We start from the raw sequence: 913,090 nt of genomic DNA, 5'->3' as shown, positions 1-913,090 counted from the left end.
GAGAGCGCGCCCGCGACGGGAGCGAGCGCCAACGCCCAGGTGTGGTCCAGGACTTCGGGCAGCCCGAGCCGGTCGCCGCGCAGCTCCGCGAGAACCGGCAGCACGATCAGCATGGCGGCGAACGGCGGCAGCGCCAGTGACATCCCCGCGATGATCCCGCCGAACCCGAGATGCAGCGTGAACCAGGCAGCCGTACGGCCCTTCTCGCCCCTGGTCCGCGCAGGTGTGAGGGCGAGCCGGTCCGCGTCCACCCCGCACAGCCAGCGCACGGCGGCCGACTCCAGCGGCCGGGTCAGCGGGAACAGCGAGGTGACGGCCGCGAGCGGCAGGCCCACACCGAACGAGGCGAGCTGGAGGGGCAAGGACCCGAAGACGTCCGTGGCGCCGGTGGCCGGGCCGATGACCACCGAGCCGACCAGGACGTACGGCATGGCCAGCGCACCGCCGAGAATCAGATGGATCCACCGCAGGCGCGCTCGCCGGCCGAACAGCAGCCGGGCCAGTGCGCTCACGCCGCCCGTCGCGCGGCCCCGGCCGAGCGCTCCGCGAAGTGGTGGGCGCCGATGGCGGCGACGAGGAGGCCCACGAGCATCTGGCCAGCGTAGGCGAGATGCATCAGTGGCGTGGGCCGGTCGGCGAGGTCCGCCACGCCGCCGAGCGAGGCCAGCGACAGCCATCCGCCCCAGCAGGCCACGGCACCCGAGCCGACCCAGGCGAGAGCGAGCGGCACCGACACGGGCAGGGCCCGGCCGCGCCGGAAGGCCAGCAGCACGGCACCGGCGACCGCAGCGAGGAGGAACACGACGTACAGCGCCTCCAGGACGTAGAACTCACCGCCCCGCTGCGCCGCCCGGCCCTCGCGCAGCCCGGCGGAGACGCCGCAGGCCCACAGGGCGTGGAGCGTGAGCGGCGGCAGGGCGAGCACGGCGGCGGCCACGGCGAGGACCCGGTGGGCCGGGCCGACGGAACCGGCGGGCAGCTCCCGCACCCGCCCGCGCCACAGGTGCCCCCAGCGGTCCCGGGCATAGAGCGCGAAGAGGCCACCGAGGGCGAGCCCCTGCGCGATGAACCCCGTGTACACGACGGCGAACACCCACTCGTCCAGGAGCGCCTCCCGGCCGGCGGACGGGCCACCACCGCCGAACGCCCTCACCACCAGCTGTGCCGGAAACCCGGCCATGATCGGCGCGAGCAGCCCGGTCGCGACCCACACGGGGAACACGAGCAGCCACGCGGGCACCCGCAGCCCCCACGGCCGGGTCAGCACCAGCGCCAGCACGATCACCCCACTGTCCACCAGGACCGAGAGAGCGTTGATCACGGCCATGCCGACCCGGTCGTCGAGCAGCGCGCTGCCCGCGGGTATCCCGATGTGACTCCCGGCGATCCAGGCCGCTTTGAGGGCGAGGTACGGCACACAGGAGACGACGGCGACGGCACGCAGGACGCGCCGGGTGCGGCCGGGGCCGGTGGGGCGTGGAGCGGAGGGGAGAGCGATCGACTGCGTCATACGGCCAGGCTCCCGTGGGAGGGGCCGCGGGCACCTCCTGCCCGGCGACGATCCGCCTCCGCCGGGCGGGGGAGAGGCGGAAGGCCCGATCAGCCCTCCAGGAGGAGCACCGTCTCGTCTATCTCGGCGCCGCGGGCCGGGGCGTACCCCCGGGCCGCCGCCACCACGCGGAACCCGCACTTCTCCAGCACGCGCAGCGACCCCGCGTTGTCCGACGCCGCCCGCGCGTACAGCGGGCGCTCGGGCACCTCGGCGAGCAGCGCTCGCAGGGCCCGGGTGGCGATGCCCTTGCCCCAGTACGCGCGGTCGATCCAGTACGTCACCTCGCGCTCACCCGGCACCCCGTACACCGCCGCACTGCCGACCACGTCACCGTCGGCCAGGACGGTGCGGGCGACGATGTCGGGCGAGGAGCGCTGCCGGGACCAGCGGGTGTCGAAGGCGGCCCGGTCGGCCGGATCCTCCGGGGTGAAGGCCGCCATGCTCAGGGACTCCGGGTCGTTCATCTGCCGGAAGAAGACCGGCAGATCGCTGTCATGGACCGGGCGCAGCTCGACGTTCATGCCTCAAAGCCTACGGGTGGCCAGTGTCAGCCGGTCCCGGGCGTCGAAAAGCGCGTCCTTCACCAGCTGCTCGTGCGCCGGGGTCAGTCGCGCCACCGGCACCGAGCAGCTGATCGCGTCGCGCGCGGGTGTCCGGTAGGGGATGGCCACGCCGAAGCAGCGCAGTCCCAGGGTGTTCTCCTCGCGGTCCACGGCGAAGCCCTGCTCCCGGACCTGGCGCAGCTCCTCGATGAGCTTCTCCCGGTCGGTGATGGTGTGCTCGGTCAGTGCGGGCAGCGTCTCCGGGAGCATCTTGCGCACCTGCTCGTCCGAGTACGTGCTCAGCAGCGCCTTGCCGAGGGACGTCGAGTGCGCGGGCAGCCGGCGGCCGACCCGGGTGAAGGGGCGCAGGTAGTGCTGCGACTGGCGGGTGGCCAGGTAGACGACGTTCGTGCCGTCGAGGCGGGCGAGGTGGATCGTCTCGGTGGTGTCGTCCGAGAGCCGGTCCAGCGTCGGTCGGGCCGCCGCGACGACCTCGTCACCGTCGATGTACGAGGTGCCGACCAGCAGGGCCCGCACGCCGATGCCGTACCGCGTGCCCGTCGCGTCCGTCTCCACCCAGCCCAGCTCGACCAGGGTGCGCAGCAGCATGTAGAGGCTGGACTTGGGGTACCCGACGGCCTCCTGGACCGCCGCCAGGGAGTGCATGCCGGGGCGTCCGGCGAAGTATTCGAGCAGTTCAACCGTTCGTACCGCGGACTTGACCTGCGCCCCGCCGCCCGTCTCGCCAGCCGACATCGCCCTTGACCCCTTCGTTGGACGGGAAATAGTCTCCACAGCATATTCATCACCAGAGACAGTGTTCAGTATATCGAACGCCCCTGGTGAATGACCCAGTACTGCGGCAATACATGTGTGGAGGGACCCGCGGTGGCAGCAGCACCAGTCTGGAGTGTCGACCCCCGAACCGGGAAGCAGCGTGAACAGGTTGCGGTGGAGGCCACAGCCCAGGAGGTGGACGCCGCCGTCCGTGCAGCGCACGAGGCGCGCGGTACGCTCGCGGACCGCGCGGTCCGCGCGGCCTTCCTGCGCAGCGCCGCCGAGGAGCTGGAGGCGGCCAAGGACGGTCTCGTCGAGACCGCCGACGCCGAGACCGCGCTCGGCCCGGTCCGGCTGACCGGCGAGCTCGCCCGCACCTGCTACCAGCTGCGGGCCTTCGCCGACATCGTCGACGAGGGCGCCTTCCTCGACGTCGTCATCAACCACCCCGACGACACCGCGACGCCGCCGATCCCGGATCTGCGCCGTTACAAGGTGGCGCTGGGTGTCGTCGCCGTCTACTCGGCGTCGAACTTCCCCTTCGCCTTCTCCGTCGCGGGCGGCGACACCGCGAGCGCCCTCGCCGCCGGCTGCCCGGTCGTCGTCAAGTCCCACCCGGACCACCCGGGCCTGTCCGAGTACGTCGCCAAGGTGCTGCGCCGTGCCGCCGCCCGGCACGGCATCCCCGAGGGCGTCGTGGGCCTGGTCCACGGCTTCGAGGCGGGCGTCGAGCTGATCAAGCACCCGCTGGTCGCGGCGGCGGGCTTCACCGGCTCCGTGCGCGGTGGCCGTGCCCTCTTCGACGCGGCGGCGGCCCGCCCCGTCCCGATCCCCTTCCACGGCGAGCTGGGCTCCCTGAACCCGGTCGTCGTCACCGAGGCCGCCGCCGCCGAGCGGGCCGAGGCGATCGGCGCCGGACTCGCCGGTTCGATGACCCTGGGCGTCGGCCAGTTCTGTGTGAAGCCCGGCCTCGTCCTCGCCCCGGCCGGCGCCGCGGGCGACGCCCTGCTGAAGTCGCTGACCGACGCCGTCAGCGACACCGACGCCGGGGTCCTGCTCGACCACCGCATGCGCGACAACTTCGTGGCCGGCGTCGCCGAGCGGGCCGGGCTGCCCGACGTCGACTCCCCGGTCACCCCCGGCGCGGGCGGCGAGCACACCGTCAGCGCCGGCTTCCTCACGGTGCCGGCGAGCAGGCTGGCCGCGGAGGGCGAGCACGACCTGCTCCTGGAGGAGTGCTTCGGGCCGGTCACCGTGGTGGCCCGCTACGAGGACGAGGCCGAGGTGAAGTCGGTGCTGTCGCGGCTGCCGGGGAACCTCACGGCGACGGTGCAGCTGTCCGAGGAGGAGGCCGCCGGCCAGGGCCGTGGCGCCGAGATTCTCGCGGAACTGACGCCGCTGGCCGGGCGTGTGTTGGTGAACGGCTGGCCTACGGGTGTCGCCGTCGCCCCGGCCCAGCACCACGGCGGGCCGTACCCGGCCACGACGTCGACGTCCACGTCGGTGGGCGGGACGGCGATCGAGCGGTGGATGCGGCCGGTTGCCTACCAGAACGCGCCGTCTGCGCTGCTTCCCGCCGAGTTGCGGGACGAGAACCCGCTGGGGCTGCCGCGGCGGTTCAACGGGCGTTTGGAGCGTTGACGCCGTCGGGGTGCGGGTGGACTGCGGGCTGCACGCTCGTCGTGGCTGATCGCGCAGTTCCCCGCGCCCCTGAGGGTGGGACCTGAAACACTTGGCCGAATGGATCTGGAATTTTCTGAACTTCCCTTCGGCCTGCGCACATATGGGCCCGACGGCCACTGGTCCTACGAGGACGGCGTGCTCACGGGGTGGGCCGGGGCGCGGCAGGACCGGTTCGTGCCGCCCACCGGTGAAGGGCTGGACCCGGCCTCCGACGCGCCCCGGCTGCTCGGGGCGCCGGAGGGCGACTTCCAGCTGATCGCCAAGGTCACCGTCGGGTTCGGCGCGGCCTTCGACGCCGGGGTGCTCTACGTCCATGTAGGGGAGCGGGCCTGGGCCAAGCTCTGCCTGGAGTACTCCCCGGACGTCCCCACCGTCTGCACGGTGGTGACCCGGGGGCACTCCGACGACGCCAACTCCTTCACCGTGGAGGGCAGTTCCGTCTGGCTGCGGGTGAGCCGCACCGGCCGCGCCTTCGCCTTCCACGCCTCCCGCGACGGCGAACGCTGGACCTTCGTCCGCCTCTTCACCCTCGGCGAGGAGAAGGAGACGGAAGCGGCCCTGGTCGGCTTCATGACCCAGTCCCCGATGGGGGAGGGCTGCGTGGTGACGTTCGACCACATCGAGTTCAGGCCTGCCTGGCCGGACGATCTGCGCGACGGCAGCTGAGGACCGGCCGGGAACCGCCTCCCGGCCGGTCTCGTCATCCCTTGCATGATCAACGACCGACTGACCCCCGACCGTGTGATCCGCACCGCCCTGCCCGCGGAGGTGGCCGACGTCGTCGCGGTCCACGCACGGGCCCGGGCCACGTACTACCCCGACGGGCTGCCACAGGACGGCACCGACTGGTCCGCCATCTGGCGCAGCGCCCTCACCCGGCCGGACGGCCGGGTGCTGTGCGTCGTGGAGGGGGGCCGCATCGTCGGCCTGGCCTCCTTCCGCGTCCCCGAGGACACCCCGGCGGACACGGTGGCACTGTTCCAGTTCCACGTCGACCCCGACCACTGGCGCCATGGAGTCGGCAGCGCGCTGCACGCGGCCTGTGTGGAGGAGTGGCAGGCCGACGGCAGGCGTACGGCCGTGCTCGACGTGCACGTGGACAACGTGCGGGCGCAGGGGTTCTACCGGCGGCAGGGCTGGGTCCCGGAACCGGCCGGGCCGGGAGATCACCACCTGCGCATGCGGTTCGTCCTGCCCGGGGAATGAAGCGGCCTGCTTGAACGTTCATGCACCTGGCGGAGGGAGTCTCCGTACCCGTACGACCTGGAGAGAGCCGAGACATGCGCGTCGAGATCTGGAGCGACATCGCCTGCCCCTGGTGCTACGTGGGCAAGGCCCGCTTCGAGAAGGCGCTGCGGGACTTCCCGTACCGCGAGGACGTCGAGGTGGTGCACCGCTCCTTCGAACTGGACCCCGGCCGCGCCAAGGACGACATCCAGCCCGTGATCACGATGCTCACCAAGAAGTACGGGATGAGCGCCGCGCAGGCCGAGGCCGGGGAGGACAACCTCGGCGCCCAGGCTGCGGCGGAAGGCCTCGACTACCGCACCCGGGGCCGCGACCACGGCAGCACTTTCGACATGCACCGCCTGCTGCACTTCGCCGAGGAGCAGGGCCGCCAGGAGCAGCTGCTCGACCTGCTCTACCGGGCCAACTTCGCCGAGGAGCGGTCCGTCTTCAACGACGACGAGCGGCTGGTGGAGCTCGCCTCGGCCGCCGGTCTCGACAGCGAGGCCGTACGCGCGGTGCTCGCCGACCCGGACGCGTACGCCGACGAGGTCCGGGCCGACGAGCGCGAGGCCGCACAGCTCGGCGCGAACGGTGTGCCGTTCTTCGTGCTCGACCGCAAGTACGGCGTCTCCGGCGCCCAGCCCACCGAGGTCTTCACCCGGGCCCTCACCCAGGCGTACGGCGAGGCCCCGCCCCTGAAGATCGTCGACAGCGGCGAGAGCGCGGACGCCTGCGGCCCGGACGGCTGCGCCGTGCCCCAGCACTGAAACCCCCAGCTCGGAGCGCATCCATAAGCGCTCCTTAGCGGCATCACGCAGAAATCGGCAATGGACGGGGAGATCCGGGGGACGCAGAGTGGTCCCATGGAGACCTTCGAGAACCTCGTCCGTGCCGAGTTCACCCCGAAGCACACCTACCTCAACACCGCGAGCAACGGCCTGCTGCCCGCCCGTACCGTCAGCGCCGTGCAGCAGGCGGTGCGAATGCGCGCCGAGGGCACGCCCCTGGGTCCCCTCTACGAGGACGTGGAGGCCGCCCGCGCGTCCTTCGCCCGGCTGGCCGGCGTCCCGGCCGAGCGCGTCGCGACCGGGGCCTCGGTCGCCGAGTACGGTGCGCTGATCGCCGCCTCGCTCCCCGCCGGTGCCGAAGTCCTCACGGCGGAGAGCGACTTCGCGTCCCTGGTGAACCCGTTCCATGTGCGCGGCGACCTCAAGGTGCGGGCCGTCCCCCTGGAGCGGCTCGCCGAGTCCGTCCGCCCCGGCACCGCGCTCGTCGCGGTCAGCGCCGCGCAGTCCGCCGACGGCCGCATCGCCGACCTGCCCGCGGTGCGCGAGGCGGCCCGGGCGCACGGCGCCCGCACCTACGTCGACGCCTCCCAGTCGGCCGGCTGGCTGCCGATGGAGGCCGACGCGGACGACTTCCTCGCCGCCGTCGGCTTCAAGTGGCTCATGGGCCCGCACGGGGCCTCGTTCTTCGTCGCCCCGCAGGACTTCGGAGGGCTCACACCGCTGCTCGCCGGCTGGGTCGCCGGCGAGGTCCCCTGGGACAGCTGCTACGGCCCCGTGGCGGAACTCGCCCACTCGGCGCGGCGGTTCGACGTCAGCCCGGCCCTCTTCACCTACGCGGGGCTGCGCGCCTCACTGGAACTGCTGGAGGAGATCGGCGTCGACACCGTGCACGCCCATGACGTCGGCCTCGCGGACCGCTTCCGCGCCGGGCTCGCCGGGCTGGGCCAGGAGCCCGTGCCCGCACCGGGGTCGGCGATCGTGTCGGTGCCGGGGCTCGGCCACCGGCAGGGCGAACTGAGCCGGGCGGGCATCGAGGTCTCGAACCGGGCCGGGAACCTGCGGGCCGCGTTCCACCTCTACAACACGCCCGCGGACGTGGACCGGCTGCTGGAGGTCCTGGCGGCATGACAGAACCGGGTGGGGCCTCCCGTCCCACACGAGGAGGCCACACCCGGCAGCTCTGTCACACGGTCGTCTCACCGCTGACCGGCGGTCACCGCACGGGCGTGAAGTCCCGCGCGCCGATGCTGTGTTTCTCCGGGGGCGACCCCCGGACCCCCGGCCGGGTGAGGGCGGTCACCGCACGGGCGTGAAGTCCCGCGCGCCGATGCTGTGTTTCTCCGGGGGCGACCCCCGGACCCCCGGCCGGGTGAGGGGCGGTCACCGCACCGGCGTGAAGTCCCGCGCGCCGATGAACTCCGGCCGCCGCACCGGTGCCGCGAACGGTTCCACCGCCGTGTTCTCCACGCTGTTGAACACGATGAACACGTTGCTGCGCGGGAACGGCGTGATGTTGTCGCCGGAACCGTGCATGGCGTTGCAGTCGAACCACGTCGCCGAACCGGCCTTGCCCGTGAACAACTTGATGCCGTGCTGCGTGGCCAGCTGGGTCAGCGCCTCGTCGGACGGCGTGCCCGCGTCCTGCATCTGCAGCGACTTCTTGTAGTTGTCCTTCGGAGTTTCCCCCGCGCACCCGAGGAACGTCTTGTGCGACCCCGGCATGATCATGAGACCGCCGTTGGTGTCGTAGTTCTCGGTCAGCGCGATCGAGACCGACACCGTGCGCATCCGCGGCAGACCGTCCTCGGCGTGCCACGTCTCGAAGTCCGAGTGCCAGTAGAAGCCACTGGCGCCGAACCCCGGCTTGACGTTGATCCGCGACTGGTGGACGTACACGTCCGAGCCGAGGATCTGCCGCGCCCGTCCGACGACCCGCTCGTCGCGGACCAGCCGGGCGAACACCTCGCTGATCTTGTGCACCTCGAAGACCGTGCGGATCTCCTTGGACTTCGGCTCGACGATCGACCGCTCGTCGGCCCGCATGTCCGGGTCGTTCACCAGCCGGTTCAGCTCGTTGCGGTAGACCGCGACCTCGTCCTCGCTGATGAGCTCGTCGATGGCCAGGAAGCCGTCGCGCTCGAAGGACAGCAGGTCGGCCGGGGTGACCGGGCCCGGGGCGTCGGGTGCGCCCCAGACAACCGGGTCCTGGCGCGGGGTCAGCGCCTCGGCGGCACCGCGACTGGGGTAGAGGTCGGGGATACCGGTGGTGGTGTCGGTAGTGGCGGTCATGGAAACGTCACACCTCCTCGGTGAGCAGCGGGTAGACGCCGTTCTCGTCGTGGTCCTCCCGTCCGGTCACGGGCGGGTTGAACACGCAGAGGCAGCGGAAGTCCTGCTTGACCCGCAGCGTGTGCCTCTCGTGCCCGTCCAGGAGGTACATCGTGCCGGGCGTGATGGTGTGCTTCTGCCCGGTCTCGTGGTCGGTCAGCTCGGCCTCGCCCTCCACGCAGACGACGGCCTCGATGTGGTTCGCGTACCACATCGACGTCTCCGTACCCGCGTACAGGATCGTCTCGTGCAGGGAGAAGCCGACCTTCTCCTTGGCGAGGACGATGCGTTTGCTCTCCCACGTGCCGGACGCCGCCTTCACGTGCCGGTCGGTACCTTCGATCTCCTTGAACGAACGGACAATCACGGTGCTGCGATGCCTCCTAGATGGGTGGTGCTCTCGGTGCTGTGTCAGGCGGTCTCTCGGACGGCGCGGGCCAGCATGCTCAGGCCCTCGTCCAGCTCCTCGGGCGTGATGGTGAGCGCCGGGAGCAGCTTCACGACCTCGCTCTCCGGGCCGGACGTCTCGATGAGCAGTCCGAGCTCGAAGGCGCGCTTGGCGACCTTGCCGGCGCGGGCCTTGTCGTGGAACTCCATGCCCCACACCAGGCCACGGCCCCGGTACTCCTTCACGTCGGCCAGGTTCTCCTCGGTGATGGAGATCAGCGCCTGCTCGACCTGCTCGCCGCGCTTGCGGGTCTGCTTCTCCATGGCGGAACCGTCGGCCCAGTACGTCTCCAGGGCCGCGGTGGCCGTGACGAACGCGGGGTTGTTGCCGCGGAAGGTGCCGTTGTGCTCGCCGGGCTCCCACACGTCGAGCTCCGGCTTGAACAGGCACAGCGACATGGGCAGGCCGTAGCCGCTGATCGACTTGGAGACGGTGACGATGTCCGGCGTGATGCCCGCCTCCTCGAAGGAGAAGAACGCGCCGGTACGGCCGCAGCCCATCTGGATGTCGTCGACGATCAGCAGCATGTCCTGCCGCTCGCACAGCTCGGACAGGGCGCGCAGCCACTCGGCCCGGGCCACGTTGATGCCGCCCTCGCCCTGCACGGTCTCGACGATCACGGCGGCGGGCTTGTTGAGGCCCGAGCCCTGGTCCTCCAGGAGCCGCTCGAACCACAGGAAGTCCTCGACCGTGCCGTCGAAGTAGTTGTCGAACGGCATCGGGGTGCCGTGGACCAGCGGGATACCGGCGCCGGCGCGCTTGAAGGCGTTGCCGGTCACGGCCAGCGAGCCCAGCGACATGCCGTGGAAGGCGTTGGTGAAGGACACGATCGACTCGCGCCCCTTCACCTTCCGCGCCAGCTTCAGGGCGGCCTCGACGGCGTTGGTGCCGGTCGGGCCGGGGAACATGACCTTGTACGGCAGGTCGCGCGGGCGCAGCAGCAGGTTCTGGAAGGCCTCAAGGAACGTGCGCTTGGCGGTGGTCGACATGTCGAGCCCGTGCGTGACGCCGTCGCGCTCCAGGTAGTCGATCAGCGCGCGTTTCAGGACCGGGTTGTTGTGCCCGTAGTTCAGTGACCCGGCTCCGGCGAAGAAGTCGAGGTACTCATGGCCGTCCTCGTCGTACATGCGGCTGCCCACCGCACGGTCGAAGACGGTGGGCCAGCCGCGGCAGTAACTGCGCACCTCGGACTCGACGGTCTCGAAGACGCTCAGGTCGGGCTGGGTGATGGTCACGACGAATCGCTCCTCGGTACGTGGGGGAAGTCTGCGGGAGTGGGGTGGGGCGGGAAGTCTCAGTGGGGCAGCGGGCCGATGCGGTACAGCACCTCTGCGTCGTGCGGCCCGTCGGGGAACAGGCCCGTGTCGAACAGCACCTCGCGCTCCAGCCGGGCGCCGTGACGCTCGGCGAACGACGTGAACAGGCGCTCCGAGGCGGTGTTGCCCGGGGTGATGGTGGTCTCCACCGTCGTCACCTCCAGCTCGGTCGTGGTCCGTGCGACCAGGCCGTCGAGCAGCGCGGCGGCCAGTCCGCGCCCGCGGTGGGCCTCGTCCACCGCCACCTGCCAGACCAGCAGGGTGTGCGGGCTGTCCGGCCGCACGTACCCGGTGATGAAACCCATCGGCTCGCCCTGCGCGTCGCGGGCGACGGCCGAGGTGGCGGCGAAGTCCCGACACCACAGCAGATAGCTGTAGGACGAGTTCAGGTCGAGAACCTTCGAGTCCTTCGCCATCCGCCAGAGTGCGGCTCCGTCAGCCACCGTGGGGCGGTCGATTTGCGGATCTGCTTGTACGGCAGTCATGCGAATTGAACTTACCCAGCGAAATTCAAAATTGCATCGCCGATGAGGGTTACATATGGGCCCCGTCTGTGTTATCGCGCGAGCGCGAGGGTTCACGTATCAAGGCAGCAGGATGCCCGGTATTGTCCGGTAATTCCCGGGCAAAGTGGTCACAGTGTGTAACGCGTCACAGCTGCGTGGACCTTGCGGGGGGTGTCGGAATTTCCCCTCCGAGCGTCCTCAAAATCTGCGCGTTTAGGAACGGGAAAAGCGGGCAGAAGAATACGGGAAGCCGTTCATGAAAGAATTCATTAATTGTGTGCCAGCTTACATGTGAGATATCACGGAAAGCACGGGGAATTCAGGCCCCGGTCACTCCGTCGATACGTTCCCGCAGGAGATCGGCGTGACCGTTGTGCCGCGCGTACTCCTCGATCATGTGGATGAGCACCCAGCGCAGACTGACCTCCATCCCGGGCACCGGCCCCTCGGCGACCCGCCCGATGTGGTCCAGCGGCAGCCCGGCGCACAGCTCCCGCCCCCGCGCGATCTCCCGCCGCCAGATTCCGAGCGCCGCGTCGAGCCCGCGCGCCGGATCGAGCGAGTAGCCAGTCGCGTCCTCGAACACGGGCGCCACGGCCACCCCGCCGGCCACCCGCTGGAACCAGTTCCGCTCGACCTCGGCGAGGTGCTGCACCAGCCCGAGCAGGGTCAGCGACGACGGCTCGGCCGCAGCGACCCGCACCTGCGCGTCGTCCAGACCGGCGCACTTCAGCTCCAGCGTGGCCCGGTGGAAGTCCAGCCAGCTCTCCAGCATGGCGCGCTCGTCACCGGTCAGATGCGGGACGGGGCGGCCGTCGGGAAGGGTCGGGGATGCTTCGGCGCGTGTGTCGGTCATGCCGGGAGCATGGCATGCGTCACTGACATCGCTCGCCGGCCGTCGGCGCCGACCGGTGTCTTTCAGCCCGTCCGGCCCGGCGCCGGCGGGGGCGAGGAACGAACCCCGGCCAGACGACTACCTCCACGCCCCCTCGACGGCCCGCAGCGCCGCCTCCACATCCACCGACAGCCCCTGCTCGGAGAGCGCCACGCCCAGCGCCGCCAGACTCGCCCGCACCGCGCCCGGCGTCGCGTCCGCGCCGTAGTGGTTGACCCGGATCATCTCCTTGGCCAGCGCACCCCCGCCCGCGGCCAACGGCACGGCCGGATCCGCCTCCAGCGCCCGCCGGACCAGCTCCGACGCCACCAGCCCGGAGGGCGCCCGCAGCGTCGTGGCGACGGGCGCCGCGTCCCGGGCCTCGTACACATACGGCTCCAGACCGCCACCGAGCGCGACCGCACCGGCCCGGGTCGCCGCCGCGGCGGACGCGTGCCGGGCCATCACGGCCTCCGCTCCCGCTGCCTCGATCCGCTCCACGCACGCCTCCAGCGCCAGCATCTCCAGTTGCGCGGGCGCGTGCAGCAGCGCCCTGCGGCCGCCGTCGATCCACCGCTCCTTCCAGTCGAGGAGCGACAGGTACGACCGGCGCGGAGCCTTCGGGTTGGCGGCCATCCGCGCCCAGGCCCGCTCGCTCACGGACACCGCCGACACCCCGGCCGGACCGCCCATCGCCTTCTGCGCGCCGATCACGCACAGATCCACGCCCCACGCGTCCGGCAGCACCGGCTCGGCCCCGATCGACGCCACGGCGTCCAGGTAGAACAGCGCCCCGTGGGCCCTCACGATCTCGCCGATCTCCGCGACCGGGTTGGTGTTGCCGGTCGCCGCCTCCGCGTGCACCAGCGACACGAAGTCGATCTGCGGGTGCTCGGCGAAGGCCTGCCTGATCTCCTCGGCCGTCACCGCCGTGTGGAAGGGCACCGCCAGGTCGATCACCGTGGCGCCGCAGTCCCGCAGCCAGTCGCCGAAGGTCTGCCCGTAGGGCCCCGTGATGACGTTCAGCGCCGTCGTGCCGGGACCGGCCGCGGCGCGGATCGCGCCCTCCAGCGGCAGCAACGCCTCGCCCTGCATGATCACGACGTCCTGCTCGGTGCTCAGCAGCCGCGCCACACGGTCCTCGATCGCGGCGAAGCGGTCCGCGCCGAGCGGGGCCAGGTCCAGAAACGGATGCGTCACGGTGGGGCTCTCTTCACTCACAGGTTCGATCGCATCGAGGGTAACCGGCGGCCCTCGCGCCCCCGCGCGGCCCGTCCCCCGGACACCGGCCCCTTTCGAGGCCGGGCGGCCGGCTCACTAAGGTGCGGTGCATGAGCGATCGCACGGTGCTGCACGTGAAGGGGCGGGTGCTCGTCGGGCCCGAGGAGGTCCGGGACGAGCTGTGGATGGTCGACGGCCGCATCTCCTACGACCGTCCCGCCGGCGCCCGCGACGTCCGCACGGTCGTCGGCTGGGCCCTGCCCGGCCTCGTCGACGCGCACTGCCACGTCGGACTCGACCGGCACGGACCGGTCCCCCAGGACGTCGCGGAGAAGCAGGCCCTGACCGACCGGGACGCGGGCACTCTCCTCATCCGTGACGCCGGCTCGCCCTCCGACCCCCGCTGGATCGACGACCGCGAGGACCTGCCGAAGATCATCCGCGCAGGGCGGCACATCGCCCGCACCCGCCGCTACATCCGCAACTACGCCTGGGAGATCGAGCCGGAGGACCTGGTCGCCTATGTCGCCCAGGAGGCCCGGCGCGGCGACGGCTGGGTCAAGCTGGTCGGCGACTGGATCGACCGCGACCTCGGCGACCTGTCGGCCTGCTGGCCCCGCGGGGCCGTCGAGGCGGCGATCGCCGAGGCCCACCGCCTCGGCGCGCGGGTGACCGCGCACTGCTTCGCGGAGGACTCCCTCAAGGACCTCGTCGAGGCGGGCATCGACTGCATCGAACACGCGACGGGCCTGACCGAGGACCTCGTCCCGCTGTTCGCCGAACGCGGCGTCGCCATCGTCCCGACCCTGGTCAACATCGCGACGTTCCCGCAGCTCGCGGACGGCGGGGAGAGCAAGTTCCCCCGCTGGTCGGCCCATATGCGCAGGCTCCACGAACGCCGCTACGACACCGTCCGGGGCGCCTACGACGCCGGGATCCCGGTCTTCGTCGGCACCGACGCCGGCGGTGGCCTCGCGCACGGCCTGGCCGCGGCCGAGGTCGGCGAACTCGTCACCGCCGGCATCCCGCCCGTCGAGGCGCTCGCCGCGGGCACCTGGGCGGCCCGCCGCTGGCTCGGCCGCCCCGGCCTGGACGAGGGCGCCCCGGCCGACCTCGTCGTCTACGACGAGGACCCGCGGGCCGACGTACGGGTGCTGGCGTCGCCGCGCCGGGTGGTGCTGAACGGGCGCGTGGTCGGGTAGCCCGGTGGCGGCGGGGAACGCCTGTGCCGCGGGATTCGAATGGATCCCCGGTCTCGCCACGTTGGAGTGAAGCGACGTCAGATCGCTGACGCCGTACGCGCGGTGCGGCGATTCTTTCCGGGTCCCGAGCCTGTCTCCCCTGGAGTCCCCACCGTGAGCAGCCCTTCCTTCCGCATGTCCGCACGCCGGCTGGCGACCGTCGCGAGCGCCACGGCCCTCGCCGCCGGGCCCGTGGCACTGACCGGCGTGAGCCCGGCGCACGCCACCGGCGACCACGGCCGCGCGAGCGCCGTCGTCCTGCGCACCGGCCTGGACGTCTCCCTGCTGAACAAGTCGGTGAACGTCCCCCTCGCCGTCTCCCTCAACGACGTCCGGGCCCCGCGGAGCGCCGAGAAGACCACCCTGACGGCCACCCTCGACGCGGTGGACGGCGGCCGGCCCTTCAGCGTGCTGCGTGCGGAGGTGGCCGAGGCGAGAGCCACGGCGACCGCCACGAAGGCCGAGGGGGCCACCACCCTGGTGAAGGCCCGCCTCCACGTCCCCGGCCTGCCGCTGCTGTCCTTGATCGAGGTCGAGCAGGTCACGGCCAGGGCCACCTGCGAGGTCGGGCAGAAACCGTTCGCCACGACCGGCATGCCCGGCTCGGTGACCGTGCTCGGAAAGCGCGTGGCCCTGTCCGCCGGCGGCCCGACGGACGTCAAGGTGCCGGGCGTGGGCGAGGTGCGCCTGGACCTCTCCAGTACCCGGACCACGGCCCGGACGGCCGCCGCCACCGCCCTCGAACTCACGGTGTCCGTCAACCCCGCGAAGCTGAACGTCGCCGAGGTCGACGGCACCGTCACCCTGGCCGAGGCGACCTGCAAGACCCCCCGGCCCGAGGTCGCGGCACACCCCCCGGCCGAGCCGTCCGCCCCGCCCGCCGACGTCAGACCCCAAGGAGCAGCCGCGGAGTCCGGCCTGGCCGAGACGGGCGGCAGCTCGACCACGCCGTACGTCGTGGGCGCCGCCGTCGTCCTGCTCGCAGCGGGCGGGGGAGCGGTGGCCCTGGCCCGCCGCAGGGGCTGATCCCCGGAGGGGGCACAGGCGGGGGCTGGAGGGGTTCGGGTCCCGGATGCGCCGGGGCCCGCAGGATTCGGGGCCTCAGTACCTCGGCCTGGTCGGGTTCCGGCGGGCCCGGGGCCTCGGTGTTCCGGGGCCAGGTTCAGGGCCCGCTTGGGACCGCCCCGGTTGGCGGTGCTGTGGGGCTTGCTGCGCGCGCAGGATTCGGGGTCGCGGCGCTTCGGCCGGTTCAGGTCCCGGCCGCGGGTCTCAGCGCTCCTGGTCCGATCAAGTCGCGCCGGGGCTGCGGTGCTCCTGGGCAGGGCCCAGCGCCCGCTCGGGCCCCAGGCCTCTGCGCTCCTGGCCCCAAGTACCGGCGGGGCGCCAAGCCTCGGTGCTCCTGGCCCGGGCGCCCGCGCGAAACCCTGGTCCCCGGTCAGGCCTGTTCTGGTGCCCAGACGGACCCCGGGTCTCAATGCTGCAGCGCTGACACCCGGCTTCCAGTGCCGTCAGGCTTGTTCTGGTGCCCAGATGGGTCCTGGGGCTCAATGCTGCAGTGCCGACACCCGGCTTCCAGTGCCGTCAGGCTTGTTCTGGTGCCCAGATGGGTCCTGGGTCTCAATGCTGCAGTGCCGACACCCGGCTTCCAGTGCCGTCAGGCTTGTTCTGGTGCCCAGATGGGTCCTGGGTCTCAATGCTGCAGCGCCGACACCCGGCTCCCAGTGCCGTCAGGCCTGTTCCGGTGCCCAGACGGACCCCGGGTCTCAGCGCTGCAGCGCCGACTCCAGCGCCCGCAGGAAACCGTCGGTCGTCCCGCGGTCCCGTACCGCCAGTCGGAGCCACTCCTCGTCCAGGCCGGGGAACGTGTCGCCGCGCCGCACGGCGTAGCCGAGGTCGCGCAGGTGCCGGCGGACCGCGGAGGCCCGCTCCACGCGGACCAGGACGAACGGGCCCCGCGCGGGCCCGGCCACCCGCAGCCCGGCCGGGGCGAAGCGGGCGAGGCCCGCCAGCAGGTGCGCGCGGTCCGCCGCGATGCGGTGCGCCGCGTGCGCCGCCTCCGCCAGCGCCCGTGGCCCCACGCACGCCTCGGCCGCGGCCAGTGCCGGGGTCGACACCGGCCACAGCGGCTGCGCCCGCTGAAGGTCCTCGACGGTCTCGGGCGCCGCCAGCACGTACCCGATCCGCAGCCCGGCCAGCCCCCACGTCTTGGTCAGGCTGCGCAGCACCACCAGGCCGGGCACATCGACGCGGCCGGCCAGGGCCTCGCTCTCGCCCGGCACCGCGTCCATGAACGCCTCGTCCACCACCAGCACCCGCCCGGGCCGGGCGAGTGAGGCGATCGCGTCCGCCGGGTGCAGCACCGACGTCGGGTTCGTCGGGTTGCCGATGACCACCAGGTCCGCGTCCTCGGGGACGGCCGCCGGGTCCAGGCGGAAACCGTCCTCCTCCCGCAGCAGCACCCGGCCGACGGCGTGTCCGGCATCCAGCAGCGCCGCCTCCGGCTCCGTGAACTGAGGGTGGACGACGACCGGCCGCCGCACCTTCAGCGCCCGCGCCAGCAGCACGAACGCCTCCGCCGCACCCGCCGTCAGCAGCACCCGCTCCACCGGCAGTCCGTGCCGCGCGGCCACCGCCGCCCGCGCGGCACGCCCGTCGGGGTAGGCCGCGAGCCCGCCGAGGGACGCGGCGATGTGCTCCCGCAGCCAGACGGGCGGCGTGTCCGCGCGGACGTTCACGGCCAGGTCGACGAGCGCCCGGCCGTCGTCACGGACCTCCGCGTCCCCGTGGTGACGCAGATCGTGCCCGCTCTCAGTGCGCATGCGAGTGAGCGCCGTGGTGGTGGTGCCCGTGCCCGTGGTGGTCGTCGTCGTCCGGGTGGAAGTGCGGCTGCTGCGGCATGCCCACCTTGTCCTCGAAGCCCGGCAGCGCGATGCGGTACACGCACGAGTCGCAGTTCATCCGCAGATCGCCCTTGACGGCCTCCTCGTACCGCTCCCACACCAGGTCCAGCAGCTCCGGCTCCGGCCCGATGACGTCGGCCGACAGCACCTCGGCCTCCGGGTGGGCGGCCGCCCAGCCCTCCGTCTGGTGCCGCACCCGGTCCGGCAGGATGCCCGTGAACAGGAAGTAGGGCAGGACGACGATCCGGCGCGCGCCCAGCCGCACGCAGCGGTCGAGCCCGCTCGGCACGTCCGGCGCCGCCAGTGACACGAACGCCGTCTCGACACCCGCGTACCCGCGCCCCTCCCACAGCAGCCGGGCCGCCTTGTGCACCTCGGCGTTGGCGTCCGGGTCCGTGGAGCCGCGCCCCACCAGCAGCACCGTCACGTCGGAACGGTCCCCGGGCGTGCGGCCCGCGGACCCCAGGGCCTCGTCCAGCCGCCGCTCCAGCACGTTCAGCAGCGCCGGGTGCGGGCCGAGCGGACGCCCATAGGTGTAGGAGATGCCCGGATGCCGCTCCTTCTCGCGGGCCAGGGCCGCCGGGATGTCGCCCTTGGCGTGCCCGGCGGACACCAGCATCAGCGGGACTGCCGCGAAGCGTCGCACGCCCTGCTCGACCAGTTCGGTGACGGCCTCGCCCAGCGGCGGCGGGGACAGCTCGATGAAGCCGCCCGCGACGGGCAGTTCGGGGTGCCGGGCCCCCAGCTGCCGTACGAAGTCGCGGAACGCCTCGGCTCCGGCGTCGTCCCGGGTGCCGTGGCCGGCGATGAGCAGGGCGGGCGGGGTGGTCACAGTTTCTCCTCGGCGGAAGTGGGGTGGTACAGCAGGGCGTTGAGCGCGGCGGCGGCGACCGCCGACCCGCCCTTCTCGGACACGTTGCTCACGGCGGGCAGGCCGCTCTCGCGCAGCGCGGCCTTCGATTCGACGGCTCCGACGAACCCGACGGGCAGCCCGATGACGAGCGCGGGGTCGGCGTCGAGCGTCAGCAGCTCCTCCAGCGCGGTCGGCGCGTTGCCGATCACCCAGAGGGCCCCGGGGCCGACCTGCTCGTGGGCGAGCCGGATGGCGTGCGCGGACCGGGTCAGCCCGGGACCGGCCTGAGCGTCCCCGAGGCGGCAGACGGTCTCGCGCCGCGTGATGCCGGCGCCGACCATCGCCACGTCCACGACCACGGGCGCCCCGGTGTGCAGCGCCGCGTGCGCCTTCTCCAGGTCGGCCTCGTCCATGACGAGGTCGGAGGCGTAGTCGAGGTCGGCGGCGGAGTGGATGACCCGCTCCACGACCGCCCGGGTCAGCGGCGGGAAGTGCGAGGTGTCCAGCCGGGCGCGCAGCCGTCGGTAGGACTCCACCTCGATGGGATGGACGACACGGTTCACTCGGAGCCCTCCTGCGCCGCCTGCCAGCGGTAGCCGCGCGGGGTCACCATGCGCCCCGCGATGTCCCTGGTCGCCGTGTTGCCCACGGTCACGACCGTCATCATGTCGACCGTCGCCGGGTCGAGCGCGCCCAGGGTGGTGAGCCGGCTGGACTCGTCCGGACGGGAGGCGTTGCGCACCACCCCGACCGGCGTCTGCGGTGTCCGGTGCTCGGCGAGGATGCCCAGAGCCTTGGGGAGCTGCCAGTCGCGGCCGCGTGAGCGCGGGTTGTAGAAGGTGACCACGATGTCCGCCTCGGCCGCCGCCCGCACCCGCCGCTCGATGACCTCCCACGGCGTGTGCAGGTCGGACAGGCTGATCGACACGTGGTCGTGGCCCAGCGGGGCGCCCAGGATCGCACCGGCCGCGAGCGCCGCCGTCACCCCGGGCACTCCGGCCACGTCGATGTCGTCGGAGGCCTCGGCCAGCGCGGGGGAGGCCATGGCGTAGACGCCCGCGTCCCCGCTGCCGATCAGCGCGACGGCCTGGCCCTTGCGAGCCTCCTCGACTGCCGTGCGCGCCCGCTCCTCCTCGGCCCCGAGCCCCGACTCCAGGATCCTGGTGCCGGGCCGCAGCAGATCGCGGATCTGCTCGACGTACTGGTCGAGCCCGACGAGCACGGAAGCCCGCCGCAGTTCGGCCTGCGCACGCGGCGTCAGCAGGTCCCGCGCGCCCGGCCCGAGCCCGACCACCGCGAGCCGCCCGCGCCCGGGCCGCCGTACGACGGCACAGGTCGCCATGGCCGGGCTCGCGGCCGACTTCCGCTTGGGGACGAGGAGTTCGCCCCCGCCGACGAGCGCGGCGGCCTCCGCCACGGACGGGGTCCCGACGGCGGCGAGCGGCGCGTCGGACGGGTTGGGCACGTCGACCCCGGCCAGCTCTCCGGCGGAGTGCGTCACCAGGGGCACCCCGAGCCGCCGCGCGGTCTCGACGATGCCGGGCTCCTCGGCCTTGGCGTCGACGGTGGCCAGCTGAGCGACGGACGCCACGGACAGCCCGGCCTCCCGCAGGGCGCCCTCCACCAGTCCGAGGACCTCCTCGACGGGGGCGCCCTTGGAGGCCCCGACCCCGACGACCAGCGTCGGCGGACGCAGCACCACCTCGCGCTCGGCCGCCTCCACGAGCCGGTCGGTCAGCCGGATCGTGTACGACCCCTGGTCCGTCACCGGCAGCGGCGGCAGCGGCCAGGCCACCTCGGCCCGCAGCGCCACCGCCTCGCCGTCCAGCAGCGCCCGCGACACCCCGGCGACATCGCCCTCCACGGGCAGGCCGAGGGTGTCCAGGCCCGGCAGGTCCACGGCGTCCGTGGCCGTGGTCACGACCGGCTCGGCACCCAGCAGGTCACCCACCTCGCGGGCCAGTTCGTTGGCACCGCCCGCGTGCCCGCCCAGCAGGGACACGGCGAACCGCCCGCCCTCGTCGACGCACACCACGCCCGGGTCCTCCGTCTTGCCGGACAGCAGCGGTGCCACCAGCCGCACCACCGCCCCCGTCGCCAGGAAGCACACGAGCTGCTCGCACTGCGCGAACGCGGCCCGTACGGCGTCCCCGACGGGACCCTCGTACACCCGGGTGCGGTCCGGCCACGCCGCGGCCAGCCGGTCCCGCGCAGCCGCTCCCGCCGCGGTGGCGGAAATGAGGCCGATCACTGAGCGACTCCTTCTTCGACAGCTGCCGGGGGCCGGACGCCCCACAGCAGGAAAACGGGGTTGGTCGCCGCGAGCCGGGTCACGTCCCCGGGCAGCGGCGCGAGCCGCGACGACTGCAGCAGCACGCCGTCACAGGTGAAACCGGCGCTCGTCAGGGCCTCGCGCGCCGCCGGCACCCGGTCGAGCGCCGCCATGGCGACGACCACCGTGCGCCGGGCGCGCCGCGCGCACGCGGCGACCACGGCGGGCAGTTCGCGCCCGCCGCCCCCGACGAACACGGCGTCCGGGGCCTCGGCGAGATCCGCCAGCGCGTCGGGCGCCACGCCGTGCACCACCCGCACGTCCACTCCGTGCGCGGCGGCGTTGGCGCGGACCCGCTCGACCCCGTCCGCGGTCTTCTCCACGGCGGTCACGGCCGCACCGAGCCGCGCGCACTCCACGGCCACGGACCCCGAGCCCGCGCCCACGTCCCACACCAGGTCGCCGGGGCGCGGCCCCAGCCTGGCCAGGGCCAGCGCCCGCACCTCGAACTTGGTGATCATCGAGTCCCGGTGGGCGAACTCCGCCTCCTCCAGGGCCCAGCCGGCGGGCCGCTCACCCGGCCCCGCGACCGTCCGCACGGCGCCGAGCGCCCGCGCCTCGTCCAGGCACAGCACCACGTTCACCGCCGTACCCCAGTCGCGGGCGGCGGCCTCGGCGGGCGTCACCCGCTCCACGCGCTCCGCCTCCGAGCCGAGACCGGAGGCGACGACCAGCACCCGCGCCGCGCCCCGCAAGGCGGCACCCAGCTCCGCCGGACCCGCGCCCGGCCCGGTCAGCACGGCCGTCTTCGCCTGCGCCCGGCACACGTTGACGGCTGTCCGCAGCTCCCGCCCGTGGGCGCTCACCACCACGGCGTCGTCCCACGGCAGCCCGATCCGCGCGAACGCGGCGGCGACCGACGACACGCCGGGCCGCACATCCAGCCGCTCCGGCCCGAACCGCTCGGCCAGCACCCGCACGATCCCGAAGAACCCGGGGTCCCCGGAGGCCAGCACCAGGACGGGACGGTCCTTCGCGACGTACTCGCCGATGGTGTCCAGAGCCGGCGCGAGAGGCCCGAGCACGACCCGCTCCGCCGTCCCGGGCAACCCTGCGGCGTCGAGGTGCCGCCGCCCGCCCACGACCAGCCCGGCACCGGCGAGGACGTCGTCGGAAGGCGCCGCCCCCGTCCCCGTGCCGACCACCGTGATCACGTACTCGCCCCCCGCTCGCGCAGGGCCCGCCGGGCCTGCGGGTCGGCCTTGCGGTACCCGTGGAAGTGCCCCGGGTGGTACAGGTGCGAGCGCGTGCCGTGCGCGTCGAGCGCCGGGCCGACCAGGAACAGGGTGTGCTTCCAGAGCTTGTGCTCCTTGACCGTCTCCTCCAGCGTGCCGATCGTGCACTTGACGATCAGCTCCTCCGGCCAGGTCGCCTGGTACGCCACCACGACCGGGGTCGTCGTCGGGTAGCCGCCCTCCAGCAGCTCCCGCACGAGCTGGCCGCTGCGGGCGGCGGAGAGGAACACCGCCATGGTGGTGCCGTGCTTGGCGAACTCCCGGACCTCCTCCCCGGGCGGCATCGGCGTCTTGCCGCCGCCGAGCCGGGTCAGCACGACCGACTGCGCGACCTCCGGGATGGTCAGCTCGCGCTGGGCGAGCGCCGCGACGGCCGAGAAGGAGGACACCCCGGGCACGATCTCGGTGGCGATGCCGAGCTCGGCACACCGGTCGACCTGCTCCTGCGTGCCGCCCCACAGGGCCGGGTCACCGGAGTGGATACGGGCGACCTTGAGCCCCTCGCCCCGGGCCCGCTCGTACACGGCGACGACGTCCTCCAGGGACATGGTCGCCGAGTCGAGGATCTCCGCGTCCTCACGGGCGTGCTCCAGGACCTCCTCCTGGACCAGGCTGGCCGCCCAGATCACGACGTCGGCCTCGGCGATGGCGCGGGCGGCACGAAACGTCAGCAGGTCGGCGGCGCCGGGGCCGGCGCCGACGAAGGTCACTTTGCCGGCGGGGGCGTCGGCCATGGGATGGGTCCTCTCGTACAGGGGGTGAAGGGGGGCGGGGCGACGGCGGGCGGGGTGCGTCAGAGCTTTCCGCCCCGGCCGCCCTCGCGCCGGGCGGGTGCGATGAGCGTCGACAGATAGGGCAGGGGTGTGTCGTCGAGCTCGGCGGCGGGACGTACGGACTCCTCCGGCAGTCCCAGCGCCGATCCCCACACGGCGTCGGCGAGCCGCCCGGTCTCCCGCAGCGCCTCGGCGACCTCGTGCGCCTGCCGCCCGAACTTGTAGGCGACCACGGTCCCGGGCCCGGCCAGGGCGTCCTTCAGCACGGCCGCCCCGGCGGTGACGGGCACGAGCGTGAGCGGCTCGGTGCCCTCGGTCAGCACGGCCCCCGACCGGGCGGCGAGGTCCTGCATGGCGGTGATCCCGGGCACGGTCTCGACGACGGTCCCCGGCACGAGCTCGGCGATGGTCTGCGCGAGGTAGGTGAACGTCGAGTACACGTTGGGGTCCCCGATGGTCGCGAAGGCCACCGACGCGTGCCGCCGCAGCAGTTCGGCGACCCGGTCCCCGGCCGCGTCCCAGGCGGCTTCGCGCCGCCCCCGGTCGCTGCGCTCGTTCAGGGCGAACACGACCCGGACGACCTTCTCCTCGGGCACGTAGTGCAACACGGTCGCCTCGGCCCGGCCGCGTTCCCCGCTGTCCATCACGGGGACCACCACGACATCGGCCTCCCGCAGGGCGTTGACGCCCTTGACGGTCACCAGCTCCGGATCCCCGGGGCCCACCCCGACTCCGACCAGCCTGCTGCTCATGACGTCCGGCACCTCTCCACGAACCGACGGGCGACACCGGGCTCGGACGCCCAGTGCGTGTGCAGATAACTCGCGTGCACACCGCGCTGTACGAAACCTTCGACCCGCGGCCGGGGAGCGCGGACCCCCCAGGCGGGTTCCGCTCCCGAGCCGGGCTCCACGACGGTCCGGTGGAACTCGTGCCCCCGCATCCGGGTCCCGGCTGCCGCGAGCACACTGTCACCGATGGCGACGGCGTCCCGGTAGCCCAGCGTGAGCCGCTCGCTCATCCGCGCCCCGGCGTCCAGCACCCCGCACATCGGCAGCCCGTCCAGCTCCCGGCACAGATACAGCAGCCCGGCACACTCGGCGGCGACGGGAGCACCGCTCTCCGCCAGGGCGGCGACGGCCTTGCGCAGCGGCTCGTTCGCGGACAGCTCGGCGGCGTACACCTCGGGGAACCCGCCCCCGATCACCAACCCGGCGGTCCCGTCCGGCAGTTCCTCGTCCCGCAGGGGGTCGAAGGTGACGACCTCGGCCCCGGCGGCGGCGAGCAGCTCGGTGTGCTCGGCGTAGGAGAAGGTGAACGCCTCACCCCCGGCGACGGCGACAACCAGCCGGTCCGGCGTTTGAGGACGAGGCCGTTCAGGCCGACCGGGGGTCCGAGGGGCTCCGCCCTCCGGCAGGGTCGAAGGGGCGGAGCCCCCGGAGGACGGGAAGGGCAGGGGAGGCGGGGGCGAGGAAACGACCTCGGCCGCGTCCCAGGCCGCACCCGACAACGCACCGGCACTCCGCGCCAGTCCCGCCAACGCGTCCAGATCACAACCCTCGGAGACCTGCGCCCCCATCGCCGCCACCGCCTCCACCGCGGCAGCGTGCCGCTCGGCGACCGGCACCAGCCCCAGATGCCGCGACGGCGTGTCCACCTGCGGAGCCCGCCGCAGCACCCCGAGCACCGGCACCCCGGCCTGCTCCAGCGCCTCCCGCAGCAGTTCCTCGTGCCGGTCCGAGGCGACCTTGTTCAGGATCACGCCCCCGACCCGCACCTCCGGGTCCCAGGAGGCGAACCCGTGCACCAGCGCCGCCACCGACCGCGACTGCGACGACGCGTCCACGACCAGCACCACCGGCGCCCGCAGCAGCTTCGCGACATGCGCCGTCGACGCCAGCTCTCCCTCGCCCGCTGCCCCGTCGTACAGCCCCATCACGCCTTCGACGACGGCGATGTCACACCCCTGTGCCCCGTGCAGGAACAACGGCCCGACCAGCTCGGGTCCGCACAGGTACGCGTCGAGGTTCCGTCCCGCGCGCCCGGTCGCGAGCGCGTGGTACCCGGGGTCGATGTAGTCCGGCCCGACCTTGTGCGGGGACACGGCGAGCCCCCGCGCGGCGAACGCGGCCATCAACCCCGTGGCGACGGTGGTCTTGCCGCTGCCCGAGGAGGGCGCGGCGATGACCAGCCGAGGGACGGAGGCACTCACCACTCGATGCCCCTCTGGCCCTTCTGGCCCGCGTCCATCGGATGCTTGACCTTGGACATGTCGGTCACGAGGTCGGCGAAGTCCACGAGGTGCCCGGGTGCGTTCCGTCCGGTGATGACCACGTGCTGGGTGCCGGGCCGATTGCGCAGGACGTCGATCACCTCGCCGGTGTCGACCCACCCCCAGTGCATCGGGTACGCGAACTCGTCGAGCACGTACAGCTTGTACGTCTCGGCCGCCAGGTCCCGCTTGACCTGCTCCCAGCCCTCCCGGGCCTTCTCCTCGTTGTCCATCTGGGCATCGCGCTGCACCCAGGACCAGCCCTCGCCCATCTTGTGCCAGTCGACGGACCCGCCCTCGCCGGAGGCGCCGAGCACCCGCAGCGCGTTCTCCTCGCCGACCTTCCACTTCGCCGACTTGACGAACTGGAACACCCCGATCGGCCACCCCTGGTTCCAGGCGCGCAGCGCGAGCCCGAAGGCGGCGGTGGACTTGCCCTTGCCGACGCCCGTGTGGACGACGACCAGTGGCCGGTTCCGGCGCTGCCGTGTGGTCAGTCCGTCGTCCGGCACCACACTCGGCTGTCCCTGCGGCATTACGCGGCCCTCCTGCGCACGTCCTTCACGAGCCCGGCGATGCTGTCCGCGCGCAGCTCGTCCAATGTCACGGCCGTACCGCCCAGTTCACCCGCGAGCTGCCCGGCGAGCCCGAGCCGTACCGGCCCCGACTCGCAGTCCACGACGACCGAGGCGACCCCGTCGGCCGCGAACAGCCGTGCCGCACGCCCGGCCAGGGCGACCGGCTCCGGGCCGCCGGTGGCGCGCCCGTCCGTCACCAGGACGACCAGCGGCCGCCGCGCGGGGTCCCGCAGCCGCTCCACGCGCAGCACGTCGTGGGCGCGCAGCAGCCCCGCCGCGAGCGGTGTACGCCCGCCCGTCGGCAGCGTCTCCAGCCGGGCCGCCGCCGCGTCCACCGACGAGGTCGGCGGCAGCGCGACGTCCGCGCCCGTACCGCGGAAGGTCACCAGGCCCACCTTGTCGCGCCGCTGGTAGGCGTCCAGCAGCAGCGACAGCACGGCCCCCTTCACGGCACTCATCCGCTGCCGTGCCGCCATCGACCCGGAGGCGTCCACGACGAACAGCACGAGATTGCCCTCGCGCCCCTCGCGGGTCGCCTGCCGCAGATCGTCCCGGCGCACGACCAGGCCGGTCCCGGACCGTCCGCGCGCCCGCTGGTGCGGGGCCGCCGCCTGCACGGTCGCCGCCAGGTGCAGCTTGGTGAGGGCGCCCCGGGGCCGCCGGGCCCCGGTCGTCCGGCCGTGCTCGGTCCGTGCCCGGGACCGCCGCCCGGCGGCACCCTCGCCGATGCCGGGCACGCTCAGCACCTTCGTGCGAAACGGCTCGGAGGCCCGTGCGGCCGACTGCTCGCCGGCGCCCGAGGGCTGCGGCTGACCGTCCTCACCGGCCTCGGGCCGGGCCGCGGTGTCACCGTCGCCCTGGGGCGCGTCGTCCGGCTCGGGCTGACCGCCGCCCCCGCCGCCCCCGCCGGGCCCGTCAGGACCGGCGTCCGGGTCCGGATCGTCGTCGTCCGAGCCGCCGAACTCCTCCAGGGTCTCGTCCAGTTTGTCCTCGTCGAGTCCCGGCGCGTCGAAGGGGTTGCGCCGCCGCCGGTGCGGCAGCGCGAGCAGCGCCGCCTGCCGGACGTCCTCCGCGAGCACGTCCGTACGCCCGGCCCAGGCCGCCAGGGCGGTGGCGGTCCGCGCCATCACGATGTCGGCGCGCATGCCGTCCACCTCGAAGGCCGCACAGGTCGCCGCGATCTGCCGCAGCGCCCCGTCGCCCAGCCGCACGGACGGCAGCAGCTCCCGAGCGGCGACGATCCGCGCCCGTACTGCCGCCTCCTCCTCGGCCCACCGGGCCGCGAACCCGGCCGGATCGTCGTCGTAGGCCAGCCGCCTGCGCACGACCTCCACCCGCTGGTCCGGCTCCCGCGAGGCCGCGACCTCCACGGTCAGCCCGAACCGGTCGAGCAACTGCGGCCGCAGCTCGCCCTCTTCGGGGTTCATGGTGCCGACGAGCAGGAAACGGGCCGCATGCCGCACGGAGACGCCCTCGCGCTCGACGTACGAGGCGCCCATCGCGGCGGCGTCCAGCAGCAGGTCGACCAGGTGGTCGTGGAGGAGGTTCACCTCGTCGACGTAGAGGATCCCGCGGTGCGCGTCGGCGAGCAGGCCCGGCTCGAAGGCCTTCACGCCCTCGGAGAGGGCCCGCTCGATGTCCAGCGCGCCGACCAGCCGGTCCTCCGAGGCGCCGACGGGCAGTTCGACCATGCGGGCGGGCCGCTCGGCACCGCCGCCGGCCTCGTGGGGTCCGTCCGGGCACCCAGGGTCAGGGGAGGCGGGATCGCACGAGAAACGGCATCCCGGGACGACCGGGACCGCCGGCAGCAGCGCCGCCAGCGCCCGCACCGCGGTCGACTTGGCCGTGCCCTTCTCGCCGCGCACCAGCACACCGCCGACCGCCGGGGACACGGCGTTCAGCAGCAGCGCGAGCCGCAGGTCGTCCTGGCCCACGACGGCCGTGAACGGAAAGGGGGTGGTCACTTCTCGTCGCCCTCCAAGTCGCCTTCGAGTTCCAGATAGGTGGCGCGCAGCCGCTCCAGCGTCTCCGCGTCCGGCTCGGCCCACAGTCCGCGCTCTGCGGCCTCCAGCAGCCGCTCGGTGATGCCGCGCAGCGCCCACGGGTTGGACTTCTTCATGAAGTCCCGGTTCTCCGGGTCGAAGACGTACTCGGCGCTGAGCTTCTCGTACATCCAGTCGTCCACGACCCCGGCCGTGGCGTCGTACCCGAACAGGTAGTCCACGGTCGCCGCCATCTCGAAGGCGCCCTTGTAGCCGTGCCGCCGCATGGCCGCCATCCAGCGCGGGTTGACCACCCGGGCGCGGAAGACACGGTGGGTCTCCTCGCCGAGCGTGCGGGTCTTCACCTGGTCCGGGGTGGCCGAGTCACCGACGTACGCCTCGGGGCTCGCGCCCGTCAGGTGCCGCACCATGGCGACCATGCCGCCGTGGTACTGGAAGTAGTCGTCGGCGTCGACCAGGTCGTGCTCGCGGGTGTCGACGTTCTTCGCGGCGACGGCGATCCGCTTGAACGCCGTCTCCATGTCCCCGCGCGCGGCCCGCCCGTCGAGCCCCCGGCCGTAGGCGTAACCGCCCCACACCGCGTACACCTCGGCGAGGTCCGCGTCGGAACGCCAGTTGCGGGCGTCGATCAGCGGCAGCAGACCGGCCCCGTACGCCCCCGGCTTGGAGCCGAAGATGCGGGCCGTGGCCCGGCGGCGGTCGCCGTGCTCTGCGGTGTCCTGGTCGGCGTGGGCCCGGACGTGGTTGGACTCGGCCGGCTCGTCCAGGTCGGCGACCGTGCGTACGGCGTCGTCGATCAGCCCCACCACGTGCGGGAACGCGTCCCGGAAGAAGCCCGAGATGCGGACCGTCACGTCGATGCGCGGCCGGCCGAGCTCCGCCAGGGGGATCACCTCGAACCCGGTCACCCGGCGCGAGGCGTCGTCCCACACCGGCCGGCAGCCCAGCAGCGCCAGGATCTCGGCGATGTCGTCACCCTGGGTGCGCATCGCGGAGGTGCCCCACACCGTCAGGCCGACGGACTTCGGGTACTCACCGGTGTCCTGCAGATACCGCTGCACCAGCGAGTCCGCGAGCGACTGCCCGACCTCCCAGCTCAGCCGGGACGGAATGGCCTTGGGGTCGACGGAGTAGAAGTTCCGGCCCGTCGGCAGGACGTTGACGAGACCACGGGTCGGCGAACCGGACGGGCCGGCCGGCACAAAGCCGCCGTTCAGCGCCCGCAGGATGTGCCCGATCTCGTCGGTGGTCTTCTCCAGCCGGGGCACGACCTCGGAACAGGCGAACTCCAGCACGGCGACCGCGTCGGGAAGTTCGGTGCCGAGGACCTCCCGGACCAGCGGCGCGCTCTCGGCGACCGCCCAGCCGCGCTCCTCCATGCCCTGCGCGATCCGCCGGCACAGCTGCTCCAGCAGGTCGATCGCGTCGGCGGCGCTGCGGGCCGGGCCGTCCACCAGGTCCGTCAGCTCCACCGGCACCTTCACCGGAGCGCCCGGCTCGGCCAGCAGTTCCTTCTCGACCAGCCCGAAGTGCAGCGCCAGCGACGCCCTCAGGCCCGGCAGCGCATTGGCCTGCCCGCCCCACACCTGCGAGGCGCGCAGCACGGCCAGCACGAGGTTGACGCGCGGCTCGCCGACCGGACCGCCGCCCAGGATGTGCAGGCCGTCGCGGATCTGCACGTCCTTGATCTCGCACAGATAGCCGTCGATGTGCATGACGAACTCGTCGAACGCCTCGTCGTCCGGCTGCTCGTCGACATGCAGGTCGTGATGGAGTTCGGCCGCCTTGACCAGCGTCCAGATCTGGGCGCGCACGGTCGGGGCCTTCGTCGGGTCCAGGTCCGACACGAGCGCGTACTCGTCGAGGAGCTGCTCCAGCTTGGCCAGGTCGCCGTAGGTGTCGGCGCGGGCCATCGGCGGCACGAGGTGGTCCACGACCGTGGCGTGCCCGCGCCGCTTGGCCTGGGTGCCCTCGCCCGGGTCGTTGACGATGAACGGGTAGATCAGCGGCAGTTCCCCGAGGACCGCGTCCGGGGCGCAGCCCCCGCTGAGCCCGAGGCCCTTGCCCGGCAGCCACTCCATGGTGCCGTGCTTGCCCATGTGCACGATGGCGTCCGCGCCGAAACTGTTCTCCAGCCACCGGTAGGCGGCCATGTAGTGGTGGGACGGCGGCATGTCCGGGTCGTGGTAGATCGCGATCGGGTTCTCGCCGAAGCCACGCGGCGGCTGGATCATCACGACGACGTTCCCGAACTGCAGCGACGCCAGCACGATGTCGTCGCCGTCGACGTAGAGGCTGCCCGGCGGCTCGCCCCACGCCTCGGTCATGGCGTCCTTCAGCTCCGGGTCGAGCTTCTCGAACCACGCCCGGTAGTCCGCGAGCGGCACCCGCGCGGGCGCGGCGGCCAGCTGCTCCTCCGTCAGCCACTCCACGTCGTGCCCGCCGGCGCTGATGAGCCGGTGGATCAGCTCGTCGCCCTCGTCCGGATGCCCCTCGACGACGTACCCGGCGTCCCGCAGCGCGTCCAGCACCCGCACCGCAGAGGCCGGGGTGTCCAGCCCGACCGCGTTGCCGACCCGCGAGTGCTTGGTCGGGTACGCGGTGAAGACCAGCGCCAGCTTCTTCTCGGCGTTCTCCTTGTGCCGCAGTCGCGCATGCCGTACGGCGATACCGGCGACGCGTGCCGCGCGCTCCGGGTCGGCGACGTAGACGGGCACGTCGTCCGGGCCCTGCTCCTTGAAGGAGAACGGCACGGTGATCAGGCGCCCGTCGAACTCCGGGATCGCCACCTGCATCGCGGCGTCCATGGGGGACAGGGCGGCGTCCGAGTCCGCCCAGGCCTGCCGCGACGACGTCAGGCACAGGCCCTGCAGCACGGGGATGTCCAGTTCGGCGAGGGCGCCGATGTCCCAGGCCTCCTCGTCGCCGCCCGCCGAGGCCTGCGAGGCGTGGGTGCCGCCGGCCGCGAGGACCGTGGCGACCAGGGCGTCGGCCTGCCCGAGGATCTCGTACAGCCCCTCGTCCGCCCCGCGCAGCGAACCGCAGTACACGGGCAGCGCGTTGGCGCCCCGCGCCTCGATCGCGTCGCACAGGGTGTCGACGAAGGCGGTGTTGCCGCTCAGCTCGTGGGCCCGGTAGAAGAGCACGCCGACGGTCGGACGGCCCGGCACGAGCTCACGCTCGCCGTGGACGCCGTACTCCGGCATCTTCCGCGGCTCGACGAACCCCTCACCCGTCAGGAGCACGGTGTCGGACAGGAACCGGGCGAGTTCGGTCAGGTTCTCCGGCCCGCCCTCCACGAGGTACTTCAGCGCCTCCGCGACGACACCGGCCGGGACGGACGACTCGGCCATCAGCTCCGCGTCCGGCACGGCCTCGCCGCCGAGCAGCACGGTGGGGACGCCGGAGGCCCTCAGCGCGGCCAGCCCGTCCTCCCAGGCCCGCTTGCCGCCGAGCAGCCGGACGACGGCGATGCCGGCTCCGTCCAGCAGGGCCGGAAGCTCCTCCTGTACGTCCACGCGGGTCGGGTTGCCGATCCGGTAGTCGGCACCGGAGGCGGCCCGGGCCGCCAGCAGGTCCGTGTCGGCGGTCGACAACAACAACACAGTGCTCATGCGGGCGCTCCCGGTGGAATGAAGGGCAGTCCTTGCGGCGCGCCGGACTCGATGAGCCGCCACAGCGCGTCCGTGTCCGCGTGCTGTTCGATCAGGTCGCCGAGCCGGTCGAGCTGCTCCTCGCGCAGCGCGGCGAACGAGGTGTCCGGCGCCGGCACGAAGCGGCGGCCCGCGGCGGCCGCCACCTCGCGCAGAAAGGCCCGCCGGAAGCCGTCCGACTCCAGCGAGCCGTGCCAGTGCGTGCCCCAGGTCTGGCCGACCCGGCAGCCGTCCAGGAAGGGGGTCCCTCCCGTGACGTCGGCGACGCCGTGGTGGATCTCGTAGCCCTCGACGCGTTCCCCGAGGGCCTCACCGGACGGCCGGGTGAGGGTCTTCTCGCGGGCGAACCGCACCCGCACGGGCAGGATCCCGAGCCCGTCGACGTGCCCTCTGCGGCTCTCGACGTCGTCCTCGATGTGCTCGCCGAGGATCTGGAAGCCGCCGCAGATGCCGAGCACGGGCCGCTGCTCGGCGACTCTGCGGACCAGCGCCTCGGCGAGGCCCCGCTCGCGCAGCCACTCCAGCGCCCGGACCGTCCCCCGGGTGCCGGGCACGATGACGAGGTCGGCGTCGGACAGCTCCTCCGGCCGGTCCACGAACCGCACCACGACGCCCGGTTCGGCGGCCAGGGCGTCCACGTCGGTGAAGTTGGACATGAGCGGCACGGCACAGACCGCGACGCGCAGCACGTCCTCGCCGACCGGCGGGGCGACCACGGACTCCCGTACGGCTCCCCGCAGGGAGACCCGCAGCCCGTCCTCCTCGTCGATCCCGAGCCCGTGCCGGAACGGCAGCACGCCGTACGTACGCCGCCCGGTGAGGCCGAGCAGCATGTCCAGCCCCGGCTCCAGCAGGGAGACGTCCCCGCGGAACTTGTTGACGAGGAACCCGGCGACACATGCCTGGTCCTCGGGCGACAGCAGCGCCACCGTCCCGAAGAACGAGGCGAACACCCCGCCCCGGTCGATGTCGCCGACCACGAGCACGGGCAGCCCGGCGTTCCGGGCGATCCCCATGTTCACGATGTCCGTCCGCCGCAGATTGATCTCGGCGGGAGAACCGGCCCCCTCACAGATCACCGCGTCATACGTGCCCCGCAACTGCTCCAGGCAGTCCAGCACCGTCCCGAGCAACTGCTGCTGCCGGCCGCCGTGGTAGCCGCGCGCGCTCAGCTCCCCGACCGGCTTGCCCAGCAGCACGACCTGACTGCTCTGCTCGCCACCGGGCTTGAGCAGCACCGGATTCATCAGCGCGGTCGGCTCGATGCGGCAGGCCTGCGCCTGCATGGCCTGCGCCCGCCCGATCTCGGCCCCCTCCGTCGTCACGAAGGAGTTCAGGGACATGTTCTGCGCCTTGAAGGGCGCGACCTTCACGCCCTGGCGCACCAGCCACCGGCAGATCCCGGCGGTCACGACGCTCTTGCCGGCGTCGGAGGTCGTACCGGCGACGAGAAGCCCACCGCTCATGTCATTTCCCCCTCTTCAGCGACCGCGCGCCCTTGAGCGACGGCGCACTCCCGAGCGACCGGACGCTCCTGGACAACCGCGCACTCGTCAGCAACCGCGCGCCCGCGCACACCCCGAGCGCGAGCCAGGTGACGCGCTTCGACAGCCGCACGACCCGCTCGACGTCGTGCGTGCCGACGGCCCGCCCCCGCGTGTTCAGCACGGGCCGGTGCTCCACCCGCCCGCCGTACGAGAGCGTCCCGCCCAGCCGCACCCCGAGCGCCCCGGCGAACGAGGCCTCCACGGGCCCGGCGTTGGGACTCGGATGGTGCGCCGCGTCGGCCCGCCAGGCCCGCACGGCCCCCCGCGGATCCGGCCCGGCCAGGGCGGCGAGTACGGCGGTCAGCCGCGCTCCCGGCCACCCCGCGAGGTCGTCCAGGCGCGCGGAGGCCCAGCCGTAGCGCCGGTAGCGGGCCGACTTGTGCCCGACCATGGCGTCCAGGGTGTTGACGGCCCGGAACCCGAGCAGCCCGGGCACCCCGCCGACGGCCCCCCACACCAGGGCCCCCACCACCGCGTCGGAGGTGTTCTCGGCGACGGACTCGACCACGGCCCGGGCCATGCCGTCGGCGTCGAGGGCCTGCGGATCCCGCCCGCACAGATGCGGCAGCCGGGCCCGGGCCGTCTCGACGTCCCCGGCCTCCAGGGCCCGCCCGATGGCCTGCGCCTCCCGGGCGAGCGAAGTCCCCCCGACGACGGCCCAGGTGGCGGCTGCGGTCAGCGCGACGGAGGCGACGGCGGACGTCCGCACGGCCCGCGCGGCGACGGACCCGAGGGCTACGGCCCCTCCGGCACAGACGGCGGTGTGCAGCGTGCCCCACCCGCGGTGGTCCCGCCACAGCACCCGTTCCACGGCACCCGCGGCCCGTCCGAACGCGGCGACCGGATGCCCCCGGCGAGGATCACCGAGCAGCAGGTCACCGATCAGACCGGCGGCGGCGCCGTACGCGAAGACGCGACCGGCACCCATGGGCTCAGCCGGCCGGGTGGGCGGGCAGGGGTGGGGTGTTGAACCTCGGTCGGCAGCCGCGCATGGCGATATGTGTCCTCACTCAGGGTGTCCACGCCCTGGTTCGACGAGACCGGCGGTGAGAGTTCCTGGCTCCCGGGGATTGCTACCCCGGTGACAGTGGCGGGACCGCGCCGGACTTTCACCGGCTTCCTCTCCTGCCGCCGTATTGGCCCCGGCAGTCCACCACGGCCGCGAACCGCCGTCAACTTGCCGTTGACCTGCGAGGGGAGAGTGTGGAGAACCCCACATCCCCATGCGCACACACGACGACCGGGCGGCACAGGAGTCAGGTCCCGTGCCGCCCGGCGGACGATGTGCGGTCGGGCCGTCAGGCCACGATCAGATAGATGCCGTACCCGACGGCCGCCGCGCACGCCGCGAAGCACGCGTACGCGCCGGTGACCGCGAGGCCTGCGGACCCGCCCTGGGCCACCGCCCGCTCGCGGCGGGTCAGACCGGTGATGCCGAGGGTGAACAGGCCCACGAGAGCCACGGTGACCACGAGGCTGACGCCGAACACGGAGCCGAGGGCCACCCAGTCGATCTTCATATCGGAGACTCTTCCTTGTTGCCGGTGGGCGGGGTCAGACCGTGGTGGTCGTGGAGGCCGTCCGCTCGGCGGTGGCCTGGGCCGGGAACGACGGCACCGGCTCCTCCGCCGGCGTGCCGGCCGGCGGCGGCGTCACCGCGGCCATCGCCGTGGTGACCACGCCCGCGGGCTCGGCGTCGTCGGTGTCGTTGACGTTGGTGTGGTCGACGATCTCCCGCCGCGACAGCTTCCAGATGGCCGCGCTGGAGGAGACGAGGAAGACGGCCACCACCGCGGTGCCCCAGGCGCCGAAGCCGGTGACGTACTCGGCGAGAGCGCCCACCAGGGCCGCCGCCGGCAGCGTCAGACCCCAGGCGACGAACATCCGCGTCGCGGTCGACCAGCGGACGACACCGCCCTTGCGGCCGAGCCCAGCGCCCATCACGGCGCCGGAGACGGAGTGCGTCGTGGACAGGGAGAAACCGAGGTGCGAGGAGGCCAGGATGACCGTGGCCGCGGAGGTCTGGGCGGCGAAGCCCTGCTGCGGCTGGAGGTCGGTCAGGCCCTTGCCCATGGTGCGGATGATGCGCCAGCCGCCCAGGTACGTGCCGAGCGCGATCGCGACGCCCGCGGAGAGGATGACCCACATGGGCGGGTCGGAGTCGGGGGCGAGGGTGCCGCCGGCGACCAGGGCGAGGGTGATGATGCCCATCGTCTTCTGCGCGTCGTTGGTGCCGTGCGCCAGGGAGACCAAGCCCGCCGACGCGATCTGACCGGCCCGGTAGCCCTTCCGGGACGCCTCGCCGTCGGCCTTCTTGCCGAGGGAGTACGTCAGCCGTGTGGCCAGCATCGCCGCGATGCCCGCGACCAGCGGGGCGGCGATCGCCGGGATCAGGACCTTGGTGAGCAGCACGTCACCGTGCACCGCGCCGACGCCCGCCGAGGCGATCGTGGCACCGATCAGACCGCCCATGAGAGCGTGCGAGGAGCTGGACGGCAGACCGACCAGCCACGTCAGCAGGTTCCAGAGGATCGCACCGACCAGGGCGGCGAAGATGACCTCGGGCCGGATGCCGGCCTCGTCGACGAGGCCCTTGGAGATCGTGTTGGCGACTTCGACGGACAGGAAGGCGCCGACCAGGTTGAGGACCGCGGACATGGCCACCGCAACCTTGGGCTTCATGGCGCCCGTGGAAATGGTTGTGGCCATCGCGTTCGCGGTGTCGTGGAAACCGTTCGTGAAATCGAACGCGAGTGCGGTTACCACCACAATCGCGAGGATCAGCGAGAAGCTTTCCATTTACCCAGGCAATCGTTCGAGGTCATTGGCTGGACGACCGTAGGCAACCTGAGTGAACGGAAGATGAACTGGGAGGGGCGCAGGGGTGACCGCACAGGGGGTCGGGACGACGCGCCGAGACGGCCGCACCGGCGCCCCGCGACTAGGCGCCCCTCCCGAGCCGCTTCGGCTGATCGAATGACCCGGGGTCGTATTCGATCGAGCGCGGGCCACAGCGTCCAGCCGTCAGCCGTCCGGCTGCCGCCGTTGCGTACGAAGTGCGCCGCCTGCGCCCGGCCGGAGGGCCGGTCGGGCAGGGCGAAGAAGTATCCCCGCCCGGCGGCGCGTTGAGCCCGTGCCTGGCAGGATCGCGGCATGGCTGAGCAGCGAGGCGACGAGCGGGGCACGGGGGACGCGCGGGAGGGCGGACGGGACGCGGGGGAGGGCGGACGGGGCGCGGGGGAGCCGCGGCGCAGGAGCGCGCGCCCCGAGGAGGCGCACGCCTGGGAGGAGCTCGTCGCGGCGGCCCGCCGGACGGTCGCGGACGGACTGGTCGTCGGCACGTCGGGCAACGTCTCCGTGCGCGTCGGGGACACCGTCCTGGTCACACCGTCGGGCGTCCCCTACGACCGGCTGACCCCGGACGACGTGACCGGCGTCGGCCTCGACGGCCGGCAGGTCCTCGGCACCCTCGTCCCCACCAGCGAGCTGCCCATGCACCTCGCGGTCTACCGCACCACCGGCGCCCGGGCCGTCGTCCACACCCACGCCGTCCACGCGACGGCCGTCTCGACGCTCGTGAGCGAACTCCCGCTGATCCACTACATGGCCGCGGCACTCGGCGGCCCCGTCCGAGTCGCCCCGTATGCCACGTACGGCACCGACGAGCTGGCCGAGAACATGCTCCGCGCCCTCGACGGCCGCTCCGGCTGCCTCCTCCAGAACCACGGCACCGTCACCCACGGCACCACCCTCGCCCAGGCCTACGACCGCACCGCCCAGCTGGAGTGGATGTGCCGCCTGTGGCTGACCGCCTCCTCGGTGCCCGGCCAGGCCCCGAGCCTGCTGTCCCGGGAACAGCTGACGGAGGTGGAGGAGCGCCTGCGCGGCTACGGCCAGCGGGGCTGAGCCGTCCCTGCGGCCGCCGCGGGCGTCACCCCGCCGCTCCGCCCCACTGGTCGCCCGCGGAATCGGCCGGGACACTGGAGCCGTGCGCACTGTCAAAGCGGCGGCCGCTGCCGTCACCGCCGTCATCGGTGCCGGTGCCGCCGCGGTGGCCGCCGGCCGGCTCGCCAGCGACGCCGCGCTCAAGGCGCCCCCCGGCAGGCCCCTGCCCACCGAACCCCGGCTCACCGTGCACGGCACCGCCGCCGGGCGGATCAGCCTCACCCGCGACCTCGCCGCCCTGCGCCCCGGTCGCTACGGCCTGTCCGGCAACGGCTCGCACGCGGTCGTCGGCCCCGTCCTGACCGGCCCCCCGCACCCCGCCGACACCGTCGTGCGCCGCCTGGAGAGCGTCACGCACGGCACGCTGGAGCCCGGTGACAAGGTCTGGCTCACACCGAACGTGTACGTCGGCAACCCGGGCGCCGCCCTCGGACTCGAACACGCCGACGTCGACGTCCCCGGCGAACTCGGCGCCCTGCCCGCGTGGTTCCTGCCGGGCAAGCGGGACACCTGGGTGATCGCCGTGCACGGCCTGGGTGCCACCCGCGAACTCGCCATGAACGTCATGCCGTTCCTGCACCGCAACCACGTCCCGGTGCTCGCCCTCGCCTACCGCGGCGACCTGGGCGCACCCCGCCCGCCCGACGGCCTCAGCCACCTCGGCGAGACCGAGTGGCGCGACCTCGACGCCGCCATCCGCTACGCCGTGCGCTACGGGGCCCGCCAGGTCGTCCTGCACGGCTGGTCCACCGGCGCCACCATGGCCCTGCGCGCCGCCGCGCACTCGGGGCTGCGCGACCGTGTCTCCGGGCTCGTCCTGGACTCCCCGGTGCTCGCCTGGGAGACCACCCTGCGCGCCCTGGCCTCGGCCCGTCGCACCCCGGGCGCGCTGCTGCCCCTCGCGGTCCGGGCCGCCCAGGGCCGCACCGGTCTGTCCGGCGGCCGTGTGGCGGGAGCGGTCCCGTCCGGCGGGCCGAGCGTCCCGGCGCTCGTCATCCACGGCCCGGACGACACCGTCGCCCCCTGGCAGCACTCCCGCCGGCTCGCCGATGCCCGCCCCGACATGGTCGCCCTGCGCACCGTCCGCAACGCACCTCACGGAGCCATGTGGAACGCCGACCCGGAGGCCTACGAGGAAGCCCTCCGGCGCTTCCTGACACCCCTCATGTGACGCCGCTCCCCTCCACCCGCCGACGCGGCCTCCCGTCCCGGCTTCTCCCGCACCCCTCGTTCAGACCCCCTTCGCCCCGTCGCAACCGCATTCCGCCGCCCTCCCCGCCGACCGGTCGCCAGGATTCCGTTTAGCGTCGTACCACTGGCCGGTTCCCGGCCCTCGACCACTCCCGGGAACCGGTGCGTTGGCCATCCCCGTCGCCCGCCGTGACATTCCGTTTGGGTTTTCGGACCGTCAACCGGAAGACTGCACCCGTGACGTCCCGTATCCCGCGCGACTCCAGGCTTCGACTCGTCCGCCCGCGACCCCTGGCCGCCGCCCCACCAGCGATGAACCAGCGGCGCTCGCGCCGCCCCGCACCACGCCCCCCGGAGGGCACCCCGGCACCGGCGGAGCTGGCCAGAATGGCACGCTCAGGTCTCGCCGCCGCGGCCCGCGTCGCCCGCTGGGCCGACGCCGCGCTCGGCCCCGGCCGGGACAGCGCCACCGACGACGGCAAGGCCACCCTCTCCGACGCGACCGCCGAACGGGCCGCCCGCGAGCTGGGCCTGACACCGGCTCAGGTCAGAGCCGACTGGGACACCGCCCGCCTCGCCGGCCTCGTCGAGGTGCACGGCGACAGCGCCCGCCCCGGCTGGCGGCTGCGCGCCTGGGACCGCGACGACAGCGCCGTGCTGCGCGGCTGGGTCGCGCTCTTCGACGCCTGGTCGCTCGCCCATCCGGAGCCCGAGGAGCACGAGCCCGCCGCCGTCGCCGAGGTCGTCTCCGCCATGCCGCAGGCGCTGTCCTTCCTCCAGCTGTCCGCCGGACCCGTCCCCGTGGAGCAGCTCCTGGACCTCCTTGAGCAGCGCGTCACCGAGCTGCGCACCGCCCGCTGCGAGATCCCCTACGGCCCGCAGCCCGAGCCGGCCGCCGAACCGGAGCCCACCGACGCCCCGCTCGCCCCCCTGCTCGACTGGGCCCTGCGCGCCCTCGGCTCCGTCGGCGCCCTCACCTACGGCGACGGCCAGGCCACGCTCACCCCGCTCGGCAGCTGGGCCGTCTGGGTCAAGCTGGAGCAGATCTGCGTCGCCGCGCAGAGCCCCGCCGGGAACATCGAGCAGGCCGCCGACGACATGCTCCGCGGCTGCGCCCAGCTGCGCCCGAACGCGGCCCGCGCCGAGTACCGCGCCTGGCTCGCCGCCCGCCCCGTCGGCAGCGCCGTCACCGAACTCCTCGGCGCCGCCCGCGGTGAGGACGCCCTGCTGCGCGGCCTCGCCTTCGAGGCGCTGCGCGTGGTCGGCGCCCCCGCCGAGCCGGACGTCCGCGGTGTGCTGGACGAGCCCACGCTCAGGCCGTACGCGCTGCTGTGGCTGGCCGAGCACGACGGCGCCGACCCCGAGGACGCCCACGAGGTCCTCACCCGCGAGGAGGCGACCTGGCTGTGGGTGGACACCGCGGCCGCCGTCGCCGACCACGGGGAGGCGCCGCTGCTGGTGCGCCACCTGGAGTCCGCGGTGCAGCCGACCGTCCCGATGCTCCTGGAGGAGGTACGCGCCGTGGGGCATCCGCGCACCGTGCAGGTCCTGGTCGCCCTCGCCGCCGCACACCCCGACCCGGCCCTGGCCAAAGCCGTCCGCCGGGCCGCCTTCCAGGTGCACACCGGCGGCAGCTAGGGCGGGCGCCCGGGGTCAGCCCGGTATCTCGGGCGCGTACGTGCCGAAGCTCCACACGTTGCCCTCGAGGTCCCGGGCCATGTAGTCCCGCGAGCCGTAGTCCTGGTCCGTCGGGGGCATCAGCACCTCCACGCCGTGGTCCACCGCGCGGCGGTGGTGCCCGTCCACGTCGTCCACCACCACGTACACCCCCGTGGTGCCGGCGTCCTTCATGGCCGCGTCGAACAGGCCGCCCCGGCCCTTGGTGCCGACCATCACCGCGCCGTTGCCCTGTGCCAGCTCGGCGTGCAGCACCGAGCCGTCCTCGCCCTCGTACACCGACAGCTCCGTGAAGCCGAAGGCCTCCGTGAGCTGCCGGATCGCCGCCTTCGCGTCGGCGTACAGCAGCGTCGGGTAGATGCTCGGACGCCCGCCGGACGTGCCTGCCATGGCGATCACTTCCTCGTGTCTCGCTGGGTGTTCCCCCGCCGGGAGAGCCGGATTCCGGCCCGCTGTCTCAGTCTTCCACCGGCCACTGACAACGGCCCTCCGCGCGGCCGCCGGTGATCGAACACCCGCACACAGAAAAAGTGGTTGCACGCCCCCGTTAGACTGTCCCCCATGGCCATTCTCCTCGCGCATTAGACGGCGGGAACGTCCTCAGCCGTCCATCCCGCCCCCGTATCCGCCCTGGAGTCTGTCCGTGATCTCCGCCTCCGGTATCGAGCTGCGCGCCGGTGCCCGCGTCCTCATCGAAAACGCCTCGTTCCGCATCGCCAAGGGCGACCGCATCGGCCTGGTCGGCCGCAACGGCGCGGGGAAGACCACCCTCACCAAATGCCTGGCCGGCGAGGGCATGCCCGCCGGCGGCACCATCACCCGCTCCGGCGAGGTCGGCTACCTCCCGCAGGACCCCCGCACCGGCGACCTCGACATCCTCGCCCGCGACCGCATCCTGTCCGCGCGCGGCCTGGACGTGCTGATCCGCAAGATGCGCGACAACGAGCAGCGCATCGCCAACGGCCAGGGCGCCACCCGCGAGAAGGCGCTCAGGCAGTACGAGCGCCAGGAGACGGAGTTCCTCACCAAGGGCGGGTACGCCGCCGAGGCCGAGGCCGCCACCATCGCCGCCGCGCTCAACCTGCCCGACCGGGTCCTCGGCCAGCCGCTGCACACGCTCTCCGGCGGTCAGCGCCGCCGTATCGAGCTGGCCCGCATCCTGTTCTCCGACGCGGACACCCTGCTGCTCGACGAGCCGACGAACCACCTCGACGCCGACTCGATCGTCTGGCTGCGCGACTACCTGAAGACCTACCGCGGCGGCTTCATCGTGATCTCCCACGACGTCGACCTGGTCGAGACGGTCGTGAACAAGGTGTTCTACCTGGACGCCAACCGCGCCCAGATCGACATCTACAACATGGGCTGGAAGCTCTACCAGCAGCAGCGCGAGGCCGACGAGAAGCGCCGCAAGCGCGAGCGGCAGAACGCCGAGAAGAAGGCATCCGCGCTGCACTCGCAGGCCGACAAGATGCGGGCCAAGGCCACCAAGACCGTCGCCGCGCAGAACATGGCCCGCCGGGCGGACAAGCTGCTGGCCGGCCTGGAGGCCGAGCGGAAATCCGACAAGGTCGCCAAGCTGCGCTTCCCCGAGCCCTCCCCGTGCGGCAAGACCCCCCTCATGGCCGAGGGCCTGTCGAAGTCCTACGGTTCGCTGGAGATCTTCACCGACGTCGACCTGGCCATCGACAAGGGCTCGCGCGTCGTCATCCTGGGCCTCAACGGCGCGGGCAAGACGACCCTGCTCCGCCTGCTCGGCGGGGCGGAGCAGCCCGACACCGGCAAGGTCATCGAGGGCCACGGCCTCAAGCTCGGCTACTACGCGCAGGAGCACGAGACCCTCGACCCGGAGCGCACGGTCCTGGAGAACATGCGCTCCGCCGCCCCCGACCTGGACCTGGTGGAGGTCCGCAAGACGCTCGGATCCTTCCTGTTCTCCGGGGACGACGTCGACAAGCCGGCCGGCGTCCTGTCCGGCGGCGAGAAGACCCGCCTCGCCCTCGCCACCCTCGTGGTGTCCTCGGCGAACGTGCTGCTCCTCGACGAGCCGACCAACAACCTCGACCCCGCCAGCCGCGAGGAGATTCTCGGCGCGCTGCGCACCTACAAGGGCGCGGTCGTCCTCGTCACGCACGACGAGGGCGCGGTCGAGGCGCTCCAGCCGGAGCGGATCATCCTGCTGCCGGACGGCGTCGAGGACCTGTGGGGCGCCGACTACGCGGATCTCGTCGCCCTGGCCTGAGCGTCAGTGCCGCTTGATCGAATGCGTGATCAACGGCGCATGGATCATTCGGCCCAGCGGTGATCCATCATCTGTGTGAGATCTCCTCGTACCGAGGTGTGTCCTACATCGATTTCGCGGCCGAGCCCCCGATTCTTCCGGGCTCGGCCGCGCCGCCTTTCTGACCTGGCCTTTTCCGGAACAATCCGTTCGGCCGCAGGGACACCACTCTTCGGAATTCCATATTCCGTATGTGGGGATGTGCTCCTGTCGTCACAACCTTGTCTCACCGACCTTGCCGAATGGGTGGCCATCAAGGCCCAGAGGGGTGATCATGAGGAGACCAGAGCGCACTTCCCATGAGGAGGCACGGGTGGCCGAGACTCTGAAGAAGGGCAGCCGGGTGACCGGCGCCGCGCGCGACAAGCTCGCGGCAGACCTGAAGAAGAAGTACGACGCCGGTGCGAGCATCCGGGCGTTGGCCGAGGAGACCGGCCGCTCGTATGGCTTTGTGCACCGCATGCTCAGTGAGTCGGGCGTCACGCTGCGAGGGCGTGGCGGGGCGACCCGGGGCAAAAAGGCCACGGCCTGACCCCGGGTGGCCCCTCGGCTTCGATGGTGGCCACCCGGTCGGTCGTCTGATCGGCCGGGTGGTTACTGTGCAGTCACTTAAGTGTGGCCCGCCACGGCGTCACAGCCGTCGCGGGGCGCACAAGACGACCGCACGCATCGGAGGCGTCCCATGGCTTCGTCCGACCAGGACCTCGTTCCCGTACTCGACAAGGACGGCGTACGGCTCACCGTCGACGACGCGATCGCCACGGTGACGCTGACCAACCCGGCCAAGCGCAACGCGCAGAGCCCCGCTCTGTGGCGGGCGCTGACCGAGGCCGGGCGGCAGCTGCCGGGCTCCGTCCGCGTCGTGGTGCTGCGGGCCGAGGGCAAGTCCTTCTCGGCCGGGCTCGACCGGCAGGCGTTCACGCCCGAGGGCTTCGACGGCGAACCGTCGTTCGTCGACCTCGCGCGCGGCGCCGACGCCGAGCTGGACGCGACCATCGCCGAATACCAGGAGGCGTTCACCTGGTGGCGGCGCAGCGACATCGTCTCCGTCGCCGCTGTCCAGGGGCATGCCGTCGGGGCGGGCTTCCAGCTCGCCCTCGCCTGCGACCTGCGCGTCGTCGCCGACGACGTGCAGTTCGCCATGCGCGAGACCAGCCTCGGACTCGTGCCCGACCTGACGGGCACGCATCCGCTGGTGGGGCTCGTCGGATACGCCCGCGCGCTGGAGATCTGCGTGACCGGGCGCTTCGTCGCGGCCGAGGAGGCCGTGAACACCGGCCTGGCCAACGTCGCCGTGCCCGTCGGCCAGCTCGACGACACCGTGCGCGACCTGGCCGCGGCCGTGCTCGCCGCGCCCCGTGACGCGGTCGTCGAGACCAAGGCCCTGCTGCGCGGCGCCCAGGACCGCACGTACGAGGAGCAGCGCGCGGCCGAGCGTCAGTCCCAGGCCCGCCGGCTGCGGGACCTCGCGGGCGTCGGGGACTGAGAACCGCCGGACCGCCGGGCCGGGAGCGCGGTCAGCCGATCGCGCTCACCACGACCGCCACCGTCGGGTGATCCGGCAGCACCCTCCTGACCACCGTCCGGACCTCGCGGGCCACGTCCCGGGCCCGCTGGTCCGCGCCCACCGCCAGCTCCAGCCGGACATGACGGTGGGGCAGCGCGGCGCCCTCGCGGGGGAGTTCCTCGATGTGCACGGGGTGGCCCAGCGTGCCGGTCAGACGGAGCACGCCCTGGACCCCGAGCGCGGCGGCGGCCACACGGCCCTCGTCGCCGCCCCCGGCCGGCGCGGCACTCGGGGGCTCGGGAAGGCGCGCGGCGATCCCGGCTTCCCCGGGCCCCTCGTCCAGCAGCCCCGTCACCCGCAGGTCCACCTCCGTCACCGTCAGACCGAGCCGCTCGGTCGCGGCGGTCGCCAGCGTCGCCCGCAGCAGGGACGCCGTCGTCGGCAGCGGCTGCGCAGCCGTCGCGGCGAACTCCGCCGTCACCCGCAACGGCCCGGGCGGCAGAGCACTCGGCGGAGCCGGTACCGCCGGCTCAGCGGTGTCCGCCGCGTCGGCGACCACGACGCGGAGCGCGTCGAGGCGTACGCCCGGCGCGTCCCACGTCGCGCTCCGCAGCACCGCCTCGACCGCCCGCTCCGCGATCCACGCGCCGTCCCGCGCGTCACCCAACGGCAGAAGCCTGCCGATTCCCAGCTGATGTCTCACTGCCTGTGTCCATCGGTCGGCCGTCATTCCTCCAGCCTGCCGCATCAGAGGCGCGCTTCCACGTAACCGTGCTTACCGTGGTCGAAGGACGACGAAAAGGACGTACGCCGATGACTGACATGACCGAGAACCGGGGCGGGGAGACCGAGACCGCGGCGGTGCGCAGAAGCCCGTTGGCCAAGCACAGCGGGGGAGACGCCGGATCCCGCGGGCGGACGACCATCGCGGACGGTGTCGTGGAGAAGATCGCCGGCCTCGCAGCACGCGACGTCGACGGTGTGCACGCCATGGGCAGCGGCCTGTCCCGCACGTTCGGAGCAGTGCGCGACCGCGTGCCCGGCGGCACCAAGGCGGTGTCACGCGGGGTGAAGGCCGAGGTCGGCGAAGTGCAGGCGGCCCTCGACCTGGAGATCGTGGTCGAGTACGGCGTGTCGATCGCCGATGTGGCCCGCGACGTACGGGAGAACGTCATCACCGCCGTGGAGCGGATGACCGGCCTGGAGGTCGTCGAGGTGAACATCGCGGTGAGCGACGTGAAGCTGCCGGACGAGGAGGACGAGGAACCGGAGCGCCGAATCCAGTGAGACACGGGTCATCGGACAACGACACAGCGGCTGAGGAGCTGAGGAGCGCATGAGCATGGCCGTGGTCGGCATGATCGCCGGCATGGCGCTGGCCTTCGCCGGATATTTCGGCGGATTCGGCGCCTTCCTGCTGGTGGCGGCACTGGGTGCCGTCGGCTTCGTCGTCGGCCGGTTCCTGGACGGGGACCTGGAGTTCGGCGACTTCTTCCGTCCTCGTGAACGCGAACGGCGGCGGTGACGCCCGTGAGTACGGCGGCTGGTGAGTTCGACAGGCCTCTGACCGTCGTCCCGCCGGGCGAGCGCGGCGCGACCCGGATCGCCGACCGGGTCGTCGCGAAGATCGCCTCGCGGGCGGCCCGGGAGGCGGTCGGCTTGCTGCCGCCCGACGCCGGCCGGCCCTCCGCGTCCGTCGTCGTCCACCACGAAGTCGCCCGCGTCCGGATCCAGCTCGAACTCGGCTACCCCTGCGACATCGGCGCCCGCTGCCGCAAGGTGCGTCAGCAAGTCGTCGAGCGGGTGAGCACCTTGGCGGGCATGCAGGTGCCGGAGGTCGTCGTCCAGGTGGAGCGGCTGCACCTGGACGCGGCGCTCGGCGCGGTACAGGGGAGGACGCAATGAGCGAACCCCAGGGCACTCAGCCCCCCGAGGACAGCACGCAGCGCCGGCCCGTCCTCGACAAGCGGGAGACGGAGGACGGCAACGGGCCGGACCGGTCCGAGCCGTCGGGCGCCCGCGAACCCCAGGGCGAGCGGGGCCGCGTGGGCCGCTTCTGGTCGGCGCGCCGCGTGCCCGCCGGCATCGTCGCCCTGCTGCTCCTGGGCCTCACCGGGCTGTTCCTCTACGACATCGTCTCCGTGCGCGCCGGCCGCCCCGGCATGGCCTGGCGGCGGGAACTGGCCCGGCAGCTCGCCGAACGGCCCCTGGACGACACCTGGGTGCTCGTCGGCGCGGGGATCGCCGCCGTCCTCGGCCTCTGGCTGCTGATCCTGGCCGTCACGCCCGGCCTGCGGGACGTGCTCCCGATGCGGCGCACGCACACCGACGTACGCGCCGGACTGCACCGGGACGCCGCCGCCACGGCGCTGCGGGACCGGGCCATGGAGGTGGCCGGCGTTCAGTCGGCAGGGGCACGGGTGCGCCGGAGGCGGGCGCGCGTCCGCGCCGTGTCGCACTTCCGGGAACTGGACGACGTACGAACCGATCTGGACGCCGTGCTCGCCGACGCGGTCCGCGGACTGGGGCTGTCCCGGCCGCCCTCGCTGTCGGTGCGGGTCCGGCGGCCCGGCCGGAAGGGGTGAAAACGGTGCTCAGAACCGTCAACCGCGTGTTCCTCGGCCTGGTGGGCCTGATCCTGCTGGTGCTGGGTGGCTCCGTCCTGGCCGTCGGCCTCGGCGTCTCGGCACCCTCGTGGTGGATCCACGACAGCAAGCACGACGTGCTGCTGAGCCACGCCGAGCGCACCCGCTGGCACGACGACGGCTGGTGGTGGCCGGTCGTCATCGCCGCCCTCGCGGTCCTGCTGCTGCTCGCCCTGTGGTGGCTCGTCGCCGCCCTGCGCCGGCGCCGCCTCGCCGAGGTCCTCGTCGACACCGGTGACGGCGAGGGCGCGCTCCTGCGCGGCCGGGCCCTGGAGAACGTCCTCACCCAGGAGGCGGACCACATCGACGGCGTGGACGGAGCCCGAGCCCATCTGAAGGGCGGGCGCAGCACCCCCGAGGCCCGCGTACGTCTCGCACTGGAGCCACACGTGGACCCGGGGGCGGCCCTGAACGACTTCACGACCGGCGCCCTCACCCATGCCAGGACGTCGGCGGGGCTCGCCTCGCTCCCGGCGGAGGTGAGGCTGAAGGGGGTCAAGCACGGCGCCGAACGGGTGAGCTGAGCAGGGGTCGCATGCGACCCCTCAGAACCCGTGCCGCGCGCCACCGTCGACCGGCACCATGACACCGGTCAGATAGGAGGCCGCCGGCGACATCAGGAACGCCGCCACCCGCCCGAACTCCTCCGGAGTCCCGTACCGCCGCAGCGGAATCCGCGACTCCGACGCCACCCGGGTCGCCTCGGGATCCGCCGACAGCGCGTCCAGCTGCCGTACCCGGTCCGTGTCGATCCGCCCCGGCAGGACACCGACCACCCTGATGCCCCGCGGCCCCAGCTCGTCGGAGAGCGACTTGGCGAACCCCGCCAGCCCGGGCCGCAGCCCGTTCGAAATGGTCAGCCCCGGAATCGGCTCGTACACCGACCCGGACAGCACGAACCCGATGACGCCCCCGGCCTCCATCTCGGCGGCCGCGGCGCGAGCCAGCCGGACGGCACCGAGGAACACCGACTCGAACGCCGTCTGCCACTGCTCGTCCGTGTTGTCCGCGACGAACCCGGCAGGCGGCCCGCCCACGCTGATGAGGACACCGTTGAAACGGCCGAAGTGCTCCCGCGCGGTGCCGATCAGCCGGGCCGCCGCCTCCGGGTCCGCGTTGTCGACGGCCACCCCGACCGCGTTCGGTCCCAGCTCGGCCGCCGCTTCGGCGACGCTCTTCTCGTCCCGCCCCGAGACGACCACCTTCGCCCCGTCCGCGACGAGCTGACGCGCGGTGGCGTTGCCGAGGCCGCGCGTGGCTCCGGTGACGACGTACACCCTGTCCTTCAGTCCAAGATCCATGGTCCCTATCCTGCCCGGTCCGCACCGAACAGGGCGAGGGCGGTGTTCACCAGCCCGATGTGGCTGAACGCCTGCGGGAAGTTGCCGAGGTGCCGGCGGGTCACCGGGTCGAACTCCTCGGAGAGCAGCCCGACGTCGTTGGCGAGCCCCGCCAGCCGCTCGAACATCTCGCGGGCCTCCTTCGTGCGCCCCGTCATGTACAGGGCGTCCGCGAGCCAGAACGAGCACACCAGGAACACGCCCTCGCCGCCGGGCAGCCCGTCGACCTCACCGTCGTCCGTGCTGTAGCGGAGCAGGAAGCCGCCGTGCGTCAGTTCCTTGCGGACCGCGTCGATCGTGCCGATCACCCGCGGATCGTCCGGCGGCAGGAACCCGACGCGCGGGATGAGCAGCAGGGCCGCGTCCAGTTCGCGTGAGCCGTAGGACTGCGTGAAGGTGTTGCGTTCCGGGTCGTAGCCCTTCTCGCACACCTCCTGGTGCACCTCGTCGCGCAGCTCGCGCCAGCCGTCCAGGTCGCCGTCCAGCTCCGGGTGACGCTCCAGGGTGCGGACGGCACGGTCGGCGGCCACCCACACCATCACCTTCGAGTGCACGAACTGGCGCTGCCCGCCGCGCACCTCCCACAGCCCCTCGTCCGGCTGCCGCCAGTTGGTCCGCAGGAAGTCCATCAGGGCCGTCTGCAGCGCCCACACGTCGGGCTGGGCGGACAGGCCCGACTCGCGGGCGAGGCACAGGGAGTCCATGACCTCGCCGTAGACGTCCAGCTGGAGCTGCTTCACGGCGTCGTTGCCGACGCGTACGGGCGCGGACCGGGCGAAGCCGGAGAGCCACGGCAGCTCGAACTCGGGCAGCCTCCGCTCGCCCGCCACGCCGTACATGATCTGCAGGTCCGCCGGGTCGCCCGCGACCGCGCGCAGCAGCCAGTTCCGCCAGGCCTCCGCTTCCTCCTGGTAGCCCGCCGCGAGCAGCGCGTTCAGGGTGAGGGTGGAGTCGCGAAGCCAGCAGAAGCGGTAGTCCCAGTTGCGCACCCCGCCCGGCTCCTCGGGCAGCGAGGTGGTGGGGGCGGCGACGATGCCGCCCGTCGGGGCGTAGGTGAGCGCCTTGAGGGTGATCAGGGAGCGGACGACGGCGTCCCGGTGCGGGCCGTCGTAGCGGCAGTGCGACACCCAGGCCCGCCAGTCCTCCACACTGTGGCGCAGTGCGTCGTACGGGTCGACGAGTGGTGGGCGCGGCTCGTGGGAGGGGTGCCAGGTCAGGACGAACGCGACCTTCTCGCCCTTCTTGACGGTGAACTCCGCGTGCGTGCCGAAGTCCTCGCCCCAGCTGCTCACCTCCGGCTCGCTGCGCAGCCAGGTCGAGTCCGGGCCGGCCACGGCGACGCGGTGGCCGTCGGCCCGGCGCACCCAGGGGGTGATCGAGCCGTAGTCGAAGCGCAGCTTCAGGACGCTGTGCAGCGTCACCTCTCCGTCGAGGCCCTCGACGATGCGCACGAGGTCGGGGGCGCGGTCGCGCTGGGGCATCAGGTCGGTGACCCGGACCGCCCCTTGCCCGGTCTCCCATTCGGTGTCAAGGACGAGGGTGTCGCGGCGGTAGGCACGCCGGGTGCAGCGCTCCGCCCCCACGGGGGCGATGCGCCAGTACCCGTTGTCCTCGTCACCGAGCAGTCTGGCGAAGCAGGCGGCCGAGTCGAAGCGCGGCAGACACAACCAGTCGACGGATCCGTCCGTACCGACCAGGGCCGCGGTCTGCTCGTCGCCGATGAGCGCGTAGTCCTCGATACTGGGGTGCACGGAGTGCGGGTTCCCGGCAACTCGGCGTGGCAATCAGGGCGGGGCCGGGGGAGTGATGTGTCCTGAACACAGGGGGCGGGCTGCGACGCGCCCCCCGCGCGTGGGCCGCGCTGCCCGCGTGGGCCGCGCCCCGTGCCCCCGGCCCGGTTCAGGTACCGCCTGCGCGCACCGGTTGCGCTACACCGCTGCCGGCTCGGACTGCGTCGCGTCGGGTCGCTCGGCCGCCTTCTGGGCCCGCTCCCGGGCCTCGCGGCGGGCCAGGACCACCCAGCCGACCGGGACGGCCGCGGAGAACAGCCACCACTGGACGGCGTACGCGTAGTTCAGCGCGGCGTCCTCCTTGCCGGGGTCGCCCAGCAGCTCGGGGATGTCGCCCTTGGGCTCGGGTGCCGTCTGGGCGATGTAGCCGCCGAGCACCGTCGCGTCCAGGCGACGGGCCTGCTGCTCGCTGTTGATCAGCATGATCTGCCGGTCCGGCAGGCCCTGGAGGTTCTTGATGCCGCTCGCCGCGGTCGTCTCGTCGGGCATCAGCCGCCCCTCGACGGTGACCTCGCCGCCCGGCGGTGCGGGGACCTTCGGGAACGCGGTCTGGCTCGGGCCGGCGGAGGGGACCCACCCCCGGTTGACCAGCAGCACCTTGCCGTCGTCCAGGACGAAGGGGGTCAGCACGTGGTAGCCGACCTCGTCGTCGGAGTTGGTGCGGCGCCGGACGACGACCTCGTCCTCCGTGTCGAAGCGGCCCTTCGCCGTCACGGTCCGGTACCGCTCGGTGCTGGTCACGGTGTGCCCGGGCGCCGTCAGCTTCTCCACGGGCACCGGCTCGGCGGCCAGCGCGTCGGTGACCAGCTGGTTCCGGGCGGTGCGCTCGTCGTAGCGGTGCATCTGCCAGATGCCCAGCCTGATCATCGTGGGGATGAGAAGCAGGGCGATCAACGTGAGGATCACCCACTGCCGGGACATCAGGAAGCGGTACACCCCACGACCGTACAACTCGGTCGTGGGGTGCATTGAGGCGGGTGCGGATTCACACCTTGTCGACAATTCCTGCCTTTCCCTCCGCGCGGGCGCAGTGGGCGCCGCAATACCAGTGGCCCTCGACCTCGACGCCCTGGCCGATGATCTGCACCCGGCAGTGCTCGCAGATGGGGGCCATGCGGTGGATCGCGCAGGAGAAGCAGTCGAAGACGTGCACCGCGCCCTGCGCGTGCACCTCGAAGGTCATTCCGTACTGATTGCCACATACCTCACAGGTCGCCATGCGCCACAGGGTGAGCCGTCGTACCCGCGTGGGCGAGCGGGTGCCGGGCGAGTCGCCCGGCAATCACCCGTCCGTACGGTCACTCCTCCGACGTACGCTCACCCCTCCGACGCCGGCTCCACATCCGCGAGGAGTTGTCCGAACGCCGCCTCGTCGACGACGGGCGTACCGAACTGCCGGGCCTTGACGGCCTTCGACGTGCCCGAGTCCGGGTCGTTCGTGACGAGCAGGCTGGTCAGCCGGGACAGGCTCGTGGCCACATGCAGCCCGGCCTCGGTCGCGCGGTCCTCCAGCAGGTCCCGCTCGGTGGAGGTGTCACCGGAGAAGGCGACCCGCATTCCCTGCTTGAGCCGCCCGCCCGCCTCGTACCGCCCGGGGTTGGGGTAGGGGCAGGCAGGGCGCTTGCGGGACGGGCGCCACGTGCTCGGCCGGTAGCCGTAGCCCCCGGGGCCCGCCTGCTGCCCGATGCGCGGCGTGGCGGGGCGGTCCGTCCATTCGGTCAGCGGCCGGCACTCGTGCAGCGGCAGCCGTACGTTGTTGGCCGCCGCGGCCCGCAGGCTCGGCCGGAACGCCTCCGCCAGCACGCGCGCGTCGTCCAGCGCGTGGTGCGCCCGCTGCTGGACGACACCGAAGTGCGCGGCGAGGGACTCCAGCTTGTGGTTGGGCAGCGGCAGTCCGAGCTCCTTGGACAGCGCGATGGTGCACAGCCGCTGCTTCACCGGTGCCTCGCGCTCGGCGCGTGCGTACTCCCGGGCGATCATCTGCCAGTCGAAGACGGCGTTGTGCGCGACGAGCACGCGCCCCGCCAGCCGGGCGGTGAACTCCTCGGCGATCTCCGGGAAGAGGGGCGCCCCTTCGAGCGCCTCGCTCGTCAGTCCGTGGATCCACACGGGACCCGGGTCGCGCTCGGGGTTGACCGTCGTGTACCAGTGGTCCTCGACCTCGCCGCGCTCGTCCAGCCGGTAGACCGCCGCGGAGATGATGCGGTCGTCCCGGGCCAGGCCCGTGGTCTCCACGTCAACGACCGCGTACCCCTTGGGATACGCGGCCGGCCACGGCGTGGCAGAGAACACTGCGGTCGTCAGGTCTTCCAGCATGGTCCCTGAGGATACGGGCCGTGACTGACACCGCCGTCCGCCAGGTGCGCCCGCCGGGCCCTTCCGATGGCCCCTCAGGCGGGTTGTCCGGTCTGTCCGTTCGCGGGGCGTACGTCTGATCGATCCTCAGTCGATCGCCACGGATCCGACGCCGCGGGCGGAGAGAAGCGCGCCGGGGTCGCTGCTGTCACCAGCGGATGGGCACCGGAAGCGCCGTCAGCAGTCCGGACGCCGCGACCGCCAGACCCAGGACGGCCACCTCCGCCCGGGCCGGCGCACAGGCGGTCAGCGGGTCGGCCGCCCGCCGCAGCCGCCGCCGGGCCCACACGGCGAGGGTGGCGACGACCGCCACGAGAAGCACCTTGGCGAGCAGTGCGCGCCCGTACGCCGTTCCCGTCAGCTGCTCCAGGATCGTCTCCGGCGGCATCCGCCGCAGTGAACTGCACACGCCCGTCGCGGTGATGGCGGCGAGCAGTACGAGCGCCACGCGCGCGTAGAGACCCAGCAGGGCCGCGCCCGCCGTGCGGGGCCACAGCCGGAGGGTGCGCAGGGCGTGCAGCAGGCCGCCCGCCCACAGGGCCGCGCACGTCAGATGGACGAGCGTCAGCGCGGAGCCGGTCAGCGGGCCGTGCTCGGTCGTGGGGTGTGCGCGCAGGGCCTCGGCGACGACCACGGCGGCCAGCGGCCACACCTGCGTGACCGGCCGGCGCGACATGGCGCACAGTCCCGCCACGAGGAACGCGTTGACCTCCAGCAGGGCGAGCTTGCCGTCCCGGGACGCGTAGAGCCCGCCGGCGTCGATGTCCGCCACATGGTCCGGCACGAGATTGCCGGTGGCCACGACCGAGGCGAGCCCCAGGGCGGCGGCGAAACCGGCGGCGGCCGCGAAGGGGGCCCAGCTGCGGGGCGCCGGATGCCCCTGCCCGCCGGGCAGCGAACGCGCCAGCCGGTTCACGAACAGCTCGCCGACGGGTATGCACAGCGCCGCGAAGAGCACCGTACGCAGCAGGGCTATGCCGCCGGTGCCGGGCGCTTCGGCCTCCCCGGTGCCGTGCAGCGCGGCGGACGGGCCGAGCAGCGGGATCAGCGCGGCCAGGGCCACCAGCATCAGAACGGCGACGGCCCGCCCCGCACCGGCACGCGGCACCGGCCCCTGCGGATCGGGCCCCCCGGGCGTGGGTCTTGTCAGAGTCACCCCAGGATCTTCACCAACCTCCACACGGCCGGGCAAGTCAGCCGACCACCCTCGACCGACCCGGGAAGCGGCGGGCCACCACGGCCGCACCTCCCTGTGCCGGTCCGTCGGCCGCAGTTCCGCGGGCGGCCTCGGCGTCTTCGGCCCGGCCGGGGCCGATGCCCGGGCCGTTCGCCCAGCCACCACTCTGTCCACGCGCCCCTTGTCGCAGACACGGAACGGGCCGGGCAGGTACCCCCGCCCGGCCCGTTCCGCCTTCACACGAGCTCTACTTGGTCACCGCGTCCAGCGCGTCCGCGATGCCCCAGCCGTAGAAGCCGTTGCGGTTCTTGGAGCCCTCGCACACCGCGTCGATCTTGCCGTCGGCGTTGATGTCGTAGGGGTCCGTGCACGGCGTGGCGTCCGCCTCCGCGTACAGCAACGCCTTCACCAGCGCCGGGGAGGCGTACGGGTGCGTCGACTTGATGAGGGCGGCGACACCCGCGACGTGCGGGGACGCCATCGACGTACCAGCCATGTAGCCCCACTTGCCGCCCGGCAGCGTGCCCAGGATGAGGCCGCTCGTGGCCGGCGCCTCCGGCTTCTGGTAGGCGGTCGAGTCACCGCCCGGGGCGGCTATGTCCGCGACGCCCAGACCGTAGTTGGAGAACGACGACTTGATGCCCTTCGCGCCCGTCGAGGCGACCGTGACGACCCCCGGCAGCTGGGTCGGGATGTCGAGGCACTTCGAGGGGTCGACGACCCGGTCGCCCGGCGTGGTGTCGTTCGGGGACGACGGGTCGGTGATCTCGTCGGAGGCGAGGTCGTAGTTCTCGTTGCCGGCCGCGGCGACGTTGACCGCGCCCTTCCTCTCCGCGTACTTCGCGGCCCGCGTGACGGCGTCCACGAGCGCCTTCTGGTCCGGGTCGTTCTTGCAGTTGAAGTACCAGGGGTCCGTGTAATAGCTGTTGTTCGTCACGTCGACCCCGTGCTCCGCCGCCCACACGAAGCCGCAGACCACGGCCTCCGTGTAGAAGAAGCCGTCCGGGTTGGACACCTTGATGCCGGAGACCTTCACCCCGGGCGCGACACCCGTCATGCCGACGCCGTTCTTCGCGGCGGCGATCTCACCGGCGACGTGCGTGCCGTGCGGGCTCTCCGCGGCGCTCGGCCGCCAGGCCCCGTCGGCCGTGTCCGGCTTGCCCGACACACAGTTGACCGACGCCTTGCGGTCGAAGTTGGGCGCGATGTCGGGGTGTGTGTCGTCGACACCGGTGTCGATCACGGCGACCGTGACCTTCTTGCTGCCCAGCGTCTTCTCGTGCGCCTTGTCCGCCTTGATGGCCGGCAGGTCCCACTGCTGAGGCTGCAACGGGTCCTGCCCGGCGGGCGCTTCGGCCTTCGCGACCTCGGCCGCGCTCAGCACCTTGGGCGCGCCCAGGTCCCCCGTCGACGCCGTCGACGCCGAGGGCAGCGGCGCGGTGCGGGTGGCGCCCGCCGACTGCACGCCGCGCACCTTGCGGATGGTCTTGGCGAAGTCGGCGTTCGAGGAGTGGACGACGATGACGCCGATCTGGTCGTACGACGTCACGACCACACCGCCGGCCTTGGCGACGGCCTTCTTCACGTACGCCGAAGTACGGTGCCCCGGCTTGACGTTGACGACGTAGCTGAGCGGGGTCGCGTCGGCCCGGGCCGACGCGGGGGCCGGGGCGTCCTCGGCGGCCGTGGCCATGGTGTTCGGCAGGAACGCGAGGGCCGTGGCCATGGCCATCCCGGCCGGGATCGCGACGGCGCGACGGTAGCGCGCGTACGGCGCAGTCATGGTGTCTCCAGTTCGTTCACGGTACGTGCTGATCTTGCGGAGGGTCTCGGTGGCGGGCCGGGCCACTTGACCGCGCGCAGCGCGTTGACGATGCCGTGGCCGTAGAAGCCGTTGAGGCGCTCGCCGCCCTCGCAGACCGCGTCCTGCGTGCCGTCACCGTCCTGGTCGTAGGAGGCGGGGCAGGCGGTCTCGTCGGCCTGCGCCTTCAGCAGCGCCTGGAGCTGGGCCGGGGACGCCCAGGGGTGCTTGGACTTCAGCAGCGCGGCGACGCCGGAGGCGTGCGGCGAGGCCATCGAGGTGCCCTGCAGGAAGCCCCACGCGCCGTTCGGCATGGTGGACAGGATGCGGCCGTCCTTCGAGGGTGTGTCCGGGATCTGGTAGCGGCGGTCACCACCCGGCGCGGCGACGTCGACGACGCCCTTGCCGTACGTCGAGAAGTACGACTTCACGTTGTCGACGCCCGTGGAGCTCACCGTGACGACACCCGGCAGCTGGGTCGGTATGTCGAGGCACTCGTGCGGGTCGATCGTGCGCTCGGCGGGCGTGGTGTCGTTCGGGCTGGAGTCGTCGACGATCGCGTCCGCGTCCAGGTCGTGGTTGGAGTTGCCGGCCGCGGCGACGTTCAGCGTGCCCTTCTTCTGGGCGTACAGCTGCGCCCTGTTGACCGCGGTGACGACGGCGCGCTGGTCCGGGTCGTCCATGCAGTTGTAGAGCCACGGGTCGACGTAGTAGCTGTTGTTCGTGATCTCGACGCCGTGGTCGGCGGCGAACACGAACGCGCAGACGACGCTCTCCGGGTAGAAGAGGCCGTTCGCCCGGTCGGTCACGTTGATGCTGGACACCTTCACACCGGGAGCGACGCCCGCGACGCCTATGCCGTTGCGGGCGGCGGCTATCTCACCCGCGACATGCGTGCCGTGGTAGTCCTCGGGGGTGTACGGCCGCCAGGCGCCCTCGCTGGTGTCGGGCTTGCCGCCGGCGCAGTTGGCGGACTGCGACGCGGAGAAGTTCGGGGCGATGTCGGGGTGGGTGTCGTCCACACCCGTGTCGATCACGGCGACGGTCACCTTGCGGCTGCCCGGGTTGATCTGGGCGGCCTTGTCGGCGCCGATCGCGCGCAGGTCCCACTGATCCGCCTCAAGGGGCTCACTCTCGGGCGTCTTCGCCGAGGCGGCCTCGGTGCGCTTGGCCTGGGCGGCCGTCAGGTACTCGACCGCGCCCTCCTCCTTCGTCCCCGCGGCCGTCAGCGGCGCCGTCCGGGTCGCACCCGCGGACTGCACCCCGCGGGCCTTGCGGATCGACGTGGCGAAGTCGGGATTCGAGGAGTGGACGACGATCACGCCGATCCGCTGGTACGTGGCCACGACCGAGCCGCCGGCCTGCGCGATCGCCTTCTTCACCGAGGCGATCGTGTGGCGGTCCACCTTGGTGTTGACGACGTACGCCAGCTTCGGCGCGTCCGCCGTCCGCGTGGCCGGCGCCGCCTGCGGGGCCGCCGACGCGGCGGCCGGCAGGAAGCCGAGAGAGGCCGTCAGGGACAGCACGACGGGCACGGCGAGAGCCAGCCGGCGTCTGGAACGCAAGTGAGACATGGGGTCTCCACATCCTCCGGAAACGAAACCGGCCCGAGGCACAGGTGGTGCTCGGGCAGGTACATGACGTGGTGGTGCAGGGTGAAGCTATCCCGGCCTCTCGCTGGCCAGCAACGCTTTGCCGAAACGACTTCGGAAAGAACGCCGGGTGTTTGAACCGGTTCCCGCGTGCCGCCGTGACGTTGAACAAGGAGCGCGAGGTCTCTCGCCTCCGCCCCCGTTCCCAATCGCTTCCGTCATTGCGAGGAGACTCCGTGGCCACCGACGCACCGCCCCCCTCGAAAGAGCAACACAAGCTCCCCTCACCCGAGGAGTTCGCGGAGGTGCACGAGAGCGCGGAGTTCGGTGAACTGCGCCGCTCCTACCGCTCCTTCGCCTTCCCGCTGACCGTCGGCTTCATCGCCTGGTACCTGCTGTACGTCCTGCTCTCGAACTACGCGGGCGGCTTCATGGGCACCAAGCTCTTCGGCAACATCAACGTCGCCTTCATCCTCGGCGTCGCACAGTTCGTCACCACGTTCCTCATCGCCTGGTGGTACTCGCGGCACGCCGCCGCGAAGCTCGACCCCAAGGCCGAGGCCATCAAGACCCGGATGGAGAGCGGCGCATGAGCCCCGTACAGCAGACCTTCCTCGCCGCGAACGAGGCCAGCGAGCACCGCCCGCTGATCATCACCCTGTTCGCGCTGTTCGTCGTCGCGACCCTCGGCATCACCATCTGGGCGGGCCGCCAGACCAAGGACGCGGCCGACTTCTACGCCGGAGGCCGCCAGTTCAGCGCCTTCCAGAACGGACTCGCCGTCTCCGGCGACTACATGTCCGCCGCGTCGTTCCTCGGCATCGCGGGCGCCATCGCCCTCTTCGGATACGACGGCTTCCTCTACTCCATCGGCTTCCTGGTCGCCTGGCTCGTCGCCCTGCTCCTGGTGGCCGAACCACTGCGCAACTCCGGCCGCTACACCATGGGCGACGTCCTCGCGTACCGCATGCGCCAGCGCCCGGTCCGCACCGCCGCCGGCACCTCCACGATCGTGGTGTCGATCTTCTACCTGCTGGCCCAGATGGCCGGAGCGGGCGTCCTCGTCTCGCTGCTGCTCGGCATCACCACCGACGCCGGCAAGATCCTCATCGTCGCCCTCGTCGGCATCCTGATGATCGTCTACGTCTCCATCGGCGGCATGAAGGGCACCACCTGGGTGCAGATGGTCAAGGCCGTGCTGCTCATCGGCGGCACCATCCTGATCACCTTCCTGGTGCTGCTGAAGTTCAACTTCAACATCTCCGACCTGCTCGGCCAGGCCGCCGAGAACAGCGGCAAGGGCGCCGCCTTCCTGGAGCCCGGCCTGCAGTACGGCGCGACCGGCACCTCCAAGCTGGACTTCATCTCCCTCGGCATCGCCCTGGTCCTCGGCACCGCCGGCCTGCCGCACATCCTGATCCGCTTCTACACCGTGCCCGACGCCAAGGCCGCCCGTAAGTCCGTGAACTGGGCGATCGGCATCATCGGCGGCTTCTACCTGATGACCATCGCCCTCGGCTTCGGCGCCGCCGCGCTGATCTCCCAGGACGAGATCATCGCGTCCAACCCGTCCGGCAACACGGCGGCACCCCTGCTCGCCCTGCACCTGGGTGGTGTCGACTCGACCTGGGGCGCGATCCTGCTCGCCACGATCTCGGCGGTGGCCTTCGCGACCATCCTCGCCGTGGTGGCCGGCCTCACCCTCGCCTCCTCGTCCTCCTTCGCGCACGACATCTACGCCAACGTCATCCGCAAGGGGAAGGCATCCGGCGCCGAGGAAGTGCGCGCGGCCCGCTGGGCGACCGTCTTCATCGGTGTCGTCTCCATCGGCCTCGGAGCCCTCGCCCGCGACCTGAACGTGGCCGGCCTGGTCGCCCTCGCCTTCGCGGTCGCCGCCTCCGCCAACCTCCCGACGATCCTCTACAGCCTGTTCTGGAAGCGCTTCACCACGCAGGGCGCCCTGTGGTCGATCTACGGGGGTCTGATCGTCGCCGTCGGCCTGGTGTTGTTCTCGCCCGTCGTCTCCGGCGACCCCAAGGCGATGTTCCCCGAGGTCGACTTCGCCTGGTTCCCGCTGAAGAACCCGGGCATCATCTCCATCCCGTTCGGCTTCCTCATGGGCTGGCTCGGCACGGTCCTGTCCAAGGAGGAGCCCGACGCCAAGAAGTACGCGGAGCTGGAGGTCCGGTCCCTGACCGGCACCGGAGCCCACTGATCCCGACCCCTCCCGCGCGGCCGAGTCGTAGGAACCTCCAGGTCCCTGCGGCACGGCCGCGTCCCGCGTGGTGGGATCGGGCCTGTGGCGTTGTCGGTGGGGTCGCGTAGGCTCGCGGGTGTCGGAGAAAGCAGTGCCGTACGCACGATCCGCGACGAGGGAGGGGGCCCACGTGCTCATCGACACCTACGGCCGGGTGGCCACCGACCTGAGGGTCTCACTGACCGACCGGTGCAATCTGCGCTGTACGTACTGCATGCCCGAGGAGGGCCTGCAGTGGCTGGCCAAGCCGGACCTGCTCACGGACGACGAGATCGTCCGCCTGATCGACATCGCGGTCACCTCCCTCGGCATCGAGGAAGTGCGCTTCACCGGCGGCGAGCCGCTGCTCCGCCCGGGCCTCGTCGGCATCGTCGAGCGCGTCGCCGCTCTTGACCCGCGCCCCCAGATGTCGCTGACGACCAACGGCATCGGCCTCAAGCGCACGGCGGCGGCCCTGAAGACAGCGGGCCTGGACCGGGTCAACGTCTCCCTGGACACCCTGCGCCCGGAGGTCTTCAAGACCCTCACCCGCCGCGACCGCCACAAGGACGTCATCGAGGGCCTGTACGCCGCCCGTGACGCGGGCCTGACCCCGGTCAAGGTCAACTCGGTCCTGATGCCGGGCCTCAACGACGACGAGGCCCCGGACCTCCTGGCCTGGGCCGTGGAGCACGACTACGAGCTGCGCTTCATCGAGCAGATGCCGCTGGACGCCCAGCACGGCTGGAAGCGCGACGGCATGATCACCGCGGGGGACATCCTGGCCTCCCTGCGCACGCGCTTCGAGCTGACGGCCGAGGGCGAGGAGAAGCGCGGCTCGGCCCCGGCGGAGCGCTGGCTGGTGGACGGCGGCCCGCATGTGGTCGGCGTCATCGCCTCCGTCACCCGCCCGTTCTGCTCGGCCTGCGACCGCACCCGCCTGACCGCCGACGGTCAGGTCCGCACCTGCCTGTTCGCCCGGGAGGAGACCGACCTGCGCGCCGCCCTGCGCTCCGGCGCCCCCGACGAGGAGATCGCCCGTATCTGGCGCCTGGCGATGTGGGGCAAGAAGGCGGGAGCGGGCCTGGACGACCCGACGTTCGTGCAGCCCGACCGGCCGATGTCGGCGATCGGCGGCTGACGCCTAGCGGGTCTCTTCCCACTCCTTGAGCAGGACCACGTCCTTCAGGAACCCCCGCACGCCGAGGAACTGCGACAAGTGCTCGCGGTGCTCCTCACAGGCCAGCCACGTCTTGCGCCGCTCCGGCGTATGGATCTTCGGGTTGTTCCACGCCAGGACCCACACGGCCTCGGTCCGGCAGCCCTTCGCGGAACAGATGGGCGTCTCGTCACTCACAGCTTCGTCTCACAGAAAAGGCGACGCCGAGCAGCCACGGGGGGAGCTGCCCGGCGTCGGTCCGTCGCTCCGACGGGGGATGCGGAGCGCGTACGAAGTATGTCACGCATCACCCCGGGCCCGGCACTGGAACAACATGATTGATCTGAGCTTTTCTTGAGCTTGGCGGGAAGATGACTTCCCTCCGGGATCACCGGTGATCTCCCCCCGGTGTCCCTACCGCTCGGGCGTCTCGCCCCGCCCACCCGGCACCGGCTCGGACACGGCGTCTTCCGCACCGGATTCCGCCGGCCCGTCACCCGGAGCCGGCGGCGAGATCATCGGACGCACCGGCGGCGCCACGAACGTCGACGGCAGAGACGGCGCGTTCTCGCGCCCTGCGTTCGCGATCACCACGGCGACGTACGGCAGCACCAGCCCGAGCACCAACGCCACGATGGCCACGTGCCGTTCGACGTTCCACAACGTGGCCGCGAGGATCACCGAGATCGTGCGGACCGTCATCGAGATCACGTACCGGCGCTGCCGCCCGCGCACGTCCTCCTGGAGCCCGGTCCGGGCGCCGGTGATCCGGAAAACCTGGACGTTGCCGCCGCCATGCTGCTTCCGCATCGCATTCCACCATCCGCCCGTATCGGTCTCTCCCCGCCCCGTAGCCGCCCTCGGCCGGCCGGGGGGCCTGGCCGGGACAGTTCCCACGTTACGCCGCGGCCGCCCCGGTCACGAGACCGGGTGGCGCACCGACCGGACGAGCGGCCTGCGCCGGAGCACGTACGGCCCGTCCCGGCATGCGGCGTACGGCACCTGGGCCGAGACTGGCCGTAGTGCTCACGTCGAGCCGCACGAGGGAGGCAGCGATGGGCTGGTTGTGGGCGATCATCGTAGGACTGGTACTCGGCCTGATCGCCAAGGCGATCATTCCGGGCAAACAACACGTTCCCCTGTGGCTGACCGTCATCCTGGGCATGATCGGCGCCATCGCCGGCAACGCCATCGCCCGGGCGGCCGGTATCGACGCCACATCAGGGATCGACTGGTGGCGGCACGTCTTCCAGCTGGTGATGGCGGTCATCCTCGTCGGTCTCGGCGACCGGGCCTGGACGGCGGTCAGGGGAGACAAACGCAGGGCATAACGGGGCGCACGGCGAAGGGGGCGGTCTCCGGCACCGGAGACCGCCCCCTTCCTCTGCTCGCTGTACGAACGCCGCTCTCAGACGCCCGTGACCTCGACCGCCGCCAGGTTCTTCTTGCCCCGGCGCAGCACCAGCCAGCGGCCGTGCAGTAGGTCCTCCTTGGCGGGGACGGCGTCCTCGCCGGCGACCTTGACGTTGTTCACGTAGGCGCCGCCCTCCTTGACCGTGCGGCGCGCGGCCGACTTGCTGGCCACCAGGCCGACCTCGGCGAACAGGTCCACGGCCGGGCCGAGCTCGGCGACCTGGACGTGCGGCACCTCCGAGAGGGCCGCGGCCAGCGTCCTCTCGTCGAGCTCCGCCAGCTCGCCCTGCCCGAAGAGGGCCTTGGACGCGGCGATCACGGCGGCCGTCTGACCGGCGCCGTGCACCAGCGTCGTCAGTTCCTCGGCCAGGGCGCGCTGCGCGGCCCGGGCCTGCGGACGCTCCTCGGTCTGCCGCTCCAGCTCCTCCAGCTCCTCGCGGGAACGGAAGGACAGGATGCGCATGTACCGGGAGATGTCCCGGTCGTCCACGTTCAGCCAGAACTGGTAGAACGCGTACGGCGTCGTCATCTCCGGGTCGAGCCAGACGGCGCCGCCCTCGGTCTTGCCGAACTTGGTGCCGTCCGCCTTGGTCATCAGCGGCGTCGCCAGCGCGTGCGCGGTCGCGTCGGGCTCCAGGCGGTGGATCAGGTCCAGGCCCGCCGTGAGGTTGCCCCACTGGTCGCTGCCGCCCTGCTGCAGCGTGCAGCCGTAGCGCCGGTACAGCTGGAGGAAGTCCATGCCCTGGAGCAGCTGGTAGCTGAACTCCGTGTAACTGATGCCCTCGGAGGACTCCAGGCGCCGGGCCACGGAGTCCTTCGTCAGCATCTTGTTGACGCGGAAGTGCTTGCCGATGTCCCGGAGGAACTCGATCGCGGAGAGGTTCTCCGTCCAGTCGAGGTTGTTGACCATGACGGCCGCGTTCTCGCCCTCGAAGTCCAGGAACGGCTCGATCTGGGCGCGCAGCTTCGCGACCCAGCCGGTGACCGTCTCCGGGTCGTTCAGCGTGCGCTCCGCGGTCGGGCGCGGGTCGCCGATCAGGCCCGTGGCCCCGCCGACCAGCGCCAGCGGCCGGTGACCGGCCTGCTGGAGCCGGCGCACGGTGAGCACCTGCACCAGGTGTCCCACGTGCAGCGACGGCGCCGTCGGGTCGAAGCCGCAATAGAACGTGACGGGACCGTCCGCGAGCGCCTTGCGCAAAGCGTCCTCGTCAGTGGACAGGGCGAACAGCCCGCGCCACTTCAGCTCGTCGACGATGTCCGTCACGGTTCTCGCATCTCCTTGAATGGGCTCGTAAATCAGGTACGAGGTTATACGCCCTGGCTGACAGAGCTCATATTGAAATCCGGCACCCGCAGGGCCGGCATCGCGGCCCTGGTGAACCAGTCGCTCCACTCCCTGGGCAGCGTCTTCTCGGTCCGCCCCGCCTCGGTGGCCCGGCCGAGCACTGCGACCGGCGACTCGTTGAACCGGAAGTTGTTCACCTCGCCGGTCACCTCGCCGTTCTCCACCAGGTAGACGCCGTCCCGGGTCAGACCGGTGAGCAGCAGCGAGGCCGGGTCCACCTCCCGGATGTACCACAGACAGGTCAGCAGCAGCCCGCGCCCGGTGTTCGCGACCATCTCCTCCAGACAACGGTCCTCGCCGCCGTCCAGGACGATGTTGTCGATGCCCGGCGACACGGGCAGCCCGGTCAGGCCCGCGCTGTGGCGGCTGGTCGTCAGATGCCGCAGCTCGCCCTCGCGCATCCACTCGGTGGCCGTGAGCGGCAGCCCGTTGTCGAACACCGACTGGTCGCCCCCGGAGGAGTGCGCGATCACGAAGGGCGCCGACTCCAGGCCCGGCTCGTCCGGATCGCTGCGCAGGGTCAGCGGCAGGTCGGTCAGCTTCTCGCCGACCCGGGTGCCGCCGCCCGGCTTGGAGAACACCGTGCGGCCCTCTACCGCGTCCCGGCCCGACGCCGACCACATCTGGTAGATCAGCAGGTCCGCCACGGCCGTCGGCGGCAGCAGCGTCTCGTAGCGCCCCGCCGACAGCTCCACGCGCCGCTCGGCCCAGCCCAGGCGCACCGCCAGCTCCGCGTCCAGGGCCGCCGGATCGACGTCCTTGAAGTCCCGCGTGGAGCGCCCGGCCCACGCGGACCGGGTCCGGTCGGGGGACTTGGCGTTCAGCTCCAGCGTCCCGTTCGGCTGGTCGTGGCGCAGCCGCAGCCCCGTGGAGGTGCCGACGTACGACGACACCGTCTCGTGGTTGGCGAAGCCGTACAGCTCGCGGCCGCCCGCACGCGCGCGTGCGAAGGCCTCGCCGAGCGCCGGGGCGAAGTCGGCGAACACGGCGGACGAGGTCTCGGCGGGCGCCTCGGTGAACTCCGGCGACCGCTCCACACCCGTGACCAGCGGCTGCGCGTCCTCGGCGGGCCCGGCGCCGCGCGCGGCGGCCTCCGCGGCCCGCACCAGGGGCTCCAGCTCGTCGGGGGTCACCGCGGACCGCGACACGACCCCGGAGGCGGTGCCCTCCTTGCCGTCGACCGTGGCGACCACGGTGAGCGTGCGCCCGCGGGTGACACCGTTCGTGGTGAGCGCGTTGCCCGCCCAACGCAGGTTGGCGGTGGACCGCTCGTCGGCGATGACGACACAGCCGTCCGCCCGGGACAGTTCGAGGGCGCGCTCGACGACCTCGTGCGGCTTGCTGGAACGCGCGCTCATCGACCGGCCTCCTGGGTCGTGTTGAGGATGTTGACGCCCTTGAAGAGGGCCGACGGGCAGCCGTGCGAGACGGCCGCGACCTGCCCGGGCTGTGCCTTGCCGCAGTTGAAGGCGCCGCCGAGCACATAGGTCTGTGGCCCGCCCACCGCGGACATCGAGCCCCAGAAGTCGGTGGTCGTCGCCTGGTAGGCGACATCGCGCAGCTGCCCGGCCAGCCGCCCGTTCTCGATGCGGTAGAAGCGCTGACCGGTGAACTGGAAGTTGTACCGCTGCATGTCGATCGACCAGGACCGGTCGCCGACCACGTAGATGCCGCGCTCCACGCCCCCGATCAGATCCTCGGTCGACATCCCGGCCGGGTCCGGCCGCAGCGACACGTTGGCCATGCGCTGCACCGGCACGTGCCCGGGGGAGTCGGCGTAGGCGCAGCCGTTGGACCGCTCGAAGCCGGTCAGCTTCGCGATCCGCCGGTCCAGCTGGTAGCCGACGAGGGTGCCGTCCTTGACCAGGTCCCAGGACTGGCCCTCGACGCCCTCGTCGTCGTAGCCGATGGTGGCCAGACCGTGCTCGGCGGTGCGGTCGCCGGTGACGTTCATCAGCTCCGAGCCGTAGCGCAACTTGCCGAGCTGGTCGAACGTGGCGAAGGAGGTGCCGGCGTACGCGGCCTCGTAGCCGAGCGCCCGGTCGAGCTCGGTGGCGTGCCCGATGGACTCGTGGATGGTCAGCCACAGGTTGGACGGGTCGACGACCAGGTCGTACAGGCCCGCCTCGACGCTGGGGGCGCGCATCTTCTCGGCGAGCAGCTCCGGGATCCGTTCCAGCTCGCCCTCCCAGTCCCAGCCGGTGCCCCGCAGGTACTCCCAGCCGCGTCCCACGGGCGGCGCGAGCGTGCGCATCGAGTCGAACTCGCCGCTCGACTCGTCCACCGCCACCGCGTTGAACACGGGGTGCAGCCGCACCCGCTGCTGCGTGGTCACCGTCCCGGCGGTGTCCGCGTAGAACTTGTTCTCGTGGACGGTGAGCAGCGAGGCGTCGACGTGGTCGACCCCGTGAGCCGCCAGCAGCTGCGCGCTCCACTCCGCGATCAGCCCGGCCTTCTCCTCGTCGGGCACGCTGAACGGATCGATCTCGTACGACGAGATCCACGTCTTCTCGGCGTGCACCGGCTCGTCGGCCAGCTCCACCCTCCCCCACTGCCCGAAAGGCGTGGGAGGTGCCCCCACGTCCGAGCCGGCCGCCTTGATCACCTGGGCGGACAGCTTGGCCATCGCCACCGCCTGCCCGGCGACCCGGGCGGCGGCGTCCAGGGTGAGGTCGACGCCGGACGCGAAGCCCCACGTACCGCCGTGCACCACCCGCACCGCGTATCCGAGATCGGTGGTGTCCGACGACCCGGCGGGCTTGGCGTCCCGGAACCGCCAGGAGGCGCCCCGCACCCGCTCGAACCGGAAGTCCGCGTGCTCGGCGCCGAGCGCACGCGCGCGTGCGAGGGCCGCGTCGGCGAGGGGGCGTAGGGGGAGGGCCGTGAAGGCCTCGTCGATGGTATGAGGCACCGCCGTCTCTTTCTGTCGAGGTGACCGTGGTTGCCGTACGTCGTGACTGCTCCGATCATGTCGTCCATCCCGCGCGCGGGCCATGAGTTTCCGGAGCCGGACCGGCGGGTTTCTGTAGGGACCCGACAGTGAGTCCCGTACGCCACTGTGGGTGCCCGATTGTCCGCGGGCGTGCCCGGACCGATAGGTTTTCGAGGAAGCCGCCTGTCATCACCGCCTGTCGTCCAGGCGCCGGGGCGGGTATCAGACCGCTATCGAAAGGGTGATCCGTTGAGCCGCTCGGTTCTCGTCACCGGAGGCAACCGGGGCATCGGCCTCGCCATCGCCCGCGCTTTCGCCGATGCCGGCGACAAGGTCGCCATCACGTACCGCTCGGGTGAGCCGCCGGCCGCCCTGACGGAATTGGGCTGCCTGGCCGTCAAGTGCGACATCACCGACACCGAGCAGGTGGAGCAGGCCTACAAGGAGATCGAGGAGGCCCACGGGCCCGTCGAGATCCTCGTCGCCAACGCCGGCATCACCAAGGACCAGCTCCTGATGCGCATGTCCGAGGAGGACTTCACCTCGGTCATCGACACCAACCTCACCGGCACCTTCCGCGTGGTCAAGCGCGCCAACCGCGGCATGCTGCGCGCCAAGAAGGGCCGCGTGGTGCTCATCTCGTCGGTCGTCGGGCTGTACGGCGGTCCCGGCCAGGCGAACTACGCCGCCTCCAAGGCCGCGCTGGTCGGCTTCGCGCGTTCCCTCGCCCGTGAGCTGGGCTCGCGCAACCTCACCTTCAACGTCGTCGCGCCCGGCTTCGTCGACACCGACATGACCAAGGCGCTCACCGACGAGCAGCGCGAGAACATCGTGAAGCAGGTTCCGCTCGGCCGGTACGCGCAGCCGGAGGAGATCGCCGCGACGGTGCGGTTCCTCGCCTCGGACGACGCCTCGTACATCACTGGAGCCGTCATCCCCGTTGACGGCGGACTGGGAATGGGTCACTGATCACCATGAGCGGAATTCTCGAGGGCAAGCGCGTCCTGATCACCGGTGTGCTGACGGAGTCCTCCATCGCCTTCCACACCGCCAAGCTGGCCCAGGAGCAGGGCGCCGAGATCATCCTCACGGCGTTCCCGCGGCCGACGCTGACCGAGCGCATCGCCAAGAAGCTGCCCAAGCCCACCAAGGTCATCGAGCTCGACGTGACGAACGACGAGCACCTCGGCCGGCTCGCCGACATCGTCGGCGAGGAGCTCGGCGGCCTCGACGGGGTCGTCCACTCCATCGGCTTCGCCCCGCAGGACGCCCTCGGCGGCAACTTCCTCAACACGCCGTTCGAGTCGGTCGCCACAGCCATGCACGTCTCGGCGTACTCCCTGAAGTCGCTCACCATGGCCTGCCTGCCGCTCATGCAGAACGGCGGCTCCGTCGTCGGCCTGACCTTCGACGCGCAGTTCGCCTGGCCGCAGTACGACTGGATGGGCCCGGCCAAGGCCGCCCTGGAGGCCACCAGCCGCTACATGGCCCGTGACCTGGGCAAGCAGAACATCCGCTGCAACCTGGTCTCGGCCGGTCCGCTCGGCTCCATGGCCGCCAAGTCCATCCCGGGCTTCGGCGAGCTGGCGTCCGTGTGGGACGACCGCTCCCCGCTGGAGTGGGACCTGAAGGACCCCGAGCCGGCCGGCCGCGGCGTCGTCGCCCTGCTGAGCGACTGGTTCCCCAAGACCACGGGCGAGATCATCCATGTCGACGGCGGTCTGCACGCCATCGGAGCCTGATCTCCCGTACGTCCTCGACGCCCCGTTCCCCGCAGCGCGCGGGGAGCGGGGCGTCACCCGTTCGGCTCAGCCGGCCGGGCGGGGGAGGCCGACAACTGGGCACTCTGGAGTACGCGTTCACCACCCGAGCCCCTCCCCAGCACGGCCGAGGAGGTCCCCTTGTGCGCTTGTCCCGCCGAACGGCCTCAGCGTCCCTCGCCGTCGCGCTCGTGCTGACCCTGGCGTACGAGGCGGTGCCCCACGCGCGCGTGCCCGCCGACGAGCGTGAGTCCGCCGATCCCTTCGGCGCCGCGTGCCGGATCCGCGTGACCGGCTCCAAGGTGACCGCGTACTGCCACAACCCCTACCCGGAGACCGACCGGGTGAGCCTGCACGTCGAGTGCGCCCGCTGGTGGGACATCGACACCGACAGCTCACCGGTCGAGGCCGGGCCCGCGCAGACCGTGCGGCTGACGGGGCGGTGCTGGAAAGAGGTCGGCGACGTGTGGATCAGTCACCGGCGGGGGAGCTGATCTTGCCGGGCGGCATCAGTGAGCGGCGGGAGAGCTGATCCCGCCCAGCCGGCACAGGAACGGGTAGCGGGCTGCCTCCGCCGCGGCCGTCTCCGCCTCGCCCGCGCGGATGGCCGCCAGCAGCCGCCCGTGGTCCATGTACGTCTCCGGCGTCAGCTTCTCGCCGACGTCCTCGCGCAGCCAGTCCCGCAGCACCTCGCCCAGGTCCGCGTACATGGCCGTCATCACGTCGTTGTGAGAGGCGGACACCACGGCCAGGTGGAACGTCGCGTCCGCGGTCACGAACGCCTCCTTGTCACCCGACTCCCAGGCCTCCTCACGCCGCAGCAGCAGCGCGTCGAGCTGCTTGAGGTCCTTCTCCGTGCGCCGCTCGGCGGCCAGCCGGGCGGCGGCCGACTCCAGCGTGGAGCGCAGCTCGGCGATGTGCCGCGGGTCGGCCTCGGCGAACCGCCGCTGCATCACGCCGGCCAGCTCGCTCGTCGCCACGACGTACGTGCCGGAGCCCTGGCGGATGTCCAGCAGGCCGTTGTGCGACAGGGCGCGGACGGCCTCACGGACGGTGTTGCGGGCGACGCCCAGCTGCTCGACCAGTTCCGGCTCGGTCGGGATGCGCGAGCCGACCGGCCACTCGCCCGAGGTGATCTGGGCCCGCAGGGCGGCGATGACCTGCTCGGAGAGCGCCGAACGGCGGGGATGGCTCAGGGGCATGACTCACCTTCGCACGACCGGGGTGCCGCAGGGCAGCGGAGGAGTGGACAGTCAATCATCCCATGATTCTATGATGGGCCTCATGGTCAGTGAGGAAACCCGGACGATGACGCCCCCGACCGTACGGAGCCCGGCCGCGCACGACGCCGGGAAACCGGGCGGCGCCTCTACGCGCGCGTGGACGATGCGGCTGCTCGTCCTCGGCATCGTGCTGTCCGCGCTCAACCTCCGCCCCGCCATCACCAGCCTCGGCGCCCTCCTGGAGGAGGTCCGCGACGGGCTCGGCATGAGCGGCAGCGTCGCCGGGCTGCTCACCTCCGTGCCGCCGCTGTGCTTCGCCGTCTTCGGCGTCATGGCACCGCGGCTGGCCCGCCGCTTCGGGGCGGGCGCCGTGGTGTGCGCCGGCATGGCGGCGATCGCCACCGGCCTGCTCGTGCGTCCCTACGCCGGCGGGACGGCCGGGTTCCTGGCCGGCAGCGCCCTGGCCCTGATGGGCGTCGCCGTCAGCAACGTCCTGATGCCGGTCATCGTCAAGCACTGGTTCCCCGACCGCGTGGGTTCCATGACCGGCCTGTACTCGATGGCCCTCGCGCTCGGCACGGCCCTCGCTGCCGCGGTCACCGTCCCCCTGACCGACACCCTCGGGGGCAGCTGGCAGACGGGCCTCGCCCTGTGGTCGGGGCTCGCCGTGGCGGCCGTCCTGCCGTGGCTGCCCTTCGTCCGGGGACGCGTCACACCGCCCGGGGCGGGGGAGGAGGCCGCCGGGTCGACGCAGACGCGGGGCCCGGCGTCTGCTTCCGTCTCCGCGGAGCACGCGCGCGGGGAGGCACCCCGGCTGCGCATGGCCCGCAGCCGTACCGCCTGGGCCCTCGCCGTCTTCTTCGGCCTCCAGGCCACCGCCGCCTACATCACCATGGGCTGGATGGCGCAGATCTTCCGGGACGCCGGTGTGCCCGCAGGCACCGCGGGGCTGCTCCTGGCGGTCACCATGGTGATGGGCGTGCCCCTGGCCTTCGTCATACCCCGCCTGGCCACCCGGCTGCCCCACCAGGGCCCGATCGTGCTCGCCCTGGGCGTCTGCGGCCTCGCCGGCTACTCCGGGCTGTACCTCGCGCCCGCCGCCGGCGCCTGGGCCTGGGCCGTGCTGCTCGGCGTCGCCAACTGTGCCTTCCCGCTCGCCCTGACCATGGTCGGCATGCGGGCCAGGACCGGCCCGGGCGTGGCCCAACTGTCGGCGTTCGCGCAGAGCACCGGCTACCTGATCTCCATCCCCGGACCGCTCCTGGTGGGCGTCCTCTATCAGCACAGCGGCGGCTGGGGCCTCCCGATCGCGCTGATGAGCGCCCTGATGGTCCCGCAGATGGTCGTCGGCTTCCTGGCCGGGCGCGACCGCACGGTGGAGGACGAGGCGGCCCGCTGAGCAACGCCCGGGGGCCGGGAGCAACCCCGGGGCGCCGGGCGGCCGCGGGGGGTGGGACACTTGGCTCATGCCAGTGCTCGACCCGAATCCCCAGCACGGTCAGAAGAAGATGCTGCTCGTGTTCGGCGCCTTCTTCGCGATCTTCATCGTCATCGCCGTGATCGCGACCCTCGCCTCGCCATGACCGGTGCCCACGCGGCCCGGGGTGGGGCTAGCCCCCCTGTCCCCTAGGGGGTGAGGGTCAGGGTCAAGTGGGTGGATCACCGGATGGGGCGGCAGCCGCGGATTCCGTAGCTTCGAGTGTGTGACCGCGAGACGGTCACCGACCACTCGGAGAGCGGAGGCACCATGTCGGCCCCTACGCACACCCGGCCCCACCCGGCGACCCGGGCCGGTGCCGCCGGCCGGCTGCCCTGGTGGGCTCTCGCCCTGCCCGTGCTCGCCTTCACCGCGCTGCTCGCCCTGATCCTGAACCCGTCCGACGCCCACGCGGCCACCGGCGACCCGGCGATCACCCACCTCTTCGAGCGTGTGCACCAGCTGATCGCCCGTTGATCACGGCCGAAGCCGGTGGTCAACTCCCTGCGCCCTATGGCGTGTTTCATGCGAAGCTGGATCTCATGAGCGTCGCAGAACCCCGCAGGATTGTCCTCTTCCGCCATGCGAAAGCCGACTGGCCACAGGTCGCGGATCACGAGCGTCCGCTCGCCGACCGGGGCCGCATGGACGCGGCGGAGGCCGGGCGCAGGCTGACCGACACCGGCATCGCCTTCGACCTGGCCCTGTGCTCCACCGCGGTCCGGACCCGGGAGACCTGGAAGCTCGCCGTCCAGGAGTTCCCGCAGCGGCCGAAAACCGTCTATGAGGAGCGGATCTACGAGGCCTCGCCCGGCGAGCTGATCGCCCTGCTCAACGAGACCCCCGACGACGCGCAGAACGTCCTCATGATCGGGCACAACCCCGGCATCCAGGGCCTCGCGGACGTCCTGGCGGGCTCCGGCGAGGACGACGCCCGCGAGCGGATGACCCGCCGCGGTTTCCCGGCGGCCGCCTTCGCCGTGCTGTCGTTCGGCAGCACGTGGAAGGGCCTGGAGCCGGGCGTGGCCACGCTGCGGGACTACTGGGCGCCCGCCGAGTGACGATCGCCGTGTGACAGGGGCCCGGCGCCGTACGCGTCGGGCCCCTTCTGGTCTGGTCGGCCGATGCCGTGTCGGGTCGGCCGCTGTCGTATCGGTCAGCCGATGTCGAGGATGTCCGCCGCCTCGACCTCTTCCCGCGTGACACCCAGCAGATACAGCACCGTGTCCAGGAAGGGGAAGTTCACCGCGGCGTGCGCGGCCTCGCGCACCACCGGCTTGGCGTTGAAGGCGCCACCGAGACCGGCCGCGTTCAGCATGTCCAGATCGTTGGCTCCGTCACCGATCGCCACCGTCTGCGACAGCGGCACACCCGCCTCCGCGGCGAACCGGCGCAACAGCCGCGCCTTGCCCGCGCGGTCGACGATCTCGCCCGTCACCCGGCCCGTGAGCTTCCCGTCGACGATCTCCAGGGTGTTGGCGTGGGCGAAGTCCAGCCCGAGCCGCTCCTTCAGATCGTCGGTGACCTGGGTGAATCCGCCCGAGACGACGCCGACTTGGTAGCCCAGCCGCTTCAGCGTGCGGATCAGGGTGCGGGCGCCCGGCGTCAGCCGCACCTCGCTGCGCACCTTGTCCACGACCGAGGCGTCCAGCCCTTCCAGCAGCGCCACGCGCGCGTGCAGGGACTGCTCGAAGTCCAGCTCCCCGCGCATCGCGGCCGCCGTCACCTCGGCGACCTTGTCCTCGCAGCCGGCGTGGGCGGCGAACAGCTCGATGACCTCGTCCTGGATCAGCGTCGAGTCGACGTCCATGACGACCAGGCGCTGGGCGCGCCGGTACAGACCGGCGGCGACGACCGCCACGTCGATACCGAGCCTCGCCGCGTCCGTCACCAGGGCGGTGCGCAGCGGTTCGGTCTCCACGCCCGACACGGCGAACTCGACGGCGGTCACGGGGTACTTGGCGAGCCGGAAGATACGGTCGATGTTGCCGCCGGTCTTCGTGATCCGCGCGGCGATCGCGGCCGTGGCCTCGGCGGTGAGCGGGTGCCCGAGCACGGTGACCAGGGACCGGCCCAGCCCGCGCGGGCGGTTGTCGCCCAGGCCGGAGATGATCTCCGCCTGCATCTTCATCGACTCGGCCCAGCTGTGGACGGTCGACCGCAGATCGCCCTCCAGTCCGGGAGGCGGCTCGGTCACGAGCGCGCAGAGCACCATCCGGCCGCGGGTGACGACCTGCTCGATGTCGACGACGTCGACGGAGTAGGCGGCGAGGGTGTCGAAGAGACCGGCGGTGATGCCCGGCCTGTCCTTGCCGAAGATCTTCACAAGGAGGGTGGGGACGTCGGCAGGGACGTCGGAAGACGAGGTCTGCGAAGCGCTCATGGTGGTTCCACCGTATCCGGCGGGCGGGGCATACCGCCCCTGAGGTCCGTCTGGCGGACAGCGAACACTGCATGTCGCGTGCGCGGCGTGAACCTTACGTACGGGTACGGGTACGGGTACGGGTACGGGTATCGGTACGGCGTCCGGCTCCCTCGCCGGTCACCTCCCGCCGCGGGGTTGCCGCGGTGGTGGGGGAGGCGGAGGGGGAGGGGGCGGCCCGTTCCCGTTCCTCGGCCCGGGCGACTGCCGGGGGCCACGTGGGGGCGGCCCGACCGGCCGTACGACGGTGGGGGCGCCGTAGACGTCACCGGAGGCGGGGGGCCCGTCGTCCGCCGGAATGTCGTCATCGCTCCCGGGTGCGGCATCGGAGTACGGCTCCGCCTCCGGAGGCCGTGCGTCCTGCGGCTCTCGCAGCTCGTCCGGCACCCGGAGGTACGGATTGGTGCCCGGGTTCGGCGGCCGGTACGGCGTACCCGGGGCGTAGGGCCCGGCTTCCTGGCCATGCTCCCCACCGCGGACTCCCGGTTGCCCGCCACGGGCGTCGTCCTCAGGCCGCCCCGTGCCGGCGCCCGCGTCGTTCCGCTGCTGCGGGCCGGGACCGGCGTCTGCGTCGTCCTCGTCCTCGTCCTCAGGTCGCCTTGCGCCTGCCCCGGGCCAGGCGGGCCCAGGGCCTTGGTGGTGTCCCGCGGGCCCTACGCCACCCCGGGGCTGATGCCCGGTACCGGCGGTGCCCTCAGGCCGCCCTGCGCCGACGCCCGGCCACGCCTGCCCGGCGCTTGCGTCGTGCGGTACCGGGCCGGGTCCGGCCTCGGTTCGGCCACCCCAGGTCTGGGGTTGCCCTGCACCGGGGTCGTTCCCTGGTCGGCCGGTGCCGGTGCCCGGCGGCGTCTGCCTGGCGTTCGGGTTGTGTTCCGTGGGCCCTGGGCCACCCCAGGTCTGGGGTGGCCCGGTACCGGGGTCGTTCCCGGGTCGGCCGGTGCCGGTGCCCGGCCGGCCCGGCCCGGCACCGGCGTCCTCCCCAGGGCGTCCCTCACCCGCCCCGATCCAGGCCTGCCCGCCGCCCCCGTTGTACCGCCCCGGTCCCTGCCCGCCATCGGCGCCGTCGCCCGGTCGCCCTGCACCGGCCCCCGGCCAGCCCCGTCCGCCGCCCTCGTCGTACCGCCCCGGTCCCTGCCCGCCATCGGCGCCCTCGCGCGGTCGCCCTGCACCGGCCCCCCGCCAGCCCCGTCCGCCGCCCTCGTCATTCCCGCCCGGTCCTTGCCCGCCTCCGGCGTCGTCCCCTGGTTGCACCCCACCGGCCTCTGGTCGGCCCCGCCCAGGCGCCCCGTTGTACCGCCCCGGTCCCTGCCCGCCATCGGCGCCCTCGCCCGGTCGCCCTGCACCGGCCCCAGGCCAGCCCCGTCCGCCGCCCCCGTCGTACCCCGTCGGCGCCACACCACCCCGGGGTGCCACCGCCCGCTCCGTGCCGGTCCCGTGCTCGGCATGCCGGTTTTCCGGTCCGGGGCCTGCCCGGTGCTCGGGCCACCCGGTGCCCGGACGGGACTCTGCCCAGCTGGGCGGAGTCAGGCCCTCTCCCCGAGCCGATGCCGTCGCCCGGCGCCCCGCCGCGCCGCACCCCCACGCGAGCAACGCCCCTACGGCCCCGGCCCCCGCGCCCCACCCCGCGCCCAGCAGCAGGGCCAAGCCCAAGGGGCCGTGCAGTTCGATGCCCCCGCCGAAGGCGTCGAAGCCGAGCACGGACAGGGAGGCGGTCACGGAGACGTCCGTCAGCCAGGCGAGCAAGGGCAGCGCTAGGGCCGTCGCGACCCCCAGCCGCAGCGCGCACCAGCCCGCGAAACGCAGCGGACCGGGCCCTTCCCCGACCGGCGTCCGCACTCCCGTCAACACGCCGGCCAGCAGCATCGTCAACCCCGCCGCCACCGCCAGCAGCCACACCCGGCCGTCCAGCTCGGCCAGCCGGCTCAGCGTCACCGGCCGTTCGGACCCGGCACCGAGCAGGTCGTCCAGCGGGTCCGGCAGGAAGCGGATCAGTTCGCCCGAAGCGCGCCCGTCCCACGGCACGAACAGGCCGAGCGGGAGGCCCAGCCACACCCCGTTCGGCGCCCCGAGCAGCGCCGCTCCGGCGATGCGCCCGGGACGGTCGTCGCCGATCGCCGCGTACGCCGCCGCGGCGAACCCCGCCGCGACCGCCACCAGCAGCACGGTCACCACCGCCGACACGGCCGGCCGCACGACGCGGTGCACGGCCTCCCAGCCCCGCGGCAGCGGCGTACGGCGCGAGGCCAGCAGCGCGACGAGGAGGATCCCGGCCGACCAGCCGAACCCACCGAGCAGTGTCGGGACGGTGTCGACGGTGAAGCCGACCGCGGCCTGCGCGTCGACCAGATCGCCGAGCCGGTCCGGCAGCAGCCCCCCGACGTCCCCGAGCCCCGGGATCTCGGCGCCCCCGCTCCCGCCGGTCACGTCGTCGAGCCCCAGCGACCCGCCGTCGATGGTGATGACGTCGTGGCCCGCCCACGCAAGGCCGCCCAGCATCGCCACGAACAACGCCACCACCGCGCCCGCCCGCGCGAGCAGTTCGGCCCCTGAGATCACAACTCCCGCCGCCCGCAAGGACCGCAGGAAGAACCACGACAGCAGCACCGCCCCGACCAGGCTCACCCCCAGTGGCGTGATCTCGATGGCCGTGTCCGCCTCCGCGCCCGTGATACCGAACGCCGACACCTCACCGGACGGCGTGACCGAACCACCCGTCCCGAGGGCCACCACCGCCGCGGTCATGGGCCCCAAGGAGCCCGCCGCGTCCGCCTGAAGCAGCCGCAGACCCAGCGCCGCAGTCCCCGCCATCCCGATCAACGCCCAGCTCACGGCGGCCACGGCCGACATCAGTACGTCCCCCCACGGCACGCGTGTGTCGTCCTTCGCCGTCCCGGCCCCTGCGGCAGCACTCATGGCAGACCCCCCGATCCGCTGCGCGGCGGGAACACCGCGCATGTCCCCCTCGCGTCGAAATACCACTCTCCGGTCCGGTTTCAACCCCGTCAACGGAATCGGCCGATGCGTCCCGACGCGGTCTTCACAAGGCCCGACTTTCGGTCAGAGGCCAGCTCCTGAAATAGTTCCCCCCGATGTTCGCCATCCCTAGACTCCCCATGCCGGGGGTAAATCGGGGGACAACTCAGTGGGGCATGGAGTGCCGGAACTCGTACTGGAATCAAACGGACGTACCTGGACGCTCGATCCGTCCAGGGCATACACCCTCGGACGTGATCCGCAGGGGGACGTCGTCTTCGACGACGCCAGGGTCTCCTGGCGTCACGCCACGGTCAGCTTCAACGGCCGCAGTTGGGTCATCGAGGACCACGGCAGCACCAACGGCACGTTCGTGCAGGGGCAGCGCATCCATCAGATGGAGCTCGGCCCCGGCTCGGCCGTCAATCTGGGCAACGCGACCGACGGCCCGCGTCTGAGCCTGTCCGGCGCCGCGGCCTCCGTCGCCACGCCGCAGGCCCAGCCCCAGCAGCAGCCGTACGCCGCGCAGGGCGCGAACCCGGCCTGGGGGCAGCAGGCCCCGGCCCAGCAGCCGCCGCAGCAGCAGGCCCCGCAGGCCGGCTGGCAGCAGCCGCAGCAGGCCGCGGCGCACATCCCGCAGCAACAGGGTCCCGGTGGTGTCGCGGGGGCGCCGCCGGTCTACGGCGACCGCAGCCCGACCACGTTCCACCAGTTCTCCCTCGGCCGCGTGATGCGCATCGGCCGTGCCCTGGAGAACGAACTGGTCGTCTCCGACCTGCAGGTCTCCCGGCATCACGCCGAGTTCCACTCGACGCCCGACGGCCGTATGGAGATCCGGGACCTCGGCTCCCACAACGGCACGTACGTCAACGGCCAGCCGATCGCCAAGGGCGGCACGCAGCTGCTCGGCCCGACCGACGTCGTCGGCGTCGGCCACTCGACGTTCCGCATCGTCGGCGACCGGCTCGAGGAGTTCGTCGACACCGGTGAGGTGTCCTTCTCCGCCCGCCATCTGACCGTCACGGTCGACGGCGGCAAGCAGATCCTCAAGGACGTCTCCTTCGGCGTCCCGGAGAAGTCGCTGATCGCGGTCATCGGCCCGTCCGGCTCCGGCAAGTCGACCCTGCTCAAGGCGCTCACGGGCTATCGCCCCGCCAACCAGGGCGAGGTGCTGTACGACAACCGGAACCTGTACAAGCAGTTCGCCGAGCTGCGCCAGCGCATCGGTCTGGTCCCGCAGGACGACATCCTGCACAAGGAGCTGACCGTCAAGAAGGCCCTCAAGTACGCGGCCAAACTGCGCTTCCCGGCCGACACCACGGGCGCCGAGCGCGAGGCCCGCATCGACGAGGTGCTGCGCGAGCTCAAGCTCGACATCCACAAGGACAAGAAGGTCACGTCCCTCTCCGGCGGCCAGCGCAAGCGCGTCTCGGTCGCCCTGGAGCTGCTCACCAAGCCGTCGCTGATCTTCCTGGACGAGCCGACCTCCGGCCTCGACCCGGGCATGGACCGCGACGTCATGCAGCTGCTGCGCGGCCTGGCCGACGACGGCCGTACGGTCCTCGTCGTCACCCACTCGGTGGCCGAGCTCGCGATCTGCGACAAGCTGCTGGTGATGGCGCCGGGCGGCGCGGTCGCCTACTTCGGCCCGCCCGAGGAGGCGCTGAACTTCTTCGGCTACGACACCTGGGCCGATGTCTTCTCCGCCTTCGAGAACTACCGCGACTACGACTGGGCTGGCCGCTGGAAGGGCTCACAGCACTACCAGATGTACGCCGCGGACATCGACGCCGTTGCGCCGCAGTCCGTACAGGTTCCGCAGATGCAGGCGATGAAGCCGCCGAAGCCGCAGGGCTGGATGTCCCAGTTCGTCACGCTTGTCCGGCGCTATGTCTCGGTGATCGTCTCCGACAAGGGCTTCCTCGCCCTGATGGTGATCCTGCCCGCCGTGCTGGGCGCGGTCAGCCTGCTCATCGACGCCGACAAGGGCCTGCTGCCCAACCCGGCCAACCCTCAGACCGGCCGGATCATCCCGAACGGCACGGCCACCACGGTCCTGCTGATCCTCGCGGTCGGCGCCTGCTTCGCGGGCGCGGCGAACTCGGTCCGAGAACTGATCAAGGAACGCGTCATCTACGAGCGGGAGCGCGCGACCGGTCTCTCGCGCTCGGCGTACCTGATGTCCAAGGTGTTCGTACTCGGCATGATCACCGTGCTCCAGGGCCTGCTGGTCGGCGTCATCGGCTTCTCCAGCCGGGAGATCCCCGAGGAGGGCCTGGTCCTCGGCAGCGCGACCCTCGTCGAGCTCTCCATCCCGATCATGGCGCTGGGCTTCACCTCGATGATGTTCGGCCTGATCATCTCCTCGCTGGTGAAGACCGCCGAGAAGACCATGCCGCTGCTGGTGATGTTCGCCATCATCCAGGTCGTCTTCACCGGCTGCCTGTTCGCGCTGCACGGCTCGATCGGCGTCAATCAGTTCTCGTTCCTGATGCCGTCGCGCTGGGCGGTCGCCGCCTCCGGTGCCACGCTGGACTTCAACAAGATCAGCCCGCCCGAGACGGCCGGCGACACCGACCCGCTGTGGGAGCACACGGCCGGGGCCTGGGCCATGGACATGGGCGCGCTCCTCGTCCTCGGCGTGATCTGCGGCTTCTTCGTGGCCCGCTTCCTGCGCCGCCACGAGCCCGAGGTCATGCGCAAGTAGCCACCGCCGTACGACGCCCGAAGGGCGGCACCCCGTCAGGAGGGTGCCGCCCTTCGGCGTTCGTACAGCGAGCAGAGTCCCGCGCCGGCCTCAGTACGCGCTGTCGACGTTGTCCATCGAGCCGTACTTGTCGGCCGCGTAGTTGCAGGCGGCGGTGATGTTGGCTACCGGGTCGTAGATGTCCCAGGAGGTGCCGGGGACGTGCCAGTGCTTGAAGGTCGGCGGGATGACCTGCAGCAGGCCCTTCGACGGGATGCCGTTGATGGCGTTGATGTCCCAGTTGTTGATCGCCTTCGGGTTACCCGAGGACTCACGGATGATGTTGCGCTTGATGCCGTCGTAGGAGCCCGGGATCCCGTGCTTCTTCATGACGTCGAGCGACTCGCGGATCCAGCCGTCGAGGTTGTTCGGGTAGGTCTTCTTGGCGGCCTTCTTGGCCTCGGCGCGCTTGGCGGCGCGGCTCGCGGCTTCCTTCGCCTCGCGCGCGGCCTCGGCCTTCTTCTTCGCCGCCTCGGCGGCGGCCTTCTTCTTGGCGGCGGCCGCGGCGTCGGCCTTCTTCTTCGCCGCGATCTGCTCGGCCTTCAGGCTGGCGCCGGCCATCTGGTCCGTGACGCTCGCCTTGACGTCCTTGATCTGCTGGTTGCTGTACGCCACCGCAGCCGGCTGAGCGGCCTCGGTCGTGGTCTTGGTCGAGGCGCCGCTCGGCACCGCGGAGAACCCGATGGCGGCGGCGCCGAGGGTGGCGACACCCGCCATGGCGATCTTGTGGTGACGGGTCAGGCTACGACTCTGAACACGGCTGAAGATGTTCTTGGGCATGCTGCTGTGGACCTCTTCGAATAGCGCGGGAGTCGCTCGGCGTCCGGCGTTGGACTCGGTGTGTTTCCGACACAAACGCCGCGGAGGTGAACCCACGGCGCTGAGCGACGTCAGCAATTCTTAGCGGCCGCAAAATGGCGTGGCAAAGGTGTGACGTACGAAGGAAGATAGTGGATCAGGGAGGGGCAAATCGGGGCAGACTAGACGATCCGCGCCGCTCAAAAGGTGGAGCTTTGTCTCCTATGCACTTTCGTACGTGACGTGCGCCCTATGCGCGGGCTCACACCGGGCGGCATGCGTTCTCACCGCCAGTTGCACAAGCGATGCTGTCTGTGAGGGGTTCTCACGGCAGTACGAGGTGCACGTCCCCGAACTCGTGCCACTGGTACCGGTGCTGGAGCGCGGCCGTGTACGCCCGCCCGACCGCCACCCGCCCCGCGACCGCCTCCAGCATCAGCAGATGCGAGGCCTCCGGCTCGTGCAGCCCGGTCAGCAGCCCGTCCACCACCCGCACGCCCCGCTCCGGCGTGACGACGAGATCCGTCCACCCGGCACGCGCGCGTACGGCCCCGTCGGCGCCCACCGCCGACTCCACGGCCCGCACCGCCGTCGTCCCGACCGCCACGACCCGGCCCCCACCGGCCTTCGCCGCGTTGATCAGCCACGCGGACGCCCCGGGCACCACGAAACGCTCCGCACAGGGCGGCTCGTGCGCTTCGGCCGAGGCCACCCCCGTGTGCAGCGTGACCGGCGCGAACTGCACCCCACGGCTCACCAGCTCCGTCACCAGGCGCGCCGTGAAGGGCCGCGCAGCGCTCGGCATCTCCGCACTGCCGGCCCCGTCCGCCGACGGCAGCGCGAACACCGTCTGGTAGACGGACAGCGGCTGGTCCCGCTCCGTATAGGCGTAGCGAATGGGCCGCCCGTACTCCCGCAGCAGCCCCGGCACCTCCGGCCCGGACACCCGCGCCCACCACAGCCGCTCGCTCCGCCCGCTCAGCGGCTCCTCCAGAACCAGCCGCCCGCCTCCTGGCAGGCACACTTCCGACCCCGGGGGCCCGCCTGTACGCGCGCGCGTGGTGCCCCTCCCGTCGGGCTCCCGCAGCTCCACCGCCCAGCGACCGTCGTCTCCGCGGGTGGAGAAGTGCACCACCACGCGCGCGTGCCCGCTCCACCCGTCCACGGCCGCCGCCAGCGTGGCCGAGGTGTTGACCACGAGCAGATCACCGGCCCGCAGCAGCAGCGGCAGCTCCGTGAACGTGTGGTGCGCCACCTCGGCACCCCGCGACACCAGCATCCGCACGGCATCCCGCTCCAGTCCCGGCCCCCGTTGCTCGACGGGAACCCGGGCCGACAGCTCCGCCGGCACGCGCACGGCCGAAGTCACCGGGCCTCGCCCAGCAGAGCCGGAGCCCCGTACCGCCCGCTCGCCGGACGCCCGTCCAGCAGCCGCAGGAACCCCGGCACCACGGACGCAGGCTCCGGCCGCGGCTCCCGGTCGTCCGGAACGGCCGCCGCGTACAGGTCCGTGGCCATGTCCCCGGGATCCACCGCCCAGACCCGCAGCCCCGGCTCCTCCACGGCGAGCACGGCCACCAGATGGTCCAGGGCCGCCTTGGACGCTCCGTAGCCGCCCCAGGTCTCGTACGCCTCGGCGGCCGCGTCCGAGCTGACGGCGACGACCGTGCCCTCCCGCGAAGCCCGCAGCAGCGGCAGCGCCTCCTGGACCAGGCCGAGCCCCGCCACCAGGTTCACGTCCAGCGCCCGGCGCAGCCCCTCCAGGGACAGCTCCTCCAGCCTGACCAGCGGCTCGGCGCCCAGCGCGCTCGCGTTGTGCACCAGCAGGTCGACGCCGCCCAGCCGCCGGGCCGCCGACACCAGCTCCGCCCGGTGTGCGGCGTCCGTGACGTCCCCGAGCAGGGCGGACACTCGCGTCCCGTGCGCGGAGACGACCTCGGCCGTGTCCGCCAGCGCCTGCGCGCCCCTGGCGTCGAGCACCAGGTCCCAGCCCCGCCCGGCCAGGGCCTCCGCCAGCGCCCGGCCCAGGCCCTTCGACGCCCCCGTGATGATCGCAACCGGCATGATCCGCTCCCTCGTCGTGACCGCGTGCCCACACCGTAGGAACGGAGCCACCCCGGCCGCCTCGGACGCGGGCCGCGGTCCGCCGGGTCCTTTCGCCCTAGGCCACGGGCCCGGCGTCCGCGGTCCTGCACCGGCTTCCGCGGCGCTGCCCCTGGCGTCCGTGGTTCTGCGCCGGCTTCCGCGGTGCTGCCCCTGGCGTCCGTGGTTCTGCGCCGGCTTCCGCGGCGCTGTGCCCTGGCGTCCCGTGGTTCTGCGTCGGCTTCCGCGGTGCTGTGCCCTGGCGTCCGTGGTTCTGCGCCGGCTTCCGCGGCGCTGTGCCCTGGCGTCCGCGGTCCTGTGCCCTGGCGTCCGCGGTCCTGTGCCCTGGCGTCCGCGGTCCTGCCCCCTGGCGTTCTGCGGTCCTGCGCCCTGGCGTCCCCGGTCCTGCACCGCGGCATCCGGCCGCCTCGGCCCTGCGACCTAGGCCCACCGGACCGGGCGCCCGCCGCCACCGGTCCGATCCGGGCTGTCACAGCCCACCGGTACCGTGAGGACATGAGTCACGGCCCCCGGTCCGGCCTCGCCGCGGTGAGTTCCGCGTTGCTGGCCATGAGCAGGCATCTCGAGGTGCGCGACGTCCTCAAGACGATCGTCGCCTCGGCCCGCGAGCTGCTCGACGCGCAGTACGCCGCGCTCGGCGTCCCGGACGACCACGGAGGCTTCGCCCAGTTCGTCGTCGACGGCGTCAGCGAGGAGCAGTGGAAGGCCATCGGCCCCCTCCCGCGCCAGCACGGCATCCTCGCCGCGATGCTGCGCGAGGCCAGGGCCGAACGCCTCGCGGACGTCCGCAAGGACCCCCGCTTCGAGGGCTGGCCGAAGGCCCACCCGGACCTGGTCGACTTCCTGGGCCTGCCGATCCGCGACGGCGACGAGGTCATCGGAGCGCTGTTCCTGGCCAACAAGAACTGTGAGCGGCCCGAAGGCGGCTGCGGCTTCACCGAGGACGACGAAGAGCTGCTCGGCATCCTCGCCCAGCATGCCGCGATCGCCCTCACCAACGCCCGCCTCTACGAGCGCAGCCGTGAACTGACCATCGCCGAGGAGCGCTCCCGCCTCGCCCACGAACTGCACGACGCGGTCAGCCAGAAGCTGTTCTCCCTGCGCCTGACCGCCCAGGCCGCGGCCCGCCTGGTGGACCGCGACCCCTCCCGCGCCAAGGGCGAACTCCAGCAGGTCGCGGCCCTGGCCGCCGAGGCCGCCGACGAACTGCGCGCCGCGGTCGTCGAGTTGCGGCCGGCCGCCCTTGACGAGGACGGCCTCGTGGCGACCCTCCGGACACAGATACAGGTTCTCGACCGGGCCCACAGCGCCCGCGTCACCTTCGCCGGCCACGGCGTGAAGGCTCTGCCCGCATCCCAGGAGGAGGCCCTCCTGCGCGTCGCACAGGAAGCCCTGCACAACGCCCTGCGCCACTCCGGCGCCGACCACGTCGACGTGACCCTGGACCGCCGCGGCGGCGGAGCCGTCCTGCGGATCACGGACGACGGCAGCGGCTTCGACCCGCAGGCGGTGCGCCGCGCGGGACGCCACCTCGGCCTGGTCTCCATGCGGGACCGGGCGAGCGGCGCCGGCGGCTCGCTGACCGTGGAATCGGTGCCCGGCAAGGGCACCGTCATCGAGATGGAGGTCCCCGGTGGCTGACGCGATCAAGGTGCTGCTCGTCGACGACCATCAGGTCGTCCGCCGGGGCCTGCGCACCTTCCTCGAAGTGCAGGACGACATCGAGGTCGTCGGCGAGGCGGCGGACGGCTCCGAAGGAGTCGACCGCGCCGAGGAGCTGAAGCCCGACGTCATCCTCATGGACGTCAAGATGCCGGGCATGGACGGCGTCGACGCCCTGCGCAGACTCCGCGAGCTGGCCAACACCGCGCGCGTGCTGATCGTCACCAGCTTCACCGAGCAGCGCACGGTGGTTCCGGCCCTGCGCGCCGGCGCCGCCGGATACGTCTACAAGGACGTCGACCCCGACGCCCTGGCCGGGGCCATCCGCTCGGTGCACGCCGGGCACATCCTCCTCCAGCCGGAGGTCGCCGGCGCCCTGTTGGCGCAGGAGGAGAGCAACGCCGGGACGGGAAGGGCCGGTTCGCTCACCGAGCGGGAACGCGAGGTACTCGGGCTGATAGCGGACGGCCGTTCCAACCGGGAGATCGCCCGCGCGCTCGTCCTCTCCGAGAAGACCGTCAAGACCCACGTCTCGAACATCCTGATGAAACTCGACCTGGCCGACCGGACGCAGGCCGCGTTGTGGGCCGTTCGCCATGGCGTGACGGGCTGACAGGCTTCACCCACGGCAACACGGAAGGTTGCGTTCCGAACCGAGATTCATACTGTCGTGGGAACGTCCCTCATATGGCGCAACCTCCATGGTTCTCCGCCGTTCTCCAGTGCGTGCTGCGGCGCCTGCCGCGGCAATCGCAAGGAGGGCTCAGAAGTGAAGAACCTGAAGAAGGCAGCGGCCGTGACGATGGTGACGGGTGGCCTGCTGGCAGCCGGCGCGGGCATGGCCTCCGCCACCAGCGCGCACGCCGACGGCCAGGCCGTGGGCTCCCCGGGCGTCGGCTCGGGCAACGTCGTCCAGGCCCCGGTGCACGTCCCGGTCAACGTGTCCGGCAACAGCGTGAACGTCGTGGGCATCCTGAACCCGGCCTTCGGCAACCTCGCCGTCAACCACTGACACCCCACCTCCGTCTCCGAGCCGGAGGTGCCCCGGCCTCCCGGTCCTGCCCGGGAGGCCGGTCTGGCATGTGTGCCGTGCGGTGGCGTGCGATCCAGCCCGTCCGGCGCTTGAGAACGAGGCCGCTCAGGCCGACGGGGACCTAGGAGCGAACCCCCCAGGTACCTCGTACCAACGCCGACCACCGGGAACCGACAGTCACCGCACCCCCCGCTCCCGCTCCTCCACAACGGAGTTGTACGCCGCGACCTGCGCCCGCCGAGCCGTCCGCTCAACCGGCCGCAACGCCTCCCGCCGCGCGGCAATCTCCGACGAACTCACCGCGCCCCCGTGCCCACTCTCCGTCGCCACGGCGATCAGCGTCCCCACCCGCTGCGCCAGCTCCAGCACCCGCACAGCCCGCGGCGGATACCCCGGCGCCAGCACCTCCCGCCCCCGCTCGGCCCGCGCCCGGTACGCATCGACCGCCGCCTCCGCCACCGGCCCGGACCCCGCCACATCCAGCCGTGACAGCACCTCCGTGGCCTCCCGCAGGGCCTCCGCCAGCTCCCGCTCCGCCTCGCCCAGCGACGGCACATCCGCCGGCGGCGCCTCCCGCACCGGCAGCACATGCCACACCACCTCGACCTGCACGCCCTCGGGCCCGGCCTCGTACACGTCCGGCACCAGCCCGTAGGCGGCGCCGTGACAGACCACCGCCTCCTCGGCCTCCAGCGCACGCGCGTTGAACTCCGGCGGGCCGCTCAGCCCCAGCGGATGCCCCGGCGCGGGCAGAGCCACCCGCAACCCGGTCACCCCGAGCGTCCGCAGCCGCCCGAGCGCGAGCGTCAGTCCGACCTGCCCCGACTCACCCGCCAGCCCCTCCACTCGGTGCACCGCGTCCGCGCCGACGACGGCCAGCACGGCGTCGTCGGGCGAGACAAGCCCGGCCAATAGGGCATTTCCCCAAGCTGCGAGACGTCCAGCACGTGGTTCCGAGAGCATGCCTCCACCCTAGGACCCTCCAAGGACCGGACCGAGGGAATGCCCCGGCCGACCGGTGGCGTAGATTTCATGGAGGGCTGCGCCCACAGGCGCGGCGGACCGAGCCACAGGCTTACGCGACAGCCGAGACCGGCCACACTGCAAGGGGAGACAACGCGCTCATGAGCGATGTTCTGGAGCTTCAGGACGTATCCGTGGTCCGTGAGGGCCGGGCTCTGGTGGACCAGGTCTCCTGGTCGGTCAAGGAGGGCGAGCGCTGGGTCATCCTCGGCCCGAACGGCGCCGGCAAGACCACCCTCCTCAACCTCGCTTCCACCTACCTCTTCCCCAGCTCGGGCACCACCGCCATCCTCGGCGAGACCCTCGGCCGGCCCGGCACCGACGTCTTCGAGCTGCGCCCCCGCATCGGAATGGCCGGCATCGCCATGACCGAGAAGCTCCCCAAGCGCCAGACGGTCCTGGAGACGGTCCTGACCGCCGCGTACGGCATGACCGCCACCTGGCACGAGGACTACGAGGACATCGACGAGCAGCGCGCCCGCGCCTTCCTCGACCGCCTCGGCATGAGCGAGTACCTGGACCGCAGGTTCGGCACGCTCTCCGAAGGCGAGCGCAAGCGCACCCTGATCGCCCGCGCCCTGATGACCGACCCCGAGCTCCTCCTCCTCGACGAGCCCGCCGCCGGCCTCGACCTCGGCGGCCGCGAGGACCTCGTCCGCCGCCTCGGCCGCCTCGCCCTCGACCCGATCGCCCCCTCGATGCTCATGGTCACCCACCACGTCGAGGAGATCCCCCCGGGCTTCACCCACGTCCTCATGATCCGCCAGGGCAAGGTCCTCGCCGCCGGCCCGCTGGAGCTGGAGCTGACCTCCCGCAACCTCTCCCTCTGCTTCGGCCTCCCGCTCGTCGTCGAACAGTCGGGCGAGCGCTGGACCGCGCAGGGCCTCCCGCTCTCCTGATCCTGACCGCCGCCTCCCAAATCCCAGGGTGAGAACGGGATTTCACACCACGGGCGCCCTGTCGGCGACAGGGTCCTCGGACCTACCATGACCATGTGGAAATCGACGCATGGCTGTGGTGGCTGATCGGCGCGGCAGCGCTCGGCATCGCGCTCGTGGTCACCGCGATGCCCGAACTCGGCATGCTGGCGGTGGGCGCCATCGCCGCGGCGGTGGTCACCGGCGTCTTCGGCGGCGGAGCCGTCGCCCAGGTCGTGGTCTTCGCCGTCATCTCGGCCGCGGGCATCGCCGTCGTCCGGCCCATCGCGAACCGGCACCGTGCTCAACGACCCCAATTCGCCTCCGGCGTGGAGGCGTTGAAGGGCAGACGAGCCGTCGTCCTGGAACGCGTCGACGCCTCCGGAGGCCGGATCAAGCTGGCCGGAGAGGTCTGGTCGGCCCGCGCCCTCGACACCGACCGCGTTTACGAATCAGGCGAGGAAGTGGATGTCGTGGACATCGAGGGAGCCACGGCGATCGTCATGTGACCTCGCAGGACGTAACTGGAGTGAACTCCTCGCCAGGTACGCGACGGTCTGTCAGACTCGACCAGCAAGATCTTCGACAACCATAAGATCTGCCGAAGGCGCCGAAGCGGAGAAGGGACACGGGGAACGACGATGGAACCGGTCATCATCGTCCTGATCATTCTGGTGGTGTTGGTCTTCATCGCCCTGATCAAGACGATCCAAGTCATCCCACAGGCCAGCGCGGCCATCGTCGAGCGCTTCGGGCGCTACACGCGGACACTCAACGCGGGCCTCAACATCGTCGTCCCGTTCATCGACACCATCCGCAACCGCATCGACCTGCGTGAACAGGTCGTCCCCTTCCCGCCGCAGCCAGTGATCACCCAGGACAACCTGGTCGTCAACATCGACACCGTCATCTACTACCAGGTGACCGACGCGCGGGCCGCCACCTACGAAGTCGCCAGCTACATCCAGGCGATCGAGCAGCTCACCGTCACCACCCTCCGCAACATCATCGGCGGCATGGACCTGGAGCGGACCCTCACCTCCCGCGAGGAGATCAACGCGGCCCTGCGCGGCGTCCTCGACGAGGCCACCGGCAAGTGGGGCATCCGCGTCAACCGCGTCGAGCTCAAGGCGATCGAACCGCCCACCTCCATCCAGGACTCGATGGAGAAGCAGATGCGCGCCGACCGCGACAAGCGCGCCGCCATCCTCCAGGCCGAAGGTGTCCGGCAGTCGGAGATCCTGCGCGCCGAAGGTGAGAAGCAGTCCCAGATCCTGCGCGCCGAAGGTGAGGCCAAAGCCGCCGCCCTGCGCGCCGAGGGCGAGGCCCAGGCCGTCCGCACGGTCTTCGAGGCCATCCACGCCGGCGACCCGGACCAGAAGCTCCTCTCCTACCAGTACCTCCAGATGCTCCCCAAGATCGCCGAAGGCGACGCCAACAAGCTCTGGATCGTCCCCAGCGAGATCGGCGACGCCCTCAAGGGTCTGTCCGGCGCCATGGGCAACTTCGGCGGCCTCGGCGGCGGTTCCGGCGGCAACTCAGGCGCGCCCCAAGCCGGCGTCCCCGCCCAGGAGCGCCGCGAGAAGCCGCCCATCGACTGACCCGGCACACACGGAGGGCCCGCTTCCCCGGGGAAGCGGGCCCTCCGTGTGACAGCTCTAGGCCGCGGGCTGTGCCAGCCACTCCGGCAGCGCGTCGAAGTCGTCCTGCCCCAGCGCCAGCAGCATCGCGTCCGCCGGAGTCGGCTCGAACGGCTGCCGCAGCAGCGGCATCCCCGCCTCCTCCGGAGTCCGGTTCGCCTTACGGTGATTGTCCTGCGCGCACGAGGCCACCGTGTTCAGCCACGTGTCCTGACCCCCCTGCGACCGTGGCACCACGTGGTCCACGGTCGTCGCCCGCCTCCCGCAGTACGCGCACCGGTTCCGGTCCCTGATCAGCACACCCCGCCTCGACCACGGCGCTCGTCTTCGGAACGGCACCCGTACGTACTGGCAGAGCCTGATCACGCGGGGCGCCGGTATGTCGACCGCGGCTCCCCGCATCCGCAGTTCGGGGTGGGCCTGCTCGACGACGGCCTTGTCCTGAAGCACCAGAACGACGGCTCGGTTCAACGTCACCGTCGACAGCGGCTCGAAGCTCGCGTTCAGTACCAGCGTGTCCCGCATACCAGCCCACCTCCCGTGTGCACCGGCCCACCCCCTGGCGGGCTGGGATCAACTCTGGCCGGGCACGCCGAGATGGACAACGCAATATCTGCTGCTCCTACGGGAGGTGACCCCCGCGACCCCCGGCAACAAAAATGCCCGCTCCTGATCAATTCCAAGACCAGGAGCGGGCAAACGTTCCGTGAACGCCGGGATCGCAGACGGCTTCCTCAGCCCTCGGCGGGCACCTCGTACTCACCGATCAGCTGGGCCCGCCCGATCGTGTGGAACCTGAGGTTGAAGCCGACGACGGCAGGCGACGCGTCCGCGTCCGGACCGAGATTCGCCTCATCCACGGCGTACACCGTGAACACATACCGGTGCGGCCCGTCCCCGGGCGGCGGCGCGGCCCCGCCGAACTCCTTGCCGCCGTAGTCGTTACGAGCGTGGATCGCGCCCTCCGGCAGACCCTCGAACTTGCCGCTGCCCGCACCGGCCGGCAGCTCGGTCACCGACGCCGGGATGTCGAACAGCACCCAGTGCCAGAACCCGCTGCCCGTCGGAGCGTCGGGGTCGTAGCAGGTCACGGCAAAGCTCTTGGTCTCGGGCGGGAAGCCCTCCCACCGCAGCTGCGGCGAGGTGTTGCCCGCCGCCTGGACCTGAGCGTCCTTGAGCGTCGCACCTTCCTCGATGTCCGCGCTCGTCACCGTGAACGACGCAACGGGCGGATGGAAGTCGTGGGGGAGCGGCCGCCGCTTGAGCTCGGTCACCTCGGTACCTCCTGATCGTTTCTTGCAGTCGCCCCCGAGCCTAGAACCAGTTGCGCTTGCTGCCGACCTCGGACAGCCACTGGTTGAGATAGGCGGTCCAGTCGGTCCCCTGGTAGTCGTTCAGACCCACCTGGAACGACCGGAAGGTGTCGCTGCCCTCGCTGAACAGCCCCGGCTTCTTGTCCATCTCCAGCACCACGTCCATCGTGTGCTGGTCGGCCACGAAGCTCAGCTCGATCTGGTTCAGCCCCCGGTACTGCTGCGGCGGGTAGAACTCGATCTCCTGGTAGAACGGCAGCTTCTGCCGCGTACCCCGGATGACACCGCGCTCCATGTCCGCGTTCTTGAACCGGAAGCCCAGCTGGACGAACGCGTCGAGGATCGCCTTCTGCGCCGGCAGCGGGTGCACGTTGACCGGGTCCAGGTCACCGGAGTCCGCCGCACGCGCGATCTCCAGCTCGGTGGACACCCCGATGTTCATCCCGCGGAGCGCCTGCCCGTCGATCATCGTGATCGGCGTCTCCCACGGGATCTCGAGACCGAACTGCACCGCGTGCACGGCGTTCGCCTGCAGCTCGAACGCCCCGCCCAGCCGCGACTTCGTGAACTCGATGTCCTGCTTGTACTCCTGGTCGCCGCTCTCCACCTCGACCTTGGCCTGCAGCCCGACCGAGAGCCCCTCGATCTGCTGGTTGACGGACCCGCCCTGGATTCGCACCTCACCCTGGACGACACCGCCCGGGACGACGTTGACCTCGTGCAGCACCGTCTCGACCGAAGCCCCGCCGGCCCCCAGGCTCGCGAGCAGCTTCTTGAACGCCATGTCTCTCCCTCTCGCCCACTACGGGTGGATCCTTGATCCTTACAAACGCGATCCGGCCGTGGCCGGTTCCATGCCCCACCCTTACAAGGCCGGTGCCCGACGGCCACCCCGCGACACCACGCGTCTCCAGTACCCTCGGACGGCATGATCGCGACCCCCGACCGTACGCCCCTGTCCAGGGAGTTCTTCGACCGGCCCGTCCTCGATGTCGCCCCCGACCTCCTGGGCCGCATCCTGGTACGCAGCACCCCGGACGGTCCGATCGCCCTCCGCATCACCGAGGTCGAGGCCTACGACGGTGCCGACGACCCCGGCTCCCACGCCTATCGCGGCCGTACGGCCCGCAACGACGTGATGTTCGGTCCGCCCGGTCACGTGTACGTCTACTTCACCTACGGCATGTGGTTCTGCATGAACCTGGTCTGCGGCCCCGAGGGAAAGGCGAGCGCGGTCCTGCTCCGGGCCGGCGAGATCATCGAGGGCGCCGAACTGGCCCGGACCCGTCGACTCTCGGCCCGCAACGACAAGGAACTGGCCAAAGGCCCGGCCCGCCTGGCCACGGCCCTCAACGTGGACCGCTCCCTCGACGGCACGGACGCGTGCACCTCTCAGGACACCCCGCTCCGCATGCTGACGGGCACTTCCGTGCCCTCCGACCAGGTACTCAACGGCCCCCGCACCGGCGTGGGCGGCGACGGAGCCGTGCACCCCTGGCGCTTCTGGGTCGCCAACGACCCGACGGTGAGCCCCTATCGAGCCCATGCCCCGAGGCGCCGCCGAAGTTGACGCGCCCTGCCCGGATGCGTAATGTAGTCCGAGCCGCTGAACCGGGTAAGGCAATCGCCTACAGCCGGAAGCGGCCAAACCACTACCTAGCGACTCCCCTCAGCAGGGGCGAATTCGGCGTGCCCGCATGCCTGAATTCGGCGCCGACAGACTCGATTATGAGTTGGACGGAGAATCGGCTAACGTAGTGAATGTCGAAAGGCCGACAGGCGAAAGCCCAGGCCGAACGGCAAATCCCGCCGACAGGGAATCGGATCGAAAAGGATCTGATAGAGTCGGAAACGCAAGACCGAAGGGAAGCGCCCGGAGGAAAGCCCGAGAGGGTGAGTACAAAGGAAGCGACCGTTCCTTGAGAACTCAACAGCGTGCCAAAAGTCAACGCCAGATATGTTGATACCCCGTCTCCGGCCATAACGGCTGGGGCGAGGTTCCTTTGAAGAAAACACAGCGAGGACGCTGTGAACGGTCGGGCCTATTCCGCCTGACTGTTCCGCTCTCGTGGTGTTCATCCCGATTACGGGAAAACATTCACGGAGAGTTTGATCCTGGCTCAGGACGAACGCTGGCGGCGTGCTTAACACATGCAAGTCGAACGATGAACCACTTCGGTGGGGATTAGTGGCGAACGGGTGAGTAACACGTGGGCAATCTGCCCTTCACTCTGGGACAAGCCCTGGAAACGGGGTCTAATACCGGATAACACTTCCATCCTCCTGGGTGGAGGTTAAAAGCTCCGGCGGTGAAGGATGAGCCCGCGGCCTATCAGCTTGTTGGTGAGGTAATGGCTCACCAAGGCGACGACGGGTAGCCGGCCTGAGAGGGCGACCGGCCACACTGGGACTGAGACACGGCCCAGACTCCTACGGGAGGCAGCAGTGGGGAATATTGCACAATGGGCGAAAGCCTGATGCAGCGACGCCGCGTGAGGGATGACGGCCTTCGGGTTGTAAACCTCTTTCAGCAGGGAAGAAGCGAAAGTGACGGTACCTGCAGAAGAAGCGCCGGCTAACTACGTGCCAGCAGCCGCGGTAATACGTAGGGCGCGAGCGTTGTCCGGAATTATTGGGCGTAAAGAGCTCGTAGGCGGCTTGTCACGTCGGGTGTGAAAGCCCGGGGCTTAACCCCGGGTCTGCATTCGATACGGGCTAGCTAGAGTGTGGTAGGGGAGATCGGAATTCCTGGTGTAGCGGTGAAATGCGCAGATATCAGGAGGAACACCGGTGGCGAAGGCGGATCTCTGGGCCATTACTGACGCTGAGGAGCGAAAGCGTGGGGAGCGAACAGGATTAGATACCCTGGTAGTCCACGCCGTAAACGGTGGGAACTAGGTGTTGGCGACATTCCACGTCGTCGGTGCCGCAGCTAACGCATTAAGTTCCCCGCCTGGGGAGTACGGCCGCAAGGCTAAAACTCAAAGGAATTGACGGGGGCCCGCACAAGCAGCGGAGCATGTGGCTTAATTCGACGCAACGCGAAGAACCTTACCAAGGCTTGACATACACCGGAAACGTCTGGAGACAGGCGCCCCCTTGTGGTCGGTGTACAGGTGGTGCATGGCTGTCGTCAGCTCGTGTCGTGAGATGTTGGGTTAAGTCCCGCAACGAGCGCAACCCTTGTTCTGTGTTGCCAGCATGCCCTTCGGGGTGATGGGGACTCACAGGAGACCGCCGGGGTCAACTCGGAGGAAGGTGGGGACGACGTCAAGTCATCATGCCCCTTATGTCTTGGGCTGCACACGTGCTACAATGGCCGGTACAATGAGCTGCGATACCGCGAGGTGGAGCGAATCTCAAAAAGCCGGTCTCAGTTCGGATTGGGGTCTGCAACTCGACCCCATGAAGTCGGAGTTGCTAGTAATCGCAGATCAGCATTGCTGCGGTGAATACGTTCCCGGGCCTTGTACACACCGCCCGTCACGTCACGAAAGTCGGTAACACCCGAAGCCGGTGGCCCAACCCCTTGTGGGAGGGAGCTGTCGAAGGTGGGACTGGCGATTGGGACGAAGTCGTAACAAGGTAGCCGTACCGGAAGGTGCGGCTGGATCACCTCCTTTCTAAGGAGCACTTCTTACCGATCCCTTCGGGGTGAGGTCAGAGGCCAGTACATCGGCGAATGTCTGATGCTGGTTGCTCATGGGTGGAACGTTGACTATTCGGTCAGGACCTCGGGTCGGAGGCTGCTAGTACTGCTCGCAAGAGCGTGGAACGCACGATCTCCGGACGGGACTTGGCCGGGCACGCTGTTGGGTGTCTGAGGGAATGAACTTCCTCAGTCGCCAGCCCCAGTGAACTCGCCTGTGAGGGCGGGGTGATGGGTGGCTGGTCGTTGTTTGAGAACTGCACAGTGGACGCGAGCATCTGTGGCCAAGTTTTTAAGGGCGCACGGTGGATGCCTTGGCACCAGGAACCGATGAAGGACGTGGGAGGCCACGATAGTCCCCGGGGAGTCGTCAACCAGGCTTTGATCCGGGGGTTTCCGAATGGGGAAACCCGGCAGTCGTCATGGGCTGTCACCCGCTGCTGAACACATAGGCAGTGTGGAGGGAACGCGGGGAAGTGAAACATCTCAGTACCCGCAGGAAGAGAAAACAACCGTGATTCCGGGAGTAGTGGCGAGCGAAACCGGATGAGGCTAAACCGTATACGTGTGAGACCCGGCAGGGGTTGCGTATGCGGGGTTGTGGGATCTCTCTTCTGTTGTCTGCCGGCAACAGGACGAGTCAGAAACCGTTGATGTAGGCGAAGGACATGCGAAAGGTCCGGCGTAGAGGGTAAGACCCCCGTAGTCGAAACATCAGCGGCTCGTTTGAGAGACACCCAAGTAGCACGGGGCCCGAGAAATCCCGTGTGAATCTGGCGGGACCACCCGCTAAGCCTAAATATTCCCTGGTGACCGATAGCGGATAGTACCGTGAGGGAATGGTGAAAAGTACCGCGGGAGCGGAGTGAAATAGTACCTGAAACCGTGTGCCTACAAGCCGTGGGAGCGTCGGAACAAGGCTTGCCTTGTTCTCGTGACTGCGTGCCTTTTGAAGAATGAGCCTGCGAGTTTGCGGTGTGTTGCGAGGTTAACCCGTGTGGGGAAGCCGTAGCGAAAGCGAGTCCGAATAGGGCGTTTCAGTAGCACGCTCAAGACCCGAAGCGGAGTGATCTAGCCATGGGCAGGTTGAAGCGGAGGTAAGACTTCGTGGAGGACCGAACCCACCAGGGTTGAAAACCTGGGGGATGACCTGTGGTTAGGGGTGAAAGGCCAATCAAACTCCGTGATAGCTGGTTCTCCCCGAAATGCATTTAGGTGCAGCGTCGTGTGTTTCTTGCCGGAGGTAGAGCACTGGATAGGCGATGGGCCCTACCGGGTTACTGACCTTAGCCAAACTCCGAATGCCGGTAAGTGAGAGCGCGGCAGTGAGACTGTGGGGGATAAGCTCCATGGTCGAGAGGGAAACAGCCCAGAGCATCGACTAAGGCCCCTAAGCGTACGCTAAGTGGGAAAGGATGTGGAGTCGCAGAGACAACCAGGAGGTTGGCTTAGAAGCAGCCACCCTTGAAAGAGTGCGTAATAGCTCACTGGTCTAGTGATTCCGCGCCGACAATGTAGCGGGGCTCAAGCGTACCGCCGAAGTCGTGTCATTCACACAATAGGGCCAACGCCTGTGTGGATGGGTAGGGGAGCGTCGTGTGCCGGGTGAAGCAGCACCGGAAGGTAGTTGTGGACGGTTCACGAGTGAGAATGCAGGCATGAGTAGCGATACACACGTGAGAAACGTGTGCGCCGATTGACTAAGGGTTCCTGGGTCAAGCTGATCTGCCCAGGGTAAGTCGGGACCTAAGGCGAGGCCGACAGGCGTAGTCGATGGATAACCGGTTGATATTCCGGTACCCGCTGTGAAGCGTCAAACATCGAGCATCGTGATGCTAAGGCCGTGAAGCCGTTCCGGACCCTTCGGGGAAAGGAAAGTGGTGGAGCCGCTGAACCAAGCGGTTAGTAGGTGAGTGATGGGGTGACGCAGGAAGGTAGTCCATCCCGGGCGGTGGTTGTCCCGGGGTAAGGGTGTAGGCCGTGATCCAGGTAAATCCGGATCACATGAGGCTGAGACCTGATGCCGAGCCGATTGTGGTGAAGTGGATGATCCTATGCTGTCGAGAAAAGCCTCTAGCGAGTTTCATGGCGGCCCGTACCCTAAACCGACTCAGGTGGTCAGGTAGAGAATACCGAGGCGTTCGGGTGAACTATGGTTAAGGAACTCGGCAAAATGCCCCCGTAACTTCGGGAGAAGGGGGGCCACGTCTGGTGATCCGTTTTACACGGTGAGCTGGGGGTGGCCGCAGAGACCAGCGAGAAGCGACTGTTTACTAAAAACACAGGTCCGTGCGAAGCCGTAAGGCGATGTATACGGACTGACGCCTGCCCGGTGCTGGAACGTTAAGGGGACCGGTTAGCTCAGATTCGTCTGGGCGAAGCTGAGAACTTAAGCGCCAGTAAACGGCGGTGGTAACTATAACCATCCTAAGGTAGCGAAATTCCTTGTCGGGTAAGTTCCGACCTGCACGAATGGCGTAACGACTTCTCGACTGTCTCAACCATAGGCCCGGTGAAATTGCACTACGAGTAAAGATGCTCGTTTCGCGCAGCAGGACGGAAAGACCCCGGGACCTTTACTACAGTTTGATATTGGTGTTCGGTTCGGCTTGTGTAGGATAGCTGGGAGACTGTGAACTCTGGACGCCAGTTCAGGGGGAGTCGTCGTTGAAATACCAGTCTGGTCGTGCTGGATGTCTAACCTGGGTCCGTGATCCGGATCAGGGACAGTGTCTGATGGGTAGTTTAACTGGGGCGGTTGCCTCCTAAAGAGTAACGGAGGCGCCCAAAGGTTCCCTCAGCCTGGTTGGCAATCAGGTGTTGAGTGTAAGTGCACAAGGGAGCTTGACTGTGAGACCGACGGGTCGAGCAGGGACGAAAGTCGGGACTAGTGATCCGGCGGTGGCTTGTGGAAGCGCCGTCGCTCAACGGATAAAAGGTACCCCGGGGATAACAGGCTGATCTTCCCCAAGAGTCCATATCGACGGGATGGTTTGGCACCTCGATGTCGGCTCGTCGCATCCTGGGGCTGGAGTCGGTCCCAAGGGTTGGGCTGTTCGCCCATTAAAGCGGTACGCGAGCTGGGTTTAGAACGTCGTGAGACAGTTCGGTCCCTATCCGCTGTGCGCGTAGGAATATTGAGAAGGGCTGTCCCTAGTACGAGAGGACCGGGACGGACGAACCTCTGGTGTGCCAGTTGTCCTGCCAAGGGCATGGCTGGTTGGCTACGTTCGGGAGGGATAACCGCTGAAAGCATCTAAGCGGGAAGCCTGCTTCGAGATGAGTATTCCCACCTCCTTGAGAGGGTAAGGCTCCCAGTAGACGACTGGGTTGATAGGCCGGATATGGAAGCACGGTAACGTGTGGAGTTGACCGGTACTAATAGGCCGAGGGCTTGTCCTCAGTTGCTCGCGTCCACTGTGTTAGTTCTGAGACAACGAACAGTTGTCGGCTTTGAGCAGAACAGACAATAGAAGAGTGTGCTTGTTCGCTCGAAACCATTAGGGTTTCGGTGGTTATAGCGTAGGGGAAACGCCCGGTTACATTCCGAACCCGGAAGCTAAGCCTTACAGCGCCGATGGTACTGCAGGGGGGACCCTGTGGGAGAGTAGGACGCCGCCGAACAATCTTTGGAAAGGACCCTTGGTCCCAGCGTTCAGCTGGGACCAAGGGTCCTTTTTGTTTTTGCAGTGCGCGCTGGGCACCCGGCTGCGCGAGAATGACTTGCGGTACCGAAGACAGGAGTCACCATGTCCACCAACTCTCCCGACGACCGACCGGAGCGCGACCAGCAGCGACGGGAGGGGGACCGGAGCGACCGGAACGACCGCGGCGGTCAGCGCGGGGGCCGTGGCGGAGACCGTGGAGGCTTCCGCCGCGACAGCGACCGAGGCGGCAACGACCGTGGCGGGTTCCGTCGGGACGACCGTGGTGACCGTCCCGATCGTGGGGACCGTGGAGGCTTCCGGCGTGACGACAACCGTGGTGGCGGGGTTGGCCGGCGTGACGACAACCGTGGTGGCGGGGTTGGCCGGCGTGACGACCGCGATCGCGGACCGCGCAGGGACGACCGCGACCGTGGCGGGTTCCGTCGGGACGACCGTGGTGACCGCCCCGCCTTCCGGCGCGACGACCGGGACGACCGTGGTGAGCGCCGCGACGACCGGGACCGCGGCGGGTTCCGGCGTGACGACAACCGTGGCGGTGGGTACGGCCGGCGTGACGACCGTGACCGTGGACCGCGCAGGGACGACCGCGACCGTGGCGGGTTCCGTCGGGACGACCGTGGTGACCGCCCCGCCTTCCGGCGCGACGACAGGCGTGATGACCGACGGGACGACAGGCGTGATGACCGTCGGGACGACAGGCGTGATGACCGACGCGACGACCGGCGTGGCGAGCGGCGCGAGGGCGACCGTGGTGGGTTCCCCCGTCGCGACGATCGGGACCGTGGCGGTTTCCGTCGCGACGACAACCGGGACCGTGGCTTCCGCGACGACAACCGGGACCGTGGCTTCCGCGGTGACGACCGGGACCGTGGGTTCCGTGGTGGCGATCGAGACCGCCCCAGGGACGGTGACCGCGGCTTCCGGCGTGACGACCGCGGTGGTTTCCGTGGCCGTGACGAGCGCCGGGACGAGCGTCGCGGGGACGACCGCGGGGAGCGTGGCGGCTTCCGGCGCGACGACGCCGGCCGAGGAGGACGCCCCGGATTCCGACGCGAGGACGGCCCCCGCAGCGACCGCGGCGAGGTCCGCCGTGATGACCGTCGTGACGACCGCCGTGGGGACGACCGCGGTGGCTTCCGCGGCCGTGACGACCGCGGCGGGCGCGGGCCCCGTCGGGACGACCGTGGCGACCGTCCGGCCTTTCGGCGTGACGGTGACCGGCGGGACGGTGACCGGGGCGGCTTCCGCGGCCGGGACGACCGGCGTGGCCCCGGCCGGTTCCGTGAGGACCGGGAGCGCGACAGGGAGCCCATCAAGCGGCTGCCGATCCCCGAGGACGTCACCGGCGACGAGATCGACAAGGACGTGCGGCAGGAGCTGCAGAGCCTGCCCAAGACGCTCGCGGAGGATGTCGCCAGGAACCTGGTGATGGTCGCGCGGCTCCTCGACGAGGACCCCGAGGGTGCGTACGGCTACTCCAGGGTGGCGCTGCGGCTGGCCTCGCGTGTCGCCGCCGTGCGGGAGGCCGCCGGGTTCGCCGCCTACGCCAACCAGAAGTACGGCGAGGCGCTGGCCGAGTTCCGGGCCGCCAAGCGGATGACCGGGAACATCGACCTGTGGCCCGTCATGGCCGACTGCGAGCGAGGGCTCGGGCGGCCGGAGAAGGCGCTGGACATGGCCGGGGCGCCCGAGGTGCACAAGCTCGACAAGGCGGGGCAGGTCGAGATGCGGCTCGTCGCTGCTGGCGCGCGGCGGGACCTGGGGCAGCTGGACGCGGCCATCGTGACGCTGCAGAGCCCGGAGCTGGCCGCGAACTCCGTGCAGCCGTGGACCGCGCGACTGCGGTACGCCTACGCCGACGCACTGCTCGCCGCCGGGCGGGAGAGCGAGGCGCGGGAGTGGTTCGCGAAGGCCGTCGAGGCCGACCGCGACGGCAGCACCGACGCCTCGGACCGGCTTGCCGAGCTGGACGGCGTGGAATTCGTCGACGCCATGGCCGAGGACGCGGACGACGAGGTCCAGGCTCCGGCTTCGTCCGAGGCGAGCAAGGACGAAGACGAGGACAAGGACGAGGACACGGACGACGACCAGGACGACAAGGACTGACGTCCGTCGAAGGAGGGGCGGGATCCCGGCCGTGAGGCCCGGGGCCCCGCCCCTTCGTCATGTCGTCTCCGGCTTCGCGCCCCGTCAGAGGTCCAGCGCCCGCAGCACCAGGCCCGTCGCCGGTTTCGGGCCGAACGACGTCGACTTGCGGGGCATCGTCACGCCCTGGCGGGCCAGTTCGCGGACGACCTCCTCGCGGACCGGGTGCATCAGAACGGCCGTTCCGCCGTCGCGTTCCGCCTTCTCCACCGTGGCCGCCGTGTCGTGGATGTAGGCGACGTGGGCGGGGGAGTCCTCGGAGATGCGCCACACGTGCTCCAGGAGCGTGGCGTGCAGGACCGTCGCGTCCAGGGTGCGCCAGGCCTCGGGGCGGTCGGCGGGGATCGTGCGGGTCAGCAGGTCGGGGTCCGGATGGTCGACGAGGTGGAAGGCGCCGTCGCCGGCCAGCAGGAACGCGTTGCCGGTGCAGGCCGCGTCGGCCAGCGTGTCCAGGGCCTCGGGCAGCGGGACTTCGAGGCGGCGTACGCGGAAGTGGCCCTCCAGGGCGGCCACGGCGTCGCCGACCGGCAGGTCGTGCAGGAGACGGTGGATGGCGCGCACCCGGAGGGGATAGCGGGCCGTGTCGACGAGGAGGACCAAGCCGTGGTCCCAAGGGCTGGGCGAGGGGTGCTCGGCGCGGAGGCGGCGGTAGGTCGCCCAGCGGTGGTGGCCGTCGGCGATGAGGGCCTGGTGTCGGCCGAGGCCGGTCTGGATCGCGGTCAGGTCCTCGGGAGAGGTGACCGACCACAGGCGGTGGTGGAAGCCGTCCTCCGTGGTGGTGGCGAGGAGCGGAGACTGTTCGACGGTGCGCTCGATCAGGTCGGCCGTGGCGGCCGTCGCGTCGTCCCCCCGGTAGGTGAGCAGGAGGGGTTCGAGGTTGGCCGAGGTGGCGCGCATGAGGGCGGCGCGGTCGGCGACGATGTGCGGCATGACGTCCTCGTGCGGCAGCACCACCTGCTCGGCGGGGTCGGACACGCGCAGGGCGCCGATGATGCCGCGCTGCAGCATGCCGTCGCCGTCGCGCTGCTCGTAGACGTAGAGCCCCGGTTCCGGGTCGGTGGTCAGGACGCCCTCGGACAGCCAGCGGCGCAGGGTGTCGGCGGCCTGTTCGTTGCGGGCGCTGGGCGTGGCGGCCTGGGGGAGGATCAGCCGGACGATGTTGTGCGGGTCGGCCGCCTCGAGGTGGTGCAGGCCGTCGGGGCGTACCACGACGTCGTACGGCGGAGATGTGACGGCGGCAAGGCTGCCGACCCGGTCGGGGTCGTAACGAAGGCCTCGGAACGGGGTGAGTTCCAGGCCTCGGTGCGCCGTTGCCTCCGAGTGACCTGCTGTATTCATCCCGGCATCGTACGGGTGTCAGTGGCATGGGGGATGATCGGGGGAAAGCCGTCGAACGAGGAGCGATGCGGGATGAGCCGGAGCGTCAGGACGAGGCCCGAGGGCAGTGGGCAGGCCCTGAGCGAGGCGTACGACACGGCGCTGCTCGATCTGGACGGTGTCGTGTACGCGGGTGGGAGCGCGATCGCGCACGCCGTCGAGTCGCTGGCCCGGGCCCGGGAGGGTGGTATGCGGCTCGCGTACGTCACGAACAACGCGCTGCGGACGCCGGACACCGTGGCCGGGCATCTGACGGAGCTGGGGATACCGACGGGCGCGGAGGACGTCATCACCTCGGCGCAGGCGGTAGCGCGGCTGATCAGTGAGCAGGTGCCGCAGGGCGCCCGGGTGCTGGTGATCGGTGGTGAGGGGTTGCGGGTCGCGCTGCGCGAGCGCGGGCTGGTGCCCGTGGAGTCGGCGGACGACGATCCGGCTGCGGTGGTGCAGGGGTTCGGCGGGCCCGATCTGCCGTGGGGCCGGTTCGCCGAGGCGTCCTACGCGGTCGCCCGGGGTGTGCCGTGGTTCGCGTCCAACACCGACCTGACCATTCCGAGCGGGCGGGGGATCGCGCCGGGCAACGGCGCCGCGGTCGAGGTCGTCCGGATCGCCACGGGTGCCGAGCCGCAGGTGGCGGGCAAGCCGCTGCCGCCGATGCACCGGGAGACGATCCTGCGGACCGGCGCGCAGCGGCCGCTGGTGGTGGGGGACCGGCTGGACACGGACATCGAGGGTGCGTTCAACGGGGACGTGGACTCGCTGCTGGTCCTGACCGGAGTCACCGACGGCGCGCAGCTCCTGGCCGCGCCTGTGCAGCACCGGCCGACGTATGTGGACGCAGATCTGCGCGGGATGCTCGGCCCACAGCCGGAGGTCGCCGAAGCGGGCGAGGGCGGGTTCCGGTGCGGTGGCTGGACGGCGACGGCCGGTGCGGACCGGCTGGAGCTCGACGGGGAGGGTGAGGCTCTGGACGGGCTGCGCGCGTTGTGTGCCGCGGCGTGGACGGCGGCCGGTGAGGGTGGCTGCGAGCTGGACGGGGGGAAGGCGCTGGCGCGGCTTGGCATCTGAGCGTCTGTCAGCGCCCGGGCCGGGTGCCCCGGGCGGGGCGGGGCATCCGAATCTTGCCCGAATGCGAGGGTAGGCTAACCTAACCTGCGTGTTGGTCGAGAGTCCCCCTGAACAGCGCGCGGAGACCGCCCCCGCGCCCCCGACCCGACGGGCGGTGCGAGCCTTCGGTCTGCTCCTGGCCGTCGCGATCCTGGTGCTCGTCGCGCTGGCGAGTATCGCGATCGGTGCGAAAGAGCTGTCCCTCGGTCAGGTCTGGCACGGCCTGTTCGAGGACTCGGGGACCTATGGGGACGTCGTCGTGGCGGAGCGGCTGTCGCGGACCGTGCTCGGGCTGCTCGCGGGCGCCGCGCTCGGCCTGGCCGGGGCGGTCCTGCAAGCGCTCACGCGCAACCCGCTGGCCGACCCCGGTCTGCTCGGCATCAATGCCGGTGCCTCCGCAGCGGTCGTCACGGCCATCACGTACTTCGGGGTCACCTCGCTCAGCGGCTACGTGTGGTTCGCGTTCTTCGGCGCTGCCGCGGTCGGGGCGCTGGTGTGGTTCCTCGGCGGCAGCCGGGGTGCGACGCCGGTGCGGCTCGCGCTCGCCGGCACGGCCATCAGCGCCGCGCTGTACGGCTACCTCCAGGCCGTGATGATCATGGACGAGGCGGCGCTCGGCAAGATGCGCTTCTGGACGGTCGGTTCGCTGTCCTCGGCGACCGACTCGACCATCACGCAGGTCCTGCCGTTCCTGCTGACCGGTACGGTCCTGGCGCTGGCGCTCGCCCGGCCGCTCAACGCGATGGCCATGGGCGACGACACCGCCAAGGCCCTCGGCGCCGACCTCAACCGGACGCGGGCGCTGTCGATGCTGGCCGCGACCGTGCTGTGCGGGGCCGCGACCGCCGCGTGCGGGCCGATCGTGTTCGTCGGGCTGATGGTGCCGCATGTGGTGCGTTCCTTCACCGGGCCCGACCTGCGCTGGATCCTGCCGTACGCGGCGATCCTGTCGCCCGTGCTGCTGCTCGGGGCCGATGTCATCGGCCGGATCGTGGCCCGGCCCTCGGAGCTCCAGGTGGGCATCGTCACCGCGATCCTCGGCGGCCCGGTGTTCATCTTTCTCGTACGACGGCGGAGGACGGCGCAGCTGTGAAGACCACCAACCGTGCCGTGCGGACCCCGGGCGGGCTCTCGTTGCGCCTGGACGTGCGGGCCGTCACCGTCGTGCTCCTGCTGATCGTCGCGGCGCTCGTGGCGGGCGTCGTGCTCATCGGTACCGGCGACTTCCCGATCCCGGCCGCCGACGTGCTGCGGACGCTGGCAGGCGAGGGCAACCCGGGCCAGGAGTTCATCGTCAACGAGCTGCGGCTGCCGCGGGTCCTGGTCGGGCTGCTGGTCGGCGCCTCGCTCGGACTCGGCGGGGCCCTGTTCCAGGCCATCTCCCGCAATCCGCTGGGCAGTCCGGACGTGCTGGGTCTCGGGCAGGGGGCGACGGCCGGCGCGCTCGTGGTGATCGTGCTGGGCTCCGGGAGCGCCAACGAGGTCGCGGCCGGGGCGCTGGTGGGCGGCCTGGCGACCGGGCTCGCCATCTATGTGCTCGCCTGGAAGCGGGGGGTGCACGGCTACCGGCTGGTCCTGGTCGGTATCGGCGTCTCCGCGATCGTCACGGCGGTCAACGGCTACCTGCTCACCAAGTCAGACATCGTGGACGCGGCCCGCGCGGTCGTGTGGATGACCGGGTCCCTCGACGGCCGGGACTGGGACCAGGTGTGGCCGCTGCTCGCGCTGACCGCCGTACTGGTGCCGCTCGTCCTCGTCAACGCGCGCGGGCTGCGGATGATGGAGATGGGTGACGACGTGTCGTACGCCCTCGGGGTGCGGGTCGAGCGCGTACGGCTGCTGCTCATGGTGGCGGCCGTGCTGCTCACCGCGTCCGCCACCGCCGCGGCCGGTCCCGTCAGCTTCGTCGCGCTCACCGCGCCGCAGCTGGCCCGGCGCCTGACCCGCTCGCCCGGGCCGAACCTGCTGCCCTCGCTGTGCATGGGCGCCGCCCTGCTGGTCGTCGCCGACTGGGTCTCACAGCGGGCGTTCGGCGCCGAGCAGCTGCCCGTGGGCGTGGTCACCGGTGTGCTCGGCGGGGTCTACCTGCTGTGGCTGCTGGTCAGCGAGCGCAGGGCGGGCCGGATATGAGCACCGGGACGGAGAAGAGCACCAGCGGACTGAACCACCAAGGGAGCACCGTGAATCGTCTGTCCGCCGAGAACGTCACCCTCGCCTACGACCAACGGGTCATCGCGGAGCAGTTGTCGGTGGAGATACCCGACAACTCCTTCACCGTGATCGTGGGCCCCAACGCGTGCGGCAAGTCGACGCTGCTGCGGGCGCTGTCGCGGATGCTCAAGCCGAGCGAGGGCCGGGTGCTGCTCGACGGGCAGGTCATCCAGTCGATGCCCGCGAAGAAGGTCGCGCGGACCCTCGGTCTGCTGCCCCAGTCGTCCATCGCGCCCGACGGCATCACGGTCGCCGACCTCGTCGGCCGCGGCCGCTACCCGCACCAGGGCATCCTGCGCCAGTGGTCCGCGGACGACGAGCGGGTCGTCCAGGAGTCCATGCGGCAGACCGGCGTGGCCGAACTCGGCGACCGCTACGTCGACGAACTCTCGGGCGGCCAGCGCCAGCGCGTGTGGATCGCCATGGCGCTCGCCCAGCAGACGCCGCTGCTCCTCTTGGACGAGCCGACGACGTACCTGGACATCCAGCACCAGATCGACGTACTGGACCTGTGCGCGGAGCTGCACGAGGAGCAGGGGCGCACGCTCGTCGCCGTGCTGCACGACCTGAACCACGCCGCCCGCTACGCCACCCACCTCATCGCCCTGCGCGAGGGCCGGGTCATCGCCGAGGGCGCGCCGAAGGACATCGTCACGGCCGGACTGGTCGAGGAGGTCTTCGGGCTGCGCTGCCAGGTCATCGACGACCCGGAGACGGGCACACCGCTGGTCGTCCCGGCGGCCCGCAAGGCCCGCGCCGGGCACACGGGCGGGAAGGTCGCGGCTACAGGAGCTTCCTGAGCTGGAGCAGGTCCCGCACGCCCGCGTGCAGCTTCACACGGCCCGATCCCCAGGCCTTGGCGAAGCTCAGCTCGCCGCCGACCAGCGCGACCAGGTCGTCGCCGGTCATGGCGAGTCTGATCTCGGCCTTGCCGGGCGGCGGCCCTGGCACGGTGTCGTGCACCTCGATCCGCCCACCGCGCATCCGGCCGGCGAAGGTGACGTCGAGGTCCGTGATGTGGCAGCTCACCGAGCGGTCCAGGGCCGCGGCGTCGCGGACGTCCCCTTCGGCGCGCTGCATGGTGTCCGAGAGCTTGTCGAGTGCGCTGCGGCACTCCTCGATCGTGGCCATCGCGGTCGACGGTACCGCAGCGGTTCGCGGTAGCGTCGGGGCATGGACGACGCAGCTCCCGAGACCCCGCGGGCGGCGGAGGACGAGCCGGCGCCCGACCCCGCCGCCCCGGCCCCCCTGAACGTGCCCCGCACGCCGACCGGTGACGCCGGGGTGGACGCGGCCCTGGGCCGGCTCGGCGACGCGGACCACCTCGCCACGGACGGGCATCTCGAGGTGTACGAGGATGTACACCGGGGGCTGCGCGACGCGCTCACCGCGCTCGACGCCCGCCCGGGACCTCCGGCGCCCCCGCGGCCGTACGAGCACAGGAGCTGAACCGAACGTGGCAGGAGTCGCACGACGCCGTCTGGATGCGGAGCTGGTCCGCCGGAAGCTCGCGCGCTCGCGCGAGCACGCCGCGCAGCTGATCGCCGCGGGGCGGGTCTCCGTCGGCAAGACCGTCGCGACCAAACCCGCCACGCAGGTGGAGACCGCGGCCGCGATCGTGGTGGCCGAGGACGACAGCGACCCCGACTACGTCTCGCGCGGCGGCCACAAGCTGGCCGGGGCGCTCGCCGTGTTCGGTCCGCAGGGGCTGGCCGTGGAGGGGCGCAGGGCGCTCGACGCGGGCGCCTCCACCGGCGGTTTCACCGATGTCCTGCTGCGGGCGGGCGCCGCGCACGTCGTCGCCGTGGACGTCGGATACGGACAACTCGCGTGGTCCCTGCAGAAGGATGAACGCGTCACCGTCAAGGACCGTACGAACGTACGCGAGTTGACGCTTGAAGCGATCGATGGGGAGCCAGTGGATCTTGTTGTGGGGGATCTGTCCTTCATCCCGCTCGGGCTGGTCCTGCCCGCTCTGACGCGGTGCGTGAAGCCGGACGCCGACCTGGTGATGATGGTCAAGCCGCAGTTCGAGGTCGGGAAGGAGCGCCTCGGGAGCGGGGGAGTGGTACGCAGCACCCAGCTGCGGGCCGAGGCGGTGCGGGGGGTGGCCGAGAAGGCCTGGGGGCGGGGGCTCGGGGTGAAGGGCGTGACGGCCAGTCCGCTGCCCGGGCCGTCGGGGAATGTCGAATACTTTCTGTGGCTGCGGTCCGGGGCACCGGAACTGGACCCGGCCGAGGCAGACCGTGCAGTGGCGGAGGGGCCGTGTTGACCGAGAACCGAGCTCGTACTGTTTTCCTGCTCGCCCACACGGGGCGGCCCGCCGCCGTGCGCAGTGCCGAGCTCGTGGTGAAGGGGCTGCTGCGCTCCGGTCTGGGCGTGCGCGTCCTGGAGGCCGAGGCGCGTGACCTGCCGCTGCCGGCCGAGGTGGAGCTGGTCAAGGAGGCCACTCCGCAGTGCCTCGACGGCTGTGAGCTGCTCATCGTGCTGGGCGGCGACGGCACGCTGCTGCGCGGTGCCGAGTTCGCCCGGGCGTCGGGTGTGCCGATGCTGGGCGTCAACCTCGGGCGCGTCGGGTTCCTCGCGGAGGCCGAGCGGGACGACCTCGACAAGGTCGTCGACCGGGTGGTGACCAAGGCGTACGAGGTCGAGGAGCGGATGACCGTCGACGTCGTCGTGCACCGCAACGGGGACATCGTGCACACGGACTGGGCGCTGAACGAGGCGGCCGTGCAGAAGGTGTCCGCCGAGCGGATGCTGGAGATCGTCCTGGAGATCGACGGGCGGCCGGTGACGGGGTTCGGCTGCGACGGGATCGTGTGTGCGACGCCCACGGGGTCGACGGCGTACGCGTTCTCCGCGGGCGGGCCGGTGGTGTGGCCGGAGGTCGAGGCGCTGCTGATGGTGCCGATCTCCGCGCACGCGCTGTTCGCGAAGCCGCTCGTGACATCGCCGGATTCTGTGTTGGCTGTGGAGGTTCTGCCCCACATTCCGCCGGGTGTGCTGTGGTGTGACGGGCGGCGGACCGTGGAGCTGCCGCCGGGGGCGAGGGTCGAGGTGCGGCGGGGGGCGGTGCCGGTTCGGCTGGCCCGGCTGCATCACGCGTCGTTCACGGACCGGCTGGTGGCCAAGTTCGCGCTGCCTGTTTCCGGGTGGCGGGGGGCTCCTCACTAGCGGGCCGTGGGGGGTGGTCGCGGCGCGTCGGCGGGTGCGGGTGGATTGTGGTTGTTCGCGCCCACGCGGCGGAGCCGCACATTGATACGGCCCCGCGCCCCTGAGCCCGGACCACTCGCGTGGGTGACAAGGGCAGGCCGGTCGCAATCCGTGGCCCCGACCTCGTAAGGTCGTGTCCGTGTTGGAGGAGATGCGGATACGGTCGCTGGGCGTGATCGACGATGCTGTCGTCGAGCTGTCGCCCGGGTTCACCGCGGTCACCGGTGAGACGGGTGCGGGCAAGACCATGGTGGTCACCAGCCTGGGGTTGCTGCTGGGCGGGCGGGCCGACCCGGCGCTCGTGCGGATCGGGGCCGGCAAGGCCGTCGTGGAGGGGCGGATCACCGTCCCCCGGGGCGCCGCGGTCGCCGTACGCGCCGAGGAGGCCGGGGCCGAGCTCGACGACGGGGCCCTGCTGGTCAGCCGTACCGTTTCCGCCGAGGGGCGCTCACGGGCGCACCTGGGCGGGCGCAGTGTGCCCGTGGGCGTGCTGGCCGAGCTCGCCGACGAGCTGGTGGCCGTGCACGGGCAGACCGACCAGCAGGGGCTGCTCAAGCTGTCCCGGCAGCGTCAGGCGCTCGACCGGTACGCGGGCGACGCGGTCGCCGGGCCGCTGGCCAAATACGGCGAGGCGTACAAGCGGCTGCGGGCCGTCGCCGCCGAGCTCGACGAGATCACCACCCGGGCCCGTGAGCGGGCTCAGGAGGCCGATCTGCTGCGCTTCGGGCTCGACGAGATCGCCGCCGTGGAACCCCGCGCGGGTGAGGACGCGGAGCTGGCCGAGGAGGCCGAGCGGCTCGGGCACGCCGAGGCGCTGGCGTCCGCCGCCGCGGTCGCGCACGCCGGCCTCGCGGGCAACCCCGAGGACCCGGAGGGCGTCGACGCCGGGACGCTCGTCGCGGGCGCGCAGCGGGCCCTGGACGCCGTACGGTCGCACGACCCGGCGCTGGCGGCACTCGCCGACCGCATCGGGGAGATCGGGATCCTGCTGCGGGACGCGGCCGGCGACCTGGCGGGGTACGCCGATGATCTGGACGCCGATCCGCTGCGGCTGGCGGCCGTCGAGGAGCGGCGAGCCGCGCTGACCGGGCTGACGCGCAAGTACGGCGAGGACATCGCCACCGTGCTGGCCTGGGCCGAGCAGAGCGCTGCCCGGCTGACCGAACTGGACGGCGACGACGGGCGGATCGGGGAGCTGACCGCCGAGCGGGACGCGCTGCGGTCCGAGCTGGGCGGGCTGGCGCAGGCGCTGACGGACGCCCGGACGGAGGCCGCCGAGCGGTTCGCCGCCGCCGTGACCGCCGAGCTGGCCTCCCTCGCCATGCCGCACGCGCGGGTGTCCTTCGACATCCGGCAGACCGAGGATCCGGAGGGCGTCGAGGTCGGCGGGCGTCCGGTCGCCTACGGTCCCGCGGGCGCCGACGAGGTCGAGCTGCTGCTCGCCCCGCACCCGGGGGCGCCGCCGCGGCCGATCGCCAAGGGCGCGTCCGGCGGTGAACTGTCGCGGGTGATGCTGGCCGTTGAGGTCGTGTTCGCGGGGACGGACCCGGTGCCGACGTACCTCTTCGACGAGGTCGACGCCGGGGTCGGCGGCAAGGCGGCGGTCGAGATCGGCCGGCGGCTCGCACGCCTGGCGAAGACCGCGCAGGTCGTGGTCGTGACGCATCTGCCCCAGGTGGCCGCCTTCGCCGACCGGCAGCTGCTGGTCGAGAAGACCAACGACGGGTCGGTGACCCGATCCGGCGTCAAGGTCCTCGAAGGCGAGGACCGGGTCAGGGAGCTGTCCCGCATGCTCGCCGGGCAGGAGGACTCCGAGACGGCCCGCGCGCACGCGGAGGAGCTGCTGGCGGCGGCCCGGGCGGACGGTTAGCACGGAGCGGCGCACCGGCAGTGGTGCGGCAAGGCCGGTCGGGTCGCCCGATTTCACTCGTGTGGGTGACCCGGCCCGGGGCGTTCCCCCCACTGCCGCGCCCCGCTGCCGCGGCGCAGGGGTTCCGGCGTTCCCGGAACCCCCTTGTGTCCTGGCATCCTTGGCGGAGTACGCGTGCGAAACCGCGTCGTGACCGTCCGACCCGAACCAGGAGCCCGGCCACGTGACCCCCGTGAGCAGCCACTCACCGCATGGCCAGTTGCCGCTGCGCACCGTGCAGGTGCTGGGCGGAGGCAATGCCGCCAGCAGTGCGCATGTGCGCTCGCTGGCCGCGGGGCTCGTCGCGCGGGGCGTGAAAGTCACGGTGTGCGCCCCCTACGGGGCCGATAGCGCCTATGACTTCAGCGGTGTCGGGGCCGACCACGTGCACGTGCCGCGCAGCAGTGATCCGGTGTCGGTGGCCGCGCTGCGGGCGGCCTGCGCCAACGCCGATCTGGTGCACGCGCACGGGCTGCACGCCTCCTTCCGCACCGTGCTCGCCCTCAGCGGGCGCCGCGTGCGTACTCCGCTGGTGGTGACGTGGCACGACCGGGCGCACGCCGACGGCGCGCGTGCCCACATGCTGCGCGTGCTGGAGCGAAGGGTCGTGAAGGCGGCCACGGTGGTGCTGGGGACGACCTCGGCGCTCGTGGACCGGGCCCGGGTCACCGGCGCGCGGGACGCCCGGCTCGCGGCCGTCGCGCTGCCCGGTCCCCGCAGGCCCCGCGAGCCCGACGACCCCGACCGGCGACGGCCCAAGGTGCGCGCCGAACTCGGCGCCATCGGACGGCCGTTGCTGATGGCCGTCGGCTCCCTGGAACGCCACCGTGGATACGACGTGCTGCTGGACGCCGCGCGCGCCTGGCGCCGCCTCGATCCGGTGCCGCTGGTCGTGATCGCCGGAGAGGGCCCGCTGCGCGGTGAACTCCAGGCGCGGATCGAGGAGGAGGGGCTGCCGGTCCGGCTCATCGGGCGGCGCGAGGACATCACCGACTTGCTCGCCGCGGCCGACCTCGCCCTGCTGCCGAGCCGTTGGGAGGCGCGCTCCGTCCTCGCCCAGGAGGCCCTGCACGCACGCGTGCCGCTCGTCGCGACGGAGGTCGGCGGCGTCCCCGAACTCGTCGGTGACGCGGCCGAACTCGTCCCGTACGGGGACGCGAAGGCCCTCGCCGACGCCGTCGTGCGGTTGCTCGGCGACCGGGCACGCCGGGAACTGCTGGCGGACAGGGGAGCCCGGCAGGCCGCCACCTGGCCGACCGAGGACGAGACGGTCGCCCAGGTGCTCAGCGTGTACGACGAGTTGACCCAGCCCCGTCCCCTTCCGTAGAAGCCCTTACGGCACGTGCCTGCGGGCCCGCAAGGCCAGGCTCAGGGCCAGGACCGTCTGCGGGTCGTCGAGGTCCGTGCCCAGCAACTCCCCGATGCGGCCCAGGCGGTTGTACAGGGTCTGCCGGTTCAGATGCAGCTCGCGGGCCGTCTCCGCCTTGCGTCCCGCGTGGGCGAGGTAGGTCGTGAGCGTGGGCAGCAGCGGCGGCCGGGAGCGGCGGTCGTGCTCCAGCAGCGGGCCGAGGGCGCGGTCGACGAAGGCCGCCAGGTCCTCGTGGTCGCGCAGCCGCCACAGCAACAGGTCGATGTCGAGGCGGCGGGCGTCGTACCAGGGCCGGTCCGGCAGGCCCTGGGCCGCTGTGGCCGTCTCGGCAGCGTGCCGCAGGCCCGAGGCGGCCGCTGGCCAGCCGCCGGCCGTCCCCACGACCACCACGGGCGGCTGCCCGCCCGGCCGCGGCAGCCCCGCCCGGCCCACACCGGCCCGCAGAGCCGCCGCGACCCGGTCCGCGACCGCCGCCCGCTCCGACTCCGCACGCAGCCCGAGCAGTACCAGCACCCGGCCCTCCACCGGCCGCACCCCGAGCAGCACCGGCAGGCCCACCGACGCCAGCTCCTCCGACAGCGCCCGGGCCAGCACGGCCCGGCCACCCCCGCTCTCGGCTCCACCGGAGCGGGCACCGCCCCCGTCCGGGGACAGGGCGTCCCCGAGCCGCATGACCAGCGGCAGCAGCGGGCCGCCGCCCGGCCGGAAACCCAGCACGCGGGCCTGCGCCGGGGCGTCCTCGGCCGTGACGCGGCCCTCGGCGAGGTCGGTGAGGAAGTCGCCGCGCCCGCGCGCCGCCAGTTCCTCCTCCTGGCGGGCCTGCATCAGCACCACGGCCAGGATGCCCGCGGCCCGCTCGGCGGCCATCCGGTGCACCGGAGCCGGGGGAGTGCGCACGGGCAGCACTATGAGCCGGGCCCGGACGCCCCCGCTGCCGGGCCCGCCGCCCGGCACGTCCACGAGCACCGACCCCGCGAGCGGCGGCTCGTCCTTGTGCTGGCCGCGCAGCCCCTCCCACACCTGGAGCGGGTCCGCGCCCTCGGGCCCCGACCCGGCCGTGTACAGCAACTGCCCGTCCGCCGTCTCCAGGAACACGGGGTTCCCGGCGAAGTCGGCGAGGATACCGAGCACTTGGGGCACCCCACCGCCGCCCAGCAGGGCCTGTGTGCACCGCCGGTGCACCTCCTCGGCCCGCTGCAGCAGCGCGTAGTGGCCGTTGACGATCTCGGTGTGCACCTCCTCCGTGACCGTGACGAAGGGCACCTCGCGGTGCAGCTGGACGAGCGGCAGCCCGGCGGAGCGTGCCGTGTCGACGAGGGCCGCCGGCAGCCGGGTGAAGCGCGGACCGAGCTCCACGACCAGGGCCGCGATGCCGCGCTCGGCCAGGGTGCGCACGAACGCCCGCTGCTCGGCGGGCCGGGTGCCGAGGCCGTAGCCCGTGGTCAGCAGGAGTTCGCCGCCCTTGAGCAGGGAGGCGATGTGCGGCACCTCGCCGGCGTGCACCCAGCGCACGGTCCGCCCCAGCCGCTCGGCGCCCGCCAGCACCTCGGGCAGCCCGCTGCGCAGCCCCGGCAGCTCCAGCGCCCGCTGCACGGTGATCCCGGCGCCCTGGGTGTCGTAACCGCTGTCCGTCCCGCTCTCCATGTGCCGGACGCTACCCGCGCGGGAGCCTTGCGGACATCTCCGGCGGGGCACCGAAATGATCACCTCCCGGATCCCGCGCCGGATCTCCCCGGAATAGCGCGTGACCGGCCGGGTACGGGCGCAGTCATGGACATGAGCGTGGTGGCGGTAGGGCGGGAGGACGACAGTCCGGTCGAGGAGCCGTTGCGGGTCGCGGTGCTCGCCGACCGGCTCGGGTACCGGGAGGTCTGGGCCGGCGAGGGACCCACGTGGGACTCGTTCGTCCTGGCGACGGCGATCGGCGTCGCCACCGAGCAGGCCGCGCTGACCGCCGGGCCCGTACCGGTGTCGGTGCGCGATCCGCTCACCATCGTCCGGGGCGCCGCCTCCACCGCGGCCGTCACCGGGCGGCCCGTCGGCGTGGCCCTGGGCACCTCCAGCAAGCGGGTCGTCGAGGGCGTGCACGGCCGGCCGCGGACCCGGCCCGCGGCGGCCCTGGAGGAGTCGGCGGCGGCCGTACGGGCGCTGATGGGCAGTGCGCCGGGCGAGCCGATCGTGCCCGGCAGCGGCTTTCCGCGCCGGCTGCCGCCGCCCGGAGGCATGGTCACCGTCGCCGCGTTCGGGGAGCGGGCGGTCGCCGCCGCCGTCGCGCACTCCGACCGGATGCTGCTCGACCTCGTCTCGCCCGAGCAGGTCCGCATGCTGCGCGGCCGGATGCTCGCGGCCGCCGAGAAGGCGGGCCGTACGCCGCCGCGGCTGGCCGCCTGGCTGCCCGCCGCCGTCGATCCGGAGCCGGAGACGCTCACGCAGGTCCTGCGCAGCGTCGTCGGCTACCTCGCGGTGCCGGGCTACAGCGACATGTTCGTCGACGCGGGGTTCGCCGAGGTCGTCGAGCTGGCCGCCAAGGGCGCCGACGCCGACACCCTGCTCCGGGCACTGCCGCCCGAGGCCGCCGGCACGGTCGCCCTCGTCGGCGACACCGACACCGTCCGCGCCCGTATCGCCGCCTACGCCGAGGCCGGACTGGACGAGATCGCCCTGGTCCCGGCCACGGCCGGCGATCCCGCGGGGGAGCGCACGCTCACGGCCCTCAGGCCGCAGTGACGCCCCCACGAGGGCCGCAGTGACGCCCCCACGAGGGCCGGAGTGACACCCAGCGGGTGCCCCCGCTCAGCCGCCGTACGCGCCCGAAGCCGTCAGACGCAGTGCCGTGTCGATGAGCGGCACGTGGCTGAAGGCCTGCGGGAAGTTTCCGACCTGGCGTTGCAGACGCGGGTCCCACTCCTCGGCCAGCAGACCGAGGTCGTTGCGCAGAGACAGCAGCTTCTCGAACAGCTTGCGGGCCTCGTCCACGCGGCCGATCATCGCCAGGTCGTCGGCCATCCAGAACGAGCAGGCCAGGAACGCGCCCTCATCGCCGGGCAGGCCGTCGACGTTCTCGTCGCCGCTGGTGGTCGGGTAGCGCAGGATGAAGCCGTCCGACGTGGACAGCTCGCGCTGGATCGCCTCGATCGTGCCGATGACCCGCTTGTCGTCCGGCGGCAGGAAGCCCATCTGCGGGATCAGCAGCAGCGAGGCGTCCAGCTCCTTCGAGCCGTACGACTGCGTGAAGGTGTTGCGCTCCTTGTCGTAGCCCTTGTCGCACACGTCCCGGTGGATGTCGTCGCGCAGCTCGCGCCAGCGCTCCAGCGGGCCGTCCGCGTCGCCGGACTCGATCAGCTTGATCGTGCGGTCGACCGCGACCCAGGCCATCACCTTGGAGTGCACGAAGTGGCGGCGCGGGCCGCGCACCTCCCAGATGCCCTCGTCCGGCTCCTGCCAGTGGTCCTCCAGGTAGCGGATCAGCTTCAGCTGGAGCAGCGCGGCGTAGTCGTTGCGCGCGAGACCCGTCATGTGGGCCAGGTGCAGGGCCTCGGTGACCTCGCCGTACACGTCCAGCTGGAGCTGGTGGGCCGCGCCGTTGCCGACCCGGACCGGGCCGGAGCTCTCGTAGCCCGGCAGCCAGTCCAGCTCCGCCTCGCCCAGCTCGCGCTCGCCGGCGATGCCGTACATGATCTGCAGGTTCTCCGGGTCGCCGGCGACCGCCCGCAGCAGCCACTCGCGCCAGGCCCGGGCCTCCTCGCGGTAGCCGGTGCGCAGCAGCGAGGACAGCGTGATCGCCGCGTCGCGCAGCCAGGTGTAGCGGTAGTCCCAGTTGCGCACGCCGCCGATGTCCTCCGGCAGGGAGGTGGTGGGCGCGGCGACGATGCCGCCGGTCGGGGCGTACGTCAGGGCCTTCAGCGTGATCAGCGAGCGGACGACGGCCTCCCGGTAGGGACCGTGGTACGTACAGTGGTCGACCCACTCGCGCCAGAAGTCCTCCGTCGCCTCCAGCGACTGCTCCGGCTCGGGCAGCGGCGGCGGCTCCTTGTGCGAGGGCTCCCAGGAGATCGTGAACGCGATCCGGTCACCCGGGGCGACCGTGAAGTCCGCGTACGTCGTCAGCGACTTGCCGTAGGTCTCCGCGGATGTGTCGAACCACACGGAGTCGGGGCCCGCGACGGCCACCGTCCGCCCCTCGTGCTTGTGCACCCACGGCACCACCCGCCCGTAGGAGAACCGCATCCGCAGCGCCGAGCGCATCGGCACGCGGCCCGAGACGCCCTCGACGATCCGGATCAGCTGCGGGGCGCCGTCACGCGGCGGCATGAAGTCCGTCACCCGGACCGTGCCCCGCTGGGTGTCCCATTCGGACTCCAGGATCAGCGAGTCGCCCCGGTAGCTGCGCCGCGCGGCGGTGGGGGGCTGCTGGTCGGAGGCGTACGCGGGGCCGAGCCGCCAGAAGCCGTGCTCCTCGGTGCCCAGCAGGCCGGCGAAGATGGCGTGCGAGTCGAAGCGGGGCAGGCACAGCCAGTCGACTGTGCCGTCCCGGCAGACCAGGGCAGCGGTCTGCATGTCTCCGATGAGTGCGTAGTCTTCGATGCGCCCGGCCACGTGCAACTCCAGTCGAACGGCCACGTCACCCCACGAGGGGGCTGTCGCTAGTGCGGTCAAGGTGGGGTTTCAGCAAGTCTTGCAATACGTCGTTGAGCGATGAAGCAAAACAGGTCACTCAGCCGTGATGCAAAGCGCCAATTGTTGCTCAACGAACTGACGAGCTCACGTTGTTCCGGTGCTTACGGGCGGGGGGTGGTGCCGTTGGGCCGGACGGGCTCGGCAGCGAGTGTCCGAGCAGGATACGACGCACGCGGATGATCCGGGTGCCCGTCCGGACAAGGGGAGTACGCCGAACGAGTGAGCAACGGGTGAGGAAGCGGTGAGTGGGGTCACCTCCGTGTCGGGATGTGTGCGGAGCGTGGCCGGAAGCCACCGCCCCGCGGCGCTGATACGCTGGTAGCCCGTGGACCGGTGGGCCCCTTCCCGACAGGGAACCCCCGAACCGCAGCGACGGCACCCCGGAGTTCTCCGGCGGGCAGCCGCACCGCACCCCCAGACCGCGACCACGGGAGCCCCGTCTTGGCCATGCCGCCCGCCGCTTTTCGTAATTCGACGACCAAGCACATCTTCGTCACCGGGGGTGTCGCCTCCTCGCTGGGCAAGGGCCTGACGGCCTCCAGCCTCGGCATGCTGCTCAAGGCCCGCGGTCTGCGCGTCGTGATGCAGAAGCTCGACCCGTACCTGAACGTGGACCCGGGCACGATGAACCCCTTCCAGCACGGTGAGGTGTTCGTCACCAACGACGGCGCCGAGACCGACCTGGACATCGGTCACTACGAGCGCTTCCTCGACCGCGACCTCGACGGCTCCGCCAACGTCACCACCGGCCAGGTGTACAACACCGTGATCGCCAAGGAGCGGCGCGGCGAGTACCTGGGCGACACCGTGCAGGTCATCCCGCACATCACCAACGAGATCAAGCACCGCATCCGCCGCATGGCGACGGACGAGGTCGACGTCGTGATCACCGAGGTCGGCGGCACGGTCGGCGACATCGAGTCGCTGCCGTTCCTGGAGACCGTCCGCCAGGTCCGTCACGAGGTCGGCCGTGACAACGTCTTCGTCGTCCATATCTCGCTCCTGCCGTACATCGGCCCCTCGGGTGAGCTGAAGACGAAGCCCACCCAGCACTCGGTTGCGGCCCTGCGCAACATCGGTATCCAGCCGGACGCGATCGTGCTGCGCTGCGACCGCGAGGTCCCCACCGCGATCAAGCGGAAGATCTCGCTGATGTGCGACGTCGACGAGGCCGCCGTGGTGGCCTGCCCCGACGCCCGCTCGATCTACGACATCCCGAAGACGGTGCACGGCGAGGGCCTGGACGCCTACGTCGTCCGCAAGCTCGACCTGCCGTTCCGCGACGTCGACTGGACGACCTGGGACGACCTGCTCGACCGCGTCCACAACCCCGACCACGAGATCACCCTCGCCCTGGTCGGCAAGTACATCGACCTGCCCGACGCCTACCTGTCGGTCACCGAGGCGCTGCGCGCCGGCGGCTTCGCCAACCGCGCCCGCGTGAAGATCAAGTGGGTCACCTCCGACGACTGCAAGACCCCGGCGGGCGCCGCGGCGCAGCTCGGCGACGTCGACGGCGTCTGCATCCCCGGCGGCTTCGGCGACCGCGGTGTGCTCGGCAAGGTCGGCGCGATCAAGTACGCCCGCGAGAACAAGATCCCGCTGCTCGGCCTCTGCCTCGGCCTGCAGTGCATCGTGATCGAGGCCGCGCGCAACCTGGCCGACATCACCGACGCCAACTCCACCGAGTTCGACCCGGCCACCTCCCACCCGGTCATCTCCACCATGGCCGAGCAGCTCGACATCGTCGCCGGTGAGGGTGACATGGGCGGCACCATGCGGCTCGGCATGTACCCGGCCAAGCTGGCCGAGGGCTCGATCGTGCGCGAGGTGTACGACGGCAAGGAGTACGTCGAGGAGCGCCACCGGCACCGCTACGAGGTGAACAACGCCTACCGGGCCGAGCTGGAGAAGCAGACGGGCATCCAGTTCTCCGGCACCTCGCCGGACGGCAAGCTCGTCGAATACGTCGAGTACCCGCGCGACGTCCACCCGTACCTGGTCGCCACACAGGCCCACCCGGAGCTGCGCTCGCGGCCGACGCGCCCGCACCCGCTGTTCGCCGGGCTCGTCAAGGCCTCGGTCGAGCGGAAGACTTCGAAGTAACACACCAGTTGTACGGTGGCCGGGGTGCATCCCTTCAAAGGGTGTGCACCCCGGTTTCGTTTCGCAGGTCGTGTGGCACGTGGAAGGACAGGCATGACGATCAAGGACGCCCCGGAGGAGTGGGAGATCCGGGCGACGCAGACTCCCTTCGTGGGCAACAAGACCTCCGTCCGCACCGACGACGTGGTCATGCCCGACGGCACCGTGGTCGGCCGTGACTACCAGGTCCACCCCGGCTCCGTGGCCGTTCTCGCCCTCGACGCGGACGACCGTGTGCTGGTGCTGCGCCAGTACCGCCACCCCGTGCGCCACAAGCTGTGGGAGATCCCGGCCGGACTGCTCGACGTCCCCGGCGAGAACCCGCTGCACGCCGCGCAGCGCGAGCTGTACGAGGAGGCGCACGTCAAGGCCGAGGACTGGCGGGTGCTGACCGACGTCTACACCACGCCCGGCGGCTGCGACGAGGCCGTCCGGATCTTCCTGGCGCGTGACCTGTCCGAGGCCGAGGGGGAGCGCTTCGCCGTCGAGGAGGAAGAGGCCGACATGCTCCTGGACCGCGTGCCGGTCGAGGAGCTCGTGCGGGGCGTGCTGGCCGGCGATCTCCACAACAACTGCCTCGTCGTGGGCGTCCTCTCGCTGGTCGCCGCCCGGGGCGGGGACGGCCTGGACGCCCTGCGCCCGGCCCTGGCGCCGTGGCCGGCGCGTCCGTTCGAGGTGTAGCGCTCCGCGAGGGGAGCCGCGTGTGTCGTCGGTCGGGTGCGGCTGCGTCGTGGCTTGTCGCGCAGTTCCCCGCGCCCTTGAGGGCGCTCCACCGACGCTGTCGTCCTACGATCTGTTGATCCGATCAGGGGATGTGTCCGCCGTGCCCGCCGTGCTCCTCCGGGGACGTTGCAGAGCGTGAACTAGGCTCTGTGGCACGCCCGAACCGGAGTCCCGGCGGGCTCGCGTGTGCGGTGGGACGGGAGTGTGGCCCGTGGCGGATCAGGTCGTGGAGACAGGCGACGTGCGGTCGGCCGGGCGCGCTGCCGGGGAGATCGACTTCCTGGGCCGCACACGGGAGTTGAAGGAACTGCGCGCCGACATCGAGCGCGCCGGGCTGGACACCCTGGCCGGCCGCAAAGCACCCCGCGCGCGCGTGCTGCTCATCGCCGGCCGGCCCGGTTCGGGCCGCACGGCACTCGCAGAGGAACTCGTACGGCAGGTTGCGGACCGTTACCCCGACGGGGTGCTGCGGGCGAGCCTGACCGAGCCGGGCGGCACCCCGGTCCCCGTCGGGCGTGCCGCCCGCGACCTCCTCGCCGCCCTGGACGCGCCGGCGCCGGCCGGGGCCTGCGAGGACGACCTCACCGATGCCCTGCGCACCGCCCTGGCCGAGCGCCGCGCCCTGCTCCTGCTGGACGACGCGGCCGACGCCGAGCAGGTCGACGCCCTGCTGCCCGACACCCCGGACTGCCTCGTCGTCGCGGTCTCCGAAGGCCCGCTGACCGGCATCTCCGACGTCCGCCCCTGCACCCTGGGCGGCCTGGACGCCAAGTCCGGGGTGGAACTGCTGACCCGGCACACCGGCTCGGTCCGCATCACCGTCGACCCCCGGGCCGCCGAGGGCCTCGCCGAGGAGTGCCAGGGGCAGCCCGCCGCGCTGATGCTGGCGGGAGGCTGGCTCGCGGCCCGCCCCAACGCCGCCGTCTCCGACCTGGCCAAGCAGCTGCGCGCCGAGGACACTGAGGGCACCGCCCTCACCCGGGTCTTCCGGCTCGCCTACGCCGCCCTGCCCGCCGGCGCCGCCCGGATGCTGCGCCTGCTCGCCCTCGCCCCGGCCGGACTGGTCGACCCGCAGACCGCCTCCGCACTCGTCGGCTGCTCGGTCGACAGCGCCCGCACCACCCTCGACGACTTCGTCGCCCTGGGCTTCCTGCACGCGGTGGACGCACCGCTGCCGCAGTACGCGGTGCCCGGCTGCCTGCACCCCCAGCTGCGGGTCCTCGCCGAGCACCTCGAACGCCCGGCCGAGCTCCAGCTGGCCCGGGCCCGCATGCTGGAGCGGACCGTACGGCTGCTCCAGGCCTGCCGGGCGATCACCGAGACCGACAGCCCCCAGGCGCGCCAGAAACTCCTCGACATGCCGCGCGCCCTGCGCTTCCCCACCCCGCGGGCGGCCGCCGACTGGCTGCGACTGACCCGGCCCGCGCTGCTGGCCTCGGTCCGGCTCGCGGTCGCCGACGGGGAGCTGGACACCCTGGCCCGACGGCTGATGTCCCAGCTGGTCCGGGCGATGGCGGCGCACATCGGCACCCGGGCCGCCGCTGCCGACCTCTACGACATCCACAGCCTCGTCCTCGGCATCGCAGAGCGCCGCAACCTGCCCCGCGAGCGTGCCGCGGCCCTGCTCAACCTCGGTGACCTCGACGCCCGCACCGGCCGTACGGCCGACGCCCTGACGCGCTACCGGGCCGCGCTGGACGCCGGGCGCGAGGTGAACGACCCGTACGCGACCGGCCGCGCGATGGAATCCGTAGGCGGCGCGCACCTGGAGCTCGGCGACTACGACCGGGCCGCCGACTGGTTCGGCCGCGCGCTGGTCGAGCGGCTCGCCCGGGGCGAGCGCGCCGAGGCCGCCCGGCTCTACGGGCGGATCGCCGCCGCCCACACCTTCGCGGGCCGCTACGGCGAGGCCCTGCGGAACTGGCGCGCGGCGGTCGCCGGGCACCGCAAGAACGGCGATGTGGCCGCTCAGGCACGCGCCTTGAGCGAGCTGGCGCGGGTGCAGGAGTACGCGGGCCGGCCCGAGGAGTCGCTGCGCACCTGCCGGGAGGCGGTGGAGTGGGCGCGGCGCGCCGAAGATCCGCGACTGCAGGCCGCCCTGCATCTGCGGGTCGCCGACACCCTCGAACACCTGGGTGATCCCGCGTCGGCCGGGCTGCACCGGGGCGCCGCCGAGGGGATTCTCGGTGACTCAAACCTTCAAAACGAGCCTGACGCCTGCGAAATCCGTATCGCATCACCTGAAGATTGATGCAATGAAAGGCTAGACAGCGAGAACACCTTCATTAGACTGGCTCTGCCGCACGTTCTCCTGCGGTCTCTCCCGGTGTGCCCGTGCGTGCCCGGGTATGTCTAAGAAATACCCCCCATACCCTCTGAGCCAAGGACCGTGATCGACGTGAAGGTCGGCATCCCCCGCGAGGTCAAGAACAACGAGTTCCGGGTGGCCATCACCCCCGCCGGCGTGCACGAGCTGGTGCGCCACGGCCACCAGGTCGTCATCGAGCGCGACGCCGGCATCGGCTCCTCGATCACGAACGAGGAGTACGTCGCCGCCGGCGGGCAGATCCTGGACACCGCCGACGAGGTGTGGGCCACCGCCGACCTGCTGCTGAAGGTCAAGGAGCCCATCGCCGAGGAGTACCACCGCCTCCGCAAGGACCAGACGCTCTTCACGTACCTGCACCTGGCCGCCTCCAAGGAGTGCACGGACGCCCTCCTGGAGTCCGGCACCACCGCGATCGCCTACGAGACCGTCGAGCTGCCCAGCCGCGCGCTGCCGCTGCTCGCCCCGATGTCCGAGGTCGCGGGCCGGCTCGCCCCGCAGGTCGGCGCCTACCACCTGATGCGCGCCAACGGCGGCCGCGGCGTGCTGCCCGGCGGCGTCCCCGGCGTGCTGGCCGGCCGCGCCGTCGTGATCGGCGGTGGCGTCTCCGGCTGGAACGCCGCGCAGATCGCCATCGGCATGGGCTTCCACGTGACCCTGCTCGACAAGGACATCAACAAGCTCCGCGAGGCCGACAAGATCTTCGGCACGAAGATCCAGACCGTCGTCTCGAACGCCTTCGAACTGGAGAAGGCCTGCCTGGAGGCCGACCTCGTCATCGGCGCGGTGCTGATCCCCGGCGCCAAGGCCCCCAAGCTGGTCACCAACGAGCTCGTCTCGCGCATGAAGCCCGGAAGTGTCCTTGTCGACATCGCGATCGACCAGGGCGGCTGCTTCGAGGACTCCCGCCCGACCACTCACGCGGAGCCGGCCTTCCAGGTCCACAACTCGGTCTTCTACTGCGTCGCCAACATGCCCGGCGCGGTGCCCAACACCTCCACCTACGCGCTGACCAACGCGACGCTGCCCTACATCGTCGAGCTGGCCGACCACGGCTGGGCGGACGCGCTGCGCCGCGACCCGGCACTGGCCAAGGGTCTCAACACCCACGACGGCAAGGTCGTTTACCGCGAGGTCGCCGAGGCGCACGGTGTGGAGCACGTGGAGCTGTCCTCGCTGCTCGGCTGAGCCGCCCACCACCCCTCGGCAGCCGGTAAGTCGGCTAAGTAACCAACCGGCAAAGGCGATACGTCAACACGGGTCGTCAACGCCGCGCACCCGGCCGGACCTTGCCCGACAAGGTCCGGCCGGATGTGTGTATGGTCACTTCGCGATTCTCGGGCAACTCGCCTCGAACGTAACCCTTCAACCGATTCGCACACCGGTGAAACCTGCCGTGCGACGGCCGTACGCCCTTGACAGCGGGATGTTTCATTGCCGACACATCGGGCCGGGTCCGGCGGATTGTGTTGCTGCGGACGCCCGACACGCCATAGAGTCGCCAGCTGTCGGCATGGTGCCACGCTGACCTGTCTAGAAGTTTCCTGGTCACCAAGGAGGTAAGACGACTTGTGAATGAGTCGACATTTACTCCCGGGGGTGGTCAACCAGGAATGCCTGCACCGGGCCAGGGGCCTGCGGGGTTCGAGGCTGTCGGCTCCGTCGCTGTGCGCACCTTCGCAGCCCACCAGAGTCAGCAGGCGACTCACACTGCACACCAGAAGATGGATGGCCATCACGTGAACGCCATGGCCGGCGACGGAAGTGGCGCGCCCCACAACCACTTCGCCGACTACGACGAACTGCCCGAGGGGCACTTCTACGACCCCGACGCGGAGTACGAGCCCGACCCCGAGTACGCGGCCACTCTCGCGCCCGACGCGGCCAGACAGCGCCGGGAGCGTGTGGGCCCGACGGGGCGGCCGCTGCCGTACTTCCCGATCCCGGGACCGCTGCCCGAACACGGTCCCGCGAAGATCATCGCGATGTGCAACCAGAAGGGCGGCGTCGGCAAGACCACGTCGACCATCAACCTGGGTGCCGCGCTCGCGGAGTACGGACGCCGGGTCCTGCTCGTGGACTTCGACCCGCAGGGCGCGCTGTCGGTCGGACTCGGTGTCAACCCGATGGAGCTCGACCTCACCGTCTACAACCTGCTCATGGAGCGGGGGATGGCGGCTGACGAGGTGCTGCTGAAGACGGCGGTCCCCAACATGGACCTGCTGCCCAGCAACATCGACCTGTCGGCGGCCGAGGTCCAGCTCGTCTCCGAGGTCGCCCGCGAGTCGACGCTGCAGCGCGCCCTGAAGCCGCTGCTGCCCGACTACGACTTCATCGTCATCGACTGCCAGCCCTCGCTCGGCCTGCTCACGGTGAACGCCCTGACAGCCGCGCACAAGGTGATAGTGCCTCTGGAGTGCGAGTTCTTCGCGCTGCGCGGCGTGGCCCTGCTGACGGAGACCATCGAGAAGGTCCAGGAGCGGCTCAACCCCGAGCTGGAGCTCGACGGCATCCTCGCCACGATGTACGACTCGCGCACGGTGCACAGCCGTGAGGTGCTCGCGCGTGTGGTCGAGGCGTTCGACGACCACGTCTACCACACGGTCATCGGGCGCACGGTCCGCTTCCCGGAGACCACGGTCGCCGGTGAGCCGATCACCACGTACGCCTCCAACTCCGTCGGTGCCGCCGCTTATCGCCAGCTCGCCAGGGAGGTGCTCGCCCGGTGTCACGCCGAGTGAGTCTGCCGGGGGCCGACGAACTCTTCCGTACGACAGGGGGGATGGCGCTTCAGTCGTCCCAGCCCAGGCGTCAGGCCAACGGCGACGCCCGGGTGCCCGCTCCGGCGGGGGAGGGCGACGCGGCGGCGGCAGCGGCCGCCGACGACGCACCGCAGTCGGTGCCCGCACAGGGCGGTGACGGCGAGGGCGCCGAGCACGTTGCGGCGGACGCGGAGCCGGCCGAGGCCGGGGAGGCCCACAGCCGTTCCGCGACCGCCGAGCGCTCCGGCTCCGCCCGTCGGCAGACGGCGCAGGAAGGTTCTGCCGCCGGTGCCGCGGGGGCCGCGCCCCGCAAGCGCGGGCGGAACCCCTCGCGCCGCCCCAGCGGCCGTGAGCGGCACGACGAGAAGATCACGGTGTACGTGTCGGCCGAGGAGCTCATGGACCTGGAGCACGCCCGTCTGGTGCTCCGCGGCGAGCACGGCCTGGCCGTCGACCGCGGACGCATCGTCCGCGAGGCGGTCGCGGTGGTCCTCGCCGACCTGGAGACCCGCGGAGACGCCAGCATCCTCGTACGACGACTGCGCGGGCGGTAGCGGTAGCCTGCGGGGGCCATGACCTCGAACGCTTCCCCACCTCCCCCCGGCGGCCCGGCCGGCCGCCGGCGTGCGCTGGGGAGAGGGCCGGGGGCTCCGCGGACGGCTCCGCCGGCTGAGCCGGGAGAGGGCGAGCCGCCCACCTCGCCGGAGGAGGCCGACCCCGCGGCGCTGCCGGTCGAGCGGGCCGGGACCGAGGCGGCCGGGCCCTGCCCGGATGGTGCGGGGACAGCTCCGCCGGTCGAGCCGCGGGCGGAGACGGTCCCGCACGGATCGTCGCCCGCGAGCGAGGCAGCCGCGCATGCGGGGCCGGCCGCCCCGGCGCCCGAGCCGGGTTTCTCGTCCCACGACGCCGGGCCCGCGGCTGCGCCGGCCGGTGCCCTGAAGGCCACGGCCTCGGGGGCGGTGGACACGGCTGGGGCCGTGGCGCCGCCGGTGGACGCGGTTGGGTCGGTTGCGGATGTGGCTGAGCCCGTTGTGCGGTCTGCGGGTGTGGGCGGGTCGGTGGCCGAGCCGGGTTTGTCGCCTGACGGCGCCGGGCCCGCGGCTGCGTCGGCCGGTGCCCTGAAGGCCATGGACCCCGGGTCGGTGGACACGGCTGGGCCCGAGGCATCGCCTGCGGGCCTGGGCGGGCCCCTGGCACCGTCTGGGGGCGCGTCGGGTCCGGTGGCGTCGGCTGGGGGCGTGGCCGGGCCCGTCCCGCCGCATGCGGACGTGGTCGAGCCTCTCGCGCGGCCTGCGGGCGTGGGCGGGTCGGTGTGCGTGGGGGAGCTGAGCGGGGAGACGCTGCCCGCGGGTGCGGGGACCGCGTCCGAGGGGTCTTCCGCGCCGGCCCGGGGCGGTGACGCCGACGCGGCGGCGGCGGACGACGGGGTCTTCAAGGTCCGGCTCGCCAACTTCGAGGGGCCCTTCGATCTGCTGTTGCAGTTGATCTCGCGGCACAAGCTGGACGTCACCGAGGTCGCGCTGTCGAAGGTGACCGACGAGTTCATGGCCCACATCCGGGCGATGGGGCCGGACTGGGACCTGGACGAGACGACCGAGTTCCTGGTCGTCGCCGCGACCCTGCTCGACCTGAAGGCCGCACGGCTGCTGCCCGCCGCCGAGGTGGAGGACGAGGGTGATCTCGCGCTGCTCGAAGCGCGGGACCTGCTCTTCGCCCGGCTGTTGCAGTACCGCGCGTACAAGCAGATCGCCGACATCTTCAGCGGGCGCCTCGACGACGAGGCCCGGCGCTATCCCCGTACCGTCGGCCTCGAAGCGCACCACGCGGAGCTGTTGCCCGACGTCGTCATCAGCATCGGGGCGGAAGGATTCGCCAAGCTCGCCGTGAAGGCGATGCAGCCGCGCCCCATGCCGCAGGTCTACGTGGACCACATCCACGCCCCGCTGGTCAGCGTGCAGGAGCAGGCGCAGATCGTCGTGGCCCGGCTCAGAGAGCTCGGTGAGGCGAGCTTCCGTGCCCTCGTGGAGGACACCGACGACACCCTGACCGTCGTGGCGAGGTTCCTCGCGCTGCTGGAGCTGTACCGCGAGAAGGCCGTCGCGCTGGAGCAGGAGACCGCGCTCGGGGACCTGCTCGTGCGGTGGACCGGCGGGGACGGGGCCGACGCACCGACCGTCACCGACGAGTTCGACCGGCCGCCCGAGCCGCCGAAGGAGGAGAAGAAGGCGTGAGCGAGCGAACGACCGACCTGCCGGCCGGGCCGGGTGCCGTCGCCGGTCTCGATCTGAAACCGGCCCTGGAGGCCGTCCTCATGGTGGTGGACGAGCCCGCCACCGAGGAGCACCTCGCGAAGATACTGGAGCGGCCGAAGCGCCAGATCGCGGACGCCCTGCGCGAGCTGGCCGACGAGTACACCGTCCAGGGCCGCGGCTTCGAGCTGCGGTACGTCGCGAACGGCTGGCGCTTCTACACCCGGGCCGCCTACGCGCCCGCCGTCGAGCGCTTCGTCCTGGACGGCCAGCAGGCCCGCCTCACCCAGGCCGCCCTGGAGACCCTGGCCGTCGTCGCCTACCGGCAGCCGGTCAGCCGCAGCCGGGTCTCGGCCGTCCGCGGAGTCAACTGCGACGGTGTCATGCGCACCCTCCTCCAGCGCGGTCTGATAGAGGAGGCGGGCACGGAACCCGAAACAGGTGCGATCCTGTACAGGACGACGAACTACTTCCTGGAGCGGATGGGCCTGCGCGGTCTGGACGAGCTCCCGGAGCTCGCGCCCTTCCTCCCGGAGGCGGAGGCGATCGAGGCCGAGACCCAGGAAGGCGTACCGTCGTTCGACCCGGACGCGCCTGACGACGACGTGCCGGGCGGCCGCCCGGCCACCCCGGGTACCGACGACGAAGACGACCAGACGGAACTTTGATGCGAAGCAGCAGCGGCAGGAACAGCAGCGGAAACAACGGCGGGAGCCGTGGTGGCAACAGCGGCGGCCGCGGCGGGAGTGGTGGTGGTCGCGGCAACTTCCGCGGCGCCGGCAACAACCGCGACGACAAGCAGGGCAGCGGCCGTCCGAAGAAGCCGCGCCCGGAAGAGCGCCGCTACGACGTGGGCCCCGGGGCGACGAAGGACGGCCCCAAGGCCGGGCGTGGCGGCGCCGCGCGCGGCGGCGCCAAGGGCGGGCCCAAGCAGCCCCAGAAGCAGGGGCGTACGACCCCGGCGCGCCCGCGCGAGTACGAGGCGCAGGTCGAGGAGCGCAACCGCGACCGGTACGCCGGGAAGAAGGAGGTCAAGCTCCCGAAGACCTTCCCCGGCGCCGAGCAGGAGGGCGAGCGGCTGCAGAAGGTCCTCGCCCGGGCGGGCTTCGGCTCCCGGCGGGCCTGCGAGGAACTGATCGAGGAGGCCCGGGTCGAGATCAACGGCGAGATCGTCCTGGAGCAGGGGCGGCGCGTCGACCCCGAGAAGGACGAGATCAAGGTCGACGGGCTGACCGTCGCCACGCAGCGCTTCCAGTTCTTCGCGCTGAACAAGCCCGCCGGTGTCGTCTCGACGATGGAGGACCCGGAGGGCCGGCAGTGCCTCGGTGACTACGTCACCAACCGCGAGACCCGGCTCTTCCACGTCGGCCGGCTCGACACCGAGACCGAGGGCGTCATCCTGCTCACCAACCACGGTGAGCTGGCCCACCGGCTGACGCACCCGAAGTACGGCGTGAAGAAGACCTACCTCGCGCACATCGTCGGCCCCATCCCGCGCGACCTGGGCAAGCAGCTCAAGGACGGCATCCAGCTGGAGGACGGCTACGCCCGCGCGGACCACTTCCGGGTCGTCCAGCAGACCGGCAAGAACTACCTCGTCGAGGTCACCCTCCATGAGGGCCGCAAGCACATCGTGCGCCGGATGCTGGCGGAGGCCGGCTTCCCGGTCGACAAGCTGGTCCGGGTCGCCTTCGGGCCGATCACCCTGGGCGACCAGAAGTCGGGCTGGCTGCGGCGGCTGTCCAACACCGAGGTCGGGATGCTGATGCAGGAGGTCGACCTCTAGACCTTGTGAGTGACCGGCACCCCCTTTATAGTCTTGCTGACTATTAAAGGGGGTGCTGGTGTATGGACGGCTACGACAAATTCGCCCACGAACCCTTCGCCGTCACCGTTGATCTGGCCGTGTTCACCCTCCGGGAGGGCTCGCTGCACGTGCTGCTCGTCGAGCGAGGGCAGGAGCCCTACGCCGGGCGCTGGGCCCTGCCCGGCGGATTCCTGCAGCCGGACGAGTCCGCGGAGACGGCCGCCCGGCGTGAACTCGCCGAGGAGACCGGCCTGTCCGACGTCTCGGGGCTGCACCTGGAGCAGCTGCGGACGTACAGCGAGCCGGACCGCGACCCCCGGATGCGGGTCGTGTCCGTCGCCTTCGCCGCACTGCTGCCCGACGCTCCCGAGGTGCACGGCGGCAGCGACGCGGCCCGGGCCGACTGGGTGCCGTACGGCGCGGCGGGTCCGCTCGCCTTCGACCACGACCGCATCCTGGCCGACGCCCACCACCGCGTCGGCGCCAAGTTCGAGTACACCTGCCTCGCCACCGCCTTCTGCCCGCCCGAATTCACCCTCGGCGAGCTCCAGCAGGTCTACGAGACCGTGTGGGGCACCGACCTGGACCGGCCCAACTTCCGGCGCAAGGTGCTCGCCACGCCGGGCTTCGTCGAAGCCGTCCCGGGCGCCGCGCGACTGACCGGCGGCCGCGGCAAACCCGCCGCGCTGTACCGCGCCGGAACCGCCACCGCCCTCCACCCGCCTCTCCTGCGGCCCACCCGGGAAGGACGCCCCGCATGACCACGCTCGTCCACAAGCAAGCCGCCACCGGAGCGCTCACGGGCCTGGCCCTCGGGGATGCGCTGGGATACCCGACCGAGTTCAGTGACGTTCCGTCGATACTTGCCACGTTCGGTCCGTGGCGGCAGCTGGATCTGCCCGGCCGGGCCACCGTGTCGGACGACACCCAGATGACACTCGCGCTCGGGCGCGCGGTGCGGACGGCGATGGACCGGGGGCTGCTCACCCCGCTGCGTCTGGCCCGGCCCCTGCGTGAGGAGTTCGTGGACTGGTACCAGTCCCCGGAGAACAACCGGGCTCCGGGCCGCACCTGCATGAAGGCCTGTCACCTGCTGAAGGACGAGTCCCGCCCCTGGCAGGACGCCAGCCAGATCGACTCCAAGGGCTGCGGCGCCAACATGCGCGTCGCACCCCTGGGCCTGGTTCCGGGCCTCAGTGACGAACAGCGCGCGGGCGCCGCCCAGTTGCAGTCCGCCCTCACCCACGGACACCCCACCGCGCTCGCCGCCTCCGACCTCACCGCACACGCCGTACGTCTGCTCGCTCAGGGCGCCGAGCCGACCGGGCTGATCGGCCTGCTCCGCTCCTACGCCCTGGAGAACCGCGGCCGCTACCACGAGCGCTGGCTCGGCGACCTGTGGCGGCGGGCCGGGGACCCGAGCCCCGAGCGGTTCATCGCGCGCGGCTGGGACGAGTGCCTGGAGGCCCTCGAACGGCTTCGGCATGCCGTGCGCACCGTCTCGCCGGAGACCGACCCCTGCCTGGCCACCGGCGAGGGCTGGATCGCCGAGGAGGCCCTGGCGACCGGGCTGCTGTGTTTCCTGCTCTTCGTCGACGAGCCGCTGACCGCCCTGCGCCGTGCCGCCTGCACCGCCGGCGACTCGGACTCGATCGCCTGCCTGACGGGCGCTTTCGCGGGCGCCTGCCTGGGCGCGGAGGCCTGGCCCACCGAGTGGGCCGACCGCATCGAATACCGGAGTGACCTGCTCACCCTCGGGGCGCTGTGGGACGCGTGACGCCGCGAAGCCGCCCGCGGGCCCTCACGTCAGGCGAATCGCGTTTCCCTCCACGGTGATCCGCTCGGCGGGCAGCGGCCGGGTCGCCGGGCCCTGGGACACCGCGCCGTCGGCGATCTGGAACTTGCTGCCGTGGCAGGGGCAGTTGATCGTGCCGCCGGAGACGGACCCCACCGTGCAGCGCTGGTGGGTGCAGATCGCCGAGAAGGCCTTGAACCGGCCCTGCTCCGGCTGGGTCACGACGACTTCCTCGTCCTTGAAGATCTTGCCGCCGCCGACCGGGATCTCGTCGATGTTTGCCAGGACCTGGCCGGCGGGGGCGCTCGTCGCGTCCTGGCCGGTGGGGGAGCTCGTCGACTCGGAACCGTTGTCGTCGCCTCCGCCGCCGCAGGCCGCGACGAGCGCCGCCGCGCCCGTCGCCCCCGTCGCGAGGAGGACCGTGCGGCGTGTGGTCTCGTGGGTCATGTCGTCACTCCGAAAGCGCCAAAGAGGACTAAATCGGGATGTGCATCATCTTGGCACTGAACCCTCCCAAACACACCGATCCTGGCGTCTCGGCGAGCGGGCGCCGCACACCTGGACCGCGCGGGCTGACTAGGCTGGTCGGACGTAGAGCGACACGCACGTCAACAAGGAGCATCGCCGTGGCGGTACGAGCGGTCCGGGGCGCCGTCCAACTCGAACGGGACGAGGCCGGGCACATGGACGAGCAGGTCGGAGCCCTCCTCGCGGAGATCCTCGAGCGCAACGATCTCGCCGCCGACGACCTGATCAGCATCTGGTTCACGGCCACGCCCGACCTGCACAGCGACTTCCCGGCGGCGGCCGCCCGCAAGCTGGGCATCGTCGACGTGCCGCTGATCTGCGCCCAGGAACTGGACATCGAAGGCGCCATGCCGCGCGTCGTCCGGGTCCTCGCGCACATCGAGTCCGACCGGCCCCGCGCCGACATCGCCCACGTCTACCTCGGCGCCGCGGCCGCCCTGCGCAAGGACATCGCCCAGTGAGGACCGCACTCGTCATCGGCACCGGCCTCATCGGCACGTCCGCCGCGCTGGCCCTGTCCCAGCGGAGCGTCACCGTGCACCTCGCCGACCCGGACCCGGAGCAGGCCCGTACGGCGGCCGCGCTCGGCGCCGGCACGGACGAGGCGCCGGACGGGCCCGTGGACCTCGTGATCGTCGCCGCCCCGCCCGCGCACGTGGCGGACGTGCTCACCGACGCCATCCGCCGCGGTGCGGGACGCGGCTACCTCGATGTCGCCAGCGTCAAGGGCGGGCCGCGCCGCGAGCTGGAGGAGCGCGGTCTCGACCTGTCGGCGTACATCGGCTCGCACCCCATGTCGGGCCGGGAGAAGTCCGGCCCGCTGGCCGCGACCGCGGACCTCTTCGAGGGCCGCCCCTGGGTGCTGACCCCGACCCGGGACACCGACACCGAGGTGCTGAACCTCGCCCTGGAGCTGGTCTCGTACTGCCGGGCCGTGCCGGTCGTCATGGACGCCGACGCCCACGACCGGGCCGTCGCCCTCGTCTCCCACATGCCCCACCTGGTCTCCAGCCTGGTCGCCGCGCGGCTGGAGCACGCCGAGGAGTCCGCCGTACGACTGTGCGGGCAGGGCATCCGCGATGTGACGCGGATCGCCGCCTCCGACCCGCGGATGTGGATCGACATCCTCTCCGCGAACCCCGCGCCGGTCGCCGACCTGCTCACGGACGTCGCCGCCGACCTGGAGGAGACCGTGCGGGCCCTGCGCGCCCTGCAGTCCTCCGACGACCACAAGCGCCGCGAGGGCGCCGGCGGGATCGAGGACGTGCTGCGGCGCGGCAACGCCGGGCAGGTCCGCGTCCCCGGCAAGCACGGGTCCGCGCCACGGGCCTACGAGGTCGTGGTCGTGCTCATCGACGACCAGCCGGGACAGCTGGCCCGGATCTTCGCCGACGCGGGTCTGGCCGGGGTCAACATCGAGGACGTGCGGATCGAGCACGCGACGGGGCAGCAGGCCGGTCTGGTGCAGCTGATGGTGGAGCCCAAGGCGGCCCCGGTGCTGAGCGCCGCGCTGCGGGAACGGGGCTGGGCGATCCGGCAGTAGGAGGTACGGTCGGGTGGGCCGTTCCGGGGGCTGCCGCCCCGGGCCCCCGCTTCGGCCTGAACGGCCTCGTCCTCAAGCGCCGGACGGGCTGGCCCTGGCCGGGCGCCGCCGTCGGCCGTGGGCCGGATGAGCCGGGCGCCGTGGGCCGTACGGGCCGAGCGCCGTCGGCGGTCGTGCGCAGCCGTCTCGGACGCGCGGCCGGACGAGTGACGCGAACCCAGTAACCTGGTGCGGGGCAGTCGCGCCCTCACCCCGCCGAGCCCGGTTCAGGAAGGTCCCCACTGTGGAAAGCGCCACGCCAGTGATTGTCGCCATCGACGGCCCCGCCGGCACCGGCAAGTCGAGCACCTCGAAGGCCGTGGCGGCCCAGCTGGGGCTGAGCTACCTGGACACCGGCGCCCAGTACCGGGCCATCACCTGGTGGATGGTGAGCAACGGCATCGACATCGACGACCCCTCCGCCATCGCCGCCGCCGCGGGCAAGCCCGAGATCGTCTCCGGCACCGACCCGGAAGGGCCTGCCATCACGGTCGACGGCGTGGACGTGGCCGGTCCGATCCGCACCCAGGAGGTCTCCTCCAAGGTCAGCGCGGTCAGCGCGGTGCCGGAGGTGCGCGCCCGGATCACCGAGCTGCAGCGTTCGATCGCCGCCTCCGCGGAGCAGGGCATCGTCGTCGAGGGCCGGGACATCGGCACGACGGTGCTGCCCGACGCCGACCTCAAGGTCTTCCTCACCGCCTCCCCGGAGGCGCGCGCCGCCCGCCGCAGCGGCGAGCTGAAGGGCTCCGACGTCCACTCCACCCGCGAGGCCCTGATCAAGCGGGACGCAGCCGACTCCAGCCGCAAGACCTCCCCGCTCGCCAAGGCGGACGACGCCGTCGAGGTGGACACCACCGAGCTCACGCTGGCCCAGGTCATCGAGTGCGTCGTCACCCTCGTCGAGGAGAAGCGGGCCGGGAAGTGACCGATCTGCCTTCGGCACGGGGTGCCGAGGTCGGGCGGCGCATCGGCGTCGGCCTGATGTACGGGCTGTGGAGGCCGCGCGTGCTCGGAGCCTGGCGGGTTCCGGCGAGCGGTCCGGTGATCTTCGCGGTCAACCACTCCCACAACATCGACGGCCCGATGGTCATGGGCGTGGCGCCCCGGCCGACGCACTTCCTGATCAAGAAGGAAGCGTTCATCGGGCCGCTGGACCCCTTCCTGCTCGGCATCGGGCAGGTGAAGGTCGACCGCGACACCACCGACCGCACGGCGATCACCCACGCGCTGGGCGTCCTGGCGGGCGGCGGCGTGCTCGGCATCTTCCCGGAGGGCACCCGGGGCGAGGGCGACTTCGCCTCGCTGCGCGCCGGCCTCGCATACTTCGCGGTGCGCAGCGGCGCCCCGATCGTCCCGGTGGCCGTGCTGGGAAGTTCCGGGAAGCCCGGACGGTTGATAAAGGCGCTGCCTCCGCTGCGCTCCCGCGTCGACGTCGTCTTCGGCGAGCCCTTCGAGGCGGGCGACGGCAGCGGTCGCCGGACGCGCAAGGCGCTGGACGAGGCGACCGGACGCATCCAGAAGCAGCTCGCGGCCCACCTGGAAAACGCCAGGCGCCTCACCGGGCGCTAGACGACACTGAGTAGTGGACCAGCCCGGAACAGCGGGTACTCCACCGACCACCACGATGAACGACGAGGTACGGACTTCATGAACGACCACATCCAGCCCGACGGCTCGGACGCCTCCGAGGGCGCGTACGAGCACGACCACGGGGCGCTCGGCGACGTCGAGTACGCGGAGTTCATGGAGCTCGCCGCCGAGGAGGGCTTCGACGTCGAAGACGTCGAGGGTGCCATCGAGGCGGCCGGGCACGGCCCGCTGCCCGTCCTCGCCGTCGTCGGCCGCCCCAATGTCGGCAAGTCGACCCTGGTGAACCGCATCATCGGTCGCCGCGAGGCCGTCGTCGAGGACAAGCCCGGCGTCACCCGCGACCGGGTGACCTACGAGGCCGAGTGGGCCGGCCGCCGCTTCAAGGTCGTCGACACCGGCGGCTGGGAGCAGGACGTCCTCGGCATCGACGCCTCCGTGGCCGCCCAGGCCGAGTACGCCATCGAGGCCGCCGATGCGGTCGTCTTCGTCGTCGACGCCAAGGTCGGCGCCACCGACACCGACGAGGCCGTCGTCCGGCTGCTGCGCAAGGCCGGCAAGCCGGTCGTGCTGTGCGCCAACAAGGTGGACGGCCAGAGCGGCGAGGCCGACGCGTCCTACCTGTGGTCGCTGGGCCTGGGGGAGCCGCACCCGGTCTCCGCGCTGCACGGCCGCGGCACCGGCGACATGCTCGACCAGGTCCTGGAGGTGCTCCCCGAGGCGCCGCGCCAGACGTTCGGTGCGGGCGGCACCGGCGGACCGCGCCGCATCGCCCTGATCGGGCGGCCGAACGTCGGCAAGTCCTCCCTGCTGAACAAGGTGGCGGGCGAGGAGCGCGTCGTCGTCAACGAACTGGCGGGCACCACCCGCGACCCGGTCGACGAGCTGATCGAGCTCGGCGGGGTCACCTGGAAGTTCGTCGACACGGCGGGCATCCGCAAGCGCGTCCACCTCCAGCAGGGCGCCGACTACTACGCCTCGCTGCGCACCGCCGCCGCCGTCGAGAAGGCGGAGGTCGCTGTCATCCTGATCGACGGCTCCGAGTCCATCTCGGTGCAGGACCAGCGGATCGTCACCATGGCCGTCGAGGCGGGCCGCGCGATCGTCCTCGCGTACAACAAGTGGGACACCCTCGACGAGGAGCGCCGCTACTACCTGGAGCGGGAGATCGAGACCGAGCTCGGCCAGGTGGCGTGGGCGCCCCGGGTGAATGTCTCGGCGCGCACCGGCCGGCACATGGAGAAGCTGGTCCCGGCGATCGAGACGGCCCTGGCGGGCTGGGAGACCCGGGTCCCGACGGGACGGCTGAACGCCTTCCTCGGTGAGCTGGTCGCCGCCCACCCGCACCCGGTCCGGGGCGGCAAGCAGCCGCGCATCCTGTTCGGCACGCAGGCGGGCACCAAGCCGCCGCGGTTCGTGCTGTTCGCCTCCGGATTCATCGAGGCGGGCTACCGGCGCTTCATCGAGCGCCGGCTGCGTGAGGAGTTCGGCTTCGACGGGACGCCGATCCACATCTCCGTGCGGGTGCGCGAGAAGCGCGGCAAGAAGAAGTAGCGCGCAGCACCGGAAAGGGCGGCCCCGAACGGGGCCGCCCTTTCCGGTGTCCGGTGCTCGCTCAGACGCCGCCGCGCCGCCCCGGCGGCAGCGCGGCCGGTACGTGGTGCATCCCCGTGCTGTGTGAGGCGACGGTCCCGACACGCTGCCACTGCGGCTGCTGCCCGGCGGCATGGCGGGCGCTCTGGGCGCCCGCGCTGTAGGCACTGTAGGAGCTGCCGTACGCCCCTGCATACGAGCCCGAACTGTGCTGCGGGGTGTTCCCGAAGGCGGTGAATCCCAGCTTCTCCTCGCCGCTGCGGTCGCCGGGCAGTGCGCGGAAGGACTTGACGTACTCGGCGTAGAGCGCGTCGTAGATCGGCGTGGCCGATGGGCCGCCATGGGAGTCCTGAGCCGATCGCGCGGACGGGATCGGCGAGAAGGACTGGCGGCGGGGAACGTCGTATGCGTGCACGTATGTCCAAACGACCCCGCGGGTCAAGGGATGCGGCCCGGGTACGGCTTTCGCGGGTCTGCGGCGTGCTCGGGTGACGGGCGGCTCAGGTGCCGGCCAGCGGCAGCGCCGAGCCGACCAGCTGTCCGTTCGCCGCCGCCTTGTCCAGCGCGTCCCGCAGCAGGTCCTCGCGCGGCTGGCGGCCGATCGAGCCGGCGGGCGCCGCGAACATCAGCACCTGCTGGTGCTTGTTGGCCGCCGCGCGCCAGCCGTCCGTCACCTGGAGCGGCTGGTGCGCCTGCCACCAGGCCACCGGCTGGCCGCCGTTGCTGCCGGGCTGGAGCACCGCGTGCAGCTGGCCCACGGCCAGCAGCACCGACCAGCCGTGCAGCACCGGCGGTACGGCGGACAGCTCCGACAGCGGCATGAAGCCCTGCTCGACGAGCAGCGGCAGGAAGTCGTCGCCGGTGCCGGTCGTGCCGGGCCGGGCGATGGGTCCGGTCGGCTCCACCACCAGGGCCGGGTGGAGCTCCCCGCCGATCAGGACGAGCCCGCTGGTCACACCCAGCACCGCCTGCTCGGGCACCGCCTTGTCGGGCACCACCCGGTCGGGCTCCAGGTCGACGGTGTCGCCGGTGATGGACTTCACGGCGCCCCGCAACTGCTCCTCGGTGACCTGCACGACCTGCGAGGGCAGACAGCCGGCGTGGGCGAAGGCGAGGACGGCGGTCTCGTCACCGATGAACAGGACGGTGCTGGTGCGCTCCTGCTCGGAGTCGCCCGGTGTGCGGCAGGACGTGCAGTCGTAACTGCCCGGGGCGGTCTCTCCGGCGAGCAGGCGGTCGGCTTCTTCGTCGCCGATCTCGGCGCGTACCTCGTCGCTGACGTCGAGCATGCGCGGCACGGGTGGCTCCCTCGGGGATGCGGTGCGTGGCAAAGCCGGGTGGCTCCCGGCCCGTGGTCCGGGTCGGTCCCGGCTCGTGAAGAAGACAACGGCCGATCTGTGGCGGGAGTCACGCCCCAGGGCGAACGGAATCGAACCAACCGGCGCGCAGGGTCACGCTTCGCGCGGAATCGCGCACTCACCGTCAACTCGCCGATATGTAAAGGGTGTTGAAAGGGTGAAGTGGGTCACAGGCCGACAGGGGGGTTGGTGAACAAATCCGGAAATCCGCGAATGAAGTGGGTGTCCGGAAATAGCCGTTACCTGCGGTATCAGCGAACTGGCCTGCCGGGACGGCTGCGTGGTTGATGCCGACCGCCGACCTCCTTAGATTCCTCCGCCGTGTGCAACGAGCACCGCTCGGGTACGTCCACCGGCCGCCGGGTTCCCAGGAACCGGGCACGGCACCGCTCCGGTGGACGGGGCGAGTGTGGCCCTCGCGCCCCATGGCGCGGGAGTGGCGCTCCGCCTTGGGGGATCCCGGGTGTTTCGAAAGGGACCTACATGTCCGAATGTGCCGATACCTCTCGCCCCGACGCTCGGAAGAGCCAGGTTCGTACGACGGCGGTCCTCGCCGGGGCGGCACTGCTCGCGCCCCTCGGACTGCTCGCCGCGACCGGGAACGCCGCGGCGGCCGACAGCGGAGTGTGGGACCGCATCGCCCAGTGCGAGAGCGGCGGCAACTGGCACATCAACACCGGCAACGGCTACTACGGCGGACTCCAGTTCGCCGCCTCCACCTGGAACGCCTACGGCGGCACGGCCTACGCGCCCACCGCCGACCGGGCGAGCAGGTCCCAGCAGATCGCCGTGGCCACCAAGGTCCAGCGCGCCCAGGGATGGGGCGCCTGGCCGACCTGCTCGGCACGCGCCGGGGCGAGCGGCGGCGCACCCGCCGCGGACCCGGTCACCTCCACCGCGCCGGCCCCGGCGAAACGGCCGAAGGCGCCGCCGCGTTCCACGGAACACGCGGACCGCGGCTCCTCCCGTGGTGACTACACCGTCCGCCGGGGCGACACGCTGAGCGGTGTCGCAGCCCGGCACGGGACCACCTGGCAGCACCTCTACGCCGCCAACAAGGCCGCCATCGGCGGGGACCCCGACGTGATCGTGCCCGGCCTGCGCCTCAAGTTCTGAGACGCTGCTCCCCCTCGCCGGGACACGGGCCCCGTCCGGTCGGCCGACCGGACGGGGCCTCGGAGTCCGGCATCAGCCCGTCAGTTCGGCCGTCTCCCCGGCGAACACGACGGTCCCGCGGCGCAGTTCGTAGACGATCGCGGACCGGTCCCGCAGGGCGGACGGCAGCCGCTGCTCGGCGACCACCACACACGCCTCCAGCGCGCCCAACAGCTCGTACGTCCGGGCCGCGACCGAGGGCGACATGCCCTGGGCGGGCTCGTCGACGAGCACCACGCGCGCGCGGGCGAGCAGGGCCCGGGAGAGGGCGAGCATGCGCTGCTCCCCGCCCGAGAGGGTTCCGGCGCGCCGCTCCAGCAGGGGCCGCAGCTGCGGGTAGGCGTCGAGGGCCGGGGTGTGGTCGCGTGCGGCGAGTGCGAGGTTCTCGCGCACGGTGAGCGAGCCGAACACGGCCCTCCGCTCCGGCACCAGGCACAGCCCCCGCCGGGCCCGTTCGTACGCCGGGACGCGGGTCACGTCCGTGCCGTCCCACACCACCGCGCCGCCCGACAGGGGCACGGTGCCGGCCAGGGCGCGCAGGGCGGTGGTGCGGCCGGACCCGTTGCGGCCGAGCAGCACGGTGAGGCCCGGGCCGGGGGCGGCGAGGGTGATGCCGTGCAGCGCTTCCAGGGGGCCGTAGCGCACGCGTGCTTGGCGCAGGGAGACGGTCGTCATCGGCCGGCCCCCGATTCCAGGGCGTCCAGCACGCGTCCGGGCGGGCCGGAGGCGACGATCCGGCCCGCGGTCATCACGTGCACGACGTCGGCGAGTCCGGCCACCAGGTCCAGATCGTGCTCGACGACGAGGAGGGCGGTGCCGTCGGCGGCCAGGGCCTTCAGGACCCGGGTCAGGGCGGTCACTTCGCCGGTGTCGAGCCCGGCGGCGGGCTCGTCGAGGAGCAGGACGCGGGGGCTTCCCGCGAGGACCCGGGCCAGTTCGACGCGGCGCAGCGTCCCGGTGGGCAGCCCGGCGGCGGGCCGTGCGCGCAGGGGGCCGTCGAGCCCGAGCAGCCTGAGGGCGCGCTCCACGGCGCCCGGGTCGGTCACCCGGCCCTGCTCGGCGCCGACGCGGACGTTCTCGGCCACCGTCAGCGAGGGGAAGACGGCCAGTTGCTGGAAGGTCCGTGCCACGCCGAGCCGGGCCCGGGCGTGGGCGGGCAGCGCGGTGATGTCCCGCCCGCCGAGCCGTACGGTCCCGCGCGCGGGCGGCAGCGTCCCGGCCAAGCAGTGGAACAGGGTGCTCTTCCCGGCCCCGTTGGGTCCGACGACCGCGGTGATCCGGCCGGGGGAGAGCTCCAGGTCCACTCCGTCGAGGGCGGTGAAGCCGCCGTAGTGGGCGTGGAGGCGGCGGGCGGTGAGGAGGGGAGCGGCGGGGACAGCGGCGGTTGCGGGCGTGGACGGCGGAGCGCCTCCCATGGGCGCCGCGGCGTGCGGCCGGGTGGCCGGGGAGGGGGCCGGGGTCGGCTGGGGCCGGGGGGCTGGTGAGGGCATAGGGGCAGGCTGGGGCCGAGGGACCGGTGAGGGCTTCGGGGTCGGCTCGGGCCGGGCGGGCGGTGCGGGCTTGAGGATCGGCTCGGGCTGGGTGGTTGGGGAGGCCTCGGGTGGTGCCTTCGGCCGGGTGGTCGGGGAGGGGGCGGGGCTCGTCTCGGGCCGGGTGGTCGGGGAGGGCCCGGCGGACGCCTCAGGGGCACGCTCCGGCCGGGTGGTCGGCGGGCCGTTGACGTCGCTCGGCAAGGTGGGGACGGCCCGGCCCGGTGGGCCGTGTTCCGGGTGGCTGTCGCCGTCCGGGTGCTCCCGCCGGGCGGCTGCTCCTGTCCCCGCTGCCCTGTGGACCACGCGTGTCGCCCCGGTCGGCACCGGCGCGCTCGGGGCCGTCTGCGGTTCCGCGGGGCGCAGCAGCCGGCGGGCCCGGGCGCCCGCCGGAGTCAGGGCCGGGGTGCGGCGCAGCCGGAGGCGTTCCATGGCCGTGCGCAGGGCCTCGTACGGGCCACCCGGGAAGCGGCCCACCAGGATCGCCAGGACGCCGATCAGCGCCGCCGCGACGCCGCCCCGGGTGCCCGCGTCGAGCCCGACCAGGAGAGCCGCCGCTGCGAGGGCGCCGAGCGTGCTGTCGGCGCCGAGCACCACCACCGCGGCGAACCACAGCAGCCCCCGCACGGGGTCGTAGGCGGCGGCGTCGAAGGCGCGCAGGCTCATGCCGAGCATGCCGCCGCCCAGCGCGGCCAGCGCGGCACCCGCGACGAAGGCCAGCAGCTTGAGGGACGGCACCCGGACGCCCGCCGCCTGCGCGCCCTGCTCGTGATCCCGCATGGCGGCGAGGGCCCGGCCCGTCCGCCCCCGGCGCAGCGCGTGCGTGGCCAGCAGCGCGACCGCCAGCAGGAGCAGCTCCAGCACGTAGTACGCCCGGTCCCCGTCGAAGCCCGCGGGACGGCCCAGGGACAGGCCCGCGGTGGCGTACGGCTGGGCGAAGACGAAGCGGCTCACCCCCACGCCGACCGCGAACGTCGCGAGCGCCAGCGCCAGGCCCCGGCGGCCGATCGCCGGCCAGCCCGTCAGCAGGCCGAGCGGCGCCACCAGGACCACCGACACCCCGAGGGCCGCCAGCTCCGGCAGGGCGGGCAGCCCCGGGAAGCGGCCCGCCGCCAGCAGCGCCGTGAACAGGGCGCCCAGGCCCGCGTACGCCGCCTGCCCCAGGGAGATCTGGCCGCCGCGCCCGGTGACGACCACCAGGGACAGCAGGATCACCGCCAGCGCCGGGACCTGGACCGAGGTGTGCAGATCCTGCCCGGCGAGACCCAGCGGCAGCAGGAACAGCACGAGCACCACGATCCAGGCACCCGGCGGGGTCGGCACGCGTGCCGTGGCCGTGCGGGGCAGTGCGTCCCGCTCCCCGACGCCCGGCAGGACCAGCGCCGCGACCAGCAGCGCGACGACGAACAGGTTCGTGCCCACCGCCTGGAGGAGCGGCTCGGCCCAGCCCGACGGGTGCAGCCGCGTCAGCTGGCTCTGCGCCACCCCGATGCCCAGCGCCACCACCACCGCGACCGGCAGGCTCCGCATCCGCGCGGCGACCGCGACCGCCACGACCTCCATCACGAGCAGCGAGAGACCATATGGGTCGAGCCGCACGTACGGCGCCAGCAGCACGCCCGTCAGACCGGCCGTGAACGAACCGAACGCCCAGCCCGTGGCCGCGACCCGGTCCGCGTCGATGCCGCCCAGCTCGGCCAGCCGCCGGTCGTCGACCACGGCGCGCAGCTCCCGCCCGAACCGCGTCCGGCGGACCACCGCCGCGACCCCGGCGGCCAGCACCAGCACCACCGCCAGCTGCCCCCACGGCTCGTCCGGCACCAGCACCGGCGCGTCGTCCCGCGCCCCCTGCCCCCACAGCAGCGCCGCCCCGCCCACCAGCAGCACGAACACCCCGATGGACGCCACCAGCGTCTGCGCCGGGTCGCCGCCCAGGACCGCCAGGGGCCGGAACACGAACCGTTCCAGGACCACCCCGAGCCCCGGGGCCAGCACCAGCAACGTCACCACGGCGCCGAGCCACAGCGGCCAGCCCCACTCGACCACGCACTGCCGCAGCACGTACGCGCACACCATCGCGATGGCGCCGTGGGCGAAGTTCAGTACGCCCGTCGCGCGGTACGTCATGATCAGGCCGATCCCGGTCAGCGCCGCCGCGCTGCCCACCGAGAGCCCGGCGAGGGCGAGGTCGTACGTCAGTGACGACATCAGTCGGTTTCTGCGGCCGGCTCGCAGATCGGGCAGGGGTCCAGCTCACCGCTCGCCACCAGCTTGGAGTCCACCGGGACCGCCTCCGCCTTGGCCGCGACCAGCGGGCAGTCCGCGCGGTGCCACAGCGTGCCGCCCGGCACCATCAGCAGGTCGCCGCTGACCGCGAGCGGGGCGAGCGCGGCCCGGCCGGTCCCCTCCGGCTCGTCCGGCTCCGCCGCCACCAGCAGGTGGTACAGATCCTCCACGCGCGTGGCGGCGATCGACCCCCGGCCCCGGGCCAGCAGGACGGCCCCGGCGACGATCAGCGCGGCCCCGGGGATCGTGCAGGAGGCCAGGTAGGGCAGCTGCCGTTCGGCGTAACGCTCGCCGGAGACTCCGTACCAGCCGACGACGCACAGCACCGCGCCGGCGGCCAGGGCGGCCCAGCCCGCCCACAGGACGGGATGCACGGTCCGCAGTCGGCTGGTCCGCATCGCTGGCTCCCACACGTCGGATTCGGCTGTGCGTGCGTCGGGCTGCCTGTTCAAGTCCGCCGATCGCTTGCACTATGCCCTGTGGAAGCTGACCCTGAAAGCACCGGGCGCACATGGCCCGGACCGACACCCGGTGGTGAGCCAGATGGTTCTCGGCAGCGACCTCAAGCGGGGGAACGCGACGGGGGGTCCACGCACCACGGGACGGGGTACGGCGATCGCCGCGGCCCTGGTCCTGGCCCTCGCCCCGGCCCTGGCGGCCTGCAGCGACGACAGCGGCGGCGGCAGCGAGTCCACGCCTCCCACCCCGAGCGCCGAGCGCACCGCGAGCGTAACGGCCACCGCGCCGGCCGACCGGGCCGCCGCCGAGGGGGAGATCAGGCAGAACTGGCAGAAGTTCTTCGACCCGAAGACCTCGACGGAGGAGAAGCAGGCCGTCCTGGAGAACGGCGACCGGATGGGCCCGGTCCTCCAGGCCTTCAGCGGTGACGAGCGCGGCGGGCAGGTCCAGGCGAAGGTCACCAAGGTCGAGTTCACCTCGGCGACCGGGGCGGACGTGACGTACACGCTCACCCTGAAGGGCGCCACCGCCCTGCCCGACGCCTCCGGAAGCGCCGTCGAGCAGGACGGCACCTGGAAGGTGTCCGCCAAGACGTTGTGCGCGCTGGTGCAACTGAGCGGCAATGCGTCACCGGTCCCGGGCTGCTGAGGCCCTGGCCGCGGTGCTGTTGCTCGCCCTGAGCGCGGCCTGCGGCAGTCGGCTCCCGGAGAGCGACTTCGACCACGACGACGGCACCCCCGTGCCCGGCGATGCCGTGCCCCTGCGGGTCGGCATCATCACCAGCGCCACCAGCCCGGTCGGCGGCAGCGCCTTCACCGGCCCGCGCGACGGCGCCCGGGCCTTCTTCGACCGGCTCAACGCGCACGGGGGCATCGACGGCCGCCGGGTCGAGGTGCGCAGCTGCGACGACGGCGGCAGCGGCGTCGGCAACAACGAGTGCGTGCACCAACTCGTCGAGGAGGACCAGGTCGTCGCCCTGGTCGCCACCACCGCCCTCGACTACGCGGGGGCCTCCCGCGTCTCCCGCGCGGGCGTGCCCGACATCGGCGGCCAGCCCATCGGCCCTGCCTACGACACCTATCCGCACCTCTACGGCATCTACGGCAGTCTCGCGCCCCGCGACGGCACCCCCGGCTGGGACGGAAAGCTGTACGGCGGCACCGAGGTCTACCGCTACTTCAAACGCGAGCACGGCGCCCGCACCGCCGCCGTCGTCTCCTACAACCAGTCGGCCTCGGCCGCCTACGCCCGGCTCGTCGAGCGGGGACTGCGCGCCGAGGGCTACCAGGTCGTCACCGAGCAGGTCGACTTCGCCCTGCCGAACTTCCGCGCCGTCGCCGCCGATCTGAAGGAGCAGGGCGCCGACCTGGTGTTCGACGCGATCGACGGGCACGGCAACGCCCGGCTCTGCCAGGCCATGGACGAGGCCGGCGCCGAGGTCACCGCCAAGGTGACCAACGTGCAGAACTGGACGTCCACCGTCGCCGAGGACTACAAGGACGCCCCGCGCTGCCGCAACGCCCTGTGGGCTACCGGCGCCAGCCGCAACTTCGAGGACACCGGCAACGCGGCGGTGGCGGAGTTCCGCGAGGCGACGAAGGACCTGGAGACGCACTCCCAGTGGCAGCTGGAGGGGTGGGCGGCCGCGCGGTGGTTCACGGACGCCGCGAAGTCCTGCGCGAGCACGGGCATCACGCGCGCGTGCGTCGACGCCTTCATGAACCGCAGCCAGGGCTACACCGCCGGGGGACTGCTGCTCCCCGTCCGCTTCGAGCGCCTGCCCGAGCCGCCGAAGAGCAGCAGGACCTGCCTGTCGGTGGCCCGCTGGCAGGACGGCAAGGGCTGGGTGGGCCAGGGGGACATGAACCGCACCTGCTTCACCGTCCCGCAACTGGCCTACGAGCCTTGAGGACAGTGGTTGTCCGCAAGGGCTGGCAGACTCGCCCCATGTTGGAGACCTCGGCCCGTCTGCTGCGTCTGCTGTCCCTGCTCCAGGCCCACCGTGAGTGGTCCGGCGCAGACCTGGCCGGCCGGCTCGGCGTCAGCGCCCGCACCCTGCGCCGGGACGTCGACCGGCTGCGCGAACTGGGCTACCCGGTCAACGCCAGCCCCGGCACCGGCGGCGGCTACCAGCTGGGCGCGGGCGCCGAACTGCCACCGCTGCTCCTGGACGACGACGAGGCCGTCGCCGTGGCGGTCGGGCTTCGCACGGCCGCCGGGCAGGGCATCGACGGCATCGGCGAAACCTCGGTGCGGGCCCTCGCCAAGCTGGAGCAGGTGCTGCCGAACCGGCTGCGCCGCCGCGTGGGCGCCCTGAACGCCTTCACCGTGCCGATGCTGCGCAGCACCCTGCCCTCCTCGGTCGACCCGGCCGTGCTCACCGAGCTCGCCCACCTGTGCCGGGACGCCGAACGGCTGCGCTTCGAATACCGCGGCCACGACGGCACCCCCACCCGCCGCACGGTCGAACCGCTTCGCCTGGTGTGCACCGAGCGTCGCTGGTACCTGGTGGCCTGGGACCTCGACCGGGACGACTGGCGCACGTTCCGCGTGGACCGCATCACACCCAGAGCGCCGCACGGCCCGCGTTTCACCCCGCGCAAGCCACCCGCCGAGGACCTCGCCGCCTACGTCTCCCAGGGCGTCTCCACCCGCGCGTACGCCACCCACGCCGTCGTGCGCCTCCTGGTGCCGCTGGAGGAAGCAGCCGAACACATCTCGCCCTCCGCCGGAGTGCTGGAGGCGGAGAGCGAGGACACCTGCCTGCTGCGCTGCGGCGCCGGCAGCCTCGACGTGATGGTCATCCACGTGGTGATGCTGGGCTTCGACTTCGAGGTGCTGGAGCCGGACGGGCTCATCGAGGCGATCAGGAAGACTCGGGACCGGCTTGATGGCGCTCTGGCTCGGGCTGCGCAGTCACCGCCGCGTACTCCGGATGGTGCAGGTCGAACGCCGGCGACTCGGAGCGGATCCGGGGCAGCGTCGTGAAGTTGTGCCGCGGCGGCGGGCACGAGGTCGCCCACTCCAGGGAACGGCCGAAGCCCCAGGGGTCGTCGACCTCGACCTTCTCGCCGTACTTGGCCGTCTTCCACACGTTGTAGAGGAAGGGCAGCGTCGACATGCCGAGCAGGAACGCTCCGATCGTCGACACCGTGTTGAGCGCGGTGAAGCCGTCCGCCGCGAGGTAGTCGGCGTACCGGCGGGGCATGCCCTCGGCGCCCAGCCAGTGCTGCACCAGGAACGTGGTGTGGAAGCCGACGAAGAGCACCCAGAACTGGATCTTGCCGAGCCGCTCGTCGAGCATCTTCCCGGTGAACTTCGGCCACCAGAAGAAGAACCCGGCGAAGATCGCGAAGACGACGGTGCCGAAGACGACGTAGTGGAAGTGCGCCACCACGAAGTACGTGTCCGTCACGTGGAAGTCCATCGGCGGCGACGCCAGGATCACCCCGGTCAGGCCGCCGAACAGGAACGTCACCAGGAAGCCGGTCGCCCACAGCATCGGCGTCTCGAAGGACAACGAGCCCTTCAGCATGGTGCCGGCCCAGTTGAAGAACTTCACCCCCGTCGGCACCGCGATCAGGAAGCTCATGAAGGAGAAGAACGGCAGCAGCACCGCACCCGTGGCGAACATGTGGTGCGCCCACACGATCATCGACAGGCCGGTGATCGCCATCGTCGCCCCGACCAGCGTCAGATAGCCGAACAACGGCTTACGGCTGAAGACCGGGATGATCTCCGTGATGATGCCGAAGAACGGCAGTGCGATGATGTACACCTCGGGATGGCCGAAGAACCAGAACAGGTGCTGCCACAGGATCGCCCCGCCGTTGGCCGCGTCGAACACCTGCGATCCGAACCGCCGGTCCGCCTCCAGCACCAGCAGCGCCGCCGCGAGCACCGGGAACGCCATCAGGATCAGGATCGACGTGAACAGGGTGTTCCACACGAAGATCGGCATCCGGAACATCGTCATGCCCGGGGCACGCATCCCGATGATCGTGGTGATGAAGTTGACCGCGCCGAGGATCGTGCCGAAGCCCGACAGCGCCAGCCCCATGATCCACAGATCGGCCCCGATCCCCGGCGAGCGCTCCGCGCTGTTGAGCGGGGCGTAGGCGGTCCAGCCGAAGTCCGCCGGCCCGGAGGGCACCAGCAGCGAGCCGAGCACGATCAGCCCGCCGAACAGGAACAGCCAGTACGAGAACATGTTCAGCCGTGGGAAGGCCACGTCGGGCGCGCCGATCTGCAACGGCATCAGCTCGTTGGCGAAGCCCGCGAAGGTCGGCGTCGCGAACAGCAGCAGCATGATCGTGCCGTGCAGCGTGAACGCCTGGTTGAACTGCTCGTTGTCGATGATCTGCAGACCGGGGCGGGCCAGTTCGGCGCGCATCAGCAGCGCCATCGCTCCGGCGACCAGGAAGAACAGGAACGACGTGATCAGGTAGAGATGGCCGATCTTCTTGTGGTCCGTCGTCGTCAGCCAGTCGACCACCACCCGCCCGTGCCGCGTCCGCGGCTCGGACGGCGCCGCCCCCGCCTGTACGGTCTGCGTCCCTGTCTGCGTCCCCATCGCTCGCTCGCCCCTTCGCTGATCGCGCACCGGGCCCGCCGCAGCCCGCGCCTCACGTCCCCGCGAGCTCACGCCATGATGCTCGCGTCACCGCGTGCTCCGACAGGGGGCGTATCGGCCTCTGTGTACCGAAGCCATGCATTTCCTGTGCCGCGCCGACCCCGCCGGGCCGGTGCGGCACAGGAAATGCATGGAGCCCCGGAGGCACTTCACCCGGCACTTTCCGCCGGGCTTTTCCATGAGCTCATGTGACACGCGGGAATTCCGATCGAATGCCTGCGGAAGGCGTACGGAACCGCTCGTCCGTGTGACGGACAGCTCCCGAAACGCGTGTCGTGATCTTGTGACAGAAGCGTGACGGGGGCCGGACAGTGGCCGGGGCCCGGGGCCCGGACTTCCGCGGTCTGCGGCCAGCGCATAGCGTGGCGGCATGGCACCGACTCCGACACCTTCCGCTGAACCCGACGACAGCCCGGACACCTATGTCGGCCTGGAGGCCGGCCGGGCCGAACGCCTCGCGCGGGAGCGCGGCTGGCCGACGGTGCGCGCGCTGCCGCCGGGCGCGATCATCACGATGGAGTACCGCGTGGGCCGGCTGAACTTCGAGGTCAAGGGCGGCCGGGTGGCGCGGGCCTGGAAGGGCTGAGACCCGGCGAAGGCCCCGGTTCCGCTGCGGAACCGGGGCCTTCGCGCTGCCGGAAGGGGTGCGTACCGGCCGTGGTCAGCCGCCCCTCAGCGGGCGGGCCGACGAGGCCGAACCGCGCGGGTGACGCTCGGGGTGCTGAGGGCGGCGGCTGCCGGCGGGGGTGATCGGCGTGCGCTCCGAGCGCGCCGTGTGCGGGCCCGGCGCCAGATAGGCCGGGGTCCGGGACGCGCAGGCCGCCACGTCCTCCCGGTCGGCGGGCAAGGGCGTGATCACGACGGGAGCGCCGCCGGCCGCCGTACGGCGCCCGCGGGCCCGCAGACGGTCGCGCAGGTCGAAGATCGCGGCCTCGGCACGGGCGATCAGTGGCTCGAACCACGGCAGGCCCAGCAGGATCAGCAGACCCGCGGTCCAGCCGAGGAGCACATCACTCAGCCAGTGCGTACCGAGGTAGACGGTGGCCATCCCGACCCCGAGCGAGGTCACCGCGGACACGGCGGACAGCCAGCGCTGCGCTCTCGCGGAGGACGCCAGGTAGGCCAGGATTCCCCAGGTCACCACGGCGTTGGCGGTGTGACCGCTCGGAAATATATCGCCGCCGCGCCACATCTCGTTCGAGCCGATCACGGTCGCGTAGTGCGGGCCCAGCCGCCCCATGCCGTACTTGGCGGCGCCGACCGTGATGTTCAGCAGCAGCAGCGAGACACCGAGCGCGAGCATCGGCCGCAGGGTGTGCTGCCGCCAGGAGCGCCAGCCCAGCCAGGCCGCGACCATCACGGCGGTCGGGCCACGCTGGCCGAGGACCACGTAGTAGTCGACGAACCAGTGGATCTCCGACCACTGCTGGTACGGGCGGAAGAACATGACCTGCCAGTCGAGCCGGACCAGCCAGGACGTGATCACCACGGCCCACACGATCGCGCCGTAGAAGGCCAGGGTTCCCGCGAAGAGCACGATGCGGTGCCTGCTCATCTTCGGCACATCGATGTGGGCCGGTCGTTCCGGCTCACGGTCCAGCCGGGCGAACACCCGGTCCAGACGGGTGAGCTTCGGTTCGGTACGCACCCAATCGACGTTACAGCGAGTGAGCTCAGATCCCGGGTGAATCAACGGCTTTGTGATGACGATGTGATGTGGGATTCCTCTCAGGAGGGGGTCTATTTCCAGCGAATCTGTAATCGCCGGCCGCCGCGGCCTTCAATTCCTTTGATCATTCCGGATGCGGGTTTTATTGCGCTTTTGAATTCGTTCACCAGGGCATGGTGCGGAATTCCCCCTGCGCTCACAGCGGGTCAGGGCGGACCGGAGCCGTTCAGCCAGAACGCCCCGTACACCGCGGAGGCCACCGCGACGGCCCCGAGAACAGCCGCTGACCTGCGCATACACGCCTTGGCCAGAGCCTGCGCGAGAGGCAGCAGCAGCGGGAACGCGGGCAGCAGCAGACGCGGTTTCGAGCCGAAGTAGCTCGACGCGCACAGGGCGAGCGCGGTCACGACCCCGGTGTAGACCAGCAGCGGCAGCGGCTGGCGCTGACGTACTCCGGTCACGTACAGCCAGACGACTGACGCGACCCCGACGATGAGCCCCACACCGGCCAGGGCCGACGGGAACGACGAGAACTTCTCGGCGACGAACCGGGCGAAGGCGTAGCCGCCGTCGAAGCCGTTGCGCCAGCCGGCCTGGACGTCCAGATAGCCCAGCGGGCCCTTGCCGGTGCGGTGGCCGACCCAGAGCACGTAGCCGACGGTGCCGAGGGGGGCCAGGACCATGCCGAGGACGCGCCGGACCCGGATCGCCGGCTCGGCGGGGACGTGCGGGGCGTCCTGCCCGGCCGCACGCCGGTCCCGAACGAAGGAGGCCACCGCCGCCACCCACACGGCCGCCACCACGGCCAGCCCCACCGGGCGGGTCAGCCCGGCGAACAGGGCCAGTACACCGGCCGTCACCCAGCGGCCGGTCAGCACCGCGTACAGCGCCCAGGCCGCGAGCGCCGTGAACAGGGACTCGCTGTACGCCATCGACTGCACGATCCCGACCGGCAGAACGGCCCACAGCAGCACCGCGCACACCCCGGCCCGGCGGCCGTACACCTGGTCCGCCACCGCGAAGATCCCCCAGGCAGCGGCGAGCGAGGCGACCAGGCTGACGAGGAACCCCCCGTCCGCGTACGACAGCGGCGACACCGCCGCCACCAGCCGCTCCAGCCAGGGCAGCAGCGGGAAGAACGCCAGGTTCGAGTGCACGTCCCCGTTGGCCAGCCGCACCTCGTAGCCGTAGCCGAGCTCGGCGACCCGGACGTACCAGAGCGAGTCCCAGCGGGCGGTCAGCAGCGTGTACGCGCTCTTGTCCCGTGCCGCGCTCCACAGGAACAGGGCGAGCAGGCCCAGGGCGCGGACGGCCGCGTACCCGGCGAGCGCCGGAGCCGCCCGGTGCAGCGCCCCGGTGCGGGGCGGGGCCGCGCGCGTCTCAAGATCGGTCACGGGCCCGATTATCGACCCGGGCCGGAACCGCCCGGCCGGCCGGGGCGTGAACCACCAAGGGGAGAGTGGCGTACGCCACATCCTTCCGCCGGAGGTGTGAGAGGTCCGCCACTGGTCTCCGTCAGGGACTCGCGTACTCTGACGTGTCACTCGCTTTTCGTTTGCGCGGGCCGGAGACCACCGCTCCTCTCCGGCCGAGTCGCGGGGGCGTCCCCCACCCCGTGAGCCCGCCGATCGCGAGGGAACATCTGGGAGGTACGTACATGTCCGGGACGACCACGGCCGCCGCTGCGCTGCGCCGTCGGGCGGCCGGGGCCGGTGCCAACCGCTGGGTGGTTCTCGTCGTCCTCTGCGTCAGCCTGCTGCTGGTCGCCGTCGACGCCACCGTGCTGCACGTGGCGGTCCCCGCCGTCACCGAGGACCTGAGGCCCGGCGGGATAGAGCTGCTCTGGATCGTCGACGTCTACCCACTGGTCTGCGCCTCGCTGCTGATCCTTTTCGGCACGCTGGGCGACCGCATCGGCCGCCGAAGAGTGCTGCTCCTCGGCTACACGCTGTTCGGCGTCGCCTCCGGCCTCGCCGCCCTGGCCGACAGTGCCCAGGTACTGATCGTGGCGCGGGCGCTGCTCGGCGTGGGCGGCGCGATGATCATGCCCGCGACCCTGTCGATCCTGCGGCAGGTCTTCCCGGACCGGCGTGAGCGGGCGCTCGCGATCGGTATCTGGAGCGCCGTGGCCGCGGTGGGCGCGGCGGTCGGACCGCTGCTCGGCGGCTTCCTGCTGGAGCACTTCTGGTGGGGCTCGGTCTTCCTCGTCAACATTCCGTTGATGCTGGTCAGCCTCCCGGTGGGGCGCGTGCTGCTGCCCGAGTCGAAGGGGGACGGCAAGGGCCCCTGGGACGTGGTCGGTGCGCTGATGGCGGCGGCCGGGCTGTTCGGTGTCGTGCTGGGCGTGAAGCGGCTCGGCAGTGGGGAGTCGGTGGGCAGCCTGCTCACCGTGCTGCCGCTGGTGGTGGGCGCGGCGCTGCTGGCCGGCTTCGTACGGCGGCAGCGGCGGCGGACGTATCCGCTGGTCGACCTCAAGATGTTCGGGCGGCCGGCGTTCAGTACGTCCGTCGGGTGCATCGTGCTGGCGATGCTCGCGCTGGTCGGGCTGGAACTGATCGCGGCGCAGTACCTGCAACTGGTGCTCGGGCTGTCGCCCCTGGAGACCGGGCTGCGGCTGCTGCCGCTGACCTTCGCGGCGATGGCGGCCGGGCTGGCCGGGGCGCGGATGCTGCGGCGGTTCGGGCCGCGGCGGATGGTGTGCGCCGGGTTCTGCCTCACGGCGTTCGCGGTGGTGCTGCTGATGGCGCTGGGCCGGACCGACGAATGCGCGCTGATGGTGAGCGGGTTCGTACTGCTCGGCTTCGGGCTGGAGACCACGCTGTTCGGGGCGTACGAGTCGATGCTGAGCGAGGCGCCGCAGGAGCAGGCCGGTGGAGCGGCGGCGATCGGGGAGACGTCGTACCAGCTCGGGGCGGGGATCGGGATCGCCCTGCTCGGCACGGTGATGAACGCGGCGTACGCGCCCGGGCTGTCGGGCGTGCCCGGGGTTCCGGCGTCGGCGTCCGCCTCGGCGGGGCATTCGCTGGGGGAGGCGTACGAGGTTGCCGCGCAGCTGGGCGGGTCGGCCGGTGCCGCTCTGCGGCATGCCGCCCGGGACGCGTTCGTGCACGGGCTGCATGTCACGTTGCTGGTGAGCGCGGGGCTGTTGCTGCTGGGGGCCGTGATGGCGTTGCGGTTGCCGCGGGTCATGCAGTGCGAGTCCTCGGAGCCGGTGGAGCTGCCCGCTCCCAGGGACGCGGCGGAGTCCCGCGTCTCGGTGTGACCCTCCTCTGCCCGGTCGCCCGTGGGCGGCGTTCGCCGTCGGCGGCTTGCGGTGTGCGGCCATTGCCCACCCACGCGCCGCCCGTCACGGCCGATCGAGGCGCCAGGGTCGCCCGTGGGGGGCGGCTCGCCGTTGGCGGCTTGCGGGTGGTGCCGTACGGGAGCCGCGCGTACGGCAAGCCGTCGAGGGTGTGATCCGGCTACGGGTGACTTGCCGTACGGGAGCCGCGCGTACCGTAAGCCGCCGAGGGCGCGGTCCGCCCGCGGGTGAGCTCACCTTTCGCCCCACAGTTGCGGGCGGTGCGCGGGTGGGCGATGGCTGTCGGGGGCAGGCGCATGCGGGCCTGCGGGCGGCGGGGGTGAAGGGCCCCGCCGACGGCTCCGGGCTCTCAGCCGGCCGGTACGGGTGGTGCGGGGGCGGGGCGAGGCCGTAGCGTCTGGCTAGCGCTGCTAGTTAAAGAGCTTCGGAGGGTGTCGATCATGTCCGGTTCATCCAAGCTGCCTCCTTTCGATCCCGCCGACCCCCTGGGCCTGGACGACCTCCTGGAGCCGGAGGACCTCGGGATCAGGGACACCGTGCGGGCCTGGGCCGCGGACCGGGTGCTGCCCCATGTCGCCGAGTGGTACGAGAACGGGGAGCTGCCGGGGATCCGGGAGCTGGCCAGGGAACTCGGCGGTATCGGCGCCCTCGGCATGTCTCTCGACGGGTACGGGTGTGCCGGTGCGTCGGCCGTGCAGTACGGGCTGGCCTGTCTTGAGCTGGAGGCCGCCGACTCCGGCATCCGTTCCCTCGTCTCCGTGCAGGGCTCCCTCGCCATGTACGCCATCCACCGCTTCGGCAGCGAGGAGCAGAAGCAGCAGTGGCTGCCGAGGATGGCCGCCGGCGAGGTGATCGGCTGCTTCGGGCTCACCGAGCCCGACCACGGCTCCGACCCCGCCTCCCTGCGCACGTACGCCAAGCGTGACGGCTCCGACTGGATCCTCAACGGCCGCAAGATGTGGATCACCAACGGGTCGGTCGCCGGCGTCGCCGTCGTATGGGCGCAGACCGAGGACGGGATGCGCGGCTTCGTCGTGCCCACCGACAGCGGCGGGTTCTCCGCTCCCGAGATCAAGCACAAGTGGTCCCTCAGGGCGTCGGTCACCAGCGAGCTCGTGCTCGACGACGTGCGGCTGCCCGCCGACGCCGTCCTGCCGGAGGTCACCGGTCTGCGCGGGCCCCTGAGCTGTCTGTCGCACGCCCGGTACGGAATCGTCTGGGGCGCCATGGGCGCGGCCCGCAGCAGTTTCGAGGCCGCCGTCGAATACGCGAAGTCGCGGGAGCAGTTCGGGCGGCCCATCGGCGGCTTCCAGCTCACCCAGGCCAAACTCGCCGACATGGCGGTCGAACTGCACAAGGGGATTCTGCTCGCCCATCACCTGGGGCGGCGTATGGACGCCGGCCGCCTGCGCCCCGAGCAGGTCAGCTTCGGCAAGCTCAACAACGTCCGGGAAGCGATCGAGATCTGCCGCACGGCCCGGACCATTCTCGGCGCCAACGGGATCTCGCTCGAATATCCCGTGATGCGGCACGCGACCAACCTCGAGTCGGTGCTCACCTATGAGGGCACCGTCGAGATGCACCAGCTCGTGCTGGGCAAGGCGCTCACCGGACTCGATGCCTTCCGGTAGGCCGGTCCGGTAACCCTGCGCGAGGGCAGGGCCGGTGAGCGGCCCTGCCTCAGCTCTGGTTGAAGAATCCGTCCGTCCGGTGCCCGGCCGGGTCGCCGTTGACGATCTCCGTGTTGGCGGGGGTCAGCAGGAACACGCGGGTCGAGACTCTCTCGATCGAACCGCGCAGGCCGAAGATCAGCCCGGCCGCGAAGTCGACCACGCGCTTGGCGTCGGACGCCTCCATGGCCGTGAGGTTCATGATGACCGGCACGCCTTCACGGAACAGCTCGCCGATGGCGCGCGCGTCCCGGAAGCTGTCCGGGGTCACCGTGCCGATGCGGCGGCCCTTCTCCTCGGCGACGTCCGAGGCCACCTTGACGCGCGGATCGGTGACCCAAACCTCCCCGGGCTCGTTCCCGTCGGAGTAGTCGTCGTCGTCGTAGTAACGCTCGTCTTCGTTGTCGTCGACGAGGCCAAGCCAGGCACTTGCCTTGCGTACCGATCCCATGGACGCCTCCTCTCACAGCGGTCTTTCTGCTTTCCGCATCCCTATGGTCGTCCATGATGCGGATGGCGCGCCAAGTGGATAGACGCCGCACGGGGGGTTTGTGACGGTACTGGTGCACAGCGAATCCGTCGAGAGTCCGTGTGTCCCAAGGGCCGTTTCCCAAACGGCTGCTGACTGTGAGTGAAATATGATTCTTCTCGGCATACGAGTGACGCCGGGGCGTACGGGTGAATGCCGGGGCCGATACGATGCCGCAGCTCAACGTCGTCACGAACCTCGGGGGAGTGTTGTGTTCGGAATCGTCAGGCCCTGCAGGCACCGGCTCGGTGAGAAGCTCACAAGCCAGTGGATGGCGCATTTGTGCGGGCTCTGCCTCGCCCTACGGGGTGACCACGGGCAGTTCGCCCGGATAGTCACGAATTATGACGGGCTGCTTGTCTCGGTTCTGACGGAGGCTCAGTCGGAGAGCGACGGGACCGGTCGGCGTACGGCCGGTCCGTGCCCGCTGCGCGGCATGCGCACCGCCTCCGTCGCGCACGGCGAGGGGGCCCGGCTCGCGGCGGCCGTTTCCCTGGTCCTGGCCTCGGCGAAGGTCCGCGACCACGTCACGGACGGTGACGGGCTGTTGGCCCGCAGGCCGGTGGCGCGTGCGGCCCGCCGGGTCGCCGCGAGCTGGGACACGGCGGGCGCCCGGACCGGCACCGCTGTGGGATTCGACACCGCGCTCCTGGTCGACGCCGTGGACCGGCAGGCCGGGATCGAGGCGCTGGCCGGCCCCGGGACGCCGCTCCTGACCGTCACCGAACCGACCGAGACCGCGACCGCCGCGGCCTTCGCGCACACGGCGGTCCTCGCCGGCCGGCCGCACAACGCCGTGCCCCTCGCCGAGGCCGGACGGCTCTTCGGGCGCCTCGCGCACCTGCTGGACGCCGTGGAGGACCTGCACGCTGACGCCGCGTCAGGCGCCTGGAACCCGATCGCCGCGACCGGCACCTCCCTGGCGGAGGCCAGGCGGCTCGCCGACGACGCGGTGCACGGGGTGCGGCTGGCGCTGAGCGACGCCGAGTTCGCCGACGCCCGGCTCGTCCATCTGCTGCTCGTGCACGAACTGCGCCGCTCAGTGGACCGGGCGTTCGGTACGGTGCCGGCGTGCGCCTCCCACCAGGGCGGCGGACCCTACGGACAGCAGGGACCCCACGGGCAGCCGCCGCAGGGGCCCTACGGCTCCCCGCACCACCCGTACGCGGGCGGCGGCGGGCACCCGTACGCCGGTGGGGGAGGCGCGTACGGCGGTGACGGTTTCGGCGGTGGCGGTTTCGGCGGTGGTGCGCCGGTGCCCCAGCCGCCCCGCCGGCGTGGTTTCTGGGCCGGCTGCGGGATGTTCTGGCTCCTGTGCTGCACCTGCAAGCTGTGCTGTGCCAAGGAGTACGAGGGGCCGTGGTCCCGTAAGAAGCGCGAGGGTGTCTGCCGGGACTGCGACTGCGACGGGTGCGATTGCTGCTGCCCCTGAGACGGCTGACCCGACCACGGCCGGGCGGCTTCTGAAGATCGCTCAAAGGTTGAAGTCCGAAAGGCACTCTTGCGCCGACCGGCCGTTCGGCCGAATACTCCCCCTCAGCGCTTGTCAGGGGCACGGCGTGTTCGGAATCCGAACCCGCCGGTCCCGGACTGCGCCTCACGGGCCCGAAACCCCACGAGGGCCCCCTACTTCCTTTGTGGAGGAACGAAAAGTGAGGATCAAGCGCACCACCCCCCGCAGTGGCATTTCGAGACGGACCCGGCTGATCGCCGTTTCCACCGGCCTCGTTGCCGCCGCAGCGATCGCGATCCCCAGCGCGAGCGCATCCGACGCCCCCAGCACCTTCAGCGCCGCCGAGCTCAAGAGCGCCAGCGGCTCGCTGCTGAAGGCCGACATCCCGGGCACCGCCTGGGCCGTCGACAGCAAGACCGACCGGGTGCTCGTGACCGTCGACAGCACGGTCACCCAGGCCGAGATAGCGAAGATCAAGCAGCAGGCCGGCGGCAACGCCGACGCGCTCACGATCAAGCGCGTCCCCGGCAAGTTCAACAAGCTCATCCAGGGCGGCGACGCCATCTATGCGAGTAGCTGGCGCTGCTCCCTCGGCTTCAACGTCCGTGCCAGCAACGGCACCGAGTACTTCCTGACCGCCGGTCACTGCACCGACGGCGCGGGCACCTGGTACTCCAACTCCGGCCGCACCACGGTCATCGGCTCGACCGCCGGTTCCAGCTTCCCGGGCAACGACTACGGCCTCGTGCGCTACAGCGGGTCCGTCAGTCGCCCCGGCACCGCCAACGGCGTGGACATCACGCGTGCGGCCACTCCGAGCGTGGGCACCACCGTCATCCGTGACGGATCCACGACCGGTACGCGCAGCGGCCGTGTCACCGCCCTCAACGCCACCGTCAACTACGGTGGCGGCGACATCGTCTCCGGCCTGATCCAGACCACCGTCTGTGCCGAGCCCGGTGACTCCGGCGGTTCGCTCTACGGCAGCAACGGTGTCGCCTACGGCCTCACCTCCGGCGGCAGCGGCAACTGCTCCTCCGGTGGCACGACGTTCTTCCAGCCCGTCACGGAGGCTCTGAGCGCCTACGGCGTCAGCGTCTACTAGGCCCCCGGCGGCAGTTCGCAGCACTGCAGCACTTCACGGCCCCCGCACGCACCGCGTGCGGGGGCTTCCTGCTGGGTGTGGACCGCCTTCCGTAACCGGGATTTGAAGGGCGAAATTCAGCCATGGGCAGACCTCGCAGAGTGGGCGCACATTACTCACCCGTAATGTTTGCAGTGTGAATGCGCGGGAGTTGGTCCGATTTGATCGTGGACGGTCAAAATGGGGGGGCGTACGAAGCGCTGTCTACGCGCGTCTCGAACTCACCCTTGTGTGCTCCCCGTTGTCCTCGGAATAGTGGGCGCTCGTCAACGAAGCCTTCCGGCTCGTGAGGTCCCCACAACCTCTCGTGCCGACCCCCCACAGGAGGACAGAAGTTGAAGCACCGACGCATACCCAAGCGGCGTGCAGCCGTGGCAGGCGCGGGCATCGCCGCGCTGGTCGCCGCGGGAGTGACGTTCCAGACCGCGAACGCCAGTGAGACCCCTGAGGCGTCCGCACCCCGGACCCTGTCGGTCTCCGCGGCCGGAAAGCTCGCCTCGACGCTGGCCGAGGACCTGGGCGGCGACGCGGCCGGGACGTACTACGACGCGAAGAGCAAGGCTCTCGTGGTGAACGTGCTCGACGAGGCCGCCGCGCAGGCCGTCGAGAAGGCCGGAGCCAAGGCGAGAGTCGTGGCGAACTCCCTCGCCGAACTCAAGAGCGCTCGCAGCACGCTGAAGCAGGACGCGACGATCCCGGGTACCGCCTGGGTGACCGACCCGACCACCAACAAGGTCGTGGTGACCGCCGACCGTACGGTCTCCGAGGCCGAGTGGGCGAAGCTGACGAAGGTCGTGGACGGGCTCGGGGCGAAGGCCGAACTGAAGCGGTCGAAGGGGGAGTACAGGCCCTTCATCGCCGGTGGTGACGCGATCACCGGCGGCAGCGGGCGCTGCTCGCTGGGCTTCAACGTGGTCAAGGGCGGCGAGCCGTTCTTCCTGACCGCCGGTCACTGCACCGAGGGCATCTCCACGTGGTCGGACTCCAGCGGCAAGGAGATCGGCACGAACACGGACTCCAGCTTCCCGGACAACGACTACGGGCTGGTCAAGTACACCGCGGAGGTCGCTCACCCGAGTGAGGTGAACCTCTACAACGGCTCCACCCAGAAGATCTCGGGCGCCGCGGACGCGACCGTCGGCATGGCGGTCACCCGGAGCGGGTCGACCACGCAGGTGCACGAGGGCAAGGTCACCGGGCTGGACGCCACGGTGAACTACGGCAACGGCGACATCGTGAACGGGCTGATCCAGACCGACGTGTGCGCGGAGCCGGGTGACAGTGGCGGCTCGCTTTTCTCGGGCGACAAGGCGGTCGGGCTCACGTCCGGCGGCAGCGGTGACTGCACCTCGGGCGGGGAGACGTTCTTCCAGCCGGTGACCGAGGCCCTGTCGGCTACCGGGACGCAGATCGGCTGACGTCTGAGTGTGTGAAGTCCCGCCCCTTGTGCGAGGGGCGGGACTTTCGTCTGTCGTGTGCGGCTTCCGTCCGGCTTCTGTCGTATATGGCTTTCGTCAGGGTTCGCGTGATGCCGGGTGGTGGGTCGGGGCCGCGCCGGGGGGTGTCCGTCCTCGGAACGGCGCGATGGGGTCGCGTACCGGCTGACTGTCCGCTGCCGCGCCAACCGCTGCGGGCGGACACTCCCCGGCACGGCCCTTCTCGCCGTACGCGGGTGCGGGCCGTCTGTGGCTACGGCGTTGCGGTCGCGCGTCTTCGTGCCGCCGCCATGGTGATCGCGGCTCCCGCCACCGCCCACGCCGACAGGACCAGGAGTGGCGTCGTCATCGCGTTGTTGTCGAAGTAGGCGATGGAGCGGGTCGACCAGGTGCCGGCGCCCGGGGGCAGGGCCGGGCCGATGGCCTTCCAGAAGGGTGGGAGGAGGGGTGGAGGCAACGCGCCGCCCGCGCTGGGGTTGCCGAGGATGACCACCAGCAGGATGACCAGGCCGATGCCGATCGTGCCGAAGAGGCCCTGCAGAGCGAGGGTGGCCGCGCCCACGGCGAAGATGATCAGGGTCCCCAGGCCCCAGAGGGCCGCGGTGCTGCCCGGCAGGGCGTCCAGGGCCGGGCCGGCGATGAGGGCTCCGCCGAGACCGCCGGTGAGGGCGACCAGGGCCATGACCGCCAGCCGGATCGCGGCGCGGGAAGGGCTGGAGGGTTTCGCCCCGGCGCTGATGGCCAGGGCCGCGGCGCCCAGGTAGCCGCCCACGCACCAGCCGATCACAAGGTAGAAGGACGACAGTCCGTTGGGGTCGTGGGGTGCGGACGGGATCACGTCGACCGTTCGGATGGTGCGCCGCTCGGACTTCTCCAGGTTGGTGACCAGGGCCGTCAGCGTGGTGGAGAGGATCCTGCCGCCCCCGGAGGCGACCAGGAGGGTGTCGGTGCTGCCTCCGGGGTCGATGATCAGGGCCGCGTCGATGTCGCGGTGGGTGAGCTGGGACCGGGCCGTGGCCTCGTCGGGCAGGGCGCGGGGGTCCAGGGGTGAGCCGGGCAGCCGTTCCAGCCGGGTGACCGCCTGGCCCGCGGCGGCCTGTGGGGCGACCACGCCGAAGGGCACGTCCTTGGGTTTCGGATCGTGCAGTGCTCCCACGTACGAGGCGATGAACAGCAGCTGGAGCGCGATCACGCCGACGATGAGCAGGGTGGCCCGCGGCGTGACGGCGTCTCTCACCTCCGTGCGGAACGAGCTGTGCGGCATGCCTCCACGGTCGGGGGGGTTGGGGTGTTTCCGCAGGTGGGGCAGGGCCGAACGGATGTCGCACATACATTCGAGGATGGAGGTATGGTGGGGGTGAGGTAGCTGGGAACAGATGTTCGAGAGCTGGTGTGGCTCACAAGTGCGGGAGGTGCGTGTGCCGGGGTTCACGCATCTGCACACCGTCTCCGGATTCTCGTTGCGCTATGGAGCCTCGCACCCGGAGCGGCTGGCCGAGCGTGCCTCCGAGCGGGGCATGGACGCCCTGGCGCTGACCGATCGCGACACGCTCGCCGGTGCTGTCCGGTTCTCGAAGGCCTGTGGGAAGGCGGGGGTCCGGCCGCTGTTCGGGGCAGATCTGGCCGTGGCGGGTGCGGAGCCCGGGGCCGAGCGGCGGGGGCGGCGCCGGACCCCGGTGCGGGGTGGTGCCTTCGTTGACGAGTCGGCTCCCCGTGCGACCTTTCTCGCCCGGGACGGCGCCCGGGGGTGGGCGGACCTGTGCCGGATCGTCTCGGCTGCCCATGAGGGGGAGGGGACGCCCCTGCTGCCCTGGGAGCGCAACCACGCCGAGGGGCTGACCGTGCTGCTCGGGCCCGGATCGGACGTCGGGCGCGCCCTGGCCGCGGGCCGGCCCGACCGTGCGGCGCGACTGCTCGCGCCCTGGCGTGACGTCTACGGCGACGCCCTGCGGCTGGAAGCCGTCTGGCACGGCCGGGAGGGTACCGGGCCGGGGTCGCTGCGGCTGGCTGCCCGGACCGTCGGGTTCGCCGCCGAGCAGCGGATCCGGCCCGTGCTCACCAACGCGGCGCGGTACGCCGACCCGGGTCTCGGGCCGGTCGCCGATGTTCTGGACGCCGCCCGGCTGCTGGTGCCCATCGACCCGGCCAAGGGGCTGGACTCCGGTGAGGCCTGGCTCAAGGGCGCCGGGGACATGCTCGCTGTGGCGGAGCGGGTCGTGGAGGCCGCGGGGTTCCGGCGGGAGACCGCTCACCGGCTGGTGGAGCAGACGGAGGCCACGGCCGCCGCGTGCCTGGTCGATCCCGAGGACGATCTCGGGATCGGCACCGTCCACTTCCCCGAGCCGCATCTGGTCGGCGCCGGGCGCCGGACCGCCCAGCGGACCCTTGCCTCACGGGCGGCGGCGGGGATGGTGCTGCGTGGATACGACCGGCGGCGGGAGTACTGGGAGCGGATGCACCACGAGCTGGACATCATCGCCCACCACGGCTTCGCCTCCTACTTCCTGACCGTCTCCCAGGTGGTGGAGGACGTACGGAAGATGGGCGTCCGGGTCGCCGCCCGCGGGTCCGGGGCCGGGTCGCTCGTCAACCATCTGCTCGGTATTGCGCACGCCGATCCGATCGAGCACCGGCTGCTGATGGAGCGGTTCCTGTCGAAGGAGCGGGTCGTGCTGCCCGACATCGACATCGACGTGGAGTCCGCGCGGCGGCTGGAGGTCTACCGGGCGATCATCGACCGGTTCGGCACCGAACGGGTCGCGACGGTCGCGATGCCGGAGACGTATCGCGTGCGGCACGCCATCCGGGACGTGGGGGCCGCCCTGTCCATGGACCCGGCCGAGATCGACCGGGTGGCCAAGTCCTTTCCCCATATCCGGGCGCGGGACGCCCGCGCGGCGCTGGAGGAGCTGCCCGAGCTGCGCGCGCTGGCCGGGGAGAAGGAGAAGTACGGGAAGCTGTGGGAGCTGGTCGAAGGGCTGGACGCCCTGCCGCGCGGGGTGGCCATGCACCCGTGCGGGGTGCTGCTGTCCGACGCCTCCCTGCTGGCGCGTACGCCGGTCATGCCGACCAGCGGCGAGGGCTTTCCGATGTCGCAGTTCGACAAGGACGACGTCGAGGACCTCGGGCTGCTGAAGCTCGACGTGCTGGGCGTGCGGATGCAGTCGGCCATGGCGCACGCGGTGGAGGAAGTGGAGCGGGTGTCGGGGGTGAGGGTCGATCTGGACGCCCTGCCGCCGGGGGATCCGCAGACGTACCGGCTGATCCAGTCCACCGAGACGCTCGGGTGCTTCCAGATCGAGTCGCCCGGGCAACGGGATCTGGTCGGGCGACTCCAGCCGGCCACGTTCCACGACCTCGTCGTCGACATCTCGCTGTTCCGGCCCGGGCCGGTCGCCGCCGACATGGTGCGGCCGTTCATCGAGGCACGGCACGGGCGGGCGCCGATCCGGTATCCGCACCCCGACCTGGAGGGGCCGCTGAAGGAGACCTACGGGGTCGTCGTCTTCCACGAGCAGATCATCGACATCGTCGACATCATGACCGGCTGCGGTCGCGGCGAGGCCGACCGGGTGCGGCGCGGGCTGTCGGATCCGGAGTCGCAGGAGCGGATCAAGGTGTGGTTCGCGCAGCACGCGGCGGTGAACGGCTATGACGCGGAAACGATTCAGCGGACCTGGGAGATCGTCGAGGCCTTCGGGTCCTACGGCTTCTGCAAGGCGCACGCGGTCGCCTTCGCCGTGCCGACGTACCAGTCGGCGTGGCTGAAAACGCATCACCCGGCCGCCTTCTACGCGGGCTTGCTCACGCACGACCCCGGCATGTACCCGAAGCGGCTGCTGCTGGCGGACGCGCGGCGACGGGGGGTGCCGGTGCTGCCGTTGGACGTCAACGCGTCGGGGGTCGCACACCGTATCGAACTGGTGTCCGGTAAATGGGGGCTGAGGCTGGCCCTCTCCGATGTGCACGGCATCAGCGAGGCCGAGGCGGCGCGGATCGCCGAGGGGCAGCCGTACGCCTCGCTGGTCGACTTCTGGGAGCGGGGCCGGCCCAGCCGTCCGCTGGCCCAGCGGCTCGCACAAGTGGGGGCGCTGGACGCGTTCGGCGCCAACCGCCGCGATCTGCAACTGCATCTGACCGAGCTGCACCGGGGCGCCCGGGGCGGGGGCGGCGGCCAGCTCCCCCTGGCCGGGGGGCGCGAGACCGCACCGGCCGGACTGCCCGACCTCACCTCCTCGGAGCGGCTCAGCGCCGAGCTGGGCGTACTGTCCATGGACGCCTCGCGGAACCTGATGGACGATCACCGGACGTTCCTCGACGAACTCGGCGTGGTGTCGGCGCGGCGGCTGCGCGAGGCCAGGCACGGGGAGACGGTGCTGGTCGCGGGCGCCAAGGCGGCCACGCAGACGCCGCCGATCCGGTCCGGCAAACGCGTCATCTTCTCCACTCTGGACGACGGCACGGGCCTGGTCGACCTCGCCTTCTTCGACGACTCCCACGACGCCTGCGCCCACACCGTCTTCCACTCCTGGCTGCTGCTGGTGCGCGGCGTGGTGCAGCGCCGCGGCCCGCGCAGCCTCAGCGTGGTGGGCGCCGCCGCCTGGAACCTCGCGGACCTGCTGGACGTGCGCCGGGAGGAGGGGCTGGAGGGAGTCGCGGCCCGGCTGGCCGGTGGCGGTGATCCCGGTGGTTCCGGCGACGACGGTGACGGGGCGGCGCGCCGGCGGCTCGCCGGCTCGGAAGGGGCGCCCGCGCCGACGGGTTCCGCGGCCCAGGACCCGATGGAGCAGCGGAAGATCCGCATGGCCACGGGGTACGAGATGCACCCCTGGGCCGATCTGCGTCCCGCGGGGGAAGGGCCCGCGGCGGTCGGAAGAAAGTTGTGGCACCAGAGTCCGGGGAGTGCGGGATGACCATCCTCTGCGTACGTTTCCAGCTGCCTCCGACGAGCGAGGCGGATCTGCCCCACCTGCTCGGGATGCTGGAGGAGTTCACCCCCGTCGTCCAGGCCCTGCCGCCGGACGGGGCGCTGGCCGACCTGCGCGGCGCCGAGCGGTACTTCGGGCGGGACGCCGTCGAGCTGGCCTCGGTGATCCGGGTGCGGTCGCTCGCGCTCCACGGCGTCGACTGCGTGATCGGGGCCGGGCCCGGCCCGATGCTGGCCCGGATCGCGCTGCGCGACGCCGTGCCCGGGGTGACGTGTGCGGTGCCCGGCGAACCGGACGCCATCGCGGAGTTCCTCGCGGACAAGCCCGTCGCCGCGCTGCCCGGTGTGGGCGCCGCGACCGCCCGCACGCTGGGCGACTACGGCCTCGACACCCTCGGCCGGGTCGCCGCCGCACCGCTGTCCACGCTCCAGCGGCTGATCGGTGCGAAGGCCGGCCGCGAGCTGCGCGAGAAGGCGAACGGCGTCGACCGCGGCCGGGTCGTACCGAACGCCGTCTCCCGGTCCCTCGCGACGGAACGCCCCTTCGGGCGCGACGAACTGGACCCCGACCGGCACCGCCGGGCGCTGCTGTCGGCCGCCGAGGAGATCGGCGCCCGGCTGCGCGCCCTGGAGAAGGTCTGCCGCACGCTCACCCTCACCGTGCGCTACGCCGACCGGTCCGCCACCACCCGCAGCCGCGCCCTGACCGAGCCGACCGCGCACTCCCCGGCGCTGACCAGGGCCGCGTACGGCATGTACGAGGCGCTCGGGCTGCAGCGGGCCCGGGTGCGGGCGATCACCCTGCGCGCCGAGGGGCTCGACCCCGCCGACCGGGCCTCCCACCAGCTGACCTTCGACCCGGTGGACGAGAAGGTCCGCCGCATCGAGGAGGTCGCGGACCGCGCGCGAGCGAAGTTCGGGCCGAGGGCGGTGATGCCCGGGGGGTTGGGCGGGGCGGCGGCGTAGAGCCCTCCGCCTGAGGTCAGTTGGCCCACGGGGGCGCGATGCGGGTGCCGTCGGCCAGCCGTGCCTCCAGGCCGATCGAGGTGGTGACCCAGGAGTACGCGGTCCGGTCGGTCGGGTTCTCGACGGTCAGGGTGGCACCGGGGTTGATGATCACCGTGTCGCCCGCGGCGATCCGCTCGGTGCGGCCGTCGAGGGTGATCAGCAGTTCGCCGTCGAGCAGATGGAAGATCTCCTCCCGGCTGACCGTGTGCGCGGGTGCCTTGAGGCCGGAGGGGATCTCGCCGCGCCAGGCGCACAGCTCCTTGCTGCCGCTGTTCGGGGTGGCGTACGAGACGAATCGGGCGCCGTGGATCTCGTGGGTGACGGCTTCGGACGATCGGACGATGGGCATACGGCCTCCAGTTGGTCAAGCTGCTTGACTATATGGTCAAGCAGCTTGACCAATGCGTCAAGGGTGTTTCAATGCATGCGTGCAGAACTCCGAGGCCATGGCCCTGTCCGCCGCCCTGCTCGCCGTCGCCGGCGGGCTCACGCACCGCATCAACGAGGGCGTGCTCGCCCGCGGCTTCGAAGGGGTGCGGCCCGCGCACGGCTTCGCCTTCGCCCGGCTCGCCCCGGACGGCGCGACGGTCACCGACCTCGCCGTCCATCTCGGGGTGACCAAGCAGGCCGCGAGCCAGCTCGTCGACGAGCTGGTGCGCAAGGGGTACGCCGAGCGGCGGCCGCATCCCGAGGACGCCCGGGCGCGTCTGGTCGTGCTGACCGAGCGGGGGTGGGGATGCACGCGTGCCGCGGAGGAGGCGGCCGCGGAAGCAGTTCGGGAGTGGGGGGAGCTGCTGGGGGACCGGGAGATGCGGTCGCTGGGGCGGCAGTTGCTGCGGATCGCTCCGGACGGGCCCGTTCGGCCCGCCTGGTGAGGGGGTTTCAGCCGCGGCCGGGGCGCCGGTTACCGCTGCAAGTTTTTACTGACGCGTAACTTCCCAGTTTGACTACTCGCCCGTAACTTGACGAGTGAACAGCATCCTCGTGATCCGGATCACAGGGCCTAGTGCCGTCGCACCTCCCTTGAGCCGCAAGGAGATCACCCGATGCTGCCCTGGAAACGAGTGCTCAGACCCCTGGCCGCGCTGCTGCTGACCGCCGCGGCCGTCACCGTCCCCGCCACCACCGCCCAGGCCGCCGGCGCCCCGAGCTCCGGCTGGAACGACTACTCCTGCAAGCCCTCCGCCGCCCACCCCCGCCCCGTCGTCCTGGTCCACGGCACCCTCGGGAACTCCGTCGACAACTGGCTGGGCCTCGCCCCCTACCTGAAGGTCCGCGGCTACTGCGTCTTCTCCCTCGACTACGGGCAACTGGAAGGCGTCCCCTTCTTCCACGGCCTCGGACCCGTCGAGAAGTCCGCCGGACAGCTGAAGGACTTCGTCGACAAGGTGCTCGCGGCCACCGGCGCCGCCGAGACCGACGTCGTCGGACACTCACAGGGCGGCATGATGCCCCGCTACTACCTGAAGTTCCTCGGCGGAGCCGCCCAGGTGAACGCCCTGGTCGGCATCGCGCCCAGCAACCACGGCACCGACTTGAACGGTTTCACCCACCTGCTGCCGTACTTCCCGGGCGCCGCGGACCTGTTGGCGAAGAACACCCCCGCCCTCGCCGACCAGGTCACCGGCTCCGCCTTCCTCACCAAGCTCAACGCGGGCGGCGACACCGTGCCGGGCGTGCGCTACACCGTCATCGCCACGCGGTACGACGAGGTCGTCACGCCGTGGCGCAGCCAGTATCTGACCGGGCCCGGCGTGCGCAACGTCCTGCTCCAGGACCTGTGCCCCGTCGACCTGTCCGAGCACGTGGTCGTCGGGCTGCTCGACCGGGTCGCCTTCCACGAGGTGGCCAACGCCCTGGATCCGGCGCGGGCCAGGCCCACCACCTGCGCTTCGGCTTTCGAATGACACGTGTCACCCGTTGCTGCGTGTCCCCCGTCGGCACGTGCAAGGGAAACGTTTCGGGGCCTGTCCGGCCTGAGCCGCCGGACAGGCCCCGGGTCAGGGGCGATGGGGGTCAGCCGCCCTGCCGCCCGCCGCTCACCGTCCGGCGCCGGGCCGACAGGAACAGGGCCGAGGAGCCGAGCACCAGTGTGGCCGCGCCGCCGATCGCGAGGTACGTGGTGCTGCTGTCGCCGCCGGTCTCGGCGAGGTTCCCGGTGGCACCGGCCGCCTTCGGCTGGTTGGGCGCGGCTGCGGCGGCCTTCGGCCGGTCCGCCGTGCTCTTCGGGGCCGCGGCCGGCTCCGCCGAGGTGCTGGGGTCGTTGTCGCCGTGCCCGTGGTGCTCGATCGTGGACTTGTCGTTGCCCTCCTCGATCTGCTTCTTGGTCGGAGCGGAGGCGGTCGGGGCCGGGGCCGCGCCTCCCGCCGCGCCGCCACCGCCGCCGAAGCTGACGTCCGAGCAGGAGTAGAACGCCTCCGGGCTGTCCGACCGCTGCCAGATCGCGTACAGCAGGTGCTTGCCGGAGCGCTGGGGCAGGCTGCCGGAGAAGGTGTAGAAGTCGCCGGTGGCGGCCGGGTCGGTGGACGTCGCGACCGGGTTCGCGAGATCCAGGTCCTTCCAGGCGAGCGGCTTGGCCGGGTCGTAGCCGGGCTTGGTGATGTACACCTTGAACGTGCCCTTGTGAGGGGCCGTCACCCGGTACCTGAAGGTGTGCGAGCCGCTGCTCACGCTGGTCGCGGGCCAGTCGGCGCGGGCCAGGTCGAGGCCCTTGAACTGCTCGTTGTTCGCGCTGCAGAGCTTGCCGTCCGGTATGAGCCGCTGGTGCCGGCCGCCCGCGTCGCCGATGCGTATGCCGTTCCAGTCGTAGAGGGCCTGGGTGCCGCCCGCCGCGACCGCCGCCTTGCACGCGGCCGACCTCGGGCTCTCGGGGCCCTCGGCGTAGCACTGCGAGACGCGGCTGACCGGGTCGCCCATCGAACCGTGCGCGGCGGCCGGGGCGGCGGTCAGCGCGGTCACGGCGAGCGGGAGGCTGCCGAGAGCGGCGACGGCGGCTGCTGTGCGGCGTGCGGGCATGCGGGAACTCCTCGAAGCGGTGCGTGGGACAGGTCCGGGCCCGGGTGGGCCGGATCCCGTGGGGTGCTCCGAAGCTAGCCCCTGAGAACCGTGAAATCGCCTGCTGAGGGCGGGTGGAGGAGATCCTTATGGCCCGCTTAAGGGAGTGTTCGGACTGGCATCAGGTAGGTACCGTCGCGGCATGGCAGACGAGGAGATCCGGCCGGCCGGGGCCGCCGACGTACCGGTCGTCGCGGACGTGATCGACGCGGCCTTCCGCCCCTACATCGAGCGCATCGGGCGCGTGCCGCAGCCCATGGAGGAGGACCACGCGGCGAACGTGGCCGCGGGCAAGGTGTTCGTGACGGGCGATCCCGTGACCGGACTCGTCGTGGTCGAGGCGTTCGCGGACCACCTCTTCCTCGACACCGTCGCCGTCCACCCCACCGCGCACGGCGGGGGAGTGGGGCGGCGGCTGCTCCGGTTCGTGGACGCACACGCGCGTGCGCTGGGTCTGCCCGAGGTCAGGCTCTGCACGAACGCGCTGATGTGGGAGAACCAGAGGATTTATCCGAGATACGGCTACGAACTGGTGGAACGCCGCGTGGAGGGGCCCTACGACCGCGTCCACTACCGCAAGCGGCTGCTCTGAGGCGTGCGTCTCATGACCGGCACCGGCCGCTCAGGCGTCCGGCCACCAGGTGCGGGCGATGTCCTTGCGAACCTCGGGGCGCCCGGCGGGGCGCTCGTCGGCCTCGTCGCGGACCCGGCGGACATCCGTCTTCTTCAGGGGCTTCTGCACGGTCACACGGCGCATGGCTGCCTCCTTAAGGGTCTACCGGGTTCCGCGCTCTCACGGAGGTAGACCTTTCGGGGGAGGGTTACTCATCGCTCCTGGTCTGTCAGTGGCGGCAGTCACGATTCGTGTGTCAGTGGCGGGTGTCACTCTTGGGCCCATGACGAACGTGGACTGGGACGCCGAGGCCGCCTCCTTCGACGAGGAGCCGGACCACGGCCTGCGTGATCCCGAGGTGCGCCGGGCCTGGGCCGGGCGGCTGCGCGCCTGGCTGCCCGCCCGGGCGGGGGACGTCCTCGACCTCGGGTGCGGCACCGGCAGCCTGTCGCTCCTCGCCTCCGAGCAGGGACACCGGGTGACGGGCGTGGACCTCTCGGCGGCGATGGTGACGCTCGCCAGGGAGAAACTCGCCGGGCGTGACGCGGTGTTCCTCGTCGGTGACGCCGCGGCACCGCCGGTCGGGGAGCAGCGCTTCGACGCCGTGCTCGTCCGGCACGTCCTGTGGGCCCTGCCCGACCCCGGCCGCGCCCTGAGGCACTGGTGCGGGCTGCTGCGGCCGGGCGGGCGGCTGGTGCTGGTCGAGGGCGTGTGGGGAAGCACCGCCCCCGTCGGCATACCGGCGGAGCGGCTCACCGGCCTCCTCGCCCCGATCGCCGGGCAGGTGCGCCTGGAGCGGCTGTCGGGCGATCCGTCGCTGTGGGGCAAGGAGGTGACGGACGAGCGGTACGCGGCGATCGCCCAGGTCCGGACGTCAGGCCAGGAGCGCGGTGAAGTCGCCGCCGCGGGCGAGTGACTCCAGTTCGTCGAGGGCGGTCAGGGCGGCCCGCGCCGCCTCCGGGTCCGTCTCGGCGAGGCCGCTCTCGGCGAACTCGTCCTCGTCCAGGCGCCGTACGTCCGTACCGTCCGCGGAGCGCCACAGGTCCAGATCCAGGTCCTCCACGACCAGCTCCGACCCGGAGCGCACGGCGGGGCGGGTGATGTCGCAGTACCAGCCCTTCAGCGCGCCCGTGGCGGAGCGGACCTCTTTGACCGCGTACCACCGGTCGCGCCAGTAGTACTCCGTGAAGACGTCCCCGGACTCGAAGCGGACGAAGCCGAAGTCGCGGACGCCGGAGCCCGCCCACGGGGCGCGGACCGCGACCCGCGTGCCGTCGTCCGACAGCAGCTCGCCGGAGTAACGGATCTTCGTACGGCCCGCCTTGACGAGCACGACGTCCAGGAGCGGGAGCCGGTCAGCCGAGTTCGCGGACATACCGTACTTCCTTCGCGCAGGTCTCGTAGCCGAACCACTTGTTGATGGCGATCATCGGCTCGTTGCCGGTGTCGTTGCCGGTGAACGCCTCCGTGTACCCCGCGGCGCGGGCACGGTGCAGGGAGTCGTTCTTGGCGAGCTTCGCCAGGCCCCGGCCCCGGAACGCGCGGGCGGTTCCGGTCATGGCGGTGGCGTAACGGGAGCCGCCGTCGGTGTACGCCGCGGTGAAGGCGGCGAGGCGTCCGTCGACGACCGCGATCGTGCTCAGGTCGCGGTTCAGGAGCGGGTGCTTCCAGGACTCCTCGATCCAGGCCTCGTAGTCCGTGAACTCCACGTCGATGTCGCTCGGTTCGTCCGACGAGGTCTCCGCGTCCAGTTCGAACACGGGACGCGGATCGTCCGCGAAGTCGGCGGCCGTGCGCAGCTCGACGCCCGCCGGCAGGTCCTGGCGGGGCGGCAGGGGACCGTCCGCCAGGTCCAGGCGCAGGAACCAGGCGGAACGGCTGGCCCGGAAGCCGCGCCGCTCGGCGAAGGCGCGGTTGCCCGGCTCGTCCAGCACCCAGGTGAACAGCTTGGTGACACCCAGGCGTCCCAGGCGCTCCTCGGCGGTGCGCAGCAGGAGGGACCCGGCGCCGCGCCCCGTGTGGCCGGGGCGCACGTAGATGTTGGCGGAGCCCTGGCCGGGTTCCGGGCTGTCGTGGGCGACGCTGACCTGGGCCGTGCCGATGATCTCGCCGTCTTCCTCGGCGACGAGCTGCCCGAAGCGGGCGTCCGGGTGGGCGTGCGTCAGGGTGTGCACCACGGACTCGGGCGTGGAGAGCATGTACGGAAGGGCGAGGCGGCGGGTGGTGGAGAACCCCTCGGCGTCGGCTCGGACGTCGGGGCGCAGGTCGCGCACGATCACGGTCATGGGGACGCACGCTACGTGGGGACCCGACCTGGGTGCCTCTCATTTTCCGTCGGGTGCGCGACAATCGGGCTGTGACCTTGAAGATCGACATCGACGACAGCGCCCCGCCGTACGAGCAGGTGCGGGCGCGGATCTCAGAGCAGGCGCGGTCAGGTGCGCTGCCGGTGGGCTACCGGCTGCCGACCGTGCGGGGGCTGGCCGAGTCGCTGGGACTCGCCGCCAACACGGTCGCCAAGGCGTACCGGGCGCTGGAGGCGGACGGCGTGATCGAGACGCGGGGCCGCAACGGCACGTTCGTGGCCGCCGCCGGCTCGGCGGCGGACCGCGAACTGGCATCGGCCGCCCAGGCCTATGTGGAGCGGGCCAGGAGACTCGGGCTGGGCGAGGACGTCGCGCTCGCCGCGGTACGGGACGCCCTGCGGGCGGCGTACGGGGAGTAGGGGAGTCCTAACCGGACCGCTGGGCCAGGCGCTCCGGTGTCCGCGTGATGTCCAGCCCCGCCGACCTCCCCGTCCGTGCGAACGCCACCGCGTCCTCCACCGCCGCGCCGCCCGGGTCGTTGTTGAAGTACGCGTAGACGTCCTCGCCGCCGGGCCAGGTCGTGGCGATGCGGTCGAGCCAGGTGGCCAGCGAGCGACGGCCGTAGCGGGGCCAGGGCCGGGCGCGGCCCTGGTGGAAGCGGACGTAGCCCCAGTCGGTGGTGCGCCACAGCGGTGTCGCCGGGCGGGCCAGGATGTCGGCCCAGCACAGGGCGGCGCGCCGGGACTCCAGGACGCGGCGGACCTGCGGCGTCCACCAGGAGTCATGGCGCGGCTCGACCGCGACCCGGGTCCGGGCCGGGAAGCAGGCCAGGCACGCGTCCAGTAGGCCCGGGTCGGCGCGCAGGGTGGGCGGGAGCTGGAGCAGGACCGGGCCGAGACGGTCGCCGAGCCCCGCCGCGTGGCTCATCAGGCGGTGCACCGGCTCCTCGGGGTCCTTGAGCCGCTTGATGTGGGTCAGATAGCGGCTCGCCTTGACGGCGACGACGAAGTCCCCGGGCACCCGCCGCCGCCAGTCCGCGAAGGTCTCCCGGGCCGGCAGCCGGTAGAAGGCGTTGTTGATCTCGACGGTGGCGAAGTGCCCCGCGTACTCCTCCAGCCAGAGCCGCATCGGCAGCCCGGACGGGTACAGGACGTCCCGCCAGTCCTTGTACTGCCACCCGGACGTGCCGACGAACAGGGTCATATCCCTATCAAAGCACCGCAGGCCCCGGAGGGCGGCCGCGGCGGCCGTGGCGGCCGTGGCGTCCTGGTCCGCCGGACCCGCTACGCGTCGGCGCGCGTGTGGAAGCGGTAGAACAGCAGCAGGAAGAGCGCTGCCGTGACCAGCAGCGCCGTGATGACCACGGGCCGGATGTCGTCGCCGGTCTGGCTGTAGAGGAAGCCCAGGGCGACACCGGCGAAGGCGGCCCGCAGCAGGGCGTGCAGGGCGTGCAGGTCGCGCCTGAGGCGTCGGACGATCTGGACCACGGCGATGCAGAGCGCCGTGAAGGCGAGCGCGCTCCACACACCCGACGCCACGTCCGCTCCGGTGACCGGGCCGCCGTGACGCCGGTTCACCGCGACCCAGTTGCCGTAGACGACACCGAGCACGACGGGCACGGCCCACCGTGCGACGCGGTGGGCGGGTTCGCTGAACACGGTGGGCGCCGTGTGTGCCATCAGAGGCCTCCCTGGTCCATGCGGAGCGCGGCGTCGCTCCGCGGCACACCTTGGCACGCCCGGGTAACAGGGAGGTGAGAAGCGGTTGTGAGGGACCCCGGCGGGTGGACCCACCACGGATCCCGGCGGGTGACCCGGCTACAGATACAGCCCCGCGTCGACGCCCCCGCGCGGCTCCGGCAGGGACGTCGGGGACGTGCCCCGGCGCAGCGCGTACAGCTCCGCCAGCGTCGCGCCCTCGCGGCCGACGCCGTCCTCCTGGCCCAGCCAGTTCACCGCCTCGCGGCGGGTCAGCGGACCGACCTCGATCCGGGCCAGGCAGCGGCCGGGGCGGACCACGGCCGGGTGCAGGCGCTCCAGGTCCTCGTTGGTCGTGACCCCGACCAGGACGTTGCGGCCCTGGCCGAGCAGTCCGTCCGTCAGGTTCAGCAGCCTCGACAGGGCCTGGCCCGCCGTGTGTTTGGCCTCGCCGCGGATCAGCTCGTCGCAGTCCTCCAGGAGCAGCAGCCGCCAGCGGCCCTTGCCCGTCGCGTCCTCCTCGCCGATGGCGATGTCCATGAGGTAGCCGACGTCGGAGAAGAGCCGCTCGGGGTCCAGGACGCAGTCCACCTGGCACCAGTCGCGCCAGGAGCGGGCCAGTGTCCGCAGCGCCGACGTCTTGCCGGTGCCCGGCGGGCCGTGCAGCAGCAGGAGACGGCCCGCGATGTCCTCCGGGGTCGTCTTCATCAGGCGGTCCATCGCGTCCGCCACCGGCGCGGTGTAGTTGGGCCGGACCTCCTCCCAGGTGCCCGCCGCGATCTGCCGGGTGGTGCGGTGCGGGCCGCGGCGGGGAGAGACGTACCAGAAGCCCATCGTGACGTTCTCCGGCTGCGGTTCGGGCTCGTCGGCCGCGCCGTCCGTGGCCTGGTCGAGGACCTTCTTCGCGAGCTCCTCGCCGGTCGCCGTCACCGTGACGTCGGCGCCACGGTTCCAGCGGGAGACCAGCAGCGTCCAGCCGTCACCCTCGGCGAGGGTCGCGCTGCGGTCGTCGTCCCGGGCGACGCGCAGCACCCGGGCGCCGGGCGGCATCAGCGTCGCCCCGGACCGCACCCGGTCGATGTTCACCGCGTGGGAGTAGGGCTGCTCGCCCGTCGCGAAGCGGCCGAGGAACAGCGCGTCGACGACGTCGGACGGGGAGTCGGAGTCGTCGACGTTGAGCCGGATCGGCAGCGCCTCGTGCGGGTTTCCAGACATGCCGCCATGATCCGGCACAAGGAGGCCGCGTGCACCCGGTTTCCCGGTGCACGCGGCATGTCGTGTGCTCGCGGCGGAGCAGCCGGGCCGCCTCGGTGGCGATCGCCCCCGCGCAGGTCAGCCCCCGGAGCGGGCGACCAGCCGACGAGCCTGCCGAACCCTGCGAACGACGGCGTACCCCTTGGTCAGGGCGCGGTCCCCGGCGAACGTACGGGCGATCGCGTGGCCCTCGACGACCCGCTCGAACTCCTCGATGCCCGTGCTGCGGCGCACCGTCACCCGCCGCAGCGCGTACGGCCCCTGCGCCCGCCGCGCGAGCCCGTTGCCGACGGCGAGGGCCTGGGCGTAGCCCGTCTCGCGCACCGCCTGCCGGACCCGGCGGCTGGAGTAGCCGTAGGGGTAGGCGAACGAGGCCGGTACGGTGCCCAGCTGGTCCGAGATGATCTCCTTGCAGTGGATCAGCTCGAACCGCAGCGTGGCGTCGGAGACCTGGTCGAGCTGCGGGTGGCTGTGGCTGTGCCCGCCGATCTCCACGCCCTGCGCCGCGAGTTCGCGGACCTGGGCCCAGTCCAGCATGGTGTCCAGGCCGCCCCCGGTGTCGTACGGCCCCTTGAGCCACCCCGTCGAGACGAACAGGGTGGCGGGGAAACCGTGCTTGGCGAGCGCGGGGAGGGCATGCCGGTGCACACCCTCGTAGCCGTCGTCGAAGGTGATGAGGACCGGCCGGTCGGGCAGCGGCCGGCCCGAGCGCCAGCACGCGGCCAGTCCGGCCGTGGTGAGGGGCCTGAGACCCCGGTCGGCGAGCACCGCCATCTGCTCGGCGAAGGCTTCCGGGGTCACCGACAGGGCGCGGGTCGCCTCGTTCGGGTCGGTCGCGACCGCGTGGTACATCAGGATCGGAACGCGGGTGTCACTCACGGGCGGCCACCTCCACCGCGGGGACCCGGAACGTGGTGCCGCCCCGGCGCGCCCGGACGCTGCCGACGACGTAACCTCCCGCCGCCGTCAGCACCCCGGCCACGATCGCGCCGGCCCGCCCCGCCCCGCCCGGCCGGGCCAGCAGGGCGTCCAGCAGCCCTCGCGCCACCCCGGCCGGCAGGACCCGCGTGGCGTAACGGCGCTCCGACTCCAGGCCCTTGTCGGCGCCGACGCTCCGGGCCACCAGGGCCTTGGACAGGCCCTCGGCGTAGGTGCGGGTGCGGAAGTAGCGGAAGTGCTCGCGGATCTCGGGCACCCGGTGGTGGATCACGGCCCGGTCGTCGATCAGCAGGACCGCGTCGGGCCGGGCACGGCTGAGGCGGATGCACAGTTCCGTCTCCTCGCAGCCCAGCGGGCGTTTGTCGCCGTCCCGGCCGATGCCGGTGGCGAAGCCCCCCGCCGCGTCGAAGGCGCTGCGGCGGAACGAGGCGTTGCCGCCGAGCACGTTGCGCACCCGGACCCGGCCGCGCGGCAGGCCCCGGTACGTGCAGCCCACCACCCAGTCGAACTCCTCCGGGAACCAGTGCGGCCGCCGCCCCGACGCCCAGACCGGGACCGTGCGCCCGCCGACCGCCATCACCCGCTCGTCGGTGTACGCCTCGGCGAAGTGCCGCAGCCAGTCGCGCTCGGCCACGGCGTCGTCGTCGAGGAAGGCCACGACCTCACCGCGGGCCGCGGCGATGCCGGTGTTGCGGCCGGCGGACAGGCCACGGGGGCCCGCGTTGGCGAGCACCCGCACCACGGACCCCTCGGAGGACTCCTTGTACTCCTTGGCGAGCCGCTCCCGGAGCGTGTCGTTGTGATCGACGACCAGCAGCGTCTCCAGGGCCGGCCGCGACTGCGCGCGGACCGAGGAGACCGCCGCGAGGATGTCCTCCCAGCGGTCCTCGGTGTACGCGCAGATCACGACGGAGATGCCGGGACCGCTCAAGACACCTCTCCCCGCATCGCGGCCGGCATCGACGACCGGGGCGAACGGCGGCGCAGGGCCCGGCGGTTGGAGCGCTCCTGAAGGATCACGCGGAGCACGCGCAGCCCGTCCCGCACGGCCCGCAGATTGCTGACGCCGTGGATGCGCAGGTACTCGTGGCTCGGGATCTCCTGCACCTTGAGCCCGGCCTTGACGACCCGGATGTTCATCAGGGTCTCGACCTCGAAGCCGGTGCAGTCCAGGTCGATCTTGTCGAGGCAGTGCCGCCAGAACGCGTTGTAGCCGTAGCACAGGTCGGTGTAGCGGGCGCCGAACTTGCGGTTGACGACCGTGCACAGCGCCCAGTTGCCCATCTTGCGGATGAAGGTCATGTCGTCGGTGCCGCCGCCGTTGGCGAAGCGGGAGCCCTTGGCGAAGTCCGCGCCGGAGACCAGGGCGGAGACGTAGCTGAGGATCTCGCCCCCGTCCGCCGAGCCGTCCGCGTCGACCATCACGATGATGTCGCCGGTGCAGGCCTGGAAGCCGGTGATCAGAGCGTCGCCCTTGCCCTTGCCGCGCTGTTCGACGACCTTCACCTCGGGCCACAGCTCACGGGCCACCTCGACGGTGTCGTCGGTGGAGTTGCCGTCGACCAGGACCACTTCGTGGATCCAGTCGGGCAGGGTCTTGAAGACGTACGGAAGGTTCTCCGCCTCGTTCATCGCCGGGATGACCACGCTCACCGGCGGGGCTATGGCCAGGTGTGAGGAGACGGGCCGGTACTTCCCGGCGGTCGGCGGATGCGGGTCCGTCGCGGCCGGCTGCAGAACTGAACTCATGAGTCTGGTCCCTCTCGTCCGGTGGACCGCCCCCCCAGGGCAGTCCGGATCCAGTCCGGTTCGAAAGGGGGGTTCTCACCCGAAGCACGCCGAGATGGCGAGGCATGCCGGGATGAAGCTCCGGCACGCCGGGTGAGCTGGCAAAGCTGGCCGGCGGCGAAAAACGGCAGCCGACCGCGCGGCACGGCCCGGAGACAGTTGAGATCACCGAGCACGGCACCCCCCTACCGCGCCCCGCGCCGGTTCGTCGCGGTCCTTGAGCCCTCCCCTAGAGCCGCGTACTGACGGACCGATGCGGGTGAGATGTATGACGGTATTGACGATTGAACCCGTATGGCAAGACCTGGAACGGCACCTCACGTTTTTGTTGGTTTGGTCGTTGCGGCAGGCGTCTTGTGCGACGCAAGTTGCACGTTCCCGTCGCATAAACATGCGTTCCCCGGAGGCGATCAGGCCCTCCGGGGAACGCGTGTTCAGGTGCCGGTGCGGTCCGTGGTCACTGCACGATCTGCAGCAGCCGGTTCGGCGAACCCGAACCCGCGCTGGTGACCTTGCCGGTGACGGCGCCGTTCACCAGGGCCGTGGCCACCTGGGCCGGGGTGGACGAGGTGTGGCCCGCCAGGTAGACCGCGGCCGCGCCCGCGACGTGCGGGGTCGCCATCGAGGTGCCGGAGATGGTGTTGGTGGCGGTGTCGCCGGTGTGCCAGCCGGCCGTGATGGAGGAGCCGGGCGCGAAGATGTCCAGCGCGGAGCCGTAGTTGGAGTAGCTCGCCTTGGCGTCGGTGCTGGTGGTGGCGCCGACCGTGATCGCCTCGGCGACCCGGGCCGGGGAGGACGAGGAGGCGGTGGTGCTGCTGTTGCCGGCGGCGACGGCGTAGGTGACGCCGCTGGCTATGGAGTTGCGGACGGCCGTGTCCAGGGTGGCGGAGGCGCCGCCGCCGAGCGACATGTTGGCCACCGAGGGGCCGGAGTGGTTCTTCGTCACCCAGTCGATGCCGGCGATCACACCGGCCGTGGTGCCGGAGCCGCTGTTGTTCAGCACCCGCACGCCCACGATCTTCGCCTTCTTGGCGACGCCGTAGGTCGAGCCCGCGATGGTGGTGGCCACATGGGTGCCGTGGCCGTTGCCGTCGGAGGCGTTGCTGTCGCCGTCGACCGCGTCGTAGCCGTGGGTGGCACGACCGCTGATCTGCTGGTGGGTGATGCGCACGCCGGTGTCGATGACGTAGACCGTCACGCCGCTGCCCGCGCTGTCCGGGTAGGTGTAGGTGCCGGACAGCGGGAGCGATGCCTGGTCGATGCGGTCCAGGCCCCAGGGGGCGTTGGTCTGGGTGGCGGCGAGACCGACGCGCTGGTTCTGCTCGACGGAGGCCACCGCCGGGTCGGCGGCGAGGCGCCGGGCCTCGGTGGCGGAGAGGGTGGCGGAGTAGCCGTTCAGCGCCTTGCCGAACGTCTTGTCGACCGAGCCGCCGTACTCCTTCACCAGCCCCTTGCCCGCGGCCGAGGCGGCCTTCAGGCCGGCGCTCTTCTTGAGCGTGACCAGGTAGCTGTCCTTGATCGCGGCCGGGGAGTCCGCGGCGAGCACCCGGCCCTCGGCGGGCGCGGCCTGGGCGGGAAGGGCGGTGAGCCCGCCGACGAGGGCGGCGGTCGCCAGCGAGGTGAGTGCGGCGAACCCGATTCTCTTGCTACGCAGTTGTGCCATTACGAGGGAGTCCTCCTCTAGGCGGCGCGTGCCTGGGTGGGGCGCGCGTCATGTGGGGGATGTGCGCGTGCTCGCGCACACGGCCCGGGAGCGTCGCGTTCCGCTCCCGGCCGGAGTAAAGCGTCGACCAACTACCGGCGTAGAACAAGAGAGTTGAGCATCCGTCAATAAATCTGTCATGAGCACGTAACAAGAGAGGCGCGGTGCGTGACACGAGGCGTGGGGAACGCGCCAAGCATCCGGGGATGAACCGAAAAGACTTGGCATGGACACTTCCTGTCAACACGCGTAGCTGCTACCACGGTTATGGCAGAGATCCTGCTAAAGGGAGGTTCCATGAGACGTTCCCGACTTGTCGTCCTCGTGAGCTCGCTCCTCCTCGCCGTCGGCACCGCCCTCACCGGGGCAGCGACGGCGCAGGCGTCCTCACTCGCCGCAACTGGCGGCTACGTGGCGCTCGGTGACTCCTACTCCTCCGGAGTCGGAGCGGGCGGCTACATCAGCTCCAGCGGCGACTGCAAGCGCAGCACCAAGGCCTATCCCTACCTCTGGGCCGCCGCCAACTCACCCTCGACCTTCGCCTTCACCGCCTGTTCGGGCGCCCGAACGGGTGATGTTCTCGCGAATCAGCTCACTCCGCTCAGCGCCTCCACCGCCCTCGTCTCGATCAGCGTCGGCGGCAACGACGCCGGATTCGCCGACGTCATGACGACCTGTGTCACCCAGTCCGACAGCGCCTGCGTCTCCCGCATCAACACCGCCCGGGCGTACGTCGACGCCACGCTCCCCGGCAAGCTCGACGGCGTGTACTCGTCCATCCGCTCCAAGGCCCCCGCCGCCCGGGTCGTGGTCCTCGGCTACCCCCGCTTCTACAAGCTCGGCACTACCTGCCTCGGTCTGTCCGAGACCAAGCGCAAGGCCATCAACGACGCCTCCGACCACCTCAACACCGCCATCGCCAAGCGCGCCGCGAACCACGGCTTCGTCTTCGGCGACGTCCGCACCACCTTCACCGGCCACGAGATCTGCTCCGGCGACTCGTGGCTGCACAGCGTCAGCTGGCTCAACATCGGCGAGTCGTACCACCCGAAGGCACCGGGCCAGTCGGGCGGCTACCTGCCGGTGCTCAACAGCAACGACTGACCGCTCAGCCGGAGCCGGAGTCCGAGTCCGAGTCCGATTCCGCGTCCGGCCCCGAGTCCGACTCCGAGTCGGAAGGAGAAGGGGAGGCCCCGCCCGTCGGGGTCTCCGCCTCGCACGACACGGAGAACGGCACCGACTCGGACGTCGTCCGCACCGGCTCCCGCACCTCGACGCTGATCTCGTTCTCGAACCTCCCGGTCTCCGCCTGGGTCGTCACCCGCACCGTGTCCCGCTTCGAGCGGCCGCCGCCCTCCGCGAACGACAGCGTCTTCCAGCCCCCGTCCAGCACCTGGCCGTCCCGCGTCACCCAGCGGTAGCTCACCTCGGTCGGCAGCCGCCCCACCGTGAGCGTCGCCGTGAACTCCGGCGCCTGGGCGTTCGGCGGCGGACAGGTGCCCGCGTAGTCCGTGCGCCGGCCCTCCAGGGCGACCCGCACCGACTGCGGCGGCGGACTGCTCTCCTTGCTCTCGCTCGGGGCCGGCGACGGACTGGACTTCTCGGTCGCGCTGTTCTCCGGCGGACTCTTGGTCGCCGTGGGCGTGGCGTCCCCGGCCCCCTGGTCGTTGCCGTCGGAACCGTCCCCGTTGTTGAGCAGCGCGTACGTCAGACCGCCCACCGCGAGCGCCAGCGCGATCACACCGGCGACCAGCACCCGTCCGGCCCTGCGGTCCCGGCCCCGGCCGGTGGCCGCCGTGGTGGCGGTCGACCCGGAGGCCGTCGGCGGGCCGGGGAACGGCATCGAGGGTGTGGGAGCGGGCTCGGGGTGGCCCGCGACCGTCGGCGGGAACGCCACCGCCCGCGTCAGGTCAGGGCCCGGCGAGCCGCCCGCCGCGACGGCCCGCAGATCCCGCTCGGCCCGCTCGGGCGGCAGCCGCTGCTCGGGGTCCTTGCGCAGCAGCCCCTCGATCACCGGGGCGAGCGGACCCGCCCGGTACGGCGGCGGCAGTTCCTCGTCGACGATCGCCCGCAGCGTGCTCAGCGGGGTGTCGTGACGGAAGGGGGAGTGGCCCTCGACCGCCGCGTACAGCAGCACCCCGAGCGACCACAGGTCCGACTCCGGGCCCGGTGTACGGCCGAGCGCCCGCTCCGGGGCGAGGAACTCCGGAGAGCCGATGACCTCCCCGGTCATGGTCAGCGCCGAGCTGCCCTCGACCATGGCGATGCCGAAGTCGGTGAGCACGATCCGGCCGTCGTTCGAGATCAGCACGTTGGCCGGCTTCACGTCGCGGTGCAGCACCCCGGCCTCGTGCGCCGTCCGCAGCGCGGACAGCACCTCGGCGCCGATGTGCGCGGCACGCTGCGGTGCCATCGGGCCCTCGGCGTCCAGGACCTCCGCCAGGGAGAGTCCGCGGACCAGTTCCATGACGATCCACGGCCGGCCGTCGTCCGTCGCCACGTCGTACACCGTCACCACGTTGTGGTTGGCGACCCGGGCCGCGGCCCACGCCTCACGCTCCAGCCGGGCGTACATCCGCTGCACGTCGTCCCCCGCCAGCCCGGCCGGGGCGCGCACCTCCTTGACGGCCACCTCGCGGTGCAGCACCTCGTCGCGGGCGCGCCACACCGTTCCCATGCCGCCCTCGCCGAGCGGTGCCAGTAGCCGGTAACGGCCCGCGATCACACGCTCATGGCCCGGTTCTTCGAACACGGCGCCCCCATTCGCAGCCGGGCGAAATCTCCATGGGGTGTGTTTTCCCCACGAGGTCGGATTCCCTCACGACGTCCGCTTTTCTCCTGACGTCCGACGCCTCACGAACGTAACTCAGCCGAGTGCGGATGCCGCCCCCTTGAACACCAGTCCGGCACCGAGAACCACCACGGCGCAGGCCGACCCGAGGGGAGCGGTCCGGCGCACCAGGGCCGCCATCGGGCCCACCGTCCAGCGGGGGCGCCGGTCCAGGAGCCGGGTCATGCCGCTGCCCGCCTTCACGACGGCGTATCCGGCGGCGGTGAGGGTGAGCGCCAGTCCGACGCCGTACGCGACGACGAGCAGCAGCCCGAACCAGGCCTGCCCGAGGGCCGCGGCGCCGACCAGCACCACCACGGCGGACGGGCTGGGCACGAGCCCGCCCGCGAAGCCCATGAGGATCGTGCCGCGCAGGGTGGGAGCGACGGGGTGGCTGTGGGTGAAACCGCCGTGGGTGTGCTCGATCGTGTGGGGGTGGGTGTGATCGTGCGGGTGGTCGTGGTCGTGGTCGTGCTTGTGGTTGTGCTCGCCGTGATGGTCGTGGTCGTGGGTGTGGCCGTCGTGGTCGTGGGTGTGGCTTCCGTGGCCGTGATGGTGGCCGTGATGACCGTGCGGGTGGGGAGTGTGCGCGCGGTTGCGCAGGGCGCGGCGGACCAGGCTCGCGCCCGCCAGGGTCACCAGGATGCCGCTGGCGACACCGAGCCAGGCGATCACCGACGGCGCCGCCGCCGAGCCGGCCGTGACCAGCAGGCCCAGGGCGACCACGCCCAGGGTGTGGGTGACGGTCACCGAGGCGGCCATGGGCAGGACGTCCTTCATCCGGGCCTGCCCGCCCCGGGCCGCCGCCGTGGCGGCCATGATGGTCTTGCCGTGGCCCGGTGCGAGCGCGTGCATCGCACCCAGGACGACGGCGATGAGCAGGGCCAGCGCGGCGAAGCCGGCGCTGAGGTCCTGCCGGGCCACCAGGTCGTCCAGGGCACGCGTCCAGCGGTCCGCGCCGCGCGGGAGCACCGAGGCGGCAGGGGCGTCCGACTCCTCCTCGGCCAGGGCCGAGCCGCCGGGGCGCACCCGCAGGGCGGCCGACCCGGTGTCGGCCGGGGAGGCCAGCAACTCCTCCGGGTAGCGGGTGAGTTCGGCCGATATCGACTTCTCCGGCACGTCCGAGGCGGCGAGCGTCATACGGTCGCCCCGCGCCGTGATCTCCCGCCAGCCCGGGCCGCCGGAGGCCCCCGCACCGCGGAAGCCGAGGGACACGGTCTTCTCGCCCGCCGGGAGAGCAGCGGTCAGCTCGCACTCCACCCGCAGGGTGTCGAGCCCCGCCTGCCCGGGCCGCACGCGCGCGTGGCTGCGCTCGGTGGTGAGGGCCACCTCGCGTCCGTCGACGGTAGCGCGGCTGTCCTCGGCGGCCGTGGCACACCGCTCGCGGGCCCACATGGCGATGCCCAGCCGCTCGATGTCCGGCCCCGCCTGGGTCGCCGGGATCTCGGCGAGGTCCTCGACGTGGTGGACCCGCAGCTCGCCGGGGGCGGCGACCAGGCCGTCGTAGCGGTTGACGGTGAAGTTGCCCAGCGGGTGGGCGCTCGCCGTGGCGGCGGGCAGCAGGGTGAGCGCGCAGGCGGCCGTGAGGACGGCGGCGCCGGACGCGAACAGCCGGCGCAGGGTCACCGGTTCCCCTCCAGGTCCTTGAGTGCGGTGCGGGCCTCGCGCGCGCCGAGGGGCGAGAAGCCGGGGTTCAGGTCCAGCGCGGCCTTCAGATGCGTGCGGGCCTCGCGCTCGGCGCCGGTGGCGTGCTCGATGACACCGCGGTGGTAGAGGAAGACGGCGTTGCGGTAGCCGGTCGCCGTCGCCCGGCGGGCGTACGGCAGGGCTTCCTCGTCGCGGCCGTTGACGTGCAGGGCCCAGGCGAGGGCGTCGGCGGTGTGCACGCTCTGGCGGCGGTCCCACTCGGCGCGGGCGGAGCGCAGGGCCTCCTTCTTGTCGCCGTGGTCGGCGGCGGCCAGGGCCGTCTCCAGGTCGGTGTTGGCGCCGCCTGCACGGGCGAGGGCCGTCCAGGCGTCGACGAGGGCGTACTGGTCACCGGCCTTGGCCCGGTCGCCGTCGGCGCCGCGGTCCTCGTACAGCTCGCCGAGGGCGACGAGCGGACCGGGCAGCGGGAACCGGGCGACGACCTGCTCAAGACCGGTCACGGCAGCGGCCCGGTCACCGCTCGCGGCCTGGGCGCGGGCGCGGCCCTCCAGGGCGGGCAGGTACGCGTCATCGGCGGCGAGGGCACGGGCGTAGTGGCCGAGGGCCGTCTTGTACTCGCCCTGGTTCCAGGCGAGTTGCCCCAGGGCGGTGGCGACGTACGCGACGTCGGCGGGGGCGCTCGCAGAGCCCAGGGCGCGCTCCAGCACGGACCGGGCCGTGCGGACGTCGCCGCGCAGCTCGTGCACGTACGCGTAGCGCGTGAAGACCGGGACGCCGGGGCGCCTGTCGTCGGCGGTGTCGGCGGCCTTCGCGGCGTCGTCGTACCGGCCGAGTTCGACGAGGGCGTCGACACGGGTGCACAGGGCGCGTTCGTTGTAGGGGTTCTGCTTCAGGGCCCGGTCGGCGTGGTCCAGGGCGCCGGGGAAGTCGTGCCGGGCCGCGGCGAGGGCGGCCTGCCCGGCCAGGGCCTGGTCGTTGCCGGGTTCCAGGTCGAGGGACCGCCGCAGGGCGCGCTCGGCCTGCGGATACCGGGAGGGGTCGCCCTTCGTGCGGGCCTGCTCGACGTAGGCCACCCCGAGGGTGGACCAACCGCCGAAGTCCCTCGGCTGGGCGCGGAGGTGCTGCTGCAGGGACGCGATCCCCGCGTCGAGGTCTCCCCGGGCGAGATCGCCGGGCGACAACGCCCCGGCCGCCGACACGGCGCCGACGCCGGCCCCGCCGTCCTGCCCGCCGCCGACCGCGACGGCCCCACCCGTCACCGCGACCGCCAGCAGCACGGCACACCCGGCCAGATGCAGGGCCCGCCACCGCCGCCCCCCGTCTGCGGCCCGCCGCAACGCGGCGACCCGCTGACCGGCGTCGTCCCCGTCGGTGGTGCCGCCGCTGCCGTCGCGGGCGAGCTCCGAGAGGCCGGGCCGGTCCCCAGGGCGGGATTCGGCCGGGTGACCGGCTTCTCCGGCCTCCGCACGGGCGGTGTCCGCCCGGGTTCCGGCGTCGCCGGCTTCCAGACGCTGGTCCTGGCCGGCCTCGGCCGCCTCACCCCGTGACCCGGTCGGGTCCGTCCCGGCAGCCTCGTCGCCCTCCCGCGCTCCGGTGGTCTCGGGCTCCGGGTCCGTCGACGGCGCTCGGTCGTCGTCGCGCCTCTCCGGTGTGCTGTCGGTCGTACGCGGAGGCATGACCTCTCCTCGGTCGGATGTGCTGGTGCGGGAGTCGAAGGCGCGGCCCGCGCCGTGGGGGACGGGGAACGGGCCGCGCCGGTCGGTGGGAGCGGAGCGGGTCAGTACGCCCGGTTCCGCATGCGGCGCCACCACATCAGGGCCGCGCCGATCAGGACGATGCCGCCCGCCCCGGCCCCCGCGGACGCGGCGATCAGGCGCATGTCGTCCGAACCCTGCGCGCCGGCCGGCTGGAGCGCGTCGCCCAGCTGGCTGCGCACGTCGTTGCCGCCGTCGACGCCCTTGGCGAGCGGGCCGCGCGAACCCTCCGTCGGCAGGGCGACGTACGGGAAGGACTTCTCGAACTTCTTGTCGTTCTTGTCGACCGCGTCACCGAGGTCGTTCTTCGCACCCAGCAGCTCGCCCTCGACGACCTGGAGCGAGGCGTCGATCACGTCGTCGGTGAGGCGACGGCCGTTGGGGAAGCCGGCGTTGTCACCGTCGAGGACACCCAGCCGCTTGGGCTTCGCGGCCGGCTTGATCGAGGTGTTGAGCCGCAGCTGCTCCGAAGGCGTCACGTGCGGGGGCTGGTTGAGGTCCTTGACGCCCTTGAGGAAGACGTCGACCAGGTCGTTGCGCGGCTCGGCCGGCGCCGGGATCTTGTAGATCGCCTCGATGAGCTTGGGCAGCTCCGGGTTGGTGACGTTCTTCAGGAACGCGCCGTCGTCCCGCGGCGTGGACGCGTTGAACTTGTCCTTGTCCTTCAGCGGGTTGACGACCTCGTTGACCAGCGGGTTGCCCAGGCGCGAGACCTGCGTGAAGTAGCCCTTGGCATTCTTGCGCTGGGTCGTCGACCAGATGCCGACGACCGGCTGCTCGTGCGACTCGGCGATGAAGCTGTTGGGGACCTGCAGGGCGATCGAGTTGACGTTGTAGCCCTTGAGGGTGTCGTTGCCGACCTCGGAGAGGTTCCCGCCGTACAGCAGGTCGAAGACGCGCAGGTCGAGGAAGAACGGGTCGTCGGCCTGCCCGGCGAACGTCTGGGCGCCCCCGGCGAGCTTGTGGATCGCCTGCTTGCGCAGGGCGTTGTAGTCCGGCATCGACGCCTTGCCGACGTTCGACGGCGCCACCGGCACGTCGTCGGCGACCTTGGTCTTCGACACGGCCTTCAGGTTCCGCAGCTTGATCAGTTCGAGGTCGTACGTCTGCGTGATGTTCAGGTCGGGGTCGTCGAGGCTCTCGACCGGGCCCGTGTTGTACAGGAACGTCTTGTCGTTCTTCACATGAGTCTTGAACGTGTACCGGAAGAGCAGGTCCTCCTTCGCGTCACCGTTGCTGTCGATGCGCAGGTCGTACTGGGCGTCCTCGGCGAACGTGAAGAAGTTGGGGCCGCCGGCCGGTTCCTCGAAGGGGATCCAGTTCGCGACGATGGTCGTCGTGTCCGGCTTGTCCGGGCTGACGAACGCGTACACGTCGGTGTTGTCGTACTGCGGGGTCCCCGAGATCAGCGGGGCCTCGCGGTGGCTGGAGGCGGAGGCCGCCTCGGGTTCCAGCACGGTCACACCGGCGGCTGCGAGCCCGCCGGCGGCCAGTGCGCCACAGATCACGGTCGCGATGCTCGTGCGTCCCGCGCCGGTCCTGGAAGTAGGTGTCATGCCGTCCGTCCTCCGTGCCAACTTGCCTGACACACGCCATTCGGAGCGGTCGGCGAAGCGGATTGGTCGAATCTCAAACGTTCTTACGGGGAGTCGGGAAAGTTGTTTCACCGCTGGGGACCCGCGTTTTCGGCGCGCTGATCCGTAACACCGTCCGGAGGTGTGTGCGTTGCGAATGCCTCGTGCGAGGGGACAGGCCCGGTGCGGCCTCGGAGAGGGGGACCGAGTGGAGGCGGACGAGCTGCTGCTGCTCGTGGCAGGTGGGGACCAGAAGGCCTTCGAGGAGTTGTACGGAGTGGTGTCCGGACCGGTGTTCGGCCTCGTACGGCGCGTGGTGCGCGACCCCGCCCAGTCGGAGGAGGTGGCTCAGGAGGTGCTGCTCGAACTGTGGCGCTCCGCGGCGAAGTTCGACCCGGGCCGGGGCAGCGCGATGTCGTGGATCCTCACCCTCGCCCACCGCCGCGCCGTCGACCGGGTCCGCAGCGCCCGGGCGGCCGGGGAGCGTGAGCAGCGCGAGGCGCTCCGCGCGAACCAGCCCGCCTTCGACCAGGTCACCGAGGAGGTCGAGGCCGGCCTGGAGCGCGAGTGGGTGCGCCGCTGCCTGGACCGGCTCACGGTTCTGCAGCGCCAGTCGGTGACCCTCGCCTACTACGAGGGCTACACGTACCGTGAGGTGGCAGAGCAGCTCTCCCTTCCGCTGGGCACCGTCAAGACCCGGATGCGGGACGGGCTGACCCGTATGCGCGAGTGCCTGGGAGGTGTGGCATGAGCCTCTTCCGCCGCGAGGATCCGCACTCGCTCGCCGCGCCCTACGCGCTCGACGCCCTGGAACCCCCGGAGCGCGTCCGTTTCGAGAAGCACCTCAGGGACTGCGACCGCTGTGCCGCCGAGGTGCGCGCCCTGACCGAGGACGCCGTCCGGCTCGCCTGGTCCACGGCGGCCCCGCCCCCGGCCGCGATGCGCGACCGGGTCATGCTCGCCGTGCGGACGACTCCGCAGGACCCGGCACCGCAGGGCGCCTCGCACGCGCCGGCCCGGGCGCGCGCCACGCAGCTGCCGCCGCATGTGTGGGGCGCCCAGCCGCCGCCGCGGCAGCGGCAGCGGCGCCGGATCCCGCTGTTCGTGCCCTTCGCGACGGCCACCGCCGCCGCGGCCCTCGTCGTCGCGTCGCTCTTCGCCGTGCAGGCGGACCGGGCCCAGGACCGGCTGACCGCCGAGCAAGATCGGTCACGTGAGATCGCCCACGTTCTGGCGGCTCCGGACGCCCGGGCGGGAAGTGGCCGGGACGGGCGGGGCCGCACGATCGGAGTGGTCGCTTCCGCCACGGAGGGGAGTGCGGTGGTCACCCTCGGCGGATACGGTGCCCCGACGGGCGGCCGTGTGCACCAGTTGTGGCTCATGCGCCCGGGCGCGCAACCACGCTCCCTCGGGCTCTTCGAGGGCGACACGCCCCTGGTGGCAACGGGTTTGGGTACCTCCGCGACGTCACTGGCCGTGACCGTCGAGCCCGCCGGGGGATCGCCGCAGCCCACTACCCAGCCGATCGTCCAACTCGCCCTGAAATCTGTTGGATTCGGAGAGTAATCGGAGATACATCGTCAACCCCCTTATGGGGAAGGTGAATCCTGTGACCGAGATACACGCGTGCCCGGACGGGGCGATAGGGTTAACCTGCCCGGGCCGGGTGGACTCGTACGGGTGGGGAGTGACATGGAACAGATAACAGTGCGCAGCAGGGCCAGGGTCCCTGCGATCACCTGCGGGAGCAGCGCGACCAGTTCGCGCCTCGACCGCCACCTCTCGGTGCTGGGCGGCCCCGCCGTCCCCCAGCGGGAGACGGTCGAGGCGACCTCGCTGATGCAGGAACTGACCGCGCGTCGGCCGCACGACCGCAGTGGCAGGGGTGCGCGCGTGCGTCGCGTCTCGCTCTTCGCGCCGCTGCGCCGGCTGCGCCGCTCGCTCTTCGGCAGCAGGTAGGGGTCCGCGCTCGGGCGGTCACACCGCCCCGCGCCGGCGCTGCGACACCCGTCGTCCGTCATCCCCGCGGCACGCAGCGGCGCCAGGTGCGTTCCCGAGCGCGGCCCGCCCCCTGTCGGTGCCTCATCCCCGCCCGGCAGTGACCGGGGGTGACGTCCGCGACCGCCCGTTCACCGCTGGCCGTGCGCGTACTGACGCACGGCCAGCGGCACGAACACCCCGAGCAGCACGGCGCACCACACGAGCGACCCCGCGACGGGGTGGGCCACCGGCCAGGCCGCCCCGTCGGGTACCGGCGCGTTGCCGAAGAGGTCCCGCAGGGCCGTCGCCACCGCGCTGATCGGATTCCACTCGGCGACCGTCCGCAGCCAGCCCGGCAGCCCGCCCGTCGGGATGTACGCGCTGGACAGCAGCGGCAACAGGAACGTCGCCCCGCCCAGCTGGCCGGCCGCCTCCTCGTTGCGGGTGAGCAGGCCGAGGTAGATCCCGGCCCAGGTGCACGCGCAGCGGAACAGCATCAGCAGCGCGAACGCCCCCGCCGCTTCGGGCAGGCTCCCCTCGACCCGCCAGCCCACCGCGAGCCCCACCAGCAGGAACGGCACCGTCCCGACGGCCGTGGCCGCGAGGTCCGCCGCGGCCTGCCCCAGCGGTACGGCCGCCCGGCTCACCGGCAGCGTACGCAAGCGGTTCGTCACGCCCCGGTGCGTGTCCTGGGCCGCCTGGAACATGCCGGCCATGATCCCGCCCGAGGCGGTCGCCACCAGCAGGCCCGGCACGAGGAAGGCCCGGTACGCCTCGCCCGGCACCGCCAGCGCGCTGCCGAAGACGTAGCCGAAGAACAGCAGCATGCTGATCGGCATCGTCTGGGTGAGGATGAGCAGCCCCGGGTTGTTGCGCAGCCGCAGCAGCTGGCGGCCCAGCATCGCGGTTCCGTCGTACGCCAGCATGCTCATGCGGCACGCTCCTTGTCTCGGGTCGTCTCGGTCGGCTCGGGTGCGGTCTCCGTCAGGCGCAGGAACACGTCGTCGAGGGTCGGCGGGCGCAGGCTCACGTCGAGCAGCGGGACGCCCGCCGTGTCCAGGGCGCGCACCAGCAGCGGGATCGTGAGGGTCGGGTCCTTGCTGACCGCGCCGACGGCGTTGCGCTCGTGGTCGAACGACGGCTGCGCGCCCGTCAGCCGGTCCAGTACGGCCGCCGCCCCGGTGAGGAGGTCCGCGTCCGGCACGACGACCTCGGCCTGTGCCCCGACGAGCGACTTGAGCTGCGCCGGAGAACCGGTGTGGGTGACCCGGCCGCGGTCCACCAGGGCGATGTCGTCGGCCAGCTGGTCGGCCTCCTCCAGGTACTGCGTGGTGAGCAGCACGGTCGTGCCCTCGGCGGTCAGGCCGCGCACGACGTCCCGGATGAGGGTGCGGCTGACCGGGTCGAGGCCGGTCGTCGGCTCGTCCAGGAACAGCACGTCGGGGCGGCGGACCAGGCTCGCCGCGAGGTCCAGGCGGCGGCGCATGCCGCCGGAGTAGGTGGACGCGGGGCGGTCGGCGGCCTCGGTCAGGCCGAAGCGGTCGAGGAGCTCCGCGGTCCGGTCGGCCGGACCGCGCACCCGGTGCAGCCGGCCGAACAACCGGAGGTTCTGGCGTCCGGTGAGGTCTCCGTCGATCGAGGTGTCCTGCCCGGTGACGGAGATCCGGCCGCGGACGGCGGCGGCTTCGCGGACGAGGTCGTGCCCCGCGACCCGGGCGGAGCCCGCGTCCGGCCGCAGGAGCGTGGTCAACAGCCCGACGGCCGTCGTCTTCCCGGCCCCGTTCGGCCCGAGGACCCCGCAGACCGTCCCCTCGGCGACCGCGAGATCCAGCCCTCGCAGGGCGTGGACCTGCCCGAACCGCTTCTCCAGACCTTCACTAAGTACAGCGTACGTAGAAGTCATGGCATGACCATAGCTCACTACGTACGCTGTACGTAACTAGGATGGTGGCCGAGGTGATGATCGATGGCGGACCGAGCGGCCGTACCCGAAGTGATCTGGGCGCGCCCCGAGCGCACCGGCCGTGGGCCGAAACCGGCGTTCACCCGCGCCGACATCGCGGCGGCGGCGGTGCGGATCGCCGACGCGTCGGGGCTGGACGGGGTCACCATGCGGCAGGTCGCAGCGGAGCTGGGCTGCGGCACGATGTCGCTGTACAACTACGTCCCCCGCAAGGAGGACCTGTACGAGCTGATGATCGACGCCATCGGTGCCGAGCACGAGATGTTCGAACCCTCGGGCGACTGGCGCGCCGACATGCTCCGCAACGCGGAGGAGACGCGCGCCATCATGTACCGCCACACCTGGGTGCCGCGCCTGATGCCGGGGGTGTTCGGCTTCAGCCCCAACACCCTGCGCTACCTGGAGCACTGCCTGGCCTGCCTCGAACCGCTCGATGTGCCGGCGGGCACGAAGACGGAGCTGATCGCGCTGCTCAACGGGGTGGTGACGACGTACACGGGCAACGAGATCGCGACCGCCGAACGCACCCGCGCCATGCCGTGGTCGGCGGAGGAGGAGAACGCGGTCCGCATGGCCTATCTGGGCAGCCAGATCGCCACCGGCGCGTATCCGCGGCTGACCGCGTCCTTCACGGAGCAGAGCGGACCCGTCGACCTGGAGGCGGTGTTCAGACGGGCCCTCGAACGCATCCTGGACGCCTTCGACCCCGACCTCCGCTAGCTAGAGCAGAGCCAGTTGACCCTCCGGGCCCTCCTCGGGGCCCTCCAGTACCGAAGCGGGCCGGCGGGCCGTGCCCGGCACCGGGAGGACGCCTGCCGTGCGCAGCTCCGCCGCCGTGACCGGGTCGGGGAGTTCGAGCTCCTCCAGGGGCCTCAGTTCGGCGAGGAGCGCGAGGACGGTGATCAGCTCCAGCAGCTCCGAGGTCCAGGGCTGGGGCCAGGTCGCGGGGCGGATCGCCGCCAGCGTGCCCGGCTCGGCGACGGCGACGCGGGTGGCGAACCACTGCTCCAGGACGCGCACTCCGCCCGCTTCGAAGTCCCAGGCCTCCGGCGGCACCGGGGAGATGCGGCCCTCGTCCAGGAACAGGGCCTCCTCGTCCCGGTCGTAGTGCAGCGTCACGGGTCGGGAGGGCAGGGGGGCGCGGACGTAGGGGCGGCGGCCGCCGGGGAGCTTCGGGCGTTCGCCGTCGCGGCGCATCAGCCACAGCATCCGGTGGCCCCGCTCCAGGCCCCGCTCCCATTCGTCGGCGTCCCTGGTGAGCGGGACGGTGAGGTCCGGGCGGGCCGTGGCCGTGATCCAGGCCAGTACGTCCAGCGGCGCCGGGGTGCCGCCCAGACGGGTGCCGAGGTGCTCCAGCAGACCGGGGGCCAGGTTCGGCTCGTGGCCGCCCGGGCGCCGGAACAGAGGGCGGATCCGGCCGGGGCGGAGCAGCGGGAGCAGTGAGGTGACGAACAGGGGCGGGGTGGCCTCGGGCGTCTCCACCACGAAGACCTGCCGTTCGTCCGCCACCCGCCACAGCTCCGGGCGGGCCGCGTCGATCAGCCGCTGGTCGGGGATCAGCCACTGCTCGTCGTAGGGCGCGAGCAGGACGCGTTCCGGCTCCGGGCAGGGTCCCGAGGCGCGCACCAGCTTCTGCGTGCCGCTGCCGGTCCGGCCGGGCAGCTGCCCGACCGCCGTGTGCAGCGTGCGCGAGCGGGTCGGTTCGAACAGGGTCTCGCGGTCGGGTCCCTCGGCCTTCAGCAAGGCGTCCCAGCGGGCCCTGAGGGACGCCGCGTCGGGCGCCGCCGGCCAGCCCCGGCCGAGCCGCGGCGGTGCGACGGACCACGGCATGAGGTCCGCCAGCAGCGGAGCGTCGTCGTGCGTCACGCTGGGCATCGTACGACCTGACGACGGCCCGCGGGTCAGGTGGCTTCCAGGGTTACCGTGAAGGAGAACCGGTCCCCCCGGTAGTGGATGACCGCGGCGTCGAGGACCCGCCCCGCGGCGTCGTAGGTCACGCCCGTGTAGTGCAGGATCGGGCTCAGCAGGGGGACTTGGAGCAGTTTCGAGGTCTCCGGGTCGGCCAGCCGCGCCTCCACCGTGTCCGTGATGCGGCTGATGTCCGCCCCCACCACGTCCCGCAGCACCTTCGTCATGGGCCACCGGACGAGGTCGTCCGGATCGATCCGCGCGGCCAGTTCGGGCCGCACGTAGTTGCGGGCGTGATTCGTCGGCTCACCGGTCTTCTCGTCGCTCCGCAGCCGGTGGTACGTCGCGACCTCCCGCACGTCCGGGAAGAACTCGGCGAGGCCGGCCGGTACGGGCGCACTGCCGTGGTCCAGCAGTTCGGTCGTCATGCCGGACTGCTGGGCCACGATCGCGTCCACCGAGCCGAGCAGCCGCACCGGGGAGCCCCTGCGCGCGTGCGGCTCGATGAACGTGCCCCGCCGCCGGTGGCGCGTGATCAGCCCCTCGTCCTCCAGCTCCTTCAGCGCCTGCCGCATCGTCAGCACGCTCACCCCGTAGTGCCCCGCCAGCTGCTCCTCCGTGGGCAGCCGCAGCGGGTCCTGGGGCGAGCGGCCGAGGATCGAGGCGCGCAGCGACTGCGAGACCTGGTACCAGAGCGGCAGCTTGCGGTTCAGGACGATGGAGTCCGGGGCGAAGGAGGTCACGGGTCATCCGTACCGGTAGGAAATGATCAGTGCAAGGGACGGAAGTGACGCTGAAGGCCCTGCCAGACGTCGTCGTAGCGCTGCTGGAGGTGCTCGGCCCGGGCCGCGTGCGGGGTGAGGGTCACCGGCCAGCGCGTCTCGAACATGAACGCCAGGCCGTCGTCGATCTTCTGCGGCTTCAGCTCGGCGGCGCTCGCCCGGTCGAACGTCTCCCGGTCCGGGCCGTGTGCCGACATCATGTTGTGCAGCGAGCCGCCGCCCGGCACGAAGCCCTCCGCCTTCGCGTCGTACGCGCCCTCGATCAGGCCCATGTACTCGCTCATCACGTTCCGGTGGAAGTACGGCGGCCGGAACGTGTCCTCGCCCACGAGCCAGCGCGGCGCGAACACCACGAAGTCGACACCCGCCAGCCCCGGGGTGTCCGACGGGGAGGTCAGCACCGTGAAGATCGACGGGTCCGGGTGGTCGTAGGTGATGGTGCCGAGCGCATTGAAGCGGCGCAGGTCGTAGACGTACGGCACGTGGTTGCCGTGCCAGGCCACCACGTCGAGGGGGGAGTGGTCGTAGTGGGCCGTCCACAGGTTGCCGCAGAACTTGTTCACCACCTCCACCGGTCCCTCGACGTCCTCGTACGCGGCGACCGGGGCGCGGAAGTCCCGGGGGTTGGCGAGCCCGTTGGCGCCGATCGGGCCCAGGTCGGGGAGACGGAAGGGCGCGCCGTAGTTCTCGCACACATAACCGCGGGCGGACGCATCGAGCAGCTCCACACGGAAGCGGACCCCACGCGGAATCAACGCCACGTGTCCCGGCTCCACATGCAGCAGACCGAACTCCGTGCGCAGCAGCAGCCCGCCGCGCTCCGGGACGATCAGCAGCTCGCCGTCGGCGTCGCTGAACACCCGGTCCATCGAGGCGTTGGCCGCGTAGAGGTGCACGGCGATACCGGTGCGCTGAGTGGCGTCGCCGTTGCCGCCCAGGGTCCACAGGCCCGCCAGGAAGTCCGTCTCGGGCGCCGGGTCGGGCAGCGGGTTCCAGCGCAGGCGGTTGGGGTCGGGCACGGTCTGGTTGAAGGGGGCGGTGCGGACCGAGCCGTTGTGGGTCCGGGTGAACGCCGGGTGCGCGGCCGACGGGCGGATCCGGTACAGCCACGAACGGCGGTTGTGCGCCCGCGGCTCGGTGAACGCCGAACCGCTCAGCTGCTCCGCGTAGAGCCCGAGCGGGGCACGCTGCGGCGAGTTGCGGCCCTCGGGCAATGCGCCCGGGACGGCCTCCGAGCTGTGCTCGTTGCCGAAGCCGGAGAGGTAGGTCAGCGCTTCGGCGGTCTTCCGCGCTTCCCCACGCCCGAACCCGCTCGCGCGGGAGGTACCCCCATCGCCCATGATCGCTGCTCCCTTGCGTTCGATTCCTATGGAGCACCGTAGGATTGCGATTTCCCCGACGCAAGAGGGGCGCGCCCATCCTCTCGACGGATGACCTGAACCCGACTTGAGAATGATCCGCGGAGGCGGACGTGTGTTCTACGCTCGCAGACATGTCGTGGACACGGAAACCTCTGGCCGCGCTCGCGGTCTGTGTCCTCCTTCTGGCCGGATCCGCGGGCTGTGGCACCGATGACGCCCGGGAGGGCGGTGCGTCGCCCGCCCCGGTGGGCAAGATCCTGGAGGACCGGGACCCGGAGGGGCGGCCCTTTCGTGAGGTCGGCCAGGAGGACGCCCCCGGCGTCGGCATCGAGGTACAGCCCGACGCGGCCGGCGGCTGGGACGTACGCCTGGCCGTGCGCAACTTCCGCTTCTCACCGGCCGGCGCGGCAGCACGCGCGGTGGCCGGGCGGGGGCTCGCGCGCCTCTATGTCGACGGCCGTCCCGTCGCCCGGCTCCACACCCCCGCCCACCGGCTCGACGCCCGCCTCGTCCCGCGCGGCACGCACCGCGTCACGGCCCGCCTCTACGCCGACGACGGCACCGTGTGGGCCGTGGACGGCAAGCCCGTGGAGGGCACGGCCGACATCACCGCGTCGGAGCCCGGACCGGGGACGACGCCGGACGCGTCCTCCCGGCGCAAGGCCCGCACGCAGGGCGAGGACAGCGGGGGGCGAGGTTCACCGGACCGCCCCCAAGGGGCATCATGAAGCCCGTGCCCCACGCGACATCGCTCCGTCGTGCGCCCGTGCAGCGGCGCAGCGCCGAACGCCTGACCAGGATCCTCGACGCGTGCGCCGACCTCCTCGACGAGGTCGGTTACGACGCCCTGAGTACCCGTGCCGTCGCCCAGCGGGCCGCGGTCCCGATCGGCTCGGTCTACCGCTTCTTCGGCAACAAACGCCAGATGGCCGACGCGCTGGCGCAGCGCAACCTGGAGCGGTACTCCGAGCGCGTCACCCAGCGCCTGCGGCAGGCCGGCGAGGACGGGGGCTGGCGCACGGCCATGGACGCCGTGCTCGACGAGTACCTGGAGATGAAGCGCACCGCGCCCGGCTTCTCGCTCGTCGACTTCGGCAACCAGATCCCGGTCGGTGCCCGCCACACCGAACCCAACCACCGCGTCGCCGACCGCCTCACCGAACTCCTCTCCGGCTACCTCGACCGCGAACCGGACGAGGATCTGCGCCGGGTCTTCCTCGTCGCCGTCGAGACCGCCGACACCCTCGTGCACCTGGCGTTCCGGGTCGCACCGGAGGGGGACGAGCGGGTCATCGCGGAGGCCAGGGAGATGCTGCGCGCCTATCTGGCCCGCGCCCTCGACTGACCTCCGTCCCCGCCAGGCCCTCCCCGAGATGCATACCGGTCGGTATGCTCGGGCGCGTCAGTGCGTCACCGTAGCCGCCGCCCCGGGAGGACCCGTGTCCCGCACCGCCCTGCGTATCTGTCCCCTGTGCGAGGCCACCTGCGGCCTGACGCTCACCATCGAGGGGACGCGCGTCACCCACGCCCGAGGTGACCGCGACGACGTGTTCAGCCAGGGATTCATCTGCCCCAAGGGCGCCTCCTTCGGAGCAGTCGACTCCGACCCCGACCGGCTGCGCACGCCGCTCGTACGGAGGGACGGCGAGCTGCGCGAGGCCACCTGGGAGGAGGCCTTCGACGCGGTCGCCGCCGGCATCCGGCCCGTCCTGGAACGCCATGGCCCGAACTCCGTCGGAGTCGTCCTCGGCAACCCCAACGTGCACACCATGGCCGGTGCCCTCTACCCGCCCGTCCTGCTCGCCGGGCTCGGCACCCGCAGCGTCTTCACCGCGTCCACGGTCGACCAGATGCCCAAGCACGTCTCCAGCGGCCTGCTCTTCGGCGACGCGAACGCCATCCCCGTGCCCGACCTCGACCGCACCGGACATCTGCTCCTGATCGGCGCCAACCCGCTGGAGTCCAACGGCAGTCTGTGCACCGCCCCCGACTTCCCGGGCAAGCTGAAGGCGCTCAAGGCCCGGGGCGGCACCCTCGTCGTGATCGACCCGCGGCGCACCCGCACCGCGAAGCTCGCCGACCGGCACATCGCCGTCCGCCCCGGCACCGACGCGCTGCTGCTGGCCGCGATGGCACAGGTGCTCTTCGAGGAGAGGCTCGTCGAGCCGGCCCCGCACGTCCAGGGCGTCGAGGAACTGTCCGACGCCATCCGGGAGTTCACCCCCGAAGCCGTCGCCGAGGCCTGCGACGTCGAGGCCGACGCGATCCGCGCCCTCGCCCGCGACCTGGCCGCCGCCCCGGCCGCCGCCGTGTACGGCCGCATCGGCAGCTGCACCGTCCCGCACGGCACCCTGGCCAGCTGGCTCGTCGACGTCCTCAACATCCTCACCGGCAACCTCGACCGGCCCGGCGGCGCGCTTTTCCCGCAGGCGGCCACCGACAAGACCCCGCGCCCCGCCGGACCGGGCCGCGGCTTCGCCCTCGGGCGCTGGCACTCCCGGGTGAGCCGGCACCCCGAGGCGAAGGGCGAACTGCCCCTGTCGGCCCTCGCCGAGGAGATCGACACCGCCACCGAGGAAGGGGAACCGGTGCGCGCGCTGATCGCCGTCGCCGCCAACCCCGTGCTGTCCGCGCCCGACGGCGACCGGCTCGACAAGGCCCTCGCCTCGCTCGACTTCATGGTCAGCGTCGACCCGTACCTCAACGAGACCTCGCGCCACGCCGACGTCGTCCTGCCCCCGCCCCCGCCCTCCCAGAGCCCGCACCACGACTTCGCCTTCAACACCCTCGCCGTACGCAACCAGGTCCGCTACACCCGCCCGGCCGTCCCGCTGGAGCCGGGCCGCATGGCGGAGACGGAGATCCTGGCGCGGCTGATCCTGGCGGTCACGGGCATGCACGGAACGGACCCGGCAGCCGTCGACCGGATGGTCATCGACCAGACCCTCGGCAAGGCGGTCACCGAGCCGCACTCGCCGGTCCACGGCGGTGATCCGCGCGAGCTCGCCGCCCGGCTCAGCGGCGACACCGGCCCCGAGCGACGGCTCGACATGATGCTGCGCCTCGGCCCCTACGGCGACGGCTTCGGCGTGCGGCCGGACGGCCTCAGCCTGGACAAGCTGCTCGCACACCCCCACGGCATCGACCTCGGGCCGCTGGAGCCCCGCCTGCCGCAGCCCCTGAAGACCCGCAGTGGCCGGGTGGAGCTGCTGCCCGGCCCGATCGCGGACGACCTGCCCCGCCTGCGCGCGGCCCTGGCCGAACGCCCCGAAGGGCTCGTCCTGGTCGGCCGCCGCCATCTGCGCTCCAACAACAGCTGGATGCACAACGTGCCCGCCCTCACCGGGGGCTCCAACCGCTGCACCCTGCACATCCACCCCGAGGACGCCGAACGGCTGGGCATCGAGGACGGGGCCGCCGTGCGCGTCAAGGGCGCCGGGGGAGAGGTCACCGCACCCGCGGAGGTCACCGACGCGATCCGCCGGGGCGTGGTGAGCCTGCCGCACGGCTGGGGCCACAACCGTCCCGGCACCCGCCTCAGCCACGCGTCCACGGACCCCGGCGTCAACGTCAACCAGCTCCTCGACGGCCGTCTGCTCGACCCGCTGTCGGGCAACGCGGTCCTCAACGGAGTGCCGGTCGAGGTCGCCCCCGAGACGGACCCGGAAGCGTCCGCCGTGACCGAAAAGCTCACCGCTCTGACCTGAGCAAAGCTGTGACCAGCAGTTTTGCGCTTATTGCTCGCACGTCAACGTCTTGTTAACGCTGCTTGAACGCACCTAACGTCTCGGACACCGCCGGCCCTGGTGGGATGTTCAAGGGCGAACGTTAGGTATCAACTCATGCTGACCATCCTCGGCTTCGCCATGATCGCGACCTTCCTGGTCCTGATCATGATGAAGAAGATGTCGCCGATCGCGGCGCTCGTGCTGATTCCCGCGCTGTTCTGCGTGTTCGTCGGCAAGGGCGCCGAGCTCGGCGACTACGTCCTCGACGGCGTGACCGACCTCGCCCCCACCGCGGCGATGCTCATGTTCGCGATCGTCTACTTCGGCGTGATGATCGATGTCGGTCTCTTCGACCCGATCGTCCGCGGCATTCTCAAATTCTGCAAAGCCGACCCGATGCGGATCGTCGTGGGCACCGCCCTGCTCGCCGCGATCGTGTCGCTGGACGGCGACGGCTCGACCACCTTCATGATCACCGTCTCGGCGATGTACCCGCTGTACAAGCGCCTGAAGATGAGCCTGGTCGTGATGACCGGTGTCGCCGCCATGGCCAACGGCGTGATGAACACCCTGCCGTGGGGCGGCCCGACCGCCCGCGCCGCGACCGCGCTGAAGCTCGACGCGAGTGACATCTTCGTCCCGATGATCCCGGCGCTCCTGGTCGGCCTGGCCTTCGTCTTCGTCCTCTCCTACGTGCTCGGCGTGCGCGAGCGCCGGCGGCTGGGTGTGCTGACCCTGGACGAGGTGCTGGAGGAGGAGAAGGAGACCGAGACGGTCCTCGTCGGGTCCGGCGGCTCCGGCGACGGCAAGGTCTCGATGCGCAAGGGCGGCACGGGCGGCGCCGGCTCCGGCACGGACGCTCCCGAGAGCGCCACGGGCTCCGCCGGCTCCGCGGACTCCGGGGACGGCGACGGCTTCCAGGGCCTCGACCCGAACCGGCCCACCCTGCGTCCCAAGCTCTACTGGTTCAACGCGCTGCTCACGGTCGGCCTGCTCACCGCCATGATCATGGAGTGGCTGCCGATCCCGGTGCTGTTCCTGATCGGTGCCGCGCTCGTCCTCTCCGTGAACTTCCCGCACATCCCCGACCAGAGGGCCCGTCTGGCCGCCCACGCCGACAACGTCCTGAACGTCTCCGGCATGGTCTTCGCCGCCGCCGTCTTCACCGGCGTCCTCCAGGGCACCGGCATGGTCGACCACATGGCCAAGTGGATGGTGGACGTCATCCCCGCCAGCATGGGCCCGCACATGGCCCTCGTCACCGGCATCCTGAGCCTGCCGCTCACCTACTTCATGTCGAACGACGGCTTCTACTTCGGTGTCCTGCCCGTCCTCGCCGAGGCGGGAGCCGCCCACGGGGTCACCCCGCTGGAGATGGCCCGCGCCTCCCTGGTCGGCCAGCCGCTGCACATGTCCAGCCCGCTCGTCCCGGCGGTCTACGTCCTGGTCGGCATGGCCAAGGTGGAGTTCGGCGACCACACCAGGTTCGTCGTGAAGTGGGCCGCCCTCACCTGCCTGGTCATCCTCGGCGCAGGCATGCTGTTCGGGATCATCTGAACCACTCCATGGACGACGTCATCGTGAGGCCCGGTGGGAACCGCGGCTGGCTGCTCCGCCTCGTCATCGCCTTCGGCTTCGCGCAGGGGGCGGTGTCGATGGCCCGGCCCGCCGTCTCCTACCGGGCCCTCGCGCTGGGTGCGGACGAGCGCGCGATCGGCGTGATCGCCGGTGTGTACGCCCTGCTGCCCCTCTTCGCCGCCGTCCCCCTCGGCCGCCGCACCGACCACGGCCGCTGCGCGCCCCTGCTGCCGGTCGGCGTGGTCCTCATATCAGGTGGCTGCGCCCTCAGCGGGGTCGCCGGTTCCCTGGGGACGATGGCCCTGTGGAGCGGGGTGATGGGCCTCGGGCACCTGTGCTTCGTCATCGGCTCCCAGTCCCTCGTCGCCCGCCAGTCCGCGCCGCACGAACAGGACCGCAACTTCGGTCACTTCACCATCGGCGCCGCCCTCGGGCAGCTCGTCGGCCCCATCGCCGCGGGCGTGCTGATCGGCGGCGAGGACCTGGCCGGCAGCAGCGCGCTCGCCCTGATCGTGGCGGGTGCCACGGCGGCGGTGGCGTTCACCTCGCTGTGGCGCATCGAGGATCGCCGCACGGCGTCCACGTCCCGCGCGGACAAGGGCGACCGGGTCCCGGTCCGGGGCATCCTGCGCACCCGGGGAGTGCCGGCGGGCATCTTCACCAGCCTCGCCGTGCTGTCCGCGACGGACATCCTGACCGCCTACCTCCCGGTGGTCGGCGAGCACCGGGGCATCGCGCCGTCCGTGATCGGCATCCTGCTGAGTCTGCGCGCGGCGGCCACGATCGCCTGCCGCCTGGTGCTGACCCCCCTGCTGCGGCTGCTCGGGCGGACCCTGCTGCTGACGGTCACCTGTCTGCTGGCGGCCCTGCTGTGCGCGGGCATCGCCCTGCCGCTGCCGGTGTGGGCGCTCGGGCTGCTGCTGGTCGCGCTGGGCTTCTGCCTCGGGGTCGGCCAGCCGCTGTCCATGACGACGGTCGTCCAAGCCGCCCCCGACGACGCCCGTTCCACGGCCCTGGCCCTGCGCCTCACCGGCAACCGGCTCGGCCAGGTCGCCGCGCCCGCCGCGGCGGGGCTGATCGCCGGGGTCGCGGGTGTGGCGGCGCCGTTCGTGATGCTGGGAGTGCTGTTGCTGCTGTCGTCGGGGGTCGCCGTACGGTCGCGGGGGGAGCCGGGGGAGTCGGAGCCGGTGCAGGAGGCTGATGGTGAGGTCCGCGGTGCGCGGAGGGGCTTCCGGTGCCGGGTGCCGCTGCGCCGGAAGAGCGATATCTGACGCGTCGTTGGGCGGTGCTGCGCCCTCTTGGGTGCTGAGGTGACAGAAAGTCAGGTGACGAGGTGTTTGTATGTAAATCATCTGACTTGGAGGCATGTTCATGCCCGTCGTACCCCTCGCGCGTCGTGCCGGCACCCGCACCGCCGTCGTCGCCGCCCTCACCCTCGCAGGGACCACCCTGAGCGGGGTGTCCGCCGTCGCCGCCCCCATTCCGGGGGACAACGGAGACGTCAAGATCCACGCCAGCACGACGGCCGCGGCCAACCAGCGCAACGACCCGAAGGTCTGCGACTTCTACCTCGCCGCGTTCAACTTCGACGCGGGCGAGAAGGTCAACTGGACCATCCAGACCCAGCCCGAGGTCCCGGGCGGCGCCACCCGCACGGGCAGCTTCACCGCCGACGCGACCGGCGCGGGGCGTACCGCGGCCGTCGACCTGCCCAACGGGCAGTACAAGCTGACGTGGCTCACCGACCAGGCCCACGGTGCGGGCAAGTTCAAGGTGTTCAAGGTCGACTGCCCGACCTCCAAGCCGACGACGCCGGTCGGCGGCCCGCCGGCGGGCGGTGGCGGCATCGCCCGCGGTGAGGCCTTCACGCCGGTCACCGGCGCGGCCGCGGTCGGCCTGGCCGCCGTGGCCGGGACGGTCTGGTTCCGGCTCCGCCGCCGCCCCGATGGCGCCGCGTAAGCCACGTTCCGCGGATCGCTCCGCCCCGCTGGGGCGGGGCGGAGACGCGCTGGGGTCCGGCGCCGGGCCGGTGAGGCGACGTGCAGGCGGCGCCCGGCCCGGCGCCGCCCCGGCGGTTCGGCGAGCGGCGGACGCCGGTTCCTTCGGTGTGCCGCCGGGGCGGAGCGGGGGTGGTACTGGTGCCGCTCGCGTGTCGTCGGGGCGGCGTGGGGGCGGGGCTGGTTCTGCCGGGGCTTCGGAGGTTCGGCGGGGAGTGGTCGGCGGTTCGGGGTCTCGGTCGGGTTCGGGGTCTGCCGGTGCTGCAGTGGGGCGGCGTGGGGGCGGCGTTGCCGCGGCGCCAGAGGGTCGGCGTGGGGCCGGGTCCGCTCGGGCCCCGGGGGCCCGGCGTGGGGGCAGGTCCGCTGCGGCCCCCGTCGGGCGGCGTGGTTCCGGCGCCGGCCCGGGCGGGCGGTACGCGATGGCCGCCGGCGTCCCTGACGGGTGGTCCGGGCGAGGCCGTAGGCCCCGGTACCGGACGCGTGCCTATCGGCTGACCAGGACGGTCGTGGTAGCCGTCGCCATGCTGCTCGTGGCCGGGGTCTGCTGGGACCGGGGCGAAGAGCCCGGCTCGACGGTCACGGCCCTCCCGCCGGACCTCACGACGGCCGCCCACCCGGCCGGCTCCGGCACGGGCACCGCTGCCCTGCCCCCATCTCCAGGTCCCCGTGCGACCGCCTCGCCGGGAGCCTCCGGCGCCCGCACCGGCACCGCTGCCCGCACGGCCGCCTCCACCGCCCCCAGCCCGCGCACCGGCCCACCCCGGACGGCCGCCTCCGCGGCCACCCCCCGCGCCCCGGGGCCCGCCACCGACGCCCCCCCCGCCCCCCGCCCCGTCCCCAACGGCGCCCGCACCCAAGGCCCTCGCGTAGCCCCCCATCCCCCCATCCCCAGTTCCCCCCCCCCCGGGGCCCGCAAGGGCAACCCCGCCGCGCCGCACAGCCGTCCCGCGGTCGCCACCCCGCGCCCCGCTCCTCCCAGGCCCGCCGCCCGGGTCCCCGCCCCGGCCGCCCGGAAGCCCCACTCCCCGCCCGGCCCCCGTCCCCTGCCCCGCTCCCGGGCCACCCGGCTCCTCATCCCCTACCTCCGCGTCGATGCCCCGGTCATGGGCCTCGGCCTCGACCGCGACCGCCGCCTCACCGCGCCGCCGGACGACGACCCCAGGCTCGTCGGCTGGTACCAGCACGGCGCCTCACCCGGCGAGCAGGGCACCGCCGTGGCCGTAGGGCACCTGGACACGGACAGCGGGCCCGCCGTCTTCGCGGGGCTGACCGAGCTGAAACGGGGCCGGATCGTCAAGGCCCGCCGCGTCGACGGGCGGATCGCCGTCTACACGGTCGACAAGATCAAGTCGTACGAGAAGGCGCACTTCCCCAGCCAGGAGGTGTACGGCGCCCGGGGCCGCCCCGAGCTGCGTCTGATCACCTGCGGCGGCAGCTACGACCGCAGGAAGGGCTACTCCGGCAACGTGGTCGTCTTCGCCCACCTCACCGGCATCCGCTGAACCGGGCCGTCCGCCTTCTCGCCAGATGGACCGAAGCCCCCGATCTTGTCCGGTGTCTTCCCCAGGCCGCACACAGTCCGTTAACTTCCGTGACCCAGAGCCCCGTACGACCCGCACGGGGCTTCCGACCGCGGAGCACCAGCGCCCTGAAGACCCCTCGGGGGCACCTCATGACACGCGCCATCTCCCTGCACGACGTGAGCAAGGCCTATCCGCGCGGCCCCCGCGTGGTGGACCGGCTGTCGCTGGACATCTCGCCCGGCGAGTTCCTCGTGCTGCTCGGGCCGTCCGGCTGCGGCAAATCGACCGTGCTCAGGATGATCGCGGGGCTGGAGGAGATCGACGAGGGCCAGCTGCTGCTCGACGGCGAGTACGCCAACGACCTGCCGCCCTCCGGCCGGGACATGGCGATGGTCTTCCAGAACTTCGCCCTCTACCCGAACATGACGAGCCGCGCCAACATCGGCTTCCCGCTGCGCATCGAGGCCCCGGGCACCGACCCCCGCCCCCGCGTCGACGCCACCGCCCGCATGCTCGGCATCGAGGACCTCCTGGACCGCCTGCCCGGCCAGCTCTCCGGCGGCGAACGCCAGCGCGTGGCCATGGGCCGGGCCATCGCCCGCCATCCTTCCGCCTTCCTGATGGACGAGCCCCTGTCCAACCTCGACGCCAAACTCCGCACCCATCTGCGGGCCGAGATCTCCCGGCTCACCCGGGAACTGGGCGTCACCACGATCTACGTCACCCACGACCAGGCCGAGGCCATGTCGCTCGGCGACCGGGTCGCGGTGCTGCGCGGCGGCGTCCTCCAGCAGGTCGACAGCCCCCGCGCGGTCTACGCGCTGCCCCGCAACGTCTTCGTCGCGGCCTTCATCGGCACCCCGCGCATCAATTTGGTGCGCGGCCTGGTGCGGGCTCCGCTCGACGGGGCGATGACCATCAGCCTGGGCAAGCAGTTCCTCCGCCTGCCCGAACCGCTCTCCCTGGACCACCAGTTGCTGCGGGTCCAGCAGGGTCGTGAGGTCATCGTGGGTCTGCGCTCGGAGGCCGTCCGGATCGCGAAGCACAGCGCGGCCCGCCCCGGCGAGGTGCCGATCACCGGCCTGGTCGAGCACGTGGAGTTCCAGGGGCACGAGATCCTGGTCCACTTCAGCACCGGCTCCAGCCCCGCCGTCGTCCCCGACCTGGAAGCCCCACGCCCCCGGCCCGGCCGCCCCGCCCGGCGCCGCCGCCGCGACGGCTCGGTCCTCACGAGGCTCCGGGAGCGGTCAGGGGCAGGGCGGGCCGGACCCGTGATCGCCCTGGACCACCCGGAGGCCGCCGCCCCCGCGACCGCCGACGCGCGCCTGCCCGGCGATCTCATCGTCCGTACCACCCCGGACCTGGCCCTCCGGCACGGCATGCAGGTACCGCTCCTCGTGGACCTCGCCCACCTCTTCGTCTTCGACCAGCACGGCGACCGGATCTGTCCGCACCCGGACCGCCTGCCCGACCTGGGGGAGTGAGGAGCGGCACATCGGGACGTGGCCGTCCGCGTGCTCTGATGACCGGTGGTGTCTGGCGCCAGAAAACTATCGTCGCTAGTTTATGTGTCGGACGATGACGCCCCGCCCCGGAGGAAGCGCGATGAAGGCATACGACGGCATGTACATCGAGGGTGCCTGGCGCCCCGCCGCCGGCCAGGACGTGATCGAGGTCGTGAACCCGGTCGACGAGCAGGTCATCGGCACGGTCCCGGCCGGTACCGCCGAGGACGTCGACGCCGCCGTACGGGCCGCCCGCGCCGCCCTGCCGGACTGGGCCGCGACCCCGCCCGCCGAGCGCGCGGCGCGTCTGGCCGCCCTGCGGGACGTGCTCGTGACCCGAGCCGACGAGATCGCCGAGACCGTCACGGCCGAGCTCGGCTCGCCGCTGAAGTTCTCGCAGGCCGTCCACGCGGGCGTGCCGATCGCGGTGGCGGGCTCGTACGCCGAACTGGCGGCCGCGTACGCCTTCGAGGAGAAGACCGGCAACTCGGTCGTGCACCACGAACCGATCGGTGTCGTGGCCGCGATCACGCCCTGGAACTACCCGCTGCACCAGATCGTCGCCAAGGTCGCCCCGGCCCTCGCGGCCGGCTGCACGGTCGTGGTGAAGCCCGCCGAGGACACCCCGCTGGTCGCCCGGCTGTTCGCCGACGCGGTGCACGAGGCCGGGCTCCCGGCGGGCGTCTTCAACCTGGTCACCGGCCTCGGCCCGGTCGCGGGACAGGCCCTCGCCGAGCACCCCGGCGTCGACCTGGTCTCCTTCACCGGCTCCACCGCCGTGGGCCGGCAGATCGCCGCGGTCGCCGCCGGGCAGGTCAAGAAGGTCGCCCTCGAACTGGGCGGCAAGTCCGCCAACGTCATCCTCCCGAGCGCCGACCTGGCCAAGGCGGTCAACGTCGGGGTCGCCAACGTCATGTCCAACTCCGGGCAGACCTGCAGCGCCTGGACCCGGATGCTCGTCCACCGCGACCGGTACGACGAAGCCGTCGAACTCGCCGCTGCCGCCGCCGCCAAGTACGGCGACCGCATCGGCCCGGTCGTCAACGCCAAGCAGCAGGACCGGGTGCGCGGCTACATCGAGAAGGGCGTCGCCGAGGGCGCCCGCCTGGTCGCCGGCGGTCCCGAAGCCCCCCGCGAACAGGGCTACTTCGTCAGCCCGACCGTCTTCGCCGACGTCACCGAGGACATGACCATCGCGCAGGAGGAAATCTTCGGCCCGGTCCTGTCGATCCTGAAGTACGAGGACGAGGACGACGCCCTGCGCATCGCCAACGGCACGGTGTACGGCCTGGCCGGCGCCGTCTGGGCCGGCGACGAGGCCGAGGCGGTGGCGTTCGCGCGCCGGATGGAGACCGGCCAGGTCGACATCAACGGCGGTCGCTTCAACCCCCTCGCGCCTTTCGGCGGCTACAAGCAGTCGGGTGTGGGCCGCGAACTCGGCGTGCACGGACTGGCCGAGTACCTCCAGACCAAGTCCCTCCAGTTCTAGTCAGGGAGTCCCTTCCGTCATGGCTGTCCGCGCCGCCGTCCTGCCCGCCATCGGCTCCCCGCTGGAGATCACCGGCATCGACCTGCCCGACCCCGGGCCCGGCCAGGTCCGCGTCCGGCTCGCCGCCGCCGGGGTCTGCCACTCCGACCTGTCCCTGTCCGACGGCACCATGCGCGTGCCCGTCCCGGCCGTCCTCGGGCACGAGGGTGCCGGCACGGTCGTCTCCGTCGGGGAGGGCGTCGACCATGTCTCACCCGGCGACGGCGTCGTCCTCAACTGGGCCCCCTCCTGCGGCGCCTGCCACGCCTGCTCGCTCGGCGAGGTGTGGCTGTGCGCCAACGCCCTCAGCGGCGCCGCCGACGTCTACGCCCGCACCACGGACGGCACCGACCTCCACCCCGGCCTGAACGTCGCCGCGTTCGCCGAGGAGACGGTCGTCTACGCCTCCTGCGTGCTGCCCGTCCCCGACGGCGTCCCGCTCACCGACGCGGCCCTGCTCGGCTGCGCCGTCCTCACCGGCTACGGCGCCGTCCACCACTCGGCCCGGGTCCGGCGGGGTGAGACCGTCGCGGTGTTCGGCGTCGGGGGAGTGGGCCTCGCCGCCCTCCAGGCCGCCCGGATCGCGGGTGCCTCGAAGATCGTCGCGGTGGACGTGTCCGCCGAGAAGGAGGAACTGGCCAAGGCGGCCGGCGCCACCGACTACGTCGTCGCCTCCGACACCACCGCCCGCGAGATCCGCGGCCTCACCGGCAAGCAGGGCGTCGACGTCGCCGTGGAGTGCGCCGGCCGCGCGGTCACCATCCGCACGGCCTGGGACTCCACCCGCCGCGGCGGCCGCACCACGGTCGTCGGCATCGGCGGCAAGGACCAGCAGGTCACCTTCAACGCCCTGGAGATCTTCCACTGGGGCCGCACCCTCTCCGGCTGCGTCTACGGCAACTCCGACCCGGCCCGGGACCTCCCCGTCCTGGCCGAACACATCCGGGCGGGCCGCCTCGACCTGAGCGCGCTGGTGACGGAACACATCTCCCTGGACGGCATTCCGGCGGCCTTCGAGAACATGCTGGCGGGCAAGGGCGGCCGGGCCCTGGTCGTCTTCTAGGCCCGAATCGTCCGGTACCCCGGCCCCCGCGCGGCCGGGGTCTTCGGCATGCCCGGGCCCGTGGTCAATGCCAAGTACAGGCAAAAGTCCTGGTGCGCGACCCGTTGACGTACATACCGTCCGGTCAGTACGTTCCCCGGAACTCAAGCCACCCCCCGTTCCGTCCCCCGCACCCCCCGGAGCGTGCACCGCATGGACACGGCACCTTCCGCTCAGCCCGCCACGACCACGCCCGCCGTCGGCAACCGCCGTCGCGTGGCCACCGCGGCGGCGCTCGCCTCGGCCGTCGAGTGGTACGACTACTTCGTCTTCGGCATCGCCGCCGCCCTCGTGCTCGGCGACCTCTACTTCCCCGCCGGCAGCACCACGGCAGGCGTCCTCGCCTCGTTCGCCACCTTCGCCGTCGGCTTCCTCGCCCGGCCCATCGGCGGCATCGTCGCCGGACACCTCGGCGACAAGCGCGGCCGCAAGCCGATGCTCGTCCTCGCGCTCACCCTGATGGGCGTCGCCACCACCGGCATCGGCCTGCTGCCCACCTACGAAACCATCGGCGTCGCCGCCCCGATCCTGCTCGTCCTGCTGCGCGTCGCCCAGGGCGTCGCCGTCGGCGCCCAGTGGGGCGGCGCGATGCTCCTGGCCACCGAGTACGCCCCGGAGGGCAAGCGCGGCGTCTACGGCAGCGTCGTCCAGCTCGGCGTCCCCATCGGCGTGGTCACCGCCAACACCGTCTTCCTGCTGGCCGGCGCCCTCACCACCGACTCGGCGTTCGCGTCCTGGGGCTGGCGCGTGCCGTTCCTGGTCGGCCTGCTGGTCCTGGGGCTCGCCTGGTACATCCACACGCGCGTCGAGGAGACCCCGGCGTTCCGGGAGGCCGAACGGGCGCTCGCCGAGAAGGAGAAGTCCGAGCAGAACTCGCCCCTGCGTACGATCCTGCGCGGCCACCTGGGCACGGTGTTCCTGGCCGGCGGCTCCTTCGCCGTGAACACCGCCACCTTCTACATCCTCATCACCGGCGTCCTCGACTACACGACCCGCGAGCTGGACATGAAGAAGAGCGCGGTGCTCACCGTCTCGCTCTGCGTCAGCCTCACCCAGCTGGTGCTGATCCCGGCCTCCGCCGCGCTCTCCGACCGCGTCGGCCGCATCCGCATCTACGCCCTCGGTGCCGTGGGCATCGCGCTGTGGGCCGTACCGCTCTTCCTGCTGATCGACACCGGATCACTGCTGTGGCTCGCGGTCGGCACGTTCGTCGCCAGCTGCTTCCTGAGCATCATGTACGGCCCCCAGGCCGCCCTGTTCGCCGAGCTGTTCACGCCCGAGATGCGCTACACCGGCGCCTCCCTCGGCTACCAGATCGCGGCCGTCGCGGGCGGCGGGCTCGCGCCCTTCATGATGGTGCTGCTCCTGGAGGCGACGGGCACGTCGATGGCCGTGTCCGGGTACATCATCGTGCTCTCGGTGATCGCACTGATGTCGATCAAGATCCTCGCGGACCGGGCACGTGCGGCGGAGGCACAGACCGGGCCGGAGACGAAGGCCGGGTCAACGAGCTGAGTCCCCGGCCTGCTCGGACCGCGGCTCCGGAACCGCTCCCGGAGCCGCGTTCCGGGCCGCGGCCCGCGACCGCGACACCGCCACCCCGGCCAGGCACAGCACCCCGCCCACCAGCGTGAGCAGCCCCGGTACCTCGCCGAGGAACAGCCACGACATCAGGACGACCAGTGCGGGCGCCGCGTACGTCGTCGCGCCCATCCGGCTCGCGGTCGTCCGGGACAGCGCGTACGCCCACGTCGTGAAGGCGAGGGCGGTCGGGAAGACGCCCAGGTAGAGCATGTTGAGCGTCGCGGAAGCCGGGGCGTCACCGGCCTCCTGGACGAGCTGCCCCGCGAACGGCAGGCACAGCACCGCGCCGACCAGGCACCCGAACGTCGTCACCTGCAAGGGGCTCGCCGAGCCCAGCGCCGGCTTCTGCGCCACGACGCCACCGGCGTACGCGATCGCCGCCAGCAGGCACAGCACCACCCCGAGCACCGAGGACCCGCCCTCGCCCGACATCGACAGGCCCACCGTCACGGCTCCGGCGAACGACACGGCCATCCCCGCCAGCAGCCGCGGCGGCATCGGGTCGCCGAGCAGCCGGGCACCGAGCAGCGCGATCAGGATCGGCCCGGTGTTCACGACCAGGGCGGCCGTACCCGCGTCGACCTGCTGCTCGCCCCAGTTGAGGGCGACCATGTAGAAGCCGAACCACAGCACTCCCGATATCGCGATCCCGCGCCAGGCCGAGCGCGGCGGCACCCCTTCCCGCCGCAGCAGGCAGATCACCCCCAGCGTCAGCGCCCCGGCCAGCAGCCGCCCGAGCGCCAGCGCGCCGGGTGAGTACGCGTCACCGGCGCTGCGGATCGAGACGAAGGCGGACGCCCACAGCACGACGGTGACCGCCGCCGCGCCGGCGGCGAGCAGCTCCGCCCGGCGGCCGGGACGGGACGGGGAGTTGTTCGACATCATGCTCCAGAGGCTAGGAGGGGAAGGGCCCCGAAGGCTCGCGGATTTCGGACGGGGGCGCCTTGCGCGGCCGCAGGGGCGCCGTGCCGGGTTGGCCGGGGTGTCGTGCTGGGTCGGATGGGTGCGGTGCGGGTTGGCCGGGGTGTCGTGCTGGGTCGGATGGGTGCGGTGCGGGTTGGCCGGGGTGTCGTGCCGGGTAGGAAGTGCCGGGCGCGGTCCCAGGGCGCAGTGCCCGGTCGGAGGGGCGGCGTGCGCGGCTACCGCAACGCCATCGCCTCCACCCCCAGCAGGTCCCACAGGGCGCGCTCGCCGGCCGCCGTCACCTTCACGGCCCGTTCCGAGCCGATGCGCACGCACCAGCCCGTGTCCAGGGCGTGCCGGCACAGCGCCGCGCCCGCGACGCCCGCGAGATGGGGCCGGCGTTCGGTCCAGTCGAGACAGGCCCGGGCGAGCGGCCGCCGACTCTGCCGGTCGAGGGCGATACCGGCCGAGACGAACCACGCCGTCCCCGCGTCGGTGAGCGCGAACCCCGTCTCCTGCTGCAGCAGCCCGCGGGCCGTCAGCGCGTCGGTGACCGCGATGCCGAGCCGCCCGGCGAGATGGTCGTAACACGTGCGGCCCCGGGCCATCGCCGACCCTGCGTTCGACTCCCGCAGGTTCCGCGGCCGTACGGCGGTGCCCGGCGGGACCTGGGAGGCGAGATCCTCCACCAGCTGGGCGATCCGGGCGTCGGCCAGCCGGACGTAGCGGTGCCGGCCCTGCCGATCCTCGGTGAGCAGCCCACCCGTGACGAGCCGGCCCAGGTGCTCGCTCAGCGTCGAGGCGGCCACCCCCGCGTGCCGTGCCAGCTCGCCCGCGGTCCAGGCCCGGCCGTCGAGCAGCGCCAGCAGGCAGGCGGCCCGGGTCTCGTCCGCGAACAGCGCGGCGAACCGGGCCAGGGCCGTGGCCCGGGGATCCCTCGTCGTCATGTCCCCAGCATGGGACACGGACGGTTCGGCGGTCGCCGAAGCGTCGCTACGCCGTACGCCGCACCTGCTCGTACTGCCGCGCCAGCCCGTCCAGCAGGGCCGTCAGACCGGTCTCGAAGGCGCGCTCGTCGATCTTCTCCTGCTGCTCGGCGAGGAGGTGGGCCTGCTGGAGATGGGGGTAGTCGGCGGGGTCGTAGGCGCTCGCGTCGTCCACGAATCCCCCGGCGAAGGAGCCGAGGGCGGAGCCCATCACGAAGTAGCGCATCAGCGCGCCGATGGACGTGGCCTGCGCGGGCGGCCATCCCGCGGCGACCATCGCGCCGTAGACGGCGTCCGCCAGGCGCAGTCCGGCCGGGCGGCGGCCGGGGCCGCGGGCCAGCACCGGGACGATGTTCGGGTGGTCGCGCAGGGCGGCCCGGTAGGAGACGGCCCAGTCGTGCAGCGCGGTCCGCCAGTCCCGGCCGTCCTGGAACATCGACAGGTCCACCTGGCCGCTCACCGAGTCGGCGACCGCCTCCAGGATCTCGTCCTTGGTGCGGAAGTGGTTGTACAGAGAGGGCCCGCTGACCCCCAGTTCGGCGGCGAGCCGCCGTGTGGAGACGGCGGCCAGACCCTCCGCGTCCACGAGCGCGCGGGCCGCCTCGACGATCCGGTCGGTGCTGAGCAGGGGCTTGCGCGGTCGGGCCATGGCGCACATAGTAGGGCTACGCTGTAAACTAGCAGTGCTAATTTAAATGTCCGGCTTTCAATGGGGTGACCTGTGGTGAATCTGGAGCTCAGCGAGGAGCAGAGCGCTGTCCGGCAGCTCGCGCGGGACTTCGTGGAGCGCGAGATCACCCCGCACGTCATCGCCTGGGACCGCGCCGAGGAGGTCGACCGGGCGATCGTCAAGAAGCTCGGGGAGGTCGGTTTCCTGGGCCTGACGATCGACGAGGAGTACGGCGGCTCCGGGGGTGACCACCTTGCGTACTGCCTGGTCACGGAGGAGCTGGGCCGGGGCGACTCGTCCGTGCGCGGCATCGTCTCCGTCTCCCTCGGGCTGGTCGCCAAGACCGTCGCCGCCTGGGGGAGCGAGGAGCAGAAGCGGCGCTGGCTGCCCGGGCTGACCTCCGGCGCGTCGATCGGCTGCTTCGGCCTGACCGAGCCGGGCACGGGCTCGGACGCGGGCAACCTGGTGACCCGGGCCGTACGGGACGGCGACGACTACGTCCTCAACGGCACCAAGACGTTCATCACCAACGGCACCTGGGCCGACGTCGTCCTGCTCTTCGCCCGCTCCACGGACGCCCCGGGCCACAAGGGCGTCTCCGCCTTTCTCGTCCCGGCCGAGACGCCCGGCCTGACCCGCCGCACCATCCACGGCAAGCTCGGGCTGCGCGGCCAGGCCACGGCCGAACTCGCCCTGGAAGACGTACGCGTGCCGGCCTCCGCCCTGCTGGGGGAGGAGGGCAAGGGCTTCTCCATCGCCATGTCGGCTCTCGCCAAGGGCCGGATGTCGGTCGCAGCGGGCTGTGTCGGCATAGCCCAGGCCGCCCTCGACGCGGCCGTGCGCTACGCGGGGGAGCGCGAGCAGTTCGGCAGGACCATCGCCCATCACCAGCTGGTCCAGGAGCTGCTCAGCGACATCGCCCTCGACGTGGACGCCGCGCGCCTGCTCACCTGGCGGGTCGCCGACCTGATCGACCGGGGGCAGCCGTTCGCCGTCGAGTCGTCCAAGGCCAAACTGTTCGCCTCGGAGGCCGCCGTCCGCGCCGCCAACAACGCGCTCCAGGTGTTCGGCGGCTACGGCTACATCGACGAGTACCCGGCGGGCAAGCTGCTGCGGGACGCCCGCGTCATGACCCTCTACGAGGGCACGAGCCAGATCCAGAAGCTGGTCATCGGGCGGGCGCTGACCGGCGTCTCGGCGTTCTGAGTACGTGTCTGAGTACTTCGGCGGATGTGGCGCGGGCCACGTCCGCCGATGCTTTCCCCCATGAGTGACACACCGGGCAAGCAGCAGAACACGGCCGCCTTCTACGGCCAGGCCGTCGCCTCCTTCGCCGTCGCCATGGCGGCCACCGCGATCGGCATCTACCAGCTCAGCGCCGACGCCTGGGTGCGGGCCTTCCTCGCGATCGCCGTCCTGTACCTGGTCACGTCCTCCTTCACCCTGGCCAAGGTGATCCGGGACCGGCAGGACGGTGCGGCCCCCTCGTACGCCCCCTTCGAGAAGCGCTGAGCGGCCACACTAAGCGCTCGCTCACCTTCGGCGGTATGGTGTTCCTCCTGCCAGTGGAGAGGGGCGAGCGATGAGTACGGCGGAGGATACGGCCGGCGGCGAGGCGCAGGCGTGGGGCGAGGTCACGCCCGACGCGGCGCGGCGGCTGCTGATCGCCGCGGTGGAGGCCTTCGCCGAGCGCGGCTACCACGCCACGACGACCCGCGACATCGCGGGTCGCGCCGGGATGAGCCCGGCCGCGCTCTACATCCACTACAAGACCAAGGAAGAGCTGCTGCACCGCATCAGCAGGATCGGGCACGAGAAGGCCCTGGAGATCCTGCGGACGGCGTCCCGCCGCGAGGGCAGCGCCACCGAGCGGCTCGCCGACGCGGTGAGCTCCTTCGTCCGCTGGCACGCGGGCGGGCGGACCACCGCGCGGGTCGTGCAGTACGAGCTGGAGTCCCTCGGGCCCGACGCCCGCGCCGAGATCCTCGCACTGCGCCGCCAGGTCGACGGCGAGGTGCGCGGGATCATCGAGGAGGGCGCGCGGTCCGGCGAGTTCGAGGTCATCGACGTGCACGGCACCACGCTGGCCGTGCTGTCGCTCTGCATCGACGTCGCGCGGTGGTTCAACGTCGACGGGCCCCGCACGCCGGAGCAGGTCGGCGAGCTGTACGCCGAGCTGGTGCTGCGCATGGTCGGGGCCCAGGGCCCGGCGGTCTGAGGTCCGGCGGCCCCGCCTCAGAGGTAGTAGCGCGCCACCGACTCGGCGACGCAGACCGGCTTGTCGCCGCCCTCGCGCTCGACGCTGAAGGCGACGGCCACCTGGACGCCGCCCGGCACCTCCTCGACGGCGCTGATCGCCGCGGTGGCGCGCAGGCGGGAGCCGACGGGGACCGGGGCGGGGAAACGCACCTTGTTCGTGCCGTAGTTGACGCCCATCTTCACGCCCTCGACGGCGATCAGCTGCGGTCCGAAGAGGGGCAGCAGCGACAGGGTCAGATAGCCGTGCGCGATGGTGGTGCCGAAGGGGCCGGCGGCGGCCTTCTCCGGGTCGACGTGGATCCACTGGTGGTCACCGGTGGCCTCCGCGAAGAGGTCGATCCGCTTCTGGTCGATGTCGAGCCAGTCGGTGTACCCCAGTTGTTCGCCCACCGCCGACTTCAGGTCGTCGACGGACGTGAAGATCCTCGGCTCTGCCATGTCTTCCAGGCCTCTCGTGTGCAGGGGGTCTGCGCGCTCACTGTCTAAGCGACTGCTTAGCATGGTCGGCCGTGCGAGCTGTGTCAACGGACTCGGTAGGGTTCGAGGGGTGCCCCAGATCCCAGAGAAGATCCATGAGCTCACGGTCGGCCAGCTCGCGGCGCGCAGCGGCGCCGCCGTTTCCGCCCTGCACTTCTACGAGTCCAAGGGCCTGATCAGCAGCCGCCGGACCGCGGGCAACCAGCGTCGCTACTCCCGCGACACGCTCCGCCGGGTCGCCTTCATCCGGGCCGCGCAACGGGTCGGCATCCCTCTGGCGACGATTCGCGACGCACTCGCCGAACTTCCCGAGGAGCGCACCCCCACCCGGGAGGACTGGGCGCACCTCTCCGAGGTCTGGCGCACCGAACTGGAAGAACGCATCAATCAGCTGAACCGCCTCCGGGACCACCTCACCGACTGCATCGGCTGCGGGTGTCTCTCCCTGGACAACTGCGTCCTGTCCAACCCGGACGACGTCTTCGGCGAACGCCTCACGGGCTCGCGCCTGATGGTCGACCGGGGCGGTCGGTAACGCCCGACCGGGCCGTCTCGTACTCCGCCAGCCCGGCCGCGACCAGTTCTCCGTTCGACCTCGCCGGTTCCCCTCCCGGCAGGACCAGGACGTCCTCCAGTCCGATCCGGGTGGCCAGGCCCAGCCGGCCCGCGAGGCGCAGCACCGGCCAGGCGCCCCCGTCCTCGCCGTGCAGCAGGACAGGCCGGCCGTGGGCGGTCCCGATGCCGGACAGCAGCGCGTGCGCGGACGACACGGCGCCCTGCGGATCCGTGTCCGTCACCTCCGCCAGGACCCGCAGCACCTTCGGCCCGAGCGGCGAGGCGGCGAACCGCTCCGCGCCGTCCGTCCCGGACCAGATGCCGGCCTCCACACCCACTCCGCGCTCCATGAGCAGCGCGGCCGTCTCCTCCGCCCCCGGCTCGTGCCAGTTGACCGAGGCGTGGTCGGGCAGCACCGTCCACGCGCGTATCCGCTCCAGCCGGGCGGCGGGGTCCGGCTCCGCCCACGCGCCCGTGGTCACACCGACCGGCACCGGCACCCGTGCCCGGATCGCCGACAGCGTCACCGCGAGCACCCGCGGCGACAACGTGTCCTGCCCGCACGGGGTCTTGGGATGGACGTGGAGGTCCCTCGCCCCGGCGGCCACGGCCCCGGCGGCCGAGCCGGCCATCGACTCGGGTGTCAGCGGCACGGCCACACCGTCAGCGGCCGTCCGCGAACCGTTCAGGCACACCTGCATCATGGCGTCGATGGTGCCAGTCACCACCGACAGTGGGGGTGCGGCATCCCCGGCGCACCCCCCGCGCACCCGCATCCGTCAAGCCGACACCAGCAGCCTCGCCCGCCGGGCGTACGCCAGGGACTCGGGCGTGAGCACGGGACGCGGCACCAGAATTCCGCAGTCCGTGCAGACCGGACCGGACGAGGGTTCGTGGTCCAGGTCGTACCTCCACATGAGCTGCTCCCCGCCGCACACCGGGCAGGCCGAGCCCGGCTCGCGCTCCAGTGCGGCGATCAGCCGGCGCAGCACCTCGGCCAGCGGTTCACGGGGATGGACCGCCGGATCGTCGCACCACGCCACACCGAAGCCGCCCCAGGTCATCCGGTGCCAGTCGTCCACGCTGCCCGGCCTGCGCAGCCCGTCGTGCTTCTCCTTCTTGCGGCGCTCGGCGAACTCGACCTCGTAGGCCAGCCAGACCGCCCGTGCCTCCTCCAGCTCGTCCAGTGCGGCCACGAGCCGCACCGGATCGGGGGAGCGGTCCTCGGGACCGAACCCTGCCCGGGAGCACAGATGGTCCCAGGTCGCCCTGTGTCCGTAAGGGGCGAACCTCTCAAGGCACTTACGCAGCGAATAGCGCCGCAAGGCCAGATCGCACCGCGGATCGCGGACCTGTCTCGCCAGACTCCGGAAACCGGCCATCGTCCTGCACCTCCGTCACACCTGCACCTGCACCTGTAATCCGGTCACTTCGGCGTCGTCGAACGGACGTCGCCGAATAGACGTATCGACAAGCGAATCGGCTCCATCCGATTTCAAATGGCCTCCATAAGCGGCCCCGAGAGGCTCGCGAACCGACTGCCGTGGTCCGTGTGTCTGTTGTGCCGACTTCAAAAAGTGACGCTTGTTCATCTTCAAGCCGGGGGATACCGGCGGTAACATCCGGCCCACCCCCGTCGGGAGGAGCCCCCCCATGCCACGGCGTGCCCCACGCACCGTTCTCGACAGAATGAGAACTCCCAGCGGAATCCCCGGGTTCCTGAAGACAGCTTCGGTATGCGCACTGATTGCAGGTCTCTTGTCGCCGCTTGCCCCGGCCGCCGCCTCGGAAACAGCGACCGCGCAGGCCACGGCCGCGGCGAACGACCACTGCGGAAACCAGTGTTCGGACATCCTCCCGCCCGGCCAGAACGGCAACGCCACCCTCGCCCAGATCCTCCTCAACCAGGCCTTCGGCACCCAGCCCGAGCACGCCGAGGACCAGCTCGGGCCCTACGCCAACCTCGCCAAGGGCTACCCCGGCCTCACCAACGACAAGATCAACACCTTCTTCAACGACGCCTCCTTCGGCGTCCCCGCCGACCAGGTCGCCTCCAGCCTCAAGCCCGCCGGACGCGGTGACGTGACGATCGTCCGGGACAAGAAGACCGGTGTGCCGCACATCACCGGTACCACCCGGTACGGCACGGAGTTCGGCGCCGGCTACGCGGCGGCCCAGGACCGGCTGTGGCTGATGGACGTCTTCCGGCACGTCGGGCGCGGGCAGCTGACCTCCTTCGCGGGCGGTGCGCCCTCCAACCAGGGCCTGGAACAGCAGTTCTGGCGGCACGCCCCGTACACCGAGGCCGATCTTCAGGCGCAGATCGACAACGCCGTCGCCACCAACGGCGAGCGCGGCAAGCAGGCCCTCGCCGACGTCAAGGCCTACCTCGACGGCATCAACGCCTACATCGACGCCTCCGACAAGGGGCGTACCTTCCCGGGTGAATACGTACTCACCGGCCACAAGGACTCAGTCACCAACGCCGGCACGATCGAGCACTTCAAGATCACCGACCTGGTCGCGCTGGCCTCCGTCATCGGCGCGCTGTTCGGCTCGGGCGGAGGCGGCGAGGTGAACAACGCCCTCTCGCTCATGGCCGCCCAGGACAAGTACGGCGTCGCCGAGGGCACCAAGGTCTGGGAGTCCTTCCGGATGCGCAACGACCCGGAGGCCGTCCTCACCCAGCACGCCGGCAGCTTCCCGTACGGGACCAAGCCCGCCGACCCGCAGGGCACGGCCCTGCCCGACGCGGGCTCGGTGAAGCCGGAGCCGCTCGTGTACGACCGCACCGGCAGCGCCACCACGGCCTCCGCGACCGGCGCGTCCGGCGAAGCCGCCAAGACCGCCACGTCGTCCGCCAAGCGCGGCATGTCCAACGCCCTCGTCGTCAGCGGCAAGCACACCGCGAGCGGCCACCCCGTCGCCGTGTTCGGCCCGCAGACCGGCTACTTCGCCCCCCAGCTGCTGCTCCTCCAGGAGATCCAGGGCCCGGGCATCAGCGCCCGCGGCGCCTCCTTCGCGGGCTTGAGCATGTACGTCGAGCTCGGTCGCGGCCAGGACTACGCGTGGAGCGCCACGACCTCCGGCCAGGACATCATCGACTCCTACGCCGTCGAACTGTGCCAGGACGACTACCACTACCTGTACCGCGGCACCTGCACGCCGATGGAGAAGATCGAGCAGAAGAACACCTGGAAGCCCACGGTCGCCGACGGCACCGCCGCGGGCTCGTACACCATGCGCGTCTGGCGCACGAAGTACGGACCCGTCGAGTACCGCGCGACGGTCGGCGGCAAGAAGGTCGCCTACACCACGCTGCGCTCGTCCTTCCTGCACGAGGCCGACTCCATCATCGGCTTCCAGATGCTGAACGACCCGGACTACGTCAAGGGCCCGGACACCTTCCAGAAGGCCGTGCAGCACATCAACTACACCTTCAACTGGTTCTACGCCGACTCCGAGCACACCGCGTACTACAACAGCGGCGACAACCCGGTGCGCGCGGCCGGCGTGGACGCCGAGTTCCCGGCGTGGGCCCGGCCGGCGTACGAGTGGCGCGGCTGGGACCCGGCGACCAACACGGCCGACTACACCCCGCCCTCCGCGCACCCGAACTCCGTCGACCAGGACTACTACGTCTCCTGGAACAACAAGCAGGCCAGGGACTACACGACCGCCCCCTGGGGCAACGGGTCCGTGCACCGCGGCAACCTCCTGGAGGACCGGGTGAAGAAGCTCGTCCAGCAGGGCGGGGTGACCCGGGCCGCTCTCGTGAAGGCCATGGCCGACGCCGGACTGACGGACCTGCGGGCCGAGGACGTCCTGCCCAAGCTCCTGAAGGTCGTCAACAGCTCGCCCGTCACCGACCCCGCCGTCGCGGCCGCCGTGAGCAGACTCCAGGCCTGGGCCGCCGCGGGGGGCAAGCGTACGGAGACCGCCGCCGGCTCGAAGAAGTACGCCGACGCCGACGCGATCCGCATCCTCGACGCCTGGTGGCCGCTGCTGGTCAAGGCCGAGTTCGAACCCGGCCTCGGCAGCGGGCTCTACGAGGCCATGACCGCCAACCTCCCCGTCGACGAGTCCCCGTCGGCCGCCCACGGCCCGACCGGATCGCACGCGGGAAGCTCCTTCCAGTACGGCTGGTGGAGCTACGTCGACAAGGACGTCCGCGCGGTCCTCGGTGAGCAGGTGAAGGGACCGCTGGCGCGCACCTACTGCGGCGACGGCAGCCTCGCCGCCTGCCGGGACACCCTCGTCAGCACCCTGAAGGCGGCGGCCGGCAAGACGGCGGCCCAGGTCTACCCCGGCGACGACGTGTGCCCGGCGGGCGACCAGTGGTGCGCCGACTCGATCAACCACCGCACCCTCGGCGGCATCAAGCACGGCAAGATCGGCTGGCAGAACCGGCCGACCTACCAGCAGGTCGTGGAGTTCACCTCACACCGGTGACGCCCTGCCTGGCGGCGGGTCTCACCTCACACCGGTGACGCGCTGCCTGGCGGTGGGTCTCAGCTCACACCGGTGACGCGCTGCCTGGCGGTGGGTCTCAGCTCACACCGGTGACGCGCTGCCTGGCGGCGGGTCTCACCTCACACCGGTGACGCCTTGCCCGGCGGCGGGTCTCGCCTCGTACCGGTGGCGCCTTGCCCGGCGGCGGGTCAGCGAACCCGGCCCGCCGCCAGGACCAGCCGGGCCAGTTCCGCGTGCAGGATGTCGCTGTGCGCGCCGGCCGGCGGCCCGCCGCGTCTGACCACCGCCGCCGCGTCGACGTTCACGCACCCCGAGGCGGGCAGCTTCGCTTCCAGGGCCTCGGCGAGGGTGTAAGTGCGCGTGCCCGGCACGGCCTGCACTCCGTCGTAACCCATAGCGCCCCACTTGGCGCCCAGGACCCGCCCCATGACCGGCTCCGCAGCCGAGCGGCTGTCGCCCGCCATCCGCGAGGCCAGCGGATACATCGTCCCCAGGGCCGCGTCGTGCCGGGAGTGGCAGCACACCAGGGGCCCGTCGACGCGGTTCTGCTGTCCCTGGAGCACCCCTCCCGCCCGGGCGTCGTGCGGCAGCCGGGCCGCGAACGCGTAGTGCGAGAAGGCGCCTTGGAGCAGCGTCACCGACTTCACCGTGCGCACGCCCTCGGGCAGGCCCCGCAGCGCGAACGACACCAGCCGCGCGCCGAAGCTGTGCCCGACCAGGTGCACCCGCACCTCCGGCGCCGCCTGAGCGAGCTGTCCGACGACCCGGCCGAGCCCGCGCTCCCCGACGGTCCCCGCGCGCCGCTTCATCGCGTAGTACGTGGCCTGCCGCAGCAGTTCGTGCGCACCGTCCCAGGGGTTGGGGATCCTGAACCCCTGCCGCGGCCCGGGCGCCTCCAGCTCCGCCAGTGCCCGCGCGAACTCCTCGCAGGCCGCCGCCGACGACCCGGCGAACATCTCCGGCTCGCTCTGCGGCACGCCCTCCGCCACCGTGTCCGCGGCGAACAACGCCTGCGGCCCGGGCGCCACCACCTCCACCAGTGTCCGCACCAGCCGCCCGAACTCCTCCAGCTCGGCCTCCTCCGGCGGCTGCTGCTCCAGCAGCCGGGCGATCTGGTCGACCAGGATCGCCCGGCCCGGGAAGGTGTCCAGCAGGGCGTGACGCGTGTCCTTGTCCAGCACCGGGCGCCTCGGCGGCTCGGCCGCCACGGCCCTGGGGAAGTCCGGGATCGGCTCGTCGGAGAACCGCATCGCCGGCCACAGCACGCCGACGTAGCCGATCCGGGCCGCCGGGGCCAGCCGCGGCAGGGGCGCGAAGAAGCGGTCGTAGAGACGGGTCGCGCCCGAGCGGTCGGTGTTCCAGCCGTGCGCGAAGACGATCAGGTCGCGCACGCCCCGCTCGGTCACCCCGGCGAGCAGCCGGTCGCGCCGGCGGCCCTCCGGGTCCCCGTCCGCGTCGAAGGCCACCTCCCAGTAGGGAGTCACACTCATCGCCGGATCTGCCATGACAGGCCCCCTGGTCCCCGGGTGACGCCACGATGTGGGCGCATCGTCCTGCCAACGGGGGAGCTTGGCCATACGTCACGGGCGCATTCGGCTCAGCGGTAGTGGAGGTACTTCCGCCGCATCCTCCGGAACGCCGCCAGGTCCTCCTGCCACCCGGCCACCACCTCGTCGGTGTCCGCACCCGCGTCGATCATCGTGCGCACGCGCGCGGAGCCGGTGAGCTTGTCGATCCAGTTGTCCGGGCGCCAGGCGAAGCCGCTCCAGACCCGCTTGGCGGTGACGAGCAGGGCGATCCCCGTGCGGACCGGATCGAACGCGGCCCGGTCGTGCACATGCACCTGCACACCGCCGACCGTCTTCCCCTGGAACTTCGAGAACGTGGGCGCGAAGTAGGCCTCCCTGAACCGCACCCCGGGCAGGGCGAGTTCGTTCGCGGCGGCCGCCCAGCGCCGGTCGACGCCCTCCGCGCCCAGCAGTTCGAACGGCCGGGTCGTGCCGCGCCCCTCCGACAGGTTCGTGCCCTCGAACAGGCACGTCCCCGAGTACACCAGGGCCGTCTCCGGCGTCGGCATGTTGGGGCTCGGCGGCACCCAGGGCAGTCCGGAGGCGTCGTAGAAGTCCGACCGTTTCCAGCCCGACATCGGCACGGTCTCCAGCGGCACGGGCTCGGTCAGGAACTCCCCGTTGAACAGCCGCGCCAGCTCGGCGACGGTCATCCCGTGGGCCTGGGCGATGGGCTGCCGCCCGACGAAGGTGGCGAACTCCTTGTGCAGGACCGGGCCGAGGGCCGCCCGGCCGGTCACCGGGTTGGGCCGGTCCAGCACGACGAACCGCTTGCCGGCGAGCCGGGCTGCCTCCATGCAGTCGTACAGCGTCCAGATGTACGTGTAGAAGCGGGCGCCGACGTCCTGGATGTCGAAGACGACCGTGTCGACGCCGGACGCGGTGAAGACGTCGGCGAGCGGCCGGCCGCTCTTGAGGTACGTGTCGTAGACCGGCAGGCCGGTCGCCGGGTCGTCGTGACGGCCCTCGGAACCGCCGGCCTGGGCGGTGCCGCGGAAGCCGTGCTCGGGGCCGAAGACGGCCCTCAGATCCACTCGGGTGTCCGCGTGCATGACGTCGACGATGTGCCGGGCGTCGCGGGTGATGCCGGTGGGGTTGGTGACGATGCCGATGCGCTGCCCGCGCAGGGGTTCGTAACCGGACGCGGCGAGGTTCTCGAAGCCGGTTCGCCGGTGGCGCCGGGCTTCGGCGGTGGTGGGGGTGAGCGATGCGGCTGCCGCAGTGGCCGCTGTGAGTAAGGTCCGTCTGGAAGGGCGCATGAGTGGCCTCCGTGATCCGGTTTGTGCCGCTACGTGGTGGCCGATCGCGCAGTTCCCCGCGCCCCTAAGGCCTGTTGCGATTGCCCCTTCCTTGAAACATACCGACCGGTTAGTCTGGCGCCGTAGCCGATCCGCGAATGAGGAGACCGATGGTGGGAGCCTTTCAAGGGGCCGGAGTCGTTGTCACGGGGGCCGGAGGCGGGATCGGGGCCGCGCTCGCCCGGCGCTTCGCCGCGGAAGGCGCCCGGGTCGTGGTGAACGACCTGGACTCCGGGCGGGCCAAGGGCGTCGCGGACGAGATCGACGGCATCGCCCTGCCCGGCGACGCCTCCGCGATCGTCGATGACGCCCGGGACGCACTCGGCGGCACCGTCGACGTCTACTGCGCCAACGCCGGTGTCGCCTTCGAGGGCGGGACGGCCGGCGGGCCGCTGGACGAGACGGCCTGGGCCGCCTCCTGGGACGTGAACGTGATGGCACACGTCCGGGCCGCCCACGCCCTGCTGCCCGCCTGGCTGGAGCGCGGCAGCGGCCGGTTCGTCTCCACCGTGTCCGCCGCCGGGCTGCTCACCATGATCGGGGCGGCGCCCTACGCCGTCACCAAGCACGGCGCGCTCGCCTTCGCCGAGTGGCTGTCCCTGACCTACCGGCACCGGGGCGTGAAGGTCCACGCGATCTGCCCGCAGGGCGTGCGCACCGACATGCTGGCCGCCACCGGCAGCGCGGGCGACCTGGTGCTCCAGCCGACCGCCATCGAGCCGGAGGCCGTCGCGGACGCCCTGCTCCAGGGCATCGAGGAGGACCGGTTCCTGATCCTGCCGCACCCCGAGGTCGCCGCCTACCACCAGGCCCGGGCCGGTGATCCCGACCGCTGGCTGTCCGGCATGAACCGCATCCAGCAGCAGTGGGAGGAGGCCCGGTGACCGAGTCCCGTTACGCGGCCAAGCCCTGGCTCGGCCTGCTCAGCGACGCCCAGAAGGGCGCGATCAGCCCGGCCGCCTCCCTCGTGCACGCCCTGCGCGCCGCCGTGGCCGAGACGCCCGACAGCGACTTCCTGGCCTACTTCGACGGCCGGCTGACCTACCGGGAGGCCGACGAGCTCAGCGACTCCGTCGCCGGGCACCTGGCGGCCCGCGGCCTCCGGCGCGGCGACCGGGTCGCGGTACTACTGCAGAACTCCCCGCACTTCGTGCTCGCCCTGCTGGGCGCGTGGAAGGCGGGCGCGGTCGTCGTGCCCGTCAATCCCATGTACAAGTCGGGCGAGGTGGCCCACGTCCTGCGCGACGGAGAGGTCGCCGCGCTCATCTGCTCGGACCGGGCCTGGGAGTCGTATCTGCGCGAGACGGCGGCGGACTCGCCCGTGCGGATCGTGCTCACCGGGTGCGAACTGGACTTCCAGAGCCGCGGCGACACGCGCGTGCTCACCTTCGAACGCCTGCCGCAGGCCCCGGACGCCGACGACCTGACAACCGTCGCGCGGGCCGGACACCAGGCGCCCGAGGACCGGGACCTCGACCCTGCCGAGGTCGCGCTGATCAGCTACACCTCGGGCACGAGCGGCACGCCCAAGGGCGCCACCAACACGCACGGCAACATCATGTACAACGCCGAGCGCCAGCGGACCGGGCTCGGACTGCCCGAGCGGCCGGTGTACTTCGCGCTGGCGCCGCTGTTCCACATCACCGGCATGGTCTGCCAGCTCGGAGCCTGCCTGAACAGCGCGGGCACCCTCGTGCTGGCCTACCGCTTCGAGTCGGGCGTCGTGCTGGACGCGTTCGCCGAGCACCGCCCGCACTACACCGTCGGTCCGTCCACGGCCTTCATGGCGCTGGCGGCCCACCCCTCCGTCACCCGCGACCACTTCTCCTCCTTCCGGGTGATCTCCTCCGGCGGCGCCCCGCTGCCGCCCGCACTGGTGGAGAAGTTCCGGGCCGGTTTCGGACCGTACATTCGCAACGGCTACGGGCTGACCGAGTGCACCGCGCCCTGCGCCTCGGTGCCGCCCCATCTGGAGGCGCCGGTCGACCCCGAGTCCGGGACCCTCGCCGTGGGACTGCCCGGCCCCGACACGGTCGTGCGGATCGTCGACGACGCCGGCGCGGAGGTGCCCTTCGGCGAGCAGGGCGAGATCGTCGTCGCCGGCCCGCAGGTCGTGCCCGGCTACTGGCGCCGCCCCGACGCCACCGCCGCCACGTTCCCCGGCACCGAACTGCGCACCGGCGACATCGGCTTCATGGACGAGCAGGGCTGGCTCTACGTCGTCGACCGCAAGAAGGACATGATCAACGCGTCCGGCTTCAAGGTGTGGCCGCGCGAGGTCGAGGACGTCCTCTACACGCACCCGGCGGTACGCGAGGCCGCCGTCGTGGGGGTGCCCGACGGGTATCGCGGGGAGACGGTCAAGGCCTACATCAGCCTGCGGCCGGACGCCGACACGGACCCGGATGCACTCGCCGCCTACTGCAAGGAGAGACTGGCCGCCTACAAATATCCGCGTCAGGTGGAGATCCTGCCGGACTTGCCGAAAACGGCCAGTGGGAAGATCCTCCGACGGGAACTTCGTTCCCGTACGCACGGCGACTGACAACAGAACGGAAAGGCAGGTGGCGGCAGTGCCCAGGACCACGGACTCGGACGGCACGCCCGTGCCTCAGCGGCTCCTCGCCGCCGCCACCCGGCTCTTCGCCGAGCAGGGCTACGACCGTACCTCGGTGCAGGAGATCGTCGAGGCGGCCGGCGTCACCAAGGGAGCGCTGTACCACTACTTCGGATCCAAGGACGACCTGCTGCACGAGGTGTACGCGCGCGTGCTGCGCATCCAGCAGGAGCGGCTGGACGCCGTGGCCGGTGCCGACCAGCCGGTCGAGAAGCGGCTGCGGCACGCCGCAGCGGACGTCGTGGTGACGACCATCGAGAACCTCGACGACGCCATGATCTTCTGGCGTTCGATGCACCACCTCAGCCCCGAGAAGGACAAGCAGGTCCGCGCCGAACGCCGCCGCTACCACGAGCGCTTCCGCGCGCTCGTGGAGGAGGGCCAGGAGTCGGGCGTCTTCTCCCGGGCGACTCCGGCGGACCTCGTGGTCGACTACCACTTCGGCTCGGTCCACCACCTGTCGACGTGGTACCGCCCCGACGGCCCCCTCACGCCCCAGCAGGTCGCGGACCACCTGGCCGACCTACTGCTGCGCGCCCTGCGCCCGTAGCGGCCGCCCCCTCCTCGGTACCGGGCGGCCCGGACCGCCGGTCACGGGTTCGTCCGGCGTCTCGGGGGCAGGGGCAGGAGGCGAGCGCCGTACGCCCGGCGTCGGGGATCCGGCGGGCGCGCGGGAAGTCGTGCAGCTGCTCCTCCAGCAGGTCCAGGCACGGCGGCAGCGAGCGCGCCGGCACCCGGCGGGCGGTGAGCACCTCGGTGGTCCACACGAGGAAGCCGGTGAAGACGTCGTCGGCGTCGACGTACAGGGCGGCCGTCAGGAAGCCCACGATGTGGGCGATGTCCTCGGCGGTGCGCTCGCGCTGCTCGTCGCTGTAGGCCCGCAGCGCGGGAATGTGCCGCTCCAGGCGCTGGAAGGTGTCCCGCACCAGCCGGGTGGAGGACCTGGCGACCAGTGTGTACTCCTGGTCGCCCCGATGCGGCAGACCGTCGATCGCCTGATGGGCTGGGCCCGGCCGGGCCGGCGGACCGGCCGCGAGCCGGTCCCCCGCCCCGCCTGCGTCGGCCCCCAGCAGGCGGGCGTAGCGGCCGTCGGCACCAAAGGCGAGGCCGCCGGCCATGACCGGGGTCCCGGCCGCCAGGACGGACGGCCGCGCCGAGAACGACCGGTCGGCCACCTCCCCGCTGACCGGGACGGGCCGGGTCCGGTCAGCGGCGGCGAGCCAGGCCGGGGACGACAGCGGCTGCCCGAGGCGGGCGGCGGGCAGCAGGGCACCGGCCGCGTCGTTGAGCTCCGCGATGTGCCCGTCCGCGTCCAGGACCACCACCGGGCAGGGGGCGGAGGCGACGCTCACCGTGCTCACCGCACCGGTGCGGGGCCTGGCCGGGGAAGAAGTCAGGTACGGGGCCCCTACGCGCGACCCACACCTCACTGTGCGAAGACGGGACTGTTCTCGCTGCACGGTCCCGCAGACCGGGTGTGCGGTGCAACCACCGGCCTTGCCCGGGGTGCGGAGAAGGACGATTCCCGGGCCGGCCACCCCCGAAAACGGCTCCCTGCCCCGATGGCCGGTCACGAGACCATGCGAAGTTTCACATCCCGCCCACAACCCGGGGCGGCCGTCCGCCCACCGGAACGCGTGGGCGGCGCGGGCAGCGGGGGCAGCCGGGGCGGCGGGGGCGAACACCCCCACCGCCCGCACCGCATCACAGGTACCGCTTCAACTCCCGTCGCGCCAGCGACCGCTGGTGCACCTCGTCCGGCCCGTCCGCGATCATCAGCGTCCGCGCCCCGGCGTACAGCTCCGCCAGCGGGAAGTCCTGGCTCACTCCGCCGGCGCCGTGCAGCTGGATCGCCCGGTCGAGGATGTCCACCACCGCCCGTGGCGTGGCGATCTTGATCGACTGGATCTCGGTGTGCGCGCCCCGGTTCCCCACCGTGTCCATCAGCCACGCGGTCTTCAGCACCAGGAGCCGAAGCTGCTCCACCGTCACCCGCGCGTCCGCGATCCAGTTGTGCACCACGCCTTGCTGCGCCAGCGACTTCCCGAACGCGTTCCGGGACACCGCCCGCCGGCACATGAGCTCGATCGCCCGCTCCGCCATGCCGATCAGCCGCATGCAGTGGTGGATCCGCCCGGGGCCGAGCCGCGCCTGCGCGATGGCGAAACCGCCACCATCCTCACCGACCAGGTTCGACACCGGCACGCGCGCGTGGTCGAAGATCACCTCGGCGTGACCACCGTGGTAGTGGTCCTCGTACCCGAACACCTGCATGGCCCGCTTGACGGTGACGCCCGGGGTGTCGCGCGGCACCAGCACCATCGACTGCTGGCGGCGGATGTCCTCCCCGTCCGGGTCGGTCTTGCCCATCACGATGAAGATCTTGCAGTCGGGGTGCATCGCCCCGGAGATGTACCACTTGCGGCCGGTGATGACGTACTCGTCGCCGTCCCGCTCGATGTGCGTGGTGATGTTGGTGGCGTCCGAAGAGGCCACGTCCGGCTCGGTCATCGCGAACGCCGAGCGGATCTCCCCGGCCAGCAGCGGCTCAAGCCACTGCTTCTGCTGCCGCTCGTCGCCGAACTGGGTGAGCACCTCCATGTTCCCGGTGTCGGGCGCCGCGCAGTTCGTCACCGTCGGCGCCAGCTGCGGGGAGCGGCCCATGATCTCGGCGAGCGGCGCGTACTGGAGGTTCGTCAGCCCCGCCCCGTACTCGGAGTCCGGCAGGAAGAGGTTCCACAGGCCCTGCCGGCGTGCCTCTGCCTTGAGCTCCTCCACCACGGGCACGGTCTCCCAGGGCGACGCCAGCCGCTCGCGCTGCTCGTGCGCGACCGCCTCGGCCGGGTAGACGTACTCGTCCATGAAGGCGAGGAGCTTGGCGCGCAGCTCTTCGGTGCGCGCGTCGAAAGCGAAGTCCATCTGGATCAGCCCTCCTGGAGGCCTTCGTGGAGCGTGGTCAGTCCGTGCCGGACGAAGACGGGGACGAGGTCGCCGATGCGGTCGAAGCCGCGCCCGACCGTCTGGCCCAGCGTGTAGCGGTAGTGGATGCCCTCGAGGATCACGGCGAGCTTGAACCAGGCGAACGCCGTGTACCAGGAGACCGCGGAGACGTCGCGCCCGGAGCGCGCGGCGTACCGCTCGATGAGTTCCGACGGCGCCGGATGCCCGGGGGCCTCGGCGGTCGTGGAGACGGGGGACTCGGGCATGCCGAGCGGCATGCTGTACATCACCAGCAGGCCCAGGTCGGTGAGCGGGTCGCCCAGCGTCGACATCTCCCAGTCGAGGATCGCCCGGATCGAGTCGTCCTCGCCGATCAGCACGTTGTCCAGCCGGTAGTCGCCGTGCACGACGGCCGGGGCGGGGGAGCCGGGCAGCTCGCGCCCGAGGGCCGCGTGCAGCTCGTCGATGCCGTCCAGGTCGCGGTTGCGCGAGGCGTCCAGCTGCTTGCCCCAGCGCCGCAGCTGCCGGTCCAGGAAGCCCTCGGGCCGGCCGAAGTCCGCCAGGCCCACCTCGCCCGGGTCGACCGCGTGCAGCTCCACCAGCGTGTCGACCAGGTTCAGCACCGCGCCCCGGGTCCGCTCCGGACCGAGCGGGACGAGCTGGTCGGCGGTGCGGTAGGGGGTGCCGTCGACGAACTCCATGACGTAGAAGGGCGACCCGAGCACCTCCTCGTCCTCGCACAGCAGCACCGGTTCCGGCACGGGTACGGCCGTCGGGTGCAGCGCGCTGATCACCCGGTGCTCGCGCTTCATGTCGTGCGCGGTGGCCAGGACATGACCGAGCGGGGGCCGGCGCACGACCCACCGGGAGGCGCCGTCGGAGACCGCGTAGGTGAGGTTCGACCGTCCGCCCTCGATCAGCCGGCCGGACAGCGGGCCGTTCACCAGGCCTGGCCGCTCGCGGTCGAGCAGACCGCGCAACCGGTCGAGATCCAGTCCGGGCGGATGGTCGGGGCTCATGCGTCGCTCCTACGGGCAGGGTGGACAGTTCCCGACTCATGATGCCGACCGGTCGGTATGTCGTCCAGAGCGGGACCGAAACGTGATCGGAGCCACGATAGGCCGACGACGCTCCCTGCGAGGCGGTGGGGAGGTTTCCGGCCGGTTCGTTCAGGCCATCCGGCTTGCGTGCCGTGCGACGAGCCCGGAAGGTCGGACCCATGAAGGCCATCAGCTACTCACGCTACGGCGGACCCGAGGTGCTGGCGTTCGGGGAGGTCCGCGAACCGAAGGTCGGCCCCGACGCGGTGCTGGTGAAGGTGCGGGCGGCGTCCGTGAACCCCGTCGACTGGAAGGCCCGTGAGGGATACCTCGACGGGATCCTCGCCCCCGTGTTCCCCGTGGTGCCCGGCTGGGACGTCTCGGGCGTCGTCGTACGGCCCGGCGTGGCCGTCTCGGAGTTCGACGTCGGGGACGAGGTCATCGGGTACGTGCGCGAGGACTTCCTCTCCCGCGGCACCTTCGCCGAGTACGTGGCCGCGCCCCTGCGCACCCTCGCGCGCAAGCCGCGCAACCTCTCCTTCGAGGAGGCGGCCGGGCTGCCGCTGGTCGGGCTCACCGCCTACCAGGTGCTGATCAACGTGCTCCAGGTGAAGCGGGGCGAGACCGTCCTGGTGCACGCCGCGGCCGGGGGTGTCGGTTCGATCGCCGTGCAGCTCGGCGTCCACCTCGGCGCCCGGGTGATCGGTACGGCGAGCGAGTCCAACCACGACTTCGTACGGGGCCTCGGCGGGGAGCCGGTGGTGTACGGCGAGGGCCTGGGCGAGCGGGTGCGCGGACTGGCTCCGGAGGGCGTGGACGCCGTGTTCGACACCGTCGGCGGCGACGCGCTGAAGGTGTCGGCGAACCTGCTGGCCCCCGAGGGCCGCCTGGTGTCGATCGCCGACAACGACGTCGTGGAATACGGCGGCCGCTACTACTTCGTCCGTCCCGACGCTCAGGACCTCCAGCGTCTGGCCGACCTCGCGGAGCAGGGCGTGGTGAGCGTGCACGTCGACGCGACGTTCCCCCTGGAGCGGGCGGCGGACGCGCACCGGCTGAACCAGGAAGGCCGCACCCGCGGCAAGATCGTCGTGACGGTGGACTGGGAGGGCGAGCGCGCCTGAGCGGGGGAGTCGTCCCAGGAGGGTGCTGAAGATCTTGGCCGGGAGCCCGGCCGAGGTCTTCTGCACCCTCCTAGAGGACGAGGGCGGCCCCGCACGCCGCCATCGCCACCGTGCACAGCACCGCGGCCGCGGCATGCCGCGGTGCGAAGGCCACGGGGCTCGGCGTGGCCGCGAGGGTGCGGATGCGCCGGTGGGCGACGCTCAGGAAGCCCAGCCAGAGCACACAGCACAGCGCGCCCGCGGTGATTCCGGCCGCCGACGCCCCGCCGTGCAGCACGGTCTTCACCGCGAGCACGGCGACGACGGTGCCCGACAGCGTCGTCCGCCGCCACGCGAGCCGGGTCCGCTCGGGCTGCAGCCCGGGGTCGCGGTCGGGGTCGCGCGGCCGGGGTGCCGGGTTGCTCACAGCCGGCTCCCCGCGCGTCCGACGGCGTCCGTGTCCGACGGCGTCGTGCGCCGGGTCCACAAAGGCTGCGGGCCGGACTCGCGGCCGGGGTCCTGCCGCCGGCCGGCAGCCGGCGCGCTCACCCCTCCCACCCCACCAGCACCACCAAGACCATGGCCACGGCCACGACCGCCACGACGAGGCTCAGCAGTGCCGGGAACCTGGACACCGGCAGGTCCTCGCCCCGGCGCATGGCCCGCTCGCAGCGCATCCAGTGGTTGACGGCCCGCAGCGAGCACAGCACGCCCGCGCCCAGCAGCGCGAGTGCCAGCCCGACCCGCCAGGCCCAGCGCAGGCCCGGCAGGAACTGGTCCACGGCGAAGCCGCCGCCGATCAGCGCGAGCGCGGTGCGCAGCCAGGCCAGGAAGGTGCGTTCATTGGCCAGCGAGAACCGGTAGTCGGGCGTCTCGCCGTCCTCCCGGACCTGCGCCGGCACGAACCACAGCCGGACGTTCCGTACGAACTCGATCACGGGCGCGACCCTACCCGGCGTCCCGTCCGGCTCCGCCCGAGCCGTCCGACCGGAACACCTTGAGCCGCTCGTACGCCGCCAGCCCGTCCGGCACCCACTCCCAGTCGCCGAGGCGCCGCTCGACCTCGGCCTCGGGCAGGAAGTCGTACCAGGCCACCTCCTCGGCCTGCGGCCGCACGGGCAGCTCGCAGCGCACCTCGTAAACCGCCGACCACCAGCTCCGGCCGGAGCCGTTGTCGTAGAGGAACGTGAAGAGGTGCCGCGGCTGCGGCAGGCCGCTCACGCCCAGTTCCTCCTCGGCCTCGCGCAGGGCCGCTGTCCCGTAGGACTCGCCCGCGCCGACGACCCCGCCGACGAACATGTCGTAGAGGGAGGGGAAGACCAGCTTGGTCGGGGTGCGCCGGTGCACGAAGACGCGGCCCTCGGCGTCCCGGGCCTGGATGAACACGCAGCGGTGGCGCAGTCCCCGGGCGTAGACCTCGCCGCGGGGCAACTGCCCGATGACCTGGTCGTGCTCGTCCACGATGTCGAGGATCTCGTCGGCAGCGCTCATGCCCTCATCCAAGCAGGGCGCGCGCCCCCGCCGGGGCAGGGCCCGTCAGGGCGAGGCCGGGCTCACCGCGGGTGCGGCCACCCGTGCCCGCTCCGTCGCCCCCTGCGGCATCGCCGGGTGCAGCCCGAGCAGCACGATTCCGGCCACGACGGCCAGCAGACCACCGGCCTCCCAGCCCAGGGCCATCGCGTCGGTGCGCAGCCGGTCGCCCAGGAAGCCGACGCCGCAGACGATCCCGGCGAGCGGCTGCGCCGCCGTCAGGGCGGGAAGCGACTTGCGCAGGGACGCGGTCTCGAACGCGCTCTGCACGAGGATCAGCCCCGTGACGCCCAGCGCGAGGACCGCGTACGGCTCCCAGCCGGTGAGCAGCTCGGCGAGACCGCCTTCGGAGACCTTCTGGCCGCTGACCCGGGTCAGCGCGTCCTGCACGCCGTAGAGCAGTCCGGCGGCCAGGGCGAGCAGGACCGGGCCCGAGCCGAGCCGGGTCCGCCTGCCGTGCGCCGTGAGCAGCAGGGCGAGCCCGATCATGACCCCGATGATCACCCACTGCCGCACCGGACCGCCTCCCGCGGCTCCGCCCTCCGGCCGGCCCGCCACGATGAACGCCGTGACCCCGCCGGCCAGCAGGATCAGGCCCGCCCAGCCCTGGCGGCCCAGTGGCTGCCGGGTCTGCCGACGGGAGAGCGCGAGGGCGAAGAGCAGGTTCGTCGCCAGCAGCGGCTCCACCAGCGACAGCTCGCCCTGCCCCAGCGCGGCGGCGCCGAGCCCCATGCCGACCACCATCAGTGCGATGCCGCCGACCCAGCGCGGCACCTTCACGAGGTCGATCAGCAGACGGAAGGACAGGAAGTCGCTCAGCGGGGCACGCTGTGCCGCGTTCTGCTGGAGGACGAAGCCGAAGCCCAGACAGCAGGCGGCGCCCAGGGCGAGCGCCAGTACAGGAACCGACACGCGGTGTACCTCGATCGTCAGGTCGGGTCACGGTTGCGTAGGGGCCGACAGTACCGGCCGGCTCCGCCCGGCGTGCCCGTACGTCATGCCATCGTCGGGGGCGGTGGCAGCCCACGCTATGACGTACGCCACAAAGGGCGAAACGGAAAAATCGGATGCCGCTCACACGGGCCTCATTCTGACTCTCAGATCACAAAATCCTCACAAGTGGCGGGAGTTGACGCGTGTAACGCCCTGACGTCCCTTGACGACGACCATGGGCGGGGGGTTGGCTGTGTGTGATCAGTTCATGGCAGTGCGCACATCCGCGCTCCCTCTGCCGCCGTGAGCCGAAACACCAGAAGAGCGCGTGAGGAAGTCCTGCGGTGTCCCCACCCCCGCCTCCCCTCGGCCGTGGCCGCAGACGTGCCGCGCAGGCCTTCGACGAGGCCCTCGACGACGCCGACCTCATGGCCGCGCGCACCGCCCTGGCGCAGGGCCGCTGGCAGAACGCCCGGTCCCTGCTGGTGCACACCGGGGACGACTGGGACCGGCGGGGCCACCGCGTCACCGTCCTCGCGCGGGAGTCCTCCTGCGCCGCGTGGGCCCGGGAGTGGCTGCTCGCCGAACCCGAGTCCGCCGACGCCTCCGTACTGCTCGCCCTCGCCCAGGTCCGGCGCGCCCTGCACGGCGGGGCCAAGCCGGACCGTGCCCGCGAGGCCTGCCAGGCGGCCGCGGCCCGTGCCCCGGCCGACCCCACCCCCTGGCTCGGCCTGCTCCTGCTGGAGTGCGCGGCCGGCGGCGACCAGGACGTGGTCCGCACCTTCGAGGCGGTCCGGGGCCGGTACGCCGACCACCACCACGCCCACCACCTGATGGTCGCCCGGCTCGCCGGCCGCCGCGCCGAGGCCGGTCCTGACCCGCTGCACGAGGTCTACGACTTCGCCACCTGGGCCGCCGAACAGGCACCGGCCGACTCACCCCTCGCGATCCTGCCGGTCATCGCACACGCCGAGCGCTACCGCGTGCTGGCCGCCGCCGGACACGAACCCGCCGACCCGGCCGCCTCCGGCCACTGGACGGGCCGCCGCGCCAGGCAGGTCATGAAGGCCGCCTTCGACTGGTGGCTGGAGTGGGAGCTGGAGGGGCACCCGCGGCGGCTGATCGACCTGAACTTCCTCGCCCACGCCAAGTTCTGCGAGGGGCGGGGCGCCGAGGCCGCCGCCCTGTTCCACCGGATCGGCCGCCACGCCACCCCGGCGCCCTGGTCGTACCCGGACCGCGACCCGCACACCGCCTTCGCCGCCGCCCGCGCCGCCGCGCTCGGCACGGCCTGACACCCCCGACCCGAAGAGTGAGGACGCTCCCGCGATGACCACGGACAGTTCGAGAACGGGCACGACCGCCTCCGGCGGCATCAGTACGTTCAAGGGGGAGGAGCGTGCCCTGCGCGCCGACCGGCTCGGCACCGGGGGACTGCTGCTCTCCGTTCTCGCCGCGACCGCCCCGCTCATGGTCGTCGCGGGTGTCATGCCCACGACATTCGCGGTGATGGGCATCGTCGGCCAGCCGCTGCTCTTCGTCGTCCTCGGCGTCGTCCTGATCCTGTTCAGCATCGGATACGCCGAGATGAGCCGCCACGTCCACAACGCGGGCGCCTTCTACGCGTACATCTCCCGGGGCCTCGGCGGCACCGCCGGCGCGAGCGCAGCCCTGGTGGCCCTCGTCGCCTACAACGCGCTCCAGGTCGGCATCTACGGCATCTTCGGCTTCGAGGTCTCCGGACTCCTCGCCACCTACGCCGACGTGGAGATCGCCTGGTGGATACCGGCGCTCGTGGCCGCGCTCGCCGTCGGGCTGCTGGGCTGGCTCAAGATCGACGTCAACGCCCGTGTGCTCGGCGTGCTGCTGGTCATCGAGGTGCTCCTCGTCGTCGTCTTCGACATCGCCGCGATCGCCGACCCCGGCAAGGAGGGCCTGTCGCTGCACGCCTTCAACCCCGACACCCTCACCGGCGCGGGCGTCGGCACCGCGCTGTGCTTCTGCATCGCCGCGTTCCTCGGCTTCGAGCAGGCCCCGGTGTACGCCGAGGAGACCAGCCGCCCGCACGTCCTGGTGCCGCGCGTGATGTTCCTCGCCGTCGGCGGGGTCGCCGTCTTCTTCGCGCTGAGCAGCTGGGCCCTCACCGTGGCCACCGGCCCCTCCGCCATCGTCGGCACGTCCCAGAAGCAGAGCGCCGGGCTGCTGTTCTTCCTCACCGAGTCCCGCCTCGGCGGCACTGTCACGGACGTCCTGCACGTCCTGTTCGTCACCGGCATGTTCGCCGCGCTGCTCAGCTTCCACAACGTCGTCGCCCGCTACGCCTTCGCCATGGGCCGCGAAGGCCTGCTGCCCGCCGCCTTCGGCCGCACCAGCGGCAGCAGCGGCGCCCCGGGCACCGGCTCGCTGCTCCAGACCGTCGTGGCCGTGGTGGTCGTGGTCGCCTTCGCGATCGCCGACGACAAGCCGGCCGGCGACCCGACCGCGCCCGTCCTGCAGTTGTTCACCTGGTTCGGCAACATCGGCGCCCTCGGCGTGATCGTGCTGATGGCGGCGGCGTCCCTGTCCGTCGTCGTCTTCTTCGTCCGCCGCGGCGCCGCCGGCACCCAGGCCTGGCGGCTGGTCACGTCCGCGCTGGCGGGCATCGCCCTGCTGGTCATCGCCGGCTACACGGTGAAGGACTTCGAGGTGCTGGTCGGCGCCGGCCCCGACTCGTCGCTGAGCTGGGTGCTGCCCGGCACCATCGGTCTCGCCGCGCTCGCCGGCGTCGTCCTCGGCCTGGTGCTGCGCGCCCGCGCCCCCGAGAAGCACGCCCGGATCGGCCTCGGCAACGAGGCGTTCCAGCTGGACAAGGCGGCCTCCTCCTGACGCGCTCCGCGTAAGAAGTGGTTACGGAAGTCTGACGAGCACCCGCGATCCCTGTCCTGCCGGGGCCGCGGGTGTTCGAATGAGTACGTGAACGAGGACGTACACCAGGGTGTGAACGACGAACGCCCCGAAGAGCGGGGCACCCCGATCGGCCGCCGCGTCTTCCTCGGCACCCTCGCCCTGGGCGCCGCGGGCGTGGTCGCCGCGCCCCCGCTGCAACGCGGCCTGGAGGCCTTCCTGGGCGGAGCGGCCGACAACGACCCCACGGGCCTGACCGGCCTGCTTCCCAACGGCGGCGGCTTCCGCTACTACTCGGTCGCCTCGTCCGTCCCGCGCAAGAACGCCGACAGCTACCGCCTCACCGTGGACGGCCTGGTCGACCGCCCCACCACGTACACCCTCGACGACCTCAAGGCCCTGCCCCAGACCCGCATGGTCCGCGACGTCCAGTGCGTCACGGGCTGGCGCGTCCCCGACACCCCCTTCGAGGGCGTACGCCTGTCCCGGCTCCTGGACGCCGCCCGGGTCCGTCCCACGGCCAAGGCCATCCGCTTCACCTGCTTCGACGGCACGTACACCGAGAGCCTCACCCTCGCCCAGGCCCGCCGCGCCGATGTCCTGGTCGCCCTGCGCATGCAGGACAAGGACCTCGGCCACTCCCACGGCGGCCCGGTCCGCCTCTACGTGGCGCCCATGTACTTCTACAAGTCCGCCAAGTGGCTCTCCGGCATCACCGTCACCGACAAGGTCCGGCCGGGCTACTGGGAGGAGCGCGGCTACGACGTCGACGCCTGGGTGGGCCGCTCGAACGGACGCGACGATGACCCTACGAGCTGACACGCCACCGGCCACGGCCGGCGTGCGCCGCTTCACCCCACTGCAGCGCTGGACCCACCGCACCACGGCCGTCCTGATGGGCGTCTGCGTCGTGACGGCGGCCTGCCTCTACGTCCCCCAGCTCGCCGAACTCGTCGGCCGCCGCGCCCTGGTCGTCACCCTGCACCAGTGGTCGGGCCTCGCCCTGCCCGTCCCCGTCCTGGCCGGGCTCGCCTCCCGGGCGTTCCGCGCCGACCTCGGCCGCCTCAACCGCTTCGGCCCGCACGACCGCACCTGGCTGCGCGCCGCCCTGCACCGCGACAAACGCCACGCGTCCCGCCCCGCGGCCAAGTTCAACGCCGGGCAGAAGCTCTACGCGTCCTGGATCGCCGGCGCCACGCTGGTCATGCTCGCCACGGGCCTGATGATGTGGTTCACCCACCTCACCCCCCTGCTCTGGCGCACCAGCGCCACCTTCGTCCACGACTGGCTGGCCCTCACCATCGGCATCGTCCTGGCCGGCCACATCGGCATGGCCCTGGCGGACCCGGAGTCCAGGAAAGGCATGCGCACGGGCAGCGTGAGCAGAGAGTGGGCGGACCGGGAGCACCCCTTGTGGCGCCCGTAGGCCCGTCGCCATCAGGGGCGCGGGGAACTGCGCGAGCAACCACCATGCACCCGCACCCGCCCGAGAACCGGACCCCTCACGGCGAAGGGGCGAAATCCAACAGCACCTTGCAGGACCGACTCCGATCGGCGGCCAGGGCAAAAGCCGACTCGGCATCCCTCACGGCAACCACCGCACTGACAAGCCCGTCGAACGCCGACTCCGCCGCCAGCAACGCCAGTGCCTCGTCGAACTCCGTGTCGAAGCGGAACGCCCCCCGCAGCTCGATCTCCCGGCTCACCACAAGGTTCCCGGCGAAGGGGCTCGGCCCCGGCGGCAGCATGCCGAGCTGGACGAGGACCCCGCCGCGCCGCACCAGGCGCAGACAGGTGTCGAGGCCGGCGGCGGCGCCGGAGGCCTCGACGGCGGCGTCGACCTCCGCGGGCCATCCGGGGTCCGTGGGGTCGTCAGCCCGTACGAGGGTGTCGGCGCCCGCGGCCGAGGCGTACGCCAGGGCGGCCGGGAGCAGGTCCGTCACGGTCACCCGGGCGGCCCCCGCGGCCTTGGCCGCCGCGACCACCAGACAGCCGATGGGTCCGGCGCCGGTGACCAGAACGTGCCGGCCCCGTACGTCCCCGGCCCGCCGCACCGCGTGCAGCGCCACCGACAGCGGTTCGGCGAGTGCTGCCCGCCGCAGGCCGAGGCCGGGCGGCAGAGGCCGCACCTGCTCGGCGGGTACGACGACGCGGGCGGCGAAACCGCCCTGGACGTGCGGGAAGCGGGCCGCGCTGCCGAGGTAGCGCGTGTCCCGGCACACGTTGCGCCGCCCGCCCCCGCACTCCGGACACACCCCGCACGGGGTCGCCGGATGCACGGCGACGGCGGTACCCGGAGCCGGGCCCGCGGCACCGGGGCCGTACTCCACGACCGTCCCGACGACCTCGTGCCCGGGCACCATCGGCTCCCGCAGCCGGAAGTCGCCGACCCCGCCGTGCCGCCAGTAGTGCAGATCGGACCCGCACACCCCGCCGTACCGCACGGCGACCAGCGCCTGCCCCGGCCCGGGCTCCGGCACCGGCAGCTCCGCCACCCGCAGGTCGCCCTGACCGTGGATCACACACCCCAGCATCACAGCCGCCTCCCGGCAGGTCACAGCACGCTCGTCATACCGCCGTCGACATACAGCACCTGCCCGCTGACGAAGTCCGCCGCGGGCGAGGCGAGGAACAGCAACCCGCCCACCAGGTCCTGCGTACGGCCCCAGCGCCCGGCCGGCGTCCGCCGCCGCACCCAGGAGCTGAACTCCTCGTCCGCCACCAGCGGCCGGGTCAGCTCGGTCTCGATATAGCCCGGGCCGAGCCCGTTGACCTGCACACCGCTCGGGCCCCAGTCGGCGCACATGCCCTTGGTGAGCATCTTCAGCGCGCCCTTGGTGGCGGCGTACGGCGCGATCCCGGGCCGTACCACCTCGCTCTGCAGCGAGCAGATGTTGATGATCTTCCCGTGGCCGCGTTCCGTCATCCGGCGCGCCGCCTCACGGCCGACCAGGAAGGCACTGGTCAGATTGGTGTCCAGGATCCGGTGCCAGTCGGAGTCGGTGAACTCCAGCAGGGGGGCGCGCAGTTGCATGCCCGCGTTGTTGACGAGGATGTCGAGCGGGCCCACCCGCTCCTCGACCTCGGCGACCCCCGAGGTCACCGAGGGTCCGTCCGTCACGTCGAACGCGGCCGTGTGCACCCGGTCGCCCGGCAGCCCGGCGGCGGCCTCGGCGAGCCGGTCCTTGTCACGACCGTTCAGCACGACCGTGCAGCCGGCCTCCGCCAGACCGCGCGCGAGCGCGAGTCCGATGCCCCGGCTGGAGCCGGTGACCAGGGCCGTGCGGCCGCCGATGTCGAAGAGGGGATGAGCCGTCATCGCCGCAGCGCTCCTAGATGACGAGGGACAACAGCAGGACGATGCCGCCGGCGACCACCGAGATGATCGTCTCCATCACGGACCAGGTCTTGATGTTCTGGCCGACGCTCAGCCCGAAGTACTCCTTCACCATCCAGAACCCGGCGTCGTTGACATGGCTGAAGAAGAGCGAGCCGGCGCCGATGGCCAGGACGAGGAGGGCCGCGTGCGTGCTCGACATGTCCGCCGCGAGCGGGGCGACCAGACCGGCGGCCGAGACCGTGGCCACCGTCGCCGAACCGGTCGCGAGGCGGATCACCACCGCGATCAGCCAGGCCAGCAGCAGCGCGGGGATCGCCCAGTCCTGGGAGATGTCCAGGACCATCCGACCCACGCCGGTGTCGATCAGCGTCTGCTTGAAGCCGCCGCCAGCGCCGACGATCAGCAGGATGCCCGCTATCGGCATGAGGCTCTTCTCGACGAGCGGCGAGATCCGCTCCTTCGAGAACCCGGCGGGCCGCAACAGTGTGAAGATGCCGACCAGCACCGAGGCCAGCAGCGCGATCATGGGCGCACCGATCACGTCGAAGACGCGCTGGACGAGGTTCTCGGGGTCGTCGATGACGATGTCGACGAGCGCCTTGGCCAGCATGAGGAGGACCGGCAGCAGGACCGTGAACAGCGTGGCGCCGAAGCCGGGGCGCTTGTCGAGCTCCTCGGAGGCGCGCTGCGGGATCATCTTCTCGGGGGCGGGGACGTCGACCCAGCGGGCCGCGTACTTCGAGAACACCGGACCGGCGATGATCACGGTCGGGATGGCGACGAGGACACCGAGCGCCAGGGTGATGCCGAGGTCGGCGCCGACCGCGTCGATCGCGACCAGCGGACCGGGGTGCGGCGGCACGAGGCCGTGCATCACGGACAGGCCCGCGAGCGCCGGGATGCCGATGCGCATCAGCGAGTAGTTGCCGCGCTTGGCGACCATCAGCACGACCGGGATCAGCAGCACTATGCCGACCTCGAAGAACAGCGGCAGTCCGATCACGGAGGCGATCAGCACCATCGCCCACGGCATCGACCGCCCGCCGGCCTTGTCCAGGATGGTGTCGACGATCTGGTCGGCGCCGCCGGAGTCGGCGAGCATCTTGCCGAGGATCGCCCCGAGGGCGATCAGCACACCGACGCCCGCGACCGTGGTGCCGAGGCCGGCGCTGAAGCTGGTGAGCACCTTGTCCAGCGGCGCCCCGGCGATCGCGCCGAGCGTCAGTGACCCGATGGTCAGGGCCAGGAAGGCGTGCAGCTTGAACTTCGTGATGAGCAGGACGATGACGGCGATGCCCGCCAGGACGGCGATGCCCAGCTGAGCGTGGCCGGCCGAGGTGATCGGCTCGGGTGCGTCCGCTGCCAGCATCTCCACGCTGGGTCTGGTCACGGTGGGTTCCCTTGCGTTGGGGAGAAGGGGAGGGGGAGGGGAAACCGCCGGGGCTACTGGACGGGCTCGGGGAGATCCCGCAGGGCGTGCGCCGCCCGCTCGGTGATCTCCTCCGGGCCGCCCGCGACGTCCACTCCGACCCCGGCCTCGTCCGCCGCGAGGGGCTGGAGCGTGGCGAACTGGGAGTCGAGCAGCGCCGTGGGCATGAAGTGCCCCTGCCGGTGCGACATCCGGTCCTCGATCAGCGCGCGGTCACCCGTGAGGTGCACGAAGACCACGCCGGGCGCGGCGGCCCGCAGCCGGTCGCGGTACGACCGCTTCAGTGCCGAGCAGCTGACCACTCCGCCGAGCCCGGCCCGCCCGTGCGCCCACGCGCCGATGGCGTCGAGCCAGGGCATGCGGTCCTCGTCGGTGAGCGGGGTACCGGCCGACATCTTGGCGATGTTGGCCGGCGGGTGGAAGTCGTCGCCCTCGGCGTACGGAACGCCGAGCCGGGCCGCGAGCAGGGGACCGATGGTGGTCTTGCCGGTGCCCGCTACGCCCATGACCACGACGACATGGGGGGTGTTCATCGCTGCCTCACTGTCTGCTGTCCGAGGTCGACACGTGATGTCGACGCAACTGAAACCCATTAGGTACGACGAATTCAAGGGGTCGTGACGATTAAGTCTGACTTTTTGTCTCCGTGATCTACCCCGTACGCTGAGTGCATGAGCACACCGGGCCGGGGCCTGCACGGCCATGTACTGGACACCCTCGGCCCCGAGATCACGGCGGGGGAGTACCCCCCGGGCAGCGTCCTGCGCACCGACGAGCTCGCCCAGCGTTTCGATGTGTCGCGCTCCGTGATGCGCGAGGCGGTCCGCGTCCTGGAGTCCATGTACCTGGTCGAGTCCCGCCGCCGCGTCGGCGTGACGGTCCGCCCGAAGTCCGAGTGGAACGTCTACGACCCGCAGGTCATCCGCTGGCGGCTGGCCGGCGCCGACCGCCCCCGGCAGCTGCGGTCTCTCACGGTGCTGCGCTCGGCGATCGAACCCGTCGCGGCAGGCCTCGCCGCCCGGCACGCCACGTCCGAGCAGTGCGCGGAGCTCACCGAGTGCGCCCTCGGCATGGTCGCCCACTCACGCGGTCACAAACTGGAGGGGTACCTCCTGCACGACGTGGCCTTCCACCGCGTCATCCTGGCGGCCTCCGGCAACGAGATGTTCGCCCGCCTCGGCGACGTCGTCGCGGAGGTCCTGACCGGCCGCACCGAGCACGACGTGATGTTCGAGGACCCCGACCCGGCCGCCGTCACCCTGCACGTCCAGGTCGCCGAAGCGGTCCGCGAGGGCGACGCCACCCGCGCGGAGGAACTGACCCGCGAGATCACGGTCGGCGCCCTACAGGAACTCGACATCCTGGCGCCGTAGCAACGGCTAGACCGGGAACTCCCCGTCGACGTAGACCCATGCCCCGTCGACCCGCTCGAAGCTGCTCCGCTCGTGCAGGGACCCACCCCGGTACGACGCCCGGAACTCCACGGTCCCGGCGGAGTGGAACGCCGACCCGTCGCTCACGCCCAGGATCTCCAGCCCGGTCCACCGCATCCCCGGGTCCAGCTCCAGCTGTCCCGGCCGCGTCCGCGGATGCCACGTCCGCAGCAGATACCCGGCGTCCCCCTGCACGAAGGCGCAGTACCGCGACCGCATCAACGCCTCGGCGGTCGGTGCGGCGGCCTCCCCGGAGTGGAAACGACCGCAGCAGGCCTCGTAGGCCTGGGGGATCCCGCAGGGGCAGGAACGCCTGGTCATGGTCACCTCTCCGCGGCAACGCCTGAGGGCCGTGACCTCGCGGTCACGGCCCTCAGGCTCATGTGTCCGAGGGGGGACTTGAACCCCCACGCCCGATAAAGGGCACTAGCACCTCAAGCTAGCGCGTCTGCCATTCCGCCACCCGGACAAGGTGTCTGTCGCGCGGGTTCTCCCCGCGGCGACGACGTAAACATTACCAGGCTTTCAGGGGTGGCCGATCACCCCCCGCCCGCACCCCGAGAGGGCGTGAACGGCGTGTGACGGGCCGGGACGGCTCTTGGGGAGCGGGCCGGGGAGAGGGAGGATGAGGGGGACCCACCAGCAGTGACACCGGGAGGAAGCACGTGAGCGAGACGGACACGGCCAGGAGCGTCACCGGCGAGGACGAGGTCGTGGACCTCTGCCGCGAGCTGATCCAGATCGACACCAGCAACTACGGCGACCACTCGGGTCCGGGCGAGCGCAAGGCGGCCGAGTACGTCGCCGAGAAGCTCGCCGAGGTCGGGCTCGACCCCCAGATCTTCGAGTCCCACCCGGGCCGGGCCTCCACGGTGGCCCGGATCGAGGGCGAGGACCCCTCCCGGCCCGCGCTCCTCATCCACGGCCACACCGACGTCGTACCGGCCAACGCGGACGACTGGACCCACCACCCCTTCTCCGGCGAGGTCGCCGACGGCTGCGTGTGGGGCCGCGGGGCCGTCGACATGAAGGACATGGACGCGATGACCCTCGCGGTCGTCCGGGACCGGCTGCGCAGCGGGCGCAAGCCCCCGCGCGACATCGTGCTCGCGTTCCTCGCGGACGAGGAGGCCGGCGGCACGTACGGAGCCAAGCACCTCGTGCGCAACCACCCCGACCTGTTCGAGGGCGTCACCGAGGCGATCAGCGAGGTGGGCGGCTTCTCCTTCACCGTGAGCGAGCAGCGCCGGCTCTACCTGATCCAGACGGCCGAGAAGGGCATGCACTGGATGAAGCTCACCGTGGCCGGCACGGCCGGGCACGGGTCGATGATCCACCGGGACAACGCGATCACCGAGCTGTCGGAGGCCGTCGCGCGGCTGGGGCGGCACACGTTCCCGGTGCGTGTCACCAAGACCACCCGCGCCTTCCTCGACGAGCTCGGCGACGCGCTCGGCACCGAACTCGACCCGGAGGACATGGAGTCGACCCTGGCGCGGCTCGGCGGCATCGCCAAGCTCATCGGCGCGACGCTGAGCAACACGGCCAACCCCACGCAGCTCGGTGCCGGTTACAAGGTCAACGTCATCCCCGGCGAGGCGACCGCCCACGTCGACGGACGGTTCCTGCCCGGACACGAGGAGGAGTTCCTCGCCGACCTCGACCGGATCCTCGGCCCGAACGTGCGGCGCGAGGACGTCCACGCCGACAAGGCCGTCGAGACCACCTTCGACGGTGCGCTCGTCGGGGCGATGCAGTCCGCGCTGCTGGCCGAGGACCCGACCGCCAAGGCGATCCCCTACATGCTCTCCGGCGGGACGGACGCGAAGTCCTTCGACGACCTGGGCATCCGCGGCTTCGGCTTCGTGCCGCTGAAGCTGCCGCCGGAGCTGGACTTCGCCGGCATGTTCCACGGCGTGGACGAACGGGTGCCGGTGGAGGGCCTGCGGTTCGGTGTGCGGGTGCTCGACCGCTTCATCGACGCGTCCTGAAAGCGCCCCAGCGGGACGGTGGTATTCGGTCGCGCGTACGGAATCGACTGGGAAGAGTGAATGCGACCATAAGCTCGTAGCCTCATTACTCCAGCCTCGTTACAGGTAATGCGATCGCAAGATGGGTCGCTTTGCCAACTAGGAGGAATAATGATCAAGAAGGTCGTCGCTGCTGCGGCTGCCACCGGTGGGCTGGTTCTCGCGGGCGCGGGCCTGGCCGTCGCCGACTCGGGTGCTCAGGGTGCCGCCGTGCACTCCCCGGGCGTCCTGTCCGGCAACGTTGTCCAGGTGCCCGTTCACGTCCCGGTGAACGTCTGCGGCAACACGGTCTCCGTGATCGGGCTGCTGAACCCCGCCTTCGGCAACACCTGCATCAACAAGTGATGCTTCCCCCTCGCTGAGGGGAGTCCAAAGCCATCGGTCCCGGAGCGCGTGCCATGCGCTCCGGGACCGAACGCTTCTTTCGGGGAATTCGAGAAGAATTCGAGACACGGTCGAAGGCAGGTATTCAGTAAATGCGACAGGTCACCCGCAAGGGTCTGATGACCGTGGCGGCCGCGACCGGCGTGATCGCCGCCGCGGGCGGCTCCGCTCACGCCGACTCGGGCGCCCAGGGCTCGGCGTCGGGCTCGCCCGGCGTGCTGTCCGGAAACTCGGTGCAGGCGCCGGTGCACGCACCGGTCAACGTGTGCGGGAACACGGTCAACGTCGTCGGTGTGCTCAACCCGTCGGTGGGTAACTCGTGCGCCAACGGGGGCGGTGGATCGTCGTCGGGGGGATACGGCGAACACGGCGGCAAGGGCGGCTCCCACGCGGGCGGGCACGCCACCGACTCACCCGGCGTCGGCTCGGGCAACCACGTCCAGGCGCCGGTCCACGTGCCGGTGAACGTCTGCGGCAACAGCGTCGACGTCATCGGCGTGGGCAACCCCAGCACGGGCAACGAGTGCTCCAACGGCGGCGGACAGCACGGCACCCCGCCCGGGGGCCACGAGCCGGGCCGGCCGGGGAACCCCGGAGACCCCGGCGACCCGGGGAACCCCGGAAATCCGGGCGAGCCCGGTCACCCCGGCAGCCCCGGTGAACCCGGCAAGCCCGGCCACCCCGGCGATCCCGGTGAGCCCGGGCACCGCGGCACTCCGGGCACCCCGCCCTCCACCGGTGGCGAGACCTCGGGCGGCTCCTCGCACGGCAACAAGCCGGGCGCCCAGTTCGTCACCCAGCCCGAAGGTGAATCCCAGCTCGCCAGCACCGGCAGCGACCTGCCGCTCGGCTTCGCCCTCCCGGCCGGCGCGGGCGCGCTGCTCGCGGGCGCGATCCTCTACCGCAAGGCACGCGCCTCCGCCTGACACCCCCGCAAACGGAGCGGGCCCCGCCGATGCGAGGCCCGCTCCGTCATGCGCCTTCTTCCCGTGCCCCGTCCCAGCTCACCACGTGGCCCGCACCTGGCGGATGATCCGCCGGCGCAACCGCACCCTGCGGCTGCCGTCGCGCAGCAGGCTCAGACGGTACAACTCCCAGTGTCCGTACTCCGCGTGGTCCGTCAGCAGACGTGCTGTTTCCTTGCGGGAGACCCCGCGAGGTACGTACACGTCGACAAATTCGTATTCCGGCATCGCATCTATTGTGCGGGCCGGGGCCTGGTACGGATAGCGTCTGCACTATGTCTGATGCTGCGCAGTCCACCGCTGCCGAGGTACGCGCCGCCGCCGAGGCGGTCAAGACCGCGCTCGACCGCCACCTGGCCGCGGTCGAACGCAGGTCGGGAGAGGACGACCCGGCCGTCTACGAGGCGTTCAACCAGCTCGCCGCGGCCGCAGAGGTGTACGACGAACTGCTCTACGACCGCTACGACGAGGTCACCCCCTTCGAGATCCCCGGTGCGGAGGACGCGCTGCCGCCGTACGCGGGTCCCGAGGAACCGAACGCGCTGAGCGTACTGATCCGCCGCGACTACGCCGTCGCCGAACCCCAGCGCCTGCTGGCGCAGGCACAGCGGATCGAGGCGGCGGAGGGCGAGGACGGCGCCCCCGCCTCCGGGACGGTGCACGGCGCGCTGGGGCTGCTCTTCGGAGAGTTCGAGCCCGACGAGATCGCCTCCCGGCACAAGGAGTTCGGGCTGGAGGAGGGCGACTCCACGCTCTGGGTGACGGCGGCGGACGAACCGGCCGAGCCCGGCGAGTGGCTGGAAGCACCGTTCGAGCAGGTCGACCCGCAGCAGGTGGTCTGCCGCTTCGACGTCAGCGCCGTCTTCGACGACGAGATCGACGACGTCGAGGACGATGACGAGGACAGGGACGGACTCGAGGACGAGCTCGCCAGCGACCTCGACGAGGACGAGGACCTGGAGCCGCTGGACGCGGACCGCCGCTGAGCGCGCACGCCGGCAGTCATGCTGGTGATGGGCCTGGGGGTGGTGGTCAGGGGCCCGGGCCCCTGACCACCCCCGTCACGTGCCGCTGATCTGCGGCGCGAGCAGCACCGGCAGCCGCGTCGTCCGCGGCTTCGCCGGAACCTCGGCCACGGCCCGGGCAAGTGCCTGCTCCACCCCGTGCACCACGGACAGATGCCGGTCGGCCCGCCCGAACGCCGTGTACACCCACGGCCGGCTGAGAGCCTGCGCCGCATCGCCCGGCAGCACCACGACCACCGCGGGCCACCGGCTGCCCACGGCCTGGTGCGCGGTCAGCGCCCACCCGTGCCGCACGGACTGCTCCACCCGCTCCCTCGGTACGACGACGGTCTCGCCCTCGCACGACAAATGCAGCCCCTCGGCGTCCGCCGTCACCACACGGCCCGGGAGCGCACGCCCCGGGGCGGGGGAGTAGACGATCCGGTCACCGGGGTCGAAGCCGCCGAAGCGGCCCGGGCCCGGATTGAGCCGTACCTTCAGCGCCGCGTTGAGCGCCCGCGTCCCGACGGCCCCGCCGTGCCCGGGGGTGATCACCTGGGTCTCCTCGGCCGGTACCCCGATCGCGCGCGGCACCGAGTCCACGACGAGCTGTACCGTCCGGTGCACCGCCTCGCCGGCGTCCCGCACCGGCACGATCACGACCTCCTTGCCGGGGGCCTCGACCTGGTTCAGCTCGCCGATGCCGATACCGGAGACCAGTTCGCCCAACGGCCCCGGATCCGGCCGGCGGGAGGCCACTTGGGGGCAGATCCGCGCCGCGAGCAGATCCGCGAACACCCGCCCCGGGCCCGCGGACCACAGCACCGCCGGATCGCCGGCCAGCACCAGCCGCGCCCCGTCCGGCAGCGACTCGGTCAGCAGAGCCGCCGTCTCGACATCCAGCTGGGGCGCGTCGAGCACGACCAGCAGATCGAGATCGAGGGCCCCGTCCGTGTCCCGGCCGGGCCCTTCGAGGCCGGCGAGCAGCCGGGAGACGGTGGCTACGGGGGAGTCGACGGGCGCCTCGTCGGCCCGCGCGGGGGCGTCCGCGGCCTGGCCGGACCGCCGCAGCAGAGCCGCGAAACGGTTACGGCCGATCGGGCCGTGCGTGGCCGCCCAGACCCGCAGGCCGAGTGAGCGCGCGGCGGTCAGCAGGGCCGCGGGCTCGGCCAGGGACGCCTCCCCGCCGGTGTGCAGCACCAGGCCCTGACCGGCGACCGCGCGGATCAGCTCCGCCGTCGAGCCCTGGGCCGAGGAGGCGGCCCGCTCCCACTCTTCAGCCGAACCGTCCTGCTTGGGCGCCGAGTTGACCAGCCGGGCCAGCCCGTCGGCCAGGCTCTCCTCCGCCATCGCGTACCGCTCCAGCCCGACCAGGACACGTACCGGACGCTCCTCGTCCTCCTCCGTGCCTTCCCCGTCCGCCGGGGCAGGGACACCGGCCTCGCCCTCCAGGGCGTCCTGGAAGACCAGGGCCTCACCCTCCGCGATCGCGTCCTGCACGGCGCTGTCGGGCTCCGGCACGCCCCGCTGGGCGAGGGCCGCGAGGAGCGCGGGCATCTCCAGGACGGTGTGCCCGGCCAGCGCCGCCTGCTCCAGGAGCCAGCCGGTGACGGCCCGGCCCCGCCGCTCGTCGTCCGGGCCGCACTCGGCGCCGAGCAGGGCCCGGGCGAAACCGTCGGCCTGCTCGGGCCGCACACCGGCGATCCGCAGCAACTGCCAGGGGTCGGCGCGCAGCTGTTCGTCCGCGTCCTCGCCGAGAACCGCGGCGGCCTGCTGCGCGAGCACCTCCGGGGCACCGCCCTCGCCGAGCACCCGGCGCACGGCCTCGACCGCCTCCGGGGAGGGGCCCGCCGGCGCGGAGAGGGGCTCGGGCGCCACCGGCCGCGGCCCCCGCTCCGGCTCGGGGGCGGAGCGGCGGGGGGAGGAAGGCGGCATTTCGAACACCGTCGCCGCGGGCTTCTCGCCGCTTTCGACGGCCCGTACGGCCGCCAGCAGATCGGCGGCCTTGCCGCTCAGCTTGGTGCCGCTCGCGATGGGTGCCTTCTTCTCGGCCTTGCGCTGCTCGATGCGCTCCCGCTCGGCCTGCTGGGCCCGCAACTCGGCCTCGGCCGCGGACACCTGCGGGGTCCCGGCGTCACCGCTGTCGGTGTCGGCGGCCTCCCCGGTGCCGGTGTCGCCGCCTTCGGCGTCGGCGGCCTGCCCGGTTCCGGCTTCGGCGCTCCCCGCGTCAGCCCCCTGCCCGGTTCCGGCGTCACCGCTGCCGGTGTCGGCGGCCTCCCCGGTGCCGGTGTCGCCGCCTTCCGTGTCGGCCGCCCGCCCCGCGTCTGCCTCCCCACCCCCAGCCCCGGGCCCCCCGGCTCCGGGCCCCCCAGCCCCGGGCCCCCCAGCCCCGGGCCCCCCGGCCCTGAGCCCGTCGGCCGGTGTGCTCTCGGCGCCCGGCGTCCCCGGCTCGGCGTCCTCCGTGGTCTCGGGCTCCGTGCTCACAGCGTGCTCCAGTCGTGATCGGGATAGCGGTGCACGGGCGCCGACACATCGTCGAGCGCCCGGCAGATCTCGTCAGGAAGACTAAGGGTCTCCACTGACAACGCCGCCGTGAGCTGCTGCGCGTTGCGCGCGCCGACGATCGGCGCGGCCACCCCGGGCCGGTCGCGGACCCACGCCAGGGCCACCTGGAGCGGCGTCACCGCGAGCCCGTCGGCCGCGGTCGCCACGGCGTCCACGATGCGGCTCGCCGTGTCGTCGAGGTACGGCGCGACGAACGGCGCGAGGTGTTCCGAGGCGCCGCGCGAGTCCGGCGGCATCGTGTCGCCGCGGTACTTCCCCGTCAGCACCCCGCGCCCGAGCGGTGAGGACGGCAGCAGGCCTATGCCCAGTTCGAGCGCGGCGGGCAGCACCTCGCGCTCGACACCGCGCTGCAGCAGGGAGTACTCCAGCTGCGTACCGGCCAGCCGGGTCCGGGTTCCGGGGGCCGCCAGCTGCCAGGTCGCGGCGCTGGCCAGCTGCCAGCCGCAGAAGTTGGAGACGGCGGCATAGCGGGCCCGCCCGCTGGAGACCGCGAGGTCGAGAGCCTGGAGGGTCTCCTCCAGCGGGGTGTCCGGGTCGAACGCGTGCACGTGCCACAGGTCGACGTAGTCCGTGCCGAGCCGGGAGAGCGAACCGTCCAGCGCGCAGAGCAGATGGCCGCGGGAGCCGTCGAAGCGGCGCTCGGGGTCCGGCACGCTGCCGGCCTTGGTCGAGATGACCAGGTCACGGCGGGGCACCAGGCCGTCCATGAGCCTGCCGAGCAGGTACTCGGCGTCCCCGTCGCCGTACACGTCCGCGGTGTCGACGAGGGTCCCGCCCGCTTCCCAGAACGTCTTCATCAGGTCCGCGGCGTCGTGCTCGTCGGTGCCCCGCCCCCAGGTCAGGGTGCCGAGCCCGATCCGGGACACACGAAGGCCGGTGCGGCCGAGATGCCTCTGCTCCATGAACGCCGAGATTACTGGCCAGAACCTACGCTGTGGGTGCCTGTGGACGACGGATTTCCGGGTGCGGCCGGTCCGTCGCCCCGAGCCGCCCGCGGCCCGTCGCGCTGAGCCGGCCGCGGCCCGTCGTCCTCGGTCAGCACCTGCCGTCCGACACCTGAAGCCCCTTGTTCGCGCCCGCCGTCCGGCTCACGGTGGCCGGCACGCAGCCGGCCGCGTCGAGAGTGTGGGAGTAGGGGATGGCGACCGTGGTGTTCGATTTCGGGTCGGGCCCGGCCGGGCGGTTCTCGCTGCCCGGGGCGGACCAGGTGACGTTGTCGAAGATGTTGCCGCCGACCTGCCAGTAGCCGGCCTGGTCGGTGTAGAAGGTGCCCAGGACGTCCTTGGAGTCCTCGAAGTAGTTGTTGTCCACCCTGGCGCGGGCCCCGGCCCGGGAGTTGATGCCGGAGTCGTTGAGGCGCACGTAGTGGTTGTTGTAGAGGTGGGCGATGCCGCCGCGCAGCAGCGGGGCCCGGGAGTCGATGTTCTCGTAGCGGTTGTGGTGGTAGGTGATGTAGCCGTTCGACCGGTCGCTCTCGCTGTTGCCGACCAGGCCCCCGCGGCCGGAGTTGCGCAGAACGCTGTAGGACAGGGTGACGTACTGGGTGTTGTCCTTGAGGTCGAACAGGCCGTCGAAGCCCTCCGACTCGCCGCCCGACGCCTCCAGGGTGGTGTGATCGATCCAGACGTTGCGGACGTTGCGCTCGATGCCGATGGCGTCCCCGCCGTTGGACGTGGGGGAGCCCGACTTCTTGACGTTCCGGACGGTCACGTTCTGGACGATGATGTTCTTCGATTCACGGATGTGGATGCCCAGTTGATCGAAGACGGCGCCGCTGCCGACCCCGACGAGGGTCACGTTGCTGACCTTCTTGAGCTCGATCACGCCGTCTGCGGTGTCGCAGCCGGCGCCGGAGACCTTCTTGGTGTTCGCGTGGTTGATGGTCCCGGTGACCTCGATGGTGATCGGTGTGCTGGTGCTCGCCCGGCCGCAGAGGGCCTGGTGGATCGCCGTTCCCGTTGTCGCGCGGACCGTCTGGCCTCCGGCGCCGCCGGTGGTCCCGCCGTTCTGGGTCGCGTAGCCGGTGGCGCTGCCGGTCGCCGCCGACGCCTCGGGCATCGACACGAGTGTGCCGGTCGCGGCGGCGAGGGCCATCGTGGCCAGGGCCGCGGGGAGTCGCAGGGGGAGTGCTCGCTTCATCGGGTGCCTCTCCGTTCGACTGCGGAAGGTGGATGACGGAAAGCGCTTTCCCGCGAAAGGTAGGGACTCGTCGTGAACGCGTCAATGGTCGCGTCCATGATTTCTGTTCACGAATCTAAACGACAGACCGACTGTGGCCGTGTACCTCGCACCGGCCTCCGCGCTAAGGTCTCCGCACAAGGCACGTTACTGATCAGTAAGGGGATGCGGCATGCAGCTCGGTATCAACCTCGGTTACTGGGGTGCCGGAATGGACGCGGACAATCTGGCCGTCGCACAGGAGGCCGACCGCCTCGGATACGCCGTCTGCTGGGCCGCCGAGGCCTACGGCTCCGACGCCGCCACCGTACTGAGCTGGGTCGCCGCCCAGACCGAGCGCATCGACGTCGGCTCCGCCATCTTCCAGATCCCGGCCCGCCAGCCCGCCATGACGGCCATGACCGCCGCCACTCTCGACTCCCTCTCCGGCGGGCGCTTCCGCCTCGGCCTCGGCGTCTCCGGCCCGCAGGTCTCCGAGGGGTGGTACGGCGTCAAGTTCGACAAGCCGCTCGCCCGCACGCGTGAGTACGTCGAGATCGTCCGCAAGGCCATGACGCGCGAGCGCCTGTCGTACGAGGGGCAGCACTGGACGCTGCCCCTGCCCGGCGGCCCGGGCAAGCCGATCAAGCTGACCGTGCACCCGCAGCGCGAGCACATCCCGCTGTACATCGCAGCGATCGGCCCGAAGAACCTGGAGCAGACCGGCGAGATCGCCGACGGCGCCCTGCTGATCTTCCCCTCCGCCGAGCACCTGGAGGACACCACGATCAAGTACCTGCGCGCCGGGCGCGAGAAGGCCGGCACGACCCTCGACGGGTTCGACGTCTGCCCGACCCTGCCGCTCGCCGTCGGCGACGACAAGGACGTGGCCACGCTCGCCGACACCTTCCGCCCCTACACCGCGCTGTACGTCGGCGGCATGGGCAGCCCCAAGCAGAACTTCTACAACCAGCTCGCCCAGCGCATGGGCTACGAGCGGGAAGCCGCCGAGATCCAGAGCAAGTACCTCTCCGGCGACAAGCAGGGCGCCGCGGCCGCCGTGCCGCACGACCTGATCGACAAGACGACCCTGCTCGGTTCCGTGGACCGGATCGCGGACCGGATGAAGGCCTACGCCGCGGCCGGGGTCACCACCCTGTCCCTCGCGCCGGCGGGCTTCACGCTCGACGAGCGGCTCGCGTCCCTGCGGGCCGGCACTCAGGCCCTGGAGCGGGCCGGACTCGCTTAAGGGGCCTTTTCACCATGCCCGTCCGGGTCGCGCGGCCTGGCACCGCACCTCGCCGCGTTGCCGAAAAGCCCTAGTAGCTCCTCCCCCACTCTCGGCTTCGCTCGAGCGGGGGGCCATCGAGGGCTTCCCGGCGCCTTGCGATGCACGGCACCAGACCACGCGCCCTGATCGGACGCTCATAGTGAAGGGCCCCTGAGGCCTGCCGTTGGGGTCAGGTTGCAGGAAATCGACGGTGCTGTGCAGCACCGGTGAGCCCCGCGTCTGCGGCGTGATCCAAACGGCAGGCCCTGGAAGTTTCAGCGGCCGTGGTGGGGGCTCGGGGGTCTTCCCCGCCACGGCCGTCACGCAGAACAACGCGCCGGGCCGCCGTCGGTTACGGCATCGCGCCCTGGCCGGGCCCGGCGCGCCTTCCCCCTCGCGTCCTCCATTCGGCGGAGTTGTCCCCCACACCTGTTGCCGTGCTCTCCACTCCGCACTTGACTCGTTCTTCGCGGAAACTTGCGGAATGCCGCAGAACGCCCACGCGCGCGGGAGAGGTGCCCACGATGCTTTCGGCCAAGAGTCTGTTCCAGGAGATCCTCGACAACGACGAGTCCTTCGCCCTGTTCTGCTCCGTCGCCGCGAGCGGCGAGACCCAGGGCGGCTGGGAGAACGTCCGGATCGCCGCGCTCGTGCCCGAATCCGAGCGTGACATCGCCCCCAAGATCAGCCGGCACGGCGCCGACGAGGACAAGCACGGCCGGATCTTCAACGCCCTGATGAAGAAGCGCGGCCTCGCCCCCGTCCCGGTCCCGCCCGAGACCGACTACACCATGCTCCTGGAGAAGCACGGCATCGGCCTCGCCCACGCCCGGCTGAACCGCGACGAGCGGCTCACGGTCCAGGACATCGTCACCTACCTCTCGCACAGCAGAGTCACCGAGCAGCGCGCCTCCGAGCAGATGGTCCTGCTCCGCAAGCACTTTGCCGACCATCCCGACATCGGCCGCGCGGTCAAGCAGATCTCCGACGACGAGGACAACCACCTCGCCTACTGCAACGAGGAGCTGCTGCGCTTGGCCTACGCGGGCCACGGCCGGGCCATCCAGCGCACCCTGCGCGAGTGCGCACTCGCCGAGATCCGGATCTACCGGGACGTCAGCCTCGCCGTGATGGCGCACATGGGCCGCATCCTCGGCTGGTCCAAGGCCAAGTCGGCCGCGCTCGTGGCGGGCATCCACGCGGTGTACGCCTACGAACGCATGGGCGGCTGGCGCCGGATGGTGTCGCTGACCACGCCCGAGCGCCGCAACGCCCTCGGCGGCCCCGCCTCCCCAGAACCCGAGTTCGCCTGAGCCGGCCCGGCTACAACCACCCGCGGCGCTTGAACAGCCGGAAGACCATCACCTCCAGGACGGCCATCAGAACGAGCAGCGCCGGATAGGACCAGACCCAGCGCAGCTCGGGCATGTGCTCGAAGTTCATGCCGTAGATCCCCGCCAGCATCGTGGGGATCGCGGCCATGGCCGCCCACGCGGAGATCTTGCGCATGTCGTCGTTCTGCCGGACGCTCATCTGCGCCAGATGCGCCGAGAGGATGTCCGACACCAGCCGGTCCAGGTTCTCCACGGACTCGTTCACGCGTGTGAGATGGTCGTTGACATCACGGAAGAACGGCCGGGCCCGGTCGTCCACGAACGGCACGGCCACCCCCGTCGACGCCGTGCCCGCCAGGCGGCTCATCGGCGGGGCCAGCGGCCCGGTCGCCCGCCGGAACTCCAGGACCTGCCGCTTGAAGTCGTAGATCCGGGACGCCGTGTTCCGGGACCCCCCGCCGTCCGGCGAGAACACCTCCGCCTCCAGCCCTTCCAGGTCGGTCTGCAATTCGGTCGCCACGTCCAGGTAGTGGTCGACGGTGGCGTCGGCGACCGCGTACAGCACGGACGTGGGGCCTTTGCCGAGCAGCTCGGGCTCCTGCTCCAGCCGCCGGCGTACGGCCTTGAGCGGGGAGCCCTCGCCGTGCCGGACGGTCACCACGAACGAGTCGCCCAGGAAGATCATGATCTCGCCGGAGGAGACGGTGTCGCTCTGCGGCTCGTACGCCACCGGCTTGAGCACCACGAACAGCGAGTCGTCGTACACCTCCAGCTTGGGCCGCTGGTGGGCCTTCAGGGCGTCCTCGACGGCCAGCGGATGCAGCCCGAATTCCCGGGTCACATGGTCGAACTCGCCCTCCGTCGGCTCGTGCAGCCCGATCCACACGAACCCGCCCGCCGTGCGGGCCTCACCCAGGGCGTCGGAGAGGTCCTCGGGCCCTTCCGTCCGCTGTCCTTCGCGGTAGATGGCACAGTCGACGATCACGAAGCGAGTCTCCCGTCACTCGAACGACACCACACGCGCGCGTGCGCCTACGCTGGAGCGCATGCCCACGCTGATCCTGGTCAGGCACGGACGCTCCACCGCCAACACCGAGGGACTGCTCGCCGGCTGGACGCCCGGTGTCGCCCTCGACGAGCGCGGCGCCGCACAGGCCGCCGCGCTCCCCGGGCGGCTGGCCGAACTGCCCCTCGCCGAAATCGTCACCAGTCCGCTCCAGCGCTGCCAGGAAACGATCCGGCCGCTGCTCGACGCCCGGCCGGACCTGAGCCCGCACACCGACGAGCGCATCGGCGAGTGCCACTACGGCGACTGGTCCGGACGCAAGCTCGCCGAGCTCAAGGACGAGCCGCTGATGGAGGTCGTGCAGGCGCACCCCTCCGCCGCGGCGTTCCCCGGCGGGGAGTCCATGCGGGCCATGCAGACGCGCGCCGCCGAGGCCGTACGCGAGTGGAACGCGCGCGTGGAGCGCGACCACGGCGCCGACGCCGTCTACCTCATGTGCTCGCACGGCGACATCATCAAGTCGCTCATCGCGGACGCACTCGGACTTCACCTGGACCTCTTCCAGCGGATTTCCGTCGAACCGTGTTCCATCACCGCGATCCGCTACACACGACTGCGGCCGTTTCTCGTCCGGCTCGGTGACACCGGTGACTTCACCTCCCTCGTGCCGCATGAGGCACCGCCGGGCGGCGAGGCCGAAGTCGGGGGTGGTGCGGGCGCACCGTGATCGTTCGCCGCAGTAGGGTGAAGCGGTCGCAGCAGTGCCGCGCTCATACGTTTCCCACGATTCCAATGGAGACAGGACGTGTCCCGTCAGGTGTTCCTCTACGACCATCCGGAGCGTTTCGTGGCCGGTACGGTCGGACTGCCCGGGCGCCGTTCGTTCTTCCTCCAGGCCTCCGCCGGCTCCCGGGTGACCAGTGTGGCCCTGGAGAAGACCCAGGTCGCCGCCCTCGCAGAGCGCATGGACGAACTGCTCGACGAGGTCGTACGCCGTAGCGGCGGCAGCGCCCACGTCCCCGCCGTCGCACCCTCGGACACCGACACCGCCCCGCTGGACACCCCTATCGAGGAGGAGTTCCGGGTCGGCACCATGGCCCTCGCCTGGGACGGCGACGAGCAGCTCATGATCGTCGAGGCGCAGGCGCTCGTGGAGCTCGACGCGGAATCCGAGGAGGACCTCGCCGAGGCCGAGGAGCGGCTGCTCCAGGACGAGGAGAACGGCCCCCCGATGCTGCGGGTCCGGCTCACCGGCGCGCAGGCCAGGGCCTTCGCCAAGCGCGCCCTCGACGTCGTCAACGCCGGGCGGCCGCCGTGCCCGCTGTGCAGCCTCCCGCTCGACCCGGAAGGACACGTATGTCCGCGCCAGAACGGATACCGCCGCGGAGCGTGACACCTCCGGTGAACGCCGCCGAGCTGCTCGCCCGGGGCGAACTGACCGTGCGCGGACGCATCCGTGAGGCCTCCAACGCGGCCCTGTACTGCACGGCGTCCCTCGACGGCGAGGAAGCGGCCTGCATCTACAAGCCGGTCGCGGGGGAGCGGCCCCTGTGGGACTTCCCCGACGGGACGCTGGCCCAGCGCGAGGTCGCCGCGTACGAGGTCTCCGAGGCGACCGGCTGGGGCCTCGTGCCGCCCACCGTGCTGCGCGACGGGCCCTACGGCGAGGGCATGTGCCAGCTGTGGGTCGAGGTGACGCCCGAGGCGGAACTGCTCGCCCTGGTCGACGGCGGGGAACCCGGGCCGGGCTGGAAGGCGGTCGGCTTCGCCGAGGTCGGAGAGGGGCGCACGGCGCTGCTCGTGCACGCCGACGACGAACGGCTGCGGCGGCTCGCGGTCCTGGACGCGGTCATCAACAACGCCGACCGCAAGGGCGGTCACCTGCTGCCCACCGGTGAGGGACGGTTGTACGGCATCGACCACGGGGTCACGTTCAACGCCGAGAACAAGCTGCGGACCCTGCTGTGGGGCTGGGCGGGGGAGCCCCTCACCCAGGAGGCCGCCGACGTCCTCGAAGGTCTCAGGAAGGGCCTGGCCGAGGGCGGGCCGCTCACCGCGCGGCTCGAACCGCTGATCACCGGCGCCGAGATCGACGCCACCCGGGCCCGCGTCGGCGCCCTGCTCGCCTCGGGAACCCACCCGGAGCCGAGCGGTGAGTGGCCGGCGATCCCCTGGCCCCCCGTGTAGGAGCACAGGCACCCGGAACACCGCAAGAGCGCCTTCTCGGCCGTCCGGCCCGCTCCCATTCGTATATGGAACTTCAGTCCGGTTAGGCTCATGGCATGCATGCCTGGCCCGCTTCCGAGGTCCCCGCCCTGCCTGGTCAGGGCCGCGACCTGAGGATCCACGACACCGCGACCGGCGGCCTCGTCACCCTCGACCCCGGTCCCGTCGCCCGTATCTACGTCTGTGGCATCACCCCGTACGACGCCACGCACCTGGGACACGCGGCGACCTACAACGCGTTCGACCTCGTGCAGCGCGTGTGGCTCGACACCAAGCGGCAGGTTCACTACGTCCAGAACGTCACGGACGTCGACGATCCCCTCCTGGAGCGGGCACAGCGCGACGGCGTCGACTGGGCCGCCCTCGCCGAGAAGGAGACGGCCCTCTTCCGCGAGGACATGACGGCCCTGCGGATGCTGCCGCCCCGGCAGTACATAGGCGCCGTCGAGGCCATACCCGGGATCGTCCCGCTCGTCGAGCGGCTCCGGGACGCCGGTGCCGCTTACGAACTGGACGGGGACGTCTACTTCTCCGTCGAGTCCGACCCGCACTTCGGCAAGGTCTCGAACCTCGACGCCGCGGCGATGCGGCTGCTGTCCGCCGAGCGCGGCGGCGACCCGGACCGCCCGGGCAAGAAGAACCCCCTCGACCCGATGCTGTGGATGGCGGCCCGCGAGGGCGAGCCCAGCTGGGACGGCGGATCGCTCGGGCGCGGACGGCCCGGCTGGCACATCGAGTGCGTCGCCATCGCCCTCGACCACCTCGGCATGGGCTTCGACATCCAGGGCGGCGGCTCCGACCTGGCCTTCCCGCACCACGAGATGGGCGCCTCGCACGCCCAGGCCCTCACCGGCGAGTTCCCCATGGCCAAGGCGTACGTGCACGCCGGCATGGTCGCCCTGGACGGCGAGAAGATGTCCAAGTCCAAGGGCAACCTGGTCTTCGTCTCCAAGCTCCGCCACGACGGCGTCGACCCGGCCGCCATCCGGCTCGCGCTGCTCGCCCACCACTACCGCGCCGACTGGGAGTACACCGACCAGGTCCTCCAGGACGCCGTCGCACGGCTCGGCCGCTGGCGGGCCGCCGTGTCCCGGCCCGACGGGCCGCCGGCACAGGCGCTCGTCGACGAGATCCGCGAGGCCCTCGCCGACGACCTGAACGCCCCTGCCGCGCTGACCGCGGTCGACCGCTGGGCCGCGCTCCAGGAGCGCGGCGGCGGCACGGACATCGGCGCACCCGGGGTGGTCTCCCGGGCGGTGGACGCGCTGCTGGGTGTGGCGCTCTAGCCCGAGAAGCAGACAACAGGGGCGTCTCCCGGCCGGGAGACGCCCCTGTTGGCGTTCGTGCTGCGCCCTCAGTCCTCCGACGACTCCTCGTCGTCCGTGCCCGGCTTGGGCGGCTTCGGCGGGCGGGCGCGGCCGCTGGGGTTGTCCCGCAGGTACGACGTGCTGTCGCTGCCGTCCGCCGTGGCGTGACCGCCGGCCCCGGGCGGTCCGCCGCCGTCGTGGCGCCGCAGATAGCGCTCGAACTCCCGGGCGATGGCGTCGCCGGACGCCTCCGGCAGCTCGGCGGTGTCCCGCGCCTCCTCCAGCGACTGGACGTACTCGGCGACCTCGCTGTCCTCGGCGGCCAGCTGGTCCACGCCGACCTGCCAGGCGCGCGCGTCCTCGGGCAGCTCGCCGAGCGGGATGCGCACGTCGATCAGGTCCTCAAGACGGTTCAGCAGGGCCAGCGTCGCCTTCGGGTTCGGCGGCTGCGACACGTAGTGCGGCACTGCCGCCCACAGCGAGACGGCCGGGACACCCGCGTGCGTGCACGCCTCCTGGAGGACGCCGACGATGCCCGTGGGACCCTCGTACTTGGTCTCCTCCAGGTCCATGCGGCGGGCCAGGTCCGGGTCGGACGTCGTGCCGCTGATCGGAACCGGACGGGTGTGCGGGGTGTCGCCGAGCAGGGCGCCCAGGACGACCACCAGCTCCACGCCCAGTTCGTGTGCGAAGCCCAGCAGTTCGTTGCAGAACGAGCGCCACCGCATGGACGGTTCGATGCCCCGGACGAGGACGAGGTCGCGCGGCTTCTCACCGCCGACCCGGACCACCGACAGCCTGGTCGTGGGCCAGGTGATCTTGCGGACGCCCGCTTCCATGAACACCGTGGGGCGGTTGACCTGGAAGTCGTAGTAGTCCTCGGCGTCCAGCGCCGCGAAGACCTCGCCCTTCCATTCCCTGTCCAGATGCGCGACCGCGGTGGAGGCGGCGTCGCCGGCGTCGTTCCAGCCCTCGAACGCGGCCACCATGACCGGGTCGACCAGCTCGGGAACCCCCTCGAGCTCGATCACCCAGCGCCTCCTTCCGACGTGCCCTCGCTTGACCACCCAACCTTACGGCGTGCCGCGGGGGCGCCCGCAGCCCCCTCGCAGGGGGAGTGCCCCATCACTGCCCCACGATCCGCCCCCGAACACACCGGGTTCGTCCGAGCGGTCCGTGAGGCCCTGGTCACAGCGTGGAGCGCAGCCACTGCTCCACACTCGCGATGTGGACGGTCGCCCACGAGCGCGCCGCCTCGGCGTCCCGGTCGCGCAGGGCGGCGAGGATCGCCCGGTGCTCGCGCAGGGTGCGGGCGACGGCGTCCTCCTGGGTGAGGCCGCGCCAGACGCGGGCCCGGGTGGTGGGACCCGAGAGACCGTCGAGCAGTGAGCACAGCACGGAGTTGCCGGAGCTGTGCACGATGCCCCGGTGGAACTCCAGGTCGCAGGCGACGAGATCCTCCACGGACGGGTCCTCGCCGAGCTTGTCCAGCTGCGCCGTCAGCGCGTCCAGCTGCTGCTCGCTGATCCGCGAGGCCGCCATCGCGGTCGCGGCCGGCTCCAGGATGCGGCGCACGGCGAGGAACTCCAGAACCGTGTCGTCGCGGTGGAAGTCGACGACGAAACTCAGCGCCTCCAGCAGGAGTTGCGGGTCGAGGCTGGTGACGTACGTGCCGTCGCCCTGCCGTACGTCCAGGATCCGGATCAGCGACAGGGCGCGCACCGCCTCCCGCAGGGAGTTGCGCGAGAGGCCGAGGTCGGCGGCGAGTTCGCTCTCCTTGGGCAGCCGGTCGCCCGGGCGCAGCGCGCCGGAGACGATCATTGACTTGATCTTCTCGATCGCCTCGTCGGTGACTGCCATGGCCGGCCTCCCAGTGCGCTCAAGACCTCCGACGTATCAGGTCATTATGGGGGTGCGGGGACGCGGAAGGGGCGGCTCCGTCGGCGTGGAGCCGCCCCTTCCGGGATGGGGTCCCCCTTACCCGGGGTTACTTCTTGTCGAGCACGTCCTGCACCTTGGCGCGGATGTCGTCCGTGGCGAGGCCGCGGATCGTCAGGGTCGTGCGGCGGCGCAGCACGTCGTCCTGCGTCTCGGCCCACTCGTGGTCCCGGGCCCAGACGACCTGCGCCCAGATCTCCGGGGCGTCGGGGTGGACGCGCTCGGCGAGCTCGGGGCTCTCGTTGGCCAGCCGGGCGATGTCGAAGGCCAGCGAGCCGTAGTGCGTCGCCAGGTGCTTGGCGGTGTCGGCCGCCATGCGCGGGCCGGGCGCCGGCCGGTCGGTGAGCAGCCGGTGGGCGACCGCCCGCGGGTTGGCGATGCCGGGCAGCGGCAGCTTCTTCGGCAGCGCGCTGATCGGCTCGAAGTCGTCGCCCAGCGGATGGCCCGGCAGCGCCTCCAGCTTCTTCATGATCGTCCGGCCGATGTGGCGGAAGGTGGTCCACTTGCCGCCCGCGACGGACAGCATGCCGCCCCGGCCCTCGGTGACGACCGTCTCGCGCTTGGCCTTGGCGGTGTCGCCGGGGCCGCCCGGCAGCACGCGCAGGCCGGCGAAGGAGTACGTGATGAGGTCGCGGCTGAGCTGCTGGTCGCGGACCGAGAAGGCGGCCTCGTCGAGGATCTGGGTTATGTCCTGCTCGGTGACCGAGACGTCCGCCGGGTCGCCCTCGAACACCTCGTCGGTGGTGCCGAGCAGCAGCATGTCCTCCCAGGGGAGGGCGAAGGTGATGCGGTACTTGTCGATCGGGGTGGCGAGCGCGGCCTTCCAGGGGGAGGTGCGCTTCAGGACCAGGTGTGCGCCCTTCGACAGGCGGATGGACGGCGCCGCGTTCGCGTTCTCCATCCTGCGCAGGTGGTCGACCCACGGACCGGTCGCGTTCAGCACCAGCCGGGCGTTGACACCGAACTCGTCGCCCGACAGACGGTCCTTCAGCTCGGCGCCGGTGACACGGCCCTGGGTGAAGCGCAGGCCCGTCACCTCGGCGTGGTTGAGGACGACCGCACCGGCCTCGACGGCCCCGCGGACCGTCATCAGCGCCATGCGGGCGTCGTTCATCTGGTCGTCGCCGTAGACGGCCACGGCCTTGAGGTTCTCGGTGCGCAGCTCGGGCACGTCCTGTGCGGCCTTGGCCGGCGAGAGCAGGTGGCCGACGCCGTCACCGAACGCGGAGAGCGCGGAGTAGGCGAAGACGCCCGCGCCGAGCTTCGCCGCGCCGTGCGGCCCGCCCTTGTACACGGGGAGGTAGAACGTGAGCGGGTTCGCCAGGTGGGGAGCCACCTGGCGGGAGACCGCACGGCGCTCGAAGTGGTTCTCCGCCACCAGCTTCACCGCGCCGGTCTGCAGGTAGCGCAAGCCCCCGTGGAGCAGCTTGGAGGAGGCGGAGGACGTGGCGCCGGCGAAGTCGCCGGCGTCCACCAGAGCCACCCTGAGGCCGGACTGCGCGGCGTGCCAGGCGGTGGAGATGCCCAGGATGCCGCCGCCGATCACGAGAAGGTCGTACGACGCCTTGGCGAGCTGCTCCCTGGTCTCGGCTCGGCTCGGGTTCGAGCCGGAGGCCGGGTGCGTCCCCAGGGCAGGCACGGTCTGCAGGGTGGACTTGGTGGTCATGCTGTTTCTTACTCCTCGTCCTCGAGCCAGCCCATGGTCCGCTCGACGGCCTTGAGCCAGTTCTTGTACTCACGGGCGCGGGTTTCCGCGTCCATGCGGGGGGTCCACTCGGCGGCCCGCCGCCAGTTGGCGCGCAGGTCGTCGGTGCTGTTCCAGAAGCCGACGGCGAGACCGGCGGCGTAGGCGGCGCCGAGGCAGGTGGTCTCGGCGACCATCGGGCGCACCACGGGGGCGTCCACGAAGTCGGCGAGGGTCTGCATCAGCAGGTTGTTGGAGGTCATGCCGCCGTCGACCTTCAGGGCGGCCAGCTCCACGCCGGAGTCCTTCGTCATGGCGTCGGCGATCTCGCGCGTCTGCCAGGCGGTGGCCTCCAGGACGGCGCGCGCGAGGTGCGCCTTGGTGACGTACCGGGTCAGGCCGGCGATCACACCGCGGGCGTCGGAGCGCCAGTACGGGGCGAACAGGCCGGAGAAGGCCGGCACGAAGTAGGCGCCGCCGTTGTCCTCGACCGACAGGGCGAGGGTCTCGATCTCCGCGGCGGTGGAGATCAGGCCCATCTGGTCGCGCATCCACTGCACCAGCGAACCGGTGACGGCGATCGAGCCCTCCAGGGCGTAGACCGTCTTCTGGTCGCCGATCTTGTAGCCGACCGTGGTCAGCAGGCCGCTGTAGGAGTTGATGATCTTGTCGCCGGTGTTCATCACCATGAAGGTGCCGGTGCCGTACGTCGACTTCGTCTCGCCCTCGGCGAAACAGGTCTGGCCGAACAGGGCCGCCTGCTGGTCGCCGAGCGCGGAGGCGACCGGGATGCCGCCGAGCAGGTCGCCCAGCTTGCCGCCGGTGATCTCGCCGTAGACCTCGGCGGAGGAGCGGATCTCGGGCAGGATCTGCTGCGGGACGCCGATGGACTCGCAGATCTTGTCGTCCCACTGCATCGTGTGCAGGTTCATGAGCATCGTGCGCGAGGCGTTGGTGACGTCGGTGACGTGCTTGCCGCCGTCGGTACCACCGGTCAGGTTCCAGATGACCCAGCTGTCCATGGTGCCGAAGAGGATGTCGCCCGCCTCGGCGCGCTCCTTCAGACCGTCGACGTTGTCGAGCAGCCAGCGGGCCTTGGGGCCGGCGAAGTAGGAGGCGAGCGGCAGGCCCGTCTCGCGGCGGAAGCGGTCCTGGCCGACGTTGCGCCCGAGCTCGCGGCAGAGGGAGTCGGTGCGGGTGTCCTGCCAGACGATGGCGTTGTGGACGGGCTCACCGGTGTTCTTGTCCCACAGCACGGTCGTCTCGCGCTGGTTGGTGATGCCGATGGCCTTGATGTCGTCGCGGGTGATGCCGGCCTTGGCGATGGCCCCGGCGACGACCTCCTGGACGTTCGTCCAGATCTCGGTGGCGTTGTGCTCGACCCAGCCCGGCTTCGGGAAGATCTGCTCGTGCTCCTTCTGGTCGACGGAGACGATCCGGCCGTCCCGGTCGAAGACGATGCAGCGGCTGGAGGTGGTGCCCTGGTCGATGGCGGCGATGAAGGGGCCGGCGGTGTGCGCGTCGGTCACTGTGTGCTCCTGGTAATTCCGGGTTTATGGGGCTTTACGTACGGCGCGTGCTGGAAGTTTCCCGACAGGGCGGGGAATCGCTCCTAGGCGAATGCGACGTTGTAGATGCCTGCCGCGATGGCACCGCCGATCAGCGGACCCACCACGGGGACCCAGGCGTAGCCCCAGTCGGAGCCGCCCTTGTTGGGCAGCGGCAGCAGGGCGTGGACGATGCGCGGTCCGAGGTCACGGGCCGGGTTGATCGCGTACCCCGTCGGGCCGCCGAGGGAGAGGCCGATGGCGACCACGACGAGCGCGGTGACCAGGGCGCCCAGGGTGCCCAGGCCGTTGCCCTTGTCGTTCAGGCCCTGGGTGAGCACGGCGAGCACCAGCACGATGGTGCCGATGACCTCCGTCGCGATGTTCTGCCAGGCGACCCGGACCTCGGGGCCGGTGGAGAAGACGCCCAGCACGGGGCCGGCACCCTTCTCCTGGGCCTCGACGGCCTTGGCCGCCGTGTCCTGCGCACCCGGACCGCCGACTATCTCGCGGTCGGTGAGGTGGGCGTGGAACTGACCGTAGTAAGCGATCCAGACCAGGGCGGCACCGATCATGGCGCCGAGAACCTGTCCGGCCCAGTAGACCGGGACGTTCTTCCAGTCGCCGTCCTTGATGGCGATGGCCAGCGTCACGGCCGGGTTCAGATGGGCACCGGAGAGCGGCGCCGAGGTGTAGACGGCCGTGAGCACCGCGAAGCCCCACCCGAAGGTGATGGCGAGCCAGCCGGCGTTGCGAGCCTTGGAGGCCTTCAGCGTGACGGCGGCACAGACGCCGCCGCCGAGGAGGATGAGTATGGCGGTACCGATGGTCTCGCCGATGAAGATGTCGGAGCTGGACACCCGCGACTCCTTTGTCCTACGTCCAGGGAAGTTCGATACCGGCCTGGCGTTGTCACACTCTAGCGCGTATTGCCGGTAGCTGTTCGACAATGTCGACCGATGGACGGGAGTCTTGCTTCGGCGTTACGAGCACGTCAAGGGCTGTGGACTCGAAAATCTGATCGTTACTGATCGTCGCGGTCCCAGTGATCTTCTCCGCAGGTGAGCGCGGACATGCCGAGAACCGGGACGCCGTGCGACGCCCCGGTCCTCGGCAGGTGCCGACGTGTGCGTCAGAACCGCCCGGCGCCCAGATCCCGTGACACCGCGCGGGCGCAGTCCCGTACCGCGGCGATCAGCTCGGGCCGCAGCGCCCGCTCGTCGTCGGACCGGCACAGCCGCTCCACGGCGCCGGTGATGCCGACCGCCCCGACCGGCATGCGCCGCCGGTCGTGGATGGGCGCGGCGAGGGAGGCGACGCCCTCCCAGGTCTCCTCCACGTCGGCCGCGTACCCGCGCGCGCGGGTCACGTCGAGGAGGTGCTCGAAGTCCTCCGGCTCGCACACCGTCCGGTCGGTGAAGGCCTTGCGGTCGGCCTCCAGGGCCTCGCTGTGCGCCACCGGGTCGTAGGCGGACAGCACCTTGCCCAGGGCCGTGGAGTGCAGGGGCTGCATGGCCCCGATCTCCAGGACCTGCCGGCTGTCGTCGGGCCGGAAGACGTGGTGCACGATCAGTACGCCCTGCTGGTGCAGGACGCCCAGGTAGACGCTCTCGCCGCTGGAGCGGGCCAGGTCGTCGGCCCAGACCAGGGCGCGCGCCCGCAGTTCGTGCACGTCGAGGTAGGTGGTGCCCAGACGCAGCAGTTCAGCGCCCAGCTGGTAGCGCCCGGAGGCGTCGTCCTGCTCGACGAAGCCCTCCTGCTGGAGGGTGCGCAGGATGCCGTGGGCGGTGCCCTTGGCCAGGCCCAGCGACGAGGCGATGTCCGACAGGCCGAGCCGCCGCTCGCCGCCCGCGAGCAGCCGCAGCATCGCGGCCGCCCGTTCGAGCGACTGGATGTTCCGTGCCATCGCCGTACCGCCTCCGTCCCCTTCGACCGCCGACAAGCGGCACAACAGCCATCGTTCGGCAATGTCGAACACTACCGGTCGTTGTCGACCTCTCGCTAATGGCAGGCCGCCATTTTTCAGCCACCGGTGGCCGATCCGTCGACCGGCGGCCCACCCGGCACCACCGGAGTCCGCCCCGTGGACGTGCTGCCCATCCAAGCCCACTCCCGGTTACGCTGGCGCGGTGCGCCCATCCCGGACGCCCTCCGGCTGTCCGGGAAGCCGCAAAGCCGACAGCCGTCGCATTTGAGGGAGCCCTTTTCATGGCCTCGTTGCCGCCGACCCCTTCCGCAGACAGCCGGACCCGCGTGTCCGCGCTCCGAGAAGCCCTGGCCACCCGCGTGGTCGTGGCCGACGGAGCGATGGGCACCATGCTCCAGGCGCAGGACCCCACGCTCGAGGACTTCGAGAATCTCGAGGGCTGCAACGAGATCCTCAACCTGACGCGCCCGGACATCGTCCGTTCGGTCCACTCCGAGTACTTCGACGTCGGTGTGGACTGCGTGGAGACCAACACCTTCGGCGCCAACCTCACCGCCCTCGGCGAGTACGACATCCCCGAGCGCGTCACCGAGCTGTCCGAGGCGGGCGCCCGGATCGCCCGGGAGGTGGCCGACGAGTTCACCCGCAGCACCGGGCAGCAGCGCTGGGTACTCGGCTCGATGGGACCCGGCACCAAGCTGCCCACCCTCGGCCACACCACCTTCGGCGCCATCCGGGACGCCTACCAGCAGAACGCCGAGGGCCTGCTCGCCGGCGGCGCCGACGCGCTGCTCGTGGAGACCACGCAGGACCTGCTCCAGACCAAGGCCTCCGTCATCGCCGCCCGCCGGGCCATGGAGGCCACCGGCCACTCCGTACCGCTGATCGTCTCGGTGACCGTCGAGACGACCGGCACCATGCTGCTCGGCTCCGAGATCGGCGCGGCCCTGACCGCCCTGGAGCCCCTCGGCATCGACATGATCGGCCTGAACTGCGCCACGGGCCCGGCCGAGATGAGCGAGCACCTGCGCTTCCTGTCCCGGCACTCCCGCATCCCGCTGTCCTGCATGCCCAACGCGGGCCTGCCCGTGCTGACCAAGGACGGCGCGCACTACCCGCTGACCGCGCCCGAGCTGGCCGAGGCACAGGGCACCTTCGTCCGGGACTACGGCCTGTCCCTCGTCGGCGGCTGCTGCGGCACCACGCCGGAGCACCTGCGCCAGCTGGTCGAGCGCGTCCGGGACACCGCCCCCACCGAGCGCGCCCCGCAGCCCGAGCCGGGCGCGGCCTCCCTGTATCAGTCGGTGCCGTTCCGGCAGGACACCTCCTACCTGGCCATCGGCGAGCGCACCAACGCCAACGGCTCGAAGAAGTTCCGCGAGGCCATGCTGGACGGCCGCTGGGACGACTGCGTGGAGATGGCCCGCGACCAGATCCGCGAGGGCGCGCACATGCTCGACCTGTGCGTGGACTACGTCGGCCGCGACGGCGTCGCCGACATGGAAGAACTGGCCGGCCGCTTCGCCACCGCCTCCACCCTGCCCATCGTGCTGGACTCCACCGAGGTCGACGTCATCCGGGCCGGCCTGGAGAAGCTCGGCGGCCGCGCGGTGATCAACTCGGTGAACTACGAGGACGGCGACGGCCCCGAGTCCCGCTTCGCCAAGGTCACCGCCCTCGCCCAGGAGCACGGCGCCGCCCTCATCGCGCTCACCATCGACGAGGAGGGCCAGGCCCGCACCGCCGAGAAGAAGGTCGAGATCGCCGAACGGCTCATCGACGACCTGACCGGCAACTGGGGCATCCACGAGGAGGACATCCTCGTCGACTGCCTGACCTTCACCATCTGCACCGGCCAGGAGGAGTCCCGGGGGGACGGCATCGCCACCATCGAGGGCATCCGCGAGCTCAAGCGACGCCACCCGAAGGTGCAGACCACCCTCGGCCTGTCCAACATCTCCTTCGGCCTCAACCCGGCCGCCCGCATCCTGCTCAACTCCGTCTTCCTCGACGAGTGCGTCAAGGCGGGCCTGGACTCGGCGATCGTGCACGCGAGCAAGATCCTGCCGATCGCCCGCTTCAGCGAGGAGGAGGTCCAGACCGCCCTGGACCTGATCCACGACCGCCGCGCCGAGGGCTACGACCCGCTGCAGAAGCTCATGCAGCTGTTCGAGGGCGCCACCGCCAAGTCCCTCAAGGCCGGCAAGGCCGAGGAACTGGCCGCCCTGCCGCTGGACGAGCGCCTGAAGCGGCGCATCATCGACGGCGAGAAGAACGGCCTCGAAGCCGACCTCGACGCGGCCCTCCAGGAGCGGCCCGCGCTCGACATCGTCAACGAGACCCTGCTGGACGGCATGAAGGTCGTCGGCGAGCTGTTCGGCTCCGGCCAGATGCAGCTGCCGTTCGTCCTGCAGTCCGCCGAGGTCATGAAGACGGCCGTCGCCCACCTCGAACCGCACATGGAGAAGACCGACGAGGCCGGCAAGGGCACCATCGTGCTGGCCACCGTCCGCGGCGACGTGCACGACATCGGCAAGAACCTCGTCGACATCATCCTGTCCAACAACGGCTACAACGTCGTCAACCTCGGCATCAAGCAGCCGGTCTCCGCGATCCTGGAAGCCGCCGAGGAGCACAAGGCCGACGTCATCGGCATGTCCGGCCTTCTGGTCAAGTCCACGGTGATCATGAAGGAGAACCTGGAGGAGCTCAACCAGCGCGGCCTGGCCTCCGGCTACCCGGTCATCCTCGGCGGCGCCGCCCTCACCCGGGCCTACGTCGAACAGGACCTGCACGAGATCTACCAGGGCGAGGTGCGCTACGCCCGCGACGCCTTCGAGGGCCTGCGCCTGATGGACGCCCTCATCGGCGTCAAGCGCGGCGTGCCCGGCGCGAAGCTGCCCGAGCTCAAGCAGCGCCGGGTCAGGGCGACGGCCCCGGCCGCGGCGGAGGAGCGCCCCGAGGAGGGGCACGTCCGCTCCGACGTCGCCACCGACAACCCCGTGCCCACCCCGCCCTTCCGCGGCACCCGCGTGATCAAGGGCATCCAGCTCAAGGAGTACGCGAGCTGGCTCGACGAGGGCGCCCTGTTCAAGGGCCAGTGGGGCCTGAAGCAGGCCCGCACCGGCGAGGGCCCGTCCTACGAGGAGCTCGTCGAGAGCGAGGGCCGGCCCCGGCTGCGCGGCCTGCTGGACCGGCTCCAGACGGAGAACATGCTGGAGGCGGCCGTGGTCTACGGCTACTTCCCGTGCGTCTCCAAGGACGACGACCTGATCATCCTCGACGAGCAGGGCAACGAGCGCACCCGCTTCACCTTCCCGCGCCAGCGCCGCGGCCGGCGCCTGTGCCTGGCCGACTTCTTCCGCCCGGAGGAGTCCGGCGAGACCGATGTCGTCGGCCTCCAGGTCGTCACCGTCGGCTCGCGCATCGGCGAGGAGACCGCGCGGCTCTTCGAGGCCAACGCCTACCGCGACTACCTCGAACTGCACGGGCTGTCCGTGCAGCTGGCCGAGGCGCTCGCCGAGTACTGGCACGCGCGCGTGCGCTCCGAACTCGGCTTCGCCGGCGAGGACCCCGACGAGATGCAGGGCATGTTCGAGCTGAAGTACCGGGGCGCCCGCTTCTCCCTCGGCTACGGCGCCTGCCCCAACCTGGAGGACCGGGCCAAGATCGCCGCCCTGCTCGAACCGGAGCGCATCGGCGTCGAGCTGTCCGAGGAGTTCCAGCTGCACCCCGAGCAGTCCACGGACGCCATCGTCATCCACCACCCGGAGGCCAAGTACTTCAACGCCCGCTGAACCCTCACCCGGGCACACGGGCCAAAAGGAGCGCTCCGTCCGCGCACGACGTAGACTGGTCGGTCCACCGCAGGCCGGTTCCCCCGTGGGAACCGGCCTGAACGTCCCTCAAGGAGGTACGTGGATGACCAGTACGGTCCCCGCGCTCGGCACCCTGACGGCCGAAGGCTCAGCACTGCAAGCCGTGCTGCTCGACATGGACGGCACCCTGGTGGACACGGAGGGCTTCTGGTGGGACGTCGAGGTCGAGGTCTTCGCCTCCCTCGGCCACACCCTGGACGACTCCTGGCGCCATGTCGTGGTCGGCGGCCCCATGACCCGCAGCGCGGGGTTCCTCATCGAGGCCACCGGCGCCGACATCCCCCTCGACGAACTCACCGTGCTCCTGAACGACGGCTTCGAGGCCCGCATCGACCGCGCCCTGCCGCTGATGCCGGGCGCCGGCCGGCTGCTCGCCGAGCTCTACGCATGCGAGATCCCCACAGCCCTGGTCTCCGCCTCGCACCGGCGCATCATCGACCGGGTGCTGGCCTCACTGGGCGCCCACCACTTCAGCCTGACGGTGGCCGGTGACGAGGTGCCGCGCACCAAGCCCCACCCCGACCCGTACCTCGCCGCCGCCGCGGGACTCGGCGCCGACCCGGTCCGCTGCGCCGTCATCGAGGACACCGCCACCGGGGTCGCCGCGGCCGAGGCCGCGGGCTGCCAGGTCGTGGCCGTGCCCTCCGTGGCCCCCATCGCCCCGGCCCTGCGCCGCACGGTCGTCACCTCCCTCGAAGAGGTCGACCTGACATTTCTGCACGGGCTGATGACGGAAATGCGCTAGGCGTTCACCCAGCGTGCAGCGGCGTTAGGGCGAGAATTCCGAAGGCGAATTCGAACCCCTCCGGACGATCGAATTGCCGTGCCACCGAACCCGTTTACGGGTGTGACGTTCCCCACGCGATCCGGGGTCGACACTCGATCCGGCATGTGCTCCGCACTCCCTTCGGGGGGCCGTCGACGTGCCCTTGTGTCCCGATTGATGGAACGCTGCACCAAAGCTTCCGCTGTCGGGTTTTCGGTGTGTCCGCGCCCGGTTCCGCAGCGTGATGGGTGCTCAACTCCGGTGGCGACGAACCCTCCTGCCGGTCCGGACTAATCTCGATGCGAGAACATCGCCCCACCTCCGTGATCCGCTGCGCCACCCCTGCATGCCGGGTACACGGAGTCGACAGCTCTGGAGAAACTCGAGCATGAACCGCAAGACTTTGGTGCTGCCGGCCCTGATCGGCCTGCTCGCGCCGGTGCTCGCCGCCTGCGGCGGGTCCGACAGCGGGAGCGGCGACAGCGGCGCGATCGTCGTCGGCACCACGGACCGGTTCACCGCCTCGAAGGACGCCCCCGCGCCCCTCGACCCGGCGTACGCCTACGACGTCGGCACCTGGAACATCCTGCGCCAGACCGTGCAGACCCTGATGATCCAGCCGCGCGGCGAGGGCGAGCCGGTACCGGAGGCCGCCGAGCGCTGCGGCTTCACCGACACCGGCAACGAGCGCTACGCCTGCACCCTGCGCGACGGCTTGAAGTTCGCCGACGGCAACGCTGTCACCGCGGCCGACGTGAAGTACTCCATCGACCGCGCCCGCTCGCTCAAGGCCGACAGCGGGGTCTTCGCGCTGCTGTCCACCATCGACACCGTCGAGACGCAGGGCGACCGCGAGGTCATCTTCCATCTCAAGACCGCCGACGCGACGTTCCCGTACAAGCTGTCGACCCCCGTCGCAGGCATCGTCGACCCCGAGGACTACCCGAAGAACAAGCTGCGCGACGGCTTCGACCTGGAGGGCTCCGGCCCGTACACCCTCAAGGCCGACGTCGAGAACGGCGCGCTGGTCAAGGCCGAGTTCACCAAGAACCCCGACTACAAGGGGGCCCTCACGGTGAACAACGACAAGGTCGACATGGTCTCGTACAAGGACGCCGACGCCATGGGCAAGGCCCTGGACAAGGGCGACATCGACCTGATGACCCGCACCATGTCGCCCGATCAGATCCGCGAACTCTCGGGCGACTCGGACACCGACGTCGACCTCGTCGAGATGCCCGGCCTGGAGATCCGCTACCTGGGCTTCAACACCGACGCCCCTACGGTGAAGTCCAAGGCCGTACGCCAGGCGATGGCCCAGGTCGTCAACCGCAGCGCGCTGGTCTCCAAGGTCTACGGCTCCCAGGCCGAGCCGCTGTACTCGCTGGTCCCGGCCACCGTCACGGGCCACTCCAACTCGTTCTTCAACAAGTACGGCGAGCCGAACGTCACCAAGGCCCGTTCCCTGCTCAACCAGGCGAACGTCACCACCCCGGTGAAGCTCACGCTGCACTACACGACCGACCACTACGGCCCGGCCACCAAGAAGGAGTTCGAGGTCCTGCGCGACCAGCTGAACTCCAGCGGCCTGTTCGACGTCGGCATCAAGGGCACCCCGTGGGACACGTTCCGCCCGGCCGAGAAGAAGGGCGAGTACGACGTCTACGGCATGGGCTGGTTCCCGGACTTCCCGGACGCCGACAACTTCCTCGCGCCCTTCCTCGACGCGGACAACACGCTCGGCTCGCCGTACGCCAACAGCCGGATCCGCAACACCCTGATCCCGGAGTCCCGCCGCGAGGCGGACCGGCTGTCCGCCTCGTCCAGCCTGACGGACATTCAGGACATCGTCGCCGGTGACGTGCCGGTGCTGCCGCTGTGGCAGGGCAAGCAGTACGTCGCCGCGCGCGACGACATCACGGGTACCGCCTACGCGCTCAACTCCGCCTCGACGCTCCAGCTGTGGGAGCTCGGGCGGGGCGTGAGCGGCTGACGGACCCGCTGGATCCCCGGGGCCTGTGACCGCGGCCCCGGGGAGCCGTGCCCCGGAGCCAGGGAGATGCTCCGGGAGTTCTCGAGAACCGACGACAAGGCACACACGTGAACATACGCAACCAGTGGCCGGTCCTGCCCATCGTGGCGGGCCTCGCCTCCGGACTGCTGACCGGCTGTGGAACGGAGAGCGGAGACTCCGCGGGGGACGGCTCCAACGTGGTGGTGGGGATGTCCGACGACGTCCTGGCCACCGACCCGGCTTCCGGCTACGACCCCGGCTCCTGGCTGTTGTTCAACAACGTCTTCCAGTCCCTGCTCAGCTTCCCCAAGGGCGCGACGGAACCGCAGCCCGAGGCCGCCGAGAGCTGCGCGTTCACCGACACGCAGACCACGGTCTACAAGTGCACGCTGAAGGACGGGCTCAAGTTCAGCAACGGTGACGAGCTCACCTCCGAGGACGTCAAGTTCTCCTTCGACCGCATGCTGAAGATCAACGACCCCGACGGGCCCGCGATCATGTTCCCCATGCTCGACAAGGTCGAGACGCCGGACGCGAAGACGGTCGTCTTCCGCCTCAACACGGCCGACGCCACCTTCCCGAGCAAGATCGCCTCCGGCGCCGGCTCCATCGTCGACCACAGCCAGTACGACGCCGACGGACTCCGCAAGGACGGCGAGGCGGTCGGCTCCGGCCCCTACCAGCTCGACTCCTTCGACGACGGGCAGGCCGTCTTCTCCGTCAACGAGAACTACAAGGGCACCGCCAAGGTGAACAACAGCGGCGTCACGCTCAAGTTCTTCGACGGCGACCAGACCGCCCTGAAGCAGGCCATCCAGAGCGGGGACGTCGACATCGCCTACCGCGGTCTCACCGCGGGCGACATCGCCGACACCGAGAAGGCCGACGACGGCACCGGCGTCGAGGTCGTCGAGGGCAGCAGCGCCGAGGTCCAGCACCTGGTGTTCAACATGGACGACCCGGTCGCCGGAAAGCTCGGCGTCCGCAAGGCCATCGCCCACCTGATCGACCGCGAAGCCCTCATCAAGGACGTCTACCAGGGCACCGCGACCCCGCTGTACTCGATCATCCCGGCAGGCATCGCGGGCCACAACACGGCCTTCTTCGACACCTACGGCGCCCGCCCCTCCAAGTCCAAGGCCCAGGCCGCACTGCGCGAGGACGGCATCACCGGCAAGGTGAAGCTGACCCTCTGGTCGACCCCCTCCCGCTACGGCCCCGCCACCGACCAGGAGCTGAACGCCATCGCCGGCCAGCTCAACGCCAGCGGCCTGTTCGACGCGAGCGTCAAGTCCGTCCCGTTCGGCCAGTACGAGAAGGACATCGCCGCCGGCAAGTACGGCGTGTACGTGAAGGGCTGGGTGCCGGACTACCCGGACGCCGACAACTTCACGGCCCCCTTCTTCGGCAAGGGCAACGTGCTGAACAACAACTACGACAACGGCACGATCACCGGCTCGCTCATCCCGCGCACCGCCGCCCTGACCGACCGGGCCTCCACCGACAAGGAGTTCGGCGAGCTCCAGGACATCGTCGCCGACGAACTCCCGGTCCTGCCGGTCTGGCAGGCCAAGCAGTACGCGGTCGTCCGCGACGGCGTCTACGGCCTGGAGTACTGCCTCGACGCGTCGACGGTCTTCCGCTTCTGGGAGCTCAGCAAGGACGCCTGACGCACAGCAGCGCAGAAGGGCGCCCCCGCTCGGCGGGGGCGCCCTTCTCGCGTACCCGCCCCCTGCCGCTACTGCGCGCCGGGACGCACCAGCCCGCTCTCGTACGCGTACACCGCGGCCTGCACGCGGTCGCGCAGACCCAGTTTCGTCAGCACATGCCCGACGTGTGTCTTGACCGTCGTCTCACTGACGAAGAGATCCGCGGCGATCTCCGCGTTGGACAGCCCGCGCGCCACCAGCTTCAGCACCTCCACCTCCCGGTCGGTCAGCGTGTGCAGCACGTCCGGCACCGGCTCGTCCCCCGACGGCAGATGCGTGGCGTACTTGTCGAGCAGCCGGCGGGTGATGCTCGGCGCGAGCATGGCCTCGCCCCCGGCGACGACCCGGATGGCCTGCACCAGCTCGTTGGCCGGCGCGTCCTTCAGCAGGAAACCGCTGGCACCGGCGCGCAGCGCCTCCACCACGTACTCGTCGAGGTCGAAGGTGGTCAGCACCAGCACCTTCGCCGGGCCGTCCCGCCCCGGCCCGGTGATCTGCCGGGTCGCCTCCACACCGTCCATCCGCGGCATGCGGATGTCCATCAGAACCACATCGGGCTGTAGCGCACGCACCTGGTCGAGTGCCTGCAGTCCGTCACCGGCCTCCCCGACGACCGCGATGTCCTGCTCTGCCTCCAGGATCATCCGGAAGCCGGTACGCAGCAGCGGCTGGTCGTCGACCAGTAGGACGCGGATGGCCACGTGAGTCTCCTTCGCTAGTCCGGCCCCATTCTGCCCTGCACGGCCCCGCCGGACTCAGCCGCCCTCACCCGGCGCCCCCTGCACCGGCGGCTCCGCCGCACGCACCGGCAGGGGATACGGCGGGGGAGTGCCGCCGAACTCCGGGCAGTGGGCCTGGTGGTCGCACCAGCCGCACAGCTTCGTGGGGCGCGGCCGCCAGTCACCCGTCTCCGTCGCCAGCCGGATCGCCTCCCACAGCGCCAGCAGCTTGCGCTCGACCCGCTCCAGATCGGCGAGGACCGGGTCGTACGTCAGCACCTGGCCACTGCCGAGATAGACCAGCTGGAGCCGCCGGGGGACCACGTTCTTCAGCCGCCACACCACCAAGGCGTAGAACTTCATCTGGAACAGGGCGCCCTCGGAGTACTCCGGCCTCGGCGCCTTCCCCGTCTTGTAGTCGACGATCCGGACCTCGCCCGTGGGGGCCACGTCGACCCGGTCGATGATGCCGCGCAGCCGCAGCCCGGACTCCAGCTCCGCCTCGACGAACAGCTCCCGCTCAGCCGGCTCCAGCCGACTGGGATCCTCCAGCGTGAACCAGCGCTCGACGAGCTGCTCCGCCTCGCCCAGCCAGCGCGCCAGCCGCTCGCCCTGCGGATCGTCGGCGAACAACTCCACGACCTCCGGCCGCGTCTCGCGCAGCCGGTCCCACTGGCCCGGGACCAGCGACTTCGCCCGGGGCGGCGTGCGCCCGGCGGCCGGGGCGTCGAAGAGCCGCTCCAGAACCGCGTGCACCAGCGTGCCCCTGGTCGCCGCCTCGCTCGGCTTCTCCGGCAACCGGTCGATGACCCGGAAGCGGTAGAGCAGCGGGCACTGCATGAAGTCACTGGCACGTGAGGGGGACAGCGAGGCGGGCGGTATGGCGGCGGAGCCGGTCACGAGGTCGCTCACCGCGGCGGTCTCGGCCGCCGCCTCCGCCACCGTCCGCGCCGCTGCCGCCGTCTCCACTGCCGTCTGCGCGGGCCCCGCCGGGAACGACGGATCCGCCGCCGCGGCAGGGCTGCTCCCGGACGCCGCCGCGCCCTCGCTGCTCGTCTCCATGCCCCAGACCATACGGCCCGCCACTGACAGTGACCCAGCCGCGTTCGTGGGGGAAGCCGGGAGGGGAGGCCGACGTACGGGAAACACAGGGGTGCCGGGGCGGAACGCACCTCGACGGCCGCATACCATCGACTCGAGACCCTCCCGTCCGGCAAGGCGCGGGAGACGCTTCGACGAGGGGACACCGGTGGACGAGAGCGGCGGGCGCGGGCAGCCGCGGTCCGGCAACGACGAGTCGGCCAAGCGCCACGAGGGGCTTTCGCCCCGGGCCGCCGACCCGGCCCCCGCCGACGAACAGCCCACGGACGAACAGGGTTCCGCTTCCGAGCAGCCCACCCGGGGACCAGAGCCGGCCGGCCCGGCAGCGCCCGCCGACGCACCGGCAACCCCTCCGCACGCCCCGGGGAACCACTCGGCAGCGCCCCGGCCCGCCGCCGACGCCGCGCCGGACCCGCGGACTCCGGCCGCCGAACCCGCCCGCGCCGACGCGCCTGCTCCCACCGGGGGCGCCGCTGCCGAGTCACCGGAGCCCGGCCCGCACCAAGACGGCCCGCACACGGCACCTGCCCGCACCGACGCCGACGCGCCGCAGCCGACACCGGCCCGCGGTACGTACCCGGACCGCGCCCGGGTCGACGGCCCGCACACGGCACCCGCCCGCGCCGAGGACGGAGGTGACGGTTCGCCGGAGGCCGGCCCGCACCAAGACGGCCCGCACGCGCCACCTGCCCGCACCGACGCCGACGCGCCGCAGCCGACACCGGCCCGCGGTACGTACCCGGACCGCGCCCACGTCGACGGCCCGCGCGCGGCAGCCGCCCGCGCCGAGGACGGAGGTGACGGTTCGCCGGAGGCCGGTACGTACCCGGACCGCGCCCACGTCGACGGCCCGCGCGCGGCAGCCGCTGACGCCGGCGCAGCGGCGGCGTCGTCGGCCCCCGCCCAGGGGGACGGTGGCGGTTCGCCGGAGGCGGGCACGCACCCGGACCGCGCCTACGCCGATGGCCCGCGCGCGGCAGCCGGTGACCCCGGCGCAGCGCCTGCGTCGTCGGCCCCCGCCCAGAGGGACGGTGGCGGTTCGCCGGAAGCCGGCACGCACCCCGACCGCGCCTACGCGGGCGACCCGCACGCCGCACCCACCGCCGGTCGGCCCGAGGCGGACCCGCTGCGCAAGGCCCCGGCCCCGGGCCACCCCCCGGGCACCGGTGATGCGCATCACCGGGAGCAGCCCTCCGCCCCCGGCCCGGTTCCCGGTCACCCGTACCACCGACCCGACCCTCCCGCCCCCGCCCACGACGACCGGCCCCTCGCACACTCCGCCGACGGCAAGGGCCCCGCCCCCCAGCGCCCGGAGCCCCGTGGCGGGCTGCTCATGGGACGGCCCTTCGGCGTGCCCGTGTACGTCGCGCCGAGCTGGTTCCTCGTCGCCGCGCTGATCACCTGGGTGTTCGGCGGCCAGCTGGAGCGCGTGCTGCCCGAGCTCGGTGCCGCCCGCTACCTGGTCTCCCTCTTCTTCGCGGTCGCCTTCTACGCCTCCGTGCTCGTCCACGAACTGGCCCACACGGTCGCCGCCCTCCGCTTCAAACTCCCCGTCCGCCGCATCCAGCTCCAGTTCTTCGGCGGTGTCTCCGAGATCGAGAAGGAGGCCGAGACCCCCGGCCGGGAGTTCGTCCTGGCCTTCGTCGGGCCCCTGCTCTCCCTCGTCCTCGCCGGCGTCTTCTACGCCGCCGCGCAGACCGTGGAACCCGGCACCGTCCCCGGCGTCCTGCTCGCGGGCCTGATGATCTCCAACCTCATCGTGGCCGCGTTCAACCTCCTGCCCGGCCTGCCCCTCGACGGCGGCCGCATGCTCCGCGCCGTCGTCTGGAAGATCACCGGCAAGCCGATGAAGGGCACCATCGCCGCCGCCTGGGTCGGCCGCGCCCTGGCCGTCTCCGTGCTCATCGGACTGCCCCTGCTGACCCAGTCCGGCGCCCTCGGCACCGACGCCGCCGACAACGTCGGCATGGACACCGTCCTCGACGCCCTGCTCGCCGCGATCCTCGCCGCGATCATCTGGACCGGCGCGGGCAACAGCCTGCGCATGGCGCGCCTGCGCGAGCACCTCCCCGAACTGCGCGCCCGGGCCCTCACCCGCCGCGCGGTCCCCGTCGAGACCGACACCCCGCTCTCGGAGGCCCTGCGCCGCGCCAACGCCGCAGGAGCCCGCGCCCTGGTCGTCGTCGACGCCGACGGCCAGCCCCTCTCCCTCGTCCGCGAGGCCGCCATCGTCGGCGTGCCCGAGCACCGCCGCCCCTGGGTCGCCGTCAGCGGCCTCGCCCAGGACCTCACCGACGGCATGCGCATCTCCGCTGAACTGTCGGGCGAGGAACTCCTGGACGCCCTGCGCGCCAACCCGGCCACCGAGTACCTGGTGGTGGAAGAGACCGGCGAGATCTACGGCGTCCTGTCGGCGGCCGACGTGGAGCGCGCCTTCGTCAAGGCGATGGCGAGGCCGTCCTAGGCTCTGCCGCCCGAGTGGTCGGTGCCCCTCTCCGGGGCCGGTAGGCTGGTCACATGTCCGAACCGACCGGTGCCGCCCGCAGGCGCGGGCCCTTCAAGGTCGGGGACCAGGTTCAGCTGACCGACCCCAAGGGCCGCCACTACACGTTCACGCTCGAGGCCGGGAAGAACTTCCACACCCACAAGGGTTCCTTCCCCCACGACGAACTGATCGGTGCTCCCGAGGGCAGCGTTGTCCGTACCACGGGGAACGTCGCCTACCTCGCGCTGCGCCCCCTGCTCCCCGACTACGTCCTGTCCATGCCCCGCGGCGCCGCCGTGGTCTACCCCAAGGACGCGGGGCAGATCCTCGCCTTCGCCGACATCTTCCCCGGCGCGCGCGTCGTGGAAGCGGGCGTCGGCTCCGGCTCGCTCAGCAGCTTCCTGCTGCGGGCGATCGGCGACCAGGGCATGCTGCACAGCTACGAGCGCCGGGCGGACTTCGCCGAGATCGCCCAGGCGAACGTGGAGCGCTACTTCGGCGGCCCGCACCCCGCCTGGCAACTCACCGTCGGCGACCTCCAGGACAACCTGTCCGACGCCGACGTCGACCGCGTCATCCTCGACATGCTCGCCCCCTGGGAGTGCCTGGAGGCCGTCTCCAAGGCGCTCGTCCCCGGCGGCATCCTCTGCTGCTACGTGGCCACCACCACCCAGCTCGCCCGGACCGTCGAATCCATCCGCGAGATCGGCTGCTTCAACGAGCCGAGCGCCTGGGAATCGATGATCCGCAACTGGCACATCGAAGGCCTGGCCGTCCGCCCGGACCACCGGATGATCGGCCACACCGGCTTCCTGCTCACCGCACGCCGCCTCGCCGACGGCGTCGAGCCGCCCATGCGCCGACGCCGCCCCGCCAAGGGCGCCTACGGCGAGGACTACGCCGGCCCCAACGCCGACGGGGGCTCCGGCCGCTGAGGCAGCCCTTCACCACAACCAACGCACCGGCGCCGTGCCGGAGTTCCCGGACCCGTACCGGAACTCCGCCACGGCGCCTCTGCGTTGCCGCCCCGGGTGAATCCCGCCGGAACGCCGTTGACCTGCCGCGAGGCCGCGACGGCCGGGCCCCGCCGCAGCAGGAGGCCCCGCCCGCACGCCGTCGCTGACACAGCGGCAGGAACCGTAACCCTTATGACTTCCCTGGCAGACAAGGGGCACACCCCGCCGTTCCCTCGCGGTGTGACGTGTGGCACCATGCTGGCCACCCCACCGGCACAGCCTCAGGAGACCCTCCTAGTGCAGTCTTCCGCCGTCCCGGAGCTCGCCCACACCCACACCCGCCCCATCCACTGGCTCGCCACCGCGACAGCCGTCGCGGGCGTCGTGGCCTTCTCCTCGGTCCTGCAGCCCGGCGCGGCGACCGCGGCCCAGCCGGCCGCCCCGCAGACCAAGAGCGCTCCGGCACACACGACTCCGCCCGACCCGGCCACGGTGACGTTCCCGATCGAGTGCGGCCCGGTGAAGGCCGTGGTGAAGAAGCGCGCCTACGGAGACCTCGACGACGACGGCCGGCCCGAGACGGTCGCCGTCGTCCACTGCGACTCCCCGATGGGCACCCCACCGGACGGCGTGTACGTCCTCACACGCGACGCCGACGGCGGCAAGCCGCGCATCGTGGCCACCCTGCTGGACCCCAAGGACGGCACCACCGTCACCGACTTCGCCGTCTCCGACGGCGCCGTCACGGCCACGCTCCTCGGCTACTCGTCGGCCGACGTGCCGCGTTGCTGCCCCGACGAGAAGAGCGACGTGAAATGGCGTTGGCACAGCGGCTCGTTCGTCCGCTCCACCCCGGCCGGAGCCCGCAGCGTGTGAGGCCCCCGCAACGGTGCGTGTGAGATATCAGACAGCAGTAACGCAACGTTAAGAAGTGGTCACTCCGCGTCCGGTCCGTAGACCTCAGCCCTGTCCGAAACCCGACGTACGTGGATGCACTCGCCCGGACACTCCTTCGCGGAGTCGATCACGTCCGTGAGAAGCGGCAGCGGAACGGGCGTTGTCGCGCCCTTGCCCTGGAGCAACTCGTCGTCGGCGCTCTTCACATAGGCCAGACCGTCGATGTCCAGCTCGAACACCTCGGGCGCGTACTGGGCGCAGATGCCGTCGCCGGTACACAGGTCCTGGTCGATCCAGACCTCCAGCTCCGCGCCGTCCGCCCCGGCCACCTGCTGCACGCTCATCTCTCCTGCCGTTTCTCCGCCGAGCCGTATCGGGAATCCGGCCAGCTCCGGCGGGTGTTGAACAGTTCGACCCTACCCCCGGCTGGGTTCCAATCATGTTCGCTGGGTATTCCCCTGGCGTGAGGGAGAGCGCAAGGGTGAAGATCGGACACACCCCGACCGTCTTTGTGATCTAGGGGTTTCAATCGACACCCGCCCAGGTAGGGTCTGGAAGCGTCCAGCTCCCCTTGGAGGAGGTGAGGACCGTGGCAGCCCACGACGACGACATGAACCGCGGCATCCGCCCGGGACGCGGGTCCGACGACCCGGCCGGGCAGATCGCCTATCTTGAGCAGGAGATCGCCGTCCTGCGACGCAAGCTCGCCGACTCTCCGCGACACACGAGGATTCTCGAAGAGCGGATCGTCGAGCTGCAGACCAATCTGGCCGGCGTGTCCGCGCAGAACGAGCGACTGGCCAACACACTCCGTGAGGCCCGTGACCAGATCGTGGCCCTCAAGGAGGAGGTCGACCGGCTCGCACAGCCGCCGGCCGGCTTCGGTGTCTTCCTGACGGCCAACGAGGACGGCACCGCCGACATCTTCACCGGCGGCCGCAAGCTCAGGGTGAACGTCAGCCCCAGCGTCGAGCTCGAAGAGCTCCGGCGCGGCCAGGAACTGATGCTCAACGAAGCGCTCAACGTGGTCGAGGCCATGGAGTTCGAGCGCGTCGGCGACATCGTCACCCTCAAGGAGATCCTCGAAGACGGCGAGCGCGCCCTGGTGCTCGGGCACACCGACGAGGAGCGGGTGGTGCGGCTCGCCGAGCCGCTGCTGGACGTCACCATCCGCCCCGGCGACGCCCTGCTCCTGGAGCCCCGCTCCGGATACGTCTACGAGGTCGTCCCCAAGAGCGAGGTCGAGGAACTCGTCCTCGAAGAGGTCCCCGACATCGGCTACGAGCAGATCGGCGGTCTCGGCGGCCAGATCGAGGCCATCCGCGACGCGGTCGAGCTGCCGTACCTCTACCCGGACCTGTTCAAGGAGCACGAGCTGCGCCCACCCAAGGGCGTCCTGCTCTACGGGCCTCCCGGATGCGGCAAGACACTCATCGCCAAGGCCGTCGCCAACTCGCTGGCCAAGAAGGTCGCCGAGGTCACCGGCCAGGCCGCCGGCAAGAGCTTCTTCCTCAACATCAAGGGCCCCGAGCTCCTGAACAAGTACGTCGGCGAAACCGAGCGGCAGATCCGCCTGGTCTTCCAGCGTGCCCGTGAGAAGGCCAGCGAGGGCACCCCCGTCATCGTCTTCTTCGACGAGATGGAATCCCTCTTCCGCACCCGCGGCTCCGGCGTCAGCTCGGACGTCGAGAACACCATCGTCCCGCAGCTGCTCGCCGAGATCGACGGCGTGGAAGGCCTGCAGAACGTGGTCGTGATCGGCGCCTCCAACCGCGAGGACATGATCGACCCCGCCATCCTGCGGCCCGGCCGCCTGGACGTGAAGATCAAGATCGAGCGTCCCGACGCCGAGGCGGCGAAGGACATCTTCGGCAAGTACCTCACCGAGCGCCTCCCGCTGCACTCCGACGACCTCGGCGAGCACGGCGGCAGCAAGGCCACCACCGTCCAGAGCATGATCCAGACGGCGGTGGAACACATGTACACCGAGTCCGAGGAGAACCGCTTCCTGGAGGTCACCTACGCCAACGGTGACAAGGAAGTCCTCTACTTCAAGGACTTCAACTCCGGCGCCATGATCGAGAACATCGTCGGCCGCGCCAAGAAGATGGCGATCAAGGACTTCCTCGAGAAGAACCAGAAGGGCCTCCGCGTCTCCCACCTCCTCCAGGCCTGCGTGGACGAGTTCAAGGAGAACGAGGACCTGCCCAACACCACCAACCCGGACGACTGGGCCCGAATCTCCGGAAAGAAGGGCGAGCGGATCGTCTACATCCGCACCCTCATCACCGGAAAGCAGGGCGCGGACACCGGACGCTCCATCGACACGGTGGCGAACACCGGTCAGTACCTGTAAAAGGCAGGGCGGCTGCGGGTGCCCTCGACGGGTACCCGCAGCCGACTGTTTTTCAGGCCACGGCTGGAGCAACGCAATGACGCAAATGATCTCCCCACCAGCGCAAAGGCGTTCTAGGCTCTTGCGTACCGCCACGTCGCGCAGTGCGGGGACGGGCACCGCACACGCAACCGAGCGCCAGCGGTATCTGAGTGGCGCCCACGACCGAGGGTGCCGCCGGGCAAGGAGGGCCGCATGACCGTACGGCGAGTAATGGGCATCGAGACGGAGTACGGGATCTCCGTCCCCGGCCACCCCAACGCCAATGCCATGCTCACCTCGTCCCAGATCGTGAACGCCTACGCGGCGGCGATGCACCGGGCCCGCCGGGCCCGATGGGACTTCGAGGAGGAGAACCCGCTGCGGGACGCGCGAGGCTTCGACCTCGCCCGCGAGGCCGCCGACTCCAGCCAGCTCACCGACGAGGACATCGGCCTGGCCAACGTGATCCTCACCAACGGTGCACGGCTCTACGTCGACCACGCACACCCCGAGTACAGCTCCCCCGAGGTGACCAATCCCCGGGACGCCGTCCTCTGGGACAAAGCCGGCGAGCGGATCATGGCCGAGGCCGCGGAACGGGCCGCCCAGCTTCCCGGTGCCCAGCCGATCCACCTGTACAAGAACAACACCGACAACAAGGGCGCGTCCTACGGCACGCACGAGAACTACCTGATGAAGCGGGAGACCCCCTTCTCGGACATCGTGCGCCACCTGACACCGTTCTTCGTCTCCCGTCAGGTCTTCGCCGGAGCGGGCCGCGTCGGCATCGGCCAGGACGGGCACGAGCACGGCTTCCAGCTCAGCCAGCGAGCCGACTACTTCGAGGTCGAGGTCGGCCTCGAGACGACGCTCAAGCGCCCCATCATCAACACCCGCGACGAGCCGCACGCGGACGCCGAGAAGTACCGGCGCCTGCACGTGATCATCGGCGACGCGAACCTCTCGGAGATCTCCACCTACCTCAAGCTGGGCACCACCTCGCTGGTGCTGTCGATGATCGAGGACGGCTTCATCGCCGTCGACCTGGCCGTCGACCAGCCCGTCCGCACGCTCCACCAGGTCTCGCACGACCCGTCCCTGAAGCGCCTGGTCACGCTCCGCAGCGGCCGCACGCTCACGGCGGTCCAGCTGCAGATGGAGTACTACGAGCTGGCGCGCAAGTACGTGGAGGAGCGGTTCGGGGCCGACGCCGACGACCAGACCAAGGACGTCCTGTCCCGCTGGGAGGACACCCTCACCCGTCTGGAGCACGACCCGATGAGCCTGGCCGGAGAGCTGGACTGGGTCGCCAAGCGGGAGCTCATGGAGGGCTACCGGCGCCGGGACAACCTCGACTGGGACGCGGCACGACTGCACCTGGTCGACCTCCAGTACGCCGACGTGCGGCCCGAGAAGGGCCTGTACAACCGTCTGGTGGCCCGCGGCCGCATGAAGCGGCTGCTGACCGACGCCGACGTCGAGCAGGCCCGTACGGTGCCTCCGGAGGACACCCGGGCCTACTTCCGCGGCCGCTGCCTGGAGCAGTACGCGGACGACGTCGCGGCGGCCTCCTGGGACTCGGTGATCTTCGATCTGCCGGGCCGGGACTCGCTGCAGCGCGTCCCAACCCTGGAACCGCTTCGCGGAACGCGTAATCACGTCAAGGAGCTCCTGGACCGCTGCCGCACCGCGGAAGACCTGGTCAGGGTGCTTTCGGGCGGGTGAACGCGATGAGCGGGTACCCGTCGGAAACCGGCCGGGCAGGGTGGAAAAGCCCTGGTCCGGGAATCATCGAGATGGTCCCCGTACGTTGGAGCAACTGCGGGGCCATTGTCAGACCCGGCGAGTAGGGTCTGATCTTGACCGAGCAACTGTGTCGGGCGAACCGAGCGGGGTGAGGGATATGGCGACCAAGGACACCGGCGGCGGACAGCAGAAGGCCACCCGGTCCACCGAGGAGGTCGAGGAGCAGGCGGCGGAGACGCAGGCTTCCGAGGACCTCAAGGAGCGTCAGGAGAAGCTGAGCGACGACGTGGACTCGGTCCTGGACGAGATCGACGACGTACTCGAGGAAAACGCAGAGGACTTCGTTCGGAGTTTCGTGCAAAAAGGTGGGCAGTGAAGGCCGGTTGCGTGCTCTAGCCTTTGATTTGAAGGTGACGGGGGATGGAAGCGGCAAGCGAGCCGAACGCGAAGCAATGCAGGAAGTGTCAGCGGGATCTGCCGCTTGCTGCGTTTGCCCGCGACAAGAATCGGCGTGACGGCCTCCAGGTGCACTGCCGGGAGTGCGTGGCGGAGTACAGCGCCGCGCACTACCGGCGTCGCCGGGAAGCCATGGGGAAGCCCGTCCGGGAGCAGGTGAATGTCCCGACCGGGTTCAAGCTCTGCCGGACGTGCGGCGAGATCAAGCCGCACAGTGAATGGCACCGCAACGCGAGCGCATCCGACGGGCTGTCAACCCGCTGCAGAGCATGCCGGGCGGTGCAGGGGCGGCAGGGGCACCTCAAGCGTCAGTACGGCATCACGGAAGCCGAACGCGACGGTCTGATCGCCTCCCAGGGAGGCGTGTGTTGTATATGTCTGTCGGCTGTGCCCGAGCATGTGGATCACTGCCACAAGACGGGTAGGGTCCGAGGCGTACTGTGCTTCAGCTGCAACGCCGCACTGGGGCAGTTCAAAGATCGGCCCGATGCCATAAGGCGGGCTGCTGCTTACGTGGAAGGAATCGCGTGGAAGCCAACACTCGTAGCACCGGGCGTCTACCGGCTGCCTTCCTGACGCCAGGGTCTTCCTCCTTCATGGACTTCCTGTCCGAGCACCAGCCGGAGATCCTGCCCGGCAATCGGCAACTGCCGCCCACCCAGGGCGTGATCGAGGCACCGCACGGGACCACGATCGTCGCCGTGACGTTCCCAGGCGGCGTGGTCCTCGCCGGTGACCGGCGCGCCACCATGGGCAACGTCATCGCCCAGCGGGACATCGAGAAGGTCTTCCCGGCCGACGAGTACTCGGCGGTGGGCATCGCCGGTACGGCGGGCCTGGCCGTGGAGATGGTGAAGCTGTTCCAGCTGGAGCTGGAGCACTTCGAGAAGGTCGAGGGCGCGCAGCTGTCCCTGGAGGGCAAGGCGAACCGGCTGTCGACGATGATCCGTTCCAATCTCGGCATGGCCATGCAGGGCTTGGCCGTGGTGCCGTTGTTCGCCGGGTACGACGTGGACCGCGGCAGGGGCCGGATCTTCTCCTACGACGTCACCGGCGGCCGCTCCGAGGAGCAGAACTACGCGGCCACCGGCTCCGGGTCGATCTTCGCCCGCGGCGCCATGAAGAAGCTCTTCCGGGAGGACCTCAGCGAGGCCGAGGCCACGACGCTGGTGGTCCAGGCGCTGTACGACGCGGCAGACGACGACTCGGCGACCGGTGGTCCCGATGTCGCCCGCCGGATCTATCCCATCATCACCGTGATCACCGACGACGGCTTCCGCCGGCTCACCGAGACCGAGGCGTCCGAGATCGCGCGCTCGATCCTGGAGCGGCGGCTGGAGCAGCCCGACGGGCCGCGGGCCGCGCTGCTGTAGCGGCGATCGTCTTCGTGAGGGTGGTCCAGTGAACCGACGGAATCTTCAAGAGAGGGATGGATAACCGGTGTCGACGCCGTTCTATGTCTCACCTCAGCAGGCCATGGCCGACCGGGCGGAGTACGCCCGCAAGGGCATCGCCCGTGGTCGCAGCCTGGTCGTGCTGCAGTTCGCCGACGGCATCGTGTTCGTCGGCGAGAACCCGTCCCGTGCGCTGCACAAGTTCAGCGAGATCTACGACCGGATCGGCTTCGCGGCCGCCGGCAAGTACAACGAGTACGAGAACTTGCGGATCGGCGGGGTCCGGTATGCCGACCTGCGGGGTTACACCTACGACCGCGACGATGTGACGGCCCGGGGCCTGGCGAACGTCTACGCCCAGACGCTGGGCACGATCTTCTCCAGCGCTGCCGAGAAGCCGTACGAGGTGGAGCTGGTCGTCGCCGAGGTCGGGGAGACGCCCGAGGGTGACCAGATCTACCGGCTGCCGCACGACGGTTCCATCGTGGACGAGCACGGCTCGGTCGCGGTGGGCGGCAACGCCGAGCAGATCAGCAGCTATCTGGACCAGCGCCACCAGGAGGGCATGACGCTCGCGGAGGCGCTGAAGCTGGCGGTGCAGGCGCTGTCGCGCGACACCAACGGCAGCGAGCGGGAGATCCCCGCGGAGCGGCTGGAGGTCGCGGTGCTGGACCGCACGCGCCCGCAGAAGCGCAAGTTCAAGCGGATCAGCGGGGGGCAGCTGTCGCGGCTGCTCGAGGCGGGTGCCGCCGGCGGTGACGCGGAGGGGGCGTCGGAGGACGCCGAGTAGCTCTCAGGTGGTGTGACGCGCCCTGGCCGGCGGTGTTGTGGCCGGGGTGCGTCGCTGTGTGCGGGGGTGCGGGTGTTTGCGCCTTCCGGTCGGGTGGTGGGCCGGGGCCGTTCCGGGGGGTGTCCGTCCTCGGAACGGCGCGATGGTGTCGGACGCCGACTGACTGTCCGTTGACGTGCCGACCGCTGCGGGCGGACACCCCCCGACATGTCTCCTTGCGTAGGGACGGCGGGTGCGGGCGCGCTCTGCCCTGGCTGCGGGCATGCGTGCCGCTGGGGGCGGCGCGGGTGGGCGGTGGGGGTGCCCCGGCTCGAGCGGAGCCGAGAGCTTGGGGGAGGCACCCCGCTTCGCCGGGTTGCGGACCCGCCCGGCCTCAGCGGCATCGCCCCGGCGCCGTCAACGAGGCGGTGCCGTAGAGCTTCGTACCACCAGTTGGACCGGGATGTCCCCGCTCTCGGGGGCGCGGTCCTCCAGGACGGCGAGCAGGGCGCGCATGCCGCGTTCGCCGAAGAGTTCGGCGTTCAGGCGGACGGTCGTCAGTTCCGGGTCCATGGCCGTGGCCAGGGCCAGGTCGTCGACGCCCGTGACCGACAGGTCGTCCGGGATGCGCAGCCCGAGGCGGCGGGCCGCCTTGTACGTACCGGCCGCGAGCTGGTCGTCGTCGCAGATCACGGCGGTGGGGCGGGCACCGGGAGCGGCGAGCGCCGTTTCGGCGGCGGCTACCGCGCCCTCGATGGAGATCGGGGCCCGGGCCGTGCTGACCGATGTGCCCGGTACCTCCGACAGCCTCGCCGCCAGTTCCCGGGCGCGTACCTCGAAGGTCCAGGAGGGGACGTCCGCCGCCAGGTGGAGGAAGCGGCGGTGGCCCAGGGACAGCAGGTGCTCCGCGGCCTGGCGGACGCCGTCGGCGATGTCCAGGTTCACCGTCGCCGCCCCCAGGCTGCCGTCCGGGTCGCTGTCCAGCATCACCAGTGGCAGCGCCTCGCCGCGGATCGCGGTCAGGGCGTCCGCGGCCATGGAGGAGGCGATCACGCCGTCCAGTGCGGCCTGTGCGGAGGCGAAGGGGTCACGGGCGGGGCCGATGCCCTCGGGGGAGGGGTAGAGGACCACGCCGAAGCCGTGCTCGGCGGCGACGCGGGCGGCGCCCGTGTAGACGCCGGCGAAGAACTCGGTGGTGAGGGCGGGGACGACGAGGAGGACCGTGCGGGTGCGGCCCAGGCGCAGGTTGCGGGCGGCCAGGTTCGGGCGGTAGCCGAGGTCGCGGGCGGCGTCCCGGACGCGCTCGGCTGTGGTCTCCGAGACGCGGCCGCGCCATTTGTCGCCGAGGACCAGGGACACGGCCGCCTGGGAGACGCCGGCGGCCTGGGCGACGTCTCGGCTCGTGGGGCGGGTGCTGCCTCGTGCCACCGTCGGCCTGCTCCTTCGTCTGGACTCGCGAACAGCGGACATGGTACGTATGGAAACCGACGTTATACGTAAAACCTAGGGCGGGGACATGGCCACGGGATACCTGGAGATCCTTCGGGCGCGACACGCCGCCCGGTTGCTCGTCGGCACACTGGTCGGCCGGCTGCCCAACGCCACGGCCGCCATCGCGATCGTGCTGTTCGTCCGGGCGGAGGGCGGCACGTACACCCTGGCGGGGGCGCTGGCGGCCGTCTACGGCGTCGCCAACGCCGTGGGGCAGCCCGTGCTGGGCAGGATCGTCGACCTGCGCGGGCAGCCGCGCGTGCAGCTTCCTGCGGCCGTCCTGTCCGGGCTGGCGATGGCCGTCTTCGCCTTCTCCGGCATCGGGTCGCTGCCGCTCGCCTATGCCGCGGTGGCCGGCGCCGGGCTCTTCACACCGCCCCTGGAGGGCGGGCTGCGGGCGCTGTGGCCGTCCGTGCTGCGCAGGGAGGACCAGGTGCACACGGCGTACGCCATGGACGCCGTGGCCCAGGAGGTGATGTTCACCGTCGGACCGCTGCTCGTGACGCTGTGCGTGTCGCTGTGGTCGGCCCAGGCGGCGCTGCTCGTGCTGAACGTGGTCGGGGTGCTGGGGGCACTGTCCGTCGTGGTGTCGGAGCCCTCGCGCGCCTGGCGGTCGGCGCCGCGCGAGGCGCACTGGCTGGGCGCGCTGCGCTCGCCCGGACTGCTCGCGCTGCTGGCGGCGTTCCTGTTCATCGGGATGGCGCTCGGATCCATCACGGTCGCCTCGGTGCCCTACGCGGACGACCACGGCGGAGACGCCGTGTACGGCTGGCTGATGGCGGCCCTGGGCTTCGGGGCCCTGGTCGGCGGCACCGTCTACGGTGCCCGGCAGTGGGCCGGTGAGCCCGCGCGGCGACTGCGGGTGCTGGTGGCTTTTCTGGTGGTGTGTTACCTCCCGCTGATGCTCATGCCGGACGCCGTGCCCATGGTGGCGCTGACCGCGCTCGCCGGAGTCTTCCTCGCGCCTGCCATCGCCTGCGCGTTCGTCCTGGTCGACCGGCACGCCCCGCGCGGCACGGTCACCGAGGCGTTCTCCTGGCTGGTGACGACGTTCACCGTGGGCCACTCGGTCGGAACGGGCGTCGCGGGGCCCGTGGTCGAGACGGGCGGGGCCCTGTGGGGTTTCGCCGTGCCGGCCGTCGCCGGTGGCGTGTCCCTGCTGGTTTTGACCGCCACGGGACGGGTAGTCGCAGCTCCCGGCCAGGGAGCGGTCGTTGCGGCCGGTTGGGAAAATGATCCAAACCGTGCCGTCGAACCCCGTTTCAGTTCAGGGGATCGGGCGTAATGTTCCCTCATGGACCGCCGCATTTTCGGGCTGGAGAACGAGTACGGCGTCACGTGCACGTTCAGGGGACAGCGCCGCCTGTCTCCTGACGAGGTGGCGCGGTACCTCTTCCGCCGTGTCGTGTCATGGGGCCGCAGCAGCAATGTCTTTCTGCGAAACGGCGCCCGCCTCTATCTCGACGTGGGATCGCATCCGGAATACGCGACACCGGAATGCGACAACGTGACCGAACTGGTCACGCACGACAAAGCAGGCGAGCGCATTCTCGAAGGACTCCTGGTGGACGCCGAACGACGCCTGCACGAGGAGGGAATCGCGGGCGACGTCTACCTCTTCAAGAACAACACCGACTCGGCGGGCAACTCCTACGGCTGCCACGAGAACTATCTGGTCGCCCGGCACGGGGAGTTCTCCCGGCTCGCGGACATTCTCATTCCGTTCCTGGTCACACGGCAGCTGCTGTGCGGTGCCGGCAAGGTGCTGCAGACGCCGCGCGGTGCCGTGTACTGCGTCAGCCAGCGGGCCGAGCACATCTGGGAGGGCGTCTCCTCGGCGACGACCCGCTCCCGGCCCATCATCAACACGCGTGACGAGCCGCACGCGGACGCCGAGCGCTACCGCCGCCTGCACGTCATCGTGGGCGACTCCAACATGTCCGAGACGACCATGCTGCTCAAGGTCGGCGCCACCGACCTGGTGCTGCGCATGATCGAGGCGGGCACGGTGATGCGGGACCTCACCCTGGAGAACCCGATCCGGGCGATCCGTGAGGTCAGCCACGACATCACCGGCCGCCGCAAGGTGCGCCTGGCCAGCGGACGCGAGGCCTCGGCGCTGGAGGTACAGCGCGAGTACTACGAGAAGGCCCTGGACTTCTGCGAGCGCCGGGGCATCCGCACCGGCACCGTCGAGCAGGTTCTGGAGCTGTGGGGCCGCACACTGGACGCGATCGAGGCCGAGGACCTCGACCGCATCGGCACCGAGATCGACTGGGTCATGAAGTACAAGCTCATCGAGCGGTACCGCGCCAAGCACAACATGACCATGTCGCATCCGCGGGTCGCGCAGATAGACCTCGCCTACCACGACATCCACCGCCGTCGTGGCCTGTACTACCTGCTCGAGAAGAAGGGCCAGGCGGCCCGTATCTGCAACGACTTGAAGATCTTCGAGGGCAAGTCCGTTCCCCCGCAGACCACTCGGGCCCGGCTGCGCGGCGACTTCATCCGGCGGGCCCAGGAACAGCGCCGTGACTTCACGGTCGACTGGGTGCACCTGAAGCTCAACGACCAGGCTCAGCGGACCGTGCTGTGCAAGGACCCGTTCCGTTCCGTGGACGACCGGGTGGAGAAGCTGATCGCCGGAATGTGAGCCGGTTCCGGCCACTCCGTGAAGCCGATGCCCGGAGGTTTTCCCACCTCCGGGCATCGGCCTTTTCCCCCGTATCCGGTCGTTCCTGAGCGGCCCGGGCGGCGCCGTGTCGCGCGGTGAGGCGGGTGCGGAGCGTGTACGCCGTAGAGTGGCGGACATTGCCCCCACATCACCGATCCCAGTTGGACTGATGAACTACAACACGAAACGACGCGTGGCCGCGTTGCTGGCCGTTCCCGCCCTGTTGTTCACCGCCGCGTGCGGATCGGACGACGGGAACAACGGCGACACGGCGGGAGGCGTCGCCGAGATCAAGGGGAAGGTCGGGGCGAAGCCCGAGATCTCCGTGCCCAAGGACGGCAAGCCGTCCGACAAGACCGTGGTCAAGACGGTCTCGGCGGGCAGCGGGACCCCGATCAAGGGCTCGGACTTCGTCCGCCTGGACTGGACCGTCGAGAAGTGGGGCGGGGGTCAGGAGCTCGGCGGCACCTGGGCCGCGGGAGCCACGGGTGACAAGGCTCCCCGCCGGCAGTCCATCGAGCAGATCGGCAAGCCGAGCCAGCAGCTCCCCGAGAAGGTCCTCGACGCGGTGAAGGGCAAGAAGCCCGGCAGCCGGATCCTGGTGCAGGGCACCGCGGGTGATCTGATCGGCCAGAGCCTCAACACCTCCTCCGGGATCGCCGCCAAGGACGTGCTGATCTGGGTGGTCGACCCGGTCGGTGCCGCGAGCGTCGACACCAAGGCCGAGGCCAAGGGCGAGCAGGCGCCCTCCGAGCCGGGTATGCCCGAGGTGAAGTCCCCGTCGCAGAAGGCCGCGGTCATCACCATCCCGAAGGGTGAAAAGGCTCCCAAGGATCTCAAGGAGCAGGTGCTGATCAAGGGCGACGGCAAGAGGGTCGAGGCCGGTCAGGGGCTCATCGCCCAGTACACCGGCGTCAAGTGGGAGGACGGCAAGAAGTTCGATTCCTCCTGGGACCACGGGGGCGCCACGGCCTTCCAGATCGGCAACGGCTCGGTGGTGGCAGGCTGGGACAAGGGCCTCGTCGGCAAGCACGTGGGCGACCGGGTGCTGCTGGTGATCCCGCCCTCGCTGGGCTACGGCGCGAACCCGCAGAGCGAGCTGGCCAAGAACACACTGGTCTTCACGGTGGACATCCTCGGCACGGTCTGACCCGGCCGGTCTGTGAGACTGTCCCCGACGCAGGTCACGTAACAAGGAGAGATGAAGTGAGCATCGACAAGCCCGAGATCGACTTCCCGGGCGGCGAGCCCCCGGCGGACCTCGAGATCAAGGACATCTGGGAGGGCGACGGCCCGGTCGCGCAGGCCGGCCAGACCGTCACCGTGCACTACGTGGGTGTCTCCTTCAGCACCGGCGAGGAGTTCGACGCCAGCTGGAACCGCGGCACGCCCTTCCGCTTCCCGCTGGGCGGCGGCCGGGTCATCAAGGGCTGGGACCAGGGCGTGCAGGGCATGAAGGTCGGCGGCCGCCGCCAGCTGACCATCCCCGCCCACCTCGCCTACGGCAACCAGAGCCCGTCGCCTCTGATCAAGGCCGGCGAGACGCTGATCTTCGTGGTCGACCTGCTCGGGGTCTGAGCAAGCTCCGACAGACTCGATCATGTGGGGCCCATGCCTGTTCGGGCATGGGCCCTCGGCTTTTGCCGTGCCACCGTGTGGCGGTACGGTCATCGCTCGTAAGCACCATAGGGAGGCGAAGCGCGTCGATGGCCATTGCCAAGGCGGAGCGGCTGATGAATCTGGCGCTGTGTCTGCTCGGGACTCGGCGGCCGCTCAGCAAGCGTGAGCTGCGCGACTCCATCGAGGCCTACGTCGAGGCCTTCGGGCCGGGCAGCGGTGCGTCCGGCTCCGATGATTCCTTCAACCGCATGTTCGAGCGCGACAAGGACGACCTGCGCGAACTCGGGCTGGTCATCGAGACCGTCGAGAGCCTCGACGGCGAGATCGGCTACCTGGCCCGGCGTGACAGCAACCGCCTGCCGCCCATCACCCTGGACGCCGAGGAGGCCGCTGCCCTCGGGCTGGCCGCCAAGGTGTGGCAGCAGGCCCGGCTCGCCGGAGCGGCCAGCGGCGCCCTGCAGAAGCTGCGCGCGGCCGGACTCCCCGAGGACGTCGACCCGTACGGGTCGCACGGCGCGCTGGAGCCGCGCATCCCCGTGCACGAGGCCGCCTTCGAGCCGCTGATGTTGGCCTGCCGGGACCGCCGGCCCGTCGCCTTCGACTACCGCAAGGCCACCGCCGCCCACCCCGAGCAGCGGCACGTGGAGCCGTGGGCGCTGGAGTGCTGGCGGGGTCACTGGTACCTGGCGGGCTGGGACCGCGACCGGGGTGCCGAGCGGGTCTTCCGGCTGTCGCGGATCACCGGCAAGGTCCGCTCGCGCGGCGGCCGCTACACGGCACCCGTGCCGGACGTCGTCACCGTCCGCGAGACCGTCGCGAGCTGGGCCGGGGAGGTTGCCGACCGCTCGGCGCGGATCCGGCTGCGTGCGGGCGCGGGCTACCCCCTTCGGGCGAAAGCCACCTCCGTCCGGGAACTTGGCGACGGCTGGGACGAGTTGGAGGTTCCGTACGGCCACGGGCTGGACGCCTGGCTGGTGGAGTTCGGGCCGGACGTGGTCGTCCTGGAGCCCGCCGAGCTGCGGGGCGACGTGGTGGACCGGCTGCGGGCCGTGGCCAAGGGCTGAGGGGGAGCGGAAACAGTGGCAGGCAAACCGGTCAGGCCCGTGAACGCCATCGACCAGACCCGGCGGATGCTCTCGCTGGTGACCTATCTGAAGGAGCGCCCCGGAGCCCGGGTCGAGGACGTCGCGCGCGCCTTCGGCATCAGCGAGGACGAGCTGGTCTCCGACCTCGATGTGCTGCCCATGTGCGGCACCAGCTTCCGCGGCGGCGACCTGCTCGACATCGACACCGACGGCGAGCGCATCTGGTGGCACAACCCGGCCGCCCTCGCGGCGGAGGCCGCCGAGCCGCTCCGGCTCGCCGCCGACGAGGCGACGGCCCTGCTCGTCGCCGCCCGGGCGGTCTCCACGCTCCCCGGACTGCGCGAGAGCGACCGGCAGGCGCTGCTGCGGGCGACGGCCAAGGTGGAGACCGCGGCCGGTGAGGCGGCGGGCGCCAGTTCGCGCCTGTCCGTGACCTTCGAGTCGGAGGGCGGCGTCTTCGCGGACGTCGACCGGGCGATCGCCGAGCGCCGCAGGCTGTGGATCCGCTACTACTCGCCGGCGCGCGACGAGGTGACCGAACGGGAGATCGACCCCATCCGCCTGGTCAGCGTCGGACACACGTACGTCGAGGCCTGGTGCCGCCGCTCCGAGGCGCGCCGCACCTTCCGGCTCGACCGGGTGGCCGAGATCAAGATCCTGGACGAGCCGTCGGCGCCGCCCGAGATCGAGCTGAGGGACCTCTCCGAGGCCCTGGTGCAGCCCGCGGCCGAGGACCCGGAGGTCGTGGTCGAGGTCGGGCCCGGCGGCCGCTGGGTCGCGGAGTACTACCCGCACGACAGTGCGGATGAGCTCCCGGACGGCGGGCTGCGTATCACCCTGCGGACCCCCGACCCGGCGTCGCTCCGGCGCCTGGCCCTGCGGCTCGGGCGGGACGGCCGGATCGTCTCACCGCCGGAGCTGGCCGACAGTGCCCGGCAGGCGGCCCGTGAGGCGCTGGCGGCGTACGACGGGGTCGAGGCGGAGCGGTCGGCTGGCGTCGCGGAGGCCGGCGCCCGCGGGCCGCAGGCGGCGCACGCGGTTCCGGACGGGCCCGGCGACGGACCCGGGTGAGCCCCAGGCGCCCGACCGGGGTCCGCGGCCGGCACAGCCGGACCACGACACCGGCCGTGGCGCCCCGGAGGCGAACCACCCCAGAAAGAGGAGCGAGGGCTTGAGCGAGTCGGCGACGTCCGGTGTGCGGGGCATGACGGTGGAGTCCGCGTTCGCCGGGATGAGAAGCGTGACCCCGGTCGTCTTCAAGGCGGGCTGCCCCGACTGCCGAGGGTGCTTCGAGCTCGCCGCGGGCGCCCTGCGCCTGGCCATCGGCGCCACGAGCCGCACCACCTTCTACTCCTTCACCTGCCCGGAGTGCGGTGCGTCCGTCCGCAAGCCCGCGGGGGAGCGGATCGTGGAGCTGCTCACCGTCGGCGGTGTGCGGACCCTCAGGCTGCACTCCACCGTCTAGGGGGCTGGACCTCCGCCCGCCCGGGACGGTCTAGGCTCGGCGTCATGTTCTGGCCGATGTTCGCGGTTGCCGTGGGATTCGTGGGTCTCGTCGTGCTCGGGGTGCTCGCCGTGCGGGTGTTCGTGGAGGCACAGCGCCTGGGCAGGCAGGTCACGGACTCGGCGCGCCGTATCAACCGGGCCGCCGAGGATCTGGAGCGGGCGGCGGGGAGTGCGGCCCGGTCGGTGGATGCTCTGTGAGTCCGGCGGGCGGCGGCCATGAGTTGCTTTTGGGACACTTCGCCCTGTCACCCGGGCGGTTCGGACAGGTACTCTGCTGGTCGCGGCCCGGTTAACGAGGCACTGGTCGCGGACGGGAGTACGCACGGGGGATGCAGAGGGATTGCCTCACGTTCACCCCCGGGCGTTACGATCGCTGCCAGCACGATCGTTCGGACATGTGTCCGACCGGTCGGACAGCACCCCACCACAGCCGCCTCGGTGAGAAGGTAAAGACTTATGTTCGGAAGGCTCGGAGCCCCCGAGATCATTCTCATCCTCGTCGTCATCATCCTGCTGTTCGGCGCGAAGAAGCTTCCGGACATGGCTCGGTCGCTCGGCAAGTCCGCCCGCATCCTCAAGAGCGAGGCCAAGGCGATGAAGGACGAGAACAAGTCCTCCACGACCCCGGCCGGCCCGCCCAACAACGACGAGCCCTCGCAGCGCACCATCCAGGCAGCGCCCGGTGACGTGACCAGCTCGCGTCCGGTCAACGAGCCCACGGACACGACCAAGCGCTGACGCAGGGCCGGTGACCTCCGGCCCGCCGCACGAGATGGGAACGTGGGTTGCTGAAGTCTGCCCGCAAGCAGGAGAAGGATCCCGAGGGGCGGATGCCCCTCGCGGAGCACCTTCGCGAGCTCCGCAACCGGCTCGCCAAGGCGATGTTGGCGATCGTCGCCGTCACGGTCGTCGCCGCCTTCTTCTACAACGACATCATCAACTTGATCACCAAGCCGATCCTCGACTCGGTCGGCTGTGACAAGACCTTCGCCGAGCTGGCCAAGTCGCAGGTCGGCACGAAGCCCTGTGCGCAGATCACCATCAACGGCCTGCTCACCCCCTTCACGCTGGCGCTGAAGGTGTCGCTGATGGCCGGTGTCGTGCTGGCCTCGCCGGCCTGGCTCTACCAGCTGTGGGCCTTCGTCGCGCCGGGACTGCACCGCCACGAGCGGAAGTACGCCTACGCCTTCGTCGCCACGGGCGCCCCGCTGTTCATCGTCGGCGCCTACTTCGCCTACACGGTGCTCCCCACCACGGCGAAGGTGCTCCTGGAGTTCACACCGGGCGGCACGTCCAACCTCCTTCCGCTGGACGACCTGCTCGACCTGGTCATGCGGATGGTGCTCGTCTTCGGCCTCTCCTTCGAGCTGCCGCTGCTGCTGGTCATGCTCAACCTCACCGGGGTGCTCACCGGCAAGCGCATGCTCGGCTGGTGGCGCGGCATGATCATGGGCATCACGGTGTTCGCGGCGATCGCCACGCCCAGCACCGACCCGCTGACCATGCTGGCGCTCGCGGCACCGATCTGGATCCTGTACTTCGCGGCCGTCGCCTTCTCCCTGCTCAACGACCGCCGGCGCAGCCGTCGCGAGGCCCTGGGCCCCGCCGACGACGAGGCCTCCGAGCTGGATCTCACCCCCGACGACATCGGCGAGATCGAGCCCGTCACCACCAGCAGGGCCGCGCTGCCCGAGCAGGCGAGCTCGGAGCGCTCGGACCGGGTCAACGGTTATGACGACGTGACCTGAAGATCGCCAGGCAGATCGTAGGGTCGGTCGCGTGACCAGCGAGATCACCCTCTTCGTCAACCCCACCGCGGGCCGCGGCCGGGGCGCCCACGCGGCGCAGCCGGCCGCTTCCGCGTTGCGGGCGGCCGGCTTCTCGGTCCGGACGGTCCTCGGGGAGGACGCCGCGGACGCCCTCGTACGCGCGCGTGCGGCCGTCGAGGGCGGAACGGGCGCGCTGATCGCCGTCGGCGGTGACGGCATGGCGGGCCTCGCACTGCGGGCCGTCGCGGGCACCCGCACCCCGCTCGGCCTGGTCGCCGTCGGCACCGGCAACGACTTCGCCCGCGCCCTCGGCCTGCCCGTGCGGGAGCCCGCCGCCGCGGGCCGCATGATCGCCGACGCCCTCAAGTGCGGCCGGATCCGCGACATCGACCTCGGGCAGGTGGGCGACCGCTGGTTCGGCACGGTCCTGGCCTCCGGCTTCGACTCCCGTGTCAACGACCGCGGCAACCGCATGCGATGGCCCACGGGCCGTCTCAAGTACGACCTGGCGATGATCGCCGAACTCACCGGGTTCCGGCCCGTCCCGTACCGGATTCGGCTCGACGACGGAGAGGTCCGTGAGGTCGAGGCGACCCTCGTGGCCGTCGGCAACGGCTCCTCGTACGGCGGCGGCATGCGGATCTGCCCCGGCGCCGACCTGACCGACGGGCTGTTCGACATCACCGTCGTCGGTGACTGCAGCCGGGCTACGCTGCTGCGGGTGTTCCCGAGGGTGTACCGGGGCACGCACGTCGGCCATCCGAAGGTGACCGTGCTGCGGTCGGCCCGGGTCGAGATCGCCGCCGAGGACGTCACCGGCTACGCCGACGGCGAGCCGCTCGGCCCGCTGCCGCTGAGCGCGCGCTGCGTACGCGGGGGCGTGCGGGTCGTCGGCCCCTGAGGCGCGCTGCCCCTGAGCTGCGCCGATCCCTGGTTTCACAGGAACGGATCCGGATAATGATCGTCCTGTTGTCAGTGCGGCCCGGTACGCTCGAAAGCACGATGACAGAGGACCTCTCACCGGCCGAGCGGTACGCGGCAGCCCGCCTGCGGGCAGCCGAGCAGGCCACCGCGCTCGCGGGCTTCCGCGAGATGTACGACTTCGGTCTCGACCCCTTCCAGATCGAGGCCTGCCAGGCGCTCGAGGAAGGGAAGGGCGTGCTCGTCGCCGCGCCCACCGGCTCCGGCAAGACGATCGTCGGCGAGTTCGCCGTCCACCTCGCCCTCCGGCAGGGCAAGAAGTGCTTCTACACGACACCCATCAAGGCGCTGTCCAACCAGAAGTACGCCGACCTGTGCCGCCGCTACGGCACGGACAAGGTGGGCCTGCTGACCGGCGACAACAGCGTCAACTCCGAAGCGCCGGTGGTCGTGATGACCACCGAGGTGCTGCGGAACATGCTGTACGCCGGTTCCCAGACCCTCCTGGGCCTCGGCTACGTGGTCATGGACGAGGTGCACTACCTCTCCGACCGGTTCCGCGGTGCCGTCTGGGAAGAGGTGATCATCCACCTCCCCGAGTCGGTCACGCTCGTCTCGCTCTCGGCGACCGTGTCGAACGCCGAGGAGTTCGGCGACTGGCTCGACACCGTCCGCGGCGACACCCAGGTGATCGTCTCCGAGCACCGGCCCGTGCCGCTGTTCCAGCACGTGCTGGCCGGGCGGCGGATGTACGACCTCTTCGAGGAGGGCGAGGGCCACAGGAAGGCCGTCAACCCCGACCTGACACGCATGGCCCGCATGGAGGCGAGCCGGCCGTCGTACCAGGACCGCCGGCGCGGCCGGTCCATGCGCGACGCCGACCGAGAGCGTGAGCGCCGCCAGCGCTCCCGGATCTGGACGCCGAGCCGGCCCGAGGTCATCGAGCGGCTCGACGCCGAGGGGCTGCTGCCCGCCATCACCTTCATCTTCAGCCGCGCCGCCTGCGAGGCCGCCGTCCAGCAGTGCCTGTTCGCGGGGCTGAGGCTCAACGAAGAGGAGGCGCGCGAACGCGTCCGTGCCCTGGTCGAGGAGCGCACGGCGTCCATCCCGAGGGAGGACCTGCACGTCCTCGGCTACTACGAGTGGCTGGAGGGCCTGGAGCGCGGCATCGCGGCCCACCACGCGGGCATGCTGCCGACCTTCAAGGAGGTCGTCGAGGAGCTGTTCGTGCGTGGCCTGGTCAAGGCCGTGTTCGCCACCGAGACCCTCGCCCTCGGCATCAACATGCCCGCCCGCTCGGTGGTGCTGGAGAAGCTCGTCAAGTGGAACGGCGAGCAGCACGCGGACATCACCCCGGGCGAGTTCACCCAGTTGACCGGCCGGGCCGGGCGGCGCGGCATCGACGTCGAGGGCCACGCGGTCGTCCTCTGGCAGCGCGGCATGAGCCCCGAGCACCTCGCCGGCCTGGCCGGCACGCGCACATACCCGCTGCGCTCCAGCTTCAAGCCCTCGTACAACATGGCGGTCAACCTGGTCGAGCAGTTCGGGCGGCACCGCTCGCGTGAACTGCTGGAGACGTCGTTCGCGCAGTTCCAGGCGGACAAGTCGGTCGTCGGCATCTCCCGGCAGGTGCAGCGCAACGAGGAGGGCCTTGAGGGCTACAAGGCTTCCATGACCTGCCACCTCGGCGACTTCGAGGAGTACGCGCGGCTGCGCCGCGAGCTGAAGGACCGGGAGAACGAGATCGCCCGGCAGGGCGTGGCCCAACGGCGCGCGGAAGCCGCCGTCGCGCTGGAGAAGCTGAAGCCCGGTGACGTCATCCACGTGCCCACCGGCAAGTACGCGGGCCTGGCGCTGGTGCTGGACCCGGGGCTGCCGGCGGGCCGGTCGAACGGCCACCGCGGCTTCGAGCACCACGACGGGCCGCGCCCGCTGGTGCTGACCGCGGAGCGGCAGGTGAAGCGACTGGCGTCCATGGACTTCCCGGTGCCGGTCGAGCCGCTGGAGCGGATGCGGATCCCCAAGTCCTTCAACCCCCGCTCCCCGCAGTCCCGTCGGGACCTCGCGTCGGCGCTGCGCACCAAGGCCGGGCACATCCCCGCCGAGCGGCATCGCAAGCAGCGTTCCCAGGCCGCCGACGACCGCGAGATCGCCCGGCTGCGGACCACGCTGCGCGCGCACCCCTGCCACGGTTGCAACGACCGTGAGGACCACGCCCGGTGGGCCGAGCGGTACCACCGGCTGCTGCGCGACACCTCGCAGCTGGAGCGGCGGATCGAGGGCCGTACGAACACAATCGCCCGGACGTTCGACCGTATCGTGGCGCTGCTGACCGAGCTGGACTATCTGCGCGCCGACGACGTCACCGAGCACGGCAAGCGGCTCGCGCGGCTCTACGGCGAGCTGGACCTGCTCGCCAGCGAGTGTCTGCGCGAGGGTGTCTGGGAGGGTCTCGGACCGGCCGAACTGGCCGCGTGCGTCTCGGCGTTGGTGTACGAGTCGCGGGTCGCGGACGACGCGATGGCCCCGAAGGTGCCGTCCGGTAAAGCCAAGGCCGCGCTGGGCGAGATGGTGCGGATCTGGGGGCGGCTGGACGCGCTGGAGGAGGAGTTCCGGATCACCCAGACCGAGGGGGTCGGGCAGCGGGAGCCCGACCTCGGCTTCGCCTGGGCCGCGTACGAGTGGGCCTCAGGGAAGGGGCTCGACGAGGTGCTGCGCGAGGCGGAGATGCCGGCGGGGGACTTCGTGCGGTGGTGCAAGCAGGTCATCGATGTGCTGGGGCAGATCGCTGCGGCGGCTCCGCAGGGGTCCTCGGTTGTGAAGAACGCCCGTAAGGCAGTGGATCTGTTGCTGCGGGGTGTTGTCGCCTACTCGTCGGTGGGGTGACTGTTTGCTGCGCGGGTGACCGCCGTCGGTGGTCGTTCGCGCCCACGCGGCGGGGCCGCGCAATGACACAGCCCCCCGCCCCTGGAGGAGCGATGTTCTGAAGTCCCTCACCCGTGACGGTGAGGGACTTTCGTATGCCCGTTCGTCGCTACGTACAGTATTCGAACGATGTCGCAGCGTGTAAACGACTGAGCGTACTATCCCTTCGCGTCCGGTTTCCGGCAGATGCTGAATATGACACAGCGATGATCCGGTCGGACTAAGCTCGCCCGCAGCGCACCGGCTTGAGATGAATTCGTGCGCTTGTTCCCCAATGTGTGGAAGATCCCGACAGCTTCATGACATACCCCCCTGCAAGTCCTCCCGAACCTCAGTCGACTCCTGTCAGAAGGCCCACATGGTGAGTGTTCAATCCCCTCCCGGTCGCCGTGAACTTCCCTATGCGCGCGTGCTGTTGCTGCCGGCCATAGTCATGGCCGCGGCGACCGGAGCCGCCGTCGCCCTGGTGACGGAGCCGGCCCGGGGCGCCGTCGGCTGGTGCGGCGGCATCGCCACGGCACTCGTGCTCGCGACGGCGGCCGAGGCGGTGCGCCGCGGCCGTGCGCTGCGCAACCAGCGTGCGGAGCACGCCCGGCACACCGAGCATCTGGAACAGCGGATCGCCGCCCACGAGAACGAACTGGTCCGCTTCTCCAGGGAGATCGTGCCCGCCGCGCTCGATCTGCTGCGCACCGGAGAATCCCCCAGGGAGGTGATTCGCAAGCTCGGCCTCGCCAGCCCCCTGTTCCGCAATCTCCCCGCCCCGCAGGCCGAGACGCTGCTGACGGTCCTCAAGATCGTCGACCGCGAAGTGACCATGCGCGACGCCGCAGCGCGCTCCTTCGTCAGTGTCGCCCGCCGCGTCCAGGCGATCATCCACCAGCAGGCCGAGGAACTCCGGGAGATGGAGGAGGACCACGGCCGCAACCCGGAGGTCTTCGACGACCTGCTGCGCATCGACCACGGCAACGCCCTGATCGGCCGCCTGGCCGACTCCGTCTCCGTCCTCGGCGGCGGCCGCCCCGGACGGCAGTGGCCCGAGCCGGTGTCCCTCTACAGCACCCTGCGCGGCGCCATGTCCCGCATCCTGGAGTACCGGCGCATCCAGCTGTCCTCCATCGCCAAGGTCAGCGTCAAGGGCATCTACGTCGAGCCGGTCATCCACGCCGCCGCCGAACTCCTCGACAACGCCACGCGCTACTCGCCCCCGCAGACCAAGGTGCACGTCACCGCCACCGAGGTGCAGACCGGCGTCTGCATCGAGATCGAGGACGGCGGTGTCAACCTCAACGAGGAGGCACGCGCCCGGATCGAGGGCATGCTGGAGGCCGCCAAGGCGGGCGTCGACCTCCAGGACATCGGCGAGCACCCGCGCCTCGGCCTCGCCGTCGTGGGCCGCCTCTGCACGGCGTACAACATGCAGGTCTCGCTGCGCGCCTCCGCGTACGGCGGCGTGCGCGCCATCCTCATCGTGCCGAGCGAGATGATCACCCACGAGCCCGGTGTCGGACTGGCCCACGGTATCGGCGCCACCGGCATCCCCATGACGGTCGGCATTCCCGAGGGCCCCAAGCGCGCGCCCAAGAGGCGCCGTCCCACCAGCCCGAAGATCCCCGCCACGGTCTCCCTGGAGGACGACGACGTCCCCGAGGTCACCGAGTGGACCGCGAACGGCCTGCCGCAGCGCCGCAGCCGGGTGAAGATGCCGCTCGCCGAGCGGCTCGCCCAGCAGGCCGCCAACGAGAAGGCCGACCGGGAGGCCGCCGAGCGTGGCGAGTACAACCCCTGGGCGGCGACGCAGGAGCCCGAGACCAAGCCCCTGCGCGACATGTCGGCGCCCGACGCGCCCGGCAAGGGGCTGGAGGCCTTCTGGGAGGGGCTGAAGCAGGGCATCGAGCCCGGCACGCACCCGACCGACTTCATTCGGAACCCGACCAAGTACCTGCACCTGATCAACGACCCGGCTCCCACCGAGGCCGACGACGAGGGGGACCTCAAGTGATCCAGCAGCGAGGCAACTTCGACTGGATGCTCAAGCAGCTCGCCGACGGCGTGCCGGGCATCGAGATGATCGTGGTGCTCTCGGCCGACGGTCTGCGCATCGCCCGCTACGGCGGCGAGCCCGACGCGGCCGACCGGGTCGCCGCGGCCTGCGCCGGCCTGCAGTCCCTCGCGGGCAGCGTCTGCCAGGAACTCACCGTGGGCGACGGCGAGATGAAGCTCGTCATGATCGAGATCGACCGCGGCTACTTCTACCTGATGTCCGCCGGCGCCAACGCCTTCCTCGCGGTGCTCTCCGACGTCCGGTGCGAACCCGGCCGGATGAGCGCGATGATGCGCGATCTGGTCGTCCGGATCGGCGGCCATCTCACCAGTCCCCCCCCGCGGAACGGGCAGATCGTATGACGCCTCCCCAACGCCAGAGGCGCGACCCCGCATCGGAACCGCCCACGCCCCAGGAGGGCGACGGCAAGCCCGGGAATCCGGAGCGGATGTACGTGGTGGCCGGCCCGGACGGTGAACGGGCCGAGCTCGACCTGGTGACGTTAATCGTGGCGCGTGCCACGGACCCACCGCCGTCAGCCTCTCCCGAGCAGGCGGCGCTGCTCCGACTCTGCGCCGCCCCCCTGTCCGTGGCCGAGCTGTCGGCCTACCTCCACCTGCCGTTCAGCGCGATGGGCGTGCTGCTCACCGAGTTGCTGACGGCGGAACTGGTGCAGGCGCGTGCCCCGATCGTCCGCAAGGCGCGCTCCGACCGTTCCCTCCTCGAAGCGGTGATGAATGGACTTCAACGGCTCTGACACCATCCCGGGCCCCCGGACCGAGGACCAGCTGCCCCACACGGCGCAGGCCGCGGCCAAGATCGTGATCGTGGGTGGCTTCGGCGTCGGCAAGACGACCATGGTCGGGTCGGTCAGCGAGATCACACCGCTGACCACCGAGGAGACCATGACGCAGGCCGGCATCGGTGTCGACGACAACTTCGGCTCCGCGTCCAAGACGGCCACCACCGTCGCCATGGACTTCGGCCGGATCAGCATCACCGACCAGCTGGTGCTGTATCTCTTCGGCACGCCCGGCCAGCAGCGCTTCTGGTTCCTGTGGAACGGCCTGTTCGAGGGCGCGCTGGGCGCGGTGGTCCTGGTCGACACCCGGCGGCTGGAGGTCAGCTTCGACGTCATGGGGCGGCTGGAGGAGCGCGGCGTGCCGTTCGTGGTCGCCATCAACTCCTTCCCCGACGCCCCTCGTTACGACGTCGAGGAGCTGCGCACGGCCCTCGACCTCACGCCGGACATCCCGATCATCGAGTGCGACGCGCGGCGGCGGGCCTCCAGCCGCGACGTCCTGATGACCCTCATGCGCTTCCTGCACTCGCTCGCCATGACGGGCTCGCTCACCTGACCCGCATCACCCGGCCCGCACCTTCCCCCCCAGACCTGGAACCACCTCAGTTTCGGAGCGATCACTGTGACGCCTGAATCCCACGCCCCGACCAGTACGGACGACGACCTCCGGCCCGGCCCGCCCCCCGGCTGCCCCGCGCACGGCCTCGGGCCCGGAGGGCTGCACCGGCTGCACGAGGCGGAGGACCTGGGAGCGCTGTACGAGCAACTGCGGGACCAGCACGGTCCCGTGGCGCCCGTGCTGCTCCACGACGACGTGCCGATGTGGATCGTCCTCGGCCACGCCGAGAACCTGCACATGGTGCGCTCGCCCTCGCAGTTCTGCCGGGACAGCCGTATCTGGAACCCGCTCAGGGAGGGCCTCGTCAAGCCCGACCACCCGCTGATGCCGCACATCGCCTGGCAGCCCATCGCCTCGCACGCCGAGGGCGACGAGCACAAGCGGCTGCGCGGCGCGGTCATGGGCGCCGTCTCCACCATCGACTTCCGCAGCCTGCGCCGTTACATCAACCGCAGTACGCAGGTGATCGTCAACCGGTTCTGCGAGGCGGGCGAGGCGGACCTGGTCAGCCAGTTCACCGAGCACCTGCCGATGGCGGTCATGTGCGAGATCCTCGGCATGCCCGAGGAGTACAGCGACCGGCTCGTCGAGGCCGCCCGCGACGCCCTCAAGGGCACGGAGACGGCGATCGCCAGCCACTCCTACGTGATGGACGCCCTGAGCCGGCTCACCGCCACCCGCCGCGCCCGGCCGGAGGAGGACCTCGCCAGCTACCTGATCACCCACCCGGCCCGGCTCAGCGACGACGAGGTCAGGGAGCACCTGCGCCTGGTGCTCTTCGCCGCCTACGAGGCCACCACCAACCTGCTCTCCAACGTGCTGCTCACGGTGCTGATCGACCCGCGCTTCCGCGCCCAGCTCAACGGCGGCCAGATGACGGTGCCGGAGGCCGTGGAGCAGTCCCTGTGGAACGAGCCGCCGTTCAGTACGGTCTTCGCCTACTTCGCCAAGCAGGAGACCGAGCTGGGCGGGCAGCGCATCCGCCGGGGCGACGGGCTGCTCTTCGCGCCGCTCCCGGCCAACGTCGACCCCCGGGTGCGGCCGGACCTGAAGGCCAGCATGCAGGGCAACCGCTCCCACCTGGCCTTCGGCGGCGGACCGCACGAGTGCCCCGGGCAGGACATCGGCCGTTCCATCGCCGACGTGGGCGTCGACGCGCTGCTGATGCGGCTGCCCGACGTCGAACTCGACTGTGACGAGGAGGAGTTGCGCTGGACGGCGTCCATCGCCTCCCGGCACCTGGTGGAACTGCCGGTGCAGTTCGCGCCCAAGCCGCCGCAGGACGTGCAGGAGGTGCCGAACCACAAGCCGGTCGCCGCGCAGCGCTCGGACTGGCAGATCGGCAACGCGCAGCCACAGGCGGCACCCGCCGCCGCACAGCCCCAGCCCGCCGCCGCACAGCCCCAGCCTGCCGCCGCACAGCTCCAGCCTGCCGCCGCGCAGCCGCAGCCGATCCCGGTGCAGCCCCAGCCGGTGTCGGGGCCGCCGCAGCCCGCCGTCGCGGAACCCGCCCGTCGCAAGGGCGTCTGGCAGCGCTTCCTGAGCTGGTGGCGCGGTTACTGAGCGTCTGACGGGCCGTCGTACGTCCCGGCGGCCCACCGGGTGTGGCACGCCCAGGCCGCGAGCACCCGGCCGCTGCGGAACCGGTGCTCCTCGCCCGTGACCGGGTCGGTGAACTCCAGTGACCGCGCCAGCAGTTGCAGCGGGCGGCGGAAGTCACCGGCCGGCACGGGGGCGGTCACCTCCGGGTAGAGCGGGTCACCGAGGACCGGCAGGCCGAGCCCGGCCATGTGGACGCGCAGCTGGTGCGTCTGGCCGGTGGCGGGCGCGAGCCGGTACCGGGCGAGTCCGCCGGGCTCCCCGGGCCGGTCGCGGTGCTCGACGACCTCCACACGGCTCACGGCGTTGGGCTCGCCCGGGACCTCCCGGGCGGTGAGCACCCCCCGCTCCTTCACGATCCGGCTGCGCACGGTCCGGGGCAGGGGGAGGGCGGGGTCGTACGGGGCCACGGCCTCGTACTCCTTGCGGACCCGGCGGTCACGGAACAGCGTCTGGTACGCGCCGCGCTCCTCGGGGCGCACGGTGAACAGCACGAGTCCCGCGGTGAGCCGGTCCAGTCGGTGCGCCGCGGTGAGCGCCGGGAGGTCCAGCTCGCGGCGGAGCCGGGCCAGCGCGGTCTCGGCGACATGACTGCCGCGCGGGGTGGTGGCGAGGAAGTGCGGTTTGTCGGCGACGACGATGTGCTCGTCCCGGTGCACCACCTCCAGCGGGAAGGGCACCGGCACCTCGTCGGGCAGGTCCCGGTGGAACCACACGAACAGCCCGGGCACGTAGGGGGCGTCCGCGGCGACGGGCCGTCCGTCCGCCCCGACGATCCGGCCCGCGTCGAACATCGCGTCGACGACCCCGGCACCCGCGCCGGAGAGCCGCTCCACCAGGTGCTCGCGCACCGTCCCCCAGGTCCCCGCGGCGGGCAGCCGTACCCGCACCGGGTCCACGCCGTGGCGCTGCGGCAGGGGAGAGGGCGGGGTGTGGCTCTTGCGTCTCATCGCGGCCCAGCGTACGAGGCCGGTGTGCCCGGGTGGAAAACCGGTGGGAGCGCCCGGCCGGACCTTGTCAGGATGCGGGAATGCCGTTCCTCACCAGCCCGGTCCTGACCGCCGGGACGCTCGCAAGCCGACCCCAACCCGTTCTCCCCGCCGACGGCGGACTCCTGCTGCGCCCCTGGCGGGCCGGGGACGCGCCCGCGGTGTACGAGGTCTTCCAGGACCCCCTGATGCACCAGTGGCACGCCCGGGCCGCCGACTCCGTGGACGAGGCCGGTGACTGGATCCGTGAGTGGCACCAGGCGTGGGACGGCGAGCGGGAGGCGCACTGGGCCGTGGCCGACGCGGGCTCCGACGCGCTGCTGGGCCGGGTGGCGCTGCGCGAGCTGCGGCTTCACGACGGGACGGCGGAGGTGGCGTACTGGACCGTCCCGGCGGCCCGCGGCTGGGGTGTCGCCGCCCGGGCCACGACCGCGCTCACCCGCTGGGCCCTCGACGAGGCCGGTTTCCACCGGCTGGAACTCCTGCACGCCGTGCGCAACGAGTCCTCGTGCCGCGTCGCCACCAGAGCCGGCTTCGCCCTGGAGGGCACCAAGCGCAGTGCGGTCCTGCAACCGGACGGATGGCACGACATGCATCTGCACGCGCGGGTCGGCTCCCGCACACCTCTTGCCCCGTGAGGACAAGCGCCTCAGGCCGCCGACACGCTCTCCTGCTCGGCCTCGATCCGGGCGTTCCACTCGCGCTTGGACTCCTGCCAGCCGTCCTCGTTGTGGCCGCGGCGCCAGTAGCCGGAGATCGAGAGGGACTCGCGCGGGACGTGACGCTCGACGCGGAGCAGATGGCGCAGCTGCTTGACGAAGTGCGCCTCGCCGTGGACGAAGGCGTGCACACGGCCCTCGGGGAACTCCAGGTTCCGTACGGTCTCGACCAGTACCTCACCGAGCGGGCGCGCGCCGCGGTGCAGCCAGACGACCTCCACGTCCGAGTCGATCTTCTGCTCCTCCTCGGGGCCGGAGATCTCCACGAAGGCATACGCTCTGGCCCCGCGCGGCAGCGCCTCCAGGGCGCGGGCGATCGCGGGCAGTGCGCTCTCGTCACCGGCGAGCAGGTGCCAGTCGGCGTCCGGATCGGGCGCGTAGGCCCCACCGGGTCCCATGAAGTGCACGTTCTCACCCGGCTGGACGCGCGCGGCCCACGGACCGGCCAGGCCCTCGTCGCCGTGGATGACGAAGTCCAGCGTCAGCTCGCGGTGCTCGGCGTCCCACTGGCGAACCGTGTAGGTCCGGGTCACCGGCCACTGGGCGCGCGGCAGCTCGTCCCGGACGCGCTGGAGGTCGAAGGGCTCCGGATAGGTGACGCCCGTGGGCGGGAACAGCAGCTTCACGTAATGGTCGGTGCACGTGTCGGCCGTGAAGTCGGCGAGGCCCTCGCCGCCGAGCACCACACGCTGCATGTGCGGGGTCAGCCGTTCGGTGCGGACGACCTGAGCGGAGTGAGCTCGGCGCGGCTGTCGTCCCGGTCGCTCAGCCATGAGGACCTCCCTGTCTCACATAGTTAGGGTTACCTAAGTTAGCACCTCGTCCCCCGATCACACCTCTCGTGCGGCTATCTCACGTCGTTCTCTTGCGAAAGGGTCAGGTCGCGAGAGTCGCCAGCAGGCGTTCCAGTGACCCGCCCAGCCCCCAACGGGCCGCCAGCGCCTCCAGTGCCGCCGGGTCGCGCGGCGCCCGCGGCAGTGCCGTGGAGACGTCCGGCAGGGGTACGTCGTCCGCGACCCGGACCACCTTCGGCGCGACCGCGAGATAGGGGCGCGCCTCGTCCAGCCGCCTGCGCTGCGTCGGCGTCAGCTTGGACCGCCGGTCCTCGACCGCCGCGAGGATCCCGGCCAGGTCACCGAACTCGGCCAGCAGCTTGGCGGCCGTCTTCTCACCCACGCCCGGCACGCCCGGCAGGCCGTCGCTGGGGTCGCCGCGCAGCAGGGCCAGATCCGCGTACCCGCTGCCGCCGACCCCATACTTCTCCCGCAGCACCGCCTCATCGGTGTGCTGCAGGGTGCCCACGCCCTTCAGCGGGTACAGCACGCGCACCCGGCGCGCGTCGTCCACCAGCTGGTACAGGTCGCGGTCGCCCGTGACGATGTCGACCGGGCCCTTCGCCCGCGCGGTGAACGTGCCGATCACGTCGTCCGCCTCGTACCCGGCGACGCCCACGCGCGCGATGCCCACCGCGTCCAGCACCGCCTCGATGACCGGCACCTGCGGCGACAGGGTGTCGGGTACCTCCTCCTCGTCCGGGCCCACCGCGTGCTCCTCCGCGACGCGGTGCGCCTTGTAGGACGGGATCAGCTCCACCCGCCACTGCGGCCGCCAGTCGGCGTCCATGCACGCCACGAGCTGGTCGGGCCCGTGGTCCCGGACCAGGCGGTCGATGAAGTCGAGCAGTCCGCGCACGGCGTTCACCGGCGTGCCGTCCGGGGCCCTGACCGAGTCCGGGACGCCGAAGTAGGCGCGGAAGTACAGGGAAGCGGTGTCGAGGAGCATCAGTCGTCCGGTCACGCCACGCATCATGCCGTACGCCACCGACAGTCACCCGCCTCGAATGTGACGCGCCCCACTTGTGGGTTTGGGATTCGGGATCTCGGGGAGGCGCCGCCCCGGAGCGAGGGTGGTTGCGCATTTCAACTGTTTGCGCCCTGTCCTCGCTCTGTTCTGTTGCCAACGAAATAGAGGAACACGTGTCAGCGAGGCTTGAGGCAGAGAGCCTGTACAAGGTGTTCGGCAGGAGACCGGACCGGGCCATCGAGCGGCTCCGCGGCGGAGCCGACCGGGACGAACTGCGGGCCGAGGGTGCGACCGCCGCCGTGATCGACGCGTCCTTCACGGTGGAGCCCGGCCAGATCTTCGTCGTCATGGGCCTCTCCGGCTCCGGCAAGTCCACCCTGCTGCGCATGCTGAACGGCCTGCTCGAACCCACCGCCGGACACGTGCGCTTCGACGGGCAGGACCTGACCACGCTCGGCGACCGTGACCTGCGCGAGGTCCGCTCCAAGAAGATCAGCATGGTGTTCCAGCACTTCGCGCTCTTCCCGCACCGCAGCGTGCGCGAGAACGCCGCCTACGGTCTGGAAGTGCAGGGCGTGCCCCGCGCCGAGCGCGCACGCCGCGCCGACGAGGCGCTCGCCCTGTGCGGCCTGGCCGGCTGGGAGAAGTCCTGGCCCGACGAGCTGTCCGGCGGCATGCAGCAGCGCGTCGGACTCGCCCGCGCGCTCGCCACCGACGCCGACCTGCTGCTCATGGACGAGTCCTTCAGCGCCCTGGACCCGCTGATCCGCCGTGACATGCAGGACCAGCTGCTGGAGCTCCAGCAGAAGCTGAAGAAGACGATCGTCTTCATCACCCATGACCTGAACGAGGCCATGCGCCTGGGCGACCGCATCGCCGTCATGCGCGACGGCCGCATCGTCCAGATCGGCACCGCGCAGGACATCCTGCTGCGGCCGGAGAACGACTACGTCGCCTCCTTCACCCAGGACGTCGACCGATCCCGCGTCCTGACCGCGGGTGAGCTCATGGACACCTCGGTCACCGCCGGCGACCCCGGCTGCCACTGCGAGACCGCCACGCCCGACACCCCCTTCACTCAGCTGTGCGCCATCAGCGCCCGGCTCACCCACCCCGTCCCGGTCGTGGACAAGGACAACCAGCAGATCGGCGTCGTCCCCCGACAGCGCCTGGTCGGCTTCCTCGGCGACGAGCGGGACGCCACCCCGCAGCCCTGCGACTCCCCGCAGGACAAGGGCGGAGAGCAGGTGACCGCCCGTGCCTAGGATCGAGCTCGGCAGCTGGGTCAACGACGCGGTCGACTGGCTCACCACCCACATGGCGTGGCTCTTCGATTTCTGCAAGACCGTCTTCCTCGGCCTCTACGACGGCATCAACGCCGTCCTCCAGGCCCCCGAACCGCTGCTCCTCGCCGGCATCTTCGCCGTGATCGCCTTCTGGCTGCGCGGCACCCTCGCCGGTGTCCTCACCTTCGCCGGATTCGCGTTCATCGACTCCCTCGAACTGTGGGAGAACGCGATGATCACCCTGGCGCTCGTCCTCGTGGCGACCGTCATCGCGCTGGTGATCGCCCTGCCCGTGGGCATCTGGGCGGCCCGCTCCGACCGCGTCAGCGCTCTGGTCCGGCCCGTGCTGGACTTCATGCAGACGCTGCCCGCGATGATCTACCTCATCCCGGCGATCCTGTTCTTCGGCACCGGCGCCCCGGCCGGAATCGTCGCCACCCTGATCTTCGCGCTCGCCCCGGGCGTGCGCATGACCGAGCTGGGCATCCGGCAGGTCGACAAGGAACTGGTCGAGGCCGCCGAGGCCTTCGGCACCACGCCCCGCAACACGCTGCTGCGCGTCCAGCTGCCGCTGGCCCTGCCCACCGTCATGGCCGGCGTCAACCAGGTCATCATGCTGGGCCTGTCCATGGCCGCGATCGCCGGCATGGTCGGCACCGGCGGCCTCGGCGGCGACGTCAACGAGGCCATCGGCCAGCTCAACGTGGGCCTCGGCTCCGAGGCCGGTGTGGCCATCGTGATCCTCGCGATCTACCTGGACCGGATGACCAGCGCCCTCGGCACCCAGGTCTCCCCGCTCGGCCGCCGCGCCGCCGCCAGACTGCGTGCCGCGCAGGGGCTGAAGATCTGGTCCTACCGGCCGCGCCCGGCGATCGCCGTGATCGGCGTCGTCGCCCTCGCGCTCACCGCGGGCGGCATGGGCGTCCTCGGTGGTGGCGCCGGCACCGAGGCGGCCGCGAACGGCAAGAGCGTCGGCCAGGGCAAGAAGATCAGCATCGGCTACATCCCCTGGGACGAGGGCGTCGCCTCCACCTTCCTGTGGAAGGAGGTCCTGGAGCAGCGCGGCTACGAGGTCGAGGCCAAGCAGTTCGACGCCGGCCCGCTGTACACCTCCCTCGCCCAGGGCGACGTCGACTTCCAGACGGACGCCTGGCTGCCCACCACTCACGCCCAGTACTGGAAGAAGTACGGCAAGCAGCTCGACGACCTCGGCTCCTGGTACGACAAGACGTCCCTGGAGCTCTCCGTGCCCGCCTACATGAAGGGCATCGACTCCCTGGCGGACCTCAAGGGCAAGGCCTCCGAGTTCGGCGGGAAGATCACCGGCATCGAGTCCGGCGCCGGCGAGATGGCCCTGCTGAAGAGCAAGGTCCTGGGGGAGTACGGCCTCGACAAGGAGTACGAGGTCGTCGACAGCTCCACGCCCGCCATGCTGGCCGAGCTGAAGCGCGCCTACGCCCAGAAGAAGCCGATCGTCGTCACGCTCTGGTCGCCGCACTGGGCGTACAACGACTACGACCTCAAGAAGCTCAAGGACCCGAAGGGCGCCTGGGGCGAGGGCGACGGCGTGCACACCCTGGCCCGCAAGGGCTTCGCGAACGACGACCCGACGGTCGCCGGGTGGCTCAAGAAGTTCCGGATGAGTGAGAAGCAGCTCACCAGCCTCGAAGCCGAGATCAACAAGGCGGGCAAGGGCAACCAGCAGGACGCCGTGCGCGCCTGGCTCAAGCAGAACCCCGGCTTCGCCGACACGATGGCCCCGGTGAAGAACGCCGGGGGCAGCACGCCCGCCGAGGCGAAGCGGCCCCTGGACGTGGCCTGGTTCCCCTGGGACGAGGACATCGCGGTCACCTACTTGTGGAAGAACGTCCTGGAGCGGCGCGGCTACCGGCTGAACCTCAAGCAGATGGACGTCGGCCCGGTCTACACGGGTCTGGCCTCGGGCGACCTCGACCTCAACTTCGACGCCTGGCTGCCCTACGCCCAGAAGAACTACTGGGACAAGAACAAGGACCGCCTCAAGGACCTCGGCACCTGGTACGAACCGACCTCCCTGGAGATCGCCGTGCCGTCCTACGTCAAGGGCGTCGACTCCCTGGAGGACCTCAAGGGCAAGTCCTCCACCTTCAAGGGGAAGATCATCGGCATCGAGCCGGGCACCGGCGAGATGGACCTCGCGAAGAACAAGGTCCTGCCCGCCTACGGCCTCGACAAGGAGTACGAGGTCGTCGACGGCTCCACACCCGCGATGCTGGCCGAGCTGAAGCGCGCCTACGCCAAGAAGGAGCCCATCGCCGTCACCCTCTGGTCGCCGCACTGGGCGTACAGCGACTACGAGCTGACCAAGCTGAAGGACCCCAAGAAGGCCTTCGGCGAGGGCAACACGATCCGCACCATCTCCAACGAGAAGTTCCCCGAGCAGTACCCGCAGCTCACGAAGTGGATCAAGAACTTCAGGATGAGCGAGGACGAGCTCGGCAGCCTGGAGAGCGAGATCAAGGACCGCGGCCAGGGCCACGAGGAAGAGGCCGTGGCCGAGTGGCTCGAGCAGCACCCGGACATGGTGCAGCGCATGACTCCGCAGTAGGGTTCCGGGGTGGGACGCGCGACACGCCGCGTCCTGCCCCGCCCCCCGATCCCACGAGCGGGATCCGGACAACCACAGAGCGCTACGCCATCCCCAGAACCCCCTCTTCTCGCCTGTTCCTCCACCAGACGGAAAGCCTGCCCGCCCCCCTTCGGCGGCGGATCGCCTGGCGTGAAGTGTGAGGTCGCGCACCGCCCCGTATGACGTCGATGTGACGGGCGCATGAAACGGTTTGCCGAACATGCGTAGGGTGCAGACAACTCAACAGGAGCAGTGCGCCGGGACACCGCCGCACGGGGAGCGGACCGACGGGCGAAGGAGGGAGCCGGAGCGATGGGCGACCACAAAGAGCAACCCCTTCGGGTGGGCGCGGCCGTGCGCCGACGGCGCCGCGCGCTGGAGCTCACCCTCGCCGTCGTGTCCGCGCGCAGCGGCCTGTCCGTCCCCTTCCTGAGCCAGATCGAGAACGACCGGGCGCGGCCCAGCACCAGCTCCCTGGAGAAGGTCGCCGACGCCCTGCGCACCACGGCGGTGGAGCTCCTCGCCGCGGCCGACCCGGCGTGCAGCGTGGACGTCGTCCGCGGCGACGGCAGCGAGCCGCTGCCCCAGCCCCGGTCCCGCTCCCTGGTCCGCGGCCACCATCAGATGCACGCCTCCGAGTTCACCGGCGACCACGACGCGGGCCGTGAGTTCCAGTACCGCAACGACCAGTTGATGTACGTCGCCGACGGCGCGGTGGAGGTCGAGGCGGAGGGCCGCGCCTACCGCCTCGGCCGCGGCGACACGCTGTACCTGACCGGCGGCGTACGGCATCGCTGGCGGGCGGCCGAGTCGGACACCCGCGTGATCGTCGTCGCCGTGGCGGAGCACATCGAGGCGGTCCGGGACCGGCCACGCCGGTGAGGGTGGTCTCGCTGGTCCCCTCGCTGACCGAGGCCGTGGCCCGGTCCGCGCCCGGAACCCTGGCCGGCGCCACCGACTGGTGCACGCACCCTCCCGGCCTGGACGTCGTACGCGTCGGCGGTACCAAGAACCCGAAGAGCGACCGGATCCTGTCCCTCACGCCCGATCTGGTGATCGCCAACGAGGAGGAGAACCGCGCACCCGATCTCGCGGCCCTGCGCGCGGCGGGCGTCGAGGTCCTGGTGACGGAGATCCGCGACGTGCCGCAGGCCTTCCGGGAACTGGCCCGGGTGCTGGACGCCTGCGGGGTGCCGGCCCGCCCGCGCTGGCTGGACGAGGCGGAGGAGACCTGGTCGTCGCTGCCGGAGCCGCAGACGCGGCTCACGGCGGTCGTGCCGGTCTGGCGCCGCCCCTGGATGGTCCTGGGCCGCGACACCTTCGCCGGCGACGTCCTCGCCCGCCTCGGCGTCGATCACGCGCACGCGACGCACCCCGACCGCTACCCCCGCCTCCCGCTGGAGGAACTGCGCGCCTGCGCACCGGACGTGGTGGTCCTCCCGGACGAGCCGTACCGCTTCACCGGCGACGACGGCCCCGAGGCCTTCCCCGGCCTGCCCTGCGCGCTCGTCAGCGGACGGCACCTGACGTGGTACGGGCCGTCACTGGCCGAGGCGCCACGGGTCCTGGGCCTGGCCCTGCGAGCAGCTCGCCCCTGAGCAGCCCGCGCGCGGTGCCCACGACGGCGGTGCCCCACGCCGCGACCAGCACCGCGTACAGCACGACCGCCGGACCCGCGTAGGCCACGAGCCCGGTGTGCCGGGCCAGCGCCTCGGCGCCCGTGACACAGGTGCCGACCGGGAAGGTGAACGACCACCAGGTCATCGAGAACCGCATCCCGTGCCGCCGGGCGCGCACCACATGGGCGGCGGCCAGGCAGAACCACAGCAGCGCGAACCCCATCACGGGCACGCCGTACAGCACGGCGAGGGCTGCGAAACCCTCGCCGTACGGCTCCGGTACGACCCCGGGCGCGACGTCCGCGAAGGCGCCCACGGCCGTCGTGGACTGCCCGAGCGGACCCAGCACCAGGAACAGCGTCGGGGTGAGGGCGAGGGGCAGCGGCCCGCCGGTGAGGGACCGGGCGAAGACCAGGGGCAGCATGACCAGAGTCGCGAGCAGGCTCAGCCCGAAGAGTGCGAAGCAGACGACCAGCAGCGTCTCCCGGGCCTGACCGGGCGGCAGATGCGGCACCAGCGGCGGCCCGACGGCGGCGGACACCATGGGCGCGACGAGCGGCAGCAGCCACACGGGCGTGGCCTGCCCCGGCTCCACCCGATGCCGTACGGCCATCAGATACGGCACGGCGACGGCCGCGGCCAGACCGGTCACCGTTCCGGTGGTGAACAGCACGGCGTCGAGCGCCACGGCCGCCCGCAGGCCGATCACGTCCCGGCCGACGGTGAGGGCACCGCCGCCCACGGCCAGCAGGGCCATGGCGAGGCAGCCGTAGAAGGGTGCCGTCGCCGGGTCGAGCAGGTGGGCGCGGGCCTGGTCCCGGTGCCGGTTCCAGTGCACGGCCCGCCCCGCGAGCAGGACCAGGAGCAGCACGAGCGAGAGGGCCCACACGCCCACGAGTACGCCGCGCAGCCCCGGCACGCGCGGCGGGAGGGAGGCCCCGGCAGTGGCGACGACGGCGGTGCCCATCACGGTGGCGTACCAGTTGGGTCCGAGGTGACAGACGGAGAGCGGGTGCGCGAGAGGCCGGGCTGCGGTGACCATGACTCCAAGGTGGGGCCGGGGCAGGATCACCACCAGAGACCATGCCTCTATGGCGGCATAAGCTGGGTTTATGAGCAACGCGGATGAGCAGGCCGGGCCGACCGTCTCCGGCACCCTGGCGCACCGGGTGCCGGATCTGGGCGCCCTGGAGCTGCTGCTGGCGGTGGCGCGGCTCGGCAGCCTCGGCGGTGCGGCGCGGGAACTCGGCATCACCCAGCCCGCGGCCAGCAGCCGGATCCGGTCGATGGAGCGGCAGCTCGGCGTGGCGCTGGTCGACCGCTCGCCCCGCGGCTCCCGGCTCACGGACGCCGGGGCGCTGGTGACGGACTGGGCGCGGCGGATCGTGGAGGCGGCGGAGGCGTTCGATGTGGGGGCGCAGGCGCTGCGCGTGCGTCGCGACTCCCGGCTGCGGGTGGCCGCGAGCATGACCATCGCCGAGTACCTGCTGCCGGGCTGGCTGCTCGCACTGCGGGCGCAGCGGCCCGACACGGCGGTGTCGCTGCACGCGGGGAACTCGACGGTGGTGGCGGAGCGGCTGCTGTCGGACGAGGCGGACCTGGGGTTCGTGGAGGGGCTGTCGGTGCCGGCCGGTCTCGACTCGGCGGTCATCGCCCACGACCGGCTGATAGTGGTGACCGCGCCGGCGCACGCCTGGGCCCGGCGACGGCGGTCGCTGGCCGCGGAGGAACTGGCGTCGACGCCGTTGATCCTCCGCGAGAAGGGGTCGGGGACGCGGCAGGTGCTGGACGCGGCGCTCGGCGGGCTGGCCCGGCCGCTGATCGAGTTGTCGTCCACGACGGCGGTGAAGGCGGCGGCGGTGAGCGGGGCGGGGCCGGCGGTGCTGAGCGAACTGGCGGTGGGGGAGGAGCTGGCGATGCGGCGGCTGGTGTCGGTGCCGCTGGACGGGGTCGCCCTGGCGCGGGATCTGAGGGCGGTGTGGCCGACGGGCCATCGGCCCACGGGACCGGCGCGGGACCTGCTGTCGCTGACGAGAGGGTAGTTCGTCGAGCCCGACCCCCTGGCTGGCCGGCTGATTCGGGTGGCGGGCGGGCGGGCGGGCATGGGCAGGGGGCCAGGGGCGGAGCCCCCTGGGGTTCAGCCGCTTGCCGCCGCCTCCACCAGGGCCCTCATCACTCGTACGTCGTCCCCCATCTCCGGATGCCACTGCACCCCCAGCACCCAGTCGGCAGAGGGCAGTTCCACCGCCTCCACCGTGCCGTCCGCCGCGTACGCCGAGGGGACCAGGCCATCGCCCAGGCGGTCCACGGCCTGGTGGTGGTACGTCGGGACGAACGTCTCCTCCGGCACGACCCCGGCGTACAGGCTCCCCGGCACCGGCTTGACGGCATGCCCTCCGAAGACGCCCACGACCTCCGCGTGCCCGTCGATGTGCTGCACGAGCGTGCCCCCGAGGGCGACGTTCAGCAGCTGCATGCCCCGGCAGATCCCCAGCAACGGCACGCCCGCCGCCAGCGCCGCGTCGATCAGCCCCAGCTCCCACGCGTCCCGGTCCGGCGCCGGCGGCCCCGTCCGCTCCTCACGCTCCGCCCCGTAGCGGACCGGCTCCACGTCCGGTCCGCCCGCGATGACCAGCCCGTCCAGCCGCGCCACGGCGTCGGCGGCCTGCTCCGGGTCGTCGGGGGGCAGCATCGCGGCCAGGCCGCCCGCCCGCTGCACCAGCCGGGGATAGCCGACCGGCAGCAGCGCCGCCTCCAGCTCCCACACGCCCCAGCGCGCCCCGGACTCCAGATAGGTGCTGACCCCGATCAACGGCCTGGCCACGACAACTCCCTCACCACTCGAACACCTAGTCCCGTGCCAACTCTGCCTCGGCCGCCGCCAGCGCCGCGAACTCCTCCTCCGGCGCCTGCGCCACCAGCCGCTTGCGGCTGTACAGACCGAAGTACCCGACGGCCACCGCGTAGACCACCAGCGCGATCAACGCCGCCGTCACATCCACGAGGAAGGTGGCCACCAGCGCCGCACACGCCAGCACCAGCGCGACGGACGAGGTCAGGATGCCGCCCGGAGTACGGTACGGCCGCGGCAGCTCCGGCTCGCGGCGCCGCAGCACGATGTGCGACAGGGACATCAGCGCGTAGGAGATGGTTGCCCCGAAGACCGCGATGTTCAGCATCCGCGCGCCGTTGCCGGAGACCGCGGCCAGCAGGAAGCCGATCGCGCCGGGCACCAGCAGGCCCAGGTACGGCGCCTTGCGGCGGCTGGTGAGCGACAGGAAGCGCGGCAGGTAGCCCGCCCGGGACAGGGCGAACAGCTGGCGCGAGCCCGCGTAGATCAGGGAGAAGAACGACGCCACCAGGCCGGCCAGGCCCGCGTAGTTCACGATCCGGCTCAGCGTCGTGGCCTCGCCGTTCGGCTGGAGCGCCTCCACCAGCGGGTTGCCCGCCTCCTGGATCGCGTCGGAACCGCGTGCCCCGGCCGCCGCGAAGAACGTGACCACCGCCAGCACCACCAGGATGCCCATCGACCAGCGGATCGCCTTCGGCAGCGTACGGGCCGGGTCCTTGGTCTCCTCGGCGGCCAGCGGCACGCCCTCGACGCCGAGGAAGAACCACATGCCGAACGGGAACGCCGCCCAGACGCCGAGCAGGCCGAACGGCAGCCAGGAGCTCGACCCCGCGGCGGAGGAGTCCACCGGGATGTCGTCCAGCGCCGCGAAGGAGAAGTCGGGCAGCGCCGCCAGCGCGAACACGACCAGGGCGACCACCGCGATACCGGTGACGACGAAGCTGAAGCGCAGCGCCTCGCCGACGCCCCACAGGTGGATGCCGAGGAAGATCGCGAAGCAGACCAGGTACATCGGCCAGCCGGACTCCAGCCCGAACAGGCCCAGCGACTCCACGTAGTCGCCGATGAAGATGACGATCGCGGCGGGCGCGAGGACGTACTCGATGAGGATCGCCGTGCCGGTCAGGAAGCCGCCCCACGGGCCGAGCGCCCGCCGGGCGAAGCCGTAGCCGCCGCCCGCGGTGGGCAGGATCGAGGAGAGTTCGGCCAGGGCGAAGACCATGCACGCGTACATGGCGCCCATCAGGACCATGGCGATCGCCAGGCCCCCGAAGCCGCCTTCGGCCAGGCCGAAGTTCCAGCCCGAGTAGTCGCCGGAGACGACGTAGGCGACGCCGAGGCCGGTCAGCAGCACCCAGCCGGCGCTGCCGCGGCGCAGTGCTCTGCGTTCCAGATAGTCGTCGCCCTCGGGGGCGGCGGGGGTGACGGTGGGTTCCTGGGGCATGGGCAGACTCCCGACGGGGCGGCGGCGGTCACGGGATCGAGCGGGCTCCGACTCAATGGAATGGAGCCATACCTTTGCGGTGCCGACCGAGGATGGCAAGACCCCTGCGTTAATCGCCCGTAAATCCTCACCGCGCCACGACGGTGCCCGACTCAGCCGAGGAAGCCCCGCAGCAGCGCCGCCGTGCCCCCGCAGTGCTCGCGCATGATCTCCCGCGCCTGGTCGGCCTCGCCCTCGATCACCGCCTCCACCAGGGCGGTGTGCTGCCGCTGGGAGTGCTCCAGGTTGCGGACCAGCAGCGGGATGCAGTCGAGCAGGTCGTTGACCGTCGCACGGACGGCCGCGTACTGGGCGGTGAGCGTGGGGGAGCCGGACAGCTCGGCGAGCGTGAGGTGCAGCAGCGTGTCCAGGCGGCGGTACTCGGTGAGCGGCGCGTCGTGCGTGCGAGCCAGCGCCTCCCGGAGCCGGTCCGCCTGCTTGTCGTCCAGTCCGTGCGCCGCGCACAGTCCGGCCGCGCCCACCTCCAGCACCTCCCGGAACCGCAGCACGTCCTCTATGTCGACCTCGGCGACCCGGCGCCGCAGTTCGTCCTCCCCGACCGCGTCGGCGCGCGGCAGCACGAACGTGCCGCCGTACCGGCCGCGCCGCGACTCGACCAGACCCTGGTCCTGGAGCACCTTCAGCACCTCGCGCAGCGTCACCCGGCTGATGCCCAGCCGTTCCGCCAGCTCCCGTTCGGCCGGCAGCCGCTCGCCCCCCGGCACCAGGCCCAGCCGTACGACCTGCAGGATCTGCTCCAGCGCCTCCTCGAAGCCGTTGCCCGCGCGCACCGGCCGCAGCACCGGCGTCAGCCCGTCCCGCACCTCGCCGCCAGCGCCTTCCTCCTCCGGCATGTGGCCGCACCCCCTTCCCAAGCAATGGTTCTCCGCAATACCTTATGGCTCCCGGCGGATCCAAGGCAGCGGATCCAAGGAGCCTAGGAGGCCTTCCCGTGGCAGACCGCACACCCCCGCTGAGCGTCGAGGAGCTGCACGCCCTCGTCGCCGGCGGTGAGATCGACACTGTCGTCCTGGCCTTCCCCGACATGCAAGGGCGACTCCAGGGCAAGCGGTTCGCCGCACGCTTCTTCCTCGACGAGGTCCTCCGGCACGGCACCGAGGGCTGCAACTACCTGCTCGCCGTCGACACCGAGATGAACACCGTCGACGGCTACGCGATGTCCTCCTGGGACCGCGGCTACGGCGACTTCGCCATGCACCCGGACCTCACCACCCTGCGCCGTGTCCCCTGGAACGCGGGCACGGCCATGCTCCACGCCGACCTCGCCTGGAACGACGGCTCCCCGGTCGTCGCGGCCCCCCGGCAGATCCTGCGCCGCCAGCTGGAGCGCCTCGCCGAGCTCGGCTACACCGCCCAGGTCGGCACCGAGCTGGAGTTCATCGTCTTCAAGGACACCTACGAACAGGCCTGGGACGCCGGCTACAAGGGCCTGACCCCGGCCAACCAGTACAACATCGACTACTCGGTCCTCGGCACCGGGCGCATCGAGCCCCTGCTGCGCCGCATCCGCAACGAGATGGCCGGCGCCGGTCTCACCGTCGAGTCCGCCAAGGGCGAGTGCAACCCCGGCCAGCACGAGATCGCCTTCCGCTACGACGAGGCCCTCGTCACCTGCGACCAGCACTCCGTCTACAAGACCGGCGCCAAGGAGATCGCCGCCCAGGAGGGCATGTCGATCACCTTCATGGCCAAGTACAACGAGCGCGAGGGCAACTCCTGCCACATCCACCTCTCGCTCGCCGACGCCGACGGCACCAACGCCATGGCCGGGGACCTCGAAGGCGGCATGTCCGAGGTCATGCGCCACTTCCTGGCCGGCCAGCTCGCCGCCCTGCGCGACTTCTCCCTCCTCTACGCCCCGAACATCAACTCCTACAAGCGGTTCCAGCCCGGCTCCTTCGCCCCCACCGCCGTCGCCTGGGGCCAGGACAACCGCACCTGCGCGCTGCGCGTGGTCGGCCACGGCCGCTCCCTGCGCTTCGAGAACCGACTGCCCGGCGGCGACGTCAACCCCTACCTCGCCGTCGCCGGACTGGTCGCGGCCGGACTGCACGGCATCGAGCAGAAACTGGAGCTGCCCGAGCCCTGCCCCGGCAACGCCTACGCCGCCGACCTCGACCACGTCCCCACCACCCTGCGCGAGGCCGCCGAGCTCTGGGAGAACAGCACCGTCGCCCGGACCGCCTTCGGCGACGAGGTCGTCGCGCACTACCGCAACATGGCGCGGGTCGAACTGGACGCCTACGACGCCGCGGTGACCGACTGGGAGCTGCGCCGCTCCTTCGAACGCATGTGAGGTCCTTCTTGTCTTCCGAGCACCTTCTGGAAGTACTGAACCCCGCTACGGAGGAGGTCGTCGCCGCCGTCGCCGGGGCGAGTCCGGCCGACGTCGACGCGGCCGTCACCCATGCCGCCAGGGCACAGCGGATCTGGGCCGCCCTCGCCCCCGGCGACCGCGCCCGGCTGCTGCGCCGCTTCGCGGCCACCGTCGACCAGCACCTGGAGGAACTGGCCCGCCTGGAGGTCCGCGAGGCCGGCCACCTCATCGGCAACGCCCTCTGGGAGGCCGGCAACGTCCGCGACCTGCTCGACTACGCGGCCGGGGGAGTGGAACGGCTCACCGGCCGGCAGATCCCGGTCCCCGGCGGCCTGAACGTCACGATCCTCGAACCGCTCGGCGTCGTCGGCGTGATCGCGCCCTGGAACTTCCCCCTGCCGATCGCCGCCTGGGGCACCGCCCCCGCCCTCGCAGCCGGCAACGCCGTCATCCTCAAGCCCGCCGAGACCACCCCGCTCACCGCCCTGCGCCTGGCCGAACTCGCCCTGCAGGCCGGGCTCCCCGAGCACCTCTTCCAGGTGCTGCCGGGACGCGGTGACATCACCGGCGACGCCCTGGTCCGGCACCCCGGAGTCGCCAAGATCGTCTTCACCGGCTCGACCCGGACCGGGACGCGCGTCGCGGCCCTCGGCGCCGAGCAGGTCAAGCCCGTCACCCTCGAACTCGGCGGCAAGAGCCCCAACATCGTCTTCGCCGACGCCGACCTCAAGACCGCCGTCGACCCCTTCTCCTTCCTGGACAACTCCGGCCAGGACTGCTGCGCCCGCACCCGCATCCTGGTCCAGGAGTCCGTCTACGACGAGGTCCGCGAGCATCTCGCCGAGGCGCTGGCCGACGTGGTGGTGGGCGACCCGGCCGACGAGAAGACCCAGATGGGCCCGCTGATCTCCCGGCAGCAGCTCGACCGCGTCCGCGGCTTCGTACCGGACGGCGCCCCGGCCCTGCGCGGCAGCGCACCCGAGGGCCCGGGCTTCTGGTTCCCGCCCACCGTCCTCACCGGCGAGAGCCCCGACTCGGCGGCGGCCTGTGAGGAGATCTTCGGCCCCGTCGCCGTGCTCCTGCCCTTCACCGACGAGCAGGACGCGATCCGCCTGGCCAACGACACCCCCTACGGCCTCTCCGGCTCCATCTGGACCCGCGACGTCGGCCGCGCCCTGCGCGTCTCCCAGGCCGTCCGCGCCGGCAACCTGTCCGTCAACTCCCACGCCAGCGTCCGCTACTGGACGCCGTTCGGCGGCTACAAGCAGTCCGGCGTCGGGCGGGAGCTCGGCCCCGACGCCCTGGCCGCCTTCACCGAAACCAAGAACGTCTTCATCAGCACGGAGGGCCCCGCACAGTGACTGCCCAGGAAAACATCTGCCGCCGCCTGGTCGGCCGCACCGCCGTCGTCACCGGAGCCGGCAGCGGCATCGGCCTCGCCGCCGCCCGCCGCCTCGCCTCCGAGGGTGCCCACGTCGTCTGCGGCGACGTCGACGAGACCCGCGGCAAGGCCGCCGCCGAGGAGACCGGCGGCACCTTCGTGAAGGTCGACGTCACCGACCCCGACGAGGTCGAAGCCCTCTTCAGGACCGCCTACGACACCTACGGCAGCGTCGACATCGCCTTCAACAACGCCGGCATCTCCCCGCCCGACGACGACTCCATCCTGGAGACCGGCCTGGAGGCCTGGAAGCGCGTCCAGGAGGTCAACCTCACCTCCGTCTACCTGTGCTGCAAGGCCGCCATCCCCTACATGCAGCGCCAGGGCCGGGGCTCGATCATCAACACGGCGTCCTTCGTCGCCAGGATGGGCGCGGCCACCTCGCAGATCTCGTACACGGCCTCCAAGGGCGGCGTCCTCGCCATGTCCCGTGAACTGGGCGTGCAGTTCGCCCGTGAGGGCATCCGCGTGAACGCCCTGTGCCCCGGCCCGGTCAACACCCCGCTCCTTCAGGAGCTGTTCGCCAAGGACCCCGAGCGGGCCGCGCGCCGCCTGGTGCACATCCCGCTGGGCCGGTTCGCCGAGGCTGACGAGATCGCCGCCGCCGTCGCCTTCCTGGCCAGCGACGACTCCTCCTTCGTCAACGCCACCGACTTCCTGGTCGACGGCGGGATCGCCGGGGCGTACGTCACACCCCTGTAGGCGAGTGCCCGGACGGTCCGGGGCGCGCCCTACAGTGCCGGGATGAGCATGACGCCGCCGCCCGGCTGGTATCCCGACCCGCACGCCCCGCACCGGCAGCGCTGGTGGGACGGCACGGCCTGGACCGAGCACCGCAGCGCGCCCGAGGCGCCCGCCGCCCCGCCACCGGGCGGCGGCACCGGCCGGACGAAAGCGGTCGCCCTGACCGCCGCCGGCGCCGTCCTCGCCGCGGCGATCGTCACCGGAGCCGTCGCCCTCGGCCGGGGCGACGGCGACGGCACGCAGACCGGGACGGCCCCGACCTCCGCGCCCGAGACCACGCCCGGCTCGTCGGAACCGACCCCCGAGGCGTCCACCTCGGAACCGTCCGCGGACGACCCCGCGGTCGTGGAGGACCAGCTCAACGGCATCACGTTCCCGCTGCGCGACGGCTGGGTCCGCCCGCAGCACGTCGCCCAGGACGACGTCGTCATGACGACCGACGGCACCTACGACTGCCCCGCCGGCGTCGGCCTGTGCCGCCACGGCATGGTCTTCTCCCGCACGGTGACCGAGAACGACGAGAAGTCCCCCGAGGCCCTCGCCAAGGCGGACATCTCCGACGCCGCCGACGAGGCCTACGACCGCGACCGGCTCGGCCGCGAGCTCCACGGCGGCCTGGAGTCGCACCAGGTCGTCAAGTCCGGGCCGGTCGCGGTGGCGGGCCGCGCCGGGTATCTCGTGCGCTGGAGCGTCAAGACCGGCAAGGGCCCCGGCGGCTACGTGCAGTCGCTGGTCTTCCCTTCCAGCGTCGGCACCGAGTCGCCGGTCCTCGTCCGGTACGTCTTCGACGCGGGCGATGACGGACCGCCGCTCGCCGACATGGACCGCATCACCAAGGGCATCCGCCCGTTCGGCGACGCGGGCACGGGCGGCGGCGTCGGCAGCAGCATCGGCCCGACGGACTGACGCCGCACAGCGCCTAGAGGAACGTGTGCCCCTCGCCGCGATAGGTGGGCACGGTCGCCGTCACCGCGTCGCCCTCGACCAGGTGCAGCCGGTCGAACCGCTCGCACAGCTCACCGGCCTTCGCGTGCCGGAACCACACCTTGTCACCGATCAGCAGATCGTCCGCGGGAGAGCCCAGCAGCGGCGTCTGCACCTCACCGGCACCCTCCTGCGGGTCGTAGCGCAGCCCCTCGGGCAGATACGGCACGGGCGACCGGTCGGCCCCGGCCGCGCCGGAGGCGGGGTAGCCACCGCCGAGCACCGTCACGACCCCGACCCCCGGCCGTCGCACCACGGGCTGGGCGAACAGGGCCGACGGACGGCCGCTGAACGACGTGTAGTTGTCGAACAGGCGCGGCACGTACAGCCCCGATCCGGCGGCGATCTCGGTCACCGCGTCCTCGGCCGCCGTGTGCTGCACCGAGCCGGTGCCGCCGCCGTTCACGAACTCCAGACCCGGCACGACCGCCCGCACCGCACGCACCACCTCCGCACGCCGCTCGGCGAGTTCACGTCTGGCGGCGGCCTGCATCAGCCGGATCGCACGGGACCGCAGCGGACGCCCCGCCAGCGAGTCCCCGACACCGGCGACATGCCCCTCGTACGCCATGATCCCCACGACCTCGAATCCGGGCCGCCGGGCCACCGCCCGTGCCACGTCGGCGACCTGGGCGGGGGAGTGCAGCGGCGAACGCCGGGCCCCGACCCGCACCCGCCCGCCGAGCAGCTTCAGGGACGTGTCCAACTCCAGGCACACCCGCACCACTTCACGCCCGCCGCCCCGGGAGGCATCGATCAGATCCAGCTGGGCGACGTCGTCGACCATGACGGTCACGGCGGCGGCGAGCTTGGGATCACCGGCCAGTTCGGCGTAGGCAGCACGGTCGGCGGACGGATAGGCGAGCAGCACGTCCTCGAACCCCGAACGGGCCAGCCACAGTGACTCGGCGAGGGTGAACGACATGATCCCCGCGAAGCCGTCGCGGGCCAGGACGCGCTCCAGCAGCGCCCGGCAGCGCACGGACTTGCTGGCGACCCGGATCGGCTTGCCCCCGGCACGTCGGGCCAGGTCGGCGGCGTTGGCGTCGAAAGCCTCCAGGTCCACGATCGCGAGAGGGGCGTCGAGATGGGCGGTGGCCCGGTCGTAACGGGCCCGGTCGGCGGCGCGCGCAGTCATGAACGCAGCCTGCCAGACTGGATTACCGCAGGGTAGGGGGACGTTCCGGGCAGATGCCCCGGCGTCGTGGACTGGTTCCCGTTCGCCCAGGAACAAGCCGTAGAGTGACGCGAACGTACGACGGACGCCGTCGGCCGGGGATCCGCGCCGGGATGACGCTCCGTCCGTACGGGTAGGTGTGCCCGGGACGATTCCGTGCCGGGCCTCGGGCAGGACGGCAACGGCCCGCATGAGACGAGCGGCCCGGGCATGAGGAAACGGGGGGTGCATGAGCACGGAAGCGCCACGCGCCTCCTTCCCTCCGCGCCCCACCACGCCACCGCGTCCGTCGCACCCGCCGGCCGCGCCGGAAGCCCCGGCGGCGGACGGGCGGGACACCCCGGGCATCACGTCCGCGTCCGCTCCTGTGACGGGACCGGCAGCCACCGGGGACCAGGACGGCCCGAAGTCCTCCGACGGGCCGAACGGCCGCCCCCGCTTCCCGGCACTCGGGGCCGCGAACGCCGACCCCACCACACCCCGCCGCACCCAGCCCACCTCCCCCCGGCGCGCGGAGCCCACCGCCCCGCCCCCACCCCGTGGCTCCACCCGCTTCCCTGACGCGCCGCCCAGCGTCGGCCACGCGGCGCGCGCTGCGTCGGACACGCGCGCCGCGTCGGACCGGCCGTCCGGTGCCGGCCGCGGGGCTCAGCCGGGTTCGGATCGGCTGTCCGGCGTTGGCCGTGAGGCGAGTCCGGGTTCGGACCGGCCGTTTGGCGTCGGCCGTGAATCGAGTCTGGGCTCGGATCGGCTGTCCGGCGTTGGCCGGGAGGCGAGTCCGGGGTCGGACCGGCCGTCCGGCGCCGGCCGCGGGGCTCAGCCGGGTTCGGATCGGCTGTCCGGCGTTGGCCGTGAGGCGAGTCCGGGTTCGGACCGGCTGTTTGGCGTCGGCCGTGAGTCGAGTCTGGGCTCGGATCGGCTGTCCGGCGTTGGCCGTGAGGCGAGTCCGGGTTCGGACCGGCCGTTTGGCGTCGGCCGTGAGGCCCGTCCCGGCTCGGACGGGTGGTCCGGTGCCGGTCGCGAGGTGCGTGCTGCGTCGGACTGGCCGTCCGGTGCCGGCCGCGGGGCCCATCCGGGCTCGGATCGGCCGTCCGGCGGCCGGGGGGCTCAGCCGGGCTCGGACCGGCCGTCCGGCGTTGGCCGTGAGGCGAGTCCGGGTTCGGACCGGCCGTTTGGCGGCGGCCGTGAGGCCCGTCCCGGCTCGGACGGGCCGTCTGGCCTCGGCCGTGAGGCGCGCTCGGCCTCGGACCGGCCGTCCGGTGCCGGCCGTGAGACCCGCCCCGACTCGGACAAGCCGTCCAATTCCCCGGCGCCCGACACTCCTCCGCGCCCGCGTCACCTCCCCACGCCAGGCCCCGCCGGCCGGGCGGGACGTCCGGAGCCTTCGGAAGGGACCTCGGCGGAGACGCCCGGACGGCCCTTCCGCCTCTCCGCCCCCGGCGGTTCCGGCGGTTTCGGTCCTTCAACCGGAGCGCCGTCGGACCCGGCCGGCCGGCCGTTCCGGCTCCCCGCACCCCGCCGTACCGGCGCCCCCGGCGAGAACACCTCCGAGACGACCGCCCGCCTTCGCCCGGTCCCCGCCGACCCGGCACCCGGTGAGCCGGCCGTACCCTTCGCCCGCCCCGCCACCCCGCCGCGCCCCGCACACGAGCCGCAGGCTCCCTCCGCCCCACCCCACCGTGGCCCCGCCCCGGTCGCTCCCGACCCCGCCCTCTCCTGGAGCGCCACGCGCCCCCTGGTGTCGTTCGGTGAACCCGAGGGCTACGACGGCGACGCCCGGCCCCGGCCGCTCGTCCGGCGCGGGGCGCCGCAGGCCGCCGCTGCCGCTGTCTGCCTCGTGCTCGGACTGGGACTCATCTCGGGAGCGGTCACCGGCAGCTGGCTCGTCGGCGGCTCCGGGGAAGAGGGCTCGCCCAGTACGTTCGCCGCCGCCGGAAGCCTCTGGCACAGCGTCCCGGTCGACCAGCTCTTCCCGCCCACCGTGCAGGGCCGGGGCGCCGGCCCCGGCGGAGCCGACCGCACCTGGACCCGCATCGCCGTCGCCCCCGACAGCGGCTGCAAGAACGCCTTCGACCCGCTGCTGCGCAAGGCCCTCGCCCCCGTCGGCTGCGAACGCCTCCTGCGCGCCACCTACACCGACGCCACCGAGAGCTACGTGACCACCGTCGGCCTGCTCTTCACCACCGCCGACGCCCCCGGCATGACCGCCCTCGCGAACCGTTTCCGCAAGGAACGCCTGGACCGCCGAAGCGACCTGATGCCCCTGCCGTACGCCGCGAAGGGCACGCTCGCCGCCGACTTCGGCGCCCGCCAGCGCGCCTCCTGGACCGTCTCCGTGCTCACCGAAGCCCCGGTCGTCGTCTACGCCGTCTCCGGCTGGGCCGACGGCCGCACCGTCGACGACCCGCAGCCCGCCGGGGACGCCGTGGAGGCCGACGCCACGACCGCCGCCGCCCAGGCCGGCCTCGGCAACGAGGCGAAGGGCCTCGCCGACCGCGTCGAACGCGACTTCCGCAGAAACGTCCGCTCGGCCTCGGAGCAGCCCTCGTGACCGCCGTGCGCCCCCCGGCCGGGAAAAGCCCGCGCAGGCCGTCCAGGAGGGTTGCCGCCCTCGGCGTCCTGCTCACCGCCGGTCTCGTCCTCCTCCCCGCCGCCACCGCGCACGCCGACGGCATCCGCGCCCAGCAGTGGGCCCTTCAGGCCATGCACACCGAGCAGGCCTGGCAGACCACCAAGGGCCGCGGCGTCACCGTCGCCGTCCTGGACACCGGCGTCGACGAGGGCCACCCCGACCTGGCCGGCAACGTCCTGCCCGGCAAGGACCTGATCGGCTTCGGGGCCGAACCCGGCGACCGCGCCTGGGCCCGGCACGGCACCGCCATGGCCGGCATCATCGCCGGCCACGGGCACGGCCCCGGCGACGCCGACGGCGTCCTCGGTATCGCGCCCGAGGCGAAGATCCTCCCGGTCCGCGTGATCCTGGAGGACGGCGACCCCTCCCGGGCCAAGGCCCGCAGCACCCGCGGCAACGCCCTCGCCGAGGGCATCCGCTGGGCCGCCGACCACGGCGCCGACGTCATCAACCTCTCCCTCGGCGACGATTCCGCCTCCGCGCACCCCGAACCGGGCGAGGACCAGGCCATCCAGTACGCCCTGAAGAAGGGCGTGGTGGTCGTCGCCTCCGCCGGCAACGGCGGCGAGAAGGGCGACCACATCTCCTACCCGGCCGCCTACCCGGGTGTCATCGCCGCCACGGCCGTCGACCGCGCCGGCACCCGTGCCTCCTTCTCCACCCGCCGCTGGTACGCCACGGTCAGCGCCCCCGGCGTCGACGTCGTCATCGCCGACCCCGACCACAAGTACTACGAGGGATGGGGCACCAGCGCCGCCGCCGCCTTCGTCTCCGGCGCCGCCGCCCTGGTCAAGGCCGCCCACCCCACTCTCGCCCCGGCCCAGATCAAGACGCTGCTGGAGGACACCGCCCGCAACGCCCCGGCCGGAGGCCGCGACGACTCCCGCGGCTTCGGCTTCGTCGACCCGGCCGCCGCCATCGAGGCCGCCGGCCGTCTGAAGCCGGAGGACCTGCAGTCGGCGTCCTACGGCGCGAAGTACTTCGGCAGCGGACCGGACGCCGTCACCTCCGGCGACGGCGCCGCCGACTGGGCCCCCCCCCTCGCGGGCGGTGCCGGCGGCGTCCTGCTGGTCGCGGCGGTCGTCCTGTGGCGCGGCCGCCGTGCCGGCCGTGCGGACTTCTGAGCCACTGCCGGGGACCCACCACCCGGCCGATAGGGTCGACGCGTGGCGAACAAGAACATCCCGGACTCCGGCTTCTCCGACGACGACGGCTCCGCCGACCCCCGGCTGAGCGCGGCCCTCACCGCCTGGTCCGCGGACCGGAGCGCCGTGGGTCCGGTCCTGGCCGCCCTCAAGGGCGCCCGGCTGCTCGTCCCCGTCGTGGCCGTGCTCGGCGAGGTGGAGCAGGACGAGCGGGGACTGCGCCACGAGAAGACCAGCGACATGGCCGTCCCCACGCTGAAGGCCGGCGACCGCACCGCCCTGCCCGCTTTCACCTCGACGGACTCCCTCGCCCGCTGGGACCCGGCGGCCCGCCCCGTCGCCGTGCCGCTGCACCAGGCCCTGCAGGCCGCCGCGCACGAGAAGGCGGACACGATCGTGCTCGACGTGGCCGGACCGGTGCCGTTCGAGCTGACCGGCCCCGCCCTGCTCGCCCTCGCCGAGGGCCGCACGACCACCGACCCGCTCACCGACCCGGCCGTCGTGGAGGCCGTGCGCGCATCCGTGGCCGCCGAGCCCGCCGTACTGCGCGCCCACCTCGGCCCGGGCCGGGCCGACGGCACCCTCGCTCTGGTCCTGGACCCGTCCGCGGTGCCGGCCGAAGCCGCGAGGGCCGTAGCCGAGCGGCTCGCCGCCGACGCAACACTGCGGGCCCGCCTGGTGCGCGGCCTCGACCTGGCACTGCTGCCGGCCGAGGCGGCCGTACCGGGCGAGCCCCTGTTCGTGCGCTGAGGTCCGGTCAGCCGTAGACCGGGCCCGTGTACTTCTCGCCCGGCCCCTGGCCCGGCTCGTCCGGGACGAGCGAGGCCTCGCGGAACGCCAGCTGGAGCGACTTCAGACCGTCGCGCAGGGGGGCCGCGTGGAAGGAGCTGATCTCGGTCGCCGTGGCGTCCAGCAGACCGGCCAGGGCGTGGACCAGCTTGCGGGCCTCGTCCAGGTCCTTGTGCTTCTCGCCCTCCTCGGTCAGACCGAGCTTCACGGCGGCGGCGCTCATCAGGTTGACGGCGACCGTCACGATCACCTCGACCGCCGGGACCTCGGCGATGTCGCGGGCCATGGCGTCGAAGTCGGGGGACTCAGGAGGGGTCTCACTCATGCCCCACACGATAGGCGCAGGGAGCGGGTCCTCCCCACGGGACCCCGGTACGCCCCGATTGGCCGTCCCTGGCCATTGCTGGTAACCTCGTGTAACGACCGGTCGGACACGTATGCCTCACAGCCCGCGAGCCCGGCCCACAAGTGGAGGCTTTCGAACTCCCACCCGATCACCCTCAGGGCGGCGGGTCACCGGTCAGGCGGTCCCGTCCACGTGGCGGCGTTCCGTCCGAAAGTGTGCCCCGCGGCTTCCCGTGGTGGTGCTCCGGTAGTTCGAGGAGCCCCGCCTGGGATCGTCCGGGGCATTTTTGTTGCCTCGGCGCGGTTAGGTCTATCGAACACAGACGTTACGCGGCCGTCCGCCAGACCGCCGCGTGGTGCTACCGAGGAGGATCCATCAGCGCCGAGCCCCGCATCAACGACCGGATTCGCGTTCCCGAGGTGCGACTTGTCGGTCCCAGTGGCGAGCAGGTGGGCATCGTCCCCCTGGCCAAGGCACTGGAGCTTGCGCAGGAGTACGACCTGGACCTGGTCGAGGTCGCGGCGAACGCCCGTCCGCCCGTGTGCAAGCTCATGGACTACGGGAAGTTCAAGTACGAGTCGGCCATGAAGGCCCGTGAGGCGCGCAAGAACCAGGCGCACACGGTCATCAAGGAGATGAAGCTCCGGCCGAAGATCGACCCGCACGACTATGACACCAAGAAGGGTCACGTCGTTCGGTTCCTCAAGCAGGGCGACAAGGTCAAGATCACGATCATGTTCCGTGGTCGCGAGCAGTCCCGGCCCGAGCTGGGCTACCGACTGCTGCAGCGTCTCGCGGAGGACGTGGCCGACCTCGGGTTCGTGGAGTCGAACCCGAAGCAGGACGGCCGCAACATGATCATGGTTCTCGGTCCGCACAAGAAGAAGACCGAGGCGATGGCCGAGGCTCGCCAGGCGCAGGAAGCCCGCAAGGCGGAAGCGAAGGCCAACCCCGGCAAGTCGCAGAACGCCGCGGAGAACGAGGCGCCGGCTGAAGAGCCCGCCGAGGAGCCCGCCGAGGCGTGACTCCCCGGGACGCCAGTCCCAGGAAGTAACCGATACAAGACGACGCTCCACCGTGCCCGGTTTCGCGACCGGGCACCGGAGCGCCACCGACGAGGAGAGAACGGCGCTATGCCGAAGAACAAGTCGCACAGCGGTGCCAGCAAGCGCTTCAAGATCACCGGCTCCGGCAAGGTGCTGCGCGAGCGCGCCGGCAAGCGCCACCTGCTCGAGCACAAGTCGTCCCGCGTGACGCGTCGCCTCACCGGCAACGCCGAGATGGCCCCGGGCGACGCCGCGAAGATCAAGAAGCTTCTCGGCAAGTGACGTCCCGGCGCGCGAGCGCCGTACGGACGCCGGACCGGGACCCAATCGATACCGGGTCGTGTGAGCACCCCCACGACCCCGCTACAAGGAGTTAACAAGTGGCACGCGTCAAGCGGGCAGTCAACGCCCACAAGAAGCGCCGGGCGATCCTCGAGCAGGCTTCCGGCTACCGCGGTCAGCGCTCGCGCCTGTACCGCAAGGCCAAGGAGCAGGTCACCCACTCGCTGGTCTACAACTACAACGACCGCAAGAAGCGCAAGGGCGACTTCCGTCAGCTGTGGATCCAGCGCATCAACGCCGCTGCCCGCGCCAACGGCATGACCTACAACCGCTTCATCCAGGGTCTGAAGGCCGCGAACATCGAGGTCGACCGCAAGATCCTGGCCGAGCTGGCCGTCAACGACGCCGGTGCGTTCGCCGCGCTCGTCGAGGTCGCCCAGAAGGCGCTGCCGAGCGACGTGAACGCGCCGAAGGCTGCGTGACCCCGGCTCGAGCCGATGTGACTGAAGGACCCGCAGGCCGGACAGGGCCTGCGGGTCCTGCTGTGTAGCTACCGAGAAAGCGAACCGGATGCCTCCCGCCACCCCCGAGCTCGTCTCCCCCCGCTCCCCCCGCGTCCTGGCCGCGCGGCGGCTGGCCAAGCGGAACTTCCGGGGGAAGGACCGCCTGTTCCTGGCGGAGGGGCCGCAGGCCGTCCGGGAGGCCGCCGGGCACCGGAGCGGGGACGCGGCCACGCTCGTGGAGCTCTTCACGACGCTGGAGGCCGCCGAGCGCTACGCCGACATCGTCGGGGCGGCCCGGGAGGCCGGAGCCCGGGTGCACCTCGCCGCCGAGCAGGTCATCGCCGACATCTCCACCACCGTCACCCCGCAGGGCCTCGTCGGTGTCTGCCGGTTCCTGGACACGCCCTTCGAAGAGGTCCTCGCGGCCCGTCCCCGGCTCGTCGCCCTCCTCGCCAACGTCCGTGACCCGGGCAACGCCGGGACCGTGCTGCGCTGCGCCGACGCCGCCGGGGCCGAGGCCGTCGTCCTGACCGACGCCTCCGTCGACGTGTACAACCCCAAGGCCGTCCGCGCCTCCGTCGGCTCCCTGTTCCACCTGCCGGTCGCCGTCGGCGTCCCCGTGGAGCAGGCCGTCGGCGCACTGCGGGACGCCGGTGTCCGGGTGCTCGCCGCCGACGGCGCCGGCGACCGCGACCTCGACGACGAGCTCGACAAGGGCACCATGGGCGGGCCCACCGCCTGGGTCTTCGGCAACGAGGCCTGGGGCCTGCCCGAGGAGACGCGTGCCCTCGCCGACGCCGTCGTCCGCGTCCCGATCCACGGGAAGGCCGAGAGCCTGAACCTCGCCACCGCCGCCGCCGTATGTCTCTATGCGTCGGCGCGTGCACAGCGCGCCTCGGGAGGGTGCCGCTCCGTCACCGGGAACTAGTAGGGTGACCAGCTCAGGACCCCTCTGCGGAGCCTTGGAGGTGGGGTACGGGGATGAGCGTCGGCACGAGCAGCGCACCGGGAGCCCAGGACGCCGGGAGCTCGCCCGCCGCGTCCCGGCCACCCGGTGATCCCGCCGGCCTCGGCATCGACCCCGACCACCTGCCCGACGGGCTCGTCGTCGCCGACGAGCAGGGCCACGTCATCTGCTTCAACGCGGCCGCCGAGCGCATCACCGCCGTCCGCGCCCGGGACGCCCTCGGACAGCGGCTGGAGAAGGCCCTGCCCTTAGAGGACCTGGAAGGCCGGCGCTGGTGGCAGCTGACCGACCCCTACGGCGGCCTCGCCATCCGCGTCGGACAGCCCGAGCGCAACCTGCTCCTGCCCGGCGGCCGTGAGGTGCTGGTCTCCGCGCGCTACGTCCGCATCCGGCCCACCGGACCCGTCCGGCGCCTGGTCGTCACCCTGCGCGACACCGAGGCCCGCCGCCGCACCGAGCGCAGCCACGCCGAGCTGATCGCCACCGTCGCCCACGAACTGCGCTCCCCGCTGACCTCCGTCAAGGGCTTCACCGCCACGCTGCTCGCCAAGTGGGAACGCTTCACCGACGACCAGAAGCGGCTGATGCTGGAGACCGTCGACGCCGACGCCGACCGGGTCACCCGGCTCATCGCCGAGCTGCTCGACATCTCCCGGATCGACTCCGGCCGCCTGGAGGTGCGCCGCCAGCCCGTCGACATCGGCGCCGCCGTCGGACGGCACATCCAGGCCTACGTCGCCGCCGGGCAGCCGGCCGACCGGTTCCTGCTGCGCGTCCAGCAGCCGCTGCCCGATCTGTGGGCCGACCCCGACAAGATCGACCAAGTGCTCAGCAACCTGCTGGAAAATGCCGTGCGGCACGGCGAGGGAACTGTCACGATCGATGTCACGGCCACGGCGTCCCCACGCGAGGACGAGGACACCGGTACGTCGGTCATCGTGAGCGACGAGGGGCCCGGCATCCCGGAGGAGTCCATGAACCGCGTCTTCACCCGCTTCTGGCGGGGCAGCAAGCGCGGCGGGACGGGCCTCGGTCTCTACATCGTCAAGGGCATCGTCGAGGCCCACGGCGGCACCATCACGGTCGGCCGCGCCCCCGGCGCCGGCGCCGAGTTCCGATTTACGTTGCCCGTGAGCGCTCCGGCCTATCTCGCCTGAGCACCGCGGGCGCATTCGCGTACCTCCACCCCGTTAGACTCGGCCATTGGCACCTTTGTGTCCCTTCAGGCGGCCGTCCGAGTCGGAGACGGGGACCTCCAGCCAGCCAATCGGAAGCACGGGAAGAGATGTCGGCACCGAATAAGTCGTACGACCCGGTCGAGGTCGAGACGTTGAAACCGGAAGAGATCGAGCGCATGCGGGACGAGGCGCTCGCCGCCTTCGCCGCCGCGGACTCCCTCGACGCACTCCACGAGGCGAAGGTCGCCCAGACCGGCCCCGCCTCCCCGCTGGCCCTCGCCAACCGCGAGATCGGCGCCCTGCCCCCGCACGCCAAGGCCGAGGCCGGCAAGCGCGTCGGCCAGGCCCGCGGCGCCGTGAACAAGGCCCTCGCCGCCCGCCAGGTGGAGCTCGAGGCCGAGCGGGACGCGCGCGTGCTCGTCGAGGAGGCGGTGGACGTCACGCTGCCGTACGACCGCGTGCCCTCCGGCGCCCGGCATCCGCTCACCACCATGATGGAGCGGGTCGCGGACGTCTTCGTGGCCATGGGTTACGAGGTCGCCGAAGGCCCGGAGGCAGAGGCGGAGTGGTTCAACTTCGACGCCCTGAACTTCCTGCCCGACCACCCGGCCCGGCAGATGCAGGACACCTTCTTCGTGCAGGGCCCCGAGGGCACCGACGAGTCCGGGTCCGGCGTCGTCCTGCGCACGCACACCTCCCCGGTGCAGGCCCGCGCGCTGCTCGACCGTGAGCTGCCGGTCTACATCGTCTGCCCCGGCCGCGTGTTCCGCACCGACGAGCTGGACGCCACGCACACGCCCGTCTTCCACCAGATCGAGCTGCTGGCGGTGGACGAGGGCCTGACGATGGCCGACCTCAAGGGCACCCTGGACCACATGGTCCAGGCACTCTTCGGCGAGGACATGAAGACCCGGCTGCGGCCGAACTTCTTCCCGTTCACCGAGCCCAGCGCCGAGATGGACATGCTCTGCTACGTCTGCAAGGGCGAGTCCATCGGCAATGCCGAGCGCCCCTGCCGCACCTGCTCGTCCGAGGGCTGGATCGAGCTCGGTGGCTGCGGCATGGTCAACCCCAAGGTGCTCACCGCCTGCGGCGTCGACCCGGAGAAGTACAGCGGGTTCGCCTTCGGGTTCGGCATCGAGCGGATGCTGATGTTCCGCCACAACGTCGAGGACATGCGAGACATGGTCGAGGGTGACGTCCGGTTCACCCGGCCGTTCGGGATGGAGATCTGATGCGGATCCCGCTTTCTTGGCTGCGGGAGTACGTCGACCTGCCGGCGACGGAGACCGGCCGGGACGTCCAGGCCAAGCTCATTTCGGCCGGTCTGGAGGTCGAGACCGTCGAGCACCTCGGCGCCGACCTCAAGGGGCCGCTCGCCGTCGGCCAGGTGCTGACCATCGAGGAGCTGACGGAGTTCAAGAAGCCGATCCGCTTCTGCACCGTCGACGTCGGGCAGGCCAACGGCACCGGCGAGCCCCAGGAGATCGTCTGCGGCGCCCGGAACTTCGCCGTCGGCGACAAGGTCGTCGTGGCCCTGCCCGGCGCCGTCCTGCCCGGTGACTTCCAGATCGCCGAGCGCAAGACCTACGGCAAGATGTCCCGCGGCATGATCTGCTCCAGCGACGAGCTGAGCATGGGCGACGACGGCACCAAGGGCATCATCGTCCTGCCGCCGGAGACCGAGATCGGCAAGGACGCCGTCGAGCTGCTGGAACTGGTCGACGAGGTCCTCGACATCGCCGTCACGCCCGACCGCGGCTACTGCCTGTCGCTGCGCGGCGTCGCCCGCGAGACCGCCATCGCCTACGGCCTGCCGCTGCGCGACCCGGCCCTGATCGACGTGCCCGGCCCGAACGCCTACGGCTACCCGGTGCAGGTCTCGGACCCCACCGGCTGCGACCGCTTCACCGCCCGCACGGTGACCGGCCTGAGCGCCGAGGCCCGCTCCCCGATCTGGCTCCAGCGCAGGCTCCAGAAGGTCGGCATGCGCCCGATCTCCCTCGCCGTCGACGTCACGAACTACGTGATGATGGAGCTCGGCCAGCCACTGCACGCCTACGACCGCGGCCTGGTCCAGGGCACCATCGGGGTGCGCCGGGCCGAGGCGGGCGAGAAGCTCACCACCCTCGACGGTGTCGAGCGCACGCTGGACGCCGAGGACCTGGTGATCACCGACGACCGCGGCCCGATCGGGCTCGCCGGCGTCATGGGCGGCGCCAACACGGAGATCGCCGACCTCCCCCAAGCTCTCGACTCCGCTCGAGCAGGGGGGACCCCCATCAACGTCGAGAACGCCACGGCGGACGTCGTCATCGAGGCCGCGCACTTCGACGCGGTGTCGATCGCGCGCACGGCCCGCCGCCACAAGCTGTCCTCCGAGGCGTCCCGGCGCTTCGAGCGCGGCGTCGACCCGCAGGCCGCGGCCGCCGCCGCGCAGCGCACCGTCGACCTGCTGGTCCTCCTCGCCGGGGGCACCGCCGAGGCCGGCGTCACCGAGGTCCTGGCCCCCTCCGCGCCGCACACCATCACGATCCCGGCCGACCACCCGGACAAGGTCGCGGGCGTCGCCTACGGCCGCGAGACCGTCGTGCGCCGCCTCCAGGAGGTCGGCTGCGACGTGTACGGGCAGGACGAGCTGATCGTCACCGTGCCGTCCTGGCGGCCCGACCTCACCGACCCGAACGACCTGGCCGAAGAGGTCATCCGGCTGGAGGGCTACGAGAACCTGCCCTCCACGCTGCCCAAGCCTCCGGCGGGTCTCGGCCTGACGGACCGGCAGCGGCTGCACCGCCGCGTCGGCCGTGCCCTGGCCGGTGCCGGGTATGTCGAGGCGCTGAACTACCCCTTCATCGGCGAGCAGGTCTTCGACCAGCTCGGCCTGGAGGCGGACGACCCGGCCCGCCGCGTCGTGCAGCTCAGCAACCCGCTGAGCGACGAGGAGCCCGCGCTGCGCACGACGCTGCTGCCGGGTCTGCTCGCCGCCCTGCGCCGCAACGACGGCCGCGGCTCGCACGACCTCGCGCTGTTCGAGACCGGACTGGTCTTCCGGCCGCGCCAGGAGCAGCGGATCGCGGCCGTGCTGCCCGTCGACCGCCGTCCGACCGACGAGGAGCTCGCCGAGCTGAACGCGGCGCTGCCCGACCAGCCGCGGCACGTGGCCGTCGTCCTCGCCGGTGCGCGCGAGCAGGCCGGCTGGTGGGGCAAGGGCCGTCCGGCCGACTGGGCCGACGCGGTCGAGGCCGCCCGGTCCGTCGCCCGTGAGGCCGGTGCCGAACTCGTCGTCCGCAAGGGGCAGTACGGGCCGTGGCACCCGGGGCGGTGCGCCGAGCTGGCGGTCACCGTGGGCGGCGCCGAGCGGGTCGTGGGTCACGCGGGCGAGCTGCACCCCCGGGTCGTGAAGGCCCTCGGGCTGCCCGCGCGCAGCTGCGCGATGGAGATCGACCTGGACGCGGTGGAGGCCGCCGGTGACGCCACGGCCGAGGCGCCGCGGATCTCCACGTTCCCCGTCGCCACGCAGGATGTCGCCCTGGTCGTCGACGCCGTCGTCCCGGCGGCCGAGGTCGAGGAGGCCCTGCGTGCGGGTGCCGGGGAGCTGCTGGAGGCGATCCGGCTGTTCGACGTGTACGAGAACGCCGAACAACTGGGCGAGGGGCGGAAGTCGCTCGCGTACGCGTTGCGGTTCCGGGCAGCCGACCGGACGCTGACCGTGGACGAGGCCTCTGCGGCCCGGGACGCGGCGGTCGCCCTCGCGGGCGAGCGTGTCGGGGCCGAGCTGCGGAGCTGAGTGCCCAAGGGGTGGGGAACTGCGGTGTGTCGGCGGCTGACGGTTCGTCGTGGTCGTTCGCGCAGTTCCCCGCGCCCCTGACCATCCGGCCGGCGATGCCGTCCGCCCCGCCACGGAGTGTCGGGCAGGCGGCCGGGCGGACGGCGGGTGCGGGCCGCCGCACTGTACGAGGGGGAGCCGGCGGCCCGGCCGGCCTCTTTCGAGGCAGTTCAGTCAACCGGTCGGCGACTCTCAGCGACAGTGCGCGCACCCTGCGGATTCGAGCACTCCGTTCACACCCCGTGTGAAGGCGGACCCACTAACCTGGCCGCACCGAGCCACCCGGGGGGCCCACATGCAGCCCAACACTCTGCTCGACGCGATCCTGGACGAGGCGGGGATCTCGCACGCGGGGCTGGCCGCACACGTCAACCAGGCGGGACGGGCGCGTGGCCTGTCCCTGAGGTACGAACACACCGCCGTCGCCCGGTGGTTGAAGGGGCAGCGTCCCCGGGGCCAGGTGCCCGACCTGATCTGCGAGGTGCTCGCGGCCCGGCTGCAGCGGCAGGTGACCCTCGACGACATCGGCCTCGGCGTGCCCGGCGAGCCGTCCGCCCCGCACACCGGTTCCCTGTCCGGCTTCGTCGAACGGGCCACCGCGCTGTGGCGCTCCGACCAGCAGCAGCGCCCGCACATCCTGGGCGCGCCCGCGCTCACCGGCACGCCTGCCGTGATGCCGGTGTGGGAGTGGGAGAACCCGCCCGAGGACGTGGACGTCTCCCGCGGCGGCAGACACCGGGTCACCCCGGGCGACCTGGAGATGCTGCGGGCCGCCCGGACGCACTACGAGCAGCTGTACCGCAAGGCTGGGGGCATCGCCACGCGGGCCCGGATCGTCGGCTTCCTCAACGCCGAGGCCGCACCGCTGCTGCGCGGCAGCTACACCGACGAGACGGGCCGTCAACTGCACCGCGCCACAGGCGGGTTGGTGGCGGTCGCCGGCATCTGCGCCTACGACTCCGACGCGCACGGGCTCGCCCAGCGCTACTTCCACCAGGCACTGCGGCTGGCCAAGGCCAGCGGGGACCGGGGCCTGGGGGCGTATGTGATCGCCCTGCTCGTCAACCAGTCGCTGTTCATGCGGGAGTACCGGCAGTCCGTCGCCTTCGCGGAGGCGGCGCTGCGGGCCGCCGGCAAGCACATCACCCCGGCGCTCGCCTCTGACCTCTACGCGATGCAGGCCAAGGCGTACGCGCATCTCGGTGACGGCGGCAGCGCCCTGTCCTGCATCCGGCGGGCCGAGCAGTCCGCCGAGCGCATCCGGCGCGGCTACGAGCCGGACGAGACCGGTTATGTCCAGCCCGGGCTCGTCAACGTCCAGGTGGCGGAGGCGCTGCTGAGCCTCGGGGAGATCGCGGCCGCCGGGGAGCATGCCGCGGCCGCCGTCGACAACCCGGCGCACGACCGCGGCCGGGTGCACCGGCTGGCCATGCTCAGCACCATCGAGCTGCGGCAGGGCAACGCCGACAAGGCGGTGGTCATCGCCGTGCAGATGGCCGAACAGGCCCGGGGCATGGAGTCCCAGCGGCTGCGCGACCGGCTGCGCGCGGTGCGGGAGCACCTGGTGCGCAGTGGCGGCGCGGGCACGGCCGAGGCCGCCGAACTCATCGATGGGGCGCTGCGCGTACCGTTGTAGATCCGGGCGGTGGTGCCCGGGGTCGCTCCGAGGCGCTTCCCGTGCGCCTGCTGTCCCTCCGTCCCTGCTGCGATATTGCCACTTACTCGACGGAAGGTGGCAGAACCGTGCAGTGGACGAAACACAACGAGCAAACTGTGTACTCAAACCGCTGGTTCAGCGTCAATCTCGCGGATGTCGAACTGCCGGACGGCCGGCACCTGGACCACTTCCTCATACGACTGCGGCCCGTTGCGGTGGCCACGGTCGTGAACGAGGCCAACGAGGTGCTGCTGCTCTGGCGGCACCGCTTCATCACCGACAGCTGGGGGTGGGAACTCGCGGCAGGGGTCGTCGAGGACGGCGAGGACGTCGCCCGCGCGGCCGCCAGGGAACTGGAGGAGGAGACCGGCTGGCGGCCGGGACCCCTGCGCCACCTCATGAGCGTGGAGCCGTCCAACGGGCTCACCGACGCCCGGCACCACGTGTACTGGGCCGACGAGGGCGACTACGTCGGGCACCCCGTGGACGACTTCGAGTCGGACCGCCGGGAATGGGTGCCTCTCAAGCTCGTCCCCGACATGGTCGCCCGCGGCGAGGTCCCGGCCGCCAACATGGCGGCCGCGTTACTACTGCTGCACCATCTCAGGCTCGGTCAGGACACGCTGCCCTGAGTCAACGGCCCAGCGCCTGCCAGATCGCCATGACGAGGGCACCCACGGCGGTGAGGGCGGCGACCGCGGGCAGCGGCCAGCGCGCGTGTTCGAGCGTGTGGATCCGGGTGTTGAGCTCCTCGATCTCCTTGGCGGTCTCCTCGGTGCGGTGGCTGAGCAGAGCCAGTCCGCCCTCGACGCGGGCGTAGGCCACATCGAGGCGGCGTCGTAACTCTGCGAGTTCTCCATGAACGACGGGATGCTCGGGATCGGCGGTCACGATTCCGCTCCTTTCCGTAGTCGTTTCACATCCCTTGCATGCGCATGAGGAGTCAACTCGCCTGGTGGGCGCCTGGGGAGAGTGTGCGTAGGGCATATGCGAGCCCGGCGCGCACACGGTGTGTGAATGCCGCGGGCCCGGCACCAAATCCGGTGCCGGGCCCGCGAGGTGGCCGAAATCTGACCGTCCGTAATCGGCCTCGGGAAGGAGGCGGGTGGGAGCGGCGGTCAGGCGTACGTGTAGAAGCCCGAGCCCGACTTGCGGCCCAGCCGGCCAGCGTCGACCATCCGCTGCAGGAGCGGGGGAGCGGCGTACAGGGGCTCCTTGTACTCCTCGTACATGGACTGCGCGACCGAGGCGACCGTGTCCAGGCCGATCAGGTCGGACAGCTTCAGCGGGCCCATCGGGTGGGCGCAGCCCATTTCCATGCCGTTGTCGATGTCCTCGCGGCTGGCGATGCCCGTCTCGAACATCCGGATCGCGGAGAGCAGGTATGGGATCAGCAGCGCGTTGACCACGAAGCCGGAGCGGTCCTGGGCGCGGATCGCGTGCTTGCCCAGCAGCTTCTCCGTGAACAGCTGCGCGCGGCCGATGGTGCCCTCGGACGTGGTCAGCGCGGGGATCAGCTCGACGAGCTTCTGCACCGGGGCCGGGTTGAAGAAGTGGATGCCGATGACCTGGTCGGGCCGCGACGTCGCCACCGCCAGCTTCACCAACGGGATCGAGGAGGTGTTGGACGCCAGGATCGCGTCAGGCCGGGTCACGACCTGGTCGAGCACCTGGAAGATCTCGGTCTTGACCTGCTCGTTCTCGACGACGGCCTCGATCACGAGGTCACGGTCGGCGAATTCGCCGAGGTCCGTGGTGAAGCTCAGGCGGGCCAGCGTGGCCTCCTGCTCCTCCTCGGTGATCTTGCCGCGTTCGGCGGCCTTGGCCAGGGAGGTGAACAGCCGGGTACGGCCGATCTCCAGGGCCTCGCCGGTGGTCTCGGCGACCATGACGTCCAGGCCGGCCCGGGCGCACACCTCGGCGATCCCCGCGCCCATCTGACCGCAGCCCACGACTCCGACGCGTGCAATGTCTCCCGCTGGGGTGTCCGTCACATCGTCCCTTTCGCTGCTGATCCACGTCCGGGCAGACTCGCCGGGTCCCGGTGCCTGCTCCGATCGTGCACGTTACCGCCAAGTATCGATGATCGATCGCCGGGGTCGGGTCCGCTTCGGGCATGCTGGGCCCGGAGCGATCCGCGGCCGGGCGGATCCGCGGCTTTTTGGGGCATGCGGATGGGACGAGTCTCACGCAGGGCGTTCGCGGTGGCGGCGCTGTCGGCTTTCACGATGATGCCTCGGGCGTCGGCCGCGACCGGCCGCCGGGGCGGCGCCCCGGACCCCGAGATGCGGGGTGTCTGGATCGCGTCCGTGGCCAACCGCGACTGGCCGTCGAAGCCGGGGCTGACCGCCTCGCAGCAGCGGGCCGAACTGCTCACCCACCTCGACACGGCGGTCCGCAACCGGCTCAACACCGTGTTCTTCCAGGTCCGGCCCACGGCGGACGCCCTGTGGCCCTCGCCGTACGAGCCCTGGTCGCAGTACCTCACCGGCACCCAGGGCGAGGACCCCGGCTGGGACCCGCTGGGTACGGCGGTCCAGGAGGCGCATGCGCGGGGCCTCCACCTGCACGCCTGGTTCAACCCGTACCGGGTCGCCGCACACGCCGACCCGACCCGGCTCGCCGCGTCCCACCCCGCCCGGGAGAACCCCGACTGGGTGGTGACGTACGGCGGGAAGCTCTTCTACAACCCGGGGCTGCCCGAGGTCCGCGCCTTCGTCGAGGACGCGATGCTCGACGCGGTGGCGAAGTACCCCGTGGACGGCGTCCACTTCGACGACTACTTCTACCCGTACCCCGTGGCGGGGGAGGGCTTCGACGACGACGCGGCCTACGACGAGCACGGCGGCGGCTTCCCGGACCGGGCCGCCTGGCGGCGGGACAACATCGACCGGCTGGTGCGGGAGACGGCGGACCGGGTCAAGGAAATCCGGCCGGGCGCCCGCTTCGGCATCAGCCCCTTCGGCGTGTGGCGCAACGCCGGGACCGACCCGCTCGGCTCGGACACGAAGGCGGGTGTGGAGACGTACGACGATCTGCACGCGGACACGCGGAAATGGGTGCGCGAGGGCTGGATCGACTACATCGTCCCGCAGCTGTACTGGAACATCGGCTTCGCCGCCGCCGACTACGCGAAGCTGCTGCCCTGGTGGGCGGAGGTCGCGCGCGGCAGCACGACGCAGCTCTACGTGGGGGAGGCGCTGTACAAAGCCGGTGACCCGGCCCAGCCCGCGGCGTGGCACGAGACGGACGAACTCTCCCGGCACCTGACGCTGGCCGGGGAGTACCCGCAGGTGCGCGGACACGTCTACTTCGCCGCCAGGGACGTGGCGGCCGACCGGATCGGGGCGATGGCGCGGGTCGTCGCCGACCACTACGGGCAGCCGGTGCCGCCCCCGCGCTGAGTCACGGCCCGGTCGTGGTCTCCCTGTGCCGGATCTCGGTGTCCGGACCCGGCGAACACACGCCCTCGTGCCCGTCCTCGAACCGGACGCGGTACGGGGGATTGCCCTCCTGGCCGAGCACTTCGACGATCTCGCCGACCTTGTCGTGCTGACCGACCACCCTGCCGTGCTGGACAAGCTGGTCGCCCACGGTTGCGCGCATCTGGGGCCTCCTCACGATGTGCGGAGCAGCGGTCCGTGGCCTCCGAGTCTACGGCGGGGGGCGCTTGCCGGCAGGAGCCGTGCGCCGTCCCGCTCAGCCGCGTGATCGCTGTGTGACGGCGATGCAGACCAGCACCGCCGCGGCCGTCAGCGGGGCGGCGACCGTGAGGTGCTCGCCCAGCAGCAGCACCGACCACACCAGTGTGAGCAGTGGCTGGGCGAGCTGCAACTGGCTGGCCTTGGGGATACCGATGGCCGCCATGCCGCGGTACCAGACGACCAGCCCGGCGAACTGTGAGCCCGCCGCGACCCACAGCAGCCCGGTGACGCTGTGCGCGGTCAGGTGCACGGGCTCCTGCGCCAGGGCGAACGCGGCGACGGGCACGGTCAGCGGCAGGCACAGCACCAGCGCCCAGCCGATCACCTGCCAGCCCGGCATGACCCGGGCCAGGCGGCCGCCCTCGGTGTAGCCGGCCGCGCACACCAGCAGCGCGGCGAAGAGGTACAGGTCGGCGGTGGTCAGGGCGCCGCCGCTCTGCTGCACGGTGAAGGCCAGCACCGCCGCCGCGCCCGCGAGGGCGGCGGTCCAGAAGGTGCGCGAGGGCCGGGTGCCCACACGCAGCGCCGAGAAGAGAGCGGTCGTCAGCGGCAGCAGCCCGACCACGACGGCGGCGTGCGCGGTGGTGGAGGTCTCCAGTGCGAGCGTGGTGAGCAGGGGGAACCCGAGGACGACACCGGCCCCGACGACAGCGAGCCCCGGCCAGTGCCGGCGGGCGGGGAGCGGCACCCGCAGGGCCAGCAGACAGCCGCCCGCGATCACCGCGGCCAGAACGCTCCGCACGGCGACCAGCGACCAGGGCCCGAAGCCCTCCAGCCCCCAGGCGGTGGCCGGGAACGTGAGGGAGAAGGCGACGACGCCGAGGGCGGCCTGAAGGGTGCCGAGCCCGGGGCGCTCCGGTCCCGAGAGGGAGACTGCTATCGGGGACGTCGTAGTAGCGCTACTCTCTGCTCTCATGCAAGAGCGTAGCAGTGTAGGCGAACTGGCCGAACAGCTGAGGCGAGAGCTCGACCGCTACTCGCCCGGTGGAAAGCTGCCGTCGAGCCGGGCGCTCGTCGAGCGGTTCCGGGTGAGCCCGGTGACGGTGTCACGGGCCCTGGCGCAGCTCGCCGCCGAGGGGCTGGTGGTCACCCGGCCCGGCGCGGGCGCGTTCCGCGCGCAGGCCCGCACCGCAGCGGCCCCTGCCGGGGACACCTCCTGGCAGGAGGTCGCGCTCAGCGCCGACGGTGCCGCCGACCTCGTGCCGCGCTCGGTCGACGCCTCCGGGGTGCTGGTGTCGCTTGCCGCGCCGCCGCCCGGCGTGATCGAGTTCAACGGCGGCTATCTGCACCCGTCGCTGCAGCCGGAGCGGGCGATGGCCGCCGCCCTCTCACGGGCCGGGCGCCGTCCCGGCGCCTGGGGGCGCCCGCCCATGGAGGGGCTGCCGGAGCTGCGCGAATGGTTCGCGCGGAGCATCGGCGGCGCGGTCACGGCCGCCGAGGTGCTGATCACCGCCGGCGGGCAGTCCGCGCTCACCACCGCCCTGCGTGCGCTCGCCCCGCCCGGCGCCCCCGTCCTGGTCGAGTCGCCGACCTACCCCGGCATGCTCGCCATCGCCCGGGCGGCGGGCCTGCGCCCGGTCCCCGTCCCGGTGGACGCCGACGGGGTGCGGCCGGAGCTGCTCGCGGACGCGTTCCGTGCCACCGGCGCCCCGGCCTTCGTCTGCCAGCCGCTCTTCCAGAACCCCACCGGCGCGGTCCTGGCGCCCGGGCGGCGCGCCGAGGTGCTGCGCATCGCCCGGGAGGCGGGCGCGTTCGTCGTCGAGGACGACTTCGTGCGGCGGCTGGTGCACGAGGACGCGGGGCCGCTGCCGCGCCCCCTGGCCGCCGACGACCCCGACGGTGTCGTCGTCCACGTCTCCTCGCTCACCAAGGCGACCTCGCCCAGCTTCCGGGTCAGCGCCCTGGCCGCGCGGGGGCCGGTCCTGGAGCGGCTGCGGGCCATCCAGGTCGTCGACACGTTCTTCGTGCCGCGCCCCCTCCAGGAGGCCGCACTGGAACTCGTCGGCTCGCCCGCCTGGCCGCGTCATCTGCGGGCCGTCTCCGCGGAGTTGAAGGCCCGCCGGGACGCGATGACCGGCGCCCTCGCCCTGCACCTGCCGGAGCTCGTCCTGCCGCACGTCCCGTCCGGCGGCTACCACCTGTGGCCCCGCCTGCCCGACGGCACGGACGAGTCGGCCCTGACCTCCGCGGCCCTGCGGGCCGGCGTCGCCCTCACGCCCGGCCGCCCGTACTTCAGCGCCGAACCACCGGCCGCACACCTGCGGCTGAGCTTCGCGGCGGTCGCCGGGACCGGGGAGATCGCCGAGGGCGTACGACGGCTGCGCAGGGCCTGCGACGAGGTGCTGCGATAACCGTTCGACGCTCCTGCGGGCCGCCTGCGACCATCGCGGCCATGACCGACACCCCGAGCCTGCCCGAGGGCTGCGAGATCTCCACCGACCCCGCCCGCGTCGACCGCGAGCGCGTGCATCACTGGCTGTCCACCGACGCGTACTGGGCGCTGGGGCGCACCCGGGAGAAGCAGGACCGGGCGATCGAGGGGTCGCTCAACTTCGGCGTGTACGAGACGGTGTCGGGGAAGCAGGTCGCCTACGCCCGGGTGATCACCGACCGGGCGACCTTCGGGTGGCTGTGTGACGTGTACGTCGATCCGTCGGTGCGCGGCAAGGGCGTCGGCGGTGCGCTCGTGGCCGCCGTACGGGACGAGCTGCGGTCGTACGGGGTGCGGCGGGTGCTGCTCGCCACGCACGACGCCCACGGGGTGTACGCGCGGCACGGGTTCGCGGCACTGGAGCGCCCCGGGGACTGGATGGCGCTGGTCTTCGGCCCGTGAGGGCCGGCGCACCCTCGGTAACTCGTAGGTAACACCTCTTGACCTGCGTACTTGCTGCGTCCACCATCGCCGCATGCCACTTCGGGTCACCTTCGTCGCCGCCGCGCGCAGCTCCCCGGTGCTCGCCGAGCGTTTCGAGGACGAGCAGCCGCTGGACCAGGCCGGCTGGGCCGAGGTGGAGCGGGTCGCGCAGGAGCTGCTGCCGCTCGCCGCGGCCGAACTGCGCTACTGCTCGCCGACTCCGCGCAGCCGGGCGACGGGGGAGGGGCTCGGGTACGCGCCGCTCGTGCAGCTCGGCCTGCGCGACTGCGACATGGGCCGGTGGCGCGGGCTGACCCTGGGCGAGGCGATGGCCCGGGAGCCGGATGCCGTGGACGCCTGGCTCGCCGACCCGCGCGCCACACCGCACGGCGGTGAGTCGCTGGTCGACTTCATCACCCGGGTCGGCGGCTGGCTCGACACCCGGCCCGTCGAGGACGGCTGCCGGGTCGTGGCGGTGGCCGAGCCGTCCGTGATCCGGGCGGCCCTGGTGTACGCCCTGAAGGCACCGCCCTCGACGTACTGGAACATCGATGTCCGCCCCCTGTCGACGACGTCCGTGACGGGCCGGGCGGGACGCTGGAACCTGCGCTTCGACGGGGCGTCGGCTCAGCCCTCGCGCGCGTAGCCGGTGCGCAGCACCAGGTCCTTGGCGGGGCCGCGGACCTGCCACACCGTCCGCCAGTGGTCCGCGTCGAGGACGGTGAACTCCCCGCGGTAGAGGTCCGCCGAGCAGGGATGGCCGGCGCGATGCCGGCCGGACGTCAGGTCCAGGTCGTGGAACGGCCTGCCGTCGGCGAACCGCACGTCCGCCGTGCCGCCCGGACCCGGCAGGAACCGCAGAGTCCGCTCCGCGGGCCGGGGGACGCCCTGCCAGACGAAGATGCCGGACTCGTGGTGCAGCAGCCCGCCGGTCTCCTCCGTGCGGAACTCGGTGGTGCCGGTGAACTCACCCTCCGCGCCGCTCGCGAGATCCCGCACCGACCGTGTCACGCGCCAGCGCCCGGCCAGATACACCAGCACGTCCGGCACTGGCCAGAACTCGCCCATCCCGTACCGCTCTCCGCCCCACGCGTTGCTGCGCGACCCATTGACGCGCATCCGCCCCCTCCCTATCTTGCCGTTCGAAGTGCTGATCAATGTCTGATATTTCGAACACTCCTCTACCAGAGAGCCGCGGAGTATCCATGCCACGCACCGCCGCCCGCACCCGATGGAGAGTCGGCCTCACGGCCACCGCCCTCCTGACGGCAGCAGCCCTCATACCGGCCCCCGCGCACGCCGAGGACGTCACCGACTACGCGATCACCGTCGACCCGTCCGCCCGGGGTGCCACGATCGACGACACGATGTACGGCGTCTTCTTCGAGGACATCAACCGGGCCGCCGACGGAGGTCTGTACGCCGAGCTCGTGCAGAACCGGTCCTTCGAGTACTCCACCGCCGACAACGGCTCCTACACGCCCCTGACCTCGTGGGCGGTCGGCGGCACGGCCGAGGTCGTGAACGACTCGGGTCGCCTCAACGAGCGCAACCGCAACTACCTCTCCCTGGGCGCCGGCTCGTCCGTCACGAACGCCGGCTACAACACCGGCATCCGGGTCGACAAGGGCAAGCGGTACGACTTCTCCGTCTGGGCCCGCGCCGCGAGCGGTGCCACGCTCACGGTCTCCCTGAAGGACACCGCGGGCACCCTCGCCACCGCCCGCCAGGTCGCCGTGAAGGGCGGCTGGGCCAAGTACGAGGCCACCTTCACCGCGACCCGCACCAGCAACCGCGGCCGTCTCGCCGTCGCCTCGTCGGACGCCGCCGCGCTCGACGAGGTGTCGCTGTTCCCGCGCGACACCTACAAGAACCAGCCGAACGGCCTGCGCAAGGACCTCGCCGAGAAGATCGCCGCCCTCAAGCCCGGCTTCGTGCGGTTCCCCGGCGGCTGCCTGGTCAACACCGGCTCCATGGAGGACTACAGCGAGGCCTCGAACTGGCAGCGCAAGCGCAGCTACCAGTGGAAGGACACCATCGGACCCGTAGAGCAGCGCGCCACCAACGCCAACTTCTGGGGTTACAACCAGAGCTACGGTCTCGGCTACTACGAGTACTTCCGCTTCTCCGAGGACGTCGGCGCGATGCCGCTGCCCGTCGTCCCCGCCCTGGTGACCGGCTGCGGCCAGAACAAGGCCACCGACGACGAGGCGCTGCTCAAGCGGCACATCCAGGACACCCTCGACCTCATCGAGTTCGCCAACGGACCGGCGACCTCCACGTGGGGCAAGGTGCGCGCGCGGATGGGCCACCCCAAGCCCTTCCACCTCACCCACATCGGGGTCGGCAACGAGGAGAACCTCCCCAAGGAGTTCTTCGCCCGCTTCGAACGGTTCCGGACGGCCATCAAGGCGAAGTACCCGGACATCACCGTCATCTCCAACTCGGGCCCGGACGACGCCGGCACGACCTTCGACACCGCCTGGCAGCTCAACCGCGAGGGCAAGGTCGACATGGTCGACGAGCACTACTACAACAGCCCGAACTGGTTCCTGCAGAACAACGACCGCTACGACTCCTACGACCGCAGCGGCCCCAAGGTCTTCCTCGGGGAGTACGCCTCCCAGGGCAACGCCTGGAAGAACGGCCTGACCGAAGCCGCCTTCATGACCGGACTGGAGCGCAACGCGGACGTCGTCAAGCTCGCCTCGTACGCCCCGCTGCTCGCCAACGAGGACTACGTGCAGTGGCGCCCGGACATGATCTGGTTCAACAACCGGGCCTCCTGGAACTCGGCCAACTACGAGGTCCAGAAGCTGTTCATGACCAACGTCGGCGACCGCGTCGTCCCGTCGAAGGCCACGACCACGCCGAACGTCAGCGGCCCGATCACCGGCGCCGTCGGCCTGTCGACGTGGGCGACCAGCGCCGCGTACGACGACGTGCTGGTCACTTCGGCGGACGGCTCGACCCTGCTGAGCGACGACTTCTCCGGTGACGCCTCGAAGTGGAAGCACTCCGGCGCGGGCAGCTGGAGCGTCCAGGACGGGGCCTACGTCCAGACCGACACCGCCGCCGAGAACACCCTGGTCACGGCGGGCGACCCGGCCTGGAAGGACTACGACCTGCATGTGAAGGCCACCAAGAAGTCCGGCAAGGAGGGCTTCCTCGTCGCCTTCGGCGTCAAGGACACCGGCAACTACTACTGGTGGAACCTGGGCGGCTGGAACAACACCCAGTCCGCGATCGAACAGGCCGTGGACGGCGGCAAGGGCACCCTGATGACGAAGCCCGGGTCGATCGAGACCGGCCGGGCCTACGACATCGACATCAAGGTCCGCGGCCGTCAGGTCACCCTGTTCCTCGACGGCAAGGAGTGGGGCAGCTTCAAGGACGACAAGCCGGCCGAGCCGTTCCGCCAGGTCGTGACCAAGGACGCGAAGACCGGTGACCTGATCGTCAAGGTCGTCAACGCCCAGTCCGCCGAGGCCCGTACGGCCGTCGACCTCGGTGGCGCCAAGGTCGCCTCCACGGCCCGCGTGACCACGCTGGCCGCCGACGAGGACGCCGTGAACACCGAGACGGACACGCCGGTGACGCCGGTGACGTCCACGTTCCGGGGGGTGGCCGGGAAGTTCACGTACACCTTCCCGGCGAACTCCGTGACGTTCCTGAGGATCAAGCAGAGGTGACCTCCCGCTGTGTGGCCGCCGCCCCGGGCAGCGGCCACACAGCGCCGTCACCGCCCGCGCGTCTTGAGAGGGACAGGGGAAGCGGGCCTCGCTCAACCGAGTGAGGCCCGCTTCGCGCAGCGTGTTCAGACGACGGCCGTGGCGGTTCTTTGCGCGGGTACCGAGCCGGCGTCGGTCAAGGCGGCCAGGTATCGCTCGGCGTCCAAGGCTGCGGCACAGCCGCTGCCGGCGGCGGTGATCGCCTGGCGGTAGATGTGGTCGACGACGTCGCCCGCGGCGAACACACCCGGGATGTTCGTGCGCATGGTCGGCGACTGCACCTTGAGGTAGCCGTTCTCGTCCAGGTCCAGCTGGTCCCTGAACAGTTCCGTGCGCGGGTTGTGTCCGATCGCGATGAACAGGCCGGTCACGTCCAGGTCGCGGGTCTTGCCGGTGAACGCATCGCGCAGGACGACACCGGCGAGCTTGCCGTCCGCTTCCTTGATCTCTGCGATGTCGCTGTCGAAGGCGAAGGAGATCTTGTCGTCGGCGAAGGCGCGGTTCTGCATCACCTGGGAGGCGCGCAGGGTGGAGCGACGGTGGACGACGGTCACGGACTTGGCGAAGCGGCTGAGGAAGGTGGCTTCCTCCATGGCGGTGTCGCCGCCGCCGACGACCACGATGTCGCGATCGCGGAAGAAGAAGCCGTCGCAGGTGGCGCACCAGGAGACTCCCCTGCCGGACAGCTCGTCCTCCTTGGGCAGGCCGAGCTTGCGGTAGCCGGAGCCGGTCGCGACGATCACTGCCCTGGCCCGGTGGACGGCGCCCGCGGAGTCGGTTACCTCTTTGACATCGCCGGTGAGGTCGACGAAGACGATGTCGTCCTCGACGATCTCAGCGCCGAACTTCTCGGCCTGAGCCCGCATGTTCAGCATCAGGTCCGGCCCGTCGATGCCCTCGGGGAAGCCGGGGAAGTTCTCGACCTCGGAGGTCGTGGTGAGCGAGCCGCCGACGAAGATGGCGCCGCCGAAGACGAGCGGCTTGAGCTGGGCGCGGGCTGCATAGAGGGCGGCGGTGTACCCGGCGGGGCCGGAGCCGATGACGATGACCTCGCGCATGCCGGTGTCGGTCACTGGGGTCACGCCTCCTGCTTGGCGTCGATCTCGGCGATCAGGGCCTCGATGCGGGTCTTGATCTCGTCGCGGATGGGGCGGACGGCGTCGACGCCCTTGCCGGCCGGGTCTTCCAGGGCCCAGTCGAGGTACTTCTTGCCGGGGAAGATCGGGCAGGCGTCGCCGCAGCCCATGGTGATGACGTAGTCGGATGCCTGGACGGCCTCGGTGGTGAGGACCTTCGGCTTGGCGTCGGCGATGTCGATGCCGACTTCCTTCATGGCCTCGACGGCGGAGGGGTTGACCTGGTCACCCGGGATGGAGCCGGCGGAGCGGACCTCGATCCGGTCGCCCGCGAGGTGGGAGAGGAATCCGGCAGCCATCTGCGAGCGTCCGGCGTTGTGGACGCAGACGAACAGCACGGAGGCGAGCGGGCTGGAGGACATCGGTTCTTCCTTCGTGAGTGGTTCTTGCGGTGGTGCGGGGTGCGGCTTCAGGTGCTCGGCAGGGAGGCGAGCAGTTCGGTGATGTGGGCGTCGATCTCGTCGCGGATGCCGCGCACGACGGCGGTCGGGGCGCCCTCGGGGTCGGTGACCGGCCAGTCCAGGTAGCGGCGGCCCGGCAGGACGGGGCAGGCGTCCCCGCATCCCATGGTGATGACGATGTCGGCGGCCTGCACGACCTCGTCGGTCAGCGGCTCGGGGGAACGCGTCCGTGAGGTCCACGCCCGCCTCGGTCAGCACCTGGGTGACGACCGGCTCGACCTCGGCGGCCGGGAGCGTGCCTGCGGACGATACGACCACCTGTCCGCCCGCGCGGTGTGCGAGCAGGGCGGCGGCGGCCATCTGCGAGCGTCCGGCGTTGTGGCTGCACACGAACAGCACCCGTGGCAGGCCGCAGCCGGGAGCGCCCTCGACGTGCGCGAGCGCGTCCAGCCGCTCGGTGGCCAGGTGCTCGGCCAGCACGACCAGGCGGGTGGGATACGGGCGTGCTCGGCGAGACGCTCGTAGGAGTCGGTGACGAGACGCTGGACGGTCTCCGGGGAGAAGCGCCCGCGGTAGCGCAGGGCGAGACGGGCGATGCCCGACGCCAGGCGCTCATCAGGCAGGACAGGAGGAGGGGATGCGGTCACGGGAACCCCCTTCGGGGCGGAGGGATGCGAGTCCCGGGTATCAGCCCCGGCTGGTATCAGCTCGGCGTGATGTGACAGTATCAGCCCATGCTGACGTCAGTCGACACTGATCTGATCCGGGTTCTGGCCGATCCGCTCAGGCTTCGAATCGTGACCTTGCTGGCCAAAGAGACGCTGTGCACCACCCACCTGGTGGAGGAGACCGGTGCCCGGCAGACCAACCTCTCCAACCACCTGAAGGTGCTGCGCGAGGCAGGGGTCGTCGAGACGGAGCCGTGCGGCCGCTACACCTACTACAGGCTTCGCCCGGACGTCATCGCCCAGCTCGCCGGCCGGTTCAACGACCTGGCCGAGTCCGCTCGCAACGCCGCCGACAACAAGAGGGCCTGCCCGTGACCCCCACCGAAGCATCCGCAACCGCCGAGGAGCCCTCGGTCGTCGCGAAGCTCTCGACGCTCGACCGCTTCCTCGCCGTGTGGATCCTCCTCGCCATGGCCATCGGCCTCGGCCTGGGCCGCGCCGTCCCCGGCCTCAACGACGCCCTCGCCAAGGTCGAGATCGGCGGCATCTCCCTGCCGATCGCCATCGGCCTGCTGATCATGATGTACCCGGTGCTGGCCAAGGTCCGCTACGACAAGCTCGACGCCGTCACCGGCGACACGAGGCTCATGGCCTCGTCGCTGGTCATCAACTGGATCGTCGGCCCGGCGGTCATGTTCGCGCTGGCCTGGATCTTCCTGCCGGACCTGCCCGAGTACCGCACCGGCCTGATCATCGTCGGCCTCGCCCGGTGCATCGCGATGGTCATCATCTGGAACGACCTCGCCTGCGGCGACCGCGAAGCCGCCGCGGTACTCGTGGCGCTGAACTCAGTCTTCCAGGTCCTGGCGTTCGGCCTGCTGGGCTGGTTCTACCTCGACCTGCTGCCCGGCTGGCTGGGCCTGGGCAACGGCGAGCACCTCGACATCTCCATGTGGAAGATCGCGGCGAACGTCGTCATCTTCCTCGGCATCCCGCTGCTGGCCGGCTTCCTCACCCGCCGCATCGGCGAACAGAAGCTCGGCCGCGAGAAGTACGAGTCCGACTTTCTTCCGAAGATCGGCCCGTGGGCCTTGTACGGCCTGCTCTTCACGATCGTCATCCTCTTCGCCCTGCAAGGGAAGACGATCACCACGCAGCCTCTCGACGTCGCCCGCATCGCGCTGCCGCTGCTGGTGTACTTCGCCTTGATGTGGTTCGGCACGTTCGCCCTCGGCAAGGTCATCGGCCTCGCCTACGACCGCACCGCGACGCTCGCCTTCACGGCAGCCGGCAACAACTTCGAGCTGGCCATCGCGGTCGCGATCGCCACCTTCGGCGTCACCTCCGGCCAGGCCCTGTCGGGCGTCGTCGGCCCCCTGATCGAGGTCCCGGTGCTGGTGGCTCTGGTGTACGTCTCTCTGGCCTGGCGACGGAAGTTCAGCACCGGTCAGCAGCTGAGAGCGGCACCGCAGGAGAGCTGAGGCACTGCCTGGACTGCACCGCCACCGGATCGCAGGTCGCCGCGGTCGTCTGCCCCAGTGCGGAGCCGCTGCCTGCGCCGCCCACGCCGCGTGCTGCCCGGAGACCAACTGCATGGTGCGGACCTCGTGACGGGCGACCGGCACACACAGCTGGTGATCGTCGGCGGCGGCCAGGCCGGGCTCGCCGTCGGCTACCACCTCCGCAGGCTCGGCCTGGACTTCGTCATCCTCGACGCCCAGGCCGAGCCGGGCGGCGCCTGGCAACACGCCTGGGACTCGCTGCACCTGTTCTCGCCAGCCGCCTTCTCGTCACTGCCGGGGCGGCTGATGCCACCGCAGCCGGGCCAGGAGTACCCGGACGCCGAGCACGTGGTCGCCTGCCTGCGCGAGTACGAAAAGCGCTACGAGCTACCGGTGGAGCGGCCGGTGCGGGTGCAGGGCGTGCACCGGGACGGCCCGGCCCTGCGCGTGGCGACGGACTCGGGCACCTGGCACGCCCGAGCGGTGATCAGCCCACCGGCACCTGGTGGCGGCGCTTCTCCGCCTACATACGGGTGCGACACCACGAAGTGACCTCGCGCACCGGCCGAACGGAAGAAGAATCCTCCACCCTGGGTGTACTGCTCACCCCGCGCCGCGACGGGAAGCGGCCCTGGGACACCAGTACAGTGCGAGTTCACGGCGATCTCGAACTGTCCGAGAAAGAACTGCGGCTCTACAGCACGGCATGGAACCGCACCCTCGAAGACGGCATGGTCAGTGTCACCGACCCCACGACGTCCCCTCCCTGGGATCAGGCCACTGCTGGCAGGGTCAACAGTTTGCCCATCGCGGCCAGCACCGACGGCTCGACCCGGTAATAGACCCAGGTGCCGCGCCGCTCGGAAGTCAGCAGCCCGGCCTCCTTGAGCTTCTTCAGGTGGTGGGAGACGGTCGGCTGGGAGACGCCGACATCGGAGATGTCGCACACGCACGCCTCGCCGCCCTCGTGCGAAGCCACAGCCGAGAACAGCCGCAGCCGCACCGGGTCGCCCAATGCCTTGAACATCCGCGCCGCCGTTTCGGCCTCCTCCGCGGTGAACGGGCGCTCGGTGAGCGGCGGGCAGCACGGCGCCACGGCCTCGGGAACCTCGGGTTCCAGCAGCGGCAGCACCTTGGTATTCGACATGCGTCTATGTTGACACACGTCGAACCATGCGGGCGAGGGTCGAGCGGGCTCAGGTCCGGGCCAGGCGAGCGGCGACGCTGCGCGCGACTTGTGCGGCGTCACGGCCCACGCCGCGCAGGGAGTTCGACGGGTCGGTATCCGGTGGCCGGCAGGATCGTGTCCATCTCCTCCGTGGTCCCGTCCTCCCCGGTGACCTTGGTGCCGCTGGCTCCGGTGAACAGCGGGCGCCGGTCCGGTCTCCCCGCCGCGACGGCACCCCGATGGCGGCCGGCTCGAAGCCCCGCCGCCGCAGGGCGTGCGCTGCGGCCGGCCCCGACTGCCCGGCCCCGATCACTACGACGTCGACGTGCTTCACGAGGCGCCCCCGATTCGACGCCTGTCTATGTTGACGGACATCGAAGCAGGTGCCATGCTGGCAACGCAAGCCATCGACGAATGTCGAAGCAAAGGGGAACCTCGTGGCCGTGTCCATCAACAGCGTGCTCGCCACTGATCAGCTGCCGGTCGTGGTCATCGGAGCAGGTCCGGTCGGCCTGGCCGCCGCAGCCCACCTCGTCGAGCGCGGCATCGAACCGCTGGTCCTGGAAGCCGGACCGTCGGCCGGCACCGCCGTTCGCGACTGGGCACACGTGCGGCTGTTCTCGCCCTGGTCGGAGATCACCGATCCCGCTGCGGAGAAGCTCCTCGCCCCGACCGGCTGGACCCGCCCCGATGGCTCCGCTTATCCGACCGGCGGTGACTGGGCCGAGCAGTACCTGCAGCCCCTCGCCGACCTCCTCGACGACAAGATCCGCTACGGGGTGACCGTGGTCGGCGTCGCCCGTGCCGGACGCGACCGCATCGTCGACTCAGGGCGCGACGAGCAGCCCTTCACCGTGCACATCGCGCCGGCCGACGGCCGCGAGGAACGGATCAGCGCACGGGCGGTCATCGACGCCTCCGGCACCTGGTCCACCCCCAGTCCGCTGGGCGCCGACGGCCTGCCGGCTCTCGGTGAGAAGTCCGCCATCAGCCGCATCTCCTACCGCGTGCCCGATCTGGGCGACCCGGCCGTACGCGCCCGGTATGCAGGCAAGCGCACCGCCGTGGTCGGCTCCGGTGCCTCCGCCTTTACCGCCCTCGCCCATCTCGCGGACCTGGCCAAGGACGAGCCGGGCACCCACGCGGTGTGGATCCTGCGCCGCGGTATCACCGGCTCCACCTTCGGCGGCGGCGAGGCCGACCAGCTTCCCGCCCGCGGCGCCCTGGGCCTGCGCGCCAAGGCCGCCGTCGAAGCTGGCCACGCCAGCACGGCGACCGGATTCCGTACGCAGGCTGTGGAGCGCAACGGCGACCGGCTCGTCCTCGTGGACGAGAACGGCCGCCGCCTCGACCCGGTCGACGAGGTCATCGCCCTGACCGGCTTCCGCCCCGACCTGTCCTTCCTCTCCGAGATCCGCCTCGGCCTCGACGAACGTCTCCAGGCCCCGACCGCACTCGCCCCGCTGATCGACCCCAACGTCCACTCCTGCGGCACCGTCTACCCGCACGGCGTCAACGAACTGGCCCACCCCGAACAGGGTGCCTACCTGGTGGGCATGAAGTCCTACGGCCGCGCCCCGACATTCCTCGCCATGACCGGCTACGAACAGGTCCGCTCCATCACCGCAGCCCTCGCCGGAGACCGCGAGGCCGCCGAGCGCGTCGAGCTGACCCTGCCCGAGACCGGCGTGTGCGGCGGCGCGGGCCTGTTCGACGAACCCGAGGCGGCCCAGTCCGGCCAGGACGGTGGCTGCTGCGGCGCTTCGGCCACTGTGCAGATCGGCACCGGCGCGTCGGCCTCATCGGGCGGCTGCTGACTCGCCCACCCATCACTGACATCAGGAGGTACGTCATGTCCCGCGTGCAATTGGCTCTTCGTGTTCCGGACCTGGACGCGTCCGTCGCCTTCTACAGCAAGCTTTTCGACACCGAGCCCGCCAAACTCCGCGACGGCTACGCCAACTTCGCCATCGCCGAACCGCCGCTCAAGCTCGTCCTGATCGAAGGCCCGGCGGGTGAGGCAACACGGATGGACCACCTGGGTGTCGAGGTCGAGACGACCGAGGCCGTCCACGCCGCCACCATCCGTCTGAGCGAGGCCGGCATGACCACCGACGTGGAGAACGACACCACCTGTTGCTACGCCCTACAGGACAAGGTCTGGGTCCACGGCCCCGGCCAGGAGCCCTGGGAGGTCTACGTGGTGAAGGCCGACGCCGGCTCCCTGGCCAAGCAGCAGGGCAGCACCTGCTGCACCACCCCGTCCTCGGTCGACTCCGGCTCGGAGAAGCCGGTCGCTGCGGGCGGCTGCTGCTGATCCGGCCATGACCGACCTTCACACCAGCGAGGCCGTGACGGGGGCGGGGGACCGGTCACGGCCTCGCGCCGTGCTGCCCGCGCTCTGCGCCACGCAGATCACCGGCTGGGGCATCGTCTGCTACGCCTGCCGTCCAGGCGTCCAACAGAAGCCGAGCCGATCGCCCCCGGCCCGGTGAACCGGTACGAGGCGGCGAAAGAGAGCACGTCGGTCGGCGGGCCACCGTTGTCGATGATGACGGCTTGACCAGGAAAGGAGAGCATGTCCCGGTAGAAGTGGTCCACCACCCGCCACGTCGAACTCCACCGACGAGGCCATCCGTCCCCGAGCAGCAGCCGATCCCGCAGCCCGGCATCCCCGTCGTACGCCGTGACCAGCCGGTCCAGACAGCTCGAATCCGACGGGATCTTCGCAATCGCTGTGTCGCCCACTCACCCGGAGCAGCACCATTCGGCCGGCAACGGGAGCGCTACTCCGGTACTGACCGCAACACAGTGTTACGGGACCAAGATCCGCCAACTGGCGTGCTCCACGCGCCAACTGAAATTCTCGGTCACACGTGACAGCCGCGCCGCCCTTGTATGGGATTGCATAAACGTGCAGCGAAACGTATAGTCATGCCCTCTAAGGAGGAGGATCCATGGCGGTACGTGCGGCAGTGGCCGGAGCGAGTGGGTACGCGGGCGGGGAACTGCTGCGTCTGCTCCTGGCACACCCCGAGGTCGAGGTCGGCGCCCTGACCGGCAACTCGAACGCGGGGCAGAGGCTCGGTGCGCTCCAGCCGCACCTGCTGCCCCTGGCCGGGCGAGTGCTCCAGGAGACCACCCCGGACGTCCTCGCCGGTCACGACGTCGTCTTCCTCGCTCTGCCGCACGGGCAGTCCGCCGCCGTCGCCGAACAGCTCGGCCCGGACGTCCTCGTCGTCGACATGGGCGCCGACTTCCGCCTGACGGACGCCGCCGCCTGGGAGCGGTTCTACGGCTCGCCGCACGCCGGGACCTGGCCCTACGGCCTTCCCGAACTGCCGGGCGCCCGCGCCGCGCTGGAGGGGTCCAAGCGCGTCGCGGTGCCCGGTTGCTACCCCACTGCCGTGTCCCTGGCTCTCTTCCCGGCGTACGCGGCGGGCCTGGCCGGACCCGAGGCCGTGATCGTCGCCGCGTCCGGCACGTCCGGCGCGGGCAAGGCGCCCAAGCCGCACCTGCTGGGCAGCGAGGTCATGGGCTCGATGTCCCCCTACGGCGTCGGCGGCGTGCACCGGCACACCCCCGAGATCACCCAGAACCTCAGCGCGGCCGCGGGAGAGCCGGTCACGGTGTCCTTCACCCCGACCCTCGCGCCGATGCCCCGCGGCATCCTCGCCACGTGCAGCGCCAAGGCCGCCGACGGCGTCACGGCCGAGTCCCTGCGCGCCGTCTACGAGAAGGCCTTCGCCGACGAGCCGTTCGTGCACCTGCTCCCCGAGGGCCAGTGGCCCGCCACGGCGTCCGTCTACGGTTCGAACGCCGTTCAGGTGCAGGTCGCGTACGACGCGGCCGCCGGACGGATCATCGTGATCAGCGCCATCGACAACCTCACCAAGGGCACCGCGGGCGGTGCCGTCCAGAGCATGAACATCGCCCTGGGTCTCGACGAGACCACCGGACTGACGACGATCGGAGTTGCGCCGTGAGTGTGACGGCAGCAAAGGGATTCACGGCGGCGGGCATCGCCGCCGGGATCAAGGAGAACGGCAACCCCGACCTGGCCCTCGTGGTCAACACCGGCCCCCGCCGCGCCGCCGCCGGCGTCTTCACCTCCAACCGTGTGAAGGCCGCGCCGGTGCAGTGGTCCGAGCAGGTCATGAAGAGCGGCCAGGTGTCCGCCGTCGTCCTCAACTCCGGTGGTGCCAACGCCTGTACCGGACCGAAGGGCTTCCAGGACACGCACGCCACGGCGGAGAAGGTCGCCGAGGTCCTGGGCCGGGGCGCCATCGAGGTCGCCGTCTGCTCCACCGGCCTCATCGGCCTCCTGCTCCCCATGGACAAGCTGCTCCCGGGCGTGGAGACCGCCGCCGCCCAGCTCTCCGAGCACGGCGGCGAGAAGGCCGCCATCGCCATCAAGACCACCGACACCGTCCACAAGACGTCCGTCGTCACCAAGGACGGCTGGACCGTCGGAGGCATGGCCAAGGGCGCGGGCATGCTCGCCCCCGGCCTCGCCACCATGCTCGTCGTCCTCACCACCGACGCGGACCTGGAGAACGAGGCCCTGGACAAGGCGCTGCGGGCGGCCACCCGTACGACCTTCGACCGCGTCGACTCCGACGGCTGCATGTCCACCAACGACACCGTGCTGCTGCTCGCCTCCGGCTCGGCCGAGGTCACCCCGGAGTACGAGGAGTTCGCCGAGGCCGTACGGCAGGTCTGCGACGACCTCGGCCAGCAGCTCATCCGGGACGCCGAGGGCGCCAGCAAGGACATCAAGGTCGAGGTGATCAACGCCGCGACCGAGGACGACGCCGTCGAGGTGGGCCGCTCCATCGCCCGCAACAACCTCCTCAAGTGCGCCATCCACGGTGAGGACCCCAACTGGGGCCGCGTGCTCTCCGCGATCGGCACCACGTCCGCCGCCTTCGAGCCCGACCGGCTCAACGTCGCCATCAACGGCGTGTGGGTCTGCAAGAACGGCGGTGTCGGCGAGGACCGCGAGAAGGTCGACATGCGCTACCGCGAGGTGCACATCGTCGCCGACCTCGCCGCCGGGTCCGAGACCGCCACGATCTGGACCAACGACCTCACCGCCGACTACGTCCACGAGAACAGCGCCTACTCGTCATGAGCAGTGGAGCGACACGCAAGCACACCGCGCTGCCCAAAGCCCAGATCCTCATCGAGGCGCTGCCCTGGCTGGTCCGGCACAACGGCAAGACGGTCGTCATCAAGTTCGGCGGCAACGCCATGATCGACGAGGACCTGAAGGCCGCCTTCGCCCAGGACGTCGTGTTCCTGCACCACGCCGGACTCAAGCCCGTCGTCGTGCACGGCGGCGGACCGCAGATCAGCGCCGCCCTCGACCGGCACGGCATCGTCAGCGAGTTCAAGGCGGGCCTCAGGGTGACCACCGAGGACGCCATGGACGTCGTACGGATGGTGCTGGCCGGGCAGGTCCAGCGCGAACTGGTCGGGCTGCTCAACCAGCACGGGCCGCTCGCCGTCGGCCTGACCGGCGAGGACGCACACACCATCACCGCCACCAAGCACCAGCCCGAGATCGACGGCGAGCTGGTCGACATCGGGCGCGTCGGCGAGATCACCGCCATCGACACGGGCGCCATCGAGGCCCTGCTCGCCGACGGCCGCATCCCGGTCGTCTCCTCGATCGCCCGCTCCCAGGACGACGGACATGTCTACAACGTCAATGCTGATACGGCGGCTGCGGCACTCGCTGCTGCACTGGACGCCGAAACCCTCATGGTCCTCACGGACGTCGAGGGCCTCTACGAGGACTGGCCGCACAGCGACGAGGTGATCAGCCGCCTCACCGCCACCGAGCTGGAGCGGCTGCTGCCGGACCTGTCGTCCGGCATGGTGCCGAAGATGGAGGGCTGCCTGCACGCCGTGCGCAACGGCGTCACCACCGCCCGCGTCATCGACGGCCGGGTCCAGCACTCGATCCTGCTGGAGATCTTCACCGACGAGGGCATCGGCACGATGGTCGTGCCCGACGAGCAAGAGGGGGACGCCGTATGACCGCCCATCAGGAGTACGCCGAGCGGTGGCAGGGCGCGCTCATGAACAACTACGGCACCCCGCTGCTGCCCCTGGCCCGCGGCGAGGGCACCCGCGTCTGGGACGCCGACGGCCATTCCTACCTCGACTTCGTCGGCGGCATCGCCACCAACGCCCTCGGCCACGCCCACCCGGCGGTCGTCGAGGCCGTCACCCGGCAGATCGGCTCCCTCGGCCACATCTCCAACTTCTTCATGGCCGAGCCGACCGTCGCCCTCGCCGAACGGCTGCTGCGCCTCTTCGGCCGGGACGGCAAGGTCTTCTTCTGCAACTCCGGCGCCGAGGCCAACGAGGCCGCGTTCAAGATCGGCCGGCTGACCGGCCGGACCCACATCGTGGCCACCGAGGGCGCCTTCCACGGCCGGACCATGGGCGCCCTGGCGATGACCGGCCAGGCCGGCAAGCGCGAGCCGTTCCTGCCGCTGCCCGGCGACGTCACGCACGTGCCGTTCGGCGACGCGCAGGCCCTGGCCGCGGCGGTGACCGAGGAGACCGCGCTCGTCATCCTCGAACCGATCCAGGGCGAGCTCGGCGTGGTCGTCCCGCCGGCCGGCTACCTCAAGGCGGCCCGGGCCATCACGGCCGCGACCGGGGCGCTCCTCGTCCTCGACGAGGTGCAGACCGGCATCGGCCGGACCGGGCACTGGTTCGAGTACCAGGCACACGAGGGCGTCCTGCCCGACGTCGTCACCCTCGCCAAGCAGCTCGGCGGCGGACTGCCGCTGGGCGCCACCGTCGCCTTCGGGCGCGCGGCCGACCTGCTCCAGCCCGGACAGCACGGCACGACCTTCGGCGGCAACCCGGTCGCCTGCGCCGCCGGGCTCGCCGTCCTCGACACCATCGAGAACGAGGGGTTGCTGGAGAACGTCAAGCGGCAGAGCGAGAGGTTGCGGGACGGAATCGAGGGCCTCGGACATCAGTTGATCGATTTCGTCCGGGGGACGGGACTCCTCCTGGGTATCGTGCTGACCGAGCCGCTCGCGCCCCAGGTGCGCCAGGCGGCTCAGGAGGCCGGATTCCTGGTGAACGTGCCCGCCCCCGACGTCGTCCGGCTGATGCCACCGCTGAACCTGCGCGACGACGAGGTGGACGCGTTCCTCGGGGCGCTGCCCGGCATCCTCCAGGCAGCAAGCGGGGACGGACGATCCGGGGAATGAGACGACGATGAGCCAGGCGCAGGACCACGAGCAGCCGGGGGCCAACGGGCCCGCCGTGCCGCAGACCCGCACCGCCCGCCACCGCCGGATCGTGGACATCCTCAACCGGCAGCCGGTCCGCTCGCAGAGCCAGCTGGCGAAGCTGCTCGCCGACGACGGGCTGAACGTCACGCAGGCGACGCTCAGCCGGGACCTGGACGAGCTGAACGCGGTGAAGATCCGCAACGCCGACGGCGACCTGATCTACGCGGTGCCCAGCGAGGGCGGGTTCCGTACGCCCCGGGCGCCGCTGGGCGGGTCGGCGAAGGAGGAGCGGATGCGGCGGCTCTCACAGGAGCTGCTGATCTCCGCGGAGGCCTCGGCGAATCTCGTGGTCCTGCGTACCCCTCCGGGGGCGGCGCAGTTCCTGGCCTCGGCCATCGATCAGGCCGAGCTGCACGACATCCTGGGGACGATCGCGGGTGACGACACGTTGCTGCTGATCAGTCGGGAGCCTACGGGGGGTCAGGCCCTGGCCGATCATTTGCTGAGGCTGGCGCAGAACGGGCACTGAGCGCCGTAGGAGTGCCGGTGGTGGGTGGGTGCGGGTGCGCTGTGGCCGTTCGCGCGGTTCCCCGCGCCCCTCCGGGGCATCTCCCCAGCTGCGGGCAGTCGTGCCGCTGAGGCGGCACCCGTCCCAAGGAGAGCGGCACCCCGCTGCGCCGGGCTGCGGACCCACCCGGCCTCAGCCTCACCTCACCCCAGCCTCGCAGCCAAACCCCCCGTGCACCGCACCTCGTCCCCGGCCGTGATCAGCAGGGCCTCCACATCCGGCAGCGACTCCAGCCACGCCAGCCCCTCCCGCGACCCCATCGCGAACGCCGCCGTCGCCCAGCAGTCGACCCACGTCAGCCGGGTACCCACCACCGTCACGGCGACCAGGTCGGTGACAGCCGACCGCCCCGTACGGGGATCGACGATGTGGTCTCCCCGCTCCGCCGTACCGGACGTGGCCACGGACAACTCGTCCACCCCGCCCGCGGAGACGACCGCCGCGAGACCCCCGGGACGCAACGGATCGGCCACGCCCACACGCCACGGCCGCTGCCCACCCGGTGTCCCGAGCAGCTGCACATCGCCGCCGCCGTTCAGGTTCACCCCGCACACCCCGGGCACGTCCGCCAGCCGCCGCGCCGCCCGCTCGACCGCCCAGCCCTTGACGATGCCGGTCGGATCGAGGCGGCCCCGGTACGACGTGCTGAACCAGCCGTCGCTCCTCCGCTCCGCCTCGGCGGCCAGTTCCAGCACCTCGGCGACCTCGGGGTCGCACTGCGCGACGGTCAGCTCCCCGCGCTGCAGCCGGGAGATCTGGCTGTCCTCGCGGTACGTGCTGAACACCTCGTCGACCCGGTGCAGCCCGGCGACGGCCTCGTCCAGGGCCGCGCGCACGGCGGCCGGTTCCCCGCCGCGGACGTCGAAGGAGAAGACGGTCCCCATCGTCTCCTCGGCATGACGTACCGCGGCGGGAGCCTCTGCGGAGTCGGCCACCGTGTCAGCCACCGGCCTGGTCCAGCGCGGACTGGAGGGACTGCTTGTAGCCGGCGCTGGTGTACGTGGCCCCGGACACGGCGTCGATCTGCGCGTTTCCGGCCGCCACGGCCGCCTGGTTGAGGCGGGGGACGGAGGAGGAGGTGATCTGGTCGCTGCGGCCGCCCTTGGGAGCCTGGACGGCTTCGGCCTTGGTGATCTTCCCGCCCGCGACCGTCACCCGCACCTGAACCGGCCCGTACTGCGTCTGTGCCACGCTGCCGGTGAGGGTCTGCGTCGCCGCCCGACCGCCTCCCGAGCCCGCCGCCTGGCCACCGCCCCCCGAACCCGCGGCCTGCGAGGAGCCGCCGCCGGCCGGAGCCTTGTCCAGGGCCGACTGGAGGGACTTCTTGTAGCCGGCGCTGGTGTACGTGGCGCCCGAGACCGCGTCGATGTCCGCGTTTCCGGCCGCCACGGCCGCCTGGTTGAGGCGGGGGACGGAGGAGGAGGTGATCTGGTCGCTGCGGCCGCCCTTGGGAGCCTGGACGGCTTCGGCCTTGGTGATCTTCCCGCCCGCGACCGTCACCCGCACCTGGACCGGCCCGTACTGCGTCTGCGCGACATCGCCGGTCAGCGTCTGCGCGTTGCCCGACCCCTGCTGTGCCCCGGCCGACGCCTTCGCCTTGTCCAGGGCCGACTGGAGGGACTTCTTGTAGCCGGCGCTGGTGTACGTCGCCCCGGAGACCGCGTCGATCTCCGCGCTCTGCGCCGCGACCGCCGCCTGGTTCAGACGCGGCACCGAGTCGGCCGTGATCTGGTCGCTGCGGCCGCCCTTGGGGGCCTGTACCGCCTCGGCCTGGGTGATCTTGCCGTTGTTCATGGTCAGGCGGACCTGCACCGCGCCGTACTGCGTCTGCGCCGCGTCACCGGTGACCGCGCCGTTCACGCCGCCCTGCGGGGCCTGCCCGGCCGCCGCGGGGGGCGCCTGGCCCGCCGCCTGGGCCGACCCCGGGTCGGAGGCCGGCTTCAGGGACAGCAGCAGCACGATCCCGGAGACGGTGGCTGCGCCGGCGAGCACGGCACGCCGGACGGGGTGAGACTTCCTCATCGTTTCCCAAACTCCTGAAGGGCTGTTGGTGTCCCGTCGCTCACATCTCGAACGACTCGTGATGGATGCGGCGGGCGGGTACGCCCGCGCCGCGCAGTGCCTCGTAGACCGACTGGGCGAAGCCGGGCGGCCCGCACATGAAGACGTCGTGGTCGTCGATGTCCGGGATCTTGCGCTGGAGGGACTCCGCCGAGATGTCGGGGCGTTCCCCCTCCGGACTGTTGACCGCGTACATCAGCCGCGCGCCGCGCTCGTCGGCGATCTTGGCGAGTTCGCCCCACAGCGCCAGGTCCTGCGTGGTGTTGGCCCGGTAGAGAAGGGTGATGTCGCCGGACGCGCCCGGCAGCGTCTCGAACAGCGCCCGCATCGGGGTGATGCCCACACCGCCCGCGACCAGCAGCACCTTGCCGCGGCTGCGGCGCTGGGCGGTCATCGCGCCGTACGGGCCCTCGGCCCACACCTTGGTGCCGGGTTCGAGATCACGCAGCCGGGAGGTGTGGTCACCGATCGCCTTGACCGTGATCCGCAGCATGTCCGGGCGGGGCGCCGCCGACAGCGAGTACGGGTGCGAACTGAAGCGCATGCCCGGCGCCTTGAACCGCCAGCGGAAGAAGTGCCCGGCCTCCGCACCCATCCGGTGCAGCTTGCGCCCGCTGATCAGCACGGACACGATCCCGGGGGTCTCCTCGATGACCGCCGCCACCCGCATGCGGTGCCGCATGTTCAGCCGGATCGGCGTGAGGATCCGGTACCAGACGACCAGCGCGGTCACCACGCCGTACAGCCCGTACCAGAAGGTCTTCGCGGCCGGCTCGACGGCGAACTCGTTGCCGGTGGTGATCTGGTGCCAGAACGTCAGGTACACCGCCGCGTACGTCAGCAGGTGCACGTGGTACCACGTGTCGTACCCGATCAGCCGGCGCACCCCGCCGATCGACAGGATCCCGATGAGGAACAGCAGGCCCGTGCCGATGGCGGCCTTGCCCATGTCGGGCAGCTGGTTGATGGAGTCGGTCGTCTGCTGGACGATGTCGCCGAGCCCCTTGCCCGCCTGCAGGGCGTAGCCCCACATGATGAGGAAGACGTGGGCGAGGACCAGGCAGAGCGTGTAGCGGCCGGTCATGGCGTGCCAGCGGGCGACCCGGTCGGTGCCCACCCGGCGCTCCAGCGCGGGCACCCGGGCCATCTGGAGCACCACCAGCGCCATGAGGTAGCCGGCGAGCAGGCCGGTGATCCGGCCGGCGGCCAGGATCTTGCTCGTGTTGTCCGCGAGGGACGGTGTGTTGTCCCACCACAGCCACAGCACGGCCGCCGCACCGGCCCACAGGGCGATCAGCAGCGGGACGGCCGGGGAGCGGCGCGGGCGGATGCGGCGCATCGTCTGGCGGCGGGCGGCACGTCCGCCTGCGAGCGTGGTGGTCACGGTTCCTCCGTGGGGACTTGACCCTTGGCCCACAGATACGTGCCGGGAGACGGGAGTGTTCAGCCGCGTCCCGAGTCGGCTGCGAACAGGAGTGACCGCTGGTAACACGGACACGGCCGGCGCACCGTCACAGACCCGTGACGGCCGTCTTCCCGCTCGTCGTGCCGACGGCGATGTGCGGCCGCCGCGCGGGGTCGGCCCAGGTCAGGATCCGCCGCATCGCGTCCTCGGACACGGACACGCAACCGGCCGTCGCACCCCGCCCGTTGACGTGGAGGAAGATGCCGGCGCCGCGCCCCCGCACGGGACGCTCGTAGTTGAAGCCGATGACGAGCGCGTGTGCGTACTGGGCGCGGTAGGTGATCAGCTGCTCGGCCTCGGCGGCCCGGCAGTCGGCCGCGCGCGGCTCGCTCCAGCGGTTGTAGGAGCGGGAGTCGTCGTCCTGGCACCACCAGGAGTCCCGGTGCACCCTGCGGTAGCCGTACGCCGTCCCGCGCGGTGCCGCCTTGATGCCGAAGGCGTACGGCAGGCCGTAGAGGCCGGTGGGTGTGGTGCTGGTGCCCTGCTTGCGGGAGGCGCCCGCGACGAGCCCGTTCGCTCCGAAACGGGCGGGCGCGGAGCCCTTCTTCACCCAGCGTCCGTCCCCGCCGCGGTCCCACCAGCTGACCGTGCCCGTGGTCGAGGACAGCTCCGGGGCCACCGCGGTGATCAGCTGGGTGCCGCCGCCGGTGTCCGCCATCCGGGCCGGCAGCGGTGGCGCGGGCGCGGGCGGCCCGGCGCCGAGCACGATCAGGCAGGAGACGGCGAGGGCGACGGCACCGGGGCGCATGCCTCAGACCGTAGAGGGAGGCAGCGGCAACGGCAGCCCGGGTAGTCCGTCCAGGCTGCTGGCGATGTGCTCCTTCTTGCTGAAGTACGCGCTGAGCGATGCGTCGTCCTCGCGGGAGAACCGCTTGCCGTGCAGGTCCCGGTCCTCCTCGTACGCCATGAAGGGCACCCCGTACCCGCAGGTGTCGCGGACGAGTTCGGCGGTGACGACGATGATCGCGCGCAGGCCGTGCCGCGTCGGGTCGATGTCCGGGAAGTGCGCGAGCAGTTCCCCGAAACGGGGGTCGTCGCGGAAGACCGGCTCACCCCTGCCGTGCACGCGGACGATGTTCGGCGGGCCCTGGAAGGCGCACCACATCAGGGTGATCCGCCCGTTCTCCCGGAGATGGGCGATGGTCTCGGCGTTGGAACCGGCGAAGTCGAGGTAGGCCACCGTGAGCTCGTCGAGCACCGCGAAGGAGCCGGTGAGCCCCTTGGGCGAGAGGTTGACCGTGCCGTCGGCCGCCAGGGGGGCGGTGGCGGTGAAGAAGACCGGCTGCGCCTCGATGAACGTGCGGAGCCGGCCGTCTATGCGCTCATAAGTCTTTCCCATGTCGAACGATTATGGTCGCAGATCTTTCGACGGTCTAAGGAATTGCGGGATCCGGTCACCTCTGCCGGATCCCGCGGGCAGGCGTCGTCCGTGGCCGCCCCGGCCGGCGCTCCCACGGGGCGGCCACAGCGCCTGTCACCTCACTTGGTGAGCGTGCAGGCGGCCAGGGAGTCCAGGCCGGCCGGCTTCTCGGCCGTGCGGCCGATGGCGGTGGCGATGCGGTTGACGGTGGCGATCCGCTTGTCCTCCAGGGGGCCGAGGATGGCGTTCTGGACGAAGTTGGGTCCGCCCTGGCCGACGGTGTCGACGAGACGCTTGTTGGCCTCGGCGACCTGCGTGTCCAGCAGGGTCAGGTTCCGGTCGACCTCGGCCTGGGCCGAGGCGGGGATCGCCGGCAGCTGGGAGGCGACGTCCGGGCAGCTGATCGTGCCGGCCCCGGCGTTCCCCGCCTCGCCCGCACCCGCACCCGCGCCGCCCTCTTCGGCACCCGCCCCGGCCTCCGCGCCGGCACCTGCCCCGGCGCCCGCGCCGCCCTCCTCGGCACCCGCACCGGCTCCGGCGCCCGCGCCCGCCTCCGCACCGGCGTCCGCCTCGCCGCCCGCGGCCTCGCCCGCCCCGGCGCCGCCGTCGGCGTTGAGCTGGCAGGCGGCGAAGGCCTCCAGACCCTCGGGCTTCGCGGCGGCTCGCCCGATCGCGGTCTCGATGCGGTTCAGGGCCGCGACGCGCTTGTCCTCCAGCGGGCCGAGGATGGCGTTCTGGACGAAGTTGGGCCCGCCCTGGCCGACGGTGTCGACCAGGCGCTTGTTGGCCTCCTGGATCTGCGTGTTCAGCTGGGCGAGGTTGCTGTCGACCTCCGCCTTCGCCGAGGCGGGGACCGCGGGCAGCTGGCCCGTGACGTCCGGGCAGGTGATGGTGCCGGGGCCCGCCAGCGTCCGGGCGTTCGCGCCACCGCTGTCGGGCGTCTCCCCGGCGAGGGCGAAGCCGGCGATCACGGTGCCGGACAGTGCCACCGCGGCGGCGCCGCCGATGAACGTGACGCGACGCTTGTTGTACTTCGGAAGAGCCCTGGACATGCGGATGCCTCACTAGGGGTCGGGGGTGTCGTCGGTGTCGTAACGCGGCGCCTGCGTTCGGCGAGAGGTACGGGTAAGCGGTTTCCCGTGTTCAAAGGATCTTCAAATTCCTCTCTCCTGACCGGAAACCGCTCCTCGGCCCTGCTGAATTGACGAATCATGCAGAGGTCTGCATACTCATGCATGACGGTGAGGCACATCTACACCCCTTGAGGAGCACGCAGGTGAGCAGCAACAGCGGTGACGTCCGGCTCTGGGGCGGTCGTTTCGCCGACGGTCCCGCCGAGGCCCTGGCGAAGCTGTCCGCGTCCGTCCACTTCGACTGGCGCCTCGCGCCGTACGACATCGCCGGTTCACGCGCCCACGCACGCGTGCTGCACAAGGCGGGCCTGCTCACGGAAGACGAACTGACCCGCATGATCGCCGGTCTCGACCAGCTGGAGGCGGACGTCGCCGACGGCTCGTTCGTGGGCACGATCGCCGACGAGGACGTCCACACCGCCCTGGAGCGTGGCCTCCTGGAGCGCCTCGGCCCCGACCTGGGCGGCAAGCTGCGCGCGGGCCGGTCCCGCAACGACCAGGTCGCGACCCTCTTCCGTATGTACCTGCGGGATCACGCCCGGATCGTCGGCGGCCTCATCGCCGAGCTCCAGGACGCGCTGATCGGCCTCGCCGAGGCGCACCCGGACGTGGCGATGCCCGGCCGCACCCACCTCCAGCACGCCCAGCCCGTCCTCTTCGCCCACCACGTCCTGGCCCACGTCCAGTCCCTCTCCCGGGACGCGGAGCGGCTGCGCCAGTGGGACGCGCGCACGGCGGTCTCGCCCTACGGCTCGGGCGCCCTGGCGGGATCCTCCCTCGGACTGGACCCCGAGGCGGTGGCGAAGGACCTCGGCTTCGAGCACGGCAGCGTCGGCAACTCGATCGACGGCACGGCTTCCCGTGACTTCGTCGCCGAGTTCGCCTTCATCACGGCGATGATCGGGGTCAACCTCTCCCGGATCGCCGAGGAGGTCATCATCTGGAACACGAAGGAGTTCTCCTTCGTGACCCTGCACGACGCGTTCTCGACGGGCTCGTCGATCATGCCGCAGAAGAAGAACCCGGACATCGCGGAGCTGGCGCGCGGCAAGTCCGGCCGCCTGATCGGCAATCTGACGGGCCTGATGGCCACGCTCAAAGCCCTCCCGCTCGCGTACAACCGCGACCTCCAGGAGGACAAGGAGCCGGTCTTCGACTCCATCGACCAGCTGGAGGTCCTGCTCCCGGCCTTCACCGGCATGATGGCCACCCTCACCGTCCACCGCGAGCGCATGGAGGAACTGGCCCCCGCCGGCTTCTCCCTCGCCACGGACATCGCCGAGTGGCTGGTCAAGCAGGGTGTTCCGTTCCGCGTGGCCCACGAGGTCGCGGGTGAGTGCGTGAAGGCCGCCGAGGCCGAGGGCAAGGAACTGGACGAGCTGACGGACGACCAGTTCGCGAAGATCTCCAGCCACCTGACCCCTGAGGTCCGCACGGTCCTCAACGTCCCCGGCGCCCTGGCCTCCCGCAACGGCAGGGGCGGCACGGCCCCGAGCGCGGTCGCCGTCCAGCTGGCAGAGGTGAAGGCCGACGTGGCGGTCCAGCACGAGTGGGCGGTGGCCAGGAAGCAGGGCTGAGGGCATCGCCCTCAGGGGCGCGGGGCTGTATCGAACTGCGGCTCCGCCGTGCGGGCGCGAACAGGCGAAGACGACCCGCACTCGCCGAGACACCGCGACGGCCGAGCTCTGAGACGAAGGTCATCGCGGGTACGTTGGTCGGAAGCCGTACCGGACCCGACCCAACGGAGCCCGCGATGCCCTTCGCTCGACTGGCGACCGCAACGACCCCCACCTGCCACATCGGACTGGGCCTTGCCGCCGTAGGACGCCCCGGCTATATCAACCTCGGACGGGACCGAGATCTGGGAGAGGACCGCAGCGTCGAGACGCTCCGCACCCGCACCCACGAACTCCTCGACGCCGCCTACGCCCAGGGCGTCCGCTACTTCGACGCCGCCCGCTCCTACGGCCGCTCCGAGGAGTTCCTCGCCGAATGGCTCAAGGCCAGGCCGGCCTTCGGCGACATCGTCGTGGGCAGCAAGTGGGGTTACACCTACACCGCCGACTGGTCCACGGACGCCGAGAAGCACGAGGTCAAGGACCACACCCTCGCCGCCTACGAGAGGCAGCGCGCGGAGAGCGAGACGCTGCTCGGCGACCGGCTCGACCTCTACCAGATCCACTCGGTGACCCCGGACAGCCCGGCCCTCACCGACAAGGAACTGCACACCAGGCTCGCCGAAGCCGCCGAGCGGGGCCTCACCGTCGGCTTCTCCACCAGCGGCCCCGCGCAGGCGGAGGCGATCCGCGCCGCCCTCGCCGTGACGGTCGACGGCGAACCCCTCTTCCGCGCGGTGCAGTCCACGTACAACGCGCTGGAGACCTCCGCCGCCCCCGCGCTCGCCGAGGCGCACGACGCCGGGCTCACGGTGATCGTCAAGGAGGGCATGGCCAACGGCCGACTGGCCGGGCCGCACGCCCCGAAGATCGTGCGGGAGATCGCCGAACAGGCCGGGCTGGGCTGCGACGCCGTCGCCCTGGCCGTCATCCTCCGGCAGCCCTGGGCCGGTGTCGTCCTCTCCGGTGCCGCGACCACCAACCAGCTCGCCTCGAACCTGCACGCTGCGGTCGTCGATCTCGACGACGACCAGCTGACCCGCCTCGCCACCCTGGCCGAGGATCCGCAGGAGTACTGGGAGCGGCGCGCGCAGCTGCCCTGGCACTGATCACCCTTGGCCCGCACCGTGCCGCAACCGTGAGTCACGCATGCCCCGCATGAGACAGTGATGTCTCATGTGGGGTACGGTTGTCTCATGGCTGTCGATCCTGAGCACGTGCTGCGCGCCGCCGCCGCCCTGCTGACCCGCAAATCCACCGCGACCATGGACGAGGTCGCCAAGGCCGCCGGGATCAGCCGGGCCACGCTGCACCGCCACTTCGCCGGACGTGACGCCCTCGTCCGGGCGCTGGAGGCGCTCGGCATAGCGGAGTGCGAGGCCGCGCTGGACGCGGCCCGGCTCGACGACGGGACCGCGAGCGATGCCGTACGCCGACTGGTCGGAGCCGTCGAGCCGGCCGCCGGACTGCTCGCGTTCCTCTACACCGAGAACCAGCTGTTCGAGGGCGAGGAGCAGCACGCGGGCTGGGCCCTGATCGACGACCGGATCTCCGCCCTGTTCCGGCGCGGCCAGCTCAGCGGCGAGTTCCGCATCGACCTCACGCCCGCCTGGCTCACCGAGGCGCTGTACGGCCTGTTGGCCTCCGGCGCCTGGCTGGTGCACAGCGGCAAGGGCGCCCCCAAGGACTTCCAGCACATGATCGTCGAGCTGTTGCTCGGCGGCGCACTCAGGAGAGAGGAATCATGACCAGCACCCTGCAGCCGGCGTCGACGACCGAGGCGGTGGAGCGCCCGGCCCGCTGGCTCGCGCTCGGCGTCCTCGTGCTCGCCGTGCTGCTGGTGGCCGTCGACGCGACCGTTCTCGGTCTCGCGACCCCCTACATCAGCGAGGACCTCCAGCCCTCCGGCACCCAGCTGCTGTGGATCGGCGACGTCTACTCGTTCGTCATCGCCGGTCTGCTCGTCTCCATGGGCAGCCTCGGCGACCGCATCGGCCGCAAGCGGATCCTGCTCGTCGGCGCCACGGCGTTCGGCGCGGTATCCGTCTTCAACGCCTACGCCACGACCCCCGAGATGATGATCGTCGCGCGGGCACTGCTCGGCGTCGCCGGTGCGACCCTGATGCCGGCCACGCTCGCCCTGATCCGCAACCTCTTCCACGACCCGCGCGAGCGCAGTCTCGCCGTCGGCATCTGGGGCGCCACGGCCTCCGCCGGTACGGCCGTCGGCCCGATCGTCGGCGGGTTCCTGTTGGAGCACTTCTGGTGGGGGTCGGTCTTCCTCATCAACCTGCCCGTGATGGCCGTGCTGGTCCTGGTCGGGATCAAGCTGCTGCCCGAGTCGCGCACCGCGAACCCCGGCCCCTGGGATCTGGTCAGCGTCGTGCTGTCGCTGGTCGGCATGATCGCCGTCGTGTACGCGATCAAGGAGGCGGCGACCCACGGCTTCGCGTGGACCAGCCTGGCCGCGGGCCTGCTGGGTGCGGCCGCCCTGTACGGGTTCGTCCGCCGTCAGCTCAGTCTCCCGACGCCGCTGCTGGACATGCGGCTGTTCCGCAACCGCGGTTTCAGCGGGGCGGTGCTGGCCGATCTGCTGACCATCCTCGGCCTGTCCGGGCTGGTGTTCTTCCTGTCGCAGTACCTGCAACTCGTCCAGGGCAGGCGCCCGTTCGAGGCCGGGCTGGCCGAACTGCCCGCGGCGGTCGGCGCGGTGGTGGCCGGACTCGTCGCGGGGCGTGCGGCCCGGCGCTTCTCGGTGCGGGCGGTCGTCTCCGGCGGCCTCGCGGCGATAGGCCTGGCCTTGGCCGCGCTCACGGTGCTCGACCAGTCCACGGGCTATCCGCTGCTCGGAACCGCGCTGCTGGTGGTCGGCGTGGGCGCCGGCTTCTCGTTCACCGTGACCGCCGACGTGATCCTCTCCAGCGTGCCCAAGGAGCAGGCGGGTTCGGCCTCCGCCGTGTCCGAGACGGCGTACGAACTCGGTGCAGCGCTAGGCATCGCAGCGCTCGGCTCGATCGTGACCGGCGTCTACCGCGACTTCACCGGCCCCGCAAACACCCCGGCCGCGGCCCACGAGTCGCTGGGCGGCGCGGTCGAGGCGGCGGCGCACATGCCCGCCCACAGCGCAGGAGTGATGCTGGACGCGGCCCGCACGTCCTTCGTCGACGGCCTGGCCCTCGCGGCGGGCGTGGGCGCGACGGTCCTCCTGGCCGCGGCGGTGGCGGCGTGGTTCCTGCTACGGGGCCAGAAGCTGGAAGACGGCGGAACGGAACACGCGTAGGAGCCACGCCCTCAGGGGCGCGGGGAACTGCGAAACGGGCACGGGATTCCACTTGGTCACGCCCGTGGGGTCATGCCGTCAGGGGCGTGGGGAACTGCGCGAAAACAGGCCCGGGGCTCCACCCGGTCACGCCCCTTGACTTCATGCCCTGAAGGGGCGCGGGGAACCGCGCGACTAGCCCCCACAAACCCGCACCGTCAACGGTCCCCAGCCACCCGACGCCATCCACGCCCCGGAAAACCTACGCCGCTTCCTTCGCCTTGCTCGCGTACATGTCCACGTACTCCTGCCCGGACAACCGCATGACCTCTGCCATCACCGAGTCGGTCACGGCCCGCAGCACATACCGGTCCCGGTCCATCCCCTCGTACCGGGAGAACTCCATCGCCTCACCGAACCGCACGGTGACCTTGCCCGGCCGCGGCAGCCCCGCCCCGCCCGGCTGCAACTTGTCCGTCCCGATCATGGCGAACGGCACCACCGGCGCACCCGTCATCAGGGTCAGCCGGGCGATCCCCGTCCGCCCCCGGTACAGCCGTCCGTCGGGCGACCGCGTCCCCTCCGGGTAGATGCCGAACATCCGGCCTTCCTCCAGCACCCGACGGCCGGTCATCAGCGCGGCGACACCGCCGCGCCCGCCGTCGCGGTCCACCGGGATCATGCCGACGCCGGTGAAGAACCAGGCCATCAGCCGGCCCTTGAGGCCCTTGCCGGTCACGTACTCGTCCTTGCCGATGAAGACGACCTGACGGTCGCAGACCAGCGGCAGGATCATCGAGTCGATGAACGTCAGGTGATTGCCGGCGAGGATGACCGGGCCGTTGCCGGGAATGTGCTCCGCACCCTCCACCTGTGGGCGGAACATCAGGCGCATGACCGGGCCGAGCACTGCCTTGATGAGTGCGAAGCGGGACAACGGACCCTCCGGTGTCAAGGGGTTCTGTATGAGTCTGTGCAGGTGAGGACGATACTCGTGGCCCAGGGCATCGCGCACATCGGGCGCGGCGACTTCACCGAGGTCTTACGCATTGTTGACGCGTGTTTACCTGCGGTGGCGCGCCGCCGGAAGGACGAAACGCGGCCGACACGATGTGACACACATCGCCCCGGAGCACATCGCAACGCGTTCCCAGAACCGCGGGACCGAATCGAACAGACACGACGAACCGTCAATTCATCTTCCCCACCAGCCACTACGACATCCGACATCACCCGCGTGTTCGGTCCGAGGTCTCCCATCGGTCATGTACGCGCCCCTACGATCGGCCCGCACTGACGAGCCGAACGGCAGGGAGGGCGCTCATGGGAACGCAGGAGTCGAACGAAGAAACGAGCGGTACCGGAGCGGGCGGGACCGGACGGCGGGCCCTGCTCGGCGCGGCGGTACTCGGTGCCGGGGGAGCGGTCCTCGGCATGGCCGGCACCGCGCGAGCGGACGGCGCCCGGCACGGCGGCGGGCCGGCAAGCCTGCCCAAGCCCACGATCATCGGCCACCGCGGCGCCAGCGGCTACCGCCCGGAGCACACCTTCGGTTCGTACCAGCTGGCCCTCGACATGGGCGCCGACATCGTCGAGGCGGGCGACCTGGTCCCGACCAGGGACGGGCACCTGGTCTGCCGTCACGAGCCGGAGATCGGCGGCACCACGGACGTCGCCGACCACCCCGAGTTCGCCGGCCGCAAGAAGACCAAGCTGCTCGACGGCGTCTCCACCACCGGCTGGTTCACCGAGGACTTCACGCTCGCCGAGCTGAAGACGCTGCGCGCCGTCGAGCGCATCCCGGCCAACCGTCCGCACAACACCCTCTACGACGGCCGCTGGGAGATCCCCACCTTCGAAGAGGTCCTCGGATGGCAGGACGAGCAGACCCGCAAGCGGGGCAAGCAGGTGTGGATCTACCCCGAGCTCAAGCACCCCACCTACTTCCGCAAGCAGGGCCTCCCGCTGGAGGAGCGCGTCGCCAAGCTGCTCCGCAAGTACCGCAAGGACCGGCGCACCTCCCCGGTCATCCTCCAGTCCTTCGAGCCGACCAGCGTCCAGCGCCTGCACAAGCTCGTCGACAACCCGCTGGTCGTCCTGCTGTCCTCGGCGGGCTCCCGCCCCTGGGACTTCGTCGAGACCGGTGACCCGCGCACGGTCGCCGACCTGGTCAAGCCGGCCGGCCTCAGGGAGATCGCCTCCTACGCGCGTGGCATCGGCCCGACCCTGGACCTGGTCATCCCGCGCGACGCCCAGGGCAACCTCACCCGGCCCACGACGCTCGTCTCCGACGCGCACAAGGTCGGCCTGATCCTGCACCCGTACACGATGCGCAACGAGAACCCCTTCCTGCCCGCCGACTTCCGCACCGGCACGGACCCGGACGCCTACGGTGACGTCTTCGGCGCGTACAAGGCGTACTTCGCGACCGGCATCGACGGCGTCTTCACCGACCAGCCCGACACGGGTCTGCTGGCCCGCGAGGACTTCAACGGCTGAGTCAGTCAACACCCGAGTTCAGACCCCTCGGTCGAGTGAGCTTCGGCCGCCCGGGCAACCTGCCGCCCGGGCGGCAGCGTCGCTCCGCATATGACGCACGACCTGGTCACCGCCCTGCGCCCGCTGCTCACCGCCGAGGCCTCCGCGGAGGCATATTCCGCCGGAACCGAGCCGGGTGACCTGGAGCAGGCGGTCTGGCTCCGCCTGCTGGAGCGCCTCGACGCCGAGGGCCCGCCGCTCGACCCGCAGCGGTGGCTCCGCCGTGCCGTCCGCTCCGAGGTGCGCCGCACCCGCCGTACGAGCCGTCTCGAACGGCCGTACGCAGGTGAGCCGGTCGACGACCCGGACCGCGATCCCGAACAGCTCGCCCTCGCCGCGGCCCGCGGCCGGGCCCTGCGCGAGGCCGTGCGCCGCCTCCCGGGTCGCTGCCCCCGGCTGATGGAGGCCCTGCTCTCGCCTGAGGACCTGACATACCGGGAAATCGCAGGGGAGTTGGGTATCTCACAGGGGAGTCTTGGTCCGGAACGTTCCAGATGCCTGGGATGTCTCCGAAGATTGCTCACACCGGAGGTTGGGGCCCGCTGAGGACGGGGATAGGAGTGGGGAACAACCGGTGATCAGATGAGCGGGAGGCGTGCGCACATGGGCATGAGCGTGACCATCTCTGCGGCGACCGAGCAGGACGCGGAGCAGATCTTCAGACTGCAGTACCTGTGCTTCCAGCCGGAGGCGGCGCTGTACGGGAACTACCGCATCGACCCGCTCGTCCAAACCCTCGACTCGGTCCGCGAGGAGGTCACCCGCGACTGCGTCTTCGTGGCCCGGCTCGGCGAGGAGGTCGTCGGCTCGGTCCGCGGGTCGGTCAGCGAGGACGGCGCCGCCGGTATCGGCAAGCTCTGCGTCCACCCCCGCCTCCAGGGGCACGGCATCGGCGCCCGACTGCTCCGGGCAGCCGAATCAGCCCTCGCCGACCAGCACGGCGCCACCCGCTTCCGCCTCCACACCGGCCACCGCAGCGAGGGCAACCTCCGCCTCTACCGCAAGGTCGGCTACGAGACGGTGGGCACGTCCCAGGGTTCCGACGGCGTACCGATGATCGTCCTGGAGAAGCCGGCCGGCACCTACGCGGCGACGGCTTGATCTTCGCCCCTTGAGGGGCGCGGGGCTCTGTCCCTGTGCGGCTGAGCCGCGTGGGCGCGAGCAACCACACACGGCCCGCGGCCGCCTGACGAACCTCAGGCGGCACCCTCCCGAGGCGCACCCTTCCGCAACCAGTAGATGGCGGACAGCGGCAAGAGCACGGGAATGAAGAGGTACCCCATCCCGAAGTCGGACCACACGGTCGCGTCCGGGAAGGCGGACGGCTCGACCAAGGTCCAGGTCCCCACCGTCAACACCCCCACCAACTCGGCGACACAGCAGGCCAGGGCGATCCTCCGTGCCGTCTCCCCACCCCGCACCAGCGAGTACGTGATGAACCCGTACACGACGCCGGCCACCGCCGACAGCGAGTACGCGAGCGGAGCCCGGTCGAACTCCGTCGCGATCTGATACGCGGACCGCGACACCGCCCCCACGACCATCACGCCGTACAGCCACACCAGCAGCGTGCCCGGCCCGCTGATCAGCCGGCGTCGGCTCACCTCAGCCTCCCCAGATGTCATAGAGGCGCACCTCCAGCACCGCCAGCACCACACCGCCGGCGGCCACCGTCACCGACCCCCACCGGGTCCGCTCGGCCAGCGACATGAACCCGGCCGCCGGGACGCACGTGAACGCCCCCAGCAGATACGCCACGAAGATCGTCGTGCCCTGCTCCGGCCTCTCGCCCTGCGCGAGCAGCACGATCCCGGCCACGAGCTGGATCAGTGTCAGCAGCGTGACCACGGCCATCCCGATGAAGTGCCAGTCCTTCGTCGGCTGGTCGCGGTAGGCGGCCCAGCCGCACCAGGCGGCGAGCAGCAGCGCGGCGACGCCGGTCACCAGCGTCAGGGCATCAAGCATGCTGCGACCTTATTACGGCCGAAAAGGCCCGATGCCTGCGGCCCTGGCCTGCACCGTAGGGTCGAGGGCATGACGATCCACGCGCAGGCCCTGCTGTTCGACAACGACGGAACCCTCGTCTCCTCCCTCGCGTCGGTGGACCGCTGCTGGACACGGTGGGCCACGGAGTACGGGATCACGGCCGAGGAGTTCGCCCGGGTCGAGCTGCACGGCCGGCCGGCCGCCGAGATAGCCGCCGACCTGCTGCCCGCCGAGATCGTCCCGCAGGCCGTCGCCCGCATCGAGGACCTGGAGGTCGACGACGTGCCGGGCGGCGGTGTGCACCTGCTGCCCGGCACCCGTGGCTTCCTCGACTCTCTGCCCGGTGACCGCTGGGCCGTCGTCACCTCCGCCACCCGGCGCCTCGCCGAGGCCCGGCTCGACGCCGTCGGCATCCTGCCCAAGACCCTCGTCGCCGCCGACGACATCACGCGCGGCAAGCCCGACCCCGAGCCCTACCTCCTCGCCGCCCGCGCCCTCGGTGTCGACCCGGCACGCTGCGTCGTCTTCGAGGACGCCCCCGCGGGCCTGGCGTCCGGCCGCGCCGCCGGCATGACCACCGTGGCGTTGACCACAACCCACCAGGCCCACGAACTGGACGCCGATCTGGTCGTCGAGAACCTGTCGGTCCTGTCCGCACTGGTCACCGAGCAGGGCGTGGAGATCTCCCTGCGCCGCTGACAGACCGGGACCCTGTCCACCGCCGTCCAGCATCCGGACAGCGGAGGGCCGGTAAGGACCGTACGCGTGTTTTACTGACGGCATGACCACGACGAGCGACCGCATCCCCGCGACCGAGGCGACCATGACGCCCGGTGCTCGTTGTATGTGTCGAATGTGCGCCTTCTAGAGGGCCCCCGCACCACCCCCTGAGCTCGCGCCCCGAAGCGAGACGCGGCCCGTCCGCACGCCCTGAGCGCTGCGACCCGAAGCCGCCCCGCGCACCTGTTCTCCCCGGTTCCACTCCCCAGCGAGAACCGTGTCGCGTCCCTGACCGAATGCACCTGTGCCCGGGCACACCCACGCCCGCGCACTCGACAGTGACGGAATCCCAGTGATCACCACCTCGGGCCTGACCAAGGTCTACCGTGCACGCGGCCGCGAGGTCACCGCCCTGGACGGCGTCGACCTGCACGTCCGCGAAGGCGAGGTGTACGGCGTCATCGGCCAGTCCGGCGCCGGCAAGTCCTCGCTCATCCGCTGCGTCAACCTGCTGGAACGCCCCACGGCCGGCACCGTGACCGTCGCCGGGCAGGACCTCACTGCACTGGCAGGCCGCGGCCCGCGCGCCGGAAAGGAACTGCGGCAGGCGCGCAGCCGCATCGGCATGGTCTTCCAGCACTTCAACCTGCTGTCCTCCCGGACCGTCCAGGACAACGTCGAACTCCCGCTGGAGATCCTCGGCAAGTCCGGGCAGGAACGCTCCCGCAAGGCGCTGGAGCTGCTCGACCTGGTGGGCCTCGCCGACAAGGCGAAGTCCTACCCGGCGCAGCTCTCAGGCGGCCAGAAGCAGCGCGTCGGCATCGCCCGCGCGCTCGCCGGTGACCCGAAGGTGCTGCTGTCCGACGAGGCCACCAGCGCCCTCGACCCCGAGACCACCCGCTCGATCCTGGCGCTGCTGCGCGACCTCAACCGGCAACTCGGCCTGACCGTCCTGCTCATCACCCACGAGATGGACGTCGTGAAGTCGGTCTGCGATTCCGCCGCCCTCATGGAGAACGGGCGCATCGTGGAGTCCGGCACGGTCAGCGAGCTCCTCGCGACCCCCGGCTCGGAACTCGCCTCGGCGCTGTTCCCGCTCGACGGCGAGGCCTCCGGCGAGGACCGCACCGTCGTCGACGTCACCTTCCAGGGCGAGAGCGCCACCCAGCCCGTCATCTCGCAGCTGGCCCGCACCTACAACATCGACATATCGATCCTCGGCGCCGCCATCGACACCGTCGGCGGCCTCCAGGTCGGCCGGATGCGCATCGAACTGCCCGGCCGCTACGAGGACAACGTCGTGCCCATCGGCTTCCTGCGCGAAAAGGGCCTCCAGATCGACCTCCTGGGCCACGACTCCGAACCGGTGAAGGAAGGTGCCAAGTGACCTGGTCCGAGATGCAGCCCCTGCTGGAGCAGGCGTGTTGGGAGACGCTCTACATGGTCGGCTGGTCCACGCTCATCGCCGTCGTCGGCGGACTGCCGCTCGGCATCCTGCTGGTCCTCACCGACCGCGGCGGCCTCCTGCAGAACCTCGCCGCCAACAAGGTCATAGGGCAGGTCGTGAACATCGCCCGCTCCCTGCCGTTCATCATCCTGATGGTCGCGCTGATGGGCTTCACCCGCTCGATCACCGGGACGACCATCGGTGTCGAGGCGGCCATCGTGCCGCTCGCCGTCGGCGCCATCCCGTTCTTCGCGCGCCTGGTCGAGACGGCCGTCCGCGAAGTGGACCACGGGCTCGTCGAGGCCGTGCAGTCCATGGGCGGCAACACCTGGACCATCGTCCGCAAGGTCCTCGTCCCCGAGTCCCTGCCGTCGCTGATCTCCAGCACCACCACCACGGTCGTCGCCCTCATCGGCTACTCGGCCATGGCGGGCACCGTCGGCGCCGGAGGCCTGGGCGACATCGCCATCCGCTACGGCTACCAGCGCTTCGAGACGCAGCTGATGTGGATCACCGTCGCGATCCTCGCCGTCGTCATCTCGGTCATCCAGTTCGCCGGCGACTATGCGGCCCGCTCCCTGCACCGCCGCGGCGCCCACTCGGGACCCGCCCCCAAACTGCGGCTCCTCAAAGCCGCCTCCTGAACCCCCCGTACACCCACAACGGGGTCGCACCACCCGCAAGGCCATAAGGAAAGGCACTTTTCGTGCGTAACACCGCCAAGATCACCACCGCCGTCCTCGCCGCCGGAGCCCTCACCCTCGGGCTCAGCGCCTGCGGCGCCGACAGCTCGTCCACCGACGGCCCCCTGATCGTCGCCGCCAGCCCCGTCCCGCACGCCGAGATCCTCACCTACGTGAAGGACAACCTGGCGAAGAAGGAGGGCCTGGACCTCCAGGTCAAGGAGTTCACCGACTACGTCACGCCGAACACGGCGACGCAGGACGGCTCCGTCGGCGCCAACTACTTCCAGAACAAGCCGTACCTCGACGACTTCAACAAGAAGAACGGCACCGACATCGTGCCCGTCGTCACGGTCCACCTGGAGCCGCTCGGCCTCTACTCCCACAAGGTCAAGAAGGCCGACGACCTGAAGAGCGGTGCGACCGTCGCCATCCCCAACGACACGGTCAACGAGGCCCGCGCCCTCAAGCTCCTCGCCGCCGACGGGCTCATCACCCTCAAGGCGGGCGTCGGCAACGAGGCGACACCCTCCGACATCACCAAGAACCCCAAGAACCTGAAGTTCAAGGAGCTGGAGGCGGCCCAGACCCCGCGCTCCCTCGACGACGTGGACGCCGCCGTCGTCAACGGCAACTACGCCATCGAGTCCGACCTCAAGCCCTCCAAGGACGCCCTCGTCCTGGAGTCGCCGAAGAACAACCCCTACGGCAACTTCCTCGCCGTGAAGAAGGGCAACGAGGACGACCCGCGCGTGAAGAAGCTCGCGAAGCTCCTCACCTCGCCCGAGGTGAAGAAGTTCATCCAGGACAAGTACGCCGGCTCCGTGCTCGCCTCCTTCTGAGCCCACGCCCGGCACCCGCGCGCACGGGGCCCTTCCCCCACCCGGTGGGGAGGGTCCCGTGGTGCGGATCAGTGCTTTCATGCTGCATGCTGGGCAGTTCAGCATGCCCTGAAGGTTCACCGAAGGTTACGGAGCGGCGCATGACGAGCACCTTCCCCAACGTCTCCATCAGCACGGAGCGGTTGGTGCTGCGTCCCCTCGACGAAGACGATGTCGCCTCCCTGGCCGCGATGATGAACGACGAACAGGTGGCGGCCTGGACCTCCGTCCCCCAGCCCTTCACGGAGGACGGCGCCCGCACCTGGATCACCGAGTACGCCCCCGCCGAGCGCACCGGAGGACGCGGAATCGCCTTCGCCGTCACCGAGTTCCTCACCCAGCGCCTGGTCGGCGTCATCCAGCTCGCCAAGACCAACTGGCGCGTACGCTCCACCGAACTGTCGTACATCATCGCCCCCTGGGCCCGCGGCGAGGGCTACGCCTCCGAGGCCGCCCTCGTCACCGCCCGTTGGCTCTTCACGGACCAGAAGTTCGAGCGCATCGAACTGCGCACGGCGGCCGACAACACCGCCTCCCAGCAGGTCGCGCAGAAGATCGGCTGTATCAGCGAGGGCGTGCTGCGCAACGCCTGTATAGCCCGGGCCCGTGCCGAGGACGGCACGTGGACCGACGTACGCACCGACTTCATCGTCTGGAGCCTGCTCCCCGAGGACCTGGAAGGCGTCGGCGAGCAGCTGCGGGACGGCTTCACGTCCTTCGGCGACTGGAACTGACCGCAACCACCCGGAGGACGACGGTGACGACGACACCGAAGCTCCCTCCGCCACCTCCACCGGGTACCCTCACGGAGCCCGCCCCCGGGCTGCTCCCCACAACGCCACGCAGACGACCTGCGAAAACCCCTGGAGACTGACGACGATGGCCGACCGGGTCACGGTGATCGGCTGGGACGGTTCGCCGCCGACCGCCGCGGCGAGCGCCGCCCTGGGTGCCGCCACGCTCGTGGCCGGTGCCGCCCACCACCTGGCGCTCCCCGAGGTACCCGCCGGCGCCGAGCGCATCCGCCTCGGCAGCGTCGCCCTCGCCGCCCGCCGCATCGCCGGCCACCGCGGCACGGCCGTCGTGCTCGCCGACGGCGACCCCGGCTTCTTCGGCGTCGTACGCACCCTGCGCGCCCCCGAGTTCGGCCTTGAGGTGGAGGTCGTCCCCGCCGTCTCCTCCGTCGCCGCCGCCTTCGCTCGCGCCGGTATGCCCTGGGACGACGCACAAGTGGTCGCCGCACACCCCCGCACGCTGCGACGCGCCGTCAACGTATGCCGCGCCCACACCAAGGTCGCGGTCCTCACCTCACCCGGCGCCGGCCCCGCCGAACTCGGTCTGCTCCTCGAAGGAGTCCACCGCTCCTTCGTCATCTGTGAGGAACTCGGCACCACCCGCGAGCGGGTCACCGTCGTCACCTCCGACAAGGCCGCCGATTACACCTGGCGCGACCCCAACGTCGTCATCGTCCTGGGCGGCCCGGCCCGGCCGGGCACGGCGGGAGAGGCCGGCGGCTGGATCTCCGGCCGCGACCCGTCCGCCGGACCACGCGGCTGGACCCTGCCCGCCGACGCCTACGGCGCGGACCTCGGCGAGGGCGAGACCCAGCTGCTGCGCGCCTCCCAACTCGCCCGCCTCGGCCCCCGCGTCGGCGACCTCGTCTGGGACATCGGCTGCGGCAGCGGCGCCTTCGCCGTCGAGGCCGCCCGCGCCGGCGCCGCCGTGCTCGCCGTCGACGGGGACCGGGCAGCCTGTGCCCGCACCGACGCCGCCGCCCGCCGCCTCGGCGTCCAGCTCCAGATCGTGCACGGCACCGCCCCGCACATCCTGGAGAACCTCCCCGAACCCGATGTCGTCCGGGTCGGCGGCGGGGGAGCGGCCGTCGTCTCGGCGGTCGCCGACCGGCGCCCGCAGCGCATCGTCACGCACGCCGCCACCCGCGACGCCGCCGAACTCATCGGCCGCGACCTCACCGAGCACGGCTACGCCGTCGAGTGCGCTCTGCTGCAGTCCGTCGAACTCGACACCAGGGCTTGGACGGAGAAGGAACGGAGCGTCGCGTTCCTGCTCAGCGGCGTGCTCCCGCGGCGCAGCGCCTGATCCCGCCGCCGTCCCCGTGATCGGCTTGTCGTACTGCGCGCGGTAGGCTGGCCGATCGCTGCACCGCACAAGGACGCCCGGCGCTTCGTCGGCCAATGTCCGGAAAACGCGCCCGTTTTGGGGTGTGTGTGGTACGGCAGAACCGGAGGGCGCGCAACGTGGCGCAGTCCACAGCGGAACCGTCGCGGATCAAGCTGCCGTGAGGGTGGTACGGCCGCGACAATGCCAGTGAATGGCTTTGTCGCCTTTTCGGGGCGGACCGTTCGTGCCGCTGGGGACGCACGCTCGTTCTTCACTGCGGGGCGGTCGGTGCGCCGTTCCGGGCGAGCAGGTCGTAGGAGCACTAACCGATGGGCGAGGGGTACGCATGACCGACACCGGCCAGGTCCCGGGCGAGGGGCTGCCGGAGAGTGCAGGCATGGTGGAGCAGCCGGGCGCCCCCGCGCCCGGTGCGTACACCTACCTCTCCGAGACCACCGCCGAGGCCGAGGACGAAGACCTGCTGCTGTTGCCGGGCGCCCAGGGCGCCTGGGGCAACGAGGTCCCCCCGCCCGCGCCCGAGCCGGTCCTCGAGACCGTGCACCAGCCGGGCCCGCACGAGATCTCCGGCCGCGACAGCGGGTCGGTCGACCTCGGCGGCGTCCGTCTGCCCGACCCGCCGCCGATCCCGCCCGTCACCCCGCGCAGGCCCCTGCACCTCGGCCCGCCGCTGCCCAACAGCTCCGCCAGTCCGGTCCGCTCCCTCGCCGACCGCGGCCCCGCGGACGCGCCCGTGCGCCAGCCGGTGCCGTCCGCAGCGGGCCCCGAGTACCTCGACGGCCCCCGGGCACCCGAGATGCCCACGCAGCCCGCCGCCTCCTGGGGCGTACCGGCCACAGCCACGGCCCCGGCCCCGGTGAGCGCCGGGGCGGCGCCTGCGGAAACGGTTGTTCCGGCCGCGGAGCCGACGGCAGCGGAACCGCCGGGGACGGCCCAGGCGGTCGCGGCGAGTGTGATGACGGAGACCAGCCACACGACACCTCCGGCGCCGGCCGAGGCCGGGCAGGCCCACACGGGCGACCCCGTCGGTCCGGGCGTCGGCCCGGTCGAAGGTCGGGCAGCCGCAGCCGCAGCCGCAGCCGAGGCCGAGGCCGGTCAGCCGGCCGAGTCCGGCCCCGCGGGTGCGGGCGCCGGCCCGGACGGAGCCCAAGTGGCCGCCGTGGAGCAGGTCATGCCCGTACCGGGGGCAGACCCCGCGGAGCCAGACGTGGACGCGGTGGCGGCCGGAGCGGCCGCCGCCCAGCCCGGGACCGTGGCCGCCCCGGCAGCTGTTGTGCCGTCGGCGTCGGAGCCCGGGCCCGCCGTGGACGGCGCTGCGCAGGGCGGTGAACCTGTCGGTGTTTCTTCAGAGCTTCCCGCGTCGGACGCCGCCGGCGACCAGGTCCCGGTGACAGTCGCCGAGCAGGCCGCCGCACCGGCTCCTGCTCCGGAGGCCGGTCAGGTTCCGGAAGCGGTCCCGTTCCCTGAGGCCGCAGTGGCCCCGGAGTCCGCCGTCGTCACTCCGCCCGTGGCCACCGGTGGAGAGGCCCCCGCCCAGGTACCGGCCGCCGCCGTTCACGCACCCGACGTAGCAGCCCCGGAGCCCGTTGCGCAGGTGCCGGCAGCGGGCGTTGTCCCCGAGGCCGCCGCACCGGGCCCGGACACGGCGGCCTCCGAGGCCGTCGTGCCGGAGCCGGAGGTCACCGCCGAAGAGGCTGCACCCCAGCCCTCTGCGGGAACTGACGCCGCGCCGGCCGCGGTCGCGCAGGAGCCCGAGGCGATGGTTCCGCAGCCCACCGTTCCTGTCCCGGAAGCCCCCGGCCAGGTCACCGCCGCCCCGGCAGCCGAGCCGGTCGTCCAGGAACCGGCCGCTCCTGCTGCCCAGCCGGTCGCACAGGAACCGGCCGCTCCTGCTGCCCAGCCGGTCGCACAGGAACCGCCGGCCACACCCGCCCAGCCGGTCGCCCAGGAACTGCCGGCCACACCCGCCGAGCCGGTCGGCCAGGAAGCACCCGCGCCCGTTCCACCCGCCGAACCTGCCGCTGCCGCTGTACCTGCCCCGGAACCGGCCGCCGAGTCCGTCGCCACCCCGGGCCCGGCCCCGGCGGCGGAGACCGTCGCCGCCCCGGCCCCGACACCGGACCCGGCAGCCCAGGCCGCAGCGCCGGCCGACGCAGATGCCGAGGCCGCCCCCGACGCCGCCACGCCGGAGACCGCCCCGGAGGTGACCGCCCCGGAGGTGACCACCCTGGCTCAGCCCTCCCCGGAACCGACGCCCACCGAGGCCGCCGCACCCGCTCAAGCACCCGAGGCGCCCGAGGCACCTTCGGCCCCCGAGGCTCCCGCGCCCCTCGCATCCGCCCCCGCCGCCGAAGCGCCGGCCCCGGCTCAGGCCCCCGATCCGGCCGCAGCCACCCCCGTCGCCGAAGCCGCCGAGCTCGCCCCCGCCTCTCAGGGAGCCGCCCCCGACGCCCCGGCGCCCAGCGAGGACGTCACCGTCGTACTCCCCGCCCCGGCCGCGCAGGAGCAGGCGGGGCAGGCAGAGCAGGCCGGGCACCCGGTGCAGGGCCCGCAGCGGTCCCAGCCGGCGGCGCCCGAGACGCTGGAGCCCCCCGCACCCGCGGCCACGGTCCCGGCTCCGCGCGACGGCGACGCCGAACTCGCCCAGAACGCCGACGACCTGGACACCCGGGCCGCCGAACAGGAAGACATCGCCGACCAGGAACGCCGAGAAGAGAGTGCGGCCGCAGTGGCACAAGCCCGACAGTCCACCGGCCCCGCGGCCCCCGGCTACGACCCCGCCGAGCGCGAGGCCGTCCTGAAGGTCATGCGCGAACGCCGCGACATCCGCAACGGCTTCCGCAGTGACCCCATCCCGCACGAGGTGCTGCTCCGCGTCCTGGAGGCCGCCCACCACGCGCCCTCCGTCGGCCACTCGCAGCCGTGGGACTTCGTCGTCATCCGTTCCGCCGACACCCGGCGCGCGATGCACGAACTGGCCATGCGCCAGCGCGACGCCTACGCGAAGTCCCTGCCCAAGGGCCGGGCGAAGCAGTTCAAGGAACTGAAGATCGAGGCCATCCTCGACACGCCGGTGAACATCGTGGTCACCGCCGACCCGACCCGTGGCGGCCGGCACACCCTCGGCCGCCACACCCAGCCCCAGATGGCCCCGTACTCGGCGGCCCTGGCCGTGGAGAACCTGTGGCTCGCCGCCCGCGCCGAGGGCCTCGGCGTCGGCTGGGTCAGCTTCTTCGACGAGCGCGAGATGGTCCGCGCCCTCGGTCTGCCCGAGCACCTGGAGATCATCGCCTACCTGTGCGTCGGCTACGTCGACGAGTTCCCGGACGAGCCCGAGCTGTTGCAGGCCGGCTGGTCCAAGCGCCGCCCCTTGTCCTGGGCCGTGCACGAAGAGACATACGGCCGCCGTGCCCTGCCCGGAGAGGAACCCCACGACCTGCTCGCCGAGACCGTCGCGCAGATTCGCCCGCTGGACGCCAAGGCGCTCGGCGAGGCGTGGGAGCGCCAGAAGCGTATGACCAAGCCGGCCGGAGCGCTGGGCATGCTGGAGATCATCTCCGCGCAGCTGTCCGGCCTGTCCCGCCAGTGCCCGCCGCCCATCCCGGAACCCGCGGCCGTCGCGATCTTCGCGGGCGACCACGGAGTGCACGCCCAGGGCGTCACCCCCTGGCCGCAGGAGGTCACGGCCCAGATGGTGGCCAACTTCCTCGGCGGCGGTGCCGTCTGCAACGCCTTCGCCACCCAGGTCGGTGCCGAGGTCTGCATCGTGGACGTGGGCGTCGCCGCCGACCTCCCGGCCACCCCGGGCCTGCTGCCCCGCAAGATCCGGGCCGGCACGTCCGACATGACGACCGGCCCCTCGATGACCCGCGAGGAGGCCAGGCAGGCCATCGAGGTCGGCATCGAGACCGCCCGCGACCTGGTCGCCGCCGGCAACAAGGCCCTGCTGACCGGCGAGATGGGCATCGCGAACACCACCGCGTCCGCCGCCCTGATCTCCGTCTTCACGGGCGCCGACCCGGCCGAGGTGACGGGCCGGGGCACGGGCATCAACGACGAGACCCTCGCCCGCAAGACCGAGGTCGTGCGCCGCGCCCTGGAACTCCACCAGCCGGACCCGGCCGACCCGATCGGCGTGCTCGCCGCGATCGGCGGTTTCGAGCACGCCGCCATCGTCGGCCTCCTCCTCGGCGGCGCCTCCCTGCGTACGCCGGTCATCCTGGACGGCGTCAGCGCCGGAGCCGCCGCCCTGGTCGCCCGCGCGATCGCCCCCGAGGTCCTGGCCGCGTGCATCGCGGGCCACCGCAGCGCCGAGCCGGGCCACGTCGCCGCCCTCAACAAGCTGGGCCTGCGCCCCCTGGTCGACCTCGACCTCCGCCTCGGCGAGGGCACCGGCGCCCTGCTCGCCCTCCCGCTGGTCCAGAGCACGGCCAGGGCGATGCACGAGGTGGCGACGTTCGATTCGGCGGGCGTGACCGAGAAGTAGGGCTCCCGCAGCCGATGTGATGCCGTGGGCGGCCGTCCCGCACGACAAAACGCCCGCCCACGGCCCACGCCCCGGCAGACGGGCGGGGTGCCCAGTCACCGGACCACCCGCGCCGCCCTCCCCCCTGCCCACTAAAATCCGCACGTCAGGGCATCGAACACCGCCGCAACAGGAGCCTCACCTCATGGCCGAACACCCCGCCTACCCCGTAGGCCTCCGCCTCACCGGCCGTCGCGTGGTCGTCCTCGGCGGCGGCCAGGTCGCCCAGCGCCGCCTTCCGGCACTGATCGCGGCGGGCGCGGACGTCCTCCTGGTGTCCCCCGAGGCCACCCCCTCCGTCGAGGCCATGGCGGACGCCGGCGAGATCACCTGGCACCGTCGCCCGTACGAGGAGGGCGACCTCGCGGACGCCTGGTACGCCCTCATCGCCACCAGCGACCCCGACGCCAACACCGCCGCCTCCGCCGAGGCCGATCGCCACCGCGTCTGGTGCGTCCGCTCCGACGACGCCGACCAGGCCACCGCCTGGACCCCGGCCACCGGCCACAGCGAGGGCGTCACCGTCGCCGTCCTCACCACCGACGCCAAGGGGCGCGACCCCCGCCACACCGCCGCCATCCGCGACGCCGTCGTCGAGGGCCTGCGCGACGGCACGCTGGTCGCCCCGCACCACCGCACCCGCACCCCCGGCGTCGCCCTGGTCGGCGGCGGACCCGGCGATCCGGACCTGATCACCGTGCGCGGCCGCCGTCTGCTCGCCGAGGCCGACGTGGTCATCACCGACCACCTCGGCCCGCGCGACCTGCTCGCCGAACTGTCCCCGGGCGTCGAGGTGATCGACGCGGCGAAGCTGCCCTTCGGCAGGTTCATGGCGCAGGAAGCCATCAACGACGCCCTGATCGAGCACGCCCGCAAGGGCAAGTCGGTCGTCCGGCTCAAGGGCGGCGACCCCTTCGTCTACGGGCGCGGCATGGAGGAGGTCCAGGCCCTGGCCGAGGCCGGCATCCCGTGCACGGTCGTGCCCGGCATCTCCAGCTCCATCTCGGTCCCGGGCGCCGCCGGCATCCCGGTGACCCACCGGGGCGTCGCCCACGAGTTCACCGTGGTCAGCGGCCACATCGCCCCCGACGACGAGCGCTCCCTGGTCGACTGGCCGTCCCTGGCCAAGCTGACCGGCACCCTGGTGATCCTCATGGGCGTCAGCACGATCGGCAAGGTCGCCGAGACGCTCATCGTCCACGGCAAGTCCCCGGACGCACCCGTCGCCCTGGTCCAGGAAGGCACGACGGCCGGCCAGCGCCGCGTCGACGCCACGCTCGCGACGGTCGCGGAGACCGTGCGGACCGAGGACGTGAAGCCCCCGGCGGTCATCGTCATCGGCGAGGTCGTGAGGGTCGGCCCCGCGACCCCCGCGCCCCGAAAGTAACCCCGGGTAACACAACCCGTACCGAGCCGTTGGCACCGCACCCAGGACAAGGCAGTATCACCCTGTGGCCGATCTCATCACCATCGAGGATCCCGACGACCCGCGTCTGCGCGACTACACCGGCCTGACCGACGTGGAGCTGCGCCGCAAGCGCGAACCCGCCGAGGGACTGTTCATCGCCGAGGGCGAGAAGGTCATCAGAAGGGCCAAGGAGGCCGGCTACGAGATGCGGTCCATGCTGCTCTCGGCCAAGTGGGTCGACGTCATGCGCGACGTCATCGACGAACTTCCCGCCCCGGTCTACGCCGTCAGCCCGGAGCTCGCCGAGCAGGTCACCGGCTACCACGTGCACCGCGGCGCGCTCGCGTCCATGCAGCGCAAACCCCTGCCCACCGCCGCCGACCTGCTCCGGACCGCCCGCCGGGTCGTCATCATGGAGTCGGTCAACGACCACACCAACATCGGCGCCATCTTCCGCTCGGCCGCGGCCCTCGGCATGGACGCCGTTCTGCTCTCCCCGGACTGCGCCGACCCCCTGTACCGCCGCAGCGTGAAGGTCTCCATGGGCGCGGTCTTCTCCGTCCCGTACGCCCGCCTGGACACCTGGCCCAAGGGCCTGGAGTCGGTCCGCGAGGCGGGCTTCACCCTCCTCGCCCTCACCCCCGACGAGAAGGCCCGGCCCCTCGACGAGGCCGCCCCGCACACCATGGACCGCGTCGCCCTCATGCTCGGCGCGGAGGGCGACGGCCTCTCCACCCAGGCCCTGGTCGCCGCCGACGAATGGGTCCGCATCCCCATGTCCCACGGCGTCGACTCCCTCAACGTCGGCGCGGCGGCAGCCGTCGCCTTCTACGCCGTGGCCACCGGCCGGCCCCAGACCTAGGGGCGGCACATGGAACAGCGCGAGGCCGTCGTAGCCGTACTCCTGCGCGGTGAACGCCTGCTCGCGATCCGGCGCGGCCCCGGGGTCGCCCGCCCCGGCTACTGGCAGCCGCTCAGCGGCAAGGTCGAGCCGGGCGAGACCCAGGAGCAGGCGGTCGTCCGGGAGGTCCGCGAGGAGGTCGGCCTCACCGTCGTACCGGAGGCGAAGGTCTGGGAGTCGGAGACCGACGACCACCGCTTCCGGCTCCACTGGTGGACCGCCCGCGCCGACACGGGCGAGGTGGTCCCCGACCCGCACGAGGTCGCCGAGACCCGCTGGGTCACCCCGCGGCAGTTCCTGGCCCTGGACCCGGTCTTCGCCGGCGACCGGGAGTTCTTCGAGCGGATCCTGCCGGAGCTCTGACGGCCCGCCGGCCGGCGGGCCGTCGTCACACGGCTAGAAGTCTTGAGGACGGTCGTACGGCTGGACGCGCTCCTGCCGTGCTCCGCCTCCGTCGCCGCCGAGCCCCCGCGCCGGCCCCTGACACCCCTGCACCAGCGCGATACCGACCGCCACCAGCAGCGTCACTACGACGAACACGAACAGCCGCTGCCGCAGCAACCGGGGATTGGCGGGCCGCAGCCCGGTCCCCGTGCTCCGGGACGCCGGACGCCCGGTGCCGCTGTGCGGGGCGGGACGGCTGCCGCTGGCCGACCGTGGCCCGTTGCGCCCGGTGGGCGTCGGCCGCGACCCGGACCGCGACGGGGTCCCGCCGCGCGGGGCGCCGGAACCGCGCACCGGAGTCCTGCCGCGGTTTCCGCCCCCCGTCGACCGGTTCCCGCTCCCGCCCGGCCGGGCTCCGCCGCGCGAACCGGACCCGCTCTGGGAGGCCGGGCCGTCCGGCGACGGATGGCCGTCCCGGGAGGGAGCCGACCCCCGCGGCGGGGGAGTGCCCCGGCCCCGCTGCGCCCCGGACGTCCCGGCACCCTGCTGCCCCTGCGGACGCCGGGTGCGCTCGGGGTAGGTGTCGGCGAGCCGCTCGGTCTCGGCACCACGGGGCGCGGGCGGCCGGACACCGGCGAGGTCCTGGGACTCCCGGGCCGCGATCTCCTTGAGCCGCAACGACAGTTGGAGCGTGCTGGGCCGCTCCTCGGGGTCCTTCGCCAAGCACGCCCGGACGAGCGGGGCCAGTGCGTCGGGCACGCCGTGCAGCTGCGGCTCCTCGTGCACCACGCGGTACAGCATCACCTCGGAACTGCCGTGCCCGAAGGGCGAGTCGCCCATTGAGGAGTACGCGAGCGTGGCACCGAGCGAGAAGACGTCCGTGGCCGGTGTGACGGCCGCCCCGCGCACCTGCTCCGGCGCGAGGAAGCCGGGCGAGCCGACCGCCGTGCCGACGTGGGTGAGCGTCGAGGCGCCGGTCGCCCAGGCGATGCCGAAGTCGATGATCCGCGGCCCCTTCGGGGACAGCAGGATGTTCGACGGCTTCAGATCCCGGTGCACCACCCCGGCCTCGTGCACCGCGACCAGGCCCTCCGACAGGGCGGCACCGACGGCCGCGACGTCGGCCGCGCCGAGCGGGCCCTCGGCCGCGACCTTGTCGTGCAAGGAGGGGCCGGGCACGTACTGCGTGGCGAACCAGGGCCGATCCGCGTCGAGGTCGGCGGCCACCAGCCGGGCCGTGCAGCCGCCGCGGATCCGCCGCGCCGCCGACACCTCACGGGCGAACCGCGAACGGAACTCCTGATCCTCCGCCAGGTCAGGGCGGATGACCTTGAGCGCGACCCGCTGCCCCTTCTTGTCGGAGCCCAGGTAGACCACGCCCATCCCGCCCGCGCCGAGCCGTCTGTGAAGCTTGAACGAGCCGACGACGCGCGGGTCCTCGCGCCTCAGGCGCATCATCGCCATGTTCATCCCCGCTGCCCGGTCCTGTGACGAGCCACAGCTTACGTTTCCACGGCCGCCCGCGCGCAGAGGCCGCGCCCTCTCAGGGTGATGGATTGTCAGTGGTGGGTGGGAGACTTGAAAGGTGGTCAGGGAGGGCGCGAAGAGGCGGACTTCGCGTGGTGAGTGATCCCAACCACCCGTCGCAGAAGGGGGATTGGTCCTGTGAAGGGTGACCGTGTGGAGATAGTCGTGGACGCGGGAGACACGACGCGCACGTATGAGGTGGTGGCGAGCAGGGCGGGCCGCAGGGTGGAGACGGCGGTACGCCGAGGTGTCGTGGAAGTGAGCGAAGTCACCCGAAGCGGGACGGTTGTACGTACCGCCCGCTTCATGGCGAATCGGGTGCTGGCCCTGGTGGAACAGCCGATTCCGCGGGAGGAGAGCTCGGACAAAGAGGGCTGATCCGGGCGCCCCCTCGGGGAAGACCCTGAGACGTGCGTCCCCGTCTCCACCCAGGGGAGTACATCGCAGGTGGCGGCTCATCCTCCGGGAGGCCCGGCAATCGGTACGAGGGCATGACGCCGGGAAAGGGCCGGACACCTAGATTTGAGGTCAAGCGGCGGGTGCAGCACTCGTCCCCCGAGGTCAGACGCCCGCCGCTGCCAACGACAACCGATACAGGTCAGGAGAGGGACCATGGCCCAGACGGCTCCGCGGACACTGCTCCGCGAGGAGGGACGCAAGGTGTACGCCGCCGCGTTCCGCCCCCGCCGCCAGGGCCGTCGCCACCCGCTGGTGGCGACCCTGATGGCCCTTCCCCTGGCGGTCCTGCTCCTCCTCGTCTTCGACGGGTGGGAGACAGTGGCCACACAGGCGTCGTCCGTGGGCGAGATGCTGGGGCGCTGAGCGGCGACCCCAGGCCCGGAAGAGCGGTCCGGGCGGGGACATCCCGACCATGAAACCCCGTGGGGACGGGGGTGCGGCGGACGGCAAAAAATGCCGGCGCAGCTGGGGAGCTGCGCCGGCATTGCTTTGCCCCGGCACGGAGCACCCGGAACGGACCCGTCCCCCCTCCAGCCGGCTCCCGTCTGCGCGTACTCTCACCCGGTGAACTCCGCCCCCGGCCCGCTCCTGACCGGCCTCACCGCCCAGGCCCGAGCCACCGCCCACGCCCGCTCACCGGCCTGCCCCTGCGGCGCGGCCACGCTCGCGGACCGCCCGGACGGCACTGTCGTACGCCATGCGGACACCGTCGCGAAGGCCCACCCCCTGGACGCGACCCCCGCCGAGCTCACCGGCCGCCTCACCCTCGCCGCCCGCCACCCCGGCATCCTCCTGCCCCCACTGGATCCCACCCCGGTCGACCTGCACGGCCGCCTGGTGACGTTCTGGCCGTACGGCACGCCGGTGGATCCCGACGACCCGGACGCCGCACCCTGGGAAGCCGCCGCCGCACTCCTCGCCCGTCTCCACCGCAGCCCGGCTCCGGAAGGCCTGCCCGTCATGCGCGGCCCCGCCAAAGCGGCCCGGGCCGTCGCCCGGCTCCGAGAGGCCGGACCGCACCCGGCGGTCGCACCCGTCCTGCGCGCCTGGGCCACCCTCCCGCCCTGGGCCCGGGCCGAGGCCCCGATGCCGCACACCGCCACCCTCTGCCACGGCGACCTCCATCTCGGCCAGCTCGTACGACACCCCGCAGCCGACGGGCCCTGGCTGCTGATAGACGTGGACGACCTCGGCGTCGGTGTCCCCGCCTGGGACCTCGCCCGCCCCGCCGCCTGGTATGCCTGTGGTCTGCTCCCGCCCGGCGCATGGACCCGGTTCCTCACCGCCTATCGGGAGGCCGGCGGCCCGGCCGTCCCCGTCGAGGGCGACCCCTGGCCCGCCCTCGACGTCCCCGCGCGTGCCCTCACCGCGCAGACCGCGGCCCGGGCCGTCGCCAAGGCGGTTGCGGCCGGGCGCCCGTTGGACGAGGTGGAGCAGACGGTTGTGGACGCCTGTGACCGAATGGCTACCGTCCCGCCCCAGTTGGTGCAGGAACACGCGAAGTAGGGTGCAACCGAGCACAGCGGGACAGAGTCTGTCCTGGCGAGATGTGAAGCAGGACCGACCGGCGAGGAGTTGAACGACCATGCAGTGTCCGAAGTGCCGTGCGCCGATGCACACGTACAACCGCAACGGTGTCCAGATCGAGCAGTGCAGCGGGTGCCGCGGGATCTTTCTCGACTACGGCGAGCTGGAGTCCCTGACCCGCCTTGAGGCCCAGTGGTCCCAGGCCGCCCCGCCGCCCCCGCCCGCCCCGCAGGCCTACCCCGCCCCTCCGGCCCCCGCCTGGGGTGCCCCGCACGGCGGCCACGGTCATCACGGCCACCACGGTCACCACCGCAACAAGAGCTTCGGCCGGATGCTGTTCTCGTCCTGAGCCGTGACATCACAGAAGCCCCCGGCCGCGAACGGCCGGGGGCTCCTTGTGGTGTGGACGATACTGGGATTGAACCAGTGACCTCTTCCGTGTCAGGGAAGCGCTCTCCCGCTGAGCTAATCGTCCTCGGGACCATGAACACCGAGTGCGGCGGATCATGGGCACTGCGTGCGCGATACTGGGATTGAACCAGTGACCTCTTCCGTGTCAGGGAAGCGCTCTCCCGCTGAGCTAATCGCGCGGGCTGGGATCCCGGGGGATCCAGTGGACGATACTGGGATTGAACCAGTGACCTCTTCCGTGTCAGGGAAGCGCTCTCCCGCTGAGCTAATCGTCCTTGGAGGTGGAGACGGGATTTGAACCCGTGTAGACGGCTTTGCAGGCCGTTGCCTCGCCTCTCGGCCACTCCACCAGGAGTGTAGGGGGCCGGGAAGCCCCCTCTTCCTACGAGCGGACGACGAGGTTCGAACTCGCGACCTCAACCTTGGCAAGGTTGCGCTCTACCAACTGAGCTACGTCCGCCTGTCGTTTCGGTCCGCCTTCGCGGCCCGGCGACGTGTTGAACTCTAGCGGATTCCGGGGCCAGCACAAAAACGCGTTTGTGCAGCGTGCTGCGCTTGCCCTGCTCAGGTGGGTCACAGGACCGCCTGACAGGACATCCCCCGGTCACCCGCAGGGCCCCCGCCATAGACTCGACTGCGTGCTCGACCTCCCTCCTCTCGCCCGCTTCGGCGACCGCGTCGCCACCGGGCTCCTCGACGTCACCGACGATCCCGAGGCCCTGGACTCCAGCGGCTTCTGGGCCGTCTGTGCCGACTTCGAGGGCCGTCTGACCTGCGCCCGCTTCGCGGAGGTCCGGGCGGCGGACGTACCGGCTCCCGTGCCCGGCGCATGGCGCGGACCGGCCGCCGGTGACTGGACGTCCTCGCTCGACCGCGCCGCGTACACGGCCGCCGTACGACGGATCCGCGACCACATCGCGGCCGGCGAGGTCTACCAGGCGAACCTGTGCCGGGTGCTGTCCGCGCCCGTCGCACCCGGCGCCGACGTGGACGCCCTCACCGCACTGCTGGCCCACGGCAACCCGGCGCCCTATGCAGGAACGATCCGCCTACCCGGGCACGGCGTCGAGATCGCCACGGCCTCCCCGGAACTGTTCCTGCGGCGCGAGGGCCGGGTCGTCGCGTCCGGGCCGATCAAGGGCACCGGCCGGACCGAGGCGGACCTGCTGGAGAAGGACTTCGCCGAGAACGTGATGATCGTGGACCTGGTCCGCAACGACATCGGACGGGTGTGCGCCACGGGCAGCGTTACGGTGCCCGACCTGTGTGCCGTCGAGAAGCACCCCGGGCTGGTCCACCTCGTCTCGACGGTCCGCGGCGAGCTGGCGGACGGGGCCGGCTGGCCCGAGCTGCTCGGCGCCGCCTTTCCGCCCGGCTCGGTCACGGGCGCGCCCAAGTCCAGCGCCCTGCGGATCATCGACGCGCTGGAGACGGCGCCCCGGGGGCCGTACTGCGGCGGGATCGGCTGGGTCGACGCCGACCGGGGAACCGGAGAGCTGGCCGTCGGCATCCGCACCTTCTGGATCGACCGGGCCGATGGCGTACTGCGCTTCGGCACCGGCGCCGGCATCACCTGGGGCTCCGATCCCGAAGGGGAGTGGCGGGAGACCGAGCTCAAGGCGGCCCGGCTGCTCGCGATAGCGTCGGGAACGTACGAGGTGAGTGGAGAGGACCTGACGTGAAGATCTGGCTCGACGGCGGGCTGCAGGACACCGAGTCCGCCCGCGTCTCCGTCTTCGACCACGGGCTGACCGTGGGCGACGGCATCTTCGAGACGGTCAAGGCCGTGGCCGGCCGGCCGTTCGCGCTCACCCGGCACCTCGACCGGCTGACCCGCTCCGCGCGCGGCCTCGGCCTGCCGGATCCGGACCACGACGAGGTGCGCCGCGCCTGCGCCGCCGTCCTCGACGCCAACCCCGCGCCGCTCGGCCGCCTCCGCATCACCTACACCGGCGGCCACGGCCCGCTCGGATCCGACCGCGGCGAGCACGGCCCGACCCTCGTCGTCGCCCTCGGCGAGACGACCCGCCGCCCCGACTCCACCGCCGTGATCACGGTCCCCTGGACCCGAAACGAGCGCGGTGCGCTCACCGGTCTCAAGACCACCTCGTACGCCGAGAACGTCGTCGCTCTCGCCCGGGCCCGTGAACAGGGCGCGTCGGAGGCACTGTTCGGCAACACCGTGGGGCAGCTGTGCGAGGGCACCGGGTCGAACGTCTTCGTCGTCCTCGACGGCGAGATCCACACCCCGCCGCTCGCCTCGGGCTGCCTCGCGGGCATCACCCGTGCGCTGACGGCCGAATGGACCGGCGCCAGGGAGACCGACCTGCCGCTGGACGTCCTGGAGCGGGCCGACGAGGTCTTCCTGACGTCCACCCTGCGGGACGTGCAGGCCGTGCACCGCGTCGACGGCCGTGAGCTGCCCGGCGCGCCGGGCCCGGTGACCGCCAAGGCCATGCGGATCTTCGAGGAGCGCGCCGGGCACGACCTCGACCCCTGACAGTGTCGGCGAAATCGGCTGACCGGGACCGTGGTTGCGGGTAGAACACCCCTGATGACCACGACCCTGCGGCCGACCGAGCCGCTTCAGCAGAACGCCGACGGGACGCGCTCACGCCGCTACCAGGTATGTGTGAACAGCCGTCCCGTAGGGGCGATACACCTCGACACGCATCCCGTGTTCGGCACCGCGGTGGCCCGGATCACGAAGCTGCACATCGACGAAGCGGATCGCAGGCGGGGCCGTGGCACGGTCGCAGCGCTCGCCGCCGAGGAGGTGGCGCGCGGCTGGGGGTGCCGTCGCATCGAGGCCGTGGTCCCGGCCACGTCCGAGGCCGGGCTCCGGCTCGCCACGGCGCTCGGCTACGTCGTCCGCAACCGCGGCATGGAGAAGCAGCTCGGCGACACCCCGCCCGAGCTGCCGGAGGGCAGCCGTGCCCGGCCCATGACCGAGGCGGAGTTCGGCCCCTGGCTGGAGAAGGGCAAGGAGCACTACGCGCGCAGCTGGATCGACCGGGGCGTCCCGGAGGCCGAGGCCCGGGTCAAGTCCGAGCGCGACCACGCGACCCTGCTGCCCGACGGCCTCGCCACCCCGGGCATGCTCATCAGCGTCGTCGAACACCTGGGGACGCCCGTGGGAACGCTGTGGCTCGCGGTGCGCGAGAGCAGCGCCTTCGTCTTCGACGTCGAGACCGACGCCGCCCACCGGGGGGAGGGCCACGGCCGCACCCTGATGCTGCTGGCCGAGGCCCAGACCATCGCCGAGGGCAGGCGGACCCTCGGCCTCAATGTCTTCGCGGGCAACACCCCGGCCGAACGGCTCTACGCCTCACTCGGCTACGAGACCGAACGGTACGCCCTGTACAAACCGCTGCTGTAGCGGCCCGGAGCCGCCGGCCGGGCGAGGGCTATCAGTGCTCCTGCCCGGCCAGCAGCCGGTCCGCGATCTCCTCGATCCGCTCGCGCAGCCCCTCCTGGCTCTTGCCGCCGTCGAGCCGCTCCCCGCCGATGACGTACGTCGGGGTGCCGGTCACACCGATCGCCTTGCCCTCGGCCTGGTCGGCGTCCACGATCAGGATGTGCCGGCCGTCGATCAGCGCGGTGTCGAACTCCTCGGCGTCCAGGCCCAGTTCCCGGGCCATCTCGACCAGGAAGGGTTCGCCCTTACGGGCCAGCTCCTCGACCCGCCCCAGCAGGGCTTCGGCGTACGGCCATCCCCGGCCCTGCTCCCACGCCTGCTCCGCGGCCTGGGCGGCGGCGAAGGCGTGCTTGTTCTTCTCCAGCGGGAAGTGCCGCAGCCGCAGCTCCAGCCGGTCGCCGTAGCGGGCGCGCAAGGCATGGAGATCGTCCAGCGCGGTACGGCAGTCCGGGCACTGGAGGTCGCACCAGACCTCGAGGACGGGGGCGGCGGAACGGTCGGGGGAGGAGTCGCTCATGCCGACAGTCTCCCAGCAGCCGCGGCCGGAGGCGCAGCCCGCACCGGCACCTGCGGAGGAGGTGACCCGGAGATGTCCCTGATGTCGGGCCGGAGCATGGCCCGGCGGGGTGCGGCGGGTGCAGGATGGAAGGGACGAAGTGACCCGACCCGACCGCGCCACGCCTGGAGGACCGGATGATTGCCGAGACCGTCTGCTCCGCCGTGTCCGCGGCAGGCCTGGGCATTGCGATCGTCACGGCGTACCGCAAGCGGTACCTCGCCGCGGTCCGTGTCGCCGCCTACTCCCTCGTCCCGATCGGCCTCGTGATGACCGGGGTCGTCGAGTGGCTGGCCGACACCGCGTTCAGCCCGACGGCCTGGGCCGGGTTCGGTGTGCTCGGCCTCGCATGGGTGCTCTTCATGACCACACGAGCCGTGGAGCGCCGTCGCGGCGGCACCCGCAAGGAGCGCAGGGCGGCGGCGCGCGCCGCCGACCGGCCCGACACGGTGGCCCCCGCCGCCTCGGCGCCTTCCCTGAGCCAGGGCTCCCGCCCGGCGACCAGGCCGGCGACGGCGTCCCGCGACGACGACTTCAGCGACATCGAGGCCATTCTCAAGAAGCACGGCATATGAAGGCGGCCCCGCCCGGGGCCGAATCGTCACAGTGGGTCCGCCGGTGCGCGGAAGTGATCACAACCTGAACCGGACCTCGCGGAATCGGTGCACTCCCGCACGGAACGAGGCCGCTGATCGCGCCCGGCGGGGGGACTGCGTCATCATCGCCGCGAGATGCTGGACACGACGAAACAGAGCGACCCCGCACCGCCGCAGGATGAGCCACATCCCCGGCAGGACGAGCCACGTGGTTGCCTCTTCGCCCTCTCCCAGCCACCGCTGATGATCTTCCTGGCGGTGATCGGGAGTCTGCTGCTCATGGCCTCGTTGCACGATCTGCTGCTGCTGTGAGCCTTACCCGCGGTACCCGGCGCCACCCGCCGGGGCCGCGTCGGCATCGACACCCTCCACAGCCCCGCGGCCCGGCGCCGGGCGTCAGCCCGCCGCCTCCTTGCGGCGCGCCCGGTACGCGGCCACGTGGAGGCGGTTTCCGCAGGTGCGGCTGTCGCAGTACCGCCGCGAGCGGTTCCGGGACAGGTCGACGAAGGCGCGCCGGCAGTCCGGTGCCTCGCACCGCCGCAGGCGCTCCTGCTCCCCGGCGACCACGAAGAACGCCAGCGCCATCCCGCAGTCGGCGGCGAGGTGATCGGCTACGGAGGCACCGGGCGCGAAGTAGTGCACATGCCAGTCGTAGCCGTCGTGGTCCGTGAGCCGGGGCGTGGTGCCGGCCGCCGCGACCAGCTCGTTGATCTGCCCGGCCGCGGCCCGGGCGTCCGGAGCGGCGAAGACGGCGGCGAAGCGCCCGCGGATCTTGCGCACCGCCGAGAGGTCGAAGTCCGAGAGCACCCCGACATCGCTGATCTCGTGGTTCCGCACGAAGTCCACGAGGGTCGCCACGTCCGGCAGCCCGTCCGGGGCCGTGTCGTCCTCCGGTGCGGTGTTCACCAGATCGACCACGGTGTCGAGGGCGCACCGGGTGTCGTGGGTGATCAGCACGATTCGCTCCCTGGCCTGAGGGTCGGGCGGGCGCCCGCCGATGCTGGCCGATGGTAACGGCTCCACCTCCGCCGGACCGCCTCATGCCCGCACATGGCTTCGAATGCAACGCCTCCCGGCCCGCCGGGGTACCCCGTGCGGAACGCTTCCGGCCCGCCAGGGTTCCCCGTGCGGCGCGACACCGCCGGCGCGACATCGGCGGCGGGGCACCGGGGGAGGGACGCCCGGGCAGGGGCGCTCCCACGCGAACCGGCGCCGTACCGCGTGATCCGCGGTGCCGGCGCCGGTGTCATCCCGTATGCGGTTGTCCGAGCCCGAGCCGTCTCCCCGAGTCGACGGCGCCGGGCGGCTTTGTGAGGGCCTCGCCCTAGCTTTCCGCCAGGATGTGCGAGAGCTCCTGATCGAGGTCGAAGTGCCGGTGTTCCGTGCCGGGCGGCACGGCGGCGTCGGTCCGCTTCAGGAAGGATTCCAGGGCCCGTGCCGGGGCCTCTAGCAGGGCCTCGCCCTCCGGCGAGCTCAGGGCGATGCACACGACGCCCTGGCCGTGACTGCGCGACGGCCAGACGCGGACGTCGCCGGTGCCCGTAGGGCGGTGAAGTCCCTCGGCGAGGAGGTCGCGGGCGAACACCCACTCGACGGTTTCCTCGGCTCCGGTGTGGAAGGTGGCGTGCACGGCGTAGGGGTCGGCCGTGTCGTACCGCAGGCCTGCGGGGACAGGCAGGGAGGACTCGCTCGACACAACGAGGCGCAGGTGCAGCTCGCAGCTGACCGTGGTGTTCATAAGCGCCAGGGCCTTTCGCTCAGTGTGCGCTCGGGGATTCGCACGTCGGCGAAATCGACATGCCACCTACGGTGCCGTTGTAAACCCCTCTGAGTGTTTTGCGTGGCTTTACGTAACTCTTCCGGCCGAGGGATCGTTCGCGCCCTGCGTCCATTCCGGTGACTGGTTTCGCTCGGGTAGTGTCTCCCCGTATGAATACGGGGAGTAACGAGCCGGGCGAGGTGGCCGTGGCGTCGAACGAGACGGGGACGGGCGAGGCACACGGCGAGCAGGATCGCGGGCTCGGCTCGCGTGCGCCGGAGTTCATCAAGGCCCGCCGGGCGCTGCACCTCAGCTGGCAGGTCGGCGTCTTCATCATCGGATTCGCGGTCGTCGTGACCGGCATCATCATGCTGCCACTGCCCGGACCGGGGTGGGTCGTGATCTTCGGCGGCATGGCGATCTGGGCGACGGAGTTCGTCTGGGCCCAGCTGGTGCTGCGCTGGACCAAGCGGAAGGTCACCGAGGCGGCGCAGCGCGCCCTCGATCCCAAGGTGCGGCGCCGCAACATCATCCTGACGTCGATCGGGCTGGTGATCATCGGCGTGCTGGTCGGCATCTACCTCTGGAAATTCGGCATCACCATGCCGTGGAAGCTCAAGGACCAGTGAGCGTCACAGGTACCCCCTGACATGGGGTAATGTTCTTCCTGCGTCCGGGCGATTAGCTCAGTGGGAGAGCGCTTCGTTCACACCGAAGAGGTCACTGGTTCGAACCCAGTATCGCCCACCCGGACCGACGGCCCATCTGCGATTGCGCAGGTGGGCCGTCGGTGTTGTGTGGGGGCTGAGGGGCTGGGGTTATCGGGCTGTCGGTCTGTGCGTGGGGCCTCATGGCAGCCCGCCGGGCGGGAGCGCCCGGACGGCGACCTCTGTGGCCAGGCCGGAGGCGCCGGTGAAGGCTGAGACGGGCCGGCCCGGGGCCGGGGCGGGGCCTGGAGCCGAGAGCTCTCCGCTGTGCCGACTGGTGGCCGGCATCCGCCCGGTCCGCGCCTTCGGGCGTCCTTGCCAGGTGGGTCACTCGCACCGCCGCGCGCCGAGCCGGGCGGCGGGCTCCTCGGGGCGGCTGGCGCCGATGCCGCCATGGCCCGCGTAAGCCGGGAAGCCCGTGTCAGTCGGCTTCTCGCCCTGGCGCCCCCGTCGAGCCGGCTGGTGACGAGGAGCCGCCCCTGGCCCATGGACGGACTTGAGATGCGCGCCGAGCAGGGTGTGTCGCGCCGAGATCCGATCCGAGTAGAGCCTGCCGGGGCCGCCCTCGCCCTGCGAGCCACGCGCACCGGGCGGGGCGAGATCCCTGGTCCCTGCCGGCGTCGATACCCGCTAGGGGCTGCGACTGATGGCGAGATTCACCCCGAGCGGGGCGTACCAGGCGACCCGTGGTCGCTGACCCTGTCGTCGAGCTGACAGAGGCTGAGATCTGCCCGTCGGTCCCGCTTCGTGACCGAGTTTCGCCCGGGCCGAGGCTGCCAAGACCCTGCCTCCCCGGTGAACCGCTCGCACTGCCGCGCGCCAAGCCGGGCGGCGGCGGGCCCCTCGGACCTGCCGGCGCCGACACCGCCATGGGCCGGGTGTCCTGATTCCGCCGTCGGGCCGGTTCGGCGCGGTGCGCGCCATGGCCCGGGCAGGCCGTCGCCCCGCCGGAGCCGGCTGGTGGCGAGTCCAGCGAACCCCGCGCTCCCGGCGCAAACAGGGTCGATGCCTCCCCGTGGGCAGGGCATGCCTCGCCGTCACGTCCGTCGGGAGCCGGCTGGTGGTGAGTCCCGCTCCCGGCCAGGCAGGGTCGATACCGCTCGGGGCAGGGCGTGCCCCACCCTGCCCGTTGAACCGCTCACGCCGTCGCCCCGTCGGGGGCCCGTGGCGAGATCCCGCCGCTGGGCCAGGCGAGGCCGGTACCCGCCTCGGGCAGGCCATCCCGCGCCCCCTGCCCTTCGAACCGCTCGCGCCCCGCCCGAGCCGGCTACCCGACGGGATCCAGCCATCGGGCCGACCGGTCCGCCGTCAGGCCGCCCCCACCCACCCAGGCACCCGCCCCGACCCTGCCCATCGCACCACCGCCCGGACGACCTCCCAGACGATCACCGAGCCCCGAGCCCCGGACCGCCTGGCCTCAACCCCCTCGGCCAGCCGTACAGCCACCGAGTCCTGGGCGTCAGGCCGCCCGGACTCGCGGCCGCCTCTGTCGCCCGCTCGGTCACCGAGCCCCGCGGCCCGAGCACCCACCTTCCGTGCCGCCGACTCCTCAGCCGGCCGTACTGATCACCGAGCTCGGACGCCGGCTCACCCAAGCCGCCCCCTCGGTCGGCCCCACGTCCGTAGCCCCGGGCACCACCCCATCCGCCCCATCCGCCCCATCCGCACCGCGCCACCGCCGCGCTGTCCGCTCACGGGCTCACCACCCACCGCCTACCCACCCCCTCCACCCGGCTACGCCCCCGTCACGCTCGGTCGCAGTCACCCTCACCGACCCACCCCCCACAACACCCCTCGCCTCAACGCCACATGGCCAAAACCGAGCTCCACGTCCACGAAACCCCTCACTCCGACGCCACATGGCCGAATCCGGCCCCTGCTCTCCGCAACCCCAGTCCCAAGCCCACCCCGGCCCCGCCCTCTACCCCCCCGTCGTCTTTCGGTCGCGCCCGGAACCAACCCGGCCCGCCCCTCACCGTTCGGCGCTTCGGACGCATGGCCGTCACCAGGGACGTCGTCCGGCTCCGCTTCCAGCCCCGCCCTCTCGGCCCGCTCCGCCGCCCGCCCCGTCGGTAAGAAATTCTTGTCCGAATCATTGACGCACCCTCAGCCCCTCCGTACCTTGTGCCAGCAAGCGCTTACTTGAAACGATTCATGCGAGCGGGACGACGTGCGGGGAGGTCCAACCGTGGTGAACGGCAGGAATGTTGAGAGACGCACCATCCTGAAGGCGGCCGGAGCCACGGCAGCCACGCTGGGACTGGCCGCGACGACCGGCTGCGGTGGCGACGGAGGGGCCTCCGCGGACGGGACGGTGACGATCCGTTACGCGTGGTGGGGTGCGGAGGACCGCGCCCAGAGAATCAACAAGACCATCGCGCTCTTCGAGAAGAAGTACCCGAAGATCAAGGTGAAAACGGACTTCCAGCCTTATCTCGACTTCTGGAAGAAGTTCAACACCCAGGCCTCCGGCGGAAATCCGCCGGACGTGTTCCAGAATGCGATCGGCTTCCTCCGGAAATACGACGCGAAGAACGTGCTGCTGGATCTGAGCGAGCAGGCGAAGGCGGGCAACCTCCGGATGGAGGGATTCCGCGCGGGCCTGGAGAAGTTCGGCGAGATCGACGGCAAGCTCCTCGGCGTTCCTGTCGGTTCGAACTCCATGGCTCTGGTCATCGACAAGCCCGTCTACGCGCGGGCCGGGGTGAAGCCGGAGCAGGGTTGGACCTGGGACGACTACCACGCGGCGATGAAGAAGATCCGCGAGAAGACGGGACGTGCCGGTGACACCGGCCCGTACAACGTCATGTACCTCTACGACCTGTACCTGCGCCAGAACGGCAAGGCGTTCTTCACCGAGGACGGGCTCGGCTTCACCGAGGCGGACCTGACGGACTGGTGGACGAAGGCCAAGAAGGGCGTCGAGGACGGCAGCTACGCCAACCAGAAGAAGGTCGCCCAGATCAAGCCCAAGTCGGCGGTCGCCGGCGAGCTCGCCGGCGGCGAGTTCACCTGGGACAACTTCACCGTCCGCTACACCTCCGAGGGCAAGAGCGAGTACGGCCTGGCCCCCATCCCGACCACGGACGGCAAGAAGACCGGCCAGTACCTCGGCTCCCTCATGCTGAGCGCCTCCAAGCGCACTCAGCACCCGAAGGAGGTCGCCCAGTTCATCGACTTCATGGTGCACGACCCCGAGGTCGCCAAGATCATGGGCTACGACCGTGGCGTGCCCGCGACGCAGGCGCAGTACGACGCGTACAAGCCGACCGACGAGGTCAACAAGGCGATCGCCGCGTACGAGGAGTCCCTCGTCGAGGCGGGCGTCCTGGAGCCCATCACCCCGCACCCGAACGGCGCGGACGTCTGTGAGGCCGCCTTCCTGCGCATCGGCGAGGAAGTCGGCCTGGGCAAGCGCTCGGTGGACGAGGCCGTCAAGCAGTTCTTCACCGAGTCGAAGACGGCTCTCGGCAGCTGATGGGAACCACCGTGACGCACGCCCCAGCGATGGAGGACCTGCCCAAGGGCAAGGGCTCCGAGCCGCGGCACGGTCCGGTGGACTCCCCGCGCCCCGCCGCCCTCAAGCGGCGGCGGCGCCGGGAGAACCTGGCCGGCTATCTCTTCATGTCCCCGTGGATCGCCGGGTTCCTGCTGCTCACCGCGGGACCGATGATCGCCTCGCTCTACTACGCCTTCACCGACTACAACCTGTTCGACGCGCCCAAGTGGATCGGCTTCGACAACTTCTCCGAGATGTTCGGGGACCCGCGCTGGCGCCACTCGGTGCAGGTGACGCTCTGGTACGTCGCCGTCGGCACGCCGTTGAAGCTGCTCGCGGCCCTCGGTGTGGCGCTGCTGCTCGCCCAGAGCCGGCGCGGTCAGGCCTTCTACCGGGCCGCCTTCTACGCGCCGTCGCTCATCGGCGCGAGCGTCTCCATCGCGATCGTGTGGAAGGCGATCTTCTCGGACGACGCGGTCGTCGACCGTGCCCAGAAGATCTTCGGGATCGACGTCGGCGGCTGGACCGGCGACCCGGACATGATCATCTACAGCCTGGTGGCGCTCACCGTCTGGCAGTTCGGCGCCCCCATGGTCATCTTCCTGGCCGGCCTCAAGCAGGTCCCGCGCGAGTTGTACGAGGCGGCCGAGGTCGACGGGGCGGGCAAGATGCGCCGCTTCTGGAACATCACGCTGCCGATGATCTCCCCCGTCCTCTTCTTCAACGTCCTGCTGGAGACGATCCACTCCTTCCAGATCTTCAGCTCGGCGTACATCGTCGGCGGCGGTGCGGGGGGCAACGCCTGCGGCCCTGCCGACGGCTCGATGGTCTATACCTGCTACCTCTACGTCCAGGGCTTCGAGAACAGCCGCATGGGTCTGGCCTCCGCGATGGCCTGGCTCCTGCTGATCGCGGTCGCCCTGGTGACGGCGGTGCTGTTCTGGTCCCAGAAGCGCTGGGTGCACTACGAGGAGGGCGCCCGATGAGTGCGCAGGCCACCGACATCAAGCCCGCCACCGGAGGCGGAGCGCTGCGCCACAAGCTGCCCGGCTCCCTCGCCTGGCATCTCGGGTCCCTGCTGATCCTCGCGGTGATTCTCTACCCGGTGATCTGGGTCGTCGGCGGGTCCTTCAAGAAGAGCGAGGACATCGTCGGCAGTCTGGATCTCTTCCCGGGTGACCCGGTCGTCGACAACTACAAGAGCCTCGCCGACGGCATCGCCGACATCTCGGTCTCCACGTTCTTCTTCAACTCGCTCTTCCTGGCGGTCGGTTCGGTCATCGGCATCCTGGTGTCCTGCTCGCTGACGGCCTACGCCTTCGCGAGGATCAGGTTCGCGGGCCGCAATCTGCTGTTCACGCTGATGATCGGGACGCTCCTGCTGCCGTACCACGTGCTGCTGATCCCGCAGTACGTGCTGTTCCGCAACATGGAGATGATCAACACCTACACACCGCTGCTGCTCGGGAAGTACCTGGCCACCGAGGCGTTCTTCATCTTCCTGATGGTGCAGTTCATGCGCAACATGCCCAAGGAGCTGGACGAGGCGGCCCGCCTCGACGGCTGCGGGCACTTCCGGATCTACTGGTCGATCGTCCTGCCGCTGAGCCGGCCGGCCCTGATCACCAGTGCGATCTTCACGTTCATCAACTCCTGGAACGACTTCATGGGCCCGCTGATCTACCTCAACGAGCCCGACAAGTACACGGTCTCGCTCGGCCTGAAGATGTTCGTCGACCAGGAAGGGCTGGCCAACTACGGCGGCATGATCGCCATGTCGCTGGTGGCGCTGCTGCCGGTGCTCGCCTTCTTCCTCGCCTTCCAGCGGTATCTGATCGACGGCATGGCCACGTCGGGTCTGAAGGGCTGAGGCGGGCATGGCCGGGACACGGGTGAAGGCGCGGGGGGAGTCGGTCATCGCCGAGCGGTTCGCGGTGTTCGCCGAGTGTCTGCTGACCGGTGTGTGGATCGCGGTGGCCTCCCTGGGAGTCGTCACCTATCCCGCCGCGTTCGCCGCCGGCGCGCGGCATCTGCGGCGCCGTACCGCTCATGAGGGCGGTGGCTGGCGGGAGTTCGCCGCCGACTTCCGCACGGCTCTGCGCGGCGGGTGGCTCGCCGGGCTCGCCGGGTGGGCGGCGGTGGCCGCGGTCTGGGTGGACGTGCAGGCGGCCCGGGCGGGGATTCCCGGCGGGCCGCTCGTCGGGGCCGTCGGGGTGGTCGCGTTGATCGGGCTCGTCGTGGCCGGGCTGCGTGCGGCGGCGGTCTGGACGCCGGGAGCCCGCTGGCGCACCCTGCTGGCCGGGGCCGGGCGCCGCACGGTGCTCGATCCGGCCGGGTCCTTCCTGATCGTCGGCGGGCTGGCCGTGGTGGCCGCGTCCGCCTGGTTCGCCGCGCCGCTGGCGGTCGCGGTCCTCGGTGCCGTCGCGGCGGCGGCCGTCGCCGTGGAGGAGCGGTACCGACACCGCTGAACGGCCGTGCCTCCACTCCAGGTCGGTGCCCGGCGCCGCACCTCTCTATGTCATGCCCCTGACCAGCGTACGGATTCGCTTCCCGCACGGACAAGGAAAGGCAGCATCGCCATGTCTCCCATCCCCCGCAGATCCCTCCTCCAGGCAGCCGCCGTCGCCGGAGCCGCCGCCCAGTTCAGCTGGGCGCTGCGAGCCCAGGACGCCCAGGCCGCGCCCGGAGCCGAAACCGCCGAAGCCGACCCGGTGACCCTCGACTGGCTGGAGGACGGCGGCCTCGGCGCCGCACCCGGCTCCACCGTCGGCGTGCCCTGGCCCAAGGGCGCGTACCGGAAGGACCAGACCTTCGCGCTGACGGACGCCGCCGGCAAGGCCGTACCCGTGCAGTCCTGGCCGATCGCCTACTGGCCCGACGGCTCCCTCAAGTGGACCGCGCACGCGGTCGCCTCGGGCGAGGGCAAGCTCACCCTCGCCGCCGGGACACCCGCCGCTCCCGAGAAGAAGGTCACCGTCGTCAAGCGCGGCGGCACCATCGACATCTCGACCGGTGTCATCACCGCGAGGATCGGCACGTCCGGCTCCACGCTCGTCAAGTCCGTCACCCGGGGCTCCACGGAGATCGCGAAGAACGGTCGGCTCGTGCTGATCCGCCAGCCCGAGATCGAGGACGAGGACCAGGGAGCGGTCAAGACCGAACGCTTCGACGGCGCGATCTCCAAGGTCGAGGTCGAGCAGGCGGGCCCGGTCCGCGCGGTCGTCCGCATCGACGGCAAGCACCGCAAGGGCGGCCGCAGCTGGCTGCCCTTCTCGATCAGGCTCTACTTCTACGCGGGCGCCGACTCCTTCCGCATGGTGCACACCATCACCTACGACGGCAAGCAGGAGCCGGGCAAGGCCAGTGGTGACTTCATCCGCGGCCTCGGAGTCCGCTTCACCGTGCCGATGCGCGACGAGTCGTACGACCGCCACATCCGCATCGGCGGCGACGGCACCGGCCTGCTGCGCGAAGCCGTCAAGGGCATCACCGGACTGCGCCGGGACCCGGGCGCGGCCGTGCAGGCGGCCCAGTTCGAGGGCAAGAAGCTGCCCGACCCCGCCACCTGGGACCAGCGGGTGACGACCCGGCTGCAGTACATCCCCGAGTGGGGCGACTACACCCTCTCCCAGCTGTCCGCCGACGGCTTCACGCTGCGCAAGCGCACCAAGAAGGGGCACGGCTGGGTCGCGGCGGGCGGTGGCCGGCGCGCCTCCGGCTTCGGCTACGTCGGCGGCGCGAGCGGCGGGTTCTCCTTCGGGCTGCGCGACTTCTGGGAGAAGTTCCCCGCCCAGCTCGACATCCGGGACGCCCACACCGACGAGGCCGAGGTGACCCTCTGGCTCTGGTCGCCCGAGGCACAGCCCATGGACATGCGCTTCTACCACGACGGCATGGGCCAGGACACCTTCCCGGAGCAGCTCGAAGGCCTCAACATCACCTACGAGGACTACGAGCCGGAGTTCGGCACCCCGTACGGCATCGCCCGCACCTCCGAACTCCTCTTCTGGGCCGGCGAGTCGACACCGAGCCCGGACCGGTTCGCCGAGCAGGTCGAGGCCGTCCGCGTACTGCCGCAGCTGGCCGCCCCGCCCAAGCAGCTCATCAAGGCCAAGGTCTTCGGACCGGGCCTGTACTCCGAGCCCGACCGCTCCACCCCCGCCAAGGCGAAGATCGAGGACCACCTCGACTTCCTCTTCACCTACTACAAGGACCAGGTGGAGCAGCGTCGCTGGTACGGCTTCTGGGACTACGGCGACATCATGCACACCTACGACACGTTCCGGCACCAGTGGCGCTACGACATCGGCGGCTACGCCTGGGACAACTCCGAGCTGTCGCCGGACCTGTGGCTCTGGTTCGCCTACCTGCGCTCCGGCCGCGCCGACATCTTCCGCTTCGCCGAGGCGATGACCCGGCACACCGGCGAGGTCGACGTCTACCACCTGGGCAAATGGGCGGGTCTCGGCACCCGGCACGGCGTGCAGCACTTCGCCGACAGTGCCAAGCAGCAGCGCATCGCCAACACCACCTACCGGCGCTACTACTACTTCCTCACGGCGGACGAACGCGTCGGCGACCTCATGCACGCCAACGTCGACTCCGACGAGACGTTCCTCGCCCTCGACCCGCTGCGCAAGATCCGCACCGAGCCGTACACGCCCGACCGGCACGCCCTGTCGATCGGCTTCGGCACGGACTGGAGCGGCCTGGTGTCGGCCTGGCTGACGGAATGGGAGCGCAAGGGCCCGAAGTGGGAGAAGGCCAAGGCACGCGTGCTGTCCACGATGGAGACGATCGCCGCCCAGCCCAACGGCTTCGTCCAGGGCAGCGGCCTGTACGACCTGGACACCGGCAGGTTCGCCGTCGCCGGGGCACCCAAGGTGGAGGTCTCGCACCTGTCGGCGGTCTTCGGCCTCAACGAGCTGTGCGCCGAGCTCATCGACCTGGTCGACATGCCGAAGTTCAACGAGGCGTACTTCGACTACTGCCGCTACTTCAACGCCACCAAGGCCGAGCAGGCGGCCCGCTACGGCTCCAACTTCGGCAACCTGCTGCTCTTCCAGGGGCACTCGCGCCTCGACGCCTACGCGGCCGTCAAGACCGGCGACGAGAAGCTCGCCAAGCGGGCGTGGGAGAAGTTCTACAACTCCGACGGCTACAAGGAGTCGGCGCCCTGGCGGACGGAGAAGCTGAGCGGCCCCGTCGCGCTGGTCCCCGGCAACGAGGCCACCTGGGTGTCCACGAACGACACCGCGCTGTACGGCCTCGCAGCCATCGAGAACCTGGCGCTGCTCGGCGACAGGATGCCGTAGCGGGAAGCTGAACGAGCGGAAAGCCGGAAGGAGCGGTTCCCGTGGCGACGCCTCGGCGGGAACCGCTCGTCCTAGTCGATGATCTGGTGGAAGAACAGGACGGCCGGGGCCACCACCCCGCCTCCGACGCTCACCGCGACCGGCCACACGTTGCCGGCCAGCGCCGCCAGAACAGTGGCACCGATGCCTGTCAGGGCTGCCAGCAGGAAGACGATCGCGGTGCGCTGGCTGAGGAGCGGTCCGTCCCCGCCGGGCCGCCGACGGTTGGCCTGTGCCACCTCGGCGCCCCTTACCCGACGCCGTGAACGGGCTCGTACTCCCGCCGCCGCCCGGGGACGGCGTGCCCGTCCGGGCCCGGCACGTCCCACGGATCCTGCGCGGGACGCAGGAGTTCGAAGCGGACACCGCCGCCGTCACCACTCGTCCTGACCCCGTACACGGCGGGTTCGGGCAGGCTGTTGTAGTGGAAGGGCGTCGAGAAGTAGTAGGCGCCGGTGTCCGGGACGGTGATGAGGTCACCCGGTTCCAGGAGCGGCAGCGCGCGGTCACGCGCCAGCAGGTCTCCCGCGAAGCAGGCGGGTCCCGCGATGTCTTGGCGGACCGGGCCGCCCCGCTTGGCCCGGCCGCTTCCGTCGTGCGCCTCGATCCGCAGCGGCCAGGCGTCGGGGTTGAACACCGTCCGGGTGGCCACCTGCACACCGGCGTGGGTGACCGCGATCGGCCGCCCGCCCATGCTCTTGGTGTACTCGACGTACGCGGCGGTGAACCCGTTCTTGGCCAGGACGGACCGCCCGAACTCGGTGACGATCTCGTACCCGCCGGAGAACAGCGCGGGAGCCTGGGCGCGCAACTGCCGGACGTACGTGTCGAAGGTCGGCGTGGTCTCGTCGTCGGCGAAGTTGACGGGCAGTCCGCCGCCGATGTCGATGCCGACGACCTGGCGCCGCCCGAGCGAGGCGTTGACCTCCTCGGCGAACGCCACGGCCTGCCCGACCCCGCCGGCCATGAGGTCGAGCGGGCAGCCCTGCGAACCGGCGTGCGTGTGCACCCAGGTCAGCCACGGGTGGTCGTGGTAGGCGCGCAGCAGCCGCTGCCGGCTTCCCGGGTCCGCCAAGGGGACGCCGAACTTCGAGGTGCTCGTCGCCGTGCTCATCGCGGCGATGCTGCCACCGCCGAGCTGGGAGTTGACCCGCACCCCGATCCGCGAGACCGGGACGCGGCCGCCCAGCGCCCGGTCGATCCTCGCCAGTTCCTGGTAGTTGTCCGCGTTGACGGCCACACCCAGGTCGAGGGCGTGCCGCAGCTCGGCCTCCGTCTTGGCGGGGGAGTCGAAGACGATCCGGTCCGGCGCGAATCCCGCTGCCAGCGCGCGGGCCAGCTCACCCGCGGTGGCCACCTCGCAGCCCATGCCGAGCCGCCGCAGCTCCGCCAGTACCGGCACCAGGCAGTTCGCCTTGGCGGCGAACGCGTGCAGCACGCGCGGTGCGGAGGGGAAGGCGCGGTGCAGGGACGCGACGGTCGCGGCGACGCCGTCGAGGTCGACGAAGGCGGCCAGCTGGGACCGCCCGGCGTCCAGCAGCCCCTGTCGCACCGCTTCCTGGAGGATCCGTGTCCGCCGCTCGGCGGCGGGGGTCAGTCCGGTCATGGTGAGCCTTCCGGTGTCGTACGCGAGGCGCCCGGGACCGCCCCGGGTGCACCACCAGGCTCCGGCCCGCACCGGGGCGGCGTCTTCGTCGAGTCGTCAAAGACCCGCGCCTCACCTACGGCGGTCGGGCGCAACAACTCCTCTTCCGCACACAGGCGTTGGACGATACGACAAAAGTGAGGCCCCGCGATGGTGGCCCCGGCTGAACGAATGCCGGCCCGCGCCCGCTCGCGTTTCGGTGCCGGACGCTCAGGGACGTGCGCCGTCGGCCTCTGCGCCCAGACGCAGCTGCACCTGGGCGAGCAGCCGGGCGTCGGGACTCTCCAGGTCCAGCCCCGACACCTGCCTGATCCTGCGCAACCGGTAGCGCAGACTGTTGGCGTGCACGCCCAGTGCGCGCGAGGCGGCGGTCACGTCACCGAAGTGGTCGAGGTAGGCGCGCAGGGTCTCCACCAGGCAACTGCCGCCGTGATCGGCGTCGAACTCCCTCAGCCGCGCCACCGAGGTCCGCGGCGGCAGCGTCACCTCGCGCAGGGCCTCGACGACCTGGAGGATGCCCACGGTGTCCGCGACGTCCTCGACCCGTGCGACGGTGTGCGGTCCGGCGGTCGCAAGGAGCGCCCGAAGGGCCCGCTCGGCCGACCGGCGTGATGCGGGCGCCCCCGCCAGGCCGGGGACCACGTCGCCGAGCCCGGCCTTCACCGTCGAGCCGACCGTCGCCGACAGCTGTTCGGCCAGTGCGCTCCCCAGCCGCCTCACCTGGCCGTCGGCCCGCCGTGCCTCGCGCTCCAGCCCGCTCACCAGCACCCAGGCCCCGCCGCCCGCCGGGACCACCACGACGCGGTGGCCCAGGGCCGCGCAGTGCAGGGTCAGCAGGCCGTACAGCCCGGACGGGCCGTCGTCCGTGGGGTGGCCGGACCCGATGCCCACCGCCAGGACGGCACACGGTTCCCGGGGCGGCAGCGAGGCCCGCTCCGCGAGCACCTCGACGGACCCACGGTCCTCCAGCAGAGCCCGGGTCGCATCCTCCACCAGCCGGCCGTCCGACCTGTGGGTGCGGTGGTGCAGCAGATGGGCGGCGGCGATCCGGGCCGCCGCGCGCAGCGTCTCCGCGGCGTTCGGCGCCAGCGGGCGGCCGGCCACCGCCGCCACCCAGATGGACCCGAGCGCCTCCCCGCCCGCCCGCACGGCGCCCACCAGCCGCTCCGGGTCCTGCCCGTGAGCGGGCCGGTGCAGCACGTCGCCCGCACCCCACAGCGCCTGGAAGAACCCCGCCTCCCGCATGGCCGCCACCCGCCAGGGCGGCACCCGGCGGCCGAGGATGGTCAGCCGGCGCATCTCGTCCACGTTCTCCTCGGTGGACGAGTACGCCAGCACCCGCGACTCCGTGTCCTCGATCGTCACCGAGCCTCCCACCAGAGCGGCCACCGCATCGGCCAGGGAGTCCAGATCGCCCAGGGCTACGCCGCCGGCAGCGGGCATCGGGGGAGCACCCGCTGCGGCCAGTCCGGCCCTCAGCACTCCCACGAGCTGTGCCCAGGTGCACCAGGCGGTGCGGAAGAGCACCGCCGTGCCGCCCTCCTCCGCGGCCGCCTGCAGCGCCCGTGCGGTGGGCTCCGGCCGTCCCGGACCGAACACCACCCCCGCCGCACCGGCCGCACCGGCCCGGCGCACGACGTCGACCGCGTGCGCCGAGCCCGGGTCGACGCCGACCGCGAGCAGTAACTCCCGCGGTCTGATGACCGGTTCCAGGGCGTCCAGCACATGTACACCGGTGACCTGCGTCCGCAGTCCCTCCGGGGCCGTGTGCAACTCCACGGCCCCCGCCCCCACCACCGAAAGCAGGCGCTCCAGTGTCCCCTGGTCCACGGATCCCGTGCCCCGGCCCGCCGAATCCTGCAGGTCCGTCATGATGCCCCCCGCCCCCCGCCCCCCGGCCTCTGCCCGAGCGTGCCGCTGTCGCGGCGGCAGATCGGGGAACGTATGACATCACGGGACGAGTCCGCAGTCGAGACGGCCCGAGCCCTCTAGTAGTGCTTCGTTACGTTGAGTGATCCCGGCTCGTGGTGGGCAACGCTCTGGCATGAGGCTGGGGGAGGTGGAACGGCACCGGGACGAGTTGGCGGAGTTCGTTGCCGATGTGTTCGCCTCGCTGCCGCGGCGGGATCAGCGGCGGTGGGGTGAGTGTTATGGGCGGGGCCTGATGCCGGACGGCCGGCGGAAGTCGATCCAGCCGATGGCGGAGCGGCTGCCGGACGGGAACACGCAGGCCCTGCGGCAGTTCGTGAACCAGTCGCCGTGGGATCCGCTGCCGGTCCACCATTTCGAAGGCCGCACATGGTGCGGCCGGCACCACCACGTCACCCTCGTCACCGCCGCCCAGGCATTCCTCACCCTCAGGCGGCTCGGCCCAGAAGTCCCCACACCGGCCTGACCCTCTACCAGGTCCTCGATCTCCTCCAGGACCTAATGAGGTGCTGGGCCGCTACCTGCACCACCTGCGGACGCCCCCTACTCACCCAACGCAGCCGCCGCTACTCACCCAACGCAATCGCCGCAGACAGAGCAGAACCCAACGAAGCACTACTAGTCCATCCTCCCCAGGGTCTCCCGCACCCGACGGACGTCCCGGATCCGCTTCTCGTACGTCGCCCCGAGGGCGAGCAGCAGGAGCCCGGCGAGGGCGGGAGGTGCCCAGCGGGGGAGCGCCCCCGTCACCTGCACGACGTACGGGGCGAGTTCGTGCAGGGTGACCAGGGCCAGGGCCGAGCCGCCGAGCACCAGCGGTGCCTGGAGGTGGTGCCGGGCACCCAGCAGCGTGACCAGCAGCGCCGCACCGCCCAGCAGCAGTGGCCGTGTCCAGTGCGGGTCGGCCCAGGCCGCGACCAGGCTCGGCAGGAGCGTGACGGTGAGGCCGGCGCCGTACGCCGTCCAGGAGGAGGCCTGCGGGTCGCGGCGCCGGCGCAGGGCACCGACGAGCAGGGCCGGGACGGTCACCGGGAGCGTGTACGCCTCGGGCGTGCCCACGTCCCAGGCCGCCAGGCGTACCCACGCGGCCAGCACGAACAGGGCCGTGGCCGCGTAGCCGACGGGACGGCGCTCCTCGCGCAGGGCCGTGCCCGCGGCGATCACTCCGCACAGGGCCAGCACCAGGGCGAGCATCGGCGGGTCGGTGACGGTGAGAGCCACGGCGAACAGACCGGCGGCGGCACCCACGGCCTCGACCGGCAGCGTCGTCCGGGAGGCGCCCAAGCGCGCCGCCAGCAGGGCGGCGGCACCGGCAACGGCCAGCACCAGCAGGGCGGTTCGGGCCGGCGGCCAGTCCGCCGCGGCACCGGACGCAGCGGCCAGCGCGGCGGCGTGCGCGAGAGCGGCCGGAGTGGTGAAGGGGGCGACGCCCGCCCGCCACGAGGCCGCTGCGAACAACGCCGTCAGCGCGGACAGCACGACCAGGGTCGCGGACTGCGAGGCGAGTGAGACCAGGGTGAGGCCGGCGGCCGTGACCAGGGCGAGGACGAGGGCCGTGATCTGCGCGGCCCCCTCCGTGAGCCGGCACGTGTACAGCGCGACCGCCGTGATGGCGCCCAGGACCAGCATCCCCGCGAGGTACGGAGCCTCGAAGACCGAGGGGAGCATCAGAGCCGTGGCCCAGAGCAGCCCCGCGGCACCCAGCCGGGCACGCCCACGCCACTCCTGCGCGCGGACCGCCAGGGCGAGGACCGCGGCGACAGCCACCAGCACCAGGGGAGCCGGTGCCGCGTCCGGTGGCCAGGGCACATCGGCGGCCACCGCCGCACGGGCGTCCGTCGGAGCACCGCTCCACACCCGGTCCAGCCGGACGGCCGGACCCAGCAGCACCACGGCGACGACGGGCAGCGTCCACAGCACCGCCAGCGCCTGCACGACACCGGACGCCCAGGCGAAGCCCCTGCGCATCGCGTCCGGGAGCCGTTCGGCCCGTACCGCCCCCAACAGGGCCACACCGACGACCAGATGAGCCGGAACCGCCCACTCCGAGGGCACCCCGGAACGGGCCACTCCGCCGAGCGCGGCCACCACGAGCAGCCCGGACGCGACCGTGAGGCCGAGGGCGTGCTCCTTGCCCGGCTCCTGCCGGGCCGTACCCAGGGCGATCGCCGCCGCCAGCAGGAGCAGCGCCCCGGCACGGGAAGCGTCGCCCGGACCGCCGGCCGTCAAGGACAGCCAGCCGGCCCCCAGAACACCCCAGCCACCCATGCCGTACGCACCGACGAGGGCGGTGATCCGCGTGGCCCCGGCCGTCAGCCGCACCACCGCCACCGCGTCGAGCCCGGCCGTCACCAGCAGCGCGGCCGTGACCGCATACGCACCCGCGTCGGCGGACATGGCCCACAGCAACAGCGGGAACTGGGCCGCGGCCAGGGCGCACGGCAGGGGCAGACGGAGCGCGGCCGTGACCGGCAGCAGGCCGTACGCCGACCAGGTCACCGCCAGCACCGCGGACGCGGCCGCCGCGTACCCGGTGCCGTCCGTCCCGGACAGGGCCGCCGCGTGCAGTGCGTAGGCATCGAGGACCGTCAGGGCGAGCCCGAGGCCCGCCACGGACTCGGCCGTCGACCGCAGCCCCCGCTTCAGCAGAGCCACGGGCGCGGCGAGCGTGGCCAGGGTGACCGCGCCGAGCACCAGGGCACGCCCGGCGATCCCCATGTGCCCCCAGCTGACCAGGGTGAACACCGCCGCAGCGAGGGTCAGCAGGACACCGCCGAGGACCAGCAGCACGTTCTGAACGCTCGGCGCGGCCGTCTCCGGGCGGGGCGCCGCGGTGGGCGGCGGCTGGGTCGAGGCCTGGGCCCGCGACTGCCACTGCGTCTGGTTCAGGGCCGCTACCAGCCAGGCGCGACGAGTCAGCAACTGGGCGCGCCGGGCGTCCAGTTGCCAGAGTTCGGCATCGAGGAGCCGCAATTCCTCGGCCGGGGGCGGAAAGTGGGTCATGGCTCGCAGTGTGGTCCGCGTCACCCCGCACGACATGAGTGCGGATACTCAGGCGCGTACTCAGACGGTCCGCGTCGCTCCTGGGCAGACTTGGGGCATGGACTGGAACCATTACCGCTTCCGCAGCCTGTGGACCCTGCCCGCACCGCCCGCCACCGTCTACGACGTGCTGGAGCGCCCCGAGGACTACCCGCGCTGGTGGCCCCAGGTTCGGGAGGTGACCCGGCTCGACGGCACCACCGGGGTGATCCGCATCCGCTCCGCCCTGCCGTACGACATGACCTTCACGGCGCGGGAGGTGGGGCGCGATCCCGCGGACGGCGTGCTGGAGACCGCCCTGTCCGGGGACATCGAGGGCTGGGCGCGCTGGACCGTCACACCGTACGGGACGGGCAGCCTGGCACGGTACGACCAGGTCGTCAGCGTGCACAAGCCGCTGCTGCGGCGGCTCGCCGTACCGGGACGGCCCGTCTTCCGCGCCAACCACGCGCTGATGATGCGGTCCGGGCGGCGCGGACTCCTCACGCACCTCGAAGCGGTTTGAAGGAAGCGTGCCCGGACCTGTATGGTTCAGTGCGTTCCCGGGCGATTAGCTCAGTGGGAGAGCGCTTCGTTCACACCGAAGAGGTCACTGGTTCGAACCCAGTATCGCCCACCGGAAACAGCCGGTCCGTCACAGACGGACCGGTTTTTTCATGCCCTCGGGCGCCGTGCCGGGTATGCCTTCGCGGGCCCGGGCCGGTGCTCAGGCCGCCGCCGGCAGGTCCGGACGCAGTGGCCACGCCGGGTCGACCGCCTCGTCCACGCCGCTGCGCGCGAACCACGCCTGCAGGCCCCGCGCCTGCGCCGCGTGCCACACCGCCTGCAGGGTGTGCAGCTCACCCGGGGCGAGACGCTCCAGCCGGGACGCGAACCGGCGGCCCACCGCCCGGGTGACCTCCAGCGCCGCCACGGCGTCGGCCGCCGCGTCGTGCGCACCCTCCAGGGCGACCCCGTAGTGCGCACACAGATCGGTGAGAGTCCGGCGGCCCTTGCGGTAGCGGTCCAGGTGCTTGTCCAGAACCCGCGGGTCGAGCACGGACAGCGGCGCCGACTCGAACCAGCGGCCGAGCGCCGAGGCGCGATGGCGGCGCAACTCCCGGTCCAGCATGGTCAGATCGAACGGCGCGTTCATCACCACGACCGGGCGCCCGGCGTGCGCCTGCTCGGCCAGCGCCTGCGCTATCTCGTACATCACCGGCGCCGGCCACCGCCCGTTGAGCCGCAGGTGCTCCTCCGTCAGCCCGTGCACCGCCGTCGCCTCGGCCGGCACCGGCACCCCCGGGTTCACCAGCCAACGGCTCACCCGCGGCCGGATGCCCGGCGCGTCCTGGACGACGACGGCGGCCGACACGATCCGGTCGGTCTCGACGTCCACGCCCGTCGTCTCCGTGTCGAAGGCGGCCAGCGGCCCCTCGAACCAGCACGTCGTCATAGCCACACAACCCCTCGTTCACCTTCGGCAGTTGACGCACCGTCCGCTGCCCGATTCGGTGATACCCGGGCTGTTTGCGCCGTACGCCGGAAGGAGACAACAGGAGTACGGGTTGTTGCAGTTCAGCGGCCCGCAGCGGGGAATCACTTGTTCTGGAAGGCTGTTGGCCATGGCCATAGCGCAGCCCGAACGGGGCGGGCTGCTGCCCGAGCGCACGGCTCCCTCTCGCGGCACTCTCGCCACCACCGCCTGCATGGAGACACTGCAGGTCGGCTATCTGCACGCCGTCGCGGCGGCCGCCGGCTGCTCGCTGTCCCAGCCCTTTCCCGACAACGGCATCGACTGGCATGTCAGCCACAGCGCCCCCGGGCACACGGTCGACGACGAGGTCACCATCAAGGTGCAGCTCAAGGCCACGTACCAGGTCCCGCCCAACCCGCCGGGCCGCACCTTCTCCTTCACGCTCGACAACGACCACCTGGCGAAGCTCGCCCGCACACCCGTGTCGGTGCACAAGATCCTCGTGGTGATGCTGGTGCCGCGCGCCCAGGACGACTGGCTGCGCGCCGGCCACGACCGGCTCGACCTGAGGCACTGCTGCTACTGGACCAACCTCGCCGGACAGCCGATCACCGGCCGCCGCCGCACCACCGTGCGCATACCGACCTCACGCATCTTCGACGACCGGGCCCTGTGCGAGATCATGACGCGGGTCGGGACGGGAGGGAAACCGTGACGCACCGCCCGACCGAGGAACCCCTGAGGCCCGTGCGGCCCCACCCCGTCGACACGGCCGGCCCCTCACCCGAACCCGCCGAGGTCGACCCGGCGGTGCTCAGCGCCCTGCTGCGCCGGCACGGCTGGCAGCGGCGCGGCGGCGCCCCCGGACGCTACGGCCGCTGGACCCCGCCCGGCCCCGGCGGCAGCGGCACCAGCCTCCTGGTGCCCGAGACCCGCGCCTTCCCCGACAGCGACGACCTGCTCGGCGAGGCCCTGCTCGCCCTGTCCCGCAGCGGCTCGCCCTCCGCCCGCGAGGTCCTCGTCTCCCTGGCCGTGCCCAGCGACGAGATCCGCTGGTGGCACGACGTCCCCGCCGGACCCGCCGGCGCGGCCTCCTGGACCGTCGAGGACCGGCTGCGCGGCGCCGCCCGCCGGATGCTGCTCGCGGCGGCCCTCGCCACCCGAGCCCGGGCCGGCTACCACGGCGCCCGCCACCGCCGCTCCGCCGCCGCGGCCCTGCGACACGTCCTGGTCGGCTCCGCCGCCGACGGCCGCCTCACCGCCTTCGTGCCCGTCGCCGGCGGCCGCCCCCTGGCCGTACGCCTCCACCACGCCCTCTTCGCCGCCCGCGAGGCCATCGACTACCAGCGGGCCACCGGCGGCATGGACGCCTTCGACGCCGCCGTCGAGGCAGGCGTGAGCCATGACCTCACCGAGGCGCTCGTCGCCCTCGTCCGCGGAACGGAGGGCGCCCGGATCGCCGTCGAGTGGGCGCCTGCCGCCGGTGTGCCCGAGGGCTGCGCGCCCTCCGCCGAGCCCGTCGAGTTCTCGCCCGGCGACCTGGCCGTGCTGCGCGAGGCGGGCGCCCGCTACCTGCGCGAGGAACCCGCCGTCCCGGTGCGGATCACAGGAGCGGTGGTACGGCTGCGCAGGTCAGGGCCGCGCGGCGACGGCACCGTACGGCTGCGCGTGCTGGCCGGGGCCGACGTGCCCAACGTCCGGATCACCCTCGACGAGGAGGGCTACCGGATCGCCGGGCACGCGCACCTCGTCGGACTCCCGGTGCGCGTGCAGGGGCGGCTGGAGAGCCGGGGCGGATTCCGCCGCCTCACCGGCGCCCACGGCGTCGTACCCGTACAGCTCGACGACGCCGAGCGGGACCGGCTGATGAAGGCGCTGCAGGAGAACGCCGGGGTCGCGGCCTTCTTCGAGGAGGCCTGCGGAGGGGACTGCGAGGACTGATTTCGCGAAGGGTGGTCCCGGGTCGGTACGATCCTTACTCGTGCGCGCGCTCCGGTATGGCGCCCGCAGCCCCCTTCAGTCAGGAGAGACCGGTGTCAGACGTCCGTGTGATCATCCAGCGCGATTCCGAGCGGGAAGAACGCGTGGTGACGACGGGCACTACGGCCGCCGAGCTCTTCGCCGGCGAGCGCTCGATCATCGCCGCGCGCGTGGCCGGCGAGCTCAGGGACCTGTCGTACGCCCTGTCCGAGGGCGACGAGGTCGAGGGCGTCGAGATCTCCTCCGAGGACGGCCTGAACATCCTGCGCCACTCCACCGCGCACGTCATGGCGCAGGCCGTGCAGGAGCTCTTCCCCGAGGCCAAGCTCGGCATCGGCCCGCCCGTCAAGGACGGCTTCTACTACGACTTCGACGTCGAGAAGCCGTTCACGCCCGAGGATCTCAAGGCCATCGAGAAGAAGATGCAGGAGATCCAGAAGCGGGGGCAGCGCTTCTCCCGCCGCGTGGTGACCGACGAGGCCGCCCGTGAGGAGCTGGCCGGCGAGCCCTACAAGCTGGAGCTGATCGGCCTCAAGGGCTCCGCCTCGTCCGACGACGGCGCGGACGTCGAGGTCGGCGCCGGCGAGCTGACGATCTACGACAACCTGGACGCCAAGACCGGCGACCTGTGCTGGAAGGACCTCTGCCGGGGCCCCCACCTGCCGTCGACCCGTGCCATCCCGGCGTTCAAGCTGATGCGAAACGCGGCCGCCTACTGGCGCGGCAGCGAGAAGAACCCCATGCTCCAGCGCATCTACGGCACCGCCTGGCCCACCAAGGACGAGCTGAAGGCGCACCTGGAGTTCCTCGCCGAGGCCGAGAAGCGCGACCACCGCAAGCTCGGCAGCGAGCTCGACCTGTTCTCCGTCCCGGAGCAGATCGGCTCCGGCCTCGCCGTCTTCCACCCCAAGGGCGGCATCATCCGCCGGGTCATGGAGGACTACTCGCGCCGCCGCCACGAGGAAGAGGGCTACGAGTTCGTCTACACCCCGCACGCCACCAAGGGGAAGCTCTTCGAGACCTCGGGCCACCTGGACTGGTACGCCGACGGCATGTACCCGCCCATGCAGCTCGACGAGGGCGTGGACTACTACCTCAAGCCCATGAACTGCCCGATGCACAACCTGATCTTCGACGCGCGCGGGCGTTCCTACCGTGAACTGCCGCTGCGCCTCTTCGAGTTCGGGACGGTGTACCGCTACGAGAAGTCGGGCGTCGTGCATGGCCTGACCCGGGCCCGAGGCTTCACGCAGGACGACGCGCACATCTACTGCACCCGTGAGCAGATGTCGGAGGAGCTCGACAAGACGCTCACCTTCGTCCTCGGCCTGCTGCGCGACTACGGCCTGACCGACTTCTACCTGGAGCTGTCCACCAAGGACCCGGAGAAGTTCGTCGGCTCGGACGAGGCCTGGGAAGAGGCCACGGAGACGCTGCGCCAGGTCGCCGAGAAGCAGGGCCTGCCCCTGGTGCCCGACCCGGGCGGCGCCGCCTTCTACGGCCCGAAGATCTCCGTCCAGACCAAGGACGCCATCGGCCGCACCTGGCAGATGTCGACGATCCAGCTCGACTTCAACCTGCCGGAGCGCTTCGACCTGGAGTACACCGGCCCCGACGGCTCCAAGCAGCGCCCCGTCATGATCCACCGCGCGCTGTTCGGCTCCATCGAGCGGTTCTTCGCGGTGCTCCTGGAGCACTACGCGGGTGCCTTCCCGGCGTGGCTCGCCCCCGTACAGGCGGTCGGCATCCCGATCGGTGACGCGCACGTCGAATACCTGGAGAAGTTCGCCGCCGCGGCCAAGAAGAAGGGCCTGCGTGTCGAGGTCGACTCCTCCTCCGACCGCATGCAGAAGAAGATCCGCAACGCCCAGAAGCAGAAGGTGCCCTTCATGGTCATCGCGGGCGACGAGGACATGTCCCACGAGTCCGTGTCCTTCCGCTACCGCGACGGCTCGCAGGAGAACGGCATCCCCTTCGACGAGGCCATCGCGAAGATCCTGAAGGTCGTCGAGGAGCGCGCGCAGGTCTGATCACACGGCGTTCGGGCCCCCGGGGAGATCCCGGGGGCCTTTGCCGTCCCCCCCAGCTCGACGCCATATGCTGCACTGCATGACGAGTGAGCCGGAGCAGCAGCTGGGAGTGGGGACGCAGGACGCGTTCCAGCGTCTGTGGACGCCCCATCGGATGGCCTACATCCAGGGCGAGAACAAGCCCACCGGCCCGGGTGCCGACGACGGCTGCCCCTTCTGCTCGATCCCGGCCAAGTCCGATGAGGACGGGCTCGTCGTCCGGCGCGGCGAACAGGTCTACGCGGTGCTCAACCTCTACCCGTACAACGGCGGGCACCTGATGACCGTGCCCTACCGGCACGTCGCCGACTACACCGACCTCACGGCGGGGGAGACCGCCGAGCTCGGCGAGCTCACCAAGCAGGCCATGACGGCCCTGCGCACGGCCTCCGGCGCGCACGGCTTCAACATCGGCATGAACCAGGGCACGGTCGCGGGCGCGGGCATCGCCGCGCACCTGCACCAGCACATCGTGCCGCGCTGGGGTGGGGACACGAACTTCATGCCGGTGGTGGGGCACACGCGGGTGCTGCCGCAGCTGCTGGCGGACACGAGGAAGATGCTGGCGGAGTCCTGGCCGACTGCTTGATTCCGGCGGGTGCACACCCCCAGTCCGTCCGGCGTTCGAGGACGAGGCCGTTCAGGCCGATGGGAGTCTGGGGGCGAAGCCCCCGGGGGCACCAGCCACCGCCGGCCCGCGGCTGATCGGCTCGACCGCCGGAGGCCTAGGCGTCGTAGACGTCGGCCTTCTTCGGCGCCGCATCCTGAACCGCCCCGCTGAGCGCCGCCGACCTGGACCCGAACTTCTCCACGTCGACCCCGTTCTCCCGCAGCACCTTCAGCGCCGCCGTGTGCACCACCCGCAGCACAGGCGTGGCCGCCCGCAGCGCGTCGTCGGCCATGAACCGGTGCCGCCACGGCTGGTCGGCCCACGCGTGCCGCAGACCGAACGGCTCCGGCAGCGTCAGACTGCCGCCGAGCCACTTCAGCAGCGGCGGGTACCAGGTCAGCGGAGCGCGCGCTGCCAGCCGTACCACCTCGTCGGCGTCGATCAGCGGGAGCTTCACGGTGCGGGTCTCCCAGAACCGGAAAGCCTTCTGCACCGCCTTCTCCTTGGCCGCCGGCTTCTCGTTGAACAGCGGGTTGACCGGCCCCAGGGCGTGCCCGGTGACCTCGATGCGCAGCGTGTCGTGCAGCACCGTCACCGTGATCAGCATCGTGATCACCAGATGCCCGTCCCACAAGGTCCACTGCACGCCCAGGTAGTGGCGGTCGCCGCTGCCGAACTGCTGCTTGTTGCAGATGTCCTGTACGGCGTGCGTCCGGACCGTGTACGCGTCGACGTCCGTGCCGCTCGGCCGGGACACCTCCGTGGCCTTCTCGCCGATCGGTGTGACGACCCAGTGCGTGATGGACGGCTTGGGGAAACCGCCGGTGTTGATCGACGTGCGCTCCAGCATGCCGAGACCGCCCTGGATCGCCACGATGACGTCCCAGCTGCGGAACGGGTGGAACTCCTTGTCCGGGTCGGCGGAGACCAGCTCCTCGGCCAGCTGCCAGCTGCCCCAGCGCGTGCCCATGCCGAGTATGCCCTTGGGACCGGCGTAGAAGACCGAGTTGGACCGCTGCTCGGCGGCGAGGCGGGCCAGCTCCTTGCGGACCTGCTCGGCCGCGTCACCGGGGTTGCCGGGGACGGCCTCGGGGATCTTGGCGCCCACGCCACCGCCCGACAGCAGACTCGACCAGCGCTCCCGCAGGTCGCGGGCGGTCCGCTCGCAGATCTGCTTGGCCCAGAACCAGCCGACGACCGGCATGATCACCGCCGCGCGTCCGTACAGGGCCCAGAATCCGGTGAACGGCATGCGGATCAGGAACAGCACGGCCAGCGCGCCCACGGCGACCAGCAGCGTCGTGGCGAGGGCACCCGCGCGCTTGTCCTCGCGCTTGGCCATGGTGGTGCGCAGCGTGAACACCAGCAGCCACACGAGGAAGCCGGGCAGGAAGAGCACCCCGCAGATCACCGTGATCGCCGAGAGCCAGTTGTCGCGGTCGCGGCGGATGCGGTGGGCCGCGAGGCAGTGCTCCACGACGACCTGGGGCTCGATGCCGAAGGACTGGATGACCGGCTTGCGCCCGGCGCCCAGCATCCGGTCGATCACCGCACGGGAGAAGGCCTCGCCGAACCGGGGGCGGAAGATCTTCGCCCAGGGGCGCGGGGGAGTCACCTTGGACTGGTGCCACTCGTTGTCGGCGGCCAGGATCTTGGTGACCTCGTCGTCGCGGTACGCCGCCGCGGCCAGCGCATAGGTCGCCGCCGTCTGGCCGCTCGCACCCGCCAGGGGCACCTGGGCCCCAGGGCTGAAGTCGAATCCGTCCGTCACTGCCGCCCCCATCGCTGCCGCATCCGCATCTGCGGCCTTCCCGACTTCCGCGCTCCGCACACCTGTTGATCAGGTCATCAGCGTATCCGTCCGGACCGGCAGGCGGGGGCGGGTGGCCTGTCAAGCCGCCCGCCCCCGCGGAGGGGAGCCGTCAGGAGGGCACTTGGCGGCGCCCGGCGCCAACTACGAGGCCTTGCGCTCCTCTTCACGCACCCGGTCCGCGACCTGCTGCGGCATCGGCTCGTGGCGCGCGTACCGGCGGCTGAACCCCGCCGTGCCGTGCGCCATCGACCGCAGGTCGATCGCGTACCGGCCGATCTCGATCTCCGGCACCTCGGCCCGGATCAGGGTGCGCCCGCCCGGAGTCTGCTCGGTGCCGAGCACCCGGCCGCGCCGCCCCGACAGGTCACTCATCACCGCGCCCACGAAGTCGTCGCCGACCAGCACCGACACCTCGGCGACCGGCTCCAGCAGATGGATCCTCGCGTCGGCCGCGGCCTCCCGCAGCGCCAGCGCGCCGGCCGTCTGGAAGGCGGCGTCGGAGGAGTCCACCGAGTGCGCCTTGCCGTCCAGGAGGGTCACCCGTACGTCGATGAGCGGATACCCGGCCACCACTCCCTTGGCCGCCTGGGCCCTGACGCCCTTCTCCACCGACGGGATGAACTGCCGGGGCACCGCGCCGCCCACGACCTTGTCGACGAACTCGATGCCGGACCCGCCGGGCAGCGGCTCGACCTCGATCTCGCAGATCGCGAACTGCCCGTGCCCGCCGGACTGCTTGACGTGCCTGCCCCGGCCGGCCGACTTGTCCGCGAACGTCTCGCGCAGGGACACCCGGTGGGGGACGACGTCGACCTGGACGCCGTACCGGCTGCGCAGCCGCTCCAGGGCGACGTCGGCGTGCGCCTCGCCCAGGCACCACAGGACCACCTGGTGGGTGTCCTGGTTCTGCTCCAGCCGCATCGTCGGGTCCTCGGCCACCAGCCGGGCCAGGCCCTGGGACAGCTTGTCCTCGTCGGGTTTGCTGTGCGCCTGGATGGCCAGCGGCAGCAGCGGGTCGGGCATCTGCCACGGCTCCATCAGCAGCGGGTCGTCCTTGGCGGACAGGGTGTCGCCGGTCTCGGCACGGCTCAGTTTGGCCACGCAGGCCAGGTCGCCCGCGATGACGTGCGACACCGGGCGCTGCTGCTTGCCGAACGGCGTGGACAGGGCGCCGATCCGCTCGTCGACGTCGTGGTCCTCGTGCCCGCGGTCGGCCAGGCCGTGCCCGGAGACATGGACCGTCTGGTCGGCGCGCAGGGTGCCGGAGAACAGGCGGATCAGCGACAGCCGGCCCACGTACGGGTCCGAGGAGGTCTTCACGACCTCCGCGACCAGCGGGGCGTCCGGGTCGCACGGCTTGAGCTCGCGCGGCTTGCCGTCGATGGTCGTCACCCGCACCGTCTCGTGCTCCAGCGGCGTCGGGAAGCCCCGCGTGATCAGCTCCAGCAGCTCCACCGTGCCGAGTCCCTGCCGTGAGCCCTCGGCCGCGGGGGCGGCGGCCAGGACGGGGAAGAAGACCCCGTGCGCGACGGCCCGCTCCAGGTCCTCGATGAGCGTCTTGACGTCGACCGGCTCCCCGCCGAGGTAGCGGTCCATGAGGGTCTCGTCCTCGCTCTCGGCGATGATCCCCTCGATGAGCCGGTTGCGGGCCTCCTCGATCAGCGGCAGCTGGTCCTCGCCCGGCTCGGACTCCTTGCGCTCGCCGGTCGAGTAGTCGAACAGCTTCTGCGACAGCAGCCCGATCAGCCCGGTCACGGGTGCGTGTCCGTCGCCCGCCTGGGGGCCGTGCAGCGGCAGGTAGAGCGGCAGGACCGCGTCGGGGTCGTCCGCGCCGAAGGCCTCGGCGCAGCTGCGGGTCATCTCCTCGAAGTCGGAACGCGCCGACTCCAGGTGCGTGACGACGATGGCCCGGGGCATGCCCACGGCCGCGCACTCCTCCCACACCATGCGGGTCGAGCCGTCCACGCCGTCCGAGGCCGAGACGACGAAGAGGGCCGCGTCCGCCGCGCGCAGACCGGCCCTGAGTTCACCGACGAAGTCGGCGTATCCGGGGGTGTCGAGGAGATTGACCTTGATGCCGTCCCACTCGACGGGCACCAGGGAGAGCTGTACCGAGCGCTGCTGCCGGTGCTCGATGTCGTCGTAGTCGGAGACGGTGCCGCCGTCCTCGACGCGGCCCGCCCGGTTCACCGCCCCCGCCGTCAGCGCGAGGGCTTCCACCAACGTGGTCTTGCCCGATCCGGAGTGGCCGACCAGCACCACATTCCGTACGGACTGAGGGTGGTCGGCCGCTTGTGCCCTGCCGGCGGCCCCAGGGTGTGTCTGTGCCTTGTCGCCCATGATCCTGCCTCCCGTGCACGGTGAGGTCCCTGTGGGCGCGGACACGCGGGATCCGCGTGCGGTGCGGCTCCGGCGACGCCCGCGGTCATTCGACCTTCCCACTCCCGTCACGGTGCGTCCATACGAACGACGTGACCGCGCCGCCCACCAGCGGCTCGCGGGTTCCCCCGAAAGGGGTGCGGGTGCCCGCGCCTCGCCCACGCGCGCGCGTGACTACGATGGGCCAGCCGGTGGCCAGCAGGGGCCAGACGGCGACACCGACCCTCGGGAAGGCCATGCTGAACAAGTACGCGCGTGCATTCTTCACGCGTGTCCTCACACCGTTCGCCGCGTTTCTGATCCGGCGGGGCGTCAGCCCCGACGCCGTCACACTCATCGGCACGGCCGGTGTGGTGGCGGGCGCGCTGGTCTTCTACCCCATGGGCGAGTTCTTCTGGGGCACGGTCGTGATCACACTCTTCGTGTTCTCCGACCTCGTCGACGGCAACATGGCCCGTCAGCTCGGCCGCTCCAGCCGCTGGGGCGCCTTCCTGGACTCCACGCTCGACCGGGTCGCCGACGGCGCGATCTTCGGCGGCTTCATCCTGTGGTACGCCGGTGGGGGCGACGATCTCGTCCTGTGCGCCGTCTCGATCTTCTGCCTGGCCAGCGGCCAGGTGGTGTCGTACACCAAGGCCCGGGGCGAGTCGATCGGTCTGCCGGTCGCGGTCAACGGGCTCGTCGAGCGGGCCGAGCGTCTGGTGATCTCCCTGGTCGCGGCCGGGCTCGCGGGCCTGCACGCGTTCGGTGTGCCCGGGATCCAGTACCTGCTGCCCGTCGCCCTGTGGATCGTCGCGGTCGGCAGCCTCGTCACGCTGATCCAGCGGGTCGTCACGGTCCGCCGGGAATCCGCCGAGGCCGAGGCAGAGGCGGCCGCGCAGGGCGAGCAGGATGACGGGGACGAGCAGCAGAACGCCTCCCACGGGAGCGAGGCGGCCACGTGAGCGCACAGGACCGGCTGACGGACGCGCTGTACGGCCTCGGCTGGAGCACGGTCAAGAAGCTCCCCGAGCCGGTCGCCGCACGGCTCGGCCGGACCATCGCCGACCTGGCCTGGAAGCAGCGCGGCAAGGGCGTCCAGCGCCTGGAGAGCAACTACGCGCGCGTGGTGCCCGGCGCGAGCCCCGAGCGCCTCGCCGAGCTGTCCCGCGTGGGCATGCGCTCCTACCTGCGCTACTGGATCGAGTCCTTCCGCCTCCCGGCCTGGAGCGCTGAGCGGATCAAGGGCGGAGTCGAGGTCAAGGACCTGCACCACCTCACCGAGGGCCTCGCCGCCGGCAAGGGCGTCGTCCTCGCCCTGCCGCACCTGGCCAACTGGGACCTCGCCGGTGCCTGGCTCACCACGAAGCTCGGCCTCCCCTTCACCACGGTCGCCGAGCGGCTGAAGCCCGAGACGCTCTACGACCGGTTCGTCGCCTACCGCGAGGGCCTCGGCATGGAGGTCCTGCCGCACAGCGGCGGCACCGCCTTCGGCACCCTGGCCCGGCGGCTGCGCGACGGCGGCCTGGTCTGCCTGGTCGCCGACCGCGACCTGTCCGCCTCGGGCGTCGAGGTGGACTTCTTCGGCGACACGGCCCGGATGCCCGCCGGACCCGCCCTGCTCGCCCAGCAGACCGGCGCCCTGCTGCTGCCCGTCACGCTCTGGTACGACGAATCGCCCGTGATGCGGGGCCGCGTCCACCCGCCGGTCGAGGTGCCCGAGTCAGGTACGCGCGCCGAGAAGACGTCTGCCATGACACAGGCGCTGGCCGACGCCTTCGCCAGCGGCATCGCCGAGCATCCGGAGGACTGGCACATGCTGCAGCGCCTGTGGCTCGCGGACCTCGACGCCGAGAAGGGGCGCCCGTGAGAATCGGCATCGTCTGCCCGTACTCCTGGGACGTACCGGGCGGCGTCCAGTTCCACATCCGGGACCTCGCCGAGTACTTCCTCCGCCTCGGCCACGAGGTGTCCGTGCTCGCCCCGGCCGACGACGACACCCCGCTGCCGCCGTACGTCGTCTCGGCCGGGCGCGCGGTGCCGGTGCCGTACAACGGCTCGGTGGCCCGGCTGAACTTCGGCTTCCTGAGCGCCGCCCGGGTGCGCCGCTGGCTGCACGACGGCGCGTTCGACGTGATCCACATCCACGAGCCGACCTCACCCTCGCTGGGCCTGCTGACCTGCTGGGCCGCCCAGGGTCCGATCGTGGCGACCTTCCACACCTCCAACCCGCGCTCCCGCGCGATGATCGCCGCGTACTCGATCCTCCAGGCCGCCCTGGAGAAGATCAGCGCCCGCATCGCGGTCAGTGAGTACGCCCGCCGCACCCTGGTCGAGCACCTCGGCGGGGACGCCGTCGTGATCCCCAACGGCGTCGACGTCGACTTCTTCGCGGAGGCCGAGCCCAAGTCGGAGTGGCAGGGCGACACGATCGGCTTCATAGGGCGCATCGACGAGCCCCGCAAGGGACTCCCAGTGCTGATGAGGGCCCTGCCGAAGATCCTCGCCGCGCGCCCGCAGACCAGGCTGCTGGTCGCCGGGCGAGGTGACGAGGAGGAGGCCGTGGAGTCCCTGCCGTCCGAGCTGCGCTCCCGCGTCGAGTTCCTCGGCATGGTCAGCGACGAGGACAAGGCCCGCTTCCTGCGCAGCGTCGACCTGTACGTCGCGCCCAACACCGGCGGCGAGAGCTTCGGCATCATCCTCGTCGAGGCGATGTCCGCCGGAGCCCCTGTCCTCGCCTCCGACCTGGACGCCTTCGCCCAGGTCCTGGACCGGGGGGCGGCCGGTGAACTGTTCCCCAACGAGGACGCCGACGCCCTGGCCGACGCGGCCGTACGGCTGCTGGCCGACCCGGAGCGGCGGGCGGAGCTGCGCGAGCGGGGCAGCGCCCACGTACGGCGCTTCGACTGGTCGACCGTCGGCGCGGACATCCTGTCCGTCTACGAGACGGTGACGGCCGGAGCGGCGGCGGTCGCCGAGGACGAGCGGACGACCGGGCTCTGGGGGCGGCTGGGGTTCGCCCGGGACTGAGGGCCGGGTCGATGGGTCGCTTGGACCGGCTGCTGGTGAGGGCTGGGTCGACGGGTCGCCCGGCCTGGTCGGTACCGCGGGCCCGGTCGATGGGCCGCCCCTGGCCCGGACCGAGGCCCGGGCCGCCCGGAGTCGCCCGCCGCAGCCGCCGGCCACGGGCGGGGCGGGGTGAACGGCGTGGCCGCGCCTGCCGCTAGCCTTGCCGCCCGTGACCACCACTCTCATCTGGATCGCCGTCGCCCTGGTCGCGATCGGGCTCTACCTGAGCTGGACCGCCGGCCGGCTCGACCGTCTCCACGCCCGGATCGACGCCGCCCGGGCCGCCCTGGACGCGCAGCTGCTGCGCCGGGCCTCGGTGGCGCAGGAACTGGCGACCTCCGGGGTCCTGGACCCGGCCGCCTCGATCGTGCTGTACGAGGCCGCGCACGCCGCCCGGCAGGCCCAGCAGGAACAGCGGGAGATCGCCGAGAGCGAGCTGAGCCAGGCGCTGCGGGCCGTCTTCGGAGAGGCTCCGCAGGTGGAGGCGGTGCGGGAGGCGCCCGGGGGAGAGGAAGCGGCCCGGGAACTCACCGAGGCGGTCCGCAGGGTGCCGATGGCCCGCCGGTTCCACAACGACACCGTACGGGCGGCCCGGGCCCTGCGCCGGCACCGCAAGGTGCGCTGGTTCCGCCTGGCCGGTCACGCGCCCTTCCCGATGGCCTTCGAGATGGACGACGAGCCTCCGGTGGCCCTGGTGGACCGGGCCGCCTGAGCTCGTTCACCTGTCGTTTTCCGGCCGTCCGTCGCAAAAGGATCCACGGCGTTCCCATTGGCCCTTGCTGTGGCCTGGTTCTCTCACGTTTCCTCAGTGCTGCAGAAACCCTCTTTCCCATCAGCGAGGTCACCCGTGTCCATCTCCGAAAACCAGGCTCCCGAGACCGGCACCGCCCGAGTGAAGCGCGGCATGGCCGAGCAGCTCAAGGGCGGCGTCATCATGGACGTCGTCACGCCGGAGCAGGCCAAGATCGCCGAGGACGCGGGCGCCGTCGCCGTCATGGCCCTGGAGCGGGTCCCCGCCGACATCCGCAAGGACGGCGGCGTCGCCCGCATGTCCGACCCGGACATGATCGAGGGCATCATCGAGGCCGTCTCGATCCCGGTCATGGCCAAGTCCCGCATCGGCCACTTCGTCGAGGCCCAGGTCCTGCAGTCCCTCGGCGTCGACTACATCGACGAGTCCGAGGTCCTCACCCCGGCCGACGAGGTCAACCACAGCGACAAGTTCGCCTTCACCACCCCCTTCGTCTGCGGCGCCACCAACCTGGGCGAGGCCCTGCGCCGCATCGCCGAGGGCGCCGCGATGATCCGCTCCAAGGGCGAGGCCGGCACCGGCAACGTCGTCGAGGCCGTCCGCCACCTGCGCCAGATCAAGAACGAGATCGCCCGCCTGCGCGGCTACGACAACAACGAGCTCTACGCCGCCGCCAAGGAGCTGCGCGCCCCCTACGAGCTGGTCAAGGAAGTCTCCGAGCTCGGCAAGCTCCCCGTGGTTCTGTTCTCCGCCGGAGGTGTCGCCACCCCCGCCGACGCGGCCCTGATGCGCCAGCTCGGCGCCGAGGGCGTCTTCGTAGGCTCCGGCATCTTCAAGTCCGGCGACCCGGCCAAGCGCGCCGCAGCCATCGTGAAGGCCACGACCTTCTACGACGACCCGAAGATCATCGCGGACGCCTCCCGCAACCTGGGCGAGGCCATGGTCGGCATCAACTGCGACACCCTCCCCGAGGCCGAGCGCTACGCCAACCGCGGCTGGTAAGGCACAGGAATCCATGAGCGACACCCCCGTCATAGGCGTCCTGGCCCTCCAGGGCGACGTACGGGAGCACCTCGTCGCCCTGGCCGCGGCCGATGCCGTGGCCAGGCCGGTGCGGCGCCCCGAAGAACTCGCCGAGGTCGACGGCCTCGTCATCCCCGGCGGCGAGTCCACCACCATCTCCAAGCTGGCCGTCCTGTTCGGCCTGATGGAGCCCCTGCGCGCGCGCGTACGGGACGGCATGCCCGTCTACGGCACCTGCGCGGGCATGATCATGCTCGCCGACAAGATCCTCGACCCGCGCTCGGGCCAGGAGACCATCGGCGGCATCGACATGATCGTGCGCCGCAACGCCTTCGGGCGGCAGAACGAGTCCTTCGAGGCCGCCGTCGGCGTCGAGGGCGTCGAGGGCGACCCGGTGGAGGGCGTCTTCATCCGCGCCCCCTGGGTCGAGTCCGTCGGCGCCTCGGCCGAGGTGCTCGCCGAGCACGACGGCCACATCGTCGCGGTCCGTCAGGGCACCGCGCTGGCCACGTCGTTCCATCCGGAACTGACCGGCGACCACCGCGTCCACGCCCTGTTCGTCGACATGGTACGGGCGAACCGGGCAGCCGAGTCCTTGTAGGATTCCTGCGTTCGTTGCTGAGATGGGTTACGCGAAGGAGACAGGCAGATGTCCGGCCACTCTAAATGGGCTACGACGAAGCACAAGAAGGCCGTGATCGACGCCAAGCGCGGCAAGCTCTTCGCGAAGCTGATCAAGAACATCGAGGTCGCGGCCCGGATGGGCGGCGTCGACATCGAGGGCAACCCGACGCTCTACGACGCCATCCAGAAGGCCAAGAAGCAGTCGGTTCCGAACAAGAACATCGACTCCGCGGTCAAGCGCGGCGGCGGTCTTGAGGCCGGCGGCGCCGACTACGAGACGATCATGTACGAGGGCTACGGCCCGAACGGCGTGGCCGTGCTCATCGAGTGCCTCACCGACAACCGCAACCGCGCCGCCTCCGAGGTCCGCGTCGCCATGACCCGCAACGGCGGCTCCATGGCCGACCCGGGCTCGGTGTCGTACCTGTTCAACCGCAAGGGCGTCGTGATCGTCCCCAAGGGCGAGCTGACCGAGGACGACGTGCTGGCCGCCGTGCTCGACGCGGGCGCCGAGGAGGTCAACGACCTCGGCGAGAGCTTCGAGGTCCTCAGCGAGGCCACCGACCTGGTCGCGGTCCGCACCGCCCTCCAGGACGCCGGCATCGACTACGACTCCGCCGACGCCAACTTCGTCCCGACCATGCAGGTCGAACTGGACGAGGAGGGCGCCAAGAAGATCTTCAAGCTGATCGACGCGCTGGAGGACAGCGACGACGTGCAGAACGTCTTCGCCAACTTCGACGTCAGCGACGAGGTCATGGAGAAGGTCGACGCGTAGCGCCGGGCTCCACCGAGTCAACGGGCCGACGGGACACACCCCGTCGGCCCGTCGCGTTGTCGGTGGCACCCGATAGCCTGCACAAACAGGTGAGCGAAAGGGAGGGCGCGTGCGCGTACTGGGGGTGGACCCGGGACTGACCCGGTGTGGTGTCGGCGTCGTCGAGGGCGTCGCCGGACGGCCGCTCACGATGATCGGCGTCGGCGTCGTCCGCACGCCCGCGGACGCCGACCTCGGCCACCGCCTCGTCGCCGTCGAGCAGGGCATCGAGCAGTGGCTCGACCAGCACCGGCCCGAATGCGTCGCCGTCGAGCGGGTCTTCAGCCAGCACAACGTCCGTACGGTCATGGGCACCGCGCAGGCCAGCGCCGTCGCCATGCTCTGCGCCGCCCGCCGCGGCATCCCCGTCGCGCTGCACACCCCGAGCGAGGTCAAGGCCGCCGTCACCGGCAGCGGCCGCGCCGACAAGGCACAAGTGGGTGCCATGGTCACCCGCCTGCTCCGGCTCAGCGCCCCGCCCAAGCCCGCCGACGCGGCCGACGCCCTCGCCCTCGCCATCTGCCACATCTGGCGCGCCCCCGCGCAGAACCGACTCCAGCAGGCCGTCGCCCTGCACACCGCCAAAGCACCGAAAGGCCGGACGGCATGATCGCCTTCGTCAGCGGCACAGTGGCCGCACTCGCTCCGGACGCCGCGGTCGTCGAGGTCGGCGGCGTCGGCATGGCCGTCCAGTGCACGCCGAACACCCTGTCCACGCTCCGCATGGGCCGGCCGGCCAAGCTGCACACCTCCCTGGTGGTCCGCGAGGACTCCCTCACCCTGTACGGCTTCGCGGACGACGACGAGCGGCAGGTCTTCGAGCTGCTCCAGACGGCCAGCGGTGTCGGCCCCCGGCTGGCCCAGGCCATGCTCGCCGTGCACAGCCCGGATGCCCTGCGCCGGGCCGTCGCGACCGCCGACGAGAAGGCCCTCACCGCCGTCCCCGGCATCGGCAAGAAGGGCGCGCAGAAACTGCTCCTGGAGCTGAAGGACCGGCTCGGCGCGCCGGTCGGTGCACCCGCCGTCGGCGCACCGGTCAGCAGCGGCTGGCGTGACCAGCTGCACGCGGCCCTGATCGGCCTCGGGTACGCCACCCGGGAGGCCGACGAGGCCGTGACGGCCGTGGCCCCCCAGGCCGAGGCCGCCGAGGGCACGCCCCAGGTGGGCCAGTTGCTGAAGGCGGCCCTGCAGACGCTGAACCGCGCCCGCTAGTCCGGGCCGTCCGCACTCCGCACCTCCGTACCGAGATTCCGAGGCACACTCCATGAACTGGGACGACACGACCGACGCCGATGCCGCCGAACGGCTCGTCGGTGCGTCCGCCGACCGTGAGGACCAGGCCGTCGAGGCCGCCCTGCGCCCCAAGGACCTGGACGAGTTCATCGGCCAGGAGAAGGTCCGAGAGCAGCTCGACCTCGTACTGCGCGCCGCACGCGCGCGTGGTGCGACGGCCGACCACGTGCTGCTCTCCGGCGCCCCCGGCCTCGGCAAGACCACCCTGTCGATGATCATCGCGGCCGAGATGGGCGCCCCCATCCGCATCACCTCGGGGCCCGCCATCCAGCACGCCGGCGACCTCGCCGCGATCCTCTCCTCCCTCCAGGAGGGCGAGGTCCTCTTCCTCGACGAGATCCACCGCATGTCCCGGCCCGCCGAGGAGATGCTGTACATGGCGATGGAGGACTTCCGCGTCGACGTCATCGTCGGCAAGGGCCCCGGCGCCACGGCCATCCCCCTGGAACTGCCCCCCTTCACCCTGGTCGGAGCCACCACCCGCGCCGGTCTGCTGCCGCCCCCGCTGCGCGACCGCTTCGGCTTCACCGCGCACATGGAGTTCTACGAACCGGCCGAACTGGAGCGGGTCATCCACCGCTCGGCCGACCTCCTCGAAGTCGAGATCGACCCGGAGGGCGCCGCCGAGATCGCCGGACGCTCCCGCGGCACGCCCCGTATCGCCAACCGCCTGCTGCGCCGCGTCCGCGACTACGCGCAGGTCAAGGCCGACGGCCTGATCACCAGGGACATCGCCGCGGCGGCCCTCGCCGTGTACGAGGTGGACGCGCGCGGCCTCGACCGCCTCGACCGGGGTGTGCTGGAAGCCCTCCTCAAGCTGTTCGGCGGCGGTCCGGTCGGCCTCTCCACACTCGCTGTCGCGGTCGGGGAGGAACGTGAGACCGTGGAGGAGGTCGCCGAGCCCTTCCTCGTCCGGGAGGGCCTGCTGGCCCGGACTCCCCGCGGCCGGGTCGCGACGCCCGCCGCATGGGCGCATCTCGGCCTCACCCCGCCACGGTCCCAGACCGCCGGAAACGGACAACAGGACCTGTTCGGGGCGTGAGGGCGCCGCCACGGCTCCGGGGCGGCGAGGTCAGTGGCCGGAGCAGGAACCCCGGTGCCATGCTGAGCGTTGTTCCATGCGCGCGGACTCGCTTAGACTCCGCCGATGCCGCCTTTGTCGGCGGCGTACACACCCCCAACCATCTGGCCGCTCACAGCGCGGTCGTGTGAAGGAAGTACCGACCCGTGAGTCTCCTGACCCTCCTCCCGTTCATCGTGCTCATCGGGGCCATGTTCCTGATGACCCGGTCGGCCAAGAAGAAGCAGCAGCAGGCCGCCGACATGCGGAACCAGATGCAGCCCGGCAGCGGTATCCGCACCATCGGGGGCATGTACGCCACGGTCAAGGAAGTGAACGAGGACACCGTCCTCGTCGACGCCGGTCCCGGCGTCGATCTCCTCTTCGCCAAGAACGCCATCGGTGCCGTCCTCACCGACGACGAGTACAACCGCATCGTCCACGGCATCGAGCACGACCTGAAGTCCGACGCCGACATCGTCCCGGACGACGCCTCCTCCCTCACCGAGACCGACGACTCCGCCGCCCCCGCTGACGACAAGGCCGTCGACCTCGGCAAGAAGGACGCGGCCGACGAACCGGCCGACGAGGCGGCCGAGGCCAAGCCGGACGCAGAGCCGAAGAAGACCGACGGCGACTCCGAGGCGAAGTAGTCGTGTCCCGGGGTGCGCGGGTCCTGCCCGCGCGCCCCGGGACACGCCCAGCTCGCACGGAGTCCCGACACCATGTCATGGCCGCCCGTCCGCCGATCCGGAGCGAGGTGGCCCGAGAGGGAGTACGAGAAGGTGGCCACACCTAAAAAGGGCAGGAACGCGAGCGCCCAGAGCAAGCCGGGGCGCTCGCTGGCCCTGATCCTGATCGCCATCGTGGCGCTCACCGGTGGGATGTTCGCCTCGGGGCACACGAAGCCCCGTCTCGGCATCGACCTTGCCGGCGGTACGAGCATCACGCTCCGCGCGGTCCCCGAGGCCGGCAACGAGGCGGCGATCAACAAGACCAACATGGACACCGCCGTCTCCATCATGGAGCGCCGTGTCAATGGTCTGGGCGTCTCCGAGTCCGAGGTCCAGACGCAGGGCCGGGAAAACATCATCGTCAACATTCCCAAGGGCACCAACTCGGAGCAGGCCCGCAAGCAGGTCGGCACCACCGCCAAGCTCTACTTCCGTCCGGTCATCGCCACCGAGATCGCCGGCGGCCAGGGCACGGCCAGCCCGTCCCCGAGCCCCACCGGCAGCCCCACGGACAAGCCGTCCGGCACGGCCACCGACAAGCCCGAGGCCACCGACAAGGGATCCGCGTCCCCGTCCGCCTCTCCCACCACACAGGGCCGTGCGGTCACGGACGGGCTGAAGGCCGACGCGACGCCCTCCGCGAGCGCCTCGGACAAGGGCGACAAGGCCAGCCCCTCCCCGTCGGGGAGCGGCGGCACCGCCGAGGCCGACGCGAACGCGCTGCAGGCGAAGTACGCCAAGCTGGACTGCACCGACGAGCAGACCCGCTCCACCGTGGGTGACGGCGTCAAGGCCTCCGACCCGACGCTGGCGTGCGGCAAGAACTCGCAGGGCCAGTGGCAGAAGTACATCCTCGGTCCCGCCGAGGTCGACGGCACGGACGTCGACAAGGCCCAGGCCGTCCTGAACACCCAGACCGGTGCCGGCTGGACCGTCACCATGGACTTCACGGACGCCGGCGCCAAGAAGTTCGCGAACATCACCGGCAAGCTGGCCCAGAACCAGTCCCCGCAGAACCAGTTCGCGATCGTCCTGGACGGCGAGGTCGTCTCCGACCCGTACGTCCGGCAGGCCCTGACCGGTGGCAACGCCGAGATCTCCGGCAACTTCAACCAGCAGTCCGCCCAGGACCTGTCCAACATGCTGAGCTACGGTGCGCTGCCGCTGACCTTCAAGGTGGACAGCATGACGACCGTGACCGCCGCGCTGGGCGGTGACCAGCTGCAGGCCGGTCTGATCGCCGGCGCTATCGGTCTCGCGCTGGTCGTCATCTACCTGCTGGCGTACTACCGCGGGCTGTCGTTCATCGCGATCCTCTCGCTGCTGGTCTCCGCAGCCCTCACCTACACGCTCATGGCCCTGCTCGGCCCGGCCATCGGCTTCGCGCTGAACCTGCCGGCCGTGTGCGGTGCCATCGTCGCCATCGGCATCACGGCGGACTCGTTCATCGTGTACTTCGAACGCGTCCGCGACGAGATCCGCGAGGGCCGCTCGCTGCGCCCCGCCGTCGAGCGGGCCTGGCCGCGCGCCCGGCGCACCATCCTGGTCTCCGACTTCGTGTCGTTCCTGGCCGCCGCGGTGCTCTTCATCGTCACCGTCGGCAAGGTCCAGGGCTTCGCGTTCACGCTCGGTCTGACCACCCTGCTCGACGTGGTCGTCGTGTTCCTCTTCACCAAGCCGCTGCTGACGCTCATGGCCCGCCGCCCGTTCTTCGCCAACGGCCACAAGTGGTCCGGCCTCGACCCGAAGAGCCTGGGTGCCCAGCCGCCGCTGCGCCGCACCCGCCGTCCCTCCGCCCCCATCGAGACGAAGGAGGCGTGAGATGTCGAAGCTCGGCAACCTCGGCGCCCGGCTGCACCGTGGCGAAATCGGCTACGACTTCGTCAAGAACCGCAAGATCTGGTACGGCCTCTCCATCCTGATCACCATCGTGGCCATCGCCGGTCTGGCGGTCCGCGGCCTGAACATGGGCATCGAGTTCCAGGGCGGCGCGGTCTTCAACACCCCCAAGAACACCAGCGCCTCGGTGTCCCAGGCAGAGCAGTACGCGGAAGAGGCCTCCGGCCACGACGCGATCGTCCAGAAGCTCGGCGACGGCAGCCTGCGCATCCAGGTCGCCGGCATCGACACCGGTGCCGCGAACGAGATCAAGAGCACGCTCGCCGACGACCTCAAGATCGACTCGGAGCAGATCAACGCCGAGCTGGTCGGCCCCAGCTGGGGCGAGCAGATCGCGAACAAGGCCTGGCAGGGTCTCGGGATCTTCATGGTCCTCGTGGTGATCTACCTGGCGATCGCCTTCGAGTGGCGCATGGCGGTCGCCGCGTTCGTCGCGCTGATCCACGACATCACCATCACGGTCGGCATCTACGCCCTCGTCGGCTTCGAGGTCACACCGGGCACGGTGATCGGTCTGCTGACCATCCTCGGCTACTCGCTCTACGACACGGTCGTGGTGTTCGACAGCCTCAAGGAACAGACGAAGGACCTCACCAAACAGACCCGCTGGACCTACAGCGACGTCGCCAACCGCTCGATCAACAGCACGCTGGTCCGCTCCATCAACACCACGGTCGTCGCGCTGCTGCCGGTCGCGGGCCTGCTGTTCATCGGTGGCGGTGTCCTCGGCGCCGGCATGCTGAACGACATCTCGCTGTCGCTGTTCGTCGGTCTCGCCGCCGGTGCGTACTCCTCGATCTTCATCGCCACGCCGCTCGTCGCCGACCTCAAGGAGCGCGAGCCGGCGATGAAGGCCCTGAGGAAGCGCGTCCTGGCCAAGCGGGCACAGTCCGCCGCCCAGGGCGGGACCGAGGTCCACGACGAGGAGACGTACGCCGACGAGCCCGAGGACGCCGCACCCGCGGTGGTCGGGCCGCGCAACCAGCCCGCCTCGCGTACCCGTGGCCGCGGCCGCCCCTCGGGGAAGCGCCGATGACCGAGATCAGGGAGCTGCTGCTCAGCCGCATCCGTGACGTGGCCGACTACCCGGAGCCGGGCGTGATGTTCAAGGACATCACCCCGCTCCTGGCGGACCCGGCGGCGTTCACCGCTCTGACCGACGCCCTCGCCGAGATCGCCGAGCGCACGGGCGCCACCAAGGTCGTCGGCCTGGAGGCCCGCGGCTTCATCCTCGGCGCCCCGGTCGCCGTCCGCGCCGGGCTCGGCTTCATCCCCGTGCGCAAGGCGGGCAAGCTCCCCGGAGCCACCCTCGCCCAGGCCTACGACCTGGAGTACGGCTCGGCGGAGATCGAGGTGCACGCCGAGGACCTCACCGCCGGGGACCGCGTCCTGATCGTCGACGACGTCCTCGCCACCGGCGGCACCGCCGAGGCCTCGGTCCAGCTCATCCGCCGGGCCGGCGCCGAGGTCGCGGGTCTCGCCGTCCTCATGGAACTCGGCTTCCTGAGCGGCCGCGCCCGCCTGGAGCCGGCCCTGAACGGCGCTCCGCTGGAGGCCCTGCTCACGGTCTAGCAACCGCGCGGCGGGCTGGTGGACACCGGCACGACACCGCGCAGGCGGGCACCGGACGATCCGGTGCCCGCCTCATGCGTTTCCCGGGTAGACGGTCCTCACATTGGCCTGAAGGCGATCCCGGGGCTCGGGATCGCTACCATGGGGGTCCGGAGCCTGACCGGGGGAACCGGATCGCGCACGAGGAGCCCTCTTGCCAGACGAGGCCCAGCACCTGACCGCCGCCAAGCCCGAGTCCGCCTCGGCAGCCGCGGCGAAGCCCGCGCCGAACGCGCCCCACGCGAAGAACGACACCCGCGGGCCGGTCGAGCACGCCCAGGCGGCGCCGGTCGACAAGCCCGACGAGCAGTCGCGGCCCAAGCCCACCCCGCCGCCCGCGGTCCGTCAGGCAGCCGGACAGCCGGCCCGCTCCGGCTCCTCCAACCGTGTCCGCGCCCGGCTGGCCCGGCTCGGGGTGCAGCGCGCGAACCCGTACAACCCGGTGCTGGAGCCGCTGCTGCGGATAGTGCGCAGCAACGACCCGAAGATCGAGACGGCCACACTCCGCCAGATCGAGCGCGCCTACCAGGTCGCCGAGCGCTGGCACCGCGGCCAGAAGCGCAAGAGCGGCGACCCGTACATCACGCACCCCCTCGCCGTCACCACCATCCTCGCCGAGCTGGGCATGGATCCGGCCACGCTGATGGCAGGGCTGCTGCACGACACGGTCGAGGACACCGAGTACGGCCTGGACGACCTGCGCCGCGATTTCGGCGACGTCGTCACCCTGCTCGTCGACGGCGTCACCAAGCTGGACAAGGTCAAGTTCGGCGAGGCCGCGCAGGCCGAGACGGTGCGCAAGATGGTCGTCGCCATGGCCAAGGACCCGCGCGTCCTGGTCATCAAGCTCGCCGACCGCCTGCACAACATGCGCACCATGCGCTACCTCAAGCGCGAGAAGCAGGAGAAGAAGGCGCGCGAGACCCTGGAGATCTACGCGCCGCTCGCCCACCGCCTGGGCATGAACACCATCAAGTGGGAGCTGGAGGACCTCGCCTTCGCGATCCTCTACCCCAAGATGTACGACGAGATCGTACGGCTGGTGGCCGAGCGGGCACCGAAGCGTGACGAGTACCTGGCCATCGTCACCGACGAGGTCCAGCAGGACCTGCGCGCGGCCCGCATCAAGGCGACCGTCACCGGCCGCCCGAAGCACTACTACAGCGTCTACCAGAAGATGATCGTCCGCGGCCGGGACTTCGCGGAGATCTACGACCTGGTGGGCATCCGTGTCCTCGTGGACACCGTCCGCGACTGCTACGCGGCCCTCGGCACGGTGCACGCGCGATGGAACCCGGTCCCCGGCCGGTTCAAGGACTACATCGCGATGCCCAAGTTCAACATGTACCAGTCGCTGCACACGACGGTCATCGGCCCCGGCGGCAAGCCGGTCGAGCTGCAGATCCGCACGTTCGACATGCACCGCCGCGCCGAGTACGGCATCGCCGCGCACTGGAAGTACAAGCAGGAGGCCGTCGCGGGCACCTCCAAGGTGCGCTCCGACGCCCCCAAGTCGTCCGGCAAGGGCAAGGACGACCACCTCAACGACATGGCCTGGCTGCGGCAGCTGCTGGACTGGCAGAAGGAGACGGAGGACCCGGGCGAGTTCCTGGAGTCCCTGCGCTTCGACCTGTCCCGCAACGAGGTCTTCGTCTTCACCCCCAAGGGCGACGTCATAGCGCTCCCGGCCGGTGCCACCCCGGTGGACTTCGCGTACGCGGTGCACACCGAGGTCGGCCACCGCACCATTGGCGCCCGCGTCAACGGCCGGCTGGTCCCGCTGGAGTCCACCCTCGACAACGGCGACCTGGTGGAGGTCTTCACCTCCAAGGCGGCCGGCGCCGGCCCCTCCCGGGACTGGCTCGGCTTCGTCAAGTCACCGCGCGCCCGTAACAAGATCCGCGCCTGGTTCTCCAAGGAACGCCGCGACGAGGCGATCGAGCAGGGCAAGGACGCCATCGTCCGCGCGATGCGCAAGCAGAACCTGCCGATCCAGCGCATCCTGACCGGCGACTCCCTGGTGACCCTGGCGCACGAGATGCGCTACGCCGACATCTCCGCGCTGTACGCGGCGATCGGCGAGGGCCACGTCTCCGCACAGAACATCGTGCAGAAGCTGGTCCAGGCCCTCGGCGGCGAGGAGGCCGCCACCGAGGAGATCGACGAGTCGGTCCCGCCGGCCCGCAGCCGCAAGCGCCGTACCAGCGCGGACCCGGGCGTCGTCGTCAAGGGTGTCGACGACGTGTGGGTCAAGCTGGCCCGCTGCTGCACACCCGTCCCGGGCGACCCCATCATCGGTTTCGTCACCCGCGGCAGTGGCGTATCGGTTCACCGCAGCGACTGCGTGAACGTGGACTCGCTGTCCCGTGAGCCGGAGCGCATCCTCGACGTCGAGTGGGCGCCCACCCAGTCCTCGGTCTTCCTGGTCGCCATCCAGGTCGAGGCCCTGGACCGCTCCCGGCTCCTCTCGGACGTCACCCGCGTGCTGTCCGACCAGCACGTCAACATCCTCTCCGCGGCCGTCCAGACCTCCCGCGACCGCGTCGCCACCTCCCGCTTCACCTTCGAGATGGGCGACCCGAAGCACCTCGGGCACGTGCTGAAGGCGGTCCGTGGCGTGGAGGGCGTCTACGACGTGTACCGGGTGACGTCGGCGCGCAGCAGGTCGTAACCTCCCGTCGCGCACGACCACACGAAAGTCGCACACGACCACACGAAAGGGGCTCCCGTACACCGTGTACGGGAGCCCCTTCCGATCGCCTGCTCAGCCGTCGCCTGCTCAGCCGCCGAACTCGTGCAGGCCCTTCAGCGCCTGGTCCAGCAGCGCCTGCCGGCCGTCGAGCTCACGCTGGAGCTTGTCGGCCTTGGCGTTGTTGCCCTGCGCGCGGGCCTGCTCGATCTGGCCCCGCAGCTTGTCCACGGCGGCCTGGAGCTGGCCGGTCAGACCCTCGGCACGCGCGCGTGCCTCCGGGTTCGTCCGGCGCCACTCGGCCTCCTCGGCCTCCTGGATGGCCCGCTCGACCGCGTGCATCCGGCCCTCGACCTTCGGCCGGGCGTCGCGCGGTACGTGGCCGATGGCCTCCCAGCGCTCGTTCACGTTCCGGAAGGCGGCCCGGGCCGCCTTGAGGTCCGTGATCGGCAGGAGCTTCTCGGCCTCCTCGGCCAGCTCCTCCTTGAGCTTGAGGTTCTCCGTCTGCTCGGCGTCCCGCTCGGCGAAGACCGAGCTGCGGGCCGCGAAGAACACGTCCTGGGCGCCGCGGAAGCGGTTCCACAGGTCGTCCTCGTGCTCGCGCTGGGCACGGCCCGCCGCCTTCCACTCGGACATCAGCTCGCGGTAGCGCGCGGCCGTCACGCCCCAGTCCGTCGAGTTCGACAGCGCCTCGGCCTCGGCGACCAGCCGCTCCTTGGTCTTGCGGGCCTCCTCGCGCTGCGCGTCCAGCTGCGCGAAGTGCTGCTTGCGCCGCTTGGAGAACGCCGACCGGGCGTGCGAGAACCGGTGCCACAGCTCGTCGTCGGACTTGCGGTCCAGCCGCGGCAGACCCTTCCAGGTGTCCACCAGGGCCCGCAGCCGCTCACCGGCCACCCGCCACTGGTCGGACTGCGACAGCTCCTCCGCCTCGGCGACCAGAGCCTCCTTCGACCTGCGCGCCTCGTCGGACTGCTTCGCGCGCTGCGCCTTGCGCTCCTCGCGGCGCGCCTCCACCAACTCCACGAGCTTGTCCAGCCGGACCCGCAGGGCGTCCAGGTCGCCCACCACGTGGTGCGCGTCGACCTGCTCCCGGATGTGGTCGATGGCGGCCTGGGCGTCCTTCGCCGACAGGTCGGTGGTCTTCACTCGCTTCTCGAGGAGGCCGATCTCGACAACCAGGCCCTCGTACTTGCGCTCGAAGTAGGCCAGCGCCTCCTCAGGGGAGCCTGCCTGCCAGGAACCGACGACCTGCTCGCCGTCGGCGGTACGCACGTACACGGTCCCCGTCTCGTCGACGCGGCCCCACGGGTCGCTGCTCACAGCGCCTCCTCCACATGATGCCTGCGAGGGGCCTGAAGCTCCCCCGGGCATCGTCCACAGTTTCGTCACGGCCAACATAGGCGACCGGCGGGGGGCCTGTCCGCATCCCGCGCGACCGAAATTTCGCAGTTGAGGGGTCAGGATTTCGTGATCGTGGCCTTGTTGATCACGACCGTCGCGTTGGGCGCCGTATTGCCCGTCTGCGGGTCAGGGGCCTGCGCTCCGGCGGCGGCGATTTTCTTCAGGACCTTCATGCCCGCCTCGGACACCGTACCGAACGGTGTGTAGTCGGGCGGCAGCTGACTGTCCTGGTAGACGAGGAAGAACTGGCTTCCGCCGCTGTCGCGGCCCTGCTTCGTCTGCCCGTTGTACTGGTTCGCCATCGCGACCGTGCCCGCCGGGTACATCCCGCCCTTGAGGCTCTTGTCCTTAAGGTTCTCGTCGGGGATGGTGTAGCCCGGTCCGCCCATGCCGGTGCCCTTCGGGTCGCCGCACTGCAGGACGTAGATGCCCTGGTCGGTGAGCCGGTGGCACTTGCTGTGGTCCAGGTAGCCCTTGCCGAGAAGGAAGTTGAACGAGTTGACGGTGTGCGGCGCCGCCGACGCCTTCAAATCGACGTCTATCTCACCGCAGGTGGTGTCCAGCTTCATCGTGTACTTCGCCGACTCGTCGATGGTCATCGCCGGTTCCTTCTTCCAGGTCTCCGACTTGACCTTGCCCGGAGCCGGCTTCTCGCACGGGTCCGGGGCCTTGCTCGGTGTGGCGCTCGGGGTGACCTCCGCGTTCGCGTTGTCCGTCTTGCCGTCGTCCTCGAACGGCTTGGTCAGGAAGACCGTCACCGAGAGCACCACGATCACGCCGAGAGTCGAGGCGATCACGGAGTTGCGGATACGGGCCTTGCGTCGCGCGTCAGTGCGTCGCTGCTGCTGCCGCAAGAACTTCTCCCGGGCGAGCTGACGCCGCCGCTGTTCCTGGGTGACCACCGGGTTCTCTCCTCATGGGTCTCGAACGTCGACCGGTACGCGTGCGTCCTGTGTGCCGACCGCCTGCGTGTGCCCCGTACCGTATATGGGTTCGCTGAGGAATCGGCAGCGCCGGTAGGCTCTGTGAGCAGCCGTAGCCGCCCGTATCGACACAACGAAGGACGATCGTGCTCATTGCCGGGTTCCCCGCCGGGGCCTGGGGGACGAACTGCTACCTCGTCGCCCCCGCCGCCGGTGAGGAGTGCGTGATCATCGACCCCGGCCATCAGGCCGCCGACGGCGTCGCGGAAGCGGTCAGGAAGCATCGGCTCAAGCCCGTCGCCGTCGTCCTCACCCACGGCCACATCGACCACGTGGCCTCGGTCGTCCCGGTGTGCGGCGCGCACGACGTGCCGGCCTGGATCCACCCCGACGACCGGTACATGATGAACGACCCCGAGAAGGGGATCGGCCGGTCCATCGGGATGCCGCTGCTGGGCGAGCTGACCGTGGGGGAGCCCGATGACGTCAAGGAGCTGGCCGACGGGGCGAAGCTGGAGCTGGCGGGCCTGGAGCTGTCCGTCGCGCACGCACCCGGCCATACCAAGGGGTCGGTGACCTTCGGCATGCCCGAGGCGGCGGACATCCCGCCGATCCTCTTCTCGGGCGACCTGCTGTTCGCCGGCTCCATCGGACGCACCGACCTGCCCGGCGGTGACATGGCCGAGATGCTCGACTCGCTGGCCCGCGTGTGCCTGCCGCTCGACGACTCGACCGTGGTGCTGTCCGGCCACGGCCCCCAGACGACCATCGGCCAGGAGCGCTCCACCAACCCGTATCTGCGGCAGGTGGCCGCCGGCCAGGGACCCGCTCGGGCTCCCCGACGAGGAATGTGACGAGACCTTCCGTGAGCACCTTCAAGGCCCCCAAGGGCACGTACGACCTGATTCCGCCGGACAGCGCCAAGTACCTCGCCGTCCGTGAGGCGATCGCCGCTCCGCTGCGCAACTCCGGCTACGGCTACATCGAGACACCCGGCTTCGAGAACGTCGAACTCTTCGCGCGCGGGGTCGGTGAGTCCACCGACATCGTGACCAAGGAGATGTACGCCTTCGAGACCAAGGGCGGCGACAAGCTCGCGCTGCGTCCCGAGGGCACGGCCTCCGTCCTGCGCGCCGCGCTGGAGGCCAACCTGCACAAGGCCGGCAACCTCCCGGTCAAGCTCTGGTACTCCGGCTCGTACTACCGCTACGAGCGCCCCCAGAAGGGCCGCTACCGCCACTTCTCCCAGGTCGGTGCCGAGGCGATCGGCGCGGAGGACCCGGCGCTCGACGCCGAGCTGCTCATCCTGGCCGACCAGGCGTACCGCTCGCTGGGCCTGAGCAACTTCCGGATCCTGCTCAACAGCCTCGGCGACCAGGAGTGCCGCCCCGTCTACCGGTCGGCGCTGCAGGAGTTCCTGCGTGGCCTCGACCTGGACGAGGACACCCTGCGCCGCGCCGAGATCAACCCGCTGCGCGTCCTGGACGACAAGCGCGAGTCGGTCCAGAAGCAGCTCGGGGACGCGCCGCTGCTGCGTGACTACCTGTGCGACGCGTGCAAGGCGTACCACGAGGAGGTCCGCGAGCTCATCACGGCGGCGGGCGTCACCTTCGAGGACGACCCGAAGCTGGTCCGCGGCCTGGACTACTACACCCGCACGACCTTCGAGTTCGTCCACGACGGCCTCGGCTCGCAGTCCGCGGTGGGCGGCGGCGGCCGCTACGACGGCCTCTCCGAGATGATCGGCGGCCCCGCGCTGCCGTCCGTCGGCTGGGCCCTCGGTGTCGACCGCACGGTCCTCGCCCTGGAGGCGGAGGGCGTCGAGCTCGAACTGCCCGCCACCACCAGCGTGTTCGCCGTCCCGCTCGGCGAGGAGGCCCGCCGCGTCCTGTTCGCCAAGGTCACCGAACTGCGCAAGAACGGCATCGCGGCCGACTTCTCCTACGGTGGCAAGGGCCTCAAGGGCGCGATGAAGAACGCCAACCGCAGCGGTGCCCGCTACACGGTCGTCGCCGGCGAACGCGACCTCGCCGAGGGCGTCGTCCAGCTCAAGGACATGGAGTCGGGCGAGCAGACGGCGGTCGGCGTGAACGAGATCGTGGCGGAGCTGGAAGCACGGCTCGGCTGAGACACCCGGGGAAGGCGCCGGGGCACGGCGCCTTCCTCACTCCTCCAGGTGCCCGAACCGCATCGCGTTCGTCACGGCCGCCGTCCGGTCGGTCACCCCCAACTTGCCGAAGACGCGCAGCAGATACGTCTTCACGGTCGACTCCCCGATGAACAACTGCCGCCCGATCTCCGCGTTCGTGCACCCCTCGGCGACCAGCCGCAGCACGGCCGTCTCGCGTTCCGACAGGCGTGGCCGCTCCGGCTTCGTCCGCAGCCGGTCGACCAGCCGGGCCGCCACGGACGGGGCCAGCACCGTCTCGCCGCGTGCGGCGGCCCGCACGGCCTCCGCCAGCTCCGCCCGCGGCAGGTCCTTCAGGAGGTAACCCGCGGCCCCGGCCTCCACGGCCCGCAGAATGTCCCGGTCCGTCTCGTAGGTCGTCAGCACGACCACCCGGCACTCCAGCCCGGCCCGCGCCATCCGCTCGATGGCGTCCACGCCGCCGCCGTCCGGCATCCGCAGATCCATCAGCACGATGTCGGGCCGCAACCGCGCCGCCAGCGCCTCCGCCTGCGGCCCGCTGGAGGCGTCGGCGACGACCTCCAGGTCGGACTCCGCACTGAGCATCGCCCGCAGCCCCTCCCGTACGACGGGATGGTCGTCGGCCAGGATGATCCGGATCACGATGTCCGCCTCCACAGGACCGGCAGCCTGACGGTCACGACCGTGCCGTCGCCCGGGGCGCTGCGCACCTCGGTGGTGCCGCCCACTTCGGCGGCCCGGGCCCGCAGTCCCGCGAGACCGTACCCGCCGCAGGCGGCGAGGGGATCGAAGCCGCGGCCGTCGTCCCGTACCGACACCGTCAGCGCGTCGTCGGCGTACGCCAGTGACACGCCGACCGCCGCCGAACTCCCGGCGTGCTTACGGGCGTTGGCCAGCGCCTCCTGGCAGGCCCGCAGCGCGACCACCTCCGGGCCCGCGGGCAGCGTGCGCACCGGGCCGGTCACCTCCAGCGCCGCGTCATGGCGCGCGGCGAGCCGCCCCAGCGCGTCCGGCAGGGACGCGCCGTCCAGGTCGGCGGGCGCACCCCCGGCGACCAGGGCCCGGGCCTCGGCGAGGTTCTGCCGGGCCGTCTCGTCCATCAGCCGCAGATGGCGCCGTGCCTCGGGCACGTCGTGCTCCAGCTCCGCCTCGACCGCCTGGATCAGCATCACCACACTGGTGAACCCCTGCGCCAGCGTGTCGTGGATCTCCCGGGCCAGCCGCTCCCGCTCGGCCAGCGCCCCATGGGCCTCGGACAGCCGGCCCACCTCATGCCGGCTCGCGTCCAGCTCCGCGATCAACTCCGCCCGCTCCTGACTCTGCTCGATGATCCGGATGATCCAGCTGCCGACGGCCACCGAGAACGCCAGGGTGACCACCGAGAACAGCACGTCGAACGCCACCTCCCGGACACCGGGCCACCACAGCAGCGCCCAGCCCGCCACCGGCACGAGGTTCATCACGGCCACCGCCACCAGCGCCGACCGCATCCGCAGCGTCATGAAGCACTGCGGGATCAGCGCGAACGTCAGCACCCGCGTCTCACCGGCGAGCACCGCCGAGGGCAGGAACAGCGCCAGAGCCGCCGCAAGATAGCCGATCGCCTGCCGCTGGTCGGGCGGATCGCCCCGGATCAGACGCCGCCCGGCCACCACGTACAGCGGGACGAGCGGGACGAGCAGCGCCGCCGCGACCGCGCGCAGCGGCCACCCCGGCTGCTCCGTGGCCAGCACGTAAGCCACCGTCGCCACCCAGATCAGCGCGAAGTACCTGTCCCAGAGCCGGAACGAGCGCTCCCAGTGATAGGCACTCGCGGCATCGCTCATCCCGTGCGCCGGTCCTTCCAGCGGAACGTCAGCAGACACAGCGCCAATCCTCCGACGCACCACGCGGCCAGCACCAGGGCCACGCGCCCCGACTCCCAGCTCCCCGCCTGCTCCAGCACCTGCGCCGACTCCGGCAGGAACACCCCGCGCAGCCCCTGGCACATCCACTTCAGCGGGAACAGCGCCCCCACGGTCAGCATCCAGTCCGGGATGGTGCCGATGGCGATGTACACCCCGGAGACGAACTGCAGCACCAGGAAGGGCAGGACGACCACCGAGCCGGCGCTGTTCGCGGAGTCCGGGACCGAGCTGATCGCGATGCCGAGCAGGGCACAGGCCGTGATGCCCAGGACGAAGATCCACATGAGGTCGAACCAGCGGCCCGCGTCCGAGGGCAGGTCCACGCCGTAACAGGTCGTGCCGACGAGGAGGAGGATCGCCGTCTCCAGGACACCGGTGAAGAGAACCAGCCAGATCTTCCCGAGGAAGTACGCCGTCGGCGGCATCGGCGTGCCCCGCAGCCGGCGCAGCACCTTGTCCTGCCGCTCGATCGCGATCGAGATGCCGAGCGCCTGGAAGCTCGTCGACATGATCCCGGCGGCCATCATCGCCGGCACGTACAGCTGCGAGGCGGTGATGCCCGCGCCCTCCACGTCGTCCCGGAAGATCGACGCGAACAGGAACAACAGGACGACGGGGAAGGCGAACGTGAACACCACCTGATCGCGCTGCCGGAAGAACTGCCTGATCTCCAGGCCGCCCCGCCGCAGCCCGAGCCCCCACGCACCGGGCAGCCGTCCGGCACCCACCGCGCCGCGCTCCCGAACGACGGTCGTGCTCATCGCTCCTCCTCCTCGGCCTGTCCGGTCAGCCGGAGGTAGACGTCCTCCAGCGTGGGCCGGGTCACCGTCAGCCCGGGGATCTCGCCGCCGAGGCGTCGCATGAGCCCCGCGACGGTCCGCGTCGGTGTGCCGGTGCGCTCCGCGCGCGGGGTGCCGTCCGGCTCGGTCCAAGCGACGGTGGCCTCGGTGCCGTACCGCTCCCGCAGCGCTCCGGGCTCGCCCTCGGCGACGATCCGGCCCCGGGCGACGACGGCCAGCCGGTGCACCAGGGCCTCCGCCTCCTCCAGGTAGTGCGTGGTCAGCACGATGGTCGTGCCGTCGTCGGCCAGGGCGCGGATCAGCGACCAGAATTGTCGTCGGGCCGCCGGGTCGAACCCGGTGGTCGGCTCGTCCAGGAGCAGCAGGTCGGGACCTCCGATGACGCCGAGCGCCACGTCCAGACGCCTGCGCTGGCCGCCCGACAGCGCCTTGATCCGGCTGTCCGCCTTCGCCTCCAGACCGGTCAGGGCGATGACCTCCTCCGGGTCCCGCGGCCGGGGGTAGTAGCGGGCGAAGTGCCGCACGGTCTCCCGGACCGTCAACTCGGCGGGCGCCGATTCGTCCTGCCAGACGATCCCGACCCGCGACCGCCACGCGCGCGTGCCGGTCGCCGGGTCCGACCCGAGGACGGACACCTCGCCGGCGTCCCGGTCCCGGTTGCCCTGGAGGATCTCCACCGTGGTGCTCTTGCCCGCGCCGTTGGGTCCGAGCAGGCCGAACACCTCGCCCCGGCGGATGCCGAGATCGATGCCGTCCACGGCCGTCACGCCCCCGTAGCGCTTGCGCAGTCCCCGTACGTGCACGGCGAGTTCGTACCCCTGTGCTGTCATGCGACGAGCGTCGGCCGGAACGCAACCCTCAGGGACGACCGGGCGGCCATCCTTATGTCCACTGAACGGTGGACACGGGCACCGGTGCGGCACAATGGCCCTGCCCGAAGATGTTCAGGTCTCAAGTGACGGAATCGGCGTGATGAGCAAGACGACAGTCAGGGACGCCTCCACGGAGTCCGAGCCGGAGCGCGCCGAGATCGCGCCCCGCGCGGAGGGCGGCAGCCGGGCCCTGGCCCTGCTGCTGGTGATCACCGGCGCGGCCGGACTGCTCGCCGCGTGGGTCATCACGATCGACAAGTTCAAGGTCCTCGAAGCCAAGGTCGCGGGCACGACGTTCACGCCCGGCTGCAGTCTCAACCCCGTTGTCTCCTGCGGCAGCGTCATGGAGAGCAAGCAGGCCGCGGTCTTCGGCTTCCCGAACCCGATGCTCGGCCTCGTCGCCTACGCCATCGTCATCGGCGTCGGCATGAGCCTGCTCGCCCGCGCCCGCTTCCCGCGCTGGTACTGGCTCACCTTCAACGCCGGCTGCCTCTTCGGCGTGAGCTTCTGCGCCTGGCTGATGTTCCAGTCCCTGTACCGGATCAACGCGCTCTGCCTGTGGTGCAGCCTGGCCTGGGTCGCCACGATCCTGATGTTCTGGTACGTGACGTCGTTCAACATCCGCAAGGGCTTCCTGCCCGCCCCGAGCTGGCTCAAGAACTTCTTCGACGAGTTCACGTGGGTCATGCCCGTGCTGCACATCGGCATCATCGGCATGCTGATCCTGACCCGCTGGTGGGACTTCTGGCTCAGCTGAGCCCCCGGTTGCGGGGCCCGGCCGGATTGTCAGTGCCGTGATTTAGGGTTTCTGACGTGGAGCCCGACCTGTTCACCGCCGCAGCCGAAGAACGCCAGGAGAAGGAGCTGTCCAGCAGCCCCCTGGCGGTGCGGATGCGCCCGCGCACCCTCGACGAGGTCGTGGGCCAGCAGCATCTGCTGAAGCCGGGCTCGCCCCTGCGCAGACTGGTCGGGGAGGCCTCCGGCCCGGCCGGCCCCTCCTCGGTCCTCCTCTGGGGCCCGCCCGGCACCGGCAAGACCACCCTGGCCTACGTCGTGTCCAAGGCGACCGACGCCCGCTTCGTGGAGCTGTCCGCGATCACCGCGGGTGTCAAGGAGGTCCGCGCGGTCATCGACGGCGCCCGCCGCGCCTCCGGCGGGTACGGCAAGGAGACCGTCCTCTTCCTCGACGAGATCCACCGCTTCAGCAAGGCCCAGCAGGACTCCCTGCTCCCGGCCGTCGAGAACCGCTGGGTGACGCTCATCGCGGCGACGACGGAGAACCCCTACTTCTCGGTCATCTTGCCCCTGCTGTCCCGCTCGCTGCTGCTCACCCTCGAACCGCTCACGGACGAGGACATCAGGAGCCTCATCCGGCGCGCCCTCACCGACGAGCGCGGCCTGGGGGGCGCCGTCACCCTCCCCGAGGAGACCGAGAGCCACCTCCTGCGCATCGCCGGCGGCGACGCCCGCCGCGCCCTGACCGCCCTGGAAGCGGCCGCCGGAGCCGCCCTCGACAAGGGCGAGGCGGAGATCGGCCTGACCACCCTGGAGGAGACGGTCGACCGGGCCGCCGTGAAGTACGACCGGGACGGCGACCAGCACTACGACGTGGCCAGCGCCCTGATCAAATCCATCCGCGGCTCCGACGTCGACGCGGCCCTGCACTACCTGGCCCGGATGATCGAGGCCGGCGAGGACCCCCGCTTCATCGCCCGGCGCCTGATGATCTCCGCCAGCGAGGACATCGGCCTGGCCGATCCGACCGCACTGCAGACGGCGGTCGCCGCCGCCCAGGCCGTCGCCATGATCGGCTTCCCCGAGGCCGCCCTCACCCTCAGCCACGCCACGATCGCCCTCGCCCTGGCACCCAAGTCCAACGCCGCGACCACCGCGATCGGCGCCGCCCTGGAGGACGTCCGCAGAGGCCTGGCCGGGCCCGTCCCCGCGCACCTGCGCGACAGCCACTACAAGGGCGCGACCAAGCTCGGCCACGGCCAGGGCTACGTCTACCCTCACGACCTGCCCGAGGGCATCGCGGCCCAGCAGTACGCCCCCGACGAACTGAAGGACCGCGAGTACTACGCGCCGACCCGGCACGGCGCGGAGGCCCGCTACGCGGACGCGGTGGAGTGGACCCGGAAGAACCTCGGTCGAAAGCGGTCCTGAGCACCCTGTAAACTCGTCCGGAGTGCCGCGTCCCGTGCAGTCAGAACGGGACAGTCGGCCGGAGCCCGGTCCCCGGGCCGGCTCCAGGAGCGTCGCGCACCGTCGAACGGTGTCGCGGGCAGCCCACCACCATCCGTCGCACGACGGAACCGGTCGGTGGGCCACTCGCGTGCTGCACGTATGTGCCCAGACCAGGGGAGCGGCTGCCCACCGGGGTCCACCAGGACCGAGGAGGGTTTCCCCGGCTGCGGATGCGACCTCCCTCAACCCTGACAAGCCGGAAACCAGGAAAGAGAAAAAGACAGTGGCGAACCAGTCCCGCCCCAAGGTCAAGAAGTCGCGTGCCCTCGGCATCGCGCTGACCCCGAAGGCCGTCAAGTACTTCGAGGCCCGCCCCTACCCGCCGGGTGAGCACGGCCGTGGCCGCAAGCAGAACTCGGACTACAAGGTCCGTCTGCTCGAGAAGCAGCGTCTGCGCGCGCAGTACGACGTGTCCGAGCGTCAGCTCGTCCGCGCCTACGAGCGTGCCTCCAAGGTCCAGGGCAAGACCGGTGAGGCCCTGATCATCGAGCTGGAGCGCCGTCTCGACGCCCTGGTTCTGCGTTCGGGCATCGCCCGCACGATCTACCAGGCCCGCCAGATGGTCGTCCACGGCCACATCGCGGTCAACGGCAAGAAGGTCGACAAGCCCTCCTTCCGTGTCCGTCCGGACGACGTCGTGCAGGTCCGCGAGCGCTCCAAGGAGAAGACCCTCTTCACGATCGCCCGTGAGGGTGGCTTCGCCCCCGACGGTGAGATCCCGCGCTACCTCCAGGTGAACCTCAAGTCCCTGGCGTTCCGCCTGGACCGCGAGCCGAACCGCAAGGAGATCCCGGTGATCTGCGACGAGCAGCTCGTCGTCGAGTACTACGCCCGCTGATCCTCGGCAGGCACGCGGTATTCAGCCCGCCGCCTCCCCACCTGTCCGGTGGGCGAGGCGGCGGGCTTTCGCGATTCCCCTGCTCCCGCGCGGGAAACCGGTACGGAGCGCAACCTCCGGCGCGATAGGCTCGTCGCACGACTTTTTGATGTTCAGGCACGTTTCAGGGAGCGGGTGCACACAGTGTCCGGTGGAGAGGTTGCCGGGATCCTGGTGGCCGTCTTCTGGGCGATCCTGGTCTCCTTCCTCGCCGTCGCGCTGGCGAGGGTGGCCCAGACGCTCAAGGCGACCACCAAGCTCGTGGCGGATGTGACCGACCAGGCCGTCCCGCTGCTGGCCGACGCCTCCGCGGCGGTGCGCTCCGCGCAGACGCAGATCGACCGGGTCGACTCGATCGCCTCCGACGTCCAGGAGGTCACGTCGAACGCCTCGGCGCTGTCGACCACCGTGGCCTCCACCTTCGGCGGCCCCCTGGTCAAGGTCGCGGCCTTCGGCTACGGCGTACGCCGGGCCCTCGGCGGCCGCAAGGAGGACGTGCCCGCCAAGGCGTCCAGGCGTACCGTGATCGTGGGCCGCACGGTCACCCGGCGCAGCGCCCGAGGGAAGAGGGACTGAGAGCCAGCGATGTTCCGCCGCACCTTCTGGTTCACCACGGGCGTCGCCGCCGGTGTGTGGGCCACCACCAAGGTCAATCGCAAGCTGAAGCAGCTGACCCCCGAGAGCCTCGCCAGAACCGCCGGCAACAAGGCGATCGAGGCCGGTCACCGCATCAAGGACCGCGCGGTCGGCTTCGCGCTCGACGTCCGGGACAACATGGCCGCGCGGGAGGCCGAACTGGGCGACGCCCTCGGGATCAACGAGAATCCCGAGCTGCCCGGGCCCCGGCGGTTCGCCGCCATCGAGAACCGCAACAACCCCAAGTACGTCGAGGGTTCGGCGTACCAGACGTACCCGTACAACCGGAATGAGGACCACTGATGGAGTCGGCTGAGATTCGTCGCCGCTGGTTGAGCTTCTTCGAGGAGCGCGGTCACACCGTCGTCCCTTCGGCGTCGCTCATCGCGGACGACCCGACTCTGCTCCTCGTCCCGGCCGGCATGGTGCCCTTCAAGCCCTACTTCCTGGGTGAGGTCAAGCCGCCCTTCGACCGCGCCACCAGCGTGCAGAAGTGCGTGCGCACGCCGGACATCGAAGAGGTCGGCAAGACCACCCGGCACGGCACGTTCTTCCAGATGTGCGGCAACTTCTCCTTCGGCGACTACTTCAAGGAAGGCGCCATCAAGCTCGCCTGGGAGCTGCTCACCAGCGCCCAGGACAAGGGCGGTTACGGCCTCGACCCCGAGCGCCTGTGGATCACCGTCTACAAGGACGACGACGAGGCCGAGCGCATCTGGCACGACGTCGTCGGTGTGCCGAAGGAGCGCATCCAGCGCCTCGGCATGAAGGACAACTACTGGTCGATGGGCGTCCCCGGCCCCTGCGGGCCCTGCTCCGAGATCAACTACGACCGTGGCCCGGAGTTCGGTGCCGAGGGCGGTCCCGCCGTCAACGACGAGCGGTACGTGGAGATCTGGAACCTCGTCTTCATGCAGTACGAGCGGGGTGAGGGCATCGGCAAGGACAACTTCGAGATCCTCGGCGACCTGCCCAGCAAGAACATCGACACCGGCCTCGGTCTCGAACGCCTCGCCATGATTCTGCAGGGCGTGCAGAACATGTACGAGATCGACACCTCGATGGCCGTCATCAACAAGGCCACCGAGCTGACCGGCGTCCGCTACGGCGACGCCCACGGCTCGGACGTCTCCCTGCGCGTGGTCACCGACCACATGCGCACCTCCGTGATGCTCATCGGAGACGGCGTCACCCCCGGCAACGAGGGCCGCGGCTACGTGCTGCGCCGCATCATGCGCCGCGCCATCCGCAACATGCGCCTGCTCGGTGCCACCGGTCCGGTCGTGAAGGACCTGATCGACACCGTGATCGAGATGATGGGCCAGCAGTACCCCGAGCTCATCACCGACCGCGAGCGCATCGAGAAGGTCGCCCTCGCCGAGGAGAACGCCTTCCTCAAGACGCTGAAGGCCGGCACCAACATCCTCGACACGGCCGTCACCGACACCAAGGCCTCCGGCGGCACCGTCCTGCCCGGCGACAAGGCCTTCCTGCTCCACGACACCTGGGGCTTCCCGATCGACCTCACCCTGGAGATGGCCGCCGAGCAGGGCCTCTCCGTGGACGAGGACGGCTTCCGCCGCCTGATGAAGGAGCAGCGGGAGCGCGCCAAGGCCGACGCCCAGGCCAAGAAGACCGGGCACGCCGGTGCCGGCGCCTACCGCGAGATCGCCGACCAGGCCGGTGCCACGGACTTCATCGGCTACACCGACACCGAGAGCGAGTCGACGATCGTCGGCATCCTCGTCGACGGCGCCTCCTCCCCGGCCGCCACCGAGGGCGACGAGGTCGAGATCGTCCTCGACCGCACCCCGTTCTACGCCGAGGGCGGCGGCCAGATCGGCGACACCGGCAAGATCAAGGTCGACTCCGGTGCCGTCATCGAGATCCGCGACTGCCAGAAGCCGGTCCCGGGCGTGTACGTCCACAAGGGCGTCGTCCAGGTCGGCGAGGTCACCGTCGGCGCCAAGGCCCACGCCTCGATCGACGACCGCCGCCGCAAAGCCATCGCCCGTGCCCACTCGGCCACCCACCTGACCCACCAGGCCCTGCGCGACGCCCTCGGCCCGACGGCCGCCCAGGCCGGTTCCGAGAACCAGCCCGGCCGCTTCCGCTTCGACTTCGGTTCCCCGTCCGCCGTCCCGACGGCCGTGATGACCGACGTCGAGCAGAAGATCAACGAGGTGCTCGCCCGCGACCTGGACGTCCGTGCCGACGTCATGGGCATCGACGAGGCCAAGAAGCAGGGCGCCATCGCCGAGTTCGGCGAGAAGTACGGCGAGCGCGTGCGCGTCGTGACCATCGGCGACTTCTCCAAGGAGCTGTGCGGCGGCACGCACGTGCACAACACCGCCCAGCTCGGCCTGGTGAAGCTGCTCGGCGAGTCCTCCATCGGCTCCGGTGTGCGCCGCATCGAGGCCCTGGTCGGCGTGGACGCCTACAACTTCCTCGCCCGGGAGCACACGGTCGTCGCCCAGCTCCAGGAGCTGATCAAGGGCCGCCCGGAGGAGCTCCCGGAGAAGGTCTCCGCCATGCTCGGCAAGCTGAAGGATGCCGAGAAGGAGATCGAGAAGTTCCGCGCCGAGAAGGTCCTCCAGGCCGCCGGCGGTCTCGCCGAGTCCGCCAAGGACATCCGTGGCATCGCTGTCGTGACGGGCCAGGTCCCGGACGGCACCACAGCCGACGACCTGCGCAAGCTCGTCCTCGACGTGCGCGGGCGGATCCAGGGCGGACGGGCCGCCGTCGTCGCCCTCTTCACCGTGGCGAACGGCAAGCCGCTGACGGTCATCGCCACCAACGAGGCCGCTCGCGAGCGTGGCCTGAAGGCCGGCGACCTGGTCCGCACGGCTGCCAAGACCCTCGGCGGCGGCGGTGGCGGCAAGCCGGACGTCGCCCAGGGCGGCGGCCAGAACCCGGCCGCCATCGGTGACGCCGTGGACGCCGTGGAGCGCCTGGTCACCGAGACCGCCAAGTAAGAGACGGGTCGGAAAAGCATGCGCAGAGGACGTCGACTCGCGATCGACGTCGGGGACGCCCGCATCGGGGTCGCCTCGTGCGACCCCGACGGGATCCTCGCCACCCCGGTGGAGACGGTCCCGGGGCGTGACATCCCCGCAGCCCAGCGACGGTTGAAGCAACTCGTCGAGGAGTACGAGCCCCTGGAGGTCGTGGTCGGCCTCCCGCGCTCCCTCAAGGGGGGCGAGGGCCCGGCCGCGGTCAAGGTCCGGGGCTTCACCCAGGAACTGGCCCGCATGATCTCCCCGATTCCGGTGAGACTCGTCGACGAACGCATGACGACGGTGACGGCCAGTCAGGGACTGCGCGCCTCGGGCGTGAAATCCAAGAAGGGCCGGTCCGTCATCGACCAGGCAGCGGCGGTCGTCATCCTGCAACAGGCCCTCGAATCCGAACGGGTGTCAGGTAAAGCACCCGGCGAAGGCGTCGAAGTGGTCATCTGATCGCGATACGGTAACGTTCCGCGCGATGCGACGGCATTCGAACAGCCGCCGCACAGCAAGAGGCGGGACGGGAGCCGAGCCGGAAGCCGCGCGACCGCCGCCTCGCGGCTCTAGGGGATCGATGACTGAGTATGGCCGGGGCCCAGGCTCCGAACCGTGGCATCCGGAGGACCCGTTGTACGGGGACGGCGGATGGGGCGGACAGCAGGCCCATCAGGGTCAGCAGTCCCCCTACGGCGGCCAGCCGCAGCACTATCCAGAGCAGCCGCAGCAGCCGCAGTACGGCGACTGGGGCACCGGCGACCAGGCCGGATACGGCCAGGCGCAGCAGCAGTACCCGTACGACCAGCAGTACGCGGCGCAGGCCCACGGGCATCAGCAGTACCCCGGCCAGCAGGACCCCGGACACCAGCAGTCCCAGGGCTACCACCAGCAGCAGGACGGACATCAGCAGGCCCAGGGCTACCACCCGCAGCAGTACGACAACAGCGGCTGGGTCAACGACCCCCACCAGCAGGTCTCGTACCCCGGCGACCCGGGGGATCCGTACGGGCAGCAGCAGGCCGGTTCGTACGGCGGGGGCCAGCAGGACTACTACGGCACGCCTGACGCGTATCCACCCCCGGAGCCGCCCGGCCGGCGGGGGGTCGAGCCCGCTCAGGAGCCCGCACAGGAACCGGCGACCGACTGGGATCCCGGCCCCGACCAGGGCGAACACGCCTTCTTCGCGGGCGGTGACGACGATGACGACGGCGACGAGCCGGGGGAGCGCCGCGGGCGCGAGGACAAGCGCGGGCGCGGCGGCGGCAAACCGAAGAAGCGCCGCAACGGCATGGCCTGCCTGCTGGTCGTCGCGATCCTCGGCGGCGGCCTGGTCGGCGTCAGCTACTTCGGCTACCAGTTCTACCAGGATCGTTTCGGCGACGCCCCGGACTACGCGGGTGGGGGCAACGGGCAGCAGGTGACGGTCGAGATCCCCGAGGGAGCACTCGGGTACAAGATCGGTCAGGTGCTGAAGAGCGCGGGGGTCGTCAAGAGTGTCGACGCGTTCGTCGCGGCCCAGCAGAGCAACCCCGAGGGCAAGAGCATCCAGGACGGCGTGTACACGCTGCAGAAGCAAATGTCGGCCGAAAGTGCGGTCGAACTGATGCTCAGTCCGAAGAGCCGCGACAACCTGATCATCGCGGAAGGCAAGCGCAACGCCGACATCTACCGGCTCATCGACAAGCGGCTGGGCGTCAAGGGGGGCACTACCGCCAAGGTCGCCGAGAAGGACTACAAGAAGCTGGGCCTGCCCGCCTGGGCGCTGAACCATCCGGATGTCAAGGATCCGCTCGAAGGATTCCTCTACCCGTCCAGCTATGGCGTGTCCAAGGGGCAGAAGCCCGAGGCCGTGCTCAAGCAAATGGTGGCTCGGGCCGCCGCGACGTACAAGAAGGCCGGCGTCGAGAAGAAGGCCGAGAGCCTCGGACTCGAGAACCCGTGGCAGCTGATCACGGTCGCGAGCCTCGTCCAGGCCGAAGGCAAGACGCACGACGACTTCCGGAAGATGGCCGAGGTGGTCTACAACCGCCTCAAGCCCACCAACACGGAGACCAACCAACTGCTCCAGTTCGACTCGTCCTTCAACTACCTGAAGAACGAGAGCAACATTCACATCAGCGAGTCCGAGATCAACAGCAACAAGGACCCGTACAACACGTACACCAACAAGGGCCTGCCGCCCGGTCCGATCGACAACCCCGGGGACGTCGCGTTGCAGGCGGCCCTGAACCCCACGAAGGACGGCTGGATCTACTTCGTGGCGACCGACGGCGTGAGCAAGACCGAGTTCGCCAAGACTCATGCGCAGTTCCTGAAGTTGAAGGACAAGTTCGATGCCAGCTCGGGCAACTGACGCCCGCCGCGCCGGAGTGCTCGGCAGCCCCATCGCACACTCCCTCTCCCCGGTCCTGCACCGCACCGCCTACCAGGAGTTGGGTCTGGAGGGCTGGACGTACGACCGGTTCGAGGTCGACGAGGCCGGGCTGCCCGCGTTCTTCGAGACGCTCGGCGCAGAGTGGGCCGGGCTCTCGCTGACCATGCCGCTGAAGCGGGCCGTGATCCCGCTGCTCGACGAGATCAGCGAGACCGCCGCCTCGGTCGACGCGGTCAACACCGTCGTCCGCACCGAGGACGGACGCCGGATCGGGGACAACACCGATATCCCCGGCATGGTCGCCGCCCTGCGCGAGCACGGCATCGACGAGGTCGACTCCGCCGCCGTCCTCGGCGCCGGCGCCACCGCCTCCTCCGCGCTGGCCGCGCTGTCCCGGATCTGCCCGGGTGAGATCGCCGTGTACGTGCGCAGCGAGGCCCGGGCCGCCGAGATGCGGCAGTGGGCCGAGCGGCTCGACGTCTCCGTCCGCATCGCCGACTGGGCCGACGCCGAGCAGGCCCTGCGCGCCCCGCTGGTGATCAGCACCACGCCGGCCGGCGTCACCGACGCCCTCGCCCGGTCCGTGCCGGAGCGCCCGGCGGCCCTCTTCGACGTCCTGTACGACCCCTGGCCGACCGACCTCGCCGCGCGCTGGTCGGCGTACGGCGGTGCCGTCGTCAGCGGTCTCGACCTGCTGGTGCACCAGGCCGTGCTTCAGGTCGAGCAGATGACGGGGCTGGCCCCGGCGCCCCTGGACGCCATGCGAAAAGCGGGCGAGCGGGCACTGGCCGACCGATAGGATCCGCTCTCGGTTCCGCAGGGGGCGGAACAGGGGAGGGGAACGTCCGTCATGTCCGCAGGCCTGTCCCAGGCATCAGTCAAGTCCCAGATATTCGAGTCCCTGCTCGGATTCCTGCCCGACTGGGTGCAGATCACGGTGCTTGCCCTGATCGTGCTCGCCGTCGTGGCGTCCTGGGGCGTCAAGATCAAGCGCAAGATCGCCCGCCGGCGTGCCGTCCGCACCGGGCAGCCGGTCCACGCGGCGGCCCAGTACGGGCAGGGGCGCGGTGCGGACTACCTGGGCCAGTACGCCCCGCAGCAGACGCAGCCCCCGCAGCAGGCCCAGCCCGCGCAGCAGCCGAGCGGCGCCGACTTCCTCGGAGCGTACGCGCCGCAGCGTCAGGCCGAGGGTCCGTCCGCGAACGCGTCCGCTTGATGGACCGGCCGCCGGGCGAACGGCCCCGGCGTGGGAGGATCGGAGATGGTGGACCGGGCCGCGCACCCGGTCACGCCGTCGCCGTACGCGACGAGGCGCGTACGCAGGGCAGTACCAGAGCGCGAGCACTGAGGAGCACCGTTGAGCAGGTTGCGCTGGCTGACCGCGGGGGAGTCCCACGGTCCCGCACTCGTCGCGACGCTGGAGGGCCTTCCCGCCGGCGTGCCGATCACCACGGACATGGTGGCGGACCATCTCGCGAGGCGGCGCCTGGGCTATGGACGCGGTGCCCGGATGAAGTTCGAGCGGGACGAGGTCACCTTCCTCGGCGGCGTCCGGCACGGCCTCACCCTCGGCTCGCCGGTCGCGGTCATGGTCGGCAACACCGAATGGCCGAAGTGGGAACAGGTCATGGCGGCCGACCCGGTCGACCCGGAGATCCTCGATGGGCTCGCCCGCAACGCCCCGCTGACCCGGCCGCGCCCCGGCCACGCCGACCTCGCGGGCATGCAGAAGTACGGCTTCGACGAGGCCCGGCCGATCCTGGAGCGCGCCTCCGCACGTGAGACCGCGGCTCGCGTGGCGCTGGGCGCGGTCGCCCGGTCGTACCTCAAGGAGACGACCGGCGTCGAGATCGTCAGCCACGTCGTGGAGCTGGCCGCCGCCAAGGCGCCGCGCGGTGTCTACCCGACCCCGGCCGACGTCGAGAAGCTGGACGCGGACCCCGTGCGCTGCCTGGACGCCGACGCGTCGAAGGCGATGGTCGCCGAGATCGACCAGGCCCACAAGGACGGCGACACCCTCGGCGGCGTGGTCGAGATCCTGGCCTACGGCGTGCCCGTCGGCCTCGGTTCGCACGTGCACTGGGACCGCAAGCTGGACGCCCGGCTCGCCGGTGCGCTCATGGGCATCCAGGCGATCAAGGGCGTCGAGATCGGCGACGGCTTCGAGCTCGCGCGGGTGCCCGGCTCCAAGGCGCACGACGAGATCGTGAAGACCGACGACGGCATCCGGCGCACCACCGGCCGCTCCGGCGGCACCGAGGGCGGTCTGACCACCGGTGAGCTGCTGCGCGTCCGCGCCGCGATGAAGCCGATCGCCACCGTGCCGCGCGCCCTGCAGACCGTGGACGTCACCACCGGTGAGGCCGCGCAGGCCCACCACCAGCGCTCCGACGTCTCCGCGGTCCCGGCCGCCGGCATCGTCGCCGAGGCCATGGTGGCCCTGGTGCTCGCGGACGCGGTGGCGGAGAAGTTCGGCGGCGACTCGGTGACCGAGACCCGCCGCAACGTGACGTCGTACCTCGACAACCTCGCCATCCGATGAGCGGCCCGCTGGTCGTCCTGGTCGGCCCGATGGGGGTCGGCAAGTCCACCGTCGGGCAACTGCTGGCCGAGCGGCTCGGCGTCTCCTACCGGGACACCGACGACGACATCGTCGCCGCGCGGGGCCGGACCATCGCCGAAATCTTCGTCGACGAGGGCGAGTCCGCCTTCCGCGCGATCGAGAAGCAGGCGGTGCACCGGGCGCTCGCCGAGCACGACGGCATCCTGGCCCTGGGCGGCGGCGCGATCCTCGACGCCGGCACGCGTGCCCTGCTCGCCGGGCAGCGGGTGGCGTACCTGTCGATGGACGTCGAGGAGGCGGTCAAGCGCACCGGCCTGGGCGTGGCCCGGCCCCTGCTCGCGGTCAACCCGCGCAAGCAGTGGCGCGAGCTGATGGAGGCCCGCCGCCACCTGTACGAAGAGGTCGCCACGGCCGTCGTCGCCACCGATGGCCGCACGCCCGAAGAGGTCACCGAAGCGGCCCTGGACGCACTGGAGTTGAAGGAAGCATGAGCGAGGCAGTCACGCGGATCCAGGTCGGGGGCACCGCGGGGACCGACCCGTACGAGGTCCTCGTGGGCCGGCAGCTGCTGGGTGAACTCGGCGGGCTGATCGGCGAGAAGGCCCAGCGGGTCGCGATCGTCCACCCCGAGGCGCTGGCCGAGACCGGTGACGCGCTGCGCGCCGACCTGGCCGAGCAGGGCTACGAAGTGGTCGCCGTGCAGGTGCCCAACGCGGAGGAGGCCAAGACCGCCGAGGTCGCCGCCTACTGCTGGAAGGCGCTGGGCCAGTCCGGCTTCACGCGCACGGACGTCATCGTCGGCGTCGGCGGCGGCGCGACCACGGACCTCGCCGGGTTCGTGGCCGCCACCTGGCTGCGCGGAGTGCGCTGGATCGCCATCCCGACCACCGTGCTCGCCATGGTGGACGCGGCCGTCGGCGGCAAGACCGGTATCAACACCGCCGAGGGCAAGAACCTGGTGGGCGCCTTCCACCCGCCCGCCGGTGTCCTGTGCGACCTGGCCGCGCTGGACTCCCTCCCGGTCAACGACTACGTCTCCGGGCTCGCCGAGGTCATCAAGGCCGGTTTCATCGCCGACCCGGTCATCCTGGACCTCATCGAGTCCGACACCGAGGCCGCCCGCACCCCGGCCGGTCCGCACACCGCCGAGCTCATCGAGCGCTCCATCCGGGTCAAGGCCGACGTCGTGTCGTCCGACCTGAAGGAGTCGGGCCTGCGCGAGATCCTCAACTACGGTCACACGCTCGGCCACGCCATCGAGAAGAACGAGCGCTACAAGTGGCGCCACGGTGCGGCGGTCTCGGTCGGCATGCACTTCGCCGCCGAACTGGGCCGCCTGGCAGGCCGGCTGGACGACGCCACGGCCGACCGCCACCGCACGATCCTCGAAGCGGTCGGGCTGCCCCTGCACTACCGGTACGACCAGTGGCCCAAGCTGCTGGAGACCATGAAGGTCGACAAGAAGTCCCGCGGCAACCTGCTGCGCTTCATCGTCCTCGACGGCCTGGCCAAGCCCACCGTCCTGGAGGGACCCGACCCGGCCGTGCTGCTCGCCGCGTACGGCGAAGTGGGGCAGTAAGTCCTCGGTCGTTCCTTCCGCCCGAAATCACCTTACGGAGCCGGGCACTTCGGGCCGCCCCCGGCCGTTCACACATCGACGACCGGGGGCGGTACCGTTCGGTAGCAAGCGGGTTCCGCCCCGCTGTCAGCGCCCATCGCCTGTACGAGACGGAGTGGCACCGGATGCAGCACGCAGTGGGTTCTCCGCTGCCGCCGCCCCACCAGCCGGGGCACGGACCGGCCACCGGCTGGTCGCCGGCCGCACAACACCCGGTTCCGCCGAACGCGGGCGCGCACCAGGGCCCCGTGCCCGTGCCCCCGCCGCCCCCGGCACCGGGATATCCGGCGCCCCCGCCCGGACCGGGACCGGCCGCGACGTCCGTCCCGCCGACGCCGGAGACCACCGGGCACGTGCCGCTGCCGCCCGGCGGCCCGGTCGCCATGCCGATGGCCCCGCCCGCCGCGACCGTCCCCGACCCCGCCGGTACGACCCTCGCGGTGCTGCTCATCGGGCCCGCGGGCGCGGGCAAGACCAGCGTCGCCAAGTACTGGGCGGACCACCGCCGGGTTCCCACGGCCCACATCAGCCTCGACGACGTGCGCGAATGGGTCCGCTCCGGCTTCGCCGACCCGCAGTCCGGGTGGAACGACAACTCCGAGGCGCAGTACCGCCTGGCCCGCCGCACGTGTGGCTTCGCCGCGCGGAACTTCCTGGCCAACGGCATCTCGTGCATCCTCGACGACGCGGTCTTCCCCGACCGTCCGGTCGTCGGCCTCGGCGGCTGGAAGCGCCACGTCGGGCCGGGCCTGCTGCCGGTCGTCCTCCTGCCGGGCCTGGAGATCGTCCTGGAGCGCAACGCCGAGCGCTCCGGCAACCGCCGCCTCACCGACGACGAGGTGGCCCGCATCCACGGCCGCATGGCGGGCTGGTACGGCTCGGGCCTGCCGATCATCGACAACTCCCAGCTCGACATCCCGCAGACGGCCCAGGTCCTGAACGACGTCCTGTCCCGCTCCATCGCCAGCCCGCCCCAGTGGTGAGCGCCCCTCAGGGGCGCGGGTAACTGCGCGACAAGCCCCACACAGCCCCGGACGGCAGACGACCCCGCGCGGCACGACGCCTCCCGGACAGCGCCCCCACTCACCCGGACACATCCGCCACCGCCCACTCAGACGCCCCCGCGCGGCACGACGCCTCCCGGACAGCGCCCCCACCCACCCGGACACATCCGCCACCGCCCACTCAGACGCCCCCAACCGGCGCCAACCCGGCGGAGCTCATACGCTCGGGTCATGTCAGAGGTGTACGCGGCCCGCCGGACGCGTCTGAGGGATTACTGCAACGCGGGCGGCAGCGCGGCGGCGCTGGTCTCCCGCCCCGCCAACGTGCGCTATCTCGCGGGCGCCGCCCCGCACGGCGCCGTTCTGCTCCTGGGCAGGACCGAGGAGCAGGACCTCCTCGTCCGTGCCGGACCCACGGCCGACCGCCCCACGCAGGAGCGCCCCGACGAGGCCCTGCGCGTACAGACCCTGCCCGGAGTCGGCGGCGGTGACCCGGCCGTCGCGGCCGCGGGTCTCGCCGCGGGTCAGGGCGCGGACTCCCTCGCGGTGGAGGAGCACCACCTCACGGTGGCCCGGCACAGAGCCCTCGGCTCGGTCGCCCCCCGGCTGCGTCTCACCGGCCTCGGCAGCGCCGTCGAGCAGCTCAGGGTCGTCAAGGACGAGGAGGAGATCTCCTGTCTGCGCATCGGCGCCGAGATCGCCGACCAGGCCCTCGGCGAGCTCCTGGAGTCGATCCTCGTGGGCCGCACCGAGCGCCACCTCGCCCTGGAACTGGAGCGACGGCTCGTGGATCACGGGGCGGACGGGCCGGCCTTCCCGACGTCGGTGGCCACCGGGCCGAACGCCGGCCGCCCCGGCCACCGGCCCACCGACCGCCGGGTGGAGGAGGGCGACTTCCTCTCCGTGTGCCTCGGTGCCGCGTACCGCGGCTACCGCTGCGAGATCGGCCGCACCTTCGTCATCGGCACCGCTCCCGCGGACTGGCAGATCGAGCTGTACGAGCTGGTCTTCGCAGCCCAGCGGGCCGGGCGTGAGAGCCTGGTACCCGGCGCCGCATGCCGGGACGTCGACCGCGCCGCACGCCAGGTCCTGGACTCCGCGGGGTACACGGAGGGCCTCACGGCCCTGACCGGACACGGCGTGGGGCTCGAAATCGACGAGGACCCTCAATTGAGCCCCGCGGCCATGGGTAAACTGGACGCTTGCGTGCCGGTCACCGTCGAACCGGGGGTTCACCTCCCGGGCCGGGGCGGCGTCCGGATCGATGACACGCTCGTCGTCCGCCCCGAGGCGGACGGCGGACCCGAGCTACTCACCATCACGACCAAGGAGCTGCTCGCCCTGTAGCCAGGCAGGCGCGTGCCCCGGGGTCGTACGTCAGTCCAGGAGATTCCGCAACCGTGGCTTCCACGAACGACCTCAAGAACGGCATGGTGCTCAAGCTCGAAGGCGGCCAGCTCTGGTCCGTCGTCGAGTTCCAGCACGTCAAGCCCGGCAAGGGCCCGGCCTTCGTGCGCACCAAGCTCAAGAACGTGCTCTCCGGCAAGGTCGTCGACAAGACCTTCAACGCCGGCGTCAAGGTCGAAACGGCCACCGTCGACAAGCGCGACATGCAGTTCTCCTACATGGACGGCGAGTACTTCGTCTTCATGGACATGGAGACCTACGACCAGCTGCACGTCGACCGCAAGGCCGTCGGCGACGCCGCGAACTTCCTGATCGAAGGCTTCACCGCCACCGTCGCGCAGCACGAGGGCGAGGTGCTCTTCGTCGAGCTGCCGGCCGCCGTCGAGCTCGTCATCCAGGAGACCGAGCCGGGCGTCCAGGGCGACCGCTCCACGGGCGGCACCAAGCCCGCCATCCTGGAGACCGGCCACCAGATCAACGTGCCGCTCTTCATCACCACCGGTGAGAAGATCAAGGTCGACACCCGCACCAGCGACTACCTCGGCCGGGTGAACAGCTAACCGTGGCTGCTCGCAACACGGCCCGTAAGCGCGCCTTCCAGATCCTCTTCGAGGGGGACCAGCGCGGCGCCGAGGTGCTGACCGTCCTCGCGGACTGGGTCCGGCTGTCCCGGGCGGACACCCGGCAGCCGCCGGTCAGCGAGTACACGATGGAGCTGGTCGAGGGCTACGCGGAGCACGCGAAGCGCATCGACGAGCTGATCGCGCAGTACTCCGTCGGCTGGACGCTGGACCGGATGCCCGTCGTCGACCGCAACATCCTGCGGCTCGGCGCCTATGAGCTGATCTGGGTCGATGCGACGCCGGACGCCGTCGTCCTCGACGAGATGGTGCAGCTGGCGAAGGAGTTCTCCACGGACGAGTCCCCCTCGTTCGTGAACGGCCTGCTCGGCCGGCTGAAGGAACTCAAGCCCTCGCTCCGCCGCGACGAGGTCTGACAGACCACATGCCGGAGGGCCCGCAGCGTGACCGCTGCGGGCCCTCCGGCGTTCCCGCGCCTTCCGAGGCCGTCCCGTACGGCCGAGCGCGCCGAGGCCCTCAGAACGCCGCCGGGGTGGCCGAGAACCATACGGTTTCGGCCACCCCGGCGGCACGTTTCTGCTGGGCCCGCGGAGCGGGTCAGGCCTCCTCGTGGGACGCCACAGCGCGACGCGCGTCCGCGTCCAGGACACCCCAGCTGATCAGCTGTTCCGTGAGGACGGACGGCGACTGGTCGTAGATGACGGCGAGGGTGCGCAGGTCGTCCTGGCGGATCGACAGCACCTTGCCGTTGTAGTCACCGCGCTGCGACTGGATCGTGGCCGCGTAGCGCTGAAGAGGGCCCGCCTTCTCGGCCGGCACCGTGGCCAGCCGCTCCAGGTCCAGGACCAGCTTCGGCGGCGGCTCGGCGGCCCCGCCCGGAGTCGTGCCCGGAAGCAGCTCCTGCACCGGAACGCCGTAGAAATCCGCCAGCTCGGCAAGGCGCTGCACGGTCACGGCACGGTCGCCGCGCTCGTACGAACCGACCACGACCGCCTTCCAGCGTCCCTGGGACTTCTCCTCGACACCGTGGAGGGAAAGGCCCTGCTGGGTGCGGATCGCCCGGAGCTTGGCCCCGAGCTGTTTGGCGTATTCGCTGGACATATAGCTCCCCGGCACTGTGTCGACGCGTCTGGCGTGGGTGCCAGGCCGCGCGGCTGGTAACTCACTGTGAGGTTACGCAGCGTTACTCTGCCGCGTCAAGCCGAATGGTCCGCACCGACTCTTCCGTGATATCGGCGCTCCGTTAGGCCAAGTAGGTGATCCGAGGGGGCCATCGGAGCGACAACGGGGACCTGCTACCGTGTATGGCGCAATCCCGACGTCCTTTAAGGTCCGTCCCGTGAGGCGGAGAAGGAGGTCCGTTTCGTATGGACACGCACGACACGCAGTCCGATGCCCGGCCCGTTCTCGAAGGGCCCGACATCGCGCGGGTGCTGACCCGCATCGCCCACGAGATCGTCGAACGCGCCAAGGGCGCCGACGACGTGGTGCTCCTCGGCATTCCGACCCGGGGCGTCTTCCTCGCCCGGCGGATCGCGGACAAGCTGGAGCAGATCACCGAGCGCAAGGTTCCCTGCGGCTCGCTCGACATCACCATGTACCGCGACGACCTGCGCATGCACCCGCCGCGCGCGCTCGCCCGCACCGAGATCCCCGGTGACGGTCTCGACGGCAAGCTCGTCGTCCTCGTCGACGACGTGCTCTTCTCCGGCCGCACCATCCGCGCCGCCCTCGACGCGCTCAACGACCTCGGGCGCCCGCGCGCGGTGCAGCTCGCCGTCCTCGTCGACCGCGGACACCGCGAACTGCCCATCCGCGCCGACTACGTCGGCAAGAACCTCCCCACGTCGTTGCGGGAGACGGTCAAGGTCCAGCTCGCCGAGGAGGACGGTCGCGACACCGTGCTGCTCGGTGCCAAGCCGACCCCCCGGTAGCGCTCCCGGCGTACGCCGCCGTCGTACGCCGGCTCAGTGCGCGCCTCCGCGCGCCCGTCTGCCCCGAACCTCCCGAATGAACTGCCTTACGGAGCCTGACAGATGCAGCGTCATCTCATCTCGGCCGCCGACCTCACCCGCGACGACGCCGTCCTGATCCTCGACACCGCCGAGGAGATGGCCCGGGTCGCCGACCGGCCGATCAAGAAGCTGCCGACCCTGCGCGGCCGCACGATCGTCAACCTCTTCTTCGAGGACTCCACCCGGACCCGGATCTCCTTCGAGGCCGCCGAGAAGCGGCTGTCCGCGGACGTCATCAACTTCTCCGCCAAGGGCTCCAGCGTCTCCAAGGGCGAGTCCCTGAAGGACACCGCCCAGACCCTGGAGGCCATGGGTGTCGACGCCGTCGTCATCCGGCACGGCGCCTCCGGAGCCCCCTACCGCCTCGCCAACTCCGGCTGGATCGACGCGGCCGTCGTCAACGCCGGCGACGGCACCCACCAGCACCCCACGCAGGCGCTGCTCGACGCCTTCACCATGCGCCGCCGCCTGATCGGCCCGGACGCCGGACTCGGCCAGGACCTCGAAGGCAAGCGCATCACACTCGTCGGCGACGTCCTGCACAGCCGCGTCGCCCGCTCCAACGTCGACCTGCTGCACACCCTGGGCGCCGAGGTCACCCTCGTCGCGCCGCCCACGCTGGTGCCGGTCGGTGTCGGGAACTGGCCCTGCGAGGTGTCGTACGACCTCGACAGCACGCTGCCCAAGTCCGACGCGGTCATGATGCTGCGGGTCCAGCGCGAGCGGATGAACGCCGCGTTCTTCCCGACCGAGCGTGAGTACTCCCGGCGCTACGGCCTCGACGGCGAACGTATGGCGCGGATGCCCGAGCACGCCATCGTGATGCACCCCGGCCCCATGGTCCGCGGCATGGAGATCACCGCGGAGGTCGCCGACTCCGACCGCTGCACCGTCGTCGAGCAGGTCGCAAACGGAGTGTCCATCCGGATGGCCGTCCTGTACCTGCTGCTCGGGGGCAACGAGCCCGCCGTCACCCACCCCCGTACCGAGGAGAAGTAAGACAGATGAGCAAGATCCTGATCCGTGGTGCGAAGGTGCTCGGCGGCGAGCCGCAGGACGTGCTGATCGACGGCCAGACGATCGCCGAGGTGGGTGTGATCCCGGAGGCCGAGGCTGATCAGGTCGTCGAGGCGGACGGCAAGGTGCTGCTGCCGGGCCTGGTCGACCTGCACACCCATCTGCGCGAGCCCGGCCGCGAGGACTCCGAGACCGTCCTCACCGGCACCCGCGCCGCGGCCTCCGGCGGCTACACCACCGTGTTCGCGATGGCCAACACCTTCCCGGTCGCCGACACCGCCGGTGTCGTCGAACAGGTCTGGCGGCTCGGCAAGGAACACGGCTACTGCGACGTCCAGCCCATCGGCGCCGTGACCGTCGGTCTGGAGGGCAGGAAGCTCGCCGAGCTGGGCGCCATGCACGAGTCGGCCGCGGGCGTCACCGTCTTCTCCGACGACGGCAAGTGCGTCCACGACGCCGTGATCATGCGCCGCGCCCTGGAGTACGTGAAGGCCTTCGGCGGGGTCGTGGCGCAGCACGCGCAGGAGCCGCGGCTGACCGAGGGCGCCGAGATGAACGAGGGCATCGTCTCCGCGGAGCTGGGGCTCGGGGGCTGGCCCGCGGTGGCCGAAGAATCGATCATCGCCCGGGATGTCCTGCTCGCCGACCATGTCGGCTCCCGCGTTCACATCTGCCACCTGTCGACCGCCGGGTCCGTCGAGATCGTCCGCTGGGCCAAGTCCCGCGGCATCGCCGTCACCGCCGAGGTCACCCCGCACCACCTTCTCCTCACGGACGAGCTGGTGCGCACGTACAACCCCGTCTACAAGGTCAACCCGCCGCTGCGCACCGAGCGCGACGTCATGGCCCTGCGCGAGGCGCTCGCCGACGGCACGATCGACATCGTCGCCACCGACCACGCCCCGCACCCGCACGAGGACAAGGACTGCGAGTGGGCCGCGGCCGCCATGGGCATGGTCGGCCTGGAGACCGCGCTGTCGGTGGTGCAGGAGACCATGGTCGACACGGGTCTGCTGGACTGGGCCGGCGTCGCCGACCGGATGTCCGTCAAGCCCGCGCAGATCGGACAGGCCACGGGCCACGGCCGTCCCGTCTCGGCAGGTGAGCCCGCCAACCTCACCCTGGTCGACACGGCATACCGTGGGCTCGTGGAACCCGCGGGCTTCGCCTCGCGCAGCCGCAACACCCCCTACGAGGGCCGCGAGCTGCCGGGCCGTGTGACGCACACGTGGCTGCGGGGCAAGGCCACGCTCGTCGACGGGAAGCTCACGTGACACCTGTACTCCTGCTGGCCGCCGAGAAGGAATCGGCGCAAGTGACCGACTGGGCCGCCCGCATCGGCTGGGTCGTCGGCCTCGCCCTGTTCGTCGCGCTCGTCTACTGGCTGATGCGCGAGGGCTGGAAGTGGCGCGGCACCCTCCAGGGCGACCTGCCCGAGCTGCCCACCACCCCGGACGACCCAGGTCCCGCGAAGCTGAGCCTGAGCGGCCGCTACCACGGCTCCACCACCGCAGGCCAGTGGCTCGACCGCATCGTCGCCCACGGCCTGGGCACCCGCAGCCGCGCCGAGCTCACCCTCACGGACGCCGGCCTCGACGTCGTACGCCCCGGGGCGACCGACTTCTTCGTCCCGGCCGCCCAGCTGCGCGAGGCCCGGCTCGACAAGGGCATCGCCGGCAAGGTGCTCACCGAGGGCGGCCTGCTGGTCGTCACCTGGGCGCACGGCGACCGGCTGATCGACTCCGGCTTCCGCTCCGACCGCGCGGCCGAGCACAACGAGTGGGTCGAAGCCATCAACTCCATGATCGAAACGAACACCAGGGAAGGCGCCGAACGATGACCACCTCCACCAGGGGAGCCGTCAAAACTCCCGCCGTACTCGTCCTGGAGGACGGCCGGATCTTTCGCGGCCGTGCTTACGGGGCCGTGGGGGAGACCTTCGGCGAAGCGGTGTTCTCCACCGGCATGACCGGCTACCAGGAGACCCTGACCGACCCCTCGTACCACCGCCAGGTCGTGGTGATGACCGCGCCGCACGTCGGCAACACCGGTGTGAACGACGAGGACATGGAGTCGAAGAGGATCTGGGTCTCCGGCTACGTCGTGCGCGACCCCGCGCGCGTGCCGTCCAGCTGGCGCTCCCGGCGCACGCTGGACGAGGAGCTGGACGCCCAGGGCGTCGTCGGCATCAGCGGCATCGACACCCGCGCCCTCACCCGCCACCTGCGCGAGCGGGGCGCCATGCGCGTCGGCATCTTCAGCGGCGGCGCCGTCCAGGACGACGCCGCGCTGCTCGCCCGCGTCCAGGAAGCCCCCCAGATGAAGGGCGCGAACCTCTCCGCCGAGGTCGCCACCACCGAGCCCTACGTCGTCCCGGCCATCGGCGAGAAGAAGTTCACCGTCGCCGCCGTCGACCTCGGCATCAAGGGCATGACCCCGCACCGCATGGCCGAGCGCGGCATCGAGGTGCACGTGCTCCCGGCGACCGCCACCGTCGAGGACGTCTACGCGGTGAACCCGGACGGCGTGTTCTTCTCCAACGGCCCGGGCGACCCGGCCACCGCCGACCACCCCGTCTCCGTGATGCAGGGCGTCCTGGAGCGCGGCACCCCGCTCTTCGGCATCTGCTTCGGCAACCAGATCCTCGGCCGCGCCCTCGGCTTCGGCACCTTCAAGCTGAAGTACGGCCACCGCGGCATCAACCAGCCGGTGCAGGACCGCACGACCGGCAAGGTCGAGGTCACCGCGCACAACCACGGCTTCGCCGTCGACGCCCCGCTCGACCAGGTCTCCGAGACCCCGTTCGGCCGCGCCGAGGTGTCCCACGTCTGCCTGAACGACAACGTGGTGGAGGGGCTCCAGCTCCTCGACCGCCCCGCATTCAGCGTCCAGTACCACCCCGAAGCGGCAGCCGGCCCGCACGACGCCGCCTACCTGTTCGACCGCTTCGTGAAGCTCATGGAGGGCCAGCGTGCCTAAGCGCACCGATATCCAGTCCGTCCTGGTCATCGGCTCCGGCCCGATCGTCATCGGCCAGGCCGCCGAGTTCGACTACTCCGGCACCCAGGCGTGCCGGGTCCTGAAGGCCGAGGGCCTCAGGGTCGTCCTGGTGAACTCCAACCCGGCGACGATCATGACCGACCCGGAGATCGCCGACGCCACCTACGTCGAGCCGATCACCCCCGAGTTCGTCGAGAAGATCATCGCCAAGGAGCGCCCCGACGCGCTGCTGCCCACCCTGGGCGGCCAGACGGCCCTCAACACCGCCATCTCCCTGCACGAGGCCGGCACCCTCGACAAGTACGGCGTCGAGCTGATCGGCGCCAACGTCGAGGCCATCAACAAGGGCGAGGACCGCGACCTCTTCAAGGAGGTCGTCGAGGCCGTACGCCAGAAGATCGGCCACGGCGAGTCCGCCCGCTCGGTGATCTGCCACTCCATGGACGACGTCCTCGCCGGCGTCGACACGCTCGGCGGCTACCCGGTCGTCGTCCGCCCCTCCTTCACCATGGGCGGCGCCGGCTCCGGCTTCGCGCACGACGAGGAGGAGCTGCGCCGCATCGCCGGCCAGGGCCTCACGCTCTCCCCGACCACCGAGGTGCTCCTGGAGGAGTCCATCCTCGGCTGGAAGGAGTACGAGCTGGAGCTGATGCGCGACAAGCACGACAACGTCGTGGTCGTCTGCTCCATCGAGAACTTCGACCCCATGGGCGTGCACACCGGCGACTCGATCACGGTCGCGCCCGCGATGACGCTCACCGACCGCGAGTACCAGACCCTGCGCGACATCGGCATCGCCGTGATCCGCGAGGTCGGCGTCGACACCGGCGGCTGCAACATCCAGTTCGCGGTGAACCCCGAGGACGGCCGCGTCATCGTCATCGAGATGAACCCGCGCGTGTCCCGCTCCTCGGCGCTCGCTTCCAAGGCGACCGGCTTCCCGATCGCCAAGATCGCCGCCAAGCTCGCCGTCGGCTACACGCTGGACGAGATCCCGAACGACATCACCCAGGAGACCCCGGCCTCCTTCGAGCCCACGCTCGACTACGTGGTCGTGAAGGCCCCGCGTTTCGCTTTCGAGAAGTTCCCGAGCGCCGACGCCACCCTCACCACCACCATGAAGTCCGTCGGCGAGGCCATGGCCATCGGCCGCAACTTCACCGAGGCCTTCCAGAAGGCGCTGCGCTCGCTGGAGAAGAAGGGCAGCCAGTTCACCTTCGTCGGCGAGCCCGGCGACAAGTCCCAGCTCCTGGAGCAGGCGGTCCGGCCGACCGACGGCCGGATCAACACCGTCATGCAGGCCATCCGCGCCGGCGCCACGCCCGAGGAGATCTTCGAGTACACGAAGATCGACCCCTGGTTCGTCGACCAGCTCTTCCTGATCAAGGAGATCGCGGACGAGCTGGCCGAGGCGCCCGAGCTGACCACCGACCTGCTCGCGGAGGCCAAGCGGCACGGCTTCTCCGACCAGCAGATCGGTGAGATCCGCGGCCTGCGCGAGGACGTCGTCCGCGAGGTCCGGCACGCGCTGGGCATCCGCCCGGTCTACAAGACGGTCGACACCTGCGCCGCCGAGTTCGCCGCGAAGACGCCGTACTTCTACTCGTCCTACGACGAGGAGACCGAGGTCGCCTCCCGCGAGAAGCCGGCCGTCATCATCCTGGGCTCCGGCCCGAACCGCATCGGCCAGGGCATCGAGTTCGACTACTCCTGCGTCCACGCCTCCTTCGCGCTGAGCGACGCGGGCTACGAGACCGTGATGGTCAACTGCAACCCGGAGACCGTCTCCACGGACTACGACACCTCCGACCGCCTGTACTTCGAGCCGCTGACGCTGGAAGACGTGCTGGAGATCGTGCACGCCGAGCAGCAGGCCGGACCGGTCGCGGGCGTCGTCGTCCAGCTCGGCGGCCAGACCCCGCTGGGCCTGTCGCAGGCGCTCAAGGACAACGGCGTGCCGATCGTCGGCACCTCCCCGGAGGCCATCCACGCCGCCGAGGACCGGGGCGCCTTCGGCCGGGTCCTCAAGGAGGCCGGCCTCCCGGCCCCCAAGCACGGCACCGCCACCACCTTCGCCGAGGCCAAGGCCATCGCCGACGAGATCGGCTACCCGGTCCTGGTGCGTCCCTCGTACGTCCTGGGCGGGCGCGGCATGGAGATCGTCTACGACGAGACCCGGCTGGAGTCCTACATCGCCGAGTCGACCGAGATCAGCCCCTCGCGGCCGGTCCTGGTCGACCGGTTCCTCGACGACGCGATCGAGATCGACGTCGACGCCCTCTACGACGGCGAGGAGCTCTACCTCGGCGGTGTCATGGAGCACATCGAGGAGGCCGGCATCCACTCCGGCGACTCGGCGTGCGCCCTGCCCCCGATCACGCTCGGCGGCTTCGACATCAAGCGCCTGCGCGCCTCCACGGAGGGCATCGCCAAGGGCGTCGGGGTCCGTGGCCTGATCAACATCCAGTTCGCACTCGCGGGCGACATCCTCTACGTCCTGGAGGCCAACCCGCGCGCCTCCCGGACCGTCCCCTTCACCTCGAAGGCGACGGCGGTGCCGCTGGCCAAGGCCGCCGCCCGGATCTCCCTGGGCGCCACGATCGCCGAGCTGCGCGCCGAGGGCCTGCTCCCGGCCACCGGCGACGGCGGCGAGCTGCCGTTCGACGCGCCGATCTCCGTCAAGGAGGCCGTCATGCCGTGGTCGCGCTTCCGCGACATCCACGGCCGCGGCGTCGACACGGTCCTCGGCCCGGAGATGCGCTCCACCGGCGAGGTCATGGGCATCGACTCCGTCTTCGGCACGGCGTACGCCAAGTCGCAGGCGGGCGCCTACGGCCCGCTGCCCACCAAGGGCCGCGCGTTCATCTCGGTCGCCAACCGCGACAAGCGCTCGATGATCTTCCCGGCCCGCGAGCTGGTCGCGCACGGCTTCGAACTGCTCGCCACCTCCGGCACCGCCGAGGTCCTCAAGCGCAACGGCATCAACGCCACCATCGTGCGCAAGCAGTCCGAGGGCACCGGCCCGAACGGCGAGAAGACCATCGTCCAGCTCATCCACGACGGCGAGGTCGACCTCATCGTCAACACCCCGTACGGCACGGGGGGCCGTCTGGACGGCTACGACATCCGTACGGCGGCCGTGGCACGCTCCGTGCCCTGCCTGACGACGGTCCAGGCGCTCGCGGCGGCGGTCCAGGGCATCGACGCCCTCAACCGCGGCGACGTGAGCGTCCGGTCGCTCCAGGAACACGCGGAACACCTGACCGCGGCCCGCGACTAGCAGCCCCGAGGGGGACACCGGAAACGGTGTCCCCCTCTTCGTGAGGACGCCATGTCTTCGTGAGGACACCATGTACAAGATCTTCTTCCGTCTCGTCTTCAAACGGCTGGACCCGGAGCAGGCCCACCACCTTGCCTTCCGCTGGATCCGCCTGGCCGCCCGCGTGCCCGTGCTGCGCACCTTCCTCGCGGCCGCCCTCGCGCCCCGGTACAAGGAGCTGCGCACCGAGGCCCTGGGCCTGCGCATGCACGGCCCCTTCGGGCTCGCCGCGGGCTTCGACAAGAACGCCGTCGGCATCGACGGCATGGCCATGCTCGGCTTCGACCACGTCGAGATCGGCACGGTGACCGGCGAACCGCAGCCCGGCAATCCCAAGCAGCGGCTGTTCCGCCTGGTCAAGGACCGCGCGCTGATCAACCGCATGGGCTTCAACAACGACGGCTCGCTCCGCGTCGCCGCCCGCCTCGCCTCCCGTACGCCCGTCTTCAAGCCGGTCGTCGGCGTCAACATCGGCAAGACCAAGGTCGTCCCCGAGGAGGAGGCCGTCGCGGACTACGTGAAGTCCGCCGAGCGGCTCGCGCCGTACGCCGACTACCTGGTCGTGAACGTCTCCTCGCCGAACACGCCGGGGCTGCGCAACCTCCAGGCCACCGAGGCCCTGCGCCCCCTGCTGAGCGCCGTCCGCGAGGCCGCCGACCGCACGGCGTCCGCCCGCCGCCTCCCGCTCCTCGTCAAGATCGCGCCGGACCTCGCCGACGAGGACGTCGACGCCGTCGCCGACCTCGCCGTGGAACTCGGCCTGGACGGCATCATCGCCACCAACACCACCATCGCGCGCGAGGGCCTCGGCCTGAAGTCCGACCCCTCCCTGGTCAAGGAGACCGGCGGCCTGTCGGGAGCACCCCTGAAGGACCGCTCCCTGGAGGTCCTGCGGCGCCTCTACGCGCGCGTGGGCGACCGGATCACCCTGGTGGGCGTCGGCGGCATCGAGAACGCCGAGGACGCCTGGCAGCGCATCCTGGCCGGCGCCACGCTGGTCCAGGGCTACAGCGCCTTCATCTACGAGGGGCCCCTCTGGGGCCGCGCGATTCACAAGGGGCTCGCCGCTCGCCTGGCCACGAGCCCGTACGCCACGCTCGCCGACGCGGTGGGCGCCGACGTGAGGAAGACGGCATGAGTGGTCTCGAACCCTTCGGCGCGCGCCTGCGCCGGGCCATGGACGAGCGCGGCCCGCTGTGCGTCGGCATCGACCCGCACGCCTCCCTGCTCGCCGAGTGGGGCCTGAACGACGACGTGGCGGGCCTGGAGCGGTTCAGCCGCACGGTCGTCGAGGCGGTGGCCGACCGGGTCGCCGTGCTCAAGCCGCAGAGCGCGTTCTTCGAGCGCTTCGGTTCGCGCGGTGTCGCCGTCCTGGAGAAGTCGGTCGCCGAGGCCCGGGCGGCGGGCGCGCTGGTCGTGATGGACGCCAAGCGCGGCGACATCGGCTCGACCATGGCCGCCTACGCCGAGTCCTTCCTGCACAAGGACGCGCCGCTGTTCTCCGACGCCCTGACGGTCTCGCCGTACCTCGGCTACGGATCGCTCAGCCCGGCCGTGGCACTGGCCCGGGAGAACGGCGCGGGACTCTTCGTGCTGGCCCTGACGTCCAACCCGGAGGGCGGCGAGGTCCAGCACGCCGTGCGCTCCGACGGCCGGAACGTCGGAGCGACGATGCTCGCGCACCTGGCCGCCGAGAACACGGGGGAGGAGCCCCTGGGGTCGTTCGGCGCGGTCGTCGGCGCCACCCTCGGTGATCTGTCGACGTACGATCTGGACATCAACGGCCCGCTCCTGGCACCCGGCATCGGCGCCCAGGGCGCCACGCCGGCCGATCTTCCCGGGGTCTTCGGCGCCGCGGTGCGCAACGTCGTGCCGAACGTCAGCCGGGGAGTGCTGCGCCACGGTCCCGACGCGGTCGCTCTGCGTGACGCCACGGAGCGCTTCGCGGCGGAGATCCGGCGCGCCGTGACGCCTTCGTGAGGCGGTCCAGACCTTACCGCGAGACCTCCGATGAGTGGTCAGGGGCCCCCTTGAGTCTGAATACATCCTCAAATCCGGGGCAGTATGTCCTAAATGTCCGTTCAGATGAAGGCTGACCAGGACTTTTCCGCTGTTCTCGCTGACTCTGGCGGACTTGCCCGCTAGTCTCCGACGAGAGAACGGGCAAGCGTGTGTTGCTCGTGGCTCCCCAGGTGTGGGGCGACTAGGTTCCTCACCGGTCCGTATCCGACAGTTCGACATCCGAGGTGACGTAGGCGTGGCTCTTCCGCCCCTTACCCCTGAACAGCGCGCAGCCGCGCTCGAAAAGGCCGCCGCGGCTCGCCGGGAGCGGGCCGAGGTCAAGAATCGACTCAAGCACTCCGGCGCCTCCCTTCACGAGGTCATCAAGCAGGGCCAGGAGAACGACGTCATCGGCAAGATGAAGGTCTCCGCCCTCCTCGAGTCGCTGCCCGGCGTGGGCAAGGTCCGCGCGAAGCAGATCATGGAGCGACTCGGCATCTCCGAGAGCCGCCGCGTGCGGGGTCTCGGTTCCAACCAGATCGCCTCCCTGGAGCGCGAGTTCGGCAGCACCGGCTCCTGAACCGGGCGCTCCGGGGAAGCGAGTCCCGGGCACTCCGCGATTGCTGGATAATCGCTGCATGGCTGCAACACCCCGGGGGACGTCCCCCGTACCCCCGGACGTACGTCCGCGGCTGACCGTGCTCTCCGGCCCCTCTGGGGTCGGCAAGAGCACGGTCGTCGCTCATATGCGCAAGGAACACCCCGAGGTCTGGCTCTCGGTGTCGGCGACGACCCGCAAGCCGCGCCCCGGCGAGCAGCACGGAGTCCACTACTTCTTCGTCTCCGACGAAGAGATGGACAAGCTGATCGCCAACGGGGAGCTGCTGGAGTGGGCCGAGTTCGCCGGCAACCGCTACGGCACGCCGCGTGCGGCCGTGCAGGAGCGCCTGGAGAACGGCGAGCCCGTCCTCCTGGAGATCGACCTGCAGGGCGCCCGCCTGGTCCGCGAGTCGATGCCCGAGGCCCAGCTGGTGTTCCTGGCCCCTCCCTCCTGGGAGGAGCTCGTGCGCCGACTCACCGGGCGGGGCACCGAACCGCCCGAGGTGATCGAGCGCCGGCTCGAAGCGGCGAAGACCGAACTCGCGGCCGAGCCGGAGTTCGACACCACCCTGGTCAACACCTCCGTCGAGGACGTAGCACGCGAGCTGCTAGCCTTGGTGGACGTCGTGTGACCATCGCTGATCGTTCCGGTCGGCCGATCACCCCGACAGATTCTTTCCCATCCATCGGAAGGTAGAGCGTGTCCTCTTCCATCTCCGCGCCCGAGGGCATCATCAACCCGCCGATCGACGAGCTCCTCGAGGCCACCGACTCGAAGTACAGCCTCGTGATCTACGCGGCCAAGCGTGCCCGCCAGATCAACGCGTACTACTCGCAGCTCGGCGAGGGTCTCCTCGAGTACGTCGGTCCCCTCGTCGACACCCACGTCCACGAGAAGCCGCTCTCGATCGCCCTCCGCGAGATCAACGCGGGGCTCCTGACGTCCGAGGCCGTCGAGGGCCCGGCGCAGTAAGTAGGATTTACAGCTTTGCGCTGACTTATCCACAGGCCCGGCAGGCCGACTGCCGGGCCTGTGGTGTGTCATGGAGTCGTACGGTGTGCCGGTTGCCGAGGTGCGGGGAGAGACGTGGACAAGCCGAAGGTCGTTCTGGGGGTCAGCGGGGGCATCGCCGCGTACAAGGCCTGTGAGCTGCTGCGGCGGCTGACGGAGTCGGGTCACGAGGTGCGGGTGGTGCCCACGGCCTCCGCGCTGCACTTCGTCGGCGCCGCCACCTGGTCCGCGCTCTCCGGCAACCCCGTCTCCACCGAGGTCTGGGACGACGTGCACGAGGTCCCGCACGTCCGCATCGGGCAGCACGCCGACCTGGTCGTCGTCGCCCCCGCCACCGCCGACACGCTGGCCAAGGCGGCCCACGGCCTCGCCGACGACCTCCTCACCAACACCCTGCTCACCGCCCGTTGCCCGGTCGTCTTCGCCCCCGCCATGCACACGGAGATGTGGGAGCACCCGGCCACCCAGGAGAACGTGGCGACGCTGCGCCGCCGCGGCGCCCTCGTCATCGAGCCGGCCGTCGGCCGCCTCACCGGCGTCGACACCGGCAAGGGCCGGCTGCCCGACCCGGGCGAGATCTTCGAGGTCTGCCGCCGCGTCCTGGCCCGGGGCGTCACCGAGCCCGACCTCGCGGGCCGGCACGTCCTCGTCAGCGCCGGCGGCACCCGCGAGCCCCTGGACCCCGTCCGCTTCCTCGGCAACCGTTCCTCCGGCAAGCAGGGCTACGCCCTCGCCCGCACCGCCGCCGCCCGAGGCGCCCGTGTCACGCTGATCGCGGCCAACAGCACCCTGCCGGCCCCGGCGGGCGTCGACGTCGTGCCGGTCGGCACCGCCGTGGAGCTGCGCGAGGCGGTACTGCGGGCCGCCCCGGAGGCCGACGCCGTGGTGATGGCGGCCGCGGTGGCGGACTTCCGCCCGGCGGCGTACGCGGCAGGGAAGATCAAGAAGAAGGACGGCCAGGAGCCGGAGCCGGTCACCCTGGTGCGGAATCCGGACATTCTCGCGGAGATCTCGGCCGACCGGGCCCGCCCCGGACAGGTGATCGTCGGCTTCGCCGCGGAGACGGACGACGTCCTGGCCAACGGCCGCGCCAAGCTCAAGCGCAAGGGCTGCGATCTCCTGGTCGTGAACGAGGTGGGGGAGCTGAAGACCTTCGGTTCCGAGGAGAACGAGGCGGTCGTGCTGGGCGCCGACGGCAGCGAGACCGCCGTGGCGCACGGGCCCAAGGAAGCCCTGGCCGAAACCGTGTGGGATCTGGTGGCCGAGCGCCTGAGCTGATGGCCCCGGCGCCGCGTACCCCCGCGAAAGCGGGCGGATCGGGGCGTGGCGCCTCTGGCCAACGTCGCTCGGCATTGGGCAGAATGCCCGTGCCGCAGGTCACAGCACTCCCGAGTGGCGAGACGGGGGGACCGTGGCTGAAGCGTGACCCGTAAACTGTTCCACGGACGGCGCCGGGTGCAGCCCCCGCCGTCCGCCAATGATCAGCCAGCAGCCGCTGCAACCTCAGGGAGCGTTGTGTCCCGTCGTCTGTTCACCTCGGAGTCTGTCACCGAGGGTCACCCCGACAAGATCGCTGACCAGATCAGCGACACCATTCTCGACGCGCTTCTGCGCGAGGACCCCTCATCCCGGGTCGCCGTCGAGACCCTGATCACGACCGGCCTGGTGCACGTGGCCGGCGAGGTCACGACCAAGACGTACGCGGACATCGCGACGCTGGTCCGGAACAAGATCCTCGAAATCGGCTACGACTCCTCCAAGAAGGGCTTCGACGGCGCCTCCTGCGGCGTGTCGGTGTCGATCGGCGCGCAGTCCCCGGACATCGCCCAGGGCGTGGACACGGCGTACGAGAACCGTGTCGAGGGTGACGACGACGAGCTCGACAAGCAGGGCGCGGGCGACCAGGGCCTGATGTTCGGCTACGCGACGGACGAGACGCCGACGCTGATGCCGCTGCCGATCTTCCTGGCGCACCGCCTGTCGAAGCGTCTGTCCGACGTGCGCAAGAACGGCACGATCCCCTACCTGCGCCCGGACGGCAAGACGCAGGTCACCATCGAGTACGACGGTGACAAGGCGGTCCGCCTGGACACCGTGGTGGTCTCCTCGCAGCACGCCTCCGACATCGACCTGGACTCGCTCCTGGCTCCGGACATCAAGGAGTTCGTCGTCGAGCCGGAGCTCAAGGCGCTGCTGGACGAGGGCATCAAGCTCGACACGGAGAACTACCGTCTCCTGGTCAACCCGACCGGCCGTTTCGAGATCGGCGGCCCGATGGGTGACGCCGGCCTGACCGGCCGCAAGATCATCATCGACACCTACGGCGGCATGGCCCGTCACGGCGGTGGCGCGTTCTCCGGCAAGGACCCGTCCAAGGTCGACCGTTCCGCGGCGTACGCGATGCGCTGGGTCGCGAAGAACGTCGTGGCCGCGGGCCTCGCCACCCGCTGCGAGGTCCAGGTCGCGTACGCGATCGGCAAGGCCGAGCCGGTCGGCCTGTTCGTCGAGACCTTCGGCACCGCCAAGATCGACACGGAGAAGATCGAGAAGGCGATCGACGAGGTCTTCGACCTCCGTCCGGCCGCCATCATCCGCGACCTCGACCTGCTCCGCCCGATCTACTCCCAGACCGCGGCGTACGGCCACTTCGGCCGCGAGCTGCCCGACTTCACCTGGGAGCGGACGGACCGCGTGGACGCGCTGCGCAAGGCCGCGGGGCTGTAGGTCCCGCCCTCCAGGGCATGGCGTGAGGCCCGGCTCCCCTCGGGGAGCCGGGCCTTGCCATGTCCCCGGGGCCTCCCGTGAGGCGCCGGTTGTCAGTGGCGTTTGGTAAGAATGCAAGCGTGAGCAGCGAGAACGAACAGGCGGGCGGCGGGGCCGAGGGTGCGCCGCCCGAGCAGCTCGCGCTCATCCGGGACAGTGTGCGCAAGGCCAAGAAGCCCCGGGCCAAACCGCGGACCTGGCGGGGCGCCGCGCTCGCCAGGGAGCTCCCCGTCGCACGCGTCCTCGTCGACAAGGGCGTCCTGCATCTCGACCGGTACTTCGACTACGCCGTGCCCGAGGAGCTGGACGCGGAAGCCCGGCCGGGCGTGCGGGTGAGGGTGCGGTTCGGGGCCGGGCGGCATCGTGTGCGGGACGGGCGGCGCGAGGGCGGCGGGCTGATCGACGGGTTCCTCGTCGAGCGGCTGGCCGAGTCCGACTATTCGGGGCCGCTGGCAGCCCTCGCCCAGGTCGTGTCGCCCGAGCAGGTGCTCAGCGAGGAGCTGCTGGGGCTGGCCCGGGCGGTCGCCGACCGGTACGCGGGCAGTCTCGCCGACGTCCTGCAGCTCGCCGTGCCACCGCGCAACGCCCGAGCCGAGCAGCGGCCCTCACCCGAGCCGCTGCCACCGCCCCCTCCACCCGAGGCGGCATCCTGGCAGCGCTACGAGCGGGGAGCGGCCTTCCTGGGGGCGCTGGCCTCCGGCGGAGCGCCCCGGGCCGTGTGGAACGCGCTGCCCGGGCCGCAGTGGAGCGACGAGCTGGCCCGGGCCGTCGCCGCGACGCTGGCCTCCGGGCGCGGGGCGCTCACCGTCCTGCCCGACGGACGCGCGGTCGCGCGGGTCGACGCCGCCCTGACCTCCCTGCTGGGGCAGGGGCGGCACGCGGTGCTCACCGCCGACGCCGGCCCCGAGAAGCGGTACGCGCAGTGGCTCGCGGTGCGGCGCGGTTCCGTGCGGGCCGTGATCGGGACCCGGGCCGCCATGTTCGCGCCGGTCCAGGACCTCGGCCTGGTCGCCCTCTGGGACGACGGCGACGACAGCCACAGCGAGCAGCATGCCCCGCAGCCCCACGCCCGCGAGGTGCTTCTGCTGCGGGCCGCACAGGACAAGTGCGGTTTCCTGCTGGGGAGCTGGGGCTGCACGGTGGAGGCCGCGCAGCTCGTCGAGAGCGGCTGGGCGCGGCCGCTCGTCGCCTCCCGGGATCAGGTCCGGGCCGCCGCTCCGCTCGTACGGACCGTCGGGGACGGCGATCTCGCCCGCGACGAGGCCGCCCGGGCCGCCCGGCTGCCGACCCTCGCCTGGCAGGCCGTCAGGGAGGGCCTGCGGCACGGCCCGGTGCTGGTGCAGGTGCCCCGCCGGGGGTACGTGCCGCGCATGGCGTGTGCCAACTGCCGGGCGCCCGCGCGGTGCCGGCACTGCTCAGGGCCGCTGGAGGCGCCGGACGGCGGTGCGCTGAACTGCGGGTGGTGCGGACGCGAGGAGAGCGCCTGGCACTGCCCGGACTGCGGCTCCTTCCGCCTGCGCGCCTCGGTCGTCGGGGCGCGGCGCACCGCCGAGGACCTCGGCCGGGCGTTCCCCGCCGTACCGGTACGCACCTCGGGGCGGGAGCATGTGCTCGACACGGTGCCGGGGGCGCCCGCGCTGGTCGTCAGCACGCCGGGGGCCGAGCCCGTCGCCGAGGGCGGGTACGCGGCGGCGCTGCTGCTGGACGGCTGGGCGATGCTCGGGCGGCCCGATCTGCGGGCCGGGGAGGACGCGTTGCGGCGGTGGATCGCGGCCGCGTCCCTCGTCCGGCCGCAGCCGGACGGCGGCAGGGTGGTGGTCGTGGCCGAACCGACGCTGCGGCCCGTGCAGGCGCTCGTCCGGTGGGATCCCGTCGGTCACGCGGTGCGGGAGCTCGCCGAGCGGGCGGAGCTGGGATTTCCGCCGGTGTCGCGGATGGCGGCCGTGTCGGGGCCACCGGAGGCGGTGGCCGACTTCCTCCGCACGGCCGAACTGCCGCCCGAGGCCGAGGTGCTGGGGCCGGTGCCGCTGCCCGTCCCCGCCCCCGGGCGACCGCGGCGGGCGGGGGCGCCGCCGCCCGGGGAGCAGTGGGAGCGGGCGTTGCTGCGGGTGCCGCCGGGGAGGGGCGCCGCGCTGGCCACCGCGCTCAAGAACGCGCAGGCCGCGCGGATGGCCCGGGGGAGCGGGAGCGGGGCCGGCGTGTGGGTGCGGGTCGATCCGGCCGACATCGGGTGAAGCGTGGCCTGTGATGGCGAGAGCCCGCTGGGGTCGGGGGTCGGGGTCGTCGACCGGAGACGCGACTGCCCTCCCGGGGCATTCCGGGAGGGCAGGGCAGAGGGGGCGTCAGCCGTTGCGCGGGCCGGGGAAAGCCGTGGGCCTCGCCTCGTCACGGAGAGCGGGGCTGCCGGCTGTCGGCTGCGTGGGCATGGAGCGGGCCGCGGGGACCGTCGGGACCGTGGGCAGGCCGGTGGTCACATTGACCGCGCGGCCGGCCGCCGGGGTCGGCTCCGGCGTGCGCTCCGGCTCGGGCGTGACCGCCGGGGCCGTGGCACGGCGGGAGCCGTAACGACGGTGGACCGCCTGCTTGGTGACCCCGAGTGCGGAACCCACCGCGTCCCACGAGAAGCCGAGCGAGCGGTCGAAGTCCACGGCCGCGGTGACCAGCGTCTCGACACTGTCCCGCAGCTCCTGGGCGAGACGTACCGTCGGGGCGGGGGCGCGTCCGTAGACGACGAAGCCCGTGGATGGGCCGGAGCGGCGCGGGCGGTAGACGTTACCCAACTGGGCGGTGAGTGTGCGCAGTGCGTCCACCTGCCGGCGGACCCGCTCGATGTCCCGCACCAGCAAGTGCAGGCTGGCCCGAGCCTGGGCGTCGTGGGTTGCGTGGTCGGCCATGAACAAGCCTCTCGAACCGGCGATGAGATGAAAGGAATGGGCCGCGATGGCGGCCCGGTGTGGTCAACTCTGTCTTGACCAACGCGGATTCGCTCCGCGGGTCACGGTGTGGGGGCGCGGGGGCATATGCGTGCGCCTGTTTGCGCGGGGTGTGCGCCTCGGCCTTCGGCCTCAGGTGTCGTCTCCCAGCCGCGCACCGGCCGTGACCGTCCCCCCAGAGGCCCCGGCTCTCCTGTGGGAGCAGGGCGCCGTCGGCGGCGTTCCGTTTCCGGCTCATAGACTTGGGCGTTAACCGCATCGACCCCCGCCCGAGAGGCCCCTACCACCCCATGAAGCTCGTCTTCGCCGGTACACCCGAGGTCGCCGTTCCCGCCCTGGACGCTCTGCTCGCCTCCGGACGGCACGAGGTGGCCGCCGTCGTCACGCGGCCCGACGCGCCGGCCGGGCGCGGGCGCAGGCTCGTCGCGTCGCCCGTCGCCGAGCGGGCGGAGGAGGCCGGGATCGAGGTGCTGAAGCCCGCGAAGCCGAAGGACCCCGAGTTCCTGGAGCGGCTGCGGGAGATCGGACCGGACTGCTGCCCCGTCGTCGCCTACGGAGCGCTGCTGCCCCGGGTCGCGCTGGACATCCCCGCGCACGGCTGGGTCAATCTGCACTTCTCCCTGCTCCCGGCCTGGCGCGGTGCCGCCCCCGTGCAGCACGCCATCATGGCCGGTGACGAGATCACCGGGGCGTCGACGTTCCTGATCGAGGAGGGGCTCGACTCCGGGCCGGTGTACGGCACGGTGACCGAGGAGATCCGGGCCACCGACACCAGCGGGGACCTGCTGACACGGCTGGCGTTCGCCGGTGCCGGGCTGCTCGCGGCGACCATGGACGGCATCGAGGACGGCACGCTGAAGGCCGTACCGCAGCCGGCCGACGGGATCAGCCTCGCCCCGAAGGTCAACGTCGAGGACGCGCACCTCGACTGGAACGCACCCGCCCTGCGCGTCGACCGGATGGTGCGGGGCTGCACCCCGGCCCCCGGCGCCTGGACGACCTTCCGCGGTGAGCGGCTCAAGCTCATCCAGGCCGCCCCCGCGCCCGACCGGACGGACCTCGCCCCGGGGCAGATCACCGCCGGGAAGAACAACGTGTACGTCGGCACCGGCTCGTACGGCGTCGAGCTGCTGTGGGTGCAGGCCCAGGGCAAGAAGCCGATGCGGGCGGCGGACTGGGCCCGAGGGGTGCGCATCGGCGAGGGCGAGCGGCTCGGGGACTGAAGCCGGAAGCGGTCCGGCGGTCCGGCGCGGCGCCCTACTGCCGGTCACGGCACGCTGCCGGTGACTCGGAGGCGGAAGCCGGAGCGGCGCCGGCGACGTGGCTCGGTGCCCTGCTGCCGGCCGCGTCCCGCTTTGGCGGCGCCGGCGGCGACGTGGCCCGCGGCTCTGCTGCCGGTCCCGTTCGGCGACTCCGCGGCCGACGCCGGAGCAGCGTCGGCGACCCGGCTCGCCCCCCGCTGCCGGTCACGCCCCGGTCGCGGCGGCGTAGGCTGGACGGCGCACTTCTTCTCACCCCCGGAGCACCTTTTTCGTGAGCGAACAGCCCCGTCGAGCCCGCACGTCAGGCAAGCCCTACCGCCGGCCCAAGAAGGACCCCGTCCGCATCCTCGCCTTCGAGGCCCTGAGGGCCGTGGACGAGCGGGACGCCTACGCCAACCTCGTCCTCCCGCCCCTGCTGCGCAAGGCGCGGGAGAAGGAGGGACCCGAGACGTTCGACGCCCGGGACGCGGCGCTCGCCACCGAGCTGGTGTACGGGACGCTGCGGCGGCAGGGGACGTACGACGCGGTCCTCTCCCACTGCGTGGACCGGCCGCTCGGGGAGGTCGATCCGCCGGTGCTGGACGTGCTGAGCCTCGGCGCGCACCAGCTGCTCGGCACGCGGATCCCGACGCACGCGGCCGTGTCGGCCACCGTCGAACTCGCCCGGGTCGTGCTCGGCGACGGGCGGGCCAAGTTCGTCAACGCCGTGCTGCGCAAGGTCGCGCAGCACGATCTGGACGGCTGGCTGGAGCGGGTCGCGCCGCCCTACGACGACGACCCCGAGGACCATCTCGCCGTCGTGCACTCCCACCCCCGGTGGATCGTGTCCGCGCTGTGGGACTCCCTCGGCGGCGGCCGCGACGGCGTCGAGGAGCTGCTGCGCGCCGACAACGAGCGGCCCGAGGTGACGCTGGTGGCGCGGCCCGGACGGGCCACCGCCGAGGAACTGCTCCGCGAGGACGCCGCCGTGCGGGGGCGCTGGTCGCCCTACGCCGTGCGGCTGACCGAGGGCGGGGAGCCGGGTGCCATCGCCGCCGTGCGGGACGGGCGCGCGGGCGTGCAGGACGAGGGCAGCCAACTCGTGGCGATCGCCCTCGCGGGCGCGCCCCTGGACGGGCCCGACCGGCGCTGGCTGGACGGATGCGCGGGGCCCGGCGGCAAGGCGGCACTGCTCGGCGCGCTGGCCGCCGAGCGGGGCGCACTGCTGGTCGCCTCCGAGAAGCAGACCCATCGCGCCGGGCTGGTGGCCAGGGCCCTGGACGGCAATCCCGGGCCGTACCAGGTGATCGCCGCCGACGGGACCCGTCCGGCGTGGCGGCCCGGCAGTTTCGACCGGGTACTGGTCGACGTGCCGTGCACGGGCCTCGGGGCCCTGCGCCGCCGCCCGGAGGCCCGCTGGCGGCGCCGCCCGCAGGACCTGGAGGGTTTCGCGCCGCTGCAGCGCGGGCTGCTGCGCACCGCCCTGGAGTCCGTGCGGGTCGGCGGCGTCGTGGGCTACGCGACCTGCTCGCCGCATCTGGCCGAGACCCGCGCCGTCGTCGCCGACGTGCTCAAGCAGCACCCGGACACCGAACTCGTCGACGCCCGGCCGCTGCTGCCCGGCGTACCGGACCTCGGCGAGGGGCCCGACGTGCAGCTGTGGCCGCATCTGCACGGGACCGACGCGATGTACCTGGCGCTCATCCGCCGGACCACCTGACCCCCGCTCCCACGCTCTCCCGGGCCGCCGCACCGCCGTCCTCGCGGGCCAGCCGGTGCGGCCACCACACCTTCGGTCCGACGTCCAGGAACAGGGACGTCACCAGCACCGAGCGCACGATGAAGGTGTCGATGAGGACGCCGAGGGCGACCGCGAAGCCGATCTCGGCGAAGGCCACCATCGGGAGGGTGCCGAGGGCGGCGAATGTGCCGGCCAGGACCAGGCCCGCCGAGGTGATGACCGCGCCGGTGGCGGCCAGGCCGGTGACCACGCCAGGCCTGGTGCCCTGACGGGCCGCCTCCTCGCGGATGCGGGTGGTCAGGAAGATGTTGTAGTCGATGCCCAGGGCGACCAGGAACACGAACACGAACAGCGGGAAATCGGTCGCCTCGCCCGCGTAGTCGAAGAGGTACCGGAAAGCGAGCGCGCTGATGCCGAGTGCGGCCGTGAACGACAGGATCACCGTGCCGATCAGCAGCAGCGGGGCGATCAGGGCCCGTAGCAGGACGCAGAGGATCAGCAGGACGACCACCAGCACCAGCGGGATGATCAGCATGTTGTCGTGCGTGGTCGCCTTGTCCATGTCGAGCAGGGCCGCCGTACCGCCGCCCACCTTGGCGTCGGCGTCCGGCACCGCGTGCACGGCGTCCCGCACCCGCTCCACCGTCTGCTTGGCGGCCTCGCTGTCCGCCGGGGCGGTCATGGTGGCCTCGAAGAGAACCTTGCCCTCGAAGGCCGGTTTCGTGCCGGGCGGCAGACCGAGGGACTCGGGGACCACGCCCTGGGTCCCGGCGACCGCGCGGCCCACCTCCACGGCCTGCGCCTGGTTGCTGACGACGACCAGCGGATCACCGCTGCCCGCCGGGAAGTAGCGCGCGGACACCTCCTGGCCGGTGATCGAGTCCGGCTTCCCGGTGAAGGCGTCCGCGTTGCCGATGCCCTCCGCGCGCAGCTGGATCAGGCCCAGGGAGCAGACCGCCAGGGCGAGCGCCGTGACGGCCCAGGTCATGCGCGGGCGGCGGGCGATACGGCGGCCCGTGCGCGCCCAGACGCCGCGCTCGGTCGGCTCCGGGGAGCCCAGGTGCGGGATCACCGGCCAGAAGATCCACCGGCCGAAGATCACCAGCAGCGCCGGGAACAGGCTCATCATCGCGAGCAGGGCGACGGCGACACCGATCGCGGCGACCGGGCCCAGACCGCTGGTCGAGTTCATCTCGGCGGTCAGCAGCACCAACATGCTCAGGACGACCGTCGCGCCCGAGGCGAGCACGGCCGGACCGGCACGGTGCAGGGCCAGGGCCATCGCCTCGTGCCGGTCCTTGTGGCGGCGCAACTCCTCCCGGTAGCGGGCGACCAGCAGCAGGGCGTAGTCCGTCCCGGCGCCGAAGACGAGCACCGTGAGGATGCCGGCGCTCTGGCCGTTGACCGTCAGGCCCGCGTGCTCGGCCAGTACGTAGATCAGCGCCTGGGAGGTGAACAGCGCGCAGACCACCGCGATCAGGGGGACCAGCAGCAGGGTCAGGCTTCGGTAGGTGATGAGCAGCATGACGATGACGACGGTCATCGCCGCGAACAGCAGCGTCGAGTCGATGCCCTCGAAGGCCTCCGCGAAGTCCGCCGAGGTGCCGCCCGGGCCGGTGATGTGCACGCTCAGCCCGTCGCCACCCGTCCCGACGTCGTCCCGGATGGACTCCACGGCGGGTGAGATCCGCTCCCAGCCCTCTTCGTCCATCATGATCGGTACGAAGACCTGCGCCGCCCGCGGATCGGTCTGCCGGTCGAACACCGGCCCCCGGGTCTGCTCACCCATGATGCCGTGGTCACGGAGCTGCTCGAGCTGCGTGACGTCCTCGGCGATCTCCGCACGGTCCTGCGCCGTCAGGCCGCTGTCCCGCGCGTAGATCACCACCGCCGGGATCTGCTCCGGCCGGAAGCCCTCGGAGATCTCCAGCACCTGCGTGGACTCGGCGGACCCCGGCAGCCAGGACGCGGCGTCGTTGTCCTGGGCATCGGTCAGTTTCATGGCGAACGGCGCGGCGATGAACAGCACGACCACCCAGACGACCAGCACCAGCCACTTGGCCCGCCGCCCGCAGACGAGATGCGCGACGCCCTGCTTCATGACATCCCCTTCGCGGAAGCGCCCCACCAGGGGCGCGGGGAACTGCGCGAACGACCCACGACGGCCCGCGGTCGACGTAGCACCGGTTCCACCCGGTACCGATGCTCACAACCCCCGGAGGGCATGGCAGTCTTAGGACATGGCCGCGCAGATCAACCCCAGCATCCTGTCCGCAGACTTCGCTCGCCTCGCGGACGAGGCGAAGGCCGTGGAAGGAGCCGACTGGCTCCACGTCGACGTCATGGACAACCATTTCGTCCCGAACCTCACGCTCGGCGTGCCGGTCGTGGAGTCGCTCGCCCGTGCGACGGACACCCCGCTGGACTGCCACCTGATGATCGAGGCCCCCGATCGCTGGGCGCCCCAGTACGTGGAGGCGGGGGCCGGTTCCGTCACCTTCCACGTCGAGGCCGCCGCCGCCCCCGTCCGGCTCGCCCGTGAGATCCGGGCCAAGGGCGCCCGCGCCTCCATGGCGCTGAAGCCCGCGACCCCCATCGAGCCGTACGAGGACCTGCTCCCCGAGCTCGACATGCTGCTGATCATGACGGTCGAACCGGGCTTCGGGGGGCAGGCGTTTCTCGACATCATGCTTCCGAAGATTCGCCGCACCCGCGAGTTGATCAGCAAGCACGGACTGGAGCTCTGGCTCCAGGTCGACGGCGGAGTTTCCGCTTCCACCATCGAGCGGTGCGCGGACGCCGGAGCCGACGTCTTCGTGGCCGGATCGGCGGTCTACGGGGCAAACGACCCGGCCCAGGCGGTACGTGCACTACGCACCCAGGCGGAGGCGACGACGGCCAAGGCCTCCTGGGCCTGCGACCACTGAGCCACAGCAAAGTGAACGGCTCTCATCAGGGCTGATCATCCGCGCCGGATCTGCAAGGATGAACGGCGAATCCAGAGTGTGAACAGCAGTGAGGAGATCGCCGTGTCGGGTATGTCGGCGGGCCGGTCAGCCATGCGGATGGGACCCGCTGAGCTGGTGCAGGCGGCGGCCATGGCCCGCCGCTTCTACCTCGAGGGCAAATCCAAGATCCAGATCGCGGAGGAGTTCGGCGTCAGCCGCTTCAAGGTGGCCCGGGTCCTGGAGACCGCCCTCGAACGGGATCTCGTGCGTATCGAGATCCGTGTGCCTGCGGAGCTGGACGCCGAGCGCTCGGACGCGCTCCGCGCCCGCTACGGCCTCAGGCACGCTGTCGTGGTGGAGTCCCCGGCCGAGGCCGAGGAGACACCCGACCCCGAGAACCTGGGAGAGGTGGCCGCCGACCTGCTCGGCGAACTGGTCGACGAAGGTGATGTGCTGGGCCTGGCCTGGGGCCGCTCCACCATCCACATGGCGGCGGCGCTCGACCGGCTGCCACCGTGCACGGTGGTGCAGCTGACGGGCGTGTACGACGCCGGGACCGCCGAACGCGGCTCGGTCGAGGCAGTGCGCCGCGCCGCCCAGGTGGCCGGCGGGGACGCCCACCCCATCTACGCGCCCATGCTGCTGCCCGACGCGGCCACGGCCGCGGCGCTGCGCAACCAGACGGGCATCGCCCGGGCCTTCGAGCACTTCGACAAGGTCACCGTCGCCTGTGTCTCCATCGGGTCCTGGGAGCCGGGCATCTCCACCGTGCACGACATGCTCAGTGACGAGGAGCGGTCGCACTACGCGTCCCTCGGGGTCGCCGCCGAGATGTCCGCGCACCTCTTCGACGCCGAGGGCCGCCGGGTCGGCCGGGACCTGGGCGAGCGGTGCATCACGGTGAAGGCCGACCAGCTCCGCCGGATCCCCGAGGTCGTCGCGATCGCGGGCGGGCAGCGCAAGGGGCCCGCGATCGACGCCGTGCTGCGGTCGGGGCTCGTCACCAGCCTCGTGACGGACACGTCGGCCGCGGACTACCTGATGACGGCCGGCCCGGCGCCGAAGTCCGCGCTCAACCGGTCCGACCCGGACGGAGTCTGACGGATGGTCAGGCAGTCGCGCGGGGTGCCGGACGACCCGGCGGGCCGGATCGTGGTCGTCCTGGACCTGGGCGGGGTCACGGACAAGGCGGCCTTCATGGACCGCTGTGCCCGTGACCTGGCCCTGCCCGACTGGTTCGGCCGCAACTGGGACGCCCTCGCCGACTCCATGGCCGACCCCGCCCTCTGGCCCGACGGGGCCGGCGAGCGCGGCCTGCTGGTCGTCGTCCAGGGCTGGCGGACGTACGCCGAGACGCGGCCCGAGGAGTGGCAGGTCGCCGAGGAGATCTTCGCCGAGGCGACGGACCGGGGCCCTGGACTGTTCGTGACCCTCGGCCTTGGAGAATCCTCCGAGAGCCCCCCTGGCCAGCCTGGATGATCCGCTGGGGGTGGTTCGGCCGTCCGTCGTGGGAGAATGAAGTACGTGCTCTTTCCCCCTGGCCGGCCGGTCCGGGGGTCACCTCTGATCGACTGGGATGTGCAGCACGTGCGTTTCCTCAATGACATCCAGCCCGGGTACGACCTGACGTACGACGACGTCTTCATGGTGCCCAGCCGCTCCTCGGTGGGCTCGCGGCAGGCCGTCGACCTCAGCTCCCCGGACGGCACGGGCACCACCATCCCGCTCGTCGTCGCCAACATGACCGCCATCGCCGGCCGCCGTATGGCCGAGACCGTGGCCCGCCGCGGCGGCCTCGTGGTGATACCGCAGGACATCCCGAACGACGTGGTCACCGACGTCGTCTCCTGGGTGAAGAGCCGGCATCTGGTGCTGGACACCCCGATCATCCTGTCCCCGCACCAGACCGTCGCGGACGCGCTGGCCCTGCTGCCCAAGCGCGCGCACAACGCAGGCGTCGTCGTCGACGGGGACCACAAGCCGGTCGGCGTGGTCACCGACGCCGATCTGTCCGGCGTGGACCGCTTCACGCAGCTCGCCGAGGTCATGTCCCGGGACCTGCTGCTCATCGACGCGGACATGGACCCGGGCCAGGCCTTCAACACCCTCGACCACGCCAACCGCCGCTACGCCCCGGCCGTGCACAAGGACGGCACGCTCGCCGGCATCCTGACCCGCAAGGGCGCCCTGCGCGCCACGCTCTACACACCGGCCACCGACGGGCAGGGGCGGCTGCGCATCGCCGCCGCCGTCGGCATCAACGGCGACGTGGCGGGCAAGGCCGAGCAACTGCTGGACGCGGGAGTCGACGCGCTCGTCATCGACACGGCGCACGGCCACCAGGAGTCGATGATCAGCGCACTGAAGCTGGTGCGCGACCTCGACCCGCAGGTGCCGATCGTCGCGGGCAACGTGGTCGCCGCCGCTGGTGTGCGCGACCTGATCGAAGCCGGCGCGGACATCGTCAAGGTCGGTGTCGGACCCGGCGCCATGTGCACCACGCGCATGATGACCGGCGTCGGCCGGCCGCAGTTCTCCGCCGTCCTGGAATGCGCCGCCGAGGCGAAGAAGTACGGCAAGCACGTGTGGGCCGACGGCGGCGTCCGCCACCCCCGCGACGTGGCCATGGCCCTCGCGGCCGGTGCGTCCAACGTGATGGTCGGCTCCTGGTTCGCGGGCACCTACGAGTCCCCGGGCGACCTCCAGCACGACGCCCAGGGACGCGCGTACAAGGAGTCCTTCGGCATGGCGTCCGCGCGTGCCGTGCGCAACCGCACCTCGGAGGAGTCCGCGTACGACCGTGCCCGCAAGGCGCTGTTCGAGGAGGGCATCTCCACCTCCCGCATGTTCCTCGACCCGGCCCGCCCGGGCGTCGAGGACCTGATCGACTCGATCATCGCGGGCGTCCGCTCCTCCTGCACCTACGCCGGCGCGGGCTCCCTGGAGGAGTTCGCGCAGAAGGCCATCGTCGGCATCCAGAGCGCCGCCGGCTACGCCGAGGGCAAGCCGCTGCACGCCAGCTGGAGCTGACGGGCTCGCCCCGACGCCAAGGCCCCCGGCGGGAAAGACCGGGGGCCTTCGTGCGTGCCCGGGCCTACCGTCGAACGCCAGGAGATCCTCCACCGCCGCACCGCCGCACCGCCGCACCGCCGCACCGCCGCACCGCCGCACCGCCGCACCGCCGCACCGCCGACGTGGCGCTGCTCGACCGGTACATCGGCTCGCCGAACGCCACCTCGTTCCACGCGCGCCGCCACGAACGCCAGGAGCGGGGCCTGAGCAGCTACCTCGTCGCCTGGCGGGGCGGGCGGCCCGTTCGGGCACACGGAGGTGCGCTGGGGCGGCTGCGACGCCGCCGTACGGGCGGCGCTGCCCGGCTGCCCGGAGATCAACGCGCTGAGCGTGTGGCCCCCGGCGCGCTCGCACGGCATCGGCACCGCCCTGATCGAGGCGGCCGAGGAACGCGCCCGTGAGCCGGGCCGCACGGCCATCGGTCTCGGCGTCGCCGAGGACAACCCGCGCGCCGCCGCGCTGTACGCCCGGCTCGGCCATCAGCCCCCGGTCCCCTACGTCGGCCGCTGGTCGTACCAGGACCACGCGGGCGTCACGCGCGAATGTGCCGAGAGGCTCACGTTCCTCGTGAAAGCGCTGTCCCGAGCAAGCCGTGCGCAACGGACGCAAACAGCCGTGCAACGAACCTCCGGCCCTCCGCGAGGAACGCAATGATCTTGCGGGTATGCGCAAGGTTGCTGCATTTCACCAGCAACGCCGTTGCTCATAGGCTGTCGCCTCGTACGTGGCGTGGCGGGGACTCCGCTCGGTGGGTCCCTGCTCAAGGGTGCCCGCGGTCCCTGCCGCCCTGACCGGCAGCGACAAGGAGCCAAGCGCGTGCTCGACCAAGGCGCACCACCGCAGAACCCAGGCCAGACAGCCGCCCCCGCATCCCCCGGCATCGGTGCGCGCCTCATGCGCCGCAAGCCCGTGGAACGCCTGGTCGCAGAGGGTGGTCAGGGCGAGGGAGGGTCGCTGCGCCGCACCCTCGGGCTGTGGCAGCTCACCATGATCAGCATCGGTGCCACCCTCGGCACCGGCATCTTCGTCGTGCTCGGCGAGGCCGTCCCCAAGGCGGGCCCGGCCGTCACGCTCTCCTTCGTCATCGCCGGCCTCACGGCCCTCTTCTCGGCCCTGTCCTACGCCGAACTGGCCGGCTCCATCCCGGTCTCCGGCTCCTCGTACTCGTATGCGTACGCAACGATGGGCGAGCTGATCGCCTGGATATGCGGCTGGTGCCTGGTCCTGGAGTACGGCGTGTCGGTCGCCGCCGTCGCCGTCGGCTGGGGCGAGTACCTCAACGAACTGCTCGACGGCACCATCGGCGTCACCATCCCGGCCGCCCTGTCCGCCCCGCCCGGCGACGGCGGCGTGTTCAACCTGCCGGCCCTGATCGTCGTGCTGCTGGCGATGGCGTTCCTGCTGGGCGGCGCCCGCGAGTCCGCCCGCGCCAACACCGTCATGGTCATCGTGAAGATCGCCGCGCTGGTGATGTTCTGCGCCATCGGCGTGCAGGGCTTCCGCTCCGGCAACTACGAGAACTTCATGCCGCTCGGCATGGCCGGGGTCAGCGCCGCCGGCGCCACCCTGTTCTTCTCCTACATCGGCTTCGACGCCGCCTCCACCGCCGGGGAGGAGGCGAAGAACGCCCAGCGCGACCTGCCCCGCGCGATCATGCTGTCACTGGTCGTCGTCACCGCGCTGTACGTCCTCGTCGCCGCCGTCGCCGTCGGCGCCAAGCCGTGGGAGAACTTCACCGACTCCGAGGCCGCCCTCGCCCAGATCATGCGCGAGGTCACCGGGCAGACCTTCTGGGGCACGCTGCTCGCCTTCTGCGCCGTCATCGCCATCGCGAGCGTGGTGCTGACCGTGCTGTACGGCCAGACCCGCATCCTGTTCGCCATGTCCCGCGACGGGCTCGTGCCGAAGGTGTTCGCCAAGGTCCACCCGAAGACCGGTGCCCCGCGCGCCAACACCCTCATCGTGTCGCTGTTCTGCGGTGTCCTGGCCGCCGCGATCCCGCTCGGGCAGCTCGCCGACGCCACCAGCATCGGCACCCTGTTCGCCTTCGCCCTCGTCAACGTGGCCGTCGTCGTGCTGCGCCGGACCAAGCCGGACATGCCCCGCACCTTCCGGGTCCCGCTCTCGCCGGTCATGCCCGCGCTGGGCTTCGCCTTCTGCGTCTGGATGATGGGCAGCCTGTCGACCGTGACCTGGGTCGTCTTCGGTGTCTGGATGGCCGCCGGGCTCGTGTTCTACTTCGGGTACGGCTTCCGCCGCTCCCGACTGGCACCATCCGAGAAGTGATCGACCCACTGTGCTGAACGATCTCGACGAACGCATCGTGCACGCCCTCGCCGAGGACGCCCGCCGCTCCTACGCCGACATCGGGGGGCTCGTCGGCCTGTCCGCACCCGCCGTGAAACGGCGCGTGGACCGGCTGCGGGCCACCGGAGCCATCACCGGCTTCACCGTACGGGTGGATCCGGGCGCCCTCGGCTGGGAGACCGAGGGGTTCGTCGAGATCTACTGCCGCGGGAACACCTCCCCGGAGACCATCCAGCGGGGTCTGGAGCGCTACCAGGAGGTCGTGGCCGCGTCCACCGTCACCGGGGACGCGGACGCCATCGTCCAGGTCTTCGCCTCCGACATGCGCCACTTCGAACGGGTCCTGGAACGGATCGCCGGGGAGCCGTTCGTCGAGCGGACCAAGTCCGTGCTCGTGCTGTCGCCGCTGCTGCGGCGCTTCTCGTCCGGGTCGCCCACGTAACTCCGTGGCCCGCTCCACGAGACACCTCTAGCCTGGGTGTCATGACCTGGCGACATTGATCCACCAGCCGTGCCTCCCGAGGACCGCCTCGGACGCCGTACCTCCGGCGTCCGATCCGTCCTTCCGGGAAGGCCTCATGACACTCTCACCCGCACGCGTGCCCGCCACCGGCGTCCGCCGTCTGACACGCACGCTGTACGGCTACGCGTTCCTCGACGACTTCGTCCTGCTCTACCCGGTGTACGCGCTGCTGTTCGCCGACACCGGCATGTCGCTCTGGCAGATCTCCTCCCTGTTCGCGCTGTGGTCGATCACCGGTGTGGTGCTCGAAGTGCCCTCCGGCGCCTGGGCCGACGCCGTCTCGCGCCGCAGGCTGCTGTGGACCGGTCCCCTGCTCACCGCCGCCGGCTTCGCGCTGTGGGTGGCCGTACCGTCGTACGGGGCCTTCGCGGTGGGCTTCATCCTGTGGGGCGCGGGCGGGGCGCTCGGCTCCGGCGCTCTGGAGGCGCTGGTCTACGACGAACTGGACCGGCTCTGCGCCGCCGACCGGTACGCGCGGATCATGGGCCGGGCCCGGGCCGCGCGACTGCTGGGCACCGTGGCGTCCATCGGCCTGGCGGGGCCCGTCTTCGCGCAGGGCGGCTACGCGGCCGTCGGGGCCGCGAGCTTCCTGGCCTGCGTACTGACCGCGGTCACCGCGACCCGGTTCCCCGAGCACCGGGTGCGGGCGGACGACGCGGGTGACACCTGGGCGGCGACCCTGCGGACCGGACTCGCCGGGCTCCGTGGGGACCGTTCGGTGCGCGGCGCCCTGCTGCTGATCCCGGCCGTGGCCGCGGTATGGGGCGCACTCGACGAGTACACCCCCCTGCTGGTCCGCGACATCGGCGTCGCCGAGGCGACGGTGCCCTACCTGATCATGCTGATCTGGGCCGGCGTCACCCTCGGCAGCCTCCTGGCCGGACCGGCCGAACGGCTCGGCACGAGCGGGCTCGCGATGCTGCTCGCGGGCGCCGCCCTCGCCCTGGCCGTGGGAGCCGTGTCCCGCTCCCTGGCGGGAATCGCCCTCGTGAGCCTCGCCTTCGCGGGGTTCCAGCTGGCCGAGGTACTCGCCGACGTCCGTCTTCAGCACCGCATCGACGAGTCCCGCCGGGCCACGCTGACGTCCGTGGCGAGCCTGGGCACCGAGCTGGCCACGGTCGCCACGTTCGGCGTGTACGCGCTGCTCGGGACGGACTTGCCGCACGGCACGGTCTTCGCGGTGCTGGCGTTTCCCTACCTCGTGACGGCCCTGGCGTTGGCTAGAGCTCGGGCTGCCAAGGGACGACCGTGAAGTCGCCCGTCCCCTTCTTGACCTTCTCGAAGGGGGCGGAACTCACGCACTGGGGCGGTTCATTGCCCTCGCCGGGACGGCCCGTCGAGGCCCAGCTGTAGCCGAGCCGGTCGTGGCGGCCGAGGTCGTGGACGGTGACGCCGACGCGCTTGCCCTCGGCGCCCGGCAGGTCCGACTCGGTGATCACACCGGAGACGACGGCCACCTTGCCGCCGGTGACCAGGCAGTCGACCTCGACCTCGGCCCGGGCGCCGGAGCCGTTCAGATAGTGGCTGAACCGGAAGGTGCCGGTGGCCTTCATCGGATCGGCCTTGTCCTTCGCGGCCAGATGCGCGTCGAACGAGAACGTGATGTCGTCCCCGGCCGAGCGGTACAGGTCGGCGGTGCCGGTGAGGGCCGCGGCCTCCCGTTGCCGGGGCGCGTCCGACGCGGTCGCGGCCGAGGCCGCCCCGGCGGTGAGCAGCAGTGCGGAGCCGAGCACGACGATCTTCGTACGGCGCTTCATTTCGGTCCTTTCCGCAGGTCGACTGGACAGCCCCTACTCTCCCGGCCCGGTGCGGCCAGGACATCGCGCGCAGGGCGGGACTCCGTCTCCGCCGCACGGCGGGGGAGACGGGGACGGGCCCGGGCTCCGAGGAGGAGCCGGGCTACGACTCAGGGCGCGCAACGAATCGCCGCCCGTGCCCGGACGCACGCAACGAACCGTTCACCGGCGCGCAACGGCTCCTTCTTGTCCGCCCTGGTCAGCCGCCCGTACCGTCTACGTGGCCCCTCCAACGACCCGGTGGGCCCTTTGACCACCCTTCGCCCGGTGAGGAACACGCATGCGCACCGCCCTGCTCCAGAGCTCCGGCCGCCCCGGCTCCACCGTCGAGAACCTCAAGGTCCTCGACGAGGGCGCGGGCCGGGCCGCCGCCGCGGGCGCGGGGCTGCTCGTGACGCCGGAGATGTTCCTGACCGGGTACGCGATCGGCGACGCCGTCGCCCGCCTCGCCGAGCCCGCCGACGGCGAGTGCGCGGACGCGATCGCCGAGATCGCGACGAGGCACGGTCTGGCGATCGCCTACGCGTATCCCGAGCGCGACGGCGACGCCGTGTTCAACTCCGCCCAGCTGATCTCCGCCGACGGCACCCGGCTCGCGAACTACCGCAAGACCCACCTCTTCGGCTGCTTCGAGCGCGACCACTTCACGCCCGGCGACCAGCAGATCGTCCAGGCCGAGATCGACGGCGTACGCGTCGGCATCCTCATCTGCTACGACGTGGAGTTCCCGGAGAACGTCCGGGCCCACGCCCTCGCCGGCACCGACCTGCTCGTCGTGCCGACCGCGCAGATGCACCCGTTCCAGTTCGTCGCCGAGTCGATGATCCCGGTGCGGGCCTTCGAGAACCAGATGTACGTCGCGTACGTCAACCGGGCCGGCCGGGAGGGCGAGTTCGAGTTCGTGGGCCTGTCGACGCTCGCCGGTCCCGACGGGATCGCCCGCACCCGGGCCGGTCGCGGTGAGGACCTCGTCCTCGCCGACGTCGATCCCGCCTTCCTCGCCGCCTCGCGCGAGGCCAACCCGTATCTGCTCGACCGGCGGCCCGGTCTCTACGGGCCGCTCGTCTGACCACCCCCGCTGAACCGCCCGTTCGTACCCGTGCAAGGAGTCCGTACCCCATGACGTCCACCGTGCCCAACGCCGTCGAGCACGCAGACGCGCAGCAGCCGCCGATCACCATGTTCGGCCCGGACTTCCCGTACGCGTACGACGACTTCCTCGCCCACCCGGCGGGCCTCGGGCAGATACCCGCGACCGGGCACGGCACGGAGGTCGCGGTCATCGGCGGCGGCCTGTCCGGCATCGTCGCCGCGTACGAGCTGATGAAGATGGGCCTCAAGCCGGTCGTGTACGAGGCCGACCAGATCGGCGGCCGGCTGCGGACGGTGGGCTTCGAGGGCTGCGACGAGTCGCTCACCGCCGAGATGGGCGCGATGCGCTTCCCGCCCTCCTCCACGGCCCTCCAGCACTACATCGACCTCGTCGGCCTTCAGACCCGGGCCTTCCCCAACCCCCTCGCCGAGGCGACCCCGTCGACCGTCGTCGACCTCAAGGGCGAGTCGCACTACGCCGAGACCATCGCCGACCTGCCCCAGGTCTACCGGGACGTCGCCGAGGCCTGGAACCGGTGCCTGGAGGAGGGCGCCGACTTCTCCGACATGAACCGCGCCCTGCGCGAGCGGGACGTCCCGCGCATCCGCGAGATCTGGTCCCGGCTCGTGGAGAAGCTCGACAACCAGACCTTCTACGGCTTCCTCTGCGACTCCGAGGCGTTCAAGTCCTTCCGGCACCGCGAGATCTTCGGCCAGGTCGGCTTCGGCACGGGCGGCTGGGACACCGACTTCCCCAACTCCATCCTGGAGATCCTGCGTGTCGTCTACACCGAGGCCGACGACCACCACCGCGGCATCGTCGGCGGCTCGCAGCAGCTGCCCCTGCGCCTGTGGGAGCGTGAGCCGCAGAAGATCGTCCACTGGGCCCAGGGCACCTCGCTCGCGAGCCTGCACGAGGGCGGCGAGCCCCGCCCGGCCGTGACCCGGCTGCACCGCACCGCCGGCAACCGCATCACGGTGACCGACGCCCACGGGGACATCCGCACCTTCCAGGCGGCCATCTTCACCGCCCAGTCCTGGATGCTGCTGTCGAAGATCGCCTGCGACGATTCGCTCTTCCCGATCGACCACTGGACGGCGATCGAGCGCACGCACTACATGGAGAGCTCCAAGCTCTTCGTCCCGGTGGACCGGCCGTTCTGGCTGGACAAGGCCGTCGACGACAGGGGGAATCCGACCGGCCGGGACGTCATGTCGATGACGCTCACCGACCGTATGACGCGCGGGACTTACCTGCTCGACGACGGCCCGGACAAGCCCGCCGTCATCTGCCTCTCCTACACCTGGTGCGACGACAGCCTGAAGTGGCTGCCGCTGTCGGCGAACGAGCGGATGGAGGTCATGCTGAAGTCGCTCGGCGAGATCTACCCGAAGGTCGACATCAGGAAGCACATCATCGGCAACCCGGTGACCGTCTCCTGGGAGAACGAGCCCTACTTCATGGGCGCCTTCAAGGCCAACCTCCCCGGCCACTACCGCTACCAGCGGCGCCTGTTCACGCACTTCATGCAGGACCGGCTGCCCGAGGACAAGCGAGGCATCTTCCTCGCCGGCGACGACATCTCCTGGACGGCCGGCTGGGCCGAGGGTGCCATCCAGACCGCCCTCAACGCGGTCTGGGGCGTCATGCACCACCTCGGCGGCACGACCGACCCGACCAACCCGGGCCCCGGCGACGTGTACGACGAGATCGCCCCCGTGGAACTGCCGGAGGACTGAGCTGCCCAGGGGCTAGAACCGGAGCGGCGGCTCGGTCAGGGGCGTGAGCAGCATGCGCCCCGCGAAGCCGACCGCCGTGTCCAGGTGCTGCGTGAACTCTTCGGCGACATCGCGGAGTTCACGCAGAGCCCACAGGGCCCGGGCCGCGGTCCAGGCGGCGTCCCGGGCGCGGTCCAGGCTCCAGGAGCCGAGCAGGTGGGTCAGCGGGTCGGCGATCCGGAACAGGTCGGGGCCCGGCATCAGATCGTCGCGGATGCGCTCCTCCAGCGAGACGAGGAGATCGCCCACCATGTCGAACTCGTCCTCCAGATCGACGGGAGCGCAGCCGAGCGTACGGCAGGTGTCCACGACGGCCAGCGCGAGATCGTGCCCGATGTGCGCGTTGATGCCCGCCAGCGCGAACTGCAACGGACGTACCCCGGGATGGCGGCGCAACTGGAACAGCGGCCGCCAGCAGGCCGGCGGGCGCCGCTCGTCCGCCACCGCCTCGACGGCCGCCAGGTACCGCTCGGCGAACCGTACGTCCAGCGTGATCGCGGCGTGGGCGTCCGCGAACCGCCCGGTGTCGACGTACCGGTCCACCGCCTCCGTCACGGCGAGGTAGACGCGGTTGAAGACCGCCACCCCGTCCCGCGGGTGCAGGGCCGCGTCGAGCGCGCGCATACGGGAGATGACGGCGTCGACCGGAGTGTCCACGGCTGGGGGGACTTGTTCGCATCGCGGCATGCGGGCAGAGTCGCAGCTCTAGGCTGGCGGGAGCACCGGCGGGCCCGGCTCTTCCCCGAAACGGGGGAACAGTGCCCGCCGCAGGGGGAGGGGGAGCAGCACCGTGTCAGGCTCGCGTGCCCAGCGACTGGCCGCCCGCAGGGCAGGGCGCAGGCGTGCCGCCCGGCGTGGCGCGATGGTCGTGGCGGCCTCGCTCGTCGTCGTGGCCGGCGCGGTCACGGGGGTCCTCGCCGCGTTCGACGACGGTGGACGGACCTCCGACGAGGCCGGCCCTCCCGAGGTGCCGGCCTCGCCCCGCCTGGCGCCGCTGCCGGCGGTGCCGGCGTCGTCCGCACCGGCCAACACCGCATCCGCCTCGCCCTCGCCCTCGCCGTCCCCGTCCGCGCGCCGGACGACGACCCCCACGCCCGCCAAGCCCGCCGAGAAGCGGGAGCAACGCACGGCCGTTGCCGGACGGCTCTACCGCCACCCCGACTCCCAGGTCCTGGAGTGGGTCCGCTCCCACACCGGCGACCCCCGGCACGCGGTCATCGCGTCCCGTATCGCCGAGCAGCCCGCGGCCGTGTGGTTCGCCGACTACTCCCCGGACACCGTCACCGCCCGGGTCGCCGCCGTGACCTCGGGCGGGGCCGCGCTCGGCCGGGTGCCCGTCGTCGTGCCGTACGCGATCCCCGGCCGGGACTGTGGGGGCCACTCCCTGGGTGGCGCGCCCGGCCTGGACGCCTACGACGCCTGGATCGACCGGTTCGCGGCCGGGCTGGGCTCGGGCGAGGTCATCGTCGTCCTGGAGCCCGACTCGGTCGCCCAGGCCGAGTGCCTCTCCGCCGGTGAACGCGCGGACCGCTTCGCCTCGCTGGCCCGGGCCGGCCGCGTCCTGAAGGCCGCCAACCCCCGGGCCCGGGTGTACTTCGACGCGGGGCACTCGGGCTGGAACGCGCCCGGCAAGCAGGCGGCCTGGCTCAGGCAGGCCGGTGCCGCCTCACCCGAGTCCTCCGACGGCATCTTCAGCAACGTCTCCAACTTCCACACCACCGCAGACGAGGTCGCCTACGACCGGCGGGTCCTCGACGCGCTCGGCGGCCCGGCGGGCCTCGGCGCGGTCATCGACACCAGCCGCAACGGCAACGGCGCCCCGGCCGACGGCGAGTGGTGCGACCCGGCGGGCCGGGGGCTGGGCCGGACCCCGACCCTGAGCACCGGCGAGGCCAGGATCGACGCCTACCTGTGGGTGAAGCTGCCGGGGGAGTCGGACGGCTGCAAGGGCAGGCCGGGGACGTTCACGGCCTCGTACGCCTACGACTTGGCGTCGTCGTAGGAGGAGGTGCCCTCGTCCAGCAGGGGCGCCTGCGTCTTCAAGTGGGCGGGGGCGAAGGCCCGCAGGGCGTGGTAGCCGGTGATGACGACGACGGTGCCGAGTGCGATGCCGCTCAGCGAGAACGTGTCCGAGAACTTCAGGGAGACGTTGCCGACCCCGATGATGATGCCCGCGGCCGCCGGGACCAGGTTCAGCGGATTGCGCAGATCCACCTTGGCGTTGATCCAGATCTGCGCGCCGAGCAGGCCGATCATGCCGTACAGGATGACGGTGATGCCGCCGAGCACCCCGCCCGGGATCGCCGCCACGACCGCACCGAACTTCGGGCAGAGGCCGAACAGCAGGGCGAAGCCGGCTGCGGCCCAGTACGCGGCCGTCGAGTACACGCGAGTCGCGGCCATCACGCCGATGTTCTCGGAGTACGTGGTGTTGGGCGGGGCGCCGACCGCGGTGGACAGCATCGAGCCGACGCCGTCGGCCGCGATCGCCGTGCCGAGCTTGTCGTCCAGCGAGTCGCCGGTCATCTCGCCGACCGCCTTCACGTGCCCGGCGTTCTCCGCTACCAGCGCGATGACGACCGGCAGGGCGACCAGGATCGCCGACCACTCGAACGACGGGGCGTGCAGGGTCGGCAGCCCGATCCAGTCGGCCTGGCCAACGCCGGACAGGTCGAGCCGCCAGTGGTCGGTCAGCTTGCCGCTCGCGTCCACCGAGTGGATCCTGCCGAAGACCAGGTCGAACACCCAGGAGATGCCGTACCCGAAGACCAGCCCCAGGAAGATCGCGATCCGCGACCAGAAGCCGCGCAGGCAGACGACCGCCAGACCGGTGAACAGCATCACCAGCAGGGCGGTCCACTGGTCCTGCGGCCAGTAGGTCGAGGCCGTCACCGGCGCCAGGTTGAAGCCGATCAGCATCACCACCGCGCCGGTCACGATCGGCGGCATGGTGGCGTGGATGATCCGCGCCCCGAAGCGCCGCACGGCCAGCCCCACCAGGAACAGCGCGCCCCCGACGACGAACACCGCTCCCGTGACGGTCGCGCTGCTGCCGCCCTGCGCGCGGATCACCGCCGCCACGCCGACGAAGGAGAGCGAGCAGCCCAGGTAGCTGGGCACGCTGCCACGGGTGGCGAGCAGGAACACGACGGTCGCGACGCCCGACATCATGATCGCGAGGTTCGGGTCCAGGCCCATCAGGACCGGCGCCACGAAGGACGCACCGAACATCGCCACGACGTGCTGGGCGCCGAGCCCTGCCGTGCGGGGCCAGGAGAGCCGCTCGTCGGGGCGGACCACCGCGCCGGGCGCCGGAGTGCGTCCGTCGCCGTGCAGTTTCCAGCGGACGCCGAGATCCATGGTGCGGTTTCGCTTTCGTCGTGCGTGCGAGTGTCCGGACCATTGTCGGGGTGTGCCCACCGTGCCGATGACCGGGGCGGGTGTCTCCTCAGGGCCTCGGGTCGGGAACCGCCGCGTCCGTCCGGCCGATCTTCGTCCGCTCGCCGGGGCGGAGCACACCCGCGAACGCCACCAGGCCGCACGACAGCGCCGTCACCAGGCAGAACGACACCATCAGGCTGGTCGCCTGCGCCAGCATGCCGATCGCGCTCGGCGCGATCAGCCCCGAGGTGTAGGTGATGGTCGCGACGCCCGCGATGGCCAGGCTCGGGTTGGATCCGCTGCGGCCGGCCGCGGCGAAGCACAGCGGCACGACGACGGCGATGCCCAGGCCCATCAGCGCGAACCCGCTCATGGCCACCGCCGGATGGTCCGCGACGACGATCAGCAGCCCGCCGAGGACGGCGAACACACCGCTCGCCCGCACCGTCCGGACGGCACCGAAGCGGTCCACGATCCTGTCACCGGCGAGCCGGGCGACGGCCATGGTGAGCGTGAAGCCCGTCGTGCAGGCCGCGGCGAGACCGGCCGAGGTCTCCAGCTGCTCGCGCAGGTAGACCGCCGACCAGTCCAGGCTGGCGCCCTCCGCGAACACCGCGCAGAAGCCGATCGCGCCGATGAGCAGTGCCGAGCGGGGCGGCAGCGCGAAGCGCGGCGGCGGCTCCTCGTCCTCGGCCGGCTGCAGGTCGAGCACCCACTGGCAGGACAGCACGCCGACGACGGTGAGGACCGCGGCGGCCAGGAGGTGGTGCAGGCGGGCGTCCGAGCCGAGGTGCGCGGCGAGCGTGCCGGCCGCCGAGCCGACCAGGGCGCCCGCGCTCCACATGCCGTGCAGCCCGGACATGATCGACCGGCCGAGGCGGTTCTCGACCTCGACCCCCAGTGCGTTCATCGCCACGTCCGCCATGCCCGCCGTCGCGCCGTACGTGAACAGGGCAAGGCACAGGGTCAGGAGGTTCGGGGCGAGGGACGGCAGGACCAGGGACAGCGTCCACAGTGCGATCAGTCCGCGCAGCGCGTTGCGGGCGCCGAAGCGGTGGCTGATGCTGCCGGCGAGGGGCATCGCCACGGACGCGCCGAGCGCGGGGAAGGCCAGGGCGATCCCCAACTGGCCCGCGCTCACGCCCGCGTGGTCCTGGATCCACGGCACCCGGGTCGCGAACGAGCCGGTCACGGCGCCGTGCACGGCGAAGACGGCGGCCACGGCGTACCGGGACCGCTTCACCTCGCGCTGTTCGTCGACCACCTTGCCCATTCTGCGGTCCCCCTCCAGGTCGCTGCCGTGCTCGTGCCCGGTGCGGGCGTAAACTATCAGGAACCCTGCCTGATAATAAGAGGGTCTCCCGGGCAGGCCACGGCCGACGGCTCCGCCCGTCTGGAAGGATCCCGGCATGCCCGCATCCCCGAGCACCGCCCGGGCCATCAACGACCGGCTCGCCCTGCGTCTGCTGCAGCAGGAAGGCCCGTTGACGGCAGGGCGGCTGAAGCAGCTGACCGGTCTGTCCCGGCCGACCGTCGCCGACCTCGTCGAACGCCTCACCGCCGCCGGACTGATCGCTGTGGTCGGCGAGGCGGGGGAGCAGCGGCGCGGCCCCAACGCGAAGGTCTACGGCATCGTCGCCGACCGGGCGCACCTGGCCGCCCTCGACGTCCGCACCGAAGGCGTCTCCGTGGCCGTCGCGGACCTGGTGGGGCGGGTGCTGGCCGAGGCGTCGGTGCCGATCGGCGGAGACACCGGAACGGGTCCCGCCGTGGAGCAGGCGGTCATGCTGGTCGAGCGCGCTGCGAAGGAGGCCGGTGCCCACCGCCTGCACACCGTGGGGATCGGTGCGCCCGGTCTGATCGACCCGTCCAGCGGTGAACTGCGCGACTCCACCGGGCTGCCGGAGTGGCACCGCCGGCTCGTCGCCACCCTCCAGGAGCGGCTGCCCGAGGCCCGCGTCAGCGTCGAGAACGAGACCAACCTCGCGGCACTCGCCGAGCAGCGTGACGGAGCGGCCCGGGACCGGGACACGTTCGTCCTGCTGTGGCTGGGCCACGGAACGGGAGCGGCCGTGGTCCTCGACGGCGCCCTCCGGCGCGGCGCCTCCGGTGGTACGGGAGAGATCGGCTTCCTCCCGGTCCCGGGTACGAGCGCGCTGCCGACCTCGACGGACTGCGAGGGCGGCTTCCATTCGCTGGCAGCCGCGGCCGCGGTCGTGGACCTCGCGGTGGAGTGCGGGGTTGCGGTGGCGGCGGGGCAGGAGCCCTCGACGGTGGGGGTGGTGCGGGCTGCCGCCGCGATGGTGAGGGAGGCGGTGGGCCGGGTGCCGTGCGCGACCCCGCCGGGGCGGCCGGACGGGGTGCCGTGCGTGACTCCGCCGGGGCGGCCGGACGGGGTGCCGTGCGTGACTCCGCCGGGGCGGCCGGACGGGGTGCCGGAGGTGGCGGCCCGGGCGTCCTCGTCGGGGGATTCCGGCCCCGCCTTCCGCTTCCTCGACGCCCTCGCCGACCGTATCGCCGTCGGCGTCGCCTCGGTCGTCGCCATCCTGGACCCCGGATGCGTGGTCCTCGGCGGGGAGGTCGGGCAGGCCGGCGGCGGCTGCCTCGCCGCGCGCGTGCAGGACCGGATCGCCCGGATGACGCCGCTGCCCACGGAGGTGCGGGCCACCACCCTGGGCGGTGGCGCGGTCCTGCGCGGTGCGCTTCTGAGGGCCCGGGACCGCGCCCAAGAGGAACTGTTCACGCCGGGGGAGCGGGTGCCGCAGCCGCCCCCGGGTTGATGGAACGCGACGCCCTGGCTGTCAACCGCGGGTGCCTGGGCCGCCCTTGGCGGTTGCTTCCTGCTCCGCCGGGTGCCTAAGGCCTTGGCGGTTGCTTCCCGCTCCGCCCCGGTGCCTACGCCCCCGGCCGGCCCTCCCCGCCCCGCCCGCTCTCCGCCCGCACCTGGCCGCTCCCGAACCGCCTCGCCAGGTACTCCTCGAACGACCCCGTGCCCACGGCCCGCTCCGGCGTCAGATGCCCCCCACTCCGGAAGCCCCGGTACGCCGCACCCCACAGCGGCACGTTCACCACCGCCCGCCGTCGCCCGGACGCCTTGAGATACGCGCGGGCCAGCGACTCGAACGTCCGCACCTCGGGCCCGCCCATGTCCTCGACCCGCCCCGCCGGCGCACCCGCCGCCAGCTCGGCCAGCCGGTCCGCGACCTCGGCGACCTCGACCGGCTGGTCCCGAAGGCCGGCCGGCAGGAACAGCACCGGCAGCTTCGACAGCCCCTGGAGCATCATGACCAGCAGGTCGTGGAACTGGGTCGCCCGCAGCACGGTCCAGCCGAGCCCCGACTCCTCGACGAGCCTCTCCACCGCGAGCTTGCTCTTGTAATAGCGGAACGGCACCCGGTCGACGCCGACGATGGAGACGTACACGAGGTGGGGCACACGCGCCCCGCGTGCCGCCCTGATCAGGTTCGCCGCCGCCTCCTCATCCCCCTTCTGCGACGACGCGCAGTGCACGATCGTGTCCACACCGGCGACCGCCGCGTCCAGCCCGGCACCGCCCTTTCGCAGGTCGACCGCGTACGGCTCGCTGTGCCGGCTGAGTACCCGCACCTCGTGCCCGCCCGCGCGCAGCCGCTCGACGACGAGCCGGCCGAGCGTTCCGGTACCGCCGGTCACCAGGATCGTGGTCATGCTGTTCAGTCCCTTCCGACGCCCGGCGCTCCCGGACGGAGCGCCCCACGCCAGCTAGGACCGAACACCCCCCGCGGAATGTGACAGACGCGCCCGGCGGTCCTACGCCCGGGTGAGCTGACGCCGCGCGAACGCCAGCTTCTCCGGGTTGACCACGGCCCGCACCCCCGCGACCAGCCCCTCGCGCACCTCGATCGCCGCCAGCCCCACCAGGGTGTCGCCCGCCCAGGTGGCCAGCCCGGCCGCTCCGTTGACCTCCACCGGCGTGAAGTCCAGGCCCGCCGCGAACTTCGGGCCCCCACCCGCCAGGAAGTGGGCGATCCTCTGCCCGCCCTCGATCGGCCACCGCGCGGCGGTGACCTTGCCGCCGCCGTCGCTCCACCAGGTCGCCTCCGTCGCGAGCAGTTTCTCCAGCCCGGCCAGATCACCCTCGCGGGCCGCGGTGATGAACGACGTGACCAGCTCCTCCTGCTGCTCGGACGCGGGCTCGAACCGGGCCCGCGGCTCACCCACCCGCTGCGCGGCCCGCCGGTACAGCTGGCGGCAGTTCGCCTCGCTCAGATCCAGCACCCCCGCGATCTCCCGGTGCCCGTACCCGAACGCCTCCCGCAGCACGTACACCGCCCGCTCGGTCGGTGTCAGCCGCTCCAGCAGCACCAGCATCGCCATCGACACGGCGTCCCGCTGCTCGGCCGACTCCAAGGGACCGAGCGTGCCGTCCCCGGTGACCACCGGCTCGGGCAGCCAGGTCCCGACGTACTGCTCGCGGCGGGCCCTTGCGGAGGTCAGCCGGTTCAGGCAGAGGTTCGTGACGACCTTGGCGAGCCAGGCCGCCGGCTGCTCGATTCCGGCCCGGTCGGCTCCGCTGAAGCGCAGATACGCGTCCTGGACCGCGTCCTCGGCCTCCTCGGCGGAGCCCAGGAGCCGGTAGGCGAGTGAGAACATCCGGCGCCGGTGGATCTCGAACTCGTCGGCGATCGTCGTGGTCATACGACTCACCCTGCCAGAACACCGTGCGCGCGGCGTGGGAAGGCCCGACGGCGGGCAAGGGCCGTCGTCACCGCCGCCGGGCCGGTCAGTGAGGTCGAGCCGAGCCAGGCGTTGACCTTAGAAAGGACTAGACCACCTCGTCAATAGGTGTGTACCAATGCGTGACCTCAAGGGGGCCGGGAGGTGCGGGAGTTGGGGCGCTCGTCGCGCTGGGTAAGGGTGGAGGCGCTGCCTGTGAGGCAGCCCACACACTCCGCCCCTTTGAACGTCGATCAGGCGTGGCACACTGGCCCTGTACCAGTAGCAGCGCACTCCGGGGTCGGTGAAAGTCCGAACCGGCGGTTACAGTCCGCGACCCGGTCGCCTCCAGCGGCCGGTTGACCAGGTGAAATTCCTGGACCGACGGTTAAAGTCCGGATGGGAGGCAGTGCGCGGCGAGCGGGCATTCGTGCGCGCCGCCCAGAAGTCCGTCCCCTGTGGCGGACTCCGTCCGGCGTCGTCCTCGGTGTCCCTGCTCGTACTTCTGTCGTCATCGACAGCCCCGGAGTCCGTGCCCGAAGAGGCAGGAGGACCCGGGAAGTGTTCACCGGAATCGTCGAAGAGCTGGGCGAGGTCACCGCCGTCGAGACCCTCGACGACGCCTGTCGCTTCCGCCTGCGAGGCCCGGTCGTCACCGAAGGCGCCAAGCACGGCGATTCGATCGCCGTGAACGGCGTCTGCCTCACGGTCGTCGACCACGAAGGCGACGAATTCACCGCCGACGTCATGGCCGAGACGCTGAACCGCTCCAGCCTCGGCGCCCTCACGGCCGGCTCCCGGGTCAACCTCGAACGCCCCATGGCCGTCGGCGAACGCCTCGGCGGGCACATCGTGCAGGGCCATGTGGACGGCACCGGCGAGATCCTGGAGCGCAAGCCCTCGCAGAACTGGGAGATCGTGAAGATCTCCCTGCCCGCCGACCTCACCCGGTACGTGGTCGAGAAGGGCTCCATCACCGTCGACGGCATCAGCCTCACGGTCGTCGACGCCGGCCCCGACCACTTCACCGTCAGCCTCATCCCGACCACCCTCGACCTGACCACGCTCGGCCACAAGCAGCCCGGCGACCCGGTCAACCTCGAAGTGGACGTCATCGCCAAGTACGTCGAGCGGATGCTGGGCGACCGCGCGCAGGGGGCGACCCGGTGAACTCGCTGAACTCCGAGGCGTTCGTCGTCTTCGGCCAGCACATCCTCTGGTCCGACATGGTCGGCAACCTCTTCGGCCTCGTCGCCCTCGCCCTCGGCTGGCGGCGCTCCATCTGGACCTGGCCCGTGCAGTTCCTGGCCGGCCTCATCCTCTTCGGGGCCTTCTTCGGGCATCTGACCGGCAGCGCGGGCAAGCAGGCGGTCGTCGTGCTCGTCGCCGTCTACGGCTGGTGGCAGTGGCAGCGCGGCAAGGAGCAGGGCGAGGACGGTCACATCGCCGTCCGGTTCGCCACCTGGCGCGAGCGCGCGGTGATGGCCGCGGCGGCCGCCGCGGGCACGGTCGCGGTGGCGCTGCTCTTCAAGGCGTACCCGACCCTGTCCTGGGACCCCTGGCCGGACGCCTACATCTTCGTCGGCACCATCGTCGCCATGTACGCCCAGGCGCGCGGCATGGTCGAGTTCTGGTTCGCCTGGCTGCTCGTCGACCTCGTCGGCGTGCCCCTCAACTTCGCCAACGGCTACGCCTTCTCCGGCTTCGTCTACGTCATCTACGGCGCGCTCGTCCTGTGGGGCCTGCGCGACTGGTGGCTGCGCTCGCGTCAGGCCGCGCGGCCCACCCTGGAAGGAGCGCCGGCATGAGTGCCCGCCCGTCACCCGCCACCACCCTGAACGAGGCGCTTCGCGCCACCCCCTCGACCACCGCCCTGTACAGCACCGACGACGTCGAGACCTTCGCGCTAGACCCCGTCGAACAGGCGATCGCCGACATCGCGGCCGGCCGCCCCGTCGTGGTCGTCGACGACGAGGACCGGGAGAACGAGGGCGACCTCGTCATCGCCGCCGAGACGGCGACCCCCGAGATCGTCGCCTTCATGATGAGCGAGTGCCGCGGCCTGATCTGCGCCCCCATGGAGGGCGACGAACTGGACCGGCTGAACCTCCCGCAGATGGTCGAGGACAACACCGAGTCGATGAAGACCGCGTTCACGGTCTCCGTCGACGCCTCCGCCGCGTACGGCGTGACCACCGGCATCTCCGCCTCCGACCGCGCCACCACGCTCCGGCTGCTCGCCGACGGTGTCTGCGGGCCCGACGACTTCGTCCGCCCCGGCCACATCTTCCCGCTGCGCGCCCGGCCCGGCGGGGTCCTCACCCGCAACGGCCACACCGAGGCCGCCGTCGACCTCGCCCGACTCGCGGGCCTGCGCCCGGCCGGCGCGATCGTCGAGATCGCCGGTGAGGACGGCACCATGCTGCGCCTGCCCGAGCTGATCCCCTTCGCCCGCAAGCACGGCCTGACGATCATCTCCATCGAGGACCTGATCGCCTACCGCCGCAGCAGCGAACCCACCGTCCGCCGCGAGGCCAGGACCCAACTGCCCACCGCCCACGGCACCTTCACCGCCCACGGCTACCGCTCCACGGTCGACGGCGTCGAGCACGTCGCCCTGGTGCACGGCGAGATCGGCGACGGCCAGGACGTTCTCGTCCGCGTCCACTCCGAATGCCTCACCGGCGACGTCTTCGGCTCGGCCCGCTGCGACTGTGGCCCTCAGCTCGACGCCTCCCTCGCCCGCATCCAGGAAGAGGGCCGTGGCGTCGTGGTGTACCTGCGCGGACACGAGGGCCGCGGCATCGGCCTGATGTCCAAGCTGCGCGCCTACGAACTCCAGGAACGCGGCCGCGACACCCTCGACGCCAACCTGGAGCTCGGCCTGCCCGCCGACGCCCGCGACTACGCCGCCGGCGCGCAGATCCTCGCCGACCTCGGCGTGCGCGGCGTCCGGCTGCTGACCAACAACCCCGACAAGACCGACGCGCTCGTCCGCCACGGCATCGCGGTCAAGGCCCGTGTGCCGATGCCCGTGAACGCCGGCGAGCACAACCTCCGCTACCTGCGCACCAAGCGGGACCGGATGGGCCACGACCTGCCCTGGCTGGACACGACCACCGTGCCGGCCTGCGGCAACCAGTAACAGAGCACTAGAGGAGCAACGTGAGCGGCAAGGGTGCACCGGAGCTGTCCGTACGCAACGTGGGTGACCTCCGGGTCGCCGTCATCGCGGCACAGTGGCACGAGAAGGTGATGGACGGACTGGTGGACGGCGCCCTGCGCGCCCTGCACGACCTGGGCATCGACGAGCCGACCCTGCTCCGGGTACCCGGCAGCTGGGAGCTTCCGGTCGTCGCCAAGGTCCTCGCGGGCCGCGGCTACGACGCGATCGTCGCCCTCGGCGTCGTCATCCGCGGCGGAACCCCCCACTTCGAGTACGTGTGCCAGGGCGTGACCCAGGGCCTCACCCAGGTCTCCGTCGACACCGGCGTCCCCGTCGGCTTCGGCGTGCTCACCTGCGACACCGAGGAGCAGGCCCTGGACCGCGCCGGCATCGAGGGCTCCAACGAGGACAAGGGACACGAGGCGGTGACGGCGGCGGTGGCGACCGCGGCCACCCTCCGCTCAGTATCCGAACCCTGGCGCTGACGGAAGCCACCTGTGGCATAGGCTGAGCGTCACCATGTCCAAGAAGACGTTCGAGGAGCTCTTCACCGAGCTCCAGCACAAGGCCGCCCAGGGCGATCCCGCCACTTCCCGCACCGCAGAACTGGTCGAGAAGGGCGTCCACGCCATCGGCAAGAAGGTCGTCGAAGAGGCCGCCGAGGTGTGGATGGCCGCCGAGTACGAGGGCAAGGAAGCCGCCGCCGAGGAGATCTCGCAGCTGCTGTACCACGTCCAGGTGATGATGGTCGCCCGCGGCATCTCCCTCGACGACGTCTACGCCCACCTCTGAGCCGCACCCGTTCCCGTCCCACACCACGCAAAGGAAGCCGACCTCATGCTGCGCATCGCCGTCCCCAACAAGGGTTCCCTGTCCGGCCCTGCGGCGGAGATGCTGCATGAGGCCGGCTACCAGCAGCGCCGGGAGTCCAAGGAACTGCGGATCGTCGACCCGGTGAACGAGGTCGAGTTCTTCTACCTCCGCCCCCGCGACATCGCGATCTACGTCGCCTCCGGGCAGCTGGACATCGGCCTCACCGGCCGGGACCTGCTCATCGACTCCGGCGCCGAAGCCGAGGAGATCCTCGCCCTCGGCTTCGCCCGCTCCACCTTCCACTACGCCGCCAAGCCCGGCACGATCAGCGGCCTGGCGGACCTGGCCGGCAAGACCGTCGCCACCTCCTACGAGGGCATCGTCGCGGCGCACCTCGCCGAGGCAGGCATCGACGCCTCCGTCGTCCACCTCGACGGTGCCGTCGAGACCGCCATCCAGCTCGGCGTCGCCCAGGTCATCGCCGACGTCGTCGAGACCGGCACCTCGCTGCGCAACGCGGGCCTGGAGGTCGCCGGCGAGCCGATCATGAAGTCCGAGGCCGTCGTGATCCGCCGCACCGGCGCGGACGCCGACGACCTCAAGGTCCAGCAGTTCCTGCGCCGCCTCCAGGGCGTCCTGGTCGCCCGGACGTACGTGATGATGGACTACGACTGCCGCGTCGAGCAGCTGGAGAAGGCCGTCGCCCTCACGCCCGGCCTGGAGTCCCCGACCGTCTCTCCGCTGCACAACGAGGGCTGGGTCGCCGTCCGCGCCATGGTCCCGGCCAAGGAAGCCCAGCGGATCATGGACGACCTGTACGACATCGGCGCCCGGGCCATCCTGACCACGGCCATCCACGCCTGCCGTCTCTGAGGGGCGTGCGCGAGATGACCGATCTGCCCACCCTGCCCGTCACGTTCCGGCCGGGCAGCACCCGCGTGGTGCTGCTCACCGCGGCCGTCGCCATCTTCGTGGTGATCACGGCGGTCGCGATGCTGCTGAAGCAGCTCAGCCCCGGCGAGCGCGTCAGCTTCATCTTCACGGCACTCCTGCTGGACGCCGTGCTGCTGCTCCTGGCGCGTCCCAAGGTCGTCGTCGACGAGGACGGCGTCACTGTCGTCAATCTCACGAACAAGCGCCGGCTGGAGTGGGCGGAGATCCTCCAGGTGACCCTCCGGCCGGGTGACCCCTGGGTGTTCCTCAACCTCAGCGACGGCACCAGCCTGCCTGCTCTGGGCATCCAGCCGGGCCTGGCCAAGCAGCGTGCGATCGCCGACGCCCGGGCGCTGCGGGCGCTGGTCGAGGCCCGTTCCGCGGCGGGCCCCGAACGGCATCAGGGCTGACTCGCGGGATCCTCCGGGCGGCCACCACTGCCGTACCGGGCCATGTCTTGATTAATCTGTTGGCGGAGGCGTGATGGATGCGCCTCCGCTTCTGTCGCCCCGACCGGTGCGCAGAGGCTCCTGCTAACCGAGGAGTGACCCCCTCCGGCGATGGACGGATCGTCCTGCAGTACCTGCGCCGCCCCCTGCCGACATAGCGCGGACCTCGTAGTCGAGGTTCGCGACCGTGTGGAGGCGGCGGCACCATGACCACCCCCCTGCTGCTCCTGGCAGCCGCGTTCCTGCTGATTCTCGCCAACGGATTCTTCGTGGCGGCCGAGTTCGGACTTGTGACGGTCGAGCGGGCGGAGGCCGAGAAGGCCGCCGCCGAAGGCGACCGGCGCGCCCACCGGGTCGTCGAATCACTCAGGGAACTGTCCTTCCAGCTCTCGGGCACCCAGCTCGGCATCACCATCACCTCGCTCGTCGTCGGCATGCTCGCCGAACCGGCGCTCGCCGAGCTGCTGCACGGCCCGTTCACCTCGATCGGTATCCCCGAGGGAGCCGTCTCCGGTGTCACCGTCGTCGTCGGCATGCTGCTGGCCTCCGCCGTGCAGATGGTGATCGGCGAGCTGCTGCCCAAGAACTGGGCGGTGTCCCGGCCGCTGCAGGTCGCGCGTTTCGTCGCGGGCCCGCAGCACGTCTTCGCCCGGCTGTTCCGCCCGGTCATCGCCGGCCTCAACGCCGTCGCCAACCGGCTCGTGCGCGCCCTGGGCATCGAACCCACCGCGGAGCTGGCCTCCGCCCGCACCCCCGGCGAGCTCGTCTCCCTGGCCCGCCACTCGGCCCGGGCCGGCGCCCTGGAGCAGGACACGGCCGACCTGTTCGTCCGGACCCTGTCGCTGGGCGAACTCACCGCGCAGCACGTGATGACGCCGCGCGTGAAGGTCAGCGCCCTGCAGTCCTCGGCCACCGCCGAGGACGTCGTCAACCTGACGCGCGCCACCGGCCTGTCCCGCTTCCCGGTCTACCGGGAGAAGATCGACGAGGTCGTCGGCATGGCCCACCTCAAGGACGCCCTGGCCGTCCCCGTCCGGGACCGGCTGCGCACCCCCGTCGGCCACATCGCCCGCCCGGCGCTACTGGTCCCCGAGACGCTGCCCGTTCGGCCGCTCCTCGCCCGCCTGCGCAGCGAGCAGCCCATCGCGGTCGTCGTCGACGAGTACGGCGGCACCGCCGGTGTCGTCACCCTGGAGGACATCGTCGAGGAACTCGTCGGCGAGGTCCGCGACGAGCACGACGGACACGACCTGCCCGAGCTGGCCGCCGCGCCGCCGGAGGACGGCAGGCCCGCCTGGGACGTCGACGGCAGCTGCCGGGTCGATGTCCTGCAGCGCATAGGCCTCGACGTGCCCGAGGGCCCGTACGAGACCGTCGCCGGCCTGATCGCCGACCTGCTGGGCCGTATCCCGGCCGTCGGCGACAAGGCGGAGCTGCCCGGCTGGCGGCTGGCGGTGCGCCAGGTCGGCCACTACCGCGCGGAACGGGTCCGGCTGGTGCGGACCGCCCCGGTGGTCTCCCTGGCGGAGGCCGTCCGATGAGCGTGCTCCAGCTTCTCTTCGCCGCGCTGCTCGTGCTCGCCAACGGCTTCTTCGTCGGCGCCGAGTTCGCGCTGGTCTCCGTACGCCGCAGCCAGATCGAACCGCTAGGCACCGCCCGCTCCCGGCAGGTCCTCTACGGTCTCGAACGGCTGCCGCAGATGATGGCGGCGGCCCAGTTCGGCATCACCATCTGCTCCCTCACCCTCGGCGCGGTCGCCGAACCGACGGTCGCACACCTGCTGGAGCCGGTCTTCGAGTGGATCCACCTGCCGCACGGCGTGATCCACCCGCTCACCTACGTCATCGCGCTGGCCGCGGTGGTCTTCTTCCACCTCGTCATCGGTGAGATGGTCCCGAAGAACCTGGCGATGGCGGCGCCGGAGAAGGCCGCGCTGTGGCTCAGCCCCGGCCTGGTCTGGTTCGCCCGCTTCTGCAAGCCCATCACCGCCGCCCTCGGCGCGGTCTCGCAGGGCATCCTGCGGCTCTTCCACGTCGAGCCCAAGGACGAGGTCGAGGCCGTCTTCACCAGCGAGCAGCTCAACCGGCTGGTGGAGGACGCCGGTCAGGCGGGCCTGCTCGACCCCGAGGAGGCCGAACGCCTGGAGGACGCCCTGGAACTGGGCTCCCGCCCGGTGACGGACGTCCTGCTGAAGCGGGAGTCCCTGGTCACGGTCAGCCCGTCGGTCACGCCCGGGCGCATCGTCGAGCTCACGGCCCGCACGGGATACTCCCGGTTCCCGGTCGCCGCGGACACCGGTGCGTTCATGGGCTACCTGCACGTCAAGGACGTCCTCGACGCGGAGGACTCGGACCGGGCCGTCCCGCAGCACCTGTGGCGCCCGATGACGACCCTGCGGCCCGAGCTGCCTCTCGACGACGCCCTCACGGTGATGCGGCGGGCGGCGACGCACCTGGCCCAGGTCGCCGACGCGTCCGGCAAGGTGCTGGGCCTGGTCGCCCTGGAGGACGTGCTGGAGCTGCTGGTGGGGGAGGTGCGGGATCCCGCGCACCGGGAGATGCCGGAGGTTCGGCTCACCGAGCCTCGCAGCAGCGAGGAGGCGTTGGCTTCGTAGGTGTTCGGCCGCGGGCGCGTGGGGACTGGTGCGCGCAGTTCCCCACGCCCCCGGACGGGCCCCTGCGGCTCGACCGACCTTCACTGCACCCACTCAGGGGCGCGGGGAACTGCGCGACCAGCCCCCGCCGGCCCGCAGCCGACGAACTCACATCGCCGACGGATCCTGCGGCCCCCGCCCCGACAAGACCTCCCCGTACGCCTGCATCAGATCCGGCAACCGCAACGTCGCCAGGTCCTCCCTGCCCAGCACCCCGGGATACACCGACAGCCGCAGATCCCGGTACGCGCAGCTCTTCTCGTACAGCGTCCTCAGGAACCGCCCGTTGCCCAGCTCGTCGATCCACCCCTGGTCCACCACGTGCCCCGCGATGGAGCGCAGCTCGTCGAGGGCCTCGTCGTCCCACACGTCGCCGTTCTCGGCGGCGAGCACCTTGCCGATCTCGGTGAGTTCGAGCGGACGGTACGAGGGGAAGTCGACGCGGGTGGTGAAACGGGACGACAGCCCGGGGTTCGCGGCGAGCAGGCGGTCCATGCCCTCCGGGTAGCCGGCGAGGATCACCACGAGGTGGTCGCGGTTGTCCTCCGCGCGCTTCAGCAGCACCTGCAGGGCCTCGTCGCCGTACGCGTCCCCCTTGCCGTAGCCCGAGTTGGACAGCGAGTAGGCCTCGTCGACGAAGAGGACGCCGCCGAGGGCCGAGTCGATCAGATCGTTCGCCTTCACCGCCGTCTGCCCGAGGTACTCGCCGACCAGGTCGGCCCGCTGGGCCTCCACGAGATGGTCGCCGCCGAGCAGGCCGAGGGCGTAGAAGACGCGGCCGAGGATGCGGGCGACGGTCGTCTTGCCGGTGCCCGAGGGGCCTGAGAAGACGAAGTGGCGTTTCGGCGGCTGGACCGGGAGGCCCTGCCCGGCCCGCAGCCGGGCCATGTTCAGCTGGGCCGACAGTGCCTTGACCTGGCGCTTCACCGGCTCCAGACCCACCATGCGCTCCAGCTCGGCGAGCGCCTCCTCCAGTAACGCCGGGTCGGTGGGTCCGGCGGGCAGGGAGGGCGTGGGGCCGGTCCTCTCGCGGACCGGCGGGACGGTCACCGGCGACAGGGGAGCGACCGGCGGCTCGGGGTCGGGGAGTCTCAGGTCGCGCCCCTCCAGGCCGAAAAGCGGATCGAACCCGTCCGGCCCGTCCGCGGCGTCCTGGCCCGCGCCGGTGAGGGTGATCGCCGCGAGGTCCGTGACGTCGTCGTACCCGTCGCCCTCGGCGATGGCGGCGAGCCGGGCGGAGGTGTCCATGAAGGCCGGGTCGACGCGGTGCACGGCCCGGTACAGCGGGAGTGCGGCGGCGCTGCGGCCCGTGCCCTCGTGCGCCCGGGCCAGCCAGTAGCGCAGCTCCTTGCGCTGCGGTTGCTCGCTGCGGCAGCGCATCAGCGCGGCGGACAGCAGCGGTTCGGCCTGGCCGTACATCTCCAGACGGACCCGGGCCATGCCGCCGAACAGGCCGGCCTCGATGCCGAGCATCGGATCGCCGAGCAGCGGGTCGGTGTGGCGGACCAGCTGCTCCCAGTCCTTGACCAGGTAGGCGCGGCAGGAGTGCAGGAAGCGGACCTGGTGGTCGGTGTCCACGGGCGGCAGCCCGGCGAGGGCCTGGTCCAGTTCGGGGACGTGGCGGCCGTCCAGCCAGTGGGAGGCGTGCGCGAGCAGCAGATCGCGGGGGCTCTCCAGCACGGGCTGCACCCACCAGCCCAGCCAGTACCAGGAGTTGAGCGTGCGGCGGTAGCGGGAGCGCTGCTCCCCGAAACGGTCCCGGTGCCGGAACATCCGCAGCAGCGCGGTCGTCGTGTCGACGCGCAGCGCGTGCAGCCCCAGCCAGCCGTCGGCCATCCCGGAGTCCATCCGCACGGCGGCGCGGAACTCCTCCTCCGCCTGCGGATACGCGCCCATGGTGTAGGCGTCCACGCCTCGCAGCCAGGCGAGGTCGGCCGGGGCCTGAGGGCCCTGCGTGCCGAAGTCCATCACGTCCCCCACAAACCGTGCCCCCGTCGGTATGCCAACGAGCCGCCCCCAGCCGGCGCCGCCCTGCTCGAACCGCTGTGCCACGGACCGGAGTTGCACCGTGCGCGAAGCAACCGTCCGTAGGTCGCGACGAGGGCATCGTACCTGCGGGGGCGGCGCGCCCGTAGGGTGCCGCACGGGCCGTTCGGCGAGGTGGGAGCGGACGTGGCGCACCCGCGCGCGGTGACCCAGGGTGAGCGTCCGGCGCCCGGCGGCGGCCGCGAAAACCGGAAGAAGGCAGAACGAAGCCCCCGATCACGGGGGAACAACCGGGGGCTTCGCGTCTGTGGGCGGCTCCGATGCCGCACATTGAGAACGTAAGACCTGTACGGCCCAGCGGTCAAGCCGAGTTGAAGCACTCCGGTAACTTGCCCCGCAAGCACCTTCACAAGGTCAGCACACAGCGGGCGGCCCGTCACCGTGCGTGAGGGACTGGTCCGGTCCAACGGTCCCAGCAGGTCCAGCGAGCACCTCATATCCCTCATCCCGCTGCCGTACCAGGAGATCGGCGAACGGCCGCGAGGGATCGTCGGCGAAATGCCGATGCTCCGCCGGAACCCACCCGTTCCAGAACTCCCGCTGTTCCTCCCCGTCACGCGACCTTCCTCGCGCCCAGGCCTCCTCGCACGGCAGCTCCATCCACAGCAGCAGGGCCAGACGGGAGCGCAGCGCCCGGCGTCCGGCGCCGACGCCCTCCACGAGGAGCACCGGGGCCGGCGGCAGCGGACGCGGCGCACCGAAGCGGCGGGCCCGCCAGTCGTAGGGGGCGTAGTGCGCGGTCCGGCCGTGGGAGAGCGGCTCGATCACCTGCTCCAGCAGCCGGCCGGTCCAGTCGAACAGCGCGTCGTGGCTGGCGACGTCGTCGAGGCGCAGCACCGGGGCGCCGTCCAGCGCCTCGGCCAACTGCTCGGCGAACGTGCTCTTTCCGGACCCGGCGTGCCCGTCGACGCCGACGAGCCGGACCGGGCCGCAGGAGGGGGAGAGGCGCCGGATGCGGGCGGCCAGGTCGCGGACGGCGGGGCCCGGTGCGGGGCGGAAGGAGGGATTCATCTCGCTCAGCACTCTAACGACGGGATCCGGCGCGGATGCCACTGGTCGACGCCAATATTGGTGGGCGCGGCGCGCGTCGAAGTGCTGGCAGGACACGGCGGGCTGTGCTCATATGTGGCGCACGCACGGATACGACCGACCGTGCACGGACCTGCCCCGCCCCTGCCCGACTCCGACATCCGGGGGTCCCCGCCATGCGCAGAGCCGAACCGCCCTCCCGCCGAACCGTCCTGGCCGCCGCGGTCGCCGCCGCCGTCACCGCGGGCACGGGTCCGGCGGCCGCCGACCCCGAGGCCCCCGTGACGACCGACGCCACAGATCCCGCCCGGCTCCTCCCGGCCCGCACCGTCGACAACCGGGCCTGGGTCTCGTACGGCGACTGGCGCGGCGGCACCGCCAAGGGCACCGGGGCCGTCGCGGGCACCCGCCCGGGTCTGGCGATCGCGAAGCCCGCCGGAACCGCCTCCTACACGGATCCGCACACCGGCAAGACCGCCGAGTGGCAGTACGGCACCTGGACGTCCCCCGTCCACCGGCTCGCCGTCCCCGCGACCGAGGCGATCGTCTCGTGGAACGCGCGCACCCCGGCCGGCACCTGGATCCGGATCGAGATCAAGGGCACCTACACCGACGGCACCAGCACCCCCTGGTACGTGGTGGCCCGCTGGGCCGCCGGCGACCAGGACATCCGGCGCACCTCGGTCGACGACCAGAGCGACGGCAAGAGCACGGTCTGGACCGACACCCTGGCGATCGACGACGCGTCGACCGGCCTGCGCCTCATGTCGTACCGGCTGCGCCTGACCCTCTACCGCAAGCCCGGCACCAAGGCGACCCCCACCGTGTGGCGGCTCGGCGTCATGGGCTCCGACGTGCCCGACCGGTTCACCGTCCCGGCGTCCGTGCCCGGCCTCGCGAAGGAACTGGCCGTCCCGCGCTACTCGCAGGAGATCCACAAGGGCCAGTACCCGGAGTACGACAACGGCGGCGAGGCCTGGTGCAGCCCGACGTCCTCCCAGATGATCATCGAGTACTGGGGCGGGCGGCTCACCGACGCCCAGCTGGCCTGGGTCGATCCCTCGTACGCAGACCCGCAGGTCTGCCACGCGGCCCGCTTCACCTACGACTACCAGTACGGGGGCTGCGGCAACTGGCCGTTCAACGCCGCCTACGCGGCCACGTTCAATGATCTGCAGGGCGTGGTCACCCGGCTCGGCTCGCTCACCGAACTGGAGACGCTGATCGCCGCGGGCATCCCGGCCATAACGTCCCAGTCGTTCCTGAAGGGGGAGCTCACGGGCGCCGGCTACGGCACCGCCGGGCACCTGATGACCGTCGTCGGCTTCACCGCCGACGGCGACGTGATCGCCAACGACCCCTTCTCGGCGAGCAACGAGGCCGTACGCCGCGTCTACCGGCGGCGCGAGTGGGAGAACATCTGGCTCCGCACCAAGCGGTACAACGCCTCCGGCAAGGTCGTCTCGGGCACGGGCGGCGTCTGCTACCTGTACTTCCCGGCGCGCCCGAGCGCGGCCCAGAGCAGGGCGCTGGCGGCCGTGGGCGTGCGCGTGTGAGCAAGCTCTCGGCCACAAAAGCCACTTCCGGTGGCAAGGTGGACGGAACTCCGGGGGAGTCCGTCCGTACCACCGAATGAGCGAGAAGCCATGACCGCGCACTCAGTCACCGCCCCACGCGTCCGCACCGGCGGCCCTCAGGACGACGGTCCGAAGATCGTCGAGCACCTCATGGGCTGGGCCCTCGTCGTGGTCGTGGCGATGCTCGTGACCCAGCTCGGGCTGCTGTGACCTGACCCACGGACCGGGAGTGGGGCCTGCCATACTGCGGAAGTCCCACCCCGCCCGTTGAGACCAGGGTCGAAATTGAATATCAGCCCCCAGCCCGCCGCGCGTCCCAGGGCCCGCGGTACCGAGCGCTCGATGGCGCGCCGTGCCGAACTCATCGCCATCGGGCGGAGGTTGTTCGCCGACACGTCCTACGACGCTCTGTCGATGGATGACATCGCCCGGCAGGCGCACGTCGCCAAGGGGCTGATCTACTACTACTTCCAGTCCAAGCGCGGCTATTACCTGGCCATCATCCAGGACTCGGTCACCGAGCTGCTCACCCTGGCCGCGAGCGGTCTGGAACTGCCCCCGGTCGACCGGGTGCAGCGCACCATCGACAGCTATCTGCGCTACGCCGAGCACAACCAGGCCGCGTATCGCACGATCGTGAGCGGCGGAGTCGGCTTCGACACCGAGGTGCACGCCATCCGTGACGGAGTGCGCGAGGCCGTCGTGACCACCATCGCCGAGGGTGCGTACGGCCGTGCCGACGTCACCGCGCTGGCACGGATGGGCCTGCTGTCCTGGGTGTGCAGTGTCGAGGGCGCCACGCTCGAATGGATCGACCGCCCCGAGCTGCCCCGCGACACCATGGGCGAGCTGCTGGTGAAGACCCTCGGGGGCGTCCTGCGCGCGATCGAGGAACTCGACGCCGCCCACCCGGCACCGCAGCCCGCCCGCCGGGGCGCGTGAGATGAGGGGCGGAGGATCCCCCGCGGACCTCCGCACCCTCGCTCAGGGCGCTACCGGATGGCCTTGATCAGCTCACCGTTCGACGTGTCGCCGCTCAGCTCCCAGAAGAACGTGCCGCCCAGGCCCTGCTGGTTCTTGTAGTTCATCTTCGTGCCGATGGTCGCCGGGGTGTCGTAACTCCACCAGTTGCTGCCGCACTTGGCGTACGCCGTGCCCGCCACCGTCCCCGTCGCCGGGCACGTGGCCTTGAGCACCTTGTAGTCCTCGATGCCCTGCTCGTACGTGCCCGCCGCCGGGCCGGTCGCGGTGCCGCCGGGTGCCGCCTGGGTGACGCCCGTCCAGCCGCGGCCGTAGAAGCCGATGCCGAGCAGCAGCTTCGACGCGGGGATGCCGAGGCTCTTGAGCTTGGCGATGGTCGCCGAGCTGTGGTTGTCCGCCTTCGGGATGCCGGAGTATGAGGTCAGCGGCGAGTGCGGGGCCGTCGGACCGGCCGCGTCCCAGGCGCCGAAGAAGTCGTACGTCATCGGGTTGTACCAGTCGACGTACCGGGCGGCGCCCGCGTAGTCCGCCGCGTCGATCTTGCCGCCCGGGGTGGCGTCGGCGGTGATCGCCGCGGTGACGAGGTTCCGCGAACCGAACGTGGCCCGCAGCGCCTGCATCAGGTTCCGGAAGGAGGCCTTGCCGCTGGTGTCGCAGGTGGCGCCGCAGGTGTTCGGGTACTCCCAGTCGATGTCGATGCCGTCGAACACATCCGCCCACTTGGAGTTCTCGACGAGGTTGTAGCAGGACTGCGCGAAGGCGGCCGGGTTCTTCGCGGCCTCACCGAAGCCGCCCGACCAGGTCCAGCCGCCGAAGGACCACAGGACCTTGAGGTTCGGGTGCTTCTGCTTCAGCTTGCGCAGCTGGTTGAAGTTGCCGCGCAGCGGCTGGTCCCAGGTGTCGGCCTTGCCGTCGACCGACTCGGCGGCGGTGTAGGCCCGGTCGGTGGCGGCGTAGCCGTCGCCCATGGCGCACTTGCCGCCGGTGACGTTGCCGAAGGCGTAGTTGATGTGGGTGAGCCTGGTGCCCGACCCGGACGTCTCGATGTTCTTGACGTAGTACTTGCGGTCGTAGGTGCCCCATTCGGTGAAGTACCCGATGACCTTGGATCCGGCGGCCCTGGCCCCGGGAGCGGCCTTCGAACCGGCGGCGGCCTCCTGAGCCGAGGTCGCCGCGGTGGCGGAGGTGCCCGCGCCGGCCAGCAGACCGGCGCCGAGGACGGCGCAGCAGGCCGCGGACACGATGGCCCGGAAGCGGGAACGGTGGGGGGTGTGCATCCGGTGTCTCCTCGTGGGGAGAGGGGAACGCGCGCCGATTGGCATGAACGCGGTGAATCGGTGGAGCGAAACAGTAGGAGGACTAGACCAGTTGGGTCAATGGTGCGGACCAATTTCGCCGCGTCGGCCGCGCACGGACTATTCTTGAAGTGAGCGGTCGTTAACTGGTGACGGGATGCCCCCGATCGGGCATACTCACAGCGCAGAGCCGCTGGTCAGCAGCGCCCGAGACCCGGGACCGCAAGCATCGGCCAGGCACCAGAACGACCCGGCGGCGCCGCCCCCACCCATGGGCCCGTCCGCCAGTGCCCGACAGGGAGGAGAGCGTCGCCATGCCCGACCGCGCCCCGCAGCCGGTGGACCGACAACTGCCCACGGAGGAGGCCCGGGACCTGATCTCGCTCGTGCGCGACATCGCGCAGCAGGAGATCACCCCGAAGGCGGCCGAGGAGGAGGACGCCGGCCGCTTCCCGCGCGAGCTGTTCACGCTGCTCTCCCGCTCGGGGCTGCTCGGCCTGCCGTACGACTCCGAGTACGGCGGCGGCGACCAGCCCTACGAGGTCTACCTCCAGGTCCTGGAAGAGCTCGCCGCGGCCCGCCTCACCGTCGGCCTCGGGGTCAGCGTCCACTCCCTGGCCTCCTACGCGCTCGCCGCCTACGGCACCAAGGAGCAGCAGGTCGAGCACCTGCCAGCGATGCTCGGCGGCGGCCTGCTCGGCGCCTACTGCCTCTCCGAGCCGCACTCCGGCTCGGACGCGGCCGCCCTGCGCACCAAGGCCGTACGGGACGGCGACGACTGGGTGATCACCGGCACCAAGGCCTGGATCACGCACGGCGGCATCGCGGACTTCTACACGGTGATGGCGCGCACCGGCGAGGAGGGCCCCCGCGGGATCAGCGCGTTCCTGGTGCCCGGCGACGCCGAGGGGCTGAGCGCCGCGGTGCCCGAGAAGAAGATGGGCATGAAGGGCTCGCCCACCGCGCAGGTCCACTTCGACGGCGTCCGCGTCCCGGACGACCGCCGCATCGGCGAGGAGGGGCAGGGCTTCGCGATCGCCCTGTCGTCGCTCGACTCGGGGCGGCTCGGCATCTCGGCGTGCGCGATCGGCGTGGCGCAGGCCGCGCTCGACGAGGCGCTCGCCTACGCGGCCGAAAGGCGCCAGTTCGGCAAGCCGATCGCCGACTTCCAGGGGCTGCGCTTCATGCTCGCCGACATGGCGACGCAGATCGAGGCGGGCCGCGCCCTCTACCTCGCGGCGGCGCGGCTGAAGGACGCGGGCCGGCCGTTCGCAAGGCAGGCCGCCATGGCCAAGCTGCACTGCACCGACACGGCGATGCGGGTCACCACGGACGCCGTGCAGATCCTCGGCGGCTACGGCTACACCGCCGACTTCCCGGCCGAGCGCTACATGCGTGAGGCCAAGGTGCTGCAGATCGTGGAGGGCACCAACCAGATCCAGCGAATGGTCATCGCCCGCCATCTCGTGGGTCCAGAGGGACGCTGAACTGGTCGAGTCCCCGCCAGGGAGCCGCGAGCCGCATCCACTCCGGGTCGTGCCGGCCCGGAAGGGTGCGGCCGCCCTCGGCCCAGGTCCGCATCAAGTCGCGGTAGATCGGCGGGTCCTGATAGCGGGGCGGAGCCGGCCGAACCGATTCTGCGGGCGGCGGGACGTACAGGAGGCGCTGACGCCCGGTCGCTGAGGAGATGGGGGTCATACCAGGGCAACGCGGCAAAGCCCGGACAGGTCACCGGATGACGGAATCGGGCGTTCGTTCAGTGCCGCACACGGCTCCGGGCACACCGAACCGCACCACGGCGATCCGCGAGCCGTGGTGCGGTTCAGGTACGTGATGCGGTTCAGCTACGGGAGTGGAGCGACGGGCGAGGAGAGCCCGCGCTCAGGCCGCGCGGCGCATGACCGGGACCCTGATGGGGCGTGAGCCCGGCCCGCCGACGTGCGAGAAGGGCTGGGTCCGCCAGTCGAGCCCCTGAGGGAGCGTCAACAGCAGCGCGGTGTCCTGCTCCTGAGGTTCCACGGACTCGTCGGCGGCGCGGGCGTCCGTGGCCCTGCGGCCGGTCCCGGCGCAGACCGTGAGTCCGAAGGGGTTCCAGGGCGAGACGCACAGCGCGTGCTCCGGCAGAACCTCCTCGTCCGCGAGCAGGGCGATGGGCTGCGCGCAGTCCGGGCAGACCACCCGGAACATCTCGAACGTGTCGTAGGCGTCGAGTTCGTCGTCGAAGGAGTCGGGTTCGACACCCTCCGGCTCGGGCTCGACGACGAGCTGCTGCCGCTTGGGTGCGGTGCGACCAGGGCGCTTAAGACTCTGCATTGGGTTCTCCCCCTCGGACTGGGCCGTCATGGGCACTGCGGCCTCGGCCACAGCAAGCACTTCCCGTCCCCCCTGGGCGGTAATCACGAGAACATTACGGAGACTGTTCGAGCGCTGTGGTGTTCGTCACATGCCTCGTGCAGGTGTCCACTGCGGCGCATTTGTCCCCCGGACGGCTGACCGTCGACTTCCGGCCACATCACGAACCGGGCATGACCTGGGCTGCTCAGGTATCCGAGGAGATCAACCGCCCTGTAGGTTCTTGCGTCATGGAGGAGCTGGACCGACAGATCGTGCAGCTGCTCGTCAAGGACGGGCGGATGAGCTACACCGACCTGGGCAAGGCCACGGGGCTGTCCACGTCGGCCGTGCATCAGCGGGTGCGGCGGCTGGAGCAGCGGGGTGTCATCCGGGGCTATGCCGCGGTCGTCGACCCGGAGGCCGTGGGGCTGCCGATGACGGCGTTCATCTCGGTGAAACCGTTCGATCCCAGCGCGCCGGACGATATCGCGGACCGGCTGGCCGGCGTGCCCGAGATCGAGGCGTGCCACAGTGTCGCCGGCGACGAGAACTACATCCTGAAGGTGCGGGTGGCGACACCGCACGAGCTGGAGGAGCTGCTGGCCCGGTTGCGGTCGTTGGCCGGGGTGTCCACGCGGACGACGGTGGTGCTGTCGACGCCGTACGAGGCGCGACCGCCGCGGATCTGAACGCCGGTTGCCGGGTGCGGGGCGTGCGGGGACGTTCGCGCAGTTCCCCGCGCCCCTGATTCAGACGTCGCCCCCACCCCTGTGAGACTGTGCTCCATGAGTGAGTCCACCGCCCCGCCCCAGACCGTTCTTCTCCGCCGTGGAGAGGTCCACAGCCCCGCCGACCCCTTCGCCACCGCGATGGTCGTGGAGCGGGGACAGATCGCCTGGGTGGGGTCCGAGGGGGCCGCCGACGCCTTCGCGGACGGGGCCGACGAGGTCGTCGATCTCGATGGAGCGTTGGTCACTCCGGCGTTCACGGACGCGCATGTGCACACCACTGCCACGGGGCTCGCCCTCACCGGGCTCGATCTGTCCGGCGCCCCCTCCCTCGAAGCCGCCCTTGCCCTGGTACGGGACTTCGCCGCCGCGCGTCCGGGCGACCGCGTCCTGCTCGGGCACGGGTGGGACGCCGCCCGCTGGCCCGGAGGCCGGCCTCCGACGCGGGCCCAACTCGATGAGGCCACCGGGCACCGGCCCCTCTACCTCAGCCGGATCGACGTCCACTCGGCGGTCGTGAGCTCCGCCCTGCTCGACCTGGTTCCCGAGGTCACCCGTGAGGACGGTCCGTTCACCGCGGACGCCCACCACGCCGTGCGGGGCGCGGCGTTCGCCGCCGTGACGCCGCAGCAGCGCACGCAGGCGCAGCGTGCCGCTCTCGCGCACGCCGTCTCGCTCGGGATCGGCACGGTCCACGAGTGTGCCGGGCCTGAGATCTCCTCCGAGGACGACTTCACCGGCTTGCTGCGCCTCGCGGGGGAGGAGCCCGGACCGCGGGTCGTCGGCTACTGGGCCGAGCAGGACGTCGCCAAGGCGCGGGAGCTGGGTGCGGCCGGCGCCGCGGGGGATCTGTTCGTCGACGGCGCCCTCGGCTCGCACACGGCCTGTCTGCACCGGTCGTACGCCGACGCCGGGCACACCGGCATCGCCTACCTGGACGCCGCCGCGGTCGCGGCGCACGTCGTGGCGTGCACGCAGGCGGGTCTGCAGGCCGGTTTCCACGCCATCGGCGACGCCGCCGTGGACGCCGTGGTGGACGGCGTGCGCGCCGCCGCCGAGAAGCTCGGGCTCGGCCGGATCCGGGCCGCCCGGCACCGCGTCGAACACGCCGAGATGCTCACCCCGGAGAGTGTCGCCGCCTTCGCCGAACTCGGCCTCACCGCTTCCGTGCAGCCCGCCTTCGACGCCCTGTGGGGCGGGGAGGAGGGCATGTACGCGCAGCGGCTCGGGAAGGAGCGGGCTCGGGCCCTGAACCCCTTCGCGGCCCTGCTGCGCGCCGGTGTCCCGCTCGCGTTCGGCTCCGACAGCCCGGTCACCCCGCTCGACCCGTGGGGCACGGTCCGGGCCGCCGCCTTCCACCGCACGCCGGAGCACCGCGTCTCCGTGCGCGCCGCGTTCACGGCGCACACGCGCGGCGGCTGGCGGGCCGTCGGACGGGACGACGCGGGCGTGCTGGTCCCCGGCGCCCCCGCCGACTACTCCGTCTGGCGCACCGGCGAACTCGTCGTCCAGGCCCCGGACGACCGCGTCGCCCGCTGGTCGACGGACCCCCGCTCCGGCACCCCGGGTCTGCCCGACCTCACTCCGGGCCGCGACCTGCCCGTCTGTCTGCGCACCGTCGTGGGCGGACGCACGGTCTTCGTAGGGCCGGGCGAGTGATCTACGGGGGCGGCGCGCATGAAGTCGTGCGCCGCGCCCCCGGCGCGCGACCTGCGCATCCTCGGCCCTGACCAGGGCTTTGCCGCAAAGTGCGCAGGCCGGACGGCTGTTGACAGGCGGCCGCAGGAGGCCGGTAGGTTCGTCCGAGTCCACCACCGGACGCCCGACCGGGGAACGTCCCAGCACTCGCCGCGGCGCCGCCGGGTCAGGGACGGTGTGCCGCACCGGGGCACCGCCACTGGGAGCCAGGCTCAGGCCGGCGCAGCGCCGAGGGAACGTTCCGGCCGGTCGGGGAGGTGTGACCCGGGTGGGGCCCGGGCGCTCAGTAGACAACGGCTCTCGGTCGATCCGCAGCCGGCGGATCCCAGGCCGGCCCGAAGGGCGCCGGGCCCCCATCCGCCGTACGCGCGCACCCGGAGGCGCCCTCTTACCCGCGTCTTGCGGATTCGCCACCACGATTCGAACGTCCTGTCACGTCACCGCAGGCCGGGCCCACTATGGTGGACCCCTGCGTATGAACATGAAGGGGCAGCAGTGAACGACGGCGACGGAACCCTCGCGGCAGAAGCCCAGGTGAGGAAGTTCGGCCCGCTCGGTACGGCCTTGGTGATCATCCCGACCTACAACGAGGCGGAGAACATCAAGAGCATCGTCGGCCGGGTACGCAAGGCCGTCCCCGAGGCGCACGTGCTCGTGGCCGACGACAACAGCCCGGACGGCACGGGCAAGCTGGCCGACGAAGCGGCCGTCGAGGACGACCAGGTCCACGTGCTGCACCGCAAGGGCAAGGAGGGCCTGGGCGCCGCCTACCTCGCGGGCTTCCGCTGGGGCATGGAGCACGACTACGGCGTGCTGGTCGAGATGGACGCCGACGGCTCCCACCAGCCCGAGGAACTGCCCCGTCTGCTCACCGCCCTCAAGAGCGCGGACCTGGTCCTTGGCTCGCGCTGGGTGCCGGGCGGCCGGGTGGTGAACTGGCCGAAGTCCCGAGAGGTGATCTCCCGCGGCGGCAGCCTCTACTCCAGGCTGGCGCTCGACCTGCCGCTGCGCGACATCACCGGCGGCTACCGCGCCTTCCGCCGCGAGACCCTGGAGGGCCTCGGCCTCGACGAGGTCGCCTCGCAGGGGTACTGCTTCCAGGTCGATCTCGCCCGCCGCGCGGTCCGGGCCGGCTACCACGTGGTCGAGGTGCCCATCACCTTCGTCGAGCGCGAACTCGGCGACTCCAAGATGAGCCGCGACATCCTCGTCGAGGCGCTGTGGCGCGTCACGGCCTGGGGCGTGGGGGAGCGGGTCGGCAAGGTCATGGGGCGCGACGGCAAACCCTCGAAGCCGTAGTCGCGCGCCCGACCGGGGCAGCCGTTCACAGAATCAGCTGACGGTGGCCTTATCCCGTGCTGAGCCGGGGCCAGGCACACTGGAGGCATGACGACTGGCGCTCAGACCCCGCTGCCCCCTGCCCGGCCCAAGCGCTCCCGGCTGCGTACGTTCCTGCCGCTGGGGGTCGCCGCGTGGTTCGTGCTGGAGATCTGGCTGCTCACGCTGGTCGCGGGGGCCACCAGCGGGCTGGTGGTCTTCCTCGTCCTGCTGGCGGGTCTCGTCCTCGGCTCGGTCGTCATCAAGCGGGCCGGCCGGCGGGCCTTCCGCAAGCTCTCCGAGGCGCTGCAACAGCAGCAGAGCGGTGTGATGCCCGACGCAGCCCGCCCGGGCAGTGAGGGCAACGGCCTGATGATGCTGGGCGGCCTGCTCCTGATCATCCCCGGCCTGGCGTCGGACGTGGTGGGCCTGCTCCTGTTGCTGCCGCCGGTCCAGAAGGCCGTGAGCCGCTCGGCGGAGCGTACCTTCGAGCGCAAGCTCAGGGAGGCCCGCCCGGGCACCCTGGGCGGTGCCTTCCAGCAGGCCAGGATGCACCAGCCCGACGGCAAGGTCGTCCAGGGCCAGGTCATCAGGGACGAGCCCGGGGACACCCCGCAGCCGCCCCGCCCGCCGCTGACGCACTGAACCGTGCCCGGGCACTCACAGGCCCCGCACACGCGAGCCCGTGCAGCGAACACGCGGAAGACCGCGGGCGCCGTACTTCTCGTACGGCGCCCGCGGTCTTCTGATGCGCTGTTACTTCGGCCAGACCCTTGCGGGACTATGCCGACTTGCGGCTGTCGCGGGGATGAACAGCGATGTTCATCGCACCGGATCGCAGAACCGCCAGGCGCTCCTCGAGGACCTCTTCGAGTTCCTCGCGGGTGCGCCGCTCCATCAGCATGTCCCAATGGGTACGCGCGGGCTTGGCCTTCTTTTCTTCCGGGCCGTCGCCGTCCACCAGGAGTGCCTGGGCCCCGCAGACCTTGCACTCCCACTCCGGCGGGATCTCCGCCTCGACCGAGAAGGGCATCTCGAAGCGGTGCCCCTTCTCGCATGCGTACTCCACGGCCTGGCGCGGGGCCAGGTCGATGCCGCGGTCCGTCTCGTAGCTGGTCACCACGAGGCGCGTGCCGCGAAGAGCTCGCTCACTCATGAATCGTGCCTCCCGGGCTTGTCGCCCACAGGACAGGTGTCGCTGTCGTCGTCATCCGGTCAACGTCCGGTCGGCGGTAAAGATTCCCGTTCCGAGTCCCGTTCCGGGTCGTGCGTCGCCGTCGTAGCCGCCCTTGTTGTACCCACCAGCGCCCGGTTTGTCACATCTGATAGCAGATATAACCCAGCGTTTCGGCATCTTTGACGCGCAGTAACGGTCCGCCTGGCAGGCCAAACGCGTACACTACAGCCCTTTCGCTCCGAGTGCTAAATCCTGTCTGGAACCGGATTCCCCGCTTCGCCGATCGCACGCCGCACCGGCACCCGCGCGAGCAGGACGAACCCGAGAACGAAGAAGGCCACCAGCGAGATGATCGCGTCCCGGTAGCTCCCCGTCAGCTGGTAGGTGATCCCGAACAGCAGCGGCCCGAGCCAGCTCATGCCGCGGTCGCTCATCTCGTACGCCGAGAAGTATTCGGCCTCCTTGCCCGGCGGGATCAGATGGGAGAACAGCGAGCGGGACAGCGCCTGGCTGCCGCCCAGGACCAGGCCGATCCCGGCGGCCAGGACGAAGAACCACACCGGCGCCCCGGCCGGCAGGAAGTACCCGGCCGCCAGCGTCACCGTCCACGCGACCAGCGAACCGAGGATCGTGCGTTTGGCGCCGTACACCCGGGCCAGCCGGCCCATGGTCAGCGCGCCCGCCACCGCCAGCACCTGCACGAGCAGCACGGCGCCGATGAGGGTGGACTGTCCGAGGCCGAGTTCCTCTGAGCCGTAGACCGAGGCCTGGGAGATCACCGTCTGGATGCCGTCGTTGTAGACGAGGTACGCGAGCAGGAAGGCCAGTGTCAGCGGGTGGCGGCGCATGTCGCGGACCGTCGCCGCGAGCTGCTTGAAGCCCGGCAGGGCCGCCTCCCGCCCGGCCGTCCGGCGATCGCGCAGCCGCCGCAGCGGAATGAGGGCGAACGCACCCCACCACAGGCCGGCCGAGGCCAGGCAGATGCGGACCGCCGTGCTCTCGGAGAGGCCGAAACTCTCGTGTCCCGTGTAGAGGACCAGGTTCGCGACGAGGACCAGTGAACCCGCCGCGTAACCGAAGGCCCAGCCGCGGGAGGAGACGGCGTCCCGCTGCTCGGGCGGGGCGATCTGCGGCAGGTAGGAGTTGTAGAGCATCATCGCCACGGACTGCGCGGCGTTCGCGACGATCAGGAGGGCCCCGCCCAGCAGGTAGCGGTCGCCGTCCAGGAAGAACATGGCCGCCGTGGCCGTGGCACCGGTGTAGGCGGCGGCCGCGAGCAGGGGCTTCTTGCGGCCGGTGCGGTCGGCGGCCGCGCCCACCAGCGGCATCACCAGCACGGCCACGATCACCGACAGGGACACCGAGTAGGCGAAGAAGGAGCCGGCCCGCACCGGGATGCCGAGGGGGTGGACGTACCCGTCGGCGTCCGCGGCCGACTTGGCGACCGAGGTCAGATAGGGGCCGAGGAACACGGTCAGCACACTCGTCGAGTAGACGGAGCAGGCCCAGTCGTAGAAGTACCAGCCGCGCTGCTCGCGCCTGAGCTCCGCCGATCCGCCGGCCGGCGGTGTCCGCACGGTGTCGCTGCCCACCCCTGCCCTCGCTTCCCCGTGACCGCGCAGAGGGGACGAGCCCGGGGTCTCAGACCCAGACGCCGCGGTCCTCCATGACCTTGCGCAACGTGTCGATGTGATCGGTCATGATGCCATCCACGCCCAGGTCGAGAAGCCGGTGCATGCTCTCGGCGTCATTCACCGTCCACACGTGCACCTGGAGCCCGCGTGCGTGGGCGGCGTGCAGGAAGCGCCGGTCCACGACCTGGATCCCGGACTGGATCTCGGGGACCTGGGCGGCCACCGCCGAGTGGCGCACCGCGGCGGGCAGACCCCAGGAGCGCAGCCGCAGGCCCAGCACGCCCCGCGTGCCGTACGACGTGGCCAGGCGGGGGCCGGCCAGTCGCTGGGCGCGTACCACCCGTGCCTCGGAGAACGAGCCGAGGCAGATCCGGTCCCAGGAGTCGGTCTTCCCGGCCAGGTCGAGGAAGGGCAGCAGGGCGGCCTCCGTCTTGACGTCCACGTTCCAGCGCACGCCAGGGAAGGTCTCCAGGAGCTCCTCGAAGAGGGGGAGCGGTTCCTCGCCCGCCACGCGCGCCTGCCGTACCTCCTGCCACGGCAGGTCGGCGATCCGGCCCGCGCCGTCCGTCACCCGGTCCAGGGTCGCGTCGTGGAAGGCGACGAGTCTGCCGTCCCGGGTGGTGTGCACGTCGGTCTCGATGTACCGGTAGCCGGCCTCGACCGCACACCGGAACTGCCGCACCGTGTTCTCCAGGCCGTCAGCGGCTCCGCCCCGGTGGGCGAATGCGATCGGGCCGGGGTGGTCGAGGTAGGGATGGCGTATCCGCGGGGTCACGGACGCAGTATCGCCCCCCGGGGTTGACCGGTGGCAACGGTCGTGCTGACGCCGGATGCCGCGGGGACGGCGAACACGCGCAGGAACGCCTGGGCGAGGGGGCCGATCGCCAGGGCGTACAGAAGGGTGCCGATCCCGACGGTGCCGCCGAGGGCGAAGCCGGTCGCGACAACGGTGAGCTCGATGCCCGTGCGCACCAGCCGGATCGAGACGCCCGTGAGCTGGTGCAGTCCGGTCATGAGGCCGTCCCGCGGGCCCGGTCCGAAGCGGGCCGCGATGTACAGGCCGGTCGCCGCGCCGTTCAGGACGATCCCCGCCAGCATCAGTGTGATGCGCGGCACCGGGCCGTGCGCGTCGGGCACCAGAACCAGCGCCGCGTCCATCGCCATGCCGATGACCAGCACGTTGGAGATCGTGCCCAGGCCCGGCCGCTGGCGCAGCGGGATCCACGCGAGCAGCACCGCGGCGCCCACGAGGGTCAGGACGACACCGATCGACAGTCCGGTCCGCTCGGCCAGCCCCTGGTGCAGCACGTTCCACGGTTCCAGGCCGAGCCCCGACCGGACGAGCAGTGCCGAACTCGCGCCGTACAGCGCGAGACCGGTGTAGAGCTGGACGAGTCGCCGGATGAGCCGATCCCGCGTGAACATGATGCGCCCCCTGTGTGGCGGTAGTGGACTGCTGCATGACACCCTGTGGCTTGGATGGAGAGGCCATCCATGGCCAATCCGGGGAAGGTGGACTGATTTCAATGGCGGAGTGGACCTCGGCTGTGGGCGCGGCGCAGCTCGCCCGGCTCCTCAGCTCCCAGCAGGACCGCCCGGCGGGCCCCGGCACGCGCCGGCCGCCGGCCTACCGTGCCCTCGCCGACGGCATCAGGCTGCTGGTGCTCGAAGGGCGGGTCCCGGTGGCAGCCCGGCTCCCCGCCGAACGGGAACTCGCCCTCTCCCTGTCCGTGAGCCGCACGACGGTCGCCGCCGCGTACGAGGCGCTGCGCAGCGAGGGGTTCCTGGAGTCCCGGCGTGGCGCCGGCAGCTGGACCGCCGTCCCGGCCGGGAACCCGCTGCCCGCGCGCGGTCTCGAGCCCCTGCCGCCGGAGGCCCTCGGCTCCCTGATCGACCTCGGCTGCGCCGCCCTCCCCGCTCCCGAGCCCTGGCTCACCCGGGCCGTCCAGGGCGCGCTGGAGGAACTGCCGCCCTACGCGCACACGCACGGCGACTACCCCGCAGGGCTGCCGGCGCTGCGGGCGATGATCGCCGAGCGGTACACCGCGCGCGGGATTCCGACCATGCCCGAGCAGATCATGGTCACGACCGGGGCGATGGGAGCGATCGACGCCATCTGCCATCTGTTCGCGGGGCGCGGTGAGCGCATCGCCGTCGAGTCACCCTCGTACGCCAACATCCTCCAGCTGATGCGGGAGGCCGGGGCCCGGCTGGTGCCCGTCGCCATGGCCGAGGGACTCACCGGGTGGGACATGGACCGCTGGCGGCAGGTCCTGCGGGACGCCGCGCCCCGCATCGCATACGTCGTGGCCGACTTCCACAACCCGACCGGGGCGCTCGCCGACGATGACCAGCGGCGGCGGCTGGTGGACGCGGCACGGTCCGCGGGGACCGTGCTGATCGCGGACGAGACGATGAGCGAGCTGTGGCTCGACGCGGAGGTGCGGATGCCGCGGCCGGTGTGCGCGTTCGATCCCGCCGGGTCGACGGTGATCACGGTGGGATCGGCGAGCAAGGCGTTCTGGGCCGGGATGCGGATCGGGTGGGTGCGGGCCGCGCCGGACGTGATCCGCAGCCTGGTCGCCGCCCGGGCGTACGCCGATCTCGGTACGCCGGTGCTGGAGCAGCTGGCGGTGAACTGGCTCTTCGGGACGGGGGGCTGGGAGCAGGCCGTGGAGGTGCGGCGGGAGCAGGCGCGGTCGAACCGGGACGAGCTGGTGGCCGCGGTGCGGCGGGAGCTGCCGGGGTGGGAGTTCGAGGTGCCTCGGGGCGGATTGACGCTGTGGGTGCGCACGGGCGGTCTGTCCGGTTCACGGCTCGCCGAGGCGGGGGAGCGCGTGGGCGTGCGGGTGCCGTCCGGGCCGCGGTTCGGGGTGGACGGGGCGTTCGAGGGGTACGTGCGGTTGCCGTTCACCGTGGGCGGCGCGGTGGCCGAGGAGGCCGCCATGCGGCTGGCCGCCGCGGCGGCGCTGGTGGAGAGCGGTGCGGTGGGGAGTGCGGAGGCGCCGCGTACGTTCGTGGCCTAGGTCCAAAACTGACGGACGGGTGCTGAGGGCCGGAAGCTGGTGCCTTGGCTATGTCTCCTTGGTCAGGACGGGCACCGCGGCCGGAGCTGCTTCCGGGGTCTTCGGGTCTCCAGGCTCCGGCTCCGGTTCCTCCGCAGTCGGATCCTGCTCCGCCACGTCGTCCGGCTGGTCCTGCTCCGGGATCGTCTCGCCGTCCGCCGGGGTCGTACGCGGCGGGAGAAGGCTGAGGACCGCCTCGCAGAGGGCGTCGGGCGTCGCGTCGTCGTAGGGGTTCGGGGTGGCCGGCACCTGGAGGCGGTGAACCGGCCCCGAACCGAGGCGGGCGTAGCCGCGGCCCGGCGGGAGCTCGTCGATCGGGGTGGTGTGCGGGGGCGCCCCCAGGACCGCCTCCAGTTGCTCCGCCGTCGCCGGGCCCAGGACGACACGGGCGCGGGTGTGCTGGCGCACCGGGTCGATCAGGGCGTCCATGCAGTCCAGCTGGTCGGCCACGACCACCGTCACGTTCGCCGGGCGGCCGTGCCGGAGGGGGACCTGGAGGAGGGACTGCGGATCCTTGCGGCCGTCCGCCGCGGCCAGGTCGGTGAAGGCCGTCGGACGGTCGAGGAGGATCCACAGCGGGCGCTTGGTGTCGTCGGGCGGCGGGTCGCCGGCCTGGTGGGCCCGGTTGGCGGCGATGAGGCGGCGCTCCGTCTCGGTCGCGGCCCACTCCAGGCTGGCCGTGACCCCGGCGAGCCCCGCCTCGACGGCCAGGACGCCGTCCCGGCCGGTCAGACAGGCGTACTCGCCGGTGCCTCCGCCGTCGACGATCACCACGTCACCGTGGAGCAGGGCCTGCAGGGCGATGGACCGCAGCAGGGTGGAGGTGCCGCTGCCCGGCTGGCCGAGAGCCAGCAGGTGCGGCTCGGTGGAGCGCAGGCCGGTGCGCCAGACGACCGGCGGTACGTCCCGCTGCCGTTCCCCGTGGGTGAGGGGCAGCGTGCGCTGGACCCGGGTGGGGTCGGTGAAGCCGAGAACCGTCTCGCCGGGGGTGGTGACGAAACGCTGGGCTGCGATGTCGACGGGCAGGGGCAGGAGTACGCCCACCGTCAACTGGTTGCCCTCCTCGTCCCACGTGAAGTGGTATTCGCGGCCCCGGCCCGACTTGGCCGCGAGGAGGTGCTCGATCCGGGCGCGGGCCTCGGCCTCGCCGTCGGTGAAGTACGCCGGGTAGCGGACCACCAGCTGCGAGATCCGGCCGCCGCCGTCGAAGGCGTAGGTGGGGAAGGCCTTGTCCCAGGCGCCGCCGTGGGAGTACAGCGGCTCGGGGTCCTCGGCGGCGGAGAAGTACGGCACCAGCGCCTCGTACAGCGACTTCAGCCGCTGGGTCTGTGACTCGTCGGGCCCGTCGGATGCCGCGGGGGAACGGTCCCGGCCCTGCCAGGCGGCTGCCGCCATCAGGGTGATGGCGGCGAGCAGCGGTCCGTACGGCACCAGCGCCACGACCAGGATCACGGAGGCCGCCAGGAACAGCAGCGCCCCCCGTCGCTCCTTGGGGGTCTCGGTCCATCTGCGCCGTCCGGCCGCTGCCAGCCGGCGCAGACCCCGCGCGATCGTGATCAGCGGGTGGAGGACGTCGGTGGCGCTGTCGGCGGCCGTCCGGGCCAGCTCCCGGCTCCTGGCGAGCTGCGCGCTGCCGTTGCTCAGAATGCGGGGGAGGGGGCGCCGGGCCACTACTGCCTCCAGTGGGTGCGTACGGGCGGGATGCGTACGGGGAGCGGGGGCGTCAGAACTTGATGCCGCCGAGGAGGCTCGCCAGGCTCTCGCCGCCCGCCTTGATGCTCGGGGCGATGGCCGTACTCGCCAGATAGAAGCCGAACAGCATGGCGACCACGGCATGCGACGCCTTCAGCCCGTCCTTGCGGAAGAAGATGAAGACGACGATGCCGAGCAGGACCACGCCTGAGATGGAGAGGATCATTTGAGTTCTCCTGGTTCGCGGGGACAGTCACCATGAGTACTTCCAGGCTCACAGGATGTATCCATACGATAAAAGGTGCAACTGGGTGAAATTCGTACTATTTCCCCCGAGTGGCGGAGTGGTCCCGGGCCCGGTGGAGCCGGGCGGTTGCGCTTGTCCGGGTCTGTGCTGATCTTTACCTCGGGCACATCGGGTCATGTGCCGCACGAGCCAGTACCCTGGCGATTCACTCGTACGGCTGCGCCCCTCGCAGACGTACGCACCGAGACGATGTGCAGTGGAGAGGCGGTCCGGCCGATGACCGAAGTCCCCGACCCCGAGGTCGTGGAGCTGGCGACCAAGATCTTCGATCTGGCCCGGCGGGGACAGACCGAGGCGCTCGTGGCGTACGTCGACGCGGGTGTTCCGGCCAACCTCACCAACGACCGGGGCGACTCGCTCGTGATGCTCGCCGCCTACCACGGTCACTCCGACGCGGTGCGTGCGCTGCTGGAGCGCGGCGCCGAGGCCGACCGGATCAACGACCGGGGCCAGACCCCGCTCGCCGGAGCGGTCTTCAAGGGCGAATCGGACGTGATCAAGGCGCTTCTGGAGGGCGGCGCCGACCCGTCGGCCGGGACGCCCTCGGCCGTCGACACCGCCCGGATGTTCGGCCGGACGGAATTGCTCGAACTGTTCGGCGAGCACTGAGCCGACAGGTCTGACCAGCAAAGACACAGAAAACGGGGGAGGCGGTACAGGGCCGCCGAAATTTCGGTCGCGGCAGACGAGAGTGCCGAGTCATCATGACGACGTGGTTCACGGACGTGATGGTTGGGCAGGTGTTGCCGCACCGCGCGGGCCGTGACGCGGTCCGCAAGGGCCACCGACGAGAGGCAGAGGAAGATGGTCTACAGCAAGCAGGAAACGGCGGGCACTCCGACGTGTTGTCGCGCGGCCAGGTAGTACACGTCCCCGGTTGCGTCGACGCTTGATGTGAGGCTGTTTCCCATGTTCGATCCGGTCATAGCGCCCAGCGGTACGCTGCTCGGCCTGCTTCAGCGGGGCCGCGGCGACGGCACGTTGCACGCGCTCACCGCCCCGCGCCCCGAGGCGCTGGCGGCGTTGAACCACTGTGTGCTGCGCGATCCCCGCCACGACTGGCAGGTGGAGAACCGCTCCCTCTACTACGCCCGCCTCTTCCTCGACCTGAACGGCGAGCTGGACGAGGTCGAGGCCCATCTCTTCTGCGCCGAGGACGTCCTCGACGGCGACGAGTCCCGTACCGGGCTCGCCCTGGCCGTCCTCGGGCACCTCGCCTCCTACGGCAGGCGGGACGCGCTGGAACTGCTGCGCCGGTACGCCGCCCACGGATCCAACTGGGCCTGGGCCCTCGACGAGCTCGCCCTCAGGGACGACGACGCGGGCCTTCGTGCCCTCGCCGCACCCGTCCTCGCCCGGTTCCCCGCCGACCCGGAAGGCGATGCCGAACTGGCCGCCACCGTCCGGGACGCCTTCGAGCCCCGGCCGTGGCGTCTGTGGGCCGAGGATTCCCGCGAATCCGTCGCCGCCCGCGTGCGTGCCGCCCACGAGACGGGTTCCTTCGACCGCTGGCAGCGGCAGATGCGGCCCTCCGGCCCCCGCCCGGAGTGGAGCGTGCAGGCCGTCTTCGAGTGGGCCCAGCAGGGCATCGAGCGGGGTGCCGCCCTCCATGTGCCGGCCGCCCGCTGTCTCACCGCCGTGGCGGGCCCCGAGGACAGGGCCGAGATCGTCCGGGCGGCCAAGGACGGCACCGACGGAGCCCGGTGCACGGCCCTGAGGTACCTCGCCGACGGCAACGATCCCGAGGCCCTCGATCTCATCGAGGGCGCCGTCGCCACCGGCTCGACGCTCGTCGTCGACGCGGCCGTCGACGCCTTCGAACGGATGCGCTCACTGGCCGCCGTGGACCGCGCGCGCGGCTGGGTCCCGCGCCCCGACGCGCTGGGCGCCGCCGCCGGACGCGTCCTCGCCTGCCGGGGCGGGATGCAGGACCGCGACCTGGTCCTCGCCGCGCTACGTGAGGCCGTGAGGGGCGAAGGCCCCGACGCCCAGACCCTGTGGACCCTCGTCGACGGCACCGGACGGCTCGGCATCGCCTGCGCCGCCCCCGTACTGCGCCACGTATACCGCGAGACCGCCTCCTCCCATCTGCGCGGCCGGGCCGCCCGGGCCCTCGCCGCCACCGACCCCTCCTTCGCCACCGGCTTCGCCGTCGAGTGCCTGTGGGACTGCGAGGAGACCACCCGGGAGATCGCCGCCCGGCACGCCGAGACCGGAGACACCCGCGTCGTCGAGCGACTGCGACGGCTCGCCGCCGACCCGGCCGAGGAGGCCGAGGTGCAGACGGCCGTACGCAGCCGCATCGGGCCCGAGGAGACCGCTGTGTGACCCCCCCTCTCCGGCAGATGGCCGGGGCGGAATCGCGCCTCCGGGGTGAACACGGGGTGACTCGCGGGTCAGGAGGGCATGGACGCCGCCTGACCTGCGCGGGTGCACCTCAGAACGCTCATAGGACGTTCCTCGGCCGGAAAGATCCACGTTGACGCGGCCACGTCCGGCGCGGCGACAACAGCGGTATGCGTGTCGTCATCGTGACCGAATCCTTTCCCCCCGATGTGAACGGCGTGGCCCACTGCGCGCTCCAGACCGCCCGGCACCTCGTCGATCGCGGTCACGTCCCCGTCGTCGTCGCCCCGGCTCCCGCGCCCGGCAACAAGCCCGACACCTCCGCGCCGTGCCCCGTCGTCCACGTCCCCTCCCTCCCGCTCCCCGGCTATCCCCAGGTGCGCGTCGCCCTCCCCAGCCGCCGCCTGGCCGCCACCCTCGTCGAGCACCGTGCCGATGTCGTCCACCTCGCCAGCCCCTTCGTCCTCGGCGTGCGCGGCATGGCCGCCGCCGCGCGCCTCGGCATCCCCGCCGTCGCCGTCTACCAGACCGACCTGGCCGGCTACGCCCGTACCTACATGGGCGCCGGGGAGGCCGCCGCCTGGCGGCGCATCCGCTCCGTGCACGGCGCCTGCGACCTCACCCTCGCCCCGTCCAGCGCCGCCCTGCGCGACCTGGAGACCCACGGTGTGCCGCGCGTCGAGCTGTGGCCGCGCGGCGTGGACACCGAGCGCTTCCGGCCCGACCGGCGCGACGAGGCCCTGCGGCGGGAACTCGCCCCGAACGGCGAGGTGATCGTCGGCTATGTAGGCCGGCTCGCCCCCGAGAAGCAGGTCGAACTCCTCTCCGGTGCCTGTGGCCTGGAGGGCGTCCGGGTCGTGATCGTCGGCGACGGACCCAGCCGGCCCGGTCTGGAACAGGCGCTGCCGGGTGCCGTCTTCCTCGGCCGGCGCACCGGTGACGACCTTGCCCGGGTCTTCGCCTCGTTCGACGTCTTCGCCCATACGGGCCCCTTCGAGACGTTCTGCCAGACGGTCCAGGAGGCCATGGCCAGCGGCCTGCCGGTGGTGGCGCCCGCCGCGGGCGGACCGCTGGACCTGGTCGCCCACGGGCGCACCGGGCTGCTGGTGCCGCCGCGCGACGCGGGCGCCGTCCGCGACGCGGTGCGGTCCCTGGCGGCCGACACCGGACTGCGCGCCGCCTTCGGCGCCGCCGGGCGCGCCACGGTCGAGGGCCGCACCTGGGCGGCCGTCGGGGACCAGCTGATCGGGCACTACGCGAAGGTGCTCGCCGGGCGCCGGACGGCGGTGGCGGCATGAGCGACCCCCGCTCCGGCGGCAGCACCCGGTCGCTGCGGATCGTCCGGCTCGCCAACTTCGTCGCCCCGTCGTCCGGCGGGCTGCGTACCGCACTGCGCGAACTCGGCAAGGGCTTCAAGGCGGCGGGCCACCAACCCGTCCTCGTGATCCCCGGCGAGCGCATGAGCGACCGCGAGACCGAGCAGGGGAGGGTGATCACCCTCCCCGGGCCGCTGCTGCCCGGCACCGGCGGCTACCGCGTCCTCGCCGACAAGCGGCGGGTGGCCCGGCTCCTGGAGGAGCTCGCGCCCGACCGGCTTGAGGTGTCCGACCGGACGACCCTGCGGTGGACCGGCAAGTGGGCGCGCCGCGCCCGGATCCCGGCCGTGATGGTGTCCCACGAGACGGCCGACGGGGTGCTGCGCACCTGGGGTGTGCCCGAGGGGGCCGCCCGGCGTGCAGCCGACGCCCTCAACACCCGTACGGCCCACACCTACGCGCGCGTGGTGTGCACCACCGAGTTCGCCGAGCGGGAGTTCGTGCGGATCGGGGCCCGCAACGTCGTCCGGGCCCCGCTCGGCGTCGATCTGGTGCAGCGTCACCCGACGCTGCGCGACCCGGAGCTGCGGTCGCGGCACGCGCGCGTGGACGAGACGTTGCTCGTGATGTGCTCGCGGCTGTCCGTGGAGAAGCGGCCCGGCACGGCGCTGGACGCCCTTCAGGCGCTGCGGCGGCGCGGTCGCCGGGCCGTGCTGGTGGTGGCCGGGGACGGGCCGCTGCGGGCCGGGCTCGAACGGCGGGCACGCGAGAGCGGCCTGCCGGTCACCTTCCTCGGGCACGTCTCCGACCGCGGTCTGCTGGGCGCGCTCCAGGCGTCCGCCGACGTGGCGCTGGCCCCGGGGCCCGCCGAGACCTTCGGGCTCGCCGCGCTGGAGGCCATGGCCTGCGGCACGCCCGTGGTCGCGAGCGCGTCGTCGGCGCTGTCGGAGGTGATCGGCGCCGCCGGTGCCGTCGCGGCGGACCACGGGGAGGCGTTCGCGGACGTCGTGGACCTACTGCTGGAAGGTCTGGAGGCGGACCGGCGCGAGGCGGCACGCGCGCGTGCGGAGTGCTTCGGCTGGGACGCGGCGGTCGACGCGTTTCTCGCCGCGCACGACGCGCCTGTCCCCGTGCGTCCGGCTCGGCCGCTCGTGCCCGGGGGTGTGACATGAGACCCCCGCGGTCCGAGGGGGCCGGGCGGTCCGCGGGGCCCGGGTGGTTCGCGGGGCCCGGGTGGTTCGGCGGGTCCCCGCGGTCCGAGGGACCCGGGCGGTTCGGCGGGTCTTCGCGGTCCCGGGAGCCTGGGTGGTTCGGCGGGCCCCCGCGTTTCGTGGCCCTCGGGGACTCGCTCACCGAGGGCGTGGGGGATCCCGTGGGGAACGGGGCGTGGCGTGGCTGGGCCGCGCTGCTCGCCGACGGGCTCTGCGAGGAGCCGGCCGCGTTCACCAAGCTCGCGGTGAGCGGGTCGCAGACCCGGGACGTGCTGGAGCGGCAGCTGCCCGCCGCGCTGGAGCTGCGACCCCACCTCGTGTCCGTGGTCGTCGGCGTCAACGACACCCTGCGCTGCACGTTCGACATCCAGGCCGTGGCCGCCCGGCTCGACCAGGTGTACGCGGCCTGTACGGAGCACGGCGCCGTCCTGCTCACCGCGTGCCTGCCCGACCCGGGCAGGATGCTCGGCCTGCCGGCCGCCCTCGCCGATCCACTGGCCCGGCGGCAGCGGGCCGTGAACGCGGTGGTGCACGCCCTGTCCGAGCGGTACGGGGCGCTGCACCTGCACGCGTGCGAGGGCGACTGGATCACCGACCGTGCCCTGTGGAGCGCGGACCGGCTGCACCCCGGGGAACGCGGGCACCGGCGACTCGCCCTGCGCTTTCACGCGCTGCTCGCGGAGCACGGCCTGGCGACCGGGCCCGCGCCCTCGGCAGAGCCCGAGTTCCCCGGCCCGGCGAAGGCGGCGAGCCTGTGGTGGCTGGCCACCGCCGGCACCGGCTGGGTGGCACGCCGGTGCACCGACCTGCTGCCCCAGCTCCTGACCCTGGCCGCCGACGAGCTCCGGCACCGCGCCCGCGGCACGAGCGCCCGGCTCGACCTGCGGGCCTCGGCCGCGGTGTCCGCCGCGCTCGCCGCCCTGTCGGTGGCGGAGCGGGCGGACGCGGCCTGAGGCCTGAGGCCTGTCGCAGGGGTCACCTGCAGACGGGGCCTAGCGGCGCCGTACGGCCACGAAGCGGACCGGGGTGCCGGGGACCGCCTGCGCGGCGGCCGGGAGGTCGGCGGCGCGGACCACGGCGATCACCGGGTAGCCCCCGGTGGTCGGGTGGTCGGCCAGGAACACCACCGGCCTGCCGTCCGGCGGGACCTGCACGGCCCCCAGCACCATGCCCTCGCTGAGGAGTTCACCCGGCCGGGCCCGCTCCAGGGCGGGCCCCTCCGTGCGCAGTCCGATGCGGTTGCTCGCGGAGGACACCCGGTAGGGCCGGGAAACGAAGGCCCGTACGGCCCCGGGCGTGAACCAGCCGTCGCGCGGGCCGAGCGTCACCCGCAGCACCAGCTCGGACGGTGGCGCCGGCTGCGGGGCGACGTCCACGCGCGCGTGCACGCCGACCGGCCGTCCCAGGGGCAGCACCGTTCCGTCCGCGAGCGGGGGCGGGCCGAGCCCCGACAGCAGGTCCGTCGACCGGCTGCCGAGCACCGGCTCGACCGCGATGCCCCCAAAGACCCCCACGTAGGCGCGCAGACCCGACAGGGCGGGACCGACATCCAGCAGCGCCCCGGCGGGCACGCGCACCGGCGCGCCCCAGGCGACGGGCCGTCCGTCCACCGTGACCCGGCAGGGCGCGCCCGCGACCGCCACGGTGACGGTCGAACGGGGGCGTACGGCACAGCCGTCGAGGGTCGTCTCCAGCACGGCCGTCTCCGGCGGATTGCCGGCGAGCCGGTTGACGAGGTCGGCCGCGGGCCGGTCCAGCGCCCCGGAGCGGGGCACGCCGAGATGGGCGTGCCCGGGTCGGCCCGCGTCCTGCACGGTGGTGAGGGCCCCTGCCCGGACGATGGCGAGGGCGCGGTCCGTCATGACCCCGCCTCGGGGACGAACCGCACCGGCGTGCCCGGTGACAGCAGCGCGGCCGGCACGCGCGCGTGGTCCCACAGCACGGCGTCCGTGGTGCCGATCAGCTGCCAGCCGCCCGGCGAGGAGCGTGGGTACACGCCCGTGTACGGGCCCGCCAGGGCGACCGACCCGGCCGGGACGGCCGTGCGCGGAGTGGCCCGGCGCGGGACGTCGTAGCGCGGCGGCAGCCCGGTGAGGTAGCCGAAGCCGGGGGCGAAGCCGCAGAAGGCCACCCGGAACTCGGTGTCGCCGTGGATACGGGCGACCTCCCGCACCGGCACGCCCCAGTGCGCGGCGACCTCGGCCAGGTCCGGACCGTCGTAGCGGACCGGGATCTCCACCACGTCACGCGCGCGTGGGGGAGCGGCCGGCAGGTCGGCGGCGGTCAGTTCGGCGGCCAGCCGGGCGGGGGCGTCGAGGCCGTCGAGGAGGACCGTGCGGGCCGCGGGCACGATCTCGCGGACCGACAGCGTTCCCTCCGCGCGGCGCCGCAGCAGCTCCGCGTGCAGGGCCTGGGCCTCGTCGCCCGAGGAGACCTCGACGAGCAGGGCGTCCTCGCCGACGGGCAGGACCTTCATGCGAAGGCCTCCACCCGGACGCCCGACGTCTCCAGCCGCTCCCGCACCCGGCGCGCCAGCTCCACCGCACCGGGGGTGTCGCCGTGCAGGCACAGGGAACGCGCGCGTACCTCGATGCGCGTGCCCGAGCGGGAGACGACCTCTCCGGAACGGGCCAGGCCCAGGGATCGCTCCACGACGGCGTCCGGGTCGGTGACCACGGCGCCCTCCAGCGTGCGCGGCACCAGGGTGCCCTCATCGGTGTACGCCCGGTCCGCGAACGCCTCGGTGACGACCGGCAGTCCGGCCTTCCCGGCCAGCTCCAGCAGGCGCGAGCCGGGCAGCCCGAGCACGGGCAGCGCGGCGTCCGCGAGGAGCACGCCGTCGACGACCGCGGCGGCCTGCTCCTCGTCGTGCACGACCCGGTTGTAGAGCGCGCCGTGCGGTTTCACGTAGGCGACGCGGGCGCCGGCCGCGCGCGCGAAGACCTCCAACGCGCCGATCTGGTAGGCGACTTCCGCCGCCAGCTCGGCGGGCGGCACGTCCATCGCGCGCCGCCCGAACCCGGCCAGGTCCCGGTAGGACACCTGGGCGCCGATGCGGACCCCGCGCGCGGCTGCCAGCTCACACACCCGGCGCATGGTGACCGCGTCCCCGGCGTGGAAGCCGCAGGCCACGTTGGCGCTGGTGACGACGGACAGCAGCCGTTCGTCGTCGGTGAGCCGCCAGCGGCCGAAGCCCTCACCGAGGTCGGCGTTCAGGTCGATCGAGGTCATGTGCCGTGTCTCCTGTCAGGCCACGCGGTACTGCTCGTCGCGGGCGTCGGTGAGGAACATCTGCCCCGGGGCGTGCGTGAGGGCGAACGGCGGACGCGAGGCCATCACGGCCGCCTGCGGGGTCACTCCGCAGGCCCAGAAGACCGGGATGTCGTCCGGCTCGGCGTCCACCGCGTCCCCGAAGTCGGGGCGGCCGAGGTCGTCGATGCCGAGACCCGAGGGGTCACCACAGTGCACGGGGCTGCCGTGCACCGCCGGCATGAGACTGCTCTCCCGGAGCGCCGCCGCCAGCTGCTGGGGCGGCACCGGCCGCATGGACACCACCAGCGGGCCGTGCAGCCGCCCCGCCGGACGGCACTGCCGGCTCGTCACGTACATCGGGACGTTGCGCCCCTGCTCGACGTGGCGCATCGGCACGCCCGCCTCGCCCAGCGCCCACTCGAAGGTGAAGCTGCATCCGATGAGGAACGACACCAGGTCGTCCCGCCAGTACGCGCGCACGTCCGTCGGTTCGTCCACCAGCTCGCCGTCCCGCCACACGCGGTAGCGCGGCAGGTCGGTGCGCAGGTCCGCGCCCTCGGCGAGCACGGTCGTCCAGGAGCCGGCGTCCGTGACGTCGAGGACCGGGCAGGGCTTGGGGTTGCGCTGGCAGAACAGCAGCATGTCGTAGGCCCAGTCGGCGGGCACCGAGATCAGGTTGACCTGGGTGTGGCCCGCCGCGACCCCGGCCGTGGGGCCGGTCAGGCCCGCCCGGAAGCGGGACCGGGCCGTTCCGGGGCTCCACGCGCGCGCGTGCTCGTCGACGAGGAGCAGGGGGCGGTCATCGGTACTCGTGCGGTTCACGCGAGCTCCTTTCCGCGCGTCTCCGGCAGGCCCAGCAGCGCGAGCGCCGCGATGCCGTAGCCGATCGCACCGAAGACCAGCGCGCCGCCGACGCCCCAGCTGTCGGCCAGGAACCCGACCGTCGTCGGGAACACGGCGCCCACGGCGCGGCCGGTGTTGTACGTGAATCCCTGCCCGGTCCCGCGCACCGCAGTCGGGTACAGCTCGCTCAGGTAGGACCCGAAGCCGCTGAAGATCGCCGACATGCAGAACCCGAGCGGGAAACCGAGCACCAGGAGCAGGGTGTTGGCACCGCTGGGGATGTTCGCGTACGCCAGGATGCAGAGCGCGGAGAGCAGGGCGAAGAGCCAGATGTTGCGCCGCCTGCCCAGCTTGTCCGTGAGATAACCGCCGGTCAGGTAGCCGAGGAACGCGCCCGATATGAGGAGCGTCAGATAGCCGCCGGTGCCGACGACCGACAGGTCGCGCTCGGACTTCAGATACGTCGGAACCCACGTGGCCAGCGTGTAGTAGCCGCCCTGGACGCCGGTCGACAGCAGTCCGGCGAAGATCGTGACCCGCAGCAGGCCGGGCTTGAAGATGGCCGTGAACGAGCCCTTCTCCGCGCTCTGTTCACGCGCGGCGGCCGCCTCGGGGGCGTCGTGCACACTGCGCCGCAGCCAGACGACGAGCAGAGCGGGCAGCGCCCCGGTCCAGAACATGATGCGCCAGGCCAGGTCGTCGCCGGCCACCGAGAAGATGACGGTGTAGGCGATCACGGCCATGCCCCAGCCGACCGCCCAGGAGCTCTGGATCGCGCCGAGCGTCCGGCCCCGGTGCTTGGCGCTCGCGTACTCGGCGACCAGGATCGCGCCGACCGCCCACTCGCCGCCGAAGCCGAGCCCCTGGAGGGCGCGGAAGACCAGCAGGGTCTCGTAGTTGGGCGCGAAACCGCAGGCGACGGTGAACACCGCGTAGGTGATCACCGTGACCATCAGCGCCTTCACCCGGCCGACACGGTCCGCCAGGACGCCCGCGAGGGCGCCGCCGACCGCGGAGACCACCAGGGTGACCGTCGTGAAGAGGCCCGTCTGACCGCTGTTCAGGCCGAAGTAGGCGGACAGCGCGACCATGCTCAGCGGCAGCGTGAAGTAGTCGTACGAGTCCAGGGCATAGCCGCCGAAGGCACCGGCGAAGGCGCGGCGGCCGCGCGGGCCCAGCGCCCGCAGCCAGCCGAACGCCCCGTCGTCCGAGGTGCGTTCGGGGCTCGCGGGGCGTGTGTCGTCGGTCAGGGCCTGCGGTGGAGGGGTCGTGCTCATGGGCACCTCGCAGAGGGAGGACGGAGGGTGCTTCGGGGTGAGCCGTGCCGTGCGGAAGCGGTCGGCGCCGCGGTGGGGGAGCGACGCCGTGCACAGCACCGTAGAGGATTGTTCAACGATCCCTCAATACCCATGTTGGTTCGTTCTTGGGATCTGCGATTGAATTCCGGCATGGCAGAGCAGCTGAAGGACCTCGCCGACGACCGGGCTCTCCTGGGGCGCACCAGTACCGCGGAGCGGGTCTCGGACATCCTCAGGAGCCGTATCGCCGAGGGCTACTTCCCTCCTGGCACCCGCCTGTCGGAGGACAGCATCGGCGGCGCCCTCGGCGTCTCCCGCAACACGCTGCGCGAGGCGTTCCGGCTGCTCACGCACGAGCGACTGCTCGTCCACGAGCTGAACCGGGGCGTCTTCGTCCGGGTCCTGACCGTGGAGGACGTCGAGGACATCTACCGCACCCGGCGGCTGGTCGAGTGCGCCGTCGTGCGCGGTCTGGGCGAGCCCCCGTACGGCCTCGACGGGCTCGCCGACGCCGTGGAGGAGGGGCGCCGGGCGGCCCGGGAAGGTGACTGGAAGGGTGTGGGTACGGCCAACATCCACTTCCACCGGGAACTGGTCGCTCTCGCCGCGAGCGAGCGCACCGCCGAGCTGATGCGCAGCGTCTTCGCCGAACTGCGGCTGGCCTTCCATGTGGTGGACGAGCCGCAGCGCCTGCACGAGCCGTACATCGCGCGAAATGTCGCGATTCTGGAGGCTCTTCAGGCGGGGGACCGGGGGAAGGCCGAGCGTCTGCTCGCCGGGTACCTCGACGACTCGCTGGAGCGTGTGGTGGAGGTGTACCGGCGGCGGGTCGGCGAGGACGGGTGAAGGCGGCGGCCGAGGGCGGGTGAGGGTGGCGGTCGAGGGGGGAAGGCGGGGGAGGGGGGCGGGCGAGGGGTGAAGGCGGCGGCCGAGGGCGGATGAGGGCGGCGGTCGAGGGGTGAAGGCGGTGGCCGAGGGCGGGTGAGGGCGGCGGCGCAGGGGGGCGTACCGCGTCGTTTGGGTTGTTGTCAGACCCAGGACCTAGTCTGTGCACCGTGACTTCGCCTGCATCGACGGACAGCGTTCCGCCCCAGCTCAGCGCGGGGCCGCGCCCCGCCCCGGGGCCGGCCGCCGACGAGGGCCTGGCGCGGCGGCTGCGTGCGCTCGCCTGCACCGCGCCGCTGCACGACCTGGACGCCCGCAAGGCCAACCTGGCCGGCGAGTACTCGGTGTACGGCATGGCGGAGGTCGCCCTCGCGGCCATCGACCTGGTCACCCTCAACATGGACTTCGACACGGGCGCGGACCACGACCAGATCGTCGCCCGCCTCATCCCGCGCATCGCCGCCCAGGCCGCCCAGCGGCCCGCCGCCGAGCACGAGCGGGTGGCCCGCTGGGTCCTGGAGAACCTGATCAACGTCGGCAGCGTCGACCGCGGCTTCCGCGCGGTGTACGGCACGTTCGGCGCGGACGGCACGTATGTGCGCCGCGACTACGACTTCAAGCTGATCGAGGAGGTCCCCGGCCCCGGCGGCACGGTCTACCTCCGTACGACGGACGAGGCGGTCAACGTCCTCGTCGGCGCCCTCGACACGGACGTCACCAGTGCGCAGATCGCCGCCGAGGTCAAGCTGGAAGTGCTGATCAGCCGCGGCCGGCTCGCCGACGCCCAGCTCGCGGCCGAACAGGCCCGCTACCGCACCGTGCAGTACTCGGAGACCCTGCGCCGCGCCCTGGACGCGACCCGGCGCAACGTGCGCGCGGTGGACTGGCTCAGCACCGTGCCCGACATGATCGCCGAGGCGCTGGAGCACGTCGCCGACCGCTACCGCCACGAGAACGCGATCCTCACCAACATCCGCAAGGCGCGCGACGAGTCCGAGGATCCCGAGCAGAAGCGCCGCGCCGCCGAGCTCGTGGACATCGTCAAGGACTGCATCCGCCGGCACACACAGCTGCAGTCCCGGCTGCTGGAAGCCGGGCCGCTGTTCCGCGCCGAGCAGGACCGGCAGGCCTTCGCCACTCCGATGACGACCTCGGGGACAGACCTGTACGGGCATCTCCTCTCGCCCGTGCTGCCACTGCCGCTGGAGCAGGCCGTCCGCGTCACCGACGCCTTCTTCGGCCGCGGCACCGGGCTGCGCACGCCGGTGTCCGTGCGGGTCGGCGACCTGGTCGACATACTGCTGACGCCGCCGGCGGAGCGGGAGCACCTGGGTGCGGAGATGCCGGAGCCGGACCTCATCGCCACGCCGGACGACAGCCGGTTCAGCGAGGAGCAGATGGCGGCGGCGCAAGAGCTGCTCGACCTGCCGGCGGACGCGCCGCGCCGGTTGTCGGGGCTCCTCGCCGAGGCCCGGCGGCAGGACCCCGAGCTGCCCTACCTGGTGGCCCTGCTGGCGGTGCACGCCGCCAGCCCGCCGGTCGGTACGGCCTATCGCCAGGGCGAGCAGAAGCTGCTGTTCGCCGTGGACGACGGGACCGAGCTCGACGACCCGGAGTTCGGCGGAGCGGACCTGATCGTCGGCACCGCACTGCTGGACGCGGCGGGGATGGCGGCGGACCGGACGGAAGCAGCATGAGTCAGTACGAGTGGCACAAGGAGTCCCGACCGTGAGCGAGCATGTCGAATGGAGCGAGCCGGACGGACCGGCCCCGGCGGCCGGCGCGGCCGTCACTCCCGCCGACGCCGCCGACGCGGCTCGGCTCGTGTCCTTCGGCCTGCAGCCCAAGCTGCAGCCCGCCCGTGACCAGGAGTACGCCGACCTGCTGCGGCGCTACCGCGAGGACCCGCCGTTCGCGCGGCTCGCGGACGCCGTGGCGACCGGTCTGGGGCTGATCGTCCTGGAGGTGTCCCCGCGCGCGGGCATGGCCGTGACCGCCGCGGAGGACTCGGTGTTCGCCGTCCGCATGGGCGACTACGCGCGTCGTACGTCCGCCGACGGCGGCGACCGGTTCCTGCACGGTCTCGCACATCTCGCCGTCGCCGCCATGGCGTTCCCGCGCCCCGAGGACCTCGCCGACGACGGCTACATCGGCCGCGTCACGGTCAACGGCGTCGACGCCTTCGTGCGCCAGGCCTGCCGTCGCCTGGAGGAGCGCGCCGAGGAACAGGGCGAGAACACCGACCCGGCGACCGACGCACCCGGCCTGGAGGCCGCCTGGCGGATCTGGGTGCGGCGCAGCGCCACCGGCGCCACCAAGGACGCGCGCCGGCTCGCCGGTTCGACCACCGGCATCGTCGCCAAGGCCGTCGCGTTCCTCACCGACTCCGGATTCCTCCAGCGCACCGGCGACGACCACGGCGGCACGTACCGCACGACCGCCCGCTACCAGCTCCAGGTCCGCGACCTGGCCGGCAGCGCCGCCCTGGCCGAGCTGCTGGAACTGGGCGTCGTCCCGGTCACCGACGGCACACCGACGCTGCTGCCCCCCGAGGAGGGCGACGACCTGGAGCTGGCCGCCGACGCCGGGCTGCCGTTCCACTCCTCCTGAACTCCCCCCACCTGACGAAGACTTACGAGAGTCCGCCATGTACGAGCTGTCCCGGGTCCGCCTCTACTCGATCGGGCCCGCCGGTGCGCGCTACGCCGACACCGTGCTTGACCTGCGCGGTGTGGGCGAGATCGTGCCCGACCCCGCGCCCGCCCAGGCGGAGTTCTTCGAGGAGGAGCCGGTCGGCCCGCCCCGCCGGCCCGCGCCCGCCGGCGTGCTCTTCCTGGAGAACGGCGGCGGCAAGTCGGTGCTGCTCAAGCTGATCTTCTCCGTGATGCTGCCGGGTCACCGCAACACCCTCGGCGGCGCCAGCTCCGGCGTGCTGCGCAAGTTCCTGCTCGCCGACGACTGCGGACACGTCGCGCTGGAGTGGCAGCACGTGCTGACGGGCGAGTGCGTCGTCGTCGGCAAGGTCAGCGAGTGGCGCGGGCGGCAGGTCTCCAACGACCCGCGGAAGTTCGCAGAGGCCTGGTACTCCTTCCGCCCCGGGCCCGGACTGAGCCTCGACAGCCTCCCCGTGGCCGAGTCCACCGCCGTACGGGCCCCGGTCGAGGGCCAGTCCAGTGCGCGCGGGCGGCGCCGCACCATGAAGGGCTTCCGGGACGCCCTCACGGAGGCGGGCAAGACGTACCCGCACCTGGAGGTGCACTGGGAGGAGATCCACGACCGCTGGATCGAGCACCTCGGCGACCTCGGACTCGACCCCGAACTCTTCCGCTACCAGCGCGAGATGAACGCCGACGAAGGTGAGGCCGCCGGTCTCTTCGCCGTCAAGAAGGACGCCGACTTCACCGATCTGCTGCTGCGGGCCGTCACCGACACCCGCGACACCGACGGGCTCGCCGACCTGGTCAGCGGCTTCGGCAACAAGCTGGGCCGGCGCGCCGAACTGATCGCCGAACGTGACTTCACCGCCGGGTCCGTCGATCTTCTCGGGCGGATCGTGGAGGCCGCCGAGGCCCGCTCCCGCGCGCGTGACATCCACGCCGGAGCCGAGCGCCGTACCCGGACCCTGGCCCGCAGGCTGTCCGCGCGCGGTGTGCGGGAACGGGGCCGGGCCGCCGACCTGGCCCAGCGGGTCACCGCCGCCGCGTACGCCGTCACGCACGCCGAGGCGGCCCGCGAGCGCAGCGCGCTGATCTCCGCCGAACTCGCCTACCGGCACGCCTCCCTGGCCCTCGCCGGGGCCGAGAAGTCCGCCGCCGCGCAGAAGCGCGAACTCGCCGACGCGCGCACCCTGTACGCCGCCTGGCAGGCCGCCGAGGTCGTGCTGCGCCACCGTGCCGCCTCCGACCGCGTCGCCCGCGTGTCCGCCGCGATCCAGGAGGCCGAGCGGGACGCAGCGCCCGCGCTGGCCGCCCGCTCCAAGGCCGCCGTCGACCTCGTGCGCGCCCTGCACGCGGCCGCGGAGAAGGCGGAGAGCCACGCCAACGAGGAGGAGGAGCGCTCCGCCGCCCTCCAGGAGGTCAGCGACGCGGCCTACCGCGACTCCACCGCCGCCGCCACGCAGGCGCAGCGCGCCCGCAGCGAGGTCGGCCACCTCAAGCAGCGCCTCGCCGAGGTCGAGCAGGAGACCGCCGAGGCGGTCCGGGCCGGCTGGCTGGACGACTCCGCGCCCGACGCCGACCCGGCCCGGGCGGCCCTGGCCGCCAGCGACGCCGAGAAGTCCGCCGTCGCGGCATGGGACTCGGCCCGCGAGGCGGCCCGCCGGGCCACGGAGCACGCCCGCGAAGCCGCTTCCACCGAGAACCGCGCGGAACTGACCGCGGCCCGGGCGGCCGACGCGGCGACAGCGGCGGAGCGATCGTACGAGGCGGAGCGCCGCACCGCTGAGGCACTGGCGGGGGAGGAGCGGCTGGCGGAACTGCTCAGCCTGACCCCGGAGCCACGCCCGGGCATCCCGCACCCCCGGCACGGCACGGACAGCGAGCCGGTCACCCCGTCGGCCTCCGGCGAGCAGGGACTCACCGCCGAGGAACTCGACCGCTTCGCCGACGATCTGCGCGACCTGCTCGACGACGCCGTCTCCTCCGCCGAGCGGCAGCTGTTCGAGCTGCGTACGGCCGCCGCCGACGACTCCCGGATCCTCGGCGCGCTCGGCGACGGCGGGCTGCTGCCGCCCGGCCCGGACGTCCTGGCCACGGTCGAGTTCCTCGGCGAGCACGGCATCCCCGCGCTGCCCGGCTGGCGCTACCTCGCCCAGGCCGTCGACCCGGCCGACCACGCCCGCGTGCTGGCCGCCCGGCCCGAACTCGTCGACGGCGTGATCATCACCGACCCGGACTCCCACGCCCGGGCCCGGGAGGCCCTGGGCGACGCCGCACTGCTGCCCCGCTCCGCCGTGGCGGTCGGCACCGCCGCCGCCCTGCTCGCCCCGACCCCGGCCCCGGACAGCGACAGCGGCGACGTGTTCCTCGTGCCGCCGAACCCCGCCATGCACGACGAGCACGCCGCCGACGAGGAGCGGCAGGCACTGCGCGCCCGGGCGACCGAGCGGGACGAGGAGATCCGCAGGCTCGCCGCCCGGCTCGGCAAGGACCGCGAGCTGGCCGCCCGGCTCGCTTCCTGGCGCACCGGCTGCCCCGCCGGCCGGCTCGCCGAACTGGCCCAGGCGGCCCACGCCGCCCGGACGTTCACCGAGGAGTCGGAGGCCGAACTCGCCGAGGCCCGCACCGTGCGGGCCGAGGCCGACGAGGTCGCGGCCGAGGCCGCGCGCGTCCGGGACGAGCGCCAGGAAGCCGCCCAGAAGGCCCGCCGCTCCGCCGACGCCCTCGCCGGGCTCGCCTTCCGGCTGCGCGAGCGGGCCGGATGGCAGGTCAAACTGCGCGAACTGGCCGACGAGGCGGCCGAGTCCGAAGCGAGCGCCCAGGCCTGCCTGGAGCGGGCCCGGGCCGCCGACGAGGACCGGCGTGCCGCCCAGCGGGCCGCCGACGACACCCGCCGCACCGCCCGCGCGCTGCGCGCCGAGCGCTCCGAGATCGCCGGCGCCCCCGACGACGTACCCGAGGACGACGCCCAGACCCCCAAAGCCTCCCTGCCCGCCCTGCGCGAGGCCTACCGCGCCGCGTCCCAGCTGTACGAGAAGGTCGGCGTGGGCGCCGACCTGCGCGCCGAGCAGGCCCGTGCCGAGAGCGACGAGAGCGCGGCCCGCGCGGAACTGGACCGGCTCAGCAACAAGGTCCGTACACGCGCGGAGCAGCTCCTCGAATCCCCCGACGGCTCCGACGGCCCCAGCCGCCAGGCTGCCGCAGCCCGCGCCGAGGAACTGGTGCAGCTCCTGGAGACGCGGATGTCGACCGCCAGCGAGCAGCTCGGACGGCTGCGCGGCGAGGCCGAACGCCTCGCCCCCGCAGACGACGGCGAGACGCACACCGACCTGCCCGAGGACCTCCAGCCGCGCGACGCCGAGCACGCGCAGACCCTGCTGCGCACCGCCACGGCCGAACTCGCCTCCCACACCGAGGCGCTCGACCGGGCCCGGGAGGCACACGCCGAACTCCTCGACGCCCACCGCGCCGCCGAGGACGCGGCAAGCGGCTTCGACGAGATCGCCGCCATGCTCCGCGACCTGCTCCGCGAGCACACCACGGACGAGCAGCACGAAGAGCCCGAGCCCTACCCCGGCACCACGGAGGAGGCCCGGCAGGCGGCCGCCGAGGCCCGCCGCTCCCTGCGCGGCTGCGCCGCCGACCTTTCCGCCGCCGAGGCCGCCGTCCGCGAGGCGAGCGACATCCTCGTCCGGCACGCCAACTCCACGCGCTACGAGCAGGTCCGCACCCCGGCCCGCCAGCAGATCCGCGAACTGCCCGCCTCCACGCTGCCCGAGCACGCCCAGAAGTGGGCGGACGCCTTCGCGCCCCGGCTCCGTGTCCTGACCGACGAGCTGGAGCAGCTGGAGCGCAACCGCGACTCGATCGTGGACCGCCTGCGCGGCCTCGTCGAGTCGGCCCTGGCCACCTTGCGCTCCGCCCAGCGGCTCTCCCGGCTGCCCGAGGGCCTCGGCGAATGGTCCGGGCAGGAGTTCCTCCGCATCCGCTTCGAGGAGCCCGACCAGGCCACGCTCACCGAGCGGCTCGGCGAGGTCATCGACGAAGCCACCCGCGCCGCCGTCAAGAAGAACTCCGACCTGCGCCGCGACGGCATGTCCCTGCTGCTGCGGGGCGTCGCCGCCGCCCTGCAGCCCAAGGGCGTCGCCGTCGAGATCCTCAAGCCGGACGCGGTGCTGCGCGCCGAGCGCGTCCCCGTCGGGCAGATGGGCGACGTCTTCTCCGGCGGGCAGCTCCTCACCGCCGCCATCGCCCTCTACTGCACGATGGCCGCGCTGCGCTCGAACGACCGGGGCCGCGACAAGCACCGGCACGCCGGCACACTGTTCCTCGACAACCCCATCGGCCGCGCCAACGCCACGTACCTGCTGGAACTCCAGCGGGCGGTGTCGGACGCCCTGGGCGTCCAGCTCCTGTACACCACGGGCCTGTTCGACACCACCGCGCTGGCCGAGTTCCCCCTGGTCATCCGCATGCGCAATGACGCCGACCTGAGGGCGGGCCTCAAGTACATCAGCGTCGAGGAGCACCTCCGCCCGGGCCTGCCGCGTGAGGCTCCCGCCGGGGAAGCCGTACACAGCGAGATCACGGCGACCAGGATGTACAAGCGCCCGGTTTCCTAGAACCGGGCGGTCAGCGGTCAGCGGCCAGCGGCCAGCACCCAGCACCCAGTGGCCAGCGGCCAGCACCCAGCACCCAGTGGCCAGCGGCCAGCACCCAGCACCCAGTGGCCAGTGGCCAGCAGCCAGTGGCCAGCGGTCCGTGGCCGGCGGTCAGCCGGCCGTCGGCGCGGCGACGGGAGCGGTGGCCGGGGCCTCGGGACGGTGCTCGGCGAGCACACCGGTCCGGTGCCGCTGGACGAACCAGTAGTGGGCGAAGCCGCCACCCGCGATGACGGCGACGAACAGCACCGCGCCCCAGCGCAGGTACCCGTGGTAGGGAGCCGCGGCGTTGTAGACCGTGGCGCGCGGCCAGATCAGGTTGAGCGTCATGGCGCCCCCCACAGGACGGCCAGAATGTTGACCGGCAGACCCCAGCGGCCCAGCGAGGACCGGCCCTCACCCGCGGGCTGCCACGTCCCGCGCAGCCGGGCGACCAGCAGCGGCACCGTGACGCCCAGGTACTTCAGGCAGATCATGATGATGCCGATGCTGGTGACGACCGTGAATATCTGCGGCTGAAAGATCCGCGACTGGCGGATGTTGACCACCAGGATCGCCAGAGCCAGGATCGTGATGATCACGGTCGGCAGGACCGGTGTCTGGAACCCGCGGATGGCACTTGGCCAGCACCGAGGACGCGGGCAGGTTGTTGTCGCGAGCCATGGCGAACGCCAGCCGGACCGCTGCCGTGTGCACGGCGAGGGCGCACACCGTCACCGCGATCAGCACACACACCACAGCATCGCCTTGCCGGCCGTCGGGCCGAGCACGTCCAGCACGATGTGCTGCAGGCCGTCCTTGGACAGCTTCTCGCCCTTGAGGCTGGACACGCTCATCAGCGCGAGCAGCAGGATCAGACCGCCGAGCACGAAGGACGCCACGATCGCCCGGATGATCGCACGCGGCGCGTTCCTGGTCGGGTCCAGGGGCTCCTCGCCGAGCGAGGCGGCGGTGTCGAAGCCGTACATGACGTACGCCGAGGCCAGCGAGGCCACCAGGAAGGCGCCCAGGTAGCCGTTTCCGCACCCCGAGCCGGTGCCGTGCGTCTCCATGACGACCTGCGGACCACGCGTATGTGGACCGCGAAGAGGATGATCAGAACGACGGTGGCGGTCAACTCGATGAACACGCCCGCCGTGTTGATCCGTGCCATCGACTTCACGCCGAAGGCGTTCACGAGGGTCGTGAACAGGATCAACACCGCGGCCAGGATGACCGCGTTGGTCGCCACGTCGTACGTACCGGTGCCGTCCCCCAGGAACCGGAAGAACGACGAGATCTGCGGCAGCGTCAACTAGCAGGCCGGCGCGACGGCCGAGGACCGAGGCGGAGTGCTGGTGACTGCCCCACTCCGCAACCCACTCCGCACCCGGCTCCGCACCCGTCCTACCGCTTCGATGAGTTCAGGCAGCGTCGTGCCGGTCCGGGCCGCGCAGCCCGCCGCAGGGCACCACGACGCCCCTCAGCCGAACTCCGCGCCACGTACCGCTGGTCGGAGTGAGCACAGTTGGTCCCAGGGTGAGGAGTGGGCGCAGTCGGACCCAAGGCGAGGAGGCGGCGGTTCTGGCCTGGCCCAGCCGCCGCTCGCCCGCGCCCGGTCGCCCCGCCCCCGTCGCAACGGGTCTTACGAGTGGGACAACTGCCCGGCCCCACCCCGGCGGCGTATCCGCGCCTGGGCCCGCTCGGCGGCCCGCTCCTGCCGCCGGGTCCGGCGCCGCTCGCGCCGCAGGGCCCGCGCCGTGCTGCTCGGCACGGACACCACCCCGTTGCGCTGGTTCCAGACCTGGCGGGTCACCCACACGTCGAGCGCACCCCAGGTGGCCGCGATCGTGCTGACCACACTGCTGATCACCATCGGGAACGCCAGCCAGGACCCGGCCATCGTGCACAGGAAGGCCACCATCGCCTGGAGCACTGTCACGGCTATGAGGAGGACCGCTCGTACGGCCGCCGTCCGCACCGGATCCGGCAAGCGACGCCGGCGCGCGGGCTCCTCGACCCACAGGGGCCGGTAGTGCTGCTGTTCCCTGGCGCCGCGGCCCACCTCGTGCGTCAGGCCCTCCGTCTCCCCTCCCGAGGGGGCCGCCACGCCCCCGGGGATGTCGCGATCGGTCGCCTCGGGATCCCGATGCCCCGTCAGCTGCGCCCCACTCGTCCTGGGCGCACCGCGCCGTTCCGCCGTGCCCATCACCGTGTCACTCCCCACCGCCAGCAGACCGCTCGCTCGCATCCGTAGACCCGTGCTCCCCAGTGGCTGCCCGGCTTGCGCTGTTTTACGCCGCCCAGATGCGGGACGCGGCTCCTGTGGCCGATTCCGCCCCCGTTTCCCGTAAGGAAGGACGAACAACTCGTCACGAAGATTCCCGGGAAACGAAAAGTTTCAGCCAACCGTCCTGGCGAAGTCCGGGGATTGGTCCGCGCCACGACCACCGGTTTCGGGGAGACAACTCCCGCAATGCCCGGACAACTCGCCACGCCGCGTGGCTGGCGCGGAAGTTCATGTTCCGGACCGGCTTTCGAGTTCCCTGTGGGTCGGTAGTAGGCTCGCGCCGTTTGTTGACGCACATGTGTACCCCCGGTAGCCGGGGGCCCGAGCTGGGGGAGGCCATGCGCTTTCGCGGGAAGTCCATCCGCCGGAAGATCGTGGCGCTGCTTCTCGTGCCGCTGGTGTCCCTGACCGCGATCTGGGCCTTCGCCACCGTGCTCACGGGACGTGAGGCGGGCGACCTGTTCAACGTGTCGTCCGTGGTGGAGAAGATCGGCTACCCCATCGAGGACACCGTTCGCGTCCTCCAGGAGGAACGCCGCCAGACCCTCGTCCACCTCGCCGACCCCCGCGCCTCCGACGGGCTCGCCGCGCTCCGGCGCAGCCGGACCGCCACCGACAAGGCCGTCAGCAGCATCCGTGAGAACGCCCGCAACCCCGATGTGCGCGACGCCATGGGCGCGGACACCGACGAGCGGCTGACCGCCGTTCTGGACGCCTTCGACGGCATCGAGTCGCTGCGCCGCAGTGTCGAGGACGGCACCGTCAACCGCAGCCAGGCCCTCGACCTCTACAACCGGCTCGTCGACCCCTGCTACGTCCTGCTCGCCAATCTGCACGTGGTCGACAACGTCGAACTGGACAAGCAGTACCGCGCGCTGGTCAATCTCGCCCGCGCCCGCGAACTGCTCTCCCGCGAGGACGCCCTCCTCGGCTCCGCCCTGATCGTCGGCAGGATCTCCCACTCCGAAGAGCGGGACATCTCCGACCTCGTGGCCCAGCGCACCTTGATGTACGACGTCAACCTGCCGCTGCTGCCCGTTGCGGAGCGGGACCGCTACCAGAGCTTCTGGAAGAACGCCTCCTCCGCCCCCCTGCGCGTGGCCGAGGAAGCCGCCGTCTCCTCCGGGGCCGGAACCCCCCGCGGTATCTCCGCCAAGGGCTGGGACAGCGCCGCCGGTAACGTGCTCGACGAGCTCGGCACCCTCAACGACCAGGCCAACGACCGTTACCAGGACCGCGTCCACCCCGTCGCCGTAGGCGTCATCGCCAAGGCGGTCATCGCCGGCGCACTCGGCCTGATCGCGCTGCTGCTCTCCCTCTTCCTGTCCGTACGCGTCGGCCGCACCCTCATCCGCGATCTGCGGCAGCTGCGTCTGGAGGCACACGAGGCGTCCGGAGTGCGCCTGCCCAGCGTCATGCGCCGCCTCTCCGCGGGCGAGCAGGTCGACGTCGAGACCGAGGTCCCGCGCCTCGAATACGACAAGAACGAGATGGGTGAGGTCGGCCAGGCCCTCAACACCCTGCAGCGCGCCGCCGTCGAGGCCGCCGTCAAGCAGGCCGAGCTGCGCGCAGGCGTCTCCGAGGTCTTCGTCAACCTCGCGCGCCGCAGCCAGGTCCTGCTCCACAAGCAGCTCACCCTGCTCGACGCCATGGAACGCCGGACCGAGGACACCGAGGAACTCGCCGACCTGTTCCGCCTCGACCACCTCACCACCCGCATGCGCCGGCACGCCGAGGGCCTCGTGATCCTCTCCGGCGCCGCGCCCTCCCGGCAGTGGCGCAAGCCCGTCCAGCTCATGGACGTCGTGCGCGCCGCCGTCGCCGAGGTCGAGGACTACGAACGCATCGAGGTCCGCCGCCTTCCGCGCATCGCCATCAGCGGCCCGGCCGTCGCGGACCTCACGCATCTCGTGGCCGAACTCCTGGAGAACGCCACAGTGTTCTCGCCGCCGCACACCGCCGTGCAGGTTCTCGGCGAGCGTGTCGCCAACGGCTTCACCCTGGAGATCCACGACCGTGGTCTCGGCATGGCCGCCGAAGCGCTGCTGGACGCCAATCTCCGGCTCGCCGAGACGCCGGAGTTCGAGCTGTCCGACACCGACCGGCTCGGTCTGTTCGTGGTCAGCCGTCTCGCCCAGCGCCAGAACGTCCGGGTCTCCCTGCAGCCCTCCCCGTACGGCGGCACGACCGCAGTGGTCTTCATCCCCGACGCCCTGCTGACCGACGACGTCCCGGACACCAACGGCATCGGGTTCCGGCTCGACCGCCCCCAGCTGGCCCCGGACAGCGAGCCGCAGGACAGCCGCCGTGCCGCGCTGTCCCAGGCACCTGCGCAGCGCACCGGCCTGCCCGCCTCCCTGCTGGACGGCCCTGTCGAGCTGGAGGCCCCCGTCGACCTGGAGACCATCGGGGAGTTCCCCGGCGCCATCCAGGACGAGGACAGTGAACACGGCGGTCTGTTCCGCCCCCGCCACTCCCTCACCCGCGCCTCGGACGAGACGGCGGGCCGCCGCACCGACCCGCGCCGGCAGAGCGCCGATGCCCGGGGCGCGGCGGACCGGAGCGACAGCGACGAGGAGCTGAGCGCTCCCGTCCAGCTGCCCCGCCGCCACACCCCCAAGCTGGTCAGCTCGCACGGGCGCCCGGTCACCGAGCAGCGCCCCCGGCGGGGGAAGACGGACGAGGAGACCACCACGGCCACCGGCCGAACGGAGTCCAGCCCCACCTCCGCCCTCCCGCAGCGCCGCCGGGGCGAGGAGCCCACGAGCGGCCGGGCCACCGGCCGGCCGGGACCCGAGCCCGCGTCCCCCCTTCCGGCCCGGCGCCCCGGCGAGGGCTCCGCGGACGGCAGCCGACGCGGGGACGCCCTGCCGGACGCGCCGCCGCTGCCGGCGCGCCGCCGCGGGACGGAATCCGCCCGCCGTGGCATCGGATCGGCCGGCCGCGACGAGAACCACACGGAATCCCCGGCCTCGCCCGGCAGCGCCGCCGGTGACCGATCCGAGCCGTCCGCTCTGCCCTCGCGGACCCGCCGCGCGGAGATCGCCTCGAGCGGCCCGGACGGACCGGACCACGGCTCCGGCCCCACGTCGCAGGTCACCGACAGGCCCTCGGGCCACGGGACAGGCTCCGGCGCCGCGCCCCGGCAGACCGGTTCCGCACCACCGCCCGGCTCCGGCTCCGCGCCGTTGCCCCGGCGTGTCCGCCAGGCCAACCTGGCCCCGCAACTGAAGCGGAGCTCGGAGCCGCGTACCGACGACAGGGCCGAGCCCGTCGAACGCGACGCCGAGGAAGTACGCAGCCGCATGGCATCGCTCCAGCGTGGCTGGCAGCGTGGCCGTGAGGAGAACGCCGAGGGCGACTCAGCCCACAGCGGCGCAGCACCACAAGGAACGACAGAGGGGGACGGTCGATGACCGCACCGAAGGCGACCGGCCACACCGCGACCATCAAGGGGGAGCTGAACTGGCTCCTCGACGACCTGGTGGACCGTGTCGCGAGCATCCGCAAGGCCCTCGTGCTCTCCGGCGACGGTTTGCCGACGGGCGTGTCCAAGGACCTGACCAGGGAGGACAGCGAGCACCTGGCCGCCGTCGCCTCCGGGTTCCACAGCCTCGCCAAGGGTGTGGGGCGTCATTTCGAGGCCGGCAACGTCCGCCAGACGGTTGTCGAGCTCGACGACGCCTTCCTGTTCGTGACGGCCGCCGGTGACGGCAGCTGCCTCGCCGTCCTCTCGGACGCCGACTCCGACGTCGGCCAGGTCGCCTACGAGATGACGCTCCTCGTGAAGCGAGTGGGCGTGCATCTGGCCGCCGCTCCGCGCACCGATCTGCCCGCAGGCGGGTAGTGGGATGACATGAGCGCTGACGGTCAGGGAAGAAGCCACTGGTTCGACGACGATGCCGGACCGGTCGTCCGCCCGTACGCCATGACCCGCGGCCGCACCAGCAGTCAGGGCCAGCACCGCCTTGACCTGATCGCGGTCGTGGTCACGGAGCCACATGCGGACGATCCGGAAGCCGACCACATGCTCTCCCCGGAGCATGTGGACATCGTCGGACTGTGCCGCGACATCCCGCAGTCGGTCGCCGAACTCGCAGCGGAACTCGACCTGCCGATCGGGGTGGTACGGGTCCTCGTCGGAGATCTCGTGGATGCGGAATTCGTCCATGTGAACCGGCCCGTACCCCCTGCCGAACTGCCGGACGAGAGTATTCTGCGCGACGTGATCAACGGCCTCCGGGCGCTGTGAGCAGCGCGGAAGCGGGGTACTGACGTGACTGGCTGGCAGTTCTGGGTGGACCGAGGCGGCACCTTCACCGACGTTGTCGCCCGGCGCCCGGACGGCCGGCTGCTCACGCACAAGCTGCTCTCGGACAGCCCCGCGCGCTACGCCGACGCCGCGGTCGAGGGCGTCCGCACCCTGCTGGCCGGCTCCGGCGAGCCCGTCGACAGCGTGCGCATGGGGACGACCGTCGCCACCAACGCCCTCCTGGAGCGCAAGGGCGAGCGCACCCTGCTGCTCATCACCCGCGGCTTCCGCGACGCCCTGCGCATCGCCTACCAGAACCGCCCGAGCATCTTCGCCCGCCGCATCGAGCTGCCCGAGCTGCTGTACGAGCGGGTCGTCGAGGTCGACGAGCGCATCGCCGCCGACGGCACCGTCCTGCGGGTTCCCGACCCGGAGGCCCTCGCCGGGCCACTGCAGGAGGCGTACGAGGACGGGATCCGCGCCGTCGCGGTGGTCTGCATGCACAGCCACCTCCACCCGGCCCACGAACAGGCCGTCGGGGAACTCGCCGCCCGCGTCGGCTTCCCGCAGATCTCGCTCTCCAGCGAGGCCAGCCCCCTGATGAAACTCGTCCCCCGCGGGGACACCGCCGTCGTCGACGCCTACCTCTCGCCCGTGCTGCGCCGCTACGTCCGACAGGTCGCCGACGAGCTCGAAGGCGTACGGCTGATGTTCATGCAGTCCAATGGCGGCCTCACCGCAGCGGGGCAGTTCCGCGGGAAGGACGCCATCCTGTCCGGGCCGGCCGGAGGCATCGTCGGCATGGCCCGTATGTCGCAGCTCGCCGGCTTCGACCGGGTCATCGGCTTCGACATGGGCGGGACTTCCACCGACGTCTCCCACTTCGCGGGCGCGTACGAGCGCGTCTTCACCAGTCAGATCGCCGGCGTCCGGCTGCGCGCCCCCATGCTGGACATCCACACCGTCGCGGCTGGTGGCGGGTCCGTCCTGCACTTCGACGGCTCCCGCTACCGCGTAGGGCCGGACTCGGCGGGCGCGGACCCGGGGCCCGCCTGCTACCGCGGCGGCGGACCGCTCGCCGTCACCGACGCCAACGTCATGCTCGGCCGGATCCAGCCCGCTCACTTCCCGAAGGTGTTCGGACCCGACGGCGATCAGCCCCTCGACGAGACACTCGTCCGGGACCGCTTCACCGCCCTCGCCCGCGAGATCGGCGAGCAGACCGGCGACGACCGCACGCCAGAACAGGTCGCCGAGGGCTACCTGCAGATCGCCGTGGCCAACATCGCCTCCGCCGTGAAGCGGATCTCCGTCCAGAAGGGCCACGACGTCACCCGCTACGCCCTCACCACCTTCGGAGGGGCCGGCGGCCAGCACGCCTGTATGGTCGCCGACTCCCTCGGCATCCGCACCGTCCTCGTGCCCCCCATGGCCGGAGTCCTGTCCGCACTCGGCATCGGTCTCGCCGACACCACCGCCATGCGCGAGCAGTCCGTCGAGGCACCCCTGGAACCCGTCTCCATGCCCGGCGTCCGCAAGACCGCCGAAGACCTCGAAGCGGCGGCGCGCGCCGAACTCCTCGCCGAGGACGTCCCCGAGGAACGCATCGAGGTCACCCGTCGCGCGGAGCTCCGCTACGACGGCACCGACACGACCCTCACCGTCGAGCTGACCGAGCCCGAGAAGATGCGGCGAGCCTTCGAAGACCGTCATCGCGCCACGTACTCCTTCACGCTCGACCGCCCGATCGTCGTCGAAGCCCTCTCCGTCGAAGCCACCGGCATCACAGAATCCCCCGATCTCTCCGCTCTCGCCCCCTACGGAGCCACCACGGACGGCAGCCCCGCGGCGCCGCGCACCGTCCGCCTCCACACCGGCGGTGCCTGGCGCGACGTGCCCCTCCACCGCCGCGAGGACCTTCCCCCCAGCGACACTGTCACCGGCCCGGCGGTCATCACCGAAGCCGGCTCGACGACCGTCGTCGACGACGGCTGGCGGGCCGCGGCGACCGACGACGGGCATCTGGTCATGGAACGCGCCGCGATTACGCAGAGTTCCGATCTCGACACGAAAGTCGACCCGGTTCTGCTTGAGGTCTTCAACAACCTGTTCATGTCGATCGCCGAGCAGATGGGCGCCCGCCTCGAATCCACCGCCCAGTCCGTCAACATCAAGGAGCGCCTGGACTTCTCCTGCGCCCTCTTCGACCCGGACGGAAACCTGGTGGCCAACGCCCATCACATCCCCGTCCACCTGGGCTCGATGGGCACGAGTGTCAAGGAGGTCATCCGTCGGCGCGGCTCCCGCATGCGCCCCGGAGACACCTACGCCGTCAACGACCCGTACCACGGCGGCACCCATCTGCCGGACGTCACCGTGATCACGCCGGTCTTCGACACCCCACCGCCGGCCGCCACGGAGAGTGACAGGGCAGGAAGGGCGGGAAGCGACCCGGAGATCCTGTTCTACGCCGCCTCGCGCGGCCATCACGCCGAGATCGGCGGCATCGCCCCCGGCTCCATGCCCGCGGGCAGCCGCACCATCGAGGAGGAGGGCGTCCTCTTCGACAACTGGCTTCTCGCCGAGAACGGCCGCTTCCGCGAGGACGAGACTCTCCGCCTCCTCACCGAAGCGACCTACCCCTCCCGCAACCCGAAGACCAACCTCGCCGACCTGCGCGCCCAGATCGCCGCCAACCACAAGGGTGTCGAGGAGGTCGGCCGCATGATCGAGGACTACGGCCTCGACGTAGTCCAGGCCTACATGAGGCACGTCCAGGACAACGCCGAAGAGGCCGTACGCCGCGTCATCGGCGCCCTCGGCGACGGCGAATACGCCTATGAGACCGACTCGGGCGCCGTCATCCGCGTGGCCGTGCGCGTGGACCGCCGGAACCGTTCCGCGACGATCGACTTCACCGGCACGTCCGCGCAACTGCCCACCAACTTCAACGCCCCCTTCTCGGTCGTCAACGCAGCCGTCCTCTACGTCTTCCGCACCCTCGTCGCCGACGACATCCCCCTCAACGACGGCTGTCTGCGCCCCCTGCGTATCGTCGTCCCGCCCGGCTGCCTGCTCGCCCCCGAGCCGCCCGCAGCCGTGGTCGCCGGGAACGTCGAAACCTCCCAGGCCGTCACCGGCGCCCTCTACGCGGCGCTCGGCGTCCAGGCCGAGGGCTCCGGGACCATGAACAACGTCACCTTCGGCAACGAGCAGCACCAGTACTATGAAACCGTTGCCTCAGGCTCCGGCGCGGGCGACGGCTTCTCCGGCGCACCCGTCGTCCAGACCCATATGACCAACTCCCGCCTCACCGACCCCGAGGTCCTGGAGTGGAGACTGCCCGTGCGCCTCGAGGAGTTCGCCGTCCGGTGCGGGAGCGGCGGCGCCGGACGGTGGCACGGCGGGGACGGCGCGGTACGCCGCATCCGCTTCCTCGAACCCATGACCGTCTCCACCCTGTCCCAGCACCGCCGGGTCCCGCCGTACGGCATGGCGGGTGGCGAGCCCGGCGCTCTCGGCGCCAACCGGGTGGAGCACGCCGACGGCACGGTGACCGCACTCGGCGGCAGCGACTCCGCTGACCTCGTCACCGGCGACGTACTCGTCATCGAAACCCCCGGCGGCGGAGGCTACGGCCCGCCGTCGCCCGACCCCCATCAAGCAGGAGAAGAGATCGATGATCTTCGGGCGTTCTGAGCGCGGCAAGCCTCCGGTCGAGCCCGTCACGCTCAAGATCCTGGTGGCCGGCGGCTTCGGCGTGGGCAAGACCACGCTCGTCGGCGCGGTCAGCGAGATCAGGCCGCTGCGCACCGAGGAGCTGCTCACCGAGGCCGGGCGCCCGGTCGACGACACCAGTGGCGTGGAGGGCAAGCACACCACGACCGTGGCCATGGACTTCGGTCGTATCACCCTCCGCGAGGACCTCGTGCTGTACCTCTTCGGCACGCCCGGCCAGGAGCGGTTCTGGTTCATGTGGGACGAGCTCTCCGAGGGCGCACTCGGTGCCGTCGTCCTCGCCGATACCCGCCGCCTGGAGGACTGCTTCGCCGCCGTCGACTACTTCGAACGGCGCTCGATCCCCTTCCTCGTCGGCGTCAACTGCTTCGAGGGCGCTCCCCGTTACCCGATCGAGGACGTCCGCCAGGCCCTCGACCTGGACGAGGGCGTGCCGCTCATGATGTGCGACGCCCGCGACCGCGAGTCGGTCAAGGAGGCACTCATCGGCGTCGTCCAGCACGCCATGGCCTACGCGGCCGACCGACGCGAGGCCGTCACCGGCTGACGCGAGGCCGTCACCGGCTGACGAGCCCGGCCGGCGTACGCGGCCCGTACCCCCGCCGACCGGGGTACGGGCCGCCGTCGGAAAGGACGCTCCACGCGCGCGTGGTCAGCTGTCGCCCTCCTCCCAGCCGAAGCTCTTCTCCACGGCCTTGCGCCAGTTGTGGTACTCACGGTCCCGCACCGACGCCTCCATGTCCGGAGTCCACTCCACGTCCTTCTGCCAGTGCGCCTTGAGTTCGTCCAGGTCGTTCCACACACCGGTGGCCAGACCGGCCGCGTACGCGGCGCCCAGGCAGGTCGTCTCGGAGATCTTCGGCCGGACCACCGGGACGTCGAGCACGTCTGCCTGGTGCTGCATGAGCAGGTTGTTCTTGGTCATGCCGCCGTCGACCTTCAGGGTGGTGATGTGCACCCCGGAGTCCTGGTACATGGCGTCGACGACCTCACGGGTCTGCCAGCTCGTCGCCTCCAGCACCGCGCGCGCGAGGTGCGCCTTCGTGACGTACCGGGTCAGGCCGGTGATCACACCACGTGCGTCGGAGCGCCAGTACGGCGCGAACAGGCCCGAGAACGCCGGAACGATGTACGCGCCGCCGTTGTCCTCCACGCTCGCCGCGAGAGGCTCGATCTCGTCGGCCGTCCGGATGATGCCGAGCTGGTCCCGGAACCACTGCACCAGCGCGCCCGTGATGGCGATCGCGCCCTCCAGGCAGTAGACCGGCGCCTCAGTGCCGATCTTGTACCCCATCGTCGTCAGCAGTCCGCTCTTCGACGCCACCGGGCGGTCGCCCGTGTTGAGCAGCAGGAAACTTCCCGTGCCGTACGTGTTCTTGGCGGTGCCCACGTCATAGCAGGCCTGTCCGAACACGGCCGCCTGCTGGTCGCCCAGCGCGGAGGCCACCGGCACACCCGCGAGCTGGCCGACGGCCGTGCCGTACACCTCGGAGGAGGAGCGGATCTCGGGCAGCATGGCCTCGGGGATGTTCATGGCCGAGAGGATCGAGGAGTCCCACTGGAGGGTCTCCAGGTTCATCAGCATGGTGCGTCCGGCGTTGGTCACGTCGGTGACGTGCTGCCCGCCGTCCGTGCCGCCCGTGAGGTTCCAGATCAGCCAGGAGTCCATCGTGCCGAAGGCGATCTCGCCGCGTTCGGCACGCGCCCGGAGGTCGGGCACGCTGTCGAGCAGCCAGGCCGCCTTGGGCCCCGAGAAGTAGGTGGCCAGCGGCAGACCCGTCTGCTCGCGGAAGCGGTCCTGCCCGTCCGAGCCACCCAGCTGATTGCAGAGCGCCGCCGTCCGCGTGTCCTGCCAGACGATGGCGTTGTGCACCGGCTTGCCCGTGGAGCGGTCCCACAGGAGGGTCGTCTCGCGCTGGTTGGTGATCCCCATCGCGGACAGCTGGTCGGCCCTCAGGCCGGCCTTCGCGATCGCCCCTGCCACCACCGCCTGCACCTTGGACCAGATCTCGGTGGCGTCGTGCTCCACCCAGCCGGGCTTCGGGAAGATCTGGCGGTGCTCACGCTGGTCCACGGCGACGATCGCGCCGTTCTGGTCGAAGACGATGCAGCGGCTCGACGTGGTGCCCTGGTCGATGGCTGCGACGTACTTCGCGGAGTTGTCCGTCATGGCTACCCCTTCGGCTGGTCAGAAGGCTGCGTTGTAGATGAGCGCCCCGAGAATGCCGCCGACCGCAGGCCCTATCACCGGGACCCACGCGTACCCCCAGTCGGTGGTTCCCTTGTTCGGGATCGGCAGGAACTGGTGCACGATGCGCGGACCGAGGTCACGAGCCGGGTTGATCGCATATCCGGTGGGCCCACCGAGCGACAGGCCGATGCCTACGACCAGCAGGGACACCAGCAGGATCGAGATGCCGGAGCCGTAGATCCCCGCGGCTTCGCCCGGGATCGGGCCGATGCCGACTCCCTGGACGACCCTGTCGTCACCCACCAAGGCCAGGATGGGCAGCACCAGGGCGATGGTCGCCAGGATCTCCGTCATCAGGTTGGCGACCGGGTTCCGGATCTCAGGGATGGTGGAGAAGATGCCCAGGGTGGGAACCGGTTCGTCCACCGTGCCTTCGGTGGTGCCCGTCTTCCGCACGTTTGCCTGGAACTGGGCGAAGTAGATCAAGTAGGCGAGGACCGCGCCCAGCATGGCGCCCACGATCTGCCCGAGCAGGTAGATCCAGACCTTGTCCCACACGCCCGTGTCGACGGCCAGACCCAGCGTGACCGCCGGGTTGATGTGTCCCCCGGAGAGGGGAGCGGCGGTGTACGCGCCTGCCAGCACGCCGAAGCCCCAGCCGAACGCGATCACCACCCATCCGGCGGCTCGCGCTTTCGAGAATCTGAGGGTGACGGCGGCACACACGCCGGCACCGAACAGGACCAGAATCGCCGTGCCGATCATCTCGCCGACGAAAATGTCTCCGTTAGTCATGGCGGCTCCTCAGCCCTGGCCCGGGACGATCGGCCCCGGTTCTCACCTGCAGGGTGCGTTTCCCGTGGCTACTTCAGCCGGAGGCAGGGGTTCCGCGCCCCGCCCGGCATCCGTGACGAGCGTGCCGTCGCAGCCGAATCGCCCGTGGGGGAAAGGGCCTTGGCGCAGCGCATCCACGCGCCGCAGTGCCGGAATACGCCGCGTATGTACGGCGATGTCGACTGACACCGGAAGTGTTCACCGGCACCCAAGGGGCGTCAAGGTCGCCGACCGCAACGGTTGACGGCCATCCGACGGCGCCGGGCTCGCGCCGGGCCGACGGGCCGGTTGCTCGGCCATGGCGGCGCCCGGTCGGGTCGATGTTCAGATCTGTTCCGGACCCGCGCGGGCCTCGGTGAGCCGCGCGAGGCTTGGCTGATGGTGTCCGGCCTCCGCCGGGCTCCGCCTGGGGCGAAAGCCCGGCCGCACCTGACTCCTCGCTTGCTAGTGTCCAGGATTCACCTGACCTGGCGGTTTCTCAACCGCAGGAGTTCCGCGGGGCCGTGACCGCCGCGGAACGCCCCGGACGAGCCGTGTGCCGGCCGCCCCAGGCACGACCTCGACAGCGCCGCAATCCCGTGCGCCGAGCCCTCCTGGCGCAGTTGTCCATGGGCCGCGTACGCCGCGGATCCGGACTGTCGATCAGGGCCCGACTGTCTGCACCCCGCCGATCAAAGACCGGCCTGTCAGGGCCCCGCTGAGGGCGCGGGCGGCCGGGCCTGGATCTCGTCGGCGAGGACCCACGCCGGGACCGCAGACGAGCCCGTTCGGGCCGCAGCCGCAGCCGCAGCCGCAGCCGCAGCCGCAGCCGCAGCCGCAGCCGCAGCCGCAGCCGTGGCAGACGAGCCCGTTCGGGCCGCAGCCGCAGCCGCATCAGCGTCTCCCACACGCCTCAGACGCCCTGCACGCCCGTCTCGGCCGCCACCCCGCACCCCGCCGACGCCGGCGCCGGTCGCGAGCCCCTGCGGGCCTCATGGCCCGGCACGCCCGCCCGGCCCAGCACCCAACTCGCCCCGTGCAACGCCTTCGCCGCCTTCTTCAGCGGAGCCAGGCAGGCAGCCGCCTGCCGGTGGTCGGTCACACTGCCCGGCGTGCACAGCAACGTCGCGAGGGACAGCGTGACCGGCCGGCCCCCGGCCGACCAGTCGGCGTCCAGCAGGGAAGCGGCCAGCGGATCGAGACCGTCCGGATCGGCGAGCACCAGGAAGTCGTCCCCGCCGATGTGCCCCACGCGCGCTCCCTCCGTCGCGGCCCGTTGCAGCGCCCGGCCCACCGCCCGGATCAGCTCGTCGCCCGCCGCGAAGCCGGCCCCGTCGTTGACCTGCTTGAAGTGGTCGACGTCCAGCCAGCTCAACGCGAACGCCCGACCCGCAGCGATCCGCCGGTCCACCTCGCCGGTGATCGCGTCCGAGCCGGGCAGCCGCGTCAGCGGATTGAGCCCCGCCGCCTCCTCCACCCGTGTCTCCGCCAGCGCCCGCACGAGGTCCGCGAGCCGCACGGCCCCCACACATCGCCCGTACTCGTCCACCACGGCAACGTCGTCCGACGTACGGTCCTGCCCTCCGACCGCTACCACGTCCAGGACCTCCCAGGCCGTGGCGTCGACGCCCACCGTCCGCGGTGGGTCACCGAGCTTGGCCGCGGGCCGGTCGGCGTACAGGGCGTGTCCGTAGCGCCCCGACATCGACAGCAGGAAGCGGGAGCGGTGCACCGACCGGACCGGCACGCCGGTGGTGTCCACGAGCAGCACCCCGGACACGTCCGGCGACCCTGTCAGCAGGGCGCGCACCTGCCCCGCGGACGCGGTGGCCGGCAGCAGAGCGGCCGGCCGGACGAACTCCCGCACCGACGGCCCGGTTCGCGGAGCGGCCACCTCGGCGGGGGAGCGTGGCGGGACGTAGACGTCTGCGGCGGGCAGGCGCGCCGGCGGTGCGAACAGCTCCCCCTGCGCCAGCTGCGCCCCGCCCGCCAGCGCCGCCGCACACTGCCCCTCGGTCTCCACGCCCTCCACGGCCAGGAGCGCCCCCAGCCCGTCGCACAGCGTCCGCATCGACCGCACCACCGCCGGTCGTGCCAGCAGCGACGCGTCCAGCTTCAGCAGGCCGGGGGAGAGGTCCGAGAGCAGCCGCAAGGGCACGTCCCCCTCCCCGATCCCGTCCGCGCAGATCCGGAAGCCCTGCCCGCGCAGCGTGGCCACCGCCTCCAGCAGAGCCTGCTGCGGCACATGCGTGTACGGCGGGCAGAGATCGACCGTGACTTCCCAGGGCAGCCGCCCCGCCTCCCGCACTGCGTCATGCAGCGACGGGAGCCCGCCGAGGTCCGCGACTGTCCCGGCGAACACGTTGACGAACAGCGGAAGCAAGGTCTCCCTGCGCGCCGCCGCGCGAACCGCCGACACCGCCAGCCGGCAGTCGAGCCCGGGGTCCCGGCGGGCCTCGCCAAGAATGTCACCGGTCTCCGGCCGGGCGAGTATCTCCAGCCCCGCGACCGCGCCGGTCGTCAGATTGACCACCGGTTGGAAGGCGAAGCGGAGAGTGTCCGTCCAGGAGTGCACGGGAGCATGATTGACGCCACCGGCGTACGCCCAAGCGCAGTTCATGAGACGTTCACGCAGGATTCCGGGGCGATCACGCAGCGTATGGCTCAGGGCCGGGCGCTGCGGCATGACCCCGCACCAACGCGGCCAGGGCCCTCCTCTCCGAGCCGCTACAGGTCTGTGTGCACGCGCCACAGCGCCCTCCCCGCGCACCGGACATGACGACCCGTCGGAAATGTGCGCCATGGCCGGCCGAAAATCGGCAGCCCACGACCCCCCGGTCCGTCGGGCAGTTGCCGTGCCGCCCGCGATCCCCTTCCCCGGCGCCCTCACTCCTGATAGACGCAGGGCATGACACGACTCACCACCGTGGCACGGGCCCTGATCACCGCGTTCGCCGCCTTGCTGGCATCGACCGCCCCCACCGCGACCGCTCGGGCCGGCACCGATCCCAAAGCGCCGGAGGACTTCGTGGCGCTGAGAAGCGTTGACCCGACGATCATCCAGGAGATGCGCTATTTCACCCCGCACAACTGCGTCGGCGAGCGCATCGACGGCTACCGGCAGCCCATCTGCATCCTCACCCGCCCCGCCGCCGAAGCCCTCCACAAGGCCCAGCGGAAGCTCCTGCGCCAGGGCTACACGCTCAAGGTGTACGACTGCTACCGGCCACAACGGGCGGTGGACCACTTCGTCCGCTGGGCCGAGGATCTCGACGACGAGGCCATGAAGGACGAGTTCTACCCGAACGTCGACAAGACCCGGCTCTTCGCCGACGGGTACATCGCGGCGAAATCCGGCCACAGTCGCGGTTCCACCCTGGACGTCACACTCGTCAAGCTCCCGGCGAAGCCGACCCGGCCCTACCGCCCCGGAGAGCCCCTGGTGCCATGCTTCGCTCCCCAGGGCGAGCGGTTCCCCGACAACTCGATCGACATGGGGACCGGATTCGACTGCTTCGACACCCTCTCGCACACCCTCGACCCCCGCATCCAGGGCCTACAGCGCCACAACCGGCTGCTCCTCAAGAGCACCCTGGAAGGGCTCGGCTTCGTGAACCTGGCAGAGGAATGGTGGCACTACACCTTCAAGCCCGAGGTCTATCCGGACACCTACTTCGACTTCCCCGTCTCCAGGAAGTCGCTGACCAGCGCTCACTGAGCAGCCTGCTCGATGCGCCCTCTCCGTGATCGGCTACAGTCCGCCGCGTGTCCGAGAATCAGCACTCCGCTTCCAACTCCGCGCCGAACTCCCACTGTTCGAGCTGCGGAGCGCCCTACGGAGAGGGCGTCACCGGCTGGCCCCGCACCTGCCCGGTGTGCGGGGCCGTGGCCTACCGCAATCCACTCCCGGTCGCGGTGGCCCTCCAGCCCGTGTACGACACCCAGGGCACCGCCCTGGTCGTCATCACCCGAACCATCGCCCCCGCGCGCGGGGGAATCGCCCTGCCCGGTGGCTACATCGACGACCGGGAGGACTGGCGGCAGGCCGTCATACGAGAACTCCGGGAGGAAACCGGCATCGACGCCGCCGGCCGTGACGTACGGCTCGCCGACGCGATGAGCTCACCCGACGGACACCTGCTGCTGTTCGGTCTTCTGCCGGAGCGGCCCGCCGAGGGCCTGCCCTCCTCCGCCGCCACGGACGAGACAGCGGGCTGGCACCTCCTGCGCAGGCCCGAGGAACTCGCCTTCCCCCTGCACACCCTGGCCGTACGGGCCTGGTTCGAGGGCCGGTACATCTGAGCTCACCGCTCCACGGCCCCGCGGACGCGCACCGGATAGGGCGGCGCGCCCCCGCCGTCCTCACCCTCCCGCTCCACGACCACCCGCGAGCCCCTCCACCGAGCGGTGTAGCGCTCGATCTCCGGCTCGTCCCACCCGTCGCCACCGTCCGGCACCACCAGCCCGCCCCCGGTCCGCCCCAGGGCGGGCGCCCACACCTCCAGTTCCAGCCCCCCGTCCTCCCCACGCACCGGAAGCACGGCACCCGCGCGGGCCAACACGGGGATGCGTGACAGGGGCGCATCGACCAGCACCTTCCCCGGCCCTTCGTACGCCTGCCCTGTCGCGGTGTCGTACCAGCGCCCCCGCGGCAACTGCACCGCACGCCGGTCGGCGCCCGGGTCCAGCACCGGCGCCACCAGCAGGCTGTCACCCAGCAGAAAGGCGTCCTGACACTCCCGCAGCGCCCGCTCCTCCGGCGCCGTCCACCACAGAGGCCGCACATAGGGCGCTCCCGTACGCCGCGCCAGATGCGCCAGCGTCATGAAGTACGGCAGCAGCCGCCGGCGTTCGACGAGCGCCACCCGCGCGTGCTCCAGCACATCGCCACCGAACTCCCACGGCTCCCGGCGCCCCGCCCGCCGACTCGCATGCGTACGGAACAGCGGCAGATAAGCGCCCAGCTGGAACCACCGCAGGTACAGCTCGGGGGACGGATCCCCGTCGAAGCCCCCGACGTCAGGCCCCGAGTACGGGACACCGCACAGCCCGAGCCCCATCACCAGGGCCAGAGAGGCCCGCAGCCCCGGCCAGCCGGTGGCCACGTCCCCCGACCACGTCCCTCCGTAGCGCTGCATGCCGGCCCATCCGGAGCGGGAGAACAGGAACGGCCGCTCCTCGGGAGCGAGCTTCCGCAGCCCCTCGTAGGCCGCCCTGGCCATGCACAGGGCGTACACGTTGTGCGCCTCGCGATGGTCACCGCCCCGCCCCTCCAGGGAGTGCCGGGCCGACCGCGGCAGCGTCGACTCACCGAAGGCGGTGAACGACGTGGGTTCGTTCAGGTCGTGCCAGAAGCCCGAGAAGCCCTGGGCGAGCCGCTCCTCGTAGAGCCCGCCCCACCACGCACGCACACGCGCGTGCGTGAAATCGGGAAACACCGCCTCCCCGGACCACGCGACCCCCTCCACCACGCCCCCCGAGGCGCCCCTCACGAACGCGTCCTCGGTGGTCCCACCGTCGTACACCTCATGGCCGGGCAGGGCCTTCACAGCCGGGTCGACGATCGACACCAGCCTGACGCCGTCCCGCCGGAGCTCCTCGGCCAGGACGGACAGCTTCGGGAAGCGGTCCTGGTCGACGGTGAAGACCTGATGTCCCTCCAGGTGGTCGATGTCCAGGTGCACGGCATCCAGCGGCAGACCGTGTTCCAGGTATCCCGTGACGATCCGCCGCACCTCCTGCTCGCTGCCGAACCCCCACCGCGCGTGATGGTGCCCGAGCGCCCACGCGGGCGGCAGCGCGGGCGCCCCGGTGAGCGACGCCCAGGCGAGCAGCACGCGCGCGGGAGTGCCCACCATCACCCAGCAGCGCAGCGGACCACCGTCCATCCGCAGCTCGCTCGTCCCGGCACGGTCGTGCCCGGAACCCGCGCCCTCCTCGCCCTCCCGCAGCGTCACCGTGCCGTCCCACGAGCTGTCGTGGAACGCCAGATGCGTACCTCCGTCGCACACCACCAGCTGCACCGGCATCGTGATGTACAGCGGGTCGTCACCAGGCGAGAAGGAACGGCCCGGATCGGTGTTCCACAGCCGGTACGTCCCGTCCGGCAGCCGAGGACCCGAGGCACGCCCCCCGAGTCCGAAGAACCGCGCGTCGGCGCCTACCTCGGACCGCTGCATCCAGCGCGCCGGGCCACCACCGACCGGCTCCCACCACCGCGGCGGCAGATCACGCCGCAGGCTCACACCACCCGGAGTGAGCACCTCCACCGCACCGTGCCGCGAGACCACCACCGTCGCCCGCTCGGCCACCACACGCCAGCCGCCGTCCTTGTCCGGCTCCAGGACCGCACGCGGATCGGGCTCCGGGCAGCGGCCGGCCAGCGCGTACGACGGCTCGGGCTCCGCCCCGTCCCAGCCCCAGAACACGGCCCCGTTCACGGCGACCAGAATCCGCAGCTCCGACCGGCTGAACCGGACGACACCGCCCCCCGGCCCCGGCTCCGCGTCCTCCACGAGCCCGGGCACCCGCGCACGCTCCGCCCCCCGTGCCGGCAGCCCGGTGGCGTCGGCCCGGTGCCTGCGCCACGCTGCTCGTACGGTACGCACACCCTGCGCCGCCCCCACCGAAGCCACCGCTCTCACCGAACGCACCAGGTCACGACCGTTCATGCTGCTCACCCTGCCACTGACCGCCTCGCAAACGGGTGCCGTTCAACTGCCGTTCACCCGTGCCAAGACCACATCTTCACGACACGGACTATGTGGGGCGCACCCTGGTGCCGAAGTCGATCACATGGCATTGTCCGTGCCAGCCGCTCACGCGCACACCCCAGCCCGTGCGCGGAGGACGCACACGACGCGCACAGTCCGGGAGCCGACCATGCCGACCGACCGTTTCCAGCCGCTCTGGCAGCCCGACCCCGGGCGCATCGCCCGGGCACGGATCACCAGGTTCCAGGCCTGGGCCGCCGAACACCACGGCGCCCCCGCCGAAGGCGGCTACGCGGCCCTGCAGCGCTGGTCCGTCGACGACCTGGACACCTTCTGGAAAGCCGTCACCGAGTGGTTCGACGTCCGCTTCTCGCACCCCTACGCGCGCGTGCTGGGCGACCGCTCGATGCCGGGTGCCCAGTGGTTCCCCGAAGCGACCCTCAACTACGCCGAACACGCCCTGCGCGCGGCCGACAGCCGCGCGGACGAACCGGCCCTCCTCCACGTCGACGAGACCCACGAACCACGCCCCGTCACCTGGGCCGAGCTGCGCCGCCAGGTCGGCTCCCTCGCCGCCGAACTGCGCGCCCTCGGAGTACGCCCCGGCGACCGCGTCAGCGGCTACCTCCCGAACGTCCCGCAGGCGGTGGTCGCCCTCCTCGCCACAGCCGCCGTAGGCGCGGTCTGGACGTCCTGTGCGCCCGACTTCGGCGCCCGCAGTGTCCTCGACCGCTTCCAGCAGGTCGAACCGGTCGTGCTCTTCACGGTCGACGGCTACCGCTACGGCGGCAAGGAGCACGACCGACGCGAGGTCGTCGCCGAACTGCGCCACGAGCTGCCCACCCTGCGCGCAGTGATCCACATCCCGCTCCTCGGCACCGAGGCACCCCAGGGAGCCCTGGAGTGGTCGGCCCTGACCTCGGCCGACCCGGACCCCGTCTTCGAGCAGGTGCCCTTCGACCACCCCCTGTGGGTGCTCTACTCCTCCGGCACGACGGGCCTGCCCAAGGCCATCGTCCAGTCCCAGGGCGGCATCCTGGTCGAGCACCTCAAGCAACTCGGCCTGCACTGCGACCTCGGCCCCGAGGACCGCTTCTTCTGGTACACCTCGACCGGCTGGATGATGTGGAACTTCCTCGTCTCCGGCCTGCTCACCGGCACCACGATCGTCCTCTACGACGGCAGCCCCGGCTACCCCGACACCGGCGCCCAGTGGCGCATCGCCGAACGCACGAAGGCCACCCTGTACGGCACCTCCGCCGCCTACGTCATGGCCTGCCGCAAGGCGGGCGTGCATCCCTCCCGCGACTTCGACCTCTCCTCGGTCCAGTGCGTCGCCACCACAGGCTCGCCCCTGCCGCCCGACGGCTTCCGCTGGCTCCACGACGAGGTCCGCGACGACCTGTGGATCGCCTCCGTCAGCGGCGGCACCGACGTGTGCTCCTGCTTCGCCGGAGCCGTACCGACCCTCCCGGTCCACGTCGGCGAGCTCCAGGCCCCGTGCCTCGGCACCGACCTCCAGTCCTGGAACACCGACGGCAGCCCCCTCATCGACGAGGTCGGCGAACTCGTCGTCACCAACCCCATGCCGTCGATGCCCATCCACTTCTGGAACGACCCCGACGGCAGCCGCTACCACGACAGCTACTTCGACACCTACCCCGGTGTGTGGCGGCACGGCGACTGGATCACCGTCACCTCCCGCGGATCCGTCGTCATCCACGGCCGCTCCGACTCCACGCTCAACCGCCAGGGCGTCCGCATGGGATCCGCCGACATCTACGAAGCCGTCGAGCGGCTCCCCGAGATCAGGGAGTCCCTCGTCATCGGCATGGAGCAGCCCGACGGCGGCTACTGGATGCCCCTCTTCGTGCACCTGGCCCCTGGAGCCGTCCTCGACGAGGCCCTGCTGAACCGCATCAGGCAGACGATCCGCGAGCAGCTGTCTCCGCGCCACGTCCCCGACGAGATCATCGAAGTACCCGGCGTCCCGCACACCCTCACCGGCAAGCGCATCGAGGTCCCCGTCAAGCGCCTCCTCCAGGGCACCCCGCTGGAGAAGGCGGTCAACCCGGGCTCCATCGACAACCTCGACCTGCTGAGCTTCTACGAGGACCTGGCCCGTAAGCGCGCCTGACCCCCACCACCCCGTCAGACGACTCCCCGTCACCGGAGCTCGGGGCGCAGGTCACACGGCTACCCCCGCTGTGACCTGCTCTTTCCGGTGTCAACTGAGCACGCGATCCCCCGGAGCAGGGGCCATTGTCAGTGCTGGCGATTACTGTGAGTGAGCATTGATCGACCGTGCACAGGGGGAAACAATGGCGCACACCGACAACCGGACCATGCGACGCGTCCTGCACCGCGAGATCGCCGGCACCATCGGCCTGCTGACCGACGAGCATGATTTCCGGGCCATGCGGCGCTACCGCAGCTTCGCCTTCGCCGACCACGCGACCTACCTGAAACAGGTGGAGGCCCTCCTCAGGACCCGCGCGGTGCAGGGCAGCCACACCACGGTGGCCCTCTTCGACCCCGAGGAGTACGCCGAGTTCTGCACACAGAAGGGCCTGGACCCCGACCACCCGTCGAGCCGCACACGCTTCACCGCACAGATCGCAGCCACAGGCCCGACCCTTCCCTACGACGGCCGCCCACTGGCCGACCTGCTCCCGGCCCTCGTCGACGAAGCCGTACGGCAGGCCACCAGGGAGTACGCGACCACCCTCCTCGCCCGCCTGGGCGCCTGCACCTCCTGCGGCGAGGACATCGGACGCGCCGCCTTCACCCGAGCCGCGGGCCTGCTCGTCCGCATCCTCGACACCGCCCCACCCGGCGACCGCCACCTCGTCTGCAGCGTCACCGGACCGCCCGAGACCCTCACCGCCGCCCTCCACATCACCGACGACGGAGCTTCCCTGGAACTGAACGAAACCGAAGCCCTCGAATTCACCACCGTCCTCGCCCTCGGCCTGGCCACCGGGAGCCCCGGAGGACTCGTCATCCGCGTCAGCGCCCCGGACACACTCGACCGCGTCTACGGCTGGCGCATGCGCGCATACGGACTCGACCCCCTCACCGCAGGAGAGGTCTTCGACGCCTACTGCACCGACGTCGAATCCGGAGACCTGATCTCCCCGGAATCCAACGTCGACTACTGCGCGCCACCCGACCTCGGGGAGGAGAAACCAACCCCTGGACACCAGCACTGAAACGCCGGGAGGGGCGCCCCACCTCAGTGGAGCGCCCCTCCCGGGAAACCGTCGTCGCGGCCCGGCCCGGCCTATTCGCCCGACAGCACCGCCTGCGCGGCGCTGCGCGCGTCCTCAGCGCTGTCCGTCGCCCGAGCCGCCGCAGCGGCCCGCTCGCACTGCGCCAGCGTGTACTTCGCCAGCGTCGCCCGGACATAGGGAATCGACGCGGCACCCATCGAGAGAGAGGTGACGCCCAGACCGGTCAGCACACACGCGAGCAGCGGGTCGGACGCGGCCTCACCGCAGACACCACAGCTCTTGCCCTCGGCCTTGGCCGCCTCGGCGGACAGTTCCACCAGGTCGAGCAGAGCGGGCTGCCACGGATCCTGCAGACGGGACACAGCGCCCACCTGACGGTCGGCGGCGAAGGTGTACTGAGCGAGATCGTTCGTCCCCAGCGACAGGAACTCAACCTCCTGAAGGATCGAGCGGGCTCGCAGCGCGGCCGACGGGATCTCGACCATCGCGCCGAACTTCGCCCGCAGCCCAGCAGCACGGCAGGCATCCGCGAAGGCCCGGGCATCCGTACGGTCCGCCACCATCGGGGCCATGACCTCAAGGTAGACGGGCAGCCCCTCCGCGGCCTTGGCCAGCGCGGTCAGCTGGGTACGAAGGACCTCCGGGTGGTCGAGGAGCGTCCGCAGACCCCGCACACCGAGCGCCGGGTTCGGCTCGTCGGCCGGCGTGAGGAAGTCGAGCGGCTTGTCCGCGCCCGCGTCCAGCACCCGCACCACGACACGCCCCTCGGGGAACGCCTCGAGCACCTGCCGGTACGCAGCGACCTGCTTCTCCTCGGAGGGCGCCTGCTTGCTGTCGTCCAGGAAGAGGAACTCGGTACGGAAGAGACCCACTCCCTCGGCACCGGCCTCGACGGCGGCCGCCACATCAGCGGGACCGCCGATGTTCGCGAGCAGCGGCACCTTGTGACCGTCCGCAGTGGCACCGGGCCCGGTGGACGCAGCCAACGCGGCTTTGCGCTCGGCGGCCGCGGCCTCGAGCCGAGCCTTCTTCTCGTCGCTCGGGTCCACGAAGATCTCGCCCGTGCTGCCGTCGACCGCGATCATCGTGCCCTCGGCGAGCTCACCGGCACCCGGCAGCGCCACCACGGCCGGCACACCGAGCGCCCGAGCCAGAATCGCGCTGTGGCTGGTCGGACCGCCCTCCTCGGTGACGAAGCCGAGCACCAGAGTCGGGTCCAGCAGCGCGGTGTCGGCCGGAGCGAGGTCACGGGCAACCAGGACGTAGGGCTCGTCGCTGTCGGGGACACCCGGCATCGGCACCCCCAGCAGACGGGCGACGATACGATTCCGCACGTCGTCGAGGTCGGCCACGCGACCAGCCAGGTACTCACCGGCTCCCGCCAGCAGCTCGCGGTAGGAGGCGAACGCGTCGTACACCCCGCGCTCCGCCGTGCTGCCGACGGCGATCCGCCGCTCCACATCGGCCATCAACTCGGGGTCCTGGGCCATCATGGCCTGCGCCTCGAGTACGGCCTGGGCTTCACCGCCGGCCAGGTTGCCGCGCGCCATCAGGTCAGCCGCCACCGCCTCCACGGCCTTGCGGGCGCGCCCCTGCTCACGCTCCGCCTCTTCCGCCGGGATCTGCTTCGCGGGCGGCTCAAGCACCGCCGTTCCCATGTGCCGAACCTCGCCGATGGCCACACCGTGGCTCACCCCGACGCCTCGCAGCGTTGTCTCCATCTCACCCGTCTCCGATAGAGCGGCGGGCCCCGCCGCCGCGGTGGTTGTCGTACTTGCCGTCATAGGACGGCACTGACGTCACTTCCAGAGGAAGAGACTGTCGCCGGCCTTCACTTCGCCGTCGATGCGAAGATCGGAGAGAGCTTCGGCGGTGGCCTCCAGGGCCACGACCGGGCAGATCGCGGACTTGCCGGCGGCCTCGACGGCAGCCGGGTTCCAGCGCACGACACCCTGACCGCGCCTCACGGTGTCGCCCTTGTTCACGAGCAGCTCGAAACCCTCGCCGTTGAGTTGCACGGTGTCGATACCGAGGTGGGTGAGCACGCCGCGTCCGCTCTCGTCGACGACGACGAACGCGTGCGGGTGCAGGGAGACGATGACGCCGTCCACGGGCGAGACGGCCTCGGAAGGCTCACGTACGGGGTCGATCGCTGTGCCCGGGCCGACCATGGCCCCGGAGAAGACGGGATCCGGCACGGCTGCCAGTCCGATGGCGCGTCCTGCGAGCGGGGACGTCACGGTGGTCATGGGAAGCCTCCCAGGGGTGGAGATCGATATGGCCGTCCATGTAGGTACCGGGCGGCACACTGTTCAGCAGCGTATGTCACCTGAAGTGCCGGTTCCGCGCGAGCACCTCGAAGTGGTCTAGACCATACCCCAAATCGATTTGCACCCGCTCCGCGGCCGCGTGTAGAGTCGTACCCCTGCCTGGGGCTGAGCGATGCGCCATAGCGTCCTGGCCGGGCGGCAACCAAACTTGTCAGATCCTAACTTTGGGTCACTTTCTGCGTGCCTGCAGGAGGGTGGTCAGAGGGCCGGAAAAACACTGATAGAGTTTGGAGCACCGAAGGGAAGCGCCCAGAGGAAAGCCCGAGAGGGTGAGTACAAAGGAAGCGACCGTTCCTTGAGAACTCAACAGCGTGCCAAAAGTCAACGCCAGATATGTTGATACCCCGTCTCCGGTCATAACGGCTGGGGCGAGGTTCCTTTGAAGAAAACACAGCGAGGACGCTGTGAACGGTCGGGCCTATTCCGCCTGACTGTTCCGCTCTCGTGGTGTTCATCCCGATTACGGGAAAACATTCACGGAGAGTTTGATCCTGGCTCAGGACGAACGCTGGCGGCGTGCTTAACACATGCAAGTCGAACGATGAACCACTTCGGTGGGGATTAGTGGCGAACGGGTGAGTAACACGTGGGCAATCTGCCCTTCACTCTGGGACAAGCCCTGGAAACGGGGTCTAATACCGGATAACACTTCCATCCTCCTGGGTGGAGGTTAAAAGCTCCGGCGGTGAAGGATGAGCCCGCGGCCTATCAGCTTGTTGGTGAGGTAATGGCTCACCAAGGCGACGACGGGTAGCCGGCCTGAGAGGGCGACCGGCCACACTGGGACTGAGACACGGCCCAGACTCCTACGGGAGGCAGCAGTGGGGAATATTGCACAATGGGCGAAAGCCTGATGCAGCGACGCCGCGTGAGGGATGACGGCCTTCGGGTTGTAAACCTCTTTCAGCAGGGAAGAAGCGAAAGTGACGGTACCTGCAGAAGAAGCGCCGGCTAACTACGTGCCAGCAGCCGCGGTAATACGTAGGGCGCGAGCGTTGTCCGGAATTATTGGGCGTAAAGAGCTCGTAGGCGGCTTGTCACGTCGGGTGTGAAAGCCCGGGGCTTAACCCCGGGTCTGCATTCGATACGGGCTAGCTAGAGTGTGGTAGGGGAGATCGGAATTCCTGGTGTAGCGGTGAAATGCGCAGATATCAGGAGGAACACCGGTGGCGAAGGCGGATCTCTGGGCCATTACTGACGCTGAGGAGCGAAAGCGTGGGGAGCGAACAGGATTAGATACCCTGGTAGTCCACGCCGTAAACGGTGGGAACTAGGTGTTGGCGACATTCCACGTCGTCGGTGCCGCAGCTAACGCATTAAGTTCCCCGCCTGGGGAGTACGGCCGCAAGGCTAAAACTCAAAGGAATTGACGGGGGCCCGCACAAGCAGCGGAGCATGTGGCTTAATTCGACGCAACGCGAAGAACCTTACCAAGGCTTGACATACACCGGAAAGCATTAGAGATAGTGCCCCCCTTGTGGTCGGTGTACAGGTGGTGCATGGCTGTCGTCAGCTCGTGTCGTGAGATGTTGGGTTAAGTCCCGCAACGAGCGCAACCCTTGTTCTGTGTTGCCAGCATGCCCTTCGGGGTGATGGGGACTCACAGGAGACCGCCGGGGTCAACTCGGAGGAAGGTGGGGACGACGTCAAGTCATCATGCCCCTTATGTCTTGGGCTGCACACGTGCTACAATGGCCGGTACAATGAGCTGCGATACCGCGAGGTGGAGCGAATCTCAAAAAGCCGGTCTCAGTTCGGATTGGGGTCTGCAACTCGACCCCATGAAGTCGGAGTTGCTAGTAATCGCAGATCAGCATTGCTGCGGTGAATACGTTCCCGGGCCTTGTACACACCGCCCGTCACGTCACGAAAGTCGGTAACACCCGAAGCCGGTGGCCCAACCCCTTGTGGGAGGGAGCTGTCGAAGGTGGGACTGGCGATTGGGACGAAGTCGTAACAAGGTAGCCGTACCGGAAGGTGCGGCTGGATCACCTCCTTTCTAAGGAGCACTTCTTACCGATCCCTTCGGGGTGAGGTCAGAGGCCAGTACATCGGCGAATGTCTGATGCTGGTTGCTCATGGGTGGAACGTTGACTATTCGGTCAGGACCTCGGGTCGGAGGCTGCTAGTACTGCTCGCAAGAGCGTGGAACGCACGATCTCCGGACGGGACTTGGCCGGGCACGCTGTTGGGTGTCTGAGGGAATGAACTTCCTCAGTCGCCGGCCCCAGTGAACTCGCCTGTGAGGGCGGGGTGATGGGTGGCTGGTCGTTGTTTGAGAACTGCACAGTGGACGCGAGCATCTGTGGCCAAGTTTTTAAGGGCGCACGGTGGATGCCTTGGCACCAGGAACCGATGAAGGACGTGGGAGGCCACGATAGTCCCCGGGGAGCCGTCAACCAGGCTTTGATCCGGGGGTTTCCGAATGGGGAAACCCGGCAGTCGTCATGGGCTGTCACCCGCTGCTGAACACATAGGCAGTGTGGAGGGAACGCGGGGAAGTGAAACATCTCAGTACCCGCAGGAAGAGAAAACAACCGTGATTCCGGGAGTAGTGGCGAGCGAAACCGGATGAGGCTAAACCGTATACGTGTGAGACCCGGCAGGGGTTGCGTATGCGGGGTTGTGGGATCTCTCTTCTGTTGTCTGCCGGCAACAGGACGAGTCAGAAACCGTTGATGTAGGCGAAGGACATGCGAAAGGTCCGGCGTAGAGGGTAAGACCCCCGTAGTCGAAACATCAGCGGCTCGTTTGAGAGACACCCAAGTAGCACGGGGCCCGAGAAATCCCGTGTGAATCTGGCGGGACCACCCGCTAAGCCTAAATATTCCCTGGTGACCGATAGCGGATAGTACCGTGAGGGAATGGTGAAAAGTACCGCGGGAGCGGAGTGAAATAGTACCTGAAACCGTGTGCCTACAAGCCGTGGGAGCGTCGGATGGAAGCTTGCTTCCATCTCGTGACTGCGTGCCTTTTGAAGAATGAGCCTGCGAGTTTGCGGTGTGTTGCGAGGTTAACCCGTGTGGGGAAGCCGTAGCGAAAGCGAGTCCGAATAGGGCGTTTCAGTAGCACGCTCAAGACCCGAAGCGGAGTGATCTAGCCATGGGCAGGTTGAAGCGGAGGTAAGACTTCGTGGAGGACCGAACCCACCAGGGTTGAAAACCTGGGGGATGACCTGTGGTTAGGGGTGAAAGGCCAATCAAACTCCGTGATAGCTGGTTCTCCCCGAAATGCATTTAGGTGCAGCGTCGTGTGTTTCTTGCCGGAGGTAGAGCACTGGATAGGCGATGGGCCCTACCGGGTTACTGACCTTAGCCAAACTCCGAATGCCGGTAAGTGAGAGCGCGGCAGTGAGACTGTGGGGGATAAGCTCCATGGTCGAGAGGGAAACAGCCCAGAGCATCGACTAAGGCCCCTAAGCGTACGCTAAGTGGGAAAGGATGTGGAGTCGCAGAGACAACCAGGAGGTTGGCTTAGAAGCAGCCACCCTTGAAAGAGTGCGTAATAGCTCACTGGTCTAGTGATTCCGCGCCGACAATGTAGCGGGGCTCAAGCGTACCGCCGAAGTCGTGTCATTCACACAATAGGGCCAACGCCTGTGTGGATGGGTAGGGGAGCGTCGTGTGCCGGGTGAAGCAGCACCGGAAGGTAGTTGTGGACGGTTCACGAGTGAGAATGCAGGCATGAGTAGCGATACACACGTGAGAAACGTGTGCGCCGATTGACTAAGGGTTCCTGGGTCAAGCTGATCTGCCCAGGGTAAGTCGGGACCTAAGGCGAGGCCGACAGGCGTAGTCGATGGATAACCGGTTGATATTCCGGTACCCGCTGTGAAGCGTCAAACATCGAGCATCGTGATGCTAAGGCCGTGAAGCCGCCCTGGAGCCTTCGGGCAAAGGGGAGTGGTGGAGCCGCTGAACCAAGCGGTTAGTAGGTGAGTGATGGGGTGACGCAGGAAGGTAGTCCATCCCGGGCGGTGGTTGTCCCGGGGTAAGGGTGTAGGCCGTGATCCAGGTAAATCCGGATCACATGAGGCTGAGACCTGATGCCGAGCCGATTGTGGTGAAGTGGATGATCCTACGCTGTCGAGAAAAGCCTCTAGCGAGTTTCATGGCGGCCCGTACCCTAAACCGACTCAGGTGGTCAGGTAGAGAATACCGAGGCGTTCGGGTGAACTATGGTTAAGGAACTCGGCAAAATGCCCCCGTAACTTCGGGAGAAGGGGGGCCACGTCTGGTGATCCGTTTTACACGGTGAGCTGGGGGTGGCCGCAGAGACCAGCGAGAAGCGACTGTTTACTAAAAACACAGGTCCGTGCGAAGCCGTAAGGCGATGTATACGGACTGACGCCTGCCCGGTGCTGGAACGTTAAGGGGACCGGTTAGCTCAGATTCGTCTGGGCGAAGCTGAGAACTTAAGCGCCAGTAAACGGCGGTGGTAACTATAACCATCCTAAGGTAGCGAAATTCCTTGTCGGGTAAGTTCCGACCTGCACGAATGGCGTAACGACTTCTCGACTGTCTCAACCATAGGCCCGGTGAAATTGCACTACGAGTAAAGATGCTCGTTTCGCGCAGCAGGACGGAAAGACCCCGGGACCTTTACTACAGTTTGATATTGGTGTTCGGTTCGGCTTGTGTAGGATAGCTGGGAGACTGTGAACTCTGGACGCCAGTTCAGGGGGAGTCGTCGTTGAAATACCAGTCTGGTCGTGCTGGATGTCTAACCTGGGTCCGTGATCCGGATCAGGGACAGTGTCTGATGGGTAGTTTAACTGGGGCGGTTGCCTCCTAAAGAGTAACGGAGGCGCCCAAAGGTTCCCTCAGCCTGGTTGGCAATCAGGTGTTGAGTGTAAGTGCACAAGGGAGCTTGACTGTGAGACCGACGGGTCGAGCAGGGACGAAAGTCGGGACTAGTGATCCGGCGGTGGCTTGTGGAAGCGCCGTCGCTCAACGGATAAAAGGTACCCCGGGATAACAGGCTGATCTTCCCCAAGAGTCCATATCGACGGGATGGTTTGGCACCTCGATGTCGGCTCGTCGCATCCTGGGGCTGGAGTCGGTCCCAAGGGTTGGGCTGTTCGCCCATTAAAGCGGTACGCGAGCTGGGTTTAGAACGTCGTGAGACAGTTCGGTCCCTATCCGCTGTGCGCGTAGGAATATTGAGAAGGGCTGTCCCTAGTACGAGAGGACCGGGACGGACGAACCTCTGGTGTGCCAGTTGTCCTGCCAAGGGCATGGCTGGTTGGCTACGTTCGGGAGGGATAACCGCTGAAAGCATCTAAGCGGGAAGCCTGCTTCGAGATGAGTATTCCCACCTCCTTGAGAGGGTAAGGCTCCCAGTAGACGACTGGGTTGATAGGCCGGATATGGAAGCACGGTAACGTGTGGAGTTGACCGGTACTAATAGGCCGAGGGCTTGTCCTCAGTTGCTCGCGTCCACTGTGTTGGTTCTGAAACCACGAACAGCCCCATGCCATGGTCACGGTATGGTGTGGCATGGTTCGACAGTTTCATAGTGTTTCGGTGGTTATAGCGTAGGGGAAACGCCCGGTTACATTCCGAACCCGGAAGCTAAGCCTTACAGCGCCGATGGTACTGCAGGGGGGACCCTGTGGGAGAGTAGGACGCCGCCGAACTTCAATTAGAGCTCTGGCTCTTGGGTACACAGCCCAAGAGCCAGAGCTTTTTTGCGTTGAGGTAAGGTCAGGGGGCATCGTCGGTACATTTCCCACAGGAGGCCCCCGGGTGGAGGTTCAGGAGACTCGCGTCCAGACGGACCGTGTGCTCACCATCCCGAACATCCTCAGCATGGCGCGCCTCGTCGGCGTGCCCGTGTTCCTGTGGCTGATCCTGCGGCCTGAGTTCGGTGGGCCCCAAAGTGACGGCTGGGCCCTTCTGGTGCTGGCCCTGAGCGGTGTCAGTGACTATCTGGACGGCAAACTCGCGCGGCGCTGGAACCAGATCAGCAGCCTCGGCCGGCTCCTCGATCCAGCGGCCGATCGGCTCTACATTCTCTCGACCCTGGTCGGCCTCACCTGGCGCGAGATCCTGCCCCTCTGGTTGACCGCTCTACTTCTGGCGCGAGAGCTGGTTCTGCTGGTCATGGTCGGCATCCTCCGCCGGCACGGCTATCCGCCGCCCCAGGTGAACTTCCTGGGTAAGGCCGCGACCTTCAACCTGATGTACGCCTTCCCCCTGCTTCTACTCAGTGACGGAAGTGGCTGGATCTCGTCACTGGCTGCTATTTTCGGATGGGCGTTCGCCGGGTGGGGTACAACGCTGTACTGGTGGGCAGGAGTCCTCTACGTGGTACAAGTCCGCCGCCTGGTCCGTGCGGACGCCACGACCGATTGAACTCCCGGATGGTCCTGCTGCCGTAGCGGAGCGATGGCCCGTGCTGGATATGTGCGGGACAATCCTGGCGGGGGAAGTCGGCCAGACCGTCTCTTCGAGGAGGACGCTTCCGACATGAAGGCCGTCGTGATGGCCGGAGGCGAAGGCACGCGCCTTCGTCCTATGACCTCAAGCATGCCCAAGCCGCTCCTGCCGGTGGCCAACCGGCCGATCATGGAGCATGTTCTGCGGCTGCTCAAGAGGCATGGGCTCAACGAAACAGTCGTGACTGTCCAGTTCCTGGCGTCGCTCGTCAAGAACTACTTCGGTGACGGCGAAGAGCTCGGTATGGAGCTCACCTATGCCAACGAGGAGAAGCCACTCGGTACCGCCGGAAGCGTCAAGAACGCAGAGGAAGCGCTGAAGGACGATGCCTTCCTCGTCATCTCCGGCGATGCTCTGACGGATTTCGACCTCACCGAGCTCATCAATTTCCACAAGGAGAAGGGTGCGCTCGTCACGGTCTGTCTGACGCGTGTGCCCAATCCGCTGGAATTCGGTATCACCATTGTCGACGAAGAAGGCAAGGTGGAGCGCTTCCTGGAGAAGCCCACCTGGGGCCAGGTCTTCTCCGACACCGTGAACACCGGGATCTACGTGATGGAGCCCGAGGTCTTCGACTATGTCGAGCCCGACGTGCCCGTCGACTGGTCCGGCGATGTCTTCCCGCAGCTGATGAAGGAAGGCAAGCCCATCTACGGCTACATCGCCGAGGGCTACTGGGAGGACGTCGGCACGCACGAGAGCTATGTGAAGGCCCAGGCCGATGTCCTGGAGGGCAAGGTCGACGTCGACGTCGACGGGTTCGAGATCTCCCCGGGCGTCTGGGTCGCCGAGGGAGCGGAGGTGCATCCCGACGCCGTTCTCCGCGGGCCCGTGTACATCGGTGACTACGCCAAGGTCGAGGCGGGCTCCGAGATCCGCGAGCACACCGTCGTGGGCTCCAACGTGGTCGTGAAGAGCGGCGCGTTCCTGCACAAGGCCGTCGTCCACGACAACGTCTACGTGGGGCCGCACAGCAATCTGCGTGGCTGCGTGGTCGGCAAGAACACCGACATCATGCGTGCGGCACGGATCGAGGACGGGGCGGTCATCGGTGATGAGTGCCTGATCGGTGAAGAATCGATCGTCCAGGGCAATGTCCGCGTCTATCCCTTCAAGACCATCGAGGCCGGCGCCTTCGTCAACACCTCGGTGATCTGGGAATCCAGGGGGCAGGCGCATCTCTTCGGTGCCCGTGGTGTGTCCGGCATCCTGAACGTGGAGATCACGCCGGAGCTCGCGGTCCGCCTCGCAGGCGCGTACGCGACGACGCTGAAGAAGGGCTCGACCGTCACCACGGCCCGGGACCACTCCCGGGGTGCCCGTGCGCTCAAGCGGGCGGTGATCTCCGCGCTGCAGGCCAGCGCGATCGACGTGCGCGACCTGGAGAACGTTCCGCTGCCGGTCGCCCGGCAGCAGACCGCGCGGGGCAGTGCGGGCGGGATCATGATCCGCACCACGCCCGGGGTGCCGGATTCCGTGGACATCATGTTCTTCGATGGGAACGGCGCGGACCTGTCGCAGGGCAGCCAGCGGAAGCTGGACCGGGTGTTCGCGCGGCAGGAGTACCGTCGGGCGTTCCCCGGTGAGATCGGAGATCTGCACTTCCCGGCCAGCGTCTTCGACTCGTACACCGGGTCGTTGCTGCGGAACGTCGACACGACGGGCATCTCCGAGTCCGGGCTGAAGGTCGTCGTCGACGCGTCCAACGGAAGCGCGGGACTCGTCCTGCCGAGCCTCCTCGGCAAGCTCGGGGTGGACTCCCTGACGATCAACCCCGGCCTCGACGAGTCCAGGCCCACGGAGACGGCCGACATGCGGCGGTCAGGGATGGTGCGTCTCGGGGAGATCGTGGCGTCCTCGGGGGCCGCGTTCGGCGTGCGGTTCGACCCGGTCGGTGAGCGGCTGTCGCTCGTCGACGAGAAGGGGCGGATCATCGAGGACGACCGGGCGCTGCTCGTGATGCTGGACCTCGTCGCCGCCGAGCGGCGCAGCGGCCGGGTCGCGCTGCCGGTGACCACGACCCGGATCGCCGAACAGGTGGCGGCGTACCACGGGACGCAGGTCGAGTGGACGACCACCTCTCCCGACGACCTCACACGGGTCGGCGGTGAGGAAGGGACGATCTTCGGCGGTGACGGCAAGGGCGGCTTCATCGTCCCCGAGTTCAGCAGCGTGTATGACGCCACCGCGGCCTTTGTGCGGCTCATCGGGCTCGTGGCGCGGACGCAGCTCACGCTCAGCCAGATCGACGCGCGGATCCCGCGGGCGCACGTCCTGAAGCGCGATCTGGCGACCCCGTGGGCCGTCAAGGGGCTCGTGATGCGGCGGGTCGTCGAAGCGGCCGGAGATCGCTTCGTGGACACCACGGACGGGGTACGGGTGGTGGAGACCGACGGCCGCTGGGTGATGGTGCTGCCCGATCCGGCCGAAGCCGTCACCCACCTGTGGGCCGAAGGGCCGGACGACGCCTCCGCGCAGGCGCTGCTGGACGAATGGTCGGCGGTCGTGGACAGCGCCGGCCGGTAGAACGGGCTGCACGCGTGCGTGCCGGACACGTGTCCCAACGGGGCCTGTCCGGCACGCCGGTGGGGCCGTTCGGAGGTAGTGCTCGCGACGTGCGACGATGTGCGGCATGCCGCAGCAACCCCCCATTCGGAGCACACCCGCGCGGCCCCGGCGCCCGGATGCGTCCATGTCGTTGCTGACCAACGTCATGGACCACAGCCTCGACGACGGATATGCCGAGGCCGCGGCGCGCAAGAAGGCCGCGGGAGACAGCGGCATGCCGAAGACGCTCCGGGCGAAGCTGGGGCTCGCCGCCGGACTGGTGCTCGCGGCGCTCGTCGTGACCCTCGGAGCGGCGCAGGCGCGGGTCGCGGCTCCGGTCGTCGCCAAGGAGCGGGAAGAGCTCGTCGACCGCATCGACCGGGAGACGGACGCGGCCGACAAGCTGGAGGACTCCGTCGACGAGCTGCGCGCGGACGTGAGCGCACGGCAGCGCGAGGCGCTGAGGAACAGCGGCGGCAGCGCGGACTCCGACCTGGCGGGCATCCTGTCGGGCGCGGTCGCGGTGCACGGCCCCGGCGTGAAGCTCGTGGTGAACGACGCCAAGGAAGCCGCCACGGGCGGCGACGGCGACCCGCGCGAGACCTCCGGGTTCTCCGACACCGGCCGGGTGCGGGACCGGGACATGCAGCGCGTGGTGAACGGGTTGTGGGAGTCGGGTGCCGAGGCCGTCTCGATCAACGGACAGCGGCTGACGGCGCTGTCCGCGATCAGGGCCGCCGGTGACGCCATACTGGTCGACAACAAGCCGCTGGTGCCGCCGTACACGGTGCTGGCGGTGGGGGACGGACAGCGGCTGAGCACGCGGTTCCAGAACAGCGCGGACGGGTTGTATCTGAATGCGCTGCAGGAGAGCTACGGCATCAGGACAGGCATCTCCGTGGAGGACGACCTCCGGCTGCCTGCCGCACCGAGTGTGACCGTACGTACAGCACAGCCGAGCGTTGAGAAGAGTGAGAAGGGCACATCGTGATCGCCGTACTGGGCCTCGTCGTGGGAGTCGTGGCCGGCCTGTTGGTCCGGCCTGAGGTTCCGGCGGTGGTCGAGCCTTATCTGCCGATCGCTGTCGTGGCGGCGCTCGACGCCGTTTTCGGCGGCCTGCGGGCCATGCTCGACGGCATCTTCGACGACAAGGTCTTCGTGGTGTCGTTCCTGTCGAACGTCGTCGTGGCCGCGTTGATCGTGTTCCTGGGCGACAAGCTGGGCGTGGGCGCCCAGCTGTCCACCGGTGTGGTGGTCGTCCTCGGCATCCGGATCTTCTCCAACGCCGCGGCGATCCGCCGGCACGTGTTCCGGGCGTGAGGCGGATGAGCGATCACGACGAGAAGACCGCCGAGGACCGGGGCGACACGCGCGACGGCGGCGGCGAGTCCGGGAACAGGCTGCGCAAGGAACTGCCTCAGGAGATGCCCGCGGCGGCGCCTGCCGCCGAGGAGGCGCCGAAGGAGCCGGAGCCCGAGCAGGTACCGGAACCGCAGCCGGACCCCGGGCCGCGGCTGACCGGCCGGCAGCGGCTGGTGAAGGGGCTGTGGCCGCCGCGTGTCACCCGGGCCCAACTCATCGTCGCGGTGCTGTTGTTCGGTCTGGGGTTCGGGCTGGCCGTGCAGGTGGCCTCGAACAGCGACAGCGACAGCGCCCTGCGGGGTGCGCGGCAGGAAGATCTTGTCCGCATCCTCGATGAACTGGATGACCGTACTCAGCGTCTTGAGGACGAGAAGCGGGGTCTCGAGCAGCAGCGCGACGAGCTGGAGAACAGCTCGGACCAGGCCGAGGAGGCCAGGAAGCAGACGATCGAGAAGGAGAGGCAACTCGGCATCCTGGCGGGCACGGTGGCCGCGCAGGGGCCCGGCATCACCATGACGATCGTGGACACGAAGGGGACGGTCGAGGCGGACATGCTGCTCGACGCGATCCAGGAGCTGCGCGCCGCGGGCGCGGAGGCGATTCAGGTCAACGGCGTCAGGGTCGTCGCCGGCACCTATCTCGCCGACTCCGGCAAGGGCGTGAGCGTCGACGGGAACAAGATCAACGCGCCCTATCGTTTCAAGGTCATCGGCAAGCCGCAGGACCTGGAGCCGGCGCTCAACATCCCCGGAGGCGTGGTGCAGACTCTCGAGAAGGAACAGGCCACCGTCACGATCGAGCGGTCCACCGACATCGTGGTGGACGCCTTGCGAGCAGCGAAGCGGCCTGACTACGCTCGGTCGTCCTCGCAGTGAACCGGGGGTGCATGGGCGGCGTCGGGCGAGGGCATGAGGTTGCGGGGGGTCGGCGCACCGAATGGGCGGTGCGTGGTGGAAACTGTCTGGTGCAGACGGACGTTGTCAGGATGTCCGGGTCGGCCAGAGTGTTCAGTCAGGGTTCGTCCTGCCCCACGGGCGGGTCTGTTTCGGTCAAGGGGAATCGCCCGTGAAGTTGTTTGCGAAGTTGTTCGGCAAGAGCGCGCGAGAGGGCAGCGACAATGCGACCGCCCGCCATCGCGCACAGCCTGACGCGGAGGGCCAGCGGCCGCTGTTCCGGGACCAGGTCGGCGGCCCGGGCGGCGATGTTTCCGGTGGTCAGGGCGCGCCGTCGGTTGACCCTGCGCAGCCCGGCGGCATAGGTTTCGGGCAACCGTCAACCTCAAGTGCGGGTGGAGGGTTTTCCGACCCGTATGCGTCCAACGCCCCCGGTGGGCAGCCGCGGCAGGAGGATCCGATGTCGGCCCTGGTGTGTACGAGGTGCGGTAACCGCAACGCGGAGAACAGCCGTTTCTGCTCCAACTGCGGTGCGCCGCTGCGGGCGGGGGCGACGCCGGAGCGTCCGTCCGAGACGACCTCCACGATCTCCATCTCCGGTCTCGAGGCCTACGACAGCGAGACCACCGGCCAGACGCCGATGCCGACCCTGTCCCCGGAGGCTCAGGCCGCCGTCGAGGCACTGCCCCTGGGTTCGGCGCTCCTGGTGGTGCGCCGCGGCCCGAATTCGGGCAGCCGCTTCCTGCTGGACGGCGATCTGACCACGGCGGGCCGGCATCCGCAGAGCGACATCTTCCTGGACGACGTGACGGTGTCCCGACGCCACGTGGAGTTCCGCCGCGGTCAGGACGGTTCGTTCACGGTGGCCGACGTGGGCAGCCTGAACGGCACGTACGTGAACCGCGAGCGGATCGACCAGGTCGCTCTGAACAACGGCGACGAGGTGCAGATCGGCAAGTACCGGCTGGTCTTCTACGCTAGCCAGCGGGGCTACTGACCGGGCTCCGTCCCGGCAGACCCCAGCGAGGGTCCATCCGTCAGGGAAGGTCCATGCTGCAAAAACCGAGCGGCGGTGCCGGGCACGGCGCCGCCGCCACGGACAGTGGGCTGATGAGCATCGGCGCGGTGCTGAACGCGCTGCGCGACGAGTTCCCCGAAGTGACCATCTCCAAGATCCGCTTCCTGGAGTCGGAAGGGCTCATCGAGCCGCAGCGGACCCCGTCGGGGTACCGCAAGTTCAGCGCCCATGACGTCGAGCGCCTCGGTCACGTCCTGAGGATGCAGCGGGATCACTATCTGCCCCTGAAGGTGATCCGGGAGCACCTGTCGGCCATGGAGCGCGGTGAGGCCGTACCGCTGCCGGCCGTGGGCCGTCAGCGGGACGGAGAATCCGCTGCCGAGCCGCCCGAGGGGCCCACAGCGGCCAGGATCGGGCGTGAGGAGCTGCTCTCCGCCGCGGGTGTCGACGAGCAGGAGCTCAAGGAGTGGGAGTCCTACGGTCTCCTCACCCCACTGGAGGACGGGGCCTATGACGCCGAGGCGGTCACCGTCGCCCTCCTCGTCATCGAGCTCGGACGGTTCGGGATCGAGCCGCGGCACCTGCGGGCCATGAAGGCAGCCGCGGACCGTGAGGCCGGGCTCGTGGACCAGGTGGTGGCCCCGTTGAGGCGGCACCGCAACCCGCAGACCAGGGCTCATGCCGAGGCCCGCACCAAGGAGCTGGCGGGGCTCACGGTGAAGCTGCACGCCGCGCTGGTGCGGACGGCCCTCGGCGTGCGGCTGCCCTGAGGAGGTCGCGCGCAGGGAGCCGGATCAGGCGCCCGATACCGGCCCGACTACCCAAACGTCCCGAGCACGGCCTAGGGTTGCTGTGTGAACGAGCTCGATGTCGTAGGTGTCCGGGTCGAAATGCCCTCCAACCAACCGATCGTGCTGCTGCGTGAAGTGGGAGGCGACCGTTACCTCCCCATCTGGATCGGGCCGGGGGAGGCGACCGCGATCGCCTTCGCCCAGCAGGGCATGGCTCCCGCGCGGCCGCTGACTCACGACCTGTTCAAGGACGTGCTGGAAGCCGTCGGCCAGGAGCTCACGGAAGTGCGCATCACGGACCTGCGTGAGGGCGTCTTCTACGCGGAGCTGGTCTTCGCGAGCGGCGTCGAGGTGAGCGCCCGCCCGTCCGACGCCATAGCACTCGCGCTGCGCACCGGGACGCCGATCTACGGCAGTGACACGGTGCTCGACGACGCCGGCATCGCGATTCCGGACGAGCAGGAGGACGAGGTGGAGAAGTTCCGCGAGTTCCTCGACCAGATCTCCCCGGAGGACTTCGGCAGCAGCAGCCAGTGAGTGCCTCGGCAGGGGCAGCGGCCTGAGAAGGCGTGTGGGCGGCCCGGCGGACGACGTGGTCCGTGGTAGGGCCGCCCGCCGTATGTGTGACGGGTCAAAATGCCCGCATGTGCCGGTGGCGAGTGAGAGCGTCACACGGCTCGCGCCGGACACATTCGGCTAGCCTTTCCCCGCGGTGGGGCACGGGAAACCACTCTCAGGGTGATTATCACTCGGCGTGGCGAGTGTGGCGATCGTTGACGCACCCCTGGTGACTGCCTACCGTCGAGAAGGCAGGTCAAGGACGGAGGTCGGCGTGAGAAGCAGCGGCGACGGTACGGCTGGGGGCGGCCCCGAGCGCAGTCTCAGGGCGAGCGGTCCGTACCCTCCCCCCGGCTCCCGGCCCCTCCCGGGCGGGGGATGCCCCCAGCCCGGAGGCGCGGCCGAGCACGCTCCGCAGCGACCGACAGCGGTGCCGAGCAGCGGAGGGACGACGTCCATGGCGTCCGAGCAGATCGGCTATCGCGGCCCCACGGCCTGTGCGGCCGCCGGTATCACCTACCGGCAGTTGGACTACTGGGCCCGCACGGGGCTCGTCGAGCCGAGTGTGCGGCCCGCCTACGGGTCCGGGACGCAGCGGCTGTACAGCTTCCGGGACGTGGTCGTCCTGAAGATCGTCAAGCGGTTCCTCGACACCGGGGTGTCGCTGCAGAACATCCGTACGGCCGTCCACCACCTCCGGGAACGCGGTTTCAGTGATCTGGAGCGCATGACGCTGATGAGCGACGGCGCGACGGTCTACGAGTGCACCTCGCCCGACGAGGTCCATGCCCTGCTCCAAGGTGGCCAGGGTGTGTTCGGGATCGCCGTGGGTGTGGTGTGGCGGGACGTCGAGAGCGCGCTGTCTCAGCTGCACGGCGAGCGGATCGACACCGGCGAGACCCTGGTCGGCCCCAATCCTGCGGACGAGCTGGCGCGTCGGCGGAACCGGGCCGTCTGAGCCCTCCGGCAGCGCAGGACCGCACGCGAACGCAGGAGGCGGGACGTTTCCGCACCGGAGCGTAAGCGGTTTCCCGTGGGGCGTGCAGGGCGGTCGCGCGGGGCGTTGTCAGTGGCATGGGGCAGCATCGGAGTGTGAGAACCGCGCCCACGATCCTGCATCTCGACATGGATGCCTTCTTCGCCTCGGTGGAGCAGGCGTCCAAGCCGAGTCTGCGCGGTAAGGCCGTGGTGGTGGGAGGGCTCGGGCCCCGGGGCGTTGTGGCGACCGCGTCGTACGAGGCGCGGGTCTTCGGGGTGCATTCGGCGATGCCCATGGGGCAGGCCCGGCGGCTCGCGCCGAACGCCGCGTATCTCGTTCCGCGCTTCGATTTCTACCGGTCGATCAGCGAGCGGGTGATGGAGCTGCTGCGGGCGCTGTCGCCGCTGGTGGAGCCGCTGAGCCTGGACGAGGCGTTCGTGGACCTGGAGGCCGGCGACGTGGCCTGGGACGAGCGGTCGGCGCGGCTGGCCGGGGTGAAGCTGCGCGCGGACATACGCGCCGTCACGGGGCTCACCGGGTCGGTGGGCCTCGCCGCCTCCAAGATGCTCGCGAAGATCGCCTCGGAGGAGGCCAAGCCCGACGGGCTGGTGGTGATCGAGCCGGGGACGGAGCGGGCCATGCTCGGGCCGATGTCGGTGCGGACGCTGCCGGGGGTGGGGCCGGCCACGGGTGACCATCTGAGGCGGGCCGGGATCACCACGGTCGAGGAGATCGTCGAGGCGGGCGAGGACGAACTGGTCCGGCTGCTGGGGAAGGCGCACGGGCACGGGCTGTACGCCATGGCGCTGGCGCGCGACGACAGGCCCGTCGTGGCGGAGCGCGAGGCGAAGTCGGTGTCGGTCGAGGACACCTACGACGTCGACATCCACGACCGGATGCGGGTCGGGCTGGAGGTGCAGCGGCTCGCCGAGCGGTGCGTGCGGCGGCTGCGCGGGGCAGGGCTGTCCGGGCGGACGATCGTGCTGAAGGTGCGGCGGTACGACTTCTCGACGCTCACCCGCTCCGAGACGCTGCGCGGGCCCACGGACGATCCCGCAGTGATCCGCGAGGCGGCGGCCAGACTGCTGGACTCGGTCGACACGACCGGCGGGGTGCGGCTCCTCGGGGTGGGCGTCAGCGGGCTCGCCGACTACACCCAGGAGGACCTGTTCGCGCAGGCGGCGGGGGAGCGGGCGGTCGCGGAGGGCCCGGCCGAGGAGCACGCCGTGGCGCCGGCCGAGGTGCAGCCGTCGCTCGCCGAGCGGCGGTGGCCCGCCGGCCACGACGTGCGGCACACCGAGTTCGGGCACGGATGGGTGCAGGGCAGCGGTCTGGGGCGGGTCACCGTACGGTTCGAGACGCCCTCCTCGGCGCCTGGGCGCGTGCGGACCTTCCGGGTCGACGACCCGGATCTGCAGGCGGCGGATCCGCTGCCGTTGGTGTTACGAGGGCCCGAAGGAGGAAGCGAAGCACCCGGGGCGGGGGCTCAGGCCGTCTCGTCGGTGCCCGCCAGCTTGCCGAAGTCGTGGTCCGGCAGCGGGGGCGGGGCGGCGACGTCGAGACCGTAGTGGTGGTAGAGCTGCAGCTCCTGGTCCGGGGAGAGGTGGCGGCCCACCCCGAAGTCGGGGGCGTCCTTGATCAGGGCGCGTTCGAAGGGCACGTGCAGGGCGCCCTCGATCAGTTCACTGGGCTCCAGAGGGACGAAAGCGTCCCTGCTGAACAGGCCGGTCCGTATGGCCGCCCACTCCGGCTCGCCGGTGGCGTCGTCGAGGTAGACCTCGTCGATGGTGCCGATCCTGGTCCCGTTGCGGTCGAACGCCTTGCGGCCGATCAGGTTGCGCGGATCGATATCGGTTCGCACGGGCCCTCCACATGGTCGCACCTCATCCGTAAACACTACAAAACGGTACAAGTGGGGATGCGGCCACTCGAAGGTTCGTGCGTTGACCTCGCTGGTACGCTGGCAGCGGCTGTTGACCCCGTGCGGGAGAGTCCTCCGGACACCATCGGAGGCGCCGAAGGAGCAAATCCTCCCCGGAATCTCTCAGGCTCACGTACCGCACGGACGAGGTCACTCTGGAAAGCAGGGCGGGTGTCGACGGCTTCCGCTCTCACCGACGGTGAAAGCCGGAGGCCTTCGGGCGATCCGGTGAAGCTCTCAGGTTGAGATGACAGAGGGGGAGGCCGTCCGGGTACCCGTGCCGTGGTGCCCCTCGCAGGTCGTGTCGACCAGGAGGCCTCCGTAATGACCGCCCACCGCATTCCGCTCTCCGAGCTCGAAGAGGCAGTCCCCTTCGAGCAGCGCCACATCGGCCCCGACCACGAGGCCTGCGCCAAGATGCTCGCGCACGTCGGCTACGGCTCGCTGGACGAGCTCACGGCCGCCGCGGTCCCGGCCGTGATCAAGAGTGCCGAGGCGCTGGATCTTCCCGGCGCCCGCAGCGAGGCCGAGGTGATCGCCGAGCTGCGCTCCCTCGCCGACCGCAACGAGGTCCTCGGCTCCATGATCGGCCTCGGCTACTACGGCACGTTCACGCCGCCCGTCATCATGCGCAACGTCATGGAGAACCCGTCCTGGTACACGGCCTACACGCCGTACCAGCCGGAGATCTCGCAGGGCCGGCTCGAGGCGCTGCTCAACTTCCAGACGATGGTCGCCGAGCTGACCGGACTGCCGACCTCCGGTGCCTCCCTGCTCGACGAGGGCACCGCGGCCGCCGAGGCCATGGCGCTGTCGCGGCGGCTGGGCAAGAACAAGAAGGGCCTGTTCCTGATCGACGCGGACACGCTTCCGCAGACCATCGCCGTGATCCGGACCCGCGCCGAACCGACCGGAGTCGAGGTCGTCGTCGCCGACCTCAGCGAGGGCATCCCCGCCGAGATCGCCGAGCGCGAGATCAACGGCGTACTGATCCAGTACCCCGGCGCCTCCGGTGCCGTGCGGGACATCAAGCCGGTCATCGACGGGGCGCACGAACTCGGGGCGCTCGTCACCGTCGCCGCCGACCTGCTGGCGCTGACCCTGCTGAAGTCGCCCGGCGAGCTCGGGGCGGACATCGCCGTCGGGACGACGCAGCGCTTCGGCGTGCCCATGGGCTTCGGCGGACCGCACGCCGGATACATGGCGGTCCAGGACAAGATGGCGCGCAGCCTGCCCGGGCGGCTCGTCGGCGTGTCCGTGGACGCCGACGGGAACAAGGCCTACCGGCTGGCGTTGCAGACGCGTGAGCAGCACATCCGCCGTGAGAAGGCGACCAGCAACATCTGCACCGCGCAGGTGCTGCTCGCCGTCATGGCCGGCATGTACGCCGTCTACCACGGTCCGGAGGGCCTGAAGGGCATCGCGCGGCGCACCCACCGGTACGCCACCGTCCTCGCCGCCGGGCTCGCGCACGGCGGGGTCGAGGTCGTGCACGGCTCCTACTTCGACACCCTGACCGTGCGCGTCGAGGGCCGGGCCGCCGAGGCCGTGGCCGCAGCCCGTGACAACGGGGTCAACCTGCGCCTCGTCGACGCCGATCACGTCTCGATCGCCTGCGACGAGACCACGACGCGGGCCCAGGTGCGTGCCGTGTGGGCCGCCTTCGGGGTCGAGGGCGTCATCGAGGCGCTGGACGCGGCCACGGACGAAAGCCTCCCGGACACCCTGCTGCGGACCGACGACTACCTGACGCACCCCGTCTTCCACCAGCACCGCTCCGAGACCGCCATGCTGCGCTACCTGCGCAGGTTGGCCGACCGCGACTACGCGCTCGACCGGGGCATGATCCCGCTGGGCTCCTGCACCATGAAGCTCAACGCGACGACCGAGATGGAGCCGGTCACCTGGCCCGAGTTCGGGCAGCTGCACCCCTTCGCGCCCGCCGAGCAGGCCGGGGGCTACCTCACCCTCATCCACGAGCTGGAGGACCGGCTCGCCGAGGTCACCGGCTACGACAAGGTGTCCCTCCAGCCGAACGCCGGGTCCCAGGGCGAGCTGGCCGGACTGCTCGCCGTCCGCGGGTACCACCGGGCCAACGGGGACGAGCAGCGCACCGTGTGCCTGATCCCGTCGTCCGCGCACGGCACCAACGCCGCCAGCGCGGTGATGGCGGGCATGAAGGTCGTCGTCGTGAAGACCGCCGGGGACGGCGAGATCGACGTGGAGGACCTGCGGGCGAAGATCGAGCAGTACCGCGGCGAACTGGCCGTGCTGATGATCACCTACCCGTCCACCCACGGTGTGTTCGAGGAGCACGTGGCCGACATCTGTGCTCAGGTGCACGAGGCGGGCGGCCAGGTCTACGTCGACGGGGCCAACCTCAACGCGCTCGTCGGGCTCGCCAAGCCGGGGCACTTCGGCGGCGACGTCTCGCACCTGAACCTGCACAAGACCTTCTGCATCCCGCACGGCGGCGGCGGTCCCGGCGTCGGCCCGGTCGCGGTGCGCGAGCACCTCGCGCCCTACCTGCCGAACCACCCGCTGCAGCCCGAGGCCGGCCCGGAGACGGGCGTCGGCCCCATCTCGGCGGCTCCCTGGGGCTCGGCCGGCATCCTGCCCATCTCGTGGGCGTACGTCAGGCTCATGGGCGGTGAGGGGCTGAAGCGGGCCACGCAGGTGGCCGTGCTCAGCGCCAACTACATCGCCAAGCGGCTGGAGCCGCACTACCCGGTGCTCTACACCGGTCCCGGCGGGCTCGTCGCCCACGAGTGCATCATCGACCTGCGGCCGCTGACCAAGGCGACCGGCGTGAGCGTCGACGACATCGCCAAGCGGCTGATCGACTACGGCTTCCACGCGCCGACCATGTCGTTCCCGGTGGCCGGGACGCTGATGATCGAGCCGACCGAGTCGGAGGACCTGGCCGAGCTGGACCGCTTCTGCGAGGCGATGATCGCCATCCGCGCGGAGATCGAGAAGGTCGGCTCCGGAGAGTGGCCCGCGGACGACAACCCGCTGCGCGGCGCCCCGCACACCGCCGGCGCGCTCGCCGGGGAGTGGGAGCACGCCTACAGCCGTGAGGAGGCCGTCTTCCCGGCCGGGATGTCGACCGCCGACAAGTACTGGCCGCCGGTGCGCCGCATCGACCAGGCCTACGGCGACCGGAACCTGGTGTGCTCCTGCCCGCCGCTGGACGCGTACGAGGACTGATCGGCCGACCGGTCACAGGGGAGGGGCTCCGCGGTGCGGGGCCCCTCTCGCCGTCTCCCGGCGCGTCACGGGATGGCGAGTGACACCTCGGTCGCCTTGATCAGGGCGACGACGGGGCGCCGGGGGACAGGGCCAGGTCGTCCGCCGCGTCCCTGGTGATCGCGGCGGTCAGTTCGCCGCCCTCGACCGTGACGCGGACCGGCGCCATCGCGTCGTCCGCCGCGATGTCCGTGACCGTCCCGGGGAGCTGATTGCGGATCGACAGGCCCTCGATCGGCGCGGTGGCGAGGCAGACCTCCGTCGACTTCGTCAGGGCGTGCACGGCGGCGCCCGGGGAGAGACGGAGTTCTTCCGCGGCCTCGCGGGTGATCGCCGCGGTGAGGTCCTGGCCGCCGGTGAGGCGGACCCTGACCGTCGGCATGGCCCCGCCAGGAGTGACGGCGGTGACGGCGCCGGGGAGCTGGTTGCGGATGCTCAGGCCCATGGGTGCACGGTAGCCCGATGGCGGCGTTCGCCCTGGCAGGCGTGCGTGTGCGTCGCCTCCGCTTCCCCTCGGGGGCTCAGACGCGGTCGATGTGGACGTTCGTCGACTTCACGCGGGCCGTCGCCTCCATGCCGACCTCCAGGCCCAGCTCCTCCACCGCCTCGCGGGTGAGCAGCGAGACCAGCCGGTGCGGGCCGGCCTGGATCTCGACCTGGGCGGCTACGTCGCCGAGTTTGATCGCGGTGACGATGCCCGGGAACGCGTTGCGGGCCGAGGTGTACGGCGTGTCCTCCTCGGCGGAGCCGGACCGGGCCAGTTCGACCGAGAACGCGGCCAGGTCCCGCCCGTCGATGAGCCGACGCCCGGTCTCGTCGCGGTGGGTCGTGATGCGGCCCGCGTCCGCCCAGCGGCGGGCGGTGTCCGGGCTCACGCCGAGCAGCCGTGCTGCCTGGCCGATCGTGTAGGACTGCATGCCGGTCACGATAGGCGCGGGGGAAGGGAACGACGGATGCGGGGTTGGCCGTTGGGTATAACGCGATATAGCGTTAGTCGCGACTGGTGGCCGGGTGCATGCCCGGGGGATCGGGGTGGAGTGATGGCGGCGGAGGTCGTGCGGACCGGTGGATCGCCTGAGGTGAGGGCGTCGCACGCGGACCGGGACCGGACGGTGGATGTGCTGCGCGTCGCCGCGGGCGACGGCCGGCTCACCCTGGAAGAGCTCGACGAGCGGCTGGAGGCCGCGTTGTCCGCCCGGACGATGGGCGAGCTCGCCGTGCTGACGGAGGACCTGCCCGTGCCCGTCGGCGGCACGCCCGCCGGGGTCGATGGCGTGGTCCGGATCCGCCAGGAGGGGGCCTCGACCCGGCGGGGCGACGGCTGGGTGGTGCCGCGGCGGCTGGAGATCCGTTCGGCGTGGGGCGAGGTGACGCTCGACTTCACCGACGCGGTGATCACACACGACACCCTGGACATCGACCTGGACCTGCGCGCCGGCGCCCTGAGACTGCTGACCAGGCCGGGTGTCGTCGTGGACACCGACGGCCTGGTGATGAACCACTCGGCGCTCAAGGCGCGTCGGCCGGCCGACGCCCCCGTCCTGCTGCGGGTACGGATCACCGGCGAGGTCACCTACGGACAGCTCACGGTGCGCTCGCCGCGCAGGGGCTTCGGCAGGAGGAGTGCGACGGCCTGACTCAGCCCACGTGCACCCTCGGCCGCCGCCTGCGGTCCGGCTCCGCCTCGCGCAGCACCTCGCGGGTCACGGGGGCTACCTCGCCCTGGCCGAACAGGAAGAAGCGCAGGAAGTTGGCGAAGGGCCCGCCCTCGGTCCACTCGAAGTAGATGTGCGGGGTGCAGTCCGTCGAGTCGCGGACGTGCAGCAGCAGCGCGGCCAGGGCGTTGGGGATGGACGACGACTCCAGGGTGAGCACGCGGTAACGGCCGTGCAGCACCTCCCCGCATACGGTCAGGCCCGCCTCGAACTCGGACGGGTCGGTGACCGTCACCTCGACGAAGACGAAGTCCTCCTGGCCGGGTACGTCGTTGTCCTGCCGGATCTGCTCGATCTTGTCGCGGTACTCGGCGATGTCACGCCGGTCCGGCTCGTTGGCGATGAACCGCATCCGGCGGCTGGCCATGTCCCGGACGAAACGTTCCGCCATGTCGTCCAGCGTCACGCTGGTCACGCGGAGCTCGAACGCCCGGGCCAGCCGTGACAGCAGGGAGACCAGGATGATGCCGGCGATGAAGCAGGCGCCGATCTTCACGCCGTCCGGGCGTTCGATCACGTTGAGCACGGTCGTGTACAGGAACACGGCGGAGATCACCGCGAAGGCGACCGTCCAGTTCCGCTGCCGGGCCTTGCGGGCGGCGATGGTCACCGCTATCGCGGCGGAGCTGATGAGGACCAGCACGCCGGTGGCGTAGGCGCCGCCCTGGGCATTGACGTCGGCGTCGAAGATCCAGGTGACCAGGAAGGCGATCAGCGTGAAGACGATGACCATGGGCCGCACGGCGCGGGCCCAGTGCGGGGCCATGCCGTAGCGGGGCAGATAGCGCGGCATCAGATTGAGCAGGCCGGCCATCGCGGAAGCGCCGGCGAACCACAGGATGGCGATCGTCGAGGCGTCGTAGACGGTGCCGAAGGTGTTGCCCAGGTAGTCGTGCGCGAGGTACGCGAGGGCACGGCCGTTGGCCTGGCCGCCCGACTCGAACTCCTTCTCCGGGATGAGGAGGGTGGTGATGAAGCTGGTGGTGATCAGAAAGACGCTCATGATCAGCGCGGCGGTGGTGAGCAGCTTCTTCGTGTCGCGGATGCGGCCGGCCGGCCGGACCTCGGTGTCGTCCGGGTCGCCCTTGACGTGCGGCATCACGGCGACGCCCGTCTCGAACCCGGACAGACCGAGCGCCAGTTTCGGGAAGACGAGCAGGGCGACGCCGATCATGGCGAAGACGTTGCTGTGCTGGGTGGTGAGGGCGCTCGACCAGTCGGTGACCACATGGCCCGCGGTGACGACGTGGTAGAGGCCGACCACCACCACGACCAGGTTCAGCGCGAGGTAGGCACCGACGAGGGCGACCGCGACGCCGATCGCCTCCAGGAAGCCCTTGAGGAACACCGCGCCGAGCAGCGCCACCAGGACCAGGGTGATCAGCATCTGCTGGTCGTGCAGGACGCCGGTCAGATGCGGGTTCTCCACGAGGTGGGTGGAGGCGTCGGCGGCCGACAGGGTGATGGTGATGAGGAAGTCGGTGGCGGCGAAGCCCAGCAGGGTCAGCACGAACAACTTGCCCTGCCAGAAGGAGAGCAGCCTCTCCAGCATCGCGATCGACCCCTCGCCGCGGGGGCTCTCCTCGGCCACCCGGCGGTAGACGGGCAGGGCGCCGGCCAGCGTGACGACGACGAGGACGATGGTCGCGATCGGCGACAGCAGTCCGGCGGCGAGGGCCGCGATCCCCGGCTGGTAGCCGAGGGTCGAGAAGTAGTCGACGCCGGTCAGGCACATCACCCGCCACCAGCGCTGGCCCCGGTGCGGGGGCTCCGGCTCGGCATGGGGCCCGGTGTGGCCGCCGGCCTTGCCCATGTCGGACAGGCCCTCCAGCATCCAGGTGCGCAGACGGCTGGGTGAAGTGGGCTCCGGACGGCTCGGTGCCGGGTGCTCGGTGGTGGCCATCGACGTGCTCCCGATGTGCGGCTCGGCGTGGTTCCGGCCATCACTGGACGGCCCGATCAGCGTAAGCGGAGCGTGATGCCGTGGCCCCTGAATGTGGGGGCCGTGAGCGTCAAGCTTCCGTTAAGACTCGCGGCCGGGGCGGACGCGGAGGTGAAAACGCGAGCTGAGAGCGCGTGGGACGGCTCGGCTCGCCCGATGTGGGGGAGTTCGGCCTCCGACCGTCGACCGGACACCCTGTGTGATCGCGACCGGGCTGGCTTCGTAACGTTCGTCTGGGAAGTCGAATGTTTCGTCATCGCATCACGTCCATGCCCCGACGCAAGATTCAGCGTGCACAAGGGGTTGCCACCGTTTACCCGCTGTCTCTAGGGTGCGGCAGCAGCGAACCTTTCTGGAACTACTTCGAAACTTTCGAGGAGCGCATGATGGGCGACCCCGCACTGTCCCGCCGCGGCTTCCTGGCGTCCTCCGCCGCGGCCGGTCTGGGGATGACGGCACTGACCGCATGCGGCGGGGACTCCGACGGAGGGTCGTCCGGGACGACCACGATCGAGTGGTGGAACATCTCCACCACCGAGCCGTCCAAGACCGTCTGGGCCGCCCTCGCCCGGAAGTTCGAGGCGCAGAACCCCAAGGTCAAGGTAAAGATCGTTCAGATGGAGAACGACGCCTACAAGTCGAAGATGACGGCCCTGACCGCCTCCGGAAAGCTGCCCGACATCTTCCACACCTGGGGCGGCGGCGTGCTGAAGCAGCAGGTCGACGCCGGGCTCGTCGAGAACCTCACGGACAGCACCAAACCGTGGGGCGATGCCCTGCTGCCGGTCGCCAAAGAGCCTTACCTGCTCGACGACCAGGTCTACGGCATCCCGTTCGACATCGGCATGATCGGCTTCTGGTACAACAAGGCGCTCTTCGAGAAGGCCGGCATCCCCCAGCCCCCGACCACCTGGGACGGCTTCCTCGACGCCGTACGCAAGCTCAAGGCCGCCGAGGTCACCCCGCTGGCGCTGGCCGGCAAGGAGAAGTGGCCCGGCATGTACTACTGGGCCTACCTGGCGATGCGCACCGCCGGCGCGGCAGCCCTCCAGAAGGCTTACGACGACAAGGACTTCACCGGCGCCCCCTTCGTCGAGGCGGGCGAACACCTGGAGGAACTCGTCGGACTCCAGCCGTTCCAGAAGGGCTTCCTCGGCGCCGCCTACTCCTCACCCACCGGCCAGGCCGCCACCGTCGGCAACGGCAAGGCGGCGATGGAGCTCATGGGCCAGTGGGCGCCCACGGTCCAGGCCGACGCGGGCAAGGGCCTCGGCAAGGACCTCGGCTTCTTCCCGTTCCCGGCGGTCGAGGGCGGCAAGGGTGCCATCACCGAGGTGTTCGGCGGAGGCGGCGGACACGCCCTGCGCCGGGGAGCCCCGCAGGAGGCCGTCGACTTCCTCAAGTTCTTCGCGTCCGAGGCGACCGACCTGGAACTGGTCAAGAAGACCGGCGTCCTGCCCGTCGTGCCCGCGGCCGAGAGAGCCATCGCCGACCCCAACATCAAGGCCGTACAGGCCCAGCTGAAGGCGGCCACCGGCTTCCAGCTCTACCTCGACCAGGCGTACGCGCCCGCCGTCGGCCAGGAGGTCAACGACAGTGTGGCCGCGCTCATCGCCGGCTCCAAGTCGCCCGGACAGGTCGCCCAGTCGATCACGAAGACCGCTGAGGAAGAGCAGTAGCCGGCGATGACCTCCACGTTCCTGCCGGACAAACGGACCGGCCCCGGCGCCGGTTCCCCGCCCCCGGCCGCCGGCCGGCGGCCCCCGGGACGGGCCCGGCGACGCGCGCTGCACTGGCTCACCGCGGCCGGCTTCCAGCTCCCGGCCCTGGTGCTGTTCATGGGGCTCGTGCTGCTGCCGATGCTGTTCGCCCTGTACGCCGCGTTCTTCCGCTGGGGCGGCTTCGGTATGCCCTCCGACTACATCGGTGGCGAGAACTTCAGCCGGCTCCTCCAGGACGACGTCTTCCTCGGCGACCTGTGGCGCTGCCTGGTCCTGGTGGTGCTGTCGCTCGCCCTCCAGCTGCCGTTCGCGCTCGCCATGGCCGTGCTGCTCAACCAGCGGATGCGCGGCCGGGCCGTCTACCGGATGCTGTTCTTCGCCCCCTACGTCCTGTCCGAGGCCATCACCGGAATCCTCTTCGGCATGATCTTCGCCCCGGACGACGGCTTCGCCGACCAGGTCCTCGGCAAGGTCGGCCTCGACGGGCTGGGCGGGGAGTGGTTCGCCGATCCGTCCACCGTCATGGCGACCCTCTTCCTGGTCATGACCTGGAAGTACTTCGGCTTCCACATGATGCTGTACCTCGCCGGACTGCAGGCCGTCCCCCGGGAGCTGACCGAGGCGGCGCTCATCGACGGGGCGAGTGCCTGGCAGCGGTTCCGCAACGTCACCCTGCCGCTGCTCGCGCCCACCCTGCGCATCAGCGTGTTTCTGTCGGTCATCGGGGCGATTCAGCTCTTCGACCTGGTGTGGGTCACCACCGCGGGCGGTCCCGACCACCACTCCGAGACCATGGCCGTGACCATGTTCCAGTACGGCTTCAAGCGCTATCAGGTCGGCTACGCCAGCGCGATCAGCGTGGTCATGTTCGGCATCAGCCTCGTCTTCGCCCTCGCCTACCAGCGATTCGTGCTCCGGCGCGACCTCGAAGGGGCCACCACGACCATGCGGGGAGACGGAAAGTGACCGCCAGTCAGAAGACTCGTGGGGGCGGCAGGGCCTGGGGCCTGCACCTCGTCCTCACCGCAGTGGGCGCGGTCATGGCCGTCCCTCTGCTCTACGCCGTGCTCTCCGGCTTCAAATCCACCGACGAGCTCTCCCGCAACCCGGTCGGTCTGCCCGAGTCGTGGGTGACCTCCAACTACACCCAGATCCTCGGCTCGGGGGATTTCTGGCGGCTGATCGGCAACAGCACGCTGATCGCGGTGGGCACGACCGTCCTGATCGTCGCCGTCTCCGCCCTGTCGGCGTTCTCCTTCGCGCGTTTCGCCTTCCGGGGCCGGGAGGCGCTGTTCACGCTGTTCACCATGGGGCTGATGTTCCCCTTCGCGGTGGCGGCCCTGCCGCTCTTCCTGCTGCTGCGCTCCCTGGACCTGCTGGACAATCCACTCGGCGTGATCCTCCCGCAGGCCGCCTTCGGGCTGCCCATGACCATCATCATCCTGCGGGGGTTCTTCCGGCAGATCCCCGGTGAGCTGGAGGAGGCGGCCACGCTCGACGGGTGCAGCTCGTTCGGCTTCTTCTGGCGGGTGCTGCTGCCCATGGCCCGGCCCGCGCTCGGCACCGTCTCCGTGCTGGCCGTCGTCACCAGCTGGAACAACTTCTTCCTGCCGCTGCTGGTGTTCACCGACGCGCAGTGGTGGACGCTGCCGATCGGCGTCCAGCAGTTCCAGGGGCAGTACTCCGCCGAGTACGCCAAGGTCTTCGCCTATCTGGTGCTGGCCATGGTGCCCGCACTCGCCTTCTACTCGGTCGCCGAGCGTCAGCTTGTCGGCGGCCTCACCGCCGGCGCCACCAAGGGCTGACGCGCTCCGCCACCGTACGGCTCTGCCCACCCACCTGTCGTGAGGAGTCGCACCATGCGCACCACCCGTCCGAGACTCGCCGGCGCCGTCGCCGCGCTCCTGGTCGCCGCCGGCATCGCAGCCGGCACCCCCGCCCACGCGGGTCACCAGCAGCCCACCCTCGCCGACCTCGCCCAGCGGCACGGCCGCTACTTCGGCAGCGCCACCGACAACCCCGAGCTCGTGGACGGGCCGTACAAGGCCCTGCTCGGCAGCGAGTTCGACCAGATCACACCCGGCAACGGCATGAAGTGGTACGCGACCGAGCCCCAGCAGGGCGTCTTCGACTTCTCCCAGGGCGACGAGATCGTGAACCTCGCCCGGGCCAACCGGCAGAAGGTACGCGGCCACACCCTGGTCTGGCACAGCCAGCTGCCCGGCTGGCTCACGAGCAGGGAGTGGACGGCCCCGGAGCTGAGGGCCGTGCTGAAGAAGCACATCCAGGCGGAGGTACGGCACTACCGGGGCAAGGTGTTCGCCTGGGACGTCGTCAACGAGGCGTTCAACGAGGACGGTACGTACCGGGAGTCGGTCTTCTACAAGACGCTCGGCCCCGGCTACATCGCCGACGCGCTGCGCTGGGCGCATCAGGCCGATCCGCGGGTCAAGCTGTACCTCAACGACTACAACATCGAGGCGACCGGTCCGAAGAGCGACGCCTACTACCGGCTGGCCAAGGAGTTGAAGGCCGCGGGCGTCCCGTTGCACGGCATCGGCCTCCAGGCCCATCTGGCCCTGCAGTACGGCTATCCGGCCACCCTGGAGGACAACCTCCGCCGCTTCTCCCGGCTGGGCCTCGACACCGCGCTCACCGAGGTCGACATCCGGATGCAGCTGCCCGCGACCGAGGAGAAGCTGGCCCAGCAGGCCGAGTGGTACAGCGACCTGACCGAGGCGTGCCTGGCGGTCCGCCGTTGCGTCGGAGTCACCCTGTGGGACTACACCGACAAGTACTCCTGGATCCCGGCGTTCTTCCCGGGCGAGGGTGCGGCCCTGCCGTGGGACGAGGAACTGCGGCGCAAGCCGGCGTACTTCGCGATACGTGAGGCGCTCGGCGGGCGGTAGCGGGGGAGGACGGCGCCCTGCCCGACAGGGGGTGGCGGGGCGCCGTTCCTCAAGCCGGAGTCAGGCGGGAGGCGCGGTACTCGCCCGTACCACCAGGTCGGTGCCCAGTTCCACCCGCGGTGAATCCGGCTGCTCGTCGCGGGTCAGCCGGAGCACCGTGCGCACGGCCAGTTTGCCCATGTCGGCCAGGGGCTGGCGGACCGTCGTCAGCGGCGGAGCCGACCAGCGGACTTCCGGGAGGTCGTCGAAGCCGACCACGCTCATGTCCTGCGGCACCCGCAGCCCGCGCCGGCGCAGCGCCTCGATCGCGCCGAGTGCCATCTGGTCGCTGGCCGCGAACAGGGCGGTCGGCGGCTCGGGGAGGTCGAGCAGGGTGGTGCAGGCGGTGAATCCGGACTCGGGGCGGAAGTCGCCGGGGACGACGAGGGACCCGTCCGGCGTGATGCCGGCGCCCTCCAGGGCCGCGCGGTAGCCGTCCAGACGGGCCCGGGAACACAGCAGGCGGGGCGGGCCCGCGATCAGGCCGATCCGGCGGTGGCCGAGGGCCAGCAGATGTTCGGTGGCAGCGAGGCCGCCCGACCAGTTCGCCGCGCCGATCGTGGGGGCGTCCAGGGTGGGGGAGCCCGCGGGGTCGACGACCACCAGGGGTACGCCGAGGATCCGCAGCTCCTCGTGCAGCGTGGGCTCCAGGGCCGACGTCACGAGGATGACGCCGTCGGAGGCGCGGGCCCTCAGATTGCGCATCCACTCGCGGGCGTCGCCCGAGCGCCCGTGGATGGCCGACACCACCGTGCCCACCCCGGCGGCGTGCGCGACCTCCTCGACCCCGCGGATGATCTCCACGGCCCAAGGGCTGTCGAGGTCGTTGAAGACCAGGTCGAGCAGGGCGGCACGGGCGCCCGGGGCCGCGGGACGCCTGCGGTAGCCGTGGCGGCGCAGGAGGTCCTCGACCCGGGCCCGGGTCTGCGGCGACACGTCGGACCGGCCGTTGACGACCCGGGAGACCGTCGGTACGGACACGCCGGCCTGCCGGGCGATCTCCGTGATCGTGACCTTGCCCTCGGCGTCGGCCCCACGAGCTCCCACTTGCCCCACCTCCGTCGACGGGTGACCGCGAAACTTCCAGGAGTCTTCCGGAAAACGGGCGTCCGTGGGAAGGCGTACGGGCCGGGAACGGCACGTCGCGAGGGGTGACGGTGAGTGACGGCATCCGGACATGCGTCGGGGCCGGTTCGCAGGGCGTCCTGCGGGCCGGCCCCTCATGTGTGCCGGCGGGGCGTCGCCCCGCCGAGCGGCCTCAGGCGGCCGTCATCACCTGGTCGGCCAGCGGACGGTGCGGAGCGATGGCCCGGCCGTCCGGCAGGAGCTCGCCGGTGTCCTCGAAGAGCACCACGCCGTTGCACAGCAGGCTCCAGCCCTGCTCCGGGTGGTGCGCCACGAGGCGGGCGGATTCCCGGTCGGCGGATTCTGCTGAAGGGCACTGGGTCTGGTGCTGGCACATGGGTGGGATCTTTCGCTGGGTCGAGATGGACGATGAGACTGAGCTGGCTGAGTCTGCTGACGTGTCTGTTCCGCGGCTAGAAGTGTCGTTCATGGCCGCCCCCCGTTGTGATAAGTCGTCGGAACCCAGTGTTGCCCCACGGGCGTCAATCCGCAGGGATTTCGCGGCACCGCTTCTCACAGGTTGATGACGCATCACCCGCGCGGACGGTTCACCCCAACTGCACTGTCCCTTCGGGTGGTTCGTAGTGGCCGAAAGGGGCTAGTCCGCTCGGGCCGGAGACTATTCCGGCTCGTACGAGCCATTAGATGCTCGTACGAGCGGTCGCGGGAGCGGGAAGGTGATCGTGTGAGCGGGGAAGCGGTCGTGTGAGCGGAAAGCGGTCGCGTAGGCGGAAAGTGAGCGGCCGGGCGGGCGGATGGCGGCGGGCGGGGAAACGAACGAAAGCGAACGACCCCGCCGCCGGAATTCGGCGACGGGGTTCGGGGGCTTCAGGCGGGCGAGCCGAGCAGTCTGGTGGGGGCGACCCGGTGGGTCAGCACCGGGAGGAGTTCGGCGACGCGGTGCGGGCGATGGGCCGCGATGCCGGGAGGGGCGGGCGCCAGCGGGACGAGCAGGTCGGTGGCGGCGGGGTGGCCGGCGGCACCGTCCGCGGTGCAGTCCTCGTGCAGCCAGAGCGTCAGCATGTACAGGCCGGGCACCGACAGCAGGCGGGGCTGGTACGGCTGCGGCATCGTCTCCGCCTGGCGCAGGGCGCGCTCGGTGGACGTGATGTACGGGCCCTCGAAGAAGTGGGAGAAGGTCCAGCCGTCGGCGGTCAGCATGGTCTCCGCCGCGGCCACGGCGCGGTCGCCGCAGCGGATCAGGAAGCGCCACCCGGCCAGCCGGGTCGCGGACACGCCCTCGGCCGTCACATGGTCGAGGACGTGCACGGGCAGGGGGAGCTCGGGTGTGGCGGGTCCCTGGGTGCCGAGCAGGGAAGGAGTTCGGGCTTCGCGGACCGCGGTGGGGGAGGAGAGCGCGGTGAGGACGGAACGGAGTGCGGGCGCGGGAGCCGGAGGGACATGCAGCGGCATGGTGGGTCGCCTCTCATTCAAAGGCACGGTGGCGCGAGGGCGGGGGCGGACGGCGCTGTCAGCTCACGAGGGTCAGAGAGGCAGGGGCCGGGGTCGTGAGAACGAGAGGGGGGTGGGGTCCGCGCCGCCTCGACGGCAGGACCCGTCGACCGTGGGCGCCAACCTTCTGCCTTGTTCGCGGAGTTTATACGACACGGGTTCAGACTGTGTTTCGTCTAGCCGTTTCCGGTGAGTAGAACAAGGGTACATTCGGTCGGCGATACGCGAGAATTATCCTGATTTCAGGTGGGGGTGCACTGCGGTGACCTCGGAGCATGTCCGCGAACCGGTCGGCCCATTCTCGTCGGCGTTTTTCACGAGTTCCTGGGAGCCCCGAAACCTGTCCTGTGCGTCATGCCGAGTGAATGTGCCACCGGTCACTCGTGACCAGCGTAGCGGCCGACGGGTCCGCCCGGGACGTTATCGATCGCTTTCGCTGGGCATCCTCCACCTGACCGGGACCCCGGCGGCCCTGGATCCTGGCCCGCAATACCGAGGAAGGACGCTTCGATGGGGGAGAAGGTCGCGGCAGGCCGTTTCGACCTGTCCGATCGCCAGCGCTACCGCGACAAGCTGCGTCAGTGCCTGACGGGCTTGGAGCGACTCCTGGCGGAGAAGCGGTTCGATCGCCCCAGGAACCTGATGGGGCTGGAGATCGAGCTGAATCTCGCGGGTGCCGACGGCATGCCGAAAATGTTGAACGGGCAAGTCCTCGAACGCATCGCGAGCCGCGATTTCCAAACAGAACTCGCCATGTTCAATCTGGAAGTCAACATTCCCCCACACCGTCTGGGGGGCCGGGTATTCGACCGCCTCGCGGAGGAACTCCGCACGTCACTGGCATATGCCGACCGGAAAGCCGGCGAGGTCGACGCGGGTATTGTGATGATCGGTATTCTGCCGACTCTCGACCGTGACGACCTGGTGTCGTCGAACCTCTCCGACGTCGACCGGTACACCCTCCTCAACGACCAGATCGTGGCCGCCCGCGGCGAGGAGTTCACCCTCGACATCGAGGGCGTGGAGCACCTGAGCTGCACCTCGAAGTCCATCGCGCCGGAAGCCGCCTGCACCTCCGTGCAACTGCACCTCCAGGTGACCCCGGACCGCTTCTCCGACGTGTGGAACGCGGCCCAGGCGGTCGCCGCCGCGCAGATCGCCGTCGGCGCCAACTCGCCCTTCCTCTTCGGCCGGGAGCTGTGGCGCGAGTCGCGACCCCCGCTGTTCCAGCAGTCCACCGACACCCGCCCGCCCGAGCTCCAGGCGCAGGGTGTCAGGCCGCGCACCTGGTTCGGGGAACGCTGGGTCACCTCCGCGTACGACCTCTTCGAGGAGAACCTGCGCTACTACCCGGCCCTGCTGCCGATCTGCGACGACGAGGACCCGCTGAAGGTGCTCGACCAGGGCGGCACGCCGTCGCTCGCCGAACTCGTCCTGCACAACGGCACGATCTACCGCTGGAACCGCCCGGTCTACGGCATCGCCGACGGCGTTCCGCACCTGCGCGTGGAGAACCGCGTGCTGCCGGCCGGGCCCACGGTCATCGACGTCATCGCCAACGCGGCCTTCTTCTACGGAGTCGTCCGGGCCCTCGCCGAGGAATCCCGGCCGGTCTGGGCGCGGCTTCCGTTCGAGGCGGCCGCCGCCAACTTCGACGCCGCGTGCAAGGACGGCATCGACGCCCGCTTCACCTGGCCCCGGCGCGGCCGCTACAGCGGCACCACCCAGGTCGACGCCGTGAGCCTGATCCGCGACGAACTGCTGCCGCTCGCCGAGGCCGGGCTGGACGCCTGGGGAGTCGAGCCGGCCGACCGCGATCTGTACCTGGGCGTGATCGAGGAGCGGTGCCGGCGCAGGGTGAACGGGGCGAGCTGGCAGGCCGCCACGTTCCACAAGGCGCTGGACGCGGGCCTCTCCCGGGACGACGCGCTGGCCGCCACGACCCGGCGGTACCGCGAGCTGATGCACAAGGGCGACCCGGTCCACACCTGGCCGGTGGGAGTGCCGGAGCCGGTGTCGCCGGACTGACCGCCGCCGTCGGGGTGACGTCCCGCTGCCGCCATACTGATCCGACACGTCGGTGAAGTGGAGGCAGGTGTGCAGGCGGAGGCGAGTCAGGGGGGCGGTTCCATTCCCCAGCAGGGGCTCTCACGGCGGATGCTCCGCAACGAGACGCTGCTGGTCCTCGCGCTGTCGCTGGGCGCGAGCGGAGTGTCCGCGCTGATCAGCTTCCTCGGGTCGGTCACCAAGCCCGGCGGCCTCAAGGACCAGGCGGCCACGATGAACGCCTCGGCCGCGCCCGGCCGGCCCTGGCTCGACCTCGCCTGGCAGCTCTTCGGCATCACCACGGCGCTCGTCCCCGTCGCGCTCGTCGCGCACTTCCTGCTGCGCGAGGGCGCGAGCCTGCGCACCATCGGCTTCGACCGCACCCGGCCGTGGTTCGACCTCGGTCGCGGGGCGGCGATCGCGGCGGTCATCGGCAGCACCGGCATCGCCTTCTACCTCGCGGCCCGCGGGCTCGGCTTCAACCTCACCGTGGTGCCCGAGGCGCTGCCGGCGGTGTGGTGGAAGTACCCCGTGCTGATCCTCGCGGCGATCCAGAACGCGGTGCTGGAGGAGGTGATCGTCGTCGGCTACCTGCTGCGGCGCCTGGACCGGCTGGGCTGGACCCCGGCGGCCGCGCTGGCGGGCAGCGCCGTCCTGCGCGGCTCGTACCACCTGTACCAGGGCATCGGCGGCTTCATCGGGAACATGGTCATGGGCGTCGTCTTCGTCCACCTCTACCGACGCTGGGGGCGGGTCGGCCCGCTCGTGGTGGCCCACTCGCTGCTCGACATCGGGGCGTTCGTCGGGTACGCGCTGCTGGCGGGCAAGGTGGGCTGGCTGCCCACGGCGTGACGCGCTGCGAAAGGAGGGGCGTGCGACGGTGTCGTACGCCCCTCCTTTCGTCTCTCAGGCCAGCAGGTCGCCCTCGATGACGGTGACCGCCCTGCCGGTCAGCAGGGTGCGGTCGCCGCGCAGCTCCGTTCGGACGCGGCCGGAGCGGGCGGAGGCCTGGAGCCCGGTGAGGCCGGCACGGCACAGGCGCTCGGACCAGAACGGGGCGAGGGCGGTGTGGGCGCTGCCGGTCACCGGGTCCTCGTCGATGCCGACGTTCGGGAAGAAGCAGCGCGAGACGAAGTCGTAGCCACGGGCGGGGTCCTCGGCGCGGGCGGTGGCGATGACGCCGCGCCCGGAGTGGGCGGCGAGGGCCTTCGGATCGGGGGTGAGGCCGTGCACCGTCTTCTCGTCGGCGACCTCGACGAGCAGGTCGCCCATGTTCGGGCCGGTGTCGAGGACCGTGAGCGGGTCGGTGCCCAGCGCCTCGGCCAGGCCGCCGGGCGGGTCGACGCGGGTGAGCGGGGCCGTCGGGAAGTCCAGTGTCACGGAGCCGTCCCCGGCGGGCGTGGCGACGAGGACGCCGCTGCGGGTGGCGAACCGTACCGGGCCCTCGTGGGCGCCGGTCGTGTGCAGCACGTGGGCGGTGGCGAGGGTCGCGTGGCCGCACATCGCGACCTCGGTGGCCGGCGTGAACCAGCGCAGCGCCCAGTCGGCCTCGGCATCCTCGGGGAGCGGATGGGCGAAGGCCGTCTCGGCGTGGTTCACCTCCAGGGCGACGTTCTGCAGCCAGGTGTCGTCCGGGAAGGCGTGCGCGCCGGGCAGGAGCAGGACCCCGGCCGGGTTGCCGGAGAAGGGGCGATCGGTGAAGGCGTCGACTATTCGGATCCGCATGCCCGGACGCTATGGCTCGCACGAAGCCGCAGACCAAGGCCAATACGCGAGCACTGGACCGGTTCTGCCGGCCGGTCGGGCGGTTGGCGGCCTTGTCGACCCAGCGTTAGCGATATATCGTTGAAGCATCGCGACAGATCAACGATGGAATGGAGAGTGGTTGCGATGCGTACCCATGGTTTCGAGCGTGGACATGGAAACGGCGGCCCGCATCACGGTCGGGGCGGCTTCGAAGGGCTGCGTGCGGCCTTCGGTCCGTTCGGGCCGGGTGGCCCCGGCTGGGGCGGGCCCGGTGGACCGGGCTTCGGTCCCGGTCCCTGGGGCGGACGAGGACGCGGGGGGCCGAGGGGAAGGGCGCGGCGCGGTGACGTGCGCGCCTCGATCCTGGCCCTGCTGAAGGACCGGCCGATGCACGGCTACGAGATGATCCAGGAGATCGCCGAGCGCAGCGGCGGGGCGTGGAAGCCCAGCCCCGGCTCGGTGTACCCGACCCTTCAGCTGCTGGAGGACGAGGGGCTGATCGCCAGCGCGTCCGAGGGCGGCAAGAAGCTGTTCTCGCTCACCGAAGCGGGCCGCGAGGCCGCCGAGGAGGGGCCCGAGGCGCCCTGGGAGGAGGCCTCGCGCGGGGTCGACTGGGAGGCCCTGGGTGAGATCCGCCAGGCCGGCTTCGGTCTGATGGAGGCCTTCGGCCAGGTCTGGAAGACGGGCAGCAAGGAGCAGCGGGAGAAGGCGCTGGGCGTCATCAACGAAGCCCGTAAGAAGCTGTATCTCATCCTCGCCGACGAGGACTGAACCTCGCAGCGGGACAAGCGCCCCCGGGTTTTCCGGGGGTGCTTCTGTATGTCGGGGGCCGGGTCAGGTCACCAGGCCGTCCAGCTTGCGCAGCGACTCGCGCAGGGCCGCCGTGGCCGAGTCCTTCAGCTTGCCCGCCATCAGGGAGACCGTCGCGCCCGTGAACTCGCCGTCGATGCGGACCCTCGTGGCGTCGCCGTCGGGTGTGAGGGTGTAGCGCGTCGCCACGGTCACGGCCATCGGGCCCTTGCCGCGGATGGCGAGTACACGCGCCGGTTCCAGTGCCTCGACCGTCCACGCCACCTCGGCCGGGAAGTTCATCAGCCGCATGTTCTCCTGGAACGTCGCACCCACTTCCAGGGGCTCCGGGCCGCCCGCCGGGAAACTCGTGTGGGTCGCGTTCCACTCGCCGTGGGTGGACCAGTCCGTGAGCCTCGCCCACACCTTGTCGGCCGGCGCCCCGATGCGTGCCTCCGCGCTGACTTCGGCCATGCGACCACCTCTTCGTGTCGGGGCTGGGTGTCGCGGAACGTAGCCGTGACGGTCGCAATGTTCAATACTGACGAACTGTCAGGCGTGTGGGGCCGCCGCCTGGATCTGCCTGATCTCCTCCGTAAGGAGGAGATTCCGCTCGCTGGGGTCCACTTCCCGTGGGACGCGAAAATGCTTCCCGCCGGGGATGACCCGGGTCGGCGGGACTGATGGGGTAGAGGATGTGCAACCCCTTATCCCCCGGCAGTCGGCCCATGAGTACGGCATTCAGCGCGTGGACAACGATGCCAGGCTCAGTGACGAGCTGGCGTCGGTGGTCGGCGGTGCCCGGCGCCGGGCCGTCCGGGACGGGGACCGGCAGATCGACACCGCCCATCTGCTCCACTCGCTCCTGGAGTCCGACCCCGAGGCGCGTTCCGTCTGCGGTGAGGGGCCGCAGATCGCGCGGCTGCTCGGCTACCTCGTCCAGCGCAGCATCGGCTACGGCCTGCGCTGGCAGAGCGGCGTCGAGGACTCCGGCGCCGTCCCCGTGGTGACGGAGACGGCGGGCTTCTCCCCGCTCGCCGCCGGGTGCATGGAGTTCGCCTGCGAACGCGCCGCCGGGCGCGGCGGACCGGCCCGTGGCACCGACCTGCTCGCGGCGATCGTCGCCGATCCGCAGGCGCGCGCGGTCGAGGTGCTCGAACGGGCCGGCATCGACCCGCGCGAGGTGTTCGCCCGGCTCGCCGACCGGCCCGGACTCACCGAGGAGTGCGGCGAAGCCACGTTCTGAGCGGCGGCCACGCTCTGCGCAGGGTCACTCTCTGAGCGGCAACCACTCCTAAGCGGCAGCCATTCTGAGTGACAGCTCCGAGGGGCAGTCCGCCGCGTCCAGGCAGTGAGACAGGTGCCATAGGGGATGACGCTCCTGTCGCGGCCTGCCATCATGTGCCGGTGCGTACCACTGACAGCAGCGTGAGCGGACGCGGCAGAGGTGTGGGGCTCGGCCTCGCGCTCCTGTCCGCGGTGGCCTTCGGCGGATCCGGTGTCGCGGCCAAGCCGCTGATCGAGGCGGGCCTGGACCCGCTGCACGTGGTGTGGCTGCGCGTGGCCGGGGCTGCCCTGGTCATGCTGCCGCTCGCCGTGCGTCACCGCTCGCTGCTGCGGCGGCGTCCCGGGCTGCTCGCCGGGTTCGGGCTGCTCGCCGTCGCCGGCGTTCAGGCCTGCTACTTCGCGGCGCTCTCCCGCATCCCCGTCGGGGTGGCGCTGCTCATCGAGTACCTGGCCCCCGCGCTCGTGCTCGGCTGGGTGCGGTTCGTGCAGAAGCGGCCCGTGACGCGCGCCGCGGCCGTCGGTGTCGTGCTGGCGGTCGGCGGACTAGCCTGTGTCGTCGAAGTGTGGTCGGGCCTCGGCTTCGACGCCCTGGGGCTGCTGCTCGCGCTCGGCGCCGCCTGTTGCCAGGTCGGCTACTTCGTCCTCTCCGACCAGGGCAGCGACGCCGGGGAGGAGGCGCCCGACCCGCTGGGTGTCATCGCCTACGGCCTGCTCGTCGGCGCGGCCGCGCTGACCGTCGTCGCCCGGCCCTGGACCATGGACTGGTCGGTGCTCCAGGGCACCGCGAGCATGGACGGCAGGCCCGTCGCCGCCGTCGTCCTGCTGGCGTGGATCGTCCTCGTCGCCACCGTCGTCGCCTACGTCACCGGTGTGGTCTCCGTGCGCCGGCTCTCCCCGCAGGTCGCGGGTGTGGTGGCCTGCCTCGAAGCGGTCATCGCCACCGTCCTGGCCTGGGTCCTGCTCGGCGAGCACCTCTCGGCACCGCAGATCGCCGGTGGGGCGATCGTGCTGGCGGGCGCGTTCATCGCGCAGTCCTCGACGCCCTCGAAGGGTTCCGGGAAGCCGGTGGCGAGCGGTGGCCCGGAAAGGGAATTGTCCCGGCGCGGAACCAGCGCATAGGGTGCCGATCATGCCTTCGAACGCACTCGTTCTTCCGCCTCCGGCCGCCTGAGGCGGGCCCTCCGGACACCGCGCCCGGCGACTCGCCCCGGCGACTCGCCGCCGCGCAGAACGGTGCTGCCCGCAGACGAAGTCCGTGGACCCCTGATCCCGACCGGTCCGGGGTTCTTCCCGAACTTCCGCGCACCTGCCGCCGCTTGTCGCGTGCGGCGTGCGTGCGCTTCTGCGGAGAGAACGCGTGTCGAACACTGCCTCCGGCCTGCCCATCGGGCGAGGCCTCCTCTATCTGATCGTCGCCGGTGTCGCCTGGGGCACCGCGGGTGCGGCCGCCTCCCTGGTCTACCGGGCCAGCGACATGGGGCCCGTCGCTCTTTCCTTCTGGCGCTGCGCCACCGGTCTCGTGCTGCTGCTCGCGGTCCGCCTGCTGCGGCCGCGCGCCGGAACTCCCGTGCGTGAACCGCTCGGCCGCCGGGCGCTGCGGGCCGGGGTCACCGGGTTCTGGCTCGCCGTCTTCCAGACCGCGTACTTCGCGGCCGTTTCCGCCACCGGCCTCGCCGTGGCCACCGTCGTGACCTTGGGCGCGGGTCCCGTCCTCATCGCGCTCGGCGCCCGGCTGATCCTGGCCGAGCGGCTGGGCCGTGGCGGTGCCGTCGCCGTCACGGGTGCCCTCGCCGGGCTCGCGGTCCTCGTCGTGGGCGGAGGGGGCGCGACCGTACGCCCCGTGGGTGTGCTGCTCGCGCTGCTGTCCGCGGCCGGGTACAGCGCGATGACCCTGCTCACCCGCCGGTGGGGCCGCGACGGCGAGGCCGACGCCGCGCGGACGACCGCCGGGGCCTTCGCCGTCACCAGCCTGTGCCTGCTGCCGTTCGCCCTGGCGGAGGGACTGCTGCCGCACACCGAGGAGCCCGGCCGGCTCCTGCTCCTGCTGATCTACGTCGCCGCCGTCCCCACCGCGCTCGCCTACGGCCTCTACTTCGCGGGCGCGGCCGTCGTGCGGTCCGCCACCGTCTCGGTGATCATGCTGCTCGAACCGGTGAGCGCGGCGGTGCTCGCCGTCGTCCTGCTCGGCGAGCAGCTCACGGCGGCGACGCTGGCCGGGACCCTGCTGATGCTCGGCGCGGTGGCGGGCCTCGCGGCGGAGGAGGCACGAGGCGCCCGGACGCGCGAGGAGCCGGTGACGGTCGTGTGACGCGGTGACAGTCGTGTGAGGCGGTTCGGCCGTGTGGCGCGGGGTCGCGCCCTAGGTCTCCTGCCTGTGCAGGAGGTGGTCGCGAGCCCTCGCATCACCCGGACCGCCGCGGGCCGCGAGGCCCGCGGCGATCCGGTCCCGGACTACGGCCGGCTTGTGGCTCGCGTACTTGAACTTCGCCCTTGCGTCCGTCACTTCGAGGCGCAGGCCGCGAATGCCGGCGAGCATTCCGCCGTACGGGGCCTCACCCGCCGCTGCCCGTGCGGAGCCGCCCCGCGGCTGGAAGTGGTCGACCTGGCGGTTGAGCAGCGCGGCCTTCTCCGCCGGGTCGTCCACGACATGGGCGCGGCAGCGGAGCTGTACGGCCGTGTAGAAGCTCGTCGGGGTGCCGTGCTCGGGCGGGACGCCCGGGGCGGCCTGCCAGGGCCCGGGTACGAACACGTAGTCGTCGACCACGCTCAGCAGGACGTCCGGGCAGGCCTCCAGCGCGGGCCAGAGCGGGTTCGGGCGGGCGAGATGGGTGACGATCTCGCCGCGCCCGGCGTCGTAGGCGAAGTGCAGGGGCTGGACGTGGGGCGCTTCGCCCGGCAAGCCGTTGACGGCGAGTTGGCCGAAGTCGTGACCGGCCAGCCACTGTTGCCACTCGGCGTCGGCGCGGGGCGCGTCCCAGGGGTGGATCAGCATCACAGGGCCCCGAGGTAGCCGGGCAGTTCGGTGCCGGGGGCCAGGCCGGCGTCGGCGAGCGGGGTGCCGTAGGTGCGCCGCACCGGGACGACACCGGCCCAATGGGGGAGGGTGAGGTCCTCCGGTTCGTCGTTCACGCCGCCGGTGCGCAGCTTCGCGGAGACCTCGTCCAGGTCCAGGCGGAGCACGGCGGTCGCGGCGAGTTCCTTCTTGTTGGCGGGGCGCGAGTCGGCGGAGCGGCCGGGCATGACGTGGTCGACCAGCGCATCCAGGGCCTGCCGCTTCTCGTCGGGGTCCGTCACGTCGTGGGCGACGCCGTGCACCACGACGGAGCGGTAGTTGATCGAGTGGTGGAAGGCCGAGCGGGCGAGGACCAGACCGTCGACGTGCGTGACCGTCAGGCAGACCTCAAGGCCCGGGTCGGCCTGACCGGCCGCCCGCAGCGGGCGCGAGCCGGTGGAGCCGTGCACGTACAGCCGCTCGCCGACCCGGGCGTACAGCGTGGGCAGCACGACCGGCGCGCCGTCGCGGACGAAACCGAGGTGGCACACGTAGGCCTCGTCGAGTATCGAGTGCACCAAGTCCTTGTCGTACGACGCCCGGTCCGGGGAGCGGGTGGGGACGGTGCGATCGGTCGGGGTGTAGCCGGTCTCGGGCTGCGACGGCGTCTGCGCGGTCCCCTGCATGGCGCTCTCCATTGCACTAGTGCATAATCGGTTTTGTGCTAGGAGAGTATCGGATCAGTGGGCGTCGCGCAGCGGACATTTCCGCGAGCATCGAGCGCGCGGTGGGGGACGGCGGGCTGCGGCCAGGTCAACTGCTGCCTCCCATGCGGCAGTTGGCGGAACGGCTGGGGGTGAATCCCAACACGGTCGCGGCCGCGTACCGGACCCTGCGCGAGCGGGGGGTCATCGAGACCGCGGGCAGGCGGGGCAGCCGGGTGCGGCCCGCGCCGGCGACGACCGGGCGCGAGCACTTCAGGGTGGACGTCCCCGAGGGCGTGCGGGACGTCGCGCAGGGCAATCCGGACCCGGCGCTGCTGCCGCCGCTCGCGGGCGCGTTCGCGGCGGCGGCCGCCGAGGGCGATCGGGCACCCGTGCTCTACGGGGAGACCGCCGTGGAACCGGAGCTGGCCCGGATCGCGAGGGCCGGTTTCGACGCCGACGGGGTTCCGCAGGGGCCGGTCGCCGTGGTCTCCGGGGCGCTGGACGGCGTCGAACGGGTGCTGGCGGCCCACCTCAAGCCCGGCGACACCGTCGCCGTCGAGGACCCCGGCTGGGGCCGCACCCTCGATCTCGTGCCGGCACTCGGACTGCGGACCGTCCCGGTGGGTGTCGACGACGAGGGGCCCCGCGCGGAGGACGTGCGCCGGGCGCTGGAGGCCGGCGCGCGCGCCCTGATCGTGACGGACCGGGCGCAGAACCCGACCGGCGCGGCGGTGAGCGCGCCGCGCGCGCGTGCCCTGCGAGCCGTGCTCCGGGAGCACCCCGAGGTCCTGCTGATCGAGGACGATCACGGGCACGGCATCGTCGACGTGCCCCTGCACCCGTTGGCCGGAGTCACCCGGCACTGGGCGTTCGTCCGCTCGGCGGCCAAGGCCTACGGCCCCGATCTGCGGCTCGCCCTGCTCACCGGGGACGCCCTCACCGTGGACCGGGTCCGTGGACGGCACCGGCTCGGACCGGGCTGGGTCAGCCAGCTGATGCAGCGGGCCCTGGTACGGCTGTGGGCCGACGGTGCGGTGGACGCGGCCGAGGTGGCGGCGTCGTACGGGAGCCGGCGGGACGCGCTGATCGACGCGCTCGAACGGCGCGGTGTCGTGGCGCACGGGCGCAGCGGCATGAACGTGTGGGTGCCGGTGCCGGACGAGACCGGCGCCGTCGCCCGGCTGCTGCACGCCGGCTGGGCCGTGGCCCCCGGAGCCCGCTTCCGGCTGGCCGCGCCGCCAGGCATCCGGGTCACCGTCTCGACGCTCACCGGGGGCGAGATCGAGACGCTGGCCGACGTGATCACCTCGGCGGTCGGGCCCGCTCCGGCGCGGAGCTACGACTGATCAGATGACGGGCCTCTGCGCGGAGCTACGACTGGCGTGCGGCTTCCTGCCCCCGGGCCGGCGCGCAGCCACGGCCGTGGCGCCGGGCCTTTGCGGAGGTGGAGACCCGGACCCCGGCCGGGTCTTTGGGTCCGCGCGCCGTGAGGGCTGAAACCGCAGCTGGGGCTTCTGGCCTCCGTGGAGCTGGGAGCGAGATGCCGGCCGGGGCTTCCGGCCCGCGAGGGATGGCGACGGAGCCGCGGCGTCGCCCCTCGGCCCGTGCGGGGTTCACGGCCGGGACGCCGCCCGAGCGTCGGCCCTGCGGAGCCGAACCTCCGTGGAACTTCGGCGCGGGGACTCCGGCGGGGGCCTTGGGCCGCGAGGGCGACGACTGAGACGCGGCGCGGACCCCTGCCCCGTGCGCGGTCACGGCCGGGACGCCGTCCCCAGCCGATCTGAACCGGGGCAGCAGCCCAGGCGTTGGGCACCGCGGAGCTACGGCCGAAATGTCCGGCGGAGCTACGGCTGAAATGTCCGGCGGGGCTTCGGGCGGATCTGGGTGAGTGCCGCTCCCGTCAGGACGATCAACGCACCTACCGGGGTCGACCACGTGAGCGCCTCGCCGAGCAGAGCCACGCCCGCGGCCGTGGCGATGACCGGGATGAAGTACGTGACCATCTGGGCGGTCGTCGGGCCGACCTCGGCGACCAGGCCGTACTGGAGGAGCACCGCCAGGCCCGTGCCCAGTGCGCCCAGGGCGGCGATCGCCAGCAGCGGTCCGACGGACATGCGGGTGGGCAGGGTCGTGAACAGCGGGGTGACGACCGCCAGCTGGACCGTCGCGAGCAGCAGCTGGGCACCGGTCATCGACAGGTGGGAGTCGCCGGTCCCGGCCAGGGTGCGGCGGACGTAGATCCAGCCGATCGGGTAGCTGAGGGAGCCGAGCAGGGCCAGTGCCGTCCCGGTGGCGTCCAGGCCGTGGAAGCCCTGCCAGGCACCCAGCACCGTGAGCACCCCGAGGAAGCCGAGGCCGAGCCCGGCGACCCGCACCCGGGTCGGGCGGTCCTCCGACAGGGCGATCAGCGACAGCGCCATGCCCCACAGCGGTGAGGTCGCGTTGCAGATGCCCGCCAGCGTGGACGGGATGGTCAGTTCGGCGTACGCGAACAGCGAGAACGGCAGGGCGTTGAGGAGGAACGCGGCGACCGTCAGATGCCCCCAGACCCGGACCCCGCGCGGCAGCCGCTCACGGCGCACCGCCATGGCGGCGGCCAGTACTGCCGTGCCGAACAGCAGCCGGCCGAGCGTCACCTGGAACGGCGCGTACGCCCCGGTGCCCACCTTGATGAGGAGGAAGCTGAAGCCCCAGATCAGGGACAGGGCGGCGAACCGGAGGCGCCAGTCGAGGCGGCGGCGGGCCGGTGCGGACGGGGCGGCGGCGACCAGGCCGGGCGGTGTGGTGACGGTGCTCATGGCAGCCACGATGTGGCACCAGAACCTCGTAGCACAATCGAGATTTCGCACTCGGTACTGCGTAGCATTGCTTACATGTTGAATCTGGAGCGCCTGCGCACCCTCGATGCCCTCGCCCGGCACGGCTCGGTCAGCGGCGCGGCCGAGGGGCTGCACATCACCACGTCCGCCGTCTCGCAGCAGCTCTCCAAGCTGGAACGGGAGGTCGGGCAGCAGCTCCTCGCCAAGAACGGGCGGGGCGTGCGGCTCACCGACGCGGGCCGGCTGCTCGCCGAGCACGCCGCACGCATCCTGTCCCAGGTCGAACTCGCCCAGTCGGACCTGGAGGCGCAGCGCGGGCAGGTCGTGGGGGAGCTCAGACTGTCGGCGTTCCCGACGGCCGCACGCGGCCTGTTCCCCCACGCGCTGGCCGCGCTGCGCGATCAGCACCCCGCGCTCCGGCTGCGCTCCTGCGAGCTCGAACCGGAGCTCGGCATCGCCGGAGTCGTGCGCGGCGACCTCGACCTCGCCGTGGTGCTCGACTGGTACAACAAGCCGATGGCCCTGCCCGACGGGCTGGTCAAAGCGTCGATCCTGGACGACCCGGCCGAGGTCGCCATGCCGGTGGCCCACCGGCTCGCGGCGCGCGAGGAGGTGGATCTCGCCGAGTTCGCCGACGACGAGTGGATCACCTGGGGCGAGGGCGAGTTCTGCCACGAGTGGCTGATGTTCACCCTGCGCTCCAAGGGCGTCGAGCCGATCGTCGGCCACCGCGCCGCCGAGAACCACACTCAGCTGGCGCTGGTCGCCGCAGGGCTCGGGGTGTGCATCGCCCCGGTGCTCGGCCGCCGTCCCGTGCCCGCCGGGGTCGTGACCGTGCCCCTCAGGCAGCGGGTCCGGCGGCACGTGTACGTCGTCTGGCGCGCGGACGCGGACCGCCGCCCGTCGATCCGGGCGGCGGTGCAGGCCCTGCGGGAGGCGGGGGAGAGCGTCGGCTGAAGCGCCCGGGAAGCTACTGCCCGGCCAGTTTGCGGAAGTCCCAGGAGACGATCTTCTCCGGCGTCAGCCGGATCCAGGCGTGCCGGCCGTCGTGCGGCATCTCCTCCAGGCCGAAGTTCTTCCGCGCGAACAGCGTCTCCGGGACGTCGAGTTCGGCGCGCAGCTCGCCCGTGCGCGGTATCTCCCCCACGAACTCGGCCGTGCCGGACAGCTCGGCGCCGCGCAGCTCGTCGTACTCCTCGCCGGTGTCGACCACGATCGCCACCCGCGGGTCGCGCCGCAGGTCGGTCCACCGCTTGCTGCGCACGACCGAGTAGAGCCACATCGACGCGCCGTCCCAGGCGAACCACAGCGTGCTCACGTGCGGTGCGCCGCCGGCCGACACCGTGGCGACCCGGCAGGTGCGCTGGGTGGTCAGGAAGTCGTCCAGCTCGCCCGGCGTCATCATGATCTTCCGGCCTCTGCGCTGCTGCGTGACGGTCATGCTCCCCCTCTTTCTCCCACGTCGTGCCAGAGGAGATCCTCTGACATCACGTCAGAAAAGGATGGGTGCTCTTCCGTCCGTGCGCAATGGTGGTTACGCTCGCCCGCCCAGCCGCCGGTGACAGGGGGAACCGTGCCCTCGTACGAAGCCCTCAGCCAACTCCTCGAACCGGGCACCACGGTGCTGCTCACCGTCGAGTGCCAGGAGGGCGTCGTCGGGGCGGACAGCGCCCTGCCCGAACTCGCCGAGGAGGCCCGCACCGGTGGTGCCCTCGCCAACGTCGCCCGTCTGGTGACAGCCGCCCATGAAAGGGGCGTTCAGGTCGTGCACGCCGTCGCCGAGCGCCGCCCCGACGGCCGCGGGGCCAGCCGCAACGCCCGTCTCTTCCGTGCCGCCGTACGCCTGCCCGTCCAGCAGTTGGCCGGCACCCCGGCGGTGCGGGTGGCGGCCCCGATCGAGGTCGCCGACGAGGACCTCGTCGTACGGCGGCTGCACGGGCTGTCACCCCTCACGGGCACCGACGTCGACCCGCTGCTGCGCAACCTCGGCTGCCGCACGCTGATCGTCACCGGGGTCTCGGCCAACGTGGCGGTGCCCAACGCCGTGTTCGACGCCGTGAACCGCGGCTACACCGTCGTCGTCCCGGCGGACGCCATCGCGGGGGTGCCTTCCGACTACACCCCCGCGATGATCCGCCACACCCTCGCGTTGGTCGCCACGGTCGCGACCACGGACGAGGTGCTGGCGGGCCTGGAGCGTCCGGGCGGAATCAGGCGAGCGTGATGGAGTCGCCGTTCACCGTCACCTTCTTCGCCTCCAGCGGCTTGACCGCGGGGCCCTTCTTCACACTGCCGTCGAGGACGGAGAACTGACTGCCGTGGCAGGTGCAGGAGATGACGTCGTCCTTGAGGTCCACCATCGGACAGTTCTGGTGGGTGCAGATCGTCGAGAAGGCCTTGTAGTCGCCCGCGGCCGGCTGCGAGACCACCACCTTCTCGTCCTCGAAGATCTTGCCGCTGCCCTCGGGGATGTCGGTGGTCTTCGCGAGCGCCGCACCACCGGCTCCCGCACCGGCGGACGAGCCGCCCCCTTCGTTCGTCGCGCCGCCGCCGGTGGCGCCCTGTTCGGTGGACGGGTCGGACGCCTTGTCGTCCGACCCGCACGCCGTCAGCGCCACGGTGAGCCCCGCCGCGCCAACCGCCGCCACGACGGTGCGGCGGCTCGGTCCCGACATCGGCTGAACTGATTCGCTGGTCATGCTGACGTTCCTTCCGGGGGTTTCGTGATCTGCGGAGAGGTACGGCCCTTGCGGACCGGCTGTTCAGACCCTGCCGAAATCCTGGCCCGTTCGCGGAAGGACACGGGTAAAGCGGAGCTGTCGGTTGGCTGTCGGGTTCCGGCCCGGTGCCGCGAGGCCGTCGCCGCGACCGCCGCCTACGTCAGTAACCTGGGACGATGCTCAAGGAAGTGATCGCGACCCGTTTCATCGCGCCCCTGCGCGAGGGCGGTTCGCTGCCGGGCCTGGTCGAGGCCGACGACTCCGGCACCTACGTCCTGAAGTTCACCGGTGCGGGACAGGGCCGCAAGACACTGGTCGCCGAGGTCGTCTGCGGCGAACTCGCCCGCCGGCTCGGGCTGCGGATGCCCCGCCTGGTCACCGTCGAGCTCGACCCGGAGCTGGGACTGGGTGAACCGGACGAGCAGGTGCAGAGCCTGCTGAGGTCCAGCGGCGGCACCAACCTCGGCATGGACTTCCTCTCCGGCGCCCTCGGGTTCGACCCGCTCGCGTTCCCGGTGAGCCCCGAGGAGGCCGGCCGGGTGGTCTGGTTCGACGCGCTGATCAACAACGTCGACCGGTCCTGGCGCAATCCCAACCTGCTGAGGTGGCGGGGCGAGCTGTGGCTCGTCGACCACGGCGCGACGATGATCTGGCACCACAACTGGCCCGGCGTGGACGCCTCAGCCGCCCGCCCGTACGACGCCTCCGACCACGCGCTGGCGTCCTTCTCGCCCGATGTCACCTCCGCCGCGGCCGACTTGACTCCCCTGGTCACCGGGGAACTCCTCGCCGACGTCACCGCACAGATCCCGGACGCCTGGCTCACGGACGAACCCGGCTTCGCCACGCCGGACGATCTGAGGCAGGCCTACGCGCGCCCGCTGCTCGCCCGGGCCGCCGTCATCCACGACCGCATCCAGGGGCTGAAGTGAACGACCGGCACATCATCAAGGGCGGACCGCGGGACCGCCACGTCTACGAGTACGCCGTTCTGCGCGTCGTCCCGCGCATCGAACGCGGCGAGTGCGTCAACGCCGGGGTCCTCGTCTACTGCCGCGCCGAGGCGTACGTCGGTGCCCGCACCCACCTCGACGAGACCCGCCTGCTGGCCCTCGACCCCCGGGCCGACGTGGCCGGGGTCCGAGCCGCCCTGCGCGCCGTCGAAAGCCTCTGCGCGGGCGGCTCCGCGGCCGGCCAGGCGGCGTCCGACGACCCGGGACGCCGCTTCCGCTGGCTCGTCGCCCCCCGCTCCACGATCGTCCAGCCCGGCCCGGTGCACACCGGCCTGACCACGGACCCGGCGGCGGAGACCGAGCGGTTGCTTGACCTGCTGGTGCGGTGACGGACGCCCCGCCGAACCTCAGTGCCGGCGGCGGCGCCTCACCAGGCAGCCGGCCGCGAGGACGGCACCCGCCGCGAAGGTCAGGCCGATCCCCGTCTCCCAGTCGCTCGGCCCCCGGGACACGGCACCCCCGGCCCCGCCCCGCACGCCGCGCGAAGCGGCGGTCGCGGGCGCCGTGGTGCCGGGGGTGGACGCGCTCGCAGACCCGGACGGGCTCGCGGACTCGGAAGGGCCGGCAGACGGGCTCGCGGACGGAGAAGGGCTCGCTTCCGGAGAGGGGCTCGCGGAGGCGGACGGCCGGACGGGGGAGATGACGCCCGAGCCCACGCGGGGCAACGCCTCGCACGCGATGCCGTCGTCCGGACCCGGGTCCTCGTCGAGTCGGTGGGGGTCGAGCCGATCCGCCTCGAAGGCGGCCTGCGCGTCCTCCTGGAAGGCGAAATCACGGCAGTCCAGGTCCTGCCGGGCGTGAGCGGGGTCGGCCATCGGCACGATCGCGGCGATCGCGAACAGCGTGCCGATGGCACCGGTGCGACGGCGCATGGAGCGCCTCCCTTCCGGACACGAGTGGCTCGCGCTCCGACGCTAGGTGCCGAGGGGCGTGGCGGCGCGCGGCCGTAGGCCGATCGGGTGTCCCGGAGGACGCTGCCGGGCAGGGTGGGGCCGGGTGATGGATCACATGCCGCCTCCGGCCGTTGACACCGCGTGCCAGGGCTTCTAGCGTCACACCCACTGAAGGTACTAAGCGGTCGCTCACCTGAGGAGTAGCAGTCATGTCCACCACTGAGCAGCGGGTCGCCGTCGTGACCGGTGCCGCGCGCGGCATCGGTGCCGCCACCGCCGTACGACTGGCCGCCGAGGGCCGCGCGGTCGCCGTGCTCGACCTCGACGAGGCGGCCTGCAAGGACACCGTCGAGAAGATCACAGCCGCGGGCGGCAAGGCCATCGCGGTCGGATGCGACGTCTCGGACGAGGCGCAGGTCGAGGCGGCCGTCGCACGGATCGCCGAAGAGCTCGGCGCGCCGACGATCCTGGTCAACAACGCGGGCGTCCTGCGCGACAACCTGCTGTTCAAGATGAGCGTCTCCGACTGGGACACCGTCATGAACGTGCACCTGCGCGGCGCCTTCCTGATGTCCAAGGCCTGCCAGAAGCACATGGTGGACGCGGGCTTCGGCCGGATCGTCAACCTGTCGTCGTCGTCCGCGCTCGGCAACCGCGGCCAGGTGAACTACTCGGCCGCCAAGGCGGGCCTGCAGGGCTTCACCAAGACCCTCGCCAAGGAGCTCGGCAAGTTCGGCGTCACCGCCAACTCCGTCGCCCCCGGCTTCATCGCCACCGAGATGACCAAGGCCACCGCCGACCGCGTCGGCATGGGCTTCGAGGACTTCAAGGCCGCCGCCGCCACCCAGATCCCGGTGGCCCGGGTCGGTGAGCCGGAGGACATCGCCAACGCCATCGCCTTCTTCACGGGCGAGGCGGCCGGATTCGTCTCCGGCCAGGTGCTGTACGTGGCCGGCGGACCGCTCGACTAAGGGACGAAGAACATGACTTCCGTGGAACTCTCCGGCAAGGTCGCCCTGGTCACGGGCGCCAGCCGCGGCATCGGCTACGGCGTGGCCGAGGCCCTGGTCGCACGCGGTGACCGCGTGTGCATCACCGGCCGCAACGAGGACGCCCTCAAGGAGGCCGTCGAGCAGCTCGGCGCCGACCGCGCGGTCTACGTGGCGGGCAAGGCGCACGACGAGGCCCACCAGGCCGTCGCCGTCGAGCGCACGATGGAGGCCTTCGGCCGCGTCGACTACCTGGTCAACAACGCGGGCACGAACCCGGTGTTCGGGCCGATCGCCGACCTCGACCTGAACGTCGCCCGCAAGGTCTTCGAGACCAACGTCGTCTCGGCCCTGGGCTTCGCCCAGCGGACCTGGCACGCCTGGCAGAAGGAAAACGGCGGCGCGATCGTCAACATCGCCTCCGTCGCGGGCCTGTCGCCCTCGCCCTTCATCGGCGCGTACGGCGTCAGCAAGGCCGCGATGATCAATCTGACCGTGCAGCTCGCGCACGAGTTCGCGCCCAGGGTCCGGGTCAACGCGATCGCCCCGGCCGTCGTGAAGACCAAGTTCGCCCAGGCCCTGTACGAGGGCCGGGAGGAGGAGGCCGCCGCGGCCTACCCGCTGGGCCGGCTCGGCGTGCCGTCCGACATCGGGGGCGCGGCCGCGTTCCTCACCTCCGAGCAGTCCGACTGGGTCACCGGCCAGACGCTCGTCGTGGACGGCGGCATCTTCCTCAACGCCGGGACCGGCTGACGCGGACCGCACCTGCGGTTCGAACACGGGCGCCGTCGACCCCGACGGCGCCCGTGCCGGCGTCAAGACATGGCAAAAGGCGATGACAACGTCGTCAAAGGTTTATCGATCAAGAGGTCATGCACCGGGGAGGGTCAGGGGGCGCGGCACTGCGGTATGGTCTGCCGACCCTTGGTATGGCAGATCGAGGAGCGTGCGCGTGTTCAAGCGGAACCGGTGCCTGTGGCAGGTGGCGGCCATCGCGTCCATATCGTCCCTGCTCGCCGGGTGCGGCGTGCTGTCGTCCGACACCCCGCAGGACGAAGGACCGATTGTCCTGGGCACCACCAGTGCCCCCAGCACGCTCGACCCTGCCGCGTCGTGGGACAGCTCCTGGGAGCTGTTCCGCAACATCTACCAGACGCTGCTGAGCTATCCGACGGGCGCGAGCGAGCCCCAGCCGGACGCCGCCGAGCAGTGCGGCTTCAGCGACTCCTCGAACCAGGTCTACCGCTGCGAGCTGCGCGAAGGCCTGCAGTTCTCCAACGGCGACGCGCTCGACGCCCAGGCCGTGAAGTACTCGTTCGACCGGATCCGCAAGATCAACGTCAACGGCGGTCCCGCCGGTCTGCTGGGCAGCCTGGAGCGGGTCCAGGCCCCGAACGACCGTGAGGTGATCTTCCACCTCAACAAGCCCGACGCCACCTTCCCGTTCGTGCTCGCCACCCCCGCCATGTCGATCGTGTCCCCGCAGGCCTATCCGCGGAACAGCCTGCGCAAGGGCAGTGACGTGGTCGGGTCCGGGCCGTACACCCTCGACTCGTACTCCGAGGGCAAGGAAGCCGTTCTCGTCCGCAACGACTCCTACAAGGGCTACGCGGAGCGCCGGAACGACGCGGTGACCGTGCGCTACTTCCAGGACTCCGCCACCATGGTGAAGGCCCTGCGGGACGAGAAGATCGACGTGACCTACCGCGGTCTGGCCGCGGGCGACGTCGTCGAACTCCAGAGCAAGTCCTCCAAGGACCAGGAGATCCAGCTCGTCGAGGGCACCGGCACCGACATCAACTACCTCGTGTTCAACCCGAAGGACTCCTGGGCGAACAAGAAGGCCGTGCGCCAGGCCATCGCGCAGGTCGTCGACCGGGCGGCCATCGCCCACAAGGTCTACAAGGACACCGTCGACCCGCTGTACTCCATGGTCCCCAAGGGCCTCACCGGCCACACCACGGGCTTCTTCGACGACTACGGCAACCCGGATGTCGCCAAGGCCCGCAAGATCCTCACCGAGGCGGGCATCGACCAGCGGGTCCCGCTCACCTTCTGGTACACGAGTGACCGCTACGGCTCCGAGACCGCCGGGGAGTTCAAGGAGCTGAAGCGCCAGCTCGAAGCTTCCGGCCTGTTCTCGATCAGCCTGAAGAGCCGCCCCTGGAAGACCTATGTCGAGGGCTACCAGAAGGGCGAGTACCCGGTGTTCGGGCGCGGCTGGTTCCCCGACTTCCCGGACGCCGAGAACTTCATCGCGCCGTTCGTCGGTGACCAGAACGCCCTCGGCACGCCCTACCCGGCTCCGAAGATCACCGGCGATCTGCTGCCCCGGTCGCGCCGGGAGAGCGACCGCGCGAACGTGGAGAAGGAGTTCGAGGAGGCCCAGCGGATCCTCGTGGACGACGCGCGGCTCCTGCCGCTGTGGCAGGGCCGGCAGTACGTGGCGGCCAGCCGGGACGTCTCGGGCGCCGAGCGGTCCCTGGACCCGTCGACGATCATGATGTTGTGGGAGCTGCACCGTAAGACCGCCTGGTAGCGAGTCGGCTTCGCGCTCTCCCGGGCACGGTGTCAGTGGTCGCCTGTAGGTTCTGTGGCCTGAAGTGACCGCACATCGTGAGGACGTTGACGTGACCGACATCGCCATGCTGCCCGAGTCCTGGCGCGGGGTTCTGGGCGACGAGCTGCAGCAGCCCTGGTTCAAGGAGCTGACGGAGTTCGTCGAGGAGGAGCGGGCGAAGGGTCCCGTCCATCCGCCGCGCGAGGAGGTCTTCGCAGCGCTGGACGCCACGCCGTACGAGGGGGTCAAGGTCCTGATCCTCGGTCAGGACCCGTACCACGGCGAGGGTCAGGGGCACGGGCTGTGCTTCTCGGTCCGGCCGGGGGTGCGGATCCCGCCGTCCCTGCGCAACATCTACAAGGAGATGCACCAGGAGCTGGGCACGCCGATCCCGGACAACGGTTATCTCATGCCGTGGGCCGAGCAGGGCGTGCTGTTGCTCAACGCGGTGCTCACGGTCCGAGGCGGCGAGGCCAACTCGCACAAGGGCCGGGGCTGGGAGAAGTTCACCGACGCCGTGATCCGCGCCGTGGCCGAGCGGCCCGACCCGGCGGTCTTCGTGCTGTGGGGCAACTACGCGCAGAAGAAGCTCCCGCTGATCGACGAGTCCCGGCATGCCGTGATCAAGGGCGCGCATCCCTCGCCCCTGTCCGCGAAGAAGTTCTTCGGCTCGCGGCCCTTCACGCAGATCAACGAGGCCGTGGCGGCGCAGGGACACACGCCGATCGACTGGACGATCCCGAACCTGGGCTGACCCACCCCGGCCGCACGGCCGTGCCCGGCCCGGCGGTGTCCGGAGCCGCCTGAGCCGGATCGCCCCTGCCTGCGGTTAGCGTCGGCGGGAACAGCCGGCTAGTGCGCGGAGGGCGTCGTGGCGGAGCGACAGGAGCAGGCGGCGCCCGATGCGGTGCTGACGCGGATCGGGCAGGTCGTCATGCTGCACCACGCGGGGGACCGGGAGGAGGCCCGGCACCGCTATCTCGGCCTGTGGGCGGAGATCGGCGAGCACGGCGACCCGCTGCACCGCTGCACCCTCGCCCACTACCTGGCCGACACCCAGGACGACCCGGCGGACGAACTGGCCTGGGACCTGCGTGCCCTGACGGCGGCCGAGGAGGCCAGGGAGGAGGCCGTCGAGGTGGCCGCGGTGATCGCGATCTACCCCTCCCTGCACCTGAACCTGGCGGACGACTACCTCGGGCTGGGCCGCCGCGACGCCGCCCGCACTCACCTGCGGTGGGCCCGTGAAGCCGCCGCCGCCCTCGCCGACGACAGCTACGGCGAGGGCGTGTGGGCGGCCATCGGCCGACTGGAATTCCGGCTGGGGGAGGGCGGCACGGGGCCCTGGACGCCGCCACGGCAACGGCCCTGAGACGACCCCGCCGGCGCCCTGCCGGGCCGGCGGCCCTGGGGCGACCGCGCCCACGACCGGCCGCGGCGGCGGCCCTGACGGGAGCTCGTCGGCGAACCAGACGGCTGGCGACCCTGGGGTGACCTCGCTGATGGGCCTGACGCGTCGCGGCCCTGGGGCGACCGTGTCGACGGCCCGACGGCCCGACGGCCCGACGGCCCGACGGGCTGGTGTCTTTGGGGTGACCGTATCGACGGGCCCGACGCGTCGCGGCCCGGGGGCGACCGTGTCGACGGGCTCGACGGGCTGGTGGTCCTGGTGTGACCGTGTGGACGGGCTCGACGCGTCGGTGGCTCTGGGGTGACCCTGCTGATGGGCCTGACGCGTCGCGGCCCGGGGGTGACCGTGTCGACGGGCTCGACGGGCTGGTGGTCCTGGTGTGACCGTGTGGACGGGCTCGACGCGTCGGTGGCTCTGGGGTGACCCTGCTGATGGGCCCGACGGGCTGGTGGTCCTGGTGTGACCGTGTCGACGGCCGACAGGCCGGTGGCCCTGAGGTGGTCACGTCGGTGACTCCGGCGTGCCGTGTCCGCGCCCGGCCGGCGTCCGCTCAACGCCCGTACGCGTCCCGGCAGATCGTCGCCTCCGGACTGTCCGCCCGCCAACCCCCGTAGCGCCTGCCCAGCGCGCACACGTCCGCGTTGTCGTTCGGGACGCTTCTCTCGACGTCCTGCCGTACCGACTCCGACACGTCGGGGAGGCCGGCGTGCGACCGCTGGGGGCCGCGCCGGGCCGGCTCGGGATGTGCCGGGCGGGCGGGGCGGGGGCGGACGTCGCGGTGGCCGGGCTGCTGCGTCCCCGGTTCCGGCGCGGCAGCCGGAGGCGCGGCCGGGCGGGCCGTCGGCGCGGCCGGCTCCGGGCGACGGGACGCCTCTTCGATGAGCTGCAGGGCCTCACGGGCCGGCGCCTGCACGATCTGGGTCTCCGCCTCGTCCTCCCGCTCCGGCGCCGACGGCCGGGACGGTGCCACCGAGGGCCCCGGCGCGGAGGGATGCGAGACCGTCGTCGTACAGCCGGAGAGGGCCGAGACCGCCACGGTCAGCAGGAGCGTCGCTGTGGTCGTCGTTCGATGCACCCGCCAACTCTGGTGTGTCCGGCCCTCGCTGGGGCCGCGGACCTGGCGCAGGATGCCCCGCACGGGTGATCTCGCGCCCCGTACGGAGGGCGTCGGTGCGACGGGGGTGACGTCATTCGCCGGTCGCGCCGTCGATGCGCTCGCGGATCAGGTCGGCGTGGCCGTTGTGCCGCGCGTACTCCTCGATCATGTGCGTGTAGATCCAGCGCAGGTTGAAGCGCTCGCCGGTGCGCCGGTGTTTGCCCTCGGAGATGTCGTCGAGGCCGAAGCGGGCCGCGTTGCGCCGGGCGGTCTCGATCTCGGACTGCCAGGTGGCGTACGCCTCCTCCCACGTGTCGGCCTCGGAGAGATGGAACTCGCCGTCAGGATCCTCTTCGGTGTAGTAGACCGGGCCGGCGTCCTCGGCCGCGAGTACCTTGCGGAACCAGCCCCGCTCCACCTCCGCCATGTGCCGCACCAGTCCCATCAGGCTCAGCTCGGACGGCTCCACCGCGGCGGTGCGGAGCTGGGCGTCGGTCAGGCCCTCGCACTTCCAGGCGAGGGTCTGGCGGTGGTAGTCCAGCCAGCCCTCCAGCATGGTGCGCTCGTCGGCGGTGGTGGCGGGCTCTTGGCGTTCGTTCGTCATGGATGCATCTTTTCCGAGCCGCCCCCGCCGCACCACAAGATTTTCAGCCCCCGAGCATGCCCTCCAGCAGTTCCCGCAGTCCGGCGCGCACCTCCTCCAGGCTCGGCACCTCGGCGCCGAACGACCCCGCCACACAGCTGAACATCAGTCCGTCCGCCCAGGCGATCAGCGACAGGGTGTGCCGTGCCGGGTCGGTCGAGCCCAAGCCGCTGACCAGGGTGGCGAGCTGGTCGCGGAAGCGGGCGCCGGTGGCGTCGAAGAAGGCCCGCAGCTCGGGGCGGCGCGTCGCCTCCAGGGCCAGTTCGTAGCGGGCGAGCGTGAGTGCGCGGTATCCCGTCATGGCCCGGTGGGTCGCCAGGGCCAGGGCGTCCGCCAGAGGGCCGGGCCCGGCCCCGGGGTCCGGCATCTCGTGCAGGGCCAGGACCCGGGCCTCGCGGTCGGCCAGGCGCCGCACCGCCAGCTCCAGCAGGGCCTGCCGGGTGCGCGCGAGGTTCGACGTGGAGCCCTGGGGGAGCCCGGCCGCCTCGTCGACCGCCCGGTGCGTGAGGCCGCGCATGCCGCGCTCGGCGAGCAGGGCGAGGGCGGTGTCGGCGACCAGGTCGGAGCGGGAGGGGCCGGCGGTGCGTACGGACATGGCCTCACGCTACCCGTTTGACTACACGTGTAGTAACGTCGATGGCGTCACTACAGGTGTAGTCACGTTCGAGGAGGGGCCATGAAAGAGCTCGGGCATGCCGTCGTGATCGGTGGCGGAATCGGAGGCCTGACGGCGGCCGTCGCCCTGCACCGGCGGGGCCTGCGGGTCACGGTCCTGGAGCGCGCCCCCTCGCTGGAGCCGGTCGGCGCGGCGATCTCCCTCGCGCCCAACTCCCTGCGCGCGCTGGACGCCATCGGGCTCGGCGGCGAGATCCGCGACCTGGCCGCCTGGTCCGGGGACGGCGGGCTGCGGGCCCCCTCCGGGCGGTGGCTCTCGCGGTCCTCCGCCGAGGCCGCCGCCGAGCGCTACGGCGGCCCCCTCGTGCTGCTGCACCGTGCCACCCTCATCGCGAGCCTGGCCTCCCGGCTCCCACCGGGCGCCATCCGCACGGACGTCGCCGCGACCCTCGCCGACAGCGGCGGCCCCGACCGGCCCGCCCGGGTCGACGCAGGAGGCAGGGTGCTGGAGGCCGACCTGGTGGTGGGAGCGGACGGCATCCGCTCCGCCGTACGCCACGCGCTCTTCCCCGCCCACCCCGGGGCCGTGTACTCCGGCTTCACCGCCTGGCGGCTCGTGATCCCCGTGCCCGGCGCCGAGTTCGCCTCGCACGAGACCTGGGGCAGGGGCCGCATCTGGGGCACACACCCGCTCAAGGACGGCCGCGTCTACGCCTACGCCGCCGCCGTCACGCCCGCCGGCGGCCACGTGCCCGACGAGAGGGCCGAGCTGCTGAGCCGCTTCGGCGACTGGCACGACCCGATCCCCGCCGTGCTCGCCGCCGCCCGGCCCGAGGACGTCCTGCGCCACGACGTCCACCACATCACCGAACCCCTGCCCGCCTACCACCACGGCCGGGTCGCCCTGCTCGGCGACGCCGCGCACGCCATGCCCCCGACCCTCGGCCAGGGCGGCAACCAGGCCATCGAGGACGCGGTCGTCCTCGCGCACCACCGTGACGACCTGCCCGCCTACACCGCCGCCCGGCTGCCCCGCACGACCGCCGTCGCACGCCGGGCCGTGCGGGTCGCGCGCCTCAACCTCATGACGAACCGCGCGGCGATCGCCGTACGCGACACCGCCCTGGCCACACTCTCGAAGGCCGGGCCCGCCCTGTTCCTGCGCGGTTTCGACGGCATCGCCGACTGGCGGCCCCCGCGGGCGGACGCCGTATGCTCCGGGCAGACCCCGGCAGGCAACCGTTAGAGGAGATCACCCCGTGAAGGTCGGCTGCATCGGACTCGGCGACATCGCGCAGAAGGCCTACCTCCCGGTCCTCGCCTTCCAGCCCGGGGTGGAACTGCACCTGCAGACCCGTACGCCCGCCACCCTCGACCGGGTCGCCGAAGGCCTGCACGTCCCGCCGGAGCGGCGGCACACCACCCTCGACTCCCTGATCGCGGCGGATCTCGACGCGGCCTTCGTGCACGCGCCCACGCTCGTGCACCCGGAGATCGTGACGCGGCTGCTCGAGGCCGGTGTGCCGACGTACGTCGACAAGCCGCTCGCCTACGAGATCGACGACTCCGCGCGGCTGGTGGCGCTCGCCGAGGAGCGGGGCGTGAGTCTCGCCGTCGGCTTCAACCGGCGCCACGCCCCCGGCTACACGCAGTGCGCGGACCATCCGCGTGAACTGATCCTGATGCAGAAGAACCGCATCGGGCTGCCGGAGGAACCCCGCGCGATGATCCTGGACGACTTCATCCACGTCGTCGACACCCTCCGGTTCCTGGTGCCCGGCGAGATCGACGACGTGGCCGTGCGCGCCCGTGTCCAGGACGGGCTGCTGCACCACCTGGTGCTCCAGCTCGCCGGGGACGGCTTCACCGCGCTCGGCGTGATGAACCGGCTCAGCGGTTCCGCCGAGGAGATCCTGGAAGTGTCCGGGCAGGACACCAAGCGGCAGGTGATCAACCTCGCCGAGGTCGTCGACCACAAGGGCCAGCCGACCGTCCGGCGGCGCGGGGACTGGGTGCCGGTGGCCCGGCAGCGCGGGATCGAGCAGGCGGTGCTCGCCTTCCTCCACGCGGTCCGCACGGGCAGGGCGCTCAGCGCCCGGGACGCGCTGGAGACCCATGAACTGTGCGAGCGGGTGGTACGCGCGGTTCAGGAGCGGACCGCCTGAGCCGCACGGTCCGTACGCCCTCGCCGACGGCCCACAGGGCGAGGATCAGCATCGCCGCGTGCACCGTCCAGTCGCCGTGGCGGACATAGGGCGTGGTGCCGTGGGCGAGGGGGATGTCGTAGATCCGCTCGGCGGAGGCGTCCGTACCGAGCCATGATCCGACGCGCTGCCCGTCCGGGCCGTAGACGGCGGAGACGCCCGTCAGGGTCGAGTGCACCATGGGGCGGCCGGTCTCGGCGGCCCGCAGCGCGGCGAGCGACGCGTGCTGGCCGGGCGCCCAGCTGTGCTGGAACGTGGACGTCGACGACTGGCCGATCAGCACGTCGACGCCCTCCCGGGTGAGGTGGCGGGTCATGTCGGGGAAGGCGGTCTCGAAGCACACCAGCGGGCCGACCCGCAGATCGTCCCCGACGTTCATCACGACCGGCTGCGAGCCGCGCCTGCGGTCCTCGCCCGCGGCCTTGCCGACGGAGGTGGCCCAGCCGAGCAGGGATCGCGCCGGGATGTACTCGCCGAAGGGCACGAGCCGCATCTTGTCGTAGCGCTCGCCGGTCAGGCCCTCGGGGCCGACCAGGACCGAACTCTTGTAGATGCCGGGCTTGTCGGAGCGCCGGGCGTCCACGTTGACCAGGATGTGGGCCCCCGTCGCGCGGGAGAGGTCCGCGAGCCGCCGGGCGAGGTCGGGCCGGTCGTCGAGGTCGAAGCCGACGCTGCTCTCGCCCCAGACGATCAGGTCGACGTCCTGGCCGGCGAGCCGGCGGGTGAGCTGCTCCTCGCGGGCGAACCGGCCGTCCGGACCGGCGACGACGCCCGGCTGCACGACGGCGATCCTGACCTGGCCGTCGACGGCCGGGCGGGGTGAGAACGCCCAGGTGGCGGAGGTGGCGGCGGCCGTGGCGACGAGACCGGCCACGGCGGGCACCCGGGCACGGGGGACCGCGACGAGGACGGCGACCGCGACGTTGACGGCCACGAGCAGGTAGCTGAGCAGCCACACACCGCCCACCGAGGCGAGTCGCAGCGCCGGCTCGGCCTGCCACTGACTGCTGCCGAGCATGCCCCAGGGGCCGCCGAGGCCCTGCCAGGAGCGGACCAGCTCGACGGCCAGCCAGCCCGACGGCAGGACCAGCAGCGCGACCGTGACCCGCCCGAGGGAGGGAACGCCTCCGAGGAAACGGCGCACCAGCCAGCCCCACGGTGCCCACAGCGCGCCCAGCAGGGCGGCGATGAGGAACGTGAACACGTGCAGGCTCGGCAGCAGCCAGTGGTGCATGGCCAGCATGAAGCCGAAGCCGCCCCACCAGCCGTCGTACGCGGCCCGCTTCCCGGTCGGCGCGGTGCGCAGCAGGAGGAGCCAGGGGACCAGGGCGACATAGGCGCACCACCACAGGGCCGGCGCGGGGAAGGCCAGGACGGGGAGGGCGCCCACGACCGCCGCGGCGGCCGAGCGGCGCCAGGGGGAGGCGAGCCAGTGGCCGAGCGTCTTCATAGGCGCCTCCTACCCGCGGGTGCCTCCAGTGTGCGCCTTGCGGACGATCTAGGGCACAGGACGCCGGGTCAGTTGACCACAGGCGCGGTCCTCGGCCCGGGAAGGCGCCGCCACTTCTCCCGCACGACGACGCCACTCAGCCGCCAGCCGTCGTCCGTGCGCAGCGCCGCGAAGGCGTACCGGCCACCGCACACGAAGTCCGGAGCGGGTCCCGCGGTGGCCATGGGATTGACGTAGTCCGCCTGCACCTCGGCCGTGTCGCCGGTGTCCTGCTCCCAGATCCCGAAGCGCACCCGCCGGTTGACGATCAGATGCTGCCGCACCGGGATCAGCCGCAGGCTCTGCGCGAGCCACGCGGCGACCGTGCGGGCCTCTCCCTCGATGCCGCCGGCCGAGCGGTAGTCCGCCCGCCCCCTAGGGGCGAACAGCCCCCGGTACGCCTCCCAGTCACCGTCGTCGACCGCCACCGCGTAGTCGGTGATCAGTCCGTCGACGGCCAGCCGGTCCCTCACGGTAGCGAGCTCCACGCGCTGCGTCATCGGCTCAGTGTTGGGCATGGCGGAGCCCGGGCCAAGAGCCGTGCGTGCGCGATATTCGGTGGCCGCCGGGTGACGCCGGGGGCCAGCCTGTCCTCCGTGAACGATCGACACGAGCCGAGATTCCGGGTGCGCGCCCGCCACACCGAGTCCACGATCACCGTCTACCAGGCCTACCGCCCGGAGATCGGCGGCCCCGCCGCCCGCCTGGGCCGCTTCCCGTCGTCCTGGAAGCGGGAGCGCATGACATGGATCATCAAGCCGCGTTCACAGACTTGTCGTGGCAGATCATCGAGCGTGTGAGAGATGCGCCTACCACTGTGAGTCGGCGCGCCTGTCGTTCGAGGGGACGTGAGGGACGGCGGAGCCAGGGTCGAAGCCTGCGAAGGCCAAGCCGATCACGAATCCCGCCACCTCCTCCAACTGGCGGACGCGATCAAGCGTCCCCAGCGTCGCCGGGACTCCGCCGACGTCACGGACCAGTTCACCGACGACGTGCAGGGCGGTCGCATCGTCGCCGCACATCGCCACCGTCACACGGGACTGGCCACCACCGATCGGGCTCGTCCACTGGTCAGCGGGAAAGAGATGGAACGCCTTCACGACCCGGGCTCCCGGAGCAAGTCCGGCGATCCGCCCCGCCATCGCCTCGCCGTGTTCGGTGAGCAGAGTGCCGACGCCATGCGTAACGGCGTTCGTGGGATCGATCAACGGCATCCCTTGGAGCACGCCGTCGGAGGCGCCCACCATTCCCAGCATCTCTTCGACACCGTCCCAAGACACGGCGAGGAGCACCGCATCGCGCCCGGTGACCGCCTCGCGCGGTGCGACAGCGAGCACTTCGTGGTCCAGCCGCTCAGCAAGCTTCTCCGCCTTGACCTGCGACCGTCCGCCGATCACCACCTCATGCCCCGCACGTGCCCAGCCCTCACCCAGGGCCGCCGCCAGTGTCCCTGTTCCCAGAATCCCGATACGCATCTGTCTGTGCCTCTCCCAAAGTGGTCGGGTCGGGTGGTCACGGTAGGGAAGGCGTTACGCACTGATCAGTGCGTGACCGGCGCGCGATGATGGATGGCGAGATGACTGATCACGACGCCCACTGCTATGAGTTTGTTGCTGATTGCCGTTTGCGCGCGGCCACCGATCTCTTTGCCCATACCTGGGATCCCGTCGTACTGGCGGCGCTTCGCTTGGGACCGCACCGACGCCGCGAGTTGCACGCCGCGATCGGCGGCATCAGAGACAAGGTTCTGACCGACTCCTTGCACCGCCTGCTCGCGAACGGACTGATCGAGCGCCACGCACATGCCGAGGCGCCGCCACGCGTCGACTATGCCCTGACCGGCTTGGGGCAGAGCCTGGTCGAGGGCCCCATGATGGCGCTTGGACGCTGGGCGATCGAGCACGGTGACGAACTTCTTGAAGCCCAGGAGAGCGGTACCGCAAGAGGTCTGTGAGCGAGGCTTGACATGGATCAAGCCGTCGTTCCTGTGGATGATGTACCGCTGCGGCTGGGGCACCAAGGAGGGCCAGGAGACGGTCCTGGCGATCGAGATCGACCGCGAGGGCTTCCTCTGGGCGCTGCGCAACGCCTGCCTGTCCCACCACGTCCCCGCTCTCCACGGCGACCGGGCCTCCTGGAAGCGGCAGTTGAGGCAGGCGCCCGCGCGGGTGCAGTGGGATCCGGAACGGGACCTGCACCTCAACCCGCTGCCGCACCGGTCGCTTCAGCTGGGGCTCGCGGGGGAGGCCGCCGCGCGGTACGCGGACGAGTGGATCGTGGGGATCGAGGACGTCACGCCGCTCGCCAGGGAGATCCATGGGCTGGTGCGGACTGGGCAACCGGGCTCGGCCGCGGGGCTGTTGCCCCAGGAGCGGCCCCTCGGCCTCGACGACGAGGTGCTCGCGGGACTGCGTGCCTAGGAGGGTGCTCAGGCCGCCGTGACGACGCCGCCTCGGATCGCCGCCGCCCACTCGACGACGAGGAGCTCGTACTCCGCACGCTCCTCGGGCGACAGGGTGCCGCCCGTGCGCTGCCACAGCGCACGGATCTCGTCGTTGACCTCGGCAGCAGGCCGCACGGAACCAGGGGTCACGAAATCGGGGGACATGCGGACAAGCCTAGGGGCAGCCACTGACAGCCCGCTACCGGACGGCTACCCGATCCCTATGCGGTTGGTCACGAGACCCGGGTCACAAGGACCCGGGGTCAGCCCGCCGACTCGGCCGCGTGAGGGCTCAGGGCACCCATGCTGACCAGCACGATGATGACGATGCCGACGGCGATGCGGTAGTAGACGAAGGGCATGAAGCGCTTGGTCGAGATGAACTTCATGAACCAATACATCAAGCAACCTGCTGGGCGGCTCTGACCTGCCGTTTCCACCACTCGGCAAGGCCATCTGGGCGAATCCATAATCCGCCGCTCCATCGCCGTCGTCACGTTCGAGTACAGGCCCTCGACTCCCGCGACCTCGTGTCCCATCCGGGTCTCGACCGCAATGGGGGCGTGTGTGCCGCCCGCCTCGTCGGTCCACTCCTTCGCGCCGTGACGCACCAGGTACAGCCGGTTGCCGGCGTAGGCGGTCGCCGGGATCTCCGGCAGAGGGCGCCGCGAGATGACCGTCTGCCGCTGGCCCGGGCGCGTCCGCTCGAACTCCTTGGACGCGGCCCGGCCGTCGGCGATCGGCCGCCAGTACTTGTAGGTGAAGTTGGCGTTAGTCAGGAGGCCGCCCCCGATGGACCGGAACACGTACTCGCTGTCGTGGCTCGCCAGCAGCAGCTCCAGCAACTCCGCGAGGAAGGGCGGGATGACGAGCGTTCGCCTGCTCTCGTACTTCGGCGGGAAAGGCTTCAGCACGCCGTCCTCGCGCTGGTGCTGCCACTGCACGCGGATCGCCGGCATCAGGTCGGGACCGTAGCGCTCAAGGTCCTCCTCGTGCCGCTCCTCCCGGTCCCGTTCCGCGGGATCGTTCAGCGGGTCGGATGCGGGCCAGAACGGATGCGAGTACAGCCTCTGCAGCGAGTACAACCCGGCCGGGCGCATGCCGGTCGTGGCCATCGTCCAGACGAACACGTAGCCATCAAGGCCCCAGAACGTGAGCGCGTTGCACGCCAGCTGGTGCACGTCCTCGATGCGCATCTCGCGCTTCCGCTCGCGCGGCTTCTTCTTGTACCGGCCGCGGCGCTGCTTCTTGCCTTTCGGTACGGGCGAAGTCTTCCGCAACTCGTCGTCAACGGCGTCGTCCATCAACATGGAGAAGACGGTGAGGATCTCCTCGCCGTACTTCTCGCCCACGTTCGGCAAGTCCTTGAGCTGCTTCTTCCAGGCCCGGTACGTGGAGGGCTGGATGTCCGCGATGGCGGTCTCGCCCCAGCGCGGCACGATGAACGACGCCCCGTCGCCCCGTTGCGTGATCTGCCCGCGCCAGCTGCTCGACCACGAGACCGGCCGGTACATCTGCCTGCCCTGCGAGCACCGCATCGGCCAGGACCTGCGGAAGTTGGCCGGGCCCGCAGGCTTCTACGCCCAGCTGTGCCTGCGCATCCAGCCCGGGCGCGGAGGCGGCGACGGGCCCGTCGTCACCCGCAGCAGCGGCCACCCCATGCCCCGCAACGAGCAGATCCTCAGCCTCACCGCCCACGGGGGCCTGGTCAGCACCCTGGAGACCTGGGTCGAGGACTGGGCCAGCTACGGACTCGGCGTCCACGGCACCGGCGGACGGCTCCAGCACCGCGTCGACACCGCCATCGAGACGCTCCGCCTCAACCTCACCCGGGCCGCCTCACGGCACCCGGCGCTCGACGAATTTGGCCGCGAGATAGCGCAGATCGTCCGCCAAGCCGAAGCCATCATCAGCGGCGAACGGGCACCCCGACGCATCCCCGTCACCTGCCCCTGCGGCACCGTCAAAGCCGTCACCCTTGACACCGATGGCTTCACCTGCCGCGGTTGCGGGACCGAGTACGGGCACAGCGAAGCGCTTAAGCTCACGCCCGTCAGGAACGCTGTATGACAGATACCTGGCCGAACTTGCGGTTAGGGCATCCCGTACAGCGGATCGGCCATAACCGTTTTTCGTAGGTGGTCCCGGATACGCGCTAGCCTGAGAGTTGAATCCGTTAGAGCTCGGAGGCCGGGATGAGCGAACAGCCGTGGACCATCGAGTCCATCCGTGACGCCCTCGGCAACCCTGCCCTCGCGCAGCGCTTCCTCAGCGAGATCAACGGCGCGCCGGCACACGAGCTGCTCCAGGTCTTCGCCAAGTGGGAGCGTGTCGCCAAGGACACCCTCGCCGCGGTCGAACGAGGCCGAGAGATCGCTGCCGCGGAGGCCCGCGGCGAGGAGCCCACGGCTGACTGGACGGACGCCACCGACCGGGTCCTCGCGGACGCCGAGCGCATCCGCACCCGCGGCGCAGCCTGAGGCGATCCAGACCACGCAGCGTCACCCGTTCGCTACACTCACACCCGGGCACAGCAAGTAGGCCAAGGGCGGCCAATCGGGGTAGCAGAACAATCTTGTCCGGGGAGGACGCGCGCCGATGTACCGCCTGAAGTACGACCCTGCAGCCGAAGCCGTGCACCAGGCGATGCCGTCGGCCGTCAGTGAAGCCCTCACCCTCGCGTTAGCCGACGCCTGTCACGACCCCATCGCGGCGACCCAGCCCTACGGGGAAGACGATGGCGTCGTGCGGATGATCGTCACCGAGCAAGCCTTCGCCGTACTCCTCGTCGGCGACACCCTCAAAACGATCACCGTGCTGCAGGTGACCTACCTCGGATGAGCACGACGAAGCCCCCGCCCGGACAACCCGGGTGGGGGCTTCCCGTCTGTCCGCCTACGCCGCTTCCTCGATCACCGGCGGCTCGGCCGGCTTCCGCCCGTTCAGCACCTGCCGCACCCATCCCTCGCTGAGCCCCAGCCGCGCCGCAAGCTCCGCCACCGGCACACCCCGCTGGTTCGCCGCCCGCAGTGCCGCGTTCCGCCGCAGCTGCCAGCGCTCCCGCGCCGGCCCACCCGCCACCGTGCGGTGCAGCAACACCGCCACCGCTAGCAGCAGCCTGCCGGCCGTGTCATTCAACCTGCGATCCACGTGGTCCCCCTGTCGTAGAACCGACACCCCGCTGACAGACCACGGTCAGGGGAGTGCAGGTGGGCCACAAGGGCGCGAAGTGGGCGCACACGCAGAACGCCCCCACCGTTCGGCAGGGGCGCCAACATGCGGACCCGGCCCGGTTAGTTGGATTCCCAGCGGTCCACGTTGCCGACCTTGCACGTGAACTTGCCCGAGATCTCCTTCAGCCCCATGGCGTCCTCCTTCGCCTTCTGCCCCGGCTCCAGCGCGGACACGACCGTGCCGCCCTCCGCCAGACGCGTCCCGTCCGGACCGTTGAACGACACCTGAACGTTCATGTCCGACTTCTTGTCGGTGGAGTTGACGACCTCCAGCTTCGCGATCGGGTAGCCGAACTCGTCCTTCGTGCACTCAGTGATCTTCACGTCGGCCGCCGCATCCGGCCCCTCCGACGACTCTTTCTCACTGCCGCCCAGCGCACCCGCGACCGCAGCCGCCGCAGCCCTCTCCGCAACCCGCTTCTTCGTCGCCTCATCCAAGCCCTGACACGACGCCGGCATGTCCCCGTCCTTCGCCGCCTTATCCCCGCCCATCGACTTCTTCACCTGCTCCGTCACAGCCTTCTCGCACGCCGCGACATCCGGCTTCCCAGCCGACCCGCCACCCTTCGCGTCAGCACCCCCATCACCGCCACCACACCCAGCAACCAGTCCAACAGCAGCAACAGCGACAGCAGACACGACGAACCTACGCACGAAAACCCCCACACGGAGCGAACAGAACAAGGCGGTCATCAGACCGCACGAGTACAACTACCACGCAACCGTCACCGGCACGTCACAAACCGTCACCACAGAGATGCAGGCGCAACACACCCACCAGACCGCCAGCTCGCCGCGGCCCCCGCAGACCAACCACCGCACCGTGCCCCCGCCGCCCAACCGCTACGCCGAGCAAGAGCGCAAAAGCTTCACCAATCCGTTTACTGGCAGAACCCGAAAAGCCCCGACCAGCAGAAACGAACAACGCCCTGCGATTGAGTCGCAGATCCCCGCGACGCCGTCACCACTACCTGCAACCCCATCGCGACCAGCACGAATGCAGCGCCCACCCCCCCCCAAACACCCCCACAACTGCCCTTTAGTCGGCCTCGTCCGCGTCAGTAGCGACAAGCAGAACGTCCAACGGCAGCACGACGCCCTCGACCCGATCTGCCTCAAGGTCTTCGAAGAGAAGATCAGCGGCAAGCTCACCGCCGAAGAACGGCCCGGACTCAAGGCGGCCATCGAGTACTTGCGCGACGGTGACATGCTCTGCTCCAGGAAGTCGACCGCCTCGGCCGCAACCTCCTCGAAGGACTCATCGTCCTCAACGACCTCTTCGAGCGCGGCATCGCCGTCAAGGTGCTGGAGGGCATCGCGGCTGGCGAGCACAAGGAACGATCCCTCATCCTCGACCTTGCCCTCGCGCTCGCTGAAGACCGGCGCCGCGACATCGTCAAGAAGACGAAGGATGGACTGGAGGCCGCACGCAAGCGCGGTCGCGTCGGGGGACGCAAGCCCGTCATGACGGAGGCCCTGACGGTCCAGGCCGCTGCGCTTCGAGACCGCGGGTTCACCATCCGCCAGATCCAGCCCCACCTTCGAATTGCAGAGGGCGCAAATAGGGGGAAGCACCCAAGCGTCGGCGCCATCTCGCAAGCTCTCCGCGCCTACGACGAGACGCAGGGAGTTTCGGCATGAGGCCGTGGATCCGCCGCAAGTACGACGAGACCCGCCTGTGGGCCTGGATGCCTTACCAGGGAGGCTCGAACCGGCGCTGGCTGCTGGGAGAGTTGGGAGACCGTATTCGTCCCGACTGGAACAACTCCGTAACCGCCGGGCGCTGGGAGATCGCCAGGCCGCATCTGAGGACTCTCACAGAAGCGCTCGCTACCCGGTTCGGAGAGGTGGACGTCTACCTCGAGTTCTCCACGACCGAGCGGTGCCATGTCCGCTGCCAGAACGCAGAGAACGATGACTGCACCTGCTCCTGCCGAGGCGAACACCATGGCGGCGGTACTTATTGGACACGCTGGCAACTCGTCGGGGAAGAGACGCTGGTGGGTCAGGTCGGTCGCGTAGAGCGGCATTACGTCGTGCGGCGCGGTGATTTCGGCTCGCTGGACCGCGTCTAGTAGTGCTTCGTTAGGTTCTGGGCTGTCTGTGGCTGCTCCGAGGGCTGGGCAGGTGCCGTCCGCAGGTGGTGCAAGTACCGGTCCAGCACCTCAGCAGGTCCTGAAGAACGTCGAGGACCTGGTAGAGAGTCAGGCCGGTGTGTGGACTTTTGGGTCGAGCCGCCTGAGGGTGAGGAATGCCTGGGCGGCGGTGACGAGGGTGACGTGGTGGTGCCAGCCGCGCCAGGTGCGGCCCTCGAAGTGGTCCAGGCCCAGGCCGTGCTTGAGCTCGCGGTAATCGTGTTCGATCCGTCAGCGCATCTTGGCCCACCGCACCAGGTCAGCCGCCGGTGTGGTGGCAGGCAGGTTCGATATCCAGTAGGCCGTCGGAGCGTCCTGGCCGTCCGGCCATTCGACGAGGAGTGTCTGGACGGGCAGGACGCCGTCCCACCGGTTGCGGCCGCCGCCCGCCTCCTGCGCTGCGGCCAGGGACTGCTTGCCCGCGGGCCGCACTGTCAGCACCGCGAACCGCGAAGTCATCGCGCCTTTGCTGCCCTGCCTCCAGGTCACCTCGGTGAACCGCTCCGCACCCGCCTCCGCCGCGAGGACGCAGACGGCTCGCGGTGAGGTGCGGTAGCGGGCAAGGGTGGGCGGTCCGAGCCCGCCATAAGCAGGCTGGTGCGGCTCAACATCTTCCGGGTGAGCGACTTCCTTCCCGTTCAGGGCCAGGACATAGGACAGCCCTCGCTCCTGGAGACCGAGCCGGAACGGGGTGCTGACGCCGTAGCCGGCGTCAGCGACCACGACCGGCGCCTTCAACTTCGACCCCGTCGGCGAGCGCCCCGCAGCGCCTCGTCCCGCCGGATGCCGCGGGTGCGCTTCCCTGCGTTCCAGCAGCCGCCGACGTGCACCTGCACGGGCGGCGCGTCCCGGTTGAGGCCGAGCTCGATCAGCCAGTCCGGGGGCGCCGGCCGGGCCTCGATCCCGCGCTGCCGCTCCGCTTCTCGCCGCTCGGCCGCCACGATGGCCCGCCGCACCTCGTCGAGGGTGAGCGCGAGCCACGTCTCCAGGGTACGGAGGCGGGGCAGGTCGGGCGGCAGGTCGGTCACGTCTCCCAGCTTGCCCCAAAAATCGAACAAGGTTTCTACTGGGCTCATGGGCAGATACCGCGAGTACCTCACCGAGAGGCAGGAGCAGATCCTCCGCCACATCCGCATGGCCATCACCGGCCAGGGTGACGCGCCCACCGTCGCCGAGCTCGCCGCTGCCATGGGCATGCAGCCGTCGTCGCTGCACTACCAGCTGCGGGAGCTGGAAACGAAGGGCGCGATCGTCCGCGAACCGCATCGCCACAGAGGGATCCGCCTCGCGTGAACCCCGACCGCTACCACCTCACCCTCACCACCGACGGCCGCCCAGCCATGCACGGCTGGTGGGGGAGCGAAGCCGTGGCCCGCGGGAAGGTGACGTCCTGGATCGGGCAGTGGGGCCGCCCCGGGGCGCGCATCATCCACTGTTCGTGTCTGTGGCACGAGCACTTGAATGGCGCCCCGTCGGTGGTCACGCACCGGTGGGGCGTCGCGGTGTCAGCCCTCGGCCACCTCGGGCTCCGCGTGCCGCACGGCCTTCTTCAGCGCCATCTCCAGGGTGTCGGGGAACTCTATGTCGCTCACGAGCGGATCCTACGGGGCGTCATCGGCGGTCTCCGACGGGGCGGCCACTCCGTGAAACGGCGCATCTCGGCTGACCGTTCAACTATCCGCGCGCATGGTCGCCTTCGACATCCCAGGCCCCAGGGCAGGACGGACCACGCGGTGCCCTTGGGAACGCGTTCCGCTCGACATGCGAGCAGGTGTCCGCCGGGCCATCGTGAGAATAGGAGAAACGTTCCTCACCATCCCTTGGGAGGGCAACATGCAGCAGTCCGACACCCAGGCGAAAGCCTACGAAGAAAACGCGGCCGACTTCCGCAAACTCGACGACCAGATACACAGCATGCGGGAAGCCGCCCGGGCGCGGCTGATGGACAACGGCTGGGAGCCCGACCCCAACGACGGCATCCCCTGCCTGGCCTGCCCGTGCCCCGACTTCGAGTTCGGCCCGAACGGGCGATGCGGAAGGGGCAGTTGCCGGCACACCTTCGGGGCCCACGACCTGCCCGTCTGAAAGCCAGTTCCGGCATACTCGCGCGCGCCCCGCGCGGATTGTGACGGGACTTACCTGCCTTCGTGCAGGGCGCGGCCAGCTTGGTCATTTCCCCGCGCACTGCCTCAACCCATTCGTCCCGCAGCGCCTCGTACCGCTCCCGGGTCGGCCCCCACAGCCAGCCGCCCGTCTCCTGCAGCAGGACGCGGATCTCCGCCTGCACGACAAAGGTAGGCCGCGACGGCCCGACGGCGGGGGAGTGGTGGGCATGATCCGAGTCTGGGGCCCGGGTCTGACAGTGGGCTATGACTTCGGAGGCTGCGGCAGCTCCGTGACGAACGATTCTCTCCCCTCCCAGTGGGAGAACGCTGGGAGAATCGGGCTGCAAATCACTCCGGTTGGCTACGCGTATCCGCGAGAAAGTACGTGGAGAGGCACGCGAATAGGCACTCAGGAAGAGTGGTTAAGAGGCCGGGTCAGCCCGCCGACTCGGCCGCGTGAGGGCTCAGGGCACCCATGCTGACCAGCACGATGATGACGATGCCGAGGGCGATGCGGTAGTAGACGAAGGGCATGAAGCTCTTGGTCGAGATGAACTTCATGAACCACGCGATCACGGCGTACCCGACCCCGAAGGCGATCACTGTGGCGAAGATCGTCGGTCCCCAGGAGACGTGGCCGCCCTCCGTGGCGTCCTTCAGCTCGAACACGCCGGAGGCGAGCACCGCGGGGATGGCGAGGAGGAAGGAGTAGCGGGCCGCGGCCTCGCGCTTGTAGCCCATGAAAAGGCCGCCGCTGATGGTGGCGCCGGAGCGCGAGACGCCCGGGACGAGCGCCATGGCCTGGCAGACGCCGTAGATCAGGCCGTCCCGGACGCCGAGGTCCTCAAGGGCCTTGCGCTGCTTGGGCGCGCGGTGCTTGCCGCCGCTCTCGTCGCGGGCCGCGAGCCGGTCGGCGACGCCCAGGACGATGCCCATGCCGATCAGCATCGTCGCGGTGATCCGCAGATCGCGGAACGGTCCCTCGATCTGGTCCTTCAGCGTCACGCCGAGCACGCCGATCGGGATCGAGCCGACGATCACCAGCCAGCCCATCCGGGCATCGGGGTCACTGCGCAGCGCCTTGTCGGTGAGCGAGCGCGTCCACGCCGAGATGATCCGTCCGATGTCCTTGCGGAAGTAGATCAGCACGGCTGCCTCGGTGCCGATCTGCGTGATCGCCGTGAAGGCCGCGCCCGGGTCCTTCCAGCCCGAGAAGGCCGCCGTCAGCCGCAGGTGGGCGCTGGAGGAGACGGGGAGGAACTCGGTCAGCCCCTGGACGAGTCCGAGGATGAGTGATTCGAACCAAGACATGAGGTAACGGAGTCCAAGTGCCGATCGTGGGACGGACGACGGACACACCGGATTGCCGTTGCGGGGAACGGGGGATCAGGTGTGCCGAGGGGGAAGCGTAGCGCCCCCGGAAGGCCACCCGGACACAGGGGTTGGATGCGGCTCCCGACCAGCGGCGATCAGGCCGCGGTGGGTCCGGTCACCGTCCAGCCGGGCGTCTGGGGGCGGGCCGTGAGGTCCTCGTGGCGCACCTCGTCGCCGCACAGCCGGCAGGTGACGGCCGGGGTGAGGGTCTGGCCGCAGGAGTGCTCCAGGAGCATCGGACGGTCGCCGTCGGGCCGGAGGTGGCGGTCGCCCCAGGCCATGAGGGTCACCAGTACCGGCTCCAGTTCCAGTCCCGCCCGGGTCGGCCGGTACTCGAAGCGCTGCGGACGTTCGCTGTACAGGTGCTTGGCCAGGATCCCGGCGTCGACGAGCCGGCGCAGCCGGGTGGCCAGGATGTCGCGCGGGGCGCCGGTGTTGCGGACCAGCTGGTCGAACCGGCCGTTGCCCAGGCACACCTCCCGCAGTACCAGCAGGGAGTACTTCTCGCCGACGAGCGCGAGGGTGTCGGCGATGGAGCAGGGGCGCGGGTCTTTGCGGGCGGCCATGAGGCCCAGTCTAGGAGAGGGTTGGAATTTCCAACCCTCGGGGCTACGGTGAGTTCGGATTTCCTACTCACAGGTAGTCGTGGAGGCCCGCACATGCGTGACGCAGTCATCGTCGAAGCCGTACGCACCCCCATAGGCAAGGGCAAGCCGAACGGCGCCCTGGCACACGTCCACCCGGTGGACCTCCTCGCCCACACCCTGCGCACCCTCGTCGAACGGTCCGGGATCGACCCGTCCCTGATCGACGACGTCATCGGCGGCACAGTCGACCAGGTCGGCGAACAGGCCATGAACACCACCCGCTACGCCGTGCTGTCGGCGGGATTCCCGGAGTCGGTGCCCGCGACCACCGTGGACCGCCAGTGCGGCTCCTCCCAGCAGGCCGTGCACTTCGCGGCGCAGGGCGTCCTCTCGGGCGCGTACGACCTGGTCGTGGCCTGCGGGGTCGAGTCGATGAGCCGGGTGCCGATGTGGTCGAACGTGCCCGCCGGCGCGGACCCCTTCGGGCCCGGGGTGGCCGAGCGCTACCCCGAGGGGCTCGTCCCGCAGGGCATCAGCGCCGAGCTGATCGCCGCGAAGTGGTCGATCGGCCGCGAGCAGATGGACGCCTTCGCCGTCTCCTCGCACCGGAAGGCCGCCGAGGCCTGGGAGAGCGGCCTGTTCGAGGCCGAGGTCGCGCCGCTGGAAGGTGTCGCGCGCGACGAGTGCGTCCGGCCCGGCAGCACCACCGAGATCCTCGCCGGGCTCAAGCCGGCGTACCACGACCCGGTCTTCGCCGAGCGCTTCCCGCAGATCGAGTGGAACGTCACGGCGGGCAATGCCAGCCCGGTCAACGACGGGGCCTCGGCGGTGCTCATCACGTCGAGCGAGACGGCGGCCCGGCTGGGACTGCGGCCCCTCGTCCGGCTGCACAGCTTCGCCGTCACCGGTTCCGACCCGCTGCTGATGCTCACGGGCGTGATCCCGGCGACCGAGAAAGTCTTGCGCAAAGCGTCGCTGACCCTCGACGACATCGACCTGTTCGAGGTCAACGAGGCGTTCTCCAGTGTCGTCCTGGCCTGGCGGCAGGAGACGGGTGCCGACCTCACCCGGGTCAACGTGCACGGCGGGGCCATCGCCCTCGGGCATCCCCTCGGCGCGAGCGGCACCCGGCTCACGACGACGCTGGCGCACGCGATGCGGGAGCGGGGCGCGCGGTACGCGCTCCAGACCATGTGCGAGGCGGGCGGACTCGCCAACGCCATGGTGCTGGAACGGGTGTAGCCGGGCGGTGTGACAGGGCGTCAGAGGCGGCGCAGCTGGTGCCGCTTGCGCCAGGCCACCACCACGCCCGCCAGCGCGGGCAGGGCGATGCACGCCAGGGCGATCAGGAAGGCGGGCGAGGTCGGGGTGGAGGCACGGGCGCCCGCGACGGCGTAGGCGGCGGTGTTCGGGATCGAGCCGAGGCCCGTGGCCAGCAGGAACGGCAGCAGGCCCATGCGGGAGACGGAGGCGCAATAGTTCGCGGCCCAGAACGGCACACCCGGGAACAGCCGCACCGCGAGCATCGAACGGAAGCCGTGCCGGCTGAGCTGGCCGTCCGCGGCCTCCAGCCAGCGCCCCCGCAGCAGCGGGCGCAGGGCGTCCTGCCCCAGCGCCCGGCCCAGGCAGAAGGCGATCCCGGCACCGAGCACCGTCCCCGCCAGCGCCACGCCGAGGCCGAGCTGCGAACCGAACAGGGCACCCGCCGCCAGGTTCAGCAGCGGCCTCGGCACGAACGCCACGGTGCACACGCCGTACGCCACCGCGAACACCGCCGCGGCCGCGGCACCGCCGAGCTGTGGCGGCCAGCCCTCCGTCAGCAGTCGCTGCGGCTCGAACAGCAGCACGCCGCAGGCGCCCGCGGCGAGCAGCGCGACGAGCAGGGACAGCCGCGACCACGGGGACAGCAGAACTCTCGTGCAGCGGGCGGCGAAAGAGGGCGGTACGGCGGGCGAGGCGTTCGTTGCCGGGGGAACGGCGACGGCGAGCTCCGCGGCGGTGGCCCGGGGAGAGGCCGTGGCGGTGCCCCCAGAGCGGGTGGTGGCATCGAGCATCCGGTGACACTAACCGACAAATGTGTGTGATCGCCGTATGGTTCGTCTCACGGGCGTCACAGCCCGGCATGCGCAGCGGGGCGCGCAGCCTCGTGCGCAGGCAACCTAAAACCATTCGACGTGCGGTAAAGCGTCGGCAATGATCGACGACATGTTCCGGTACGCCTTCACCCTCGCAGCATCCGTGGTCACGGATGCCCCGAAGGCTGCCGTCGCCGATCTCACGGCCGTCATGGACGGCGCCCGAAGCTGACCCTCTCCGGTTCGTCCGGCGGACCCCGCAAGGGGAGGGTCGGGCAGGTCCTCGGGGTCCCACTTCTTCTTCGCTGATACACGCTTCGAGGTACAGCCATGTCCAAAACGGCCTACGTCCGTACGAAACCGCATCTCAACATCGGCACGATGGGTCATGTCGACCACGGCAAGACCACGTTGACGGCCGCCATCACCAAGGTCCTCGCCGACCGCGGCAGTGGCGCGTTCGTGCCGTTCGACCGGATCGACCGGGCGCCCGAGGAGGCGGCGCGCGGCATCACCATCAACATCGCGCACGTCGAGTACGAGACCGACACCCGGCACTACGCGCACGTCGACATGCCGGGCCACGCCGACTACGTCAAGAACATGGTCACCGGCGCCGCCCAGCTCGACGGGGCGATCCTCGTCGTCTCCGCGCTCGACGGGATCATGCCGCAGACCGCCGAACACGTCCTGCTCGCCCGGCAGGTGGGCGTCGACCACATCGTGGTCGCCCTCAACAAGGCCGACGCGGGGGACGAGGAGCTGACCGACCTGGTCGAGCTGGAGGTCCGCGACCTGCTCACCGCGCACGGCTACGGCGGCGACTCCGTACCCGTCGTACGCGTCTCGGGCCTGAAGGCTCTGGAGGGGGACCCGCGCTGGACGGCGTCGATCGAGGCGCTGCTCGACGCGGTGGACACGTACGTGCCGATGCCGGAGCGGTATCTGGACGCTCCGTTCCTGCTGTCGGTGGAGAACGTGCTGACCATCACCGGGCGGGGGACCGTGGTGACCGGGGCGGTCGAGCGGGGTGTGGTGCGCGTCGGTGACCGGGTCGAGGTGCTCGGGGCTTCCGCCGAGACGGTGGTCACGGGTCTGGAGACCTTCGGGAAGCCGATGGACGAGGCGCAGGCCGGGGACAACGTGGCCATGCTGCTGCGGGGTGTTCCGCGGGACGCCGTCCGGCGGGGGCACGTCGTCGCCGCCCCCGGGAGCGTCGTGCCGAGTCGCCGGTTCACCGCGCAGGTGTACGTGCTGTCCGCGCGTGAGGGCGGGCGTACGACGGCTGTCTCCAGCGGGTACCGGCCGCAGTTCTACATCCGTACCGCGGATGTGGTCGGGGACGTCGACCTGGGGGAGGCGGCGGTGGCCCGGCCCGGTGACACGGTGGTGATGACCGTGGAGCTGGGGCGGGACGTGCCGTTGGAGGCGGGGCTCGGGTTCGCCATCCGTGAGGGTGGGCGGACTGTGGGAGCGGGGACCGTGACCGTGGTGGGTTGAGGTGGCGGGGGACTGCGGGCCGGGTTGAGGTGGCGGGGGACTGCGGGCCGCCATGGGCTGGTCGCGCAGTTCCCCGCTCCCCTGAGCTGCGTCGACCCATCGCACAATGGAGCAGTGAACGATCCCATTCCCGTGACCAGGACCACCGATCACGGCACCGCCAAGCTCATGCCGGACGTCGACCGGGAGCGAGCATGGCTGCTGACCGTCGACGGGGCGCCTCAGTCGTACGTCGACCTGGATGAACCGACGCATCTGGAGTTCGAGTACACGCGGCGGCTCGGGCACGTGCTGGATGTCCTGGCCGAGCCGGGGCGGGCGCTCGACGTGGCGCATCTCGGGGGAGGCGCGCTCACCCTGCCCCGGTACGTGGCCGTGACCCGGCCGGGCTCGCGGCAGGACGTCGTCGAGGCGGACCGGGGGCTGCTGGAGCTGGTGTCCGGGCACCTGCCGCTGCCGGAAGGCGCGGACATCGCCCTGCACGCGACGGATGCCCGGGTCTGGCTGGAGCACGCTCCTGCGGCCTCGGCGGATGTTCTCCTCGCGGACGTCTTCAGCGGGTCGCGGGTGCCGGCGCACCTCACCTCCGTCACCTACGTCCGTGAGGCCGCGCGGGTACTGCGAGGACACGGGGTCTATCTCGCCAACCTCCCCGACGCCGCGCCCTTCGCCTTCCTGAGGTCGCAACTCGCCACCCTGGCCACCGCCTTCGAGGAGCTCGTGCTGATCGCCGAGCCGGGGGTGCTGCGGGGGCGGCGGTTCGGTAACGCCGTGCTCGTCGCCGGTCATCAGCCGGTCGACGTCGCCGCCCTGGCCCGGCTCACCGCCGCCGACGCCTTCCCGGCCCGGGTCGAACACGGCTCAGGGCTGCGGGAGTTCATCGGCGATGCGCGACCGGTGGGGGACGCGGACGCCGTGCCGTCACCCGTGCCCCCGGACGGGGCGTTCGGCATCGGCTGAGGCACGCTCGGTGCCGCGCATGCCACCGGCGTGGTCCGGCGGCTCGGTTCGCGGTGGCCCGGGATGCGGAGCACGACCGCGCCGGCCGGGCGGGACCGGTGCCGGGTCCGCACCGGCAGCCGCCGTGTGGACGACGAGTCCGTCTCGGGGCGCTGGGTCCGCGGACACCTGAAGGGCTGACCACCCTCGCGAAGCTTCGGTGAGCCGGGCCCGTCCCCGTCGCAGTGGGCGGGCCCGTTCCGTTTCCGGATCAGCCGCCGGTCGGCTCGCCGTGCAGCCGGACCGTGCTGAGGATCTTCAGAATGGTCTTCTCGGGCACCTCGCCCTTGACGCCCTTGGCGCCGAAGAAGCTCCACGCGACGAAGTCACCGGCGGAGTTCTTGAAGCCGAACGTGACCGCCTTGCCGTCGCTCGCGCACTTGCCCTTGTCGGGCGTGTTCTCCGAGTGCGCCCAGGCGACGCTGCCCTTCACGCCCGAGGCGGTCGTGTAGGGCTTGGCCTTGTCGTCGGCCTTGACGCTCTTCTTGTCCGGCTGCGTGTAGCCGCCGTACACCCACCAGGCCACCTGGTTGACCGCGACCTCGTCCGTGTCCTTGGCGCCGTCGGCACCCTTGGTGCCCGCCCCGGCCAGCGACTCGGTCTCGGTCCGGCCGTCCTTGTTGTCGTCGCTCGTGCACCACTTGGACTTGTAGAACGCCGGCGCCGACATGAGGATCAGCGGCTTGCCGTCATCGGACTTCTCGTCCTCGAAGAAGACGGACGACGTCGGGGAGGCCACCTCCCAGTCCGCCGGGACGTCGAAGGCGGTGCCCCACTTGGGGTTGATGACGACCTTCCAGCCCTTGACCGTGGGCTGCGCCGCCTCGCCGCCGCGGGGGTTGTCGCCGGTGGTGCCGGGGCTCGGCTCCTCGGACGGAGGACTCGACGCGGCCTTGTCCTTCTTGCCGCTCTTGCCGCCGTCCGCCGTGTCGTCCTTGTCGCCGCCCAGCACCAGGAAGCCGGTGACACCGGCCGCTACGACCACCGCCGTGGCGGCGATGATCGCGACCAGCTTCGTCCGGTTGCCGCCGCCACCGCCCTGCGGGGGCTGCGGCGCGCCGGCCGGCGCGGGGGTGCCCCACTGCGGCTGCTGCCCATAGGGGTCGGGCTGCTGCTGGTACCCCGGCTGCTGGTACGGATTCGGCTGCTGGTACCCCGGCTGCTGGTACGGGTTGTTCGCCTGCGGGTTCTGCTCGCCCCCGGGCGGCTGCTGTCCTGGCCACATGAGCAGTCACCCTAGCCGCGCCCCGGACACGATTCGGTCACTGCCCGTGGACGGAGATGTAGCAACCCGGGGAGCGGGCGGTGCGGATGTCGTGCGGGCCGGTGCGGCGGTCGTCACACGGCCTGGTCAGCGGTCTCTACTCGTGAGTAACATGCGGCCATGAGCGCAGACCAGATGTCCATCGGCGAGATGCTTGCCGCCACGGTGCCCATGGCCCGGACCCTGAACCTCGAGTTCCTAGAGACCTCGCCGGAGCGGGCGGTGCTGTCGCTGCCGGACCAGGCCGAGTTCCACAACCACGTGGGCGGCCCGCACGCCGGTGCGATGTTCACGCTCGGCGAGTCCGCGAGCGGGGCGATCGTGCTGGCCGCGTTCGGGGACCAGCTCTCGCGCGCCGTGCCGCTCGCCGTCAGCGCCGAGATCTCCTACAGGAAGCTGGCGATGGGCGCCGTCACCGCCACGGCCACTCTCGGCCGCCCGGCCGCCGAGGTCGTCGCCCAGCTGGACGCCGGTGAGCGCCCCGAGTTCCCGGTGGCCATCGCCCTTCAGCGGGCCGACGGTGCCGTCACCGCCGAGATGACCGTGGTGTGGACCCTGCGGCCCAACAGCTGACCGGGCTGTCGCGTGTGCGGGGACCCCGGCCGGGTGCCGGGGCTTTCGCATGTCGCGCCGCCACGTCCCGGGGTGCGGGGCGCGTGCCGTCCAGCTCCCCGAGGAACACCCTGAGCCATGTCACGAACTCCGGCCCCAGGTCGGGGCGTTCGCAGGCCGGCCTGACCACCGTGTGTAGATAGCCGGCCTTGTCGCCGGTGTCGTGGCGCAGGCCCTCGAAGACGACCCCGTGCACCGTGCCGCCCGCGGCCGGCTCCTTGCAGGGCGTCGGTCAGCTGGATCTCGTCGCCCCGGCCGGGCGGGGTGCGCTCCAGGGCGGTGAAGCCGTCCGGGTCGAGGGCGTAGCGGCCGATGGCGGCGTATCGGCGGTGCGTCCTGCGGGGCCGGCTTCTCGACCAGGCCCGTGACACGGGCGACGCCCTCCTCGCCGGTCGGCTCGACGGCGGCGCAGCCATAGTGGTGGATCTGCTCGGGCGGGACCTCCATCAGGGCGACCACGCTGCCGAGCAGGCGGTCGCGGACGCCGAGCATCCGGCTCGGCGGAGTCTCGCGAGGGCCGATCAGGTCGTCGCCGAGGAGGACCGCGAAAGTTTGGTGGCCGACATGGTGGCGGGCGCACAGCACGGCGTGGCCCGGGCCGAGCGGCTCCCCCTGCCGGATGTGGTGGATGCTCGCCAGCTGCGCCAGCTGTGCCAGCTATGCCGGGTAGCGCACCGCGTCCAGCCGCACGGTGTCGCCCTTGGCCGCGAGGGCCTGCTCCAGCTCGAAGGCGTGGTCGAAGTGGTCCTCGACGGCCCGCTTGTGCCGGCCGGTGACCATCGGGACGTCGTCCAGTCCCGCCGCTGCCGCCTCCTCGACGACGTACTGGATGGCCGGCTTGTCGGCGGCCGGCAGCATCTCCTTGGGCGTCGCCTCCGTGGCGGGCAGGAAGCGGGTGCCGAGACCGGCGGCCGGGGAGTTGGAGATTTCGTGTACCAATCGCCTTTGCGCGCACACAACTTGTGATCCCCGGCGGCCCCGTTTTCGAAAGCCGGTGCGGATACCGCCGGTAACGTATCTGAAATTCCCGCGTTTTGAACTCGGGTCATCCGAACTCCTTGTTACCAGTGAGTCGTATGTGCGAAAGTGAGCCACCTCACAGCCGGGTCCCCAGCTGACACGGCACAGGTATGCACCAATCACGCACCTGCTTTCCGACGGACGCGCAATTCGCCTGCCGTTCTGCGGCTGGAAGGAAATGGTTCCGTGCAATCCCCCAACCCCCCACGCCCGCCGTACCCGCCACGACCCGGAGCGGGGCCCGCGGAGTCCGACTCCAATCTTCTCGCCCGGGTGGGAGAACCCGCCGAAGCGCCGCGCGCCGTAGCGCTGTTGCTGGCGCGGCACTGGCGCTCGGTCTACGAGTACGCCGTGATCTGCCTGGCGTCCTCGGAGGACTCCGCGGCGATGGCGGCAGCCGCCGCCTTCCGGGAGGAACTGGCCCGGCCGGGCGGTGGCGCCCTGCGCCCGCGGCTGCTCAGGACCGTCCGGGAGACGGTCGGGAAGTGGGCCGCCGACGACGGGATTTCCGGAGTACTGCCGGAACTCCGCAAAACCGTCGGCGCCCGCGGCCTGCGCGCCGCCCGCCCCAGCACACCCGAAAGGCGACGCCTCGCGGAGCGCGCTTTCCGAGGCCTTCCGGGTGCTTCCCAATGCCTGCTGTGGCACACGGAGGTCGAGGCCGAGCCCATATCCGTACCGGCCGGTCTGCTGGGAGTGGACGCAGCTACCGCTTCGGCCGCCCTGCTGCAGGCGCGCGAGCAATTCCGGTCGGGATGCGTACGGGCGCACCGGGAACTCGCACCGACGCAGGAATGCCGCTACTACAACCGCCTGCTGGACGTTCCCATGCGCCGTGGCGGGGCCCTGCTGCCGGATGTGCAGCGGCATCTCATGGCATGCCGCTACTGCCGTCACGCCGCCGAACAACTCAGCCATTTCGAGGGCGGTCTGGAAGACCTGCTCGTGGAGACGGTGCTCGGCTGGGGCGCCCGCCGCTACCTCGCGTCACGGCAGGGCCGCGGCGAGGGCCACAGCGCCCTGCCCCCCGGCGGACGGCACCGCTTCCGGCCCCGGACCGACCCGGCGACCGGCCGGTCCCTGTCGCCGAGGAGGCACACGAAGGCACTGGCCGCCGCGATCGGGGTGACCTCCCTCGTGCTGCTGGCGACCCTGCTCACCGCCCGGGGCTGGACGGAGGAGAGCGGCACCGCCGGCCCACGGGCCACCTGGGGCGCGGTCAGCGGTCACTCCGTCGCTCCGGACGGCGCGGGATCCGCTCCCAGGGAGCCGGACTCCACGGCGGCCTCGTCCGAGGGGTCCTCGCCCGTCGGTGCCCCGTCGGCCGCCTCCGCCGGCAGCTCCGCGGAAGTGGCCCGGGGGCGCCTGCGCAACCTCGACGACGGCCTGTGCCTCGACGTCCGAGGCGGCCGGGTCCGGGCTGAGGTCCGCATCGTGCTCACCGCCTGCTCCGCGGGCGGGTCCCAGCAGTGGTCGTACCAGGAGGACGGCGTCCTGCGCAGCGGCGCCGACCCCACCCTGTGCCTCGGCTCCGACCCGGCCGAGGGCTCGGTCGTCCTGGCCGGCTGCCTGGTGCACGCCGGAGTCGTCCGCTACGACCTGACCGTGCGCGGCGAACTGCTGCCGCGCGGCGGCGGGGGACTGGCCGTCGCCCCCGGCCAGGGCCGGGACGTGATCGTCACCCGCCGCGACGGCTCCGCGGCGCAACGCTGGACGGTGGAACCGCCGGATGCCACCGGCGGCCCGGGGGAGGCGCTCCGGCGGAAGCGGGCCGAGGACTCGCCGCGCGAGAGCCGCGAGGAGCGCGAGCAGCGCCCGCAGGGAGAGGCCCCGCCCGGGCAGCGGCCCGAACCACCGCGCAGCGGGTCCGGGGAACCTGCCCAGGAGCGGTACGGGATGCGGTTCGCGCCCGTGGACTGCTGTGAGGAAGGCGAACCCGGGACCGGTGAACCCGGGACCGGTGAACTCGGGACCGGTGAACTCGGGACCGGCGAGACCGGCACGCGGCCCGGTGCCGACGTCCTCGGTCCCGCGACCGCCACCGTGACCGACGCCGTGACGGCACTCCACTCCGCCGCCCTGTCTTAAACGGACCGGGGGGCGCCCGCTCTGCCTTGGAACGGACCGGGGGGCGCCCGCTCTGCCTTGGAACGGACCGGGGGTCGCCCGCCCGTGCACCCCGGGGCGCGGCGCAGCGCTGCGGGGACACCGGCGGCTCGCCCTGCGGGGACACCGGCGGCTCACCCTGCGGGCCACGACCGGGTGCCCTGCACCGGCCCCTCACCCTGTGGGTCGGCGGCGTCGGCACGGGATCTGCGGCGAAACGCGCGGGCAGCGGTGCGGCCGGCATGGCCGAGAGGCGCCTGGCATCGAACCGGAACAAACTGGTACTCCTCCTGAGGCCGCCCGCAGAACCCAGGGAGTCACTCATGCCCGACGCCCCGCGCCAGGACAGCAGGACCAGCAGCAGGACCGCACCGACCGACGAGGAACTGCGCACACTGGACGCCCACTGGCGGGCCGCCAACTACCTGGCGGCCGGTCAGATCTACCTGCTGGCCAACCCCCTGCTCACCGAGCCGTTGCGGCCCGAGCACATCAAGCCGCGGCTGCTGGGCCACTGGGGCACCTCGCCGGGGCTGAACCTCGTCCACACCCACCTCAACCGGGTGATCAAAGCGCGCGATCTGGACGCCCTGTGCATCTGGGGCCCGGGCCACGGCGGGCCGTCGGTCCTCGCCAACTCCTGGCTGGAGGGCAGCTACAGCGAGAAGTACCCGGACGCCTCCCGGGACGCGCAGGGCATGGAGCTGCTGATGCGGCAGTTCTCCTTCCCCGGCGGTGTGCCCAGCCACGTCGCCCCGGAGGTGCCCGGCTCGATCCACGAGGGCGGTGAACTCGGCTACTCCCTCGCTCACGCCTACGGCGCCGCCCTCGATAACCCGGACCTGCTGGTGGCCTGCGTGATCGGCGACGGCGAGGCGGAGACCGGCCCGCTGGCCGGCTCCTGGCACGCCAACAAGTTCCTCGACCCCGTCCACGACGGTGCCGTCCTGCCGATCCTGCACCTCAACGGTTACAAGATCGCCAACCCGACGGTCCTCGCCCGCCTCCCGGAGGAGGAGCTCGACGCGCTGCTGCGCGGCTACGGACACGAGCCGATCCACGTCGCCGGCGACGAACCGGCCACCGTTCACCGCGCGATGGCCGCGGCCATGGACACCGCGCTCGACCGCATCGCCGAGGCCCAGCGCGCCGCCCGCGAGGACGGCGCGACCGGGCGCCCGCACTGGCCGGTGATCGTGCTGCGCACCCCCAAGGGCTGGACCGGCCCGGCCGAGGTCGACGGCGAACCGGTCGAGGGCACCTGGCGCGCCCACCAGGTGCCGCTGCCCGGTGTCCGCGACAACCCCGATCACCTGCGGCAGCTGGAGTCCTGGCTGCGTTCGTACCGGCCCGAGGAACTGTTCGACGCCGAGGGCCGTCCGGTCGCGGACGTCCTGGCCTGCGTCCCCGAAGGCACCAGGCGGCTCGGTGCCACCCCGTACGCCAACGGTGGACTGCTCGTCCGCGACCTGCCGGTCCCGTCCCTGGACGACTTCGCCGTCCCCGTCGACAAAGCGGGCACGACGATGCACGAGCCGACCCGGGTCCTCGGCGACCTTCTGGCCCGGGTCATGCGCGACACCGCCGACCGCCGCGACTTCCGCCTGGTCGGCCCGGACGAGACCGCCTCCAACCGGCTCCAGGCCGTCTACGAGGCCAGCGGCAAGACCTGGCAGGCCGGGACCCTGCCCGTGGACGAGCACCTGGACCGGCACGGCCGTGTGATGGAGGTCCTCTCCGAGCACCTGTGCCAGGGCTGGCTGGAGGGCTACCTGCTCACCGGTCGGCACGGGCTGTTCTCCTGCTACGAGGCGTTCGTGCACATCGTCGACTCCATGGTCAACCAGCACATCAAGTGGCTGCGCACCTCCCGCAGGCTGCCCTGGCGGGCCCCCATCGCCTCCCTCAACTACTTGTTGACCTCCCATGTGTGGCGGCAGGACCACAACGGCTTCTCCCACCAGGACCCCGGCTTCGTCGACCACGTCCTCAACAAGAGCCCCGAGGTCGTCCGCGTCTACCTCCCGCCGGACGCCAACACCCTGCTGTCGGTGGCCGACCACGCCCTGCGCAGCCGCGACTACGTCAACGTCATCGTGGCCGGCAAGCAGCCCTGCTTCGACTGGCTGTCGATCGAGGAGGCCCGGGTGCACTGCGCCCGCGGCGCGGGCATCTGGGAGTGGGCGGGCACCGAGGACGGCACCGAGCCGGACGTGGTGCTGGCCTGCGCCGGTGACGTCCCGACCCAGGAGACGCTGGCCGCCGCACACCTGCTCCGCCGCCACCTGCCGGAGCTGTCCGTCCGGGTCGTGAACGTCGTCGACCTCGCCCGGCTGCTGCCCCAGGGGGATCACCCGCACGGCATGAGCGACTTCGAGTTCGACGGCCTGTTCACCACGACCAAGCCGGTGATCTTCGCCTACCACGGCTATCCGTGGCTGATCCACCGTCTCGCCTACCGCCGCACCGGCCATCAGAACCTGCACGTGCGCGGCTACAAGGAGGCCGGCACCACGACCACGCCGTTCGACATGGTCGTCCGCAACGACCTCGACCGCTACCGCCTGGTCATGGACGTCATCGACCGCGTGCCGGGCCTCGCGGTGCGCGCCACGGCCGTACGCCAGCGGATGGCCGACGCCCGCACCCGCCATCACGCCTGGATCCGCGAGCACGGCACCGACCTGCCCGAGGTCGCCGAGTGGAGCTGGAACGCCTGAGCCGCGAGGGACGTCTTCAGAGCCGGTAGGCTTCCCGGGGCACGCAGGGAAGCTCACGGAAAGGAACCGGCGTTGCACGTCCAGGAGTGGCTCGAAACCGTACCCGCGGTCGCCGTCTACGCACTGGTGGGGCTGGTCATCGGCCTGGAGAGCCTGGGCATCCCGCTGCCGGGCGAGATCATCCTCGTCTCCTCGGCGCTGCTCGCCTCCCAGCACGGCGAGATCGACCCCGTCGTCCTCGGCGCCAGCGCCACGGCCGGTGCGATCATCGGCGACTCGATCGGCTACGCCATCGGCCGCAAGGGCGGGCGACCGCTGCTGGCCCGGCTGGGCAAAAGGTTCCCCAAGCACTTCAGCGAGGGGCACATCGCCACCGCCGAGCGCTCCTTCGAGAAGTGGGGCATGTGGGCCGTCTTCTTCGGCCGCTTCGTCGCCCTGCTCCGCATCTTCGCCGGCCCTCTCGCCGGTGTGCTCCGCATGCCGTACTGGAAGTTCCTCACCGCCAACATCCTCGGCGGCATCCTCTGGGCCGGCGGCACGACGGCGGTCATCTACTACGTCGGCATCGTCGCGGAGTCCTGGCTGAAGCGCTTCTCGTGGCTCGGCCTGGTCGCTGCGGTCCTGGTGGGCCTCACGTCCATGCTGGTGCTCAAGCGCAAGGCGAAGAAGGCGGGCCAGAACCTGGAAGAGGCAGAACCGCAGCCTTCTTAGGGGCGCGGGACCGGGTCCAGATGCGGCTGCGCCGCGTGGGCGCGACCGGCCCCCGCGACGCCGCACCCGCCGAAAGCCCTACGCATGCACATCCCGATGCGCCTTCGCCAACTCGGCGTACATCGTGCCGTTGAGGGTGACCCCCTGCCGCTCCTCCTCCGACAGCTCCCGCCGGACCTTCGCGGGCACACCCGCCACCAGCGAACCGGGCGGCACGACCATGCCCTGCGGCACCAGCGCCTGCGCGGCCACGAGCGACCCGGCCCCGATCACCGCCCCGTTCAGCACCGTGGCACCCATTCCGATCAGACAGTCGTCCTCGACCGTCGCCCCGTGGACCACCGCGTTGTGGCCGATGCTCACCCGCTCACCGACGCTCACCGGGAATCCCGGGTCGGCGTGGAGCGTGCAGTTGTCCTGGACGTTGCTGCTCGCTCCGACGGAGATCGCCTCGACGTCGCCACGCACCACGGCTCCGTACCAGACGCTCGCCCCCGCGCCCAGCGTCACGCCCCCGATCACCGACGCCGTCGGCGCCACGAAAGCCGTATCGTCGATCTCCGGCTCCCGGCCGCCGATCCCGGTGACCATCGCGCGCCGACCCATGTCCGCCTCCCAGCGTCGTAGACAACGCGCAAACCGTACGCCACCCGGTGGGGCGAAGATCACAGGCATCCGACGCCGCGGGCGGAGCTACCGCTGAGTACCGTGAGCTCGTGCCGAAGCGCAAGAACACGTTCTCATCCTGGCGGCGGGGCCTCACGCAGCGCGCCGTCCACGCGGGCTGGGCCTGGGTGCAGCGCACGGGCTCCGTCACCGCCGAGCACCCCGGCCGCTACCGGTTCGGCACGATGGGAACAGGTACCAGACTTGCCTTCCCGCTCGGCACGGTCTTCGGCGAGCCCTGGATCCACGTCGGCTCCTACTGCATCATCGCCGAGCAGGTCACCCTCACCGCGGGCCTCATGCCCGACCTCGACCTCGGCCCGGACCCGATCCTGCGCATCGGCGACGGCGTCGTCCTGGGCCGCGGCAGCCACGTCATCGCCGACACGACGGTCACGATCGGCAACGACTGCTACTTCGGCCCGTACGTCTACGTCACGTCCACGAACCACTCCTACGACGATCCGCACCAGCCCATCGGCAAGCAGTGGCCGCGGATGGAGCCGGTGGAGATCGGCTCCGGCTGCTGGATCGGCACCGGAGCGGTGATCCTGCCGGGCGCCCGGATCGGGCGGAACGTGGTGGTGGCCGCGGGCGCGGTCGTGCGGGGCACGGTGCCCGACCACGCCGTGGTGGCGGGCGCACCGGCCCGCGTCGTACGGCGCTGGACCCCCGCCGACGGCTGGCAGCCACCGCTGCGCACCCCGGCGCCGGTGCCGATACCGGACGGCGTCACCCCCGAGCAGCTCCGCGCGCTGTCGGACCTGGACGAGGAGAAGGTGGCCCGGCTGGCCGAGCTGGACGAGGAGGCGGCGGCCGGACTCGCGGAGCTGGAGCCGGGTTCCTGAGCGGTCCCGTTCAACCCGACGCCAGCAGCACCGTCCCCACCAGGGCCAGTCCCGCCCCCGCGGCCTGCACCGCCCGCAGCCGTTCGCGCAGGACGCCCCGCGCGGCCACGGCCGTCACCACCGGGTAGAGGGAGGCCAGCACGGCGGCGACCGTCACCGGGCCGTGCTGCGCGGCGATCGAGTACGTGCCGTTCGCGGCGACGTCCGCGAGGCCGACGAAGGCGAGGGCGGGCAGGGTGCGCCAGGGGAAGCCGTCCGCCGGGAGGGCGGGCCCGCCGCGTCGCACCGACACGAACAGGGCGAGCCCGCCCGCGGCGACGTTCGTCACCCGCTGGACGAAAAGGGCCAGGAACAGGCCGGTCAGCGTTGTCGACGCCTCGGCGATCAGGGCCATCACCGCGCCGAAGCCGAACGCCGCGAGCAGGGTCAGGGCGATGGCCTGGCGCTGGACGGGGGCGCCGCGGAACTGGGGGCCGCCGGCGAGGCAGACTCCCGCCACGGCGACCAGGATGCCGACGAACTGCAGCAGGCCAGGACGCTCGCCGAGCATGAGGCCCACCCCGACCGGCACGGCCACACCGATCGACCCCAGCGGCGAGACCACGCCCATCGGGCCCAGCGCGAGCGCCTTGTAGAAGGCGAGCATCGCCACCGGCCCGACCAGGCCGGCCGCGACGGCGAACCACAGCTGTGGCCCCGCCTCGCTCCAGCCGCCGGTCGCCACCACGAGGGCACTGAGCACCACCACGGCGATCGACTGCGAGACCACGACCACCGTGAGCGCGGGCGTACGCCGGGTCAGCAGACCGCCGCCGAAGTCGGCCAGTCCCCACAACAGGCTGGTGGCCAGGGCGAAGAGCGCTGTCATGGGGCGGATACCTCGCAGTACAGTTCAGTGAACGATCAGGTCAACCACACCTTAGTGCAGTGCACTGCACTGTGTCATACAGAATATTGGACGGAACGTGTCGGACCTCGACCTGCTGACCCAGTCCCTGGCGCGGAGCGTCAAGCACTGGCGCGCGGTGCGCGGCTTCACCCTGGACGTGCTCGCCGCCCGGGCGGGCGTCAGCCGCGGCATGCTCATCCAGATCGAGCAGGCCCGCACCAACCCCAGCCTTGGTACCGTCGTCAAGATCGGCGACGCACTCGGCGTCAGCATCACCACGCTGCTCGACTACGAGCAGGGCCCGAACGTCCGCATCGTCCCGGCCGAGCAGGCCGTGCGGCTGTGGCACACCGACGCCGGCAGCTACAACCGGCTCCTGGCGGGCACGGAGGCGCCCGGCCCGCTGGAGATGTGGGACTGGCGGCTCATGCCCGGCGAGAGCAGCCCGTCGGACCCGCACCCCGCCGGCACGACCGAACTGCTGCACGTCACGGCGGGCGAACTGACCCTCACCGTCGACGGCGTCGAGCACCGGGTGCCTGCGGGCGCCAGCGTCCACTTCGAGGCCAACGTCCCGCACACCTACGGCAACACCGGCGACGCGCCCCTGGAGATGATCATGGCCGTCTCGGTGCCGCCCGTGACCTGAGACGCCCGGGACGCCGCCGGACCGCTGTTGTTAGCGTGCGGCCATGCGCGCACCCATCGGACACTTCGACAACGCCCGCCCGGCCCCCGACTGCCTCGACGAACTCACCGCCCCGGTCGCCGGTGCCGTACGCCACTGGCGGGGCAGCGTCCCGGCCGAGCAGATCGTCTACGTCGACACCGACCCGGAGTGGGCCGACACCGCCACCTTCGTGGAGCACTACGGGCGGGACCTGCTGGAGCGGTCGGCGAACTGCGTGGTCGTCGCGGGCAAGCGGGGCGGCGAGTTCACACTCGCCGCCTGCGTCGTGCTGTCCACCAGCCGGGTCGACGTCAACGGCGTGGTGCGCCGGCAGCTCGGTGCCCGCAAGGCCTCCTTCGCCTCAGTGGACACGGCCACCGGCGAGACCGGCATGGAGTACGGCGGCATCACCCCGCTCGGTCTGCCGGACGGCTGGCCCGTCCTGGTGGACGCGGCCGTCGTCGACCTGCCGTACGTGCTGGTCGGCAGTGGCCGGCGGCGTGGCAAGCTGCTGGTGCCGGGCAAGGCGTTCGCGGAACTGCCGCATGCAGTGGTGCTGGACGGGCTCGGGGTCTCCTGAGCTACACCGCGACGTGGTGGGCCAGGGGGAGATGGGGGTCGCTCTCGCCCGGGGCCGGTTCCGGATCCGCGTGCACCAGGGCCGCGGTCAGGCGCGGTACCGCGTGCAGCAGCGCGTGCTCGGCGTCCACGGCGATGCGGTGGGCCTCGCGCACCGTCGCGTCACCGTCCACCACGACCGCCACCTCGGCGCGCAGCCGGTGACCGATCCAGCGCAGCCGCAGCTCGCCCACCCCGCGCACTCCGGGCACCTCGGTCAGCGCCCGCTCGGCCCGGTCCACCAGGGCCGGGTCGACGGCGTCCAGCACCCGGCGGAACACCTCCCGGGCCGCGTCCCGCAGCACCAGTGCGATCGCCGCGGTGATGAGCAGTCCGACGACCGGGTCCGCCAGTTGCCACCCGAGGGCGGAGCCTCCGGCGCCCAGCAGCACGGCCAGTGAGGTGAAGCCGTCGGTACGGGCGTGCAGCCCGTCGGCGACCAGCGCCGCCGAGCCGATCGAGCGGCCGACGCGCATGCGGTAGCGGGCCACCCACTCGTTGCCCGCGAAGCCGACGAGGGCGGCCACGGCGACCGCCGGGACGTGCTGGACCGGGCGGGGGTCCAGCAGTCGGTCCACGGCCGTCCAGCCCGCGAAGGCCGCGGACGCCGCGATCGTCAGCACGATCACCAGGCCGGCCAGGTCCTCGGCCCGCCCGTAGCCGTAGGTGAAGCGGCGCGTGGCCGCGCGCCGGCCCAGTACGAAGGCGATCCCGAGCGGGACGGCGGTCAGCGCGTCCGCGGCGTTGTGCACCGTGTCCCCGAGCAGCGCCACCGACCCGGAGACGGCCACCACGGCCGCCTGGGCCAGCGCCGTGGCACCCAGGACGGCGAGCGAGACCCAGAGCGCCCGCATGCCCCGGGCCGAGGACTCCAGGGCGGAGTCGACCTTGTCGGCCGTCTCGTGGGAGTGCGGGGCGAGGAGGTGACCCGCCCGATGGCGCAGGCCGTGCCGGTGTTCCCGGTCGTGCCCGTGCCCGTGGTCATGCCCGTGGCCGTGCCCGTGCCCGAGGTCAAGCCCGTGCCCGTGTTCGTGTGCAGGCGTGTGGTCGTGCGAGCGGGAGTGCTCGTGCCGGTCGCTCACGTGGATCCCCTTCCGGTGCGCGCGAGAGTGGACGTACCCGCGCCCGGGCGCCATTATGTGCGTATGAGCGCACGCATGCACCTGTCATCTGCGCATGATGCGCATCCGCGCAGTCCCGGCGAGGAGCAGCTGGCTCTCGCCGCGGAGCTCCTCGCTCTGCTCGGCGACCGCACCCGGCTCGCCCTGCTGCACGCACTGGCCGGGGGAGAGGCCGACGTCACAACGCTGACGGAGGCGTGCGGGGCGGCCAGGCCGGCCGTCAGCCAGCATCTGGCGCGACTGCGCCTCGCGGGCCTGGTGAGCACGCGCAAGGAGGGCCGCCGGGTGATCTACTCACTCCGCGACGGCCATCTGCGCCGGCTCGTCGACGAGGCGCTGAACGTGGCCGACCACCGGCTCAGCGACCGCCCGCCGCACGACTGAGTCAGTACCGCGCGGCCGTCCCCAGATACTGCTCGGCGAAGGCGGCGGCCGCCGCCGGCGAGGTGAACAGGCGGCGTAGCCGGGCGAGCGTGGTGCCCGCGCGGAACGGGTCGCCCGCCGCCGTGCCGTGATACACCTCGGACAGCCACTGCGAGAACTCCTGGTAGTCCCACACCCGCCGCAGACACGCCTGCGCGTAGCCATCGAGGCCGCTGCCGTCACCGGTGGTGAGCCGCGCGACCAGGGCGTCGCCGAGCAGGAAGGCGTCGTGCAGGGCGAGGTTCATGCCCTTGGCGGCGATCGGGGCGACCAGATGGGCCGCGTCGCCCGCGAGGAAGAGCCGGCCGTGCGCCATCGGCTCGACCACGTAGTCGTGCATGTCCAGCACGCGCTTCTCGATCAGCCGCCCCTCGGTCAACGGCGGCACACCGGCCGCCCCGAGCCGCTCCCGGAGCTCCGACCAGACGCGCTCGTGCGGCCAGTTCTCCACAGCGTCGCCCGGCGGGCACTGGAGGTAGTAGCGGGTCACCTCCGGGCTGCGGGGCATCTGGCCGGCGAAGCCGCTCGCATGGCATCCGAACAGCACGCAGTCGGCGGACGGCGGTGCCTCGGCGAGCAGGGCCAGCCAGCCGATACCGTAGTCGTGCCGCGCGATCCGGACCCGCTCGGGCGGGAGCGAGGCCCGGCTCACGCCGCGCGCCCCGTCGCAGCCGGCGACGAAGTCGCAGTGCACGACCTGGCGTTCACCCGTCTCGGGACAGGTGTACGACACCCATGGCCGGTCGGTGTCGAGGTCGTGGATCCGCACGTCACGGACTCCGAAGCGGATGTGTCCGCCCCGGACGTCGGCGTACTCGCGCGCCAGGTCAGTCACCAGCAACGGCTGTGGATAGACGAAGTGGTGACTGCCTGTCAGCTCGCCGTAGGGGAACCGGAAGCGCTCCCCGTCGAAGCGGAACTCGCACACGGTGTGCAGCTCCGCACGGTCCAGCAGGTTGCGGGCGAGGCCCCGCTTCTCCAGCCCGCGGACGGCCCATTCCTCGATGACCCCGGCCCGGGGCCGCTGTTCGATGAATGCGCGGGTCTCCGTCTCCAGCACCAGGCAGTCCACGGACGCGGCCCGCAGGATGTTCCCGACGGTCAGACCCGCGGGTCCGGCGCCCACGACAACGACCGGGAAGCGTTGCGGGGCGCCGGAGTTGGGGGGCGGAAGGGGTCGCGTCATGCGCACATTATGGAGGCCGGGCTCAGTGGACGGGCACCTGCGCGACGGCCACCTCCTCGATGCTCCGCTCGATGTCCTCGGCGGGCGACGCCGAGGCCCGCGCCCAGTAGTAGATCGCCAGCGAGAACACCGTGACGACCAGGATGTCCCACCACAGTCCGAGGTGCCCCTGGCCGCCGAAGCCGCCCTGCCAGGAGATGACGCCCATGCCCAGCAGGTAGACGGGCAGCCACTGGGCGGCCTTGAAGTCGAGCCGGGGCGCGTCGGGCAGGCCCTTGCGGGTGGCGTACCAGGCGTAGCCGCCGAGCAGGACGTAGCCGAGGACGATGGCCACGCCGAGCCGCCACAGGGTGTCCCAGGTGGACCAGTAGATGATGAGGTCGGCCACCACGAACGACAGCGGCGAGAGGACCTTCCCGCCGGGCAGGCGGTAGGGGCGCGCCCGGTGCGGCAGCCGGTCCGCGAAGACGCCGTAGGCCAGCGGGGCACCCGCGTACATCAGCACGCTCGCCGAGGTGATGAAGCCGACCAGCTGCTGCCAGCTCGGGAACGGCAGGAAGCAGACCACGCCGGTCACGAAGGACACGATCAGCCCGAACCACGGCACACCGCGGGCGTCGGTACGGACGAAGAGCTTGGGCGCGTAGCCGTTGCGGGCCAGTCCGTAGGAGACGCGGGACGTGGCCGTCGTGTAGATCAGGCCGGTGCCGCCCGGGGAGACCACCGCGTCCAGGTACAGCACCACGCTCAGCCAGCCGAGGCCCACCAGGGTCGCGAGACCGGCCCACGGGCCGGTGATGCCGGGGTAGTCGAGCTTGGTCCAGCCGTGCGCGAAGGAGCCCAGCGGCAGGGCGGCGATGAAGACGACCTGGAGCAGGACGTAGATGGCCGCCCCGATGGCGACCGAGCCGATCGTGGCGCGCGGCAGGTCCCGCTGCGGGTCGCGGCTCTCGCCCGCGAGCTGGATCGCCTGCTCGAAGCCCAGCAGGGCGAAGATGATGCCGCTGGAGCTGACGGCGCTCAGCACACCGTGGGCACCGAACGGGGCGAAGCCGTGCTCGGTGAAGTTGCCCGGGTGGAAGTTGCCGGCCGCGATGATGAAGATCGCGGCCAGCGGCACGGCCACCTTCCACCAGGTGGCGGCGCTGTTGGTGTGCGCCAGAATCCGCACGCCGAGGAAGTTGACCACGACGAACACGGCCATCAGCAGGACGGCGACGGCGAAGCCGCTCGTCGTCAGCGTCCCGTCCTTCGCGTGCTGGAAGCCCTGGGCCCAGTGCCAGTGCCCGGCGTAGCCGATCATGGCCTCGACCTCGATCGGTGCCACGGTCGCCGCCTGGAGCCAGGAGAACCAGCCGAAGGACATGCCGGCCAGCCCGCCGAACGCGTAATGCGGATAGCGGGCCGTGCCGCCCGCGACCGGGAACATGCCGCCCAGTTCCGCGTGCACCAGCGCCAGCAGCACGATCGCCACGGCACCGATGAGCCAGGACAGGATCGCCGCGGGTCCGGCCGTCACGACCGCCTTTTCGGCGCCGTACAGCCAGCCCGAACCGATGATGGAGCCGACCGAGGCCCACATGAGTCCGATCAGCCCGACATCCCGGCGCAGGCCGTCTCTTTCCATGAATACAGGGCCTCTCGAAGACGAACTCGGGGAGTTCGGGGAGCAAGAGGCCTCAGGTTAGAAATCGGCCGGCCGGCCGCAGAAGACGAGTTGTGCACCCTTGACCGGGTGCGGGCATTTCGTGGGGAACGCTTCAGGATTCCTGTACGCGGTCATGAGACAGCCGTGGGATCTCGATCGCCGGGCAGCGGTCCATCACCATCTCCAGGCCCGCCGCGCGGGTCCGGTCGTAGGCCGCCTCGTCGATGACACCCAGCTGGAACCAGACGCCCTTCGCGCCCTTGGCGACCGCCTCGTCCGCGACGGCTCCGGCGAGGTCGCTGTTCACGAACACGTCGACGACGTCCACGTCGAAGGGGATGTCCGCCAGGCTCGCGTACCCCTGCTCCCCGTGCACCGTCTCCGCCTTGGGATGCACCGGCACGACGCGCTTGCCGAAGCGCTGGAGCACGGCGGCCACGCCGTACGCGGCGCGCTGCCGGTTCGACGACAGGCCCACCACGGCCCAGGTGTCGCCGAGCCCGGTGAGGATCCTGCGGACCGTTGCCTCGTCGCCGTACACCGGCGGCCTCCTCGCAAGTCGTGGACGCACTGCTCTCCCGGCAACGACGCAGGACGCGCGGTGATTCCCGGGAGCCCCCGTGATAGCTTGCCGAGGCCAGTCGAACCCATGTAGGTGGGTCAGGGAATCCGGTGTGAATCCGGAACTGACGCGCAGCGGTGAGGGGGACGGGCGGGGCCTCGGCCACTGGACTCCCTCGCGGACGTCCGGGAAGGCGTCCCGATCCGGGTGAACCCGAGTCCGAAGACCTGCTGGCGGCCCCCGCGGCCGCGTGCGGCGGGGGAGCACCGTACGACCGGGCTCCGCGAATGGGCCCTCGACGCCTGAGGACTGGTTTTCCGTGCCCCTCGCCCGACCCGCCCGTGCCGCCGCCCTGCTCGCGGCCGGCTCCCTGCTCCTGACCGGCTGCGGCGGCACCGCGTCCACCGATGCCAAGGCCGCCGTCACCCTCACCAACTGCGGGCACGACGTCCGTGTGGCGGCCCCACCGCAGCACGCCGTGTCCCTCAACCAGGGCACCACCGAGATCCTGCTCTCCCTCGGCCTGGCCGACCGCCTCGCGGGCACGGCCACCTGGACCGACCCCGTGATGAAGGGGCTGGAGAAGGCCGAGGCCGAGGTCCCGCGCATCGCCGACAACAACCCGTCCTTCGAGCGCGTTCTGGACACCGAACCCGACTTCGTCGCCGCGTCCTTCGTCTCCACCCTCGGCAAGGGCGGCGTCGCCGGCCGCGAGCAGTTCGAGAAGCTCGGCGTGCCCACCTACGTCTCCCCGTCCGACTGCGCCGGCAAGGACAACTCGGGCGGCGGCGACGGCGCCCGCGACAAGGCCCTGGGCATCGACACCGTCTACGGCGAGATACGGGACCTCGCGGCCGTGTTCGGGGTGAAGAAGCGCGGCGACACGCTCGTGGCCTCCCTCCGGCAGCGCATGAAGAAGGCCACCGCGGGCACCGACGCCTCCGACGTCACCCTCCTCTACTGGTTCGCGAACTCCGAGTCGCCCTACATGGCGGGCTGTTGCGGAGCGCCCGGCATCATCACCCGGGCCCTCGGCGCGCAGAACGTCTTCGACGACACGCACGAGGAGTGGCCGCAGACCAACTGGGAGACGGTCGCCGACCGCGACCCCGACGTCCTCGTCATCGGCGATCTGACCCGCAAGTCCCAGACCGCCGAGTCGGCCGCGAAGAAGATCGCCTTCCTGGAGTCCAACCCCGTCACCAGGACCATGGACGCCGTCCGCCACAAGCGGTACGTGCTGCTCAGCGGGCAGGCCATGAACCCGACCATCCGCACCGTCGAGGGCGTGGAGCAGGTGGCCGCCGGGCTGCGCAGGTTCGGGCTGGTGAAGTGACCGCCGGGAGTGTGCCGGGCGCCGCGGCCCGGCCCCGGCGGCGGACCGGGCTCGCGCTCGGGGCGGCCGGGGCGGTCGCTCTCGTCGCCTCCCTCGCCGTGGCCATCACCATCGGTCCCGCCGACATCCGGGTCGCCGACGTGTGGTCCGTCGTGGCCGCCCGTCTCGGCCTCGGCAGCTCGGAGCTGACGCCGATCCGGGACGGGATCGTCTGGCAGCTGCGGCTGCCCCGCACCCTGCTCGCGGCCGTGTGCGGGGCCGGACTCGCCGTCTGCGGGGCGGTGATGCAGTCGCTGCTGCGCAACCCGCTGGCCGACCCCTTCGTGCTCGGGGTGTCCTCGGGCGCCTCCACCGGAGCGGTCCTCGTGGTCGTGCTGGGCGCGGGCGGCGGCGCCCTGTCGGTGTCCGCCGGCGCGTTCCTCGGTGCCCTGCTGTCGTTCGCGCTGGTACTGCTGCTCAGCCACACCCTCGGCGGCACCACCGACCGGGTCGTCCTCGCGGGCGTCGCCGCCATGCAGCTCTTCTCGGCGCTCACCTCGTTCGTCGTGATGACCTCTGCCGACGCCGAGACGACCCGTGGCGTGCTGTTCTGGCTCCTCGGCTCGCTCGGCGGCGCCGGCTGGGCCGACGTGTGGCTGTGCCTGGCCGTGCTGGCCGTGGCGCTGGCGGTGTGCCTGTCCTACGCCCGTACCCTCGACGCCTTCGCCTTCGGGCAGGACGCGGCGGCCGCGCTCGGGGTGTCCGTGGCCCGCACCCGCCTGGTGCTGCTGTGTGTCACGGCCCTGCTCACGGCCGCGCTGGTCAGCTCGTCCGGGGCGATCGGCTTCGTGGGACTGGTGCTGCCGCACGCCGCCCGGGCCCTGACCGGCCCGGGGCACGCGCGGCTGCTGCCGGTCACCGCCCTCGCCGGAGCGGTGTTCCTGGTGTGGGCTGACACCCTCGCCCGGACGGTCCTCGAACCGCAGGAGGTCCCGGTGGGGGTCGTGACGTCGCTGATCGGGGTGCCGGCGTTCGTGGCGGTGCTGTACCGGACGCGGAGGGCCCGGTGAGCGGCGCGGGCGCATCGGTGGAGGCGGGGCTGCGGGCCGACCGGGTCAGCCGCCGTGCCGACGGGCATCTCATCCTGGACGGCGTCGCCCTCGCGCCCGAGACCGGCTCCACGGTCGGCGTCCTCGGCCCCAACGGCTCCGGCAAGTCCACCCTGCTGCGGCTGCTGGCCGGGCTGCTCACCCCGACCTGCGGAGTCGTCACCCTCGACGGCACACCGCTGGGCGACCTGCCCCGCCGCACGGTCGCGCGCCGCCTCGCCGTCGTCGAGCAGCAGTCGGACACCCAGGTCGAGCTGACGGTCGAGGACGTGGTGCGGCTCGGCCGCGTCCCGCACCGCCGTGCCTGGACGCCCGCCGGCGCCGACGACGAGCGGGCGGTGCGCGCCGCCCTGGAACGCACGGGCCTCGACGACCGTGCCGACCGGCTCTGGCACACCCTCTCGGGCGGCGAACGCCAGCGGGTGCAGATCGCCCGCGCGCTCGCCCAGGAACCCCGCGAGCTCCTCCTCGACGAGCCCACCAACCACCTCGACATCCACCACCAGCTCGACCTGCTCACCCTGGTCACGGGCCTGCCGGTCACCACCGTCGTCGCCCTGCACGACCTCAACCTCGCGGCGGCGTACTGCGATCGGGTCGTCGTGCTGGGCGCGGGGCGGGTCGTGGCGGGAGGCACCCCGGGCGACGTCCTCACGGCGGAGCTCATCGCCGAGGTGTACCGGGTGCGGGCCGCCGTCAGCCGCGAAGGGCCCGAAGGGCGGCCCCACGTGCGGTTCCTGGGCACGCTGGCCTGAGAGCGGAGAGGCCGGGCGCGTCACGGGTGGGGCGATCGCGCCACGGCAGTCGGAAAACGCCGAACCTGCCCGCGCGTGGCCGCCCGCCCGCCTACGCTCACCTCGTGCTGCGCATCATCGACGCCCGGACCGGCGAGCCGGTCGACGCCGCCCCGGCCCGCCGGGGCCTGACCCGTGTCGAGGTGCACGCGTCCGGCTCCGACTCGACGGACCTGCGGGTGCTGCTCGTCGGGGACCTGCTCGTCCGGACCCTGGAACTCGGCGGCACACCTGTGTGGGCGCTGCTGACCGGCGGCCGCCGGCAGGCGGAGCTGCGCGCCGGTGCCGCGACGCTCGGCGTCCGCCCCTTCGAGGACAGCCCCGACGTCGGCGCCGGTCTGGGTGAGGCCCAGGTCGTCCATGTCACCGCCGCGGGAGGCAAGGCGCCCGACGGGGTGCGGATCGCCGTCGCGTCCGTGGAGCCGGATCCGCCGGCCCCCTGCGAACCGGCCGCCCTGCGCCTCGCCCTGATCACCCGTCACCACAGCGCCCCGGTCCGGCTGGAGGCGGCCGGGCTCGACGACGCCCGCGCCACCCTCGCCCGCTGGCGCGGCGCGGTCGCCCGCTGGGCGCGGCAGCCCTCACGGCCGGTCCCCGACGCCGTGCGGGGGAGGCTGCGCGACGCCTGGGAGGACGACCTGGACGTCCCCGGTGTGCTGGACGTCCTGCGCGACGTCGAGACCGAGCCGGACCTCGCCGACGGCGCCCGGTTCGAGACGTACGCCTACGCCGACCGGCTCCTCGGCCTCGACCTCACCCGCGATCTGGGAGCCCCGTCATGATCGAACGCGCCGGAGCAGGCCCGCTGCGCCGCCTGGTCGTGCTGCGGCACGCCAAGTCCGCCTGGCCCGTGGACGTCGCCGACCACGAACGCCCCCTCGCCCCACGCGGCCGACGGGACGCCCCCGCCGCCGGGCGGGCCCTGGCCGATGCCGACCTCCTGCCGGACCTCGCGCTGTGCTCCACCGCCGTCCGCGCCCGCGGGACCTGGGACCTGGCCTCCGCCGAGTGGGGCACACCCCCGCCGGTCCGGCACGACCGGCGGCTGTACGCCGCCGGCCCGGCCGGCCTGCTCGCCGTCGTCCACGAGGTGCCCGCCGAGGTCGAGACACTGCTGCTGATCGGGCACAACCCCGGGCTGGAGGAACTGGTCCTGGCCCTCGCCGGTGACGGCCTCGACGACACCCTGGAGCGGGTCCGCACCAAGTTCCCCACCTCGGCGATCGCCGTACTGACCTGGCGCGGCACCGCCTGGCGGGCCCTCGCCCCCGGCACCGCGCTGCTCACGTCCGTGACCGTGCCGCGGGGCGCGAAGAAGTAGCCCGCGCACACACCGGCGTGGGGCCTTTCCGGTGATGTGTGCCTGGTTCGCGCTGCGCGCACGTCCCGTGGCGGGTAGGGCGTCTGCGTCGAACGGCCTTGCCGATCCATGAGGAGACAGCCATGCACGCAGTGATCCGGCGGTACGAAGGGGTGACCGACCCGGCGGAGGCGGGACGCCGGGTGAACGAGGAGTTCCTGCCGCTCCTCCGCCAGGTCCAGGGGTTCGTGGCCTACTACTTCGTCGACGCGGGCGGCGGGGTGATGGTGTCGACCGGCGTCTTCCAGGACCGGGCCGGCGCCGAGGAGTCGACCGAGAGGGCCGGGGACTACGTGCGGGACCGGCTCGCCGAGCTGCTGCCCAACCCGCCCGAGGTCACGGCCGGCGAGGCCGTGGCCCACTCGTAGCGAAGGTCCCGGCGGCTGCGGCCGACCGCCCCGCCGGGACGCGGCGGCCACGCGATTAGGCTGGCCGGATGCAGGACGAATACCGCACGGTCGCCGGCACCGGCGTGCACGAGACCGAGGTCAACCGCTCCCGCTTCCTGTGCGCCCTCGCCCCGGCGGCCACCGAGCAGGAGGCACAGGACTTCATCGCCACGGTCCGCAAGGAGCACGCCGACGCCTCCCACAACTGCTGGGCCTATGTGATCGGCGCCGACGCCTCCGTCCAGAAGGCGAGCGACGACGGCGAGCCGGGCGGCACCGCCGGCGTCCCCATGCTCCAGATGCTGCTGCGCCGCGACATGCGGTACGTCGTCGCCGTCGTCACCCGCTACTTCGGCGGGGTCAAACTCGGCGCCGGCGGGCTCATCCGGGCGTACGGCGGAGCGGTCGGCGAGGCCCTCGACACCCTCGGCACCCGCACCCGCCGCCGGTTCCGGCTGGCCACGGTCACCGTCGACCACCAGCGGGCCGGCAAGCTGGAGAACGACCTGCGCACCACCGGGCGCGAAGTCCGCGGCGTGCGCTACGGGGAGGCGGTCACGATCGAGATCGCCCTCCCCGACGCCGACGTGGACGCCTTCCGGTCCTGGCTCGCCGACGCCACCGCCGGGACGGCCGGCTTCGAGGCGGGCGGGGAGGCGTATGGGGACGCCTGACGGCGGGTCCGCCCCCGCACAGTTGCGACATTTCCTCTGAATTGCCGTCGGACGGGTGTGGCGGGCCGGGGTTCGTGGTGGACCGGGTGCCCACAGGCGTTAGCGTGGTGGGTCCGACAGCGAGCGGGACCATCTCGTGCCGGTGGAGAACAGAACGACAGCAGGGGGAGACATGCAGGCCGGGGCGGCGTCTTGAGACTGCTGCACACCTCCGACTGGCATCTCGGCCGGGCCTTCCACCGGGTGAACATGCTCGGCGCCCAGGCCGAGTTCATCGGCCACCTCGTCACGACCGTGCGGGAGCGGTCCGTGGACGCCGTGGTCGTGTCGGGAGACGTGTACGACCGTGCCGTGCCGCCGCTCGCCGCGGTCGAGCTGTTCGACGACGCCCTGCACCGCCTCGCCGCTCTCGGCGTGCCCACGGTGATGATCTCCGGGAACCACGACTCGGCCCGCCGGCTCGGCGTCGGCGCCGGGCTGATCGGGCGGGCCGGCATCCACCTGCGGACCGAGCCGTCGGCGGCCGGCACCCCCGTGGTGCTGGCCGACGACGACGGGGAGGTCGCCTTCTACGGGCTGCCCTACCTCGAACCGGCCCTGGTGAAGGACGAGTTCGGTGTGGAGAAGGCCGGACACGAGGCCGTGCTCGCCGCCGCCATGGACCGGGTCCGCGCCGACCTCGCCGCCCGCCCGGCCGGTACCCGCTCCGTCGTCCTCGCGCACGCCTTCGTCACCGGCGGCGAACCCAGCGACAGCGAACGGGACATCACCGTCGGCGGCGTCGCCTCGGTGCCGGCCGGCGTGTTCGACGGCGTCGACTACGTGGCGCTCGGGCATCTGCACGGCTGCCAGACCCTCACCGACCGCGTCCGTTACTCCGGCTCCCCGCTGCCCTACTCCTTCTCGGAAGCCGCCCACCGCAAGAGCATGTGGCTGGTCGACCTGGCCGCGGACGGCTCCGTCGCCGCCGAGCGCGTCGACTGCCCGGTGCCCCGCGCCCTGGCCCGGATCCGCGGCACGCTGGACGACCTGCTCGGCGATCCCGGACTGACCCGGCACGAGGAGGCGTGGGTCGAGGCCACCCTCACCGACCCCGTCCGCCCGGCCGACCCGATGGCCCGGCTCACCGCCCGCTTCCCGCACACCCTCAGCCTCGTCTTCGACCCCGACCGGGACGAGGACGAGTCCGAGGTGTCGTACGCCCGGCGCCTCGCCGGCCGCAGCGACCAGGAGATCGCCGAGGACTTCGTCGCCCATGTGCGCGGCGCCGGGCCCGACCCGCACGAACAGGGCGTGCTGCGGGACGCGTTCGACGCGGTCCGGGCCGACGAGACCGTACGGGAGGTGGCCAGGTGAGGCTCCACCGGCTCACCCTCACCGCCTTCGGCCCCTTCGGAGGTACCCAGACCGTCGACTTCGACGACCTGTCGACGGCCGGGCTGTTCCTGCTGCACGGCCCCACCGGCGCGGGCAAGACATCCGTCCTCGACGCCGTCTGCTACGCCCTCTACGGCTCGGTGCCGGGCGCCCGGCAGGGCGGCGGGCAGGGCACAGCCCTGCGCAGTGACCACGCCGCACCCGCGACCCGCACGGAGGTCACCCTCGACCTCACCGTCGCCGGACGCCGACTGGAGGTCACCCGCCAGCCGCCCTGGGAGCGCCCCAAGAAGCGCGGCACCGGCACGACCCTGGACAAGGCCCAGACGTGGCTGCGCGCGTACGATGCGACGGCCGGGGCCTGGAAGGACCTCAGCCGCTCCCACCAGGAGATCGGTGAGGAGATCACCCAGCTCCTCGGCATGAGCAGGGAGCAGTTCTGCCAGGTCGTGCTGCTGCCGCAGGGCGACTTCGCCCGGTTCCTGCGCGCCGACGCCGAGGCCCGCGGCAAGCTGCTGGGCCGCCTGTTCGACACCCGCCGCTTCGCCGACGTCGAGAAGCGCCTCGCCGAGCGCCGCCGCGCCACCGAGGCCCAGGTGCGGGACGGGGACGCGGAGCTGCTGGCCGACGCCCACCGCATGCAGCAGGCCGCGGGCGACGCGATGGAGCTGCCGGCACTCGCCCCGGGCGAACCGGGACTCGCCGAGGCCGTCCTGAGCGCGGCCGCCGTCGCCCGCAGCACCGCCCGCGAGCAGCTCACCGTCGCCGCCTGCACGCTCACCGCCGCCGAGTCCGCGCAGGCCGCCGCCGGCCGCGCCCTGGACGACGTACGCGAAGTCGCCCGGCTCCAGCGGCGGTTCGCCCAGGCACGGGAACGGGCGGCGCGCCTGGAGCAGGGAGCCGGGGCCTACCGGGAGGCGCGGGCGCTCATGGAGCGGGCCCGCAAGGCCGAAGCGGTCGCCCCCGCCCTGGACCTGCGGGATTCCTCCGAAGCCGAGCACCGCCGGGCAGCCGCCGCCGAGGTCCGCGCGCGTGCCCTGCTGCCGGAGACCTTCGCCGACGCGGGGGCGGCCGGGCTCGCCTCCGCCGCCCGCCGGGCCGCCGAGGAACTGGGCGGGCTCGACTCGGCCCGCCGTGCCGAGCGGCGGCTGGCCGAACTCCTCGACGAACGCGCCGGCCTGGACCGCCAGGAGCACGCCGACGCCGACCTCTTGCAGGAGGCGGAGGCCTGGCTCGACGGCTGGGAGGAGACGCGCACCGCACTCCAGGCGGCGGTCGACTCCGCCCAGAAGCACGCCGCCCTCGCATCGCAGCTCGCCGAACGGCGCGAGCCCGCGCGGCAGCGGCTGCGGGCGGCCCGCCTGCGCGACCAGCTCGCCCGCGACACGGACCAGGCGGTCGAACAGGTCCGCACCGCACAGGACAAGGCACTGCGGGCCAAGCAGTACTGGCTCGACCTCAAGGAACAGCGCCTGAACGGCATCGCCGCCGAACTGGCCGCGCACCTCACCGACGGCGAACCGTGCGCCGTCTGCGGCGCCACCGAACACCCCGCCCCCGCCCGCAAGGTCGCCGGGCACGTCGACCGCGAGACGGAGGAGCACGCCCTCACCGCCTACCAGCGCGCCGACGAACAGCGCGCCGAGGACGAGCGGCGCCTCGGGGCCGTTCGGGAGGCACTGGCCGCTGCCACTGCAGAGTCCGGCGACACCGCGACCGACCAACTAGCCGCAGAAGTCGATGAGTTGGAGGAGCAGTACGCGCGGGCCCGTAGAGCGGCAGCCGAACTGCACGCCGCGCAGGAGCGCCTGCGGCAGGCCGGGCACGAACACGAACGGCGCCTCACCGCCCGGCAGGAGGCCGCCGTACGGACCGCGTCCCGGGTCGGTCACCGGGACCGGCTGGACCGTGAACGGGCGGCTCTGGAGGAGGAGCTGGACCGGGCGCGGGGCTCCCTGGACAGTGTCGCCGCCCGGGCCGCACAGCTGGAGCGGCGGACCGCGCTGCTCACGGACGCCGCCGACGCCGCCCGCGCCGCCGAGGACAGCGCCCAGCGGCTCAAGGACGCCGACGCCCGGCTCGCCGACGCCGCCTTCCGCGCCGGCTTCGAGACACCGCAGGCCGCGGCCGCCGCCCTCCTCGACGACGCCGCCCACCGCGAACTGCAACACCGCCTGGACGCCTGGCAGCACGAGGAGGCCGCCGTCCGGGCCGTCCTCGCCGAGGCCGACACGGCCGCCGCCGCCCACGAGCCACGGGCCGACCCGGACGCGGCACAGCGGACGGCCGACGAGGCGGAGCGGCGGCTGCGCCACGCCGCCTCCGCCCACGACGCCGCCCGCCGGCGCTGCGCCGAACTCGACCGGCTGTCCGCCCGGGCGGCCGCCTCGGTACGCCGGCTGGCGCCGCTGCGCGAGGAGTACGACCGCGTCGCCCGGATGGCCGGTCTCGCCGCCGGCACCTCGGCGGACAACGAACGCCGGATGCGCCTGGAGTCGTACGTCCTGGCCGCCCGGTTGGAGCAGGTCGCCGCCGCCGCGACCGTACGGCTGCGCCGCATGTCGTCCGGCCGCTACACCCTCGTCCACTCCGACGACCGCACCGGACGCGGCCGCAGCGGGCTCGGACTGCACGTCGTCGACGCCTGGACCGGCCGCGAACGCGACACGGCGACGCTGTCGGGCGGCGAGACGTTCTTCGCCTCGCTGGCCCTGGCCCTCGGCCTCGCGGACGTCGTCACGGACGAGGCGGGCGGGGTGCGGCTGGACACCCTCTTCATCGACGAGGGCTTCGGCAGTCTCGACGACCAGACCCTCGACGAGGTCCTCGACGTCCTCGACTCCCTGCGCGAACGCGACCGCAGCGTCGGTATCGTCAGCCACGTCCCCGACCTGCGGCGGCGAATCCACGCCCAGCTGGAGGTCGTCAAGGGCCGGTCCGGGTCGGCGCTGCGGCAGCGCGGCGCCTGAGGTCAGCGGCCCAGGGGACGCCGGGGGAGGGGCGAGGAGTACACCACGCTCGTCGTCACCGAGCCCAGCGCCCCGATCTTCCCCGACACCTCCTCCAGGTGGCGCATCGAGCGGGCCGTGACCTTGATGACGAAACAGTCGTCGCCCGTGACGTGGTGCGCCTCCAGGATCTCGGGCGTCACGGCGACGAGGTCGTGGAAGGGCTTGTAGTTGCCGTTCGGATAGCGCAGGCGCACGAACGCCAGGATCGGCAGGCCCAGCCGGTCGGGATCCACCACCGCCGCGTAGCCCTGGATGACCCCGGCCTCCTCCAGGCGGCGCACCCGCTCGGTGACCGCGCTCGCGGACATGGACACCGCACGGGCCAGCTCGGCGAAACTGGCCCGGCCCTCCCGCTGGAGGACGTCCAGGATGCGCCAGTCGGTGGCGTCCGGGGAATACTCGGTCATGCCCGAGGGATAGCAGGGGAATCCCCGGCGGATCAAGCGGAGCGCCGGGGATCATCACTTCAGCGGCGGGAGCGGCGCCCGTAACTTCTCTCCCATGACCACCACCGTGAACCCCGTCCTGCGCGTCGCCCCCGCCGCTCCCGCCGAGGCCGCCGCCCACTTCCGTGCCGGTCTCGCCTTCCACACCGACGTGTCCGACGTCGCCGCCGCACTCGGTGCCGGGGGTGACCCCGGATTCGTCCTCGTCGACTCGCGCTCCACCGGGGCCTGGGACCAGGGCCACATCCCCGGCGCGCTCCACCTGCCGACCGCGCTCGTCCTCGAGCAGGCCGGGCAGCTCCTGGACCGGTCGGTGCCGGTCGTGACCTACTGCTGGGGCCCCGGCTGCAACGGCGCCGCCCGCGCGGCCCTCGCCCTCGCCGAACTCGGCTACCGGGTCAAGGAGATGCTCGGCGGCTTCGAGTACTGGGTGCGCGAGGGGCTGGCGTTCGAGACCCGGCAGGGGTCCGGGCGCCGGGCCCCGGACCCGCTGACGGCGCCCGTGGACGCCGGTGACTGCGGCTGCTGAACCCCTGATCATTTGCCGCGAGTTGACCCTGTAGGTTCTTGCGCCATGGTGCGATACGCGGAGCCGGGCGCAGTGGAATGGGTGGAGTCGGGCGGCGGGCCGCTGATAGCGGTACCGGAGACCGTCCTGCCGTTCTGGGCGGGTGCCGACGGCGAGGAGACGGCCTCGGACTACGACCGGGCCTGCGAGGTGGACGGCCACGTCGGCCTCCTTCCGGTCGGCGACTGCACCGCCCTGGTCCTGGGTGACGAGCCCGCCTCGACCGCCTACCTGCCCGACCACGGCATGTTCGTCCGGTGGCGCGCCGGCGACTCGGAGGACGAGCTGCTGGCGAGCGTCCCGCCGGCCGTCGACGCCGCGGAGTGGGAACCGGAGGTGCACTGGGAGGTGCCGGGCACCGTCCACCTGTTCGACGCGGCCTGGCCCGGGTCGCACCTGTCGGGGGCCGAGCACGTGCGGGTGGCCCTGGAGCCCGGCCGGTACGCCGTGCGCGCGGCCAGCGCCCAGCCCGGCCCGGAGACCTGGCTGGGCCTGATCCAGCTCCGGCTGCTCGCACGGAGGTGACCCGGCGTCACCGACGGAAAAACCGTGTGCGCCGGGTGGCCGGCCCGATCACGATGAAGTCATGCCACGTCTTCCCCACCCCACCCCTGAAGAACTGCGCCGCGACCCCCTGCCCCTGCACGGCCGTACCGCGCTGGTCACCGGCGCCAGCCGCCGCGGCGGCATCGGGCACGCCGTGGCCCGCCGCCTGGCCGCCTACGGCGCGAGCGTCTATCTGCACCACCACGTCCCGCACGACGCCGAGCAGCCCTGGGGCGCCGACCGCCCCGAGGACGTCCTCGCCTCAGTCCGAAGCGCGGCCGGCGACCCGGAGGCCCGGTTCGTCGCGGGCCCCGGTGACCTGGCCGACCCCGCCGTACCCGCGGAACTGGTCGGCAGGGCGGCCGACGCCCTCGGCGGACGCCTCGACATCCTCGTCGCCAACCACGCGCAGAGCGGGTTCGACGGCTCGCTGGACGAGATCGACGCGGCGATGCTCGACCGGCACTGGTCGGTCGACACCCGCGCGGTCCTGCTGCTCGTCCAGGCGCACGCCCGGTCGAGGCCACCCGGTCCGGGAGGCCGCGTGATGATGATGACCTCGGGTCAGGACACCGCGGGCGGTATGCCCGGCGAGATCGCCTACGCCCTCCAGAAGGGCGCCCTCGCCTCGATCACCCGCTCCCTGTCGACGACGCTCGCCGAGCGGGGCATCACGGTCAACACCGTCAACCCGGGCCCCGTGGACACGGACTACCTGACCGGCGAGTACTACGACGCCGTCGCCGCCCGCTTCCCCTCGGGCCGGTGGGGCATGCCCGACGACCCGGCCCGCCTCATCGCCTGGCTCGCGACCGACGAGGCGGGCTGGATCACCGGTGAGGTCATCAGCTCCGAGGGCGGATTCCGGCGCTGACCAGAGGGGCTGATCAGAGGGCGGACAACTCGTCCACCAGGTCGTCCAGACCGAGCGACCCCTGCGACAGCGCCGCCATGTGCCACGCCTTCGGGTCGAAGGCGTCGCCGTGGCGGGCACGGGCGTTCTCGCGGCCCAGCAGCCAGGCCCGTTCGCCGAGCTTGTAGCCGATGGCCTGGCCCGGCATGGACAGGTAGCGGGTCAGCTCGCTCTCCACGAAGTCGGCCGGCCGGCTGCTGTGCGAGCCGAAGAACTCCTGCGCCAGCTCGGCCGTCCAGCGCTCGCCGGGGTGGAAGGGCGAATCGTCCGGGATCGTCAGCTCCAGGTGCATGCCGATGTCGATGATGACGCGCACCGCCCGCATCATCTGGGCGTCCAGATAACCGAGCCGGCGCTCCGGGTCGGTCAGGAAGCCCAGTTCGTCCATCAGCCGCTCCGCGTACAGCGCCCAGCCCTCGGCGTTGGCGCTCACCATGCCGACGCTCGCCTGGTAGCGGGAGAGGTTCTGCGCCACGTGCTTCCACTGGGCCAGCTGGAGGTGGTGGCCGGGTACGCCCTCGTGGTACCAGGTCGATACCAGGTCGTAGACCGGGAAGCGCGTCTCGCCCATGGTGGGCAGCCAGGTGCAGCCGGGCCGCGAGAAGTCGTCCGAGGGGGGCGTGTAGTAGGGGGCCGCGGCACTGCCCGGAGGGGCGATGCGGGACTCCACCCGGCGCACCCGCTCGGCCAGGTCGAAGTGGGTGCCGTCGAGCGCGTCCATCGCCTCGTCCATGAGGCTCTGCAGCCAGTCGCGGACCTCGTCGACACCCTCGATGTGCGTGCCCTGCGCGTCGAGGTGGGCCAGCGCCTCCCACGGGGTGCCGGCGCCGGGCAGGATCTTCTCGGCCTCGGTCTTCATCTCGCCGAGGAGGCGGTGGTACTCGGACCAGCCGTAGGCGTACGCCTCGTCCAGGTCGAGGTCCGTGCCGTTGAAGTAGCGCACCCAGCGCGCGTACCGCTCCCGGCCCACCACGTCCGGCGCGCCCTCGATCGCCGGGGCGTACACGTCCCGCATCCAGTCGCGCAGCCGCACGACCGCCTCGGTGGCCGAGCGGGCGGCGGCGTCCAGCTCGGACCGCAGGGCCTCGGGGCCGGCGGCCGCGTACTGCTCGAACCAGCCGTGGCCCTCGCCGTCCGCGTCGGCCCACTCGCCCAGCTGCTGCACGAACGTGGCCGTGGCGCGGGGCCCGCCGTACAGCTTCCGCTCCAGGCCGAGCGCCAGGGACTCCCGGTAGCCCTCCAGCGCGGCCGGGACGCCGCGCAGCCGCTCGGCGATCGCCGTCCAGTCCTCCTCCGACTGCGCCGGCGTCACGGTGAACACTTGCCGCACCGCATGGGCGATCGAGCTCAGGTTGCTGACGGAACGCAGGCTCTCGTCGGCCTCGTGCACCGCGAGTTCGGCGCCGAGCCGCTCGCGCAGCAGCCGCGCGCACCGGCGCTCGATGTCGCTGTCCGCGCCGGGCAGCCGCTCGGCCTCGTCCAGCCGGGCCAGCGTCCGGCGTGCCAGCTCCGCGAGTGCCTCCTGGCCCGCGGGCGAGGTGTCGGGCAGCCTGCTCGAACTCTCCTTGTCGCCGAGGTACGTGCCGGTGATCGGGTCGAGGGCGACGAGCTCGTCGACGTACGCGTCGGCGACCTCACGGGGCAGCTGGCTCTTGATCTCAGACATGCGGCCATCCTCGTACGAGGGACCGCACACGTCACGCGGATTGAGCCGAGGGCGAAGGCGGCAGCAGCGGCCCGCACTCCCACTGCTGGAAGATCAACCGGGTCTCCACCCGCGCCACCTCCCGCCGCGACGTGAACCCGTCCAGCACCAGCCGCTGCAGATCGGCCATGTCGGCGACCGCGACATGGACCAGATAGTCGTCCGGGCCGGTCAGGTGGAAGACCGTCCGCGACTCCGGCAGGGCCCGGATCCGCTCCACGAACGGCCCCACCAGCTCCCGCCGGTGCGGCCTGACCTGCACCGACAGCAGGGCCTCAAGTCCTCGCCCCAGCTTGGCCGGATCCAGCTCCAGCCGGTGCCCGAGGATCACACCCGAGCGGCGCAGCCGCGTCACCCGGTCCAGACAGGTCGACGGCGCCACCCCGACCTGCGCGGCGAGATCCCGGTAGGTCGCCCGGGCGTCGTTCTGCAACAGCCGCAACAGATGGAGATCCACCGGATCCAGTACGACAGATTCAGCCATCGGCCGAACGTAGCACGGGATTCTCACCCGGCTGCCCGGTCAATGTTCACCCTTGCCCACTATGGACATGGACACAACGAGCACGCGCGCCCACGACGGCGTCCGCACCGCACCGCGAGCCCTCGCCACCGAGGCCGTGCACGCCGGGCGGGACGACCTCGCCCGGCAGGGTCTGCACGCCCCGCCGATCGACCTGTCCACCACCTACCCGTCGTACGACAGCCGCGGCGAGGCGGCCCGCATCGACGCGTTCGCCACCACCGGTGCCGAGCCGGACGGCCCGCCCGTCTACGGGCGGCTGGGCAACCCGACCGTCGCCCGCTTCGAGACGGCGCTGGCCCGTCTCGAAGGCACCGAGGCGGCGGTGGCGTTCGCCAGCGGCATGGCGGCACTGAGCGCCGTCCTCCTCGTCCGCGGCTCGATGGGCCTGCGCCACGTCGTCGCCGTCCGCCCCCTCTACGGCTGCAGCGACCACCTGCTGACCGCCGGACTGCTGGGCTCGGAGGTGACCTGGACCGACCCCGCGGGCGTCGCCGACGCGCTGCGCCCGGACACCGGCCTGGTCATCGTCGAGTCCCCGGCGAACCCCACCCTCGCCGAGGTCGACCTGCGAGCCGTCGCGCACGCCTGCGGCTCGGTGCCGCTGCTCGTGGACAACACCTTCGCCACACCCGTCCTCCAGCGCCCCGCCGAGCACGGCGCGCGGCTGGTGCTGCACAGCGCCACCAAGTACCTCGGCGGCCACGGCGACGTCCTGGCGGGTGTGGTCGCCTGCGACGAGGAGCTCGCGGGCCGGCTGCGCCAGGTGCGCTTCGCCACGGGCGGCGTCCTGCACCCGCTGGCCGGCTACCTGCTGCTGCGCGGTCTGTCCACCCTCCCCGTGCGGGTCCGGGCGGCCTCCGCCACGGCAGCCGACCTGGCACACCGCCTCGCCGCCGACCCGCGGGTGGCCCGTGTGCACTACCCGCGCATCGGCGGCGCGATGGTCGCCTTCGAGGTGCACGGCGACCCGCACGAGGTGATCGGCGCGGTCCGCCTGATCACCCCGGCGGTGAGCCTCGGCAGCGTGGACACCCTGATCCAGCACCCGGCCTCCATCAGCCACCGCATCGTCGACGCCGACGACCGCAAGGGAGCCGGGGTGAGCGACCAGCTCCTGCGCATGTCGGTGGGCCTGGAGGACGTGGAGGACCTCTGGTCGGATCTGGACGGAGCGTTGGGACGACGCCCCGACAGGGGCGCGGGGAACTGCACGAACAACCACGACGCACCCGCACTCGCCAACTGACGAACGCCCCTACGGCGCGGAGGCGCTCCCGAGTTCCTCCGTGCTCGTCACGACCGCCTCGCCCAGCCTCGCCGTGATGACCAGCGTCCCCTCCTCGACCTGGTAGTCGAGAGGCAGCCCCAGCCCCCGCATCGCCGCAACCATCCCGGTGTTGGACGCCTGCGTCACGGCATACACGCTGGAGCACCCCGCCTCGACGGCCATGGCCACCAGTCGCGACAGCAACTCCGCCCCGACACCCCGCCGCTGCCACGCGTCCTCGACGATCAGCGCGACCTCCGTCTCGTCCCCGTCCCACAGGAGGTGGCCGAGCCCGACGATCCGCCCGGATGCCGTCTGCACGGCGAGGGTGCGGCCGTAGCGCGGACTGAGCAGGTGGCCGAGGTACCGGTCGGCGTCACCGACGGGCCCGTGGTAGCGCAGCTTCAGCGTGCGGGCCGAGCACCGCTCGTGCATCGCCCTGGCCGCTTCGAGGTCACGGGTGTCGGCCCGCCGCACGGTGATGTCGCTGCCCTCGGCGAGCGTGAGCACGTCCCGCCCGTGCGGCAGGCGCGGTCCGAGGCGGGCGTCCAGTTCCACCAGAGCCCTGGCCCGGGCGAACTCGGTCGGGGTGAACGGCAGGTACGGCCGCTCCACGGTGATCACTCCGCCTTCCGGGGCGCGCAGCCGCATCACCGTGTCGTCGAGGGCCCCCTCCACGGGAGCGCCTCCCGCCGCCCGGCCGCCGCCCGCCGGAGCAGGACGGGAGCGGATGGTGCACCGGCCCAGCAACTGCCGCAGGGCCAGCGGCAGTTCCGCCGCGTCCAGGGCCGTGCGGGCGGCGAGTCCGAGGACCCGGGTCGGCGCGTCCACGAGATCGTGGGCGTCGGCCCGCTCGATCCAGGTGTCGGCGCCACCGGCCGACTCGACGGCCGTGGTGATCGCGGACGCCGGCAGGGCGGCAGGGCCCCGCAGCAGGAACTCGTCGACCGTGCCCTGGGCCAGCGGGTGCGTCTGCAGGCTGAGGATGTCGACGCGCTGCCCGGCCAGGGCGCTGCACAGCGCCGCCAGCGACCCCGGCTCGTCCTGAACCGTGGTCCGCATCCGCCACAGGGTGTTCGCCCCCGGCACCGGTTGCGGTGCCGGGGACCCGGTATCACTCGTCGGCGGCGCGTGTTCCTGGCGTCGTGTCCGCCAGGCGTGGAACGAGGCCGTGACCCGCCGCCACGAGGTGGCGGGGCGGCAGTTGTCATCGGGCTGCGTCCGGTGAGTCATTTCTCGCGTCATGCACCCACTGTGACGGAACGGTGTTGCGTGATCGCGAACGCATTGTGACCGGCGGGTAAAGAGGCCAGTCTTCCCCCTTTGTCCATGCTTCAAACGTTGCGTTTCGTACCTACTGGCCGACCAGGCCGGGTTGGAGCGTCTGGGTGAACAGCACGGTGCCGTCCTGCTCCCGCAGACGCACCGTCAGCTCGCCGCTGTGGCCGTCGATGTCGACCTCGCCGAAGAACTGGAAGCCGCCGGCGGGGGAGACATTTGCGGTCGTCGGTGCCTTCACGAACACGCGGTCCGGGCCGAAGGTGCCGTCGAGCGCGTTCGCCGGGAAGGCACCGGCGTTGAGGGGGCCCGAGACGAACTCCCAGAACGGCTCGAAGTCGGTGAAGGCGGCCTTCGACGGCAGGTAGTGCTGCGCCGAGGTGTGGTGCACATCGGCCGTCAGCCACACCGTGCCCGTGATCCGCCGGTGCTTGACGAACCGCAGCAGTTCGGCGATCTGCAGCTCGCGGCCGAGCGGCTTGCCGGGGTCGCCCTGGGCGACGGCCTCGATGTTCGTCCCGTCCGGGACGACGAGGCCGATCGGCATGTCGGAGGCGATCACCTTCCACACCGCCCGGGAGCGGGACAGCTCGCGCTTGAGCCACTCCAGTTGCTCCCGGCCGAGGATGCCCTGCGGGTCGGTGGGCTGGTCGCCGGGCGAGTTCGCGTTGCGGTGGGTGCGCATGTCCAGCACGAACACGTCCAGCAGCGGGCCGTGGTGCTGCACGCGGTAGACCCGGCCGTCGGGGCGGCGCAGCGTGGAGATCGGGAAGTACTCGGAGAAGGCCTGGCGGGCGCGGGCGGCGAGCACGTCGACGCGCTTCTCGGTGTAGCGGGCGTCGGTGAGGATCTCGCCCGGGTACCAGTTGTTGGTGACCTCGTGGTCGTCCCACTGGACGATGGACGGGACCCGGGCGTTGAAGGCACGCAGGTTCTCGTCCAGCAGGTTGTAGCGGAAGTTGCCGCGGAACTCCGCGAGGGTCTCGGCGACCTTCGCCTTCTCCTCGGTCGTGATGTTCCGCCAGGTCCGGCCGTCGGGCAGGGCCACGGTCCCGGTGATCGGGCCGTCGGCGTAGATGTTGTCGCCGCTGCAGAGGAAGAAGTCGGGGTCGAGGGCGGCCATCGCGTTGTAGATCGTGTAGCCGCCGAACTCCGGGTTGATGCCCCAGCCTTGCCCCGCCAGGTCGCCGGACCAGACGAACCGCACACCGTCGCGGCGCTTGGCCGACGCCGTGCGGAAGGTGCCGGTGACCGGCTCACCGGTGCGGCGCGGGTCGTCCGGGTCGGCGAGCAGCACGCGGTAGTGGATCTGCTCGCCGGACGGCAGGCCGCGCAGCCGGGTCGTGCCGGTGAAGTCGGTGCCGGAGCCCAGCAGCGGGCCGTGCCATCTGCGGGCGTTGCGGAACGACTCCGTCGCCGACGTCTCGACGATCATCCGGGCCGGCCGGTCGGAGCGCACCCACACCAGCCCGGAGTCGCAGGTCACGTCTCCCGCCTGCACACCCCACCCCGCTGTCGGGCGCCCGGAGCGGGCGAAGGCGGGCGCCGCGCCGAGGGCGGTGGGCAGGGACAGGGCCGCCGACGCGGCGAGCGAGCCACGCAGGACGCTACGGCGCCCGGGCAACGGACGGTGGGACATGGATACGCCTCCAGGGACGGGATCCGGCCAAGTGTGCAGAGCCACACCTACTGGCACACCGCGGCGCACACACGAACCCCAAGTGAACAACCGACCGCAGGGTGAGGGAACGCGCGAACCGGTCGGCTCACCCGGTCGCGGCCTCGGCCATCAGACGCACGCCCTCGGCGATCCGGGCGGGCGGCACATGGGCATAGCCCAGGACGAGCCGGATCTCCTTGTCCCCCTCTGGTCCGGCCGGCGTGTGGGCGTAGGCCGACAGCGGGCGCACCGCCACCCCCGCCGCCGCCACCCGCCCGAGGAACCGCTCCTCGGGCCCGTACCGCTGCGGCAGTGTGGCGATCACATGGAGACCGGCGGCGATCCCGGACACCTGCGAACCGGGGAAGTGCGCGTCCAGGGCGGCGACCAGCGCGTCGCGCCGGTCGCGGTAGGCGCGCTGGCAGCGGCGCAGCTGACGGTCGTAGTCGCCGCGCTCCAGGAATCGGGCGAACAGCGCCTGGTCGAGGGCGGGGTGGCCGAGATCCATGGTGCGCTTTCGTTCGACGACCTCCTCCGCCCAGGACTCCGGCACCAGCATCCAGCCCAGCCGCAGGCCCGGTGCCAAGGACTTGCTGACCGAGCCCGTGTAGACCACGTGGTCCGGATCGAGGCCCTGGAGCGCGCCGACCGGTGCACGGTCGTAGCGGAAGTCGCCGTCGTAGTCGTCCTCCAGGACGATGCCGTCCACCGACCGCGCCCAGTCCAGGAGTTCCGCGCGCCGCCGGGCCGAGTAGGCGATGCCGGTGGGGAACTGGTGGGACGGAGTCGTCACCACGGCCCGGACGCCCGAGGCCCGCAGCGACTCCGTGGCGACGCCCTCGTCGTCCACCGGCAGGGGCACGGCGGCGACCCCGGCCGACGCGTACAGCGCGTCGTGCTGCGGACTGCCCGGGTCCTCCACGCCTACCGCGCGCATCCCGCGCGCGTGCAGCGCGAAACCGAGCAGGGTGGTCGCCTGGGCCACCCCCGAGACGACGACGATCCGCTCCGGGTCGGCCACCACGCCCCGCCGCCGGGCGAGCAGTTCGGCCAGCGCGGTACGCAGCCGCGGCAGCCCGCGCGGGTCGGGGTAGCCCAGCTCCTGGTGCGGCAGGTCCGCCAGGACACCGCGGTGCGCGGCGGCCCACGCGGCGCGCGGGAACAGCGCCAGGTCCGGCGTCCCGGGCACGAAGTCCGCACGGGCGCCGGGTGAGCGCGGAGCGAGATCGTGCGCGCGCGGCCCCGCAGCCCGGACGGCCGCGCCCACCCAGGTCCCCGAACCCCGGCCGCTGCGCAGGTATCCCTCGGCCGTCAGCTGCTCGTAGGCCTCCGTGACCAGCCCGCGCGACACCCCCAGGTCGGTTGCGAGATCGCGGCTCGACGGCAGCCGGGTGCCCGGCGCGAGCCGGCCCGAGCGGACCGCCTCGCGCAGCGCCGCCTGCAGGGAACGGCCACGCGTGCGTGCCGGAGCCGACGCGGCGGGGAGCAGCAGCTCCCAGGCGGCGGACGCCGCGCCTTTGCCCGGGTCTGTGCTCAGCGTCGGCCTCATGAGGCAGAACCTTAGAGGAGGTTCCGCCGTCCCCCTGGGGTGGTCAGCGGCTGCCGTCGAGGACTACCCGGGCCACCAGCGCCGGGTCGTCGTTCATCGGGACGTGGCCGCAGCCGGGCAGCCGCACCAGCCGGGCCCCGGGGATGACGCCCTTGGCGCGCACGCCCTGGCGCGGGATGAGCAGGCGGTCCCGGTTGCCCCACGCGACGGTGACCGGCGTGCCCACGATGTCGTCGGTGAACTGCACGGTCCGGCCCGAGCGCAGCGTCTCGGAGAACCCCTGCGCCCGCGCCAGCGCGAGCGTCTCGGCGACCACGGCCTCGGGGGAACGGCGGCCCGGACGGGCGTAGATGGTGCTCGTCAGCAGGGTGCGGCCGATGGCCGGGCGGGCCAGCCGCTCGACCACGGGCGGCGGCATCCGGCGGGCGATCTGCCGCATGGCCGTCAGCACGGTGAAGGCGTAGCGGCGCTCGGCCTCGTTCCAGAACCCGGCGGGGGACAGGGCGGTGACGGAGCGGACGAGTCGCGCCCGGGCCAGGTCCAGCGCCAGCAGGCCGCCCAGCGAGTTGCCCGCCACGTGCGGCCGTTCGATCTCCAGCGCGCCGATGAGCGCGGTCAGGACCGTGCTCATCGTGGGCAGGTCGTGCGCCATGCCGTCCGGGAGCGCCGGCGACTCGCCGCAGCCGGGCAGGTCCACGGCGATCACGTCGCGCTCGGCCGCCAGCGCGGGGATCACCGGGTCCCACACCTGGCGGTGGTGGCCGATGCCGTGCAGGAGCAGGAGCGGCTCGCCGCTGCCCCGGCGCGTGTAGGACAGGGTCACGCTCTGCTCGCCCTGCGCGGAGGCGACTTTGAAGGAGACGGTGGCGGACATGGGGAGCTCCTCGGCTGTACTCGCTGACGGACGCTGTAGACAGCTTGTCAGCAATTGCTACCCGCCGGTAGCCCCGTGGCGCAGCCTTCACGAGCCGGGCCGCCTAACGGGCCCGCCGCACCTCCAGGTTGAACTCGCCGTGCCCGAACTTCCGGAACAGGCCGGCCCACAGGGGCAGCCACATCTCCACGGCCCGGGCCGCCCGGATCCCGCCGAGGTCGAGCACGCGGTCCGCCGGCCAGCCGAACTCCCCGAGCAGCGCCGTCACCTGCTCCTTGGCGCCAGGGTCGTCCCCGCAGACGAAGACGTTGTGCTCGCCCGGCACGCTCGCCGGATCCACCATCACCCGGCAGTTGACCGTGTTGAGCGACTTCACCACGCGCGCGTGCGGAAACGCCCGCTGGATCTGCTCGCCCACGCTGTCCGACTCGACGGGGGACAGCCGCAGCTCACCCTCCTCGACCGCCAGCGGGTTGGACACGTCCACAAGGACCTTCCCCTCCACGTTCTTGGCCCCGGCCGCCTCCAGCGCGGCGAGCGCCACCCGCCCGCCGACCGCGTTCACCACCACCTCCCCGAACTCCGCCGCCTCCGCGAACGTCCCCACGCTCCCACCCGGGCCCGCGGCGGCGGCCCACTGCACGGCGGCCGTGTTGTCCCGTGTGCGCGAGCCGAGCCGCACCTCGTGCCCCAGCTCCACCAGCCGTCCGCCGAGCGTGCGCCCGACCTGTCCCGTGCCCAGCACCGCGTATCGCATCGCCACCTCCCGGAACCGCGCCGCCGGTCACCGGCGCCCTGTCGGCCATTCTGTCCGGGACGGGATGATTCCGCCTGGACAGGGCCAGCATCGGTGGGCTGGGATGGAGCCGCGACCACCGAGACCGCGACCGACGTCTTCGAAGCACACCGCCCCGTCCTGCTGGGCGTCGCCTACCGCATGCTCGGCCGGGTGGCCGACGCGGAGGACGTGGTCCAGGAGGCCTGGCTGCGCTGGTCCGGCAGCGACCGCGCGGACGTGCGCGAGCCGCGCGGCTACCTCGTCCGGATCACCACCCGCCTCGCCATCGACCGGCTGCGCCAGATCAAGGCCCGCGGCGAGACGTACGTCGGCCCCTGGCTGCCCGAGCCGTACGTCACCGACTTCGGCGACACCGTGCCGGACACCGCCGAGCGTGCCGTGCTCGCCGACTCCGTCTCCCTCGCCGTCCTCGTCGTGCTGGAGTCGCTGTCACCGCTGGAGCGGGCCGTGTTCGTACTGCGCGAGGCCTTCGGCTTCCCGTACGCCGACATCGCCGCCATGCTCGACCGCGGCGAACCGGCGGTGCGCCAGCTCGCCGGGCGGGCCCGCAAGCACGTCGAGGAGCGGCGCCCGCGCTACGACGTCGACCCCGCCCAGCGCCGCGACCTCACCGAGCGGTTCCTCGCCGCCGCGGCCGACGGCGACCTCGAAGGCCTCATGGCGCTGCTCGCCCCGGAGGTCCGGCTCGTCGGCGACAGCGGCGGCAAGTCGCGGGCGCCGCTACGGGTCCTGCGGACCGCCGACAAGGTGGGCCGCTTCCTCGTCGGCGCCGCACAGAAGGGCCTCCCGGGCCTGAACGTGCGCTTCGTGGAAGTCAACGGCGGCCCCGCCGCGCTGATCCTGTCCGGCGGCAAGCCCGACTCCGTCTTCCAGCTCGACGTGGCCGACGGGCGCGTGCAGTCGGTCTACATCATCCGCAACCCCGACAAGCTGCGGTCCCTGGCCGCCCTCTAGACACCCCGCGGGTCCGCTCCGAAGCCCCGCATGAACGGCCCGTGAACGTTCCCGGCCATTGGTCTTGACCAAGGATCAGGGCCGACCTATGGTCGCAGAGAAGTGCAACAACCTTTAATAAACAAGGGCGCTAAAACGCCGCCGACCACGGCGATTGCGGAGGACAGGGTGGGGACCACGCAGCTGGAATCGGTGCAGGAGCCGAAGTACTGGCATCTCAAGACGGTGCTCAGTGAAGCGCTCGACTCGGAGTTCTCGGTGGGGGAGATCCTGCCGAACGAGCGCGACCTCGCGGCCCGCTTCGGCGTCGCCCGGGCCACGCTCCGCCAGGCCCTGGAGCAGCTCGAACTGGAAGGCAGGCTGCAGCGCCGCCGCGGTGTCGGCACGACCGTCGCGCCGCCCCGCATGGGCGTCTCCCTCGGCACCGGCCCGCACACCTGGCCGGGCGGCTCCGAGGACGCCTGGCAGCCCGTCGACTGCACGGCGGCCGTGCCGCCGGCGGCCGTCGCCGACGCGCTGGAGACCGGCCGCGACGAGCCCGTGCACATCGTGCGGCGCTCCCGGGTCTCGCACGGCCGGCCCGTGGCCGCGGAGCTGCTGTACATCCCGCAGACCTCGGTGCCCGAGCTCTCCGGCATCGACGCCCCGTCCGGGGCGGCACACGCGCGTGCGGTGCTGCGGGAACTGCAGCGGCTGGAGCCGGAGCGGCAGGAGAACGCGGTGGAGCTCGGCTCCGCCGGGGCCGACGAGGCGAAGGAGCTGGACCGGCTGCCGGGGGCGCCGGTCCTTGTCGTCACGACCCGCTTCATCGCTCTGGGACGTACGGCTGCGCTGTCCGTGGCGACCTACCGCGCTGACACGTGCCGACTGACCTTCGGCGACTCGGGGAGCGTGGAGATCCACGACGGACATCAGCGGCAGGCGTCCTGACCTTCGCGCCGCGAGGGTGCGGTGAATCGGGGGCCGCGCGTGCGTTGTGGCTGATCGCGCCCACGCGGCGAGACGCATGTCGACACAGCCCCGCGCCCCTGAGGGGTCCTTTCCCTACGCCCGTCCGGGTCGGACGCGCATAGTGAAGCGACCCCTAAAGGGGGCGTTGCTCCACCGCGAAGAGTTGTTCCTCCACGTGGTCCAGGGCCAGGCGCAGGGCGCCTGTTGCCACGGCCGCGTCCCCGAGGCTGGAGAGAGTCACCTCCGGCGGGCGCAGGCAGTAGCGGGCGAGTTCCTGGCGGAGGGGGCCCAGGACGCCGTCCAGGCCCGCTGCCCAGCCGCCGACGACGACCAGCTCCGGGTCCAGGGCGAGGACGAGCGCGGCCACGTCGTGGACCAGGCGCTGGAGGAAGCGGTCGACGGCGGCGCGGGCCCGCTGGTCGCCCTCGCGGGCCTGCGCGAAGACCCCGGCGACCGCCTGCTCGTCGAGGGGGTGCAGGGGCTCGTCCGTGGTGGACAGGAGCGTCTCGGGCGTCACCTCCCGGCCCAGCAGATGCAGCGCACCGATCTCGCCGGCCGCTCCGCCGTAGCCCCGGTGCAGCCGGCCCCCGATCAGCGAACCGGCCCCCGGGCTCAGCCCCGCCAGCACGAACACCACGTCGTCCGACTCGGTGGCCGCGCCCTTCCAGTGCTCGGCGACGACGGCCGCGTTGGCGTCGTTCTCGACCAGCACCGGGCACTTGAACGACCGGCCCAGCCGCTCGCCCAGCCGCAGCCCCGTCCACCCCGGCAGCGCCGTGCCCAGCCGTACCGTGCCGTCGGCCTCCACGATCCCGGGCGTGGCCACGCCCACCGCCCGCAGCGAGCCGCGTGCGACCCCGGCCCGCCGCAACAACTCGGCGACGGCCCCGCGCAGGCGCTCCAGCCGCTCATCGGCCTCCGCCGTCTCGGGGACCTCCTTGGCCTGCGCGCCGATCACCCGGCCGTCCAGGTCGGACAGCAGCGCGGCCACCCGGTGCGCCCCGATCTCCAGCCCGAGCAGATGACCGGCCTCCGCCCGGAACCGGAACCGCCGCGCCGGACGCCCCTGCCGCCGGGCAGCACCCTCCTCGGCCGCCTTCTCCACGACGAGCCCGGCCTCGATGAGCCCCTCGACCACGCCCTCCACGGTCGGCCGGGACAGCCCCGTCACCCGGGTGATCTCGGTCAGCGTCGCGCAATCCGTGGCGCGCAGCGCGTGCAGCACCACCGCGGAGTTGATCCTTCGCAGCAGCGAGGGATCCCCGCCGGTCAGCCGCCCCACCGTCCGTCCTCCCAGGTCGTGCCCGTGTTGGCCGGATCGTACTTCGACGCGGCGCACCCCGGCGAGGGGCGGGCACCGGCCCGGTGATCAGCCGGGCGCCACGAACCCCGACTCGTACGCCGCGATCACCGCCTGGGTGCGGTCCCTCGCCCCCAGCTTCGCCAGCACCGCGCTGACATGCGACTTCACGGTCTCCGTCCCCACGACCAGGCGGGCGGCGATCTCCGCGTTCGACAGGCCCCGCGCCATCAGCCGCAACACCTCGGACTCGCGCTCGGTCAGCTGCGCCCGCTCCAGCACGGCCCGCGCCGCGCTGTTCCCGCCGGTGTCCCCGTACTCGGCGGCGAGCTGCCGCACCGAGGCCGGGAACAGCAGCGACTCGCCCTCGGCGATCAGCCGCACCGCGTGCACGATCTCGGCGGGCCGGGCCCGCTTGAGCAGGAACCCGTCGGCTCCCGCGCGCAGCGCCTCGTACACGTACTCGTCGTTCTCGAACGTCGTCACCACGAGGATCCGCGGCGGATCGTCGACCGTCCGCAGCAGTGCCCGGGTGGCCTCGATGCCGTCGAGCAGCGGCATCCGTACGTCCATGGCGACCACGTCCGGCCGCAACTGCCGCACGAGCGGGATCACCGCCGCCCCGTCCGCGGCCTCCCCGACGACCTCGATGTCGGGCTGCGCCTCCAGCACGGCCCGCAGACCCGCACGCACCAGGGGTTCGTCGTCGACGAGGAGAACGGTGACCGGCATCGGACCAGCGTAGATCAACGCAACGGCAGTTCGGCATGGACCTGCCAGTCGCCTGCGGCGGGTCCGGTCCGGGCCAGCCCGCCGAGCAGGGCCGCGCGTTCGCGTATCCCGCGCAGACCGCTGCCGCGCCCCGTGCCGGAGGGCCCGGCCGGCAGCGGGTTGCGTATCGCGAGGACCAGGGTGTCGTCGGCGACGCGCACACGGACGCGCACCGGGACGGCCCCCGCGTGCCGCAGCACGTTGGTCAGCGACTCCTGGAGGATCCGGTAGCCCTCCCGGGACACCGGTCCCGGCACCGTCTCCACCGGCCCGGTCACCTCGGCGTCGACCTTCGCCCCGGAGGCCCGGGCCGACTCCAGCAGGCGGTCGGCATCGGCGAGGGTCGGTCTGCCGCTCACCGGTTTCCCCGACTCGCGCAGGACGCCGAGCACCCGCTCCAGGTCCTCCAGAGCGGCCCGGCCGGTCTCCTCGATGGCGCCCAGGGCACGGTCGGTGAAGGCCGGATCGCCCGCCGCCCGGGCCGCCCCCGACTGCACGACGGCGACCGTGAGCGCGTGCCCGATGGAGTCGTGCAACTCGCGGGCGATCCGGGTGCGTTCCAGGAGCTGTTCCGTGCGCTCCTCCAGCGCGGCGAGGCGCTCGGCGGGGGAAGGGCCGAGCAGACGCAGGGCGAGCGCCGTGATGAGGTGCCCCGAACCGACCACGACCGCGGCCGCCAGGACCAGGGGCAGGGGCGCGAGCAGGGCGTGCCACCAGTGGTGGCCCGTGACGACGAGCCAGGCGCCGCCGGCGCGTTCGCCGCTGATCGCCGTCGACACCAGGTCCACCCCGAGGAGGAGCAGCTGGACGGCGAGATGCGACACCAGGGCGCCGAAGAACAGCCTCGTCTGGAGCCACACCACCACCCGGCCGCGGTCGCCCCAGGTGGCCGAGGGGGCGACGACGATCTCCGGGCTCTCGCCACCGTCCCGGTGGCCGGTCAGCAGCAGCCTGGCCTGGAACCCCTCCACGACCCGCATGGCGGGGACCAGACCCGCGAGTCCCAGCAGCACGGTCGCCGTGCCCACCGTCCACCACGCCTCGTCGATGAACAGCCACAGGGAGGGCCACACGATGGCCATGGAGAGATGCAGCCACCGCGTGTACGTCACCGCCCGGGTGAAGGGGCGCAGCATGCGGACCATGGCGTCATCGTGCCAGCCGGCACCGACAGCGAGCCTCCCCCGCACGGGGGAGACGATCTCCACCGCAGAGGGAGGACCGCACTCCGGTCCGGTTGCCACGCTGCTGTCATGACCAGCATCGACGTCCAGGACCTCACCAAGGAGTTCGGCGGCCGGCGGGCCGTGGACCGGCTCACCTTCCGTGTGCACCCCGGCCGAGTAACCGGCTTCCTCGGCCCGAACGGCGCCGGGAAGTCCACCACCATGCGGCTGGTGCTCGGCCTCGACCGGCCGACCGCCGGCTCCGCCACGATCGGCGGCCGGCCCTACCCGGCGCTCCGCGAACCCCTGCGCCACGTGGGCGCCCTGCTCGACGCACAGGCCGCGCACGGCTCCCGCACCGCCCGTGACCACCTCCGGATCCTGGCGGCGAGCAACCGCATCCCGGACCGGCGGGTCGACGAGGTCCTTCAGGAGACGGGCCTGGCGTCGGTGGCCCGGCGCCGTGTGCGGACGTACTCCCTGGGCATGCGCCAGCGGCTCGGCATCGCCGCCGCCCTGCTGGGCGACCCCGAGGTCGTGATGCTGGACGAGCCGTCCAACGGCCTCGACCCCGAAGGCATCGCGTGGATACGGACGTTGCTGCGCCGCCTGGCGGGGGAGGGCCGCACGGTCCTGGTCTCCAGCCATCTGATGAACGAGACCGCGTCCTTCGCCGACCACCTCGTCGTCCTCGGCCGGGGCCGGCTCCTCGCCGACACCCCGATGCGGGATTTCATCCACGCGCGCGTGCAGCCCCGCGTGCGCATCCGCACGACCGATCCCGTCGCGCTCACGTCTGCCCTCGCCCGGCACGGCCACGACGCGGAGGAGCACGCGGACGGGCACTGGACCGTGCACGACGCACGCGTGGACGACATCGGCCGCATCGCCTCGGCAGCGGGCCTGCCCGTCCTGGAACTGGCCGCCGAGGAGGGCACGTTGGAGCAGGCCTACTTCGACCTCACCGGGGCCGAGACCGAGTTCACCGCACAGCACCAGGAGGCCTGACCATGGAACTCACGCCCGTACTGCGCTCCGAGTGGCTGAAGATCCGCACGCTGCGCTCGCTCCCGGGAGCGCTGCTGGCGCTGTTCGCGGCCACCGTGGCGTTCTCCACGATCGCCGGCGTCTCCGATGCCTCGGACCCGGGGTTCGATCCGCTGTTCGCGTCGCTGTCCGGCGTCCTCCCGGGCCAGATCGCGGCCGTCTCCTTCGGGGCCATGGCCGTGTCGTCGGAGTTCCACCAGGGTGCGCTCCGGCTCTCGCTGGCCGCGGTGCCACGACGCGGCCGGTGGTTCGCGGCCAAGGCGGCCGTCATCGCCGTACCGGCGTTCCTCGTGGGGCTGGTGACGGCCCTCGCCGCCCTGCTCGCGGCGCGGGCGGGCCTCGGCCCGGCGGCCGGCGGGCTCAGCACCGGTGAGCAGGTGCGCGGGGTCGTGGGCTGCGGTGTCTACCTCATGCTGATGGCGTTGTTCGCCGCGGGGACCGCCGCCCTGCTCGGCAGCGGCGTGGCCACCCTCTCCCTGCTGGTGCCGTTCATCCTCGTGGTCTCGTTCGTGATCGGCGACGCCACCGGCACCGTCGCCGACTTCCTGCCCGACAAAGCCGGGCAACTGGCCCTCCGGGAGACGTACGACGGCACCCTCGGGCCGTGGTCGGGGCTCGCCGTGACCGCGTTGTGGACGGCCGCCGCCCTGCTGGCGGGAGCCTGGCGCCTGCGCCGCAGGGACGCCTGACGGCGAGCCGGGTGATGCCCCGCCAAGTGTCAGTGGGGGCGGGTTTACTGGACCCATGAACATCGCACAGCACATCGCCGTCATCGACGAGCTGTGCTACCGCCCGTTTCCGGCGGAGCACGGCCCGTCGGACGTCGGCTTTTCGGGACCGGGTCACCACGTCGCGGTGTTAGAGGCCGCGACCGACACCGACCCGGCGGCCCGGGCGGTGACGATCGACCAGTACGAGAAGGACCGCGACGCGGTCTACGAGCTCCTGGCCTCCCGCTGGGGCGACACGGCCCCCTACAACCTGCAGACCGTCCTGCTGCGCACCGAGCGGGAGGAGATACCCCGGCCGTGGGCCGAGTTGAGCGCGTGCGCGGGCGTCGCCCACCTGTGGGCGGTGGAGGGCACGGGCCGCTGGGTGGCCGTGGCGGTGGGGGACCGTGACATGTCGCGGGAGGTCCGGCTGCTGGCCCTGGTCACGGAGACGGACCCGCCGTAGCGGATCAGGCCCCTGCGGCTTCCCGCAGCCGTGCGAACTCCTCGGCCATCGTCTCGGCCGTCCAGTGCGCGTTCAGCCCGCTCGGATTGGGCAGCACCCACACGCGCGTGTCCCCGATCGTCCGTGACTGCGGCCCCACCCGCGCCGTGCGGTCGTCGAACGCGGCCCGGTACGCGGTCACCCCCACGACGGCCAGCCAGCGCGGCCGCAGCCGCTCCACCTTCGCCGCGAGCAGCCGTCCGCCCTCCCGGTACTCCTCGGCGCTCAGCTCGTCGGCCCGGGCGGAGGCCCGCGCCACCACGTTGGTGATGCCGAGCCCGTACGACAGCAGCTCCTGCTGCTCGGACGGCTTCAGCAGCCGCGGTGTGAAGCCGGACCGGTGCAGCACCGGCCAGAAGCGGTTGCCCGGGCGGGCGAAGTGATGGCCCGTCGCGGCCGTCATCAGGCCGGGGTTGATGCCGCAGAACAGCACGTGCAGGCCCTCCGCGACCACATCGGGCACGACGCGGTCGCGGGCGGCCTGAAGCTCCTCGGGCGTGAAACGCGCCATCAGGGGCGGCTGGTCAGAGGATCGCCCCGGGCGTGTAGCCCGCGGCCTGGGGGTTCTGCTTGACGATGTCCTCGACCCGGGCGACGACGGTGGCGACCTGGTCGCCCGCGGCACCGGTGAAGGACAGCTTGTCGGCCATGAGCGCGGCCAGCTGGTCACGGTCCAGCGGGAGGCGCGCGTCGGCGGCCAGCTTGTCGAGCAGTTCGTTGCGCTCGGCGCCCTGCTCGCGCATGGCGAGCGCGGAGGCGACGGCGTTCTCCTTGATCGCCTCGTGCGCGAGCTCCCGGCCCACGCCCGCGCGCACAGCGCCCATCAGCACCTTCGTGGTGGCGAGGAACGGCAGGTAGCGGTCCAGCTCACGGGCGACGACCGCTGGGAACGCGCCGAACTCGTCGAGCACCGTCAGGAACGTCTCCAGCAGACCGTCCAGCGCGAAGAACGCGTCCGGCAGCGCGACCCGGCGCACCACAGAGCAGGACACGTCGCCCTCGTTCCACTGGTCGCCCGCCAGCTCGCCGGTCATCGACGCGTAGCCGCGCAGGATCACCATCAGGCCGTTGACGCGCTCGCAGGAGCGGGTGTTCATCTTGTGCGGCATCGCCGAGGAGCCGACCTGGCCCGGCTTGAAGCCCTCGGTGACCAGCTCGTGCCCGGCCATCAGGCGGATCGTCTTCGCCAGCGACGACGGGGCAGCCGCCAGCTGCACCAGCGCCGTCACGACCTCGTAGTCCAGCGAGCGGGGATAGACCTGGCCGACCGAGGTGAACGCCTGCGAGAAGCCCAGGTGCCCGGCGATCCGCTGCTCCAGGTCCGCGAGCTTCGTGGCGTCCCCGCCCAGCAGGTCCAGCATGTCCTGCGCGGTGCCGACCGGGCCCTTGATGCCGCGCAGCGGGTAGCGGCCCAGCAGTTCCTCGATGCGGCCGTGGGCGACGAGCAGCTCGTCGGCGGCGGTGGCGAAGCGCTTGCCGAGGGTGGTGGCCTGCGCGGCGACGTTGTGCGAGCGGCCGGCCATGACCAGCTCGCCGTACTCGCCGGCGAGCTTGCCGAGCCGGGCCAGGACGGCGACCGTGCGGTCGCGCATCAGCTCCAGCGACAGGCGGATCTGGAGCTGCTCGACGTTCTCGGTGAGGTCGCGGGAGGTCATGCCCTTGTGCACGTGCTCGTGCCCGGCGAGGTCGTTGAACTCCTCGATCCGCGCCTTCACGTCGTGCCGCGTGACCTTCTCGCGCTCGGCGATGGAGGCCAGGTCGACGGTGTCGAGGACACGCTCGTAGTCGGCCAGGGCCGTGTCCGGCACCTCGATCCCGAGGTCCTTCTGGGCCCGCAGCACGGCGAGCCAGAGCTGCCGCTCCAGCTTCACCTTCTGCTCGGGCGACCAGAGCGTGGCGAGCTCTGCGGAGGCGTAGCGTCCGGCGAGGACGTTCGGGATGCGGGGCTTGGCGGGAGCGGAAGTCACGTGACCGGATTCTACTGGCGATTCGTGCAGGCCAGCGCCGCGGGTGTGTTTGTCGGAACCTACGACGCCGTCACGGACGCGTCCACCTGCGGCTACGCCAGGTCTTCGTAGGGCGCCAGCTCCGGCCGCTTGGGCGGCAGCCCGTCGCCCGAGGAGCGTCCCGTCAGCCGGCGGCCTATCCACGGGAGCAGGTGCTGCCGGGCGAAGCGGGCGTCCGCCACCCGCCGCATGACCCAGCCCGGCGGCAGCGTCGCCGGCATGGGCGTGTGCCAGTCGGCGTCCTCGGGGTCGTAGCCCAGCGTCTGCCACACCGCCTCCGCGACCCTGCGGTGGCCCTCCGCCGTCAGATGCAGCCGGTCCACGTCCCACATCCTAGGGTCGCGCAGGGACGGTGCGCCGTACAGGTCGACGACGATCGCGCCGTGCCGGGCGGCCAGCTCCTCGACGCAGGTGAACAGCTCCTCCATGCGCGGCCGGAACCGCTCCAGGACGGGGCCCTGCCGGCCCGGGCTGCGCATCAGCACGAGCTGCCGGCAGGCCGGGGTCAGCTTCTCCACGGCCTCCTCCAGGAGCGCGCGCACCCGGCCCATGTCGCACTTGGGCCGCAGGGTGTCGTTGAGGCCGCCGACCAGGGTGATCACGTCTGCTCCCATGGCCGCCGCGACGTCGACCTGCTCGTCGACGATCTGCTGGATCAGCTTGCCGCGCACCGCGAGGTTGGCGTAGCGGAAGCCGGGCGTGCGGGCCGCCATCCGTGCGGCGAGCAGGTCCGCCCAGCCCCGGTAGGTGCCGTCGGGCATCAGGTCCGACATGCCCTCGGTGAAGGAGTCGCCGACCGCGACCAGGCTGCTGTAGGTGGGGTTCGTCTGCATGGCGACGGAAATGGTATCCCGTGCACATACCCATCAGTCGGTCGGTCCCGCGGAACCCGGTCCTCACGCCCGTTGGCCGAACAGCTCCCGCAGCACGTCCTCCATGGTCACCAGTCCGGCCAGCCGCCCGTCCGCCCCGAGGACGGCCGCGAGGTGCGTACGGCTGCCCCGCATCGCCGTGAGGACGTCGTCCAGCGGGGTGTGCTCCCGCACCCGGGCGATGGGGCGCATGTCCCGCAGGCGGAACGGCGTATTGCGCCCGACGGCGTCCAGGGCGTCCTTCACGTGCAGGTAGCCGACGATCCGCCGTCCCTCGTCCACCACCGGGAAGCGGGAGAACCCGGACCCGGCCGACAGCCGCTCCAGTTCCTCCGGGGTGACGCCCACGCTCGCGTACTCCACGCGTTCCAGCGGCAGCACGACGTCCCGCACCGGTCGGCGGCCCAGCTCCAGCGCGTCGTGCAGCCGCTCCTGGGCCCGGTCGTCGATCAGGCCCGCCTCGCTGGAGTCCTTCACGATCTGCGCTATCTGCGCGTCCGAGTAGGAGGCGGCCACCTCCTCCCTGGCCTCCACGCGCAGCAGCTTGAGCAGCGCGTTGGCGAACGCGTTCACCGTGAAGATCACCGGCCGCAGCGCCCGGGAGAGCGCCACCAGGGGCGGCCCCAGCGCCAGCGCGCTGCGCACCGGTTCGGCGAGCGCGACGTTCTTCGGCACCATCTCGCCGAGCAGCATGTGCAGATAGGTCGCGAGGGACAGCGCGATCACGAAGGACACCGCGTGGCCCGCGCCCTCGGGCACGCCCACCGCGTGGAACGCAGGCTCCAGCAGATGCGCGATCGCCGGCTCGGCCACCACGCCCAGCACCAGCGTGGACAACGTGATGCCGAGCTGCGCGGCCGCCATCAGCGCGGAGACGTGCTCCAGGCCCCACAGCACGCTCTTCGCGCGCCGGTCGCCCCGGTCGGCGTAGGGCTCGATCTGGCTGCGGCGCACCGAGATCAGCGCGAACTCGGCGCCGACGAAGAAGGCGTTGACGACGAGCATCGCCAGTCCGATCAGCAGTTGGACGGCGGTCACAGCTCCACCCCCTTCTCGTCGGTCGTGTGGTCGTCGAGCGGGGCGCGCAGCCGGACGCGGGCGGCCCGGCGCCCCGTGGCGTCCAGCACCTCCAGGTGCCAGCCGGCGACCTCGAGGGTGTCACCGGCGGCAGGTATCCGCCCGAGCACCGTTGCCACGAGCCCGGCAAGCGTCTCGTAGGGTCCCTCCGGGGCGCGCAGCCCGATCCGTTCGAGGTGGTCCACGCGCGCGGAGCCGTCGGCCGAGTACAGGGGGTGCCCGCTTCCGTCGGTGCCGACCGCGGCCAGGTCCGGGGTCTCGTGCGGGTCGTGCTCGTCGCGCACGTCGCCGACGACCTCCTCGACGATGTCCTCCAGCGTGGCCACGCCCGCAGTGCCGCCGTACTCGTCGATCACGACGGCCATCGTGCGCTTGCCGGAGAGCCGGTCCAGCAGCCGGTCGACGGTGAGCGACTCCGGGACCAGCAGCGGCTCGCGCATCAGCTCGGAGACGTAGATCCGGGTCCGGCGCTCGGCCGGCACCGCCAGCACGTCCTTGACGTGGGCCGTTCCGACGACCGAGTCGAGGGTGCCGCGGTAGACCGGGAACCGGGACAGGCCGGTCGCCCGGGTCGCGTTCGCGACGTCCTCCAGGGTGGCCTGCACTTCCAGCGCGACGACCTGCACCCGGGGCGTCATCACGTTCTCCGCGGTCAGGTCGGCGAGGTTCAGCGTGCGCACGAACAGCTCGGCGGTGTCGGCCTCCAGGGCGCCCTCCTTCGCGGAGTGCCGGGCGAGGGCCGCCAGCTCCTGCGGTCCGCGCGCCGAGGCGAGTTCCTCGGCGGGCTCCACGCCGATCCGCCGCACGACCCGGTTCGCCGTGTTGTTGAGGTGCGTGATGAACGGCCGGAACGCGGCACTGAACCAGCGCTGGGCGTTGCCCACGGTCTTGGCGACGGTCAGCGGCGAGGAGATCGCCCAGTTCTTGGGCACCAGCTCACCGACGACCATCAGGAACACCGTGGACAAGGCGGTGCCGATCACCAGCGCGATGCTGTGCGATGCCGAGCGCGAGACGCCGAGGTCCTCCAGCGGCCCGGCGATCATGGCGGCGATCGACGGCTCGGCGAGCATGCCGACCACCAGGTTCGTGACGGTGATGCCGAGCTGTGCGCCGGAGAGCTGGAACGTCAGACTCCGTACGGCCTTCAGCGCCCCTTGCGCGCCGCGCTCACCGCGCTCGGCGGCCCGCTCCAGCTCGGCGCGCTCGACCGTGGTGAGGGAGAACTCGGCCGCCACGAAGGTGCCGCAGGCGAGCGAGAGGGAGATCGCCACCAGGAGGAGGAGCACTTCGGTCATCGGTTCACCCCCGTTCCATGGTTCTCCGGGACCGGGCGGAACGCGCGCTGGCGCGCACGGGGGGGCTCGCCCATGGGCGGACGCTCACAACCTTTCATGCAGGACCGAGTGGCCATTCAAGGGTAAAGGATGGGCAAAGTCCCGCTTCCGGTCCGATCATGCGCTCATCCGCCTACCCGGCGAGCGGCTTCACCCAGCGCCGCCACTTCTCCTCGGGCCCGTATCCGGCGGCGTCCCACGCCCGGTGCGCGCTCTCGTTGCGGGTGAGCACCATCGCGTCCGCACGGCGCCCGCCGAGCCGTACGAACCGCTCCTCGGCGGCGGCGAGCAGCGCGGTCGCGATGCCCTGGCGGCGGTGGTCCGGGTGCACGGCCAGCCGGTACAGATGGCAGCGCCAGCCGTCGAACCCGGCGATCACCGTGCCCACCGGCTCGCCGCCGCGTTCCGCGAGGATCAGAGCCTCGGGATCACGCGCGACCAGCCGCTCCACACCGGCTCGGTCGTCGCTGATGCTCGTGCCCTCGGCGGCCACCTTCCAGAAGGCCAGCACGGTGTCGAGGTCCTCGGGCGTCGCGGCCCGGATGCGCAAGTCGGTCATCGCATGATCACATCACTCGCACCGACTCGTGTCAGACCGTTTCACCATCCGGACGTCACTCGTGCGCGATGGCCGCCAGGACGTTCATGCGGGAGGCGCGCAACGCCGGCAGCAGCGCCGCCACGACCCCGACCACCGCCGAGCCGACCACCACCAGCACGATCGTCAGCCACGGGATCGCCAGGGCCGTCATGCCCTGGAGCGCCAGCACCTGCTGCGTGCACACCCCCCACACCAGCCCCAGCACCAGCCCGAGGACCGCGCCGAACACCGCGATGACGACCGACTCCAGCCGGATCATCCGCCGCAGCTGCCGCCGGGCCAGCCCGATCGCCCGCAACAGGCCGATCTCCCGGGTGCGTTCGACGACCGAGAGCGCGAGGGTGTTGACCACGCCGAGCACGGCGATGATGATCGCCAGCCCGAGCAGGGCGTACACGAGGTACAGCAGGACGGCGATCTGGTCCTGGACCAGCTGCTTGTAGTCGGCCAGGTCCCGCACCTGCACCTGCGGGTACGGTTCCAGGGTCTCCTCCAGGTTCGCGCGCAGATCGCCGTCGCCGGTGCCGGAGGCGGCGTTGACGTACAGCGCGGAGTCCTGCCCGCCCGGCGCGTACCGCTCCAGGGTGGCCATGCCGAAGAACAGCCCGCCCTGGGTGCCGAACCCCTCGGCGGAGTCCTGGTCGGTGAGCGCTCCGACCGTCAGCTCGGCCGAGCGTCCGGCCGGGAACCGAACCGGGAGGGTGCTGCCGACCCGCACCCCGTGGTCGCGGGCGAAGTCCCGGTCCATGGCCAGGTGCCCGCTCGCGAGCGCGGCCGCGGAGTCCCCTTGCGCGTACGTGATGTTGGCGACCTCGTCGAGCCGCGGATCGTAGCCCGCGGCCGTGGTCTCCACCCGGTCGCCGTCCGGGAGCCGCACCGCGACCGGCGTGAACCGCCCGCGCACCACCAGGCCCACGCCCTCGGTGCCGCGCACCTTCTCGGTCACCTCCGGCGGGAACGGCTGGAAGTTGGAGTTCTGAACCACGAAGTCGGCGCCCAGCGTCTTGTCGATCTGCCGGTCGAACGACGCGGTCATCGACTCGCTCGCCACCGACATCCCGCCCACCAGGGCGATCCCCACCATCAGGGCGGCGGCGGTGGCCCCGGTACGGCGCGGATTGCGCAGGGCGTTGCGCTGGCTCATCCGGCCGATCGGCCCGAACAGCGCCGGGAAGGCCCCGCCCAGCACCCGGATCACCGGGCGCACCAGCAGTGGCCCGGCGATCACGGTCGCGATCAGGGTGAGCACCACACCCAGCCCCAGCAGGGACGCCGCCGACGCCGTCTGCCGCGACACCGCGCAGCCCGCGAGCGCCGCCGCACCGGCCGTCCCGACGACGGCGCCCGCCACCGCGCGGACCCGCAGCGGCCGGCCGACCCCGGCGACCTCGGCGTCCGAGAGCGCGGCCATCGGCGACACGCCCGCGGCCCGCCGCGCCGGGAGGTACGCGGCGACGAAGGTCACGCCGAGCCCGACGACGTAGGCCGCCACCGGTGTCACCCAGCCGATCTCCATCTCGTCGGCGTCGATGTTCATGCCGAGCAGGCCCATCAGCCCGATCAGCCCGGCCGCGAGCCCGATGCCCGCCGCGAGCCCCAGCGTGGATCCGACCAGTCCGAGCAGCAGGGCCTCGGTGAGCACCGAGTTCCGGACCTGGCGCCGGTCGGCGCCCAGCGCGCGCAGCAGGCCCAGCTCGCGGGTGCGCTGGGCGATGAGCATGGAGAAGGTGTTGACGATCAGGAACACGCCGACCAGTACGGCGATCCCGGCGAAGCCGAGCATCACGTACTTGATGACGTCGAGGAAACCGCCCAGTTGCTCGACGTCCGACTCGGCCTGCTCGCCGGCCGTCCTGAAGTCGTAGGTGTGCGTGCCGAGCGCGTCGGCCACGCGCTGTTTGAGCCGGCCGTCTCCGACGCCCTCCGCCGCGTCGACCGAGATGGCGGTGGCCGTCCCGGGCCGGCCCAGCAGCTTCGTCTGCGCGGTGGGGGTGTCGAAGTAGATCAGCGCCGAGCCGGGGTTCGTGGTCGTGAAGGTGACGATGCCGACCACCCGGACCTGGAACGACCCGGGAGGCGCGATGACGGTGAGGGTGTCGCCGATGTCGACGTTCTTGCGGCCGGCGGTCTCGGAGTCGAGCAGCGCCTCGGCGGGACCGTGCGGGGCGTGGCCCGAGGTCAGCTCCACGGGGCTGCGCTCGTTCGGGTTCCAGGCGTGGCCGAGCGTCGGTGCTCCGGTGGTCGGGCCGACCGGCTCGTTCGCCTCGTCGACGACGGTGAGGCCGTTCACCTCCACGTCGGCGCGGGCCGCCGCTACCCCGTCGATCTGCCGTACGCGTTCGGCGAGCGCGGCCGGCAGGGTGGCCGTCCGGCCGGAGGGCACCGCCTCGTCGAGGTCCTTTTTCGGGCTGACCGTGACATCGGCCGCGGTGGAGGCGAACAGCCGGTCGAACGTGCGGCTGACGGTGTCCGAGAAGATCAGGCTCCCCGCGACGAACGCGACGGACAGCAGGACGGCGAGCGCGGAGAGCAGCAGCCGCCCCTTGTGCGCCAGGAAGCTCCGCAGGGTCGCCTTGAGCACGGGCTCAGTTCTCCTCGGGTGACGCCGGGGCGCCGGTGTCCTCGTAGCGGGTGCGGATGACGTCGAACCTCTTCATCCGCTCCAGGACCGCCTCCGCCGTGGGGCGCCGCATCTCGTCGACGAGCCGGCCGTCCCCGAGGAAGAGCACCAGGTCCGAGTGGGCGGCCGCCCCCGGGTCGTGGGTGACCATGACGACGGTCTGCCCGAGCTGGTCCACCGCCTCGCGCAGGAAGCCGAGCACCTCCAGGCCGGCGCGCGAGTCGAGGTTGCCGGTCGGCTCGTCCGCGAAGATCAGCTCGGGCCGGGAGGCCAGCGCCCGGGCACAGGCCACACGCTGCTGCTGCCCGCCGGAGAGCTGCGAGGGCCGGTGCCCGAGCCGGTCCCGCAGGCCGAGGGTGTCGATCACCCGGTCCAGCCACGCCTCGTCGGGCTTCCGGCCCGCGATGTCCATGGGCAGGGTGATGTTCTCCCGGGCGTTCAGGGTCGGGATGAGGTTGAACGACTGGAACATGAACCCGATCCGGTCGCGGCGCAGCCGCGTCAGCTCACGTTCCCTCAGCCCCGTGATCTCCGTGTCGCCGAGCCACACCTGACCGGCCGAGACCGTGTCGAGCCCGGCCAGGCAGTGCATCAGCGTGGACTTCCCGGAGCCCGAGGGACCCATCACGGCGGTGAACCGGCCCCGGACGACGTCCACGTCCACCGAGTCGAGTGCGAGCACGGCCGTCTCGCCCGAGCCGTACGCCTTGGTCAGACCGCGGGCCCGGGCCGCGATCCCGTCGGCCGGCGCGAGGCCGGGAGCGTGCTCCGCAGCAGGTGTGGACAAGGCCGCCTCCTCTGGGTGGACGTCAGGACCTCCTGGCCCTGCCCGAGGGTAATGTGACCCGGCCCACACTCGGTATCCTCCGCGGGTCGGACTCGCCCTTGCCGGTGCTAGCACCTGCGCGCTAGCTTCGAGGTATGGCGAAGACCCAGCTGAACGTGCGCGTCGACGAGGGCACCGCCCGCGCCGCCCGTGAGCGCGCCCTGGCCCGCGGGATGAGCGTCAACCGCTACATCGAGGAGCTGGTCAAGCAGGACACCGGCGAGGTGGGCCACACCTTCGTGGAGGCCGCCGCGGACTTCATGAAGCAGTACGAGTCCGTCTTCGCCGAGGAGTTCGGCGCAGAGCGCGAGGGCACGCGCGAAGGTCGCCACTGAACCCTTGGACAACCTCGAGATCGACCTCGCCTGGCTGCTGATGCTCGCCGAGCAGAAGACCCCCGGAGACCCCCAGGTCACCGACTGGGGAGCCCTCGTCGCCGCCGTCGCCCGCCATCGGGCCGCCGTGTTCGACGTCCCCGTCTACGACAGCCCGCACGCCCGCGCCGCCGCCCTGCTCCAGCTCCTGCTGCACGTCCCCGCGCTGGAGCGCTCCAACGCCCTGTTCGCCTCCGCCGTCGCCTACGCGTACCTCGTCGCCAGCGGTGTCAAGGTCGTCACCTCGCCCGAGCAGGTCCGCGACCTCGCCCTTCTGGTCAAGAGCGGCGAGGCGTCCGTCCGCGACATCGAGCAGGAGCTGCGCCGGTGGAGCCTGTGACTCACCCCTCGGCAGGGCGCCACGCCGTGCCGAGCACGCAGTACGAGGTGGGCAGCGTCGGCCCCTGTTCGGGCATGAGCACCCGCCGGTAGGGGCCGAGCTCGAACCCGGCGTCCCGCAGCGCCCGGACCGGCTCCCGCGCCACATGGCAGCCCCCGCTCAGCAGCGGCCACACCGTCCGGTCCAGGGCATGCTGGGTGAAGGCCATCGCCCGGCCCCCGCCCCGGCCGTGCTCGAAGAACCGCACCTCGCCGCCCGGCCGCAGCACCCGCCGCAGCTCCCCGAGCGCCCGGGGCACGTCCCGCACGCTGCACAGCACCAGCGACACCACCGCCGCGTCGAAACCCTCGCTCTTGACCGGCAGCGCCTCGGCCGCACCCGGCACGACGTCCACCGGCACCTCGGCGCGCAGCGCGGCCTCCACGGCCAGGTGCCGCAGCCGCCGCTCCGGTTCGATGGCGACGACCTCCGCGACGGTGCCCGGGTAGTGCGCGAAGTTCAGCCCGTTGCCCGCGCCGATCTCGATCACCCGCCCGGACAGCCCGCCGAGCAGTCTCCCGCGGATCCGGCCCATGCCCATCCGGGTCTCGGCGGCCACACTGGCCCGGGCGTAGCAGCGGGCGAACAGCGGATGGTGCACGGCGTCCCGGGGGACCTTGCCGGAGCGGAACGGCATCGAAAACCTCCCTGCGAGGCTGGCCTCACCCCGATTCTCCCCGCGACGGGCCCCGCGCACCCCTGCCGTCTACCGCAGGAGTACGCGGCCCAGCACCGGAAGGTGGTCGCTGCCGGTCGCCGCCAGCGCCGACACCTCCGTCACCTCGGCCCCTCGCCCCAGGACCTGGTCGATCCTCGCCACCGGCAGGCCGGCCGGCCAGCTGAACGCGAACCCCGTGGGCGGAGCGTGCAGCCGCGAGGTGAGCGGGGCGAGGCCGCGGTCCTGGACCGTGCCGTTGAGGTCGCCCACCACCAGCAGCCGGCCGGCCGGGTCGGCGGCGATCCGGGCCCCGAGCAGGGCCGCGCTCTCGTCACGGGCGGCCGAGGCGAGCCCTGTCGGGCCCAGGCGCACGGAGGGCAGATGGACCACGTACACCGCGATCCTGCCGCCGGGTGCGGACACCGTGGCCCGCAGAGCCCGCCGCCAGCTCTCCGGGAAGCCCTCGGGCCGGATGTCCACGGGCCGCACGTCCGACAGCGGATACGCCGACCAGAGTCCGACCGTGCCGTGGACGGCCCGATACGGGTGGGAGGCGCCCAGGACGCCCTGGTAGGCGGGCTGCGCAGCGGGCGTCAGCTCCTCCACGGCGATCAGACCGGCGCGCGTGGCGAGCAGGGCCCGGGCGGTGCCGGCGGGGTCGGCGTTGTCGTCGGCCACGTTGTGCTGGACAACGGTCAGGTCGTACGGGCCAGCGCCCGAGGAGAACCACACCCCGCCGAACGTCCAGAGCCACACGGCCCCGGGCACCAGGCAGGCGAGCAGCCCCGCCCACGACCGCACGATCAGGGCGGCGCAGGCGAGCACGGGCACGGCCGCCCCGAGCCACGGCAGGAACGTCTCCAGCAGGCTCCCCAGCCGCCCGATGCCGTTGGGCACGGCGGAGTGCAGGGCGAGCAGACCGGCGGCACCGAGGGCACCGCTCACCAGCCAGGTGTCCCACGACGACCTGCCGCCGACGGCCACGCTAGGCGAGTTCCGCCGCCAGCAGGGCCGCGGCGCCGGCCACCAGCGGGTTGTCGGCCGGGGCGTCCTCCTCCGGCTGCGTGGTCAGCACCGACATCACGATCGGCGGGCCGTCCGGCGGCCAGGTGATGCCCACGTCGTTGTTGCTGCCGTACTGCCCGCCACCCGTCTTGTCGGCGAGCAGCCAGTCGGCCGGCAGCCCCTTGCGGAACCTCTCCAGGCTCGTGGTGTTGCGCAACAGCCAGTCCGTGAGCCGGGCCCTGTCCCGGGGTTCAAGAGCGTCGCCGAGTACCAGCCGGGCGTAGGTCAGGCCGATGGCGCGCGGGGTCGTCGTGTCGGTCACGCGCCACGGCTCCGCGGAGTTGAGCTCGGGCTCCCAACGGTCCAGCCGGGTGACCGGGTCACCGGTCGAGCGGGCGAAGCGCGTGATCGCGGTCGGCCCGCCCAGTTCCTTCAGCAGCAGGTTGCCCGCGGTGTTGTCGCTGAAGCGGATGGTGGCGTCGCACAGTTCGCCCACGGTCATGCCGGTCGCGACGTGGTCCTTGGTGACGGGGGAGTAGCCCGACTTGGTGACGTACGCCTGGGTGTAGTGGATGCGCCGGGCCAGGAACTCGCCGTCGCGGTCCAGGTCGCGCAGCACGGCCGCGGCGGCGAGCGTCTTGAACACCGAGGCCATCGGGAAGAGCTCGTCGGCCCGGTACGCCACCGTCCGGCCCGTACGCACGTTGCGGGCGTACACGCCCAGACGTGCGGTGTGCTCCCGCTCCAGGTCCCGCAGCCGCGCCGTGACGCCGCCGGTGGCGGGTAAAGCGTGGGCCGTGCCGCCGCCCAGCGAGAGAGCGGCGGCCGTGCCCAGCGTGAGGGCGGTGCGGCGGGAGGGGCGTGCTTTGTTCGTGTGCACAGTGGTCCCTTCGGAGGCGATCACGTTCGTAGTTCAACACGCGATCACGTTCGCGCCGGTTTCACCGCGCGCCCGACGGATGCTCAGAACGCCCCGGGAGCCTCCCGCACCCGGAACGCCTCCGCGTCCCACGAGCCGTCCAGCCGCGGCGCCAGCCAGTGCGGCGCGGCTTCGCGGAAAGCGGCCGGGGCCAGGGCGCCCGACCCGGCCGGGACCGAGCCCAGCAGCGGGGCCCCCGCCACGTCCGGCAGGTCCGCCAGATTGCAGCGGGCGGCGAGATCCGGGGCCGCGGGCCAGCTCCCGATCACGATCCCGGCCAGGTCCAGTCCCCGGGAGCGCAGTTCACGCGCCGTCAGCTCCGTCGTGTTCAGGGTGCCGAGCCCCGCGGGCGCCACGACCAGCACCGGCGCCGACAGCAGCCGTGCCGCGTCCGCGAGGGTGCCGCCTGCCGCGTCGAACCGGACGAGAAGCCCGCCGGCGCCTTCGACCAGCACCAGGTCGTGCTCGGTGGCCAGCTTGGCGGCGGCCTCCGCGACCTCGTGCGGATGGACCGGAGCCCGGCCCGCCCGGCGCGCTGCCGTGGCCGGCGCCAACGGCTCGGGATACCGGGCGAGTTCCGCTGTCGTCACCGGGCCCGCGAGGCGCGCCACCTCGGCGGCGTCCCCCGGCTCAGCGGGCCCCACACCCGTCTGCGCGGCCTTCAGCACGGCCACCGAACGGCCGGCGGCCAGCGCCGTCGCGGCGACGGCGGCGGTGACGACCGTCTTGCCGACCTCCGTGCCCGTGCCCGTGATCACCAGTACCGGCATGTCATCCCTCCCGCGCCGCCGCGCACACGGCCCGCGCGATCCGCGCCAGGTCCGCGTCGCCCGTGACGTACGGCGGCATGGTGTAGATCAGATCGCGGAACGGCCGCAGCCACACGCCCTCGCGCACGGCCGCCGCCGTCGCCGCCTCCATGTCCACGGTGTGGTCCAGCTGCACCACCCCGATGGCACCGAGCACCCGCACGTCCTTCACCCCCGGCAGCTCCGAGGCCGCCGCCGCGAGCCCGGTCCGCAGGCCCGTCTCGATCCGCTTGACCTCCGCGAGCCAGTCCTGCCCGAGCAGCAGCTCGATCGAGGCGCAGGCCACGGCGGCAGCCAGCGGGTTGCCCATGAAGGTGGGGCCGTGCGCGAGCACCGGCACCTCGCCCCGCGAGATGCCCTCGGCCACCCGCGCGGTGCACAGCGTCGCCGCCATGGTCATATAGCCGCCGGTCAGCGCCTTGCCCACGCACATCACGTCCGGCGTAACGGCCGCGTGCTCCGCGGCGAACATCGCGCCCGTACGGCCGAAGCCGGTCGCGATCTCGTCGAACACCAGCAGAACGTCATGCGCGTCGCACGCCTCGCGCAGCACACGCAGATACGCGGGGGAGTGGAACCGCATCCCGCCCGCGCCCTGCACCACCGGCTCGACGATCACCGCCGCCAGTTCGCCGGCGTGCCGCTCGATCAGCGACCGGAGCTGTTCGGCGTAAGCCTCGTCGTACTCCGCCGGGGGCGGGCCGGCGAACACCTGACGCTGGAGCACCCCGGTCCACAGCTCGTGCATCCCGCCCTCGGGATCGCACACCGACATGGGCTGCCACGTGTCGCCGTGGTAGCCACCGCGCCAGGTCAGCAGCCGCTGCTTGCCGGGGCGGCCCAGCGAACGCCAGTACTGCAGGCACATCTTGACCGCGACCTCGACCGACACCGACCCCGAGTCGGCGAGGAAGACGTGCTCCAGGCCCTCGGGTGACATGTCGACAAGGAGCTTCGCCAGCCGTACGGCGGGCTCGTGGGTGAGCCCGCCGAACATCACGTGGCTCATCCGCCCGAGCTGCTCGCGGGCGGCTTCGTTGAGCACCGGGTGGTTGTAGCCGTGGATCGCCGACCACCAGGACGACATCCCGTCGACCAGCTCTCCCGAGCCGTCGGCGAGCCGCAGCCGCACCCCGCTCGCCGACTCCACGACGAGCGGTTGCTGCCGCCCGGGCATCGGGCCGTACGGATGCCACACATGCCGCCGGTCGAGCTCCAGCAGCTCGGCCACGGCCGGCTCAGGCATTGGGAGCGAGGTCCGTCCCGGCGCCCCGGCGGCGCACGGCGACCAGGTCGGTCCGTGCTTCGTCGGCCCGGGGAGGAGCCGCCGTCCCTGCTGAACCACAGACCCCGCCGCTCTCCTGCGAGCCGCACCCGCCGCCCTCGCCGCAGCCCCCGGACGCCCGGTGCTCCGGCAGCGTCACCTGGTCGGTGCCCTCCACCTCGAACCCGGCGTCCGCGATCATCTCCAGGTCGGCCTTGCCGGCCTGGCCCTCGCTGGTGAGGTAGTCGCCGAGGAAGACCGAGTTGGCCAGGTGCAGGGCGAGCGGCTGCATCGTGCGCAGATGGACCTCGCGTCCGCCGGCGATCCGCACCTCGACGTCGGGGCAGACGAACCGCGTCATGGCCAGGATCCTGAGACACCGCTGCGGGGTCAGGTTCCACTCCTTGCCGAGCGGGGTGCCCTCGAACGGGATCAGGAAGTTGACCGGAACCGAGTCCGGGTCCAGCTCACGCAGCGAGAAGACGACGTCGACCAGGTCCTCGTCCGTCTCGCCCATGCCGGCGATCAGCCCGGAGCAGGCGGACAGACCGGCCGCGTGCGCCTTCTGCACGGTGTCGACGCGGTCCTCGTAGGTGTGCGTGGTGGTGATCTCCCCGTACGTCGCCTCGGACGTGTTGAGGTTGTGGTTGTAGGCGTCGGCGCCCGCCTCACGCAGCCGCTCCGCCTGTCCCTCGGAGAGCAGTCCGAGGCAGGCGCAGACCTCCACGCCCTCGTTGTTCTCCTTGATCGTCTTGATCGTCTCGGAAACCCGGTCCACGTCCCGGTCGGTCGGGCCGCGGCCGCTGGCCACCAGACACACCCGCTTGGCCCCTCCGGCCACACCGGCCGCCGCCGCGTCGGACGCCTGGCCGGGCTTCAGCCAGGTGTACTTCAGGATCCCGGCCGTCGAGCCGAGCCGCTGCGAACAGTACGAGCAGTCCTCGGGGCACAGGCCGGACTTCAGGTTGACGAGATAGTTCAGTTTCACCCGCCGGCCGAACCAGTGCCGGCGCACCTTTCCGGCCGCGGCCACCACATCGAGCAGGTCGTCGTCGGACGTCGCGAGGACGGCCAGTGCCTCGTCGCGGGTCGGCAGCTCGCGCCGAAGCCCCTTGTCCACCAGCGTGTTCAGCAGGTCCATGGAAGCCGATCCTGTCCTAAGGAGGCGTCCGGGGCCAAGGAGACTTCGCACAAGAGAGTCGCTTCGAGGTGTGGGTATTGCCACACAGTGACCTGCTGGTCGTCCCGCTAGTGTCTGTGCACTGCCTACAAATTCCCCGGAGGACCACCCATGGCGTTCGGCTGGATCGACGAGCAGGCGGAGCTGCGCGGCCGCGCCGGACTGCTGCGGACTCTGCGCCCCCGTCCGGCCGATTCGCCGCTCCTGGACCTGGCGAGCAACGACTACCTCGGGCTGACCCGCCATCCCGAGGTCACCGAGGGCGCGGCCCGGGCCGCGCGAACCTGGGGCGGCGGCGCGACCGGCTCCCGGCTCGTCACCGGCACCACCGAACTGCACGCCGAACTCGAGCGGGAACTGGCCGATTTCTGCGGCTTCGAGGCGGCTCTCGTCTTCTCCTCCGGCTACGCCGCCAACCTCGCCGCGGTCACCGCGCTGGCCCCGCACGGCTCCCTGGTCGTCTCCGACGCGGGCAACCACGCCTCGCTCATCGACGGCTGCCGGCTGGCCCGCGGCACCACCCAGGTGGTGGCGCACGCCGAGCCGGACGCCGTGCGCAAGGCGCTGGCCGGCCACGAGGGCACGGCGATCGCCGTGTCCGACACGGTCTTCTCGGTCGACGGCGACGCGGCCCCCCTCACCGCGCTGGCCGAGGCCTGCCGGGAGTACGGCGCCGGGCTGATCGTCGACGACGCCCACGGTCTGGGCGTCCTCGGCGACGGTGGCCGCGGCGCCCCGCACGCGGCGGGAATCACGGGTGCCGGCGACGTCGTCGCGACGGTCACGCTGTCCAAGTCGCTGGGCAGCCAGGGCGGAGCCGTCCTCGGCCCCGCCCGGGTCGTCGACCACCTGGTCAACGCAGCCCGGACGTTCATCTTCGACACGGGACTCGCCCCCGCGGCGGCGGGGGCGGCCCTGTCGGCCCTGCGGTTGCTGCGCCGCGAACCGGAACGGGCGGCACGGGCCCGCGCGGTGGCGGGCGAACTGCACGCACGCCTGACCGCCGCGGGTCTGGAAGCGGTGCGTCCGGACGCCGCGGTGGTCTCGGTGCGCGCGCCCTCTCCCGAGGACGCCGTGAACTGGGCGGCACGGTGCCGTGCGGCCGGGCTGGCCGTGGGGTGCTTCCGTCCTCCCTCCGTGCCCGACGGCATCTCCCGGCTCAGGCTGACCGCCCGCGCCGACCTGACCGGTCAGCAGATCGAACGCGCTGTACGGCTGATCGGCGAGACGCGGCCATGAGTCGGCGGGACACGGCCGTGCGTCGCACGACGGCGGTCTGACCGGGCTCGGTTACATGCGGTCCACCCCGGCCGCGAACGCAGCCCAGCTCCCCGGGGAGAAGAGCAGCGCGGGTCCGGCCGGGGTCTTGGAGTCGCGCACGGCGAGCAGTCCGGCCCAGGGCGGGGCGTCCGGACACGCGGTCTCGACGCAGTTGTTCGCGCCGGTGCTGTAGCTGCTGCGCAACCACCGCACACCGTGCAGTTCGGTGCTTGAGGGGACGTGACGAGGCAGTGCACGCATGGTGCCTCCTTACGCGCCGGCGGCTGTCCCGGCGATGAAATCCAACGAGTCCTCGGGCGAAAGGGCGTGGATCTGAAGGGCGTTGAAGGCCTCCGTGTAGGCCTGGAGGTCTTCTTTCCGTTCGAGGTAGAGGCTACTCGTCAAGTGGTCGAGAACAACCACATCCAGATCAGAAGTGCTCGAAAATGACAAGATTACGAAAGGGCCGGTGACACCGATGTGCGCCCCGGCGGCGAACGGCAGCACCTGGAGGCGCACTTGGGGCAGCCGGGCCGCCTCCACCAGCCGTTCCAGCTGGCGGGCCATGACCCCCGGCCCGCCCACCTCCCTTCGCAGCACGGCCTCGTCCAGGACGGCGCTGAGTCTCAGCGGAGGATCGGCGCGCAGCACGTCCTGCCGGGCCAGCCGCACTTCGACCAGAGTGTCGAGCCGGTCCTCCGGGAGCCCCTCCACCGCGGCCCTCGTCACCGCACGCGCGTACTCGCGCGTCTGGAGCAGGCCGGGGACGACCGTGGTCTCCAGCGTGCGCATCGCGCCGGCCTGGGACTCCAGGCTGATGAAGTCGCGGTAGGTCGGCGGCAGTACCCCGCGGTAGGCGTGCCACCAGTGGTGCCGACCGCCGCTGTCGTCGGAGCCCGCCAACGCCATGAGCAGTTCGCGGAGTTGGGAGTCCGCCACATCGTAGGCGTCGAGAAGTAACCGTACGTCGGCCGGTTTCACCCCGCTCGTGCCCGTCTCGATCCGGCTGACCTTGGACTGGTGCCAGCCCACCAGCCGGGCCGCCTCACCGCTCGTGAGCTTCGCAGAGGTGCGCAGCGCACGCAGTTCGGCGCCCAGTTTCCGGCGGCGCACCGCGGGACCGTGCTGCATGGCTCCTCCTTACTCCTTCCGAGCCACCCAAATACGGTCTCGCGTCGCAGAGTTCACCGCTTTGAGCGACAGATATATGCATATCTTGGTGGATCGCCGCCCTTCGCGGGTGTTCTGGTGGCACTCTGGCGACGAAGCACCAGTCCGGGACCGTACTCGAACCATCCGCTCCGTGTCGGGCTGCGGTCCCGTGGGAAAGGGACGACGTCGCCATGGCAGACCATTTGGAAGCATCCGTCACTCTGCCGAGCGATCCGGCCTCGGTCTCCGCAGCGCGTGCCTACGTGGTGGGCACGCTGGCGGAGTGGGGCCTGCCGGCGGACACGGAAGTGTCCGACACCGTCCGGCTCATCATCTCGGAACTCGCCACCAACGCCATCCAGCACACCTTCGGCCAGTCGCCCACGTTCACCGTGGACGTCGAGCTCGACCGCGACGAGCACCTGCGCATCGGTGTCACGGACAGCCATCCGCGCTTCCCCAGACGCCTGCCCGCCGCCGTTCAGCAGGACAACGGCCGCGGTCTGGTCATCATCCGCTGGCTGACCGCGGAATGCGGTGGCCGGCTCCGCATCCGCCCCACCCGTGAGGGCGGCAAGACCATCTCGATCGAACTCCCGTGGGCCGTCCCGGCGCAGCCGGTGACGACTGCGGTGCAGCAGGAGCCGTAGTCACTCCCGACAGGACCCGAAAGACCTCCCCAGCGGGTGCCTCCCGCGCACCCCGGCCCGCGCGACCGACATCCGGGCCACCCCTACGGCCACGAGGCCCGCTCCGAGCCCTTGGAGCCACCGGAGTGCGAGGCCGTCACCGGTGCCGTGCCGACGCCTCCCGGTGCGCTGCCGCCCCTCGAAGCCCTGACGGCTGCCTGACGGTGTGCCGCAGCGGTGCGGGGACCCTGACATCGCCCTGGTCCGGTTCTTCCTCGGCGCGCTCCCCGGTACCGTCCGCCTCCTCGCGCAGCCCCGCTCGCCGCACCAGCCGCGGGAGCAGCCCCCACAGGCCGACACAGACCAGGAACGTCGCGGCGCCCGCGGCGATACCGCCGGCCCGGCCCGTGGTCACGTCGACCACCAGCAGCACGGAACCGCTGAACGCGAACACCAGCACGCTCAGGCCGGTGGTGGCCAGGCGCGAGGAGACCTGCACGATGCGGGGCTTGGCGCCCTGCTGGAAGAGGGAGCGGTGCAGAGCGGCCGGCGCGGTGAAGAGCGCGGCTGCCAGGACCGCCAGCAGGGTGGCGACGTAGGTGACGCGCTGGACCGTGTCGAGGTCCTCGAAACGCGCCGTGAAGGCCAGCGACAGCAGGAAGGCGAAGAGGATCTGTACGCCCGTCTGGGTGACGCGGAGTTCCTGGAGCAGCTCCACGAAGTTGCGGTCGGCGCGTTGCAGCGGAGTCTCGTTGCGCGCGGTGCAGGGACGGTGCTCGGCCATGGGGCCACGGGTATCCACGTGAGCCCGTGTCACGCTCCGGCGTGCGGCGGCGCGTCAGGACGCCGCCGCATGCCGGGCGGGTCACTTCACGCGCCCGTACCAGACGCTCTTGGTCCAGATCTTCTGCAGCCGCACCACGTCACCGCTCTTCGGGGAGTGCCAGAGCTTGTTCTTACCCGCGTAGATACCGACGTGGTACACGTTGCTGCCCGAGTGGAAGAACACCAGGTCTCCCGCCTTGCGGTTCTTGGCGGAGATGTGGCGCGTCTTGTTGTACTGCTGGGCAGCCGTGCGGGGAAGCTTCTTGCCGGCCTTCTTGAACGAGTAGAGCGTGAGCCCGGAGCAGTCGAACCGGTGCGGACCGATGGCCCCGTACTTGTAGGGCGATCCCTTCTTGGAAGCCGCGATCTGGAGTGCCTTGGTCGCAGGTGTGGCAGCCGCGGCGTCGGAGGCGAAGCCGGGCGCCACTATCGAACCGCCGACGGCGGCGATGGTGAGCGCCGAGGCCGTGCCGGCCCGGGCCATGAGCGACGGGACACGATTGAGCGCAGTCATGCGCAACCCTTCGTCAGCCGCCTGTGAAGGATGACCTGTCGGATTCGGGCTGGCGAAGTTGCCCGGCCGCTGACGCGGCTTCACCCCAAGGGCTGCTCGGGCCAGGTCATGGCGTGACCGTCCCGGCGACCCGTCGTGCTTGGGTCCTCCACTCCTGCCGATCCACTCCTGTCGACCGGTCATCCGGGCGGCGGCAGGACTCGGCGTCCGCCCGGATCGCCCCGCCACAGCGGCGGGGGCTTGTCGTCAGACAGGGATCTTGGCGCATGCCTGTCCGTATTTCCCAACGGAACCGGGGGTTTGTGTTGTTACTCACCACTCGCCCGTTCGGGTGGACACGTGTGCGTTCGAGCCACTGTCCACGCATTCGCGGACCCCCGGACCAGCGACGGAATGCCCCATTCCGTCCGTGGACTACGCGCGTTGCGCAACCGGAACGGTCCCAAAATCGGTCTCCCGCCTACTCCGAACAGGGGTACGTCTTTTGGTCCGTTTCGACTCAGCCCCGGACGCGTCGGCACCGGCGCGGGTGTCCGGGCCGGTGCTTCCGCGTCAACTGACGGACTCCGGGGGCAGGGTGAGCCGGGCCGTGCGCCGCTCGCCGTCCAGCACCCGCAGCGCCCGGGCCAGCGTGCCGGCGTGCAGTTCCGTCTCGCCCCGCTGATGCATCAGGGCCAACGCGTCGCGCAGCGCGGTCGCCTTGCCGACCAGTGCCTGGGCGGCGCGCAGTCCCCGGTAGGTGTCGCCGTCCTGGGCCGGATTGATGCGGCCGAGCAGGTCGACGACGTCGAGGTAACGGTCGATCACTTCCGCCTCGGCGCGCGTCAGGGCGGGCAGGGGCGGCATTTCGGGCGGGAGCACCGGGGCCTCACCGTCCGGTCGGCGGGGCGAGGGTGGCCTTGCGGCTGGGGATGATTCCGTCCACCAGGCCGTATTCCACCGCTTCCTGGGCGGTGAGGATCTTGTCCCGCTCGATGTCCGTGCTCACCTGCTCCCGGGTGCGGCCCGTGTGCAGCGCGAGCAGCTCCTCCATCCGGCTCCGGATGCGCGTCAATTCGTCGGCCTGGATCGCCAGATCACTGGCCTGCCCCCGGACCGGCTCGGGCAGCGCGGGCTGATGGATCACCAGACGGGCGTCGGGCAGGGCGAATCGCTTGCCGGGCGTGCCCGCCGCCAGCAGCACCGAGGAGGCGGCACCGGCCTGGCCCAGGCAGATCGTCTCCACGTCGCAGGAGACGTACCGCATCGTGTCGTGGATCGCCGTCATCGCGTGGAAGCTGCCGCCGGGGGAGTTGATGTAGAGCGAGATGTCCCGCTCCGGGGCCTGGTGCTCCAGGTACATGAACTGGGCCATGACGTCGTTCGCCGAGGTCTCGTCCACGGGTGCCCCGAGGAAGACGATCCGCTCCTCCAGAAGCTTCGAGTACGGATCCATCGTCCGTTGCCCCCACCCCGTGCGTTCGGTGAACTCGGGCAGCGCATAGCGGGCGGACGGTCGGGTCATGACGAACCCCTCCTAGCGGCGCAGCCGTCTTCAGCGACGGCCGTCTCTGTATAAAATGTACAGGACGTACGTCGCGTTATGATGGGGACATGGCCTACGAGATTCCGGTGACGCAAGCCAGGGCTGAGCTCGCCGACCTGATCAACCGCGTGGTGTACGGCGGCGAACGCGTCGTCGTCACCCGGCACGGCAAGCCCCTCGTCGCCCTCGTCTCGGCCGATGACCTGCGGCGACTCGAAGAGATCCAGGAGCTCGCGGAGTCCGCGGAGGAGCAGGTGATCAGCGCCGTCTCCACGGTCCGCGAGGTCGCGTCCGCTCCTGGCGAACCCCAGCGGTTCGGCATCGCGGCGGAGCACCGCAGGGCCGGCCCGGCTTAGAGCCGAACCGGACAGACGGAAGACCGTGCGTCCCCGTCCGCTACGGCGGGGGCGCACGGTCGCTTCATGTGGGCGCCGGTCAGCCGACGGCCGAGAGCTCACGGCGGTCGGCCGCGGGTTCGGCACCCGCCTTCCGTGCCCTGAGCGAGCTGCCGAGCAGTACGGCACCCAGGCCCAGTGCCGCCCACCAGGTCAGGGTCAGGGCAGGTCCGGTCGCCGCCGCGCCGTCGAAGTGCGAAACCGAGCGCAGCAGGGTCGTCCCCGCGCCGGGCGGCAGCCACTGGCCGATCGCCCCGGCCGGCTCCGGCAGCATCTGCGGGGCCGAGGTGGCGCCGGAGAAGGGGTTGCCGATCAGCATCACCACGGCGGCTCCGATGCCCGTACCGGCGGGGCCGATCAGGGCGGCGAGTCCGGCGACGGCGCCGCCGACGGCCAGCGTGGACAGCGCGAGCACCCCCGCTTCCGCCCACCAGTCGCCGCCGAGCGCCCCGAGCCAGCTGTGCGCGATCCCGGCCGCGGCCGCGCCCACCAGGGCGGACGCGCCGAGCAGTGTGAGCGCGGCCCGGACGCCGCGCAGCCCGAGCAGGGTGACCACGGCGCCCGCCGCGATGCCGGCCAGGGCGAGCGGCAGTACGGCGGCGCTCAGCGCGGCGCCGCGCGGATCACTGGCCGGGGTCGGCACGACATCGACCGTCCTGACCTGTGCGCCCCCGGCGGCGGCCTGCCCTGCGGCCTGCTGGAGGAACTGCGCGACGGCCGGTCCGGCCGCGGACGCGGTGAGCAGTTCGGGCCCCTGTCGCGTGACCACGACCGCGCCGTACACGCTCCGGTCCTTGATGGCGTCCCGGGCGGCGGCCTCGTCTGCGTAGCGGTGGATCTCGAAGGCGCCCTCGTGCAGCTCCAGCCGCCTCTCGACCTGGGCCGCCGCGGCCGGCGGTCCGGCCACGCCGAGCGGCAGGTCGCGGGGCGCGATACGGGAGGCCGGCCAGGCGAACGCCCACAGGGCCAGGGCAGCCAGGACGGGCACGAGGACGACGACCGCGATCACACGGCGGTTGTGGGAAGGCATGAGGGTCTCCTGAGGTGAGCGGACCGGAGCGCCAAAAAGAAGGATCGTTCGTTTTCCTCTGCTCTCACCATGCTCCGCTCGTGGCGCCTTGTCAAGAATGAATATTCGTTTTACGTTGTGGACCATGGCTCGCGTGTCCCAGGAACATCTCGACGCCCGCCGCCGCCAGATCCTCGACGGCGCCGCGCTGTGCTTCGCCCGCAACGGCTTCCACGCCACGTCCATGCAGGACGTGCTGAAGGAGGCCGACCTCTCGGCGGGTGCGGTGTACCGCTACTTCAGCGGCAAGGAGGAGCTGATCGGCGCGATCGTCGCCGAGGTGCTCGGCTCGGTCCGCGAGGCCTTCGAGGAGGCGGCGCGGCAGAGTCCGCCCTCGCCGCCGGACCAACTCGTCGCCTCCGTCCTCGGCAGGACGCTGGCCGCTCGTGAGTCCCTGATCGTCGACGGCCGCCCCGCCTTTCCGCGGCTCGTCATCCAGGTGTGGACGGAGACCCTGCGCAACGAAGAGCTGGCGCTCATCCTGCGGGAGGGCTACGGCTCGGTCCGCGCTGCCTGGGGGGAGATCGTCGAGGGCTACCAGCGGGCCGGGATGATGCGCGCCGACGTGACTCCGGACCATGTGGCCCGCACGATGATCGCCTGCGTCCTCGGCTTCATCGCCCAGCAGTCCCTGTTCGGACCGGCACCTGTCGAGGTCCTCCAGGACGGTCTGCGGGCGCTGACCACCATGCGGGCCGAGGACACCGCTACCGGTGGATCACAGCTCGGTTAACGTGCCCGAAACGCGGTCCAACTAGCCTGCCGCTCCACGCCACCTGGCACGTTGCCCCGTGGCCGCGGCAGCCGGGCCCCGCACGGCCCGGAGCGAGGACTGTGAGGTGGGACGTGCAACTGACCCCGCACGAGCAAGAACGACTGCTGATCCACGTGGCGGCCGACGTGGCCGAGAAGCGCCGCGCCCGGGGACTGAAGCTCAACCACCCCGAGGCGGTCGCGCTCATCACTTCGCACATCCTCGAAGGCGCGCGGGACGGCCGGACCGTCGCGGAGCTCATGTCCTCCGGACGCAAGATCCTGACCAGGGACGACGTCATGGAAGGCATCCCGGAGATGATCCACGACGTCCAGGTCGAGGCCACCTTCCCCGACGGCACCAAGCTCGTCACCGTCCATGAGCCGATCGTCTGACGGGGAGGCCGCCGTGATTCCCGGAGAGATCCTGTTCGCCGACGGGCCGATTGCCTACAACGAGGGCCGCGAGGCCGTCCGGCTCACCGTCCTCAACGCCGCCGACCGGCCCGTGCAGGTCGGCTCCCACTACCACTTCGCCGAGGCCAACCCCGGCTTGGAGTTCGACCGTGCCGCCGCGCACGGCAGGCGGCTGAACGTCGCCGCCGGCACGGCCGTGCGCTTCGAGCCCGGGATCCCCGTCGAGGTCGAACTCGTTCCGCTGGCCGGTGCCCGCGTGGTGCCCGGTCTGCGCGGGGAGACCGGAGGTGCCCTCGATGCCTGAGATCTCGCGTGCCGCCTACGCCGACCTGTTCGGCCCGACCACCGGCGACCGGATCCGCCTCGCCGACACCGACCTGCTGGTCGAGATCGAGGAGGACCGCTCCGGCGGCCCGGGACGCGCCGGCGACGAGGCCGTGTTCGGCGGCGGCAAGGTCATCCGCGAATCCATGGGCCAGGCCCGTGCCACGCGCGCGGAAGGCACCCCCGACACCGTCATCACCGGCGCGGTGATCATCGACCACTGGGGAATCGTCAAGGCCGACGTCGGCATCCGCGACGGCCGGATCACCGGCATCGGCAAAGCCGGTAACCCCGACACCATGGACGGCGTCCACCCGGACCTGGTCATCGGCCCCGAGACCGAGATCATCGCGGGCAACGGGCGGATTCTCACGGCCGGCGCGATCGACGCGCACGTCCACTTCATCTGCCCGCAGATCGCCGACGAGGCCCTGTCCTCCGGCATCACGACACTCGTCGGCGGCGGAACGGGCCCCGCGGAGGGCTCCAAGGCCACCACCGTGACCCCCGGCCCCTGGCATCTCGCGCGGATGCTGGAGGCGATGGAGGCCCACCCCCTCAACATCGGGCTGCTCGGCAAGGGCAACACCGTCTCCCACGAGGCGATGCTGTCCCAGATCCGCGGCGGCGCCCTCGGCCTGAAGCTGCACGAGGACTGGGGATCGACCCCGGCCGTCATCGACGCCTCGCTGACCGTCGCCGAGCAGACGGGCATCCAGGTCGCCATCCACACCGACACCCTCAACGAGGCCGGGTTCGTCGGCGACACCCTCGCGGCGATCGCCGGGCGGGGCATCCACGCGTACCACACCGAGGGCGCGGGCGGCGGACACGCGCCGGACATCATGACCGTGGTCTCCGAGTCCTACGTGCTGCCCAGCTCCACGAACCCCACCCGGCCGTTCACCGTCAACACCGCCGAGGAACACCTCGACATGCTGATGGTGTGCCACCACCTCAACCCGGCGGTGCCGGAGGACCTGGCCTTCGCCGAGTCCCGGATCCGGCCGTCCACGATCGGGGCGGAGGACGTGCTGCACGACCTCGGCGCGATCTCGATCATCTCCTCCGACTCCCAGGCCATGGGGCGCGTCGGCGAGGTCGTCATGCGCACCTGGCAGACCGCGCACGTGATGAAGCGACGACGGGGCGCGCTGCCCGGCGACGGACGCGCGGACAACCACCGTGTGCGTCGCTATGTCGCCAAGTACACGATCAATCCCGCCCTCGCCCAGGGCCTGGCCCGCGAGATCGGATCGGTCGAGAGCGGCAAGCTGGCCGACCTGGTCCTGTGGGAACCGGCGTTCTTCGGCGTCAAGCCGCAGCTCGTCATCAAGGGCGGGCAGATCGCCTACGCGCAGATGGGCGACGCGAACGCCTCGATCCCCACCCCGCAGCCGATCCTGCCGCGCCCGATGTACGGGGCGATCGGTCGGGCGCCGGCCTCCAACTCCCTCAACTTCGTCGCCCCACTGGCCGTCGAGCACGGGCTGCCGGAGCGGCTGGGGCTCGGGAAGCGGTTCGTGGCGATCGAGTCGACGCGCGGTGTGACCAAGGCCGACATGCGGGAGAACGACGCGCGGCCCGAGGTGCGGGTCGACCCCGACAGCTTCGCCGTGCACATCGACGGGGAGCTGGTCGAGGCGGAGCCGGCGGCCGAACTCCCCATGGCTCAGCGGTACTTCCTGTTCTGAAGGTGGTCTGATGTCGCGTGCAGCGCTTCTCGTCCTGGCCGACGGCCGGTTCCCCGCCGGAGGGCACGCGCACTCCGGCGGTGCCGAGGCGGCGGTCAAGGCCGGGCGGATCAGTGGGGCGGCGAGCCTGGAGGAGTTCTGCCGGGGGCGGTTGCACACGGCAGGGCTGGTGGCGGCAGGACTGTCGGCTGCCGCGGCGCTCGGGATCGACCCCGTCGCGCTGGACCGTGCCGCGGACGCGCGAACACCGTCGCCCGCACTGAGGGTCGCCGCACGGAAACTGGGACGGCAGCTGCTGCGGGCCGCGCGGGCGACCTGGCCGTCCGCCGAACTGGACGCGCTCGGACGGGAGTTCCCCAGGGGCGCGCACCAGCCGGTGGTGCTGGGGCTGGCGGCCCGCGCGGCCGGGCTGGGGCCGGTGGACGCGGCGTACTGCGCGGCGTACGAGAGCGTGAGCGGACCCGCGTCGGCGACGGTGCGGTTGCTGAGCCTGGACCCCTTCGACGCGACGCGGGCGCTGGCCGGGCTGGCGCCGGATGTGGACCGGGTCGCGGACCGGGCGGTGGAGGCGGCCCGGAAGGTCGTCGACGAGGGGGTCGACGCCTTGCCGGCGGGGTCGGCACCTCTACTGGAAATCGGGGCGGAGGTGCATGCGGGGTGGCCGGTACGGCTGTTCGCCTCGTAGCTGCCCTCTGAACGCCGCGCACACCACCCCCTCAGGGGCGCGGGGCCGTGTTCGAGATGCGGCTCCGCCGCGTGAGCGCGACCAGCCCCCACCCACCCGCACCCCGACACCAGCGCCCGCCGTCCCGCATCGCCCGCAACCCCGGGCCCGCCCCACCAGGAGCCGCACATGCACCTCGACCACCACCACAACACCCCGACCGCCCTCAGCGCGGACGCCCATCGCCCCGACGGCACCCGCAGAGCGCTCCGCATCGGGCTCGGTGGCCCCGTGGGCTCCGGGAAGACCGCCACTGTCGCCGCCCTGTGCCGGGCGCTGCGGGACGAGCTGTCGCTCGCCGTCGTCACCAACGACATCTACACCCGGGAGGACGCCGAGTTCCTGCTCCGCGAGGCCGTGCTGCCGCCCGAGCGGATCACCGCCGTGGAGACGGGCGCCTGCCCGCACACCGCGATCCGGGACGACATCTCCGCGAACCTGGAAGCGGTGGAGGACCTGGAGGACGCGGTCGGGCCGCTGGACCTGGTGCTCGTGGAGTCCGGCGGGGACAACCTCACCGCGACCTTCTCCAAAGGGCTCGTCGACGCCCAGATCTTCGTGATCGACGTGGCCGGGGGCGACGACATCCCCCGCAAGGGCGGCCCCGGCGTGACCACCGCCGACCTGCTCGTCGTCAACAAGACCGACCTCGCCCCGTACGTCGGCTCCGACCTCGCCCGGATGGCCGCCGACGCCAAGGCGCAGCGTGCCGAACTGCCCGTCGTCTTCCAGTCGTTGCGGAGCGAGGCCGGGGTGGCGGACGTCGCCGCGTGGGTGCGCGCGCAGCTCGCCGCGTGGACCGCGTGAGCGTGCGCGCCGGGGCCGGGGTGCGGTCCGTCGCGCGGATCGTCGCCCGGGACGACGGACGCGGCGGGACCTCGCTGCCCGTGCTGGAGAGCGACGGGCCCCTGGCGCTGCGGCGCACCCGGGCCACCGGCTCCGAGGCGCGGGTCATGCTGGTCGGTGCGATGAGCGGACCGCTCGGCGGTGACCACTTCACCGTCAAGGGCCGGGTGGAGGAGGGAGCGCGCCTGTCCGTCGGATCCGCCGCCGCCACCATCGCCCTGCCCGGGCAGGCGAAGGGCGACGCCCGCTACGACGTCCGGCTCGAAGTCGCCGACGGGGGTGAACTGCGCTGGCTGCCCGAACAGTTGATCTCCGCCCAGGGCAGTGACCTGCATGTCTCCACTCGGGTCGAGCTCGCCACGACCGCCCGGCTCGTGCTGCGCGAGGAGCAGGTGCTCGGACGCGCCGGTGAGGAATCCGGGCGGCTCACGAGCCGTCTGACCGTGCGGGTGGCCGGGCAGGCCGTGCTCGACCAGGAACTGGCCTGCGGGCCCGGCGCGCCGGGCGGCTGGGACGGGCCCGCCGTGCTGGCGGGGCATCGGGCGGTCGGGCAACTCATCGTTGTGCGGCCCGACTTCGCCACCACGCCGGTGACCGCCGGGGTGCTGGGGGAGGGGGCCTCGGTGGTGCCGCTCGCCGGGCCCGCCGCACTGGTGACGGCGGTGGCGCCGGACGCCCTCGGGCTGCGGCGGCTGCTCGACGAGGCTCTCGCGTCGCTCTCGCAGCCGTAGACGTCCGTAGAGCAGCACTGGCTCTCCGTTTATCGGATTGGCAAAGAAGGGCGTTCACCTCTGTTGTCAGGGACCTCACAACCGGGAGGATCCGCCGTACTGACCGCAACAAGGTACGGGGAGGTCCCCCTTGAGGGGTTCGAGACCGAAGAGGCGGGTGGCGGCGCTCGGTTCGGCCGGCGCGCTCGTCACGGCCACGCTGATAGCCGGTGCCGTCGCGGCGCCCACGGCGAACGCGAACGCGGGCAGCGGCCACGGCCAGGACCGGGAGGCCCGGGGCACCGCGATCGCCGCAGCCCGGGCCACGAAGGACGGCATCGACTGGCAGGACTGCCCCGCCGACTGGAATCTGGCCAAGCCGATCCAGTGCGGATACGTCACCGTGCCGCTCGACTACGCCAAGCCGTACGGCAAGCAGATCAAGCTCGCCGTCGACCGCATCGGCAACACGGGCACGAAGGCCGAGCGGCAGGGCGCGCTCATCTACAACCCCGGCGGCCCCGGCGGCTCCGGACTGCGCTTCCCGGCCCGGGTCACCAACAAGAGCGCCGTCTGGGCCAACGCGGCCAAGGCCTACGACTTCGTGGGCTTCGACCCGCGCGGCGTAGGCAAGTCGACGCCCGTCTCCTGCGTGGACCCGCAGGAGTTCGTCAAGGCGCCCAAGGCCGACCCGGTGCCCGACTCGGAGGCCGACAAGCTCGCCCAGCGCAAGCTGGCCCGCGAGTACGCCGAGGGCTGCCAGGAGCGCAGCGGCTGGATGCTGCCGCACATGACCACGCCGAACACCGCGCGCGACCTCGACGTCATCCGCGCCGCCCTCGGTGAGAAGAAGCTGAACTTCCTCGGTGTCTCCTACGGCACCTACCTGGGCGCCGTCTACGGCACCCTCTTCCCCGGCCACGTGCGCCGGATGGTCGTCGACAGCGTGGTCAACCCCTCGCGCGACAAGATCTGGTACCAGGCCAACCTGGACCAGGACGTCGCCTTCGAGGGCCGCTGGAAGGACTGGCAGGACTGGGTCGCGCAGAACGACGCGACCTACCACCTCGGCACCACCCGCGCCGCCGTCCAGGCGAAGTGGCTCCAGCTGCGCGCCACCGCGAAGAAGAACCCCATCGGCGGGGTCGTCGGCCCGGCCGAGCTCATCTCCTTCTTCCAGAGCGCCCCGTACTACGACTCCGCCTGGGCGCCGACCGCCTCGGTCTTCAGCAAGTACGTCGCCGGCGACACCCAGGCGCTTGTCGACGCCGCCGCTCCCGACCTGTCCGACACGGCGGGCAACGCGGCCTCGGAGAACGGCAACGCCGTCTACACGGCCGTGGAGTGCGCCGACGCCAAGTGGCCCACCAGCTGGCGCACGTGGGACCGTGACAACACCCGGCTCCACCAGGACCACCCGTTCATGACCTGGGCCAACGCCTGGATGAACCTGCCCTGCGCCACCTGGCCTGCCAAGCAGCAGACGCCGGTGAACGTCAAGACCGGCAAGGGCCTGCCCGGCGTGCTCATCGTCCAGTCCGAGCGGGACGCGGCCACCCCGTACGAGGGCGCCCTGGAGCTGCACAAGCGGTTCAAGGGCTCCCGCCTGATCACGGAGAAGGACGCGGGCTCCCACGGTGTGACCAGCCTGGTCAACCCGTGCATCAACCCCCGGGTGGACAGCTACCTGCTCACCGGCAAGCTCGACGCCGCCGACGTGACGTGCGCGCCGCACGCCACGCCGAAGCCGTAGCCGTCGTCCGTACGGTGCTGAGGGGCGGCCGGGACACCGGCCGCCCCTTGCTCATGCCGGCCGGGCCCCGAACCAGGCGTCCTCCGCCGCGTAGTCGAAGAGGTCCGGGTAGGCGCGGGCGAGGGTGGGGAACGCCTCCCGCCAGTCCTGCTCGGACAGCCGGCCGGTGAGCCACTCGACCGTGGCCGGCAGGCTGTCCGGGTAGGAGACGACCGGCCGGTAGCCCAGCTCCCGTTGCGCGGCGGACATGTCGCACACCACCGGCAGCTCCGCCGACCAGGGCGAGCTGCCCACGGACGCCTGCGCCGGCCCGTCCAGCAGGACGGTCTCCGTCTCCACCCCCATGACCGCGTCCACGGCGGCCCCGATCTCCGACACCGTCGGCGGCCGCGGATCACAGGCGTTGAGCACCCGCGTGCCCGGCCTGGCCGCCGCCAGCCGGATCAGTTCGGCGATGTTGCGGGCGGCCGAGGTGTGGAAGAGGCTCTCACCCCGGAAGGCGAGCACCCTCCTGGGCCGGCGGTCGAGGTTGCGCTTGACGAAGTACAGCTCGCGGGGGAGCGGGCTGTACGGTCCGTGGATCGCGCCCGGGCGCAGCACGGTGGTGGGCAACCGGTCCGCCACCGAGAGGAGTTCACGCTCCAGGGCCACCTTGCCGGTGCTGTACGAGGCGTCCCCCGGGGGTACCGTCACCTGGTCCTCCCTGATGGGCACGGGGTACCGCGGGAGGCCGTCCGGCTCGGCCATGGTGTCGAAGCCGCGGCCCCCGCCGTCCTCGTACACCGACACGGTCGACACCACCACGGCCGCCCCGATCCGGTCGGCCAGGCCCGTCAACTGCCGTGCGTGCCGGGCCCCGTAGGCGACCAGGTCCACCACGAGGTCGCAGCCGTCGCCGATGAGCGCGCCGAGCGCCGCGTCGTCCTCGCGGTCCAGTCGCAGCGTCCGCACCTGACCGGGCCAGTTCTCGTCCCGGCCGCCACCGCGCGACGCGGCCGTCACCTCCCAGCCGTCCCGTGCCAGCGCCTGCACCGCCGGCCTCCCGATCTGTCCGCCGGCCCCGATCACCACAGCACGTCCCATGCCGCGACCGTAGATCGCCGCGGGCCGGCCGCGGAACCGGCTTCTGCCGACAGCAGAGCTCAACCGAGCGGCATGCGCCGGAACTTCCGCTCCTTCGTGGCGGCGTCCTCCTCGGCCTTCACCGCGGCCGCGTACCGGTCCACGTACTCCTGCTCGGACAGCGAGAGGATCGCGTACATGATCTCGTCGGTGATGGCACGCAGGACGGCCTTCTCCTTCTCCATGCCCTCGTAGCGGGAGAAGTCGAGGGGCTTGCCGAAGCGGATGACGACGGGGTGGATGCTGGGGATGACCTTGCCGGGCGGCTGGGCCTCGAAGGTGCCGATCATCGCGCAGGGGATCACCGGGACGCCGGCCTTGAGCGCCATCACCGCCACCCCGACCTTGCCCTTGTAGAGCCGGCCGTCGTGCGAGCGGGTGCCCTCGGGGTAGATGCCGAGCAGCTCGTCCTTGCTCAGCACGCCGAGGCCCTCGCGGATCGCGGCCTGGCCAGCGTCCTTGCCGGAGCGGTCGACCGGGATCTGCCCCGCGCTGCGGAAGAAGAACGCCGTCAGGCGGCCCTTGACCCCGGGGCCCGTGAAGTACTCGGCCTTCGCGAGGAAGGTGATGCGCCGTTTGAGGATCGCGGGCATCAGGAAGTGGTCCGAGAACGACAGGTGGTTCCCGGCGATGATCGCGGCGCCCTCCGCGGGCACGTGCTCCAGGCCCTCTATTCGAGGCCGGAAGACCAGTCGCAGCAGCGGACCCAGCAGCACGTATTTCAGCAGGTAGTAGAACAAAGCGGGCGCTCCTCGACTCTCGCGGTGGACTCAACCGCCGCGTTCCAGCAGGTCAACCGGCATGTCGTGGGGTGCCAGTGTAGGTGCAGGCGCGGCCACCGGGCACCTCGTGCGAGCGGACCGCACAGATCCTTCGCCATTTGACTGATGGTCAGTCAGGCGGGTGCTTCCGATGGTGCTCATGCGGCTGGGGAGAACCGCGGGACCAGCGTGCTGCGCAGCCCGGGTGACGGGCAAGCCGAACGGGTGGCCTGGCGCGATAGCGGGGGGTGCCTGGCGGGCCGGTGGCTCTTGTGCGCGGATGGCCGCTGTGGGCCGGTGGCCTTCGCCGCTCCGCCGAGTAACCTGCCAGGCATGCGGATCTCTGTTTCCTCGGACATGGACGAACCCGTCGCCCGCTCCCTCGTCGCCGCCCTGCGCGAGCGGGGGCACGACGTGCGCCCGCACGGCGCGCTCCGCCCGGGCGACGACCCGCAGTGGGCGGTGTGCTCCGAGGCCGCTGCCCGCGAGGTCGCCGACGGTACGGCGGACCAGGCGGTGGTGTGCTGCTGGACCGGCACGGGCGCCTCGATCGCCGCGAACAAGGTGCCCGGCGTACGGGCCGCCCTGTGCACGGACGCCTACACGGCCGACGGGGCCCGCCGCTGGAACGACGCCAACGTGCTCGCGCTCAGCCTGCGGCTGACGTCGCAGCCGCTGCTGACGGAGATCCTCGACGCGTGGTTCGCCGGTGAGCCCAGCGCGGACGCCGAGGACCGGCAGAACGTCGACCGCGTCCGGCTGCTCGACCACGGCAAGACCCGCAGGTAGATCACAGTCGCACGATGATCAGCGCCGTGTCGTCGGTGGCGCCGCCCGGCGGCAGCAAGTCCGTGAGAACGGTGTCGGCAAGCGTCTCCGGGTCCTGGCCCCGGTGCTTGCGCAGGGCCTCGGCGAGCCGGTTCAGGCCGGTGTAGATGTCCTCGGTGCGCCGTTCGATCAGGCCGTCGGTGTAGAGCACGAGCGTGGCGCCCTCCTGGAACGTGGTCTCGGCCTGGGGTCGCGGGATCGGGTCGGGGCGGGCGTCCAGCGGCGTGTCCGTGGCCTGGTCGAGGAACTCCGTACGGCCGTCCGGGTGGACGAGCACGGGCGGGGGATGGCCGGCGCTGCTGTACGTGATGACGTGGCGGTCGCAGTCGATGAAGGTCGTCACGGCCGTCGCCGACTCGGCCCCGTCGATCACGTGGGCGTAGCGCCCCAGCACGTCCAGGGCCTGGGCCGGCCCCGCGGCCACCCGGGACGCCGCACTGAGCGCGCTGCGCAACTGGCCCATCACCCCGGCGGCCGCCAGCCCGTGCCCGACCACGTCGCCCACGGCCACGCCGATCCGGTCGCCGCCCACCAGGTCGACCAGGTCGTACCAGTCCCCGCACACGTTGAGCGCGCCCACGGCGGGGCGGTACCGGACGGCGGCCGGGTGATTGCGGACCTGCCGGGGCGCGGGAAGCATCGCCTCCTGCAACGCCAGCGCCACCTCCCGCTCCCGGGAGTGCGCCTGGCGCAGCCGCTCGTTGAGCTCCTGCAGCTCACGGGCGCGGGTGTACAGCTCGGCCTCCAGCACCCGGGCCCGGCTGCCCCGGCTCCCCGGAGAGCCGGCCCGGGCCCGGATCAGCTCCGTGACCTCCTCCACCCGGTGCACGATCAGCACGACCTTGCCCTCCGGGCCGAGCAGCGGCGCGTTCACCGGGCTCCAGTAGCGCTTCTGCCACTCGCCGGGCCGCTCCGGGTCCTCGATGTCGTAGCGCTGCAGCGCCATGGTGTCGCGCTCCCCGGTGGCCAGGACGCGGTACAGCGAGGCCTCCAGATTGCGCATGCCCGTCGCGGCCGAGTTGTTCGGGTTGTCCGGGAAGACGTCGAACAGGTACTTGCCGATCAGCTGCTCCCGCGAGCGGCCGGAGACGCGGACGAACTCGTCGTTGACGTCCGCGTACACGAGCTCGGGCGTCAGGAGCGCCACCATGCCGGGCAAGGCCTTGAAAACCGCACCGTAGTCGATCGCCGTCTCCGCCATGGCTGCCGCCTCACCGTCGCCGGGATCACACCAGTTTCGCACGGTATGGGTGAACCTCGACCGGCTTCACTCCGGGAGGTCCGTCAGGGACTGCTCGGCCCAGATGATCTTCCCCTCGGGTACGAACCGCGTGCCCCACCGCTGCGTGAGCTGGGAGACCAGCAGCAGCCCGCGCCCGCCCTCGTCCGTCGTACGGGGATGGCGCAGATGGGGCGCGGTGGCGCCGCCGTCGAGAACCTCGCACACCAGCGCGCGCTCCCGGATCAGCCGGAGCCGGATGGACCCGGTGGCGTACCGCATGGCGTTGGTGACCAGCTCGCTCACCACCAGCTCCGTGGTGAAGGCCAGTTCGTCCAGGCCCCAGCGCGCCAGCTGCCGGGTGGCCGTGCGACGGGCGTCGGCGACCACGGCCGGGTCCGAGGGCAGCTCCCAGGCCGCGACCTGCTCGCTGCCGAGACGTTTCGTCCGGGCCATCAGCAGGGCCACGTCGTCATAGGGGCGGGCCGGGACCAGCGCGTCGACCACGGCCCTGCAGTACGACTCGAGCGGGCCCGACCGCTCCAGCGCCCGGCGCAGCCGCTCCCGGCCCGCGTCGACGGCCCAGGTCTCGCCCCGGGCCAGCAGACCGTCGGTGTGCAGCGCGAGCGTGCTGCCCTCCGCGAGCGGCAGATCCACCGCCTCGAAGGGCGGCCCGCCCACGCCCAGCGGTGGCCCCTGGGGCAGGTCGACGAAGACGACGGAGCCGTCGGGCAGCACCACGGCCGGAGCGGGATGCCCCGCCGCGGCCATCGCACATCCGCCGTCGACCGGGTCGTAGACCACGTACAGGCACCCGGAACCCACGACCCGCGCCCCGGCCGACCCCCTCGCGCCGGGCTCCCCACCCTCCTCCCGGGCCGACCGGCCCACCAGGTCGTCGAGGTGCGCCAGCACCTCCGCGGGCGGCAGATCCAGCGCCGCCAGGGTCCGTACGGCCGTCCGCAGCTGCCCCATGGCCGCCGCGGCGTCGATGCCGTGCCCGGGCACCTCGCCCACGACCAGCGCGACACGCGCCCCGGACAGGGGGATGAGGTCGTACCAGTCGCCGCCGAGACCGGTCAGCTCGTCGGCCGGCCGGTAGCACGCGGCCACCTCGACGGCGTCCTGCTCGGGCAGCCGGTGGGGGAGCAGGCTGCGCTGCAGGACGAGCGCGGCGTCCCGCTCGCGGGTGTAGCGGCGGGCGTTGTCCACGCAGACGCCCGCGCGGGCGACGAGGTCCTCGGCCAGCCGGAGATCCTCCTCGTCGAAGGACTCCCGCTGGTGGCGCCGGTAGAAGGTCGTGATGCCCAGCGTGGTGCCGCGCGAGCGGATCGGCACGGACATCACGCTGTGCAGGCCCAGCTCCCGGAAGGTGGCCCGGCGGCCGCTCGGGGTGTCCGTCGTCCAGTCCCGGGTCAGCGGGTCGAGCCGCTCCTCCCGCCAGGACCGTCCTGTGGCCAGACAGCGGAAGGGCGGCGTTCCGGCCCGGAAGGCCACCGTCTCGCCGACCTCGATGACCGCTTCGGCGAGGTCGTCCTGCGCGGACCGGTAGCCGGCGCGGCGCAGCTCCTCCGAGTCCGCGAGCGGCCCGGGAGCCGGCTCCGCGCCCCGCAGCACCGACTCCAGCAGATCCACGGTGACGAAGTCGGCCAGCCCCGGCACGGCCACGTCCGCCAGCTCCTGTGCCGTGCGCGTGAGGTCCAGGCTGCGGCCGATGCTCTCGCCGGCCCGGTCGAGCAGCGCCAGCCGCTGCCGCGCCCTGTGCCGCTCGGTCATGTCCACGACGGTGTAGTACACGCCGATCGGCTGGCCCTGGTCGTCCTCGAGCCGGGTGAACGACAGCATGTGCGCGGTCTCCCGCAACGGGGCCGAGCGCACGTGACCCACGTGCTCGTAGCCGATCACCGGCTCGCCGGTCTCCAGCACGTGCCGCATCTGCGCCTCGACCGCCTGGGCGTCCATGCCGGGCTGGACGTCCGCGAAGCGCAGACCGAGCCGTCGCGCGGCCGGACCGCCGCCGAACTGCTCCAGGGCCGCGTTCGACCACACGAAGCGCAGGTCCGTGTCCACGATGGCGATACCGACCGGGGCACCCGCCGCCATCTGCTCCAGGACCGTGCGGCTCATGTCCCAGCCGGGGGCGCCGGTCAGCTCCGACAGGAGCATCAGCCAGCGCGACCCGCCGTGCGCCTCCTCGGCCGAGGCGATCCGGGCCGCCACCCTCACCGGCCGCCCGTCCCTGTGGCGGACCGTCAGCAGCCCCGTCCAGCCGCCGTCCCTGCGGCACCGCTCGACCAGGTCCGGCACGCGCTGCGCGTCCTCGGCGACCAGCAGATCGGCCAGCTTCCTGCCGACCGCCTCCGAAGCCGGGTACGCCAGCAGTCGCCGGGCACCGCTGGTCCAGCCCGTCACCACGCCCTGCGGATCGAGCAACAGGGGCGCCGCGTCGGCCACATCGAACCGCTGCCGGGCAACGTCGTACACCTCGTCTGCGCCCACGGCCGACCTCTCTGTCGCTGAGAGTGGTCTACCACCTCTTGCCCCAATCTTCACCCTTCCGGCGAGAGCGGGCGGCTTGTGCAGGGCCGGTCGGGGCGGCCGGCTCCGCTCGGAGGGGGCGACGAAGGACGGACGGCGAGGCCGGCACGGATGCGGCCCTGCTCGGCTCGATCCGCGCCCGGTCTCCCTGTCAGCGCCACCGTCCGCGACAGCGACAGCGACAGCGACAGCGGCAGTGGCAGCCGTCCGCCGCCGGCACCGGGCCCTGCCCGGTTCGGCCTGCGTCAGGCCCTCTGCCGTGCCGACTCGCGGGCCGCCGGTCGTCAGCAGGTGCCGGTCGTCCGCAGCAGCACCGGCGACGTCGGTCCCGGGCCCTCCTCGGCTCGGGCTGCGTCCGACGCCTGTCGCGCCGACGCGCCCGGCCGCCTGTCCCGGGCACATGGCCCGGGCGTTCGCCTCGGTTCGGGTCGGCGCCCGGCGCTCGCGGGTGGTGCCGTGGGTGCCCGGGCCGGTGAGCGGCGGCAGGACGGTGGCGCGGGCATCGTCGGTACTGGGCCCTGGCCGGTTCGGGCTGCGTCAGGCCCCCCGCGATGTCGACGCGGGGTCGCGGAGCGGTGGCAGCGGCAGGCGCTCCCACGGTCCGTACGGTGTGCCCGCTCGCTGTCACCGACGCCTGAAGCTCCTCCTCCAGCGCACCCGGTACAGCCCGCGCTCCTCCTCCGGCGCCCCCGGTACAGCCCGCGCAGCACCCGGGTGGGGAGCCCCGTCCACGTCGTGGACGTCGCTCCCCACCAGGTGATCACCGGGCTCCTCAGCCCAGCGCCTTCTCCAGCGCCGCGAGGGCCCCCGTCAGCTCCTCGCCCGTGATGGTGAGGGGCGGGGCCAGGCGGATCGTGGAGCCGTGGGTGTCCTTCGCCAGGACTCCCTCGCGCATCAGGCGTTCGCTGATCTCGCGACCGGTGCCGAGCGCGGGGTCGACGTCGACGCCCGCCCACAGGCCGCGCGAGCGGAAGCCGACGACGCCCTTGCCGACCAGCCCCGTCAGACCGTCACGCAGGATCATGCCGAGCTCGGCCGCCCGGCGCTGGAACTCGCCCGTCTCCAGCAGTTCCACCACCGCCGTACCGACGGCAGCGGCCAGCGGATTGCCGCCGAAGGTGGAGCCGTGCTCACCCGGATGCAGCACCCCGAGCACCTCCCGGCGCCCGACCACCGCCGACACCGGCACGATGCCGCCGCCCAGCGCCTTGCCCAGCAGCAGCACGTCCGGCACCACCGGCTCGTGCTCGACCGCCAGCGTGCGGCCCGTGCGGCCGAGCCCGGACTGGATCTCGTCCGCGATGAACAGACACTCCTTGCGGCGGGTCAGTTCCCGCACACCGGCCAGATAGCCCTCGTCGGGGATGATCACCCCCGCCTCGCCCTGGATGGGCTCGATCAGCACGGCGGCCGTCGTCTCGTCGATGGCCGCCTCCATCGCGGCCAGGTCGTTGTACGGCACCACCCGGAAACCCGGTGTGAAGGGCCCGAAGCCCGCCCGGGCCGTCTCGTCCGTCGAGAAGCTGACGATCGTCGTCGTACGGCCGTGGAAGTTGTCCGCCGCCACGACGATCGTCGCCCGGCCGTCCGGGACGCCCTTGACGTCGTAGGCCCACTTTCGGGCCACCTTCACGCCGCTCTCCACCGCCTCCGCGCCGGTGTTCATGGGCAGGACCATGTCCATGCCGGTCAGCGCGGCCAGCCGCTCCGCGAACTCGGCGAGCCGGTCGTTGTGGAAGGCGCGGGAGGTGAGCGTCAGCCGGTCGAGCTGGCGGTGGGCCGCCTCGATCAGCGCCGGGTGCCGGTGGCCGAAGTTGAGGGCCGAGTAGCCGGCCAGCATGTCGAGGTAGCGCCGCCCCTCCACGTCCTCCACCCAGGTGCCCTCGGCACGGGCGACGACCACCGGCAGCGGGTGGTAGTTGTGTGCGAGGACCGGCTCCTCCGCGCGGATCAGCTCCTGCGAGCCACGGGTCTCCCGCGAGCCACGGCTCTCCTGCGGGTCCTCGGTGCGGACGGGTGCGGTCATGAGCGGATCTCCCGGATCTCCTGGGTGCAGCACTTGATGCCGCCACCGGCCTTCTGGAACTCGGACAGGTCGACGGGGACGGGGACGTAGCCACGGCCGGCCAGCTGTTCGGCCAGGCCCGTCGCCCCCGGCGAGATGAACACGTGGCGCCCGTCGGAGACGGAGTTGAGCCCGAACGCCATCGCGTCCTCGCGGGTGGCGAGCACCGCGTCCGGGTACAGCCGGGCCAGCACCTCACGGCTGCCCGGCGAGAACGCCTCGGGGTAGTAGGCGATGTTCCCGTCGTGCCCCTCGTCGAGGACGAACAGTGCCGTGTCCAGGTGATAGAAGTACGGATCCACCAGCGTCAGGCTGATCACCGGCATCCCGAAGTACTCCTGCACCTCGCTGTGGGCCTCCCGGGTCGTACGAAAGCCCGTCCCGGCCAGGATCCAGCGGCCGGCCGGCACCAGGTCGCCCTCGCCCTCGCACACCGACTCGGGGTGGTACACCTCGTAGCCCTCCGCCTTGAACCACGCCTCGTACGGCACGGACTCGGGACGGCGCTCGGGCGCGTGGAAGAGCGAGCCGAAGACGCGGCCGTCGACGACGACCGCCGCGTTCGCGGCGAAAACCATGTCGGGCAGGCCGGGAACGGGTTTCACACTGTCCACGGTATGGCCGTGGGCACGGTAGGTGTCGACCATCGCCTGCCACTGGTCCAGGGCGCGGAGCACATCGACGGGTTCGTCGGGATGCATCCACGGGTTGATCGCGTACTGCACGGCGAAGTGTCTGGGTTCGCAGACGAGATAGCGCCGCCGGCGCGGCACACGGGAGTCGGGCACAGAGGGGTCCCTCCGCTTCCTCACGGTGTGTGACTGGGGGTTGACACAACGGTAGAAACTGGCGGAGGTGCGCGACAAGAAACAAAGATTGCGCGTTCGCGCAGGAACGCTGCGTCTTACCTCCGCTCAGCGCACGTCTGCTGCGCCGCCCGAAGCCCCCTCCGGGGCCGGATGGCTCGCGCCGGCCTCCGGGCTCTCCGGCAGCAGATGGGACAGCACCATCACGCTGATCGTCTTCCGGATGAACGGCTCCTGCCGGATCCGCTCCAGCACCTCCTCGAAGTGCTCCACGTCCCGCGCCCGGACATGCAGCAACGCGTCCGCCCCGCCGGTCACGGTCATCGCCGCGGCGATCTCCGGGTAGTCGCGCACGACCTCGGCCAGCCGCCGCGGCGGGGCGGCGCCCTCGCAGTACACCTCGACGTAGGCCTCCGTGCGCCAGCCGAGCGCCGACGGCTTCACCGTCGCCGAGAACCCGGTGATCACACCCGTCTCGCGCAGCCGGTCGACCCGCCGCTTGACCGCCGTGGCCGACAGCCCGATCGCCGTGCCGATCTCGGCGAACGACGTCCTCGCGTTCGCCATCAACGCGGTGATGATCTTCCGGTCGAGTTCGTCGAACGGCGTGGACGACCTGCTGTTCATGCGGGCACTGTATCCACGTGTCCGGACAGCGGGGATGACCCCTACACTCCGGGTTCATGCTGCGCGCCCTGGCTGTCGACGACGAACGCCCCTCCCTGGAGGAGCTGCTCTACCTCCTGCACGCCGATCCCCGCATCGGCAGCGCGGAGGGCGCCGGCGACGCCACCGAGGCGCTGCGCCGCATGAACCGCGCCCTGGAGTCCGGCCCGGGCGGGCCCGAGGCCATCGACGTCGTCTTCCTCGACATCCAGATGCCCGGCCTCGACGGCCTCGACCTCGCCCGGCTGCTCACCGGCTTCGCCCGGCCGCCGCTCGTCGTGTTCGTCACCGCCCACGAGGACTTCGCCGTGCAGGCCTTCGACCTCAAGGCCGTCGACTACGTACTCAAACCGGTCCGCAAGGAGCGCCTCGCCGAGGCCGTCCGCCGGGCCGCCGAGCTGCGCGGCGCTGCCCCGCACATCCCCGTGCACGAACCCGACCCGGACCACATACCCGTGGAACTCGGCGGCGTGACCCGTTTCGTCGCCGTCGAGGACATCACCCACGTCGAGGCCCAGGGCGACTACGCGCGCCTGCACACCGACAAGGGCAGCCACCTGGTGCGCATCCCGCTGTCCACCCTGGAGGAGCGCTGGCGCGCGCGCGGCTTCGTCCGCATCCACCGCCGCCACCTCGTCGCCCTGCGCCACATCGGCGAACTCCGCCTCGACGCGGGTACCGTCAGCGTCCTCATCGGCTCCGAAGAACTCCAGGTCAGCCGCCGCCACACGCGCGAACTGCGCGACCTGCTCATGAGGAGGCCGTGACGGTGCCCCAGGACCACACCGAACGCCGCGTCGTCGTCACCGGCCCGCCCCGCCAGAGCAGCCGGGCCTCCTCCGGCTACTACCGCCCGCGCACCGAGATCGACGAGCAGACCACCCTCGGCCACACCTACGTCCGCTCCCTGATGCGCACCCAACTGCGCGCCGCCCTCACCGTCTTCGCCGTCCTCGGCCTGCTCGTCGGTCCGCTCCCGCTGCTCTTCGCGGCGATGCCCGACGCCCGCCGCCTGGAGTGGGCCGTCCTCGGCTTCGGCCTCTACGTCCCCCTGGTCCTGCTCGCCCGCTGGTACGTCCGCCGCGCCGAGCGCAACGAGCGCGACTTCGTACGCCTCGTCGAGGACCGCTGAAGCCGAACCGATGAACTCCAGCTACGCCATCCCCGCCGTCGCCCTCGTCGTCGTCGCGACGGTCCTCGTCGGCGCCTTCGGCCTGCGCATCTCCCGTACCACCTCCGATTTCTACGTCGCCTCCCGCACCGTCGGACCCCGCCTCAACGCCGCCGCCATCAGCGGCGAGTACCTCTCCGCCGCCTCCTTCCTGGGCATAGCGGGCCTCGTCCTGGTCCAGGGCCCCGACATGCTCTGGTACCCGGTCGGCTACACCGCCGGATACCTGGTCCTACTGCTCTTCGTCGCCGCCCCGCTGCGCCGCTCCGGCGCCTACACGCTCCCCGACTTCGCCGAGGCCCGCCTCGCCTCCCAGGCCGTACGGCGGCTCGCCGGTGCGTTCGTCGTCGGTGTCGGCTGGCTGTACCTGCTGCCCCAGCTCCAGGGCGCCGGACTGACCCTGACCGTGCTGACCGGTGCGCCCGACTGGCTCGGCGGAGTGATCGTCGCCGTCGTCGTCACCGCCATCGTCGCCGCCGGCGGCATGCGCAGCATCACCTTCGTGCAGGCCTTCCAGTACTGGCTGAAGCTCACCGCCCTGCTCGTCCCCGCTCTCTTCCTGGTCCTCACCTGGCAGAGCGACGGAGCACCCCGGCACGCCTTCGACGAACCGGCCACCTTCCGCGAGCAGCGCGTCGTCCGGGTCGACGACAGCATCGACCTCACCCTCGACCGGCCGCTGACCGTCACGGTGACCGGCACCGTCGACGGCCGGACGCACACCGGCACCCGCCTGGAACTCCCCGTCGGCACCCACCGCATCGACAGCGGCACCCGCCTCACCTTCGCCGCGGGCGCCCCCGTCCCCCGGGCCGAGCGCGGCGGCGGCGGCGACCTGTCCCCGTCCCAGGCCGAGAGCCGCGAGGAACGCCCGCTGTACGCCACCTACGGGCTGATCCTCGCCACGTTCCTCGGCACCATGGGCCTGCCGCACGTCGTGGTCCGCTTCTACACCAGCCCGCACGGCGTCGCCGCCCGCCGCACCACCGTCGCGGTCCTCGGCCTGATCGGCGCCTTCTACCTCCTGCCACCCCTCTACGGCGCCCTCGGCCGCCTCTACGCCCCTGAACTCACCCTCACCGGCGACCCGGACGCCGCCGTCCTCCTGCTGCCCGACCGCATGATCGGGGGAGTGGGCGGCGACCTGCTGGGCGCGCTGGTCGCCGGGGGCGCCTTCGCCGCGTTCCTCTCGACGGCCTCGGGGCTGACCATGGCGGTCGCGGGCGTTCTCACCCAGGACGTCCTGCCGTCCCGGGGGGTCCGGCACTTCCGGCTCGGGACGGTCCTCGCGATGGCCGTGCCCCTCGCGGCGAGCGTCCTGGTCGGCGGGCTGCCGGTCGCCGACGCCGTCGGGCTCGCCTTCGCCGTGTCGGCGTCCTCGTTCTGCCCGCTGCTCGTCCTCGGCATCTGGTGGCGGCGGCTGACCCCGCCCGGCGCCGCCGCCGGGATGCTCGTCGGCGGCGGTTCCGCGCTGCTCGCCGTCGCCGCGACCATGGCGGGCTACCCGGGCGAGGGCGCCCCCCTGCACGCCCTGCTCGCCTGGCCCGCCCTGTGGTCGGTGCCGCTGGGCTTCCTCACCATGGTCCTGGTCTCCCTGGCCACGCCCGGCCGGGTCCCGCCCGGCACGGCCGCGGTCCTGGCCCGCTTCCACCTGCCCGAGGAACTGCGTACGGAGGTGCCGGCATGAACGGGTTCCTGGCAGGCCTGTGCGTCGCCGTGCTCCCGGTGCTCGCCCTGGGGGTCTGGCTCGGCCGGCGCACCGCACGCGCCAAGAGCCTCGCCGGCCTCGGCACCCCCGTCGAGCACGCCACCTTCGAGACCCTGCACACCGCCTCCCTCGCCGCGCCTCCGCTGCGGGCCGGCCTGACGGAGGAGACGGCCCGCAAGTCCGCCCGCAAACTGCGTTCCCTGCTCGGCACGGACGCCCTCTGCCTCACCGACCAGGGGCAGGTCCTGGTCTGGGACGGCGACGGCGCCCACCACCGCACCGAGATCATGGAACGCCTCGCGGGCCCCTTGGAGACCGGCCGGGGTGAAGCCTTCCGGCTCACCTGCGACAGCCTCGACTGCTCGGTGCGCTGGGCGGTCGTCGCCCCGCTCACCGTCGACGACCGGGTGCACGGTGCCCTCGTCGCCTGCGCGCCGCGCGAGTCGGCGGTACTGGTCCGGGCCGCCGGTGAGGTCGCCCGCTGGGTGTCGGTCCAGCTGGAACTGGCCGATCTCGACCAGTCCCGCACCCGACTCATCGAGGCCGAGATCAAGGCGCTGCGGGCCCAGATCTCCCCGCACTTCATCTTCAACTCGCTCGCGGTGATCGCCTCGTTCGTCCGCACCGACCCCGAGCGCGCCCGCGAGCTGCTCCTGGAGTTCGCCGACTTCACGCGCTACTCGTTCCGGCGGCACGGCGACTTCACCACGCTCGCCGAGGAACTCCACGCCATCGACCACTACCTGGCCCTGGTGCGGGCACGTTTCGGCGACCGCCTCTCCGTGACCCTCCAGATAGCCCCGGAGGTACTGCCGGTGACCCTGCCCTTCCTGTGCCTGCAGCCGCTCGTCGAGAACGCCGTCAAGCACGGCCTGGAGGGCAAGGCCGTCTCCCCCGGCAAGTGCCACATCCAGATCACCGCCCAGGACGCGGGCGCCGAGGCCCTCGTCGTCATCGAGGACGACGGTGCCGGCATGGACCCCGGCCTGCTGCGCCGCATCCTCGCCCGCGAGGTCAGCCCCTCGGGCGGCATCGGCCTCTCCAACGTCGACGACCGGCTCCGCCAGGTCTACGGCGACGACTACGGCCTCGTCATCGAGACCGCCGCGGGCGCGGGCATGAAGATCACCGTCCGGCTCCCGAAGTACCAGCCGGGGGTGCACTCGGCGGGCCGGCTGCCCCGGGAGTGAGCCGTCAGGTGCTGCGCGTGGTCACCACCAGCCCCAGCGTGATCAGACCCAGGACGACCCAGCCGAACCACAGCCAGCCGTTGCTCCCGAGCGCCACCGTGTAGGCCGTCACCACGACCAGCCCGCCCAATGTGAGCGCTCCCATGGTCTTCGTCGAGTTGGAACCGTTCGTGGAACCGGGCATCGCAACACCCTCCTCATGGTTCGGTTCCTCCATGGTGCCCGGCGAACGCCCGGCGCGCACGGCCCGTACCGAAGAGGTCTTCAGCGCCCCTGCGCGTTCAACGAGGCCAGATAGGCGTTGTACGCCTCCAGTTCCTTGTCGCCGTCGCGGTCGGCGGCCCGGTCCTCGCGCCTGGCCTGCCGCTGGTCCGAGGCGTACCACTGGAACAGCAGGGCCACCAGCACCAGCACGGAGGGGATCTCGCTGAACGCCCAGGCGATGCCGCCCGCCGCGTTCTGGTCCGAGAGCGCCTCGATGCCGAGCGAGGCGGGCGGATTCTTGAACGTCCCGATCATCGGCTCGGACGCCATCATCAGCGCGATCCCGAAGAACGCGTGGAACGGCATGCCGGCGAACAGCTCCAGCATGCGCATCAGATAGCCCGGGCGGTGCGGGCCCGGGTCGACGCCCATGATCGGCCAGAAGAACACCAGACCGACGGCGAGGAAGTGCACCATCATGGCGATGTGCCCCGGCTTGGAGCCCATCAAGGTGTCGAAGAGAGGCGTGAAGTACAGCCCGTAGAGGCTCGCGATGAACAGCGGGATCGTGAACGCCGGGTGTGTGATGATCCGCATGTACCGGCTGTGCAGGAACATCAGCAGCAGTTCACGCGGGCCCTTGCGCCCCCGCCCCGCGGTCGGCAGCGCCCGCAGCGCCAGCGTGATCGGCGCCCCGAGCAGGATGAGGATGGGCGACACCATGCTGATGACCATGTGCTGCACCATGTGCACGCTGAACATGACCATGCCGTAGTCGTTCAGCTGCGTGCACATCATGAGCATGATGCTCAGCACGCCCAGGACGAAGGCGACCGTCCGTCCCACGGGCCACTTGTCCCCGCGGCGGACGAGCCGCACGACACCCCACCCGTACAGGGCCAGCCCGGCCAGGCAGGCGACGAGGAAGAACGGGTCAGCCGACCACTCCAGCCCTCGTCCCAGCGTGAACGGCGGCAGATCCATGGTCATGCCGTGCCCGCTGTGATCCATTCCGCCGGCTCCTGTTTCGTGGGGGTGTGCAGCAGTCTGTCCGCCCCCAAGAGTAGAACCGCCCCCGGTCACCCTTGGGACCGGGGGCGGTTCTACGTCCTGGGGGCGCGGGGCTGTGTTCACTCTGCGGCTCCGCCGCGTGGGCGCGGCAAGCCACGAAATCACCCGCACTCGGCCGACTACGGAAACCTCAGAGAACGGTCTCCGCCTCGGCGTACCGCTCATCCGGCACCGTCTTCAGCGTCTTGACGGCCTCGGCCAGCGGCACCATCACGATGTCGGTCCCGCGCAGCGCGGTCATCTGCCCGAACTCCCCCCGGTGCACGGCCTCCACCGCATGCCACCCGAACCGCGTGGCCAGCACCCGGTCGTAGGCGGTCGGCGTACCGCCGCGCTGCACGTGGCCGAGGATCACCGGCCGGGCTTCCTTCCCGAGCCGTCCCTCCAGCTCCACGGACAGCTGCCGGGCGATCCCGGCGAACCGCTCGTGCCCGTAGATGTCCTTGCCGCCCTCGTCGAACTCCATGGTCCCGGCCCGGGGCTTGGCCCCCTCCGCCGCGACGACGATCGCGAAGCGCTTGCCCGCCTCGAACCGCTCGCCCACCCGGCGGGTCAGTTCCTCTATGTCGAAGGGCCGCTCGGGGACGACGATGGCGTGCGCGCCGGCCGCCATGCCGGAGTGCAGGGCGATCCAGCCGGTGTGACGGCCCATGACCTCGACCACCAGGACCCGCTGGTGCGATTCGGCGGTGGTCTTCAGCCGGTCCAGGGCCTCGGTCGCCACCCCGACGGCCGTGTCGAAGCCGAAGGTGACGTCCGTGACGGCGATGTCGTTGTCGATGGTCTTCGGCACGCCCACGACGGGCAGACCGCTGTCCGACATCAGCCGGGCGGCCTTGAGGGTGCCCTCGCCGCCGATCGGGATGATCGCGTCGAGGCCGAGCTCGGCGACATGGCCCCTGGCCCGCTCCACACCGTCCCGCAGATGGGAGGGCTGGACCCGGGAGGACCCGAGGATCGTGCCGCCACGGGCGAGGATGCCGCCCACCGCGTCGAGGTCGAGCTTGAGGTAGTCGCACTCCAGGAGGCCCTTCCAGCCGTCCCGGAAGCCGATGACCTCGTCGCCGTGGTCGACGACGGCGCGGTGCACGACGGACCGGATGACGGCGTTCAGGCCGGGGCAGTCGCCGCCGGACGTGAGGACACCAATGCGCATAGCCCGAATACCTTCTCAACGTGGGCCGGGGACCGGACCACGTTGTCCGGCTGGAATCCCCGCCACCCTAGCGGCATCGAGGGGCCGGACCGAAGCACGCGTCCGCCTGCTGGACGACCCCGCTCACCTGTGCGGATGGGCCGTCATACGGGCTGTTGACCAGCAGGTTGACGCGTACCTCGGGCACGCTGCGGCGCTGTGCCTAAGCGGGCTGCTGAGCAGCGGCGATCCGCTCGTTGCGCAGCGCCTCGTACCAGCGGTCGTCGGTCGGCGGCAGCGCGTTGACGTCGAGAGCCAGCTTCAGCAGCAGGTCCGCGATCAGCGGGTTGCGCGCGAGTACCGGACCGTGCATGTACGTGCCGAAGACGGTGTCGTTGTACGCGCCCTCCGTGCCGTCGCCCGTGCCGTTGCCGTTGCCGAAGCGCACCTGGGCCAGGGGGCGGGCGGTGGGTCCCAGATGGGTGACGCCCTGGTGGTTCTCGAAGCCGGTCAGCGGGGGCAGGCCGAGACGCTGGTCGACGTCGCCCAGCACGTCACCGACGCAGCGGGCGCCCTCGCCGCGCGTCGACACCACGTCCAGCAGCCCGAGGCCGGGCTCGCGCTGACCGAGGTCGTTGATGAACTCGTGGCCGAGGATCTGGTAGCCGGCGCACACGGAGAACACGATGGCGCCGTTCTCCACGGCACGGGTCAGGCCGCCGTCCCGGCGCAGCCGCTCGGCGGCGAGCCGCTGCGGCCGGTCCTCGCCGCCGCCGATGAGGTAGATGTCGCCGGAGGTCGGGATCGGCTGGTCGCTGCGCACGTCCAGGCGGGCCACGTCCAGGCGGCGCTGCTGGGCCCGGCGCTCGACTACGAGGACGTTGCCCTGGTCGCCGTAGGTGCTGAGCAGGTCGGGATAGATCCAGACGATGCGCAGTTGGTTGTCGCTCACAAAAGTCCCCTGACGTCTCGTGCTCAGTTGCCGACGCGGCGGCGCAGGTCCTGGAACGCCGTGTAGTTGGCGATGACCTCGATCCGGCCCGGCGGGCACGCCGCCACCGCCTGGTCGAGGTTCTCGTAGACCTGGAAGTGCTGGTCGGCGACCTCCAGGCGCACCGCCAGGTCCAGCCGCCGGTCGCCGACGACGCAGATCGGGTGGCCGGTCAGGCGCGAGTAGTCGACGTCCCACAGCCAGGAGGTGTCGGTGCCGTCGGCGGAGCGCGCGTTCACCGACAGGATGACCGGGGTGGGCGGCGGGTCGATCAGGGAGAACGTCTCCAGCCAGCCGGCCGGGTTCTTCGCGAGCAGCAGTCGCAGGTCACGGCCCTGGAACTGGACGACGTCGTAGCGCCCGGCCACCGCCTGCACCTGGTACATGCGCTCCAGCGCGACCTGCGGCGGCACCCCGAACACGGCGGCGACGGCGGCCGAGGAGGCGGCGTTGGCCTTGTTGGCGCGGCCGGGCAGCTGGAGGTGGATCGGCCAGGCCGAGCCGTGCGGGTCGAGCACGTGGTCGCCGGAGAGCGCCCAGCTCGGCGTCGGACGGCGGAAGCCGCACTCGCCGCAGAACCAGTCGTCGCCCGGGCGCTGCATCACGCCGCCGCACGACGGGCAGGACCAGGCGTCGTCCTTCCACATCTGCCCCGCGGCGACCCAGATCACGTTGGGGGAGGACGACGCCGCCCACACCACCAGCGGGTCGTCGCAGTTGGCCACGACCACGGCCTTGGAACCCGCGAGTCCCTCCCGCCAGTTCTCGGCGAGCATGCGGGTCTCGGCGGCCCGGTCGAGCTGGTCGCGCGAGAGGTTGAGCAGGGCGATGCACTTCGGGGCGGTGTCCCGGGCGACGCCGGCGAGGTACTTCTCGTCGACCTCGATGACGCCGTAGCGGGCGTCCGAGCTGCCGGCGAGGGCCGAGGTGATGCCGGCCGGCATGTTGGCGCCGAGCGCGTTGGAGACGACCGGTCCCGCCGCGCGCAGGGCCTCGGCGATGAGCCGGGTGGTGGTGGTCTTGCCGTTCGTCGCGGAGACCAGGATCACGTCCAGGTTCTGGGCGAGCCGGGCGAGGAGGTCGGGGTCGAGTTTCAGCGCGACCCGGCCGCCGATCACCGAACCGCTGCCGCGCCCTGCGGCGCGCGATGCCGCCGCGACCGCCTTGCCCGCGGTCACGGCCAGCTTGGCCCGCGGCGAGAGCGGGTCCGAGTTGCCTGCCATCAGTTCTCGATCCTCCTTGCGTACGCGCCGCGCCTTGAAGCCTGACGGCCACGTGGTGTGGACCTCAGCCTATCGAGATCCATTCGCACTCCCGAACCGCGGCACTGTGGCGAACTCGTGTGGGAGGCGCGGACCGACAGGACCTTACTCTTGCCGCCATGCGACAGAGCCCCATCCCCGGCACCCACGGCCGCGTGAGACCCCTCACCCTGCACGGCGACCCCGCCCTGCACGCGCCCTGCGCGGAGGTCACCGACTTCGGTCCCGAACTGGCCCGGCTGGTCGAGGACTTGTTCGCGACCATGTACGCGGCCCAGGGCGTCGGGCTCGCCGCAAACCAGGTCGGCGAGCCGCTGCGGGTGTTCGTCTACGACTGCCCGGACGACGAGGACGTCCGCCATGTGGGCCATGTGATCAACCCCCGCCTGACCGAGGCGGACGGCGTGGTGATCCGGGGCCCGGAGGGCTGCCTGTCCCTGCCGGGCCTGGAAGCGGGCACGGAACGCTACGACCACGCGGTGGTCGAGGGCTTCACGGTGACCGGCGACCCGGTCACCGTCCACGGCACGGGCTTCTTCGCCCGCTGCCTGCAGCACGAGTGCGATCACTTGGAAGGCCGCATCTACGCGGACCACCTGAGCGGCTGGCGCCACCGCAGACTGATGCGCCAAGTGGCCAGGGCTTCATGGCGCCGGGTGGGGTGACTCCTCAGGGGCGCGGGGCTGTGCTCAACTGCGGCTCCGCCACGTGGGCGCGAACAACGCCCACGGGCGGTCAGCCGAACCACAACGGTCAGAACCCCGGACCCCCGACCCTGTCCCCGGCCGCCGCAAGACGCCCCCACAGCAGATCCGCCAGACTCCGCACCAACTCCGCACGAGAACAGGGCCGTTCCCCCAGCCACCAGTCCCCGGCCGCATGCATCATGCCGACGATCCCGTGCCCCCACACGCGAGCGAGCTGCTGCCCGCCCGGCCCGAGATCCAGCCGCTCCTCGATGACCTGCGCCAGTTCCTCACCCATCCGCCGCAGCAACGGCGCACTGTGCTTGCCGACATCGAAGCCCGAATCGCCCGGCTGGCTCCCCTCCGCCGGGTGCATCAGGAACCGGTACACCTGGGGCCGCGCCTCGATCGCCGCGAGGTAGGTGTCCAGCGTCGCCTCGACCCGCTCCCGCCGGTCCGCCGGCGCGTCCAGCGCCGCCCGCAGCGAGTCCAGCAGGGCGTCGGTGTGCCGCATGGCAAGGGCTGCGTAAAGTCCGCCCTTGTCGCCGAAGTGCCGGTAGAGAATGGGCTTGGTGATGCCGGCTTCCGCCGCGATCGCGTTCATCGAGGCCTGCGGGCCGTCGCGCAGCACCACTCGGTCGGCGGCTTCCAGCAGCTCACGCCGACGGCGATCGGCGGACCGTTGCTGATCGGTCCGCTGCGTGGTGTCCATGGTCTCTCCCCACCCGTGCTGTTTCGATAACGCCTGCGCAAACTAACACTGAAGCATGCCCAGGACGCCGGACGGGTGCCGACCGGTCGGTAGGAGTTGACTTCGACTACCCACCGGTAACAGACTGCTGTTACCGCAAGTAACATGCACGTGTACAGCTGGAGGGGACGACATGGCCGAGTTCACCATGGAGCTCAACGACGAACAGAAGGAGGTCCGGGACTGGATCCACGGCTTCGCGGCCGATGTGATCCGCCCCGCGGCCGCCGAATGGGACGAGCGTGAGGAGACTCCCTGGCCGGTCATCCAGGAGGCCGCCAAGGTCGGCATCTACTCCCTGGACTTCTACGCCCAGCAGTACTTCGACCCGACCGGCCTCGGCATCCCCATGGCGATGGAGGAGCTGTTCTGGGGCGACGCGGGCATCGCCCTGTCCATCGTCGGCACCGGCCTCGCCGCCGTCGGCGTCCTCGCCAACGGTACCGAGGAGCAGATCGGCACCTGGATCCCCCAGATGTACGGCGACGCCAACGATGTCAAGGTCGCCGCGTTCTGCTCCTCCGAGCCCGACGCCGGCTCCGACGTGGCCTCCATGCGCACCCGGGCCGTGTACGACGAGGCCAAGGACGAGTGGGTGCTCAACGGCACCAAGACCTGGGCGACCAACGGCGGCATCGCCAACGTCCACGTCGTGGTCGCGGTCGTCGATCCCGAGCTCGGCTCCAAGGGCCACGCCTCGTTCATCATCCCGCCGGGCACCGAGGGGCTGTCCCAGGGCCAGAAGTTCAAGAAGCACGGCATCCGCGCCTCGCACACCGCAGAGGTCGTCCTGGACAACGTGCGGGTGCCCGGATCCTGCCTGCTCGGCGGCAAGGAGAAGCTCGACGAGCGGCTCGCCCGCGCCCGGGAGAAGGCCAGGCAGGGCGGGGAGCGCGTGAAGAACGCGGCGATGGCCACCTTCGAGGCCTCGCGCCCGGCCGTCGGCGCCATGGCCGTCGGAACCGCCCGGGCCGCGTACGAGGTCGCCCTCGACTACGCCACCACCCGGGAGCAGTTCGGGCGGCCGATCGTCGACAACCAGGGCGTGGCGTTCCAGCTCGCCGACATGCGCACGTCCATCGACGCGGCCCGGCTCCTCGTCTGGCGGGCCTCCTGGATGGCGGTCAACGGCAAGCCGTTCACCGCGGCCGAGGGCTCGATGTCCAAGCTGTTCGCGAGCGAGACGGCCAAGAAGGTCACGGCCCAGGCGATCCAGATCCTCGGCGGCAACGGCTACACCCGGGAGTACCCGGTCGAGCGCATGCACCGGGACGCGGCCATTTACACCATCTTCGAGGGCACCAGCGAGATCCAGCGCCTGGTGATCGCCCGGACCCTCGCCGGCGTGCCCATCCGCTAGCACTGCCCCGAAGGGCATCGTCGGCGTGTCCGTCGGGTTGGAGAACCCGTGCGGGCACGCCGGCTTCGCGCCGGACTGCTCCGTACCGGGGACGCCGTGCCAGGCTCGTCCCGACACCTCGACGACGGAGGAAGCGATGACGCACTCGGCCCCGGACCTGTTGCGGACGACCACGGCGGCCCTCGCCCCGGACCCGGAGGCCAACCCCTTGGTCCCCCGGATCGCCGCCGGTACGGCATCCCGCACCACCCTCGCCGCGCTCGCCCTGGAACAGACCTGGGTGATCCCCGCGGACCGGGGGGCGTTCGAGTACCTGGCCGTCCGCTCCGCGGCGGCCGATCCGGAGGCCGCGGCCTTCTTCACGACCCTCGCGCAGGGCGAGGCGCTGGCGGGCGAGCGACTGGTCGCCTTCGCACGGGCGTGCGGCGCGCAGGAGACGTCGTACGAGCCGCTTCCCGGCTGCCAGGCGTACCCCGCGTACGTGGCCTGGCTGGCGCTCAACGCCGCACCGGCGGACGCGGTCCTGGCCCTGACGGCCAACTTCTCGGCGTGGGGCGGCTATTGCGCGACCATCGCCACCGCACTGCGCGAGCACTACGGTTTCACCGACGAGGCCTGCGCCTTCTTCGACTTCTTCGCGGAGCCGTCATCGGACCTGGACCGGCTGGCGACGGCAGCGGTGGAGGCGGCTGTGGACGCCGGGCGTCTCGACGAGAAGCGAGCTCACACCTACGGCCGCATGCTCCAGGCATACGAGGCGATGTTCTGGAGCGCGCTGAGTAAGACTCCCTAGGGGCGCGGGGAACTGCGCGACAAGCCCCCACACACCCGCACCCGCACGACTCAGGTCGCGCCCCCACTGCTGTGCGCGATACAGGCCACATCGATCCGATCGGCCAGTTTCGCCAGCTCGATGGCCAACTCGGCGACCGTGTCCTCGTCCAGCCCCGACTCCCCGCCCTCCACCAGCCGCACCCACCGACCCCCCACGGTCCGCAACAGCTTGCTGACATCCGCCGCAGCCACCTGCAGGGTCCCGCGGTCGTCGACGATCAGAGGCAGAGTCACTTCGCGGTTCACAGACGGGATCGTAGCCCCGCAACACTCACGCACCATGCCAAACAGTGGTGATGTTGCAGAACTCCCGGATTCCGTGCCCGGACAGCTCACGCCCGTACCCGGACCGCTTCACACCGCCGAACGGGAACGCCGGATGGGACGCCGTCATGCCGTTGAAGAACACCCCGCCGGCCTCCAGATCCCGTACGAACCGGTCGACCTCGTCCTCGTCCCGCGTCCACACGTTCGAACTCAGTCCGAACGGCGAATCGTTCGCGATCAGTACGGCCTCGTCCAGGTCGGCCGCCCGGTACAGCGTGGCGACCGGCCCGAACGCCTCCTCCCGATGGATCCGCATCTCCCGGGTGATGCCGGCGAGGATCGTCGGCGCGTAGTACCAGCCCGGCCCGTCCGGCCGTGCGCCACCGCACAGCACCTGCGCCCCGCTGCGCACCGCGTCGTCGACCAGCTCCTCCAGATCACGCCGCCCCTGCTCGCTGGAGAGCGGCCCGACCTCGGTGTCGTCGGCCAGGGGGTCGCCGACCTTCAGCGCCTTCATGCCGTCGGCGAACCGCTCGGCGAAGGCGTCGTAGACGTCCGTGTGCACGATGAACCGCTTCGCGGCGATGCAGGACTGCCCGGTGTTCTGCACCCGCGCGGTCACCGCGACCTTCGCGGCCCGGTCGATGTCGGCGGAGGGCATCACGACGAACGGGTCGCTGCCGCCCAGCTCCAGCACCGTCTTCTTGATCATCTCCCCGGCGGTGGAGGCGACCGCGCGCCCCGCGGGCTCGCTGCCCGTGAGGGTGGCGGCCTTGACCCGCTCGTCGCGCAGGATCTCGTCGACCGCGGCGGAGCCGATCAGCAGGGTCTGGAAGGTGCCCTCGGTGAAGCCCGCACGGTGGAAGAGATCCTCCAGGTAGAGGGCGGTCTGCGGGACGTTCGAGGCGTGCTTGAGCAGGCCCACGTTGCCCGCCATCAGCGCGGGAGCGGCGAAACGGACCACCTGCCACAGCGGGAAGTTCCACGGCATCACCGCGAGCACCGGCCCGAGCGGGCGGTAGCGCACCCGGACGCGGGAGGCTCCGGAGTCCTTCACGTCGGAGTCGGCCGGCTCCTCGTCGGCGAGCAGTTCCTCGGCGTGGTCGGCGTACCAGCGCATCGCCTTGGCGCACTTCGCCGCCTCGGCGCGGGCCTGCTGGATCGGCTTGCCCATCTCGGTGGTCATCACGCGGGCGATGTCCTGCTGGTCCTCTTCGAGGAGGTCGGCGGCCCGGTGCAGCAGCCGGGCGCGCTCGTCGAAGGTCGTCGTCCGGTACGTGCGGAACGTGGCCTCCGCGAGCTGGAGCCGGCGCTCGATCTCCTGCTCGTCCATGGCCTCGTACGTCTTGAGCGTCTCGCCGTTCGCCGGGTTCACCGTTGCGATGGGCATGGCTGACCTCCCTCGGAGCGGGCTGTGTCTCGACCTTCCCGCGCGGCGGTGGGGACCGCAACGCGGGAGCGTCTCCTCAGGGCGAGTGCTCCGCAAGCCGGTCGAGAAACGCCGCCTGCGCCTTGACGATCAGCGCGCGGGCCCGGTCGAGCCCGAACCACGCCACCCGGTCCAGCTCGGGGAACTCCTGGAGCCGCCCGGAGCGCGGCGGCCACTCCGTCCGGAACGTGCCGGGCACGATCGCCGCCGGGTCGAGATCCGCCCGGACCGCCCAGGCCGTGACGATCTTGCCGCCTGTCTGCCGGACCTCGCCGAGGTCGATGGCCTCGCCGTCGGGCGGGGCCAGCCCCACTTCCTCCCGGAACTCGCGCCGGGCGGCCTCCCAGGCGGGCTCGTCCGGCTCGTACTCGCCCTTGGGGACGGTCCACGCCCCGGCGTCGCGCCGGGCGAAGAACGGGCCGCCCATGTGCCCGAGCAGTACTTCGAGGCCGTGGTCCGTGGTGTGGAAGAGCAGCAGACCCGCACTGCGCTTCACGGCTTCACCTCCGGATGAGCCGCCAGCAGCGTCTCGACCGTGTCGGCGTCCTCCGGGCGCTTGTCCTCCCGGTAGCGGACCACCCGGGCGAAACGCAGGGTCACGCCGGCCGGGTAGCGGGTGGAGCGCTGCAGTCCGTCGTAGGCGATCTCGACGACGAGTTCCGGACGAACGGTCACCACGTAGCCGGTGGTCTCGACGGCGAGTTGCTGGAGCCGTTCGGTCTGCCAGGTGAGCATCGCGTCGGTCATGCCCTTGAAGGTCTTGCCGAGCATGGCGAGGCCGCCGTCGGCGGTGCGGGCGCCCAGGTGGAGGTTGGAGAGCTTGCCGGTGCGGCGGCCGTGGCCCCACTCGGCGGCCAGCACGACCAGGTCGAGGGTGTGGACGGGTTTGACCTTCAGCCAGGAGGCGCCGCGCCGCCCCGCGCTGTAGGGGGCGTCGAGCGCCTTGGCGACGACGCCCTCGTGGCCGCGCTTCAGGGTCTCGGCCAGGAACTCCTCCGCCGCGGGCGTGTCGTCCGGCCCGGACACCAGCGTGCGCCGCACCCGCATCGGCTCGGGCACCAGGCGGGCCAGCTCGGCGTGCCGCTCGGCGAAGGGCAGGTCGAGCAGGTCATGGCCGTCGACGGACAGCGCGTCGAAGAAGACGGGGGAGACCGGCACCGCGCGGGCGGCCGTCGCCACGTCCGTGCGGGAGCCGACCCGGCCGGCGGTCTCCTGGAAGGAGCGGGGGCGCCCGCCCTCGTCGAAGGAGATCACCTCGCCGTCCAGGATGAACCGCTCGCCCCGCAACTCCAGTGCGGCGGCCGTCACTTCGGGCAGACGGTCGGTGATGTCGTCCAGGGTGCGGGTGTAGAGCCGCACGGTGTCGCCGTCGCGGTGCACCTGGACGCGGATGCCGTCCAGCTTCTCCTCCACCGCGCAGGCGCCCAGCTTGTCGACCGCCTCGGCCACCGAGGAGGCGCTGTGCGCCAGCATCGGCAGCACCGGGCGGCCCACGGTGAGACGGAAGCGGTCGAGGCAGGCGGGGCCGTCCGCGAGCAGCGCCTCGGCCACCGTCTGGAGGGAACCCGCGAGCATCACGGCCCGCCGTACGTCCGCGGAAGGCGCACCCGTCGCCTGGGCCAGTCCCTCGACCGCCACCGCGTCCAGGGCGCCCTGCCGGACCTCGCCGGTGAGCAGGCCGAGCAGGAACCGCTGCTCGGTCTCGGTGGCCGCGCCCATCAACTCCGCGACCAGCCGGGTCCGTTCCGCCTGGGAACCCGGACCGGACACCGCGGCGAGCTCCGCGAGCCGGGCGTCCACGTCCCGCACGGTCAGACCCGGCTCGGCCGCCGGGGCGACCGGGCGGCTCAGCACCTTCCAGCCGACGCCGATCCGCCCCTGCGGCAGCCGTCCCGCCAGGTACGGGATGACGATCGGCACGTCCTGCGCCTCGGCGTCCCGGAAGAGCTCCGCGAGCAGGGCCGTCTTCCGGGACCGCGCCGAGGTGGCGGCGACCTCCCGGGACACTCGGGCCAGCCGGTGCAGCAGCATGCAGCCATGGTGCACCCCGGAGGGGGCCTCTACACCTGGGCGACCGGGTCCGTCGGCCCCGGCACGGCTTCGCCGGGCGTGCGGCATCGGCCCCGCCCCGCTTCGGCGGCGCGGCAGCAGACCAGTTGACGTACCCGGCGCACGCGGGTTGTTCTGCTGCGATGCCCGAACTCCGCATCCGCCGGCCTGACGACGACAGCGCGCTTTGGGACTGGCAGCACGTCCACAACACGGTCATTCCCACGCACCATCTGTCGATGGACGACGTGCGCGACCGGGCCGAGCGCCATCACCTGGAAGTCGCCCACCTCGGTGATGTGCTCGTGGGCTGCAGCACCGTACGCCCGCCGGCGGACGACACCGCGACGGCCACGGTGATCGCCCGCGTGCTCGGCCCCCACCGCGGGCAGGGATTCGGCGGGGAGCTCTATGCGCGCGGGCTGGACCGGGCACGGCAGTCGGGAGCCAGGGTGATCGAAACGGTGGTCCTGTCCTCGAACGAGGACGGGCTGCGGTTCGCCCGCACGCACGGCTTCGTCGAGATCGAGCGGTATGTGCTGCCGGGCGAAACCGTTCCCTGGATCGATCTGCGCCTGTCCTGACCCGGGCCGGGGCCCGGTGAGCGTCGCGTGGTCACGCGGGGCTCTGCCGCCGCACTGCCGCGTCGAGGTCCGTCATCAGCAGGTCCCCGACGATCGCGGACGCCGCCCGGTACCCGCCGCTCGCCGCGTGCACAACCTGCTCGGCGAAGCCGACGGCGTTGCCCGCGGCCCACACGCCGGGCACGGTCGTCAGGCCGGTCGCGTCGACGACCGGATACGCGCCGAACGGCGTCTCGTGCAGCTCGGCCCCGAGCCGCTCCAGCAGGCCGGTCTGCGGTACGGCCCGCGGGGCGGTGAAGAGCACCGAGCGGGGGTGCGTCGTACCTCCCGCGAGCCGGACGCCGGTGAGCCGGTCGTCCTCGGTCACCAGCTCCGCGACCTCCCCGGGCACCACATCCACCCCGGCCGCGGCGAGCCGGCGCAGATCCTCGTCGGACAGTTCCTCCTCGGCGACCGTGTGCAGGAAGAACCGCACGTCCTTCGACCACTGGGACACCATCAGCGCCTGGTGCACGCTCGCCGGGCTCGTGGCCAGCACCCCGAACGGCTGGTCGCGCACCTCCCAGCCGTGGCAGAAGGGGCAGTGCAGCACGTCCCGGCCGAATCGCTCGGCGACCCCGGGCACCGCGGGCAGCTCGTCCTTCAGACCCGTGGCCACGACGAGCCGCCGGGCCCGCACGCTCCGGCCGCCGGCCGCCACCACTGTGAAGTCCGCGCCCTTCTCCACCTCCACCACCCGGTCCCGTACGAGCTCCACGCCGTAGCGCGCGATCTCCTCCCGGCCGGCGGCCAGGAACTCGGCGGGCGGCATGCCGTCCCGGGACAGGTAGCCCTGCATGTGCGCGGCGGGCGCGTTGCGCGGCTCACCTGCGTCGATCACCAGCGTGCGGTGCCGGGCCCGTCCCAGCACCAGCGCGGCGGACAGGCCCGCCGTGCCCCCGCCGATGACGACCACTGCGTACTTCTCGGTCATGTGACCACCTCCGCTGCCGAGCGTCGCCCGGCCCCGCGGGATTGACAAACAACGTTGCCGAAACTGCAATACGGCCATGACGACGGACGAGGTACTCGCGGGCGTGGGCCCCCGGCTGCGGCAGATGCGCAAGGACCGGGAGGTGACCCTGGCGGCGCTCTCCGAGACCACCGGCATCTCCGTCAGCACCCTCTCGCGGCTGGAGTCCGGCCTGCGTAAACCCAGTCTGGAACTGCTGCTGCCGATCGCGCGCGCCCACCAGGTGGCGCTGGACGAGCTGGTCGGCGCCCCGCCGACCGGTGATCCGCGCGTGCGGTCCAAGCCGATCGTGATGGGCGGCCGCACCCACTGGCCGCTCACCCGCCAGCCCGGCGGCCTGCAGGCCTACAAGGTCCTCGAACCGAAGCGCAGGCAGGAGCCGGATCCCCGGACGCACGAGGGCTACGAGTGGCTGTACGTGTTGTCCGGGAGGCTGCGCCTGGTGCTGGGCGAGCACGACGTGGTGCTCACGGCGGGGGAGGCCGCCGAGTTCGACACCCGGGTACCGCACTGGTTCGGGTCGACGGGGGAGGGGCCGGTGGAGTTCCTCAGCCTGTTCGGGCCGCAGGGCGAGCGGATGCATGTGCGGGCGCGGCCGAAGGGCGCGTGACGCACGGGAGGCCCTCCGGGCAGGAAGGGCGCGTGACGTACGGGAGGCCCTCCGGGTAGGGAAGGGCGCGTGACGTACGGGAGGCCCTCCGGGCAGGGAAGGGCGGTGACGTACGGGAGGCCCTCTGGGCGGGGAAGGGCGCGTGACGTACGGGAGGCCCTCCGGGCAGGGAAGGCGCGCCACCCAAGGGAATCCCCCGGGCGGGATTTGCCCGGCACCTGTTCCCTCATGGGCAAGCGACCGCTTAGTATGCGAACCGACCCCGGTCAGACACAGCAGTCCCCCGTGGAGGCCCCGCATGCAGGCATGGCAAGTGCACGAGAACGGCGAGCCGGGCGAGGTGATGCGGCTCCAGGACGTGGAGCCGCCCACCCCCGGTGACGGCCAGGTCCTGCTGAAGGTGCGTGCGGCCAACATCAACTTCCCGGACGCCCTGCTCTGCCGCGGCCAGTACCAGGTCAGGCCGCCGCTGCCGTTCACCCCGGGCGTGGAGATCTGCGGCGAGACCGAGGACGGCCGCCGGGTGATCGCCAACCCGGCGCTGCCCCACGGCGGCTTCGCCGAGTACGCCGTCGCGGACGCCGCCACGCTGCTGCCCGCGCCGGACGCCCTGGACGACGCCGAGGCAGCGGCCCTGCACATCGGCTACCAGACCGGCTGGTTCGGCCTGCACCGCCGGGCCGGTCTGGAGGCCGGCGAGACCCTGCTCGTCCACGCTGCCGCTGGAGGGGTCGGCAGCGCGGCCGTGCAGCTCGGGAAGGCCGCCGGCGCCACCGTCATCGGTGTCGTCGGCGGCTCCGGGAAGGCGTCCGTCGCCCGCGAGCTGGGCTGTGACGTCGTGATCGACCGGCGCTGCGAGGACGTCGTCGCCGCCGTCAAGGAGGCCACCGGCGGCCGGGGCGCCGACGTGATCTACGACCCGGTCGGCGGCGAGGCCTACACCCAGTCCGCCAAGGCCGTCGCCTTCGAAGGACGCATCGTGGTCGTCGGCTTCGCCAGCGGCACCATCCCCAGCCCGGGCCTGAACCACGCCCTGGTGAAGAACTACTCGATCCTCGGCCTGCACTGGGGCCTGTACAACACCAAGAACCCCAAGCTGGTCCAGCACTGCCACGAGCAGCTCACCGGCCTGGCCGCCCGGGGCGCCATCAAGCCGCTGGTGAGCGAGCGCGTGCCGCTCGGCGGCGCCGCCGGCGCCGTGCAGAAGGTGGCCGACGGTCTGACCACCGGCAGGATCGCGGTCGTCATGGAGGAGGCAGCATGACCGGCGCCGAGGAACTGCGCAGCCGTACCCGGGAGTTGCTGGCGGCCCATCCGCCGGCCTCCACCGACCGCCTGGACTTCCTGCGGGCCCGCTTCGACGCCGGACTCGCCTGGGTCCACTACCCGGAGGGCCTCGGCGGACTCGGCGCTCCCCGCTCCCTGCAGTCCGTCGTGGACGCCGAGCTGGAGAGCGCCGGGGCGCCCGACAACGACCCGCGGCGCATCGGCATCGGCCTGGGTATGGCCGCGCCGACGATCCTCCAGTTCGGCACCGAGGAGCAGAAGCGGCGGTTCCTCAGGCCGTTGTGGACGGGGGAGGAGGTCTGGTGCCAGCTGTTCAGCGAGCCGGGCGCCGGATCCGACCTCGCCGCCCTGGGCACCCGGGCCGTGCGCGCAGGCGAGGACTGGGTCGTCAACGGGCAGAAGGTCTGGACGTCCAGCGCCCATGTCGCCCGCTGGGCGATCCTCATCGCCCGCACCGACCCGGACGTGCCCAAGCACCGGGGCATCACGTACTTCGTGTGCGACATGACCGATCCGGGCGTCGAGGTGCGCCCGCTGCGGCAGGTCACCGGCGAGGCCGAGTTCAACGAGGTGTTCCTCACCGGCGTCCGCATCTCCGACACGCGCCGCCTCGGCGAGATCGGCGACGGCTGGAAGGTCGCCCAGACCACGCTCAACAACGAGCGCGTGGCCATCGGCGGCATGCGACTGCCCCGCGAGGGCGGCATGATCGGCCCGATCTCGAAGACCTGGCGCGAGCGGCCCGAACTGCGCACCCACGACCTGCACCAGCGGCTGCTGAAGCTGTGGGTGGAGTCCGAGGTCTCCCGCCTCACCGCCGAGCGGCTGCGCCAGCAGCTCGTCGCGGGCCAGCCCGGCCCCGAGGGCGCCGGCATGAAGCTGGCCTTCGCCCGCCTCAACCAGGAGATCAGCGGCCTGGAGGTGGAGCTCCTCGGCGAGGAGGGCCTGCTGTACGACGACTGGACCATGCGGCGCCCGGAGCTGGTCGACTTCACCGGCCGTGACGCGGGCTACCGCTACCTTCGCTCCAAGGGCAACAGCATCGAGGGCGGGACCAGCGAGGTCCTGCTGAACATCGTCGCCGAGCGCGTCCTGGGCCTGCCCCCCGAGCCGCGCACCGACAAGGACGTCGCCTGGAAGGACCTGGCCCGGTGAAGAACGAGCGCGACCTGTTGTACTCGGAAGAGGAAGAGGCGCTGCGCGCCGCCGTGCGCGACCTGCTCACCGACCATTGCGACGCCCCCGGCGTCATCGCCCGCACCGAGTCGGGCACCCCGCACCACCTGGCCCTGTGGAAGGCACTCACCGACGGCATGGGCCTCGCCGGCCTGCTGGTTCCCGAGGAACTCGACGGCCAGGGCGCCACGCACCGCGAAGCCGCCGTCGTGCTGGAGGAACTGGGACGCGCGGTCGCGCCCGTGCCGTACCTGACGAGCGCGGTCGTCGCCACCGAAGCCCTGCTGGCCTGCGGCACCGACGACCTCCTGCGCGACCTCGCGACCGGCACGACGATCGGCGCCCTCGCGGTCGCCCTCAACGTCGCACCGGGCGCCGCATACCGGGTCGTCCGGCACGAGGACGGGCTGCTGCACGGCGAACTGACCGGCATCGCCGACGCGGCCGTCGCCGACGTGCTGCTCGTTCCCGCCGACGACGGCGGTCTGTACGCCGTCGACGCCACCACCGCGACCGTCACGCCCCAGATCTCCCTGGACCTGACCCGGCCGCTCGCGACCGTCACCCTCGACGGAGCGCCGGGCCGGCTGCTGGGCGACGCCGAACCCGCCGTGCGCCGAGCCCTGCGCGCCGGCGCCGGGCTGCTCGCCTCCGAGCAGTTCGGGCTCGCCGAGTGGACGCTGACGGAGACCGTCCGCTACCTGAAGGAACGCAAACAGTTCAACCGGCCCGTCGGCGGCTTCCAGGCGGTCAAGCACCGGCTGGCCCAGCTGTGGCTGGAGGTCGTCAACACCCGTGCGGCCGCCCGCAACGCCGCCGACGCCCTGGCGAACGGCGACGACGTGGACGTGGCCGTCACCGTCGCCCAGGCCTACGCGGCACCCGTGGCCGTGCACGCCGCCGAGGAAGCCCTGCAACTGCACGGCGGCATCGGCATGACGTGGGAGCACCCCGTGCACCTGTACCTCAAGCGCGCCAAGGCCGACTCGATCGCCTACGGCACGGCGGGCGCCCACCGGGAGGCACTGGCCGCACTGGCCGACCTTGAGGCCCCCTGACGCCCATGGGCCGACGCCGTTGCACGGCTGGATTCCCCGGAAAGGCCCGCCCCACCAGGGGCGGGCCTTTCCCTGTGCCATGCCCGGTGAAGTGAACGCGTGGCGGCGGTCCGGCCAACTCCGTTCCCAGGCCTGCTCCTTGAGCTGCCGGGGCCCCATACTCGCAGGGTCCCCGTACGGCATCTCCAGGGAGGCAGAGCATGGCCCTCACCACCCGTCGCACGGCCCTCACCACCCTCGGCGCAGCCCTCGCGGGCTCGATCGCCCTCCCCGCCGCCCCCGCACCGGCCGGCGAACGCACGAACAGGCCCCGCCCGTTGTGGCGCGCCCACGCCCACAACGACTACGAGCACCTGCGCCCCCTGTTCGACGCCCTCGACCACCGCTTCGGCAGCGTCGAGGCGGACATCTACCTCGTCGGCGACCAACTCCTCGTCGCCCACGACCCGGAGGACCTCGACCCCTCCCGCACCCTGGATTCCCTCTACCTCGACCCGCTCGCCGCCCGCGTCCGCGCCAACCGCGGCACGGTGTACCGGGGTTACCGGGGTTCGCTGCAATTGCTCATCGACATCAAGACCGAGGGTTCCTCGACGTACCGCGAACTCGACCGTCACCTCAGGCGCCACCGGCACCTGTTCACCACGTACGCCCACGGCCGCGTCCACCACGGCCCGGTCACAGCCGTGATCTCCGGCGACCGCGCGGCCCGCGCGCCCATGGAGACCCAGACCGTCCGGCGCGCCTTCTACGACGGCCGCCTCGCCGACCTCGGCAGCCCGGCACCGGCCTCCTTCATCCCGCTGATCAGCGACAACTGGACGCTCAACTTCACCTGGCGGGGGGTCGGCGCCTTCCCGGACGCCGAGCGGCAGAAGCTGCGGGGCATCGTCAGGACCGCCCACAAGCGGGGGCAGAAGGTGCGGTTCTGGGCGACCCCGGACCTGGCCGGGCCTGCCCGCGACGCGCTCTGGGGCGAACTGCTCGCCGCCGGTGTCGACCACCTCAACACCGACGACCTCGCCGGACTGGAGGCGTTCCTCGACGCCCGGCGGGCGGTCTAGGGGCGGCAGCGGGACACCACACGTTCGGCGGACAGCTCAGCCGCCCGGACGAACCCTCCACTACGCCACACTTGCGGCCGAACGCCGTGAACCGGACATGGCGACGTGGCGGAGGAGTTGACGATGGCCATTTCCATCTCTGTGGTGCTGCTGCTCGCGATCCTTGCGGTGATCTTCCTGCGCAACGGCGGACTGAAGATCTCCCACGCGCTGGTCTGCCTGCTGCTCGGCTTCTCACTGGCCAGCACCAGCGTCGCCCCCACCATCCACAGCGGCCTCACCGCGACGGCCGAGATCGTCAGCGGCCTGCGGCCCTGACGTCACCCCGAGAACACGCCGATACCGTTCGGGACGGGGCGCTCGGCGCCGCCGCTGGGATGGTTGCGCACGGAGACCGCGCTCGCGCCGGGACTGCGCGCGACCAGGGTCGACGACCCGCCGCCGTCCAGGCTGAAAGCGTCCTCCGCGCCCAGCTTCCGCAGGGTTCCGGCGACTTCGGCGATCGTCAGGCCGCTGCGGTAGGCGGCGGCGCCGTCCAGCGCGAGCAGCAGCAGCCGCCGCCCGCCCTCGGCGGTCCCCACGGCGGTACGGACGGCCGACGTCGTGTCGTCGAGCCCCGGCAGCGGCTGCCCGCCGGCGAGCACCGGGTAGCCGCCGACGGCGAGCTGGTAGGCGACGCCGTCCCCGGCCCCCACGAGGCCGTGCTCGACCTCGACCGATTCACCGGTGGAGAACTTGCGCAGCTGCTGGGCACCCGCCTCCCGGCCGACCAGCACGGTGGTCCCCGCGGCGATGGGACCGCTGCCCGGGGTGTCGGCGGCCGAGACGACCCGGCCGTCGCGGACCGTCACCTCATAGGTGTCCGTGCTGCACGGAGCGGCACGGTCGGTGTCCGTGCCACAGGTGGCGCGCACCCGGGAGACGCTGCCCCACTCGGAGGTGAACGCACCGACCGAACCCACCGGCAGGGCGTACTGGTTGAGCCCGCCGAGAGGCAGCTGCCCCTCGGCCGTACTCACCGACCCCTCCAGCGTCAGCCGGTCCAGCCGCGCCCGCCCGTCGGTGCCGACGCCGAAGACGTCCTCGGTGGTCGTGCCGGGCGGCAGCGCGGGCCCGAACCGCTGGCCGTTCGGCACGGCCGCCTTGAGGGTCCGCCCGGCCGCGATCGCCGGACCCACACTCGCGCCGGTCGCCTCGACACCCGGGTGCTGCGTCTCGGTGATGTTGAAGAAGTCGCCGTTGACACCGGCCACCGCGCCCTGGCTGTCCGCCATCGCCGAGACCCGCGCCCGTGCGGCCACCGCCCCCGGGTACAGCAGATCGACCCGGACCTGCGGGTTGCCCAGGTCGACCCTCAGTACATGTGCGTGCGTCACCCCCTTGGCCGCCGTGATGTCGAACTCCTCGTACGTCACTCCCGGTGTGACCCGCACGCCCTTCTGGACGGCGCCGGCCGGAGCCGCCCCCGCCAGGGCCGCACCGGTCAGCGCGCCGAACGCCGTGAGAAACGCCAGTACCGCTCTGCCTGCACCCCGTCGCCTGCGACGACCTGCCACCGTGCCCCCTGATGCCTCGTCAACTGTCGGGACTCTCAGGGGCAGTGCACCAGACCACGGCGGCCGGCAGGGCGGCTGAGCGCCTGCTGCGCGGGAACGGCTGAAAAATCGCACCCCTCTGGGTGCTTCAGCTGTCGTCCGTTCCGGTGGCGTACGGCGTGTAGTGCGCGGGCGTGTGGTCGATCGGCAGTCCGGGCCGCCAAGCGGTGAGGGCCTGCGCGCTGCACACGAACAGCTGCTCCGGCAGCCGGTCCAGGGCGAACCAGCGCCAGCGGCCCACGCTCTCCCCGGGCTGGTCCGACGGCTCCCCCCGCCAGCCGGTGACCAGGGCGGGCACGGTCACGCGGACGACCCCGCCCGCGTCGTCCAGGAGCGTCCCGAGCAGCCGGACGTCCTCGGACCGCGCCGCGAGGCCCGTCTCCTCGCCGAGCTCCCGCACGACCGTCTCCTGCAACGACTCGCCGGGCTCCACCGTCCCGCCCGGCAGCTCCCACGTCCCGCGCCGGTGCCGGCCCAGAAGCAGCCCGCGCGGACCGTACAGGACGGCACCCACCCCGATCGCGGCGTGCGCCGGCGGCGCCTTGTCGACGCGCGGCCGGGAGGAGACCCTGACGGGCCGGGTCACCCGGAAGAGCCGGTAGGAGGCCCGGTTGCTCTCCTCCGGCGTGTCGAGGACGTCGATCCCCTCCACGCGAAGCCCGTACTCGGTGAGCAGCGCCGTCCAGAGTTCCGGCGTGAGCACCCACATCCGGACGGTGACCTCACCGCCACCCGCCAGTCGCAGCACCTCGGGCCGGGCGGCGACCCGGTCCGACGGCCCGTCACCCCGGCTGTTGCTGTGCAGCACCGTGAAGCAGAGCCTGCCACCCGGCCTCAGCGCCCCGGCGAGGGCGGGCAGCAGCCGGTGCGGATCGACGTACGGGACGGCGTTGACGGAGTAGACGACGTCGTACGGCTCCGCCGCACGCAGATGCTCCACGGCGTCGCCGAGGACCAGCCGCAGCCCGGGCAGTGAGCGGTAGCGGGCCCGGGCCCGCTCGTACTGCCCGGCCGAGGCGTCGACCGCGTCCACCAGCGCGCCGTGGGCCCGGACCAGGTGGGCGGCGTGCCGGGCCGTACCGCACCCGAGGTCCAGCACCCGTCGGCCCGTCAGTTCCCCGAGCACCTTGCTCCCCGGCCCGCCGCCTTCGAACCCCCAGTCGATGTCCGGCACTTCGGGTAGTACCGTGCCCCGTCGCAGATGGTGCGCCCCGTATGTGTCCCAGGCCTCGGCGTTGACCGCCTCCGGTTCGTCCGCCAACGTTCAGCCGCCCGCCACGGCGTCACGCGGAAGCACCGTGACCCGGCGGAAGTTGCACCCGGCGGGCTGCCGCCCGTCGTCATCGGCGGGGGGCGCCTGGTGGGCCTTGAGGGCGATGCTCACCAGGCTCAGCAGCAGGTCGACGTCCGCCTCGCAGTCGAGGTGGATCGTCACCCAGCCCGATCCGGGCAGCAGGTGGATCGCGCTCGAACCGGCGAGGTCGGAATGGATCCGCTGGATGGCCCGGCGAGTGAGGTGGAGGTCCACGTCCCGTGAGGAGTGGAAGTGAACGATCTCGTCACGGACGGAACGGAGCGCCTTTCCGGTACCGCAACTCGCCGGGCCCGCCATGAGGTCGGGCCAGGCCTGCAGGCGCTCCATGGCGCGCTGGGCCAGAGTCATGGCCCCATCGTCGCCTGCTTACCGGTCCGCAACCAGAGGTTGAGCGATTTGTAACCGGGACGTGAGGTGGATCGGAGGGCTTCCGACCTGGTTCTCAGGCGGATTTGACGAGTCTGAGGTAGCGCTTCCAGTCCCAGTGCCGGCCCGGGTCGGTGTGGTCACTGCCCGGTACCTCGTGATGGCCGATGATGTGCGCCCGGTTCCTCGGGATGTCGTACCTCTCGCAGATCGCCGCGGTGAGCCGGGCCGACCGCTCGTACATGGCGTCGGTGAAGTACCCGGGCCGGTCCACCCAGCCCTCGTGCTCGATGCCGATGCTGCGGGTGTTGTAGTCCCAGTTCCCCGCGTGCCAGGCGATGTCGGAATCGCGCACGCACTGCGCGACATGTCCGTCGGAGGAGCGCACCACGTAGTGCGCGGACACCTTCGTCCTGGGGTTCCGGAAGACGGACAGGGTGCCGGAGTAGGTCGTCTGCGCCACGTGGATGATCACGTAGTGCAGTGGATGGGCACGGGGGCGGTTCGACGGCGTGTAGTTCCTGCGGCTCGCGGGGTGCCACGCCGCTCCGGGGTGGTCGACGGCCCGGGGCCGGGCATCGGCCCGGGTGCCGGAGAGCAGGACGGCGGGGACGGCGGTGAGGGCGGCGCCCGCGAGGATGCCTCGCCTGCTGGGGAAGCGGGTGGTCGGTTCCGTGTTCCGGTCCATGTTCCGTACCGTGTTCCGTTCCATGCTTCGTTCCATGGGTGTGTGCCTTCCGGGCTCCGCGGGAGGGTGTCTCTTGCTCAACTGCGCGGTGCGGCGGCCGTTGCGGTCGCGGCCCGCGTGATCAAGTTACGGCGCCTGCCGGCCGGCCATGAGGACGCGTGGCGATGCGGTGGACGGGGCCGCGACTGTGGACAACTCCCTCACCCGGTCGGGTGATCGGGGCGGAAGGACGGGGACGGGGGAGACCGCGCCGGACCCAGCCGGCGACGGTGGCCGACGGCCCGTTTCAGGCCTGCCCGGCGACAGCGGCCGGATCGTCCAGCACCGCCCGGACCACCGAGTGCGCGGCCCCCAGCAGCGGGCCCTCGGGTCCCAGCCGGGACACGGAGACGGGACAGACCGGACCTGCCGTACGCCGCGCCAGCTCATCCCGCACCGAGGGCAGCAGCCAGGGCGCGAGACCGGACAGTTCCCCGCCCAGGACCACGCTCTCCGGGTCGAGCAGGTTGACCGCCCCGGTCAGGGCCACACCGAGCGCCGTCCCCGCGTCGCGCAGGGCACCGCGCACGTTCTCGTCGCCCTGTGCGGCGCGCCCCGCGAGCAGCCCGACCCGGTCCTCGTCGGGTTCCAGGCCGGCCGCACGCAGCACGGCCTCCTCACCCGCGTACTGCTCCAGGCAGCCCCGGCCGCCGCAGGCGCACTCCGGCCCGTCCGGCCGCACCGGCACGTGACCCAACTCGCCCGCGAAACCGCGGGTTCCGCGCAGCAGCCCGCCGTCCACCACGACCGCCGCACCGATACCGATCTCCGCCGAGACGTGCAGGAAGTCGCGGGGCGTGTCCTCCCCCAGCCAGAGTTCGGCGAGGGCGCCGAAGTTGGCCTCGTTGTCCACCGTCAGCGGGAGGCCGGCCGGCAGCAGCGTGCCGAGGTCCGTGTCGTGCCAGCCGAGGTTCGGGGCGCGCACGACGGTCCGGCCGTCACGCGCCACCAGGCCCGGCACGGCCACGGCGAGTCCGGCCGGCCACAGGCCCTCGCCCTCCGCCTCGGCGACGACCTGCCGGATCAGTTCGCTGAGTTCCGCGAGCACGGGCTCAGGGGAGCGGTCGCGGTTCGCTCCCTGCCGTATCGCCCGCGCCCGGGTCGTGCCGCGCAGGTCGACGGCGCAGACCGCGAGATGGTCGACGCCGACCTCCGCGCCGATGCCCGTCGGGCCGCGACCGCTGACGGCCAGCGCGGAACCGGGCCGGCCCACCCGGCCGGGCCGCTCGGGCCCCAGTTCCTCCAGGAGCCCCGAGCGGATGAGCTCGTCGACGAGCGTCGAGACCGCCGCCCGGGTCAGGCCGATCCGTGAGGCGACGGCGGCCCGGGACAGCGGCCCCTCGGCGCGGACGGCGTGCAGGACGCGGGCGAGGTTGCGGCGGCGCATGCCCTGCTGGGTGTCGGGCAGCGCGCGTCCCGGTCCGGAGGGACGGGCCTCGTGCAGGGGTGCGGTCATGCCTGACGCCAGTCCTCAGTGGGTGTCCGTGGGCCGCTCCAGCAGCGGAGCCGCGTCGGAGAGTACCCCGGCGATCCTGGCCAGCGTCTCCTCGTCCCGCTCGACGGCGTCGAGCACCGGCCCGGCCGCCGTGTCCCAGCGTCGCGCGACCGCCGCCGGGTCCTCCCCGGTGAGCAGCCCGGCCGCCTGCGCGGCGGCGCCGAGCGCGACCAGCTCCTTGGCCTCGGGCACCTGCACGGGACGCCCCGACAGCCGCCGCACGGTCTGCTGCCAGGCGGTGCCCCGGGCGCCGCCGCCGATCAGCAGCAGGGGCTCCGAGGGGTCGGCGTCCTCGTCGAGGACCAGGCCGAGCGCGCCGAGCAGGGAGTGCACGGCTCCGTCGTAGGCGGCCTGGAGCAGCTGGCCCGCGGTCGTGTCGTGGCGCAGGCCGTGCAGCAGGCCGGAGGCGTTGGGCAGGTTCGGGGTGCGTTCGCCGTCCAGGTAGGGCAGGAGCGTCACGGCGGTGCCGGGCTCCACGGCCTCGCGGTCCAGGCCCAGCAGCGCCGCGACACGGTCGACGGCGAGCGTGCAGTTCAGGGTGCAGGCCAGCGGCAGCCAGTCGCCGCGAGCGTCGGCGAAACCCGCCACCGTGCCGCTCGGATCGGCGGGCCGGTGCCGCGACACGGCGTACACCGTGCCCGAGGTGCCGAGGCTCATCACCGGCACGCCCGGCCGCACTCCGAGGCCCAGCGCGGCGGCGGCGTTGTCTCCCGTGCCGGGCGCGACCAGCGTGCCCCGGGAGAACGGCAGGTCGTGGCCGTCGCGCACCGTGCCCGCCACCTCGCCGGGCCCGACCACCCGCGGCAGCAGCGCCGGGTCGAGCCCCACGTGCGCGAGGATCTCCTCGTCGTACGCCTCCGTCCCGGAGGCCCACCAGCCCGTACCGGAGACGTCGCCGCGGTCGGTCGTGCCCTGCCCGGTGAGCCGCTCGGTGAGGTAGTCGTGGGGGAGGCGCACCGCCTGGGTGGCACGCACCGCCTCCGGCTCGTGCTCGGCCAGCCACGCCCACTTCGTGACCGTGAAGGAGGCCGCGGGCACGCTTCCGGTGCGGTCGGCCCAGAACTTCGCGCCGCCCAGTTCCTCGGTCAGCCGGCGGGCCTGCGGCGCCGAACGCACGTCGTTCCACAGCAGGGCCGGCCGCACCGGCTCGCCCCGGCCGTCCAGGGTGACGAGGCCGTGCTGCTGCCCGCCGACCGACACGGCGGCGGCCTCGTGCGCCGCGTCACCGCACTGGCGCAGCGCCTCGCACAGCGCGTCCCACCACTGGCGCGGATCGGTCTCGCGCCCCGCCCCCGAGGAGACCGTGTGCGGCGCCTGGCCGCTCGCGACCACCCGGCCGGTGGACGCGTCGACGACCAGCGCCTTGGTGGACTGGGTGGACGAGTCCACACCGACGACGAGCGGACCCTCGGCTGCTGACATCGGGCTTCTCCCTACTGCGCGCGGCACGTGTCTCCGTTCGGAGGCACCTTGTCTCTTCCCAGAGAGGTGCTCGCATACTAATTTGTAAATCGGCATGACGAATAGCCCCAGCGAGCAAGGAGCCGCGGCATGAGCTACCAGCCCACCCCCGAGGACAGGTTCACCTTCGGCCTGTGGACCGTCGGCTGGCAGGGACGGGACCCCTTCGGCGACGCCACACGGCGTGCCCTCGACCCGGTCGAGACGGTGCAGCGCCTGGCCGAGCTGGGCGCCCACGGCGTGACCTTCCACGACGACGACCTGATCCCGTTCGGCTCCGGCGACACCGAGCGCGAGGCGCACATCAAGCGCTTCCGGCAGGCGCTGGACGCCACGGGCATGAAGGTCCCGATGGCCACCACCAACCTCTTCACGCACCCGGTCTTCAAGGACGGCGCGTTCACCGCCAACGACCGCGACGTGCGCCGCTACGCCCTGCGCAAGACCATCCGCAACATCGACCTCGCCGCCGAGCTCGGCGCCGAGGTGTACGTGGCCTGGGGCGGCCGCGAGGGTGCCGAGTCCGGCGCCGCCAAGGACGTCCGCGTCGCCCTGGACCGGATGAAGGAGGCCTTCGACCTGCTCGGCGAGTACGTCACCTCCCAGGGCTACGACCTGCGCTTCGCCATCGAGCCCAAGCCCAACGAGCCGCGCGGCGACATCCTGCTGCCGACCGTGGGCCACGCCCTGGCGTTCATCGAGCGCCTGGAGCGGCCGGAGCTGTACGGCGTGAACCCCGAGGTCGGGCACGAGCAGATGGCCGGGCTGAACTTCCCGCACGGCATCGCGCAGGCGCTGTGGGCGGGCAAGCTGTTCCACATCGACCTCAACGGCCAGTCCGGTATCAAGTACGACCAGGACCTGCGCTTCGGCGCCGGTGACCTGCGCGCCGCGTTCTGGCTGGTCGACCTGCTGGAGTCGGCCGGCTACAGCGGACCGCGCCACTTCGACTTCAAGCCGCCGCGCACCGAGGACCTCGACGGCGTGTGGGCCTCGGCGGCCGGCTGCATGCGCAACTACCTCATCCTCAAGGAGCGCGCCGCCGCCTTCCGCGCCGACCCGGAGGTCCAGGAAGCCCTGCGCGCGGCCCGTCTCGACGAGCTGGCCCAGCCCACCGCCGCGGACGGCCTCCAGGCACTGCTCGCCGACCGGTCGGCGTTCGAGGCGTTCGACGTGGAGGCGGCTGCCGCACGCGGCATGGCGTTCGAGCAGCTGGACCAGCTGGCGATGGACCATCTGCTGGGGGCACGTGGCTGAGTCCACGCGCGCGTGCGGGCCCGGCGGCCGGCCGGGTCCGCCGGCCGGTGTCGGCCGGGTCGGCCGCAGGGCCCGTCATGCCGCGGAATCATGCGATCCACGCCATGAGTCCGTATCAGCTTCCGCGCGCCCCTGCCGGTCTGAGCGGTGCGCGGCGACTCTGTCGGTATGGCCCTGCCGCCCGTACCGCCGCATCCGCCCAGGCCTCCCAGGCGCCGGAATCCCCTGCTGATCCTGCTCGCCGTGCTCGCGGCCGTCGCCGCCGTGTCCCTCGTGGTGCTGATGGCCTCGGACCGGGGCGGCTCGCCGGACGCCGAGCCGTCCGGCGGGAGCACGAGCCGCTCTCCGGACCCGTCCTTCGGCATCCCCACGGAGCTGCCCACGGGGCTGCCGAGCGGGCTGCCGACCCGGCTGCCGTCGGGCTTCCCCACTGGGCTCCCGAGCGATATGCCCAGCGATCTGCCGAGCGGCTTCGCATCGCTCCTGCCGTCCCTGAACGAGGGCGAGTTGGTGCCCTGACGCCTCCGACCTGGTGCCCTGAGGCCCTCCCCGCCCGAAACCGGAGGTGTCGCCGTCAGGCCGGCCCGGGGGCGACGAACACCACCATGTCCGTCTCCTCACCCGGCAGGGGTTCCGGCTCCTGCCATCCGGCCCGGCGGTAGAAGGCCAGTGCGTCCGGGGCGCCGTTCCAGGTCATCAACCAGGCCCGGCCGCCGGGTGCGCCGGAGCTGAGAGCGGACAGCAGCCGCCGCCCCAGACCCGTACCGCGGGCCCGGGAGCGCACGCCCAGTTCGTCGATCTCGAAGTGGCCCACGAGGAGTTCGTTCACCCGCTCGGCACCGAGCCGCCGGGTCACCTTTCCGTAGGCACGGTCGGTTCGGAAGGGCGCCTGGGTGGTCCAGCCCGTGGCGAAACCGTCCACCCCGCCGTCCTCCGACAGCGCCAGCACCGCCCGGAAACCCGGACGGCGCACGTCCGTCTCCAGCCGCTCACGGAACTCCAGCCGGGCCTCCTCGGCGTCCCGGGGCTCCCAAGGCGGTGCCGTGAAGACCTCGGCGTACGCCTCGGTGAACTCGTCGGCGACGGTGAGGACGTCCGGGCCGTACCACGTGAGTGTCACAGGGAGTTCCCTTCTTCGGGGGCGGGTTCCGCCGACGCCGGGCCCGTCACGGAGGCCAGTGCCGTCGCCGGATCCTTGGCCGGGCCTGCCGCGGGCAGCCAGCGGCCGCGCTTCTTGCGGTAGGGCCACCAGCGGCCGTCCCGGCCGAGGCGCAGCTGGACCGGCGCACCGGCGACCGTCCACCGGTTGCCCCGCGGCCGCAGCTCCGGCCGTTCGGCGGTGTCCCAGGCCGACTCAAGGGCGGCACACGCGCGTGCGAGCGTCTCGCCCTCCACACGCCACTCCTCGTCCAGGACGGAGAGTGCGGCCGTCCCGCCGTGACGCCAGGCGCGCACGGCCGTCGCCAGCCCCTCACGCCCACGCCCCGACCCGTCGGCGAGCCGGTCGTTCATCTCCCGGCCGGGGGCGCCCGCGGCCAGCCGCACGGCGTCCTGCGCCGCCGTCAACTCCTCGTGGGCGGTGCCCCGGAGCGCCTCCGCGAGCAGGCGGTGCGCCCCTGCGGCCGTCCGCGCGGCCAGGAACGCCAGCGCGGCCGGGTCGATGCCGGGGGCAGGGGGTGTATCGGTGTCCAGGGACGGCGGAAGGCCGGGTGCACCGGGGAGTCCGGGCAGGTCCGGGAGCGGCGGCAGGATGTCACCGGCGGCGTACGCCTCGGCCGCGTCCACGCCCTCCGGCCCGCAGGAGCTCACCGCCGAGGCCCCGCTGCGCGCCTGCAGGTCCTCCAGCAGGGCGGTTTCGTCGCGTCCGCGCATCAGCAGCAGCACGAACGGGTCCTGGTCCAGCAACCGTGCCACCTGGTAGCAGAGGGCCGCCGTGTGCCCGCAGTGGTCCCAGGCCTCGCAGTCGCACTCCGGCTCCAGGTCGCCCAGACCGGGCAGCAGTTCGACGCCCGCGTCGGCCGCGTCCTCGACCAGGTGCGGCGGCATCTCCCGGTCCAGCAGCGCCGCCACATGACCGGCCCGTTCCGCCGTCATGTCCAGGAAGCGGTCCCACTGCCCGGGTGAGAGCTCCTCCAGCAGCACGTCGGCCCGGTGCGCCGAACCGTCGGGGTCCTGGACGACGGCTGTCAGCCGCCCCGGACGCACCGACACCGCCCCGACAGCGCCCGCGCGGGCAAGCCGGCGGCCCGTCTTGAGCTGCTTGGTGTCCAGCGCCGTGCCCTCCAGGGCCTTCAGCCAGGCCTGGCCCCACCAGGTCTCGGCGAAGCCCCGCCCGTGCGCGGGTGGCAGCGCGGCGAAGGTGCGTTCCATGTCCCCATCGTGCCGAGTCATCGCAGGCCCCCTCGCAGTTCGACCAGATCCGCCAGTTCCGCGTCCGTCAGTTCCGTGAGCGCCGCCTCGCCGGCGCCCAGGACCGCGTCCGCCAGTTCCCGCTTGCGCAGCAGCAGTTCGGCGATGCGGTCCTCGATCGTTCCCTCCGCGACGATCCGGTGCACCTGCACGGGCCGGGTCTGGCCGATGCGGTACGCGCGGTCGGTCGCCTGCGCCTCGACGGCGGGGTTCCACCAGCGGTCGTAGTGCACGACATGCTCGGCCCGGGTGAGGTTCAACCCGGTGCCCGCCGCCTTCAACGACAACAGGAACACCGGCACTTCGCCGTCCTGGAAGCGCCGCACCATGGCCTCGCGCTCGGCGACCGACGTCCCCCCGTGGAGGAACTGCGAGGGCGTGCCGCGGGCGGCGAGGTGCCGTTCGAGGAGGCGAGCCATCTGCACGTACTGCGTGAACACCAGCACGCCCGCTCGCTCAGCGAGGATCGTGCCGAGCAGCTCGTCCAGCAACTCCAGCTTCCCGGAGCGCCCCGAGATCACCGGCCGCTCCTCCTTGAGGTACTGCGCCGGGTGGTTGCAGATCTGCTTGAGACCGGTCAGCAGCTTCACGATCAGGCCCCGCCGGGCCATACTGCCGGCGCCGGAGATCTCCGCGAGCGCCTCACGCACCACGGCTTCGTACAGCGCCGCCTGCTCCTGGGTGAGCGAGACCGCGTGATCGGTCTCCGTCTTCGGCGGCAGCTCGGGCGCGATCCCGGGGTCCGACTTGTGGCGGCGCAGCAGGAACGGACGTACGAGCCTGGCCAGCCGGTCGGCCGCGGCCGGGTCCTGACCGCCCTCGACGGCTTCCGCGTACCGCCTGCGGAAGGTGCCGAGCCGGCCCAGCAGCCCCGGGGTCGTCCAGTCGAGGATCGCCCACAGCTCCGACAGGTTGTTCTCCACCGGGGTGCCGGTGAGCGCCACACGCGCGCGTGCGCCGATGGAACGCAGCTCCCGCGCCGTCGAGGAGTACGGGTTCTTCACGTGCTGGGCCTCGTCCGCAACGAGCATGCCCCACGGCACCCCGGCGAGCCGGGGCGCGTCCAGGCGCATCGTGCCGTACGTGGTGAGCACGAACTCCCCGTCCGCGAGCCCGTCCAGGCCGCGCCGCGCCCCGTGGAAGCGCCGAACGGGTGTGCCGGGCGCGAACCGTTCGATCTCCCGCTGCCAGTTGCCCATCAGGGACGTCGGGCAGACCACCAGGGTGGGTCCGGCGGACCCGGCGTCGGTTTGCCGGTGCAGGTGCAGCGCGATCAGGGTGATCGTCTTGCCCAGCCCCATGTCGTCGGCGAGACAGCAACCAAGGCCCAGCGACGTCATACCGGCGAGCCAGTTCAGGCCTCGCCGCTGGTAGTCCCGCAGGGTGGCGGCGAGGGCGGGCGGCTGCTCCACGGCCTGCTGCGCCTCCGGATCCGCGAGCCGCTCCCGGAGGGCCGCCAGCCACCCGGTGGGCCGCACCTCGACCCGGCGGCCGTCCACCTCCGCCCAGCCCGTCAGGGCCGCGCCCAGGGCGTCCACCGGAGTCACCTTGCGGTCCTGCCGGGAGCGTGCCAGGCGCGCCTCCTGAGGGTCGATCAGGACCCACTGGTCGCGCAGCCGTACCACCGGGCGCTTCGCCTCGGCCAGGCGGTCCAGCTCTTCACGGTCCAGCCGCCTGTCATCCACGGCGAACGACCACGTGAAGGCGAGCAGTGCGTCGGCGGACAGGAACGACGGCATGGCCGCGACGGTCGCGCCGGATTCCGGTCCGTCGTCGGAAGGCCCCACGTCCGCGCGCGTGCTGAGCTCACGGGACAGCCCCTTCGGCCAGTGCACGTCGACCCCGGCCGCGCTCAGTGCGAGGGCGCCCGCCCCGAGGAGCTCGGTGACCTCCTCGTCGGCCAGTTCGGCCGCGTCCGGCACGGCCGCGGACAGCAGGGGGGTGAGCGGGGCCCAGGCCCGGGCCGCCCGGCGCAGGGCGAGCAGTGCGTCCATCCGCGCCCGCGGACCGAAGGCCTCGCCCCCGGTGCCGGCCCAGACGTCCGCGGCGTCCGCGACGAGCGCCGGATCGCTGACGCTGTGCACCTGCAGCACGGCCCGGAACGTCACGTCCGTGCCGTCGTCCGCCGCGTCCGTCAAGCCGTCCGCCTCGATCCGCAGCGACAGCCGTACGCCCGCGTCGTGGCCCGCCGCGACATCGGCGGCCCAGGCGCGCTGCTCGGGCAGCCGCACCGGCTCCGGTGCCGCATAGGCGGGACCGCCCGTCACCAGCGGAGCGGCGGGGGAGCGCGGCAGAGTGTCGGCGACCGCGTCGAGGAAGGCGCGCAGGAGCTGCTCCGGGTCGGGCAGCCGCAGCGACCCGGCACCTGCCAGGGGCGCGGCGTGCGCCTCGGGCGGCATCGCGGCGGCGAGGCGGCGCAGGTCCTCGATGTCCTGGGCGCTCAGCGGGCCCGCGCGCCAGGCGTCGTGGTCGCCCGGTGACAGCCCCGGCAGCAGCAGTCCGCGCGCGACGAGGTGCAGGGCGTGCAGCGCCGCCGCGCCCCAGAAGACGGTGGAGCGGTGTCCCTGCCCGCCGGCACGCGCGCGCATGAGGACGGGCAGGGCCGTGCGCGCCGGCGCCACGACGGCGGGCACGCTCGCTTCCCTGACCCCGCCGTCATGCGGCACGACGACGGTCAGGTCCGCGGCGGACGAGGAGGCCACTGGCGGAGGTGCAGCTCCGTCGGGCCGCCAGAAGGCGACACTCCCGGTGCGTGGGGGGTCGCCGGGCAGGAACACGGAGTGGCAGAGAGCCAGTTCGGAGATGTCGGAGGAGGGTGCCGGGGGAGTCGGATGCTCGGCTATGGCTGATTCCTCAAATTTGACTAGTGAGGGCGGAGTCGCCGAGAGTACAGCACTTCCGGTGCGCATGGGTATGGCTGGGCTGTGAGCTGAGTCACCATGGAGGTCTCAGGGGTGCGTCAGGGGTGTACCTCAGGGATGTCTCAGGGTCGCGGTCCGGAACCGCAGTGAACGCAGGTCCGTTTTCGAGACAGAGAGCGGCACTGGCCGCGAAGGAGGCGACAGTCATGTCGAAGAACGCCAAGATCGCCGCAGGCGGTGTGGCGGTCGGGCTCATCCTGCTGATCTGGCTGCCCTGGTGGGCATCGCTCCTGATCATCCTGGGAGTCCCGGCCGCCGCGTACCTCACGCTGGACCCGTCGCAGCGGCGCAGGCTGCGCCGCGCCACCCGCAAGGAGCTCGGCCGCTGAGGCGCAGACCCGGGGCTGCCCGGCCCGCAGCGACCTGGGCCCGTCCGCACCGCAGCGGCCAGGCCGAACAAGCTCGGCAGGGCTGAACGTGCTCGGCGCGGCCGAACCCTGTCCAGGCGGGAGTTCGCTGCAGTCGGCGATCGTGATGCTCGGCACGGCCGAACCGGCTCAGTTCGGCCGTACGGCCATCTTGTCCAGTGCCTCGAGGAGACCCGGCAGTTCCGGCCCCCGGCCCACCGGCAGGACCTCGCCGGGTTCCTCGTCGAGCAGCACGAAAGCGATGTCGTCGGTCCTGGCGACGAGCGACCAGCCCGGACCGTCGGCCCGCAGGGTCCGGGCGTCGCCCGGCGCGAAGGACGACCGGACCCGGCCCAGTGGCGGCGGCGTGTCGATATAGGTGCGTACCTCCGCGAGGACGCGCCGGATGCCACTGTGGCCACCCTTCTGCCCGCTCTCCCCGCGTCCGTCCGGACCGTCGGCCGTCCCGCCCTCGTCGTCGGAGGTCGCCCCCGCGGTCGCCCCCGTCGGGAACTCCGCGTCGTCGATCTGCTCCCGCCACGTCGCCCACTGCAGTGCGATCTCGTCGGCGCCCAGGCGCCGCTGGGCCGGGCCCCACACGGTCGTATCCGGTGGAGCCAGCGGGGGCCGGTCGTCGGCCTCCGGGTCCGGATCGTGCGGCGCGGGCACCCCGGGGGCCGCGACGGCGACCGCGAGAGGCCAGCCGGGCAGGGCCGCGACGACCGTGCGCTCGTCGGGCGACAGCTCGTACTCCATGCCGCAGTCCCAGGACGCGATCGCGACGGCCACCAGCGAGACGTCGTCGATGGCCACCGTCCACCGGGCACCCTCGCCGTCCTGGCCGAGTACCAGGCCGTACCCGTCGGCGAGGGGTGCGAGACCGAGCGCCGCGCATGCCTCGGGGTAGTCGTCGCCCAGCACGCTCGGGAACTTCGCCGGCGTCAGCAACACCGCCGTCAGCACATAGAGCGCATCGTCCTCGGCGGCGACGGCTTCCTCGTCCGTCCCGGCCATCCCAGCCTCCCCATCGGTTCGTCCACCGGCGCGCACCCTAGTGCGCCCGCAAGCCCCTTGTCACTGCCTCGCATGCGCTCGCGGACCTGCAGTTTTCCGGCGGACGGGGCGAATCGGCCCGCCAGCCGGTGTGCATCACGCCGCCCGCAGCCCCAGCAAGTCGCGGGCCACGGCCCCCGGCGACTCGCCGCGTTCCCGGGCGAGCGCGATCACGGCGCGGCAGGCCAGCTCGTTCACGCCGAACGAAAGGGCCTCCGGCGACACCCAGCCCGCCGCCTCGTCGGCCCGCGCCTGGTCGTCGTCCGCGCAGGCCGTGACATAGGTAGCCGCGGCCTCGAAAAGATTGTGCGGACGCGTGTCCTCACCGGCCTTCTGCTCCGTTCGCAAGGCATCGGCGACCCTTCCCCCGGCTTTGCGGAACCTGCCCCACATGCTGACCACCTTCCCCTGCGCACCTGCCGTACCTGGTCGTTCATCTCCTCGCCACCAACGTAAAGTTGGAGAACCTGTGGCAGAAGGGGGACGGCACGGTGAAGCGCTTCGCGCGGCTCGAACAGATCCGCCGGATGGACCCGTACGACGAGGCTACCGAGATCTACCGGCTCAGCGTGGCGTACGAGTTTCCCTGGGACTTCACACGCGCCCTGGAGCTGGCCCTGTACCGCACCTACGCCGTCCCGGGCATCGGCCGGCTGCTGGCGCGCACGGCGGAGCTCACGGACCGGACGCAGAAGCGCTACGACGACACCTCGCTGCTCCTGGACACCATCGTCGAGCACGGCTTTGGCAGCGACGAGGGCAGGACGGCGATCCGCCGCATCAATCAGATGCACCGCAGCTACGACATCAGCGACGACGACATGCGCTACGTGCTGTGCACCTTCGTCGTGATGCCCAAACGGTGGATCGACGCCTACGGCTGGCGCAGGATGTCACGCCACGAGACCGTCGCGAGCGCCGTCCACTACCGCGCCCTGGGCCGGCACATGGGGATCAAGGACATCCCCGGGACCTACGAGGAGTTCGAGACCTGCCTCGACACCTACGAGGCCGCCCACTTCGCCTGGGACGCGGACGCCCGGCGCGTCTCGGACGCCACACTCGACCTGATGGCCTCCTGGTACCCCGGCCCGCTCGCACCCCTGCTGCGCACCACGACCCTCGCCCTGCTCGACGACTCGCTGCTGCGCGCCTTCCGCTACACCCCGCCGCATGCCACCACGCGCGCGTGGGTGCGTCGAGCGGTGCGGCTGCGGGGCCGCGCCGTCCGCCTGCTGCCGCCCCGGCGCGCCCCGCACTTCGCGCGCCAGAACTGGGAGATCAAGGGCTACCCGTACGGCTACCGGATCGCCGACCTGGGCACCCGCCCGGTCCCCGGCGTCCGGGGCTGTCCCGTGCGTCACCCGGCTGCGGACGCCGAGGCCGGGTGACGCGGTGCCTCAGTCCTCGCGCTCGGCGAGCGCCAGGAAACGGGAGTCCTCGTCGACGTAGGACGTCAGGCGCCACCCGGAACCTGCCAGCAGCAGACGGAGGTTGGGCTCGGCGCGCAGGTCGTCCGGGGTGATCGAGCGGCCGTGACGTGCCGCGAGAGCCGCCCTGCCGATCGGGTGGAACAGCGCCAGCACACCACCCGGGCGCACCACGCGCGCCAGTTCCCGGAGGTTCTCGGCCGGGCTTTCGAGGTGCGAGATGAGGCCCGCCCCGAACACGGCGTCCAGCGACCGAGAGCGCAGGGGCAGCACGGCGACATCCGTGAGCAGCAACTGCCCGTCACGGTCCCGGCCGGCCCGTACGGCCTCCCGCAGCATGGCGGGCGTGAGGTCGGCACCGAGGACCACTCCCGAGGCCCCCACGGCGGCTCGCAGCGGCGGCAGGGCGCGGCCGGTGCCGCACCCCGCGTCGAGCACCCGGTCACCCGCCCGCAGTCCGAGCTCGGCGACGGCGGCGGCGTAGGCGGGACCGTCATCGGGGAACCGGCTGTCCCAGTCGGCGGCGCGGGCGGTGAAGAACTCCTGAACACGCGTCTGCTCGTCGCTCATGTCCTGCATGATTCCGCACCGGCACGGCTGCCGCCTCACCGGCAGGGAGGAGGCTTCAGCGGCACGGACCGCGTCCCGCCGGTACGATCACGTCTCACTGTCATGGATCACGTCTCACTGTTACGGATCACATCTCACCGGTGCGCATCACGTCTCACAGGTGCGCATCACGTCTCACAGGTGCGAATGACGCCTCACCGGTGCGAATGACGCCTCAGCGCACACGTTCGAGCGTGACCCGATCGTTCCGGTGCACCCTTGAGTCATATTCCAACACCTTTCGAATGCGCCCCGTCCGCGCGCCCCTGCCGGGTCTAGCGTCCCGGGGCCATGGGACACCTGGACCACGCAGCCCTGGGGTGGCTGACCCCCGCACTGTCGTACGTGATGGCCTGCATAGGCGCCGCGCTCGGTCTGCGCTGCACCGTCCGCGCGCTCGCCACCACCGGGCGCTCGCGCCGCAACTGGCTCGTCACCGCCGCCTCGGCGATCGGCACCGGCATCTGGACCATGCACTTCGTGGCGATGCTCGGCTTCGGCGTCGCCGGTACCGACATCCGCTACGACGTGCCGCTCACCCTGCTGAGCCTGCTCGTCGCCATGGTCGTCGTCTGCGCCGGCGTCTTCGCCGTCGGCTACGGCAGGGACCGCGGCCGGGCCCTGATCGTCGGCGGGCTCACCACCGGCATCGGCGTCGCCAGCATGCACTACCTGGGCATGGCGGCCGTCCGGCTGCACGGTGACGTGACCTACGACCCGCTGCTCGTCGGGCTCTCCGTCCTGATCGCCGTCGTGGCGGCCACGGCGGCCCTGTGGGCGGCCCTCAACATCAAGTCGCCCGTGGCGGTCACCATCGCCTCCCTGATCATGGGAGCGGCCGTCAGCAGCATGCACTACACCGGGATGTTCGCGGTGGGCGTGCGCGTCACGCCCTCGGCGGAGGTCCTGCCGGGGGCCACGGCGATGCAGTTCATCTTCCCCCTCGCCGTCGGCCTCGGCTCCTATCTCTTCCTGACCTCGGCCTTCGTCGCGCTGTCGCCGACGGCGGGAGAACGCGCGGCGTCCGCTTCGGCCCAGCGGCCGGTGCAGGGCGCCGCCCCCTAGCCGCGCGGGTGACCACCGGCCGCGGTGACGGCGTGGTCAGCAGGGCCGCAGGGGTCGAGTGGTCAGCAGGGCCGTGGTCAGCAGGGTCGTTGGCCAGGGGTCGAGTGGTCAGCAGGGGCGGTGGTCAGGCCCGGCACAGCAGCCCGCTCGCGCGCCCGGCAGCGGCTTGAACGGCCCACCCCCGCCGGCCCGCCCTGAGCCCGGCGGTGTGCTCTGCCCCCGACGACGCTCCTGAGGCGCCCTCCTACGACACCGCGCCGTCCCCGCCCAGCCGCCGGCCCCCACGCCCCGACCCACTCCGAGCGAGGAGTCCATGCGAACCATCCGTAGGACCCCGACAGCCGGCGCCGAGGCGCCGCCCCCTCCCGTGCGCGGCCGCCGTGCGCATGCCGGACCACCGGCCGACGAGAGCCCCGACACACCCTCGGGCGGCACGCCGGAAGCGGCACCCCCGCGCGCGGAGCGCTGGCACATACGCCCCCGCACCGTCCGCGCCAAGATCGTGTGCCTGCTGATGGTGCCGGTCGTCTCCCTCCTGGCCCTGTGGGCCTACGCCACGGTCACCACCGCCCAGGACGTCTCCCGGCTACGGCAGGTACAGCGCGTCGACGCCACGGTCCGCGCCCCCGTCTCCGCAGCCGTCGCCGCCCTCCAGGCCGAACGCGCGGCCGCCGTACGCCACGCCACCGACCCGTCCGCCGTCCGAACCGGCGAACTGGACGAGCTGGCCCGGCGCAGCGACCGGGCCGTGGCGAAACTACGGCTCGGCAAGGACACCACCGTCGCCGACAGCGGGGAACTGCCCACAGGAGTCGCCCAGCGGCTGAAGGCCTTCGTCGCCGGTGCCGAGCGACTGCCGCCGCTGCGCGCGGCGGTGCAGGACCGGCGCGCGGACTGGGCCGAGACGTACGACCGCTACACCCGGACCATCTCGGCCGCCTTCGGTGTGGGCGGCGCTCTCACCGGCATCCGGGACGCCGACCTCGGCTCCGACGCGCGTGTGCTCCTCGAATTCGCCCGAGCGGGCGAGGCACTGGCCCAGGAGGACGCGGTGCTGGCGAGCGCCCGCATGGACGGCACCCTGACCGGGGAGCGGCTCCGGCTCTTCACCGGCGCCGTCGACCGGCGCCGCACGCTCACCGAGTCGGCCGTCGCGGACCTGAGCGGCACCGAGCGCTCCGCATGGAACGCCCTCGCCGACAGCAGCGCCTACACCGGCCTGCGCGACGCCGAGAACGGGATCCTCGCCGGCGGGCCGGGCTCCAAGGCAGTCGACGCGGCACCCGAGAGCACCTGGAACACGGCCCACGCGCGCGTACAGAACGGCATGCGCGTCATCGAGGACGACGCGGCACGAGGGGTCGCGGAACGGGCCGACCCGTTCACCCGAGGACTGCTCACCCCGGCCGGCGCCGCCGTGCTGCTCGGCCTCGCCGCCGTCGCCGCCTCACTCGTCATCTCCGTACGCATCGGACGCGGCCTCGTGGTCGAACTGGTCAGCCTGCGCAACAGCGCCCTGGAGATCGCCCGGCGCAAACTCCCCGACGCCATGCGGAAGCTGCGCGCGGGCGAGGAGATCGACATCCGCGCCGAGGCCCCGCCGGGAGCGCCCGCGGAGGACGAGACCGGACAGGTCGCCGAGGCCCTCGGCACCGTGCACCGCGCCGCGCTGCGGGCCGCCGTGGAACGCGCCGAACTCGCCAGCGGCATCTCCGGCGTCTTCGTCAACCTCGCCCGCCGCAGCCAGATCCTCGTCCACCGGCAGCTGGCCCTCCTCGACAGTATGGAACGCCGCTCCGACGACCCGAACGAGCTGAGCGACCTCTTCCGCCTGGACCACCTCACCACCCGCATGCGGCGCCACGCGGAGAGCCTGATCATCCTCTCCGGAGCCGCCCCCGGCCGGGCCTGGCGCGTGCCGGTCTCCCTCACGAACGTGGTCCGCGCGGCCGTCTCCGAAGTGGAGGACTACGCGCGCGTGGAGGTACGGCAACTCCCCGAGGCAGCCGTGGCGGGCGCGGCCGTCGCCGACCTCACGCACCTGCTGGCCGAGATCATCGAGAACGCCGCCCAGTTCTCCCCGCCCCACACGCGTGTGCGCGTCACCGGAGAACCCGTCGGCAACGGCTACGCCGTCGAGGTCGAGGACCGCGGCCTCGGCATGGGCAAGGAGACCCTCGCCGAAGCCAACCGTCGCATCGCCCAGTCCGAGGCGCTCGACCTGTTCGACAGTGACCGGCTCGGCCTGTTCGTGGTCAGCAGACTCGCCGCCCGGCACGACGTCAAGGTCCACCTGAGGACCTCCCCGTACGGCGGCACCACCGCGGTCGTCCTGCTGCCCACCGCCCTGCTCCACACCGGCGCGGCGGAAAGGGCCCCCGAAGCGGCGGAACCAGCGCGACAGCCCGGGGGACGCGCCTTCGCGCGCGTGCCCGACGACGCCCCCCTCCAGGACGCCGTCCCGGCCCAGGCCGACCGGCGCGCCCTCGTGGCCCCCGTACCGGCCGCCGCGGAGCCCGAGGCCCCGCGCCACGCGGACAGCTCGTATCCCGCGGACACCTCACGTCACGCGGACGGTCCGCGCCACCAGGAGACCCCGAGCCAGAACCCGCCCCCAGGAGTCGCCACCTTGCGACTGCACCGCCCGCCGCAGCAGCCCGAAGACTCCGACGACCTCCCGCGCCGCGTACGACAGGCCAGCCTCGCTCCCCAACTGCGCGACAGGCGTCCCGAGGAGCAGTCGTCGACGCCCCCTCCCCGGGACGACGAGCGCACCCCCGAACTCGTACGGGACCGTATGGCGGCCTACCGCTCCGGATGGGCGCGCGGCGGCGGCAGGCAACCCGGCCGCGGTACCGGCTCCGGCCCCGTGACGGGCAGCGACAGCAGTGAAGGAGACCTCGCATGATCCAGGATCCGAGCACACAGTCCGCCCGGCACTCCGGCGAACTCGACTGGCTGCTGGACGATCTGGTGCTCCGCGTGAGCGACATCCGGCACGCCGTGGTGCTGTCCAACGACGGCCTCGCCGTGGGCGCCTCGACCGGCCTGCGCCGCGAGGACGCCGAGCACCTCGCCGCCGTCGCCTCGGGCTTCCACAGCCTCGCCAAGGGCGCGGGACGGCACTTCGGCGCCGGCGGAGTCCGCCAGACCATGGTGGAGATGGACGAGGGCTTCCTGTTCGTGGCCGCCGCGGGCGACGGCTCCTGCCTCGCCCTTCTCACCGCCGTCACCGCCGACATCGGCCTCGTGGCCTATGAGATGGCCCGCCTGGTCAAACGCGTCGGCGAGCACCTCGGCACGGCGCCCCGCATGGCCGCGCAGCCCCCCGCCGCAGGATGAACCGGGAGAACGGTCCGCGCAGATGACCGAGGACATGACGGGCACCCCGCGCGAGCAGGGCAGCCAGTGGTACGACAACGAGGCCGGCCCGCTCGTCCGCCCCTACGCCATGACGGGCGGACGCACCCGGCCCGGCCCGACCGGCGTTCGGTTCGACCTGATCGCCCTGGTCACGCTGGACCCGGGCGCACCCGGAGTGGACGACGCCCCGCTCGGCCCGGAACACCGCAACCTCCTCGACCTGTGCCGCCCGGAGACCCAGTCGGTCGCCGAACTCGCCGCCGGCGCGGACCTGCCCGTCGGCGTGGTCAGGGTGCTCCTCGGGGATCTCCTGGAACTCGGCTGCGTCACCGTCAGCCGCCCCGTACCACCGGCGCAACTGCCCGACGAACGGATCCTGCGCGAGGTGATCGAAGGCCTGAGAGCGCTGTAACCCCAATGCCCCACGCGGCAACGCCCCACGCTCCAACGGACCCACACCACCCAGAGCACCCACACCACCCACAGCACTCACGCACTCACCACACCGGCACTCCTGAGAGAAGTGATCAATGGTCTCCGAGCACTCCGACGCCCCGGACGGCGAGAGCGCCGCACTGGCGCTGAAGATTCTGGTCGCCGGCGGATTCGGCGTGGGCAAGACCACCCTGGTGGGCGCCGTCAGCGAGATCCGGCCGCTGCGCACCGAGGAACTCCTCAGCGAAGCAGGCCAGTCGGTGGACGACACCGACGGCGTGGACCACAAGACCACCACGACCGTCGCCATGGACTTCGGACGCATCACCATCCGGTCCGGTCTGTCCCTGTACCTCTTCGGAACGCCGGGCCAGGACCGGTTCTGGTTCCTGTGGGACGAGTTGTCGCAAGGGGCGCTCGGTGCGGTCGTCCTCGCGGACACCCGTCGCCTGGAGGACTGCTTCCCCGCGGTCGACTACTTCGAGCACCGGCGCATCCCCTTCGTGGTGGCGGTCAACTGCTTCGCGGGCGCCCGGCGGCACGGCGCCCCGGACGTCTCGCGTGCCCTCGACCTCGACAGGGGCACGCCTGTGGTGCTGTGCGACGCTCGAGACCGCGACTCGGGGAAGGAGGTGCTGATCCGGCTCGTCGAGTACGCCGGGCGGATGCACACCGCCCGGCTGCTCGACTCGGTCGGCTGACCGCGAACCAGCGGCTTTCTCCAGGATCAGTTCGCGACGTCCCGCTCCGCCAGCACCCTGTCGACGGTGACACGGACGAGGAGTTCGCCGGGCACGCCGTTGCGCGCGCCGAACTCCTCGGCGCGCTCCTCGCCCATGTACCGGGCACCGATCCGGGTGGCCCAGTGCCGAATCTCGTCTAGGTCGTCCGAGACCCGGGCACGGCCCCGCAGCACCACGAACGAGTACGGCGGCCGGTCGTCGTCCACGCACAGGGCGATCCGGCCGTCCCGGAGGATGTTGCGCCCCTTCACGCTGTCCTTGCCGGTGTTGAACACCACCTCGTCCCCGTCCAGCAGGAACCAGATCGGGGTCACATGCGGGCTGCCGTCCGCCCGGACCGTGGACAGCTTTGCGGTGCGGGTGCCGTGGGAAACGAACTCCCGCCATTGCGCGTCGGTCATCTTCTCTGCCATGGCTCCCATCCTCCTTGCCCCGGCCGTGGTCGTGGGGAAGGCTGAGATGGAGATCCTCCGGCCAGGAGGGGAATCACACGGGGAGAAAACGGGGAGACCGGAAGATGGCGCAGAACCAGGGACTTGACTGGCTGCTGGACGACCTGACCGAGCGCGTCCACGAAGTGCGGCACGCACTCGTCCTGTCCAACGACGGCCTGGTGACCGGCGCGAGCACCGGACTGCGCCGCGAGGACGCCGAGCACCTCGCGGCCGTGTCGTCCGGGCTGCACAGCCTGGCCAAGGGCTCCGGACGGCACTTCGGCGCGGGCAACGTCCGCCAGACGATGATCGAGTTCGACGACGCGGTGCTCTTCGTCACCGCGGCCGGGACGGGCAGCTGTCTGTGCGTACTCAGCGGCGCGGAGGCCGACATCGGCCAGATCGCCTACGAGATGACACTGCTGGTCAACCGGGTCGGCGAGCACCTCGACGTGGACGCACGCCAGCCCGAACCGAAACCGATCAAGGACCTCTGACCTGCACGTTCGTCATCCCCGTGGAGTTATCCACAGGCTCGCCACGAGATGCGCCGAACCGGCTACGGTCTTTTTCACGGCGACCGCAGACGGCGATCGCAGACGCTGACCGCAGACGTCGACCGCACACGGCAGTGAGCCGCTGACTCTGACTCCACGGGGGAGACCGACCATGTCACGCATCGGCACGACACCCGACCGCCTCACCTGCGCCCCGAGCCGGGCTGCCCGCGAACTGGACCTGAAGCGGGGCGAGTTCGATCTCGCGGTGAACTTGGGGCTCATCCGGACCGTCCCAGACGAAGGAGGCGGGGGCCGGCGCGTCGCCCGGGCCGAGATCGACCGGCTGCGCTCCGGGGAGGGATTTCCGGACATCCTGCGCGAGCGCGTCGCGACCGTCGGTACCACCGAGGGCGCCCGGCTCATGGAGGTGGCACCCACGAGGTTCACAAGCCTCGCGCGCTACGGCCTGCTCGTCCCGGTGACGTTCTACCTCAACCGCTATCGGACCGTCGTGTGGCTGTATCTGGCTGAAGAACTACGGCAGTTCGCGGCCGAGAGGAGCAACGTCCCGTTGCTGGCCGCTCGTCGCACGCCCGTCGAGATCCGGGAAGGGCTGAAGGCAGGAATGGACCGGCGGCCGCGCAACTGGCGGGGGCGTCACGTCGGATTCCTGACGCGGGAGGCAGGGGACGACCCTTGGGCCCGCGCGGCCGCGGTCGCCTGCCTCCTAGACCCGGCCGACGTGGCGGATGTCGTCAGGAATCCCCACGAGCGTTCCGTCCTGGCAGACCGCCGCCCCAGGCTCCCGGCGCACGGCGCACCGGGTTCGGCCACCGCCGAGCTGGCGGAGAAGCTGATGACGGCGAGCGAGCCGGACGAAGTGTCCTGGTTCCGCGCGGACCTGGCCCACACGATGGAGGAGGCCCGCCGCCGGCACCCCGTGCCCGAAGGGCTCCCCCCGGCACCTCCGACCGGACCCCCTCCGCTCGCGCCGCCCTCGAGTCCGGCTCCGGTGGCGGAGCGGCCCGCATCTCCCGAGCCCACCCCTCCCCATGGCCTGCTGAGCTGGCTCCGCCGCAGAGGCCGTCGGCCGGCGGGTGACCCCTCGCGGTTCGGCATCACCGCTGGTCGGCCCGCTGACCGATGAGTTTCCGGATGCGCCCGGGTCCTCCTCTGAGGAGACTGTCCCCGGGAGGCGATCATGTTCGGTACGACGAAGGCGTTCAGCGGGTTCTCGGTGGACGACATCGAGGCGGCCAGGGCGTTCTACGCGGACACGCTCGGGCTCCGCGTGTCGGAGGAGAACGGGATGCTGATCCTGCACCTCGCGGGTGACCGGGACACCCTGGTCTACCCCAAGCCGGACCACACCCCGGCCACGTTCACCATCCTCAACTTCCCGGTCGACGACATCGAGGCCGCGGTCGACGAGCTGGCCGGAAAGGGGGTGCGCTTCGAGCGCTACGACCACCTCAAGACGGACGACAAGGGCATCTTCCGCGGCGGCGGCCCGCTGATCGCCTGGTTCACCGACCCCGCGGGGAACGTGCTGTCCGTCCTCCAGGAATCCTGACCCACCGGCCGTGCCCGAGCTCCCCGACGTCGAGGGCTTCCGGCAGGTGCTCGAGTCCTGCGCGAAGGGACGCGTCATCCGGCGTGTCGATGTGCGGGACCCGGGCGTCCTGCACGGGATCGACGCCGGGGGATTGCGGGACGCGCTGGAGGGACGGCGGTTCGGCGCGCCGCAGCGGCACGGCAAGTGGTTGCTGGCCCGCACCGGCGGCCCCACCCTCGTACTGCACTTCGGCATGACAGGGCGGCTGGTGTGCGGGCAGGCCGATGATCCCGTCGAGACGCATGACCGCGTTCTGTTCACTCTGGGCGGCGGCCGCCAGCTGCGCTTCCGTGACCAGCGCAAGCTGCAGGGACTCTGGCTGGCCCATGACGAGTCCGACGTGGAGCGGCTGCTGCGGCGGCAGGGGCCCGACGCCCTGGCGGTGGACCGTGCGGAGTTCGAGGAGGTGCTCTCATCGCGCCGCGGCCATCTCAAGACGGCCCTCACCGACCAGTCCGTGCTCGCAGGCCTCGGCAATCTGCTCGCCGACGAGATCCTTTGGCGGGCCCGGCTGCGCCCCGACCGGGGGGCGCGTGACCTGACCCAGGAGGACCGCCGTCGTCTCTTCAGCGAGATGCGGCGCACCCTGCGCTCCTGCGTCACCGCCGGGTGCGTACCCCCGCGCGACACCTGGCTCACCGGCCACCGCGACGACCGGGACCCGAGGTGCCCGCGCTGCGGTACCGGCTTGTGCAGGTCCCGTATGGCCGGGCGGGGGACGGTGTGGTGCCCTCGGTGCCAGCCGGACGGATGACCGGGCCGGAGCGCGTCGGTCGGCCGCCCGGCGTCTCCTACCTTGCATGAAGGGGTGGCAGAGGGCCCAGGCTGCCCTTTCCATCGCTCCCTGCCAACATCTCGTCCGTCGTGGGTGCCGTCGCCCAGCCCTACAGCCACCCGTACGGCATGTTCAAGCACGCCATCCGAGCGCTCGGCTCCGGTCTGCGGCAGCAGTTGCGCGTGGAAGGCGTGAAGGGCATCGACGTGTGCACGGTGCTGCCCGCGACCATCGATACGCCGCACTTCCAGCAGGCGGCCAACTACACCGGGCACAAGGTCGTGGCCATGCTGCCCGTCTACCCGCCTGAGCGCGTCGCCGACGCGGTCGTGGCGCTCGTCCGCCGCCCGCGCCGCGAGGTCGTGGTCGGCCCGGCTGGCCGGGCGCTGGTCCGCCAGGCCCGGATGGCGCCCGCGCTCGCGGAGCGGGCCATGGCCCGGCAGACGGACAAGACCCACCTGGACCACGACGAGGACGCCCCCGCCACGCACGGCGCGCTGCACGTGCCGGCACCCGGCGAGGGCGCGGTGCACGGCGGCTGGGGCGGGCGACGGCGCACCGCGCTGGCGGGCGCGGCCGTGACCGCGGGGCGGCGGATCAAAGCGACGGGCTGACTCACGCCCTGGGTATGCCAACGTTCAGTGGCAAAGGAAGCGGCGTCGTGAGAGTGAGAAGGATATGACCGAACAGCCGGTGTTCGTCCTGGGCCAGGAACTGCAAGCCCTGGAGCTTGCCGGATTCGAGAACGAAACGGAGTTCCAGGACCTCCTCGCGCGCCACCCACGGGTGCTGGACTTCGGCTCGCTCGCTGACGGCCGGCCCCTGCGGCTGATGCTGGTGGCCCGGGAGATGAGGGTTCCGGCCAGTGCCGAGAGCGGGGCGGCGTACTGGCTGGACCATCTCTTCGTCGACGCCGATGGCGTCCCGACGCTGGTGGAGGTCAAGCGGGCCACCGACACCCGCATCCGGCGTGAGGTCGTCGGGCAGATGCTGGACTACGCGGCGAACGCCGCCCGTTACTGGCCGGCGGCACTGTTGCAGCGTTCCTTCGAGGACACCTGTGTCCAGGATGGGCGACCACTGGAGGAGGCCTACGGCGAACTGCTCGGCGGCCGCGCCGCGGAGGAGTTCTGGTCGACGGTCGAGGAGCGGCTGGCGGCCGGGCAGATGCGGCTGCTGTTCGTCGCCGACCGGATCCCGCTGGAGTTGCGGGCCATCGTCGAGTTCCTCAACCGGCAGCTGCGTCAGACCGATGTGTACGCGGTCGAGCTGAGTCAGTACAGCGGCGGGGGAGACCTCCGGGTCATCGTTCCGCGTATTCACGGAGAGGTGGCCTCGACGGCGAAGGCTCCCTCCAGCCGCCGCACCGTGCAACGGACCACGCGGGCCGAGATGGACGCGTTGATCCGGACACGCCCCGATCCAGAAGTACGACGCATCGCCACCGCTCTGCTCGATCACGCGACGGCCGAGGGGCGACCCGAGGGCGGAAACGCCAAGTACCGGAGCATGTCCGTTCATTACCCCGTCGACGGACGGCAGGTCCCCGTCTGGAGCCTGTCGATGCAGGACGGTCCGGTGCGGGACGACCTCTCGTTCGCCTTCGGCTCGATCACGTACCACCTCGGCAGGGACAGGGCGGCAGCGTTCGCTGCGTCCCTGCCGGCCGTTCCCGAGCTGAGGAGGAAGCTGGAGGCGTTGCCGGCCAAGGAGTACAACGCCTGGCCGTCCGTCTCCCTGCCCGCCCTCGCGTCGCAGTCCGGCGCCCTGGAGAGCATCCTGTCCGCGATCCAAGGGCTCGTCGACGGCCGGGAGTCGTCCGCGTGAACCGAGGCTCGAGCGACTTCCGGCCACCTCGGCTGCTTCCGCCAGGTCCGGTGCGCCGCCGGGAGAGCGTCTCTGCGGGTTGCGACAGTAGCTGTCCGCAACCTCCGATGCCGTCCGCCACGACGAACTCCAAGCGGAGCGTCACCCCCGGCACGCCGCCCGGTGACCCGGCCGGCAGCTGCGCGAGGCCCCTGCTGCTGGAGTGGCCCGGCCCCCGAGGCCAGCGGCCACCCGCTCACCGGGACGTCCCATCGTGGACCTCCTTCGCTCAGGGTGCCGCCGCGGTCTCGCGTTCCTCGTCCGGAGCCACCAGCGACCGCGTGAACGGAATCCGCGCCAGCGTGAGAACCCCCGCGGCGATCAACGCGACGCCGAACAGCTCGGGCACCAGCCACCACCCGGAGCGGATGGTCTCCTCGTACAGGGTGATGCCGAGGGCGAGGCTCACCAGAGCGTCGCCGAGGGTGAGCGCGGGCTGGGAGGCGACCAGCGGACCGGCCTGCATGGCGTTCTCCAGCAGGAACAGGGCGCACACGCCGGTGGCGGCGAAAGCGTAGGTCTGCCAGGCGGTGAGGAAGCCGACCAGGCCCTGATCGTCGAGGATGTGGGTGGCGGCCTTCATCAGTGCGGCGGTCACCGCGTAGCTGATCGCCGTCGCGGCTCCCAGGCAGGCCGCCCGGGCCCGGCCCTCCGGGCGCCGCAGGGCGGCGAGAGCCAGGGCGACGACCGCACCCGCGCACACGGCGAGCGCGGGAATCCAGCGGTCCAGCGCCACATGCGTACGGTTGCCGGCGGGGGCGGCAGCGGCGAGCGCGACCGCCAGGCCCGCCACCACCACGGTTACGGCCAGCCAGCCCCTGCCCGGCAGGTGCCGGTGCATGAGCAGCGACGCCACGATGAGGGTGAGCGGCAGCTCCAGCACGAACAGCGGCTGCACGATCGTCAGCGGCCCGGTGGCCAGCGCCAGCGCCTGGCAGACGGCGGCGCCGATCACGGCGAGGATGCCGGCCAGCCAGACGGGCCGGCGCAGCAGATCGACGATCAGACCGGCCCGCAGCCCCTGGGACGCGGGCACGGTGAGCGCCGCCTTGCGCTGCAGCACGGTCGCCACGGCGTTGCTGAAGGCCGCGCAGATCGCGAACACGACGGGGAGCACGGTGTGCAGCGTGGCCACCTCCCGGATCGACGGGCGTGCGACGTCGGCAGTGCCTGCTCCTGCCATGGTGGCCGGATCCGGTCGGGGGCGCGATCGGAGCCCCGGCACACCGGGACGCGATCGTCGCCCCGATCGTCGGGCAGCCGCCGGGTCAGCCCAGCTTCCGGAAGAGCCCCTCCTGCACCACGGACACGACCAGCCGGCCCTCACGGTCGTAGATCCGGCCACGGGCCAGCCCCCGGCCGCCGACGGCGATCGGCGACTCCTGGTCGTAGAGGAGCCAGTCGTCCGCGCGGAAGGGACGGTGGAACCACATCGCGTGGTCGAGCGACGCCATGTCGAAGCCGCGCGGGCCCCACAGCGGCTCGACGGGGATGCGGACGGCGTCCAGGAGGGTCATGTCACTGGCGTAGGTGAGGGCGCAGGTGTGCACGAGCGGATCGTCGCCGAGCGGCCCGACGGCGCGCATCCACACGGCGCTGCGCGGCTCGGCGTCCCGGGCCTCCTCGGCGGTCCAGCGCAGGCGGTCCACATAGCGGATGTCGAAGGGCTGGCGGCGGGCCATCCGCTCCAGCTGCTCGGGCAGCGTGCCCAGGTGCTCGCGGATCTCGTCCGTGACGGTGGGCAGGGACTCCGGGTCCGGGACCTTGCGGGCGGGCGGCAGCTGGTGCTCGAAGCTGCCCTCCTCCGGCTTGTGGAAGGAGGCGGTGAGATTGAAGATCGTGCGGCCCTGCTGCACGGCCGTGACGCGGCGGGTGGTGAACGACCGTCCGTCGCGCACATGCTCGACCTGGTACACGATCGGCACGCCCGGCCGGCCGGGGCGCAGGAAGTACGCGTGCAGCGAGTGCACGGGACGGTCGCCCTCCGTGGTGCGGCCGGCGGCGACCAGGGCCTGCCCGGCCACCTGGCCGCCGAAGACCCGCTGCAGGGACTCCTGCGGACTGCGGCCGCGGAAGATGTCGACCTCGATCTGCTCCAGGTCGAGCAGGTCGACGAGCCTCTCGGCCGGGTTCGTCGTCATGGGTGGGATTCTCCTGTGCTCGCTGCTGCCCGGCCCGTCACAGCTGGCCGACGTCGGTGACGCGGACGATCGCGCGGCCCTCCGCGTCCGAGGCCGTGAGGTCGACCTCCGCGCTGATGCCCCAGTCGTGGTCGCCGTTCGGGTCGTGGAAGATCTGCCGGACCCGCCACAGGGCGTTCTCCGGCTCCTCCTCGATGAGCAGCAGCTTGGGGCCGCGGGCGTCGGGACCGGTGCCGAGATCCTCGTACTCGTCCCAGTACTTGTCCATCGCCTCGCCCCACGCGTCGGCGTCCCAGCCGGACTCCCCGTCCATCTCGCCCAGTTCGCCGACGTGGTCGAGGGCGGCCAGTTCCACGCGGCGGAACATGGCGTTGCGGACCAGGACGCGGAAGGCGCGGGCGTTGGCGGTGACCGGCTTGACCTCGTCGGCCTTCTCCTGGGCCTCCTCGGCGGTCATCTCCGCCGGGTTGGCCAGCTGCTCCCACTCGTCCAGCAGGCTGGAGTCGACCTGGCGCACCATCTCGCCCAGCCAGGCGATCAGATCCTGGAGGTCCTCGGACTTGAGGTCGTCCGGGACGGTGTGGTCGAGGGCCTTGAAGGCGCTCGCGAGATAGCGCAGCACGATGCCCTCGGTGCGCGCCAGCTCGTAGTGGGACACCAACTCCGTGAAGGACATGGCCCGTTCGTACATGTCACGGATGACCGACTTGGGCGACAGCGGGTGGTCGCCGACCCAGGGGTGGCTCTTGCGGTACGTGTCGTACGCGTGGAAGAGCAGCTCCTCCAGCGGCTTGGGGTACGTGATGTCCTGGAGGCGCTCCATGCGCTCCTCGTACTCCACGCCGTCGGCCTTCATCGCGGCGACGGCCTCGCCGCGGGCCTTGTTCTGCTGGGCGGCGAGGATCTGCCGGGGGTCGTCGAGCGTGGACTCCACGACGGACACCATGTCGAGCGCGTACGACGGCGATTCGGGGTCGAGCAGTTCGAACGCGGCGAGCGCGAAGGTGGACAGCGGCTGGTTGAGCGCGAAGTCCTGCTGGAGATCCACGGTGAGGCGGACGATGCGGCCGGTGGCGTCCGGCTCGTCCAGCTTCTCGACGATGCCGCCGTCCAGCAGGGACCGGTAGATCGCGATGGCCCGGCGGATGTGCCGCAGCTGCTGCTTGCGCGGCTCGTGGTTGTCCTCCAGCAGCCGTCGCATCGCCTCGAAGGCGTTGCCGGGGCGGGCGATCACCGACAGCAGCATCGTGTGCGTCACCCGGAACCGCGACGTCAGCGGCTCCGGGTCGGAGCCGATGAGCTTCTCGAAGGTCTGCTCCGACCAGGCGACGAAGCCTTCGGGGGCCTTCTTGCGGACCACCTTGCGGCGCTTCTTCGGGTCGTCGCCCGCTTTGGCGAGGGCCTTCTCGTTCTCGACGACGTGCTCGGGCGCCTGCGCGACGACGAAGCCCTCCGTGTCGTATCCGGCCCGTCCGGCCCGGCCCGCGATCTGGTGGAACTCCCGGGCGCGCAGGGTGCGTACACGGGTGCCGTCGTACTTGGTGAGGGCCGTGAACAGCACGGTGCGGATGGGGACGTTGACGCCCACGCCGAGTGTGTCGGTGCCGCAGATGACCTTCAGCAGACCGGCCTGCGCGAGCTTCTCCACCAGGCGCCGGTACTTGGGCAGCATGCCGGCGTGGTGGACGCCGATGCCGTGCCGGACGTAACGGGAGAGGTTGCGGCCGAACTTGGTGGTGAAGCGGAAGTTGCCGATCAGCTCGGCGATCTGCTCCTTCTCCTCCTTCGAGCACATGTTGATGCTCATCAGTGCCTGCGCCCGCTCCACGGCCTGCGCCTGAGTGAAGTGCACGATGTAGACGGGCGCCTGCCGGGCCGCCAGCAGGTCGGTGAGCGTCTCGGTGAGCGGGGTGTACCGGTACTCATAGGAGAGCGGGACCGGCCGGGTCGCCGAGCGGACCACCGCGGTCGGGCGGTTCGTGCGGCGCGTGAGGTCCTTCTCGAAGAAGGAGACGTCGCCGAGCGTCGCCGACATCAGCACGAACTGCGCCTGCGGCAGCTCCAGGATCGGGATCTGCCAGGCCCAGCCCCGGTCGCCCTCCGCGTAGAAGTGGAACTCGTCCATCACGACCTGGCCGACGTCCGCGTCCTTGCCGTCGCGCAGCGCGATCGACGCGAGCACCTCGGCGGTGCAGCAGATGACGGGGGCGTCGGCGTTCACGGAGGCGTCGCCGGTGAGCATGCCGACGTTCTCGGTGCCGAAGATCTTGCACAGCTCGAAGAACTTCTCCGACACCAGCGCCTTGATCGGGGCCGTGTAGAAGGTGACCTCGTCCCGGGCCAGGGCCGCGAAGTGCGCGCCCGCCGCGATCATGCTCTTGCCGGAGCCGGTGGGGGTCGAGACGATCACGTTCGCGCCGGAGACCACCTCGATCAGCGCCTCCTCCTGGTGGGGGTAGAGCGTGAGACCCCGCTCGCCGGCCCACGACTCGAAGGCTTCGTACAAGGCATCGGGGTCGGGGGTCCGCGGCAGCTGATCGATGAGGGTCACGCCCCCATCTTGCCTGGCCCGGTGCCCGATGCGGGAATCGGCTGCGGGCCCGAAGATCACGAACGCTACGCTGGGGCGCCGACGGGACGTCAGCACGCCCGGTCAACTGGACAGCGGCACAGGACGAATGGGGCGGGCAGCGGCCATGATGGGACCAGCACACTCACTGTCGGGAGCCGCCGCCTGGCTCGGCGTCGGTGCGGCCGCCGCGGCCGCCGGGCACCCGATGCCCTGGCCGGTCCTCCTCGTCGGCGCCCTGATCTGCGCCGGAGCCGCCCTCGCCCCGGACCTCGACCACAAAGCGGCCACCATCTCCCGGTCCTTCGGACCGGTGTCGCGCTGGCTGTGCGAGATCGTCGACAAGCTGTCGTACGCCGTCTACAAGGCCACCAAGAAGCAGGGCGACCCGCGCCGCTCCGGCGGGCACCGCACCCTCACGCACACCTGGCTGTGGGCGGTGCTGATCGGGGCGGGCACCTCGGTGGTGGCGATCACCAGCGACCGCTGGGGCGTGCTCGCGATCCTCTTCGTGCACATGGTCCTGGCCATCGAGGGCCTGCTGTGGCGGGCGACGCGCGGCTCCAGCAGCGAGGTCCTGGTGTGGCTGCTGGCCGCGACCACCGCCTGGATCCTCGCAGGCGTGCTGGACAAGCCCGGCAACGGCGCGGACTGGCTGTTCACGGCGCCGGGCCAGGAGTACCTGTGGCTGGGACTGCCGGTGGTGCTGGGCGCGATCGTGCACGACATCGGGGATGCGCTCACGGTGTCCGGCTGCCCGATCCTGTGGCCCATCCCGGTCGGGCGCAAGCGCTGGTACCCGATCGGCCCGCCCAAGGTCATGCGGTTCCGGGCGGGCAGCTGGGTCGAGCTCAAGGTGCTGATGCCGGTGTTCATGCTGCTCGGCGGGGTGGGCGGCGCGGCCGCGCTCAACGTCATCTGAGCACAGCCGGTCCCGGGAGGTTCCTCAGCCGCCGCCGTAGCGCCGCTCGAAGGCGGCGACCCGGCCCTCCGAGTCCACCGTTCGGGCCCTGCCCGTGTAGAAGGGGTGGCTCTCCGAGGAGATCTCCACGTCCACGACCGGGTAGGTCTCGCCGTCGTCCCACTCGATGGTCTGGTCGCTGGTCGCGGTGGACCGGGTGAGGAACGCGTACCCGGCGGCGCGGTCGCGGAAGACGACGGGCTGGTAGTCGGGGTGCTTGTCCTGCTGCATGGATGCTCCTCGAACGGCTCGGGCCGGTGCTGGGGTCAGCCGGACAGGGTGTCCTCGTCGACGATGTGCACGGCGGCCTCCTCGGCCGACGCCGCGGCGCCGTCGATGCCCACGTCCATGGCGACCAGTGCCTCCTCCTCGTCCTCGTGGGCGCCCTCGTCGGGTGCCACGAGCCGGCCGGAGCGCGTGGCGCCGACCTCGTTGTCCAGGAGTTCCCCGTCGGTGCCGTCGCAGTCCCCGAGGCCGTCACCGTCCGGTGCGGTGGCCTCCGGAAGTTCCTCGGAGAGCCGCTGGTCCAGCGTCTCGCCCCGCTGCCGCTCGGCCGCCGTCACACCGAGGTGTTCGACGGCCCAGGGCCGCTCGGGAGGGGACCAGCCCCGGTCCAGGGGATCGTCGACGCCGTCGTTCTCCAGGGTGTCCTCGGCGTCGAGCAGCCCCGTGTCCTCCCTCTGCTCGTCTTGGTCCGGCTGGTAGACGTCGTCTCCCCAGCCGTCGGAGCTGTTCACGGGTACCTCCAGGGGTGGGGACGGGCCCGTATCCACGGGGCCCGTGCCGGGCCGCCGCCGCGGAGCACTGACGCCGCCCGGACCTCTGGTTCCCGGGCGTCCCCCGAGCCGGTGCCTGATTCCAGCCTTCCACCCGGGCTCGTGACCGCGCAACGCCAAGGACCCGGCCGCCCGCCTGAGAGGCGGGCGGCCGGGTCGCACGACGACGTGCTCAGCCGTGCCACGACCTCCACAGCGCCGCATACGCCCCGTCCGCGGCGACCAGCTCGTCGTGGCTGCCCAGCTCGCTGATCCTGCCGTTCTCGACGACGGCGATGACGTCCGCGTCGTGAGCGGTGTGCAGCCGGTGGGCGATGGCGACGACGGTGCGGCCGTCGAGGACCCGGGCCAGGGAGCGCTCCAGGTTGCGGGCCGCGCGAGGGTCGAGCAGCGACGTCGCCTCGTCCAGGACCAGTGTGTGCGGGTCGGCCAGCACCAGGCGGGCCAGCGCGATCTGCTGGGCCTGGGCCGGGGTGAGCGCCAGACCTCCCGAGCCGACCTCGGTGTCCAGGCCCTCGTCGAGCGCACGGGCCCAGCCGTCCGCGTCGACCGCGCCCAGCGCCGCCCACAGCTCCGCGTCGACGGCACCGGTCCGCGCGAGCCGGAGGTTGTCGCGCAGGGAGCCCACGAACACGTGGTGCTCCTGGTTGACCAGGGCCACATGGGAGCGGACGCGCTCGGCCGGCATCCGGGACAGCTCGGCGCTGCCCAGGGTGATCCGGCCGTCCCGGGGCGCGTAGATCCCGGCGAGCAGCCGCCCCAGCGTGGACTTGCCCGCACCCGAGGGGCCGACCAGGGCGAGCCGGGTGCCGGGGGCGACCTCCAGGGACACCTTGCGCAGGACGTCCACGCCCTCCAGGTAGCCGAAGTGCACCCGCTCGGCGTGCACATGACGTCCCTCGGGGGCCACGGTGGGATCCCCGGCGTCCGGCTCGATGTCCCGGACCCCGACGAGCCGGGCCAGCGACACCTGGGCCACCTGCAGCTCGTCGTACCAGCGCAGGATCATGCCCACCGGGTCGACCAGCATCTGGGCGATCAGCGCGCCGGTCGTCAGCTGGCCGACGTCGATCCACCCGCGCAGGGCGAAGACGCCGCCGATCATCAGGACGGAGGCGAGCACGGTGACGTGGGTGGTGTTGATGACCGGGAAGAGCACCGACCGCAGCCAGAGCGTGTACCGCTCCCAGGCCGTCCACTCTCGGATCCGGCGCTCCGACAGCGCGACACGGCGCTCGCCGAGGCGGTGGGCCTCCACGGTGCGCCCGGCGTCCACGGTCTCGGCGAGCGCGGCGGCGACGGCGGCGTACCCGGCGGCCTCGGAACGGTAGGCCGAGGGCGCCCGCCGGAAGTACCAGCGGCAGCCGGTGATCAGCAGCGGCAGGGCGAGCAGCACGGCGAGCGCCAACGGCGGCGCCGTGATCACCAGCCCGCCCATCAGCAGGAACACCCACACCACGCCGATCGACAGCTGCGGAACGGCCTCGCGCATCGCGTTGCCCAGCCGGTCGATGTCGGTCGTGATGCGCGACAGCAGGTCGCCGGTCCCGGCCCGCTCCAGCACCCCGGGCGGCAGGCCGACCGACCGGACGAGGAAGTCCTCGCGCAGGTCGGCCAGCATCCGCTCGCCCAGCATCGCGCCGCGCAGACGCACCTGGCGGACGAACACGGCCTGGACGGCCAGCGCGGCCGTGAAGAGCCCGGCCGTGAGTTCCAGCCGCAGGTCCCGCGCCCCGTCGGACACCCGCTCCACCAGTCCGCCCAGCAGCCAGGGGCCGGCCATCGAGGCGATCACGGCGGCCGTGTTGACGGCGACCAGCAGCAGGAACGCCCGCCGGTGCCGGCGCAGCAGTTCGGCCACATAGGCGCGCACGGTCTCGGGGGCACCGACCGGCAGGGTGTTCGCCGTGGTCGGGGCCGCCGGGTCGTACGCCGGTGGCGCGACGCCGATCATGCCTTCTCCTCGATCTCTTCCAGTTCCTGCAGGACGTCGTCCAGGGCGACGGAGCCGTTCAGCGCGGCCTCGTCGTCCGTCTCGCGCGTGACCACCGCCCGGTAGCGGGAGTCGGTCCGCACCAGCTCGCGATGGGCGCCCACCGCGACGGCCTCGCCGTCGTGCAGGAACACGACCCGGTCGGCGCGGTCCAGGAGCAGCGGGGAGGAGGTGAAGACCACGGTCGTGCGCCCGTCGCGCAACTCCCGCACGCCCTGCGCGATCCGGGCCTCGGTGTGCGAGTCGACGGCCGACGTCGGCTCGTCCAGGACGAGCGCCTCCGGGTCCGTGATCAGCGACCGGGCGAGCGCGAGCCGCTGGCGCTGACCGCCGGACAGGGACCGGCCGCGTTCGGTGATCCGGGCGTCCATCGGGTCGCCCGCGTCCAGCGAGCCCTGCACCAGCGCCGCCAGCACGTCGTCGCACTGCGCGGCCGCCAGCGCCTCCTGCGGCCGGACGGCGCCCGACGCGGGTACGTCGAGCAGCTCGCGCAGTGTGCCGGACAGCAGCACCGGGTCCTTGTCCTGGACGAGGACGGCCGTACGGGCGCTGTCCAGCGGGAGTTCGTCGAGCGGCACACCGCCCAGCAGCACCGAGGTGCCTTCCTGGGACGGGTGTCCGCCCAGCCGTTCCGCCAGCAGGCCCGCCGCGTCCGGGTCGCCGCACACCACGGCCGTGAGCCGCCCGGCGGGCGCGAGCAGCCCGGTGTCCGGGTCGTACAGATCGCCTGACGGAACCTCGGCCGCGCGTGATCCCGCGGTGTCCGTGGGCCGCTGGAGCGCCAGCACTCCCGCGGCCCGCTTGGCGGAGGGCCGGGAGAAGGAGTACGCCATGGCGATCTCCTCGAAGTGCCGCAGCGGATAGGTGAGGACCATGACCGAGCTGTACACGGTGACCAGTTCGCCGACGGTGATCCGGCCCTCGCGTGCCAGCCGCACGCCGTACCAGACGACGGCGACGAGCAGCAGCCCCGGCAGCAGGACCTGGATCGCGGAGATCAGGGACCACATCCGGGCGCTGCGCACGGCGGCGTGGCGTACCTCCTGGGAGGCGCTGCGGTAGCGGTCGAGGAACAGTTCCTCGCCGCCGATGCCGCGCAGCACGCGCAGGCCGGCGACGGTGTCCGAGGCGAGTTCGGTGGCGCGTCCGGCCTTCTCGCGCTGGGTGTCGGCGCGCCGGGTGGCGCGGGGGAGCAGCGGCAGCACGGCGAGCGCCAGTGCGGGCAGTCCCACGGCGACGACCACGCCGAGCGCCGGCTGGTAGACGAGCAGGCCGACGCAGACCAGCACGATGGTGACCAGGGCCGCGGTGAAGCGGGACAGGGCCTCGACGAACCAGCCGATCTTCTCGACGTCACCCGTGGAAACCGCGACCACCTCACCGGCTGCGACGCGCCGGGTCAGCGCCGAGCCCAGGTGGGCGGCCTTGCGGGCGAGCAGTTGCTGGACGCGGGCGGCCGCCGTGATCCAGTTGGTGATCGCGGTGCGGTGCAGGTAGGTGTCGCCGACCGCGTTGCCGACGCAGGCCAGCGCCAGCAGCCCGCCCGCCAGGGCGAGCCCGGTGCCGGAGCGGTCGACGACGGCCTGCACGGCGACACCGACACAGAACGGCAGGGCGGCGACGGAGGCGAAGTGCAGCAGCCCCCAGGCCAGCGACTTGAGCTGACCGCCCAGCTGATTGCGGAAGAGCCACCACAGGAATCGGGGGCCCGAACGCGCGTCCGGCACGCCCGGGTCGGGGTACGGAAGGTCTTGAATCTGCATGACGTCCCAGTGGCTCGTGTCAGGGGGGTGGGGTCCGGCCGAAGGCAGCAAACCGTGACAGGTTCGCCTCGCCGCGTGGTCGCGGGCAACAGGTTTTCCGTTCACCGAACGGAACCGGCCGACGGAGGCGGGAACAGGGCTGTCCAGGTGGGCCGGTGCGCATTGCGGAGGCGGCCGGGGCGCCGTAGAACACCGCACATGAAGAGACGGATAGTCATGTCCATGCTTGCCGGGGCGACCCTCCTGGCGGGCACCCTCCTCGGCACCGGGCCCGCCGGTGCGGCGGACGTCCCCGCCCCGGCGGGCGGCGTCCCCGCCGAGTTCGGCACCGACTGGCACGACCCGGTCACGGCCGCACCGCCGGTGGAAAGGCCCTCCGGAAAGTCGTGTGAAGTCACCCTCGCCCAGGCGCAGTTCCGTGACTTCACCCCGTATCGCGGCACGTACACCCCGCCCGACGGCTGCGGCGACCGCTGGAGCAAGGTGGTGCTGCGGCTCGACGGCAGGGTCAAGGGCCGCCAGTACGACCGGCTCGGCTACCTGCATGTCGGCGGGGTCGAGATCTTCCGCACGTCGACGCCGCAGCCCTCGCCGGACGGCATCGAGTGGTCCGTGGAGAAGGACGTCACGCGCTACGGCGACACCTTCCGCACGAGCCGGGACGTCGAGATGCTCATCGGGAACGTCGTCGACGACACCTACACGGGCGTCCTCGACGTCAAGGTCACGCTGACGTTCTACCAGGGCCGCCCCGACGGCAAGAGCCCCGACCGGGTCCTCACACTCGACGGCGACTCGGCCCTCACCACCCCTCGCAACAGCGAGCGGATCGTCGCCGAGGTGTACGCGACCGGGTCCGGCGGAGGCTGCGAGGAGTACTGGTACCTGACCGTGCCCGAGCCGGCTCCGTACTCCTGCAAGGCCGGTGCGGGTCCGTACCGGGAGGTGCAGATCAGCGTGGACGGACGGCTCGCCGGCATCGCCGCACCGTTCCCGACCGTGTGGACCGGAGGCTGGTCCAACCCGTTCCTCTGGTACGTGATCCCGGGCCCGCGCGCCTTCGACATCAAGCCGATCACCTACGACCTCACCCCCTTCGCCGGAATCCTCAACGACGGCCGCCCGCACCGCGTCGAGGTCTCGGTCGTCGGCGTGCCCGAGGGGCAGACCGGCTGGAGCACGCCCGTGAACGTCCTGGTGTGGCAGGACGAGCAGCGCGCACGGGTCAGCGGGAAGCTCACCGTGCACAACGAGGGCGACCTCACCAACGCATCGGTGTACACGCCCGGTTCGGAGCACGTGGTGGCCACCGAGGGCGCGCACCGGCTGACCGTCGGCGGCTACGTCGACACGTCGCACGGCCGCGTGACGACCACCGTCAGCCGCTCGCTCGCCGGCACGTCCACGCACCGCTGGACCGACGGCGAGACGCGTGACGCTCTCGAAGCCGCCTGGAGGGACGACGAGTCGGTGACCGTCGGCGGGCGTATGACGCGGACCCACCGCGGCTACACGATGGACGGCACGACCACCCTCGGTGCGGGCGACCGCCTGCGCACCGTGCTGGCCCTCGGCGACCGCGCCACGGTCGTCGGCACGCACGGCGGACGACGCACCGCGTGGTCGCGGCTCGACAACTCCTATACGGGCGACGCGACATACACGGCGAACGTGCCGCGCGATCAGCGCCACGCCGTCGGCACCACGAGTGAGCGCTACCGGCTGTACGGCTCACGCGGTTGCTACGACCGGACTCTGACCGCCGTGCAGGGGGTGATCACGGAGGACCGCAACCGGTGCTGAGGTGAGCAGTGGGGTGCGTGTGGTGTGAATCACTTATGAAGCTTTTACTTGGCTGAAACGTTGCGGCCTTGTGCGCGATCAAGACAGCCTCCAGGGTGTTCGGAAACGGAATCCGCTTTCCGCATCACAGAAGTCCCCTTCGGGTTCTGTGTGTCCCGTCCCCCTAGGAGGCTTCGTGCCCCCGTCCGTACCGTCCCTCCCGCGACGCGTCGCACGCACTGTACGTACCTCGCTTTTCGCGCAGGTTACCTGCGCGCTCGTCCTCGGAATCGTCGTCGGAAAGCTGTGGCCGGACACGGCCACGGCTCTCCAGCCGCTCGGCGACGGTTTCACCCGGCTCATCAAGACCGTGATCTCGCCCCTGGTGTTCTGCGTGGTCGTCGTCGGCATCGCCAAGGCCGGTGACCTGAAGGCGTTCGGCCGGATCGGGGTCAAGGCCCTCGTCTGGTTCGAGATCGCCTCGACGGCCGCCCTGGTCATCGGGCTTGTCGCCGCCAACGTCGTCGGCCCGGGCAAGGGCATGAACGTCGACCCCTCCTCGCTGAACGCCGCGGCGGTGGACGAGACGACGGGCGGGGGGCACCTGCCCACGGCGACCGAGTTCGTCCTCAACGCGCTTCCACAGAGTTTCATCGGCGCCTTCGCCGAGAACGAACTGCTCCAAGTCCTCATCCTGGCCTGCCTGGTGGGCGCCGCCCTGCTGCACCTCGGCCACACCAAGGTGCCGAAGATCCTGCCCGCGATCGAGCAGGCCCAGGAGATCATCTTCGCGGTCGTCGGCTTCATCATGCGGCTGGCCCCGATCGCGGTGTTCGGCGCGATGGCCCACCTGGTCGGCAACTACGGCCTGGGCGTGATGAGGACGTACGCCAAGCTCATCGTGCTCTGTTACGTGGCGGCGGCGCTGTTCATCGCGCTGCTGGCCGTCGCCCTGAAGGCCGTTACCGGTCTCAGCCTGTGGAAGTTCCTGCGCTACATCCGCGAGGAGATGCTGCTCGCGCTCGGTACCGCGTCCACCGAGTCGGTCATGCCGCGGGTGATGCAGAAGCTGCGCCGGGCCGGTGCACGCGACGACGCCGTGGGGCTGGTGCTCCCCACCGGCTACTCCTTCAACCTCGACGGCGCCTCGCTCTACCTGTCCATCGGCACGCTGTTCATCGCCCAGGCCGTGGGGGTGGACCTGAGCCTCGGCCAGCAGGTCACCGTCGTCCTGGTGCTGATGCTGACCAGCAAGGGCATGGCGGGCATCCCGGGCTCGGCGTTCCTCGCCCTGTCCGCGACCGCCTCCTCCCTGGGGGCGATCCCCGCCGGGGCCGTCGCGCTGCTGCTGGGCGTGGACCGCATCATGGACTCGATGCGCGTCGTCACCAACCTGCTCGGCAACTGCGTCGCCGTGTTCGCGGTGTCCCGCTGGGAGGGGGCCCTGGACACCGACCGGGCGAAGGGGGTGCTCGACGGGGAGGACCCCTCCGAGCCGGACGAGGGTGGCATGGACGCCGACGGCGGGCTCGGTGCCGTCGAGCCGGCCCCGGGCATCCCGGCCCAGAAGCCCAAGGAGCCCAAGGAGCCCAAGGAGCCCAAGGAGCCCAAGGAGCCCAAGGAGCCCAAGGAGCCCAAGGAGCCCAAGGAGCCCAAGGGGCTCAACGGGCTCAAGGAACCCGCTCCCGAGGCCGGTTGACCGGAACCGAGCGGGCTGTGGCCTCCACTCCGACAGGATGAACGGAGGCCGCGGCCCGCTGTCGTGTGCCGGCCCCCGGCAGGGTCCCGCCGGCGTCTCGTCCCTTCAGTAGGTCCCCGTCGGCATCTCGTCCCCTCAGCAGGTCCCCGTCGGCGGGCCGTCGATCAGCGTGTCCAGCAACCCCCCGAGCGACTCCCGCTGACCCCCCGTCAGCGGCGCGAGGATCTCCTCCGCGGCCGACCTGCGCGCCGCCCGCAGCTCGCGCAGCGCGCCCCGGCCGTCGTCCGTGAGCTCGATGCGGATCACCCGCCGGTTCGTCGGGTCCGGGACCCGGCGCACTTTGCCGCTCGCCTCCAGGCCGTCGACCAGCGTCGTCACGGCCCGCGGCACCACCTCCAGGCGCTCGGCGAGGTCGGCCATGCGCGGCGGCGATTCCCAGTGCGCCAGCGTGCGCAGCAGCCGGGACTGGGCGGGTGTGATGCCCAGCTCACGCTGCTCCAGATGGCGCTTCTGGATGCGGTGCACCCGACGGGTGAGCCGCAGCAACTGCTCGGCGAGAAGGCCGTCGGAGTCGGGCGTGGTCATGCGGGAACATTATCAGGATGCAGTTCATTGTGAGTATAGGTAACAATGAGCTGTGATCCGATCCGCCGCATCCCTCGTAGGAGCCCATGCATCCCGACCGTGAAGCCCCCTGGACCCCGCCGGCCGACTCCAAGGAGCAGCCTCGGCAGGTCCGCCGCATCCTCGGCCTCTTCCGCCCCTACCGGGGCCGGCTCGCGATCGTCGGGCTGCTGGTCGCCGCCGCGTCGCTGGTCTCGGTCGCCACGCCCTTCCTGCTGAAGGAGATCCTCGACGTCGCGATCCCCCAGGGGCGCACGGGCCTGCTCAGCCTGCTCGCCCTCGGCATGATCCTCAGCGCCGTCCTCACCAGCGTCTTCGGGGTTCTCCAGACCCTGATCTCCACGACGGTCGGCCAGCGCGTCATGCACGACCTGCGCACCGCCGTCTACGGCCGGCTCCAGCGCATGTCCCTCGCCTTCTTCACCCGCACGCGCACGGGCGAGGTGCAGTCCCGCATCGCCAACGACATCGGCGGCATGCAGGCCACCGTCACCTCCACCGCGACCTCCCTGGTCTCCAACGTCACCAGCGTGGTCGCCACGATCGTCGCGATGCTGGCCCTCGACTGGCGCCTGACGGTCGTCTCCCTGCTGTTGCTGCCGGTGTTCGTGTGGATCAGCCGCCGCGTCGGCAACGAACGCCGGAAGATCACCACCCAGCGCCAGAAGCAGATGGCCGCGATGGCCGCCACGGTCACCGAGTCGCTCTCCGTCAGCGGCATCCTGCTCGGCCGCACCATGGGCCGCTCCGACTCGCTGACCAAGTCCTTCTCCGACGAGTCCGAGGAGCTCGTCGGCCTGGAGGTCCGGTCGAACATGGCCGGGCGCTGGCGCATGGCCGTCATCACGATCGTCATGGCCGCCCTGCCCGCCGTCATCTACTGGACCGCCGGCATGGCCCGCCAGCTCGGCGGCCCCGAGGTCTCCATCGGCACGATCGTCGCCTTCGTCTCGCTCCAGCAGGGCCTGTTCCGCCCGGCTGTGAGCCTGCTGTCGACCGGTGTGCAGATCCAGAGCTCCCTCGCCCTCTTCCAGCGCATCTTCGAGTACCTCGACCTGCCGGTCGACATCACCGAACGCCCCGACCCGGTCCGCCTCGACCGGATCAAGGGCGAAATCCGCTTCGACGACGTCTCCTTCGGCTACGACGGCAAGGACGGGCCGGTGCTCGACGGCATCGACCTCACCGTCCCGGCCGGCGGCAGCCTCGCGATCGTCGGCCCCACCGGCGCAGGCAAGTCCACGCTCGGCTATCTGGTGCCCCGGCTCTACGACGTCACCGGCGGCCGCGTCACCCTCGACGGGGTCGACGTCCGCGACCTCGACTTCGACAGCCTGGCCCGCGCGGTCGGCGTCGTCTCGCAGGAGACGTACCTCTTCCACGCATCCGTCGCCGACAACCTGCGCTTCGCCAAGCCCGACGCCACCGACGAGGAACTCCGCCAAGCGGCCGAGGCGGCGCAGATCCACGACCACATCGCCGCCCTGCCCGATGGCTACGACACCGTCGTCGGCGAGCGCGGCCACCGCTTCTCCGGCGGCGAGAAGCAGCGCCTGGCCATCGCCCGCACCATCCTGCGCGACCCGCCGGTCCTCATCCTCGACGAGGCCACCAGCGCGCTGGACACCCGGACCGAAGCCGCCGTCCAGGACGCCATCGACGCCCTGTCGGCGAACCGCACCACCCTCACCATCGCCCACCGGCTGTCCACCGTGCGCGGCGCCGACCAGATCGTCGTCCTCGACGCGGGGCGCGCGGTCGAACGCGGTACGCACGAGGAGCTTCTGGAGGAGGGCGGCCGGTACGCGGCGCTCGTACACCGGGACGCCCAACTGGAACCGACAAGATGAAAATATGCCGGGTTTGTGACGATATGCGGGTTACCGTGCCCGCATGCACAAGAACACTCCGCCACGGAGCACGATTCGACTGACGCGCAGGGGCCGTTTCGCCCTCGTCGCGACCGGAGCCGTCGTGGTCGGCACCGCCGTGGCGGTGCCGCTGCTGACCCTGGGGACCGAGGAGGAGAGCCGTCCCACGACCCTGGCCGTCCCTGAGGGCTGGCGCGCGAGCCAGGTCTACGCGGCCGTCGACAAGGCCCTCGCCCTGCCCGCCGGCAGCACCAAGAAGTCCCTGGACAAGGCCGCGCTGAAATTGCCGAACGACGCCGACGGCAACCCGGAGGGCTACCTCTTCCCGGCCACCTATCCGCTCCAGGAGAAGACCACGCCGGACCAGCTCCTCGCGCTGATGGTCGACACCGCCAACGACAGGTTCAACGGCGCGCCCATCGCCGCCGGGGCGCAGCGCAACGCCATGAACGTCTACCAGGCCGTCACCATCGCGAGCATCGTGCAGGCGGAGGCGGCGACCAAGGCCGACATGGGCAAGGTGGCCCGGGTCATCTTCAACCGCCTCGAACGCGGCATGCCGCTGCAGATGGACTCCACCATCAACTACGCCCTGAACCGCTCCACCCTCCGCGCGACGGAGGCCGACACCCGGATCGACAGCCCTTACAACTCGTACCAGCGCATGGGTCTGCCGCCCACGCCCATCGACAACCCCGGCGAAGAGGCGATGCGGGCGGCCATCAACCCGCCCCCGGGCGACTGGCTGTACTTCGTCACGGTCCGCCCGGGCGACACCCGCTTCACGGCGGACTACCACGAACACCAGCGCAACGTCGCGGAGTTCAACGCGCAGAGGAAGAAGAGCGGGGCGCAGGCGGCCGGGTGAGGGCGGTCCGGTGGACCCCGCCCCGCCGCACGCCGCGTCCAGTGAGGGCGACCAGGTGGGCCCCCTCCCCGTCACGCCACCGCCGGCTCCCGCTCCAGCATCCGCCTGATGTCCCGTACAGCCGCGCGGCCGGCCCGGTTGGCTCCGATCGTGCTGGCCGACGGGCCGTAGCCGACGAGATGGATGCGGGGGTCCGCGGCCGCGTGCGTGCCCTCCATGCGGATGCCGCCGCCGGGGGAGCGCAGCCGGAGCGGGGCGAGATGGTCGATGGCGGCGCGGAAGCCGGTGGCCCAGAGGATGACATCGGCGTCGACATGGCGGCCGTCGGTCCAGTCGACGCCCGTCGGCGAGATGCGGTCGAACATCGGCTGCCGGTCGAGCACTCCGTCCTCGATGCCCTGCCGGATCGCGTCGTTGAGCGGCAGCCCGGTGACCGACACGACACTGCGGGGCGGCAGCCCTAGCCGGACCCGCTCCTCGACGAGCGCGACCGCGGCGCGGCCCGCGCCCTCGTCGAAGGGGCCCTCGCGGAAAACGGGCGGGCGCCGCGTCACCCAGGTGGTGGCCGCCGCGTGCGAGGCGATCTCCAGCAGGTGCTGGGTGCCCGAGGCGCCACCGCCCACCACCACGACCCGCTGCCCGGCGAACTCCTCGGGCCCGGGGTACTGGGCGGTGTGCAACTGCCGCCCCCGGAAGGTCTCCTGGCCCGGATAGCGGGGCCAGAACGGCCGGTCCCAGGTGCCGGTCGCGTTGATCAGCGCCCGCGCCGACCAGACCCCGTCCGAGGTCTCCACGAGCAGCCGCCCGCCGGGCCCCTCGCGCACGGCCCGTACGTCCACCGGGCGCCTGACCCGCAGGTCGAAGGTCCGCTCGTAGCGGTCGAAGTACGCGCCGATCACCTCGGCGGACGGCCGCGCCGGGTCCGCGTCCGTGAGCTCCATGCCCGGCAGGGCGTGCATCCCGTGCACCTTGCCGTACGTCAGCGACGGCCACCGGAACTGCCAGGCGCCGCCGGGGGCGGGGGAGTGGTCCAGCACGACGAAGTCGCGGTCCGGCTCGAAACCGGACCGCCGCAGGTGATAGGCGCCGGCCAGCCCGGCCTGCCCCGCGCCGATGACGACTACCTCGACCTCGTGTGTGTTGTTCACGCTTCTACTAACCGGGGCGGGGTCGTGGATCTTCCCGCCTGGCGGCTCGCGCGGCTCCGAACGAGTGGACTCCTCCCCTCGCGGACCGCAGGGCGGTCTCCGCCAGGGGCGCGGATGGTGATGTTCCTTGCGTCCCGCCCCCTCCGGAAGAGGCGCCCCCCATGAGACGTACTCCCTCCCGCCGTCTGCTCGCCGCGGCCCTGCTCGTGGCGTCCGTGCTGGCCCCGATGGCGACGATGCCCGCCACCGCGGCCCCGGCTCCCGCCACCGCCGGGCACGACGACCTCCCGCGGCACGGTCTCGGAACCGGGCTCACCGAACGGCTCGACCGGGCTGTCGCCAAGGTCCGCGAGCAGGCCGGCATCCCCGGGGTCGTCGTAGGGCTGTGGATGCCCGGCAGGGGCAGCTACGTCCGCGCCACCGGCGTGGCCGACACCGTCACCCGCATGCCGATGACCGCCGACTCCTACGTCCGGATCGGCAGCGAGACCAAGACCTTCACGGTCACCGCGCTGCTCCAGCTCGTGGACGAGGGCCGGATCGGGCTGGACGACCCGATCGCGAAGTACGTCAGGGGCGTACCGGGCGGGCACCGGATCACGCTGCGCCAGCTCGCCGGGATGCGCAGCGGCCTGTTCCCGTACACCGCCGACGCCGGATTCATCCACGACCTGCTGAGCGAACCGGAGCGCTACTTCAACCCCCGCGAGGTGCTCACCTACGGCTTCCGGCACGCCAACACCTTCGGACCCGGCGAGGACTTCCAGTACTCCAACTCCAACCTCGTCCTGCTCGGCCTGGTGATCGAGAAGGTCACCGGCCGCAAGCTCGCCGACGTCATCCACGAGCGGGTGCTCCGCCCGGCCGGCCTGCGCCACACCCTGTTCCCGCAGGACGACGAGTTCCCCGAGCCGCACCCGCGCGGCTACACCGACCAGACGCTCAGCGGCGAGGTCGAGGACGTCACCGACTGGAATCCCAGCTGGGCCTGGGCGGCCGGGGCGATGATCTCCGACCTGCACGACCTGCGCCGCTGGGCGAAGGTCGTGGCCACCGGCGAACTGCTCAGTCCCGAGACCCAGGCGCAGCGGCTGCGGACGCTGCCCACCGGCTATCCCGGGACCGACTACGGCCTCGGCATCTTCGAGACCAACGGCTGGATCGGGCACAACGGCTCGATCCCGGGCTACGAGACCGTGACCGTCTACCTGCCCGCGCAGAAGGCCACCCTGGTCATCATGATCAACACGGATGTCGCGGTCGAGGGCCAGGAGCCGTCGACACTGCTCGCCCGGGCGATCACCGCGGTCGCGACCCCCGGCAACGTCTACGACGGCTCGGTCGTCACCCGGCCGTGACGCGCGGGTCCCCCGCTCCGGGGGACCTCACGGCCGCGGCATGCACACGACCGCGCTGTGCGCACGGTCGGCGGCGGCGTCTCGGTCAATGGGACGTCCGTATCGCCGGCCGACCCGGCGCGCGGCCCGGGGAAGCCCGAGAAGCCCCGGCGCGTGCGTCAGGATGGGGGCATGTCAGATGTCTTCACCACCCGAGTTCTGAACCTCAGCACCGGCGCCGCGGAGCGGGTCCTCGACATCACCGGCGACTGCGAGTCCTTCCTGCGCGAGGCGGCGGCCGGCCGGGACGGCCTCCTCAACGTCTTCGTCCCGCACGCGACGGCCGGCATCGCCGTCCTGGAGACCGGCGCCGGCAGCGACGACGACCTCCTGGCCGCGCTGCACACCCTGCTGCCCGCCGACGACCGCTGGCAGCACCGGCACGGCAGTCCCGGCCACGGCCGTGACCACGTCCTGCCCGCTCTGGTCCCGCCGCACGCGACCCTGCCGGTGCTGGGCGGCCGGCTGGAGCTCGGCACCTGGCAGTCGGTGTGCCTGGTGGACACCAACAAGGACAATCCGGAACGGAAGGTACGCCTGAGTTTCCTGGGGTGAGCGCGGTCCCACGACTCCGGCCCGACGGTCGCCCGCCCCGCATGGCCCTGGCGCACCGTGACGGCCGCCCGTAATGCCCGTATCCTCATCAATGCCAGATTCTCTTCCGAGCAGCGGATTGTCGCGGGCGCAAGTGAGGCGAAGCGTGGTTCGGTCCGGCGAGGAACCCAGGCCGGCGGGGCGTGCGACGGACGGCACGGGACCCGCCAGCCTCCGCGAGCTGTTCCTCCAGGGCGAGCCGGTCGAGACGGGTGTGCGGACGTCCATCCTGGACTCGTGGCAGCGCTGCCGGTCCCTGGGCCTGTCGCCGGACACACTGGACCTGCCCTACCGAGAGGACTTCGACCCGGGCGGCCGTATCGTCCGGGCGGCCGTGCCGGTCCTCGACCGGCTGCAGGCCACGTTCGCCGGCAGTCAGGTCAACATCTCGGTCGCCGACGCGAACGGGACGGTGCTGCTGCGCCGCTTCGGGCATCCGTCGATGGCCAGGAGCCTGCCTGACATCCAGGTCGTCCCGGGGTTCGTGTTCGCCGAGCAGGTCGCCGGCACCAACGGCATCGGACTGGCCCTGGCGGAGCGGCAGCTCATCCGCGTCTACGGCGCCGAGCACTTCGCGGAGCGTTCCCAGCAGAGCGCCTGCGTCGCGCTGCCCGTCCGGGACCCGCTCAGCGGGCGCATCGAGGGTGTCCTGTGCCTCGGCTATCCGCGCGGCTTCGAGAGGCCCGCACTGGGCGTCGCGATCCGCCGGGCGGCCGAGGGCATCGAACGGCGGCTGCTGGGGCAGAGTTCCGCGCGTGAGCGTGCCCTGCTGCGGACGTACCTGGCCGCCGGGGCCGGCACCGCCGGTCTTCACCGCGGTGTGACGCTGGACGCGGTGGCGGACGAGTTCCACCCCCGTGACCAGGCGATCCTGCGGGAGAAGGCGGCCGAGCTGATCTCCGGTGCGCAGCGGGGAGCCGCCGAGGTGGCCCTCCCCGACGGCCGGCGCGTGACGCTCGTGAGCCGTCCGGTGACCAGCGGCTCCGGTGTGCGGGGCATCGCCATCGAGGCCGTGCTGCCCGGCTCCCCGGGAGAGCCGCTCGTCATACCGCACCAGACGGACGAGTGGTCCGCCCTCACCGCCGCCCCCGCCGTCCCGCTCTCCGCGGCCCGCCCGGCGATCACCCTGCCGTCCGGGCACCTTGCCGCGCCCTCCGGTCCGCTCGTCGCTGCCGACGGAGACGGCGGAGCGGCTGCTCCCGGCGGGACGGCCGGACCGGTCGCGCCCGCCGAGGCCCCGACCGCCACCGCACCCGGCCCGGCGCGCACCCCTGCCGGACCCGCCCCGGCGGACAGCGACGGGAGCCCCTCCGAGCCCGCCGCAGCCGACGGGGACGGATCGGGTCCCGCCGGGAGGCACTCCGAGGCGGCGTTCCCGGCCCGGGGGCTGGTGATGCTGGGGGAGCCGCAGGTCGGGGCCTACGCCCTCGCTGCGCGCCGCCGTCTGGAGCTGCTGTCCGGGGCCAGCACCCGCATCGGCACCACCCTGGACGTGCGCCGCACGGCCGAGGAACTGGCCGAGACCGCGGCTCCCGGACTGGCCGACTTCGTCACCATCGACCTGCCCGACGCCGTGCTGCGCGGAGAGGAGTCCGCCGACCCCATCGCCGATCTGCGCCGCACGGTCGTCCACGGCATCCGTGAGGGCCTGCCCTTCACACCCCCCGGCAAGCGCGTCGACTTCGGCCCGACCACACCCCAGCTGCGCTGTCTCAGCAGCGGCGAGGCCGTGCTGGAACCGGACCTGAAGGCCGCCGCGGGCTGGCTCGCCCAGGACCCCGAGCACACCGCGCGCCTGCTGGTCCACGTCCACTCCCTCATCGCGGTACCGCTGCTCGCCCGCGGTGTCGTCCTCGGGGTCGCCTCCTTCTACCGCGCGGGCAGTCCCTTCGGGGACGACGACCGCTCCCTGGCCCAGGAGCTCGCCTCCCGCGCCGCCCTGTCCATCGACAACGCCCGGCGCTACACCCATGAGCGCACCATGGTCCTCGCCCTCCAGCGCCGGCTCCTCCCGCACGGTCTGCCCGACCAGGACGCCGTCGAGGTCGCCCATCGCTACCTGCCCGCCGAGTCCGACGTGGGCGGCGACTGGTACGACGTCATCCCGCTGTCCGGCGCTCGCGTCGGACTGCTCGTCGGCGACGTCGTCGGTCACGGCATGCTCTCCGCGGCCACCATGGGCCGGCTGCGCACCGCCGCCCGCAGTTTCGCCGAGCTCGACTTCCCGCCCGACGAGGTCCTCACCCACCTGGACAACCTGGTGGGCCGCCTGGACCGGGAGGACCCCGACGGCAAGGGCGCCGGCGTCATCGGTGCGACCTGCCTCTACGCCGTCTACGACCCGACAACGCAGCGGTGCCTGATGGCCCGCGCCGGCCACCCGCCACCCGCCGTCGTCCACCCCGACGGCACCGTGATCTATCCCGACCTCCCCGCCGGGCCCCCGCTGGGCCTCGGCGGCCTGCCCTTCGACGCCGTCGAGGTGGACCTTCCCGCAGGCAGCCAGCTGGTCCTGTACACCGACGGTCTCATCGAGGACCGCAACCGCGACGTCGACGCGGTCCTGGAGCAGCTGCGCGAGGCCCTGGCCCACCCCGAGCGCGCCCCCGAGGAGACGTGCCAGGCGGTCCTGGACACCGTGGCGCCCGCGCACCCGCACGACGACATCGCCCTGCTCGTCGCCCGCGTCCACGCCATGGACCCGGGCCGGATCGCCACCTGGGAGCTGCCCGCCGACCCGGCCCAGGTCGGCGAGGTCCGGGCGTCCGCCATGCGGTGGCTCTCCGGCTGGGGACTCGACGAGACCGGGTTCGCCGCGGAGCTGATCCTCAGCGAGCTGATCACCAACGCCATCCGGCACGGCGCCGCGCCGATCCGCGTGCGGCTGCTCCACGGCAGGACCCTGATCTGCGAGGTCTCCGACGCCAGCAACACCGCACCGCACCTGCGCCGGGCGGCCAGTACGGACGAGGGCGGACGCGGCCTGTTCCTCGTCGCCCAGCTCTCGCAGAGCTGGGGCACCCGCTACCTGCCCGAGGGCAAGGTCATCTGGGCCGAATGCGATCTCGACGCGGCGTGACGCGGTCACCGGCCCGGCAAGCGGCAGTCAGCGCAGCCCCGCGCCGGTCGGCCCGGAGATCAGACCCCCTCCGGAGTCACAGCGAGCCGAAAAATGCCCGAAATGATGTAATTTGATCGAGTGCGCGACGCTCCCGACACGCCCCCGGAGGCGGCTTCACCCTTCGGGCCGGAACCCCTGGTCCGGATCCGCGGACTCAGCAAGCGGTTCGGCGGCACCGTCGCGCTGGCCGGTGCCGACCTCGACGTCCACCCCGGCAGCGTCCTCGCCCTGCTCGGGCCCAACGGCGCCGGGAAGTCCACGCTGATCAAGATCCTCGCGGGGGTCCACCACGCCGACGCGGGGCAGATCACCGTCGCCGGGGAACCCCTCGGCAGCCCCACCGCCACCCGGAGCATGTCGTTCATCCACCAGGACCTCGGTCTCGTGGAGTGGATGACGGTCGCCGAGAACATCGCCCTGACCAACGGATACGGGCGCCGGACCGGGCTGATCTCCTGGCGGCGCACCCGTGCGCGCTGTGTCGAGGCCCTGGGGATCGTCGCCGCCCACCTCGACCCGGACACGCCGGTCTCCGGCCTCGCACCGGCCGACCGCTCGCTGGTCGCGATCGCCCGGGCCCTGGCGGCACACGCGCGGCTCATCGTCCTCGACGAGCCGACCGCCCGCCTGCCCGCCGCGGACTGCGCCCGGCTCTTCCGTGTCCTGCACGACCTGCGCGACCGCGGGCACGCCGTCCTCTACGTCAGCCACCGCCTGGACGAGGTGTACCGGGTCGCCGGCCTCTTCGCCGTCCTGCGGGACGGCCGCGTCGTCAGTCACGGCCGGCTCGCCGGGCACAGCCCCGCGCGTCTGGTCCGCGACATCGTCGGAGAGGCGGACGAACCGGCCGTCCACCGCCCCGCCAGGACCCCGGCCGGCACGGCGCCCGTCCTGGCCCTCGACGCCGTGCGCACCGCCCGGGCCGGACCCGTCCGTTTCGAGCTCGCCCCCGGGGAGGTCCTCGGCCTGGTCGGCCTCTCCGAGGCCGGGCACACGGACCTCGGCCGCGCCCTCGCCGGTGCCCGGCCCCTCTTGGGCGGACGGGTCCTCCTGCACGGGCGGCCGTACCGGCCCGGTACGGTCGCGGAGGCCGTCGCCCTCGGGGTCGGCCTGGTGCCGGGCGACCGGCTGCGGGAGGGCTGCCTTGCCCAGCTGACCGTACGGGAGAACCTCCTGGCGAACCCCCGCGCGGGCGGCGTGCCCGCTGCGCGCTGGATCGGCCCCCGCGCTGAACGGGCCCGGGCCGCCGCCCTGATGGACCGCTTCTCGGTACGACCCCGCGACAGCGAGACCCCCATCGCCACGCTGTCCGGCGGGAACCAGCAGAAGGTCATGATCGGCCGCTGGCTGCGGACGGACCTGCGGCTGCTGATCCTGGAGGAGCCGACCGCGAGCGTCGACGTCGGCGCCAAGAGCGCCATCCACCGACTCCTGAACGAGGCGCTGGAGGCGGGCCTCGCCGTACTGCTGCTGTCCACCGACTTCGAGGAGGTGGCGAGCGTGTGCCGGCGCACGCTGGTCTTCGTGCGCGGAACGGTGACGGCCGAGCTGAGCGGCCCCGCCCTCACCGTCGCCGGACTGACCCGGGCGGCCTCGGCCATGCCCCCGTCCACGGCCGGGCACCCGTGACGCCGCCCCGGACGCGCCACCGCCCCGGCGGCCACCACATCGGCGCCTACGGCCTGCTCGCCCTCACCGCCCTGCTCTACCTGGTCTTCTCCCTCGCCCTGCCGGACACCTTCCCCACGCTGGACACCGTCGACTCGATCCTGTCCACCCAGTCGATCCCGGCCGTCCTCGCGCTGGCCGCCATGGTGCCCGTCGTCACCGGCGCGTTCGACCTCTCCATCGGCTACGGCCTGGGCCTGGCCCACGTGATGGTGCTCCAGCTCGTCGTCAACGCGGGGTGGCCCTGGCCGCTCGCCTGCCTCACCGTGCTCGCCGGAGGGCTGGTGGTGGGCGTCCTCAACGGCGTCATCGTCGAGTTCGGCCGGATCGACTCCTTCATCGCCACCCTCGGCACCGGCAGCATGATGTACGCCGTGACCGGCTGGATCACCGACGGCGGCCGGATCGTCCCCGGCCCGCAGGGCCTGCCGCCCGCGTTCACCGACCTCTACGACTCCTCGTTCCTCGGCCTCCCGGTCCCCGCCTTCTACGTGCTCGCCCTCGCGGCCGTCCTCTGGCTGCTGCTGGAGCGGTTGCCGCTGGGCCGGTACCTGTACGTCGTCGGGTCCAACCCGCGCGCGGCCGACCTCGTGGGCATCCCCACCCGCAGGTACACCGTCTACGCGTTCGCCGCCTCGGGCCTGATCGTCGGTTTCGCCGGAGTGCTGCTCGCCGCCCAGCAGCAGATCGGCAACCCGAGCGTGGGCCTCGACTACCTGCTGCCCGCCTTCGTCGGCGCCCTCCTCGGTTCCACGGCGATCAAGCCCGGCCGGCCCAACGCCCTCGGGACCGTCGTCGCCGTCGCGGTCCTCGCCGTCGGCCTCACCGGCATCGCCCAGCTGGGCGCCGAGTTCTGGACGGTGCCGCTGTTCAACGGCGGGACCCTGCTCATCGCCGTGGGCCTGGCCGGGTACGCGGCCCGCCGCCGGCTGCGCGGCGGCGCGGCCCGCGACGCCCCCGCCGCACCCCCGTCCTCCCCGGCGGGGGCGGACGGCACGGCCCCGCCCTGACCCTCTCGGCACGCCCCGCCGCGTCGATCCCCTCACTGGAGTCCCCGTGCACCGCACCCGCAAGGCCGCCCCCGCCTTCCGCACCGCGCGGCTCGCCTCCTGCGCCCTGCTGGCCACGGCCGCCGCCCTCACCGGCTGCGAACGCGGTTCCTCCGACGGCGCGGACGAGACCGCGACGGGCCCGAGCGGCTGCCCCACCGTCCAGGCCCGGGCCAGGGAAGCCGTCACCCGGGCCGAGCGGACCGACATCCCCTGGGGTGGACCCACCAACGGCCCCGAGGCGGTGTCCGGCAAGAGCATCGTCTACGTCGCCCAGACCATGACCAATCCCGGTGTCGCGGGCGCCGCCAACGGGGTGCGGGAGGCCGCGCGGGCCATCGGCTGGAACGTCCGGGTGATCGACGGCGGAGGCACCCCGGCCGGCATCCAGGCCGCCATGAGCGAAGCCGTCGCCCTGCGGCCCTCGGGCATCGTCATCGGCGGGTTCGACCCCGACTCGACGGCCCAGCAGGCCGCCCGGGCCAACGCGCAGCGCATCCCGCTCATCGGCTGGCACGCGGTCCCCGACCCCGGCCCCAGCCGGCAGCCCGACCTCTTCACCAACGTCACCACCCGCGTCGAGGACGTGGCCCGCATCAGCGCGCAGTGGATCATCTCCGACTCGAACGGCCGTGCCGGGGTGGTGCTCATCACCGACGCGTCGATCCCCTTCGCGCGGAACAAGTCCGACCTGATCCGCGAGGAGCTGGAGAGCTGTGAGGGCGTGCGGCTGCTCTCGGTGGAGAACATCCCGATCCCCGACGCCAGCAGCCGCACCCCCCGGGAGATCTCCTCCCTGCTCTCCCGCTTCCCGGACCGCTGGACCCACTCCGTGGCCATCAACGACCTGTACTTCGCCGACGCCGCCCCCGCCTTCCGCGCCGCCGGCGTGAAGGGCTCCGGGCCGCCGTTCAACATCGGGGCCGGCGACGGCGACCCGTCCGCCTTCCAGCGCATCAACGCCCGGCAGTACCAGGCCGCCACCGTGCCCGAGCCGCTGTCCCTGCAGGGCTGGCAGATCGTCGACGAGTTCAACCGCGCCTTCTCCGGCCGTCCCGACAGCGGGTACGTGGCCCCCGTGCACATCGCCACGGCGGGCAACAGCGAGGGCGCCACCAGCTGGGACCCCTCGGGCTACCGCGAGGACTACCGGAAGATCTGGGGGAGGTGACGGCCGGTCAGGTGCCGATCCCTTCACGGAACATGCACGGAACCTCGGGATCCCTTTAACTTTCAAGGGCTACTGTCGCGTCAGTCGAGTGGCCGCCGGGGGTCGATCCGAGCGGGGCCCGTCCGCGGCGGCCCTCGTTCCCCCCCAGCACAGGAGACCCGGTTGTGTACGACGGCGACGTAGTGGTGATCGGCGGCGGCTATGCCGGTGTCCGGCTGGCCAGACGGCTGGACGACACGGCCCGGGTCACGCTGGTGGACCGCAAGGAGGTCTTCTTCCACCGCATCGCCTCCCTGCGCGCGGGAGTGCGCCCCGAGTGGACGCACACCCCCTTCATCCCCTACGACCGGCTGCTGCGCCACGGCCGGGTGGCCACCGGCAAGGCCGTCCGCATCGACACCACCGAGCGGCAGGTCGTCCTCGCCACCGGCGAGCGGCTGCCGTACGACGTGGTCGTGATCGCCACCGGCGCCGACTACCCCGAGCCGGCCCGCTTCACCGGCACCACGACCGAGGAAGCGGCCAAGTCCTTCGCCGAGCACCAGCGCAACATCGCCACGGCCGAACACGTCCTGGTCGTCGGCGGCGGCCCCGGCGGCGTCGAACTCAGCGCCGAGATCCGCCTCGCCCGCCCGGAGGCCCGCGTCACCCTCGCCCACTCCGGGCCCGCCCTGCTGGACTCCACGGGCAGTGCCCGTCCGGGACGCAAGGCCCTGGCCTGGCTGGAGTCCCACGACGTGGAGGTACGGCTCGACTCCTTCATGTCGCCGGGCAACGACTTCGGCACCTACCGCGACGCCCGCGGCACGATCATCGAGGCCGACCTGTCCTTCTGGGCGACCGGCACCACCCCCAACACGCTCTGGCTGCGCCTGGCCGGCCACGGCGACTGGCTCAACGGAGCCGGGCGCGTGAAGGTCGACCGCAGGCTCCGGGTCGAGGGCTGGCCGGACGTGTTCGCCGTCGGCGACGTGAACGACGTCAGCGAACTCAAGATCACCCCCGCCGCACTCGCCCAGGCGGACATCGCCGCCCACAACATCCGCGGCTACCTGCAGAGTTCCGGCAAACACCGCAAGGAGCCGCGCCTGTACCGCCCGATCCAGCGCACCCCGCTGATCGTGCCCTTCGGCCCTGCCGACGGACTGACCGTACTGCCCGTGCCGGGCGGAGAGTCCGCCGTCCTCGGCAGCCGCACCACCACCCTGACCAAGGCGAAGAGCCTCATGACGCCCTACATGCGCCGTCAACTCGGTTACACGGCCGCCTGACCCGCGGCCTCGCCGTCGTCACCACCCCACCCCCGGCCGTTACCCGCGGGTTCGGTCTGGGGTAGGGTCCCCACCGTTTCCGGCTACCGGCTGATGGTGTGCCGGTACAGGGCGTGTCGGAGGGTGGCAAGACGATGGAATCCCAGCGGGGTGACGGCGGATCCGTGGACCTGGACGGCACGAGCCTGGAGACACTCGCTCCCGAACCGCTGCTGACCAGGGACTACGAGGTGCGGCCCGCGCTCGTGTACGAGCGGCTGCGCCAGCAGCACGGCCCGGTCGCGCCGGTCGATCTGCTGGGGGTGCCGGCCTGGCTGGTCCTCGGCTACCGGGAGTCGCTCCAGGTGCTCCAGGACGACGAAGGCTGGCCCAAGGGCCTGGAGAACTGGCGGGCCCGCACCGAGGGCAGGGTGCCGTCCGACTGGCCGCTGGGGCCCTCCCTGGAGGTCAACCACATCCTGATCCAGGGCGGCCCCGGCTACCGGCCGCTGCGCACCGCGTGGGACGTCGCCCTGAAGCCCTTCCAGGACCCCCGCCACCCGCAGGCCAAGCGTCTGAAGGCCGCCGTCACCGCCTACGCCGACGAACTGATCACCCTCGTCGGGCAGGGCGGCGCGACCGGCGTTGCGGACCTGTCCGCGCAGTTCTCCCGCCCGCTGCCGCTGATGGTGGCCAGCCATCTGCTGGGCTTCCCCGGCTCGCAGGGCGACGACGCGCTCATGGACATGTGGCGCGTGCTCGACGCCGGCCCGGACGCCGAGGCCGCACTGGAACGCCTGCTGGCGACGCTGGCCGAACTGGCCGCGCTGAAACTGGAGAAGCCGGGCGACGACTTCCCCTCGTACCTGCTGGCCGCCCACCCGGACCTGTCGCTCGACCAGCTCGCCCGCGAGCTGTTCATGCTGCTGGGCATGACCTCCGACCACGTCGGCATCCTCATCTCCAACACCGTCGTGGAGGTCCTCTCGGGCGAGGGCAGCGTGCGCGCCAGCCTGTCCGCCGGCATGGTCAGGGAGAGCATGAACCGGGTGGTCATGCGCAAGCCGCCCCTGGTCAACTTCGTCCCGCGCTTCGCCGCCCGGGACACCCAGCTCGGCAACTACACCATCCGGGCGGGTGATCCCGTGTGGGTCTCCCCGGGCGCCGCGCACGCCGACCCGCTCTTCGCCGACCACGTCGCGTCGGGCACCACCATCAGCACCCGGGCCCACCTGTCCTGGGGAGCCGGACCGCGCCAGTGCCCGGCGCGGGAGCTCGCCTCGACCGTCGCGGCGGCCGGTGTGGGGCGCCTGTTCGAGCGGTTCGACTACCTCGACCTGGCCCTGCCCGCCGACCAACTGCCGTGGCGCTCCTCGCCGTTCATGCGAGGCCTGCGTTCCCTGCCCGTACGGTACGAACTCGCCTCCGTGCCGCCCCCTCGGCCCTGGGCGGACGTCCCCGCCCCGGGTGTGGCCGAGGAGGTGCTCCCGGACCAGGCCGCGCGGCAGCGTTCCTCGCTGTGGCGCTATCTGACGGGCCTCATCCGTGGCGGTCGCTGACCTGGAAGGACCGAGTCGAACGCCTATCCCGCACCGGCGTTCGTCACGGCCCCGGGATGACGCTTTCACGCCGCACACGTGACGAAAGGTGCTGGTCCAAGGGGCGCCCGCTCTGCGATGCTCGTGACAGATCCCGGGACAGGGCGCGAGGGCCCGCGGGGGCCGGGCAGGTACACCTCGATGACCTGCCCGGCCGTTCCGCCGTCAGGGCGCGGGACGGGGGCGGGACGGGGCGGAAGCAGGGCGTGAACGGGGGCGCGGGGCTCACACCCAGCCCGACTCCGTGGCGATCCGGACCGCGTCGATCCGGCTGCGGCCGCCTGTCTTCCGGGTGATCGCCGACAGATGGTTGCGGACCGTGGCGGCGGACAGGCACAGCCGCTCGGCGATCTCCCGCGTGGGCGTACCGTCGGCCGTCAGCCGCAGCACCTCCACCTCGCGCGGGGTCAGCGGGTTGGCTCCCGCGTCCAGCGCGGCCAGCGCGAACTCGGGGTCGACGAACCGCTGCCCCCGCACCAGCTTGCGGACGCCGTGGACCAGCCGGTCCGGCGGGGCGTTGGTGCTGATGACCCCGGCGGCGTGCAGATCGAGCAGGCGACGCAGCCGTTCGGGCGTCGTCGAGGCCATCATCAGCAGCATCCGGCACTCCGGGAGCCGTGCTTGCAGCTCACCCCGGACGGCGACCTCCTCGCCCTCCCGGGAGTCCACGCCGATCACCGCCACGTCCGGCCGGCACGCCACGGCGCGCGCGACCACGTCGCCGTCGCCGTCGGCCTCCGCGACGACCTCGATGTCGTCCTCCCGCGACAGCAGAGCGGCGAACGCTCCCCGCACGAGACGGGTGTGCTCGACGAGAAGAACGCGGATCACGGTCGCTCCCTCTCCGCCGTACGTGGCCCGCAGGGCCACCTTGAACGGATTATCGCCGCACTCCGCGGGTTTTTCAGGTCGGGCCACGGCACGACTGATCGAGTGGTGAGGCCTGGGAGCCGGGCGTACCGTCGAACGGTGGACACCGCAGGCAGCAGCCCGCAGCCGGCCTCACCACAGGCGACCACCACCAGGGAACCCGGTGGTGGCGGCAACGCGATGGCGCTGCTGGTCATCGCCTCGTGCCAGTTGATGGTGGTCCTCGACATCACCATCGTGAACATCGCGCTGCCGCACATCCAGAACTCACTGGAGTTCTCCACCACGAGCCTGTCCTGGGTGGTGAACGCCTACACCCTCACCTTCGGCGGCCTGCTGCTGCTCGGCGGCCGGGCCGGAGACATTCTCGGCAGGCGGCGCGTCTTCGTCTTCGGCGTGCTGCTCTTCGTGCTCGCCTCCCTGCTCGGCGGATTCGCCCAGAACGCCGGCCAACTCCTCGGCGCCCGTGCCCTGCAGGGCGTCGGCGGCGCCATCGCCTCCCCGACCGCGCTCGCCCTGATCAGCACCACCTTCCGCGAGGGACCGGAACGCAACCGCGCCTTCGGCGTCTTCGCCGCGGTCTCGGCCGGGGGCGGCGCGATCGGCCTGCTCGCCGGCGGCATGCTGGTGGAGTGGCTGAACTGGCGGTGGGTGCTGTTCGTCAACGTGCCCATCGGCCTGCTCATCGTGCTCGCCACACCGCGTTACATCAGGGAGTCCGAACGCCACCCCGGGCGCTTCGACGTCACCGGCGCGCTCACTTCCACCGTGGGCATGGTGCTGCTCGTCTACGGCTTCATCAGAGCCGCGCAGGAGGGCTGGCGGGACCCGCTCACGCTCGCCTCGTTCGCCGGAGCGGTCGTGATCCTGGCGGTCTTCGTCGCGATCGAGCGGCGTTCGAAACAGCCCATCACGCCGCTGCACATGTTCGCCGACCGCAACCGCGCGGGCACCTACGGCATCATGCTGTGCCTGGCCGCAGCCATCTTCGGCATGTTCTTCTTCCTCACACTCTTCGTGCAGAACGTGCTCGGGTTCAGCCCGCTCGCGGCCGGCCTCGCCTTCCTGCCGGTCAGCGCGGTCATCGCCGTAGGCGCCGGTCTGGCCTCGCGGTTCCTGCCCGTCTACGGGCCCAAGCCGTTCATGGTGGTGGGCGCGATCCTGGCGGCGGCGGGCCTGGCCTGGCTGACCCTCACCGACGTCCACTCCACCTACGCGGGCAGTGTCCTCGGACCGATGCTCGTCTTCAGCCTGGGCATGGGCATGGAGTTCGTGTCACTGACCCTCATGGCGCTGTCCAACGTGCCCACGCCGGAGACCGGCGCGGCCTCCGGACTCCTCAACGCCACCCAGCAGGTCGGCGGCTCCCTCGGACTGTCCATCCTGGTGACGATGTACGGCACGGCCAGCACCAACGAGGCGGACAAGCAGATCCCGGACTTCCTCCAGCAGGCGACCCCAGCCGAGCGCATCCGGTTCGAACGCACCGGGCAACTGCCCAAACCCTGGTCCGACGAGATCCTCACCGCCGGTGTCTCGGCCGCCTTCATCATGGCGGCGATCTTCACCGCCGTAGCCGCCCTGATCGCCCTGCTCGTCATCCAGGTCCGGCCCTCGGACCTCGAACGCCTCAAGGGCGGAGCGGGCCCCGGCCCGAAGTGAGGCCCGCCCCTGGAGCCGCTACGCCCCGATCCTCGCCGCGATCACCGGTGCCAGCCGGTCGGCTATGGCCCGGTGCCCCCGGTCGTTGGGATGCACCGAGTCCGACAGATCGCCCGACCCCAGCCAGCCGGTGGTGTCGACGAAGGACACCCGCGCGTCACCCCCGGCGACGGCGGCCCTCACCGCGGCCTCGGTCTGGGGGACGAACCGCCCGCGGAACGTCTCCAGCGCGAAGATCCACGCCTGCGGATACGCGGCCCGCACCTTGCGCAGCAGACTGCTGTACGCCGACTGGAACTGTGCCGTACTCACCCCGTGCCCGACGTCGTTGGTGCCGAGGTTGATGACGACCGCGTCGGCCCGGTAGCGCGAGAAGTTCCAGTCGGGCGTCGCCGCGTTCGGGTTGAGCTTGGTGAACTGCCGCTCCAGCCCCACGCATCCGTCCGCCGCGGCCACCAGGCACGCCCCGCCCTGGGCGATCTGCGTGTGCTCGACGCCCAGCCGCTCCCCGATCAGCCAGCCGTACGCGGTACGGGCGTTCTGCGAGCTCGTCGTGCCCACGGTGATGGAGTCGCCGACGAACTCGACCAGTTTCGCCGGGGCCGGTGGGGCGAACGTCGTCGCGCCGCTGTCCAGGACCAGTCCCTGGAAGACGGCGTCCCCCCGGTACGACCCGGCCACCACCTGGTAGTTGACCTGGAGGGTGTGGTTGCCGGGGGACAGGGCCGTCGGGGTCAGGTTCACCGTCCCCTTGACGTCGTCGTAGAACCTCACGGGGCCGTTGTCGATCCGCGCCCACAGGTCGATCGTGCCCCGCTGCTTCAGCTTGACCGTGCGGCCGGTGAAGCCGGCCCGGTAGTACGCGCCCGCCCAGTACGGGGTGTAGGCGGTGGCGGAGCTGGTGGTGTCCCAGCGGCCGACGAACTTGATGTTCGGGTCACCGGGCTGCCCGGGGGCGGCCGCCTTCGCCGTGGCGGTACCGCCGAGGGCGGCCTGCGCGGGCGAGCCGTCGGCCCAGGACAGCAGACAGGCCATGAGCGCGGCCGCCAGCAAGGTCGGCAGGAAACGTCTCGGGAAGGTGTGGGGGATGGTCTGCACGGGGTTCCCTTCACGTGGGGTGGGGTGGGAGCGCTCCCATCGGCAGCCTTTCGAGGGAAGCAGTGAAACGGTTCAGCGTCAAGACAGCGGACGGTATGGAAGGGGGAGGGCCGCTGCGTGCTCCGATCGCCGCACGGCCGGGTGACGCCGCGAACCCCCATGGCTGCCAGCCTGGGTGGGTGGCCGGGCTCCCGGCCGTCACCGTCGGGGATGGTTCGACAGGGCGTCGGGGAGGCCGGATGCGTCCGTGCCGAGTTTTCGGTACACGGCGGACAGCAGTTGCCGTACGCCCTGCTCGGTGAGCCGCAGGTCCTTCGCCACCACCGATACCGGGTGGCCCAGGGCCGTCATCTCGGCGGCCCTGCGCTCCTGGGCCGTCAGCATGTCCGTCTGCGCGTAACGCAGGGGCAGCGGACGCAGTCCCGCCGCGGAGAGCTCCCGCCTGGCGCGGGCGGCCAGGCCCTCGGCGCCACAGTGCACCGCACCTTCCAGGCCCTGGTAGAGCCGGTCGGCGGCGTCGTGCAGATGACCGTTGCGGGCCAGAGCGGCGCCGTGGCCCACCAGGGCACGGGCCAGTTCGTACGCGGCGGGCGACCGCTCCAGGTGGTCCACGGCCTGCGTGTGCAGATCGAGTGCGGCCTGCCCGCCCGTCACCTCCGCCTGGACGTGCAGCGCCTGGCCGATCGCGGACGCCGCGCCGAAGTCCCGGGCGCGCTTGACGGCGTCCTGGGCATGGCGGGCCGCCTCGTCAGGGGCGGTGCGGGCAAGGGCCGAGGCCAGTCCCAGCTGCCAGGGGCACCACGCGGGGTTGCGCCAGTCGCGCCCCTCCAGCCAGTCCCCGACCTTGGACAACAGCCGCGCCGCCTGGGCGAGTCGCCCCTCCGCCAGGAGCAGGTCGGCGTACACCGTGCGGGGATCGGGGAAGATGACGGCGTTGGGGACCACGTCGCCGTAGTGGTAGCTGTCGGCGAGCCGGCGCGCGTCACCGGTCCGCCCCCGGGCCAGCAGGGTCTGGATGAGAATGCCGATGGCGAACCACTGGGCGGGCACCGCTCCTTCGACGCGCTCGGCGGTGTGCAGCCCCGCCCGGACGAGCTCTTCCGCTTCGGGCAGGAAACCGCGGCGGTAGCGGATATAGCCCAGGAGCGTCTGGCCCTGCGCCAGATGGGAGCCGCGCCACCCCATGTGCTCGCACTCGGCCATGCCTTCGGCGAAGAGCTCTTCGGCCCGCCGCGGCTGGTCGCAGTACATGAACAGCAGGGCGACCGCCGCGGGCACCTCGAAGCCGCGGTTCTCGTCGGTCCAGCTCATCCCGCCGCGCAGGGCCTCCTCGGCATACCCGAGGGCGGTCTGCCGCGGCTCGCCGCGCACGAGGGCGTCCCACGCCCGCAGTCCGAGGATGTAGCGCTCCTCCAGACTGCGGCCGGGAAGCTTGTCGGCCAGCCGCGCCAGCCGCCGCGAGCGGGCGGACGAGTCGGGCTCGTCGGCGCGGAACGCGCTCCATACGAAGTGATCGGCCTGCATGCGCAGTTTGACGCGCGCGTTGGTGGCGCGCCGTGCCTCGTCGGCGGCCACGGTCGCGGCCTCGGTCATCCGGTCGGTGTGGGCCAGCGCCTGGGTCAGCCGGTAGACGATGGCGGCGCGCAGGTCGGGATCGATTCCCGCTTCCGTCAGCGCCTCCCGGAGATGGCTGACCGTGGCCGTGGGCTCGATCAGGAAAGTGGAGCAGGCCAGCTCGTGGAGAAGGGCGGCGCGGTCCTCGGCAGGGGGCGGTTCCCGCAGCGCCCGGGTCAGCACGCGTCGGGCGGCCTCCGGGGCTCCGGCGCGCAGGTACTCACGCGCGGCGGCGCGCAGGCACGCGACCGCCTCGGGCCGGCCGTCGCAGGGAACCTCCAGCAGGTGCCGGGCGGCGACAGTGGGGTCGGCCCCGACCGCCTGGGCGGCATGGGCGGCCGCGTTGTGCATGCCGACGCGCAGGGCCGGTGGGATGTCGCGGTAGATCGTCGTGGCGATCTGCGGGTGGACGAACTCCAGGTTGCCCGCGGGCTCGTCGGCGTCCGCGAGGATGCGGCGGACGCGCAGCTTCTCGGCCGCCTCGAAGGCCTCCTCTCTGCCGACCACCGCGAGGTCGGCGGCGTCCTCCGGTGAGAAGGGCCCACCCAGGACGGCGCCGGCCCACGCGAAGCGGACGGTGCCCGGGCCGAGGCGTTTGAGGCGCTCGATCAGGCCGGGGCCCTTGACCGCGGCGGCGAGGTCCCGCATCACGGGCAACTCCTCCCGGGTGCCCCTCACCTTCCGTTCACGGAGCCGGATGGCCAGTTCGACGACCTCGAAGGGGCTTCCGTTGGTGACCGTCCAGCACGCGCCGCAGAACTCGTCCTCGGCTTCCTCACCCACTTCGTCCCTGATGATCCGCGCCACACCGGCCTCGCCGAGCGGAGACAGCACGTGCGGGCGCTGCTCGTGGCGCTCGACGAGCATGCGGAAAGAGGTCGCGTCGGACGGAAGTTCGTCGGGCCGGTAGCCGACGACGATCAGCAGCGGGAGGTTCGCGACCCGGGGCGCGAAGGAGGCGAGCCAGTCGAGGGATTCGGCATCGGCCCAGTGCAGGTCGTCCAGGAGCAGCACGACAGGCGAGTTCAACATCGTGAGGCGCGTCATGACCCAGTCGAGGCCGTCGCGTACTCCGGTAGGGTCCGGGACCCGGGCGGGGTCCGTCGCCTCGAGACCGAGCGCGGCGCCGACGATGTCGTACCAGCTGCTCAGGAAGGCCCGGCGCTCCGTCTCGCTCATCCTGGCCAGGATGGGCTGCATGGCCTGGCGGACGACACGGAACGCCATCCCCTGCTCGTTCTCGCCGCCCTTGCCGGAGAACACGGTGAACCCGAGGGCGGCGGCGCGGGCCCGGACCGCCGCGATGAGTGTCGTCTTGCCCAGCCCGGCCTCACCGGTGAAAGCGAGGAACCCGCCGCGCGGTACCTGGGGCACGCCGTCGACCGTGTCGCGGAGCCGCGCCAACGCGTGCTCGCCGGCTCGGAGTTCCTCGTCACGTTCGAGTAGTGGCCGGTGTTCGTTGATCGATTGCCGCAGCCCATGGGCCATGTGGTCTACCGCTTCCTGTTGTTGCTCCCCGCCGGACGGGGCGAGCGTACGCCTTGGTGCACGCCCCTTGGCCGGGTCGGAAGTGGAGGTAGGCGGAGCGGGTGAATTTCCCGCAGGAGCGGTTCGAGCCTCAGCCTTTCGGGTAGTCTGCTGCGTTTCCGCCCCTCTCGGGACCCCTGTGGTGGAAACGACCGGTCGGGCAGCGGATCAGAGCACGGGCGGTGCCGCCAACGCGTCCGCGTACCGGGGCACGGTGCGGGACCAGAAGTAGCAACCGCGGATCCAGCCGGCCATGCCCTCCACATAGCCGGCTCCGGACGGGGTCAACTCCGGCCTGAACTCACCGTAGAGCCGCTCGAACTCGCGGATCGTGCTGTTGATGTGCCGTGTGGCGAGTGCGACGGCCGTCGGCAAAGAGCACCGGTGTGTCCGCTGGTAGGCGAGGGCGAGGTTGATCAGGCCGCCCGCCCGCTGTTCCTTCACCGCGGAGAAGAGGTCGGGTATCCACACCGCCGCGTCGGCCGACAGCCGGCTCAGGCGCCGCATGACAGGGTGATGGATCTCCTCCGGGGTCAGTTCGCACGGCTGCGCGGCCTCGCACAGCGGGTAGAACGGCTCGACGCCCGCGATGAGGGAGCGTACGGACCGGCACAGCCCGCTTCCCACCGGGGCGGGATGGTTCTGGGCCACCGCTTCGTACAGCAGGCCGTGGACGTACTCACGGCTGTTCCAGGCCCACCGTGCGGCCTGAGCGGGTGTGCACCGCTCGCGTACCTGTCGATGGAGGTCGGCCAGGGCCGCCCCGAGCGGGGTGGTGGGTGGTTGGTCGTCCCGCAGGATGGCGATGCTCTCGCACAGCATGGGCAGCAGCCGGCCCGGCGTGTGCCGGCCGACGTCCTCCGCGCGGTCGTCGTAGATGAACTGGTAGGCGATCTGGTTGGCCACGATCTGGAGGAGCCCGGGGTCCATGGTCGGACTGTTGCAGGCCGCGAGTTCGGCGGGGCGTGTACAGGAGATCATGGCCGCCACCGCCGGGTTGTCGGTCAGCCCCCACGTGCTCAGCCATTCCTCGACGCCCGCCGCCGCTGCGGACGCGTGGGGACTGCGCTGGAAGGGGAAGGGCATGTAGAGGTTCGCGTCGATCATTTCCCTCAGATCGACGACCTGTATTCCGTCCTGCGCGGCGAGCGTGACTTCCTCATGCGTCGCGGACATCGTTGCCACCTGCCGTTCGGGAGTCGTGGACGACGGGTACGGCTGTTGTCCCGGGAACGCGGGAGTCCGCCCGAGGCGGTGTGCCCACCGGCCGCCCCGCTCGCGGTTCGCTGACCATCACCAGTCCCCTCGGCCCCAACGACGCCGCGGGGTGCAGGCGTTCGGTGTGGCCGGGCAGATGACGCAGCCGCCAGTGGCGGGCGATGAACGCGACGGCCACCGTGGCCTCCGTCAGGGCGAGTGTCTCTCCGATGCATTTCCGGCTGCCCGCACCGAACGGAATCATCGCCCCGGGCGGAACCGCGACGGCCTGGCCGGGCAGCCAGCGGTCGGGGAGGAAGCGATCGGGATCGGGGAACAGGGTGGGGTCGTGGTGCAGGAGGTAGGGGCTGAACATGACGGTGGCGCCCTTCGGCAGACGGTATCCGGCGAGTTCCGTCTCCTGAGTGGTGACGCGGGTGAAGAGCCAGCCGGGCGGGCGGTGGCGAAGGGTCTCGGTGAGGATGCAGCGGGTGCGGACGAGGCGTGGCAGTTCGTCGGAGCCGGGCGGCTGCCCTGACGCGAGCACGGCGTCGACTTCGGAGTGCAGGCGGCGTTCCTCCTCGGGATGCCGCCCCAGGAGCTCCAGGGCGGAGGAGAGGCACAGCGCGGTGCTCTCGGCGCCGGCGAACATGAGAGTCATCACCTGGCCGTGGACTTCCCGGTCGGTGATCGGCGTTCCGCCGCCGTCGGCCCGCGTGGCCGCCAGCAGGGTCCCGAGCAGGTCGTCGCGATTGTCGTGGGGAGAGTTTCGCCGACGCCTGGCGATGGCCGCGTCGACGATCGCGCGCAGGCGGTCGGAAGCATGCCGGTAGCGCCGGTTCGCCGACGTGGGAACACGGAACAGGGCGTCGACCGGCATCACGGTCCGGACGAACATGCCGCGGACCACGGTGGCCAGGCACCTGCGCATCTCGGCGGCCGTCGCGGTGCCGAGCGAGTCGGAGAAGAGGACGCGGCTGACCACGCGTGTGGACAGGTCCAGCATGGTCGCGCTGATGTCGACCGCTTGCCTGGCCCGCCACGCGTGGCACACCGACTCCACTTCCTCGCCCACCAGGCGCACGTGGTCGGCGACGCGGGCCTTGCGGAACTCGGGCTGGAGCAGCCTGCGCTGGCGCCGGTGATCCTGATGGCGGCAGGTGCCGACGCCGTCCCCCAGCAGCGTCCGTAACCTGTCGTAGAGCGGGCCGCCCTTGTCGAAGGTGCGCGGGTCCATGAGCACCTGGTGGACCAGGTCCGGGTGACACGCCATCCAGGCACGCTGCGGACCCAGGCGTATCTCGACCAGATCCCCGTGTTCGGGCAGAGAATTCAGAAAGGCCAGCGGTCGACGGGCCAAGTCGATACCGTGGCCGATGAATGGGAATATGCCTGGAGCAGTGCCCACTGTCCAATCCCGGGCTGGCCCGGAAACGGAGCCGATCATCGAAACCACCTGCCTCAGTTGGCACACGGAATTCTGATGCGGTCGCACCGAATTGACGCTCGCCTCATGTCCTGCCCAGTGGAATCTGCCTGCGGCTCGCCGAATCCTTTCTCCGTAGGGGCGCACGGATGCACGGAGGGGTGTTCGGCGAATCACGGTTGCTGCATGGGGTCAGTTTTCTATTGTTTTACCGTGCACGCAGAAGACCGTGTTCCCGTCAGTGCTCCTGAAGAACGCGGCATCGGGCAGGCGTCTGGCATGGACATGAAATTGCGGTCCGAGGCCGGCCAGACGACTGCCGACGACCGGCTTATCGGTCCTGTGCCGCCACGCCCGGTGCGAGGGCGGGGTCGGGGTTGAAGACGCGGTGGTAGCTCTCCGGAGGCGCGAGATGGCTCGCGGGCAGACCACCCGTGTCGATCACGATCTGGTCCACCGCCATCCCCGGATCCACCATGAACACCCTCAGCACATGCTCACCGGGCTCCGCGACGGTCACCCGGGCCGTCAGCTTCTCGACGCCCTCCTCCACGTTGCGGGCCCAGGCGTCGCCCCGGTTGCCGGTGGCGATCGCCTGACCCGACAGGACCGTCGGGGGCTGGTCGTCGAGGGCGACCGCGACGCGCCGTTTGCCGCGTTCGTCGAGGGAGGGCAGCCGGAACACCGTCACCGGGAACGTGCCGGCCGTGGTCAAGCGGATGCGGTACCGCAGCTCCGGAGACCGGACGGTGAGGTCCTCGGTGATCGACGGGGCCGTCGTCGGGACCGCCTCGACTGCGGCCGTACGGCGGCCCAGCCCGCGCACGGTCCGCCAGCGCGCCCCGCCGCGCGGCACCTCGCGGTCGAAGTGCGCGGCGTCGATCGACACATGGCCGTGGGCCTCGACGAAGCCGCGGGCCCGCCGCCGGGCCCGCTCCCCGTCGTCGACCACGAGCAGCGGCACCTCGAGGCTCCGGCCCGCACCGGTGAAGGTCAGCGTCGGACGGTGCGTGCCCTGCGGCACGCGCGGCCAGTCGATCTCGGCCCACACCCGTACCTGGTCGGTGAGTTCTCCTCCCGTCGTGCTCAGCCGGATCCACGGGGCGCTCGGCTCGGCCCGCCACTCCAGCGGCAGGAAACCGGTGTTGAACACGTCCACGAAACGGCGGTCCCGGGTGTAGGAGGAGAACGACAGCGGGCGGCCGGCGCCCGTCTCGTTGCCCTCGGCGGCCACTTCCAGGCCCGACGTCTCCTGCCGGGGGATCCTGGTCACGGCCGGGCGGCCCGGCGCCTTCGGGATCTCGGAGGGGTAGGGGTTGACGATCCCGTCCCACTTTCCGCCCGCGATCTGGGTGTTGTAGCGACGGGTGATCGCCTGCTCCTCGGCGTGTGCCGCCTCGGCGAGGTCCGCGAAACGGTTCGTGCCGGCGCCGCGGCCCTGCCGGACGGCGAGCGCGTTGCGGTCCGCCCAGTAGTACTTCAGGTTCATCAGGTACGCGCCGTGGACGGGGTATTCGACCAGCTGGAAGTAGGCGTCCCGGTAGCCCTCGGGCAGTTTCGCGCCCAGCCGTCGCACACGGTCCAGCAACTGCTCGTAGTCCGTCATGCGCCCGCCCGCCTCGTCGCCGTGGTGCACCGTCGAGAAGACCGCCTTGTCGATGAACTCCGGGCGCCGCTGCGCCGCCAGGCGGTAGTACTCGGTGCGGATCGCGGCGATCTCCGAGCCGTACCTCCGGCCGAACTGGCGCCCGGCCCACTCCACGAGGAAGTCCTCGACATCGCCGGGGCCCCAGCGGTCCACGTCCCAGGCCATGTCCAGGCAGAAGGACAGCCCCGTCTCGATCGACTTGATGTCCCCCACGTTGAAGATCCACATGCGGTCCGCTTGGTGCTCGTGGACCCGGCGCAGCTCCTGCCACACCTTGCCCAGCTGGGTGGTGTCCAGCCACAGGTAGCTCCGCGGGCGCCCCCAGTAGGAGAGGTGGTAGTAGATGCCGTTGCCGCCGGGGCGGCGGCGCTCGGACTCGTCCGGGAGCTGGCGCATGTTGCCGTGGTTGTCGTCCGGCCAGATCAGCGTGACGTCGTCAGGGACCTCGACGCCCGCGTTGTACAGCTCCAGGACCTCCTTGTACGGGATGAAGATCTGCGGCTCGGCCGCCGGGCCCACCTCCTCGGCCAGGATGCGGCGCTGGTCGGCGATGATGTCGTTCATCACCGCGACCTTCTCCGGGACGGTGGTGGCGTGCTTCGTCTCCAGCGCGGAGTCGTGCAGACCGCGCATGCCGATCGTCCAGCTGCTCTCGTAGCCGGCGTTCTGGCGGGCCCGGGCCCGCCAGTAGTCGGAGATGACGGCCGGGTTCACCGTGTAGTCGTAGACCGGCAGGGTGCCGTCGGGGTTGCGGTGCTCCTCGGCCCACGGCTGCCACTCGTGCACGCCGTTGCGCAGCATGGCCTCGGGGTGGCTGGAGCCGACCACGATGCCGTAGCGCTCGGCCAGTTCGGGGTTCTCACGGTGCTTGTTGAAGAAGTCGGAGTAGGGGTGCATCGCGGGCCAGAGGTAGTTGGCCTTGAGGCGGAGCAGCAGCTCGAAGACCCGCTCGTAGGTCTTCGGGCCGATGTTCTTGTCCGGCTCCTGGGTGCGGCGGGACCAGGTGGTGAGGTTCTGCTCGTCGTTGATGAAGACGCCCCGGTAGCGGACGGCGGGCTCCCGGCGGACGAAGGGGCCCGCCGGGACCGTCACCGTGTCGCGGCGGACCACGGGGACGTCGGCCCACCAGTACCAGGGCGATACGCCGATGCGTTCAGAGGTGTCGTACACGCCGTAGACCGTGCCGCGGCGGTCGCTTCCGGCGATGACCAGGGCGCGCCCCACACCGGGCAGCGGGCTGTCCACGACCTGGGTGACGGACGCCTCCCAGCGGCCCTTCACCCGGGAGACGTCCAGGCGCCGCTGTGCGATGAGGCGGTCGATCACCGGGCTCGCGCCGATCGTCCCCACCACGACGAGGAGTTCGGCGCGCGGTGGCACGGTGTGCAGGAGCCGTGGCCGCACGCCGCCGACGCGCTCCACGTCGGCCTGGAGGTCACCGGCCGCGCGGATGACGGCGGGGTCGTCCGCCGCGTCCACGAACACGTCCACGGCGGTGCCGTCCCGGAGCAGGGGGAAGTCGGGGCGGCGGACCGAGGGGGCGGCCTCGGCGGCGGTGACGGGAAGCAGGGGAGCGGCGCCTGCGGCTGCCATCCCCCGTAAGAAGGACTTGCGGGTCACGGACGGGAACGACTGTCTCTGCGGCACTGGGCACTGCCTTTCCGCGCGTCGGCTCCGCGGCGGTTCCTCGTACGGGCCGTCGGCGGGGCTGCGCGCACAGGGGGTTGGCATGGGCAGGCTAGAAAGCGCTTGCCGCTGCACCCTAGGCGAGGCCATGTGAGGGCGTCCAGATGTGGGCGGTGGGTCCGCTGAGGCACCACGGCCATCACGGCAGTCCCCGCCGACGACCCGCTGTGCCGCGCCACTTGACGGAGCCGGACCCGTCGCGCAGCGGGGTGATCGGTAGGTTGGGGCTTGCCTCGCCCCCCACGGAAGGTCAACCCGGTGCGCCCTCGACGTCTCCGTTGCGCTCTCACCGTCCTCGGCGCCGTGGCGACGGCGACCGCTCTGGCACTCGGCCCGGCCGGCCCGGCCACCGCCGGCACCCAGCGCCCCGCCCCTGCCTCCGCCGACCGGACGGCCACCCGCCACGGCCTCACCTCGGTGACCGACCTGCTCGCCCAGCGGCTGCTGCTGGCCGACAAGGTCGCCGCCGCCAAGTACGGCACGGACACACCGATCGACGACCCGGTGCGCGAGGCGCAGATCCTGGACGACGTCCGGGCCCGGGCATCCGCCCTCGGGCTCGAACCGGACGCCGTGGCCGCGGTGTTCCGGGACCAGATCGAGGCGAACAAGCTGGTGCAGCGCGCTCTGTTCGCCCGTTGGGACGCCCACCCGGGGGAGCGCCCCACCGAGCGCCCCGACCTGGCCAAGGAGGTCCGCCCGGCCCTGGACCGCATCACCACCGCGCTGCTGGCCGCGCTGCGGGACACGGAACGGACCCGGGCCCTGCCGTCGTGCGGTCCGCGTCTGGCCACGGCCGCCGGCTGGTCCGCGTACACCCACCGGCTCGACGCCCCGCACCTGGAGGGACTGGGCCGGGCGCTGCCGTCGGTGTGCGCCGGCCCCTAGAAGCCCCCGTCGTTCAGGAAGAACCGTCGGCCTCGACGAGGCGGGCCAGATTGGCCAGGGCCATGCGCGTGCCCGTCTCGTTGTCGGCGGCGGGCACGGCGTCGGGGATGCCCTCGTGGACCATGACGACGTCGGTGCCGCCGCCCTCCGCGTCGGTCAGCGTGGTCGTCAGCGTCATGGCGCCGCGCAGCGCGGGGTCGACGGCCTCGAACTCCAGCACCTCGACCACCTGCTCGTCCGGCACCAGCCGCGCGAAGTGGCCGTGGTAGGTGTCGGTGTGCGCCGCCGACTTCCCCGAGGCGTCCGGCGCTTCGTAGGTGAGCGAGACACGAAACCCGCCACCCTCGCGGGCGTCGAACTCGTGCACCTCGCCGGTCATCCCGTCCGGCACCCGCCAGCGCGCGATCGCCTCGGCGCTCACCAGCGCCCGGTACACGGCGGCACGGGGGGCGTCGACATGGCCGGAGACCCGGGACGTGTACATGGGCCCACCCTAGGCGCTCTTGGCCGCCCCGTTCGGCAGAGGCGGTTCCGAGTCGAGGCGGCGCAGTTCCTCGTCGGTGAGGAGGCGGGAGCGGATCAGGAAGCGGACGCCCTCCGGCGCCTCCAGCGAGAAGCCGCTGCCGCGGCCGGGGACCACGTCCACGGTGAGATGCGTGTGCGACCAGTACACGAACTGGTCCGCGCTCATCCAGAACGGGGTGTCCCCGGCCACGTGCCCCAGCAGGACGTCCGAGGCGCCGACCCGGAACTCGCCGCGCGGGTAGCACATCGGGGCGCTGCCGTCGCAGCAGCCGCCGGACTGGTGGAACATCACCGGCCCGTGCGCCGCGGTCAGCCGCCGCAGCAGTTCCTCGGCGGCGGGGGTCAGTTCGACACGTCCTGTACGCACGGTCATGTGTTCCTCCAGGCGGTGACGGCGAGGCCGGGAACCGGTCCGTATCGCGAGTCGTCCAGTATCCGCCCGCGCGCGGGCGGGGGCCACAGGCGGGAGCGGCACCTGCCCGCTCCCGCCCCGCCGGGGGCCTGCCCCGACCCTCACCGCCAACGACCTGGCCTACAGCAGATCGCGGGGAACCGTCTCGTTCCAGGTGCGGGAGAAGACCCGGCGGTCGGCCTCGTACGCGTCGAGGGTCGCGTCGACGAAGAAGTCCGTCTCGTCGCACGTGAGCCGGGTGCTGGTGACCACCCGTACGTCCCAGTCGTCCCGGCGGAACCGCATGGTCCACGTGGTCTCGCCGCCGACCGAGGTGAAGTCGTCGGCGACCGCCGTGTAGCGCTCGTGGGCGCGGCGGCCGGCCTCCAGGCCGATGTCCTCGAAGCGGACCGTGCCACGGTCCTTCACGATGTCCAGCTCGGAGCGGTAGTCGATCAGGTCCCGCTTGACGTCCCAGCGCTCCTCCGGGGGCGTCACCTGGGTCATGGCGAGCGGGGGAGTGCCCTCGGGTTCGCCGAAGGGCGACGACGTCACCTCGTCCGGCTCGTCCACCGGCCGCACCGGCAAGGTGAGCGTGCTGGAGTGCTCGTGGACGCCGAGCAGGGCCGGCTTGGGCGCCGGCCAGGCCAGCGGCCAGTAGGACGTCGACAGGGACAGCCGGATGCGGTGGCCCGGCGGGAACGCCTGCGCCACACCGTTCAGCGGGATGGTGGCCCGGTAGCGCCGGCCCGGCTCCAACGGCTCGGGCGATTCGGTGCTGTCACGGCGGGTCAGGTTCAGGATGCCGTACGAGACGCGGGTAGCGGCCCCGTCGGGGCTCACGTCGGACAGCCGCGCCGCCACCAGGGCGACCGGCTCGCTGACCGTCAGGTCGAGCTCCACGCTCGGCGAGCCGAGGATCTCCAGCGGCTCGGTCAGCGGTTCGCTGTCGAAGACGAGCGAGCCGCCGTCCTCCTCCCGCTGGTCGTAGGGCAGGTCCGGGGGCGCGTTGTAGGAGGCCCACTTGCCCGCGAACTGGCCGACGGACAGCGGCGATCGCACGGTCATGGCCGCGCCTCCCTCACCGGGCTCGGCCGTGGCGTCCTGCGCGGGTCCGATCGTGTGCCGCGTGAGCGGACGCGTCTCGGGCCGGATGTGCGGCGATGGCCAGTCCGGCTCGCCGACCCAGCGGCCCGGCCGCTCCTCGTAGGACGTGGAGGGCGGCACGCTGTCCTGCATCCACGCCAGCAGCATGGGGCCGTCCATGACGCCGTTGTCGACGCCCTTGAGCCAGTGGTCCCACCACCGCACCAGCTCCTGGAGGTAGCCGATCGCCGGGCCGGGCTCCCCGAGGTGCGGGAACTTGTGCGACCAGGGCCCGATCAGCCCCTTGCGGGGCACGTCCAGGTTGCCCAGAAGCCGGGTCACGGCGTTGGAGTAGCCGTCCGCCCAGCCGCTGGAGGCCAGGACCGGGCAGCGCACGCTCGTGTAGTCCTCGCACACCGAGGCGTGCCGCCAGTAGTCGTCGCGCCGCTGGTGACGCAGCCACTCCAGCACCCAGGGCTCGGTGTTCTCCAGCCGCTCGTGCCACATCCCGCGCCAGCGGTCGCCGACCACGGACGGGTCGGGCGGGCAGGTGCCGTAGGCGAACATGGTGCCCGCCTCGGCCAGGTTGTCCGACAGCAGGGCGCCGCCCATGTAGTGCATGTCGTCGGCGTGCCGGTCGTCGGTGAACGAGGCGATGGCGATGGCCTTCAGGCTCGGCGGCCGGCGGGCCGCCACCTGCAGTGCCGCGAACGCGCCCCAGGAGATGCCCATCATGCCCGTGCCGCCGTCGCACCAGTGCTGCTCCGCCAGCCAGGCCAGGATCTCCTCGGCGTCCGCCTGCTCCCGCTCCAGGTACTCGTCGCGCAGCACGCCCTCGGAGTCGCCGGTGCCGCGCAGGTCGACGCGGACACACGCGTAGCCGTGCCCGGCGAGGTAGGGGTGGTGGACCGAGTCCCGTACGGCCGTCAGGTCGCGCTTGCGGTACGGGATGTACTCCAGCACCGCCGGCACCGGCTCCTGGTCCGAGGAGGTGGGGCGCCAGATGTGCGCGGAGAGCCGGATCCCGTCGGACATCGGGATCGTGACGTGCTCCTCCTCCTTGGTCTCGTACGGCAGGTTGGTCACGTAACGCATGGAACCCACGTGCTCCTCACTTCTCGGCTGCGTCGGCCTCGGCCGGGGCGTCCTCGAAGGCCAGGCCCAGGGCGGCCACGCAGTGGTCGAACTTCGCCCGCAGCTCCGCCTCGTCCGCGCCGCCGGTGTAGATGTGCGCCAGCTCGTAGCTGTAGCTGTCCTGACCGGGGAGGTCCGAGAGCCTGTCGCCCTCCGCGGGAATCACCTCGATGCGCACGCCCGGGGTCTCCCGCTCGATGCGGGCGATCTCCTCGGGGCCCGGCACCCGGCGCACCACGCCGTCGGTGAACCAGCGGTGGTACCACTTCGCCGCCATCGCGTACTCGCCCTCGCGGTGCGGCATGTGCGGGTCCTCGCCGAGGGCGAGACGGACCATGCAGTGGTGGTTGGGCACGCCGTCGACGTAATGGAACAGCTCCGCGTGCGACTGGGAGTGCCGCGGGTTGATCTCCAGCAGGTTGATCTCCTGGGACCGGGGGTCGTAGAAGTACTCGATGCTGAAGGTGGCCGAGTCCATCCCGATCTGCCGCATCACGCGCTCGCTGACGTCGTGCAGCTGCGCGATGACCGGGGGCGGCAGCATCGAGGGGTACTGGTGGCGCAGGAAGCAGGAGGAGTCCGGGTACTGGATGGAGTCCAGGACCCCGTAGACCGTCACCTCGCCCTGGTGGACATAGCCCTCGACGGCCACCTGGACGCCGGACATCGACTCCTCCGCCAGGCAGACCCGGCCGCCCACACCGTTCATCTCCGGCGGCAGGTCGATGCGTTCGAGGATGTGCTCGAAGGGCCGGCCGATGCGGGATATGCCGTCGCGGATCTCGGCGACGGCCTTGTGGAACTCCTCCTCGTCACCGACTCCGAAGGCGAGTTCCGAGGAGTACGACAGGGCGGGCTTGAGCCACATCGGGAAGGTCACGTCCTCCGGCGGGCGCGGCGGCTCGGCCGACAGGTCGACCTGGCCGAACCGCGGATGCCGGTCGGTGACCTTCTGCTGCTCCAGCCGGCTCCAGTACTTGTGCTCGCACTTGACCACCGACTCCAGGCTGGTGCTGCGGGTGCCGTAGCGCTCGCCCAGCATCGGGACGAGGGTGCTGACCGGGAAGTCCCAGTAGCCCACGATCGCGTCGATGCTGCCGTCGAACGCGTCGAGCACGCCCTGTGCCTTGTCGAGCAGCGTGGGCAGGTGCACTTCCCCGACCTGAAGCTCCTCGATCGTCAGCAGCTGGTGAAAACGCAGCCGGTCGGCTCCGGGGACCTGCTGAAGCGTGGGCAGATTGGCCTCGTCGAGTCCGATCACGAAGACGTTCTTCACCGTCTCGTCAGACACGGCTCTCCTTCCGACGGCGTACGGCCCGAAGGCCGGCTTGCAAGATCCTGGGAGTACCCGTCGTGCACGCCGACATTCCGGTCCGGGCATCGCGCCCGTTCCGGGCGGCCGGGGACATGACAGCCGCCGTCCTGGGAACGCGGGCCGGGCAAGGACGGCGCGGCCGGTGAAGCCGGCCGCGCCGTGGACGACACCGGCAAAGTTGTGCAGCCCGAGCAGGAAAAGTCCGCACCCCAGGTCGTCTCCGAGCCGGACCCGCCCTACGACTCCGACAAGCAGCAGCGGCCCGGCCTGGAGGCCGAGATGCGTACCGAGCCGCGCCACCGGGCGAGCCGTCACCGGGCGAGCGGGAAGCTGGAGGGGAAGACCGCGCTGATCACCGGCGACGACTCCGGCATCGGACGGGCCGTGGCGCTGCTGTACGCACGCGAGGACGCCGACGTCGCCGTCCATCTGCCCGAGGAGCAGGTGGACGCGGAGCGCGTGCGCGCTGGAGGAGCAGGGCAGGCGCTGTCTGCTGCTGCCCGGCGACCTCACCGACCCGGAGTTCTGCCGTGCGGCGGTCGAACGGACGGCGGCGGAACCCGGCGGGCTGAACATCCTCGTGCGCAACGGCGCCCACCTCAAAAACAGACTGGAACTGGAGCAGCTGACCGCGGAGGACTTCGACCTGACGTTCAAGACGAACGTCTACGCGTACTTCCACCTGCTCATGGCGGCCCTGCCCCATCTGAAGCCTGGCGACGCGGTCATCGCCACCGCCACCGAGGAGGCCCTCAAGGGCAGCACCACGATGATCGACTACGCGGCGTCCAAGGCCGCGCAGACCACCCTGACCAAGTCCGTCGCCGTGCACCTGGCCAAGCGGGGCGTGCGCGCCAACGTGGTCGCGCCGGGCCCGACGTGGACGCCCCTCGACGAGGCCGATCCGCACATGCCGCCGGACGGGCTCGCCCACATCGGCAGCGAGGTCCTGCTGGAACGCGCGGCCAGCCCGAGGAGATGGCACCGACGTACGTCTGCCTCGCCTCCGACGCCGACTCCAGTTACACCGTCGGCGAGGTCATCGCCGTGACCGGCGGCATCGTCGACACGCGGTAGCCCCGGCTCACATTCCGGCGGGCAGGGGCTGCTCCGCCCAGATGGTCTTGCCCGTGGCCGTCTGGCGGCTGCCCCACCGCTCGGCGAGCTGGGCGACGAGCAGCAGGCCCCGTCCGCCCTCGTCGAAGACCCGGGCCCGGCGCAGGTGCGGCGCGGTGTTGCTGCCGTCGGACACCTCGCAGATGAGGGTCGAGTCGCGGATCAGCCGCAGCTCGATGGGGGCACCGCCGTACCGCAGCGCGTTGGTGACCAGCTCGCTGACGATCAGTTCGGTGGCGAACTCCGCCTCCGTCAGGCCCCACTCGGCCAGCTGCGCGCCCGCCATCTTGCGGGCCCGGGCCACGGCCGCGGGTTCCGGCGGCAGCTGCCAGGTGCGGACCTTCGCGGCGTCGAGCACGGCCGTCCGTGCCAGCATCAGCACGATGTCGTCCTCGGGCCGGCCGGTCAGCACCGTGCGCAGCACCCGGTCGCAGGTCTCGTCGAGTGTCCCCCCGGGGGTGCTCAGCGCGCGGTGCAGCAGGCCGATCCCGACCTCGATGTCGTGGTCGGGCGCCTCGATCAGGCCGTCGGTGTAGAGGGCGAGCAGGCTGTTCTCCTCCAGTTGCACCTCGGAGGACTCGAACGGCAGGCCGCCCAGACCCAGCGGCGGCCCGGCCGGCAGATCCAGGAACCGTACGCCGCCCCCGGGGGTGACCAGCGCGGGCGCCGGATGCCCGGCGCGCGCCATGGTGCAGCGCCGGGACACCGGGTCGTACACCGCGTACAGGCAGGTGGCGCCGACCTGCCCCGACGCCTCCTGCGCGCCGCGCACCTCCGGGCCCTCCTCCCGGTCCAGCCGGATGACGAGGTCGTCCAGCTGGGTGAGCAGCTCGTCGGGGGCGAGATCGACGTCCGCGAGCGTCCGTACGGCCGTCCGCAGCCGGCCCATCGTGGCCGACGCCTGGATCCCGTGGCCCACCACGTCGCCCACCACCAGGGCCACGCGGGCGCCGGACAGCGGGATCACGTCGAACCAGTCGCCGCCGATGTCCGCGCCGGCCCCGGTCGGCAGATAGCGGTAGGCGACGTCCATCGCCGCCAGCTCCGGCGGCCGCTCGGGGAGCAGGCTGCGCTGGAGCGCCAGCGCCGTGCGGCGTTCGCGGGTGTACCGGCGGGCGTTGTCCACGCTCACCGCCGCCCGGGCGACGATCTCCTCCGCCAGCAGCAGGTCGTCCTCGCTGAACCATTCCGGCGTCCGGTGCCGGAGGAAGTGCACCATGCCCAGCGTCACACCCCGGGCGCGCAGCGGCACCATCATCACCGAGTGGATCAGGTACCGCGACATAACCTCGACGCGGGCGGGGGAGGTCCTGAGCCACTCCTGCAGCTCCGGGTCCCCGGGCCGGTGCCGGACGCCCCGGCCGGCGCTCAGGGTCCGCAGCGGCAGCGTCCCCACCGGGTAGCGGGTCGTCTCGCCCGAGGCGACCACCGACTCCGGGCAGCCCTGGAGCACCGACAGCTGCGCGGTGCGCCGCACGGTGACCGCAGTGTCCGGCGGCAGCGGCCCCGGCTCGTCCCCGAGGGCGACGGACTCCAGAAGGTCCACCGTGACGAAGTCCGCGAACCCGCCGGTCACGGCCACCTCGGCCATCTCCTCGGCCGTCCGGGTCACGTCCAGGGTGCTGCCGATGCGCAGACTGGCCTCGTTGAGCACCGCCAGCCGACGGCGGGCCCAGTACTGCTCCGTCGTGTCGAACACGGTCGCCGACATGCCGTGGACCGCGCCGGTGTCGTCCTTCAGCGGCGACAGGAACATGGACCAGGCGTGCGGCCCGGTCTGGCCCGGGGCCTTCGCGTGCTCCTCGTGAAAGATCATCTCGCCGGTGCGCAGGACCTCGCGCTGGAGGCGGTCGTACTCGTCGAAGGGCGGGTTCGGCTCGATCTCCCACACGGTCAGGCCCTTCATGTCCTCCTCGGACCTGCCCATGACCTTGGTCATGATCTCGTTGGCGGCCACCAGCCGGGCATCGCGGTCGTAGACCGCCACCGGCACGGGGAGCTGGGCGAGGGTGAGATCCCACAGCGGCAGGGTCCCCTGCTCGGGCGGGGCCGCCGGGTACACCGGCACGGTGCCGGTCACCAGCCAGAGCCGCCCGCCTCCGGCGTCCGTCAGCGGCGTCCCCTGCAGCCGGACCACGACGCGGTTGCCGTTCCGGTGCCGCAGCGCGACCTCACCGGCCCAGCGCCGACCGTCGGCCGTGTGCCGCCGCGTGGACTCCGGGAGCGCGGCGGCGAGCAAGTCGGTCACGGGCTTGCCCAGGAGTTCGGCGGGTTCGTAGCCGAGCAGACGGCGAGCGCCGTCGCTCCACACCATGATCGCCCCGTCGGCGTCGACGACGACCACCAAGTCCTCCGGTACGCGTCCCTCCACGGTGCCTCCGGGTGTGCCGCCCCCGCTTGCTCACGCTTCCTGCACCGATTGTCCCGCTACCGACTCGCTGAGGCTCGTCTGCCGAGAGGCGCCGCGGTGACCAGCGCGAACACCCGGCCGGCCGCGTGAAGCCCCTGCTCGGACCCCCGGCGGGAGCCGTCAGCCGGCCAGGCGCTCCACCAGCAGGAAGCCGCCGATGACGATCATCATCGCGCCGGAGGCACGGGTCACCGCCCGGGCCGCTGCGGGCCTGGTCCTCAGGACCGTGCGGGCCAGGACTCCGACGGTGAGGTAGACGACGGCGCAGGCGGTCATGTGCAGCGAGCCGAGCAGGCCGGTCTGGCCGGCGACCGGCCAGGCACCCGCGGGGTCGATGAACTGCGGGAACAGGGAGAAGTAGAGCAGCAGCGCCTTGGGGTTCAGCCCGCTGGTCCCGATTCCCCTCAGCATGACCCGCAGCCGGGAGGTGCCCTGGTGGCCCGACTCCTCCCCGGAGGCCGTCAAGGCGGCCGGGTGCCGCAGCACTCCCCAGCCGAGCCACACCAGGTAACCGGCCCCGGCCGTGGTCAGCACGGTGAGCAGCGTCGCCGAGCTCGCCACGATCACCACCAGCCCCGCCACGGCGAGCAGGGTGTAGCCCGCGTATCCGGCGACCAGCCCCGCGACCGCCGGCACGACCGACCGGTCCCGCAGGCCGGACGTGATCGCGTAGGCCCAGTCCGCGCCGGGGGTGAATATCAGCAGCAGATCCACCGCCAGGAAGGCCGCCAGCGTGGTCGTGTCCATCGATCGTTCCCTCTCACATGCCTGGTGCGAGAGGAAGGTTAGGCCGGATCGAACCGAAGGTGTTCCCTTCTTTACTCCTTGATCGCGCTGTCTGAGGCAGAATCTTCTCCATGGATGCCCTGGACCGGAAAATTCTCACCGAGCTGCAGCTGGACGGCCGTCTCACGGTCACCGAACTGGCCGCGCGCGTGCGGCTGAGCGTCTCGCCCTGCCACCGCAGGCTGCGCGACCTCGAACGCGAGGGCGCGATCCGCGGCTATCGCGCGGTGGTGGACCCGTCCGCCGTGGGCCTCGACTTCGAGGCCCTCGTCTTCGTCACCATGCGCCTGGAGGACGCCGACACGGTCTCCGCGTTCGAAGAGGCCGTGGCCGCCGTTCCGCACGTGCTCCAGGCCCAGCGGCTGTTCGGCGACCCCGACTACCTCCTGCGCGTCGCCGCCACCGATCTGACCGCCTTCCAGCAGCTCTACGACCGGCAGCTCGCCCGGCTCCCCGGCGTCCAGCGCCTCAACTCCACCCTCGTCATGAAGCACGTCGTCGACGACCGCCCGCTGCCCGAGTGAGCGGCACCCGCGCCGGCAGCCGGTCTCAGCCGCCCAGTCCTCCGGCGAACGGCATCGACCGCCACTGCTCGACCGCCGGCTTGAGCGCGTCCACCAGCAGGGGCAGCTGCGGCGCGAGCGCGAGACAGGCCACCGCGCGGGACATGCCCACCGCGTTGACGACCCGCATCACGTCCTTCTCCAGCCGGCGCAGCCCCAGCCGCCCGGCCGCCGCGTCGTAAGCGGCCTCACACGCGGGGCCGAGGGCCGCCAGGTCCCATTCGACCGGCCCGAGCGTGGTCAGTTCGAAGTCGGAGTACAGGACGCCGTCCGGGCCGGAGACGATGTTGGCCGCCGGGGCGTCGCCGTGGACCGGCTGCAGCCCGATGCCGGGGAACACCGCCTCGAACCCCGCGCGTGAGGCGACGACCGGCTCCAGGACCTCCCACTCGCGCCGCGCCCGGTCGAGATCGGCCGGGTCCAGGAGATCGGGGCGCGCTTCGAGCGCGGCGAGCCCGTCGGTGACGAACCGCGGTTCGGCCGCCGACAGGAACGGCAGCTCACCCGGGTAGGAGCGCAGCGCGGCGTGCAGGCCGGCGACCAGACCGGCCTGGCGCACGAAATCCGGCTCGGCGCTCTGGTCCAGCTCGACGAACTGCCAGAACGTCATCGAGAACCCGTCCCGCAGCACGGGCTCCCGCGGCACGAGCGGGCTCGGCGGGATCACCGGGTGCCCCTGATCCGCGAGCCACCCCGCCACGGCCAGTTCCTGCCGCTGCCGGGCGGCCTGGGAGCCGGCGTCGGCGTACGACGGCAGGACGGTCGGCACCCTGACCACCACGGGGGACGGAGCCAGGTGCACCACGACGGAGAACACGTCGTAGAGGACTCTCGCATCGGCCACGTCGAGCCCCAGATCACGCCCCGCGGCGACGGCCGCGGCCAGGGCGCGGGAGGTGCGGGCGGACATCTGATCAGGTGTCATGAACCCTTTCATGGCGGCGATGCTGTCACGCCGGACACAGGGGGCGCATCAGGTTAAGGACCACCGGCCGCCTGTGCGCACCGGGTCAACACCCGTGCGCTGTGGGGCAATCGGTCCGCCCGCGCCCGCCCTAGCGTGGCCGGGTCCCTTGCACCAGCCGCTCGGAAACGAGGAAGCAGCACATGCCGTACATCACCGTGGGCCAGGAGAACTCCACCGCCGTCGACCTGTACTACGAGGACCACGGATCCGGGCAGCCGGTCGTCCTCATCCACGGATTCCCGCTCGACGGCCACTCCTGGGAGCGGCAGAGCGCGGTACTGCTCGACGCCGGCTACCGCGTGATCACCTACGACCGGCGCGGTTTCGGGCAGTCCTCCCAGCCGACGTCCGGCTACGACTACGACACCTTCGCCGCCGACCTGAACACTGTGATGGAGACCCTCGACCTGCAAGGCGCCGTCCTCGTCGGGTTCTCGATGGGCACCGGCGAGGTCGCCCGGTACGTGTCCGCGTACGGCTCGGCCCGGGTCGCCAAGGTCGCCTTCCTCGCCTCTCTGGAGCCCTGCCTGCTCAAGTCCGACGACAACCCGGACGGGGTCGCCCCGAAGGAGTTCTTCGACGGGGTCGTCGCGGCGGTGAAGGCCGACCGCTACGCCTACTACACGGACTTCTACAACGACTTCTACAACCTCGACGAGAACCTCGGCACCCGGATCAGCGAGGAGGCCGTGCGCAACAGCTGGCTCGTCGCCGCGCGCGGAGGATTCTTCGCCGCGGCCGCCGCGCCCGCGACCTGGTACACCGACTTCCGCGCCGACATCCCGGCGATCGACGTGCCGGCCCTGATCCTGCACGGCACGGGCGACCGCATCCTGCCCGTGGAGGGGACCGCACGGCCGTTCCGCAAGGCCCTTCCGGCCGCGGACTACGTGGAGATCGAGGGTGCCCCGCACGGTCTGCTGTGGACCCACGCGGAGGAGGTCAACTCGGCGCTGCTCGCCTTCCTGGCGAAGTGATCCGGTGAAGTGATCCGGTGAAGTGATCCGATTCTTCCCCCGATTCTTCCTGGACCGCCCCCGGGCGGCATGGTGACATCGTCGAGGCCGGCAGCGGAGACCACCTGCCGGCCTTGATGATGCCCAGGGGGGAATGCAAATGCCCGTCGTCCTTTCCACCGCGTCACTGTCCGCGGCCGAACGGGGGGAGCGCTGGCACCACGCGGTGAGCCGCACCTTCATCCCGCTCGACGTACGCCTCCTGGAGGACGATCCGTCGCCCGGCAGCATCGTCAGCAACCGCCTGGGTTCCTTACGGGTCTCGCAGGTCGAGGCCGGCCCGCAGGTCGTGACGCGCAGCAGGAAGCTCATCGCCCGGGACGGCAAGGAGTTCCTCATCCTGACCCTGCAGCGCCGGGGCAGCGCCCTCAAGGAGCAGGACGGCAGGGAGGCACGCATCGGACCGGGCGACTTCTCCCTCACCGACTCCACCCGGCTGTTCCGGAAGAAGGTGGAGAACGCGTTCTGTTTCACCTCCTTCCACTTCCCGCGCCAGGATCTCCGGGTGCGCGACGCGGACCTGCGGGCGCTGACCGCCACGGCGTTCTCCGGCCGGGAGGGCGGCGCCGCCCTGGTGGCCACCTACTTCGCGCGTCTGGCCCGCGAAGCGGCGCACCTCGACGCCGTCGCCGGCCGGCAGTACGCGGCCACGGCGCTGGACCTGCTGGCACTGCTGATCGACGAGCGGTCCGGCCGCTTCGCCCCCGAGGCCCAGGAGACCGCCGCGGCCACCCTCGTGCGCGTCAAGGACCACATCCTGCGCCACCTCGCCGACCCCGGCCTCGCACCGCCCGCGATCGCCGCCGCGCACTTCGTCTCGGTCCGCTACCTGCACAAGCTGTTCCAGTCGGAGGGCGTGACGGTCGGGGAGTGGATCCGGACGCAGCGGCTGGAGCGGTGCCGCCGGGATCTGCTGCGCTCCCCGGCCCCGGGGGACGGGGTCGCGGCCGTCGCCCGGCGCTGGGGGTTCACCAGCCCCAGCCACTTCAGCCGCGCCTTCCGCGCGGCCTACGGGATGGCGCCCCGCGAGTGGCGGATCCACGGCCTGGCCGGCGAGGCGACGACGGACGCGGCGGAGCGGGAACATCCCGGCGGAGCGGCTCGTTGCCCCTGAGTTCGCCCCCGTCCCAGTCCGCCCCCGTCCTAGTCCGCCCGTGTCGCCGACCCAGGGAGCATCGTGCCCGAGACCACGCCCGGCCCGTCCACCGTTCTGACCGCACCCCCGGCCCTGAGCGCGCAGGCCGAGCGGCTGATCGAGCTCGGGGTGCACGAGACCGCCGGCCTGTCCGCCGAGGAGATCCGCACGTTCGCCGCGCGGGCCGAAGCCGGGGCCGACGGCCCGGGTGCCCTGCTGGCCGTGCACCCGGACCGGGCCCCCGCCTCGGCCCTCGCGCCGCTGCTCCGCCGCGACGGCAAGCCGGGCTTCGTCGTCGTCGACATGCCCGACGTGGACGAGTTCGCCCCTTCCGCCCTCGCACTGCCCGACGCCCCGCTCTACCTCGTCCACGGCATCGACCGGGGCGACCACATGGCCAACTGGTCCCCGGACGAGGCACTGCCCGCCCTCACCAAAGAGGACCGCACCCCGCTGGTGCTCACCGAGGGCATCCACTGGGTGCTCCAGCAACCCGAAGCCCTGGAGCGGAACCTCTGCTTCATGACCATCGGCTCCCGGCTGCGCAAGCCCAACGGCAGCTTCGACGCGCGCACTCCGGCCATCTGGATCAGCAACGGCACCGGCCGGGACGGCCGCGAGCGCCGCAACGCGCCCAAGGTCGGCTGGTGCTGGTGGAACAACCGGCACACCTGGCTGGGCTTCGCCTCCACGACGGGCCGTCGGGGCTGAGTCCCGTCACTGCGCGAACCGGATGAGCGGCGCCGGCCGCCCCGCGGTCAGTGCGGCGTGACCAGCGCGGGCCTCGTCCCGCACGTCCGCGGGCACGCGGTGCTCCAGGGCGAGCGCGGCCCGGTACTCCGCGGCGGCCTCGGCCCGCTCGCCGAGACACGCCAGCGCATGCGCCAGACGCAGGTGCACCTTGTCCGCCTGCTTGTGCCGTCCGCGGGCGTCGAACTGCCCGCGGACGGACCGCAGCGCGTCGACGGCCTTCCTGCCACCGCCCCTCGTCGAGATGGACGAACGACACCGCGTGGACGGCCGTCAGGACGGTGAACTCACGGACGTTGGCCAGCGGTCGGACGCGGAGCAGCTGTCCGCGATCCTGGTCGACGGACGCCGTGCCGGGCTGACGGCCTACCGCGACCGCGGGGAGCAGCGCGTCTTCTTCCACACGGAGACCGACGACGCCTTCGCCGGCCGGGGCCTCGCCGGGGAGCTGGTCCGGCAGGCGCTCGCCGACGTGCGCGCGTCGGGCAAGCGGATCGTGCCGGTCTGCCCGTACGTCGCCTCGTACCTCGAGCGCCATGACGGCTTCGCCGGCATCACCGACCCCGTGACGCCGGACGTCCTGGCGTGGCTGGAGGAACAACTCACCTGAGAAAAGGGGCTCTTGGGGAAACCGGGACCGAGGACGAGACTGCCGCTCCGGCTCAGTCCGCCGGTGCGGCGCCCCGGGCCGGACCGCCCGTACCGCCCCGCAGCGCCTGGTACACGGACCACACCACGGCCACCAGCGGTACGGCCACCACCGCACCGATCACCCCCGCCGCCACCGCCCCGCCGACCACCGCCAGGGCGATCACCACCGGGTGGAGCCGGACGGCCCAGCTCATCACGATCGGGTGCAGCAGGTGGCCCTCGATCTGGCCGATGACCACGATCAGGGCCACGACCACCAGGGCGATGAGCGGCCCCTTCGACGCCAGGGCGACCACGGCGGCGACCGCCAGCGCGATGGGCGAGCCGATCAGCGGGATGAACGCCGCCAGGAACTCCAGCAGGGCCAGCGGCACGGCCAGCGGCACCCCGAGGGCGAACAGCGCGATGCCCACAAGGACTGCGTTGGTCGCCGCCACCAGCAGGATGCCGTGCGTGTAGCCGGTGAAGGTCCGCCAGGCCGCCCCGGCCCCGACCGCGAACCGCTGCCGGGCCCGGTCGGGAAGCTGGTCGCACAGCCACTGCCACTGCTTGTCGCCGGAGTGCGTGAAGAAGACCGCGCAGAACAGGGCCAGCGCGAGCACGGTCAGCACCTCGACCAGCCGGCTCGCGCCGCTGACCGCCGTGCTGATGACGGTGGAGCGGTGGTCCGACAGGAGCTTGCCGACCCGGGACTGGAGATCGTCGAACGCGTCCGCGGGCAGCCGGAAGGGAGGCTCCTCCAGCCGTCGCTCGATCCGGTCGATCCCCGCCACGAACTCCTTCTCCAGCCCGGTCCGCTGGTCCGCCACGGTCTCACCCACCAAGGCCAGTGCCCCGAGGACGAGGAGGATGCCGCCGATGAGCGCGGTGGCGACGGCGAGCGGCCGGGGCATGAACCGGGCCAGCAGACCGGCCACCGGGCGGAGCACGGCCGTGACGACGAGACCGAGGAAGACGGCGACGGCGATCCGGTGGAACTGCCCGAGCACGGAGAAGCCGACGCGGACGACGATGCCGACCGCGATGAGCCGCCACGCGTACGCCGCGGCGGTCCGCAGCACGCCCGGCACGCGCGACTCGGCGTCGTTCAGGCGCGGCAGCGCCGAGGCGGGTGGATCGGGGGGCGTCGACATCTCATGCCCGTACCACCCCCGGGACGGCGAACCGCGGGGCGAGCCCGGAATTCCCCCGAAGGCCGGTACCGGCCGGCGCAGCGGTGGCCCGGCGGCCCGGCGGGATTCCGCGACAAGCCCCCACCGGAGTCGGGCGTGCCGGAGTCCGGACGTCAGCGCACGGGGAAACCGAAGGAGTACCCCTGCTCCTTCAGCCACGGCAGGAGCTCCCGCAGGGCGGCGACGGTCTGCGAGCGGTCTCCTCCCGCGTCGTGGAAGAGGAGGGTCGGGCCGTTGGAGATCTCGTTCTTGACGGTGGCGACGATGGCGTTCGTGCCGGGGCGCTCGAAGTCCTTGGAGTCGATGTTCCAGCCGAGCGGGCGCATGCCACGGGACGCGGCGAGGTGACGGCTGGAGGGCGTGAAGGCCCCTCCGGGAGCCCTGTAGTACAGCGGGCGGACGCCTCCGGAGGCTTCGGTGATCATGCGCTCGGCGTCCCTGATCTGCTCCGACTGGTAGGCCTTGGACTTGTGATCCATGGTGACGTCGTGCGAGACCGTGTGGTCGCAGAGCCGGTGCCCGGCCGCCACGACCGCCTTGACCAGGTCGGGGTGGGCGCGAGCCTGCGTGCCCACCATGCAGAACGTGGCCTTCACACCGTTGTCCCGCAGCACCTGGAGCACTTCAGGGGTCCAGACGGGGTCCGGTCCGTCGTCGATGGTGATGTTGACGCCCCGGGCGCCGGCGTCCGAGGCGTGCACGATGCCCGCCGGCACGGGTGCCGCCTTCCGGCCCTGCGACGGGGCGGGAGGCGCTGCGGCGCCCCGCTCGGGCCGTCCCTCGCCGGAACCGAGTTGCGCGTTCCAGAACGAGGTCAGGCCGGCCACCGCGGTCACCCCGAGCGCCGCTGCCAGCACCTTGGCGTACCATCCCCGTCCGCCGTTTCCCGCCATGTCTGCTGTTCCTTCGCCGTCGCCGTGGAGCCCGTGCATACGGCAAGAGGGCGGACGGCGGCCGGCGGATCCGTCTGTTACCGATCACGGACAATCCCGCTGCCCGGCGGTATCACGACGGCCCTGCGACGGTCTCGCAGCGGTGGCGGGGTGGTGGCGGGGCGTTGGTGGGCGTTGGTGGGGGTTGCCCCAGTGCGCCTCAGCCGGCTTCGCGGTCCAGTCAGCCGGTCTCGCGATCCAGCACGCGGCGGGCCGCCTCGGCCTCCGCCGCCGGGGGCGACAGCTCGTCGAGGGTGTCGAGTTCGTCGTCCGCTTCCAGTTCCCGTTCCCAGGCCGCCGCGAGCCGTTCCTGCTCCTGGCGCGGCCTGGTCCCGATCGCTTCACGGTGCTCCGGGTCCAGAGCCGCCAGGAATCGGGCGAGGGAATCCGTGGTCATGCGGGGCTCCTTGTCGTGGGGGAGGGGTGACACCCGCCCCAGCATGGCTGAACCCCCTCCGCGCCGGCCGCTCGACACAGCCGGGGGACACCGCGTAAGCCCAGGCGATCATGAAACGCCGGTTCTCGTCCGGTGAACCCGGGCTCTCGGTCCTGATCGATGCCGGATCCTGGAACCGCGACCACCCAGGGGAATGGAGACCCGCCATGACCAGCACGTTCCGTCCTGACTTCGGACTCACCGCGCAGGACTACGGCCGCCACCGCGCCGGATTCCCACCCCAGACCGTCACTCACCTGTACCGGCACGGCATCTCCTTCCCCGGCAAGGACGTACTCGACCTCGGGACCGGCACCGGCACACTGGCCCGGCTGTTCGCGCGGGCAGGGGCGCGGGTGACCGGTCTCGACCCGGCCGCGCCGCTGCTTGAGCAGGCCCGGGAGCTCGACCGGGAGGCAGGGGTGGAGACCGACTACCGAGTGGGTACGGCGGAGTCTACGGGACTGCCGGGCGGCTCGTACGACGTGGTGACTGCCGGCCAGTGCTGGCACTGGTTCGACGCGCCGAGGGCCACGGCGGAGATACGGCGGCTGCTGCGGCCGGGCGGCCGGGTCGTCGTCGCCCACTTCGACTGGCTGCCCCTGCCGGGCAACGTGGTCGAGGCGACCGAGGAGCTGATCCTCTCCTTCAACCCGGCCTGGACCCTGGGCGGCGGCACCGGTCTGTACCCACGCTGGCTGACCGACCTGGCCACCGCGGGCTTCACCGGCATCGAGACCTTCTCCTTCGACCTGGCCGTGCCCTACTCGCCGGAGGCGTGGCGGGGGCGGATCCGGGCCAGTGCCGGGGTGGGGGCGAGCCTGCCGCCGGACGAGGTGGAACGCTTCGACGAGGCACTCGGCCGGGTGCTGGGCGACCGCTTCCCCGGTGAGGTGATCCAAGTCCCACACCGCACCTGGGCCGTTGTGGCCACGAGGGGCGAGGAGGACCGACCCGCCCGTCCGGCCCGGTGAACCACCACGAGTCGGACGGCGCTGTTCGGCCTGTCGGACATTGTTCGAAACCTCTTGACGCTGGTGGGGCTGCCGACTGAAACTCTCGCAACACACTTCACCTGCGTGTAACGGCAGGCCCACGGCAAGGACTTGCCGTCGCCTCGTCGGCTCCTCCCTTTCCGTACCGCTGCCTTGTCCGAAATCAGCCATGCCTCAGCAGGGAACCTCGACATGACGCACGCCGCACGACTTCGCAGCCGCGCGAGACGCCGGGCGGGCCATCTCGCCGGACTGACCGCCGCGTCGATGCTGCTCACCCTCGCCGGACCCACCGCCTCCGCACAGGCCGCCCCGGCGGCCCCGGCGGCCGAAGCGGCGGACATCACCGACGGCCTGGCGCTGTGGTACAAGCTCGACGCCGACTCCGGCGGCACCGCGACCGACGCCTCCGGCAACGGCCGCAACGGCACGGTCAGCGGCACCGCCGACTGGTCGGCATCCGGTCAGGGGCTTGCCTTCAACGGGTCGGACACCTACATCAAGGTGCCGGACGACGTCATGAAGGGCATGAACGCGATCACCGTCTCCATGGACGTACTGATCGACCCCGCCCAGAGCACGCCCTACTTCCTCTACGGCTTCGGCAACACCAGCGCGGGCAACGGCAACGGCTACCTGTTCACCACCGGCAACTCCTTCCGCACCTCCGTCGCGACGGGCAACTGGTCGACCGAGCAGACCACCAAACCGTCCGACTCCCACAACCTGACCCGCGGCGTGTGGAAGCACGTCACCTACGCCCAGACCGGTTCCACGGGCGTGCTCTACGAGGACGGCGTCGAGGTCGGCCGCAACACCTCCGTCACCACCACGCCCGGCGCCATCGGCTCCGGCACCACCAAGGCCAACTACATCGGCAAGTCCGTCTACGACGGCGACAAGCTCTTCAAAGGCCGGATACGCGACTTCCGCGTCTACGACCGGGCCCTGGACGGCTCGGAGGTCGAGCAGCTCTCCCTCCCCGTCGCCACGCAGGGCGTCGCCGCCGACAAGGACGCCCTCAGCCTCGGCGACACCAGCGGTGTCACCGCCGACCTGGACCTGCCGAAGACCGGCCCGGCCGGCGGCTCGTCCATCACCTGGGCCAGCGACAACCCGTCCGTGGTGTCCGACACCGGCAAGGTGACCCGCCCCGAGGCCGGCTCACCGGACGGCCGAGCCACGCTCACGGCGACCCTGAGGAAGGGCACCGTGACCGGCACCAAGACCTTCGACGTCACGGTCCGGCCCGCACTCGACGACGCCGCCGCCACCCGCGAGGCCGCCGAGGCGCTCACGGTCCACAACCTCGACGACGCCCGCGGCAACCTCACCCTGCCGGGCACCGGCAAGTACGCCACGGCCGTCGCCTGGTCCTCCGCGAAGCCGGACGTCGTCTCCGCCGGCGGCGAGGTCCACCGCCCCGCGCACGGCGACGGCGCCACCACCGTCGAACTGACCGCCACCGTCACCAAGGGCGAGGCGAAGACGACCCGCGTCCTGACGGCCAAGGTGCCCGAACTGCCCGCCGACGCGGCCCTCAAGGGCTACATGTTCAGCTACTTCACCGGCGAGGGCACCTCCGACGGCGAACAGCTCTACGCCGCCCTCAGCAAGGGCGACGACCCGCTGCACTGGCGCGAACTGAACGACGGCAAGCCGGTCCTCACCTCCACGCTGGGCGAGAAGGGCCTGCGCGACCCGTTCATCATCCGCTCCCCGGAGGGCGACAAGTTCTACCAGATCGCCACCGACCTCAGGATCTACGGCAACGGCGACTGGGACGCCTCCCAGCGCACCGGCAGCAAGTCCATCATGGTCTGGGAGTCCACCGACCTGGTGCACTGGACCAACCAGCGCCTGGTCAGGGTCTCGCCCGACAACGCCGGCAACACCTGGGCGCCGGAGGCCTTCTACGACGCCGAGCGCGGCGAGTACGTCGTCTTCTGGGCGTCGAAGCTGTACGACAACGCCGACCACTCCGGCGGCACGTACAACCGCATGATGTACGCCACCACCCGCGACTTCCACACCTTCAGCGAGCCCAAGGTCTGGATCGACCGCGGCTACTCGGTCATCGACTCCACGATGATCCGGCACGACGGGACGTACTACCGCCTCTCCAAGGACGAGCGGAACAACACCTCCTCCACCCCCAACAGCAAGTTCATCTTCCAGGAGAAGAGCGACTCGATCCTCGACCCGTCCTGGACCCCGGTCGCCGAGGGCATCGGCAAGGGCGCGATGAACGCCGCCGAGGGACCACTGGTGTTCAAGTCCAACACCGAGGAGAAGTGGTACGCGTTCCTCGACGAGTTCGGCGGCCGCGGCTACATCCCCTTCGAGACGACCGACCTCGACTCCGGCACCTGGACCCCCTCCACCGGCTACGACCTGCCCGCCAAACCCCGCCACGGCACCGTGCTGCCGGTCACCCAGGCCGAGTACGACCGGCTGCTGCGCGCCTACCAGCCCGACCAGATCGTGAAGAGCGTCGAGGACGTCTCCGTGAAAACCGGGGTCGGCCGGGCGCCGGTGCTGCCGGCCACAGTGATCGCCGAGTACGCCGACGGCGTCAAGCGGCCCGTCTCCGTCGACTGGGAGGACGTCCCCGCGTCGAAGTACGCCCAGCCCGGCACCTTCACCGTCACCGGCAGCCTGCCCGGCGGCGCCGCGATCCCGGTCCGGGCCGAGGTCACCGTGTCCCAGGAGGCACCGGACGTTCCGGCCGACCTCCTGCTGCACTACGGCTTCGACGAGACGGGCGGCACCATCGCCCGTGACTCCAGCGGGCACGGCCACCACGGCACGTACGTCCGCACGCTCGACTTCGGCACCGGTGTCGACGGTGGCTCGTTCAAGATGTCGGGCGGCTCCGACTCGCCGTACGTGAAGATCCCGAACGGCGTGCTGAAGAGCGCCGACAGCGTGACGGTGTCGACGTACGCCAAGTGGAAGGGCGGCAGCAGCTTCCAGTGGCTGTTCGGGCTCGGACCCGACAGCGACAAGTACCTGTTCGCCACCCCGTCCAACGGCGGCTCCAGCCTCTACTCGGCCATCACGAAGGCGAGTTGGTCGGCAGAGTCGAAGCTCACGGCCGGCTCGCAGCTCACGCCCGGTCAGTGGCGGCACGTCACGGTGACACTGGACGGCGCCACCGGCACGATGATCCTGTACGCCGACGGCATCGAGGCGGCCCGCACGACGACCACCATCAAGCCGTCCGAGCTGTACGACGCGGCAAAGGACCACAGCGGCTACATCGGCCGCTCCCTGTACGCGGCCGACCCCCTCTTCGGCGGCGAGGTCGACGACTTCCGCATCTACGACCGTGCCCTCACGGGCACCGAGGTCATGCGACTCAGCGGCAACACCGCGGGCATCGCCAAGGCGACGCACCCGGCGCTCAAGGTCGACGCGCTCATCGACAACGCGGGCGGCATGATCACCCTGCCCATGAAGGCGGGCACCGATCTCACCGCCCTGGCGCCGGAGTTCACGCTCGCCGACGGCGCTACGATCAGCCCCGCCTCCGGCAGCGCGCACGACTTCACCGAGCCGGTGACGTACGAGGTCACCGGGGCGGACGGCAAGAAGCGCGCCTGGAAGGTTACGGCGCTGATCATGAAGACCCCGGTCCTGCCGGGTCTGAACGCCGACCCGAACATCGAGCGCTTCGGCGACACCTTCTACATCTACCCGACGACCGACGGCTTCGAGGGCTGGAGCGGCACACAGTTCAAGGCCTACTCCTCAAAGGACCTGGTCCACTGGAAGGACCACGGCGTCATCCTCGACCTGGGGCCGGACGTCGGCTGGGCGGACAGCAGGGCCTGGGCACCGGCCATGACAGAGAAGGACGGGAAGTACTACTTCTACTTCTGCGCCGACGCGAACATCGGCGTCGCCGTGTCGGACTCGCCCACCGGCCCCTTCAAGGACGCCCTGGGCAAGCCCCTGCTGAAGGCCGGTGACTTCCGCGGCCAGATGATCGACCCGGCGGTCTTCACCGACGACGACGGCAAGAAGTACCTCTACTGGGGCAACGGCCGCGCCTACGTCGTCCCGCTGGGCGACGACATGACCTCCATCGACACCGCGCAGGTCAAGGACATCACCCCGAGCGGCTACAACGAGGGCACCTTCGTCATCAAGCGCAAGGGCACCTACTACTTCATGTGGTCGGAGAACGACACCCGGGACGAGAACTACCGCGTCGCCTACGCGACCGGCCCCTCGCCCACCGGCCCGTGGACCAAGCAGGGCGTCATCCTGGAGAAGGACCTGTCCCTGGGCATCAAGGGCCCGGGCCACCACTCCGTCGTCCACGTCCCCAACACCGACGACTGGTACATCGCCTACCACCGCTTCGCCATCCCCGGCGGTGACGGCACCCACCGCGAAACCACCATCGACAAGCTGGAGTTCGGCTCCGACGGCCTGATCGAGAAGGTCGTTCCGACGCTGGGCGGCATCGACCCGGTCACCGTCGTCCGTGCCGGGCCGGACGCCACCGGCACCGAGGGCGAGGCGATCACCCTCGCCGGCACCGTCTTTGGGGCGGGCACCCCGAAGTGGACCGTCCAGGACGGCGCCCCGTGCGCCGTCGAGGCCCCCGCCGCGGCCCGCACCACCCTCACCTGCACCGACGACGGCACTTTCCAGGTCACCCTGACCGGCGGGCGCGGCAGCGACACCGCGAGCGTCAAGGTCTCCAACGCCGACCCGTCGATCACCTCCGCCAAGGGCCCGGGCTCGCCCCTCCCGGTGGGCAAGGCCGTCGTCGTCACCGCGTCCTTCGACGACCCGGGCACGAGCGACCGCCACACCTGCGAGGTCGACTGGAAGGACGGCAGCCGGCCGACGACCGGCACGGTCACCGACTCCGGCTGCCGGGCCGCACACGTCTACGACGACGCGGGCATCCACCGCCCGGTCGTCACGGTCGCCGACGACGACGGCGGCACGGACAGCACCACACTTCCGGAACTGATCGTCTACGACCGGGCCGCCGGTCCCGTGGCCGGCGCCGGCACGATCACCTCGCCGGCCGGCGCCTACCCGGCCAGGCCGGGGCTGACCGGAAAGGCGGCGTTCACCTTGGCCGCCCAGTACCGGAAGGGAGCCACCGTCCCCACCGGCAAGGCCACGTTCATCTTCGGTCCGGCCGAGCTCACCTTCCGCTCCACCGGCTCCGACTGGCTCGTGGTGAACGGCTCCCGGGCCGTCTACCAGGGCACCGGCACGGTCGGCGGCAAGAGCGGCTACGCCTTCAGAGTCACCGCCACCGACGGCCCGGACACCTTCCTCATCAAGATCTGGAAGAAGTCCACCGGCGATGTCCTCTACGACAACCGGACCGGCGCGAGGACGAAGGGCGTCGTCGCCGTCGGACACCGAAGCTAGGGGCACGGCGGGTCTGCCGGGCCGGGCTCTTGCCCGGTCCCGGCAGACCCGGGAGCCGTATGCCGTAGGTCCGTGCGACCCTGCCGGAGGGCGCTCGCGAGAGCCTTCGCGTTCAGAACTCGACTTTGAGGGCGAGCGAGACCGTTCTCGTTCTCTCGAACTGGATCTTGAAGGTGTTGCTCATACTAGCTTCAGCGTTCGCGTGCCGACGTCCGAGCGTAGCCTCGAGACCGGCGGCGGTCTTGCAGAACAGGTCGAAATCGCGATTCAGCTCGCTGAGCAGATTGACCACGAGCGACAGGCTCGTGGACACATTGTGCGCCCCGTCCCGCTGCTCGATGAAGATGCGCAGGTCTTCGACGTCGCTCGGGTCATACCCTTCCAGGACCTCAAGGGCTCCTGCGATCGCGGGCACATGGCCCGGCCAGTTGCCTTCCGCCTCGATGGTCAGCTTCAGATCGTGACGCAGATGGGCGGCAAGATTGACCGAACTCCTTTCCTCCACGGACAGGCCGGCGACCGGCGGCTTCGTTCGGGCCTCTCCGTCCCGTCTGGCCCGGGCCTGAGCGGTGTACTCGTTGTCCACGCTGAACTTTCCTGAATCCGCCCGGGACTCCATGACGTGCAGCGACTTGGCCCCGAGTTCCTTGCACACCTTGAGGGCGAGACGGCACTTCCGCAGCGCCGTGCCCTGAATCGCGTTGTCCGCTGCCACGTAACGATGGGCGGAGTCACGATCGCGCACATAGGCCAGATCGGGGTGCAGGACGGTCTCCCGCAGTTCGGGGAAGCGCCTCCAACGACCGAACAGCGGAACCGGCACGATCGTGATGCGATGATCGCGCAGCCGCTCCGGGTCATCGTCGGAGATGCGAACGAAATCCTCCAGCGATACCGTCAGCAGCCGATCGGCCAGTTCATCCGGAATCTGCATGTTCCCCATCTGTCTTCTCGTCGATCCGCTTCCTTCTCGTCCTGGCGGCCTCCCATGGGCCCCCCAGCATGGCCTTCAGAGTCTGCTTCTTGTCGTCGACTCTCGATCTGGCGGCCCAGGCGAGAACGGAGCGGAACTTCTCACGATCCACAGTGATTCTGCCGTCGCGCAGTACTCCGGTGATCCGTTCTGTGGCCGCGGACTCCCAGTCGACTGCGGAGCCGGGACCTTTGACGATGAAGACGACGCCCTGAGGCCCCTTGCCTTCATGGCCGAGTCCGACCGTTGTCTGGATCAACAGCCAATCCCCGAGGCGGACCGCCAGACCGGGCTCGCCCCGGCGCTCCCGCCCTCGTCGGCAGACCTTGCCGATCCACTGGATCGCCGTTCGCTTCTCCTCGGATCTCCGGCGCGTCCCGTCGAGCCAGACGAAGGGCGGTTCGCCGCTCTCGTACTCCGCGTACACCAGCTTGACGATGACACTCATAGCATCGCCTGGACGACTTCGCCCGCGAGGAGGTCGGCGGATTCACGTGTGGCGAGGCTGCCGGCCACCACCTTGGTCTTGTTGCGCATGCTCAGCAGGCTGATGAGGTCGCTGAGCTGTCCGCGTACACGAGTCAGATAGGCGGCATGGCCCAGGAGTTCGTACCGGGAGTCCTTGTCGGTGAAGGTGATCACGAGGATGACCTTCTTGATCTTGGTGCTGTATCTCTTGATGCGGGCGGCGTCAGCGATGAGCCGCTCATATGCCTCGGATGCTCCGGGGTTTTCCTCATCCGTTTCCAGCTGCGGCGCCTTGATGAGGTAGAGGATGTATTGGGCTGCCTCCACGCCGTCTCGTGAGGCGTCCAGGATTTCGTCCATCCCGCTGAAGTCCTTGACGTTCCTGAACTTGAGCGGCTTGTCGATCCAGAGAACCTTCTTCCCCGTGTCCAGCCGTATCCTTCCGATGAACTCGCCCGCTGGATGGGTCCGGTGCACCGGCTCGTCCCACTTGCCCTGCCAGGTGTTGAGCAGCGTGGTCTTGCCGCTCATGCCCTCACCGAGCAAGATGATCTTCGCTGGGCGTTTGAGCTGACGGACCGTGAGAGCCGTCCCGACCACTCCCGACAACACGACGGCACCGACGATCACAGGTAGTGGCAAGTCCTGCTCCTTGCATGACCGAGTGAGCGCAGAGTTCCTCTGGACGCTCGCCAACCGATAATCAAGCAAAGCAGACGAATGAAGATCGAGGTCGGGAATCGCATGAACCTGCCTCTTGCCGGCAGCCGTTGCCCGTTCGATCGGAAAAGCGCCCCTCGAACGGGAGTCCCCTTGGGTGCGGTCGAGCACCGGATGCTCAGGGTGGCTTACTGCCACAACGCAACTGTGCGTCTCGCTGTATCGGTGAAAAACTATCCGAGTGCCACGCGCCAACGATCCCGGATGTGACAGAAATGCCTGGGCTCCGTGTAGCACCCACCGGGCCTTGCGCATGGCACAGGCGTCGAGTGCTACGTCGAGGTGGGCGGGTGCGGGGAGCGGAGCACGAGCAGGGTGATCTCGCTGGGGGCGAAGAGACGGAACGGCGGGCCCCAGAAGCCGGTGCCGCGGCTGGTGTAGAGGAGAGTGCGAGAGCCGTGGTGGCTGAGGCCGGCGAGGGTGGGCTGGTCGATGCGGACAAGGTGGTGGAAGGGCCAGATCTGGCCGCCGTGGGTGTGGCCGGAGAGTTGGAGGTCGATGCCGGCGGCTGCTGCTGGGTCGATGAACTTGGGCTGGTGTGCCAGGAGCAGGACGGGCAGGTGGGGGTCGGCTCCGGTCAGGGCGCGGGCGAGGTCGGCGCGGTGGCCGGCCAGGCCGGAGGACTCGGCGGTGACGTCATCCACGCCGGCGACTACGAGGGTGTCGCCTCCACGTTCGAGCAGCAGATGGCGGTTGCGCAGCGGCTCCCAGCCCAACTCGTCCATCAGGTCGATCCAGCCCTGTGCCTCGCTGTAGTACTCGTGGTTGCCGGTGACGTAGACACGGGCCCGGGTGGCCCGCACGGTTGCGAGTGGTGCGGCCTGGGCGCGGCGGCGTTCGGCCGTACCGTCCGCGATGTCGCCGGTGTGGCAGACCAGGTCGGCTTCCAGAGCGTTCACCGTCTCGCACACCCGTGCCGACCAACGAGCGCGATCGAGCGGGCCGTAATGGGTGTCGGTGATGAGGACGACACGCATGCCGTCCAACCCGGGGCCCAGCCGTGGCAGTTGCACGTCGAGCCGGCGCACCCGGGGCACGCGGCGGGCCTCGAGGTGCCCCCAGGCGAGCAGCACCACGGTGACACCGAGGACGGCCCAGGTGACGATTCGGGCCCGGTCTTGGCTCTCTCCCACTCCGGCCGCGGCCAGCGCGAGCCGCAAGAGGAGGCCGAGCAGAACGGACCAGGTGAACAGGACCCAGCTGGTGCCCAGCAGAGTGTCACCGATGATCGCCGCCCGGTCCTGCTGACGTCGGCCGTGGCCGCGCGCCATCGCGAGCGGCATACCGACGAGGCCGAGGACGAACAGGGCGGTGCCGACCAGCGTGACGGGCAGCGGCCAGTGCTGGCCGGTGTGCACGATCACCCAGCACGGCACGGCCCACAGCAGGAAAGGAGCGACCAGGGGGAGGTAGCGCATCAGGTGGTGCAGTCGGCTCTGCGGCGGAGTTTTCGTTTCACCCTCGGCCGGCCGGGTGTCGCTCGTGTCGGTCACGCTTGCTCCTCCCGGACTGGGCTGCCTTCCCGCGCACTGTATCCGGTCGCCTCGGGCGGGCCGGTCCTGCGTTCATGGGCATCGGAAACCGCTCGGGCACCCGGGAGGTGCCACCCCGAGGCATGACGGGGAGAGGCATGACCGGGGGAGGTATCAACAACCGACCCGACGCCGCGCGCGGCCTCCGCAGACGCACGGGCCGTTCCCCGATCGACTTCCGCGACGCGGTCAGGGGACGCACCGAGGGCCCCCGGCCGGCGGAGGCCCTCGGTCAGGGCTGGGACAGGACGCGCAGACGCGTCACACCGTCAGCGTCGCAGGGTCAGCAGACCCGGACGGTAGGGCCAGTGGCCGTACTCGCCACCGGAGTTGGGGCTGCGTCCCTGGTAGAGGAACTGCAGGTTGCAGGGATCGACGGTGAAGGTCTGATCGGCGCTGGTGCGGATCAGTTCGCCGTGGCTGATGTCATTGGTCCAGGTGGCGCCGCTGTTGGTCTTGCCGGCGAAGGGGTTGCTCTCGGTCGCGGCCTGGGGTGTCCAAGAGCCGTTCAGACTGGTGGCCGTGAACGAGCGGAAGTAGCGGCCCTGCGAGCCCCTCGCTTCGACGATCATGAGGTAGCGGTTCTGGCCCTGGAGCTTGTAGACCTGCGGGGCTTCGAACAGGTTGTCCGTCGTATCGCTCATGATCGTTGTGTAGGTCGAGCCGAAACTGCTCGGGAAGTTCCCGATCGGCATGCTGGCCCGGTAGATCTTGCCGTTGTCGCCGGCGAAGAACAGGTACATGTTCTGGCCGTCAGCGATGAGCGTCTGGTCGATGGGGCCGGTGCCGGAGCCGGTGATGCTTCCGGAGAAGAGCACCTTCTGTGCCGACCAGCCATTGGGGTTGGTGGGGTCGCTCGACGTCCGGTAGGAGAAGGCGCTCCCACCGCCCCACTGATAGGCGAGCACCCAGATGTTCTTCGGCGCGAAGTAGAAGAGCGTGGGCGCGACGGTGGAGGCCGACATCGCGTTCTGACCGGCCGAGGCCATCTCCGGCCAGTTGGTGAACAGGCCGAAGTTCATCGAACCCCAGCCCGCTCCCGTTCCCGCGGCGCCGTGCGTCGTCGCATAGACGAGATGCTTGCCGTTGTAGGGGACGACGGTGAAGTCCTTGAGCGAGGCCCACCCGGCCCTGGGCTGCGCCAGCGCCCCCGTGGACGTCCAGCGGTAGGTCGACGGGAGATTGCACGAGTCGGGGGGGTTGCCGCCGTCGACCTTGACGAGCTGCCACTGCTGGTTGGTGCCGCCCCAGTCGTCGTACTGGACGACGTTCGCGTTGTCGGCGGTGGAGCCGCCCTGTACCTCGAGGGCCTTGTTGCTGTGGCGCGAAATGAACCTCACGTAGCCGTCCGAGCTGTCGGCCAGCCGCCACTGCTGGTTGGTGGCGTTCAGGTCGGCCCACTGGACGATCGAGCCGCCGTTCGCGGTGGACCAGTTGTGGACGTCCAGCACCTTGCCCGAGTGGCGGGACTTGATGCGGTAGTAGCCGCCCCCGGAATCGACGAACTGCCACTGCTGCTGGTTCTGATCGTTCCTGGTCCACTGGGTGATGCGGGCGCCGTCGCCGGTCGCCATGTTGTAGACGTCCAGGGCCTTGCCGCTGTTGCGGTTGACCAGCACATACGAGGCGTTGGGATCCACGGTCGCCGCGTTTGCGGGCTGGGCACCGAGGAAGGTGGCCACGAGCAGCAAGGGCGCAAGGACGGCGAGTAAGCGTCTCGTACGGGCCGGGGACGCGTGGCGAAACCACATCAGAGAGCACTCCTTTGGGGGCAGGGTGAGGGGACCCCGATGAACCGCGGAGCGGACTGCCGGGGGCGGTGACGAGCTCGAAACATTTCGATGAATTCCCGGAAGGTTTGTCGCCACAAGCTAGGAATGTGGGGCCCTCTGGTCAAGGCCTGTCGCCGATCTGTCCACAAACAGTGCCCCCCTTCCGGGTCCACAAGGTGTTGTGGGGGCCGGAAACACACCGGAGTTCGCTCGGCCTGCCGCCTGCCCGAATGTTTCGGTCGAGAAACCGAAACTTCTTCTGCGGAGAGTATTGACGGTCCATCGTCAATGCCTCAATCATCCCTGTCTGAGAACCCGGCCCCGGTTCGAAATGTCGAACCACGTCGACGGCGCATCCTGGCTCTTCGCGCAGTTGGAGAGGTGTGCGGCGCCGCGCGGCGGTCTCCCGGCTGAGCCGCGATGGAGTGCCCCATGCCCGTGTCGAGACACCGCCCAACACCCGCGTGCCGCCCGGGTTCCGGCCCGCCCCGTTCTGCCGAGTGGGAGCGGACGACGCATTCCCCTGCGCTTCAGTCCTTCCGTGATTCCTACCTTGGAGGCACAGCCATGGGCTCGTATGCCCTTCCCAGAGCCGTTGTCCGCCGAAAGATCCGCGGCCTGCTGTTGGCGCTGCTCGTCGGCGTTCTCGGTGCGGCCGCCGCACTGGTCGCGCCGCCGACCGCACACGCCGCCGAGAACACGCTCGGCGCCGCGGCGGCGCAGAGCGGCCGCTACTTCGGCACCGCCATCGCCTCGGGCAGGCTGGGCGACTCGGCGTACACGACGATCGCGGGCCGTGAGTTCAACTCGGTGACGGCCGAGAACGAGATGAAGATCGACGCCACCGAACCGCAGCGAGGCCAGTTCAACTTCACCGCCGCTGACCGCGTCTACAACTGGGCGGTGCAGAACGGCAAGCAGGTGCGCGGCCACACCCTGGCCTGGCACTCCCAGCAGCCCGGCTGGATGCAGAGCCTCAGCGGCAGCGCGCTGCGCCAGGCGATGATCGGCCACATCAACGGCGTGATGGCCCACTACAAGGGCAAGATCGCCCAGTGGGACGTCGTGAACGAGGCCTTCGCAGACGGCAGTTCGGGAGCCCGGCGCGACTCCAACCTGCAACGCACCGGCAACGACTGGATCGAGGTCGCCTTCCGCACCGCGCGCGCCGCCGATCCGGCCGCCAAGCTCTGCTACAACGACTACAACGTCGAGAACTGGACCTGGGCCAAAACCCAGGCCATGTACGCCATGGTCCGGGACTTCAAGCAGCGCGGCGTGCCGATCGACTGCGTCGGCTTCCAGTCGCACTTCAACAGCGGCAGCCCCTACAACAGCAACTTCCGCACCACCCTCCAGAACTTCGCGGCCCTCGGCGTCGACGTGGCCATCACCGAGCTCGACATCCAGGGCGCCCCGGCCTCGACCTACGCCAACGTGACCAACGACTGCCTGGCCGTCCCGCGCTGCCTCGGCATCACCGTCTGGGGTGTGCGCGACACCGACTCCTGGCGACCGGGGGACACGCCGCTGCTGTTCAACGGCAACGGCAGCAAGAAGCCCGCCTACACCGCCGTCCTCAACGCACTCAACGGCGGCTCCACCACGCCCCCTGCGGATGCCGGACCGGTCAGGAATGTCGGTGCAGGCCGCTGCCTGGACGTGCCCGGCACCAGTACCACCGACGGCACCCAGCTCCAGCTGTGGGACTGCCACACCGGCACCAACCAGCAGTGGACGTACACCGCCGCCGGCGAGCTCAGGGTCTACGGCAACAAGTGCCTGGACGCTGCCGGCACCGGCAACGGCACCAAAGTCCAGATCTACGGCTGCTGGGGCGGCGACAACCAGAAGTGGCGCCTCAACTCCGACGGATCCATCGTCGGCGTCCAGTCCGGCCTCTGCCTCGACGCCGTCGCAAGCGGCACCGCCAACGGCACCCTGATCCAGCTCCACTCCTGCTCGAACGGCAGCAACCAACGCTGGACCCGCACCTGATGGGGCCCGCCACAGACGAAAGGGTGAGTCGGTGAAGACCTACGGTGCGGCTTCTCCCGCCCCTCCACGCGGACATCGCTGGTGGTCCCGGGTCGCCGCCGTGGTGGCGGCAACCCTCGCGATCGGCATGCTCACCGCGGTGAATCCGGCGCCCGCCGAGGCGGCGACGGTGGACACCAATGCCTGGTACGTCCTGGTCAATCGCAACAGCGGCAAGGCGCTGGATGTCTCCGGCGCGTCCACCGCCGACGGCTCGCGGGTCAGCCAGTGGACGCGCAGCGACGGAGCCAACCAGCAGTGGCGGTTCGTGGACTCCGGCGGCGGCTTCTACCGCCTCAAGGCCCGGCATTCGGGCAAGGTTCTGGACGTGGCCGGCGCCTCGACCGCAGACGGTGCCGCGATCCAGCAGTGGGCCGACCACAACGGGGCCAACCAGCAGTTCCGCCTGGCCGACTCCGAGGCGGGCCACGTCCGGCTGATCAACCGCACCAGCGGCAAGGCGGTGGAGGTGCAGGGCGCCTCCACCGCCGACGGCGGCAACGTCGTCCAGTACTCCGACTGGGGCGGCGCCAACCAGCAGTGGCAGATGGTCAAGCTGTCGTCCGGTGGCGGCGGCGGATGCGGCAGCGCCCCGACTCTTGCGAGCGGTACGCACACGATGCAGAGCGGCGGCAAGAGCCGCAGCTTCATCCTCAGGGTTCCCGCCAACTACGACAACAGTCACCGCTACCGGCTGATCTTCGCGTTCCACTGGCGGGGCGGAACCGCCGGCGACGTCGCCTCGGGCGGCACGAGCGGGAACGCCTGGTCCTACTACGGCCAGCAGGAACAGTCGAACAACAGCGCGATCCTCGTCGCCCCTCAGGGCCTCGGCAACGGCTGGGCCAATTCGGGCGGTGAGGACATCACCTTCGTCGACGACATGATCCGGCGCATCGAGGGCGGCCTCTGTGTCAACCCGGCACAGCGTTTCGCCACGGGATTCAGCTGGGGCGGCGGTATGAGCTACGCACTCGCATGCAGCCGGGCGAACGTCTTCAGGGCCGTCGCGGTCATCTCCGGCGCCCAGATCAGCGGGTGCAGCGGCGGAACCCAGCCGATCGCCTACTTCGGAATCCACGGCATCAGCGACAACGTCCTCAATATCGGGCAAGGACGGTCCCTGCGCGACACATTCGTCCGCAACAACGGCTGCACCCCCCAGAGCCCGCGCGAGCCCGCGCCGGGCAGCCGAACGCACATCACCACCACCTACTCGGGCTGCCGTGCCGGATACCCGGTCCAATGGGCCGCGTTCGACGGAGGCCACATACCCGGCCCGGTCGACGGCTCCTTTGGCGAAAGCGGCGTCACCACCTGGACCAAAGCAGAGATCTGGAGGTTCTTCGCACAGTTCCAGTGACCTGCCCGCACCAAGGAGTGGAGCCAGGATGATCCTGGCTCCACTCCGTCGACATCTGCCATCACCCTCCGCCGAAGCGTCACCCTCCGTCGAAACGGCGTGTCCGACCGTAGTGATGAGTTTTCGCGCCCGCGGCCGTCACACCTATGACGGGACACGACCGAGGCGGAAGGATGACGTGATGAGTGCGGACACGCGGCTGGAGGAGCTGGGCGTGAGCGGTCTGGGCGATGTCGACGAGCCGGCGTTCTGCGGGCTGGCGGAGCGGCACCGGCGGGAGCTGCATGTGCACTGCTACCGGATGCTCGGGTCGTTCGATGACGCCGAGGACACCGTGCAGGAGACGTTTCTGCGTGCCTGGCGGGGGCGGGAGACCTTCGAAGGGCGGTCGACGTTCCGGGCCTGGCTGTACCGGATCGCCACGAACGCCTGTCTGGATCTGCTCGCCAAGCGCCGCCCGGAGCCTGCGACCGGCGGCGAGGTGCTGTGGCTGCAGCCCTACCCGGACCGGCTGCTCGACGAGCTGCCCGCGGGTGAGGCGGACGAGCCGGAGACCGTCGCCGTCGCGCGGGAGACGATCGAGCTGGCGTACTTGGTCGCAGTCCAGCACCTCGCGCCGCGCCCGCGGGCCGCGCTGATCCTGCGGGACGTGCTCGGCTGGCCGGCGAAGGAGGTCGCGGAGTTCCTCGGGGACTCCGTCAACTCCGTGAACAGCGCACTGCAGCGGGCCCGCGCCGGCATGCGGGAGCACCTGCCCGCCGAGCGGCAGGCCTGGACCGGCGGCGAGGAGGACGCCAGGACGCGCGAGCTGGTGCGCCGCTACACCGACGCCAGCGTGGCCACGGACATCCCGGCTCTGGCCGCGATGCTGCGGGACGACGTCCGCTGCTCGATGCCGCCCACGCCGGGCCTGTACGTCGGCCGCGACACGGTCGTGAACAGCTGGGTCGAGGGTGGCTTCGAGGGTATGAAGGGCCTGCGCCCCGTCCTCACCTCCGTGAACCGGCAGCCCGCCGTCGCCTTCTACCTCTGGCGGAAGCCGGAGGGCGCGTACCTGCCACTGACGATCGACGTCCTGCGCGTCACCGGCGGGGCGATCACCGAGATCGTCACGTTCCACGACGACCGGTTCCCGCGGCTCGGACTGCCGGAGCGCCTGCCGGCGGACGGCACGGAGTAGTCCCGGTTCGAAATGAAACCCTAGGAGGGGGCTTTGACTCTATTTGAGACTCAGTGTCAATTGGAGTCGCAGAGTCGATGTTGTATGCTGCTTCGCATCAGCGAGGCAGGACGACTGGAGGACAGAGATGTCTTCACATGTGGCGGCCGGTGACCAAGTGACGTCCGGACTCGACCGGCGTACCGAGCTGAGGGAGTTCCTGCGCTCGCGCAGGGCCCGACTCAAACCCGAGGACGTGGGCGTGCCCTCGCACGGGCGGCGGCGGGTTCCCGGGTTGCGGCGCGAGGAACTGGCGCAGTTGGCGGGGGTGTCGTACGCCTACTACGCACGGCTGGAGCAGGGGTTCGGCGACACCATGTCGGCCGAGGTGCTGGACGCTGTCGCCCGCGCCCTGCGCCTGACCGACGAGGAGCGCGACCATCTGATCCGGCTGGCCCAGCCCGAGCGGCAGAACACGACGCAGGCCGCGCCCCCGCCGCAGCGACTGCGGCCCAGCGTCCAGCACCTGCTCGACACGCTCGGCGTGCCCGCCTACGTCGTCAGCCGGCGCATGGACATCCTGGGGTGGAACCGGCTCGCCGCCGTCCTCTTCGGGGACTGGGCCCAACTGCCGCCCGAGGAGCGCAACGTGGCGCGGCTGGCCTTCCTCTCGCCCGAGGCGCGCGACCGCTTCGCCGACCCCGAGCGCGTGGCGCTGAGGGTGGTCGGCGCTCTGCGCATGAACGCCGGCAAGAGCCCCGCGGATTCGCACCTCTCTTCCCTGATCCAGGAGTTGTCGCAGAAGAGCGGGGAGTTCCGCCGGCTGTGGGCACGGCACGAGGTGAGCTGCGGGACCGTCGGCGAGTCCGTGCGATTGCGGCACCCGCTGGTGGGAGAGTTCGACCTCGTCCACGAACCCATGGCGCTGCCCGGGGGCGCCCCGATGCGGCTGGTCACTTACCATGCCGAGCCGGGCTCCCGCTCGGAGGAGGCTCTGCGGATGCTGGCCAGCTGGGAGATGAAGCCGCTGCGCTGACACGTGGAGCCGGCCGCAGCCGATGACGGAGCTACGCGCCGACCCATTCATCTGTTCCGTCCGAGAACTTCTGGTGCCTCCAGATGGGCACTTCGTGCTTGAGGCCGTCGATCAGTTCACCGCAGGCTTCGAAGGCATCTCCCCGATGCGGACACGCGACGGCGACCGCGACCGCCGTGTCTCCCACCGCTGGTGACCTGAGCGGGTGGCACGCATGCCCCAGTCCGTCCACGTCCGCGTCATGGTTCCGCACCGTGCCGACGAACAGCGCCATCCCGCCCGCCGCCGCGTCGCCGACGGCCTGGAACACCTCGTCCGGGCAGAGCGGTGTCCGTCGTATCGCGAGCAGCCTGATCGGCTGCGGGTGTGCCTGCTCACCGGGGTGTTCGGGGGCCGCCACCGGGTCAGCCCCCGATGGCCGACATCGGCCTCTCCGGCCGTACGAACGAGGGATCGTCCAGGCCCGAACCGGCCTTCTTGCCCCACATCGAGGCACGCCAGATCCGGGCGATCTCCTCGTCGGGAGCGCCTGAGCGGAGCGCGGCACGCAGGTCGGTCTCCTCGCGGGCGAACAGGCAGGTGCGTATCTGGCCGTCGGCCGTGAGGCGGGTGCGGTCGCATGCCGCGCAGAAGGGGCGGGTGACCGAGGCGATCACGCCGACACGGTGCGGGCCGCCGTTCACGAGCCAGCGCTCGGCCGGAGCGGAGCCGCGCTCCTCGTCACTCTCGGGGGTGAGGTCGAAGCGGGTGCGCAGGGAGGTCAGTATGTCGCCGGCGGTGATCAGGCCCTCTCGCTTCCATCCGTGCTGGGCGTCCAGGGGCATCTGCTCTATGAAGCGGAGCTCATAGTGGTGCCGTACGGCCCAGGAGAGGAGGTCGGGGGCCTCGTCCTCGTTGATCCCGGGTATCAGGACGGAGTTGACCTTGACGGGGTTCAGTCCCGCCGCGTGCGCGGCTGCGATGCCGTCGAGGACGTCCTGATGGCGGTCCCGGCGGGTGAGGGTCTTGAAGACGTCGGGGCGCAGGGTGTCCAGGGAGACGTTGACCCGGTCCAGGCCCGCGGCCTTCAGGGCCGTCGCGGTGCGCCGCAGGCCGATGCCGTTGGTGGTCAGGGACATCCGCGGGCGCGGGTCGAGGGCGGCGACCCGCTCGACGATCCCGACCAGGCCCGGACGCAACAGCGGCTCGCCACCGGTGAAACGGACCTCCGTGACGCCGAGGACACGGACCGCGATGCCGACGAGGCTGACGATCTCGCCATCGGTGAGCAGGTCGGGCCTGGCCAGCCATTGCAGGCCCTCCTCCGGCATGCAGTACGTGCAGCGCAGATTGCAGCGGTCGGTCAGTGAGACCCTCAGGTCGGTGGCCACCCGGCCGTAGGTGTCGATGAGCACGTGGGGCCTCTCCTCAACGCGTGATCGGATTCTGGTGGCTTGGTGGCTCGTCAGCGAGCGCGCGACGACTCGGCGCGCGCCGTCATGCGGCCAGGAGCGCGGCTGGTGACGATGCTTGGGCCACAGGGACGGAACCATGTATGGGACCGGGTACGCGGGACAGGGGCAGGCCGGTGCCGTTGTGGGTGTGGGCGATGATCTCGGCGGTGATGGAGATCGCTGTCTCTTCGGGTGTGTGGGCGCCGAGGTCGAGTCCGATCGGTGAGTGCAGGCGCGCGATGTGCTCATCGGGCACGCCGGCCTCCCGCAGCCGGTCCAGGCGGTGTTCGTGGGTGCGGCGGGAGCCCATCGCGCCGATGTAGCCGACCGGGAGGCCGAGGGCCAGGCACAACAGGGGGATGTCGAACTTGGCGTCGTGGGTGAGGACGCAGATCGCGGTACGGGCGTCCACTTCCGCGCGCTCCAGGTAGCGGTGGGGCCAGTCGACGACGATCTCGTCGGCGTGGGGGAAACGTGGGTGTGTGGCGAAGGCGGGGCGGGCGTCGCAGACGGTGACGTGGTAGCCGAGGAAGCGTCCGGCCTGGCTGAGAGCGGCGGCGAAGTCGACGGCGCCGAAGATCAGCATGCGGGGCGGCGCCACGCGGGTGTGGACGAGAAGTGCCAGCTTCTCCGGGCAGGTGTCGGCGTCCCCGCCGATCGTGACGCGTCCGGTCCGGCCGGCCCGAAGCAGCGCGCGGACCTGGTTGACCGCCGCCTGGTCCACCTGCCGGCTGCCGAGTGTCCCGTCGTACGCGTTGCCGCTCCCGAAGACGGACAGGGTGCGGCCGAGAAGGTGCTGCGGCCCGTCCACCACCTGTGCCACGGCGCCGGGCGGGCCGGCCGGCACCTGTTCCAGGGCGGTGGTGAGGTGGGGCTGGTCGGCGGGGTCGACCCGCTGCACCAGGACCTCCAGTTCGCCGCCGCAGGTCAGGCCCACGGCGAAGGCGTCGTCGTCGGAGTAGCCGAACCGGGCCTGTACCGGGGGTTCGCCCGACTCCAGAACCTGTTGGCACAGCTCGTAGACGGCACCCTCCACGCATCCTCCGGAGATGCTGCCGACCGCCTCGCCGCCGGTGTCCACGGCCAGTGCGGTGCCGGGTGGCAGGGGTGCGCTGCCACGGACCCGGGTGACGGTGGCAAGGGCGAAGGGGCGGGCCTCGCGGCACCAGCGGTACAACGTGTCCGCGATGTTCAGCATGAGTGGCTCTCCTGGGGGAGGTCGAAACCCGCCGCCGTGCCGGCATGGGGGGATGGGGAGGCACGGCGGCGGGCCGATGTGTGGGACGGCCCTCGGGGCCCCGCCGGGATGACGGGAGGGGTCCTTGCCGCCCGGGATTCAGAGCAGGGCTTCGGCGGTGATGGGCAGGTCGCGGACGCGGCGGCCGGTGGCGTTGAAGGCCGCGTTCGCGATGGCCGGCGCGACCCCGACCTTCACGATCTCGCCGAGGCCCTTGACGCCGATGGGGTCGGCGTGGAGGTCCTCTCCGTCCAGGTAGATCGCCTTGATGTCGGGGATGTCGGCGTTGACGGGGACGAGGTAGTCGGCGAGGTTGGCGTTGACGATCCGGCCGTCGCGGTGGTCGGTGGCCGTGTGCTCCAGCAGGGCCTGCCCGACGCCGCCCACCATGGCGCCGAGGGCCTGGCTGTCGGCCAGCTTGGGGCTGATGATCCGCCCGACGTCGTAGACGCCCAGCATGCGCCGCATCCGCACCAGGCCCAGCCGCCGGTCGACGGCCACCTCGGCGAACACCGCGCTGTAGGCGTTCATGGAGTACCGGTCGTCGCCGCTCGGGGTGAACGTCCCGCGCGTCTCCAGGTGCGTACGGCTGTTACGGGCCAGCAGCTGCCGGTAGGTCTCCCCGCGCGCGGGGTTGCCCTTGACGTGCAGCCGGCCGCCGCGGACCACGATGTCGTCGGCGTCGACGCCGTGCAGCGGTGACCGCTCGTCTTCGACGGCGAGTTTGATCGCCTCCTGTCGCAGCTTGTCGCAGCCGTCCTGGACGGCGGAGCCGACGCCGGCCATGGTCTGCGATCCGCCGTGCGGCGGGGCCGCCGGGAAGGTGGAGTCGCCGAGTTCGAAGCGGACCGTGCGCATGGTCAGGCCGAGGGCGTCGGCGGCGAGCTGGGTCATGGAGGTGTAGGTGCCGGGGCCCATGTCGCTGGTCGACGCCTGGACCAGGGCCGTGCCGTCGGCGTCCAGCCTGACCCGTGCCTCGGACCGCATGCGCAGGGTGTCGTAGATACCGCTGGCCATGCCCATGCCGATCAGCCAGTCGCCGTCCCGCCGGGAGCGGGGCTCGGGGTTGCGCCGGTGCCAGCCGAACGCGCGGGCTCCGGTCCGCAGGCACTCGCTCAGGCGCCGGGTGGACCAGGGCAGCCCGTTGACAGGGTCCTCCTGCGGTTCGTTGCGCAGCCGCAGCTCGACCGGGTCGATGCCGGTCTTGTGGGCGAGTTCGTCCATGGCCGACTCGAGGGCGAAGGCGGCGCTGGACCAGCCGGGGCCCCGCATGAACGTCGGTGTGTTCACGTCCAGCGGCACGGTCCGATACGCCTGGCGGACGTGGGGCGTGGCGTAGAGCAGCTGCCCCGGGTTCATCACGCCCTCGGCGAAGTGCTCGTACGAGGACGTCTCGGCCCGTATCCGGTGGACCGCCGCGGTCAGGCGTCCGCCTCGGGTGCTGCCCAGACGCAGCCCGTACTCGTAGGCGGGCCGGTAGCCCACCCCGTAGTACAGCTGCTCGCGGGTCAGGACCAGTTTGACGGGGCGGCGGATGTGGCGGGCGGCGAGGGCCGCGATGGTGGTGTGCGGCCAGGTACGCAGCGCGTTGCCGAACGCACCGCCGACGAACGGCGAGATGACGCGCACGTTCTCCGCCGACATGCCGAACACGGCGGCGAGTTCGTCCCGCGCGCCCACCACCCACTGGGTCTTGTCCCACACGGTGAGCTTGTCGCCGTCCCAGCGGGCGATGGTGGCGTGCGGCTCCAGCGCGTTGTGGTGGTTACGGGTGAGCCGGTAGGTGCCCTCCACTGTGACCTCCGCCGACGCCAGTGCGTCTTCGGGGTTGCCGCGCACGTAGTTCTGCGGCGGCAGGGGGTCGTTCTCCCGGACTCCGGGTGCCGCCATGTCGGTCGACGGCTTCTCGGCGTCGTAGGAGACCTTCACCAGGTCCGCGGCGTGCTGGGCGGCCTCCAGGGTACGGGCGACGACCACGGCGACGGGCTGCCCCAAGAAGCGGACCTTGTCGTCCTGGAAGACGTGCAGTCGCTCACCGACGAAGGGATCCAACCAGGCGCCCGGGTTGTCGCGGTAGGCCAGTGTGGGTTTGTCGAGGTGGCTGATGACGCCCAGGACGCCGGGCTGGGCGTCGGCGGCGCGGGTGTCGATGCCGGTGATCCGTCCGCGGCCGACGCTGCTGTCGACGATGACCGCGTGGACGGCTCCGTCGATGTCGTGGTCGGCGGCGTATGTGGCCTGGCCGGTCACCTTCAGCCGTCCGTCCACCCGGGAGAGCGGCGCTCCGACGGCTGCCTGTGGCTGCTGGCTCACTTGCCACCTCCTACGACGCGCAGTTGGCGCTCGACGGTCCGTTTGAGCAACTCGACTTTGAAACGGTTGTGCGCGAGGGGCCGGGCCCCGTCCGCCGCGCGCTCGGAGGCCTGGCTCCACAGCGCCTCGGACGGCCGCCGCCCGATCAGCTGCCGCTCGACGGCGGCGAGCTTCCAGGGCACGGTGCCCACGCCTCCGGCGGCCACCCTCGCCTGGCGGATCACCCCGCCGCTGATGTGCAGGGCGACGGCCGCCGAGGTGAGCGCGAACTCGTAGGACTGCCGGTCACGCACCTTCAGGTAGCCCGACTTCAGCGGACGCGGAAGGGCGGGAATCTCCACTGCGGTGATCAACTCACCCCGGCGGAGGGCCTGTTCGCGGTTGGGTGTGCTGCCCGGCTTGAGCAGGAAGTTCGCGAAGGGCACGGTCCGCTCGCCGTCCGGCCCCAGCAGGACCACGGTCGCCTCCAGGGCGGCGAAGGCCACGGCGACGTCGGAGGGATGGGTGGCCACGCAGTCGTCGGAGGTGCCGAGGATGGCGTGGGTGCGGTTGACGCCGTGCAGGGCAGCGCAACCGGAGCCCGCCTCACGCTTGTTGCAGGCGGCCGTCACATCGCGGAAGTACGTGCACCGGGTGCGCTGCATGATGTTGCCGCCGATGGTCGCCATATTGCGCAGCTGCGCCGACGCGCTCAGCTCCAGCGCCTGCGAGATCACCGGAAACAGAGCGCGCACCCCCCGGTGGGCGGCGGCCTCGGACATCCGCACCAGCGCGCCGATGCGCAGGCCCCCGCGCCGGGTGACCACGATCTCGCGCAGCGGAAGGCCGCTGATGTCGACCAGCGTGCGAGGGCGTTCGACGGTCTCGCGCATCAGGTCGACCAGTGTGGTGCCGCCGGCGATGTAGCGGCCGCCGTCACGGCCCGCGTCGAGAGCTTGCCGGGTGTCGGCGGCTTTGGTGTAGGAGAAGGGATGCATGGAGATCGTGCCTCACTTCTCGTGCGCGGTCTGCTCGACTGCGCGCACGATCTTCACGTAGCAGCCGCAGCGGCAGATGTTCCCGCTCATGAACTCCCGGATCTCCTCCGGCGAGCCGGTGTGGCCCTCCTTGATACAGCCGACGCCGGACATGATCTGGCCGGAGGTGCAGTAACCGCACTGGAAGGCGTCCTGGTCGATGAACGCCTGCTGCAGCGGGTGCAGTCGGTCTCCCTTGGCCAGGCCCTCGATGGTGGTGACCTCTGCGCCGTCCAGCCGAACCGCCAGCGTCAGGCAGGAATTGACCCGGCGACCGTCGACCAGGACCGTGCAGGCGCCGCAGGCACCGGCGTTGCAGCCCTTCTTCGAGCCGGTCAGCCCAAGGTGTTCGCGCAGCAGGTCCAGCAGGGAGGTCCGGTTGTCGACGGTGACGGTGCGCCGCTTGCCGTTGACGGTCAGGGAGACGCGGCTGCCCGGCGGCGCCTCGGCGGCGGCCGCGGGCTCGGCGCCGAACACGGACGGCCCCGCTATCAGGCCGCCGGCCACGACAGCACCACCGACAGCGGTGGTCGCGACGAACGTACGCCGGGAAGGGCCGGACGCGGATTCCCTGGGAGATCCCTCGGGGGGAGAAACAGTTGACTCGGGGAGTTCGGTGGACATGACCACTCTCTCGGTCGACGGAAGACGGATGGCGGTACCGACCACCGTCATGTGCACGAATCGGAGTGAGTGCGAGACATCACGGCCTCTTTCAGGAGGACGTGACAGCGCACCTGTGGGTAATGGCGTGGTGGCGCCGCAAGACGGTCATGCGGCGGATTCCCTGTCGGACTCGGGCCGTGTGCGGCCGCCCGGGAAGCAGGCGGGCGGCGCGTCCTGGGCGAAGAACGTCTTCGCGTGCGCCGGCGCCTCCGTGTCCTCCAGGACGTCGCCCGGGGCGGTGGCGTTGCCGTGAAGGACGCCACCGAAGTTCATCTTCATGAAAGCGGCCCGGTTGTTGATGGCACAGGGGAGGCGATCACGATGTCGGTCGCGGCGAGGGTGGCCTCAAGGAGCAGCGCGTGGTTGCCCACCTCGGGCCGCGTGGGGTGCCGCGGCTCGTCGAAGTCGGGGAGCGGATGCTCGGCGAGCGAGATCCACTGCTGCTCGATGTCGGCGGGCAGCATCGCGGCGGCCCGGCGCGCGAGCAACTCGGTGTTCCCGTTGCTGCGGTGGCGCCTAGGACGAAGAGGAAACGGCGGGACAATGGGGCGATCTCCTTGGTCGGAGCGTGGACGACTGCTGCGGGTGAGCAGTCCCGCCGGGTGGCGTCCTGCTCTTCGTGCCCCGGCGGTGCCGGTCGGGCCGACGTCCGGGGACACGGTTCACGCCGCGGTGGATGGGGCGGGCCCTCGTTCCGAAGAGAGGGCGGTGGCCGGGGGGAACACGATCGGCAACCGCCTCACCACGTCTCCGGTGCGGCACGGCACCACTGTGCGGCACGCGGCGCGATACAACGAGCACAGATTTTTGGGACGACTCGGCTACGTACCACTGCCGTTGGTACGTCTGGCAGTAGCAGCCTGAGCGGCCGACCGTCGGCGGTGATCGTCATTCCGTATGCATGGGGCGGGTACCTGGTATCGGACACCCGCCCCTGCGGAAGTCGTCCCTGACGAGCTCGTGCACGGTAGGCGGTGAGACGTCGCGAGCTTCGGTGCGGCCCGGATTCACGTCTGCCGTGTGGGCTTCAGGTCCACGGTCTGCTGGGGGGACAGCAAGCCGGCGGTTGCTTGGACGGTGTCGCTCATCTGCTCGCGGCGGCCGAGGTGGCGGGCCAGGGCCCGCCAGTTCTTCAGATGGGCGATGCCGTGCTCGACCCGGATACGGCGTGAGGAATGTGCCTTGCGCTGGCGCTCGTACATCTCCTCGTACCAGTGGGGGGCGTTCTTCTTGAACTTGCGGTGTGGTGGTGTCATCACCCGGCCGCCGGTCTGGGCGCCCAGGCCCTGGTAGCCGGCATCGGCGAGGATCTCGACTGCGGGCCCGTCGGCCAGGAGCCTGACCAGCCCTAACTGGCGGGCTTGGGTGATGTCCGTGCAGCTTGCGGGCCGTGCTGGGCTGCACCACAGCACGCGGCCTTCGCCGTCTGTGACGACCATGGACTTGACGGCGTTCTGCTTGTTCTTGCCGGAGATGAACGTGTCCCGGTCCTTGCGTCCGGTGGCCGGGCGGCGAACCCGGATCTCGGTGCCGTCGACGATGCCGGTCGTTCCGCTCGAGCCGAGATGGTCGACGACCTCGGCCGGAGACCGCAGCCGCACGTCGGGGCTGACGGTGCATCCTCGCTCGGCGAGCAGGGGCCGCACCTCACCGACGGCCCGGGTGATGGTGGAGCGGTCCACTCCGAACCAGCAGGCCAGCACGTCATGGGTGACCCCGTGACGAAGATGGACGAGCGTGGCCAGGAGCCGGTCGACGAACACCAGCCGGTGCTTCGCGCCGGCGCCCACAGCCCGCTACCGCGGTCGAGCGGCAAGCCTCGCTTGGTGACGCTCCTGCCGCAACGGGCCGATCTCCTCGACGAGTTCAGCAATCACTGCGGCAGTCAGGCCCGTGATCCGCCGATTGCTGATGATCACCGCACGAGTCGAGTTCCCCACCACCTGACCATGATCAACCATCCAGGCTCGACGTCTCACCGCCTACCGTGCACGAGCTCGTTAGCCCCCTGGCCGGCGGCAGCCGGGCATGTGGACACGGCGGCCGCACGGTTCGCACACGGCCGCCGCGGACCGAAATCGCCTCGAGCGATACGCAGCCCGCGAGGTCTTCAACCTGGTCAGACCGGTTTCAAGCACCCCCGCGTTATAGGGGCGTCCGTGGCCCACGAGACGGTCTATCAGCCCTCTGCGTCCAGGGGCGCGGCGAGCTGCGCCGGGAACTCGCCAGAGCCCTGCGCACCGGTCGCGCCCGCCGCAGCCCCGTCGGCAGGCCCAGCAGCGCACACCACGCTTCGCCACCCCGATGGTCATGATCAGCGCGTCCCGCTGAGGCCGAAGACCGGGCCGTGCCCGGCCATTGGGAGGGTGACCTGATCATCGGCAAGGACGGCGCCTCCGCCATCGGCACCCTCGTCGAGCGCGCCACCCGCTACGTGAAGCTGCTGCACCTGCCCGACGGCCGCACCGCCGAACATTGTCGCGACGCCCTGGTTGAAACCGCCCAGATGCTGCCCGCCCACCTGGTGCGGTCGCTGACCTGGGACCAGGGCGCCGAGATGGCCGCCCACGGCTCCTTCACCCTGGCCACCGACGTCCCGGTCTGCTACTGCGACCCGGCCGGCCCCTGGCAGCGCGGATCGAACGAGAACACCAACGGCCTGCTGCGGCAGTACTTCCCGAAGGGCACCGACCTTGCGGTCCACCCCCGCGAGCACCTCGCCGCGGTCGCCGCCGAGCTCAACGGCCCCCCCCCCCGCAAAACGCCCGGCTGGGAGACGCCAGCCGAGCGTCTGCATAAACTGCTCGCGGCCTGATCAACACGACCACGTGTTGCAACGACCCCTGGAAACCGCCTTTGCTCCTGCGGGGGCCTCTTCATGTGGCTGGCCAAGACCTCGACGAGGAGGGCGGTGTCGGCGAGCCGGTCGTCGGGCTCATCGCGGCCGCATCTCCGGCTTCGGGGGTGACGGGCGGCCGCCAGGGGCCGCACCGCGTCTCCGCCCGGACGAAGCCGAGAAGACCGCCGTCTCGGCGTAGCGGAACCGCTCACATGCCCGCTCGGCCCGTGGGCGGCGCGAGGTCGCCCCGGTAACGCGCTGTAAACCGACCGGTTGGCACTGTAAACCGATCGGTTTTCATTTTCTCCGCATCGAGTTAACCTCGCGGTATGACCACCGAAGTGAAGCCAAGTACCAGAGAGCGGCTGCTGGAGGCGGCGGCCACGCTCACCTACCGAGACGGTGTCGGCATCGGCGTAGAGGCGCTGTGCAAGGCGGCGGGGGTGTCGAAGCGTTCCCTGTACCAGCTGTTCGAGAGCAAGGACGACCTGCTGGCGGCGAGCCTGGGGGAACGCGCCTCTGTCTTCGCAGCCGGGCTCCTGCCGGCGGCGGACGACGGCCGTTCACCCCGCGAGCGGATCCTGTACGTCTTCGACCAGCTGGAGGAGCAGGCGGGTGCGCCCGACTTCCAGGGCTGTCGGTATCTGGCTGCTCAGGTCGAGCTCAAAGACCAGAGCCACCCTGCGAGCCAGGTGGCCCACCGGGTAAAAGAGAATCTGACCGCCTTCTTCCGTGCCGAGGCCGAACGGGGCGGGGCGGGCGACCCCGACCTGCTGGCCCGGCAGCTCAGCCTGGTGTTCGACGGCGCCAGCGCCCGCGCGGGGATCGGAGCCGACGATCTGACCGGGCTCGTCGCGCCCACCGTGACCACCCTGCTCGATGCGGCAGGCGTGCGCTGACGCATCCCCTTTCGGGCAGGTGCCGTGACGGTGCCCTCCCGAGGCCGATGGCTCCCGCCCCTGATTCCCCGCAATCGAGGGGAGCCGGGTGGCCGTAGGGGTGGCAACCTCAGTCTTGTGCTCGGAAACCGATCGGTTTACGATGATGGAAACCGGTCGGTTTCTCGATGAATCCAAGGGCTGGTCCGTGGTCACGCCTCCTTCGGGCGGGCCCTATCCGAATCATCCGTCCGCAGCAGTTCACGCAAAGGGAAGCCAGCGAGATGTCCAGCCCAGAGCCTCGTCCCACGATTCACATCCCGGGAACCACCAGCCACACCATCGCCCCGCGCGCAGGACACCGCAGCGACGAGGGAACCCTGCGCTACCTCAGAGCGGGCACCGGCGCTCCCGTAGTGCTGCTGCACACCGTGCGCACGCAGGCCGAGCACTTCCGCGCCCTCATCCCGCTGATCGCGGACCGGTACACCGTGTATGCCCTCGACCTGCCGGGGATGGGCTACTCCGAGATCGTCCCCGGGGCCTCGTACGACGAGCCGGCCATGCGCGCGGGCGTCAAGCGGCTCCTGACCGAACTCGACCTCCACGACGTGACCCTGGTCGGGGAGTCCATGGGGGCGGTGCTCGCCCTGACCACCGCGGCCGATCTGCCGGAGCGGGTACGGCGTATCGTCGCGGTGAACACGTACGACTTCCCCGGTGGGATCGCCCGGTCCGGTCTTCTCGCCCGTCTGGTGGTCGGCGGTGTCCTCACTCCGGGGGTGGGCCCGGTGATCGCCGGGGTGGAACCCAAGGCCGCCCTCCGCAGGATCCTTCAGGGCGGGCTGGTCGACAAGACCGCGCTGCGGGCGGACTACGTCGACGAACTCCTCCAGGTGGGCAGCCGCCCCGGCTACCCGAGCGTCGCCCGGGCCGTGTACCAGAGCCTGCCCAGTCTCATCGCCGCCCGCTCGCGCTACCCCGAGGTCAAGGCACCCGTCCACCTCGTCTACGGGGAGAAGGACTGGTCGCGGCCGTCGGACCGGCAAGCCGACAAGGAGCTGCTGCCGGCCGCCGATTTCACGCAGGTGCCGGGAGCAGGCCACTTCATCGCCTTGGAACGGCCCGACCTGCTGGCCGACCTGCTGAACGCGGTGGAGTGACTGTCCCGGGAGCGCCGTAGCCACCCCCGTTCGGGGGTAGTGCGGGACGGGGACCGGGTTCGACCATGTGCCTGACAGCGTCGGGGCATGCAAAGGAGCAGCGCGTGGCGGAGATACGGATCGAGTTCGATGTTCCGGCGGAGATGCGTGACGGCACGGTGCTGCGCGCGGATGTCTACCGGCCCGGAGGTACGGGGCCGTGGCCGGTGTTGCTGAGCCGACTGCCGTACGGCAAGCAGACACCCATGATGGGCGTTGTACTCGATCCTCTGGCCGCGGCCAGGCGCGGCTTCCTGGTGGTCATCCAGGACACCCGGGGCCGCTTCGCCTCCGAGGGGGAGTGGGAGCCGTGGACGTACGAGGAGAGCGACGGTTACGACACCGTGCGGTGGGCCGCTGCCCTGCCCGACTCGAACGGCGCCGTCGGCATGATCGGCGGCAGCTATTTCGGCAACACACAGTGGATGGCGGCGCTGTCGAAGCCGCCGGAGCTGAAGGCGATCGCACCGTTGATCACGTGGTCCGACCCGGACGACGGCCTGTGGACGCGCGGCGGCGCGATCGAACTCGGCATCACCGTGCCCTGGTCTCTCGTTCAGGGCGCCGACACGCTGATGCGCCGTCACCGCACGGACCTCGGAGGTCTCGTGAGCAGCATCACCGGGCTCGTGCAGGATCTGGACGGCCTGGCGAGCGGCGGCTACGGAGAGCTGCCCGCCGGGCGGTTTCCCGCGTTCACCCGGCACGATCTGCCCGAGCTGGGCTACGAGCGGTCCCGGCGGGAGCCCGACTGGGCGCGGTCCTGCACCGTCGCGGGCCGGCACGACGAGGTCGACCTGCCCACCTTCCAGGTCGGTGGCTGGTACGACATCTTCAGCCAGGGCACGCTCGACAACTTCACCGCCATGCGCCGCGCCGGCCGGTCCGCCACGCTCATCATGGGCCCGTGGACCCACACCAACTGGCAGCACGTGGTCGGTGACGTCAACTTCGGGTTCGGCGCGCACTCCGACTTCATGGGCCTGCGGGGACGCGTGCACGACATGCAGTTCGACTGGTTCCAGCGCACGCTCGGCGACGGCGAGGCCCAGGAGCCGGACACGGGCACGGTGCTGCTGTTCGTCATGGGCATCAACCAGTGGCGTGAGGAGACGGAATGGCCCCTGTCTCGGGCGGCGGACACGGACTTCCACCTGCGCGCCGACGGACGCCTGACGCAGGAGCCGCCGTCCACGGCCGAGCGGGCCGAGGAGTTCACCTACGACCCCATGGACCCGGTGCCCACGACCGGCGGCGCGCTCCTGATGTCCGACGAGTTCCGTCCCGGGCCACTCGACCAGACGGCCGTGGAGGGACGCGAGGACGTCCTGGTCTTCACCACCGAACCGCTCATCGAGGACGTCGAGGTGACCGGCCGCGTCCGGGTGGTGCTCTTCGCGGCCACGGACGGGCCCTCGACCGACTGGGTGGCGCGCCTGTGCGACGTCGACGAGGACGGGGTCTCGCGCAATGTGGCCGACGGCATCGTGCGGGTGCGCGCGGCGACACCGGGCGAGGCGGCCGAGCATGTCGTGGACCTGTGGTCGACCAGCATCGTCTTCCGGGCGGGTCACCGGATACGGGTCCAGGTCACCTCCAGCAACTTCCCCCGCTGGGACCGCAATCTCAACACGGGCGAGCCCGAGGAAACCGCCACCACGGTCCGAGTGGCCCGGCAGCAGGTCTTCCACGATCCCGCCCGGCCGTCCCGCATCGTCCTGCCCGTGGTGCCTCCGGCCTGAGCGGGAGTGAGGGGAGAGCCCGCCGATCCGTTGCTCCGGTGGGCAAGGGCGCCGAAGTAGCCATGCCGGCTCGGTCGAGGGGCGGCAGGCCTCCTGCGGCGGAGGCGATGACCTCCCACGGGCGCCTGCCCCTCGGCATACGCCGCAGTGAAGATCTATCGGTCAGCAGACCGACCAGGTTCCGCTCGAAGCAACGCGGCACCGTCCGGTGGCTGCTGCTCAACCGCCCCGAGCGGCGCGACGCCCTCGATCAGAGGCGGCGGACGGGCAGCCGTCCTCGACGTCCGTGTGCGGGTGCGGCGCTTGGTGCGTCCCACGCGCGGCTGCCGGCGGCCCTTACGCGAGCAGATGCCCGGAGCGTTTGAGCGTCACCAGCGACGCACGGCCCGTCTGGCCAGGTAAGCCAAGGCTGTGGTGAAGGAGTTGGCGGGTCGGGCGGGATCTCGTCTGCCGGCGATACTCGCGGCGGGCCTGCTCGCCGTTTCCGCTGTTCAGGCATGGTCTCGGTGTCATTGAGGGAGGGGCTGGGGCGATCAGTTCGTTCTCGGCGATGCGGAGTTGATCGCCCGGGAGGAACTCGTCGAGACCCTGGCAGCTCCGGCCGCGGCAGTGGACGTAGCCTCCCGGATGGAGGCGGGTTCCTCGGCGGACAGCCGCAAGTGGTCCTTTGGGGCCGCGGTGGAACTTCGACCAGATCGGGCCGGGACTGGAGCAGCGCGGGTCAGGAGCGGCAAGGTGCCCTGGTGGTGCTTCGTATGACGAGGTGTGGTGTGACGACGACTTCTCGTTCGTCGTCCGCCGCCTCACCCTCCAGCCGGGCGACGGCCCGGCTCACGGCCCGGCGCGCCAGCTGGCGGGCTTCTTGCCCGACCGTGGTGAGCTGGACGTGGGCGAGGCGGGCGAGGTGGCTGTCGTCGAAGCCGACGACCGAGATCTCGTCGGGCACAGGGATACGGGCGCGCAGGAAGGTGTCGAGGACGCCGATGGCGCAGTGGTCGTTGAAGGCGAGGACGGCGGTGGGGCGGGCAGCCTCGGCGAGGAGTGTTCGTGCGGCTGCCGCGCCGTGGTCCTCGGTCAGCCCGCCCGGCACGAGGCGGACGCGGTCGGTGAGGCCGTGGTCCTTCATGGCCGACTTGTAGCCGCGGCGCCGGTCGGCCGCGCCCGGCGCCCTGCCCCCGTCGATGTGGACGATGTCGTGGTGGCCCAGTGCCACGAGGTGGTCGACCGCCTGGCGGGCGCCCTCGTCGTCGGCCGCGCGGACGACGTCGACGCCGTCGGTGAGCGGACGCAGCCGGCGGGCCACGGAGACGACGGGAAGCTGCGCCGCGAGTTCTGCCAGCCGGGCCACCGGGGCATGGGGGCTGAGCAGGATCAACGCCTCGCAGCGGTCGTCGAGCAGCGTCTCCACCGCCTCCTGTTCGCTGCGGCTCGCGGCGACGGCGCTGAGCGCGATCTGATAGCCGGCCGCCCCCGCCGCGGCGTAGAGCGCCTCAACCATGTCGGCGTGGAAGGGCTGTCGCAGGTCGAACTGCACTCCCACCAGGTGCGAGCGGCTGCTGCGCAGGAGGCGGGCCCTGCTGTCCGGCCGGTAGCCGATCTCCTGCGCGGCCCGCAGTACCCGCTCGCGACTTGCCGCGCTGGGCCCCTTGGCACCGCGCATGACCATGGAGGCAAGTGGCACGGAGACACCTGCCCGCGCCGCGAGGTCGCTGAGCGTCGGCCGCTTTCCGTCCGGGACGGCAGAGCGCGATGGCACCGTCGGCCTTCCTGATCGAGGGTCTTCTCCGAGGTGATCGTAGACCGAGCCCAGCAGGACACGCACTGGTCAACGTTGTTACAACGTTATAAATCAAATGTCCGCACAAACCCTTGACAGGCTGCCCGGCGCCTGGCGTACTGCTCCTGTTCTCTTAGAACGTTATAAGTCTGGAGCTGCGATGTACACGTTGGCGGTCTGTGCCGAGATGGTCTACCGCGACCTGCCGGTCGATGAGCGGGCCCGGCGCATCCACGAGGCCGGCTTCCAGGTGGAGATCTGGGACTGGACCCGGCACGACCTGGACGCACTGGCCCAGACCCCCGCCGAGTTCTCCTCGATGACCGGCTACATCCGCGGCGCCCTGACCGACCCGGACGGCGCAGCCGAACTCCTGCGCACAGCCGAGGAGTCGGTCAAGGCCGCCGAGCATCTCGGCTGCCCCCGGCTCAACCTGCACGGCACCGGCCTGGACAGCGAGGGCCTGCCCGTGGTGCCGGTGACCGGCGAGGCCACCGGCGACATGTGGATCACCGCCCACCGCACGCTCACCCGCCTGGCCGAACTGGGCGAAGGCGCGGGCGTCACCTTCACCTTGGAGAACCTCAACACCGCCGTCGACCACCCCGGCGTCCCGTTCGCGCGGGCCGCCAACACCTACGCCCTGGTCGCGGCAGTCGATCGGCCCGGTCTGCGGATGAATCTGGACCTGTACCACGCCCAGATCGGCGAGGGAAACCTCATCGAACTGATCCGCCGCGCGCACGGCGCCGGCCTGATCGGAGAAATCCAGGTCGCCGACGTGCCCGGCCGCTGCGAACCCGGCACCGGAGAGATCAGCTATCCGGCCGTCGCCCGCGCCCTCACCGACCTCGGCTACGACGGCACGGTCGCCCTGGAGGCATGGCCCTCCGGCGACAGTGGCACCGCCATGGAGCGGTTCCGCGCCGCGTTCACCCTCTGATCCCACCCCGAGCCGCACAGCAGGCCACCCAACAGCTCCCCGCCCGACCCACAACGGGATGCGTTGCGTCCCACCGGTGGATCACCCCTTCCCGCAAGTCAGCACAGTGAGGTGCCGAAATGAACCGCTCGCTTCCCTCCCGCTCCCGCTCCCGCAGATTCACCATCCTGGTGGCCGTGGCCGCCAGTACAGTCCTGGCACTCGCCGGCTGCTCCAGCAGCTCGGGCGGCAAGAAGTCGGAGGAGAGCGCCGGTGGCGTCTCCGCCGGCAAGGCCACCACGCCCCGTATGACCATCGCGATGATCACCCACGCCGTCCCCGGTGACACGTTCTGGGACACCATCCGCAAGGGCGCCCAGGCCGCGGCCGCCAAGGACAACGTCAAGCTGATCTACTCCGCCGACCCGAGCGGGGGCAACCAGGCCAACCTGGTGCAGAACGCGATCGACCAGAAGGTCGACGGCATCGCCGTCACCCTCGCCAAGCCCGATGCCATGAAGGAAACAGTGGCCAAGGCAGTGCGGGCCGGTATACCCGTGGTCGGCTTCAACTCCGGTGTGGACGACTGGAAGAAGCAGGGCCTGCTCCAGTACTTCGGCCAGGACGAGACCGTCGCGGGCGAGGCGATCGGGAAGAAGCTGAGTTCCCTCGGTGCCAAGAAGGTCGCCTGTGTCATTCAGGAACAGGGCCAGGTCGCCCTCGAAGCGCGCTGCGCGGGCGTGAAGAAGGGGTTCTCGGGCACGACGGAAAACCTGTTCGTCAACGGCGCCGACACGCCGTCCGTGAAGTCGACCATGACCGCCAAGCTCAAGCAGGACCCCTCCATCGACTACGTCGTCACCCTCGCCGCCCCGGTCGCGCTGACCGCCACTCAGGCGGTGTCCGACAGCGGCAGCAAGGCCAAGGTCGCCACCTTCGACCTCAACAAGGAGCTCGTGAAGGCGATCCAGGGCGGCAGCATCCAGATCGCCGTCGACCAGCAGCCCTACCTGCAGGGCTACCTGGCGGTCGACTCCCTCTGGCTCTACAAGAACAACGGCAACTACAGCGGCGGTGGCGTGGCGCCCGTGCTGACCGGCCCGGCCTTCGTCGACAAGTCCAATGTCGCCGCCGTCGCCACGTTCGCGGCCAAGGGAACACGGTGACGCGTACGACCCGGGTCAAGGCCGGGCCCCTGTGGGTTCGGCCGGCCCTCTGGTGACCGTCACCGCCATCGCCCACCCTTCAGTCAAGGAACCACATGACCTACCGCACCTCCCTCGGAGTCGCCGTGATCGGCGCCGGCCGCATGGGAGCCGATCACGTACGCCGGATCAGCGAGGTGACCAGCGGCGCCCATGTGGCCGCCGTCGTCGACGTCGACACCGACCGCGCCAAGACGGTCGCCGCCGACGTCGAAGGATGCGCGGCCTACGGCGACGTCGCCGAAGCGATGGCCTCGCCCGACGTCGACGCGGTGCTGCTCGCCTCCCCGGGCATCGCACACGAGGCGGCACTGCTCACCGCGTTCGAGCACGACCTGCCCGTCCTGTGCGAGAAGCCCCTCACCCCCGACGCCGCCTCCGCCCTGCGCGTGCTGGAGGCCGAGCAGCGGCTCGGGCACCGCCGGGTGCAGGTGGGCTTCATGCGCCGTTACGACCACGAGTACATCAAGCTCAAAGCGCTGCTGGACAGCGGGGAGCTGGGCCGGCCGCTGATGCTGCACAACCGGCACCGCAACCCGTCCTGCCCGCCGGACTTCACCAGCGCCATGCTCATCAACGACTCCGTGACCCACGAGATGGACATCACCCGCTGGCTGCTCGGCCAGGAGATCACGTCCGTCACGGTGCTGCGGCCGCGGCCCTCCGGCAACGCGCCCGAAGGGCTGGCCGATCCGCAGTTCGTCGTCTTCGAAACCGACGGCGGCTCCCTGGTCGACGTCGAGATCTACGTCAACGCCCGCTACGGCTACCAGGTCCAGGCCGAGGCGGTGTGCGAGCACGGCACCGCCCGCATCGGCGACCGGCACGACATGCTCGTCAGCACCGGCGGACGCTGGGGCGGCACGGTCACCCCCGGCTTCGTCGAGCGGTTCGAGGAAGCGTACGACCGCGAGGTCCAGGCATGGATCGACGCCACCCGGCGCGGCGAGGTCACCGGCCCCAGCGCCTGGGACGGCTACGCCGTGGCCGCGGTCTGCGAGGCGGGCATCCGCGCCCAGACCGAGGGCCGCCGCGTCGAGGTGGAACTCGCCGACCGCCCAGCCCTCTACATCTGACCCCACCGCCGGCACACCGAACCAGCGGGAACGACCCCTCCCCGCCGACCACACCGCAGACGGGACGCATCATGAAAATCGGTCTGAACACCGACAGCGTCGGGCAGCTCACGCTCGACGAGACCCTGGACCTGGCCGCCGAACTCGGCTTGGAACACGTGGAGTTCGCCACCGGAGCCTGGTCCACCGCCCCGCACATCGACATCGACCGGCTTCTCGACAGCGACGGCGCGCGTCGCGAACTGCTGGCCAAGCTCGCCGACCGAGGGCTCACGATCAGCGCCCTCACCTGCTCAGGCAATCCCCTGCACCCCGGGCCCAGCGGCCGCGAGCACGACCAGGTCGCGCGCAGGACGATCGCTCTCGCCCCGCTCCTCGGCGTCGACCGCGTGGTGATGATGTCCGGGCTGCCGGGCGGGCCGGGCGACGCCAACCCCAACTGGATCACGGTCTCCTGGCCGCCGGAGACCACACAGATCCTCGACTGGCAATGGACCGAGGTCATACTCCCCTACTGGCGAGACCTCGTCGCCCACTCCCGTGACCGGGGTGTACCCAAGCTCGCTCTGGAGATGCACGCCCACCAGGCGGTCTACAACGTCCCCACTCTCCTGCGCCTGCGGGAGGAGGTCGGGCCCGTGGTCGGGGCCAACTTCGACCCCAGTCACCTGATGTGGATGGGCGCCGACCCGCTCGCCGCGATCGAGGCCCTGGGCGAGGCGATCTACCACGTACACGCCAAGGACACCCGGCTGGAACCCTCCCGCCAGGCCCTGACCAGCAGGCTGGAGACGCTGCCGGTCATGGCCGCCGAGGAACGCTCCTGGAACTACGTCACCCTCGGCTACGGCCACGACGACGCGTTCTGGCGCGCCTTCTGCCTCGCCCTGCGCCGAGCCGGCTACGACGACGTCCTGAGCATCGAGCACGAGGACGTTCTTGTGGCCCCCGTCGAGGGCGTCACCAAAACCGTCGACCTGCTGCGCCGCGTCATCCTGCGCGACCCCAGCTCCTACAAGCCCCAGGAGATCTGAGCCGTCCTAAGTGAGCGTTTGGTTCTCGGTTGTCTGTTTTATTTGGCTTAGCTGTCGCGCCAGTTGGGGGTGGCTTCGTGGGTGAGGCGGCGGGTCATGAGGTTGATGGCGGCCAGTTGGATCATGGCGGCTGATCGGTGGGGGTGGGTTTCGTAGTCGCGGGCCAGGCGGCGGTGGTGCATGAGCCAGCCGAGGGTGCGTTCGATGACCCAGCGGCGGGGCTGGACGTGGAAGCCGCGGGTGGTGGGGTCGCGTTGGACGATTTCGAGGTCGATGCCGAGGTGGGCGGCGTGTTCGATGGCTTTGGTTTTGTAGCCGTTGTCGGCCCAGGCTTTGGTGATGGTGGGGTGGCGCTCGCGGACTTTGGTCAGGAGTTGGGTGCCGGCGGCGGAGTCGTGGACGCTGGCGGCGGTGACGGCGACGGCCAGTAGGAGGCCGAGCGTGTCGGTGACGATGTGCCGTTTGCGTCCGATGATTTTCTTGGCGGGGTCGATGCCTTGGCTGGTGAGGGGACGGTGGCGGAGGTTTTGATGCTCTGGCTGTCGATCAGGCAGGCGTTGGGCTCGTTGGTGCGGCCTTCGGCCTGGCGGATTTTGCCGCGTAAGAGGCCGGTGAGCTGGTCGAAGATGCCGTCGGCTTCCCAGTGGGCGAAGTAGCCGTAGACGGTTTGGTGGGGTGGGAAGTCGTGGGGCAGGTAGCGCCAGGGGATGCCGGTGCGGTCGACGTAGAGGATGGCGTTCATCAGGGCGCGCAGGTCGTGGGTGGGTTTGCGGATGCCGTTGCGGGCTTGGCGCCAGGCTTCGAGGGTGGGGCGGATGAGTTCCCAGCGGGCGTCGGACAGGTCGCTGGGGTAGGGCCGTGAGGGCTGCATGATGCCTGGGTATGCGGTGGCGGCCGGTCTGAGCAGGGCGTGGGCGGGGGCGTTGGGTGCATCGGGGCGTGCGTTCTCGATCTCGGGTGAACCGGTAGGTTTTTGAATGAGACAGGAGCTTTGTTAAGGAACCCGGCGCATAACTGGTCTGCCGATTGCCGCAGAAGCCGCATTTCCGGCGGATCGCTTGGTTCGGCACTCACGCCGGGTCGCTGACAATCACTATGAACCGCCCAATAGGCGTATCAAACGCTCACTAAGACGTCATCTCAACTGGCAGTGCGCACGGTGTAAAAGCCCGTTGGCGGACATGGGTGGGGCGGGTTGAACGGCCTGGTGAGCGACTACTGGACGCCGGCCCATTTTGCAGTGGAGCACGAGCATGCCGAGACCTCGGCGCGTCTGCCGGCCGCCGGTACAGATCCCAATGAGGTACAGGGCAACTCAACCTCTTGACGCACGCCACTGACGTCGAGGGAGACAGCACGTTGCAGAGCGGGCGCCCGCTGACCGTGCACACCACGGCCATCCTGCTGGGCCTTCGGCGCCGACCCGGAGCTCGCGGATCCAGACGGGACAGTGGCTGCGGGCTGTGGGTGCCTGGATGGGCAAAGCTCTCTCCAGGCACCCAGCTGAGGCTCTAGAAGAACCCAAGTTTCTTGGGGCTGTATGAACAAAGAACGTTTTTCGTCTGCTGGTAGTGGTCCAGCATCATCTTGTGCGTCTCGCGTCCCATCCCCGACTTCTTGTAGCCGCCGAACGCCGCGTGCGCCGGGTACGCGTGGTAGCAGTTGGTCCACACCCGGCCCGCCTTGATCTCGCGGCCCAGGCGGTAGGCCGTGTTGCCGTCGCGGGTCCAGACGCCCGCCCCGAGGCCGTACAGCGTGTCGTTGGCGATCTTCAGGGCCTCGTCGACCGAGTCGTACGTCGTGACCGAGACGACCGGCCCGAAGATCTCCTCCTGGAAGATCCGCATGTCGTTGGTGCCGCGGAAGATGGTCGGCTCGATGTAGTAGCCGCCCTCCAGACCGGGCACCGCGCGCGGGTTGCCGCCCGTGACGACCTCCGCGCCCTCCTTCCTGCCGATGTCGAGGTAGGAGAGGATCTTCTCGTACTGGTCGTTGCTCGCCTGTGCGCCGATCATGGTCGCAGGGTCCAGCGGGTCGCCGCCGACGATGGCCCTGGTGCGTTCGACGCAGCGGGCCATGAAGTCGTCGTAGATCGACGAGGGGATGAGCGCGCGGGACGGGCAGGTGCAGACCTCGCCCTGGTTGAGGGCGAACATCACGAAGCCCTCGACCGCCTTGTCCAGGAAGTCGTCGTCGGCCGCCATGACGTCGGGCAGGAAGATGTTGGGGCTCTTGCCGCCCAGTTCCAGGGTGACGGGGATGATGTTCTCGCTCGCGTACTGCATGATCAGGCGGCCGGTGGTCGTCTCACCCGTGAACGCCACCTTCGCCACGCGCGGGCTCGACGCCAGCGGCTTGCCCGCCTCCACGCCGAAGCCGTTGACGACGTTGACCACGCCCGGCGGGAGCAGGTCGGCGATCAGGTCGATGACGTAGAGCAGGCTGGCCGGGGTCTGCTCGGCCGGTTTGATGACGACGCAGTTGCCCGCGGCCACGGCCGGGGCGAGCTTCCAAGTGGCCATGAGGATCGGGAAGTTCCACGGGATGATCTGCCCGACCACGCCCAGCGGCTCGTGGAAGTGGTACGCGACCGTGTCGGCGTCGATCTCCGCGATGCTGCCCTCCTGGGCGCGGACGACTCCGGCGAAGTACCGGAAGTGGTCCACGGCCAGCGGGATGTCGGCGGCCAGGGTCTCGCGGACCGGCTTGCCGTTCTCCCACGTCTCGGCGACCGCGATCTGCTCCAGGTTCTGCTCGATGCGGTCCGCGATCCTGTTGAGGATGTTCGCGCGTTCCGTCGTGGACGTGCGGCCCCACTGGTCGGCCGCCCGGTGCGCGGCGTCCAGGGCGAGGTCGACGTCGGCCGCCGTGGAACGGGCCACCTCACAGAAGACCTTGCCGGTCACGGGCGTCCGGTTCTCGAAGTAGCGGCCCTCGACGGGCGCGGTCCAGTCGCCGTCGATGAAGTTGTCGTAGCGGCGGGCGAAGGTGACGATGCTGCCTTCGGTTCCTGGCTGCGCGTACACCATGGCGGCTCTCCTCGGTGAAGGGCGGTGCGGGACGGTTGCGACGTCCCTCACTGTGCTCCCGGGAGGTTGGCGCAAGGTTGGTGCCGCGGGGACGCGGACGTCAGTCGCGCAGGGACGCCGTCAGCCGGCCCCTCGCGATCGCCCGGCGCGTGTCCTCCGGGCCGAGCAGCCGCAGCGCGTGCTCATGGACCTCGGTGTCGTACGGGGCCCGTTCGCCGTAGCACAGGGCGTGCTCCGGCCGGGTGCTCGCCAGCACGGCCTCGCGTACCGCCACTTCGAGGCGCGTGCGCCACTCCTCGATGCCGGGGGCCTCGGAGCGGGGCAGGAGCGGGCCGCCCCAGCGGCGCAGCGCGGTGTCCGTGTCGCCCTGTTCCAGCGCGCGCAGGACGTCGGCGGCGTCGCAGGACACCGGGGCGGTGAGGGCGTAGTGGCGGGGGGAAATCGCACCGCCCAGGGCCCGGCGCAGGTGGGAGATCTCCGCCTTGAAGGTGGAGGACGTGACCGGCCGGTCGCCGTACAGGGCCGCCCGCAGCCGTTCCGGCGAGAAGCCCTCGGGTTCGAGGGCGAGGAGGGTGAGGATCTCCAGCTGGCGGGGGCGCAGGGGGAGTGGCCGCCCCTCGTGCACGGCCTGTTCGGAGCCCAGGCACGTGAGCCGCAGCCGGCCCGGGCGGGGCATCTCCGGGGTCAGGCGGGCCTCGATCGTCGACACCAGCGTGCGGACGGTGGACATGGCCAGGGGGTGCGAGCGGTCCCAGGTCGTGGACAGGTCCAGTACGCCGAGGACGCGGCCGTCCCGACCGTGCACGGGTGCGCAGTAGCAGACCCAGCCGTGCAGGGCCGACACCAGATGCTCGGCCGAGAAGACGGAGCTGGGGCGGCCGGTGTGCAGGGCGAGGGAGAGCGCGTTGGTGCCCATGGCCTGCTCGTCCCAGCGGCCGCCCGGCGCGAAGTTGACCCGCTCGGCCCGGCGGCGCATGGTCGGGCCGCCGCAGGTCCACAGGATGGTGCCGGCCTCGTCGGTGACCGCGGTGACGAACCCGGCGTCCTCGGCGATGCTGTGCAGCTCCCCGGCGAGGGCGGAGACCGGCCGGTACAGCGGTGAGGACGTCCAGCGCTGGTGCACCTGGCCGCCGTCGGTGACCGGGGCGCTGTCCCGGCCCGGGTCCACACTGCCCAGCGAACGCGCCCAGGACTCCGTCACCTCGTGGCGCAGTGCGGCGGTGCCGCCGGGGCGCGCGCCCGGGACGCTCAGCCGAGGCACCCAGCGGGACCACTCGTGCTCCAGCACGGCCCTGCGCTGCTTGAGGTCAGGGCGCTGTGACATGGCCTCTCCCTGCCGTCGTACCGGATTCTCGGCGCGAGGCCAGTGTTACCGGATGCGCCCGCCCCGGTCGAGAATTCCGCCGGACCCAGGTCAGCTGTTCTGAACGGGCGACCGCCTGACTGGATGTTTGTCCGGTGCCCGCGTGCCGCCGTAAGGGTGACGGGTTCACTCGACCCGACGGACGGGGTCCGGCCCGCGTGCCACCGGTGGGCGACGCCGCGTTCCCCAGGCATGGACAGCACGGAGACGGCGCGGCGCCTTTCCGGGAACGACGCCGCGCCCCGCTCGTACGCCGAACTCACCGCCGGATACACGGGACATCCGCCGATCTACGCGGCCCTGGTCGCCGAGTGGGAGGCGCGCGGCCACACGGTTCCGGAGCACCGCGACGGCCAGTGGGTCTCCTTCGCCGCACCGGCCGAGAGCGAGACCTGGACCGCCGTCACCTCGTGGACCGCCGGCCGGCACATGGGCCCGGTCGTCCCCGCGGCTCCTCACCCCGCTGCCGGCCGGAACCCGGCAGGGGCCGCCCCCGGTGGCACCCGCACTGCCTCCGGCCGCCACCCGGGGACGGCGGGGTTCTCTGCCGGAGCCCGTCTCACCAGCCGTCCGGCACCGCCGGCTCCGCGCTGACCGGCGCCAGCACCGCGAGGGTTCCGCTGGCCTCCCGCAGGGCCGATTCGAGAGTGCCCGGGGTGTGCAGCGCGCCGGTTCCGTCCGGCGGGACGAGCCACTCCAGGCGGCCGGCGGGCCGGTACGGCGGCGGCACGGCGACCCAGGAGCCCCGGCCGACGTGCCGCACGCCGAAGCCGATCCATTCGCTGACCGGGTCGGGCGGCAGGAAGAAACCCACTCTGCGGGCCGCGCAGTCCACCAGGGTGGGGCCGGGCACCTTCAGCGGGTCGCGCCACAGGATGTCCAGCGCGAGGAGGCCGAGCCGGTCGGGGACGCTGAGCACGTCCCAGTACCGCCCGGCCTCCACGAGCACCGTTCCCGCGCCGTAGTCCCACTCCCGCTTGCACTCCTGGGGGTCGGTGGCTGCCGCGGCGAGCCACTCGACGGCTTGCTTCCACATGACGCTCTGCATGGCCACCCCAGCACAGTCGGCGGCGCCGCGGTCGGGCGCGCACTGGACACGGGCCGGTGCCCCGCGGGTTCCGCGAGCCGCCCGGCCGTAGCCATGCTCGTAGATATTTCTACGGCCCGGAAGGGGTGGCGTGGTCTGGCGTTTGGGTCGGGCATGTCCCGGTCGAAAGGGGCCCCCGTAGGTGCAGTCCCGTAAGGCCGCGATCAACTTCGTGCTTCGCCGGCGTGCAGAAGGAGGCCATCGAGCGGGTGTCCGCGGCGATCTGCCGCCACCACGACCGGCCCGAGCGTTCCGTCATCGGGCACAAGGAGTGGCTGCCGGGCACGGTCGTCCCGCGCGGCTTCACCATGGACGGGATGCGTGATCGGACACCTGTGGCAGCAGAAGCAGGGTTTCTCCGGCCAGGACGCCGACGGCATCCCCGGCAAGCTCACCTGAGAGCGGCTGAAGGTGCCCAAGTCCTAGTGCGCGGGTGCGCCCCTCCCACCGGGGTCGGGGCGCACGGCACTCACCAGCGGGGGAGCTTCAGCTCGTACTCCGGCTGGAACCGCCGCATGTAGCCGGTGTCGTCCCTGCTGCGCATCCCGGAGTCGACGTACCGCCGGTGCAGGCGCTCCAGCCGGTCGTGGTCGAGTTCGACACCCAGCCCCGGCCCGGTGGGCACCCTGACCTCGCCGTCGCGCAGCTCCAGCACGCCGGGGACGATCACGTCGTCCGCCGAGTTCCAGGGGTAATGCGTGTCGCAGGAGTGGTCGAGGTTGGGGATGGCCGCGGCGACATGGGTCATCGCGGCGAGGCTGATGCCCAGGTGCGAATTGGAGTGCATCGACAGAGCGAGCCCGAACGCCTCGCACACGGCGGCCAGTTCACGGGTGCGGCGCAGCCCGCCCCAGTAGTGGTGGTCGGTGAGCAGCACCTGGATCGCATGGTGCTCCACGGCCGGTTTCAGATGCTCCCAGGCGATCACGCACATGTTGGTCGCGAGCGGCATGGGGGAGTCCTCCGCCACCTCCGCCATGCCCTCGATGCTCTTGGTGGGGTCCTCCAAGTACTCCAGGACACCGTCGAGTTCACGGGCGACGTACTTCGACGTCCCGACCGTCCAGGCCACGTTCGGGTCCAGCCGCAGCGGCTGCCCGGGGAAGGCCTTCGCCAGGGCCCGCATCGCGGCGATCTCCTCGTCGGGCGGGAAGACACCGCCCTTGAGCTTGAACGACCGGAAGCCGTAGCGCTCCTGCATCAACCGGGCCTGCTCGACGATCCCGGCCGGGTCGAGGGCTTCGCCCCAGTCGTCGCCGATCGCCGCGCGGCCGTCGAGCGCGGGGTGCTCGGCCCACTTGTAGAAGAGGTACGCGGCGAACGGCACCGCGTCCCTGACCTTGCCGCCGAGCAGGTCGCTGACCGGACGGCCGAGCAGCTTGCCCTGCGCGTCCAGGCAGGCCACCTCGACCGCCGAGGTGGTCCAGCCGCGCTCGTGGGAGCTCGGCACGGTCGGCAGCAGGGCCGCGTCGATCGCGGCGGTGACGGCGGTGCTGTCGAACACGTCCATGCCGACCACCACCTTCGCGGCTGCCTGCAACCGCTCCAGGCGGACTGTGCCGCCCGTGGACTCGCCGAGTCCCACCGTGCCGTCCTCCAGCACCAGTTGGAGGATGACCCGCAGGGCGAGCGGCTCGTGCACGCCGTTGGCGTTGAGCAGCGGCGGGTCGCCGAAGGCGATCGGGGTGACGATCAGCTCGCGGATGCGCGTGGAGCTCATGCGGCGACCACCTCCAGTCCGTGGTCGAGGAGTTTCGCGAGCCGGGTGATGTGCTCCGGCGTGGGGTCGAGCAGCGGCGCCCGCACGCCGCCGACGTCCAGGCCGCGCAGGGTCACTCCCGCCTTGACGAGCGACACGGCGTACCCGGGGACTTCGTCGCGCAGGGCGACCAGCGGGCCGTAGAACTCGTCGAGGAGCCGGGAGACCAGGGCGTCGTCGTCGGCGGCGAGCGCCCGGTGGAAGGCCAGGGCGATCTCCGGGGCGAACGCGAACACGGCGGAGGAGTACAGCTCCACGCCGACGCCTTGGTAGGCGGGCGCGGTCATCTCGGCGGTGGGCAGGCCGTTGAAGAACTGGAAGTCCTCCGTGCCGGGCACGGCACGCACCGCGCGGACGATGCGGTGCATCCGCTCGATGTCCCCGATGCCGTCCTTGAGGCCGACGACCCCGGGCAGGGCGGCGATCTCGGCGGCCGTCTCCGCGGTGAGCCGTGCGGTGCCCCGCTGGTAGAAGACGACGGGCAGGTCCGTGGCCGCGATGACCTCCTCGACGTACCGCACGAGGCCCTGCTGCGGGGCGCTGACGAGGTAGGGCGGCAGCAGTAGGATGCCGTCGGCCCCGGCGCGTTCGACCCGTGCGGCCTGGTCCCGTGCGACCGGTGTGGGGCCGCCGGCCGCCGCGAGCACCGGCACCCGTCCGGCCGTGGTCGTGACGGCGACCCGGGTGGCCCGCTCGATCTCCTCGGGCGACAGCGCGTGGAACTCACCGGTGCCGCAGGCGACGAACACACCTCCCGCACCCGCGGCGACCCCCGACTCGATGTGCTGGGCCAGCCGTTCCTCGTCCAGTGAACCGTCCGCCGCGAACGGCGTGACCGGGAAGAACAGCACTCCGTGGAACTTCATGTCTCCCTCATACGTGGGGGGTTGTCAGCCCTTGGTGGCACCGGCGGCGATGCCGGTGACCAGCGAGCGCTGGAGGAGCAGATAGACGATCAGGCTGGGGACGAGCGCGATGACCGCACCGGCCAGCACCACCCCGGAGCCGACCTCGGGGTCGGTGCGCAGGATGGACAGGGCGACGGTGACCGTGTAGTCGGTGGGGTCCTTGGCGGCGATCAGGGGCAGCAGGTACTGGTCCCAGATCATGATGAAGCCGAGCACCCCGGCGACACCGAGCGCGGGCTTGCACAGCGGCAGGACGACCTGCCACAGCATCCGCAGCTCGCCCACGCCGTCGATGCGGGCGGCCTCCTCGATCTCGGTGGGGATGTCCTTCATGAACTCCGTCAGCAGCATCACGGAGAACCCCCAGGCACCGAGGGGCAGGATCACGCCCCAGACGGTGCCCTTCAGGTCGACGCCGACCACGGGCACATGCCCGAGGACCAGGGACAGCGGGATGGCGATGACCTCCTCCGGGAGCATCATCGTCAGCATGAACAGGGTCAGGATCAGCGCCTGCCCGCGGAACTTGTGCCGGGCCAGCGCGTACGCGGCCAGCGTGCAGACGGCGAGCTGGAGCAGCAGTCCGCCGCCCGCGATGACCAGGGAGTTGCCGAAGTAGTCCCAGATGCCGCGCTCGCCCGCCACCCGGAAGTTCAGCAGGGTCGGGTGGTGCGGGAGGAACGACAGGGTCGAACCGCTGGCCTTCTCGCTGAAGGAACCGGAGAAGATCGTCAGGAACGGCGCCGCGAAGACGCCCAGGGCGAGCAGGCAGAGCAGGACGCGCAGGGCCCAGGCGGGGCCCGACCGGTCGCTCCAGCCGAGGGCGGTGTCGAAACGGGCGGGGGTGGTGCGCCGCTTCCCGGCGGATGTCCGCGTGGGGGAGGCGGTCACCGGGGTCCGGACGGGGTCGATGGCGGGGGCGCTCATCTCACGTCTCCCCTCTTGCGGAGGTAGTTGACCGTGACGGTGAGCAGCAGCGTCACGCAGAGCAGGACCACGGAGGCGGCCGAGGCGCCGCCGATGTCGTTACGGGTGAAGCCGAGGGTGTAGGCGCGGGTCATCCAGACGTCGGTGGAGCCGGCCGGACCGCCGCCGGTGAGGACGTACACCTCGGTGAAGACGCGCAGTCCGCGGATGGCGGCGAGGGTGAGGACGATGCCGAGGGCGGGCCGGATCGCCGGCAGCGTGATGTGCCGCAGCCGCTGCCACAACGAGACGCCGTCCATCGCGGCGGCCTCGTACAGCGACCGGTCCACGCCCGCCAGCCCGGCGAGGATGATCACCATGTTGTACGGGGCGAGCATCCAGATGCCCATGGCCATCGTCGCCCACAGCGCGGTGTCGGGATTGTCCAGGTAGGGCACGGGCCCGAGTCCGAGCAGCCCCAGACCGCTGTTGATCAGGCCGTCGGAGGTCGGGTAGTACATCAACCGCCACATCTCGCCGACCACCGCGGTGGCGGTGACGACGGGCAGGAACACGGCGGTTCGGATGATCTTCAGCGAGCGGGCCTGGCCCTCCAGCAGCAGCGCCAGCGCGGAGCCGACGAGGATCCCGCCGAGGGACATGCCGACACCGAGGACCAGCGTGTGGCCGATGGCGTCCTGGAAGCGGTGGTCGGTCAGGACCCGCGTGTAGTTGTCGAGGCCGACCCACTGGTCCCCGAGGAAGGGCCGCACCTCGAAGAAGCTGAGCCAGACGCCCTTGCCCATCGGCAGGAACTTGAAGACGAGGGCCAGCAGCAGCCCCGGGGCGAGGAACAGCCAGGGCAGTACGGCCTTCTTGCTGATGAACCGGGCTCTGCGCGGCCCGGGTGTCGTCACGGTCGCGGTCATTTCAACAGGTCCTGGTCCTTGAGGTCACCGGCGAGGGTGTCGTTGAGTTCCTTCAGGCCGGAGCTGACGTCGCTGCCGCAGTAGGTGAAGATCGCGTTGAGCGCGTCGGCGGTGTCCTGCTTGATCGGGGCGAAGTTCGGCGCGTTGGGGAACTGCACGGAGGCCGTCTCGTACGCCTTCTGCACCACGCTCCAGCGGGGGTCGTCGCGCACCTTCGCCGCGTCGAGCGTGGAGTTGACCGGGATGCGTACGACGGGCTGGTGGTCGCCGGTCATGGCGAGTTCCTGGCCCTCGGGGGAGACGAGGAACGCGGCGAGCGTCTGCTCCTGTTTCGCCTTGCCGGTCCTGGCGCCGAAGTAGATGTTCTCGCCGTCGGCCAGCACGTCGTTGTTGCCGGCCGGGCCCGAGGGGGCCGGCAGCACCTCGTACTTGTCCTTGCCGAGCGCCTTGTCGAAGGTGGAGATGTTGTACGGGCCGGTGAGGTACATCCCGGCGTTGCCGTCCTGGAAGTTGGTGGTGTTCGCGGTGACGGAGGTCAGGGCGCTGGGCTGGATGACACCGTTGTCGCCGCAGAAGAGGTTCTTCTTCATCCAGGTGACGGTGCGCAGGGCCGCCGCCGAGTCCATGGCGGGCCGGTAACCCGACCCCTCCTTCCGGAGGATCTGCACACCGCCCTGCCACAGATAGCTGGCACCCCACCAGGCGACGTAGCCGTTCTGGGCGCTGCCCGGGACGACCATGCCGTACGTGTTCTTCTTTCCGTCCCCGTCGGGGTCGCGGCCGGCGAAGGCCTTGGCGAGGGCGAGGGTGTCCTGCCAGGTCTTCGGCTGCGGCAGGCCGAGCTTCTCGCGCCAGTCCTTGCGGACGAACAGCGTCATGGCCTGGCGGGAGTACGGGATGCCGTAGTGCTTGCCGTCGAGGCCGACGGTGGACGACCAGGACTTGGCGGTGATCTCGTCGTGTCCGGATATCGAGGCCGGGGTGATCGGCTTGAGCAGGCCCTGGGCCTGGTAGCTGCCCATCAGGGCCGTGTCGTTGATCATGACGTCCGGCAGGTCCTTGACGGACGCGCGGCTCTGCAACTGCTGGTCGAAGTTCATGACCGGCTGGTGGTCGACCTTGATGCCGGTCTTCTTCGTGAAGGCGGCGAACACGCGGTCGTAGGTCTGGGCGGATTCCGGATCGCTCCGGGTCCACACCTCCAGGGTGTTCGGGTCACCGGCCCGGGCGCTGCCGGAACCGGAGCCGCAGGCGGCCGTTCCGAACAGGAGCCCCGAGACGGTGAGTGTGGCAGCCAGGCGGTGTACGCGGCGGAGCCGCATGGCGATACAGCGTCGGCGATCCCGCATGGATGGTTCTCCGTTCATATTCGTGAACCCGCTTCACGAATCTAAATGATCGGCCAAGCTACGGATCGCTTCAGCGCCATGTCAAGACATGGCCGAAAGATTTCACCGACACCACACGACGCCCGGGAACACCGAGGAAACAGCGACGGCCCCCACCGGATCATCCGGTGGGGGCCGTCCGAAAAGGAGAGGTCCTCAGGTCAGGCCTGACGTTCGGCGTTCTTCTTCTTGATCCGTTCCGCTTCCTTGCGGACCTCCGCCTGGGTGGTGCGCTCCCGCTCCAGCCACTCGGGGCCTTCCTGCTTCAGCGCCTCGATCTGCTCGGTGGTGAGGGGCTCGGTGACGCCGGCGCGCGCGAGGCCCGCGATGGAGACACCGAGCTTCGCGGCGACCACCGGCCGGGGGTGCGGGCCGTTGCGCCGCAGCTCCTGCAGCCACTGCGGCGGGTTCGCCTGGAGCTCGTTCAGCTCGGCGCGCGAGACGACACCCTCCCGGAAGTCGGCGGGGGTGGCCTCGAGGTACACACCCAGCTTCTTCGCCGCGGTCGCGGGCTTCATCGTCTGGGTGTTCTGGTGCGACGTCATGGACTCCAGGGTAACGAGCATGTGCACGACCCCTGACCACGGCCGGTAACCTGGCGAGGTGACAGGCTCGGATGCAACCCCCTCGTTCCGGCTCGCCTACGTTCCCGGGGTGATGCCCGACAAGTGGGTGCGCATCTGGAACGAGCGGCAGCCCGGCGTCCCGCTGACCCTCACGCAGGTGCCGGCCGGGGCGGTGGCCGAGCGGCTGCTGGGCGGGGACGCCGACGCGGGCCTCGTCCGCACACCCGTGGACCGCTCGGTCTTCAGCGCGATCCCCCTCTACACCGAGCAGACCGTCGTCGTGGTGCCCAAGGACCACCTGGTCACCGCCGTCGACGAGGTGGCTTTGGAGGACCTGGCCGACGACATCGTGCTGCACCCCCTCGACGACGTCCTCGACTGGGAGAGCCTGCCCGGGAGGCCCGCCCTGGAACGCCCTGCGACCACGGCCGACGCCGTCGAACTGGTCGCGGCGGGCATCGGCGTCCTCGTCGTCCCGCTGTCGCTCGCCCGACTGCACCACCGCAAGGACCTCACCCACCGGCCCCTCAAGGACGCCCCCGAGTCGAGCGTGGCCCTGGCCTGGCCCGAGGACGCCAAGACGGACCAGGTCGAGGACTTCATCGGCATCGTCCGCGGCCGCACGGTCAACAGCACCCGGGGCCGTCAGCAGCCCCCGGCGCGGGGCGAGTCCGCGGACGCGGACCGGGGCGGCGCCCGACGGAAGCCGGCGGCCGGGAAGTCCGCCGGGGCGAAGCGCACCGGGAAGAGCGGGCGCGGCGCCCCCAAGAACGACCGGCGCGGCAAGCCCCGCCGCCGTTCATAGGACCGGGGGCCGCGAAAGGACCGCGACCCCCGAGAACGCCGTACCCGGCTCAGCCGGCCGACGGAGACGGTGCCGGCGCCCCGTAGGACGGATTCGGGGCGACCGTCTGGAAGTCCTTCAGTTCCTCGGGGACCGGCAGGACGCGGACCGGCGCACCCTGCTGGGGCGGCGGCGGTGTGGTCTGCTCCTGGGGCAGCTTGGGCGGGGCGGTGATCTGGAAGCTGACCTGTTCCTGGTTGATCAGGCCGGTCTGCTCCAGGACCGTGATGTGGTCGAGCACGGTGTCGTTGGTCGTGTCGGCGAGCTCCCGCACGAGGCTGTTCCGGGTGGTCGCCCGGATCTTGGCGATCGTCGGGAAGATGCCCCCGTGCGCGACGCGCATGATCGTCACGGCCGTGGACTCGAACTCCTTGCCCGTGCTGCCTTCGGCCGTCGCCACGAACTGCTGCTGCTGCGGCGACGCCTCGTTCGGCAGGGTGATGCCCAGGTCCGTGGAGACCTTGCGGCAGCCCGCGTCGAGCCGGCCGTGACCGACGAGCAGATGCTTGGCGACCTCCTGCATCTCCGGCGACGTGCTCCGCTCCTTGATCAGCTGTCCCAGCGGGTACTCCCACAGTCCGGCCGCACGCACGCGCACCACGAAGTCGCGGTCCGCCTCGGTCAGCGGGCCCCACTGGGTGTTGGCGATGATGCGGTCCTGGCCGGAAGCCGCGTTCTCCACGCCCAGCATGCTGGGATAAGCGAGCGCGGTCAGCGTAAGGACCAACGCGCCGCCCACGAACGCGGTTCCTGCCGTGCTGCGCGAGATGCGCATCGTGCCTCCTGGGATATCAACGGCCCAACACCAGGAGATACGGATGCCAGGGGCGAAACAATCATCCCTGCCGCAAAAAAGTTCGGCCGTGTGCGGCGTCCGCTCGAACGCCGCACACGCCCCGGCCGGTCAGGCGCTCAGGGCCGGTACGAAGCCGCTTCCGCCGCCGCCACCACCTTGTCCGCGTCCGCCCTGACCAGCAACCCGGCCGACACCCACGCGTCCACCGTGGCCCGCACCCGCGCCACCAGCGCCCCCTTGTTCCCGAACGGTGCCCCGGCCCAGATCTCGTCCAGCAGCGTGGTGCCGCCGGACTTCGCCGGATTGGCGACGCCGGCGTCCCGGCCGCCGAACACGACCCTCGGTTCCGTGCGCCGGAAGTAGGCGTGCGTCGGGTCCTCCGTCCCCTCGGCGAACGGCGCCCACTCGGTTCCGTCCAGTGTGAAGTGCAGCGGCTTGCCCGCCACCGGCGTGAGGGCTGACGAGAGATCGCCGGACAGGCCGGCGCCGCGGTACAGCCCGACCTTCAGGTACTCCGTTGCCGCGTCGCGGGCGACCAGGTTGACCGGCCCGTGGAAGAGGGTCTGCAAGGACGCGTCGTCCAGCGCCTTATCCACCCGCGTCCGGAACGGCATGGAGATCCGGACGGTGTCACCGGCCCGCCAGCTCCGGGACACGTCGAAGTAGCTGCCCGGACGCGGAGTCCCGGACACCGCACGTCCGTTGACGGTCACCCGGAACCCCCCGGTCGCCCAGGACGGCACCCGCAGCCGCAGCGTGAAGGACGCCCGTCCGCCCCCGAAGGTCAGCGTGCTGCCCTGCTCCTGCGGGAAGCGGGTCGTCTGTGTGACCGTCACGCCCTTCTCCGCCCAGGTCAGCGTGGACGCGCTGTACAGATTGACGTACAGGGCACTGCCGTCGGACTTGGCGAAGTACACCGAGTCCTGGTACTTCGTGGCGCTCTCCATGCCCGTGCCCTCGCAGCAGGTCGTGCCCTGCTTGGGCGTGTAGTCCCGGACGTGACCGGGTGTCAGCCCGATGAAGTACGTGACGAGCGGCTTCTCCGCATCCGGCTTGTCCTGCTTCGAGCCGAGCACCTGGTTGTAGAGCGCCCGCTCGTAGTAGTCCATGTACTTCGGGTCCTGCTCGTGGAAGAACAGGGTCCGGCTCAGCTTGAGCATGTTGTACGCGCAGCAGGTCTCGGCGGTGGTCGCGCCGATCGTGCCCGCGATCACGTCCCGGGCCTTCCAGAACTCCTGGGTGCTGGTGCCGCCGATGCCGTACATGCGGTGCGGGACGACCATGTCCCAGAAGTTCTTCGCCGAGTCGAGGTAGCGCTTCTCGCCGGTCTCGTCGTAGAGCCGCACATAGCCGGTGAAGATCGGGATGTGCTGGTTGGCGTGCAGTCCGTCGAGGATGTCGGTGTCCGCGGCGCACGCGTCGATCAGCCGGTCCAGGTCGAACAGCCGGGCCAGCGCCAGGTGTTCGGCCTTTCCGGTGATCGTGTGCAGATCGCAGATGGCCTCGACGATGCCGCCGAACTCACCGCTGGAGAAGATCCCCCACATGCGCTGGAGCGTGGCCTCGGGCAGCTTCGACAGCCGGGCGTACATCCAGTCGCAGATGCCGGACGCCAGGTCGAGCGCCCGGTCGTCGTCCGTCGCGGTGTACGCGTCGAGCAGCCCTGTGAGGATTTTGTGCGCGGTGTAGTAGGGCGCCCACACCTTGGTGTAGTCGGCGCTGGTCCTCGACTCCAGGTCGATGAACTGCGTCTCGGGGTATGCCGCGAGGAACCCGGGGTGGCTGGGCCCGCCCCAGGTGCGGCGCAGGACGCCGTCCAGGCCCCGGCCGGAGGCGTCCGCGAAGGTCCCGCCGGCCGTCTCGTCGAAGGCGTACGACGCCAGGTCGCCGCGGCCCGTGGAGGCGTCGGCGGCCCGGCGGCTCTGCAGCTCCGCGACCTCGGCGGCGGTCAGCACCCGCGAGAAGACGTTGAACTCCTCGAAGGCGCCCGCGAAGACCGGGTCGGCGGCGTAGTTCGAGCGGCCGAGCCAGTTGTTCCTCAGGGTGCCGAGAGCCGCCGGGGTGAGGCTCATCGCGGTGTTGCGCGCCACGGCGGCGCCGTTGACGTACAGGGTGCCGGTGCCGTCCGCGATCGTGACCGCCAGGTGGCTCCACTGGTTCAGCGGCAGCGCGGCCGTGCCGTTGAGGGCCTGCTCGCCGCCGGCGCCCGAGGTGGTGACGGCGAAACGCGGCACCCCGGCCTGGTTGCGGGCGGCCAGGTACAGGTAGCGGCTGGTGTCGTCGCCGAAGTCGAAGATCCGCGTCCATGCGGCGTCATGGGTGGGCCGGACCCAGACCGAGAGGGTGATCGCCGGGGCACCGCCGAGCACGGCTGCCGGCAGGTCCACGTACTGGTAGGAGCCCCGTACCTGATCCGCACCGGTCCCGAACTTCCCGGGGACGCTGAGCACCGCCGGTTCCCGCCGCAGCGCCGCGCGCACATCGGTCAGCGCCCCGACCATGGTGGTGATCTTGTCGGCGAACACCTGCTCCTTCGTCCCGCGGTACGCCTGCGCCAGCATGGTCAGGAAGTGGCCGGTGTAGTGGCCCCGCAGGTTGCCGTTTGCCTCGCCGTCCAGGCCCTCCCAGCCGCCGGGCGCGACCGCGCCACCGGTGGAGAGACCGGCGTTGGCGCGGAACACCTGGAGCAGCCGGTTCACGTCGTAACCACGGGCGTGATCCAGCATCAGCTTCCGCTTGTCGGCGAAGACACCCTGACCGAGGCCCACGTCCTCCAGCCCGAAGGGCCGGACCGTCCAGGCCGCGGGGACGCCGACGGCGGCCGCGGTGACGGCGGCGGCAGCCTCGGCCCGCCCCGCCGTCGTCCGGGAGAGGGCGGGTACGGCCGCGGCGAGGGTCGCGGCCTGGAGAAGGGATCGCCTGGAGAGGGGCGGGGCCATGGGCTCCTCCACGAGAAGGATTCGTTCGGTATCACGAACAATGTGCGGGGGGTCGGCCAGACGTTATGCGTGAGGTGAGGGGACGTCAACGCTGCGGACAGGATTGGTGTTCAGTGCCGATCGGGACGGGGCACACGGGCCAGGGCGGCTCTGATGGTCACGGCGGGGTCGGGGACGGGGATACCGAGGTCGTTGAGCAGGGAGACGATGTGACCGATGCCCGTGCGCTTCCGGAGAGCGGTCTTGACCAGGTACTCGAGCGGGAAGTGTTCGGCCTCGGGAACATCGCCCGCGTCCAGCTCGTCCGCTCGGATGAGTCGCAGGGCCTCGCTGAAGGAGAGACCCTTCGGGAGGCTGTCGTGGGACGTCGGGATGTTGCAGGCATGCAGGCGCTTCGCGATCGTCGTGGGCGGGGCCCCCAACTCCCGTGCCGCCAACAGAAGATGGCTGAAGGGCACAGCTTCGTCCGTCTGTGTGTACCACCAGTTGACCGGGCCGCTCTCGCGTAACATCTCCCGGTCCAGTGAGGTGGGCCGGCGGGGGACCGTCACCGCTGTCGCAAAGCCGTACGCGCGCAGGCGGTGGATCTTGAAGCGCAGGTCGTCGAGGTTCTCGACGCCGCTGAAGATGTTTCCGTAGAACATCGGACCTCCCGGGACGAGGAAGCTGCCGTACATCCCGTCCTGGAGGGCCCAGAGGTCGTCCGTCGTGGCATCCGCCGGAAAGGGGTCCGGCGGAGCGGCTCCGAGCGCGGTCAGCATGGCCAGTACCTCCGCCGGTTCCCTCGCGCATTGCTTCGCCGCGCCGAGGATCAGACCGGGCGTTGCCTGCTCGGGCTCCAGCCAGGGCTGCCTTCCGTTCGCACCCTGGCTCAGCAGCACGACCGTCTCCGCCGTGGGGTGGTCCGGCAAGCGGCCGGAGCGGGCGCTGAGCCCGTGGGACGCGAGCCGTCGGCAGACTTCCGGCACGGAGAGGCCGGACCGGAGGCTTGCGCGCGCCACATGCCCCAAGGGGACCACTGCCCGGGGATCCAGGCAGCCCTCGGTGACTCTGTCCGGGTCGAGCCAGAGCAGGTCGTCCTCCGTCGCGGCCTCGCACAGTGCCACCACATCGTCCGGCACCAGGAGCCCGAAACTCCGCAGCAGACCGGCCGTTGAGGCAGCGGTGTCGTTCGTGCGTGCCGCCGCCTGCATCAGGTCCGCGGTGGACAGGGGGTCCTGTCTGCCCAGGAGGCTTTCGCCGTAGCGGGGCCGGAAGGCCGCGCTGTTCGCCCTCGTGAGGCGGGCATCGGCGGACCAGGACCGCGGATCGGCCTTCGAGTAGCCCAACGCGGCCAGCCGCGTGGCCACTTCGCGCGCGGTGCACTGGAGTGTCTCGCCGGCTTCGGTGAGGTCCCCGTGGTTGTCGAGAGGCCTGCCGTGCCACCGACGTGACTGACGGGCCATCAGCAGCCACTGGTCGGACGGCCGGGGTCGCCTGACGGGACGGGTGTCGTCCGCCTCCGCGCACACCTCGGCCAGTTTCTTCAGGGCCCGTGCGGGACGGCGGGCGAGGACCCGCCAGAGGAACACGTGGTCCGGTGCGTAACCGTCGATATCACTCCACGCGACGGGACGGTAGCGCCGCTCCTCACGGCCCTCGTGCGGGACGAGGGAGGAATCCGCCGGAAAGTATCCGACCTCCGGACTGCCGAACTGCCGGCCCCGGAACACGAGTTCCCGGCTGTGCGCGGAGAGCGCATCGGCCACCACATCGGCCAGAACCGCGCTTCCACCGGCCACGTGGGAGAGCCAGGGAAACCCCGGCACATCGTCGTCGCCCTCCGCGAGAACGCTGCCGGCCCTTTCCACCAGCTCCCTCACCGGCACGCTCACATCGTCCAGGACATGCCGGCGGTCCACCGACAGCTTCGCCGGGGACCACGGGCCGCGCAGGTTCACCACCACCCCGGCCAGCCCCGGGCCCGACTCCGAGATGACCCCTCTGCGTACCGTGGGCTCGACGACCAGCCCGTCGACGAGCAGCGCCCCGCCCTCCTCGCACCAGACGACCTGTGCGCCCCGTCCGTCCCCGGACCAGGCCAGCAGGCTTCCGTGCGCGTTCAGCCCGGTGTCCGCGGGACCGGTCTTCCTCCGCTTCTTCAGCCGCCCCTGCTCCCACGAACTGCTCAGCATCCCCTTTCGCGCCGTCGTGGGGAACTCCGCGATCGCGAGCACCCGGTCCAGGACGTCGATCACCGACCAGCTCGCCGGCTCGATGTCGGGCCGCAGATACAGCCGGACCCGGGTGCCGGGCTCGCGACCGCGCGCGGCCTTGCGCACGATCCTGAAGAGGTGGCCAGGCCCGCAGATGGACACCTCGTGGACGGGCCCGGGAACGCCGTCGGCGTCCATGCGGCACGTCGTGACCCGGATCTCCTCGGCGAGCATGAAGTAGCTCAGCACACCGATCCCGAACCGGCTGTTCGGATACAGCGTCACCGGCGGGTCCAGGGACTCCCAGCGGGCCCGTTCCAGCTTGAACTCCAGTTGCTCGGCGAAGCGGGCGCCGGCGTGGGAGAACACACCGCGCAGCTCGGCCTCGCCCATGCCGATGCCGTCGTCCCGGCAGTCCAGATAGGCCCGGCCGTCGTCGTCGGTGTCCTGCGTGAAGGAGATGCTGCCGGTGTACGGCGTGCCGGACGGTTCCGTCGTGCGGTCGAGGTACTCCTGCCGGGCGCGCCGGTAACGGCAGGCGTCGAGCGCGTTCTGGTACAGCTCCCGCACGGCCAGATCGCGGTCCTTGTACAGCTCGATCCCCATCGCCAGGTCGAGGACCCGGCGCCCGTCGCTCCGGAACCTCGCGTACCCGTCGAAGGTGCCGCGGCTCGGAACCACGCCGTCGGCGGAGAGCCGGGTGGGGAGGTCCGGCATGGGCTGGTTGACCCGTTCCCTGACGGTGCGCCGTATCGCGTGCAGCATGGCGTCGGCACGGGCGGTGTACTCGCGCAGACCCTCCACGACCGCCTCGTGGTGGCATTCGGCGCGGAGCACCGGCAGGTCGCGCGAGCCTCCCCAGTGCGCCTCCGCGAGGGTGCGGCGCAGCAGGGGCAGATCCACCGGATACGGGATGGCGAGGTGCTCGGCGACGATGTCCGGCAACGCCGTCGTCTCGACGGACATGCCGTAGGCCAGGGCGACGAGGAGGCCGACGCGCTGGAAGCGGATCTGCTGGTGACCGGGTCCGCAGCGGACCCGGTCGTCGGCGGGCAGCAGATTCAGGAACTCGGGGTGGCAGATGTCGGGACCTCGCCGGAGGCCGTGCAGGAGCACGGTCAAGCGGTCGGCGGCGAGTGCCGCGCCCAGCTCCCCGACGGAATCGCCCAGCTCCGCCATGAGCGTGTGGACGGAATCGGTGTCCGAGAACTCCCCGTGCTGGGCGAGGCGGCGATGGCAGAGCCACCAGCCCACGAGCGGTTCCGCCCCGGGTTCCCGCAGGGCCCGCTGGACGAGCGCCTCGCTCTCCTCGGCGAAGACCTCGAACGCCAGCCTGTCCGGGTCGGCAGTGCCCGCGGGCCGCAGGGACCAGGGACGGACCTGCGCGAGCCGTACCGCCCGCCGCAGGTAGTGGACCCGGTGCAGGAAGGGGAACAGGACGAGCAGGGACGCCTCGGCCGGATACAGGTCGAGGCCCTTCGTCCCGTCCTCGGGCGGCTCGCCGAGCAGCCACTCGACGTTGTCCAGGAACGCGGTCGCGATCCGCGCGTCGCACCAGGGGTCCTGCTCCAGCGACCGTTCCAGCTCGTCCCTCATGCGGGCCAGCCGGGCCGCGAGGGCGGTTACGTGCCGCCGGTGGTGGCCGGTGTCCCGGCCCTGCGGCACGTGCCGCCAGACGCAGGAGTCGCCGACCCGGCGTTCCCAGGCGTCCATGGCGACAGATGCGGGCGCGGGCCCCGTCGGCGGGACGGCCGTGTGCACGTGCAGTGCCCCGATCGAACCGGCCTGGACGACCGTGCCCGCCACCGTGTCGCCGCCCACGACGTTGCGGGTGCCACCGTCCGCCAATGTGCCGCTCCCCTCTGGCGCTTTTGAAGAATCTACGAGGAGCGCAGCCCGGGTGCGGCCGGTTTCGGCTGATTGAACAGCCGCTGGTCGGCGTCTCGGTGAGACCGGCGGGGAAGCGTCGTACGGCTGCCCGCGGAGCTAATCCCTCCGGCACAGCCAGTCGAACGCCGCCTGCCCCGTGAACTCCTTCTGGCCGCCCCGCAGCAGCAGGCCGGCGGTCGCGAACTCCGGTGCGTCCACCTGGGCCGGGACGTACGGGACGGCGATGCACCGCATGCCGGCCGCGTGCGCGGCGGCGGCACCCGGAGCGGCGTCCTCCAGGACGACACAGTCGGACGGGGACGCCCCGAGCCTGCGGGCCGCCTCCAGGAAGATGTCGGGGGCCGGCTTTCCGTGCGCGACCTCGTCGGCGGAGACCACGGTGTGCAGATGCGCGTCCAGTCCGGTTCCGGTCAGCACCGCGGCGATGGCCTCCGGGGACGATCCCGAGGCCACGGCCATGGGTACGCCCTCGGCCGCCAGCATCTCGACGAACGTGCGCATCTCGGGGTAGGCGCGGGTGGTGCTGCGGGCCAGCTCCAGATAGCGGCGGTTCTTGGTGGCGAGCAGTTCGTCCACGGATGCGGGCAGGTCGTAGCGGTCCTTCCAGTCCGCGACCGTCTCCTGTGTGCTGATGCCGACGTACCGCTCGTGGTCCGCCCAGGTGAAGTCCGCGACGCCGTACGCGGCGAGCGTCCGGCGGCCCGCCTCGTAGTAGTTCGGCTCGCTGTCCACGAGTGTTCCGTCGAGATCGAAGATGACCGATATGCCGCGGAGTTTGCTCATGGGGCCATGCTCTCAAAGATCATCCACGAGCCGACCGCCCGATCGACTCCACCAGCGGCAGCATCCGGTGGGACACGCGCTCGCGCAGCGCGACCTCCGTACGGGTGCGCACCACCCCGGGCATGCTGATCAGCTTCTGGACGATGTCCTCCAGGTGCGCGTTGTCCCGCGCCACCACCCGGGCCAGCAGATCCCCGCCGCCCGTGATCGAGAACGCCTCGACGATCTCCGGCACGGCCGCCAGCGCGTCGCCCACCTCGTCGAGATGGCCCTGGGTGACCTCGATGTGGACGAACGCCAGCACCGGATGCCCGAGCGCGGCGGGGGAGAGGGCCGGTGCCGTGCCGGTGATCACGCCGTCGCGCTCCAGCCGGTCCAGCCGGGCCTGCAGCGTGCCGCGGGCGACACCGAGGATCCGGGCGTACTCGCGCACACTCGTGCGCGGCTGCTCCAGCAGCAGTCGCAGGATGCGGGTGTCGAGCTCGTCCACGGGCATGGCGCGTCCTCCTCGTCCGTTGGCTCTGCCGCGGCCGTCTCCCGGCCGCTCCGGATGTACCAATGGACCAGTCTAAAAGGGGCCGGTTGAGCCAGTGGACCCCGGGATGCTGATATAGGTGCGTCGATGGCGCTGCGGACCCCGCGGCGCCTTTTTCATGCGTACTCATGGCCGGTGTGGCGAAAGGGGCGGTAAGCGGTGCTGAAGAGGGTGTTCATGGCTCCGGATCCGGGGCGGACGCGGTTGCGGTTCGCCGCGCGAGCCGTGCTCGGCATCGCGCTCGCGGTCGCCCTGTGCGGCCTCGCCGGGCAGTCCCTCGCGGGAACGGTCACCGGTGGTCTCGCCGCCCTGCTCGCCCTGTTCACCGTCACCGACGCGACGGTCCGCGGCCAGGCCGTCACGACCGCGCTGCTGCCCGCCGTCGGCCTGCCCCTCCTCACCGCCGCGGCCGAGCTGCACGACCACCCGGTGGCGCGGGACCTCACCTTCCTCGCCGTGGTCGGTGCGGGCGTGTACGCGCGGCGCTGGGGCCCGCGCGGGCACAGCCTCGGCGTGTTCGCGTTCATGACCTTCTTCGTGGCGCAGTTCCTGCACGCCACCACCGACCAGCTGCCCCAGCTGTACGCCGCGGTCCTGCTGTCCGTCCTCGCCGCCGCAGCGGTGCGCTTCGGCCTCTGGTGCTACGAGCGGCGCCTGCCCCCGCCCGCCGTGCCCGCCCCGCCGGGCGGCACCGGTCTGGCCCGGGTCACCACCCGCCAGGCGATCCAGGCGACCGCCGGAGCCGGCTTCGCCCTCGTCGTGGGCCAGCTGGTGTCCGGGCAGCGTTGGTACTGGGCCGTCGGCGCCACCTGGTGGATCTTCGTCAACACCACCTCCCGCGGTGAGACCCTGGTCCGCGGTTTCCGGCGGCTGCTCGGCACGGTCATCGGCATCGGCCTCGGCCTGCTCGTTGCCCTGCCCGTGCACGGTGATCCCGCCGTCACGGCCGCCCTCGCCGCCGTCTGCGTCTTCGGCATCTTCTACACGGCCGCCGTGTCCTACACGTGGATGATGCTCTGGGTCACCCTCCTCGCCGGACTGCTCTACGGCCTCCTGGGCGTGCTCGGCCCGGACCTGCTCGCGCTGCGGCTCGCCGAGACCGGTGTCGGGGCGCTCGGCGCCGCCCTTGCCGTGATCCTCGTCCTGCCCGTCACCACCCACAGCATCACCGACGCCTGGATCCGGCGGGCCCTGCGCTGCGTGCACGCCTGCGCCGTCGAGACCGCCCGGCGACTGGCGGGCGCGGCCGACGCCGATCCTGCCCCGCGGGTGGCGGAGCTGGAGCAGCTCCTCGCCCGGGTACGGCTCTCGGTCGCCCCGCTCGTGCACCCGCTGAACCCGATGCTCGGCCGCAAGCGCCGGGCCCGGCACGTCCTGGACCTCCTCGACGACTGCGCCCGGGAGATCCGCGGCCTGGTCGCCGTCGCAGCCGACCCGGAGGCCTCCCACGACACCCGCCTGGCCACGGCCTGCCGACGGGTGGAAGCGGCCGTCGAAGCCCTCACCGAGGGCAGGGACCTCGCGATCCACACGGACGGGCTGCCCCACGCGGAACCCGCCCTGGCTCACCTGCACGGCCTGGAACGAGCCCTGACCGAACTGGCCCGTCCCCTGCGCACGCCCTCGGGCTCGCCGCTGGTGGGGGCCTGACGGCCGCTTCAGCGTGACAGGGGGACCCTGTGAGCTGCCCCGACTGCGACTGCGACTGCGACTGCGACTGCGGCTGCGGCTGCAGCGGCGCTGGGCCGGGCTGACCGTGGC

The 913,090-nt window shown here is 71.6% G+C and carries 820 protein-coding genes, 8 tRNA genes, 6 rRNA genes, 18 pseudogenes and 4 riboswitches (1 of these 856 only partly in view); of the genes and pseudogenes, 490 read left to right on the top strand and 362 right to left on the bottom strand.

All coding sequences use genetic code 11. From position 1 onward, the window contains the following. From A4E84_RS09465 to A4E84_RS09450, 4 genes are all read right to left on the bottom strand, one after another. On the bottom strand, positions 1 to 512 hold the 5' portion of the coding sequence (locus A4E84_RS09465; RefSeq protein ID WP_062926112.1) for a sensor histidine kinase. Its footprint begins 757 nt before the window's first position; 512 of the gene's 1,269 nt are visible here — the first part of the coding sequence; its start codon is at positions 510 to 512; its stop codon lies beyond the left edge, outside the window. After that, positions 509 to 1,510 carry a hypothetical protein gene (locus A4E84_RS09460; protein ID WP_062926111.1) on the bottom strand — a complete coding sequence of 334 codons (1,002 nt, stop codon included), beginning with the start codon at positions 1,508 to 1,510 and terminating at the stop codon, positions 509 to 511. Before A4E84_RS09460 ends, A4E84_RS09465 begins: the two co-directional genes overlap by 4 nt. 89 nt (positions 1,511 to 1,599) lie before the next feature. After that, positions 1,600 to 2,073, bottom strand: a complete 474-nt coding sequence (locus A4E84_RS09455) for a GNAT family N-acetyltransferase (protein WP_062926110.1) — start codon at positions 2,071 to 2,073, stop codon at positions 1,600 to 1,602. Positions 2,074 to 2,076: 3 nt separating this feature from the next. Next, complete coding sequence (locus A4E84_RS09450; RefSeq protein ID WP_031109054.1) at positions 2,077 to 2,850, bottom strand: IclR family transcriptional regulator; 774 nt, start codon at positions 2,848 to 2,850, stop codon at positions 2,077 to 2,079. 132 nt (positions 2,851 to 2,982) lie between these two features. Between A4E84_RS09450 and A4E84_RS09445 the strand changes: the two genes are divergently transcribed. From A4E84_RS09445 to A4E84_RS09425, 5 genes are all read left to right on the top strand, one after another. Next, the gene (locus tag A4E84_RS09445) at positions 2,983 to 4,512 is read left to right on the top strand and encodes an aldehyde dehydrogenase (NADP(+)) (RefSeq protein ID WP_079128920.1); all 1,530 of its coding nucleotides are present in this window, start codon (positions 2,983 to 2,985) and stop codon (positions 4,510 to 4,512) included. A 99-nt stretch (positions 4,513 to 4,611) separates the two neighbouring features. Next, positions 4,612 to 5,220, top strand: a complete 609-nt coding sequence (locus tag A4E84_RS09440) for a DUF1349 domain-containing protein (RefSeq protein ID WP_062926108.1) — start codon at positions 4,612 to 4,614, stop codon at positions 5,218 to 5,220. Positions 5,221 to 5,265: 45 nt separating this feature from the next. After that, positions 5,266 to 5,760 carry a GNAT family N-acetyltransferase gene (locus A4E84_RS09435; protein ID WP_174569413.1) on the top strand — a complete coding sequence of 165 codons (495 nt, stop codon included), beginning with the start codon at positions 5,266 to 5,268 and terminating at the stop codon, positions 5,758 to 5,760. Between the two features lie 74 nt (positions 5,761 to 5,834). Beyond that, positions 5,835 to 6,551, top strand: a complete 717-nt coding sequence (locus A4E84_RS09430) for a DsbA family oxidoreductase (RefSeq protein WP_062926107.1) — start codon at positions 5,835 to 5,837, stop codon at positions 6,549 to 6,551. Between the two features lie 96 nt (positions 6,552 to 6,647). Continuing rightward, positions 6,648 to 7,700, top strand: coding sequence for an aminotransferase class V-fold PLP-dependent enzyme (locus A4E84_RS09425; RefSeq protein WP_062926106.1), 1,053 nt, complete (start codon positions 6,648 to 6,650; stop codon positions 7,698 to 7,700). 252 nt (positions 7,701 to 7,952) lie between these two features. On the opposite strand, the gene thpD is transcribed toward A4E84_RS09425, so the two are convergent. The 6 genes from thpD to A4E84_RS09395 all read right to left on the bottom strand — a co-directional run bounded on the left by thpD (position 7,953) and on the right by A4E84_RS09395 (position 13,244). Then, complete coding sequence (gene thpD / locus A4E84_RS09420; RefSeq protein WP_062926105.1) at positions 7,953 to 8,861, bottom strand: ectoine hydroxylase; 909 nt, start codon at positions 8,859 to 8,861, stop codon at positions 7,953 to 7,955. 7 nt (positions 8,862 to 8,868) lie between these two features. Further along, complete coding sequence (locus A4E84_RS09415) at positions 8,869 to 9,267, bottom strand: ectoine synthase (RefSeq protein WP_033310882.1); 399 nt, start codon at positions 9,265 to 9,267, stop codon at positions 8,869 to 8,871. Between the two features lie 44 nt (positions 9,268 to 9,311). Then, on the bottom strand, positions 9,312 to 10,583 hold the full coding sequence (gene ectB / locus A4E84_RS09410; protein ID WP_062926104.1) for a diaminobutyrate--2-oxoglutarate transaminase: 1,272 nt from the start codon (positions 10,581 to 10,583) through the stop codon (positions 9,312 to 9,314). Positions 10,584 to 10,642: 59 nt separating this feature from the next. After that, complete coding sequence (ectA, locus tag A4E84_RS09405) at positions 10,643 to 11,149, bottom strand: diaminobutyrate acetyltransferase (protein WP_062926103.1); 507 nt, start codon at positions 11,147 to 11,149, stop codon at positions 10,643 to 10,645. Between the two features lie 340 nt (positions 11,150 to 11,489). Then, entirely contained in the window at positions 11,490 to 12,026 is a 537-nt protein-coding gene (locus A4E84_RS09400) for a DinB family protein (RefSeq protein WP_062926102.1), read from the bottom strand. Between the two features lie 117 nt (positions 12,027 to 12,143). Further along, complete coding sequence (locus tag A4E84_RS09395; protein ID WP_062926101.1) at positions 12,144 to 13,244, bottom strand: pyridoxal-phosphate-dependent aminotransferase family protein; 1,101 nt, start codon at positions 13,242 to 13,244, stop codon at positions 12,144 to 12,146. 131 nt (positions 13,245 to 13,375) lie between these two features. Between A4E84_RS09395 and A4E84_RS09390 the strand changes: the two genes are divergently transcribed. Both A4E84_RS09390 and A4E84_RS09385 read left to right on the top strand, forming a co-directional pair. Next, positions 13,376 to 14,467 carry an amidohydrolase family protein gene (locus A4E84_RS09390; RefSeq protein ID WP_062926100.1) on the top strand — a complete coding sequence of 364 codons (1,092 nt, stop codon included), beginning with the start codon at positions 13,376 to 13,378 and terminating at the stop codon, positions 14,465 to 14,467. Positions 14,468 to 14,620: 153 nt separating this feature from the next. Beyond that, entirely contained in the window at positions 14,621 to 15,532 is a 912-nt protein-coding gene (locus A4E84_RS09385) for an SCO1860 family LAETG-anchored protein (RefSeq protein ID WP_062926099.1), read from the top strand. A 737-nt stretch (positions 15,533 to 16,269) separates the two neighbouring features. Here A4E84_RS09385 and cobC read toward each other — a convergent pair. From cobC to A4E84_RS44370, 16 genes and pseudogenes are all read right to left on the bottom strand, one after another. Beyond that, positions 16,270 to 17,325, bottom strand: a complete 1,056-nt coding sequence (cobC, locus tag A4E84_RS09380; protein WP_062926098.1) for an Rv2231c family pyridoxal phosphate-dependent protein CobC — start codon at positions 17,323 to 17,325, stop codon at positions 16,270 to 16,272. Next, on the bottom strand, positions 17,315 to 18,238 hold the full coding sequence (locus A4E84_RS09375) for a sirohydrochlorin chelatase (protein WP_062926097.1): 924 nt from the start codon (positions 18,236 to 18,238) through the stop codon (positions 17,315 to 17,317). The genes cobC and A4E84_RS09375 overlap by 11 nt, the downstream gene beginning before the upstream one ends. After that, complete coding sequence (locus tag A4E84_RS09370) at positions 18,235 to 18,822, bottom strand: precorrin-8X methylmutase (protein WP_062926096.1); 588 nt, start codon at positions 18,820 to 18,822, stop codon at positions 18,235 to 18,237. Before A4E84_RS09370 ends, A4E84_RS09375 begins: the two co-directional genes overlap by 4 nt. Next, positions 18,819 to 20,510, bottom strand: a complete 1,692-nt coding sequence (gene cobJ / locus A4E84_RS09365; protein ID WP_062926095.1) for a precorrin-3B C(17)-methyltransferase — start codon at positions 20,508 to 20,510, stop codon at positions 18,819 to 18,821. Before cobJ ends, A4E84_RS09370 begins: the two co-directional genes overlap by 4 nt. After that, complete coding sequence (locus A4E84_RS09360; RefSeq protein ID WP_062926094.1) at positions 20,507 to 21,745, bottom strand: bifunctional cobalt-precorrin-7 (C(5))-methyltransferase/cobalt-precorrin-6B (C(15))-methyltransferase; 1,239 nt, start codon at positions 21,743 to 21,745, stop codon at positions 20,507 to 20,509. The genes cobJ and A4E84_RS09360 overlap by 4 nt, the downstream gene beginning before the upstream one ends. Next, positions 21,742 to 22,560, bottom strand: coding sequence for a precorrin-4 C(11)-methyltransferase (gene cobM, locus A4E84_RS09355; protein WP_062926093.1), 819 nt, complete (start codon positions 22,558 to 22,560; stop codon positions 21,742 to 21,744). Before cobM ends, A4E84_RS09360 begins: the two co-directional genes overlap by 4 nt. Before the next feature lie 59 nt (positions 22,561 to 22,619). Then, positions 22,620 to 23,351 (bottom strand): precorrin-2 C(20)-methyltransferase, encoded by a 732-nt coding sequence (gene cobI, locus A4E84_RS09350; protein ID WP_107308480.1) that lies wholly within the window; start codon positions 23,349 to 23,351, stop codon positions 22,620 to 22,622. Continuing rightward, positions 23,348 to 24,811 carry a cobyrinate a,c-diamide synthase gene (locus A4E84_RS09345; protein WP_062931377.1) on the bottom strand — a complete coding sequence of 488 codons (1,464 nt, stop codon included), beginning with the start codon at positions 24,809 to 24,811 and terminating at the stop codon, positions 23,348 to 23,350. Before A4E84_RS09345 ends, cobI begins: the two co-directional genes overlap by 4 nt. Then, complete coding sequence (gene cobO / locus A4E84_RS09340; protein WP_062926091.1) at positions 24,808 to 25,407, bottom strand: cob(I)yrinic acid a,c-diamide adenosyltransferase; 600 nt, start codon at positions 25,405 to 25,407, stop codon at positions 24,808 to 24,810. Before cobO ends, A4E84_RS09345 begins: the two co-directional genes overlap by 4 nt. Beyond that, positions 25,407 to 27,413, bottom strand: a complete 2,007-nt coding sequence (locus tag A4E84_RS09335; RefSeq protein WP_062926090.1) for a putative cobaltochelatase — start codon at positions 27,411 to 27,413, stop codon at positions 25,407 to 25,409. Before A4E84_RS09335 ends, cobO begins: the two co-directional genes overlap by 1 nt. Beyond that, the gene (cobN, locus tag A4E84_RS09330) at positions 27,410 to 31,066 is read right to left on the bottom strand and encodes a cobaltochelatase subunit CobN (RefSeq protein WP_062926089.1); all 3,657 of its coding nucleotides are present in this window, start codon (positions 31,064 to 31,066) and stop codon (positions 27,410 to 27,412) included. Before cobN ends, A4E84_RS09335 begins: the two co-directional genes overlap by 4 nt. Continuing rightward, on the bottom strand, positions 31,063 to 32,571 hold the full coding sequence (locus tag A4E84_RS09325) for a cobyric acid synthase (protein WP_062926088.1): 1,509 nt from the start codon (positions 32,569 to 32,571) through the stop codon (positions 31,063 to 31,065). Before A4E84_RS09325 ends, cobN begins: the two co-directional genes overlap by 4 nt. A gap of 1 nt (position 32,572) precedes the next feature. Beyond that, positions 32,573 to 33,580, bottom strand: coding sequence for a cobalamin biosynthesis protein (locus A4E84_RS09320; protein WP_062926087.1), 1,008 nt, complete (start codon positions 33,578 to 33,580; stop codon positions 32,573 to 32,575). A 103-nt stretch (positions 33,581 to 33,683) separates the two neighbouring features. Then, a riboswitch (cobalamin riboswitch) is annotated at positions 33,684 to 33,822 on the bottom strand. 128 nt (positions 33,823 to 33,950) lie between these two features. Continuing rightward, the gene (locus A4E84_RS09315) at positions 33,951 to 34,172 is read right to left on the bottom strand and encodes a hypothetical protein (protein WP_062926086.1); all 222 of its coding nucleotides are present in this window, start codon (positions 34,170 to 34,172) and stop codon (positions 33,951 to 33,953) included. Between the two features lie 34 nt (positions 34,173 to 34,206). After that, entirely contained in the window at positions 34,207 to 35,451 is a 1,245-nt protein-coding gene (locus A4E84_RS09310) for an inorganic phosphate transporter (protein WP_062926085.1), read from the bottom strand. A gap of 197 nt (positions 35,452 to 35,648) precedes the next feature. Next, positions 35,649 to 35,777, bottom strand: a pseudogene (locus A4E84_RS44370) (hydrolase); the annotation flags it as partial. Positions 35,778 to 35,805: 28 nt separating this feature from the next. Between A4E84_RS44370 and A4E84_RS09305 the strand changes: the two are divergent. The 3 genes from A4E84_RS09305 (at position 35,806) to A4E84_RS09295 (ending at position 39,426) form a co-directional block, all read left to right on the top strand. Next, on the top strand, positions 35,806 to 36,558 hold the full coding sequence (locus tag A4E84_RS09305; protein WP_062926084.1) for a class II aldolase/adducin family protein: 753 nt from the start codon (positions 35,806 to 35,808) through the stop codon (positions 36,556 to 36,558). Positions 36,559 to 36,640: 82 nt separating this feature from the next. Then, the gene (locus tag A4E84_RS09300; protein ID WP_062926083.1) at positions 36,641 to 37,768 is read left to right on the top strand and encodes an alpha/beta hydrolase; all 1,128 of its coding nucleotides are present in this window, start codon (positions 36,641 to 36,643) and stop codon (positions 37,766 to 37,768) included. A gap of 257 nt (positions 37,769 to 38,025) precedes the next feature. Then, a complete protein-coding gene (locus A4E84_RS09295; protein WP_174569412.1) occupies positions 38,026 to 39,426 on the top strand; it encodes a hypothetical protein in 1,401 nt (466 codons plus the stop codon). Between the two features lie 15 nt (positions 39,427 to 39,441). Here A4E84_RS09295 and A4E84_RS09290 read toward each other — a convergent pair whose 3' ends face one another. Then, a complete protein-coding gene (locus A4E84_RS09290) occupies positions 39,442 to 39,855 on the bottom strand; it encodes a VOC family protein (protein WP_062926081.1) in 414 nt (137 codons plus the stop codon). Between the two features lie 253 nt (positions 39,856 to 40,108). On the opposite strand from A4E84_RS09290, the gene A4E84_RS09285 reads away from it, so the two are divergent. From A4E84_RS09285 to A4E84_RS09275, 3 genes are all read left to right on the top strand, one after another. Beyond that, positions 40,109 to 41,707, top strand: a complete 1,599-nt coding sequence (locus A4E84_RS09285; RefSeq protein ID WP_062926080.1) for an ABC-F family ATP-binding cassette domain-containing protein — start codon at positions 40,109 to 40,111, stop codon at positions 41,705 to 41,707. Positions 41,708 to 42,059: 352 nt separating this feature from the next. Beyond that, positions 42,060 to 42,278, top strand: coding sequence for a helix-turn-helix domain-containing protein (locus A4E84_RS09280; RefSeq protein ID WP_010037790.1), 219 nt, complete (start codon positions 42,060 to 42,062; stop codon positions 42,276 to 42,278). A 150-nt stretch (positions 42,279 to 42,428) separates the two neighbouring features. Further along, positions 42,429 to 43,232 carry an enoyl-CoA hydratase/isomerase family protein gene (locus tag A4E84_RS09275; protein ID WP_062926079.1) on the top strand — a complete coding sequence of 268 codons (804 nt, stop codon included), beginning with the start codon at positions 42,429 to 42,431 and terminating at the stop codon, positions 43,230 to 43,232. Between the two features lie 31 nt (positions 43,233 to 43,263). Here the strand turns inward: A4E84_RS09275 and A4E84_RS09270 are convergent, their stop codons facing one another. Continuing rightward, on the bottom strand, positions 43,264 to 43,983 hold the full coding sequence (locus A4E84_RS09270) for a hypothetical protein (RefSeq protein ID WP_062926078.1): 720 nt from the start codon (positions 43,981 to 43,983) through the stop codon (positions 43,264 to 43,266). Positions 43,984 to 44,066: 83 nt separating this feature from the next. Here A4E84_RS09270 and A4E84_RS09265 point away from each other — a divergent pair, with 83 nt between their 5' ends. The 5 genes from A4E84_RS09265 to amaP are packed head-to-tail and all read left to right on the top strand — an operon-like array spanning position 44,067 to position 46,422. After that, on the top strand, positions 44,067 to 44,540 hold the full coding sequence (locus A4E84_RS09265) for an Asp23/Gls24 family envelope stress response protein (protein WP_062926077.1): 474 nt from the start codon (positions 44,067 to 44,069) through the stop codon (positions 44,538 to 44,540). 49 nt (positions 44,541 to 44,589) lie between these two features. Then, entirely contained in the window at positions 44,590 to 44,778 is a 189-nt protein-coding gene (locus A4E84_RS09260) for a hypothetical protein (RefSeq protein WP_031142734.1), read from the top strand. Further along, entirely contained in the window at positions 44,775 to 45,158 is a 384-nt protein-coding gene (locus A4E84_RS09255; protein WP_062926076.1) for an Asp23/Gls24 family envelope stress response protein, read from the top strand. Before A4E84_RS09260 ends, A4E84_RS09255 begins: the two co-directional genes overlap by 4 nt. Continuing rightward, complete coding sequence (locus A4E84_RS09250; RefSeq protein WP_062926075.1) at positions 45,155 to 45,838, top strand: DUF6286 domain-containing protein; 684 nt, start codon at positions 45,155 to 45,157, stop codon at positions 45,836 to 45,838. Before A4E84_RS09255 ends, A4E84_RS09250 begins: the two co-directional genes overlap by 4 nt. After that, positions 45,835 to 46,422, top strand: a complete 588-nt coding sequence (gene amaP, locus A4E84_RS09245) for an alkaline shock response membrane anchor protein AmaP (protein ID WP_062926074.1) — start codon at positions 45,835 to 45,837, stop codon at positions 46,420 to 46,422. The genes A4E84_RS09250 and amaP overlap by 4 nt, the downstream gene beginning before the upstream one ends. Before the next feature lie 21 nt (positions 46,423 to 46,443). On the opposite strand, the gene A4E84_RS09240 is transcribed toward amaP, so the two are convergent. The 8 genes from A4E84_RS09240 to A4E84_RS09205 all read right to left on the bottom strand — a co-directional run bounded on the left by A4E84_RS09240 (position 46,444) and on the right by A4E84_RS09205 (position 55,935). Further along, positions 46,444 to 47,199: an SDR family oxidoreductase gene (locus A4E84_RS09240; protein WP_062926073.1), complete on the bottom strand. Its 756-nt coding sequence runs from the start codon at positions 47,197 to 47,199 to the stop codon at positions 46,444 to 46,446. A gap of 5 nt (positions 47,200 to 47,204) precedes the next feature. Beyond that, positions 47,205 to 48,989, bottom strand: coding sequence for a glycoside hydrolase family 15 protein (locus A4E84_RS09235; RefSeq protein WP_062926072.1), 1,785 nt, complete (start codon positions 48,987 to 48,989; stop codon positions 47,205 to 47,207). Positions 48,990 to 49,166: 177 nt separating this feature from the next. After that, complete coding sequence (locus tag A4E84_RS09230; RefSeq protein WP_335340826.1) at positions 49,167 to 49,964, bottom strand: SURF1 family cytochrome oxidase biogenesis protein; 798 nt, start codon at positions 49,962 to 49,964, stop codon at positions 49,167 to 49,169. 49 nt (positions 49,965 to 50,013) lie between these two features. Beyond that, the gene (locus A4E84_RS09225) at positions 50,014 to 50,247 is read right to left on the bottom strand and encodes a hypothetical protein (protein ID WP_078615365.1); all 234 of its coding nucleotides are present in this window, start codon (positions 50,245 to 50,247) and stop codon (positions 50,014 to 50,016) included. A gap of 98 nt (positions 50,248 to 50,345) precedes the next feature. Next, complete coding sequence (locus tag A4E84_RS09220; protein WP_062926070.1) at positions 50,346 to 51,344, bottom strand: DEDDh family exonuclease; 999 nt, start codon at positions 51,342 to 51,344, stop codon at positions 50,346 to 50,348. Between the two features lie 187 nt (positions 51,345 to 51,531). After that, positions 51,532 to 52,539: a CopD family protein gene (locus A4E84_RS09215; RefSeq protein ID WP_062926069.1), complete on the bottom strand. Its 1,008-nt coding sequence runs from the start codon at positions 52,537 to 52,539 to the stop codon at positions 51,532 to 51,534. A 268-nt stretch (positions 52,540 to 52,807) separates the two neighbouring features. Further along, on the bottom strand, positions 52,808 to 54,343 hold the full coding sequence (locus tag A4E84_RS09210) for a S8 family peptidase (RefSeq protein WP_062926068.1): 1,536 nt from the start codon (positions 54,341 to 54,343) through the stop codon (positions 52,808 to 52,810). Next, entirely contained in the window at positions 54,340 to 55,935 is a 1,596-nt protein-coding gene (locus tag A4E84_RS09205) for a S8 family serine peptidase (protein ID WP_237304886.1), read from the bottom strand. Before A4E84_RS09205 ends, A4E84_RS09210 begins: the two co-directional genes overlap by 4 nt. A 254-nt stretch (positions 55,936 to 56,189) precedes the next feature. Between A4E84_RS09205 and A4E84_RS09200 the strand changes: the two genes are divergently transcribed. The 3 genes from A4E84_RS09200 to moaA (A4E84_RS09190) all read left to right on the top strand — a co-directional run bounded on the left by A4E84_RS09200 (position 56,190) and on the right by moaA (A4E84_RS09190) (position 59,330). Further along, positions 56,190 to 56,546 (top strand): DUF485 domain-containing protein, encoded by a 357-nt coding sequence (locus A4E84_RS09200; RefSeq protein WP_062926067.1) that lies wholly within the window; start codon positions 56,190 to 56,192, stop codon positions 56,544 to 56,546. Next, positions 56,543 to 58,168: a solute symporter family protein gene (locus A4E84_RS09195; protein WP_062926066.1), complete on the top strand. Its 1,626-nt coding sequence runs from the start codon at positions 56,543 to 56,545 to the stop codon at positions 58,166 to 58,168. Before A4E84_RS09200 ends, A4E84_RS09195 begins: the two co-directional genes overlap by 4 nt. 172 nt (positions 58,169 to 58,340) lie before the next feature. After that, positions 58,341 to 59,330, top strand: coding sequence for a GTP 3',8-cyclase MoaA (moaA, locus tag A4E84_RS09190; RefSeq protein ID WP_062926065.1), 990 nt, complete (start codon positions 58,341 to 58,343; stop codon positions 59,328 to 59,330). A gap of 3 nt (positions 59,331 to 59,333) precedes the next feature. Here moaA (A4E84_RS09190) and A4E84_RS09185 read toward each other — a convergent pair whose 3' ends face one another. Together A4E84_RS09185 and A4E84_RS09180 are read right to left on the bottom strand one after the other, a co-directional pair. Next, positions 59,334 to 59,546, bottom strand: a complete 213-nt coding sequence (locus tag A4E84_RS09185) for a hypothetical protein (protein ID WP_062926064.1) — start codon at positions 59,544 to 59,546, stop codon at positions 59,334 to 59,336. A gap of 216 nt (positions 59,547 to 59,762) precedes the next feature. Continuing rightward, positions 59,763 to 60,158 carry a DUF3099 domain-containing protein gene (locus A4E84_RS09180; protein ID WP_062926063.1) on the bottom strand — a complete coding sequence of 132 codons (396 nt, stop codon included), beginning with the start codon at positions 60,156 to 60,158 and terminating at the stop codon, positions 59,763 to 59,765. Positions 60,159 to 60,403: 245 nt separating this feature from the next. Here A4E84_RS09180 and A4E84_RS09175 point away from each other — a divergent pair, with 245 nt between their 5' ends. Next, the gene (locus tag A4E84_RS09175) at positions 60,404 to 60,679 is read left to right on the top strand and encodes a GlsB/YeaQ/YmgE family stress response membrane protein (RefSeq protein WP_062926062.1); all 276 of its coding nucleotides are present in this window, start codon (positions 60,404 to 60,406) and stop codon (positions 60,677 to 60,679) included. Positions 60,680 to 60,756: 77 nt separating this feature from the next. Here A4E84_RS09175 and tyrS read toward each other — a convergent pair whose 3' ends face one another. The 3 genes from tyrS to A4E84_RS09160 are packed head-to-tail and all read right to left on the bottom strand — an operon-like array spanning position 60,757 to position 65,017. After that, entirely contained in the window at positions 60,757 to 62,025 is a 1,269-nt protein-coding gene (gene tyrS / locus A4E84_RS09170; RefSeq protein ID WP_062926061.1) for a tyrosine--tRNA ligase, read from the bottom strand. A 44-nt stretch (positions 62,026 to 62,069) separates the two neighbouring features. After that, positions 62,070 to 63,464 (bottom strand): metallopeptidase TldD-related protein, encoded by a 1,395-nt coding sequence (locus tag A4E84_RS09165; protein ID WP_062926060.1) that lies wholly within the window; start codon positions 63,462 to 63,464, stop codon positions 62,070 to 62,072. Then, positions 63,461 to 65,017 (bottom strand): TldD/PmbA family protein, encoded by a 1,557-nt coding sequence (locus tag A4E84_RS09160; RefSeq protein WP_062926059.1) that lies wholly within the window; start codon positions 65,015 to 65,017, stop codon positions 63,461 to 63,463. Before A4E84_RS09160 ends, A4E84_RS09165 begins: the two co-directional genes overlap by 4 nt. 270 nt (positions 65,018 to 65,287) lie before the next feature. Between A4E84_RS09160 and fabG (A4E84_RS09155) the strand changes: the two genes are divergently transcribed. From fabG (A4E84_RS09155) to A4E84_RS09145, 3 genes are all read left to right on the top strand, one after another. Then, positions 65,288 to 66,007, top strand: coding sequence for a 3-oxoacyl-[acyl-carrier-protein] reductase (fabG, locus tag A4E84_RS09155; RefSeq protein ID WP_062926058.1), 720 nt, complete (start codon positions 65,288 to 65,290; stop codon positions 66,005 to 66,007). Positions 66,008 to 66,012: 5 nt separating this feature from the next. Then, entirely contained in the window at positions 66,013 to 66,780 is a 768-nt protein-coding gene (fabI, locus tag A4E84_RS09150) for an enoyl-ACP reductase FabI (protein ID WP_062926057.1), read from the top strand. 161 nt (positions 66,781 to 66,941) lie between these two features. Continuing rightward, positions 66,942 to 67,292 (top strand): hypothetical protein, encoded by a 351-nt coding sequence (locus A4E84_RS09145; RefSeq protein ID WP_062926056.1) that lies wholly within the window; start codon positions 66,942 to 66,944, stop codon positions 67,290 to 67,292. 15 nt (positions 67,293 to 67,307) lie between these two features. Here the strand turns inward: A4E84_RS09145 and A4E84_RS09140 are convergent, their stop codons facing one another. After that, positions 67,308 to 68,000, bottom strand: a complete 693-nt coding sequence (locus A4E84_RS09140; RefSeq protein WP_062926055.1) for a FadR/GntR family transcriptional regulator — start codon at positions 67,998 to 68,000, stop codon at positions 67,308 to 67,310. Positions 68,001 to 68,070: 70 nt separating this feature from the next. On the opposite strand from A4E84_RS09140, the gene A4E84_RS09135 reads away from it, so the two are divergent. The 4 genes from A4E84_RS09135 (at position 68,071) to A4E84_RS09125 (ending at position 70,559) form a co-directional block, all read left to right on the top strand. Further along, positions 68,071 to 69,420: a CynX/NimT family MFS transporter gene (locus tag A4E84_RS09135; RefSeq protein WP_062926054.1), complete on the top strand. Its 1,350-nt coding sequence runs from the start codon at positions 68,071 to 68,073 to the stop codon at positions 69,418 to 69,420. 67 nt (positions 69,421 to 69,487) lie between these two features. Next, positions 69,488 to 69,604 carry an SGM_5486 family transporter-associated protein gene (locus A4E84_RS45145; protein ID WP_104779641.1) on the top strand — a complete coding sequence of 39 codons (117 nt, stop codon included), beginning with the start codon at positions 69,488 to 69,490 and terminating at the stop codon, positions 69,602 to 69,604. 164 nt (positions 69,605 to 69,768) lie between these two features. Further along, positions 69,769 to 69,975 carry a hypothetical protein gene (locus tag A4E84_RS09130; RefSeq protein WP_062931376.1) on the top strand — a complete coding sequence of 69 codons (207 nt, stop codon included), beginning with the start codon at positions 69,769 to 69,771 and terminating at the stop codon, positions 69,973 to 69,975. A gap of 65 nt (positions 69,976 to 70,040) precedes the next feature. Further along, positions 70,041 to 70,559, top strand: coding sequence for a SixA phosphatase family protein (locus tag A4E84_RS09125; RefSeq protein ID WP_062926053.1), 519 nt, complete (start codon positions 70,041 to 70,043; stop codon positions 70,557 to 70,559). A 95-nt stretch (positions 70,560 to 70,654) separates the two neighbouring features. Here the strand turns inward: A4E84_RS09125 and serB are convergent, their stop codons facing one another. Next, entirely contained in the window at positions 70,655 to 71,881 is a 1,227-nt protein-coding gene (gene serB / locus A4E84_RS09120) for a phosphoserine phosphatase SerB (RefSeq protein ID WP_062926052.1), read from the bottom strand. A 1,137-nt stretch (positions 71,882 to 73,018) separates the two neighbouring features. Then, positions 73,019 to 74,833, bottom strand: a pseudogene (locus tag A4E84_RS45700) (streptophobe family protein); the annotation flags it as partial. Positions 74,834 to 75,074: 241 nt separating this feature from the next. Between A4E84_RS45700 and A4E84_RS09110 the strand changes: the two are divergent. Next, a complete protein-coding gene (locus A4E84_RS09110) occupies positions 75,075 to 77,600 on the top strand; it encodes an ABC transporter ATP-binding protein/permease (protein ID WP_174569411.1) in 2,526 nt (841 codons plus the stop codon). A 90-nt stretch (positions 77,601 to 77,690) separates the two neighbouring features. On the opposite strand, the gene A4E84_RS09105 is transcribed toward A4E84_RS09110, so the two are convergent. The 3 genes from A4E84_RS09105 to A4E84_RS09095 form a co-directional block, all read right to left on the bottom strand. Then, positions 77,691 to 78,419 carry a transglycosylase SLT domain-containing protein gene (locus A4E84_RS09105; RefSeq protein WP_062926050.1) on the bottom strand — a complete coding sequence of 243 codons (729 nt, stop codon included), beginning with the start codon at positions 78,417 to 78,419 and terminating at the stop codon, positions 77,691 to 77,693. 343 nt (positions 78,420 to 78,762) lie between these two features. Further along, positions 78,763 to 79,806, bottom strand: coding sequence for an S-adenosylmethionine:tRNA ribosyltransferase-isomerase (locus A4E84_RS09100; protein ID WP_062926049.1), 1,044 nt, complete (start codon positions 79,804 to 79,806; stop codon positions 78,763 to 78,765). After that, positions 79,803 to 80,501, bottom strand: a complete 699-nt coding sequence (locus A4E84_RS09095; RefSeq protein WP_062926048.1) for an SDR family NAD(P)-dependent oxidoreductase — start codon at positions 80,499 to 80,501, stop codon at positions 79,803 to 79,805. Before A4E84_RS09095 ends, A4E84_RS09100 begins: the two co-directional genes overlap by 4 nt. A 534-nt stretch (positions 80,502 to 81,035) precedes the next feature. On the opposite strand from A4E84_RS09095, the gene A4E84_RS09090 reads away from it, so the two are divergent. From A4E84_RS09090 to A4E84_RS09080, 3 genes are all read left to right on the top strand, one after another. After that, positions 81,036 to 82,181: a GAF domain-containing sensor histidine kinase gene (locus A4E84_RS09090; RefSeq protein WP_062926047.1), complete on the top strand. Its 1,146-nt coding sequence runs from the start codon at positions 81,036 to 81,038 to the stop codon at positions 82,179 to 82,181. Continuing rightward, a complete protein-coding gene (locus A4E84_RS09085; RefSeq protein WP_062926046.1) occupies positions 82,174 to 82,815 on the top strand; it encodes a response regulator in 642 nt (213 codons plus the stop codon). Before A4E84_RS09090 ends, A4E84_RS09085 begins: the two co-directional genes overlap by 8 nt. Positions 82,816 to 82,971: 156 nt before the next feature. Continuing rightward, a complete protein-coding gene (locus tag A4E84_RS09080; RefSeq protein WP_030852293.1) occupies positions 82,972 to 83,214 on the top strand; it encodes a chaplin in 243 nt (80 codons plus the stop codon). A 198-nt stretch (positions 83,215 to 83,412) separates the two neighbouring features. On the opposite strand, the gene A4E84_RS09075 is transcribed toward A4E84_RS09080, so the two are convergent. Then, on the bottom strand, positions 83,413 to 84,198 hold the full coding sequence (locus A4E84_RS09075) for a hypothetical protein (RefSeq protein WP_079128916.1): 786 nt from the start codon (positions 84,196 to 84,198) through the stop codon (positions 83,413 to 83,415). A gap of 161 nt (positions 84,199 to 84,359) precedes the next feature. Between A4E84_RS09075 and A4E84_RS09070 the strand changes: the two genes are divergently transcribed. From A4E84_RS09070 to A4E84_RS09060, 3 genes are all read left to right on the top strand, one after another. After that, the gene (locus A4E84_RS09070; protein WP_033310988.1) at positions 84,360 to 85,157 is read left to right on the top strand and encodes an ABC transporter ATP-binding protein; all 798 of its coding nucleotides are present in this window, start codon (positions 84,360 to 84,362) and stop codon (positions 85,155 to 85,157) included. 95 nt (positions 85,158 to 85,252) lie between these two features. Further along, positions 85,253 to 85,684 carry an NfeD family protein gene (locus tag A4E84_RS09065; protein ID WP_062926044.1) on the top strand — a complete coding sequence of 144 codons (432 nt, stop codon included), beginning with the start codon at positions 85,253 to 85,255 and terminating at the stop codon, positions 85,682 to 85,684. Positions 85,685 to 85,816: 132 nt separating this feature from the next. Continuing rightward, positions 85,817 to 86,776, top strand: coding sequence for an SPFH domain-containing protein (locus A4E84_RS09060; protein WP_062926043.1), 960 nt, complete (start codon positions 85,817 to 85,819; stop codon positions 86,774 to 86,776). A gap of 57 nt (positions 86,777 to 86,833) precedes the next feature. Here A4E84_RS09060 and A4E84_RS09055 read toward each other — a convergent pair whose 3' ends face one another. From A4E84_RS09055 to A4E84_RS09045, 3 genes are all read right to left on the bottom strand, one after another. Continuing rightward, positions 86,834 to 87,340 (bottom strand): HNH endonuclease, encoded by a 507-nt coding sequence (locus A4E84_RS09055; protein ID WP_033310994.1) that lies wholly within the window; start codon positions 87,338 to 87,340, stop codon positions 86,834 to 86,836. A gap of 209 nt (positions 87,341 to 87,549) precedes the next feature. Further along, the gene (locus A4E84_RS09050) at positions 87,550 to 88,089 is read right to left on the bottom strand and encodes a YbhB/YbcL family Raf kinase inhibitor-like protein (protein WP_062926042.1); all 540 of its coding nucleotides are present in this window, start codon (positions 88,087 to 88,089) and stop codon (positions 87,550 to 87,552) included. 40 nt (positions 88,090 to 88,129) lie between these two features. Next, positions 88,130 to 88,912, bottom strand: coding sequence for a sporulation protein (locus A4E84_RS09045; protein ID WP_062926041.1), 783 nt, complete (start codon positions 88,910 to 88,912; stop codon positions 88,130 to 88,132). A gap of 144 nt (positions 88,913 to 89,056) precedes the next feature. Here A4E84_RS09045 and A4E84_RS09040 point away from each other — a divergent pair, with 144 nt between their 5' ends. The 6 genes from A4E84_RS09040 to A4E84_RS43905 all read left to right on the top strand — a co-directional run bounded on the left by A4E84_RS09040 (position 89,057) and on the right by A4E84_RS43905 (position 97,551). Beyond that, positions 89,057 to 89,698 carry a DNA-3-methyladenine glycosylase gene (locus A4E84_RS09040; RefSeq protein WP_062926040.1) on the top strand — a complete coding sequence of 214 codons (642 nt, stop codon included), beginning with the start codon at positions 89,057 to 89,059 and terminating at the stop codon, positions 89,696 to 89,698. 527 nt (positions 89,699 to 90,225) lie between these two features. Beyond that, positions 90,226 to 91,751, top strand: a 16S ribosomal RNA gene (locus A4E84_RS09030). A 308-nt stretch (positions 91,752 to 92,059) separates the two neighbouring features. Continuing rightward, positions 92,060 to 95,179, top strand: a 23S ribosomal RNA gene (locus A4E84_RS09025). 105 nt (positions 95,180 to 95,284) lie between these two features. Further along, positions 95,285 to 95,401: ribosomal RNA gene (gene rrf, locus A4E84_RS09020) — 5S ribosomal RNA — on the top strand. The 16S, 23S and 5S rRNA genes sit together here, the layout of an rRNA operon. A 225-nt stretch (positions 95,402 to 95,626) precedes the next feature. Then, entirely contained in the window at positions 95,627 to 96,874 is a 1,248-nt protein-coding gene (locus A4E84_RS43910) for a hypothetical protein (RefSeq protein WP_062926038.1), read from the top strand. Next, a complete protein-coding gene (locus A4E84_RS43905) occupies positions 96,766 to 97,551 on the top strand; it encodes a tetratricopeptide repeat protein (RefSeq protein WP_213084233.1) in 786 nt (261 codons plus the stop codon). The genes A4E84_RS43910 and A4E84_RS43905 overlap by 109 nt, the downstream gene beginning before the upstream one ends. Positions 97,552 to 97,635: 84 nt before the next feature. Here A4E84_RS43905 and A4E84_RS09005 read toward each other — a convergent pair whose 3' ends face one another. Next, positions 97,636 to 98,928 carry a DUF1015 domain-containing protein gene (locus A4E84_RS09005; RefSeq protein ID WP_062926037.1) on the bottom strand — a complete coding sequence of 431 codons (1,293 nt, stop codon included), beginning with the start codon at positions 98,926 to 98,928 and terminating at the stop codon, positions 97,636 to 97,638. Between the two features lie 72 nt (positions 98,929 to 99,000). Here A4E84_RS09005 and A4E84_RS09000 point away from each other — a divergent pair, with 72 nt between their 5' ends. The 4 genes from A4E84_RS09000 (at position 99,001) to A4E84_RS08985 (ending at position 103,082) form a co-directional block, all read left to right on the top strand. Further along, entirely contained in the window at positions 99,001 to 100,032 is a 1,032-nt protein-coding gene (locus A4E84_RS09000) for an HAD hydrolase-like protein (protein ID WP_062926036.1), read from the top strand. A gap of 88 nt (positions 100,033 to 100,120) precedes the next feature. Continuing rightward, positions 100,121 to 101,164 carry a FecCD family ABC transporter permease gene (locus tag A4E84_RS08995; RefSeq protein ID WP_062926035.1) on the top strand — a complete coding sequence of 348 codons (1,044 nt, stop codon included), beginning with the start codon at positions 100,121 to 100,123 and terminating at the stop codon, positions 101,162 to 101,164. Continuing rightward, positions 101,161 to 102,201 (top strand): FecCD family ABC transporter permease, encoded by a 1,041-nt coding sequence (locus A4E84_RS08990; protein ID WP_062926034.1) that lies wholly within the window; start codon positions 101,161 to 101,163, stop codon positions 102,199 to 102,201. Before A4E84_RS08995 ends, A4E84_RS08990 begins: the two co-directional genes overlap by 4 nt. Next, complete coding sequence (locus A4E84_RS08985) at positions 102,198 to 103,082, top strand: ABC transporter ATP-binding protein (protein WP_062926033.1); 885 nt, start codon at positions 102,198 to 102,200, stop codon at positions 103,080 to 103,082. Before A4E84_RS08990 ends, A4E84_RS08985 begins: the two co-directional genes overlap by 4 nt. On the opposite strand, the gene A4E84_RS08980 is transcribed toward A4E84_RS08985, so the two are convergent. Further along, positions 103,066 to 103,413: a hypothetical protein gene (locus A4E84_RS08980; RefSeq protein WP_062926032.1), complete on the bottom strand. Its 348-nt coding sequence runs from the start codon at positions 103,411 to 103,413 to the stop codon at positions 103,066 to 103,068. The two genes, A4E84_RS08985 and A4E84_RS08980, sit on opposite strands and share 17 nt — an antisense overlap. Before the next feature lie 42 nt (positions 103,414 to 103,455). Here A4E84_RS08980 and A4E84_RS08975 point away from each other — a divergent pair, with 42 nt between their 5' ends. From A4E84_RS08975 to A4E84_RS08955, 5 genes are all read left to right on the top strand, one after another. Continuing rightward, complete coding sequence (locus A4E84_RS08975) at positions 103,456 to 103,731, top strand: hypothetical protein (RefSeq protein ID WP_062926031.1); 276 nt, start codon at positions 103,456 to 103,458, stop codon at positions 103,729 to 103,731. A gap of 7 nt (positions 103,732 to 103,738) precedes the next feature. Further along, a complete protein-coding gene (locus A4E84_RS08970) occupies positions 103,739 to 104,554 on the top strand; it encodes a TlyA family RNA methyltransferase (protein WP_062926030.1) in 816 nt (271 codons plus the stop codon). Then, positions 104,551 to 105,456, top strand: coding sequence for an NAD kinase (locus A4E84_RS08965; protein ID WP_031112347.1), 906 nt, complete (start codon positions 104,551 to 104,553; stop codon positions 105,454 to 105,456). The genes A4E84_RS08970 and A4E84_RS08965 overlap by 4 nt, the downstream gene beginning before the upstream one ends. Before the next feature lie 190 nt (positions 105,457 to 105,646). Further along, a complete protein-coding gene (recN, locus tag A4E84_RS08960; RefSeq protein ID WP_062926029.1) occupies positions 105,647 to 107,365 on the top strand; it encodes a DNA repair protein RecN in 1,719 nt (572 codons plus the stop codon). 223 nt (positions 107,366 to 107,588) lie between these two features. Further along, positions 107,589 to 108,731, top strand: a complete 1,143-nt coding sequence (locus A4E84_RS08955) for a glycosyltransferase family 4 protein (protein WP_062926028.1) — start codon at positions 107,589 to 107,591, stop codon at positions 108,729 to 108,731. 6 nt (positions 108,732 to 108,737) lie between these two features. On the opposite strand, the gene A4E84_RS08950 is transcribed toward A4E84_RS08955, so the two are convergent. Further along, positions 108,738 to 110,417 (bottom strand): PucR family transcriptional regulator, encoded by a 1,680-nt coding sequence (locus A4E84_RS08950; protein WP_062926027.1) that lies wholly within the window; start codon positions 110,415 to 110,417, stop codon positions 108,738 to 108,740. A 126-nt stretch (positions 110,418 to 110,543) separates the two neighbouring features. On the opposite strand from A4E84_RS08950, the gene A4E84_RS08945 reads away from it, so the two are divergent. Continuing rightward, entirely contained in the window at positions 110,544 to 111,500 is a 957-nt protein-coding gene (locus tag A4E84_RS08945) for an LLM class F420-dependent oxidoreductase (protein WP_062926026.1), read from the top strand. 66 nt (positions 111,501 to 111,566) lie between these two features. Here the strand turns inward: A4E84_RS08945 and A4E84_RS08940 are convergent, their stop codons facing one another. Further along, a complete protein-coding gene (locus A4E84_RS08940; RefSeq protein ID WP_062926025.1) occupies positions 111,567 to 113,369 on the bottom strand; it encodes a glycoside hydrolase family 15 protein in 1,803 nt (600 codons plus the stop codon). Positions 113,370 to 113,897: 528 nt separating this feature from the next. Between A4E84_RS08940 and A4E84_RS08935 the strand changes: the two genes are divergently transcribed. The 11 genes from A4E84_RS08935 (at position 113,898) to A4E84_RS08885 (ending at position 127,239) form a co-directional block, all read left to right on the top strand. Beyond that, positions 113,898 to 115,556, top strand: a complete 1,659-nt coding sequence (locus A4E84_RS08935) for a CTP synthase (RefSeq protein ID WP_062926024.1) — start codon at positions 113,898 to 113,900, stop codon at positions 115,554 to 115,556. Between the two features lie 93 nt (positions 115,557 to 115,649). After that, entirely contained in the window at positions 115,650 to 116,276 is a 627-nt protein-coding gene (locus A4E84_RS08930; protein WP_062926023.1) for an NUDIX domain-containing protein, read from the top strand. 253 nt (positions 116,277 to 116,529) lie between these two features. Continuing rightward, positions 116,530 to 118,569: a tetratricopeptide repeat protein gene (locus tag A4E84_RS08925; protein WP_062926022.1), complete on the top strand. Its 2,040-nt coding sequence runs from the start codon at positions 116,530 to 116,532 to the stop codon at positions 118,567 to 118,569. A gap of 138 nt (positions 118,570 to 118,707) precedes the next feature. Next, complete coding sequence (gene ald, locus A4E84_RS08920; protein ID WP_167455402.1) at positions 118,708 to 119,832, top strand: alanine dehydrogenase; 1,125 nt, start codon at positions 118,708 to 118,710, stop codon at positions 119,830 to 119,832. Between the two features lie 425 nt (positions 119,833 to 120,257). Then, on the top strand, positions 120,258 to 121,385 hold the full coding sequence (locus tag A4E84_RS08915) for a ParA family protein (RefSeq protein WP_079128914.1): 1,128 nt from the start codon (positions 120,258 to 120,260) through the stop codon (positions 121,383 to 121,385). After that, positions 121,370 to 121,960, top strand: coding sequence for a hypothetical protein (locus A4E84_RS08910; RefSeq protein ID WP_079128913.1), 591 nt, complete (start codon positions 121,370 to 121,372; stop codon positions 121,958 to 121,960). Before A4E84_RS08915 ends, A4E84_RS08910 begins: the two co-directional genes overlap by 16 nt. Positions 121,961 to 122,533: 573 nt before the next feature. Continuing rightward, positions 122,534 to 123,637 (top strand): segregation and condensation protein A, encoded by a 1,104-nt coding sequence (locus A4E84_RS08905; protein ID WP_237304883.1) that lies wholly within the window; start codon positions 122,534 to 122,536, stop codon positions 123,635 to 123,637. Further along, entirely contained in the window at positions 123,634 to 124,323 is a 690-nt protein-coding gene (scpB, locus tag A4E84_RS08900; RefSeq protein WP_062926019.1) for an SMC-Scp complex subunit ScpB, read from the top strand. Before A4E84_RS08905 ends, scpB begins: the two co-directional genes overlap by 4 nt. Beyond that, complete coding sequence (locus A4E84_RS08895; protein ID WP_062926018.1) at positions 124,323 to 125,441, top strand: pseudouridine synthase; 1,119 nt, start codon at positions 124,323 to 124,325, stop codon at positions 125,439 to 125,441. The genes scpB and A4E84_RS08895 overlap by 1 nt, the downstream gene beginning before the upstream one ends. 62 nt (positions 125,442 to 125,503) lie before the next feature. After that, positions 125,504 to 126,223, top strand: coding sequence for an NUDIX hydrolase (locus A4E84_RS08890; protein ID WP_062926017.1), 720 nt, complete (start codon positions 125,504 to 125,506; stop codon positions 126,221 to 126,223). Continuing rightward, positions 126,220 to 127,239: an ADP-ribosylglycohydrolase family protein gene (locus A4E84_RS08885; RefSeq protein ID WP_062926016.1), complete on the top strand. Its 1,020-nt coding sequence runs from the start codon at positions 126,220 to 126,222 to the stop codon at positions 127,237 to 127,239. The genes A4E84_RS08890 and A4E84_RS08885 overlap by 4 nt, the downstream gene beginning before the upstream one ends. A gap of 24 nt (positions 127,240 to 127,263) precedes the next feature. Here the strand turns inward: A4E84_RS08885 and A4E84_RS08880 are convergent, their stop codons facing one another. After that, positions 127,264 to 127,704 (bottom strand): Rieske (2Fe-2S) protein, encoded by a 441-nt coding sequence (locus A4E84_RS08880; protein WP_062926015.1) that lies wholly within the window; start codon positions 127,702 to 127,704, stop codon positions 127,264 to 127,266. A gap of 179 nt (positions 127,705 to 127,883) precedes the next feature. Here A4E84_RS08880 and aroH point away from each other — a divergent pair, with 179 nt between their 5' ends. The 5 genes from aroH (at position 127,884) to der (ending at position 132,508) form a co-directional block, all read left to right on the top strand. Further along, positions 127,884 to 128,246, top strand: a complete 363-nt coding sequence (gene aroH / locus A4E84_RS08875) for a chorismate mutase (RefSeq protein ID WP_062926014.1) — start codon at positions 127,884 to 127,886, stop codon at positions 128,244 to 128,246. Next, on the top strand, positions 128,243 to 129,328 hold the full coding sequence (locus tag A4E84_RS08870; protein ID WP_062926013.1) for a prephenate dehydrogenase: 1,086 nt from the start codon (positions 128,243 to 128,245) through the stop codon (positions 129,326 to 129,328). Before aroH ends, A4E84_RS08870 begins: the two co-directional genes overlap by 4 nt. Before the next feature lie 283 nt (positions 129,329 to 129,611). After that, positions 129,612 to 130,292, top strand: coding sequence for a (d)CMP kinase (gene cmk, locus A4E84_RS08865; protein WP_062926012.1), 681 nt, complete (start codon positions 129,612 to 129,614; stop codon positions 130,290 to 130,292). Beyond that, complete coding sequence (locus A4E84_RS08860; RefSeq protein ID WP_062926011.1) at positions 130,289 to 130,936, top strand: lysophospholipid acyltransferase family protein; 648 nt, start codon at positions 130,289 to 130,291, stop codon at positions 130,934 to 130,936. Before cmk ends, A4E84_RS08860 begins: the two co-directional genes overlap by 4 nt. A gap of 78 nt (positions 130,937 to 131,014) precedes the next feature. Next, positions 131,015 to 132,508: a ribosome biogenesis GTPase Der gene (gene der / locus A4E84_RS08855; protein WP_062926010.1), complete on the top strand. Its 1,494-nt coding sequence runs from the start codon at positions 131,015 to 131,017 to the stop codon at positions 132,506 to 132,508. Between the two features lie 61 nt (positions 132,509 to 132,569). Here der and A4E84_RS08850 read toward each other — a convergent pair whose 3' ends face one another. Together A4E84_RS08850 and A4E84_RS08845 are read right to left on the bottom strand one after the other, a co-directional pair. Next, positions 132,570 to 132,962: a hypothetical protein gene (locus A4E84_RS08850; protein WP_062926009.1), complete on the bottom strand. Its 393-nt coding sequence runs from the start codon at positions 132,960 to 132,962 to the stop codon at positions 132,570 to 132,572. 85 nt (positions 132,963 to 133,047) lie between these two features. Next, on the bottom strand, positions 133,048 to 133,845 hold the full coding sequence (locus tag A4E84_RS08845) for a hypothetical protein (protein WP_062926008.1): 798 nt from the start codon (positions 133,843 to 133,845) through the stop codon (positions 133,048 to 133,050). Positions 133,846 to 134,388: 543 nt separating this feature from the next. Between A4E84_RS08845 and A4E84_RS08840 the strand changes: the two genes are divergently transcribed. Then, positions 134,389 to 135,021 (top strand): LysM peptidoglycan-binding domain-containing protein, encoded by a 633-nt coding sequence (locus A4E84_RS08840; protein ID WP_062926007.1) that lies wholly within the window; start codon positions 134,389 to 134,391, stop codon positions 135,019 to 135,021. Between the two features lie 72 nt (positions 135,022 to 135,093). Here A4E84_RS08840 and A4E84_RS08835 read toward each other — a convergent pair whose 3' ends face one another. From A4E84_RS08835 to A4E84_RS08825, 3 genes are read right to left on the bottom strand one after another with little or no spacing between them, the layout of a single operon-like run. After that, on the bottom strand, positions 135,094 to 135,735 hold the full coding sequence (locus A4E84_RS08835) for an ABC transporter ATP-binding protein (protein WP_062926006.1): 642 nt from the start codon (positions 135,733 to 135,735) through the stop codon (positions 135,094 to 135,096). Then, the gene (locus A4E84_RS08830; protein WP_062926005.1) at positions 135,732 to 138,797 is read right to left on the bottom strand and encodes a branched-chain amino acid ABC transporter permease/ATP-binding protein; all 3,066 of its coding nucleotides are present in this window, start codon (positions 138,795 to 138,797) and stop codon (positions 135,732 to 135,734) included. The genes A4E84_RS08835 and A4E84_RS08830 overlap by 4 nt, the downstream gene beginning before the upstream one ends. Continuing rightward, positions 138,797 to 139,273 carry a hypothetical protein gene (locus A4E84_RS08825; protein WP_062926004.1) on the bottom strand — a complete coding sequence of 159 codons (477 nt, stop codon included), beginning with the start codon at positions 139,271 to 139,273 and terminating at the stop codon, positions 138,797 to 138,799. Before A4E84_RS08825 ends, A4E84_RS08830 begins: the two co-directional genes overlap by 1 nt. A gap of 145 nt (positions 139,274 to 139,418) precedes the next feature. Here A4E84_RS08825 and A4E84_RS08820 point away from each other — a divergent pair, with 145 nt between their 5' ends. Genes A4E84_RS08820 through A4E84_RS40475 form a run of 3 tightly spaced genes read left to right on the top strand, consistent with a single transcriptional unit; the run spans position 139,419 to position 142,322 of the window. Continuing rightward, the gene (locus A4E84_RS08820; RefSeq protein WP_062931373.1) at positions 139,419 to 139,982 is read left to right on the top strand and encodes an MTB12 C-terminal domain-containing protein; all 564 of its coding nucleotides are present in this window, start codon (positions 139,419 to 139,421) and stop codon (positions 139,980 to 139,982) included. Further along, on the top strand, positions 139,957 to 141,243 hold the full coding sequence (locus A4E84_RS08815) for an ABC transporter substrate-binding protein (protein WP_062926003.1): 1,287 nt from the start codon (positions 139,957 to 139,959) through the stop codon (positions 141,241 to 141,243). Before A4E84_RS08820 ends, A4E84_RS08815 begins: the two co-directional genes overlap by 26 nt. Positions 141,244 to 141,281: 38 nt before the next feature. Beyond that, complete coding sequence (locus tag A4E84_RS40475) at positions 141,282 to 142,322, top strand: helix-turn-helix transcriptional regulator (protein ID WP_107308288.1); 1,041 nt, start codon at positions 141,282 to 141,284, stop codon at positions 142,320 to 142,322. Here the strand turns inward: A4E84_RS40475 and ctaD are convergent. Further along, positions 142,321 to 143,907 (bottom strand): annotated as a pseudogene (gene ctaD, locus A4E84_RS08810) (aa3-type cytochrome oxidase subunit I); the annotation flags it as partial. The gene A4E84_RS40475 and the pseudogene ctaD sit on opposite strands and share 2 nt — an antisense overlap. Positions 143,908 to 144,337: 430 nt before the next feature. Here ctaD and A4E84_RS08805 point away from each other — a divergent pair. Next, entirely contained in the window at positions 144,338 to 144,553 is a 216-nt protein-coding gene (locus A4E84_RS08805; RefSeq protein WP_062926001.1) for an I78 family peptidase inhibitor, read from the top strand. A 75-nt stretch (positions 144,554 to 144,628) separates the two neighbouring features. Here the strand turns inward: A4E84_RS08805 and A4E84_RS08800 are convergent, their stop codons facing one another. Both A4E84_RS08800 and A4E84_RS08795 read right to left on the bottom strand, forming a co-directional pair. Continuing rightward, on the bottom strand, positions 144,629 to 145,615 hold the full coding sequence (locus tag A4E84_RS08800) for a phosphatase PAP2 family protein (RefSeq protein ID WP_062926000.1): 987 nt from the start codon (positions 145,613 to 145,615) through the stop codon (positions 144,629 to 144,631). A gap of 227 nt (positions 145,616 to 145,842) precedes the next feature. Continuing rightward, positions 145,843 to 147,030: a mannosyltransferase family protein gene (locus A4E84_RS08795; protein WP_062925999.1), complete on the bottom strand. Its 1,188-nt coding sequence runs from the start codon at positions 147,028 to 147,030 to the stop codon at positions 145,843 to 145,845. Between the two features lie 263 nt (positions 147,031 to 147,293). Here A4E84_RS08795 and A4E84_RS08790 point away from each other — a divergent pair, with 263 nt between their 5' ends. Further along, positions 147,294 to 148,898, top strand: a complete 1,605-nt coding sequence (locus A4E84_RS08790; protein ID WP_062925998.1) for an MFS transporter — start codon at positions 147,294 to 147,296, stop codon at positions 148,896 to 148,898. 479 nt (positions 148,899 to 149,377) lie between these two features. Next, positions 149,378 to 150,568 carry an acyl-CoA dehydrogenase family protein gene (locus A4E84_RS08785; protein WP_062931372.1) on the top strand — a complete coding sequence of 397 codons (1,191 nt, stop codon included), beginning with the start codon at positions 149,378 to 149,380 and terminating at the stop codon, positions 150,566 to 150,568. 49 nt (positions 150,569 to 150,617) lie between these two features. Here A4E84_RS08785 and A4E84_RS08780 read toward each other — a convergent pair whose 3' ends face one another. After that, a complete protein-coding gene (locus A4E84_RS08780) occupies positions 150,618 to 151,058 on the bottom strand; it encodes a cell division protein SepF (protein ID WP_062925997.1) in 441 nt (146 codons plus the stop codon). Positions 151,059 to 151,347: 289 nt separating this feature from the next. Here A4E84_RS08780 and A4E84_RS08775 point away from each other — a divergent pair, with 289 nt between their 5' ends. From A4E84_RS08775 to A4E84_RS08765, 3 genes are all read left to right on the top strand, one after another. After that, entirely contained in the window at positions 151,348 to 152,568 is a 1,221-nt protein-coding gene (locus tag A4E84_RS08775; RefSeq protein WP_179955391.1) for a DUF5685 family protein, read from the top strand. Positions 152,569 to 152,788: 220 nt separating this feature from the next. Then, on the top strand, positions 152,789 to 153,694 hold the full coding sequence (locus tag A4E84_RS08770) for a S1 family peptidase (protein WP_062925995.1): 906 nt from the start codon (positions 152,789 to 152,791) through the stop codon (positions 153,692 to 153,694). Between the two features lie 374 nt (positions 153,695 to 154,068). After that, complete coding sequence (locus A4E84_RS08765; protein ID WP_062925994.1) at positions 154,069 to 155,151, top strand: S1 family peptidase; 1,083 nt, start codon at positions 154,069 to 154,071, stop codon at positions 155,149 to 155,151. 271 nt (positions 155,152 to 155,422) lie between these two features. Here A4E84_RS08765 and A4E84_RS08760 read toward each other — a convergent pair whose 3' ends face one another. Further along, positions 155,423 to 156,433, bottom strand: coding sequence for an ABC transporter permease family protein (locus A4E84_RS08760; protein ID WP_062925993.1), 1,011 nt, complete (start codon positions 156,431 to 156,433; stop codon positions 155,423 to 155,425). A 154-nt stretch (positions 156,434 to 156,587) separates the two neighbouring features. Here A4E84_RS08760 and A4E84_RS08755 point away from each other — a divergent pair, with 154 nt between their 5' ends. Next, positions 156,588 to 160,082, top strand: a complete 3,495-nt coding sequence (locus A4E84_RS08755) for a DNA polymerase III subunit alpha (RefSeq protein ID WP_062925992.1) — start codon at positions 156,588 to 156,590, stop codon at positions 160,080 to 160,082. Beyond that, a complete protein-coding gene (locus A4E84_RS08750) occupies positions 160,079 to 161,062 on the top strand; it encodes a DNA polymerase Y family protein (protein WP_062925991.1) in 984 nt (327 codons plus the stop codon). Before A4E84_RS08755 ends, A4E84_RS08750 begins: the two co-directional genes overlap by 4 nt. A gap of 16 nt (positions 161,063 to 161,078) precedes the next feature. Here the strand turns inward: A4E84_RS08750 and A4E84_RS08745 are convergent, their stop codons facing one another. Beyond that, positions 161,079 to 161,453 (bottom strand): cupin domain-containing protein, encoded by a 375-nt coding sequence (locus A4E84_RS08745; RefSeq protein WP_062925990.1) that lies wholly within the window; start codon positions 161,451 to 161,453, stop codon positions 161,079 to 161,081. A 79-nt stretch (positions 161,454 to 161,532) separates the two neighbouring features. Between A4E84_RS08745 and A4E84_RS08740 the strand changes: the two genes are divergently transcribed. Both A4E84_RS08740 and A4E84_RS08735 read left to right on the top strand, forming a co-directional pair. After that, positions 161,533 to 161,979 carry a MarR family winged helix-turn-helix transcriptional regulator gene (locus A4E84_RS08740; RefSeq protein WP_062925989.1) on the top strand — a complete coding sequence of 149 codons (447 nt, stop codon included), beginning with the start codon at positions 161,533 to 161,535 and terminating at the stop codon, positions 161,977 to 161,979. Positions 161,980 to 162,150: 171 nt separating this feature from the next. After that, on the top strand, positions 162,151 to 163,011 hold the full coding sequence (locus tag A4E84_RS08735; protein WP_062925988.1) for an esterase/lipase family protein: 861 nt from the start codon (positions 162,151 to 162,153) through the stop codon (positions 163,009 to 163,011). Between the two features lie 109 nt (positions 163,012 to 163,120). Here the strand turns inward: A4E84_RS08735 and A4E84_RS08730 are convergent, their stop codons facing one another. Further along, positions 163,121 to 164,119 (bottom strand): lytic polysaccharide monooxygenase, encoded by a 999-nt coding sequence (locus A4E84_RS08730; RefSeq protein WP_062925987.1) that lies wholly within the window; start codon positions 164,117 to 164,119, stop codon positions 163,121 to 163,123. A 181-nt stretch (positions 164,120 to 164,300) separates the two neighbouring features. Here A4E84_RS08730 and A4E84_RS08725 point away from each other — a divergent pair, with 181 nt between their 5' ends. Next, positions 164,301 to 164,750, top strand: a complete 450-nt coding sequence (locus tag A4E84_RS08725) for a GNAT family N-acetyltransferase (RefSeq protein ID WP_062925986.1) — start codon at positions 164,301 to 164,303, stop codon at positions 164,748 to 164,750. Positions 164,751 to 164,780: 30 nt separating this feature from the next. Here A4E84_RS08725 and A4E84_RS45205 read toward each other — a convergent pair whose 3' ends face one another. Then, entirely contained in the window at positions 164,781 to 164,915 is a 135-nt protein-coding gene (locus tag A4E84_RS45205; protein ID WP_107308287.1) for a hypothetical protein, read from the bottom strand. Positions 164,916 to 165,054: 139 nt separating this feature from the next. On the opposite strand from A4E84_RS45205, the gene A4E84_RS08720 reads away from it, so the two are divergent. Further along, positions 165,055 to 165,687: a class I SAM-dependent methyltransferase gene (locus tag A4E84_RS08720; RefSeq protein ID WP_079128910.1), complete on the top strand. Its 633-nt coding sequence runs from the start codon at positions 165,055 to 165,057 to the stop codon at positions 165,685 to 165,687. Here A4E84_RS08720 and A4E84_RS08715 read toward each other — a convergent pair. Next, the gene (locus A4E84_RS08715; protein WP_062925984.1) at positions 165,646 to 166,146 is read right to left on the bottom strand and encodes a ribonuclease FAU-1 family protein; all 501 of its coding nucleotides are present in this window, start codon (positions 166,144 to 166,146) and stop codon (positions 165,646 to 165,648) included. The genes A4E84_RS08720 and A4E84_RS08715 overlap by 42 nt on opposite strands. Beyond that, a complete protein-coding gene (locus A4E84_RS08710; protein WP_062925983.1) occupies positions 166,127 to 167,056 on the bottom strand; it encodes a GNAT family N-acetyltransferase in 930 nt (309 codons plus the stop codon). Before A4E84_RS08710 ends, A4E84_RS08715 begins: the two co-directional genes overlap by 20 nt. Before the next feature lie 71 nt (positions 167,057 to 167,127). On the opposite strand from A4E84_RS08710, the gene A4E84_RS08705 reads away from it, so the two are divergent. Continuing rightward, positions 167,128 to 167,496, top strand: a complete 369-nt coding sequence (locus A4E84_RS08705; RefSeq protein WP_062925982.1) for a GntR family transcriptional regulator — start codon at positions 167,128 to 167,130, stop codon at positions 167,494 to 167,496. A 7-nt stretch (positions 167,497 to 167,503) separates the two neighbouring features. Here A4E84_RS08705 and A4E84_RS08700 read toward each other — a convergent pair whose 3' ends face one another. The 7 genes from A4E84_RS08700 to A4E84_RS08670 all read right to left on the bottom strand — a co-directional run bounded on the left by A4E84_RS08700 (position 167,504) and on the right by A4E84_RS08670 (position 174,418). Continuing rightward, positions 167,504 to 168,280 (bottom strand): DUF72 domain-containing protein, encoded by a 777-nt coding sequence (locus A4E84_RS08700; protein WP_062925981.1) that lies wholly within the window; start codon positions 168,278 to 168,280, stop codon positions 167,504 to 167,506. Between the two features lie 80 nt (positions 168,281 to 168,360). After that, positions 168,361 to 168,756, bottom strand: coding sequence for a hypothetical protein (locus tag A4E84_RS08695; RefSeq protein WP_062925980.1), 396 nt, complete (start codon positions 168,754 to 168,756; stop codon positions 168,361 to 168,363). A gap of 138 nt (positions 168,757 to 168,894) precedes the next feature. Beyond that, positions 168,895 to 169,989 (bottom strand): DUF5925 domain-containing protein, encoded by a 1,095-nt coding sequence (locus A4E84_RS08690; protein ID WP_062925979.1) that lies wholly within the window; start codon positions 169,987 to 169,989, stop codon positions 168,895 to 168,897. Positions 169,990 to 170,106: 117 nt separating this feature from the next. Then, positions 170,107 to 170,907: a polysaccharide deacetylase family protein gene (locus A4E84_RS08685; protein WP_174569409.1), complete on the bottom strand. Its 801-nt coding sequence runs from the start codon at positions 170,905 to 170,907 to the stop codon at positions 170,107 to 170,109. Then, positions 170,900 to 171,898 carry a glycosyltransferase family 2 protein gene (locus A4E84_RS08680; protein ID WP_062925978.1) on the bottom strand — a complete coding sequence of 333 codons (999 nt, stop codon included), beginning with the start codon at positions 171,896 to 171,898 and terminating at the stop codon, positions 170,900 to 170,902. The genes A4E84_RS08685 and A4E84_RS08680 overlap by 8 nt, the downstream gene beginning before the upstream one ends. Then, positions 171,895 to 172,716 (bottom strand): glycosyltransferase family 2 protein, encoded by an 822-nt coding sequence (locus tag A4E84_RS08675; protein ID WP_062925977.1) that lies wholly within the window; start codon positions 172,714 to 172,716, stop codon positions 171,895 to 171,897. Before A4E84_RS08675 ends, A4E84_RS08680 begins: the two co-directional genes overlap by 4 nt. Before the next feature lie 496 nt (positions 172,717 to 173,212). After that, positions 173,213 to 174,418, bottom strand: a complete 1,206-nt coding sequence (locus A4E84_RS08670) for a S8 family peptidase (protein WP_062925976.1) — start codon at positions 174,416 to 174,418, stop codon at positions 173,213 to 173,215. Between the two features lie 336 nt (positions 174,419 to 174,754). On the opposite strand from A4E84_RS08670, the gene A4E84_RS08665 reads away from it, so the two are divergent. Next, positions 174,755 to 175,561: an SGNH/GDSL hydrolase family protein gene (locus A4E84_RS08665; protein ID WP_062925975.1), complete on the top strand. Its 807-nt coding sequence runs from the start codon at positions 174,755 to 174,757 to the stop codon at positions 175,559 to 175,561. Between the two features lie 4 nt (positions 175,562 to 175,565). On the opposite strand, the gene A4E84_RS08660 is transcribed toward A4E84_RS08665, so the two are convergent. The 4 genes from A4E84_RS08660 to A4E84_RS08645 all read right to left on the bottom strand — a co-directional run bounded on the left by A4E84_RS08660 (position 175,566) and on the right by A4E84_RS08645 (position 182,244). Further along, positions 175,566 to 177,209, bottom strand: a complete 1,644-nt coding sequence (locus A4E84_RS08660) for a serine/threonine-protein kinase (RefSeq protein ID WP_062925974.1) — start codon at positions 177,207 to 177,209, stop codon at positions 175,566 to 175,568. A 114-nt stretch (positions 177,210 to 177,323) separates the two neighbouring features. Further along, entirely contained in the window at positions 177,324 to 178,913 is a 1,590-nt protein-coding gene (locus A4E84_RS08655; RefSeq protein ID WP_062925973.1) for a HoxN/HupN/NixA family nickel/cobalt transporter, read from the bottom strand. Beyond that, entirely contained in the window at positions 178,910 to 180,610 is a 1,701-nt protein-coding gene (locus tag A4E84_RS08650; RefSeq protein ID WP_062931370.1) for a tetratricopeptide repeat protein, read from the bottom strand. The genes A4E84_RS08655 and A4E84_RS08650 overlap by 4 nt, the downstream gene beginning before the upstream one ends. Before the next feature lie 101 nt (positions 180,611 to 180,711). Next, a complete protein-coding gene (locus A4E84_RS08645) occupies positions 180,712 to 182,244 on the bottom strand; it encodes a DUF4331 domain-containing protein (RefSeq protein WP_062925972.1) in 1,533 nt (510 codons plus the stop codon). A gap of 226 nt (positions 182,245 to 182,470) precedes the next feature. Between A4E84_RS08645 and A4E84_RS08640 the strand changes: the two genes are divergently transcribed. The 3 genes from A4E84_RS08640 to A4E84_RS08630 all read left to right on the top strand — a co-directional run bounded on the left by A4E84_RS08640 (position 182,471) and on the right by A4E84_RS08630 (position 184,221). Beyond that, positions 182,471 to 183,013: a sigma-70 family RNA polymerase sigma factor gene (locus tag A4E84_RS08640; protein ID WP_030850800.1), complete on the top strand. Its 543-nt coding sequence runs from the start codon at positions 182,471 to 182,473 to the stop codon at positions 183,011 to 183,013. Then, positions 183,010 to 183,828, top strand: a complete 819-nt coding sequence (locus A4E84_RS08635; RefSeq protein ID WP_062925971.1) for an anti-sigma factor — start codon at positions 183,010 to 183,012, stop codon at positions 183,826 to 183,828. The genes A4E84_RS08640 and A4E84_RS08635 overlap by 4 nt, the downstream gene beginning before the upstream one ends. Positions 183,829 to 183,954: 126 nt before the next feature. Then, positions 183,955 to 184,221, top strand: coding sequence for a hypothetical protein (locus A4E84_RS08630; RefSeq protein ID WP_062925970.1), 267 nt, complete (start codon positions 183,955 to 183,957; stop codon positions 184,219 to 184,221). A gap of 170 nt (positions 184,222 to 184,391) precedes the next feature. Here the strand turns inward: A4E84_RS08630 and A4E84_RS08625 are convergent, their stop codons facing one another. Beyond that, complete coding sequence (locus A4E84_RS08625) at positions 184,392 to 185,174, bottom strand: ABC transporter permease (RefSeq protein WP_062925969.1); 783 nt, start codon at positions 185,172 to 185,174, stop codon at positions 184,392 to 184,394. Continuing rightward, positions 185,171 to 186,145 (bottom strand): ATP-binding cassette domain-containing protein, encoded by a 975-nt coding sequence (locus tag A4E84_RS08620; protein ID WP_062925968.1) that lies wholly within the window; start codon positions 186,143 to 186,145, stop codon positions 185,171 to 185,173. Before A4E84_RS08620 ends, A4E84_RS08625 begins: the two co-directional genes overlap by 4 nt. A 63-nt stretch (positions 186,146 to 186,208) precedes the next feature. Here A4E84_RS08620 and A4E84_RS08615 point away from each other — a divergent pair, with 63 nt between their 5' ends. After that, the gene (locus A4E84_RS08615; protein WP_033312820.1) at positions 186,209 to 186,925 is read left to right on the top strand and encodes a TetR/AcrR family transcriptional regulator; all 717 of its coding nucleotides are present in this window, start codon (positions 186,209 to 186,211) and stop codon (positions 186,923 to 186,925) included. Here A4E84_RS08615 and A4E84_RS08610 read toward each other — a convergent pair whose 3' ends face one another. The 3 genes from A4E84_RS08610 to hmgA are packed head-to-tail and all read right to left on the bottom strand — an operon-like array spanning position 186,926 to position 190,235. Further along, positions 186,926 to 188,080, bottom strand: coding sequence for a type ISP restriction/modification enzyme (locus A4E84_RS08610; protein ID WP_062925967.1), 1,155 nt, complete (start codon positions 188,078 to 188,080; stop codon positions 186,926 to 186,928). 26 nt (positions 188,081 to 188,106) lie between these two features. Then, positions 188,107 to 188,856 carry a GntR family transcriptional regulator gene (locus A4E84_RS08605; RefSeq protein WP_062925966.1) on the bottom strand — a complete coding sequence of 250 codons (750 nt, stop codon included), beginning with the start codon at positions 188,854 to 188,856 and terminating at the stop codon, positions 188,107 to 188,109. 26 nt (positions 188,857 to 188,882) lie between these two features. Beyond that, on the bottom strand, positions 188,883 to 190,235 hold the full coding sequence (hmgA, locus tag A4E84_RS08600; RefSeq protein WP_062925965.1) for a homogentisate 1,2-dioxygenase: 1,353 nt from the start codon (positions 190,233 to 190,235) through the stop codon (positions 188,883 to 188,885). A gap of 152 nt (positions 190,236 to 190,387) precedes the next feature. On the opposite strand from hmgA, the gene A4E84_RS08595 reads away from it, so the two are divergent. The 11 genes from A4E84_RS08595 (at position 190,388) to A4E84_RS08545 (ending at position 204,732) form a co-directional block, all read left to right on the top strand. Continuing rightward, on the top strand, positions 190,388 to 190,984 hold the full coding sequence (locus tag A4E84_RS08595; RefSeq protein ID WP_062925964.1) for a hypothetical protein: 597 nt from the start codon (positions 190,388 to 190,390) through the stop codon (positions 190,982 to 190,984). Beyond that, positions 190,981 to 191,601, top strand: a complete 621-nt coding sequence (locus A4E84_RS08590; protein ID WP_062925963.1) for a TetR/AcrR family transcriptional regulator — start codon at positions 190,981 to 190,983, stop codon at positions 191,599 to 191,601. The genes A4E84_RS08595 and A4E84_RS08590 overlap by 4 nt, the downstream gene beginning before the upstream one ends. A gap of 94 nt (positions 191,602 to 191,695) precedes the next feature. Then, complete coding sequence (locus tag A4E84_RS08585) at positions 191,696 to 193,963, top strand: molybdopterin oxidoreductase family protein (protein WP_062925962.1); 2,268 nt, start codon at positions 191,696 to 191,698, stop codon at positions 193,961 to 193,963. Between the two features lie 135 nt (positions 193,964 to 194,098). Further along, positions 194,099 to 195,541, top strand: coding sequence for a CitMHS family transporter (locus tag A4E84_RS08580; RefSeq protein WP_062925961.1), 1,443 nt, complete (start codon positions 194,099 to 194,101; stop codon positions 195,539 to 195,541). Positions 195,542 to 195,564: 23 nt separating this feature from the next. Further along, positions 195,565 to 196,833, top strand: coding sequence for an MFS transporter (locus A4E84_RS08575; protein WP_062931369.1), 1,269 nt, complete (start codon positions 195,565 to 195,567; stop codon positions 196,831 to 196,833). A 100-nt stretch (positions 196,834 to 196,933) separates the two neighbouring features. Next, the gene (locus A4E84_RS08570; RefSeq protein WP_062931368.1) at positions 196,934 to 197,521 is read left to right on the top strand and encodes a hypothetical protein; all 588 of its coding nucleotides are present in this window, start codon (positions 196,934 to 196,936) and stop codon (positions 197,519 to 197,521) included. 544 nt (positions 197,522 to 198,065) lie between these two features. Further along, the gene (locus A4E84_RS45695; RefSeq protein WP_418082193.1) at positions 198,066 to 199,061 is read left to right on the top strand and encodes a class F sortase; all 996 of its coding nucleotides are present in this window, start codon (positions 198,066 to 198,068) and stop codon (positions 199,059 to 199,061) included. A gap of 170 nt (positions 199,062 to 199,231) precedes the next feature. After that, on the top strand, positions 199,232 to 200,566 hold the full coding sequence (locus A4E84_RS08560; RefSeq protein ID WP_062925960.1) for an ABC transporter ATP-binding protein: 1,335 nt from the start codon (positions 199,232 to 199,234) through the stop codon (positions 200,564 to 200,566). Between the two features lie 121 nt (positions 200,567 to 200,687). Beyond that, entirely contained in the window at positions 200,688 to 202,076 is a 1,389-nt protein-coding gene (locus A4E84_RS08555) for an aldehyde dehydrogenase family protein (protein WP_062925959.1), read from the top strand. Between the two features lie 19 nt (positions 202,077 to 202,095). Beyond that, entirely contained in the window at positions 202,096 to 203,178 is a 1,083-nt protein-coding gene (locus A4E84_RS08550; RefSeq protein WP_062925958.1) for a Zn-dependent alcohol dehydrogenase, read from the top strand. A gap of 192 nt (positions 203,179 to 203,370) precedes the next feature. Next, positions 203,371 to 204,732 carry an MFS transporter gene (locus A4E84_RS08545; protein WP_062925957.1) on the top strand — a complete coding sequence of 454 codons (1,362 nt, stop codon included), beginning with the start codon at positions 203,371 to 203,373 and terminating at the stop codon, positions 204,730 to 204,732. On the opposite strand, the gene A4E84_RS08540 is transcribed toward A4E84_RS08545, so the two are convergent. From A4E84_RS08540 to A4E84_RS08530, 3 genes are all read right to left on the bottom strand, one after another. Beyond that, positions 204,721 to 205,683: a DMT family transporter gene (locus A4E84_RS08540; protein ID WP_062925956.1), complete on the bottom strand. Its 963-nt coding sequence runs from the start codon at positions 205,681 to 205,683 to the stop codon at positions 204,721 to 204,723. The two genes, A4E84_RS08545 and A4E84_RS08540, sit on opposite strands and share 12 nt — an antisense overlap. Positions 205,684 to 205,940: 257 nt before the next feature. Beyond that, positions 205,941 to 206,651 (bottom strand): ArsR/SmtB family transcription factor, encoded by a 711-nt coding sequence (locus tag A4E84_RS08535; protein WP_062925955.1) that lies wholly within the window; start codon positions 206,649 to 206,651, stop codon positions 205,941 to 205,943. Positions 206,652 to 206,697: 46 nt separating this feature from the next. Then, on the bottom strand, positions 206,698 to 207,339 hold the full coding sequence (locus A4E84_RS08530) for a TetR/AcrR family transcriptional regulator (protein WP_062925954.1): 642 nt from the start codon (positions 207,337 to 207,339) through the stop codon (positions 206,698 to 206,700). A gap of 75 nt (positions 207,340 to 207,414) precedes the next feature. Between A4E84_RS08530 and A4E84_RS08525 the strand changes: the two genes are divergently transcribed. From A4E84_RS08525 to A4E84_RS08515, 3 genes are all read left to right on the top strand, one after another. Continuing rightward, positions 207,415 to 208,566 carry an acyl-CoA dehydrogenase family protein gene (locus A4E84_RS08525; protein WP_062931367.1) on the top strand — a complete coding sequence of 384 codons (1,152 nt, stop codon included), beginning with the start codon at positions 207,415 to 207,417 and terminating at the stop codon, positions 208,564 to 208,566. Positions 208,567 to 208,626: 60 nt separating this feature from the next. Continuing rightward, complete coding sequence (locus A4E84_RS08520; protein WP_062925953.1) at positions 208,627 to 208,872, top strand: YiaA/YiaB family inner membrane protein; 246 nt, start codon at positions 208,627 to 208,629, stop codon at positions 208,870 to 208,872. Positions 208,873 to 208,942: 70 nt separating this feature from the next. After that, positions 208,943 to 209,578, top strand: coding sequence for a TetR/AcrR family transcriptional regulator (locus tag A4E84_RS08515; RefSeq protein ID WP_062925952.1), 636 nt, complete (start codon positions 208,943 to 208,945; stop codon positions 209,576 to 209,578). Positions 209,579 to 209,595: 17 nt separating this feature from the next. Here A4E84_RS08515 and A4E84_RS08510 read toward each other — a convergent pair whose 3' ends face one another. Beyond that, the gene (locus tag A4E84_RS08510; RefSeq protein WP_033311842.1) at positions 209,596 to 210,057 is read right to left on the bottom strand and encodes a MaoC family dehydratase; all 462 of its coding nucleotides are present in this window, start codon (positions 210,055 to 210,057) and stop codon (positions 209,596 to 209,598) included. Between the two features lie 109 nt (positions 210,058 to 210,166). On the opposite strand from A4E84_RS08510, the gene soxR reads away from it, so the two are divergent. Further along, complete coding sequence (gene soxR, locus A4E84_RS08505) at positions 210,167 to 210,631, top strand: redox-sensitive transcriptional activator SoxR (RefSeq protein WP_062925951.1); 465 nt, start codon at positions 210,167 to 210,169, stop codon at positions 210,629 to 210,631. On the opposite strand, the gene A4E84_RS08500 is transcribed toward soxR, so the two are convergent. Together A4E84_RS08500 and A4E84_RS08495 are read right to left on the bottom strand one after the other, a co-directional pair. Next, entirely contained in the window at positions 210,591 to 211,355 is a 765-nt protein-coding gene (locus A4E84_RS08500; RefSeq protein ID WP_062931366.1) for a 3-keto-5-aminohexanoate cleavage protein, read from the bottom strand. The two genes, soxR and A4E84_RS08500, sit on opposite strands and share 41 nt — an antisense overlap. 75 nt (positions 211,356 to 211,430) lie before the next feature. After that, a complete protein-coding gene (locus A4E84_RS08495; protein WP_062925950.1) occupies positions 211,431 to 212,033 on the bottom strand; it encodes a hypothetical protein in 603 nt (200 codons plus the stop codon). A 271-nt stretch (positions 212,034 to 212,304) separates the two neighbouring features. On the opposite strand from A4E84_RS08495, the gene A4E84_RS08490 reads away from it, so the two are divergent. After that, positions 212,305 to 215,103, top strand: coding sequence for a penicillin acylase family protein (locus tag A4E84_RS08490; protein WP_062925949.1), 2,799 nt, complete (start codon positions 212,305 to 212,307; stop codon positions 215,101 to 215,103). 209 nt (positions 215,104 to 215,312) lie between these two features. On the opposite strand, the gene A4E84_RS08485 is transcribed toward A4E84_RS08490, so the two are convergent. Beyond that, complete coding sequence (locus tag A4E84_RS08485; RefSeq protein ID WP_062925948.1) at positions 215,313 to 216,629, bottom strand: hypothetical protein; 1,317 nt, start codon at positions 216,627 to 216,629, stop codon at positions 215,313 to 215,315. A gap of 92 nt (positions 216,630 to 216,721) precedes the next feature. Continuing rightward, a complete protein-coding gene (locus A4E84_RS08480; RefSeq protein ID WP_062925947.1) occupies positions 216,722 to 217,951 on the bottom strand; it encodes an exo-beta-N-acetylmuramidase NamZ family protein in 1,230 nt (409 codons plus the stop codon). 149 nt (positions 217,952 to 218,100) lie between these two features. On the opposite strand from A4E84_RS08480, the gene A4E84_RS08475 reads away from it, so the two are divergent. The 3 genes from A4E84_RS08475 to A4E84_RS08465 are packed head-to-tail and all read left to right on the top strand — an operon-like array spanning position 218,101 to position 221,157. Next, the gene (locus A4E84_RS08475) at positions 218,101 to 218,874 is read left to right on the top strand and encodes an SDR family oxidoreductase (RefSeq protein ID WP_062925946.1); all 774 of its coding nucleotides are present in this window, start codon (positions 218,101 to 218,103) and stop codon (positions 218,872 to 218,874) included. After that, positions 218,871 to 220,535 (top strand): class I adenylate-forming enzyme family protein, encoded by a 1,665-nt coding sequence (locus A4E84_RS08470; RefSeq protein WP_062925945.1) that lies wholly within the window; start codon positions 218,871 to 218,873, stop codon positions 220,533 to 220,535. The genes A4E84_RS08475 and A4E84_RS08470 overlap by 4 nt, the downstream gene beginning before the upstream one ends. Positions 220,536 to 220,563: 28 nt before the next feature. Beyond that, a complete protein-coding gene (locus A4E84_RS08465; RefSeq protein WP_062925944.1) occupies positions 220,564 to 221,157 on the top strand; it encodes a TetR/AcrR family transcriptional regulator in 594 nt (197 codons plus the stop codon). Here A4E84_RS08465 and A4E84_RS45690 read toward each other — a convergent pair. The 3 genes from A4E84_RS45690 to A4E84_RS08450 form a co-directional block, all read right to left on the bottom strand. Beyond that, a complete protein-coding gene (locus tag A4E84_RS45690) occupies positions 221,096 to 221,959 on the bottom strand; it encodes a hypothetical protein (protein WP_174569408.1) in 864 nt (287 codons plus the stop codon). The two genes, A4E84_RS08465 and A4E84_RS45690, sit on opposite strands and share 62 nt — an antisense overlap. 352 nt (positions 221,960 to 222,311) lie before the next feature. Further along, positions 222,312 to 223,526, bottom strand: coding sequence for an acyl-CoA dehydrogenase family protein (locus A4E84_RS08455; RefSeq protein ID WP_062925942.1), 1,215 nt, complete (start codon positions 223,524 to 223,526; stop codon positions 222,312 to 222,314). A gap of 5 nt (positions 223,527 to 223,531) precedes the next feature. Beyond that, entirely contained in the window at positions 223,532 to 224,566 is a 1,035-nt protein-coding gene (locus A4E84_RS08450) for a phosphotransferase family protein (protein WP_062925941.1), read from the bottom strand. Between the two features lie 200 nt (positions 224,567 to 224,766). Between A4E84_RS08450 and A4E84_RS08445 the strand changes: the two genes are divergently transcribed. Next, a complete protein-coding gene (locus A4E84_RS08445) occupies positions 224,767 to 225,711 on the top strand; it encodes an NADP-dependent oxidoreductase (protein ID WP_062925940.1) in 945 nt (314 codons plus the stop codon). Positions 225,712 to 225,781: 70 nt separating this feature from the next. Here the strand turns inward: A4E84_RS08445 and A4E84_RS08440 are convergent, their stop codons facing one another. The 4 genes from A4E84_RS08440 to A4E84_RS08425 all read right to left on the bottom strand — a co-directional run bounded on the left by A4E84_RS08440 (position 225,782) and on the right by A4E84_RS08425 (position 228,132). After that, positions 225,782 to 226,117, bottom strand: coding sequence for a DUF202 domain-containing protein (locus tag A4E84_RS08440; protein ID WP_062925939.1), 336 nt, complete (start codon positions 226,115 to 226,117; stop codon positions 225,782 to 225,784). Positions 226,118 to 226,235: 118 nt separating this feature from the next. Further along, positions 226,236 to 226,628 carry a YidH family protein gene (locus A4E84_RS08435; protein ID WP_062925938.1) on the bottom strand — a complete coding sequence of 131 codons (393 nt, stop codon included), beginning with the start codon at positions 226,626 to 226,628 and terminating at the stop codon, positions 226,236 to 226,238. Between the two features lie 10 nt (positions 226,629 to 226,638). Further along, entirely contained in the window at positions 226,639 to 227,181 is a 543-nt protein-coding gene (locus A4E84_RS08430; protein WP_062925937.1) for an NUDIX hydrolase, read from the bottom strand. A gap of 45 nt (positions 227,182 to 227,226) precedes the next feature. After that, positions 227,227 to 228,132: a DMT family transporter gene (locus A4E84_RS08425; RefSeq protein ID WP_062925936.1), complete on the bottom strand. Its 906-nt coding sequence runs from the start codon at positions 228,130 to 228,132 to the stop codon at positions 227,227 to 227,229. A 365-nt stretch (positions 228,133 to 228,497) separates the two neighbouring features. On the opposite strand from A4E84_RS08425, the gene A4E84_RS08420 reads away from it, so the two are divergent. The 4 genes from A4E84_RS08420 (at position 228,498) to A4E84_RS08405 (ending at position 232,462) form a co-directional block, all read left to right on the top strand. Beyond that, the gene (locus A4E84_RS08420) at positions 228,498 to 229,448 is read left to right on the top strand and encodes a hypothetical protein (RefSeq protein WP_062925935.1); all 951 of its coding nucleotides are present in this window, start codon (positions 228,498 to 228,500) and stop codon (positions 229,446 to 229,448) included. Between the two features lie 34 nt (positions 229,449 to 229,482). Next, positions 229,483 to 231,018: an APC family permease gene (locus A4E84_RS08415; RefSeq protein WP_062925934.1), complete on the top strand. Its 1,536-nt coding sequence runs from the start codon at positions 229,483 to 229,485 to the stop codon at positions 231,016 to 231,018. 111 nt (positions 231,019 to 231,129) lie between these two features. Next, a complete protein-coding gene (locus A4E84_RS08410; protein ID WP_062931365.1) occupies positions 231,130 to 231,855 on the top strand; it encodes a molybdopterin-dependent oxidoreductase in 726 nt (241 codons plus the stop codon). After that, positions 231,839 to 232,462, top strand: coding sequence for a cytochrome b/b6 domain-containing protein (locus A4E84_RS08405; protein ID WP_062925933.1), 624 nt, complete (start codon positions 231,839 to 231,841; stop codon positions 232,460 to 232,462). Before A4E84_RS08410 ends, A4E84_RS08405 begins: the two co-directional genes overlap by 17 nt. Positions 232,463 to 232,538: 76 nt before the next feature. On the opposite strand, the gene A4E84_RS08400 is transcribed toward A4E84_RS08405, so the two are convergent. Genes A4E84_RS08400 through A4E84_RS08385 form a run of 4 tightly spaced genes read right to left on the bottom strand, consistent with a single transcriptional unit; the run spans position 232,539 to position 236,338 of the window. Then, entirely contained in the window at positions 232,539 to 233,570 is a 1,032-nt protein-coding gene (locus A4E84_RS08400; RefSeq protein WP_062925932.1) for an L-idonate 5-dehydrogenase, read from the bottom strand. A 20-nt stretch (positions 233,571 to 233,590) separates the two neighbouring features. Further along, the gene (locus A4E84_RS08395) at positions 233,591 to 234,355 is read right to left on the bottom strand and encodes an SDR family oxidoreductase (protein ID WP_062925931.1); all 765 of its coding nucleotides are present in this window, start codon (positions 234,353 to 234,355) and stop codon (positions 233,591 to 233,593) included. A gap of 13 nt (positions 234,356 to 234,368) precedes the next feature. Continuing rightward, positions 234,369 to 235,766, bottom strand: a complete 1,398-nt coding sequence (locus A4E84_RS08390; protein WP_062925930.1) for a GntP family permease — start codon at positions 235,764 to 235,766, stop codon at positions 234,369 to 234,371. A gap of 53 nt (positions 235,767 to 235,819) precedes the next feature. Further along, positions 235,820 to 236,338: a gluconokinase gene (locus A4E84_RS08385; protein ID WP_062925929.1), complete on the bottom strand. Its 519-nt coding sequence runs from the start codon at positions 236,336 to 236,338 to the stop codon at positions 235,820 to 235,822. Between the two features lie 138 nt (positions 236,339 to 236,476). Between A4E84_RS08385 and A4E84_RS08380 the strand changes: the two genes are divergently transcribed. Beyond that, positions 236,477 to 237,178 (top strand): FadR/GntR family transcriptional regulator, encoded by a 702-nt coding sequence (locus tag A4E84_RS08380; RefSeq protein ID WP_062925928.1) that lies wholly within the window; start codon positions 236,477 to 236,479, stop codon positions 237,176 to 237,178. Positions 237,179 to 237,184: 6 nt separating this feature from the next. Here the strand turns inward: A4E84_RS08380 and A4E84_RS08375 are convergent, their stop codons facing one another. Both A4E84_RS08375 and A4E84_RS08370 read right to left on the bottom strand, forming a co-directional pair. Then, on the bottom strand, positions 237,185 to 237,559 hold the full coding sequence (locus A4E84_RS08375; protein WP_062931364.1) for a YchJ family protein: 375 nt from the start codon (positions 237,557 to 237,559) through the stop codon (positions 237,185 to 237,187). A gap of 63 nt (positions 237,560 to 237,622) precedes the next feature. Beyond that, positions 237,623 to 237,707: transfer RNA gene (locus tag A4E84_RS08370), tRNA-Leu, on the bottom strand. 196 nt (positions 237,708 to 237,903) lie between these two features. On the opposite strand from A4E84_RS08370, the gene A4E84_RS08365 reads away from it, so the two are divergent. From A4E84_RS08365 to A4E84_RS45355, 3 genes are all read left to right on the top strand, one after another. After that, a complete protein-coding gene (locus tag A4E84_RS08365) occupies positions 237,904 to 239,229 on the top strand; it encodes a M20/M25/M40 family metallo-hydrolase (protein ID WP_062925927.1) in 1,326 nt (441 codons plus the stop codon). Between the two features lie 150 nt (positions 239,230 to 239,379). Next, positions 239,380 to 239,613, top strand: a complete 234-nt coding sequence (chpH, locus tag A4E84_RS08360; RefSeq protein WP_030608446.1) for a chaplin ChpH — start codon at positions 239,380 to 239,382, stop codon at positions 239,611 to 239,613. A gap of 131 nt (positions 239,614 to 239,744) precedes the next feature. Beyond that, the gene (locus A4E84_RS45355) at positions 239,745 to 240,578 is read left to right on the top strand and encodes a chaplin family protein (protein ID WP_062925926.1); all 834 of its coding nucleotides are present in this window, start codon (positions 239,745 to 239,747) and stop codon (positions 240,576 to 240,578) included. Between the two features lie 78 nt (positions 240,579 to 240,656). Here the strand turns inward: A4E84_RS45355 and A4E84_RS08350 are convergent, their stop codons facing one another. After that, on the bottom strand, positions 240,657 to 240,845 hold the full coding sequence (locus A4E84_RS08350; RefSeq protein ID WP_030244084.1) for a DUF5703 family protein: 189 nt from the start codon (positions 240,843 to 240,845) through the stop codon (positions 240,657 to 240,659). A 47-nt stretch (positions 240,846 to 240,892) separates the two neighbouring features. Here A4E84_RS08350 and A4E84_RS08345 point away from each other — a divergent pair, with 47 nt between their 5' ends. Further along, positions 240,893 to 241,603, top strand: a complete 711-nt coding sequence (locus A4E84_RS08345; RefSeq protein ID WP_062925925.1) for a hypothetical protein — start codon at positions 240,893 to 240,895, stop codon at positions 241,601 to 241,603. 75 nt (positions 241,604 to 241,678) lie between these two features. Here A4E84_RS08345 and A4E84_RS08340 read toward each other — a convergent pair whose 3' ends face one another. The 3 genes and pseudogenes from A4E84_RS08340 to A4E84_RS08330 form a co-directional block, all read right to left on the bottom strand. Further along, on the bottom strand, positions 241,679 to 244,105 hold the full coding sequence (locus A4E84_RS08340; RefSeq protein ID WP_062925924.1) for a helix-hairpin-helix domain-containing protein: 2,427 nt from the start codon (positions 244,103 to 244,105) through the stop codon (positions 241,679 to 241,681). Beyond that, a complete protein-coding gene (locus A4E84_RS08335) occupies positions 244,102 to 245,088 on the bottom strand; it encodes an aldo/keto reductase (RefSeq protein ID WP_062925923.1) in 987 nt (328 codons plus the stop codon). Before A4E84_RS08335 ends, A4E84_RS08340 begins: the two co-directional genes overlap by 4 nt. Positions 245,089 to 245,224: 136 nt before the next feature. Continuing rightward, a pseudogene (locus A4E84_RS08330) lies at positions 245,225 to 246,325 on the bottom strand (pectate lyase family protein); the annotation flags it as partial. 211 nt (positions 246,326 to 246,536) lie between these two features. Here A4E84_RS08330 and A4E84_RS08325 point away from each other — a divergent pair. Both A4E84_RS08325 and A4E84_RS08320 read left to right on the top strand, forming a co-directional pair. Then, positions 246,537 to 247,592 carry an LLM class F420-dependent oxidoreductase gene (locus tag A4E84_RS08325; protein WP_062925921.1) on the top strand — a complete coding sequence of 352 codons (1,056 nt, stop codon included), beginning with the start codon at positions 246,537 to 246,539 and terminating at the stop codon, positions 247,590 to 247,592. Between the two features lie 545 nt (positions 247,593 to 248,137). Continuing rightward, positions 248,138 to 248,926: a hypothetical protein gene (locus tag A4E84_RS08320; protein ID WP_062925920.1), complete on the top strand. Its 789-nt coding sequence runs from the start codon at positions 248,138 to 248,140 to the stop codon at positions 248,924 to 248,926. A 10-nt stretch (positions 248,927 to 248,936) separates the two neighbouring features. Here the strand turns inward: A4E84_RS08320 and A4E84_RS08315 are convergent, their stop codons facing one another. Further along, the gene (locus A4E84_RS08315; RefSeq protein ID WP_062925919.1) at positions 248,937 to 249,932 is read right to left on the bottom strand and encodes a magnesium and cobalt transport protein CorA; all 996 of its coding nucleotides are present in this window, start codon (positions 249,930 to 249,932) and stop codon (positions 248,937 to 248,939) included. A 61-nt stretch (positions 249,933 to 249,993) separates the two neighbouring features. On the opposite strand from A4E84_RS08315, the gene A4E84_RS08310 reads away from it, so the two are divergent. From A4E84_RS08310 to mshC, 4 genes are all read left to right on the top strand, one after another. Continuing rightward, entirely contained in the window at positions 249,994 to 250,680 is a 687-nt protein-coding gene (locus tag A4E84_RS08310; protein WP_062925918.1) for a histidine phosphatase family protein, read from the top strand. Positions 250,681 to 250,758: 78 nt separating this feature from the next. Further along, a complete protein-coding gene (locus tag A4E84_RS08305) occupies positions 250,759 to 251,346 on the top strand; it encodes a DUF3090 domain-containing protein (RefSeq protein ID WP_033311881.1) in 588 nt (195 codons plus the stop codon). Further along, entirely contained in the window at positions 251,310 to 252,140 is an 831-nt protein-coding gene (locus A4E84_RS08300; protein WP_062925917.1) for an SCO1664 family protein, read from the top strand. Before A4E84_RS08305 ends, A4E84_RS08300 begins: the two co-directional genes overlap by 37 nt. A 95-nt stretch (positions 252,141 to 252,235) precedes the next feature. Beyond that, on the top strand, positions 252,236 to 253,465 hold the full coding sequence (gene mshC, locus A4E84_RS08295) for a cysteine--1-D-myo-inosityl 2-amino-2-deoxy-alpha-D-glucopyranoside ligase (protein ID WP_062925916.1): 1,230 nt from the start codon (positions 252,236 to 252,238) through the stop codon (positions 253,463 to 253,465). Between the two features lie 68 nt (positions 253,466 to 253,533). Here the strand turns inward: mshC and A4E84_RS08290 are convergent, their stop codons facing one another. From A4E84_RS08290 to A4E84_RS08265, 6 genes are all read right to left on the bottom strand, one after another. After that, the gene (locus tag A4E84_RS08290; RefSeq protein WP_062925915.1) at positions 253,534 to 254,517 is read right to left on the bottom strand and encodes a PAC2 family protein; all 984 of its coding nucleotides are present in this window, start codon (positions 254,515 to 254,517) and stop codon (positions 253,534 to 253,536) included. Between the two features lie 157 nt (positions 254,518 to 254,674). Beyond that, positions 254,675 to 255,346: a FadR/GntR family transcriptional regulator gene (locus A4E84_RS08285; RefSeq protein WP_062925914.1), complete on the bottom strand. Its 672-nt coding sequence runs from the start codon at positions 255,344 to 255,346 to the stop codon at positions 254,675 to 254,677. A gap of 127 nt (positions 255,347 to 255,473) precedes the next feature. Next, complete coding sequence (locus A4E84_RS08280) at positions 255,474 to 257,090, bottom strand: glycerol-3-phosphate dehydrogenase/oxidase (RefSeq protein ID WP_062925913.1); 1,617 nt, start codon at positions 257,088 to 257,090, stop codon at positions 255,474 to 255,476. A gap of 8 nt (positions 257,091 to 257,098) precedes the next feature. Next, on the bottom strand, positions 257,099 to 258,637 hold the full coding sequence (gene glpK / locus A4E84_RS08275; protein WP_062925912.1) for a glycerol kinase GlpK: 1,539 nt from the start codon (positions 258,635 to 258,637) through the stop codon (positions 257,099 to 257,101). Positions 258,638 to 258,720: 83 nt separating this feature from the next. Further along, the gene (locus tag A4E84_RS08270; RefSeq protein ID WP_062925911.1) at positions 258,721 to 259,515 is read right to left on the bottom strand and encodes an MIP/aquaporin family protein; all 795 of its coding nucleotides are present in this window, start codon (positions 259,513 to 259,515) and stop codon (positions 258,721 to 258,723) included. Between the two features lie 272 nt (positions 259,516 to 259,787). Beyond that, positions 259,788 to 260,561 carry an IclR family transcriptional regulator gene (locus A4E84_RS08265; RefSeq protein WP_062925910.1) on the bottom strand — a complete coding sequence of 258 codons (774 nt, stop codon included), beginning with the start codon at positions 260,559 to 260,561 and terminating at the stop codon, positions 259,788 to 259,790. 302 nt (positions 260,562 to 260,863) lie between these two features. Between A4E84_RS08265 and metH the strand changes: the two genes are divergently transcribed. The 4 genes from metH to A4E84_RS08245 all read left to right on the top strand — a co-directional run bounded on the left by metH (position 260,864) and on the right by A4E84_RS08245 (position 268,910). Next, complete coding sequence (gene metH, locus A4E84_RS08260) at positions 260,864 to 264,379, top strand: methionine synthase (RefSeq protein WP_062925909.1); 3,516 nt, start codon at positions 260,864 to 260,866, stop codon at positions 264,377 to 264,379. Between the two features lie 124 nt (positions 264,380 to 264,503). Then, positions 264,504 to 265,205, top strand: coding sequence for an HAD family hydrolase (locus tag A4E84_RS08255; RefSeq protein WP_062925908.1), 702 nt, complete (start codon positions 264,504 to 264,506; stop codon positions 265,203 to 265,205). A gap of 409 nt (positions 265,206 to 265,614) precedes the next feature. Next, entirely contained in the window at positions 265,615 to 267,219 is a 1,605-nt protein-coding gene (locus A4E84_RS08250) for an ABC transporter substrate-binding protein (protein WP_062925907.1), read from the top strand. 107 nt (positions 267,220 to 267,326) lie between these two features. After that, complete coding sequence (locus A4E84_RS08245) at positions 267,327 to 268,910, top strand: ABC transporter substrate-binding protein (protein WP_062925906.1); 1,584 nt, start codon at positions 267,327 to 267,329, stop codon at positions 268,908 to 268,910. Positions 268,911 to 268,978: 68 nt separating this feature from the next. Here the strand turns inward: A4E84_RS08245 and A4E84_RS08240 are convergent, their stop codons facing one another. Both A4E84_RS08240 and A4E84_RS08235 read right to left on the bottom strand, forming a co-directional pair. Further along, positions 268,979 to 269,650, bottom strand: a complete 672-nt coding sequence (locus A4E84_RS08240) for a response regulator (RefSeq protein ID WP_062925905.1) — start codon at positions 269,648 to 269,650, stop codon at positions 268,979 to 268,981. A 54-nt stretch (positions 269,651 to 269,704) separates the two neighbouring features. Further along, positions 269,705 to 270,730 carry a RecB family exonuclease gene (locus A4E84_RS08235; RefSeq protein ID WP_062931363.1) on the bottom strand — a complete coding sequence of 342 codons (1,026 nt, stop codon included), beginning with the start codon at positions 270,728 to 270,730 and terminating at the stop codon, positions 269,705 to 269,707. A 187-nt stretch (positions 270,731 to 270,917) separates the two neighbouring features. Here A4E84_RS08235 and A4E84_RS08230 point away from each other — a divergent pair, with 187 nt between their 5' ends. The 3 genes from A4E84_RS08230 to A4E84_RS08220 all read left to right on the top strand — a co-directional run bounded on the left by A4E84_RS08230 (position 270,918) and on the right by A4E84_RS08220 (position 275,086). After that, positions 270,918 to 273,233 carry a site-2 protease family protein gene (locus tag A4E84_RS08230; protein ID WP_062925904.1) on the top strand — a complete coding sequence of 772 codons (2,316 nt, stop codon included), beginning with the start codon at positions 270,918 to 270,920 and terminating at the stop codon, positions 273,231 to 273,233. 53 nt (positions 273,234 to 273,286) lie between these two features. Then, on the top strand, positions 273,287 to 274,189 hold the full coding sequence (locus A4E84_RS08225) for a tRNA (adenine-N1)-methyltransferase (RefSeq protein WP_033311897.1): 903 nt from the start codon (positions 273,287 to 273,289) through the stop codon (positions 274,187 to 274,189). A 318-nt stretch (positions 274,190 to 274,507) separates the two neighbouring features. Then, positions 274,508 to 275,086 (top strand): hypothetical protein, encoded by a 579-nt coding sequence (locus A4E84_RS08220; protein WP_062925903.1) that lies wholly within the window; start codon positions 274,508 to 274,510, stop codon positions 275,084 to 275,086. Positions 275,087 to 275,145: 59 nt separating this feature from the next. Here the strand turns inward: A4E84_RS08220 and A4E84_RS08215 are convergent, their stop codons facing one another. Then, positions 275,146 to 275,451: a ferredoxin gene (locus tag A4E84_RS08215; protein ID WP_062925902.1), complete on the bottom strand. Its 306-nt coding sequence runs from the start codon at positions 275,449 to 275,451 to the stop codon at positions 275,146 to 275,148. Positions 275,452 to 275,696: 245 nt separating this feature from the next. Here A4E84_RS08215 and arc point away from each other — a divergent pair, with 245 nt between their 5' ends. The 6 genes from arc to prcA all read left to right on the top strand — a co-directional run bounded on the left by arc (position 275,697) and on the right by prcA (position 281,870). Next, positions 275,697 to 277,463 carry a proteasome ATPase gene (gene arc / locus A4E84_RS08210; RefSeq protein WP_062925901.1) on the top strand — a complete coding sequence of 589 codons (1,767 nt, stop codon included), beginning with the start codon at positions 275,697 to 275,699 and terminating at the stop codon, positions 277,461 to 277,463. 234 nt (positions 277,464 to 277,697) lie between these two features. Beyond that, positions 277,698 to 279,209 carry a depupylase/deamidase Dop gene (gene dop, locus A4E84_RS08205; RefSeq protein WP_345614308.1) on the top strand — a complete coding sequence of 504 codons (1,512 nt, stop codon included), beginning with the start codon at positions 277,698 to 277,700 and terminating at the stop codon, positions 279,207 to 279,209. A 178-nt stretch (positions 279,210 to 279,387) separates the two neighbouring features. Continuing rightward, entirely contained in the window at positions 279,388 to 279,606 is a 219-nt protein-coding gene (locus A4E84_RS08200; RefSeq protein ID WP_019757212.1) for a ubiquitin-like protein Pup, read from the top strand. A gap of 44 nt (positions 279,607 to 279,650) precedes the next feature. Beyond that, complete coding sequence (locus A4E84_RS40460) at positions 279,651 to 280,262, top strand: endonuclease VII domain-containing protein (protein ID WP_079128904.1); 612 nt, start codon at positions 279,651 to 279,653, stop codon at positions 280,260 to 280,262. Then, on the top strand, positions 280,214 to 281,059 hold the full coding sequence (gene prcB, locus A4E84_RS08195) for a proteasome subunit beta (protein ID WP_062925899.1): 846 nt from the start codon (positions 280,214 to 280,216) through the stop codon (positions 281,057 to 281,059). Before A4E84_RS40460 ends, prcB begins: the two co-directional genes overlap by 49 nt. Before the next feature lie 67 nt (positions 281,060 to 281,126). Then, positions 281,127 to 281,870 carry a proteasome subunit alpha gene (prcA, locus tag A4E84_RS08190; protein ID WP_062925898.1) on the top strand — a complete coding sequence of 248 codons (744 nt, stop codon included), beginning with the start codon at positions 281,127 to 281,129 and terminating at the stop codon, positions 281,868 to 281,870. A 396-nt stretch (positions 281,871 to 282,266) separates the two neighbouring features. Here the strand turns inward: prcA and A4E84_RS08185 are convergent, their stop codons facing one another. Beyond that, positions 282,267 to 283,319: a LacI family DNA-binding transcriptional regulator gene (locus tag A4E84_RS08185; RefSeq protein ID WP_107308286.1), complete on the bottom strand. Its 1,053-nt coding sequence runs from the start codon at positions 283,317 to 283,319 to the stop codon at positions 282,267 to 282,269. Positions 283,320 to 283,365: 46 nt separating this feature from the next. On the opposite strand from A4E84_RS08185, the gene A4E84_RS08180 reads away from it, so the two are divergent. From A4E84_RS08180 to A4E84_RS08100, 17 genes are all read left to right on the top strand, one after another. Next, positions 283,366 to 284,625, top strand: a complete 1,260-nt coding sequence (locus tag A4E84_RS08180) for an MFS transporter (protein WP_062925896.1) — start codon at positions 283,366 to 283,368, stop codon at positions 284,623 to 284,625. 9 nt (positions 284,626 to 284,634) lie between these two features. Next, positions 284,635 to 285,996: a Pup--protein ligase gene (gene pafA / locus A4E84_RS08175; protein WP_031106199.1), complete on the top strand. Its 1,362-nt coding sequence runs from the start codon at positions 284,635 to 284,637 to the stop codon at positions 285,994 to 285,996. 190 nt (positions 285,997 to 286,186) lie between these two features. After that, positions 286,187 to 287,167, top strand: coding sequence for an FKBP-type peptidyl-prolyl cis-trans isomerase (locus tag A4E84_RS08170; RefSeq protein ID WP_079128903.1), 981 nt, complete (start codon positions 286,187 to 286,189; stop codon positions 287,165 to 287,167). Between the two features lie 56 nt (positions 287,168 to 287,223). Beyond that, positions 287,224 to 287,595 (top strand): FKBP-type peptidyl-prolyl cis-trans isomerase, encoded by a 372-nt coding sequence (locus A4E84_RS08165; RefSeq protein ID WP_030848632.1) that lies wholly within the window; start codon positions 287,224 to 287,226, stop codon positions 287,593 to 287,595. A gap of 128 nt (positions 287,596 to 287,723) precedes the next feature. Beyond that, positions 287,724 to 288,701 (top strand): helix-turn-helix transcriptional regulator, encoded by a 978-nt coding sequence (locus A4E84_RS08160; RefSeq protein ID WP_062925895.1) that lies wholly within the window; start codon positions 287,724 to 287,726, stop codon positions 288,699 to 288,701. Between the two features lie 15 nt (positions 288,702 to 288,716). Continuing rightward, the gene (locus A4E84_RS08155; RefSeq protein WP_237304880.1) at positions 288,717 to 289,793 is read left to right on the top strand and encodes a helix-turn-helix transcriptional regulator; all 1,077 of its coding nucleotides are present in this window, start codon (positions 288,717 to 288,719) and stop codon (positions 289,791 to 289,793) included. A 100-nt stretch (positions 289,794 to 289,893) separates the two neighbouring features. Next, positions 289,894 to 290,187, top strand: a complete 294-nt coding sequence (locus A4E84_RS08150; RefSeq protein ID WP_062925893.1) for a hypothetical protein — start codon at positions 289,894 to 289,896, stop codon at positions 290,185 to 290,187. A 44-nt stretch (positions 290,188 to 290,231) separates the two neighbouring features. Next, complete coding sequence (locus tag A4E84_RS08145; protein ID WP_033311910.1) at positions 290,232 to 290,426, top strand: hypothetical protein; 195 nt, start codon at positions 290,232 to 290,234, stop codon at positions 290,424 to 290,426. Positions 290,427 to 290,684: 258 nt separating this feature from the next. Continuing rightward, positions 290,685 to 290,966, top strand: a complete 282-nt coding sequence (gene tatA, locus A4E84_RS08140; protein WP_033311911.1) for a Sec-independent protein translocase subunit TatA — start codon at positions 290,685 to 290,687, stop codon at positions 290,964 to 290,966. A gap of 47 nt (positions 290,967 to 291,013) precedes the next feature. Then, entirely contained in the window at positions 291,014 to 291,976 is a 963-nt protein-coding gene (tatC, locus tag A4E84_RS08135) for a twin-arginine translocase subunit TatC (RefSeq protein ID WP_062925892.1), read from the top strand. 31 nt (positions 291,977 to 292,007) lie between these two features. Beyond that, positions 292,008 to 292,898 carry a diacylglycerol kinase gene (locus A4E84_RS08130; RefSeq protein ID WP_062925891.1) on the top strand — a complete coding sequence of 297 codons (891 nt, stop codon included), beginning with the start codon at positions 292,008 to 292,010 and terminating at the stop codon, positions 292,896 to 292,898. Between the two features lie 56 nt (positions 292,899 to 292,954). Beyond that, positions 292,955 to 295,804, top strand: a complete 2,850-nt coding sequence (locus A4E84_RS08125) for a DEAD/DEAH box helicase (protein ID WP_062925890.1) — start codon at positions 292,955 to 292,957, stop codon at positions 295,802 to 295,804. A 397-nt stretch (positions 295,805 to 296,201) separates the two neighbouring features. Beyond that, positions 296,202 to 297,845, top strand: coding sequence for a sensor histidine kinase (locus tag A4E84_RS08120; protein ID WP_079128902.1), 1,644 nt, complete (start codon positions 296,202 to 296,204; stop codon positions 297,843 to 297,845). Then, entirely contained in the window at positions 297,842 to 298,249 is a 408-nt protein-coding gene (locus tag A4E84_RS08115) for a roadblock/LC7 domain-containing protein (protein WP_062925888.1), read from the top strand. Before A4E84_RS08120 ends, A4E84_RS08115 begins: the two co-directional genes overlap by 4 nt. Then, positions 298,246 to 298,644 carry a DUF742 domain-containing protein gene (locus tag A4E84_RS08110; protein WP_062925887.1) on the top strand — a complete coding sequence of 133 codons (399 nt, stop codon included), beginning with the start codon at positions 298,246 to 298,248 and terminating at the stop codon, positions 298,642 to 298,644. Before A4E84_RS08115 ends, A4E84_RS08110 begins: the two co-directional genes overlap by 4 nt. Beyond that, positions 298,625 to 299,245, top strand: coding sequence for a GTP-binding protein (locus tag A4E84_RS08105; RefSeq protein ID WP_062925886.1), 621 nt, complete (start codon positions 298,625 to 298,627; stop codon positions 299,243 to 299,245). The genes A4E84_RS08110 and A4E84_RS08105 overlap by 20 nt, the downstream gene beginning before the upstream one ends. A gap of 66 nt (positions 299,246 to 299,311) precedes the next feature. Beyond that, the gene (locus A4E84_RS08100) at positions 299,312 to 300,871 is read left to right on the top strand and encodes a cytochrome P450 (RefSeq protein ID WP_062925885.1); all 1,560 of its coding nucleotides are present in this window, start codon (positions 299,312 to 299,314) and stop codon (positions 300,869 to 300,871) included. Here the strand turns inward: A4E84_RS08100 and A4E84_RS08095 are convergent. After that, positions 300,865 to 301,857: an RluA family pseudouridine synthase gene (locus A4E84_RS08095; protein ID WP_062925884.1), complete on the bottom strand. Its 993-nt coding sequence runs from the start codon at positions 301,855 to 301,857 to the stop codon at positions 300,865 to 300,867. The genes A4E84_RS08100 and A4E84_RS08095 overlap by 7 nt on opposite strands. A gap of 80 nt (positions 301,858 to 301,937) precedes the next feature. On the opposite strand from A4E84_RS08095, the gene A4E84_RS08090 reads away from it, so the two are divergent. Then, positions 301,938 to 302,534, top strand: a complete 597-nt coding sequence (locus tag A4E84_RS08090; protein WP_062925883.1) for a GNAT family N-acetyltransferase — start codon at positions 301,938 to 301,940, stop codon at positions 302,532 to 302,534. An 11-nt stretch (positions 302,535 to 302,545) separates the two neighbouring features. Here A4E84_RS08090 and A4E84_RS08085 read toward each other — a convergent pair whose 3' ends face one another. Beyond that, positions 302,546 to 303,388: a siderophore-interacting protein gene (locus A4E84_RS08085; RefSeq protein ID WP_062925882.1), complete on the bottom strand. Its 843-nt coding sequence runs from the start codon at positions 303,386 to 303,388 to the stop codon at positions 302,546 to 302,548. 103 nt (positions 303,389 to 303,491) lie between these two features. Continuing rightward, positions 303,492 to 304,421: a 5'-3' exonuclease gene (locus A4E84_RS08080; protein ID WP_237305122.1), complete on the bottom strand. Its 930-nt coding sequence runs from the start codon at positions 304,419 to 304,421 to the stop codon at positions 303,492 to 303,494. 170 nt (positions 304,422 to 304,591) lie between these two features. Between A4E84_RS08080 and A4E84_RS08075 the strand changes: the two genes are divergently transcribed. The 4 genes from A4E84_RS08075 to A4E84_RS08060 all read left to right on the top strand — a co-directional run bounded on the left by A4E84_RS08075 (position 304,592) and on the right by A4E84_RS08060 (position 309,910). Further along, on the top strand, positions 304,592 to 305,683 hold the full coding sequence (locus A4E84_RS08075; protein ID WP_062925881.1) for a quaternary amine ABC transporter ATP-binding protein: 1,092 nt from the start codon (positions 304,592 to 304,594) through the stop codon (positions 305,681 to 305,683). After that, positions 305,676 to 308,291, top strand: a complete 2,616-nt coding sequence (locus A4E84_RS08070; protein WP_062925880.1) for an ABC transporter permease/substrate binding protein — start codon at positions 305,676 to 305,678, stop codon at positions 308,289 to 308,291. The genes A4E84_RS08075 and A4E84_RS08070 overlap by 8 nt, the downstream gene beginning before the upstream one ends. A gap of 333 nt (positions 308,292 to 308,624) precedes the next feature. Beyond that, a complete protein-coding gene (locus A4E84_RS08065) occupies positions 308,625 to 309,194 on the top strand; it encodes a helix-turn-helix domain-containing protein (RefSeq protein WP_062925879.1) in 570 nt (189 codons plus the stop codon). After that, positions 309,191 to 309,910 carry a helical backbone metal receptor gene (locus A4E84_RS08060; RefSeq protein WP_062925878.1) on the top strand — a complete coding sequence of 240 codons (720 nt, stop codon included), beginning with the start codon at positions 309,191 to 309,193 and terminating at the stop codon, positions 309,908 to 309,910. Before A4E84_RS08065 ends, A4E84_RS08060 begins: the two co-directional genes overlap by 4 nt. Here A4E84_RS08060 and A4E84_RS08055 read toward each other — a convergent pair. Next, entirely contained in the window at positions 309,822 to 310,973 is a 1,152-nt protein-coding gene (locus A4E84_RS08055) for a TDT family transporter (protein ID WP_062925877.1), read from the bottom strand. The two genes, A4E84_RS08060 and A4E84_RS08055, sit on opposite strands and share 89 nt — an antisense overlap. A gap of 70 nt (positions 310,974 to 311,043) precedes the next feature. Here A4E84_RS08055 and A4E84_RS08050 point away from each other — a divergent pair, with 70 nt between their 5' ends. Then, positions 311,044 to 311,973, top strand: a complete 930-nt coding sequence (locus A4E84_RS08050) for a LysR family transcriptional regulator (protein ID WP_062925876.1) — start codon at positions 311,044 to 311,046, stop codon at positions 311,971 to 311,973. A 95-nt stretch (positions 311,974 to 312,068) separates the two neighbouring features. Here A4E84_RS08050 and A4E84_RS08045 read toward each other — a convergent pair whose 3' ends face one another. From A4E84_RS08045 to A4E84_RS08035, 3 genes are all read right to left on the bottom strand, one after another. After that, complete coding sequence (locus A4E84_RS08045) at positions 312,069 to 312,743, bottom strand: gamma-glutamyl-gamma-aminobutyrate hydrolase family protein (RefSeq protein WP_162494379.1); 675 nt, start codon at positions 312,741 to 312,743, stop codon at positions 312,069 to 312,071. 37 nt (positions 312,744 to 312,780) lie between these two features. Then, the gene (gene eat, locus A4E84_RS08040; RefSeq protein WP_062925874.1) at positions 312,781 to 314,226 is read right to left on the bottom strand and encodes an ethanolamine permease; all 1,446 of its coding nucleotides are present in this window, start codon (positions 314,224 to 314,226) and stop codon (positions 312,781 to 312,783) included. Positions 314,227 to 314,378: 152 nt separating this feature from the next. Continuing rightward, positions 314,379 to 315,119, bottom strand: coding sequence for a FadR/GntR family transcriptional regulator (locus A4E84_RS08035; RefSeq protein WP_062925873.1), 741 nt, complete (start codon positions 315,117 to 315,119; stop codon positions 314,379 to 314,381). Positions 315,120 to 315,217: 98 nt separating this feature from the next. Here A4E84_RS08035 and A4E84_RS08030 point away from each other — a divergent pair, with 98 nt between their 5' ends. The 4 genes from A4E84_RS08030 to A4E84_RS08015 are packed head-to-tail and all read left to right on the top strand — an operon-like array spanning position 315,218 to position 319,694. Next, on the top strand, positions 315,218 to 316,582 hold the full coding sequence (locus A4E84_RS08030; protein WP_062925872.1) for a glutamine synthetase family protein: 1,365 nt from the start codon (positions 315,218 to 315,220) through the stop codon (positions 316,580 to 316,582). 8 nt (positions 316,583 to 316,590) lie between these two features. Further along, positions 316,591 to 317,964 (top strand): aldehyde dehydrogenase family protein, encoded by a 1,374-nt coding sequence (locus tag A4E84_RS08025; protein ID WP_062931360.1) that lies wholly within the window; start codon positions 316,591 to 316,593, stop codon positions 317,962 to 317,964. Then, the gene (locus A4E84_RS08020) at positions 317,961 to 318,746 is read left to right on the top strand and encodes a 3-oxoacyl-ACP reductase (protein ID WP_062925871.1); all 786 of its coding nucleotides are present in this window, start codon (positions 317,961 to 317,963) and stop codon (positions 318,744 to 318,746) included. Before A4E84_RS08025 ends, A4E84_RS08020 begins: the two co-directional genes overlap by 4 nt. Positions 318,747 to 318,794: 48 nt before the next feature. After that, positions 318,795 to 319,694, top strand: a complete 900-nt coding sequence (locus A4E84_RS08015; protein WP_062925870.1) for a DUF2510 domain-containing protein — start codon at positions 318,795 to 318,797, stop codon at positions 319,692 to 319,694. A gap of 13 nt (positions 319,695 to 319,707) precedes the next feature. Here A4E84_RS08015 and A4E84_RS08010 read toward each other — a convergent pair whose 3' ends face one another. After that, complete coding sequence (locus tag A4E84_RS08010; RefSeq protein WP_062925869.1) at positions 319,708 to 320,910, bottom strand: amino acid deaminase/aldolase; 1,203 nt, start codon at positions 320,908 to 320,910, stop codon at positions 319,708 to 319,710. Positions 320,911 to 322,687: 1,777 nt separating this feature from the next. Between A4E84_RS08010 and A4E84_RS08005 the strand changes: the two genes are divergently transcribed. The 3 genes from A4E84_RS08005 to A4E84_RS07995 are packed head-to-tail and all read left to right on the top strand — an operon-like array spanning position 322,688 to position 325,476. Continuing rightward, entirely contained in the window at positions 322,688 to 323,500 is an 813-nt protein-coding gene (locus A4E84_RS08005) for a hypothetical protein (RefSeq protein ID WP_062925868.1), read from the top strand. After that, a complete protein-coding gene (gene mycP, locus A4E84_RS08000; RefSeq protein ID WP_062925867.1) occupies positions 323,497 to 324,705 on the top strand; it encodes a type VII secretion-associated serine protease mycosin in 1,209 nt (402 codons plus the stop codon). Before A4E84_RS08005 ends, mycP begins: the two co-directional genes overlap by 4 nt. A gap of 42 nt (positions 324,706 to 324,747) precedes the next feature. After that, on the top strand, positions 324,748 to 325,476 hold the full coding sequence (locus A4E84_RS07995; protein WP_062925866.1) for an SseB family protein: 729 nt from the start codon (positions 324,748 to 324,750) through the stop codon (positions 325,474 to 325,476). Positions 325,477 to 325,483: 7 nt separating this feature from the next. On the opposite strand, the gene A4E84_RS07990 is transcribed toward A4E84_RS07995, so the two are convergent. Then, complete coding sequence (locus A4E84_RS07990; protein ID WP_062925865.1) at positions 325,484 to 325,840, bottom strand: DUF1844 domain-containing protein; 357 nt, start codon at positions 325,838 to 325,840, stop codon at positions 325,484 to 325,486. 395 nt (positions 325,841 to 326,235) lie between these two features. On the opposite strand from A4E84_RS07990, the gene infC reads away from it, so the two are divergent. The 9 genes from infC (at position 326,236) to A4E84_RS07945 (ending at position 335,952) form a co-directional block, all read left to right on the top strand. Beyond that, the gene (gene infC, locus A4E84_RS07985) at positions 326,236 to 326,886 is read left to right on the top strand and encodes a translation initiation factor IF-3 (protein ID WP_107057837.1); all 651 of its coding nucleotides are present in this window, start codon (positions 326,236 to 326,238) and stop codon (positions 326,884 to 326,886) included. Between the two features lie 108 nt (positions 326,887 to 326,994). Further along, complete coding sequence (gene rpmI / locus A4E84_RS07980; protein ID WP_003977225.1) at positions 326,995 to 327,189, top strand: 50S ribosomal protein L35; 195 nt, start codon at positions 326,995 to 326,997, stop codon at positions 327,187 to 327,189. Positions 327,190 to 327,287: 98 nt separating this feature from the next. Then, complete coding sequence (rplT, locus tag A4E84_RS07975) at positions 327,288 to 327,671, top strand: 50S ribosomal protein L20 (RefSeq protein WP_010045263.1); 384 nt, start codon at positions 327,288 to 327,290, stop codon at positions 327,669 to 327,671. A gap of 88 nt (positions 327,672 to 327,759) precedes the next feature. Further along, complete coding sequence (locus tag A4E84_RS07970) at positions 327,760 to 328,620, top strand: TrmH family RNA methyltransferase (protein WP_062925864.1); 861 nt, start codon at positions 327,760 to 327,762, stop codon at positions 328,618 to 328,620. A 53-nt stretch (positions 328,621 to 328,673) separates the two neighbouring features. Next, a complete protein-coding gene (locus A4E84_RS07965; protein ID WP_062925863.1) occupies positions 328,674 to 329,816 on the top strand; it encodes a sensor histidine kinase in 1,143 nt (380 codons plus the stop codon). A gap of 128 nt (positions 329,817 to 329,944) precedes the next feature. Next, positions 329,945 to 331,072, top strand: coding sequence for a phenylalanine--tRNA ligase subunit alpha (gene pheS / locus A4E84_RS07960; protein ID WP_062925862.1), 1,128 nt, complete (start codon positions 329,945 to 329,947; stop codon positions 331,070 to 331,072). Then, the gene (locus A4E84_RS07955; protein ID WP_062925861.1) at positions 331,072 to 333,624 is read left to right on the top strand and encodes a phenylalanine--tRNA ligase subunit beta; all 2,553 of its coding nucleotides are present in this window, start codon (positions 331,072 to 331,074) and stop codon (positions 333,622 to 333,624) included. The genes pheS and A4E84_RS07955 overlap by 1 nt, the downstream gene beginning before the upstream one ends. A gap of 334 nt (positions 333,625 to 333,958) precedes the next feature. Continuing rightward, a complete protein-coding gene (locus A4E84_RS07950; RefSeq protein WP_062925860.1) occupies positions 333,959 to 335,299 on the top strand; it encodes a hypothetical protein in 1,341 nt (446 codons plus the stop codon). A gap of 107 nt (positions 335,300 to 335,406) precedes the next feature. Continuing rightward, positions 335,407 to 335,952, top strand: coding sequence for an NUDIX hydrolase (locus tag A4E84_RS07945; protein WP_062925859.1), 546 nt, complete (start codon positions 335,407 to 335,409; stop codon positions 335,950 to 335,952). 1 nt (position 335,953) lies between these two features. Here A4E84_RS07945 and A4E84_RS07940 read toward each other — a convergent pair whose 3' ends face one another. Together A4E84_RS07940 and A4E84_RS07935 are read right to left on the bottom strand one after the other, a co-directional pair. Further along, positions 335,954 to 336,211, bottom strand: coding sequence for a hypothetical protein (locus tag A4E84_RS07940; protein ID WP_030243880.1), 258 nt, complete (start codon positions 336,209 to 336,211; stop codon positions 335,954 to 335,956). Positions 336,212 to 336,438: 227 nt separating this feature from the next. After that, the gene (locus A4E84_RS07935; RefSeq protein ID WP_079128900.1) at positions 336,439 to 337,314 is read right to left on the bottom strand and encodes a 3-hydroxybutyryl-CoA dehydrogenase; all 876 of its coding nucleotides are present in this window, start codon (positions 337,312 to 337,314) and stop codon (positions 336,439 to 336,441) included. Between the two features lie 180 nt (positions 337,315 to 337,494). On the opposite strand from A4E84_RS07935, the gene A4E84_RS07930 reads away from it, so the two are divergent. After that, positions 337,495 to 338,724, top strand: a complete 1,230-nt coding sequence (locus tag A4E84_RS07930) for a glycoside hydrolase family 10-like protein (RefSeq protein WP_062925857.1) — start codon at positions 337,495 to 337,497, stop codon at positions 338,722 to 338,724. A 1-nt stretch (position 338,725) separates the two neighbouring features. Here A4E84_RS07930 and A4E84_RS07925 read toward each other — a convergent pair whose 3' ends face one another. Together A4E84_RS07925 and A4E84_RS07920 are read right to left on the bottom strand one after the other, a co-directional pair. Beyond that, positions 338,726 to 338,926 carry a DUF1918 domain-containing protein gene (locus A4E84_RS07925; protein WP_010045242.1) on the bottom strand — a complete coding sequence of 67 codons (201 nt, stop codon included), beginning with the start codon at positions 338,924 to 338,926 and terminating at the stop codon, positions 338,726 to 338,728. Positions 338,927 to 339,019: 93 nt separating this feature from the next. Then, the gene (locus tag A4E84_RS07920) at positions 339,020 to 339,940 is read right to left on the bottom strand and encodes a DMT family transporter (protein WP_079128898.1); all 921 of its coding nucleotides are present in this window, start codon (positions 339,938 to 339,940) and stop codon (positions 339,020 to 339,022) included. On the opposite strand from A4E84_RS07920, the gene A4E84_RS07915 reads away from it, so the two are divergent. The 3 genes from A4E84_RS07915 to A4E84_RS07905 all read left to right on the top strand — a co-directional run bounded on the left by A4E84_RS07915 (position 339,939) and on the right by A4E84_RS07905 (position 342,524). Next, a complete protein-coding gene (locus tag A4E84_RS07915) occupies positions 339,939 to 341,375 on the top strand; it encodes an aminotransferase-like domain-containing protein (RefSeq protein ID WP_062925856.1) in 1,437 nt (478 codons plus the stop codon). The two genes, A4E84_RS07920 and A4E84_RS07915, sit on opposite strands and share 2 nt — an antisense overlap. 41 nt (positions 341,376 to 341,416) lie before the next feature. Continuing rightward, positions 341,417 to 341,857, top strand: a complete 441-nt coding sequence (locus A4E84_RS07910; protein WP_062925855.1) for a GNAT family N-acetyltransferase — start codon at positions 341,417 to 341,419, stop codon at positions 341,855 to 341,857. Between the two features lie 73 nt (positions 341,858 to 341,930). Further along, positions 341,931 to 342,524: a histidine phosphatase family protein gene (locus A4E84_RS07905; RefSeq protein ID WP_062925854.1), complete on the top strand. Its 594-nt coding sequence runs from the start codon at positions 341,931 to 341,933 to the stop codon at positions 342,522 to 342,524. Here A4E84_RS07905 and A4E84_RS07900 read toward each other — a convergent pair. Further along, positions 342,506 to 342,946 carry a DUF6314 family protein gene (locus A4E84_RS07900; protein WP_062925853.1) on the bottom strand — a complete coding sequence of 147 codons (441 nt, stop codon included), beginning with the start codon at positions 342,944 to 342,946 and terminating at the stop codon, positions 342,506 to 342,508. The two genes, A4E84_RS07905 and A4E84_RS07900, sit on opposite strands and share 19 nt — an antisense overlap. Positions 342,947 to 343,083: 137 nt before the next feature. Between A4E84_RS07900 and A4E84_RS07895 the strand changes: the two genes are divergently transcribed. Beyond that, positions 343,084 to 345,570 (top strand): alpha-L-arabinofuranosidase C-terminal domain-containing protein, encoded by a 2,487-nt coding sequence (locus A4E84_RS07895; RefSeq protein ID WP_062925852.1) that lies wholly within the window; start codon positions 343,084 to 343,086, stop codon positions 345,568 to 345,570. A 125-nt stretch (positions 345,571 to 345,695) separates the two neighbouring features. Here A4E84_RS07895 and trxB read toward each other — a convergent pair whose 3' ends face one another. The 4 genes and pseudogenes from trxB to A4E84_RS45465 all read right to left on the bottom strand — a co-directional run bounded on the left by trxB (position 345,696) and on the right by A4E84_RS45465 (position 347,793). After that, positions 345,696 to 346,667, bottom strand: a complete 972-nt coding sequence (trxB, locus tag A4E84_RS07890; protein ID WP_062931358.1) for a thioredoxin-disulfide reductase — start codon at positions 346,665 to 346,667, stop codon at positions 345,696 to 345,698. Between the two features lie 20 nt (positions 346,668 to 346,687). Continuing rightward, positions 346,688 to 347,107, bottom strand: a complete 420-nt coding sequence (locus A4E84_RS43830) for an arsenate reductase ArsC (RefSeq protein WP_062925851.1) — start codon at positions 347,105 to 347,107, stop codon at positions 346,688 to 346,690. A gap of 47 nt (positions 347,108 to 347,154) precedes the next feature. Then, positions 347,155 to 347,506 (bottom strand): annotated as a pseudogene (locus A4E84_RS43825) (arsenate-mycothiol transferase ArsC). Next, positions 347,398 to 347,793, bottom strand: a complete 396-nt coding sequence (locus A4E84_RS45465) for a three-helix bundle dimerization domain-containing protein (RefSeq protein ID WP_335340825.1) — start codon at positions 347,791 to 347,793, stop codon at positions 347,398 to 347,400. The pseudogene A4E84_RS43825 and the gene A4E84_RS45465 overlap by 109 nt, the downstream one beginning before the upstream one ends. A gap of 87 nt (positions 347,794 to 347,880) precedes the next feature. On the opposite strand from A4E84_RS45465, the gene A4E84_RS07875 reads away from it, so the two are divergent. The 3 genes and pseudogenes from A4E84_RS07875 to A4E84_RS07865 form a co-directional block, all read left to right on the top strand. Next, positions 347,881 to 348,189 (top strand): ArsR/SmtB family transcription factor, encoded by a 309-nt coding sequence (locus A4E84_RS07875; protein WP_062925850.1) that lies wholly within the window; start codon positions 347,881 to 347,883, stop codon positions 348,187 to 348,189. Next, positions 348,186 to 349,295, top strand: a complete 1,110-nt coding sequence (gene arsB / locus A4E84_RS07870; RefSeq protein WP_062925849.1) for an ACR3 family arsenite efflux transporter — start codon at positions 348,186 to 348,188, stop codon at positions 349,293 to 349,295. The genes A4E84_RS07875 and arsB overlap by 4 nt, the downstream gene beginning before the upstream one ends. Before the next feature lie 126 nt (positions 349,296 to 349,421). Next, positions 349,422 to 349,834 (top strand): annotated as a pseudogene (locus A4E84_RS07865) (FAD-dependent oxidoreductase); the annotation flags it as partial. A gap of 254 nt (positions 349,835 to 350,088) precedes the next feature. Here the strand turns inward: A4E84_RS07865 and A4E84_RS07860 are convergent. Further along, a complete protein-coding gene (locus A4E84_RS07860) occupies positions 350,089 to 350,463 on the bottom strand; it encodes an ArsR/SmtB family transcription factor (protein ID WP_062925848.1) in 375 nt (124 codons plus the stop codon). 464 nt (positions 350,464 to 350,927) lie between these two features. Between A4E84_RS07860 and A4E84_RS07855 the strand changes: the two genes are divergently transcribed. The 8 genes from A4E84_RS07855 to A4E84_RS07825 all read left to right on the top strand — a co-directional run bounded on the left by A4E84_RS07855 (position 350,928) and on the right by A4E84_RS07825 (position 358,278). Next, positions 350,928 to 352,301: an FAD-dependent oxidoreductase gene (locus A4E84_RS07855; RefSeq protein ID WP_237304879.1), complete on the top strand. Its 1,374-nt coding sequence runs from the start codon at positions 350,928 to 350,930 to the stop codon at positions 352,299 to 352,301. A 35-nt stretch (positions 352,302 to 352,336) separates the two neighbouring features. Next, on the top strand, positions 352,337 to 352,801 hold the full coding sequence (locus A4E84_RS07850; RefSeq protein ID WP_062925847.1) for an ArsI/CadI family heavy metal resistance metalloenzyme: 465 nt from the start codon (positions 352,337 to 352,339) through the stop codon (positions 352,799 to 352,801). 7 nt (positions 352,802 to 352,808) lie between these two features. Further along, entirely contained in the window at positions 352,809 to 352,979 is a 171-nt protein-coding gene (locus A4E84_RS42860; RefSeq protein ID WP_159029561.1) for a hypothetical protein, read from the top strand. Between the two features lie 462 nt (positions 352,980 to 353,441). Then, a complete protein-coding gene (argC, locus tag A4E84_RS07845; protein WP_062925846.1) occupies positions 353,442 to 354,470 on the top strand; it encodes an N-acetyl-gamma-glutamyl-phosphate reductase in 1,029 nt (342 codons plus the stop codon). Next, positions 354,467 to 355,618 carry a bifunctional glutamate N-acetyltransferase/amino-acid acetyltransferase ArgJ gene (argJ, locus tag A4E84_RS07840; RefSeq protein WP_062925845.1) on the top strand — a complete coding sequence of 384 codons (1,152 nt, stop codon included), beginning with the start codon at positions 354,467 to 354,469 and terminating at the stop codon, positions 355,616 to 355,618. The genes argC and argJ overlap by 4 nt, the downstream gene beginning before the upstream one ends. Beyond that, on the top strand, positions 355,615 to 356,529 hold the full coding sequence (argB, locus tag A4E84_RS07835; RefSeq protein ID WP_062925844.1) for an acetylglutamate kinase: 915 nt from the start codon (positions 355,615 to 355,617) through the stop codon (positions 356,527 to 356,529). Before argJ ends, argB begins: the two co-directional genes overlap by 4 nt. Further along, complete coding sequence (locus tag A4E84_RS07830) at positions 356,526 to 357,725, top strand: acetylornithine transaminase (protein WP_062925843.1); 1,200 nt, start codon at positions 356,526 to 356,528, stop codon at positions 357,723 to 357,725. Before argB ends, A4E84_RS07830 begins: the two co-directional genes overlap by 4 nt. Positions 357,726 to 357,732: 7 nt before the next feature. After that, entirely contained in the window at positions 357,733 to 358,278 is a 546-nt protein-coding gene (locus tag A4E84_RS07825) for an arginine repressor (RefSeq protein ID WP_031142079.1), read from the top strand. Between the two features lie 182 nt (positions 358,279 to 358,460). Here the strand turns inward: A4E84_RS07825 and A4E84_RS07820 are convergent, their stop codons facing one another. The 6 genes from A4E84_RS07820 to A4E84_RS07795 all read right to left on the bottom strand — a co-directional run bounded on the left by A4E84_RS07820 (position 358,461) and on the right by A4E84_RS07795 (position 364,255). Then, a complete protein-coding gene (locus A4E84_RS07820; protein ID WP_418082192.1) occupies positions 358,461 to 359,264 on the bottom strand; it encodes an FAD:protein FMN transferase in 804 nt (267 codons plus the stop codon). Further along, a complete protein-coding gene (locus A4E84_RS07815; protein ID WP_062925842.1) occupies positions 359,257 to 360,339 on the bottom strand; it encodes an FMN-binding protein in 1,083 nt (360 codons plus the stop codon). Before A4E84_RS07815 ends, A4E84_RS07820 begins: the two co-directional genes overlap by 8 nt. 40 nt (positions 360,340 to 360,379) lie before the next feature. Next, entirely contained in the window at positions 360,380 to 361,762 is a 1,383-nt protein-coding gene (locus A4E84_RS07810) for a ferredoxin reductase family protein (protein WP_062925841.1), read from the bottom strand. Positions 361,763 to 361,889: 127 nt separating this feature from the next. Beyond that, the gene (locus A4E84_RS07805; RefSeq protein ID WP_062925840.1) at positions 361,890 to 362,591 is read right to left on the bottom strand and encodes a L,D-transpeptidase family protein; all 702 of its coding nucleotides are present in this window, start codon (positions 362,589 to 362,591) and stop codon (positions 361,890 to 361,892) included. Between the two features lie 3 nt (positions 362,592 to 362,594). Further along, complete coding sequence (locus A4E84_RS07800; RefSeq protein ID WP_062925839.1) at positions 362,595 to 363,182, bottom strand: pyridoxamine 5'-phosphate oxidase family protein; 588 nt, start codon at positions 363,180 to 363,182, stop codon at positions 362,595 to 362,597. Between the two features lie 140 nt (positions 363,183 to 363,322). Further along, positions 363,323 to 364,255, bottom strand: coding sequence for a hypothetical protein (locus A4E84_RS07795; protein WP_062925838.1), 933 nt, complete (start codon positions 364,253 to 364,255; stop codon positions 363,323 to 363,325). Positions 364,256 to 364,479: 224 nt separating this feature from the next. Here A4E84_RS07795 and argH point away from each other — a divergent pair, with 224 nt between their 5' ends. The 4 genes from argH (at position 364,480) to A4E84_RS07775 (ending at position 369,232) form a co-directional block, all read left to right on the top strand. Next, positions 364,480 to 365,913, top strand: coding sequence for an argininosuccinate lyase (gene argH / locus A4E84_RS07790; protein WP_062925837.1), 1,434 nt, complete (start codon positions 364,480 to 364,482; stop codon positions 365,911 to 365,913). A 176-nt stretch (positions 365,914 to 366,089) separates the two neighbouring features. Then, a complete protein-coding gene (locus A4E84_RS07785) occupies positions 366,090 to 367,061 on the top strand; it encodes an aldo/keto reductase (RefSeq protein ID WP_062925836.1) in 972 nt (323 codons plus the stop codon). Positions 367,062 to 367,148: 87 nt separating this feature from the next. Next, positions 367,149 to 367,700 (top strand): TetR/AcrR family transcriptional regulator, encoded by a 552-nt coding sequence (locus A4E84_RS07780; protein WP_062925835.1) that lies wholly within the window; start codon positions 367,149 to 367,151, stop codon positions 367,698 to 367,700. Further along, complete coding sequence (locus tag A4E84_RS07775) at positions 367,697 to 369,232, top strand: MFS transporter (RefSeq protein ID WP_062925834.1); 1,536 nt, start codon at positions 367,697 to 367,699, stop codon at positions 369,230 to 369,232. The genes A4E84_RS07780 and A4E84_RS07775 overlap by 4 nt, the downstream gene beginning before the upstream one ends. A gap of 241 nt (positions 369,233 to 369,473) precedes the next feature. Here the strand turns inward: A4E84_RS07775 and A4E84_RS07770 are convergent, their stop codons facing one another. Further along, a complete protein-coding gene (locus tag A4E84_RS07770) occupies positions 369,474 to 370,148 on the bottom strand; it encodes a lysophospholipid acyltransferase family protein (RefSeq protein WP_062925833.1) in 675 nt (224 codons plus the stop codon). A 386-nt stretch (positions 370,149 to 370,534) separates the two neighbouring features. On the opposite strand from A4E84_RS07770, the gene A4E84_RS07765 reads away from it, so the two are divergent. From A4E84_RS07765 to A4E84_RS07755, 3 genes are all read left to right on the top strand, one after another. After that, a complete protein-coding gene (locus A4E84_RS07765; protein WP_062925832.1) occupies positions 370,535 to 371,710 on the top strand; it encodes a glycerophosphodiester phosphodiesterase in 1,176 nt (391 codons plus the stop codon). Positions 371,711 to 371,800: 90 nt separating this feature from the next. Then, complete coding sequence (locus A4E84_RS07760; RefSeq protein WP_062925831.1) at positions 371,801 to 372,295, top strand: RNA polymerase sigma factor; 495 nt, start codon at positions 371,801 to 371,803, stop codon at positions 372,293 to 372,295. Between the two features lie 57 nt (positions 372,296 to 372,352). Continuing rightward, positions 372,353 to 372,850 (top strand): GNAT family N-acetyltransferase, encoded by a 498-nt coding sequence (locus tag A4E84_RS07755; RefSeq protein ID WP_062925830.1) that lies wholly within the window; start codon positions 372,353 to 372,355, stop codon positions 372,848 to 372,850. Positions 372,851 to 372,945: 95 nt separating this feature from the next. Here A4E84_RS07755 and A4E84_RS07750 read toward each other — a convergent pair whose 3' ends face one another. Together A4E84_RS07750 and A4E84_RS07745 are read right to left on the bottom strand one after the other, a co-directional pair. Then, positions 372,946 to 373,374 carry a hypothetical protein gene (locus A4E84_RS07750; protein WP_062925829.1) on the bottom strand — a complete coding sequence of 143 codons (429 nt, stop codon included), beginning with the start codon at positions 373,372 to 373,374 and terminating at the stop codon, positions 372,946 to 372,948. Beyond that, the gene (locus tag A4E84_RS07745) at positions 373,355 to 373,714 is read right to left on the bottom strand and encodes a hypothetical protein (protein WP_062925828.1); all 360 of its coding nucleotides are present in this window, start codon (positions 373,712 to 373,714) and stop codon (positions 373,355 to 373,357) included. Before A4E84_RS07745 ends, A4E84_RS07750 begins: the two co-directional genes overlap by 20 nt. 69 nt (positions 373,715 to 373,783) lie before the next feature. On the opposite strand from A4E84_RS07745, the gene A4E84_RS07740 reads away from it, so the two are divergent. The 10 genes from A4E84_RS07740 (at position 373,784) to A4E84_RS07695 (ending at position 386,802) form a co-directional block, all read left to right on the top strand. Then, positions 373,784 to 374,434: an HAD family hydrolase gene (locus A4E84_RS07740; RefSeq protein ID WP_062925827.1), complete on the top strand. Its 651-nt coding sequence runs from the start codon at positions 373,784 to 373,786 to the stop codon at positions 374,432 to 374,434. A gap of 373 nt (positions 374,435 to 374,807) precedes the next feature. Then, positions 374,808 to 375,842 (top strand): methionine ABC transporter ATP-binding protein, encoded by a 1,035-nt coding sequence (locus tag A4E84_RS07735; RefSeq protein ID WP_062925826.1) that lies wholly within the window; start codon positions 374,808 to 374,810, stop codon positions 375,840 to 375,842. Further along, complete coding sequence (locus A4E84_RS07730) at positions 375,839 to 376,546, top strand: methionine ABC transporter permease (RefSeq protein WP_062925825.1); 708 nt, start codon at positions 375,839 to 375,841, stop codon at positions 376,544 to 376,546. The genes A4E84_RS07735 and A4E84_RS07730 overlap by 4 nt, the downstream gene beginning before the upstream one ends. Before the next feature lie 62 nt (positions 376,547 to 376,608). Continuing rightward, positions 376,609 to 377,427, top strand: a complete 819-nt coding sequence (locus A4E84_RS07725; RefSeq protein ID WP_062925824.1) for a MetQ/NlpA family ABC transporter substrate-binding protein — start codon at positions 376,609 to 376,611, stop codon at positions 377,425 to 377,427. Between the two features lie 140 nt (positions 377,428 to 377,567). Then, positions 377,568 to 378,200 (top strand): GNAT family N-acetyltransferase, encoded by a 633-nt coding sequence (locus tag A4E84_RS07720; RefSeq protein ID WP_062925823.1) that lies wholly within the window; start codon positions 377,568 to 377,570, stop codon positions 378,198 to 378,200. 145 nt (positions 378,201 to 378,345) lie between these two features. Continuing rightward, the gene (gene cbiE / locus A4E84_RS07715) at positions 378,346 to 379,566 is read left to right on the top strand and encodes a precorrin-6y C5,15-methyltransferase (decarboxylating) subunit CbiE (RefSeq protein WP_062925822.1); all 1,221 of its coding nucleotides are present in this window, start codon (positions 378,346 to 378,348) and stop codon (positions 379,564 to 379,566) included. 367 nt (positions 379,567 to 379,933) lie between these two features. Beyond that, positions 379,934 to 384,091, top strand: coding sequence for a nicotinate-nucleotide--dimethylbenzimidazole phosphoribosyltransferase (gene cobT / locus A4E84_RS07710; RefSeq protein ID WP_062925821.1), 4,158 nt, complete (start codon positions 379,934 to 379,936; stop codon positions 384,089 to 384,091). Positions 384,092 to 384,275: 184 nt separating this feature from the next. Continuing rightward, positions 384,276 to 385,517: a uroporphyrinogen-III C-methyltransferase gene (gene cobA / locus A4E84_RS07705; protein WP_062925820.1), complete on the top strand. Its 1,242-nt coding sequence runs from the start codon at positions 384,276 to 384,278 to the stop codon at positions 385,515 to 385,517. 64 nt (positions 385,518 to 385,581) lie between these two features. After that, positions 385,582 to 386,400: a TrmH family RNA methyltransferase gene (locus tag A4E84_RS07700; protein ID WP_062925819.1), complete on the top strand. Its 819-nt coding sequence runs from the start codon at positions 385,582 to 385,584 to the stop codon at positions 386,398 to 386,400. Positions 386,401 to 386,409: 9 nt separating this feature from the next. Beyond that, positions 386,410 to 386,802 (top strand): NUDIX domain-containing protein, encoded by a 393-nt coding sequence (locus tag A4E84_RS07695; protein WP_062925818.1) that lies wholly within the window; start codon positions 386,410 to 386,412, stop codon positions 386,800 to 386,802. Between the two features lie 33 nt (positions 386,803 to 386,835). Here the strand turns inward: A4E84_RS07695 and A4E84_RS07690 are convergent, their stop codons facing one another. Next, entirely contained in the window at positions 386,836 to 388,293 is a 1,458-nt protein-coding gene (locus A4E84_RS07690) for a serine/threonine-protein kinase (protein WP_062925817.1), read from the bottom strand. Between the two features lie 195 nt (positions 388,294 to 388,488). Here A4E84_RS07690 and A4E84_RS07685 point away from each other — a divergent pair, with 195 nt between their 5' ends. The 4 genes from A4E84_RS07685 to A4E84_RS07670 all read left to right on the top strand — a co-directional run bounded on the left by A4E84_RS07685 (position 388,489) and on the right by A4E84_RS07670 (position 390,685). After that, a complete protein-coding gene (locus A4E84_RS07685) occupies positions 388,489 to 388,728 on the top strand; it encodes a hypothetical protein (protein WP_031112035.1) in 240 nt (79 codons plus the stop codon). 234 nt (positions 388,729 to 388,962) lie between these two features. Further along, the gene (locus A4E84_RS07680; RefSeq protein ID WP_033309611.1) at positions 388,963 to 389,172 is read left to right on the top strand and encodes a hypothetical protein; all 210 of its coding nucleotides are present in this window, start codon (positions 388,963 to 388,965) and stop codon (positions 389,170 to 389,172) included. Between the two features lie 201 nt (positions 389,173 to 389,373). Continuing rightward, positions 389,374 to 390,315, top strand: a complete 942-nt coding sequence (locus A4E84_RS07675; protein WP_062925816.1) for a phosphotransferase family protein — start codon at positions 389,374 to 389,376, stop codon at positions 390,313 to 390,315. Between the two features lie 79 nt (positions 390,316 to 390,394). Beyond that, a complete protein-coding gene (locus A4E84_RS07670; RefSeq protein ID WP_079128894.1) occupies positions 390,395 to 390,685 on the top strand; it encodes a TFIIB-type zinc ribbon-containing protein in 291 nt (96 codons plus the stop codon). Positions 390,686 to 390,739: 54 nt separating this feature from the next. On the opposite strand, the gene A4E84_RS07665 is transcribed toward A4E84_RS07670, so the two are convergent. From A4E84_RS07665 to A4E84_RS07645, 5 genes are all read right to left on the bottom strand, one after another. After that, positions 390,740 to 390,811, bottom strand: a tRNA-Val gene (locus A4E84_RS07665). Positions 390,812 to 390,854: 43 nt separating this feature from the next. Then, positions 390,855 to 390,926 (bottom strand) — tRNA-Val (locus A4E84_RS07660). A 24-nt stretch (positions 390,927 to 390,950) separates the two neighbouring features. Further along, a tRNA-Val gene (locus A4E84_RS07655) sits at positions 390,951 to 391,022 on the bottom strand. A 1-nt stretch (position 391,023) separates the two neighbouring features. Next, positions 391,024 to 391,097 (bottom strand) — tRNA-Cys (locus A4E84_RS07650). 37 nt (positions 391,098 to 391,134) lie between these two features. After that, positions 391,135 to 391,207 (bottom strand) — tRNA-Gly (locus A4E84_RS07645). Between the two features lie 178 nt (positions 391,208 to 391,385). Here A4E84_RS07645 and A4E84_RS07640 point away from each other — a divergent pair. The 3 genes from A4E84_RS07640 to A4E84_RS07630 are packed head-to-tail and all read left to right on the top strand — an operon-like array spanning position 391,386 to position 394,126. After that, on the top strand, positions 391,386 to 392,429 hold the full coding sequence (locus tag A4E84_RS07640; RefSeq protein ID WP_062925815.1) for a chorismate-binding protein: 1,044 nt from the start codon (positions 391,386 to 391,388) through the stop codon (positions 392,427 to 392,429). Next, on the top strand, positions 392,426 to 393,247 hold the full coding sequence (locus A4E84_RS07635; protein WP_062925814.1) for an aminotransferase class IV: 822 nt from the start codon (positions 392,426 to 392,428) through the stop codon (positions 393,245 to 393,247). Before A4E84_RS07640 ends, A4E84_RS07635 begins: the two co-directional genes overlap by 4 nt. Before the next feature lie 54 nt (positions 393,248 to 393,301). Continuing rightward, complete coding sequence (locus tag A4E84_RS07630; protein ID WP_062925813.1) at positions 393,302 to 394,126, top strand: GNAT family N-acetyltransferase; 825 nt, start codon at positions 393,302 to 393,304, stop codon at positions 394,124 to 394,126. Positions 394,127 to 394,157: 31 nt separating this feature from the next. Here the strand turns inward: A4E84_RS07630 and A4E84_RS07625 are convergent, their stop codons facing one another. Then, on the bottom strand, positions 394,158 to 394,682 hold the full coding sequence (locus tag A4E84_RS07625; RefSeq protein WP_062925812.1) for a DsbA family protein: 525 nt from the start codon (positions 394,680 to 394,682) through the stop codon (positions 394,158 to 394,160). A gap of 176 nt (positions 394,683 to 394,858) precedes the next feature. Between A4E84_RS07625 and A4E84_RS07620 the strand changes: the two genes are divergently transcribed. Both A4E84_RS07620 and A4E84_RS43350 read left to right on the top strand, forming a co-directional pair. Beyond that, positions 394,859 to 395,296 (top strand): hypothetical protein, encoded by a 438-nt coding sequence (locus tag A4E84_RS07620; RefSeq protein ID WP_062925811.1) that lies wholly within the window; start codon positions 394,859 to 394,861, stop codon positions 395,294 to 395,296. Positions 395,297 to 395,452: 156 nt separating this feature from the next. Next, the gene (locus A4E84_RS43350) at positions 395,453 to 395,629 is read left to right on the top strand and encodes a hypothetical protein (protein ID WP_167345902.1); all 177 of its coding nucleotides are present in this window, start codon (positions 395,453 to 395,455) and stop codon (positions 395,627 to 395,629) included. Between the two features lie 84 nt (positions 395,630 to 395,713). Here A4E84_RS43350 and A4E84_RS07615 read toward each other — a convergent pair whose 3' ends face one another. Continuing rightward, entirely contained in the window at positions 395,714 to 396,274 is a 561-nt protein-coding gene (locus tag A4E84_RS07615) for a CGNR zinc finger domain-containing protein (RefSeq protein ID WP_062925810.1), read from the bottom strand. A 367-nt stretch (positions 396,275 to 396,641) separates the two neighbouring features. Then, positions 396,642 to 397,055, bottom strand: coding sequence for an SsgA family sporulation/cell division regulator (locus tag A4E84_RS07610; RefSeq protein WP_004002642.1), 414 nt, complete (start codon positions 397,053 to 397,055; stop codon positions 396,642 to 396,644). A gap of 191 nt (positions 397,056 to 397,246) precedes the next feature. On the opposite strand from A4E84_RS07610, the gene A4E84_RS07605 reads away from it, so the two are divergent. From A4E84_RS07605 to A4E84_RS07575, 7 genes are all read left to right on the top strand, one after another. Beyond that, positions 397,247 to 397,705 (top strand): TIGR02611 family protein, encoded by a 459-nt coding sequence (locus A4E84_RS07605; RefSeq protein WP_062925809.1) that lies wholly within the window; start codon positions 397,247 to 397,249, stop codon positions 397,703 to 397,705. A 46-nt stretch (positions 397,706 to 397,751) separates the two neighbouring features. Further along, a tRNA-Val gene (locus A4E84_RS07600) sits at positions 397,752 to 397,823 on the top strand. 2,148 nt (positions 397,824 to 399,971) lie between these two features. Then, positions 399,972 to 401,261, top strand: a complete 1,290-nt coding sequence (locus A4E84_RS07595; protein ID WP_062925808.1) for an ABC transporter substrate-binding protein — start codon at positions 399,972 to 399,974, stop codon at positions 401,259 to 401,261. Beyond that, a complete protein-coding gene (locus A4E84_RS07590) occupies positions 401,261 to 402,268 on the top strand; it encodes a carbohydrate ABC transporter permease (protein ID WP_062925807.1) in 1,008 nt (335 codons plus the stop codon). The genes A4E84_RS07595 and A4E84_RS07590 overlap by 1 nt, the downstream gene beginning before the upstream one ends. Further along, positions 402,265 to 403,152, top strand: a complete 888-nt coding sequence (locus tag A4E84_RS07585) for a carbohydrate ABC transporter permease (RefSeq protein ID WP_062925806.1) — start codon at positions 402,265 to 402,267, stop codon at positions 403,150 to 403,152. The genes A4E84_RS07590 and A4E84_RS07585 overlap by 4 nt, the downstream gene beginning before the upstream one ends. 7 nt (positions 403,153 to 403,159) lie before the next feature. Further along, positions 403,160 to 403,750 carry a hypothetical protein gene (locus A4E84_RS07580; protein WP_062925805.1) on the top strand — a complete coding sequence of 197 codons (591 nt, stop codon included), beginning with the start codon at positions 403,160 to 403,162 and terminating at the stop codon, positions 403,748 to 403,750. A 111-nt stretch (positions 403,751 to 403,861) separates the two neighbouring features. Next, complete coding sequence (locus tag A4E84_RS07575; protein ID WP_062925804.1) at positions 403,862 to 406,597, top strand: exo-rhamnogalacturonan lyase family protein; 2,736 nt, start codon at positions 403,862 to 403,864, stop codon at positions 406,595 to 406,597. Between the two features lie 71 nt (positions 406,598 to 406,668). On the opposite strand, the gene A4E84_RS07570 is transcribed toward A4E84_RS07575, so the two are convergent. The 3 genes from A4E84_RS07570 to A4E84_RS07560 form a co-directional block, all read right to left on the bottom strand. Further along, a complete protein-coding gene (locus tag A4E84_RS07570) occupies positions 406,669 to 406,875 on the bottom strand; it encodes a hypothetical protein (protein ID WP_062925803.1) in 207 nt (68 codons plus the stop codon). An 11-nt stretch (positions 406,876 to 406,886) separates the two neighbouring features. After that, positions 406,887 to 408,242: a type III PLP-dependent enzyme domain-containing protein gene (locus A4E84_RS07565; protein WP_062931354.1), complete on the bottom strand. Its 1,356-nt coding sequence runs from the start codon at positions 408,240 to 408,242 to the stop codon at positions 406,887 to 406,889. Positions 408,243 to 408,491: 249 nt separating this feature from the next. Continuing rightward, entirely contained in the window at positions 408,492 to 410,153 is a 1,662-nt protein-coding gene (locus tag A4E84_RS07560; RefSeq protein ID WP_062925802.1) for a PucR family transcriptional regulator, read from the bottom strand. A gap of 172 nt (positions 410,154 to 410,325) precedes the next feature. Here A4E84_RS07560 and A4E84_RS07555 point away from each other — a divergent pair. Continuing rightward, positions 410,326 to 410,559 (top strand): annotated as a pseudogene (locus tag A4E84_RS07555) (transposase); the annotation flags it as partial. A gap of 269 nt (positions 410,560 to 410,828) precedes the next feature. On the opposite strand, the gene A4E84_RS44350 reads toward A4E84_RS07555, so the two are convergent. Then, complete coding sequence (locus A4E84_RS44350; RefSeq protein WP_062925800.1) at positions 410,829 to 413,249, bottom strand: SCO7613 C-terminal domain-containing membrane protein; 2,421 nt, start codon at positions 413,247 to 413,249, stop codon at positions 410,829 to 410,831. A 61-nt stretch (positions 413,250 to 413,310) separates the two neighbouring features. Between A4E84_RS44350 and A4E84_RS07545 the strand changes: the two genes are divergently transcribed. Together A4E84_RS07545 and A4E84_RS07540 are read left to right on the top strand one after the other, a co-directional pair. Further along, on the top strand, positions 413,311 to 413,757 hold the full coding sequence (locus tag A4E84_RS07545; RefSeq protein ID WP_062925799.1) for an SRPBCC family protein: 447 nt from the start codon (positions 413,311 to 413,313) through the stop codon (positions 413,755 to 413,757). Between the two features lie 39 nt (positions 413,758 to 413,796). Continuing rightward, positions 413,797 to 413,868 (top strand) — tRNA-Val (locus tag A4E84_RS07540). A gap of 90 nt (positions 413,869 to 413,958) precedes the next feature. Here A4E84_RS07540 and A4E84_RS07535 read toward each other — a convergent pair. Further along, the gene (locus A4E84_RS07535; RefSeq protein WP_062925798.1) at positions 413,959 to 414,687 is read right to left on the bottom strand and encodes a 3'-5' exonuclease; all 729 of its coding nucleotides are present in this window, start codon (positions 414,685 to 414,687) and stop codon (positions 413,959 to 413,961) included. A gap of 169 nt (positions 414,688 to 414,856) precedes the next feature. Between A4E84_RS07535 and A4E84_RS07530 the strand changes: the two genes are divergently transcribed. From A4E84_RS07530 to A4E84_RS07515, 4 genes are all read left to right on the top strand, one after another. Then, entirely contained in the window at positions 414,857 to 415,423 is a 567-nt protein-coding gene (locus A4E84_RS07530) for a DUF4365 domain-containing protein (protein ID WP_062925797.1), read from the top strand. After that, entirely contained in the window at positions 415,420 to 416,649 is a 1,230-nt protein-coding gene (locus A4E84_RS07525; RefSeq protein ID WP_062925796.1) for a hypothetical protein, read from the top strand. Before A4E84_RS07530 ends, A4E84_RS07525 begins: the two co-directional genes overlap by 4 nt. Positions 416,650 to 416,741: 92 nt before the next feature. Beyond that, the gene (gene thrS / locus A4E84_RS07520; protein ID WP_062925795.1) at positions 416,742 to 418,718 is read left to right on the top strand and encodes a threonine--tRNA ligase; all 1,977 of its coding nucleotides are present in this window, start codon (positions 416,742 to 416,744) and stop codon (positions 418,716 to 418,718) included. A 67-nt stretch (positions 418,719 to 418,785) separates the two neighbouring features. After that, positions 418,786 to 419,346: an HIT family protein gene (locus A4E84_RS07515; RefSeq protein WP_062925794.1), complete on the top strand. Its 561-nt coding sequence runs from the start codon at positions 418,786 to 418,788 to the stop codon at positions 419,344 to 419,346. A gap of 136 nt (positions 419,347 to 419,482) precedes the next feature. Here the strand turns inward: A4E84_RS07515 and A4E84_RS07510 are convergent, their stop codons facing one another. Beyond that, on the bottom strand, positions 419,483 to 421,150 hold the full coding sequence (locus tag A4E84_RS07510; protein WP_062925793.1) for a hypothetical protein: 1,668 nt from the start codon (positions 421,148 to 421,150) through the stop codon (positions 419,483 to 419,485). A 171-nt stretch (positions 421,151 to 421,321) separates the two neighbouring features. Next, positions 421,322 to 423,520, bottom strand: coding sequence for an elongation factor G-like protein EF-G2 (locus A4E84_RS07505; RefSeq protein WP_062925792.1), 2,199 nt, complete (start codon positions 423,518 to 423,520; stop codon positions 421,322 to 421,324). Between the two features lie 218 nt (positions 423,521 to 423,738). Here A4E84_RS07505 and pgsA point away from each other — a divergent pair, with 218 nt between their 5' ends. The 15 genes from pgsA (at position 423,739) to relA (ending at position 439,090) form a co-directional block, all read left to right on the top strand. Further along, positions 423,739 to 424,503 (top strand): phosphatidylinositol phosphate synthase, encoded by a 765-nt coding sequence (gene pgsA / locus A4E84_RS07495; RefSeq protein WP_079128892.1) that lies wholly within the window; start codon positions 423,739 to 423,741, stop codon positions 424,501 to 424,503. Then, positions 424,500 to 425,408, top strand: a complete 909-nt coding sequence (locus A4E84_RS07490) for a phosphatidylinositol mannoside acyltransferase (RefSeq protein WP_062925789.1) — start codon at positions 424,500 to 424,502, stop codon at positions 425,406 to 425,408. The genes pgsA and A4E84_RS07490 overlap by 4 nt, the downstream gene beginning before the upstream one ends. Continuing rightward, positions 425,405 to 426,568, top strand: coding sequence for a glycosyltransferase family 4 protein (locus tag A4E84_RS07485; RefSeq protein ID WP_062925788.1), 1,164 nt, complete (start codon positions 425,405 to 425,407; stop codon positions 426,566 to 426,568). The genes A4E84_RS07490 and A4E84_RS07485 overlap by 4 nt, the downstream gene beginning before the upstream one ends. A gap of 208 nt (positions 426,569 to 426,776) precedes the next feature. Beyond that, complete coding sequence (locus tag A4E84_RS07480) at positions 426,777 to 427,319, top strand: hypothetical protein (protein WP_062931353.1); 543 nt, start codon at positions 426,777 to 426,779, stop codon at positions 427,317 to 427,319. A gap of 135 nt (positions 427,320 to 427,454) precedes the next feature. Further along, the gene (gene pdxS / locus A4E84_RS07475) at positions 427,455 to 428,360 is read left to right on the top strand and encodes a pyridoxal 5'-phosphate synthase lyase subunit PdxS (RefSeq protein WP_062925787.1); all 906 of its coding nucleotides are present in this window, start codon (positions 427,455 to 427,457) and stop codon (positions 428,358 to 428,360) included. A gap of 13 nt (positions 428,361 to 428,373) precedes the next feature. Further along, entirely contained in the window at positions 428,374 to 428,982 is a 609-nt protein-coding gene (gene pdxT / locus A4E84_RS07470) for a pyridoxal 5'-phosphate synthase glutaminase subunit PdxT (RefSeq protein ID WP_062925786.1), read from the top strand. Between the two features lie 48 nt (positions 428,983 to 429,030). Further along, positions 429,031 to 429,783, top strand: coding sequence for a YebC/PmpR family DNA-binding transcriptional regulator (locus A4E84_RS07465; protein WP_033309637.1), 753 nt, complete (start codon positions 429,031 to 429,033; stop codon positions 429,781 to 429,783). A gap of 109 nt (positions 429,784 to 429,892) precedes the next feature. Next, entirely contained in the window at positions 429,893 to 430,432 is a 540-nt protein-coding gene (gene ruvC / locus A4E84_RS07460) for a crossover junction endodeoxyribonuclease RuvC (RefSeq protein WP_062925785.1), read from the top strand. Continuing rightward, entirely contained in the window at positions 430,429 to 431,034 is a 606-nt protein-coding gene (gene ruvA / locus A4E84_RS07455) for a Holliday junction branch migration protein RuvA (RefSeq protein WP_062925784.1), read from the top strand. Before ruvC ends, ruvA begins: the two co-directional genes overlap by 4 nt. Before the next feature lie 52 nt (positions 431,035 to 431,086). Then, entirely contained in the window at positions 431,087 to 432,157 is a 1,071-nt protein-coding gene (gene ruvB, locus A4E84_RS07450; RefSeq protein WP_062925783.1) for a Holliday junction branch migration DNA helicase RuvB, read from the top strand. A 185-nt stretch (positions 432,158 to 432,342) separates the two neighbouring features. Then, positions 432,343 to 432,828, top strand: coding sequence for a preprotein translocase subunit YajC (yajC, locus tag A4E84_RS07445; RefSeq protein ID WP_062925782.1), 486 nt, complete (start codon positions 432,343 to 432,345; stop codon positions 432,826 to 432,828). A gap of 132 nt (positions 432,829 to 432,960) precedes the next feature. Beyond that, positions 432,961 to 434,730, top strand: coding sequence for a protein translocase subunit SecD (gene secD / locus A4E84_RS07440; RefSeq protein ID WP_062925781.1), 1,770 nt, complete (start codon positions 432,961 to 432,963; stop codon positions 434,728 to 434,730). A 1-nt stretch (position 434,731) separates the two neighbouring features. Next, the gene (gene secF, locus A4E84_RS07435) at positions 434,732 to 435,844 is read left to right on the top strand and encodes a protein translocase subunit SecF (protein ID WP_062925780.1); all 1,113 of its coding nucleotides are present in this window, start codon (positions 434,732 to 434,734) and stop codon (positions 435,842 to 435,844) included. Then, entirely contained in the window at positions 435,841 to 436,380 is a 540-nt protein-coding gene (locus A4E84_RS07430; RefSeq protein ID WP_062925779.1) for an adenine phosphoribosyltransferase, read from the top strand. Before secF ends, A4E84_RS07430 begins: the two co-directional genes overlap by 4 nt. Positions 436,381 to 436,573: 193 nt before the next feature. Then, positions 436,574 to 439,090, top strand: a complete 2,517-nt coding sequence (gene relA, locus A4E84_RS07425; RefSeq protein WP_062925778.1) for a GTP pyrophosphokinase — start codon at positions 436,574 to 436,576, stop codon at positions 439,088 to 439,090. 108 nt (positions 439,091 to 439,198) lie between these two features. On the opposite strand, the gene A4E84_RS07420 is transcribed toward relA, so the two are convergent. Together A4E84_RS07420 and A4E84_RS07415 are read right to left on the bottom strand one after the other, a co-directional pair. After that, a complete protein-coding gene (locus tag A4E84_RS07420; protein ID WP_062925777.1) occupies positions 439,199 to 440,428 on the bottom strand; it encodes a DUF349 domain-containing protein in 1,230 nt (409 codons plus the stop codon). A gap of 137 nt (positions 440,429 to 440,565) precedes the next feature. Beyond that, the gene (locus A4E84_RS07415; protein WP_062925776.1) at positions 440,566 to 441,411 is read right to left on the bottom strand and encodes a peptidylprolyl isomerase; all 846 of its coding nucleotides are present in this window, start codon (positions 441,409 to 441,411) and stop codon (positions 440,566 to 440,568) included. 167 nt (positions 441,412 to 441,578) lie between these two features. Between A4E84_RS07415 and A4E84_RS07410 the strand changes: the two genes are divergently transcribed. Then, a complete protein-coding gene (locus A4E84_RS07410; RefSeq protein ID WP_062925775.1) occupies positions 441,579 to 442,286 on the top strand; it encodes an MBL fold metallo-hydrolase in 708 nt (235 codons plus the stop codon). Positions 442,287 to 442,297: 11 nt separating this feature from the next. After that, the gene (hisS, locus tag A4E84_RS07405; RefSeq protein WP_033309649.1) at positions 442,298 to 443,560 is read left to right on the top strand and encodes a histidine--tRNA ligase; all 1,263 of its coding nucleotides are present in this window, start codon (positions 442,298 to 442,300) and stop codon (positions 443,558 to 443,560) included. 36 nt (positions 443,561 to 443,596) lie between these two features. Here hisS and A4E84_RS07400 read toward each other — a convergent pair whose 3' ends face one another. From A4E84_RS07400 to A4E84_RS07385, 4 genes are read right to left on the bottom strand one after another with little or no spacing between them, the layout of a single operon-like run. After that, positions 443,597 to 444,223 (bottom strand): response regulator, encoded by a 627-nt coding sequence (locus A4E84_RS07400; protein ID WP_062931352.1) that lies wholly within the window; start codon positions 444,221 to 444,223, stop codon positions 443,597 to 443,599. Then, entirely contained in the window at positions 444,220 to 445,407 is a 1,188-nt protein-coding gene (locus tag A4E84_RS07395) for a sensor histidine kinase (RefSeq protein WP_062925774.1), read from the bottom strand. Before A4E84_RS07395 ends, A4E84_RS07400 begins: the two co-directional genes overlap by 4 nt. Then, complete coding sequence (locus A4E84_RS07390) at positions 445,404 to 446,249, bottom strand: ABC transporter permease (protein ID WP_062925773.1); 846 nt, start codon at positions 446,247 to 446,249, stop codon at positions 445,404 to 445,406. The genes A4E84_RS07395 and A4E84_RS07390 overlap by 4 nt, the downstream gene beginning before the upstream one ends. After that, positions 446,246 to 447,118 (bottom strand): ABC transporter ATP-binding protein, encoded by an 873-nt coding sequence (locus tag A4E84_RS07385; RefSeq protein ID WP_062925772.1) that lies wholly within the window; start codon positions 447,116 to 447,118, stop codon positions 446,246 to 446,248. Before A4E84_RS07385 ends, A4E84_RS07390 begins: the two co-directional genes overlap by 4 nt. A 142-nt stretch (positions 447,119 to 447,260) precedes the next feature. On the opposite strand from A4E84_RS07385, the gene A4E84_RS07380 reads away from it, so the two are divergent. The 17 genes from A4E84_RS07380 to nusB all read left to right on the top strand — a co-directional run bounded on the left by A4E84_RS07380 (position 447,261) and on the right by nusB (position 463,885). Further along, the gene (locus tag A4E84_RS07380) at positions 447,261 to 447,917 is read left to right on the top strand and encodes a vitamin K epoxide reductase family protein (protein ID WP_062925771.1); all 657 of its coding nucleotides are present in this window, start codon (positions 447,261 to 447,263) and stop codon (positions 447,915 to 447,917) included. A 56-nt stretch (positions 447,918 to 447,973) separates the two neighbouring features. Further along, complete coding sequence (locus tag A4E84_RS07375) at positions 447,974 to 449,326, top strand: replication-associated recombination protein A (RefSeq protein WP_062925770.1); 1,353 nt, start codon at positions 447,974 to 447,976, stop codon at positions 449,324 to 449,326. Between the two features lie 304 nt (positions 449,327 to 449,630). Next, on the top strand, positions 449,631 to 450,245 hold the full coding sequence (gene rpsD, locus A4E84_RS07370; RefSeq protein WP_062925769.1) for a 30S ribosomal protein S4: 615 nt from the start codon (positions 449,631 to 449,633) through the stop codon (positions 450,243 to 450,245). Positions 450,246 to 450,419: 174 nt separating this feature from the next. After that, positions 450,420 to 450,860 (top strand): DUF948 domain-containing protein, encoded by a 441-nt coding sequence (locus A4E84_RS07365; RefSeq protein WP_079128891.1) that lies wholly within the window; start codon positions 450,420 to 450,422, stop codon positions 450,858 to 450,860. A gap of 9 nt (positions 450,861 to 450,869) precedes the next feature. Beyond that, positions 450,870 to 451,223 (top strand): hypothetical protein, encoded by a 354-nt coding sequence (locus A4E84_RS07360; RefSeq protein ID WP_062925767.1) that lies wholly within the window; start codon positions 450,870 to 450,872, stop codon positions 451,221 to 451,223. Further along, positions 451,223 to 453,895, top strand: a complete 2,673-nt coding sequence (alaS, locus tag A4E84_RS07355) for an alanine--tRNA ligase (RefSeq protein WP_062925766.1) — start codon at positions 451,223 to 451,225, stop codon at positions 453,893 to 453,895. Before A4E84_RS07360 ends, alaS begins: the two co-directional genes overlap by 1 nt. Positions 453,896 to 453,913: 18 nt before the next feature. Then, a complete protein-coding gene (gene ruvX / locus A4E84_RS07350) occupies positions 453,914 to 454,378 on the top strand; it encodes a Holliday junction resolvase RuvX (RefSeq protein ID WP_033309656.1) in 465 nt (154 codons plus the stop codon). Positions 454,379 to 454,499: 121 nt separating this feature from the next. After that, positions 454,500 to 456,275 (top strand): endolytic transglycosylase MltG, encoded by a 1,776-nt coding sequence (gene mltG, locus A4E84_RS07345; protein WP_062925765.1) that lies wholly within the window; start codon positions 454,500 to 454,502, stop codon positions 456,273 to 456,275. Next, positions 456,256 to 457,095: a shikimate dehydrogenase gene (locus A4E84_RS07340; protein ID WP_062925764.1), complete on the top strand. Its 840-nt coding sequence runs from the start codon at positions 456,256 to 456,258 to the stop codon at positions 457,093 to 457,095. Before mltG (A4E84_RS07345) ends, A4E84_RS07340 begins: the two co-directional genes overlap by 20 nt. A 51-nt stretch (positions 457,096 to 457,146) precedes the next feature. Then, the gene (locus A4E84_RS07335; protein ID WP_062925763.1) at positions 457,147 to 457,512 is read left to right on the top strand and encodes a hypothetical protein; all 366 of its coding nucleotides are present in this window, start codon (positions 457,147 to 457,149) and stop codon (positions 457,510 to 457,512) included. A 141-nt stretch (positions 457,513 to 457,653) separates the two neighbouring features. After that, positions 457,654 to 458,838, top strand: coding sequence for a chorismate synthase (gene aroC, locus A4E84_RS07330; protein WP_062925762.1), 1,185 nt, complete (start codon positions 457,654 to 457,656; stop codon positions 458,836 to 458,838). Beyond that, the gene (locus A4E84_RS07325; RefSeq protein ID WP_062925761.1) at positions 458,835 to 459,350 is read left to right on the top strand and encodes a shikimate kinase; all 516 of its coding nucleotides are present in this window, start codon (positions 458,835 to 458,837) and stop codon (positions 459,348 to 459,350) included. The genes aroC and A4E84_RS07325 overlap by 4 nt, the downstream gene beginning before the upstream one ends. Continuing rightward, entirely contained in the window at positions 459,347 to 460,438 is a 1,092-nt protein-coding gene (gene aroB / locus A4E84_RS07320; RefSeq protein ID WP_062925760.1) for a 3-dehydroquinate synthase, read from the top strand. The genes A4E84_RS07325 and aroB overlap by 4 nt, the downstream gene beginning before the upstream one ends. Before the next feature lie 164 nt (positions 460,439 to 460,602). Continuing rightward, the gene (locus tag A4E84_RS07315; protein ID WP_079128890.1) at positions 460,603 to 461,460 is read left to right on the top strand and encodes a Pro-rich N-terminal domain-containing protein; all 858 of its coding nucleotides are present in this window, start codon (positions 460,603 to 460,605) and stop codon (positions 461,458 to 461,460) included. Positions 461,461 to 461,712: 252 nt separating this feature from the next. Further along, positions 461,713 to 462,828: an aminopeptidase P family protein gene (locus tag A4E84_RS07310; protein WP_062925758.1), complete on the top strand. Its 1,116-nt coding sequence runs from the start codon at positions 461,713 to 461,715 to the stop codon at positions 462,826 to 462,828. A 53-nt stretch (positions 462,829 to 462,881) separates the two neighbouring features. Continuing rightward, positions 462,882 to 463,448: an elongation factor P gene (gene efp / locus A4E84_RS07305; RefSeq protein WP_031138970.1), complete on the top strand. Its 567-nt coding sequence runs from the start codon at positions 462,882 to 462,884 to the stop codon at positions 463,446 to 463,448. Positions 463,449 to 463,450: 2 nt separating this feature from the next. After that, entirely contained in the window at positions 463,451 to 463,885 is a 435-nt protein-coding gene (gene nusB / locus A4E84_RS07300) for a transcription antitermination factor NusB (protein WP_031138968.1), read from the top strand. A 181-nt stretch (positions 463,886 to 464,066) separates the two neighbouring features. On the opposite strand, the gene bldD is transcribed toward nusB, so the two are convergent. After that, positions 464,067 to 464,570 (bottom strand): transcriptional regulator BldD, encoded by a 504-nt coding sequence (gene bldD, locus A4E84_RS07295; RefSeq protein ID WP_018570201.1) that lies wholly within the window; start codon positions 464,568 to 464,570, stop codon positions 464,067 to 464,069. Between the two features lie 266 nt (positions 464,571 to 464,836). On the opposite strand from bldD, the gene pyrR reads away from it, so the two are divergent. From pyrR to A4E84_RS07225, 14 genes are all read left to right on the top strand, one after another. Continuing rightward, positions 464,837 to 465,403: a bifunctional pyr operon transcriptional regulator/uracil phosphoribosyltransferase PyrR gene (gene pyrR, locus A4E84_RS07290; RefSeq protein WP_062925757.1), complete on the top strand. Its 567-nt coding sequence runs from the start codon at positions 464,837 to 464,839 to the stop codon at positions 465,401 to 465,403. Positions 465,404 to 465,505: 102 nt separating this feature from the next. Continuing rightward, positions 465,506 to 466,483, top strand: coding sequence for an aspartate carbamoyltransferase catalytic subunit (locus A4E84_RS07285; RefSeq protein ID WP_062925756.1), 978 nt, complete (start codon positions 465,506 to 465,508; stop codon positions 466,481 to 466,483). A 5-nt stretch (positions 466,484 to 466,488) separates the two neighbouring features. After that, the gene (locus tag A4E84_RS07280; protein ID WP_062925755.1) at positions 466,489 to 467,775 is read left to right on the top strand and encodes a dihydroorotase; all 1,287 of its coding nucleotides are present in this window, start codon (positions 466,489 to 466,491) and stop codon (positions 467,773 to 467,775) included. After that, positions 467,772 to 468,341, top strand: coding sequence for a PH-like domain-containing protein (locus A4E84_RS07275; protein WP_062925754.1), 570 nt, complete (start codon positions 467,772 to 467,774; stop codon positions 468,339 to 468,341). The genes A4E84_RS07280 and A4E84_RS07275 overlap by 4 nt, the downstream gene beginning before the upstream one ends. Continuing rightward, a complete protein-coding gene (carA, locus tag A4E84_RS07270; protein ID WP_062925753.1) occupies positions 468,338 to 469,480 on the top strand; it encodes a glutamine-hydrolyzing carbamoyl-phosphate synthase small subunit in 1,143 nt (380 codons plus the stop codon). Before A4E84_RS07275 ends, carA begins: the two co-directional genes overlap by 4 nt. Next, positions 469,473 to 472,781 carry a carbamoyl-phosphate synthase large subunit gene (carB, locus tag A4E84_RS07265; RefSeq protein WP_062925752.1) on the top strand — a complete coding sequence of 1,103 codons (3,309 nt, stop codon included), beginning with the start codon at positions 469,473 to 469,475 and terminating at the stop codon, positions 472,779 to 472,781. Before carA ends, carB begins: the two co-directional genes overlap by 8 nt. Positions 472,782 to 472,851: 70 nt before the next feature. Next, positions 472,852 to 473,958 carry a quinone-dependent dihydroorotate dehydrogenase gene (locus A4E84_RS07260; RefSeq protein WP_062925751.1) on the top strand — a complete coding sequence of 369 codons (1,107 nt, stop codon included), beginning with the start codon at positions 472,852 to 472,854 and terminating at the stop codon, positions 473,956 to 473,958. Beyond that, the gene (gene pyrF / locus A4E84_RS07255; protein ID WP_062925750.1) at positions 473,955 to 474,800 is read left to right on the top strand and encodes an orotidine-5'-phosphate decarboxylase; all 846 of its coding nucleotides are present in this window, start codon (positions 473,955 to 473,957) and stop codon (positions 474,798 to 474,800) included. Before A4E84_RS07260 ends, pyrF begins: the two co-directional genes overlap by 4 nt. Positions 474,801 to 475,077: 277 nt before the next feature. Continuing rightward, complete coding sequence (locus A4E84_RS07250; protein WP_003977346.1) at positions 475,078 to 475,401, top strand: integration host factor; 324 nt, start codon at positions 475,078 to 475,080, stop codon at positions 475,399 to 475,401. A gap of 58 nt (positions 475,402 to 475,459) precedes the next feature. After that, entirely contained in the window at positions 475,460 to 476,053 is a 594-nt protein-coding gene (gmk, locus tag A4E84_RS07245) for a guanylate kinase (protein ID WP_062925749.1), read from the top strand. A 68-nt stretch (positions 476,054 to 476,121) separates the two neighbouring features. Next, positions 476,122 to 476,394 (top strand): DNA-directed RNA polymerase subunit omega, encoded by a 273-nt coding sequence (rpoZ, locus tag A4E84_RS07240; protein WP_003988945.1) that lies wholly within the window; start codon positions 476,122 to 476,124, stop codon positions 476,392 to 476,394. A gap of 114 nt (positions 476,395 to 476,508) precedes the next feature. Then, positions 476,509 to 477,711: a bifunctional phosphopantothenoylcysteine decarboxylase/phosphopantothenate--cysteine ligase CoaBC gene (gene coaBC / locus A4E84_RS07235; RefSeq protein ID WP_062925748.1), complete on the top strand. Its 1,203-nt coding sequence runs from the start codon at positions 476,509 to 476,511 to the stop codon at positions 477,709 to 477,711. A gap of 237 nt (positions 477,712 to 477,948) precedes the next feature. Continuing rightward, on the top strand, positions 477,949 to 479,157 hold the full coding sequence (metK, locus tag A4E84_RS07230) for a methionine adenosyltransferase (protein ID WP_062925747.1): 1,209 nt from the start codon (positions 477,949 to 477,951) through the stop codon (positions 479,155 to 479,157). 119 nt (positions 479,158 to 479,276) lie between these two features. Then, positions 479,277 to 481,430 carry a primosomal protein N' gene (locus tag A4E84_RS07225; protein WP_062925746.1) on the top strand — a complete coding sequence of 718 codons (2,154 nt, stop codon included), beginning with the start codon at positions 479,277 to 479,279 and terminating at the stop codon, positions 481,428 to 481,430. A 108-nt stretch (positions 481,431 to 481,538) separates the two neighbouring features. Here A4E84_RS07225 and A4E84_RS07220 read toward each other — a convergent pair whose 3' ends face one another. Beyond that, the gene (locus A4E84_RS07220; protein WP_062925745.1) at positions 481,539 to 482,090 is read right to left on the bottom strand and encodes a hypothetical protein; all 552 of its coding nucleotides are present in this window, start codon (positions 482,088 to 482,090) and stop codon (positions 481,539 to 481,541) included. Positions 482,091 to 482,419: 329 nt separating this feature from the next. On the opposite strand from A4E84_RS07220, the gene fmt reads away from it, so the two are divergent. Then, the gene (gene fmt, locus A4E84_RS07215) at positions 482,420 to 483,352 is read left to right on the top strand and encodes a methionyl-tRNA formyltransferase (protein WP_062925744.1); all 933 of its coding nucleotides are present in this window, start codon (positions 482,420 to 482,422) and stop codon (positions 483,350 to 483,352) included. 310 nt (positions 483,353 to 483,662) lie between these two features. Then, entirely contained in the window at positions 483,663 to 485,090 is a 1,428-nt protein-coding gene (locus A4E84_RS07210; RefSeq protein WP_062925743.1) for an RsmB/NOP family class I SAM-dependent RNA methyltransferase, read from the top strand. Here the strand turns inward: A4E84_RS07210 and A4E84_RS07205 are convergent. Then, positions 485,071 to 487,212, bottom strand: a complete 2,142-nt coding sequence (locus tag A4E84_RS07205) for an MMPL family transporter (RefSeq protein ID WP_062925742.1) — start codon at positions 487,210 to 487,212, stop codon at positions 485,071 to 485,073. The genes A4E84_RS07210 and A4E84_RS07205 overlap by 20 nt on opposite strands. A gap of 139 nt (positions 487,213 to 487,351) precedes the next feature. Between A4E84_RS07205 and rpe the strand changes: the two genes are divergently transcribed. The 8 genes from rpe to A4E84_RS07165 all read left to right on the top strand — a co-directional run bounded on the left by rpe (position 487,352) and on the right by A4E84_RS07165 (position 495,213). Then, complete coding sequence (gene rpe, locus A4E84_RS07200; protein WP_062925741.1) at positions 487,352 to 488,038, top strand: ribulose-phosphate 3-epimerase; 687 nt, start codon at positions 487,352 to 487,354, stop codon at positions 488,036 to 488,038. Between the two features lie 78 nt (positions 488,039 to 488,116). Next, a complete protein-coding gene (locus A4E84_RS07195) occupies positions 488,117 to 489,160 on the top strand; it encodes a sugar-binding transcriptional regulator (RefSeq protein WP_062925740.1) in 1,044 nt (347 codons plus the stop codon). A 24-nt stretch (positions 489,161 to 489,184) separates the two neighbouring features. Beyond that, entirely contained in the window at positions 489,185 to 489,538 is a 354-nt protein-coding gene (locus tag A4E84_RS07190; RefSeq protein WP_062931351.1) for a barstar family protein, read from the top strand. Between the two features lie 108 nt (positions 489,539 to 489,646). Beyond that, a complete protein-coding gene (locus tag A4E84_RS07185) occupies positions 489,647 to 491,089 on the top strand; it encodes a GuaB1 family IMP dehydrogenase-related protein (protein ID WP_062931350.1) in 1,443 nt (480 codons plus the stop codon). Positions 491,090 to 491,389: 300 nt separating this feature from the next. Continuing rightward, on the top strand, positions 491,390 to 491,785 hold the full coding sequence (locus A4E84_RS40440) for a GNAT family N-acetyltransferase (RefSeq protein WP_063827492.1): 396 nt from the start codon (positions 491,390 to 491,392) through the stop codon (positions 491,783 to 491,785). A 162-nt stretch (positions 491,786 to 491,947) separates the two neighbouring features. Then, on the top strand, positions 491,948 to 493,417 hold the full coding sequence (locus A4E84_RS07175; protein WP_062925739.1) for an amino acid permease: 1,470 nt from the start codon (positions 491,948 to 491,950) through the stop codon (positions 493,415 to 493,417). A 10-nt stretch (positions 493,418 to 493,427) separates the two neighbouring features. Beyond that, positions 493,428 to 493,880, top strand: a complete 453-nt coding sequence (locus A4E84_RS07170) for an Lrp/AsnC family transcriptional regulator (RefSeq protein ID WP_062925738.1) — start codon at positions 493,428 to 493,430, stop codon at positions 493,878 to 493,880. A gap of 136 nt (positions 493,881 to 494,016) precedes the next feature. Further along, on the top strand, positions 494,017 to 495,213 hold the full coding sequence (locus tag A4E84_RS07165) for an MFS transporter (protein ID WP_062925737.1): 1,197 nt from the start codon (positions 494,017 to 494,019) through the stop codon (positions 495,211 to 495,213). Here A4E84_RS07165 and A4E84_RS07160 read toward each other — a convergent pair. Beyond that, entirely contained in the window at positions 495,182 to 495,718 is a 537-nt protein-coding gene (locus A4E84_RS07160) for a hypothetical protein (protein WP_062925736.1), read from the bottom strand. The genes A4E84_RS07165 and A4E84_RS07160 overlap by 32 nt on opposite strands. A 319-nt stretch (positions 495,719 to 496,037) precedes the next feature. Here A4E84_RS07160 and A4E84_RS07155 point away from each other — a divergent pair, with 319 nt between their 5' ends. After that, on the top strand, positions 496,038 to 496,826 hold the full coding sequence (locus A4E84_RS07155; RefSeq protein ID WP_062925735.1) for a carbon-nitrogen hydrolase family protein: 789 nt from the start codon (positions 496,038 to 496,040) through the stop codon (positions 496,824 to 496,826). A gap of 50 nt (positions 496,827 to 496,876) precedes the next feature. Beyond that, positions 496,877 to 498,589 carry a flavin monoamine oxidase family protein gene (locus A4E84_RS07150; RefSeq protein ID WP_062925734.1) on the top strand — a complete coding sequence of 571 codons (1,713 nt, stop codon included), beginning with the start codon at positions 496,877 to 496,879 and terminating at the stop codon, positions 498,587 to 498,589. Between the two features lie 12 nt (positions 498,590 to 498,601). Here the strand turns inward: A4E84_RS07150 and A4E84_RS07145 are convergent, their stop codons facing one another. After that, positions 498,602 to 499,315 (bottom strand): DUF5995 family protein, encoded by a 714-nt coding sequence (locus A4E84_RS07145; RefSeq protein ID WP_062925733.1) that lies wholly within the window; start codon positions 499,313 to 499,315, stop codon positions 498,602 to 498,604. A gap of 175 nt (positions 499,316 to 499,490) precedes the next feature. Between A4E84_RS07145 and A4E84_RS07140 the strand changes: the two genes are divergently transcribed. Further along, positions 499,491 to 500,630: a glycoside hydrolase family 6 protein gene (locus A4E84_RS07140; RefSeq protein WP_062925732.1), complete on the top strand. Its 1,140-nt coding sequence runs from the start codon at positions 499,491 to 499,493 to the stop codon at positions 500,628 to 500,630. Here A4E84_RS07140 and A4E84_RS07135 read toward each other — a convergent pair. Together A4E84_RS07135 and A4E84_RS07130 are read right to left on the bottom strand one after the other, a co-directional pair. After that, complete coding sequence (locus A4E84_RS07135) at positions 500,609 to 501,988, bottom strand: uracil-xanthine permease family protein (protein WP_062925731.1); 1,380 nt, start codon at positions 501,986 to 501,988, stop codon at positions 500,609 to 500,611. The two genes, A4E84_RS07140 and A4E84_RS07135, sit on opposite strands and share 22 nt — an antisense overlap. Before the next feature lie 88 nt (positions 501,989 to 502,076). Continuing rightward, the gene (locus A4E84_RS07130; protein WP_062925730.1) at positions 502,077 to 503,282 is read right to left on the bottom strand and encodes an MFS transporter; all 1,206 of its coding nucleotides are present in this window, start codon (positions 503,280 to 503,282) and stop codon (positions 502,077 to 502,079) included. A gap of 136 nt (positions 503,283 to 503,418) precedes the next feature. On the opposite strand from A4E84_RS07130, the gene A4E84_RS07125 reads away from it, so the two are divergent. Continuing rightward, positions 503,419 to 504,789, top strand: a complete 1,371-nt coding sequence (locus A4E84_RS07125; RefSeq protein ID WP_062925729.1) for an ROK family transcriptional regulator — start codon at positions 503,419 to 503,421, stop codon at positions 504,787 to 504,789. Between the two features lie 115 nt (positions 504,790 to 504,904). On the opposite strand, the gene A4E84_RS07120 is transcribed toward A4E84_RS07125, so the two are convergent. Both A4E84_RS07120 and A4E84_RS07115 read right to left on the bottom strand, forming a co-directional pair. Continuing rightward, positions 504,905 to 505,696 carry an SDR family oxidoreductase gene (locus tag A4E84_RS07120; RefSeq protein WP_062925728.1) on the bottom strand — a complete coding sequence of 264 codons (792 nt, stop codon included), beginning with the start codon at positions 505,694 to 505,696 and terminating at the stop codon, positions 504,905 to 504,907. 102 nt (positions 505,697 to 505,798) lie between these two features. Then, positions 505,799 to 506,686 (bottom strand): RNA polymerase sigma-70 factor, encoded by an 888-nt coding sequence (locus A4E84_RS07115; RefSeq protein WP_062925727.1) that lies wholly within the window; start codon positions 506,684 to 506,686, stop codon positions 505,799 to 505,801. 304 nt (positions 506,687 to 506,990) lie between these two features. Next, positions 506,991 to 507,121: riboswitch (FMN riboswitch) on the top strand. Between the two features lie 144 nt (positions 507,122 to 507,265). Here A4E84_RS07115 and A4E84_RS07110 point away from each other — a divergent pair. The 9 genes from A4E84_RS07110 (at position 507,266) to A4E84_RS07070 (ending at position 514,679) form a co-directional block, all read left to right on the top strand. Then, positions 507,266 to 507,874, top strand: a complete 609-nt coding sequence (locus A4E84_RS07110) for a riboflavin synthase (RefSeq protein WP_062925726.1) — start codon at positions 507,266 to 507,268, stop codon at positions 507,872 to 507,874. Beyond that, entirely contained in the window at positions 507,871 to 508,512 is a 642-nt protein-coding gene (locus A4E84_RS07105; RefSeq protein WP_062925725.1) for a nicotinamide mononucleotide transporter family protein, read from the top strand. Before A4E84_RS07110 ends, A4E84_RS07105 begins: the two co-directional genes overlap by 4 nt. Continuing rightward, entirely contained in the window at positions 508,509 to 509,849 is a 1,341-nt protein-coding gene (locus A4E84_RS07100; RefSeq protein WP_237304876.1) for a bifunctional 3,4-dihydroxy-2-butanone-4-phosphate synthase/GTP cyclohydrolase II, read from the top strand. The genes A4E84_RS07105 and A4E84_RS07100 overlap by 4 nt, the downstream gene beginning before the upstream one ends. A gap of 20 nt (positions 509,850 to 509,869) precedes the next feature. Next, positions 509,870 to 510,355, top strand: a complete 486-nt coding sequence (gene ribH / locus A4E84_RS07095) for a 6,7-dimethyl-8-ribityllumazine synthase (protein WP_030038615.1) — start codon at positions 509,870 to 509,872, stop codon at positions 510,353 to 510,355. A gap of 34 nt (positions 510,356 to 510,389) precedes the next feature. Beyond that, positions 510,390 to 510,662, top strand: a complete 273-nt coding sequence (locus A4E84_RS07090; protein WP_003988914.1) for a phosphoribosyl-ATP diphosphatase — start codon at positions 510,390 to 510,392, stop codon at positions 510,660 to 510,662. 45 nt (positions 510,663 to 510,707) lie between these two features. Continuing rightward, a complete protein-coding gene (gene hisG / locus A4E84_RS07085; protein ID WP_062925724.1) occupies positions 510,708 to 511,556 on the top strand; it encodes an ATP phosphoribosyltransferase in 849 nt (282 codons plus the stop codon). 14 nt (positions 511,557 to 511,570) lie between these two features. Next, positions 511,571 to 512,026, top strand: coding sequence for a PH domain-containing protein (locus A4E84_RS07080; protein WP_062931348.1), 456 nt, complete (start codon positions 511,571 to 511,573; stop codon positions 512,024 to 512,026). Between the two features lie 245 nt (positions 512,027 to 512,271). Continuing rightward, complete coding sequence (locus A4E84_RS07075) at positions 512,272 to 513,606, top strand: hemolysin family protein (protein ID WP_062925723.1); 1,335 nt, start codon at positions 512,272 to 512,274, stop codon at positions 513,604 to 513,606. Then, positions 513,603 to 514,679 (top strand): hemolysin family protein, encoded by a 1,077-nt coding sequence (locus A4E84_RS07070; RefSeq protein ID WP_062925722.1) that lies wholly within the window; start codon positions 513,603 to 513,605, stop codon positions 514,677 to 514,679. Before A4E84_RS07075 ends, A4E84_RS07070 begins: the two co-directional genes overlap by 4 nt. A 147-nt stretch (positions 514,680 to 514,826) precedes the next feature. On the opposite strand, the gene A4E84_RS07065 is transcribed toward A4E84_RS07070, so the two are convergent. Next, positions 514,827 to 516,686, bottom strand: a complete 1,860-nt coding sequence (locus tag A4E84_RS07065) for an AAA family ATPase (protein WP_062925721.1) — start codon at positions 516,684 to 516,686, stop codon at positions 514,827 to 514,829. Between the two features lie 432 nt (positions 516,687 to 517,118). Further along, positions 517,119 to 517,775, bottom strand: coding sequence for a uridine kinase family protein (locus A4E84_RS07060; RefSeq protein WP_062931347.1), 657 nt, complete (start codon positions 517,773 to 517,775; stop codon positions 517,119 to 517,121). Positions 517,776 to 517,969: 194 nt separating this feature from the next. Between A4E84_RS07060 and A4E84_RS07055 the strand changes: the two genes are divergently transcribed. The 3 genes from A4E84_RS07055 to A4E84_RS07050 all read left to right on the top strand — a co-directional run bounded on the left by A4E84_RS07055 (position 517,970) and on the right by A4E84_RS07050 (position 520,312). After that, on the top strand, positions 517,970 to 519,349 hold the full coding sequence (locus A4E84_RS07055) for a peptidase C39 family protein (protein ID WP_062925720.1): 1,380 nt from the start codon (positions 517,970 to 517,972) through the stop codon (positions 519,347 to 519,349). 90 nt (positions 519,350 to 519,439) lie between these two features. Further along, complete coding sequence (locus A4E84_RS42070; RefSeq protein ID WP_107308283.1) at positions 519,440 to 519,580, top strand: SCO1431 family membrane protein; 141 nt, start codon at positions 519,440 to 519,442, stop codon at positions 519,578 to 519,580. 75 nt (positions 519,581 to 519,655) lie between these two features. Beyond that, entirely contained in the window at positions 519,656 to 520,312 is a 657-nt protein-coding gene (locus A4E84_RS07050) for a TetR/AcrR family transcriptional regulator (protein ID WP_062925719.1), read from the top strand. Positions 520,313 to 520,362: 50 nt separating this feature from the next. On the opposite strand, the gene A4E84_RS07045 is transcribed toward A4E84_RS07050, so the two are convergent. Continuing rightward, a complete protein-coding gene (locus tag A4E84_RS07045; RefSeq protein WP_062925718.1) occupies positions 520,363 to 521,628 on the bottom strand; it encodes a glycoside hydrolase family 18 protein in 1,266 nt (421 codons plus the stop codon). 332 nt (positions 521,629 to 521,960) lie between these two features. On the opposite strand from A4E84_RS07045, the gene A4E84_RS07040 reads away from it, so the two are divergent. Further along, positions 521,961 to 523,133, top strand: coding sequence for an acyl-CoA dehydrogenase (locus A4E84_RS07040; RefSeq protein ID WP_062925717.1), 1,173 nt, complete (start codon positions 521,961 to 521,963; stop codon positions 523,131 to 523,133). On the opposite strand, the gene A4E84_RS45685 is transcribed toward A4E84_RS07040, so the two are convergent. Both A4E84_RS45685 and A4E84_RS07035 read right to left on the bottom strand, forming a co-directional pair. Further along, positions 523,096 to 523,344: a hypothetical protein gene (locus tag A4E84_RS45685; protein WP_078615159.1), complete on the bottom strand. Its 249-nt coding sequence runs from the start codon at positions 523,342 to 523,344 to the stop codon at positions 523,096 to 523,098. The genes A4E84_RS07040 and A4E84_RS45685 overlap by 38 nt on opposite strands. Positions 523,345 to 523,527: 183 nt before the next feature. Then, positions 523,528 to 523,959: a hypothetical protein gene (locus A4E84_RS07035; protein WP_062931346.1), complete on the bottom strand. Its 432-nt coding sequence runs from the start codon at positions 523,957 to 523,959 to the stop codon at positions 523,528 to 523,530. Between the two features lie 269 nt (positions 523,960 to 524,228). On the opposite strand from A4E84_RS07035, the gene A4E84_RS07030 reads away from it, so the two are divergent. From A4E84_RS07030 to fxsA, 4 genes are all read left to right on the top strand, one after another. Continuing rightward, positions 524,229 to 524,669: an Lrp/AsnC family transcriptional regulator gene (locus A4E84_RS07030; protein ID WP_004002750.1), complete on the top strand. Its 441-nt coding sequence runs from the start codon at positions 524,229 to 524,231 to the stop codon at positions 524,667 to 524,669. Between the two features lie 96 nt (positions 524,670 to 524,765). Beyond that, positions 524,766 to 526,367, top strand: a complete 1,602-nt coding sequence (locus A4E84_RS07025) for an amidohydrolase (protein WP_062925716.1) — start codon at positions 524,766 to 524,768, stop codon at positions 526,365 to 526,367. Between the two features lie 534 nt (positions 526,368 to 526,901). Beyond that, complete coding sequence (locus tag A4E84_RS07020) at positions 526,902 to 527,705, top strand: polyprenol monophosphomannose synthase (RefSeq protein ID WP_062925715.1); 804 nt, start codon at positions 526,902 to 526,904, stop codon at positions 527,703 to 527,705. 87 nt (positions 527,706 to 527,792) lie between these two features. Further along, positions 527,793 to 528,368, top strand: a complete 576-nt coding sequence (gene fxsA / locus A4E84_RS07015; RefSeq protein WP_062925714.1) for an FxsA family membrane protein — start codon at positions 527,793 to 527,795, stop codon at positions 528,366 to 528,368. 136 nt (positions 528,369 to 528,504) lie between these two features. On the opposite strand, the gene A4E84_RS07010 is transcribed toward fxsA, so the two are convergent. From A4E84_RS07010 to yczE, 4 genes are all read right to left on the bottom strand, one after another. After that, positions 528,505 to 528,879, bottom strand: a complete 375-nt coding sequence (locus tag A4E84_RS07010; RefSeq protein WP_003977404.1) for an RNA polymerase-binding protein RbpA — start codon at positions 528,877 to 528,879, stop codon at positions 528,505 to 528,507. Between the two features lie 266 nt (positions 528,880 to 529,145). Then, positions 529,146 to 530,492, bottom strand: a complete 1,347-nt coding sequence (locus A4E84_RS07005) for an MFS transporter (protein WP_062925713.1) — start codon at positions 530,490 to 530,492, stop codon at positions 529,146 to 529,148. Positions 530,493 to 530,541: 49 nt separating this feature from the next. After that, entirely contained in the window at positions 530,542 to 531,309 is a 768-nt protein-coding gene (locus A4E84_RS07000) for a glycerophosphodiester phosphodiesterase family protein (RefSeq protein ID WP_062925712.1), read from the bottom strand. Beyond that, positions 531,306 to 531,959, bottom strand: coding sequence for a membrane protein YczE (gene yczE, locus A4E84_RS06995; protein ID WP_062925711.1), 654 nt, complete (start codon positions 531,957 to 531,959; stop codon positions 531,306 to 531,308). Before yczE ends, A4E84_RS07000 begins: the two co-directional genes overlap by 4 nt. A 101-nt stretch (positions 531,960 to 532,060) precedes the next feature. On the opposite strand from yczE, the gene A4E84_RS06990 reads away from it, so the two are divergent. Continuing rightward, entirely contained in the window at positions 532,061 to 533,560 is a 1,500-nt protein-coding gene (locus A4E84_RS06990) for an SCO1417 family PLP biosynthesis transcription factor (RefSeq protein WP_062925710.1), read from the top strand. A gap of 48 nt (positions 533,561 to 533,608) precedes the next feature. On the opposite strand, the gene A4E84_RS06985 is transcribed toward A4E84_RS06990, so the two are convergent. Both A4E84_RS06985 and A4E84_RS06980 read right to left on the bottom strand, forming a co-directional pair. Then, positions 533,609 to 535,270, bottom strand: coding sequence for a hypothetical protein (locus tag A4E84_RS06985; protein ID WP_062925709.1), 1,662 nt, complete (start codon positions 535,268 to 535,270; stop codon positions 533,609 to 533,611). Between the two features lie 52 nt (positions 535,271 to 535,322). Then, a complete protein-coding gene (locus A4E84_RS06980; protein ID WP_030843336.1) occupies positions 535,323 to 535,517 on the bottom strand; it encodes a hypothetical protein in 195 nt (64 codons plus the stop codon). A 297-nt stretch (positions 535,518 to 535,814) separates the two neighbouring features. On the opposite strand from A4E84_RS06980, the gene A4E84_RS06975 reads away from it, so the two are divergent. The 5 genes from A4E84_RS06975 (at position 535,815) to A4E84_RS06955 (ending at position 541,424) form a co-directional block, all read left to right on the top strand. Then, a complete protein-coding gene (locus A4E84_RS06975) occupies positions 535,815 to 536,207 on the top strand; it encodes an ankyrin repeat domain-containing protein (protein WP_062925708.1) in 393 nt (130 codons plus the stop codon). A gap of 300 nt (positions 536,208 to 536,507) precedes the next feature. Next, positions 536,508 to 537,926, top strand: a complete 1,419-nt coding sequence (locus A4E84_RS06970) for a HEAT repeat domain-containing protein (protein ID WP_062925707.1) — start codon at positions 536,508 to 536,510, stop codon at positions 537,924 to 537,926. A 188-nt stretch (positions 537,927 to 538,114) separates the two neighbouring features. After that, on the top strand, positions 538,115 to 539,242 hold the full coding sequence (locus A4E84_RS06965) for a glycosyltransferase family 4 protein (RefSeq protein WP_062925706.1): 1,128 nt from the start codon (positions 538,115 to 538,117) through the stop codon (positions 539,240 to 539,242). Beyond that, the gene (locus A4E84_RS06960; protein ID WP_062925705.1) at positions 539,239 to 540,432 is read left to right on the top strand and encodes a glycosyltransferase; all 1,194 of its coding nucleotides are present in this window, start codon (positions 539,239 to 539,241) and stop codon (positions 540,430 to 540,432) included. The genes A4E84_RS06965 and A4E84_RS06960 overlap by 4 nt, the downstream gene beginning before the upstream one ends. 200 nt (positions 540,433 to 540,632) lie before the next feature. Further along, the gene (locus A4E84_RS06955) at positions 540,633 to 541,424 is read left to right on the top strand and encodes an SGNH/GDSL hydrolase family protein (RefSeq protein WP_237304874.1); all 792 of its coding nucleotides are present in this window, start codon (positions 540,633 to 540,635) and stop codon (positions 541,422 to 541,424) included. Positions 541,425 to 541,463: 39 nt separating this feature from the next. Here A4E84_RS06955 and A4E84_RS06950 read toward each other — a convergent pair whose 3' ends face one another. Genes A4E84_RS06950 through A4E84_RS06930 form a run of 5 tightly spaced genes read right to left on the bottom strand, consistent with a single transcriptional unit; the run spans position 541,464 to position 545,843 of the window. Continuing rightward, a complete protein-coding gene (locus tag A4E84_RS06950; RefSeq protein WP_062925703.1) occupies positions 541,464 to 542,333 on the bottom strand; it encodes a 5-oxoprolinase subunit C family protein in 870 nt (289 codons plus the stop codon). Further along, entirely contained in the window at positions 542,330 to 542,947 is a 618-nt protein-coding gene (locus A4E84_RS06945) for a 5-oxoprolinase subunit B family protein (RefSeq protein ID WP_062925702.1), read from the bottom strand. The genes A4E84_RS06950 and A4E84_RS06945 overlap by 4 nt, the downstream gene beginning before the upstream one ends. Further along, on the bottom strand, positions 542,944 to 543,702 hold the full coding sequence (locus A4E84_RS06940; protein ID WP_062925701.1) for a LamB/YcsF family protein: 759 nt from the start codon (positions 543,700 to 543,702) through the stop codon (positions 542,944 to 542,946). The genes A4E84_RS06945 and A4E84_RS06940 overlap by 4 nt, the downstream gene beginning before the upstream one ends. Positions 543,703 to 543,717: 15 nt before the next feature. Beyond that, the gene (locus tag A4E84_RS06935) at positions 543,718 to 544,545 is read right to left on the bottom strand and encodes a putative hydro-lyase (RefSeq protein WP_062925700.1); all 828 of its coding nucleotides are present in this window, start codon (positions 544,543 to 544,545) and stop codon (positions 543,718 to 543,720) included. Beyond that, complete coding sequence (locus tag A4E84_RS06930; protein WP_062931345.1) at positions 544,542 to 545,843, bottom strand: MFS transporter; 1,302 nt, start codon at positions 545,841 to 545,843, stop codon at positions 544,542 to 544,544. Before A4E84_RS06930 ends, A4E84_RS06935 begins: the two co-directional genes overlap by 4 nt. A 171-nt stretch (positions 545,844 to 546,014) precedes the next feature. Between A4E84_RS06930 and A4E84_RS06925 the strand changes: the two genes are divergently transcribed. The 4 genes from A4E84_RS06925 to A4E84_RS06910 all read left to right on the top strand — a co-directional run bounded on the left by A4E84_RS06925 (position 546,015) and on the right by A4E84_RS06910 (position 554,028). Then, entirely contained in the window at positions 546,015 to 546,710 is a 696-nt protein-coding gene (locus A4E84_RS06925) for a GntR family transcriptional regulator (protein ID WP_062925699.1), read from the top strand. Between the two features lie 209 nt (positions 546,711 to 546,919). Next, positions 546,920 to 548,446, top strand: a complete 1,527-nt coding sequence (locus tag A4E84_RS06920) for a hypothetical protein (protein WP_062925698.1) — start codon at positions 546,920 to 546,922, stop codon at positions 548,444 to 548,446. Positions 548,447 to 548,477: 31 nt separating this feature from the next. Further along, positions 548,478 to 549,359: a hypothetical protein gene (locus A4E84_RS06915; protein WP_062925697.1), complete on the top strand. Its 882-nt coding sequence runs from the start codon at positions 548,478 to 548,480 to the stop codon at positions 549,357 to 549,359. Positions 549,360 to 549,396: 37 nt separating this feature from the next. Next, positions 549,397 to 554,028: a coiled-coil domain-containing protein gene (locus tag A4E84_RS06910; protein ID WP_062925696.1), complete on the top strand. Its 4,632-nt coding sequence runs from the start codon at positions 549,397 to 549,399 to the stop codon at positions 554,026 to 554,028. A gap of 150 nt (positions 554,029 to 554,178) precedes the next feature. Here the strand turns inward: A4E84_RS06910 and A4E84_RS06905 are convergent. Together A4E84_RS06905 and A4E84_RS06900 are read right to left on the bottom strand one after the other, a co-directional pair. Beyond that, positions 554,179 to 555,361, bottom strand: a pseudogene (locus tag A4E84_RS06905) (APC family permease); the annotation flags it as partial. 330 nt (positions 555,362 to 555,691) lie between these two features. Then, positions 555,692 to 556,297: a hypothetical protein gene (locus A4E84_RS06900; protein WP_107308282.1), complete on the bottom strand. Its 606-nt coding sequence runs from the start codon at positions 556,295 to 556,297 to the stop codon at positions 555,692 to 555,694. Positions 556,298 to 556,674: 377 nt separating this feature from the next. Here A4E84_RS06900 and A4E84_RS06895 point away from each other — a divergent pair, with 377 nt between their 5' ends. The 5 genes from A4E84_RS06895 to A4E84_RS06875 are packed head-to-tail and all read left to right on the top strand — an operon-like array spanning position 556,675 to position 564,873. After that, the gene (locus tag A4E84_RS06895; protein WP_062925695.1) at positions 556,675 to 559,752 is read left to right on the top strand and encodes a sensor histidine kinase; all 3,078 of its coding nucleotides are present in this window, start codon (positions 556,675 to 556,677) and stop codon (positions 559,750 to 559,752) included. Next, positions 559,749 to 560,183, top strand: a complete 435-nt coding sequence (locus tag A4E84_RS06890; RefSeq protein WP_031109090.1) for a roadblock/LC7 domain-containing protein — start codon at positions 559,749 to 559,751, stop codon at positions 560,181 to 560,183. The genes A4E84_RS06895 and A4E84_RS06890 overlap by 4 nt, the downstream gene beginning before the upstream one ends. A gap of 9 nt (positions 560,184 to 560,192) precedes the next feature. After that, complete coding sequence (locus A4E84_RS06885; protein ID WP_062925694.1) at positions 560,193 to 560,588, top strand: DUF742 domain-containing protein; 396 nt, start codon at positions 560,193 to 560,195, stop codon at positions 560,586 to 560,588. Positions 560,589 to 560,612: 24 nt separating this feature from the next. Further along, complete coding sequence (locus tag A4E84_RS06880; RefSeq protein ID WP_062925693.1) at positions 560,613 to 564,287, top strand: hydantoinase B/oxoprolinase family protein; 3,675 nt, start codon at positions 560,613 to 560,615, stop codon at positions 564,285 to 564,287. Then, the gene (locus tag A4E84_RS06875; protein WP_062925692.1) at positions 564,268 to 564,873 is read left to right on the top strand and encodes a GTP-binding protein; all 606 of its coding nucleotides are present in this window, start codon (positions 564,268 to 564,270) and stop codon (positions 564,871 to 564,873) included. Before A4E84_RS06880 ends, A4E84_RS06875 begins: the two co-directional genes overlap by 20 nt. 105 nt (positions 564,874 to 564,978) lie before the next feature. On the opposite strand, the gene glpK (A4E84_RS06870) is transcribed toward A4E84_RS06875, so the two are convergent. The 3 genes from glpK (A4E84_RS06870) to A4E84_RS06860 all read right to left on the bottom strand — a co-directional run bounded on the left by glpK (A4E84_RS06870) (position 564,979) and on the right by A4E84_RS06860 (position 569,905). Further along, positions 564,979 to 566,496: a glycerol kinase GlpK gene (gene glpK / locus A4E84_RS06870; protein WP_062925691.1), complete on the bottom strand. Its 1,518-nt coding sequence runs from the start codon at positions 566,494 to 566,496 to the stop codon at positions 564,979 to 564,981. A gap of 18 nt (positions 566,497 to 566,514) precedes the next feature. Beyond that, the gene (locus A4E84_RS06865; RefSeq protein WP_062925690.1) at positions 566,515 to 567,312 is read right to left on the bottom strand and encodes an MIP/aquaporin family protein; all 798 of its coding nucleotides are present in this window, start codon (positions 567,310 to 567,312) and stop codon (positions 566,515 to 566,517) included. Between the two features lie 931 nt (positions 567,313 to 568,243). Further along, positions 568,244 to 569,905: a GGDEF domain-containing protein gene (locus A4E84_RS06860; RefSeq protein WP_107308469.1), complete on the bottom strand. Its 1,662-nt coding sequence runs from the start codon at positions 569,903 to 569,905 to the stop codon at positions 568,244 to 568,246. Positions 569,906 to 570,238: 333 nt separating this feature from the next. Between A4E84_RS06860 and A4E84_RS06855 the strand changes: the two genes are divergently transcribed. After that, the gene (locus A4E84_RS06855) at positions 570,239 to 571,048 is read left to right on the top strand and encodes a M15 family metallopeptidase (protein WP_062925688.1); all 810 of its coding nucleotides are present in this window, start codon (positions 570,239 to 570,241) and stop codon (positions 571,046 to 571,048) included. A 47-nt stretch (positions 571,049 to 571,095) separates the two neighbouring features. Continuing rightward, entirely contained in the window at positions 571,096 to 571,632 is a 537-nt protein-coding gene (locus A4E84_RS06850) for an NUDIX domain-containing protein (protein WP_033309743.1), read from the top strand. A 2-nt stretch (positions 571,633 to 571,634) separates the two neighbouring features. On the opposite strand, the gene A4E84_RS06845 is transcribed toward A4E84_RS06850, so the two are convergent. Beyond that, positions 571,635 to 574,001 carry a glycoside hydrolase family 31 protein gene (locus tag A4E84_RS06845; RefSeq protein ID WP_062925687.1) on the bottom strand — a complete coding sequence of 789 codons (2,367 nt, stop codon included), beginning with the start codon at positions 573,999 to 574,001 and terminating at the stop codon, positions 571,635 to 571,637. 211 nt (positions 574,002 to 574,212) lie between these two features. Between A4E84_RS06845 and A4E84_RS06840 the strand changes: the two genes are divergently transcribed. Both A4E84_RS06840 and A4E84_RS06835 read left to right on the top strand, forming a co-directional pair. Continuing rightward, the gene (locus A4E84_RS06840; protein ID WP_062925686.1) at positions 574,213 to 576,180 is read left to right on the top strand and encodes an acetoacetate--CoA ligase; all 1,968 of its coding nucleotides are present in this window, start codon (positions 574,213 to 574,215) and stop codon (positions 576,178 to 576,180) included. Positions 576,181 to 576,364: 184 nt separating this feature from the next. Next, positions 576,365 to 577,255, top strand: coding sequence for a hypothetical protein (locus A4E84_RS06835; protein ID WP_062925685.1), 891 nt, complete (start codon positions 576,365 to 576,367; stop codon positions 577,253 to 577,255). Positions 577,256 to 577,326: 71 nt separating this feature from the next. Here A4E84_RS06835 and ptsP read toward each other — a convergent pair whose 3' ends face one another. Together ptsP and A4E84_RS06825 are read right to left on the bottom strand one after the other, a co-directional pair. Further along, the gene (gene ptsP / locus A4E84_RS06830) at positions 577,327 to 578,997 is read right to left on the bottom strand and encodes a phosphoenolpyruvate--protein phosphotransferase (RefSeq protein WP_062925684.1); all 1,671 of its coding nucleotides are present in this window, start codon (positions 578,995 to 578,997) and stop codon (positions 577,327 to 577,329) included. 78 nt (positions 578,998 to 579,075) lie between these two features. Beyond that, a complete protein-coding gene (locus A4E84_RS06825; RefSeq protein WP_062925683.1) occupies positions 579,076 to 579,525 on the bottom strand; it encodes a PTS sugar transporter subunit IIA in 450 nt (149 codons plus the stop codon). Between the two features lie 554 nt (positions 579,526 to 580,079). On the opposite strand from A4E84_RS06825, the gene A4E84_RS06815 reads away from it, so the two are divergent. The 13 genes from A4E84_RS06815 (at position 580,080) to A4E84_RS06755 (ending at position 595,762) form a co-directional block, all read left to right on the top strand. Beyond that, positions 580,080 to 581,605, top strand: a 16S ribosomal RNA gene (locus A4E84_RS06815). Between the two features lie 308 nt (positions 581,606 to 581,913). Further along, a 23S ribosomal RNA gene (locus A4E84_RS06810) occupies positions 581,914 to 585,032 on the top strand. A 95-nt stretch (positions 585,033 to 585,127) separates the two neighbouring features. Next, a 5S ribosomal RNA gene (gene rrf / locus A4E84_RS06805) occupies positions 585,128 to 585,244 on the top strand. 109 nt (positions 585,245 to 585,353) lie between these two features. Further along, a complete protein-coding gene (locus tag A4E84_RS06800) occupies positions 585,354 to 585,962 on the top strand; it encodes a CDP-alcohol phosphatidyltransferase family protein (RefSeq protein WP_033307453.1) in 609 nt (202 codons plus the stop codon). Between the two features lie 114 nt (positions 585,963 to 586,076). Then, on the top strand, positions 586,077 to 588,572 hold the full coding sequence (locus A4E84_RS06795) for a mannose-1-phosphate guanyltransferase (protein WP_033307452.1): 2,496 nt from the start codon (positions 586,077 to 586,079) through the stop codon (positions 588,570 to 588,572). Between the two features lie 97 nt (positions 588,573 to 588,669). After that, positions 588,670 to 589,584 (top strand): DUF881 domain-containing protein, encoded by a 915-nt coding sequence (locus tag A4E84_RS06790; RefSeq protein ID WP_107308280.1) that lies wholly within the window; start codon positions 588,670 to 588,672, stop codon positions 589,582 to 589,584. Continuing rightward, entirely contained in the window at positions 589,581 to 589,913 is a 333-nt protein-coding gene (locus A4E84_RS06785) for a small basic family protein (protein WP_003988855.1), read from the top strand. Before A4E84_RS06790 ends, A4E84_RS06785 begins: the two co-directional genes overlap by 4 nt. Before the next feature lie 5 nt (positions 589,914 to 589,918). Then, entirely contained in the window at positions 589,919 to 590,830 is a 912-nt protein-coding gene (locus A4E84_RS06780) for a DUF881 domain-containing protein (protein ID WP_062925680.1), read from the top strand. A 61-nt stretch (positions 590,831 to 590,891) separates the two neighbouring features. After that, positions 590,892 to 591,845, top strand: a complete 954-nt coding sequence (locus A4E84_RS40425) for an FHA domain-containing protein (RefSeq protein WP_079128888.1) — start codon at positions 590,892 to 590,894, stop codon at positions 591,843 to 591,845. 53 nt (positions 591,846 to 591,898) lie between these two features. After that, on the top strand, positions 591,899 to 592,636 hold the full coding sequence (ftsR, locus tag A4E84_RS06770) for a transcriptional regulator FtsR (protein ID WP_062925679.1): 738 nt from the start codon (positions 591,899 to 591,901) through the stop codon (positions 592,634 to 592,636). Between the two features lie 84 nt (positions 592,637 to 592,720). Then, positions 592,721 to 593,194 carry a bifunctional nuclease family protein gene (locus A4E84_RS06765; protein ID WP_003988851.1) on the top strand — a complete coding sequence of 158 codons (474 nt, stop codon included), beginning with the start codon at positions 592,721 to 592,723 and terminating at the stop codon, positions 593,192 to 593,194. Between the two features lie 295 nt (positions 593,195 to 593,489). Next, a complete protein-coding gene (locus A4E84_RS06760; RefSeq protein ID WP_079128887.1) occupies positions 593,490 to 594,173 on the top strand; it encodes a MerR family transcriptional regulator in 684 nt (227 codons plus the stop codon). A gap of 134 nt (positions 594,174 to 594,307) precedes the next feature. Continuing rightward, a complete protein-coding gene (locus tag A4E84_RS06755; protein ID WP_062925677.1) occupies positions 594,308 to 595,762 on the top strand; it encodes a DNA polymerase IV in 1,455 nt (484 codons plus the stop codon). Here the strand turns inward: A4E84_RS06755 and A4E84_RS06750 are convergent. Then, the gene (locus A4E84_RS06750) at positions 595,681 to 596,055 is read right to left on the bottom strand and encodes a PRC-barrel domain-containing protein (RefSeq protein ID WP_062925676.1); all 375 of its coding nucleotides are present in this window, start codon (positions 596,053 to 596,055) and stop codon (positions 595,681 to 595,683) included. The genes A4E84_RS06755 and A4E84_RS06750 overlap by 82 nt on opposite strands. 113 nt (positions 596,056 to 596,168) lie before the next feature. Further along, a riboswitch (glycine riboswitch) is annotated at positions 596,169 to 596,264 on the top strand. A 175-nt stretch (positions 596,265 to 596,439) separates the two neighbouring features. Here A4E84_RS06750 and gcvP point away from each other — a divergent pair. Continuing rightward, positions 596,440 to 599,325: an aminomethyl-transferring glycine dehydrogenase gene (gcvP, locus tag A4E84_RS06745; protein ID WP_062925675.1), complete on the top strand. Its 2,886-nt coding sequence runs from the start codon at positions 596,440 to 596,442 to the stop codon at positions 599,323 to 599,325. A 65-nt stretch (positions 599,326 to 599,390) separates the two neighbouring features. On the opposite strand, the pseudogene A4E84_RS06740 reads toward gcvP, so the two are convergent. Together A4E84_RS06740 and A4E84_RS06735 are read right to left on the bottom strand one after the other, a co-directional pair. Then, positions 599,391 to 599,809, bottom strand: a pseudogene (locus tag A4E84_RS06740) (TOBE domain-containing protein). Positions 599,810 to 599,885: 76 nt separating this feature from the next. Continuing rightward, the gene (locus A4E84_RS06735; protein ID WP_062925674.1) at positions 599,886 to 600,281 is read right to left on the bottom strand and encodes a TOBE domain-containing protein; all 396 of its coding nucleotides are present in this window, start codon (positions 600,279 to 600,281) and stop codon (positions 599,886 to 599,888) included. Between the two features lie 162 nt (positions 600,282 to 600,443). Between A4E84_RS06735 and A4E84_RS06730 the strand changes: the two genes are divergently transcribed. Next, positions 600,444 to 601,001 carry a DUF1707 SHOCT-like domain-containing protein gene (locus A4E84_RS06730; protein ID WP_335340824.1) on the top strand — a complete coding sequence of 186 codons (558 nt, stop codon included), beginning with the start codon at positions 600,444 to 600,446 and terminating at the stop codon, positions 600,999 to 601,001. A gap of 1 nt (position 601,002) precedes the next feature. Here A4E84_RS06730 and A4E84_RS06725 read toward each other — a convergent pair whose 3' ends face one another. Then, entirely contained in the window at positions 601,003 to 602,982 is a 1,980-nt protein-coding gene (locus tag A4E84_RS06725; protein WP_062925672.1) for an APC family permease, read from the bottom strand. Positions 602,983 to 603,407: 425 nt separating this feature from the next. Here A4E84_RS06725 and A4E84_RS06720 point away from each other — a divergent pair, with 425 nt between their 5' ends. The 4 genes from A4E84_RS06720 to A4E84_RS06705 all read left to right on the top strand — a co-directional run bounded on the left by A4E84_RS06720 (position 603,408) and on the right by A4E84_RS06705 (position 607,651). Further along, positions 603,408 to 604,700, top strand: a complete 1,293-nt coding sequence (locus A4E84_RS06720) for an extracellular solute-binding protein (RefSeq protein ID WP_062925671.1) — start codon at positions 603,408 to 603,410, stop codon at positions 604,698 to 604,700. A 6-nt stretch (positions 604,701 to 604,706) separates the two neighbouring features. Then, entirely contained in the window at positions 604,707 to 605,708 is a 1,002-nt protein-coding gene (locus tag A4E84_RS06715) for a carbohydrate ABC transporter permease (protein WP_062925670.1), read from the top strand. 74 nt (positions 605,709 to 605,782) lie between these two features. Further along, the gene (locus A4E84_RS06710; RefSeq protein ID WP_237524362.1) at positions 605,783 to 606,547 is read left to right on the top strand and encodes a carbohydrate ABC transporter permease; all 765 of its coding nucleotides are present in this window, start codon (positions 605,783 to 605,785) and stop codon (positions 606,545 to 606,547) included. Between the two features lie 54 nt (positions 606,548 to 606,601). Next, a complete protein-coding gene (locus A4E84_RS06705) occupies positions 606,602 to 607,651 on the top strand; it encodes an endo-1,4-beta-xylanase (protein WP_062925668.1) in 1,050 nt (349 codons plus the stop codon). Between the two features lie 60 nt (positions 607,652 to 607,711). Here A4E84_RS06705 and A4E84_RS06700 read toward each other — a convergent pair whose 3' ends face one another. From A4E84_RS06700 to A4E84_RS06690, 3 genes are all read right to left on the bottom strand, one after another. After that, complete coding sequence (locus A4E84_RS06700; RefSeq protein WP_237304872.1) at positions 607,712 to 608,737, bottom strand: LacI family DNA-binding transcriptional regulator; 1,026 nt, start codon at positions 608,735 to 608,737, stop codon at positions 607,712 to 607,714. Positions 608,738 to 608,948: 211 nt separating this feature from the next. After that, positions 608,949 to 609,152: a DUF5999 family protein gene (locus tag A4E84_RS06695; RefSeq protein WP_062925666.1), complete on the bottom strand. Its 204-nt coding sequence runs from the start codon at positions 609,150 to 609,152 to the stop codon at positions 608,949 to 608,951. A 491-nt stretch (positions 609,153 to 609,643) separates the two neighbouring features. After that, on the bottom strand, positions 609,644 to 610,228 hold the full coding sequence (locus A4E84_RS06690; protein WP_062925665.1) for a hypothetical protein: 585 nt from the start codon (positions 610,226 to 610,228) through the stop codon (positions 609,644 to 609,646). A 549-nt stretch (positions 610,229 to 610,777) separates the two neighbouring features. Between A4E84_RS06690 and A4E84_RS06685 the strand changes: the two genes are divergently transcribed. Beyond that, positions 610,778 to 612,295, top strand: a complete 1,518-nt coding sequence (locus A4E84_RS06685; RefSeq protein ID WP_062925664.1) for a glutamate-cysteine ligase family protein — start codon at positions 610,778 to 610,780, stop codon at positions 612,293 to 612,295. Positions 612,296 to 612,424: 129 nt separating this feature from the next. Further along, on the top strand, positions 612,425 to 613,165 hold the full coding sequence (locus A4E84_RS06680) for a CPBP family intramembrane glutamic endopeptidase (protein WP_237304870.1): 741 nt from the start codon (positions 612,425 to 612,427) through the stop codon (positions 613,163 to 613,165). Between the two features lie 54 nt (positions 613,166 to 613,219). On the opposite strand, the gene A4E84_RS06675 is transcribed toward A4E84_RS06680, so the two are convergent. Then, on the bottom strand, positions 613,220 to 614,038 hold the full coding sequence (locus A4E84_RS06675; RefSeq protein WP_062925662.1) for a PhzF family phenazine biosynthesis protein: 819 nt from the start codon (positions 614,036 to 614,038) through the stop codon (positions 613,220 to 613,222). 165 nt (positions 614,039 to 614,203) lie between these two features. Between A4E84_RS06675 and A4E84_RS06670 the strand changes: the two genes are divergently transcribed. Continuing rightward, a complete protein-coding gene (locus A4E84_RS06670; RefSeq protein WP_079128885.1) occupies positions 614,204 to 614,830 on the top strand; it encodes a PadR family transcriptional regulator in 627 nt (208 codons plus the stop codon). Positions 614,831 to 614,893: 63 nt separating this feature from the next. Here A4E84_RS06670 and A4E84_RS06665 read toward each other — a convergent pair whose 3' ends face one another. Further along, positions 614,894 to 615,322 carry a type II toxin-antitoxin system Rv0910 family toxin gene (locus tag A4E84_RS06665; RefSeq protein ID WP_062925660.1) on the bottom strand — a complete coding sequence of 143 codons (429 nt, stop codon included), beginning with the start codon at positions 615,320 to 615,322 and terminating at the stop codon, positions 614,894 to 614,896. 223 nt (positions 615,323 to 615,545) lie between these two features. On the opposite strand from A4E84_RS06665, the gene A4E84_RS06660 reads away from it, so the two are divergent. From A4E84_RS06660 to A4E84_RS06650, 3 genes are all read left to right on the top strand, one after another. Continuing rightward, entirely contained in the window at positions 615,546 to 616,094 is a 549-nt protein-coding gene (locus tag A4E84_RS06660) for a Clp protease N-terminal domain-containing protein (RefSeq protein WP_062925659.1), read from the top strand. A 155-nt stretch (positions 616,095 to 616,249) separates the two neighbouring features. Next, on the top strand, positions 616,250 to 617,254 hold the full coding sequence (locus A4E84_RS06655; RefSeq protein ID WP_062925658.1) for an EamA family transporter: 1,005 nt from the start codon (positions 616,250 to 616,252) through the stop codon (positions 617,252 to 617,254). Positions 617,255 to 617,492: 238 nt separating this feature from the next. Next, the gene (locus A4E84_RS06650; protein WP_062925657.1) at positions 617,493 to 618,443 is read left to right on the top strand and encodes a DMT family transporter; all 951 of its coding nucleotides are present in this window, start codon (positions 617,493 to 617,495) and stop codon (positions 618,441 to 618,443) included. Positions 618,444 to 618,494: 51 nt separating this feature from the next. Here A4E84_RS06650 and A4E84_RS06645 read toward each other — a convergent pair whose 3' ends face one another. After that, positions 618,495 to 619,127, bottom strand: a complete 633-nt coding sequence (locus A4E84_RS06645; protein ID WP_062925656.1) for an FMN-binding negative transcriptional regulator — start codon at positions 619,125 to 619,127, stop codon at positions 618,495 to 618,497. Then, complete coding sequence (locus A4E84_RS06640; RefSeq protein ID WP_062925655.1) at positions 619,127 to 619,813, bottom strand: pyridoxamine 5'-phosphate oxidase family protein; 687 nt, start codon at positions 619,811 to 619,813, stop codon at positions 619,127 to 619,129. The genes A4E84_RS06645 and A4E84_RS06640 overlap by 1 nt, the downstream gene beginning before the upstream one ends. A 35-nt stretch (positions 619,814 to 619,848) precedes the next feature. On the opposite strand from A4E84_RS06640, the gene A4E84_RS06635 reads away from it, so the two are divergent. Beyond that, positions 619,849 to 621,180: an aminotransferase class I/II-fold pyridoxal phosphate-dependent enzyme gene (locus A4E84_RS06635; RefSeq protein WP_062925654.1), complete on the top strand. Its 1,332-nt coding sequence runs from the start codon at positions 619,849 to 619,851 to the stop codon at positions 621,178 to 621,180. A gap of 498 nt (positions 621,181 to 621,678) precedes the next feature. Here A4E84_RS06635 and A4E84_RS06630 read toward each other — a convergent pair whose 3' ends face one another. Continuing rightward, entirely contained in the window at positions 621,679 to 622,632 is a 954-nt protein-coding gene (locus tag A4E84_RS06630) for a DMT family transporter (RefSeq protein WP_062925653.1), read from the bottom strand. A gap of 75 nt (positions 622,633 to 622,707) precedes the next feature. Here A4E84_RS06630 and A4E84_RS06625 point away from each other — a divergent pair, with 75 nt between their 5' ends. After that, complete coding sequence (locus A4E84_RS06625) at positions 622,708 to 623,610, top strand: LysR family transcriptional regulator (protein ID WP_062925652.1); 903 nt, start codon at positions 622,708 to 622,710, stop codon at positions 623,608 to 623,610. Positions 623,611 to 623,623: 13 nt separating this feature from the next. Here the strand turns inward: A4E84_RS06625 and A4E84_RS06620 are convergent, their stop codons facing one another. Next, the gene (locus A4E84_RS06620; protein WP_062925651.1) at positions 623,624 to 624,094 is read right to left on the bottom strand and encodes a pyridoxamine 5'-phosphate oxidase family protein; all 471 of its coding nucleotides are present in this window, start codon (positions 624,092 to 624,094) and stop codon (positions 623,624 to 623,626) included. A 132-nt stretch (positions 624,095 to 624,226) separates the two neighbouring features. Here A4E84_RS06620 and A4E84_RS06615 point away from each other — a divergent pair, with 132 nt between their 5' ends. Further along, positions 624,227 to 624,877, top strand: a complete 651-nt coding sequence (locus tag A4E84_RS06615) for a cysteine hydrolase family protein (protein WP_062925650.1) — start codon at positions 624,227 to 624,229, stop codon at positions 624,875 to 624,877. Here A4E84_RS06615 and A4E84_RS06610 read toward each other — a convergent pair. Further along, positions 624,864 to 625,352, bottom strand: coding sequence for a Rieske (2Fe-2S) protein (locus A4E84_RS06610; protein ID WP_062925649.1), 489 nt, complete (start codon positions 625,350 to 625,352; stop codon positions 624,864 to 624,866). The two genes, A4E84_RS06615 and A4E84_RS06610, sit on opposite strands and share 14 nt — an antisense overlap. Before the next feature lie 197 nt (positions 625,353 to 625,549). On the opposite strand from A4E84_RS06610, the gene A4E84_RS06605 reads away from it, so the two are divergent. Next, a complete protein-coding gene (locus A4E84_RS06605) occupies positions 625,550 to 626,305 on the top strand; it encodes a HipA family kinase (protein ID WP_062925648.1) in 756 nt (251 codons plus the stop codon). Continuing rightward, positions 626,302 to 626,715: a DUF3037 domain-containing protein gene (locus A4E84_RS06600; protein WP_062925647.1), complete on the top strand. Its 414-nt coding sequence runs from the start codon at positions 626,302 to 626,304 to the stop codon at positions 626,713 to 626,715. The genes A4E84_RS06605 and A4E84_RS06600 overlap by 4 nt, the downstream gene beginning before the upstream one ends. A gap of 18 nt (positions 626,716 to 626,733) precedes the next feature. Here A4E84_RS06600 and A4E84_RS06595 read toward each other — a convergent pair whose 3' ends face one another. Continuing rightward, positions 626,734 to 627,258 carry a hypothetical protein gene (locus tag A4E84_RS06595; RefSeq protein WP_062925646.1) on the bottom strand — a complete coding sequence of 175 codons (525 nt, stop codon included), beginning with the start codon at positions 627,256 to 627,258 and terminating at the stop codon, positions 626,734 to 626,736. Positions 627,259 to 627,488: 230 nt separating this feature from the next. On the opposite strand from A4E84_RS06595, the gene fabG (A4E84_RS06590) reads away from it, so the two are divergent. From fabG (A4E84_RS06590) to A4E84_RS06570, 5 genes are all read left to right on the top strand, one after another. Continuing rightward, complete coding sequence (gene fabG / locus A4E84_RS06590; RefSeq protein ID WP_020270157.1) at positions 627,489 to 628,250, top strand: 3-oxoacyl-ACP reductase FabG; 762 nt, start codon at positions 627,489 to 627,491, stop codon at positions 628,248 to 628,250. A 12-nt stretch (positions 628,251 to 628,262) separates the two neighbouring features. Further along, a complete protein-coding gene (locus A4E84_RS06585; RefSeq protein ID WP_062925645.1) occupies positions 628,263 to 629,021 on the top strand; it encodes an SDR family oxidoreductase in 759 nt (252 codons plus the stop codon). Between the two features lie 199 nt (positions 629,022 to 629,220). Then, the gene (locus tag A4E84_RS06580; protein WP_062925644.1) at positions 629,221 to 630,807 is read left to right on the top strand and encodes an ABC transporter substrate-binding protein; all 1,587 of its coding nucleotides are present in this window, start codon (positions 629,221 to 629,223) and stop codon (positions 630,805 to 630,807) included. A gap of 91 nt (positions 630,808 to 630,898) precedes the next feature. Continuing rightward, positions 630,899 to 631,582 carry a uracil-DNA glycosylase gene (locus A4E84_RS06575; protein WP_062925643.1) on the top strand — a complete coding sequence of 228 codons (684 nt, stop codon included), beginning with the start codon at positions 630,899 to 630,901 and terminating at the stop codon, positions 631,580 to 631,582. Between the two features lie 117 nt (positions 631,583 to 631,699). Continuing rightward, on the top strand, positions 631,700 to 632,200 hold the full coding sequence (locus tag A4E84_RS06570) for a hypothetical protein (protein WP_062925642.1): 501 nt from the start codon (positions 631,700 to 631,702) through the stop codon (positions 632,198 to 632,200). A gap of 589 nt (positions 632,201 to 632,789) precedes the next feature. Here A4E84_RS06570 and A4E84_RS06565 read toward each other — a convergent pair. From A4E84_RS06565 to A4E84_RS06555, 3 genes are all read right to left on the bottom strand, one after another. Next, a complete protein-coding gene (locus A4E84_RS06565; RefSeq protein ID WP_062931343.1) occupies positions 632,790 to 633,314 on the bottom strand; it encodes a hypothetical protein in 525 nt (174 codons plus the stop codon). 112 nt (positions 633,315 to 633,426) lie between these two features. Then, on the bottom strand, positions 633,427 to 633,939 hold the full coding sequence (locus tag A4E84_RS06560) for a DinB family protein (protein WP_062925641.1): 513 nt from the start codon (positions 633,937 to 633,939) through the stop codon (positions 633,427 to 633,429). A gap of 43 nt (positions 633,940 to 633,982) precedes the next feature. Beyond that, positions 633,983 to 634,573 (bottom strand): TetR/AcrR family transcriptional regulator, encoded by a 591-nt coding sequence (locus tag A4E84_RS06555; protein ID WP_062925640.1) that lies wholly within the window; start codon positions 634,571 to 634,573, stop codon positions 633,983 to 633,985. Positions 634,574 to 634,654: 81 nt separating this feature from the next. On the opposite strand from A4E84_RS06555, the gene A4E84_RS06550 reads away from it, so the two are divergent. Then, positions 634,655 to 635,839, top strand: coding sequence for an FAD-dependent monooxygenase (locus A4E84_RS06550; protein ID WP_062925639.1), 1,185 nt, complete (start codon positions 634,655 to 634,657; stop codon positions 635,837 to 635,839). 13 nt (positions 635,840 to 635,852) lie between these two features. Next, entirely contained in the window at positions 635,853 to 636,758 is a 906-nt protein-coding gene (locus A4E84_RS06545; protein ID WP_062925638.1) for a Gfo/Idh/MocA family protein, read from the top strand. Here A4E84_RS06545 and lnt read toward each other — a convergent pair. Both lnt and A4E84_RS06535 read right to left on the bottom strand, forming a co-directional pair. Then, positions 636,682 to 638,247, bottom strand: coding sequence for an apolipoprotein N-acyltransferase (gene lnt / locus A4E84_RS06540; RefSeq protein WP_062925637.1), 1,566 nt, complete (start codon positions 638,245 to 638,247; stop codon positions 636,682 to 636,684). The two genes, A4E84_RS06545 and lnt, sit on opposite strands and share 77 nt — an antisense overlap. Positions 638,248 to 638,315: 68 nt before the next feature. Next, positions 638,316 to 638,786: a nuclear transport factor 2 family protein gene (locus A4E84_RS06535; RefSeq protein ID WP_062925636.1), complete on the bottom strand. Its 471-nt coding sequence runs from the start codon at positions 638,784 to 638,786 to the stop codon at positions 638,316 to 638,318. Positions 638,787 to 638,882: 96 nt separating this feature from the next. Between A4E84_RS06535 and A4E84_RS40420 the strand changes: the two are divergent. Further along, a pseudogene (locus A4E84_RS40420) lies at positions 638,883 to 639,038 on the top strand (DUF4291 family protein); the annotation flags it as partial. A 57-nt stretch (positions 639,039 to 639,095) separates the two neighbouring features. Here A4E84_RS40420 and A4E84_RS06530 read toward each other — a convergent pair. Next, a complete protein-coding gene (locus tag A4E84_RS06530; RefSeq protein ID WP_062925635.1) occupies positions 639,096 to 639,761 on the bottom strand; it encodes an NADPH-dependent F420 reductase in 666 nt (221 codons plus the stop codon). Between the two features lie 101 nt (positions 639,762 to 639,862). On the opposite strand from A4E84_RS06530, the gene A4E84_RS06525 reads away from it, so the two are divergent. Both A4E84_RS06525 and A4E84_RS06520 read left to right on the top strand, forming a co-directional pair. After that, entirely contained in the window at positions 639,863 to 640,240 is a 378-nt protein-coding gene (locus A4E84_RS06525; protein ID WP_174569407.1) for a winged helix-turn-helix transcriptional regulator, read from the top strand. Then, a complete protein-coding gene (locus A4E84_RS06520; RefSeq protein ID WP_079128884.1) occupies positions 640,191 to 640,706 on the top strand; it encodes a DUF4291 domain-containing protein in 516 nt (171 codons plus the stop codon). The genes A4E84_RS06525 and A4E84_RS06520 overlap by 50 nt, the downstream gene beginning before the upstream one ends. Positions 640,707 to 640,714: 8 nt before the next feature. On the opposite strand, the gene A4E84_RS40415 is transcribed toward A4E84_RS06520, so the two are convergent. Both A4E84_RS40415 and A4E84_RS45460 read right to left on the bottom strand, forming a co-directional pair. Beyond that, positions 640,715 to 640,894: a hypothetical protein gene (locus tag A4E84_RS40415; RefSeq protein ID WP_079128883.1), complete on the bottom strand. Its 180-nt coding sequence runs from the start codon at positions 640,892 to 640,894 to the stop codon at positions 640,715 to 640,717. 98 nt (positions 640,895 to 640,992) lie between these two features. Beyond that, positions 640,993 to 642,081: a hypothetical protein gene (locus A4E84_RS45460; protein WP_063827491.1), complete on the bottom strand. Its 1,089-nt coding sequence runs from the start codon at positions 642,079 to 642,081 to the stop codon at positions 640,993 to 640,995. On the opposite strand from A4E84_RS45460, the gene A4E84_RS06510 reads away from it, so the two are divergent. From A4E84_RS06510 to A4E84_RS06500, 3 genes are all read left to right on the top strand, one after another. Next, entirely contained in the window at positions 642,050 to 642,799 is a 750-nt protein-coding gene (locus A4E84_RS06510) for a hypothetical protein (protein WP_159029560.1), read from the top strand. The two genes, A4E84_RS45460 and A4E84_RS06510, sit on opposite strands and share 32 nt — an antisense overlap. A 125-nt stretch (positions 642,800 to 642,924) precedes the next feature. After that, entirely contained in the window at positions 642,925 to 643,209 is a 285-nt protein-coding gene (locus tag A4E84_RS06505) for a hypothetical protein (RefSeq protein ID WP_062925630.1), read from the top strand. Between the two features lie 118 nt (positions 643,210 to 643,327). Then, positions 643,328 to 643,570 carry a hypothetical protein gene (locus tag A4E84_RS06500; RefSeq protein WP_062925629.1) on the top strand — a complete coding sequence of 81 codons (243 nt, stop codon included), beginning with the start codon at positions 643,328 to 643,330 and terminating at the stop codon, positions 643,568 to 643,570. Between the two features lie 54 nt (positions 643,571 to 643,624). Here the strand turns inward: A4E84_RS06500 and A4E84_RS06495 are convergent, their stop codons facing one another. Then, positions 643,625 to 643,867, bottom strand: coding sequence for a helix-turn-helix domain-containing protein (locus tag A4E84_RS06495; protein ID WP_237304868.1), 243 nt, complete (start codon positions 643,865 to 643,867; stop codon positions 643,625 to 643,627). A gap of 155 nt (positions 643,868 to 644,022) precedes the next feature. After that, on the bottom strand, positions 644,023 to 644,655 hold the full coding sequence (locus A4E84_RS06490; protein ID WP_159029559.1) for a hypothetical protein: 633 nt from the start codon (positions 644,653 to 644,655) through the stop codon (positions 644,023 to 644,025). A gap of 64 nt (positions 644,656 to 644,719) precedes the next feature. Here A4E84_RS06490 and A4E84_RS45680 point away from each other — a divergent pair. Both A4E84_RS45680 and A4E84_RS06480 read left to right on the top strand, forming a co-directional pair. Next, positions 644,720 to 645,603, top strand: a pseudogene (locus A4E84_RS45680) (recombinase family protein). Continuing rightward, positions 645,600 to 646,037 (top strand): hypothetical protein, encoded by a 438-nt coding sequence (locus A4E84_RS06480; RefSeq protein ID WP_079128882.1) that lies wholly within the window; start codon positions 645,600 to 645,602, stop codon positions 646,035 to 646,037. The pseudogene A4E84_RS45680 and the gene A4E84_RS06480 overlap by 4 nt, the downstream one beginning before the upstream one ends. A 129-nt stretch (positions 646,038 to 646,166) precedes the next feature. Here A4E84_RS06480 and A4E84_RS06475 read toward each other — a convergent pair. Beyond that, positions 646,167 to 646,835: pseudogene (locus tag A4E84_RS06475) on the bottom strand (IS701 family transposase); the annotation flags it as partial. Beyond that, complete coding sequence (locus A4E84_RS06470) at positions 646,832 to 647,173, bottom strand: DUF6233 domain-containing protein (RefSeq protein ID WP_237304866.1); 342 nt, start codon at positions 647,171 to 647,173, stop codon at positions 646,832 to 646,834. The pseudogene A4E84_RS06475 and the gene A4E84_RS06470, both read right to left, overlap by 4 nt. On the opposite strand from A4E84_RS06470, the gene A4E84_RS06465 reads away from it, so the two are divergent. Next, complete coding sequence (locus A4E84_RS06465) at positions 647,172 to 647,390, top strand: LexA family protein (protein ID WP_062925624.1); 219 nt, start codon at positions 647,172 to 647,174, stop codon at positions 647,388 to 647,390. The genes A4E84_RS06470 and A4E84_RS06465 overlap by 2 nt on opposite strands. Before the next feature lie 540 nt (positions 647,391 to 647,930). Next, positions 647,931 to 648,182, top strand: a complete 252-nt coding sequence (locus A4E84_RS06460) for a hypothetical protein (RefSeq protein WP_062925623.1) — start codon at positions 647,931 to 647,933, stop codon at positions 648,180 to 648,182. A 455-nt stretch (positions 648,183 to 648,637) separates the two neighbouring features. On the opposite strand, the gene A4E84_RS06455 is transcribed toward A4E84_RS06460, so the two are convergent. Then, a complete protein-coding gene (locus A4E84_RS06455) occupies positions 648,638 to 649,513 on the bottom strand; it encodes an undecaprenyl-diphosphate phosphatase (RefSeq protein WP_062925622.1) in 876 nt (291 codons plus the stop codon). 158 nt (positions 649,514 to 649,671) lie between these two features. After that, positions 649,672 to 650,142, bottom strand: a complete 471-nt coding sequence (locus A4E84_RS06450; RefSeq protein ID WP_062925621.1) for a winged helix-turn-helix transcriptional regulator — start codon at positions 650,140 to 650,142, stop codon at positions 649,672 to 649,674. A gap of 93 nt (positions 650,143 to 650,235) precedes the next feature. Between A4E84_RS06450 and A4E84_RS06445 the strand changes: the two genes are divergently transcribed. Further along, positions 650,236 to 651,405 carry a thiolase family protein gene (locus tag A4E84_RS06445; RefSeq protein WP_062925620.1) on the top strand — a complete coding sequence of 390 codons (1,170 nt, stop codon included), beginning with the start codon at positions 650,236 to 650,238 and terminating at the stop codon, positions 651,403 to 651,405. Positions 651,406 to 651,425: 20 nt separating this feature from the next. Here A4E84_RS06445 and A4E84_RS06440 read toward each other — a convergent pair whose 3' ends face one another. Beyond that, entirely contained in the window at positions 651,426 to 652,217 is a 792-nt protein-coding gene (locus tag A4E84_RS06440; RefSeq protein ID WP_062925619.1) for a TVP38/TMEM64 family protein, read from the bottom strand. 351 nt (positions 652,218 to 652,568) lie between these two features. Here A4E84_RS06440 and tuf point away from each other — a divergent pair, with 351 nt between their 5' ends. Both tuf and A4E84_RS06430 read left to right on the top strand, forming a co-directional pair. Further along, positions 652,569 to 653,738 carry an elongation factor Tu gene (gene tuf / locus A4E84_RS06435; RefSeq protein WP_062925618.1) on the top strand — a complete coding sequence of 390 codons (1,170 nt, stop codon included), beginning with the start codon at positions 652,569 to 652,571 and terminating at the stop codon, positions 653,736 to 653,738. A 114-nt stretch (positions 653,739 to 653,852) separates the two neighbouring features. Next, on the top strand, positions 653,853 to 654,698 hold the full coding sequence (locus tag A4E84_RS06430; RefSeq protein ID WP_062925617.1) for a spermidine synthase: 846 nt from the start codon (positions 653,853 to 653,855) through the stop codon (positions 654,696 to 654,698). Between the two features lie 250 nt (positions 654,699 to 654,948). On the opposite strand, the gene A4E84_RS06425 is transcribed toward A4E84_RS06430, so the two are convergent. Next, positions 654,949 to 655,962, bottom strand: coding sequence for a DUF8017 domain-containing protein (locus A4E84_RS06425; protein ID WP_062925616.1), 1,014 nt, complete (start codon positions 655,960 to 655,962; stop codon positions 654,949 to 654,951). A gap of 174 nt (positions 655,963 to 656,136) precedes the next feature. Here A4E84_RS06425 and A4E84_RS06420 point away from each other — a divergent pair, with 174 nt between their 5' ends. Beyond that, entirely contained in the window at positions 656,137 to 656,574 is a 438-nt protein-coding gene (locus A4E84_RS06420; protein WP_062925615.1) for a DUF4442 domain-containing protein, read from the top strand. A 67-nt stretch (positions 656,575 to 656,641) separates the two neighbouring features. Here A4E84_RS06420 and A4E84_RS06415 read toward each other — a convergent pair. Then, a pseudogene (locus A4E84_RS06415) lies at positions 656,642 to 657,570 on the bottom strand (UTP--glucose-1-phosphate uridylyltransferase); the annotation flags it as partial. A 249-nt stretch (positions 657,571 to 657,819) separates the two neighbouring features. On the opposite strand from A4E84_RS06415, the gene A4E84_RS06410 reads away from it, so the two are divergent. The 3 genes from A4E84_RS06410 (at position 657,820) to A4E84_RS06400 (ending at position 663,170) form a co-directional block, all read left to right on the top strand. Further along, entirely contained in the window at positions 657,820 to 659,721 is a 1,902-nt protein-coding gene (locus A4E84_RS06410; protein WP_335340823.1) for an RICIN domain-containing protein, read from the top strand. 341 nt (positions 659,722 to 660,062) lie between these two features. Further along, a complete protein-coding gene (locus A4E84_RS06405; RefSeq protein ID WP_062925613.1) occupies positions 660,063 to 662,459 on the top strand; it encodes a phosphoketolase family protein in 2,397 nt (798 codons plus the stop codon). A 72-nt stretch (positions 662,460 to 662,531) separates the two neighbouring features. After that, positions 662,532 to 663,170: a DedA family protein gene (locus tag A4E84_RS06400; RefSeq protein ID WP_062925612.1), complete on the top strand. Its 639-nt coding sequence runs from the start codon at positions 662,532 to 662,534 to the stop codon at positions 663,168 to 663,170. 78 nt (positions 663,171 to 663,248) lie between these two features. Here A4E84_RS06400 and A4E84_RS06395 read toward each other — a convergent pair whose 3' ends face one another. Then, positions 663,249 to 663,776: a gamma carbonic anhydrase family protein gene (locus A4E84_RS06395; RefSeq protein WP_062925611.1), complete on the bottom strand. Its 528-nt coding sequence runs from the start codon at positions 663,774 to 663,776 to the stop codon at positions 663,249 to 663,251. A gap of 110 nt (positions 663,777 to 663,886) precedes the next feature. Here A4E84_RS06395 and A4E84_RS06390 point away from each other — a divergent pair, with 110 nt between their 5' ends. Beyond that, positions 663,887 to 664,684, top strand: coding sequence for an acyltransferase (locus A4E84_RS06390; RefSeq protein WP_062925610.1), 798 nt, complete (start codon positions 663,887 to 663,889; stop codon positions 664,682 to 664,684). 10 nt (positions 664,685 to 664,694) lie between these two features. Here the strand turns inward: A4E84_RS06390 and A4E84_RS06385 are convergent, their stop codons facing one another. Further along, positions 664,695 to 665,552, bottom strand: coding sequence for a DMT family transporter (locus tag A4E84_RS06385; RefSeq protein ID WP_062925609.1), 858 nt, complete (start codon positions 665,550 to 665,552; stop codon positions 664,695 to 664,697). A 97-nt stretch (positions 665,553 to 665,649) separates the two neighbouring features. Between A4E84_RS06385 and A4E84_RS06380 the strand changes: the two genes are divergently transcribed. Both A4E84_RS06380 and A4E84_RS06375 read left to right on the top strand, forming a co-directional pair. Beyond that, entirely contained in the window at positions 665,650 to 666,222 is a 573-nt protein-coding gene (locus A4E84_RS06380) for a helix-turn-helix domain-containing protein (protein ID WP_062925608.1), read from the top strand. Between the two features lie 43 nt (positions 666,223 to 666,265). After that, on the top strand, positions 666,266 to 666,823 hold the full coding sequence (locus A4E84_RS06375) for a YbaK/EbsC family protein (protein ID WP_062925607.1): 558 nt from the start codon (positions 666,266 to 666,268) through the stop codon (positions 666,821 to 666,823). Between the two features lies 1 nt (position 666,824). On the opposite strand, the gene A4E84_RS06370 is transcribed toward A4E84_RS06375, so the two are convergent. Next, positions 666,825 to 667,943: a cation diffusion facilitator family transporter gene (locus A4E84_RS06370; protein WP_062925606.1), complete on the bottom strand. Its 1,119-nt coding sequence runs from the start codon at positions 667,941 to 667,943 to the stop codon at positions 666,825 to 666,827. Between the two features lie 63 nt (positions 667,944 to 668,006). On the opposite strand from A4E84_RS06370, the gene A4E84_RS06365 reads away from it, so the two are divergent. Next, positions 668,007 to 668,366 carry an ArsR/SmtB family transcription factor gene (locus A4E84_RS06365; RefSeq protein ID WP_062925605.1) on the top strand — a complete coding sequence of 120 codons (360 nt, stop codon included), beginning with the start codon at positions 668,007 to 668,009 and terminating at the stop codon, positions 668,364 to 668,366. A gap of 1 nt (position 668,367) precedes the next feature. Here A4E84_RS06365 and A4E84_RS06360 read toward each other — a convergent pair whose 3' ends face one another. From A4E84_RS06360 to A4E84_RS06350, 3 genes are all read right to left on the bottom strand, one after another. Continuing rightward, on the bottom strand, positions 668,368 to 669,591 hold the full coding sequence (locus A4E84_RS06360; RefSeq protein ID WP_062925604.1) for a 4-hydroxybenzoate 3-monooxygenase: 1,224 nt from the start codon (positions 669,589 to 669,591) through the stop codon (positions 668,368 to 668,370). Between the two features lie 22 nt (positions 669,592 to 669,613). Continuing rightward, positions 669,614 to 671,218, bottom strand: coding sequence for an APC family permease (locus A4E84_RS06355; RefSeq protein ID WP_062925603.1), 1,605 nt, complete (start codon positions 671,216 to 671,218; stop codon positions 669,614 to 669,616). 133 nt (positions 671,219 to 671,351) lie between these two features. Next, a complete protein-coding gene (locus A4E84_RS06350; protein WP_062925602.1) occupies positions 671,352 to 671,780 on the bottom strand; it encodes a CoA-binding protein in 429 nt (142 codons plus the stop codon). An 80-nt stretch (positions 671,781 to 671,860) separates the two neighbouring features. Further along, positions 671,861 to 672,050: riboswitch (cobalamin riboswitch) on the top strand. 70 nt (positions 672,051 to 672,120) lie between these two features. Between A4E84_RS06350 and A4E84_RS06345 the strand changes: the two genes are divergently transcribed. The 9 genes from A4E84_RS06345 to A4E84_RS06305 all read left to right on the top strand — a co-directional run bounded on the left by A4E84_RS06345 (position 672,121) and on the right by A4E84_RS06305 (position 681,788). Then, positions 672,121 to 673,137, top strand: coding sequence for an ABC transporter substrate-binding protein (locus tag A4E84_RS06345; RefSeq protein WP_062925601.1), 1,017 nt, complete (start codon positions 672,121 to 672,123; stop codon positions 673,135 to 673,137). Next, positions 673,134 to 674,186 carry a FecCD family ABC transporter permease gene (locus A4E84_RS06340; RefSeq protein WP_107308275.1) on the top strand — a complete coding sequence of 351 codons (1,053 nt, stop codon included), beginning with the start codon at positions 673,134 to 673,136 and terminating at the stop codon, positions 674,184 to 674,186. Before A4E84_RS06345 ends, A4E84_RS06340 begins: the two co-directional genes overlap by 4 nt. Next, positions 674,183 to 674,980, top strand: a complete 798-nt coding sequence (locus A4E84_RS06335; RefSeq protein WP_062925600.1) for an ABC transporter ATP-binding protein — start codon at positions 674,183 to 674,185, stop codon at positions 674,978 to 674,980. The genes A4E84_RS06340 and A4E84_RS06335 overlap by 4 nt, the downstream gene beginning before the upstream one ends. A 104-nt stretch (positions 674,981 to 675,084) precedes the next feature. After that, positions 675,085 to 675,801: a hypothetical protein gene (locus A4E84_RS06330; protein ID WP_237304863.1), complete on the top strand. Its 717-nt coding sequence runs from the start codon at positions 675,085 to 675,087 to the stop codon at positions 675,799 to 675,801. After that, positions 675,798 to 676,340 (top strand): SixA phosphatase family protein, encoded by a 543-nt coding sequence (locus A4E84_RS06325; RefSeq protein ID WP_062925599.1) that lies wholly within the window; start codon positions 675,798 to 675,800, stop codon positions 676,338 to 676,340. Before A4E84_RS06330 ends, A4E84_RS06325 begins: the two co-directional genes overlap by 4 nt. Before the next feature lie 122 nt (positions 676,341 to 676,462). Further along, complete coding sequence (locus A4E84_RS06320) at positions 676,463 to 676,747, top strand: hypothetical protein (RefSeq protein ID WP_062925598.1); 285 nt, start codon at positions 676,463 to 676,465, stop codon at positions 676,745 to 676,747. Between the two features lie 68 nt (positions 676,748 to 676,815). After that, positions 676,816 to 677,442, top strand: a complete 627-nt coding sequence (locus A4E84_RS06315) for a YigZ family protein (protein WP_062925597.1) — start codon at positions 676,816 to 676,818, stop codon at positions 677,440 to 677,442. 192 nt (positions 677,443 to 677,634) lie between these two features. Beyond that, a complete protein-coding gene (locus A4E84_RS06310) occupies positions 677,635 to 678,798 on the top strand; it encodes an exonuclease SbcCD subunit D (RefSeq protein ID WP_062925596.1) in 1,164 nt (387 codons plus the stop codon). After that, positions 678,795 to 681,788: an AAA family ATPase gene (locus tag A4E84_RS06305; RefSeq protein WP_062925595.1), complete on the top strand. Its 2,994-nt coding sequence runs from the start codon at positions 678,795 to 678,797 to the stop codon at positions 681,786 to 681,788. Before A4E84_RS06310 ends, A4E84_RS06305 begins: the two co-directional genes overlap by 4 nt. A 2-nt stretch (positions 681,789 to 681,790) precedes the next feature. Here A4E84_RS06305 and A4E84_RS06300 read toward each other — a convergent pair whose 3' ends face one another. Continuing rightward, positions 681,791 to 682,237, bottom strand: coding sequence for an Lrp/AsnC family transcriptional regulator (locus A4E84_RS06300; protein ID WP_062925594.1), 447 nt, complete (start codon positions 682,235 to 682,237; stop codon positions 681,791 to 681,793). A gap of 94 nt (positions 682,238 to 682,331) precedes the next feature. Here A4E84_RS06300 and A4E84_RS06295 point away from each other — a divergent pair, with 94 nt between their 5' ends. From A4E84_RS06295 to A4E84_RS06285, 3 genes are all read left to right on the top strand, one after another. Continuing rightward, positions 682,332 to 682,805, top strand: a complete 474-nt coding sequence (locus A4E84_RS06295; RefSeq protein ID WP_062925593.1) for a rhodanese-like domain-containing protein — start codon at positions 682,332 to 682,334, stop codon at positions 682,803 to 682,805. 45 nt (positions 682,806 to 682,850) lie between these two features. Continuing rightward, on the top strand, positions 682,851 to 683,369 hold the full coding sequence (locus tag A4E84_RS06290) for an immunity 21 family protein (RefSeq protein WP_062925592.1): 519 nt from the start codon (positions 682,851 to 682,853) through the stop codon (positions 683,367 to 683,369). A 61-nt stretch (positions 683,370 to 683,430) separates the two neighbouring features. Further along, positions 683,431 to 684,264, top strand: coding sequence for an SDR family oxidoreductase (locus tag A4E84_RS06285; RefSeq protein ID WP_062925591.1), 834 nt, complete (start codon positions 683,431 to 683,433; stop codon positions 684,262 to 684,264). 13 nt (positions 684,265 to 684,277) lie between these two features. On the opposite strand, the gene A4E84_RS06280 is transcribed toward A4E84_RS06285, so the two are convergent. Both A4E84_RS06280 and A4E84_RS06275 read right to left on the bottom strand, forming a co-directional pair. Further along, on the bottom strand, positions 684,278 to 685,969 hold the full coding sequence (locus tag A4E84_RS06280; RefSeq protein ID WP_062925590.1) for a DUF885 domain-containing protein: 1,692 nt from the start codon (positions 685,967 to 685,969) through the stop codon (positions 684,278 to 684,280). Positions 685,970 to 686,000: 31 nt separating this feature from the next. Then, a complete protein-coding gene (locus A4E84_RS06275; RefSeq protein ID WP_031137002.1) occupies positions 686,001 to 686,492 on the bottom strand; it encodes an Lrp/AsnC family transcriptional regulator in 492 nt (163 codons plus the stop codon). 67 nt (positions 686,493 to 686,559) lie between these two features. On the opposite strand from A4E84_RS06275, the gene A4E84_RS06270 reads away from it, so the two are divergent. Then, complete coding sequence (locus tag A4E84_RS06270) at positions 686,560 to 687,780, top strand: trans-sulfuration enzyme family protein (RefSeq protein WP_162494369.1); 1,221 nt, start codon at positions 686,560 to 686,562, stop codon at positions 687,778 to 687,780. A 9-nt stretch (positions 687,781 to 687,789) separates the two neighbouring features. Here A4E84_RS06270 and A4E84_RS06265 read toward each other — a convergent pair whose 3' ends face one another. The 5 genes from A4E84_RS06265 to A4E84_RS06245 all read right to left on the bottom strand — a co-directional run bounded on the left by A4E84_RS06265 (position 687,790) and on the right by A4E84_RS06245 (position 693,919). Continuing rightward, positions 687,790 to 689,034: a GNAT family N-acetyltransferase gene (locus tag A4E84_RS06265; RefSeq protein ID WP_237305120.1), complete on the bottom strand. Its 1,245-nt coding sequence runs from the start codon at positions 689,032 to 689,034 to the stop codon at positions 687,790 to 687,792. A 121-nt stretch (positions 689,035 to 689,155) separates the two neighbouring features. Continuing rightward, positions 689,156 to 690,718 carry an alkaline phosphatase D family protein gene (locus A4E84_RS06260; RefSeq protein ID WP_062925587.1) on the bottom strand — a complete coding sequence of 521 codons (1,563 nt, stop codon included), beginning with the start codon at positions 690,716 to 690,718 and terminating at the stop codon, positions 689,156 to 689,158. A 127-nt stretch (positions 690,719 to 690,845) separates the two neighbouring features. Continuing rightward, complete coding sequence (gene pdxR, locus A4E84_RS06255; protein ID WP_062925586.1) at positions 690,846 to 692,288, bottom strand: MocR-like pyridoxine biosynthesis transcription factor PdxR; 1,443 nt, start codon at positions 692,286 to 692,288, stop codon at positions 690,846 to 690,848. A gap of 43 nt (positions 692,289 to 692,331) precedes the next feature. Then, on the bottom strand, positions 692,332 to 693,162 hold the full coding sequence (locus A4E84_RS06250) for an alpha/beta fold hydrolase (RefSeq protein ID WP_062925585.1): 831 nt from the start codon (positions 693,160 to 693,162) through the stop codon (positions 692,332 to 692,334). Between the two features lie 103 nt (positions 693,163 to 693,265). Continuing rightward, positions 693,266 to 693,919 (bottom strand): NADPH-dependent F420 reductase, encoded by a 654-nt coding sequence (locus tag A4E84_RS06245; protein ID WP_062925584.1) that lies wholly within the window; start codon positions 693,917 to 693,919, stop codon positions 693,266 to 693,268. Between the two features lie 93 nt (positions 693,920 to 694,012). On the opposite strand from A4E84_RS06245, the gene A4E84_RS06240 reads away from it, so the two are divergent. Together A4E84_RS06240 and A4E84_RS06235 are read left to right on the top strand one after the other, a co-directional pair. Further along, positions 694,013 to 694,915 (top strand): RNA polymerase sigma-70 factor, encoded by a 903-nt coding sequence (locus tag A4E84_RS06240; protein WP_062925583.1) that lies wholly within the window; start codon positions 694,013 to 694,015, stop codon positions 694,913 to 694,915. A gap of 168 nt (positions 694,916 to 695,083) precedes the next feature. Continuing rightward, on the top strand, positions 695,084 to 695,845 hold the full coding sequence (locus A4E84_RS06235; RefSeq protein ID WP_062925582.1) for a GntR family transcriptional regulator: 762 nt from the start codon (positions 695,084 to 695,086) through the stop codon (positions 695,843 to 695,845). Between the two features lie 154 nt (positions 695,846 to 695,999). On the opposite strand, the gene A4E84_RS06230 is transcribed toward A4E84_RS06235, so the two are convergent. The 3 genes from A4E84_RS06230 to A4E84_RS06220 form a co-directional block, all read right to left on the bottom strand. Further along, positions 696,000 to 697,148, bottom strand: a complete 1,149-nt coding sequence (locus tag A4E84_RS06230; RefSeq protein ID WP_062925581.1) for an ROK family transcriptional regulator — start codon at positions 697,146 to 697,148, stop codon at positions 696,000 to 696,002. An 87-nt stretch (positions 697,149 to 697,235) separates the two neighbouring features. Next, the gene (locus A4E84_RS06225) at positions 697,236 to 697,898 is read right to left on the bottom strand and encodes a response regulator transcription factor (RefSeq protein ID WP_062925580.1); all 663 of its coding nucleotides are present in this window, start codon (positions 697,896 to 697,898) and stop codon (positions 697,236 to 697,238) included. Between the two features lie 14 nt (positions 697,899 to 697,912). Continuing rightward, positions 697,913 to 699,082 carry a sensor histidine kinase gene (locus A4E84_RS06220; RefSeq protein ID WP_062931339.1) on the bottom strand — a complete coding sequence of 390 codons (1,170 nt, stop codon included), beginning with the start codon at positions 699,080 to 699,082 and terminating at the stop codon, positions 697,913 to 697,915. Positions 699,083 to 699,190: 108 nt separating this feature from the next. Here A4E84_RS06220 and A4E84_RS06215 point away from each other — a divergent pair, with 108 nt between their 5' ends. Genes A4E84_RS06215 through A4E84_RS06205 form a run of 3 tightly spaced genes read left to right on the top strand, consistent with a single transcriptional unit; the run spans position 699,191 to position 701,326 of the window. Further along, positions 699,191 to 700,111: an ATP-binding cassette domain-containing protein gene (locus A4E84_RS06215; RefSeq protein WP_062925579.1), complete on the top strand. Its 921-nt coding sequence runs from the start codon at positions 699,191 to 699,193 to the stop codon at positions 700,109 to 700,111. 2 nt (positions 700,112 to 700,113) lie between these two features. Beyond that, positions 700,114 to 700,839 carry an ABC transporter permease gene (locus tag A4E84_RS06210; RefSeq protein ID WP_062925578.1) on the top strand — a complete coding sequence of 242 codons (726 nt, stop codon included), beginning with the start codon at positions 700,114 to 700,116 and terminating at the stop codon, positions 700,837 to 700,839. Positions 700,840 to 700,894: 55 nt separating this feature from the next. Further along, positions 700,895 to 701,326 carry a hypothetical protein gene (locus A4E84_RS06205; protein ID WP_062925577.1) on the top strand — a complete coding sequence of 144 codons (432 nt, stop codon included), beginning with the start codon at positions 700,895 to 700,897 and terminating at the stop codon, positions 701,324 to 701,326. A gap of 4 nt (positions 701,327 to 701,330) precedes the next feature. Here the strand turns inward: A4E84_RS06205 and mug are convergent, their stop codons facing one another. The 8 genes from mug to A4E84_RS06165 form a co-directional block, all read right to left on the bottom strand. Next, positions 701,331 to 701,876, bottom strand: coding sequence for a G/U mismatch-specific DNA glycosylase (gene mug / locus A4E84_RS06200; RefSeq protein ID WP_062925576.1), 546 nt, complete (start codon positions 701,874 to 701,876; stop codon positions 701,331 to 701,333). A gap of 13 nt (positions 701,877 to 701,889) precedes the next feature. Further along, the gene (purB, locus tag A4E84_RS06195; protein ID WP_062925575.1) at positions 701,890 to 703,332 is read right to left on the bottom strand and encodes an adenylosuccinate lyase; all 1,443 of its coding nucleotides are present in this window, start codon (positions 703,330 to 703,332) and stop codon (positions 701,890 to 701,892) included. A gap of 92 nt (positions 703,333 to 703,424) precedes the next feature. Next, the gene (locus A4E84_RS06190; protein ID WP_062925574.1) at positions 703,425 to 704,204 is read right to left on the bottom strand and encodes an SGNH/GDSL hydrolase family protein; all 780 of its coding nucleotides are present in this window, start codon (positions 704,202 to 704,204) and stop codon (positions 703,425 to 703,427) included. Positions 704,205 to 704,267: 63 nt separating this feature from the next. Next, on the bottom strand, positions 704,268 to 705,281 hold the full coding sequence (locus A4E84_RS06185; RefSeq protein WP_062925573.1) for a hemolysin family protein: 1,014 nt from the start codon (positions 705,279 to 705,281) through the stop codon (positions 704,268 to 704,270). Next, positions 705,278 to 706,618, bottom strand: a complete 1,341-nt coding sequence (locus A4E84_RS06180; protein ID WP_062925572.1) for a hemolysin family protein — start codon at positions 706,616 to 706,618, stop codon at positions 705,278 to 705,280. Before A4E84_RS06180 ends, A4E84_RS06185 begins: the two co-directional genes overlap by 4 nt. 172 nt (positions 706,619 to 706,790) lie before the next feature. After that, on the bottom strand, positions 706,791 to 707,216 hold the full coding sequence (locus A4E84_RS06175) for a GNAT family N-acetyltransferase (RefSeq protein ID WP_062925571.1): 426 nt from the start codon (positions 707,214 to 707,216) through the stop codon (positions 706,791 to 706,793). 55 nt (positions 707,217 to 707,271) lie between these two features. Further along, positions 707,272 to 709,839 (bottom strand): ABC transporter permease, encoded by a 2,568-nt coding sequence (locus tag A4E84_RS06170; protein WP_062925570.1) that lies wholly within the window; start codon positions 709,837 to 709,839, stop codon positions 707,272 to 707,274. A gap of 4 nt (positions 709,840 to 709,843) precedes the next feature. Next, complete coding sequence (locus A4E84_RS06165; protein WP_062925569.1) at positions 709,844 to 710,665, bottom strand: ABC transporter ATP-binding protein; 822 nt, start codon at positions 710,663 to 710,665, stop codon at positions 709,844 to 709,846. A 134-nt stretch (positions 710,666 to 710,799) separates the two neighbouring features. Here A4E84_RS06165 and A4E84_RS06160 point away from each other — a divergent pair, with 134 nt between their 5' ends. After that, positions 710,800 to 711,039, top strand: a complete 240-nt coding sequence (locus A4E84_RS06160; RefSeq protein WP_062925568.1) for a hypothetical protein — start codon at positions 710,800 to 710,802, stop codon at positions 711,037 to 711,039. A 4-nt stretch (positions 711,040 to 711,043) separates the two neighbouring features. After that, complete coding sequence (locus tag A4E84_RS06155) at positions 711,044 to 711,418, top strand: hypothetical protein (protein ID WP_062925567.1); 375 nt, start codon at positions 711,044 to 711,046, stop codon at positions 711,416 to 711,418. A gap of 1 nt (position 711,419) precedes the next feature. Here the strand turns inward: A4E84_RS06155 and A4E84_RS06150 are convergent, their stop codons facing one another. The 6 genes from A4E84_RS06150 to bioB form a co-directional block, all read right to left on the bottom strand. Then, positions 711,420 to 712,094, bottom strand: a complete 675-nt coding sequence (locus tag A4E84_RS06150) for a class I SAM-dependent methyltransferase (protein ID WP_062925566.1) — start codon at positions 712,092 to 712,094, stop codon at positions 711,420 to 711,422. Between the two features lie 69 nt (positions 712,095 to 712,163). Further along, the gene (locus tag A4E84_RS06145) at positions 712,164 to 713,099 is read right to left on the bottom strand and encodes an endonuclease/exonuclease/phosphatase family protein (RefSeq protein ID WP_062925565.1); all 936 of its coding nucleotides are present in this window, start codon (positions 713,097 to 713,099) and stop codon (positions 712,164 to 712,166) included. A 1-nt stretch (position 713,100) separates the two neighbouring features. Further along, complete coding sequence (gene bla, locus A4E84_RS06140; RefSeq protein ID WP_063827556.1) at positions 713,101 to 714,000, bottom strand: class A beta-lactamase; 900 nt, start codon at positions 713,998 to 714,000, stop codon at positions 713,101 to 713,103. Positions 714,001 to 714,083: 83 nt separating this feature from the next. Continuing rightward, the gene (gene bioD, locus A4E84_RS06135; RefSeq protein WP_062925564.1) at positions 714,084 to 714,809 is read right to left on the bottom strand and encodes a dethiobiotin synthase; all 726 of its coding nucleotides are present in this window, start codon (positions 714,807 to 714,809) and stop codon (positions 714,084 to 714,086) included. Between the two features lies 1 nt (position 714,810). After that, positions 714,811 to 716,094 carry an adenosylmethionine--8-amino-7-oxononanoate transaminase gene (locus A4E84_RS06130; protein WP_062925563.1) on the bottom strand — a complete coding sequence of 428 codons (1,284 nt, stop codon included), beginning with the start codon at positions 716,092 to 716,094 and terminating at the stop codon, positions 714,811 to 714,813. Continuing rightward, complete coding sequence (bioB, locus tag A4E84_RS06125) at positions 716,087 to 717,253, bottom strand: biotin synthase BioB (RefSeq protein ID WP_062925562.1); 1,167 nt, start codon at positions 717,251 to 717,253, stop codon at positions 716,087 to 716,089. Before bioB ends, A4E84_RS06130 begins: the two co-directional genes overlap by 8 nt. Positions 717,254 to 717,403: 150 nt before the next feature. Between bioB and A4E84_RS06120 the strand changes: the two genes are divergently transcribed. After that, positions 717,404 to 718,531 (top strand): 8-amino-7-oxononanoate synthase, encoded by a 1,128-nt coding sequence (locus A4E84_RS06120; RefSeq protein WP_062925561.1) that lies wholly within the window; start codon positions 717,404 to 717,406, stop codon positions 718,529 to 718,531. Between the two features lie 51 nt (positions 718,532 to 718,582). Here A4E84_RS06120 and A4E84_RS06115 read toward each other — a convergent pair whose 3' ends face one another. Both A4E84_RS06115 and A4E84_RS06110 read right to left on the bottom strand, forming a co-directional pair. Continuing rightward, entirely contained in the window at positions 718,583 to 718,813 is a 231-nt protein-coding gene (locus tag A4E84_RS06115; protein WP_062925560.1) for a DUF397 domain-containing protein, read from the bottom strand. Between the two features lie 9 nt (positions 718,814 to 718,822). Then, positions 718,823 to 719,683 carry a helix-turn-helix domain-containing protein gene (locus A4E84_RS06110; RefSeq protein ID WP_062925559.1) on the bottom strand — a complete coding sequence of 287 codons (861 nt, stop codon included), beginning with the start codon at positions 719,681 to 719,683 and terminating at the stop codon, positions 718,823 to 718,825. Between the two features lie 212 nt (positions 719,684 to 719,895). On the opposite strand from A4E84_RS06110, the gene A4E84_RS06105 reads away from it, so the two are divergent. Then, a complete protein-coding gene (locus A4E84_RS06105; RefSeq protein ID WP_062925558.1) occupies positions 719,896 to 720,354 on the top strand; it encodes an ATP-binding protein in 459 nt (152 codons plus the stop codon). Positions 720,355 to 720,490: 136 nt separating this feature from the next. On the opposite strand, the gene A4E84_RS06100 is transcribed toward A4E84_RS06105, so the two are convergent. The 4 genes from A4E84_RS06100 to A4E84_RS06085 all read right to left on the bottom strand — a co-directional run bounded on the left by A4E84_RS06100 (position 720,491) and on the right by A4E84_RS06085 (position 723,176). Continuing rightward, entirely contained in the window at positions 720,491 to 721,117 is a 627-nt protein-coding gene (locus A4E84_RS06100; RefSeq protein ID WP_062925557.1) for a DUF6328 family protein, read from the bottom strand. An 81-nt stretch (positions 721,118 to 721,198) separates the two neighbouring features. Continuing rightward, a complete protein-coding gene (locus A4E84_RS06095; RefSeq protein ID WP_062925556.1) occupies positions 721,199 to 721,672 on the bottom strand; it encodes a C40 family peptidase in 474 nt (157 codons plus the stop codon). A gap of 552 nt (positions 721,673 to 722,224) precedes the next feature. Next, entirely contained in the window at positions 722,225 to 722,533 is a 309-nt protein-coding gene (locus tag A4E84_RS06090) for a hypothetical protein (RefSeq protein ID WP_062925555.1), read from the bottom strand. Positions 722,534 to 722,540: 7 nt separating this feature from the next. Continuing rightward, a complete protein-coding gene (locus tag A4E84_RS06085) occupies positions 722,541 to 723,176 on the bottom strand; it encodes an ATP-dependent Clp protease proteolytic subunit (RefSeq protein WP_062925554.1) in 636 nt (211 codons plus the stop codon). A gap of 89 nt (positions 723,177 to 723,265) precedes the next feature. Between A4E84_RS06085 and A4E84_RS06080 the strand changes: the two genes are divergently transcribed. Beyond that, complete coding sequence (locus tag A4E84_RS06080; protein ID WP_062925553.1) at positions 723,266 to 723,553, top strand: type II toxin-antitoxin system Phd/YefM family antitoxin; 288 nt, start codon at positions 723,266 to 723,268, stop codon at positions 723,551 to 723,553. Between the two features lie 79 nt (positions 723,554 to 723,632). Here A4E84_RS06080 and A4E84_RS06075 read toward each other — a convergent pair whose 3' ends face one another. Beyond that, positions 723,633 to 724,622, bottom strand: coding sequence for an ABC transporter permease (locus A4E84_RS06075; RefSeq protein ID WP_062925552.1), 990 nt, complete (start codon positions 724,620 to 724,622; stop codon positions 723,633 to 723,635). 124 nt (positions 724,623 to 724,746) lie between these two features. Here A4E84_RS06075 and A4E84_RS06070 point away from each other — a divergent pair, with 124 nt between their 5' ends. The 8 genes from A4E84_RS06070 to A4E84_RS06035 all read left to right on the top strand — a co-directional run bounded on the left by A4E84_RS06070 (position 724,747) and on the right by A4E84_RS06035 (position 731,882). Further along, on the top strand, positions 724,747 to 725,394 hold the full coding sequence (locus tag A4E84_RS06070; RefSeq protein WP_062925551.1) for a TetR/AcrR family transcriptional regulator: 648 nt from the start codon (positions 724,747 to 724,749) through the stop codon (positions 725,392 to 725,394). Positions 725,395 to 725,507: 113 nt separating this feature from the next. Then, positions 725,508 to 725,810 (top strand): urease subunit gamma, encoded by a 303-nt coding sequence (locus A4E84_RS06065; RefSeq protein ID WP_053674248.1) that lies wholly within the window; start codon positions 725,508 to 725,510, stop codon positions 725,808 to 725,810. A gap of 13 nt (positions 725,811 to 725,823) precedes the next feature. Then, positions 725,824 to 726,135 carry an urease subunit beta gene (locus tag A4E84_RS06060; protein WP_062925550.1) on the top strand — a complete coding sequence of 104 codons (312 nt, stop codon included), beginning with the start codon at positions 725,824 to 725,826 and terminating at the stop codon, positions 726,133 to 726,135. Beyond that, a complete protein-coding gene (locus A4E84_RS06055; protein ID WP_062925549.1) occupies positions 726,128 to 727,849 on the top strand; it encodes an urease subunit alpha in 1,722 nt (573 codons plus the stop codon). Before A4E84_RS06060 ends, A4E84_RS06055 begins: the two co-directional genes overlap by 8 nt. 10 nt (positions 727,850 to 727,859) lie before the next feature. Next, positions 727,860 to 728,534 carry an urease accessory protein UreF gene (locus A4E84_RS06050; protein ID WP_062925548.1) on the top strand — a complete coding sequence of 225 codons (675 nt, stop codon included), beginning with the start codon at positions 727,860 to 727,862 and terminating at the stop codon, positions 728,532 to 728,534. A gap of 168 nt (positions 728,535 to 728,702) precedes the next feature. Continuing rightward, entirely contained in the window at positions 728,703 to 729,380 is a 678-nt protein-coding gene (gene ureG, locus A4E84_RS06045; protein WP_062925547.1) for an urease accessory protein UreG, read from the top strand. Further along, positions 729,368 to 730,150: an urease accessory protein UreD gene (locus A4E84_RS06040; RefSeq protein WP_062925546.1), complete on the top strand. Its 783-nt coding sequence runs from the start codon at positions 729,368 to 729,370 to the stop codon at positions 730,148 to 730,150. The genes ureG and A4E84_RS06040 overlap by 13 nt, the downstream gene beginning before the upstream one ends. Positions 730,151 to 730,280: 130 nt before the next feature. Next, positions 730,281 to 731,882, top strand: a complete 1,602-nt coding sequence (locus tag A4E84_RS06035) for an alpha/beta hydrolase (protein WP_062925545.1) — start codon at positions 730,281 to 730,283, stop codon at positions 731,880 to 731,882. 51 nt (positions 731,883 to 731,933) lie between these two features. Here A4E84_RS06035 and A4E84_RS06030 read toward each other — a convergent pair whose 3' ends face one another. Together A4E84_RS06030 and A4E84_RS06025 are read right to left on the bottom strand one after the other, a co-directional pair. After that, positions 731,934 to 732,965: an NAD-dependent epimerase/dehydratase family protein gene (locus A4E84_RS06030; protein WP_107308274.1), complete on the bottom strand. Its 1,032-nt coding sequence runs from the start codon at positions 732,963 to 732,965 to the stop codon at positions 731,934 to 731,936. 59 nt (positions 732,966 to 733,024) lie between these two features. After that, positions 733,025 to 733,744 (bottom strand): lysophospholipid acyltransferase family protein, encoded by a 720-nt coding sequence (locus A4E84_RS06025; protein WP_062925543.1) that lies wholly within the window; start codon positions 733,742 to 733,744, stop codon positions 733,025 to 733,027. A gap of 354 nt (positions 733,745 to 734,098) precedes the next feature. Between A4E84_RS06025 and A4E84_RS06020 the strand changes: the two genes are divergently transcribed. Beyond that, entirely contained in the window at positions 734,099 to 734,554 is a 456-nt protein-coding gene (locus A4E84_RS06020; protein ID WP_062925542.1) for an RpiB/LacA/LacB family sugar-phosphate isomerase, read from the top strand. A 1-nt stretch (position 734,555) separates the two neighbouring features. Here A4E84_RS06020 and A4E84_RS06015 read toward each other — a convergent pair whose 3' ends face one another. The 5 genes from A4E84_RS06015 to A4E84_RS05995 form a co-directional block, all read right to left on the bottom strand. Beyond that, on the bottom strand, positions 734,556 to 735,794 hold the full coding sequence (locus tag A4E84_RS06015) for a PP2C family protein-serine/threonine phosphatase (RefSeq protein ID WP_062925541.1): 1,239 nt from the start codon (positions 735,792 to 735,794) through the stop codon (positions 734,556 to 734,558). Between the two features lie 66 nt (positions 735,795 to 735,860). After that, positions 735,861 to 738,311 (bottom strand): SpoIIE family protein phosphatase, encoded by a 2,451-nt coding sequence (locus A4E84_RS06010; RefSeq protein ID WP_062925540.1) that lies wholly within the window; start codon positions 738,309 to 738,311, stop codon positions 735,861 to 735,863. Between the two features lie 811 nt (positions 738,312 to 739,122). Beyond that, entirely contained in the window at positions 739,123 to 740,376 is a 1,254-nt protein-coding gene (rocD, locus tag A4E84_RS06005) for an ornithine--oxo-acid transaminase (protein ID WP_062925539.1), read from the bottom strand. Then, complete coding sequence (gene ddaH / locus A4E84_RS06000) at positions 740,373 to 741,203, bottom strand: dimethylargininase (protein ID WP_062925538.1); 831 nt, start codon at positions 741,201 to 741,203, stop codon at positions 740,373 to 740,375. Before ddaH ends, rocD begins: the two co-directional genes overlap by 4 nt. A 126-nt stretch (positions 741,204 to 741,329) precedes the next feature. After that, positions 741,330 to 741,848 (bottom strand): Lrp/AsnC family transcriptional regulator, encoded by a 519-nt coding sequence (locus A4E84_RS05995; RefSeq protein WP_062925537.1) that lies wholly within the window; start codon positions 741,846 to 741,848, stop codon positions 741,330 to 741,332. Between the two features lie 56 nt (positions 741,849 to 741,904). Here A4E84_RS05995 and A4E84_RS05990 point away from each other — a divergent pair, with 56 nt between their 5' ends. From A4E84_RS05990 to A4E84_RS05975, 4 genes are read left to right on the top strand one after another with little or no spacing between them, the layout of a single operon-like run. Beyond that, positions 741,905 to 742,654 carry a LytR/AlgR family response regulator transcription factor gene (locus A4E84_RS05990; RefSeq protein ID WP_062925536.1) on the top strand — a complete coding sequence of 250 codons (750 nt, stop codon included), beginning with the start codon at positions 741,905 to 741,907 and terminating at the stop codon, positions 742,652 to 742,654. 2 nt (positions 742,655 to 742,656) lie between these two features. Beyond that, positions 742,657 to 743,019, top strand: a complete 363-nt coding sequence (locus tag A4E84_RS05985; RefSeq protein WP_062931337.1) for a hypothetical protein — start codon at positions 742,657 to 742,659, stop codon at positions 743,017 to 743,019. Positions 743,020 to 743,029: 10 nt separating this feature from the next. Beyond that, complete coding sequence (locus A4E84_RS05980) at positions 743,030 to 744,745, top strand: sodium/solute symporter (protein WP_062925535.1); 1,716 nt, start codon at positions 743,030 to 743,032, stop codon at positions 744,743 to 744,745. Then, positions 744,742 to 745,956, top strand: a complete 1,215-nt coding sequence (locus A4E84_RS05975) for a sensor histidine kinase (RefSeq protein WP_062925534.1) — start codon at positions 744,742 to 744,744, stop codon at positions 745,954 to 745,956. Before A4E84_RS05980 ends, A4E84_RS05975 begins: the two co-directional genes overlap by 4 nt. Positions 745,957 to 745,960: 4 nt before the next feature. On the opposite strand, the gene A4E84_RS05970 is transcribed toward A4E84_RS05975, so the two are convergent. The 5 genes from A4E84_RS05970 to A4E84_RS05950 form a co-directional block, all read right to left on the bottom strand. Continuing rightward, positions 745,961 to 746,140 (bottom strand): hypothetical protein, encoded by a 180-nt coding sequence (locus tag A4E84_RS05970; RefSeq protein ID WP_030835374.1) that lies wholly within the window; start codon positions 746,138 to 746,140, stop codon positions 745,961 to 745,963. Positions 746,141 to 746,220: 80 nt separating this feature from the next. After that, complete coding sequence (locus A4E84_RS05965; protein ID WP_062925533.1) at positions 746,221 to 747,171, bottom strand: cytochrome c oxidase assembly protein; 951 nt, start codon at positions 747,169 to 747,171, stop codon at positions 746,221 to 746,223. Positions 747,172 to 747,361: 190 nt separating this feature from the next. Next, positions 747,362 to 748,387 (bottom strand): 6-phosphofructokinase, encoded by a 1,026-nt coding sequence (locus A4E84_RS05960; RefSeq protein ID WP_062925532.1) that lies wholly within the window; start codon positions 748,385 to 748,387, stop codon positions 747,362 to 747,364. A 202-nt stretch (positions 748,388 to 748,589) separates the two neighbouring features. Then, a complete protein-coding gene (locus A4E84_RS05955; RefSeq protein ID WP_062925531.1) occupies positions 748,590 to 749,318 on the bottom strand; it encodes a type 1 glutamine amidotransferase in 729 nt (242 codons plus the stop codon). Positions 749,319 to 749,341: 23 nt separating this feature from the next. Then, positions 749,342 to 750,580, bottom strand: coding sequence for a MurT ligase domain-containing protein (locus A4E84_RS05950; RefSeq protein ID WP_033307230.1), 1,239 nt, complete (start codon positions 750,578 to 750,580; stop codon positions 749,342 to 749,344). A 158-nt stretch (positions 750,581 to 750,738) separates the two neighbouring features. Between A4E84_RS05950 and def the strand changes: the two genes are divergently transcribed. Further along, positions 750,739 to 751,284: a peptide deformylase gene (def, locus tag A4E84_RS05945; protein WP_062925530.1), complete on the top strand. Its 546-nt coding sequence runs from the start codon at positions 750,739 to 750,741 to the stop codon at positions 751,282 to 751,284. 88 nt (positions 751,285 to 751,372) lie between these two features. On the opposite strand, the gene A4E84_RS05940 is transcribed toward def, so the two are convergent. Next, a complete protein-coding gene (locus A4E84_RS05940) occupies positions 751,373 to 752,017 on the bottom strand; it encodes a TetR/AcrR family transcriptional regulator (protein ID WP_033307228.1) in 645 nt (214 codons plus the stop codon). A gap of 172 nt (positions 752,018 to 752,189) precedes the next feature. On the opposite strand from A4E84_RS05940, the gene A4E84_RS05935 reads away from it, so the two are divergent. Both A4E84_RS05935 and A4E84_RS05930 read left to right on the top strand, forming a co-directional pair. Next, complete coding sequence (locus tag A4E84_RS05935; RefSeq protein ID WP_062925529.1) at positions 752,190 to 753,416, top strand: acyl-CoA dehydrogenase family protein; 1,227 nt, start codon at positions 752,190 to 752,192, stop codon at positions 753,414 to 753,416. A 136-nt stretch (positions 753,417 to 753,552) separates the two neighbouring features. Further along, positions 753,553 to 754,209 (top strand): hypothetical protein, encoded by a 657-nt coding sequence (locus A4E84_RS05930; RefSeq protein ID WP_062925528.1) that lies wholly within the window; start codon positions 753,553 to 753,555, stop codon positions 754,207 to 754,209. 50 nt (positions 754,210 to 754,259) lie between these two features. Here the strand turns inward: A4E84_RS05930 and A4E84_RS05925 are convergent, their stop codons facing one another. The 4 genes from A4E84_RS05925 to A4E84_RS05910 form a co-directional block, all read right to left on the bottom strand. After that, positions 754,260 to 754,496 carry a DUF6213 family protein gene (locus A4E84_RS05925; RefSeq protein WP_062931336.1) on the bottom strand — a complete coding sequence of 79 codons (237 nt, stop codon included), beginning with the start codon at positions 754,494 to 754,496 and terminating at the stop codon, positions 754,260 to 754,262. Between the two features lie 25 nt (positions 754,497 to 754,521). Then, positions 754,522 to 755,907, bottom strand: coding sequence for an NADP-dependent succinic semialdehyde dehydrogenase (locus A4E84_RS05920; protein ID WP_062925527.1), 1,386 nt, complete (start codon positions 755,905 to 755,907; stop codon positions 754,522 to 754,524). 76 nt (positions 755,908 to 755,983) lie between these two features. Beyond that, the gene (locus A4E84_RS05915; protein ID WP_062925526.1) at positions 755,984 to 756,442 is read right to left on the bottom strand and encodes an NUDIX hydrolase; all 459 of its coding nucleotides are present in this window, start codon (positions 756,440 to 756,442) and stop codon (positions 755,984 to 755,986) included. After that, entirely contained in the window at positions 756,439 to 757,977 is a 1,539-nt protein-coding gene (locus A4E84_RS05910; protein WP_062925525.1) for an ATP-dependent DNA ligase, read from the bottom strand. The genes A4E84_RS05915 and A4E84_RS05910 overlap by 4 nt, the downstream gene beginning before the upstream one ends. Before the next feature lie 161 nt (positions 757,978 to 758,138). On the opposite strand from A4E84_RS05910, the gene A4E84_RS05905 reads away from it, so the two are divergent. Beyond that, positions 758,139 to 758,579 carry a GNAT family N-acetyltransferase gene (locus tag A4E84_RS05905; protein WP_062925524.1) on the top strand — a complete coding sequence of 147 codons (441 nt, stop codon included), beginning with the start codon at positions 758,139 to 758,141 and terminating at the stop codon, positions 758,577 to 758,579. A 31-nt stretch (positions 758,580 to 758,610) separates the two neighbouring features. On the opposite strand, the gene A4E84_RS05900 is transcribed toward A4E84_RS05905, so the two are convergent. Beyond that, the gene (locus A4E84_RS05900) at positions 758,611 to 759,552 is read right to left on the bottom strand and encodes an NAD(P)/FAD-dependent oxidoreductase (RefSeq protein ID WP_062925523.1); all 942 of its coding nucleotides are present in this window, start codon (positions 759,550 to 759,552) and stop codon (positions 758,611 to 758,613) included. 76 nt (positions 759,553 to 759,628) lie between these two features. On the opposite strand from A4E84_RS05900, the gene A4E84_RS05895 reads away from it, so the two are divergent. The 6 genes from A4E84_RS05895 (at position 759,629) to A4E84_RS05870 (ending at position 765,104) form a co-directional block, all read left to right on the top strand. Continuing rightward, positions 759,629 to 760,201 carry a helix-turn-helix domain-containing protein gene (locus A4E84_RS05895; protein WP_062925522.1) on the top strand — a complete coding sequence of 191 codons (573 nt, stop codon included), beginning with the start codon at positions 759,629 to 759,631 and terminating at the stop codon, positions 760,199 to 760,201. A 298-nt stretch (positions 760,202 to 760,499) separates the two neighbouring features. After that, on the top strand, positions 760,500 to 761,465 hold the full coding sequence (locus tag A4E84_RS05890; RefSeq protein ID WP_062925521.1) for an NADPH:quinone oxidoreductase family protein: 966 nt from the start codon (positions 760,500 to 760,502) through the stop codon (positions 761,463 to 761,465). Next, entirely contained in the window at positions 761,462 to 762,643 is a 1,182-nt protein-coding gene (locus A4E84_RS05885; RefSeq protein ID WP_062925520.1) for an acyl-CoA dehydrogenase family protein, read from the top strand. Before A4E84_RS05890 ends, A4E84_RS05885 begins: the two co-directional genes overlap by 4 nt. Further along, positions 762,640 to 763,722 carry an acyl-CoA dehydrogenase family protein gene (locus A4E84_RS05880; protein ID WP_062925519.1) on the top strand — a complete coding sequence of 361 codons (1,083 nt, stop codon included), beginning with the start codon at positions 762,640 to 762,642 and terminating at the stop codon, positions 763,720 to 763,722. The genes A4E84_RS05885 and A4E84_RS05880 overlap by 4 nt, the downstream gene beginning before the upstream one ends. Before the next feature lie 200 nt (positions 763,723 to 763,922). Next, positions 763,923 to 764,786: a phosphatidylinositol-specific phospholipase C/glycerophosphodiester phosphodiesterase family protein gene (locus A4E84_RS05875; RefSeq protein ID WP_062925518.1), complete on the top strand. Its 864-nt coding sequence runs from the start codon at positions 763,923 to 763,925 to the stop codon at positions 764,784 to 764,786. A 123-nt stretch (positions 764,787 to 764,909) separates the two neighbouring features. Beyond that, positions 764,910 to 765,104 carry a hypothetical protein gene (locus A4E84_RS05870; protein ID WP_033307215.1) on the top strand — a complete coding sequence of 65 codons (195 nt, stop codon included), beginning with the start codon at positions 764,910 to 764,912 and terminating at the stop codon, positions 765,102 to 765,104. 2 nt (positions 765,105 to 765,106) lie between these two features. Here the strand turns inward: A4E84_RS05870 and A4E84_RS05865 are convergent, their stop codons facing one another. From A4E84_RS05865 to xylB, 6 genes are all read right to left on the bottom strand, one after another. Continuing rightward, complete coding sequence (locus A4E84_RS05865; RefSeq protein ID WP_079128880.1) at positions 765,107 to 766,342, bottom strand: phosphodiester glycosidase family protein; 1,236 nt, start codon at positions 766,340 to 766,342, stop codon at positions 765,107 to 765,109. Positions 766,343 to 766,469: 127 nt separating this feature from the next. Further along, positions 766,470 to 767,642 carry a bifunctional class I SAM-dependent methyltransferase/NUDIX hydrolase gene (locus tag A4E84_RS05860; protein WP_062925517.1) on the bottom strand — a complete coding sequence of 391 codons (1,173 nt, stop codon included), beginning with the start codon at positions 767,640 to 767,642 and terminating at the stop codon, positions 766,470 to 766,472. Between the two features lie 3 nt (positions 767,643 to 767,645). Then, complete coding sequence (locus tag A4E84_RS05855; protein ID WP_062925516.1) at positions 767,646 to 768,044, bottom strand: luciferase domain-containing protein; 399 nt, start codon at positions 768,042 to 768,044, stop codon at positions 767,646 to 767,648. Between the two features lie 94 nt (positions 768,045 to 768,138). Further along, a complete protein-coding gene (locus A4E84_RS05850) occupies positions 768,139 to 768,774 on the bottom strand; it encodes an N-acetylmuramoyl-L-alanine amidase (RefSeq protein ID WP_418082182.1) in 636 nt (211 codons plus the stop codon). Between the two features lie 262 nt (positions 768,775 to 769,036). Then, positions 769,037 to 770,245 carry an ROK family transcriptional regulator gene (locus A4E84_RS05845; protein WP_062925515.1) on the bottom strand — a complete coding sequence of 403 codons (1,209 nt, stop codon included), beginning with the start codon at positions 770,243 to 770,245 and terminating at the stop codon, positions 769,037 to 769,039. A gap of 15 nt (positions 770,246 to 770,260) precedes the next feature. Next, positions 770,261 to 771,706 carry a xylulokinase gene (gene xylB, locus A4E84_RS05840; protein ID WP_062925514.1) on the bottom strand — a complete coding sequence of 482 codons (1,446 nt, stop codon included), beginning with the start codon at positions 771,704 to 771,706 and terminating at the stop codon, positions 770,261 to 770,263. Between the two features lie 129 nt (positions 771,707 to 771,835). Between xylB and xylA the strand changes: the two genes are divergently transcribed. Further along, complete coding sequence (gene xylA / locus A4E84_RS05835; RefSeq protein ID WP_062925513.1) at positions 771,836 to 773,002, top strand: xylose isomerase; 1,167 nt, start codon at positions 771,836 to 771,838, stop codon at positions 773,000 to 773,002. Positions 773,003 to 773,170: 168 nt separating this feature from the next. Beyond that, positions 773,171 to 773,521, top strand: coding sequence for a hypothetical protein (locus tag A4E84_RS05830; RefSeq protein WP_062925512.1), 351 nt, complete (start codon positions 773,171 to 773,173; stop codon positions 773,519 to 773,521). 55 nt (positions 773,522 to 773,576) lie between these two features. Here A4E84_RS05830 and A4E84_RS05825 read toward each other — a convergent pair whose 3' ends face one another. Genes A4E84_RS05825 through A4E84_RS05815 form a run of 3 tightly spaced genes read right to left on the bottom strand, consistent with a single transcriptional unit; the run spans position 773,577 to position 778,320 of the window. After that, the gene (locus A4E84_RS05825) at positions 773,577 to 774,122 is read right to left on the bottom strand and encodes a GNAT family N-acetyltransferase (protein WP_062925511.1); all 546 of its coding nucleotides are present in this window, start codon (positions 774,120 to 774,122) and stop codon (positions 773,577 to 773,579) included. Then, positions 774,119 to 775,393, bottom strand: a complete 1,275-nt coding sequence (locus A4E84_RS05820; protein ID WP_062925510.1) for an SWIM zinc finger family protein — start codon at positions 775,391 to 775,393, stop codon at positions 774,119 to 774,121. Before A4E84_RS05820 ends, A4E84_RS05825 begins: the two co-directional genes overlap by 4 nt. Then, complete coding sequence (locus A4E84_RS05815) at positions 775,390 to 778,320, bottom strand: DEAD/DEAH box helicase (RefSeq protein ID WP_237304860.1); 2,931 nt, start codon at positions 778,318 to 778,320, stop codon at positions 775,390 to 775,392. Before A4E84_RS05815 ends, A4E84_RS05820 begins: the two co-directional genes overlap by 4 nt. Before the next feature lie 158 nt (positions 778,321 to 778,478). Between A4E84_RS05815 and A4E84_RS05810 the strand changes: the two genes are divergently transcribed. After that, positions 778,479 to 778,661 carry a hypothetical protein gene (locus tag A4E84_RS05810; protein ID WP_010040978.1) on the top strand — a complete coding sequence of 61 codons (183 nt, stop codon included), beginning with the start codon at positions 778,479 to 778,481 and terminating at the stop codon, positions 778,659 to 778,661. A 168-nt stretch (positions 778,662 to 778,829) separates the two neighbouring features. Here A4E84_RS05810 and A4E84_RS05805 read toward each other — a convergent pair whose 3' ends face one another. Next, the gene (locus A4E84_RS05805; RefSeq protein ID WP_062925509.1) at positions 778,830 to 779,693 is read right to left on the bottom strand and encodes a hypothetical protein; all 864 of its coding nucleotides are present in this window, start codon (positions 779,691 to 779,693) and stop codon (positions 778,830 to 778,832) included. A 135-nt stretch (positions 779,694 to 779,828) separates the two neighbouring features. Continuing rightward, positions 779,829 to 780,125: a hypothetical protein gene (locus tag A4E84_RS05800; protein WP_062931332.1), complete on the bottom strand. Its 297-nt coding sequence runs from the start codon at positions 780,123 to 780,125 to the stop codon at positions 779,829 to 779,831. Positions 780,126 to 780,223: 98 nt separating this feature from the next. Here A4E84_RS05800 and A4E84_RS05795 point away from each other — a divergent pair, with 98 nt between their 5' ends. Beyond that, positions 780,224 to 781,123, top strand: a complete 900-nt coding sequence (locus tag A4E84_RS05795; RefSeq protein WP_062931331.1) for an oxygenase MpaB family protein — start codon at positions 780,224 to 780,226, stop codon at positions 781,121 to 781,123. Between the two features lie 9 nt (positions 781,124 to 781,132). Here A4E84_RS05795 and A4E84_RS05790 read toward each other — a convergent pair whose 3' ends face one another. Beyond that, positions 781,133 to 781,732, bottom strand: a complete 600-nt coding sequence (locus tag A4E84_RS05790) for a class I SAM-dependent methyltransferase (RefSeq protein ID WP_062931330.1) — start codon at positions 781,730 to 781,732, stop codon at positions 781,133 to 781,135. A 330-nt stretch (positions 781,733 to 782,062) separates the two neighbouring features. On the opposite strand from A4E84_RS05790, the gene A4E84_RS05785 reads away from it, so the two are divergent. The 5 genes from A4E84_RS05785 (at position 782,063) to A4E84_RS05765 (ending at position 787,335) form a co-directional block, all read left to right on the top strand. Further along, the gene (locus A4E84_RS05785) at positions 782,063 to 782,836 is read left to right on the top strand and encodes an MHYT domain-containing protein (protein ID WP_062925508.1); all 774 of its coding nucleotides are present in this window, start codon (positions 782,063 to 782,065) and stop codon (positions 782,834 to 782,836) included. A 313-nt stretch (positions 782,837 to 783,149) separates the two neighbouring features. After that, positions 783,150 to 785,744 carry a sensor histidine kinase gene (locus tag A4E84_RS05780; RefSeq protein ID WP_062925507.1) on the top strand — a complete coding sequence of 865 codons (2,595 nt, stop codon included), beginning with the start codon at positions 783,150 to 783,152 and terminating at the stop codon, positions 785,742 to 785,744. Continuing rightward, positions 785,741 to 786,178 (top strand): roadblock/LC7 domain-containing protein, encoded by a 438-nt coding sequence (locus tag A4E84_RS05775; protein ID WP_062925506.1) that lies wholly within the window; start codon positions 785,741 to 785,743, stop codon positions 786,176 to 786,178. The genes A4E84_RS05780 and A4E84_RS05775 overlap by 4 nt, the downstream gene beginning before the upstream one ends. Positions 786,179 to 786,200: 22 nt before the next feature. Further along, the gene (locus A4E84_RS05770; protein ID WP_062925505.1) at positions 786,201 to 786,611 is read left to right on the top strand and encodes a DUF742 domain-containing protein; all 411 of its coding nucleotides are present in this window, start codon (positions 786,201 to 786,203) and stop codon (positions 786,609 to 786,611) included. A gap of 118 nt (positions 786,612 to 786,729) precedes the next feature. Beyond that, a complete protein-coding gene (locus A4E84_RS05765; protein ID WP_062925504.1) occupies positions 786,730 to 787,335 on the top strand; it encodes a GTP-binding protein in 606 nt (201 codons plus the stop codon). Between the two features lie 26 nt (positions 787,336 to 787,361). Here the strand turns inward: A4E84_RS05765 and A4E84_RS05760 are convergent, their stop codons facing one another. Further along, a complete protein-coding gene (locus A4E84_RS05760; RefSeq protein WP_062925503.1) occupies positions 787,362 to 787,790 on the bottom strand; it encodes a PPOX class F420-dependent oxidoreductase in 429 nt (142 codons plus the stop codon). Positions 787,791 to 787,894: 104 nt separating this feature from the next. Between A4E84_RS05760 and A4E84_RS05755 the strand changes: the two genes are divergently transcribed. The 6 genes from A4E84_RS05755 to A4E84_RS05730 all read left to right on the top strand — a co-directional run bounded on the left by A4E84_RS05755 (position 787,895) and on the right by A4E84_RS05730 (position 792,528). Next, positions 787,895 to 788,308 (top strand): roadblock/LC7 domain-containing protein, encoded by a 414-nt coding sequence (locus tag A4E84_RS05755; RefSeq protein WP_062925502.1) that lies wholly within the window; start codon positions 787,895 to 787,897, stop codon positions 788,306 to 788,308. A gap of 172 nt (positions 788,309 to 788,480) precedes the next feature. Further along, positions 788,481 to 789,458: a DUF6397 family protein gene (locus A4E84_RS05750; protein WP_062925501.1), complete on the top strand. Its 978-nt coding sequence runs from the start codon at positions 788,481 to 788,483 to the stop codon at positions 789,456 to 789,458. Between the two features lie 54 nt (positions 789,459 to 789,512). Further along, positions 789,513 to 789,884, top strand: coding sequence for a VOC family protein (locus A4E84_RS05745; RefSeq protein ID WP_062925500.1), 372 nt, complete (start codon positions 789,513 to 789,515; stop codon positions 789,882 to 789,884). 10 nt (positions 789,885 to 789,894) lie between these two features. Continuing rightward, a complete protein-coding gene (locus A4E84_RS05740; protein ID WP_062925499.1) occupies positions 789,895 to 790,680 on the top strand; it encodes an Fpg/Nei family DNA glycosylase in 786 nt (261 codons plus the stop codon). Positions 790,681 to 790,790: 110 nt separating this feature from the next. Further along, positions 790,791 to 791,315: a hypothetical protein gene (locus A4E84_RS05735; RefSeq protein WP_237304858.1), complete on the top strand. Its 525-nt coding sequence runs from the start codon at positions 790,791 to 790,793 to the stop codon at positions 791,313 to 791,315. Positions 791,316 to 791,379: 64 nt separating this feature from the next. Next, entirely contained in the window at positions 791,380 to 792,528 is a 1,149-nt protein-coding gene (locus tag A4E84_RS05730) for a PDDEXK family nuclease (RefSeq protein ID WP_062925498.1), read from the top strand. Positions 792,529 to 792,796: 268 nt separating this feature from the next. On the opposite strand, the gene A4E84_RS05725 is transcribed toward A4E84_RS05730, so the two are convergent. The 3 genes from A4E84_RS05725 to A4E84_RS05715 form a co-directional block, all read right to left on the bottom strand. After that, on the bottom strand, positions 792,797 to 793,750 hold the full coding sequence (locus A4E84_RS05725) for a DMT family transporter (protein ID WP_237304857.1): 954 nt from the start codon (positions 793,748 to 793,750) through the stop codon (positions 792,797 to 792,799). Positions 793,751 to 793,835: 85 nt separating this feature from the next. Beyond that, positions 793,836 to 794,708 carry an acyl-CoA thioesterase gene (locus A4E84_RS05720; RefSeq protein WP_062925497.1) on the bottom strand — a complete coding sequence of 291 codons (873 nt, stop codon included), beginning with the start codon at positions 794,706 to 794,708 and terminating at the stop codon, positions 793,836 to 793,838. Between the two features lie 37 nt (positions 794,709 to 794,745). After that, positions 794,746 to 797,259: a DEAD/DEAH box helicase gene (locus A4E84_RS05715; RefSeq protein ID WP_062925496.1), complete on the bottom strand. Its 2,514-nt coding sequence runs from the start codon at positions 797,257 to 797,259 to the stop codon at positions 794,746 to 794,748. Between the two features lie 145 nt (positions 797,260 to 797,404). Between A4E84_RS05715 and A4E84_RS05710 the strand changes: the two genes are divergently transcribed. After that, on the top strand, positions 797,405 to 798,199 hold the full coding sequence (locus A4E84_RS05710; protein ID WP_062925495.1) for a metal-dependent hydrolase: 795 nt from the start codon (positions 797,405 to 797,407) through the stop codon (positions 798,197 to 798,199). A gap of 24 nt (positions 798,200 to 798,223) precedes the next feature. Here A4E84_RS05710 and A4E84_RS05705 read toward each other — a convergent pair whose 3' ends face one another. The 4 genes from A4E84_RS05705 to A4E84_RS05690 all read right to left on the bottom strand — a co-directional run bounded on the left by A4E84_RS05705 (position 798,224) and on the right by A4E84_RS05690 (position 802,770). Beyond that, positions 798,224 to 798,469 (bottom strand): type B 50S ribosomal protein L31, encoded by a 246-nt coding sequence (locus tag A4E84_RS05705; protein WP_062925494.1) that lies wholly within the window; start codon positions 798,467 to 798,469, stop codon positions 798,224 to 798,226. Between the two features lie 35 nt (positions 798,470 to 798,504). Continuing rightward, positions 798,505 to 798,975 (bottom strand): DUF5709 domain-containing protein, encoded by a 471-nt coding sequence (locus A4E84_RS05700; RefSeq protein WP_062925493.1) that lies wholly within the window; start codon positions 798,973 to 798,975, stop codon positions 798,505 to 798,507. 211 nt (positions 798,976 to 799,186) lie between these two features. After that, on the bottom strand, positions 799,187 to 800,968 hold the full coding sequence (locus A4E84_RS05695; protein WP_062925492.1) for an ABC transporter ATP-binding protein: 1,782 nt from the start codon (positions 800,966 to 800,968) through the stop codon (positions 799,187 to 799,189). Further along, positions 800,965 to 802,770 (bottom strand): ABC transporter ATP-binding protein, encoded by a 1,806-nt coding sequence (locus A4E84_RS05690; RefSeq protein WP_062925491.1) that lies wholly within the window; start codon positions 802,768 to 802,770, stop codon positions 800,965 to 800,967. Before A4E84_RS05690 ends, A4E84_RS05695 begins: the two co-directional genes overlap by 4 nt. 198 nt (positions 802,771 to 802,968) lie before the next feature. On the opposite strand from A4E84_RS05690, the gene A4E84_RS05685 reads away from it, so the two are divergent. Continuing rightward, a complete protein-coding gene (locus A4E84_RS05685; RefSeq protein ID WP_062925490.1) occupies positions 802,969 to 804,573 on the top strand; it encodes a peptide-N4-asparagine amidase in 1,605 nt (534 codons plus the stop codon). Between the two features lie 175 nt (positions 804,574 to 804,748). Continuing rightward, positions 804,749 to 806,251, top strand: coding sequence for a cation:dicarboxylate symporter family transporter (locus tag A4E84_RS05680; protein ID WP_237304854.1), 1,503 nt, complete (start codon positions 804,749 to 804,751; stop codon positions 806,249 to 806,251). Between the two features lie 135 nt (positions 806,252 to 806,386). On the opposite strand, the gene A4E84_RS05675 is transcribed toward A4E84_RS05680, so the two are convergent. Further along, complete coding sequence (locus A4E84_RS05675; protein ID WP_062925489.1) at positions 806,387 to 806,836, bottom strand: MarR family winged helix-turn-helix transcriptional regulator; 450 nt, start codon at positions 806,834 to 806,836, stop codon at positions 806,387 to 806,389. Positions 806,837 to 806,922: 86 nt separating this feature from the next. Here A4E84_RS05675 and A4E84_RS05670 point away from each other — a divergent pair, with 86 nt between their 5' ends. Further along, complete coding sequence (locus A4E84_RS05670) at positions 806,923 to 808,725, top strand: ABC transporter ATP-binding protein (protein ID WP_062925488.1); 1,803 nt, start codon at positions 806,923 to 806,925, stop codon at positions 808,723 to 808,725. A 43-nt stretch (positions 808,726 to 808,768) separates the two neighbouring features. After that, positions 808,769 to 809,614, top strand: a complete 846-nt coding sequence (mltG, locus tag A4E84_RS05665; protein ID WP_062925487.1) for an endolytic transglycosylase MltG — start codon at positions 808,769 to 808,771, stop codon at positions 809,612 to 809,614. A gap of 71 nt (positions 809,615 to 809,685) precedes the next feature. Here mltG (A4E84_RS05665) and A4E84_RS05660 read toward each other — a convergent pair whose 3' ends face one another. Then, positions 809,686 to 810,762, bottom strand: coding sequence for an NAD(P)-binding domain-containing protein (locus A4E84_RS05660; RefSeq protein WP_062925486.1), 1,077 nt, complete (start codon positions 810,760 to 810,762; stop codon positions 809,686 to 809,688). Between the two features lie 161 nt (positions 810,763 to 810,923). On the opposite strand from A4E84_RS05660, the gene A4E84_RS05655 reads away from it, so the two are divergent. From A4E84_RS05655 to A4E84_RS05620, 8 genes are all read left to right on the top strand, one after another. Next, entirely contained in the window at positions 810,924 to 812,120 is a 1,197-nt protein-coding gene (locus A4E84_RS05655; protein ID WP_062925485.1) for a serine hydrolase domain-containing protein, read from the top strand. Positions 812,121 to 812,291: 171 nt separating this feature from the next. After that, on the top strand, positions 812,292 to 812,714 hold the full coding sequence (locus tag A4E84_RS05650) for a YjbQ family protein (RefSeq protein ID WP_062925484.1): 423 nt from the start codon (positions 812,292 to 812,294) through the stop codon (positions 812,712 to 812,714). 145 nt (positions 812,715 to 812,859) lie between these two features. Further along, a complete protein-coding gene (locus A4E84_RS05645) occupies positions 812,860 to 815,832 on the top strand; it encodes a SpoIIE family protein phosphatase (RefSeq protein ID WP_062925483.1) in 2,973 nt (990 codons plus the stop codon). A gap of 120 nt (positions 815,833 to 815,952) precedes the next feature. Further along, the gene (locus A4E84_RS05640) at positions 815,953 to 817,503 is read left to right on the top strand and encodes a sugar ABC transporter ATP-binding protein (protein ID WP_062925482.1); all 1,551 of its coding nucleotides are present in this window, start codon (positions 815,953 to 815,955) and stop codon (positions 817,501 to 817,503) included. Then, a complete protein-coding gene (locus A4E84_RS05635; RefSeq protein ID WP_062925481.1) occupies positions 817,500 to 818,552 on the top strand; it encodes an ABC transporter permease in 1,053 nt (350 codons plus the stop codon). The genes A4E84_RS05640 and A4E84_RS05635 overlap by 4 nt, the downstream gene beginning before the upstream one ends. A gap of 46 nt (positions 818,553 to 818,598) precedes the next feature. After that, a complete protein-coding gene (locus tag A4E84_RS05630) occupies positions 818,599 to 819,762 on the top strand; it encodes a substrate-binding domain-containing protein (protein WP_062925480.1) in 1,164 nt (387 codons plus the stop codon). Positions 819,763 to 819,926: 164 nt separating this feature from the next. Continuing rightward, on the top strand, positions 819,927 to 821,033 hold the full coding sequence (locus A4E84_RS05625) for an NAD(P)/FAD-dependent oxidoreductase (protein ID WP_062925479.1): 1,107 nt from the start codon (positions 819,927 to 819,929) through the stop codon (positions 821,031 to 821,033). Between the two features lie 134 nt (positions 821,034 to 821,167). Then, positions 821,168 to 822,571 carry a cytochrome P450 gene (locus A4E84_RS05620; protein ID WP_062931328.1) on the top strand — a complete coding sequence of 468 codons (1,404 nt, stop codon included), beginning with the start codon at positions 821,168 to 821,170 and terminating at the stop codon, positions 822,569 to 822,571. A gap of 264 nt (positions 822,572 to 822,835) precedes the next feature. Here A4E84_RS05620 and A4E84_RS05615 read toward each other — a convergent pair whose 3' ends face one another. Continuing rightward, positions 822,836 to 823,441 (bottom strand): response regulator transcription factor, encoded by a 606-nt coding sequence (locus A4E84_RS05615; RefSeq protein ID WP_063827555.1) that lies wholly within the window; start codon positions 823,439 to 823,441, stop codon positions 822,836 to 822,838. 219 nt (positions 823,442 to 823,660) lie between these two features. Between A4E84_RS05615 and A4E84_RS05610 the strand changes: the two genes are divergently transcribed. Continuing rightward, positions 823,661 to 825,142 (top strand): MFS transporter, encoded by a 1,482-nt coding sequence (locus tag A4E84_RS05610; protein ID WP_062925478.1) that lies wholly within the window; start codon positions 823,661 to 823,663, stop codon positions 825,140 to 825,142. Between the two features lie 18 nt (positions 825,143 to 825,160). Here A4E84_RS05610 and A4E84_RS05605 read toward each other — a convergent pair whose 3' ends face one another. The 5 genes from A4E84_RS05605 to A4E84_RS05585 all read right to left on the bottom strand — a co-directional run bounded on the left by A4E84_RS05605 (position 825,161) and on the right by A4E84_RS05585 (position 835,245). Next, entirely contained in the window at positions 825,161 to 826,240 is a 1,080-nt protein-coding gene (locus A4E84_RS05605; protein ID WP_237304852.1) for an SGNH/GDSL hydrolase family protein, read from the bottom strand. Between the two features lie 198 nt (positions 826,241 to 826,438). After that, positions 826,439 to 829,342, bottom strand: coding sequence for an ATP-binding protein (locus tag A4E84_RS05600; RefSeq protein ID WP_062925477.1), 2,904 nt, complete (start codon positions 829,340 to 829,342; stop codon positions 826,439 to 826,441). A gap of 207 nt (positions 829,343 to 829,549) precedes the next feature. After that, positions 829,550 to 830,557: a (-)-alpha-amorphene synthase gene (locus tag A4E84_RS05595; protein WP_062925476.1), complete on the bottom strand. Its 1,008-nt coding sequence runs from the start codon at positions 830,555 to 830,557 to the stop codon at positions 829,550 to 829,552. After that, the gene (locus A4E84_RS05590; RefSeq protein ID WP_079128878.1) at positions 830,541 to 832,025 is read right to left on the bottom strand and encodes a cytochrome P450; all 1,485 of its coding nucleotides are present in this window, start codon (positions 832,023 to 832,025) and stop codon (positions 830,541 to 830,543) included. The genes A4E84_RS05595 and A4E84_RS05590 overlap by 17 nt, the downstream gene beginning before the upstream one ends. Positions 832,026 to 832,335: 310 nt before the next feature. Continuing rightward, entirely contained in the window at positions 832,336 to 835,245 is a 2,910-nt protein-coding gene (locus tag A4E84_RS05585; protein ID WP_079128877.1) for a glycosyl hydrolase 115 family protein, read from the bottom strand. A 351-nt stretch (positions 835,246 to 835,596) separates the two neighbouring features. On the opposite strand from A4E84_RS05585, the gene A4E84_RS05580 reads away from it, so the two are divergent. Beyond that, complete coding sequence (locus A4E84_RS05580) at positions 835,597 to 836,226, top strand: chorismate mutase (protein WP_062925473.1); 630 nt, start codon at positions 835,597 to 835,599, stop codon at positions 836,224 to 836,226. Positions 836,227 to 836,239: 13 nt separating this feature from the next. On the opposite strand, the gene A4E84_RS05575 is transcribed toward A4E84_RS05580, so the two are convergent. The 4 genes from A4E84_RS05575 to A4E84_RS05560 form a co-directional block, all read right to left on the bottom strand. Continuing rightward, the gene (locus A4E84_RS05575; RefSeq protein WP_062925472.1) at positions 836,240 to 836,710 is read right to left on the bottom strand and encodes an SRPBCC family protein; all 471 of its coding nucleotides are present in this window, start codon (positions 836,708 to 836,710) and stop codon (positions 836,240 to 836,242) included. A 9-nt stretch (positions 836,711 to 836,719) separates the two neighbouring features. Further along, positions 836,720 to 837,124 (bottom strand): DUF779 domain-containing protein, encoded by a 405-nt coding sequence (locus tag A4E84_RS05570; protein WP_062925471.1) that lies wholly within the window; start codon positions 837,122 to 837,124, stop codon positions 836,720 to 836,722. Positions 837,125 to 837,283: 159 nt separating this feature from the next. After that, positions 837,284 to 839,323 (bottom strand): CocE/NonD family hydrolase, encoded by a 2,040-nt coding sequence (locus tag A4E84_RS05565; protein ID WP_062925470.1) that lies wholly within the window; start codon positions 839,321 to 839,323, stop codon positions 837,284 to 837,286. Between the two features lie 16 nt (positions 839,324 to 839,339). Continuing rightward, positions 839,340 to 840,653, bottom strand: coding sequence for an ATP-grasp domain-containing protein (locus A4E84_RS05560; RefSeq protein WP_062925469.1), 1,314 nt, complete (start codon positions 840,651 to 840,653; stop codon positions 839,340 to 839,342). Between the two features lie 451 nt (positions 840,654 to 841,104). On the opposite strand from A4E84_RS05560, the gene A4E84_RS44345 reads away from it, so the two are divergent. After that, positions 841,105 to 841,728, top strand: coding sequence for an SDR family oxidoreductase (locus A4E84_RS44345; RefSeq protein ID WP_335340851.1), 624 nt, complete (start codon positions 841,105 to 841,107; stop codon positions 841,726 to 841,728). A 33-nt stretch (positions 841,729 to 841,761) separates the two neighbouring features. On the opposite strand, the gene A4E84_RS05550 is transcribed toward A4E84_RS44345, so the two are convergent. Together A4E84_RS05550 and A4E84_RS05545 are read right to left on the bottom strand one after the other, a co-directional pair. Then, a complete protein-coding gene (locus tag A4E84_RS05550) occupies positions 841,762 to 844,164 on the bottom strand; it encodes a SpoIIE family protein phosphatase (protein WP_062925468.1) in 2,403 nt (800 codons plus the stop codon). Positions 844,165 to 844,323: 159 nt separating this feature from the next. Beyond that, positions 844,324 to 844,950 carry a LysE family translocator gene (locus A4E84_RS05545; protein ID WP_062925467.1) on the bottom strand — a complete coding sequence of 209 codons (627 nt, stop codon included), beginning with the start codon at positions 844,948 to 844,950 and terminating at the stop codon, positions 844,324 to 844,326. Between the two features lie 110 nt (positions 844,951 to 845,060). On the opposite strand from A4E84_RS05545, the gene A4E84_RS05540 reads away from it, so the two are divergent. Then, on the top strand, positions 845,061 to 845,513 hold the full coding sequence (locus A4E84_RS05540) for an Lrp/AsnC family transcriptional regulator (RefSeq protein WP_062925466.1): 453 nt from the start codon (positions 845,061 to 845,063) through the stop codon (positions 845,511 to 845,513). A 25-nt stretch (positions 845,514 to 845,538) separates the two neighbouring features. Here A4E84_RS05540 and A4E84_RS05535 read toward each other — a convergent pair whose 3' ends face one another. Next, complete coding sequence (locus A4E84_RS05535; protein ID WP_237304849.1) at positions 845,539 to 846,477, bottom strand: phosphotransferase; 939 nt, start codon at positions 846,475 to 846,477, stop codon at positions 845,539 to 845,541. A gap of 182 nt (positions 846,478 to 846,659) precedes the next feature. Here A4E84_RS05535 and A4E84_RS05530 point away from each other — a divergent pair, with 182 nt between their 5' ends. The 3 genes from A4E84_RS05530 (at position 846,660) to A4E84_RS05520 (ending at position 849,381) form a co-directional block, all read left to right on the top strand. Continuing rightward, entirely contained in the window at positions 846,660 to 847,496 is an 837-nt protein-coding gene (locus A4E84_RS05530; RefSeq protein ID WP_062925464.1) for an alpha/beta fold hydrolase, read from the top strand. A 139-nt stretch (positions 847,497 to 847,635) separates the two neighbouring features. Further along, positions 847,636 to 848,649 (top strand): helix-turn-helix domain-containing protein, encoded by a 1,014-nt coding sequence (locus tag A4E84_RS05525; RefSeq protein WP_062925463.1) that lies wholly within the window; start codon positions 847,636 to 847,638, stop codon positions 848,647 to 848,649. A 63-nt stretch (positions 848,650 to 848,712) separates the two neighbouring features. After that, positions 848,713 to 849,381 (top strand): DUF5701 family protein, encoded by a 669-nt coding sequence (locus A4E84_RS05520; RefSeq protein ID WP_062925462.1) that lies wholly within the window; start codon positions 848,713 to 848,715, stop codon positions 849,379 to 849,381. A gap of 6 nt (positions 849,382 to 849,387) precedes the next feature. Here the strand turns inward: A4E84_RS05520 and A4E84_RS05515 are convergent, their stop codons facing one another. Then, on the bottom strand, positions 849,388 to 849,570 hold the full coding sequence (locus A4E84_RS05515) for a hypothetical protein (RefSeq protein WP_062925461.1): 183 nt from the start codon (positions 849,568 to 849,570) through the stop codon (positions 849,388 to 849,390). Positions 849,571 to 849,664: 94 nt separating this feature from the next. Between A4E84_RS05515 and A4E84_RS05510 the strand changes: the two genes are divergently transcribed. Beyond that, positions 849,665 to 850,030: a GNAT family N-acetyltransferase gene (locus A4E84_RS05510; RefSeq protein ID WP_062931325.1), complete on the top strand. Its 366-nt coding sequence runs from the start codon at positions 849,665 to 849,667 to the stop codon at positions 850,028 to 850,030. Between the two features lie 52 nt (positions 850,031 to 850,082). Here the strand turns inward: A4E84_RS05510 and A4E84_RS05505 are convergent, their stop codons facing one another. From A4E84_RS05505 to A4E84_RS05495, 3 genes are all read right to left on the bottom strand, one after another. Further along, the gene (locus tag A4E84_RS05505) at positions 850,083 to 851,204 is read right to left on the bottom strand and encodes an AI-2E family transporter (protein ID WP_062925460.1); all 1,122 of its coding nucleotides are present in this window, start codon (positions 851,202 to 851,204) and stop codon (positions 850,083 to 850,085) included. Positions 851,205 to 851,356: 152 nt separating this feature from the next. Continuing rightward, positions 851,357 to 852,136, bottom strand: coding sequence for a polysaccharide deacetylase family protein (locus A4E84_RS05500; protein ID WP_062925459.1), 780 nt, complete (start codon positions 852,134 to 852,136; stop codon positions 851,357 to 851,359). 220 nt (positions 852,137 to 852,356) lie between these two features. Further along, positions 852,357 to 852,572, bottom strand: coding sequence for a hypothetical protein (locus A4E84_RS05495; protein ID WP_062925458.1), 216 nt, complete (start codon positions 852,570 to 852,572; stop codon positions 852,357 to 852,359). A 206-nt stretch (positions 852,573 to 852,778) separates the two neighbouring features. On the opposite strand from A4E84_RS05495, the gene A4E84_RS05490 reads away from it, so the two are divergent. Continuing rightward, positions 852,779 to 853,585, top strand: coding sequence for a class I SAM-dependent methyltransferase (locus A4E84_RS05490; protein WP_062925457.1), 807 nt, complete (start codon positions 852,779 to 852,781; stop codon positions 853,583 to 853,585). 213 nt (positions 853,586 to 853,798) lie between these two features. Beyond that, positions 853,799 to 859,012: a family 43 glycosylhydrolase gene (locus tag A4E84_RS05485; RefSeq protein ID WP_062925456.1), complete on the top strand. Its 5,214-nt coding sequence runs from the start codon at positions 853,799 to 853,801 to the stop codon at positions 859,010 to 859,012. 112 nt (positions 859,013 to 859,124) lie between these two features. Here A4E84_RS05485 and A4E84_RS05480 read toward each other — a convergent pair whose 3' ends face one another. From A4E84_RS05480 to A4E84_RS05460, 5 genes are all read right to left on the bottom strand, one after another. Further along, on the bottom strand, positions 859,125 to 859,955 hold the full coding sequence (locus tag A4E84_RS05480) for a hypothetical protein (RefSeq protein WP_159029558.1): 831 nt from the start codon (positions 859,953 to 859,955) through the stop codon (positions 859,125 to 859,127). Further along, on the bottom strand, positions 859,930 to 860,433 hold the full coding sequence (locus A4E84_RS05475; RefSeq protein ID WP_062925454.1) for a hypothetical protein: 504 nt from the start codon (positions 860,431 to 860,433) through the stop codon (positions 859,930 to 859,932). Before A4E84_RS05475 ends, A4E84_RS05480 begins: the two co-directional genes overlap by 26 nt. Beyond that, a complete protein-coding gene (locus tag A4E84_RS05470) occupies positions 860,430 to 861,311 on the bottom strand; it encodes a Rab family GTPase (RefSeq protein WP_159029557.1) in 882 nt (293 codons plus the stop codon). The genes A4E84_RS05475 and A4E84_RS05470 overlap by 4 nt, the downstream gene beginning before the upstream one ends. Positions 861,312 to 861,445: 134 nt before the next feature. Then, positions 861,446 to 862,666 (bottom strand): metallophosphoesterase, encoded by a 1,221-nt coding sequence (locus A4E84_RS05465; RefSeq protein WP_062925452.1) that lies wholly within the window; start codon positions 862,664 to 862,666, stop codon positions 861,446 to 861,448. A gap of 308 nt (positions 862,667 to 862,974) precedes the next feature. Next, complete coding sequence (locus A4E84_RS05460) at positions 862,975 to 864,456, bottom strand: non-reducing end alpha-L-arabinofuranosidase family hydrolase (RefSeq protein WP_062925451.1); 1,482 nt, start codon at positions 864,454 to 864,456, stop codon at positions 862,975 to 862,977. 588 nt (positions 864,457 to 865,044) lie between these two features. Here A4E84_RS05460 and A4E84_RS05455 point away from each other — a divergent pair. The 4 genes from A4E84_RS05455 to A4E84_RS05440 all read left to right on the top strand — a co-directional run bounded on the left by A4E84_RS05455 (position 865,045) and on the right by A4E84_RS05440 (position 870,072). Beyond that, on the top strand, positions 865,045 to 866,475 hold the full coding sequence (locus A4E84_RS05455) for an endo-1,4-beta-xylanase (RefSeq protein ID WP_062925450.1): 1,431 nt from the start codon (positions 865,045 to 865,047) through the stop codon (positions 866,473 to 866,475). A 100-nt stretch (positions 866,476 to 866,575) separates the two neighbouring features. Beyond that, on the top strand, positions 866,576 to 867,877 hold the full coding sequence (locus A4E84_RS05450; RefSeq protein WP_062925449.1) for an RICIN domain-containing protein: 1,302 nt from the start codon (positions 866,576 to 866,578) through the stop codon (positions 867,875 to 867,877). 181 nt (positions 867,878 to 868,058) lie between these two features. Further along, positions 868,059 to 869,057 (top strand): RNA polymerase subunit sigma-70, encoded by a 999-nt coding sequence (locus A4E84_RS05445; RefSeq protein WP_062925448.1) that lies wholly within the window; start codon positions 868,059 to 868,061, stop codon positions 869,055 to 869,057. Positions 869,058 to 869,184: 127 nt separating this feature from the next. Then, a complete protein-coding gene (locus A4E84_RS05440) occupies positions 869,185 to 870,072 on the top strand; it encodes a helix-turn-helix transcriptional regulator (RefSeq protein WP_062925447.1) in 888 nt (295 codons plus the stop codon). Positions 870,073 to 870,103: 31 nt separating this feature from the next. Here A4E84_RS05440 and A4E84_RS05435 read toward each other — a convergent pair whose 3' ends face one another. The 8 genes and pseudogenes from A4E84_RS05435 to A4E84_RS05400 form a co-directional block, all read right to left on the bottom strand. Next, positions 870,104 to 870,472: a molybdenum cofactor biosynthesis protein MoaE gene (locus A4E84_RS05435; protein WP_062925446.1), complete on the bottom strand. Its 369-nt coding sequence runs from the start codon at positions 870,470 to 870,472 to the stop codon at positions 870,104 to 870,106. Positions 870,473 to 870,476: 4 nt separating this feature from the next. Continuing rightward, positions 870,477 to 871,466 carry a GTP 3',8-cyclase MoaA gene (moaA, locus tag A4E84_RS05430; RefSeq protein WP_062925445.1) on the bottom strand — a complete coding sequence of 330 codons (990 nt, stop codon included), beginning with the start codon at positions 871,464 to 871,466 and terminating at the stop codon, positions 870,477 to 870,479. An 82-nt stretch (positions 871,467 to 871,548) separates the two neighbouring features. Next, positions 871,549 to 872,703, bottom strand: a complete 1,155-nt coding sequence (locus A4E84_RS05425; protein ID WP_062925444.1) for an XdhC family protein — start codon at positions 872,701 to 872,703, stop codon at positions 871,549 to 871,551. Positions 872,704 to 872,841: 138 nt separating this feature from the next. Further along, a complete protein-coding gene (locus A4E84_RS05420; RefSeq protein ID WP_062925443.1) occupies positions 872,842 to 875,055 on the bottom strand; it encodes a xanthine dehydrogenase family protein molybdopterin-binding subunit in 2,214 nt (737 codons plus the stop codon). Next, entirely contained in the window at positions 875,052 to 876,032 is a 981-nt protein-coding gene (locus A4E84_RS05415; RefSeq protein ID WP_062925442.1) for an FAD binding domain-containing protein, read from the bottom strand. The genes A4E84_RS05420 and A4E84_RS05415 overlap by 4 nt, the downstream gene beginning before the upstream one ends. A gap of 12 nt (positions 876,033 to 876,044) precedes the next feature. Continuing rightward, complete coding sequence (locus tag A4E84_RS05410; RefSeq protein ID WP_062931324.1) at positions 876,045 to 876,695, bottom strand: (2Fe-2S)-binding protein; 651 nt, start codon at positions 876,693 to 876,695, stop codon at positions 876,045 to 876,047. A 147-nt stretch (positions 876,696 to 876,842) separates the two neighbouring features. Beyond that, a pseudogene (locus A4E84_RS39865) lies at positions 876,843 to 877,281 on the bottom strand (NAD(P)H-dependent oxidoreductase). A gap of 463 nt (positions 877,282 to 877,744) precedes the next feature. Continuing rightward, on the bottom strand, positions 877,745 to 878,527 hold the full coding sequence (locus A4E84_RS05400) for a transposase family protein (protein ID WP_062925440.1): 783 nt from the start codon (positions 878,525 to 878,527) through the stop codon (positions 877,745 to 877,747). Between the two features lie 369 nt (positions 878,528 to 878,896). On the opposite strand from A4E84_RS05400, the pseudogene A4E84_RS05395 reads away from it, so the two are divergent. The 5 genes and pseudogenes from A4E84_RS05395 to A4E84_RS43340 form a co-directional block, all read left to right on the top strand. Next, positions 878,897 to 879,552: pseudogene (locus A4E84_RS05395) on the top strand (IS30 family transposase); the annotation flags it as partial. A 353-nt stretch (positions 879,553 to 879,905) separates the two neighbouring features. After that, positions 879,906 to 880,475: a TetR/AcrR family transcriptional regulator gene (locus tag A4E84_RS05390; protein ID WP_062925439.1), complete on the top strand. Its 570-nt coding sequence runs from the start codon at positions 879,906 to 879,908 to the stop codon at positions 880,473 to 880,475. 263 nt (positions 880,476 to 880,738) lie between these two features. Further along, entirely contained in the window at positions 880,739 to 881,617 is an 879-nt protein-coding gene (locus A4E84_RS05385) for an alpha/beta fold hydrolase (protein WP_062925438.1), read from the top strand. Positions 881,618 to 881,721: 104 nt separating this feature from the next. Further along, on the top strand, positions 881,722 to 883,398 hold the full coding sequence (locus A4E84_RS05380; RefSeq protein WP_062925437.1) for a CocE/NonD family hydrolase: 1,677 nt from the start codon (positions 881,722 to 881,724) through the stop codon (positions 883,396 to 883,398). 261 nt (positions 883,399 to 883,659) lie between these two features. Continuing rightward, a pseudogene (locus A4E84_RS43340) lies at positions 883,660 to 883,905 on the top strand (ISL3 family transposase); the annotation flags it as partial. Between the two features lie 214 nt (positions 883,906 to 884,119). Here the strand turns inward: A4E84_RS43340 and A4E84_RS05375 are convergent. After that, a complete protein-coding gene (locus A4E84_RS05375; protein WP_062925436.1) occupies positions 884,120 to 885,154 on the bottom strand; it encodes a LacI family DNA-binding transcriptional regulator in 1,035 nt (344 codons plus the stop codon). Between the two features lie 181 nt (positions 885,155 to 885,335). Between A4E84_RS05375 and A4E84_RS05370 the strand changes: the two genes are divergently transcribed. From A4E84_RS05370 to A4E84_RS05355, 4 genes are all read left to right on the top strand, one after another. Next, entirely contained in the window at positions 885,336 to 886,118 is a 783-nt protein-coding gene (locus tag A4E84_RS05370) for a TIM barrel protein (protein WP_062925435.1), read from the top strand. A 119-nt stretch (positions 886,119 to 886,237) separates the two neighbouring features. Next, on the top strand, positions 886,238 to 887,263 hold the full coding sequence (locus A4E84_RS05365) for a sugar ABC transporter substrate-binding protein (RefSeq protein ID WP_062925434.1): 1,026 nt from the start codon (positions 886,238 to 886,240) through the stop codon (positions 887,261 to 887,263). Positions 887,264 to 887,358: 95 nt separating this feature from the next. Further along, positions 887,359 to 888,378 (top strand): Gfo/Idh/MocA family protein, encoded by a 1,020-nt coding sequence (locus A4E84_RS05360; protein ID WP_062925433.1) that lies wholly within the window; start codon positions 887,359 to 887,361, stop codon positions 888,376 to 888,378. A 71-nt stretch (positions 888,379 to 888,449) separates the two neighbouring features. After that, complete coding sequence (locus tag A4E84_RS05355) at positions 888,450 to 889,412, top strand: sugar phosphate isomerase/epimerase family protein (RefSeq protein WP_062925432.1); 963 nt, start codon at positions 888,450 to 888,452, stop codon at positions 889,410 to 889,412. A 47-nt stretch (positions 889,413 to 889,459) separates the two neighbouring features. Here the strand turns inward: A4E84_RS05355 and A4E84_RS05350 are convergent. Further along, positions 889,460 to 890,283 (bottom strand): annotated as a pseudogene (locus A4E84_RS05350) (IS5 family transposase). Between the two features lie 336 nt (positions 890,284 to 890,619). Between A4E84_RS05350 and A4E84_RS44340 the strand changes: the two are divergent. Continuing rightward, positions 890,620 to 890,859: pseudogene (locus tag A4E84_RS44340) on the top strand (ankyrin repeat domain-containing protein); the annotation flags it as partial. A gap of 64 nt (positions 890,860 to 890,923) precedes the next feature. On the opposite strand, the gene adh reads toward A4E84_RS44340, so the two are convergent. Beyond that, positions 890,924 to 892,441, bottom strand: coding sequence for an aldehyde dehydrogenase (adh, locus tag A4E84_RS05345; protein WP_062925431.1), 1,518 nt, complete (start codon positions 892,439 to 892,441; stop codon positions 890,924 to 890,926). Between the two features lie 100 nt (positions 892,442 to 892,541). Then, positions 892,542 to 893,765: a helix-turn-helix domain-containing protein gene (locus A4E84_RS05340; RefSeq protein WP_062925430.1), complete on the bottom strand. Its 1,224-nt coding sequence runs from the start codon at positions 893,763 to 893,765 to the stop codon at positions 892,542 to 892,544. Positions 893,766 to 893,996: 231 nt separating this feature from the next. Here A4E84_RS05340 and A4E84_RS05335 point away from each other — a divergent pair, with 231 nt between their 5' ends. Beyond that, the gene (locus tag A4E84_RS05335) at positions 893,997 to 894,398 is read left to right on the top strand and encodes a hypothetical protein (protein ID WP_062925429.1); all 402 of its coding nucleotides are present in this window, start codon (positions 893,997 to 893,999) and stop codon (positions 894,396 to 894,398) included. On the opposite strand, the gene A4E84_RS05330 is transcribed toward A4E84_RS05335, so the two are convergent. The 7 genes from A4E84_RS05330 to A4E84_RS05300 all read right to left on the bottom strand — a co-directional run bounded on the left by A4E84_RS05330 (position 894,364) and on the right by A4E84_RS05300 (position 901,326). Then, entirely contained in the window at positions 894,364 to 894,852 is a 489-nt protein-coding gene (locus A4E84_RS05330) for a hypothetical protein (RefSeq protein ID WP_062925428.1), read from the bottom strand. The genes A4E84_RS05335 and A4E84_RS05330 overlap by 35 nt on opposite strands. A 508-nt stretch (positions 894,853 to 895,360) precedes the next feature. After that, the gene (locus A4E84_RS05325) at positions 895,361 to 896,611 is read right to left on the bottom strand and encodes a glucarate dehydratase family protein (RefSeq protein ID WP_062925427.1); all 1,251 of its coding nucleotides are present in this window, start codon (positions 896,609 to 896,611) and stop codon (positions 895,361 to 895,363) included. Further along, positions 896,608 to 897,516, bottom strand: a complete 909-nt coding sequence (locus A4E84_RS05320; RefSeq protein WP_062925426.1) for a 5-dehydro-4-deoxyglucarate dehydratase — start codon at positions 897,514 to 897,516, stop codon at positions 896,608 to 896,610. Before A4E84_RS05320 ends, A4E84_RS05325 begins: the two co-directional genes overlap by 4 nt. Before the next feature lie 24 nt (positions 897,517 to 897,540). After that, the gene (locus A4E84_RS05315) at positions 897,541 to 898,485 is read right to left on the bottom strand and encodes a carbohydrate ABC transporter permease (RefSeq protein ID WP_062925425.1); all 945 of its coding nucleotides are present in this window, start codon (positions 898,483 to 898,485) and stop codon (positions 897,541 to 897,543) included. After that, entirely contained in the window at positions 898,482 to 899,393 is a 912-nt protein-coding gene (locus A4E84_RS05310; protein ID WP_062925424.1) for a carbohydrate ABC transporter permease, read from the bottom strand. Before A4E84_RS05310 ends, A4E84_RS05315 begins: the two co-directional genes overlap by 4 nt. Then, on the bottom strand, positions 899,390 to 900,742 hold the full coding sequence (locus A4E84_RS05305) for a sugar ABC transporter substrate-binding protein (protein ID WP_062925423.1): 1,353 nt from the start codon (positions 900,740 to 900,742) through the stop codon (positions 899,390 to 899,392). The genes A4E84_RS05310 and A4E84_RS05305 overlap by 4 nt, the downstream gene beginning before the upstream one ends. Positions 900,743 to 900,942: 200 nt before the next feature. Next, positions 900,943 to 901,326: a DUF5997 family protein gene (locus tag A4E84_RS05300; RefSeq protein WP_229856869.1), complete on the bottom strand. Its 384-nt coding sequence runs from the start codon at positions 901,324 to 901,326 to the stop codon at positions 900,943 to 900,945. A gap of 58 nt (positions 901,327 to 901,384) precedes the next feature. Here A4E84_RS05300 and A4E84_RS05295 point away from each other — a divergent pair, with 58 nt between their 5' ends. Then, entirely contained in the window at positions 901,385 to 902,152 is a 768-nt protein-coding gene (locus A4E84_RS05295) for a LysR family transcriptional regulator substrate-binding protein (RefSeq protein WP_107308272.1), read from the top strand. Between the two features lie 49 nt (positions 902,153 to 902,201). Here the strand turns inward: A4E84_RS05295 and A4E84_RS05290 are convergent, their stop codons facing one another. From A4E84_RS05290 to A4E84_RS05270, 5 genes are all read right to left on the bottom strand, one after another. Next, a complete protein-coding gene (locus A4E84_RS05290) occupies positions 902,202 to 902,966 on the bottom strand; it encodes a DUF4142 domain-containing protein (protein WP_062925420.1) in 765 nt (254 codons plus the stop codon). Positions 902,967 to 903,103: 137 nt separating this feature from the next. Then, a complete protein-coding gene (locus A4E84_RS05285) occupies positions 903,104 to 905,926 on the bottom strand; it encodes a beta-L-arabinofuranosidase domain-containing protein (protein WP_062925419.1) in 2,823 nt (940 codons plus the stop codon). A 110-nt stretch (positions 905,927 to 906,036) separates the two neighbouring features. Then, the gene (locus A4E84_RS05280) at positions 906,037 to 909,969 is read right to left on the bottom strand and encodes a wHTH domain-containing protein (RefSeq protein ID WP_062925418.1); all 3,933 of its coding nucleotides are present in this window, start codon (positions 909,967 to 909,969) and stop codon (positions 906,037 to 906,039) included. A 138-nt stretch (positions 909,970 to 910,107) separates the two neighbouring features. Beyond that, the gene (locus tag A4E84_RS05275; RefSeq protein WP_062925417.1) at positions 910,108 to 910,794 is read right to left on the bottom strand and encodes an HAD family hydrolase; all 687 of its coding nucleotides are present in this window, start codon (positions 910,792 to 910,794) and stop codon (positions 910,108 to 910,110) included. Between the two features lie 19 nt (positions 910,795 to 910,813). Next, positions 910,814 to 911,290: an Lrp/AsnC family transcriptional regulator gene (locus tag A4E84_RS05270; protein ID WP_062925416.1), complete on the bottom strand. Its 477-nt coding sequence runs from the start codon at positions 911,288 to 911,290 to the stop codon at positions 910,814 to 910,816. A 198-nt stretch (positions 911,291 to 911,488) separates the two neighbouring features. Here A4E84_RS05270 and A4E84_RS05265 point away from each other — a divergent pair, with 198 nt between their 5' ends. Beyond that, positions 911,489 to 912,979 (top strand): FUSC family protein, encoded by a 1,491-nt coding sequence (locus A4E84_RS05265; RefSeq protein ID WP_062925415.1) that lies wholly within the window; start codon positions 911,489 to 911,491, stop codon positions 912,977 to 912,979. The last annotated feature ends 111 nt before the right edge of the window (positions 912,980 to 913,090 follow it).

The sequence above is a fragment of the Streptomyces qaidamensis genome, from assembly GCF_001611795.1.
Classification (GTDB): Bacteria; Actinomycetota; Actinomycetes; order Streptomycetales; family Streptomycetaceae; genus Streptomyces; species Streptomyces qaidamensis.
This window is presented reverse-complemented; position numbering and strand designations above follow the sequence as displayed.

Excerpts from the sequence above, each read along its gene's own strand:
- A4E84_RS09460 (WP_062926111.1), bottom strand. The coding sequence starts at position 1,510 with ATGACGCAGTCGATCGCTCTCCCCTCCGCTCCACGCCCCACCGGCCCC.
- A4E84_RS09455 (WP_062926110.1), bottom strand. The coding sequence starts at position 2,073 with ATGAACGTCGAGCTGCGCCCGGTCCATGACAGCGATCTGCCGGTCTTC.
- A4E84_RS09450 (WP_031109054.1), bottom strand. The coding sequence starts at position 2,850 with ATGTCGGCTGGCGAGACGGGCGGCGGGGCGCAGGTCAAGTCCGCGGTA.
- A4E84_RS09440 (WP_062926108.1), top strand. The coding sequence starts at position 4,612 with ATGGATCTGGAATTTTCTGAACTTCCCTTCGGCCTGCGCACATATGGG.
- A4E84_RS09435 (WP_174569413.1), top strand. The coding sequence starts at position 5,266 with ATGATCAACGACCGACTGACCCCCGACCGTGTGATCCGCACCGCCCTG.
- A4E84_RS09430 (WP_062926107.1), top strand. The coding sequence starts at position 5,835 with ATGCGCGTCGAGATCTGGAGCGACATCGCCTGCCCCTGGTGCTACGTG.
- A4E84_RS09425 (WP_062926106.1), top strand. The coding sequence starts at position 6,648 with ATGGAGACCTTCGAGAACCTCGTCCGTGCCGAGTTCACCCCGAAGCAC.
- thpD (WP_062926105.1), bottom strand. The coding sequence starts at position 8,861 with ATGACCGCCACTACCGACACCACCACCGGTATCCCCGACCTCTACCCC.
- ectA (WP_062926103.1), bottom strand. The coding sequence starts at position 11,149 with ATGACTGCCGTACAAGCAGATCCGCAAATCGACCGCCCCACGGTGGCT.
- A4E84_RS09400 (WP_062926102.1), bottom strand. The coding sequence starts at position 12,026 with ATGACCGACACACGCGCCGAAGCATCCCCGACCCTTCCCGACGGCCGC.
- A4E84_RS09390 (WP_062926100.1), top strand. The coding sequence starts at position 13,376 with ATGAGCGATCGCACGGTGCTGCACGTGAAGGGGCGGGTGCTCGTCGGG.
- cobC (WP_062926098.1), bottom strand. The coding sequence starts at position 17,325 with ATGCGCACTGAGAGCGGGCACGATCTGCGTCACCACGGGGACGCGGAG.
- cobM (WP_062926093.1), bottom strand. The coding sequence starts at position 22,560 with ATGGCCGACGCCCCCGCCGGCAAAGTGACCTTCGTCGGCGCCGGCCCC.
- cobI (WP_107308480.1), bottom strand. The coding sequence starts at position 23,351 with ATGAGCAGCAGGCTGGTCGGAGTCGGGGTGGGCCCCGGGGATCCGGAG.
- cobO (WP_062926091.1), bottom strand. The coding sequence starts at position 25,407 with ATGCCGCAGGGACAGCCGAGTGTGGTGCCGGACGACGGACTGACCACA.
- cobN (WP_062926089.1), bottom strand. The coding sequence starts at position 31,066 with ATGAGCACTGTGTTGTTGTTGTCGACCGCCGACACGGACCTGCTGGCG.
- A4E84_RS09325 (WP_062926088.1), bottom strand. The coding sequence starts at position 32,571 with ATGAGCGGTGGGCTTCTCGTCGCCGGTACGACCTCCGACGCCGGCAAG.
- A4E84_RS09320 (WP_062926087.1), bottom strand. The coding sequence starts at position 33,580 with ATGGGTGCCGGTCGCGTCTTCGCGTACGGCGCCGCCGCCGGTCTGATC.
- A4E84_RS09315 (WP_062926086.1), bottom strand. The coding sequence starts at position 34,172 with ATGAAGATCGACTGGGTGGCCCTCGGCTCCGTGTTCGGCGTCAGCCTC.
- A4E84_RS09310 (WP_062926085.1), bottom strand. The coding sequence starts at position 35,451 with ATGGAAAGCTTCTCGCTGATCCTCGCGATTGTGGTGGTAACCGCACTC.
- A4E84_RS09305 (WP_062926084.1), top strand. The coding sequence starts at position 35,806 with ATGGCTGAGCAGCGAGGCGACGAGCGGGGCACGGGGGACGCGCGGGAG.
- A4E84_RS09290 (WP_062926081.1), bottom strand. The coding sequence starts at position 39,855 with ATGGCAGGCACGTCCGGCGGGCGTCCGAGCATCTACCCGACGCTGCTG.
- A4E84_RS09275 (WP_062926079.1), top strand. The coding sequence starts at position 42,429 with ATGGCTTCGTCCGACCAGGACCTCGTTCCCGTACTCGACAAGGACGGC.
- A4E84_RS09270 (WP_062926078.1), bottom strand. The coding sequence starts at position 43,983 with ATGACGGCCGACCGATGGACACAGGCAGTGAGACATCAGCTGGGAATC.
- A4E84_RS09265 (WP_062926077.1), top strand. The coding sequence starts at position 44,067 with ATGACTGACATGACCGAGAACCGGGGCGGGGAGACCGAGACCGCGGCG.
- A4E84_RS09260 (WP_031142734.1), top strand. The coding sequence starts at position 44,590 with ATGAGCATGGCCGTGGTCGGCATGATCGCCGGCATGGCGCTGGCCTTC.
- A4E84_RS09250 (WP_062926075.1), top strand. The coding sequence starts at position 45,155 with ATGAGCGAACCCCAGGGCACTCAGCCCCCCGAGGACAGCACGCAGCGC.
- A4E84_RS09240 (WP_062926073.1), bottom strand. The coding sequence starts at position 47,199 with ATGGATCTTGGACTGAAGGACAGGGTGTACGTCGTCACCGGAGCCACG.
- A4E84_RS09225 (WP_078615365.1), bottom strand. The coding sequence starts at position 50,247 with ATGGCGACCTGTGAGGTATGTGGCAATCAGTACGGAATGACCTTCGAG.
- A4E84_RS09220 (WP_062926070.1), bottom strand. The coding sequence starts at position 51,344 with ATGCTGGAAGACCTGACGACCGCAGTGTTCTCTGCCACGCCGTGGCCG.
- A4E84_RS09210 (WP_062926068.1), bottom strand. The coding sequence starts at position 54,343 with ATGACTGCGCCGTACGCGCGCTACCGTCGCGCCGTCGCGATCCCGGCC.
- A4E84_RS09205 (WP_237304886.1), bottom strand. The coding sequence starts at position 55,935 with ATGTCTCACTTGCGTTCCAGACGCCGGCTGGCTCTCGCCGTGCCCGTC.
- A4E84_RS09195 (WP_062926066.1), top strand. The coding sequence starts at position 56,543 with ATGAGCCCCGTACAGCAGACCTTCCTCGCCGCGAACGAGGCCAGCGAG.
- A4E84_RS09180 (WP_062926063.1), bottom strand. The coding sequence starts at position 60,158 with ATGCGGAAGCAGCATGGCGGCGGCAACGTCCAGGTTTTCCGGATCACC.
- A4E84_RS09175 (WP_062926062.1), top strand. The coding sequence starts at position 60,404 with ATGGGCTGGTTGTGGGCGATCATCGTAGGACTGGTACTCGGCCTGATC.
- A4E84_RS09165 (WP_062926060.1), bottom strand. The coding sequence starts at position 63,464 with ATGAGCGCGCGTTCCAGCAAGCCGCACGAGGTCGTCGAGCGCGCCCTC.
- fabI (WP_062926057.1), top strand. The coding sequence starts at position 66,013 with ATGAGCGGAATTCTCGAGGGCAAGCGCGTCCTGATCACCGGTGTGCTG.
- A4E84_RS09140 (WP_062926055.1), bottom strand. The coding sequence starts at position 68,000 with ATGCCCCTGAGCCATCCCCGCCGTTCGGCGCTCTCCGAGCAGGTCATC.
- A4E84_RS09135 (WP_062926054.1), top strand. The coding sequence starts at position 68,071 with ATGATGGGCCTCATGGTCAGTGAGGAAACCCGGACGATGACGCCCCCG.
- A4E84_RS45145 (WP_104779641.1), top strand. The coding sequence starts at position 69,488 with ATGCCAGTGCTCGACCCGAATCCCCAGCACGGTCAGAAGAAGATGCTG.
- A4E84_RS09130 (WP_062931376.1), top strand. The coding sequence starts at position 69,769 with ATGTCGGCCCCTACGCACACCCGGCCCCACCCGGCGACCCGGGCCGGT.
- A4E84_RS09125 (WP_062926053.1), top strand. The coding sequence starts at position 70,041 with ATGAGCGTCGCAGAACCCCGCAGGATTGTCCTCTTCCGCCATGCGAAA.
- serB (WP_062926052.1), bottom strand. The coding sequence starts at position 71,881 with ATGAGCGCTTCGCAGACCTCGTCTTCCGACGTCCCTGCCGACGTCCCC.
- A4E84_RS09105 (WP_062926050.1), bottom strand. The coding sequence starts at position 78,419 with ATGCCCAAGAACATCTTCAGCCGTGTTCAGAGTCGTAGCCTGACCCGT.
- A4E84_RS09095 (WP_062926048.1), bottom strand. The coding sequence starts at position 80,501 with ATGCCGGTTGCGATCATCACGGGGGCGTCGAAGGGCCTGGGCCGGGCG.
- A4E84_RS09090 (WP_062926047.1), top strand. The coding sequence starts at position 81,036 with ATGAGTCACGGCCCCCGGTCCGGCCTCGCCGCGGTGAGTTCCGCGTTG.
- A4E84_RS09075 (WP_079128916.1), bottom strand. The coding sequence starts at position 84,198 with ATGCTCTCGGAACCACGTGCTGGACGTCTCGCAGCTTGGGGAAATGCC.
- A4E84_RS09070 (WP_033310988.1), top strand. The coding sequence starts at position 84,360 with ATGAGCGATGTTCTGGAGCTTCAGGACGTATCCGTGGTCCGTGAGGGC.
- A4E84_RS09060 (WP_062926043.1), top strand. The coding sequence starts at position 85,817 with ATGGAACCGGTCATCATCGTCCTGATCATTCTGGTGGTGTTGGTCTTC.
- A4E84_RS09055 (WP_033310994.1), bottom strand. The coding sequence starts at position 87,340 with ATGCGGGACACGCTGGTACTGAACGCGAGCTTCGAGCCGCTGTCGACG.
- A4E84_RS09045 (WP_062926041.1), bottom strand. The coding sequence starts at position 88,912 with ATGGCGTTCAAGAAGCTGCTCGCGAGCCTGGGGGCCGGCGGGGCTTCG.
- A4E84_RS09040 (WP_062926040.1), top strand. The coding sequence starts at position 89,057 with ATGATCGCGACCCCCGACCGTACGCCCCTGTCCAGGGAGTTCTTCGAC.
- A4E84_RS09005 (WP_062926037.1), bottom strand. The coding sequence starts at position 98,928 with ATGAATACAGCAGGTCACTCGGAGGCAACGGCGCACCGAGGCCTGGAA.
- A4E84_RS09000 (WP_062926036.1), top strand. The coding sequence starts at position 99,001 with ATGAGCCGGAGCGTCAGGACGAGGCCCGAGGGCAGTGGGCAGGCCCTG.
- A4E84_RS08985 (WP_062926033.1), top strand. The coding sequence starts at position 102,198 with ATGAGCACCGGGACGGAGAAGAGCACCAGCGGACTGAACCACCAAGGG.
- A4E84_RS08980 (WP_062926032.1), bottom strand. The coding sequence starts at position 103,413 with ATGGCCACGATCGAGGAGTGCCGCAGCGCACTCGACAAGCTCTCGGAC.
- A4E84_RS08975 (WP_062926031.1), top strand. The coding sequence starts at position 103,456 with ATGGACGACGCAGCTCCCGAGACCCCGCGGGCGGCGGAGGACGAGCCG.
- recN (WP_062926029.1), top strand. The coding sequence starts at position 105,647 with ATGCGGATACGGTCGCTGGGCGTGATCGACGATGCTGTCGTCGAGCTG.
- A4E84_RS08950 (WP_062926027.1), bottom strand. The coding sequence starts at position 110,417 with ATGGAGAGCGGGACGGACAGCGGTTACGACACCCAGGGCGCCGGGATC.
- A4E84_RS08945 (WP_062926026.1), top strand. The coding sequence starts at position 110,544 with ATGGACATGAGCGTGGTGGCGGTAGGGCGGGAGGACGACAGTCCGGTC.
- A4E84_RS08935 (WP_062926024.1), top strand. The coding sequence starts at position 113,898 with ATGCCGCCCGCCGCTTTTCGTAATTCGACGACCAAGCACATCTTCGTC.
- A4E84_RS08930 (WP_062926023.1), top strand. The coding sequence starts at position 115,650 with ATGACGATCAAGGACGCCCCGGAGGAGTGGGAGATCCGGGCGACGCAG.
- A4E84_RS08915 (WP_079128914.1), top strand. The coding sequence starts at position 120,258 with ATGCCTGCACCGGGCCAGGGGCCTGCGGGGTTCGAGGCTGTCGGCTCC.
- A4E84_RS08905 (WP_237304883.1), top strand. The coding sequence starts at position 122,534 with ATGGACCCCGGGTCGGTGGACACGGCTGGGCCCGAGGCATCGCCTGCG.
- A4E84_RS08895 (WP_062926018.1), top strand. The coding sequence starts at position 124,323 with ATGCGAAGCAGCAGCGGCAGGAACAGCAGCGGAAACAACGGCGGGAGC.
- A4E84_RS08890 (WP_062926017.1), top strand. The coding sequence starts at position 125,504 with ATGGACGGCTACGACAAATTCGCCCACGAACCCTTCGCCGTCACCGTT.
- A4E84_RS08885 (WP_062926016.1), top strand. The coding sequence starts at position 126,220 with ATGACCACGCTCGTCCACAAGCAAGCCGCCACCGGAGCGCTCACGGGC.
- A4E84_RS08880 (WP_062926015.1), bottom strand. The coding sequence starts at position 127,704 with ATGACCCACGAGACCACACGCCGCACGGTCCTCCTCGCGACGGGGGCG.
- der (WP_062926010.1), top strand. The coding sequence starts at position 131,015 with ATGAACGACCACATCCAGCCCGACGGCTCGGACGCCTCCGAGGGCGCG.
- A4E84_RS08840 (WP_062926007.1), top strand. The coding sequence starts at position 134,389 with ATGTCCGAATGTGCCGATACCTCTCGCCCCGACGCTCGGAAGAGCCAG.
- A4E84_RS08835 (WP_062926006.1), bottom strand. The coding sequence starts at position 135,735 with ATGACGACCGTCTCCCTGCGCCAAGCACGCGTGCGCTACGGCCCCCTG.
- A4E84_RS08830 (WP_062926005.1), bottom strand. The coding sequence starts at position 138,797 with ATGTCGTCACTGACGTACGACCTCGCCCTCGCCGGGCTCTCGGTGGGC.
- A4E84_RS08825 (WP_062926004.1), bottom strand. The coding sequence starts at position 139,273 with ATGCGGACCAGCCGACTGCGGACCGTGCATCCCGTCCTGTGGGCGGGC.
- A4E84_RS08820 (WP_062931373.1), top strand. The coding sequence starts at position 139,419 with ATGGTTCTCGGCAGCGACCTCAAGCGGGGGAACGCGACGGGGGGTCCA.
- A4E84_RS08815 (WP_062926003.1), top strand. The coding sequence starts at position 139,957 with ATGCGTCACCGGTCCCGGGCTGCTGAGGCCCTGGCCGCGGTGCTGTTG.
- A4E84_RS40475 (WP_107308288.1), top strand. The coding sequence starts at position 141,282 with ATGTTGGAGACCTCGGCCCGTCTGCTGCGTCTGCTGTCCCTGCTCCAG.
- A4E84_RS08805 (WP_062926001.1), top strand. The coding sequence starts at position 144,338 with ATGGCACCGACTCCGACACCTTCCGCTGAACCCGACGACAGCCCGGAC.
- A4E84_RS08790 (WP_062925998.1), top strand. The coding sequence starts at position 147,294 with ATGTCCGGGACGACCACGGCCGCCGCTGCGCTGCGCCGTCGGGCGGCC.
- A4E84_RS08785 (WP_062931372.1), top strand. The coding sequence starts at position 149,378 with ATGTCCGGTTCATCCAAGCTGCCTCCTTTCGATCCCGCCGACCCCCTG.
- A4E84_RS08780 (WP_062925997.1), bottom strand. The coding sequence starts at position 151,058 with ATGGGATCGGTACGCAAGGCAAGTGCCTGGCTTGGCCTCGTCGACGAC.
- A4E84_RS08760 (WP_062925993.1), bottom strand. The coding sequence starts at position 156,433 with ATGCCGCACAGCTCGTTCCGCACGGAGGTGAGAGACGCCGTCACGCCG.
- A4E84_RS08750 (WP_062925991.1), top strand. The coding sequence starts at position 160,079 with ATGACCATCCTCTGCGTACGTTTCCAGCTGCCTCCGACGAGCGAGGCG.
- A4E84_RS08745 (WP_062925990.1), bottom strand. The coding sequence starts at position 161,453 with ATGCCCATCGTCCGATCGTCCGAAGCCGTCACCCACGAGATCCACGGC.
- A4E84_RS08735 (WP_062925988.1), top strand. The coding sequence starts at position 162,151 with ATGCTGCCCTGGAAACGAGTGCTCAGACCCCTGGCCGCGCTGCTGCTG.
- A4E84_RS08730 (WP_062925987.1), bottom strand. The coding sequence starts at position 164,119 with ATGCCCGCACGCCGCACAGCAGCCGCCGTCGCCGCTCTCGGCAGCCTC.
- A4E84_RS08725 (WP_062925986.1), top strand. The coding sequence starts at position 164,301 with ATGGCAGACGAGGAGATCCGGCCGGCCGGGGCCGCCGACGTACCGGTC.
- A4E84_RS45205 (WP_107308287.1), bottom strand. The coding sequence starts at position 164,915 with ATGCGCCGTGTGACCGTGCAGAAGCCCCTGAAGAAGACGGATGTCCGC.
- A4E84_RS08720 (WP_079128910.1), top strand. The coding sequence starts at position 165,055 with ATGACGAACGTGGACTGGGACGCCGAGGCCGCCTCCTTCGACGAGGAG.
- A4E84_RS08715 (WP_062925984.1), bottom strand. The coding sequence starts at position 166,146 with ATGTCCGCGAACTCGGCTGACCGGCTCCCGCTCCTGGACGTCGTGCTC.
- A4E84_RS08710 (WP_062925983.1), bottom strand. The coding sequence starts at position 167,056 with ATGACCGTGATCGTGCGCGACCTGCGCCCCGACGTCCGAGCCGACGCC.
- A4E84_RS08700 (WP_062925981.1), bottom strand. The coding sequence starts at position 168,280 with ATGACCCTGTTCGTCGGCACGTCCGGGTGGCAGTACAAGGACTGGCGG.
- A4E84_RS08695 (WP_062925980.1), bottom strand. The coding sequence starts at position 168,756 with ATGGCACACACGGCGCCCACCGTGTTCAGCGAACCCGCCCACCGCGTC.
- A4E84_RS08690 (WP_062925979.1), bottom strand. The coding sequence starts at position 169,989 with ATGTCTGGAAACCCGCACGAGGCGCTGCCGATCCGGCTCAACGTCGAC.
- A4E84_RS08675 (WP_062925977.1), bottom strand. The coding sequence starts at position 172,716 with ATGAGTTCAGTTCTGCAGCCGGCCGCGACGGACCCGCATCCGCCGACC.
- A4E84_RS08670 (WP_062925976.1), bottom strand. The coding sequence starts at position 174,418 with ATGGCACAACTGCGTAGCAAGAGAATCGGGTTCGCCGCACTCACCTCG.
- A4E84_RS08665 (WP_062925975.1), top strand. The coding sequence starts at position 174,755 with ATGAGACGTTCCCGACTTGTCGTCCTCGTGAGCTCGCTCCTCCTCGCC.
- A4E84_RS08650 (WP_062931370.1), bottom strand. The coding sequence starts at position 180,610 with ATGCCTCCGCGTACGACCGACAGCACACCGGAGAGGCGCGACGACGAC.
- A4E84_RS08645 (WP_062925972.1), bottom strand. The coding sequence starts at position 182,244 with ATGACACCTACTTCCAGGACCGGCGCGGGACGCACGAGCATCGCGACC.
- A4E84_RS08635 (WP_062925971.1), top strand. The coding sequence starts at position 183,010 with ATGAGCCTCTTCCGCCGCGAGGATCCGCACTCGCTCGCCGCGCCCTAC.
- A4E84_RS08630 (WP_062925970.1), top strand. The coding sequence starts at position 183,955 with ATGGAACAGATAACAGTGCGCAGCAGGGCCAGGGTCCCTGCGATCACC.
- A4E84_RS08625 (WP_062925969.1), bottom strand. The coding sequence starts at position 185,174 with ATGAGCATGCTGGCGTACGACGGAACCGCGATGCTGGGCCGCCAGCTG.
- A4E84_RS08620 (WP_062925968.1), bottom strand. The coding sequence starts at position 186,145 with ATGACTTCTACGTACGCTGTACTTAGTGAAGGTCTGGAGAAGCGGTTC.
- A4E84_RS08615 (WP_033312820.1), top strand. The coding sequence starts at position 186,209 with ATGGCGGACCGAGCGGCCGTACCCGAAGTGATCTGGGCGCGCCCCGAG.
- A4E84_RS08610 (WP_062925967.1), bottom strand. The coding sequence starts at position 188,080 with ATGCCCAGCGTGACGCACGACGACGCTCCGCTGCTGGCGGACCTCATG.
- hmgA (WP_062925965.1), bottom strand. The coding sequence starts at position 190,235 with ATGGGCGATGGGGGTACCTCCCGCGCGAGCGGGTTCGGGCGTGGGGAA.
- A4E84_RS08595 (WP_062925964.1), top strand. The coding sequence starts at position 190,388 with ATGTCGTGGACACGGAAACCTCTGGCCGCGCTCGCGGTCTGTGTCCTC.
- A4E84_RS08590 (WP_062925963.1), top strand. The coding sequence starts at position 190,981 with ATGAAGCCCGTGCCCCACGCGACATCGCTCCGTCGTGCGCCCGTGCAG.
- A4E84_RS08580 (WP_062925961.1), top strand. The coding sequence starts at position 194,099 with ATGCTGACCATCCTCGGCTTCGCCATGATCGCGACCTTCCTGGTCCTG.
- A4E84_RS08570 (WP_062931368.1), top strand. The coding sequence starts at position 196,934 with ATGCCCGTCGTACCCCTCGCGCGTCGTGCCGGCACCCGCACCGCCGTC.
- A4E84_RS08560 (WP_062925960.1), top strand. The coding sequence starts at position 199,232 with ATGACACGCGCCATCTCCCTGCACGACGTGAGCAAGGCCTATCCGCGC.
- A4E84_RS08555 (WP_062925959.1), top strand. The coding sequence starts at position 200,688 with ATGAAGGCATACGACGGCATGTACATCGAGGGTGCCTGGCGCCCCGCC.
- A4E84_RS08550 (WP_062925958.1), top strand. The coding sequence starts at position 202,096 with ATGGCTGTCCGCGCCGCCGTCCTGCCCGCCATCGGCTCCCCGCTGGAG.
- A4E84_RS08545 (WP_062925957.1), top strand. The coding sequence starts at position 203,371 with ATGGACACGGCACCTTCCGCTCAGCCCGCCACGACCACGCCCGCCGTC.
- A4E84_RS08540 (WP_062925956.1), bottom strand. The coding sequence starts at position 205,683 with ATGTCGAACAACTCCCCGTCCCGTCCCGGCCGCCGGGCGGAGCTGCTC.
- A4E84_RS08535 (WP_062925955.1), bottom strand. The coding sequence starts at position 206,651 with ATGACGACGAGGGATCCCCGGGCCACGGCCCTGGCCCGGTTCGCCGCG.
- A4E84_RS08530 (WP_062925954.1), bottom strand. The coding sequence starts at position 207,339 with ATGGCCCGACCGCGCAAGCCCCTGCTCAGCACCGACCGGATCGTCGAG.
- A4E84_RS08520 (WP_062925953.1), top strand. The coding sequence starts at position 208,627 with ATGAGTGACACACCGGGCAAGCAGCAGAACACGGCCGCCTTCTACGGC.
- A4E84_RS08515 (WP_062925952.1), top strand. The coding sequence starts at position 208,943 with ATGAGTACGGCGGAGGATACGGCCGGCGGCGAGGCGCAGGCGTGGGGC.
- A4E84_RS08510 (WP_033311842.1), bottom strand. The coding sequence starts at position 210,057 with ATGGCAGAGCCGAGGATCTTCACGTCCGTCGACGACCTGAAGTCGGCG.
- A4E84_RS08500 (WP_062931366.1), bottom strand. The coding sequence starts at position 211,355 with ATGATGCAGGTGTGCCTGAACGGTTCGCGGACGGCCGCTGACGGTGTG.
- A4E84_RS08495 (WP_062925950.1), bottom strand. The coding sequence starts at position 212,033 with ATGGCCGGTTTCCGGAGTCTGGCGAGACAGGTCCGCGATCCGCGGTGC.
- A4E84_RS08490 (WP_062925949.1), top strand. The coding sequence starts at position 212,305 with ATGCCACGGCGTGCCCCACGCACCGTTCTCGACAGAATGAGAACTCCC.
- A4E84_RS08485 (WP_062925948.1), bottom strand. The coding sequence starts at position 216,629 with ATGGCAGATCCGGCGATGAGTGTGACTCCCTACTGGGAGGTGGCCTTC.
- A4E84_RS08480 (WP_062925947.1), bottom strand. The coding sequence starts at position 217,951 with ATGCGCCCTTCCAGACGGACCTTACTCACAGCGGCCACTGCGGCAGCC.
- A4E84_RS08475 (WP_062925946.1), top strand. The coding sequence starts at position 218,101 with ATGGTGGGAGCCTTTCAAGGGGCCGGAGTCGTTGTCACGGGGGCCGGA.
- A4E84_RS08455 (WP_062925942.1), bottom strand. The coding sequence starts at position 223,526 with ATGGACTTCGCTTTCGACGCGCGCACCGAAGAGCTGCGCGCCAAGCTC.
- A4E84_RS08450 (WP_062925941.1), bottom strand. The coding sequence starts at position 224,566 with ATGAGCCCCGACCATCCGCCCGGACTGGATCTCGACCGGTTGCGCGGT.
- A4E84_RS08445 (WP_062925940.1), top strand. The coding sequence starts at position 224,767 with ATGAAGGCCATCAGCTACTCACGCTACGGCGGACCCGAGGTGCTGGCG.
- A4E84_RS08430 (WP_062925937.1), bottom strand. The coding sequence starts at position 227,181 with ATGAGCGCTGCCGACGAGATCCTCGACATCGTGGACGAGCACGACCAG.
- A4E84_RS08415 (WP_062925934.1), top strand. The coding sequence starts at position 229,483 with ATGACCACGGACAGTTCGAGAACGGGCACGACCGCCTCCGGCGGCATC.
- A4E84_RS08405 (WP_062925933.1), top strand. The coding sequence starts at position 231,839 with ATGACCCTACGAGCTGACACGCCACCGGCCACGGCCGGCGTGCGCCGC.
- A4E84_RS08400 (WP_062925932.1), bottom strand. The coding sequence starts at position 233,570 with ATGCTGGGGTGTGTGATCCACGGTCAGGGCGACCTGCGGGTGGCGGAG.
- A4E84_RS08395 (WP_062925931.1), bottom strand. The coding sequence starts at position 234,355 with ATGACGGCTCATCCCCTCTTCGACATCGGCGGCCGCACGGCCCTGGTC.
- A4E84_RS08385 (WP_062925929.1), bottom strand. The coding sequence starts at position 236,338 with ATGAACACCCCCCATGTCGTCGTGGTCATGGGCGTAGCGGGCACCGGC.
- A4E84_RS08380 (WP_062925928.1), top strand. The coding sequence starts at position 236,477 with ATGAGCACACCGGGCCGGGGCCTGCACGGCCATGTACTGGACACCCTC.
- A4E84_RS08375 (WP_062931364.1), bottom strand. The coding sequence starts at position 237,559 with ATGACCAGGCGTTCCTGCCCCTGCGGGATCCCCCAGGCCTACGAGGCC.
- chpH (WP_030608446.1), top strand. The coding sequence starts at position 239,380 with ATGATCAAGAAGGTCGTCGCTGCTGCGGCTGCCACCGGTGGGCTGGTT.
- A4E84_RS45355 (WP_062925926.1), top strand. The coding sequence starts at position 239,745 with ATGCGACAGGTCACCCGCAAGGGTCTGATGACCGTGGCGGCCGCGACC.
- A4E84_RS08350 (WP_030244084.1), bottom strand. The coding sequence starts at position 240,845 with ATGCCGGAATACGAATTTGTCGACGTGTACGTACCTCGCGGGGTCTCC.
- A4E84_RS08345 (WP_062925925.1), top strand. The coding sequence starts at position 240,893 with ATGTCTGATGCTGCGCAGTCCACCGCTGCCGAGGTACGCGCCGCCGCC.
- A4E84_RS08335 (WP_062925923.1), bottom strand. The coding sequence starts at position 245,088 with ATGGAGCAGAGGCATCTCGGCCGCACCGGCCTTCGTGTGTCCCGGATC.
- A4E84_RS08325 (WP_062925921.1), top strand. The coding sequence starts at position 246,537 with ATGCAGCTCGGTATCAACCTCGGTTACTGGGGTGCCGGAATGGACGCG.
- A4E84_RS08320 (WP_062925920.1), top strand. The coding sequence starts at position 248,138 with ATGCTTTCGGCCAAGAGTCTGTTCCAGGAGATCCTCGACAACGACGAG.
- A4E84_RS08310 (WP_062925918.1), top strand. The coding sequence starts at position 249,994 with ATGCCCACGCTGATCCTGGTCAGGCACGGACGCTCCACCGCCAACACC.
- A4E84_RS08300 (WP_062925917.1), top strand. The coding sequence starts at position 251,310 with ATGTCCGCGCCAGAACGGATACCGCCGCGGAGCGTGACACCTCCGGTG.
- mshC (WP_062925916.1), top strand. The coding sequence starts at position 252,236 with ATGCATGCCTGGCCCGCTTCCGAGGTCCCCGCCCTGCCTGGTCAGGGC.
- A4E84_RS08285 (WP_062925914.1), bottom strand. The coding sequence starts at position 255,346 with ATGGCAGTCACCGACGAGGCGATCGAGAAGATCAAGTCAATGATCGTC.
- A4E84_RS08280 (WP_062925913.1), bottom strand. The coding sequence starts at position 257,090 with ATGACCACCAAGTCCACCCTGCAGACCGTGCCTGCCCTGGGGACGCAC.
- A4E84_RS08265 (WP_062925910.1), bottom strand. The coding sequence starts at position 260,561 with ATGGCACGGAACATCCAGTCGCTCGAACGGGCGGCCGCGATGCTGCGG.
- metH (WP_062925909.1), top strand. The coding sequence starts at position 260,864 with ATGGCCTCGTTGCCGCCGACCCCTTCCGCAGACAGCCGGACCCGCGTG.
- A4E84_RS08255 (WP_062925908.1), top strand. The coding sequence starts at position 264,504 with ATGACCAGTACGGTCCCCGCGCTCGGCACCCTGACGGCCGAAGGCTCA.
- A4E84_RS08250 (WP_062925907.1), top strand. The coding sequence starts at position 265,615 with ATGAACCGCAAGACTTTGGTGCTGCCGGCCCTGATCGGCCTGCTCGCG.
- A4E84_RS08235 (WP_062931363.1), bottom strand. The coding sequence starts at position 270,730 with ATGGAGACGAGCAGCGAGGGCGCGGCGGCGTCCGGGAGCAGCCCTGCC.
- A4E84_RS08225 (WP_033311897.1), top strand. The coding sequence starts at position 273,287 with ATGTCCGAACCGACCGGTGCCGCCCGCAGGCGCGGGCCCTTCAAGGTC.
- A4E84_RS08215 (WP_062925902.1), bottom strand. The coding sequence starts at position 275,451 with ATGAGCGTGCAGCAGGTGGCCGGGGCGGACGGCGCGGAGCTGGAGGTC.
- dop (WP_345614308.1), top strand. The coding sequence starts at position 277,698 with ATGACCGTACGGCGAGTAATGGGCATCGAGACGGAGTACGGGATCTCC.
- A4E84_RS08200 (WP_019757212.1), top strand. The coding sequence starts at position 279,388 with ATGGCGACCAAGGACACCGGCGGCGGACAGCAGAAGGCCACCCGGTCC.
- A4E84_RS40460 (WP_079128904.1), top strand. The coding sequence starts at position 279,651 with ATGGAAGCGGCAAGCGAGCCGAACGCGAAGCAATGCAGGAAGTGTCAG.
- A4E84_RS08185 (WP_107308286.1), bottom strand. The coding sequence starts at position 283,319 with ATGTCCGCTGTTCGCGAGTCCAGACGAAGGAGCAGGCCGACGGTGGCA.
- A4E84_RS08180 (WP_062925896.1), top strand. The coding sequence starts at position 283,366 with ATGGCCACGGGATACCTGGAGATCCTTCGGGCGCGACACGCCGCCCGG.
- pafA (WP_031106199.1), top strand. The coding sequence starts at position 284,635 with ATGGACCGCCGCATTTTCGGGCTGGAGAACGAGTACGGCGTCACGTGC.
- A4E84_RS08170 (WP_079128903.1), top strand. The coding sequence starts at position 286,187 with ATGAACTACAACACGAAACGACGCGTGGCCGCGTTGCTGGCCGTTCCC.
- A4E84_RS08160 (WP_062925895.1), top strand. The coding sequence starts at position 287,724 with ATGGCCATTGCCAAGGCGGAGCGGCTGATGAATCTGGCGCTGTGTCTG.
- A4E84_RS08145 (WP_033311910.1), top strand. The coding sequence starts at position 290,232 with ATGTTCTGGCCGATGTTCGCGGTTGCCGTGGGATTCGTGGGTCTCGTC.
- tatA (WP_033311911.1), top strand. The coding sequence starts at position 290,685 with ATGTTCGGAAGGCTCGGAGCCCCCGAGATCATTCTCATCCTCGTCGTC.
- A4E84_RS08125 (WP_062925890.1), top strand. The coding sequence starts at position 292,955 with ATGATCGTCCTGTTGTCAGTGCGGCCCGGTACGCTCGAAAGCACGATG.
- A4E84_RS08120 (WP_079128902.1), top strand. The coding sequence starts at position 296,202 with ATGGTGAGTGTTCAATCCCCTCCCGGTCGCCGTGAACTTCCCTATGCG.
- A4E84_RS08110 (WP_062925887.1), top strand. The coding sequence starts at position 298,246 with ATGACGCCTCCCCAACGCCAGAGGCGCGACCCCGCATCGGAACCGCCC.
- A4E84_RS08105 (WP_062925886.1), top strand. The coding sequence starts at position 298,625 with ATGGACTTCAACGGCTCTGACACCATCCCGGGCCCCCGGACCGAGGAC.
- A4E84_RS08095 (WP_062925884.1), bottom strand. The coding sequence starts at position 301,857 with ATGAGACGCAAGAGCCACACCCCGCCCTCTCCCCTGCCGCAGCGCCAC.
- A4E84_RS08090 (WP_062925883.1), top strand. The coding sequence starts at position 301,938 with ATGCCGTTCCTCACCAGCCCGGTCCTGACCGCCGGGACGCTCGCAAGC.
- A4E84_RS08085 (WP_062925882.1), bottom strand. The coding sequence starts at position 303,388 with ATGGCTGAGCGACCGGGACGACAGCCGCGCCGAGCTCACTCCGCTCAG.
- A4E84_RS08080 (WP_237305122.1), bottom strand. The coding sequence starts at position 304,421 with ATGCGTGGCGTGACCGGACGACTGATGCTCCTCGACACCGCTTCCCTG.
- A4E84_RS08065 (WP_062925879.1), top strand. The coding sequence starts at position 308,625 with ATGGGCGACCACAAAGAGCAACCCCTTCGGGTGGGCGCGGCCGTGCGC.
- A4E84_RS08055 (WP_062925877.1), bottom strand. The coding sequence starts at position 310,973 with ATGGTCACCGCAGCCCGGCCTCTCGCGCACCCGCTCTCCGTCTGTCAC.
- A4E84_RS08050 (WP_062925876.1), top strand. The coding sequence starts at position 311,044 with ATGAGCAACGCGGATGAGCAGGCCGGGCCGACCGTCTCCGGCACCCTG.
- eat (WP_062925874.1), bottom strand. The coding sequence starts at position 314,226 with ATGCCCCAGGAACCCACCGTCACCCCCGCCGCCCCCGAGGGCGACGAC.
- A4E84_RS08035 (WP_062925873.1), bottom strand. The coding sequence starts at position 315,119 with ATGCCGGAGGAGGAAGGCGCTGGCGGCGAGGTGCGGGACGGGCTGACG.
- A4E84_RS08015 (WP_062925870.1), top strand. The coding sequence starts at position 318,795 with ATGACGCCGCCGCCCGGCTGGTATCCCGACCCGCACGCCCCGCACCGG.
- A4E84_RS08010 (WP_062925869.1), bottom strand. The coding sequence starts at position 320,910 with ATGACTGCGCGCGCCGCCGACCGGGCCCGTTACGACCGGGCCACCGCC.
- A4E84_RS07990 (WP_062925865.1), bottom strand. The coding sequence starts at position 325,840 with ATGAGTGAGACCCCTCCTGAGTCCCCCGACTTCGACGCCATGGCCCGC.
- rpmI (WP_003977225.1), top strand. The coding sequence starts at position 326,995 with ATGCCGAAGAACAAGTCGCACAGCGGTGCCAGCAAGCGCTTCAAGATC.
- A4E84_RS07970 (WP_062925864.1), top strand. The coding sequence starts at position 327,760 with ATGCCTCCCGCCACCCCCGAGCTCGTCTCCCCCCGCTCCCCCCGCGTC.
- A4E84_RS07965 (WP_062925863.1), top strand. The coding sequence starts at position 328,674 with ATGAGCGTCGGCACGAGCAGCGCACCGGGAGCCCAGGACGCCGGGAGC.
- pheS (WP_062925862.1), top strand. The coding sequence starts at position 329,945 with ATGTCGGCACCGAATAAGTCGTACGACCCGGTCGAGGTCGAGACGTTG.
- A4E84_RS07955 (WP_062925861.1), top strand. The coding sequence starts at position 331,072 with ATGCGGATCCCGCTTTCTTGGCTGCGGGAGTACGTCGACCTGCCGGCG.
- A4E84_RS07950 (WP_062925860.1), top strand. The coding sequence starts at position 333,959 with ATGCAGCCCAACACTCTGCTCGACGCGATCCTGGACGAGGCGGGGATC.
- A4E84_RS07930 (WP_062925857.1), top strand. The coding sequence starts at position 337,495 with ATGGGACGAGTCTCACGCAGGGCGTTCGCGGTGGCGGCGCTGTCGGCT.
- A4E84_RS07925 (WP_010045242.1), bottom strand. The coding sequence starts at position 338,926 with ATGCGCGCAACCGTGGGCGACCAGCTTGTCCAGCACGGCAGGGTGGTC.
- A4E84_RS07915 (WP_062925856.1), top strand. The coding sequence starts at position 339,939 with ATGCAAGAGCGTAGCAGTGTAGGCGAACTGGCCGAACAGCTGAGGCGA.
- A4E84_RS07920 (WP_079128898.1), bottom strand. The coding sequence starts at position 339,940 with ATGAGAGCAGAGAGTAGCGCTACTACGACGTCCCCGATAGCAGTCTCC.
- A4E84_RS07910 (WP_062925855.1), top strand. The coding sequence starts at position 341,417 with ATGACCGACACCCCGAGCCTGCCCGAGGGCTGCGAGATCTCCACCGAC.
- A4E84_RS07905 (WP_062925854.1), top strand. The coding sequence starts at position 341,931 with ATGCCACTTCGGGTCACCTTCGTCGCCGCCGCGCGCAGCTCCCCGGTG.
- A4E84_RS07900 (WP_062925853.1), bottom strand. The coding sequence starts at position 342,946 with ATGGGCGAGTTCTGGCCAGTGCCGGACGTGCTGGTGTATCTGGCCGGG.
- A4E84_RS07895 (WP_062925852.1), top strand. The coding sequence starts at position 343,084 with ATGCCACGCACCGCCGCCCGCACCCGATGGAGAGTCGGCCTCACGGCC.
- trxB (WP_062931358.1), bottom strand. The coding sequence starts at position 346,667 with ATGCGCGAGGTCATCGTCATCGGCTCCGGCCCCGCCGGGTACACCGCC.
- A4E84_RS43830 (WP_062925851.1), bottom strand. The coding sequence starts at position 347,107 with ATGTCCTCCAGCCCGCTCGCCTCCGTGCTGTTCGTCTGCGTCCACAAC.
- A4E84_RS07875 (WP_062925850.1), top strand. The coding sequence starts at position 347,881 with ATGCTGACGTCAGTCGACACTGATCTGATCCGGGTTCTGGCCGATCCG.
- A4E84_RS07860 (WP_062925848.1), bottom strand. The coding sequence starts at position 350,463 with ATGTCGAATACCAAGGTGCTGCCGCTGCTGGAACCCGAGGTTCCCGAG.
- A4E84_RS07850 (WP_062925847.1), top strand. The coding sequence starts at position 352,337 with ATGTCCCGCGTGCAATTGGCTCTTCGTGTTCCGGACCTGGACGCGTCC.
- A4E84_RS42860 (WP_159029561.1), top strand. The coding sequence starts at position 352,809 with ATGACCGACCTTCACACCAGCGAGGCCGTGACGGGGGCGGGGGACCGG.
- argC (WP_062925846.1), top strand. The coding sequence starts at position 353,442 with ATGGCGGTACGTGCGGCAGTGGCCGGAGCGAGTGGGTACGCGGGCGGG.
- argB (WP_062925844.1), top strand. The coding sequence starts at position 355,615 with ATGAGCAGTGGAGCGACACGCAAGCACACCGCGCTGCCCAAAGCCCAG.
- A4E84_RS07830 (WP_062925843.1), top strand. The coding sequence starts at position 356,526 with ATGACCGCCCATCAGGAGTACGCCGAGCGGTGGCAGGGCGCGCTCATG.
- A4E84_RS07825 (WP_031142079.1), top strand. The coding sequence starts at position 357,733 with ATGAGCCAGGCGCAGGACCACGAGCAGCCGGGGGCCAACGGGCCCGCC.
- A4E84_RS07815 (WP_062925842.1), bottom strand. The coding sequence starts at position 360,339 with ATGAGGAAGTCTCACCCCGTCCGGCGTGCCGTGCTCGCCGGCGCAGCC.
- A4E84_RS07805 (WP_062925840.1), bottom strand. The coding sequence starts at position 362,591 with ATGCGCCCCGGTGCCGTCGCCCTCGCCGTCTCCTGCCTGATCGTGCTC.
- A4E84_RS07800 (WP_062925839.1), bottom strand. The coding sequence starts at position 363,182 with ATGGGAAAGACTTATGAGCGCATAGACGGCCGGCTCCGCACGTTCATC.
- A4E84_RS07795 (WP_062925838.1), bottom strand. The coding sequence starts at position 364,255 with ATGTCCAGGGCTCTTCCGAAGTACAACAAGCGTCGCGTCACGTTCATC.
- A4E84_RS07785 (WP_062925836.1), top strand. The coding sequence starts at position 366,090 with ATGCCCTTCGCTCGACTGGCGACCGCAACGACCCCCACCTGCCACATC.
- A4E84_RS07780 (WP_062925835.1), top strand. The coding sequence starts at position 367,149 with ATGGCTGTCGATCCTGAGCACGTGCTGCGCGCCGCCGCCGCCCTGCTG.
- A4E84_RS07775 (WP_062925834.1), top strand. The coding sequence starts at position 367,697 with ATGACCAGCACCCTGCAGCCGGCGTCGACGACCGAGGCGGTGGAGCGC.
- A4E84_RS07765 (WP_062925832.1), top strand. The coding sequence starts at position 370,535 with ATGGGAACGCAGGAGTCGAACGAAGAAACGAGCGGTACCGGAGCGGGC.
- A4E84_RS07760 (WP_062925831.1), top strand. The coding sequence starts at position 371,801 with ATGACGCACGACCTGGTCACCGCCCTGCGCCCGCTGCTCACCGCCGAG.
- A4E84_RS07755 (WP_062925830.1), top strand. The coding sequence starts at position 372,353 with ATGGGCATGAGCGTGACCATCTCTGCGGCGACCGAGCAGGACGCGGAG.
- A4E84_RS07750 (WP_062925829.1), bottom strand. The coding sequence starts at position 373,374 with ATGACATCTGGGGAGGCTGAGGTGAGCCGACGCCGGCTGATCAGCGGG.
- A4E84_RS07745 (WP_062925828.1), bottom strand. The coding sequence starts at position 373,714 with ATGCTTGATGCCCTGACGCTGGTGACCGGCGTCGCCGCGCTGCTGCTC.
- A4E84_RS07740 (WP_062925827.1), top strand. The coding sequence starts at position 373,784 with ATGACGATCCACGCGCAGGCCCTGCTGTTCGACAACGACGGAACCCTC.
- A4E84_RS07720 (WP_062925823.1), top strand. The coding sequence starts at position 377,568 with ATGACGAGCACCTTCCCCAACGTCTCCATCAGCACGGAGCGGTTGGTG.
- cbiE (WP_062925822.1), top strand. The coding sequence starts at position 378,346 with ATGGCCGACCGGGTCACGGTGATCGGCTGGGACGGTTCGCCGCCGACC.
- cobT (WP_062925821.1), top strand. The coding sequence starts at position 379,934 with ATGACCGACACCGGCCAGGTCCCGGGCGAGGGGCTGCCGGAGAGTGCA.
- cobA (WP_062925820.1), top strand. The coding sequence starts at position 384,276 with ATGGCCGAACACCCCGCCTACCCCGTAGGCCTCCGCCTCACCGGCCGT.
- A4E84_RS07695 (WP_062925818.1), top strand. The coding sequence starts at position 386,410 with ATGGAACAGCGCGAGGCCGTCGTAGCCGTACTCCTGCGCGGTGAACGC.
- A4E84_RS07690 (WP_062925817.1), bottom strand. The coding sequence starts at position 388,293 with ATGAACATGGCGATGATGCGCCTGAGGCGCGAGGACCCGCGCGTCGTC.
- A4E84_RS07680 (WP_033309611.1), top strand. The coding sequence starts at position 388,963 with ATGGCCCAGACGGCTCCGCGGACACTGCTCCGCGAGGAGGGACGCAAG.
- A4E84_RS07670 (WP_079128894.1), top strand. The coding sequence starts at position 390,395 with ATGCAGTGTCCGAAGTGCCGTGCGCCGATGCACACGTACAACCGCAAC.
- A4E84_RS07630 (WP_062925813.1), top strand. The coding sequence starts at position 393,302 with ATGACCACGACCCTGCGGCCGACCGAGCCGCTTCAGCAGAACGCCGAC.
- A4E84_RS07625 (WP_062925812.1), bottom strand. The coding sequence starts at position 394,682 with ATGAGCGACTCCTCCCCCGACCGTTCCGCCGCCCCCGTCCTCGAGGTC.
- A4E84_RS07620 (WP_062925811.1), top strand. The coding sequence starts at position 394,859 with ATGATTGCCGAGACCGTCTGCTCCGCCGTGTCCGCGGCAGGCCTGGGC.
- A4E84_RS43350 (WP_167345902.1), top strand. The coding sequence starts at position 395,453 with ATGCTGGACACGACGAAACAGAGCGACCCCGCACCGCCGCAGGATGAG.
- A4E84_RS07610 (WP_004002642.1), bottom strand. The coding sequence starts at position 397,055 with ATGAACACCACGGTCAGCTGCGAGCTGCACCTGCGCCTCGTTGTGTCG.
- A4E84_RS07605 (WP_062925809.1), top strand. The coding sequence starts at position 397,247 with ATGAATACGGGGAGTAACGAGCCGGGCGAGGTGGCCGTGGCGTCGAAC.
- A4E84_RS07590 (WP_062925807.1), top strand. The coding sequence starts at position 401,261 with ATGGGAACCACCGTGACGCACGCCCCAGCGATGGAGGACCTGCCCAAG.
- A4E84_RS07585 (WP_062925806.1), top strand. The coding sequence starts at position 402,265 with ATGAGTGCGCAGGCCACCGACATCAAGCCCGCCACCGGAGGCGGAGCG.
- A4E84_RS07580 (WP_062925805.1), top strand. The coding sequence starts at position 403,160 with ATGGCCGGGACACGGGTGAAGGCGCGGGGGGAGTCGGTCATCGCCGAG.
- A4E84_RS07575 (WP_062925804.1), top strand. The coding sequence starts at position 403,862 with ATGTCTCCCATCCCCCGCAGATCCCTCCTCCAGGCAGCCGCCGTCGCC.
- A4E84_RS07565 (WP_062931354.1), bottom strand. The coding sequence starts at position 408,242 with ATGACCGGACTGACCCCCGCCGCCGAGCGGCGGACACGGATCCTCCAG.
- A4E84_RS07560 (WP_062925802.1), bottom strand. The coding sequence starts at position 410,153 with ATGACGGACCTGCAGGATTCGGCGGGCCGGGGCACGGGATCCGTGGAC.
- A4E84_RS44350 (WP_062925800.1), bottom strand. The coding sequence starts at position 413,249 with ATGTCGTGCGGGGTGACGCGGACCACACTGCGAGCCATGACCCACTTT.
- A4E84_RS07545 (WP_062925799.1), top strand. The coding sequence starts at position 413,311 with ATGGACTGGAACCATTACCGCTTCCGCAGCCTGTGGACCCTGCCCGCA.
- A4E84_RS07535 (WP_062925798.1), bottom strand. The coding sequence starts at position 414,687 with ATGACGACGTGCTGGTTCGAGGGGCCGCTGGCCGCCTTCGACACGGAG.
- A4E84_RS07530 (WP_062925797.1), top strand. The coding sequence starts at position 414,857 with ATGGCCATAGCGCAGCCCGAACGGGGCGGGCTGCTGCCCGAGCGCACG.
- A4E84_RS07515 (WP_062925794.1), top strand. The coding sequence starts at position 418,786 with ATGCTGCACTGCATGACGAGTGAGCCGGAGCAGCAGCTGGGAGTGGGG.
- A4E84_RS07510 (WP_062925793.1), bottom strand. The coding sequence starts at position 421,150 with ATGGGGGCGGCAGTGACGGACGGATTCGACTTCAGCCCTGGGGCCCAG.
- A4E84_RS07505 (WP_062925792.1), bottom strand. The coding sequence starts at position 423,520 with ATGGGCGACAAGGCACAGACACACCCTGGGGCCGCCGGCAGGGCACAA.
- pgsA (WP_079128892.1), top strand. The coding sequence starts at position 423,739 with ATGGGCCAGCCGGTGGCCAGCAGGGGCCAGACGGCGACACCGACCCTC.
- pdxT (WP_062925786.1), top strand. The coding sequence starts at position 428,374 with ATGAGCGACACCCCCGTCATAGGCGTCCTGGCCCTCCAGGGCGACGTA.
- A4E84_RS07465 (WP_033309637.1), top strand. The coding sequence starts at position 429,031 with ATGTCCGGCCACTCTAAATGGGCTACGACGAAGCACAAGAAGGCCGTG.
- ruvA (WP_062925784.1), top strand. The coding sequence starts at position 430,429 with ATGATCGCCTTCGTCAGCGGCACAGTGGCCGCACTCGCTCCGGACGCC.
- ruvB (WP_062925783.1), top strand. The coding sequence starts at position 431,087 with ATGAACTGGGACGACACGACCGACGCCGATGCCGCCGAACGGCTCGTC.
- secF (WP_062925780.1), top strand. The coding sequence starts at position 434,732 with ATGTCGAAGCTCGGCAACCTCGGCGCCCGGCTGCACCGTGGCGAAATC.
- A4E84_RS07430 (WP_062925779.1), top strand. The coding sequence starts at position 435,841 with ATGACCGAGATCAGGGAGCTGCTGCTCAGCCGCATCCGTGACGTGGCC.
- A4E84_RS07395 (WP_062925774.1), bottom strand. The coding sequence starts at position 445,407 with ATGAGCGATGCCGCGAGTGCCTATCACTGGGAGCGCTCGTTCCGGCTC.
- A4E84_RS07390 (WP_062925773.1), bottom strand. The coding sequence starts at position 446,249 with ATGAGCACGACCGTCGTTCGGGAGCGCGGCGCGGTGGGTGCCGGACGG.
- A4E84_RS07385 (WP_062925772.1), bottom strand. The coding sequence starts at position 447,118 with ATGACAGCACAGGGGTACGAACTCGCCGTGCACGTACGGGGACTGCGC.
- A4E84_RS07380 (WP_062925771.1), top strand. The coding sequence starts at position 447,261 with ATGAGCAAGACGACAGTCAGGGACGCCTCCACGGAGTCCGAGCCGGAG.
- A4E84_RS07360 (WP_062925767.1), top strand. The coding sequence starts at position 450,870 with ATGTTCCGCCGCACCTTCTGGTTCACCACGGGCGTCGCCGCCGGTGTG.
- alaS (WP_062925766.1), top strand. The coding sequence starts at position 451,223 with ATGGAGTCGGCTGAGATTCGTCGCCGCTGGTTGAGCTTCTTCGAGGAG.
- ruvX (WP_033309656.1), top strand. The coding sequence starts at position 453,914 with ATGCGCAGAGGACGTCGACTCGCGATCGACGTCGGGGACGCCCGCATC.
- mltG (WP_062925765.1), top strand. The coding sequence starts at position 454,500 with ATGACTGAGTATGGCCGGGGCCCAGGCTCCGAACCGTGGCATCCGGAG.
- A4E84_RS07340 (WP_062925764.1), top strand. The coding sequence starts at position 456,256 with ATGCCAGCTCGGGCAACTGACGCCCGCCGCGCCGGAGTGCTCGGCAGC.
- A4E84_RS07335 (WP_062925763.1), top strand. The coding sequence starts at position 457,147 with ATGTCCGCAGGCCTGTCCCAGGCATCAGTCAAGTCCCAGATATTCGAG.
- A4E84_RS07325 (WP_062925761.1), top strand. The coding sequence starts at position 458,835 with ATGAGCGGCCCGCTGGTCGTCCTGGTCGGCCCGATGGGGGTCGGCAAG.
- aroB (WP_062925760.1), top strand. The coding sequence starts at position 459,347 with ATGAGCGAGGCAGTCACGCGGATCCAGGTCGGGGGCACCGCGGGGACC.
- A4E84_RS07315 (WP_079128890.1), top strand. The coding sequence starts at position 460,603 with ATGCAGCACGCAGTGGGTTCTCCGCTGCCGCCGCCCCACCAGCCGGGG.
- A4E84_RS07310 (WP_062925758.1), top strand. The coding sequence starts at position 461,713 with ATGTCAGAGGTGTACGCGGCCCGCCGGACGCGTCTGAGGGATTACTGC.
- bldD (WP_018570201.1), bottom strand. The coding sequence starts at position 464,570 with ATGTCCAGCGAATACGCCAAACAGCTCGGGGCCAAGCTCCGGGCGATC.
- pyrR (WP_062925757.1), top strand. The coding sequence starts at position 464,837 with ATGGACACGCACGACACGCAGTCCGATGCCCGGCCCGTTCTCGAAGGG.
- A4E84_RS07285 (WP_062925756.1), top strand. The coding sequence starts at position 465,506 with ATGCAGCGTCATCTCATCTCGGCCGCCGACCTCACCCGCGACGACGCC.
- A4E84_RS07280 (WP_062925755.1), top strand. The coding sequence starts at position 466,489 with ATGAGCAAGATCCTGATCCGTGGTGCGAAGGTGCTCGGCGGCGAGCCG.
- carA (WP_062925753.1), top strand. The coding sequence starts at position 468,338 with ATGACCACCTCCACCAGGGGAGCCGTCAAAACTCCCGCCGTACTCGTC.
- A4E84_RS07260 (WP_062925751.1), top strand. The coding sequence starts at position 472,852 with ATGTACAAGATCTTCTTCCGTCTCGTCTTCAAACGGCTGGACCCGGAG.
- pyrF (WP_062925750.1), top strand. The coding sequence starts at position 473,955 with ATGAGTGGTCTCGAACCCTTCGGCGCGCGCCTGCGCCGGGCCATGGAC.
- gmk (WP_062925749.1), top strand. The coding sequence starts at position 475,460 with ATGGCTGCAACACCCCGGGGGACGTCCCCCGTACCCCCGGACGTACGT.
- A4E84_RS07220 (WP_062925745.1), bottom strand. The coding sequence starts at position 482,090 with ATGGCCGACCACGCAACCCACGACGCCCAGGCTCGGGCCAGCCTGCAC.
- fmt (WP_062925744.1), top strand. The coding sequence starts at position 482,420 with ATGAAGCTCGTCTTCGCCGGTACACCCGAGGTCGCCGTTCCCGCCCTG.
- A4E84_RS07205 (WP_062925742.1), bottom strand. The coding sequence starts at position 487,212 with ATGAAGCAGGGCGTCGCGCATCTCGTCTGCGGGCGGCGGGCCAAGTGG.
- rpe (WP_062925741.1), top strand. The coding sequence starts at position 487,352 with ATGGCCGCGCAGATCAACCCCAGCATCCTGTCCGCAGACTTCGCTCGC.
- A4E84_RS07165 (WP_062925737.1), top strand. The coding sequence starts at position 494,017 with ATGACACTCTCACCCGCACGCGTGCCCGCCACCGGCGTCCGCCGTCTG.
- A4E84_RS07160 (WP_062925736.1), bottom strand. The coding sequence starts at position 495,718 with ATGAAGCGCCGTACGAAGATCGTCGTGCTCGGCTCCGCACTGCTGCTC.
- A4E84_RS07155 (WP_062925735.1), top strand. The coding sequence starts at position 496,038 with ATGCGCACCGCCCTGCTCCAGAGCTCCGGCCGCCCCGGCTCCACCGTC.
- A4E84_RS07150 (WP_062925734.1), top strand. The coding sequence starts at position 496,877 with ATGACGTCCACCGTGCCCAACGCCGTCGAGCACGCAGACGCGCAGCAG.
- A4E84_RS07145 (WP_062925733.1), bottom strand. The coding sequence starts at position 499,315 with ATGCCGCGATGCGAACAAGTCCCCCCAGCCGTGGACACTCCGGTCGAC.
- A4E84_RS07140 (WP_062925732.1), top strand. The coding sequence starts at position 499,491 with ATGGTCGTGGCGGCCTCGCTCGTCGTCGTGGCCGGCGCGGTCACGGGG.
- A4E84_RS07135 (WP_062925731.1), bottom strand. The coding sequence starts at position 501,988 with ATGGATCTCGGCGTCCGCTGGAAACTGCACGGCGACGGACGCACTCCG.
- A4E84_RS07130 (WP_062925730.1), bottom strand. The coding sequence starts at position 503,282 with ATGGGCAAGGTGGTCGACGAACAGCGCGAGGTGAAGCGGTCCCGGTAC.
- A4E84_RS07125 (WP_062925729.1), top strand. The coding sequence starts at position 503,419 with ATGCCCGCATCCCCGAGCACCGCCCGGGCCATCAACGACCGGCTCGCC.
- A4E84_RS07120 (WP_062925728.1), bottom strand. The coding sequence starts at position 505,696 with ATGACCACGATCCTGGTGACCGGCGGTACCGGAACGCTCGGCCGGCTC.
- A4E84_RS07115 (WP_062925727.1), bottom strand. The coding sequence starts at position 506,686 with ATGACCACGACGATCGCCGACGAGTTCGAGATCCACCGGCGCCGGATG.
- A4E84_RS07100 (WP_237304876.1), top strand. The coding sequence starts at position 508,509 with ATGAGTGCCCGCCCGTCACCCGCCACCACCCTGAACGAGGCGCTTCGC.
- A4E84_RS07090 (WP_003988914.1), top strand. The coding sequence starts at position 510,390 with ATGTCCAAGAAGACGTTCGAGGAGCTCTTCACCGAGCTCCAGCACAAG.
- hisG (WP_062925724.1), top strand. The coding sequence starts at position 510,708 with ATGCTGCGCATCGCCGTCCCCAACAAGGGTTCCCTGTCCGGCCCTGCG.
- A4E84_RS07080 (WP_062931348.1), top strand. The coding sequence starts at position 511,571 with ATGACCGATCTGCCCACCCTGCCCGTCACGTTCCGGCCGGGCAGCACC.
- A4E84_RS07075 (WP_062925723.1), top strand. The coding sequence starts at position 512,272 with ATGACCACCCCCCTGCTGCTCCTGGCAGCCGCGTTCCTGCTGATTCTC.
- A4E84_RS07070 (WP_062925722.1), top strand. The coding sequence starts at position 513,603 with ATGAGCGTGCTCCAGCTTCTCTTCGCCGCGCTGCTCGTGCTCGCCAAC.
- A4E84_RS07065 (WP_062925721.1), bottom strand. The coding sequence starts at position 516,686 with ATGGACTTCGGCACGCAGGGCCCTCAGGCCCCGGCCGACCTCGCCTGG.
- A4E84_RS07060 (WP_062931347.1), bottom strand. The coding sequence starts at position 517,775 with ATGAATCCCTCCTTCCGCCCCGCACCGGGCCCCGCCGTCCGCGACCTG.
- A4E84_RS07055 (WP_062925720.1), top strand. The coding sequence starts at position 517,970 with ATGCGCAGAGCCGAACCGCCCTCCCGCCGAACCGTCCTGGCCGCCGCG.
- A4E84_RS42070 (WP_107308283.1), top strand. The coding sequence starts at position 519,440 with ATGACCGCGCACTCAGTCACCGCCCCACGCGTCCGCACCGGCGGCCCT.
- A4E84_RS07045 (WP_062925718.1), bottom strand. The coding sequence starts at position 521,628 with ATGCACACCCCCCACCGTTCCCGCTTCCGGGCCATCGTGTCCGCGGCC.
- A4E84_RS07040 (WP_062925717.1), top strand. The coding sequence starts at position 521,961 with ATGCCCGACCGCGCCCCGCAGCCGGTGGACCGACAACTGCCCACGGAG.
- A4E84_RS45685 (WP_078615159.1), bottom strand. The coding sequence starts at position 523,344 with ATGACCCCCATCTCCTCAGCGACCGGGCGTCAGCGCCTCCTGTACGTC.
- A4E84_RS07035 (WP_062931346.1), bottom strand. The coding sequence starts at position 523,959 with ATGCAGAGTCTTAAGCGCCCTGGTCGCACCGCACCCAAGCGGCAGCAG.
- A4E84_RS07030 (WP_004002750.1), top strand. The coding sequence starts at position 524,229 with ATGGAGGAGCTGGACCGACAGATCGTGCAGCTGCTCGTCAAGGACGGG.
- A4E84_RS07025 (WP_062925716.1), top strand. The coding sequence starts at position 524,766 with ATGAGTGAGTCCACCGCCCCGCCCCAGACCGTTCTTCTCCGCCGTGGA.
- fxsA (WP_062925714.1), top strand. The coding sequence starts at position 527,793 with ATGACGACTGGCGCTCAGACCCCGCTGCCCCCTGCCCGGCCCAAGCGC.
- A4E84_RS07010 (WP_003977404.1), bottom strand. The coding sequence starts at position 528,879 with ATGAGTGAGCGAGCTCTTCGCGGCACGCGCCTCGTGGTGACCAGCTAC.
- yczE (WP_062925711.1), bottom strand. The coding sequence starts at position 531,959 with ATGTTCACGCGGGATCGGCTCATCCGGCGACTCGTCCAGCTCTACACC.
- A4E84_RS06990 (WP_062925710.1), top strand. The coding sequence starts at position 532,061 with ATGGCGGAGTGGACCTCGGCTGTGGGCGCGGCGCAGCTCGCCCGGCTC.
- A4E84_RS06980 (WP_030843336.1), bottom strand. The coding sequence starts at position 535,517 with ATGATCCTCTCCATCTCAGGCGTGGTCCTGCTCGGCATCGTCGTCTTC.
- A4E84_RS06975 (WP_062925708.1), top strand. The coding sequence starts at position 535,815 with ATGACCGAAGTCCCCGACCCCGAGGTCGTGGAGCTGGCGACCAAGATC.
- A4E84_RS06970 (WP_062925707.1), top strand. The coding sequence starts at position 536,508 with ATGTTCGATCCGGTCATAGCGCCCAGCGGTACGCTGCTCGGCCTGCTT.
- A4E84_RS06965 (WP_062925706.1), top strand. The coding sequence starts at position 538,115 with ATGCGTGTCGTCATCGTGACCGAATCCTTTCCCCCCGATGTGAACGGC.
- A4E84_RS06960 (WP_062925705.1), top strand. The coding sequence starts at position 539,239 with ATGAGCGACCCCCGCTCCGGCGGCAGCACCCGGTCGCTGCGGATCGTC.
- A4E84_RS06950 (WP_062925703.1), bottom strand. The coding sequence starts at position 542,333 with ATGACGGACCGCGCCCTCGCCATCGTCCGGGCAGGGGCCCTCACCACC.
- A4E84_RS06945 (WP_062925702.1), bottom strand. The coding sequence starts at position 542,947 with ATGAAGGTCCTGCCCGTCGGCGAGGACGCCCTGCTCGTCGAGGTCTCC.
- A4E84_RS06940 (WP_062925701.1), bottom strand. The coding sequence starts at position 543,702 with ATGACCTCGATCGACCTGAACGCCGACCTCGGTGAGGGCTTCGGCCGC.
- A4E84_RS06930 (WP_062931345.1), bottom strand. The coding sequence starts at position 545,843 with ATGAGCACGACCCCTCCACCGCAGGCCCTGACCGACGACACACGCCCC.
- A4E84_RS06925 (WP_062925699.1), top strand. The coding sequence starts at position 546,015 with ATGGCAGAGCAGCTGAAGGACCTCGCCGACGACCGGGCTCTCCTGGGG.
- A4E84_RS06910 (WP_062925696.1), top strand. The coding sequence starts at position 549,397 with ATGTACGAGCTGTCCCGGGTCCGCCTCTACTCGATCGGGCCCGCCGGT.
- A4E84_RS06900 (WP_107308282.1), bottom strand. The coding sequence starts at position 556,297 with ATGCGAGCGAGCGGTCTGCTGGCGGTGGGGAGTGACACGGTGATGGGC.
- A4E84_RS06895 (WP_062925695.1), top strand. The coding sequence starts at position 556,675 with ATGCGCTTTCGCGGGAAGTCCATCCGCCGGAAGATCGTGGCGCTGCTT.
- A4E84_RS06890 (WP_031109090.1), top strand. The coding sequence starts at position 559,749 with ATGACCGCACCGAAGGCGACCGGCCACACCGCGACCATCAAGGGGGAG.
- A4E84_RS06885 (WP_062925694.1), top strand. The coding sequence starts at position 560,193 with ATGAGCGCTGACGGTCAGGGAAGAAGCCACTGGTTCGACGACGATGCC.
- A4E84_RS06875 (WP_062925692.1), top strand. The coding sequence starts at position 564,268 with ATGATCTTCGGGCGTTCTGAGCGCGGCAAGCCTCCGGTCGAGCCCGTC.
- glpK (WP_062925691.1), bottom strand. The coding sequence starts at position 566,496 with ATGACGGACAACTCCGCGAAGTACGTCGCAGCCATCGACCAGGGCACC.
- A4E84_RS06865 (WP_062925690.1), bottom strand. The coding sequence starts at position 567,312 with ATGACTAACGGAGACATTTTCGTCGGCGAGATGATCGGCACGGCGATT.
- A4E84_RS06855 (WP_062925688.1), top strand. The coding sequence starts at position 570,239 with ATGACACGACTCACCACCGTGGCACGGGCCCTGATCACCGCGTTCGCC.
- A4E84_RS06845 (WP_062925687.1), bottom strand. The coding sequence starts at position 574,001 with ATGAACGGTCGTGACCTGGTGCGTTCGGTGAGAGCGGTGGCTTCGGTG.
- A4E84_RS06840 (WP_062925686.1), top strand. The coding sequence starts at position 574,213 with ATGCCGACCGACCGTTTCCAGCCGCTCTGGCAGCCCGACCCCGGGCGC.
- A4E84_RS06835 (WP_062925685.1), top strand. The coding sequence starts at position 576,365 with ATGGCGCACACCGACAACCGGACCATGCGACGCGTCCTGCACCGCGAG.
- ptsP (WP_062925684.1), bottom strand. The coding sequence starts at position 578,997 with ATGGAGACAACGCTGCGAGGCGTCGGGGTGAGCCACGGTGTGGCCATC.
- A4E84_RS06825 (WP_062925683.1), bottom strand. The coding sequence starts at position 579,525 with ATGACCACCGTGACGTCCCCGCTCGCAGGACGCGCCATCGGACTGGCA.
- A4E84_RS06795 (WP_033307452.1), top strand. The coding sequence starts at position 586,077 with ATGAAGGCCGTCGTGATGGCCGGAGGCGAAGGCACGCGCCTTCGTCCT.
- A4E84_RS06790 (WP_107308280.1), top strand. The coding sequence starts at position 588,670 with ATGTGCGGCATGCCGCAGCAACCCCCCATTCGGAGCACACCCGCGCGG.
- A4E84_RS06780 (WP_062925680.1), top strand. The coding sequence starts at position 589,919 with ATGAGCGATCACGACGAGAAGACCGCCGAGGACCGGGGCGACACGCGC.
- A4E84_RS40425 (WP_079128888.1), top strand. The coding sequence starts at position 590,892 with ATGGGCGGTGCGTGGTGGAAACTGTCTGGTGCAGACGGACGTTGTCAG.
- ftsR (WP_062925679.1), top strand. The coding sequence starts at position 591,899 with ATGCTGCAAAAACCGAGCGGCGGTGCCGGGCACGGCGCCGCCGCCACG.
- gcvP (WP_062925675.1), top strand. The coding sequence starts at position 596,440 with ATGACCGCCCACCGCATTCCGCTCTCCGAGCTCGAAGAGGCAGTCCCC.
- A4E84_RS06735 (WP_062925674.1), bottom strand. The coding sequence starts at position 600,281 with ATGCAGTCCTACACGATCGGCCAGGCAGCACGGCTGCTCGGCGTGAGC.
- A4E84_RS06725 (WP_062925672.1), bottom strand. The coding sequence starts at position 602,982 with ATGGCCACCACCGAGCACCCGGCACCGAGCCGTCCGGAGCCCACTTCA.
- A4E84_RS06720 (WP_062925671.1), top strand. The coding sequence starts at position 603,408 with ATGGGCGACCCCGCACTGTCCCGCCGCGGCTTCCTGGCGTCCTCCGCC.
- A4E84_RS06715 (WP_062925670.1), top strand. The coding sequence starts at position 604,707 with ATGACCTCCACGTTCCTGCCGGACAAACGGACCGGCCCCGGCGCCGGT.
- A4E84_RS06710 (WP_237524362.1), top strand. The coding sequence starts at position 605,783 with ATGGCCGTCCCTCTGCTCTACGCCGTGCTCTCCGGCTTCAAATCCACC.
- A4E84_RS06705 (WP_062925668.1), top strand. The coding sequence starts at position 606,602 with ATGCGCACCACCCGTCCGAGACTCGCCGGCGCCGTCGCCGCGCTCCTG.
- A4E84_RS06695 (WP_062925666.1), bottom strand. The coding sequence starts at position 609,152 with ATGTGCCAGCACCAGACCCAGTGCCCTTCAGCAGAATCCGCCGACCGG.
- A4E84_RS06690 (WP_062925665.1), bottom strand. The coding sequence starts at position 610,228 with ATGCCGCTGCATGTCCCTCCGGCTCCCGCGCCCGCACTCCGTTCCGTC.
- A4E84_RS06685 (WP_062925664.1), top strand. The coding sequence starts at position 610,778 with ATGGGGGAGAAGGTCGCGGCAGGCCGTTTCGACCTGTCCGATCGCCAG.
- A4E84_RS06680 (WP_237304870.1), top strand. The coding sequence starts at position 612,425 with ATGCTCCGCAACGAGACGCTGCTGGTCCTCGCGCTGTCGCTGGGCGCG.
- A4E84_RS06675 (WP_062925662.1), bottom strand. The coding sequence starts at position 614,038 with ATGCGGATCCGAATAGTCGACGCCTTCACCGATCGCCCCTTCTCCGGC.
- A4E84_RS06670 (WP_079128885.1), top strand. The coding sequence starts at position 614,204 with ATGCGTACCCATGGTTTCGAGCGTGGACATGGAAACGGCGGCCCGCAT.
- A4E84_RS06665 (WP_062925660.1), bottom strand. The coding sequence starts at position 615,322 with ATGGCCGAAGTCAGCGCGGAGGCACGCATCGGGGCGCCGGCCGACAAG.
- A4E84_RS06645 (WP_062925656.1), bottom strand. The coding sequence starts at position 619,127 with ATGCTGATCCACCCCTGGGACGCGCCCCGCGCCGACGCCGAGTGGCAA.
- A4E84_RS06640 (WP_062925655.1), bottom strand. The coding sequence starts at position 619,813 with ATGCAGGGGACCGCGCAGACGCCGTCGCAGCCCGAGACCGGCTACACC.
- A4E84_RS06630 (WP_062925653.1), bottom strand. The coding sequence starts at position 622,632 with ATGAGCACCGTCACCACACCGCCCGGCCTGGTCGCCGCCGCCCCGTCC.
- A4E84_RS06625 (WP_062925652.1), top strand. The coding sequence starts at position 622,708 with ATGTTGAATCTGGAGCGCCTGCGCACCCTCGATGCCCTCGCCCGGCAC.
- A4E84_RS06620 (WP_062925651.1), bottom strand. The coding sequence starts at position 624,094 with ATGACCGTCACGCAGCAGCGCAGAGGCCGGAAGATCATGATGACGCCG.
- A4E84_RS06610 (WP_062925649.1), bottom strand. The coding sequence starts at position 625,352 with ATGACCAGCGAATCAGTTCAGCCGATGTCGGGACCGAGCCGCCGCACC.
- A4E84_RS06605 (WP_062925648.1), top strand. The coding sequence starts at position 625,550 with ATGCTCAAGGAAGTGATCGCGACCCGTTTCATCGCGCCCCTGCGCGAG.
- A4E84_RS06595 (WP_062925646.1), bottom strand. The coding sequence starts at position 627,258 with ATGCGCCGTCGCACCGGTGCCATCGGCACGCTGTTCGCGATCGCCGCG.
- fabG (WP_020270157.1), top strand. The coding sequence starts at position 627,489 with ATGTCCACCACTGAGCAGCGGGTCGCCGTCGTGACCGGTGCCGCGCGC.
- A4E84_RS06585 (WP_062925645.1), top strand. The coding sequence starts at position 628,263 with ATGACTTCCGTGGAACTCTCCGGCAAGGTCGCCCTGGTCACGGGCGCC.
- A4E84_RS06560 (WP_062925641.1), bottom strand. The coding sequence starts at position 633,939 with ATGACGAACGAACGCCAAGAGCCCGCCACCACCGCCGACGAGCGCACC.
- A4E84_RS06555 (WP_062925640.1), bottom strand. The coding sequence starts at position 634,573 with ATGTCCGTACGCACCGCCGGCCCCTCCCGCTCCGACCTGGTCGCCGAC.
- A4E84_RS06550 (WP_062925639.1), top strand. The coding sequence starts at position 634,655 with ATGAAAGAGCTCGGGCATGCCGTCGTGATCGGTGGCGGAATCGGAGGC.
- lnt (WP_062925637.1), bottom strand. The coding sequence starts at position 638,247 with ATGAAGACGCTCGGCCACTGGCTCGCCTCCCCCTGGCGCCGCTCGGCC.
- A4E84_RS06535 (WP_062925636.1), bottom strand. The coding sequence starts at position 638,786 with ATGACGCAGCGCGTGGAGCTCGCTACCGTGAGGGACCGGCTGGCCGTC.
- A4E84_RS06530 (WP_062925635.1), bottom strand. The coding sequence starts at position 639,761 with ATGCGTATCGGGATTCTGGGAACAGGGACACTGGCGGCGGCCCTGGGT.
- A4E84_RS06525 (WP_174569407.1), top strand. The coding sequence starts at position 639,863 with ATGACTGATCACGACGCCCACTGCTATGAGTTTGTTGCTGATTGCCGT.
- A4E84_RS40415 (WP_079128883.1), bottom strand. The coding sequence starts at position 640,894 with ATGTCCCCCGATTTCGTGACCCCTGGTTCCGTGCGGCCTGCTGCCGAG.
- A4E84_RS06505 (WP_062925630.1), top strand. The coding sequence starts at position 642,925 with ATGAGCGAACAGCCGTGGACCATCGAGTCCATCCGTGACGCCCTCGGC.
- A4E84_RS06500 (WP_062925629.1), top strand. The coding sequence starts at position 643,328 with ATGTACCGCCTGAAGTACGACCCTGCAGCCGAAGCCGTGCACCAGGCG.
- A4E84_RS06490 (WP_159029559.1), bottom strand. The coding sequence starts at position 644,655 with ATGACCGCCTTGTTCTGTTCGCTCCGTGTGGGGGTTTTCGTGCGTAGG.
- A4E84_RS06480 (WP_079128882.1), top strand. The coding sequence starts at position 645,600 with ATGAGGCCGTGGATCCGCCGCAAGTACGACGAGACCCGCCTGTGGGCC.
- A4E84_RS06465 (WP_062925624.1), top strand. The coding sequence starts at position 647,172 with ATGGGCAGATACCGCGAGTACCTCACCGAGAGGCAGGAGCAGATCCTC.
- A4E84_RS06470 (WP_237304866.1), bottom strand. The coding sequence starts at position 647,173 with ATGAGCCCAGTAGAAACCTTGTTCGATTTTTGGGGCAAGCTGGGAGAC.
- A4E84_RS06460 (WP_062925623.1), top strand. The coding sequence starts at position 647,931 with ATGCAGCAGTCCGACACCCAGGCGAAAGCCTACGAAGAAAACGCGGCC.
- A4E84_RS06455 (WP_062925622.1), bottom strand. The coding sequence starts at position 649,513 with ATGTCTTGGTTCGAATCACTCATCCTCGGACTCGTCCAGGGGCTGACC.
- A4E84_RS06450 (WP_062925621.1), bottom strand. The coding sequence starts at position 650,142 with ATGGCCGCCCGCAAAGACCCGCGCCCCTGCTCCATCGCCGACACCCTC.
- A4E84_RS06445 (WP_062925620.1), top strand. The coding sequence starts at position 650,236 with ATGCGTGACGCAGTCATCGTCGAAGCCGTACGCACCCCCATAGGCAAG.
- A4E84_RS06440 (WP_062925619.1), bottom strand. The coding sequence starts at position 652,217 with ATGCTCGATGCCACCACCCGCTCTGGGGGCACCGCCACGGCCTCTCCC.
- tuf (WP_062925618.1), top strand. The coding sequence starts at position 652,569 with ATGTCCAAAACGGCCTACGTCCGTACGAAACCGCATCTCAACATCGGC.
- A4E84_RS06425 (WP_062925616.1), bottom strand. The coding sequence starts at position 655,962 with ATGTGGCCAGGACAGCAGCCGCCCGGGGGCGAGCAGAACCCGCAGGCG.
- A4E84_RS06420 (WP_062925615.1), top strand. The coding sequence starts at position 656,137 with ATGTCCATCGGCGAGATGCTTGCCGCCACGGTGCCCATGGCCCGGACC.
- A4E84_RS06405 (WP_062925613.1), top strand. The coding sequence starts at position 660,063 with ATGCCCGACGCCCCGCGCCAGGACAGCAGGACCAGCAGCAGGACCGCA.
- A4E84_RS06395 (WP_062925611.1), bottom strand. The coding sequence starts at position 663,776 with ATGGGTCGGCGCGCGATGGTCACCGGGATCGGCGGCCGGGAGCCGGAG.
- A4E84_RS06385 (WP_062925609.1), bottom strand. The coding sequence starts at position 665,552 with ATGACAGCGCTCTTCGCCCTGGCCACCAGCCTGTTGTGGGGACTGGCC.
- A4E84_RS06375 (WP_062925607.1), top strand. The coding sequence starts at position 666,266 with ATGCGCGCACCCATCGGACACTTCGACAACGCCCGCCCGGCCCCCGAC.
- A4E84_RS06365 (WP_062925605.1), top strand. The coding sequence starts at position 668,007 with ATGAGCGCACGCATGCACCTGTCATCTGCGCATGATGCGCATCCGCGC.
- A4E84_RS06360 (WP_062925604.1), bottom strand. The coding sequence starts at position 669,591 with ATGACGCGACCCCTTCCGCCCCCCAACTCCGGCGCCCCGCAACGCTTC.
- A4E84_RS06355 (WP_062925603.1), bottom strand. The coding sequence starts at position 671,218 with ATGGAAAGAGACGGCCTGCGCCGGGATGTCGGGCTGATCGGACTCATG.
- A4E84_RS06325 (WP_062925599.1), top strand. The coding sequence starts at position 675,798 with ATGATCGAACGCGCCGGAGCAGGCCCGCTGCGCCGCCTGGTCGTGCTG.
- A4E84_RS06320 (WP_062925598.1), top strand. The coding sequence starts at position 676,463 with ATGCACGCAGTGATCCGGCGGTACGAAGGGGTGACCGACCCGGCGGAG.
- A4E84_RS06315 (WP_062925597.1), top strand. The coding sequence starts at position 676,816 with ATGCAGGACGAATACCGCACGGTCGCCGGCACCGGCGTGCACGAGACC.
- A4E84_RS06300 (WP_062925594.1), bottom strand. The coding sequence starts at position 682,237 with ATGACCGAGTATTCCCCGGACGCCACCGACTGGCGCATCCTGGACGTC.
- A4E84_RS06295 (WP_062925593.1), top strand. The coding sequence starts at position 682,332 with ATGACCACCACCGTGAACCCCGTCCTGCGCGTCGCCCCCGCCGCTCCC.
- A4E84_RS06290 (WP_062925592.1), top strand. The coding sequence starts at position 682,851 with ATGGTGCGATACGCGGAGCCGGGCGCAGTGGAATGGGTGGAGTCGGGC.
- A4E84_RS06285 (WP_062925591.1), top strand. The coding sequence starts at position 683,431 with ATGCCACGTCTTCCCCACCCCACCCCTGAAGAACTGCGCCGCGACCCC.
- A4E84_RS06280 (WP_062925590.1), bottom strand. The coding sequence starts at position 685,969 with ATGTCTGAGATCAAGAGCCAGCTGCCCCGTGAGGTCGCCGACGCGTAC.
- A4E84_RS06275 (WP_031137002.1), bottom strand. The coding sequence starts at position 686,492 with ATGGCTGAATCTGTCGTACTGGATCCGGTGGATCTCCATCTGTTGCGG.
- A4E84_RS06270 (WP_162494369.1), top strand. The coding sequence starts at position 686,560 with ATGGACACAACGAGCACGCGCGCCCACGACGGCGTCCGCACCGCACCG.
- A4E84_RS06265 (WP_237305120.1), bottom strand. The coding sequence starts at position 689,034 with ATGACTCACCGGACGCAGCCCGATGACAACTGCCGCCCCGCCACCTCG.
- A4E84_RS06260 (WP_062925587.1), bottom strand. The coding sequence starts at position 690,718 with ATGTCCCACCGTCCGTTGCCCGGGCGCCGTAGCGTCCTGCGTGGCTCG.
- pdxR (WP_062925586.1), bottom strand. The coding sequence starts at position 692,288 with ATGAGGCCGACGCTGAGCACAGACCCGGGCAAAGGCGCGGCGTCCGCC.
- A4E84_RS06250 (WP_062925585.1), bottom strand. The coding sequence starts at position 693,162 with ATGTCCGCCACCGTCTCCTTCAAAGTCGCCTCCGCGCAGGGCGAGCAG.
- A4E84_RS06245 (WP_062925584.1), bottom strand. The coding sequence starts at position 693,919 with ATGCGATACGCGGTGCTGGGCACGGGACAGGTCGGGCGCACGCTCGGC.
- A4E84_RS06225 (WP_062925580.1), bottom strand. The coding sequence starts at position 697,898 with ATGCCGGTCACCGTTCTCCTCGTCGACGACGAACCCCTGGTGCGTGCG.
- A4E84_RS06220 (WP_062931339.1), bottom strand. The coding sequence starts at position 699,082 with ATGGTCCGCATGCTGCGCCCCTTCACCCGGGCGGTGACGTACACGCGG.
- A4E84_RS06215 (WP_062925579.1), top strand. The coding sequence starts at position 699,191 with ATGACCAGCATCGACGTCCAGGACCTCACCAAGGAGTTCGGCGGCCGG.
- A4E84_RS06210 (WP_062925578.1), top strand. The coding sequence starts at position 700,114 with ATGGAACTCACGCCCGTACTGCGCTCCGAGTGGCTGAAGATCCGCACG.
- A4E84_RS06205 (WP_062925577.1), top strand. The coding sequence starts at position 700,895 with ATGAACATCGCACAGCACATCGCCGTCATCGACGAGCTGTGCTACCGC.
- mug (WP_062925576.1), bottom strand. The coding sequence starts at position 701,876 with ATGGCGCGTTTCACGCCCGAGGAGCTTCAGGCCGCCCGCGACCGCGTC.
- A4E84_RS06190 (WP_062925574.1), bottom strand. The coding sequence starts at position 704,204 with ATGCAGACGAACCCCACCTACAGCAGCCTGGTCGCGGTCGGCGACTCC.
- A4E84_RS06180 (WP_062925572.1), bottom strand. The coding sequence starts at position 706,618 with ATGACCGAAGTGCTCCTCCTCCTGGTGGCGATCTCCCTCTCGCTCGCC.
- A4E84_RS06175 (WP_062925571.1), bottom strand. The coding sequence starts at position 707,216 with ATGACCGACTTGCGCATCCGGGCCGCGACGCCCGAGGACCTCGACACC.
- A4E84_RS06160 (WP_062925568.1), top strand. The coding sequence starts at position 710,800 with ATGGCGAAGACCCAGCTGAACGTGCGCGTCGACGAGGGCACCGCCCGC.
- A4E84_RS06150 (WP_062925566.1), bottom strand. The coding sequence starts at position 712,094 with ATGCCGTTCCGCTCCGGCAAGGTCCCCCGGGACGCCGTGCACCATCCG.
- bioD (WP_062925564.1), bottom strand. The coding sequence starts at position 714,809 with ATGCCGGTACTGGTGATCACGGGCACGGGCACGGAGGTCGGCAAGACG.
- A4E84_RS06130 (WP_062925563.1), bottom strand. The coding sequence starts at position 716,094 with ATGCCTGAGCCGGCCGTGGCCGAGCTGCTGGAGCTCGACCGGCGGCAT.
- bioB (WP_062925562.1), bottom strand. The coding sequence starts at position 717,253 with ATGGACCTGCTGAACACGCTGGTGGACAAGGGGCTTCGGCGCGAGCTG.
- A4E84_RS06120 (WP_062925561.1), top strand. The coding sequence starts at position 717,404 with ATGGCGTTCGGCTGGATCGACGAGCAGGCGGAGCTGCGCGGCCGCGCC.
- A4E84_RS06115 (WP_062925560.1), bottom strand. The coding sequence starts at position 718,813 with ATGCGTGCACTGCCTCGTCACGTCCCCTCAAGCACCGAACTGCACGGT.
- A4E84_RS06110 (WP_062925559.1), bottom strand. The coding sequence starts at position 719,683 with ATGCAGCACGGTCCCGCGGTGCGCCGCCGGAAACTGGGCGCCGAACTG.
- A4E84_RS06105 (WP_062925558.1), top strand. The coding sequence starts at position 719,896 with ATGGCAGACCATTTGGAAGCATCCGTCACTCTGCCGAGCGATCCGGCC.
- A4E84_RS06100 (WP_062925557.1), bottom strand. The coding sequence starts at position 721,117 with ATGGCCGAGCACCGTCCCTGCACCGCGCGCAACGAGACTCCGCTGCAA.
- A4E84_RS06095 (WP_062925556.1), bottom strand. The coding sequence starts at position 721,672 with ATGACTGCGCTCAATCGTGTCCCGTCGCTCATGGCCCGGGCCGGCACG.
- A4E84_RS06085 (WP_062925554.1), bottom strand. The coding sequence starts at position 723,176 with ATGACCCGACCGTCCGCCCGCTATGCGCTGCCCGAGTTCACCGAACGC.
- A4E84_RS06080 (WP_062925553.1), top strand. The coding sequence starts at position 723,266 with ATGGCCTACGAGATTCCGGTGACGCAAGCCAGGGCTGAGCTCGCCGAC.
- A4E84_RS06075 (WP_062925552.1), bottom strand. The coding sequence starts at position 724,622 with ATGCCTTCCCACAACCGCCGTGTGATCGCGGTCGTCGTCCTCGTGCCC.
- A4E84_RS06070 (WP_062925551.1), top strand. The coding sequence starts at position 724,747 with ATGGCTCGCGTGTCCCAGGAACATCTCGACGCCCGCCGCCGCCAGATC.
- A4E84_RS06055 (WP_062925549.1), top strand. The coding sequence starts at position 726,128 with ATGCCTGAGATCTCGCGTGCCGCCTACGCCGACCTGTTCGGCCCGACC.
- A4E84_RS06050 (WP_062925548.1), top strand. The coding sequence starts at position 727,860 with ATGTCGCGTGCAGCGCTTCTCGTCCTGGCCGACGGCCGGTTCCCCGCC.
- ureG (WP_062925547.1), top strand. The coding sequence starts at position 728,703 with ATGCACCTCGACCACCACCACAACACCCCGACCGCCCTCAGCGCGGAC.
- A4E84_RS06030 (WP_107308274.1), bottom strand. The coding sequence starts at position 732,965 with ATGGGACGTGCTGTGGTGATCGGGGCCGGCGGACAGATCGGGAGGCCG.
- A4E84_RS06020 (WP_062925542.1), top strand. The coding sequence starts at position 734,099 with ATGCGGATCTCTGTTTCCTCGGACATGGACGAACCCGTCGCCCGCTCC.
- A4E84_RS06015 (WP_062925541.1), bottom strand. The coding sequence starts at position 735,794 with ATGGCGGAGACGGCGATCGACTACGGTGCGGTTTTCAAGGCCTTGCCC.
- rocD (WP_062925539.1), bottom strand. The coding sequence starts at position 740,376 with ATGACCGCACCCGTCCGCACCGAGGACCCGCAGGAGAGCCGTGGCTCG.
- A4E84_RS05995 (WP_062925537.1), bottom strand. The coding sequence starts at position 741,848 with ATGAACAGCAGGTCGTCCACGCCGTTCGACGAACTCGACCGGAAGATC.
- A4E84_RS05990 (WP_062925536.1), top strand. The coding sequence starts at position 741,905 with ATGCTGCGCGCCCTGGCTGTCGACGACGAACGCCCCTCCCTGGAGGAG.
- A4E84_RS05980 (WP_062925535.1), top strand. The coding sequence starts at position 743,030 with ATGAACTCCAGCTACGCCATCCCCGCCGTCGCCCTCGTCGTCGTCGCG.
- A4E84_RS05975 (WP_062925534.1), top strand. The coding sequence starts at position 744,742 with ATGAACGGGTTCCTGGCAGGCCTGTGCGTCGCCGTGCTCCCGGTGCTC.
- A4E84_RS05970 (WP_030835374.1), bottom strand. The coding sequence starts at position 746,140 with ATGCCCGGTTCCACGAACGGTTCCAACTCGACGAAGACCATGGGAGCG.
- A4E84_RS05965 (WP_062925533.1), bottom strand. The coding sequence starts at position 747,171 with ATGGATCACAGCGGGCACGGCATGACCATGGATCTGCCGCCGTTCACG.
- A4E84_RS05960 (WP_062925532.1), bottom strand. The coding sequence starts at position 748,387 with ATGCGCATTGGTGTCCTCACGTCCGGCGGCGACTGCCCCGGCCTGAAC.
- A4E84_RS05950 (WP_033307230.1), bottom strand. The coding sequence starts at position 750,580 with ATGGCAGGCAACTCGGACCCGCTCTCGCCGCGGGCCAAGCTGGCCGTG.
- def (WP_062925530.1), top strand. The coding sequence starts at position 750,739 with ATGCGACAGAGCCCCATCCCCGGCACCCACGGCCGCGTGAGACCCCTC.
- A4E84_RS05940 (WP_033307228.1), bottom strand. The coding sequence starts at position 752,017 with ATGGACACCACGCAGCGGACCGATCAGCAACGGTCCGCCGATCGCCGT.
- A4E84_RS05935 (WP_062925529.1), top strand. The coding sequence starts at position 752,190 with ATGGCCGAGTTCACCATGGAGCTCAACGACGAACAGAAGGAGGTCCGG.
- A4E84_RS05930 (WP_062925528.1), top strand. The coding sequence starts at position 753,553 with ATGACGCACTCGGCCCCGGACCTGTTGCGGACGACCACGGCGGCCCTC.
- A4E84_RS05920 (WP_062925527.1), bottom strand. The coding sequence starts at position 755,907 with ATGCCCATCGCAACGGTGAACCCGGCGAACGGCGAGACGCTCAAGACG.
- A4E84_RS05910 (WP_062925525.1), bottom strand. The coding sequence starts at position 757,977 with ATGCTGCTGCACCGGCTGGCCCGAGTGTCCCGGGAGGTCGCCGCCACC.
- A4E84_RS05905 (WP_062925524.1), top strand. The coding sequence starts at position 758,139 with ATGCCCGAACTCCGCATCCGCCGGCCTGACGACGACAGCGCGCTTTGG.
- A4E84_RS05900 (WP_062925523.1), bottom strand. The coding sequence starts at position 759,552 with ATGACCGAGAAGTACGCAGTGGTCGTCATCGGCGGGGGCACGGCGGGC.
- A4E84_RS05895 (WP_062925522.1), top strand. The coding sequence starts at position 759,629 with ATGACGACGGACGAGGTACTCGCGGGCGTGGGCCCCCGGCTGCGGCAG.
- A4E84_RS05890 (WP_062925521.1), top strand. The coding sequence starts at position 760,500 with ATGCAGGCATGGCAAGTGCACGAGAACGGCGAGCCGGGCGAGGTGATG.
- A4E84_RS05885 (WP_062925520.1), top strand. The coding sequence starts at position 761,462 with ATGACCGGCGCCGAGGAACTGCGCAGCCGTACCCGGGAGTTGCTGGCG.
- A4E84_RS05875 (WP_062925518.1), top strand. The coding sequence starts at position 763,923 with ATGGCCCTCACCACCCGTCGCACGGCCCTCACCACCCTCGGCGCAGCC.
- A4E84_RS05870 (WP_033307215.1), top strand. The coding sequence starts at position 764,910 with ATGGCCATTTCCATCTCTGTGGTGCTGCTGCTCGCGATCCTTGCGGTG.
- A4E84_RS05855 (WP_062925516.1), bottom strand. The coding sequence starts at position 768,044 with ATGACTCTGGCCCAGCGCGCCATGGAGCGCCTGCAGGCCTGGCCCGAC.
- A4E84_RS05850 (WP_418082182.1), bottom strand. The coding sequence starts at position 768,774 with ATGGAACGGAACACGGTACGGAACATGGACCGGAACACGGAACCGACC.
- A4E84_RS05845 (WP_062925515.1), bottom strand. The coding sequence starts at position 770,245 with ATGACCGCACCCCTGCACGAGGCCCGTCCCTCCGGACCGGGACGCGCG.
- xylB (WP_062925514.1), bottom strand. The coding sequence starts at position 771,706 with ATGTCAGCAGCCGAGGGTCCGCTCGTCGTCGGTGTGGACTCGTCCACC.
- xylA (WP_062925513.1), top strand. The coding sequence starts at position 771,836 with ATGAGCTACCAGCCCACCCCCGAGGACAGGTTCACCTTCGGCCTGTGG.
- A4E84_RS05830 (WP_062925512.1), top strand. The coding sequence starts at position 773,171 with ATGGCCCTGCCGCCCGTACCGCCGCATCCGCCCAGGCCTCCCAGGCGC.
- A4E84_RS05820 (WP_062925510.1), bottom strand. The coding sequence starts at position 775,393 with ATGACTCGGCACGATGGGGACATGGAACGCACCTTCGCCGCGCTGCCA.
- A4E84_RS05815 (WP_237304860.1), bottom strand. The coding sequence starts at position 778,320 with ATGCGCACCGGAAGTGCTGTACTCTCGGCGACTCCGCCCTCACTAGTC.
- A4E84_RS05810 (WP_010040978.1), top strand. The coding sequence starts at position 778,479 with ATGTCGAAGAACGCCAAGATCGCCGCAGGCGGTGTGGCGGTCGGGCTC.
- A4E84_RS05805 (WP_062925509.1), bottom strand. The coding sequence starts at position 779,693 with ATGGCCGGGACGGACGAGGAAGCCGTCGCCGCCGAGGACGATGCGCTC.
- A4E84_RS05800 (WP_062931332.1), bottom strand. The coding sequence starts at position 780,125 with ATGTGGGGCAGGTTCCGCAAAGCCGGGGGAAGGGTCGCCGATGCCTTG.
- A4E84_RS05790 (WP_062931330.1), bottom strand. The coding sequence starts at position 781,732 with ATGAGCGACGAGCAGACGCGTGTTCAGGAGTTCTTCACCGCCCGCGCC.
- A4E84_RS05785 (WP_062925508.1), top strand. The coding sequence starts at position 782,063 with ATGGGACACCTGGACCACGCAGCCCTGGGGTGGCTGACCCCCGCACTG.
- A4E84_RS05780 (WP_062925507.1), top strand. The coding sequence starts at position 783,150 with ATGCGAACCATCCGTAGGACCCCGACAGCCGGCGCCGAGGCGCCGCCC.
- A4E84_RS05775 (WP_062925506.1), top strand. The coding sequence starts at position 785,741 with ATGATCCAGGATCCGAGCACACAGTCCGCCCGGCACTCCGGCGAACTC.
- A4E84_RS05770 (WP_062925505.1), top strand. The coding sequence starts at position 786,201 with ATGACCGAGGACATGACGGGCACCCCGCGCGAGCAGGGCAGCCAGTGG.
- A4E84_RS05765 (WP_062925504.1), top strand. The coding sequence starts at position 786,730 with ATGGTCTCCGAGCACTCCGACGCCCCGGACGGCGAGAGCGCCGCACTG.
- A4E84_RS05760 (WP_062925503.1), bottom strand. The coding sequence starts at position 787,790 with ATGGCAGAGAAGATGACCGACGCGCAATGGCGGGAGTTCGTTTCCCAC.
- A4E84_RS05755 (WP_062925502.1), top strand. The coding sequence starts at position 787,895 with ATGGCGCAGAACCAGGGACTTGACTGGCTGCTGGACGACCTGACCGAG.
- A4E84_RS05750 (WP_062925501.1), top strand. The coding sequence starts at position 788,481 with ATGTCACGCATCGGCACGACACCCGACCGCCTCACCTGCGCCCCGAGC.
- A4E84_RS05745 (WP_062925500.1), top strand. The coding sequence starts at position 789,513 with ATGTTCGGTACGACGAAGGCGTTCAGCGGGTTCTCGGTGGACGACATC.
- A4E84_RS05730 (WP_062925498.1), top strand. The coding sequence starts at position 791,380 with ATGACCGAACAGCCGGTGTTCGTCCTGGGCCAGGAACTGCAAGCCCTG.
- A4E84_RS05725 (WP_237304857.1), bottom strand. The coding sequence starts at position 793,750 with ATGGCAGGAGCAGGCACTGCCGACGTCGCACGCCCGTCGATCCGGGAG.
- A4E84_RS05720 (WP_062925497.1), bottom strand. The coding sequence starts at position 794,708 with ATGACGACGAACCCGGCCGAGAGGCTCGTCGACCTGCTCGACCTGGAG.
- A4E84_RS05710 (WP_062925495.1), top strand. The coding sequence starts at position 797,405 with ATGATGGGACCAGCACACTCACTGTCGGGAGCCGCCGCCTGGCTCGGC.
- A4E84_RS05705 (WP_062925494.1), bottom strand. The coding sequence starts at position 798,469 with ATGCAGCAGGACAAGCACCCCGACTACCAGCCCGTCGTCTTCCGCGAC.
- A4E84_RS05695 (WP_062925492.1), bottom strand. The coding sequence starts at position 800,968 with ATGATCGGCGTCGCGCCACCGGCGTACGACCCGGCGGCCCCGACCACG.
- A4E84_RS05690 (WP_062925491.1), bottom strand. The coding sequence starts at position 802,770 with ATGCAGATTCAAGACCTTCCGTACCCCGACCCGGGCGTGCCGGACGCG.
- A4E84_RS05685 (WP_062925490.1), top strand. The coding sequence starts at position 802,969 with ATGAAGAGACGGATAGTCATGTCCATGCTTGCCGGGGCGACCCTCCTG.
- A4E84_RS05675 (WP_062925489.1), bottom strand. The coding sequence starts at position 806,836 with ATGACCACGCCCGACTCCGACGGCCTTCTCGCCGAGCAGTTGCTGCGG.
- A4E84_RS05670 (WP_062925488.1), top strand. The coding sequence starts at position 806,923 with ATGCATCCCGACCGTGAAGCCCCCTGGACCCCGCCGGCCGACTCCAAG.
- mltG (WP_062925487.1), top strand. The coding sequence starts at position 808,769 with ATGCACAAGAACACTCCGCCACGGAGCACGATTCGACTGACGCGCAGG.
- A4E84_RS05655 (WP_062925485.1), top strand. The coding sequence starts at position 810,924 with ATGAGACGTACTCCCTCCCGCCGTCTGCTCGCCGCGGCCCTGCTCGTG.
- A4E84_RS05650 (WP_062925484.1), top strand. The coding sequence starts at position 812,292 with ATGTCAGATGTCTTCACCACCCGAGTTCTGAACCTCAGCACCGGCGCC.
- A4E84_RS05620 (WP_062931328.1), top strand. The coding sequence starts at position 821,168 with ATGGAATCCCAGCGGGGTGACGGCGGATCCGTGGACCTGGACGGCACG.
- A4E84_RS05610 (WP_062925478.1), top strand. The coding sequence starts at position 823,661 with ATGGCGCTGCTGGTCATCGCCTCGTGCCAGTTGATGGTGGTCCTCGAC.
- A4E84_RS05600 (WP_062925477.1), bottom strand. The coding sequence starts at position 829,342 with ATGGCCCATGGGCTGCGGCAATCGATCAACGAACACCGGCCACTACTC.
- A4E84_RS05595 (WP_062925476.1), bottom strand. The coding sequence starts at position 830,557 with ATGTCCGCGACGCATGAGGAAGTCACGCTCGCCGCGCAGGACGGAATA.
- A4E84_RS05590 (WP_079128878.1), bottom strand. The coding sequence starts at position 832,025 with ATGATCGGCTCCGTTTCCGGGCCAGCCCGGGATTGGACAGTGGGCACT.
- A4E84_RS05585 (WP_079128877.1), bottom strand. The coding sequence starts at position 835,245 with ATGGCAGCCGCAGGCGCCGCTCCCCTGCTTCCCGTCACCGCCGCCGAG.
- A4E84_RS05575 (WP_062925472.1), bottom strand. The coding sequence starts at position 836,710 with ATGTACACGTCCCGGGTCTCCGGCCATGTCGACGCCCCCCGTGCCGCC.
- A4E84_RS05570 (WP_062925471.1), bottom strand. The coding sequence starts at position 837,124 with ATGACCGTGCGTACAGGACGTGTCGAACTGACCCCCGCCGCCGAGGAA.
- A4E84_RS05565 (WP_062925470.1), bottom strand. The coding sequence starts at position 839,323 with ATGCGTTACGTGACCAACCTGCCGTACGAGACCAAGGAGGAGGAGCAC.
- A4E84_RS05545 (WP_062925467.1), bottom strand. The coding sequence starts at position 844,950 with ATGGACACGACCACGCTGGCGGCCTTCCTGGCGGTGGATCTGCTGCTG.
- A4E84_RS05540 (WP_062925466.1), top strand. The coding sequence starts at position 845,061 with ATGGATGCCCTGGACCGGAAAATTCTCACCGAGCTGCAGCTGGACGGC.
- A4E84_RS05535 (WP_237304849.1), bottom strand. The coding sequence starts at position 846,477 with ATGACACCTGATCAGATGTCCGCCCGCACCTCCCGCGCCCTGGCCGCG.
- A4E84_RS05530 (WP_062925464.1), top strand. The coding sequence starts at position 846,660 with ATGCCGTACATCACCGTGGGCCAGGAGAACTCCACCGCCGTCGACCTG.
- A4E84_RS05525 (WP_062925463.1), top strand. The coding sequence starts at position 847,636 with ATGCCCGTCGTCCTTTCCACCGCGTCACTGTCCGCGGCCGAACGGGGG.
- A4E84_RS05510 (WP_062931325.1), top strand. The coding sequence starts at position 849,665 with ATGGACGAACGACACCGCGTGGACGGCCGTCAGGACGGTGAACTCACG.
- A4E84_RS05505 (WP_062925460.1), bottom strand. The coding sequence starts at position 851,204 with ATGTCGACGCCCCCCGATCCACCCGCCTCGGCGCTGCCGCGCCTGAAC.
- A4E84_RS05500 (WP_062925459.1), bottom strand. The coding sequence starts at position 852,136 with ATGGCGGGAAACGGCGGACGGGGATGGTACGCCAAGGTGCTGGCAGCG.
- A4E84_RS05495 (WP_062925458.1), bottom strand. The coding sequence starts at position 852,572 with ATGACCACGGATTCCCTCGCCCGATTCCTGGCGGCTCTGGACCCGGAG.
- A4E84_RS05490 (WP_062925457.1), top strand. The coding sequence starts at position 852,779 with ATGACCAGCACGTTCCGTCCTGACTTCGGACTCACCGCGCAGGACTAC.
- A4E84_RS05485 (WP_062925456.1), top strand. The coding sequence starts at position 853,799 with ATGACGCACGCCGCACGACTTCGCAGCCGCGCGAGACGCCGGGCGGGC.
- A4E84_RS05480 (WP_159029558.1), bottom strand. The coding sequence starts at position 859,955 with ATGGGGAACATGCAGATTCCGGATGAACTGGCCGATCGGCTGCTGACG.
- A4E84_RS05475 (WP_062925454.1), bottom strand. The coding sequence starts at position 860,433 with ATGAGTGTCATCGTCAAGCTGGTGTACGCGGAGTACGAGAGCGGCGAA.
- A4E84_RS05460 (WP_062925451.1), bottom strand. The coding sequence starts at position 864,456 with ATGTGGTTTCGCCACGCGTCCCCGGCCCGTACGAGACGCTTACTCGCC.
- A4E84_RS05455 (WP_062925450.1), top strand. The coding sequence starts at position 865,045 with ATGGGCTCGTATGCCCTTCCCAGAGCCGTTGTCCGCCGAAAGATCCGC.
- A4E84_RS05445 (WP_062925448.1), top strand. The coding sequence starts at position 868,059 with ATGAGTGCGGACACGCGGCTGGAGGAGCTGGGCGTGAGCGGTCTGGGC.
- A4E84_RS05440 (WP_062925447.1), top strand. The coding sequence starts at position 869,185 with ATGTCTTCACATGTGGCGGCCGGTGACCAAGTGACGTCCGGACTCGAC.
- A4E84_RS05425 (WP_062925444.1), bottom strand. The coding sequence starts at position 872,703 with ATGCTGAACATCGCGGACACGTTGTACCGCTGGTGCCGCGAGGCCCGC.
- A4E84_RS05415 (WP_062925442.1), bottom strand. The coding sequence starts at position 876,032 with ATGCATCCCTTCTCCTACACCAAAGCCGCCGACACCCGGCAAGCTCTC.
- A4E84_RS05410 (WP_062931324.1), bottom strand. The coding sequence starts at position 876,695 with ATGTCCACCGAACTCCCCGAGTCAACTGTTTCTCCCCCCGAGGGATCT.
- A4E84_RS05390 (WP_062925439.1), top strand. The coding sequence starts at position 879,906 with ATGACCACCGAAGTGAAGCCAAGTACCAGAGAGCGGCTGCTGGAGGCG.
- A4E84_RS05385 (WP_062925438.1), top strand. The coding sequence starts at position 880,739 with ATGTCCAGCCCAGAGCCTCGTCCCACGATTCACATCCCGGGAACCACC.
- A4E84_RS05370 (WP_062925435.1), top strand. The coding sequence starts at position 885,336 with ATGTACACGTTGGCGGTCTGTGCCGAGATGGTCTACCGCGACCTGCCG.
- A4E84_RS05365 (WP_062925434.1), top strand. The coding sequence starts at position 886,238 with ATGAACCGCTCGCTTCCCTCCCGCTCCCGCTCCCGCAGATTCACCATC.
- A4E84_RS05360 (WP_062925433.1), top strand. The coding sequence starts at position 887,359 with ATGACCTACCGCACCTCCCTCGGAGTCGCCGTGATCGGCGCCGGCCGC.
- A4E84_RS05355 (WP_062925432.1), top strand. The coding sequence starts at position 888,450 with ATGAAAATCGGTCTGAACACCGACAGCGTCGGGCAGCTCACGCTCGAC.
- adh (WP_062925431.1), bottom strand. The coding sequence starts at position 892,441 with ATGGTGTACGCGCAGCCAGGAACCGAAGGCAGCATCGTCACCTTCGCC.
- A4E84_RS05340 (WP_062925430.1), bottom strand. The coding sequence starts at position 893,765 with ATGTCACAGCGCCCTGACCTCAAGCAGCGCAGGGCCGTGCTGGAGCAC.
- A4E84_RS05335 (WP_062925429.1), top strand. The coding sequence starts at position 893,997 with ATGGACAGCACGGAGACGGCGCGGCGCCTTTCCGGGAACGACGCCGCG.
- A4E84_RS05330 (WP_062925428.1), bottom strand. The coding sequence starts at position 894,852 with ATGCAGAGCGTCATGTGGAAGCAAGCCGTCGAGTGGCTCGCCGCGGCA.
- A4E84_RS05325 (WP_062925427.1), bottom strand. The coding sequence starts at position 896,611 with ATGAGCTCCACGCGCATCCGCGAGCTGATCGTCACCCCGATCGCCTTC.
- A4E84_RS05320 (WP_062925426.1), bottom strand. The coding sequence starts at position 897,516 with ATGAAGTTCCACGGAGTGCTGTTCTTCCCGGTCACGCCGTTCGCGGCG.
- A4E84_RS05315 (WP_062925425.1), bottom strand. The coding sequence starts at position 898,485 with ATGAGCGCCCCCGCCATCGACCCCGTCCGGACCCCGGTGACCGCCTCC.
- A4E84_RS05310 (WP_062925424.1), bottom strand. The coding sequence starts at position 899,393 with ATGACCGCGACCGTGACGACACCCGGGCCGCGCAGAGCCCGGTTCATC.
- A4E84_RS05305 (WP_062925423.1), bottom strand. The coding sequence starts at position 900,742 with ATGCGGGATCGCCGACGCTGTATCGCCATGCGGCTCCGCCGCGTACAC.
- A4E84_RS05300 (WP_229856869.1), bottom strand. The coding sequence starts at position 901,326 with ATGACGTCGCACCAGAACACCCAGACGATGAAGCCCGCGACCGCGGCG.
- A4E84_RS05290 (WP_062925420.1), bottom strand. The coding sequence starts at position 902,966 with ATGCGCATCTCGCGCAGCACGGCAGGAACCGCGTTCGTGGGCGGCGCG.
- A4E84_RS05285 (WP_062925419.1), bottom strand. The coding sequence starts at position 905,926 with ATGGCCCCGCCCCTCTCCAGGCGATCCCTTCTCCAGGCCGCGACCCTC.
- A4E84_RS05275 (WP_062925417.1), bottom strand. The coding sequence starts at position 910,794 with ATGAGCAAACTCCGCGGCATATCGGTCATCTTCGATCTCGACGGAACA.
- A4E84_RS05270 (WP_062925416.1), bottom strand. The coding sequence starts at position 911,290 with ATGCCCGTGGACGAGCTCGACACCCGCATCCTGCGACTGCTGCTGGAG.